Here is a 649,765-nt window from a genome sequence, read left to right as displayed (position 1 = left end):
ATAACCCGGCAATGCTTTGCTAGCAGAAGTCACTCCTGCAAAACGTCGATGGCGTCTCATCGGATCAGGGTATGTAGTGGCGAGAAGTCATTGGTAGATACGAAAAACACCAGCAAATAAGTAGACATGGGAGCGTTTACCTGGCAGAGAGAAACGTAGAGTCCATGCTTGCATGGACTCCTGCCCATGAGCCAGCATTACCTGTTGAGAAAGCAAGGGGAAGATTTGATAAATTTGGCGGGGAGACGTTTAATTCTGTAGCGGGCAAACAGTTTGCTTCAAAAAGAATAGTCATTTATGGCTGTAGATGGTATAGTTAGAACAGTCAGGGATGTGCTACCAGAAAGTGATGCTACCCCTGAATGGATTTATAAAGATACTCAAAGAGAGGATGTGTCGTACATGAGTTACTACGATCCAAATCAGCAACAAAACCCTCAATATGGCAGCGGGTATCCTCCTCAGCAGGGAGGCGATCCATACAGTGGGCAGCAGGGGCAGCCCAACCCCCAGCAGTATGAGCAGCCGGGTCAGGGCTATCAGCAACCAGGCCAGCAGGGCTACCAGCAGCCTTATGGTCAGCCGCAGCCTGGATATGGCCAGGCTGGCTATGGTCAGCCCGGCGTTGGCGAGCCCATGTCGATCAACATGCAGCCGAACGTGGCGGCGGGCCTGGCCGTTATCTTCGGTTGGATTAGTGGCCTGGTTTTCTTCCTTATTGAGAAGCAGAACCGCTTTGTCCGTTTCTATGCGATGCAGTCGATCCTGTTCTCTGGCGCTGTTTTCGTTATCAACATCATCCTTAGTATCGCCACGGGCACTCTACCATCTGGGGTTGCGTTGGCGCTGGGATGCGCGAGTAGTATCCTCTGGATTGCGTTCTTCGTGGGCTGGCTGATCACTTTGATTAATGCCTTCCAGGGTAAAACCTTCAAGCTACCTGTGATTGGCGATCTCGCCGAGAAGTATGTTAACACTGGCTCATTCTAGAAATCCATTCAAAAAACAGAAAGGGAGGGGCAGCGTCATGTTGCCCCTCCCTTTCTGTTTTTTAGGCAAAATATATTTGGTAGAGAGATGCTCCTGGCAACCGCAGGTTGCCAGGAGCATCTCTCTACCAAATATAAAGAAACCGCTTATGTGAGCGGGCGAAACGGCGGTGTCCAGATTGATAATAAAAAAGACCGCCCATGTGAGCAGGTGAAACGGCGGTGTCCTATTTTCCCGTGGGGCTGCCCCCAAAGTATCGTTGGAGCTGAAGAGCTTAACTACCGTGTTCGGGATGGGAACGGGTGTACCCTCTTCGCAATAACCACCGGTTCGCCTGCGCATACAAGCGGTTCCGATTGACATGGTGCATAATACCATCCTCTTCGCGATTTGTCAACTCTTTTTTGCGACTTTTCAAAAAGTGGGTAAATTGATGTAAAAATGAAGGGCGGTGCGTCAGCGCCGCCCTTCATTTTTACATCAATTTACCCTTTTATTTTCTCTTCGAGGGTTTCGTTTTGGCGGCGGACTTTGCCTTTGCGTTTCTCGGCGTAGACCTGGAGGCGTTCGCGAATAGCGGGGTCGCCGATGGCTACTTCTTTGGCGGCGTGGATGCCGGCGTTGACCGCACCGGCATCACCGATGGCCATGACAGCGACGGGGGCGCCCTCTGGCATCTGGACCATGGAGAGCAGGGCGTCTATGCCTTTGAGTGCTCCCAGGTCGCGTGGGACGCCGATGACTGGCAGGTCGGCACGCAGGTCGGCGATATTGCCGGGCAGGTGGGCCGCGCCGCCCGCGCAGGCGATGACGACCTGGATTGAGGCTGGGAGATTCTCAATATGCTGCACCGCGGCGCGCAGGTCACGGTGGACCGAGTTGATCTGTACCAGGCAGGGGATGCCAAATTCGTAGCGCAGGATATCAACGGCCTTCATCATCAAGGGCAGGTCGGAGTCGCTACCCATGGTGACGAGGACTTTTGGCTCGCCCTGGGCGGCTTCTCCCACGCCCTCGGCCGAGACAAGTACGCCATGCTCGTGACCCAGATTCAGTGCTGCGCGCACGTTCTCGTCAGTTTGCTTCTGTTGCATATGTGGTTTCTCGCTTTTCTCGGATTATGTTTTAGATGGTGAGGGCGGCGTTGACTTTGAGGGCTAGCTGGTAGACCTCGTCGAGATTATCACCAACGACTGTGATATGTCCCATTTTGCGGTCAATACGAGTCTCGCGCTTGCCGTAGAGATGGACGAAGACGCGTTGGGGATCAAACTCCTGACTCCAGTGAACTTCTGCGGGTCCATTGCGCTCGCCAAGGATGTTGATCATGACTGCCACGGGATAGCGCATGGTGGTCGCGCCGAGCGAGAGGTTGGTGATGGCGCGCAGGTGCTGCTCAAACTGGGAGGTGAGGCAGGCCTCGATGGTATAGTGCCCTGAGTTGTGTGGGCGGGGCGCGATCTCGTTCAGCCAGAGCTTGCCGGTCTTGTCCAGGAACAGCTCGACGCCGAAGATACCAATGCCGTGCAGCTGGTCGATGGCCTGGTGCGCGATGGACTCGGCCTCCTTGAGTAGGTTGGCATCAATGGGAGCGGGCGCCAGGACAGCCTGGCAGATATCGCGTTCATGGATCATCTCAACGACCGGGTGCGCGGCGATCTCTCCGCGTGCATTGCGTGAGATCATCAGGCCCAGTTCTTTTTCCAGATCAATGCGTTGCTCAACGTAGAGTTCGCGTCCTGCCAGGCGGGCCAGGGCGCTATCAATATCCTCTGCGCTATTGATGCGTGCATTGCCGCGTCCATCATAGGCATCTTTCTTCGCCTTGAGCACCAGGGGATAGCCCCATGTCTGGGCCAGCTCCTCAATATCGCTTCGCGAGGCTACGGAGCGGAAAGGGGCAACGGGGATACCGTGCGCGGCCAGGAATTCCTTCTGGCGGAATTTATTCTGAATTACGGCCAGAATCTGGGGTGAGGGATGAATGGTATGCCCCTCGTTCTGGAGCTGCTCAAGGGCCTCAGTGTTGATATGCTCGATTTCGTAGGTGAGGATATCGCTGCGCTCGGCCAGCTTGCGTAGCGCCTGGGGATCTTTCAATCCTCCCTCGATCTGCTCGGCTACTACCGCTGCCGGTGCGTTGGGTGTAGGATCAAGCACCGTCAAGGCTTGATAGCCCATGGCTCGTCCGGCCTCACTGATCATCAGCCCGAGTTGACCACCACCGATAATACCAATATGTGTAGAGGCAACGATCTCGGCCTCTGTAGGATTCAATTGTACGTTCACTCGCCAGAATCTCCTTTGGCCTCGCCTCATATGGACGCGGCGAAGCCAGTCTCTTGCTGCTTAGCTTGCGCTACACTCTCCATCACACCTTGCCAGGTATATTCTAAGAGGATATGTTCCATTCTAAGCAACCATAGGAGAATATGTCAAATATAGTATATGTGGGGCGAAGTTTCGGGCGTTCGCCCGAAACTTCGCCCCACACATACTATATTTGTTAGATGTGATAGAATGCACAACGTTAGTCATGTATGCTAAGAAAAGCCAAGAAAAGAAGAGGACTTGTTGAGGATGTCACGTATTCCTCCTGATAATAAAATAGCCATCTCCATGGAGAATACTCCTGGTGGCGCGACGATGGAGTCACTCTTTCGCGTTATGGCACATCGTCCAGAGCTTATGCAGCCAGCGCTGCAACTGGTCGAGGCCGCGATGCGCAGTGGCACCGTAGAGCCACAGCTAAAAGAGCTGGTGGCGATTCGCGTCTCCCAGGTCAATCATTGTTCATATTGAATGGCTGCTCATACTGCCTTGGCAAGGCAGCTGGGTGTGAAGGAAGAGTTGCTTGATGCGCTCTACCATATTGATCGCCATCGCCACCTCTTTACGGAGCGCGAACTGGTTGCGCTACACTATGCGGAGGTTGTGACGACGAGCGCGCGCGATGTAAGCGAAGCGTTATGGGACGAGCTGCAAGAGTACTTTGACGATGGGGAGATTGTTGAGATTACGACCGTTGTCGGCCTCTTCAACTTTTTTAATCGTTTCGCGGATGCATTGAAGATTAATCCACCACCAATAGGCTCTTAATTCCGAAAACCAACGTCGCTCACGCGACTAGCGCTCCGCGCTCAGGTTTTCGGATAAGTAGTACAAGGAAAATAAGAGTTATGGCGAATACAGAAGAGAAATACCAGGCGCTTTTGAAAGACCTGCAAGAGCTGGCGGTCTATTTGCATGGACGCGGCGATAAAACGCTGGCGCTCTCACAACAGTTTTCGGCCAATGCGCAGAAAGATCCAGGCAATCGCGACTTTGACCTTAATCAGTCGCGTATGCTGGATTATCAGCACCATATCTGGCACGAAATTGGCAACAAAGTTGACCAGTTGCTCAAACTCTACGAACGCCAGTAAGAAGCCGCGTAACTGAGGCCTCTCCGGCATACATGCACGGAGGTTCCTGTTCCTCACCCACCGTTTCCGGCCTCTCCCGAAGGAGAAACCGGCTCTTGGTGGAGATAGGCAGGACTTTTCAGCCGACGCGCTCCGGCACGGGCAGCTCCGCTTTTGCGTCGAGCCACTAAGCCCATGCTTCGGGGCAAGGGCTGCCCCTCATTCGCACGTTGTTGAAGCTCCTCCATCACGGCTTGCAGGCGCGGCTCCGCACCTTCCCAGACAGGCTGGGTGAGAGAGGGGATCGTTTGCTGCGGTTCCAGGTAGGAAAGCAAGAATGCCGAGTAGAGATCACGCTGCACCGGCCCGAATCCGCAAGGACATTGGTGCCAGCGCTCTGATCTTGGCTTCTTGTGATACTGCCCCGACTTCTGGCAGTACTGAGAGAGTCTGGTCTGGTAGGCTGAGGCTTCGTGCAGGGTGCCGCCAGTTTTTGCAACTATGCGAGTCAAATGCCCTAGAAAGATCCCTGGTGCGCGAAGTCCGATGCTCCGACCATACTGCTTCTGCCATCCTTTGAACGAGGTTTTCTCTATGGTGATCGTGTTCCCCACCGAAGCGATGCGATGAGCCAGATTGCCATGCAGACTCTTGCGGTGTGCGGCGAGTCTGCGCTCAGCATTGGCATGTTGTCGCCTGGTCGCCTGGTACCGCTTGCTCTCCTTCCAACGCAGGCGTTTGCCCGACTTCACCCGGCCTTGCTCATCGTAGTTTTCTGGATTGTTGGCGCGGCGTTGCCGGTCCATTTTCCGTTGGATGCGCCGCTTTCTTCGGGCGTTCGGGGTTACTTCCTCGCAGAACGTGACCAGATCGGCTTTGCCCTCGCGCGGCACAATGGCAAGGCTGGAGGGGCCGATATCCAGACCAATCGTGTCGGTTCCGGTCTGCACGTGCTTTTTTTTGATGAGTGCGTGACCCTCTAAGATGAGCTGGACGCGCATAGCGGTTGCCATCGTGATCGGCCCCTTGAGCGGATGGCGAGGATGCCTTGCGGCGGACCAGGCGGACATATTTGATCTTGTGGCGCATACCATGCTGGATCACGGGATCGTGCCAGTCGATGATCGTCGGAATGACCTCTTGGTTCCAGATCAAGAAGCCACCGTCTCCCGCATTGGGGTCCAGCACGAAGCGCATGCCGGCGTCGTTGCGCTTGCCCTCCACGCTATCAATGCCACGTCCCTTGCTGCGGAAGCGTACTCGTTTGGCTTTCCCAACACAGACCCGATTGACCGCCTGATAGGCGCGAGTCGCAAGGGTTTGAGCCATCGTGCTCTCGATGTGGTCGACGATCCAGGAGACACGGGCAGACTTGGCATACTCGTGCATCTCGTATTCCGAGAAGTGGTATTTTGTGCGTAAGGCAGAAAAAGCCTGAGCGCGTTTCTGTTTGTGTGAGTGTGGGAGAGCCCGCGCCTTGTTCCAAGCAGGATCATTGCGCATGCACCGGAGCCGCTTCATGGCTTCAGCAAGCAGAGCGTTGTAGAGGCACCGAGCACCTTCCAGGTGCGCACGTACATGGCGTTCCTGGCTCCAATCGACTTGGAGAGGGAGTTCGAGAAGAAAGGTCGGTGTCTTTGCTCGCTTCATGACGTGCTCTGCCTTCCGATGCAGAGGATCTCTTGAGAAAGAGACAGGACTGCTGCCCGTCTCTCGTGTCTTTCCACACGTTCACATGTCTACACCGCTATTCCAGTTGGGCAGGCTTCTTCCGGTAACTCGACGACGTACCGTTCGGAAATGGCTTCGTGAGAAGCAACTCCGTGCGATTACGTTAGGTCGAAGAGGAGGATACCGGATCCGGCGCTCTGACTGAAAGGAGTTTCGCGCGCAAGCGTGAAACAAGAGAAGACGATGATCTTTCTTCATCTTGTGGAGAACACAGTACGAAAGAAGAGTGATGCTTCCCCTCCACCCAACCAGCCCGAAAGGAACGCCCATTCATCTCCGCCTTAGAAAAAGCGGGGCTTTCTGGGCCGTTCTCTGTAAGTAGCCTCGAACGCCAGGAGCAAGCCCGCTCCTGGCGTTCGAGGCTACTTGTTGTTTGGCAAATGCTATAGGTTACCGGAGCGGGCCTGGGTGTAGCGGTCGGTCAGGTCATCTTTGGTGCGGCTGTAGAGCTGGCGACCCTGGGTGAGGGCTTCCTGGGCGCGTGCGCGAATTTCTTCGCTAAAATTCCCCGAGCGGAGCAAGACGCCCTGCTCGTTGAGCTGTGCGCGTGTCGCCTCGCCAGATTGTGGTGCGATGAGGAGGCCAAGACCAACACCGATTCCGAGTCCAAACAAGAGTCCTATGATAAACTTCATCGCCTCTTTCCTTTCTTCCCTGCGATTGGCATATGCCAGCAAGTGATGCGTCTCCCAACGCCTGAATAGAGAGAATTCTAAGTTATATAAAAGCCTGTTTGATGACGATATAGGTTTGCGAGTATGAGCGGAATGCTTACTCGTGCCTATAGTATACATAGTATATGCGCTGCATGAATGGATTGAGACGCATATCCTACCCAGAATACCTATCGAGTCTCGCGGATGTAGATAGTATCGTAGCCAGGCTGCTACAGTTTGTAACGCCGATCCTGGCTACAGTGAAACATGGCTTGGAAGCATGTAAAGGGGACCTGGCAGTGACCGAACCCGCAAGCAGCAGCGCACTACTCAGGTGCATGTTGCTCGCCTGCCTCACCTCTATAGAAAGGTGTTAGATCTGGTCAAGGTGTCAGACCTGATCGATATGAGTGGTTAGTGCCCCTGACCGGCTTTTTCGAGCAGCTCTTCTACTTTGTCGAGCAGGACCTGTAGCTCAAAGGGTTTGCGCAACAGGTAGACGCCGTTGTAGAGTTGAGTGTCACTCTCGATGAGCCGGGAGACCTCATCGGCCTCCAGCACGGCCGCTGTATATACAATAATGGGAATATCGCCAGTGACGGAGTCACTTTTGAGCTGCTTGAGAATATCCTGTCCGGAGATATCGCCCAATTTGAGATCAAGGATGAGAAGATCGGGCAACTGGCTTTTGACGCGCGCGACTGCGTCTCGGCCTTCTTGCAGGATCGAGACCTGGTACTGCTCGTCCTCCAGGACGCGGCGCATCAGGTGTAGCAGCTCATTTCTGTCATCAACAACTAATATCCGTTTCGTCACATCTCTTCAGTGCCATACACGAGCCAGGCCCGCTCAAGACACCGCCTCCTGCTAGCGCGAACGCACCCCTAATCCACTTCGTGTGTCTGTGAGGCACGGTTTTTGCGTCTTATTGTTGTGCCATAGCATTCTGCTTGTATTGTAGTGTACCATGTTTCTCTTATCTCAACAAGGCCGCAAGGCTGTCCACCAGAGACTACCAATTCTTGCCTCGGCTCGCTACGCGGGCCTTTGGGGTAAGGGATATGCGTGAAAAACGGTGAAGCCGTTTTTCACGCATATCCCTTACCCCTGAGCGCCGCAGGCACTCAGGCTCTCCTATTACATATCATACGTCAGAACCATACCAGGTGGATACTGATTAGCTCAGCTAAACGGGTAATATCGTTACTTATCCACGAAGAAGATGGTTAGTAATTGTTGTAATAGGGAAAAATTTCACGCCTACATAGGTGAGATGTACCTTGTTGTATGTACATTTGTGTGTGCGTTGAGATGCAGAATGAAGTTGTGTTAGGGAGTGCGAACCGCGAAAAATAAAAAAAAGAATGAGCGTGGTGGGGATCGAACCCACGGCAACCCGATTAAAAGTCGGATACTCTACCACTGAGTTACACGCTCATTTCGAAGACATGGCTATTGTAGCGTATTTTTCTCAATCTGGCAAGGGGTCTTTGTGCTCAAAACCACGATTCTTTAGCAGGGGTGCACCAAATTGATAAAGATCGAAGTTGCATGCTGACCAGAGGAGAAATATTCTCTGGGATCATACTCGCTTTAAGACTTGCCAGCGTCGATACAATAGGATAATACTAAATCATCAGGGTATTCATAGAATATGCGCTATCTGCCTTTCTAAATCTACTCAAATGTGCTTATCCACACTCGAATAGATTCAATTGCTGCACTTGGCCCTCACAGGAAGTCCCCATGACTTCTACGCCGCTTTGGGTCGCCTGCAGCACATCGCACTCAGGACGAGCCTGAGTGTATGGCCCTCGCCGGGCAAGGAACCTCGTCAAGATGTTGTGAGCACTATTCTCATCTCGGTCCATGACGAGTCCACATTCCGCGCACTGATACGTTCTTTTCCACAGGGGCATGGCGTGCAGATTTCCACAGCCACTACACTGCTTAGACGTGTTGCGCTCATCTACGAACTGAAGCCCTTTCCCATACAACTGGCATTTATAGGTGAGCATCTGGACAAAGGCATACAGGCCCCAGTCGTTATAGACTGCCCGATTGAGCGTCCTGTTGCGCTCCTGATGCTCTTTCATGACCATCTGCCGCTGAGAAAGATCGCCCACGACGACAGTTCTCTCAACCAATCGTCGTGCGATGAGATGCCTTGTGCAGGCTATCGCGCTGTTTGTTGCGCTTCCTCTGCGAAACGCGCTTGTACACCTTGCTCAGATGAAGATAACGACGGGACTTCTTCTTGCACTTGCCGCGTTTCGAGCGAAGCCGATCCAACTGCTTGTTGTACCAACGCGAGCCTTTGAACCCACCGATGTGATAGATTCGGCCCTCTTGCGTGACCCCAGTTGCCAGCGTCTTGATGCCCAGATCGAAAGCCACGGTGTTGCCATCGCGTTTGGCTTGCTCGGGCTCTCGGTAGCTGAAAGAGGCGTAGTAGTTACCTCTGCCATCGCGACTAATAGCCACCTCTCGAAAGCCTTCGGGAGGCAGTTCGGTGAGGTGAGCACGGATGGCAGGAAAGCGTTTGTGCTTGCCCTTGCCTCCTGTGGGCAACATGAGGGTGTTTCCCTCAAGCGTGAGATACATCGCCGGATAACAGAGGGTAAAGAAGCCATGGCGAGGGCGCACACGGGGAAAGCCTGGGGTTTCCCCATTGGCGACGCGACGAAAGAAGGCTCGCATGGCCCCATCCAGGCGATAGTACACTTCCGCAAGCAATTTCCCATAGACCTGATTGAGTTCAGGATCATAGACACGGCTCTCGGCCAGCGTTTTCTTGCAGGCGTTGAAGCGCCACTTCTCTCCATCTCGCAGTTTCATCACCCACCAATTGTAGAGGCCTCTGCATTTTCCTTGCATGAACTCAAGGGTGGCCATGTCTTGCTCGCTGAGGTCAAGTTTGATTTTTTTGCAGAGGAGCATGAAGACCCCTTCCCTTTCAACACCACACTGAGAGAGAGACGTCGCCTCTTTCGCGAGAAACATCAGATATTCTGGTTTAGAACACTTTTTCTTATCTGGTACGTGTAGCATACCATGCTATCGTCTCTCTGTCAACGCCTCCAAAGGTGTACAACAAGCGCATATTTAAGCATAGTCGCGCACATTTTCGATTGCTGTTCTTACGCTCCATTGCACCACTGAACATCAACCTTCGCTTCTTTCGCCTTTGTGATTGGCCTAGGAGAGCCATGAGGTGAGAGACCAGACGCGTCTCTCACCTCATGCGTGTTAGAGCGCCCCAGCCGAAAATGGCCGATTTTGCAACCCATCAAAGGAAATGTGGGCCTTTTGGTCTCTCTCTGTTGATGAAGACGAGCATGGGCTTGATCGCCGAACATGGACGCGGCGTTTGACGGGCGGTGGCTCGTCAGTCAGGAAGCACCGCCAGGCGCAACCGGTGCAAATGTACAGGATCGGCGACCGCATCGATGGCGACGATCTTGCCACCCCTGATAGTGAGACGCAGGAGAAGCAGGGGCCACCCACGTGGGGCAGCAACGATTCCCACTGCTCCTTCCACAAGCACCGGTTGTGCGAACGGGATGCGTCCCAGGAGATGCCTGGCTCCCCTGGCTATCCCGGCTAGGGCTTGCGCACCACGGACCTCCCTTACCATGCCTCGGGACACGGCTGCGCGGTCGGCTTGGACCACGATATCCGGGGCGAGCACTGCCAGTAGCGCGTCGAAGGAACCTTCGCGCGAGGCGGCCAGGAAGGCAGCAACGACTTCTCGGCTTGCAGCCAGATTGGCATCTTTCCTCATTGCCGACCCTCGCACGCGGCGGCGGGCGCGGCTGGCAAGCTGCCTGGTCGCCGTCGGGGAACGCTCCACGAGAGGCGCAATCTCATCGAAGGGCACGGCGAAGAGGTCGTGCAGGACGAAGGTGAGGCGCTCGGCGGGAGTAAGCGTGTCCAAGACCACCAGCAGCGCCAGACCCACTGCATCGGCAAGCTCCATCTCTTGCTCCGGGTCGATCACTCTTTCATCGCCCGCCACGGCTTGAGGCACCAACGCTTCCAGGGACTCCTCGCGCCGCGACTTCCGCGCATGCAGCATGTTGAGGCAGACTCGCGCTACCACCGTTGTCAGCCACCCGCCCAGGTTCGAGACGGTGCTCGTGTCGGAACGGAAGAGATGCAGCCAGCCCTCCTGGACGGCATCCTCCGCCTCGGCGAGTGAGCCGAGCATGCGGTAGGCCATCGCTCGCAGGCGAGGACGCTCTGCCTCGAATTGCGCAGCCAGCCAGTTGTGTGTATCTATCATCGGTCACATTTCCTCATTTTGTTTTGTCATAGGAATGACAAAGGAAACCTGGCCGATGTGACAGAGAGACGCACTCCCGCTCGCAAAGCGCAGACTAGGTGACCCGTCAAGATCAATCAGAAATGTCACACAACGAATGAGGTCCTCATCTGGACGCCTTTACATCCAGATGAAGTGACAACACCTAAAGGAGATGAATGATGCAAGCACGAATGATCAACCCCACAAAGACCCTTCCTGGAGCAGCGCAGGGCTACCAAGCGCTGCTCCAAGCAATACAACAGGGCGGCGTGCCGCAGACGGTCCTCGATCTGGTCCACCTGCGCACAAGTCAGATCAATGGCTGTAGCTTCTGCGTGGACTACGGCGCACGCAGTTTGAAAAAGGCGGGCGAAACAGACGAGCGCCTCTTCGCCGTGGCGGCCTGGCGGGAAGCGCCCTACTTTACCGATGCCGAACGTGCTGCCCTCGCGCTCGCCGAAGCCGTCACCCGTCTCGACCCCGCCGACCCGGTGCCCGACGCGATCTGGGAGGAAGCCAGCCGGCACTATGACGAGAAGGGGCTGGGCGCCATCATCTACATGATCGCCCTGAGCAACCTCGCCAGCCGCGTCAACATCGCGGTAAGGCAGGTCGCGGGCCAGCAGTGATCATGGCCTGCGCGAATCGCGCGTGAAAGGGATCCCGACATATTTTTCCCGCCATTTTCCCGCTAAGGAAGAGGTGGGGAAAATATGTCGAGACCCCAATACATGAGAAAGAGAAAGAATAATGTCAACAATACTGGTAACAGGAGCAACAGGACATTTAGGCAGCGAAGTGGTCCGACAGTTGCTTGAGCGCGAGCACTCGGTGCGTGCGTATACGCGGCAGCCACACCCCTCGGTTCCTGCCGGCATGCAAGTATATCAAGGAGATATCCGCGAGGGGAGCGGCCTCGATGAGGCAACGAAGGGAGTGGACGCGATCATTCACTGCGCCACTCTCTTCGAGCCGGGATTTACCACCGATCTAGAAGGATCGCGCCATCTGATAGAGGCAGCGAAAGCCAATGGTTCGCCTCATCTCGTGTATATCTCCATTGCTGGGATTGATCACAGCCCGTTTTCGCTCTGGGCGGAAAACCCTGTATCACAGGTCAAGCTTTCCGTCGAACACACGATTGAGCAATCGGGCTTGCCCTGGAGCATCGTACGTGCGACACAATTTCACTACCTTGTGTTGGGCCTGATCACTTCCGGGGAAGACGAGAAGACCTCGACCATCACCATTCCAGCGGGATCGCGTTTTCAATCCATTGATATCAGCGAAGTGGCGCAGACTCTGGTGACGCTGGCCGAACAAGGGGCCGCTGGTCGTGTCCCAGATATCGGAGGACCAGAGGTCCTGACGCTTGAAGAGATGACGCAGACCTACCAGGGCATCTTTCACAAACACAACGTTGTCCGATCAGAACCGGCAGAAGTGTTGTCAGGGGAGTTTTATGATGCTTGCCGTTCTGATGACAAACTCGTGCCTGATCGTGCGGTAGGTCGCATCACCTGGGAAAGCTTTCTGCAACAACAGACCTAGCGCGCGACGCCGGTCCATCCCCTCAGTCCAATCAAGCTCAAGAAATCACCACAGGAGCAAACATGCTCTGGACTGCACGGTTAATCCCCAGGGGTGCTTGAATGGACATCTGTCTCTCGGCAGCACAGCTACATCTATCATGCTTGCGTGCTGCCAACAAGACGCTGCGCAAGCGAGGCGAAGAGATCCCAGAGGCAACCGTCGCTCATATTGTCCCACTGGGCTGCACATTCGCTTCATCGGAGACTATCATTTCTCTCCGCAGTCGGGACGTTCTTTGGACAATCTGCGTCCCCTGCGTCTGCAAGAGGGACAAGAGAGCGCCTGAAAAGGGGAAAGGAAAACGATCGTTTTTGCAACCCATCAAGCGGCCAGGAAGGCATCAACGACGTCTCGGCGAGTGAGCCGAGCATTCGGATAGATTTACTCTACTGAGAGCTCCCCGTGCTAAAGCAGCGGGGGTTCCAGAGGTTCGGCCCACGCTTCCCGTTCTTCACCCCCAAGGAGAAGAGCTGGCTCTAGTGGTGGTTCCCCTGAACTTTTCGGCAGACGCGCTCTGGCTCGAGTCACCCCCAAGCTTCGGGGCAAGGTCTGCCCCTCTTTCGCGCGTTGTGTGAGACGCTCGTGTGCTGCCATGAGGCGCGCTTCCGCACCTTCCCAATACCCCTGGTATCGGGCACACGAGGGAATGGGGTCTGCTAGATTAAGGTAGGCAGCCAGAAAGGCCGAATACAGATCACGTTGGACGGGACCCACGCCACACGCGCATTGGTGCCACCGCTGCGAAAGCGGCTTTTTGACCCGTCTGCCACAGCCATGACACCACTGGCTCAGCGCTGTTGTACGCGTGGGGACTTCCACCAGGGTGCCGCCCGTGCTTGCAACGGTGCGTCTCAAGAGTTCGACAAACATCCCTGGTGCTCGCAGTCCCACACTCTTGCCAAATTGCTTCTGCCATGCCTTGTAGGAAATCTTTTCGATGATGATGGTGGTGCCCAGCTTCACCACCTGATGCACCTTGCGCCCATGCAGGCTCTTGCGGTGCGCGGCCAGCTTGCGCTCCTTGGTCGCCTTGCGTCGTCGGGTGACCTGGTAGCGCTTGCTCTGTTTCCACCGCAACTTCTTGTTGCCCTGCTTCTTGATGCGTCCCTTCTCGTCGTAGTTTTCAGGATTGGCTGCTCGCCTCTGCCGATCCATTTGCCGCTGCAAGCGACGAATGGCACGGGCCTGGGGAGCCAGTTCCGCGCAGAACACCTCCAGGCTCGCCTCTCCTTCCTGAGGAAAGAGGGCCAGGGTGGAGGGACCAAGGTCACCGCCAACGATACCCATGCCAACCGTGTGCTTTTTCTTTCGGTGGGGCTTGCCTTCCAGGGCCAACTGCACGGCGTAGCGGTAGCCCTCTTCATCAGCGCCCGCCGCTCTGGGACTACTGGCAGGACGCTGGATGAGGCGAGCAAACTTGATGCGATGCCTGAGCCCATGGGTCACGACTTCATCCTTCCAATCGATGAGAGCGGGCAACTGGTCTCCGTTCCAGAGCAGATACCCTGCGTTTCCCTCCTCGGGTGGTTGCAGGACAAAGCGCAGGCTGGTATCGTTGCGTTTATTCTCAATGCTGGAGAAGCCGCGTCCTCGGCTTTTGAAACGCACCCGCCTGGCTTGGCCCAGGCAGACGCGGTTGAGGGCGCGATAGGCACGGGTGGCCAGGGTTTGGGCGAGGACCGCCTCGATATGCTCGGCAATCCAGCCGACGCGCAAGCCTTTGACGGCTTCATGCAACGCCGCCTCGGTGAAGCCATACGTTTTGCGCAAGGTGGTGAATGCAGCGGCTCGTTCGGCCTTGTGGGTACGAGGAATAGCGCGGGTCTCTTGCCAGGCGGGGTCAGCGCGCATGCGGCGCAGGCGCTGTTGGCCTTGGGAGAGGATGGCATTATAGAGTTGGCGAGCGGCTTCCAGGTGAGCACGCAGACGGGCGGCTTGCCCTGCATCGATGACCAGGGGCAGTTCGAGCAGGAAGGTGGGGGTGGCAGGCCGTTTCTCCTGCCGTTCCTTCTTCTTGCGTTGTCCCCAGCATGTCTTTGGCACGCTCGCTCCTCCTTCAATCTCATAGGTGCGATCGATCCTCACACGTCTATTGTACCAGAGCGTCGTGAAGAACGCAAGTTCTAGAGGGCATGCTTTTTCCGTTCCTCACACGTATGCGGGAGGGCGATTCATCCCCGGCATCAATGACTGTCACTTACACAGAAGTGTTGGCGTGCTGAAAAGAAAAGCAAGAACAAGCGAAGGAGGAAGGCTCATGGAACAAGAACCTTTGCAGCATGCCAACACATGGGCTGCCCAGACCTTCGGAGCAGCAGAACTGGGAGATCCGCGTCGTACTGATCGTTTGATCAAGATCGCGAACGCCCTGGCAGAGAACCCATCAGCCTCCTTGCCTCACGACGCGAGAGACCTGGGGAGAAACGCAGGGGGGATATCGTTTCTTGAGCAATCCCGCCTACGGGTATGAAGATCTCTTGCTCCCCCACTGGAGCCAAACCTACCACGCGGCGACCCAATGTTCTCGTACGCTCCTGTTGGCTGACACGACCGAGTTTGACTTCACGACCCATAACGCACTCAAAGGACGGGGGCCGGTGGGCAACAGCCGAGAAGATATCGGTTTCAGTTTGCACACCGTGCTCGCGATGGACCCCCAAACGCAGGCGATCTTGGGATGCATGATGCTCTCACCTTTCATTCGCCAATTTGCCCCCATTGGGGAAACGCGCGTCGGAGCGCAAAAAGCGGGTGCGGGAATCGCGTGTCTGGGAAGAGAGTGTGCAGCAGATTGGGCGGGTGTCAGAGCACCACCAATGGGTCTACGTGAGCGATAGCAACAGCGATGTGTACACATTTTGGCAGGCGTGCGAGGATCTTGGATACGATTTTGTGTTGCGAGTAGCCCAGGATCGCAACGTGGAGGTTTCTCAAGAGGATGTGCAAGCCAAACTTGACGCGCGTGCATCTGGGGACTCTGGCTCGTGCCCTTCCTGGCGTGGATGCTCATCTGGTGAACATTCCTGCCCAGCATGCTCAGCCTAGGCGAGAAGTACGCTTACACATCAATTTTCAAAAGGTGCACGTCCAGCCGCCTGTGAACGGAGCCAGTTTACGTAAAACGGAGATTGCTGCCTGGGTGGTACGGGTTTGGGAATCCCAGCCACCCGAAGGACAAGAGCCGTTGGAATGGATCGCGGTTTTCCACGCTGCCGATCGTGTGCCCAAGTGAGGCATGGGAGGTGGTGCAATGGTATGGCTGGCGCTGGCTGCTGGAGGATTTTCACAAAGCCCTCAAAACGGGTTGTCGGATGGAACATCACAACCTGCAAAGCATGGAGGCCCAGTGGAAATTACTCGCTGTGCTGACTCCCATTGCCTTGCGTTTGTTGGTCATTCGGCAGACGGCACAGCAAGCGGGAAACACGCCAGCGACCGACGTCGTTTCGCAAAAAGCCATCCAGGTCATCGTCTTCTTGGATCGACGCCACCGTAGCATCACGACCGCCCAAGACTTGTGGCACGCCATTGCACGCCTGGGAGGCTACCTCGACCGCAAGAGCGATGGTCCCCCTGGATGGCAGACGTTATGGAAAGGATGGATGCGGGTCATGGACGTCTTGGAGGGCGTTCATCTCGCCGCTCTTCTCCATCCTTCATGACTTCTGTGTAAGTGACAGGCATGAATGACCGGGGCTTTCTCGCCACGTCCTCTGTAAAGAAGGATTATTATGGCAAAAAACCCTTTTCGCTTCGGTCTTGTCACCTATGGCAATCCCTCTCGTTCGGCATGGATCGCTCTGGCACAGAGAGCAGAGGAACTGGGTTATGCATCCCTTCACGTGCCAGATGTTCTGGGTACGCCAACGGCAACGCTCACCACACTCGCAGTAGCAGCTACAGCCACCACGACGCTGCGTGTTGGAAGCTTCGTTCTTGTGAATGATTATCGCCATCCGGCGTTACTTGCCAGAGAGATAGCAACATTGGATCAACTCTCTGAGGGTCGAGTAGAGCTTGGGCTGGGTGCAGGCGGCTGGCCGCTGGACTTCCAGCAACTCGGCATCCCCTTTGATAACGCTGGTATACGCGCCTCTCGCTTTGAAGAGGGCTTCTCCATCATCAAACAATTCTTTACCAGCGATGTCGTTAATTTCTCTGGCAAATACTATACCGTTAAAGACTTACACAGCCGTCCCAGGCCGGTGCAGCAACCCCATCCGCCTATTTACATCGGCAGTGGAGGCCGCCGTATGCTCACGCTCGCAGCACGTGAAGCCGATATTATCACGCCAATCGCGCAGGAACCCGAAGCGCTAGAGGAGAAGATTGGCTGGAAACAGGAGGCAGCAGGAGAGCGCTTTGAGCACCTGACATTCAGTCAGATCATCGGCGGCATCGAATTGACCGATAGCCCTGTCGCAGCTGGACCTCTCATCCAGGAAGGGGTACCGGAAGAAGCTCGCCCAATGACCATAGAGCAGGCGGTAGAGTATCTAGAGGAGCAGCGCGAGAAGTACGGCTTCTCTTACTTCTACCTTCGAGAGAGACAGATAGAGAATTTCATTCCTGTACTTACTCGCCTGAACGGGAAGTAATTACGAGGGGACAGCAGAAAATCATAGCATCGTTCAAGCGTTGGTGGTAGTAAGCGCGAAGAGTGGACAGATTTTAGGGCAACGAGTGGTTCTGCCCACGGGATGCGCAACGAGATCACAGCAAGCTAGCAGCAGAAAGAAAAAGAGATCTCTAATGAGAAGGAACAAAATCTTCTCTCAGAAGGAGGTCTCTCTACCTATGATACCCAACGCTTGCATTCAAGTCCACACATCTCCTGTAGATCGCCCCTCGGTACCAGTCTGGTTCGCTGAAGTGGTCATCATTGTTCAGCACCTCGCAACGAGTGGTCTGCTTGATGTGTTTGCTCATGAGGTGCGTTTGGTGCGCGGACGTTTTGGCAGCTATGAACCCATCGATTTTCTTGCCTTGCTGATAGGTTATGCAATCAGCGGCGAGCGGACGTTAGCAGACTTCTTTGAGCGCATAGAGCCTTTCGAGACGGAGTTCATGGCATTGTTTGGGCGCAGATGTCTTCCTCATCGTTCTAGCTTGAGTCGCTTCTTAGCCGATGTAGATCGTCCTTGCTTGGAGGCCTTCCGCGCACTCTTCCAGCACCATGCTTTCACTGATGGCTGGACCTTGGAGAGTATCGGCGGATTGTGGGATCGCCAGGGTCACCGCTGCATTGTTTTTGATGTAGATGCCACGCGTCAGGCCGCACGGCAACGAGCGTTACCTTGTGGTCCTGAACTTCCCGCTACGCGACGCCGTCTTGATGCGGTCTGTGCGCCTGGTTACAAAGGGCGCAAGCGAGGTGAGGTGGTACGTACACGTACCACCGCTCTTCAAATGCATACTCGTCAATGGATCGGGACATATTCAGGGAAAGGGAATGGTGACTATCGTGACGAACTTGCTTCAGCACTTCAGGCGATCACCTCCTACGTGAAAACTTTTGCGCTCACATCAGAGGTGGCCTTAGTCCGTCTCGATGGGCAATATGGCGACGCGGCGGTGATCGCGCAAATCATCCTGGCTGGTGTGCACCTCGTGACACGAGGGAGAGGATATCAGATCTTGGGGCATCCCCAGATTCAAGGTGTCCTGGTTCATGCACCAACGGCAAACATAACGAGCATAAACACGGGTGAGGTCGTTGAGCTCTTTGATGGAGGCTGGCTTCAACCAGGGGAAGACTTCCCTCAAGTTCGCGTGATTGTTGCCCGACATCAAGCTCCTGCACCTGAAAAGTCGATTTCGGTGGGAAAGCGCATCAATGAGTGGGTCTATGAACTCTTCATGACGACCCTTGATGTCGAAAGATTTCTGTTGGAGGACGTGCTGGACCTGTATCATGGACGTGGGGCGTTTGAAGCGGTGCTCGCAGATGAAGATGTCGAAAACGACCCGGATCGCTGGTGTTGCTACTCAGAGTGTGGGCGTAGCCCTCTGGCAAATCGCGTGCCAATGGATATGGAACCTTCGGCTCGTGCTCGGACATGGCATGCAGGGACAACAAATGCGCGAAATTGAGTGGACCTCCTCGAAGGAATCTCCAGCACACATAGTGGTGTCGGAACGTCTCTCTGAAGAATATGGCCCTTGGCAGCAGGCGAAAGGTGGGGGATGGGCGCGTGGTGGTTTCGGAGCAGATGCCTTCACCTTACAAGAGAACGGGATGCTGCAATGTCCTGCAGGAAAATCTCTCTGGTTGAGCGAAGTGCGCCAGGAGAACGCCTTCTCTCAACGAGCTGTCTATGTAGCCCTCCAAGAAGATTGCTTGTGCTGCCCTCTGCGTGAGCAATGTCTAGCACGAAAAGCCAAAGGGAATCGTGCTCGTCGCGTCAGTGCTGTTCGTCGTCTTTTGCCTGCACCTTCATGCGTAGAACCCACGTCTGGAATCCTAGCAGCAACGCAATGGGTGGATGTCGCGGGGCGGATGCTTCGCAGAACATGGATGACCCACTGGCGCAGACAACATGTCGAGATTGTTCCACTGCCTGACATTCCAAAGAACATTTCCCCTCCACAGCGCTCACCGCGTGCCGTCCGCTCGCATCATCGCTGGAGTTGGTATGATCGACTTGGGCGTAGCGCTTGGTGGGGCCCAGCGGTGATGCGAGTCACTGTCGCAGGTGTTCCCGCTTTTCTGGAAGTGAAGTAACGAAGGAGGGATGAGGAGAGAGTAACGTGTCTCAAAAGCGAACAATCTCCCTCTGAGCAGAGTATGAGGGCAGTAATCCTTTGTCCATTTTTACACTCGATCTTTTTCTCTTTTTACTCGCTTGCTGTGATCTCGTTGCGCATCCCGTGGGCAGATCCCATACGCATTCTGTGATGTACATGATTGTGTCCCGAGAGAGGAACCTGATCACGCTCATGACTGTCTTTGAGACGAAGCCTGAACAGCAGCGGGTGCTCCTTGATCAGCTGAGTTGCACAGCCTCGTCCTGAGTCTAGGATGAGCCTGCCTGCATTGGGGCAGTGTTGCACAGAAGCACAGACGGTACGCGTGTCATTCCCGACGCGCAATGGAGATCGCAGGAGAACCTGGCCTGTTTTGCTCGATGTATCGCGAGCAAATGCAAGCCCAGCTGCTGCGAAGCCTCGTACCTGTGACCAACCAGCACAGCTTCGACGAGGAGCGCCTGTGCGGTGTATTGGGTCTGCATGCTTGTTTGAGATGCGCACACCATTCCTGTTATTGTCCTCGGACGGCAGGACGGCTAGGAATAGGATCAGGGTTCGTACAAATGAGACATGCGCCGAGAGCCTGATGGAGGTGTTTGGGAACAAGGTAGACGCACTTCTATCGGTGCTTGGTGGGGAATAGTCCCCTCATCAGACCTCTCCAAACTTCTGTGATCAAAGGCAGAAGTTTGGAGAGGTCTTTTTCTCCCATCAAACGAACGATTTTGGCATCCATTGCAGAGCTTTAATCAGCCACGCTACATGGCAAAGTGCATCGATCACATACAACGCTTCCTCCCACCCACATTCGCGGAAGTTGTATGCGCCGTATCTCATTCAGAATGGTGTAATTAGTTCAATGCTCCAAGCCACAGGATGCACAAGAAAAACCAATAATTCCCCCTGCGATAATGCCCGATGTGGTTGTTTTCCCACCACACAGCCACGTCACTCTACTCCTTGAGCGCCGCAGGCGTGAAAGCCAATGACTTTTTGATGACTTTTGAAAAGTCGCAAAAAAAGAGTTGACAAATCGCCAAGAGGATGGTATTATGCATTATGTCAATCGGAACCGCTTGTATGCGCAGGCGAACCGGTGGTTATTGCGAAGAGGGTACACCCGTTCCCATCCCGAACACGGTAGTTAAGCTCTTCAGCTCCGACGATACTTTGGGGGCAGCCCCACGGGAAAATAGGACACCGCCGTTTCGCCCGCTCACACAAGCGGTCTTTTTATATCTGGTAGAGAGTATGGTGCCCCTGGCTGCCGCAGGCAGCCAGGGGCACCATACTCTCTACCAGATATATTTTTTTGTAAAGCCTTTAGTTGGCCCTCAATGGGTGGCTGGGTGGCTGCTGGCCCATGATCCACTGTGGAGGGGGAAGCGCCTGCATGCGTGGCGGAGCCAGGATGGGCTGCATCTGGGGCTGCGGCACGGGCTTCCTGCGCTCGCGCATGCCTTCGGCGACCATGTAGAGCGCTGGCACCAGGAGCAGGGTCAGCACTGTAGAAGAGGTCAGGCCGCCAATGACCACGATAGAGAGCGACTTCGACATGACGGCGCTGGAATCACTGAGGCCCAGGGCCATGGGAAGCAGAGCAAGAATCGTCGCGCTGGCGGTCATCAAAATGGGGCGCGCGCGCTCACTACTGCCACGAATAACCGCGCTACGCGCGTCCAGGCCGCGCTCGCGATACTGATTTACGCGGTCGATCAAGACGATGGCGTTGGTGACCACGATGCCGATAAGCATCAGCAGACCAATCAGCGAGGTCACGCTGAGCGTCGTATTGGTAAACAGCATGAGCAGCACCGAGCCAGTAGCCGCGAAGGGAATAGAGACCAGCAGGATTAAGGGCTGGAGCAGGCTGCGTAGCGTGATAGCCATAATAAAGTAGACGATGCAGATGGCCGCAAGCATGGCGATGCCCAGTTTCAGGAAAGAATCATCCTGGCGCTGTTTGACGCCGCCGAAGTTATAAGAGGCCCCTCCAGGGAGCTTTAGCTTGCTGATACGGCTCTGGACATCCGCTCCGGTCGCGCCGACATCATCGCTGGTCACCTGTGCACTGATGGTCGCGGTACGTGTCCCATCCAGGTGCGTAACCTGGACTGGTCCCAGTGTGGTGGTGATATCGGCCACATCGCTGAGCCTGACAACGTTTCCGCCAGGGGTGGGAACCAGCTGATTTTGTAGCTGATCCACGCTGGTGGCGGGCGCTCCGAAGCGGATCTGCACGTCCTGCTGGCTATCGCCCAGGGTAATGCGCGTGGCGCTCGTGCCGGTAAAGGTGGAGCGCAGGTACTGACCAACCTGGGATGGGGTCAGGCCATATCTTCCTGCCTTGCCTGGATCAATATGGACATCGACCAGGGGCGAGGCCGCGGAGAGATTACTCTTCACATTAGCCAGGTTGGGTGTATGCAAGACTGTGTCGAAAATTTGCCGGTTGGTCTCTTCCAGGGCCTGCTCATTGGGAGCCTGGATATTGATCAACAGGGTCGTGTCACTGGTACTATCTCTGCTGCTGAGGGTTATTTTGCTGTCGACCAGGTGCAGGCTATTGATGACCCGCTGCTGCAAATCATTCTGGTCCGTATCCTTATCGGTGACAACGTTGTAGACCGCGCTGTTGGGGGCGCTGGAGGAGAAGAAGCTACTCTGGGCAACTGTGGCCTGGTAGGTCTGAATTTCTGGAAAGCGTGCCAGGATATTCTCGACCTTCTTGACCTCGCCCTGGGCCTTCTGGATACTGGTGCCAATCGGTAGTTCCTGGTTGAGGCGGAAGTTATTCTGACTTGAGCCATCCAGGAAGGTCGTATGCAGCGTAGGGATGAGCACAAAGGTGGCATCCAGGAGAACGATGGCCGCCAGGATGGTCAGGCCACTATTGCGCTTCTTTGTGATCCAGGCCGCGATGGGAATATAGCAGCGCTCAACCGAAGAGCCCTGAGGCCGCGAAGCGGGAACAAACTCAGGCTTAGGGACGCGCAGGAACCAGTAGGCCAGCACGGGTACGATGGTGAGCGCGATTAGCAACGAGGCCAGGAGCGCCACGGCTACCGTGATGGAGAAGGGGCGGAAGAGCACGCCGACCTCACCATTGACGAAGCCAAGCGGGAGGAAGACCGCGACCGTGGTTAAGGTCGAAGCGGTAATGGCCGAGGAAACCTCGCGCACGCCCGCGTAGACCGCGCTCCGCTTCTCTTCTCCCAGGTGCAAGTGACGATAAATATTCTCCAGTACCACAATTGAATCGTCAATGACGCGCCCAACGGCGATGGTTAGGCCGCCCAGGGTCAGGATATTCAAGGTATAGTTTCCGATCCAGAGGGCGATCAGGGCCACGACAACCGAGAGCGGGATAGAGACTGCCGCCACCAGCGTCGAGCGCAGGGAGAACAGCGAGACCAGAATCACCACGATGGCGAAGAGTGCTCCAAGCAAGCCTTCATGTATCAGGCCAGTCATTGACGACTCAATAAAGGGAGCCTGGTCAAAGACGGTCATGATCTTTGTATTGTGCCCAAGCCTCTTCTCAAGATCGGCCAGGTGATTGTGGATGGTGTGTGAGATTGTTAGGCTATTGCCTGCGCTCGTCTTCGTGAGCGAGATGCCGACGCTGGGCGCGCCATTGATGTGCGAGAGCGAGGTCTCGGGTTCGAGTCCCTGTTGTACATCGGCGATATCGCTGAGCCTGGTTGCCTGGCTGGTGGTCGCGAGACTACTGTCGGACGATGTCGGGCTGCCTGTGGCTCGCGAGGCGCTGATCACCAGGTCTTTGAGATCTTGCAGAGAGTTGAAGGTATTGCCCACGCGAATCGGGCGTGAGAGGTCCTGATCAACCAGGCTACCCGCGGGTAGCGTGACATTATCGGCCTGTAGGGCGGTCTGGACCTGCTCAAAGGTCACGCCTGCTCCCTGCATCTTCTGCGGGTCCAGGGTAATGGTCACAATAGTTGCCCTGGCCCCCGTCAGGTCAACTCGGGCGACGTTGGGAATGCCCTGTAGATCTGGTACAACGATCTGTTTAAGGGCCTGGGCCAGATCCTGTGGTGCCTGGGATGAGGAGACACCAAGCGAAATAATGGGAATATCCGACGTACTATACGACTGTAACGTTGGCGTCACACCCTTGGGCAACTGAGCCTGAACGGCGCTGAGACGCTGAGAGAGGTCCTGGCGCGCCTGGGCGATGTTGGTTCCATAATCGTACGTGACGCTAATAATCGAACTGCCCTCGTTTGAAAGCGAGGTATATTGTTGCAGCCCTGGTGTGCCTTGAATGCTCTGCTCTAGCGGATTGGTCACCTCTTTCTCAACAGCCGAGGGCGAGGCTCCGGCATAGGTGGTCACCATCGTGACCACCGGCAGGTCAATCGAGGGGTACAACTCCTGTTTGAGCTGCGGGATAAGTAAGCCGCCAATGAGGAGCAAGACGATGGTGACAAGCGCCATCAGCCCTTTATTGGCGAGACTAAAACGCGAAAGCAATACCATATGTACGCTCCTGATGACAGCACATCTCTATGTACGTATCCAAATATGCGTGAGTTGTCGCTCTGCCTATTCTGTGCAATTCTGTATGGTATACATTGTACTCACGTAATTGGGAAAAGCTATCAACAACCCGCTAACCGGGCGTAATGTACCATTAAGTCTCACCGTGTTTCCATGTATGCATGCTACAATAAGTTTATAAGTAAGATATGTTTGCATGCGATCTGGGCATTCGCCCAGATCGCATGCAAACATATCTTACTTATAAACAATCTCGACGGGAGAAGTGGGATTTGGTATAATGAAGCGGTAGCGTTGTAGAACACTAGTTTCATAGCAGGAGTACGCCATGAGCGACCGCCTCGTCTCGCCAAATATCAGCGATGAGGAACAGATACTGGAAGGCAGCTTGCGACCGCGCCGTCTTGCTGAGTACATTGGTCAGGAGAAGATCAAGGAGAACCTGGGGATATTATTGGAGGCTGCACGCCGGCGCAATGAGCCTGTGGACCATGTCCTGCTCTATGGGCCGCCGGGATTGGGCAAGACAACGCTCTGTAACATCATTGCGGCCGAGATGGGCGTGAATTTGAAGACCACCGCTGGCCCCGCGATTGAGCACGCGGGCGACCTGGCTTCGATTCTGACCTCGCTGCAACCAGGCGAGGTGCTCTTTATCGACGAGGTGCATCGCCTGGCTCGCGCCGTGGAAGAGCGGCTCTACTCCGCCATGGAAGATTTCGCCCTGGACGTCGTCATTGGCAAAGGACCCAGCGCGCGCTCCCTACGCCTCTCACTGCCCCCCTTCACGGTGGTGGGCGCGACCACGCGTGTAGGATCGTTGACTGCTCCCTTGCGTGACCGTTTTGGGGCTATTTATCGTATGGAATATTACGATATTACTTCATTAGAGATGATTGTGCACCGCTCAGCGGGCATCTTAAAAGTACCCGCCGACGAAGGAGGCATCAAGGAGATCGCCGGGCGTGCACGTGGCACTCCTCGTATCGTCAACCGCCTGCTCAAGCGTGTGCGCGACTATGCACAGGTGCGCGCCGATGGTGTTATTACACGTGAGGTGGCCAATAGAGCGCTTGATGCTCTCGAAGTTGACGAGATTGGCCTGGACCAGACCGACCGCAATATGCTCACGACGATCATTCAAAAGTTCAATGGGGGACCTGTGGGCCTGGATACCCTGGCGGCGAGCACGAGTGAGGATTCGGAGACCATTGAAGACGTCTATGAGCCTTACCTGCTCCAGCTAGGCTTTATTGCGCGCACGCCGCGAGGGCGTGTCGCCATGCGCGCGGCCTATGAGCATCTTGGGTTGACCCCGCCGGGTGGAGAAAGTGGACCAAATTTGTGGACAGCAACACCGTAGAACAGAGAACACAACAGAGCCTGCCTGATCTCAAGATCAGCGATTTTGATTATCATCTACCAAACGAACTAATTGCACAGACGCCGATTGAGCCGCGGGACTCCTCGCGGCTACTTGTCGTGAAGCGCCAGGATGAGACGCTGGCGCACCAGCACTTCCGCGACATTGAGGAGTATCTTCAGCCCGGGGATCTCCTGATCGCCAACCAGAGCCGGGTTATCCCGGCTCGCCTGCTAGGCAAGCGTGCCGAGAGTGGTGGGGCCGTCGAGGTCCTGCTCCTGGCTGAGCGCTCAGATCTGGGACAGGATACGTGGGAGGCCCTGGTAAGGCCCGGAAGGCGCCTGCGCGAGGGCGCGCGTATCTTCTTTGGCGCTGAGACAGAGGAACAGGCGCGCTTGATTGGCGAGATCCTTGAGCGCACCGAGGCCGGAGGGCGCGTGGTACGCTTCCATGTGCCGGGTCGTTCCCAGGAGCGACAAAACGATCCCTATGCCCTGCTCGATGTGCGCCAGGTTATCGACGAGATTGGGAAGATGCCGCTCCCACCCTATATCCATGAGACCCTGGACGATCCCGAGCGTTATCAGACTGTATACGCGCGCATTCGTGGTTCGGCGGCGGCTCCCACGGCGGGCCTGCACTTTACGCCCCAACTGCTGGAGCGCCTGCGCGCCAGGGGGGTGCGTACCGGGTTTGTGACTCTACACGTTGGCCTGGATACCTTCCGTCCCGTTGAGAGCGAGGATGTACGCGAGCATAAGATGCACAGCGAAGAGATCGAACTCGACGAGACCACGGCCGCGCTGATCAACGAGACGCGGGCGCGCGGAGGGCGTGTAGTTGCCGTCGGTACCACCTCGGTACGCGTGCTGGAGAGTGTTGCCAGCCTGCACGAGGGGCGTATCGTGCCCTATAAGGGCCATACCCGCCTCTTTATTACTCCCGGCTATCGTTATCAGGCCGTCGACGCGCTCATCACCAATTTCCACCTGCCGCGCTCGACCCTACTGTTACTGGTCAGTGCCTTCATGACTAAGCCGCTAATGGAGCGAGCCTACCAGGAGGCCATCACCGAACGCTACCGCTTCTTTAGCTTCGGCGACGCTATGCTCATTCTATAGAAAAAAGCAGGAAGAGGGGCCTCTCACGTGCGTAGGAGGCCCCTCTTCCTGCTTTCCTATCGGCCCTTATGTAGAAGATTTAGGGAGAGAGAAGCAGGCAAAGGGACGTATATCATTTGGAGAGGGGATGGTGGGGAAACGCGAAGAAGCCAAAAAAAAAGTGTTGAGAGAGAAGTAAAGGAGCAGGCATGAGTGAATTGACCCCTGAGCTGATCGTTGACTTGCAAATTCCCCAGGATATTCAGATCTCACCTGATGGCAAGCGTATCGCGTATACCCTGGGCGCACTATGTAAACGTGATGAGCACGCAGAGAGCGCGATCTGGCTTGCCACAACGGATGGCGCGGAGGCGCCCCGGCAGTTTACCGCGGGCGGTGTGCAGGATAAAAGCCCGCAATGGGAGCCTGATGGTAACGCGCTGGCTTTCCTCTCGGATCGCGTGGAGCGTGGAACTGCTCAACTTTACCTTATCTCCGCCAATGGTGGTGAAGCGCAGGCTTTGACGCCCAGGGAGAACAAGCGTGGCGTAGTGCTGTTCGCCTGGTCTCCTGGAGGCGGCCAGATCGCCTTTACCAGTGTTGACGAGCCAGATGAGGAGGATGAGCGCCGCGAGAAGGAGCGGGATGACGCCCAGGTATATGGAGAAAAGTGGCCCTATGCGCGCCTGCGCCTGCTCTCGCTGGCATCCAGGGAGGTCAGTACGCTGGTCGCGGGTGAGCGGCATGTGGCCAACTTCGCCTGGCATCCTCAGGGGCGGGAACTGGCCTATACGACCTGGAAGACACCCGAATTGAACTCATCCGTGCAGGAGACTGTTATTGAGCGCATTTCCCTTGCGGGCGGTGAGCCGCAGGTGGTCTGTCATTTTGCCTATGGCGCGTCGAATCTAACCTGGTCTGCCGATGGCGAGACCTTGCTCTTTACCTCTGCCACTGCACAGCGAGATCAATCTTCCACGGCGGTCTACGCCGTTCCTGCCAGTGGAGGCGAGCCAAAACGCCTCGCAGGCGGCGAGACCAACTGTATCTTCGAGCTACAACAATTACGTGAGGATGTGCTGGTAATAGTGGCCGAGGGGCTGGAGACGAAGCTCTGCCGTTTGCAACCACAGAGCGGCGAATTGATCTCGCTCCTGCCTGACAGCAAGGCCGTGCGTGAAAGCGATATAAGCAGCGCTCACGCATGTGTACTGGCGGATGGCCGTACCGTCGTGGCCCTGACGCGTTCATCCGCGCAAGAAGCCTTTGAGATCTGGAGTGGCGTCGCCGAAGTGGGGAAAGCGGCTCAGAAGCTACGCCAGGTCACGCATCATCAGGAGCATTTCACCGGTTTTGTACTGGGCGAGCAGGAGGCCTTTTACTGGACAGCGCCCGATGGCTGGAAGATGGATGGCATCCTCATTCGTCCGCCAGAGGCCACCACGGATCAGCCTCTACCAACGATTGTGCTGGTCCATGGTGGTCCCTATGGTCGCTGGGACCATGGGCTGCATCTGAGCTGGGGCAACTGGGCGCAATGGCTGGCAACGGCGGGCTACGCCATCCTGATGCCCAATCCACGTGGTGGCCTGGGTCATGGCGAGGAGTTCGCCGCTGCGGCCCGAGGTGATGTCGGAGGCGCCGATTTCCAGGATGTCATGTCGGCCCTGGACGCCGCGATTGAGCGCGGCATCGCCGATCCAGAGCGCCTGGGTATTGGCGGCTGGAGCCAGGGCGGCTTTATGAGCGCCTGGGCCGTGACGCAGACCTCTCGCTTCAAGGCTGCGATCATGGGCGCGGGCGTCAGTGATTGGGGAATGATGGTGGTTACCAGCGACCTGCCAGCCTTTGAGCAGGCGCTGGGCGAGACCTCGCCCTGGGATGGTGTTGGCCCGCACCGGCATGCGCAACTCAGCCCCATCTCGTTCACGCAACAGGTGCAGACGCCTGTGCTGATCCTGCATGGCGAGCGTGATGCACGCGTTCCCTTAAGCCAGGCTATCGGCTTCCAGCGTGCGTTACGCCATTATCAAACGCCTGTAGAAATGGTCGTATACCCCCGCGAGCCTCACGGTATTCGCGAGCGCGCCCACCAGCTTGATCTGCTCCGCCGCGTGCGGGCCTGGTATGACCGCTGGCTTCGTGCATAGCCCATTAGATGGCCTATATAAGCCTCTTTCAAAGTAGGCGATATTCTGCCTTTCAGAGTAATCGATATTGGTGTGGTGCTCGGGCTGGCGCCCGAGCACCACACCAATATCCCCTATCTTGCGAGCGCCGCAGGCGCGAAAATGGCTTTTTGACATATTGAAAAAGATGTAGAAATGTATTATGGTAAGTTGGAGGAGATAAAGCCCATGCAAGAGATGCACCCGGTCATACGCGTCGCGGTTGGCTCGCACAACCCGGTGAAGGTAGAGGCTGTGCGCCAGGCCTTTGAACGGGTATGGCCCGAACAGGCCTGGGAGGTGCAGGGGGTAGAGGTGCCATCTGACGTTAGCAATCAGCCTATGAGTGACGAAGAGAGTATCCAGGGCGCGCGTAATCGTGCGAGTGGGGCTATTTCTGCCTTGGACGCGGATTATGGCGTGGGCCTCGAAGGCGGGATGCAGCACACGGGCGACCAGTGGCTGGACTGCGGCTGGATCGCGGTCGTGGACCGCCAGGGACAGGTGGGCCTGGGTTCTACTATCAAGATGGTTGTGCCGGAGCGCATGGTCAGGATGATTCGCGAGGGGCTGGAGCTGGGTGAGGTCATTGATATCGTCTTTGAGCGTCAGAACAGCAAGCAGGCTGAGGGCCACTTTGGCGTGATGACGCGCAACGCCCTCACGCGCACAAGTGGCTATGCCGATGGCGTGATCGCAGCCCTGGCGCGTTTCGTACAACCACATCTCTTCACAGAGTAATCCAAGCTTGCATGGACCCTACAACTAGTAAATATTATTTCGACAAGGATGTATATTTGTATGCAGAGACGAGTGCTCGCAGGGCTGGGAGGAGCATGGCTGCTTCTTATCGCCCTGATCGCGGTATGTGCGCCCATGGGTAGTGTGGCCTGGGCGTCCAATACGAAAAGTGTCTCATGGCCTCTCTATACCCTGGGGAGGAGCGGTGAGAATGTACGAGCCATTCAATATTTGCTGAAGGACCAGGGGTATGGGGTCGATGTCGATGGCAACTATAGCCAGGAGACCTCTGACGCGGTAAAGAGCTTACAACATAAAGATACCTTGAGCGAGAATGGGCTGGTGGGTGCATTGACCTGGCCAAAGCTTATTAAGGCCACCAGTAGCGGCTCCCAGGGTTATACGGTGATGGCCTTGCAGCACCAGCTTAACCAGGCGGGGTTCCACCTGAACGTCGATGGCGTCTTTGGTAGCGACACAGAGAAAGCGGTACGCGCTTATCAGCAGCAGGTGAGCCTTAGCGTCGATGGCGTGGCGGGAGTACGTACCTGGCAGTACCTCCTGGCCGCGACCGCTGCCCGGGAGAAGAAGAGCGGGCCAGGGCGCCTGCACGTTGGTTCGACCACGCCACCTGCGCCCACCGGTCCTGCTGTGACCAGTCCCACCAATCTTAGCTCTAGTAGTAGCGTGCATGGTAGCTTTGGCATGGACCAGGCGCCAAGCGTCGATCCGGGCTTTATCGATAGCGTGCTGGCTTACTACAACTCGCCTGCGCGGGGAATGGGACAGACGATCTATGATGATGGTGTGCGCTACGGGATCGATCCTGCCTTTGCCCTGGCCTTTTTCGGCCATGAAAGTACCTATGGCCTGTATGGTGTTGCTCCAGTGACGCATAGTCTGGGTAATATCCGTTGTTCGGCTGGCTATGCCTGCGAGCAGACGCAGGGCAATGGCAGTTTCCGCAAGTACAGCTCCTGGTCCGAGGGCATCGAGGACTGGTATCGCCTGATGCGCGAGACATACCTGGACCAGGGACATCTCTACACGGTCGCACAGATCATCCCGGTCTACGCGCCCCAGGCCGATCACAACAATGAGCGGCTCTATATCCAGTTTATCCAGGACAACGTCCTGGCCTGGCGCAATGGGCAGATCCTTCCATAGGGCGTTATCGCAGGAGGATGCAGGTGGTGGTACCGTGAGCGTAAAGCTTGCCGCTTGCATCCGTGATGCGCCCCTCGGCGGTGGCGATGCGCCCCCCTCTATGGATAATCTTGCCTTCGGCGTACACGAGGCCTGTCTGGCTACTGAGCGCACGCAGGTAATTGACCTTGAGTTCAATGGTTGTGTAGCCCGTGCCCAGGGGAAGCACCGATTGGATGGCGCAGCCCATGCAGGAATCAAGCAGGGTCGCGGCGACACCACCATGTACTGAGCCAATGGGATTATAGTGAAACTCCGCTGGCTCCAGGGTAAAGACGACGCGCCCCTCCTCAACCTCGGCAAGGCGCATGTTCATCAGTTCCGCGATGGGGGGAGGCGGGATCTCTCCATTGTGTAGGGCCTGTAAATATGCTAGCCCGCTCAACTGCTTGCCAAGCTCTGCACTGGCCTGAGGATCGGCCCAGGAGACATTTCGTGAGCGTACGGGCTGTTTCAGTGGTGTCTCTATCTCTTCCATAATTTTCCTCTCGCATACACAAATCCAGCTATCTGCTTCATCTTACCACGCCCAGATGGATAAGCGCGCATAGGCGCCTGGACATTATGCAAAGTGGTCCCTACCTAAGAGGGACGCGTTTCCCCAATTTGCCAGCGGAGTTATTTACGGCGCGCCTATGGATTGGTTATGGGGTTTCGCAGTCCCAGAGGAGGAGGGTGGCGCTGTCGAGTCCGCCTTCCTCGTGGACGCGGGTGAGGGAGTCGCGTGCCAGGGGGCGCAGGTCTAGAGGACCTACCTGGCGTTTCTGGGTGAAGTGATCGTAGAGATACCAGGGGTTTTCGAAGGGATGCTGGCCGAATTCGAGCAGGCCATCGGTGAGCATCAGGATGCGATTACGACCGGGGCGTAGCTGGCGCGTGCCTGTGGCATAACAGGGGATGGGAAGATCAAAGGTGTTGACGTGTCCAACCCATTCAAAGAAGCTGCGCTGGTTGAGGGCGAATTGCCCCAGCCTGGCCAGGTCGGGATGCAGCAAATAGACGACGCAATCGCCGATGCAGAGCCACCAGAGAAATTGCTCTTTGCGTGCGCATACCAGGCAGGAGGCCTCTCCCTGGAGGCTGCGGCAGCGCTTTACGAACGCAGGAGCGCTCAATGCCTGGTGGATCTGTTGCTGTAGCGCGGGGAAGGCGGTCGCGACCGGTTGTTGTATAAGGGAGTTGACGGTCTCTTGCATGTCGGCAAAGAGATTGACGAGCAGCTCGGTACTCTGGGCGGTTGTATGTCCATCGATCAATGCAGCGAACTCCCAGGAGGAATCGCCCGCGCAGCAGAGAAAGGCCCCATCCTCATTTTTGTGCGCGCCAGAAGATGTCCGACCTCCATAGCGGCCAATGGTGACATGGGCGCAGGTCGTGACATTAGGGGTATCCAGATACATGGCCTCGCTACCGAACCAGCGTAGCGACTCGACCGGTTTTTGGGCAAAAAGGCGTTTCACAGTCTCTTCGTCCTCCACATCTATTATGGCCTGGAAAGGATCTTCACTGATCTAATATTGTATCATGTACAATCGCCAGCAGGTCGTCAACCAGGCGATTGAGTTGCTTAAGCTTGCTTACTATGTGGCGCTTATGACTCACCCACGTCAGAATGTGATACATATACAAGTAAGAATATTTTGTGCCTCTTAACAAGCTAAGGAGTGCCCTGGTGTCACATTTTGAATCCTCTCCGCTGTCCTCGCAGAGCGCGCAAGCTGTGGCTACAGTTGCCCTGGATAAGAAGCAGACAAGCGTCAGTAGCGTCTGGTTGCGCATCCTGGTCGCTGTAAGCATGGGTATTTTGATCTCGATCCACTACACGAACTATAGTCCCCTGGCGTCTGCTATGAAGACGGATCTCCACATCAATAGTGGCGAGGTAGGACTCTTCTCAACGCTGCTCTTTACGGGCATGGCTTTGACCTATATGGTGGGAGGTGTGCTGGCAGATCGCTTTGGCGCGAAGCCCGTGTTGCTGGCGTCCTGTGCTGTCTTGACGGTGGGGAGTCTCGCGCAGCCTCTGGTGCCGAATCTACTCTGGATGCTGTGCTGGCAGATCGTGATTGGTTTTGCCGCTGGTTGTGCCTTTCTGGCTGGCGCGAATGTGATTGCGGGCCTGGGCAGGTACGCGACGCTGGGGCAGGGTCTGTATGGTGGCTCCGTCCAGCTTGGAGCGGGCATTGGCCTGCTGGCTACGCCATTACTCTTGCCTTATTTGGGCTGGCGCGGCTGCTTCTTCTTCTGGGGTGTGCTCAGTATCGCTGGAACGTTAGCGTGGCTCTTTGTACGGGAGAAGCGCGAGACGCAGCAGGTGGGAGCGCTTCAGGTGGGAACGGCCCTGCGCTCGTCTTCGCTCTGGCTGCTTGGTCTCTCACACATGGGAACATTTAGCCTGGGAAACGCGATTGCGGCCACGATCACACTCTACCTGACGCACGTCTATGGCCTCTCCCTGGTGGAGGCTGGCGTGATCGGTTCGCTTACGCCCATTATTGGGACGCTCTTCCGTCCTTTGGGAGGCTGGCTCCTGGCGCGTCATATGCTGCGCTCGATCACGCTGTTACGTCTGGGGACGGCCATGGGTTGCCTGGGAGTCGCGCTCCTGGCCTGTCCTTTTCACTGGCCCTGGCTGGCTGCTGTAGGCCTGGGCTTGATTGGCATTGGTTCAACGGTCCCCTATGCCTCTGTTTTTAATAGCGCGGCCAACCTGCGTAGCGTGAAGAAGGGCCTGGCGCAAGGCTTTGTTAGCATGGTCTCCACGCCGCCAGTCATCGTGGGGCCACCCTTGATCGGCTTGATCTTTGATCGTACGGGCAGCTTTCTCTATGCCTATGGTTTAATCGTAGCCTTTGGCTGTATCGCGACAGGCGCGGCCTTTCTCGCGCGTCGCGCGCTCAAACGTGAGTCGCTCCAGCCAGCCAGCGAAATCTAAGTAGTTGCCCCAACCACTTGTAGGGCCCATGTTGGCATGGACCTGTTTGGCCCGCAGGCCTCTGTTTTCCTGTAGTCGTGCTATGCCACATGATATATAGAAAAAGGATCCTTGCAATTGGCGATGTTCAAAGCGGCTTCGTCTTGCTGTCGCTGGAGAGCTGTTTTTGCAGATAGGTCAGTTTCTCCGGGTTCAGCAGAGCATAGATCTCCTGAATACCCACAGCGCTCAGGGTCAGGCTGATGACTACGGCCAGGCTGCCCTCTTCCCAGAACAAGATGGCCGGGCTGCCATTGATCTCGGCCAGCGTTACGGTCAGAGATCGCTGATTTTTGCGCTCTCGACTTAGCCAGAAACACCAGAAACGCGCCACGGCTTGCTGGCCGTGGATAGGCTTGAGAATCGACTGCACTTTTCCGCCACCATCCGCCCAGGAGACGACATCCTGAGCCAGAAGGCTGGTCAGAGCCGCCATGTCCCCGGCCTGACTGGCGGAAAGAAAACCGTGCAGAAGCTGGCGCTGGCGCTGGCGTTCCGGCTCGAAACGCGCGCGATTGTCCTGCAAAGCCTGCCTGGCCCGATGAAAGATCTGGCGGCAATTAGCCGGACTTTTTTCTAGCATGCTGCCGATTTCGCTAAAAGGGTAATCAAAGACTTCATGCAAGAGAAACACGGCGCGCTCCGGTGGGCTGAGAGCCTCTAGTAAGCGTAAAAAGGCCAGCGAAAGCGCTTCTTGTTGCTCAAGGTCTGCTAGTGGGAATCCCTCGTCCTCCAATGTAAGGATCGGTTCGGGCAGCCAGTCTCCAATATACTGTTCGCGGGCGACCCGAGCCGATTTCAGATAATCCAGCGCCAAACGGGTAATAATGGTGGTCAGATACGCCTTCAAGGAAACGATCTCCGAGCTTTCACTCGTCTGATAGCGCAGATAGGTCTCCTGCACAAGATCCTCCGCGTCACTCGCGCTACCAGTCATCCGATAGGCAATGGAAAAGAGCAGCACGCGATAGTGCTCGAACTCTTCTCCCTGGTTCATGGATTCGTCCATCGCTCACATTTCTCCTTCTCCCCTCGTATTATAAGCCTATATCAGGACAGAGAACAAACGAGGGGTGTCACATCTGCCCGTGCTCTCTCGTCTCCTGTACGAGTCTCTGAGAGATATTCAAAGTACAGAGAAACCAAGCGAGGAAATAAAGACATGCAACATATTCTGGTCACAGGCGGCACCGGTACGCTCGGTCGCCACCTCATCCCCCGACTACAGGACGCCGGCTGCAAGGTACGGGTGTTAAGCAGGAGCAGCCGCGAGGCCGTGGAGGGGATCGAGTTCGTGATTGGTGACCTGGCCACGGGCGAGGGGGTCGAAGCCGCGGTGGAGGGGGTCGAGATCATCGTGCACTGCGCGGGCAGCGCTAAGGGCGACGAGGAGAAAGCCCTGAACCTGGTCAGAGCCGCGTCGGGGTCTGGGGTGCGGCACCTGGTGTATATCTCGGTCGTCGGTGCCGACCGGGTCCCAGTCAAAAGTGGCGTCGACCGCGCCATGTTCGGCTATTTCGCGTCCAAGCGGGCCGCTGAGCACCTCGTGATCGACTCCGGCATACCCTGGACAATCCTGCGGGCCACCCAGTTCCACGACTTGCTTCTCACGGTCGCACAGGCCATGGCAAAGCTGCCCGTCGTACCGGTTTTCGCGGGCTTCCGGTACCAACCCGTCGACGCCGACGATGTGGCATCTCGGCTTGTGCAGCTCACGCTGGGTGAGCCCGCTGGCCTGGTGCCCGATCTCGGTGGGCCACAGGTATACACAATGGCCGATCTAATACGCAGGTACCTGCACGCCAATCACCAACGTCGGCTGATCATGCCGATCTGGCTGCCGGGTCAGGCTGCCCGCGCACATCGGGCTGGCGCCAACCTGACTCCCGACCACGCCGACGGTACCCGGACCTGGGAGGAGTTCCTGGCCGACCAGATGAGTTTGTCAAGTGAGACCAGTCCTAGCCTGCCTTAGCTGCCGACAAGGAGTTGTGCATCGACACCTCAATGCGTGCCGCGTTTATCACCGAACTGAGGCCCCCGGAAGGGTACAGCTTAATTCTTATCCATATGGAGGTTGAGAGTCCTTCGCGCCTGCGGCGCTCGGGGAAGGGGATGTGGGTGCAAAACGGCATAGCCGTTTTGCACCCACATCCCCTTCCCCTCGGCTCGCGTAGCGAGCCGAGGCAAGAAGCACAAGAGAATAAAATAGCCCTGAACGGGCTTCAATGCTGTGAAATAATCAGGTTGCTCCATCAATAAACAAAGCATGATAGAGCATATATGTAATTGTGGAGACGACGGTATCAGGCTCTTGGAGTGGAACTTCTGCCAGTCGCCAGAACAACAAACTTACAACCCAGGCAAGTGCCGTGACATCTACGTCCTTTCTCGCTCCTGGAGTTTGAAGCAACGTATGTAGCATATGCTCGATTTGTTGCGCTGTCCACTGTTCAAGCTGTGCATGCAGTGCCCGCAATTCTCCATTGAGCGCTGTCGCCTCTCGCCATGCTCGATATGCTCCAACATAGGCCCAGTCAATGAGCAGCCTCTGACGAACAGCCTGTTTAATAGCACTACGGGCCTCAAGGGTATTGTCTGCTGTACACTGCTGGGAAAGATCTTCTACCCCATTCAGAAAGCTGTCCATAAGCACAAGGAGGAGTTGCTGCTTGGAGGCAAAGTGTTGATAGAAGCCTCCTACAGCTACTCCTGCTTGATGGGCAATCTCTTCAATGGTTGTGGCTTCATATCCTCGTTCCGCGAAGAGACTCAGAGTTGCCTGCAACAACGCATCTCGTTTTTGCTTACTCCTTGTTTGTTGTGGGCGTGGTGGAAACTGCTGACCCGTCAACAAATTCGGACGCAGATTCGCCTCGTTCTTCCCTGTTGGATCCGAAAGCACTTGACTCACCTACAAATTCAACAATTTTTTGAGCAAGGAGAACAGGTTGATCTTCTGGTACAAACGCACGTGATTGCGAGACAAATTCCAGCCAGGCATGAGGAAATGCCTGTTGAAGCCGTCTGGCGTTGCGTGCCGAGAAGAAAAGATCGTTCTTGCCCCATAGAATCAACACAGGATGCTGGAAATGCTGAAAAAATTTCGCGGCTTCTATTGTATAACGGTTCGAGACCTGCTTTAGGAACTGGATGAAGTCGCGCCTGATCTCTCTATTTCCACTCCGGAGAGCCGAAAAATAGGCGTCAAGCGTCGCATCATCTGCGCGCCGAAGAGAAACAGTCGCCATAAGAACCCGTTGCGCGCGTTTCGTCTGCAACGCCCATGTGAGAAAGTCCGCGAAACGGGTTCCGAAGAGCCGCGCTCCAGAAGCAAAAGGCTTAAGAAGTGGTGGAAAAAAATCCTCAAAGGCATCGCAGTTCGTCAAAATCAGCCGCGTGATACGCTCAGGATGATTTACAATCGTCAACTGACACATGGCGCCACCAGTATCATTTCCGACGAGCGTGACATCGTGTAAATCTAATGCTACTAAGAAATCTGCGATGAGTTGAGCAATTCCTGATGGACTAAGATCAGCATCAGCATGTAGGGGAACCGTCTGTGCTCCAAAAGGCAAATCCAGAGCAATACAACGAAACTGGCCCGAAAGAGCAGCAATTACATCGCGCCAGAGAGCACTATTGACCAGTAAGCCATGAATGAAGACAAGCGTCGGCCCTTTCCCCTCATCCCGATACCGTACAACACCTTGTGGTAGAGATACCTCGCCATTCGTATGCAGTGAAGCAACCATAATATTCTTTCTCCTCCATGAATTTGAATACATATTCATGTTAGAGTAGAGAAAGAGAATAAGTCAAGGGGTATGTTTTTGCTAAGTGCAAAATTTACCACTGCTTGAGCAGGGGTAAGAGGCGCCCGTTATAGAACTCGGGGCGTGAGTAGCGGAACCAGCGCAGGGGAGCGAGGAGTGGCAGAGGGAGGCGGGCATCAAGGATTGCGTGATCTAACGCGGAGAAGGCCTCCTCATCCAGGTGCATCGCTCCCCAGGCCATGGTGAACCAGAAAAGCGCGCCCCAGTGCTGACTATCGAGATTATAGGCTCCTGCCAGTTCGCTGAGCGCGCGTTCGGGTTGCTCTCGTAGCAGGTGGGCCACGGCGCGGCACAGGCAGGCATGATAATCGGCTGGATTGCGGCTGGCGATCTCCTCCAGCGTTTCGGGTGAAATCGCTCCAGGGTAGTCATCCAGGCACATATCGAGCCAGGCTCCCATCCAGGCGGGTTCAATGTGCGTGCTATCCAGTTCCCAGCTCTGGCGATAGTCTACGCGTGCCTGCACCAGGTTGCCCAGGCGCAGGTGTGCCTCGGCCCGCTGAGCGTATGCGCGGGCTAAATTTGGCTCATGGGCGAGGACGTAATTAAAATCTTGCAAGGCCTTGTGAGCCTCATTGAGGCGTAGATAGGTTGTGCCGCGCTGGAAGATGGCGAGCACATTTTCCTCATCATGCGTTATGCTGCGCTGGAAGTCCTGTAATGCCTCGTTATACATGCCCAGGGCGGCATACGATGCCGCCCGGTCGGCGTACACAATATCGAGATCAGGATTAAGTTCTAAGGCGTGCTGGAAGTCTTGCAGGGCACGCGTATGCTCATTGAGCGCGGCCAGGGTTAGCCCACGATTATAGTAGACTGTGGCCAGGGTTGGATCTAAGGCCAGGGCGCGGTTGAAGTCCGCAATAGCCTCCTGGTAACATTGCTGTAGGCGATAGGCTTCGCCGCGATTATTGTAGGTAAAGGGCGTAGACGTGGAGAGCTTCAGGGCGCGATCGTAATAGGGAAAGGCCTGCTCAGGATGACCACTATCGGTGTAGGTTGCGCCAATACGATTGAGCAGGAGTACATCATCTGGGGCGAAATGCAGGGCCCTTTGAAAGTTTTCCAGCGCCTCATTGTATTGTTGTTGGGCTGCATGCGCCTGGGCGCGATTGGAGTAGGCTCCCAGGCGTCCCGCCTCCTCGGGATCAAAGGCGATGGCGCGATCCAGGTTGAGAATAGCCTGGGGAAAGGCTTCTAAGGCATAGTAGCTAATCGCGCGCCCGAGCAATGCCTGTAAATCGTTGTGCTCAAACGAGAGGACCATGCTAAAATCATGGATTGCCTTGTGATAATCCTTTAATACATAGTAGGTTAGCCCACGTTGATAGTAGGCTGAGGCATACTCTGGTTGCAGTGAGATAGCCTGAGTAAGATCAGCCAGGGCATGTTGGGGATCGTTGAGACCACGATAGATGAGCGCGCGACTATGATAGTTCGCCGCCTCAGAGGGTTGAAGCTTGATGGCCTGCGTAAATTCGGTTAGGGCGCTTTGATAATCGCCAGCCAGCGCGTATACTGTTCCGCGTTTCTGGTACTCAAGCGTGTTGTCTGAGTCCATCAGAACCTACCTCATGCGGTAATGCTTAAGTTTTATCATAGGTGATTGTGTGCCTGATGTCAATCTCTGTTGCCTTATATCGTTATTGTGTGAAGATATTGATATTTATTTTATGCATTTTTAATATTGGCGTGTTTGCATTTAATTGGTAGTGGGAGCTGGTAGCGAGGGGAGAGAGGAGAGGATGGGGAGCACATCCTGCTGGTAAAAGCCTGGGTTCAGGGGCGCGACAAGTTGAAGAGGGGTAAAGAGTATCAGGGGCAGAGAGCTTTCCAGGGCAATATCCAGTGCCGAGCGTGCCTCCTGGTCGTGCTGGAGAGAGGCGTAGACAATGCAGAGCCAGAGATGAATATTGCTGTTATTGGGGTCGAGAACTAGCGCCTGTTGGAGGGACGCGAGTGCCTCCGCTGGTTGCTTGCGCAGATAGAGGGCGATTGCGCAGCAGAGAAGCGAGAGTTCCGGAGCTGAGTTGAGGGTGGCGATCTGCTCCAGGTGGTCGGCCATGGCCTCGGTATCAAGTGCAGGTAGCTCAAGGCAGAACTGAAGGGCTGCTAGCGAATAGTGAAAGCAGAGGCTCAGTGAATCGCGTGCGAGCGCCTGGCTTAGATCGTTCTGCGCCTGTGGCAACTGGTGCAGTGCCATATGTACCAGGGCGCGCTGATGGCTGGTTGTGGCATCGCCTGGATCGAGCTGGAGCGCGTAGTTAAAGCAGGAGAGGGCCTGCTCAAAATCTTTTAGCTGGTAGTAGAAGATTCCTTGATATTTATACGTTGAGGCTTCGTCGGGTTGCAGGCGAATCAGCATATCGATATCCTGGAGCGCTAGCTTATAGTCGCGACTGCGCAGGTGGAGCAGCGCCCGGTGAAAGTAGATGGCCGTCACGCGTGGATTGAGTGCGAGAGCGGCGCCGAAATCATTTAAGGCGTTCTCTTCCTCGCGCACAGTGCTATAGACAAGCCCACGCGCGTAATAAGCCGGCACCAGGCGCGGATGCAGGTCGAGTGCCTCGCTAAAGTCCTCGATGGCTTCTCCGTGATCTTTGAGTGTTGCGTACTGCGCGCCCCGCTCATAGTAGGCCCAGGCGAGATGGGGATGGCCTTCAAGGACGTGATCCAGGTCCAGGATCGCGAGGCGACAATCCCCCTGCTGCCCATAGGCCCGGGCGCGCATACCATAGAGCTGTGAGCGAAAGAATGGCAGGTGCAGGAGCCAGGATGCCAGGGCAATAAGCGCGGCGGTATGGCGGCGTTTCGCGAGATAGTAGAGCGAGAGGAAGAACACAAAATACAGGCCTAGCAAGAAGAAAAGCAACACAAACACCATATTTAAGACCGAAATACCCATATTGCTACCCTTCCTGGCATGAAGAGAGAGATGTATTGATGTAGAATAGGAAAGGGAGTATAAGTATATAATATTGTTTTGTATTGCTTTTTGTCAATCTTTTGTAAGGATAAAAGATACCATTTGTGAGTAAGGTATGGTGGTGATGTGGCGCAGCCACATCACCACCATACCTTACTCGGCGTTGCGGAGCATAGCCCGTGCTTCTTCCGCGAGGCGCTGGCGCAAGGATGCCGGTTCGAGAACACGTACCTGGCGACCCCAGCTCAATAACCATTGCAGGATATCCCGCTCATGACGCACGTGGAGGGTGATGAGCAGGCCTTCAGCGGTCTCCTCACTGGAGGTCATATAGTAATTGGGCGTCTCACGTAGCCAGCGCGCGACCTCGGCTGGAAAAAGCACGCGGACGACAATAGAGCGTGGAGCCTCACGAGGGGTAGGTGGCTCCGCAAGCTCGGCGGGGCGTTCAAATGTGTCGGGACACAATTGTAGCTCTTCCATGCGATCCAGGCGAAAGTGGCGTCTATCCTGGCGCAGATGGCAGTAGGCGACCAGGTTCCAGATACCGTAGAGCGAGACCAGGCGGTAGGGGTCGGCCTCGCGTGGCGTTACAACATTCTGACCACTCTCGGGGTTTGTGCGTTGGTGATAGGTGAAGCTGACGCGCCGGCGGTCGAGGATAGCGCGGCGCAGCAGCAGCAGCTTACCCTGCTCCTCCAGGGAGCCGTGGGCATTGGGTGTCACAAAAATAATATTGTCTTGTAGATAACCTACCTCCGCACGTAGCTTCTGTGGCAGGACGCTACTGATCTTGCGCGCGGCGGCGAGCGCGGCCTCGCGATACTGCGCATCGAAATATTGCGCTATAAGATCGCTACCGAGCAGGAGCATCGTCGCCTCCGAGGTGGAAAAACTGAGCGGAGGCAGGAAATAGCCCTCCATCAACGAGTAGCCCAGGCCCGGAATCGAGACAACAGGCACACCGGATTCACACAGTGCCTGAATATCGCGGTAAATCGTGCGCTTACTTGTCTCGAAGGTCCTGGCGAGATCCTCGGCCCGTTGGCGGCCCTTGCCCTGTAACTCTAAGACGATGGCCAGGAGGCGGTCAGTTCTATTCATGAGGCGAATTATAACATATGCATCCGCCTTTCTACGCGCGTTTGGCGGAGCGATCTTCTTTGCCTCGTACCAGGGAGGCGAAGATACCGAGCGCGGCGATACAGGCGCAGATGATAAATGTCCACTGGAAGCTGTGTACAAAGGTCTGTTGCAGGGTCGTCAGCTGCGCGTCCTGCGGATGGCTTGTGCTGAGCAGTTGACCTGCTGCGGAGCCACCCAGCGCGCCGAAGATGGCGCCGGCGAGAGCGACACTAAAGCTCTGTCCCATCGTGCGCCCGGTGGCCAGGAAGCCCGACGCGAGACCCTGGCGATGGCGGGGAGCCGCGCCCAGCAGAGCGCTATTATTGGGTGACTGGAAGATGGCCTGTCCGATACCGACCACGACCAGGCGCCAGACGATATCAAAGATTGAGCTCTGTGTATTGAGCTGGCTGATGAGCACTAATCCCAGACAGGCAATGGTCATACCGGTAGCGGCGAGCCAGCGCGAGCCAAAGCGGTCGGCAAGCGAGCCACTGATGGGCGCGATGACCGCGATGGTCAATGGGAGGGGTGTCAGGAGTACACCCGCCAGCTCGGTTGGAAATTTGCGCAGCTCCTCAAAGTAGAAGGGCAGCATAAAGCTGACCGCGAACAGGGCCAGGAAGTTAAGTACCAGGCTAAGATTGGCCGACAAGAAGACGCGGTTGCGGAAGAGCGAGAAATCGATAATCGGGCTTGAGACGCGCTGCTCGACGAAAGGGAGGGCCGCGAGTGCGAGCACGCCAATGCCTATGAGTGCCAGGATCCAGGGCGAGGTCCAGCCAATTTCACCTCCAAAGGAGAGGCTTCCAGTTAGCGAGGCCATGCCGATGGCGAGTAGAAGCGCTCCTAGCGGATCAAAGCGTCCGGGATTACGCTTATTTGCCTCTTTCAAGATGCGCAGGGTCGCGATAATGCCGATGATGCCAATAGGCACATTGACGTAAAAGATCCAGCGCCAGCTCAGGGTTGAGGTAATCAGGCCGCCCAGGGTCGGACCAACGCTGACACCCAGGGAGACCGTCACGGCGTTAAAGCCCAGGGCGCGCCCGCGCTCACTGGCGGGAAAGGCGCTCGTCAGCAGGGCGGGACTGACGGCCATAATCAGCGCGCCGCCCAGGCCCTGAAAGGCGCGTGCTATGATGAGCGTAGTCAGGTTGGGCGCGGCACCACAGATCGTCGAGCCAAGAGTAAAGACGATCAGGCCAATGATCCAAACTATTTTTCGTCCCAGCATGTCCGCCAGGCGGCCAGCAGTCAACAGAATCGCGGCGGTCGCGACCAGGTAGGCGATAATAATCCATTCAACGGCACCATTGAGCGGAACATGGAAGTACTGAGCGATGGCGGGCAGGCTGATATTGACAATCGAAGAGTCGAGGGTCGCCATAAAGACCCCTACCCCCACAATTGCGAGGACCGCCCATTTATTCGCGCCCTCCGGGTTAGAGGCGCTTGAGGGGCCCGCTGTGACGGACTCAGAGTCATTGTGCTCGGTTGGTGAAAGCGAGTGTTGCTGTTTCATAGTGTATCTATCATTTTCATGCATGCAAGGGAGGGGCGAAAGGCGCTCCTCCATCTGGGGAGAGGGGCTTCTCCCAGTGATCTTCTCTTTTAATACGTGGCTGCGACTACATGGAAGGTCAGCACTAATAGCATGACACATTGCCATGTAAGAATGCAAAGTCGCGCTCAATCCAACCGGGCCTTCCCTGTGCGTAACACGATGGAAGAGCCACTCTTGTGTCAAAGTGTTGTGGATGGGAAATGGGCCACCGGCCCATTTCCCATCCACAACACTTTACTCTTGAGCGCGCAGGCGCGAAGATTCTTAGAGGTAGGTACGAATAAAGAAATAAATAGTCAGGAGAATGCCAACCACAATCACAAAGATGCGCACATAGCGTGGATCAATCTTGCGCGCATAGTACGCGCCTCCATAGCCGCCCAGGATGGTGCCCACAATCATCAAAAGTGCCTGTGGCCAGAGCACGGCTCCCTTGAAAATAAAGAGGAAGGCCGCTGCCCCGTTGATGACGACTGTCAGCAGTGTCTTGACGCCGTTCATCTCGTGGATATTGTCCATGCCCATCAGGGCCAGCGTTGCCAGCATCAGAATGCCGATGCCACCGCCAAAGAAGCCACCATAGATGGCGATAACGAACTGAGCGATGGCGATTCCTATGAGAGTGGGGATACTGATGGCGGAGCTCCCTACCATGCGAGCCCGCAGGCGTGCGGTAAAGTAGGGGCTGGCGGCGAAGAGCACTGTTGCCAGCAGGAGGAGAAAGGGAAGCAGTTGCACAAAGGTATTCTGAGGTGTCCCGAGTAGTACCAGCGCGCCAATAATGCCACCAACCAGGCTACTGATGAGCAGGATAATCAGGATCGCGGGCCGTTGGCGCCGGATCTCCTGCCAATAGGCACTGGTACTGGCAATAGAGCCTGGCCAGAGCGCAAGCGTGTTTGTCGCGTTAGCCTGAATGGGAGGAAGACCAGTAAAGAGCAGCGCGGGAAAACAGAAGAAACTGCCGCCGCCCGCGACCGAATTGAGTGTGCCACCTATAACGGCGGAGATAAACAGGACGACGATGTCAAGTAATGTCAAGTGCATAGCGAATGCCCCTATTCTATAGGATATGTATTGAGAGATTTTTACTCACTATATCACTTTAGTTGCCTTTTTGTGTGAGTGGCGCTTACCTCGGCTTGCAAGCTCGCCTAATGGGTAAGGGGTATAGTGGCAGACGGGCTCCGCCTGTCTGCCACTATACCCCAGTGTGGTCTTTTTCTCGGGCCCCTAGGACCAACTCAGGGTAAGGGTGTGTGCGTGAAAAAACCTCTCTTGAGAGACTATAATAGCATTAGAGGATAGCACAATAAAATTAGGAGAGATACAAAATGTTTGTAGCTGTCAATAAGATTGCCGTTCCCGCCGAGCGTATGCAGGCCATGATGGAGGCTTTTGAGCGTGAGGCACCCAGAATGAAGCACTTTAAGGGTTATCTGGGCATGGAGCTGTGGAAAGGCGAAGATGACACCGTGCTCGCCGTTTCCCGCTGGGAATCGAAAGAGGCGATGGAGGAATATACCAATCATCCGATGTTCAAAGAGCATCATGGTGGCGGGAGCACAGGTAGCGGCCAGGGTGAGCGCTCAAGCCTGGTCAGCCACTACGAAGCAAAAGTATTGTAAAAGAAATAGAGAACACATGGTGAACAGAGTCTTCGGCTCTGTTCACCATGTGTTCTCTATTTCTTTTACAAGGGTAGTAACTAGAAGGGGTGGCGGATGATGATGAAGATCACGATGATCAGCACCACGATGGCCAGCGTGCCCAGCACGAAGAAGAGGGTCTGGCGCCCGAGCTTGACGCCGCCAATGGGCGCGGCGGACTTCAACCTGGCGCGCTCGGCTTCCAGGCGCTCTTTGCGACGGTCGACACGATCCTGGCGCTTCTGGCGCATCTTTTTCAGGCGGTCATCTTCGCTCTCGGGGCCTGTACCCATCTGCTCCATACGTCGGCGCATGGTGCGGTTATAGCTCTCATATTCCTGTTGTTGTTTAGAAGCCTTGTTGTCGATTGGCTGGCGTGGCTGTGTTGATTTGGCTCCCCGTACAGCGGTTCCGCCGATCTGCGCGCTCCTGGTCGTCTTCCTGGATTTCTTGCCGCTAGTGGCGGCTGGTGGGGTGGGCGTGGTCGCGGGTTGGGCGGACACGCTCTCCGGCTTTGGGGCTTTGTTCTCTTTCGCCATGGCGATGTAACTCCTTCAGTTAAGCCTCGATGTTTGCTTTTGATGACCCATAAATGATCTATAGTATAATGTCGGCCCTGATTATCTCTCATTCATGGTCCCTTGTTCAAGAGGGTAAGAGATCAGGGTTTGGAGAACTGATAGAGCCAGCCTTTGGTCGCGTCAACTGCCAGCTCATAATCGTCAGCCAGGTTCTGGCGGATATATGGGACTAAATGCCCAGTCAGTGCATGGCCATTTCTGATAGCTTCCAGATTCGTTCGAGCCTGCTTGGCGAATGCCGCCATAGAGGCGTAGGGATCGGAGAGCAGAGCTTGCAGGCTGGCCCAGAGCGCCCCCAGTTCGCCGCTGACCCGGTGCATCTCATCACTGGGTTCGAGGCGTCCCATAATTTCAATCATAGCAAAAAGCATATCTTCGTCAACCACACCTAGGTGTTCGGCCATCAGGAGTACGCGCAGGGCATGCGCGATGGTCTCATGTTGCATGGCGATATTGAGTTCGGCATCATTACGCATGCCCCGGTCGTTGAGATTGGCCGAGCCAACGGTCGCCCAGTAGTCATCGATAATGGCGACCTTGGCATGGACATAGATCGGACGATAGTAGCGCTCCGCCTCTTCCTCCTCCTGGTGATCTGTGACCAGGGTATAGACCTGGAGTCGGCCCGCGCCAATGGCGCCGGGAGCCAGCTCTTGTAAATAGCTCAGGCCATCATCGGTAAAGTGGCGCCCCACATTTGGGTGGTCCGGCAGGACGAGCACGATATGGACTCCACGTTCCAGGGCGTCCGCCAGGGCCTGCAAGAGTCGTTCCATGTCCTCGTGTGGTGGGCCAAAGGTTGGGTTGTCCAAGCCGAGAAAGGTTCGCCGCCATAAGTACTGGTTTTCCAGATAGATGAAGTGTTGAGCCTGCTCAATGGCGTGGAGATAGGCCTCGAAAATACTGGCGATACCATCGGGAGCAAAGTCATAGGTCTGGGTGGGGATCGTACGCGTCACCTGAATGGGAATGGCCTCGTGCTTGCGCCCATCGGTGGGTGGCACATCCTTCGAGGAAGCTGACAGGAGCAAGGCCTCATCAAGCTGCTGGCGATCCACGACAGCGTTCCAGCGTTGGTAGAAGTTATAGGCGACATCCCCGACGGCTGGCCCTTCAAAGCGAAAATGCACATCATGCCAGGAGTGAGGCATCTGCCCGTCCAGGCCCTGACGCAAGAGATTATAGTAAATGTGGCCCTTGGTGTCCCAACGGTCAAAGTCTCCATTGCGCTCGGTCATCAGGTCAATGCCGCCAACGAAGGCGTAGCGATTATCTATGACCACCGTCTTCTGGTGCAACGATTGAATGGGATGGTTGAGCAGGTCGCGGTTGCCATTGTCGGTAAGGCAGCGAATGCCGTAGCTCTCGAGCTCTTCTTTTACCTGCTGGGGACCAACCTGTAAAGGGGCCGAGAAGAAGTCCCAGAGCAAGACGCAGACATCGACGCCCTGCCTGGCGGCATAGCCGAGCACGCTGGTGACGGTCAGGGCCTCGCTCTCCTGCCAGAAGGTGATGGCGCTTTCGGAGAGGCCCTTCTTGCGCAGCCAGATAAGTAGCTCTTCTTGTTCGGGGGAGCCATCAGGACCGGCGCGGTGGTGCTTGCCACGTATGACAGGGAGGTTGGGTGTCAGGCCCCAGGCAGCGATATAAATAGAATTTTTCGCGCGTAGAAAGTGGATACACATCTCAAGCATTGTCATACGCCCATCAATGAGAAAGGCGGCCCGGTGTGCTGTGCTGGGAGAGAAATCGCTGGTGGCCCAGCGCTCCTGTTGCCCGGCTTCTTGCTCATCCTGTGATGGCATACTGGTTGTATTCATACGTATATTTTCGCCAATATATTTTCACTAACACTAATATGTATTTGCAAAAGCTTGTAGTATCGTGGCGTGGGGGCGGGCATCGCCTGCTCCACGCCACGACACTACAAGCTTAGATTGCGTTGGGGACGTCGCAGAAGAGGGTTTCGACCTCAAACTGGCGCTCCAGTAGAGGCCCAATGGCCCGGATACCGATCTTCTCAGAATTGTAGTGTCCAATCGAGATAAAATTGGCACCCTCCTCGCGCGCGTATGCCTCGGTCGGCTCGTCGGTCTCGCCTGTCAGGAAGGTGTCACAGCCAGCGGCTATGGCCTCAAGCAGGTAGCCGGGTCCACCACCAGTCACCACTCCCAGGCGACGTACCGTCTGGCGTCCATATTCATAGACCAGGGGCTGAGTGCCAGCCGCTTTGGCGATCTCCTCGACCAGTTCGCGCAGGACCGTGCGTTGAGGCGCGGTCCCTATCGCGCCAATGGCCTTACCGCGAGAACTGGCAAAGTTGACTCCCTCAAGGGTAAAACCGAGTTTTTGTAGCCAGAGCACGTTATTACCTATCTCAGGATGGGCATCGAGGGGGAGGTGATAGCCAAGCAGGGTGATATCGTGCTCAAAGAGGAGCTTGAGACGCCCCTTCATCATGACGCCGATTTCGCGGGGCATATTCTCCCAGAAGAGGCCATGATGGGTAATCAGCATGTCGGCACCCGCGGCGGCGGCCATGCGAAAGCACTCAAGGTTTGCGCTCACGCCCAGAGCCACGCGTCTGACCTCTGGCTTGCCGATGACCTGCATGCCATTTGGGCAGTAATCACGGAAGGCGCTGATATTGAGATGCGTATTGAGAAACTGCACAACGTCATCGCGGAGGGCACTCATCGGACGTTCTCGCTTCCTGTTTGTCTAGGAATTGCATAAGATGTTAAAGCTTTTCGCGCTCAACGAACTCTTTGGCCAGGCTGACCGCACGCTCCTTGTCATCAGAGGCCAGCGCGCCATCAATGACCAGGCTCAGCAGGTACTCTTTTAATGGGCGGAGCCAGGGGCCGGGGCCGCGCTCAAAGAGTTGCATCAGCTCATTGCCATCCAGTGGACTCTTGATGGGAACACGTTCGGCCTCCTCGCGCAAGCGTTGGCAGCGCTCGGTAAGCTCCGCGACGCGTGCGGTTGCCCGCGCGACCTTGTCAACGCGATAGCTTGTAATATCGGCGCTCGAGAGATCGAGCAGTGTTGGTAGATCGTGATCGGCGTCGAGCATTAGGCGGCGTACCGCGCCATCGGTCCAATCGATAGTATAGGCATTAGCGCGCATGTGCAGGCGCACCACGCGGGAGACCGAGTCGATAAACTCGCGGTCAAAGTGCAGGCGCTTGAGAATATCGCGGGCCATGTGCGCGCCGACATCCTCGTGGCCAAAGAAGTGAACCTTGTGATCTTCAACACTCTTGGTGCGGGGCTTGGCGATATCGTGCAGTAGGCCACACCAGCGATTCTTCAGCTTTGGCTGAGTGCGCTCGACGACGCGCAGCACATGGGCGTATACATCCTTGGAGGAGGCCGCGCGCGGAGTAGGCTGCTGACTGACGCCACGCAACTCCATGACCTCGGGCATGATATACTCCATCAGCCCGGCCTCTACCAGGAGATCCAGGCCCTTAGCCGGATGCGCCGAGACCAGGAGCTTGTTCATCTCGTCACGGATACGCTCGCGACTGATCTTCTGTAATTTGTTGGCCTGGCGTTTGATTGACTGCCAGGTCGAAGACTCGATTTCGAAGTCCAGTTGCGCGGCGAAACGAATGGCGCGCAAAAGGCGTAGAGGATCTTCATCGAAGCGCTTATCCGGCTCGTTACCAACGGCGCGTATGATATGCTCCTCAAGGTCCTGGCGTCCCGCAAAGAGATCAATAATGGATCCATTGAGGGGATCGCGTGCAAGAGCATTAATGGTGAAATCACGCCGTTGCAGATCTTCCGCCAGATCGGTTCCAAAGCACACCTCTGGCTTACGCGACTCTGGATTATAGCGTTCGCTGCGAAAGGTCGTAATTTCGATAATGTTGTTGCTCTCGTAAATGAGGCGTACCGTCCCAAAGCGCTCGCCTACCAGGACGACTGCACTTGGCCGCGTGGGAGCCACCAGGCGTTTGATTTCTTCTGGAAGAGCATCAGTGGCCAGGTCGGCGTCGGCGGACTCGCCACGTTGAAGAAGCACGTCGCGTACCGTCCCACCTACCATATACAGTTGTTTGTGCTGAGCACGAAAATCTTGAGCCAGCCTGATAATAATATCTAGCATGCTAACATCTATGCTTTATTTCTTCTTAATGGAGCCTGCCCGATTCCCTGGCGAAGTGATCCATGGCCAGATCAAAGCAGTAAAACTCTACGATTTGAAAATAAGGAAATCCAACCCAGTTTTGCAATGGGATTATTGTATCATGTTCGGATAGTGACTTAAAAGAGGTTTAGCGCATAGGTTTTTCTCTGGACCTATAGCGAAGACATATTTGGCACGTTAATATTCTGAGGCTTTCTCCTCCTGCGAGAGAGGCAAGCTGTCCAACCAGAGCCGCGCTTCCTTGCTTAAGCGATGATGCTGCTGGGCGAAGAAGGTCGCACTGGTATTGCCCAACTGGTGAGCGGTCGTGTAATCTCCCTCGAGGGCCGCGGTACGCGCCAGGCCATAGCGTGCGCGCGCCATGACTTCCTCGCCGATGGAAGGCGTTGTGAGCATCTCCTGGAAATAGACGCGTGCGCGTTGTGGTTGCTGGCGACAGTCCTCTAACTTGCCATACTCATAGAGCAGGTTGCAGAGCTGGCGTGGACGATGAATGTCGCGCGCCAGGGCCAGGCCCTCTTCAAGATAGCCTTCGGCATCTGTGTAGCGTATACAAGCTATCATGGTGGCGCTTAGACCTGTGAGCATATTAATGATCACGCGTTTATTATTCATCATGCGCGCGCGTACCAGGCCTTCCTGGTAGTATTTCTCGGCCTGGGTATAGTCGCGACGGTTGCGCGCAAGTGTGCCCAGACTTTCCAGGCATTCGCAAATTGAGACGGAATGACCTATTTTGCTGGCTAGAGCCAGACCCTCACGCAGAAATGGCTCGGCCTTCTCATATTCTCCACACTCATTGGCAACGTAGCCCAGGTTGCCTAGGATATTGCAGAGGATCTCCTGGGCGTTGATCTGCTGTGCCAGTTCCTGAGCCTCCTGGAAATAGCGCTCGGACTGAGGAAAGTCTCCCAGCTCACCCAGAACACAGCCAATATTGTTGAGGATATGGCATATCTTCTCCCGGTGAGCGATCAGGCTAGCCTGATTGAGGCTCTCAAAGAGCAGGCCCAGGGCCTGTTCATAATCGCCCCGTTCATAGATCAGTGTTCCTAACCGGTGGAGGACGTCCGCGAGATGCTCGCCATTGCCGAGGGAGTGTGCGATTTCCAGACTCTCCCAGGCGTACTCCTCGGCCTGCTTATAATGATCCAGGCTACCATGGGACTGGGCCAGCCCTAGGAGAATATAGGAGAGTTGTTCCTGGTCGCCCGTGTGACGCGTGTGAAGCATTCCGTCTTCAAAATAGGCAATGGCTTCGCTGAAGAGGCCCCGACGGTGCATAATCGTTCCCAGGTGTGTGAGGAGCCTGCTGATAGCGAGCTCATCTTGTTGTTGGTGCGCCAGTTGGAGGCCGCGCTGATAGTATGTCTCAGCCTGGAGATAATTGCCGCGCGTATGGGCGATGCGCCCCAGGTCGCGCAGAAAAACAGTAGCATCCGACAAACGTTGCAGCGAGAGCGCCAGTTCTAGCGCAGTCGAAAAATACTTTTCGGCCTCTGAATAGCGGCCACGCACGAAGAGATAGGGGCTGCTGGCCTTGACGCCACGCAGAAAGGCATCGTGCATCTGACGGGTATGCGCCAGTTCCAGCGCGATATGGGTGTTGCGGCTCTCCTGGTCTAGCAGAGAATAGTCCTGGGTATGCTCCTCCAGGTAGGAGATAAAATACTGCACAAAGCGCGTATAGACCTCGCTATCCTCAAGCAGGACGCGGGCGTAATCGGCGATAGTCTGATGCAGGGTATAGCGATTGGGGCCATTGCTCTCTAGCAGTCCAGCATCCGAAAGTGTATCGAGTACCTCCTGAGAGAGGGCCATGACCGCCAGCGCGGCCTCCTCGGAGAAGCTATTCGGTTTAGCCGGGAAGACAGAGAGAGCGCGTAAGCCGGTGCGTGCAGGTAGATCGAGCAGGGCGTCGCTGACCTCAATAATGGCCTGGAGTGAGACACGGCTCTCGGGCGTAAGGCTGGTATGCCGGTCAATGAGTGAGCGTGGCTCACTGATTTGCAGGCGTTCTCGCGCGTCGCGCAGGCGCGTGAGAGCCGCGTTGATGCGGCGAGGCTGGCGACCATACGAATGAATGCGTAAGTATTTGCCGATCAGGGTCAGAGCAAGAGGGAGGCCGCCAACGGAGCGGACCAGCGCCAGCGCGCTCTCGGTCTCGTCCTGGACCACGTATGGCGCGAGCCGGGCCAGCAGGGCCAGGCCATCATTTTCGGCCAGCTCGTGAACCGGGGTGGTGTTACCAGCGGCAAAATGGAGCGCGATATGGGGAAAGCGAGTGGTCAACAGAAACGCGCAGTTGGGGCCGCCAATCTGGCAGCTCAGGGCATCTTCGACCTGCCAGACATCATCGATAACAATCAGTATACGGCGCTGCCCAATGGCGAAGCGGATGGCCTGTGCCCAGGACTCACAACTCTCCTTATTAGGGAGGGAGGCCTCATCGACATGCAGGAATGTGCCCCAGCGGCTGAGATGTTCCAGGACCTCAGGATGAGGACCAAGCCCGGCCCAGAGAATGCCATCGCTAAAGGTTTGCTGTAGAGAGGGATCATGCACCAGGGCGACGGCCAGGGAGGTTTTGCCCACACCAGGAAGGCCGTTGAGCGCGACAAACGCCGGACCACGAGTCGCGTCGCTCAGCTGGTCGCGAATAGACTGCAAGAGATCATCACGCCCAATGAGTTCGCCATCAATGGCGGATAGAAGAGGGATGGTGGGATCGAGAATGGGATCTGGTGGGATAGGAAGGACGGGTGATAGTTCGCCATCAAAGGCAAGCAGAGCCAGGCTCTCTTCCACAGGCAAGGTCGCGGGCGTCTCCTGAACCAACCCCAGTTCCTCAGCATTTTTACCAAAGAGTTCACAGAGACGTTCGCGGAAAAATGGGTAAGGGAAAGAAAGCCCTCGTTCCCAGCGACTGACCGTCGCGGGATCGGTGCCAAGTTCTTGTGCTACCCTGGATTGTGACCAGCCACGTAGCTCGCGCTCGCGCCGTAAGCGCTGATTTGGTTTCATGCCTGTCATCCCCATGTCAAAACGCAGGCCCCATGGGTGCAAATACTCTGCTTAGCGAAATTTAAAATAAAGCAGGTGACGTGCGAGAGTTTGTAAATCAAGCACATCCTTATAAGGAACGTCGCAAAGTTGTTATGTAGTTGTCTAGTAGTTGTCATTGTACCAGATAATACTGTATATGCATAATTAGGTAGGGGAGACATAGGTAAAAAGGTTTACGTACAAATGGGGTAAAGAGAGTAAAAGGAAGTCAAACATGAGTAAACTCGTGATGATCATTGATGACTCTCCTACGGTACGGAAGATCGTCGAGATAAGTTTGCGCCGCGAAGGTTTTCGTGTCGCAGCATTCAATGATGGCGTCGAGGCATTGCAGGCAGTGACGAATCGTGAATTGGAGCGCATTCCAGATCTGGTCATCCTGGACATTGATTTGCCCAAGATGAATGGCTATGAAATTGCACGGTATTTAAGATCGAAGTCTGCCTGGAGCAATACGCCGATTATTATGCTGTCGCGGCATAATGGCGTTGTAGACCGCTTGAAGGCGCGCCTGGCTGGTGTTCAGACGTACCTATCGAAGCCATTTACGACCCAGATGATTCGCGAAGCCGTCAATGCAAGCTTAAAATTAACCCGAGAGGCGCAAGCTGTGTAAAAGCGCCCAGGCGCTTATTGGTTTAAGCTTGGTAGTTTATTAAGCTACCACACAGCTACGGCGAAGAGACTATTTTCTAACCCAACCCGCCTCGCATCACCGGGCAAGCCGAGGAAACTCTCCTCGGCTTGCCTCTATATGTTTGTATGAAATCTTTCTTGCTTCAGGCTCCCATAGCCATTTTTTGCTATAAAGGCCCTTCTGGATTGATATTGCTTGACTAGAACCTATCTTCTGGTATACTTAGGAAAATATGTTCTAGAACTCTGCTAGAAAGGAGGAAGGGTCATTGGATACTATGCAGACAAGAAGGGAGCCACGTCCGCTGATGTATGATCCAGCAGAAGAAGATGACGCTATCTACGAAACCCGGTCGAGGACAAGTACACGGAGGTATCGCTCAAACCCGCCGACACGTGAGCGCAATACGCGCGACGATGTCATGATTGATCGCAAGGCTGTTCCCCAGCGTAGGCGTTCGGGCCAGACGCGAGAGATGCCTATGGTTGAGGTCCCCGTCCGTGAGTCACGGGACCTGAAGCGTGAGCGTCCAAAGGCAAAAAAGGGCAATCCCGCCCTTTTGATTATGGTCATTGGTATGGCCTGTACCGTGTTGTTGATTATCGGGATGAGCACGCTGGCTTCCTGGTGGCATGTTTACCAGGATGATCTGCACTATGGTCGCCCGCGAACATCTCAGTTTGACGCCGTGGTTGGCCACAATGATAGCGCACAAAATAAAACTCATTTCGTCATTATCAATTTAAATCGTCGCATCCAGATTATCGAGATTCCCGGTGGCGATCCCTCAAAGTCACGTATGTTTACTGGCCCCTCGCTCGTGGGCGATGGTCAGGATCTCACACCCGCCTGGGGCGAGGCCAAAGACGTGAACGGCGATGGAAAACCCGACTTAATCGTGCATGTGCTTGATCAGCAATTCATTTTTCTCAATGATGGATCCACTTTTCACCAACAGCACTGATTAATTTCTTCTTTTTATAACCTGACACCCCCTTTGGGATGCCAGGTTTTTTCAGGGGCTGGCAGGGTGTGTTATTGTGCAAAAATAAAGCTTACTATGAATTATGCTATTGTCTTATGTGCCTGTGCTTTACCCCACCTTAATATGTATAGTTTACAATAGTGTAGAGTTAGAAATGCATCCAGAGAGGTGAATATGCGTGAAGGAATGCATGAGGAGGCCCTCTATTTCTGGGCGATTGGAGATATGCACTACCGGGCCATGCCAGCCTGGCATGAGGTGCACACGCAGCGTTTGCAGGTAATGTTTGCTGATCTGCGCGCGCTCTGGCAGGAGGAGGGGGAGCCTGCCTTTTGTGCCGTCCCGGGCGACCTGGTGGAGACTTGCGCGCCCGCTAACTATGAGCTTGCCCGGGCCTGCCTTACTCGGGAGCTGGGCGATATCCCTTTCTATCCGGGTGTGGGCAATCATGAATTTCATGACCCCGATGGCGAAGACCCGGCCATCATGCTAGAAACTTTTCACCACTTCTGGCAGCGGCCCCCGCGCTACAGCTGGCAGGTGGGAGGCGTCACTGGCATCATGCTCGACTATCCTGATCCACATATGCTCCAGGACCCGGCCTATATCTATGTCTCGCGTGAGACGCTGGCGTTCCTGGACGAGACCTTGATGGCATCTCGCGGGAAGCCAGCCGCTATCTTCTTTCATGCTCCACTGCGCAACACTGTCCTGGATCGCGACCCACATGTCGGTCGTGACTATAACTCCATGCAGAACTTCTTCTCGCCCGAGAACTCGCAGGCCGTGCGCGATATCCTGGCGCGCCACGACCGGGCCTGCCTCTTTCTCAGCGGGCATACCCATACTGGCTGGGAGGCTCCGGGGCTCGTCAAGAGTGAGCAGTTGGGGCAGAACACGGTGACCTTTGTCAACCTCATGTCGCCCTGGTATACAGGGAATCAAGGCGCGGTCCGTATTGATAAGGAGCTGCAAACCGTGACCTATATCCCCGATGAGCCGGATGTAGTGGTGAGTTTCGCCTTTCAGATAAGAGGGGAAGAGGCGCTGATCCGCGTGCGTGAGCACCGCTCCCGGCGCTGGCTCAAAGAGTGGCGCGTGAGTATACGCTAAACAAGGCTTGCTTACTTTACTGTTCGCCTGGGAGAGCGTATTCCCTGCTTCGCACGAGTCACTTCTTCTTCCTCCTCGAGTCCAAGGAGATGATGCACAATATAGAGGGGGCGTGCACGTACCTCATCGTAGATACGTCCCAGGTATTCTCCGATGATGCCGAGAAAAATGAGCTGTATGCCTCCCATAAAGAGCACCATAATCAGGGTCGAAGCCTGTCCTACAATTGCATCTGTGAAGAGACGTAGCACAATCGCAATAATGATGCCTATCAGGCTTAAGAAAGCCAGGATCATGCCGAAAGTGGTCGCGATTTGCAAGGGCAGGTGACTGAAGCTGGTAATGGCATCCATAGAGAAGCGGAGCATTTTCTGGAATGGATATTTGGTTGTTCCGGCGAAGCGCTCATGGCGGTCATAAAGAACGGCCTCCTGGCGAAAACCAACCCAGGCTGAGAGGCCGCGCATAAAGCGATGATGCTCACGCATGGAGATCAGGGCATCCACAACGTGACGATCCAGCAGGCGAAAATCACCTACATTGCGCGGAATCTCGATAGAGGTGATGCGACTAATGAGGCGGTAAAAAAGCGAGGCGGTGAGAAGCTTGAATTTTGTCTCGCCATCGCGTTTGGCGCGTTGAGCATATACGACTTCGGCCCCCGCCTTCCAACGTTCGACCAGCTGTAGAATGATTTCGGGTGGATCTTGTAGATCGGAGTCAATAATAACCACAGCCTGTCCCTGAGCGTAGTCGAGTCCCGCTGAGATCGCAACCTGGTGCCCAAAGTTGCGCGAGAAATCAACCACGCGCACGCGAGTGTCTTGCCGATGAAGTGACTGCAAAATCTGGTAAGAGTTATCGCGACTACCATCATTGATCAAAACTAGCTCGAATGGTTCTTGTAACTGTTCCATAACAGCTACGACCCGAGCGTAAAAGTGGGGAATGGTCTCTTCCTCATTAAAGATCGGAGCAACAATTGAATACGTTGGTTGGGTGGTAGATGGTGTAGTTGAATTTTCTTCTTGTTGGGCAACCATTGTACGTTTTTCTCCTCGTACCTTTAGGCCTTTTTCTTTCTTAGCAAGTAGCCTTTCAGGCATAAGTTTACCATGATATTTCTAGCTATGATAGTAGTGGGAGGTTTTTACTGTTGAGGCTGAGCACACCTGTTTCTTAAAACAAGAAGAAGCCTGTGGAGAACACTCCACAGGCTTCTCACCACCACCTCTCATCACCACCCGTTCCGGTTTCTATCAAGAAGAATGTGCATGCCTGGCTCTTCCACTTACCACTTCCCCCAATATCCATCTACCTGGCTCAAGATAGATAGTGGCATACCCATTTGCATCCCTGGTGCCAGTACCTGCGCTACCACCCTTCGTCACGTCCCCATTTTCAGGTATCTGAGCAGAAACAACCCTTACCACATAACCACCGCTACTTCTTATATGAAAACCAGCGCCACTCACGTGGCAAGCGCTATGCGCTCAGGTTTCCAGATAGGTCGTAGCCAAGAAAACCACTACGAGACCAATTACCCCTCTCCCCACTTTACGAAGTCTGGCCGTGTCCCCATGACTGACCACTTCCGCCGCGTATATGGCGCCCCATGCACCTGGCATCCCCTCTCGCATCCGTTCCGCCACACTTCCAGGCTCCCCTCACTACATCATCAAAAGTGACATTAAAAGTCTATATATCACGACGTGCGCAACACAACTCACCACCTGGGCGCCTGTCACGCCTGCACATCCTCACGCTCCACCCTAGCGCCGTCTCCCCGGCCATCCTTCGCTTACCCCAAGTATTGGTCAGATATCTCACCACCCTACCAAATGACGATAGTACCCACTATTTCACGCGGAGAGAGCTTATTACGCATGAGTCACTCACTCACGACCCATTGCGTGTTGTAGCGGCCCTCCACGTCATCTACGCTTGTGTCTTTGTGATACCCCTGCTCCCACCTGGCGACATCCCCTTTATCGTTTGACTCCAAGCTCACCACTTCCCATCTACCATCTTCCTATCGACCCCCACCGACACTTCCTACCTATAGGACCGCTGTCTTGCCTCGACGGACCTGCTCCCCTCCACTCTTCCACGACTCCCCACCACCAGGAGCAGATCCTTATCCCACTTCAACTTCCACCAGGGTTTCTTTTCCGTCACGCCAATACTATAACATGAAGTGATGACGAAGCAATGAATTGATAAACGTGTATGATGAATACTATTTCATAGTATTGGCAAAAGCAACGAAAAGAATAATTACAGTTTTTTCATCTTCTGCCAATCCTGGGAGAAACGCTTGACTGCGGCCTCGGACTCCGGGTCTGTGACCATTTCCAGTAGCACCTCGGGCGCCACGGTCAGGTCGTGCGCACCAGCCAGTAGCGCGGATGCAGCCTCTAACGGTGTTTTGATGCTGGCCGCGAGGATGCGCGAGGGGAGAGCGGACTGCGTAAGAAGTTGCGCCATGCAATGGATACGCTGGCTGGCGTCAACCCCGGCGCGCGTTAAACGATTATAGTAGGGGATGATATAATCTGCGGGGACCATGGCGGCACTGTAGGTCTGAGCCAGCGAGGTGACGGCGGTAAAGGCGATGCGCCGCCCCTGCTGCTTGAGCTGCCGGGCAACACGCATGCCGCTCTGTGTCAGCGGAATCTTCGGAATGACTCGCTCGGGGGCGGCGTTGATATACGTAAGCGCCTCACGTAGCATCTCTTCATCCACGCCTGCTCCTGGCTGGATAAAAATAGTCTCGCCGGGTAGCTGGCGCAGAAGTTCTTCCAGGAGAGCCTGGGGGGTCAGGGTTTGACCGCGTTGGCGTGCGGTGAGCATCAACGTTGGGTTAGTCGTCACTCCCGCTATGGGGACGACTCGCGCAACGGCTATAATATCATCGAGAAAAGCACTATCAATGTAAAGGGCCATAGCTATGAAACTCCAATCTTCTTTACTTGATGCAACCGTTCGCCTCGCGGGGCATGAGTCTGTACTTGTCCTTAATTCCGCGCTCGATCCCTATGTGCGCTGCCTGGTGGAAGGGCGCCAAACACAGCAGATCCAGGATGTGCGCTTGATTCTCGCTGAAGATTCGATTGCCAATGCTGAGGCCAGCATGCATATCGCTCCTGAGCGCGTGCAGCATGTGGCTTTTCATGATTATATCTTATCCCACGACGCGGGTGAGGTAGAGGTTGCGCTAATGAATCTTCTCTACCAGCCATCTAATGCCTGGATGATCTATGGCGTGCGCGTCGCGGCCCACGCGCTACGCAAAGGCGGCAGGCTCTACGTGGCTGGCGCGAAGGAGCGAGGAATTCTGACTATTGGCAAGCATATGCAGGCGATCTTTGGCAACTGTGAGACCCTGGAAATTAGCAAGGGGCAACGTGTGCTCTGTTCGGTGAAGGAGGACGATCCACTCACCAGTGAGAAGGCTTCTGAGGTGTTGAAGGTCTTCGCGGAGAATCAACTAGATGAGGGGACGCGCCTGCTGCTGGATGCGCTAGAGGTGAAGCCCACTGACCAGGCTCTTGACCTGGGGTGTGGCGCGGGTTTTATTGGTCTACATATCGCGCGTCTTGCAACTAGGGGCCAGGTCACAATGGTGGACGTCAGCCTGGCGGCGGTGGCGACCTCTCGGCAACAGGCCGCTGAACAGGGCTTGACCAATGTCCGTATCCTGCCCAGTGATGGGGCACGCGTGGTCTATACAGAGCAGTTTGATCTCGTGGCAACGAATCCCCCCTTTCACCAGGGGGGCCTGCAAACGACTGAGATTGCTGAGCGCTTTATCCGCGAGTCCGCACATATTTTGCGTCCCACGGGACGCCTCTACCTGGTTGCTAATCGCTTTTTGAAATATGAGCCTGTGCTACGCGCACATTTTCACGCCATCGAGGAGGTTGGTGGCAGTACCAAATTCAAAGTGCTGCGTGCGCATGGCCCACGCACACGCTAAGCGAGTGCTACTAGGACTGAAGGTGCCCCGCGAAGATGAACGCTCGTATACTAAAATTAAGCTTTGCTATGAGGTACAATACAAGAACATATTGTGTAGGGTCCATGCAAGCATGGACTTGCAGAGGCAGACCATGTTTCAGTCAGCGGGAGGAGTCCATGCTTGCATGGACCCTACGATGTGGCAGATGCACCAGTAATGTGCAGGTGTAGGTGGTGTGGTGCTGGCGAGCCGAAGGCAAGCCAGCACCACACCACCTACACCAAAAGAAGCGCCGCAGGCGCTGTGAAGTGGTGGGCCAGGGTCCAAGAGGAGTGTGGGTGGAAGGTGAGATAAGCTTAACACTGGAGTTGAGCGCGGAAAGTCTGTTGATGGTGAGCGTCTTTGTGCAGTTCGGCTTTAGAGCCTACTGCTCATTACCTTTAGAGAATGAGGATAGAGATGATCAAGCCGCGCAGTTCTTTTGTTGACACCGATATTATTCGCCTGCACTACCTGGAATGGGATCCGGCACAACTGAACACGGCTCAGGAGCAGGGCCAGGAATGGGATAACGATAATATTCCCCTGATCCTGCTGCATGGGTTGGGCGCGACCGCCGACACCTGGCACCTGGTAGCTGAAAGGCTCTACAAGTATTCTCCGGTCATCGCCTTTGACCTGCGGGGCCATGGCTTAAGTGAGCAGCCGGAGACGGGCTATGACCTGGTGAATATCGCCGAGGATGTGGTACATGGTATGGCGTCCCTGGGCCTGGGGCAGGTCGCCCTGGTCGGGCATGGCTGGGGGGGACGTGTGGCCCTGGCCCTTACCGCGCGCCATCCCGCGCTTATCAGTCATCTTGTGCTCGTCGATTGCCCACATGTCGAACCACGCTATTGGCCAGGAATGACGCGGGAGCGCTTTTTACGCGGGCGAGGTGACCAGGAACGCTCGCTCTCCTGGAACGATTTTGTGCGCGAGATGCGTGAGGAGATGGACGATTTCTGGACGCCAGACATTGAGGCCATCGTGCATACCTATGTACGCGAGAATCCGGATGGCAGTGTTGAAGAGCGCCTGGGACTTGAGCAGCAGCGGCAAATTCGCGCCTCGCTCTGGGATGATCGCGCCCTGGACTACTATGGTAAGCTGACTTGCCCAGTCCTGTTGATACCCGCGGCGGCCCAGCCGAGGCTGGGCGAGGACCCGCCTGAGCGCCTGGAGAGCGCACACGAATTCGCTGCCGCCAAGGGCTATATGGCCTCTCAGGTGGCACGCGTCATCTCGCGCTGCTCGGTGCTCTGGATGCCGCACACCGCGCACGATATTCAACTGCATCGGCCCGATATTCTCTCACAGGCGATCATCGACTTTATGGCTGAGTAGTTTATTTTCCTCAAGAGGAAGTGCGATGAGCATGGCATCCGCCATGCTTCATCGCACTTCCTCTTGAGGAAAATAAACTGGTAGAAAAGGGAGGTCCGGTTATGGCGAGAGTTATTTATCTCAATGGAAACATATATACGATGGATGCGGCGCAACCGCGCGCGCAGGCCATGGCGATTGATTTGGCCAGTGGACGCATTCTCGCCGTGGGCAGCGATGACGAGGTACGTCGCCTGGCTGATATGCAGAGCGAATTGGTTGACCTGCATGGCAAGACCGTTTTACCTGGCTTTATCGATGCGCATATTCACCTCATGAGTGCCGCCTATCGCGCTCATCATATCGACGCGGAAATGTGTACCAGCGAAGACGAGGTCGCCGAACTCGTGCGCCAGCGTGCGCAACAGACCCCGCCTGGACGCTGGATTCAGGGCGGGCGCTGGGATAAAAATACCTGGACGGGCAACAGCGCGGGCCGCTTCCCCACAAAGGCTTCGCTTGACGCGGTAGCCCCCCATCATCCTGTCGTGCTCTGGAGCAAGGATGGACATCTGCTCTGGGTCAACTCTCTGGCCCTCCAACGCGCAGGCATTATCGCTGAGACACCAGAGCCGGAGACAGGCGCCATCTTGCGCGACGGATCGGGCGAGCCAACGGGTGTCTTGCAGGAGGAGGGGGCCACAGAACTGGTATACCGCGTAGTTGAGCACTCGGACCCCGAACTGGATCGCCTGCTGATAGAGCGCGCCTTGAGCCAGGCTCAGCGCTATGGTATCACCACCGTGCATAATATCGAAGGCGAGAACACCTTGCAGCTCTTCCAGCAGTTGCGTAATGAGAACAAACTTGGTGTGCGTGTGCAGATGATTCTTCCACGTCAGATGTTGCCACAACTGCGCGAGTATGGCATCAGCATAGAGAAGAATGACCTGGTAGGGGTCAGCGGCATTAAGATTTTCGCCGATGGGACGCTGGGTTCGCAGACCGCAGCCATGCTAGAAGGCTTTGAAGGCAATCCCAACAATCGAGGCATCCTCTCAATTCCCGAGCAAGAGATGCAGGATGTCGTGCGTGACGCTACGGCTATGGGCTTGACAGTCGCCATTCATGCTATTGGCGACCGGGCGGCGCGTGTCGCGCTCAACTCGATTGAATATGCCCAGCAGTGGGCGCAGCGCGAGGGCCTCTCGCCCCAGGCGTCGGCGCTCCGTTATCGCCTTGAGCATGTGCAGTTGATCGCGCCCGAGGACCTGGAGCGGATGAAACGCCTGGGCGTGGTTGCCTCCATTCAACCCTATCACGCCGTCGCCGACCGGGATCTGGCGGTACGCTACTGGGGCAAGCGTCACAAGCGCGCCTATGCCTATGGTACTATGCGTGCAATGGGTATTCCCATTGCCCTGGGCTCTGACGCGCCTGTCGAGACATATGATCCGCTGAGTATTCTCTACGCGGCGACCGTTAGAAGCGATCCTTTTAGTCAGCGACCATCCTGGTTGCCGGACCAGGCGCTTGACATACGAGATGCGCTCTGGGCCTATACCTTAGGCGCAGCCTATGCTGCAGGTGAGGAGCAAGTGAAAGGATCGTTGACAAGAGGCAAGTTGGGAGATGCCATTGTCCTGCGCGAAGATATCCTCACAGTACCGCAACAAAAAATGCCTGAGAACGGTGTCGCGGCCACGATCTTAGGGGGTCATATCGTGTACGGGCGCATCTAGAGCGGGGTTAAGGCGTTTTGGTTTGTATAGTCCTTTTGTCCTATGCTTCACAGTGTTTCAAGCTGTGCCAGGATATGCATATGCTAATATACACATCAATGAACAGCACATTGACTGTAAGCACCAATATGGTGCTCGCGGGTGACGGGCCCGCGCATTAGCAATGTAGTATATGGAGGCAAACGCACATGCAGAAGTATTACCAAAAGGCTTGGCAATACTGTAAACAGCACCGGACAACAGGTATCCTTGCAGGACATGTTGTCGTCCTGACCGTACTTGCGATAGCGCTGCTTACGACGGGCTTCATCGGCTCTATATCTAGCGCGTTCGCTGCTTCCTACTGTGGAAGCAATGACCAGACGTACATTGTCAAATCGGGTGACACCCTCACTCAGATTGCGAGTCAGTATGGCACCAGCTTTAGCAAACTTGCTGACTACAACAAATTGACAAATCCAAATGTAATTTATGTCAACCAGCATATTTGTGTTCCCAAAAACGGGTCCACAACCACGACCTCGGATAATGGCTCAACCACAACGGTTCAGACCAGCACCACAGGTTACACAGCTCCTTTGAGTAAGGGAACTGGCAACTATTTTGCCTATCCTCAGTGCACATGGTGGGCGACTGAGCGCTACCATCAGCTTCATGGTATCTATGTACCATGGTACACCAATGCGAACGCCTACCAGTGGGTTGACCGAGCTAATCAATTCGGCTGGCGCGTCTCCTACACCCCTGTAAAGGGTGCGATTATGGTCATGCAGCCATGGGTACAGGGCGCGGGCGGCCTGGGTCACGTAGCCATCGTTGAGAACATCAACGCCGATGGTACTGTCACTGCCAGCAATATGAACTGGGGTGCCAACCCCTATTCGGTGGCCTACACCACCATCACCCCTGGCGCGGGCATCGCCTTCGTCTACTAATCAGTCCGTTCTAGCAAACACAACAAACAAGAGGCAAGCTCTCAGCTTGCCTCTTGTTTGTCTATACAAGAACTTGATCGGATAGGTCAACAAGCGGGTGAGTAAACTCATCTTCTCTCTGCATAATGCCTGCTCGATCGTGTCGACGCGATTTCTCGCCACTGCGTAGCTCGCCGGTAAGGGGATGTGGTGGCTGAGTTGGCGGAGCCAACTCAGCCACCACATCCCCTTACCCGATGGAGCAATTGTAGGGTTTAAGTTGGCTTGTATATCTCTTACCTGTTAGATCAGAGATAGAATAATAGATATGGGGAGGGATATATGTGTGATGATATGCTAATACTGATGGCGTTGAATCCCCCAAGGTGGTATGATATGCTACGCAAAGACGGATAGTAGCGTTTATTTTGGTAGTATAGTCGCCATTTCCACACGAAAGACTAAACAGCTAGCGGTTTAGAGAGGAACCGAGGGGAAAGTAATGGCTTCAGCCTCGACCTGGGGAAACTCCGAATTTCATAGTGAAACGACCTATTCTGCATCCCTCATACGAAAACTGTTGCAGCAGATGATGGTGCAGTTTAATGCGCATGGAGCTTGCATCGCCCTGTATGACGAGAGCGAGAACCAGATGTGCATTACATGTCATATACGTGTGCGCAACGTCGCATCCCTGGCTTCGGGCCAGCTACTGGAGCCTGGTGTGGCCAATATGCGCGTTCCCAGACGGCGTGTGACGCTCCAGCTTCAGCGTGATGAATCCGAGGAGTTGCATCGGGGTGAGGAGTTTGATCTTCCCGAGGTAGAAGATGTCACGCCTCAACAGAGCGAGCTTTTTGCCGTAGGCGAGTGTTATACACGAGGGCAGGATGCTATTGGACGGGTGTGGCAGCGCAATGAAGCCTTCCTCATGGCTCATGATGAGTACCTCTCGATCTTTCATCGCAGCTATGGTCGCACTCCCCAGGTAGATGTAACGCCCAGCGCCTACCTTGTCGTGCCCGTACAGGAAGTGAACACTATTGAGCTTCCTGAGAGTCAGAATTTACAGCCGCAGACGCTGGGGATCATCGTGCTCTACCAGCTAGTACACACTGGCGGCGCGGTCTTTCAGCCACGCCAGCGCCATGAAGCGCTGCAATATGCTGAACGTGTAGCGTTGTATCTCCAGAATGACCGTTTGCAGCGCGCGCAGAGGCGGACTGGTGAGTACTTGCAGCGCTTGCAGGATATCAGTACCGCTTTCCCCACGAATGTTAAGCTCTATGATCTTATTGAAGATATATATCGCTTTGCCTCGCAGATGGTAGATGTCTCGTCGCTCCAGTTGACTCTCTATGATCGCGATACCGTCTGCCTCTATGATGTCTTTGCCATTGAGAATGGACAGCGGTGCGAAGATCTGCTGACAAATCCTACGGTCTCGACCAAAGAGGCGCGCCCTATATGGTGGGATGTCGCCCAGGTACAGAAGGAGAGCCTGCAATTCTCGCCCGCGCAAGAGCCAGCCCTGGTTGAGCGCTATGGCGAGCTCTTGCGGGGAGCCTGGGGCGATCATAGCCAGGCCGAATCTTTCGTCTTTCTCCCGATGAAGATGTTTAATCGCGTCACGGGTTCTTTAAGCCTGGCGAGTCCCCGGACGGGTGCCTACCCTTCGCAGGAAGTTCAGGTCCTGGAGACCATGATTCAGATCGTGACTGTGAGCATCGAGAATGCCAAGCTCTATGAGCGAGATCGGCACCTCTTGCGCGATGCCAAGCAGCGTGAGGCACAGCTGGCTGCCATTAATAGTACCTTGCAGACCATTACCTCGGTGCTGGATATCAACGAACTCTTGAATGGCTTTGTGGAGAAGGTCGCGAGCCTGGTCGATGTCGAGTTATGCGTCTTCTTCCAGCTCTCACCCACGCATGAAGAACTGGTCGCCGAGGCCATGTATGGCCGACCGAGTGTTAGTCTGCTTGACGATGGAAGTGGGCGGCCCGCCATTGAGCCGCCGCACAATAAGGAAGAGCATGAGGCCTTGACACGTATGATACGCCTCCCCTTCCGGGAGACCTTTCTGGAGCCACAGATACGCGATGAGGCTTTCTTCTATCTCAACTCAGAGCGTATTGAAGAACTGGCCCAGCATAGTAACGAAGGGGGCATCTTCTTCCTGCACGCCATCCCGGCGCAACAGCTCCTGATGATCCCTATGTTCTACCAGGAGGACTTTATCGGCTTACTCTCAGTCTCGTTGCCCAAAGAGGGGCGAACCTTTAAGCCGAAGGATGTTGGAATGTTGCTGGCGATCTGTGCTCAGGCCGCGAGCGCCATTCGCAATGCCCAGTTGTTCTCTGAGCGCGAAGAGGCCTATGCCGAGCTACAGCGCATGGATAAGCTGAAGGACGAATTTCTGGTCACGGCCTCGCATGAACTGCGGACCCCGATGAGTGCTATCATTGGGTATTCTAGCCTGCTCAAGCGTCAGAGTTCACGCATTGGTCCTTCGGATATTCTACGCTTCGCGACCAAGATCAGTACCGCCGCGCAGCAATTGCACGACCTGGTCGAGAATATGACCGAGGCGGCGAAGATGGGCGCGGTTGATAAGAAGCTCGAGCTGAAGAGTGAGGTGGTGCAGGTGCGCTCCGTGGCTGAGATGGCGGCGAGCACGCTGCTCTTGAGCATTGAACAACGCATTAAGCTCCCTATTGATGAGCGTCTGTGGGTCAGGGCTGATGCGGTCCATCTGCGCCAGGTAGTCCAAAATCTCCTGGATAATGCGTCAAAGTACTCGCCAGCGAAGAGTGAGATTGTCGTAACAGCGGAAGAAGATATTCTCTCACATGTCGCGGAGAAGCTTCCTGAGGGTTCAATTGACCATATGACCATTGTCGAGCAAGGGAACGCTCCTGTCATCGTCATCCAGGTGCATGACCAGGGAGAAGGCATCTTGCCAGAAGATCAGCAGCGCATTTTTGATAAATTTGTGCGTGCGCCACGCTCGTTGACGACCCCAGTGCGCGGTTCTGGCTTAGGCTTGTATATCTCCCAGCGTTATGTTGAGGCCATGGGGGGCAAGCTCTGGTTGGAGAGTAGTGGACTCAATGAAGGTTCTGTTTTCGCTTTTTATCTACTACAGGTAGAGCCGCCAGCCGAAGCAGGAGAATAGCATGCAGGTGCAGAAGAAGCCGCAGGAGATCCTGATTGTAGACGACGACCCTATTATTCGCGATATGATGGTGGATATTCTCAGTTTTGAAGGCTATCCTATTGTAATTGCGCGCAATGGGCGTGAGGCCCTGGAGAAGATGCTTCAGGGACATGCTTATCTCGTATTTCTTGATATGCTCATGCCCATTATGGATGGACGTGAGGTATGCCTGGAACTGGCGCGCAAGCCAGATATACGCATGCGTCACGCCATCGTCCTAATGTCCGCCCTGGACAACCTCTTAGATACCACTCCCTTGCAAGTGGATGCGACGATGCCCAAACCCTTCTCCGTTGATGATGTTTTGCGCATCGTTGAGCCATTTATGCGTATGTAGTCTGCTATGCACTTGTGGGAATCTGACTTCTCGCGCCTGCGGTGCTCGCTTAAGTAAGGAGTGTGGGTGGAAAATGGCTTGCCATTTTCCACCCGCACTCCTTACCCGAAAGTATATAGTATGTGGTATTAGTAAGCCTTGTGGTGTTATCCGTATGAAATTTTTGAAAAGCATAAGAATTGGCACCCATGAATTATTGTTTGTGGGATTGTTGGTGCTAGCATTTGTGATACGCCTGGGTTTAATCAGCCAGGGATGGCCGACGACAAACAGTGATGAGGGTACGATTGGTTTGATGGGCTTGCACATCGCGTTTAACGGTGAGCATCCCACTTTTTATTATGGCCAGTATTACATGGGGCCACACCAGGCCTATGTTGCGGCTTTGCTCTTTCGCCTCTTTGGCCCCTCGCTTTTTATGCTGCGTTTCGGTTTGCTGCTGATCTTTACTCTCTTTTTGCTCAGCATGTATCTCTTGACACGCCTTGTTTACAGTAGGGGTTGGGCTTTATTCTGCCTCTTTTTGCTGGGAACTGGCTCTTCATTTATCATGGCACGGGAATTGACGGCCATTGGCGGCTATACTGAGACGCTGCTCTTTGGCTCATTGCTCTTTCTGCTGGCGAGCTGGCTGGTCATGACTTATCGCCCATACCAGCGCTCGCTTGAGTGTCGCTGGCGCATTGTCGTTTACCTGGCCTGGGGGTTAATCGCGGGCACGAGCCTCTGGGATGATATGCTTAGTGCTCCCTTCGTCTTGATGACGGGCTTGCTCCTCGTGGTCTTCTGCTGGCGCGAACTGCTGCAACTGATTACCCCGCTGGCAGCACTCATTGGCCTGCTGGTGGGTATGTTTCCCTTGCTCTACTATAACCTGTATGCTCAGCCAGGCAAGGATTCGCTCTCGGTCTTGAGTGGCTTGCGGAGCAAAGGGGGCCAGGATATGGCTCATATCCTCCTGGCTCTGCAAAACTCGGCCTCCATCAGTGTGCCGATGATGACGGGGGAACCCTTCTGTCAGGCCAATGAATTGTCTATCTTTGGCCCAACAACCTCTTACGCTCTCCCATGTGCCCTGACGCGCTCGCTCTGGGGATATAGCTACATATTGTTATTGATCATCGCGCTTCTTCTGGCACTCTGGGGATTGTGGAGCGCCTGGCGAGAGTGGCGTATCAATCGTGATGCGGAACTAATAGAGGCTCAATGGGAGTCGCGGCGCTGGCTGTACCGCCAGGGTATTCACCTGGCATTGCTGTTTAGCGCATTGCTTACCTTCTACCTCTATGCCTTTAGTAGCGCGCCGCTGGATTGGCCTGGTATTCATGCACGTTACTTGATTGGTTTCCTGGCCGTGACGCCTGCGATCTTCTGGCCGCTCTGGCAGGGCTTTATCTCTGTCCGCGCACGCATGAACAGACTGGTTCAGGCGCGGCGTATAATCTGTGTGGCGCTGCTAACCCTGATGGGGGTGCTACTCATGGTTGGTGGCGTGGATGCCTATACCCAGGTTCCCGCAGTACACGCAAGCAACGAACGCGATATGATCCTGATTAATGCGCTTACCAGTCGTCATGTCACACATATCTACAGCGATTATTGGACCTGTAATAAGCTCACCTTTCTTAGCAATGAGCGTGTTATCTGTGCTAGCATCAATAGCCAGTTAAAAGACGACCATAATCGCTATCATCGCTACTATGACCTGATCGACGCAGACGCCAAAGCTGCTTATATCTTTCCCGCTGATAGCGCATTTGTGGTGAAACAGGGGGGAACATATCATTTGCCCGCCGTTGATGCACGCGCACAAAGTAGCGGACTTACCTACCAGGTGCTTGTTATTGATGGCTATGTGCTTTACCAGGAGCGCTAAGTTCATCCTCACTCGCCGTTAGTGTCGGCGTAGATTGGTTAGATTGGTTTACCAGGGGCTCCTTGTCGGCAGGAGCCTCGTGCTTTGTAGCTGGCGTAGTCAGACGCGTCCCAAGCTGAATAAAAGGGCGCTCAACGGCGACGAAGAGTAGGAAGGCACAGGGGATAATAAAGATGGCAAACCAGCCCCAGTAAGTGCTATATCGCAGCAAGGCAGGCCACTCTGGATGCTGTTGGAGGAAGGCTGTGCATAGGGCGAAAAAGTTCAGATGTAGCATGTAGAGACCATATGAAAGCAAACCAATCCAGCGCAGTGGTTTCCACTCAAATATGCGTTTCAGGCGGACACCACTAAAGAGCACTGCCAGGAGTAGTAAGCTATAGCCAATGCCATATCCCAGCTCCGCGAAGATATCATAGTAGATGTGAGGGAAGTACCAGTAAGAGATCAAGGGCAAGGCGCTGGCAAAGCCCCGGCTCTGTGCATACTTCCATGCAAACAACAATAGCAACCAGAGCAGGCTAGCTATAAAGAGATAGGGACTGAGGTGGCGCAAGCGTTTTCCTAGCCCGTTTGTGCTATCTGTCTCTGCGCGCTTGTTCTTCCTCTGTGTGTAGATATACAGTGTACTGACCAGCATCCCGAGTGCGAAATTCTCAAGGAATTTGCCATGCAGACCTGGTATGGTCGTTCCATAGCCAAAGAAGAGAAAGAAGCCAATAGGCCAATACCAGGGCGAGGACATGGGTTGTGGATTGGATACCAGGAACAGGCCCAGCCAGCGCGAAAACACACCCCAGATTGCAAGTAGCAAGAGACAGCCAATAATGAGTTTCAGACGAGTGCCAGCCTCTGGCGCGCGCTGTGCAAGTCGCTCAACCACAAAGGCGATCCCTAGTGCCAGCAGAGGAAGGATAAGGTAGAACTGCCACTCAACCGCCAGGGTCCAGAGCGGCCCACTTACCTGCTTATAAGTGGTTGGCGATGAATCGAGGAATAGCGTCAAGAAGGCCAACCAATCTGGCCAGCGCTCCCAACTAAGAAATTTTGGACTGTATAGGCAAATCATCAGGAGTAGAGATGCATAGTACGCCGGGAGAATGCGAAAGACGCGTCTGAGATAGAAGCGTCGCCACGATGGCCAGATTTTGCCATACAGAATTGCGCTAGCATAGGGCAGAAAGAGTAGGAACCCAGAGAGCACAAAGAAGAGATTGATGCCTGTATCTCCAGCATACGCTACTGCTGAGAAGAGGGGGAAAAATTGCAGACCAGTCCAGGCATGCAGAGCAGTCGTGCTGAGAAGCGTAATGTGAAAGGTCACCACGCTAAGGCAGGCAATCGCGCGTACCCCATCCAGTGCGGCAATGGTGTTCTGCTTATGATTTGCCTGTTTCCCCTCTAGAAGATAACCAATATACTGAAGAATATGTTTCCAGAATGGTATCGTACGTGGTTCTAACGCTTTCTGTGCCTGCATCGAAAATCCTCTAAAGCTATCCGTACTTCTGACCTTAGCCGCTCTATGTACAAACGGACAAGGGGCGGCACACGCAACTGCCATAGGAAGAACGATTGCTTTGATAGAACATACCGTAATATGAGAAGCGGCCTCCCAGAGGAAGCCGCTTCTCTACTATAAATCCTTCGGTGGGGGAGGTGGAAGCTCAATTGCCAGGCCATGGGAGCCTAGCGAATGTGAGATCTCGCCTCCGTGATGCAGGTCGTGCTCAAGTATGTGCCAGATAACCCACGCGCGTGTGATAGGATATTTGGGGCCAATCCAGGGAAGTATAATAGACTCGGCCAACTCCTCGGGCGTCCAGCAGGCCAGAACATCCTCGACCAGCTTCCAGGTCGCTTCAAGTGCACGCGTATATTCCGCAACGGAGCGCGTTGTTCCTGCTTCCCATTCCGCCAGGCTAGCGATTTCCGCATCCCCTTCTTTCAGGACGCTGAAAAGCCAGCTCACTCGCCCTTCGACGATATGAGCGGCAATTTCACCGACCGGGCGCAAATCAGACCCGGCACGAATGGCAAGTTGCTCAGGAGCCAGAGTCCGGAGGGTCACGATAAGTTGCTCCTGATACTCTTTCCAGCCCGCGACAACGGCGCTAGCGAGTGTTGAGGGAGTAGTCGACATATTATGTTGCTAGTATGTATCTCCTTTGTATTCATGGACGGACTCTGCACCACAAACAGGCAGATCCTATCTTCCTGTAAAATGTACCATGAAAAACGGTTAGGAAGCGCCCTCTTTTGAAGCAATATGCGAATGTATATGGAAAGAAAAGAGCCAGAGAGTGTTTAGAGTCCATGCCAGCATGGACTCTAAACACTCAGGCAAGCACGTGCCTACCGCAACGTGAGCAGTCCATGCCAGCATGGACCCTACAAATGATGCTAGACCTCTTCTAGTTGGGCGGAAACGGTTGGCGCGCCGGGCCAGCTAATGGGCAGGCCCTCAAGGCGCATGATTTTGAGCGCGTTAGAGGTGGGGCAGGGACCCGTACGCAGGCAATAATCAAAGCTCATCTTGCCCTTGATGACGTGCTCGCGGAAATGATAGTTAGAGATTTGAGGAAGCTCGTCAGAGAGCGCGACCAATTCCAGGTCATGCGTCGAGATCGCCCCCAGGCAGTGCTGACCTGCCAGGGCATAGATATAGGCGTGGCTGCCGATCAGGCGCTCGCGGTTATTGGTGCCTTTGAAAATCTCGTCTATGAGGAAGAAGAGCGGATAGCGTGGCTGGCCCTGCAAGCGCGAGAGAATCTGGCGTAGGCGTCGCACCTCGGCGTAGAAGTATGAGTAGCCATCTGTCACCGAATCCACGACGCGGATACAGCAGCAGAGCTCAAAGAGCGTGGTACGCAGCGAGGCCGCATTGACTGGTCCACCCGCATAAGCCAGGCAGAGATTGAGTCCTACAGTACGCAGGAAGGTGCTTTTCCCCGCCATATTAGAGCCTGTAATCAGCATTACATCGCCCTGGCGCGCGAAGCTGACATTATTGGTCACCTTGCCCTCTGGCTCAAGCAGCGGGTGACCAAGTGCCGTACCCTGGAGTAAGGGCGCGTCTCCCAGCTTCTCCTGGGCAACTACCTCTGGCAGGGTGTATTCAGGGTTGAGATAAGCGAAGTTCGCCAGTGAGCAGAGGGCCTCCAGCTCAAACCAGGCCGAGAGCCACTGAGGCAGGTTATTGATCGCGACTTGTTTGGAGAGGGCCAGTTGGTCCGCGATATAGGCGTCCCACGGTAGGAGGGCATTCAGGAAGAGTGCCCCCACCTGGTCCTGCGAGAATGTGGCCATGCGTGCCAGGCGGCGCAGGCGTGCCAGGAGGTGTGTGGGACCCTGGGCTTTCTCCTGGGCGAAGGGTGCACATAACTCTTGCAGGCGCGAGCCCTTCTGGTAGGGATAGTGCTCCAGGTAGCCAAAGATATCCCCCAATTGCGCGAAGCTCTGGCTGATAAAAGAGGCGTCCGCGAAGAGCGCCAGGCGGTCGCGCATCGTAAAGAGTGACCAGGACACACTTACCAGCAGCGAGACCAGAGGGACCATCACGGGAAGTATTCCCAGCGCGTAGAGCAGGAGAGAGGCGAGTAAGATCACCGTCAGGAGGCAGGGGACAAGCAGCTTATAGCGTGGCGGGCGTGGCGCGTCATCCTGGGCCAGCCAGAGCAGGATGCGCTTGGCATCAAAGAGCTCGCTCATGTAGCGCGTTGTGTAGAGTGAGTGAAAGGCCAGCTTATGGCGAAAGCGCGTCTGTGTGGTCAGCTCACGCACCAGGGCCTGGCGCTGCTGAATGGTCTCCAGGTCTGGCTCGCGCTGTAAGAGCCACTTGCGCAGGTGCAGCGAACCCTCGTGCGAGAAAGCCGTATTGAGCAACTGGTGCAGCGAATACTCGCCCGAGATATCCAGGTCGTTCTCAAAGGGATGATCGGATTGCTCGCTCCTGGCTGGCACGGCGGGAATATGCTCCCAGTCCAGCCTGGCGCGAGCGACCTGCGTCTCATAGAACTGTACCAGGTTTTTTAGTTTGAGCGCGCTATCACTGTAGGCCACCTGTTGCTTGCGAGAATAGTAGAAGTACGCGATGGCGCCCAGGATGGCTAGAACACCCAGCGGACGAAAGATCGCGAGTAGCACAAAGCTAATCACAAAGCCAAGCAACAGCGCCATGACCTGCTGCCAGGCGAAGTAGTTTGATTTTAGTTCACGCCTGGCGCGACGGGCCTCGAGGCGCTCTATCTGGCGTTGAAGAAGGGCGAGGCGTTCTGTTCTGGTCGTTTTCACGCTAAAGTCCTTGCTCAGAAAAATACTAATGACTGCACGTCTGCTTTATAAAGTTGGCAAACGATAACTCTACCTGACATAGCATAGCAGAAACACGTATCCACTTCCAATTTCTTCTATATGCGCATTTTAACTTGGCAAAAGCGCTTTTATCCATGCATAGTAGATATGCAATTATTTTAAAGCTATCATCTATTGTCCTTCCTTCACATTGTGTTTGTAGAAATTACGACCTGCAATTACAGCCTCGTCAAGTTAAAGAACCCCTGTATTGCACTCCTTCTCTTCTAGGAGCGAATACCTGACTATATCCTTTCCCCGTGTCATGAACAAAGCATAACTCTTGTATTTCTTTGCTTGATGCGTTCTTGTTCTCTGAGTAATTCTGTCAATTTATGTTCCTCGGGCGCAGGATAAGTTACTGCGCCCCTGATTTTTTCATACAACAAGCGCTACTCTTATGGTATGAGATTCTGTGGCTCGGATGCATACCAGGCTGTGTAGCCGCATTGTGTGCAGGTAATAGGAGCTAAAGGTGTATTTTTCGCTTGATCGGCAGACCATTTGCCGTCTTTAGGATTTTGTACCATTGGAAACACGCGGAAAGGATATGAGTGAAAACCATACTCGATAGCTGTTGGAACTCGTTTGCCCCCACATTCGGGGCAGGGGCGTATCATTGATTGTTGCATACGTAGCTTGAACTAGTATGTATCTCCTTCGTTGAAATATTCTCTATAGCTAAACGCGGCAAGCATGCTAAAGTGAAGCCTCTTTGCGTTTCTCACCCTTGTATGGAAATGGGACATCTGCCCCATACATTCTCCCTTTTTAGAGCTTATATTCTTGTTACGGGTTCTTATCTGCTTGCAATAATAAAAGATATCTGGAGGGATTATGCTGCAAGATATGCGAAAGTATGCGTGGCTGATTATACCACTGCTGGTGGCTCTGCTCGTAGGAATTGTACTTGGGATCGCGATCCCGCAGAATAGCTTGAATACCGCGATTCCATTGCTTGGAGGTTGGCTGTTTCTGCCGTACTCTCTATCAGTCTTTAATGGACAGTACATTGATCACACCACACATGTCCCGACGTGGTTAATCCAACTGATATTCCTTTCCTATCTACTGGCAATGCTCGTCGCGGTTGGCAGCACCTGGGGGTTACGTCGCACGTGGAAGAAGAGCCGAGCTTTATTGTGGGTGTTGGTGATGGCGTGTGTGAGCGTAGTGGTCTCTATCCCTGTGAGTCTGCTGGCCCCGAGCCTTAACGACAATGGTCTTATGATTACCCCTGCTCTGCTGTTTTTCGCTGTCTGGGCCAATCTACTGTTCTCGGCACTACTTGGCTGGGGGATCGGCTGCCTTATCCCCAGGGGCAAACGTGAAGCAGCTTTACCTCTTATCATACATTAACCATCCAGGATAATGAGGGGCAGAAAGTGAGTATAGTATATCCCTTAAAATAAGATTACCTATCTGGAATAAGATCATTCGGGTCATTCGCGTAAAGCACAGTATAACCACAAAATGTACACGTAAGAGCCCGGATGTATGACCAATTTTTTTTCTCAAGACTCAAAAAGGGAACGAAACGTTGAGGTTGCTCAAGTAGCAATCGCTCTCTCGCTTTAGCGTTAACCCAGACACGCTCTTCTCCACACTCAGGGCATGGTTTTGTCTTTGATTGTTGCATAGGAAACTCCTGGATCGTCATTGCTTGACTAAAAAACAACGGACTTCAAAGCATGTTAGAAGCGGCTTTGAAGTCCGTTGTTTACTTTGCCATTCCTGTAAAAAAATGTTGGGACTCCAAGTTTGACAGGCCGCTAGATCTCCCAGACCTTCACGTTTGAGAAGGCAACCTCGGTTGGCTTGTTTGTGTCGTCAGCGAGCAGGCCGGTATAACCGCTAGTATAGGTTTCGTCCTGAACCTGCGAGAGGAAGTGCTGATTGACATACAAATAAATTGAAGGCCCGCGCGCGATGATAGTCACTACATTCTTCTGCCCATATTTGTTATTGAGATAGGGCGTAGCCATCCCCCAGGTCAAACTGTCAATATTACCCGTAGTATCAGTTCGTTTGAGTAGTGAGTATTCCCCTTGCTGGTTATATTCAAACATATAATACTTGTTTCCGGTGGAATCGGCGCGAAAGATCAGGCCCGAGTAATCGCCTTTGAGGAGATTGACCTCTACCTGAATAGCGAAATTCATATAGAACCTGTTGAAGTCACAATTAGTGATGTAGCCTTTCTTAGATATGGACACATGGTATGTGCCGTTCTTGAAGCCGCAACTATAGGTCGAGTCCGAGCCGATATCGATCCAATCGCCTTCTCCCTTGCTGGCAAGCGAGTTGCTGAACGTGGGAGTATTGTTCGTCACCTCGGTATAGAGCGCTTGAGCATTGACTGATTGTGTGGCCTGTGTGCTTACTGTGGCCTGGATACTCTGCGTCTGTTTCTGCGCTTGCATCATAATTCCCTGCATCCCCAGAACGCCCAGGCTACAAATGAAACCACAACTCCCAAGGATGACGACGACCAAGATGGAGAGCGTCACGATGAGCCATGTCTTGCGCTTCTTTTTGGGCTGTGGCGGTGGGAACGGCATTGGTGCATAGTGAGGATATGGCGGGTACGGCGGCATGACTATTGGCCCTTGCGATGGTGCGGTGGGCATGGGAGCGTTGGGTCCCTGCGGCGGGATAACGCCTGCGGGCGTCTCAGATGGCACGTCTGGAAACGCGACATACTCCGAGGGGGCGGGTGTGACCTTGACGGGAGCCTGGCAGGATGGGCATACCGTTGCCCCTTGCGGTATCTCGGCCTGGCATGATCGACATTGCATAGGTGTCTGTCCTCTGTTTCACAGTATATGAAGAAAATATTAAGTAGAAGCTCATCTATGCAATTATGCCATAGCTTTGCTTGCTTGAATAGTAGAGAAGCAAGCAAGTCGGGGCTTTCCTATTAGCATGGATTTGCCTTTGCTGACATGTTGGACATCGCGCAATAAACACATCAGCAAAAGAACGCGACATGATATTAGGGTTCCTCTGAAAGCGGTATTTTGTGTTCATATCACTACCTGCTACAAGATCTACTCTTCGTCTGGAAGCGGGGGCGCGTGAATTTAAAGACTTTCTCTAGAAACAGCGGCCTGGCTAGTATCTAGGCCGGGTATTCTTTTCAATGGCAACGAAAAGGAGAATGAGATCGGCAAAAGCATACAGGGCGAGGGCACTAGCAATTCCCACAAGGGAAACAAGGCCAAGCACAAGTGGTGGAATGTGAACACCAGGTAGCGGATTAATGTAACTGGCATTTATTGTTATGCCAATGATAAAGAGTAAAGCAAGGGCCAGGCTACCCAGCAAAAAAAGGACCGCAACAATCTTAAGGAGGATGGAGGCTGTCCGCAAAACAAGCCAGCGAGGACCATGAGGTGTTGGAGATGGGGGGGCGTGCGTAACAGGTGGTTGCATGAGTGAAATCTTTTCCTACAAATCTTTTAGCGTATCAACCATGCAAGTATAGCTGACGCAAAATGAGAAGACAAGCTCTCAAAGAGAGCGCGGCGCGATTCACATTTTTGCATGCGAGCAAAGTTTTTTAACTCTCACAGGTGCCTGATCTATCGACTTGTGCTCTGCAGATCCAGATCTGCCGCATTTTGTCGTTACCGATCAAGGTATCGTGCTAATGCTGCTACCTTTCTCATACTCGAACGTGAGCGAACCCACCCTCAAGCGGTCAGTTCTTCCTGCTTCATCGTCGATAGCCAGCGCACGGGAACCTTTGGATCAGCCCTCCCGTTTCGGTCTCACATCAACTCCCCAGGCATTTTACGTCCGGCGGTAGCCACTCTCCAGGACGGCCAGCTTTACGCGTGAAGCTGGCGAAGCTGTTGTGTTGCCAACCACAGGAGATTCAAGGCGGCATTGAGATCCCGGTCGATGACCAGCCCACAGGCCACGCACTCATAGGTGCGGTGTTTGAGCGGCATGCGTTTTTTGACCTGCCCACAGCACGAACAGCGTTTGGTCGAGGGGAACCAGCGCGAGGCGATGAAGAGCTCGCCCCCAGCGTTGGCCACTTTGGTCTTGAGGAACTGCAAGAGTTGCCCCATCGCGGCATCAGCCACGGCACGCGAGAGCTTCCGGTTGGCCATCATCCCCAGGATGTTGAGGTCTTCGATGCCGATGGCCCCACAGGTTCGCGCCAGTTCGCTCGTGAATTTGTGCTGGACATCCCGCCGGATGTTGGCGATCTGCTGATGCTTGCGCGCGACCTTGAGTCGTTGCTTCTCATGCTGCTTGCTGAACACGGTTCGCTTGGTTTGAGGGTCTTTCGTCTTCTGTTTCTTTGACAGCTTGCGTTGCAGCTTGCCGAGTTTCTTGAGATGGAGCGCTAATGGCCTTTGGTTCTCAAGCCTGCGTCCATCGCTCACCACAGCAGCGTGCTTCAAGCCTGCATCCACCCCCACCACTGGTTCGGGAGCGTTGAGGCGCTCCCGTGTGATGTCTACTTGAACGGAGACGTACCAGTGGCCCGCCTCACAGCTGACGGTCCCCCCCAGAATTTTGACTCGTTCGCACACGACGTGCTTGCGTTGGTTGCGCTTCTTCCTGGGTGTGGTGGCTTTCCCCTTTTCGACGAAGCGCAGTTTTTCGGCGAGGTTCACCGTTCCCAGTTTGCGTAAGAGCTTGCCTCGGTCCTTCTTCGTTTGGCGTTGATCGAGGATGAAGCGACCAAGCCTGGGGATCGAGATCCAATGGCTTCCCAAGGTGAATTTGTCGTTGGACACATAAAACGACTCGTGCGACTTCCCCTTTTTCTTGTACTGCGGGTAGTTCGCTCTGCCTGCAAAGAAGTTGTCATACGCTTTCTTGAGGTCGTCGAAGGCACCCTCCACCACACATTTCGTGACGTCATAGGTCCATGGGTACTCGTGTTCTCGAATCGCATTGAAGTGCGCCTTCAGCGCAAGGGCATGTGGCGGTTTGAGCAGGCGCTGCTCTTGGGGAACGGTTTCCTGCTCGGCTTTGTACGCCTGATACTGCTTCTCCCATTGTTCCCGTCCCCAGTTGTAGATAAAGCGCCTCGTGCCACAGGCTCGTTTGAGATACTCCACCTGTTCAGGGGTGGGATTCATCCGGATCTTGTGCGCGGTTTTCATCCTTGAGCGCTTTCTCTAAGGCTTTGCGGTAATTCCTGAGGCCGTACAAGCGTGAACTAAAACCGTGGACAATACTCATCAAGTCCTGCACTACCTCTTGTTCGGGCGAGAGCGTCTCGGTGTTCATCACGACCAATTCCGTGCGGTGCGTCTCGCACAGATGCTTGAGCAGAGCAAAGCCAAAGCGAGCCAGCCGATCCTGATGGGCGATGAGCAGGCACGAAACCTCTCCCTCGACAATGGCGTCTACGAGCCTGAGAAACTGTGTGCGCTCAAAATTGAGGCCGCCCCCGATTTCCATGATCCACTCATCCACCACCAGCTGCTTGGAGACTGCATAACGCTCTAAGGCGGCCCGTTGGTTCTGTAAATCCGGTCGTTGAGCAGGGCTCGACACCCGGCAATAGGCCACCATTCGGCGGATGGCTGGCCGTTGAGGAAGGTTGAGCGCCGTAGCCAGATCGGCCTCATCATAGTAGCGCCGCCCAGAAAGGGTTCGTTTCGCTTTGAGACGGCCTTCCCGATCCCAGCGCTGCAAGGTTTTCACGCTGACACCCACCTGCTTGGCAAATTGTGCGATTGAGTACATATAATGATTTTAATTCACTTTCGTTCACTTTGTCAATACCTAGTACAGATCTCCTTTTTTTGCTATCAGTTTTGATATCACGAGCATATGAGAACAAAGGAGAGGCCCACGTGCAAGATCTTGCACGCGGGCCTCTCCTTTAAGAGTGCCAAGGGCCGGAATCGAACCGGCGACACCAGCATTTTCAGTGCTGTGCTCTACCGACTGAGCTACCTTGGCGCAGGACATAATATAGCATGTCTCTTGCGAACCGTCAAGCCCCTTTGGAGACTTTTTTTTGGCGGCGCGCAAAAATTGGTTCGCTTGCGGTGGAGCGCGCCTCCCTTTGAGCACGATGGCACGTATATCTGCCATTTTGGGTTGCCTGGGGATGCTTTTAGCTCTTTCGTTTGTTATAGTAAGTAGAGAAAAGCTATAGATTTGCCGATAGTGAAACATAACATCACTTTTATGACTGAGGGGCGATGTGGGGTGGCGCTGTTCCAGGCCCTTACCCCTTGCTTGTGTTTTATGACCTGCTATGCTACACTGTCAAATGGAATAATATAACTTATTTTGCCTTTACCTCCTGTGGCGGATGCAGGAGTGAAGATATATACAACACAAAAGAGATACGTTTGTCACATTGTGATACACATATAGTTCATTAGGAGGTCCTTTATACATTGACGAAGGATAAAATTCGAGTGGTGCCCCTGGGTGGCTTGGGCGAGATTGGTAAGAACATGATGGTCATCGAGTACGGTGATGACATCCTGATCGTGGATGTGGGGGTGATGTTTCCAGATGATGAGATGTTTGGCGTGGACCTGGTGATCCCTGATACGAGCTATCTGGCTGATAAGAAGCACCGTATACGTGGAATACTCATTACACACGGACATGAAGACCATGTTGGTAGCCTCCCCTACGTCTTGCCAATGCTTGACTTCCCCCCCATTTACGCGACCCGCCTGACGCAGGGGTTGATTCAGGTGAAGCTGAAAGAGCATAGGTTGCTTGAGAAGACGATCATTAACGTGATCTCCCCCGAGGATAAGCTGGAACTGGGAAGTTGTGGGATTGAGTTCTTCCGCGTCAACCATAGCATTCCCGATGCGATTGGCATTGTCATTCGCACGCCCATCGGTACAGTTGTACATACGGGTGACTATAAGTTCGATTATACTCCCGTTGATGGCAAGCCCGCCGATCTTGGTAAATTGGGAGAACTGGGCAATCAGGGTGTGCTGCTCATGATGGGCGATAGCACGCGTGTTGAGTCTCCCGGCTATACGCCCTCCGAGCGCGTCATCAATGACTCGCTGGACAAGATTTTCGCCAATGCGCCCGGGCGCGTGATCGTGGCAACCTTTGCCTCGCTGATCTCGCGTGTGCAGCAGGTGGTGGATACGGCGGAGCGCTATGAGCGCTTTGTGGCCCTGGTTGGGCGCAGCATGGTCAACAATGTGCAGATGGCCATTGAGCTTGGCTACCTGCGCGTGCCTAAGGGTATGTTGATTCGCGCCGAGGACATCAATAAGTTCAATCCCGGGCAGGTGGTGATCATCTGTACAGGAAGCCAGGGGGAACCAACATCGGCTCTGACACGTATCGCGAACGAGGATCATCGCCTGGTGCGCATTCAGGAAGCGGACACGGTCATTCTCTCCGCGACTCCGGTGCCGGGCAATGAGAAGATGGTGCATCGCACAATTAATAGCCTCTTCCGCCAGGGGGCCGAGGTCTTCTACCAAGGCCTCTCCAATGTGCATGTCTCTGGACACGCCGCGCAGGAAGAGTTGAAGTTGATGCTGAGCCTGCTGCGTCCGAAGTTCTTCCTCCCCGTTCACGGCGAGTATCGCCAGTTGATCCTGCACGCGAAGCTGGCCTATTCGCTGGGTACTCCTGAGGAGCACATCGTGGTGGCTGAGGATGGCGATATCATTGAGCTGACGCAGGAGCGCATCGAGATGGTTGGACATACCACCTCAGGAAATGTCTATGTTGATGGCTTGAGTGTGGGTGACGTGGGTCAGATCGTCTTGCGTGACCGCAAGGTGTTGTCGCAGGATGGTATCCTGATGGCGGTGCTCACCGTCGATAAGGAGACCGGTCAGCCTATCGCGGGTCCCGACATTGTGACGCGTGGCTTTGTCTACATGCGCGATGCCGAGGAGTTGCTGGCGAGCGCTCGCGAGCGTGTGATTGACTCTCTCAGTGGCCTGAACGGCCATAGCTCCGACTGGTCCTTTGTGAAGGATAAGATCAAGAGCACGTTGAGCGAGTATCTCTATGAGAAGACGCGCCGCCGTCCCATGATCTTGCCGGTCGTCATGGAAGTTTAAAACATAAAAACAGAAAAAGCGGCCTGGGCGAATGCCCAGGCCGCTTTTTCTGTTTTTATGGAGGCGGTTTTCGCGTGTTATATTTATAGATAGGAAAATAGCGCGGCACATCAGATGAAAGGCAATGGGGCATGAAGCCGTACGAAGATGATGATGATGATATGGAGTTGGAGATCGTCGACCTGGGAGAGTTTGAGAATGAGCCGAAAGATGTCTGGAAGAGTTCACTGCCATCGCGGGAGAAGAGCGTCTCGCCAGATTCGCACGGGCCTCTTCCACTCTGGCGCAGGCGGCGCGTGCAGGTGCCTTTTGTGACGGCGGTCTTCTGTGTGGGGCTGGTGGCGCTGCTCCTGACCAGTGGAAGCTGGTCCTGGTTCGCTAGCAAATTCGTGCCTCAGCCATCCATCACTTCCGCGAATACCCTGGATATGGGTGAGTCATGCATCAATGATGCCGAGCTGGCACCCAATAAAGAGGTGATCGCGGTCATGGAGCGTGATTATTGTTATCTGCCCTCGCTCTCTCGCATCGAGGGACGCACTGGTAATGCCAGACTCAAACTCTTTGACGCACACTCGAAGCGCCTCCTGGGCCAGTTTGCCCTCGCTAACACGATTCTCGATATCGTTCATAAGCAGCAGTTGAGGACGGAGGATGTGAGCGATATCTACTATCTTACTGTGAGCTGGTCACCTGATAGCAAGAAGGTGATTTGTGCCTTCCAACTGGCTCTGACACCCAGGAGCTCGATGTTTGTAGGGACGCTCAGGACGCTGGCGGGCCTGTATGTGCTCGATCTGCCGAAACAAGCGCATATCTACCTCGCCACTGACGAGTCCAGCGCCGCATCTCCTTCGAGCTTTATGGAGCTGGGCCTGGTCTGGGATGTGCTGACGGGTACGCAGATTCCGCAAGCTAAGCGCGTCCTGGAGACCAGCGCCAATACTGGTTTACAATGGGATGGGCAAGGGCACCTGGGACAGCCTCCTGCAGGCACGCTCTCCGGTATAGATGTGGGAAGTGTGCATAGTGGAGAGCCCTTTACTTTCTGGCAGCCTGGAAGGGTCCAGGTCGTGGATATGACGCCGGAGAGGCAGTATGTCTGGAGTGCCTCCTGCGTGAGCTGGTCGCGTGACGGGCGCTATATGGCTATCCTCTACTGGCAGGCGCGTATAAGCCTACCCGGGCAAGCGCCCTTAGCGCCGGATGTGTTGAAGGGAGCCTCGCTGGATCAATTGCCGGTCTTGCCGGCGCATGATAAAGCTCTTGAGATGCTTTTGCGCTCCCAATCTAAAGGTCTGGAGACGAAGACGTTTGCCTGGAGGCCCGATGGCCAGGTGCTGGCGATGTATGATCATCAAGGAGAGCGCCTCTCGCTCTATAACGCCAATACGGGCGCGCTCTGGCGCGTGTATGGTGTCTCAGTGAGCGATCATAACGACGAGGCGGCGGACCTGATCGCCTCAAGCGTGTTGCAATGGACTCCCGATGGTAAGACACTCTTTCTGGCCCTGCGCACCGGTTCCATGCAGCTCTGGCAGGGAGATGTTCTTCCCGCCTGGTGAGGTTGTGGTGTTGCATGCGTTGCGGGCTTCGCCCGCAACGCATGCAACACCACAACCTCACCAGGCGGGCAAAATTCCTGTTCTGCTACTTGCTTCTTTTGAACATCTGCGCTATCATAACGGGTGTCTCCGCTGTTATGCACTCAGGAGGGAACCTCATTATGGCTGGTAGTAGCTCGAAAAAAGAGGCGAAGAGCCAGGTAAGTGGCACTTCGCGCGTGAGTAGCGCCGCGGGCGCGGTCGGTTCGCAAAGCGTACAGAAGGCTCAAATGGAGCAGCGCACGAACCTTCCCTCTTCGCGCCAGGGGCAGACTCCGCGTACGCGTGCCAGCGCTTCGTCTTCGCGTTCGGGTCGTGGAGCATCCGTGTCGGGCGCGCGCAAGAAGGGCGCGGCCTCTAGCCGTCCGGGTGCGTCTCCTCGCTCAGCAGCTCCCCCTCCTGCCACCAGTGATACGCGCTTTCTTCAGTGGGCGCAGCAGAAGTGGGCCTCGTTGGAGGCACACCAGCGCCAGCGGGTATTTAGTAGTGTGTTGCTGGTGCTTTCTCTGCTCCTCTTTGGCTCGCTGACCTTCTTTAGTAAGGTTCCCGTTCTGCGCAATATTAACCAGTTCTTTCTCGTCTTCTTTGGCTGGTCGGCCTATCCACTCGCCATCGGGCTGGTGCTCTTTGCCGCTGCCCACCTGATGGAAGGCTTGCGCAATGAACGCCTGGTGCGCCTCTCTATGGTCTGGGGACTGGTTGTTATCTGGCTCTTGCTCCTCGTGGAGAGTCGCCTGCTGCTGGGCTATGGCAAGGCGGGTGTGCTGGCCGACCTGCTGGCGCTGCCGCTCCTGGGCTGGCCGACCGCGGTCGCACATGTGGGCCTGATTGGCCTGATTATCTTAGCTATTATCCTTACCTTCCGTATCACCTTTGGCCATGTTCTGCTTGTCGTCGGTTTCTTCCAGCGCCTGGTCGCTGATCCCCAACCACGTGCAGGTGAGTCCGATGAGATGGACCTGGGCGAGAGGCGGCGGATTTCCGCTTTCCTGGGACAGCGCCCGCGCTTCAGTCGCTTTGGTAGTAGCGCCGGCATCAAGATTGGACCCCAGGATGATGATGAGGAAGAGGAGGAGATTGACGAGACGCCAACGATTCCCAATGACCGCGAGGCAGTACAGCAGATCGTGATGGCCGCCAAGAGGCGCTCCGCTCCTCCTCAGCAATATGAGGACGAAGAGGATGATGAGAATGTTGAGTTTGAGCAGGACTTTGGCTTTGAGGACGAAGACGATGACCCGCGCAACGATATCAATATTCATAAGCACCACGTCGGCTCCGTGCCACGCCGGGACCTCAATGTTCCCCCGGCGCTCGATGCCAGGGGTTATTCCAACTCGGTGCGCGGTGCTAACCAGCAAGAACTACCCTTCAATGAAAGCCAGGCGCGGCGCGCAGGCGCAAAACGTGGCGAAGAGATCGCGAACAGCCGTATGGAGCCGCTCGCGCCCAATCCCCGCCTAGGCAAGCGCCAGGAGCAGCAGGCGATAAACCTGCCAGGGGCAGAGGCCGTCCCCAAAATCCCTAAGGGCGCGAAGAATGTTCCATCCCAGGTCATGCCGAACGTGGTCTCGCGCTGGAAACTGCCTGAGAACACACTGCTCAATAACGCGGAGGAGAGCAAGCTTCAGGCCTATGGCGACGACACGGCTGAGCTGGCGCGCTTGATCCAGGAGACCCTGCATAGCTTCCATGTCAACGCCGAGGTGCGCCCGGAGGATATCAGTATCGGGCCTACCGTGATTCGCTTCGGTATTCGCCCCACGGGCAAGGCCTCGATGATCAAGGACGACAAAACCGGCAGGATGATTCCCGCGCTCGATGCCGCCGGGAATATTGTCTACGAGACGCGCACGCGTGTGAGCCGCATCATGGCCCTGCAAAACGACCTGGCCCTGGTGCTCGAAGCCAAGGCGATTCGTATGGAGGCACCCGTCCCCGGTCGCCCCTACGTAGGCGTGGAGGTCCCCAACAAGAATAGCCGTATGGTCACTGTGCGCGAGGTGTTGGAGAGCAAAGAATACCAGGCCGCCAAAGCGAAGTCGAAGCTGGCGGTCGTGCTCGGGAAGGACGTGGCAGGACAGGTGCGCCTGGGAGACCTGGCGCGTATGCCGCACCTGCTGATCGCGGGCGCGACTGGAGCTGGCAAGAGCGTCTGTATCAATACGATTATCGCCAGCATCCTGATGCAGGCCACGCCGGACGATGTCCGCATGCTGATGGTCGACCCCAAGATGGTGGAGCTGAGCCTGTACAATGGGATTCCGCATCTGCTCTCGCCCGTGGTTATTGATGTCGATAAGGTGGTGCCTCTCTTAAAGAACGCCATCAATGAGATGGAGCGGCGCTATCGCCTCTTCTCCCAACTGGGCGTGCGTAACCTGGACGGTTACCGCAAGATGCGTCGCGAGCGCATCGCCAATGGCGATACCTCGCTGAATAATCTCCCGGCAATCGTGACCATTATCGATGAGCTGGCCGACCTGATGATGGCCGCCCCCGAAGAGGTGGAGTCCATGATCTGTCGCCTGGCGCAGCTAGCGCGCGCAACCGGTATTCACCTGGTTATCGCGACGCAGCGCCCCTCGGTGGATGTCATCACCGGCCTTATCAAGGCGAATATTCCCACGCGTATCTCCTTCATGGTCAGCTCTGCCGTGGATTCGCGCACGATTATCGATATGGGCGGTGCTGAGCGTTTGCTGGGGCGCGGCGATATGCTCTATCTCCCGGCGGACGCGGGACGCCCTGAGCGCATTCAGGGAGCCTTCCTGGCCGATGAGGAAGTGGAGCGCCTGGTGGAATACTGGAGCAAGCAAGCCCAGACCATCGCGAATGAGGGTGCTGAGGTTTCAGTCTCCACGCCCGCACCCCAGGTGGTTGAGCCGGGCTGGGAGATCAAGGATGAGCCAAACTCCGATGACGTGGAGCTGGATGACGAGCTGCTCGACCGCGCCGAGGAGATTGTGCGTGAGTATGGACGTGCCTCCATCTCGCTGCTCCAGCGTCGCCTGCGCATCGGCTATTCACGCGCAGCCCGCCTGATCGACCTGCTGGAGGATAGAGGCATTATCGGCCAGTTCGAGCCAGGAGGGCGCGCCCGTGAGATTCTGGATGGCAGCAATGGTGGCGGATCGCACCATCACGCCGATGAGTCTGGCGACTCACTGGCCGATGTCGCGGAGGATATCGCCGCCGAAGAGCGTGCCCGCAACGACTTCCTCCGCCAGCAGGCCGCAAAGCGCAACATCGTCGCCCGTCAGGAAGAGTAAGAGGAATCATAGGTGCCATGCATGCCCCGTTCGGGGGCATGCATGGCACCTATGATTCCTCTTCTATCTCTTTGAGCAGTTTCTTGTCTTGCTTGCTGGTGAGGTCGAGTTGCGCGTAGAGGTCGGGACGGCGCAGGTGCGTCTTCTTCAGGGCTTCTTTGCGGCGCCAGCGCGCGATCTGCTCGTGGTGTCCCGAGAGCAGGACATCGGGCACGCGCCAGCCGCGGAACTCGGGTGGGCGTGTATAGTGAGGATATTCCAGCATATGGCTGGAGTGCGACTCCTCAGTGGTTGAGCCTTCGGCAAGGACGCCGGGCAGGAGGCGACTTACCGCGTCAACGACGATCATGGCCGCCAGTTCGCCCCCGGTGAGCACGTAATCGCCAATCGAGATTTCATCGGTGACAAGGTGCTGGATCACGCGCTCATCGATGCCCTCGTAGTGCCCACATAGCAATGTAATGCGCGACTCCTGCGCCAGATCCTGCGCGATCTGCTGGTTAAAGAGGCGCCCCTGGGGCGTCAGGTAAATGATGGGGCCGCCCTGGTGGACCGCCTCAATGGCGTTAAAGATGGGATCTGGCTTCATGACCATGCCAGCGCCTCCACCATAGGGATAGTCGTCCACGACATGATGCTTATCTGTTGTGGCATCACGAATGTTGTGGAGCGCCACGCTCAGCAGCTCACGGTCCTGGGCGCGCTTGAGGATGCTTTCAGTTAATGGTCCCTGAAACATGCCAGGGAAGAGGGTGAAAATATCAAAATGCATGATAATATTCCGGTCGTTAATGAAGCGGTACGTCTCCAGGGGTAGTAGGATGTGATGGTGGGCTGGCGGAGCCAGCCCACCATCACATCCTACTACCCCTGTGAGCCACGCAGTGGCGATCTGTATTGAGAGGAAAGTATATCAAGTGAGGGGGAAAAAGACAAGAAAGCAGGAGGTGCGCAGAAAGAGTATCTTTCTTTCTGCCAGGAGGTGTGCTACACTGACAGAAGCAATTTTAACCTTCTAACGAACTCCTGGTTTTCAACCGGCCAGCCCGTACATCTGCCAGATCAAACGTCGAGTGGAGTCTATTATTCCTATGTCCTGGTCTCAATCGCATCAGTCCGAAGATCTGCACGACCAAGTAACTCTTCTGGTTGGAAGCGCTATACAACTGCTAGGAAGCGATGCTGGTGTCTTTGTCATCTCCAATGAGGCCTTTGATCCACAGGGAAACGTTGAGTATATCGCCTATCACCTGCGCGCGGAGGTGCTTCCTGATCTATTACAGCGCGTTCAGGAGGGTTTGCAGCCGACCTCGCGCCACCCCATGGTGATAGAGATTCTAGAGCCTGACTGGGCCAGGAGGGTGTATAGCGAGGAGCAGGTGGAGAGTAACGGCACGCAAGGAGCCAGCGGTGAGCAGTGTGAGCCTGAGGCCGCAGCTTCACCAGGGCCGGAGGAGGATGCGTCCTGGCATGAGCTAGAGGGCTGCTCGCTCGCCGTCTTTGATGCGGCTGGCCCGCTGGGGACACTGCACTTTCTCCGCCCCACCGGTACCCGCTCATGCTTTGAAGTGCATGAAGAGAAGATTGGGGCGCGCCAGGGGACGCGTACGTATGACTCCGACGCGGAAGAAGGAGGCGAGGAGAACGCCACTTTGCGCATGTTTATTGTGCAACTGGCCGCGTCCCTGCGTTGTGCTTTTAAGGCGCAAGCCCTGGTGAGTGAGCAGGAGCGCCTGGCCTCCATCTTTCGCTATAGCACCGAAAGCCTCCTGACCGTCGATAGCGCGCTACGGATCATTGATTTTAATCCCGCTATGGAGAAGCTGACCGGGTGGCGCGAAAGCGAGGTATTGGGGGAATTATATTTCTCGGTACTGCGTCCTCGCGACCGGCAGGGGAATGAGCTAAGTTTGCAGGAATCGCCAATCTTGCAGGCCTTCGCGGGCCAGCCTGTCGTCAACCGTGAGATAATTTTTACCACGCGTGATGGCCTGCCCGTCGATGTACGTGTAACTGCCTCCTGTGTTCGTTCAGCGCGTGGGGAGCCGCTCAATGGCTTTCTCACGGTGCATGATATCACGCTGGAGCGCGAGCAGGAGGAGCAGCGCTCGACCTTTATCTCTGTGGTCTCGCATGAGCTACAGACGCCCATTGCCATTATCAAGGGCTATGCCTCGACCCTGGCGCGTGCCGGGAGTCGTCTCGCGCCCCAGGCCTTGCAGACGCGGCTGGTCGCGATTGAAGAGGAGGCCGACCGCTTAAATAAGCTGGTGGGGAACCTGCTGTATGCCTCGCGTATCCAGGCCAATGGCCTCCAGATGGAGATTGCTCCCCTAGACCTGGAACCACTGATTGAGACGGTTGTCAGGCGCTTGAAGATACGCTACGCCGACTTGCAGGCCACGCTTGAGATATCGCCCGATCTGCCGAGCGTCATGGCGGATCGTGAGCGTATTGAAGAAGTGCTGCAAAATTTGCTGGATAACGCGATCAAATATTCGTCGGGCCAGCTCAAGATTACCATTTCCGCGCGTGCCACCAGCAACGAGGTCATTGTGAGCGTACGCGATACGGGCATGGGGATCTCGTTACGCGACCAGGAGCAGATTTTTAAGCGTTTTCGCCGCATAGGCAATCCCCTGGCGCAGTCCACTCCGGGCACGGGTCTAGGCCTCTATATCTGCCGTGCCATTGTGGAGGCTCACGGGGGCCGGATTTGGGTAGAGAGTACCCTGCGTCAGGGGTCAACGTTTTCGTTTAGCCTGCCGCGCGAGAAGCAGGCACAGTTACCGATGGTGGTGTTTTGATGGAGAATGAAGTTTTCGACCAGCGTGATATGACCATTCTAATTGTGGATGATGAGCCGCGCATCCGCGACTTTGTGCGTATGAACCTGGAAATGGAGCACTACCGCGTTATTGAGGCCAGTAATGGCCTGGAGGCGCTTGATCGGCTACGCGAGCACCTGCCTGACCTGGTAGTCCTGGATGTTATGATGCCAGAGATGGACGGCTTCGAGACCTTAAAAGCCATTCGCGAGGTTTCGACCGTGCCCGTGGTGATGCTGACGGTGCGCCAGAGCGAGCAAGATAAGATTCGCGGGTTGGACCTGGGAGCCGATGACTATATCGCCAAGCCCTTCAGCCCACCTGAACTACTCTCGCGTATTCGCGCCTTGCTGCGTCGCTCGCTCATGTCCCCCCCGGCGCGCAAGACTGAGATCGTGGTCGACGAAGACCTGCAAATAGACTTTGCGCGTCGCGAGGTCATGGTGCGCGGCAAGAAGGTCGTCTTGCGGCCAACGGAGTACCGTCTTCTCTATCACCTGGTGAGCAATGCGGGGCGGCTGATGACACACGAGACCCTGCTCTCAAAGGTCTGGGGGCGAGAGTATCGCGACGAGGCCCACTATTTACGTCTCTACATCACCTATTTGCGCCAGAAACTAGAGGAAGATCCAGCCCATCCTAAATATATACTCACGGAACGTGGTATTGGATACCGCTTCAAAGAGCTAGACAATCAGTAGATCTCGAATCAGAGAAAGGATCAAGAAGCTAGCATGAATAAGATGGAACGTGTTGAAGCCGTGCTACGCGGTGAGGCGGTTGACCGGGTTCCGGTGAGCGCCTGGTGGCATGATTACCAGCGTGAAGGCAGCGCCCAGATGTTGGCCGAGGCCACTCTGGAGAGCTATAGCCGCTATGACTGGGATTATGTCAAGGTCACGCCACGGTCGAGCTATATCGTGGAAGGCTGGAAAGCGCGCTATAAGCCGTCCACGGAAAAGTATATGCCGCCTGTGCTGGAGGCCACGCCCATTCGTGGCTCCTCCGACTGGAAGCGCCTGCGGCATATCGAGCCTGACCAGGGCGCGCTGGCCGAGCAGCTCTTAGCGCTGCAACTGATCAACCACGCGCTGGGCTTTGAAGCCTATTTCTTGGAGACCGTCTTCTCGCCCCTGGCGGTGGCGCAGATCCTGGTGGGTGGGAGCGAACAGGTGCTCCTGACGATGCGCGAGGATCGAAACGCCATGCATGCCGCGCTCCGTGTTATCTCTGAAACGATTACCTCGTTTGCGATTGCCTGCCTGGAGCAGGGCGCGCATGGTATTTATTATGAAACCAATGGCTGGGCCAGCACCGAGCAGTTGACCGCCGACAAGTATCGCGAATTTGGCGAGCAGTATGACCAGGAGATTCTCGACGCACTGAAGAGTCGCAGTAAGTGTACGGCGCTCCATAATAGTGGCGCGAACATCCATTTTGACCTGCTGGCGAGCTATCCCATTCATGCCATCAACTGGGCCAGCGAGGCGAGCGGGAATCCCGACCTGCGCGATGGGCAGCGCCGCTCAGGGAAAATTGTCATGGGTGGCCTGAGCCAGGGGGCCTTCCAGAAGGGCGCCAGCCCCAGCCAGGTGCAGGACGAGGTTGGTAGCGCGCTTGAAGCCACGGGTGGAAAGCATCTACTGCTCGCGCCTGGAGGTTCTCTCACCCCTGACGTGCCGACGAAGAGTCTCAATGCATTACGCCGCGCGTTATCTTGAGTTATCCTGCTTGACACTCTGAAGCGCATTCGCTATACTCACACATAATTTTACCGTAGGCGGAATCCAATCGCCATATGACGGGCCAAGGATGGCTAAGGACGGGGCAGGGTGGAAAAAATGTTGTATAGTGTATTCGATATTCGTCTACGATAGAGAAGCTAGCGAGATACGCCTGGGTTGTCATGAGGTATGGGCGTGTATAGCGCGGAATAGTCAATGATGACGAACTGAATGGGAAGATAGAGTGTGCTACCCGTCTGCCGATCTGGTAACATGGTAGTAATTTATTCATCTATAGACCTATTCAGTACAATTAGAGGGGGGTTGAAGCGCGAGAAATGGAGCGATACCGCACAATGCGAGCGTACTCGGCAGGGGGCGTCGTGTTTCGCCTGGTTCCGATGCAGGTCTCGGAGCAATTGTTATTGCAGCACGAGGCATATGCTGGAGAGTATGAGCAAGCGGAGGGAGCGGGTAGCATGGAGGTGGTGCTGGTTGGGCGTAGCCACGCGGGAATATGGGCTTTGCCCAAGGGAACACCTCAACCTGGCGAGACAGCTGAGCAGGTTGCGGTTCGTGAGGTGCGCGAGGAGACGGGGCTTGAGGTACGATTGATCACTTATGTGGGCAGTATCTCATACTCTTTTGTGCGAGACCAGGTACGATACCATAAACAAGTGCGTCATTTCCTGCTGGAAGCAGTTGGTGGGGATACCTCTTTCCATGATTGTGAATATGATATGGTGGAGTGGTTCCCCTTGCATGAAGCTTGTCGTCGTCTGACCTATCAAAATGAAGTACATATTCTGTACCAGGCGGAGGAAATGCTCTTGCGCTGGTTACAGTATCAACGTAAAGAGAGGCAACCATAGCTTTATGAGCCAGCCGCAGGATTATTCGCTCATTCGTCGCATACTCTTGCCCTTTAGTGGGAACGAGACCATCACGCCCGGGCAGAGGTGGAGAATTATGCTTGTGTGGGGGCTGGTGTTTACGCTTCCCATGTTACTATGTACCCTGCTTGTGGGGCTCGCGGCCAAATCAAGCACCGGGAAGTTAATCACGTTGCTGACGATTGTGTTTCTGGCAGGTATCATTTTATTTGGAGCGACCGCGGCCTTCGCCGTGAGCAGTATTAACCGCTCTGTGCGTCTGCGAGAGCAACGCAAGGAACAGGCCAATAAATAGCACCAGTGGAGGTAGGTATGGATCTTAGTGTTGAAGGCAAATCTGAGCGCATTCCCCCTGGCTCACATATCTGCCAACTTTATAGTAAGGTGACAGAGATACCAGGTGTCACGGCGCGTTTGATGAAAGTCGGCCTGCTCTCACAAGAGAAGTGTATGTTCGCGGCCGCACCCGCCCAGGTGAAGGAGTTTCGCGACGAGCTACAAAAATTGCAGATTGATGTAGAGCAGTTTGAGGCCTCGGGTCAGCTTGTTCTGTTTGAAGAGCGCGAGGCTTTTCTGGCGGTGGGGAAGCGTTTTGACCCCTATTACCTGCTCTCATCGCACCAGACATTCATCGCCCAGGCCCTGCGCGAGGGCTGGAGGGCGGTACGCATCTCTATTGATATGACCTGGCTCTCAAAAGATATTGCCACCCCTGAGCAGGTCTTGAAGTATGAAGCGGCCTCGGACGCGGTCTTCACCTTCCAAAATGCACCAATCATCGCGCTTATCCATTATGATCACAGCAAACTCTTGCCCAGCCTGGTGGTAGAGATGCTCAAACTGCATCCTATTTCGGTGGTTGGCAAATATATCAAGCGCAACCCCTACTACCTCAACTCTGAGCAATATATGCTCAAGATCTTGCGTATCAACAAAGACAAGAACGGGAACCGCGGCTCAACCGCCAGCGCATAAGGTAGTGTTACCTCGTCAGCAATGGAAGGGGGTGTGATGGTAGGTGAAGCCTGCCATCACACCCCCTTCCATTGCTGACGAGGTATAAATGCTAGAAGAGGTCGCCCAGACCGCCGATGTTCATATTCATGTTGTTCTGGCCGCCTGCCTGGGAGGCGCCTTCAGCCGTGGGTGGATGATAGGTCATGGACTGGATACCTACGCGACCGGGGCCGATAAAGCGGTTCAGCGTGATAGAGGAGCCAGCCATAAAGTTGCTGATCGCGCCCAGGATGCCGCCACCGCCTCGCTGGGAGCCGGCCACTGTGGTCATCTCCATGCGGACCGAGGGATCTTTCCAGAGCCAGGCTCCGGGCTCGATATCGAGGACCTCGCCGGGGGCAAGCATCTTCTCGAAGACGTTGCCATAGCCATGGAGCAGTAGCATGCCCTCGCTGCCCATCGCGGTAAACTGGTCGACAAAGAGGCCGGTGCGGCTGAAGAGGATGTTGGAGACGCCCTGGACAAAGGTGAAGTTGTAATCTACATTGCCCGTGGCGACCAGGAACTGGTGTTCACGGACCTCGACCATCTGGCCTGGTTGCAGGCGTAGCGCCACGATCTGCCCCACTGAATCGCGTGAGAAGGCGATGTTGCCAGGACCCTGGGCCTCACCAATGAAGATCTGTAGGCCTGCGAAGACGCGCCGCGCCGCTCCCCGCATCGACTTAAAGCCCAGTTGTACCCCAGGGTGCTTCCAGAGCAGGATGTGATGCTCGAAATAGATAGGCATCTGGTTGCCCAGCATGATATCGACGACCGGGACCAGTTCACCATCGATAGTGATGGTCATGTCCGCGATATGCAGGGGACCCTTGGGGTTATGCAGCTCGGAGCGAGGAACGACGTTGCCAAAGACGCTGTTGCTATACTCCTCAAACTGGTTGGGGGGAACATAGGCCTGGGCTGGTGCTGGCTGTGGATCGCTATAGGCCCCGGAGGGGTGCTGAGGCGCCGCTTGTGCCGCGCGCATATCCTGCCCGCAGGTGCCGCAAAACTTGACATGGTCGGCAACCTGGTTATGGCAACGGGGGCAAATCATGAAGAGACCTCCTTAGCAGCGTCGGTCAGATTTTCAACTTTCGCTGGTAATGTTTTTGGTAGGCGGATGATTCTATCAGGAAAGACGTAAACGGGACCCTTATATCAAAAAGAGGGAACCCGAAAGGGGTTCCCAATTTGGATGCGACAGCGTATACGATTCGTGATAGATAGGTTAAGAGACTTAGAGCACGAAGCTATCGGCGAGTGGGCTGCGAGCGTTGTTATTGTTCTCTCGCTTGTCGCCATTCAGGTTGACGGTGCTCTGCCCATTGCTGGAGCGGGGCGGCTGATTGTAGGTGTTCTGCCCTGCTGGTTGAGGGGTGCCCTGAAGTGATTGCAGGCTTTGTAGTGCGGCCTGCTGCTGTGGGTTGGTGGCGCCGTTTGCGCCATCGGTTGCCAGCTGAATCGTTTTGCCTTCGATGACGACGGCGAGGCCGACGCCACGACGTAGATCAGCCAGTTGACGGCGAAGTTCGCGGTTCTCCGCTTCCAACGCATCCATTAATTTTTTCTGCTCGAGCAGCATCTGAGCGATGCCTTCAAAACCAGCGCTAGCAGTGCGATCCATCGGGGATTCTCCTCCTGCGTACTTTTCGTACCCAATATATCTAGAACAAAAGCTCCCATCACAGCGCCACGTCCCCTCAGCTACCTTACGCCAAAAGGGATATAACTCTATCCCAAATCGCCGCCGCAACGCCTGCTTTGGGCATAACGGGCAAGTCTTCCATTGACCCATCGGCATGGAAGAAGTAGACCTTGTTAGTATCCGCCCCAAAACCGCTATCTGAGCGCATCACATCATTTGCCACGAGAAGATCGAGCCGTTTACGCACGAGCTTATCGCGTGCATTCGAGATGACGTTCTCAGTTTCCGCTGCGAAGCCAACGCGAACGAGTCGCCGCGGTCGCGGCTGCTCTCCAGCGTTGCTTCGTGGCTGCGCTGCCTGAAGAGAGGCCAATTCAGCCAGGATATCTGGATTGCGGACCAGGTGTATTGAAAACCCGCCACCAGAAGTATCAGCGTCTGGTGTTGCCTGCCCCTGCTGCCCAGGAGGGGTTATGGCTAGGTGCTCTCCCGCGTGTTTCTTGATTTTCTGAGGAGAGGGATGAGCGGGCCGAAAATCGGCGACGGCAGCGCTCATAACCAGGGCATCAGCATCGTGTACAGTGGCCATGACGGCATCACGCATCTGTGAGGCCGTTTCTACCCGAATCAGGTCTACCCCATAAGGTGCGGGAAGCGAGACCGGCCCTGTCACCAGGACGACATCAGCCCCACGATCACGCGCCTCTGTCGCGATGGCGTAGCCCATCTTTCCCGAAGAATGATTCCCCACATAGCGAACAGGATCAATTGGCTCCTGTGTCCCGCCAGCCGTCACGATGACACGCCTCCCTGCCAGGTCTCCACTGCGGCGACCCAGGGTCAGGCGTATGGCCCCCATAAGGAGGTCTGTATCTGGTAGGCGGCCAGGTCCAACCGCCCCTGATGCCAGGAGTCCTACCGCTGGCTCGACAATGTATGCCCCTCGTTGCCGCAACACCTCCAGATTAGCCTGTGTCGCAGGATGAGTATACATATCTTTATACATGGCAGGAGCCAGGAGTAAGGGTGCTTGCGTCGCCAATGCTACTGTGGTGAGCATATTGTCGGTGAAACCATGAGCCAGTTTTGCGATTGTCTGTGCGGTCGCTGGTACAATCGCCAGGATATCAGCCTCCTCCGCCAGCTTAATATGAGTCTCCGCGGCCTCCCCTGAGGGCTCCCACAGATCGCTATAGACCGGGCGGTGGCTCATCGTTGAAAAGGTTAGTGGGCGAACGAATTCTTCGGCGTGCTCCGTCATAATGACGTCTACCTTCGCGCCAGCTTGCTGTAGCTTACTGGCCAGATCGACCGCTTTATAGCAGGCGATCCCCCCACAGACGCCGAGGACAATATGCCTATTGAGTAACATGTAGGTGATCTCGTTCCCTTGTGTTGGACAGCCCTAATGAGAACACCATTACAATAGCATACGCCGATTGTAAGGGGCAAGGGCCTTGCCAATAAGTACCATATATCATGAATCACGTACTACATTTAAAGAAACGTAGAAAAACTTCTTATTGCCCTATTTAAGATTATAGAAAATAGTTAAAAAGAGAAAGCGGAGTGTCGGAATGCCAGGCGGAGCCTGGCATTCCGACACTCCGCTTTCTCTTTTTAACGCCGAATATCTTTGCGCTTGAGGCAGAAGGCGATGATCAGACCAAAGATGAGAGTCATCGCCAGCAAGGCGAACCAGGTGAGGAGCAGATGCGAGGTTGCCTCTCCCTTCGTTGCGTGCCCAAAGAGCGTGCTGACATACGAGAAATCGTCCGCGCCAAGTTTATCGCCACGCAGGCCAATCGTGGTGCCCATCGCGGCCATGGCCCAGCGAGCCGGGAAGAAGGCCGCGGGGATCTGGAGCGCCTTGGGACTGTCCAGCGAGAAGATGACGCCCGCGAAGATGACCTGTGGAATGAGCGCGATAGGAACCATACTCATGGCACGGTCATTGGTGGGCACCAGGGCCGAGATCATCAGACCCAGCATGAGGCCCGCCAGGGAGGTCAGACACATAGTGACATAGATCTCCAGGAACGGTGGAAGGATGACGCTCGTTTTAAAGGGCGTCTTCAGGGCCACAAAGGCGACCAGGACCAGGCTCTGGACCAGGCAGAGCAGGCCCAGGACGATGATCTTGGAGAACATATAGGGCGCGATACCCAGGTTCACCGTTCGCTCACGCCGGTAGATGGGTGCCTCTTTGACGATCTCGCGTGCGCCATTGATACAGCCAAACATGACGGCGGCGAAGGCCATGATAAAGAGAATCTTCTGCGCGTCCCCGCCTGAGCCCTGCTCGACCAGGTCGTCTTTGACCTTGTTCTTGAGTGCATCGCCCTGCAGGTCCTTGTAGCGCAGGGGGTTCTGGCGCTGGATACCACTGATAATCAGCTTGCCCTGCGGACCATCAATCTGTTCGTAGGCGTCCTGACAGTTATAGCTCATTCTTCCCGTGCCCGTCAGCAGATTCTGCTGGTGCGGGCAGGTGACGATGCTAGTATTGTTGAAGACATTGGCCTGCGTCATAAAGAAGAGGATCAGGCCAATGATGGGAGCCTGTAAGAGCAGGATGGCCAGGTTACCCACATCATTACGCAAGAGTTCAAGATAGCGGCGCGAGAGAATCTGGAATTGCTTCCAGGGATTGCCGCGTTTGGGTGGCTTGATGATCGCTGGCTGCGCCATAAGCTGGGCGCTCTTGGCGGCGTTTTGCGCCAGGGGCTGCGCGACATAGCGCTGGTAGTCAGGCGACTGACGGAAGCGTGCCCCGGCCTCGGCGGGAATATTTGGATTCTCGTCGGTTGGTTCAAGCGCGCTATAGATCTCAGCGAAATCTGCCTTGCTAAAGTAGGCCTTGGCCTCATCGGGTGGTCCGAAGTAGGTCAGGTGTCCACCCGCGGCGAGGAAACAGACATAGTCACAGGCGTTGATATTGTTGGTCGCGTGAGTGACGAGCACAATCGTGCGTCCGCGGTCGGCCAGGCGGCGCATGAGGGTCATCATCCTGCGATCTAGACCTGGATCGAGGCCCGAAGTAGGCTCATCCAGGAAGAAGACGCTGGGGTTCGCCAGGAGCTCAAGCGCGATAGAGACGCGTTTGCGCTGACCACCCGAGAGCTTGCTGATGAGCATATGGCGGCGCGCCGTCAGATCGACATCGGCCAGGACCTCTTCGATGCGCTGGTGAATCTGTTCTTTGGTCACGTCATCGGGGAGGCGCAGGCGAGCGGCGTAATAGAGGGCATGCTCAACAGTCAGTTCGCGGTGAATAATATCGTCCTGGGGCACATAGCCAAGCTGGGTGCTGAAGGCTGCCAGGTTATGATAGTAGTCCTGTCCGTTGTAGAGCACAGTCCCCTTCGTCGCCGGGCGCAGACCGTTGAGGGAATCCATCAGCGTTGATTTACCGGCGCCCGAGCCACCAACCAGGGCTACGAACTTGCGCGGTGGAATGGCGATTGAGATGTCATTAAGCAGGATACGATGGGCCTGGCCCTCTTTGACGAGGTTGATGGCATCAATACGAATTGTATTGCTCTCGTCCTGCTGGATGAGCATCTGCCCAGTATAGATGAAGCGGAAGGGACCAATGCGGATCTCGTCATTGGGTGCCAGGTTGCGTGCACCACGCGAGATGCGCACTCCATTGACATACAGTCCATTCTTGCTGTTTAAGTCAACGATGCGGTAGCCACCCTGAACCTGTTCCAGGCGGGCATGGAACTTGGAGATTTGCAGGTGGTCCAGCACCACAGTATTCTCAGCGACGCGGCCTAGCGTGATGACAGGCATCCCAAGCTGAATCGGGCGAATCTCGGGAATGGCGTCACTTGAGTTGCCGCTCCCATCTTTAAAGAACAGGGTCGTAAAGGCGCCATGCTCATCGCTGATACGGAAGGTATCACCATTGGCCAGGGTATGCTGGAAGGACTCGCTGCCGCGCACCACATGCCCCTGGAACTCTACACCATTGCTGGAGCGCCCGGTTTTGGGATGCGGATGGATGAGGACCAGGCTCTGTCCCTGGCGCTGAATAATGGCGTGATAGGCCGAGACGGTGGGCCGGTCAATCACGATATCATTGTCGGGTGCGCGCCCAATGCTAAAGCCCTGCTTCTCCGGCGCGAGCTGGAAGATGCGGCGATCCTGCCCGGTATAGTTGGTCACTTCAAGGGTGGGAATGCCCTTGATCTCGGGCGCGCCAGCCTTGAAGCTATCCAGGCCCATGGGTCCATTAGCCTGAATAGTGGGCTGGTACCCGGCCTGGGATGGTGTCTGTGGCGGTATGGGCTGGTACCCGGCCTGTTGATAGCCGGCCTGAGGCGGTGTCTGTGGCGGCATGGGTGGCAACTGGGGTGAAGCTGCGTATGGTGCCTTGCCTACCGCTGCAGGGGCCGCTGTAGGGATGCCCAGGCGGAAGGTTACCCGACCTCCTATGCAGACAATATCGCCTGCTTTGAGGAAGGCCTGTTGGGCCTCCTGTTGATTGACGGTCAGACTGTTCTGGGGAGCCAGTTTCTCGATCTTCCAGGTGCCGTTGACCAGCGAGAGCTGGACATGGCGGCGCGAGATTGAAGGATCGGAAATAACAATATCATTGCCCGGCTCGCGTCCAATTTGCAGGACCGGCTTGCCAACTGGCAGAACCGAGCCCGCGCTTGGACCTGAGAGAAACTCAAGCGAAGCGAGATTTGGGGACGGTGGTTGAGCCACGTTCATGTAGTGTTGTCGCGAGCGGACGCGCATAGCATGCACGACGCGCCAGCGACGTCTCCTTTCCGCGAGAGGTGAGGTAAAAGATTGCGTTACAAAAATTGATATGATAAATGCGGATATTGAGTATGTAATATGCCCATTATAGAGAATAAGCATTGCCTATGCAACCACTCGCTTATTATAGAAAACGATGAAGCAGTCCTTCTCTCGAGGATAGATTTTGTTTGTGAAGATGATATGGCTGCCCAGCCATATCATCTTCAAGGGAGAGTTATTCACGCGCCGGGGGCTTTGTGGAGGTTGATGTTGCCAATGCTCACATCAAGGTTGAGGGCAGCGGGCGCGGGCGTGCCAGCCTGGGGATTGAGTGGGCCGTTATAGCTCATAGAGTTCTCGTCTTTGGGATCTTTTTGGGGCTGAATAGGGAAATCGCTTTTGATCTTGCCAATATTGGTGGCGAGGTTGGCTTGAATGTTCAGGTTGGCGGGCAGGGTCACGTCGACATCGCCCTGCTCACTGCGAATGTAGTAGCGCGCGGGAGCAGTGGCGGTTGCCGTGGGAGGAATCAGGAGCAGGCCATTGAAGATCACGCCCTTCTGGCCCGTTTCGAGGCGCGAGCCGGAGGCGAGGATGGCCTGGGTCACTTTGATGGCTCCTGTATTGCCATGAAGGCTATACACACCGCTTAAGCCCTGGACGGTGATGTTGCCCACGGGTGCCTCGACCCCTATCTGGAGCGAGGGCGTCTGGGGAAGAATACCGGGAGGAATATGGATGGTAATATCGGTCGAGGCCGTCGTGTCCTGTGCCAGTCCACCAGTAGTGGGAAAGACCACGTTGACAATCAGTGCCTCACCGCTGGCGGTGGTGCCCTGCTGATTGGTGGGATTGGGCAGGCGGGTACAGGTCAGAGGCTGGGTAACGGTGGCAGGTGGCTGAACCTCAACCTTCATCTGGATGAACTTCTGTTGCGCATCGCCCTGTGAAGTGGCCTGGACAATCTTCTTGCTGGTGATAGTCGTGGTGGCGCTGCTAGGATCGACGAGCAGCGAGACATTGCCAATTTTAGTGCAGACCTCAACTGTGCCCAGCGAGGTAATAGGCGTGGTCACGCTCTCTTCTTTGATGTACTGGTGCAGTGGATTAAAGGGATTGACGGGCGTGCCACCATTTTTGAGCGAGGGGACGACGAAGTAGAGCACCACCGCGATGGCGAGACCCACGGCCACAAGCATCCCCAGCCCACAGCCAAGGAGCATTGAGGGGAGAGAACTCTTGCGGCGGCGGGGACGCTTGCGTGTCACCGGGCGCGAGCGAACTGGTTCTCTGGGGCCAGGCGAGCGGCGTGGAGGCGTAGTGGAATACGCGCTGGAGCGCCTGCGCCGGGGGATATATTCGGGATAGGCCTCCTCGTCGGTCTCGCCAGCGTTTACCGAGTCTTCCCACGCGTCATATGCGTCATACTCTTCAACGGGCTGCTCCTCTTCAAGATAATCCTCGCCGTTAATGGGCCGTGTGCGCTGTATATAGGGCCGCTGGCGGTTGGTGTAGTAGCGCCCCTGGTCCCGTGCTCTGCGCCTGTTGCGCCCATCGGGATACCGTCCCTGATTGCCACGTGGGGTTCCCTGGTCCATAGTCTCTCTCGCTTTCCCTGTCGTATATCTGCTTACAAATATCATACGTTACGCAGGCCGAATTTGCAGCAGTTTGACACTCTTTTTTCGCGCCGGCGCATCTTCCTACTGCAACCAGGGGTTTTGTGATGTGGGTGGAAAAAGGTAAAGCCGTTTTCCACCCACATCACAAAACCTTTTCAATCCCCTGGTTGCACGTTATAATAGGGAAGATTATCTCATACGTTAAGCTGCGAGTAGGAGCAATTTTAAGATGGCTGGTAAGCAGCGTTTGCTTGTACGCTTTTGGGGTGTACGTGGCAGCTATCCAACGCCGGGAGCACATACGCTCCGTCATGGTGGCAATACCTCCTGTATTGAGGTGCAGGCAGGTGAGCATACCCTGATTTTCGACGCTGGCAGCGGCATTATTCGCCTGGGCGACGCGTTGATGCGGCGCCTGGCTCAGGATACGACGAAGCAGGAGAGCCTGGATCTGGCGTTGTTTATCACTCATGGGCATGGAGACCACCTCGTGGGTTTCCCGTTCTTTGCTCCTCTCTTCGAGGCTCGGACGAAGCTACACCTCTTCGGCCCGGACCTGGCGGGCCAGAATATAGAACAGCTTGTAACACCTCTTATGTCGCCCCCATATTTCCCGGTTGATATGCGCCAGCTCCCTTCCCAACGTACCTTTCACACGCTCTGTGATACGCAATGTGTCGCCTGGCGTGCTGGCAGCCCTGCTTTGGAGGAGAGCGCTGAGGGAAACGCGGGAGCTGAGGGTGAATTAAGGGTCGTCGCGAAATTGACGCAGTGTCACCCACAGAATGGAGCCTGTATCTATCGGATCGAGTACGCAGGGAAGCGTATTGTGTATGCGACGGATGTTGAGTGGAAGGAGGGGAGTGATGCCGAGTTTGTGCAATTTATAGAGGGGGCGGACCTCTTGATTCACGATGCACAGTATACCGTGACCGATTACCAACAGGAGAAGCATGGCTTTGGGCATAGCACCATCGCCATGGCGACTGAGGCGGCCCGCCTGGCGCAGGTTCGTGAACTGGTGCTCTTCCATCATGAGCCGACCTACGACGATAACCAGCTTGACCTGATGGAGGCTGAGGCACGCGCGCAATTCGCGCATACACGCTCTGCCTGCGAGGGGATGGAGATCGATCTTTTATCAGAGACGCAAAAAGAACGGACAAGTGAGAAATCATTATGAAAATAAACGTGCTTCTAGCGCTGATGATCATCCTGTCATTTCTCGTGGCCATTGTGCTGCACGAGTGGGCACATGCCGCCGTGGCGAACTGGCTGGGTGATTCGACTCCGCGTCGCGAGGGGCGCCAATCTCTCCGTTTGCGCGCTCATATTGAGCCGCTTGGATTGATCATGTGCCTCTTCCTGGCGTTTCAGCCCATCGTGGCCCTACCTATGGGCCTGGGATGGGGAGCGGCTGTGAAGCCTGACCCATGGAAGCTACGTAACGGTCCCAACCGTGGCGTTTTGATGGTCGCCGTGGCTGGCCCGCTAATGAACCTGGCATTGGGTATCCTTAGCGCTCTGATAGTGCGAGTTCTAACGTCTTCGCCTGTCTCGTTGTATATGTACAGTCCGGTAACCATTCGCGTGTTACAGCTCTTCGTCGTCTTTGCTATTGTCAACTTCTCCCTGGTGCTTCTCAATATCCTGCCACTCTATCCCCTGGATGGGTATCAGGTGCTCTATACGCTACTTCCGAGCAAACAGGCCGTGAAGTTTGCTCGCTGGGCTGCCCCATATGGGCCAGTGATTATCTTAGTTCTCTTTCTTGTTTTACCCTTTATAGGGAGACTGCTGGGTATTGGTGACTTTTTCCTCTTTAACCTGGCCTTTTATGTCTGGTGGGGAGCCGCAGCAGTGATCGCAATGCTGACTGGTATTCCTGTCCAGGTTCTAGGTGGAATGTATACCTTTTAACCTGAGGAACTCAGGCTGATCCCTACCGAGGGTAATTATGTGGATGTGTGAAGGTGGTTCTGCAAAGGATCATCGATAGTTGTAAGGGTAGTGGTAAGACGACATGATATTACAGAAGGTTCACTATCGACTGGGACAGGTGCGGCAGCAGATGGGTTTTGTGCAGCCGCTAACGCTGGATGAGCATCGAGAGGTCACGCGCTGGCTTCCACAGTCGGCGCTCTCGTTGTTCTATACAATGACGCCGGCGGACCAGCGACATAGCGTACGTGTGTGTCAGGGGTTGCAGGAGAGCGGTTGCCAGGAAGAGGATATGCTCGCGGCGGCACTCTTGCATGATGTGGGGAAGGCTGAAGGACGTGTACCTTTCTGGACTCGACCCGTGATCGTGCTAGGGAAATTACTGGCCCCGGCCCTGCTCTCGAAAATCGCCGTCTCTCCCCTGGATGCAGAGAAGAGTCGCGTGACACGCTGGCGGCTGACGCTTGGCTATGCCTGGTGGCACGCGGAGGTAGGAGCAGAGCTGGCCCAGGCTGCGGGCCTCTCGGAGCGCGCGGTCCTCTATATCAAAACTCATCACCAGGCAAATGGACCCGCCGCCATCTTACATCGCATTGACGAGGTATCATAGCCCCCCCATGTTAAAAAAAGTTGAAAAAGTTAAAAAGGCTGAACAAACTGAGCAGGCTGACCCATGTGCCATCGCGCAACTTGCCTCGGAACTCTCGCCGCAGGAGGCGGCAGAGCAGAGCGCGCGCGAGCAGGCACGCTATGTCGTGCATCTTCCCATATTTGAAGGCCCCCTGGATCTGCTGCTGCATTTAATTGAGAAGCGGCAAATGGAGATTACCACCGTTTCGCTGGTCGCGGTAACGGATCAGTATCTGGAATATTTAGCGCAGTGTGAGTCGGAGGCTTTGCCCCTGGCGAACATGGCGGCCTTTGTCTCCATTGCCGCGCGTTTGCTGTATATCAAATCGCAGAGCCTGCTTCCTCAGACCCCGCGCGAGGAGGGCAATAGCGAGGCCGAGAGCGCCAGCAGCCTGGCCGAGGAGTTACAGCATCACCTCTTAGAGTATAGGCTGGCACGCGAGATCGCCTCGACGTTGAAGCAGCGTGAGGAAGAGGGTTTGCAGACGCATGGGCGTTCGAGCTTACTCGCAGGTATCGAGGCCCAGCTTGCCTGGACGCCGCCCACGCTCACAGGCATGGAGGCCCAGTCGCTCAGCCGGGCCTTTCAGCGCCTGCTGGAGATGAAGGTCAAAGAAGAGTCCCAGGGCGAGCACCTGATGCCGGTCGCACGCGTACGGGTGAGCGACCAGATCGCCGAGATCGTTGAGCGCTTGCAGGAGCGCGAGACAATCTTACTTGCAGAGGTGCTGGAGAATGAGTCCTCACGTTTCGTGATTGTGGTCACCTTTATCGCCGTCCTTGAACTCTGGAAGTGGCGCCGCGTGAACGTGGCGCAGGAAGAGCTCTTTGGCGCCATTGTGCTAGAGCGCGGTGAGCGCTGGTCCTCAACTGAGCACGACGACGTCGAAGAATAAAATAAGCCCAGGCAAGACGAGAGGACAGGAGCGCGACTAGTCGCGCTCCTGTCCTCTCGTCTTGCCTGGGCTTATTTTTAAACTCTATGTGACTTCTAGCAGGAAACTTGACAGTAGTCGACTCAAGTTCTATACTCGAATGCATAATGGCTTGCAGAAGTTTATCGCCTTTGGCATAGCGATATGTCGCGTCGTCGTAAAGATAAATAGATATGAGGAGATTGAAACACCGTGAAGGAAGAGTTTCAGGAGCAGACCAACCAGCAGCAGAATGAGCAGCAAACCTCTGGTGCCGAGGCGCGCGTCGCCGAACTGGAGGCTCAGCTAGAGCAGGCACGCAAGGAGGCCACAGAGAATTGGAATAAGTATCTGCGCGAGCGCGCGGAGTGGGATAATTTTCGCAAGCGCCAGGAGCGCCAGTTGGAGACGCGTGTACTTGCTCACAAGAAATCTCTCTTTCACAAACTGCTTGATGTCATGGATAACGCGGAGCGCGCCCTGATGTACCAGGAGAGCATGGACAAGCAGAACTTGCAACAGACACTGCGCATGTTCCACTGGCAGATGAACGAGATTCTCCGTGGTGAGGGTCTGAACCCTGTCCCCACGGTGGGCGAGCCCTTTAACCCCTATATGCACGAGGCCATTGAGGCGGTCGAAAGCGCCGATAAGCCAGAGGGCACGATTCTGGAGGAGACGCGCAAAGGCTACACCCTCGGCGAGGAGACGCTACGCCCCGCCCACGTCAAAGTCAGTGTTCCCCTGGGAAAGAATAGCAACAACGGAGCCAATAACTAACTGATCTGTTGCACTATGGATTCTGCTGGGAAATGCGTTTCCCTCTCGGTAGGGAGCAGCTTTAGCGCGTCCGAATGCCATTCATGGCAGTGCGGCGTAAGCCGAAGTCTTGGGTGGGCAACAAACAACCTACCTCACACATTGTACCCATGGGAACATTTCGGGCTGCGCCCACAGGCGATTAATCGCCTTCGGACGCGCTAAAGCTGCTCCCTACCGAGTTTGATAAGCCATCTTGCGTGATCCCTTTCTTCTTCGGATGTAGTGAACACATTGTGTTAGCCAATAAACAGAGTATATGCATGGTAAAAGAGTGAGGCCGGGCGATGGATTATAAGGACTATTATAAAATTTTAGGGGTATCGCGCACTGCCAGCGCCGATGACATCAAGAAAGCCTTTCGCAAACTGGCGCGTACTCATCATCCCGATGTCAATCCAGGTGATAAGAAGGCGGAAGCGAAGTTCAAAGAGATTAACGAAGCCTACGAGGTCTTATCTGACCCCGATAAGCGCAATCGCTATGATACGCTTGGACCAAACTGGCGCGATCAGTTTAACGGCTTTTCGGGAGCCAGGCGGAGTGCGGGTAGCTATCCTAACTATGATCCTAGCGGCTCAGGCTTCTCTGATTTCTTCGAAGTACTCTTTGGTCGTAGCGGCGGACAGGGATTTCCCTCTGGCGCGAATGGGCGAACCTCTACTGCGGGCATGCGTAGCCGCGCGGGGGAGAACCTGGAGCAGACCGTCGAGGTGACGATTGAGGAGGCCTATCTTGGTAGCCAGCGTACGTTTACCATTCAGGCCCCTGAGACCTGTTCCGCCTGTAGGGGCATGGGGCAGATTGGTGGACGCCTATGCGCGAAGTGTGGTGGCCGGGGCAGCCTGAATGGGCAGGGTAAGCGCCTGCAAGTTAAAATTCCGCCCGGTGTAGATAACGGCTCAAAGATCCGTGTGGCGGGCGAGGGTCACCCCGGCGCCGGTGGAGGGCCGCGTGGCGACCTCTTCCTGGTCATAAGCATCAAGATGGACTCTGCTTATGAGCGCAAGGGCGATGATCTGTATATGGATGTGGATGTTGACCTCTTCACTGCTATGCTGGGGGGATCAGTGCCAGTGACGCTCCCCGATGGGAAGCGCCTGAGCCTGACGATTCCCGCCGAGACGCAGAATGGCAGCCTGTTTCGCCTGGCTGGGAAGGGCATGCCACATCTCAAGAGCGAGGGGCGAGGGAGCTTCTACGCCCGAGCCAAGGTTGTGCTGCCAATGCGCCTCTCGCCAGAAGAGCGTGGCCTATTTGAGCAGCTAGCGCGCGCCCGTGGGGTTGAAGCGCATCCATAGCTCGCTGAAAGGAGGGATGTACGCATGCCAGAGATGCGTGATGGCGCCTGGTATATCATCAGTATTGCCGCGCAAAAGGCTGAGGTACACGAGCAGACGCTGCGGCACTATGAGCGCCTGGGCTTGATAGCGCCCGCGCGCAAGGGCGAGAGTCCGCATAGCCCCCGGCTCTACTCGGATAAAGACATCGAGCGCGTGCTACATATCCGGAGCTTGATGCGTGACCTGGGGGTAAACCTGGCAGGCGTCGAGGCCATCCTGCGTATGAAAGATCATATGGAGCAGATGCAGGAAGAGATGAAGCACCAGCTGGAGGAGATGCGTATCCAGCACGCCAATGAGACCCGGCGCCTCAAAGAGATCATCGAGCGGCTACAAGGCACGCCCGATGTCTTCTCTCCTGAGGAAGGCGAGTAGAGTAGCCAGAGAGAAAGGGAGGTGGAAATCCCGCAGGAACTTCCACCTCCCTTTCTCTCTTTTTAAATTTGGGGTGGGACGGCGGGCATCAGGTGACGCTGCATCTTGAGCGCGATTACGCGTGTGGCGGCCTCGTTCAGGCGCGCCTTGGAGAGCGTACCATCCTGGAGGGCGGCTTTGATGGCATTGACCATGTCCAGGGTTTGGACGTAGCCGGTGGGGCCAAGCAGCATGTCGTTGCCTGCCTGGAGGGCCATCACGCCCGCCTGGGCCATGCTGATAGGCTGGCCGTTGATGGTGACACCCTGCATATAGAGCGCATCCGTTAGCGTCATACCATCATAGCCCAGCTCTTTACGCAGGATATCAGTCATAAAGGTGTGCGAAAGTTCGGCGGGATAGACCGGGTCGATGGCGGGCATCAGGATATCTGTTGGCATGACCATGCCAGGATTCTCCAGCTTATCTTTCGCCTGGATGAAGTGCTTAAAGGGAGCCAGCTCCGTCTGGTAGAGCTGCTCTTTGGTGCGATTTACCACAGGTAGGCCTTTGTGAGGATCAATCTCGGCGGCGCCCATACCGGGAAAGTGTTTGATGCAGGCGATAACGCCATCTTGCTGCATAGACCTGATATAGGGACCAGCGAAATTGATCACTGAGTCCGCGGTATAGCCAAAGGTGCGTGTGGCCTGGCCGGGACCCTGGACCAGGGCCACATCTACGCTGGGAGCGAGATTGGTATTGATGCCCAGCGCGAGGAGGTCTTGCGCGACTTTATGCCCCTGCTGCGCCGCGACCTGTGGATCGCCAGTATTGTAGATATCCAGCGCCGAGGGGCGTGGTGGATAGATGTTGATGAGCCGGTGAACGATGCCACCCTCCTCATCGGTGGAGATGAGCAGCGGGAGCTTCGCATGCTGCTGCATGCTGCTAATATCGCCTTTGGTCTGAGCCGCGGTCTGCATCTGAAACTCGTACATGATGACGCCTCCGGCGTGTAGCTCGGTGAGCATGCGGTTCAGGTCGTCGGAGTAGTAGGTGTCATCGTACTCGACCATGATAATCTGCCCAATCTCCTCGTCCAGCGACATGCGGGCGACATAGAGACCAGCCAGTTGTTTAGCACTCATACGTGTCGAGAGATGATGTAGCTCATCTATTTGCCGCGCATTGAGCGAGGTCTGCGCAAAGGTACTGGGATCGTTGGTGGTGTCCAGTGGATTCGTCGTGCCACCGGCCAGTAAATGCATAAGCGTAAAGGAGCCGCCAGTCAACACGATGAGGGCCAGCAGTATGACCGAGATCAGCAGGCGCAAGTGTTGTGGTCGACTGTGTCCTTTAGGGCGTTTAGCAAAGACTTGGGGTGTGACTTCCAGTTTTTTCGGGGTTGCCACGGGTGTACGGTCGGGTGATGGTAGCTCCAGCCCGCCTAATATCGGCATAGGTGCGGGAGCCAGCATTTCCTCAGGCTGTGGGGAGGTTGGCGCGACATTCTTCTCTGGTGTCGCGGGCAATTTGTCGCTGCCCTGCTCCTGCTTATATTTAAGCGTGGGCATGGGGCGGGAGAGTTTAAACCAGCGCGAGGGCGGGGCCTCATCCTCGTCCAGCAGGCCTGTGGGGAGCTGATTATCGATCCAGACCTGCGAGCCTGGCGAGACGGCTGGCGGCTCTATCTTGCCTCGCTTGTCTGTGGTCTGCTGCCGCTGGGTGCGCAGACGCGGCTGGGTATCCTCCTCCTGGAAGGGGCTTTCCTGCTTAGGAGCAGGATTAGACCGGTCAGGGAGGGTGGTAGGTGTGCTATATGATTGTGTGCCGGGCGCTGCCGGGGAATGTCCCTCGGTCGTATCCAGGCGAGGCTCCTGTTTATCGGTTGACATGCAGTTTTCCCCGGAAATTGATGATTTCTCTTCTCTATTTATGAACGCGACTTAGTCCTCAATTGCGTCAGTTTTTTTCTTGCGGCGATTGCGTGTCCGCGAAGGCCGCTCCTGTTCAATGGCTGGGGGGGCCATAACTGGCTGCTCCTGGCTGTCTGACTCCTGGGCGCTGTCTTCAGTCGCTGGCATCTCCTCTTCGGGTTGGAGCGCCGACTCATCGGACTGCTCAGCAGGCGCGTCAAGCATTGGCTCGAATGGTTCCTCAGGCTGCTCGGGTGTGACGATGGGTGTCACTTCTGTCTCGGCTGGCTCCTCGGCTTCGGCGGAGAAGTCGGTTGGCAGCTCCTCGGCCTGCTGTTCAGGCGTGGCTGGTAGTGGCTCAACTGAGAGGACCTCTGGCTCGCCAGGCGTTTCTAGCACTGGTGGCTCGCCGGGTTGAACCTCGGCGCCGCTAGCGGATATTGCTGGCAGTAGTTCGCTCTCCGCGTTCGTGGGGAGTGATGGCAAGTCTGACGTCGAGGGAATATCCAGGAGAGGCTCGCTTTTCTGCTCCTTGACATGTGTCTCAATGGCTTGAGCCCTGGCCTCTACTCTGGCTTTATGCCTGGGGTTGGGCATCGCATCCGTCTTCTCGACGCCGGAGGTAGCCGGAGGGGTGGGGGCTACAAACTTAGCAGTTGACTCCTCCTCGGGCGCCGTGGGTGCTGGCGTGACAGGCTCTATGTTCGGCGTCGTGGTAGAATCGGTCTTGAGCGCCTTCTCACGTAGCGGCAGCAGTGAAGCCGAGCGCCTTGGACGCGCGGAGGCGCGCACGTTAGGCACGACGGATTGAGGGACAAGCGAGTAGTCAAAGACGACCTTGATGGCCCGGCTCTTGTCCTTGCCCATGGCGGTTTCGAGCGCCTGGCGATAGTCGGTCAGCGCGAAGCGATGGGTCAGGAACTGCTCGGGCGCGATACGTTGCTCGCGCATCATATCGGCGACGACCTCGAAGGTAGAGTGCATGCGCCCGCTGCGCTGTGGCCAGTGCTCCTGTCCATGGCTCATGGTGCCAATGAGCTTAATTTCCTGGTTCCAGACGGGCGTCAGGTCGATATGCATCGGGTGGAGGTGGACGCCCACGAGAACCACGTTTGCACGCGCACTGGCCCAGCGCAGGGCATGAGGGAGCGTGCGGTTGCTGCCAATGGTATCAAAAATCGTCTCATAGCCGCCGACCAGCATATGATTGCCCAGCCAGCCCCGATAGCTCCTGGCATTTGTGACGGTCTGGACGCCGAGATAGCTATCATGCGTATAAATAATGTGATTGGCGCCCAGGCGCGTGGCCTGTTCTATCTGGAAAGGGTGGCGTGCCAGGACGCTGATCTCAGCCTCAGGAGCCAGCGCGCGCAAGACCTGGAGTGTCAGCAGGCCAATGACGCCCGCGCCAATAATAAGTACCTGGCTGTCGGGCCGGGGTAGGGCGCGCAGGACCGCGTGCAGGGCCACAGCTGTGGGTTCTAGCAGGACTGCCTGCTCATCGCTCATCCAGGAGGGAACGCGGTAGAGCCTTTGCTCCGGCAGGAGCATCTCCTCGCTCCAGCCGCCGCCGATGGCGTGCGGGCCGGGCAGCTCGCCATGTTCACACAAATTGTAGAAGCCCTCGGCGCAGAAGCGGCAGATGGGCTGGACTCCCTGCGAGAGGCAGTTCGTCTCGTGCTGGAGCACAACGCGGTCCCCTACGCGCAGGTGCGTTACCTCGTCGCCAATTTCGACAACTTCGCCCACGACCTCGTGCCCGGGATAGTGCTGTTGATGACCGGGCAGGGCCGCCAGAGAGACGCGCAAATCACCGTCGGCACTCACGAGATGCAGATCGCTACCACATATGCCAGCGAGTCGGTTGCGGACGCGTACCCAGGAGGCGGCGGGGAGGGTAGGGCGAGGCAGGTTTTCAACACGGAGAGGAGCATAAGAAGAGAAGTACGCGCCACGCCAGAAGCGGCTCAGCACTCGTGTGAGAAGAACGCGTTTCGGGTCGAGATCAAGCGTTGAGGTCCACATATTTCTGTCTCTCTTTGGCGAAACTACCGCTTTGGACAAAATTTGTAGTTAACAATAATAATAGCAGTACTTATTTTTAATGATGGCAGTGTAACATGCTGCCAGCGGGACGGTCAATAAGCATAGGAAGGATTGCAGGTTTTTCCAGTTCCAGGTGGCATGGAAGGCTCTTTTCGCGCGCGCCTGCGGCGCTCTCAGGGATAAAGGATGTGTAGTGGCGAGTTGGTGCTGCCAACTCGCCACTACACATCCTTTATCCCTGAATGCTACTTGGTGTAGGGTAGCATAAATGTAAAATCGCTGCCCGCGTCCGGGGTGCGCTGAACGGTAATATGGCCCTGGTGGGCGTCGACGATAGCCGCGGCAATGGCCAGGCCCAGGCCGGATCCAGGGGTTCGCTGGTGCTGCCCATGATAGAAAGCCTCGAAGATATGTTTCAGCTCATCTTCTGCAATGCCGGGTCCATTATCGATTACATGTACCTCGATCTGTTGCTCGCGCTTGGTCAACTGAACTGTAATCGAGCCTTCAGGCGCGGGCATGCCATGTTTTACCGCGTTGTCCAGCAGGATATAGAGCAGTTGTTTGATGCGCTCTTTATTGGCTTGCAGGCCGAAGGGTGCCTCCCCACGCAGTGAGATTTGCATTCTGCGATCATCAGTTGCCTGGGTGCGTGCCTGTTCGATGCTCTCTTTGACGAGGTCGAGTAGATCTATATACTGCATTTTTAGTGGTTGATGTTCACTGAGACGCGAGAGTGTGAGCAGGTTGTTGATCAAAGCTGTCATACGCTCGCCCTCGTTGCGCATCAATGTCAGAACGCGCTGCGCGGTCTCGGGATCGTCTTTGGCGCCGCGCAAGAGAACCTCAGTAAAGCCCCGAATCGAGGTCAGAGGCGTGCGTAACTGATGGGAGGCGTCGGAGAAGAAGCGACTGAAACGCTCTTCGGCGGCATGCTGTAACTCTTCGGCACGTTCCAGGCGCGTCACCATCTCATCGATGCTGCCACACAGGCGGTCGATCTCGTCCTGTGGTGGCAGGTGAAGAGGCGGGAGGCGACTGCGCTGCTTCAGATCGCCCAGAGCAATGGCTTGTGCTGCATCGGTCAAACGTACCAGTGGGCGCAGGAGGAGCGTCGTAAAGGTCGCGCTGAGGACAATACCACCCAGAGCCAGCAGGGCCACCGTTGGATAGAGCAGGGCATTGCTGCCTGACGCATCACGCAAGAGTATTGCCGCGACCATCAGCACCATGAGCAGGATCAGGCTGAAGATAGTCGAGAGCTGTACGGGCAGGCTAAGAAAGGGGCGGAGCCAGCGTGGAGTCTGAGCCGTGAATGTGCGTGCAGGCATGATCATGCCCGTCAGAGGCGATGTAGTAGTGGAAGAGGTCAGAGGCGAGACAGGCTGAGACGACACTGGAGCCGGGGGGCTTTCAGTGTTGGCGTGCTCGCTTGCGGCTGTTATCTTCCGCCGTGAGGTCTCTTGTGATTGTTTTGAATATGGATCAGACATTACCTTTGGACTCCGCTATAGACAGGAACAATGTGTTGCGCTTTACCCTTTCAACACGTATCCAACGCTACGAACGGTTTGGATGAGCCTAGGAGTACTGGGTGAATCCTCGATCTTCTCGCGCAAGTATCGTACGTAGACCTCAATGATGTTCGTTTCGCCGAGAAACTCATAGCCCCAGACGCGTTGAAGAATAGTCTGTCGGTCGAGCACCTGGCGCGGATGGCTCATAAAGAGGTGAAGCAGGTTATATTCGGTCGCGGTCAGCTCAATCAGGCGACCAGCGCGGGTGACCTCGCGGGTAGCGGTATTCATACGCAGATCTTCAAACTCGAGCATGTTGCCATTCTCGGCTCCTGCCGCGCCCTGGGGACTCTTAGTGCGTCCCTGACGTCGTAAGATGGCGCGAATACGCTCAAGCAATTCATCGAAATCGAAGGGCTTGGTTAAATAGTCATCCGCACCCGTACGCAAGCCCGCGATACGGTCGCGTACCTCGTCTCGCGCTGTAAGCATCAGAATAGGAATCTCGCGTGTTGTTGGATTCTCGCGTAAGCGGCGACATACTTCCAGGCCATCTATGCCGGGGGGCATCATGACATCCAGAATAATGATGTCTGGATTGATGCGCAGTGCCGTAGCGATACCAGTCTCGCCATCGTTAGCCGACTCAACCTGAAACCCTTCATAGCGGAGGCCGAGGCGAATAAATTCAATAATATTCTCTTCATCGTCGACGACCAGGACTCTTAAGAGCGGCTGCTTCTCCTGTCCTGATTGCCATGAATTGCCTTGCTGCATAAGTACAGGACCCCCTTGAACCCAGAAAACGTGGCCATGGCATGCATGAATAGAGTGCCTTAAAATGTTTAGAATGACAGTCTCATTATAGATGTCCTTATGCAGGGCTGCAAGATTGTATAAGCATATGCGCCATATTCTCAGCAGAAATTAATCAATGGAGGTAGCAGAAGCGGTGGCAAAGCTGAGGTGTGTAACGAAACGGGAAAGCGGTAGTAGTGGGGTTGAGGAGCGATGCTACCCATTGACATGCATGCTTTACTGATATATTCTAATATCAACTTTACTTAGTATCTATCACTCTTTCCTCACCTGGAAAAACGGGTTGGCAGTGACTGGCAAAGGGAGGCGTCACGCGCACTTCAACGTCCACATAAGATTGCTGTAATTTGGCATGTATTAATAATAGATGAGTGGAAGCTAGATCAGTCACATCGCCCGAAAGAAAGGTCCCATATAATGAAGCTTACAATGAAGGGAGACTACGGCCTGAGAGCAATGCTTGATATGGCCGCTTATTATGGACAGGGGCCAATTGAGAGCTCAGATATTGCCAGTCGCCAGTATATCCCTGAACAATACTTAGATCAGATCTTGATGGTCTTGAGGAAAGAGGGCCTGGTAAAGAGTGTGCGTGGCCCCAAGGGTGGTCATATGCTAGCGAAAGCGCCGGGTCAGATTACAATGGCTCAGGTGATGCAAGCCCTGGAAGGCTATGTACCACCGATGGAGTGCCTCCCAAACCCCGACTTTTGCAAACTCTCCCCAGGATGTGCGCTACGCGAGGTCTGGCAGAAGATCGACGCTGCGACCCAGGAGATACTTAACTCGACCACAATTGAGGAACTGGCGCAGCGGCATCGTACAGGCACCACCGAGACCATGTACTATATCTAGCTCACGCACAAACACTATAGACTTAGATAAATGAGCTTTCCAGGCCGGTAGAACCTCGGTAGGGATCAGGTTTAGCGTGTCCGAACGCCATTTATGGCAGTGCGGCGCTAGCCAAAACCTTTGGCGGGCAACAAATACCCACTTCCCGACACCGTACCCATGAGAGCGTTTGGGGCTACGCCAACAGGCGATTAATCGTCTTCGGACGCGATAAATCCCCCATTCAGGGGCGCAGCGGGTCCCTACTGAAAAAAGTGTTTGTTCGCATCAGACAAGCTTATATTCATAAGCGATAATCCGATTGAGGAGGGGTGAGCGGAGAAGCGCCAGGGGCATGGAGGGCATTGAGCCAGGAACGGGGACGTTAGCCGATAAGGGGGTTTGGAAGCAAGTGGCTGAAGCAATGGATGCAACGCGGCCAGGAGCGAGCAAGCGTATCGCTATCATTGAGGATGATCCACTCCTGAGAACGCTTTTTAGCGATACCCTGGACTGTTTTGGGGATTGGCAATTAAGCTTTTTTATAGATGGGCAAGAGGCCAAGGATCGTTTGCCTGAACTGGACGCGCACCTGATTCTCCTGGATGTCGGCCTCCCCAATCTGGATGGTGCCTCGCTCTACAAGATTCTCAAGGGGCACAACAAGACGAAAGATATCCCTATTATTATGATTACAGGGAGTCATGAGTGGGAGCTACATCGCATGGGCTTACAATCCGGCTTGCTCCTACGCAAGCCCTTTAAGATTGAGGAGCTCATCAATATTATTACAGCTTTGCTGCCCGCTGAACCCCAGAGTTAAGGGCTGGCAGAGAAGTATAGCAAAAGGAAGAACAGGATATTTATGACCGGTTGGGCGCACGACGCTTCTGAACTCGTTGGTCGCACTCCCCTGGTCGAGCTGACGCGTTTTCCCGCCAGGGCTGGAGGCGCGGCAGCGACGATACTGGCCAAATTAGAGATGTTTAGCCCAGGTGGGAGCGTCAAAGATCGCGTGGCGAAACGCATGATCTGTGACGCGGAGAGCCAGGGTCTGCTCCGCACGGGAAGCACAGTTATTGAGCCTACGAGCGGTAATATGGGCGTCTCGCTGGCGATGATTGCGGCTGCACGGGGATATCGCTGCATACTGACTATGCCAGATACCGTAGGCCTGGAGCGGCGTCTCCTGTTGCAGCGCCTGGGGGCTGAAGTCATGCTCACGCCCGCGCGCCAGGGGATGCGGGGTGCTATCAATAAAGTGATTGAGCTGCGCACAACCCTTCCGTACGCCTGGTATCCCCAGCAATTTTATAACCAGGCCAATCCACGCGCACATCGCGAGGAGACCGCGGTCGAGATCTGGGAGGAGACGGGTGGCGCTGTGGATATGGTGATCTTAGGTGTAGGGACGGGTGGCACGCTAACGGGCATCGCCGAGGGGCTGCGTGAGCGCAAGCCCGAGGTCGAAGTCGTTGCCGTCGAGCCCGCCTCCTGCGCCGTCCTTTCAGGTGGACGCCCGGGTCCACATCGCCTGGAGGGCCTGGGTCCGGGCTTTATCCCCGATACGTTGCGCGTGGACCTGATTGACCGGGTCATTCCTGTCAGTGATCAAGACGCGGTCGCGACCGCCATCCAGCTGATGCAGGACGAAGGGCTCTCGATTGGTATTAGTAGTGGAGCTGTGGCCTGGGCCGCCTTGCAGGAGGCGCGCAAAGAAGAGAATCGGGGCAAAATCATAGTGACGCTTTTCCCCAGCGCAGCCGAACGCTATCTACACACCGTCCTCTTCGATGATCTCCGCGGCAAAACCCGCTAGACCTCCTTTGTGGAAAAAAATAGGCAAGCATGGGCCTTCGGCTCCATGCTTGCCTATTTTTTCCACAAAGTGAATGATTTTAGTGCGCCACAGGGAATCAATACGAAAAAGAAAGATACAACGTGTTATAATTGGCGGCCAAATAATGTAACCTCAGCGCCAGAGGAATCGTTTAAAGGAATAGGAGATAATGGCTAGGCATACGTTAAGTGCTGAGAAGCAAACGCAATCTATAGATCCTGAATCTTCTTCTCCGAAAATCCTGAGCGCGGAGCGCTAGTCACGCCAGTGACGTTGGGTTTCGGAATAAGATCCATAAGGGGATAATATGAAACAACCTGCTAGTGACACCTATATCTTTCACCTGGGGCGTACAGCCTATCAGAGGACGCGCCTGCTGGGTGTGTTGATGGCGGTCGCGCTGTTTCTGGGCGCACTTGGGTCGGCCTGGGCGTGTGGCTGGATGTGGGGCACTTATCGTCATGATTTTACTTTTTATCTGAAGTGGCAGGATGCGCTGGTCGGCCTGCTGGGTTTCCTAACCTTCGCCATGCTCAAAGGGGATATTTTGATTACGCGCTTCCTCTTCGCGCTTCACCAGGGCTATCGCAAGGGAACGTTTCTTGTCAGCGAGCATTCGCTCGAGGTGCGTGACCTCTCTCCACTGAACCTTTCCAGCATTTTCTGGATGATGAACAGCGAGTTCTGGTGCTTTGTGGCCGTGCTGGTGGGACTGGTGCCAGCCATTCTTGTAGGCTGGACCCTGCATATTACGCAACCGCTCTTACTGGTACTGGCGACCGGGTCTGCGCTCTTGTTGAGCCTGGCGGGCCTGGTAGTCAGCATCGTCGCGTTCTCATTTATCCTGATTGGCTGTGTTGGTGCCATCTCGTTCACTAAAAGCCTCGGCGCACCCCAGACCTATGAGTTAAGCAATCGAACTATGGTACGCATCGATGATTGCCAGTTGACTATCATCTATCCAGGCGCTCAGGAATCGCTCGTGGATCTGCGTTTATTGGACAAGGAAGATCGCCACTTCTTGCTGGACTTGCTACGTGAGCGCTGGAATAACGCGCAACAGGTGTGGAATCCCATGCTAGGCGAGGAGATTGAGCAGGCCCTACGCGAGTCTGAAGAGCGCCGCGCCGTTTTAGTGTAGAGTGGCGTGGGACAATGTCTGCGGGGGCCGCGCTGCTAAAGCTGTTTAACTAATTAATATGCCAATGATTGCGATTGCAATTACCATATTATTTGGTTAAAGAGCATAAGCACGCGCTTACATATCATGGCGCGAGATGCGCCGTACCATGATATGTAGACGCGTTCTTTAGCAGCGAGGGGCAATTTTCTGACTTGTGGAATAAATGATGGCTGGCCGATGTTTACTATTGTAGATATAATGATGGGAAAACGTGCTGGTTAGTCGCTTTACTAGCAGGCGAAGAAAATACAGACCAGAGTATTGACATGTGTAGGTGGAAGTAGTATACTTACCTCTTGCCAGTGTAGTATACTAAAAGCAGCGATATTTCCAATAGCTGCTGATGAGAAGATACATGAAAGATTAATAAGGCTGGCTAACAAGATTGACTAACAAGCGAGCAAAGAACGGACAAACACATCATCTCCCCAAGTGAGCGTAGATACCACAAACAATACTTTTATCCACAGCAGAAGACCGACATCGATGTCAGTATGCAGCATGGATTTGTGTTTGATTGTGTTGAGCGGGGGGTGGTGTGAGTTTTCTGCTGTTCCTGGCTCTTCGTTGAAAACAAAGTTTGTAAAGCATGCCAAGAGAATATCCTGTTGGGGGTGATGATGTGTGGGCGCAAGGCAGGAGAGATTGTTAAGTTTCAATGCGAGTAGGAGTAACCGCTTATTGAATTGGTGAGCGGTTACTTTTCTTGTCGTTGACCGTTTCACAACACAGGTCACTCTAGGTACTAATAGATAACATTTCGCAATTATCTAGATTTTTTTTCCGTTTCCCGTTACTCTTTGAGAATGTCTCCATCCCGTGCCTCTATGCTATGCATACATGTAATACGCTTATGTATTATACAACGTTGACAAACGGTTGTGTATGCGGCGAGTGGTGTGGGCCTCTGGTGCATTCTGTGAGTGGCATGCTCCCGCATGTCCCTCATGATCCTCTATGGGCGAACTAGGTGAGAGGAGAATACCACATATGGCAGTAAGCACGAAGGCCGTTGCACTCCCAGAGCGCGTCTCTTTTGGACGTATCCCGGACATACGGCCTATGCCTGGCCTAATTCAGATTCAGCTCGACTCCTTTGAATGGTTCAAGAAGGAAGGTCTCCGCGAACTTTTCGAAGAAATTTCTCCTATTGAAGACTTTACCGGCAAAAACCTCAGCCTGGAATTTATTGTCCCTCCTGAACCCTTTGGCAAGCCAAAGTATGACGAGGATGAGTGCCGCGACCGTGACGCGACCCATGCCGCACCTCTCAATGTGAAGGCTCGCCTGATTAATAAAGAGACAGGTGAAATCATCGAGAAGGACATCTTTATGGGTGACTTCCCGTTGATGACAAAGGCTGGTACCTTCATTATCAATGGTGCCGAGCGCGTTGTGGTGAGTCAGTTGGTGCGTTCCCCCGGCGTCTACTTCACGGTGGACGAGGATGCGACGACTGGTAAAAAACTCTTTGCCGCAAAGTTGATTCCTGGGCGTGGCGCCTGGCTGGAGTTTGAGACCAGCAATAAAAACCTACTCACAGTAAAGATCGACCGCAAACGTAAGCTACCTATAACGACCCTGTTGCGTGCCATTTCTCGCCTAGCCAAAGAGCACTGGCATGTGGAGGACCTGGACCTCTCGACCGACCAGGGCATTCTCGATGCCTTCGCCGGGGTAGATAACGACCCGGTCATCCGCTATATCCAGGCGACCCTGGACCGCGATCCCGTGAAGAAGGAGGAGGAGGCCCTCCTGGAGCTGTACAAGAAGCTACGCCCTGGCGATCCCGCCACTCTGGACAACGCGCGCTCCCTGGTCAAGAACCTCTTCTTCAATCCACGCCGTTACGATCTGGGCAACGTTGGTCGCTATAAGTTGAACCGCAAGCTGGACCTCTCGATTCCGCAGAGCCAGCGCATCCTGACGCAGGACGACCTGGTGGCGATTATCCGGCGCCTGGTCTCGCTCAACAATGGGCGTGGACGCAAGGATGATATCGACCACCTGGGCAACCGCCGCGTGCGTTGCGTGGGTGAGCTGATTCAGAGCCAGTTCCGCGTTGGTCTGCTACGTATGGAGCGCGTGGTGAAAGAGCGTATGAGCATTCAGGAGCCTGGACAGGCCACCCCGAACGCGCTTATCAATATCCGCCCTGTCGTGGCCGCGATGAAAGAGTTCTTCGGCGGCAGCCAGCTGTCGCAGTTTATGGACCAGGTCAATGCCCTGGCGGAGATCGGTCACAAGCGCCGTCTCTCGGCCCTGGGTCCCGGTGGTCTCTCTCGCGACCGCGCAGGCTTTGATGTACGTGACGTACACGAGTCGCACTATGGCCGCATTTGCCCGATCGAGACCCCTGAAGGTCCAAACATTGGCCTGATTGGTAACCTGGCGACCTATGGCCAGATTAACCCCTATGGCTTCATTGAGACGCCCTATCGTCATGTGATTAAGCGCCTGGCGGCAACTGATGGGCGCTTGCTTGGCCGTGAGTTGCGTGGCTATTACGGTCGTCGCGAAGATATCGTTACAGAGGACGGCGAGGTGCTGCTCAAGCGCAACAATCCGGTGCGCGTGGATGAGGAGCTCTTTGAGAAGCTGGCCTTCCTGGGCGATACGCCTTTGAGCATCAAGCCATTTGTCACCGATGAGGTTGATTATCAGACCGCCGATGACGAAGAGAACTTCTATATCGCCCAGGCGAATGCTGTGCTGACCGATAACAACGAGTTTGCTGACGCACGCGTGCTGGCTCGCTATCAGGGTGAGTTTACCGAGGTTCCCTCGGAGAGTATTGATTACATGGATGTCTCGCCGCGCCAGACGGTGAGTGTCGCGACCGCGCTGATCCCCTTCCTGGAGCATGACGACGTGAACCGCGCGCTGATGGGCGCGAACATGCAGCGCCAGGCCGTGCCTCTGCTGCGACCGCAGTCGCCCATTTGTGGTACGGGCATCGAGCGCCAGGTGGCCGTCGACTCGGGCCAGGTTATTGTGGCTCAGACGACTGGTGAGGTTGTCTCCTCTACCTCGCGCAAGATCGAGATCATGGACCAGCATGGTCAGCTCTACTCGCACGCCTTACGTAAGTTTGTGCGCTCCAACAATGGTACCTGCATTAACCAGCGCCCTATTGTTAAGAAGGGCGACTATGTCACCAAGGGCCAGGTGGTTGCCGATAGCTCCTCAACAGAGCTGGGCGAACTGGCTCTGGGTCAGAACATTCTGGTGGCCTTTATGAGCTGGGAGGGTGGCAACTTCGAGGACGCCATCCTGATTAGTGAGCGCATCGTGCGTGAGGATCTCTTCACCTCAATCCACATCGAGAAGTACGAGGTGGATGCCCGCGATACCAAGCTTGGTCCCGAAGAGATCACACGCGACATTCCGAACGTGGGTGAAGAAGGTCTGCGCAACCTGGATGAGCGTGGCATCATCTATGTGGGCGCCGAGGTTGGCCCACAGGATATCCTGGTCGGTAAGATCACGCCAAAGGGCGAGACGGAACTGACCGCTGAAGAGAAGCTGCTGCGCGCCATCTTTGGTGAAAAGGCTCGTGAAGTCAAAGACACCTCACTGCGTGTGCCTCATGGTGAGCGCGGTAAGGTTGTCGAGGTCAAGGTCTTCTCCCGCGAGGCGGGCGATGAACTCTCGCCAGGCGTCAACCAGCTGGTCCGCGTCAGTATCGCGCAGAAGCGTAAGATCGGTGCTGGCGACAAGATGGCTGGACGTCACGGAAATAAGGGCGTTATCTCGCGCGTGCTGCCAATTGAGGATATGCCTTTCCTTCCCGATGGTTCACCAGTGGATATCATCCTGAACCCGCTGGGTGTGCCTCACCGTATGAATATCGGCCAGATCATGGAGACGCACCTGGGCTGGGCTGCCAGCGTTCTTGGCTTCAAGATCGCGACCCCGGTCTTTGACGGCGCGACCGAGGAAGACATCGAAGAGATGTTGCGGCGCGCGGGCCTGCCTGAGTCAGGTAAGGTTCAGCTCTATGATGGGCGTACCGGTGAGCCATTCGATCACCCGATCACTGTTGGCTATACCTATATGCTCAAACTGGCCCACCTCGTCGAAGACAAGGTACACGCCCGTTCAACTGGACCATACAGCTTGATCACGCAGCAGCCGCTGGGTGGTAAGGCGCAGTTCGGTGGACAGCGCTTCGGTGAGATGGAGGTATGGGCGCTTGAGGCCTACGGCGCGGCAAATATCCTGCAAGAGATCCTGACCGTCAAGTCGGACGACGTTGTGGGTCGCGTGAAAACGTATGAGGCCATCGTCAAGGGCGAAAACATTATGGAGCCTGGCGTGCCTGAATCCTTTAAGGTGTTGGTCAAAGAATTGCAAAGCCTCGGTATCAACGTTGAGGTGCTGAACGAGGACGAGCAGAAGATACAATTTGTGGAAGACACCTCGAATGATGTGATGCCGGAACTGGGTATTAATCTGTCCGGTTTCGAAGGAGACCAGTAGTAGGGAGTGCGACCGTGTATGCGTGTTTGTAGCCGCGCCCAGAGGATGCTCACGCGCATACACTGCCCTTACCCCAGGAGGTAGCATGCTCGAAGTCAACGATTTTAACGCTATCCGTATCAGCCTTGCCAGCCCTGAGCAGATTCGTGGCTGGAGCTATGGTGAGGTCACGAAACCGGAAACCATCAACTATCGTACACTCAAGCCCGAGAAGGATGGCCTTTTCTGCGAACGCATTTTTGGCCCCACCAAGGACTGGGAGTGCTACTGTGGTAAATATAAAAGAGTTCGCTTCAAGGGCATCGTTTGCGATAAGTGTGGCGTAGAAGTCGCGCGCTCAAAGGTTCGCCGCGAGCGCATGGGCCACATCGAACTCGCTTCGCCCGTCAGCCATATCTGGTACTTCAAGGGCACGCCAAGCCGCATTGGCCTGCTGCTTGATTTGTCACCACGTAACCTGGAGCGCATTCTCTACTTTGCTCTGTATGTCGTCACACATATCGACGAAGAGGGGCGTCAGCGCGAGCTGATGCGCATCGACGAAGAGTTGCAGCAGCTCGACCAGGACCTTGATACGAAGGTCGTTGATCGCGTCAATAGCCTCAAGTCGAAGCGCGACACCGCCATTCGCGATAGTGAGCAGCAGTTCTCTACGCTTGACCGTAAGAGCATCGAAGAGAAACGTGAGCAGGACCTGGATAGCGCGCGTCGGGCCGAGAGCGAGACGCTCTCTGAACTACGCGACCTGATGAACCAGGCGACTGACAACGATATCATCTACATGCCCACCGATTCCGTCATCGTCCGCTCGGGTGAGGCCGTTTCGCCCAAGCACCTGGATACGCTGGAGCGGGTTGCCGAGTCATCGCGTAACGCCATCGCCGAGCAGGCGCGTCGCGAGATTGAGGCCGCTCTCTCTGAGAGCAAGCGCGAGGCCGACCGCCTTGGCCTTGAGTATCAGGGCCAGATCGATACCGCACAGTTGACACTGGAGCGCGAGCGTAGCGAGTCCCGCACACGCCTTGACAACATGCGCCGCGATCTGGAAGGTCTCAAAAAGCTTGACCTGTTGCAGGAGAATCGCTATCGCGAACTCAGAGAGTCCTTTGGCAGCGTCTTCCGTGCTGGTATGGGTGCGGAGGCCGTGCGCGAGCTGATCGCAGCCATCAACCTGGAGAAGCTCTCTAAAGACCTGCGTCACGAGATCATTTCGACGGTTGGCCAGCGTCGCAAGAAGGCTACCAAGCGCCTGAAGGTTGTTGAGGCTTTCCGCAAGTCGGGCACCTCGCCTGAATGGATGATCCTGACCGTGTTGCCAGTGCTGCCGCCTGACCTGCGCCCGATGGTGCAGTTGGATGGTGGTCGCTTCGCGACATCCGACTTGAACGACCTCTATCGCCGCGTGATCAACCGCAATAATCGTCTCAAGCGTCTGCTGGAACTGGGCGCGCCTGAGATCATTATTCGCAATGAGAAGCGCATGCTGCAAGAGGCCTGTGACGCCCTGATTGATAATGGACGTCGTGGTCGTGCCGTGGCTGGCTCGGGTAACCACAAACTCAAGAGCCTCTCTGATATGCTCAAGGGTAAGCAGGGTCGCTTCCGCCAGAACCTGCTCGGTAAGCGCGTTGACTACTCTGGTCGCTCGGTTATCGTGGTTGGTCCTGACTTGAAGCTGCACCAGTGTGGCCTGCCCAAGCGTATGGCGCTGGAACTCTTCAAGCCGTTCGTCATGCGTAAGCTTGTGGAGCAGAACTTTGCCCACAACATCAAGAGTGCCAAGCGCTTTGTTGAGCGTGTCAAACCCGAGGTCTGGGACGTCCTGGAAGAGGTGATTAAGAACCACCCCGTCCTGCTCAACCGCGCGCCAACGCTGCACCGCCTGGGTATTCAGGCCTTTGAAGCCGTCCTGGTTGAGGGTAGCGCGATCCAGTTGCACCCGCTCGTCTGTTCAGCCTTTAACGCGGACTTTGACGGTGACCAGATGGCCGTGCACGTGCCCCTGTCCGACAAGGCGCAGGACGAGGCTCGTCGCTTCATGATGTCAACGCGCAACCTGCTCTCACCGGCCCATGGCGAGCCTTCGATTGGTGCCAGCCAGGATATGGTGCTTGGCTGCTTCTACCTGACGCAGGATCGCCCTGACAAGAAGGGTGAGGGACGGCGCTTTACCGATGCCACCGAGGCCTTGCTGGCCTACTCTCAAGGCATTGTAGAGCTACAGGCGCGTGTCAAAGTGCGCATTGGCGATGTCGAGGTCTATGACAATCCTCCGCCCGCCAAGCCATCGATGAATGCGGCTGGTAAGCTTGTTGAGACCACCGTTGGCCGTCTTATCTTCAACGAGGCGTTGCCTGAGCGCTTGCGCTACCGCAACTACGCGATGAAGAAAGAGAATCTGCGCCAGGTGATCGCAGACTGCTTCAAGTACTATGGTCGTGTGAAGACCACCGAGCTGGCCGACGAGGTCAAGCGCCTTGGTTTCTCCTATGCTACCAAAGCCGGTGCAACCGTCGCCATCAGCGACGTCAAAGTGCCGATTGAGAAGCAGGAAGAGATGGCGAAGGCCGATCTCAAAATTGCTGAGCTGGAAGAGCAGTATCGCGACGGTCTGATCACCGAGAACGAGAAGTACCAGCAGACGATTGAGACCTGGAACGAGGTGACCGATAAAGTCACCAAGATGGTTGAAGCGACGCTGGACCCCTACGGCTCCATCTACACCATCGCGAAGTCTGGCGCGACCAAAGCGAAGTTCCAGCAGATCCGTCAGCTCTCCGGTATGCGTGGTCTGATGGCCAGCCCGTCGGGTCGTATTATCCCGGTGCCAATTCGTGGTAACTTCCGCGAAGGCCTGAGCGTGCTGGAGTACTTTATCAGTAGCCACGGCGCGCGTAAGGGTCTGGCGGACACCGCGCTACGTACCGCGGAATCTGGTTACCTCACCCGTCGCCTGATCGACGTCGCGCAGGATGTCATCGTCACCGAGGAAGATTGTGGCTCGACCGAGGGTATTCTCATCACCGATGAGGACTCCAAGGAAATGGGTCTCGACAACCTGGGGACGCGCCTGCTGGGTCGTGTGCTGTCCGAGTCAATTCCTGGCCTGGAGCACATGGAAGCTGGCGATGAGATAACCGAGGAAATGGTCGAAGAGATCGTGACCGCGGGCGTTAAGAAGGTGCGTGTCCGCTCCGTCTTGAACTGCCTGGCACGCCGGGGCATCTGCCGCAAGTGTTATGGTCGCGACCTGGCCGCGAACGCGCTGGCCAACATCGGTGCAGCGGTCGGTATCATCGCCGCTCAATCGATTGGTGAGCCGGGAACGCAGCTCACCATGCGTACCTTCCACACTGGTGGTATCGCAGGTGCGCAGGGTGACATCACGCTGGGTCTGCCACGCGTTGAAGAGCTGTTCGAGGCGCGTGTACCGAAGGACAAGGCCGAGATCAGTGAGATCGACGGCGTTGCCGAGATCATTAAAGACGAGAACACAAACCAGCGTACCGTACGTGTGGTTGCCAGTAACGTCTTCTTTGATGAGTACATCATGCCCGCGAAAACCAAGGTACTGGTCAACGACCAGGACCAGGTCGTCAAGGACCAGGTGATCGCGTTGATGCCTGCGGAAAAGGGCGGTGAGCCGGTTCCGGTCATGGCACGCACGGATGGCACGATCAACATTGGCGCGAATGGGTTGCTCTCGATTCGCTTTGAGGAGCATGACGAGCGCACTTATGCAGTGCCAGCGGCACGTAGCATCGCCGTTGAGCATGGACAGAAGATTCAGGCGGGCACGCCTATCACTTCTGGCCAGCGCGATCCACAGGATGTTCTGCGTATCCAGGGACGTGAGGCGGTGCAGTTGTACCTGGTCAAAGAGGTGCAGCGTGTGTACCGTAACACTGGTGTGTACAATAACGACAAACACATTGAAGTTATCGTCCGCCAGATGCTTCGCCGCATCAAGGTAGAGGATTCTGGCGACACCGACATGTTGCCAAACGACCTGGTTGATCGCTTCCATTATGATGAGACCAACGCGCGTGTCCTGGCCGAGGGTGGAGAACCCGCCACCGCTACGACCGTGCTGTTGGGTGTCACCAAGGCCTCGCTCAATACTGACAGCTTCCTGGCTGCGGCCTCCTTCCAGGAGACCACAAGGGTGCTGACAGAGGCGGCGATTGAGGCACAGACCGATCACCTCGTTGGTTTGAAAGAGAACGTCATCATTGGTAAGCTCATTCCGGCGGGTTCAGGCATTGCCCAGCGCCGTAAGGAGCAGATCGCACGCCAGCAGGCGGCGGCCGCGCGCATCGCGGCGACGCAGACTCCCGTGGTTGCTGGAGTCGTGGCTGGCAGCGCGAGTGAGAGCCTGGGGGATGGTTTTGCCAGTGGTACCCTTGGGCTGACACTTGACAGCGGGAACAATGAGTGATATTATATGCAACCGCGTATATGTGATAAAAAGTCGCGGGTAGCAACTTTGCTATCCGCGCTTGCAGTCATTCTTTTATAGGGACAGGGAGGACCTTTCCTTGCCGACAATCAATCAGTTAATCCGAAAGGGCCGCAAACAAAAGCAGAAAAAAGTGAAGGCCCCAGCGCTGCTGTATTCCTACAACGCGCTAAAGAATAAAACGTCGCGTCTGCGCGGATCTCCACAGAAGCGTGGAGTATGCACCCAGGTGCGTACCATGACCCCGAAGAAGCCGAACTCGGCGATGCGTAAGATTGCTCGTGTTCGTCTCTCGAACCAGATGGAAGTCACCGCATACATTCCTGGTGAAGGTCACAACCTACAGGAGCACTCTGTTGTCCTGATCCGTGGTGGTCGCGTGAAGGACCTGCCGAGTGTGCGTTACCATATCGTTCGTGGTACACTTGACAGTGATGGCGTCTCCAAGCGCCGTCAGGGTCGCTCAAAGTATGGGGCGAAGCGTCCGAAGCCCGGACAGGCAGCAGCACCAGCGAAGGGGAAACGCTAAGCTGGTCTGGCTGCGTCAGTATTGCCCGCAAGCCGCGGCTTGATGGGAAGGCCAGGGTAAACTGGAGTGGCCATCAAGTTTCGCGCCAACTCCCTGCTATAGCGTAAGTAAGCGGGGTGGTTATCACGGTCACCGTGGGGCGACTTACGGTGATAGTCGGGTGTCCTCCTGGTACATAGCCAGTGCGACGCATGAGTTATCTCGTCGTGGCTATGATTCTCAGAACGTCTCCTCTCAAGGACGTGAGGGAAAAGGGAAAGGCGCCCGCGTGTAGGCGTCAGAGAGAGATTAAGGCGAAACGCAAGAAATAGCCTTAATCATTAGGCTCGACGCCTTTTCTGGTGTCTGTAAACTCCTTCTGGCTAATGCGGAGCGGGGAGGAGTTCTTGTGAGACACAAGTATCATCTTATGCGGAAACCAACCCCCCATACGGAGGGGCAAGCGTGACTAGCGCTTCCCCCATTCGGGGACAAGCGCGCTCGGGTTTCCTGATAGGTAGTATATCTTGCGCTAGACGCGCGAGCGTCGGTTCTATGGCTTGACGAGAGGACAACATCGCATTCAGAGCGAAGAGATGCAGCAACAGTAGGGAATTTGGGTTAGTGGGATGTGAAAACTATCCACTGTGGCCGAAGTAATTCTAGAATGTGGTTGCTTCGTATCTGAATGGCTGAAAGGGAGGCAGAAATTGCCAAGACGTAAGAGAGTGGTGCGACGGCCCGATGTGCCGGATGCAAAATACAGAAGCCGTAACGTGGCTCGCTTCATTAACAAAATGATGGTTGATGGAAAGCGCAGCCTGGCTGAGCGTATTCTCTACGATGCGCTGGAAGCCATTGAAATAAAGCAGAAGCGCCCATCTATTGAGGTGTTTGATCAGGCATTGAAGAATGCGACACCCAGTATTGAGGTGAAGCCCCGTCGTGTTGGTGGTTCCACCTACCAGGTCCCTGTGGAAGTCCGCAAGGATCGTGGTAACGCGTTGGCTATGCGCTGGTTGATTCGTGCTGCTCGCACAAGAAACGGCAGGTCGATGTCGGATAAGCTGGCTAGCGAGTTGATGGATGCGGCGGCGGGACAAGGGTCCACTATTAAAAAGCGTGAGGAAACTCACAAGATGGCGGAGTCCAACAAGGCTTTCGCTCATTATCGCTGGTAAAAAGACATCATGGCTAGAGAATTCCCACTCGATAAAATTCGCAATATTGGTATCATCGCTCACATTGACGCGGGTAAGACGACCACCACAGAGCGTATCCTCTACTACACCGGGCGTATCCATCGCATTGGTGAGGTGCACGAGGGCGGCGCGACCATGGACTGGATGCCGCAGGAGCAGGAGCGTGGTATCACTATCACTTCAGCGGCCACTATGTGCTTCTGGAATGATTATCAGTTCAACATCATCGACACCCCTGGACACGTAGACTTCACGGCTGAGGTCGAGCGCAACTTGCGCGTACTCGACGGTGGCGTGGTGGTCTTCGACGCCGTCGCGGGTGTTGAGCCTCAGTCTGAGACCGTGTGGCGCCAGGCGAACAAGTATAACGTGCCTCGTATCTGCTACGTCAACAAGATGGACCGCACGGGTGCCGATTTCTGGCGCACGGTTGATATGATCAGAACGCGTCTGAGTGCCGTTCCTGTGCCCATTCAGGTTCCTCTCGGCAGCGAGAGCAACTTCAAGGGCTTTATCGACCTGATCACGATGAAATCCGTAACCTTCACCGACGAGAAGGGCGCTTCGCCAATGATTAGCGAGATTCCCGAGGCGTTGAGGGATGAGGCGCAGCAGCATCGTGATACCATGGTTGAGCGCGTTGCCGAGACCGACGAGGAGCTGACGCTGAAGTTCCTTGAGGGCGAAGAGATCTCCGAAGAGGAGCTGAATGTCGCGTTGCGTAAGGCGACCATCTCCAACTCCCTGGTGCCTGTTCTCTGTGGTAGCTCCTACAAGAATAAAGGCGTGCAGGCCATGCTCGATGCCGTCGTGCATTATCTGCCATCGCCAATTGATATCGCGCCACCAGTAGGTATCAATCCAGATACCGAGCAGGAAGAGACCCGCGAGGTTGATGACAACGCTCCCCTGAGCGCCCTGGTCTTCAAGATCGTGTCGGACCCCTTTGTTGGTCGCCTCTCCTATATTCGTGTCTACTCTGGTACCTTGAAGAAGGGTGCCTCGGTCGAGAATACGACGAAGGACAAGACCGAGCGTGTTGGCCGCCTGTTGCGTATGCATGCCAACCACCGCGAGGATATCGATGAGATTCGTGCGGGCGACATCTGTGCCGCCGTTGGTCTGCGCAACACCTTCACAGGTGATACGCTCTCCGACTCGTCCAAGCCGATCATCCTGGAGTCGATCTCCTTCCCCACGCCGGTTATCGAGATTGCTATCGAGCCTAAGACGCGTGCCGATCAGGAAAAGATGGGTGTTGCCCTGGGCAAACTGGCTGAAGAGGATCCCACCTTCCGCGTTAATACTGACCAGGAGTCTGGCCAGACCATTATTAAGGGTATGGGTGAGCTGCACCTGGAAATCATTCAGGACCGCCTCTTCCGCGAGTTCAAAGTCGAGGCGAACGTTGGTCGCCCACAGGTTGCCTATCGCGAGACGATTACTCGTACCGCACAGGCCCAGGGGCGCCACGTCCGTCAGACAGGTGGTAGCGGTCAGTACGGTGACGTCTGGCTGCGTGTTGAGCCAAATGAGCGCGGTAAGGGTATAGAGTTCGTCAGCGAGGTCGTTGGCGGTACCGTCCCCAGGGAATACATCAAGCCGACCGAGCAGGGTGTGCGCGAGGCGCTGGAGAACGGTATTATCGCCGGCTTCCCCGTCGTCGACGTCAAAGTTGCTCTGTATGATGGTTCTTACCACGACGTTGACTCTAGTGAGTCGGCCTTTAAAATCGCCGGTTCGCTGGGTGTCAAAGAGGGTGTCCGCAAAGCTGGTCCCGTGCTGTTGGAGCCGATCATGGTTGTAGAGGTCACCACACCTGAGGACTTCTATGGCGATGTCATCGGCGACCTCAACCGCCGCCGTGGCACCATTCTTGGTATGGAGACCCGTGCTGACTCGAACGTCGTCAAAGCTAACGTTCCCCTGTCCGAGATGTTCGGCTACGTGAACGAGCTGCGTTCGATGTCCAGCGGTCGTGCCAGCTACTCGATGGAATTCTCCCACTACGATCCCGTTCCAAAGAACATTGCCGACGAGATTATCGCCAAGTCGAGCCGCTAATCTGAGCAGATCGTAGTCAAATTTGTTTAAGTGCTCGCCGTTTGCGGTGGCAATGCGCCGCAAACGGCGGGTGGCTGAGAAAAAAGGTTTTGGGTGAGGTTGGTAGCTTCGTGGTTATGACCATATAGCTGCCAGCGTATACTGAACATACGCGGCTTATGGTGTATAAGTGGTGGAAAAGTCAGGGATGATCCCCCAAACCTCCCTATCTACTTGTCAGCAAGGACTCGAAAAGAGTACAATCTTCTTTGCGTGTTTTGGCTTACTACCTATCGGAAACCTGAGCGCGCTTGTCCCCGAATGGGGGAAGCGCTAGGCACGGAAGTGACGTTGGTTTCCGCATAAGGAGAGACTACCTGATTGGAAAAGGTAGGATGTAGAAGGACCTGCCCGGTGCCGAACTCAGGGACAGGCCTACCGGGCCAGGGCATGAGTCTGCACTGAGAAGATAAACTCCTACGGTAAAGTAGGGGATGGAAAAAATTAAGAGGATAAAACATGGCAAAACAGAAGTTTGAGCGCACAAAGCCCCACGTTAACGTGGGTACGATTGGTCACATCGACCACGGCAAGACGACCCTGACCGCGGCCATCACCCATACCCTGGCCTCCGCTCAGCTTGCGAAATATACCGCCTTCGACCAGATCGACAAGGCCCCCGAGGAGCGCGAGCGTGGTATCACCATCTCAATCGCGCACCTGGAGTACCAGACCGAGAAGCGCCACTACGCTCACGTGGACTGCCCCGGTCACGCTGACTACATCAAGAACATGATCACCGGTGCCGCGCAGATGGATGGCGCGATCCTGGTCGTGAGTGCTCCTGATGGCCCTATGCCTCAGACGCGCGAGCACGTCCTGCTGGCGCAGCAGGTTGAGGTTCCCGCGATGGTGGTCTTCCTCAACAAAATCGACATGATGGAAGACGAGGAACTGCTTGAGCTGGTCGAGCTGGAAGTTCGGGAGTTGCTCTCGAAGTACCAGTTCCCTGGCGACGATGTTCCTATCATCCGCGGTTCGGCGCTCAAAGCCCTGGAGAGCAAAGGCGACCTCTCGCGCAACGACGAGGCAGCCAAGTGCATCTGGGAGCTGATGGATGCGGTGGACTCCTACATTCCCACGCCTCCTCGCGCGACCGACAAGCCGTTCCTGATGCCAGTGGAAGACGTCTTCGGCATTAAGGGTCGCGGTACCGTGGCTACGGGTCGTATCGAGCGTGGTATCGTCAAGGTAGGCGAGAACATTGAGATCATCGGCATGAAGGAAGAGACCCGCACCGTGGTTGTCACGGGTGTGGAGATGTTCCAGAAGACGCTGGATGAGGGCCAGGCGGGCGACAACGTTGGTTGTCTGCTGCGTGGTATTGAGCGTGCGGACATCGAGCGCGGCCAGGTGCTGGCCAAGCCGGGTTCGATCAAGCCGCATAAGAACTTCCTGGCGCAGGTCTACGTCCTCTCGAAAGAAGAGGGTGGCCGCCATACGCCATTCTTCAACGGCTATCGCCCTCAGTTCTACGTCCGTACCACGGACGTGACGGGATCGATCAAGCTGCCTGAAGGCGTGGAGATGGTGATGCCTGGTGATAACATTGAGATGACGGTCGAGTTGATCCAGCCGGTCGCGATGGAAGAGGGCGTGAAGTTCGCCATTCGCGAAGGCGGTCGTACCGTCGGTGCTGGCATCTGCACCAAGGTTCTTGCATAAGATCAGGGAGAACCCTATAGCAAAAGAGAGGCTGGTAACAGCCTCTCTGGCTGTTGGGAACCTGTCAGGAGAAAAGTATTCATGGCTACGGGATCAAAACAGCGCATCCGCATTCGCCTGAAGGCGTTTGACCACCGCATTCTCGACCAGTCTGCGATGCAGATTGTGGATGCTGCCCAGCGCACTGGCGCACGCGTTTCGGGGCCAGTGCCACTGCCTACGAAAATCGAGAAATACACGGTTATGCGCTCACCCTTCATTGATAAGGATGCACGCGACCAGTTCGAGATTCGCACGCACAAGCGTTTGATTGACATCGTCGATCATACCAACAAGACTGTCGAGGCCCTGACTCATTTGAATCTGCCCGCAGGCGTAGACATTGAGATCAAGCTCTAGCTTATGAGCATCTGGCAAGCGAAGCACTCATCTTAAAGACTTGCCAGAGGCTGTGTGAGCAGCGAGGTCATCTGAAGAAGCGCGAGAAAGCCATCGTTGCAGGGATGGGAACCATTTTGTGTGTCTTTTTGTGAGACATGGAGGGTGGAAAAAGAGCGTTAATGCTCGATCTCTTAACACGAGAGACGCTGGTGGACTGAGTATTCAGATGCCTACAGTATGAAGAGGTAAAAGAATATGCTAGATGCATTGTTGGGCAGGAAGGTCGGCATGACCCAGGTGTTTGGCCAAAACGGCACCGTCATTCCGGTCACTGTAATTGAAGTCGGCCCCTGCATCGTAACACAGGTCAAAACGGTGGCCCGTGATGGGTATGAGGCAGTACAGATTGGTTTTGAAGAGACCACCCTTAAGCACTCAACCCGTCCTGAACTGGGACATCTTGGTCATAGCCTGCCATTGCTGAAGGGACAGCGCAAGGCATTGCAGACGCATGACCAGCAGGCAAAGAGCGAAGAGAACAAAGAAGAAGAGAAGCAGAGCAAGCAAGTACGCAAGTTGCTCAAGATCAGAGAGAACCGCCAGCGCCGCCCAGGACCAGAACTTGGCCCTTTCAAAGTGTTGCGCGAAGTAGGATTGCAGGAAGGTGTGGACCTGGGGAGCGTTGAACTGGGACATAGCTTTAATGCTAGCCTGTTCACCGACGGCGAGATCGTTGACATCGTGGGCATTACCAAAGGTAAGGGCTTCCAGGGTGGTGTCAAGCGTCATGGCTTCCGCGGTGGTCCTCGCACGCATGGTCAGTCAGACCGCTTGAGAGCCCCGGGTTCCATCGGTTCTGGTACGACTCCAGGCCGTGTCTTGAAGGGCACACGCATGGCTGGTCGCATGGGAAATGCGCGCGTAACAGTAAAGAAACTGCAAATAGTTCAATCTGATCCTGAGCGCAATCTGCTGGTGGTAAAGGGTTCGGTACCTGGCGCCAATGGCGGCTTGCTCACGATTAAGAAGCATGTGATGAGGTAACCGAAATGCCCTCGACTACAGTGTATAACATGGCCGGAGAGGCCGTAGAACAGCTCGAGCTGAGCGAGCAGGTGTTCGGGGTCACTCCCAACATGGCGGTTTTGCACCAGGTCGTTACCGCGCAACTGGTCAATCGCCGTCAAGGCAATGCTTCAACCAAGACTCGCAGCGAAGTCTCGGGCGGTAATAAAAAGCCTTACAGACAGAAGGGTACGGGTCGTGCTCGTCAGGGTAGCACCCGCGCACCTCAGTTTCGTGGCGGCGGTACCGTCTTTGGTCCGAAGCCCCATCCATATCACCATGATGTGCCCAAGAAGATGCGCCGCCTGGCAATCCGCTCGGTGCTCTCGGACAAAGTGGCGAATCAGAGCTTGATCATTGTGAACAAGCTTGAAATGGAGACCCCCCGCACAAAGGACATGCTTGAGTTGCTGAAAAAGCTGCCATCAAGCGAGGGGAAAAAGGTCCTAATGATGTTGCCGAAGCGCGATGAGAACGTCGTATTATCTACGCGTAACATTCCTTCGGCGAAAGTCCAACATGTCTCCTCGATCAACGTTGTTGAACTGCTGAAGCATGATTATATCGTCATGACACCCAAGACTGTGCGCTGGATTGAGCTGGTCTTTGGTGAGGGGTTGAGCGCTGAAGAAGCCACCCTTAAGATTGGCGATGAAGCTACAGCAGCGGAGACCAGTAGCGAAGCGTAGGCGAGGAGGAACACACTGTGGAAATCACAGAGATACTACGCCGAGGTATCATTACCGAGAAAACGGTGAAGCTGCAAGAGCAGAACCAGTATACCTTTGAAGTGGCGAAAACTGCAACCAAAGTTGACATACGCCGCGCGGTCGAGACGCTTTTCAAAGTCAACGTGACGCATGTCAACACGATGCGTATGCCTGGTAAGCCGCGCTCGATCCGACGGCGTGGAGCGGCCCCGCGTCCAGTCGAGGCTCGCGAATGGAAAAAGGCGATTGTCACCCTCAAAGAAGGACAGACAATCGACGCAATGAAGGCGTAAGGGATATAAGAGATGCCAATCAGACAGTATCGACCAACGTCTCCTGGGCGTCGTGGCATGTCCGTCTCGACATTCGAGGAGATTACAAAGACAAAGCCTGAGAAGTCGCTGACTGTTTCGCTGAAGAAGCATTCTGGTCGCAACAATCAGGGTAAAATTACGACCCGCCATCGTGGCGGTGGTGCAAAGCGTGCGTATCGTATCATCGATTTTAAGCGCAACAAGTTTGGTGTCCCGGCTCGGGTCGCGGCGATCGAATATGATCCAAACCGCTCTGCCAATATTGCTCTGTTGCATTATCTAGATGGCGAGAAGCGCTACATCATTGCTCCTCTGGGCCTTAAGGTTGGGGATCGTGTAGAGGCTGGCCCTGAAGCGGATATCCGCGTTGGTAACGCCCTGCCCCTCAAGAACATCCCGACCGGTACCACGGTTCATAACGTGGAGATGGAGCGTGGCCGCGGTGGTCAGCTGGCACGTGGCGCTGGTGTCGGCATCCAGTTGATGGCGAAAGAGGGCGATTACGCCTTGTTGCGCCTCCCCTCTGGAGAGCTGCGCAATGTGCATATTCTGTGCATGGCGACCATTGGCCAGGTTGGTAACCTTGATCACGAGAATGTAAGCATCGGTAAGGCCGGTCGTTCGCGCCATATGGGGCGCCGTCCGACCGTTCGCGGTTCGGTAATGAACCCACGAGACCATCCTCATGGTGGTGGTGAAGGCCGTGCCCCCATTGGTGGTAAGCCACAGACTCCCTGGGGCAAGCCTGCAATGGGCTTCAAGACTCGTCGGAACAAGAGAACCAATCGCTTCATTGTTCGCCGTCGCAATGCGGGCAGGAGGAAGTAAGAAATGTCGCGCTCAAGAAAAAAGGGACCATATATACACGAGTCTCTCAGGAAAAAGGTGCTTGTCATGCGCAAAAGCGGCGACCGCCGCTTGATCAAGACCTGGTCACGCGCTTCGATGATCTTCCCCGAGATGGTTGGTATGACCATCGGTGTGCATAACGGGAAGACCCATGTGCCGATTTATATTACTGAGAACATGGTTGGTCATAAACTTGGTGAATTCGCCCCGACAAGGCATTATCGTGGTCATGCGGGCGGAAAAAATGAGAAGACCACTTCGGTGAGGTAGAGATGCAAGTCAGAGCTATTGCAAAAGACATCGGAATTTCGCCGCGCAAAATGCGTCTGGTGACGAATGCGGTGAAGGGGCTTCGCGTAAATGAGGCTCTGGCTATTCTCCAGTATTTGCCCAATGCTGGTGCGACACCTGTACGCAAGGTTGTCGCCTCGGCTGCGGCGAACGCGGAGAATAACTACAGTCTCAATCCCGATGATCTATACATTTTGAACATTGTCGCGGACGATTCATTCCGCATTAAGCGTGTAAAGCCACGCTCACATGGCCGCGCGGCTCGTATTTTGCGCCGCTTCTGCCATGTGACAGTGATTGTTTCTGACGATCCTGCTGACGCGGGCCGTTAATTAAGGAGGACACAGTTGGGACACAAGGTACACCCAATAGGGTTCCGGCTTGGCGTCATCAAAGGCTGGGAATCATGGCAGTCACGCTGGTACGCTGAGAACAACTACAAAGATGTCCTGGCGGAGGATATCCAGATCCGCCGTATGATCAACAAAGAGCTTTCCAGCGCCCATGGGGCCAAGGTTGACGCGGGCGTCTCAAAAATTGAGATCGAGCGCGCAGCCCCCAAACAGGTGCTGGTAAAGATCAACACCGCCAAACCTGGTATTGTTATCGGTAAGAGTGGTGAAAAGGTAGAGAGACTGAAGGCTCACCTTGAGTCCAAAACGCAGAAGCGTGTGCGCGTTGAGATCGTCGAGATCCGCCAGCCTGAGCTGGACGCGTACCTGGTTGGCCGCAGTATCTGCGATCAGCTTGAGAAGCGCGTCTCTTTCCGTCGTGCGATGAAGCAGGCGGTTCAGAAGTCGATGCGTGCTGGCGCGAAGGGCATCAAGGTAATCGCTGGTGGTCGCCTGGGTGGCGCGGAAATTGCTCGCACCGAGAAAGAGGTTGAGGGCAAGGTTCCTCTGCATACCCTGCGTGCCGACATCGATTATGGCCTGGCCGAGGCACACACCACCTTTGGTGTGATTGGCGTAAAAGTGTGGATCTATCGCGGGGACATTCTGCCAAGCCGCCGTCGCGAAAGCGCGGAGGCCGTGGATCTGTTCGCACCTACCGCCCCGCGTGAGTCTGGCGAACGCCGTCCTGATCGCCGCAGAGGCGAGGGCGGCCCACGCGGTCAGCGTCCTCAGGGAGACCGACCACGTGGTGGTGAGCGCCCCCAGCGCGGACCCCGTCCGCAGGGTGAGCGTGGGCCACGTCCGCAGGGAGATCGACCGCCACGCGGGCCACGTCCGCAGGGCGAGCGCGCCCCACGCCCACAGGGCGAGCGCGCCCCACGTCCACAGAGCGAGCGTCAGCAGCCAGCGGCCGAGCAGCAACCGCCGCAGCAGCCACCGGCTGGGCCTACCGAGTCCACTCAGGGCGAATAAGAGGAGAGCGAAGCCATGTTATTGGCACCATCAAGAACAAAGTACCGTCGCCAACATCGTGGGCGTATGAGGGGCGAAGCCACTCGCGGCGCAACGCTTGCCTTCGGCGATTTTGGCCTCCAGGCTCTGGAGCCATGTTGGATGGAGGCGCGTCAGATCGAGTCCGCTCGTATCGCGATGACGCGTTATATGAAGCGTGGTGGTAAAGTCTGGATCCGCGTCTTCCCCGACAAACCTATTACCGCCAAGCCTGCCGAAACCCGTATGGGTAGCGGTAAAGGTGCGGTCGATCACTGGGTTGCCGTGGTGAAGCCTGGACGCATCATCTTCGAGATCGGTGGCGTCAGCGAAGAGATCGCGAAGGAAGCCATCCGCCTTGCTATCCACAAGCTGCCTGTCAAGTGCCGCTTTATTACCAAAGGGGAGGCGGAGAGTGTCGAAGCTTAACGAACGTCGCAAGCAAATTAGCGAGATGGGCGAGGGCGAGGCGCGCAAAGAGATTCAGGAACTTCGTATGAAGCTCTTTAACCTCCGCTTGCAGCAGCAGCGCGGTGAAGTCAAAGACAACCGCGTCTTCTCGAACACTAAGAAAGATATTGCACGCTTGTTGCATCGCCTGACGATGTTGGAGAGTGAATAATCATGACAGAGCGAGTAGCCACTACTAGCTCGACCGCGGCGCCTTCAGTGCGCCGCGTCCAGAAGGTCGGGCGAGTAATTAGTAATAAAATGGACAAGACCATTGTTGTATCGGTCGAGTCATTGAAGAAGCATCGTATCTACAAGCGAACATACAAGCAGACGAAACACTTCCATGTTCATGATGAGAACAACCAGTGTCAGATTGACGACGTTGTGCGCATCGAGGAGACTCGCCCCATGAGCAAGCTTAAGCGCTGGCGCCTGGTCGAGATCGTAAAGAGCGGAAGTGGTATCGTCCCGGTTGCAGAAGTTCTGGCTGAGGTTGATCCCAACCTGACGCAGAGCGAATCATCCGCGGAAGCTGAAAAGTCTGCCGAATAGAGTTAAGAGAGGGACGAACAGATGATTCAGCCGCAGACACGCTTGAAAGTCGCCGATAACACCGGCGCTAAAGAGATCATGTGTATCCGCGTGATGAGCGGTTCGGCCAAGCGCTACGCTGAGGTTGGCGATATTATCAAAGCCTCAGTGAAGGTAGCGACTCCGAACGGACAGGTAAAAAAGGGCGAAGTAGTGAATGCTGTGGTCGTGCGTGTAACGAAGGAATATGTCCGCCGTGATGGCTCGCATATCCGTTTCGATGAGAACGCCGCAGTTATCCTGGCTCCCGGTAACAATCCCAGGGGCACCCGCATCTTTGGCCCTGTAGCTCGCGAACTGCGTGAGAAGAACTTTATGAGACTAGTCTCACTCGCGCCAGAAGTGCTATAACGAGGGGAAAGATGTCAGTAAAAAAGAAAGAGAAGAAACCCCTTCACCTTGCGAAGATGAACATCAAAAAGGGTGACACCGTTTTGATCATCACGGGCAAGGATAAGAGTAAAGAAGGAACGGTTTCGCGAGCGTTGCCCCAGGACCGCAAGGTAATTGTTGAGGGCCTGAACGTCGTGAAGAAGCACGTTAAACCGCAGGGACAGACCCGCCAGGGTGGCATCATCGAGAAGGCGATGCCGCTGCATGTCTCGAACGTTATGTTGAAGTGCACAGAGTGCAACGAGCCTACACGCGTCGGCCATGAGCGCCGCGTGATGGGTGACAAAGAGCGCTCGGTTCGCATCTGCAAACATTGTGGCAAAGTCATTCAGGACCGGACGAGGAGTAGTTAAGCATCATGTTGGCATCACGCTTGAAAGAAAAATATCGTCAAGAGGTTGTGCCGGCCCTGCATAAGGAGTTTAACTACGCTAATCCGATGCAGGTTCCTGGCATTCACAAGGTTGTTGTTAATATTGGCATGGGCGAAGTCATCCAGAATGCCAAGGCTATGGATGCCGCCGTTGCCGACCTGGCGACCATTACTGGTCAGCGCCCGGTCGTGACACGTGCCAAGCGCTCGGTGGCCGCGTTTAAACTACGCGAAGGGATGCCGATTGGCTGTATGGTGACACTGCGCGGTACGCGCATGTTCCACTTCCTCGATAAGCTGATCAACGTCGCGCTGCCACGTATCCGTGACTTCCAGGGCATCTCGGCTGATGCCTTCGATGGCCGCGGCAACTATACTCTGGGACTGCGCGAACAGCTGGTCTTCCCAGAGATCGACTACGATAAAGTAGACAAGCTGCGCGGCATGGAAGTGAGTATCGTCACTACGGCTCGCACAGATGAAGAGGGGCGCAGATTGCTCGCACTAATGGGCATGCCCTTTAAGAAGTAACGCTGGAGGGCGCGATGGCAAAAATATCAATGATCATTAAGTCGCAGCGCAAGCCCAAGTTTGAGGTGCGGCATCACAATCGCTGTCAGGTTTGCGGGCGACCCCGTGCGTATATGAGAAAGTTTGGCCTGTGCCGCATTTGCTTCCGCGAACGGGCGTTGCGCGGTGAGCTACCCGGCGTCACAAAATCGAGCTGGTAGATTGTAGTCGCGAATTGTTCCAGTTGGCTTTGATGACTACAGAGCAGCGTCGCTGTATCTGAGCGTCGAGCTGCCTGGGAAACTTAGTGGAGGATGTTCCATGAACATGACTGATCCCATTGCGGATATGCTGACGCGCATCCGTAATGCGGCTACAGCACGACATACTCGCGTACTCATTCCAGCGTCGAAAATGAAGCTGGCGATTGCGCGCGTGCTGAAAGAAGAAGGTTACATTAAAGATATCGAGATCCTGAAGGATAATCCACAGGGAACGCTGCGCCTGACGCTGCGCTATGTGGAGAAGAAGCCTGTCCTGACGCAGCTCAAACGCGTGAGCAAGCCTGGTCTGCGCGTCTATAGCAAACAGACCGACATTCCCCGCGTGCGTGGTGGCCTCGGTATCTCGATTGTATCGACATCTAGGGGCCTGATGACTGGCGCTAGCGCCTACAAACAGGGCGTGGGTGGCGAAGTCATCTGCTACGTTTGGTAAAGGGAGGTTAGAATGTCGCGTATTGGACGTGCTCCTATCACTGTCCCGCAAGCGGTGCAGGTGAACTGGACCGAAGACAATCTCGTGACGGTTAAAGGCCCCAAGGGCACGCTGTCTGAGCAGGTCGATCCTCAGCTTCAACTGAAGCTGGAGGACGGCACGCTGACGGTGACTCGCCCTTCGGATAGTAGAGAGCATCGCTCAAAGCATGGCCTGTATCGCACGTTGATCAACAACATGGTTGTGGGTGTGACCACTGGTTATACCAAGATGCTTGAGATCCATGGTGTGGGTTATCGCGCCGTCCAGCAGGGGAAGAACCTGATCATCCTGGTCGGTTACTCGCACCCGGTGGAGGTTCAGGCCCCTCAGGGTATCGAGTTGAAGCTTGAAGCGCCTGATCCCGCCAGCAAGGCGGCCCGCATCAGCGTTACTGGCATCGACAAGCACGCGGTTGGTCAGTTGGCGGCCAACATTCGCCAAATCCGCAAGCCCGAGCCTTATAAAGGCAAAGGCATCCGCTATGCTGGCGAGGCCGTTCGCCGCAAGGCTGGTAAGGCCGGTAAAGTCGGCGGAAAGAAGAAGTAAATAACGGCAAACACATTCTGCTGTAGGCATCCGGGAGGAGTCTTCGAGAGTCCTCCTGGTACTTGTTGCATACGGCCCGTTACGGCAGGACCAGCACACCTGGTCCGGGTGACTGGCATAGTGTTTACGACTGCTTTATACTATCTTTCGACGGTCTCTTATCAAGTCATGAAAAAGCAATCGTGAATGCCGCTTCGCAGCGGCTAGCTTTCACTCACACGATTGTATGGCAAGACATAAAGACGCGACGCGAGGGCTGAACCCGGGAGACGTAGTGCCGACCACGTATTCCAAGTCCCTCAATCGCGCATTTTGCAGAAAGGGGATGAGCAGAGGACGTTTTCCTGTGTCCTCCCGGTAATGGGAGAGCAGAGAATATGGATCTTCTGTTCACGGACAATGATTAAACAATTTCATGCAAATCAAGCAAGGCTGCGGCGGCACCAGCGAATTCGACGCCACCTTGAAGGCTCAGAACTGCGCCCACGTTTGAACGTATTCCGCAGTGGGCGGCATATCTACGCGCAGATTATTGACGATACCACGGGCAAGACCCTGGTCTCGGCTTCTACTCTGGACGAGAGCCTGCGGGACTTTAAGCCGGTCACTACTGAGCAGCACAAACAGGCTGTCCAGACCGAGAGCGCGCCCGTCGCAGTAGAAGAGGTTGTGGAAGAAGCTGCTCCCGCCAAAGGGAAGAAAGCCGCTAAAGGTGGCCGTGCCGCCGCTGTGGCCGAAGCTCCGAAAAAAGAGAAGAAGAGCCAGACCGAGAAGCTGGCGAGCATCTTGAGCAATCGGAGGGTCTCCCTGGCGCACGAGGTTGGGAAGCTGGTGGCCCAGCGAGCGCAGGAAAAAGGTGTTAAGCAGGTTGTCTTCGATCGCGGTGGCTATGCCTATCACGGCAGAGTCGCGGCGCTTGCTGAAGGCGCTCGTGAAGCGGGACTGGATTTCTAGGGCCACGAGAGAGCCAATAAGCCTTTCAAAGAGGCATGAGGAGTATTATGGCAAGAATTGATGCTTCAAAACTGAACCTTGAAGAGACCGTGGTTGAGGTCAGCCGCGTCTCCAAGGTGGTGAAGGGTGGCCGACGCTTCAGCATTCGTGCCCTGGTGGTTGTCGGTGATCGCAATGGTTTTGTTGGGTATGGTTTCGGTAAGGCAGCTGAGTACACTGAGGCGATTCGCAAGGCAGTGGAAGACGCGAAGAAGCACCTGATTGAGGTGCCTCTCTCTGGCACAACCATTCCTTACCTGGTGAAGACGAACTTTGGCGCGTCTGAGGTGCTGCTCAAACCGGCAGCCCCTGGTACGGGCGTTATCGCCGGTGGTGCGGTCCGCGCTGTCATGGAGGCCGCGGGCGTCCGCGATATCCTGACCAAGACGCTGGGAAGCACTAACAAGGCAAACACCGTTCAGGCATGCGTCAAGGCGTTACGCGAACTGCGCTCCCCCGATGCCGAGGCGGCACGTCGTGGGAAGACCGTAGTTGAGCTGCTTGGCAAGAAGCGCGCCGAGCAGATGGCAGCCGCGACGGCAGCCGCGGCTGAGCAGGCTGCGGCCGCTCGTGCGGCACGTGAGGAAGAGGCGCGTGAGAGTCGCGCAGCAGCAGCAGGTCGTCGTGGCGGCGGTGATCGTCGTGGCGGCGGTGATCGTCGTGGCGGTGGCGGTGAGCGCCGCGGTGGCGGCGGTGAGCGCCGTCGATAGGAGTAAGCAATGGCTAAATTACGCGTAAAATGGGTAAAGAGTTCAATCGGTTACGCGCAGGATCAGAAAGATACCGTCCGCGCTCTGGGGCTGCGCAAGCTGCACCAGATCGTTGAGCATAACGACCAGCCTGCGGTGCGTGGCATGATTCGCAAAGTCAATCATCTAGTGCAGGTTGAGGAGATTGCAGAGTGAGTCAAATTAACCTTTCCAATTTGCAGCCTGCTCCAGGTTCGCATAAGACTGAGAAGCGCCTCGGTCGCGGGCACGGCTCCGGTCGTGGTAAGACCGCTGGTCGTGGTACTAAGGGTCAGAAAGCTCGCACTGGCGGGCGCGTCCATCGCGCATTTAACGGCGGTCAGACTCGCCTTTCAAAGCGCTTACCCTTCCTTCGTGGTCTGGGGAATCAGAATCCCCTTTTCCGTGATGACTATACTATAATTAATGTTATTGATCTCGCTCACTTCAAAGCCGACACTCAGGTTACTCCTGAGGCCATGGTTGAGAAGGGGCTGCTCATCCCTGCGCAGGCTCGCGGCCTGATCAAGGTGCTGGGCGATGGCGAGATCGACCGCGCGCTGACTGTCCGCGCGCACAAATTCTCGGCGAGCGCGAAAGAGAAGATCGAGGCGGCCGGTGGTCGTATTGAAATTATCGAGCGCAAAGTGTACGAGAAGACGAAGCGTCGTAAAGATGAGAAGTCTGCAACAGAGCAGGGCGCGGGGGAGTAATCCCCCACGACCCCTGCCCCGTGGCAGCGGTTACTTGAGAGTCTGTCCTTCATTCCTCTCCATCTATGCAAGACTCCCGATATATTGAGGCTTTAGAGCCGATATATTGAGGCTTTAGAGATAGAGTCGAGATAGAGTCTTGGAGCCTTGTATAGCAATGCGGGAGGATTGAAAGCCGGAAGGAGGCTCCCATGTGGGAAAAGCTGCGTAGTATCTGGACTGTTCCCGATTTGCGCAATAAAATACTCTTTACGTTGGCAATGCTGATCGTGGTCCGTATTTTGGCCCACATCACCATTCCTCTTACAGGCACCGAGCATCAAGCCCTGGTTAGTCTCTTCAACAGCGGCAAAAACGTCGGCCAGCTCTTGGGTCTACTCGATGTGTTCTCTGGTGGTTCGTTGCAGACGTTCTCCATTGTGGCTCTGAGCGTCTACCCGTATATCACCGCTACCATCGTCATGCAGTTGCTGCAACCCATCATTCCGGCCTTGCAGAACCTGGCCATGCAGGGTGAGGCGGGTCGCCTGCGCACCAGCCAGATTACTCGCATGATCGCTGTTCCTCTTGCCTTTTTGCAGGCATTCGGCCAGTGCGCGCTGTACCAGAATCAGCACGTATTGACAAACTTCAGCCTGGTCGATCCAAAATACGCCCTCGAATCGTTCGCAATCCTCATCACCCTGACCGCCGGTGTTATGATCCTGGTCTGGATTGGTGAGTTGATCACAGAGAACGGTATCGGTAATGGTATTTCGCTGGTCATCTTTGGTAATATTGTGAGCCGCCTGGGTCAGACAGTCCAGCAGGGCTATGTCTCCGCGACCTCTGGTGGTGGTAATGGTAGCGGTATCGTCAGCATCGGCGTGTTCCTGCTGATCGGCCTGATTACCATTGTCGGCATTGTCTACATTTATCTGGGACAGCGTCGCGTACCCGTGCAGTATCCAACCAAGCGTATGGTCGGGCGTAATATGCTGGTTGGTTCCGCGCAGACAACCTACATTCCGATGCAGGTCAATAGCGCGGGTATGATCCCGCTGATCTTCGCGCAGTCAATGATGCTCTTCCCGTCGGTTATCTCGCAGTACCTGACCTCGAGCACCACACCCTGGTTGCGCGATAGTGCTGTGTGGGTTTCGACCTACCTGGTCAACCCGAAGCTATGGTGGTACTGGGCGATCTACTTTGTGCTGGTCGTCGCGTTCACCTACTTCTATGCCTACGTTATGTGGCAGCAGCAAAATATACCGGAGAACCTGCAAAAGCAGGGCGCATTCATCCCGGGCTACCGGCCCGGTCAGCCTACGAGCGACTACCTGTTCGCGATTCTCAATCGCATTACATTGGCAGGTGCGTTGTTCCTGGGCATTATAGCTGTTCTACCCTTTTTCGCAAGCGTTGGTGGCAACCAGTTGCTTGGAAGTGCTTCGCTACTGATTGTAGTCGGTGTCGTTCTGGATACCGTGAGACAGCTTGAGGCCCAGATGGTAATGCGTAACTATTCGGGTTTCCTGTCTTAAATTCTTATTCCGAAATCAGCGTCCTATCGCTTGTTCCCGAATGGGGGTGACTAGCGCTTCGCCTCCATTCGGGGACCACCTGACCCCCATCTGGGGCAAGCGGTGGCACGGCAAGCGCGCAGGGTTTCGGATAGGAAGTAACAGGGGAATTGTGCCGCCCCGCAGTGGCTGTTTTCACTGCGCTTCCATAGGGGTACTGAGGGACATGGCAGCGGTAGAGCGGTCTGTGCTGGAGAATGTCTATCATGTGTGTATGGGAGTGCAGCGGCGCACTCCCTGCCATTTTTCCGCTGGAGGAAAAACGTGAACATTATCCTGATCGGTGCTCAAGGGTCTGGCAAAGGAACACAGGCCGAGAAGCTATCGCAGTCGCTCGATATTCGTCACGTGGCTAGTGGCGATTTGTTTCGCAGCGCCATAAGCCAGCAGACGGAGTTGGGGCTGAAGGCGAAAAAGTACATGGATGATGGTCACCTGGTCCCCGATGACCTGACCATCGCCATGGTGCTGGATCGCCTGCAAGCCCCGGACTGTGCGAATGGCGTGATTCTGGATGGCTTCCCCCGTACTATTGCCCAGTCCCAGGCATTAGATAAAGGATTGGCAAATGTAGGCAAGCGGGTTGACTACGCGCTCTACCTGGAGGTGCCGCGAGCCGAGTTGCTCAAGCGCCTCTCGGGCAGATATATCTGCAAAGCTCACCAGCATGTCTATAACATTGAAACCAACCCCCCGCAGATTGCGGGGATCTGTGATATCGATGGTAGCGAGCTGTATCAGCGCTCCGACGACCGTGGAGAGGCGATACAGAAGCGCCTGGATATCTTCTTTAATGATACGATTCACCTGATCGATTACTACGATGGCCAGCAGAAGTTGATTCGGGTGAATGGGAACCAGAGCATTGATCGTGTACAGCAGGAGCTGGTCAACGTGATTAGCGAACGTGCTGGTCAGTGCTAAACTGGGTACTCCCTTTCGAAAACCTGAGCGCGCTTGTCCCCGAATGGGGAAGCGCTAGCCACGAGAGTGGCGTTGGTTTTCGTATACTGGGTACTACCTGGTGAAAAACTGAGCGTGAAGCACTAGCCACGGTAGTGGGGCTGCTTTTCGCATAAGAAGGTATACCAGGTAGGTACTCGCCGCCGCCGGGTGGTGCTCTCGGTTTGGAGCCAGCCAGGTGGAAACTGGATAAACGAGTACGCAGGCAGAAGAGCTGAAAGCCGCTCAACAGAGGAAGCCTCTCCCTGAGGGGGCGAGGTCTTCTCTGCGAAGGCGGCTCTTTACTGGAAGAAGGACTGGGGCAGAAAGTGTACTGCCTGATAACCCACAAAGGGCTATCCGGGTTACTCCGCACGTCGTTGTACGTCGGTACACGAAGAGTGGAGTACAAGAGAGTTGTGGGTGACACGGACGACTACGAATGTTCTAATGGCGAAGTCGAGAGGTCTATTCTGGCATCAGAGAATTGCCCTCTCGACTTCCTGGAGAATGTATGCTATAATTCGTAGTTGGCTGCAGCAGTACATACTGCTGCCCTTTTGTACTTGTAAGAGTAACAAAGCTTTAGCTGAGCAAATACACTCAAATGGGATAAGAGTCACAAGCGGTGCTGAGGTGTGCTGCCTCAAGGGGAGCCGCTTTGTGTACCTGTAGAGCGGCTTGAGCAAAATGTATCTGTCGTTGTCCGCCTGAAAGTTCTTGTGCGGAAACCAACGCCACTCTCGTGGCTAGCGCTTCCCCCATTCGGGGACAAGCGCGCTCAGGTTTCCTAATAGGTAGTAAGCGCGGATAGCCGTCCTCTCTCTCAGATGCATTTTATAGAGAAGAGCTGCCGCGTGCTGGCTGCCACGCGTAGACGATCCTTGTGATGAGCCGAGAGCAGGAGAGAAAAATGTCCCGATGATCAGGGAAAGGATGCTATGCCAAAAGATGAAATAGCTGTCGAGGGTACTGTACTAGAGGCCCTCCCCAATGCCATGTTCAAGGTGAGAATAGACGAGCAACATGAAGTCCTGGCAGTCCTCTCAGGGCGTATCAGAATGAACTTCGTGCGTATCGTTCCAGGTGATAAGGTACGAGTAGTGCTATCCCCATATGACCTGAAGCGAGGCCGTATCACATGGCGAGTTAAGGGTTGATGGTGGAGTTAGGCATCCTTCTTTGTTCCCGTTGCTACCTGTGACCCAGACAGGTGTATGAGAAAGCGACAGGCACCGTCTAGGAAGTCGAGGCATGCTCACAAGCGTGCTGTTGTACTTTTGTGTGCCTGGAAGGTTAGTAGAGACTTAACTATCTTGAGGAGAGCAAGTCATGAAAGTGAGTGCCTCGGTAAAGCCACGTTGTGACGGATGTAAGATTATCCGCCGTCACCGTGTGGTAATGGTGATCTGTAGTAAAGATCCAAAGCATAAACAGAAGCAAGGCTAAAATGGCGTTGCGAGTTTCCATTCCGTTCCCGTCCAGAGAGTTCCTTGTTGTGGCGGGTGAGTGGAAGGGGGAACTCGAAGCTGGAGGGAAAGATGGCTAGAATTGCTGGCGTTGACATTCCACGTGAGAAGCGCGTGGAGATCTCGCTGTGCTATATCTATGGTATCGGGCTTACTACAAGCCAGAAGATCCTGGAGAAGACAAGAATCAATCCGGACACCCGCGTTAAGGACCTGACTGAAGAAGAGGTAAACCGGTTGCGCGAGGTCATCGACCGTGAACACAAGGTTGAGGGTGACCTGCGCCGCGAAATTCAGACGAATATCAAGCGTTTGATTGATATCGGCTGCTATCGTGGCCTGCGCCATCGTCGTAACCTTCCTGTACATGGTCAGCGTACTCGTACGAATGCGCGCACGCGCCGTGGACCAAAGAGAACCGTTGCCGGTAAGAAGAAGGCCGGTAAGAAGTAACGCCGGGAGAGATAGAAAGCATGGCAGACAAGAAGAAAGCTACTACTGGCAAAGTCAGGCGGCGTGAAAGAAAATCCATACCGCGTGGACAAGCTCATATTCAGGCTACGTTTAACAACACGATTGTGACGCTCACGGATCCCAATGGGAATGTCATCTCCTGGGGCAGCGCGGGAGCGCAGGGCTTTAAAGGCTCGCGCAAGAGCACGCCATATGCCGCTCAGGTGACTGCCGAGACGGCGGCGCGCCGCGCCATGGATCATGGGCTTAAGCAGATCGATGTGTTTGTGAAGGGACCCGGCTCCGGTCGTGAGGCGGCCATCCGCTCATTGCAGGCCTCAGGTCTCAATGTCACATCGATTACCGACGTAACACCTATTCCGCACAATGGCTGCCGCCCGCCCAAACGGCGTCGTGTATAGCCTGGGTTTTGAGGAGGATATATAGATGGCGCGTTATACCGGCCCGGTCTGCAAATTATGCAGACGTGAGGGGGTAAAACTATTCTTAAAGGGCGACAAGTGTATCCAGAAGTGCACACTTGAGCGCCATGGTCGCAATACTCGCCCTGGACAGCATGGCACGAGCCGTGCGCGTAAGGAGTCGGGTTATGCGAAGCAGTTGCGCGAGAAGCAGCGCGTGCGTCGTACGTATGGAGTGTTGGAGCGCCAGTTCAGCAAACACTTCGTCGCCGCGGCCCGCCGCCCTGGTAAGACCAGCGAGAACCTGTTGCAGATCCTTGAGATGAGGCTCGACAACCTGGTCTATCGCCTGGGCTTTGCCGATTCGCGCGCGCAGGCTCGCCAGTTGGTCAACCATGGTCACTTCGTTGTCAATGGCCGCAAAACGGACATTCCGTCCTTCATCGCCAAGCCAAACGACGTGATCGCGGTGCGTGATTCCAACAAGAGCCTTGAGTACTTCAAGAGCCGCGCGCTGCTGTTGTCTCAGAAGGGTATTCCAACCTGGCTGCGCCTGGATGTGAATGCGATGTCTGGTCGTGTTCTGACGTTACCTTCACGAACAGATCTCGAGCTGCCCTTCGATGAGCAGATGGTCGTCGAGTACTATCAGCGATAACACGTTGAGTTGCGGTGGGTCGATCCCTGGGCGTAGCTCCTTATATGGAGCCGCTTGGGGGCATAGCACTCTTGGACTACCGCCATTCGTGGCGTCTCCCTCTTCCAGTGCGTGCTCCTAAGGCTGCGGTAATGCAGCAAACCTGGGAGAGAGAGCACGCTTGCGGATGGATAGTGGTAGAAAAAGAAAGGCAGGTTTGAACCTTGCTAGATATTACTCTGCCTCGTATAAAGAACACCAAGACACAAGGGAATTATGCGAGTTACGACATCGAGCCGTTAGAGGCGGGGTACGGCCAGACCCTGGGCAACGCGCTTCGGCGTGTATTGCTGTCATCGCTGCCTGGTGCAGCCGTGACCTCTATTCGGATCGAGGGCGTGCAGCATGAGTTTCAGGATGTCCCCGGTGTGTTGGAGGACGTGACCGATATCGTCTTGAATATCAAGAAGTTGCGCCTGCGCAGTTTCTCCGAGCATCCCGTCACGATGCGCCTGGAGGTCAATGGCGAGCGCGAGGTCACGGCGGCGGATATCGTCGCACCAAGCACGGTGGAGATCGTGAACCCGGAGTTGCATATCGCATCTCTGGATAACGATAATGCTCATCTAGACATGGAACTGGTGGTGGAGACTGGTCGCAGCTACGTGCCTGCTGACTCGAAGGAGGATCAACCCATTGGTGTGATCCCCGTTGATGCCATCTATACACCAGTACAAAAGGTCAATTACACGGTTGAGCACACTCGTGTTGGCCAGATGACAAACTACGATAAGATCGTTCTTGAGGTCACGACCGATGGAACTATTACACCGGATGAGGCCTTGCGCCAGAGCGCTGATGTCCTGGTAAGACATTTTACGTTGCTTGCCAACTATCGCGCCTCTCTGCCCGAGCCAGAAAAGGCTCCGCTGAGCAGCCTGCCCATCCCACAAAAGATCTACGATACACCGATTGAGGAACTCGATCTCTCGGTACGTGCCTATAACTGCCTGAAGCGTAGCAATATTACGAAGGTAGGTCAGGTGCTCTCGATGAATGAGGAAGATCTTCTTGGCGTACGCAACTTTGGTGAGAAGAGCTTGCAAGAGCTGCGTGAGCGCTTGCTAGCGCGCAACTTCTTGCCTAATCCGCGCACAAGCGCGGTTGGAGCCGACGTAGACGGCGACCACGAAATGGAGGAATGAGTTGAGGCACCGAATTGCCGGAAACCGGATGAACATGCCTGAGCCGCGCCGTCGTTCTGCGCGCCGTAACCTGATGGCAGGCCTGTTCCGGTATGACCATATTAATACAACTACCTCGCGTGTAGAAGCTATTCGCGGCGAAGCAGAGAAGCTGATTAGCACGGCCGTCAAGGGCCGTCTGGCTGCTCGTGAGCACCTGGCTAAGGTGGTCAGCGATACCGAGAAGGCCGAGCAGATCCTGGCGTTTGCCCGCCGAGGCCGCTTCTCACTGAAGGCGACTGTCGGGAGCAACGAAGAGCGCGCTAAACAGCAGAAGGCTCCTCTGACCGATAAGGGCCGTAAGTTCCTGGAGCAGAAGCACCAGGCTCGCCGTGAAGAACTGCTGAAGATCTTCTCGAACGAGTCTGAGGCGGAGAAGGCTCTGGCGGCTGCCTACGAGGCAATGGTGATCGAGCTTCACGCTCGCCGCCAGATCCTGAGCGCGCTCCCTGATGAGCTGGTCGTGAAGAAGATGTTCGACGAGCTTGCTCCTCGCTATGTCGGACGCCCAGGTGGCTACACGCGCATTACCAAGCTGGGACGGCGTAAGGGTGATGCAGCGGAGATTGCGCAGATCGCCCTGGTATAACCCGGAGAGCCTACACACAGCGTAGGGGCGACAGCGCTACGACAGAACGTTCGTAGCTTTTTCATGAGGTTATTCATGATGGGTCGCCGGCGCAGGCTCGATCAGCAAGGGCGTACCAGGTGCGGAAGAAAGAAAAAATTAAAAGTCGCTTTCACTCTAGTCAAGAAGCGTACAGAATGTACGAAAAAGCTGTACTTTTGAAAATGTATGATTATTGCGTGCGGTATTGAGTATGATGGCACTGACTACCATGGTTTTCAGCGGCAAAGCGCGAGCCATGGTCCGACGGTGCAAGGAACACTGGAAGCTGCGGTAACGCAGATCAGTGGCGTACAAATCACGGTAATGGGAGCGGGTCGGACCGATGTTGGCGTTCATGCCAGCGGCCAGGTTATCCACTTCCGTACGGAGTCGCGTCTGACCGTTGAGGTCTGGCGGCGAGCACTGAATGCCGTTTTACCCAGTACTGTCGTGGTTCGCTGGGCGAAAGAGATGCCGGAAGGCTTTCATGCTCGCTTTAGCGCGCAGAGCCGTTCGTATCGCTATACGATCTGGAATGAGTGCTTTCCCACGGCCCTACGCGCGCGCTATGCCTATCACTGTTCACGCGAGTTAGACGTGACCCTGATGGATGATGCGTGTCGCTATTTACTAGGTCGGAAGGATTTTGGAGCGTTTGGACATAGTCCCAATGATTCCAATCCACTCAAGCCAGGACCACATCACTGTATTCGTACAATGTTAGAGGCCCGCTGTTTGCGTGATCATCAGCAAGCAGAACTCATCTATTGTGACTTTACTGCTGATGCCTTTCTCACGGGGCAGGTACGCAGGATGGTTGGCACACTCCTGTTGGTAGGACAGCAACGCCTAAGTGTTGCGGAGTTTGCCGAGATTGTGCAGCGGGCGGAGAAAACGCACCCTGGTTCAGCGGCCCCATCGCTTGGGCTGTGTCTGGTACGGGTTGAGTATCCTGAAAAATTTGGAGTTAATGGACAATGAATAAGACATATAGCGCCAAGGCCGCTGATCTGCAACCCACATGGTATGTTATCGATGCCGAGGGACAGGTATTGGGTCGTCTGGCATCGCAGGTCGCGCAGATCTTGCGCGGTAAGCATAAACCTACCTTCACACCGAATCTTAACACTGGCGACTGTGTTATCGTCATCAATGCCGATAAGATCGCGGTTACGGGCAAGCGCCTGGACCAGAAGGTCTATTATCGCCACTCACAGTATCCTGGTGGTTTGAAGCAGCAGACGCTGCGCCAGGTAGTCGAGGGCAAACATCCCGAGCGCGCTCTTGAGCACGCGATCCATGGCATGGTTATGCACAACCGCCTCGGTGCGAAGGTGATGAAGAACCTGAAGATTTATGCTGGCTCAACACATCCACATGAGGCCCAGAAACCCGTGGTCTGGGCGGGGGCGGAAGCTCTGTTGAAGCAGCCCGCCGCTGAGAAGTAAAGAAGAGGAGATCCTACCTTGGCTGAAACACCTAAAGGTGAGTACTATTACGGCATGGGTCGGCGCAAGACGGCGGTTGCTCGCGTGCGCCTCTATCCCAACGGTGATGGTAGCATTACAATCAACGGCAAACCCGCTTTTGAGTACTTTGGCAAGCGCGAGACACATGTCTCGACGATCATCTCGCCCGTCCGCGAGCTGAACATCGGCAACTACACCATTACCGTGCGTGTAGTTGGTGGTGGCACAGCCGGTCAGGCTGGCGCGATCCGCCATGCCCTGGCTCGCGCCCTGGTTCGCCAGGATGGCGAGAATAAGCCCTCCATGCGTAAAGCTGGTTTCTTGACCCGCGATCCACGCATGAAAGAGCGCAAAAAGCCAGGCCTCAAGCGCGCCCGCAAGGCCCCACAGTACACAAAGCGTTAGTTTCCCCCGCGAAACAAGCGTCTTTGGTGGTCCTGTTGGAACCCAAGACTTCAACCCCTGCTGGATTTTTTCTGGCAGGGGTCTTTCCTTCTCGATACCTGCGGTGCTTCGCATGGGTACAAGGGTACAATGATTTCCTCTACTTACCTGCTAGCTGCCAGTCTCTTGTACTTGCTCACTGCCAGGTTATACGCCTCGCCCAGAAGTTGCCGCACTTTCGTTTCAAACGTCTCCTCACCAGGGTTGAGCACGCACACCCAGAACATTCGGCCATACACTGGGTGAGGCATTATTTGATCCAAGGCAGTGAAGTCGTAGGAGCTTTCGTTCTCGCCGCTGATCGCCGCGCTGTCGCTGCCAGAAGGAAGCGAGGGTTTGCCGAAGAGCGAGCGAAACGTCTGCTTGTCGATGCCGATATTCAAGCGAAAGACCGACGGGCGGTTGAGATTGGAGAACTGGTCATTGATATCGCTTGTCACAATCGTCACAAACATACATCTGTGATCTGGTGGTACGTTCCTATCCGGGTTGTAGAAGAAGAAGCTGTCGCCCGAAGCGACCACCACATCCACGCCCTCAAATGTCGCAATGATATACTGGCTGATCTCAGATTCATTCATGGGTACTGGTCCTTTCCTGACTACTTTGCTTTGATCACATCTCTACTGTACAACACTCATGCCCAATTTGAGACTTAGGCAGTGCGTAGCGTTTGTGATGGATACTGACAGTGCCATATTCAAGCTCCAGTTCCCGAATCATATAGTAGAGAGCAGAGGGAAAATCTGGAGAAACCTCTAGAGGTACTTGAGGGTTTTACATGACTGCTCGTACCGCTCCTCTGAAAAACATTGTTGACTCATCCATTCAAGCTCAGGAGACTGACGAATTTATGAGTCAGAAACGGCGAATTTATGAATCTTACGCAACCTTGCTGATGAGTAATGTGGTATACTAAAAAGTTGAACATTTTTTCGCTTTTTCAGAGCTTTTTTGAGGATTCAAAAACCATTCTATGATCATTTTTCCAGACCTTCCTCACATCGAAGGAGAAGGAGTAGAAATAGCTGAGGAAATCACCCTGACCTTACGGACGACCTCCCCAACTGCTCCTTGTCCCTCATGTGGGACCGTATCTTCGCGCATCCAAAGTCGCTATACACGTGCACTCCGTGACCTTCCTTCGGTTGGGCGTCCGCTTCGTCTCATTCTGCATGTGCGTCGTTTCTTTTGCAAAAAGAATACCTGTGTGCAAAAGATCTTCGTTGAACGGCTTCCAGAGCTTTGTCACCCTCACGCGGAGCCGCACCAAACGGCTCCAAAAGGCCCTCTGTGAGCTCGGACTCAAAATCGGGGGCCAAGCCGGAGCGGATGTGGGAAGTGAGTTGGGCATCAGCGGAAGTCGCGATACCATCTTGCGTCTGGTTCGCCAATCACACCCGTCAGCTCAATCAGCCCCACACGTTATTGGGCTGGACGACTGGGCACGCAGGCGCAGACTGCGCTATGGAACCCTGATCTGTGATCTGGAATTGGGCCTGCCCATTGACCTGCTTCCCGACCGCTCGGTCAAAACGGTCTCCACCTGGCTGCTCAAGCATCCCTCCATCAAGGTGGTTAGCCGCGATGGGTCCTCGGAATATGCGTCAGCTATTCAAAAAGGGGCTCCCCAAGCTGTACAGGTACGTGACCGCTGGCATTTGGTGAAGAATCTAGCTGCATGTGTCTCAGTGCAATTGACCCAAAGCCTGACGCAACTGCGTCGTGCTGAGCAGGCAGAAGCCAAGACCCTCGACGGGCAGCAACCCTCACCTGAACGTCAAAGTCATCCCAGGACACGCGGCTCCGAAACGAGCACAACACGCTCGTCAAGCAGAGCGAACAGCTCGTTACGAGCAGATGATAGCACTGCAACAGCAAGGGATGAAAAGCATTGAGATTGCGGCTCACATGGGTATGGCACCACGAACCGTTCGGGAGTGGCTTGATCGTGGAGATATTCCTTATTCCGGTTCTCGCAAGCCTCGAACACGTCTCATCGATCCCTACAAGACCTATCTCCTGGAACGCTGGCAACAAGGGTGCCGAAGGCGAGTACAACTGGAAAGAGAACTGAGAGCAAAAGGGTATAAAGGATCACCACGAGCCATCTATCGCTACCTGGAGACGGTAGATGCGTTGAGCTTTTCTGCCCGCAAAAGCGGTTCCCTATTAGCGACGAAACCACTCAATCCCCTCTTGACTCTCTCGGCACCACAGGCCACCTGGCTCTTTTTCCGCAAACATGAGGATTTGAAGGAAGAAGAACGGGAGACCCTTCGACAGTTAAGGCTGATGAGCCCACACCTTGAGACCGCCTACCAATTGGTAGAGATGTTTCTTCACATGGTGCGTAAGCGCACTGGAGAACAGCTTGACGCCTGGCTGGCAGCGGTGAAAGCCAGCCATCTTGAAGCGTTTGAGTCCTTTGTGACGGGTGTGCAGCAAGACAAAGATGCCGTTCTTGCGGGATTGACGTTACCTTGGAGCAATGGTCCTGACGTTACCTTGGAGCAATGGTCCTTTAGAAGGAAATGTGAATCGGCTTAAGCTCATCAAAAGAAGTATGTATGGTCGCGCCGAAGTCGATTTGCTCAAGCTTCGTGTGCTCTATCAGAGCAAAACGAGTCGAGACAGAAAGGACAAGAAGAAAAAGATGCAAGGGCAGCAGGTGGTTCATCTGAAGAAACCACAGAGCATGAAAAACGATGCAAACTCTCAGCATATCACAACTGCGATCAGCAAGGTTGCGTAAGATTCAATTTATGGTATTTTCGACTCCATTTGTTAAAAAGCGAAGCGAGGAGTGTCGGTTTTATCCGACACTCCTCGCTTCGCTTTTTCTGGGCTTTTAAGGGCCGTGAGAGGCTTTATTTTTTGTAAACGGGGGTACACCACTGCGCGCTATATTCAGGGTGTTTGCCGCGCACGATATCGAAGTAGAACTCCTGCAATCTGCGTACAACAGGGCCTACTTTGCCGCTGCCAACCGGGCGATGGTCGACCTCGATGACGGGGGCGATCTGTGCGCCTGTACCACAGAGGAGGATTTCGTCAGCGAGGTAGAGCTCTGTGCGGTCCACCGGGCGCTCGCGCGTGGGAATGCCAAGCTCGCGCTCCGCGATCTTGATAACTGTGTCGCGGGTGATGCCCAGGAGAATGTTCTCAGTTGGGGCCGGGGTGACGAGTTCGCCATTGGTGTAGAGGAAGATGTTCTCGGCGCTGCCCTCTGAGACGTTGCCCTCATGTGTGAGCATGATGGCTTCATCGAAGCCGTTTTGCAGGGCCTCAGTCTTGGCAAAGGCTGCGTTGACGTAGCTGCCGCAGATTTTGGCGCGTGCGGGCATGGCATTGTCATCGATACGGCGCCAGGAGGAGACTCCACAGCGCAGACCCGTGATCTCGACGTAGTTGCCCAGAGGCTCGGAAGTAAGGATATAGTCGTCGCGCAGGTCATGGAGCTTGACGCCGATGATTTCATCACCTTTATAGGCGACGGGGCGTAGATAGACGTCCTCATGCTGGCCGTTGCGGCGTACCAGTTCCGTGCTCTGCTCGATCAATTGCTCAACACTATAGGGGAGAGACATGCTTAAGATCTTGCAGGAGCGGAGCAGGCGCTCATAGTGCTCGCGCAGGCGGAAGAGATAGAGCTGCTGCTCCTCTTCGTTCCAGTAGCCACGGATGCCCTCAAAGCACCCGGTGCCATACGCGAAGCCGTGAGTGCGTACGGAGATAATACCTTTGTCGGCGGGGATAAATTCCCCATTCATAAACAATTCTTTGGCGTTCATGGCGTGGTACTGATAAGAAGCCTCGTTGCTCCCTATCTTCCCTCCTTTTCTGGAATGATTGGTGAGATGAGTTGTATTAGTTATACGATACTCCAGAAACAAGGCTCAGGACAACACTGTCCCAGGATTATAGGATCTTTTTGCCCAGGGCCGAGAGGATAAGCTCGACGGCCAGGAGGGCCGTCGCGTTCTCCCGGTCGAGAATGGAGTTGACTTCTACGACGTCCATAGAGACCATGTGTTTGCAGTCTGAGACCATTTCCATTGCCAGGTGGGCTTCGCGATAGCTGAGACCACCACGGACCGGAGTCCCAACGCCTGGAGCCTCGCGTGGGTCAAGCGAATCCATATCCAGGCTCAAGTGAATGGGTTGATCCTGGCGGCCCGCAATCTCGATGGCCTGGCTCATAATATTGGACATGCCGTAGCGGTCGACATCTGACATGGTGTAAACATGGACGCGATGCTTGCGCAGGAGTTCCTGCTCGCCTGGATCGAGGTCGCGCGCGCCTACAATCACAATGTTTTCTGGATTGAGCTTGGGCGCCCAGCCACCGATATGGGTGAGCCTGGAGTTTCCCTGGCCGACCAGGGCCGCGAGGATCATGCCATGGATATTGCCGGACGGGCTTGTCTCTTCAATATTAAAGTCGCCGTGTGCATCCACCCAGATGATGCCCAGGTTTTTGTGCACATTGGCGACGCCGCTGATTGAACCCAGGGCCATACTATGATCACCGCCCAGGATGAGCGGAAACTGGTCGGATTTGAGGGCGTCAGTGACAACGTTTGCCAGTTCCTCAGAGACTTCGACGATGGGGTCGAGGTATTTGAGTTTGGGGCTCCCAATGGGCCTGCTTTCAGGCTGGGGAACATGTATATTTCCAAAGTCAGAGACTGTATGTCCAAGTGCGCGTAGGTGGTCGTGAAGTCCCGCATAGCGGATGGCGCTGGGGCCGATATCAACACCACGACGGTCTGCACCAAGATCGATTGGCGCGCCTATAACACGAATATGCATAGAAAAACCTCTTGTTCAACACTGAACGCTAACTCTTTCCACGTTCCTATGTTCATTATAGACTGCCACTTGAGGTTTGTCTATGAGGGGTAGTTGAGTATATATGTGGGTGTGTTTGGCAGGCGTCCGCCTGCCAAACACACCCACATATATACTCAACTAAGTGGATAGGTGGTATGGAGCGTGACTTTTGATTACAGATGGGGCTTTTGGATTTGGGTTTCTTTAGCTATACTATGGTGGTTGGAGTATGCTCAGTTTTGTTTTTTTGCGAAGAACAATCATTACCTATAATGTTGTAATAGACATAGGCTCGCGAAGGCGAGTACATTTTGTGGCTTAAGAAAGTGAGGAGCCTGGATGCATCATCGCATGCTCTCTCAAATGAGCCTTTCTCCTGGTGCCCATAATCAGGTGGCGTCACGAAGGGGGAGGCAGGGAGTCGGAACCCTCTTGCTGCTGCTTTGCGCTCTACTACTTATTCTCGTTGCATGTAGCAATGGAAATTCATCAAAATCACCGGGAAATGGTACGCCGAGCCAGTCTGTGGCACAGGTCCTTAAATTCCCTAATGTTGGTACAGAGGATGCTGCCTCGCTCGATCCAGCGCAGGGGCCAGATGAGAATACGGGCCAGGTCATTTCGATGATCTTTAGTGGCCTGGTGGCTCTGGACGCGAATTTGAATGTGGTGCCAGACCAGGCAACCTGGCAGGCGTCCGACGATGGGAAGACCTATACATTCAAGATTCGCGATGATGTTCGTTTCTCCGATGGCACGCCTGTAACCGCGCAGTCCTATATCTATACTTGGACGCGTGCGCTGCTGCCAGAGATTGCCTCTCCCATTGCCAGTACCTTTGAAGACCAGATCATTGGCTCTGATGAAGTGGCCAGTGGTAAGACGAAGACGCTTAGCGGCCTGAAGGCGCTGGATGATCATACTCTACAGGTCTCACTAAAGACGGCTTCGCCCTATTTTCTCTCGGCACTCACTAATTCGCTCTTTGCTCCGCTTAACCAGAAGGTGATTGAGAAGTATGGTGAGAAAAGCTGGCCGCAGAAAGCCTTGGGCGAGGGAATAGGCGCGGGTCCCTTCATTGCGCAGAGCTGGGATCACAATGTCAAAATGGTCTTTGTGCCAAACAAGTATTACTATGGTAAGAAGACGCGTCTGCAACAGGTCGAGATGTATTTTGTAAATGACGCCTCGACCGCTTTTAAAGCCTATCGAGCTGGGCAGTATAGCTTTATCTGGAAAGTGTCGCCACAGGACCAGATAACTGCGCGTGGTATCTCTGGTTTCCGCAGTCAGTCACGTTTACAAACTGACCTGCTCTTCTTTGATAATACCAAGCCACCGTTTGATCGTTCCGAGGTGCGCCAGGCCTTTGCGTATGCGATTGATAAGACGAAACTGGTTAATAATGTACTCAAAAATGCAGCACTAGCTGCGCCAACCATTATCCCTCCTGGGATGCCTAGCTACCAACCGGATTATGCGGGTATTCCCTTCGATCCCAATAAGGCTAAATCCCTGATCCAGTCGGTGTATCCTGATATTACGAAGGTTCCGACGATTACGTTCTCTTACCCCAATTCGCAGGTGTCTTCGGCTGAGGCTGCGGCGCTGCAAAATATGTGGCAGAGCGCGCTTGGTATCCAGGTAAAACTGCGCTCGGTCGAGGTCACGGCCTATAATGATGAGACGGCGAAGAAGCAGATCCAGTTTGGCTTTACCCAGTGGGGCGCAGATTTCCCCGATCCTTATGACTGGCTATATCTGAACTTGTTGTCGTCGGCGGCCAATAACAATGGCCAGTGGAAGAACACTGAATTTGACGCTACGGTGCAGACCGCTGAGACCAAGACGGGGGATGAGCGCATCTCTCTCTACAACAAGGCGGAGCAGATCGCGATTACCGATGTTGGCTGGCTGCCCCTGGATCATGCCTCGCTGGCCGCGATTATCCCACCGACCTTGCATGGCGTAGCCCTGAATGCGAACGGCCTGTACTTTGGTAACTGGTCCGATGTCTACCTGACGCAGAAATAGAGAAGAGAGTCATGGGTGTGGTGGGTGCAGGCGACCGCAGGTCGCCTGCACCCACCACACCCATGACTCTCTTCTTGTCTCTAAAGCGGGCTTAGAAGCTCGCTAGAGGCCAGGCGAACTCTGCAATATATTGTAGGATTGATGTCCTTTTTTCTTGAAGGTCGCATTGACTGGTGCTATACTGAGGGCATATTCACATGCACATTTGTCTCGGCCAGCAATGGGCGGACTTTTCTAATAACCCTTTAAAGAGATAAACGCTTAAATATTCATAGGTTTCACTTCTATGATTTATTACAATGTGTGTCAGGTATCTTTTCTCTTTTCGAAGCAAAGATGCTTCACATGCGATGACGCAACACAGTCGAATGATCGACTCATACCAAGGAGGATCTAAACGTTATGGTTATTGAGATGGTCAATCCATATGATGTAGCAGTTCATCAGTTTGATGAGGCGGCGGAGCGTCTGGGGCTTTCGCAGGCCATGCGCGCTATTTTACGCAAGCCTAAGCGTGAACTGATTGTAAATTTTCCGGTACGCATGGATAACGGTGATGTTGAGATGTTTACCGGTTATCGCGTTCAGCATAATATTAACCGTGGACCGGCCAAAGGCGGTATTCGCTATAGTCCGGCGGTCTCCCTCGACGAAGTGCGTGCCCTGGCTATGTGGATGACCTGGAAGTGCGCGGTCGTCGATATTCCCTTTGGTGGTGCGAAGGGTGGAGTCATTTGCGATCCCCACTTGATGTCGAGCGCTGAGCTTGAGCGCATGACACGACGCTATACGACTGAGATCTCGCTCCTGATCGGCCCCGATAGCGATATTCCCGCGCCAGATATGAATACCAATCCCCAGATCATGGGTTGGATTATGGACACTTATTCCATGCACCGTGGCTACTCGGTTCCAGCAGTAACGACTGGTAAACCCCTGGCAATTGGCGGGAGCGAGGGACGCCTGGAGGCCACGGCGCGTGGTGTACAGGTGGTGACACGCGAGGCCATTCGTGATAAAGGTTGGCAGCCAGAAAATTGCTCAGTCGTCGTGCAGGGCTTTGGTAACGTCGGTGGTATCGCGGCGCGCCTGTTGCATGAGATGGGCTGTAAGGTGGTTGGCATCAGTGATATCTCTGGTGGACTGTATAACCCCAATGGCATTGATGTGCCAGCAGCGATGCGTCACTCACGCCGCAATGGTAGCTTGAAGGGCTATGCCGAGGCCGACGCTGTAAGCAATACTGAACTGCTGGAGCTGCCCTGCGACATCCTCATTCCCGCGGCACTAGAGAATCAGCTTACTGAGCGCAACGCTCCTCGCATTAAGGCGCGCCTGATCGTTGAGGCCGCCAATGGTCCTACCACCAATGAGGCGGATGCGATCCTCAATGATATGGGAGTCACGCTCATCCCTGATATTCTGGCGAACGCAGGCGGTGTGACGGTGAGTTACTTTGAGTGGGTACAGGACTTGCAGCGTTTCTTCTGGGCGGAGGACGAGATCAACAATCGCCTGGAGATGATTATGAAGCGCTCGTATAAGGCGGTCAAGACTAAAGCCGATGAGCAAGAGGTGAATATGCGTATGGGGGCCTATCTACTGGCTGTCGCGCGTGTCGCCGAAGCGACCGAGATTCGCGGCGTTTACCCCTGATGAAAAAGAAAAGAGGGCGAGGGACCACAGTCCCTCGCCCTCTTTTCTTTTTCATCAGGGAGAGGAGGATGTTGTGTGGGTACACCCCCCTAAATGGGTTCGATGTCGAGTAATTTGAGGCGGGTGCTGGGGCCAATGCTGTCCTCGTAGACCTCCAGGTGGAAGATGATGTTGACCTGGGTGACCTCGCGCAGGCTCTCGAAATGCGCGGCACCGCGTACAAAGGTGCCTTGTAGTTGTGTGCGAGCGCCCTTTTGCTCCAGGCGCAGGCTCAAATTCTGCTTCTCGCGTCCCGAGAGCCACTTGCTTTTAATGATCAGGTGCTTCATCTTGAAGACTGGCTCGGGATTGCCTGCGCCGAAGGGGGCCAGTTGATGAATCTCTTTATACAACTCGTGATTGAGGTCCTGGAGATGCAGGTGGTTGAACTCCAGGTCGATCATACGGGGTGGGAGCGGGATCTCCTCGCTCTCCTGGGTACTCTCCACAACCAGGCCAGTTTGATCGGGAAGTTGAGTGCCTTCGATTTGCGCGGGAACGCTTTCGCCACCATTTTCCTTCCAGGCGATCAGGTGCTGGTGTAGTTTCTCAATTGAAGCCTGCTGGAGGGTGAAGCCCGCGGCCTGGGCATGGCCGCCATAGCGCTCAAAGGTGCCATCGAAGCCGCGCAGGGCCTCGATGATATTGAAATCTTTAGGGCTGCGGGCTGAGCCACGGCTGAGACTGGTCGCGTGATTATCGCTCAAGACCAGGACGGGTTTCTGTACCTCTTCGGCTAGTTTGCCTGCTACCAGGCCAATGATGCCTTCGTGCCAGTCCTCGCCTCGCACCAGGATCACGGGCAGCTCGGATTGTGTCTGGGCCTGGGTACGCACGTTTCGCATCAGCTCCTCGGTCTCTTGTTGGCGCCCTTGATTCAGGCTGTCCAGTTCAGCGGCGATACGTGTGGCCTCGTGTGTATCGTCGGTCGTGAGGAGGTTGAAGGCAATGCTGGCCTCTTTCATGCGCCCGGCGGCGTTGATGCGTGGCGCGATGGCGAAGGCGATATCGCGCTCGCGAATATGGCCCATCTGGAGGGTAGAGCGCCGGATCAGTTCGAGCAGGCCGGGCTTCTGAGTATGATTGAGTTTGCGCAGGCCCAGGCGCGTGAGGGTATGATTCTCGCCGAGCAAGGGAGCGATGTCGGCGACGGTACCAATCGCGACCAGGTCAAGCAGGTCTTGTGCATCCTCTACAGAGCGCCTATATGCCCGGTAGAGGGCTTGTACCAGTTTAAAGGCTATCCCAGCCCCACAGAGATAACGCTCGCCGTATTCGCAGTCTGGGCGCCAGGGATTGACCATGGCATAGGCGCGAGGCAATTCTTCAGGTGGGCGGTGGTGATCGGTAATAATGACATCGATGCCCAGCGTACGCGCATACTCTACTTGCTCTACATCCGAGCTGGCGCAATCGGTAGTAATGATAAGCGTGGTGCCGCGTGCTTTAAGCATATCCAGGGCGTGGAGGTTGAGTCCACAGCCATCATTAAGGCGGTGAGGAATATGAAAGCTGAGTGGCGCCTCAGGATGTTTGAGGGTGCGCAGCGCGCGGTAGAGGAGCGCTGAGGAGGTTACGCCATCGGCGTCATAGTCGCCATAGACCGTGATATGCTCGCGCTCCGCCAGGGCCTGCTGAATGCGTGTTACAGCCCGGTCCATATCGATCAGCTTGCTGGGATCGAGCAGGTTCTCATAGTGTGCCTCCAGGAAGAAGCGCATTTTGGATGTTTCTTCTATGCCGCGATTATAGAGCAGTTGAGCGCGAATGCGTTCATACTGTGTACGTGTGCCGAGTTGTTTAAATTGTTCGGCGCTTAGCTGGGGAAAGACATCCCAGGTGGAAGAGGAAAAATTTGCCGATGATGCCATAGCGTCGCCTCCCTTTCAGTTAGTCTGGCAGCAGGCGGAGAAAGACCTCGTTGCCAAGGAGGCGTCCGCGCTGGCTCAGGCGCAGCCAGTCGCCTACCTGTTCCAGTAGTCCCGCTTCGTCAACGATGTGCAGGCGATCCCCCACGAACTGGGCGAAAGGCTGGGCGAAGCGGCGTTCAAAGGTAGGCAGGTGCAGACCCATTGCGGTGCGCAGCCCCAGGAAGGCTGTTTCAGACATCGCTTGAGCCTGGTCTACCTCTTCGCTCTCGCTCTCGATGACGGGGATCTCATCGCTCTTGAGCCTTTTGATGTATGCCTGCGGATCGCGCTCGTCGGTGTAGCGTTTCTTGCCAAAGAAGGAAGAGGCGCCAGCGCCCATGCCGATATAGGGCAGATTCTGCCAGTAGGTCAGGTTATGGCGGCTATGGTGACCAGGGAGCGCCCAGTTAGAGATTTCGTAGTTGATATAGCCCGCGGCGCGCAGGCGCTCGTCGGCGTATTCATACATGTCCGCGCACAGGTCTTCATCGCCTGGGGTGATGCGTTTCTCCGCGACCCACTGGTGGAAGGGGGTGCCCTCTTCGATGATAAGCGAGTAGAGGGAAAAATGCTCTGGATGCAGGTCGAGGGCGCGGTCAAGCGTTTCGCGCCAGTGTTGCATAGTCTGGTCGGGCAGGCCGAACATAAAGTCCAGGTTGATGGAGGTAAAGCCTGCGGCGCGCGCGAATTGGACAGCCTGGGTAATCTCGTCTGGATTATGGATGCGTCCCAGCTTCTGCAAGAGCGCGGCGTCATAGCTCTGGGCCCCCATGCTCAGGCGATTGATGCCTGCCTCGCGGATTCCGACAAGTTGCTCCTGGGAGAGGGTACCTGGATTGGCCTCCAGTGTGATTTCTGCCTCTGAATCAAGCGCGAAAGCCTGGCGGCAGGTGTCGAGCAGGCGCGTAATTTGAGCGACGGTTAATAAGCTGGGGGTGCCTCCGCCAAAGAAGATGGTGCGTGAGCGACGTGGAGTGCCATCAGGATGTCTTGCTTGCAGACCCGCCAGTTCTATTTCGTGCAGGAGTGCCCGCACATAGGGTTCGCGCAGAGGGAGGATACCGGCGTAGGTATTAAAGTCGCAGTAGTAGCAGCGTGTGTGGCAAAAGGGGATATGAAGATAGAGCGAGGCTGTCTCCAGGAGATCTTCAATGGGTTCGGTCCGTAGAAGCTCCTGAGGGAGAAGATCTCTCTGTTGGGTTGTCGCGGGTGCAAAGCTGGTCATAGTGAAAAGCTCATCCTCAACTGGCTTAGATAGCGCGAAGGGTCGGCCATCCATGGTGTCTGGTCGACCCAGGCTCGTGCGGGTGCGCTATGAGCGCCTGCACGAGCGCGAGAACAGTGTATAAAGCTACTGGCCGGTCGTCTGCCCAGGCAGGCCGCTCGGCAGACCCGAACCGTTCTGGTTCTGCTGTGCAGGCGGAGAAACAGGAACGCTAGAGGGCAGATTCGACGCATCGAGAATCGTATCGATATCGGTGGCCGTAATCTTCGAGCCGAGAAGCGCTTTCTGCTTCACAAGCCAGAGGTCTAAGGCGCTGCCCTTGAGCGATTGCAGCTTGGCGCTATCGACGGCGCGTGACTGCTGGATGCCTGTAATCTGCACGATGTGGAAGGCGCCCGCATCGGAGATGATAGGACTGAGCTCATTGACTTTGCGCTGTGAAGCGAAGAGCCAGTTATCGACGACGCCCCCGACTTTTTGTGCGTAGTCTAGTGAGTACTGGCCGTTGACCAGCCAGCCGAAGTCGCCACCTTTGGTATTGGTGTTGACGTCCTTGGACATATCTTTCACTACTTTTGCGAAATCATCGCCCTTATGCAGGCGGTCGAGAGCCTTCTGAGCATCGGCCTGGGTATCCAGGGTCATACCGCGTGCCTGGACCTGGTAGGCGGGAGTGATGTACTGTCCGGCCAGGTATTTCTGCATATTATCACGGCGGACCTTGATGGTGATCATATCGTGGATATCCTGATCGCTGACATTGTCGCTGCTCAGGAATTGCGAGTAACCGCCATTGGAAGACGCGGTATCGGCCTTGAAGGCATTGAAAGCCTGAGTAATGGTGTTGGGCGCTGGATTGATCTGGGTGCGTACATTCGTGCCCTGGTTGGCCTCCCACTGGCGAATCATGGCGTCTTGCTGGAGCCAGTCGGAGCTATCATTGGCGACCTGCGACTGGGTATAGAGCTGCTTCGCGTTGGGGATCTGGTTTTGCAGGATATTGTTGGCCTGGGCATCCAGAGTATCTTTTTTCGTCTGTGTATCCTTCACCTTGGCCTGGGCGTCGGTGACCTGTTTGGTCAAGGCATCATGCTGGTCCTTCTGGTCGGCGGGCAGGGCCTTGATCTGCTTATTAAGGTCATCGATCTGTTTATTGGTCGAGTCGATGGTCTTTTGCAGTTGTGATGATTGCTTGGTGAGGGAATCGCTCTGTTTGGTGAGACCATTGATGCTATTCAGGCGTAGCTGGGCCTGAAGTGCGGCCATCTTGCGGAAGTTCGCCAGCGGGATATTCTCACCATTAACGGAGGTGATGGTGTGATTAGGAATGATAACGTTGATATTGACCCATGAAAAGACGACTGTGCCCACAATGGTGAGGGCGATGAGAGTGGCAAGGACCCAAATAGCACGACGCTGTAGGCGTGTTTTTTCGGCGCGAGAAAGGTGGCCTCCCCAACCAAAAATTAAGGGTGTTCTATCGCGCCGGATCTCGACATGAGCTGTCTGTTTCGCGTATTTGCGGTTTCTTGCAGGGCGCGTGTTGTTTGTTTTCTCGGGGCGACGCGCTGTTTGACTGTTCATCAAAACCTCCAGTGAGGAAATCCAGCGGATATCCAGAACTGAACTACGAGGGAGAACTGGGAGTAAGGGATGAAGTTGGAAATTTACACATGGGCCTCTCCTGTAAGAGGAAAGGCCCAAATGGCTACCACTGATCACATTCCGCGAATGTGCTCGGCGGTATAAGGAAGCAGGGCCATATAGCGGGCCTGCTTGATCGATGTGCTCAAACCGCGCTGATGCTTGGCGCAGGTGCCGGTTTTGCGGCGCGGCTCGATCTTACCACGATCTGAGATGTAGCGCTTCATGAAGCGGCTGGCATCTTTATAGTCGATTTCACGAACATGATCGTGGCAGAACTGGCAAATTTTGCGGCGGGAGCCACGCTCTCCGCGTCCGCCCTCGCGTCGTGGGCGAGGGGCGGAGGTAGAATCAGTACGTCTCTGCACTGATAGTCTCCTTCTATCTGACTAGAAGGGATGATCGCCTAAGTCTCCCAGGTCGTCGAAGTCGCCTCCGCCGACACCAGCAGGGGCACCCTCGGGCTGTTGATTTTTGGGTGTGAGCATCTCCATGTCTGTTAACGTAACATCGATAGACACGCGTTCAACGCCGGACTTGTCCATGTATTTACGCTGGACAAGACGACCCTCAACGTAGACTTTAGAGCCTTTATGAAGGTATTGGCTGCAACGTTCAGCGAGTTGACGCCAGGCAGTAACATTATACCAGTCAGTTTCGCGCTCACGTTCACCGCCGCTACTGCGCGCGGGACGACTGACCGCCAGGCTGAACTTGGTGATAGCGGTGCCATCTTGAAGGTAGCTCATCTCCGGGTCGCGACCCAGGTTTCCAATCAACAAAATTTTGTTCATGTCTCAAACAAATCCTTTCGCCCGTAAAACTGCCCTGACCTATGATTGAGAGTTAGAACGAACATGCCCTGACATGTGACAACTAAGCCTCAACAGACTCCTCAGAGCCGGGGGGGACGGGTCCCTCCTCGGATGCAGTAGCGGGGCTGCTCTCGGTGCTGGCCTCGGCAGTGCTGGCCTCGGCAGTAGCGACCTCGGCAGTAGTGACCTCGAGGGTCTCCTGCTCGCTGGTCGGCACCTCACCCTCGCTGGCGGGAGCAGCAGCGGCGGCGGCGGCAGCCTCGGCTGCACGTGCCTCGCGGGCCTCACGATCCTCGCGCTCCTTCTGCACTGCTTTGGGGTCACGTTTCTTGGTCATATAACGAAGGACAGACTCCGAAACCTTGAGCGTACGCTCGATTTCGGCTACCGTCTCCGGGGTCAGGATCATATCAATGAATACATAGATGCCGTCGCGGTGTCGCTCAATAGGGTAAGCGAGACGCCGACGTCCCCAATTATTCACCTTTACAATCTGACCGCCATAATTTGCGACGATCTGTTCGACACGATCCAGAATGGTGCGTGTCTCCTCTTCGCTGACTTCGGGGTTGAGAATGAAAGCCAGTTCATAATCTCTTCTCACGAAGCCCCCTCCTTCCTGTGGGTTCGACCCTGGTCAGGTATTTTTTCTGCCAGGGCTAGGTGGAGCATCAATTCCAGTTGAACGATGCAAGTGACAGATGCCGCGCACGAATTGGCGGCTTATAACAAATTGTCCCACGCTCAAGCGTGGGAGCGACATCCACTGCCATCACGACGGGTATCTGTAGGTAACAGATACCAGCAGCGGCTATTGTGGGCATCAGTACCACGCTATTATAACATTGTTCATTCTAACTGACAATAGAGTCGGGCAAGTGACTCTTTGTATCTACCTATTCTTTTTATACACCCCAAATCTGGCAAAGCGGAAAGAAAAGTGAGGAGTTTTTGGCGTTTATTTTCAATGTGTGCCATATTCGTGTTTTGGATTTGTGTTCTCGCGCCTGCGGCGCTCGCCTGGTAGATGGTGTGGTGGGACTGGACAGCCTTCGGCTGTCCAGTCCCACCACACCATCTACCAGGAAGTTGGGAATGATGTGTTGGCCCACCACACCATCTACAGGAAGTTGGGAATGATGTGCATATGGAGTATCAAACCTTTTATAGGGCGTAGAATCAGCATTTTGTATTCAGCATTTTGCATATAGTAAGGAATGGCTATGTCACAGCGAGCGGCCCATCGAGGGATGACTTCAACTTATACTCAAGAGCGTGAGTTTATTGAGTCGTTGCCTACTACTCCTGGTATAACGCGTATGCGCAGGTATGCTCAGGCTCTGCTAAAGGGGGAGCGTCCTCCTGGCTTTGGGCGCTGGCTTTTGAGCTTGTATGGCCTGGGTGCTGGATTGGGCCTCTGCCTGGTCGCGCTCTACCCATCCTGGCTTCGTCTGGGCTTTGCGCCTATGCAGGCGAGCCTGACGACGCTCTGGCCCTGTCTGTCTGGCATCTATCACCTTCTGGAGGAGAAGCTCCCACTAGATGCTGGCTGGTGGCAGGGGCTGATGTTCTTGCTCGCACTGCTGGTACAGGTGCTGCTCTGGCGTTGGGGCGTGCGAGCGGCACGCTACCAGGATCGTGCTGCTCAAGGTATTCTGCTTGGCAGCATCGTTGGTTGGGCTACCCTCTTTGTCGTGCTGATGCTCTTTGCACCGCTGGGCAGTAGCCTCCTGGCCAGCGATATCTTGCATTCAAGTTTATATGGGCGCTTGATAGTTCTCTACGCGGTAAATCCTTATCTTGTGAGCCCACAGATGTTTCCTCAAGATGTGGCTGTTATAGCGCTAGGGGGGCACCTCACCCCTGCCGCAGCGTATGGCCCGGCATGGCTAGATATAAATTTACTACTCACACTGGTGGCGCGGGAGCATGTGGGATGGCAGGTGCTGGGTTTGCGCTTGCTTGGGAGCGTGGCTTACTTCTTGACGATAGTTCTGCTCTGGCAGCTGACGAAGCACCTGAAGCCAGAATGGCGGATTTCGGCTGTGCTACTATATGCCTGGAATCCCCTGGTACTGGCACTGGGTATCGCGCAGATGCATGTGGAGATCGTGGTAATTTGCCTGCTATGCGTCGTGCTCTGGTGCTGGTTGCGCGGGGCCTTGCTGGTTGGCTGGCTCTTTCTACTGCTGGCCGTGCTGATGTATCCCCCCTGTGTCGTACTGCTCCCGCTCTGTGCAGGCTTCTTTATCCGGGAAAACGCGCTACGGCATGCCTCACGCTGGCGACGCCTTGGGCAGTGGACTACGCTGTGTGTCCTGAGCCTTTTTGTGCTGGGGCTTACCTATCTGCCGTATTGGCAGGGTTGGGGAGGAGGGGGGCTGCTCCAGCAGGGGCAGATGATCTTCTGGTCGCCAGAGGCGCGTGCTTCATTGGAGGCGGGCCTGCTTGCGCTTATCAGGGGCCATCCTGGCTGGGTTACAGACATGTGGCAACCTTCGTGGTGGGTGGTGGGTGAGTTAGTAGTGATGGCGTGCTTTCTTGGCTTTAGCCTCTGGCTGGCTCAGACGCTAGAACTACTCGCTTTTTGCGCGGCCTGGTTGCTATTATTGCTGGCCTATCTGCATCCTGTATATCGACCGGCAAGTCTGTTGCTGCCCCTGTTGTTATTGCTGTGTACCGGGAGCTGGCGTAGCCTGGCCTTACTCTTACTGCTCCAGATTGGCGCGCTTGCCACGTATGACTACGGGCTACAACAGCCCGGTTGGGAACTGGCTGGCCTGCTGGGTATCTGTCTCCCGTTTCTGCTCTGGGGATGGGGACTCTGTATATATGCAGCCTGGCGTATGGCACGCGCGCGTAGTGTCCCCGAGGAGCCGGTCAAGCCTCGGCGTGGGCTAAGCCGCTTTAGCAGCCGCCTTTCGCGCCCTGGCTGGCTCTCCAGGCCCTCTCTGCGCGGCTTCAAAAGAAATGTCACTTAAAGGGAAGGCTGCATATTGCGAAGAGAGAGCCAGTTATGCTATAATCGTTCACGCAAGCGGGGAATATCTCTTGAAAAAGGCTTATCTGCGCCTTTGATGGAGTGCTTATTGCTTGAAAGGGCTGAAAAATTCAGCATTCAAGCATTGCGGGATACGTTATAGTACCGCCCTCTTCTGATGCAGGTGCCTTCGATCCTCACGCTGTTGGCTGTTCTTGATATGAGAGCATGAGACTACAGAGAGAAAAGGTTGATGCGCTGCGTTAGCAATTGAGCGGCTGTTTTTGTGTGGGAAACACAGGCAGCCATGATGATTGTGAAGAGGTATGGCTGCATAGAAAGCAGTTGCTCTCATTTATTGTCTACCCCGCCAGAAATGGAAAGAAGAGTCATGAAGCAGAAACTGAAGACACACAAAGCCATGGCAAAGCGGGTCCAGGTGACCGGCTCTGGCAAGTTCATGCGTCGTAAAGTGGCCATCAACCACCTGCGAACCAACAAGTCCTCCCATTTCACTCAATCGGCCGACAAGAAGTTCCAGCTCGCGACAGCCGATACACGTCGTCTGAAGCGCTTGCTGCCTTACGCCTTCTAGTTGTTAAGATTTGAAACGGAGGATTCTAAAGAACTATGCCAAGAGTAAAACGTGGCGTACCTGCCCACAAGAAACATAAAAAACTTTTACAATTTGCGGAAGGCCACCGTGGTACACGCAAGCGCTTATTCCGCCCGGCGCATGAATCAGTCATGCGTTCAATGGCTTACATGTATCGCGACCGCCGTAACCGCAAGCGCGATATGCGTAGCCTCTGGATTACGCGTATCAACGCCGCCGCGCGCATGCATGGAATTTCTTATAGCACTTTGATGCATGCTATTCATGTTGCCAACATCGACGTCGACCGCAAGATTCTTGCCGAGATGGCCGTCAATGACATGGACGCCTTTAGCGCTGTGGTGAAGGCCGCGCTCGCGGCTGTCGAAGCCGCCAAGTAAGGATTGCAGTAGTAGGTAGCGCAAAAGAATGCGCCGGAACCAGCGTGCTGGTTCCGGCGCATTCTTTTGCGCTACTACAGAGGGGAAAAACATGACATTGATTAGTAGTACAGCTAATCCGCGTGTGAGTAAGCTACAGCGTTTGCATACCACGCGTGGGCGCAAAAAAAGTGGCCAGTGTCTTTTAGAGGGGCCGCACCTCTTGCTGGCGCTGCTGGACGCGGGGATGGTTCCGCTGGAGGTATACTACCAGCCGGAGGTCATGCAGCGCCAGGCCGAGACCCGACTCTTACTTGAGCGGGTGAAAAACGCCGAATTGGGCGAGCAGCAGCTCTTTGAAGTCAGTGAGCGGGTAATGGAAGCCATTAGCGACGTGCAGACCTCTCAGGGAATTGTGTGTGTCATGGACCTGGCGGCCTTTGAGGCCGCGGCCGTGACCCGGCGACGTGCACCCGCATCGCGTCCCGCGCTCCTGATTCTGGACGACCTGGCTGACCCAGGTAATATGGGGACCATTATGCGTACCGCCCTGGCCGCTGATGTTGAGCGCGTGCTTCTGACACCCAACTGTGTCGATTGTTTTAACTCCAAGGTGATTCGTTCTGCTGCTGGTGCTCATCTCTTCTTGCCCGTTGAGAGCAATATCAACTGGGATGAGATTCAGGAGCGCGTGCGGGCACATTGCCAGGAGCGGGTATTGATGGCAGAGGCACACAGCCCCAATGTGTACTTCGACCTCGATCTCGTGGCGCCTTTTGCGCTCATCATCGGAAACGAGGCGCACGGTCCTTCGCAGTCCGCGCGCGCCCTGGCAACCATCCCCGTAGCTATCCCCCAGGCGGCTGGCATTGAGTCGCTCAACGCCGCAATGGCTGCGGGCATTCTGCTCTATGAGGCGGTACGCCAGCGCTCTGTGGCTCGCAGATAGTCCAAGCGAGCTTGGATCCTACAGCTGGTAGACGAAAAAGAGGGCACTGTCATTTGTGACAGCGCCCTCTTTTTCGCTTGTTGATTACCAGTTCGAATTTTGCGGATTCTGTGGATAGCCTCGGTTGCCATTGCTATTGTAGTCGCCACCGCTATTGTACGGCTGCCCGTTTTGCTGGGGAGCATTCAAGCGAGGTGGATTATTGCTGGTTGGTGGCAGCCCTGCATTCCACCCTCTGCTGTTGGTTTGAGCTTCGACTGGGAACTGGGGCGAGAACTGATCGAAACCGCCGTAGCCATTATCGAAGCCGCGATTATCTGAATTTGGTGAATAGGCTGGCATGGCGGTTGATGAGACAGTGCGGAACGTGCTTGTCATGGTGAGTCCAGGATTGTTCCCATCGTCGACCGAGATGCGAGCGTTGCTATTGGGAGTGAGATAGCCTTCATTTTCGCGTAGCTTAAACGCTTCCACTGAGGCGCGTAGCTGTTCGACCAGGCGTGCCAGGCGCCCCATGTTCTCAGAGGCGTCGCGTGTGCTTGCGTTGCTCTGATGTGTCGACTCCGAGACGGCATGCATCAGGTTTACGACGGAGCCAGTTGATGTGAGCTGTTCAATGGCAAGCTGGTTGATGCCATCAATTTCACGGGCCTGATTTTCAATGGCTGCGAAGATCGAACCCAGAGAGATACCGGCCTGCTGCGTCAACTGTGCTCCGCCAGCCGTCTCGCGCTGCGTATCTTGCATAGAGACTGCTACCGCGCCAATGTCTTCACGAATGCTACGTACTAGGCGGTTAATAAAACCTGCCTGCTCCTTTGAGCGTTCGGCCAGGCGGCGGATGTCGGCGGCAACGGCGCCAAAGCCCTTACCGTTCTCACCGGCCATGGCAGCCTGGATGGCGGCGTCGAGCGCGAGTCGATTTGTCTGGTGGGCGATGCTGGAGATAACTTCAGCAATTTCATTGATTTCGCGTGAGCGGTCACCCAGGTTCTGGACTTTACTCGCGGTGGTCTGTACGTTTTCGTTGATGCGTCCCATGCCTTCGATGGCTTGATACACCGAGTTACGACCGGCGCGGGCATCGGTACGCGCCTGATTCGCTACTTCCAGGAGTACTTGAGAACGGCTGGCGACCTGGCGGCTGGAGGATGCGAGTTGTTCGACCACGGCCTCGGCTTCACCGATCTGGCCGATCTGAATGTCGCCGGTCTCTACCAACTGCGTCATACGGTCGAGGGTAGAGTTAGCCGATTTTTCAACCTCGCCTGCCACCATCTTGACGCGTACGACCAGGCTGCCTAGCTCTTCAACCATATAGTTGAAGGAGTCGGCCAGCACACCCAGGGCATCCGCGGTGACCTCAGCCTGAACGCGCAGGTCACCTTCACCAACACCACTGACCTCACTCACCAGCTTTTCAACCTGTCCCTGTAGAACGTCGCGCTGCGATTGTGTCTCTTGAATCAGGCGAACGATGTTATCGAGCATGTTATTCATGGAGGTGGCGACGGTGTAGATCTCGTCGCGCCCATCGATATTAGCACGTGCGTTTGTCTCGCCGCGGGCGATACGCTTGGTCAGGTTAGCGAGGTCGCGCAGGGGATCAGTAATGGTGCGGTTGACGACGTAACCGATAACGATGATGATGGTGATGGTAAACAGGAAAGAGATAGTGGTCGCACTGATAAGGGTATTGTTCAGGGACGCGCCGGGATCGGCCACGATGTTGCTTATCTCGGTCGCGTAGACATCAACGAAGCCCCAGCGGTCGGAGAGCTCTTTATATTTGCTATCTAACGTTTGGAGATCGTTCAGGATAGCTGTTTTGTCGCCAGTTGGCATATCGTGGTTATCCAGCCTCTGTTCTGCCGCGTAGTATTGATGCCAGGTGGTGCTTGTTAGCAGGTCGAGGGTCTGTGTCTGAACACGTGGAATATTGGTGTCGGCTGAATCAGCGGTGACGGCGTCGAGAATACCCTTCATCTTAGGGGAACCTTCAAGCGAATACTTGTCCTTAAATTGGCTGAGATTTCGATCAATCTCACTGGCCTGAGCATCGAGGTTCTGGACAAAGTTCGTCAGGCGATCACCATTGGAGAGGTTAGACCGAATCAAGTCCGGCTGATCGCGCAAAAGGCGAATCTCCGACTTGATATACGCGCTATCCTCGATCATGTTTGTCGCGTAGCGTAGTTGGGCACTACGACCGTTGATCGTATTTGTGAAGACAAATCCAAGGATGATGATGATAAGGCCGGGAACGACTGCCGCCAAAAGAAAGGCGTAGAAGAGGCGGCGAAAGATTGGAATATTCGCAATAGACTTAAACATGGTATGCGTGTCCTCCGCAGGCGGCAGTGTGATGATTTTATGAATTGTGGGACTACAAGGCACATTGCTGGATGGTATGTTTTAGATTTGAAAGGACTACATTGGAGTGTAGCGTACTTTAAAGTGAAAAGAAATACTCTTCCAAAAGAATGGCCTTTTTTTCCTAGTCGCTGGTGTTTATGGCATGCTATACTGTGGCAAGGAAAAATACATGAAGTCGAAGGAGCCTTCACATGCATGCTAACTCTCTTGATCTCTGGCCATTTCGTAAAGTGTTGATCGTGAACCGCGGAGAGATAGCCCTGCGCATCATTCGTGCTTGTCGCGAACTGGGCTTGCGCAGTGTCGCTGTCTACAGTGACGCGGATCGCGATGCCTTGCACGTACGTATGGCTGACGAGGCGTATCATATAGGACCTGCCCAGGCGTCACAGAGCTATCTACATATCCCGACGCTGTTAGAGGTCGCGAAGCAATCAGGCGCCCAGGCGGTTCATCCCGGTTATGGCTTTCTGGCGGAGAACGCCGAGTTCGTGCGTGCCTGCCAGCAGGCGGGACTGATTTTTGTGGGTCCTCCCGTTGAGGCACAGCTTGCGATGGGTGAGAAGACCGCGGCTCGCCGCACTGCCCAGGCGGCGGGAGTCCCCATTGTTCCTGGAGCTATGGCGGATGTAGAGGATGACCAGGTGGCGCTGGAGATTGCCGAGGGCCTGGGATATCCTATTCTGCTGAAAGCCGCAGCGGGTGGCGGTGGCAAGGGTATTCGCTTAGTACGCGAGGCCAGGGATCTCTCATCCTCGTTACGGACGGCGCGCAGCGAGGCTCAGAGCGCCTTTGGCGATGGGCGCGTCTACCTTGAGAAGGCTATTACGCCCGCGCGCCATATCGAGGTGCAGTTTATCGCCGATACACATGGTAACGCGGTTCATCTGGGAGAGCGCGAGTGTAGTATTCAGCGCCGCCACCAGAAGCTGATTGAAGAGTGCCCCTCGCCTATTGTCGATGAAGAATTGCGTGAGCGTATGACCTCGGCGGCGCTAAATTTGATTCGCTCTATTGGCTATGTTAACGCTGGCACTGCGGAGTTCCTGGTTGGACCAGACGGTAATTTCTATTTCCTGGAGGTCAATGCGCGTATCCAGGTCGAGCATCCCGTCACAGAATGGTGCACGGGAGTTGACCTTGTCCAGGAGCAGTTCCGCGTGGCCGCGGGCCTGCCCCTCTCCTTTACCCAGGAGGATATCGTCTTGCGGGGGTCCGCGATTGAGTGTCGCATCTCGGCGGAAGACCCCGAGAACCGCTTCCTGCCTGCCACTGGAACTGTAAGCGCTTTGCAGGAGCCAGGCGGACCGGGTGTGCGGGTTGAGAGCAGCCTCTATGCGGGCTTGCAGGTGCCACTGTATTACGATCCTCTGCTCTCCAAGCTGGTTGTCTGGGGCAAGGATCGAGAGCAGGCCATCGCGCGTATGCGCCGCGCCCTGGCTGAATACCAGGTGGTGGGGGTGCGCACTACGTTGCCCTTCGCGCGCTGGCTGATGGAGCAACCGCGTTTTCTCGCAGGTGATATGTCGACAGACTTTATCGCCCAAGAGTGGGATGGGCATAAAGCGCAGATCCTTGAGGAGCAGGATGCTCAGGAAGAGCCATCGCTTGAGCAGGTCGCCGCGCTTGCCGCCAGCCTGCTAATGGACGCGAGTATCAAGGAAAAGCAGCTTCGGACGCAGCCTCAGGAAGATGGAACAGGCGAACATAGCCGCTGGCGCGAGCGAGGCTGGAGAGAAGCCGTCTGGCGTGTATAGGTGATATATTGGGTTGAAATCAATGATTTCAACCCAATATATTTTTTTACTCTTCGACGGGATGGGGCAGTTCAAAGGTGGGAGGCTCCTGGCCCTGGCGTGCGGCGGCGGCAGCCTTGAGGCGTTCGACGGCCTCATAGGGGACATAGCGACCACCCAGAGGGGTGGGATGGATGCCAGGCCCATGAAAATCTGAGCCTCCGGTTGGGATGAGGCCATAGATTTTCGCTAGCTGGAGCAGGGTTGTCTCCTGTTCTGTAGAGTAGTAGCCGTAGTATGTCTCCAGCCCCACGAGTCCTGCCTTGCAGAGATCTGGCAGCCATTCTTGCAGGCGGATGACTCCTGGATGATCATAGGGATGCGCCACGACGGGCAGGCCGTTGGCGCTGGCAATCAGGCGAACGGCGTCTATTGGGGCCAGCTTATAGCGCGGCACGTAGCCGACCTGGCCGTTGCCAATATATTTCTCGAAGGCCTCGGGGATGCTCTGGACATAGCCCGCTTCAAGCAGGGCCCGCGCGACGTGGGGGCGCCCGACCGATCCCTGGGCAATTTCGCGCACCCGCTCCCAGGTGATATGGATGCCAGCCTCATTCAACTGTTCAACCATGCGTTGCCCACGATGCTCACGCGCGTTGCGTAGGCTCTGCAAGATGTGCTGAAAGGCTGGCCGCTTGTACTCAAGGAAATATCCCAGGACATGAACCTCTCCCCCGCTGAAATCGGTGTTTAGCTCGATACCAGGCAGCAAATCAATGTCATACTGGCGCGCGGCCTCCAGTGCCTCGTCCAGGCCATTGGTGCTGTCGTGGTCGGTGAGGGCCATAACCTTGAGTCCGGCCTCGTGAGCATGGCTCAGAAGTTCCGTGGGAGAATAGATGCCATCAGATGCCGTGGAATGGGTGTGAAGATCGACAAGATTTTTCATGAGTGATCTTTGTACCTCTTCTATGCTTTAAGGAGGTATGGGTGTGGGACAGAAGGTGCGAGTACACCCTCTGTCCCACACCCATACCTCCGAATATTTCTTTAGCGGGCGTAGTCGACCGCACGCGTTTCGCGGACGACGCAGATTTTGATCTGGCCTGGATAATCAAGGCTCTCTTCAATTTTGTGAGCGATCTCGCTGGCGAGCTGGGAGGCGCTATACTCGTCCACCTCTTCGGGTTTCACGATAATGCGTACCTCGCGCCCGGCCTGAATGGCGAAGGATTTCTCAACTCCGGTAAATGAATTGGCGATATACTCAAGTGCCTCCAGGCGTTTGATGTAGAGATCAACCGTCTCGCGGCGCGCGCCAGGGCGAGCCGCCGAGATGGCATCCGCGGCCTGCACGATAGCGGCTTCGAGGGTCTGAGGCTCGGTCTCGCTGGCGTGGTGGGCAACTATGGCATGCACGATACGTGGCGACTTGCCGAAGCGCCGCGCGACTTCGCCACTGATGATGGCGTGTGGCCCCTCGACCTCCTGGTCAATGGCCTTGCCCATGTCATGCAGTAGGGCCGCGGCCTTACACACATTGACGTCGGCGCCCAGTTCATGCGCGATGGTTGCAGCCAGAATCGAGACCTCGACCGAGTGGGCCAGCACGTTCTGCCCATAGCTCGTGCGGAAGTGCAGGCGCCCCAAAATCTTGAGCAGTTCTGGTTGCAGGCCATGAACATTGGCTTCCAGCGCGGCATTCTCGCCCGCTTCGCGGATGATGATATCTACCTCCTGGCGAGCCTTGGCCACGACATCTTCAATGCGCGCCGGGTGAATGCGTCCATCAATGATGAGTTTGGTCAGGGCGAGGCGGGCGACTTCACGCCTGACGGGATCAAATCCCGAAAGAATGACTGCCTCGGGGGTATCATCAATGATCAGGTCAACCCCAGTGGCGGCCTCCAGGGCGCGGATATTGCGGCCCTCACGTCCGATGATACGCCCTTTCATCTCATCATTAGGAAGCGGCACAACGGAGACAACGGCTTCTGCTACCTGGTCAGAGGCACAGCGCTGGATCGCCAGGGTGATGATCTCGCGTGCGCGGGACTCGGCCTCCTCACGCGCTTGCTCTTCGATCAGACGCGTACGCTGAGCGGCCTGGACACGTACCTGAGCCTCGATGCGCGCGAGGAGCAGTTGCTGAGCCTCCTCCTCTGTCATCTGTGCCAGGCGTTCAAGCTCAAGCAGGTGTTGGTGCTTGAGCTCCTCAATCTTGTCGCGGGCCTGTTCCAGGTCGCGCTCCTTTGTATTGAGTTTACGCTCGCGTAGCTCCAGGTTGTCCAGCTTGCGCTCCAGGTTCTCTTCTTTAGTCAGAATACGGCGCTCCTGGCGTTGCAGCTCAGAGCGGCGCTCCGCATTCTCTTTCTCTATGGTCGCGCGAAAACGTGCGGTCTCCTCGCGTGCTTCCCGCAACGCCTCCCGCTGTTCAGTTTGGACTTCCAATAATTTCCGTTCGCTGGTCTCGCGCAGTTCGCGTAGGTTCTCCTCGTAGCGTCCTTTACTTTTTGTTAGCCCATATTGATAACCAAAGTATAGGGCTATGAGTACGCCAATGATGAGGGCCAACAATGCTACTAAGGCGAGCAAAATTATTTGTGTTGACACGACGGCCTACCTCCCGGTCGTGGTAAACAGGCCATTATAGGCTTGGAATAGCAATATAAGTGTTCCATTCCCTTTGTAATTCATGCTTGGACTGTCTGTCAGCTTCCCTTCATAACAGTTCTCAGCACCTGCGGTGCTTCGCTCGGGGTTATGGGTGTGGTGGTGGGCTGGCAGAGCCAGCCCACCACCACACCCATAACCCCGAGCCATGAAGTGGCGAGGTGTCTTAAACGTGTTCACTCATATGAAAAGAAACATAACGCTATGCAATATGGAATGGTGTAGCGCTTAATATGATGTTCTTCAATGATGGGCTTTCAAGGCATTCTGCAAACGGATGGAACGTACAACCGAATTATACATTAAAAAAAGATAACAAGGGTATTCTGTATATGTCCTCGCGAGAGGAGAGTGCGCAAAAAGCGCAAATGCATCCTACTCTATTTTTGCCTGCTTGCGCGGGAAAGCGTCATCAAACCATACGACTAAGCGTGCGGCTATGCACACGCTCACGCCATATCAGAAGGTATATTATGCGCCTAGCATACTATATAAGAGTGGGAAGGCTACGTCAAGGCTGAAAAATGGGGGATATGGCGGAGAGCAAGGGGGGAGCGGGCAAGCAAGCAGAATATCTGGCTGATTTTGTAGGTAACCAAATATCCTGCCAATGCGTGGTGATTGTATTATACTGTCCAATGTCCAGTCATAAATTGCAGGGTCAGGAAGGTGAGGAAAGGGAGCGAGAGCAGCAGATAGGCTTGATGGAATTTAGGTGAGCGCTCTCCCAGGCGGGCAAGGACGATAAAGGCCATAAAGAGTTCCAGCACAAAGCGCTGTGTGGAAGGCATTGGATCGTAGCCCTGTCCAGGAGCGCCAGGAACGCCTGGCCAGAGGATGGCGTAGAGCAGGGCGCAGCCCCAGAAGACCAGCAGCGGCCATTGATCGCGTGGGAGGCGATCTCGTCCAAAGATCGCCAGGAGGAAGAGGACCAGGAAGGCTATAAACGTACCCAGGTCAATCAAGATATGTGGTGTAGAGAAGCTCAAGGGACTATGTACGACAAGCTGTTGCAGGGATTGGTAGATTGCCATTCCAGGAATGACCGCACCCGTACGCCAGTCTACCTGGGCATGGGAGAAGGCCAGAGGATCACCCAGGCGTACATACAGACCAAGCATGTAAACAATAAGCCCCAGTGGAATGAGGAGCGCGGGCAGCAGGTGCGGAATGTGTTTCAGTAGAGCCACCGGACGCACTGGACGCAGATTGGAGCGCAACTCTGGCCAGTGCTGACGCACATACTCACAGAAGAAGATAACAAAGAGTAGGACCGCGATAGAGCGGCTCATGGCAGCCAGGAAGCCGAAGACGCCCGCGAACCACCAGGCTCCCCGGCGCAGGGCATAAAAGCAGCCGAGCATCAAAAAGATAAAAAGCGATTCGTTATAGCCAGCGAAAAAGAAGAACGCCGTGGGGAAGATGGCCTGGTAGAAGACGGTACGCTGCGCAAGCTCTCTACCAAACTCCATCTCCACAAAGCGGTAGAGCATAACCATCATGCCGAGCGTGGCTACATTTGAGACCAGCATGCTGGCGACAAGCATGCTATGGGTCGGAATGATCTTACTGGTAAAGGCCACAAGAGCGGGATAGAGCGGAAAGAAGGCTGCGTTCTGCATCTTGGTGTAGCCATTGGTGGTGATGGTGATAAAGCGGATGGTGTCCCAGCGATACCAGGTATGAAGTATAGTATTAAAAGAGAGGTGATCGTACGAATAGTTCGGGATATTGAAGAGGACGCCCCCAAAATAGGTGAGTAGTAGAAAAATCAGGCGTGTGATAATGTATAAGAAGAGAATGTTACGCGTCGCCTGCCACCAGGGAGAGAGAAATTCGCTCCATGCCTGGTGGGGGCTACGCGTGACTGGGGCTGAGCTATGGGTCGTGATAGCTGAAGGCGTATGCTGTATGCTCATTATGTAGAATACCTGCTTTCACAGCTAAAAATTGTATGCGTTCAGTGTAGTGGCGGAACTATGTAGCGATCCAGCAATGGAGTATCCGTAAAGTTCCACGCGAGAAAAATTTTGTTGACGTATGTAACGTGGTTAGTATAGCGGAAAATAATTGTAGCTGTCACCGTCCTAACCCTTTATTCCGAAAACCAACCCCTCTTCGGGGGTAGGCGTCACTTTCGTGACTAGCGCTTCCCCCATTCGGGGACCACCTGAAGGTGGCATGGCAAGCGCGCTCAGGTTTTCGGAGAAGAAGTAACCTGAATATCGCAATGAGGTGCAAAGTTCTATGAATGTTCAGAGCTCAAAAAAGGCGGTACCACGCTCGGTACTGCGTCCAACACATGTCGTGACCTGTTTCCTCCAAAAGGGTGAGGAAGAGCATACTCGCTTATTGCTGGTGAGAAGAAGTCAGCAGGTGGGGAGCTATCATGGTCGCTGGGCTGGTATCAGTGGATTTGTCGAGGTAGGGGTCCCACCTGAGCAGCAGGCATATACCGAGATTCGTGAAGAGACGGGGCTCGCACGTGAGCAGGTGCATATGTTGCGGCGCGGTGGGATTGTCGAACATGTCGACCAGGATTTGGGGCGTCACTTCTATGTGCATCCTTTCCTCTTTGCCGTCAACGAGGACGAAAGTATTACGACGGACTGGGAGGCGACAGATATGCGCTGGGTCGATCCAGATACCATGCGTAATTTTGAGACCGTACCCAAACTGCGTGAGGCCTATGAGGCGGCTTTGCGTGGCGAAGAGGTCCAGGCTGAATAAACGAAACGCTCCTTTTGTTTGCTTCTCTGGATGAGCAGAAACGTATTTGCGCTGGAGCCGTGCGTGGCGCCACGCTGCCAAAGCACGCGTTTACATATCATGGTCCGTCCGCGCTATATGTAGACGCGTGCTTCAGCAGCGTCGGCCATTCTGTGTTGTTTAGAGGCGCTCAATAATGGTTGCGATGCCCTGGCCAACGCCGATACACATGGTCGCGAGGCCATAGCGTCCGCCACGGCGCTCTAACTCGTGGAGCAGGGTAACGACCAGGCGGGCGCCGCTACAGCCTAGTGGATGGCCGAGGGCGATGGCTCCGCCATTGACGTTGAGCCTCTCCTGATCGATCTCCAGCTCGTGGCTGCATTGTAGCACCTGGCAGGCAAAGGCCTCGTTCAGCTCGACCAGGTCGATGTCCTGCATGGTTAGCCCTGCGCGTTGCAGGGCTTTGCGGGTCGCGGGAATGGGTCCCAGGCCCATATAGGCCGGGTCGACGCCAGCGACGGCTGTCGCCACGATGCGCGCCCGTGGACGCAGATCCAGTTCCCTGGCGCGGGAGGCGGAGATCACGACCAGGGCCGCGGCCCCATCATTGATGCCAGCCGAGTTCCCGGCGGTCACGCTGCCTCCCTGGCGGAAGACTGGCTTCAGGCGCGCCAGTTTCTCCAGCGAGGTATCGGGGCGCGGATGCTCGTCCTGGGAGACGCTGAGCTCTTCACCCTTCTTTTGTGGAATCGCGACCGCGATGATCTCCTGGGCGAACTTTCCTGACTGCTGAGCGGCGACGGCGCGCTGGTGACTGCGCAGGGCGTAGGCATCCTGCGCCTCGCGGCTGATCTGGTAGCGCTCGGCAACGTTCTCGGCAGTCTCGCCCATGCTGTAGGGGTGATACAGCTCGGACAGTTTGGGGTTGACAAAGCGCCAGCCGAGCGTTGTATCCTCAAGCTTCTGCGCGCGACCGAAGGCGTTGTCGCTCTTGCCCATGACGAAGGGGGCGCGCGTCATGCTCTCCACTCCGCCAGCGATAAAGGTATCGCCAGCCCCGGTTTGAATGGCCTGGGCCGCGCTATTTAGCGCCTGGAGTCCCGAGCCACAGAGGCGGTTTACCGTCTGACCAGCCACTGTGATGGGGATGCCCGCCAGGAGCAGCGACATGCGAGCAACGTTGCGGTTATCCTCGCCAGCCTGATTCGCGCAGCCAAAGACCACATCTTCCACGCTGGCTGGATCAACCTGCGCTCGCCTGAGCGCCTCCTGAATGACCAGGGCGCCCAGATCATCTGGGCGTACATCTTTGAGGACACCACCATAGCGCCCGATGGGCGTACGAACCGCCGAGAGAATAACCGCATCTTCCATGTGTTATCTCCTTATACGAAAACCAACGCCGCTCACGCGGCTAGCGCTCACGTGCTCAGGTTTTCGAGAGGCACTACCTGCCTTTGAACTCGGCCTGGCGCTTGTCAATAAAGGCGTGCATACCCTCGCGCATATCCTCAGTCGCGAAGAGCAAGAAGAAATTTTTGCGCTCGATCTCCAGTCCATCTTCCAGCGGCGTCTCAAAGGCGGAGAGCACCGACTCCTTTGCCAGGCGTGCGGCAACAGGAGCCTGCTGGGCCACCTTCTTCGCCAGCTCAAGAGCGGCTTTCAGGTGTTCACCCTTGGGCACGATGCGGTTGACCAGGCCCAGGTCGGCCAGTTCTTGCGCAGGAATCTGCGCGCCTGTCAGCACCATCTCCATGGCGCGGTACTTGCCGAGAGTACGCGCCAGGCGCTGTGTGCCGCCCGCACCGGGGATAACGCCAATGAGGATCTCAGGTTGGCCAAAGCGCGCGTTCTCCGAGGCGATGATCATATCGCAGAGCATCGCTAGCTCACAGCCGCCGCCCAGGGCGTAGCCACCAACGGCTGCGATGAGCGGTGTATGCACACGCTTGATACGCTGCCAGCCATCAAAGCTGCTCAGCATCATATCGATGGGCGACTTGTCGGACATCTCCTTGATATCGGCGCCCGCAGCGAAGGCCTTCTCGCCCGAGCCCGTAATGACGATACAGCGAATCGCCTCGTCGCGATCAAACTCCTCCAACGCGTCAGCCAATTCATTTACGAGCTGGAAATTGAGCGCATTCAATTCTTTGGGACGGTTCAGGGTCACGATCCCGACGCGCTCGTCACGTTCAATGAGGATATACTGATATTCTGTCATAACTCTCCTTAGATGCTTGGTTAGGGAACGAGAGGCGGGGGACGCTGTATGGCCCTCATATGCCCCTCAAAAAGGATCTATGTGCCAGAAATATTCTGCTTGTAGTATATCATCCATGAGGGACTCGACGCTGCTACAGCACGCGGCTCTAACGGGTCCAGATGCCCTGGGGATCGCATTCGCGGATGATGCGTAGTTCCTCGGGGCTGGGTGGTGGCGTCTCGCGGCAGTCGGGCGCGAGGCGTAGCGGCCAGCCGGTCTGTTCCTGCACTTCCTCGATAGAGGTGCCTGGATGGTAGGATTGCAGCAGGGCCTCGCCGTTATCTGGATTGAAGGCGAAGAGCCCCAGGGTGGTGATGAGCGCGGTGGGACCTCCACGGGGCAGTCCGACCCGGCGTCGCCAGGCGCTGCCCGCGGGACCTTCTGCATCGGGATAGCCATAGCCGGGGCTGGTCACAAAATCGACGCGCTCGCGCAGGCGATGGCGTTCATGGGGCATAATGATCGCCAGGCGGTGAGCGAGCGAGGCGATATCGGCTCCGCCCCCGCTGCCGGGGAGGCGCACGCGTGGCTGCTGCCAGTCGCCAATGAGCGAGGTGTTGAGGTTCCCATAGCGGTCGATCTCCGCGCCGCCAATGAAGCCAAGCTGAACGTCGCCTGCCGCCAGCGAACCCAGGACATTGACCATATCCGTCGTCCAGAGCGCACCAGTAATGTTGGGGGCGTCGCCCATGGTGTAGAGCAGTTCGGGCGCGGGCGTATCGCGCACGATACCACACTCGAAGAGGCCAATGCAGTTGGGGGCATTAGTGCGTTTTGCCAGGGCAAAGGCCAATAGGGGGAGGCGCATCCCGACGAAGACCAGTTCATGATCGCGGATCTGGCGTGCCGCACATACGACCATCAGTTCGCGCTCGCTATATTCGCTTGCCATATGGATTGCCTTTCTATGTGGAGCGCTGTAGGGGCAGAGCTTGCTCGGCCTCCGAGCGCAGCGATCTACCAGCGCCTGGGTGTCGGCCTGCGGGCCGGGCGAGTCCATGCCAGCATGGACCCTACAAGGTATTTAATAACCATAGTCGACAGGAGAGGCGTAGCGATGCTCTCTGATCTTCAGGGTGCGCATGCGGTCTTCGCCCAGGTGTGCGAGATAAGTAGCACGATTGGGAACGTTCAGGACCCATTCCTCCAACCATTGCTGAAAGCCCTCCTGGGTGCGGGTGCGTTGGTGATACTCGTGATAGAAGGCGTGATCGCGATTGTAGCAGCCCTGGACCGAGGAGGGATGCGCTCCCCAGGGTTCATGCACCACGGCGCGGACCTTGTAGGATGGACCAAGCACGCGGTTGGGATCGCTCAAAATAGTCTCGTGTGAGACAAGGTCATCGGCGACAATAATCACATCGCGTGCGGCCAGAAAGGCGCTTTCACAGATACCGAGATTTCCCCAGGCGTGGGCATTGCCCTCCTCGTCGCTGCGTTGCACATGCACGACTGTCACATCTGGTTGGAGCGCAGGCACAAGCAGGACAGGGGTCTCATCCAGGGGCGAGCGTTCAACGCGCAGGCGTGGGTTCTGGCGGGGAATGTCGCTTCCCAGCAGGGTGCGCGTGGGTATGTAGGGTGAGCCGACACTGGCGGCCAGGAGGGCTAGAGCGATGGTATGGTTGCTATATTCTTCAACATGGATGGAATGGGGAATCTGTTTCTCTACGGCGTGGCGATAGCAGTGGCCCAGGCCCTCGCTCACATTACCGACCCAGGCGGCCAGGATCGCGCTGACGCAGCCCGCGCCGATTAACTGGTCAAAGAGGATATCGGAGATAGGGCCAATGAGCGCCAGGTTCTGGCGACGCTGGCGAATGATCTCGTGTCCAACGGCGAAGGGAATGAGGGGTTCGAGGGCCAGGCCGAGGGCTACTGAGGCTCCATCAGGAATGTAGCGCGCTACAGCTTCGGCCATTGAGAGATGTTTGCTCATACGCTTGTTCTCCATCGAAGCTAATGCAGGGAGACACGATAGGGCACCATTGCCACTACCGCAAGTATTCAAGCACACGCTCTTATCCTACCACATTACGCTTTGTATGAAATATTGTGCTCAATTTTTACACTTACATAATTCTTGTCCTAAAAATGGGTGTAGAAAGCGTCATAAAGAGTGAGAGAGGAAAATTGGATGGCCCAGCTTTACCGTTTTTAAGCACGGCAGAAAGAATAGATGAGTGTGTGGATGGAGGAGGCGGAGAAATGGTGCAAATGTCCCATGTGCCTGGGGGAATGGGACGGTATAGTTGTACCTGTAGCGATGTGTTGGTCATCGAAAGTATGTGCGAGGAGAAACAGCAATGAAGAACCAGCAGCCAAAGAATGTCCTGTCCGCTCTCGGCCTGTCGTCGTTTGTGTTTGGTATGTTGATTGCGGCTGTGGCACTGGGCGCGAATATGCTCCGCCCAACAGTGCATGTGGGAAATACGAGCCTGGACCTGGCACAGGTGGTCGTGTTGGTTCTGGGTGTGGTGCTGGTTCTGGCGGGGGGAGCGCTGACCTTCCTCAAGGGGAAAGTGGTGAGGCTGATGCGCTGGAATGAGGATGTGCAGGTCGCTGAGCAGGCGTAGGACGAGCTTATGAAACGCCCTGGAAAGCGTCATTCATAGATAAACGTTACTGGTAGATAAAAGAGGACAACTTGGAACGAGAGCCGTTCCGGGTTGTCCTCTCTGGCTATGCCGCGTCTATTCCCACTCGAGTGTTGAGGCGGCCTGGTACTCGGTGACGCGGGTCTCGAAGAAATTCTTCTCTTTGCTCAGGTCCATGGTCTCGCTCATCCAGGGGAAGGGGTGAGACGAATGGAAGATGGGCGCGAGGCCGATGCGCTCAAGGCGGCGGTCGGCGACGTGTTGAACGTAGCTGCGGAAGGACTCGGCGTTCAGGCCGAGGATGCCATTGGGCAAGCAGTCATAGGCATAGGCGATCTCCAGCTCCACGGCACGCTTGATCAGGTCATAGATATGCGCCTGGAATTCGGTGGTCCACAGTTCGGGATTCTCAGCCTTGATGCCATTGATCAGGTCGATGCCGAAGTTGAGGTGGATAGTCTCGTCGCGCAGAATGTACTGGAACTGCTCGCCCACGCCAGTCATAAGGTTGCGGCGATGGAACGAGAGCATCATCACGAAGCCACTGTAGAAGAAGATACCCTCCATGATGATATAGTAGCCGATCAAGTTTTGCAGGAACTTCTGCATGCCCTCAAAGGTCTCGGTCGAGAAGTCGGGATCGAGCACCGCTGAAGTCAGCTGCATCTCAAACTCGTCCTTCTCCTTGATCGAGGGGATTTCGTGGTACATATTGAAGACTTCGTGCTCGCTCAGACCCAGGCTCTCCACGATGTAGAGGAAGGTGTGCGTGTGGATCGCCTCCTCGAAGGCCTGGCGTAACAGATACTGGCGGCACTCGGCGTTCGTAATGTGTTTGAAGATCGCGAGCACGAGATTATTGCCAACCAGGCTCTCGGCGGTGGCGAAGAAGCCCAGGTTGCGCATGATGACGAGGCGCTCGCCGGCGGTCAGCTTATTGGAGCGCCAGGTCTCGATATCCTTGGTCATGGGAACTTCGGTGGGCATCCAGTGATTGGCGCAGCCGTTGAGATAGTGCTCCCAGGCCCAGCGATACTTGAGGGGCATGAGCTGGTTGACATCAACGTGCCAGCCATTGATCAGGCGTTTCTTCTGAGCCTGCTGCTCGCTGGCGGGGGGGGTATTAGCGGTGCTGGTAGTATTGGTAGGTGTGATAGGGGTATCGTCAAAGGATATGCTCATGTTCTCTATGAAGCTCCTTGCGTATGAAGTATGAAATTTGAGATGAATGTGAGAGGCTGGTAGAAGAGAGATCTTCTACCAGCATGCGTGAGTGTTACTGGCAGGCTTCGCAGTCATCGCCGAGATTGCAGACCGCACCCTCGCCGCTCAGTTCCAGGGGAATAGGAGTGGGCTTAGGCTGCTGGGCCTGATTCTCGCGCTCGACCTGGATATTGCTCGATGGGCTGCTGTTCTTCATCCAGCGAGGCTGAATGCCGAAGCGGTTAATATCGACGGTCGACTTCTCAACCTGGGTCGCGGCCAGGGTACGCAGGTAGTACGTGGTCTTGAGGCCACTGTTCCAGGCTAGCTGGTATACATCACTGAGCTTCTTGCCGCTGGGATTGTAGAGGTAGAGGTCAATCGACTGTCCCATGTCGATCCACTTCTGGCGGCGGCTGGCGCACGCGATGAGCCAGCGTGGCTCGATATCAAAGGCGGTCAGGTAGCGCTGGCGAATCTCCTCCGGCAGGAAGGTCATCTCTTGTAGGGAGCCGTCATAGTACTTGAGGGCTTCCAGCGTATTGCGATCCCAGATCTCCAGGCGCTTGAGATCGTCAACCAGGAAGGAATTGATGATCGTGAACTCGCCCGAGAGGTTGCTCTTGACGTAGAGGTTCTTGTAGCTAGGCTCAATCGACTGGCTGACGCCAACGATGGAAGAGATGGTCGCGGTCGGAGCAATCGCCATGACATTGCTATTGCGCATACCATTCTGCTTTACAGCCGTGCGCACTTTATCCCAATCCAGGGTCATGCTGCGGTCCATGTCGATCTTCTGACCGCGTTCCTCCTCCAGGATAGCAATGCTATCGATAGGCAGGATGCCGCGATCCCACTTCGAACCCTGGTAGCTGCCATAGGTGCCATGCTCGGTGGCCAGCTCGCTTGAGGCCAGGATGGCGTAGTAGGAGATGGCCTCCATGCTGCGGTCGGCGAACTCGATGGCGGCCTCGCTGGCATAGCTCACGCCCAGTTTGTAGAGCGCGTCCTGGAAGGCCATCAGGCCCAGGCCAACGGGGCGGTGACGCAGATTGGCATTGCGCGCCTCATCGGTTGGATAGTAATTAATATCGATCACGTTATCGAGCATGCGAACCGCGGTGCGTACGGTCTTCTGCAAGCGCTCGTGATTGAGCTTGCCATCGATGATGTGTGCTGCCAGGTTGATCGAACCCAGGTTACACACGGCGGTCTCGTCGTTCGAGGTGTTGAGCAGAATTTCGGTGCAGAGGTTGCTGCTATGCACGACGCCAGCGTGATCCTGGGGCGAGCGTACATTCGAAGGATCCTTAAACGTGATCCAGGGGTGACCGGTCTCGAAGAGGCGGGTCAACATCTTGCGCCAGAGATCGAGGGCCGAGACGCGGCGGTAGTGCGTGATCTGGCCTGCCTCAACCATGCGCTCGTACTCCTCGTAGCGCTGCTCGAAGGCCTTGCCATAGAGGTCGTGCAGATCGGAGACCACGTCCGGGCTAAAGAGCGTCCACTGCTCGTTGCGCTCAACGCGCTTCATGAAGAGATCGGAGATCCAGCACGCGGTATGCATATCATGTGTGCGGCGGCGATCATCGCCCGTGTTCTTGCGCAGGTCGAGGAACTCTTCGATGTCCAGGTGCCAGTTCTCAATGTAGGCACAGACCGCGCCTTTGCGCTTGCCGCCCTGGTTGACGGCCACCGCGGTATCATTGACGACCTTGAGGAAGGGGATGATACCCTGGCTGATGCCATTGGTGCCCTTGATGTGCGCGCCCAGAGCGCGAACACGCGTCCAGTCGTTGCCCAGGCCACCAGCCCACTTGGAGAGCAGGGCGTTATCCTGGATGCACTTGAAGATATGGAACAGGTCATCGTCTACCGTGGTCAGGTAGCAGGATGAGAGCTGTGGATGGGTCGTACCAGCGTTAAAGAGGGTTGGCGTCGCTGAGGTGAAGTAGAACTGGGAGAGCAGTTCGTAGAACTCGATGGCGCGAGCCTCTTTATGCTCTTCGTTAAAGGCCAGGCCCATCGCGACGCGCATCCAGAGTAGCTGTGGCAGCTCGAAGCGGCGATTGTTGTCCTGGAGGAAGTAGCGATCATACAGGATCTGCAAACCCTGGTAAGCGAAGAGTTGGTCGCGCTCAGGATGGATGGCCGAGGCCAGTTCAATCAGGTCATACTCTTGAAAGCGTGGGTCGAGATAGCCCTTGCTCACACCAAATTCAACATAGTCTGAGAGATAGTTTTTATAGATACTGGCCGCGTCATTGAGTCCAACACGTGTAGCCTGAGTCGTAGAGAGGGCCTCATTGTAGAGGCTGATCAACAGGAGGCGGGCAGCGACAAAAGTGTAGGCTGGCTCGAACTCGATATTCGTACGGGTCGCCATAATCAGTGCCTGCCACAGCTCCGCATCAGAGATACCAGCATACGTGGTAGCGTTTACAGATTGGAATAATTGATCAACATTGACCTCGGGTCCAAAGCCCTGACAAACTTCTTCGAGAATACGTAGTACTGCCTGAGAGTCGGAGGGACTGGTCGCCCCGGTAGAGGTGCTACCCTGCTCGGAATTGCTTGCCGTATTTAATTCAAATGTATCTGATACTTGAGACATGGACTAATACCTCTTATAAAATACAATCAAAAAAGCCTGTCCACAGCCGGATCAGGCTTGAGAAAGAGGAACGACATACAGAACAGTCAGACGCGTGTGTTCTGACTGCTAGCAATGCCTCGCAAAAGGCAGAAAGCTCTGATATACGTTCTCAGTCTCACCAGTTAAAACGCCAGGGTGAAAGTGTTTTCACTTGTATGAAAAGGTAATTTGTTCCCAATTGGTTATATCTGTGCCAGCCAACCCGTGATAACCGTTTTTCTTATATACAGGATTCTTATCGCTTTTATTGGCTAGCTCGCGGCGTGTTGGGTTCTGTGTCTTTTAATTCCGCGTGGTATTACACTACCATAAGGCTTGGGAGAAGTCAAGACCGTATGGGACCGAATTCTCAACATGTTGTGTCGAGGTACACGCTCAGAAACAACATATAGTGGTTTTCTCGCCAGGGAATGTCCCATGCTCTAAGCTTAGCCATACAAATCTTCTACCGGAAGGGCTATAAGCGCTTTTCTGGCTGTTCCTGGCCCTAAAAAGACCGCGATACCGAAGGCCACAATAGAATGTCTTATCACCTACACGCAGCCAGGACAAGCCAGGGTTCAGAGCCTGGAGCATGAGGAGGCGAAGGTACTACGCTCTCCAGCAAAGAGGTACTACCACATCATGGATGAACAGGCATGCTTTTGAACCAGGGTGCGATTCAGCCTGTGGCATTACTGTTGCTGGTAATAAATGCAGGGGTGATCTTTAGCCAGGGCTAAGGGGCCTATTATAGCGTTGCCTGGGCATTGGCGGTGGCGGGTATGATAGAGACAGGGGCATGGCCGTGTACACCATATGTCGAAGGGACAAAGCGGTGATCTCTGAGCGTCTCGTGCGCTTTATCATGCAGCTACAGAATGAGAAAAAACCAGCTGAAAGGCGCCAGTTACTGCTAGACGAAATTCGCCAGTGTAGCGGGGTGCACCTGGCTGCCTTATTTCTCTATGTACCTGGCGCACATGCTTTTGTACTGCGTGGGTATAGTGGCGCGTACCCGCCAGGAGCGCCACATCTCATTTCAGGTGGTGGGGGACTAAGCATGGCCCAGGCCCAGCAGGGATGGCTCCTGCTCCCCGCCCAGGAAAGCAGGCAGTACCTGAACTCACAGGAACTGGCATGGATTGAAAGAAGCGCGTCTGTTTTTCTGCATAGTTTACGCTCAAGTAAGCGTAGTGAGGCGGAAGGGGTTATATTGCTGGCCCCCAGAGATACAGGTCCACAAGGCCGGGAAGGGATGGAGGCACTAGACGTCTATGTCTCGTTGCTACCGGCTTATCTCTCGCTCGCACAGGAGGAGGAGAGTGTGATGCAGGAAACCCAGACAAACCCACGCACAGTGCCCGCTGAGAACGCCCTGGCGAGGTCTATTGATGCGGGGGGGCACCAGGACACTCCCACTCTCGCGACCGGTCTCAGCAAGCTCTACGAGGTAATGCTGATAGGTGAGTACAAGGTCGAGGATGATGCCTTGTATTCGTTGCTGGTGGAGCAGATGAGCGATCTCATTGGCGCCGAGCAAGCCTGGCTCTTTCTCTACCAGGCGGAGCAGCAGCGTTTCTCCCTGGCGGGAAAACAGGAAGCGGGTGATGCTGAGGAGCTATTGCGACGTCTACCTGAGCCAGGAATACTGGAAGAACTGGCTGAGCGCGAGCCAGGAGAGACGATGACCACACTTCATATCGAAGATGGCGTTCTACTGATCCTGCCGCTGAGCCATGAGCCAGGGCTGGCCGGGGTCGCTCTCTTCAGGCTCTCTCACTCTATGCCCCCTTTCGAGACCCGGCTTGTACTGTCATACATGGCGCGAGTCGCGATATTGCTCTTGCGTGACCGCGAGGCGCATGCGACCATTCAGCGCGAGAGTATGCTGGAAGAGCGTAACCGCCTCGCGCGCGATATTCATGATGGCCCCGCGCAGCAATTGACGTTGGCTCTGCTCAAACTAGAGTATGTACAGAGGCGTCTATTGAAGTCTCCGGAGCCCGCTGAGAGCGCGTTCTGGCACACCCTATCCGAGGATTTGGACCGCGTAGGCGCGGTCTTGCGCGAGTGCGTGGAGGATCTACGGCACACCATCACCTCCGAGCTACCCATGCAGCTAGAGCAGCAGAGCTTTATGTTCACACTTCGCCTGGAACTTACTGAGCGCGAGCGGGAGGTTCTACGCCTGATGAGCGAGGGCCTGACAAATCGCGCAATTGCTAGCCGTCTACTGATTAGCATTGAGACAGTCAAAACGCATATTCACCACATCATGCAGAAGCTTCAGGCCAGGGATCGCACCCAGGCGGTCGCGCTTGCCATGAAATATGGGTTGATTTAGTAGGTGTGTGGGGACGATGCTTGACAGCCGCAGGCTGTCAAGCATCGTCCCCACACACCTACTAAATCAGGATTGCTCGCGCAAGGCTCGGGGCGCCATCTCTTCATCTGTTAGCAGCCCCTGACGCAGGGCAAAAATAGCGACCTGGGTGCGGTCGCGCAAGTGAAGCTTCTGGAAAATAATTGAGAGATAGTTTTTCACTGTCTTCTCTGAGTAGGAGAGCCGTTCGGCGATCTCCTTGTTGCTCAAGCCCGCGGCAACATAGCGGATAATCTCCAGCTCTTTCTCCGTGAGCAGGTCCGTGCCCTGGTTACTGCTGGTAGTATCGGCCAGGCGGCGGAACTCGCCTACGATGGCACGCGTCATCTCTGGTTGGATGGAAAGCCCCTCGTTATAGACGGTACGAATGGTTTCAGCTACCTCGTGCGCAGAGGCCGACTTAAGGATGTAGCCGCGAGCACCATTCTTCATGGCCTGGAGCATTTGCTGGCTCTGGCGATACATGGTGAGCATAATGACGCCCACTGTTGGAAACTCCTGGACAACCTGGCGCGTCAAGGTGACGCCATCAACTATAGGCATCAGGATGTCCATAAGCACGATATCAGGCTGAAGCTGGCGAATCTTTTGCAGGGCCTCAAGGCCATCTCCAGCCTCACCCACTACCTGGATATCCTCTTCCAGCCCTAGCAGGTGATGCACTCCCTCGCGGAAGAGAGCATGATCATCCACCAGCAAGACCGTAATAGTGCTTGCTCCTCTCTGCTCATGTCTCTCCCCCTCACCCCCTCCCTGCTTTGGGAGATAGGGACTATCGATATGATCTTCTGGGGATTCATAGGGTAATGGCAAGGGCCGCTCAGTCATGGCTATGGTATACTTCCTAGCGTCTATCTATTTCGACACATACATTACATGCAAAGTGTCCTTTGGCGGGCTGGTTTGTGGGCTGATAAACTACAATATGGACGATTCTTTCTGTAGTATACCAAGCAAGCGAAATACGGCACCCCCCAAATGAGTGATTTTTGTTTTGGAGGAGTTTTATGGATTTGGCAGAGCAGGCGATTGTAGAGGCGGTATACGCCGAGGTCAAAGAGCACTTCACGCAGGTTCACGACCTGGCTCATGGTTGGGACCATATCGAGCGCGTCTATAAGCTGGCGCGCTATATTGGCGAGCGCGAGGTGCGGCGCGAACCATGCGACCTGTTTGTGATCGAGATGGCGGCGCTCATGCATGATCTGGGGCGTGCTGCGCCACATGATGTCGCTGGACACCATGCCGATCTCTCCGTGTCGATGGCACGCGATGTGATGCAGCGCCATGCCCTCGCTGAGGAACGCCAGCAGGCCATTGAGCATGCTATCATCGCGCATAGTTTTAGCCGCAAAGTTGAGCCGCAGACGCTAGAGGCAAAGATCGTACGCGATGCCGACCGCCTGGATGGGCTGGGAGCGATTGGCGTCATGCGCTGGGCCGTTACTGGCGCGGTCCGTCATGGCAGGGAAGGCGAGACCGTTGCCTATCACCCAACTGATCCCTTTGGCCAGCGGCATGAACTGGATGATAAGCACTATATGCTGGATCATTTTTACAAGAAGTTGCTTCAATTGATGGAAACTATGCAGACGGAGACTGGTCGCGCCCTGGCCTGGAGGCGCACTCAGTTTATGGAGCAGTATCTCGATGAATTTCGCAAAGAATTAGAGTTGTTCTAAGCGACTGGCTAGAGCTTATAGAGCTTGAAGTTGTTAAAGATCCCTTCGCCGGTATGCTGTGGCGTGAGTGTGCCGGTGACAAGGGCAATCTGACCACTGCTATAGAAGCTATCGCGAGTCTCGGCCACAAAGCTGCCATTGATATAAAACTTGAAGGTCGCACCATGCGCGATTACTAGCAGCGTATTGGACTGGCCTACTTTGATGGCCGCGCTGCTGGTTGGCTGAAGCAGGTAGACATAACTGGCCCCTAAGCCAACATCATGACGGCGGAAGAAGTAGGTGCCCTGGGAGCTGATCTCAAAATCGTAGAACTGTTCGCCCTGGACGCGCACCAGAATGCCGGCGTTATTGCCACTCAGCAGGGTACTGTCGACCTGAAGCGCGCCATCACTAAAGCTGGTGTTGCGCAATGGACATGGTTGCAAATAGTCTGTCTGCTGCACCAGCACGTGGTAGCCACCATTTGTGAAAACGCAGCGCCCCGCGCCCTCGCTCCAATTGCCGCTATCATTGCTGGCCAGAGAAGTGTTGAGCAGCGGTGTGGCGCTGGTAACTGTGGCGATGGGCGCGGCTGTGGCTGTCGCGCTTATATCCAGGCTACTGGTCTGTGAGGTCCTGGCAACGCTGGGAGTGGCGATCTCATTGGTCCCAGGTGTGTGCGTTCCTCCCTGGTGCGTGACAAAGATATAGTAGATAAAGGCCATGGGCAGCACGACTGTAAGGAGCAGCCCGATCAAGATGATTGCCAGGACGCGGTTCCTACGCTTGCGTGCATGCTCCAGGCGTTTTTGCTGTGCTGTTCGCGTGGTATTGGTGCGTACGGCTCGGATGGCGCTGTCTCCTGAGAATTGCTCTCCAGAAGGGGCGTTTGTGCCAAGGAACGGTGTGCGCCTGTCGTCACGCGTCTTCGTCACCGTTGTGGGTGCTAGCATAGGATTATCAGGGAGCACCAGGCGTTCGCGGGTCGTATACGGCGTATGATGGGAGGAGTGTTCAGCCACCTGGACGGGGGCATCACCGTTCTCAAGCCGGGCTGACGGGTCATCTAGCTCTCCCGATGTATAGTTCTCCTCCTCGTAGAGGTCATCGTCGTCTGCTGATAGGAGCATTTCAGGAGAGATGAGTGCGATCTGAAACTCATCGGCTAGCTCTCTGGGGGACTGGTAGCGTTGCGCCGGGTGTTTGGCGAGGGCGCGCATGACGACGTGATCAATCGCAGGCGAGAGATCTGGCTTCAGGTGCGAGGGGGGATGTGGACGCTCGCGGAGCTGCTTCCAGTAAACGGCAATAGGGGTCTCGGCGGTAAATGGGAGACGCCCGGTGAGCATCTGGTACAGTACGACTCCCATGGCATAGATATCGCTGCTGGCGGTGGCAGGTCCCTCGGCCAGGTCGGGGGCCATATATTCTGGGGTCCCTAGCAGGGTGCCACTCTGCGTGAGCGTCATTTCGTGCGAGTTCTCCAGGGATTTGGCGAGGCCAAAATCGGCCAGGTAGCTGTAATGGTCATCACGCATCAATATATTAGAGGGCTTAATATCGCGATGAATAATGCCGCGGTCATGCGCAAACTGCAAGGCGTCCGCTAACTGATAGAGTATTTCACCAACATGTGCCGGTCGCAGGGGACCTTGTTTGATCAACTGGCGGAGCGTCCCCCCTTCGATATGGGGCATGACCAGGTAATGCCAGTGCTCCTCGGTGCCATAGTCATACGCGGGCAGAATGTGCTCATGCTCTAACTGCTCAATCGCACTGATCTCGCGCCAGAAACGCTCAAGATATTCCTCATTGTCCGCGTGCACAACCTTGATGGCGACTTCGCGTTCTTGTGCGGCATCGTGAGCCAGGTAGACGCGAGCCATGCCACCTCTGCCGAGCAGGCGTATGATGGTGTAGGGGCCGAGTGTTGTTCCCTCTAATTCAGACATCGTTGTTGTGTGTTTCCTCATCTACCGGGTCATGGGGGAGCCGGTGGGTAGGTGTTCCCTTGCAGGCGAAACGCTTGATGCTTGTGCTTGAAAGTTTATATATTCAACCGGGCCAGTAGCGCCTAATGCCTACAGGGCCGGAAAATATTTTGTCAAAAGCGCTGATCAAAAGTGCTAATCAAAAGTGCTAAACTGCGCATTTTACCAGTATAGAGTCTTGCCTCGCTGATGTCAACGTTGCCTGTATCTCTTATTATTATTCCTCTGCGCTTGCTCTACTGACCAATGACCAGGTTCAATCAGAACGTATCAGGTGACCAGGCCAGCTCATCGAACAGTATCATTGTTTACTTGTTATGCCCTTTCCCACTGGAGGAGCCACCACAGTGGCTTCATCCATTCCCGTTGCCACCGTTCCCGTTTTTGCCATTTTCTCCATCTTTCTGGCCAGGTTTGCCACTACCACCACTGCTGCTATTGGCTGGCGCAGAATTGCCGTGATTTGTCCGAGTGGGCGCGATGGGGGCCACATTCTGTGGGTTCCCTCCCTTGTTATGCCCAGCCGTGGGAGAGGGGGATGTCCCGGCCGTTGGGGTGCTGCTCGCTGCCCTCGCTTTAGGCGTGGACGAAATCGTTCCATTAATGATTGGATGTGTAGATTTCGCATCGGTGGTTTTGAGCATATAGATCGAGAAGCCAAAGAGAAAGGGAATCAATAAAGCCAGCGCCAGCGCGGGCAGTGCAGGTATAGGCCTTCTAGTCCGGCCAGGTATCAACCCTGGCTCCGTAGCTTCTGCTTTCAGCGTGACCACATGAGCTGTAGTTTTCTCATCGTTTGCGATGCGCTCTTTATAGGCGGCAAGTGCCTGCTGATAGGCCTCGGCAAAGGCGCGAGCCGAAGGGTAGCGCAAGCCCGGCTCTTTCGCCAGAGCACGGAGCACGATCTTCTCAATCTCTTTGGGCACATTACGGTTGCGCCGCGAAGGCAGTGGTGGACGCTCAGAGAGATGCTTCATAAAGGTTCCTACGGGAGTTGCTCCCTTAAAGGGCACATCTCCAGTCAGCATCTGGTAAAGCAGGATGCCCAGGGAATAGATATCGCTTGCGGGAGAGGCGTCTTCTTCCGCCAACTCAGGCGCCATGTATTCCGCAGTTCCGATTAAGTAGCCGCTCTCGGTCAGACTCTCGGCTGTGTCATTTAAGCTTTTGACAAGACCAAAGTCAGCCAGGTAGGCAAAATTTTTGTCGCGCATCAAGATATTAGAGGCCTTGATATCGCGATGGATAATGCCGTGTTCATGAGCATGCTGCAAGGCAGAGGCGATCTGCGCAAGATAGTCTCCAGCCTCATCCAGGGAGAAGGGTTCCTGCTGCATATAGTCACGCAGGGTTCCATTGGCGATATAGGGTGTCGCTAAATAGCACCAGGGGCCATACTCTCCATAATCGAGGGCGGGGAGTATGTGCTCATGCTGAAGAGAGGCAATCGCGCGCGCCTCGCGTTGGAAACGTCGGCAATACTCCTCATTGCTGCTATGCACCATTTTAATTGCCACATCCTGCTGTGTTTGGAGATCACGTGCCAGATAAATTTCGGACATGCCGCCTTTGGCTAGATAGTGTTGGATGGCATAGTGTGCGATAATCGTGTTTTCTATGTCACGCATATTTTTCCCGCACTTCCTATCTTAAGCGAAAGAATAATTACTACCAAGTACACGCATGCCGGTGGGAATTAGTCTCACCACTCTTATGGTAAGCATAATGCGAAAACACAGCTCCAGACGGGGGCGCAGCCAATAATACCTTATTGAAGGAAAAGAAAAAGTTACACAGGTTTAGTATAGGCCGTATCAATGATGGGATAAACGCGGAGAGGCCTGCCAGCCGCAAATGTTCGCGGCTGGCGTGGGGGAACGAGGATAGCTAGCTTGCGGGTAAAGCATGACTCAGGAAGCGTTGCCAGTTGCCTCCCATGATGTTGAGGATATCGGCTTCTGTATAACCATTCTGGCGCAGGGCATCGGCGATCTTTACAAAGTCCAGGGCCGTATCCAGTTCTTCGGGCGTCTCATCGCGGCCAAAGCCGCCGTCTATATCGCTGCCCAGGCCAACGTGTAGGGCGTCACCGCTGAGCTGACAGATATGATCAATATGGCGCACGACCTGTTCGAGCATCACCGGGAAGCGGTGGTTGCGCCGCCACTCGCCATTCAGGAAGAAATTGCCGGGAACCATACCAATCACCGCGTCGCGCTCAATAAGGGCGCGAATCATCTCATCGCTCAGATGGCGGTCGGTTGGGGTATAGATACGGCAATTACTGTGGCTGGCCATGATCGGGCCAGAGTAGTTCTCCAGGGCTTGCCAGAAGCTCTCTTCTGCGCTATGCGACATATCCAGAATAATACCTACGCGCTCCATGACACGTAAAAGGTCACGCCCCAGTTGCGGAAGTGGTCCGGGCGCCCTTGTTCCGCCAGAGTAGCGCGTTCCCTGCCAGGCCAGGCCAATAATGCGTAGTCCCTGAGCGTGCCATTGCTCGGTCTCTTCAGGAGTACGAATGGGATCAGCCCCTTCCATGAGGGGAATGATGCCAAAGGGGCGCTGTGGATCTTCGGGGGAGCTAGCCTCCCAGGCTTGCAGATGCCGTTGTAGATCGGCCTGGTTAAGAATTAGCGAGATGCCTGGTTCACGTGCCAGCTCGTGGTAGTAGGCGAACTGGGCTTGTCCAACCTGGTATGCCTCCTCGGCGGTGCGGTAGGACTGTGTAAGCTGTTTGCCGCACGCGGGAATATGTTGTGAAGAGCATGGCTCACAGAAAATAGTGGCGCACACCACGGCAAAGCCAGCGCGGCGTAGCTCTGGCAGCCCCGACATGGCAATGCCGCCCGCGCCCTTGGTAGGGTGCGATTCAGGATCTCCAGTATAGCGTTCTTCGCGCTGGCGTGTCTCGTAGACTGAGCGTCGAATGTCGCGGCCCCATTCGAGCGCATTGTAGGCAATGTCCTGGTGAGCATCAATGATAAGCATGGCACAATCCTCTCTTTCTCCGGGCCCATATCTGACTGGATCGCCTCTTGTAGGGTCCATGCTTGCATGGACTTTCCTGGGCAAGCGAGTCCAGGCAAGTATGGACCCTACATTGTCTTTTATCATACACTGCTGATGATCGCGAAGGATAGGCTCCTATGGTAAGATAGGGGGCGTATTGGAAGCATGAAAGGAGCGTGTTGTATGCCAGATAGAATCGTCTATTCGACTGATAGTGGCCGCGTCTCAACCTGCCCGCGCTGTGGCCAGCCATATAAAAAGTGTCGTTGTGAGCAGCCAGGGGCGAGCGTGCCTGCCAAAAAAAACGATGGCTTTGTCCGCATCATGCGTGATCGTAAGCAGCGCGGTGGGAAGACGGTCACGGTAATCAGCGGAGTTTCTGAGGAAAACCTGGTTGAACTGGGGCAGCAGCTCAAAAAATTATGTGGCTCCGGCGGAACGGTCAAAGACGGGAACATCGAAATTCAAGGCGACCACCTGGAGAAGGTAGAGGCCAAACTCATCGCCCAGGGCTTTAAAGTCAAGCGCGTCGGCGGATAAGTTTAAGAATATCAGCATATAGTCCTCAGCAGGTACGATGCCAGCAAAGATTCGTGCAAACGCGCGAATCTTTGCTGGCATCGTTATGTATTTCCGCTTTTCCGCTTTTGGGATGTATAGAGAGAATATCAAGGTGTGAGAGGGAAGATGTGGCAGGTACAGATGTTCTCCAATACATTAGTTTCGATGCTGCACTATGATGCACAGAAGAGGCGGCGCATGAATATTCACGAGCAATTTGAAGAGTTTCTGGCAAAGCTGGGGGTGGAGATGGAGCGACCAGAGGAGCAGCCTTTTAAAAAAGAGCGCTACAACGGCGAGGCGCTACCTGAGGTCTCAATCTTCCAGGCCTCGCGCGATCATTATGGCGTGTTCTACCGCCTGGACATTGTGGAGCAGCGACCCGAACTGCGCATCATGGTCCCGACGGAGCGTGGTGAGACAAAGATAAACATTTACCTGGTGCGTTTAAGCGACATGATGCCCATGGCCGCCTGCTTCGCGGATATGGATGTTTATGAGGGGAGTGATGCCTATGAGCGCGGGCGCGAGGCCACACTTCAGCATCTCCTCTATGCGACCGCCGAGATGATGAAGCAGTTGTTCTGGGCCGGAGACCTGGAGTCCCAGACCTTTCCACCAGAGATCGAGGTGCATGCCCTGTTACAGCAGGACCAGTTGAAGTTACAGGGATGAGAATGCAAGCAGATGGCGTGTTTGCTGTAGGACAACATTGCTCGTACCATGATATGTAGACGCGTGCCCTGTGCCCTTTATGGGTATTCAGCAGCGTCGTCTCACCCATGGCTCCTGCACATCGCTCTAGACAACAGTACCTATGCGGGCGTTTTCTGCTGTGTCCTTCTGGCTATGATACACTGTCTATAGTATAGAAAGGAAGCAAATCGTATGCCCGACAAATTAGAGCAGATTGGACAGCAAGCGATAGAGCATCTCTCCCTTAAACACGCCGCGCGCGAAAAGGCTCTGCCCAAGTCACGTACCGTGATTCGCCATTGTGCAAACAGTATTCGCGCGACGCATCGCCATGAGCGCGAGCGTGCCAATGAGCTTATGGCCCAGGCGGCACAGCTATTGCAAGAAATGAAAGATGATCTGCTGGATCACCAAGATATCTACTATGCGGGCTTCGCGCAGGATGCGCAGAAAGAGTATGCTGAGGCGCGGTGCCTGGCGGCGCTTACCCAGTACCAGGAGCTACCAGATGCCGAGGAGCTGGGTATTGGCTGGGCTGCCTACCTGAATGGGCTAGCCGAGGCCGCGGGCGAGTTACGGCGCTACCTGCTTGACCAGTTGCGGCGCGGAAACCTCCGCGATTGCGAGGCGTACCTGCGCCAGATGGATGATATTTATTCCCTGCTCATCTCCGTTGATTTCCCCGATGCTATTACCTCTGGCTTACGTCGTACCACCGATGTGACGCGTGGTATTCTAGAGAAGACGCGTGGAGACCTCACAACCTCCGTCGTCCAGGCGCAACTTCAACACTCCATTCAAGAGCTTTACCAGGCGCTAGGACAGGATGGCGCCATAAATGCCCCGAGAGTGGAATAAATAAGCCACTTTACGCGCAACTCGTTTCTCAAACTCCAGGTCATGGTGTTGTGGGCTCAGGTTCCAGGCAACTTGACGCCCTCTATGGAAGCGTATATAGTTTATAGATAGTGAGATGCATATTCTTATAAGAGGGTGTTTCCTTGCCTCTGTATACTAAGAACAGTAATAACGCTCCTGAAGGTTATGGGAGCGCGAAACGCTGCGCTTATCACGACCGCCTGGGTAGCGATCCACTTATATTGAGCCAGGGGCGCGATATTCTTATTCTTTTCCTGAATGTTGCGTTCTAGCCATCCACATCGTCATTCTTAATGAACAGTCAAAACATAATAAACATATCGCTTAGCTAGTTAACGCCAGATGCACACTATTTCTGATAGGTGGTGTGATGTACCCTGGCAGCCGCAGGTTGCCAGGGTACATCACACCACCTATCAGGACGAGCGCCGCAGGCGCGAGAGGTCAAGATGACGTTAGCAAAAATGCACTTATTTGCTATTTCATGGGTCTATGCCGAGAGGGAAGCGTATGGAAAAAGAAGAGCAGAAGAAGCAGGCTATCGAACGGCCTGAAAAGGAGAGCAAAAGTTCGATAGCGGGTACCACGGCACCAATTATTGAGGCTGATGGTGAGAAAGCGGAGCGTTTACCAACAGTTCCGCTAGATTCGCTCAAGGCTATAGGTGAACTGGAGCCGCCCGTGGTCTCCGTTCATTCGGTAGAATCAACGCGCACCTTTAGTGTGCCTACTCCCCTGGTTGTGCAGCCAGCAGAGTATCATCGTTCCACTGGTGAATGGATGCGTATCTTCTGGGATGGCATACGCCCATCCTATTTGAGCCTATCGCTTTTCCCATTTCTCTTTGGAACGGCTTTAGCATGGAGTCAGCAGGTCAGTTCAGCCCATGTGCTGGGCCATCTCCGCCTCCTCTCCTTCGTGCTTTCCCTGGTGGCACTGCTCCTGGTGCATATGGGCGCTAATCTTATCAACGACTACTATGACTATATCCGTGGGGTCGATACCAGCAATCCTCTTGGACCTGGTGGTTTGATCCAGCAGGGGTTGATCAAGCCTACACGCGTGCTTGTGCTGGGCCTGATTTTTCTGGGTGCTAGCACGCTATCTGGCCTGGCTACTGTGCTCATCTCAATGAACTGGATGCTGGCTTTGTTTGGCCTGGTGGGTCTGCTTTTCGCCTATTTTTATAGTGGTAGTGGGAAGTCTCTCGCCGCTCTATGCCTGGGTCAACTCGTGGCTCTAGGGATCTTTGGCCCCCTGGTGACGATAGGAGCATACATAGTCCAGGGCGGTGGTGATCTGCACAAAGCCTTGCTCTATAGCCTTCCGCTTGGCCTGACGGCGGCGGCAACGATCCTGGTAAACGACATGCGTGACCTGGAGGGAGACGCGCAGGCGCGCAAGTTTACCCTGGCCAATCGCCTGGGACTGACATGGAGCCGTGCCATCTTCCTCGTTTTGCTATTGGCTGCCTATGGCTTTGCGGCTTTCCTGGCCGTGCCATCGCATACGCCACACTGGCTGCTCCTGGCCTTTTTGACGCTGCCGTTACTGGTTAATATTGTGACTGGGATATTACGTGCCAGTAGCCCGAACAGCCTGCATCTCGTCTTTCGGGACATGCTCAGGCAGAATGCCTGGTTCGGTGTACTGCTTCTTATAGGTCTGATTGTCTCCACCCTGGTCTCGGCCATATCACTGGTGCCAACGCACCTGATGCGTTAAACACTTGCAATTGCAAACACGTTCTTTTGGGCAATGTGTAATGAGCACTGTGGCAACTTGCGGTTGCCACAGTGCTCATTACACATTGCCTCTACGAGCGCCGCAGGCGCGAGAAAAAGTAGCTTCTGGGTCTTAAATGTACTACAACAAAATTCCTACTATAAGCGTGCTAACTGTAACCATTCGGGCCATTTACAAGGCTAAAACACTGTGTTACACTTCGCTTAGTGCAGGATCCTCAGACGGATTACGGAAATAACCCGAAGCTCAGTAGCCATTTACCACATTCAGCTCATACTGGCGCGAAGAGCATAACAAGGGAAATCCGGGCATGTCAGATGGTTTTGCATTAGGGCGTAAGGTAGACAGAGACAGAAAAGGCCATAGCGAAGACATCCCTCAGTGCTTGCCCTCAACGATCTTTTCTGTTCCCGTGACTTCCCCATGGTAGCATATGCTTTGTTTGTACGCATGGTGTCACCGCCTGGTCCCCTTGATGGCCCGGCTCAGATCACTGTTTGCGGTTGTTTCACAAGGAGGTGCTCTATGGCTGGCTGGGAAGAAGAACTGGCTATACTGTTGCACGAACTGGGTGTCAAACAGGAAGAACCTCAAACACCTTTATGGCAACGAGGCAGGCCCTATCCCCAACCTGATGACAACAGAAAACAAGATCACATTGCCGACGTGCTTTCCTGGCGTTTAGAGCAGACGACAGGCGAGGATGCGGACATTGACGATGAGATTGAAGAAGCGTGGGTAAACGACCTGAACTCCATGCGTCAGGAGGTCGACGCTATCGTCAACCAGGTAGTCCTCTTGATGCAGCGCGGTGGGCTTGATAGCTCAATTAAAGAAGATATTATGGTTGTGTTGCGCGCCCTGCGTCGGCGTGCCCTCCAGCAGCACCAGTTGACATCGAATGATGAAGCGAGCTACCTGGAGTCCGCTACCGCCATGCTGCACTTCTGTCGCCTGGTCCTGCAACTTAGTGAGCAGGCCACGGAACACGACTAGCACACCCCTCTCCTCATAAAACAATATTTTTGCCCTAAACAAGGTTTTCTCCTTCCCTGGTTATACGCCAGGTGCGCCAGGTCTGCGATTGTTAGATCTTGCAAGCAACTCCCTTGCTTGACTTTCGAGCTTTCCAACTGAAATACTATACTGTTCGTGTACATGTCGAGCAGTATAGTATTCAGCCTCCCAAGCCCCCTCACTTCCCGCATAGCCACTCATGACAGCCAAATTGACAGCCATTAGGGCTTATCCTCCTCTTTTTTCTCACTAAAAATGGTATCCATAATGCCAGCCACTTCTTTTCTCATTGATGGCATGACGTGGGAGTAAATGTTCATGGTCATGACAATAGAGGAATGCCCTAAAAGCTCCTGTACCATCTTCGGATGCACCCCTTTTACGAGAAGAATGGTTGCGGCACTATGCCGGAGATCGTGAAAGTGCATCTTTGGTAAACCTGCTTGGGCCAGAATAGCGTAGAACTCCTTACGTGTTTGCCCTGCATACATGTAGCCTCTTCGCTTATTGAGGAAGACAAGTCCTTTGGGGTTCCATTCGCTCAATGAGAGCCCCATCTTTTCAGCTTCTGCCTTTTGCTCGTCATAATGTTGCCGCAAGGTTTGAACGACAGCGTTAGGAAGGTCTATTTTCCTTCTACTGGCTCGTGTTTTAGGGTCTTTCTCAACGTGGCTCATGGAGGGAACGTGGCTCACTGTAAGCTTGACTGTCAATGTATGCGCATCAAGATCAATGTTTTTCCACTTCAAAGCAGTGATTTCACCGAGCCTTAACCCGAGAGTTACACCTAGCAGAATCATCCCTTCTAATCGGTGTCCCCTAGCAGTTTCTAGTAAAACCTTTGCTTCTTCTTCTGTCAGTGGTAATATTTCGCGTTGCTCGCCTTTGAGAGTAGTTATTTTACTCGCAACGTTTGTTGAAACCATTTCCCATTGCAGGGCGCTATTTAGCGAACCTGAGAGCACTTTTTGCATCTGCTCAATTGTTGCAGGTTTTGCACCCTCTCTTATTTTTTTCGTGTACAAATTTTGGATATGGCGGGCCGTGAGGTTCCGAATCTTGAGGTGTCCTATTTCGGGTATCAGATGCTTACTTATAACTGAACGGTAGGATATATAGGTCTGTGGAGCGCGATAGGGAGGCTTGCACACCGTCTCTAACCATTCAGGGAGATAATCTTTCAAAAGCGGGTTCGGGCCAGTTGCCAGTGTGCCCCGCTCTTTCTCATTCAGAGCTGCCCGTACTTTGTCCTGTACTTCTTTACGAGTGTTGCCATAGAAGTACTTCTTTTTCCCACCCTCCAGGCGAATATAGCCAGCGAACCGCCCATCTTTGCGAGGATAAACGGAGCCTTCGCCATGACCTCTTCGTTTCGGCATGGTCTTTGTCCCTTTCTCAGAAGAGAGGCTGGCACCCTTGAAGATGCCAGCCGCTAGAAGTTACGCTATCAAATCGCGTTCGCTTTGTATCCGTCGCACGATCCAGGCCTGTAGCTCTGGCAGGTAGACCCGTACCGCTTTCCCAAATCGCAAGACAGGGAGTTCTTCCCTGGCTATGAGTTCGTAGACCTTTGTTCGTCCCATGCTCAGAACGACCGCTACCGTATCAACATCTATGAGCAGGGGTTGAAGCTGTATTGGTGGGTGGGGTGGCTCATCTTGAGCCGTTAGCGTTCTCCGTTTCATCTCACCTCGTCCTTTTCATGGCTTGCTATGTTGCCTCAAAAATTCTTCCTCGGATCAGTGGGTTTGAAACCTGCAAACCTGCGAGCCGCTTGTAGAGCGGCTTCACAAGAAGGGAAAGCCTGCATGAAACCTGCGCTAAACCTGCGAACCGCTCTAGAGGCCGACTCGTAAATTTTTGAAACCTGCGAACCGCTCTAGAGGCGGGATTAGATGTCTTCTGCTTGAATGCGTTCCCATAACTCCTGATTGCTCAGGTGATAGTAGTACTTGAGAAAGTCAAAGAGCGAGCCGCCGCGCTGCCAGGTGTAGCAGTACCAGCAGTACCCACCAGGGACGCCAGGTTCATAGACCTTGAATGAGGCCTGGGTGTCTTCACCGCCCGTGTGGTGGTCTCCAAAGGGACATTTACCCACGCCCTTTTCATTCAGGGTGACATGGCGACTAATCAGCTTGTAGTAGTCCTGACTTGCGTTCCATTCGCGTATAGGGGATGGGCCGCTGGCTCTGCCTGGGTTGGATGGGGAAAACGATGTTGGAGTGTGTCTGTGCATGGTCGTGGCCGCCGCTGGTCTCTTCACCAGGGGAACCTCCATGCGTTGGATAGAGGCCAGCCAGGCTATGCGCTGTTCCTCGGGTGCGCTCAGTGTGACCAGTCCGGCCGCGCCGCGCTCAACGAAGGGATAGCGTTGCTTACTCTTGCGATGGATACCCAGGGGAAGCCGGATCAGGGAACCGTAGCCCTTGCCCTCGTCCTGCTTGGGATAGAACTCCATATCGGAGGGGCAGAAAGGCAGGAGCCAGGCGCGAGCCTGGGAGGCTGGCACTGGAAAAGTGAAGAACACCCAGAGGTGGCCGCCGCGTCGGGACTGCTCCACGTAGGAGACAATCCCTTGCGTTGCCAGTTGGTCTTGAATCTGCCAGAGTCGGGCCAGGCCGTCTTCCATGTCGGCGTCGATCACCGCGAAACGACAGCGGCCCTGGGTGTCCATCACATAGGTGCCGCACGTATGGCGGCCGATCAGGTGGTCAAAGACTTCTGATTTGGTGAGCGGCTTACCCACGCGTCGGTAGCGGCCGCTACTCAGTTGGATAGCGTAGTCGTCTGACCTGCCCACGAACAGGGCCTGGTAGGTCTCCATGTAGCTCGTGATTGCAAGCATCGTCTTCTCATTTCCTTGTATCTGGCTTGCAGGTTTGCAGGTTTGCAGGTTTGGTTCCCGTCGGTGTGGCGTGTGTACAGTGCAGAAAAATACCCTCTCGCCGCGCTTCTCATGCGTTAGGAAAGGGTAGTGAGACCTCTTTTTTTGATCCTTTTGGGGAATACAAACCTGCGAAACCTGCAAACCTGCGGATTTCTCTTTTTAGGGAAAGAAAACGATGGCTGTGTGTGACAACCCACATCGTTTTCCTTTCCCTAAAAAACCGTGCGAGAGCACGTTCCTTCTGACCCTCTCCCTACAGCACAACTTCTACAGAATCGGGTAAGGCGACAGACCAGTACACCGCGCCACTGCGTTTATCTGGCTCCCCTTTGACCAGGTGCAGGCCACTTTCATCAAACTGGGTGCCAACCCGGTAAGAGAGGGCCTTGCCTAGCCGCCGTTTGAAGTCGCCTTTCTGGATATCGGTCAAGTCATCTGGCAAGGCATTGTAGAGGCCTACCAGGGTGCTCTCTATCTCGTCAAGCGTCGAGCCTGCCTTGATATCCTTGACAAGCACTGACGCCAGAATCTGGTTCAGGTGATAATGCGCAAGCCAGGCACGGAGAAAGGCCGCCCACTGGAGGGCGTCTTCGTCTTGCTCTTGCAGGGCCTGAGCATTGCCTAAGAAGTCATTGACTGAGCCATGCTCAAGGATGCCGCCAATGGTGTTGACCCAGGCCTGGAAGCTGCCCATCTTGATAGGCTCGCTCATGAGAGGCTTTCCGGCATCGTACCAGGCACGTACCAGGGTGAGCAGGGCCGTGATAATCTCGCCCCGGTGGGTGGGTATCCAGGTCTCGAGATCATGCTTGAAGCCGCCACGCGTCCAGGGCTTGGCCGTGCGGGCGTCCATGCGTATCCAGTAGCACCGCCGCGGCAGGTCGCCGCCTAACTGGATATTGTTTCCCGTCGCCATCCAGGTCGCGCATTGAGCATAGACGCCGTTGCGACTCTCACCCAGGATGCGTTCCTTGACTGTGTGAGACGTGAGCGCTGAATCCAGGCTCGCTGACTGAAGACGGGCCTTGATGTTGTCAATGGTGATGATGGTTGCGCCCTCGGCCAGGGTAGAGGCGATCCGCTTGCGCCACTCGTTATCGTCATAGGGAGCCGTCATCATGGAGGCCTTACGTCCAGTAGCGATCAGGGCCACGGTCTCAGCTAAGAGGCTTTTGCCTGTACCTGGTCGTGTGGCATCGATGAGGGCCAGCGGGACGTGTCCATCAATGGCGTGACGAATAAGAGGCGTGAGCAGGAGCGCGACCGTGTTGGCATAACTGGCATCGTTCTCAAAGGGGAATTGTCCTATCACCTCTTCAATGAGGACCAGGGCGCTCACAATGTCGTCATCTGTGGGATGCTCAGGGATAGGCGGGATATGCAGTGTTGGCACGGGCGCGTAGTAGAGCCGTGTCTGCTCATCATAGCCGGGGGTGGTGATGAGCGTTCCATCTGAACGAATGACAGGAAATTCAATGATGCTATCTAGGGGCGGGAACAGCCAATTTCCCAGAGTCAGAATATCTTTCACCATGGCGTCAGGTGGAGGGCAATGCATGGGGCCTTTGACCGTGACCTTGACAAAGTTCATGGTCCGTGCGAGCATACCCTTTAAGGTGGTTTCCGTGAGCGCTTCAATACAAGGGGTGTCGTCTTCCTTGCGTTGGATGCGCACCAGCTGGCCGTGTCGCACATAGATGGGCGTCCGTGTGCTGACCAGGTGAGCTATGGCATCCGCTGACAGTTCACGCCAGGGGCGGTTCGAGACCAGCACCCCTGGCAACCCATCCGCTTGAAGCATCTTTGCAAATGCCGCAACAAGTTCTTCATCCAAGTGTTATATCCTCCTCAGACTTTTCTTTCTCTACAAATGACAAAGTCCTTCTAGCAGGTGCTAGAAGGATGGATAAAAAGAACGGCGCGTGTTACTAGATCGCGCCCCCAAGTTCTTTAGGAAAACAGGAACGTTTTTCTCAGTCTCATTTGGCACGTAACTGGGAACATGGTGTACTTTCCTCTCCACTTTGTTTACAGGTTCAAATGAATCTGTTTTTGAGGACGTTATACTGGTACGAGAGGTTATTTGCCCGACTAATCTGGTACATACGTGCATCTTCGGAAAGAAAAGGAATGCTTTTTGAGTGGTGCAAGGTAGGAGTAGATAGTGTCTTATTTTTTCATAAAAAAGAGGAGGCTCCCCATTGTTGCAAGCCTGGTAATCTCACTGTTGCTTTTGTGGGGTATCTCATCAACGGCGTTCGCTGCTTCCAGGCAGGCAACAGTCGCCAAGAGCCCCAAAGGAGCACCATCTTCTCTGGCAAAGACACGCAACGCAATAAAGGGTGCCCATGGGTACCCCTTCTCGAAGTTCCCAAATCGTCTCAATTATCAGGTGAACAATCAATACAAAGAGGGGAACAGCAACAACAGTAATAACAGCTACTACTGGGGCGTTGACCAGGGCAATAGCGGAAATCGGGGATATAATGCGGGCAACAATCAGGACAATGCCAGCAACAGCGGAGACCAGGTCAACAATCAGAAAAGTATTATCGGAACCCAGATCAACAGACAAGTGATCCGCCGAGGAAACGGCAGCAACAACAATAACAGCTACTACTGGGGCGTTGACCAGGGCAACAGCGGGAACCAGGGTTATAACGTGGGCAACAATCAGGACAACGCCAGCAACAGCGGGAACCAGGTCAACAATCAGGCAAACGCTATTGGAAAGCAATTTAATGCTGCGGGAAGCACGGTGAACAATCAAGGGAACACGATTGGCTATCAGGAAAATCATAACACGTACAACTTGCTCCCCGACCTCCTTCATAGTCTGGGAGGCAAAGGGAATTATCAGGGAAACACCGTGAGGCATCAGGAAAATCATAACACGTACAACTTGCTCCCCGGCGTGCCTCTTTTGGAACTGACAACACACCGTTAGAACATGGAAGAGCCTGTATTGCACCTGCTTTGAGGACTGGCAAGACGGTAAGGGAAAACGTGTCGCGCACGTCAACCTGGCGGGATATCACGCCAGCCGATCGGCTGTGCATCTAAACTGAAAAAAGAGACGGGAACGTTTTCCTGTCTCTTTTTTGGTGAGCCACTGAGACTATGGCGCAAATCCTCCATGTCGTTTACAGGTGCAAATGGATCAGTTTTTGAAGAAGGTACACTGATCATAGTGAGAGGTTATCCTGGCGAACCCAGTAAGAACTTATCCGAAAACTGAGAGACGTTCACAATGATGGAAACACATGAGAGCACAGGCCAAACGCAGGAAGGCATCATAGGTGCGGTCCAGCTTTTCCCAACGAATGATGATTCGACGCCAGCGATTGAGCCAGGAGAAAAGGCGCTCGACCACCCAGCGCCTGGGGACTTTGGTCGTTTCCAGAGCGTTGGCAGGCTCCTGGGTCTCTCCTTGTTGCGAAAGCGCTTGCCAATACCACGCATGGTTATGGCGATTAAGGCGAACATGCGGCTCATACCCCTCCTCATAGAGCAGGCTGTAGATGACATCATAGTCATAGCCAGCATCCAGGCACAGATGCTGGGGATGCTCAATGGTGGGTTCAGGGCGTGCAATCGCGTGATGCTCCAACGTCGCAGCGACCAGTTTCATATCATGGCGATTGGCCCCATCAATGACCAATGCCAAGGGCAGACCTCGGCGATCACAGAGAATGCTCCGCGCGGGTTCCCTGCTTGCCGCGATCGGTGGGAGCGGGTCCGACCGCGGCTTGGGCAAAAGGGGCTTTGCTCGTCGAGCTATCCAGGCTCTGCCAGTCCCAGCCAATGCCTTGCAACTCGTCGTAGAGGTGCAGACCTGCTTTCCACAGGCGAGCGAAGACGCGCTTCCGCTTCCCATTGACGGAACCGGTCATAGACGGTAGAACTGGCACCCATTTCACGGGGCAAGGCATTCCATTGAATGCCCGTTCGCAGAATATAGACGATGGCTTCAAACATCGCTCGATCATCGGCGGCTGGTCGTCCTCCCTTGGGGTGAGGAAGGCGAACAGGAATCAGAGGACAGACGTGTTCCCACAATTCATCGCTGACTTTCCATGGATGGGTTCGAGCCATATGCTTGTTTCACCTCGCTTGGTTTTCTTTTCATTGTACCAACCACAGTTTTCGGATAAGCTCTTAGTACGTATTTCAAGAAATACGAAAAGGAAAGATGTTTGTCCAGCGCCAGAAAGGTAGGAGAGTGTGATGGTTTCTTCTTTCAAAAAAAAGAGGGTGATCCTCATTGTTACAAGCCTGATAATCTCAATGGCGTTGTTATCAGGTATGCCTTCAATTGCGTTTGCCTCTTCAAAGCGGGCAACAGTCGCTATGAGCCCCAAAGAAACAACATCTTCCCTAGCAGTGACACGCAATGCAACAAAGGATGGCTATGCGTACACGCCCTCGAATTTCTCGAATCGTAAAAATTACCAGGTGACCATTCAAAACATACAGACAAACGACTACAACAGTAATAACCCCTATTATGAGGGAGTTAATCAGAACAACAGCGGAAATGAGGGAAATAACTGGGGCTACTATCAGAACAACCACAACAGGGAAGGGAACCAGGTAAACAATTAGGGGAATGGCTATTAAGATGCCGTTTAATATCCCGGGTAGTCAGGTAAACCATCAGGGGAAACACCGTTGTGAAGGAAAAGCCCTTATCGCAAGTGCTATAAGGGCTGGTTATACCAACGTTTCCTACTCGTCTCGATAGCGTTTGTACTGAATAGTTGGTGTGCGAGAGTCGCGATCATTCAAGATGGTGACCTCTCCATCCTCTTCCAATTCTTCCCACTCCTCCGGGGTTGCTGTCAAAGGAATATCGCGTAACGGCCGTTCGTCTTGCTGTCGCGGTTGGCAAAGCAGAAGAATGCCCACAACGACCAGCGCAAGAATGACAAGAAGCATCATAGTGCTAGACCTCCCTTGCATTATGCAGGTAAATTGACGTGGATAGCTTCACAGGGCAGGCACTCTGTTTGATCTGCTGAGCACACGAGGGACACAGCGAAGAAGACCAGTCAGCAGGGAACGGGCCTGCTGACGTTTTTTTGTACCAGCAGCTAACACAATGGCGTTGCGCTTGTATGGGGGCCTGCTCTAAGAGGCCTTGATAGTGTTGCCATAGATGTTCATTCATGGCTTACGGTCTCCCTCCTGGTCTCGCTCATCAGCCGGTCGAGAAGTGCCAGTAGGTCATCCTCTAACACCTGATCAACTTCATAGGCTTCGTCTGTAGGTGTGTGTGTGCCGCGGGCCGCCCTCCGGTCGAGATAGGCCCGCTCTCGTTGCTGCTTGCACGCCAACTGGTCGCGGGTGTGGCAAGTTTTTTTGCGTGAAGCGGAGTCCAGGCAATAGAGAGATGGTACGATCGGCTACCATGCGCTCAGGCGCTTAAACTGTAGAAACTCGCGAAGCACTTGGGTGCTGAGACGTCTGCCACAAGCAGGGACCTGAGCAGTCACCTTGTGACTACTCACCACAAAAAATGTCCCCGTTTGGCGAAAAACGACATATATCTATGACATCGCGATGAAAGACCTTTGTAAAGGTCAAGAAAAACCATAGAACAAGTTAGAGGACCTGGAATGTGAATATATTGCTTGTCTTGCCATCGCTTTTCCAACCTTCCATCGAACTCGATGAGGAGAAGAAGCGGGAGGTTGAGCTGATAGAGGCGGCGAAGGCCAATCCGGAGGCCTTTGCTCCCCTTTATGAGCGGTATGCGTATCAGGTATATTGCTACACGCGAACGCACGTGCATAGCGAGGAAGATGCAGCGGATTTGACGCAGCAGACCTTTCTGCACGCGTTGCGTGCGTTGCCGCGCTATCAGTTACGTGGCATTCCCTTTATTGCCTGGCTTTTTCGTATTGCGCTCTATACTATCCGCCAGAAACAGCGCAAGGAGCGTGGCACGGTCTCCTGGGATTTGTTGCCGGAAATACTGCATTCCAAAGACGAGTTGGGCCCTGAGGGAGCGCTTCTGGCTCAGGAACGACTCAAGCGGGTTGAAGATCTTCTTGTGCGTTTAAAACACTCGCAGCGCGAGATGCTTGCGTTGCGCTTCGCTGCGGGCTTACGTTCATCCGAGATCGCTGCTGTGCTTGGCAAGAGCCAGGCGGCTGTCAAGAAACAACTTTCGCGTATTCTCCACACACTGAAGGAGGGCTACCGTCAAGATGAAGAAATTTGATATAGAGCAAGAGTATTCTGATCTCCTGGAGCAGGAGCACGATCAGGTGACTCGCACACTGCTCAGCGACCTGCATACAGCGTATACGCACCCAGTGCCCCCACTCTGGCTGAGCTGGAGAACGACGAAGGCTCGCTACCTAGAAGAGACGCTGACGAAGCGCACAGCCGCGCTTCCACGCCATTTCGCGCCAGCCCACCGTTTCTCATTGAGTATGGGAACCGCCATCGCGCTTCTGTTCGTAGTTGTGACCCTTGCCAGTGCCTCTACCTTCGCGCTCTCGCCACAGGTACGTGAGGTATTAGGTTTGATGAGTTTTGGAAATCCTCCATCAGAGGTCATCCATAACAGCGACTATACTCTGCGGCACCAATCACGGACGATTGGAGGTGTCGAGGTGACCCTTGAAGGGGTATATGCGGATCAGGTTGAGATCTCTATTGGCTTTTCAACGCGCTCAACGTCGAAGAATACGCCTCCGATTGATGTACCACAGCTACGAACCAAGCAAGGGCAGACGTTGCCTGGATACATTGGTGGCATTACCAGCGAGTCTGCGCAGGCGTGGAGCTATGACGCTACCAGTATTACTGGCAATCCACGGCAACTTGACCTGCTGCTCGATATCTCTATTGGTCATGAGAGGGCAACCATTGCCTTCACCGCCCCATTTCATCCGGGGAAGGTGATACAGTTCAACGGATTGCAGGCCACCTCAAATGGGGTGACGCTCACGCTCGACAAGATGGTCCACGCTCGCTCTGGCACCGAGTTCTTCATCAGGGGCTATCAGGGCAAGCGAGGTTTCCGCACTCAAGCCACACTGAGTAGCTCTGAGGCGTCAAACTACGAGATGTCAGGCATGCCTGAATTTAAACGAGTTATCTACGCTCGATATATCCCGATCGAGAAGAGTAAAAACTGGTCTCTCACCATCAAGGACATCATCCCTAAAGGGAACCCAGATACGCCGAAGGACGCAAAACCCAGCACGTGGACATTCAATTTCCAAGTGTCCTAGCGTCGTGCTTCGGTCAAGAGACAAGATGAGAAGGCAGCCTTAGGGTTGCCTTCTTGTGGGGTGGCACTATGAGAGGTAGACCCAGGATATCCTTCGCGCAAAAAAACTTGCCACACCCACTGGTCGCGTAAGCCTTCTAGCCAGCGTTGCCCCTCCTCAGATGTCATGAGGTCAAAGGGCTTGCGATAAGAAATGGTGGCCTGTGCATTGCTGTGACCAGGGCGACGAGAGGGGGTACGTCGTGATGTACGAGCCATATTCTATATTTGCCCTCCTCGCCAGCGGATCACGTCAGCCATGACACTCTGGATATAGGCCGCTTCGTCGTTGTTGTCCCTTTGGGGGGCATACTTAGGAATGATGGTTGCAACCGTGGTCCGGCCGTCTGCGATATAGACCGTCTTCATGAGGGTGTACCAGTCGGCGACACTGGCCCGCCAGGAAGAGTAGGCCCGATAGCCGCCGCTCGGGTCACATCGCCAGCCCTCGGTACAGCGGATATTGCCAATGCTCAGCGTGACCACTGAGACGCCGCGTAGGCCGAAGGTGCTTTCGTGATGGAAAAAGGCCAGTGCGAACACGGGATCAATCCCGTAGGCCACGCCCTGGTCATACATGGTTTGCCCGATGCCCTGTGCAGGTGAACCCGCCGCCATAAGCACGCGGTCAATGAACGCCGCCGAGATGGTAGGTGACCTCGTGATGGTGTCCGAGGTCGATACAGTAACGGTGTGCGATGCTGCAAAGGTGGTTGGAATGGTGTTTTGCTGTGTACCTGCCCAGGCGTAGACACATCCGCCTGCAACCAGGATAAGCAAGAGCGTGAGAAGTGTTTTCTGCATGTGGAGATCCTTTCCACAGAAAACCCCACATGGTATACTTGTCCATGTGGGGCAAAGTTTTTCCACAGGCGGGACCCTCTGACAGAAGTCGCCAAACTACAGTGCAGAGAGCCGCCTTTATTTTTTGTCTTCAAGAACGGCGAGCGGCCGCCCTGGTCGCCGTAAGTGGAGGCGCTTGACCTTCGCGTGAATACGCCGCTGCGTTGAGGGTGGTAAGGTGTGCAGGCGCTCAAAGGCATCAGGGCGGCCACACATCAACGCGCCAAGCAAGATGTTATGGCCGTACTGGGTCTTGCGCCATTGCTCAAAGCGATCAGCGGCCCGGCCAGCTGCGTCGAGCTTGAATGGCTGGAGGGTGTCTCCTTTTAAACGAATGGTCTTTGGCTCGTACCAGTGCATAGTATCGATAGCCAGGACAGGCACCTCCAGGCATGAATCATGTGTCCCTGCCACAACGCAGGTGATCTGATGTTGCCAGCGTTCCACACAGTTCAAGGAGTTGGCATACCAATAACTGGACCGCGCTAAGATGACCGCTTGATAGACCACGCCGCCACGGCTCAGAGAGACGCTATTGCCGTGGACGGTGCCATCATGCACCTGGACCCCGAGGGCGCTTTGAAGCTGGTAGAGCGTGGCCCACACATCTTCTTGTTTGTAGTGGCTATAGCGTCTCTCTAGCATGGCTTAGAGACCCCCCGTATTTGGATCATAGCCGTCCTCACGTTCCCGCTTGCGTTGTGACCGTAAGAATGCCCGTTGCTGTTCTAGAGCATTCTCCATATTCATCTGCGCAAACTGGTTCATAAAGTTGGCTTCGCTCTTTTCGCGGTTGATAGTGTTCTGGTCGCGCTGCATATCCAGCATCAACTTGGATTCTTCGCGCTTGCGTTCCATCGCTGCTTCACCCAGCACCTTCATGCCCTCTTGTTGGGCGCGCATAGTGCGAACCACACGGGTGATAGTGGTCTCGGGTGGGAGCAGGAAAAACGCAATGTAGGCATCACCCAGGAGCACACCCAGCACACGCACGATGATGAAAAAGTAAATCCAGTTCGCACCATCGCTCGTATGCGCTACGTTCGTGACTAGAGCCAGGAAGGCGACCTGACCCGTGATGTTGACCACTGCCATACACACCCAGGCCACAACCGCGCCAAAGGTGTCATGCTCTTTGGTCTCTCGTCCGCGCTCTCTCGCCTCCGCTGCACGCTTTTTGCGGCTAGAGAGATCATAGGTGGCGATCATAAAAGGGACTTCGATCAGGAGCGTGACGCCCCATAAAAGCACCTGGTTCCAGATGTTTTGCTTTTCGCTGATGGGTAAGAAGTGCGCCAGGTAGTAGAAGACTTCGCCAGCGGCCCCACAATGCGCCAGATTTCCTTGATGATATCAAGGATACGATCATGGGCGGGCGCGTCGTGGGTGACTTCTGCCAGGATGGCATAGTTGCGCCGCTGAATCTCTTCTGGCCCCATCTCACTGTAAGACATGACCACTTCACCTTCAACAATTTTTTCGCTGTCTTGCCGCTGGATGGTAGACCCTCCGCTTACGTTCGTCGAGGGGTACGATCCTTGCTTAGCGAAGGGATTGAACTTCCCTATTCCTGATTTGATGGCACTGAGAATTGCCAAGAAACCACCTCCATGTTTGTGAAAAAAGTTGGCAACAAAATCAAACTAGCCGTGTTGTAGCCGGGTACTAGCCGACAAAAACGAGTGTAAAAAGCGATGAAAAGATCGTGGCTTGCTTAGGGCCTGCTCACGATTTTTCACCGCAGGATGCGCTACAAAAACTACTTACGAACGCGTAACGTTTCGCGTCGTTTCTTCGCCTCTTCGCGTCGTGTCTTGCGTTCCAGAATGACATTGGCCTTGGTGACGCGCTCCCAGGAGATATCCAGGGCGCGCAGAATACGGGCGTAGTGCTGAAACATGAACTCGTTGTTCGCGGCCAGCTGCTTCTTGGCGAACTCTTCGCGCTCAGCCTGGACAGCTTTGTAGTCTTCAGCACTAATGGTGCTGGTCGAGAAACTGTACTTCGCATTGGTCGCGTTTGGGGCCGTGCTATCTGCCATAAAAGAGACTCCCTTCTCGGCTGAAATGGATTGACCCAACCTTGACTTCCAAGGCTTGCCTCTAGCTTGAGAAGGCGAAAGCCAGGGGTAAACCTTGAAAGGACGCTATATGCAGTTTTCCAGGTCTCCTGCTGTACCTAGTCAATCACTCGTCCAGGTAGTACGCGCAGCCTCCGCCCCGTTAATGCCTTTTTGCCGCTTTGCAGCTACTCAGGTGTGGCTCGCTGGATAGTGCATACAGTGGCTATAGATAGCCTATTCAGTTGGTAACGTGCTTGCGAATATCTCGCGATAGTCTTAAATGTTTTTGAGAACTACCATTTCTACCAAAGATTATAAGTGAGATTTTTGAGAGTTTCAAGGTTTTTAAGACCAAATTGAGAGTTTTGAGAGAATCAGTGGTATAATTGGGATAGATTAAGCCAATTATCCTACAGGAGGGAGCACAGTGACGGACTACTTAACCGCAAGTGAAGCAATAGAAGTACTTAAAATACCTGCTTCCACTTTTTATCGCCTTGCTAAAGAGGGCAAAATCGCAAAGCATTATCCAACGGCTGTCAGTAAGCATGGTGTGTATGATGCTAGAGAGATAGCACGATTAGGCAGTAAGCTAAAAAGAGATGCTACACCACAACAATTAGGGGAAACAAACTGGATTCAAAGTTCTGATGTAGGCAACATGTATGATTTGGAGTACACGGTCTACGGCGATGAGACCGGCAATCCATCTATAGTCAGAAAGTGGTATGAGCGCAATCCACAGATATGCCGTGTGCTTTATAACAAAGAGGATCGCCGCGACTTCTGGGGAGCGCTTAATATGCTACCACTCAAGGAAGAGACCATTTTCAAGCTTCTACGAGGTGAGATACGCGATATAGACCTGGACCCCCAGAAGGATATTCTTACGTTTGAGGAGCCAGGTACATACGATTTCTATGTAGCCTCCGTTATTGTTCGCCCTGATAAGAAAAACCATTTCTTGGCGCTTGTAAACGGCGTGTTTAATTTCTGGTGCGAACAAGCACCAGAGCGGATGCTTGGGAAAATATATGGGCGCGTTGTTTCTGGTGATGGCGAAATGATGGCTAAGAAGCTCTTCTTCTCCCCGCTATGGCACATTTCTGACAGTGCGTACGTATTAGATATGAACCGCCCGAACCCATCGCGCCTCGTACAAAGTTTTCAGTATGCAGTGAATTCTAAGATAGAAGAAGCTTCTTTGACAGCCAAAATGACAGCCAAAGAAGCGAACAATAGCGAGCGTAGGGATATGTCCACAGATGAAGTTTAAGCACTGAAGACGAACATGCAGCGACTATAATATACTGTTCGTGTACAGAGTAGTAGGTTGTACAAGTTGAGCGAGGAGAATACATATGCCAAAGGTGAGACAAGAACAAGAGGTCCAGGAGTTCTCCACAACGAAACCTTCGTTAAGTGAGTCTCTCTGGGATTTGACGAACTCGCCCTACGCGCAGAATATAATACAGCGGGGGGAAGTATTGGCCGACGAGCTGCGGACACGCGGAGAACGCGTGGCCTCCACTGTGCGTCATCGAGGCCGCAAGCAGAGCCAGCAATTGGCGAAGTACGGCGAGCATTTACGCCAGGACCTGGGTGAATATAGCGAACAGGCCGCTCACGAATTCGCGAAGAGACGCGAGCAGGCCGCGCATGAACTGGCTCGTTTTAGTGATCGGACCGCGAAGCGACTCTCAAAGAAGAGTGAGAAGGCTGCTCGTTCTGTGACAAAGAAGAGCCGGAAGATCAATAAAGGTCTGAACGAGTATGGCCAGCGCGTATTCCAGGGGATCAGCGAACAGGATGGACGCTTCTGGGCGCTTATCGGCTTCGGTATTGGCCTGGTTGCCACAACGATTGCCATGATTTTTGTCCTACGTAAGCGTATGCAACAGCCTGAATTGACAGAGGAAGAGCATGTCCTGCTCAAACAGAATGGAAATCTGCGCGAGAAAACTGTTGAAACCGCGCGAGGAACTATTCACGCCATTAACCTGCCTCGTGAGGAGGACGCGCAACTAGCAGAGGCTGCCCTACCGATTGTAACCGAAGAGCAACCGCCAGCCGACCAGGAGACTGCAAAACTGGTTGGTGTGGCAAGTTCAAAGCGTTACTATCCTATTGGCACGCCTCAGCAACTCACATCTGAGTCGATCTCACCCCTGGATATCGTCTACTTTGAGTCAGAGGCTCAGGCACAGGCCGAGGGATATATACCCGCGGAATAGCCTGTCAGAAGCACAGTTAAAAGACGGGAGGACTCTCCTCCCGTCCACACTTATTTTTGGGTGGCTCTATATCTCTCTTTAAAGGCTCTATAAGCCTTTCTAGGGGAATTTGGTTTATTGAAGTTTGTCTAATAATTTCTTCTGTTGTTGATCGTCTTTGGTGTCTAAATTGGTGTCAGCTTTGGTGTCGAAGGCCGGATTTGGCTCAGCTTAGATGAGGGCTTGATTTTTTTCAACCTGAGCCATAGACCAGAGCTATAAGGTCGACCGGAAGTGTTCCTTGTATAGAGCTGACCAAAATAACGATGGCGGTGCTGCTTCTCTTTTCGGTTTCTCAATGCTAGTTTTTCCCGTTATTTGAGCATTCATAGCAGCTTGGATGTACTTTATGTGCTCTATAGCTTGGATGTACTTTATAGCTTGGATGTGCTTTATAACTTGGATGTGCTTTATAGCTTGGATGTGCTCTGTAGCTTGGATGTGCTCTGTAGCTTGGATGTCCTCTGTAACTTGGATGCGCTCTGTAAATTGGATGTACTGACTTAGTGACCTGAGTTCCTCTCGGACTATGTTTATGAATGCGATGTAGTTGGCCTCTGTCTCTTGCACTTCTGCAGTTTCTAGTGCTGTTTTGATTGTCTCGACAGAGAGACGCAACGTTTCAAGCCTCATGTGGTGTTCTGGTGTCATCGCTATCCTCCTTCTGGATTGGAGAACGTCAATGTTTGCGGTGTTCTACCTCTTTATTTATTATGGTCAAGGTAGAAAAGCTCCACCAGGCCTTAGGCTATAGCTTCCTTTTCATGGAGTATTGGTGCTCCTGATTTGGTTATAGAAATTGCCTCTCCAAGCACAGCTTGCCATTGATGCGTATAAGAAGGCTAGAAGCTGGTTTATCTATTCTACTTCTAGCCTTCTTGTGGTGCAGATGGGGAGAGTTGAACTACGCCATGACGTATTTTTCGTTGGCTTTATACGTGCCTTGAGGGCTATCCAAGCGGCTCTAAGCAATTTGGTTTGTTGAAGTTTGTCTAATGATTTCTTATGTTGTTGATCGTCTTTGGTGTCTAAATTGGCGTCAGCTTTGGTGTCGAAGGAGAGATTCTAGTAGGTTTATTTGAGGGTATTTGTTGTCGTCTTCCTGGTGCTTAGAATCTGGCTTTGGTGTTTCTGGATGCTCGTGATTTCTTTTAGACGTTTGCGAGTGTCGCTGTCCTAAATGCTGTACTGGTGTGTTGGCTTTAGAATCGTGATTTCTATGGCTTACTACTTCGTTAACGAGAATACCAAAACCTTTATGATTGTTTCTTTTTTTGCATGCTTGCTTCACTCGTTTTAAATGCTTGTTCTACCAAGTGAAAGAGGAGGCTTACATCAAAAGGTTTGTATAGTGCTTGCACGCCTTGTGAGACTAAATATCCTTCCTGGTCTCTAACTTCAGATATAGCGGCACTACACACGATAATAGGTGTTTTTGAAGTGGGAGGATACATCTTGAGTAACTGTAACATTTGCCATCCGCTTTTTTGGTTGCCAAAGACGATATCGAGAATGATGAGATCTGGTTTGATCTGCTCTACCTCTTTTATATTCTGTATAGGAAAAGAGGAGAGAACTACTTCATAGCCTTCAGGCTCTAATAGTTCACGAAACATCTCAAGTATGGACTGGGTGTCATTAACTACTAATATTTTCTTTCCCATATCTTTATTGTTCTCCTCTTGAGGAGTGTGCTTTACTTTTTTGTCTTGTCTTTATTCCTTGGTCATACATACACGTTTCATGATCATATTTTGGTAACTCTGAAAAGAAGGATTTGCAATAGCCTGCAGAAGTAAGCCTCGTTTTTGGGAATGTTTCTTTTTTGAGCATGTATCATTAGAATGCTTACCAGGCGTATAGATTAAAATATGGTATATCCTGCATATGTGGCTGTTGGAAAGTATGCGTCAAAAGGCAAAGTTTGGGTAGCAACTGATGTCGTTTTTGATGGAGTAGCATGCAGGGAGGCTTGTTTGTGCAGGAGGATGATATTCTTTTTTACCTTTCGGAGTTGGGTAAGCAGTTGGAGGAACTGGGTATCTCGAAGAAGAGACCTGTTGAACTTGAGATGATTGGTGGTGGGTTTATGCTGACACAGATTCATAACCGTCCCTTTACGGAAGATGTGGATGTGTTAGTGATGAATCCTGATGCTCTGGCCGATCCCGATCGCTATCGTGTGTACAAGAATGCAGTGCGATTTGTGGCCTATGATTATGATTTGAGTGAGAAGTGGTTGAGTGACAATATTGGCGATTTTATGCAGATGGTTGGTCGTGTGCCTAAAGGAAAGCTCTGGAAGCAGTTTGGTCCATTGAAAATCTATATTCCTCCTGCTGATTATATCCTGGCTTTGAAAATCATTGCTGGCCGACGAAAAGATATGGATGATATTCATGCGTTGCTGCATCGCCTTAAGGTAACAAGTCGTCAAAAAGCACAGCGTCTTCTTGATAAATACGTTACAAAGGATATGCAGAATTATCATAGTGTTGAGGACACGCTAGATAAGTTCTTTTAGCTGCGGTATGTTGGCTTTCTTGGGATTGGTCTGATATACTGAAGACCAGTAGAAAGAAGGATTTTCTATACAGTGGAGGTATAGAGATGAAGCTTAGCCACTGGCAGACGATGAAGCTTTCATTTGAGCAGATACGAGATGGTATGCAACCTTGGGTGGCGTTAGGGAATTTTATGAATAACTGGTATGCGTATCATGCCGATCAAAGGGCGGTCTTGATAGCTGACCCGTTACCTCCACATGACACAACGAATATGTATGTTCATCGTTGGGCGGTCTTTTGTGTAGCTGCTGTTGAGTGGTTTGCTCGTAAATATGGAGAAGAGTGTCCTGCCTGGGTCTTCGATGAGCAGTATACGCTATCTGAACCGTGGTTTTTTGATGCGAAGGAAAAGGTGCGGAAGCGGGAGATGGAAACGACGCCAGAAGAGTTTTCGCGACGAAAGATTTATTGTGGAGGTCGTGTCTTCGCCAACAAGTGGGAGCTGGACGAAGAGATAGCTAAGATAAAACAACTTAGGCAACAATCAGCCTAGAACATAGGTTATAAAAGATCCTGGTAGCTTTACACTACCAGGATCTTTTATTTGCTCTCTTGTGCTTTTGATGCTCTTCCTTTTTCGTGTGGTATTGGTGGGTCCTCTACTTGATCAAGGGTATCTAGAAAGTGTTGTACCTGCCTATTTGCTTTTTTTAGATTGGTTAGCAAGTAAGCATTTTGCTTGCTCTCTAGTTTTTCCGGTAGTGACTCCTCTAAGAGGTGATAGGGAGTCGAGTAGTCAACAAGTCTTGGAAGGACCAGAGATGATCAGTCACGCCCAGAGCCATTGCTGGAGATCGATGGTGATAGCGATGAACGCCATCGACAATCTGAAGCGGCAGGCGTAGAGCGTAATGAGCCCGATGGAAATTGTGATCGAAGATCTGCAAGCCGACCAGCGCATCCCAGGTCGCGTCTCGTTTGGCAAAAGCATGCGTCTTGCGGGTCAGCGCATTCAACCGATCACGCAACGCACCATGAAGTCGCTCCACGTGCACGGTCCCGGCGGGTCCCTGGCTTGCTCCCATCGCCATGCGGATTGCTACTGACAGGAGGCGTCCATGCTCATCACGGTGTTTGACTGTTTGCGTCAACGACACGGTGTCAGGCACCACCAACTTGCGCCGTCCGGTTTTGCCCTGACGCGACTGGGGTTGGCGATAGGCACGATGGAGAATGGCCGCATAGCCATGCCAGCCATCACTAAACCAGCAGAGCGGGCGGCGATGGGTTCGCAGGACCGTCCTGCTGACGGCCCGCGTCATCAGGTTCTCGCCCAGCGGTCCGGTGGCACTGGCAACCACGAAGCGGCTCTCCCGATCTTGGACGAGGCAAGCCCAGCGTGCTCCTTCGTCGGACGCCCCTTCAGTCCCCTTTTTTTCTGGACAAACGACCAGAACTCATCGATTTCCACCTGGCTCACGTGCAGATCGCAAGCCATCACCTGCGTCAGGGCCTCGGCATGCTCTGCTGCTCGCTTGAGCCAGACACTGATCGTTTCGTATTTGTGCCCGGTGATCTCCTCGGCAGCCCGCAAGCTGCCGCGCCGCATCACCACCAAGAGCGCTTGCGCTACCTCGGGGGCAGGCGTCTTCAACCCATACATCGGCGTGCCTTGCGTTGCTCCAAAGTACGTCTTACAGGTGCGGCACAGATACCGTTGCCGTCCCCGGTGGCTGCCATTGCGCACAACGCGCGGCCCTGAGCATGCGGGATTGGGACACGTTGGCAGACTGCTCTGCTCCTCTGCTTCTCGCTTGTTCATCGTTCACCTCCTCCTCTCTATTCTATCACCCCCTTCCGGAGTCACTACCGATTTTCCAGCGTAGTGATGGACGTTGGGTTGGTGCTGTCTCTCTTGGCCCAGGACGGCGTAAGAAACAATTTTATGGAAAGACAAGGCCAGAGGTTCAAAAGAAGGTCAAGCAGGCGCTTCGAGAGCTGGAACAAGGGGTTGCTATTGAGAAACCAGACCCAACGCTCGAATCTTTTATGCGTGATTGGCTGAAACATAAACGAGATCTTCGTGTGAGTTCGCGTGTGGAGTATGACCAACTGATGAGAGTGCATATCATTCCTGCATTGGGTCGTCTCACGCTGAAGAAGCTTACTCCTCAAATCGTGCATGATTTCCTGAATGAGAAGCTAGAGGATGGGCTTTCTACAAAGTCAGTGAATATGTTCCATAGTCTCCTTCATCTGGTTTTAGAGGAAGCTTTGAACCTTGATCTTGTTGCTCGGAATGTGTGTGATCGGGTGAAGCCTCCAAAAGTTGTTTCTAAGAAGTCGGTTGCTCTAAACGAGGATCAGTTGTTGAGATTGTTGAGAGCGGCTGAAGGTGAGCGTTTAGAGAAATTTCTGATGCTGGTCATGGCGACTGGAATGCGTCGGGGTGAATTGCTGGCGCTGAAGTGGGATGAGATAGATCTAGAAAACCGTGTGCTCCGTGTTCGTCGTACGTTTGATTATGTCTATGGGCATGGGTATGTGGAGAATGAGCCCAAAACAGAACATGGCATTCGTGAGATTTTGCTCCCTGTTTTTATTGTGGAGATGTTGCTGAACCATCAAGAGGATCAGCGTCAAGCGAGAGAAAAATGTGGTAGTCGCTGGATTGAGATGGGGTATGTCTTCACTGGTCTAAAAGGCGGACGTTTAAACCCTGGATATACCTTGAAGATGTACAATGAGTTGCTGCAAAAGGCTGGCCTTCCTCATATTCGAATTCATGATCTTCGTCATAGTTATTCAACACTAATGGCTGCAATGAAGGTTCATGGAAGGGTTGTGCAGGAGATACTCGGCCATAGTGATTATCGATTGACGATGAACGTCTATACGCATGTCGATCTCGCGATGCAAGAGGAACCTGCAAGACTTTTAGATGAGTTCTTTGAGAAGAGTAAGCCTTCGGATGTCGAAGATGACGAGAAAAGCTAATTGGTGTCTGGATTGGTGTCAGCTCAGGTTTTACAGCTTGTAGTGCTAAATGCAAGCCGCTTGTGAAGTGATTTTAACAGGCGGCTTTGTTGGTGAAAAGACGGGAGGACTCTCCTCCCGTCTTTTCTTTTTGTTTTCCTTAGTTGTGGAAGCGTCTCTTGCGATATTGCCTGGGTAGTGCGTCGTCCGCGAAGCCCTCATTGATGAGCCCATGTTGATAGAGGTAGCGTAGGTAGGCGAGTTGCTGTTCAAAGGTGGATGCTGGTTTCTCGGGCTTATTGGCACCGGCATCATCTTTTCGGGCATTTTCAGCGGCCTGGTTACTAGAGGATGACGTTTTGGGAAGCGCCGTCTGGTCAGTGGAACTGCCTGGTTTTTGACTAAAAGGTGTATCAAGAATGGAGGGATGCTCATGCTCAATAGCGACAGTGGTCATGCCTGTTTGAGGCATAGGGCCTTCTGAGGAGAGGAGCCTGGGGGGATTCGAGAGCATGGAGGCATTCCCCAGGTTTGTTGCCTGTTGGTTGCTCATCGCTTTGGAGCGTCCCCATGGCCACCATGCGAATACGTTGCGCAACCACCTCTGGATTGTTTGCGTGATCATAACTCTACCTCTTCATTTACGGCGGACAATCGATCACTGATTACCCTTCAATCACGCACGATTTGCGATTAGCGTCTCAAATAAGGTAACTCATATTGATAAACATAGAAACATAGTAGCATATCAACCCGCCCCTTTGCAACCGTTAACTGTATTGATTGCAGGGCTTTCCACCCACATCCCTTACCCCTGAGCGCCGCAGGCGCGAAGGCGCTCTTGAGAACGTGCATCCTCCTCCTACTCACGAGAAGTAGGAAGCGCTGATATTGATTGGCGGCGCGAAAAGTTAGCTTGAAGTTGGCGTACTGAATGCGCATGGGACTTGAGCTTACCTATAGTCAATTGTACTTGCAATTTCAGGGTGTGCGTGCCATAATCAATAGGTCAGATCGCCTTATTCCAGAGAGAAGCGTTGTGTGCTATGAAACCGGTTATATGCGCGTGGCTGGATACGTAAATGAGCATATCAGTCAGCATGACCCGGTTGGGAATAGTCGCAGCTTCTGTTTGGTTCTTATGGGTAGTAAAAAGATGTTGTGGCGAAGCGATCTGAATAGCCAAGGTTTGTAGGACACGTCATCGCTGAAATAGTACAAGAAAGCCAGGTGTCGGCCATGCAGGAAGACGTTCTTGGAACCCGCCGAACTGCCGTCCCAGAAGATATTGTGCTGTGCGCACGATGTGGTAAGGCAACTCCTATAAAGGACTCCCATATCATTGAAGGCGATGTACTGGACGAAACCCTTTCCGAGTTCGAGTACCTTTGCCCCGATTGCTGGCAGGCACTTGAAACGGGCGAAAAAGACCTGCCTATTGTATAGGCGTGTCGTCTTGTAGAAATATTGTAGGCAAAAGGCAAGGTGACGCTACAAGACGTAGTGAGCTTTGGACTTTTGCCTTTTTGCTCTTCATTCGCATCGCCGTTTGTCGCCAAATTTGGAGAAAGAGTCGCAGGGAGCAGATCAGTCAGGGCTATGACTCATGTCTAGATGCCTATGATGTCTGGTTCCCCGTCTCATAAAGAGGGATACTAGTATGCGCATGCGTTACAGGCAGGTAACCTATCGCTCGGTGGGAGCGGGGGCGCAACACCAGTTGGAGCAGCATTATCGTCGTCTCCTTAATGAGGCCTTGCGCCAGGGACAGCAGTCTATATCACATCGCTCTTCCTCCTGGCGTCCGCTCGCTGACATCCTTGAATCGCCTGAGACGATGATCGTCAAGGTCGAGCTGGCAGGCATGACAGAAGAAGAGATAGAGGTAACACTGTACGAAGATGCTCTGATTGTGAGTGGAACGCGCCAGGATATCCATGGCGGCTTGCCAAATCTCTATTATCATGAAGCCCAGGTACGCTACGGCCCATTTCGCCTGGAGGTGTATATTCCCTATCCCATTCAAGGGGACGCAGTCACCGCGCGCTACGAGAATGGATTCTTATGGGTCGAATTGCCCAGGCTACCTCAGGCGGGAGCCGAGCGTGTAGCTATACAGCGTCCTGATACAGACGCCTGATGAAGATGTGACAATGTATTCTCATTCTCTCTACCCTTCTAATAGGGGCATACCAGCAAGATGAAATTGATGTTTCTTCCAGAGGTGCGCAGCCATTGTGAGTCACCCTGCGAGAAGTCGTAGAGAAGGTTTTGGAGTTATATAAAAATGCATAATAGTGAGCAAGAGTTTGCACAGCAGGAGACACAAGAGGATGAAACTCGATCTGCTAGCATCCCGGGCCAGAATGAGCATGATGCTGCCGAGGTGACTCAGCCGCAGGAGCATGAGGAATCTCCTGCCGATGAGGCCGAAGATCCTGCTCAGGATGAGAAGTCTCCCAGCGTCGAAAGTGAGGAGGAGGAAAACCCGGAGGAGAGCGAGACGCCACGCGAAGAGCCGCAGGAAGTGGATGAGGCATCCCTGGCCCAATTCATAGAAGAAGGTGTGAAAGCTGAGGGGGAGGAAGAACCCTTCAACATCCCCGAGATCCTGCCCGTACTGCCGCTAAAGGATGTCGTGGTCTATCCCTACTCGGTACAGCCACTGGGTGTAGGCCAGGAGCGCTCGATTCGTTTGATTGACGATGTGATGCGCGGAGATCGCCTGGTCGTCCTCGTCGCGCAGAAGTCGGCCGAGATTGAACAGGCTGGCCCCGATGAGATCTTCCGCATGGGCACGGTCTCGCGTGTGGGACGTATGTTCCGCATGCCTGATGGAACGCTCCAGATCGCTGTGCAGGGACTAGAACGCGTCGAGATCGGTGAATTTACCCAGGAGAAGCCCTACCTGATGGCACATGTTACCGCTCGCCCAGATGTGCAGGAGAGCGATAACGAGACCGAGGCCCTCAAGCGCAACGTCATCGGTTACTTCCAGCGCCTGGTCGCCCTGGTGCAGAACATGCCCGAGGGGGTCGCCGCCGCAACCCTCAATCTCGAAGAGGCGCGCCAGGTCGTATATGTAATCGCGACCTTCGTTCAGATGGAGCTGGAGCTTCGCCAGAAGCTACTTGAGCTGGACTCTGTGCGCGAAAAGCTGGTGCAGTTAAGCTCTTTCCTCGCACATGAGCTTGAGATCCTGGAGCTGGGCAAGAAAATTCAGACCAGCGCTCAGGAAGAGATGGGCAAGATGCAGCGCGAGTATCTCTTGCGCGAGCAGCTCAAGGCCATCCAGCGCGAGCTGGGCGAGGAGAGCGAGGAGCAGGCCACCGTTAACGAGCTTCGGCGCAAGATCGACGAAGCGCAGATGCCCGAGGAGGCTCTCAAAGAAGCCAATCGTGAACTCTCGCGCCTGGAGAAACTACCTTCGGCCTCGCCTGAATATAGCATCATTCGCACCTACCTGGAGCTGCTCGTCAGTCTGCCGTGGGGGCGGAGCACGGGCGAGAAGATCGATGTCTCGCATGCGCGCCAGGTTCTGGATGAGGATCACTATGACCTGCAAAAGATCAAAGAGCGCATCCTGGAATACCTGGCGGTACGCCATCTGAAGGAAGAGCGCCAGCAGGAAGAGGAGCAGCGCGAGCGCGAGCAGGGGGAGGCTGAGAGCAATATCGAGCTTGAGGAGACGGGTGAGAAACGCCGCACCCAGCCGCTCTCAACGCAGGAGCAGAAGCGGGTCATTAACCGTGAGCCAATCCTCTGCTTCGTTGGCCCTCCTGGAGTCGGTAAGACATCGCTGGGCCACTCAATCGCCCGCTCGCTCGGTCGTAAGTTCGCGCGCATCTCCCTGGGTGGTATTCGTGACGAGGCGGAGGTTCGTGGTCACCGCCGTACCTATATCGGCGCGATGCCTGGCCGTATCATCCAGACCCTGCGCCGCGTCGATTCCAACGACCCGGTGATCATGCTCGACGAGGTCGATAAAGTGGGCGCTGACTGGCGTGGAGACCCCTCCTCGGCGTTGCTGGAAGTGCTTGATCCAGAGCAGAACTACAACTTCCGCGACAACTACCTGGACCTGCCCTTTGATCTCTCCAAGGTAATGTTTATCGCCACGGCGAACTCTCTGGAGCCTATTCCGGCCCCCCTGCGTGATCGCATGGAGATTCTGGAACTCTCCGGCTATACCGAGGATCAGAAGGTGCATATCGCGCGTAACTACCTGCTGCCCAAGCAACTGGAAGCCAACGGCCTCAAGCCGGAGGAGCTGACGCTCGATGACGATGTCCTGCGCCTGGTTGTTCGCAACTATACCCGCGAGGCGGGCGTGCGTAACCTGGAGCGCGAGATAGGGGCGCTCTGCCGCAAGGTCGCCAAGCAGATCTCTGAGGGGAAAGAGGGTCCCATTCATATCGAGTCTAACCAGTTGACCGACTACCTGGGTCGCAGGCGCTTCTTTGAAGAGGCCGCCGAGCGCCTAGATCGTCCCGGCATCGCGACCGGCCTGGTGTGGACCGCTGTCGGTGGCGAGATCATCTTCATCGAGGCCGCGACTATGCCTGGCAAGGAGGAGCGCTTGATTCTTACTGGCCAGCTTGGCGACGTCATGAAGGAGTCCGCGACCGCTGCCTTGAGCTATGTGCGCTCTAACGCCCAGGCGTTGGGTCTGCCAAACCACGTCTTCGAGAACCAGAATGTGCATATCCATGTTCCCGCGGGCGCGATCCCCAAGGACGGCCCCTCGGCTGGCGTTACCATGACGACGGTCCTGGTCTCGCTGGCGAGTGGGCGCAAGGTTCGCTCCGATGTTGCCATGACGGGCGAGATTACCTTGCGTGGCAAAGTGCTACCGATTGGCGGCGTCAAAGAGAAGGTTCTGGCGGCCTACCGCTCAGGCATTCGCGTCGTGCTTCTGCCCAAGAAGAACGAGAGCGACCTTATGGAGGACCTGCCTAAAGAGCTGCACGAAGAAATGGAGTTCCACTTCGTCAGTGATATCAACGAAGTGTTGCAGATCGCGCTCGAGCCAGAGGAGGCCAGGGCCGATCATAAACACGAAGCAAACGGCACGTCGCGTACACGTAAGCGCAAGAACGACAAGGGCGAGAAGGTTGTCGCCCACGCTCACGAATAAATAGACAGTCAGTCTCCAGTTAGAGGGAGGTCCGGCAACGCCGGACCTCCCTCTCTTGTTTGCGTTCGGGGCTACCAGGAAATCTCGAGATAATATCGGCGAGCAATGGCCCTGAATTATGCAAAATTCCTTGACGTGTGTATAAATTCGTGTTATGCTTAAGCCATCGTGTATAGAACAAAATTTCCATATACGGAAGAGTAGCTTTGTAATGTAAGCACTATATCAGGAGGGACCATGCAGACTAAGCTTAACCCATACCTTAGCTTTAAAGACAACGCCCGCGAAGCCATGGAATTTTACAAAACTGTCTTTGGTGGCAACCTGACGATGAGTACTTTCAAAGAGTATCATGCATCTCAAGGTCCAGGCGAAGACAACAAAATCATGCATGCTGTGCTGGAAGCTGATAATGGCATAACTTTTATGGCTTCCGATACCCCCGACCACATGGAATATCATCCTGGGACAAACTATACCATGTCGCTCAGCGGTGATAATGAGACGGAGCTAAGAACCTATTTCGAGAAGCTTTCGGCCGGCGGCAACATCACCATGCGTCTTGAGCATGCCCCATGGGGCGATACATTTGGCTCGCTTATCGACAAGTTTGGCGTGCCATGGCTCGTGAACATCGCAGGTCAAAAAGCGTAACATCTCTGGACGCCTCATACCACGAAAAGAGCTCACCGCAAGGTAAGCTCTTTTCGTGATATGGGGTTTCTCTAGATCTGATATTTTACCAGCGCATCTGCTCTTTAAGGCTCACATAGCGCGGGTTGCCGATGACGACGTGATCGAGTAGCTCGATTTCAAGCAAACGCCCCGCCTCAACAAGCTGGCGAGTGATGTCGATGTCCTCGGGACTGGGAGTCGGATCGCCGCTTGGATGGTTGTGGCAAACGATAATGTGAGGGCAATTGCGCACCACCGCGGGCCGAAAGACCTCTGAGGAGCGCAGTACAGAGCTATTGACTGTACCCTTGTAGCGCTTGGCGTGTTCTACCACGCGGTTCTTCGTGTCGAGAACCAGTATGTGCATTTCGTCTGATACAGCCCGAAGTTACTCAATACTTAATGCGAGCGACGGCGGAACTGGCCGAACTGCTCGGGATCGCCGTATAAAACAAAGCAAGAGGGAGGTGGCCCCTCTCTCCTGCTGTTCCTTGGCACTATCGCGAATGTTGCAAATTTGTGGTCGTGGGAAGTGGTCAAATCGGAACAATAACGAGAGAAAGTTCGTCTTGATGAAGGTATGCTTCTAGATCAGGTGATCGAGAGCTTACAAAGAAAGCAGACGTACCAGGTGCATCATGGGTCCCTGGGTACGTGAAGAAAAACGGCGGTATTACTACCGCTTTGAGCTAGAGCCAGGGCGTAACGCTACCGCTCGCCGATGGATCTGAGGTACAGATTCGCGCGACCTCGCTTGATGCGACCTCGACCTCGCTTGATTATGTAGACGCGTACTTTAGTAGCGTCGTGCCACACACGGCTCTAGCCTTCTCCCTTTGTTGCTGAAAATTTCTGTTTATATCATAGAGCACTTCTGTCAATCTGGCCACCCCTGCCCATATTATCACTCCCCCTTTCAGGTGTAATTCAGGGAGCTAATGTATTCATTTAAGGTGAAGTGAATTGCTTCTATGTATCGACAGTCCCTGTATTCAACGCTTAAAGATCTGTGTTTTCTGGAGGACACATTTTATGAGCTTACGAAGACATACTCTTCTCTATAGTAGGCCCTGCGTGAAGGAAGACTCCCTCTAGCCGCAAAGTAGATAAGTGTGGCACAGTTTTTGCTTAGAGTGCTTCAGATGTCCCCATCATACGCGCCAGGTCATCATTCTAGATGTATTGCGAATTTACACCCCGATAGGCTTTCTTCTTGTAACCTTCCTGCGTATGTATGGGCTTTTGAAAATGTTTTAATTACAAGGAGATACATTTATGTCTATCAGGCTTATTCCTCAGAAACTACGAATACCTACTTCTGTAGCCGTTCTGATTACGCTTGTACTGCTGGCGCTTCCAGGTGCCGCATTTGCCCATGCGGACGGTTTCTATCAGCAAACAAATCTGATTTCCGATCTTCCTGGTGCTCAATCTACCGATGGGCAACTGGTCAACCCTTGGGGTCTGGTGGCTAGTTCCACCTCTCCCTGGTGGATTTCAGACAATGGTACTGGTCTCTCGACGCTTTACAATGGTCAGGGCGTGAAGATCCCGCTAACGGTCACCATCCCGGTTCCTGCTGGAAGCCCTGCCGGGAGCACGGCAGCACCTACCGGCACTGTCTTCAGCAGTAGCGGTTTCAATGTTTCAGAGAATGGTATAACTGCGCCAAGTCGCTTCATTTTTTCCACTGAGGATGGCACCATATCTAGCTGGAGTCCCACTGTCGACCCGACTAATGCCATTTTGGAGGTGGATCGCTCAAAAGTTGGCGCAGGCGCAGTCTACAAAGGGTTGGCTCTTGGTAGCAATGCTGCTGGAACCTTTCTCTTTGCCACCAATTTCCGTTCTGGAGCTGTTGAAGTGTTCGACTCAAATTTTAACTATGTAAGTTCCTTCACTGATTCCACACTTCCAAAGGGTTATGCACCTTTCGGTATCCAGAATATTGGGGGCAATCTCTATGTCACATTCGCGTTGCAGGATGCTGCTAAACATGACGATGTGGCAGGCCAAGGTCATGGGTTTGTCGATCTCTTCAATACTTCCGGGCATCTGCTTCGTCGTATCGCTTCACGCCATGACCTCAACTCTCCCTGGGGCCTGGCTCAGGCACCTGCGAACTTTGGCAAATTCAGCAATGACCTGTTAGTGGGTAACTTCGGCGACGGCCTCATTCATGCCTTTAATCCGCTGACTGGAGAAGAACGTGGTGTGCTTAAGGGTGCCAAAGGCGCTCCCATACAGATCAGTGGTCTGTGGGCCTTGCAGTTCGGTAATGGAGCCGCCGCAGGGGCAACCAACGAACTCTTCTTCACTGCTGGTATTGATGGTGAAGCGCATGGTCTCTTCGGGGATCTTCAGTATGAGGGCTAGGCAACGTTGCTGTTAAATGGCCGTGCCAGAAATTTTCACGCTCGTGCTCCCATAACAAGCTCTTTCTATAGCTGTAAATTTGGGAATTACATGGCTCGCCCGCGCTTTGCGTGAAAGCTCTAGCTTTTTCAGGAAAAGTCCTTCTGAACTGCCAACATATGCTTCAAAATCGATGTGAAACACCTTTGTGAAGCATATGTTGGTTCATACACAGGTTTGATACTCCCTTGAAAAAGGAAACCTCTGAGAGAGGGTACGCAGAGCATAAAAATCCCTGGAGCCGACTGGTACGCCATGTTGTCGGCTGGCTTTGAGCTCGACTTTGTTTCTTTGTTCAAGCTAAGCTGCTGGGGAAGTTGGCTCTAACTTCCCCTCGTAGCCGAGCTCCTTTAGCCGAAAGTGCATCTCGTTGCGCATCCCGTTTTGCGCTTTCGGTACATGAGTTTTGCGCTTGTGCTGCCTGGTTCCCTTCAGTCTCCACTCCCAATGATATTAGAAGCACCCACAATCATGATACAAAACCCAAGGAGCACAAGGCCGAAGCCTACTCCAAGTGACTGGTGGGCATTTATTGCTCCAAGAGTCTCTGTCACGGCCCCTTGCAGACAAAGCATAATCAGCCCAACGACCGTGCCAATAAGCCCCATCCGAGCAGTTCTACGTCTCCAAGTAGCGATCCTGGCCGAACTCTCTCGGAACAATCTGACGGTACTCGTACCGAGAACAAAGCACGCAGACAGCAAGGGGAGGGCAACGAGCACCGCATCGAATAGCACTACAAGACAGATTGCCACCAGCGGCAGGCTCATGAATTGATTAGAACTGTAACTGTTCGTTTCGCTCCATACAGAATAGGAATGGTAATGGTACCTGTACCCGTCCCATGTACCTGTGATATATGCTGGGAAAAAGAACGCGCCCACGACGAGCAGGGTACATCCCAGCACGTGGAGGAATGCGCCAAGACGCAAAGGAGGGGAGAAAAATCTCTTCATAGCAACCCTTTTTTCTGTGAGATGAGTAACCCGATTTCGGATCAAAGAGCCTGAGAAAACGAGCCGTTTCTCTGTTCGGAAACGAAACGGCGGTTCTTGAGAAAGTATAGAAGCAAATCATCCGAAAGCAGAAATGTCATTTGCCCTATATTTGGAGCGGATGCGCAAAAATCGTGTATCTAAGTGCAAAACATGCATACAATCTTCAAAAAGGACTATTCTGAAGAGAGACCGTAACCAAAAACAAAAAAAAGACCACATTACAATTGAGCATGGCGGGTCAACCAGATACCAGAAAAGGCCTTGTCTTTTTCGCATATGTTCTTGAGAAGCACAGGGTCAGAGCGAGTGCATGTGATGCCAGAAAGCAGTTTCATACTGACTTCAGCTCTATCCTCCTATTTTATAGATTCTTTCCTGGCGGTAGGGTAGGATAGTATAGATAATATTGACCTCCGTAGAGAAAACTAAAGTCGGTAGCCAGCGTGGGCATAACATTGGGAAAGAGTAGATTTTCGATGTCTGAGCCGTTCTTTGGCACGAAGCAATTGCAGGCGGAGATCTTGCAGGTTAAGACCGCAAACATTTTTCAGTTCGACACGCTTGAGAAGATTCCACACGCCTTCTTGTGGATTTAATTCAGGCGCATAAGCAGGCAAGCGTTCCAGATGAATGCGTTGGGCATCATCTCTCGACGTGAAATTTTTAATGGCCTTACAGCGATGAATGGAAGCTCCGTCCCAGATGACGAGGATCTTTCCCGGTATCTCACGCAAGAGTAACTGTAAGAAGCGCACGACATCCGGCCCCTTGTACGAATGGTCTTGTATTTGCATGAAGATCCTGCCCTCCGGAGTGATGCCACCGATAGCCGAAAGATGGTCATAGGACAACGGGACTTGCAAAATAGGGGTCTGTCCACGCGGGGAATAGGTGCGTACTACCATTGGTAGCAGGTAAAAAGCTGACTCATCGACGAAAACCATTGTCCATCCTTCAGTTTTGACCTTTTTTTTCATTCATCAAAATGCAACTCTTTCCACGTGCGAATCGCATCTTCATCGCGTTGCGTGGCCTTCTTGATGGGTTTTTGTTGGCTATACTTGAGATTACGTAGCAGTAGGCTACAATGGGCTGGGTGATACTTGACCCCGAACTGTTGTTGGATCATCTGGGCTACTCGCGCCGTTGTCCAGACCTGGCCACGAAAACCGAATGCTTCGGCTCCCAGTTCTAATAATGCCGGGAATTGGGCTTGCTGCTCCTTGCTCCATTTGGGTATTGCTCCTGGAGGTGACTTGTGTTTGAGAGCTTCTACTCCCTGCTCTCTGGCCTTCTTAAACCACTGGCTGACTGCACCCTCTGTTACTCCAAGTGCCTCGGCAATGTCTTTCTGCTTCCAGCCTTTTTTATGCAGTTTCCAAGCCTGCATTCGTCTCTCTTCACGCCAATTTTTCGGAGGTATCGATTTCTTGCTCATACCTCCTTCTCTCGGATCACGTGGCTTTTTTCTTTAGTTTTCTCTACGGAGGTCAATAAACTTCAATGAATATATGTCATTTCTTTTTGCAAGGCTTCTATATCTAAGAAAATCTATATGTCTGCCATTTTTTTATTGTTATTTCCCAGGTGTGATATACAGGTTAACACCTATCATCTCGGGTTGTTTGGGAAGGAATAACGGAGAAAATCCTTGGATACGAAACAGTACAAGTGGCATCCACGACCAGATTTTGCTGAGAGTGGAAGGGTTTCTCTCCCTGAGGTTCCCTCACAATATCAATCTTTTGAGGATGCGCGAGGCATGCATCCCTTGTATACAACTCCTGCTTTCGCGTCAATTAACGGAGATCGGGAACAAGCGCATCTTCCCACCATCAAGATGCCAGTAACCCCATTACCTTTGTCTCCAGATTTCGTCTCTTATGATGATAAGGAGCAAGCCGACCTTCCCACCATCAAGATGCCGGTAACCCCATTACCTTTGCCAAGAGAACCGGAGCGTGACGATAGGGAGTAAGCCGACCTTCCCACCATCAAGATGCCGGTGAAGCCAGCGTCTCCTTTTCTCGCTCGTTTATCACTACCGGCGAGCTCAAAGGATACCAGATCACATACCTCGTTGAAAGCGTTTCGTCCTCTTTCATCACTTTCTCAAGAAGAGCAGATGCCTGCATTTCCTGGCCTGTCCATGAGCCAGAAAATGCAGGCAGTTACCGTCAAGATGCAGGCGATTAGCCAGAAGGTACAGGCAGTCTGGTCCCAATGGCCCTTTCACGTTGAGCACCTGAAGGTCATGAACAAGCAGCAGGAACGATCCTATACATTGCTAGTAGCTCTCTGGATCGGGGCGAATCTCTACTTTTGGATATGGTGGCTGCAAGGAAGTCATATTGGCAATCCCGTCTTGTATGGTTTAATGTGTCTATCACTGTTGTATGAAGGAACGGTGCTAGTACAGATCTCCCTTCCTTTTACACCTTTTACCTGGGCAATATGCGCCAACCAAAATCGATGGATCCCGATATTGCTAGGAAAACACAGGTCGTGAAGAAGGTCGCCGTGATGAGCTTGACGGTGCCTGGATCAGAAGATGTGGAGATTGTCAGGCAACAACTGCTTGCGATGACTCGTATTCGCTATCCACACGATTCGTGGATTCTGGTGGATAAAGAACACTCGCCCACCATCCAACAGATGGCTCAATCGCTGGGGGTCCATTACTTTTCGCGGCATGATGTGGAGCGTTGGGGTGAAGAGAAAGTCAAGTACTGGAATCAACCAGTTCCTCCGTTCAAAGCAAAAACCAAGGCTGGGAATGTGAATAGCTGGATTGATGCCTACGGAGATGCCTATTCTCATTTTACCCAACTGGACATTGACCATAAGCCTGTTCCAGAGTATTTACACAAAGTGTTAGGCTATTTCCTGGATCCGAAAGTCAAATGGGTCCAGGCCCCTAGCGTCTATGGGAACGTTGACACCTGGACCTCACGAGGCTCGGCTGAGCAAGAATTTGTCTTGCAGGGGCCACTCCAGATGGGCTTCTATGGCTTTTGCCAGACGCCGTTTATCATTGGGAGTCATTGTACGTATGATATGGCAGCGATCCGCGCTATTGGCGGCTTCCAACCAACGCGTGCCGAAGATCACCTGGACACGGTATTTTTAGCGGCCCAGGGACATCAAGGGGTCTTTCTTCCAGAGGTCATTGCCGTTGGAGATGGGCCAGAGAACTTCGATACCTACCTTGCTCAGCAGTTCGCCTGGGCATTTTCGATGATTCAAGTCTTATTGAACTTTACACCGAAAGCGATGAAGCATTATACGCCACGCCAGGCACTCCAATTTCTCTTTGTGCAGACCTGGTATGTGCTGTGGTCACTGACGATGTTCTTGCTCTTCATCCTGCCGGTGACCTCACTGTTCTTAAATACGCCGATTGCCAGGGTAAGCTACTGGGAATTTTTGCTTCACAGTCTGCCAGTAACAGTGACAGCCTTCATGATCTGGGCATGGAGTCATAGTTGGCACTTGCCTGAGAAACTTGAGCTGAGTTGGCGTGGGGTGATTCTGCATATTGCACGCTGGCCTGTCGTCTTGAGTGCCTTCATCCAGGTCATCTTCAACGTGCAGAAACCTTACATGATTACAGTCAAGGGATTGCAGCGTGGTGCAGCCAGGCCTTTTCCTCTCAAGCCTCACTATCCGTATATCGCTCGGTGCGTGCTGGTTCTATTTGTTGGTGACGAAAACGAGTAGCACTCAGGGATACCTGTTGTTTGCCCTTCAGGGCGCGGCAACAATCCTGGCCGTCTATAGTACCGCGTTGCTCAAAGATATGCTGGATATGCACAAAGAAGGCATTTCTTTGGGGGAGATGTTAAGGTCACGTATCAAACCACTCTTGCTCTTGTGCGGGCTCGTGGGTGGATTTATCGGGACATTGGGTGTATCTTGCGGCCCCATCTTCGCTGCCTTACTGGCCCATTAGCCTTGTAGATAGAGAGTGTATGAAAGCGACAACGATTTTTCGAGTATCGATTGCGGTGTTAGTGGTACTAGCGGCGATCACTCTGTATCCGTACGTCCAGGACTTCTTTCCGCCTACCCAAAAATCGGCGACACCAACGGTTGTACCAACTGCCACAACGCCTGCAACGCTTGCAACGCTCGATGTGCAGGGAACGCAGTGGGGGCAAAGTACTTGTTATATCGGTGCCGTTGAGGGGAGCAGCCAATTTAACATTGCGGATATACGTGACCTGGACCTCAATACGTATCGCCTCTTCGGTGGAATGTCGCGCTGGGAACCACAGGATGACGATGGCGTGTATGGGAGTCCGACCATTCAACAGATCAAAGAGAACCCAGCAGTGATTAACTGGGCGGCATGGGATAAGATCATGACCAACCCACCAAAGGGATCTGATTACTGGTGGGTTGGAGGTACGCCAAGCTGGCAAGGGAACGCGCGAACCCTGTTCAGCACCTTGCAAAAGGCGAATATACGTACTGTGATTACCCTGCGTGACCAGGATGACCACTATCATCCATCCTGGGCCCCCAATCCTCCACGGACGCAAGCGGACTGGAATGAATGGTGGGAACATGTCTTTGCTCTGGTTTATTGGCTTAATGTACGCAACCACTATGACATCAATGACTTTGAAGTGCATAATGAGCCGAACGTCTTTCAGCAGGGCTGGCATGGCACAGAAGGGCAGTACCTGACCTTCGTCAAGTATACACACGATGCGATTGATTATGTGTATCGTACCTATTTGCCTGGACGTCAGTACCATGTCTATGCTCCCGCCATCTCCGCGGTTCCAAGAGGAAAGTTGTGGCCGCGCGATGCGCTCCAACAGATTCCAGATTCCTTCGATAGTCTATCTGTCCATGTGTATGACAACGATATTACGCCCTACACCGAGCAGGTTCACACATGGCTCGACCAAACCAACCATAGCAACTATCCGATCTGGCTGACTGCGTGGGGAAGTTTTGGCAGGCAATACACGTCAATTCCTTTTAGCGTTGGTATGTTGACCAATCTTATACATGGGTCGCGTCCGGGAAAAGACTATATCTATGGCAGTCAGGTCTTTTCCCTCTATGATTACGCGACCAATTTTACCGGTCTGATCAGTTCTACCGGGCAGCGGCGTCCCACCTACTATGCGGTGCGTATGGGAATTCGTGCGTTGCAGGGATGTCGCCCTACCTATCAGAGCACAACCAGTACCTCAAACTTGCAATCCATCACGACAAAGGACAAAAATCAAAATCTCTACCTGTTAGTGTCGAATATGAGTGGAACAAATCAGTACACTGTGAGTGCCAATCTGGCACAGCTGCGGATGAGTGGAGCAGGAACGATGTGGCAATTTGATGCGACCCATATGGATACGGTTGTTGGGAAACCGCAGTTGCGAAATGGGAAGATAACCTTTGTGGTTCCAGCGAATGGCGCAGTATTGCTCAAATTTGCTCCAGCGTAGCGTGTCCGAGAAGAAGGGTGATTTGATGTGTTGTAGACGACTATGTAATTGAAGAAACGAGCACATTTTTCTTGAAAAAGAGATGGTTTCGTCTGATGCAGCCCGAAGTTACTCAATACTTAATGCGAGCAACGGTCGAACTTGCCGAGCTGCTTGGGATCGCCGTGTAAATCAAAGCGGGAGGGAGGTGCCGCCTCCCTCCTGCTGCCTCTTGGCACTATCGCGAACTTTGCAAATTATGTGGTAGTGGGAAGTGGTCAAATCTGAACAATAACTAGAGAAAGTTCGCCTTGATAAAGTTGAGCTTGTCGAACCTCGTGATTTAGAGGATATACTCAGTGACATCCATGGGTTGTTGGAGAAAAAGGGCATAGCCGTTACTGTGTAACTAGATTCTGGAACACAGAGAGGCTGACGTAAATACGAGTCTGTCAAGCATTTGGCTCATCCGCAATTTTAATGATGAGATTGGAAAGCCATGAGCGACGGGACAAACGAACCCCTAAACGCTGCGTTCAACGAAGCAGAGGTCAGCCACAGTGAGGCTCACGCGGCATGTTTTAACATGCTTTGCCGCTCAGATATTCCCCTCATCATCAAAAGGGCCATGACGTTGCGCGTCGGAGGAGGGAATGAAAATTGACTCTCCATTTTCATTAGGAATGGCGGGTGAGCCCTTTTTTGCCACTCTAACTCAATAATTAGGAACCCGCTGATCATCTGTATCTTCTAGAAGGGTCTACCATTCCCTCAAAAAGCCTATATCTCTGCGTCTGTGAAAGGTCTGCCTTCTGCCAAAGAGTCTACCATTTCTGCACGCATGAAAGGTCTGCCCTCTGCTGAAAGACTCACTATCATCTCAAAAAGTCTACTTTCTTCAGAAAGGTCCCCTTTGCGACGCCAAAGGGAGACCTTTCTGAAGAAAGTAGATCCTTTGCAGAAAAGAGAAGAGAGAACAAGAGTCCCGCTCGTTGTCCTCCTTCCTCGTTCTTCAACTCCACCAAAGCGGGTTAACCTCAGGTCTGGCGTATACCGATCGGGACAACCGGGATTGTACGTCTTGACGGTGAGGCTCTGGCGATTAAGTGGAAGGTTGCTGTCTGGCTACTTCGGCGAGAGAAAAAGAGGGCGAATAGAGTGAGAAGCGCTCTTCGCCAATCTATCTAGAAGTACTAATTTTGCTGGAATATACGTGTGCCCCGTAACCACAACGGGCCGAATTCCAACTGATGGGGTAGAGATCTCATCTTGGACAGGTACAGAATAAGCTAATACTAACCTGCGTTCATTGAGAGAATTCTCATATGGGCGGTTCTGGGTTTGAGAATTGCCTGCCAACAGGACCTGAATCTGGTCGTTTTGTCGTTTTAAGGAAGTAAGGAATGAGCGTCCCTTCTGACAAAGAATTTCCGAGTCAACAAAGTTCCGATAAGGCATATCCCTCTAAAGGAATATCACAGTTCAAAGCACCCTTGAAGCTTCAGTCTGGCGCATTGCGAGAACAAGGCCAACGTTTCTCCATACAAGGAAGCACTCCCTCTAAAGGAACATCACAGTTCAAAGCACCCTTGAAGTTTCAGTCTGGCACATTGCGAGAGCAAAGCCGACCTTATGCAGCATTTGGTGCATCTCCTTCCAATAGTGCATCACTCTATCACGTGACTGATCCGTTGCAACCCCTTGTACCGCAGCTAGAAAAGTGGAGCGAGCAAAGTGGATATCATCCTCCATTCGGGATGCATCTCTCCAATACTGCATTGCAAGATTCTGTTACGACGATGCCTCTTCCCAGAGTTCAGGCTCTCCCTTCTATTGATGCACGTAACACCTATTCTGCTGGCGATCCGATTACACATAAAAGCAGTGTTTTAACGATACATCTTTCAACTGATCCATATATTGGCATACTAGTTCCTCATTCTTCTCCGGAAGCACCGAGGCAATCCGCTCAGTTCTTGAGAGAGTCAAACCGATCCTGGCAATCTGCACTTCCACAGACTGAGCCGCTGGTGGGATCAGAATCACTGCGTAAAACAAAGATACATGTTACGATGAAGGTGATTCTCATGGGAGGAACTGGACTATTTGTGGGAGGCATAGCTTCCTTCTGGTTATTGCGCTTCCCTACCTACCTTGTGGTGACCTGGGCTATCCTCCTCATCGTATTATCAAATCTGGTCAGTCGGGAATTGCGCTCTTACTATCAGCTTAAATCAACGACGCAGTGTATGGAAGCGGGACATGCTTCTACTATATCGACATCTCATGATGTGGATACGGGACGCCACCCTGTGCTCAAGGACATCAGTGATACAACTGGGTATCTCAAAGCTCTCTGCCTTGTCTCCAAGCCTGGTTATCCAGCTCAGAACTTTCCCGAAAAGGAGTACAGGGTATGACGGCAAAGACAGGCAGAATCTTTCTGGTTAAGCTCATCGTCTACAGTCTTTTCTACGTAGGTACCTTCTCGATCTTCATCGCGATAGTATTTCTCCATCCTCGCCCCGTGGAGTCGCCACAGGTGAACATCGCTCGGGGCATCATCATTTGTTTTGCCAGTGTACTCCTTACCAAGTACACTGCCTATATGTTCCTGAGCCCCTGGTATGAGATTTTCCAGACACGCACACGGCAACGTCAACCGCTCTATGGGCCGTACAGCCCTCTCGTTTCAGTGATCATTCCAGCCTGGAACGAGGAGGTCGGATTGCTGAGCACAGTAAAAACACTGCTGGAAGGCACATACCGGAACCTGGAGATCGTAGTTGTCAATGATGGCTCGACAGATGGTTCAGACGCCATGATGCGAAAATTTATATATAAGTATGAACGGCAGGTATCGGGGAGAAGAGACATGCCCCGTCTGGTGTATCATTATCAATCCAATGGCGGAAAGGGGAGAGCACTCAACACAGGGATTCGCCTCTCGCATGGACAGATCATTGTTTCTATCGATGCTGACTGCCTGGTACACCGTGAAGCTATTGCTAACTTTGTAACTTGTTTCCGTGATCCGAAGGTAATGGCTGCCGTAGGTAACGTCAAAATTGGCAATACCAGGACACTAGTTGGGGCAATCCAACACCTTGAGTATCTCTTCTCCTTCTATTTCAAGAAGGCCGATTCCATCATGAACACCATCTATATCATCGGTGGAGCTGCAGGAGCCTTTCGCCGTGAGGTATTCGAGCGACTGGGAGGCTATAGCGTTCATAATATTACCGAGGATATTGAACTGTCCGTGCGAATCCAGAAGGCTGGCTGGAAAATTGTCTATGCGCCTGATGCCATTATCTACACGGAGGGTGCGAGTACCATACGGGGGTTGATGAAGCAGCGCCTCCGCTGGAAACGTGGTAGATTTGAGACATTCCGCGACCATCGTTCATTATTTTTCAGTTGCAAGCCCGAGCATAATAAACTGCTCACCTGGGTGATATTACCACTTGCCCTCTTTGGGGAACTCCAGTTGGGCTTTGAGCCCTTCTTCATCCTGGTGCTCTTCCTCTTTTCGATTGTGTCCGGGGACTTTTCCGCCTTCCTGAGCGGGGTGCTGGTGGTCTCGGTGATGTTCTTCATTCAGCTCTTTGATGATAAGCGCACACGCAAGTTCTCTTATCTGTTACTGTCTCCGATTGGTTGGCTCCTTTTCTATGTGACCACTTTCGTCGAGTTTAGTGCGCTACTGCAATCGGTATGGGGGCTGATACGCAAGCGCGAACTCAAGTGGCAGAAATGGCAGCGCATGGGAGCCATTGATAAGTGAACCTAACAGGTCATTGGTTTGTAATACGGGTTGAAATGAGAGTACATTGTGGTGTACATCTTGAAATCTCGCCGGAAGAGGGATATCGTGAAAAAGTTAACACTTATTACTCTCTGCATTCTTCTTATTTCCGTGCCCATAGTATGGATTATGATCCACTATGTACAGAATAGCCGACAGAGCGTTACCTCGTTTGCTCCAAAACCTACGCCTCCCCCTGTGACCTGGAAATCCCATGTTATGGCATGGATCTATCCTGGACCTCCTGCATGTAATGCTGCGAATGAGTATAAGGATGGAAGGGTGATAGATACATTGAAGCCGGAATACTATAACCTTAATTCGTCAGGAACGCTTACTCAACTTACTACGGAGAATGCTGGATGTAATACATATTCTCCTGATAATGCATCAGAAGTAAAAAAGCACTCTACACACCAATACGTGACTGTTTCGGGGAAGATAGCGGGTATGGATGCACTTGTGACGAGTCAAGCAAAAATAGTCCAGGCAGTGACGACATTAAAAACCTTTTTAGATACGGTAAAATTTACCGGTGTTGAAATTGATTTTGAAGGATTTTCACGCTGGACACCGCAGCAATACTATGGGTACAAAAATTTTCTGATGCAACTTGGAGGTACTCTACATCAAAATGGATATAAACTGATGATTGATGGGCCTGCGGTTACGGCTGATGAATCGTCTCAATATCAGTGGCGGTATGAGGATTTTAATACACTTCCTGTCGATTACCTTGTTGTGATGGAATATGATTGGCAATATGATTTTGGTAGTGGAACGCCAGTAGCACCACTTGCGCGAGAAAAAGATGTAACCAGGGAGGTTATAGGAGAGATAAAGGATATCAATAAAATTGTTATTGGTATTCCTTCTTATGGGTATCATGGACGCCTGGGAGGAGATAGCATTACCATTGACACCCGTGCACAATCACAAATGTATCTTGGATACACTACCGCGAAACGAGATAATTCGTCAGCAGAAATGATGTTTACTCATGCAGGTGTCTTCTATGACTATGCTGACTCGCAAACATTAAATACCAAACGAAGTCTTATTGAAGGCCTTGGTATTAAGAATATTTCGGTATGGTCTTTGGGTGGGAATCAATGGTTTTCAGGAAAGGCGGAACCTCACTCTTAGCTCGACTTTTGGATAATCATGTTGACCTTCTATTTGGTAGTCTTCTTAATGGTAGGTAGTGACTCTATTGAGAAGTGGTATGTAAGGGAGTCGTCAAGAACGCGAGGAAGGACCAGGGATGATCGGCGAGGCCCAAAGCCATGGCAGGAGTGCGGAGCTGATATCGTTGTAGAGTCCCCTCCCTTGGGAGGCGTAACGCCCGATGAGGACGTATCCAGTTGTGTTCAAAGAGGTGCAGATGGAGCAAGGCATCGAAGGGAACATCACGTTTGGCAAAGGCATGCGATGCGTCTTGCGTGTGAGGGCATTGAGCCGATCGCGGAGAGCACCGTTGGCCCGCTCAACATGGATGGTTCCCGGTTGTGTGATCACCTCGCCCAAGGCGGCACGGATCTCGACGGAGAGCAGTTTCCCATGCTCATCACGATGCTTGATGGTTTGCGTCAAGCGCACATCTGGAGGGACGACCAGTGAGGGATGACCGCGCTGCCCGGAGCGTATCGGCCGACGAGAGGCTCGAGTGAGGATCGCGGCATAGCCCCGCCAGCCATCGCTGCACCAGTTCAAGAGACGGCCCTGTGTACGCGCTACCGTGAGGGTGACCGCTCGCTCGACGAGATTGTCGCCGATGCGTCCAGTGGCACAGGCGGCAATGAAGCGGCTGGGACAATGCAAAGCGGGGGAGAACTACTGATATGTAGTTCTTCCCCGCTTCGGTTTGAGAACAAACCTGCGTATGCTTGCTGAGCGCTTCCAAATGCACGTCTTCAGAAGCAAAAAACCGTTTTATCCCATTGAGAGATACTTCAAGAGTTGGAGAAGGATGTCCAAAGAGTACGGTTCTTCAAGCATATGCAGTTCTGGAAAGGGTTCATGACTCACCTGTTCGCCCTCTTTCATGATCACGATAGCAGGTAGGGTCCTTTCTGGCGCTATCGCTTTAAGGCGATGATACACCTCCATCCCATTCAAGTCAGGAAGATGATACTGGATGAGAACAAGCGATGGCTGGATGTTGCGAGCAAAATGAATGGCCTCTTCACTCGTCTTTGCAACGAGCGTGAGATACCTCGCTTCTTGCTTGATCGCTTTTTGGAGTACCTTCCAGGTTGCTTCGTTCTCTCCCACAATGAGCAAGAATCTCGTTGACGTCGGCTTTCTCTGCGGTACCATTACATTCTCCATATCTTCTTCCTGATGTGTCCTTTCTCTCAACCGTTCATGTATCCTCTCTGTGATCTGTGATCCACTGGATGGCGTCAATTCATCCCCCTAGTGCAGGTTCAGAAGACCTCCTGTGAAAGATGCCAACAAGGTATGAGGAAGCTGTGTCAAAGCGGGGGGCTGACAGATCTGAAGCGTAGCGGCCAAACGGATTGCTATGCGATTTTCCAGAGATTGATGCCTCCATTGACGACTACAAGGAATTGCCCATTTGGTGACCAAGCCATGCGGCCCATGCCTAAGATGGCGATATCCCATTGCCCCTGATCATATTGAGTCAGAAGGGAACCACGAGAGGCATCAAAAACCGTCAGAGTCCCGTCTGTGGGAACCCAATAATGGCCTCCTGAATAGGAAGTCATCGCGATTCGTTTTCCATCCGGCGACCAGGCAAGCGCATACTGAGTCTTGATGAGAGAGTACGCGGTGACTTGATGGCCTGTTTGCGCCTCATAGATCACCATGCCCTGTGGTGTTGCCACCGCCAACAGTGTTCCCGGCGGTGACCAAGCCACCGTCCCACGCATGGCTGCTCCTGCGAGAACAGGCGTGCGCCTCCCTGTCAAGCGATCCCAGATCTCAACGAACCACTTTCCCTCTGACAGGTAGCCCATGGCCAATTTCTCTCCGGCAGGCGCCCAAACCATCGTGCTCACCTGATAGCTCCGAGAGGTTTCTGGGCGGGTAGTATCGATGGTCAAGACTCTGTTCCCAGCAGTAATATCCCAGATGTCTACAAAGGATTTCCGTCCATAGGGGGCCTTCGTTTCCAAAAAAAGTCGTGCCACGGCCAGATAGCGGGCATGGAGTGCCCAGGCGTTCACGAGTGGAATGCCCCCACCCTGATTTTTTCCCAAAGCGAGCGATGGGGTCACTGGGAAGCTTTGCACCAGCTGGCCGTCCTCCGCCTTCCACACCTGCACCATTGGTCTCTCCGACGGCCCCACCAGAGCCAGAACATGCTTGTCATCTTCCGACCACGCGATCCGCTGACCACCAGCGTCAAACCAATAGGTTGGCAGATAGGGAGGTCCACCGGAGACAGGCTGCTTTGGCGAACAGGTCACCAGCTTTTCTCCGGTGGTGGCACGCCAAATCTGCACAGTGTTCCCATCTCCAGAAACGGAGGAGACCCGTGTGCCGTCGAACGACCAGGCCACATCCAGAACCTCATCCTTGTCTGCATAGGTGAGAAGATGGGGATCAGTGAGCTTGCGATAGGTCAGGTACCCTCCTGTTGAAAGGAGCACCGCCCCAACAGCACTCAGCAGACCGCTCCAAAGAATGGCCCTGCGTGATCGCTTGGGAGGCGGCTTGAATGGTTGTGGAGTGCTCACCACGGGACTGCTCCCCTCAAGCAGGTGTCCACACTGATGGCAGTGTTCTCGGTCTGGAGCATTTTCAGCCCCACAGGAGGAACAAGAGAGAGAAAATGATGCCATACCTTTCTGCCTTCCTGCATCAGAGGTTCCGAGACCTTCCTGGGAAAATATGTGGCTGCATTCCTCTTTGTTATCTTTGTCTCGATCCTCTCCTGACCAGAATATACCTCAAAAGGGGAAACCATTCATGGGGCACATGACCTATCTTCCTCTTTTCCTCAAGACTCTTGCGGTCGCTTGTTCTCTCGCCCATGCTCACGAAACCTTTTGCGTCAGCAGTTCAGCCTGTTCACACCCAAAATAGTCACACACGTGCTGACGGAGTTCGTCTGCGGTTAAAAGCCGAGCAGGTTCGACAATAGCTCGCTTGCCGTGGACCCACTTCGGCTCAATCTTGTTGAGCCAGGGACTCTTCGTGGGGAGCCAGCACGGAATGATACGGACGCCATGCTTGCCCATGCGAGCTTCTTGCAGCACGGTTTGATTGTGTTCACGCAGCCAGGTTTTGACGTGCCGGCTCACGTGCCAGGAGGCGTTATCCCAAATCAGCACCAGGACGCCTTTGCCCTGTGCCTGGACCTGCTCACACACCCACTCCAGGAAATCAGTGGTCACCTGGCTAACCGGACGGCCTGACACAAAACGGAGATGCATGTGACCACTGGTGACAGAGAGCATCCCATAGCAAGCCAGCGCTTTGGGGTCAGGATCGTTCTTGTCCATGGCGAGTTCCTGTAAACGGAGCGGCTCGCCCTGTTCACTCCAGCTATGCAAGTTGGGTTGGCTGACCCGACTCCACCTCACCTCATCTTGGTAGCTAATTTCCCATCCGTAGCGCTGTGCCAGATGAATGAGGGCGTCACGTCGTTTTTTTCTGAAATAGTCAGGATCAGGACTCGTGATCCACTGTTTCGCGCGCTGCCAGCCAACTCCAAGTCGTTTGAGCGCGAGTCGGATCGTTTCGATACTTACCTGGCTCTCCGTTAACCCTTGCTCAAAACTGACCTCTGCGGCCAACTCAAGAGTCCAACAACTGGTCACTTTGCCAAACGTCCGGGGGCTTTGGTGTAACAGGGCTCGCAGCGCTTCGCACTTAGCCTGGTCGAACTGGGCTCGGATCGTTTTCGGTCGACTCGATTCCTGCTCGAGATATGCTAAGCCTTTCCGCTCAAACGCATGGATCGCATTGCGTACCGTTTGTGTCGCACAGCTGAGATTACGGGCGATTTCTCTGGGACATTGCTTCCGACTGGAGGCGAGCAGAATCTGGCTCCGGCGCAGGGTAAAGGCATCTGATGAGCGCAATCCAGCTTCTATTCCTGCTTGTTCCTCCGAACGTAAAGCTCTGACATACATGGGGGCATTCATACCCTCATCCTAACAGATTTCTTCCCCCTTACACAAGAGCTTTGTTGAACCTGCACTAAGTACAGTCAAGCAATGTTTTGGGAAATGAAGTCTGCTTATCAAAGGCCTTCAATGCCAAAAAAGTTGCTTGAGTGCACTTAGTGATGAGGAGTTGGTGTCACACTGGGCTTTCCCCCGCCAGTATTCGTGTCGCCTGGGCCATGAGGATGCGTATTGTCTCCATTGCCAGTCGTGTCAGAACCATTTTTCCCTGTTCCCTGTCCATTTGTATTTCCGTTTTGGCCACTGCTTGACGCAGTAGAGACCGTAATCGCCGTTGTCTGAACCACGGTCGCATCTGGATTGAGTAAGCTCACCGTCTTGATGGGTTGCCTGCTGTTCCAATCGACGAAAAACACATAGGTCCCATGTTGCAACGTTCCTATGACGCTTATGCGTTGATTGTTGAGCCAGAGCTGCGCTCCTGGTTGAAAGTGTTCTCCAGTCAGGAGAAGCGTTACCTGGGCATGAGGAGGCAAAGAAACAATGATCGTCACAGCTTGCAGATGCGTGACTTGCTCGCCCAACTGTTGCAGTGCTGCCGTGGTTGCCACTTGCTCCGACATCTTCAGGGAGGGCAACAGCGTGTGTAGGGTCTGGCGAGTATCTCTTTGCAGCGCGGCGAATTCCTGGGAAAGACGGTCATGGTCTTTGCCAGCTGGAACGGCGTGAATGGATTGAGAGGTCGTGGTAAGCTGCTGCTCCAGGGTCGTCAGTTCACGGGTATAGGCATCTTCCTGCAAGGTGGTCACCACTGTCTTCAGGCTGGAAAGGTGATCGCGTGCGATTTGCAGACGAAGTTCGGCCTGGTCTTTTGGGGAAGCCGTGAAGGTTATCTGCATCTGTTGCACCCAGCTTTTCACGGCATAGAGCGGAGTATTGGGCGTTGCTCCCTGGGCCGCCATCGCAACCCCTGTACCTAATACGAGACAAAACAGCACAACAGCAGCGAGCGCCAGTTGCATACTCCATGGTCGTAGAGCGTGTAGCCGCCACCAGGGAGCCGCAGTCCGCTTGTGCTGGATGGCAGAGGCGTGCGCACGAACGCGCATTTCTAAGCGTTGCGCGAACTCAGGATCGGCCTGGAGCGCCGGGTGGGTGCGCACATACCGTGCCACAGTGATCAGTTCTTCGATCTCATCCTTTTTATTGCCAGAGCCAGGAGGAGTTATCTGTTCAGCTTTCTCGAAACGGCGCCCTCTTGCCCATTGTTGCTCCAGGCGTTGATTGAAATAGTCTGCTTGTGTTTTCATGATCGTTTCTCCTGTTTGGACACCTTGCGACGCCGGGACGCTTTGGCTCCTTCCGTTTGCTTCTTATCTGGTGTGGGTGGATGAAGGAAGCGCTGCAAGCTCTGTAATGCACGAAATTGCAGTGCTTTCACGGCATTGGCCTTTTTCCCAATCATTTTAGCGACCGTCGCGACATCATATCCCAGAATCAAGCGGCCAATGAGCACCTGTCGTTGTTCCTCGGTCAGCTTCTCCATGGCTTGCACGACATGCTGCCATTCATCGCGTGTCTCAAAGACATGAACAGGATCATCTTCGGGATGGTGCGTTGGCAAGGCATAGGCATGGCCATCATAGGTATGCTGTTCGCTCATTCCGTGCATTGGTGTCAATGACAGAAGCAGGGGCTGTTTTTCCTGCCCACGATAATAGCCCGCGACGGTATTGCGAGCGATACCCAGAAGCCAGGCCGCAACACCAGCTTCTTCTTTGGCCTTGACCTGGTGAATCCCTTCAACCATTTTTAGAAAGACCTCGGACGTCAGGTCCTCCGCCACAAACCGGTCAGGGACACGGGCGGCGATATACCCAAATATTCCTGGGAGAAAGTGACGATACAGCGCTCCAATCGCCTCCCCTTCCCCTTGCCTGGCAGAACTGAGGAGACGATCAAATACCATGTTCTGCTCCTCATGCTCTGAAGTCATCACGTCCGATGACCATGGCCAGGATACCATACACATCTCTTCCCTTCTAAATAATGCTGCTTCCTTACGCTCCTCTAGTTGTATTTTGGTCCTTCGCGGTTATGGGAGGAGGAGAAATGTCTGCAACTCCCTTCCGAGCAGGCAGAACTCGTCTAGGATCTGCACAGGCTTGTGTCCAAATGTTTCCCCAAAAGAACTATTTCGGCTGGAGGCCGTAACCAAAACAACAAAAAGGCCACTGTATAACCGAACAATGCACGTGAATGTGGTATCTCTCACAGACACCAGAAAAGGCCGTTTCTTTCTCAGCACGTGTCTCAATGAGCGCATTTTACGAGAGGTGGAGGGGAATGCCTCTCCGGGAATGTCGCTTATTTTCCCCATCGACAACTGATTGAACATATTTTTTGAGACAAAGGAAAGTATGGGTAGTGACTCTTGAGAGAAGTGGTAAAATAGAGGTCAGGAGGACGAACCATGACACCCATACCATCCCTGCCAGCATGTCCCAACCCTGCATGTGAACAGCCCCACGTCATTCGCAATGGTAGCAGCAAAGGACGACGGCGCTACCAGTGCCGTGGATGTGGCCGCTTCTTTGGTGAAACGGAAGGCACGCCGATGTATCGCCTCCATACGCCAGTAGCCGAGGTGACCCAGGCGCTTCTGGTCGTGATGCGTCGGGGAAGTCTGCGGGCGGCAGAAGAGATCACGGGCCACAAGTACGAGACGATTGGCGAATGGTTGCGGCGGGCAAGCGAGCATGCGGAAGCCTTGACGGCCATTCTCACGCAGGACTTGCGCCTCTCGACGGTTGAAATCGATGAGTTTTGGTCCTTCGTGCACAAAAAAACGGAGCCCCCGACGAAGTTGATGCCGGTGAACGCTGGGGTTGCCTCGTGCAAGATCGCCCCAGCCGCTTCATTGCCGCCTGTGCCACTGGACGCATCGGCGACGATCTCGTCGAGCGAGCGGTCACCCTCACCGTAGCGCGTACCCAGGGTCGTCCATTGAACTGGTGCAGCGATGGCTGGCGGGGCTATGCCGCCATCCTCACTCGAGCCTATCGTCAGCCGGTCCGCTCAGGGCAGCGCGGTCGTCCCCCACTGGTCGTCCCTCCAGATGTGTGCTTGACGCAGACCATCAAGCACCGTGATGAGCATGGAAAACTGCTCTCCGTTGAGATCCGTGCCGCCTTGGGCGAGGTCATCATCCAACCCGGAACCGTCCATGTTGAGCGGGCCAACGGTGCTCTCCGCGATCGGCTCAATGCCCTCACACGCAAGACCCATGCCTTTGCCAAACGTGATGTCACCTTCGATGCCTTGCTCCACCTGCACCTCTTTGAACACAACTGGATACGTCCTCATCGGGCGTTACGCCTCCCAAGGGAGGGGACTCCACAACGATATCAGCGACGCACTCCTGCCATGGCTTTGGGCCTCGCCGATCATCCCTGGTCCTTCCTCGCGTTCTTGACGACTCCCTTACATACCACTTCTCAATAGAGTCACTACCAAAGTATGACCTATGAGTATTGGTAGCACCATTGTAGCAGCTCTCAAAGGCAAACTTGTTGTCACCGCCCTGCTGGGCGCGGTGGTTGTTGGTGGCGGTACCGCCGCTTTCGCAGCAACCCCAATGGGACAGAATATCGCGAAATCCATTACTGTTCCAGCCCAGACCCCGACGCACGCTGCACAATCTGGCAAGGGTCAGAACGGTAAGAGCGAGACAAGTACAACGAACAACCAGTCAGGCGATCATAAAAATGACTGTCCAGGACTTCCGGAAGCCCAGAATCTGGCCAAGAAGTTTTCCCTGAGCACAGATAGCAAGAGTGCCACCATTCAACTAATCTGTTCGCTGCATACGGGGACCTACAAAGGGCTCACGCATGCGCTTGGATATGGCGAAATTGAGGATCTGCTCACTTATGCACAATCCCTGGCTGGGCAAGATAAAAACACCGCGAACGCGAAACTCAGCGACGAGACCCTCAGTACATACATCGCAGCGGCGCTAAAAACGTGCGCGAATGATCCCATTTCCGCCTGTGTGAAAGCGAATACGCCGACACCGCAAGGGACCCCTGGGAGCAGCAATAGTGGCAACGGAAGCAATAACGGAACCGATCATGGGAGTAGCGGGACCACAGGCAAACCAACAGTGACACCAACACCACATCATTAATCCCTGCTCTCTCTATTCTGTCGTTTATGCGCCCCCTTGTTGGCAATGAAACTGGCAAGGGGACGTTTTCCTTTTCTTTCACTTGAGAAGCGGGATATGATCAAGAATACTGTTGACGAAGAGGGAGCCTGGAATTGATGACATGTGATGCACAAGGGAAGCAGGAAGAGAATGAATGAAGATGGTGCTTAGCTTACGTCCAATGACATTTCAAGAGAAGCACAGAAGCTACACACTCAACATCTACCCTGAAGGTCAGAGAGGAATCGTAACGACCTCAGCCGAGAGATGCTTACAGGCGATGACCCCTTTCCCTGACGGCACGCTTTTCACCATTGAGGCCAACTACCGAGAAGATCTGATTGGGACAGGACGGTACCGTAAACAAGGATTATTTGACCAACTCGTCTCCGTTGAAACCCTTGAAGCATCTGGGGCAATGATGGGTCTTCTTGAGACTGCGCTTGCGCGGCGAGAAGCCAAGCAACGAGAAACATTGCAAGCAGAACAGCTCTCCAGGTGTGTTATCCTTCCCTGTAGGTGCGGGCACGAAGTGAGCTACGACCCACAAGAGCAGATATTTGTCACGCTCCTGGGAGGAGTCATCATCACCTGCGATGCCTGTAGAACCGTGCTCAGCTTACAAGCTATTGAGCAGAGTCTGCAACGACGGATCCTGGCGCTGCAAGCAGAGCTCCGTCAGCAGCAAGACCATCTGGCTCTCGTCGGGGAACTCCAGCGTTCAATGGCGGGAGCGAAGGAGGGAGTGAAGCGATGACTACTATCGGAGGTAAGGTGAACCGTGGCGCTTCTCTTTGCGCTCTCTCGCACGGGAGCCAGCGTGACCTTGAGGAAAGAAAACGGTGTCATTCACAAAATTTTTGAAGAACTGAAAAGATTCTTGAGATTTGTCAGGTAGTGTAAGGAGGTAGAGCAGGGTGCCTTTGAGAATTCTGCCTGCCGAGTATATTCAGGAAAACGTATGGCGAAAACAACATACGCATATGCCTCTGCTGCACTTGTATCACTTGCAGATGATATATTGTTGGAACATGTTGGGAAGGGCGACCAGGCTGCCTTTGAAATATTGATGCAACGCTATTCGGCCCTCTTGTGTAAGTTTGTCTATACGCATATCAGTGATTACGAGCAGACGCGCGATATTGTCCAGAGCGTCTTCATGCAGCTCTATATGTATGTGCCGAAGTTACGGGCCAACTGGGCGAACCAGACCTCGCAAGCCCCTTTGAAGTCCTGGCTCTTCCAGGTCGCAGCCAATCGCTGCACCGACGAATTGCGTAAGCGGCGCCCATTACTTTTCTGCGAACTTGATGTACCGTTAGAAGATGATGAGAATGCGTGGCCCTATACGATTGCTGACACTCATCCCCTGCCAGATGAGGAACTTGAGCGTAAAGAGATGCGCACAGCCCTTCTACGCGCCATTCTGGCTTTGTCCCCGCGTTTCCGCTCGATTGTGCTTTTGCGCTATCAGGAGGAACTGACCTTTCGCGAAATTGGGCGTATCCTGGGGATGCCAGAGAATACGGCCAAGACCTACTTTCAACGTGCCCGCCCCTTGTTGCGAGCTGCCCTCACCTCTTCATAATGTGTGCTGCGGAGAGCCAACACTGCAAAAACAGTGCCCTCCAGTTCTCATCTTGCTTTCGTCTCAGCTCGCTGTGTGACCCGCTGAGTAAGGAGGATAGAGAAAACTGCCAGAGTCGTTTTTTATCCTCTTTACTCCTGAGTGCTACAGGAGCGAAAGGCATAGGAAGCTTCACATCGGCGGCTCGCTTCTGTCGGGCCTTTGATGAAGTGCGTCAGTTTTTCCGGATTTGTGCGGCTATAGCGGCTATAAAGGAATCTGTTTTCCTGTCACAGCAACGCGAGAGGGTTCGCCAGCGATTGGTGAGTTTGCAGTCCCTGGTGCAGGCGGCCTAACCGAGAGAGGGCTTCAGAATGTTGACAGAGAAGGTGTATCTGGAGACCCTCTCCTCACGTCTAGAGAATGATGATTTTATGGCGTGATAAGCAATGGGGGATCACAGAGATTATTACAAGAAGGCAAAGCCGTCTCTCCCGCAACGGGACGTCTCAAGAGATCGATGTCCTCAAGCAGTTGTATGCGACCACATCGATTGTTGCGTTGATGAGAGTACTCCCAGAGCGTCCTTATATTATGGGATTCGATACAAGGCTGAGCGGCTTCAATTATCTCGACGCAACAGGGATGTGCATATCGTCTGATGCAGCCCGAAGTTACTCAATACTTAATGCGAGCGACGACCGAGCTAGCCGAACTGCTCGGTATCGCCGTGTAAAAACAAAACGGGAGGGTGGTGCCGCCTCTCTCCTGCTTCTCCTTGTTACTATTGCGAACTTTGCAAATGATGTGGTAGGGGAAGTGGTCAAAACGGAACAATAACTAGAGAACGTTAGTCTTGTTGCCGGGCTAGATAGGCAACGCGAGCACTCACTACTATCGTCTTAGTGGATGTACAGTCCTCACTGACGCATGTTCCTCCTACGTGGGCTCGCTCAGATGCAGCGACAAGGGTGTAGTATGAGATAGAGATGCGGATATTTCTCTGTTCATTTTGTTCTGTTCATGCTGTCCGGATGCAATGCGCACTTGCTTTTTTCAACACATTGACCATATCACAGCGTAAAAAGGTTCGAGGAGGCAGATCATGAGTACGTTGCCAATTGCTGACTATGGCTTGCTGTCAGACTGCCGCTCATCTGCGCTGGTCAGCCGCATGGGCTCCGTCGATTGGCTGTGCTTTCCTCGGTTCGATGGGCCATCGGTCTTTGCCCGGCTGCTGGGCGAGCAAGCGGGGCACTGGTCAATCTCCGCGACTGATCCCTCCGAGGTGAGTCGCCGCTACCTGGATAGGACGATGGCGATTGAAACAACATTCTCTACACCAACGGGACGAGCAGTCCTGGTCGACGCCATGGCAATCGGGCGTAATGAGCGTGGGCACAACCTGGGCGCCAACTCGCCCAGCATCCTCCTCCGCTCGGTTTCATGCGTGAGCGGTACCGTGGACATGGAGCTTGAATACGTTCCCCGGTTTGAATATGGCCTTATCTCCCCCCTGCTCAGGCCCATTCGAGGAGGCATTGTTGCCCGTGGCGGCGCAGATGTCCTGGTGCTCTCTTCACCAGTGCAGTTCCACATTGAAAATTCGCTGGCACGTACTCGCTTCACGCTCAAAGCTGGGAAGCAAGCACGCTTTGCACTCCAGTACCGAACGAGCTGGGAGGCAGGTCCACAGGTGTGTTCACAGGCGACAATTGCCGCGTACCTTCACGATACGCTTAGGGGATGGCGCACCTGGTCAGACCTGCACCAGAAGTACAAAGGACCGTGGCGGGAGCTTGTGCATCAGAGTGGCCGTGTCTTACAGGCGTTCATGTTCCGTCCCACGGGAGCAATCGTTGCTGCGCCGACCACCTCGCTGCCCGAGTCCATCGGAGGTGAGCGCAACTGGGACTACCGCTACACCTGGGTCCGCGATGCTTGTTTGACGTTGGAGGCACTCTGGGTGGCTGCTTGCCCTTATGAGGCATACCAATTCTTCAACTGGATGGCTAACGCGGTGGCCGCGCCAACCCAACAGGAGGCAGGACTTCAGATCATGTTCGGAGTCGGCGGAGAACACGACCTGAGTGAGCGCACGCTCAGCCACCTTGCTGGGTGGCGTGCCAGCCAACCTGTGCGCATCGGCAACGGCGCCTGGCAGCAGCACCAACTCGACGTCTATGGTGAGCTCCTCAGCGCGGTTCGCCGCCTCCGCGATGAGATAGGGACACCCGACGAAACCACGCGCCATTTCCTGATTAAGGCTGCTGACGCCGCGGCTGCACATTGGCAGGAGCCCGACCAGGGTATCTGGGAGATGCGTGGAAGAGCGAGGGACTTTCTCTATTCAAAGCTCATGTGTTGGGTGGCACTCGACTGTGCCATCGCGCTCGTCGATCTCTTGAGAGCGTCTGACCACATCGATGCGTGGACAGCGACACGCAAGCAGATCCGCGACGCCATCCTCACGCATGGGTGGAGCGAGAAGGCTGGAGCGTTTACACAGGCATTTGGCTCTGATGACCTGGATGCCTCCGCGCTCATGATGCCGATTGTGGGATTCTTGCCCGCTATCGACCCACGAATGCGGGCCACCATCGACGCGATCGCTGAACGGCTCACCGATGCGCATGGCCTGGTCTACCGCTATCGGGTGTCTGATGGACTCGCTGGTGAGGAAGGGACCTTCCTGCTTTGTACCTTCTGGCTAGCCCACGCGCTCGCGCTGGCTGGGGAGGTCGAGCGAGCCAGCGCGACCTTCGAGCGAGCGGCGGCCTGTGCAAATGACATCGGGTTGCTTGCCGAAGAGGTTGATTCAGCGAGTGGCGAGTTACTGGGCAATTTCCCGCAGGCGTTCAGTCACATCGGTCTCGTGAATGCGGCCTGGGCTATCTCACAGGCGAGATAAAAGGGGCCTACTCGCCATTTAAGCAAGGAGGAAAGAGAAGGCATCAGCAGAAGTGCAACCTGAAAACGATCACACTTCTGCTGATGTCTTCTCTTTGACCACTTCTTGAGGGATTGGAGGAGGTTCAGTCCCTTGTTCTTGTGCCTCCTCTTGCTCTGCCTCGTTTGAGCAGCTTCTGTCCAGCACTCGTGATCCCTTCTTCCTGAAAAGATCAACACCGATGAGCGGTTCACACGCTCTGGACACGAGTGCCCCCGAACGATCGACGACCACTTCCGCCTCACGAGAGCAGATCTCCCTTTTCCTTCCCCATCAATTGACAGTAGATCGTTCCCATGTCAGTTCTGTCAGAACTGAGCGCACAGAAGCTCATAAAAGATCCATGACAACTGATTACAACTTATCTCTTTCTATGAAGCTGCTTGTAGGAGTGCTTGCAAGGCCACAAGCCGATCGAGGAAAACGCGTCGTCGTTCGGAGAGTGAGAGCGATTCTCCCATGATGGGGCGCGGATGGAGATCATTCCGTAGCTCGTCAAAAGCACAACAAAAACGTGCCGTCGCCTCAAATACGCCAAATCCTCGCATGGGAGAGTACCGCTGTTTGATACCTCGGTGGTCTTGCTCCAGACGATTGTTGAGATACTTGTTGGTCCTCTGCTGGACATGATTGCCCATTGTCTCGCGGAGAGCTCGTGGATAGGAACCGTGCCCATCTGTCGTAACAGACTCTGGCGTATGCCCAACCACAGCAACTGCCTGCTTGAAAAACCGCGGCGCGGCCTCCATATTCCGTTTCTCACTCAACATGGAATCAACGAGATGGCCATCGTGATCAATCGCGCGATACAGATAGCACCACTTTCCGTGGACCTTGAGGGAGGTTTCGCCCACATACCAGGATGTTCCCGCTTGCCCTCGTCGTTTCATCCGCAACTGGTTCGCTATGAGTGGGGAAAATCGCGCTTCCCAGTCTCGAACCGTTTCATGCGTGAACACGATGCCCCGTTCCAGAAACATTTCAGCGAGATCCCGCAGGCTCAACTTGTATCGGAGCCGCCACAGGACAACCAGAAGAACCACATCGGTGGGATATTCCAGGAAATTGAAAGGTGTTCCTGTACGCTCGTTGAAGAAATGCTTGCAAGCTGAGCAACGGAACCTGCGATAGCCGAGCGTGGTTTTCGGGGTTTGCTCTTTGGTGGTGGCTGAGGCACAATGTGGGCAGTTCATGAAGCACTCCGTCTCAGATGAGTCGTTGTTCTTTTGAGCATACCTCGCAAACAATCACCACGACAAGCCTTCTTCCGAATTCTGACAGAACCGTGTGGTGTGTCTGGGTAAGAGGGCAGGTGAGTGCTGTGCGTCAGGTGGCAGCAGGGGGAAGGAGTTGCGTGAGTGGGTGTGCAGGCGTGGGAGGGAGGAGGGGATGAGGAGAGGGACGAGATGAGGTACAATAGAGGCGTAATTTGGGTAGCGAGAGAAGGAAGGTATGCGAGCATCATGCGGTTGACGAAGACGGCAGCGGGGGTGAAGGTATTTTCGATGTTGCCGTGGGAGAGGGAGGAGTTGGCGGCGCTGGCTGTGCAAGGGAGGGAGTGGGTGCCCTTTTCGAGTACAGGCAAGCAGCAGCGGGTGCTGGGCCAGATTCACAGCCAGTCGCGCGAGATTGCGTTGGAGAAGGGCGTGGAGATTTACGATCGGCAAGTGGTGGTGTTGGGTCCCGTGGAGCGGAGCACACGGTAAGCGAAGGAGGCGCGAGGCGAGGATGCCTGGGTCGTGGATGGTCTGGGCGCCTGCGCGGCGACGAGGGGCGAAGAGGGGGCGAGCACAACCTCGAGGATGAGGGGGAGCATGCTTTCGATGAGCAGATGCCCCATCCCGACGTGGGTGGTCTGGGGCGATGGGATTGCAGATGTGGAGGAGGATGAGAGCCATGATGGATTTTTTCTGTCTCTCTTGTGGAAGCGAGAGAACAAGAGCTCACCTCACCAGGTGGACAGTTCTTCTTCAGGAGGAAGGATGAGCGAACATATGCTGCATCAGGAGGGAGATGCCGGCACGCACACGACTGAGGAGTTGCTGCACGTTGCTCTGACCGAAGTGGACGAGGATGTCGCGTGGCGAGCTATTGCGGAGTTGCAGGGACGTGGCGACCGCGATGTCTTCGATCGTGCTTGCAGGCTATGTCAAATGGAGGATGCGTTGGCGCGTCGCGTCGGAGCCGATATTCTCGGCCAACTGGGGGTGCGCTTTGGTCAACCAGGCCGCGCCTTTCATGAAGAGACGATGGCGGTCCTGCTGGCAATGGTAGAGCACGAGCAAGACCCGCGCGTTCTGCATGCCGTTGCGATAGCGCTGGGTCACCGCCAGGACCCACGAGCGATTGAGCCACTGGTCACGTTGAAGAACCACCCGGATGCGCGTGTGCGCTATGCAGTCGTCCATGGTGTCTCGGGCCATGAGGAAGAGTTGGCAATCCAGGCCTTGATTGAACTCTCCACAGACCCTGATGCTGATGTACGTGATTGGGCGACGTTTGGCCTGGGATCGCAGCTCAATTCGGACACTCCCGCCATTCGCGCGGCCCTGTTCGCCCGTCTTACTGATGAGGAGAGTGATACTCGCGGCGAAGCCATGGTTGGACTGGCCCGTCGTCACGATCGAGGGATGGTTGAACTGCTGCTTAACGATCTGGAGGCGGGTTGGTTTGGAAGCCTGCTGATAGAAGCGGCCGCTGAGATCGGCGATCCTTGCCTGTATCCGGTCCTGCTCCGGCTGCGAGAGGAATGGGAGGGCGACAAGGAGAACTGGCGCTACAAGGAATTGGAAGAAGCCATCACTCGCTGCCAACCTGCATAGAGAGCACAACCTCTTGCTACTTGCTGTTGGTTGTGTGGCGAGATAAGCCCATCCTGCACCAATTTCGATGGAGAGCCATCTATCTTCCATTTCCTCATGTTCTAAAAACATAAGTTCCATACGCACCAGGTTAGCCACGTCATCCGCCGAGCGAATCTGATATTTTTGGTCATGCTGAAGCATGCTGAGGCGCTTGCCAAGCTCAAGCGCAGCCTTAAGTTGTGCGGCTTTCGCCAGCCCAAGCCCATACTCTTCACTTAATTGGTGAAAGCTGGCGCTCATCAATCCTCCCAGGCCCCCGTACTTGGCTAGCAGTTTCCCAGCCATCTCCATGACATTGTCGCGCTGGGTTCCGGTGCGCAGGATGATCGCCAGCAGGTCCGCGTTCGACAGTGAATCTGCACCCTGCTTCTGCAGGCGTTCCCGCGGTCGTTCATCGTGGGGAAGGTCGTGTACTGTGGCGTGATATTCCGCGCGTACAGGCGGCTGTAGCTCGTCGTCATAGGCGCGTTCGCGCATGCTATCTCTCCTTAGGTAAACTCATCGAATCACTTCTATGGAGAAGAGTATGCCGACCGCCCGGAAAAGACAATAGGCAAAATAGGAAGTAAGCAAGTCAATTATCCGGGAATAATAGGAAGTATCCAGGTGGCACGCAGGAAAAGCGCACTCACCTGCGTTACAGGGAAGAGAACGAGAAGATACATGAAGGCGAGGATAACTATTGATTTACCAGGTCTTTGGCGAAGGACCTCCAGACTGCTTAGGAGAAGAGATCTCTCTTGAACAGTTAGTGGCGCAGGCTCGTGGGGGAGATGCTACCGCGTTTGCCCGCCTCTTTGAAGCCTTTAACGCGCCCATTTGTACCTATCTAGCCCGCCTGGTGGGAAATGATGAGCTGGGGCGTGACCTGGCCCAGGATACCTTCCTGAAGGCCTGGAAGGGCTTATCGAGCCTACAGGGCGAGATACAGTTTCGTGCCTGGCTCTATCGCATTGCGACCAACGTAGCCTACTCACACCTGCGTCATACACGGCATGTACGCTGGCTACCCTGGATCCAGGTAAGCGAGAACGAAAGTCCAAGCATCGAGGGACCGGAGGAATGGGTGAGCGAAGTAGATACGATTCAGCATGCCTTGCGTCAGCTATCGCCACAATATCGAGCATGTTTGCTGCTCCAGGTTATTGAAGGCTTTTCGCAACGCGAGATCGCGCGCATGCTGCATATCAGCGAGAAGAGTGTAGGCTCAAATGTCTCACGCGCTCGCGAGCAGTTTCGTCGGTTCTATCAGCCTACGAAAGGAGTAACGGAATGAGGAAGCAGCAGAGGCGGCCTGTTTCCACGCCCTGTGTTCAGTGGCAAGCGCAACTGGCCAGCTTGCATAGGAATGATCTTCTGCCGCGTGAGCGGGAGGCGTTAAGAGCCCACCTTCTGGAGTGCTCCGCCTGTGCTCAGGCTCAGGCAGACTACCGGGCCATGGATGCCGCTCTTCGTAGTTTACCGCCAGTCGCTCCCCTGCCTCAACTTCCCAGGGAACTGGCGGAAGCTGTGTACAAACAGCAGAGAGGAACAAGAATGCTCAAGGACGACATGCAGACCAAAGGCATAACCGGTGATCTTGAAGTGATTGACCTGGATGAACAGCTCGCGAAGCGTGCACGCAAAGTCGGTTCCAGGCCAGCGCTCCCGCCCAGGCCCGAGCGACATGTAAGCCGTCCCGTACGTATCATCAGCTCGCTTGTCGCGGTTCTGGTGGTGGCGGTCCTGGCTGGAGGAGCCTTGTTCCTCTTCTCGGACCATTCTGGTCCCGATAGCAGTGTGACGGGTTCGCAAGTGCCTTTAAACGCCAAAGTGCTCTATACTACCAGTCCAGAGATTCCCGGTCAGGTGAAGAAGGCAAGCATCTACGCGGTAAACCCGCAGAACGGCTCGACCTATTGGAAAACCACGTTCAAGACCAAACTGGCGATAAACGAACTGGTTCCATATAAGAATACACTCTTTGCGCCAGGTGAGGATGGCAATCTGTATGCGCTGAGCGCGAAGACAGGTAAAGTCCTCTGGAAATACGCGCTCAAGGATACTTCGAGCGGTAATGTTCCCGACTCCCCCATTGCCTACGGAAACACGGTCTACTTTAGCACAGACAGTGGCTTTTACGCCGTAAGTATCTATGATGGGAAATTGCTCTGGCACGTGGCGAAACCCTGCAAACCGCGACCTTCGAACGGCATAGTTGATCCTGCCTGTACTCATGATTTGAGTGCGGTTGCTAATGGGAAGGTATATGGTTTCTTCGATGGCCTCTATGCCTTTGATGCCAGCAATGGGAAGCAGCTGTGGCATAATGCACAGCTACTTACTAAAGGTTTTTCGAACGTAGTAATCTCTGGGAAGTACCTGTATACGATTGCTGGTTTGCATCTTGATGTGCTGGATGCAGTTGATGGTAGGCAGGTGGACGTACCTGCGTTGGCGACCTCTGGGGAGGCAAATGGATTATTGGGTGCAGACGGAGTAGTATACTATTCTACAGCAAACCAGTTCGTCGCTCTTCAGGGCACGGAGGTACTCTGGAGGCAGAACTATAGTGGTGTCTTGCCCATGGCTTTCAGCCAGAAAACGCTTTTTGTAGAGACAATGAATCCTCTGGAAGCTACCAGTAAAGCATTTGGTTCTTACTTCTATGCCCTGGATGCTAGCACAGGGAAGATCAAGTGGCATTGGGGGGAAAAGGCTCCTGATGGGCAGGGAGTCTGGGGTCCAGGTTACTCCATCGCGTGGGATGGCAGGCTCTACTTCTTCTCCATGGGCCAGGTGAAGGGGAATAAATGGGTTGAGGGCCTCTGGGTCTTACATGATGGCAAACGTGACTTCTATCCTTTGCAGGATTAGAAAGCAGTACAAAGAAGAGGTGGAGACCTACGGCAGGCAGGTCTCCACCTCTTCTTTGTACTGCTTATAGGATGGTTAGCGTATATGTAACTCGTTGCGTGTGCGAAGCCGTGGCTTCGGGGTTTCGTGTTCGCGCTGTTGCAGCTCTAAGACAAGTTGCGTCACCGTAGCGGTCGTGGTCAATTCGGCTGGCTGGTGCTCAGCCTCCTGCGGCTCACTTGTCGCGGAAGGGAGGAAGCTTACAGCGGCCTCGCGGACCTGTGAGGAAGCGACCGGCTTGCGTGTTTCTCGTGATGTCTCTGTTCCTGGCGTTTGCATTGCCTGTTCCATTAACAGCGTGCCACAAACACCGCACATCCCATGGCTTGCCTTATACAGTTTTGGCAGCGGCAAAAGGGAGACCCGCTCGCCCGCGCTATCAATCAAGCGCAGGCACCATGCACACTGTCGTACCATAAATCCACACTATCCTTTCCCTCACGGTGCAAACGATACATAGCGACATAGTATGTCTCTGGTACTTGGGTGGGAACAGGACCGGTGAAGATCCGCCTCTGTGTATCGTCTTGCTGGTTTCAAAAATTAGTCAATATCGTCTGTTTGACTACCGTGTTACATCCTCCTTGTTATAATACCTTCCGCAGAAAGTAGTTTTCATCCTTTGTCTGAGAATTTGTACATGTAGATATGCGGCATTTCATATATTATCTCCCCTTTTCTACATACCTTCATACCCTCCACCATCTTTTCTTTGTACTGGTTGCTCGATTTTGTCTTTTATATGTAGTGCAGGCGTCCCACATGTCGTTGTCCTCTGACCTACTGTCACGGTGCGTAGCACTCAGATGCCAAAGAATAAGACAAAGGCAAGGCAAGATATTGATGGTTGCCTATTTTTTCCCTACATCTTAAACAACGAATGGCAGGCGAAAAAGTTGCAATTAATTTAATGTAATGCATCTTCATACACCTTTCGCCTGCATTAACGAACTGTAATGGAAATGGCGTGATAGCCCGATGAACCTGCGGGTGCGGGCGAGGCAATGGCTGGGTCCTGGACGTTGCCCTCCAGGTCGATTGCTCGCGCTACGACCGAGTACTGTCCCGCTTTGGGGGCCCAGGAAAGCTCCCACAAGACCCAGGTGATCTGCGAGAATGGTTTCTTCAGGGTTGCTCGCTGCCAGTTTGCACCGCCATCCAGGCTCACATCGACCTGGCTGATGCCTTTATTTCCCGAGAAGGCGACGCCGGCAATGTAGTTGGTCTGCCCGGCTGTGATGGTCGCCCCGGTCAGCGGCGTATCGATACGCGCAGTCATGCGCACTGGGGCGGCATCGTCCCAGCCGCGGTTCTGCCAGTAACCTTGAAAGTCGTAGTTGACGATCTCAATGCCTGTGATCCACTTCACGTGTTTCATGCCATAGATGCCAGGAACCAGGAGGCGAGCTGGGAAGCCATGCTGCTGCGGAAGGGTTTGCCCATTCATGCGCACGGCGACGAGGGTTGTTGGCTCCAGGGCCTTGCTCAGGTGAATGCTATCACTATAATCATCTGCCGCGTGCAGGACGACCTTGGTCGCGCCCTCTTTAACTCTTGCACGCTCCAGCAGCGTGGAGAGCGGGAAGCCTTCCCAGAGGGCGTTTCCCATATAGGGGCCGCCAACTTCGTTGCTGATGCACATGAGCGACTCATATTGCTGTTTGGTTGGAACCTGGAGGATCTCGTCATAGTTGAGTGTGTAGGGTGTGCGTACCTGTCCCTTGACCTCCATATGCCAGCCTCTGGCGTCGACTGTGGGATCGGAGACCAGGTTTTTGGAGACGGTATAGAACTGGTCGTTACTGGTAAGCTCTGGCGAGAGATTCTGCGCGGGCTGAAGCGTACCATAGTTAGGTGTAGGTGGTGGCACGATTTTACGCTTGAAGTTCTGTGTAATTTGCGCAACATTCGTGCCCGCGCTTCCAAGTCCATTGGAGATAAAGCGCCACGCCAGGTAACCCATGACGCCTACGCCCAGTACCAGGCCGCCGCTACGCAGGACATCGCGGCGCGTCTGACGAGAGCGTTCGCGAGCCGCCTGCGCGCCCAGCGTCTCGCGTGCCACCTGCTCACGTACGCTAAACAGATTGCGGAGCAGGACGTAGAGCAGGCCATAGACCAGGCCAACCACGCCCATACTCCACATGCTGCCACTAAGGCCGCTGGTTGTGTTAGTACCAAAGAGACCGCTGCCAAAGAGGGGAAGCAGAAGTAAACCGCTGAACAGCCAGAGCAGAAGCGCCAGGAGGAGTCCAGCGCTCCATCTCATGGTTGTATTCTTGCCATCCGGGCGTGGATGCGCGATACTGGAATGCACGCTTGCCTGGTTAAAGAGACCGCCTGCGAGACCGAAGACTGCGCACTGCCCTACCACAACGATGGCGACGAGAACGTGTTTGGCGTCGTCGCCAATCAACTGGTGCAGAAAGGCGAAGAGGGGCGCAGGCATAAGTTGGGTGATCCAACTGCCCATCTCTTCGGGCAGCGAGACGCCATGAAATTCGATATTGAGCAGGAGCATGATGCCGGTGGCAAGAATACCTGCGGCAAGTCCCGCTAAGAAGCCATTGGCAAAAAGCTCCTGGCGCGCCTGTGCTTCTGGCGGTGGCGTCTGCTCGGGTTGGGTTGGTGGTTGTGTCGTTTGCACGGTGATGCCTCTGTCTGTAAGAAAATAGAAAGGTTCCTGATTGAATCAGATTGTTCTTAGATTCACACGTTGTCTACAAGCTTCTTTTACAGAGATGCTGGATATGTAGTAATCGTATCATTACGGGGAACTTTGTGTAGCCTTGAGCCTATGGCTGTGCGTACTATAAATGCTATCTTATCAATCTGCTGGCTTTGTGCCTGAAAGGAGGCCTACCATGATGGGCAGGGATTCGACGGATCTGACGCTGGAGATGCTTAACGAAGAGGTGCGCATGATTTGGGACGCTAACGCACCTTTCTGGGCGAGCTATATGGGCGCTGAAGGGAATAGTTTTCATCGCTTACTGGTTGCCCCATCTGCTGAACGATTGCTAGCTTTACAAGCTGGAGAGGAGGTATTGGAGCTTGCCTGCGGGGGTGGTCTTTTTGTCAAACAGATGGCACGCCTGGGAGCCAGAGTGGTCGCCACAGACTTCAGCTCGGTTTTTCTAGAGCTTGCGCGGGAGCGCGTCGCCGAGTTCGAGGACCAGGTCCAGTTTGTGCAGGTGGATGCCACGCATGAAGAAGAGATTGTCGCCCTGGGTGAGCAGCGTTTTGATGCCGCGGTTTGCAATATGGGCATCATGGACATGGCGGAGATTGATCCCTTGATGCGCGGCCTGGCGCAGGTGCTTAAGCCTGGAGGGCGCTTCGTCTTTACGATTATGCATCCCTGTTTCAATTCATCACATGTAACGATGGGAGTTGAGACCAGGGATGAGAGTGGCGAGATCATCACGGAGCGCTTCCTGAAGAAAACAAAGTATTTGTATATGGAGCCTGAGAAGGGCACGGGCATCGTCGGCCAACCTCTCCCTCAGTACTATTTTCATCGTCCGCTGCACAAACTTCTCGGAAGTGCCTTCCGTGTGGGCTTTACCATGGATGGTATCGAGGAGCCAGCCTTTGGCGGAATCGAGGAACCAAAGGCCAGAGTGCACTGGCCAGATTTCCACGAGTTCCCCCCTGTACTGGCAGTGCGCTTACGCCTGCGTCAATAAAACAGTGTTATCCTGCTTGCCAGGTGCTTGCGGGGAGAAAGTAGAACTCAAAGGTGCAGAGCTCTTCAAAGCCGAGGCGGCGGTAGATGGGAAGCCCCATCTTTGATGATTGCAGGGTGGCGTAGTGGTAGCCCCTGGCGTAGGCGCTGCGCAGGGCGGCCAGCGTCACAGCTCGTCCGATACCGCGTCCCCGTTCCTCGGGCAGAGTGCAGACGTTATAGATTCCAGCCAGGCCCCCGCCAGGGCTAAGCAGTGAGGTGCCAACCACGCGCCCCTTGCGTAACGCACTGTAGGGGCGATAGTGCTCCGATTGGCGATAGCCCTGGCGCTGTAATATATCGAGCAAGAGGGTTGTGACAAAGGGCGGGAAACTGCTTCCCTCCGAGAGGGTATATATCCATTGCTCCATCTCAGCGGCATTTTCCACTACTTTGATCGTGATCCCCACTGGCGGAGCCTCATCGAGAGGGAGGTTCCGTAGGTCAACGGCCATACCTGGCAGGCGTTCATCCAGTGCCAGTCCGTGCTTGAGCAGGTGTTTCCCCAGATTGTCTGGCGTCGTCGAGGGAAAGGTTAGCCACGCCATCGGCAGATCTCGCTCGCGAAAAGGCGCCAGCAGGCGTTCAATCTGGGTGTCTATGTTCTCAGTCGAGAGTTGGGCGCGGATGATGCCATTAAACATAGAGAGCTGGGTTCCAGAGAGAAACCAGTCAACCTCTGGTGTAGAGTGGATCTGGCAGCCGAGCACGCGGCCCCAGAGGGCCGCGGTCTCCTGAACGTTTGCCTCCATGGCACGCACGAGGCCTTCGCGCGTGCCAGAGCCAGATGTAGATGTAAAGATTTTCGCCATTTAGCGTACCTCTTCGGGTTGAGGCGTGGTTGCCTGGTCTATCTCATCCAGAACTGAGGCATGTACCTCCACAAAGCCCTCGCCCGGCTTATAGTCTGGCGATTGGTGGCGGAAGTAGGTATTGTACAGGTGAGCGTAGTGCCCCCCCTGGCGCATCAGGTGCTCATGGTTGCCCTCTTCGACGATGCGACCACGGTTGAGCACGATAATACGGTCGGCCTGTTTGATGGTCGAGAGTCGGTGCGCGATCAGGATGGCAGTGCGGTCCTCGAGGAGAATGTCCAGGCCCTCCTGAATCTGAGACTCCGTCAGGGGATCAACGCTGGCGGTGGCCTCGTCGAGGATGAGGATGGCGGGATCTTGCAAGAGCACGCGTGCCAGGGCCACAAGCTGACGCTGACCCATGGAGAGCGCCTTGCCCTCTTCGCCAACCTGCGTCTCCAATCCCTCAGGTAGCGCTTCAATCCAATCACCATCGCCAATCTGGCGTGCTATCTGAAGCACCTCGGCGTCGCTGGCCCCTGGCCGCGCGTAGCGAATATTCTCCGCGACAGTGCCTGAGAAAAGGAAGGGGACCTGGGGCACGATGCCCAGGCGGCGGCGATAATCGTGCAGATCGAAGCTACGAATATCACTCTTATCGATAAGCAACTTGCCACCCTGGTACTCATAGAAGCGTGCGACGAGCTTGGCTATGCTGGATTTACCCGCGCCGGTGTGCCCGACGAAGGCGACCGTCTCGCCAGCCTGGATCTTCAGATTGAAGTCAGGCAGCACCGTCTGGCGGTCATCATAGCTAAAGAACATGTCCTGGAACTCGATCTCGCCCTTAAGGGCTGGCACCATTTCGTTACCCGTCTGATGTACGCGAGGCTCGGCGTCGAGCAGAGCGAAGACACGCTCACTGGCGGAGAGACCAAGCTGAAACTGGCTCCAGAAAGAGGCGATGCTGGTCACCGGGAACCAGAGTGAGGCGATGCCCTGTACGAAGAGAAACCAGTCGCCAGCGGTGATACTGTGGTTGAGGACGTTATGCCCACCAAAGTAGATCACCAGGGTTGAACCCAGGTTTGCGATAGCGACCAGGACAGGGAAGACCCCGTTATAGAGGATGCCAGAACGAACATCGACGTGAAAGGCTTGGGTGTTGATCTCCTTGAAATCGTTGTACATGTTCTGTTCCTGGCGGAAGTTCTTGGCAACGATGATGCCGCTGACCGCCTCCTGTACATTCGAGTTCACGCGTCCCATGGAGCGCTGTGAGCGCTGGGTCGCGGTGCGTGCCAGGTAGCGGAAGCCCAGCGCTACCAGCATGATTGCGGGCAGGATCGTAAAGGCGATCAACGCGAGCTGCCAGCTGCGGAAGAAGAGGATGATCGCGATCAGGATGAAGAGCAAGAACTGACTAAGCAGGTTGACGGTCAGGGTCACCACCGTGGCAAATTTATCCGTATCGGAGGTGACGCGACTGACGATCTTGCCCGACGAGAACTCATCGAAGAACGACATATCGCGATCCATCACCGCGTTAAAGGCGTCCTTGCGCAGTTGCAGCACGACATCTCCAACCGCGATGGCGGTGAGCCATTGGCGCAGCATATTGAAGACCCAGGAGAGGATGCCCGAAACCAGGAGCAGCGCCGCCAGCCAGATCGCTGTTTGTAGTGCCTTATTCGATACCAGGGTATCGATACCATTGGAGACGAGCAGGGGGAAGGCGGTGTCCATCAGCGTCTTGAGCACGACCAGGATGCTGACAACGACCACCACTCCCAACTTTGGTTTAAAGTAGCCTGCGATGCGCTTGATAAGCTGACCATCGGTATATGTTCGATCATAGGCCTCGGCGTCCAGGCCATCCATAAGAAAACCCATTGTTCGCTCTCTTTCCTCTCACTTCTTATGCGGAAACCAACGTCGCTCTCGCGACTAGCGCTTCGCGCTCAGGTTTCCGAAGAGGCACTCAACTATTCGCCACTGGCCAGAACAGCCTCCGGCGCCGCTACGTTCTCATAGTGTGAGAAGATGCGCTGGTAGGTGCGGCAGCGCTGCATCAACTCCTCGTGTGTACCCTGATCGATGACCTCGCCATTGCGCACAACGAGCACTTTATCCGCCCAGCGAATCTGTGAGATACGATGGGTGATAAGGAGGGTGGTGCGATTCTGGAGTACACGCTTGATTGCCTTCTGGATCTCATCCTCAGTGGCGCTATCGATGGCGCTGGTTGAGTCATCGAGGATGAGGATACGTGGATCCGTGAGGAGGGCGCGCGCGATCGCCAGGCGCTGGCGCTGACCGCCTGAGAGCATGACGCCACGTTCGCCGATGACGGTTTCGTATCCTTCTTTAAAGCTCATGATAAAGTCATGGGCCTGGGCATCTCTGGCCGCCTGCTCGATAGTGCTGGTATTGGCTTGTTGTCCCATGCCATAGGCGATATTGTCGGCGATTGAGCGCGAGAAGAGGAAGATGTCTTGCTCAATGGTCGAGATCTGTGAGCGGAGCGCATCCATATTCCAGTCGCGAACATCCTGCCCATCAATGAGCACACGTCCACTGCTGACATCATAGATGCGGTTGACCAGCTTGGTGACGGTGCTTTTGCCCGAACCAGTCTGGCCCACAATGGCGATAGTCTGTCCGGCTTTGGCCTGGAAGGAGACGTTCTTCAGGATAGGTGTCTCGCCATAGCCAAAGGAGACGTTTTCGAAGACGATATTGCCCTGGATCTGGGCCTTGTAGCCATCCTCGTTCTCGTCGATCTCCGTCTCCTCTTTCATCATATCGAGGACACGCCGCGAGCCAGCGATTCCCAGTTGGGCCAGGGTAAAGCTCCAGGTCGACATATCTGTGACGAAGCGCAGGTTTGTGGCCAGGCCAATGAATGTGACCAGTTGACCAATGGTGATCTGGTGTTGCAGGAGCAAGAACAGGCCATGCAGGAAACAGAAGGCCAGCGCGATACCCAGCAGAAGTGTTGGCAGGTATTGGCCCTGGATGATGCCGTTCTTGACGAAGAAGTCGCGATAGCGAGAGGCATTCTTTGTGAACTTCTCTTTCTCTTGCTCCTCCTGCGAGGTGGCTTTGATGACCTCGATGCCAGTAACCGCCTCATTCAGGATGGCGTTAGTCACGCCAAACTGTTCGCGCATCTCTCGCGAGACGGGATTGAGGCGTCGTGAGTAGAGGCGCAGTGTTAGCAGAAAGACCACCAGGTAGAGCAGCGGCACCAGCAGGAGCTGGATGTTCAAGATGCCGATGAAGATCATGATTGCCAACAGGCTTGAGAAGGAGTCGTAAATGATATCGAAGCCTGGGGAAACCATGTCGCTGATCTGCGACATATCATTGGTTGCACGCGCCATGATATCACCGACGCGCTGTCGATTATGGAACGATTGGCTCTTGCCTAAGAGACTGACATAGAGCTCCTCGCGTGCATCGCGGGCGAGGCTCTTGGCAACGATCTCAATCATGAAACGTGCGCCAAAGTCGATCAGGCCACAGCAAATGACCAGGGCGAGCATTTTGAGCGCGATAATGCCAACCTGTGCGCCATCTCCCTTGAGGACAGCATCAAAGGCATTACCGGTCAGCACGCGGGTCCCCGAGAAGGCAAAGTTCGTGATCAGAGCTAGCGCCATATACAGCAAGACGCGAAATTTATAGCGGAACAAATGCGAGATAATCCAGCGCGCAGGGCTGGCGCGGTTAAATGTATATTCATTAGAGACAGTAAACTCGCGTTTGGACAAGGGGTACCTCCGACGAGCTAGGATAAAAACAGACTACAAATACTGCCTATAAGGAAACCTGAGCGCGAAGCGCTAGCCACGGCAGTGGCGCCGCGTCCCCCATTCGGGGATTGGTTTCCGCATAAGATCTTACTTTTTATGTGGTCGTACATTTAAGTACACAGATGAGAATGAGGTATAGGCATGTATATGTCTATAAATAGACGCGGCAACTCCCTTCCACACAGAACAGCCTACAAAGGATGTCTTCCTTCTATCTATAACATTCTCCTGGTCACAGATACACGCTGATGAGTATACCATGAAGCGCTGCTTGCTTGTCTATGCCCTATTGGACAGTTTCTCTCAACACATCGCCTAAATAGTATAAGCGAGAAAACCTGCCATCTTCTGTCAGGAAAGCGATGAGTCTGATAGTACGTCTCACAACGCCAGCATGGTCCTATTCTTTCTTCTCCTGCTTCTTTTTGTCGCGTATGAAAGTGGTAAGACGGTGGGCAACGCTGCTAAAGCACGCGTCTATATATAATGGCACGATATACTTCGTATCGTGGGTCACCGGTTAAGGGCCACAGGCGCTGAGGAGTTTTTCATCATTTAGAATATACCCGCATATTCTTGTCACCTTTTGTCAGGAATATAGGGTAATATAGAGAAAAGAGAATGTGTTGACAAAACCAGGCAGCTTTGAAGGAGGGGCAGTATGCGTGCTGAGCGCTTGATCTCGATTTTGATGTTGTTGCAGACGCGGCGGCATGTAACGGCAGGCGAGCTTGCGGAGCGCCTGGAGGTCTCGGAGCGTACCGTCTATCGCGATGTTGAGGCTTTGAGTGCGGCAGGCATCCCGATCTATACCGAGCGTGGTCCAGGAGGCGGCTGTAAGCTGACAGATGGCTATCGAAGCAATCTGACAGGACTCAATGAGAATGAACTACGCTCGCTGCTGGTCCCTGGCTTTAGTCCAGCACTTCCAGAGGGGAAGGGCGAGAAGGCGCGAGACGCCGCGCTGCTAAAGGTACTGGCCGCCTTGCCTGCTGTGCAACGACGAAGCATCGAGCATGCACGCGAGCGGCTCTTCTTTGATCCACGACCCTGGTTTGTGGGCGAGGCCATTACGCCATTTCTCCCTCTGCTACGTGAGGCAGTCTGGCATGATCGCTATGTGCGCCTCTTTTATCATAAACCTAGTGCCGAGGTCGTCGAACGCCTGGTAGAGCCGCTGGGGCTCGTCTCCAAGGCAGGGATATGGTATCTGGTGGGACGTAACAAGCAACAGATGCGCGTCTATCGCCTCTCGCGTGTGCGAGATGTGGAGGTGCTGGAGGAGACATTTGAGCGCCCGCTCGATTTTGACCTGGAGCGCTACTGGACGGAGTGGAGTACAAACTTCCAGGAGAGTATCGCCACCTATAGTGTGACAGTGCGCGTCGCGCCAGAGTTTCTACCAATTTTGCCTATGATCATGGGCGAATCGGTGCGTCAATTGATTCGTGAGGCGGGACCCGGCGATGAAAAGGGACACATCACACTGACTCTGCGCTTCGAATCCAAAGAGACAACATGTAGCTTTATTCTGGGCTTTATCTACCGGCAAGAGGTAACCCCTGGCTCCTCTACCTTTGTACCAGGCATAGAGATTCTGGACCCACCAGAGATGCGCCAGGCCGTGCTAGAATGTGCCCGCAAGATCGTAGCCCTCTACAACGTCGAATAAAATGGCAAACTGCATTGTTTGTGAGAGAGGGGGACGCGGTACTATGGCGTGATAGAGTGTCCTGTGCATTTGACGTGAGAAGGCCCGCGGTTTATAATCTTGCGGATAGCATTCCTTTTCTTTGCGTGAGCTTATGTACGACGCTCTCTACCAGTCGTACAGCTTTTATAACGTTTTTCGTAGAGCCGGCACAGGTTCTCTCCCAATCGAGCGAAGATGTAGCAGGAGTAGTAAATTTTCTTCCCCCACAGGTTTCGAGGTTAAACAATGCCAAAACTATATGGATGGGTGCGTGAGGTAGTGCCCGAGAGCCCGGCTGACCACGCAGGGTTGCAGCCAGGCGATCTCATAAAAACAATCAATGGTCATCTTATTCGCGATCTCGTCGACTATCGTTTCTATGTGGCTGAGGAAGAGCTGCTCATTGGTTACGAGCGCCAGCAGGATGAGCGCTCAGTAGCGGTTGCCAAGCGTGCGGATGAGAATCTGGGTGTTCTCTTCGGTGAAGAGCCAGCCCCTTTTATTCGCCAGTGCGCCAACAAGTGTGTATTTTGTTTTATTAAGGGGCTTCCTGAGCGTTTCGCGCCTCAGCCGGGTCTCGAACATGGAATGCGCTCTTCGCTCTATATCAAGGATGACGACTACCGCTATTCCTTCCTCTTTGGAAACTTCATCACGCTCACTAATCTGAAAGAGCTTGACTGGCAGCGCCTGGACGAGCAGAAGCTCACGCCGCTCTACGTCTCGGTGCATTGCACCAATCCCGAACTGCGGCGCAAAATGGTCGACGGCCCGCGCGCGGGCGAGATCATTGAGCATATCAAGCGTTTGGGCGATATGGGTCTGACCTGTCATACCCAGCTTGTGCTGTGTCCCCCCATCAACGATGGCGAGGAACTGGAGCGCAGCATTCAGGAGCTGACCGCGCTGCGCCCAATTGTGGAGTCAATTTCAGCGGTGCCGGTGGGCCTGACCAAATATAATAATATGATTCAGCCGAGCGGCGACCTACCGGCGTTGCGTCCCTACACGCGTGAGGAGGCTGAGGTGGTGATTGACCAGGTGGAGGCGCATCAGCGACGTTTTGCCGCGGAGAATCCCGATGGCGATCCCTTTGTCTTTCTCTCCGACGAGTGGTACTACATCACGGGCCGTGAGTTCCCGCCCAGCGAGCACTATGGCCTCTTCTCGCAGATTGAGAATGGCGTTGGTATGACCCGCTTCCTGATAGAGCAGTGGAATCGCACCAGGCGTCGCTTGCCTGTTGAGATGCCCGAGCCGCGTCCCAGGCGTATTACCCTTGTAACCGGCACGATGGCGCAGCCTGTGATCGAGGGCTTCGCGCAGGATATTCGTGAGCAGGTACAAGGTATCGAGGTAAACGTCGTTCCCGTCATCAACCAATTCTTTGGCGCCCAGGTAACGGTCGCTGGCCTGCTATGCGGCCAGGATGTGCTGGAGACGCTTAAGGCCCAGGATGACCTCGGTGACCTGGTCTTACTATCGCGCGTCATGCTGGACAACGATGGTACGCGCTTCCTGGACGATATCACTGTCGAGGAGTTCAAAGCACAATTGCCCACACGGGTAGAATTTGTGCGCAATGCCCAGGAGACGGTTGAGGTTATTCGTACGCTTGCCGGTCTGCCTGCCGCGACACGTGGTCGCCAACTGGTACGCCTACAATCTCGCTTGTAGAGTCATAATCAAGGTTGTAAAGGCACGAAACGGCATATGCCGCGCTAGCGCGGCATATGCCGTTTCGTGCCTTTACAACCTTAGGCGATCAGATCGGAGCTATCATACTGTGGGCTATTGACACGCCGGGAGACCTCGCGTGCCTGCATCGCCTCGGGGTCACATGGCTTGAGAAGTGGTAGTAAGATATTTGCATCATGCAAGCCTGGATCAAGCCACATCTCACGTGCATCTGGCGGGAGAATCACTGGCATGCGCTCATGGATTGGCGCGACCAGGTCGTTGGCATGAGTGGTGATAATAGTGCAGGTGCGCAATATTTCCCCATCAACAGTCTTCCAGCTATCCCACAGGCCCGCGAAGGCGAATGGCTCATGCCCTTTGAGTGTAATGTACATTGGGACCTTGCCCCCATCGACCTTCTGCCACTCATAGAAGCCATCGGCGGGAATGAGGCAGCGCCGTGAGTTGAGGAGGCGCTTAAAGCTTGGCTTCTCCGCCAGCGTCTCGGCACGGGCATTGATCATACGTGAGCCAATGCTGGCATCTTTCGCCCATGAAGGGATCAGCCCCCAGCGTAGCAGGTCCAGGTGAGGCTCGCCGTCGTTCAACACAGTGACGACATCCTGAGTCGGCGCAACATTATAACGCGGCTCTGTTTGCAGAGATTTTGGCACTGGCACCCGGAACGCACGCGCCACGGCATTGCTATCAATTGTTAGAGTAAAACGACCACACATTAGAGTAACTCCTTTTCTCTTCTCCTTGGGAAAGTTCTCTACTTCCTAGTGTATATATCTTAATTTCTTTTTGTCTTATTCTTTTTGCAGGCGTTGCAGATGGTGATGAACGGGGGGGGAGAGATTGACGTGGCGAGCGAGAAGAGGATTAGGCCGCCTGAATAGCGTGATTAAGAGGCCTTGAAACCGCTTTTTTTTCTTGCGCTATAAAAATCTTTTTTTCTTTTGTGATTGGTCTATTGCTATGCTGGGATGCACCACGTGTTTTTTTCTTGAAGTCTGATGTTTGCACTGAGTGGGAAGAGGCGAAACCATTTTTTTTGTTGGGCCGCTCGGCTGGCTTGAGGTGCGCATGAATTACAGAGTTTTTTTCTTGGGGTGACGCTGAATTCTGGCTATTTATTGAATCATTAGAAATTGAATCTTTTTTTTGTGCGCTCCGGGTCCTGTCAAGAGACGAATTTGCTTTTTTTTGTTGGAGTGGGAGCCATGAGCCATCATGATGCTGGAGCGAGAGTCGGGATGCAGGTTGTGTATGCCTGCCCACGGCGCTTTTTTTTGTTTGGCGAGAGGGTCTCGCCGAGGCATGTCGCCTTGCTTCAGAGCCATTTTTGACTTGATTGGTCGCTACCTCGTCGCTCTTCAGCAGGGTATAGCCCCATTCGCCCAGGACATGCGGGAGATGGCGTGCCTCATAGGGCGCGAGGTGCAGTGAACGCGCATAAAGCGGCATCTCTTCTTCCATCCCCTGACAGTATGCCTGCCAGTAGTCTTCCAGATTGAAGTCCTGGGGATAGGTGAAAGGGAGATCCAGTATCTCAACATCTTGAAGGTTTGCTACGCCTAACACTGTCACTTCTGGCCTGTCCGCGAACTCTCCGATCAGGAACCAGGCGCCTGCCTTGGCGACAAGGCCATAGGGGGCCATGATATGTTCGCGATGTGTTCCGTTCGCAATGCCGTAGCAGACAAAAAGTTGCTGTTCGCGATAAAGGGCTTCTCGGATCAGGGGCAAATGTTGTTCGCCATGCCGCTCGCTGGCAAACCAGGCTTTATGATCCAGGTGAACGCGTTGGCGTGCCTGTTCGGCCTGTTCACGCCTGGATTCCGGGAGCGCGGTGAGTAGTTTGAGCATGGCTTCATTGAGGGGTTGCTCCAGGCCCAGGTCTGCGACAGGCCTGCCACCAAGAGCGGTAAAGAGGGCCTGGATTTCCGCGGGCGCGAGACCAGTCAGGTTGGTCTGGTAGCCACCTAGCAGTTCGCAGCCACCACCATGGCCGCGCTCGGTATACACCGGTATGCCTGCGATGCCCAGCGCCTCCAGGTCGCGATAGATGGTGCGTTCTGAGACCTCCAGGCGCTCCGCCAGGTCCCGCGCCGTCATACGCCCCTTCGTTTGGAGCAGCATCAGGATCGTGAGTAAGCGATCCGCGCGCATAAAAATAGACCTCCCTGTGTTTCTACTATGGTTGGTCAAACAGCATAACAAGTATACCATGCAAAATGGCAAATTTCTATGCCTCTGTGTATGTCCAAGCGAGAGGATGCGGATGCTTGACAAGAACCACTTCAAATGATATACTAAAATCAAACAGTGTACGGTTTTAGAAAGATAGTCGGAAGAAGCAATGGATACGACACGTGGACGGCGACATGCCAGAACTGCCCAGGCGATGTTGGATGCTGCACTGGAGATACTTACAGAAAGTAACATTGAGGCGCTTTCGATGCGTGAGATTGCGCGGCGTATCGAGTATAGCCCATCGGGGTTGTATGAGTACTTTGCCTGTAAGGATGAGCTTCTGGATGCGCTGCGTCAGCACGGTTTCGTCAAGCTGACAGAGTATCTCAACCGTATGGTACGAGGCAGTACCGCTGCTCAGCGCTTGCTTGAGGCAGGTAGTGCCTATCTCGATTTTGCCAGGCGGAATCCGCAACTGTATCTGCTGATGTTCAATCGTATGCCGCCAGAGGCAAGGAAGGGGAAAACGTTAGTGCAACGCTTAGAGGATTTCACGGTAAATACTGCCTTCGCAGTACTGCTCGCAATTATTCGGGCAGGTGTCGAAAGCGGTGCATTCAAAATCGATCCCCAGCTAGAAGTCGCGCAGTTAGCATATAGTAGTTGGGCATACCTGCACGGCCTCGCTATGTTACGTCTGACACTGCTGAGTACGGCAGCCGAAGAGATAGATGCGAAGCATCATGAGATACTGCGGGCATTCGTTGCGAGCATGGGTGGGCCTTAAACGGTTTTTTTTGCCCATTTCCGTACAGTGTTTGATTAGCGTATGCTGTTCATATTCGTAAACGAGCTACCCTGGAAAACAGAGGCAGACGGCACGCAAGCAGCGCAATGCCGAGGAAAGGAAAACAACGATGACCATTCTCAAAGAGCGGATGACGGTGGATAACGAGAGCGATATGGTGGTGTTTTTGATCGGAATACATATAAACAAGCCATGGAAGTTCTGGCAGTAGTTCCCGACTGGTATTGTGATGCCACGTATGCTTATCGAGTTAAGGAAGCATCCGGAGATGGGATTATTGGGGGCCCGTACGCATTTCGGGTTTCCCAACATCCTGGTGGTTCAGTACTGGCGTTCCTTCAAGGAGCTGGTCACCTATGCAGGGAACAAGAATGCAACACATTTGCCTGCGTGGCGTGACTTTAATCGCCGTATTAGCAGCAATGGCGACGTGGGTATCTGGCACGAGACCTATCGAATCCCGGCAGGCCATTACGAAGCCGTCTACAACCATATGCCTGTCTATGGGCTAGGACAGATATTCCCATTAGAGCCAGCCAGCGGGCATCGAGCGAGCGCAGTCGCACGTATGCACGCCGAGCAACGCAAAGCGTAACATCCCCTACAGACCCAAGACCGAGATACTATACTATACAGGAGTAACAATGAAATCACTTGCACGTCAACTCAGTTGGGGCCTCATGGCTTTATTGTCCATAGCAATCGCCATCGTCTTTGCCGGTCCTTACTTATCATTCAATCCTGCCGTCAGTCGCGTGGGCCTTAACCCTGCTATACCAATCCATTTCGTCGTGCTCGCAATCCATGCAGGAACAGCAGGAATAGCATTACTTATCGGGCCATTCCAGTTTCTTACGCGTCTACGAGCAAGGTATCCGCTGGCTCACCGAACAATAGGGCGAATCTACTTGATTTGTATTTTCATAGGCAGCGTGTTCGCCTTCTTTTCGGCACTCTTTTCGGTTTCTGGCTTCGTCGCGCAGGTCGGGTTTGCGTTCTTAGCTACCATCTGGTTTTATAGTGCCTCCAAAGCCTACCGTGCCATCCGCCAGAGGCAGATCCAACTCCACCGTGTCTGGATGATTCGCAACTACGCACTGACATTTGCGGCAGTAATCCTGCGTCTCTGGCTTCTACTAGGTCAATACGCCCTGCATCTCCCATTTACAGATGTCTATGTGACATCAGCCTGGATATCCTGGATTTTACCCCTTGTCGTTGCGGAGTGGTTTATCAACCAGAGACTCCTGCAATCACTCGCCCTAAAAAAAGATCGGGCAAGCAGTCTGCAACAAGAAATCAGAGTGTAAATCCCAACATTCTGCGCCTCATGGCCAGATTTGGGGCAAAGTGTTTGCTTGCTTTGTACAAAGAGAACATTCCCAAGAGAAACATCGTGCTCGACGTTGCAGGCAAGCAGGTAGTAAACCCCGAAAGTGGCCATGAGGCACGCAATTCCAAAATTTACAGCTTGGGAGAGTACAACAACCCAACGAGCGAGTCGTACAGCTTGAAGGGAAAACCGATGCGGTTACGTCAACGCCACATGTCTGTTCCAGAGATGAAAGGCGACACACGACGGCCTCACTCATTGCCACACGGGAAAAGGATATCAGGCAGAGACAAAGACCTGCGGAATCTCTTCGCAGGTTCGTTCAAACAGGTATAGTTTTCTCTATCCAATATGTCTAGTATCGAGTAGATTGTCAAGCAAAGAGCATCGTCTGGATTTTTAGATAAGGAGGGAGTTATGTATCCGTACGAGCCTCTCGAAAGAACACATGAGAGCATGGCACAATCGGAAGTGTCTTCGTCTGACAAGAACACACGCCCCTCGAAGCATCCTCTCCATGTGAGGGAATTGCTGGGATATATGCAGGAGGTTCTCGGAGGTGGAACCATCATCGGTCTCAACATCGTCACGGTTTTGCTCTGGTTCCTGTTTCGACCAGCAGGTCAACCGACTAGCAGGTATCTTGGTGAGATGCTGGGTACGACAGCCATTGTCCTCTTTTCGTGTTCGCTCATTTTAGCGACGAAAGCCCCCGTTCTGGAACGCTTCTTTGGGGGTCTCGACCGCATTCCCCGCGCTCTGGCCGGGCAGCATCCCAAAACCGCTCAGGAAATCATCGATTGGTTGGAGCAGACCGTCTCTGGCTGGAACAAGCAACCGACCCCTTTCGTCTGGAATGGCAAGCGACGGCGGAGACGCGAACGTGCTCGTGTCAGACGTTTAGCTGGATCAGGAGCAGCAGTGGTAAAAGGCTATACAATTGACAAATGACCCACTAGGATGGAGAGCCGCCGCTTGCCTGCGGCTTGGCCCTCTTTGCAAAAAAATGGAACGCACCCGTGTAGGTCTCAAGGTTTTTAAAAGTCACTCTTTCTCTTATGTCTTGGCTCGCAAGCTCGCCTCGGGGTAGGTGGTAGGGGCATGTGGCGCGAGCATTCGCTCGCGCCACATGCCCCTACCACCTACCCCAGATCGCCGTAGGCGTGAAGGCTCTCCAAAAAGGCAAGAGAGCGGGGCATACAAGTCATATGCCCCGCTCTCCATTACTGTAAGCGCTTAGAGCGAGCTATTGAGTGTGCAGGGCGTTTGCGTTGAGATGTAGAGGTTGGCCCAGTTGTCTCCAGCGGGAAGGCCCTGTGCGGTAGGGGAGAGGCCCTCAACGCAGGGTTTGACGACTGTGGGATTATAGGCCTGGTAGATTGGGAGCCAGGCTACCTCGTCTACCAGAATCTGTTCGGCCTGCTGATATTGTTTAATGCGTTCCGCATTGTCAATGTTACCATCAGCCTGTTGCATCAGGTCAATTGCCTGCTGCTGGCGTGAGGCACTTTTCACCTGGGTGTTCAGACCAAAGTTTTCGCTATTGTAGGATGAGTTCTTATCGAAGAGCAGGGTTAACCAGTTCTGTGGATCTGGATAGTCCGAGCCCCAGCGAATAAACCACATCTGCATGCCATTGGGATTGCCGTGAGTCTCATCGTTGCGCTTGAGGAGCGAGGGATAATCCATGCCCTCAAGTTTGATAGAGATACCCAGAACCTCTTGCCATGTCTGCTGGGCCGCTGTAAGCATATTACGATCATCTACAGGCCAGGCCGCATTGTAGTAGAGCGAGATGGTAGGGAAGTTTTTAACACTTAAACCCTCTTCTTGCAGCCCCTCATTAAACAACTGTTTCGCCTTGGTGCGGTCACCTTTAAGCGAGGTAACTCCTGCTGGACCCGCCAGGTCTGGGTTATAGCTCGGGATGCCGCTGGGAACGATATGATTGGTCGGAATGACATTGTCTTTATAGATGCTATGCGCAATCTGCTCCTTATTCAAAGCCAGCGCCAGGGCCTGTCTCACCTTGATATTATTAAAGGGCTTGCTGTAGTAGTTCATGGTGAGGTAGTAGATGGATTGGGCTGGGACTGCGTGATACTGCTTGTCGGGGAGTTGACGCGCGCTTTCGACATTGGCCGAGGAGACATTCCCCCAGCTAACCTGCCCAGCCTGGTAGGCTCGGTAAACTGTGTCATTGCTCTGATAGAAGGGCATGACGACCTTCTTTAGTTGAACCTTAGAACCGTAGTAGTTCGGGTTAGGAGTAAACTCAAGGCCTCGGCCCTTGATATATTTAGAGTTGATAAAGGGGCCTGCACCTGCCCCCTCGCTTAGATGATCCGTCCATTGATCCCCATATTTGTCGATTACCTTCTTGTTAACCACAAATGAGCTAATATAGGCAAGCGTATAGAGAAAATAGACCGCTCTCTTCTCAGTAACAATCTTTACCGTCGAGGGGTCGGGAGCAAAGAGCCCAACGTTGATCAGTGTGGGAATTTTCCCTGCATTAAAGTCTGATCCGCCTTTGATCAGATTGAGGTAGATAGGGGCAGTCGTAGATTTGGTTTTGGGGTCGAGCGCGCGATTAATACTGTAGAGTACATCCTGCGCGGTAAGAGAGGAACCATCGCTGAATTTGAGATTTGGTCTTAGTTTAAATGTCCAGGTCAAACCATCATTAGCGACGCTATAGGACTCGGCTAGCTGCTTGATGAGCTTTTGATTCTCATCAACCTGTACCAGTCCTGTGAAGACCATGCCACTAGCGACCACAGAGGCGTTATCCTCGGCTGTGGCGGGATCAAATGTGGAGATATCTTTTCCTGAGATGGGGTAGACAAAGACTTGTTTATCGTCGGTAGCTTTCTGTGCAGAGCCACTTTGTGAGGTGCCTCCACACGCAGTCATCAGTATGGCTAGTAGACAGACGATAAGTCCTAGGGTGCGCAAATAATCCTGGCGCAGCCACCGTGCTTGTTGGAGTCGCATCTTCAAACCTCCTTGTTGTAACCAAGCTTACACTATTGTAATAACTACGTTCAGGTTTTGAGCAATTCTCACATCAAATGGCACACAAACGAAAATAAAAAATCAAAAATAAAAAGAATGTGACAGAATGTGACACAAAACTGATCAATAATGTCTTATCTTGAACGAAAAAAGGAGACTTGGAGAATGATTAACATTCCCCAAGTCTCCTTTTTTCGTAGAACCTGGATCTTTAAGATTCGAAGAACTCGAAGACTGAGCGTGTCAGAACCTCAACACCAACGGGGAGCGCATCCTCGTCGAGGTTGAAGCGTGGGTGGTGATGAGGAAAGTCGGAGCCTTTCTGGACATTGCCGGAACCGACGATGAAGTAGCAGCCAGGCACAGCATCGAGGAAATGCGCCATGTCGTCGCTACCGGAAATCAAGATCGCCTCGCTTTCATCGACGTTCTCGCTTCCCACGGCGCCAATAGCCGCCTGGCGCACAATCTTAGTGATTTCGGGATTATTGGTGCAGGGTGGGCAGCCCTGGTTGGGCGTTACCTCGCAGGAGCCGCCCATAGCGCTGGCAATTCCCTGTGAAAGCTCGCTGATGCGCTTGAGCAGGTAGTCGCGATGCTCCTTGCTATAGGAGCGCATAGTGCCTTCCATGATGGCATATTCCGGGATGATATTGGAGGCTGTTCCTGCTTTCAATGTTCCAATGGTAATGACCGCGGGGCTGAAGGGCGAGGTCTCGCGGCTAATCAGGGTTTGCAGGGCCGTAATGATATGCGCGGAGATGACGATAGGGTCGATTGCGCTTTCAGGCATTGCGGCGTGCCCGCCCTTGCCGTTGACCGTAAAATTCAGTGTGTCCGCGCTGGCAAAGACGGTGCCGCTACGCACGCCAACTTTGCCAATGGGCATATTGCTAATGAGGTGCAGGCCGATAACGGCATCAACGCCCTGCATTGTCCCCTCATCGACCATGGGTTTCGCGCCACCTATGCGCTCTTCGGCGGGCTGGAAAATAAACTTGACATTGCCCGTCAATTCAGCGCGACGCTTAGTGAGGATATCGGCGACAGCAAGTGCGATGGCAGTGTGGCCATCGTGTCCGCAGGCGTGCATCTTGCCATCGGTCTGCGAGCGATAGTCGACCTCGTTTAGCTCGTGGATGGGGAGGGCGTCGATATCGGCGCGAATAGCAATGGTACGAGCGTTTGCAGGAGCCGCTTCTCCGCGTAGCAGGCCGACGACGCCTGTCTTTGCGATGCCAGTCTGGACCTCAAGGCCCAGGGCTTGCAGGCGCTGCGTCACGATGCTCGAAGTGCGCACCTCCTCAAAGGCCAGTTCGGGATGCTCATGCAGGTCGCGACGCGTTGCGACCAGGTCTGGGATCAACTCATCAATTTCGGCTTTTAACATATCAATGGGGGATACGGACATGTTTCCTCCTTGCTGAACGCTGGCTATGCAGGACGCTAGAACCTGTTGGAGTTATGAGTGGAAGAGATATCTGGCTGTCTGCCACATACTACTCTAGCATAGTACCACATATTGATGTATTTCCCTGGGTTCGCTTTCTTTGAGAGCTTGCCTTTGATATTGAATATTTTTGTCAGTGCGTATATGTGTGTGTCTCGCTGTTTAGCGATGGCTGTATGGCAGTGCTCTGATGGCAGGAGATATGGGCCAATGTGTTGGGATTTGATGCGGATTGGCTGTGGCAATGCAACACTTTCTCGGGTACTGTAGAAGTTATGTATTTGCATCTTCTGTTTTAAGACTGTGGCATCTGATTATTGTATGAAAAAGACGTTTATGTATCTGTTTGGAAAATCTGATGAGCAAAGTACAATTGACACGTTCTGAACCTGTTATTGCTCCTGCAGCGCAGAGCACTGCGCCCGCCTTGAGTTCGCGTGAGCGGCTGGGGGTGGGCCTGGCGCTGGTCGCGCTCTATATTATCTGGGGTTCGACCTATCTTGGAATGCGTATCGCTATTGAGAGCTTTCCGCCCTTTCTCATGGCGGGTATACGTTTTATCTGTGCTGGTCTCCTGTTGTACGCTTTTCTGCGCCTGCGCGGGCATGCCGCGCCTACCGGGAAACAGTGGGGTGGCGCGACCATTATTGGCGTGCTCATGCTGGTATGTAGTAATGGCATGGTCTCATTCGCGGAGCAGTGGGTGGCGACGGGAATCGTGGCTATCGCCCTGGCGGCAGTTCCACTTTATTCGGCATTGATCTTTGGCCTTTTGGGGCGCTGGCCCTCACGCTTCGAGTGGTTGGGGCTGGGACTGGGCTTTGTCGGCGTCATTATGCTGAACCTGGAGCATGGACTCTGGACCAATCCGCAGGGCGCCCTGGCGCTCTTGATTGCCCCTTTCTGCTGGTCACTGGGTTCCGCGCTCAGTTCACGTTTTCCTATGGCTTCAGGTCTGATGGCTAGTGCGACCCAGATGCTGGGTGGAGGAGTGGCTCTTCTTCTGTTAGGTGTGGGGCTGGGTGAGCACATAAGCGGCTGGCCCTCGACCCGTTCGTGGCTGGCGATGCTCTACCTAGTCCTGATTGGCTCACTGGTAGGATATACCGCGTATGGCTATCTCCTGCGCAGGGTCCGGCCCGCCCTGGCGACGAGCTATGCATATGTCAACCCAATTGTGGCGGTTGGTCTGGGCGCCCTGATGGCTGGTGAACAGATTGCGCCTGTTGGCATCATTGCGATGCTGATTATTCTCACAGGCGTGGCCCTGGTCTCACTACGCAAGCGTAGATAAGAGAGAGATTTAGAGTAAAGGGTTGAGTAGCAGGTGGCCTCTGGTCAGCCTGCTACTCAACCCTTTAATTTACTTACCCTTGTTGAAGCGGAAGTGGGCGATATCGCCGTCCTGGATCTCGTACTCGCGACCCTCCAGGCGCTGAACGCCCTTTTTGGTGGCCGCCGCGAAGGAGCCACACTCCATAAAGTCATTGAAGTGTGTGACCTCGGCGCGGATAAATCCCTTCTCGATATCAGTATGGATCTTGCCCGCTGCTTCGGGTGCCTTCGCGCCCCGCGTCACGGTCCAGGCGCGTACCTCGTCCTCGCCAGCGGTCAGGAAGGTAATCAGGTTCAGCAGGCGGTATCCGACCTGGATAACGCGATCCGCGCCAAGCTGGGGCAGTCCCAGGGCCTCCAGGTACTCGTTGGACTCCTCCTCGGAGAGTTCAGAGAGCTCGGCCTCAAGCTTCGCCGAGACAGCAACGACCTGTGCACCCTCTTCTTTAGCGCGTAGGGCTACCTGCGCAATGCCCTTCAACTCCTTCTGCACTGCCTCGGGATCGACGACCTCGCCCTGCTCGATCTTTGCCAGGATTTCGTTGGCCGAACCAAGCATGTCTTCGCTTGTGTTGAGCACATACATGCGTGGCTTGAGTGTTAGTAAGAAGAGTTCGTCGGTGACAACTTTATCCTGCGCGGAGATCTCAACCTCTCTCGCGAGCTTTAACTCGTTGAGGGCTTCCTGCAAGCGTAGGAGGAGATCTAGCTCCTGCTGATATTTCTTATCACCGGATTTGGCGGCCTTCTTTGTGCGCTCGATACGGCGCTCGATGGTCGAGAGGTCGGTCATGACCAGTTCCGCGTTCAGGCTATCCAGGTCACGTATGGGATCGATAGTGTTGTACACATGGGGCACATTATCGTTGGCGAAGGTGCGCAGCACGATTGCCAGCGCATCGGCGTTACGAATGTGGCCGAGGAATTCCGCGCTCAGCCCTTCCTTCTTCTCTTTGGCCGCTTGCGTAGCCTGGCCCATGCCTGCCACGTCGACAAACTCAACCGTCGTATAGGTCTTCTTGCGAGGTTGAAAGATCTCAGAGAGAGAATCTACGCGTGTATCGGGCACCTGGACCACGGCGAGGTTCGCCTGTACGGTGCTGGTCGCGTAACCACTGACGGGTGCCCCAGCTTTCGTCAGGGTGTTAAATAGGGTGGTTTTGCCACTTTGGGGTAAACCAATAATACCAATTGTGAGAGCCATAAATTATCCTTCTTTACTGCTACATCTGCCACCTGAAGAAGTCTTTGGGGAGATGGGAAAATCGCGCGTTTGTGTCTCTCTATTGTACTATCTTTGGCATGTGAATGGTACATTTACTTTTCGCGCCTGCGGCGCTCAAAGATATGAGGAACGGGTGTGTGGCACGGGCATTCGCCCATGCCACACACCCGTTCCTCATATCCCCAGTGAGAGCTAGCGGAGGCACATATTCGCGCCACTCTCATCACCGAAGCAATTTCCACCGCGCGTGAGAATGATCACTTTACTGATCGTGGGAAATTGTTTCAGTGTGGCATTGATCTGTGACTGCACACGTGCATCCATGCCGATTCCCGCCGAACTGAGATCCCGGCAGAACTGAACGGTGGCGGTTCCTGTCTCGGGGGTGCTGCCTTTGGTGTTGAGCTTAATAGTGAAATCCGCTTCACACGTGGAGGCGCCCTGGAGCATAGAGGTCAGCTCGGTATAGTACCCCTGTGACTGCTCGCTGGCATTGGGACCCGCGATCAGGTATTGCAGGGAGGCGGTAGCAACGGCCTGGCTTGTAGTGGTCCGGTTAACGGGATAGACCAGGGTCATACTATCCTGGCTATGCTTCGAGAAGTAGACCTTGACATGATATTCCTTGCCTGGCTGGCTTGTTCCCGTATTGGTGGGCTGCTGACCACCATTATTGGCAGTACTGTCATTGCCATTGGTGGAACCTGTAGAGCTACTGGCTGGGGTAGCGGTACTCGTTGTGCTGGTCTGGCTGGCGATGTTGCGACCGGTGCCGCCATCGCTAGCGCAGGCGGTAATGAAGGCTGCGAGTACGAAGAGCAGACTAAGCGTGAGTATGGTGAAGAGATGCGAAGAGCACATAGAGTTAGTGGATACAAGGCGTCGTTGCGATTTACCACTCATGTTGGGCACTCCTTTTTGTTCAGCGTTTAACTGTAATTTTAACACGAAAAAAGTGTTTCAAGCTTAATAGGAAACATAACATAGAGAATATAGTATGCATGTTAACTAACAGTACTTCTTTTAAGAGTGCTTTTCTACGAGAAGCGGATCTCCATGTCTCATTTTACACGCCAGTCAAAGAGTAAATGGTACTTCTGGAGGTATGATAGTGCGAATTGTAGCATTTTGTTATGAAGTGTTTCACAATTTAGCAGAGAACTTCATCACATTCAGCGGTGGTTTGAACGCCTGATTTTGCTGCATAATCCCATGCTCGCGCACTTGACGATGGGTAGAGCAGGCACTACAATATTCTTGGATTAAAATGTCTTCCCCATACTTTATGGAGGTATTTTCTACATGCCGTTGTACGAATATTACTGCCCCGACTGCAAGAACAAATTTGAGTTGCTGGTCAGCTATAAGCACGCGGATGCTGTCGTGTGTATGAAGTGTCATAGCGAAAAGGTGCGTCGCCTTCTTTCTGTATTTGCTGCCCAGCGTGGTGGTACGGAAGATGGTGAAGACGACTATTCTCCCTCTATGGGTGGCTGCGGGTGTGGTGGTGGTAGCTGTGGATGTCATTAAGTATTTTGGCGCGGTAGACATTTCCTATGTATAGCGAACTTGGCAGTATGTCCTGGTAGTGACCTGGGGGCGCCTGGTAGCAGGGTCTCTCATGGACTGGCTCTTCTGGTCGCGCGAGGCATCTATAGACAGGTTTATGGCATATGTTGTTTAACAAAGTAAGCTATCGGCGTGGTCTCGTCGAAGGAATTATTCTCTTTACTCTTGGTCGTCTTTGCGCGCTCATTAGCCCCCTTGTCTTTCCAGACTGGACCTATGTCGCGGCCCCTATGTTCTTTATGTTTTTAGAGTACGTAGTTCCGCCTATCTGGGCGGCTCGCCGCATGACCTCTACCAGGCGTGAGCGTTTGAGTAAGCGCTTTGTGTTCCTGGGGCCTCTGATGGCTGCCTGGTGCCTGGGGATTGATCTGGTGATCTCGCTTGGGCTTGGCCTGGCAGTTAATCCCTTTGGGGGTATCCAGCAGGGGCCTGCGTTGCTGCGTATGCTGCAAGGTGGTCCAAATCACCTGACCCCTGGTGCCTTTGCCCTGGCTGAAGTGAAGACTGCCCTCACCTTATTAGCCTTCTATACCATTGCTGTCATCTGCACTCGCCTGGCTGGAGGTGGTTTCCTGCGCTTTACTATGCCCGCGGGCGGCAATCGTGTCACCCTCTAGGAACGTATATCACGCTACCTTGTCTTCCGCCTTTCGTTGATGCTGTATATTGTTCTGCATAAAGCGCGATAAAACGCCTTTTTGTTAATCTTCTTAGTCTTCAAACAACTCCTCTTGCCTGCCTATATTGTGCGTGAGAAAGTACAGAAGGCAGAATTCTTGCTTATGGCAGGCCCATTTGTTACAATGTTTCTGAACTGTTATGCTTAGCTTGTCTCCGTTGGCATGGCGAGATGAAAGGTACGGTAAGTAATCCGTGTCAAAAGTGTACGCAATCACGAACCAAAAAGGGGGCGTGGGCAAGACGACAACTGCGATTAATCTTGCCACGTACCTGGCAGCCGCTGGCCGGAAGGTGCTGCTCTTAGATATGGATCCTCAGGCCAATACCACCAGCGGGATTGGCGTCACGGATCGCAAACGCCAACATACGCTCTATGACCTGCTGGTGCAGGAGGATGAGTCAATCACTATTTTTGATGTTATCGTGCCTTCTGATCGACGCGAACTGGTAGTTGCCCCCTGCACGGTCGACCTGGCCGCAGCCGAGGTGGAATTGGTGGGTGCGCTGGCGCGCGAGCATCGCTTGCGCGACGCCATCCAGCCCATTCGTGATCGCTGCGATTATATCATTATTGATTGCCCACCCTCTCTTGGTCTGCTGACGATTAATGCCCTGGTGGCCTCTGATGGTATTTTGATTCCCATCCAATGTGAGTACTTGGCGCTCGAAGGCCTTACCCAATTGCTCAATACCGTGAATATTGTCAAAAATAAGTTGAACCCGTCGCTCTTTATTGCCGGGGTGGTGCTGACCATGTTTGACCCACGCACCCGCCTGGCCGGTGATATCGTGCGCGAGGTACGCAATCACTTTCCCAAAGAGGCGTTTCAAACGATCATTAATCGCAATGTCCGCTTGAGTGAAGCTCCCAGCTTCGGTCAGTCAATTCTGGACTACGATCCGACGTCTCCGGGTGCGCTGGCCTATCGTGCGCTCGCTGAGGAGGTAATGGCTCGTGGCTAAACAACGTTTCGGTCTGGGGCGCGGCCTGGATGCCCTGATCTCGGGCGCGTCCGATGTGATGGGGCCTCAACAGCAGGCGCCAGCCGCGAATGCCGATGTTGGCGCTCTGCCCCAGGTCTCTCTGGAAAGCATTATCCCCAATCCACGGCAGCCTCGTAAAGTGTTTCGCGATGATGATCCCAAACTCCTCGAACTAAGTGCCTCCATTAAAGAGCATGGACTCTTGCAACCAATTATCGTGGCACGCCTGGACCAGGTTGAGAAGCGCGCCGATACGGGCGATAGCTGGTTTGGTGAGCCGGGCGAGTCCACTTCAGTGGCTGCCTTGGATGATGAGGCGATCGTGCGCTACCAGATCATCGCGGGTGAGCGTCGCTGGCGCGCCTCCAAGATGGCGGGTCTGAAGCAGGTACCCGTCGTCGTCAAAGAGGTAACGCCACAGCAGATGCTGGAACTGGCCCTCATTGAAAATATCCAGCGCGCCGATCTCAATCCAATCGAAGAGGCGATGGCGTATCAAGAGTTGGTCCAGACCTTTGGCCTGACACAAGAACAGGTGGCGCGCCAGGTGGGGAAGGATCGCTCCACGATCACAAACTCCTTGCGTTTACTGCAATTGGCACCCAAGCTGCGTGAGGCCCTGGTCAATCAGCCAGATATCTTTACAGAAGGCCATGCTCGCGCCCTGGCGGGTATTACGCGCGAGGAGGACCAGGTGACCGCGATGAACCAGGTAATCGCGCTCCACCTGAATGTACGCCAGACCGAAGAGCTGGCTTCGCGCATCAAAGCCTCGCAAGATATCGAGGCCGCAGTGAAGAAGATTACGACGACATCAGGTCGCACGCCTGAGCTGGAGTCGCTCGAATCGCAGTTCCGCGATTCCCTGATGGTCAAAGTGGATCTTAAGTGTAACGCCAAAGGCAAAGGCACACTTGTGCTCCATTTTAACGATCAGGATGAACTGGAGGGCCTCTATTCACGCCTGGTCAAGAAAGAAGATGCATAGTAGTAGTTGTATGCGTGCGGGCAGCCTATGGCTGCCCGCACGCATACAACCACTACTATAAGTTGTTAGGGGTGAAGATAGTGGAAGATGAGCAGAATCTATTTGAGGCTTTTCGCGGCAAGTTAGTTGCCGCGCGCATTGCTTTTCTCGGGCAACTGGCAAAGTTTAGTCGCGAGGAACTGGCTCTCTCGCCTGGCAAGAGTGAGTGGTCTCCTATCCAGGTCGCCTATCACCTGTATATAACCGATGGCGAAACGCTGGAGCAGATGCAACGTGTGCAGAGCGAGGAGAACCCGCTTCTCTCCTTCGCTGAAATCGAGGGGCCGGCCCAGGTCGGAGCGAATACTGAGCTACCAGCGACCCTCGAAGCAATTATGGCTGGCATGGCTGCGCGCCGCGAAGAACTCTTCCAGTTCCTCGCGACCCTTCCACATGCAGATTGGGAGCGAACATATCGTCATCCACGCCAGGGCCAACTCAAATTTCCCCAGCTAGTCCAGTTCCTGGTGGATCACGACCAGCGCCATTCCCAGCACCTGGCACGCATAAAAATCGCCCGCGAACAATATCCCCACGAAATTTAGATTGATAATGTGATGCGCTTTGGCAGCTTCCGGCTGCCAAAGCGCATCACATTATCAATCTATTAAAATCTCTACAAAAATGTAATTCTCAAACAGGTTTTGGTAGGTTTCTCCTTGTCAGGACACACAAAGCACGCTATTATATGAAGAGATTTCGCAGAGGACATCAGACCCTGCAATATAAGACGCAGAATCAGGCCCACCGGGCTGATCGATACAAGGATTAATGGAAGCAATGCAGCACTATACAGCTACTTCTACCGCGAAGACGCCCCCTCCTCACACGGGCGTGGCGCGTTTTCTGGACGCGTGTTATCATCGTCAACCCGACGCGACGCCGGTCTGGTTTATGCGCCAGGCGGGCCGTTGTCTCGCGGAATATCGTGCCCTACGCCAGAAATACGACATGCTCACAATGGTCAAGACCCCTGAGTTGAGCACGGAAGTCACTTTGATGCCGGTCAAAACCTTTGGCGTGGATGCGGCGATTATCTATTCTGATATTTTGACGCCGCTGGAGGCGATGGGCGTCTCATTTGAGATTCGCCACGAAGTTGGACCGCTCATTCACCACCCTATTCGCAACCAGCAGGATGTTGAAAATATTCGCATCCCAAATGGACCAGAGATCGCGCCCTATATGATGCAGGCGATCCAGATGGTGCGCCGTGAGGTTGAGGGAAAGCAGGCGGTGATCGGTTTCGCGGGTGCCCCCTTTACCCTGGCATGTTACCTGATCGAGGGACGCCCCTCGCGCGATTATCGTAATGCCAAGGCCATGATGTATAGCCAGCCTGAGCTGTGGCACGCGCTGATGGAGAAATTAACAACGGTCACCCAAAGCTATCTTGGTGAGCAGGTGCAGGCGGGCGTCGATGCCGTACAGCTCTTCGATAGCTGGGTTGGCGCGCTTAGCCCCAGCGTCTACGAGCGCTATGTACAGCCATATGTACACCACATCTTTGACAGTGTCAAGCAGACAGGTATCCCTGCGATCCACTTTGGTACTGGCACAAGCGCCTTGCTAGAGTCGATGACCGCGGCGGGCGGAGATATTATTGGCCTGGATTCGCATGTGGAGCTTGATGAGGGTTGGGAGCGCGTTGGCTTTGAGCACGGCGTGCAGGGAAATCTGGACCCCATCCTGCTTCTAACCGAGTGGCCGGTGATTGAGAGTGCCATGCGCGATGTCTTGAAGCGCGCGGCCAATCGCCCTGGGCACATCTTTAACCTGGGGCATGGCGTATTGCCTCCCACCAATCCAGATCTCTTGCGCCAGCTGGTTGAGGCCGTTCACGCCGAGACGCAGAGGTAGTAGGGAGGAGCAGAGCTATTATGTCAGCAGAGAAGAAGAACCTCTCAACCGTGTCAGAGCATACCGGCCTGGCACGCTTCATGGCCGCCTGTGAGCGCCGCCAGCCCGATGCGACCCCGGTCTGGTTTATGCGCCAGGCTGGCAGTACCTTTGGTGCGTACCGCAAGATGCTGGAGAAATATGATGTCCTCACCATCGCCAAAACGCCCGAATTAAGCTCACAGGTCGCACTCTTCCCCGTCCAGGAGCTGGGTGTGGATGCCGCCGTACTCTTCGCGGACATCATGCTACCTATCGAAGATATGGGCGTTGAGCTGCACCTGGAGCCGGAGGTTGGCCCCATCATTCACCATCCTATTCGCGATATACAGGCCGTCGAGGCCTTGCGTACGCCAGCCCGAGACGAGGTGACGCCCTTCGTCATGGATGGGATTCGCCTGTTGCATCGCGAGCTTGAAGGCAAACAGGCGGTGATTGGTATCGCGGGCGCCCCCTTTACCCTGGCGTGCTACCTGATCGAGGGGCGTCCCTCACGTGATTACCACCACGCCAAGACCATGATGTATAGTCGCCCCGATCTATGGCACGCGCTGATGGAGAAAATTTCTACGGTGATCGCCGACTACCTCGTGGCGCAGGTGCAGGCAGGCGCGAATGTGGTGCAGGTCTTTGATAGCTGGGTTGGCTCGCTTAGCCCCAGCGTGTATCGCACCTTTGTCTTGCCTTATACGCAGCGTGTCTTCCAGGCCGTCAAAGCGACTGGCGCGCCCGCCATTCACTTTGGCACAGGCACAGCCTCACTGCTCAATGTTATGACTGAGGCGGGTGGCGATGTGATGAGCATTGACTGGCGTATGGACCTGGATACCGCCTGGGAGCGGATCGGCTATGAGCGCGGCATTCAAGGAAATCTCGATCCCGCGTTGATGTTAACCTCCTGGCCTGTCATTGAAGAGAATATGCGTGATGTCCTACGCCGTGCGGCGAATCGCCCTGGGCACATCTTCAACTTTGGGCATGCCATGCCCATCGGCTCACAAGCCGACCTGCTGCGCCGCCTGGTAGAAGCAGTCCACGAACAAACTCAGAGATAAAGATAGAGAGATAGAGGAAATGAATCATGGCAGAGAAACATGTTGGTGTTTTGTTGATGACCTATGGCTCCCCATCGACGCTCGATGAGGTGCCTGAATATATGCGCAATGTGCGTGGTGGACGCGAGCCTGAGCCAGACCTGGTGGTGGAGTTTCGCCGCCGCTATGACTTGATTGGTGGCTCGCCCCTGGTGCGCATCACGCGCGAGCAGGCTGCGGCCCTGCAAGGGGAGCTAAATAAGGATGGAGGCGATACGCACTATCGTGTGGGTGCCGGAATGCGCTTCTCCCGTCCATTTATCCCCGAGGTTCTGCCCGAGGTTGCCAGCAACGCCGACGAGCTTGTTGGCATCGTGATGTCGCCCCAGTTCTCGCCCATTATTATGGGTGGCTATGTGCGTACTATCAACGAGGCCGCGGCCCAGCTTGGTCGACCAGAGATGCCTGTGCGCGTAGCTGGCGATTGGCACTTGCAGCCCCTATTTATCCAGGCGCTTGCCGAGCGTGTACGTCAGGCCCTCGAAGAGAAGTTCTCGCCCGAGGTGCGTGACCAGGTGCCAGTGCTGCTGACAGCCCATAGCATGCCGAAGCGCGTCGTCGAGAATGAGCCCGACTACATCAACAACCTCAAGGAGACCGCCGCCGCGGTCGCGAAAGAGGTGGGCCTGGCCGATGATCGCTGGATGTTCTGCTATCAGAGCGCGGGCCATACCCCCGAGGAGTGGCTCAAGCCCGATTTTGCCGACATCATGCCCGAACTGGAGGCGGCTGGTCGCAAGCATGTGCTGATCGCACCGGTGCAGTTCCTGGCCGATCACCTGGAGATTCTATATGATATCGAGGTGGGTGCCCGTGAGCAGGCTGAGGAGCATAACATCCACTTCGCGCGCATTGAGTCGCTCAATACCTCGCCACTCTTTATCAAAGCCCTGGCCCAGGTAGTACGCGAAACACTATAGACCATAGATACAAAAAGAAGCGCTGGAATCCAGAATTCCAGCGCTTCTTTTTGTCTTCACTATAAGCCAGCGCGAAGTTCCTGGAGGGTTGCCAGGCGCTCGCGAGCGATTGAGCTGCCGGGATTGATCTTGGCCAGGTTGCGATAAACGCGGCTGGCCTGTTCATACTCGCCAACGGCCTGGTAGGTCTGACCAAGCATATCGTAGGCGTCGAAGTTGTTGCGATCAATCGTAATCAATTGCTGTAGCGCGGCCACAGCCTCTTTGACCTGCTGGGTCTCGAAGTAGTGGCGAGCGATAACAGCCTGGTACCTGGCCGCTTCCTGGGGATGCCCGACTCGGAAGCAGAAGCCAACCACCTCACGCAGCAGATCCATCGAGTTGGGGTCCAGTTCCGCGGCGCGGCAGAAGGCAGCCAGGGCCTCCTCGCTATCGCCCGTCTCGTCAAAGATATTGCCGATGCGCTGAAGTGTCGCGGCGGCCTCGGCGGTGTTATTGCGGCGCAGGTTGGCATCAACTAGCAGGCGCAATTCCGCGATACCCTCGTCGAGCAGGCCACGATTGATGTAGATGTCGGCCAATTCTTCGTGGGCCTGTGGCTCCTGGGGGGCGAGGTGAACTAGTTCGTTGAGCACCTTGAGCGCATTGTCGATCTGACGACTCTGGCGGTAGTGGCGGACGAGATCCATATACTCACGAACGGCGGTCGAAGGATCCGGGCGACGTGCCGAGATTTCCGCCAGGGTTGAAGCGACCTCGTCGTTGCCGGCGCGCACTTGTTTGACCTGGCGCATGATATTCTCGGCCTGATCCTGGCGCCCACTACGTCTGTAGGCCTGGGCTAGCAAGAGTGAGATTTCGACCTCGGGTGCCTTGTGCTCTTCACCCTCTTCGCGTGGGCGTGCAGCCCATGTGGTGGGGTCCAGCAAGGCAGGAGCACGACGCACAGCTTGTAGCGCCTGCTCGAACTGCTGAATGGCCGCCTCTGGCTTGCCCTGGCGCAGATAGCAGTGAGCGCTACCAACGCGTGCCAGTACCTCTACCGCGCTATCGCGGCTAGCTAGTGCATAGGAGTCGAGCGCCTGGTCAAAGTTTCCGCACTGCTGGTAGATCTGGCCGAGAGAGTAATGCACATCGGCGTTGTTGGGATAGATATCGGCGGTCTGTGTGTACTCGCGGATAACTGTGTCCGCGTGCTTCTGCCCCTCGCCGCGCAACTGCCAGCGAATGCGATTGAGCACCTCAAGCGTGTTGGCGCGGATTGCACCAATATTGGTGACCTGGGCGATATGCCAGCGCACCAGGGCCGTGATATTGCGTGGATCAACCTGGAGGACGCGCTGGTATTCCGCTACCGCCTGCTGACTACGGCCTAGCTTTTGCAGGGCCAGAGCGTAGTTGAGGCGCGTTGGCACGTTGGTTGGACTCTCCTGGAGGGCCTGCTCAAGCTCGGTCAGCGCACGATCCATATAGCCCAGGCGCAGGTAGGATTCCGCGGCGAGGGTGCGCTCGCGCAAGAGATCCTCTTTATTGCCCTGAGAGGAGAGCAGATTGATCAGGCGCATGCGATAGGTCAGGTTATTTGGCTCAAGCTGGAGGATGCGGCGATAGGTCGCGATAGCATCCTCAATGCGCCCGTTTACGATATAGGTATCGACCAGGATGGCATACTTGGTAATGGCCTGCTCAACCTTGCCCTGGCGGACATAGATCTCACAGAGTACCTGGTGAACATCCAGGTATTGGGGTGCCATATCGATAACCTTCAGGCACTCCTCAGTCGCGGGCGTTAGTAAGCCGTGATTGATGTAGTTTTGGATATCGCGCATGGAGCGTACAACCTGCGAGCGTACGCTCTCGGGAAGCGTGGCCGTGCTGGCAAGAACCGCCTCGGCCGCCTGCATATTGCCCTGGTTTCCTGCCATCTGGCTCAGCAACTCTTCGGTTGACTGCTTGCGCTCGGGTGTGACGGCGCGATACTCCTGTGAGGGAGTGCTGCCGGGCAGCATCAGATTCATCTGCTCGAGAGGAACAGGTGCTCCACTGGCGGTCAGCGGAGGTGTTCCCAGCGCCTGTAGCATCTGTTGCGCGGTAGGGATAGGTGGCGCGGCAGGCTGCTGTACAGGTGGAACCGCTTGCATTGGTTGTGAGGCCGATGCCGGCGCAGGAATCGGCGCCACTGGCTGAATGGGTGCCGATAGTTCCTGCTGGAGCGCGGCCAGTTGTTCAGCGGCTGAGGGCTGAACATGGCTGGGTGCCAGCGGCTGCGACGCAGGCTGCTGTTGTTGCAGTTGAGCCAGCGGTTGCGACGCGGGCTGCTGCTGAAGCTGAGCCAGGTTGTCAGCCGCGGGAGCCGGCTTAGGATCATCTGTGAGCCAGGATGTCGAGGTTGGCACTTGTGCGACCGGCTGCTGTGGCAGCGGCTGTGGTGGCTGCTCGTTCTCGCCAATGATACCAGTCAGCCAGTCGGGAAGCTCGCCGACCACGCTCTGACCTTGAGGCTGAGGCGCGGGCTGCGGAGCCTGTGGCTGTTGGGGTGCATGAGGGGCCTGCGGCGTGTTAAGCGCGTTATTGATATTCGCGGTATTAAACATCATCGTCGAGGCTTCAGAGATGGTTTGTGCAGGTGCCTGCTGTGGTGGCTGCTGCGCGGGTGGCGGCGTGACCGGCCGCGTTGGCAAAGGCGCGTTCTGGGCCTGTTGGAGCATGAACTCCACCTGCGCGACCTTGTCGTTCCAGCCCCGGCTGCGTAAGAAACCCAGCAAAGCGTTATAGACCGTCATGGCCTGTTCTTGCTCACCCAGCAAACGGTGGGCTTCTGCTGCCTCTTGACAGAGCTGAACCAGCTGGTCAGACTCCTCAACGGTTAGTGCATCGAGGTTGACGCGGTCGACTGCCTCGTCAAAGTGGATGGTGGCTGTACGCAAATCGCCACGCGCACGGTAACACTGACCGAGTGCGTAATAGCAAGAGAGCGCATAATCTGGATCGTTAAGGAGCAACTGGAACTGGTTGATTGCGTCATCCCAGCGCTGTTGTTCTTGATAAAGCCAGCCAAGAAAATAGCGGGCGTCTGGCCTATCGAAGCCGCTCTCCAGAATCTGCTCACAGAGGTCGATAGCATCATTGAAACGACCCTGGTCTTGAAAAATCTGGGCCTGCTTCAAGACCTCTGTGACCTGGTTAGCTGTAATACGATTGCGAGGCGCGCCTACAGGTCTATTGAGTACCTGGGATGAGTCTGGACCCACCCCACCGAAGTTGCCCATGCTACCCATGTTACCCATGATGCCAGTGTTACCTCCGCTGATATTATCCGATGAAACAGTATCGGCTAGAAAATTATCGGAAAAAGGTGTTTGCGCTTTTTGTGCTGCTTGCTGTGTCTGTGTAGAGCCGGGGGAAGCGGCCCGGGCCTCTGGAAAGACCTCGTTCCCCGGGGGACCTGCTGCCGCTAGCGGTCCATTCATGGTATTTGTAATATTGGCCAGTAGCTGCTTCGCTTGAAGGTTCGACCCATCGGCTCTTAAGACTTCTTCGCATTGTGTACGTGCGGCGGCCAGATCCTGCTGCTCTATATAGCCTTGCGCGGCAGCCAGGCGTTGCTGAAGCATGGCCGCGATATCTTTTTTTTCAAAGTAGTAGCTTGCCAGGCGCTCGTGAGGCTCGGGGCTTCTGGGAGAAAGCTGAACCGCTTTTTGCCAGGCCGCTTCGGCGCGCGCGCCCTGGCCAGCTTGAGAATAGAGATCTGCCAGGTGTAAATAAGCTTGATACGCATCCTGGCGTCTATTGAGTATGCCATAGAGTTCCGCAGTCTTGCTTAAAGCAATGACATTGCTTGGATCGCGCTGGAGCGCGAAGGCATATTCTTCGAGTGCCTTTTGCCACTGCTTCATCTGCATATAGCAGAAACCCGCCCCACTACGCGCGGTCACATCTTCTGGGAACTCTTTGAGTGCCTGCTGATATTCATATAATGCTGTCCCCCACTGGCTATCCCAGCGATAGCGGTCGGCAGCATTGACGGCTGTACTAAAGACTTGTCGGTTCCCAGGCATAAAATCAACTTTCTCAATCGAGAGAACTACATATCATGACTATCGCACATGCATCTCTGAGGCTAGGAAGGCGATTCAATGAGTCAAGCTTAGCCTAGTCAGAAGTTAGCGTACTACAAATATCCCACCTGGACACTTGTTTTGGTACTAAAGTACTTGAGACAGAACCAGGGAAGAAAACGTGCGTTCGCTTGAATGCTTCACAAGGCAAAAATGGCCCTGTAAGCGGTTCTACACCATTTTGTAGGGGGATCAGAGCGCGTTTAGATATCGGCGCTCTACCATGTGGTAGGAGACCATGCCTCCGACAACTCTCTCGTGTTTGTCTCTCCCCTGGCTAGAGACGCGAAGCCTTCTTGCCGCGTGCCTGGGAGGAGGAAGCGCCTGTTGTAGACGTCATTCCTCCCAGGCTCATTGAAGTAAACGTTGCTTGTGTCTCTCTTTGGCATGGTTGCCTCGACGGTTGGCATACTTCTGGGACTTCCTGCCCATATAGAAGCATAAGAGATTAGCTGCGGTAATTTATGAACTGGAGGGGAACGGGAAGATCTTTCTCTTTCAGGAGCGCAATGACAGCCTGGAGCTCATCGCGGCTCTTGGCTGAAACGCGAATAGCCTCGCCCTGAATCTGTGGCTTGACCTTGGGATATTTATCGCGAATGGTTTTGGTAATACTTTTCGCGAGATCTTGCGCAATTCCCTGTTGCAGTTCAATAACCTGGCGTACTCGTCCCGAGGCCGCGTCTTCCTCTTTACCCGGCTTGAAGATCTTCAATGATAGGCCGCGACGGACCGCCTTTGACTCGAGGATATCGCGCACACCCTTGAGCGTGAGTGTGCTTTCGGTGTTGATGACAATGGTATCTTTAGTCTGTGCAATCTCAGTTTTAGTGTCTTTTAGATCGAAACGCGTCTGCACTTCGCGGCGTGCCTGGTCGATTGCGTTTACGAGCTCCTGCTCATCGTACTCTGAGACTATATCAAATGAACATTCTGCCGCCATAAAATCCTCTCCCTCGGTTATGCTAGCTATCCCCATGTGCAAGTTATTTCGGGTAAGTGGTGTGGTGCGCAGGCTATCACCGCGCACCACACCACTTATTCTACATCGATGTGTGACACAGGTTTCAGGGGCATTGTAAACCATTTTGCCGATCATTGCCACTTTATCCCCCAAGTGGGACACCATGAAGCTCAGTGAATTATGGCAGCGCACTATAAAGCGCGAAAAGGCGAGGAGACGTCCTGGCCCCTCTCACTTCTCGAAGCCATTCGACATACTAAAGAATGCTATCTCACTTTTTTTAAAAGTTGCTACTAGTACTTTCTGCCTCTGTATTTTCTGGGTTGCCTCTACTTATTGTAAACCTCTATCCTGGCCGATGAGATAAGAGCGAAGCGGGATTTCATGGGGCGATACCTCTTAAATGTTTGCTTTGTATTGTAGCGATTTCTTAACCGATGCGTGAGCCATCTTTACTTCTTCACACTCTTGTGTTTAACGGAGGGTAATGCTAGAGTCCATTCAGGGAGGGGTGGCGGATTGTTGATGATGAATGCGACACGCAAGCCTAGTGTGAAAGGTAATCGGGCCATATCATGGCGAAGTATATACGACCTAAACTACTTCCCCATCACGAGGGTGATTCCTCGCTCTCTTCAATTACTATTTCGCAGTTCTGGCATGGGGGCGAGATGGCCACTGAGGAGCAGGCGCGCAACTTTGAGCTGTTACGGCTCGCGTTTTTTGTGTTAAAGCTCCGCAAGCTGGAGACTACAGTCGCGGAGAGTGAGCGCGACGCCGACTTCGCGTTTCGCTGCAACCTGCTCCGGCATGCGATCTTTCACCAGGTCGTGACGCTGACTCGCCTGCAAGCTCGTGAGCAGGCGCTGCAAATCATTACCGCTTGCCAGCACAATTAGCCCGCCTGCTTGATTGACAGTGCTCAATGCTGCCAGTCCATCCTTGGGGAATGGATTAGATCAGTAATTGAGCTATTGTTGTCGCTTGATCCTGGGTGAGCTGCCCGGTGACACGGATGCCGATCCCTTTTTCTGTCCAGGCCAGGCTGGCTAGGTTATTTATCTGCGCGAAGGTAGCGTTGGTGGATCGAAGATTGAGGCTCTGCCCCGCTGCTCCCTCCAGGTTCGCTAGGGGCGCTCCTTCAGCTATGGTGAAGACCTGGCTGCCCTGCATATAGTTGAGCAGGTAAATGGCATTCTTCGGTGTGCCAAGCGTCGTGACACCATTTAAAATGTACTCGCTATGCTCCCCCGAGATGGCCAGCAGGCGATGGCCAGCCTTCTTCTGGGCCTGGGCCAGGGAGAGCAGGTCGCTATTGCTACTGCTTGCCGTGGGCAGCGCCTCCTCTTTGACTCCCGCGGGGACAACAAAGGTAAACTTTCCTGAATCGACAGGGGCGTTTAGCTCGAAGGCATCAAAATGCATGCTCACTGGCCCCAGGCTGGCGAGCGTTAGATCCATGCGTAACGGCTGCTCGCTGCTTTTATCAATGTAGACCTCGCCTTGGTAACTTAAGCTCCCCGTATTCGATCCACCCTGATCACCACTCTCCTGGGGCACCACATGCACCTGGTAGGCCGCCTTGCCATCCACGCTGGCTTTATCGCTGACAAGCGTACCAGCGCTGCTGCCAAATACTGAGAGCAGTGTATTGAGCAGCAACTGAACCTGGCCGCGACCAGGAACAGCCAGGATAGAACTACTCTGCTGGGCGGGACCTACATAGACCACCTTCTGTGAGGGATCATACTGCCACATCTTTTTGCCATCACTCACCGTGAGGCTCCCCGCGACCGCCTGTGGCAGCGTCGAGGTGAGCGTCTCATTCCGGCTCTTGCCTCCCTGTGCGCTCCACTGTTCCAGCTTGATTGTACCCGTGGCTGCGCGTCCCTGAAGTGTAAGGGTGAATCTGCCATGCAGGGTTTTCGCGCTATTGAGACGCTGCGCAATGCGGTCAAGCAGCTGTTGTCCCGGCGAGCCCGTCAGAGCCAGGTTGCGTATACCAGGATAGGCTCCTGTATGGATCATAGCGTCTGTGGAGGTTGGCTGACAGGCGCTCAGTGCCAGGGCCAGCATGACCAGCAGGACAACAGGTAGGCTGGGTATAGAGCGATGGCGGTTCATAATTGATGTGCTCCCAATATATATCTAATATATATCTACGGCCTTCTACGGGTGTGTGCGTTATGGCAGCAAAGATAAGCTCTCTCATTATATAGCACGGGTTAGCGGAGTACGCCAGGAAGAGAGGGGCGCAGTGCTACTGGACGGTGACTTCGAAGCTGGTGTCTTGCGCGGGAGAGCCGGGTACTTCAAGACGCACGCGTAGCAACCAGGTCCCACTCATGGAGAATTGCAGGCGCATGGTATAGACGCCATTGCTCTGGCGCTGCGCCTCGGCCTGTGTCGTTTGCATATTCATCTCCTCCATGTCTCCGCTAACGAAGAGATGCGCGTTTGTCACAAGTTGCTGTTTGCCTGTACGTACGATCTGAAACGCGAGGGTGGCTGGATGGGTCGTTACAGGGGGATTGGGATCGACCTGGAGCGTGATCGTGTAGGCCCCCACCTGTTTGCTCTGAACATGGGCGGTGGGTGCCTTTTGAGACTCAACATTACTGATAAACGCGCCAAACCAGGCCACGAGAAGGAGAAAGCCGATTCCCACGGCGAGAACCAACATATTTCTGCGTAAGTATGGCTTCATGCTTTTTTACCTGCGCCGGGTACTTTGACGTACACCTGGTTATCTTGAATGCGAGTTTCCAGGCGAGGGAGTGCCGCCAGGTAGAGCACGGGGCCTCGCATAGGATCCCCATACTTGCTAAAGAGGCCGCCATGACAGGGGCAGGCGAAGCAACGTCCATCGCTATCCCATTGTAGCAGGCATCCCATATGGGGACAAGTCGCCATTAAGGCTACAATCTTGCCCGCTTCCTGCCCATCGTCCTGGTCATAGCGTACAATGTAGCCCGCGAAGGCCTCAGTTTGGAAGCGTAGTGCTTCTTCTTTTAGTTGGTCGAGGTGCGCGATGGGTTCCCAGTGTGAGGGGATGTTATCGGGGACGATCTTGGTGGCATATCCCTGGCCTTTTTGATGCGGCGGCGGATTACTATTGGCTTGCCTGGTAAGTATGGAGCCGAACGTGGCTCCTGCGGCAAGAGAGGCCGCGGCTACCGCGCTATTCGTTAGCAGCGAGCGGCGTGAGAGTTCCCGTTTAGGGCGAGGCGTAGATATATGAGGAGTTTGGCTGGTTGGGATTGGCGTGGGCAGTGGTGAGGTGGTCCTGTCTAAATCTAAAGTTTTTTGATCAGATGCAAACTGCTTCGTTTGGGTTGTGAGGGACGAGAGGAGTTCTTGCTGCAAGCGCTCTACAAAGAAGGGGCAGGGCGTTATATCTTTGGCTGCGGCGGCGCGTAAGCATGAATACATGCGTAGCACGGGAAGTTGCCCAGGAGGGAGCCGGGGGGGCTGTGCTGGGCATTCCATGCGTAAAGCCTCGATATAGTGTTCTAGCTCGGCGTATTCTACAAGAAGGTCCTGGTCCTCGTCTGACATAATCGTTGTTCCTGGTGTCGTTCTACTGTTCTACTGCTCTACAAGTATTTTTTCAAGTTCGGCCGCGCGCCTGAGTGCGCGGAACTGAAGCACTTTCACGTTGGCCTCAGTCAGATCCATCTTTGTGGCCGTCTCTTTAATCGAGAGATTTAAGAGGAAACGGTAAATGAGTACATCGCGGTAGTGGTCTGGAAGGGCCTGTAAGATGCGTCGTACATACTCTGTGGCCTGAAGGGAGGAGGCCGATGGTGTCTGCGTCTCCTTATTCTCATCCATAGGTCCCTCCCAGCCCGCCTCTAGCAATGCTTCTAATGAACTGGTAGGAACGCGATAATGGATACGCCAGTAGTCTGCCAGAGTGGTCTGCGCGATGCGAAACAGCCAATTCTGCATGCTTTGAGGCGAGCGTTCTTGATCCAGCCCATGTACGGCTTTCATAAATGTTTGTGAGGTTAGGTCCTCCGCCTCTTCTCGATTGCCTACCTTACTGTACATATATCGGTAAATCAAGCCGATATTGTCCTCATAAAAATGTTGCAGCACTACATTCGCAATCCGTACGCCAGGCTGCGATGCACCCTCTTCTCGCTGGTCCATAGCGAATGCCCTGTTCTGCTAGAAAAGGCCATGAGCGTTGCTGGCGAGCTTGCATGTCCGAGCTATAGTGCCTGGTTGCTTGCCCCTGGTATCCGCGCTTTGCTTTGTGCTTGAGATTTGTCTGGGATGTGTTCTATCGGGCTGGCTGACTTCAGGCCAGTAGTGCGATCAGGGTGCGCGGTATCTACCTTACCTGGCGAGCATCTACCATACTGTAAATCTGTAGGTTTTTATATGGCGCCTATCCAGATGGAGTATGGTTGCCGCATGGGCTTGCCAGGCGTGTTTGAGCTTCTTGCCAGTTTTGTGCACATGGCTGGTTGTCGTGTATAACTACGTTTAAGGTTACAGGTCTATAATTGCTTGTGCTTCTGGCTAACATCTTGTGTTGCTTCTACTGTAAGTATATATGCTCTTCCCAAGCCTGCCAGGCAGGTAAGGGTTTCGAGCTTGCGGCACTCAGAGGGAAGAAAGCACGATAACGGTTTTGTTCCTAAACTTAGGTGGAAACTGTACAGCAAATAGGGTGGGTACCTGATGGCTGTTGGACCGGGTTTGCTATAGTATAAACGTACGTATTTTTCTAAAGGACCTCCATCTAAAGGACCTTAATTGGCCAATAACTGCATCTTCTAGATGGGGATCTGGTTGTGTAACCAGGGTAGAGGAGCACCATTTTTATGTTTAATATCGCACCACAGGTGGTGTCTATTGCTGAGGCTTGCCTGGGGGGCTTACAAGGTCGATCCGCGTTGTTGATCGGCCCCGAAGAGCGACGAAACCCCTATTCATATCTCTTGCGCGATGCCCAGATGAGACAGGTATATCAGGAAGATACGTCACTGCATATTGTGTCTCTCCTCCCTGCCGTTGATCTCTTGATCAGTGTGCCTACCCTGGATAATGGAGGATCTGCTATTCAGCTGAGTGCCGCGAAACTGGCGACAGCCTGCACGGGGCGCCGCAGTCCTCTCTTTATCTTTGATCTCTCGCCCACGCCCTCAGTAGAAGAGATGGCTGGACTATTGCCAGCGGTCTGCCTCTACACTCCCGAGGATTTGCGCCGAATAATAGTAAAAAACGAGATGAAGGCGTCTTGATCCATATGATACACTCAAGTCGTCTTATATATGGAAGGTTTTGATCGGCTTGAACGCTTGGTAAAGGGACAATAATGGAAGTTATAAAAATATCGCCTCGTGGTTACTGCTATGGCGTTGTAGACGCCTTAAATATCGCGCGTAAAGCGGCCAAGGATGCCTCTCTTCCCCGGCCTATTCATATAATTGGACAGATTATTCATAATCGCCATGCCATCGAAGAGCTTTCAAGCATGGGCGTGGTCACGGTTGATGGTCCTGACCGCCTCTCGATTCTGGAGAACATTCAGGAGGGGACCGCGATCTTTACCGCGCATGGTGTTTCGCCTGACGTGAAGCGGCGCGCCCAGGAGCGTGGCCTCTACTGCATCGACGCGACCTGCCCTGATGTCACGGTGACACATGACCTGGTCAAGGACCTGGTCGCCAAGGGCTATTATGTGATCTATATCGGCAAGAAGGGCCATCCCGAGCCTGAAGGGGTCATAGGTGAAGTTCCCGGCCATATTAGCCTGGTGGAAACCGAGGCAGATGTCGATGCCCTGGCATTGAGCGAGGAGCAGCTACAGAAGCTGGCCGTCTCGACCCAGACCACGCTCTCGCTCTGGGATACCCATCGTGTCATCCAGCATATTAAGACCAAGTATCCTCAGACCGAGGTCTATGTCGATATCTGTCGCGCGACCCAGACACGCCAGGAAGCGGTCGCTGATCAGGCCAGGGGCGCGGACCTGACCGTAGTTGTGGGTGATCCACGCAGCAATAATACCAATCGCCTGGTCCAGGTCTCTGAGGAGAAAGCAGGCGTACCCGCAGTGCGTATCGAGGATCTCTCCCAGCTAGATCTCAGCTTACTTAAGGGCAAGCATAAGATTGCGGTAACAGCGGGTGCCTCGACACCTAGCCAGATCACGCGTGCCGTGATTCGTTTCCTGGAAGAGTATCAGCCTGACCAGATCGAAGAACCAAGCAACGTTTAGAGAAACACAAAGCAAGACGGCCTCGCTCCAGTATGGAGCGAGGCTTTTTTTATGCTTCAAAGACCCCAAAGAAGTGCTCGAAGAAGTGTTGCGTATCCACGCTTGTGGCAAGCTGATGACGTGCCTCCTGGCCGTCAGGCTGCCAGTAGGTCTTGCCTAATAGCTTTTCGTCTTTGAGCTCTACCTCAATCGTGCCAGGCGTGAAGGTTGCGACCTGTTCATCAAAAAGCGTAGCTGCGGCCAGGGAACTGTAAAACGTAATCGTTTCCTTATGCTGGAACCAGACCTCCGCGAAATCGAGAACCGGGCGCAGGTGTGGTAGGTGACAACGTGCGCGGAATTCTGCGGCAGGTATGCTGATCTGTTCGGAGATGTCAAAGCCAACGCTACGATGAATGGGCACATTGGCCCGGTAAACAATGGCGGCGGCATAGGGATCATTGAGCACATTCCATTCACGTCCAGGAAGCGTGTATTGGCCACATGCCAGAATAAGGCCCTTGAGAAGTTGAGGGATATCAGGTTGAGTAGCGAAGAGGAGAGCGATATTCGTCAATGGTCCGGTTCCAAGCAGCATCACCTCGCCCGGGTAGGCGCGAATGGTATGGTTGAGAAAGGCGATGGCCTGTCCATGAGGAAAGTCGACATCATGTTTCCAGTTAGCGAGCGCCATGGCCTGGGGGGCATGGGCCTGTCGTAGTGGTGTCATCAAAGGTTGCTCAACCCCGGGATAGATGGGAATATCCTTATCCACGGCATTGCAGAGACTACTGGCGAGCATGGCGCGTAGATACGGTTCCCCTGTGACTGTGGTAATACCCAGGAGATCACACGCTGGCTGCGCGAGGAGGTAAGCGAGGCACACCGCATCATCAATATTGCTGCCAATATCTGTATCGAGGATGACACGGGTCCTGGATGTTGTAGGTGAAGACATAGTGCCTGGCTGCCTCCTTCGCTGGCTAGTTGATATTCTACTTTATTATAGCCGTGTAGAAATAAAGTAAAGTGCGTGGGCAGGAAATCGGACTTTGCCCAATTCCCTACCCACGCACTTTACTTTATACCTCTGAATTTGTGAACTGCATCTCATATTCCCCCATCTCAAGACAAATTGTGATATATATCATACTCAACCATTCATTCTCCGGGTATGCTTCTTGACAAGAGAGACAAGAGAAACCTATCAACAAGATCTCTCGCAACACCTGCTGTTTTAATGAATAAGTTTAAATATGCCGATGTAAAAAATAAAAAGTATATGTGAGAAAACGGCTATGAAAAAGATGATAATGACGACCCTCCTGCTAATCGTAGGGCTTGGCGCCTGGGCCTCCTATATAATCACCTATCCCAACTCTGCGCATAGGGCTTCGGCGCAAGCTGCGGCAACCACTCCGACACCAACGCCTATCAAAGATGAGACAAAGCCTATTCCGCCCGCGGTGAAAGCGAGCGTCTTCTCTCAGGGAAGCGATGCGGTCAACGAAATTGCATTGACCTTTGACGATGGTCCGAGTGCGGCCTATACCGCGCAGGTGCTCGATATTCTGCAAAAATATGGGATCAAAGCTACCTTTTTCTGTATTGGCCAGCAGGTACAGGAGACTCCAGACCTGGTAAATCAGGAGTTGCGGAACGGTAACGTGGTGGGAAATCACACCTGGAGCCATCCCGATCTCACAACCCTGTCCGCGCAGGATATATACACGCAATTGCATATGACCTCTGACGCGATAAAGAGCGCTACTGGTACCGCGCCAGTACTGTTCCGCCCTCCCTATGGGGCCATTAATGACACGGTAAAGCAGCAGGCCAATATGTTGCATATGACACCAGTGCTGTGGTCCATTGATACCGAGGACTGGCAAATGCCGGGCGTGGATGCGATTGTGAATACCGCATTGAATAATGCCGGAAATGGAAGCATCATCCTCATGCATGATGGCGGTGGAGACCGTTCGCAGACTATCGCGGCCCTCCCTCGCATTATCACCGGCCTGCAACAGCGCGGCTTTAAGCTTGTCACGGTCCCAGAACTCATGGCGGACGCCAACTAGAAAAGGTTAGCCGTTTTCCCCATAGTAGAGTAAGATGATGAGGCTGATGTTCGCGGGCCATGGCCCGCGAACATCAGCCTCATCATCTTAACTGAAACCACTCGATTGGCATGGCGATAGGAGTTTTTGGTATAATTCTTAGCTGAACAACTAGCAAGCTGCCTGGCGCCTTGTCGCTATTCTCCCTGTACCGACACTGGCACATTGCCGATAGAATGTGTGTATACTCTTATACTTGGGGGGCAGATATCTATTGGTGGGAGGTTAGTAGGGAAGGTGTTTGTATACTATGCCCGGTGAAATATATCGTGTCAAGACGTTTTATGAGGTGAAGGCAGCTGCCCTGGCTCTATATATTCAACTTCAAAACTGACAGTGCTTCTTTGGTGTGAAGATAAAGAAGTATCTATAAAAGCAGAGGGACAAAGAGGACATATAAATGCGTGAAATCACCATTTTCAGTGGAAGTGCTCATGTCGAGCTGGCTCGTGAGATTTGTCATCATCTAGAGGTGCCACTATCGCCAACGACGATTCGGCGCTTTGGTAATGACTGTCTGCATGTCCAGCTGAACGCGAACTGCCGTGAAAGCGATGTATTTTTGATCCAGCCTCTTGTGCCACCGGTGCAGGATCATCTGATGGAGCTGTTGTTGATGCTCGATGCGGCGCGAGGCTCGTCTGCTGCTCGCACAACGGCAGTTATCCCGTATTATGCCTATGCGCGCTCTGACAAGAAGGATACCTCGCGTATCTCTATCGCTGGCCGCCTGGTCGCGGACCTGCTGGCGACCGCCGGCGCCAACCGGGTGCTGGTCATGACGCTGCACGCGTCCCAGGTGCATGGCTTCTTTAGCGTACCAACGGATCATCTCAATGCGTTGAATGTCCTGGCTCAGCACTTCCGCAACCGCGATCTGAGCAATACGGTGGTCGTTTCGCCCGACCTGGGCAATGCTAAGGCGGCCTCGCACTTCGCGCGCCTGTTAAAGGTACCCGTCGCGGCTGGTAGCAAGCGCCGCGTCGATGACAACAAGGTGATTATCGATACTATCGTGGGCGATGTCGAGGGACGAGACGTGATCGTCATCGACGACGAGATCGCCAATGGCGGTACGATTATCGAGATCCTGGATCGCTTGCGCGAGCGCAATGTACGCCGCATTTCTGTCGCCTGCACACATGGTGTCTTTAGCGGCAAGGCTATCGAGCGCCTGGGCAGCCAGGAGGATATCGATGAGATCGTCGCGACCAACACCGTGCCTATTCCCGAGGAGAAGCGCCTCCCCAACATGACTGTCATCTCCATGGCGCCCCTGCTATCGGAGACCATCCGCCGCATTCACAACGGCGAATCGGTCAGCAGCCTCTTCGCCGACGCATAGTTATATATAGCTGCTTCTACCTAAGACTTCTCGCCACTATGTGGCTCGCCTGGTAAGGGGATGTGGTGGAGAATGGCCGCAGGTCATTCTCCACCACATCCCCTTATCTATAAATAAAGGCATCACTTCCTTGCCATTACACAATGCTTGTGATATACTCAGCATATGCGCAAGCGCCGATATGGTTTTTGTGTGTTTGCGCCCCACTCTAGACAGAAAGGAGGCACGCCAGTGTATCAGGCAAAACAAGTGTTTGCTCTGCCTATCGAGACCGGGCTGTGTGACTCCTACCTCTTCCTTCTCGCGCTATAACGCCATTATGATGGTTGCGCGGGAGCGGTATGTGCGAGTTCCTGCCCCGTTTCTCGATCAGGTTGATTACCTCTTTAACCGCATAAGTAATGTTGTGTCTGTGGCATGACATATACAGCTGTATGCTGTAAAAATTGAGAAAAATAGAACAGGAACATTGCAACATGAAAGAATTTACTCTTCAAAAAACAGGCCATCTCCACGCGCAGGGGGCGCCACTTTACTATGAGATCGCCGGGCCAGAGCGGCCCGTTAGCAATATTCCCATATTATTCATTCACGCTGGGGTCGCCGATTGCCGGATGTGGGATGAGCAGTTCGCGGCCTTCGCGCCCGATTATCAACTTATTCGCTATGATCTGCGTGGCTTTGGCAAGTCCGCTTATCCTGCCAGAGGTTTCGCGAACTACGAAGACCCCTCGCTGCTCCTGGGCTATCTGAATATCACCAGAGCCCATGTGGTGGCGTGCTCCTATGGTGGAAAGGTTGCCATCGACTTAGCCCTGACCAATCCAGACTCAGTGGCCTCGCTGACCCTGGTCGCGCCAAGCGTGGGCGGCCTTAAGTCAGATGAGGAGGTTGAGCGTTTCTCTGAGCAAGAGGAGGCTCTGCTGGAGAAAGGGGATGTCGCAGGGGCGACCGAGCTGAATATGCGCATGTGGGTGGATGGCCCCAAACGCTCGCCCCAGGAGGTCGATCCCGTCGTGCGTCAGCGAGTGTACGAGATGCAGTATCAGGCCTTTGGCGTCGAGATACCCGAGGACGCGGATGTGATTAATCTTGATCCTGCAGCTTGCGAGCGCCTGCGCGAGATTACCGCTCCGACCCTGGCTATCGTGGGCGACCTGGACTGGCCTGAGCGCTTTAGCATTGTCTCAAAGTTGACAGATGCTCTGCCAAACGTCCAGACGTTGACGCTGGAGGGCGGCGCGCACATGGTCACTATGGAGCAGCCTGAGGCCTTTAACCAGGCGGTGCGCGACTTCATCCAGTCAGTGAAATAGTAGCTTCTATCTCCGGGATATGTCGAAGGCGAGGTCCGTGGACCTCGCCTTTAACATATTTTTCTCTGCTATGCCTGGACGGGCGTTTTCTCTTCTGGCTTCTGGGGTTCGCGCTCTCTGGCGGACTCAACTGCGGCCTTCTTGAACTGCCGCTCGTCGCGCCAGTGCTTGAAGTCGAGTAGGGCGCGGTAGGCCTGGTAGACGATGGGATTGTAGATAAGGTCCTGCGTGGGGAAGAAACGGATGGGATAGCCGCCGAAGCCACGCTTAAACTGGTAGACGCCCCACAGCTCCTGGCCCTCCTCAAGCACATCGGGAATACCCCGGAAATTGTAGTACTTAGCACCTTTAGATTTGGCCCACTGCATGCTGGTCCATTGCAGCAGGTGGTTGGGCATCAGGTTACGCTGCTCGTTGGAGGAGGCACCGTACATGTACCAACTCCACTCGCCCAGGACGCTAATGATGGTGCCCGCGATGGGCTTCCCCTCGTACTCGGCCAGGAAGAGGGCCACGCGGTCCCCCTCTTTGTAGAGGTCCAGGTACTGGCGATAGAATTCCTTGCTGTTGATGAAGAAGCTATCGCGCTCGCTGGTGACCTCATAGATGCTGTAGAACTTCTCCAGGTCCGCCTCGGTCTCGCCACGGCGGACGGTAATGCCTTTGCGACCAGCCAGGCGAATGTTATAGCGCCACTTCTCCTTCATACCGGAGAGAATGCCCTTCTCAGCGGGGCTGATGTCGAGCACCCACTCATGACGGATATGCATATGATGGGGATTGGTGCGAAAACCGAAGCGCTGCATGGCGGTCTGCCATTCACGATTCTCTGTGGCCACACTTGGCTCGACCTTGAGCATGAAGGCGCCGCGCTTGCGTGCCTCAGCTCGCACAAAGTTGAGCAGGACGGTCATCGCGGGCGATTGAGGATCAGTGATGACGGGACCGCGTGGGGAGTAGAGATAGACCTGTCTGATCACGGGCGCGCGCGATACGAGTACCATCATTCCTGCGCATAACTTGCCCGAGTCATCAAGCACGCCAACACGCAAGACTTCCTGTACCCCGAGCAAGGGGAGTTCTCCCCACTCATAGGATTGAGTGATGTTGCAGCAGGGGGACGAGGCAATAAAGTCGTTCCACTGCTGGCGATCTGTAATGATGCGGGCTTCCATGGGTCATTATATCCTTTTATATTCTAACGGATCCAACATGCCTTCTCGCGCCTGCGGCGCTCATATGTTATGTATGTTGTGTGGTAGGGTGGGGCAAAGCCCCACCCTACCACACAACATACATAACAGAAAGGCGAGCTTGCGAGCCTTTACTTATGATACAGGAGAACTGGTTTCCTCTGGGGTGTCGGCGATGGGAGAGTTGCCTGCTTCTTGCGGCTTCTTCCCATTCTTGCCTGCCTGCTGTTTCTGCTTTGCCTTCGCGGGTTGAGGCTGCTCTTTGGGTGTTGCTGGAATCTGTTCCGCTGGTTTTGCCTCTTCGTCCTTGCGCTGAGCCTGACCCCGGGCGGAGCGTTCTAGCTCAATCTTCTGGCGTTCCTGGTGGCGTTTGGCGCGGCGATACTCGACCAGCCTGCTCCAGAGCGTATAGATCAGTGGGCGGTAGACGTAGTCCTGCGTTGGCATGTTCAGGCGCGAGAAGCCGCCAAAGCCTTTCTTATATTCATAGACGCCCCACATCTCTTCGCCCGGCTCAAGTATCTCGGGAATAGTGCGGAAGTCAAAATAGCTACACCCACGGGCCTGCGCCCACTGGAAGCAGGTATATTGCAGAAGATAGGCAGGCTTCAGGTTGCGCTTCTCATTAGAGGTCGCACCAAACATATCCCAGCACCAATCGCCAAAGCGGATAAGCATCTTGGCCGCGATAGCCGTACCCTCATGTTCAGCGATATAGAGCACCGCGTCGCCCTTGCTGGCGAAGTGGCGATAGATCTCCTTATGGTAGTCCAGGCTATGGATAAAGAAGGCATCGCGCTCGCTGGTAACCTTGAGGAGCTCATAGTAGGCCTCAAAGTCGGCGTCGCTACTGGCCTCGCGAATGATGACACCCTTGCGGCCTGCGGCACGCACATTCTGGCGCCAGGTCATTTTAAAGTTGGTCAGCAGCTCCTCGGCGCTCGGGCGGATATCTAGCACCCAACTCCGGCGACCATGGACAGCAATAGGATTGGTGCGGAAGTCAATCTTGCTATAGGCGGCCAGCCAGGTATGCTCATTGGGATCGTCATCGGCTATATTTGGTTCAATGCGCAGGATGACCGCGCGCTCTTTACGGGCGACTTTGTGGGCATGCTCAATGAGCGCGGGAAGCGCGGGTGAATCGGGACTCTCTACAGTGGGGCCGCGCGCACTGTAGAGCCAGCTAAGTTTAAGACCGGGAATACGCGCGGGCAGGGGAACGGGATTGACCGTGAGTAGCATAACTCCGGTCAAACGCCCATCCTCCAGGGCACCCAGGCGATAGATGCGGCCACCAAGGTATTTATTTAGCTCACCCCACTCATAGGACTGCAAGAGGTGTCCACGAGACTGGCTGGTGAGAAAATTATTCCATTGTTCCCGGTCATTGATTTCCTGGATGGTAAGAGTCATAGTTTTTCCTATGAAGAATAGTGGGACCAACGCTGCTAAAGCACGCGTCTACATATAATGGTACGGCGTCGCGCTCACTATTGAGCGTCTTCCTGCTCGTACTTCTCCAGAAACTCGCTTCTCAGCAGGCTATATACACGCACATCGTGGTACTTGCCGAAGCGGAAGATGACCTGACGCATCGTACCTTCGTGCTTGAAACCAGCCTTCTCGTCCGCGCGCCAGCCACCAATGTTCTCCTCCATATCCTGCGTCTGGATACGGTTCAGATTCAGTTCAAGGAAACCATAGCGCAGCATCATTTTGGTACCCTCGGTACCGTAACCCTTGCCCCAGGCTGAGCGATCCAGAATGATGTAGAACTCCGCGGACTGGTTCAGGGTATTGATATCTTTCAGTCCGACCAGTCCGATCAGGCTGTTATCGCTTTTGAGTGCTACGCCAAAGATAATATGCCCAAAGGTCTTGTAGAGGTTCTCGATGCGCTCTTTCGCCCGTGCATCACTGGTGGGATAGATAGAGAACCAGCGGCGCACATCGGCGTCGTTGAGCCAGGTAGAGTAGAGGTGATTATCCTGAGCAGGCTCCAGTGGCCTGAGATAGAGCCGTTCGCCAATGACGAATGGATTCTGCATTCGTGAGAGTTCGTCTGCCATTTTTTCGTCCTCCAAAACATACTGTTTCGAGGGCAGTATAGCATAGGGGCGGAAATCGGTGCAATTAAACAGGCAGATATATAGCTCTTTTGAGTTAGGAATAGAGGGGAATGAGGATGAGGTAGGTTGGCGGCCTTCGGCTGCCAACCTACCTCATCCTCATTCCCCTCTATTCCTTGAAATTACCCGCGATTGGAGTAGCGTAGGGCGCGGCCCCCGATGAAGGGAATTCTAAAGCGGGTGCCAAAGAGGGCACTGATAATCGCGATGATGCCCAGGACGATAAATGCCAGAAAGACCCAACCTACGGTTCCGTGTAGAAATTCCAGGACGTTATAAGCCGCAGTGTTATACGAGTTATCTATCATACCTTGTTGAAGCCAGCCATTGAGCAGCGTGAGGGCGATTAGGATGACGTAGAGCTGGAAGCCTTGCAGGACGTGGAAGCGTGGCAGGGGCTTGCTGCGCTCGGTAAAGAAATAATATATCCAGGCGGCAATGCAAACAAAAGGCACATAGGCCAGTGCGGCGAGGCCCCGGCCGTCTGAGGGAACGGGTCGCATGTTGGCACCAGGCGCGGGCTGCTGGTAGGCCTGGTGTTGCTGAGGTGTGGCAGGGTAAGGCTCGTGAGCCTTCTGTGCTGCTGGCTGGCGGCGCTCGGTCGGACCAGGTGCGGAATAGGTCTCCTGCGGAGCGGGCTTGTAGCCTCTATCAGGTGCCTGGGGATAGGCGTTGTCGTTTCTGCGTATATTGCCTGGTTGATTATTTGCGTTGCCTGCGTAGCCAGGTCTATAGCTCCCAGCCTGATTGTTGTAGTCACCTGTCTGCAAGGGGCGGCGTGCCTCAAGTTCGTTCTCTCGTTGAGGCATGGCCTGATATGGTGGCGTGAGCTGAGGACGAGGCGGCGTAGCCAGCGGCGTGTTTTGACCGGCCTGGGGCGCGGCCCCCTGCTCATAGCGCGTGCTGGCTCGGCGCGGCTCACTGCTATTGATACCCGGGACGGCTTGCAGACGCGCATTAGGATTCTTGAGCGCCTCCATGAAAGTGCGGACATCCGCGAAGCGCTGCGTGCGCTCCTTGCCTAGTGCGCGAAATATGACGTTTTCAACATACTCAGGAACGGTGGGATTTAGCTCACGTAGGCGCTGCGGATATTGCTGCATCTGCATCTGCATGACGACGTAGTTGGTCGTGCCCGCGAAGGCTTTGCGGCCCGAGAGCAGTTCGTAGGCGATACAGGCCAGGGCATACTGGTCGGTCTCAACGCTTACCATGCCTGTAAATTGCTCGGGCGCCATGTAGGTGGGCGTGCCGATCTCGCGTGTCTGCTTGACCGTTGCCGAGGTAAGAACTGTTGAGATGCCAAAGTCGGCCAGCAGGGCCTCATCTCTAGCGTTAAAGAGAATATTCTCTGGCTTCAGGTCACGGTGAATGACATGCTGGTCGTGTGCATGCTGGAGCCCTGCCGCGATCTGTGAAAGAATCGCCAGTGTCGTTTCCAGGCTCAGAGGATTTCCATTCTGGCGCGCGATGCGCTCGCGAAGCGTCCCGTTGGGGGCATATTCAGCGATGATATAAGGCTGCTCGTTCTCAATGCCGACATCATAGATGGGGAGAATGTGAGGATGTTTGAGCCGTTCCAGGATTTGTGCCTCGCGAATAAAGCCTTCGCGTTCCTGTGGCTCTGAGAGATACACGCCCTGCAACAGCTTAATAACAGCGCGCCGCTCGGTGAGGTATTCATGTTGCGTGAGATAGACGCTACCGAAGCCTCCACGTGCTATCTCTTTCTCGATACGATAGTTGCCAAACTTTCGACCTGAAAGGGCGTAGGGTTCTTGCGTCATCGAAGATACCACCTGTTTTTCGGCTAGAGAGACTATAAAGACCATGCTATACCAGCTAAGGCATACAGAAATGACTATAGCATGCACATACAGACGTGTCAATTAGCGAGATCACAATTTCTATCCCCTCTTGCCAAATTAGCGTACGTGGTGTAAGGTGAGAAGTATAAAATGCATCTCTGCTAAGAAGTGGTGATTGTGTGCAGGGTATGTCATGGTGTTGTGTTGTGGTGGTTAGTGATGGGAGCGTTTGTATGACAATTAGTACTCCTCCGCCTGCGCGAGAGGCTTCTCGCGCAACTCCTCAGAAGCAAGATATAGCTAGCTTGCCTCTGCGAGCAGGGGCCAGTCGATCTGGGCGCCTGGTCAAGGCTATCCTACGTGTGCCCCTGAAGTGGTGCTATTATGCATTGCGTTTCTGCCAGCGCTACCGACTCTTTGTAGGCCTGGCGCTGCTCCTGCTTATCACCAGTGTGGTCGCCACGGTAAGGCTTACGACCCGGGAGTGGCCTCTGGGAATTAGTAGCGATCCCTTTCATATACAGACGCAGCCCAGAGATGGGCGCGATGCCAGCGCTAAGATCAAAGGCTGGCTCTACGCCTTGCGTAAGGGCGATGCGACGGCCTTGCAACTCAGTAGCGCCACGCTCTCTTCGCCCGCGGATGCCAGCACGCTCTCACGGTATATCGAGAGTCTGAGCGCGACCGATACGCGGCAGTGGGGCGAGATAATGGTCTTAAGCGTACAGCCCCGAGAGGATACTTCGCTTGATTATTTTCTCTCGGTCGAGATCGTCACGAATGGACCCGAGGGGAAGCATAAGGCGCTGGCCTATTTCTATTTTGTGACGGCCCCGGGACAGGGCGGCGAGCGTCTCCTGCGCGCCGATTACCTGTTTATGCGCGCGTTGAGCTAAATCTGGGTGGTAAAGGAAGTTGGAAAGGGAGAGCGATAACGTGTTAGCAAAGGATAGACGGAAAGTGGCTGAGCGTAAGCTGGAGAGCGACCTGGACAGGTCGATTGATGTGGGGCTGGATCAATTTGGACGCTTTGTAAAGTATCGCTGGCTCTGGCTGGCGCTGGCAATCCTGGTCGGCTGGTATTTTCTGACCGCCGTTCTGCCGCAATTGACGCCGCCCAGCCCTGGCTCGATCTTGCTCTATGCCCTCCAGATTATGTTTGCCATCTTTTATGCCCTCATTCAATTCGTGGCTATTTTCTGGTTTATGGGGCGGCCACGTCTCTACTGGGTGATGCCGGGCGAGACCGGCCTGGGCTTTAAGGACTATAAAGGTAATCCCGATGTCCTGGAGGAGGCACGGCGCATCGTGCGTATTCTAACTGGTATTAAGGCCTACCAGGAGATGGGCGGGCAGCCTGTGCGCGGTCTCCTGCTCTCGGGACCACCCGGAACGGGCAAAAGCTACCTGGCCCAATGTATCAGTACCGAGGCTGGCGTCCCTTTTGCCTATGCCAGTGCGGCCAGTTTTCGCGGCATGTTCTGGGGCATGGATGTGCTGATGGTCAAGAACCTCTACCGCAAGGCACGGCGCTACGCGTGCGAGTATGGCGCCTGCGTTATCTTTATTGACGAGTTCGACGCCATTGGTATGTCGCGTACGGGCGGAGGTGAGCAGAATGGCCAGTCGCGGAATGGTGGTATGGGCGGCATGTTTGGTGGTGGCAATGGTGGTCTGAATGAACTCTTGATGCAGATGGACCCGCCTCCCATCGACAATGGCTGGATCAAGAAGGTCTTGCGTGTGTTGGGGCTCTTCCAGGGGCGTGCCCAGGTCGAACCTGTGCTTACCATTGGCGCGACCAACGTGCCGCAGGCGCTGGACGCCGCCCTTCTGCGCCCGGGACGCTTTGATCGCCAGATTCGCGTGCTGCCGCCCACGGATAGATATCGCGGCGAGGTCATCGAATATTACCTCAACAAGGTGAGCCATGATCCCGCCATCTCTCTGCCTGCGCTGGTACAGCGTATGTTTGAGTATACGCCAGTCGCGATCAAGCATATCATCAATGAAGCCGTGATTCTGGCCCACTTTGATGGTCGTGACCTGGTCACATATAAAGACATCGCCGCCGCTCAGGATAAGCATGAGTTTGGCATCCGCCAGTTGAGCGACCTGACGCCCATTGAGCGGCGTCGCCTGGCGTATCACGAGGCTGGGCATACCGTTGCCTGCTATTACCTGATGGAGCGCGAGTTCCCCTCGTATGTGACCCTGCATCGTCATGATGGTGAACAGGGGGCCGAGGCCTTTGCCGCCTGGCGCAATAAAGAGACGGTCAAAACGCGTAGTAAGCAGGAGGTGCTGGCGCTGTTGCAGGTCTACCTGGCCTCGCGTGCAGCCGAGGAGCTTTTTCTGGATATGAACCTGGATGGGGTAAGTGGAGACCTGTCTCAGGCCACAACGCTGGCGGGCCTCTATGTCGGCGCCTATGGCATGGATGGGACCTTTCTCTCGCGCCTGAACAGTTTGGAAATCGCTGTTCCTCGCCTGGCGGAGCGTGTTGAGGAGGTGTTGCAGCAGCAATATCGCGAAGTTTTGCAGCTGTTCCGTGAGCACAGCCTCGCTGTGATCGCGCTCGCCGAGGCCCTCAGCGAGCGTGACGAACTTCTAGCCGATGAAATCAAGACCATCATCGATGAGGCCGACGCGAGCCAGGTCCTGGCCGAGGTCAATGGCGCCCTCCAGGCTATATAAATCAGATGGTGTGTGGCTGACGCTGGGGGCCGACGCTGCTGAAGCACGCGTCTACATATGATGATACGAGGCAATCGCGCCATTATATGTAGACGCGTGCTTCAGCAGCGTCGGCTTTTTGTAACCCTGCTATAGTACTTCTTGATTATTCAGTTCATTTTTGATAGTGTTACAGTGGCATCATTCGATATTGTTGTTCAACGTATAGCAAGATCGTGCTGGTCTTTTTCTGATGAATACTAACCTGCTTTCTGCGCGCCAGTCCTCCTCGCGTTTTCAACGCGATGTTAGGGTTCTGGTTTCTTCGCGCCTTATTTTTGCTCTGGCTACTCTGGCCATTTTTGTTCTGGCTCTGCTGCTCCGCTTATATCGCATCGATATTCCTATCGATCTGGATAGCTATGATGAAGGTGTCTACTGGCAGACGCTGCGCGCGTTAAGCTCAGGCCATGCCCTCTATCAGCAGACCTTTTACTCACAACCCCCCTTCTTTGTCCTCTCTATTTTTCCTACGTATCTCGCCCTGGGTCAGAGCCTGTGGGCGGCGCGTTTCGGTGTCGTTCTTATCTCGCTGCTTGGTGTGCTGGGCTGCTATTGTATTGGATATGCGCTCGCGGGACGCCTGGGGGCGTTGGTGGCCGCGCTCCTGATGACCCTTGATCCACTCTATCTCTCTCAGTCACAGAAGCTCCAGGCGGAGGCCCCTTCGGTCGCCTTTATGACTCTTGCGGTCGGACTGGCCTGGCTCTGGTGGCGCTATCCTGTCGGAAAACGTGGAAATGTCCTGGCCGTGCTCTGTGGCATCGTACTTGTGCTTGGTGTTCTGTGCAAGCTGCTGGCGGTGGCGGCTCTCGTGCCAATTGGTATTCTTCTACTTATGTATCTCTATCGGGTGTATCTCTATCGGGGGCTACGTCAGCCGCGCGAGAAGCGCTGGCCTCTGTTTATGCCCCTCTTGCTGGCCCTGGGCGCCTCCATCCTGACCTTCCTGGTAATTATATTGCCCTTTCTTGGAGCCTTTGCGCAGCTGTGGGACGGTGTCGTGACCTTTCACCTGGTCGCGGGGAAAGTGCTCGCGTATTCGGCGAAGGGGAATATTGGTATGCTGCTTACCATACGCACGTATCCCCTGCTCTATGCCGCGCTTGGCGCCGCATTGTTTGCCTGTGTGCGCCGCGATTGGCGTATTATCGCGCCCCTGGCCTGGTTCCTTGTCTCCGCCGTGTTGCTCTGGCGCCAGGTGCCTCTTTTTGCCCATCACCTGGTGTACCTGGTACCTCCGATGATTGCTATGATAGCAGTAGGCCTGGCTCCCCTGTTGGATCGTCTGCAACGGACCGAGGTCGGATTAGCACGCCTGGCCCGCTGGACGGTCGCGCTTACTCTGCTTATTGTGCTCTTCACGACTGCTAGTGATATCCTCCAGGTGCGACGTAATTTCAGAGCCTTGCCATCCGGAGTGCGTGCTCAGGACCAGCGTGTTGTTGCAGATATGCGAACACTCATGAAGCCCGATAGCCTCGTTGTAACGGATGCGCAATTCCTGGCGGGCCTGGCGGATCGTAGTACACCTGCCTCCCTGGTTGATACCTCAGGGGTGCGTATTATGACAGGCTATGTTACAGAAGAGCAGTTGATTCAAGAGGCCAGCCGTCCCGAGGTCCAGGCCGTGCTGTTCTATACTGGACGTCTCCATTTTTCGCAGGTAGCCGGTTTCCACACCTGGGTGCGACAACATTACACCCTCGCGCGTACATATAGTAATGGACAAGAACTCTGGCTCAAGCGTTGAAGATAAAGGAGAAGAAACTATGCCACAAAAGAAGAAGACCTTCAGTACCATGGAGATTGTGCTGGTCTGCACGCTGGTTGGTTCACTTATCCTCTCGCTGCTCCAGGCGCGCAAAGATGAGAAGCAGCGAGAGGGGGCTGATTTTTAGTACATTCTCACACAAAATGTATGGCAGTTCCTAGTGCATAATTACGAAACCTTTTCGGAAAGAACAAGATGTGGCTCATAGGAACATCCAAAGTAGGCACAGACTCGTGCGGCAAGCTGTTTGGCGGTAAGCAGCCCATCATGTTCGACTACATTGCGTTTGGCATGGACCCATTTGGGCTCAATGGGATTGAGCCAAGGGCTTTTCGTGGGCAGAAACAAAGGCAGAATACGCACGCCCTTGCCCTCGGCTTTGACCAGGCTGTTGTGCTCTCTGATCCAGGTCCGCACCATCTTGCTCACGTGAAAGGAGGCATTATCCCAGATCAGCAGCCAAGAAGTCTTGTTTTGAGCTTGCAGTCGAGTGCAACACCACTCCAGAAATTGGGTGGTGATGGCGCTGACGGGGCGTCCGGTCACGAAGCGCAGCGACATCTGTTTGCGAATCGGATCATCGATCGGTCCCTGTTGCCACAATACTCCATAACAGGCGAGAGCTTTGGGATCAGGATCACCTTTTTGCCACGTCTGTTCCACCAAGCGCACGGGTTGATCTTTCCCTTGCCAGGCGGACAGACGAGGAAGAGCGAACCTGCTCCACCACACCTCGTCCACAAACCCGATGACCCAGCCTGGTTGGGTGCTCGCCCAGGCCATCAGCCGATCGCGTGCGTTTTTTTTTGCTGGTACTGGGGGTCGGGGCTGGTAATCCAATGTTTGGCACGCTTCCAATTGGTCCCTAAGCTTTGGAGCGCTCGGCGCACGCTCGCCACCGACGTTTTGTGGGGGATAACGCCCTGCTCGAAACTGATCTTGGCCGCCAGTTCCAAGGTCCACAGGCCACGGTCGAGTCCAAAGTCGTGGGGACTGCGGTGCAAGAGCGCTTTCAACCGCTCGGCCGCTTCGATGGTGAAGGTCGTTCGGAGTCGATGGGGACGCGAAGACCCCTCTTTGAGCACGGTGAGTCCAGCTATATTGAAGCCTTTGATCGCATTGCGAACGGTCTGGTCGTCGCAGCCCAGATACTTGGCGATAGCGGGGGCGCGCTCCCCACGGGCAGACGCGAGCAATATTTGGCTGCGTCGCAACACGAAGGCATTGGACGAACGCAACCCCGCCTGGATCTGGCTGTGTTCGTCTTTGGTCAGTGGTCGAATAAAAATGGGGGCTTTCATGCCCTCTATGATACCACATTTCCTATGACCTTTCGTCAGAATGCACTAGGAACTGCCGAGGATTGAAACTAGCTGGCCTGCGTAAGCAGCAGGGGGCGCGAGGTCTCGATGACCTCTTCATAGCCGCGTATCACGCATTCCATGGACTCGTACCAGCTATAGCGATTGGCTTGCTGGTGCGCGGCCTCGCCCATCTCCAGGCGCGTCGCCTCCTGCTGGACCAGGCGCTGTAAGTGGTCGCGATAGGTCGCGATGCGCTCATCTGCTGAGAGCGCTTCTGCCTCCAGGAGTAGTCCTGTGCTTTCATGCTGCACCAGGTCGCGCACTCCCTCCGCGCGTAAGCCTACCACGGGCAGGCATGAGGCCATGGCTTCCAGTACGACCTGTCCAAAGGTCTCCGTATATGAAGGAAAGGCGAAGAGGTCTGCCGTCGCATAGGCCCGCGCCAGTTCCTCGCCGCGCAGGTAGCCCGTGAACGTGACGGGCAGGTCCTGCAATTCCTGGCGAACCTCGTCGTGGGCCGGCCCATGACCAACAATGACCAGGTGGCAGCGTGTGTGATCCATCTGGCGATAGGCCTGGATTAGCAGTTGGAGATTTTTCTCCCAGGAGACGCGCCCCACGTAGAGCAAGACCACTTTCTGCTCGGGTTGCTCACGGCCTTGCAGCCAACTCGTGCGTAATTCAGCATCGCGTTGCTCGGGCCGAAAAAGGGTGGTATCGACGCCGCGAGGCCAGAGGCGCAGGTGCTCAAAGCCTTGCTGGCGTAGCATCTGTGCCGTGGAGGGCGAGGGGCAGAAGGTTAATTCACACTGATTATGGATAAAACGGTTGTAGTGCCACATGGGCTGGGTAAGGAACGAGAAGCCAAAGTGGCTACAGTAGGCGGCCAGGTTGGTGTGGTAGGAAGAGACGAGTGGCTTATTGAGGAGGCGGGCCGCCGCCAGGCCAGTCGCTCCCAGGACAACGGGATCGACGATATGCATGATATCTGGTTGGAACTCGTAGAGACGGCGTATGAAGAGAGGGCGAAAGAAATTAAACTTGAGCTCTGGGTAAAAGGGGAGCGGGAGTCCCGCCGTGCCTATAATCTCGGCCCCAGCGTATTGTTCCATGCCGCTTTCAGGGCCTAGCAAGAGGGCTTGATGTCCCGTCGCCTGCACATGTTCCAGAAGGCGGGCAAGCGTGCGGGTAACACCATCGAGTTTGGGCAGAAAATTCTCTGTAATAATCGCTATGCGCATAGGACACTATTCACCTATCATGGAGAGTGCGGCAGACAATGATCCAGGGTGCTGACTGCCTTCGCGAAAATCCCGAGGGCAATCTTCTACTGCAAGCGTAGTCTATACGGGTTAGTGGAGGGTTAAGTGATGTTTACAGTTTTGTAATGTGTTGACTAACAGGGAGTTAAGACTGATGTACCAAAATGTCCTATCCTAAGCAAAAAGGTAGGCATAATCGTGATGTTTTTTCCCAACAATACGTTATACTTGGTAGATATCAATGAACGTGTCTTTATGTATCAAAGAAGTGTATGAACCAGAAGCAAGGTGGGAAGTGGTGCGAGGCCTCTTTAAGGAGCATCTGTGGTATGACGTTGTTAGGGTGAGAGAAAGCGAGAGAGGGTATGCGAGTAAGGTTCTAATTATATAAAGCAATTGTTAAGGAAGCAGGTAAGTGCAGTGAAACGGCAATTTGTTAATATGAAACCTTCTAGCGGGCAACTCCCTCCAACTCCCCCGCGCCCAGGTTCAGAGGGACCGAGGACTGAACCCGTTGTTCCTCGCAATACAGGGTCTCCTCCTGGTCAAATTATACCTAACACGCCTGGTGCGCCACAGCCACAGGCTGGCCCTAAAAGTGGGCAGTTTATGCCTCCTCGTGGACTTTCCCTTCCTGGTGTCGCGCCTCGTGCTACCAGACCTCTGGCCGGCAATAATCAGGGTTCGAGCTTTGACACTGTACCCGTTTCACCGCAGCAGTCGGGCATTGGCGCCCCCCTGTTCCAGGAAAAAGAACCCAACCCAACGCCTTTTCGCAATCCGGGCGCGAATAATGGCCCAATATCTGATCGATTCGTCAATCCTCAGCATCCTGCTATCCCTGCTTCTGAACCAACTCTGCGCTATCCTGGCAATGGTGCCCCTATGCAACAGCCCCCTATGGGTCAGCCATCGCCATTTTCCCAGGCTCCTCTGCCTGGACAGGGCAATAACGCCTTTGGCCCCAATAGCTCGTCATTTGCAAATCCAATGATGAGCGCGCCTCCGCAGACACCACGTCCACAGATCGGAAGCCTTGGCCCGGCTTCCATGGGCGCGCCAGGGAGTATGCCCAGTATGTCTGGTATCCAGGCGCCACCACTTATCCCACAGGGAACACCGCCCCGAGGTCCAGGCAATCTTCCTCGGACGCCGATGCCACCTCAGCCGCCCCGAGGTTTCAGGCGCACGCAAAAGCGGCGCTTCCCCATATGGGCGCGGGTGCTAGTCGCGGTTATGACGGTACTCATCATCTCGACAGGCGGCGGCCTTTACTGGTGGTACCAGACCAACTTTGGGAGTGCTGTGAGCCAGATTACCGGGCATAAGGCAACGAGCTTCAATAGCAAGGGCAAAGAGGATAGCTCGCAAAGCGCCACGTCCAATGGAGATATCCTTAGTGGTAAGCGCATTAATATTCTGTTGTTGGGTAGCGACAATGATGGTAAAGGCAACAACGGTGTCAATGGTTCACCCCTCGCCCAGACCGATATCGTTGTGACTATCGACCCATCGACACACTATGTTGGTATGCTCTCCATCCCACGCGATATGCGTGTCTTCATCCCGGGTAACAGCCCGGGCAAGATGGATTACGCCTTCTCGTATGGTTATCAGAGTAACGCTTCGAAGGATCATTATGCCGACGCAGCGGGCCTGGCCATTGCCACAGTCCAAGAAAATTTCAATATTCCTATTGACTATTATGCCTGGGTCGGCCTGGATGGCTTTATTAAGGTTATTGAGACTGCGGGTGGTGTAGATGTAGATGCCTTGCACCCGATGGTGGATGATATCTATCCCAACGATATTAGTACCAAGGATATCTATGGCTTTAAGCGCCTCTATATCGCGCCCGGCCCTCAGCATATGAGTGGCATCCAGGCGCTTGAGTATGTACGCACGCGCCATTCGGACCTGGGCGGTGACTTTGGCCGCTCGGTGCGCCAGCAGCAGGTGCTTACCGCGCTCAAAGGAAAGCTCCAGAGCACTGATACAGTGAATAAGTTGCCTGAATATGCCAAAGACCTGGTTGGCTACCTAAAGACAGACATGCAGGTCACCGATGTGATCAAAATGGCCAACTTCGCGCGTAACATCGATACAGCGAATATCAACAAACTTATTCTTAGCCCACCCTATTCTGGTCCGCTGTCACTTCCCGATCCCAAGACCGGCAAAAACACGAGTACCGGCGACTTTGTCCCTTACTGCTCTAAGATCTTGCCGGATCTGCAAAAGATGTTTGGTGATACCGCGGGCTGTAAATCTGTCCTATCTCTGTATGGCAACGCGGCGACGCCTGCCCAGCAGGATAGCCTCCTGGCTCAGAGCAATCCATCGCATGTGAACGCGGACGTGCCCAATGCCACGGCCTCCACGCAGCAGATGGTTTCATCAGGCGCGATGAGCGTACCACAGCTAAATGATCCCTTTGGTGTGCGTAGCCTGCTGGACCTGATGATGATGGTGACCTTTGAAACCGTCAAAGTAGAGTGAGATGGAATGTGGCAATGAAGAGAAATAAACAGGTTAAAGATAGACAAGATAAATTTAGATATAGGTATAGGTATAGGTACTATAGCCTGCTGGCACTGCTGGTATTGCTTGCATTTAGTTTGCAAGGCTGTTTTGGCTTTGGCAATGACAAGAGCAATACCTTTGATACCAAGCAGACGACGAAAGATGGGACCTCGATTGGTATCAATAAGACCGACCAGGCGGTGTTTAGTGGGAAGTTTTACTTTACCATTGATCGCAATCTGTACGAGCTTGATAGTCAGCGCAATCTCAAGCAGTTGACCCAGGATCTGGATGTACGCGATCCCGCGATATCGCCTGATGGCAAGCAACTTATCTTCGTGATTCGGCGCGGCGACTACTCTGACATTGCAACCATGCCCGCTGAAGGTGGTAAGATCAATGTCATTCGTAGTGGCCAGGGAAGCTACTATAATGTGTATGGCATCGTGAAGTCGCGGGCCAATTGGATTGGGCAGCCCTCCTTCTCAGCGGATGGAAAGTCTATTCTTTTCTTGAGCGACCTCGGTAAAGAGAACTGGTATCAGGCGACAAAACAGGATGCACCCCTGTTAGACCCCCAGGTATTTACCGTTCCCGTGTCTGATCCCGGAACCGATACGCCCCAATATGTGGCTTATAGCGACTATGGGGCTGGCGGTGACCGGGACGCGGCCTTTCGCCCGAGCGCACCGAACGAAATTGTCTATACCCACTACACCTATGATCCAAAGAACATCTCTAATCTGCTCACCCAGATCTACCTTGCAGACTCGACCTTAATTGCTAACAATCCCTATAAATATCGTCCGGGCACAGCCAAAAGCCAGCCCGATACCGGTGTTGCACTCACGCCTGAGGACACAAATGTACGCAACTATCAACCCATTTTCTCGCCCACGGGTGATTACATCGCCTATACACGTAGCGAGAACACCAGCGATCAGTTAAGCATCTATGTCCAGAAGGTTCCCAAAGGGATCACCGCCACGCCCGGCGATGCCGCAGATCAACAGGGCATCGCATCATATAAGTCAGCTCAGTCGATTGTAAAGGGCCAGTATGTGTGTCAGCCTGTCTGGTCGCCTGATGGCAAATCTCTGGCATATATAACCTACACCAATGGTGCCTTTGATCTCTGGCTGGCGCACCTGAACGTGGATACGAAAGGTAACTTCAAGCTTACTGGTAATCCCATTCAGTTGACTGACACCAACAACAAAATCAATGCCGACTCGCGCCCCATCTGGGTGAAGTAGATTTGGAGGTATATGTGTGCATGGGGAGCGGGCGAATGCCCGCTCCCCATGCACACATATACCTCCTACTCCTAAAAACTCGACGACATAACGCATTGATGATATACTACCCTCTGAACGTGCAGATTTATACTTTATTTTTGTCTTACTTTCACCTGACCCAGGTCGCTTGAGGTAGGTACGTTGAACCAATTCGAAGGCACTTTAATTGCTGGACGGTACGAAATTCGCGAGCATATCGCTACTGGCGGTATGGCCAGCGTCTTCAAAACCTGGGATCATCGCGTAGAACGTATCGTGGCGGCCAAAGTTTTGCGCTCACTTGATAAGAGTGATGCGCGAGCTGTGGAACGTTTCCGCAGAGAGGCACGCGCCGCCGCTGCGCTCGCGCACCCCAACGCCGTCACTATTTATGACTTTGTAGAAGAAGCGGGCCAGTATTTCCTGGTCATGGAATATATTCATGGCCCGACATTAAAGCAGCTGATCGGTCAGCGTCGGCAGCTACAGGCGCGCGAGGCGATAGAGATTGCTTCCCAGGTATGCGCCGTGCTCCAGGTTGCGCATGCGCGAGGCTTTATTCATCGCGATATTAAGCCGCAGAATATTATGCTTGCCCGTAGTGGGAACGCAGGTGGTGGCCTGAGCGATGGCGGGGCGTGGGTGAAGCTTACAGACTTTGGTATCGTGCGTGTGGCTGAGGATGCCGGACTAACGAATAGTGGTATTGTGTTGGGAACCGCCGATTATCTTTCTCCAGAGCAGGCTCGCGGCGAGACATTGACCGCTTCGTCTGACCTCTATTCTCTCGGTGTTGTAATGTTTGAGATGCTTGCTGGGAGACCACCTTTTGTGGGTCCAACCGCCGTCTCCATTGCCATGCAACATGCCTCGGCACAGCCTCCGCCTTTGCGCCCCTTCAATCCGAACGTTCCTCCCGCTGTTGAACAGGTGGTGATGCGAACGTTACAGAAGGAGCCGGAGGACCGCTTTACATCCGCGGCCGAGATGCAGCAAACCTTGCGCCAGTGCACGCGTGAGATCAGCAAAGCGAGGCCCGCAACCACGCCTGCTGCGCAGATGTATCCCCCCCAATATAATCCGGGCATCGATGGTCAGGGGCGGGTACCACCCTCAGGGCGTGGACCTTACTAGGAGTTAGCGTCGGTTTGCATAAGGAGAGGCAGGAGACTTTTCTCATCTTTTAGGATAGAGGATGTCTCCTGCACATTTTCGTCTGTGTGACTTACCTAAATAGCACACCGCCAGAGCTCGCTACTGGCGTACGCGGTTACTGGGGCTGCGGCCCTGGCTTACGCGCTACTGTAGCGCCTCAGATGAGCCCACAGGAGAGTGTGTAGTGCCCACTGTAACGCGGCAAAAAACATTGTCCTGGCAGACGAGCCCATGGGAGTGTGTTGTAGGCACCATGGAGGCTTTCAGCCTCCATGGTGCCTACAACACACCTTTCCCAGGCGAGCGCCGCAGGCGTGAGAAGTTAAGCAAAGGGTCGCACATACAATTAATAAAAATATCAGGAGTGGAGAACAACATTTATGGAACGTGAGAAGATTCAGACTGCTAATGCCCCGGCCGCTATTGGCCCTTATAGCCAGGCCATTCGTTATGGACAGTTTATCTACACCTCCGGACAGATTCCCCTGGACCCAACCAGTGGTGAGATTGTCGGTGCAGATGTAACCGCTCAGACGCACCAGGTGTTACAGAATCTGCGCGCAGTGCTAGAGGCTGCGGGTTCCTCCCTCCAGAAGGTCGTCAAGACAACCGTTTTCCTGACAACCATGGATCACTTTCAAGCCATGAATGCCGTTTACGCGACTTACTTCACCGGTGACATTCTCCCTGCTCGTTCAGCGATTGCTGTTGCTGACTTACCACGCAAATCCCTGGTCGAGATTGAATGCGTTGCTTTAGCCGAGGACTAGTTTAAGCAACTAGTACGAGAGCTGCTATGCCCTACTGGAGTACATGGTGAACACTGCTACGATTTGGCGCTCGACGCTTGAGCGGCTGCTGCAACACGAGTCGCTAGACCCTGTGACGCGTCAGTGGTTGCAAGAGGCTCATCTACTTGCCTCTCAGACTACTGAAGGTGGCGCGCATGAGGAGAAGGAATCGCTTTATTTCTCGCTGCAAGTGCATAATGACCTTGCTCGTGATGTCCTGACCTCGCACTGGCTAGAAGTAATGGAAGAGGCCTTACAAGAGGTAACGGGGCGGACCATTGTGCTTGAAGTGACTCATGAGCCAGGCGAGGAGCCCTTGCCAGTTCAGGAAGAGGTCGCGACGCCACACCTGGCCGCATCGACATCGGCGGCGCAGAATGGATATAACTTCTACGATCGCAGTATTAACCGCAGTATTCCCCATAAAGCAGCGCGCACACCTGAAGCGCCGTCGTACGAGCAAAACGCAGCATCTTATCAGTCATTCCAGGCAGGTGTGGCTTCTCAACAGGAGCAATGGGAGAATGAGCAGCGGTCAGGCATATTGACAAATAATCGCCTCAATCCTCGGTATAGCTTCGATACCTTTATTGTCGGTAACAGTAATCGGCTGGCTCATGCCGCCTCACTGGCGGTTGCCGAGGCTCCCGGTGAGTCGTATAACCCGCTCTTCCTCTATGGAGGTGTCGGACTGGGAAAGACTCACCTGCTGCATGCTATTGGTCAGCAGGGGGTGCAGACAGGGCTGGCGGTCCTCTATGTCTCCTCCGAGCAGTTTACTAATGAGATCATTAACGCCATTCGTTACCGTACGACCGAGGAGTTTCGTGCCAAGTATCGCTCGGTTGATATCCTGCTCGTTGACGATATCCAGTTTATCGCTGGCAAGGAGTCGACCGAGGAGGAGTTCTTTCATACCTTTAACAGTCTGCACGAGATGAGCAAGCAGATTGTGATCTGTAGTGATCGTCCGCCCAAGGCCATTGCCAGCCTGGAAGAGCGTCTGCGTTCGCGCTTTGAGTGGGGCCTGGTGGCGGATATCCAGCCACCAGATCTAGAGACACGTATGGCGATTCTGCGCGTCAAGGCGGATGCATTGCACTACAGGGTCCCTGACGAGATCATCTCGTATATTGCAGGTCGCGTGCAGACAAACATTCGTGAGCTAGAGGGCTGCCTCAACCGCTTGATGGCCTATCAGCAGTTGCATCGCGTAGATTTAACGCTAGACGTGGCACGTGCCGCCATGTCCTCGTTGGGGGCGGATCATCGTGAAACACACTTGGATGGGCGTCAGATCGCGCAGGCCGTCGCTGATTACTACCGTGTCTCCTTTGAAGCGATGTGTAGTAAACAGCGCGATAAGCATATCGTGGCTCCGCGCCAGGTCGCGATGTATTTAATTCGCCAGGAGACTCAGATCTCACTGTTTGAAATTGGCCAACTCTTTGGTAAACGTGACCATAGCACGGTGCTCCACGCCTGCGAAAAGATTGAGCGCAACCTCAAACAGAATCCCACCCTACGCCAGGATGTCTCCACCATCCGCGAACAGCTCTTACGCGATTAGAGGATGTGGTTATGCAGAAGTTGGCGGCCATGTGCCGCCAACTTCTGCATAACCACATATTACTCTATACTCCCCCATTCTTCCTACCAACTCTCGTTTTTTTCGCGTTGGCCGATTTTTTATTTTTGTCTAGTCCCGTTTTTAGACGATATAATAGAAGCATATAATAACTTGCATGTATTTGGAGAAGTATGTTACCATCATATACAACCTATCTGATTGACCTGGATGGCGTCGTTTACCGTGGGGAGACTCTGGTTCCGGGCGCGAAGGAGTTTGTGGACTGGCTTGAACTGACAGGGAAGAAATACCTCTTTCTGACCAATAACTCGTTTGCTAGTGAGCAGCAGGTCCTGGATAAGCTTATTGGCCTGGGCATTGATACAAGCCTTGAGCATGTGCTTGGTGCTGGCCAGGCCGCGGTTAAACAGATCGCGCGCCGTTTCCCTAATGGGACCATTCACCTGATTGGTGAGCGCCCTCTGTATGATATCGCGCATGAGCATAATTTAAAGCTTGCCGACACTCAGGAAGAGCATGTCGATGCTGTTCTGGTCGGGCTAGATCGCCAGTTTACCTATGAGAAGCTGACCGCGGCAGTGCATGCTGTCCGTAACGGCGCGGCCTTTGTCGCCATTAATCGCGATCCCTTGCTGCCAGTTGCCGACGGCTTTATCGCTGGTACTGGTACGATGGTGGCCGCCATTGAGGCGGGCAGTTCTGTGACGCCCGAGGTCATAGGCAAACCTCAGCCGGGTCTACTGGTGGAGGCCATGCAGACGCTTGGCAGCCAGCCAGAGGAGACGGTCATGATCGGCGATGGCCTGGAGGTCGATATCCTGGCGGGTAAGTCGGCGGGAACGCATACGCTGCTCGTCCTCTCTGGTCGTGCCAGCCGTGAGACGCTTGAGCGCTCGACTATTCAGCCCGATCATGTCTATGAAAATCTGGCTGCGGTCCTTCAGGACGTCCAGGAGTAATTTGTAGTAAAGTAACGAATAAGCGGATTGGGCCGGCTCTGCCGGCCCAATCCGCTTATTCGTTACTTTTACTACAAACAAAAAGATTACTGCTGGGAGGAAGCTGCTTTGAGGGCTTGAATGCGGGCCGCCTCGCGCTCTTCCTCTTCCTGGCGCTGAGCCTCAACGATCTGGTGTGAGGGAGCAAGCTTTTTGAAGAGCAGATAGCCTGCATAAAAGGCGATGGGCCAGAGCAGGACGGTGAGTACGATGCCACTCACGCTGTCCCAGTGCAGATACGCGGTATGTGTGGCTGCACCATACACATCGCGCAGGATGCAGAACAGTGGGATGCCAAAGAGGAGCAGTTTCGCGAACCAGGCTTTGGGTCCCTTCTCAAAGCGCCAGATAAGCAGGTAGACGATTGAGCCATAGACCAGGCCTGTGCTGATATAGTACGTCACGGGAAAGTGCGTCACCAGGTGATAGAATGCCTGGGGATCGATATTCCAGGGGAAGCGCTGGCTTGGCTTGGGGGCGGTAAACACGTAGTGCCAGAAATTGGTATAGGCGGCGATTACGTCAAAGAGTACATTGATCAGCGCCAGGACCAGGCCGCCAAGGAGCGAGGCTATGAGGACAGCTCTCGACGGGCGAATAAAGAGAATTGCTGCCAAAAAGACAACAATAACAAACGAGAGCACGAGAATCGTGAAGTCTAAGAGTTCCATGCGAGAGCTTACCTCTACTATGTGATCTACTGAATTAGCAATGCTTTACCTAGTACCATAGTGCGTTTTGCGTGTCTCGTCAAGAGCACTGTCCAGAAAGGTTGGTTCTGGTTAGTGCCCGACGCTGCTAAAGCACGCGTCTACATATAATGGCACGATACGCCCGTAACATTATATGTAGACGCGTGCTTTAGCAGCGTCGGGCCTCCCTTCCTCAATGCTCCTGGATCCTGCTTTAGTCATCCATCCGTGTGCTATATCTCTACTCATCGCCCTCGCCCAGGGCTTTTTTGCGGCGTGCCTTCTGGAGAACCGCCAGCCATTTGGGGTCCTGGTGTGGCAGTTCTGACTCCTGTAAGAGTTGAGTGCTGGCCTTCTCAATCCAGGCCAGCTCGCCCTCAATCTTTGACTCCATGTATGAGAAGACCAGCATGCCATATTCATCAATAAAGGTAACGCCGTCGCTCTGTAGGCTGCGCAGGTAGGCGAGCAGCTCCTCTGATTCCTCGCGGCGCGCCTGTAAATGCTCGCGCAGGGTGTGGCGCTCCGCGCCAGCGATGCCCCAGAAGAGGATCTTCACCAGGAGTTCGTCACGCATTGGGAGAGGATAGGCCGCCTCTTCATCCATAAGCCAGCGCTGGAGTTCTTGCCAACCCTTGGCCGTCAATTCATAGAGCTTGCGTTTGCGCCCATCTTTATCCTCTTGCTCCATGCGTACAAAGCCTTCATCCTGAAGCGCGCGTACACGGGGATAGATACTGCCAAAGCTCAGCGCCGAAAGGAGACCAATGCTGCCCTTCTCAATCTCGGCGCGCATATCATAGCCCGTACTGGGCGCCAGGCCGATGATACCCAGTACAATATGATCAACTGACATAAAGCCACTTATCCTCTTCCGGTAGGGACCAGCCGCGTCCCCGAATGGGGGCTTTAGCGCGTCCAAATGCCATTCATGGCAGTGCGGCGTAAGCCTGTTTTTGCCAGGAATGTGCGACCCATTATGCGAAATGTTGCCTGAGAATATTTGGGGCTGCGCCCACAGGCGATCAATCGCCTTCGAACGCGCTAAAGCTGGTCCCTACCAGGTTTTGTGCGTTCCCCAATTTCCCAGCAGAAGCGTATTTAAGAAGGCCAATGCCAGGGAAATATATCTTGTAGATATATTATAGCTGTTCCGTGGCCTCTGTCAAAGCTTATTCTTCATTCGCTCTCATACTTATGGGGTCGCTATTGTTCGTTTCTTTGGCTGTCATTTTGGCTGTCAAGGCTAGAACTACTAGACTGGGGTAGCTTAAGTGTTTGTTTTTACCAGTTCGGTTCAAAAATCGTTGCGCCCTTTGCTTTTAGGCATTCTTGAAACGATTTTAGGTAGGGCGATGGGTTCCTCTCGAAGAGGTCCAATTCAAAAGCGTTTCTATTGATGTCTCGCCGGGGAGTAAAGAATAAACGCTTTATTAAGTCCCACCCCTCAGGACTGGATGCGTAAGCATAAAGCTTTGCCACTTGAATGTCTGGGTATTGTTGGCATGCAAAATTAAAGACGCTTTTCAACAACCCTTTGAAATGGGTTGCATATTCCTTCTTGACAGTGGCAGACGCGACATATCCAACATACTGTTTCCCTGGTTCATAGGTAAGTATGTGTTCTGGCTTAATGTCGCGTTCTGTCATTTCGTCTTTGAGTATGCGAATAATAGTTTCTTCCTCCATGGGCATAATTGTTATGCCTCCCCATATGTTGCGCCTATCGTTGGCATCGAATAGCAGACGCGCCATATAAGGGTTTTTCTGCCACCATTTATGGGTGATCGAGATGTCTACTGTGTTCTCCACACCGTACATTTCATAGTCATAGGCGAGCATGTAGGGAAGATCGCTATCTCTTGCCCAATCAGTAGCAGCCGGATGACTGGGATTATCTTTATAACTGCCTCTATCCTGGCTGGCTTGCCTACTGTTTTTTTCTGCCTCAAGAAACGGCTTTAATTCTTCAGCCAGTTTCTGAACGTCCTCTGCAACATACTTACCCTGTGTTTTCCCAGGCGCCGTGACCTTACGTATTTTCTTCCCATCTACGAGGTTCTTAAAACTACTAGGAGACATATTCCCTAATAATGCCCTTGCTTCACTTGATGTCAATAAATCTGTCATGAATTGGCTTCCTTTCTCCCTTTATGACCTTAATGTATTTTTAGAATTATACAATATTTCAGAAACTTTAAACAACCCCTTTGGAATTTCATCAAAAAGCACATCTTCTTTGTTGACATTTCAGAAATTTCATACTACACTATAACCAACAAATGAAATTTCTGAATCATTCCAAGTGATGTTCAGCAATATCATGTAGCACATTAACAAATGAATAGAGTACACCGAAACGAATAAGCCCCGCCTGAGTATCAGTGCGAGAGCAGGAGAAAAGGCGTGTAGAAGCTACAAGTGGGCGGTGCCTGTAGGGGTAGGAGTCCAACACTAAACCCCTATATTTTAAGGCGAAGGTCGCAGAAGGTGTACTTCGATAATCGTTAGGTTGATCTCCTGCCAATCTCGTAAGGGGTTGGCAGCGATGAGCCTCAGCGGTTGGGGTTCAGTCTCGATGAACGAAAGGATGCTTCATTTATGGCAGACACAACAGCAACCAACACTAACGCGGCAAAGTATGACTTTTCGACAAGCACCATTAGCGCGGAAGACTACAAAGCGGTCCAGGCAGAGCGCGAAGAGTTCGCCAAGAAGCAGCTGGCCGCCAACAATGAGTTCATGTTTCAGCACTATGCTCGTCTCCTGCGTGACATGGATGTTTCCTGGGAGCGAGTCACAAAGGCGAATGTCATTCTGGAACGTAAGCAGCGGCGCGCACAGGCGAAACAGCGGCGCGAATCTCTACGCACTCGTAAATAGTTTTTGTAGTGCAACACGCGGCGAAAAATCATGAGCATGACCCGAGAACCTCATGAGAGTATCGCCGCTTTTTTATGTTCACTTTTGTTGGCGTTTTATGATGTGCAGATTTTTTGAAGTGTTCATGTGAGGAGTGTGCCAGAAAAAACCGTGACCAGGCCGTGACGATAACGTGTCTTCACCCTTGATTTCAAGCTCACTCTTTTACCCTTTTAATACCTCAATTTTAGCTGATTAAACCACGAACACACATTTTTTGACGAAATGTGAAGCTTTTCTGAGGAGAGTTGTTCATGGGTCTTTTCCCGAAATTTACCAATCCCTTCAAGGGACGACAGCCAGGAGGAACCCAAACACAGCAACCAGTACAAAGCCAGTCTCAACAAGCAACGACACCCCAAGGACCAACGACAGGGCCACTTGATGACAAGCAAGGCGCTAATGAACAAAGCCTTCCCCGCTTTGAGAAGGTTCAGGGCGGCGAAATCAACCTGGTGAACTACTCACCAGAGGAATTGATGCTGCACATTGAAGGCACCCTGTCTACCGTCCATTTCGGAATGAGTGGTTCAGAGAAGTTCAAGGAATGGGCGGGTGAAATTTGGGATGTCATCGGCCCCATGGTCTTACTGGCGGGTACTGCTGGCGAGGTGTTTGCTTTCATCTGGGGCTATTCTGATAACCCCGCCTGGTGGGTCGGCATATCAGTTCTCGCAACCGTGATTGTGCTTGAAGCGACCTTCATGGTCGTTTCCTATAAAAGCTCGACCAAGCGCAACCGGGCTGAGGGAAAACCAAGCGGAGCCACCGACCAGGAAAAAGCGGTTCTTAAACGCTACAAATACATGTGGGTGATGTTAGCGGTTGGCGTTGGCGTTGGGCAAGCGGCTTTTCTCATCTCGGCCATGAATGCCAAGATGAATAACATGGTTCTTCTGGTGACATTTGCCATTGCCCGAACTGTCTTCACCCTGGCGAGTGACTACTATACGGCGTTTGTCCATGAGCGAAAGCCAACGGAGGGAGAGGAGGCCAAACACCAACAACAACAGCGCGCGGCGCTCACCAATGACCTGCTTGTTCAAAAGAGCAAGGAATTGGATATGATTAACGCTGGCATTCTGCAACTGCAACGCACCCATACGAATGCTGAGATTGAGCAAGATAGCTTGCATACTGAATTGAAGATGAAGAAGTTGGAGAACAAGAACCGAATCAAAACCCTGGAAAGTCAAGCAGAGCAGGCCGTGATGTTTACCAGTTTGGGCAATAACATGATGCGAGCCTTGTTTGATCCCTCGCTTCCAGACGATCAGCGCGAAAAGCTTTTGGGAACGATGCAAGGGTTTATGAGTGCCATGCGGCATCTTCCCTCACCTGAAACGACAATTATTGAAGAGGAGGAAGACACCTAATGCCAGAGCGTCCCCATAGTCGCTACACACGCGCCAAGACGTGGGCGGCGTTGTACTGCCAACATCTCAACGCCTGCTACGCGATTGTGCCTTTTAGCGCAACCAATAACAGTCTTTCCGTGATTCGGTGCAAATCTCCTGAAGAGACGCATGCAACCATGGAAGAACTGCTTCAGAAGGCTGAAGCGTGTGCAGCATTCTATGGGGCAAGGCAGACACCAGAACACGCTCCGGCGTTTCTGGCTCGGGCGCGTCAAGCCGTGGTGCTGGCGAAGAGTAGCGACTATCACTACTACCACCTGTCGGATTATCCTGACTTTCGCCTGGTGATTTGTGGCCTCCATGATAGTTACGTGCGTCTTCCCATATGGGAGATGCGAACGAATAAGCGGTACAAAGCACGTGAAACGGCGGTCCCTATCACATCGCCAACATTTGAGCGTCTTCGCTGTACCCAGTTTGGACATAACATTCTCATGGGTGCGCTGATCGAGGGTGATCAGCACGCCCTGACCTTTCTCAAATCTCTCCCACGAAGAACACAGAATCGTCTGGAACACGAGAAGGAAGACATCCAGACCAGGCGCTATCAGGGGCGGCCGCTGGCATTCCTCACGGATGAGAAGCGTCACGAAATTGGCGACAAGATCAGCGCCGGACTCAAACGCTACTATGCACAGCACCATTTCAACGTGTTCTAGCACACCACACAGGCCAAAAAAGAAGCTCAACGTCTGATTCACGTTGAGCTTGTGAGTGCCTTTGTGTCTAATTTGCTGCTTTCGCCCAGACACCCATCCTCATTATACTGGATGGGTGTCGTTGTGTCCAGGAGATGGAACCATGAGCACAACGACCATGATCCTTTCGGCACCCGAAGATTGCACCGACTTTTATCGACAGTACCTCGCAGATATTAGCATCCACCCTCCACTGGTCAATAATCAGGATGATAGGCTCGTCCAACAATTGAAAGCCCTTCGCAATGATCCAACCCGACAGGATGAAGCCAGGGCCATTGTCCAGCAACTTATTGAAGGATCGTTACGCCTGGTGATCTTTGTGGCGGCCCGTTTCTATCGCTACTACCGGGCGCTTGATGGCGGAAGATTCCGCGTCCCTTTGATGGACTTGATTCAAACCGGAAATATGGCCCTTGTTGAATGCGCCCATCGGTACCTCGACAGGGAAGCAGAACACACGGATTTCAGCGCCTATGCTGCCTCCTACATCCGTTTTGCCTTGCGCAAAAGTTATATCCGCGCTTCTCTGTTCAAAGTCCCACAAGCGGAGTGGGATGAAGCAGCAGAGCAAGGACGGCTCTTTCAATTCTATGAGGTTTCTAGCTTAGATCAGCCTTTTAGTGATGAGAGTACACGCTCGCTTCTCGATTGTCTAGAAACACCTGAACCCCTGTCAGAGAATACCCAGGCCTGTGAACGAGCAGAAACACTCTTAGCCAGGGTCCCAGAGCGGGAACAGCAGGTGGTTCGCTTGCGCTACGGGCTTGACCCATTGGACCAGCGCACACATACCTACCAGGAAATAGCCGATAAAATTGGCGCATCCGTCCAGACCTGTCTGAACATTGAGCAGCGCGTGTTACAAGCCTTGAACGCTGGGACATCGTTCCGTACCTCATCGGAGTATTATAGTGCTTCCGAAGCCAGTAGCGCCCTTGGACTCTCCAATACCAGCTTTATTGAACGCGTAAAAAAGGGCGTGATCAGGCGCTACGTCCTCAATCCTGAAGCGGACCCGGAAACCCAATTAGGGGTCTACTCAAAGGCAGAAATTGATGCGCTCGCAGAGGAATATCAGCGTGTGAGCGAACGCTACTACACCCTTGAAGAAGCCGCGGCGCGCCTGCATCTCACCACAGGCGGGGTCAAAAATTGGGTTCAGCAGGGGCTCTTAACCCGTACGAACGTGCCAGGCAGAGAGCGTTATGGTGGAGTCTATCTCAAAGCCGAGATAGACCGGATTGTAGAGGAACTGGAAGACTTCGCAAGGAACAGCTATAGCCTGGACGAGACGGCGGCACGTTTAGGCATCTCAAAGCCGAGCGTCCATCGTTGGGTTCGTGAAGGAAGGTTACGCTACGTTGAGCACACGCACGCTCCCCATGGGGCCTATGCCAAAGAAGATGTTGACCTTCTCGCAAAAGAACAGCGCACCTGGCGTGGTCTGAAGCGTGCCTCATAAGAACCAGGTACACAGGGAAGGCGACGGACATGCGCCCGTCGCCTTCCCTGCACCACGAGCGCATGTAACGAAATTCCTTAGAGGAGACACGTCACTTGGATGAAGAACTTGCTGCGGCATTTGCGAAGATGCTTCAAGCGGATGGGTTGCCAGGGGTGCTGGTCTCAAACCGCCCCTGGCGTGAACTGTCAGCGGATGCCATTGCTCACCTGGTCAGCACACGAACGCCCATCTATGTGCGCCACGGCCAGCTGGTGCGCATCCAACGCAAGGAAGACGACACCCCTTGTATTGAAGCGCTCACGGAAACCACCTTAAAGGGTATGCTCGCACGGACCATGAACTTTGTCAAGGTCACGGTCAAAGGCCCCATGCATTGCCCTCCACCTGACGCGATGGTGAAGGATATTCTGACCCTGGGAAATTGGCCGTTTCCCCCACTTGATAGCATCATTGAATTTCCTGTTATTCGTTCAGATGGGACACTCATCACCACCCCTGGCTATGACGAGCAGACACGGCTCTACTACGCGCCTGTGTCAATGCTGCATATCCCGCCTATCCCTGAGCATCCCACAGATGACGACATTGTGAGTGCCCTGGTCCTCATTGAAGAGGTGATAGGACAATTCCCCTTTGAGAACGATGCCAGTTATGCCAATACCGTCGCGCTCTTGCTCACGCCTCTTATTCGTCATGCCATTGATGGACATGTCCCGCTCGCTCTCATCGATGCCACACGACCAGGCACAGGCAAAAGCCTCTTAGCTGAGACCGTGGCCCTGATCGCGACCGGGCGCAAGGCGTCCATGATGACGGCCCCCTATGATGATAACGAGTGGCGTAAGCGGATCGCCTCCACCTTGGCCGAGGGTGCAACCATCATCACTGTAGACAACATCAAGGCCCGGCTTCAGTCTGCGAGTCTTGATTCAGCCTTGACTTCTCACACGGTCAAGGAACGCATCCTGGGTGAGAGTCGCAACGGTGTCTATGCCCAGTGCGCTACCTGGATGGCGACGGGAAACAATATCCAGCTAGGCGGCGACCTGCCGCGGCGGTGCTACTGGATACGCATGGACGCCCGCACGGCCAAGCCCTGGACGCGTGGCGGCTTCAAGCATGATCTAGAGACCTGGATACCTGCCCACCGCGGGGAAATTATCGTGGCCCTGCTCACTCTGGTAAGGGCCTGGTACGATGCTGGGAACCCACCCATGAGCGAGTCTATCAAGATGGGGAGTTTCCAAGCCTGGGTCAATACTATTGGCGGCATTCTTGAGTATGGCTCCGTCAAGGACTTCTTAGGCAATGCACAGGCCCTGCAGGAACAAGACGAAGACGCCCTCCAGTGGGCGGCCTTTCTCCATGCCTGGCTTGCGCATTATCACCGTAACCAGATTCTGGCGTCTGTGCTTGCTAAAGATATCAAGACTGGCTCAACGCTTGACGAGGTCGATAGCACCCTGGTAGGCCTCTACAATGCCTTGCCAGATGACTTGACTGATATTCAGAAAGGCGACTTTAAGCGGCGGCTAGGCAAGGCCCTCTCCTACCGGGTTGGCACCCAGTTTGATGAAAGTGGCCTGCACCTGGTCAAAGGGGAGCCGGATAAACGGAGTGGCGCGGTGTACTGGTCCGTCGCCTTGCCTGAGCCTGAAGCGACAAGCTTATAGCTGTGAATCCTGGTATAACCCACAGGTTGCGCAACAAGCTGGCCAGTAGCGAACGTGTGTAAAAAAGTGGTTGTGCGGAATTCGATGTCCTCCTCCCGAGAGCGGGTGCTTCTCCTAGGAGGAGGTTCTGGCTTCTCTTCAGCTTCGTTCAAACCGATCCAGAAACGCTTTCCACTCGAAATACCCTTGTAACCCGCCGAGAAGCGGACCGAAAATGAGTGCACAGAGCGTGGTATACCAGCCAACGTAGTGTAATGCCGTGAAACTCATGACGCTCAAAAAGAGAAGCATTGGAAGCGCTTGTTGGAGATGTTCTGGATGGGTAAAGACTGTACTGAAGAAAGTCGGAACGCCAATGGAGAGAATGACGGTAAGAGGAAAGGCTGTGAATTCCGCCAGCAGCGCTGCCAGCAGACCATTCTTCCAGTTCGGTTGTTCTGCTGCGTTGACAATCACATGCCACCAAAAAACAGCGCTCACGATGGGACCAGTCGTCAAGAGGGCGTAGCTCTGCAGCAACGTTGGAAAAGGGGAGGTCAGCACTCCCTGTTCCACTCCTGGAGATGTTGCCATCCTGATTGCTCCCAGAGGCAGAAGCGCCGCCACTCCTGCGACAATCAGGAGCCATCGGCGCCGACTGCTGCGCTTTGCCACGTCCTGTTCATGTTGCCACAGTTCTTCTTTCTGCGCCTCACCTTGCTGGTTTTCCATGTGGAGTGGGTGGTGTTTCTCTATATAATCGTCCATCGATCCTTACTCTCCTTAACTGCGATGTGCTGAGGAACTCCTTTTCTTTTGAAGCTCCTCCGCGACCTGTTTTTCTGGAGAGGCTCCCGAAGAATGAGCTGTGCAGTTGCATCCGTTTCCTCACGAAGAGCATAGCAAAAAAGTTTTTTGTGTGCAAAGCGGCTGATCCGAGAAGGAGGCACGCGCTACCGCGCATTTTTAAAGAAAGAAAACGATGTTGTTGGGAGGAAGCAACACACACATCGTTTTCTTTTCCCCCTAAAAAGAGAAATTCCGCAGGTTTGCAGGTTTCGCAGGTTTGTATTCCCCAAAAGGAGCAAAAAAGAGGCATCACTACCCTTTCACAAAGCATGAGAAGCGGCGCGAGAGGGTATTTTTCTGCACTGTACACACGTCACACCGACGGGAACCAAACCTGCAAACCTGCAAACCTGCAAGCCAGATACAAGGAAAAGAGAGAACATGCTTGCAATCACGAGCTACCTGGAGACCTACCAGGGCCTGTTCGTGGGTCGCACGGACGACTACGCGATCCAATTGAGTAACGGCCGGTACCGACGTGTGGGCAAGCCGCTCACCAAATCGGAAGTCTTTGACCACCTGATTGGCCGCCACACGTGCGGTACCTATGTCATGGACAAAGAGGGCCGCTGTCGTTTCGTGGTGATCGATGCCGACATGGAAGACGGCCTGGCTCGACTCTGGCAGATACAAGACCAGCTGGCGACGCAGGGGATTGTCTCCTACGTCGAGCAGTCCAGACGGGGCGGCCACCTGTGGATATTCTTCACCTTTCCAGTGCCAGCTTCACAGGCTCGCGCCTGGCTCCTGCCTTTCTGCCCCTCCGACATGGAGTTCTACCCTAAGCAGGACGAGGGCAAGGGCTACGGCTCCCTGATCCGGCTCCCTCTAGGTATCCATCGCAAGAGTAAGCAGCGCTATCCCTTTGTTGAGCGTGGCGCGGCCGGACTGGTCACACTGAGCGCTCCTGAGGAACAGCGCATTGCCTGGCTGACTTCCATTCAGCGCATGGAAGTTCTCCTGGTGAAGAGACCAGCAGCGGCCACGGCCATGCACAGACCCACACCAACATCGTTTTCCCCTTCCAACTCAGGCAGAAGCAGCGGCCCGTCGCCCATTCGGGAATGGAACGCGAGCCAGGACTACTACCAGCTGATTAGTCGCCATGTCACCCTGAATGAAAAAGGCGTAGGCAAGTGCCCCTTTGGAGACCACCACACAGGCGGCGAAGATACCCAGGACTCTTTCAAAGTGTACGAGCCTGGTGTCCCTGGTGGGTACTGCTGGTACTGCTACACCTGGCAGCGCGGCGGCTCGCTCTTTGACTTTCTCAAGTACTACTACCACCTGAGCAATCAGGAGCTCTGGGAACGCATTCAGGCAGAGGAAATCTAGTCTTTTCTCTCAAGCCGCCTCTAGAGCGGTTCGCAGGTTTCAAAAATTTGTGAATCGGCCTCTAGAGCGGTTCGCAGGTTTGGCGCAGGTTTCATGCAGGTTTGCCATTCTTGTGAAGCCGCTTGTAGAGCGGTTCGCAGGTTTGCAGGTTTCAAACCCACTGATCCGAGGAAAAATTTTTGAGGCAATATAGCCAGCCATGAAAAGGACGAGGTGAGATGAAACGGAGAACGCTAACGGCTCAAGATGAGCCACTCCCCCCACCTATGCAGCTTCAACCCTTGCTCTTAGATGTTGATACCGTAGCAGTTGTGCTGAGCATGGGGCGAACGAAGATCTACGAACTCATAGCGCGGGAAGAACTTCCCGTCTTGCGCTTTGGCAAGTCGGTACGGGTCTACCTGCCAGAGCTACAGGCCTGGATCGTGCGACGGATACAAAGCGAACGCGATTTGATAGCGTAACTTTTAGCGGCTGGCATCTCTCGGGGTGCCAGCCTTCTCTTTTTGAGAAAGGGACAAGGACCATGCCAAAACGAAGAGGCCACGGCGAGGGCTCAGTATATCCGCGCAAAGATGGGCGGTTTGCAGGCTATATTCGCCTGGAGGGTGGGAAGAAGAAGTACTTTTATGGCAGCACACGCAAGGAAGTACAGGACAAAGTACGGGCAGCTCTAAATGAGAAAGAGCGGGGCACACTGGCAACTGGCCCTAACCCGCTTCTGAAAGATTATCTCCCTGAATGGTTAGAGACAGTATGCAAACCTCCATATCGCGCCCCGAGTACCTACTTGCACTATCGATCAGCAATGAAGAAACACATTATTCCCGAAATAGGGCACCTTAAAATTAGAAACTTGACGCCTCGTCACATTCAAGAGTTATATGCAAAGAAGATAAGGGATGGTGCGAAACCTCCAACAATTAAACTAATGCATGAAGTTCTCTCAGGCTCGCTAAATAGCGCGCTTCAATGGGAGATGGTTTCGAAAAACGTCGCAAGTCAGGTGACCGTCCCTAAAGGTGTTCAACGTGAGATAGTGCCACTGACAGAAGAACAAGCAAGAGTTTTACTTGAGATTGCCAGAGGACACCGGTTAGAAGGGATGATCTTGCTGGCTGTAACTACCGGGCTAAGACGTGGCGAGATCACTGCTTTGAAGTGGAGTGATATTGACTTTGATGCACGTCTGCTGTTCATAAAACATACGGTAAGCCATGTTGCCTTTATGGGCTACGTTGAGAAAGAGCCTAAAACACGAGCTGGTAAGAGAACAATACATCTTCCAGAAGCTGTTATTCAAACCTTACAACAGCACTATAGCGAGCAAAAGGCGAAGGCTGAAGAGATGGGGCTTTCCTTAAGCGAATGGAACCCGAAAGGGCTTGTATTTCTCAGTAAGCTGAGAAGCTACATGCATAGCCCTCAGACCCTTAAGGAGTTTCATCAAATTGTAGCGCAAGCGGGCCTACCAAAGATGCGTTTTCACGATTTGCGCCATAGTGCTGCAACCATTCTGCTTGCGAAAGGAGTACACCCCAAAGTAGTGCAGGAGCTTTTAGGGCATTCCTCTATTGCCATGACCATGAATATATATTCTCATGTAATGCCGTCAATGAGAAAAGAAGTGGCTAGCATCATGGATACCATTTTTAGTGAGGAAAAAGAGGGTGATGAACCCTAATGGCTGTCAATTTGGCTGTCTTGGGTGGCTAAGTGGAAAGTGAAGGGGCTTTTGATGCTGGCTGAGGGGCTTTGCCTAAATTCTCTTGTAGATACATTACTCCTCCTCTCTGGTTTTTTCAAGTTCTGCGCAATGTCTACTATTTCTATCCCAAAAACGTCCTATAGATAGGGCATAAGTATCAGTGGTTACTTGCCCTATGTTATACTCAACATAGAGACACGTAGGCTCCGTTAAAGGTGCGTAAGCTTCCAAATATCCAATATCGCTTACGCAAGCAGGTACATGTGCGACTTTTGATTCTCTTCTTCGTTTATGATAGGTAGATAAGTCGTGCATAGGCTTACGGAAAAATATGACTATTGGACTGGATTGAGTAGCGCATGGACCAGGCTTGAGGAGGAGGCCTGGTTGACGAGGAGGAGGCTGTTCGGAGCATCAGCGGGGAGCCTCCAGGGCCGATCACAGCCCTGAGAAGTGGGTCGACAAAACCAGGTGGTAACGCCGGGGACAATATACTCACAGTGAGCAAGCAAGAGTACATTGCCAGGAGTCTTTTTTAGAAATTCTTAGAAGTTCATAGAAATTCTTAGAAATTTACCTGCTCCTGGCCTGGAGTTTTATGCGCTTTTTCCAGCTATGCAGGAGAAGTGAAGGGAGATTATGCCCTTCTTCCCGCCTGGCTGCGCAAGCCTATGACCCCACGTGCTCTGCGACATGAAGAAAGGATACCTTCCTCCATGTGTGGTATCATTGGCTACGTCGGGCCCGAGAGCACCGATGTTACGACTATATTGCTTGAAGGACTCAGTAAACTCGAATATCGCGGTTACGATTCCGCCGGTATCGCTGTTCTTACCACGGCAGGCAAGCTTGAACTGCATCGCCGTGTTGGCAAGATCGCCAATCTTGTAGCATCCGTCTCCAACGGTTCGCGTCCAGGTGAGGGCACGCTTGGCATTGGCCATACGCGCTGGGCCACCCATGGACGCCCTAATGATAGTAATGCTCATCCCCATACAGACTGCTCTGGCACACTCTCGCTTGTCCACAACGGCATCATCGAAAACTATGCCGACCTGCGCCAGGAGCTCAGCGCTAGTGGTCACACCTTCCAATCCGAGACCGATACCGAGGTATTGGTCCACCTGGTAGAGCAGGCCTACCTCGGCGAGGCCAACCATGACCTGGTCCAGGCCGTGCGCCTCGCACTCAAGCGCGTCGAAGGGACCTATGCCATCGCTGTGGTCAGCCGCGAGCAGTCCGACCTGCTGGTAGGCGCGCGCCACAATGGTGGACCCCTCATCGTTGGTCTGGGCGAGAACGAGAACTTCCTCGCCTCCGACATTCCCGCCCTGCTCAAGCATACGCGCAACATCATCGTGCTGGAAGAGGGCGAGGTCGCCGAGCTGCGTCCCCACGGCGTCACCATCACCGACCAGGCGGGCAGTATTGTACTGCGCAAGCCGCTCACCGTCGAATGGGATATCGAGGCGGCTGAGAAGGGTGGCTACCCTCACTTCGCCATTAAAGAGATCAATGAGCAGCCAGAGTCCCTGCGCCGCGCTCTCCTGGGTCGGGTGCATGAAGGTGAGCTGCGCCTGCCCGAACTGGAGCCGTTGCGTGTCTCTGGCGCCCTGGAGAACCTGCGTCGCATCATCGTGGTGGCCTGCGGCTCATCCTATCACGCGGGCCTGCTGGCCAAGTACGCCATCGAAAAGTGGACGCGTATCCCGGTTGAAGCCATTACCGCCTCCGAGTTCCGCTACTGCGAACCCATTGTTGGACCCGACACACTCTGTATTGCCGTCACACAGTCGGGCGAGACGCTGGATACCATTGTCGGTATCCGCCAGGCGCGTGAGCATGGTGCGACCGTGATCGCCATCACCAACGTTGTCGCCAGCGCCATCACGCGTCTCTCAGACGCCGTGCTCTACCTGCACGCGGGTCCTGAGATCTGCGTCGTCGCCACCAAGTCCTTCATCAACTCTGTAGCAGTGCTCTACCAGCTTGGCCTCTACCTGGGCCAGCTCAGTGGCTATATTCAGCCTGAGCAGATGCGCGAAATTTTGAGCGCGTTTGAGCGCCTGCCCGAGCAGATCCAGAGCATCATGGAGCATGCCAATAGCTCCGATGACGTCATCGCTCCGCTCGCGCAAGAGATGGCCCGAGCGCACAGCATGATGTTTATCGGGCGCGGCGTTGGCTTTCCCACGGCCCTGGAGGGCGCGCTCAAGCTCAAAGAGATCTCGTATATCCATGCCGAGGGCTTCCCGGCGGGCGAACTCAAGCACGGCTCCATTGCCCTACTTGATCCCGAGACGCCCCTGGTCGCCGTTGCCACCGCCTCCCACGTCTACGACAAGGTCGTGAGCAACATCCAGGAGGTACGTGCGCGCGACGCCCAGGTCATCGTCGTCGCCACCGAAGGCGACGAGAAGATCAAGCAGCATGCCCACGACGTCCTCTACGTCCCCGCGACCCTGGAGATCTTCAGCCCGCTGCTGGCGAGCATCCCGCTCCAGCTTTTCGCCTATCACGTCGCCGTCGCCCGCGGCTGCAACGTCGACCAGCCTCGCAACCTGGCCAAATCCGTCACCGTGGAATAGGCGGGTTTCGCGTAAAAGTTACTGTCCACGGGGAATAAAGTTGCCGACTCCCCAGTAGCTATTAGTTAGTTTGCTCCAAAGTAGATATCCTCTCGGAGAACTGGATTGTCCTCCGAGAGGATATCTATAAGCGTAAATGCCAAACATTTGTAGAAAGGAAATAAAGTCGTTCTCTCGATTGAGATGAGAAGGGAAACACGAATCCATTTGTCAAATGATTGGCCGCTGTTTACGCACGCGATAAAGAGCCAGCAGTTGCTTAAAGTACACGCTGGTAAACTCCAGGCCACCATCGATAGTGGTCGCCGTTGGTAGGCGTCTATAGCTAAACGTAGGACTGCCAGGCAAGAACGATAATTGGATGGATCGAGGGTCAAGTAAAAAGCGGCAATGCGTCGCGGATGAGAGAGAATGAGGAGCGTCAACCAACATTTTCCCAAAGGTTGCCCTGTCCTGGAATCGCAAAGAATCAGGTTTAACTGGGAACTGGTCTGGGAAAAGAGACGCTCATTCGCCCACACCTGTCGTTCACACGAAATGGCGCAAAGTGTCGGTTCCTCTTACCGTCTGCTCGTGGATGCCACACCTCTGCGCAGAAAGCGTAGCGTATGGCATCGCACATGCGGGGAGTCACCGCCGTTATCCACGGACCTTCTGGAGGACAAAAAAGTACAGTGTCAGGCTGAAGCCTACCAGGATCACCAGGAGGCGCACCCACCGTTGCTCAATCTTGCGGCCATAGAAAGCTCCACCATAGCCACCAAGAATCGCCCCACTGATCATTACGATGGCCTGCGGCCAGGCTATCGTCCCTGCGCACAGAAAGGTGACCACTGCCACTCCATTGATGCAACTGGTCAGCAATGTTTTGAGGGAGTTCATCTGATGGACATTTTCCATCCCCATGATGGCAAGGATGGCGAGCAGGAGAATCCCAAGGCCTCCGCCAAAGTATCCTCCATAGAGGGCAATCGCCAGTTGTGCGAGTGCTCCTCCCGCCAGTGTCGGAACCGAAGGCGGCTTGTTCTCCCGGACGAGCCAGCGCAATCTGGTCGTCAGAAGGGTCCGACAGGCGAAGAGCACAGTCGTTCCCAGGAGCAAGTAGGGTATCAAATTGAAAAGCGTTTCTTGCGGTGTTCGAAGCAGAAGCAGCGAACCCAGCATTCCCCCGACCAGGCTGCTCCCTACCAGCAGCAGGAGGAAGCCGCGCTTCTGCTGAGCGAGTTCGCGCCAATATGCCCCGACGCTCGCTAGGGACCCCGGCCACAAGGCAATCGTATTCGTAGCATTTGCCTGAATGGGGGGCAGGCCAGTGAACAGCAGGGAAGGAAACCCAACAAAACTGCCTCCTCCTGCGACCGCATTGAGTGCGCCCCCAAGGACCGCCGCACCGAACAGGAAAAACAGGTGTGATAAACGTTTCCAAGGAATCATGCTAGAGATATTGACAAATGGAGGCATCTCTGGTAGAGTTTTGTTAGAAAGAATGTTCTTGTATGAAACGCCAAGCGAGAGGTTCACCGACACGAAGGACGTGTTGTTGGAAAAGGAGAAGGCACCAGGTGCAGTTGGTCGAACGACATCTCATTCGTCGCCATGATGCATGCTTTGCCATCATTGATCAGGCGGCCTTTGCCTCCAAAAACCTCTATAATCAGGCCAATTACCTCGTCCGGCAAGCCTTCATTCACGAGGAAACCTATCTGCCCTACGCCGCCATCTTTCATCGCTTGAAACACCACGAGGCCTATTGTGCCCTCCCTCGCAAAGTCAGTAATGCCATCCTCATTCAGCTCCACCACAATTGGGTCAGCTTTTTTGCGCGTGATGGACGCCTACCGCGAAGACCCCTCTGCCTTCACCGGACGCCCCAAGATTCCTGGCTATCAAGACAAGGCCAAGGGCCGCTTCATGCTCATCTACGAGAAAAAAGCCCTGGGCAAGAGGGTATTCAAGCGCACGGGCAAGCTGGTCCCATCAGGACTCCCCATCGAGATTGCGACTCAGATCACCTGGGAAGCCATCCGGCAGGTTCGCATCGTTCCACGCGCTGATGGCCACATGGTGGAGGTCGTCTATGAGCAGGAGCTCCAACCGGCTGCGGTCAACCCACAGCTTCGAGCAGCCGTGGATGTGGGCGTCAATGTGCTGGCTGCCATTACCAGCGACAAACCTGGTTTTGTGCCTCGTCTGGTGAGTGGCAAACCCCTCAAAAGCCTCAATCAGTGCTACGTGCGATCCGTTCAGCCGAAACTTGCTGGATAAGTAAGGGGAAGGCTGGCAAGACATTGATCAATGTCTTGATAACTGATTATCTGACGTGAGGTGCAATTCCTCACCTGTGAAGTGAGCACGGAAAGACGATGCCCTACGGTAGCGACTGGTCCTCAATCCGTAAAGCGGGTATCCAGGAGAGGAAACTGCTAGTCTGAAGCAGACCCATCTCCGAGTCAGGCGGCTATGGTTAGCAGTTCATTCAACAGAATGAATAACGCGAATGTGCAACGGAACCATCGTTAGGTTGAACAAGTCAAACAGGCTGATAGACTTGACCAAAAGGTAAGGTACCAATCTGCGAAACAATGGAGAAAGTGAAAGGGTAGTGTCGTGATACCCTGCCTCACTCACTAGCGTACCCGGTGGATAGCACAAACCTACGGCAGCGCAAAACAGATAATCGGAACGGAGTAACTCGAAGGTACGCTCTCATTGGAGGTCGATACGATGAGCAGGAAACCATCCGCAAGCTGCCTCCGAGAAGGATTGCCTAAAAAGCCAATGCCTGGGGTAATGCCCAGGATATGCTGACGTAGGCACGGTAACATGGAATGAAGAGAAACGAGTAGTATGGTGAAAACGAAGGCACCCAAGATCAAGCTACCACCTGACCCTGAGAGTGAAAGTTGGAACAAACTGCCCTGGCGCAAGCTCGAGCAGCATGTTTACCGCCTACAAAAGCGCATCTTCAAAGCCGAGAGCCGTGGCAACACAAGAGCAGTCCACAAACTACAGAAACTTCTGATGAAATCCAGAGCGACAAGGCTTTTAGCGGTTCGACGAGTGACCCAAGACAACCAGGGAAAACGCACAGCAGGCATTGACGGAGTAAAATCAGTCAAACCGGCCCAGCGTTTCACTCTGGCTGAACAAATCCACCCCAAGCAATGGTCTCAATACAAACCCCAACCAGTGCGAAGGATCTATATTCCCAAGCCTGGAAAGGATGAGAAAAGACCCTTGGGGATTCCCATCATGCGAGATCGCTCGCACCAGTGCCTCGTAAAGTTCGCTTTAGAGCCACAATGGGAAGCCAAATTTGAACCCAATAGCTTTGGTTTCCGCCCTGGACGTTCCTGTCATGATGCAATTCAAACCATTCACACCAATATCTGCACACAGGCAAAGTATGTCCTGGATGCCGATATTAAAGGAGCATTTGATCATATTGATCATCAGGCACTTCTCGCCAAACTCGACACCTATCCCGCAGTAAGGCTGCTTGTGAAAGCTTGGCTCAAAGCGGGAATCATTGATAATGGCATATTTGACGAGACCCGGAAAGGAACCCCGCAGGGGGGAGTCATCTCACCATTACTTATGAATATCGCGCTTCATGGTATGGAAACGGACTTGATAGCGGCCTACCGGTGGAAGGAGGGACGACCCAAATTTGTCCGCTACGCCGATGATCTGGTGGTTTTCCATCCCAAGCTCGAAGGCGTCGAAAAAGCAAAAGAAATCCTTTCGGAATGGTTACAGCGCATTGGACTAGTATTACAACGAGACTTTTTAGGGTATACTGAAAGGAAGTTTGTTCCTGGAGGTGAAATCCGATGTCTTTTATGCTCGATGTCACCGCCGATCAGCCGCTTCTTACGGGCCAATTGGCGGTGCAGGAATGGACTCCGGAAGAGGTAGCTTCTCTGGCCGAAGTGCTGGTGGCTTACCACCAGCACTTCGCTCCGTTGTTCTACCGACGTGAGCAGCGCGAGTGGGCGGCGCTGTACTTGCGCGGGCTGCTCACCACGAATGTTCCCCGGAAGAATGTCGAAGCGATGGCCCTGCGCCTGTTAGGGGTGGGACCACATGCAGAACGGCACGTGCGCGCGCTCCAACAATTCATTGGAGAGGGCAAGTGGGACGATGACGCGCTGTTGGCCGAACACCAGCGCTTGGTGAACGAGACGCTCGGCGAAGCGGATGGGGTGCTCATCGTGGATGGCTCGGACTTTCCCAAACATGGGGATCACTCAGCAGGCGTGGCGCCTCAATGGTGCGGGCACACCGGCAAAAAGGACAATTGCCAGGCCGGCGTCTTTGTAGGCTATGCCAGTCGCAAGGGAGCCACCTTACTTGACCGGCGTCTCTACCTGCCGGAACCCTGGTTCGCTGAGGACCACCAAACGCGGTGGCAGGACTGCCAGATTCCCGATGAGATCACCTTTCAAACGAAGCATGAGTTAGCGGCGCAGCTGGTCGAGGGCATCAGGGCTTCGGGTCGTCTCCAAGCCCAGTGGGTCGCCTGTGACGAAGGGTACGGCGACTCCCCTGCTTTCCTGCAACGGCTGGATGCGGTGGGCTTGTGGTATCTGGCCGAGATCCCGCGAGACACCAAGGTCTGGCCGCTCCTGGAAACGGACGGGCAAACGAAGCGAGCGCTTCCGAGCAGTTGGGTTCGGCCTCAGGTCTCTTCACGCAAAGGACCTGCTCCCCGACGCGCCCGCCTGCATCCCGACTCCCCCGCCAAAGTGACCGTGGAGGAACTGGCCAAACAGTGGCCCGCCTCGCGCTGGCAACGGTTTAGATTGCTAGAGGGACACAAAGGCCCGCTGGTTGCCGATTTTCTCGTCCTTCGCGCTATCCTGCCGCTTGATCGCCTGCCAGGCCCAGAAATCTGGGTCGTGATCCGGCGCAAAGTGAGCGGTTCGGCAGAGGAGCCGGAATGGAAATTTTATCTGAGCAATGCTCCTCCAGAGACGCCGCTTGCCACGTTTGTGCGCGTGAGTGGGATGCGCTGGCCCATCGAGACCTGTTTTGCCGAATGCAAGGGGGAACTGGGCATGGACCACTACGAGCTGCGATTCTGGCGCGGGTGGCACCATCACATGACCATGGTCATTCTCGCCCATCATTTCCTGGTTCGGTGGCAACAACACCTGAACCAGAGAGAGGGGGATCCTGCGCCCGGCGACTACGCGTCCCTTGCCCACCCCAGATGAGGTGCCCAGCTTGGACGCGCATGCTTCTCTGCCACTGAGCGTCGCTCAGGTACGCTTGCTCTTGCAGGTTGTCTTGCCCCAACCTGTGCTGGATGTGCCTGCAGTCCTGACGTTGATCTCTTATCAGCAACGCCACAACTACGCCGCCTATTGCTCTCATCGGAAGCGGCTTCTTGCCCACTTGCAGGGGCTGCGTTGGTAAAGTCTCGTTGTAATACTAGAACTCAAGCCGAGCAAGACACGGATCACGCACACCTTGATGGAATATCAGGGAAAAACGGGATTTGATTTCCTTGGTTTCACCATACGCCAGTATCCGATGGGGAAAACACACACCGGAAAGCGGCCTAATGGTCAACCACTTGGCTTCAAGACACTCATCAGACCCAGTAAGGAAGCGATTGCGCACCATGTGAAAGAAACGCATCGTCTGGTAGCAGAGCACCGGAGCATGAAACAGGAAAAGCTCATTAAAGAGTTGAACCCGGTCATTTACGGATGGGCAAACTACTACCGAAGCATCTGTGCAAGAAGGGCATTCAAGCACTGCGACATGGTACTTTTTCGACAACTGGAAAGATGGGCGAATCGCAGGCACCCAAACAAAAATCGACACTGGATTATGCAAAAGTATTGGAAAGTGGATGAAGGAAAGGGATGGATCTTCCGAACCCCCGACCTACAACTACGAAACCACCAACAAACATACATCCGGCGTCATGTAAAAGTGAAAGGAACTGCCAGCCCATATGACGGAAATCTTCTTTACTGGAGCCAGCGACTCAAGAAACACCCGCTTCTTAACGGAGTTAAAGCAAAACTTTTACAGAAGCAAGAGGGAAAATGCCGTTGGTGTGGACTGTACTTCAAAGATGAAGACCTCATAGAGATCGATCACATTACCCCGAAAAGTGAAGGAGGCGGAGAGGAATTGAGCAACAAGTTCGCTCTCCATCGTCATTGCCACGACGAGCGCCACTCGAAAAAGGCCAACGGTACCTACGACAAAGGCCATGTTACTGAGGAGCCGTGTGACGGGAAACTGTCAAGCACGGTTTTGAAGACGAGTAGGAGTGGTGACACTCATGCTTAGTTTTAACAACAAAGAGCGCGCCAAGCAGCAGCAACGCCTCGCGCATGAGAACCGATACACCTCGCGCCAGTTGGATCGTGTGACGACGAAGCGCAATCGCCGTGTGGATGCGTATCTGCACACGGCCAGCCGTCGGATCATTGATCTGTTGGTGAGCGAAGGCATCGGGACGTTGGTGATTGGCAAGAATCCCTTGTGGAAACAAGAGGTGAGTATGGGACGCAGGAACAACCAGCAGTTTGTGCAGCTTCCCCATGCTCGTTTCATTGAGCAGTTGACCTACAAAGCGCACCTGGTTGGGATCAGGGTCATCCTTCAAGAAGAAAGCTACACCAGCAAGGCCAGTTTTCTGGACGGTGACCCCATCCCAACGTATGAAGCCAACACGGCTGAGAAGCCGGTGTTTTCAGGCAAGCGTGTTGCGCGCAGTTGGTATCGTGCCAGGGATGGACGCCTCATTCATGCCGATATCAACGGATCGTACAACATCTTACGCAAAAGTAGCTCCGACCCTTTGCAAGTGGGGCGAGGAGTAGCGGGAGCCGCAGTTCTCCCCAGACGGCTAGCCGTCTGAACGGATGACGTATAGGCATATTCGTCATCATTTTAAGATACTGTGGATAGGTCAAAGACAAGAACATCAGCACCTTCTCTCATTCATCACGCTCGTGAAAAGGCATGCTCGCTGAACTGGTGCGAAGAAAGCCAGGCCAGCGGGGATGCTCTCTCGTTTCTCCGTAGAAACGCTCTCAGGAAGCATCCCACCTATCTGATGCGTCTATCTGGCCAAAAGCCTTTAGCTACAGGTCGGCAACTGCTCTCTGGCAACGCTCTCTTGGGCAAGGCCGTAACGACGTTCTAAGGCCTGAATCTCCGGGAGTCCAATATGATGGGTAAACTGGGAGAAGGTGACCATGTGTTCGCCAAAGGCGGTCGGTGTTTGCCCTTGCTTGAGCAGGTCCAGCAACGCCAGGACGTTGTGAGTCGCGGCAAAAAGCAGGCTCACGGAGAGCAGGACGAGTTTGAACCCCAACTGATCGATCTCCTCCAACGATAAGAGGGGCATCTTGCCGCTTTCGACCCAGTTGAAGACAAGCGGAACTCCCTGGAACGTCTCGGCGATTAGTTGCATTTCTTCCCGAGACTTTGGGGCTTCGATCTGCAGCATATCGGCCCCTGCCTCGTGATAGGCCTGAGCTCTACGGATCGCCTCGTGGATACCACAGACCCCGTTGGCATCTGTTCGTCCGATAATGATGAAGTCCGGATCCTCGCGGGCATCCACCGCCGCACGGATTTTCTGGACCATATCCTCCAAGGGGATGACATGTTTTCCCTCCAGATGTCCGCATTTTTTGGGCCAGACTTGATCTTCCAGGTGGAGGGCTGCTACGCCTGCACGCTCATATTCGCGCACGGTGCGGCGGATGTTGAGAGGATTGCCATATCCGGTATCCGCATCAGCAATCAAAGGAAGATTTCCCAGGACCGAGGTCAGCGCCCCTGCGCGGGTCACCATCTCACTCATGGTAACCAACCCGACATCCGGTTGCCCAAGGGCACTGGCCGCTGTTCCAAATCCCGTCATATACACAGCCGGAAACCCGGCCTGCGCAATCAGGCGAGCACTGAGGGCGTCGTAAGCACCTGGGGCGAGAAGAAGGTCAGGACCTGCCAACAAGTGGCGTAAGCGAGTCGTCACGGGCACGGTTTCGATTATCATCGCATTTTTCTCCTTGTGTTCAAGCAGATATGCTCGACGTTCCCTCAGATGGAATGCGCTTGGTGATGCAGCGAAGCCAGTTCTGGCAGCAAGATCTGCCCGAGCTGCCCATCAGGAATAAGCGGGGTATGCCCGTCCGCAAGCCAATTCGCTTCAACTCAGGGAAGGTCGAATCTCATTCAAGAGCAAGCGTTTGCTGGCGATATCCTCCTGCCTGTAGACAAGGGACATCCGTTGTGTTTACTCTCTTCCTTACTATTCTACGAACTAAACATGAAGTGAAAATGAAGTAATATATTAAAATAAATATATAATTGATTGAACGTATATTTATTTTAATATTTATTGTATTTCTGATGAGTGTAGCAAAACCATAGATGCAAGAGTGAAAATGCTGTAGGTCCCAACAGTAATCGGCTCACCCGCATCACGCAATGTACGGGTGAGCCACTGATAGCAGCCTTGACAGATAAAGTTGCAAGGGTGCGAAAGTTGGTCGCTGGGGCCCTAGAAAAAGTTGGGGATTTCACGAGCCGCAGAGCTACTATTAACTGACTTATAGGATGTAAACGAATAAGAAAATTCAAATTCAGTTTAGTGAAGATGTGATATGAAGATTTCAAGTCTCTTTGATTGATCCCACGTTATGCACAGCGGAGCTAACGAGGGCTTCCTGGTCGGGAACTTTATTCCTGGTGAACAAAATACTGTAGAAACAAAATAAAGTCGTTCCCATGTGAATAAAGTTGTTCTCTCGGCTGAGAACAAAACGAAAAGACAAAGCACCTCAAAGTGCTTTGTCTTTTCGTTTTAAAGCATCAGGGAGTGGATGAAGATAGGCTCGCTCGAATCGAGTGGGCGTTCTTACCTCTATTCAGATATGAGAAACGCTCGTTTAAGGTCCTACACAACCAACTTGCTACTGACCCCGCTTTTTTTGTGGAAGTTGTTTCGGCAGCCTAGCGAGCATCCGGTGAAGAAACCCGTGAAATAGATGAAAAGGAGCAATTTCTTGCGAAAGCAGCTTACTATCTCCTACAGTCAGCAACAGTTGTTCCAGGTACGCGAGGAGATGGCACAATTGATGCCGAAAAGCTCAATGCGTGGGTGAATGAAGCTCGTCGCCTTTTGACAGATTGCAAAAGGTTAAGAGTTGGTATAGGACATATAGTTGATCAAAGCATAACCATCTATTGCAATGATTATCCTTCTCACTTTAACCTACGCCTGTTTACCAAACAGCGGACTAGGCGGGAGGATGCACTACGAGCATCCTATGCACCTCTCTCTACTGAGAGATGTTCACTCGTGAGATGATTCCAGGAACATCTCTGGGGGATCCCAGAAGCTCAACTGGACGGGAGGCCCGGCATCCTGGATCCTCTGCTGATTCTGCTGTTTCCACGCTTCATGCCGCGTCATGAGGAGCGCCTTGACCTCCGAGGTCGAGCGACATGCCGCCAGTTTCCGATCCCCCCAGCGCCCCGCGAGCGTCTGTGCGGCTTTGCGGTCGGCCTGGTCTGCGTAACCACAGACCAGGCACTTGAAGGTTTTCTGGTTCGGCCGATTAGCGCGATCGACATAATGGCAGCGGGGGCATTCCTGAGAGGAATAGGCGGCTCGGACCGTGTGGGCTGCCATGCCCTGTTTGGCGGCGGCCCAGGCCAGCTGCTCTGGGATATGCCCCAGGTGAGAAGCATACAGATAACTGTTCATCACCCTTGCTTTGAAGCGCATCGAGGCCACATTGAGGTCCTCATAAATGAGTCTGGCATCTCGATGATCTTTGACCAACGCATTGACCGCCCGGTTGATCTCTTGCTTGACGTGACGGCTCAAGCGTTGCGACGTTTCAGAACTTGTCGAAGGAAGCTTGCCCTTTGGGACGCCTTTCTTTTCCAGACAGGCTCGCAGTTTCGCCTTGCGGCGACGCTTTTCCCGATCGTGCTTGTGCTGTCGGGCCATCTTGCCATGAAAACTGCCATACGCTTTATTGGTGGAGGTCGTGAGGAAATGGGCAATGCCCACATCGACGCCTACTGTAGGGGCGTCAGGCTTGGTTTGAAGAGGAACGTCCTCGTCAAAGGAGAGCGTCAGCCACCAGACTCCATTGCGCTTGTGAAGTGTTGTGGATGCATTGAGCGTGCGGCCTTCGAGTGCTCGTTTGTGATAGGAGGCGAGTTTGACTGGGACTCGAAGCGGATTCCCGACATCTAAGGTGGACACGCGCAGCCAGTAGTCGAACGTGGAGTCCTCCGACTTCTCGAGCACCACCACGTTGACATTGGCTTGGATGACTGGCACACGCAGCACAGGGAGATCCCATTCGGTCCAGGTCGGTTCGCGGCGTTTGAAGGCGGACATCCGGCCTTCCGCCTGAGCCTTGGCCTGAGCGTAATCAGCCACATCTTCCAGGTATGCCTGATAGGCGTTCGCTCGATTCGTGCGAACGCTTTTGGCAATGCCTGCGGCTTGCTGTATTGCCACTCGATGCAAGCGGTCGGAAAGATCGGTTTTGAAGACGGTTTCTTGGTACTTGTCCGGGCTTGTCTCGGCCTCGCAAAACAGGGTGGTGTACTGTTGGCACAGCGGCAAGTAAACCGCCACAAGCTGATCGAGCGCCTCAAGTTTGCCAGGATTGGCCTCAATGAGACGGATATGGGTCACCGCTCGAGTGATGGTCTGCTTCGTCTTCTTTTTGCGCTTGCGCTTTTTTTTCTCATCAAGCGAGGCTTTTTGGGGCTTCTTGCTCACGGGCGGGTCCATTCTGCTGCAAAGCCGCTAGCACTTGTTCCGTCTTGCGTTTGGCTCGTCTGCGACCATAAAGACGAGCGCAAAACGAGGGAATGATGCTGATAAAATCGCCCATGAGATCATCTTCGGCGGTATCAGCGGTGTTGACGATGACCAGTTTCCGTCCTTGCATAGCCAACAAGGTCTGAATATAGGCCACGCCAAAGCGAGAAGCGCGATCTTTGTGTTCAACCACGATCTGCCCGATTTTGGGATCTGCCAGCAGCGCCAGAAACTTGGGCCGCTGATCGTTGATGCCACTGCCGCACTCTTTGACGACTTTGCTGACCGACCAGCCTTGGGCATTGCACCAGGTCACCAGCCGCTCGGCTTGCCTTTCCAGGTTGTCTTTGTTTTCGCTGCTTGAAACACGAGCATACACAGCGACGGCGTGGACCGGAACCGAGCGAAGCTCTGGCGGATCAATGATCACGGTGCCGGTGGGCAATTGATAGCCGGGAATCTGGCCGCGTTTCCACATACGCCAGGCGCTGTTATAACTGATCCCAATCTTCTTGGCATAACTCGATAACTTCATACATCCAAGTATACTCTATCTGCTTGAGATATGCAAGAGATGATGATACTTTGTGATGGTTGCTTATACAAAATGGATACTAAGATATGCAAAGCTAGATGACGATGAGCTCTTGCCAGCAAAGATGATCCGTGATTTAATCGAAGCTCTCAGAAGCGAAGATATCGAATTGGGAATGGAAATAGGAATTCGCAATGATAGAGGGGGAACTTGGAGAAAACCAACGGATGGAGGACAACAAGAGCGACAAATTGCAGAACGCTATAGCAATCAGGCTCAGTCGATACAAAATCGATGGCCTCGGACAGCGAGGATGTTGAGAAGAATAGCACAAGCTTATGAGGATGAAGCCCAGAGGAATGATCGTAATGCTGAGCTAAGACAGGAGGGGTGGTGGTGGTGCAGCAGGTACGGTGTATATCGATGGCTTCGGCGCAAACGAAACTATCCAGATTGTTGATCGTTACCAACAATCTAATCAAGTGAATGTGACTACACTAACTGCTGATGCCACCGGGGCTGTTATCTCAGTGATTGATTGGCCCAGTACTGCCCATAATGATGCAGATCAGGTTACTTTTGCGGCTATTGGCCAGGCTACGCAGATCGCGCTTAGTGCTACCCATCCACTTGACCCGGCAATTACTGGCTACGACTCATATCCTTTCGGGACAATCGGTAAGGCCGGGGATACGCTTCGATTGATTGCATTCGATTTTGTGGCTGGTGAGCAAGTGCAGATCACTTTCAACGATAAAGTCGTCTATACTGGAACAAGTGATATCAATGGAGCTGTAGCGGCCTCATTTGTTGTTCCTCCCCTGGAAGATGTAAGTAGTGGGGCAGGGAATATTAAGGTAAAAGCTATTGGATTGAGTAGCAATCTTGTAGCTGATCTGAGTCCCTGGCTGCCTTTCATCTTCTACTACCAGCCAACTTTAATGCTCACACCTACAACTGGGCCTTCGGGAACAACAATCACTGTGACTGGCGCGCATTTTCCCGCAGGGACATATTTCCCGCTGGCATGGGATGGTCCCTTTACGCCAAATCCTGACTATTACTACTATCCTGCTGACACATATGCCTTGATCTCTACTGATCAAGATGGTAATTTCACAACAACTATTCAGGCCGATGGTTTGGTCAGCGGCCAAACATATCATGTGACGGCTTCTGATTTCACTTATGGATTTTCTTCTGCAATCACTGCAACATTTGTCGCGCAGTAAGTTCTAATGCCAAAGAAAACCTCCCGGCCCTCAATTAAGAGGGTCGGGAGGTTTTCTCTTTATTTCATCCCCAGCAGTTTCATTTCGTATTCGAGGGTCTGGCGCAGACCCTCTTCCAGGGGACGTGAGCTGTGTCCGAGCTGCACAGGTGCTGCGCAGCACCTGTGCCCCTATCCAACATAACGAGCCTGACCTATTCGGTCATGTCGCGGCGGCTGTAGAGCAGGTAGCCACCGACGATGAGGATGAGTAGGTAGACTATCAGGATGATGAGCGCCGTGGTGGGACTCATTATATCGGGGTTACTGGTAGAATTGGTTGGCTCCTGGAAGAGCTGGCCGGACGGGCCACTCAGCATGGTCTGGGCGACCACGCCGGGGAGCCACTCCTGGAAGTGGATGAGATTCCTGGCGGTATTCTGGTCGAAGAGGCTGACCATGACGACGAGAATACTGCGCACTAGGGTCTCAAAGATCTGGTAGCCTAGGGCGACGGCTGTGCCCGCGATGGGATTGCGCCCCAATGTCGAGACGAAAACAGCGATAGTCACAAAGAAGTAGATGTTGAGGGAGTGCCCCAGCCAGTAGGTAAGCAGGCCGAGCCAGGCTCCGCCCGTGGGGAGCGCCATTTGAACGCCAAAGACGTTGCCAAAGAGCAGTGAGAGGATGACACCCAGCAGGAGGGTGATCGCGGTACCCAGCAGGGTCACGACGGCCAGCGACGCTAGCTGCGCCGTGTAGACCTGGAGGCGGCTCATGCCACGCCCCAGCAACTGACGTTGGATGCCATAGGTGTATTCGCTACCGATAAGTGTCGCAGCCAGAATTGGCAGTAGGAGCGGCCCCAGCGAGCTAAGTATCGAGCCGAAGAGGCGAAATAGGGTTGGGTAGGCCAGTAAATCGTGTTTGCCGGTTGCCAGGAAGATGCCAACCATGACGATCAGGGGCAGAGCAAAGATAATGCTCAGCCATTTGCTCATGGCGCGCCGTCGCATCTGATAGAGGTTCCAGCCGATCATGCGTGCGACCTGGGCGAGCCAGCCACCTCTAGGGGCTACCTCTATGCTTGTAACCAGTGATTCTGCTTTCATAATTAGATGCTCCTCCCTTGGCCAGTCGAAAGTTGGGGCTGGGCTGGCTCCGAAGTTTCGTTAAAGTCCGCGTCCTCCCCGGTCAGTTCCAGGAAGAATTTCTCCAGGCTGGCTTCCTGGCGGCGAATCTCGGCGGCATAGATACCACGCTCGCCCAGGAGCGCGTTGACCTCCATGGCGTAGTCGATGGGAGCCTCAACCTGGAGAAGCGGGCTGCCTACGCTTGCCCAGGAGCCCGGTTCGGCCTGGGTGTGGGTAACGCTCTTCATCCAGGGAATCTGGGCCTGAACTTCCTTGAGGGCCTGTTCTGCTTTGTTGGCCTGCTCGGGATATTTAAAGCTCAGGCTGATGCCTTCGCGTTCCGCCAGGAGTTCATTGACGTTGCCCTGGACCAGGAGTTTGCCGAACTTAATAATGGCCACACGCGAGCATACCTGTTGAATTTCGTGCAAGATATGGCTGGAGACGATGACCGTGATGCCCTGCTGCGCCAGTTGCCCGATAAAGCGGCGAATCTCGACGACGCCCGCGGGGTCCAGGCCATTAGTTGGTTCATCGAGAATAATCAGTTCGGGCTGGCTGAGGAGGGCCGCGGCAATGCCCAGGCGTTGTTTCATGCCCAGGGAGTATTTCTTATAGCTATCGTTAGCGCGCTCTGCCAGACCTACCTGCTCCAGAACCTCCTCTATGCGAGCGTGTGTTGCCTGATCATTGGCCAGACCTGCAAAGGTCGCCATGCCGCGCAGGTTTTCGCGCCCGGAGAGGAAGGGATAGAATGTGGGCTGCTCGACAATCGCGCCCGTGCGGCGGAGGGCATCAAGGTAGCCACGCTTATCCTCTGACTGCTTGCCCATGAGCATGATAGAGCCCTGGTTTGGTTGAATTAAACCAAGTATCATGCGAATCGTGGTGGTTTTTCCTGAACCGTTGGGACCTAGCAGACCAAAGACGTCGCCTCGGAACACTTCTAACGCCAGGTTATCCACGGCGGTACGCTTCCCGAAGCGCTTCGTTAAATGCTCTGTGCGTAAGATCGGTTCTTGCTGCATGAGTAAGGTTCCTATCTTTTTATTCTCAGCCTACAGTATGATTGCGTTCTAGTCTAGTGTCGCGCTGTTTCTGACCTTTTTCTTACCCCACTAGTCCTAGTGTCTCTTTGTATCATCACGCCTCGCGCCTGCGGCGCTCGCTTGGGTTTGTAATGTGCTAGAGTAGCCGCGTACGCCAGTGGTGCGCAGCACCACTGGCGTACGCGGCTACTCTAGCACATTTTCTACTTATTTATAACGGTAGATGTTTCTATCTCTCGTCGATGTCCTGGAATTTAACTCTTTTGGTTGATGACACCGGGTTGATGACATCTATACACTTGAAACGAGGCATGTTTTCATGCTGCTGAGGGGTGAGGGTTCTATGAGTGTAGCGATAGTGTCTGGATACCAGCAATGTCAACACAAAACCAGTATTTTCCTGAACCGGGTACGCTTGAGCAGTTGGGGAGCTATCATCTGTTGCGTCCGCTCAGGCGTGGCGGATACGCGACGATTTACCTGGGAGAGCATCAATATTTGCACACGCTGGGAGCGGTGAAGGTGCTCAATACCTGGTTTGCCACAGGGAGAGATACTCAGCGCTTCCTGGCAGAGGCTACCCTACAGGCGCGTTTGCGTCATCCGCATATCGTGCGTGTGCTCGATTTTGGCGTTGAGGAGCGGATTCCCTTCCTGGTCATGGAGTATGCACCACACGGGACCTTGCAGGACCGTTTCCCCCAGCAGAGCCAGGTCGCCCTGGACGTGGTGCTTCCCTATGTGCTGCAACTTGGCGCGGCGCTGCAATATATGCATGATAATGGTGTGCTGCACTGCGATGTCAAGCCGCAGAATGTGTTGCTTGGGCCACAAGAGGAGGTCTGGCTCTGCGATTTTGGTATCGCGACCTCTGTCCTGAAGCACTATCAGGAGGCTACTGATGGTTCGAATGGAACGGCGCTCTACGCCGCACCCGAGCAGATTCGTGGCCGTCCTGAACCCGCCAGCGATCAATACGCGCTAGGAATCATGCTCTACACCTGGCTCTGTGGCCATTTCCCTTTTTCCGGTAGCACCACCCAGGTCTGCCACCAGCATCTCTATATACTACCAGAACCTATTCGCGTGTTGATGCCAGAGGTCCCTAAAGCTATCGAGCGTGTGGTGATGCGCGCACTGGCCAAAGAACCCGCCCGGCGCTTCCCCGATATCACAGCCTTTATGAAAGCCCTCCAGCAAGCCGCTCACCCGCGTCCCACTCTGTCCAGGGGACCGCTCAAGTGGGTGCGCTCCCTTCTTAATGCGAAGCACACCTCTTAACCTGTGAACTACGCACAAATATATGCTAGTGTGGGGGAATGGTCCGCGACCGGTCCCCCATACTAGCATATACTCCAATGAAGCGGATTTACGAGCGCTTGGTAGAATAAAAAAGGAGTAGTGACGGCGCCTTTATGTCAAGTGGTTTTGCACTAAGGTAGGAGATGACCCCTATGATTAGCGTGGTAATTGTGGATGACCATGGTATGGTGCGCGAGGGATTGCGCCAGTTTCTAACAGAGGATCCCGAGATTGCGGTTGTGGGAGAGGCCTCCGATGGCGCCTCTGGTGTGCAACTCGTGCAAAGCCTGCGTCCCGCAGTGGTGCTTATGGATGTGATGATGCCTGTACTGGATGGTATCTCCGCCACGGCCTCGCTGCGCCACTGCTGTCCTGAGTCCCGCGTGATTATTTTGAGCAATCATGTCGAGCGCTCAACTGTCATCCATGCCGTCAAGGCGGGCGCTGTAGGATACTTGTTGAAGGATGCCCTGGCTGAGGAGCTTTGCCACGCCATTAAAGAGGTGGTGCAGGGTAACGTGCACTTTGCCCCTCAAGCTTCTATCTTTCTCCTGCACGAGGTACGTGAACCCAACCTGCCCGAGAACCTGACGGAACGCGAGGCCGATGTACTGCGCTTACTCGCCCAGGGACGCTCGAATAAGGATATCGCGCGCCACCTGCATATCGTCGAGGATACGGTTAAGACGCATGTGCGTCATATTCTCTCAAAGCTCGGGGTGCAGAGCCGAACCCAGGCCGCGCTCTACGCGACCCGCCTTAACCTCGTTCCCATTGATGAGCAGGAGCAGAGCCTACAGTCGAGCCAGGCCAGGTGAGTGGAACAACGCGTGCTTCAGCAGCGTTAGTCGGGTAGCTGAAACTCGCTTTTCCCTTCTCCCGTGTATTATGCAAGTGACACAACAGGCCTTTTTTGTGGGAGTAAATGAGGCTGAGAATGTGCTCTGAGTTAATTCGAGTTAACTGGCAAGAATGTATTCAATTTCGCTGACCAACCACCTCTCTTGTTAAGAAAGGAGGTCTGGCTATGGCAATGGTGCAGAAGACAATCGCCGTCGGTGTTTTCGCGGATAAAGAGCAGGCCCGGAACGCTATTGAAGCGCTGCGGCACGCGGGCTTTACCGATGATGAGATTGGCTATCTGGCGCATGCTCGCCTGGAGGGGCTTTCAGAGGCGACCGCTGTCAATACGGCTACCGGTATGGTGGAGGGTGGCGTGCTTGGTGGCGTGCTGGGGGCCGTGGCGACATTGTTGATTCCAGGGATTGGTCCAGCCATCGCGGGCGGTATCTTGGTAGCAACCCTGGGCGGTGCCGCGCTGGGCGCAGCGGCCGGTGGCTTAATTGGTTCGTTTGTACGTATTGGTATTCCCGAGAAGGATGCGCGCTTCTACCAGCAAGAAATAGCGGCAGGCCACACTGTTGTCACGGTCAAGACGGCTGGTGAGGTCAGCTATGACGATGCATTAGCGATTATGCGTGCCAATGGGTCCTATGATGCCGCGACCAAGACGGGTGTTGTCAACACAACGCCGCCCATCCGCCCGCGTGGAGTTTCCGGCCCCCTGAACACTGGTGAGAACAATCCCTCCGAACCCGAGTCCTAGTATGAAGAACTCCTTAGAAGAGAGCGAGGCCCTGTTGGCATTGCCGACAGGGCCTCGCTCTCTTCTTTTCCCTTGACCTTTACCAGTCACGCCAGGGGATATTCTGCGTGCGCATGTGCTCCACTTCCTGTTCCCCTTGTTGGGAGTCGTCATGGTCAGTGTACTGCTGCTCTCCTGGGAGTACCGGCTTGCGCCAGGCCCGATGCTTATAACCTTGCTGGCGGTACTGGTGATGATAACGACGACTGTCTGTGTGGCTGTGCGAGTTGACTTTGAAATGGAACGAATTTTGTTTCTCCCCTATGTTGATGTTGAAGTCAGTACCCTACGGCTAAAGCCGAGGGCTTGGAGTTGTGTCTGAACTCCACCGCAATTCAGCATACCGTTTCAGGCGTGCGGCTTTGGCTTCATCGTCCGACACATCAGGGCGTACTGATTGAAAAGATAGGGAGCATATTCTATTCTCTTATACGTTTTATCTCTATAGAAGTTTTAGGGGAGCATATAGCTTTTTATCTATGGTGAAGGCGCAGACTTCTCGCCACTACATGGCTCGCCAGGTTCTAGTGTTGGTGGCGGGCTGGCTCTGCCAGCCCGCCACCAACACTAGAACCCATTGATGATTTGCGAGACCCAGAGGATTGGAGCTTGCCGAGGTCGGAAATGTGTTTTTAGGAATGCTTGGATAGGTGATAGTGGATGCGGAAACGACGCTTGGGAGGCTCTTCCTGGTCGTAAAAGTCGTCGAAGGTGACCTCTTGCAGGCCGCAGGACTGGAAGACCGAGAGGCTTTGCCGGCTCAGGGGAGAGGGGATTTTACCATCGCGTTCCTCGCTCTCTGTGCCACGGCAGATCACGAGCAGGTCACCGCCGGGTGCCAGGCAGAGGCTGATACATTCCATGGCGCGGGACCTTAGTTCGTGAGGAAGGGTCTGGATAGTATATATCTCCAGAATGAAGTCGAAGCTTTGCTGCCATGCTTGAGGTAGGGCGAAGAGGTTTGCAGCCTCGTAGTGGACCGTGGTCTCGGGGAAGCGTCGTTTGCTCCATTCAATAGCCTCTGGCGCGATATCGAAGGCGGTGACCTGAAAGCCCAGGCACGTCAGGGCCTCGGCATCATCTCCCAGGCCACAGCCAACGACGAGCGCGCGCCTGTTGTTTCCCTGGAACTGCTGGCGTTCGGCCCAGTCCGTGAAGTGCGTATTTACTTGCTGGTCCGCCCAGGGAATGGCTGAGGCGTCTCCCTGGGCTTGCTGGTAGAGCGTTGAGAAATAATTCAGTACATCGCCCCGACTGGTGTAGGTATCATAGAGATGCTGGGCTTTTTCCCGTGCGTGCTGTTCATCTAGCGTCATATATGTGCATCCGTTTCTAGGTGGAGTTAAAGGCGCCCGCTGGCAAGCCTGTTATCGTTGTATCATATTCTGCATTTACCAGGCAAGCGAGCGCTAAATGGATCCTATATGTGGGTGGTGCGTGCTGGCAGCTACAGGCTGCCAGCACGCACCACCCACATACCCAGGCGCGAGGCGTCTCGCCAAAAACATGCACATCGAGTTTTCTAATCAAAGGAGGGGAAGGGGTGACTTTTATAAAGGCCCTGAAAGAAGGATGAGGAAAGAGTGTACATGAGATCAGTTTTTGCTATAATAAGACACGTACACTAGTTCCAATTTTTGTGTCCTCGGGGCGCAGGCCGATGACTATTTTGTGTTTCGCCGCGGATTGTGTAGAATTGGAAGGGTAGGCGTGAACACATTGTCGGAATAAGAGTGGGCAGAACAGCAAAGAGGAGAAAGTGTCTTATGGATGGCCAGAAGGCGAAACTGGAAGGCGACAACAGGCATATCTGGTTGCGTTATGCGACTGAATTTGAGAGCGGAGGGCGCAGGCATACGCTTGAGATGGGTATCCCTATGCCACTGGGTGCGAGCGATCAGGAGCGCGAGCAGTTGTTGAATGAAGCCGAGCAGGGCTTGGATCAGCTAATAAGTCGCATAGAGAAACGTGTATCTCGTGCCATCCCGAGTAGTGTTTCAGGAAATGCTCCAGGTAGCCTCAGGGTGAGTACGCCTGCTCCTCAGGGGGCGCCAGCTGGTGGGCGTCCTGCAACTCCACCACAGAGACCCGCCTCTGTGCCCGCTCCGCAGACGAGTACGCAGCCAACTCAGCCCACCTCTAAGGTGCGCGAGAGTGCTGCCCCTGTCGAAGAGGCACAGGCGCCAGTGCCGCGCCAGCATAGCGGGGTCACCCTCCCTTCGGTCCCGAAGGTGACTGGTGATCTCGGTGGCGATATGTCGCTGCCAGATTTTATCCACTATATTAAAGAGACCTGGGGGATTGAGCCACATGAGGCTATGAAGCAGTTGAATGTGCGCTCCCTCTCCAACATTAATCGGCGCTCAGCAATTGCACGGTTGCGTGAATTGCGGGATGCCGACAGTGGCGGCGATGATAAGCAGCATTTGGCCAATCAATCTACGCAGACCACTGCCTCTACAACGGGCAATGAACGACCACATCAGGCTTCTTCAGCCGAGGCACAGAATGAGCAGAGGTCACAGCCCAGGCAGGCCGAGGCACAGCCTGTTCCCCAGAGGCAAACTGAAGCTGCCAAGCGGGAAGCCGTTGCTGATCAGCCGACGCGACCAGTTATCGCGGCTCCCCAGGTAAATGGGAACAATCATACCACTCTGCCCACGAATGTGGTTCCCCTGAATGGGACGCGCCAGGCTGCCTCACGCCAGGCGAGAGCCTTTGATGAGGAGGTTGAGCCTGAAGATCTCGATGGCCTGGTTGACCTGGAGGAGGGCGAGGAGCCGATGTTCTCTCAGGCTATCCTGGACGTGGCATCGGATAAACTGCACACGTTTCGTGAAATGCAGGGCGCGACGACTGCGAGTCCAGATCGCTTGAAGGTCCTCAATATACTGGTGGGTTCACAGATTAGCAAAGAGCAGTTGCATGCCTTGCTCGCAGGCGTTTGGGGAATAACCATACAGAAAAAATTGAAGGTAGATCAAAACGAAGCTTTGATTTCGTGGGCTAAGGAAGATAATTTTATACCCGAGGTCGAGGCCGTCTTACACCTGTTAGAGGAGGAAAAATATGCGCGTGGTAACCGGTGAGGCGAAAGGAAAACGGCTCAAGTCACCTAAAACGATTGACACTCGACCCATCCTGGATCGCGTCAAAACAGCGCTCTTTGATATCCTGTCTGGCGAGGTCCAGGGTACACGCTTCCTGGATCTATTTGGTGGTGTTGGCAATGTTGGTATTGAGGCCCTCAGTCGGGGGGCTGCCCACGCGACCTTTCTGGAACTCAATCCCCAGGTATTTCGTATCCTGCGCGAGAACCTGCAATTGACGGGCCTGATCAACCGGGCGGAGACGGTGCGGGGAGACGCTTTTAAGTTTCTCCAGGCTGGTGCAGCACCCGGAGCCGCGCCAAAACCCTATGACATTATCTACGTTGCGCCCCCTCAATACCAGGAGATGGCGGCGCGTGCGCTGGAGATGCTGGACCATTCGCCCCTGGTTCCTGATGATGGCCTGGTGATTGTGCAGATCCATCCCAAGGAGCGGCCCGGAGTTGCCGCAGTCACCTGTCAGCGTCTCACCCTCGTCGACGAGCGACGCTATGGCAGCACCCTCTTGATGTTTTACCGTGTTCCCGGCGCTGAAGAAGAGTAATAAGAGGTAGTGTAGCATGGCCCTGGCAGCCAAAGGCTGCCAGGGCCATGCTACACTACCTCTTATTGTTGCGAGCACCGCGGGCGCGAGACCTAATTGAGTATCGCGGGACCGGGCGCCGGTATGGGAGTCTGAGGCGCAGGCACAAACTGCCGCTGCATCTTCACAATGCCGGGAAGCGTAAAGTGGAACTGGCTCCCTATGCCCGGTATCCCCTGGCTCTCTACCCAGATCTTTCCATGCATGGCTTCGACCAGGTGCTTGCTGATATACAGGCCCAGGCCGCTGCCACGCGTTGGCCCCGCCAGGTCTTGTGGCAAGCGCGCAAATTGCTCGAAGAGCATGGCCTGCTCTTGTGGTGGGATGCCTGCCCCTCTATCGCTGACGGTGATGTGAACCTGTTCTCCATCGGTGCCCGCTTCAATAAGGATGGGACTCATGTTGGGAGAGTATTTGAAGGCGTTGGAGAGCAGGTTGTAGAGAATATGACGTATGCAATGAGCATTCCCACTGACAAAGAGGTGACGCGAGATCCTGGTATGCACCTGGTTATGACACTGGTAAAGCATTTCAAATTGGGCGACCATGTCATACACAATACGATAGAGTTGTAGATTCTCTACCGCCAGGTCACCTCTATTATTCGCGATAGCCATGGTATCCAGCACGTTGTTGACGAGGCGGCGCAGCTCGTCGCAGTAGTTGAGTGCGTTTCTGAGATAGACCCCGTGGAGGTCACGCGTCAGATGCCCTGTCTGCTCCAGCAGGTGAGCGAGCATTTCTATATAGCCATATGCCGCCGAGAGGGGGGTGCGCAACTCGTGATTGACGTTGATAATGAACTGGTTCTTGAGCTGGTTGAGCTGGCGCTGGCGCTCATAGGCATCGTGCTCCTGTTTTTTGGCCTCCTCTGCGTGCCGCTGTGCCTCTTCCGTGGCGTCGAGCATACTGCGTAGCGTACACATCAGATAACCCTCAATAAGCAAGACCACGACACTTCCCAGCAGCGAGTAGAGATAGGTTGGCGTCAGTGGTGCCAGGTGGTATATGAGCAGATTATAGAGAATCAAGACGCCTATGTTGCAGACAAAGACGCAGAATGCTCCGTACCTGTTGAAGGTCCAGGAGGAGAGCAGCATTGGGACCGCGAGAATATACCCGGTGTGCGTAAAGGGCAGGGTCCAGTAATAGATGGCCGTACAAGCAATAAAGCAAACTCCGCAAATACACAATTTCAGCGCTAAGGGGAGACGTAAGAAGAGGCGCGGCCAGGAGGTAAGCAGGTGACTCCACATGATGACTAATCCTCCGCAATCCACATATTGACAACTAGCACATGCCATGCGCAGATTACAGAATCTGCAAAACATCTTGTACACGGCTAAACAAGATAGAGAAGAGGTATGTATAGAAATATATTAACATGCTGGAAATATAATTTTCTATAGCAAATTACTTTTGGTTTACAATTTAGCTTATTTTATTTTCTCTTGTGCTACAAATGTGTATATTATTATAAAGCGCTTGCCCGATTGGACAGGTTCTCTGGGTCGTGGTGTGCGCTATAATTGGGGAGAGAAGCCATAAAATTCATGATTTGCAGATACTATGGAGGAATAAAGAGCTATGCTAAATAAACCTGGAGGGCCGGGAGGTCCCGGTGGGCGTTTTGCCTTTATCGATGCGGGCGAGGCGGCGCGTATGCTGGGGATTGATCGCATTACCCTGGAACAGTGGATCAAGGATGGGCGTATAAAGCCAAAGCGCGGCGTGGGACGCGAGTCCTTCTTCCGCGCGGCAGACATACAGGCGCTCTACAATGAGTTACATCCCGAGACTGAGCTTGCGGCGGCAGTCGAGGCCGATGAGCGCGAGAGCGCAGGCGAGGCGCCCCAGGCCCCGGTGCGCAAGAAGCAGGACCCGCAGATGCGCGTCTATCTGCGTTTGCAGGCTGATGCCAAGTGGTTTGACATCTCCGAAGAGGATATTCAGACCTGGTTTAAGCAGCTTGCCCCCGATGGCTACGAGCGCAACAAGCGCAATGTTGAGCATACGATCAAGAAGCTTCAGTACCTGGTGGGCCTGATTGATGACGCTCAGCAGCGCCAGGCTGAACTATAGTGTACTAAAAAATATTGTTGAGCCTTGCGGGCAAAGCCCACAAGGCTCAACAATATTTTTTAGTACATAAATCCTCCGCCGTCCACGATGAGCTTCTGGCCGTGAATAAAGTCGGCGCCAGGTGAGAGCAGGAAATCAACGGCCTGGGCTATCTCTTCAGGCTGGCCGATGCGGTTGAGGGGAATGCTCTGCGTAATCTTTTTGAGGCGCTGAGGATCACTCGTCCCATAGCGTTCCTCGACCTCCTGGGTCTGGATGAAGCCAGGCAGGATGCAGTTGACGTGAATCTTTGGCGCCAGTTCCAGGGCCAGGCATTTGGTCATCGTCAGGATACCGGCCTTGGAGGCGCAATAGTTCAGGCCATTTTTTCGTCCCGTGATGCCGGTTGTGGCCCCCAGGTTAATAATGTAGCCACCTGCTTCCTGCTGGAGCATATAGCGCGCGGCGCATTGGGAGCAGAGAAAGGTCCCCTTCATGTTAGTATCTACGACGCGATCCCAGTCCTCTTCGCTTAGCTCCAGCACTGGTTTATCAATATTCAGTCCCGCGTTATTGATCAGGACATCGATGCTTCCAAGCTGGTTGTTGGCGACATGAAAAAGATTCTCAACATCGTGGGTATTGGCGACATTGGAACGTATTACCAGCACCTGTGGGGTAAGCACATGGCATTCCTGGTAGGTTTCCTGAGCCGCCACGTCATCTGAGTGATAGCTGAGTACCAGATGATATCCTTCACGTGCCATATGCAACGCAATCGCCTTCCCTAGCCCTTTGATACCGCCTGTAATGATCGCGGTTCTGGCCATTACTGCATGCTCCTTTATCGATGTTCAAGACAAGTGCAGCGGTTGAAGTTGAGTCGGTGGAGCGGGTAGTGTCTATCTGTCTGTCTATTATATAGAGAGATCAAGCCGTGGGTACTTGGGCGTTCGTCAATTCTTTGCAGAGTCGGCTCACGTTATAGGCACCACGTTTACGGCGTGCTGATTTATCCTTTTGGTTGGGGGGACGTTTCCTCTGTTCTCTCCGCGCCAGGCAGCGCTATAATATCCACTGAATGTAAAGTGAGCCAGGAGCCTGTATGAAGAGCATAGCAGGCAGCCAAGGAAAAGGAAGACAGAGAACATGGAATGGAAAGCGGCGGGTGCGGTTCTGGTTGGAGCTCTGGGAGCTATTGGTGGGATGAACTATTATGCGCGTCGTATCGAGCCATCCTGGCTGGAGGTAAACGAGTTCTCGCTGGTGTTGCCACGCCTGGACAGCGCTTTTGCTGGCTACCGGATCGCTCACATTAGCGATATCCATGCCGATACCACCTGGATGGATTATGCGCGCTTGCAAGAGATTGTGCAGGCGGTTAACCAGCAGCACCCCGATATCGTGGTCATTACAGGCGACTTTCTCTCGGTATACGAGCCGCCTGCTCTGGAGGCGTTGAAAGCGCTGCGTTTTCTCCAGGCGCGCGATGGCGTCTTCGCGGTCCTGGGCAATCATGATCATCGGGTGGGAACACAGGGTCCCGCGTATTTACGTGCCCTCTTCACGGAGTATGGTATTCATGACGCCACCGAGATGATATTCTCGCTTGAGCGGGCGGGCCAGATGCTGCATATCGTGGGGCTGGCGGATCTCTTTCAGCAGCGGAAGGTGCCTTCTGTGCCGCGCACTGTCTCCTACCAGGAGAAGTTTCAGGCTGTTGTACGCAAGATACCTGAGCAGGGAGCGGCTATCTTGCTTGTGCATGAGCCAGACTTCGCCGATGTGGCCGTCAAAGCGCAACGTTTTGATCTCCAACTCTCGGGTCATTCGCATGGCGGTCAGGTGCGTCTCCCATGGTTGGGCGCGCTCAGGCTGCCACCGTTGGGCCGCAAGTATTCCTGTGGCCTGTACCGTGTGGGCGAGATGTGGCAATATACCACGCGTGGCCTGGGGATGAAGCCACCCCAGGTGCGCCTGAACTGCCGCCCAGAAATCACTATGATTACCTGCTGTAAGTAGGGGCCGATGCAGAGCAGACGACGCTGCTAAAGCACGCGTCGTCTGCTCTTATTTCACGGCTTCGGGGAGGATATCCAGCAGGTCCTCGACTGAGGGGACGATGATCTCCGCACCACGCTGTTTGTAGAGGTCGACCTCGGCGGGATTGACGCTCATCGCGCCAATGATTATGGGTTCGCCGGGTGTTCGGCTCTGCATATACTTGCGCACGAAGTCATGGTCGTCGGCGGTATCGCCGATAAAGAGGCCAGCGCGTGCGCCCGTGCGCTCAATGGCCATACGCAGGGCCTGAGGATTAGGCTTGGGGCAGATATCCGCCGGAATAACGACCTCCCACCAGCGCTCACCGCTATAGGCCTCCATGCGCTCAAGCGCGCTTTCCACCTCGGGTCCAACGCGCCCAGTGATCATGCCCATATGCTTTATACCAGCGGCGCGCAGGCGTTGAAAGAAATCGGGCTGGTAGAGCATATGCTCCCGGTGATAGAGTCCCACGAAGTCACTGGGGAGGTAGAGCATCTCCTGGCCGTAATATCTACGCATGCCCTCGCTGCCCCAATAGTATTCGTGATAAATGTCGCCAATAATTGCATAGTTGGCGCGGGCGCTGGCGGGAATGGTCTCCTCAACCCAGGTGCGTCCTCCGTGTCCACGCAGGTTGGCCTCACGTGAGAGGGCGGCCCATTGCGCATTGTTGCGTTCGGCCAGCTCGGTGCCTCGCCATTCGCGCAACTTCGCCGTGTAGAGCGATGCGAGCAGGTAGCACATATCCCAGTCATTGTTATAGCCACCTGCCTGCTTGAAAATATCCACATCCATGGAGGTCAGCAGGGCTTTCCCTTCATGCTGCCCCCAGTCCAGTCCATGCAGCGTGCCGACTACGTATTCGGCGGTGGCGATATCTGTGGCATGGAAGGATTCGAGTGTATGAATTAAGATGCCATCGACATCGAAAAAGATGCTATCAAAGTCAGGGGGGAATTGTAGTTCCGGTTGTCGCCAGATGCCCGGCTTGCTCATGCGGTAAAGGCCCTTCCTCTCAGGTCTTTGGTTAGAGAATTATTATCTTTCCCATTATAACAAGTTGTGAGGTGACTGTTCTGTTAAGTGGTACCGTTGACTAACTTATGGGGTTATGCCGGGCGGGTGACCAGGAGTTTGAGGAAGCGGCGCACCAGGAAGACGCCGAGCCAGTAGATAAAGATGGCGACCAGGATGGAGCCATCGATGGCGTAGCCGCTGTAGTGTGAGATGGGCATGAAGCGTTCGAAGGGGAACATAAAGGGTGCGCTGGCGGCGAAGATCCACTGTGAGAAGAGGCTATGTGTCAGTCCAAAGAGGGTGAAGAGGAAGCGCGCAGCCAGGAGCAGCGTCAATATCCAGAGCAGGAAGCCAAGCAACTGGTTGAGCTTGCGAATGAGGGCGGCACAGAAGCGCCCTATGCTGTAGAGGGCACGCCGGTGCCACGGCAGGTTGGAGAGATACTGTGGAGGCACTGGAGCAGTCGAATCAGGCCACCACGGCTCTGTGGTGGAGGCGTTATACGTATTCTGGTTGAAATGTGGGGTGTTGCGCATGCGCTCATAGGCTTCCCGATAGTTACGACGAAACATGCTTCTTGCTCACACTTCTGCTTACAGTCAGAAAATAATAATGCTGGATGCTCTCGCTTATATTGTACCATAGGTTTCCTATACATAGCACGCGCAACAAGAGAATACAGACTTAGGCCTCGGGTGGGGGCGTGAAAGGGAGAACATGAAGCTGGATATTAGCTGCTGAGTGATTGATATCCTCCTCGTCAAGCTGGTATATCTGGCCCCAGCCTTCCTGGGGACTGCTGAGCAGTATCTGTTGTAACTGGTCAAAGTGATAGTTGATCACGTCGGCTCCCACGCGTCGCTGCCGTTGTTGTTCATGGCGTAGGCAGATGTCGGGTGTGATATTGAAAATAAAGAGGCTGGTATGATAGTTGTAGCGGTGCGCCAGTTCAAGCAGGTTGCGCCGGGCGTCCCAGGAAATGGCCGTGCTATCGGCGATGGTCGTGCGGTTCTGTCGCATACGTTTGGCGATAATAAAATGAAAGAGGTCGAAGGCTTCACGATTGGCCTGCTGGCTGGCCTCGTCATCGAAGATGACGCTACGGCAATAGTCAGATGAAATAATCATGGTTGGCGCGAAGCCAGCGTGCTGATTAGCATGAACGAGGTTGCGCGCAAAGGTACTTTTTCCGGCGCCAGCCGGGCCACAGAGCACGATTAATGTTCGCTGTGGCAGCGTAATGTAGAGCGGTCGTTGTCGCTGCTGGGAGCTTGCTGTGTCCATTGCGATGCTTCTTCTCCTTTGATATAATGCGCATGCATATATACGCCTTTTTAAGAAACAGAAGAAAAGGTGGAACGTAAGGTCATATGCATCTTTTGTGTTTCATTGTATACTAACAAACACTCACACAAATGTTGTTGATAGCAGCATTTTGACGATAAAACCGGCTCTTATCTATTGTGTCTGTCTCTTTGTGTGCAGAAACGAATACAGGTTGGCGTATCTTATACCGTTAATATTATGGTAACGGTAATGACGTCCCGCCTGGGCATTCCAGGCCACCTGAAACCATACACTCTACGTGTCTTTATCGCAAGAGACGCTCCCATACGCTGAGGAGGTTGTTGTGTCTGTAGAGATCGCTCTTACCAGCACGGAAATTCGTGCGCGTTTTTTAGATTACTTCGCGAGCAAAGGCCACGTCAAGGTGCCCAGCTCATCCCTGGTTCCACGCAATGATCCGACGGTGATGCTGACCACCGCGGGCATGCAGCAGATGATCCCCTACTTCCTGGGGCGCGAGACGCCTCCAGGATCGCGCCTGACCTCGTCTCAGAAGTGTTTCCGCACAACTGATATCGATATCGTCGGCAACGAGCGCACGTTGACCTTCTTCGAGATGCTGGGTAACTTCTCGGTTGGCGATTACTTCAAGCGCGAGGCCATCACCTTCGCCTGGGAGTTCCTGACTCAGGTAATCAAGTTGCCCGCCCAGCGCCTGCATCCAACGGTCCATCCAGAGGATGACGAGGCACCACGCTACTGGAATGAGATCGCAGGTTATCCTGATGAGGCTATTGTACGCCTGGAGGATAACTGGTGGGGTCCTCCAGGTGCGTCGGGTCCGTGTGGCCCAGACTCTGAGATCTACTACGACCGTGGCGTTGAGCATGGCTGTGGACGCGCGGATTGTAAACCGGGCTGTGATTGCGAGCGTTTCCTTGAGATCTGGAACCTGGTCTTTATGCAGTTCTTCCAGGATCGCGATGGGGGCCGCACGCCGCTGCCCAAGACGAATATCGATACTGGCATGGGCCTGGAGCGCCTCTCAATGGTTGTGCAGGGGAAAGAGTCGGTCTTTGATACCGACATCTTTCGTGCCATTATCGATCACTTTGCCCAGCTTACAGGCAAGACCTATGGGCAGGAGACGCGCGTCGATACCTCATTGCGCGTCATCGCTGATCATGCGCGTGCCCTGGTCTTCCTGGCTGCCGATGGCGTGCTGCCCAGCAACGAGGGGCGTGGCTATATCTTCCGCCGCGTCTTGCGCCGCGCGGTGCGCCATGGCAAGCTGCTAGGACTGGATCAGCCCTTCCTCTCCATTGCCGCGGACACCGTCATCAAGCTCATGGGTGATTACTACACCGAACTGCGCACGCAGCGCGACCGCATTGTCGACGTGTTGAGCCTGGAGGAGAAAAAGTTTAGCCAGACCCTCAACACGGGCTTACAGTTGCTGACGAGCCTCTTGAGCGATCTGCGCCAGAAAGAGATCTCAGTCATTCCAGGAACTGAGGTCTTCAAGCTCTATGATAGCCACGGTTTTCCGGTCGAGCTGACGCAGGAGATCGCCTCAGAGCAGGGCTTTACCATTGATGCAGCAGGCTTTGAGCAGGCCATGCAGCAGCAGCAGGAGCGCAGCCGTGCTGCCAGCAACTTCGCGCAGGCCGACCACGAGACCAACCTCGACGAGGTGCTCCAGCGCATTGGTCCGACGAAGTTTACTGGCTACCAGGGCATCGCCGGCACGGGTAAGGTTGTGGCCTTGTTTGTGGATGGCAGAGAGGTCGAGAGCATTAGCGCGCCCCAGCAGGCCCTGGCGATCCTGGATGCCACCCCCTTCTATGCCGAGAGCGGTGGTCAGATTGGTGATCGTGGAGACCTTCTGGCCCAGGCGGGCGTGTTTAAAGTACAGGATACACGCCGCCCGGTAAAAGGCCTCTATGTGCACTACGGTGAAATCGCCGAGGGCTACCTGCGCGTTGGTGATAGTGTCCAGGCCGAAGTGATTAGCCAGCGCCGTGAAGATACCATGCGTAATCACAGCGCCACGCATCTTTTACATAAGGCGTTACGTGATTTACTTGGGACACAGGTGGAGCAGCGGGGATCGCTGGTGGAACCTGAGCGCTTGCGCTTCGACTTCAGCAGTCAGCGTGGATTGACTACAGATGAGCTTGCCCAGATCGATGCGCAGGTGAATCGTTGGATTCGCGCCGATTATCCCGTTGATACTACTATCATGCCTATTCAAGAGGCACTTGCCACAGGCGCGATGGCGCTCTTCGGCGAAAAGTACGATGACCTCGTGCGTGTCGTCTCGATGGGTAGTAGCACCGAGCTGTGTGGTGGTACGCATTGCGCCTCAACAGGCCAGATCGGCCTCTACCTGACCGTGCAGGAGACGAGCGTTGCCGCGGGCATCCGCCGTATTGAAGCCCTGACAGGGCGGGCTGCTGAAGCCTATCTGCGTCGTCGCAGCGCTCTGGTTGACTCGCTCGCCGCCCGCTTGCAGGTACAGACTGACACGCTTGAAGCGCGCGTGGAGCAGATGCAGCATGAGCTGAGCACGTTGCGTAAGCAGGTGGCGCAGTTCATGCGCGAGAACGCGGTACGCCAGGTGGAGACCCTGGTCTTACAGGGGCAGGAGTTATCTGGTGTAACCATCATCGCGACCAGCGTGGATGTGCCTGACGACAAAGTCTTGCGCGAAATGGGCGAGATGATGCGTTCAAAATTAAAGCAGCCACACGTGGTGGTTCTCGCCGCGCCCCTGGAGGAGCGCATCGCCCTTCAGGTAAACGTTGAGCCATCCTTGACTAAGCGCGGCCTGCACGCGGGGAAAATCGCCGCTGCCGTAGGCCAGAAGCTTGGCGGCAAGGGCGGTGGTCGCCCAGACGTCGCGCAGGGTGGTGGCAAGAACAAGGCTGAGTTGGGCGCCGCTTTAGATCTGGTAACGCAGTTTGTGCGAGAGAATCTACAGTAGCTCCTTATACGAAAACCAACGCCGCTGTCGTGGCTAGCGCTGCGCGCTCAGGTTTTCGAGAGGTAGTAACTTTGCCAGAAGTACGTTCTTTGTGTTATAACGTACACGTCATGCACTTTCGTTTTTGAGGCGACGGTGCATGACGCTCTGAGTGTATATGGCGATGAGAGCGGTAGTCATCGCGCTGTTTCTGGCGAGTGTAGGTGCCCCCATCACCTGTGAAACAAAGAAAGAATAAAATCAGGGAAGACACACTATGAATCTCTTTCAACGTCTGCGCAGTCTGTTTGGCAGAGGACACGAAGAGAATGGGTATTATCCCGAGCTAGATGAAGAAGAGTATGAAGTTGAACTCGAGCCTGTGGGTTCGAGCTCTGAGCGTCAGCTCTTTACAGCGCTAGATATTGGTACCGCCTATGCCAAGGCTATGATTATCGAGGTCCATGGGGATAGCGCTGAGGTTCTAGGAGTGGGACACCATCCTCAAAGCTATACACATATGTCGGATGGTATTGTAACCGATATCCCCGGCGTTATCGCCAACTGTAACAAGGCTCTGCTCAAGGCGGAGCAAGCGGCAGGGGGCGTCATCGCGCCTTCCGCGATCATTGGTATCGCAGGCGAACTGGTCAAGGGCAGCTCGACAACGGTCAGTAAAAATCGGCAGCAACCGGCGCGTCCGATCACAGCGGATGAGCTGGAAGCACTCATGGCCAGTGCGCAGAATAAACTACTGAAGAGCGCCAAGGAGCGTATCGCTGCGGAAACGGGTTACCATAATATCGAGGTTCGTCTAACCAATACCGCCGTCGTCTCGGTGCGTATTGATGGGCAGGCCGTATCCAATCCTATTGGCTTTCCCGGTCGCTACTTCTCGCTGACGCTCTTTAGCGCCTTTGCGCCACTAATGCAATTGGGCGCGCTGGAGGCGGTGGCCCAGGGACTGGACCTCACCCTGCTGGCGATTGTGGCTGAACCCTACGCCCTGGCACGTTGTTTGAGCACGAATGCTGGAGCGGATAGCGGCGCCATCTTTATTGATATTGGCGGTGGTACGACCGATATCGCCCTGGTACGGCAGGGAGGCATCGAGGAGACGCGTATGTTTGCCCTGGGGGGGCGCTCGTTTACGCGTCGCATTGCCACAAGTAAAAGCATCTCGATTCGCGAGGCCGAGCGCCTAAAATTGAGTTATAGCCGGGGAGAGATTACAGGTGAGGCCTATGAGGAGATGCGGGCTATTCTCGAACCCGATTGTCAGACCTGGATGGATAGCGTCGAACTCTTGCTCGAAGAGCTTGCTAAGGAGGAGTTATTGCCACCCGCCATTTATGTCGTCGGTGGTGGCTCGGGGCTTTTAGATCTGTTTCAGAAGCTTGAAGCCTTTCCCTGGATAGAGCGCCTGCCCTTCTCGCGGCAACCAATCATTCGCACTGTGCAACCAGAGATGGTGGGACATATTACTGATCCCGAGAGTATGTTGCGTAGCGCCCAGGATATTACGCCCATGGCTCTAGCCTACCAGGCCGTCGAATTAGAGAACGATGATTCAATGCTCGAACAAACCCTGTATCGTGTTCTAGACACGATGCGCATGTGATACATATTCTCTAGCATATAGATCTTATTCCGAAACCCAACGCCACTTACGTGTCTAGCGCTTCGCGCTCAGGGTTTTCGGATCAGAAGATGCTTAAAAATAGGCAGAAAATGCGTCGGGAGAGCGGAACTGGCACTATCATACGTTATTATTATGAGAGACACAGGGATGTGATACTACGCTATAATTAAGCTGCACAGCCCGAACTTCGTGTGGATCCGTTATTGATGGGGAGAATCTGGGCTTATGAGTGATGAGCAAACAATTTATATTGGTCCTGAAGACGATTTAACCAGTGTACGTGAGCGCCTACAGCGTGTTGAATCGCGGCATGTGATCATGGTAATACCAGCGCAGACGCAGTTGCGTAGTCATGTGGCCTGGAAGTTATTGCATGCACGAGCACGGGAGATGGGGAAGGACGTGGTCATTGTAAGCTCTGATCCCCAGGTGCGTTCGGTGGCCCAGGCGGTGAAGTTTAAGGTAGCTCAATCACTCGAGGCCCAGCCCAGCGATCCTCGCCAGAATAGTCGCCCGGGGCGCTCGGCCCCGGGCGGTCGAGGACGAGGCACCTCGCGTAAGGCCCCTGAGGGACGTAGCCTGGGGCCTCGCCGGTCTCGTCAGTTAGAACGTCCGTCCGAACGCTGGAAGTCTGCTCCCCCTTCTCCCCTGCCACTCTCTCCCTCTCCCTATATTAATCCAGCCTCTGAAACCTTTGAGCCAGGCCAGGAAGAGCTACCCAGTAAGCACTCCCAATTTGATGGAAGCTTTGAAGAACAGAAGCGTCCAGTTGAGGAGTCGCCTGCGCGTAAGTTTGAGGCGCCCTATGCCTATGAGGGGCAGAGTCGTCCTTCAATTCACTCGCTGCCTCCCCAGGAACTGGATGATGACGAGGCCGATCTGCTACTCGAAGACTATAACCAGGCTCAGAGTATTCGGCGATCCGCCATGCAAGAGCAACTAGGTGCACAGGCAAAGGAGTCCGAGGACAATGCCAGGCGAGCCGCCTCGCCGCGTACCCCCGATGAGGCGAAGCCGAGCTATACAACGCCCCCTCTCTCGCCAACGGTCGCGGATGCCATTCTCTCCGATCCCTTCGCGTATTTTGATGATGAGCTACCGCCGCCACCACGTGCCGAGCAACGGGGCGCGGTAACGATAGATCAGCTTGAGAGTGGAATGCATCCCATTCCCGAGACTCCTGTACACGGTGGGCCATCGACCCAGCCCGGTATTATTGTGGATGGCGAGATTGAAGACCTGGGTGACATGGGCAGTGATGACGCCTTTCCGCCTGTCCGCCAACAGGAGATGGAGTCGGATGACGAGATCGATGAGCTTACGCCTCCTTCGCTGCCCGCGGCGCGCCGTGATCGACGTTCGGTGCCATTGCAGAAAAGCTCAAAGCGTCCCATGCCCAGCCGAATCCCTCTGGAGGAGGACCAGGATGAGTATGAGGCACCGGATGTGGAGGAGCAGCCAACACAAATTATGCCGCCACGTCCCGCCGCCCAGGCGCCCGCTCAGCGTTTAAGCCGCGAGTTGACCCCGGTGCATTCGCGCGCAGTACTGCCTGCGAGCGGGATACAGGAGCATCCCAATCAGGTAAAACCAGCTTCGCGTAGCAGCCAGGCGTCACAACGACCATCCAGGCAGGCAACTCATAGCCGTGTCAGTCGCCGCTCCTATCAGGAGCGTAGGCGCGGGGCCAGGGGAGGCTTCCTGGTGGCAGCTGGTATCTTACTGGCGTTTCTAGTGGTTGGTTTGCTGGCCTTTTTTGTGCCGAGCACAGATGTGACGATTACCTTTGCGGGACGTAGTTATAGCCATGCGCTCACACTGGCCGTGGTTCCCAGTGGTCCGGGTGTGGTTGGCCCACGCCTCGCGCAAGCCACGAGCGCAAGTGTTCCGGCACAGCGCCTCTCACGGGACTTCACACAGAATGGCATTGGCACGGCAACTGGCCAGAAGCTTATTGATAATCAGGTGGCTACCGGCAGCATCACCTTTACCAATAATGGGAGCGCTAATATTACCATTCCCTCCGGGACGGTATTAGAGACGCAGAGTGATGGCATTCAGTTTGTGACAACCGCGGAGGCTGTGGTTACGCCTCAAGGTGGTGGCGCGAACCACGTGGATGTACCTGTGCAGGCGCAGAAGCCTGGGACGAGCGGGAATGTGGGCGCTAAGACCATCACCATACTCCCCGATAATAGCAAGAGCGAGATTGCCCGGGCAAGTCATCTCTCCTCGCCTGACCAGGTAAAGCTAACCTTTACCAACGCGGACCGCATGACGGGCGGCGGTGCTGGCAAGGCTACCGTGGTCACTCAGGGAGACCTGGATGCTTTGAAGCAGAAGCTACAGGATGCCTTGAGCGCGGATATCCAGAACTGGTTGACGCAGCAGAAGAAGTCGCCACAGGATGTTGTGGGGAAGCCTGATCTCCAGAGCACCTTAACCGATGCCCCCAAAGTTGACCAGGTGGTAGAGAATAACTCTTTTACCGCGAATCTACATGTGACCTTGACGGCACTGCTTATCTCTGGTAGCGATATCCAGAAGGCAAGCGTCAATCCACTGAATGTGGCCTTGCAGCAGGAGCAGAACTTTAAGAACTACATCGTGACTGCCGATGCGGCCCCCTCCATTCAAATTCAAAAGCTCTCGACAAGTGGCACAGGAGAGCACCTGACGCTCAACTTTACCGCCCAGGTAAACACCACACCCTCAATCAAACCCGAGAATGTACAGCACCAGGTGCTGGGGAAATCGGCGACCAACGCGCGTGCCGAGGTGTTGCATAGCTATCAACCCTACAATGTAAAAGAGGTCCAGATCTCCTCTACACCATCGTTTGTCTTCTGGGTGACGTTCTGGCAGCCAAATATTCATGTCCACCTGGTGCCAGCAAACTCCTGAGCAACTTACCTGAAGCGAATGACTCTCCCATCCCTGCCGGGCCAGCCGAAACTGGCCCGGCGTTTTTGATGTCACCCTCGCGCCTGCGCTCTCAGTGTCTGCGATCCTGGCTTCGCGCCGCAGGCGCGCGAAGGGGTCCTGAATAGTCACAGACAATCAATTACTAGCATTTGTTGTTGGAAGAGTAATGCTATTTTTTCCATCAGCTGTAAGCAGTGTTTGCAAGGAATTCTCCACTTCATAATATGTGAACATCGTCAGTGGGCCAGCAGAGAGCGCCTGCGGTTGCGATAGGTAGGTGGATACCTGGAGAGAAATCTGCGAGGGAAATGGGTTTCCTTGCTGCGACTTATGGAACACAAATAACTGATCGCCTGCCCAGGTAGCTGTCGGTAGGCAATTTATATTGTCGTCTGTTGTGTAGACTTCATTGGCATGTGTACGGAAATTGAAACCATAATGGGTACGTGGCGCGGGCTTATTTGTGCTTGGGATGCTCCACCGTGTTGTCAGCAATTGCCGACCAGCTGTAGAATTTTGCAGCAACTGCGCCGTGGGGGAGATGAGTTGCAATCCTTGTGTGAACGCATGAGGAACCGGAGCAGGCGCTGGCTTCGTTGTAAGGACATAAATGTCATAGGGATCTCCTCCCAGATGTGGAGGCGTGCTAACCAGCGTCGCGTTCGTGTACTGGTTAAGTATGGTATTCGTCACCCAGTCATTAGGCGTGACAAGAAAAACAACCGGCCCGGCTTCGGGGGAAGGAAGCATAAAACAATCATCTATATTGATCAATGCAACAGGAGTTTTTACCTGACCAGAGAGGTCCTCCAGTGCTTGTGCTGTATGGAATTTAATCGTCGTAACATAGATACGGTTGATGTGTCGCTGTTGCGCCACTCGATCTGCTTCTTGAAGAGCATTTTGCTCCGAGTGAAGATCATTATATGGCGGGAAGACCGAGTGATCGTTAAAGTTTCCCATAGTGAGATCAAAGAGAGTGCTACTACTGCCAATCAATTGCGCCAGAATCACCAGAGCCGCAAGGGCGCCCATCCCATAACGGGCAAGCCGACCCCATCCAGGCCGGTATTTTTGCACAAACGCAATGATTTGCGTGGTGCACAGAGCCATGAAAATAAATTGTCCTGGCACAAAGAAGATAAAGTAATGCGCAAATAATACGATCGAATGCCGTGTCAGGAACAAGAGAGGCGCGACTTGCCAGAGGAGAAGCAGAACCAGTCCTTGCTTGTAGGGTGAGGCCCAAAATTCGCTCCACCAGCGGGCAAGAATCCCTTTTTTGGGCTCTGCCTCTGGTGCGGAACGTCGGAAAGACAGAATCTGCATGGCCGCGATAAGCAAGCCGCCCAGGAGCAGCAGAATTGCTACATAGAACTCTGCTCGCAGAAACAGATACAGATGACGGAGCGGTGTAGTTGCTAGAATTGACTGTGCGTTGGGTAGAAGGAGATGATTGTCGCGAATGCGGGCTATGGGATCCAGGTAGGGATTAGCGAGCATTGGCCGGATAAAGGACAAATAGAAACGGAGCGCTTCTGTATCGATAGTAGCCTGCTGCCCCGTTGTTGCGTGGAGGATCATGGTTACGTCAGCAAAGTTAGTATGGTATTCCCAGACAATGTAAGGCGCAAAAAGCAGGAGCAGAACTATGGCGGCTAATCCGATATCGCGCCAGCGGATGGTCTTGAAGGCAAAGAGCACAGCCGCGGTCAGGGGGGCGAGGAGATAAAGCGTGCTTCCATGAAATTGATATAGTATACCGATCAGCACGATTGCCCAGAAGAACCACCCCTTGCGCCGCTCAACGACGCCGCGAAAGAGCGTAAACATGAAAAGCATAATAAAGAAAGGCAGGAAATTCTGTGGCCAGATATTGCGACTGTATGTCCATGCCCAGACGGAGGTTGCGTAGAGCAGCGCCGCTATCGTGCCAGCAAGCCGCCCGTAATAACGACGCACAAAAAAATAGGTCAGCAGAACAGCAGCCGTATTAAATAACGCAACCATTACCTGCCCCCAGAGGGGATCGGCGCTCAAGGATGCAGGTAGCATAAAGAGATAAATGACAAATGGAGGATTGAGATTGCCAAGCGATGCTCTATTGCTGGTGAGCGGCAACCAACCGTTAGCTATAGCGTCATGGGCCATGCGAAAGACGCCCGCCTCATCATCATTAAAGATAACTTTATCGATATTGAACAGTCGTAGAAAAGCGGTAATAAAAAGGATCAGGTATATTTCCCAACTGAGGAGCAAGCGGCGAATTGTATCGCTGAACTTCACCGGGGCCGTCTGCCGGTCGGTTTCTACTTCCCGCTTATGAATAAGGAATGGCTGTGTCATTTCTTACTTTACAACTCCGTCTCTATATAGATGTTCGTGAATATTTTTAAATGGCACTTATGGAAACGATTCTCAGTAGGCTCCGCTCTTGCTATTGGCCAAAAGTCCTGTTCATCTTTCACGATAGTATAACAAAACAGGATCGGGATGAAGAACAAGAGAGGCTCTTCTCTGTCACCATCGCAGTATTGCTGATGAAAACAAGTGAGAAAAAAGTCACTCTGGCTCGTGCTTTGTCTGCTCTCAAATTTCAGCATTGAAAGTGACAAAAAAAGACTTCTCGATGTGTGTTGAAACTGTTTGAGACGGTTTATGAGATGGAAGAGATATAAGAAACGTATGGCTTAAATATTGATAGTTGCGAATGCAGCTTAGCTTCTTATAGATAAGATGCAGGTATACACATCCTTTTATATATGTAGATATGCACATCCTTTTGTATGTATAGACATGCACACATTGTTTGTCTATCTTCTGTCATTTAGTGGTTAACCCAATGTGCAACTTTTTGGCGTGACGGCTTGAACCTGTGGCGCTCGCCTGGGTAGGTGGTGCGTGCTGGCAGCCGCAGGCTACCAGCACGCACCACCTACCAGAAATAAGTTGCACATGGCGTTAGCTAATAATTAGGAAAAGGTGAATCTTCATGTCTCCTCTACCCCCACGTGAAGAGAAGCAGCCGGAGAAAAAGCGCTTATGGATCAAGCGCACTCTCATTGGGATTCCGCTTCTCTGTCTTGTTCTTGGTGCGGTTCTTGGTGTGTACCTGTCTGGCAAAGCTGGCAATGCCAGCGCTGCGACTCTGGTGCCTATCAATGGAACTGTCCCGAACCTGGTGAAAACCAGTACACTGGTAGGGCCACAGATGCGAACCAGCGCATTACCCTCTCTGTTGGCTTGCGCTTGCGCAATGCTGACGCGCTGAAAAACTATGTCGACAGCATGAAACGCCCCAAGTCACTTAATGCGAATCACTATCTGACCAAGTCTCAAGTTGCCACGGCATATGCGCCTCTGGCAAGTAGTGAGCAAAGCATTATCGATTATCTACAAAGTTATGGTTTTCATGTCACACTAACTATGTCTCAGCATCTTGTCGTTGGCGTACAGGGGACCGTCAGCGATCCTATGGTGCCATCCAGCCTGGCGGGATTGATCCAGAACGTCTCTGGCCTGGACAATGCGGTAACGTTTACTCATCCACCTATTACTAAACATTCGCTATCGGGTCAGAGCACTCCCAATACGCAGAGCAGTAATGCTGTTACCTGTCTTAATGCTCAGCATCCGCTTCTGCCCTCGGAGGTTGCTACAGCCTATAACTGTAATGGCTTCTATAGCGCAGGCTTCAAGGGTGAAGGGCAAACAATTGCCCTCGTGGAATTCGATGATTACAATTTATCGGACATTAAAGCCTATACAGGCTGTTATGGCGGAGGCAGTGTGCCGATCAACAAGCATCTTGTTGATGGCGGCACTGGTAGCGGACCTTCACGCGGTGCTTTCGAGGTTGAGATGGATATGGAGCTTATCCTGGGCATGGCTCCTCACCTCGCTGGTCTGAATGTCTACGAAGCTCCCAATACCGAACAAGGGAGCAATGACATGTGGGCACAGATCATCAATAATGATGCTGTCCCGGTGATCAGCACCAGTTGGAGTATATGCGAGGTTGATGCCAGTAATGCTGATCTCAATTTTGAAAATGGACTTTTTATCCTGGCTGCTGCTCAAGGGCAAACAATCTTCGCCGCCTCTGGAGACGCTGGGATAAATGCCTGTGACCCCAGTTCGCCTAACTATGGCACTATATCAGTAAATGATCCTGCGTCACAACCCTATGTCACAGGCGTTGGCGGCACAACGTTAACGTTGACTGCTAACAACGACTACTCCTCTGAAACTGTTTGGCATAATGATCCCCAAGACGCTACTGGCGGCGGGTTGAGCAGCATCTGGTCTCAGCCCTCCTGGCAGCAAGGACCCGGCGTGAACAATTCCTATTCCAATGGTCATCGTGAAGTACCAGATGTAGCGCTGAATGCTGATTGGCAATACTCCGGTTATCTGGTTTATTGCACAGTTGCAGTATCTTGTCCTGGTAGCTATCCCTGGTGGTATGGTGGTGGTACATCGGCGTCAGCGCCACTGTGGGCTGCTATGATGGCGCTGACCAATCAGAAGTCGCTGCACGATGGTGGCTTCAATGTGGGCTTTATCAACCCCCTGCTCTACCAGACCGCCAACGGCACTTCGTATAGCAATGACTTCCATGATGTCACTACTGGCAACAATGATACCATCGATAGCACGGGCAAGTATCCAGCCACACCCAACTATGACATGACTACGGGCCTGGGCAGCTTCAATGCCTGGAACCTGGGTCAGGATCTGGCGAAGCTGGCTGTCAGCCAGAACCCACGTAGCACTCCGGCGGCCACGAAATGGTACTTTGCCGAAGGCAGCGTGGGTGGTAGCTTCCAGGAATACCTGACCATTCTTAACTCGTCCGCGCAAAATGCGACCGTACAGGTGCAGTACCTCAGAATCAGGCAGCCAGGACGGTGCCTCACACGATCGCGGCCAGCAGTCGCTACACGGTCAACGTCAATGCGGACCTGGGTATCTCGACCAGCGCAGCGCAGCAGGCGATCTCGGTTATTGTTACCTCCGATGTTCCGGTGGTGGCCGAACGCCCGATGTACTTTAACTGGCAGGGCCTTGTGCCCAGCGGCACCGATGTGCTGGGAGCGACCAACGAGACCAACATGACGTTCTACTTTGCCCAGGGCGATACTACCCAGAGCAGCTCGGCGAACGTCCACGAGTTTATCACGATTCTCAACCCCAGTTCGACGACTACCGCCCATGTCACGGCAACCTACTACAGCAACGGGCAGGTGAAGGGTACTGCCACAGTGGATGTACCCCCCACTACATCGTGGCACAACGAACCCCAATTTTAGCGGGCAGGCTGCGATCAAAGTGAGCTCGAATGCTGGCGTTGTGGTGGAGCGTCCCATCTACGTTAAGCAGAATGTGCCGGGGGCGGGTGGCTGGATCACGGGAGCGGCTCGGCAGTGGGGGCGACCTCGCTGGGAGGCAGCAATGGCAGTGACTGGCTATTTGCTGAAGGGCATACGGGCACGGGCTTCCAGCAATATCTGGTGCTGGCCAACTTCACCACCAGCTCTGCCCAGGCACTTATCAAGCTGGAGTATACCAACGGAACGGTGCAGAATGTGCCAGTGACGGTGAATGCGCAGAGCCAGCTGTACTTTGACGTGAATAACGCCTATAGCCATCCGGTGTCCGGCTGTGGCTGTACTCCCACAGGAGATGTATCGGCAGAGGTGACCTCCTCGACCGCCTCGATTGTGGCGGAGCGTATGATGTACTTCAAGTATGGTACGATTCCCGGCATAACTGATGTCGTGGGTGAGGCCGGGCCGTCGAGCCACGCGGTGTACAGCTTCTCGGAAGGCTACACGGGGGGCACGTTCAACGAATGGTTGACCTTGCAAAACCCGAACAATAAGTCCGAAGTGGTGGCGGTTACCTTCTTCGCGGATAAAACCGTGATTTCAAAGGAGATTACCTTGCCAGCGACAAGTCGGACAACGATTAATGTGAATAGTATCATTGTTCCAATCGCCACCGCCTATCCAGTGAATGTCAATGGCTCGGATGGTTTCGCGGTATCAATGACGGTGCAAGCCTTTAGCGGCACTATCATCGTAGAGCGCCCACTGTACTTTAAGTACAATGGCATCCCCGGCGGCAACGATGTCATAGGTTATACCGGCAACTAAACGTTACCTGTATCATACCGTGGGGAGGAGTAACCAGTCCGGTTACTCCTCCTTTTTTTAAGGTAACCCGATGTGCAAATTATTTGTGTAGGAGGTGTGGTGCAGGCACGAGCCGTCACGCCAAAAAGTTGTCCTGGTAGTGGTGTGGCTGGTTGCTGACTTGCGGTCAGCAACCAGCCACACCACTACCAGGACACATCTCGCCATAATAGATTTAAAAGTGTAATGTTAACTATGATTTTTGAGCGGCAATTGGTTCTGGCTCCTCTATAGCCGGAGCAGGCACCTGGAATGGTTTGCTGAAACGACGACGTAGCAACATTGCCAGGGCAGGCCAGCCATCTTTCCAGGGGGCCAGCTTCTTTTCTTGGCGGGGATGATAGCTGATAGGCACTTCGAGAATAGTATAGCCAGCCTGTAAAAGGCAGGAGGTAATTTCTGGCTCAATCTCAAAGCGACGTCCTTCCATAGGCAGTGCTTTCGCAGCTTCTTTAGGAAACATCTTATAGCAGGTTTCCATATCGTGAATGTGGCTACCAAAAAGGATGTTAGTGATTGTTGTAAGGAAGCGGTTTCCCCAGCGTGTAGTAAACTTTTGCCCTGAGAAATCGCGATAACCATACACCGCAATTTTGTTTAGACCCTGGGTACACCCCTCTTCCCACTTGCGCACCAGGGATGGAAGATCCAGCGGATCATATTCCATATCCGCATCCTGAATGGTTACCATATCACCAGTGACCAGGCCAAACCCTGTGCGCAAGCCAGCACCCTTACCCTGATTATGCTCATGACGTACATAAATATATCTATCATACGGCTCTTGCTGTCGTAGCTCCTGTAAAATACTCCAGGTGCGATCTGTGGAGGCATCGTCTACTACGATAATTTCAAGATCAAGCGGCGCTTTGGTGAGCAGCTCCAGGATGGTAGAGACAGTCTTCTCTTCGTTATAGACGGGTACTATGACTGATAAACGCATAAAATAGAGCCTCTCTTCTTTTGCAAAGGGTACAAAATTAGATAATCTGGTGTAAAAACGTATGGGATTAAAAATAGCAACACAAGGCACTTTCTATACCTGAATAGTACTATCTATGAAAGGCTACGACCAGCCACAAAATTTCCATATTGATGCCAATCAGCCAGACTTGTACATCGTGCCCGCCAGCACCCAACTCAAGAGTAGCTTCTCGCACTATCGTCTCATCCACCAGGAACTAACTTATCGCGGGCCTGGCCCCGTCTGCACCGTGTTTACAAAATCGCGAACCTGGTTCAGTATCATCGTAGTGCGCGATGACTCATCCCAAGATTCGGGATGAGTCACGGGTGAGTTTACAAGACGAGATAGAAGTGAAGAGATGACTTTTGCGAGCCTCCTGGTGGTAAATCTTGGGTGAAAGTAGACAAAGCGAAGCCAGGTTCGCTAGAATGCAATAAAGAGGGTCTGGTAGGCTGGTAGTGTTCGTACAATTTTTGGGAAGGGGATGTTCATGGGGAGATTACTCGCATTAGACGTAGGCGAAGCCAGAATAGGAGTTGCAGCGTGTGACGCAACTGGTTTTCTGGCTTCACCGTATACCACTATATATGTTACTCGGGATGAGGCGCAGACCTGGGATGCGATTGAGCGGTTGATCGCAGAGACCGATGCAGAGGGCCTGGTGATTGGACTACCGGTAAGCCTGGATGGTCAGATACATGCCCAGGGCGAGCGGATCATGGCCTTTGTAGAGCGTTTAAAAGCCCATATCGCCGTTCCGGTTACCTTCTGGGATGAGCGCCTCTCAACGGTAGAGGCCGAACGCCTACGCACACAGCAGGGGGGAAGAAAGTCGAAGCATACCGGAGGGCGCCAGCACTCTCAGGGGAAACGTCGACGTCCAGGACACGAGATCGATGCCCTGGCGGCGGCCGTGTTTCTCCAGGAGTACCTGGATGTACAAAAGAGTAGCACAAAAGAGGAATACGAATGATAAAACGACCGAAGAAATCACGTGCTGGTCTTATCTCAGTGCTGGTGGTTGCGGTGGTGATATTTGTCGTCAGTCTCGTGGCCTGGAACACTTTTACCTCTGTTTTTCAACCGGCAGACTCCAAGAATAACAAAACGGTGGCCCTGGAAATTCGCCCGGGCGAGAGCACGGCTGAAATCGCCAACGACCTGCAAAACAAGGGTTTGATTCGCAATGCGCTCGTCTTTCGTATCTGGGCGCGTGTGCGTGGCCTGGATAATCAGTTGCAGGCGGGTGTGTATAAAAAGCTGACACCTGATATGACGGTGGACTCGATTATCAACCAACTCTTGCGGGCCCAGCCGGACGCTGTTGCGGTCGTGGTGCCTGAGGGCTGGCGTCTCGAACAGGTCGCCAATGCCTATGCGCAATCGCAACCCACGCTCTCAAATTTTAAGAAGGACGACTTCCTGAAGTATGCTAGAGATATCAACGCCTTTGATGCCTATGTGCAGGGTAAGTACAAAATGTCCGCGCGGGATAAGTATCCCATCTTAAAATCGATTCCGAACGGGAAAGGGATGGAGGGCTTCCTCTTTCCTGCCAGCTACCAGGTTGACCTTAAATCTGATGCGGGTGACGCTATCGGCTTGATGCTGACAACTATGAACGACGTCGTAAAACAGAATAACCTGGAGGCGCTGGCTCAACAGCATAAGATGAGCCTGTATGATATGGTCAACCTGGCCGCCGTTGTCGAGCGTGAGACGGGTCATGCCTCTGATCGCGCGGATGTAGGCAGCGTTTACTGGAACCGCATCTACCGTCCTAATGATGAGACCAATGGGAAGTTGCAGGCCGATCCCACGGTTCAGTATGCGCGTGATAGTGATCAAACGCCTACGAAGTACTGGCTGCCGCTCAATACGGTCGGGGGAGATACGGCCTCTAATAGCCCGTACAATACCTATAATACGGCGGGCCTGCCTCCCACGCCCATTTGTAGCCCTGGCCTGGCCAGCATGAAGGCCGTTGCCAATCCCAAACAGACCGACTACTATTACTTTATCGCGGATAAAGATGGCAAATCGCATTTTGCGAAGACATACGCAGAGTTCCAGCAATTGGAGTCCCAGTACGGCGGCTAAGCATCGCGCATTGTAGGGGCCATGCTAGCATGGCCTCTTCCCGTGCCCTATCGCGTTTTCCCGGGAGAGGAGTCCAAGCCAGCTTGGACCCTACAACTCGTTGATCCCGTGTGCGACATATTTCGGGTTGATGGTGTGATGTCCCTTGGCGGCCGCAGGCCGCCAAGGGACATCACACCTCCTACCTGGGCGTGCGCCGCAGGCGCGAGGCGTCACGCCAAGCATACATACATTGAGTTAGTTACAGTAATGAGAGAGATATAGTTATTTATGAATATAACAATCTGGCAGACGATTGTTCTGGCGCTATTACAAGGCGTAACTGAGTTATTTCCGATTAGCAGTCTGGGGCATACAGTTCTTGTGCCGGGCCTACTGGGCTGGGGCAATATGGCGACCGACACGGCATGTGGTGGTGATAGTTGTTTTGTTCCATTGATTACGGCGCTGCACCTGGGAACAAGCATCGCTCTCTTACTCTATTTCTGGCGCGACTGGTTGCAGGTAGGCAGGACGCTGGTGGTGACAGCCAAAGACTGGAAGAGTGTGCGTAAAGGCACACCGGAGTGGGTAAGCTGGCTGATCATTGTTGGCACCATTCCCGCAGGTCTCCTGGGTGTGCTGCTGGATCATTTTCTCAAGCGTATTTTTGCCTCACCTTTGCTCGCCGCTGCATTTCTGGTGCTTAATGGTGCGATCTTGTTCCTGGGCGAGGCCATGCGGCGTAGCTCGGCCGCGAAGTTTTCGGCACTGCCGCCGCGCGAACGCGAGAAGCAGTTTCGCCACCTGGACTCGCTCTCCTTCAAAGAGGCTCTGGCGGTCGGATCCGCGCAGGCCCTGGCCTTGATTCCGGGCTTTTCGCGTTCCGGTATGACGATTGTAGGAGGCCTGGCGGTGCGCCTGAAGCACGAGGATGCGGCGCGCTTTTCCTTCTTGTTGGGGACACCTATCATTCTGGCGGCTGCGGCTCTGGAGGTACCTAAACTGCTGCACCTGCCAGCCTCGACGCTGCTGATGGTGCTCTTTGGCGCGGTCCTCTCTGGGATCGCGGCCTTCGTGAGCACCAGGTTCCTACTCAAGTACTTTGAAACTGGTCGTCTTGATCCCTTTGCCTATTACTGCATGGGAGCTGGCCTCATTATGCTGATCCTGTTCTTTACCGTCCTGCCAGGGCGGGCATAAAAAAGGATTGTGGTGTGGCACAGTAACCCGCTACTTGCGTACGCAAGTAGCGGGTTACTGTGCCACACCACAATCGAGTGAGCGCCGCAGGCGCGAGGAGTCAGTTGCCGAGTGGCTGTTCTGAGATCTGGCTATAACCACGGAGAAATTCTTCAGTGGTCATGGCCTTTTTTCCCTCTAGCTGTAGGCGTTGTACCTGTAGGAGGCCTGAGCCGGTCGCGACCACCAGTACCTTCTGTCCTGCATGTTCGCGAACGAGGGCGGTACCCGGCGCGACCACTGTAGCGAGCTGGCGATCCAGTGGGCGAGCTGTCAGAATCTTGAGCAGCTTGCCTTTCCACGTGGTATAGGCGCTGGGCCATGGCTGGTAGGCGCGAACCTGGCGTGAGATGGCGCCCGCCGAGCGCTCCCACTGGATACGGCCATCCTCTTTCTTCAGCATACGCGTATGCGTCGCGTGCTCCTCATCCTGGGGTTCAGGCGTGATTTTTCCCTGAATCCAGAGCGGAAGGGCCTCTAAAAGCGCCTCGGCCCCCTGGTCTGCGAGTCTGGGGGTGAGTGTTCCCGTGGTCTCGTCTTCGGCCAGAGTCAGCGTGCGCCTGAGCAGGACGGGGCCGGTATCGATACCCGCATCCAGGAGCATAATGGAGACGCCGCTCTCAGCATCGCCCTGGAGAATACATTCAGCGATAGGGTCGGCTCCTCGATACTTGGGGAGGAGCGAAGCATGGACGTTGAGCGTTCCATAGTGTGGCTGATCCAGCACATTTTGTGGTAGAATCTGCCCGAAGGCGGCCACAATGTAGAGGTCGGCCTTGTAAGCGGCGAGCGCCTCACTATTTTCGGCTTTCTTAAAAGAGCCTGGCTGCCATACGGGCAGGTCATGCTCTACGGCGGTCTGTTTTACAGGGGAGTAGACGATGCCGCGCCCGCGCCCGGCTGGTTTATCAGGCCGGGTGATAACGGTCACGATCTCGTAACCTTCAGGGAGAAGCGCTCCTGGCTTTGAATGCTGGATTAAGGCTTCCAGGGCAGGGACAGCAAATTGTGGTGTTCCCATATAGATGATGCGTAACAAGTCTTACCCCTCTACTACAACTCTTGCTAGATAGCGTTTATCCTTGTATTATGGTATGTATCTTGTTGTGTTTCGCGTCGCTAAGGTCATGTTGTGGCGGTATGTACAGTCCTGTTTTCCCGTGTGCCACTTCTGGCATGCAAGAAAGACTCTCTTATAGTAGCATATTCAGGCTATTTTATCACTCTTATCCGTTGATAGGGTTATGCTACATTTGCATTTGACTCATCATTAGTATTTTGTCGTTTCTAGCGTGGGAGGAAGCGTCACCTATTTTTATGGAGCCGCCCGTGAATAATGAGTATTCGTTGCAACAGCCCCCGGGCCAGATTGCGCCATCTGCCACCCCGCGTGATTTCGCGGCCATGCGGCAGCATCAGCCATCCCAGTTGCCCTTTGGCATTAACGCGACCATGCCGCCTCCCACAGACGCACAGCATATCATGCAGCGCGTTGATGAAGTAACGACTCTTCAGCGTATGTTGATGGATCCAAACACGAGTTCTGTGATCGTGACTGGTAATCCTGGAGCAGGAAAGTCTACCCTGGCTGCCCTGCTTTTTCAGCGTCTGCTGCAAGCGCGCAATGCTGGTCAGTCCGCGCCCTCGCGCCTGGTCTGGCTTGAGATTAGCCCCTACACTACGGTCCCAGATATGCTCGCGGCAATATTGAATGGTATCGATGCAGGTGACCCCGGCCTCTTTCTGCTCAAACCAGAGCAACAGATGCAGCGTCTATTGGATGCCTTGCGCGATCCGCGCAAGAATGCCCTCGTTGTGCTCGATCAGTTTGAGGCGCTGCTCTACCCCGACGACATTCAGCCGGGGGTGGCGGCTCGGGGCGCGCTTCCCTTCTTTCTCGCTCTCTTACAGCAGGACCTGGGCGCCAGTCGCCTGCTGCTGACGAGCTATAGCTCACCTTTTGATGAATATGCCGAGAATACACGCGTACGCTCCTGCCTGATCTCGCGCATCAGCATCCCGGAGGGCATAGCCCTGTTGCAACAGCGGGGTGTGCGTGGCTCTCCTGAAGAGCTCTCCCTGGTCTGGCAGCGCTGTAGTGGCCATGTATTTGCCCTGGCCCTCTTTGGCGCCTTGCTCAACCTGAGTGGTATATCGCTGAGCTACTTCCTGAACTCAGACGATTATCAGCCTATGTGGGCGGGCGATGTGACCTCGCACCTGTGCGCCGCCGTGTACCACTTTCTCAATCCCATTCAGGCTCAGCTTATGCACGCGCTCTGTCTCTATCACGAGTCTGTGCCTCTGTCTGGAATCCTGACGACAATTACAGGTGAGAAGGCTTCTGGTGGACAGACGATGACCGTGTTTGAGCATGAGCTGAATATGCTTGTGCAGTACTCGCTGGTCCAGCGGACGTATAACGCGGAGCGTATGCCACTCTTTATCCTACATCCGCTGCTACGCCACTACGGCGTAGAGCATTATCTCGATACTCCCGAGCAGCGCACGGCTGGCAGCACCAGCGCAACGGGTCTGCGCCTGGCTCCCAACTTCGGTGATACCCCTCAACAGAACGACTCGTTACAGGCGGCCCTCTCGCAGGCGCATATGCAGGCCGCTGCTTACTACCTGCACTTAGCCCGCGAGACGGCTCCCCCCCAGGAGCAGCGCCAGACGCTTGGCGATGTCGAGCCATTTATCGCGGCCGCACGCCATTACTGCATGGCCTGGCGCTGGCAGCGTGCGTGCGACCTCATTTTCGCCGAACACTTGCATGAGACGATGGTGCAACTCGGGGCCTGGAATACGCTGATCGGGCTGTATACGACCTTGCTGCCCCCTCTGGGCGTCATTGCACGCCAGGATCAGGGCCTGGTCGCTAGTTATAATGGCATGCTGTATGGGCGCCTGGGCGATTATCAACAGAGCATAAGCTTCTTTAGCCAGGCGCTGGAAATCCAGAAACAGATGGGAGACCAGCAGGGAACCATCGCGACCCTGGTGAATCAGGGCGAGATGCTGCGCCTGCAAGGTGATTTAGAGCAGTCGTACGCGAGCTTTGAGCAGGCATATGTGCTTAACGAGCAGGTGCAGGATCAGCAATTGCAGTGCGCCATCTACCATAACCTGGGCTTGCTCTATCATTCTGCCAGGGATTTTGAGCTGGCGTGCAACTACTATGTAGATGCCTTAAAGTTAACTGACGAGTCCTCGTCCTTGAATAAAGGGATGATTTTGACGAACCTGGGTATGCTGCTCTATCAGCAGAAGCAGGTGCGCGAAGGGATTGCCATTCTGCTCGCTGCACTAAGCCTGCGTCAGCGCATCCATGATCCCGCGGTAGTCTCTCTAGAGAAGTTTCTCCACGCTATTGAAACAAAGCTGGGTCCTGAGCACTATCAGCACCTCTGCCAGGAGGCGTTGGAACTCCAACAAGAGGTGTTCTCACGCTTTGTTCTCCTCAATATCTAAACCTGAGTGGAAGCTGAGAAAATTTGACAAGGGATCTTTTGCTCGCTAAAGTAGGGGTAACCTGGTTGCCAGTTGCCAGGCTTGTGCTGGTTGCCTGTCAATTACTGCCTAAAAAGTAAGAGAAAGAGAGTTTGTCGCGCTATGTCGTCTACTGCTGAGTCTGATTCGCGTGCCACAACCATGGCGGAGAAAGCGGCTCCCCCTGGAAATGGACAGCGTGTACAGGATTGGTTTTTGATCCTGCTGGTATTTGTCTCTGGTGCCGTCTCCCTGGCGGTAGAGCTGTCGGCTTCGCGCTTGCTGGCTCCTTACTTTGGGACGTCGCTGTTTGTCTGGGCAAATGTGATCGGCATGATTTTGCTGTACCTGACTGTTGGCTACTATGTTGGTGGCCGTATCGCCGACCGTTATCCCCGCTCATCCGTGCTTTACGGTATGACCGCTGCCGCGGCCCTGCTGATTGCTGCGATTCCTGCATGCTCACGCCCAATTTTGCAGTGGGCCTTGACCTCCTTCTCCTCCTATTCTATTGGTGTCTTTTATGGCTCATTGCTCTCGGTCATTCTCCTGTTCGCTCTGCCCACGATTCTGCTGGGGTGTGTCTCGCCCTTTGCCATTCGCCTGCGTATCGAACAGGTTGGCACATCTGGACGTATCGCTGGTGTGCTCTATGCGATTTCGACCGCGGGTAGTATTGTGGGAACGTTCCTGCCCGTCCTGGTCTTGATTCCAACCTATGGCACATACGCGACCTTCCTGATCTTCGCGGGCCTGTTACTGGTTGTCTCACTGATTGGCTTACTTTTTTTCACGGGCGGGAAGCCGAGCCTTCCCAAAAGTAATAAGCGTTTTTTTTTACTGTTGCTGATTCTCGTCTGGTTACTGACAGGAGTGCTCGGAACACACGGCTCCATTAAACCCGCCAGTGGCACGGGTGATGGGGGGCGTCTCCTGGAGGAGCATGAATCGGCATATAATTATATTCAAGTGGTGCGCGCGGGCGATGAGACCCAGCTAGTGCTCAATGAGGGTCTGGGCATTCACTCCATTTACAACCCGCATGCGGTGCTGACGCAGGGGCCGTGGGACTACTTTATGGCGGCCCCCTACTTCAATAATCCACCATTTACACCCGACCAGGTTAAGCGGGTCGGCATTATTGGCCTGGGTGCGGGGACCTCCGCGCGCGAGTTTACCGCCGCCTATGGCCCCATCCCAATTGATGGCGTTGAGATAGACAGCAAAATCGTGGAGATGGGCCGCAAATACTTCCATATGAACGAGCCCAACTTGCACGTGGTGGTTCAGGATGGGCGCTATTTCTTAAGCACGACGCAGAATAAATATGATGTGATTGGCATTGATGCCTACCAGCAGCCCTATATTCCCTTCCAGCTAGTTACGACGGAGTTCTTCCGCGAAGTACGCTCTCATCTCTCCTCGACCGGCGTAGCGGTCATCAATGTGGGACGCACAAGCGAGGATTATCGTATGGTCGATGCCATGGCGCAAAATATGAAGACCATTTTCCCCAACGTCTACATTATTGATACCCAGCGTTTCTCTAATAGCTTGATTATCGCGACCAACGCGCCGACGAAGTTCGAGAACTTCCGCAATAACACAAATGAGCTGACCAATCCCCTGCTTCAGCAGGTGGCGAACACGGCTCTGCGCTACGGCAGTATGCGCGAGCAGTTGCAGTCGCATGTCTTCTTCACCGACGATCTCTCGCCCGTTGAGCAAATGACCGACCAGGTTATCTTTGGCGAGGTCAACCGCTTACAGAAGTAGATAGGGTTGAATAAAAAAGTGCCAGCGACACATCGCTGGCACTTTTTTATTCAACCTTACTGCATAGAGCCTTCGCGCCTGCGGCGCTCAGGGGGTAAGGTGGTGTGCGTGTAAAAACGGCTTTGCCGTTTTTACACGCACACCACCTTACCTGGAGATTTGTGCAGCGAGGCAAGAGGTGGAAGAGGCAGGGGAGACCACCTTACCCGGAGGCTCGTGTAGGGAGCTGAGGTAAGAGGCGGAAGAGGTTGAAAAGGCCTGTGTTTGCGCAGGGCCGCGCGCTATTTGTTCAGTGTTGTGATATACTAACCATTGTTTCTCTTTGCTAGCTTCGCTATTCCTTGCCCAGAAAGGATAAAGATATATTATGAGTAGTGAACAGCTACCCCAGAATTACTATTTCCATAAGCTGCCCAATGGGATTGAGCTGATTGGGCAGTATATGCCCAGCTTGAGCTCGACCACGCTGGGCTTTCAGTTTGATGCCGCGGTTATCCATGAGCCAGCGGATAAGCCAGGCCTGGCGCATCTCTTTGAGTATATGCTCTTTCAAGGTACGAAGCCGCATGATGCCCGTGCGCTCAATGAAGCATTTGAGTCGCTGGGAGCGCGCAAAGGCGCAAGCACAGGGTTGGAGACCAGCCAGGTGTGGGCGCAGATTGTGCATACCAAGCTTGATGCCACGCTGGAGCTCTTGCGCGAGGTCATACTCCAGCCTACCTTCCCGCGTAATGAGCTGGACCAGATGCGCAATATCGTGCTTCAGGAGATTCGCCGTCGCGACGATGAGCCGATGAGCCGCATCTTTGAGTTGGTGCGCTCAAACTTCTATCATGGCTCTCCCCTGGGACGCCCTATGCTTGGTAGCGATGATACGGTGCGGGCCTTACAGCGCCAGGATTTGCTGAACTTCTGGCAGGAGCGCTATCAGCCCAATAACATGCTCTTTGCCATCGCGGGCAAGTTTGATTGGGAGCATGTGGTGGCGAAGCTTGAGGAGCTGTTTGGCTCCTGGCAAGGCAACGCACAGGCCTTGACGTTGCAGAAGCCGCAGCCGAGCAATAGCATTGCGCTGGAGCACCAGGAAGGCAAACAAGAGCATATCGCCATGATGGTCCCCTTTCCCAACTACATGGATGAGGATTATTATGCCGCCCAGGTGCTGAGCGAAGTGCTGGGTGGTGGCATGGCCTCGCGTCTCTTTGTCGAGGTGCGTGAGAAGCGTGGCCTGGTTTATGGCGTCTCCGCGGGCCTGGCTGGCAATAAGCAGGTTGGCGTGCTGCGTGTCTATGCAGGCACCACGCCCGAGCAGGCCAACGAGTGCTTGAAGGTCATCGTCGATGAACTGCGCAAGCTAGAGCAGGATGGGATTACCTCCGATGAGTTGGAGCGCGCCAAGATTCAGCTTAAGAGCGAACTGGTAATGCGCGGCGAGGGCTCTGGCTCACGCATGGGCGCGATCAGCCGCTCCTGGTGGTATGAGCGCAAGTTTAAGACGATCTCGGAGGTCAAGGAGGCGATTGACGGCGTGACTCAGGAGCAGGTGCTCAAGGTATTGCGCCGCTTCTCGCCGCTAAGTCCACTCACTGTAGCCGCGATTGGCCCCTTGCAGCATGACGAACTGGTTGGCGACACACTCTCCTTCTAGTATGTGGCCCGACGCTGCTCAAGCACGCGTCTACATATCATGGTACGTCATATGTAGACGCGTGCTTGAGCAGCGGTAGAAACAGGATTTTTTATGAGAATACCGCAACGCCTCTTGCTGCTCGGCTCCAGTGGCTATCTTGGGCGTACGCTGACGACCCTAATGCAGGAGCAGCCAGTAACCCTGTTCCCTACCTATCGCACCACAACTCTCTTTCCTCAAGCGTTGCGCTATGATTTCTGGCGCGATGACCTGGCAGACTTCGTGCGTGAGCAGAAAATAGACGCGGTGATCATAGCGGCTAACATGGCGTACGAGGCCGTGGACCCTCTTTTCGATGGAAAGCTCTATCGGCGCCGGGTGAACCAACTGGTTCAGGCCTGTATGCATTGTCGTTTTATCTATATCTCCAGTGATGGTATCTTTGATGGGCGGCAGGGGGCGTACACAGAGAGTGATCCTCCCCATCCAACGACTCCTTACGGCCAGAATCTCCACTTTTTTGAAGAGCGTGTGCGCGAGTTTTGCGAGAACTACTGTATCATTCGCCCCAGTTACCTGTACGGCTACTCGCTTGGTGAACTGGATCGTCGCTTGCGGCGTGTGCGTGAGGGGTTATTGCAGGGCGAGCATTTTGAGTATTTTGACGATATGCTGAAGAGCCCCCTGGATGTAAACCAGGCCGCTCAGGCCATTGTTCAGCTTGCGCTCTCCAATTTTGTGGGTATTGTGCATGTCGCGGGTAAGCCTATGAGTGTCTATCACTTCTACCAGGCCGCGATGCAGGCCTTAGGAGTTCCTGTTGAGCATCTGCATCCCATCTCGATGCCGCCCGAGACCTATCTGCCGCGTGATACCACGCTACAGACGCGCCTGATGAAGGGGTTAACGGGGATAGAGCCGTTAGAGATTGCGGAGGCGTTGACGCGCTACGCCCCCGTCTCCCTCAAGCCTCTGGAGGAGGCGTAAGCGCTCCATGTTGTAGGGTCCATGCTGGCATGGACTCCCGAGCGAAGCGATCTCCCAGCGTTTGGGTATCGGTCTGCGGGCCGGGCGAGTCCATGCCAGCATGGACCCTACCGTTTATCAAACCGGCCCGTAAAACCCCTGGCTTGAGCCATGGGGATACAAGGGCCGTTCCTTGTGGGAGTGGCTTGGGTGGTTGGGACAACAAAGAAAAGCGAGGGCTTGACAGAAAAGCGAGGCTTCTGTATACTGCTTCTTGAAATCCTGTTCTATACCTGTAACAAGATCTCAGCACCGAAGTGAGCAGAAATGCCGTGAGAGGAGGGGATACATGGAAGACGCGAGGGAGACACCAGAGCGACAGCCAGATGAGACAGCGTTGCCGGTGCGCGTCAAAGCCTCTGTCTATCGCCTGTATCCCACCCGCAAGCAAGAAGGCACCCTTCTCTGGACGCTTCGGCGCTGTAAAGAGCTCTACAATGCGAGCCTGGAAGAACGCACCGCCGCCTACAAAATGGCAGGCGTCTCGGTCTCCTATGGCATGCAATCCGAGCAATTGCCTCAGCTCAAAGAGGAGCGTCCCGAGTATCAGGAGATCTATTCCCAGGTCCAACAGGATGTATTGAGACGCCTCGATAAAGCCATGAAGGCCTTCTTTCGGCGCGTTGATGAGGGGCAACCCCCAGGCTATCCACGCTATAAATCCAACGCTCGCTATCGCTCCTTCACCTATCCACAGAGTGGCTATGAGATCATCGGCGCCCTCACGTCCCATGACACCAAGAAGAAGAAAACCTGTCGGTTGAAGCTCTCGAAGATCGGGCATCTCAAGATGGTGATGCATCGACCCATCAAAGGCACCATCAAAGGCTGCACCATCAAACACGATGGCGACCAATGGTATGCGGTTTTCAGCGTGGAGCAGGCCATTGGTGCAACGCCGGTGCATCCCTCCACGAAGACGGTGGGCATTGATATGGGCATTACCTCCTATGCCACGCTCTCCACAGGCGAACAGATCGCCAATCCGCGCATCTACCGTTCCACCGAGCAGCAGATCAAGGAGGCCCATCGCAGGCTCTCTCGGCGTAAGCGGGGCAGTCATCGACGCGCCCGAGCCAAGCGTGCCTTGACGCGACTCTACCGCAAGGTGCGTCATCGTCGACAGGACTTCCTGCATAAGGCGTCGCGCCAGTTGGTCAATCAGTATGGGATGCTGGTGTTTGAAGCGTTGCAGATCCCCAATATGACGGCAAGACCCAAACTCAAACCTGCGGAAGCCCCTGCACCTCTGCAGGGGAGCAACAGTGGCACGGCAGCGGCGGTGACGCACTATCTGCCCAATGGAGCGGCAGCCAAAGGTGGCCTCAACAAGAGTATCCTGGATGCGGCCTGGGGTCGGTTCATCACACTGTGTGCCTGCAAAGCGGAAGAGGCTGGCGGCATGGTGGTGAAGGTGGCGCCCCAGCAAACGAGTCAGCTGTGCAGTGGCTGCGGGGTCCTGGTCCCCAAAGACCTCTCGGTGCGATGGCATTCCTGTCCCACGTGTGGGGCTGAGTTAGATCGCGATGAGAATGCCGCTCTCAACATCCTGCGCCGCTATGAGCTGCACGGACCCATTCGCGAACGCAAGAAACGCAAAGCCACCAGGAAGGTGGTCGGGGCGGGAAGCGCCCCACAGAGATCGGTTCCCTCCAAGGAGGGTGCCGACCACTGTCGAAGCCCCCGCCTTTAGGCGTGGGGTACTTCACGTGTGTACTGTGCTAGCCCGCGTACCAGATGCGATAAATGGTCCCGTCTTTATCATCGCTGACATACAGCGCGTGATCGGGTCCTACTGCGAGGCCTACAGGGCGACCTGAGGCATCGTTCCCCTTGAGCCAGCCTGTGGCAAAATCTTGCGCCATGCCTGCGACCTGCCCATGGGCGGTCAGGGGGATAAAGACCATCTTGTAGCCTGTGGGAACGCTGCGGTTCCAGGAGCCATGGAAGGCAACGAAAAGGCCCTGGTACTGCTGGGGAAAAAACCTGACTCCCTGGGTGCTCTGGCCCTGCTGTTGAGCGTCATAGAAAGCCAGCCCAAGCGGGGCAGAGTGCGCCTGCATTCTGACCAGGGGCTGTGTTACCCCTTTACAGGAATCTGAATTGCCCAGGTCGGGATCAATAATATTTCCCGCGTGACAATAGGGCCATCCGTAATTTGCTCCATCGACCAGGTGGTACACCGTTTCAGGCGGAATGTTATCCCCAAGCAGGTCGCGCCCGTTATTGGTGACCCAGATCTGCTGGTTCCAGGGATTGATGCTCATACCAACAGCGTTGCGCAACCCCTTAGCGTAGAGGCGTCCATTGCTCCCGTCCAGGTTGTAGCGCCAGACGGTGGCGCGCTGTGGATTCTGCTCCACGCAATCGTTACAGGTTGAGCCGATAGAGACATAGAGATAGTTATCGGGTCCAACCAGCACTGTGCGCGTGGAGTGGTTGCCGCCAACTGGCAGATTGGGCACGATTACCTTGCGCTCAGTGACCTTGTAGTCTTTGTCGAGGGTAAAGCGCGTGACACGTGAGCCCTCGCCCACGTAGAGCTGCCCAGCGTGGAAATCCAGGCTGGTGGGGTCGTCGAGTCCACTGACGACGACGATGCGCTCGCTGGCCTTTCCGCTGTGGTCGCGATCAGGGAGGGCGATGATACTTTTGGCATAGCGCTCCGCGACAAAGAGCGTGCCATCGGGGCTAAAGGTAATCATACGCGGTCCCGAGAGGCCGCTATAAAAGGCACTGGCATGAAAGCCAGGTGGCAGCGTGAGCGGCACCGTCGCGGCATCGCCACCGACATAGCGTGTGCCGATAGCGAGGGAAGTAATCGTGCGCCACTTGCTGGCGAGTATCCCTCCGCCGATGAGCAGGAGAATTAATACAACGATGAGTGCGATATGCCAGGGCCTGAGGCCGCTCCGCTTCTCGGCCGCTGGCGAGTTTTTTTCACTGGTATCCATGTGTTATGCCTCTCTTCTTCGCCTTTTGTTATGTCTTATTTTGTCTCATCATGTTTTTGATTATAGGGAGGCAGCTGTATATCTGCAAGCTGTTCCTCACGTTTATCCCCGAAAGGTCCGGTATGCTGGTAAAGGTCCAATCGTGCAGTATTTGGAGGATAGGAAGCGTTTATCGTCTATCTGAAGAGACGATAAAAACTGGCACTCAGCAAGCGCAGGCTCACTTTCCACGCACACCCTACCCCTGAGCGCCGCAGGCGCGAAGACCCTCATGAAAAGGAGAGAAAAGCGCGCTCACCTCCATTATTGGTAGTTTGCTTGACACTGAGATGAAGGCATGTGACAATGAGCATCCAATCCGTGGAGGGATGTAAGGCGAGCTGATGAGAGAGCCTGGTTTGCGCTTTGTGCAGGATGCAAAGGTTGGTATATGCAGAGATGAGAAATAATTATTATGATCCTACCCGCACGCTGATTGTACCCTGTCCTAACTGTGGGGCACGTCCCCAGGCGCGTGTCTGGTCGAATGTTCCATTAGAGCAGGTACGTATCTATGGCTCTGGTCGCCAGCCCAATATGTGGGGAGCCTCGCCCCTTTTCCCTCTGGTGTGTAGTCGCTGTGGATTGGTGCAATTGTTTACTGATCCACGCAATTTTCAAGCAGAGACCGATATCCCGGTGAAAGAAGATACGTATACTTCCGCACTGGGTAGCGATCCAGATTAGCCTGGTCAGAGTAGACTAAAAAGAGAGACCTGCAAAGAGGAGCAGTGATATGGCAGACGAACAGAATTACGCGAAGCAGACGGATATGTCTAAACGACACGATCAACAATATTACGACCAGGTAATGGCCCGCATTGAACATGAGCGGGTGCGTTTCATCAACCTGGAATTTACAGACGTGGTAGGGATGGCCAAGTGTGTGACTATCCCTGTCGAGCAGTTTAATGACTGCCTCACACATGGCAAATGGTTTGACGGCTCCTCAATTGAAGGCTTTGCGCGTGTCGCTGAAAGCGATATGTACCTATTTCCAGATCTCTCGACCTTCGCGATTCTTCCTGATAAAGTCCGCCTATCCTATACGGCGGAGGGCCATCGCAGCGACGATATCGGGAATGCGGACGTGGTTGCGCGTGTAATCTGTGATGTACGCACACCTGATGGCGAGCATTTTGATGGCGACCCGCGCGCGACCTTGATGCAGGCTTTGAACCTGGCGCGCGAGATGGGTTTTCAATATAAAGTTGCCCCCGAGCTGGAGTTTTTCTTGCTCAGCCTGGAGAACGAGACACCGAAGCCGTTGCCCCATGACCGACGTGGCTATTTCGATCTCTCGACCGACCTGGCCGCGACTGTACGGCGACAGATGGTCTACGCCCTGCATAAGATGGATATCAATATCGAGGCCAGCCACCATGAAGTTGCCGATGGTCAGCACGAGCTGGACTTTGAGATCGCCGACGCACTGCGCATCGCCGATGGCTTGATGACAGCGAAATATGTGCTCAAGGCTGTCGCGGCTCAACATAACCTCTACGCGACCTTCCTCCCCAAGCCCTTCTTTGGCGTGAACGGCTCGGGTTTACATATCCATCAGCAGTTGATTAATAGCTCGACGGGTCGCAATGCCTTCCTCAACCCCCAGGCTGACTATGCACTCTCCGAGGAGGGGCGCTGGTTTATCGCCGGTCAGCTGGCGCATGCGCCAGCCATGTGCGCCTTGCTCGCCCCCCTGGTCAACTCTTATAAGCGCCTGGTTGGCGGCTATGAGGCCCCGGTGGTTATCAACTGGGGGCGCATCAATCGCCAGGCCTTGATCCGTGTGCCACGCCTGGGAAGCGATTCCGAGAGCACGATGCGCGTTGAGCTGCGCTGTACTGATCCAAGCTGCAACCCCTATCTCGCGCTGGCGGTCATGTTGCGCGCTGGCCTGGACGGCATTCAGCGCAAGCTTACATTGCCAGCCGCTATGGACGAGAACCTCTTCCTGCATGACGAGGGTGACCGCCTACGTCCACGCGCGCCGATGCTGCCCGCGACCCTTGGCGAGGCCCTGGAGGCCCTGCGTGAGGACCCACTGATCCGCGAGACCCTGGGTGATGCCATCTATGAAGGCTTCCTGGATGCCAAGGGCATCGAGTGGACCGAGTATCGTGAGCAGGTCCACCCCTGGGAGATCCAGCGCTACCTTTCAGTGTTTTAGAAATGTGAAGTACCCCACGCCTAAAGGCGGGGGCTTCGACAGTGGTCGGCACCCTCCTTGGAGGGAACCGATCTCTGTGGGGCGCTTCCCACCCCGACCACCTTCCTGGTGGCTTTGCGTTTCTTGCGTTCGCGAATGGGTCCGTGCAGCTCATAGCGGCGCAGGATGTTGAGAGCGGCATTCTCATCGCGATCTAACTCAGCCCCACACGTGGGACAGGAATGCCATCGCACCGAGAGGTCTTTGGGGACCAGGACCCCGCAGCCACTGCACAGCTGACTCGTTTGCTGGGGCGCCACCTTCACCACCATGCCGCCAGCCTCTTCCGCTTTGCAGGCACACAGTGTGATGAACCGACCCCAGGCCGCATCCAGGATACTCTTGTTGAGGCCACCTTTGGCTGCCGCTCCATTGGGCAGATAGTGCGTCACCGCCGCTGCCGTGCCACTGTTGCTCCCCTGCAGAGGTGCAGGGGCTTCCGCAGGTTTGAGTTTGGGTCTTGCCGTCATATTGGGGATCTGCAACGCTTCAAACACCAGCATCCCATACTGATTGACCAACTGGCGCGACGCCTTATGCAGGAAGTCCTGTCGACGATGACGCACCTTGCGGTAGAGTCGCGTCAAGGCACGCTTGGCTCGGGCGCGTCGATGACTGCCCCGCTTACGCCGAGAGAGCCTGCGATGGGCCTCCTTGATCTGCTGCTCGGTGGAACGGTAGATGCGCGGATTGGCGATCTGTTCGCCTGTGGAGAGCGTGGCATAGGAGGTAATGCCCATATCAATGCCCACCGTCTTCGTGGAGGGATGCACCGGCGTTGCACCAATGGCCTGCTCCACGCTGAAAACCGCATACCATTGGTCGCCATCGTGTTTGATGGTGCAGCCTTTGATGGTGCCTTTGATGGGTCGATGCATCACCATCTTGAGATGCCCGATCTTCGAGAGCTTCAACCGACAGGTTTTCTTCTTCTTGGTGTCATGGGACGTGAGGGCGCCGATGATCTCATAGCCACTCTGTGGATAGGTGAAGGAGCGATAGCGAGCGTTGGATTTATAGCGTGGATAGCCTGGGGGTTGCCCCTCATCAACGCGCCGAAAGAAGGCCTTCATGGCTTTATCGAGGCGTCTCAATACATCCTGTTGGACCTGGGAATAGATCTCCTGATACTCGGGACGCTCCTCTTTGAGCTGAGGCAATTGCTCGGATTGCATGCCATAGGAGACCGAGACGCCTGCCATTTTGTAGGCGGCGGTGCGTTCTTCCAGGCTCGCATTGTAGAGCTCTTTACAGCGCCGAAGCGTCCAGAGAAGGGTGCCTTCTTGCTTGCGGGTGGGATACAGGCGATAGACAGAGGCTTTGACGCGCACCGGCAACGCTGTCTCATCTGGCTGTCGCTCTGGTGTCTCCCTCGCGTCTTCCATGTATCCCTCGCGTCTTCCATGTATCCCCTCCTCTCACGGCATTTCTGCTCACTTCGGTGCTGAGATCTTGTTACAGGTATAGAACAGGATTTCAAGAAGCAGTATACAGAAGCCTCGCTTTTCTGTCAAGCCCTCGCTTTTCTTTGTTGTCCCAACCACCCAAGCCACTCCCACAAGGAACGGCCCTTGTATCCCCATGGCTCAAGCCAGGGGTTTTACGGGCCGGTTTGATAAAAAGAGAAGGGGGGTCAGGCGCGCCTGGCCACCCTTCTCTTTTTATATAGGCTCCCTTTTTTGTAGGTCGGAGGGGAGCAGCGGCTCCTGGAGGAGGAGGCGGAAGTTGGCGAGGCGTTGTGGCCCTTGCAGATGAGGGCGTAGGAGCTGGGTACCATAATGGTAGCTGAAGATGTAGATGCGCTCGATGGGATCGCGTAGCGCGTCCAGGTCCGCGCCACCGCGCAGGTAGCGTATCATGTACTCTCGAACCTCTTCGTCTGGCTTGCTATCCTCTTGCATCAGAGCGGCGTTACAGGCTACGCCCTCCAGCATATTCTGTGCGTACATGATGCGTTCCTCTTCCAGAGGATTGCTATCCAGGTCTCGTCCGAGTTGGGTAGTGATCTGCTCGCCTAACCATTGATAAGCTTCCTCAGGCTCAAAGAGTATCTCGCGGGCCTGCATGGCAATGCCTTCGCTGATGACGATTGCAGGCGTTAGCAGGCACATGGTTGCTACTTCTTCGAAGCCGCGTTGGCGATAGAGGAACTGGTCCTTATGCACGAACTCGGTATGGTGGCCTGGATAGCACTCGTGACAGAGCGTATCGAACTGCCGGTAGAGCTTGGGTGGTACGTTTTTGTTGAGTTCGATGCATGAGCGATAGTTTCCCTGGTAGAAGCAGCCGCCACCGAAGCGCATATCTTCAGGAAAATGCAGGTCCAGTGTCTCGCCCTCGGGCAGGCCGATGCGTTCAGCTGTGCGTCGGCGTAGCTCGGCAAGGATAGTCGGTACGATTTGTGTCAGGAGATCACGCTTCTCCCAGGGAAGCTCGCGCCGTCGATGCCAGGCGCGAAGGCGATCAAAGATAGTGCCTTTCCCTGGTAATACCTCATCATGGATGCGACGTGCCTCCTCGAAATAGCTATCCGGTATATAGCTGGGGCGAATATCCAGGCATCGCTCAACCAGGTCGCGCAACGGGATCTGCTCGCCGCACAGCAGGCGGCATATGGTCTCTAATGAGCGCATATTGGCCTTGAGCACATGTTTACGCTCGATGGAGAAGTCCTGCTGCGGAAGCTGGGTGGTGAGCCTCTGGGCGGCTTCAAGCAGAGCCTGTGGTTCTTGCATAGCCTCGGCCTCAATCGTCGTTTTCCACTCTGGCGGACCAAAGTAGCCATCCACAAAAGGCGAAAAGGAGATTTTCTTTAGGCGCTTGTGCATGCGCAAGGCCAGGTAGGTATAGTCGCGCGTCCATGCTGCTGTCATCATGCTGTCCTTTCATTAGTCAAGTATAATTACCGCTGTTATGATAGGAAAAAGAGCAGACCTTTTCTCATCATATCCACCATAATGCTCTCACGCTTCCTGGGAGTGAGGCGGACGAATCAGCCAGTAGCGCCCGTTCTCGCGCATCATGAGCTTCTGGTTGATCAGCTCGCGGCGGATGAGCGGTACATCGATGTAAATGGGCTTGAGGATGGCATTGACCTCGGTCTCTTCATAGATGTGCCCCCATTCAAAGGTGCGGGCGATCTTCTCCATGATGTAGCGCCTGCCCTGGGTGCCGCGTGGAATGCTGAGCAGGCGTTCGCCGTCGAAGAAGGAGGACTCCACCATTTGGCGATCATCTTCCTGTGTAGGATTCACCAGGGCATTTGTGTCCTGAAGTTCTGCGCCAATGCTACGTAGGTGCTCCAGGGTGAGAAGCGAGCTGGCCTGTTTGAAGCCCTCAGTTTCCAACTCATAGTGATGGTAGTTGTTCTCCTTGCGCACCTTGACCAGGCCCGCACCGCGCAGGAGGGCCATATGATGCGAGATGGTAGGTGTCGAGACGTCCAGTTGCTCCGCCAGTTCCTGCCCATACATTGAGCGCTGGGCTAAGAGCGCCAGGATGCGCACACGCATAGGGTCTGCGATGGCGCGCCCCAGGCGAATAAGCGGCTCGGCCTTCTCCAGGCCATAGCGCATCCGTGCCATACCATAGTTTGTATCGGCCTGGCGCTCATTCTGGCGCTGTTCGCGTTGCTGCTGCACAATGTCTTCTTCTCGCATTGCCATTCTCCTTCTTGCGCTGAATATGTGACCAGATAGGCGAATTGCTAGTTGTATAAATGTCTAATTATATGATAATTAAATTACCCACTTTTGTCAAGAGGGGGACGGCGTTGGGGGAAACGAAACTTCATGCGCCAGCGGCGCATGAAGTTTCGTTCAGGTTACTTAAGTGCTGTCTGGTAAGCTTGTTCATGTTGTTCAAGCATGGAGGTGAAAGAGAAATGGTGTTCTACATGCTGACGGCAGGCGGCGCGTTGTATTGAGGCCAGTTCGGCCACCTGGTGCGCGGCCTGGAATGTATCGCCGGGCCTGATTAAATACCCGGTCTCGCCATGCTTGATTACTTCTGCCGCAGCCCCGCGCTCGAAGGCCAGCACGGGCGTACCACACGCCATAGCCTCAATCATGGTCAGGCCGAACGGCTCGTCCCAGGTGCTGGTAAAGAGTAGGCCACGCGCCTGCCCCATGAGTTGCCAGAGCTCATGTTGCTCAAGCGATCCCAGGTAACGTGCTCTCTCTCCCATTTCCTGTAGTCGTGGTGCAATGCGTTGCTCATAATAAGCCTGGTCATAGATGCCACCTGCCAGGAGCAGGGGAACGTTCGCGCGTTCAGCGATCTCCAGTGCCGCCTCAACCCCTTTCTCGGGAGTGATGCGCCCGGCGAAGAGCAGCGCCGCGTCTGGCTCAATATATGGTGCGAAATGAATAACGTCGGTATCGAGGCCATTATAGATAATGTGGTCAAAGGGGGTGTAGGGTTCGTAGGTGCGCGCGCAGGCCTGGGAGACCGTAATCAGCCTCAGGGGATGGCCTTGCAGGTGGAGCAGGTGGAGCGCCTCGTTGATCTCTGGCGTGACTGCGGGCAGGTGAATAGTGTGTATCACAGGAATGGCTGTCAGGAGGGCGCTCAGCGTAAAGGCGGGCCAATCGAAGGCATGGGCATGAACGAGGTCAAACTCATGCTGACGCTGGCGCAGGTGAAGGAAGAGATCGAGAAAGATATTAGCTTGCGCGAAGAAGCCGGGGTCTGCTAGACGCTCCTGAGAGGGACCGGAGAAGCGTGCCGGAACGACGCTGTCAGGGACGACAAGCTCTTCAATCTTAATTCCCGGCACCGCTGATCCCTGGCGCGCGAACAGCGTGACCTCGTGTCCACGCTGTTGTAGTCCCTGGGCGAGTTGTGCCACCATGGCCTGTGAGCCGCCCAGGAAGGGCTGTGCGATGGGGGTGACGATAGGGGCAATAAGCGCTATCCTCATGCCTCTAGCCCTCGATAGGAGGCGTAGTTGTTCTCGGTTTCGTGAAGCGTGATCTCGTAGAGCCGTCCCTCGAAGGCTGGTGCCAGGCGCTCCCAGAATTTGATAACCAGCATCTCGGCGGTAGGGATAACCCCCTCCAGCCAGGCGACATCGTAATTGAGATGCTTATGATCCACCCCATCCACGACGAGCTCATTGATGATACGCTTCATATCCGTCAAATTGAGAACCATCCCGGTCGTAGGTTCTGGCTCGCCGCGAACCGTCACTTCCAGGATATAGTTATGCCCGTGTCCATGGGGATTGGCGCATTTATCGTAAACGTTGTAGTTTTCATCCTCTGAGAGATATTCGCTCCACAGGCGGTGTGCGGCACTAAAGGTCACCCGCCTTGTGAGATATACCATTTCAGTCTCCTTGCTTGGATTCTAGGCATTGGTAAAGAGTTCGATATTGCTCCCGTTGAATTTGCTCCCACTTTCATCATCCGCCAGGAAGAGGAGAATTTTGGCGAGTTCTTCGGGGGTCATGCCTGCCTTTAGATGAGGCGCGGCCTGGCGCAGCATATCGGTATCGATGGCGCCCGGGCTGACGGCACAGACGCGGATATTGTATGGTTTTCCCTCTACCGCGAGGATTTCTGTCAAGCTGGCTACACCTGATTTAGAGACGTTGTATGCGCTCAAGCCGGGGAACTTCTCTACCCCTTTCACGCCAGAGAGGGAGGAGATGTTGATAATGACTCCCTGTTTCTGACCAGCCATCAGACGAAAGGCTTCATGGCAACAGAGGAAGGTGCCGCGCAGATTGACGTTTAGGACGCGATCCCAGGTCGCGCTATCCATCTGGAGAAATGGGCATACCAGGACCACGCCAGCGCAGTTGACCAGGATATCGATGCGCCCGAAGCGCTCGCTTACCGCCGTGAAGAGTGCATGGACATCTTCATCCTGTGAGACATCGCCTGCTACAACCAGTGCCTCACCTCCCTGCTCCTGGATCTCGTGTGCACAGGACTCAAGCGTCTCGCGTGTACGGCCAAAGAGCGCGACTTTCGCGCCCTCGTGTGCAAACAACTGCGCAGTGGCGCGTCCAACGCCTCGCCCCGCACCCGTTATAATAGCGACTTTATCTTTCATGCTCATGCCTGCATTATAACATCCAGGGAATTGTGCCTGTCAGCCAGGCAAGCCTTTGGGTAGAATGTGTGCTGGGAAACGGTTTTTGCCCGTTTCCCAGCACACATTGGTACTATCTCTGTATCTGCTTCTTTTGCCGGAACGTGTTTAACATTGAAAAATGTAGATTTTTGATGTAGTATGGGTCAGAGGTTGAGATGTATGTTGCGTCGATGTTATGCTGAGTAATAGTCATGGACCCCGGTTTGAAAACCGGGGCTTGCAAGAAGTTTGAACGCTTCTTGTAACCCCCAACGGTTGGCAAGCTGAAACATGACCAGATCCAGCCACCGCTCTTCTTCGGAGGAGCGATGGGGCTACGTTATCAGGAAGTGTCAACGTTCGTACCGGAGGATGCGCGGCCAGTCTTCCGCTCTACAACCAGCAGGTTAAACAGACCGTGGGTATAGTCAGTGCTTGCTGGATGTACCGCCTGATAACATCATCGAGGCCACCATCACCCGAGCAATCGGAGGCTCTGAAAGGAGCAAGCACATGAGCCACGTTTTTGTCATCGATGCCAACAAGCAACCGCTCAATCCGGTCCATCCTGCAAGGGCACGCGTATTGCTCTCGCAAGGGAAGGCGGCAGTACTGAAACGCTTTCCTTTTACCATCATCCTCAACGTTGCGATAGATGCTCCAGTCGTTGAAGAACTGCGGATCAAGATTGACCCAGGCTCAAAGACCACAGGCATAGCTCTCGTCAACGACCAGTCGGGTGAAGTCGTCTTTGCGGCTGAACTCCATCATCGTGGAGCAAATATCAAAGAGGCGCTCGATGATCGAAGAACCGTCAGATATTCACGACGCCGACGCCATACACGCTACAGAAAAGCGAGATGGCAGAATCGGAGGCGACGCGAGGGCTGGTTGCCGCCATCGCTTACTAGCAGGATCAGCAATGTACTGACCTGGGTGAAGCGTCTGCGCAACCTTTGCCCGATCACAGCAATGAGCATGGAGCTCGTGAAGTTTGATATGCAAGCGATGGAGAACCCCGATATCCAGGGATGGGAGTATCAACAAGGCACACTGGCAGGCTATGAACTCCGTGAGTACCTGCTAGAGAAGTGGAACCGAATGTGTGCGTATTGCGGCAAGGGCAATGTCCCTTTGCAAGTGGAGCACATTGTGCCTCGTGCCAACAAGGGCACGCATCGCGTCAGTAACTTGACGCTCGCATGCGAGAAGTGTAACCAGGCCAAGGGAACGCAGGACATCAAAGACTTTCTCAAGAAGAAACCAGCGATGCTCAAGCACATTCTTGCTCAGGCAAAAGCCCCGCTCAAAGATGCCGCAGCGGTCAATGCCACCCGTTGGGAGTTGTTCAGAGGGCTACAAGCGTTAGGGCTGCCAATCGAATGTGGTTCTGGCGGGTTAACGAAGTACAACAGGACGACACGTGAGCTTCCAAAAACGCACTGGATAGACGCGGCGTGTGTCGGTCAGAGCACTCCTGAGTACCTGAACACCACAGGGATCTCTTCCTTGCTGATCACGGCGACGGGCTATGGCAAGAGACAACTGTGTGGCGTAGATAAGCATGGTTTTCCTCAGCGCCATCGACAACGCAAAAAGGTGCATCATGGGTATCAGACGGGTGACCTGGTGCGAGCGGTAGTACCAGAGGGATTTGCGGCAGCAGGGAGACATGTGGGGCGCGTCTTAGCACGAGCAACGGGATCTTTTGATCTGAGAACCGCACGTGGGCGCATAGAAGGAGTCCCTGTGCGCTATTGTCGTCCTCTTCATCGCAATGATGGATATAGCTACCACAGCACGAGAGGCGGCAATTCCTCCCCGCTCTAAAGAGGCGGGGCTTCCTTGCCGCTTCTCTGTGACAAGGTTGATGCAGGTTGGGGGGATGGCTTGTTCTACTCTACCGCGTACATGGATACCAGTTGTATGCCTGGGCTACTTGTTGGAACATGTGGGGCTTGCTATAATTGCTCGAGATTGAGCGTTCTCTGCTGTGACCAGGAGAGGGATATCTCTCGTACCGCATCGTATAATTGCCATTGTATGAGTGCCTAGTACGACTTTCAGAATTATGATCTTATTCCGAAACCCAACGTCACTGGCGTGCCTAGCGCTTCGCGCTCAGGGTTTTCGGATCAGAAGTATCATGACATCGACGTTGTAACGTTTTCGCGACGACCTGACGCATGGGGGGATTATGAGCACAGGCACGGTACTGTCGGGTTCATTAAAAGACTTTGGGTTGGTAGAAGTTTTACAGGTTGTGGAACTGGGTGGAATGACTGGTGCGATTCACTTAAAACAGAGCCAGGGCCGGATGGGCATTCTCTATTTCAATGAGGGCAAGCTCGCCAATTGCAGTGAGTTTGATCCCAGTGCACTCACACTTGGCGATGTGTTGCAGCAGTTAGGTATGACCACCTACCACCAGATTGAGCAGGCCTTCGCGCAGCAATTACAGGACCCCATTGGCAAACGCATTGGTGAGCGCTTGATGATGATGGGCGCTATCACCGAGAAACAATTGAATGAAGCATTGCGCATGAAGACCCTGTGGACTGCGCGCGAATTGAGCCTCTGGATCGATGGTACCTATGAGTTTATTGCCAGCCAGAATGTGCAAAAGCTTTTGCCGCATGGCGAATCTTCGCTGAATATCGATGTGATGCGCGTCACCATGGATATGGTGCGTTATAGCGATGAGTGGCAGGAACTGCGCAACTTTCTCCCCATGGGCATACGGACTATGTTACAACTCTCCCCCGCGATTCCCTATACCATTCGCTTCGATCTGCGCAGCCTGGAACTCTTCACGCATGTGAATCTCTATCGTCGCATACGCCGCATTGCGACCGCTATTCGCCGACCTGAGATGGAGGTCGCGCGTGAGCTGGGACAGCTCGTGCAGCAGAAGTTTCTGCAACCTGTCTACCAGGATACAACTCCCCGCACCAATGGCAGCAAGATGCGCCTCCCCGATCCCGCCGAAAAGCTGCGCCTGGAAAACTTTGCACTGCTTGACTTGCTTAGCCGTATGGAGCAGGAGTGGGATAAGCGCAAGACTCCGATGGAACAGCTCGCGGCCCTGGTTGATTTCGTCAACTGGACCATGGATGCCCTGGCCGAGACCTGCCGTGCCAATGGCATCACCCTGGATAGCAATGCGCTTCTGCAACTCATGCATAATGAGCAGGTGGATCGCCTGGGCAACTACACATTTCGCGTGGAGCAGAATCACATCGATGTTGAGGACTTCACACGCCTCTGCTATGACGTGATGAGTGGAAAGATGCAGCAGGCCGAGCATTTCTATAACGAGGCCTCCATGCTGCTACACCACCTGCTCTGTAGCCTCTTCGAGATGATCAATGCCCGTGTGGCCAATCCCCGGGAGCGCATGGAGAATCAGGAGGTTTGGGAGGCCATGTTCGAGCAATTCTCGCTAGTAAGCAGCTCTTGATTTCAGGCAAAAAAGCAGGCGCCGATCCAGGATCGACGCCTGCTTTTTTGCCTGAAAGATGCCTTATGTTCGATTTATTTCGCGGGAGGATAGGAGACGAAGACGCTCTTGGTCTCGCTAAACTCCTCTACGGCATATGAACCCAGTTCGCGGTGGCCATTACCGCTACTCTTCATGCCGCCGAAGGGCAGGTGAATTTCGGAGCCGGTGGTGCCCGCGTTGATGTAGACCAGCCCGGCCTCGATATCGCGGATGGCACGGAAGGTCAGGCGCGAGTTCTCGGTAAAGATGGCGGTCGAGAGGCCGTACTCTGTGCCGTTGGCCACGTCTATAGCCTCTTCGTAGCCTGCGACGGGAATGACCGCGACGAAAGGACCAAAGACCTCCTCGCGCGCGATGCGCATCTCTGGGCTTACCTCGTTGAAGATTGTGGGCTTGTAGAAGGCCCCCTCCTGGTAGACGTCCTCGGTCAGCGGCGTGCCGCCATAGACGAGCTTTGCGCCCTCCTGCTGGCCAATTTCCGTGTAGGCATGGACCGCGGGTACGCGCCCCGTGTTGACCAGGGGACCCATCTCGACCTGGCTATCCAGGCCATCGCCAATGCGCAGACGTTCCGCCGCCGCGGTGAGGCGCTCGGTGAAGGCCTTCTGAACTGAGCGCTGGACAATGACGCGGCTGGTGGCGGTACAGCGTTGTCCTGTGGTGCCAAAAGCACCCATGGCCACACTGGTGGCGGCCAGGTCCAGGTCGGCATCTTCGAGCACGATGACAGCGTTCTTGCCCCCCAGCTCAAGCGCGCAGCGGCGCAGATCGCGTCCACAGATCTCTGAGACCTGTCGACCAACCTCGGTTGAGCCGGTGAGGGAGATCATATTGACGCGTTTATGGCTGGCCAGGGCATTGCCCAGTGTGCCACCGGAGCCAGTGACAACGTTTAGCACGCCATCGGGCAGGCCTGCCTGTTGCAGCAGTTCGGCCAGTTTGAGGGTCAGCGCGGGTGTATCGCTGGCGGGCTTTAGGACCACGGCGTTGCCTGCCAGGAGAGCCGGAAGCGTCTTCCAGACCGGAATGGCCAGGGGGAAGTTCCACGGCGTAATAATGCCGACAATGCCCAACGGATGGCGTACCGTCATGCAGAATTTATTAGGAAGACCCGATGGAATGGTCTCGCCCTCGGGGCGGCGTCCCTCGCCAGCGATAAATTTGGCAACATCTATGGAAACCTGGACCTCGCCCAGCGTCTCTTTGAGGATTTTGCCCATCTCGCGCGTCATGAGGGTCGCGAGTTCTTCGCGCTGCTGCTCAAAGAGGCGAGCCAGGCGGAAGAGGACCTCGCCGCGCTCGGGTGCGGGCGTAGCGGCCCAGCCCTTCTGTGCCTGGGTGGCGGCCTCAATGGCGTCTTCCAGATCTTCAACGGTTGATTTTTGATAGCTGCCAATGATATCGCTGGTGCGAGCGGGATTGGTGCTGATAAAGGTCTCACCGCCGCGTGAAGCGCGCCATTGGCCCGCGATAAAGTTCTTGTAGTCTTGTCCTGACGTGGTGGAAATAGAGGATGAGAGTGACATTGAGAAAGGCTCCTCGACGAATTTCCCAATCTCCTTTGATTGGGACTAGCTTCGCGGTCCCCTTTTATGGGTGGACTAAACGAATGCATCCGCTTACGAGAGTGTAGGTGGTTAAGTGGCATTATTTGCCTGTCGACATTATATCAGCCTACACGTTAGTGCGTCGAGGAAGTTAAGAAGTCATGTGCAGTTGTGAGTTGCGCGCATGCGCGCAACTCACAACTGCACATGACTTCCTTTCTTTTAAGCTTGAGCGATGAGGGGGCGTATGGCGAGGAGCTTCTCATCCAGTTGTTTGACATCGGGGAGGCCTTTCCAGGGTTCCAGGGCGTGATTGAGATCGTTCAGGCGTTGCAAGACGCGGGCGGATTTCACCTGTTTGAGTGTTTCAAGGGCCAGGTCGATGTAGTAGAGCGTACCCTCGATCTCGCCTAGCTGTAGGTAGGCGGAGGCAATATCGGTGAGGACGATAGTTCGATGGCGTGTGCGCGCGCCGTCCATATGCTGAAGAGCCGCTCGTAGAGCCGAAAGAGCTGCTTTTGGGCGCTGGAGCTTCAAGTTGCATACTCCCTGGTAGCCGAGGAGTACGATATGGGAGAAGCGTGTGTGTGCATTTTCGCCGCTACGTCGGGATTCATGTTGCTCCAGGAAGTATTCCGCCTTTTGCAGGGCTTGCATGCTGTCCTGGGTCTGGCGGAGATTGGCGTATGCCTCTGCCTCGATGGAGGCCAGCCACGCCTGCGTGATGGAGGGGGCATTGCGCCTGGCAATGACATTTGCTTGTTGCAGCCAGGGGATGGCTTTTTCTGGCTTCTCCTCATAGATAGGGATAAAGCTCCGGCGTCCCAGGAGGGTCACTTGCATTAGGGGATTTTGCATGACGCGCGCTGCCTCCAGCCCTACTGCATAGTAGCGGTCGGCCTGCTCGCTCTCCTTCATGTCGAAGAGAAGCTCGCCCGCGATCTGCGTAAGTTCAGCTGCGACGCTGGCGATGCGTATGCGTTGCTCGGTGGCAAGGGTTGTTGAGAGGAGTTGCGTGACGATTTCCAGGCGTTGGAGCACATATTGCAAGAGGCTTTGGGAAAAGGTGCCAAGCATTGTAGGGAGGACACGCCAGCTATCGCGCACAATGGCCTCCAGGTGCAGGAGTGTTTCATTGTCCATGTTGGATGGTTGGGCGAGGACTCGCGAGAGGCGTTCCCAGAGTGGTGGATAGAGTAATGGTGAGGAGGAGGCCGCCAGCGAGGTGCCAGTGATGCCCAGAGCCTGGAGAAAGTCGCGCCGGGATTGCTCCATATCGGAGCTCTCTAGCTCCTGGACAGCCAGGGCCTGACCACGAATGAGCATCCGCGAGCGCGTTTGTGAAGGTGCAGGCTCTAAAGCTTCGTCTTCGCCATGTCTCCCTTTGTGCTGCTCGCGCTTGTCATTGACCAGTCCCAGGGCATCTGAGGTCATGTGAAAATATGCGCAGAGGCGGCGACGTGAATCTGCGTTGATGGGCTTATTTTGCTCGGCGCGCATAATGGTCTGGGGGGCGACACCTGTTTCCAGGGCCAGGCGTTTTTGCGTAAGGTTGAAGCTCTGGCGGGCGACACGTAATGGATGGATGGCGTGATCATTCATATTTCCTCTTCCCTTTCCACATATCCTGATTTCCTCGTCGTCGACACACTACGAACATCTGTATAACTTTGTTTTGCAATGTGTTTTATTTGTTGTATCATAACATAAAAATATATAAAAGCCGGTAAATTAGGATAAAAGTATATGTAATTTGCCATTGGTCCTGGCCAATTGGGAATGGCATGGGCCAAATTTTGATAATTATCTGGGTGATCTGCTCTTTTTTGAGGTAGCAATGTCCTACATAATTGTACTGGTTTAGCCCATGTTATTTCCACATCTACAGTAAGCGGCAAAGTGTTATCAGTTGCGTTCTCTTTTATGGGTTTTTCATCATGAGGGCTTCACCTTTTCGTCTGGTTGAGCTAATACTGCCACGAGACCCACCCCGCAGGCAATGGTTATCAGGAGGGGAAGTAGAAGATTCCCGGTGCTGATAGCCTCTGGAATGGGATGGAGAAGATCGCTCTTTTCACCCAAACTCTCAAGGATGAGAAAGAGAATAAAGAAGCAGATGGCTGAAATGACGATAGCGCCAAGCACCATCTGGATTGTTTCCTTCATACGCGATGTGGCCCCGGCTGTGGGGCGTTGTGTTCCAGCTCGCGAGCGCGCTGTAATGGCCCGGATCAGGGCAACAATTGTGAGTAGGACTAACCCGACGCAGAGCACGATATCTGCCCAGTAAAAGATCTCGAACGGAAGATATCCGCTCGACCAGAGGAAGCTTCCCTGGGACTCCAGTTGGATCTGAATGGGTGTATTTACATTCACCGTCTCATTATGGAAAGCAAAAAGCGGACCAGAAGAATCGCTGGAATTGGGATCTCTCCCAGGGGTGGGATAGACGATGCTACCGCTAAGGGTGCCTTTGAGGGTATGCTGCTGGGAATCACTAATGAAAGCGGGAATAGTGAGCGTGCCAACCACGTCCAGAGAATTGCCGGGATCTGAGGCTGTGGTATGGATGCTATCATCCCAATTCCTCTCTTTTGGCTCCACAACCGTCAACGGCTGATTTACTCCATCAAGCGTGAGCGTCAGACCATTGGGGCTTGCCCAGTAATTGTTTAGACTGCCATCAATCTGAAAACCCAGCATAACGTTTGTGCCCTGAGCCGTCGTGAGTGTAAGTGGCTTGTCCTTATGGACAACAAAGACCGTCTGGGAAGCGTATGAATGCGATGTGATGATGTATCCAGGGATGCCGAGCAGCAAGAGTAGAAGGAAATCCAGGACTGCAAGCGAAAATATCACATGTTTTTTTGCGAACGAGGGAATAGATGATGACATAACATTCTCCTACAGTTTTTTTACCGAATGCGCCAAACAGGTTTTCCCCATAATTGCCAGGATAACGACCTTGGCTCTAAATGCATATTCTGGCCTGCATTATAACATTTCTATTCATGATGTTCGACTTCTTTCTCGTAGCTGCTATACAAAGGAGTGCTGGTTGGCAGCCATTGGCCGCCAACCAGCACTCCTTCTTTCAAATCACTTATTTGTTATGCATTTTCGATGGTCGGCCCGCTCGCGGGATTCTCGCTGGTGGGTTGCGCCTGTGGCTGCTCAGCGCTGGTGGCTGGCTGCTCTTCCGCGTAGTCGCCCTCCTGGGCGGGGCGCTTGAAGATGTAGTAGGCCGAGTTAGAGGTCAGAGGCTGGAGGCTGACCAGCTCCCAGTTTTCCTTGCCCAGCTCGTTCATGTAGCGGCGGGCAAAGGCGCTCCGTCGCTCTTGATCGCCAATGAGAGTCTCCTGACCCTCGCATGAGATACGCCCGCGATAATCGATATACACGACCTTATACGCCCACTGGCTCATGATCCGTTCCTTTCGTTGATAAGCCTCGATGATGGTCCCCACCAGGCCACACCAGCCATGCGCTACATCAGTAGGCATGTCAAGGTTTGACGACGAGCAACGCTGGGTTCCACAAACAGCGTTGCTCACCGTTGGTGTGGTTACTGGTGGGCTTCCCTCGCACAGTGGTAAGTATACTCTGCATGTAGGTCGCTTCACACCGCTAATTTGGCGGGTTTTTCTGCCCGTGCAAACGAACAGGAGAGGAGCCTGTAGAAATAGACAGGGGACGGGACGCTGGTGGGGGGAGACGCTGCTGAAGCACGCGTCTTCATATAATGGCGCGAATGTCCGTACCATTATATGAAAATGCGTGCTTTAGCAGCGTTGTTCTACAGGCAGCTCAAAGGTGAAGGTCGTGCCGTTTTGACCGCCTGGGGTCGCTTCTTCTAGCCAGAGCTTCCCATCATGAGCCTCGATGATGGACTTGGTGATGTAGAGGCCGAGTCCTGAACCCTGGCGGATTTCGCGTGTCGCTTCCAGTCGCCCAAAGGGGCGGAAGAGGTGCTGCATATCCTCTGTGCGGATGCTGACGCCCTGGTTATGTACACTGACCTTGACCTTTGCCGGTGGGTCGAATATAGGCTCTAAGAGTTGGATGCGCAGAGTGATGGTGCTCCGCTCATCGGAGTACTTAATCGCATTGTCTAACAGGTTGCCTATGGCCTGCTGGAGCCGCCCCCCGTCCCAGCAGCCGTTTATCGCTTGAACAGGCGTGTCCACGACAAAAGAATGATAGGGCGCTACAGGGCGCAACTGTTCAACAACCTCGCGGCCAAGCTCGACAACATCACAGGGTTTGCAAATAAGCGTAAACTGGTCAGTGGCCAATCTTGAGGCATCTAGCAGGTCGTTCACCAGGCGCGCCAGCTTCTGAGCCTGGCTGATAATGATGCTGGTATTGCGCGAAAGAGATTTTTTGACTGGCTCCGCGACATTGTTTTTGGGAGCGAAGAGACCTCGGTTTAACATCTGCGCATAGTTGATGATGGGCGCAAGGGGGCTACGCAGTTCATGCGCGATCATGGCCGTGAACTGCTCCTTGCGCGTAATTTGCTCCTTGAGCAGGAGGTTTTCCGCTGTGAGCTGATCTATCTGTTGTTGTAACTCTTCAATGAGCCTATCTTGTGATTTCTCGTGTTGCACCTGCATACCCCGGGTCTCCTCGGATTCTGGCTTTTCTATCTCCTGGTATAGATTGTGTAATTTTAGTATACACCGAATAACGCCTGCACACGCGTTAATAAGACAAGCTCCTAGGAGTATTGGGTAGTATTGAGCGTGAGGGCTATACCTCCTCGCCGAGTGGAGGCAGGAGATTGAGATCCGCCAGTTCTTCGCGTGCCATCTCGCTAAATTTCGTGATATCAAGCGTTCGGTCAGCATGGGAAATTAAGTGGCGAAGGCGCTCAGCGATGCTGCCACGCATGTAGTGATCACTACTCAAAAGTAGTTCACCTACCGCGATTTCGATCTGCTGGCGCTGTAATGTAGCTAACATTGACTCTTCCATGCCCTTCCCTCTTTCTAGCAGTTCTTCTGTGATATTTCTTTTTATATGCCACTTACGCCTATTTTACTACAAAATAGACATCCAAGCCACAAAAAACACAACAATAAACAAGTAATATTATATCTCTTCTCTATGTTCCCAAGCCAGAGTAAACCAAGCTACCGCTAGACCAAATTCGGCCTAACGGTAGAGCTTAAAGCCATATTTTCTAGCATAAAATAGACACTAAAAAAGCCGTTCCAATGTCTATTTTATGCAAAATTTTGCCCGCTTTTTTTCTTCCTGCCCTTTCTATATCTGCTAATATCTAGAGCACTTAGAGGAGAGTGAGAATCATGCTCTTTGCGTGCTTCTGTACTGTCAAAATCTTCCAGGTACCTTTGTGTAATCCTTACACTACTATGTCCCATCTCACGAGAAAGCTTGAAAATGTCGCCGCCATGAGCCATATACATTTTTGCAAAAGTATGCCTAAACGTATGAGGGGATAAACGGACATCCTTAAAACCTAACGCCAGCCTTAATCTATATAATATTCCCTTTACTCCTGGTCCACTTATAGCCTTGCCCTTACCTTGCTTAGTGCAATCTATAAAGATTTTAGGCTCATCAGGGTTACCAGGATGACGATATTTATGCACATATTTCCACAACAACTTGCCTAAATCGGGATGTATACCCACCTCACGCTCTTTACGTCCCTTGCCTCGCACTTTAATATAAGTATCATGGACATCCTCCAACAACAATGTACCAATCTCACTTAACCGAATGCCCGTATCCAGGAGGAGCAGCAAAATCACATAATCCCGAAAACCCATATCCGTTGAGAGATCAAGAGTGTCGAGCATCTTATAAATGTGCTCAGATGTAAAGGTCTTTAACACGCGCTTCTCTGGCCTGGGAGTCTTTAAGCGAGCAGAAGGGTCAGAATCTATTAACTCCTCCTGATAACACCAATTAAAAAACACTTTCCAGTTCGTTACATACGTTTTCATAGTCGAGTCAGCAAGATTAGACTTCTTGCCAAATGTTCTCTGTCGTATCACTTCCGAAGGCGTCTCAATCATATAGCGTAAGCATTCACGAAGATGTAAAACTGTAATCTTCTCAAGCTCATTAACTCCGCATACAGAGCTTAACAGGCTGACTAAATAGCCCAAAGCCTGTTGGTAAGCTATAGATGTGTGATGACCTAAACGATTTTCTACGTCAACAATATAATGCTTTATAACCTCTTGAAGCTTCATAACACACCTCCTTATACAGCTTGAGAAGACTTGTCAGGAATACTAAGCAGCACACGCCGCTTCTTGACTTCTCGTTCAAAATCGCGTTCTTTCTCGTCGTAGTATTCCTCCACATGGTTGAAGGCAAAAGACACCGTATCCGAGAGATCAGAGAAGACATCCCGTTCCTCATGTGAAGGTTGCCGCCAGGCTTCCAACGTGATGAGAAGCCCCGCTATTTGCGCGATCAGGCGCAACATGTTCTTCTCCCGCTTGCGCTTGCGAATATAGGGCTTGAGTGTGAAGGACTCAGGCACCACAGGATGAGCAGCCGCCACAATGTGACGACCAGGCCGACGCCCTTTTTTCGTGTCCGTGGCAAAAGGTCGCTCCTCCAGTTCCTCATCAACCAACTGGAGCAGCTCTTCCCGCTCCTGTTCCTCACGTTCATAGTCCGTCTCCTCCAACTCCTCCTGCTGTTGAAATGCGCCCTGGATGACTTCCCAATCAGAATGCACCGGCCAGCGCGAGCGGTTCGTGTCCTCAGTCGCAATGACATAGCGCAGCCAGCCATCAGGAAGGCCATCTTCTCCACCACCTACGTGACCAACGGCATAGGCCCACAGGCCCGGCAGATGCTCTTCCAGGTCAAAGGCATCATCGATCCCGTGGAAGTTCTCACCCTTCATTTCATTGAGTGCAGGCCGCTTAAAACGCATTTCGACGCGCCATACCTCCTCTTCCCCATCCCACAAGGGCTCACCTGTTTCCACATCTTTCGCCACGCGCCAGAGGTCGTAGAACCACTCCTTCTCCTTGGACTTGTACTTAATCTCATGCTGTTTGTTGTAGAGCAGCGCCGAGACATGCCCATTGCGAGCACCAAACGGGAGGCCCGTGATGCGCCCCCATCGTTGCTTAATACCATCAGGCCCATCAATCATGCCATCCTCAGAGAGTGGCCGCTCTTCGGTGAGTTGGGCACGGGTCACAAAATTGCGTTTCACGTCTGAGATGGTCCCCAGGTGCAGACCCACCACATCAGCCGCCAGGTCACAGGCCGAGACTTGTAGCTTGATGCGTTGCCCAAAGATCGTGACCAGGAAACCAAACACCTCATGCACCACCTTGCCCAGGTCGCGCACACTCCACAGGTACTCAGAAGAGCACCGCACCTGTGCGATCAGTTGCATCTTGGAACTCCGATTGACAGCCAGTGTGAGCAGCTTATTTTTCATGATCCACTGAAAGCCATCACCGCCTTTGGCCGTCATGAGCAACGGAGCCCCACAGAAGACAAAGCGGGACGCCGCAGGCTCCTCATCATCTTGTACCTTTTCCTTCAGAGCCTTCAGTTCCTCAAGAAGCTCACCATCCAGACGTCCCTTAACCACCTGGAAATCCGCTCTGGTTTGGTATATATTGAGCACAAGCGTATCCACAAAGGCCCCAAGCACTCTTACTGTCGTGTTCATAGTCGCCTCCTTTCCGATATAAAGGGAGAAAAACGAAACATGCAAGACCACGCCAAAGCAATAAAAACAGCAAAGATCGTTCTTTTTGAGCTTATGATGCTTGCTAGCTACACTATTTTTGGCGTAACACTCCAGCAGGGAACTATGCATAGCATTAATTTCTTGATCTTGGCCCTTTTCGTCATTACCCAGGAACTTGTTGTCCATGGAGGACTATTATTCTTCATGATCCGTGAACATAAAAAGCAATCAGCAAAAAGAGAAAAAACTAACCAACCAACCATGTAGATTGCGCGGTACGGTTTACTTACGGTACCGCGCCCACCGCATCTCATCACGCTTCACCATCCTCCTCACTCCGATCCAACATCACCCAGGGTCGAGCGCAGCGATAGAACAGCGAACCATCCAGGGTATGCGCAGCCGCACGCGCCACCGATGAGAGGCGGTAGTAGCGCATCATATTTTCAATCGCATTGAAGGCCGACTTCCCAAGAATATAGCCATGATGTTCCGCCAGCAGATCAGGCCACCGGGTCCACAGTGCCACCGAAAACCACTGCATCCCCGGCCACGCCTCGGGCAAAATCACAGGCGGCACCTCATCCCCTCGATAGCGAGCCAAGAGGCCAGGGTAGTGATCTTCTCTCTCAAGCAGCGCGATCTGCACCAACTTGGCAACCAAACTTCTATGACACGTGCGAGCATCCCGGCAGGCACAGAGCAACACCACCGGACGCCCTTCACGTAACCAGGACGCAACCTCACGTACGGCATCCTCATGACCTGGAGCGAGCTGGATGCCCTGTTCTCTATGGGCATAGTTGACATTGCCAAGCCGCCGATCCCACACATAGCGCGAGCCATACACCGAACACAGCGCCGCCTTATTCCAGGTCGCCGCCCACTTTGAATAGGGAGACAGGCGAATATCAACCAAGAGCGCCCGCTCATCACTCATGACCTCTTGCACCTGGCGCGCTGTCTCAGGATGCGCATACCCAAGCGTGTAGAGCGTTCCTTGCTCACTCATAATTGACCTCCTTTCTGTATGCGTTGCCACAACTCACGCGCCTCTACGCCGTAGTACAGGCGCAGAAAATCAAAGACCGAGCCACCTTGTTTCCAGGTGTGGCAATACCAGCAGGCACCGCCCGGCTTGCTAGGCTCATGCACCCAGAGCGACGGGTGTGTATCCTTTCCATCCGAGTGATGCCAGCCAAACGGGCAACATCCCAACCCACTCCGATCCAGGGCCACATAGCGCCCTATCACGTCCATCACGTCCTGTTGGGCGCACCACTGTTGAATCGTCATGCGTTCAGTGGGACGGGTCAGCACCGCAGCGTTTTTTTGAAGAGTATTTTTCTTGGTTGCGACTTCTGCGTGTTCACGTTGCGGCGAGGTGACAGCCGCGAGCGGTGTCACCCGCTGGACGGTCGAGAGCCAGGCCAACGAGGCCCCAACCTCAGAGGCTACCGGCACCAGGCGACGGAACCACTCCGAGCGATCCAGATGGACAAAAGGGTAACGCTCACCTGTCAGCCGATGCACACCCAGAGGGACCCGCACCAGAGAGCCAGGCCCGGCCAGCGTGCTATCTTGTTTCGGGAAGAATTCCATCCCTTCAGGGCAGTACGGCAAGAGCCAACGCCGGAGCTGGAGGGGAGAGACGAGCGAGGCCAGGAACACCCACAGGTGACCACCACGCCGGGACGCCTCCAGGTGAGAGACAACACCATCAGCTGCAAGCCGTTCTTGCACCTCAACCAGGTCAACCAGGCCGCCCCGTTTATCGCAGTCAAACACCGCGAACCGGCAGCCCCCTTGCTCATCAATGACATAGGTCCCGAGTGTCACCTGCCCGGCGAGATGTGCCTGCACCAGGTCATACGTCAGCACACGACCCGCCCGCAGATACCCGCCGTCTTCCCGCTGGACAGCGTAGTCATTGCGCCGCCCGATGCAGGTATTGACCAGGACGCCCAGTTCTTCACGCGAGAATGACACCGGCTCACCTCCTTTCTCAGGCAGAACTAACCATAAGCAAAAGTAATAGGTTATAGATGAGAAAATAGGTAAAAATGCCTTTACCCTTTTTGAGCTACAAATATGCCCTTTAATGGCCCCGAGACGTTCATACGGACGCCCGGCCGTCCAGACGTAAAAATCACCTTGCTCATTTTGTTTGTGAACTCTCTTGCCCATCTCAGAGACACGTGTTCCCACCGCGCCACAAGCCACGTTATTTGCTATAAACCATTGAGAGAGAGACATCAGTAATAACCTTTTCGTTATGTATTAAAAGCTCTACCATAAGGCGTTCTAGAAGGGAGATGAGCGCCGCCCACCAAGCAAAGCGCGTGGCGCGTGGCGCTCAAAGAGAAGACCGTTACTTGTCTATGCGGCGGAAACGAACCCGTTCTTGTTCAGGCGCTTGCCCCTCGGCGTTCAACGTCTGAAACTCACCTGTGATCGGCAGATCGGCGCTGGGTGATGGGAGCGACCCACCAGGCGCGCCAGTCGGCATCTGCAACAGGCGCGTGAAGGTCTGTTTCTTGATCTGGGCGAGGAAGTCAGCATCAGCGCGTTCTTGCTCGACTTTGATCTCCATCATCTTGATTTTGCTATCGGCCTCCGCCTCCAGCAGCTTGCGCTTGCCCTCAGCCTCCGCCAACTCTGTATAGAGCTTGCCCTTCTCATGTTCCGCCCGAGCCATAAGCCGTACATCGTGCTCATCCACCTGGCCGAGAAAGAAGGCCGTCCCGGCATCACCCAGAATGAAGCCGATCACACGCGAGGCCACGAACAGGTACATAATCCCCATGTTGGGGTCATGTCTGGACTGGACAATACTCAAGAGAAACGCCGTTTGCCCAATGATGTTGATAGCCGCGAAGGTCAGCCAGAGGCCCGTACCAATCTTGACCGCCCGCTCTTGCGAGGGCTCGACATGTCCGTAAATCTCTCGCTGTTCCGCTACCTTTTGCCGTTTGATGCCCAGGCCAAAGGTCGTAAACATCATGGCCAGCTCAATGAAGAGGGCACCGCCCCTTTCGATCTTGAAGAAGAAACCGAAAAGACCGAATTTACAGTAGCAACAGTTGCAGACATACCAGCATGCATTGCTCTGAATAGAGAGCTTTTTGATATTAAAAATACCGAGGATGATGCAACTCTCACGAAAAAGTGGACGACTTGGTTAACGAAAAACCCTGAGATCGTCTATGTACTGAAGAGAGATGGTGAGGTCATAGGCATCACAACCGTACTCCCATTTAAACCAACCTCAGCGAGGTTTGAAGAAGCCCTGAGAGGAGATATCTCCTTCCTCCTGGGTGATGTAAAAATATCCACAGAGGATATAGAAGAGTACAAGACAGGCAACCATGTCCAGCTTTACATAGCGGAAATAGGGATCAAGCCAAGCTTAAACAAAGACCTGAGACGCAAATATGGAGCCAGGCTTATCTCCAGGTTCATGGACACAGTGGTAGACTTAGGCCGAAGAGGAGTGATAGTAGAAAAAATGATAGCGGTAGGAGCAACAAAAAGCGGCGTGAGACTTCTACAACACTTCGGCTTTAGTGAAGTAATGTTTCCCCGGCCAGACACGAGACTGTTTATTATCGACATAAAAGAGTCTGGAGCTCCAATCATACGCGCTTATCGAGAAGCATTAAGCGAAAGTACAAGAGAGTAAGAAATATCCTGGTAGTACATAGCTACCAAGATATTTCTTAATTCTGTAAAGGCGAGCCGACCAGGTCCGTTCCACTTCGCTACACGGAGCTGGCTAGGGTCGCCACTAGCATACGTTACATATGCTATACGTATTCAGGAGCAGAGAATGAGAGCAAAAGAGATTGAAAAATACCTCTCTCAACTCGGACAAGAATTGACACGCCAGGGTATCCAACATCCTATACACGTTCTTCTCATAGGAGGAGCCTATATGATGCTCCTGGCGAAGGCTCCCCGTACAACCAATGATATTGACATTTTTTGGCTAGAAGAAGGTGAAGCGTTTCAGCAAGCGCTTTATACATTGCGTGATAGTGTACAAACCATTGCTCAAAGGCATGCGTTGCCACCAAACTGGTTCAACTATCTTACTCAGATGCTCCTTTATGACCAGGTCATCATTCCAAAGGGCAAATTGTGGAAACGATACGGACCACTCTCTATCTATATCCCACCCAAAGAATACATTCTGGCGCTCAAAATCCTGGCCGGACGTGAGAAAGACATCGATGATTGTGCTATACTACTTCCACAAACAAAAATTAAAACACGCCAACAAGCACAACAATTGCTCGACCAATACATTCTCCCTCAGGCTCAACAGGAGAATGCAGAGCAAATTGAATACGCACTCGACGAGCTTTTTGGAAGACAATAACGACCATTCTCAGGAAGATTCGGGAGCTGATCATGATGCCTAGGACTATCGAAACAATAGCATGGGCGTACCAACAAATCTGTGCAGGAGAAGACCCCTGGACAGCTCTTGGCAACTTTACTAACGCATGGTATGACTATGCAAAGGACATGCGTGCAGCCTTAGTAAACGACCCTCTCACCCTCCCGATTCACGAAACAGAATATACCCACCGTTGGGCCGCATTTTGTGCAGCATCCGTCGAGTTCCTCTGTAATCGCTACAGCGTTCCTTGCCCAGATTGGATTCTTGACCCCTACTACACGCTTGAATCCCCCTGGTGGCAAACAAGACAAGCTCACGACCCTTCTATAAGAGAGCGCCTTTTGAGAGAGACACCTCCCCCTTTTGCACGCCGCAATATTTTCTGTAACAACCGCCTCTATCAGAATAAATACGAAATGAGCCAATGGACCCAGGAAGCCCGAACCAAAGGATTCACTAGGCCAGAAGACATCTGGCACTATGCCCGCCATAAAGAAGCAAGCGTTCACGGAGCATAAAAACCTGACATCCATCAAGGGCTCTTCCGCACATTTCGTGGTATCATGTGCTGACTCAGGCTCATCCACATTTCCGTGCAGGTTCGCGATTCCTCTAGAGAAAAGAAATGTCGTCTATTGGAGAGGGAAAAGCGACAGAGGAGAACATGATGAAAGAGGAACTGATCCAGTATGGGGCCAGCTACGATGGTGTCTGGAGCTGGGCATTAGCAGAAAAGCAGGAGGGAACATCACGAACGGGCAAATGGATGTTCTGGCCAAAAAGCGAGGGAGCCATCCCCATCTGGCGTACCATTTGTGAGCTGACGCGCTCGCATCAGTTAGGAATTCAAGCCAAGATGCGCGTGGAGAAGAGAGATGAGACAGATGCATTGCTCATCTGTGTCTATACTCGGGACTCAGAGGACGTAGAAGACTTACAGAGAATCGTTGACATCCTTCGGGAAAAGGTTCCTCCTCACTATTTCCTTCTTTACAAAGAGGACACCATGAAGCGGCGGAACGCAGATCGACGCCTGTGCAAATGGTGTGTGTACCCGAACCAGAGAACCATTCATGTTGATTCTTAGAGTGTGTCTTGAGATGATAAAATTGGGAAAATTTCCAGAGCGTACGGAAATGATGAGATGCTTGCAAATGCTATAAGCAGCAAAAGATTGCTTTGCTATTAAATACATGTTTTGCTTGCTTAAATCAGCCCCATGATATTCACCTTAAGACACTCTCTTAACATGGACAGGCGTACCAGGCGCACATGAACGCATAGCTTTGGTAAGTTGTTAAAATTATCAGAGTGAAGAAAATGGACATTAGACAGTAAAAATATGTGATGAAACCGCTTGTAGACTAGAAAAACATTTTCCCATAATACTACAAAATAGATATTTGCCAAGCGGCTTATCCTACAGATTCCAATATTGGTAAAAGCTCTCAATCCCTCGCTGGCGGGAGGAGAGCGCAAAAAAAAGCACCTTGCGGTGCTTTGGGCCTGGAGCTCGAGATGGGACGCGGAGACAGGTCCGCGCCTGGCAGCATTAGGATGCTGCTGGAGTCGCGGCCTTGCTCTCGGTTGAGGGCGTTGATGCCGGGCTTTCGCTCTTGCTCTCCACTTTACTGTCGCTTGTCGTGCTTTCGTTCTTAGCGCTCTCGCTACCCGTGGAGGCAGAGGCGGTGCCGTTGCCACCTTTATGGTCTGTTGAATAGAAACCAGAACCCTTGAAGATTACGCCCGACGCGTACAGCACGCGGCGAATGGCGCCACCACATTCAGGGCAGACTGTTAAAGGCTCATCAGTCATTTTCTGCCAGGTTTCAAAGCGATGATTACAGGTTCGGCAGAGATACTCGTACGTTGGCATATACCAATCACCTCTCGTATGTTTCGATTATTCCAAAGGCGTCTTCGCGCCCACACCACATACCATTACCTCAGCATAGTAGCGCGAAATTGTGCAGGTGTCAATCGCAGATGATGACTGCTAGCACTCGTTATGCATAACACTTTTGGGCGCCATTTTATTTCTGTTGTGTATTATGTAGCATCGGCAGAGGCAGGGCATGGCTAGAGAGTCAGCCTGACTGAGTAGCCTTTGTCTCCCATTGTTGCTAGTCTGAATCGCCTGGTTGCTCAGAGGTGAGGCCTGTGATCGCTCCCATATTGCGCCCGATGAACTCTTTGACCTTTTCGGCGGAATCCCTGGTCATGCCATCAATGGCTGTCAGCTCGTCAAGGCTGGCTGTGCTGATGGCACGCACAGAGCCAAAGTGCTTCATGAGCGCCTGCTTGCGTTTAGGACCAATGCCCGGAATCTCGTCGAGCAGCGACTTAAAGGTGCGATTTGTGCGTAGCTTGCGATGATAGGTAATACCGAAGCGGTGGGCCTCATCGCGAATACGCTGTACCAGGTAGAGGCCCTGCGAGTTGCGTGGCAGGAGTATGGGTTCCAACGTCCCCGGAATATGTAGCTCTTCCTGCGTTGTGGAGCGGGTATGCGAGCCTTCCTCCTTGGCGACGCCAACGATGGGAATATCCATCTCTAGCTCCTGTAATACCTGGAGTGCGGCGTTAAGCTGTGGTTTGCCACCATCGATCAGGATCAGGTCAGGCATGGCCCAGTTATGTTGGAGGGCGTTTTGCTCACTCTCGCCCCCAGTCTCTTCCTCGCCGTTCGCCCGCTGGCTGACCCTATCCACGGCGGCCGCACTCTCGCGCTCAAGCGTGGCCTCCTGGAGTGCTGCCGCCTTGCGGAAGCGCCTACGCAGCACTTCTTGATGACTGGCTACGTCGTTGGCTCCCTCGACGGTCTTGATCTTGAAGCGGCGGTATTCGCTGTTTTTCGGCTTGCCACCCTCGAAGACTGCCATCGCGCCGACTGAGTTAGAACCCTGGGTGTTGGAGATGTCGTAGCATTCGATACGCTGTGGGGCTGAGATGAGGTTGAGGGCCTCCTGCAACTCCTCCAGGGCCATCTGTGTCTTCTGGCTATCGGTGAGCCACTTGATGCGCTGCTGCTCCAGAACCTCTTTGGCGTTGTTATGTACCATTTCAACCAGGCGCAGCTTCTCGCCACGTTTAGGCTCGTTGATGGTGACACTGGCACTGCGTCCCGCGGCACTGGTTCCGCGTCGCTTCTCCTTGAGCCAGCTCTGGAGAACCTCGCGGTCATCAGGCTCGGCCTCGACGAGAATTTCGGCGGGGATATGGGGTGAGCTTTCATAGAATTGCTGGAGGAAGGAACTCATGATCTCGCTAGGCGCGCTATCACGTGTTCCCTGGAGAATGAAGTATTCGCGTCCAATCAGCTTGCCGCTGCGGAAGAAGAATACCTGGGCGCAGGTCTCGTCGTCACCGCTGGCAAGCGCGACAACATCCTGGTCATCCTGCCCCTCGGTATTGATAATCCGTTGTTTCTCCAGCACGCGCTCAACGGCTTTGATGCGGTCACGAATGCGTGCGGCCTCCTCAAAGTTGAGGCTCTCTGCCGCCTCTTCCATGCGGCGCTGGAGGTCTTTGAGCACCTCGTCATGTTTGCCTTCTAGGAAGAGGATGACCTGCTGGATAATCTTATCGTACTCCTCGCGGCTGGCGTAGCCGACGCAGGGGGCGATACAGCGATGAATATAGTACTGGGTACAGGGACGGTTCAGCAGTTTTTGCTTCCAGCCAGCGTGCGGCTCGCCAGTACGTGGAGGTGCCCAGACGCTGGCGTCATAGCGACAGGTGCGAAAGGCGAATAATTTATTGAGCAGGTCCAGGGTCGCATCGACGGCCCCCGAGTTGGTATAGGGGCCAAAGTAGCGGTTGCCATCGCGTTGGAAGCTACGCACGCGGTACACGCGGGGAAAGTCCTCGTTGAGCGATACTTTGATGTAGGGATAGCTCTTGTCGTCGCGCAGGAGCACATTATATTTGGGACGATACTGCTTGATATAGTTGCTCTCCAGGACAAGCGCCTCGACCTCGTTGCGAACGACCAGGAACTCAATATCCTCGATCTTAGCGACCATGCTGCGGTTCTTGGGACTGTGGTCGGTCGATTCTTGAAAATATGAGCGTACGCGGTTATAGAGCGAGATGGCTTTGCCCACGTAGATAATCGTTCCCTCGCCATCCTTCATCAAGTAGATGCCCGGTTTATGTGGTAGTGAGTTGAGTACTGACTGAATCTTTTCGTTCATGTTTATTATCTCTTGCTCTCGACCAGCGCTACTAGCATACGCGCCTATTCCCAAAAGTGTGATAGATACTTTGTTCGTGCCTTCAATTATACCCCTTCACACCAGCGCTGTCGACGCTCAGAGAGTCAGTATGGTGTGATGGTTTCTGGGCATCGCCCAGAAACCATCACACCATACCTTCAACATTTGCGACAGGTTTGCGACAATTATGTGATGTCTCCGCGACATTGTTGAGATATGATTACCTACGTCATCACGAATGTGCAGTTACTACTTTTCCGAAATCCTGAGCGTGCTTGTCCCCAAATGGGGGAAGCGCTAGTCACGCAAGTGACGCATGCCCCCGAATGGGGGTTGGGTTTCGGAATAAGAACTTAGCAGGCTGCCAGGCGTTCTACTAGTGAAGCTGAATACTCCTCCCGTTTGACGCGACTTTTAGCGGCGTGCAGATGGGCAATGGTAGCGAAAGGAATCTTCTATCTATGTCGCAAGTTGACATTGCGGGCCTCGCTCGCCAGGTCTCCGCTCACGCTGCTTCTGAGCGTGCTGGCGAGACTGTGTTACGCACACATAACCTGACCAAGCAGTATAAGCAGCGCGTGGTCGTGGATAATCTCAATCTGGATATTCGCCGGGGCGAGATTTATGGTTTCCTGGGTCCCAACGGTGCGGGCAAGACCACAACTATTCGTATGATCCTGGGCCTGATCAGGCCGACCTCTGGGAGTGTCGAGGTCATGGGACAGGACACACTGGCACATCGCAGCGAGGTGTTGCCCAGCGTTGGTGCCCTGATTGAGACGCCTGCGCTTTATCGCTATATGTCTGGGCGAGATAACCTGCTGGCCTTAAGTAAAGTCCTGGGTGGCGTGCCCGCGAAGCGTATTGACGAGGTTCTGGAGATCGTTGGCCTGACGGGTCGCCAGAAGGATAAGGTTCGCACCTATTCCCTGGGTATGCGCCAGCGTTTGGGGATCGCGGTCGCGCTCCTGCAAGATCCAGAACTGTTGTTGCTGGATGAACCCGCTAATGGCCTGGACCCGGCGGGTATTGTAGAGATGCGTGACTTCCTGCATCGCCTGACGGCTGAGGGCAAGACCATCCTCATGTCGAGCCACATGCTAACCGAGGTGCAGCAGATCTGTGACCGCGTGGCGATCATTAACTTTGGCAAACTTATTACCGAGACGACGGTGAAGGATCTGACGACGGGCAAGGGCGAGTTTACGGTGAAGCTGGAGCAGGCGACCCAGGCTCTGGCTTTGGTACGGCAGCAGTCATGGGGTGCGAACGCCCGCCTGGATGAGCAGGGCGACATCGTGACCCTGGCGCCCAATAATCGAGGGCGCGACCTCAATGCCTTCCTGACCCAGGCTGGCTTTATACCTGATGAGCTAAAAACGACTGAATATGACCTTGAAGAAACCTTCTTGCGCCTGACTGATGGTCATACTGGCATCTAAAACGATACTATCAACTATTCAGCTATATTCGATTGAGGAAAGAGAGTGAAGTCGTGAGCACAATGGTTGCGAAGGCCCCTGCATCGTCTCTGGCACGATCTGCGCGGCCCAGTTTTCTGGGTCTGATCCAGGGTGAACTGATCAAATTATCACGCCAGTGGTTGACCTGGTTTATGGTTCTCTGCCTAGTCGCGGGAACAATCTTATTGCACTTTATTATTGCCAGTAATAACAGCACTCATACGAACATTGCCAACAGCTCACCGCAGTTCTTCTATAGCGAAATGAATATGACCCTGTTTGTGCTGCGCGTCTTTGGCGGCATCTTCTTGATGATTCTGACGGGCCTCATGATCGGTATGGAGTATCAGAACGGAACCATACGCATTATCCTGGCTCGTGGTGTTGGGCGCGTACAACTCCTGCTGGCCAAGCTTACGGCCATGTTGGTTGTCGGCATTGAGCTGTTTGTAGCTGGGGTGCTGTTTAATGCCTTACTGGCGCTGGTGACGCTCTACTCCCAGGGTGGTAGTATCAGCATCATCGATAAGATGCCGGCCGAGGTCTGGAATAATATTGGTATCTACCTGTATACGGTCGCGATTAGCTTCGCGGTGACCATCCTCATGACTGCTACCGTAAGTGTGCTTGGACGCTCGCTGGCCTTTGGCATGAGTGTGGCCCTGGCCTGGTTCGCGGTGGATAACATTGGGTCGCTCTTCCTGTACCTGGCGCATGGCTTTACCAAGCAGCAGTTCTTCCTGGATGTCACGGCGTACCTGCTGGGACCCATCTTGAATGTGATGCCCAAAGCTTTGCTCCCTAAGAGCCTGGATATCACAGTGACCTTCTCGCCCTTTGTCAAGGTAGATGGTCCACACACGCTCTGGGTTGCTCTGGCCTATGGCGTCGCCTTCCTCGCCATCTCCATCGGCGTGATCTGGAAACGCGACGTACACGAATAAGAATTACCAGGCTTGCCTGGTAATTAGAGGATAAAGGGCATGAGCATGGGCAATGGGTGCCGACCCATTGCCCATGCTCATGCCCTTTATCCTCTAATTGAATTTTACGCTCCTAACATAAGATTTACCTGTCCTGGCATTCCTATCAAATGCTTTGACCAAATTTGCTTACCAGTCTGGTTGTCGAAAGCATCGAAATTGCCGTCTGGTGTTACCACATAACTGACATCTTCGCCGGTTAATGGTACTGGGAATAAAAGTAGTGTACCGGTATCTACACTACTAGGAGCAGTACCTTGTGGGTCATTCCCGACCGTTGCAGATGGCAAAGGAGCTCTAATTGCCTTATTCCCAAAATGTTCTACAAGGTGTTTGGCTACCTCCTGACCGTCATTTGCACCTAATTGAACTAGATAGGTACTAGAACCTTCGGTTTTTAGACAAAAGACATCACTGGCATGGGATGTTAAGGAACAATTCAATGCTCCTCCATTCTTATTCGTATAACGCCAGAGCAGTTGCCCATTTTGCTCTTGGAGGGCATATAAGAGAGAACCTGAAGTTGCAAAAATCATCTGCTGTCCTGGTAGAAGAGATCCCAAAATAGGACTCAGAGAGTCTAGTGTGCTCCAGAGAAATACCCCATTACTAGCGTTATATGCGTAGAGATGACTATAGCCATGGGCATTGGTCTTCGTCTCTTCAAGTGTATTTGCTTCCACGTAGACTCTGTTATTTGCGACAGTTATTTCTCCAGATGTGCTAACGAGGAATGGATCATTCATATGAATGCGCCAGAGTAAGGAACCATTTATAGCCTTGAGGGCAAATAAATCAAATTGTGCATAGACTTTGTTCTTGCCTTTAGGAGGTATATTTAGATTGATTCCTCCATAAACGACATGATTCACTACAGCAAAAGAAGAAAACAGTCCAGCTTGATCATAATGCCAGAGGTCACGTCCAGACAAGGCATCAAAGGCTTTTAGAGAAGTATGGTTGTTATATTTTGTACTATCCTGTTGAGTGAGTACAAAGAGCATATTATTTTCATAGACCATTTGCTTCACTACTTCCCCATTTATATCTTTACTCCAGAGCGGACTCCCATTGTTAGCCTTTATGGTAGAAATTTTCTGCCCGGATGTGATATAAACTACTCCATTACTAGCCGGTGTGAACGTTTCCAAACCTGCTTGGTGTTGAGTAGTTTGTATTTGAGCTTTCCAAAGCAGGCTTCCGCTCTGGGTATCAAACTTTTGAAGCCATCCTCCACTCAATGCATAAACGGACTGCTGATTGGTACTAGCGGCAATAAATGACGTATGTTTTGCCAGATTAAACATCATGAGCAGGCTACCTACAATCAGTGCCATCACCAGTGTTGCAACCAATAAAGCAAAACGCCGAGACCAGCCCTGTTTTTGCGTAGGTAACATGTGTTGTTTAGATCGCAGGGAAATGCCTTCTGGAACTTCAATCAAACTCAGCATAGATTTGGATCTGGGATCCTCACCTTGCGTCATCTGAACTTCTAACAATCGTTGACGCACACGGCCCAAAGCGGGTTTTTCTCGTTCTAGCTCTCTTTCAGCTCTGGCCGATGTACCAGGAACTAGGCGAAGGAAAGCAATGACCTCTTTATTTTGAGGATCTAATTCATCTGGCATGCGATCATCAGATGGTTGCATAGGGCTGTTCCTCCTTACTAATGAGTATAAATTATGCGTAACTGACGTAAAATGCGCGAGAGCGTTTTGCGTACAGTCCCCTCAGACTGTTTGAGTAGAGCTGCAATCTCTGCAAAACGTAGCCCATTGCCATAGCGTAGCTGAATAAGCTGTTGCTGCTTCAAAGGTAGTTGCGCCAATGCTACATAAAGGCGGTGGTATGCATCCTGTCGTAAAACATGTTCCTCTGGAGTTAACTCTCTATCCAATATATTCAAGGCTTCATCCAATGGCAAGAAAGCTACATGTGATTGGCGGCGATAAGCATCAATAACTTTTCGCTTAGCTACACTTTGTAGCCAGGCAAGTTGTTTCTGTGGTGTTAGACGAGAGAGTTCGTTATGACTAAGCGCAATAGTAAATACCTCTAACAGCACATCTTCCACGTCCTGTGGCTGTGACATCTGGCGATAAATATAGCGATAGAGCGCTGGAGCATGGCTTTCATAGAGCGTCATTATGACATCATCTATCTCTGTTTCAAACAAATTGGTTTCTGGCATAACAATCCTTTGCAACAAAGCTTTCTAACCTAATACATCGTTTGAACAGGTAAAACGAGGCATTCCTGGGAAATATTGAGTATCCATTTTGTATAAGCAACCATCACAAGGTATCATCATCTCTTGCATATCTCAAGCAGATAGAGTATACTTGGATGTATGAAGTTATCGAGTTATGCCAAGAAGATTGGGATCAGTTATAACAGCGCCTGGCGTATGTGGAAACGCGGCCAGATTCCCGGCTATCAATTGCCCACCGGCACCGTGATCATTGATCCGCCAGAGCTTCGCTCGGTTCCGGTCCACGCCGTCGCTGTGTATGCTCGTGTTTCAAGCAGCGAAAACAAAGACAACCTGGAAAGGCAAGCCGAGCGGCTGGTGACCTGGTGCAATGCCCAAGGCTGGTCGGTCAGCAAAGTCGTCAAAGAGTGCGGCAGTGGCATCAACGATCAGCGGCCCAAGTTTCTGGCGCTGCTGGCAGATCCCAAAATCGGGCAGATCGTGGTTGAACACAAAGATCGCGCTTCTCGCTTTGGCGTGGCCTATATTCAGACCTTGTTGGCTATGCAAGGACGGAAACTGGTCATCGTCAACACCGCTGATACCGCCGAAGATGATCTCATGGGCGATTTTATCAGCATCATTCCCTCGTTTTGCGCTCGTCTTTATGGTCGCAGACAAGCCAAACGCAAGACGGAACAAGTGCTAGCGGCTTTGCAGCAGAATGGACCCGCCCGTGAGCAAGAAGCCCCAAAAAGCCTCGCTTGATGAGAAAAAAAAGCGCAAGCGCAAAAAGAAGACGAAGCAGACCATCACTCGAGCGGTGACCCATATCCGTCTCATTGAGGCCAATCCTGGCAAACTTGAGGCGCTCGATCAGCTTGTGGCGGTTTACTTGCCGCTGTGCCAACAGTACACCACCCTGTTTTGCGAGGCCGAGACAAGCCCGGACAAGTACCAAGAAACCGTCTTCAAAACCGATCTTTCCGACCGCTTGCATCGAGTGGCAATACAGCAAGCCGCAGACATTGCCAAAAGCGTTCGCACCAATCGAGCGAACGCCTATCAGGCGTACCTGGAAGATGTGGCTGATTACGCTCAGGCCAAGGCCAAAGCTCAGGCGGAAGGCCGGATGTCCGCCTTCAAACGCCGCGAACCGACCTGGACCGAATGGGATCTCCCTGTGCTGCGTGTGCCAGTCATCCAAGCCAATGTCAACGTGGTGGTGCTCGAGAAGTCGGAGGACTCCACGTTCGACTACTGGCTGCGCGTGTCCACCTTAGATGTCGGGAATCCGCTTCGAGTCCCAGTCAAACTCGCCTCCTATCACAAACGAGCACTCGAAGGCCGCACGCTCAATGCATCCACAACACTTCACAAGCGCAATGGAGTCTGGTGGCTGACGCTCTCCTTTGACGAGGACGTTCCTCTTCAAACCAAGCCTGACGCCCCTACAGTAGGCGTCGATGTGGGCATTGCCCATTTCCTCACGACCTCCACCAATAAAGCGTATGGCAGTTTTCATGGCAAGATGGCCCGACAGCACAAGCACGATCGGGAAAAGCGTCGCCGCAAGGCGAAACTGCGAGCCTGTCTGGAAAAGAAAGGCGTCCCAAAGGGCAAGCTTCCTTCGACAAGTTCTGAAACGTCGCAACGCTTGAGCCGTCACGTCAAGCAAGAGATCAACCGGGCGGTCAATGCGTTGGTCAAAGATCATCGAGATGCCAGACTCATTTATGAGGACCTCAATGTGGCCTCGATGCGCTTCAAAGCAAGGGTGATGAACAGTTATCTGTATGCTTCTCACCTGGGGCATATCCCAGAGCAGCTGGCCTGGGCCGCCGCCAAACAGGGCATGGCAGCCCACACGGTCCGAGCCGCCTATTCCTCTCAGGAATGCCCCCGCTGCCATTATGTCGATCGCGCTAATCGGCCGAACCAGAAAACCTTCAAGTGCCTGGTCTGTGGTTACGCAGACCAGGCCGACCGCAAAGCCGCACAGACGCTCGCGGGACGCTGGGGGGATCGGAAACTGGCGGCATGTCGCTCGACCTCGGAGGTCAAGGCGCTCCTCATGACGCGGCATGAAGCGTGGAAACAGCAGAATCAGCAGAGGATCCAGGATGCCGGGCCTCCCGTCCAGTTGAGCTTCTGGGATCCCCCAGAGATGTTCCTGGAATCATCTCACGAGTGAACATCTCTCAGTAGAGAGAGGTGCATAGGATGCTCGTAGTGCATCCTCCCGCCTAGTCCGCTGTTTGGTAAACAGGCGTAGGTTAAAGTGAGAAGGATAATCATTGCAATAGATGGTTATGCTTTGATCAACTATCTAATCAACTGGTAGATGTATATTATTGATTTCATGTGAAAAACTAATCTTCTCTAGGATTTCCCTACTTGCTGATTTAGTAGATTATGAATTGCTTTAAGGATACTCCAATTGTCTGCATGGAACATCACAGCGCTTAGGAAGCTATTAAAGGCCAGATAAATCATTTATCTGGTCTTTAATAGCTTCCTGTTCTTCTGTTGAGGAAGAGGACTGTTTTATAAGATGCTCAGCATCAACATTTCCTATTGCCTGCCCTCTGATAAACCAGAGCAGGGTTAAGCACCTAATTGTAGATCCGAGGCATGCTAGCAAGCATTATAGGGGTTTTCCCATAACCATAGATACGTAACAAGCCCATAATTGCCATAAGTAGTTCTATTGAACTGAAAACACTGGAGGTACGTTGATTTTCCTGCATTGGCATAGTTAAATCCTCCATAATTATTTCCAGCGCTAAAGCCTGTCACATTGCTAAGGCCTATGCCCATAGAACCACCACCACCAAAGCACCAGGTTGGAACATGATCACCAGTGTAAAGAGGTTTCAACAGTATTGAAAAAGCGAGGAAAATAGGTTAAGATGTGGTTGTGGAACATATGTTTTAAACAACAACCTTCTTCGAGCAGCGGTTCTGTGAAAGGATGTGAGGGATGATCAAGGCGCATAAGATCAGACTCCATCCCACAGCGGAACAGGCGGTGTACTTTGCCAAAGCTGCCGGGACCGCACGCTTTGTCTGGAACTGGGCATTGGCTGAGTGGAACCGCCAATATGAGGCCGGGGGAAGCCCCACCGCCTTCAAGCTCAAGAAGCAGTTTAACGAGATCAGGCGGGAGCAATTCCCCTGGACCTGGGAGGTCACCAAGAACGCCTCTGATCAGCCCTTTCTCGATTTGGGCAAGGCGTTTACCGCGTTCTTTGAGGGCCGTGCACGCCGCCCGAAGTTCAAAAGCAAGAAGCGCAGTACGCCGAGTTTCTACCTCGCCAACGATCAGTTTGAACTGGGTGATCACCGCATGTGGATCGTGCGCCGTGTCGGTGCAGAGAGTAATACCTGTCACAGACAGGAGAGGTCGAGAGTGAAAACCTCTAGGACAAGAGCTAACCCGGAGGGGAAACCCAAAGGCGACTGTAGCATGCTCATAAAGCGAGAAATATCAGAAGGCATGTATGATAGAGTCTCGCAAGTCCTGTGTGCATGAAGCCCCACTAGGGGGAGAGGTGAAACTGGCCAATTGTTGAACCTACGTTTCCGTGCGATGAAATGCGCATCCATCCCACCATGCCCAAAGGGATGACACTGAGAATACATCATAGGGGATCCAGATGATGGAAACACTCTCTCCAGTGAGCAGCGGGTAATGAACCCGATAGGAAACAAACGGGCACCTAAACACACTCAACGTTCTCTTTGCGCAAAAGCGGGATCGCCTAAAAGACGCGAGTCTCATGGCGACGGAGTTGCCATAGTAGTGCGCCTTTGTGCCACAAATGTCTCTCTTACCCGTCGGGGTAAGCTCACTAGAGCAAGGTGAGTAACACAGCGACTGACTCGCTCTCTTACGAGAGCGGGGACACCTTCACCCGAAAGGCGTGAGGGGAAAATAGCATGTCGTGCAAAATGCTGGTGAAGCTCCAGTCCCAGGAGCCAGAGGGAAGTCAAGTGAAGCTGTATATGGTGAAGTCTTGATTGGCTGAATCCAAGTCACGGCGGAAATGCGGCAGCCCACAGGAACGGGATAATCGCCTGTGTCCAACGTGCAGGGGAACGGTACTATTTTCTCTGCAAGCTCTCGTTGGAGCCAGCCCTCACGGAGAGGGAAATGACGAAATGGGCACCTACGTACAGACTGAGACATTTGATGGAACTGAGGGATTGCCTAAACTCCGTAAGGAGCAGGGTAACGGAGCGGCCATAGGAGTTTCCCCATGTGGGAGACAAAGGGTCGCAGGAGGCCAGACTCAAAAGTGGCGGTTGACATGGATGTGTCATAAGACCGCTATGGGAGCGGTGTTGAAAAGACACGGGCCTCTGGAGAGCTTAATGCATCGAAAGGGTGCACGTTAAGTTCGGAGGGGAGGGGTTGATGCTCCCGAGTAATCGGGACTTGGCCTCTTACCCTACCTCAAAGGCTTGGAGTAATGTCCGAGACATGGGGAAGGGCAACAGGTTATATGGGAGCGGAAAGGCAAGGGACGCGAAATGCGAAGAGCCAAACCTGAAAACTCCCAGAAGCTGGAGAGCCGGATGCTACGGAAACGGGCATGTCCGGTTCGGTGGGGGGCCGAGGGAAAAGGGCTGCCACAAGGCAATACCTCGCCCGCGGCCTACCCAACCCCAAGCTCGGCTGGGTGAATATGGCCGAGAAGCTCCGGTTTGCGGGCCGCGTGAAGGGGGCACGCATCACCAAAACAGCCGAGTGGTGGTTTGTGTCCATCCAGGTCGAGATCCCTGATACCATCGCGGTGAAGAAACCAGCCGCCGTGGGTATCGATGTGGGGCTGAACCGCCTGGCCACCTTGAGTACAGGAGAGGAAGTCGAAAACCAAGCCTTCCTCAAAACCGCCCTCAAGAAATTGCGTCAGGCCAACAAACGGCTGCATCGCCGAAAACTGGGATCCCGCGAATCGGGAGAAAGCGCGCCGACAGGTCGCCCGTCTGCATTATCGCATCACCTGCCTGCGCCAGGATGTCCTTCAGAAGCTCACAACCAAACTAGCCGACAGTTACGGGATCATCGGGGTGGAAGATCTCCACCTCAAGGGACTCCTCAAGAATCGCCGTCTCGCTCGCTCGTTCGCCGATGCCTCGCTCGGCACCCTCAGACGTCTGCTCGAGGCAAAAGCGGCGCAACGTGGGGGAGAGGTGATCAAGGTGGACCGTTTCTTTCCTGGAAGTCAAGACCTGTCATTGCTGCGGTTGGACGTGGGAAGCGATGACGCTCAAGGATCGCATCTTTGTGTGTCAGAATCCTGCTTGTCCGTATGATCAGTTTCCGCAGGATCGAGATCACAACGCAGGTCAGAATGTGTTGCGGGAAGCCCTTCGCTTGATCGGGCTGATGGATCAAGCCGTCTCCGGTACTGGCTCGGACGAAGACGCAAACTTGCCTGCGGACGCGGGGTAAGACCAAAAGGCTTCGGCCCGGAGGCACCTACGGATGAAACAGGAACAACGAAATTCGGTGTGAATGTGTGCTTGCATACGTTTGCATATGAAAATCGGAGCAGTAAACCAACCATTACTATTACAAAGAGTCTGGGAAATATGTCAGGTACCCCATGCCTAAAGGCAGGGGCTTGTGAACGCAAGCCCGGACCTGTCCAGACTTCGCCATGAGCTTTCTGTTTCGGCAGACGGCTATCGGGCTACGATAGAGGTGAAGCGTTCAAGTTCCTACCTACGGGTGCGTGCCAGCCTGTAGCTCTAGAATCTCTGAGTTAAACAGCAAAACGGGGTGTTATGCAGTGCTCAGGGAAAAGTACCGCCCTCTATCATTGTCGAGGCAACCATTACCTACGAAAGTAGAGGCTCAACTTGAGCAACGTGTTTGTGATTGATAGTGACTACAAACCATTAAATCCAGTCCATCCAGCACGGGCAAGGCTTTTACTCACGCAAGGGAAAGCTGCTGTGTTTCGCAGATACCCTTTTACTATTGTGCTCAAACGGGTAGTTGAACAGCCAGAGGTGCAACCCTTGCGCCTCAAGCTTGATCCTGGAAGTAAAACCACGGGGATCGCCCTGGTGAATGAGGGCAACGGTAAGATTGTTTTCGCGGCTGAACTTGAGCATCGTGGGCACAAAATCAAGGGAAGCCTGGATGATCGTCGTGCGGTTCGCCGCAACCGACGTAACCGTAAAACACGGTATCGCAAACCGCGATACCTGAATAGGCGGCGTAAGAAAGGATGGTTGCCACCATCATTAGAAAGTCGGCTTGCCAACATCCAGACGTGGGTAGCTCGTTTGTGTCGCTATGCTCCCATTGCGGCCATCAGCCAAGAATTGGTCAAGTTTGATCTGCAATTGATAGAGAATCCAGACATAACAGGGATTGAATATCAGCAAGGAACATTGCAAGGATATGAGATCAGAGAATTTTTGCTGGAAAAGTGGGAACGCAGATGTGCCTATTGTGGCAAACAAAATGTTCCGCTTCAAGTCGAGCATATCCATCCACGTGCTCATGGTGGCACCAATCGGATAAGCAATCTTACGCTGGCCTGTGAGCCATGCAATACCGCAAAAGGCACCCAGGATATTGCGGTGTTTCTCACCAAGAAGCCTGATGTGCTCACGCGTATTCTGGCCCATGTGAAGAAGCCACTCAAGGATGCCGCAGCGGTGAATGCCACGCGTTTTGCGTTATTCGAACGGCTCAAAGCCGTGGGGTTACCTGTGGAGTGTGGCAGCGGTGGCTTGACCAAGTACAATCGCACCATGCGAGGATTGCCCAAAAACCACTGGCTCGATGCGTCGTGCGTGGGCATGAATACGCCTGTTACGCTATCGCACAAAGGAATTGTGCCCTTGCGCATCGCAGCCACAGGGCATGGGCGCAGGCGTATGTGCGTACCTGATGAGTTTGGCTTCCCCAAGCAGCACAAAGCACGCAAAAAAACCTTTTTGGGGTATCAAACGGGTGATATGGTCAAAGCCATAACGCCCAAAGGAACATTTGAAGGACGAATCGCCATTCGCCATCGGCCTAGTTTTCGACTTGGGAAGGTCGATATTCACCCCAAGTATTTGCGGTGTGTGCATCGATCTGACGGTTATGAGTATATTCAGAAAGGAGTGCGCCATGCTCCTCCCCATGTCTAAAGCCAGGGGTCCCCGCATGGCGCGATTTTATGATGGAAAGAACGTGGATAGCTTGACATACAGAATCCTTTCTGGCAGAACTTTGCGAAAAATTTATTTATATATAAATAAATTTTTCTCAATCTATATAGCAAAAGTCCACTATTTTGGTAAAGAATCAAAAAAGCAGGCGAAGCCGGGCATAAATGTGGAGATCTTCGCTGCTTAACATGGCTTTGCTACCTAATTCCTGCAAAGCAATATATTTTATATAAATAAGTTATAACGTCTTTTTTCGTTTTGTCAATATCAAAGTTAAAGAATATTAATAACTTAATTGTCTAAAAAGTAAAAATATGGGTGAAGCTACGTCAATGTTGCTGCTAACGATTAGGCAGTAATAAAGCGATTATTTTGTGCCCACATTTCGCACCCGTTTTTTTGAATGCAGGCTACAAGCCAAGTTACATTGCAGAGATACTCTTTATCTCTGCTTCCTGAAGCCGCTTGAAAAGTCAGACGAGAATTTCACTGCGGAATGTGGGATTAAGACAAAGTTGCACTATTTTGCCTCAGTAAACGAGCTAGATACGTTGCCCCAGTGGCAAAGGCTGAACTATATCGCACAAGAACATTAACCTTTTGACGAAAGGAGGCGTTGCTCACCTACTTACAAGTGGGACACAACTTGCTCTCCGCTTTATGCAATGTTACTAAAAAAGGCTTATAATAGGTGGTTAGGAAGAGGATATTCTACTCTTTATTACTCTTTGGTATGTGAAGAAGGCCGTAACAGTGTATACTGCCTGCATGTTGGTGACGCGATGAGTTGTATTGGCACGGCTGGCCATGTCGACCATGGCAAATCGACCCTGGTTGAGGCCTTAACGGGCATTGATCCCGATAGGCTTGTGGAGGAGAAAGAGCGAGGTATGACCATTGATCTTGGTTTTGCCTGGCTCAAGCTTCCTCATGGGCGCGAGGTGAGTATCGTCGATGTGCCTGGTCACGAGGCCTTTATTAAAAATATGCTGGCGGGCGTAGGCGGGATTGACGCGGCGCTGCTGGTCGTTGCCGCCGATGAGGGCATCATGCCTCAGACACGTGAGCACCTGGCGATCCTGGACCTCCTGCGTGTGCGCCACGGCGTGGTCGCGATCACTAAGGCGGACCTGGTGGATGAGGAGTGGCTGGAACTGGTACGCGAGGAGGTCGCGCAGCAGATACGCCCTACAACCCTATCAGGAGCTGCTATTCTCCCGGTGTCGGCCTACACTGGTCAGGGGCTGCCTCAACTCCTGGCCGAACTTGAGCGCCTGCTTGATGAGGCCGAGGCGCGCCAGGATATCGCGCGTCCCCGCCTGCCCATCGACCGCGTATTTACCCTGACCGGTTTTGGTACGGTGGTGACGGGAACCCTGCTCGATGGGAGTCTGCGCCAGGGACAGGAGGTCGAGGTGTTACCAGGAGGCCAGAAGAGTCGTGTCCGTAGCTTACAGATGCATAAACAGGGTCGCGACGTGGTGTATCCCGGCAGCAGGGTCGCGATCAATCTGCCAGGCATTGCACGTACGGAGCTTAAGCGTGGAGATGTGGTCGTCTTGCCGGGCCAGTTACGTCCGACGCTGCTGCTGGACGCGCGTATCTCGCTCCTTGCTGATGCTGAGCGTTCGCTAACTCATAATACCCAGGTGGAGTTCTACTGTGGCTCACAGGAGATTCCCGCGCGTGTGCGTCTCCTCGATACAGATGAGTTGCAGCCGGGCGAGAGCTGTTGGGCGCAATTGCGTTTGAGCCGTCCAGCGGTAACGGCTCGTCGTGATGCCTTTATCCTACGTATTCCCTCGCCCAGCCTGACGATTGGAGGTGGCGAGGTTGTAGACATGCATCCGCGCTATCATCGTCGCTTCCAGCAGCCCGTGCTGGCAGCTCTGGAGCAACTTCAGCAGGGAACGCCAGAGGAACTGGTGCTGGCAGCTCTGGATAGGCGAGCCATTGCCGCGCGCGCTGGTCGCACAAAACAAGGTGAGGCGAGTCGTCTGGAGGTCAGGACATTGATCGGGCTACAGGGATATGAGCTGGCGGAGGTTGCACGTTTAGCGAATCTTGCCGAAGATGTGACATGGCAGGCGCTCAAGTCGTTGTTAATAGAAGAGCGAGTTCGCCATATAGGAACGAAGGGCGTGGCTGGGGACAAGGATGAAGGCACTCGGGGACTCTGGTTCGCGCGTTCCATCTGGAATATCCTGATCGAAGAAAGTAGTCGCCTGCTTGCCAACTATCACCGCCAATATCCATTGCGGAGTGGGTTGGCCAAAGAGGAGTGGCGTACACGCTTGAATCTTTCAGCAAGGCAGGTAAACGACATCTTTATGGCCTTACGTGAGGAGGGTGTGCTGGAACTGGCTGACCAGGAGACGAGTGCGTCGCGTCCTATGAGCTTGCTACGGATGCCTGACTTCAAGCCAATGTTTACGGATGCGCAACAGCGCCAGGTTGAGGTTTTGGAGCGGGCTTTTCGCAAGCAACCGTTTGCGCCACCAGTGCTGGGAGAGGCTGAGAAACTGGCGGACCCTGAGGTGGTGGCGGCGCTGATTGAGAAGGGACGCCTGATCAAAGTGAGCGAGAGCGTGCTCTTCCTGCATGAGACCTATGACGAGGCCGTCTCTAGATTAGTGCGCTATATGATCACGCATGAAACGATGACTGCGGCGGAGGCGCGTGATGTGCTGGATACCAGTCGTAAGTATATCGTGCCTCTGCTTGAGCACCTGGACGTACTACGCATAACGCGTCGTGCTGGCGATGTGCGTATGCTGGCGAAAGCATGATATGTCAGGTAGGTGTGGTGTGTGCTAGCAGCCGCAGGCTGCTAGCACACACCACACCTCCTACCCCAGCTCGCGCCGCAGGCGCGAGCAGTCACGCCATAAAATGGAACACTATTTCCTAGTTTTGTGGAGAGTGTTCCATTCTGTCGCAGAATAGGTTACAATAAGTTGCACGATGTATACATGTACTGGCTGAGCCTGAAATCCCCGAGGCCTGCGCCCGGAGAGTCTGGAACGCCAATGTTGAGCCGTTGATTTGCGCCTTTGGGGCCAAAGGTGTCTCTTCTTTTCGTCTTTTTTGCATGTCTTCTGATCCGAAAACCCTGAGCGCGAAGCGCTAGTCACGCGAGTGACGTTGGGTTTCGGAATAATAGTTCGCAGTTGGTGCGAGCGTTGCGGCATGTGAAATTAGCTCTTTATATGACGAGCTTCTTTATCCCAAGCAGCACCTGGGGATATCCGTGGTGCCGCCTTCTGACTTCTGTGTTGCCCCGGTATGGTTGGCGACACAACTATTGCCTGTACAGTGCGGAGAACTATGCAAATCGAAGTTTTGGGTGAGCGATACCGACTACAAGAGGCCATAGGCCGTGGCGGCATGGCCACGATCTATCGTGGACGCGATTTGCACATGGAACGCGATGTCGCCATTAAAGTGCTGCGCGAGGTCTATAGCACCGATCCAAAGTTTGTCACTCGCTTCCAACGCGAAGCAAAGGCCGCTTCGTCCCTTCAGCATCCTAATATCGTACAGGTCTACGATTATGGTCAGAGCGATGGCAATTATTTCATCGTGATGGAGCTGATCGAAGGGACCGACCTGCGCCGCTACCTGCGTTCGCGTGGTCTATTGGCCGTGGACCGGGCGATCATTATCGCGCACGATGTCGCTCTGGGTCTGGGTGCCGCTCACCGTCGCCAAATTGTCCATAGAGATGTCAAACCCCAGAATGTGCTTGTGGGACGTGATGGCTCGATCAAGCTTACCGATTTTGGTATCGCCAGTGTATACAAGGATATCAACGCCGAGCGTCTGACAACGACTGGTATGACGCTGGGAACCGTACAATACTATGCGCCAGAGCAGGCGCAGGGCGAGATCGTGAGCCCTGCCGCTGACGTCTATGCCCTGGGCATCGTCATGTACGAGATGTTGACGGGGCGGACGCCTTTTGATGGCGATACCCCTGTCGCGGTGGCTATGCAGCATATTCAAGATACTCCCGTGCCCCCCAGTCATTTCAATCCTAATATCCCTCCAGCTCTGGAGGACGTGATCCTGCGCTGCCTGGAGAAGATTCCCGAGATGCGGTATCGGGATGGAAGCTCACTGGCGCGTGCGCTTGAAACACTGGGCCAGGAGGAGATTGGCCTCGCGCACGGTGTGACGCCAGGTAGTGTGTCAACGCCTCCCGCTGGCTCCAGTGGGTATGGTGCCGCTGTCTCGTCTCCTCGCTTAGGTGTCTCCTCGCCTTATGGACAGATAAGCTCGCCCAATCAGGGGGTGGCCGCGCCTGCCCAGGGCTATCCAGGCGATCAAATGCTTATTCCGGGACCCGCCACCGGTGATCCGATGATGGTCGCTGAACAAGGGACCGTGCCTTATACTGCGACCACCGGAAGTGGGACAACACGCCCCTTCCAGCGTGACGATTTAGCATATCCGTATCCAGGGCGTCCCCAGAATAACTCTCGTGCTGCTGGTTTTGTGACGGCGCTTATTGTGCTCGCCGCTTTGCTATTATTAGGTTTTAGTTTTTTCCTGGCAGCCGAACTCGGAGTTGTGCATATTCCTGGCCTGACGCCTGCGGCAACCTCGACGCCTGGACCAAATCTGGTGACGGTTCCCACCTTTACTAATCTGACCTTTGATGAGGCGCAACAACTCGCGCAGCAGAATCACCTTCAGGTCAAGATTATCAAGGGTCCCCAGGATGGCGTGGTATTGCATCAGTCATCCCAACCTGGCGATAAGATTGCCCCCAATATGGTGATTGGGCTGGAGATGCAGAAAAAGCCGACTACCCATACAGTGCCATCTGGCCTGCTTAAAAAGCCGCTCGACGTAGTGACGAAGCGTTTAAAGGATGCGGGCTTCACGGATGCGCAGATTTCGTCTCTTGATGCGGGCCCGGACGCGACACTCCCCCCAAATACAGTGATTCGTGTTGATCCACCTGAAGGGCAGACGGTGACTGAAGGTGGTGTGGTAGTTGTCTATGTTGCGAACCTGGGTGTTAATCCGACGCCCTCGCCAACTGCAACGGCGACGCAACAGCCGACGCCGACACCGACGAAGGCTCCAGCACCGACACCGACGCCGACACCAATTAAGACGCCGACGCCGACACCCCCCCCCCCACCGGCCGTAACGCCGACGCCATAAATGGCATAAGAGAGAGTGAAGGAAATGCCAGGAGCCGCTACTGATATATATCAATAGTGGCTCCTGGCATTTCCTTCACTCTCCACCCATGAAATCGAATTTATGGAAAGAGATTGAGGATGGTGGAAGTGGCGCTGGGAAGCCCCCGAAAACTCTACCTTTCTACGCCTTGCATAGTACATTTCGCGTTGCCTGTGCTATAGCCTGCCATGCGTGTGTGATATACTGAAATTGTAGTCGCGAATGTCTGAACAAGCGGCCTTTTTTGCTATGGAACAGTCACCTCTTCCTCGCGCTTGTTATTCTAAACCAGAGGATTTTTTGCTTATGATGAAACTTGATGGAGCCATATCGCCAGAGAATACACTCTTTGTATTGCTGTGCTTTGAGGGACCAGATATCTACTCGACGGCTGGCGGCCTGGGGACACGCATCGCTGAGCTCAGTGAAGCATTGGCAACGCAGGGGTATACGACCCACCTTATCTATATTGGCGATTCTCAGAAGCCTAGTGTTGAGCACCGTATTGAGGGGCGTTTGATTCTCAAGCGCTGGTCTCAATGGGTAAGCCAGTATTATCCCAACGGTGTCTATGATGGTGAGGAACAGAAGCTCTATGACTACAACGAGAGCGTTCCCTATCATATCTATAGTGAAATTGTGCGCCCCGCCGCCGCCGAAGGCAAAATGGTCGTGATTATGGGTGAGGACTGGCATACTGCGGAAGCGATGATGCGCACCTCCGATCTGTTGCACTGGTTTGGCCTGCGCCAGCGAACCCTTATGCTGTGGAATCTCAATAGCCTGATGTCGCTGCATCGTATCGACTGGGGACGCCTCAATTTTGTGACGACGCTGTGTACCGTTAGTAAGTATATGAAGCATAAAATGTGGAACTACAGCGTCAATCCCCTGGTGATCCCCAATGGTATTCCAGCGCGCTACTTGCAGCCAGTGGACCAGGACGCTGTGACGCGCCTGCGCGCCGTGGCCCGGCAAAATGACCCACGTCGTTTCTTCCTCTTCAAAATTGGTCGCTTCGATCCCGACAAACGCTGGATGATGGCTATCGAGGCTGCGGCCCGCTTAAAAGAGAGTGGTCATCCAGTAACGCTTTTTGTGCGCGGCGGTATCGAACCTCATGGCGCGGATGTGCTACGTCATGCCTATCATCGTGGCCTGGTCATTCGCGATATCGAAGCCAAGCGCCCCAACTTGCAGCAGTGTATCGACCTGATTGAGCAAGCTGGCCCCGCCGATGTCTACAATCTGCGCTTCTTCCTTCCCGAAGAGTTTGTGCGTGTGGCGTACGCCGCCGCCGATGCAACGCTTGCTAATAGCGGGCACGAGCCATTCGGCCTGGTGGCCCTGGAGGTCATGGCTGCGCAGGGTATCGCTGTGACTGGCTCTACCGGTGAGGATTACGCTATCTCCTTCGAGAATGCGATTGTGACTGAGACAGAGGATCCCGATGAGATTGTCGGTTATCTCCTCTACATGCAGCGCCATCCCGAGGAGCAGGAGCGCATTCGCCAGGGAGGCTATCGCACCTCCTCGCAGTTTGTCTGGGATCGTGTCATTGCCAATCTGGTGAGCAAGCTTGAGTTCCTGGCTCGCAAACAGAATGTGCCGCTGCTGCCAATACAGACAAATGTAGCTTTACATGCTCCAAGCGCGCCCCAGATTAGTAACACAAAGCCAGCTTCGCAGGCGGAGGAAAAGGTCGCGGAGAAGCATGGCGTCTAGTTTTGAGAGGACGGTTTTATGGTCGCGGATGTCGCGCTCTATACCGTAGTCCATCAACCTCGTCGTTTAAAACTCCCCGCGCAACCTATACCGCGCGGGGCCTCCCTTGAGGATATAGCTCGTTGTCTCTTCGACGAGGCGCTAAATGAGCGCTATTTTCGACAGGTTGCTCAGAACTGTTATTATCCAGCTACAAGGATGTTCCTGGACCTGGTTCGTCATGGCCTGCGTTTGTCTATTGGTTTCTCCCTCTCGTTCCTCCAACAAGCTCAGGCGTGGGAGCCATCCTTGCTGGATCTCTTCCGCGAACTGGTGGCGGAAGAGCGTGTTGAATTATTGGGAGTTGAACCCTATCATAGCCTGCTTTTCCTCTTCGATCTGCCTGCCTTTGAGGCCAGTATGCGCAAGATGGCTGAGGATCTTCATACAATTTTTGGCAAGCGTCCACACATTGTGGATAGCACTGAACTGGCTATGTCGGCCCCGCTATACAATGCTCTGGATGCCGCTGGTTTTCAAGGCGCGCTGATGGATGGGCAGGCGCATATCCTGGGCTGGCGTGACTGTACCTACCTCTATCGTTATGGCGACGAGGGAGCCTATGCACGCCCGATTGCCGCCAGGCGCCTGAGAGCGAGAGAAGAGCGTTCATCACATGCTCCGCTCTTGTTTGCCCGCCATCGCCAGTTGAGTGATGATGTCGGCGTACGCTTCAGTGATATACGCTGGTCCGATTTCCCCCTCTATGCCACCACATATGCCTCATGGTTAGCTCAGACCCCCGGTGAGCAGCTAGTGCTGGGCTGGGACTTTGAGACATTTGGTGAGCGGCATAGTCGCGGAAGCGGTATCTTCGACTTTTTGCGTGCCCTGCCAGGCGAGCTAGAGCACATTGGGATACAGACGCATACGCTAAGTGAGTTGGGCGAGCGTCACCTGGCGGGGGCATATTATCTGCCACTTCCAGTCACGCCAGCGCTACAAGGTGGCTCGCTCGATCCCGAAGGTGGCTCAGAGTATGTAGCAACCTCCGCGCAGCGGCGCTTGCTCCAGTTGATGAGTGCGGTTCATAATATGGCTCGCCTGACCGAGCAGCCCGCACTAGTTGATATTGCCCACTGGTTGAGCCAGGTGGATCACCTACGTTATGCCGATGTCAGCGCCCAGATCGCGCCGTTTCTTCCTCGTGAATGGCGGCACCTGGAAGTTCCTGAGCTAATCTATGAGCAACAGCAGGTATACCTGAACACACTGCACGCGATGGAGCCCTATCTTCCAGCCCGTGCGGCCCGTCGTGTGAAACCCCGCGCGCGTCCCTTAAAGAGGCAACACGCTCCTGTTGACGCTGATGTGCTCCAGGAGGAGGCTTCATTTGCGACGCCTAAACCTCGCCCCAGGAGGCGCCAGCGCGAGCTAGCTGCTCCTACCCCGACCCCGAAGAGCTAACAAAGAAGCCCGGCAGGTAACCTCCTGCCGGGCTTCTTTTTGTTTAACCTCATATGCAAGGTACTTTTTCAGATGCCTAAAAAGGAGATGTGGAGGATGTTGGGAGCCGCAGGCTCCCAACATCCTCCACATCTCCTCTAAAGCGAGCGCCGCAGGCGCGAGAAGTCATTCACGAATGCGCATATGATATTAGCTGTTGCCCAAAAGTAAGTATCAAGATATATCTGCTTTAAGTATATGATTATGCATAAGCTATGGTTAAAAATTGCTGTGCTTTACCATATTACTTTTCACCCAGTTGACGGCGGAAAATTGACGAGCGCATCCACATCGTTTAGACTCATTCCCAGTAGGTAGTTTATTGTAGTAATGAGGTAGGTTATGTCGCAATTTCGCTCTCTCCCGTCGTTTAGCCGTGTGGAAGGGACTTCTACGGATGAAGTGACGACTGAGCGCCCTATTCACACCAATGCTCTCTTCCCTCCCATTACATCCGCTGCCGCAGTAGATGGTGCCAATACACAATCGGTTTCTGCGCCCAACACTACTACCCTCCCACCTCAGTACACGAGATCGCTCGCCTCCACATTTCAGCCAGGCACTATGACAACGGGTCCGATCCAGCCTGCTTCGACACGTGTGCTCTACGATGTGGCAACGACGCAGGCCCTTGTTACCTCTGCCCTTCAGTCTGCACCCGAGCGGCAGACCGCCGCCGCAAAATATCTTGTAATCCCTGGCAAGAAGCCGAAAGCTTCGCGCCGGACGACCACGCTTCTGCCCGAGTCAGAGCGTCACACGGAAGACCTGAAGCCTGTGAGGAGGATTAACTCACAGCTCCGCTATGCAATTGTTCTAGGGGCGTTGTGCGGTGTGGTCCTGACCTCTTTGCTCTCCTTGACTCCTTTAGGTGGAGGGCAGACCAGTAATCCATTGACGGATCTTATGAACTTGGCTCAGTCACCAATTAATAGTTGGAACGTTCCTTCTCACCAGGAGGATAAAGCTGCCAATCCCCCACAATCGGCTGGCGTTCCGGCTGGTGTCCCATCACAGCTTTCGACCAATCAGTATGTGCAGATCGCACGTGAGGCTGCGGCGAAGTATGGGATTAATCCTGACTATTTTGTGCGCCAGATCTACTCCGAGAGCAGTTTTAATCCCAACGCCGTCTCGCCGGCGGGCGCGGTCGGTATCGCGCAGTTCCTTCCTTCTACCGCAGCGGGCCTGGGCTTCAATCCCTGGGACCCGGTGCAGGCGCTCTATGGTGCGGCCAAATATATGGCGCAGTTACGCGACCAGTGGGGCGGTGACTATGCCAAGGCCCTGGCCTCCTATAACGCAGGCTCTGGAGTTGTGCAGAACGCTGTCAATCAGGGCGGGGCGAACTGGATGAATTATTTACCCGCCGAGACGCGCAACTACTTGACCAAGATCATGGGCATTTAAAAGAACCCATACAAGAAAGCTGGCAGAGCATTCTGCCAGCTTTCTTGTATGGGTTCTTTTGCTCTCCTTGACTTTTTCCTGTGCTACAACATACAATGAATATGTCCATATGGAGATATACCGGTGTGGTATGCTGAGGTAAGAGGATGGATGGTATGCTCTACCCATCTTCAAGGGCGGTTCCTGCTTGTTCAATGTAGACGAGAAGGAGTGACGAGTCATGACTACCGCGATCCCAACGCTCCAGAGCGAGGAGGCTCTGCTGCAACGTATTCGCAAGCAACAGTTAATTGAATCGGTTGAGCATATGAGTCCGCTGTATCTTGAAGGGATCAAGCGTATCTTGACGGTCTCCGCCGATACTGAACTCATCAGTTCACCTGCCTACTATAATGCCGCTATTCACGCGCCCTCCCTCAATGCCTTCGGCTCGGCGATCTCGATTATCCAGGACGAACTAGGCCATGCGCATATCGCCTACCGCCTTCTACGCGACCTGGGAGTCAACACTGAAGAGCTAATCTTTGAGCGCGAGCCCGCCAAGTTTAAGTATCCCTATGCCTTTGATGTGCCGCTGGAGAGCTGGGTCGAACTGATCGTCGCGAATGCCTTCTATGACCGCGCGGGTTACACCCTCCTCAGCGATGTCTATCAAAGCACGACCTTTGGCCCCTGGAAGCGCGCCCTGCTCAAGGTTGATAAAGAGGAAACCTTCCACCTGCGGCATGGCGAGCAGTGGATGCGTCGCCTCAATAAAGATCGCGCAGGACACGAGTTGCTGCAAAACGCGGTCAATTGGATGTTTCTGTTGACGGTTGAGTGGTTTGGTCTCCCCGATACGATGAAAAAGCATACCGAGCAGCTGGAGTATGGCTTTAAGGGGCATAGCAACGACGAGCTGCGCCAGATCTGGATGTCGACCGCGGTTCCTCTTTGCGAGGAGTTGCAACTCAAGGTGCCAGCTCACTACGACGCTGAACAACAAAAGTATGTGATCGACTGTGCTTTTCCCGCTCATTTCGATGCCACGCATAAACGCTGGCTTCTAGAGGAGGGACCCTGTACCTGGAACGATGTACTGGTGCGCTGGAAGGCCAGGGGACCCAGCAATGAGCGCTTTGTGGCGATGATCCAGCGTGGGAAGAAAGCCATGCTGCGCCAACTGGAGCAAGAGCTATGACCACGATCTATCCCTCGCTCCAGGATCTGCCTCTCGATCATCCAAGCTGTCCCGCGCTCTGGGACGCGCTACGCGACGTAATGGACCCGGAGCTACCCATCAGCGTCGTGGATATGGGTCTGATTGTCGCCATTGAGCGGCATGGCTTGCACGTGGCTGTACGGCTGACCTTTACGGCTATGGGCTGTCCCGCGACCGACTTTATCCTTGAGGATGTGCGCGAGCGCCTATTACGCGAGCCGGGGGTTGAGCAGGTGGAGATCGAGGTGGTCTGGGACCCGGCCTGGACGAAGGCCCGCTTGAGCGAGGAGGGAATCGATATTATGCGCACCTGGGGAGTCTCCGCATGAATACGTCAATAGAGAACAGGCAGGCGGAAGAGAGGCATGCTCGTCGCGAGGCGCTCAATGATACGCGGGTCTGGTGTGTCTACGCCCGCCGCAAGTATGAGGAGCCACTGCACGAGATTGGCAATGTCATGGCAGATGATGTCGAGCTGGCACGTGTGTATGCCCGCAGTATCTATGACGAGTTCGGCTGGATTGAGATGGTGCTGATCCCGCGTGACTGTATTGTGACGGTTATCGCATCGTAATTGCAGGATCCTCAGACGGATCGAAGAAATAGTCTATTAGCTCAGCAGTCGCGTCCCACATCCAGCCTAGATCTGCAAGAAGAGTATGACAAGGAAAAAAACAAATACGTCAAGTGTTTTTGTCTAGGAGCTTGTTTCTATTATGACGACAACCATGCGTACCGATCATGCGGCCCTCTTCGCCGTGCTCTCATCGCTGGCTGATAACAAACAGGCCATTGGCCGTCGCTATGCCTTCTGGTGCAATGGCGCGCCGACGCTGGAGGCGGCTGTTGCGGCGGCGGCGATGACGCAGGACGAACTGGGGCATGCGCGCACACTCTATCCCTTGCTAGCAAACTTCACCCAGGCGCAGGCCGATCTCGCCCAGATTGAGCCGGAGACGCGCACGCTCAACTATGCGCTCTCCTTCCTGGATCATGATTTCGCGGGCTGGAGCGATTTTGTAGCGACCAACTTCCTGCTGGATACCGCGCTGACAACCTTTTTCGTGGCTGCGCAACGCTCAACCTATGAGCCGCTAGGCGCGCGCGCGCGCAAAATTTTGTTGGAAGAGCGCATCCATGCCGCGCACGCCGATGGCTGGGTGCGACGCCTGATGAAGGCTGGTGGCGCGGTACGAGCGACAATGTCTGCCTCTCTCCTGGGACTCTGGGAGGAGACGCTCTGCTGGTTTGGCCCCGAGGATGATCCCGCGATGCAGCGCCTTCACCAGGAAGGCATCATTGACGCCACACCTGATGCTTTGCGCGCCCGTTTTCTGCACACGATTATGCCAACCTTGCAGGCCGTGGACTTTGAGATGCCAGTCGCCTTTGACTCAGAGAACAAGACCTGGCGCGTCACGCAAGCGCTGCCCTGGGGGCGCTGGGACGCGGTGGCGCGCCGTTTGCGACCGCAGGGGCAAGGAGCGCAATGATGAGGCAGTTTCAGCCGGATCAGGCAGTAACGCAATCATTCTCTGCCGCTCAAGACCAGCGCGAGAGCGCGGTCGCCTGCCCCTTCTGTGCTTCGACACAGACTGAACTTGATGCCCTGTTCGGCCAGCAACTGCTGACTGTGCAGTACTACTGCCACGCCTGTCATACGCCTTTTGAATATATTAAGGACGATGCTGTCCTCTACGACTATGTTGAGCGAAAGGATGAACTACTATGACAACCACTTCCGAGCGCATCCTGGTAAACTATGCTGTCACCGATGGCGTCGCCGTCATTGAGTTGAGCAATGCACCAGCCAACACCTATAGCTATGAGATGATGCGCCAGTTGGATGAAGCAATCTTACAGGCCCGCTTTGACGAGAACGCGCATGTCATCGTGATCCGGGGCGCGGGTGAACGCTTCTTCTGTGCGGGAGCCGAGATCAGCATGCTCAATTCCGTCTCCCCCACCTACAAATACTATTTCTGCTTGCATGCCAATGAGACCCTCACCCGGCTGGAGCAGACGCCCAAGCTGGTGATTGCCGCGCTCAATGGGCATACCGTTGGTGGTGGTCTGGAGATTGCCCTGGCCTGCGATATTCGTATTGCGCGCCGTGGTGCGGGCCAGGTTGGCCTGCCCGAGATCAACCTGGGTGTGCTGCCGGGAACGGGTGGCACGCAGCGCATGGCGCGTGCTCTGCCCAAGAACAAGGCCATCGAGTATATGACCGAGGGCAAGCTGATGAGCTTCGAGGAGGCACAGGACCTGGGCCTGATTAACTATATCTACGACTCCGAAGGCTACTGGGAGAAGGTCCTGGAGTATGCCAAAACCTTCTGCCCACCGAATAAGGCCTCGCGTACTGTTGGGCGTATCAAGCGCTCCGTGCAGTCTGGGTCTGAGGTCGCCTTCTCCGAGGCCCTGGCCATCGAGCGCGAGTTACAGCAGCTCTGCTTCCAGAGCGAGGATGCCAAAGAAGGCATTAGCGCCTACATCGAGAAGCGCAAGGAGCGCAACTTTACCGGGCGATAAATTCTAAGACCTAAACCCTAAACATACACCCACCCTTTTCCCGTTTTCTGCACTCTCATACGCAAGCAGGAGAACGTCAATGGCGACGTTCCCCTGCTTGCTCTTTTTTGTTATGATAAGGGCTTGACCATGACGTTACGTCACGCATTATACTCCGTTTTGAAAGGAGGTAGCACTTGGATCGCCAATTTTATCATACCGGTCAGTTCGCGCGGATGGCCTCGGTCTCGATACGTACATTGCGTTTTTACGATAAGGTGGGGCTGCTCTCGCCTTCTGGGTATACCGAGGCCGGGTATCGCCTCTATACTGATGCGGATTTCTGGCGTTTGCAGCAGATTCTGGCGTTGAAGTTTCTGGGGTTCTCACTTGAGGAGATCAAGGCGTGTCTGCGCGTTGGTCCCTCGGGCTTGCGCGAGTCGCTTCAGATCCAGCATTGTATGCTGATGGAGCGCAAACAGCAGCTTGATAAGGTCTTGCAAGCCCTGGAGGAGACGCAGAGATTGCTGGAGGTAAATACCCAGGACTGGTCGGCAATTCTCCATGTGATCCAGGTGATACAGATGCAACAGGATAACGAATGGCGTAAGAAGTACCTTAATGATGAGCAGTTGCAGAAAATGGATGAGCTCTCCCGGGCCTCGTATACCGAGGAGCAGCGCCAGCAGATTGCTGAGCGCGGGAAAAACTTTACCGAGGCGGACCAGGTAGAGGCCTCGCGCCGTTGGAGTGAGTTGGGAGCCGAGCTGAAGCGCTTGATGTCCATCAATGCAGATCCCGCTGGTCCTGAGGCCCAGGCGCTGGCCGCACAATGGAATGCCATGATCGCATCTTTTACGCAGGGCGACCCCGGCATTACCCAGGGGCTGAAGAACTTCTACGGTAATCTGGGCAAGATGCCCGAGGCGGAGCGCCCAATAGCTATGCCTTATTCTAAGGAAGAATGGGCTTTTATCAATCAAATGCTTGCTGCCTATCAGCAGCAACATTAGGAGAACACCCCTGGATAGAGAGGGCGTACCGCTCACACTCTATCCAGGGGATCTTACATACTGCGCCTGCGGCGCCCATGGGTAAGAGGTGTGGGTGTGTGGCGCAAGAGGTGATTTGTGAGAAGCTCTGACTCCGTATTACTATATTCTATATTTGCATGCTTCTATAAAAGGGTATACGATGGTATAATAAACAACGAGTCTAAGCATCAGTAGAAAGTATGTGCCCTCCCGCGAGGCGCAAAGCAACAGGAAGGTCGTATGTCAAGCGTCCGTACCAGGGTACGTAACGATATCCTCTGGATTATCCTCGATAATGTTCCCCACAATGCCTTAAATACGGCTATGCTGTTGCGGCTGGCGGAAATTCTCCGCTCTGCCCAGCAGCAAACTCTGAACCTGGTCGTCCTCACTGGCATGGGCGAAGAGGCATTCTGCTCGGGTTTTGATCTTCCCGTGGACTCCATGGAACTACAGAAATTGCACCAGGCAGCACGAAGTGTCGACGAGGCTTTTCAGCAGCTTGCACAACAGGGAATCCCCTCGGTGGCGCTGATCAAAGGTCATGCCTATGGTCCTGGCAGCGAGTTGGCTGCGCTCTGTGATACGCTTATTGCGCGCGAAGATGTGACTTTGCGTCTGCCTGCTGAAAACGCGCGCCTCTTTCCTTCCGCGACCTCGCAGCGCTTTCCCTCGCTCCTAAAACCGGAGATATTTGAGCGACTCGCCAAGAGTGGTGAGACCTTGAGCGCGCACGCCGCCCTTGAAGCTGGCCTGGTTCACCAGGTGTTGCCTGCCGCGCGCTTCCTCCAGGAGTCTGAAGAACTCCTGGTTATGCTCTCCATCGTTGGCCTGACCGCCTAGAAAAAATAAAACGTAGTGAAGGAGGGCTGGCCGAGCCAACCCTCCTTCACTACGTTTTTTACCAATTTTATGAAGGGGTATAAGGTTTAAGAGGGTGTTAAGGCATAAGTTAAGGCAATAGTAAAATTTGAGCTTGGCTGAGACATTAGAGACTCCTAGTGTACTCAGTCTTTTTTGTGTTAAGTTGGCTTTAAATCTTGCTCAATATGCCGTAAAGATGGGTCTTTTTTACCTTCACATAACATTCTCTTAATCCAACGGCAGTAAGCTACTAAGTAGCGGCATGATGTGCAAGGCTAAATAGCCTTCCAGAGTAGGCAATGAATTTGCTTATATGTGCACTACTCTGCATCTCTGCTGTATATAGATGGATATTCATGTAATTTTCTTCTGTGTGAACAAGGCGTAGCTGTAACATCTATTTTACTGGCTAACGTGGTGTGACAGGTAGCAGGTGGCGAAGAGATGGGCAGAGCATAAGAGGCGGTTAGGGGATGCAGATACGGCTTTGTAGAAAGGTAAGGTTGAGGGCCATGAGTTTGATCAGGCCTCAAGCACGCAATATATCTCCTGTTTCCGATGGACTTGCCAGGAATAGCAGAACACCGCTCGCAAATCTGTCTCAGACACCTTCAAATACAACTATTCATATTCGCTCACGCATGCGCGGAAGACGTACGCTCGTCCTTGATATGCCGATTGGACAACGCCTGGCTATCGGCTTCCTCCTGGCTGCTGTAATTGCGGCCCTGGTGGCTGGTCTGGTAGGAGCGCAGCGCTCGGCATCCCTTGGTCGCCAGTCAGAGTTCTATCAAGATCTCCTGCGTACCAATACCTCTCTTACGACAGGCACCAACTTTTTGCAGTTGATGAATACTGAGACGGCTACGTTGATCAGTGACTCTGGGGCTGCCTCTCCTTCCAAAGAGACAATCAAGCAGGATGAGACAGCGCTCCGTGGCCTAATTACACGCTATGATACGACGCTCAAGAACTATGTAGGCCAGGACCTGGTAAGCAAACATCCAACGCAGGTGGCTATGCTGGAAGAAGCCAGTAACGGCGGCCAGGTGCACCAGCAAGAGACACTGGCTGCTAGCGCGCAGCGTACCTGGCTCGTGTATAAGGCTTCGTTGGAGCAGGTCCTTTCCAGTGTCGATGCACATAATCTGACTGAGGCCGCCAATTTTGAGCGCGTGCAGGCCGAGCCTACGAATGGTGACGCGCTGAGCGCGTTACGTGCGCTCATTCAGCTGAACCAGCGCCTTTCCAACTCCATTAATATTGCCGCGGGTGTTGAAGAGCAACAGCAGCTCCTGACGACGATCATTGGCTCCATTCTGGCCTTTATTGCCATTGCCCTGGTTGGCTGGTTTATCTCCAGTACGATTGTGCAGCGCTTGAAGCAATTGTTGCGCGTGACACAGTCTGTTGAAGGGGGCGACATTTCGGCGCGTGTAGATGTCGTTGGGCGTGACGAGATTAGTAGCGTCTCGGCCTCGACCAATGCCATGTTGGATGCGATTGTCGCGTTGCTGGAGGAGACCCAGCGCCAGAACGTGGCCTTGACGAACGCCGCTGAGCACCTCTTCTCAACCATGAGCGTTGTAAATGCGGGCGATCTGCGGGTAAGTACCAACGTGAATAGCGATCCTATTGGTCTGCTGGCCAATGCCTTTAACTTCACAGTTGGTCGCTTCCGCCGCTTCGTCACACGTATCCAGACTGTTATTGATCAACTTGATTCCGCCTCGCGCTATGAAGTTGAGCGCGCGGAACACTTCCTCTCCATCCTGAATACGCTGGAGAGCGGCAAGCCCGTCTCGCGACTGAAACCCGCGCATCTACAGGGAAATGAGAAGGCGGAGGCTGCCTCACCCGATGCGGAGTCGGTGGCAACACAGCTGAAGCAGACGCGTGAGCGCCTGCACAATCTCTCTGACGAGAGCGCGCAGAAGCGACTCCTGGCCATGCAGAGTTTGAATGAGCAGATTATCCAGGTGACGGATCGCTTACAGAAGGGACTTACACGTGATTCGACGGTTCGAGGAGGGAGCGCGCTGGGAACTGGCGTAGCCTCTATGTACCTGCAAGAATTGCGTACCCTCGAAACTCAGGCGCAGCGTATGTGCCGTGACGCGCAGCAGACGCAATGGCAACTGACGCAAAATCTTACAGAGGTTGAGAAGGAATTAACGAAGTTGACGAATGCGACCCAGGTGTTGGGCAAGCAAGGAAGTGTAAGTGGATCGCTTTCGGCGGAAACGCGTGAAGAGTTGTACCGCTCAGGGAGCGTCTTTGTGGGTGATGTGCTCTCTATGGCGCGTAAGCTCAATGCCCTCTCGCAGGAGATACGTGCCAATATGATCTCCTTCCAGCTTGAAGGCAATGATGAGGCTGGCTATCGTGCCCGGCCCATCTCTGATGGCGAGCGTCTTTTGTCGCAAGCCTCGCCCGAGTACAGCTTCAGCGCCCGCCCAGGAGCGTATAGCGTAAGTTCGGATCGCCGCCTGCATTCATCACAGGGCTAAAAGCGTCGCTCTCAGCACCTGCGGGGCTTCGGTAAGAGTAAGAATAGAGGATGTGGTTGTGGATCGGCTTTGCTGATCCACAACCACATCCTCTATTCTTACTCTTACTTGTTTATATTGTGTGCCAGGCGTTTGCGCCAGCTTTTTTGGAGTAAATTGCTTTGCTGAGTCAGAGTGATGCCCAGCAGAATGAGCGCAACGCCTGCCCATTGGATAAGCTCCACGCGCTCTTTGAGAATGAGCGTAGACATAATGATAACCACGGGTAGCTCAATAGACCCGAGAATGGTTGTGACGCCTGCGCCAACGACGGGAACTCCTCGCGCGAAGAGGAACGGCGGGATAATGACACCAAAGCAGCCAAGAATGATAGCCCAGAACCAGAGTCCATGAGAAAGCGCGCTAGTAAAGAGAAACTGTGGCGGAAAAATTACAAGGGTGATAAAGAGTGCGCCCGTCATAATGAGGGTGCTACGCAGCGTTGGAGGAACCTCGGGTGCTACGTGCTCATTGATAACAATGTTTCCCGTATAGCTGGCTGCTGCCAGCAGGCCCAGGCAGATGCCCTTGAGGTCCAGGTGCGAGGTAAGTAAAACCTGGTAGTTGGCCGCCAGCACAGTGCCGATCAGGACCGCGACCAGGGCCAGCCAGCGACTAAGCGTAGGCGCCTTGCGCTGTAAGATCCAATCGACCAGCAACCCCATCCAGACAAACTGGAAGAGCAAGACGACGCCAAGCGAGGCCGAGATGGTCTGTAAGGCCATATAGTAAAAAACGCCGGTGAGTCCGGGAAAGAGGCCGCTGAGCAGGAGCTGCCCAAGCGTTAGCTTACGGATGTAGCGCAAATATTTGAGTGAAGGAAGGCTTAAGAGCCAGAGTCCCAGGCAGCCGAAGAGGACCTGAGAGCTTGTGATTTCTGCCACGGAGAAGCCCGCGTGATAGCCTAGCTTGACTACAGTGGAGAGAATGCCGAATGAGGCTCCCGCCAGCAAGACAAGAAGGGATGCTATAAATCTGTTCAAAACCGATACACCTCCTGCATATGTCGCCTCCTCGCTAACCGGGTCTGGGCACGCTGGCACGGCGCACAATCACAATAACATGTGATGATAGTGCTCTCAATGGCTAAAGCATCAGGAATGCCTACTAGCTGGATTGAGCCGATACCGTCGGTAATTGCTTACCCGTATTAGTTAGGTACGTAGCAGAAGATGTATTGCCTGAATGGTCGGTCTACGTCTTGTTTTGCTCAATGGGGAGAACCTGAAGAGATGTAACTGCAATAGTTAAGCTACTAGAGTCGTGTACAACTCTCCCATTCGCTAGAATAGACGCGTGCGTGCCTCACCCGGCTAGGCTGGTGGGAGGCTCGTGTTCTTTTGTAGAAATCGTCTAACCAGAGAAATATTGTAGCGTCCTCTGTTGCCATTGTCAAATGGCAGCAGAGGACGTTATATACACGTTTCTGGCTTGACTTCTCGCGCCTGCGGCGCTCGCCAGGGTAGTGAGTGTGATGTGGCCTGGCTGCCTTTGGCAGCCAGGCCACATCACACTCACTACCCTGAATAGATTACATAGGGTCAGCTTATATTGGTGCTTAGGGGGAGACGCTGGCTACACCTGGGGTCTGTATGCTGTTGATGGGAACGTAGCCCATCTCCTGGGCCTTCTGCTGGACATCTGAGCCAAGCATGAATTGCAGGAAGGCCTCCAGTGTGGCATCATCGCTGCCCAGCGTGTACATGTGCTCATAGCTCCAGAAGTTGTACTTGCCTGAGGAGATCGTGCTGACGGTACCCTTCTGATTATCGATCTCTACGGTATGAATCGCGTTTGTCACGTATGAAGCGGCCACATAGCCAATGGCTCCGGGCGTCTTCGCGACCGTGTCGCGGACGGTAGTAGAGGAGTCAGTTGTGAGTAGGGTACCCTTTTCATCGCGGCCACCTAGAATGTATTTGCGGAAGGTCGCGCGTGTGCCGGAGTTGCTCGGGCGCACGATAGGGGTGATCTTGAGGTCTGGGCCACCTAGCTGGCTCCAGTTATTGATCTTGCCAGTTGAGAAAATATCAATAATCTGTTGCTGAGTGAGCGAGGGGACGGTAATACCTGGATTGGTGATCATCTCAAAGGGGGTGACGCAGACAATATGATCGGTAAGATTGGGATCAGGGTAGATCGCGGGATTGGCGTAAATATCTGAATTGCCTATCTCCGCTTGTTGGGCAGTAACGGCATCGAGTCCATGTCCGCTTCCGCCACCACTGACTTCAATCTTTGTCCCTGGATATTGTTGCTCGAATAATTTGCCCGCTTCCTGTGCCAGGGGCAGCAGGGCTGTAGAGCCGGTGACGCGTAGTTTTCCCGTGATGGGCTGGCTCTGGCTGCCTGGTGCGCTACAACTGGTGAGCACATAGGTGCCGAGCAATAGGCAACATAGTAGGGCTGCCCGGCGTAGCAGATTCTTGCTTGAGACCAGACGACGTTTTTGGCCACTGGAGCGTAGTAAATATATACTTTTCAATGTTTCTAGTCCTCGACAAAATCAATGCAGTATCACTCAGCCTTCATTATCCTGCCTTTTTTTTAAGGCATAGTTAACAATCTGTAATATTTTGGGTAGCGGGAACTTTTTCACATGGTGAGACGTTTTGTCTGTGATGAAGATGGCGGAGCAGGGAAGAGGAAAGCGGTGCCTGGGAGGCACCAAAAAAAGCCAGGTATGATGGCGTCTTAGTTTACAGCCAAAGGAGCGTATGTTTATGCATACCCGATCTATAATAAAGCAGGAGGCACACCCTATGCCCACTGAAAATAGTGCCTATACGTTGCTGGTTCTTCGTCGTAAGCCTTTTTTGATAACCATTGTGCTCTCGCTGTTCCTGCTGCTCTTCCTGGCTGGATGTGGGGCTACGAGTAGTGGCACGGGCGGGACAGGCAGCGGCAATAGTAATCCAGGCGATGGCAGTACGAAGACCGTCAAGGGCTTTGGGGCCGAAAATGGTTGCCCCTCTGATGCCGTCCTTGAGACGCGCCCGTCTAACCCGACTGTAACAGTGAAGCCTACGCAGCAGGACAGTACAGTCACCGTTCATAAAGGCGATGTGATGGAGGTACAACTGCCCTTTGGTAGTCGCTGGGCTGGACCTACAAAGTCTGAGGGGCCGCTCCAGATGGAGATGACGGCGGGCTTCGCGGACCAGGGGGCCAAGGTCTGTGTTTGGCGCTTCAGTGTTCAGGGAACGGGCCATACGACGCTGACCTTCAGTAAACGAGCGCTGTGCAATGGCAAAGAGCGTGTCTGCGCCATGTATATCATGCCTTATACCTTTACTGTCAATGCGCAGTAAACTCGCAAGATGACTTCCTTACTCTCCCTGTTTGTGACTGGGCTGACCTCTCCAGGTGAGGTCAGCCCTCTTTTTGGCATGAAGAGTTTCTCCTCTTAACCATTGTTCTGTTACCATGCCCGTCATTGCCGCTGCTACCTCTTGACAAGAAGGCGCTCTCAGTATATCGTTACAACATTCTACTAGCTATCTTATGCATTATCTTATTTCTATTGCCTGCTGTCTGTGTCGCATTTGTGCGAACCAGTGTTTTTATCTATTATTAGCGTGCATTGGGTTTGGAAAAGGAGTGTTTTATGGTGGAACGTTCGCTTCACATCACGGTTGCTCAAGGTACCGACACAGGACGTAAACGCTCGTTGAATGAAGATAGTTTGCTCGTTGAACTGCCTGAAGATGCACAAACCTTGCGTGAGCGAGGCGCGTTACTTATCGTCGCCGATGGCCTGGGTGGTCATGCGCGCGGCGAGGTCGCCAGTGATATGGTGGTTAACGCGGTCAAACGCTTATATTATGAGAACAAGGACGCGAATATCGCCCAGGCTCTAAAAGGGGCGATTCGCCAGGCCAACCTGGATCTTTTTAAGCGCGCCATCCAGGAGGGGAACGACATGGGAACTACCTGCGTGGCCTGCGTCATTCAGGATTCGACCGCCTATGTCGCGAATGTTGGTGATAGTCGGGCCTACTTGCTTCGTGAAGAGAGCATGCGCCAGGTGACAGACGATCACTCCTGGGTGGCGGAACAGGTGCGAGCTGGCCTGATTACAGAGGGGCAGGCCCGGGTACATCCCCAGCGCAATGTCATCCTGCGTAGCCTGGGCATCGATCCAGGGGTGGAGATCGACATGTTTATCGAGACTCTACAGAATGGTGATATCTTGCTGCTCTGTTCGGATGGCCTCTCGGGTATGGTTGAGGATGATGAGATCACACAGATTCTTCGTCAGCAGGAGCCTGAAGAGGGCGTGAAGCAATTGATCGCCCTGGCCAATGAGCATGGCGGGCTGGATAATATCACCGCCATTGTGGCGCGTGTCACTCTGGCCGAGGAGAATGTGCAGGAGCCAGAAACCAGCGCATAGCAATGCCTGGGGGAACCAGAATAATTTCCCTTCATTTTTCCTTTTTCTGGTGCTTTCTTTATTTAGGTGGGGTGGGTATTACTCATATTCGTGGGTAATACCCACCTTTTTCTTTTCGGGTACACGCTGCCAGGGGACATCATATCACTCAACAAAAAGGATTTTATACGCTGTATAATAACTTGTTTGTTGTGCTATGATGAAACCGTCTATTTATTCTGCCTGCCTGGATTCATAGTGGAGCTTCATGAGAGTGCAATTTGTGCCTATTGTAACTGCCGCTTTACTACAAGGAGATCTGGCTGGCCTCGTGCGTGAGGTCGTTTTTTTGGCGTTGATTGCGTTACTAGTAATTCTTGTGACGCGTCGTCTGACTGTCCCATACACATTGGGTTTAGTGGTGGTTGGGTTGCTAATTGGTGTCTTTAACCTGGCTCCCGAGGTGCGGTTGACTCCTGACCTGGTGCTGTTTGTCTTTCTGCCTGCGCTGCTCTTCGAGGGGGCATGGGCGCTCTCGGTTGAGCGCCTGCGCGAGAATTGGAAGGTTATCTTTCTCCTGGCGTTTCCTGGTCTGTTGCTCTCGCTGGTGTTAATCGCGGTACCGCTACACGCCTTCGCGGGCCTTACCTGGTTGAATGCCTTCTTGCTAGCTGCGATTCTCTCGCCTACTGATCCGATTGCGGTGCTCGGCCTCTTTCGCCAGCTCTCGGTCAATGAGCAACTCGCGACGGTTATCGAGGCCGAGAGCCTCTTCAATGACGGCGTCGCGGGGGCGCTCTATCAGACATTTCTGGCGCTAGTCCTGCTCTCAATCAATGGCCAGGACTTGCAGCCAGCACAGGCCTGGGGCCAGGGGCTATCTACCTTCTTGCTGGAGGGAGGTGGCAGCGTTGTCGTGGGTCTGGCCTGTGGTTTTATCGTTACGCGTGGTGTGCGTTTGATTGATGATCCTATGATTGAGACTACGATCACGATTGTTACCGCCTATGGTGTCTATCTGATCGCTGATTTTATGCATATGTCAGGGATTCTAGCGGTGATTTGCGCTGGCCTGGTGCTGGGAAGCTATGGGCGTACACATGGCCTCTCTGAGCGAACCCTGGAGGTAACGGATAATTTCTGGGCCATGAGCGCCTTCCTGGTCAATGCCCTGCTCTTCTTGCTTGTGGGGGCGCAGATCAACCCGGTCCAATTTTTTGCCTCTCCCGATGCGTATGGGCTACTACTGAAGTGTGCCCTCGCGGTATGTTCGGTCCTGGTCTCGCGCCTGGTCATGGTGCTCTTGATTCCGAGCAGCTTCCCGCCATTTTCGGGCCTGCGCCTGCGCTCCTGGCGCTTTGTCATCTTCTGGAGTGGCCTAAGAGGCGCGCTCTCGCTCGCGCTCGTCCTGGCGCTTCCGCTCAATGTTCCGGATCGAAGTGCTTTGATCTATGATACCTATGCAGTCGTGCTCTTTACGCTCCTGGGCCAGGGACTCAGCCTGCGCAGCATCCTGAAGAAACTTCCCTCTGTCACGCGCAAGCTGGTCGACTAAGGAGCATTTTTCTTGGCTTTTGGTATGCACTCAGGACTTCTCGCCACTTCGTGGCTCGTCTGAGTCAGAGTGTGTGGTTGAGAGGCTGGCGAAGCCAGCCTCTCAACCACACACTCTGACTCAGACGAAGCATCGTAGATGCTGAGAATACCTCGTACAGGGGAGGGCCTGATTAGTTACGGTTTTGCTATAAAAGATAGATAGGCTTTATCATGTCTCAGGTAATCTACTTTGATTGTTTCTCGGGTATCAGTGGCGATATGACGCTTGGGGCCTTGCTGGGCCTGGGCCTCTCTCTTGAAGATCTGCGAGCCGAACTGGCGAAGCTCCAGATCACGGATTGGCAGATTGCCAGCCGCCAGGAGGTACGTGGCTATATCGCGGGAACGCGTGCCCTGGTGACGGCTCCAGAGCAGGAGCAGCATCGCCACCTCTCAGATGTACGCGCCATCATTGAGGCTAGCACGCTTTCGGAGCGGGTCAAGCGCCAGAGCCTGCATGTCTTTACCATGCTGGCAGAGGCGGAGGGCAAGGTGCATGGTTATCCCGCCGAAGAGGTGCATTTTCACGAGGTCGGCGCGCTGGATGCGATTGTCGATATCGTAGGTGTGGTAGTGGGCCTTGAATTGCTGGGTGTAGAGCGTGTCTTTGCCAGCCCCTTGCCTCTGGGGGCAGGCTGGACGCGAGCCGCGCACGGCTGGTTACCCCTACCCGCGCCTGCTGTGCTAAACCTGTTGTCTGCTGCCGGTGCGCCCGTCACTCCAGATATGACGCCTGCCGAACTGGTCACGCCAACCGGGGCCGCGCTCCTGGCCGCCCTGGCAGAGTTCCGCCGCCCTTCCCTGCGTCTGAGCCGCGTCGGCTATGGCCTGGGCAAGCGCGAGCTGGAGCGCCCCAATGTTTTGCGCTGCTGGCTCGGCGAACTCCTGGATGAACCCCAGAGCCATATTCATACTCATCACCACGAGCATACACACAAATTGTAGGGTCCATGCTGGCATGGACTCCGAGGCCCGCAGGCCGATACCTGGCTGCTGGTGATATCGCTGCGCTCGGAGTCCATGCTTGCTTGGACCCTACAATCTTTCTTTTTTTGCCGCTTTATTCAATGTGGCAGTGTGAGAGGCCGCGCTTTGCCAGGTAGCGCTGGTGATATTCCTCCGCTCGGTAGAAGGTGGTGGCGGGGACGACCTGGGTCACGATAGGGCGCTTGTAGTGACCAGAGGCCTGCATACGCTCCTTGGAGGCCTCCGCCTCCTTCTGTTGCTCGGGAGTGTGATAGAAGATGGCCGAGCGGTACTGGGTGCCGACATCAGGACCCTGACGATTGAGCGTGGTCGGATTATGGTTCTCCCAGAAGACCTGTAAGAGCTGGTCGTAGGGGACCTGTTCTGGATCGTACTCCACCTCCACGACCTCAGCGTGCCCGGTCTGGTCTGTACAGACATCGCGATAGGTTGGGTTCGCGTAGGAGCCCCCCTCGTAGCCAACGGCGGTACTGGTCACACCCTTAGTGCCACGGAAGGTCTCCTCAACGCCCCAGAAACAGCCCGCGCCAAAAGTGGCTTTCTCTAACTGTGCCATATTGTATATTCTCCTTTCAGAGAAAACTGAAAATGCTATATGCTATAAACTTCTACCTTTTAGAACAATCTCCCATGGCCTTTAGTTCCCGGCAAAGGCCACACATATAAAACTCGCGATAAGTCTACTTACCCCTGCAATACCTCATATAGGGTCCTGGTTGTGTGTGCTGGTGTGGCTGGCGCAGCCAGCCACACCAGCACACACAACCAGGACCCGGCTAGCCACGTAGTGGCGAGAGGTCTCTTAGAAGAACACGTTGCACTCAGCTTGTATTTGCAAGCAATGTTGGCTATTTCACAGACAAAAAGAGATTTTCCGTGTATAACTTATAGGGATCTCTTTTCCTAATGAACACTGTCTATCACTATTATATTGATGTATGCGTATTTTGAAGGGAGCACGCTTTTATTATGTCCAGCCAGCCTTCTCAAGATGTTCCCCCGTTGACATCGACGGGTACCCTCTCCTCTCTGGCGCGTACGTTGCTCAATCGCTACGCGCGTGTCCTGCGTAATCCTGGTTTGCGTGTCTTTTCTGAGGAGAAAACACGTGCCAGCGAACCCCTGGTCCTGGTACAGGTCCTGGCTCTGGCGTGTTTTATCGCGCTGACGATCGCGCTCTCGCAGCCATCGTTTAGCCTGGTGACGCCAATCTTCTATTCGGTCGCCTGTGTCTTTGTCATTGGCGGCTTCTTCCTGACAGAGTATGTTTCTTACCTGACGGCGCGTGCCTTTCGTGGGCAGGGTAGCTTTGTACAACAGTGCTATCTCTCGTTGCTCATCTCTCTCCCTTTGACCGTCATTTACTTCTTTGTGGCCCGCGTCCCCTTCGTCGGGGATCACTTAGTGTGGTTGCTGGATGTCTATGGCTTCGTGCTCTATGTGATCATGATCCGGGCTGTACACAACCTGGACCTCTGGCGCGCGCTTGCCGCCACTGTCACGCCATTTGTGGTAAGCATGGCTCTTATAGGGACATTGATCTTCCTGGGAATCGTGTTGTAATCTGCTTGCCTGGGTAGGGTCTGTGGCGCGTGCTGGACAGCCTGCGGCTGTCCAGCACGCGCCACAGACCCTACCCAAAATCTATTCGCCGCGGAGTTTGCTGTAGAGGACCTGGTCGTGCCAGGCGCCGTTACGCCATTGAGCTTTGCGTATCACGCCCTCGCGTGTGAAGCCAGCCTTCTCCAGTGCACGCTGCTCAGGGCGGTTTGTTATGTCTGTCACGGCCTCGACGCGTATAATGGAGAAGGCCGCGAACAGATAGGCGGAGAGGAATTGTTGCGCTTTTTGTGCCATGTAGCATGTAGCATGTATAATTACCTCTCTATTATGTGCGTATTCGCATTCGCTGATTATTGTAGAAGTTTTAGTGTGTGCCACTTCTCAGCATTTGGTGTCTATCAGTGTGTATTGTGGAGATAGTTTTCTATGGCTTGCCGATGACTGTGAATCATCTTGCTGGGTAGCTTATCGGGTGCGAAGAAGCGTAGTGCAACTCCTTCGTGAATATCGGGCATAGGTTGCCCGCTATAAGCCTGGGCGATGAAGACGGCGGTTACCGCGAAGGCCTCGTCCCCATTGGAGCATTGGAAATAGTAGTCGCGCCCTGAGAAAATCTCTTGCATATGTAGGGTGTGTAGCTCCAGTCTTGTTTCTTCCAGCACCTCGCGTCGGGCTGTCTCCTCAAAAGATTCCCCTGGTTCCATTAAGCCTCCTGGTAATCCCCAGGTATCCTGTGGCTCTCTGCGCTCTTGCAGAAGGATTTCTTTCTCTGAGTTAAGTACAATGACAACTGCCCCTGGTAGAATAAGCGGCCTGGTTCCCACTAGCTCGCGTATGGCCTGTATGTAGCTCATGTATACTTGCTCTCTCTATTTATCCGGGCGTGTGGTAGAGCCTGTTAGATTATGCAAAGTATACCACCTTAGCTGCGTGGAATGGAGAGAGACGGCCCCTTATCAGGTACGAAGGTGTTTTCTGGCTGACACGTTTTCAACGTGGAAATATGTTACCATGCAGAGAGAAGTATTTCGTTACTGGTAGTTTATTTGAAAGGATAGATGTGCGAGCTATGTCTGACACACACTCTTCTCCTACCTCGCGTAGAGCCTATCGCTCGCGTATCGGCATCGTGGCCGACTCTCCTAATTTTCCAGGGGCCTGGAACGAGATTGTCGAGAAGGTACGCCTGGCCGATGAACTGGGCTTCGACTCGGTCTGGCTGGGCGAGTCCTGGGGTTATGAACTCTTTACCTCAATGGGCGACCTGCTGCGGGCCACAAAGCGCATTAAAGTGGGCGCTGGAATCGCGAATATCTATTCGCGCACGCCCGCGCTGATTGCCAGCACTATCGCGACCCTGGACGAGCGCTCGGGTGGGCGTGCCCTGCTGGGTCTGGGTCCCTCGGGCGCGAACGTTATTGAGCACTGGCATGGCGTCAAGTTTGAGAAACCGCTCAAGCGCACGCATGAGTATGTGGACATTATCCGCATGATCCTACGGGGCGAGAAATTAGCCTACACCGGTGAGTTTTTTCAACTTGAGCGAGGTTTTAAGCTGCGCTTCACGCCTTTGCGCGCCGATATCCCGATCTATATCGCGGCCATGGGACCCAAGAACATTTCGCAGACGGGTGAGATCGGGGATGGCATTCTGCCCGTGTACTGGCCGGTGGAGAAGTTTGGCGAGATGCGTGCGCAACTGGATGAGAGTTCACAACAGGCGGGTCGCCCCGCGCATAGCGTGGCTATCGCTCCCTATATCACGACCGCCCTTCTGCCAGAGGGTGCCAGCGAGCAGCAGATCCTGAGCGCGCGTCGCGCCGCTGCCTCGCCCCTGGCCTACTATATCGGCAAGATGGGGGTCTACTATGCGCAGATGCTCTCGCGCCATGGTTACACGGAAGATGTCCAGGCCGTGCTGGCTGGCTGGGAGAAAGGCATGAAGACGGCCATCGAAGCGGTTAGCCCGCGTATGCTCGATGCCGTCTCCATTGTAGGAACGCCACGGGAGGTTGTCGCCAGACTGGATCAGTGGGCCGACCTGGGCGTGGATGAGCCGTTATTGACGATGCCCGGCGGCTCGCTTGATGAGACCGCGACCCTCCTGGGCATGTTGAGGGATGCCTTAAGCGAGGAATAGCGCTTCTCGGCGAACGTATCCGCGTGTTGCAGTCTCCGCTTGACGGAGGGGTGCGAATGGAAGAGGAACTCCACAAGCGGAGAGGGCGAGATCTCGGTGAGATTCTGGTTCGCGAGCCTGCGCATGGCGCTTTTGAAGGCATCGACCTTCTGCGTCATCTGGAGCGCGTACTCGTCGGCCTGGTACTCCATATGACGGCTGTAGATGTTGCCTACGGGCATCACGATCAGGCTAAAGAGCGCTGTTAGCAGGAAGAAGAAGGGCAGCGTTGCCGGGTCCGTGAGGGACTGGTAATGCCCTTGTTGTTCCACCGCCTGGTGGAGTGCCAGGTTGGCGAGGTAGAGTCCACCCAGGGTCAGGATCGATTGGCTGACGATCATCTTCCAGATGTCGTGATGGACATGGTGTCCTAGCTCATGGGCCAGCACGACCTCGATCTCATCCTCCGAATATCTGTCGGTCATGGTATCGCCCAGGACGATGCGGCGTGTATTGCCCAGGCCCATTAGAGCCGCGTTGGTGGCCGTGGTCTTATTGCTCATCTGCATGGTGAAGACGCCCTGGACGCGTGTATCAGCGCTGGCAGCCAGCTTGATCAAGCGTTCTGTCAGCTTGCCTGCTGGCAGTGGCTTGAATTTGTAGAAGAGGGGAAAGATCAAGATGGGCGCGAGATTAGCCATAACCACGGAGAAGAAGAGCATGGCCAGGGCTGTCCAGAGCCACCACCACTGGGGTTGGAGCGCAAGCAGGCCATAGATGAGGGAGATGGCCGCCGCCTCAAGTCCCAGATTGAGCACAAAGTTTTTTCCTACATCGCTGATCCAGCCGCTTAGGGTCTGGATAGAGATGCCATAGCGACGCGGCAGGATAAAGCTGCCATAGACCAGCGCGGGTGTGGCAAGCAGTTGATAGAAGAGTATGATTGCCAGGAAGTAGAGCAGAATCTGCCAGGGATACCAGCCCGCCAGGGGTTGCCACTGGAGGAATGGGAGGGTATGGGAGACCCAGCCTATGCGCGTCCCGGCCCGCACCAGGTCGCGTAATCCCGCATCCCATCGCGTAATGAGTATGATAAGCAGGCCAGCAGACACCCCCCCCATATTGATGAGTGTGACATGCCGTCGCTTGCGTGCATATGCGCGAGCTTTCTTTTGTCTTTCCTTATCGATCTCCATACTACCGTACTCCTACCACGTGAAGCTGCCGCACTCATTATTTTCTACATTGCTTGCCTGTGCCAGCCATGCTGGGAGGCGTTCGCCCTGACACTTCTATTGTAGCAAGGGCCTGGCAGGGGGGATCTCCTGCCAGGGGTTGTATCTCTTCCACCTATTGATGGAACTAATGACTAGCGTTGGGTAAGTTTGGCCAGGTTGCCAAAGGAACGCTCAGCACTTTCCAGTGAAGGAATGGTTGGAGCGTCGTTCTCAACGATATACCAGGCCGCGCCAACCTCTTTGGCGGTGGTGTAGTAGCCCAGGATGTCCAGTGTGCCATCGCCCACTTCCGCGAAGGTGCGCTCCGCCGTCATGTCTTTGAGGTGTACCAGGGGTACACGCCCGGCATGCTGTTGGAGATAGGCCTTGGGATCGACACCGGCAAACGCGACCCAGTAGGTATCCAGTTCGAGTTTGACCAGCTCAGGATCTGTATTCTCGGCCAGGATATCCAGCAAGTAGCTGCCGTTTAGCTTCTCAAACTCGTGGTTGTGGTTGTGATAGGCGAGCGTGATTCCCGCCTCGTGGCAGCGTTTCCCATACTCGTTCATCTGCTTGGCGAAGGCGAGCAGACGTTCCGTGTCGTTGAGGTCCTCACGCGACATGTAGGGAACGATCAAATAAGGGCAACCAATCTGGCGGCAGTACTCGATCTCGCGTGCGCTGTCGGCCTGTAAGAGATGGTACCCTACATGGCTGCCAGCCACTTTGAGTCCAGTCTCCTGGAGCAGGCCACGCAGTTCTTCTGCGCTCAGACCGCCATAGCCTGCGAATTCGACGCCCTGGTAGCCTAGCTGCGCGACCTTGCGAATCGTCCCTTTGAAATCCTGCGCTGTCTGATCGCGTACGGTGTAAAGCTGAAGCCCTACTTGCATAGACATGTATTCTCCCTTAGAGTGTTGTTACTTGATGTATCCACAGTCTTGAATTTCTACCCTCATTGGCAATAAGTAGTGCCGCTGGCAAATTGTAGGGTCCAAGCTGGCTTGGACTCCTTCCGCAGGCAGAGCACCCTGACTCGTGGTGATAGGCCATGCCAGCATGGCCCCTACAATGTCCTGTTACGCCGATGAAGATACTTCAGTATATCACCTGTGGCGTTTGCTCACCTATCTATGGCTGCCTTGAAACAGTGGAATTGTGTGAGGCTTTATGGTTCTGTCGTGCGCGCTCGTTAGATTTTCCGACAGGGGTCAGCGTGAGCTTATCTGGCAGGGCCTCCGTGATTTCATGCAAAAATTGATTGGGTTGATCGAGATGCATATAGTGTCCCGCCGCTGTAATGATGCGGTTGCGTGTTTGCGGCAGGGCACTAGCGAGCTTCTGTGCAGCCTCGCGGAAGAACGGCTGGCTACGCGTACTTACCAGGCAGGTGACTGGCTGCTTGATCTGTGTGAGTTCATGCGTATGTATATACTCACCTGTTCCCGCCGCGTTCTCCTGTAGAGCCGCCTCCGCGTTGGTAAGTAGCACCTCGCGCCATTCCGGTGAGAGGTGTGTAAAGCCACTCTCGCCGGATTTTTCCTCTAAGAGATCGTGATAATATGCCTCGGCTGCGGCCCGTAGGCCCTTTGTTTTCTGGAGATAGCGTAGGCGGACATTATCCAGGAAGGCGGTCACGGCCTTTTGCTTGCGCAGGTGAAAGGTGGCTTCGCAGAGGACGAGGGACGCGACCAATTCTGGATGATGTAACGCCAGGTCGAGGGCGATAATCGCGCCCGTGTCTGCGCCAACAATAGTCGCTGGCGTGGCGCGCAACTGCTGGAGCAGCGTGGCGGCATCCTCGGCATGTTGATGGAGGTTGCTTACGGGTGACTGCCTGGAGCGGCTAAAGCCCCGGCGATCATAGGCGATAATACGGTTGCGTGTCGCCAGGCGTTCAAAGGTACTTCCCCAGAGGTCTGCGTTGGCCCCATTGGCATGAATCAGCAGGATGGGGAGCCCGACACCCTTTTCTTTGTAAAAAAGGTCTGCGTTGTGTATGCTGGCTGTTGGCATAGACATCTCTCTTTCCAGGTGAAACGAAGTTTTACGATTGTGGTTGCCATCCCTGTTCGCGGTAAATGCGCAGTGTTTGCTGATCGCCGGGTACATAGCTGACCATGGAGTAGTTTGCGATACCAGTAAAAACGGTGGTTGCTGTGCGTAGAGTCAGTCTTCCCAGTGTACTATGCTGTACCTGGAACACGAATGAGGGGACGGGTTTCCCCTGCGAATAGGACGAATTGGCGATGCGTCTAAACTCTGGAAGTTCGCGCAGGCGTTTGCGCAGGGCCTTGTATTCTGGGAGATGGGTGCTGGTGCTGGCGTTGTACTGAAAGTCGCTAACCAGGCGACGAGCCAGGTTCTCCCATCCATGCAAGCGCCGGCGCATCTCGGGATCAAATACAAACTCCAGTAAATGCAGATTCTTTTGCTGAGAGCGCTCCTCGGAAATCTCAAATAGTTGTAGGGAGGCCTCATTCCAGGCGTGTAGGTACCAGAGGCGATTGAGGGCGTGCGCGGGATAGGAGGTATTTTGTACCAGCAGGCTTGCCAGGTCTCCTAATTCAAGGAGGGCCTCTTCGGGTTCTTGGCTGATATAGTGCCCTGTCAGGCGCGTATAGGCATCGTAGAGCTCCTGCCGTTCGTCGCTTACAAGTTCAAAGGCCCTGGCGAGAAGTTGCACGACATGCGGCGAGGGATTGGCGCGCTGCCCTGTCTCCAGGTGATAGATATAGGTGCGGGAGAGGCGTGTGGCCTGGGCGAGCTGCCCCTGGGACATGCCTCGTGTCTGGCGTAAATGGGTGATCAGTTGTGGAAAAGTAAATGTTTTGCTATGTATCATCCCTGGCCTTTACTCTCTCTATGATAATCCCTTTTTCGTTAGCTATACTCTATTATGCCCAAAAATTTGTTAGCTGGCAACGTGGCTATTACTCTATACGCGCCATATAATTAGAGAAAGGAGAAATGGGTTGTTGGTACTTATAGCCGCGACAGAGTGGTCGCTCAGAGCGTCGCATGGATGATGTCCCCCTATGGAGAGGAGCTTTGGCTGAATGTCTGACCCATCTTTAATCAACAACACCCCAGAGCAGCAGCGTTTCTCTACTCTTACCAGTGATGGACGCGAAGAACTTCTCCGGGAGCGACCATGGATACGTCACTACCCGGAAGGTGTTCCTGCTCTTCTTGATATTCCTGATCGTGCTGTAACGTCTCTGCTCGACACGACTGCCAGTCGCTACCCAAGCGCCTGTGCTATCAGCTACTTTGGTGCCAAGCTGACCTATGCTCAGCTCTCGCACCTGGCCAATCGCTTTGCGATTAGCTTACAGAAGCTAGGTATTCACAAGGGCGACCGTGTGGCCATCGCATTGCCGAACATTCCTCAGTACCCGATTGCCTTCTTCGGGGCATTGCGTGCGGGCGCGGTTGTCGTTCCTACCAATCCACTGTATACAGCGCATGAGATGCGTCATCAGATGGCCGATTCTGGCGCGCGCGTCCTGATTATGCTCGATGATTATTATCCTGTTGTACGCGAGATACGCAAGGAAACGGCGCTTGAGCATGTTATTTTAACCAGTCCCTCGGATTACTTGCCAGCCGTCTTGCGCACACTTTATCCTCTGAGCCATCGTGGCACGAATAAGTCGGGTCCGCTCTTATCTGAAAAAGAGCGGCGCGGCGATGAGTCGCTACATGTGATGAGCGCCATGTTAGAGTCACATGCCACGCGTGGCGGCATTGAGTTGTTTAGCCTGCCCGAAGCGGCGAAGGGCGACGACCTGGCCCTCCTGCAATATACAGGTGGCACGACTGGTCTCTCCAAGGGCGCGATGCTTACGCACCGCAACCTGATAGCCAATGCCATGCAGACGCGCTATTGGACAACTATGGCTCGCGATGCCCAGGAAATTACGCTGTGTGCCGCTCCCTTCTTCCATGCCTATGGTCTGACGGTCGGCATGAACCTTTCTATTCTGATCGCGGCAACGATGGTCCTTATCCCTCGTTTCAAGCCCGATGAGGTCCTGGATACAATTCGGCGGACGCGCCCAACGCTCTTTCCGGGGATTCCGACGATGTATATCGCGATTTTGCGCGAGGCGGGCAAGAATCCCGAATACCTTAGCTCTATCCAATATTGTATCAGTGGCGCGGCTCCTTTGCCAGCCAAAGTACAGGCGGATTTTGAGTCCGCGACCAGGGCCAAGCTGGTCGAGGGGTATGGTCTGAGCGAGGCCGCGCCCGTGACGCATTGTAACCCACTGAATGATAATAGGCGTGGTGGCAGCATTGGCCTTCCCCTCCCCGAGATCGAGGCTGCGATCATGAACATCGCCACCAGCGAACTGCTTCCCGTCAACGAGATTGGCGAGATCGTGGTCAAGGGTCCCAATATTATGCAGGGTTACTGGAATCGGTCAGAGGAGACCACGGATATCTTCCGCAACGGCTGGATGCGCACGGGCGATATTGGCCGCATGGATGAAGATGGCTTCTTCTACGTGGTTGACCGGGCCAAGGATCTGATCCTTGCCAGCGGCTTTAACGTCTATCCGCGCGAGGTCGAGGAGGTGCTCTTCCGCCATCCCCTGGTTGCTGAGGCCGCCGTCACCGCTGTCCCCCACGAGTATCGTGGCGAGACAGTGGGAGCCTTTATCGTGCTCAAGCCCGGCGTCGCGCCCTCTGAAGAAACTCGCCAGCAAATTATCGCTTTCTGTAAAGAAGAATTAACCGCTTATAAAGTGCCTAAGGTTGTGGAGTTCCGCAAAAATCTGCCGAAAACACTTGTCGGCAAGGTCCTTCGGCGCGAACTTCGTGTTGAAAAACAAGCATAGCCGCATAGATGCGTTTGACTTCTACTCCAAAGGAGAAAGGGAACCTATGTCGACAACTATGAAGCCAACTGAAGCTGGAACAGCCTTTTTGACGACTCCAGTCAGCGAGAGCGCGGATAGAATATTTACCCCGGAGCAGCGTGACGAAGATCAGCGCATGTTCGAAGAGTCCAGCGTGACCTTCGTCGAGCGCGAAGTCTTGCCCAAACTCGACGCCATCGAGAGCCAGGAACCGGGCGTTATGCCCTCCCTGCTGAAGAAAGCTGGCGAGCAGGGCTTGCTGATGATTGAAATCCCCGAGGCCTACGGTGGCGCGGAACTGGGCCTGCTGACCAGTGTCCTGGTTGCCTCGCAGCAGAAGGAGGCCTCCTTTAGCGTGGCCTTTGGCGCGCATACCACCATTGGTTCGCTCCCTATCGTCTACTACGGTACCGAGGAGCAGAAGCAGGCCTACCTGCCCAAGCTGGCGACCGGCGAATGGATCGCCGCCTATGCTCTGACTGAGCCGGGCGTTGGTTCTGACGCCATGGGCCTGGGCACGCGCGCCGAACTCTCCGAGGATGGCAAGTACTATATCCTCAACGGCACCAAGCAGTGGATCTCGAATGCCGGTTTCGCCGATGTCTTCGTGGTCTTTGCTCGCATTGGCAATGAGCGCCCCTCCGCCTTTATTGTTGAGGCCAACTGGCCGGGTGTCACTACTGGACCCGAAGAGAACAAGATGGGTATCAAAGGCTCCTCGACACGCCAGTTGATCCTCCAGGATGTCAAGGTGCCTACCGAGAATCTGTTGGGCGAGATCCATAAGGGCTACAAGATCGCCTTTAACATTCTCAACATCGGCCGCCTCAAACTGGGTGCCGGTACCGTTGGTGGAGCGCGCAACGCCTTAAAGCTGGCCGCGACCTATACCAATGAGCGCAAGGCCTTCGGCAAATTCCTGCATGAGTTCGGCATGATCAAGAAGAAGCTGGCGCGTATGGCCGCCGAGACCTATGCCGCTGAGAGCGAGGTCTTCCGCACCGCCGCCAACATCTCCAACGCGCAGCATAGTGGTGGCGACAACACAGATGCCATCTTCAAAGCCGTTGAGGATTATGCCATCGAGGCCTCCCTGGCCAAGGTACACGGTAGCGAGGTCCTGGCTATGGTGGTCGACGAGGGCGTACAGATCTTCGGTGGCTACGGCTTCATGAAGGAGTACCCCATCGAGAAGGCCTATCGCGACGCGCGTATCCAGCGTATCTTTGAAGGTACGAATGAGATTAACCGCATGGTGGCCTCGGGGACGCTCTTCCGCCGCGCGATGAAGGGTCAGGTCAGTTTGATGACCATCTATCCCCAGGTTGAGGGGCGCATCAAGGCCAACGAGCCGTCGAATGGTGCCGATGAGAATGTGCCTGCCGAACTGCGCGAGGCCGTTAACACTCTTGAGCGCTCGAAGGATGCCACCATCTATGCTGCCGTCAACGTGGCCATGAAGTATATGCAGGCCCTTGAGCAGGAGCAGGAGTTTATCGAGTACCTGGCGAACCTGCTGATCGATCTGTACGCGGTCGACAGCGCCCTGGCGCGTGCCATCCAGTCCGTGCGTCGTGGTGATGCCGAGAGCGCGACCCATGTCAAACTGGCGCAACTCGCCTCCTGGCTGGCCTTTACCCGCATCCGTGCCAACCTGGATCAACTCTTGATGTCCTACATTGACGAGGGACGCGTCGCCAAAGTTCTGGAGCGTGTGCGTACCTATGTGGGCGACTATGCGATCAACGGCGTTGCGCTCCAGCGAGAGATCGCCTCTATCGTAGTTGAGAAGCAGGGCTACCCCTTCTCCCTCTAGGATCTACCTATCGGAAACCCTGAGCGCGGAGCGCTAGCCACGACAGTGGCGCCGTGCCCCCGAATGGGGGTTGGTTTCCGTTTAAGTAGCGATCACAAGCAAATACCCTACATTCTTAGCTCCTGGTTGTGGGATGTGGGGGGAGTCACTCCTCCCCCACGTCCTGTTCTCTCTTTTTATCCTCAACGAGGGATTAGTGCCCCCCTCTTGAGCTAAACCAGGAAGTTGTAGCACCTCTATCGCGTACTGCCACAATACGAAGAGGAGTTTTGCTATGCAGGTTGGAGATACGAAGTCTTGGGAGCGTACATTTACCCTGGATGAGGTGCGGCTCTTTGCTCACCTCTCAGGCGACAAGGGTGCGCATCATATCCTCCCCGATGAGCAAGGACGTGTCATGGTGCATGGATTGCTTACCGCGACACTTCCCACCAAACTTGGTGGGGACCTGAACTATATCGCGCGTTCGCTCAACTTTGATTTTCTACGCCCCGTCTATGCTGGGGATACCGTCCGTTGTATCGTCACAGTAACCCAGCTTGAGCAGCAGGCCGGGCGGACGCACATGACTTCCATCTTCACCTGCTTCAATCAGCATGGCAAGCGTGTCCTGGCCGGCGAGACGCAGGGAGTTGTACGCGAGCCAGAGCCAGAAGAGACATGCGTGCCGTGTGATTAATAAAGGGAGGTGCAGGAGGGGAACCCTCCTGCTGGGGTGTGGGGTGTTCCCACAAAATTATCCTCCCCTTACTTTTTAAACCATTAATGGATTAAAAAAGACTATTCACTCTCACAAAGGAGTAGAGATATGACAGAAGCCGTGATCGTGAGTGCTGTACGCACTCCTATTGGGCGCGCGAATAAAGGCGTGCTAAAAGGTGTACGTGCCGATGACCTCGCCGCCCTGGCGGTCAAAGCCGCCGTTGAGCGTGTGCCGAACCTGGATCGCTCGCTAATCGAAGACCTGATCCTTGGCTGTGCCTTCCCCGAGGGGGAGCAGGGCATGAACCTGGCGCGTATCGTGGGCGCGCTCGCTGACCTGCCCGAGACCGCGGGCGGTGTGACCGTCAACCGTTTCTGTGCCTCCAGCCTGCAAGCAGTGAACATGGCCGCGCAGAGCATTATGCTTGGCCTGGGAGATGTGATTATCGCAGGCGGCGTTGAGAACATGTCGCGTGTGCCTATGGGCGGCTTTAACCCCAGCTTTAATCCACGCCTGGTCCCGCTGCGTGAGGGCGAAAAGGCCGAGTCGTATCTCCCGCCCTGTGAGCTTGAGTATGGCTATGCCAGCTATATGCCCATGGGGATTACCGCCGAGAACCTGGCGCGCCTGCATAATATCAGCCGCGAGGCACAGGATGCCTTCGCACTGCGCAGCCACCAGCGCGCCATTGTGGCGACTGAGAAGGGCATCTTCAAGCGCGAGATCGTACCCGTGCCCCTGCCCGATGGGCGCGTGATGGAGATCGACGAGGGACCACGCCGAGATACCTCGCTTGAGAGGCTCGCCAGTCTGGAGCCAGCCTTTATCAAAGGTGGTACCGTGACCGCTGGCAACTCCAGCCCGCTCAATGATGGTGCCTCCGCTGTTGTGATCATGTCCGAGGAGAAGGCGCGTGAGCAGGGGATTACGCCTCTGGCCCGCATTCGCACCATGGCTGTCTCCGGCGTGCGCCCGGACATCATGGGCATCGGTCCCGTCTCCGCGGTGCGCAAAGTCCTCCAGCGCTCGGGTCTACAACTGAGCGATATCGATGTCTTCGAGCTGAACGAGGCCTTCGCAGTGCAGAACCTGGCCGTGATCCGCGAACTGGGTCTTGATGATGAGGAGAAGCTGAATCCCCACGGTGGCGCGATTGCCCTGGGACATCCCCTGGGTTGTAGCGGTGCTCGCTTGATTGCCACCCTGGTGAATGATCTACAGACTCTGGATAAGACGCTGGGTATTGCCACGCTGTGCGTCGGCGGTGGCCAGGGCGTTGCTACCTTGATCGAGAGGATTTCATAGTCATGTCTACTACGCCATATCGTATTCGCAAAGTAGGCGTGATCGGCGCTGGTGTGATGGGCGCGGCTATCGCCGCCCATCTCGCCAACGTTGGCATCCCCAGCCTGCTGCTAGATATTGTGCCTCCAGATGCCAAAGATCGGAGCATTGTGGCCCGTACTGGCCTGGAGAAGGCTCTCAAAGCCAGGCCAGCCGCCTTCTATACCAAACGCGGGGCGCAACTGGTAACGGTTGGCAATATTGAGGATGACTTGCAGGCGCTGGCCGAGGTGGATTGGGTCATCGAGGCCGTCGTCGAGCGTCTTGATATCAAGCATTCTCTGTATGAGCGCCTGGAGAAGGTGCTGGCGCCTCATACCATTATCAGCTCGAACACCTCGGGCCTTCCCGCGCACCAGCTGATCGAGGGGCGTGGCCCCGAGTTCCGCCGTAACTTCCTGATCACGCACTTCTTCAATCCTGTGCGCTATATGCCCTTGCTGGAACTGGTTCCCACGCCCGATACTGATCCCACGCTCCTGCCTTTCATGCGTGATTTTGGGACGGAAGTGCTGGGTAAGGGCGTGGTCCTGTGTAAGGATACCCCGAACTTCATTGCCAACCGTGTTGGTGTGTATGGCTTTCTCTCGACTATTCACCGAGCGCTGGCCGAGGGCTATAGCGTTGGCGAGGTGGATACCATCCTTGGCCCCTCTATGGGACGCCCGAAATCAGCCGTTTTCCGCACAGCCGACCTCTCGGGTCTGGATACCCTGGCGCATGTCGCCGATAACCTCTATCAGAACGCGCCAGAAGACCCCTGGCGTGAGACGTTTAAGTTGCCGGAGATTATCCGCCAGATGGTCGCCAAGGGACAGCTTGGTGAGAAGAGCGGCCAGGGCTTCTACAAGCGTGTGAAGCAGCCTGGTGGCGGCTCAGAGATCCTTGAACTGGATCTGAAGACGCTGGAGTATGGGCCGAAGCAGAAGGTGCGCCTGGCCTCCATTGGCGCGGCACGCAATTATGACGACCCGGCGCAGCGTGTGCTTGCTATGCTCAATGGCGATGACAAAGGCGGACAACTGGCCCGCGAAACCACGGCTGACTCCCTGATCTATGCCGCGACCCTGGCGGCTGAGATAGCCGATAGCGTCGTCGCGGTCGACGAAGCCATGCGCTGGGGCTTTAACTTTGACTTTGGTAGTTTTGAGGTCTGGGATCTCCTACTCAAGAATCCCCAGGTGCTGGAGAAGACTCTTGAGGGGCGCGAACTGCCAGAACTGGTCCAGCGCGTGCGCGAGAAGGGGCAGGGGACATTCTACGTCGAGACTAATGGCGTCCGCCAGTACTTTGACTTCAAAGATGATACCTATAAGCCAGTGCCAGTGCCAGCGGGCAGCATCACCTTTACCGCGCTCAAAGCCAGCAACAAGGTTGTGCGTGACAACGGCTCGGCCGCGCTGATCGACCTGGGTGATGGCGTGGCCTGCCTGGAGTTTCATACCAAGATGAACTCCATCGACGAGGGCATCATCGAGATGATCCGCTATGCCGTCGAGGAGGGGCCAAAGCAGTTCCGCGCCCTGGTCGTCGCGAACGACGCTCCCGACTTCTCGGCTGGTGCGAACCTCTTCCTCGTGCTCATGGGTGCGCGTCAGGGGGAATGGGACATGATCAATAGCGCCATCAACGGGTTGCAGCAGGCGAACCAGATGCTCAAGTACAGTTCCATCCCTGTTGTGGCCGCGCCAACTGGCCGAGCGCTTGGTGGTGGTTGTGAGATCATTATGCATTGTAACCACACGCGCGCCCTGGCCGAGTCGTATATTGGTCTCGTCGAAGTGGGTGTTGGCGTGGTGCCAGCGGGGGGTGGCTGTAAAGAGCTGCTCCTGCGTCATGGAGCCGACCTGGAGCGTCAGAAGGCAGGCAAGACGGGTGGCCCTTTCACCCCATCGCGTAAGGCCTTTGAGACCATCGCCATGGCGACCGTCTCGACCAGCGCGGTCGAGGCCCAGGAGCTACGCTTCCTGCGTAAAACGGACAGGTTGAGCGTCAATCGCGCCGTACTCCTGCGCGATGCCAAGGCGGATGCCCTGCAACTGGCTGAGGCCCAGGCCGCTGGTAAGTGGCAGCCAGCCCAGCCGCAGCTGATGATCCTGCCAGGTTCTGGCGCGCGCCTGGTCCTGGAGCAGCAGGTAGATAATCTGTTGCTTACCGGCAAGGTTAGCGAACATGATGCCGTTGTCGCGCGCCACCTGGCACGCGTCCTGACTGGTGGCAATTGCTCACCCCTCACACCGCTAACGGAGCAGCAGGTGCTCGACCTGGAGCGTGAAGCCTTCCTGAGCCTCTGTGGTATGGAGAAGACCCAGGAGCGTATGCAGGCTATTCTGATGACAGGCAAGCCCCTGCGCAACTAGTGAACCAGGCAAACGCTTGAAGCATAGACTTTCCTCCTCTAGCGTTTGTCATTACGGTTCTCCAACCCTTTAGTGAGGTGTCCTGCACTCTGGAGAGCAGGACACCTTTTTTGTTTTTAGAAAGAAGCCTATACGTGTCTTACTGGTTAAAGAGTTGTGGTGGCGGCCCGGCAGAGCCGGGCCGCCACCACAACTCTTTAACTATGCGAAGTGCCGCAGGCGCTGAGAAGTCACCACCCTACAAAAAGAGAGGCACCAGTGGCAAGTTTGCCACTGGTGCCTCTCTTTTTATAATCTTGCTTAGAAGATGGATTCGCCGGTCGCGGTATCGAAGAGGTGAATACGATCACTCTCGACATACAGGCGGATCTTGTTGCCAGGAACCGCGCGGGAGCGAGGATCGAGCGTCGCGATCAGGCTCTTGCCGCCAGCGGTCAGGTAGACCTGGAGCTCGTTACCGAGGTTCTCAACCACGTCAACCGTGCCATCAATGCTGGAGCGAGTGCTGCTCTCGCCGATCAGGGTCGCGTCCTCGAGGTGCGAGGGGCGGATACCGAAGGTCAACTCGCGGCTAGCCGCGTCACGAGCACGCTTGGCCAGCTCAGCGGGTACTTCAATCTGACCAATGCCTTCGAGCACGAGCTTGGTAAGGTCGCCTTCGCCAACAACCTTCGCACCAGGGATGAAGTTCATGGTAGGAGTACCGATGAAGCCGGCGACGAACATGTTCGCGGGATTATCATATAGGTCCTGTGGTGTACCCAGTTGCTGGATAACGCCGCCATTCAGGACTGCAATACGGTCACCCATGGTCATAGCCTCGACCTGGTCGTGGGTAACGTAAATAGTCGTTGTCTGAATGCGCTGGTGCAGTTTGATGATATTCGCACGCGTCTCAACGCGCAGCTTGGCATCCAGGTTGGAGAGTGGCTCGTCCATCAGGAAGACCTGCGCCTCGCGGACAATCGCGCGACCCAGGGCAACGCGCTGGCGCTGACCACCGGAGAGTTCTTTGGGTTTACGCTTGAGCAGGTTTTCGAGACCGAGCTGCCCGGCTGCATCTTCAACGCGCTTCTTGATCTCTGCTTTGGGGTAGTGGCGCAATTTCAGACCGAAGGCCATGTTGTCAAATACGGTCATGTGAGGATAGAGCGCATAGTTCTGGAAGACCATGGCGATATCGCGATCCTTAGGATCAACGCCATTGACCATGCGGTCACCGATGTAGATCTGGCCTTCGCTGGGTTCCTCAAGACCTGCAACCATGCGCAGGCAGGTACTCTTACCACAACCGGAGGGGCCAACCAGGACCATGAATTCCTTGTCCTTGATATCAAAACTGACATCATGGACGACTTCTACCTTGCCGAAGCGCTTGTAGATGTTCTCAAATTGGACACGAGCCATGAAGGGATACTCCTTTCGCTTCGTAACAGTTCGCAGCTTTGCTTACCGTTACCCTTCTTCATATAGAATGAAGCTCCTGCTTAGTGCTATGCCGCGTCAAGCGTGAAGTAGAGCGATCTTTTTTATAGAGATTCGTCTATATAAATCACTGCTTAAAGGGAGATCGACATAGCTTCTACCTACCGGCTCCGCTAAAAGTATACTTCATTGTTTCCAGCCGGCAGGCTAACAATAAAATTAGTATAACACAACTTTAACAAGAAACATAGGCTAATTTTGATAAAAAAGCATGGTTGCTCAAACATCGGCCTTTTTATGGCCATCGGCCTTTTTATGAAAATTTAATAAGATGTCTGCTATGTAGTCTCTATATGTATTGCCATTGGGGGGAGAGCAATCAACATTGTATGAGGGGAGAGAATTAGTACTCAAGTACCTGCCTATTTATAAGTATCTTTTTGTTAAGGCTAGAGGAACAGCCTGGAGAAATTTTAGCGTTTTTAGCTTATTGAAGTGGCTTTATAAAACGTTTCTCCTTTGTTATAACAATATAGGCATATTACATAAAAATATGTAAAAATTGTATGAAGATTTCTTGTGTATAAGCTGTTTCAAGAGAAAAACACTAGACAATTAGATACAACTTCATGCATACTATTAACGTGCAATGCACAGTATGTGACTACAAAAGAGAAACATTGTATGTACATATGTGCAAGTATAGGTAAGAGAGTAAAACGCGGAAAAGCAGTCCACCCATAGGGACAGTGGAGGAATGAATGATGCTAGAGGCACAGGAACAGCGCAGCGAGGTTGCGCGCTTATTGTCGCAGATAAGCGCAGAATATGAGGCAGCACAACGCGGAGTGTCTGGAATTTCTTACGGTATGTCGCAACATGAGTTTATTACTGCGCGGATGGAGAATATGGGACAGCTTCACAACCAGTTACAATCACTGGTGGGGGATGTTGCCATTGCGATGATTGCCGATAAACTGGGAAGCTGCCATTAGGCTCGTGGGTGATGGTGTGCCACATTTTCTAAAGTGATATCAATTTTATCTCTCTACAAAGGAACCCTGAAAATGGGTTCCTTTTTGTATATATGCTGGCTGGTTATAATAAAGCGCCAAAAAAGAGGATAGTATTTGTACGTTGTCAAACAATACATCTTACAATGTACGTCACAATGTATAAATACTATCCCTGGGCGCAACTCACGAAACATGTAGCTAGCATAGTTCTTCGATCAGAAAGAGCCATGCGCCGCTATAAGGCGGTTTCAGCTATGAACTGATAGAGTGAAGTGTCGAAGGTTGTCTGCGTGACACTTACTTCGCCCTCTATTGATGTGAAGGGAACAGTTTTTAGCGTGAGAGTGATGGTGTTAAGGAGCCTGGTTCAAAGACAAATGTATGCAAATGCGTATCTATTTGTGTCCTGGCTTGTTCGTCGAATAGAGTTTCTTTCTGTATATTGCGGACCCCACTAACGACATACTCTACTTCTTCGCAGAAGAAGTCGGGATGGTCAAAAATGCAGTTTTTTTCTGAGAAGAAGCTACGTCTCCATTGTGCTTTATCGGCTGCGGAGAGAAAAGGTGCGCCCTCGCAGAGAAACCACTCGGCGATCCCCTGAAGATAGGAACGATATTCAGGCGCCAGGGGAGAGTGTCGGCGAATGGGATAGGCGTGTTCAACCACCGTATCATATCCTGCCTTACGCAAGTAGTGCTGGAGCTTGGAACCGATCCAGCTATCTTCATGTGCGTATCCCAGAGCTGCCCGTTTCTCCTCCCACTTTTGTCGTGCGCGCAAGACACATTTTTGTAGTGCCTGACTAAGAACACCAAAGTGCATAGTGCCGAAGTCGATATCCTTCACAATCAGGCGTCCACCATGTTTGAGGTAGGGTCGCATGGCGGCAAAGGTATTCACTGGTGAAGGAAAGTACTGGCTGACATTTGCACTGAAAATGATATCCGCTGTATTGAGTTCAATGGGAAGCTGTTCCAGGTCGGCCCGTCTATATTCAACCTGGTCCTCATACCAGGAACCTATGCTTCGCTGGTGCGCAACGTGGAGCGACTCATCTGAGATGTCAACGCCAAGGATACGCCCCTCTGGACCAACGGCCTTGGCCAGCATTGGTGTCCAGAGCCCTGGTCCACAACCTGCATCAACAATAAATCCTCCCTGTGGGAGGGCGATTTCCTGGATCATATTGATGCGTTCGCTGGCCTTGCTTTGATGGTGTGTCTCCAACCATTCAATCGCATTGAGAGGTAAACCGTAATCATTTACGTGAATGAGATTGTTTCCCGCCATTAACACTTAACCTTAACCTTCCAACCAGATACAAAATTCTCAGCAAGAGCATTAACAGCAGTAATATTAACATATCGATGGATAAAAAATCAATAGATGTGCAACATTGTATGAAGTTAGTGTATACATTGTAATGTATCTTTGTTTAAACAAAGGTATTTTGTAAGTGATAATCTAAATGATGCGTTTGCAATAGGAACGTATATGGCACCTCTCTCTTGTCAGCTAACCCTCTATGTTTTGGACGAGATGCCTCACGCCTGCGGTGCTCGCCTGAAATAACTTGTACAACCGGGCTAATTGAAGAGGATAGCGGTGGGGCCTTGGTGAAGAAAAAAGGATGCCTGCTAGAAAGGCGCCCTGCTCTTTCTGCTGAATATTCACATTTGTGAAATAACTGCCTGCATTTTTTTATCTATTCTTCATGTGAATATCTACAATAAAGTCCCGTTTCTATGCTATAATGGGTGAGATAAATAGATATGGAGCATGTGGCTCCCTAAGGAAGAGGGCTATTGGTATGCAGAAAGGACGCAATCCCGAACAGCCAGGCAACGAACTGGAAGAGAATGTAGTGCGTGGCAGTTTGAGGAGTGGGCGAGGAAAACGCAAGAATACAGCCATCCTGAAGCAAGCGCGCCCTCCACGTAAGAGTGCCCTCTCGCGTACTGAGAATGCTAAAAGTACGGCGCAAGCGCGCAAGGGGAGCCAGGTCGCCGCCGATAATGTTCCTGTGCTAAATAGCGCTAATGAGAAGGGGCTCTCACCATTTAGTAGTACGTTGCATGCTATTTTGCATCGTAACCGGGCTGAGATTGGGCGTATCTCACGCGAGTTGGATGTCGCGGAGAATACTATCTACCGCTGGATGAATGGTACCTCTGATCCTCGACACTCACATTTACGCAATCTTCCTGATGTGATGTCAGAACATCGACAGGCAATGATACAGGCGATTAACAAAACCTTTCCAGGCGTTCTTGATATGAACATTCTGGCGAGTATTCCTGAGATTCGGGTCGAGATCTATCGCCGTGTCCTTGAATTGATTGCGAGCACCGCTGATCCAGCCAACTGCCTCTGGCAAGTTGCGCAGACGATTTTTGATTATGCCCTGCTCCAGTTGGATACAGAGCATAAAGGAATCACTATCATCTATGCCTCTTTTATGCCTCCTTGCCAGGACGATGGGACTATTCATTCGTTATATGAAGCGTTGGCCCGTGGCACCGAACCCTGGTCGCCAGCGACTGATAGCCGCGTCTTTCTGGGAAGCACGACGCTTGCCGGGTCGGCGGTGATGCAGCAACGCATGATGCGCTGGGATAGCCGGGACGAAGCGACTCGCCTCCTCGTTGAAGTCGATACCCACGAGGCAAGTTCATGTGCGGCCCCCGTCATGCGTGGTGGCAGAGTCGCCGGGGCGCTTGTGGTCTCCAGCACTCAGCCGCGTTTCTTCGATGATCCCACCGCCTGTAAAGCAGTTGACGACCTGGCTCATCTTCTGGCGACAGCGCTTCAGGATAAAGACTTTTACCCCTATACAAAATTGAAATTACGTCCTATGCTTAGTCTAGCAGAGCAACGCGAGATTCTGGCCTCTTGCTATGTGCAGCGCCTATTGAACTATGCACGTGAGCATCGCGTGTCACGCGCCGAGGCCGAGATATATGTGCGTCGCGATCTGGAGAGACAATTTGAGCAGCAATAAGAACTTTCGCCTTCCCTCTGGCGTATAGTTAATGTATATAGCCATAATTGTTTCTGGCGAAAGGGACTAATTTTCATTTTTTGGATTTGGATAAGAGTAAGTTATTATGCAGCAGACCCCAGAAGAAGAAGCCAAGACAGGGCCTGGTCAATCGGCTCAGCCATTGTACGAGTATCCTGCGCCTACCGCCTCGCAAGCAACTCCTCCCCAACAGGGAGAGAGCCAGTCGCCATCTGTAGATATGGCGCCTGAGGAGGAAAAGTATAAGCAGCCCGGTACCATATCTGAGCAGGATGGCTCTGTCGTAGCGGCTCCTAATGAAGACAGGCCCGCGCAGGAGATCTCCGCGGAGGATATCCGGAGTGGACTGGTTTATCCACCCCCACCCTCATTCTACGCACAGATGCCGGAGCCAACCTCTGTCGAACGAGAGCCAACACCGCCTTCACGGCCTGAAGAGACGCCCTGGTCAACTTTTCCGCCCGTCCCTGCAAGAGGAAACCCTGGCCCACAGGGTCCCCAGCAATTTCGGGGAGGGCAACAGTTCGCGCCCGTGCCTCCATTTGCGCCTGGTCTTCCTGTACGACGCAGGGCCAATAAGTGGGTATGGCTCTCGCTTGCTATTTTTGGTGTGATCGCCCTGGTGAGTTGTGGCTTGTGTACCTGGACAGCTTCATCGGTCATGGCTCCTGTAGTGTTGCAAACTACGGGTTCACTGACGACGATCAATAACTACTACACCGCTATTCAGAGCCGTAACTACGATGAGGCTTTTAGTTATATCGAGCCGAAAGGACATTTGCAGGGTCTCACGCGCGAGCAATTTATTGCCGAGGCCAAGGCGCGTGATGCTCGCTATGGCCAGGTACTCTCCTTTACGCCACGCACCAACCAGGTTTCAGCACAGCCGAGTGCACAGGGACTCTCCAATCTCAAGGTCACCTTCGATGTCACGCGTTCAAAGTTAAAGTACGCGGTGACCTTGACCGTCGAGAAGGTTGGCAACCAATACAAGATTGTAGATTACCAGCAGATTTAGGTGTAACCAGACAAAAAAAGTGTAAGCCAGAATCCTGGCTTACACTTTTTTGCAATGAATCAGCAATAGGTTTTTAAAAGATGAAAACGATATAGATAAATCTGGAAAACTGCAAATGTAGTAAACTTAGACGGGCAAGGGAAATCAATTACTGCGCATTCGCCAATGGAGCGGAGGAAATTTCGCGTCCCACGCATGCACGCAGATCATCGCGGTAGAAACGCCAGGTGCTACCGACCTTGTGTCCAGTAAGCTGCCCGGACCACATCAAGCGGTAGAGGGTGGAGCGGCTCACGCGCAGGTAATCCATTGCTTCCTTGAAGGTTAAGAGGGTATCATCCTGAATCATCTGAACTACCATGTTGGGTTCTCCTTAAAGAATTGTTAAATAAGTACAATTGCCACTAACGATGTAATCCGGGAGACGATAAATTACGTTACATAAATTGTCTCATTGCATACTATAGTAGCCAATGTTGATGTGAAACTGTGTTAAGGAAAAGTTGCGATCTGGTTAATTTTAACGCTAGCATGGTTAGATATTCGTTACCCTAGACTGGCTTGCTATCGGATATTAAATCTTCCTGCTAGACGTTCTTCGTCTCCCTTTTTCTGATTATATCCTTTTTCGGTTTCTTTGTAACTCCTACTACCACTTTGTGGCTAGTAATATGTCAAGTTCCTCGTGCCTGCAAGCCACGGGAAAGATTGTCATATGCGTAAGCTGAGCCAGGTAGTCGAGACTCTCGTGATTCGAGGGGTCGGCCAGGGCTACAGTTAACGCCTGTTGTTCACGGCCTAGTGGTACGCAGCGCAAGGTGCAGGCAACGCTGTAGGGGATGAGGCGTGTCAAACGCCTGGGCAGGCAGGTTGGCAGGTGCATAAACGAGACCTGGGATGGCATTGCTGCCTCGTATGCTGGCGGCTGATGATACAGGTTACTATGCCTGCTGTGTGCGGCGCTGATTGGTAAGAGCATACGTGGCTTCAAGGTGACGCGTCGCGCGCAACGCCCTAACTGCTGGAGAAAGCCCTCATAGGTCTCTTGTTGTTCGGGGAAGGAGGTATACCCGATAACAATATGCGTTTCATGCCGTAGAGGGGGAATTATCGTCTCCGCCTCCAGTAGATCTACCTGTGCATAAATACGCTCCAGAATGTTGTAGGCGCCTCCAGATCCAACACCTGGGAGGAAGAGCAGAGCGCTCCCTTCGCCGTGTGTGCGTAGGTGATCACTACCACGTAGGACGGCTTTGATCTTGTCTTCGAGTTGGTTCATAAAGCCAGGTGCTGGATGACTGCAACGTGGAGGCCTGAACACATACTTATGTGTGGTGGCATCATAGGTGCTTTGGCGTTCAACTTGCACAATGTGCAGGGCAAAAAGGCTAAAGGGCTGTCTCCGTGTCAACAACTCCTGAATGTGTTGTTGTACCTCCTGCAACAGCTCTGTTGGGAGTAAAATCTTCTCCAGAAGAGGCTCTTCTGCTTCTCTTATCTCTTGAAGCGCTTCTGTGTGCGTGAGCGGCAAAAGTTGGCAGGTGCAGGGGGCGCCCTGATACCGCACAGCTCGCCTACCTCGGGCTGATTTTATGCTTGCACGCTTGAGATGCTGCTTCTCGGAGGCTGCCTCGCCTGTTGTTAGCCTTGTAATCATCAGATCTCCGCCTCTGGATACCCCTGCCTTGGGGCATGAGGTTCCTGACTGTTTCTGTGTATTTGCCCAAATGGATATAGGGAAGTGTATCATTGAAGAAGACGAAGGTGTGATGGTTAATGCGTTACAGAGTGGTTAAGATTCACCAAGGCAGGTTAAGAAGCAGGGCGAGAGGAATGTGCTCTAGAGGGGTATCCAACCATGTATTGCTGTCTCGCATATGGCTGGATACCTGATTGTTGTCGTCGCTTGTAGCCTGATTGAAAGCTTAAGGGGCCTGGTTAAGGTTCGATAGCCACAGGGGCAGTGAAGGTATAGCCTACTCCCGGGACCGTCATAATAAAACGAGGGCTATTAGGAGAGGGCTCTACTTTCTGGCGCAGGTGGCGGATATGGGTCTTCACCAGGCCTGAGTCGCCAGTTTCATCGTAGCCCCAGACACGTTCGATGATCATATCTGTGGTCAGGACCTGGCCTGTATTGGTAATAAGCAAATGGAGTAAACGGCTTTCAGTAGGAGTAAGGCGAACTTTGACGCCATCGCGTGTGACCTCATGCCGCATCGCATCAAGCGTAATTGGTCCAACAGTAACTGTAGAGGTGCCCGCGACCCCGCGTACATTGCCTGCGCGGCGCATAACGGCTTTAATGCGTGCCAGGAGCTGTCTTGGGCTGAAGGGTTTGCGCAAATAGTCATCAGCACCCAGTTCCAGGCCACGGACTTCGTCGTCTTCGCGGTCGTGAGCGGTCAAGATAAGTACCATAGAGTTGGTTTCGTTACGCATCTGGCGACAGACCTCGAAACCATCAAGTTTAGGCATCTGAATATCTAAAATCACCAGGTCTGGTAATGATTCACGCCAACGTTTGATTGCCTGCTCGCCATCGAAGGCGCGTATGACCTCGTAGCCATGCCCTTTGAGCCAGTAGCTCAGCATATCTACCATGTCGCGGTCATCGTCCGCTACCATGATCTTCACGTACGTTTTCCTCCTACACTACAGGCCTACGTTACAATGCAAGGATGTACAGATGTGTCTTCTTATAGACACTTTACTCATTATTTCTGCGTCTCACGTTCCCAACAGGACGCAACTATGGGAGTAACATAATGATACAATGTGTGACAGGAATAGTCATGATCAATAGTTCTTTTGGGCAATTGGCTCTGTTTATTACGGCAATTTGACCCGTCTCCAGGTTTATTTCGCTGGTCATCTGCCCAGCAATGTCTCGCAAAAGTCTGCTCTCCCTTATCTATCCCGATTCACAAGCTCACCTCATAGGAGATGGTCCCTAAAAATGCGCAAAGGAAGAGGTAGAAAGGCGTATGTGCATTTTAAACATTTTCTACTTCACCCACAAGTCCTACTATTTTGTCTGTGGTGAAACAAGATGATATCATTTTTCTGAAGCTATCCTCTAAGAATGTGTGTACGCTGGGAGTCATGTACCCCCGCTTTCAAAGCGGGGCTTGGAGCGAGGACATGTGCCTCGTTGTGATAAAAGCGGGCAGTGGATGGCTTCTTGAGGGAGGCAGATAACGAATACAGCAAGTTTCCCAACCTGGTTTTATCTTGGTAGCTACGGTGGAGTCGCCTGCTGCCTATGTATGCTCGTGGGCAATATTCTCTATGCCTACATACGCAAACGTGGGGCACGGCGTCAGCTTCTGGCTGTCTCTTTCGCCTGCATAATAGCGGCCCTGCTGGTAATTCCTGCCTTTATATGGTATGCGCTTTATTTTCATGTTGCCCATACCTCGCTCTCATTTCTAGAAGCGATGATTGTCCTGGCTTATCTCGCTATTTGTGGTTGGCTACTACCCATAGGGGCCAGCGCCCTCTTTCTGGCGCTAGCGCGACCGCGTGTTGCGGAATCTCTCCTCAGATCCACATCCGTGCAGACCGCTGCTACACACTCGAATTCCACTAGCGCATCGTATGTTCCTCCCCGCTATATACCAGGTGACCCCGTGTCGCTGGTCTTTGGCGAGGAGACGCCTTGGGCCTGGCTAGAGTATCGGAATGGAAACTTTCAAGGCCAGCGCCTGGCTTTCAAGCGTGCGATCATGACGATTGGACGCGATGAGAACTGCGATATCTGGCTGGATGACGATATGGTCTCGCGTCACCATGCCGAGATCGTATGGGATCGCGGCATGGTCTTTGTGACGGATTGTGGGAGCATGAATGGCCTCTCGCTCAACGGTCAGCGTGTCAAAGGCTTTGCACGTTTGGAGCATAATGACCTGCTTGAAGTTGGCTCACATCGCTTTATCTTCGCGCTGGCTGAGTCTCAGGAGGCTTCGCTAGAGGAGAGCGACCCTCTTGCGCACCACAAATGGCGCCTGACCAGTGAACTGGGTCAGGATACACCTACCGGAAATAGTCGTGATCTGCCTGCAACCAGGCCACTTACCGACCGGGCTTCGGCCCTCTTTTCGGGTAGAGTAACAGAAGATTGGAAGGACACTGCTGAGGTAACAAGGCCGCCAACTCCTTTTCAGACCTCGACGAATCTGGGAGGTGCGCTGACCATTCGCGATGGTGAACTGGTGGGTCGTAGCTTTATGCTCGAACGGGCCGTTCTCTCAGTTGGGCGCGGTATCGAGAGCGATATCGTGATCAATGACTCTTCGATCTCACGTCGGCATGCTCAATTCTTGCGCCAGGCCAATGGCGACTATGTGCAGGATCTCAATAGCCGGAATGGGACACGCGTCAACGAGGAGTACCTGACCAAGCCACGCCTGCTCCAAGGCGGCGATATCGTCTCTGTAGGCAACATTCGCCTGGAGTATATCTCGATGCTGGTGGCTCATACTTCTTCCCTGCCACATCTGATCACACCCCGGCCCTATACCGCGCCTATTAGTGGCATTGGTCCCGCCCCTATCAAGCTTCCTAGCCGCCAGAAGTAGTGCTCCACGCGAACGAGTTTACCACGCAATTTCATAGCGTTGAAGTGGGTGGAGCGAGAGGATGGGTCGCCCGTGGCCAGGATAGAGGTAGCGAATATCCAGGCTACGGAGGACGTGCAGCGTCTCGCGTAAGAGGTGGCGGCTAGCTCCGGCGTGTAGACGTGGCCTCTCACTTTCATTAGTGAGCACTGTATCTCCACAGATTAATTCCAGGGAGAAGGGATTGTAGAGGCAGAGGCTTTCGGGGGTATGCCCGGGACTGGCAATGACGCGCCACTCAGGATGCTCAGGCAGTCCCGTAATATCCTCTAGCCAGATATCAACCAATTGCATCTGCTGGAGATAGGCTGGTGGGAAGAGATCGAGGTGTTGCAGGGAGTCCGGTAGCATCCGCCCGGCGAAATGGCTGATGCGTGGCAGGACATTTCCCTTGCTCTCATTATCGAGAGCGAGCTGCTTAACCAGGGCCGAGGCCGCAACGGGAGCCGAGCAGATGGCTTTGAGCGCCGCGAGACCTGCCGTATGATCGGGATGGAGATGGGTAAAGACAACCAGGTCTATGTCTTGAGGACTGCGACCAAGAATGTGTTGAATATAGTAATGGAGCAGGCGCACATTCAACTCAGAACCAGGGTCGACGACCACCAGGCGCTCATCATTGATGAGGTAGGTGTTGACCATAGAGAAGCGATCTGTGATGGTGTGCACCATCCTGGCTTTGGTTGGATGCATAGGCTCTAGGATGCATTCCTTTCCTTCAATCGAGTTCCCTGGATGCTTGCTGGTTTGCCCTGTATCTGCTAAGAAGAGCTATATAGAGTGATGAGGGCGCAGGGTATGTTTAACGACCTGGATAGAATGCATTATAAAACCTGGCTTGCTACAAAGCAATGAGGTGCTTATTTAGGAGCAAACTCCCATGTACTATACGCTTTTTTTCTCTGCCCTTACCGAAAACGAAGCCGCCTCCCATCGTAGATCAGCTTATACGCAGGGAGTGATTTCATATGTTATACTTACGGTAAATTAGGTGGTACATCCTCGATACGGAGGTTCTTTTTCGAATGACACTAGCCCCTGAGGGTCAATGGCCGCACTATACCTATGCTGTGCCACAGACCTATACCAAATCCCAGGTTCGCCTTGTGGGTTTGGGGAATTATTCTCCTAAAGGTATTATCACAAACGAATTTTTCGCGTATATTTCGACCTGTCTTGGTGATCCGCGTAAGGCGGAGGACCTGGAGCGCGTTACTGGCTTGAGCACTCGTTATGTCCGCGCCAGTACAATGGCTCTGTGCCGACGGATGGCTGGCAATGATGCTCCTGGCCTGATCGATGATCCCGAGGCGGCTGAGGATGAGTCGCTTGTTGATATGGTGGTCGTGGCTGCGAAGCGTGCCCTGGCGAGTGCGGGCCTGGAAGCCACAGATATAGACACGATCATTGGCGCCTCCTCCTCCGATAACGATGCCTTTCCGACGATTGCAGGCTGGGTGGGAATGCGCCTGGGTATTCCCACTATCCGCGCAACCATGCTACGGGGCGCCTGTGCCTGTCAGACGGAGGCCTTCCAGGTCTGCGCCGAGGTCCTGGCCGCTGGCTCGGCTAGGCGCGTGCTCCTGGTAATGTCAGAGGGCCTGCTCCCCAACATCATGAATGTGTTGGATTGGAAGACTAGCTCGCTCTTTGGTGAGGGGGCCGTGGCCTACATTCTGGAGCGCGGCGACGAGCCAACCTATGTCATTAATGGTTCTGATGCTCGCCAGGCGGCTTCCCTCTTCTACCAGACGCCGCTGCGTAAAGACTCGGTAGAGATGGCCGAGGTCGATCTGCGGATTCGCCAGCTCTTCAAAGAGGGCAAGGGCAAAGAGCTAAGCCAGCTCCTCTCGCAGTATCACGTGGGCTATACCAAGATGAATGGCAAAGAGGTCTTTCGCGAGGCTCCCCGGGCTATGGCAGAGTCTGTAGATGCGCTCTTGCGTCACTCTGGCTTGCAGTATGATGATGTGCAGCATATCGTGCCTCACCAGGCTAACTCACGCATTACGCGCCGCATGGGCGAGCTGCTGATGAATGATTATGGCTGGCCTGAGTCTACCATGGGGAAACTGGCCGATAACTTCCGCTACTATGGCAACCTCTCCAATGCGAGTATTGGGACCGCACTGGTTGAGCTGTTGCGCAATGACCGCCTGCATCCTGGCGAGTGGCTAGCGCTCCCCGCGGTAGGTGGGGGGCTTAACTATGGCTGCTGGCTTGTACGTTACCAAGGATTGAAAAACGTAGATGCTGTGATCGACCCCGCTTAGAAATTTTTGATGAAGAATATAATGATGCTGGCAACCACATGCTGCCAGCATCATTATATTCTTCATCAGTTAAAAAAGTCCTCGCTCGTAGGTATAATAGACTTCACTGTCTTCGGCGATGGCCTCTTCACAGCCCAGGCCCGCGAAGGCATCGCGTATAATAACCATGTCGGGCGCGTAGATGCGTACGTTTTCGATCTCTATCTCGATTGCATGCTGGAGTAGCTCGTTGCCGATGAGGCTGATGGCTTCGATGGCGGTTCCGTCGATGTACCCGACTGAGAGACTTACTGTTGGGTTCTCGCGCACCTCAATGATGGCCAGCCCATCCAGGCGTTCCCAGCGATGAAGAACATAAATTTGTTGTGCCTTGATCTTTTTCTCTAGAAACTCTGCCGTGATGGGGTAAGCGCGGAAGCGCAGGTAGTAGAGACCTCCGACGATGGGAAAGATATTCGAGGCATTTAAGAAGTCAATGATGGCGTCCAGGTCGTCAAGCGTGGCCAGGCGCGGTTTATCGCTGCCATGTACACGCGTGATTTTCTCGGGCGTGGCTTTGGTATTAAAGGGGAGAATAGCTCCCACGCGGCGAAAATATCCCCCTTCACTCACCTGCTGTGAGCGCTCATTGATATGTGAAATAGCCATACGTGCATATTGCGCGCCGCGCCGCATAGCCTCGGCCAGCGCGGCCTCATTTACTTTGCGTGCCAGTCCCTGGCGGCGAAATTCTGGAGCGACGCGTAGGCCCTCCAGCCAGGCGTCCTCGGGCGTAAGCATCTCCATATGCACCAGGGCCGCAGGTTGTTTATCAACTGTGGCTACAATGAGCTGCCCCGCTGGATTCTGTAGCCATTCATCCCAGACGTGCTCAATATAATCTCCATGTTCCCAGGTATGTGCGCAGAAGGCTAGAATCGCCTCGCGATCCTCTGCCTGTGCCGGTCGTACTTCAATATGTGACATGACCAGTGGTACCTCCCTTTCCTGTGTTGACTATAGCGAGAAAATGTCATTTTCGTCAATATATTTCGCAACCATTGCTCAGTCCTGGACGTGCTATATGTATCGTTTACCTATCCGTAAAGATGATTTCCGTTGTAGACAACTACAATTTTTGATAGGGAGTTAGTTATCGAGACTTCTCGCCACTACGTGGCTCGCTAGGATATAAGGGTGTGGTGAAGAAATGCCGCAGGCATTTCTTCACCACACCCTTATATCCTAGCGAAGGGTTGCAGCCGCTGAGAACACCCTTATATCCTAGCGAAGGGTTGCAGCCGCTGAGAACACCCCGTAAAGCAGGCTGGTTTAATACCAGTTCGTGAGACATAGAGGAGGAGACCATGCCAGAACAGAATGCATCTTCTAAAGATGAAGGGATGAAAGAGCTTGAGGGCCATGCTCAGGAGACGGTACAGAAGGCGCAGCAGGAGGTAGAGGAATCGCGCTCCCCCTGGTGGAGCGTCTTACGCAAGACGAGTGTCTTGATCATGTTTGATGCCATTCTGCTTGTGCTTTTTGGCGCTCTGGCCGCCTATGTGCATTTTAATGCCGTCCTCAATATTGATGTTTTTATTACGCAGGAGTTTCAAGAGCAACGGACTCCGTGGTTAGATATACTGATGACGGCCGTTAGCTACATTGGGACCAATCTTATGTTGTCGATCCTATTTATTATTGTGGCGGCGGTTATCTTCTGGGTCGTCAATTTGCGTTTGGAGGCGCTTATTCTCATCGTGCATACCACCGTGAGTTCGCTTCTGAACGGTCTGCTCAAGGTCTGGATTGGACGACCGCGCCCGACAACAAACCTGGTCGAAATTCTCCAAGTCGCCGGTGGCAAAAGCTTTCCTAGTGGCCATGTGATGGGATATGTCGCCTTCTGGGGGCTGCTCTTCTCATTCGGGGTGATTCTCTTTAAGCGCGATCGCTGGTGGCACTATGTGTTGCTAATTATCCCTGCGTTGTTTGTGATCCTGGTAGGCCCATCACGCGTCTATCTCGGCGACCACTGGTCCTCAGATGTGCTGGGTGCCTATATGATTGGCCTCTTCCTGCTCTCTGTAACGCTCTGGATCTATGGCCGTTTGAAGCGCCGAGGCGTACTTGAGTATAAAAATACGCACTCGTCCGCGAAGGCTCGCCCAGCCCATTCATCATAGGTTCTAGCTGATACACAAAGAGGAGGGGAACAACATCCACTGTTGTTCCCCTCCTCTTTGTGTATGTGCCACTTACGCGTTACTGCTTCGTCGTCTACGATGATGGCTACGACCAGTAGATGTTTCGTGTTCTGTCGTCTCTTCTTGCTCGCCTGTTTTATCCCCTTCTTGCGTTTCTGCTTCAGCGGTAGGTTCCTCCTGATCCTGTGTGGTTAGCGTTTCCTCGGTACTTGAGGATGGAGAGGACTCGCTTTCCTCCTGGGTCCGTGATTGATCTACGCTGGCCTGGGTGGCAGGCTGCTTCTCTGTGTTAACCTGGCTTGTGGGTTCCGCGCGACTGTTGTCGAGTGCTGAAACGGTTTCAGGGGTGTGTTCTTGGGTTGGCTCCTGAAGAATATCGTTCAGGGGAACTGGCTCTGGTGCTGACTCGACCTGAGCGGCTGATCCAGCGTGTAGAGCTGCATGCTCTTGCTCGAGTGTATTTGTCACAGGAGTATCTGTCAGTTCCTCAAGGATAGGTGCGGAGGATGTGATGGGAGGCTGCTCTTCTGTTTCATTGGTAGCTTTTTTGTTTTTCTTCTTGCCTGGAGTGGTCTCCAGGGAGCCCTGTACCTGTTGTAGCTGCATCTCTAAATTGTGGAGCGTTACCTGGGCTTCCTCGAGGCGCTGTTGGGCTTTGGATACCTTCTGCTCAGCCTTCTGGGTCTCTTTCTTGCTCTCTTCAATTTTCAGCATAAGCTGGGCTTCGCGCTTGGCGAGCTTTTTGCGCTCTTTTTTCTGATCAGTGGGAGATGTGGCTTGCGCGTGATCGGTAACTGTCATAATGCACTTCTCTTCCTAAAACTATGTACGGACGTCTACATAACAACGATTGCCTGGCTGCAAAATACCTGAAACTGTCAACCTGGCGTAGTATACGCGTATTGTTGTCGGGTTTGGGGGCACGAATAGTGACAGCTATTATTGAGAAAGATACTCCATAGTGACGGCAGTTGGCAAGAGGCAACCTGCCAGGCAAGAGATGTTTATTGTATTAAGCACGTGTAGGGATGCCGGGTAGTTTCGCTCTCTGCGCTCCTGGCCGTAGATGGCTGCACGTTTGCCGCTTCTTAGTAACTATGATAGACTCAACCGGGGAAGAGAGTTCGCCTTGCTTATGCCAAAGAAACGTTAGGAACATATAACCATGGAATTGAATGATACGACTGATTATCAGCTCTGTTTTGTGTGCGGCCAACGGAATCCCTATGGCCTCAAAATGGTATTTAGCCTGGATGGGGATACGGTGGTCTCGGACTTTCGGCCTGCGGCTGAGCACCAGGGGTTTCCAGGAGTTATTCATGGTGGCATTGTTGCCGCTGTGCTAGATGAGGCCCTCAATCGCACCACTATGCTTACCGATACGCCCGCCTGGACAATGACCGGGCGCCTGGATGTGCGCTATCGACGCTATGTTCCCTATGGACCTCTGTTGCGTGTCCGGGCGAAGCTTGGTCTCCAGCGAGGGCGTATGTCGCAGGCATCTGGCTACCTTACCCTGGCGGAGGACGAGAGTGTCGTGCTGGCCGAGGCGCATGGAACCTTTATGGCGCTATCAAATCAGACTATTGATGAGATTATGCAAGAGTATCCTGGTATGCGTGATTTTTTTACTCCCACACCTAAATAAGTGGAGCAGCCGTTGAGAAAAGCGAAGAGCCGTGCGGCCCTGAACAGGGCCGCACGGCTCTTCGCTTTTCTCAACCTTCTATTGCATCTCGGGTGGTTGGAGGAGTGAGGCGGGAGGAGGAGGGGCCTCGACGACCTGTACCTGCTGTGGGGTTGGGTGGAGCTGGGTGGAAGCAATGGGTGCTCCCGTGCTCTCCATAATCGTATGCAGCTGCTTGGCGTCAATGGTTTCGTGCGTGCGCAGATCTTTCGCGATCCGGTCGAGAGTCGGGCGATAGGTGCGCATGACGTTGAGGGCACGTTCATAACATTCATTGATGATGCGCGACACCTCTTCGTCAATGATCTGGGCCGTTTCCTCGCTATAATCGGTCGGATTGCCCATATCGCTGCCCATGAAAGGACTCTGACGCTCGCTAAAGGAGACCGTACCCAGGCGCTCGCTCATACCCCAGCGAGCTACCATTTGCCGCGCGATCTGTGTAACGCGTTGCAGATCGTTCTCCGCGCCTGTGGTGATGCGGTCAAAAATGACCTGTTCGGCGGCTCGACCACCAAGGGCGTAGACGAGCTGGGCCAGCAAGTACTCCCTGGAGTAGTTGTAGCGATCATCAAGCGGAGTCGACATAGTCACGCCCAGGGCCTGCCCGCGTGGGACAATTGTGACCTTGGTCACGGGATCGCATTCCTCGGTGACCAGACCTGCAAGCGCGTGCCCGCCCTCATGATAGGCTGTCACATCGAGGTCCGCATCGCTCAGCACGAGTGGGCGCTCGGCACCCAGCAGAATCTTGTCTAGAGCCTCGTCGAAACTGGGCTGTGTGACATAATCCAGGTTACGGCGTGCCGCGATAATCGCGGCCTCGTTGACCAGGTTGGCCAGGTCCGCACCAACCATACCAGTCGTGCTGCGGGCGATGGCTGTCAGGTTGATATCGGGTGCCAGGGGTACAGTGCGCGTATGAATCTTCAAGATGGCAAGGCGGCCATTCCAGTCGGGGCGGTCGACGGTAACACGTCGATCAAAGCGGCCCGGGCGTAGCAGCGCCTGGTCGAGTCCATCCGGGCGGTTCGTGGCGGCGACCACGACGACTGCCTGGCGGTTATCGAATCCATCCATCTCAACGAGTAACTGGTTAAGGGTCTGCTCGCGCTCATCATTGGTGTTGATGCTTGAACCGCGCTGGCGACCAACGGCGTCAATTTCGTCAATGAAGATGATGCTGGGTGAGGCCTTCTTTGCCTGGTCAAAGAGGTCGCGGACACGGCTGGCGCCGACACCTACGAGAACCTCGACAAACTCAGAGCCGCTCATTGAGAAGAAGGGAACACCAGCTTCACCAGCGACCGCGCGTGCCAGCAGCGTCTTACCGGTTCCTGGAGGGCCTACCAGCAGCACGCCGCGAGGGATCTTACCGCCCAGGCGCTGGAACTTCTGGGGTGTCTTGAGAAACTCAACAACTTCCTGAAGCTCATATTTTGACTCGTCCACGCCTGCGACGTCCGCGAAGGTGGTGCTGGGGCGATCCTCAAGGATCAGTTTAGCGCGGCTCTTGCCGAAGCTAAAGATGCCCTGCTGCCCCTGTGAGGCGCGGCGTGTCAGGAAGAAGATAAAGCCAATCAGGAAGATCCAGGGTATGGATGCGATAAGCAGGTTCAGCCAGAACGAATTGTCAGGTGGCGGCTGATAGGTGACCGTAGCCCCGCTCTGAATCAGATTCTGGGCCAGTTTATCATCCCCGTTGGGAAGCTGGTAAACATGGAAATTTGGCTTGCCCTTAAAAGGTTCGCGTAACGTACCAGTGATGTCGCTTTGCCCTACTATCGTGGCAGACTTGATGTTCTTCTGTTGGATTTGCTGATAAAATTGCGTATAGCTTAAATCGTTGCTTTGTGATGAGTTGGTAGTGTTCTGGCTGGCGTTGTTGAAAAAGTTGAAAAGAGCCAGGCCCAGCATAACGACAACGAGGGCTAGCAACACAGAATTGAGTCGGTTGGATGGTCGTGGCTGTTGATTCTGCCCATTATTGTTGGGAGGGCCACTCGGGCGTATTTGCTGCCTATCGTTGTTATTTTGAAGCCAGTATCTATTCCCCGGCTGTCTGTCCATATAAGTTACCTGCTTTCTGGGCCTCAGACATATATGTCCCATGAAGTGTGTGTGGTGTTGAAATTGGATATGTTTGAGCTAGCGTATGGCATGCCTTATTATAGCGTACTGGCATGGGAAATGCACGCATAAACGTAGCAGCTACCGGTACACCGTACTCTTGTCTCTGGTAATATGACTCCTGGGAAGAAGAGGTCGGGCTACCTGCTTTTGTGGTGTTTATGCGCTCGCTCCCTAACGTTGCTACACATGTTACTATCTCTACGATAGAGAGGACTGCAACGTTGCAGTCAAAAAAATTTGGTGGTTGTAAGTGGTAGAGAAGTGCAGGCAGGCGCCCCGCCTGCCTGCACTTCTCTACCACTTACAACCGGAGTTTAGCGAGGTTGTGCTTGCAGGCGCAGGGTGATCTGTTGCTGAGTATGGGGGGCGATATTGATCCGGTCCTGGGGACGGTTGAGGCCATTCTCGTGGGTCACAATTGGCTCAAAGCAGATAAACTCATGATCGGGCGCCGTGACTGGTTCCGACCAGACCTGCATCTCTTTGAGCAGGTAGTGCCCAGCGTGTGGAACCTCTGCGATGCGCAGGGTGCCTTGTTGTGGAAACGCGAAACTGGCCTGTTGCTTGAAGGGGTAGTGATTATCGGGTGGACTGGTGTCCCAGTGGACCGTGCTAGCATTGAAGCCTTCGAGGTCGTTGACAATCACGCGAGACTTCTTCCCCTGGTCCAGGGCGAAATAGGGGTGAAAGCCGGGCGCGATAGGCATTGTTTCATCGCTCTTATTCTCCATTGTGAGCATATAGGTCAGGCTTCCCTCGCCTGCCACGATCTCACTAGTAAAGACAAAATCATAGGGATAGCTTACGCGCGTAGCCTCATTGCTTGTAAGCTGGAGGCGAATACTCGTCTCGGTGTGTTCCACGACCGACCATGGCATGTTGCGTGCAAAGCCATGCATAGGCAGAGTGGTCTCCTTCTCTTCAAAGAGACCATCTTTCAGCCGACCGAAGTTAGGGATCATCAGGGGAATACCCCAGCGCTTGACGTTCCCCGTCTCCGATGCCCGGTAGAGCACCTGCCAATCGCCAACCTGGAAATGTGATACCAGGTTGATCTCAGGCATGACCGCGATAGTGGTGGTTCCGCTGGTAATGACGCGTTCATTGGGCATGGGAAAATGCGTAAATGCAGCCATAGTGTTGTGCGCCTGCTAGCTAGAGTAGCCGCGCATCCTCCTTCTGTAAAAATCGCGTTTTGAGAAGTGGGTTATGTCATCAGGGATGATAGATGTGTGCTACTGCACGCCTTCATATTACCACTTTGGCAGCCTGGTCTCACTTCCTGCATGCTGCATGTTACAGTTTAAAGCAGGGAAACATAGAAAGTAGCACCATTTGGGTTAATATCTGCCAGTAATCCTATTGCGGCCAAAAACTCGTGTACTCTATTGCGTTTTAATCTCGACAAGCTTATACTGTAGATAGTCTAAGAAGCATATCTATCTATGTAGGCATATGCGCTACAATTGATCTAGTTGTTTGGTGTTCTCTATGGACGCCGTGTTGCTTTCGTTTAGAGTATGGGGACTGCAATTGGGTATGGAGGAACAATCGCTTCGCGAAGTGTCTCAGGTCAAAAGGCAACCGTATGGGCAGCATAGTGAGGAGAAACAAACGGTGTCAGCGAATATCGCTATCAAAGGAACTCGTAGTGGCTTGCTCCTGACGCTAGAGCCAGAAACCCCATTTAATGATTTACTCCAGGCACTGACGATGCGCCTGGAAGAGGCTCCTGCCTTTTTTCGTGGCGCCTCTTTGACGGTGGATACCACGCGCCGTAACCTGCGTGTGACGGAACGCATCCAGTTAGAACGGCTCCTGGCCGAATACCAGATGTCTGTTGCTCCACTTGAAAAAGCCGCGGAGGCGCGCAGAGACGCGCGCACAATTACGTTTCCCACACCCGAGACGCCTTCTCGCCCTCCTATTGTAGTACCCAGGGCAGTTGTGACGCGCCAGTTAGATATGAAAGCCGATATGAAGGCCGAGGGTAATCCCTCCTCGCCCGGTGAAGATGTCTATGAGCAGCGTGATCCCCGTTCGCTTGATGACGCGCTCTTCATTCGGCGTACGGTTCGCTCGGGCCAGGCCATCAGTCATCACAGCCATGTCGTCATTCTGGGCGATGTCAATCCCGGAGCCGAGATAGTGGCTGGTGGCGATATCATTGTCTGGGGGATGCTCAAAGGCATGGTGCATGCAGGTTATCCAGATAACGACCAGGCTCTCGTCTGCTCGCTCTATCTCTCGCCCGTGCAGCTACGGATTGCGCACCTGCTTTCGAGGCCACCCGAAGGCTTTGAGGTGCAACCTTATCCTGAAGTGGCGATGATACGCAATAACCAGATTATTGTTGAGACCTGGATGAATGGTCGCCCACCTCGTAAATAAGATGGCATAAAAACTGTTCTGGGTAGCGGTGATGTGGTAGGTCTGGTTAGCCATGGCAGGCTTGTGAAACTTTGGTGACGTGCAGGTTCGTGGTATACTAAATAGCGATGCGGACGGGCATGAGATGCGAGCGCAAGGCAACGTCCGAGCCGATAGTGGCTGAACGAGTTTTAGCATTTGGGAGTAGAGCATGGACAGCAGGGTGATTACGATTACTTCGGGTAAAGGTGGCGTGGGTAAGACCACGACAACCGCGAATCTAGGCACAGCTTTAGCAATGCAAGGCAAAAAGGTGGCCGTGGTCGACTCAGATATCGGCCTACGCAACCTGGACGCCGTCCTGGGCCTGGAGAATAGGATTGTCTATGACCTGGTGGATGTTGTCGAGGGACAATGTCGCTTGCGCCAGGCTTTGATCAAGGATAAACGTCTTCCCGAACTCTATCTTCTCCCCGCTGCGCAAACACGTGACAAGAATGCTGTGAATAGTGTTCAGATGGAGCAGCTCTGCCAACAGCTGCGCCAGGAGTTTGAATTCATTGTCATTGACTCCCCTGCCGGTATCGAGCAAGGCTTTCGAAATGCCATTGTGGGTGCAGATGAAATTATTATTGTTGCGAACCCGGAGATGGCATCGGTCCGTGATGCGGATCGCATTATTGGCCTGGTGGAGGCTGCGGGAAAGCCCGAACCTCGTTTGATCTTGAACCGTCTGCGTCCAGAAATGGTGAAACGAGGCGATATGATGGATGTTGCGGATGTGTTGGAAGTGTTGGGTATCGACCTGCTGGGTATCATCCCTGAGGATGAAGCCATTATTGTAGCGACGAACAAAGGCGAACCCGCAGTGTATGAGCGGCGTTCCCGTGCTGGCCGCTCCTTCCTGAATGCTGCTCAGCGTATTTTGGGCGAGGAGATTCCGCTTGACGAGGTTGCAGACGTTCCGTCTCTGCTAGAGCGGTTGCGCCGCCTGGTGGGCTTTGGTCCTGCCTCAACTGAGAAGCGTTTGCGCTCTCAATCGTCTTAAAGGGGGCCGGTTATGGGTGTCTTTGAGTTTATGGTTGGTCGGAAGAAGCAGACACCAGGTGAGATCGCCAAGGAGCGTCTCAAAGTGGTGCTGGTCAATGATCGTTTAAAGCTCAATCCAGAGCTACTAGAACTGATCAAACAAGAGTTAGCAAGCGTGCTTTCACGTCGTCTGGATGTCGATGAGGAGCAAATGCAGGTTATTTTCTCGCGCGACGAAGGCTATGATAAGCTGCTGGCGAATGTGCCTATCAAACGTCAGCGTGTGGGTTTTGAATGGGATCCACCATCGCATACCCCCGCGACAAACGTGCTGCGCGGCAAGGTGTTTCTCACAGATGCAGATGATGATTCGGATAGCGCCGAAATTTAAAGTGTAATCGATACAACTCAATATCGAGCCAGAGAGGGAAGGGCAAGCCATCGTCCAGGGTGTCGTGGCTGGCTTTTCCCTCTCTGGTTTCTATAAAGTTTAACTATGAAAGCTTCGTCACATTACCTCATGCGTTTAGCACGAATCGGGGAAAAGTAGAAATATCTTTATACATAAATTATTCATTTATATGGTTAAGAACTTCATAAAAAAATTAATTGTCCTTAACTGAATCTTCATAGCTTCACAACCACTAAATGGAATGACACATGTTACAATACGTTCAGCAACAATGAAATAAACCTTTTATCGAAAACATTGTGCGAATCCGCTTTGTATGGGAAGTGATCTTACCAAACAATTTTCCAATATCGCTGAAACAGCTATATTTACAGTGTAGATGTTTCAGTGTACGGCAGCGAAGTGCCGGTGTAAAGTAACACCTTGGCGTGGGTCGATGTGTTTGCATCGCCTGCAACTTGCTTCTTGTGGTGTGGATGGGTGGACTTTGAGCGGTTCACGAGCACTCAGCACGCATGTAGAGCGACATGGATTTTCATGTCTCCAGAGTTGAGAGGTCTCGGCCTTTCTCTGCTCTCTGGTGCGGGCTGAGGTGTGGATGAGTGGAAAAGGAATGTTACGCTAGATGTAAAATGCTGTAGTCCTCTTTGAGCTGGCCTTTATCTCAGGCCGGTGGAGTGGATGTGTGGGGATGTAGCGAGATAATGGCTCGTGAGCTCCTGGAGGACTGCACTTTTTTCCTTCGCAGGTGGTGATGTTGGGTGGTATATGGTGGCGCGAAGGTCTGGCTTTAGCGGTCACATTCATGGATGTTGGGTGTGCTCGTACCCGCTCAAATGGTGGTGTTGAGTCAAGCAAGGTGTCTACTACGCCGGAAACTGAGGTGCTCGGTTGCTATGCCGGCACTTCGTTGCCGTCTATTTTTCGTTTGCTATGTGCAGAAACTCTATGCCACCAGCACATAGTTTGTTTTCCCCGGCCTCTTACAGTACCAAACGCGGACCCTCTAGCGGACCCTCTATTTTTAGGCGCTTTCCACCTGTTATTGGTCCGTTGTTTTACCAGGTGTACTGGTTACTACCTTTCGAAAACCTGAGCGCGCAGCGCTACCACGACAGTGGCGCCGCTGTGTCCCCGAATGGGGGTTGGTTTTCGTGGTAAGAAGGGAAGTGGGGAGAGCAATATGTGCAAGGGAATGTCTACCAATGTCGGACGTGTGCAGACACCGGGTCTGGCTTTGCGTGTCAGTCGGGCTATCTGGCCTCTACAGTGGCGCCATAGCCTTTCGACAAGCCCGGTCGCGCAACAACGGCGCTTCTTGCGGCTCAAAGGTCTCTGGTATCCTGCTCTGGATGCGCCAGGGCACTTGCTGAAGCTCAGGCAACGTCAGTATCGCGCCCTCTCTATGCTAGCCTCCAGCCTCGCTGTACTGACGCTGATAGCGTTCAGTGTATGCGTGCCTCTCTTCATCTACCAGCTCTGGATATTGCTCCTGGTGCTGATTGTGGCCTGGTGCTTTATCGCTGGGATTGTAACAGGGCTTCTTGTGCGTGAGATTCGTGTGGTGCTGGTCTACAAAAAGATGTTGCGTATGCGTCATATGCAGGCTGCCATGCGGCTGTATCGTCCTTTCCACACCATGCGAGGCATGCTTGAGACGCCTATGCCGCTACTCTCTACCTCTCGGGTACGTATTATGAATACGATTGATCTCTCCTCTAGTGGCGTTCGGCACTTCCTCCATGAAGAACAAAGAAGGCAGACAGACGATGTTCCACGAACCCAGTTCCTGTACGAGGAGGAAGGCGTGAGGGATGGCTCTACTCTGCCCTACTCTACACGCCATTCCTGGAAGCTGCCGCGTGAATAAGGCCCTAAGGGCTGTTTCCTTCTTTCCTATGACCTTCGGGTCAATTCGTTGACCCCCCTCTTTTTGCTAGGTATGATAGGATGTGGTGTAGTTAGAACTCGTACCAGCTGAGAAATGAGGAGGGCTGTGCCTTGAGCAATCAGCAAATTCAAAAGGTTAGAGTCAAGCGTTTGGTGCATATTGGTTTATGGGCTTCGGATGTACAGGCCCAGGCTCGTTTCTATCATCGTGTTCTGGGATTCGATCTCTATACGCATGCTGATGGCTCGCTTGAGCAGCATCTTGAGGAAGAGGATGCAGCCATATTCCTCGCCTTAGGCGAGGAGATGCACGCCCTGAGTATCTTTAATGATACACGCGTCTTCCCGACGAATGGACGGCGTCCCGTGGTGCGCTCCACTCTCCATCATCTCTCCTTTGCGGTTGATACCGATGCTGAACTGGCCGCGATGGCGGCACGCCTGCAAATGTCTGGCATTGAACTCTCCTTTGAGCCACGCGATGGCGCTCCCGACCTGGGAGACGCGCTCTGGTTGAACGATCCCGATGGCAATCGTGTCGAAATCTCCGTGATGCCTGACGAACTGTATACCGCTATCTCTAGCAACCGTAAGACGCGCCGGGCGCTTCTGCGTCCTTATGGCCTGCAACATGTGGCCTTGAAGACCAGCCGCCTGGAAGAAATGGTGGAGTTCTACACCGAGTCTCTGGGTTTTGATATCTCTGACTGGCTCCTGCGCGAGCGTGCCTGGTTGCGCTGTAACAACGATCACCATAGCCTGATCTTGAGTGAGGGGCAGACCGGAATCGAGCATGTTGGCTTCACCATCGCCGATGGCAGTGAACTGCTGGGCTGGGCCGACTATCTCAGTCACCAGCAGGTACCGCTGCTGTGGGGACCAGGACACCACGGCGTTGGCGATGACCTCTTCTTGCAGTTCCCCGATAGTGACGGTCTGCATATCGAGTTGTCCGCTGGCCTGAGTCAGTATTATGATCGCGATGTCACCACGCCGCCACGCCTCTGGCATACCCGCGAGACGGCGCTCAATCTCTGGGGGGCGATCCCCTCCTGGCTGCGCGAAGAGTCTCATGTCTAAGGGCTATTAAAAAACAAAAAGTGCTGGTTCGCGTACGCGAACCAGCACTTTTTGTTTTTTAACAGGTTTACCTTTTGACGGCGACGACCAGGTTGCGGAGTACGCCGATGCCCTCGACCTCCGACTCCATCACGTCGCCCTCCTGAAGGAACTCTGGTGGTACACGTGTGAAGCCCACGCCGCTGGGCGTGCCGGTTGCCAGGATATCTCCAGGTTCCAGGGTCATGCCTTGCGAGAGCACACTGATGGCCCGCTTGATGTTGAAGATCATCATCTTTGTGTTGCCATCTTGCTTGGTCTCTCCATTGATGCGCAGGCTTAGATTCAGGTTGTGGGGGTCCGCGATCTCGTCCGCCGTTACGATGCAGGGACCCATGGGGCAGCTACCATCCAGGCTCTTGCCCTTGAAGAATTGCTTGTGGCGCTTCTGCAAGTCGCGCGCCGTAACGTCATTGAGCACGGTATAGCCAAAGACATACGAAAGCGCTTCGGCTTCAGGTATATTCTTGCCTCTCTTGCCGATAATAACACCCAGCTCTACCTCCCAGTCAAGCTCGCTTGACACCTGGGGATCAAGCTCAATCTCGCCGTAGGGATCGTTGACGCTGGTGGGGGACTTGGTAAAAAATACGGGGATGTCGGGTGTCTGCCCCTTGTGATCGCGCTGACTGGCGGTCTCTTCAGCATGCGCTTTGTAGTTTACCGCCAGGCAATAAATATTCTTACGTGGCCTGGGAATGGGAGCCGCCAGCCTGACCTCATTTAGCGTATGGGCTGCACCAATCTCGCTAAAGGTTTTCACCTCGCGGAAGCTACGCGACTGTGCCTTCTCCATTAATGTCTGGAGCGCTGGCAGGTAGCGATCATAGTCTTCGATCAGTGTGAGCACCTGGTCGGGAACGTCTAGCCCCAGGGCCCTGCCCGCCAGGTCCACATCTAGAACTTCGTCGTTGTGCAGGATGCCCAGGTGCGCCCTGGGAATCTGGCTGCTGGAAAAACTTACTAATCTCATGTATGAGACGCCTCCTTCTTGCTGCTATCTCATTGTACAACATCATGTCTGAAGGCTTGTGCTCGACGCTGCTCAAGCACGCGTCTACATATGGGAGTAAAGATAGCTTATCGTGTATTGCGGGCAAAGCCCGCAATACACGATAAGCTATCTTTACTCTTTATAATTCTAGCGCATGAGGGCGGCGCGCATGATCTCAAGCGGAGCCGGCTGATTGGTCCACAGCTCAAAGGCCAGCGCTCCCTGGTGCAGGAGCATGGAGAGACCATTGGCGGCGCGAAGTTCCATGGTCCGTGCCTGCAAGAGCAGGTTCGTCTGAATGGGATTGTAGATCATATCGTAGACAAAGGTGTCGGCGTTAAAACGCGCCAGCACATCGGCTGGCAAGGGGCTGGCCTCTTCGTGCAGTCCGACCGAGGTGGCGTTGATAATGATCGAGGAGGAGTGAGGGATAAGAAAATTGGAATCGCTAAGGCTGAAGACGGGGCACTCATAGCTCTTCTGAATAAGTGCCGCCAGGAGCTGAGCGCGCTCCAGGCTCCGGTTCAAAATGACGAGGCACTCAATGCCAGAACTGGCCAGGGCGAAGGCTGCACCGCGAGCCGCTCCGCCCGCCCCCAGCAGTACAGCGGTATACCCCTTTAGCGAGATCATTCCATCCGCTTGTAGGCTGCCCAACCCATGCTCATGGAGCGCGCGAAGTAGTCCCGGCGCATCGGTATTATAGCCATGTAGATAGTCATCCCGATTGACAATTGTATTGACCGCGCCAATCTGGGCCGCCAATGGATCAACCACATCCAGCAAGGGCAGGACAGACTCTTTGTAGGGAATCGTGACATTGGCACCCAGGCACCCTTGCTGACACAAGGCGCGTATGCGCACCAGGAGTTGCTCGGCGGGCGTGCGCCAGAGTTCATAGGTGGCCGGAATGCCCAGAGCATCGAGTGCTGGCTGTTGGAGACGTGGCGAAAACGAGTGGGCCACGGGATCGCCGATCAGCCCCACTCGTAGCTGTGGTCCCTTTGAGCCTGATTGCTTGCTCCCAACAACAATATTTCTGGCCGACATGTCAACTCCAACTCAGTCTATACTTTGCCCTGTGCGCAAAAATAAGAGATCAATCGCGTGTGGTCTCCTGGCCGCATTGTATCATATCAGAACTTCTCTACCAGGATATGGGGCAGGTCTGCTCACTTCTCTAGCATAGCATATCCTCCCTATTTGTCTAGCTGTCTGCCAGCGATTGCCTCCTCCGAGTCAAATGATTGTGGTGGGCTGGCTCCGCCAGCCCACCACAATCATTTGACTCGGAGGAGTGGGACGAGGTTGCCCCTTGACATTAAGAGTAGAGTGCGGGTGGTGTGTGTCGGGCCTCGCCCGACACACACCACCCGCACTCCTTACCCTTGAGCGCCGCAGGCGCGAAAGCTTATGTGATACGATAAGAAAAACAGCAACCGCTAGCATAAGCGAAGAAGGAGAATAATTCTCTATGGTCATGCAGCCACGCCTGGCAGCAACAGTGATGTTGTTACGGAACACTGCACAGCAGCAGGGCATCGAGATATTTATGGTGCGGCGAGTGGTGCAGAGCGAGTTTATGCCTGATATCTATGTCTTCCCTGGCGGCTCGGCATCCGCTGTGGATAAAGAGCTGGAGCAGAGCGCGACGCTCTGTGTTCCCCTGGAGCCTTCAGCCGCCGATCCTGAGGGGCGTACGGCGCTAGGCAGTGGGGTGCGGGCCGCCGCCATCCGCGAGTTGTTTGAGGAGGGCAATGTTCTGTTGGCCTATCAGCAGCAGCAGTTGCTGGCCATCGGCGCGCAGGATGTACCTCGCTTCGCCGAGTATCGTCAGCGGCTCAATGCACGCGGTGCGACATTGCTGGATATTGTCCAGGCTGAGCACCTGGTGCTGGCGACAGAGCAACTGGCCTATTTCGCGCACTGGATCACGCCTGAGCAGTTGCCGAGGCGGTTTGATACCCATTTTTTTCTGGCGGTGGCCCCCATGGAGCAAGAGGCGCTCTACGATCAGCTTGAAACCAGTGAGGGTCTCTGGATACGTCCCGACGAGGCTCTGAAGCGTTTCGCTGAAGGAACCTTCCCGGTGGCCTTCCCGACCTATCACCAGTTGCGTGACCTCGCGCCCTTCACGACAGTGCAGGAAGCGCTGGCGGCTACGCGAACGCGCTATGTCCCCACCTATCAGCCGATCTGGCTGGAGCGAGAGGGCGGCCCTTTCGTCTATCTGCCTGAAGATCCCGATTTTCTCTGGAAGCTCTAGCACGCGTCGGAGAACGGAGGCATTATCCATGTCGCAGGAACGCTATAGTATACTTCTGGCCCCCAACCCCTCTATGATGACGGGTCCAGGGACCAATACGCTGCTTCTCAGTGGTTCTGAGGGGGCCATTGTCATTGATCCCGGCGATCCTGATCAAAAGCACCTTGAGCGCATTGTGCGAGAGGGCCAAGTACGTGGTGGTATACGCCATATTCTCATCACACATGGACACCCAGATCATGTGGGAGGGGCAGCTGAGCTACGCGAACGTATAGGGGTTCCTATCTCTGCTTTTAGCCGGGCAGGCGTTCCCCTGGCAGACCATGAGATCCCCGATGGAGCGACCTTTGATCTGGGCGATACGACCTTGCGTGCCATTCATACGCCTGGGCACCGCTTTGACCATCTCTGCTTCTGGCTTGAGCGCGAAGGCGTCCTCTTCGCGGGCGACGTCGTAGCTGGCACGGGAACGGTCGTCATCATTCCTCCTGAGGGGCATATGGGGGTATACTTGCAGACGCTCAAGCGCTTGCAACAGCTCCCAATCGCGCGTATTGTCCCGGCGCATGGTCCCGTCATTGAAGATCCGCAAGCGAAATTGAGTGACTATATCGCGCACCGCCTGGAACGTGAGCGTCAAATTATCGACGCCCTGAACCAGTTTGGGCATCCTGCAACGCTTATAGGGCTTGTGCGGCTTGTGTATACGGATACCGACCCGAAGCTCTATGCGATGGCGGCCCGCTCGCTGGAGGCCCATCTGATCAAGCTACAAGAAGAGGGTCGTGCCCAGGTTGATGCGCAGCAACACTGGAGCCTGCTCCCCTCTCGTTAACTCACTGCGTGACGTCTCGCGCCTGTGACGCTCGCCAGATTGTGGGGTGTCGTGGATACTGGCAGCTACAGGCTGCCAGTATCCACGACACCCCACAACCCACATCAATTTGTGAACCTCTTTTTAGCGCCTGAACAGGAGTCCGAGGGCGCTGACGCCCGCGATCCCCAGGCAGAACCAGCCGGGAAGCCCTTGATGGAGGTTTGTCAGATAAACTCCAGCCGCGAGCGAGGCGCCGAAGAAGAAGCTCCAGGTCAGCCCCCCAACACCGCTCCCCCCTGTACTCATCGCCGCGCCATTGCGCTGGCGTGCTCTGCGTGAGCGACTATTATTGCCAGGAAGATTTGCCAGTCTCACCTCTACCTGACCCGCCTCTATCTTGCCAATGAGACGGTTGACGGATTTTGGAAGCTCCAGCAGCACCTGCCCAGCGTCTATGGCCTCCTTGAGGATATTCTGGGCGGCCTGGCTAATGCCTTCAGCGTCCAACTTTAGGAACTTACGTGCGTAGGGAGTCGCCACATCCACAAAGTTGAAGTTGGGAGCCAGGCCCGTTGAGACGCCTACCAGTGTGCTTACCGCACGTCCCGCGAAGGCAAATTGTGAAGGGATACGGAATGGTTGCCCATAGAGCAGTGTGTCCAGGTCATGGGCCACACCCGATACCTCCAGTTCGCGCACCTGGCCCAGCGTCATGCCGAAATAGTGCTCCAGCATAATGTCCAGGGCCTGTTCAAGTGCGGCCTGATTCGCCCCTTCTCCCACAAAACCCAACTTAAGCAGCGAGTCCACCATTTTCTTGGAATCGCTTAAGACCAGCCCGAGGAAGAGGTCGCGGATGGCGCGCTTCATGCTGCCCGTAAGCGAGCCGACCATGCCAAAATCCAGAAAGGCGATCACCGGGTCATCAGAGGGCGAATTCTTCTTGACAAAGATGTTCCCAGGATGGGGATCAGCATGAAAAAAGCCCTCTTCAAAGAATTGGTAAAAGTAGGCGCGCACTGTGCGGTTGGCGATCTCCAGGCGCGAATAGCCTCCCGCGTCCAGTGCCGCGTAATCATTGACCTTAATGCCATCGATCCATTCCAGCACCAGCACGCGCTTAGAAATATATTCCTCGTAGACGTGAGGAATATAAATGCTTGGATCTTCACGGAACATCTCGCGAAAGCGTTTAGCGTTCGTTGCCTCTGTCACATAGTCGATCTCTTCATAGACGGTGCGACGAAACTCTCGATAGAGTCCCTTCAAATCAATAAAGTCGCTCTGGAAAAAGCGGTTCACGACCCAGATGACAAAGCGCAGTGTGCTCAGGTCCATCCTCACCAGTTGCGTGATGTGTGGGCGCTGTACCTTAACTGCGACTGTCTCGCCTGTACTGGCCAGCGTAGCCCGGTGAACCTGGCCCAGCGAGGCCGCCGCCGTGCATTGCTCCTCAAAGGAGCTGAAAATCTCCGTGAGCGGCTTGCCATACTCCGCCTCAATTACCGCGGCCACATGCTCAAAGGGAGCAGGCGGGACCTCGTCCTGCAAATCGGCCAGCACGGAGAGGGCCTGCTCTGGCAGGATATCCGCGCGTGCGCTCAAGAACTGTCCCAGCTTAATCATCAGCACGCCCAACTGGAGGGCGGTGGCTCTAAAGGCGCGCAGGACCTTTAACAGCACCTCAATATTCGGCTGTACCTCGTAGTTGCCACGCTGCCGCGCTTTTACCACCCGCTGACGCTCTCGGTAAATAATCCAGAGCGTCCATAACAACAGGCGCGATACACGTAAGAAACGCAAGAATTGAGCAAATCTATTCATACCACGTGGTTCATTTCTCATAGAAGAGCCTTTCTGCCAACAAGAAGGATCACACATAATACTCTACGGTGAAAAGCAAGATATGTTCAAGATCTGTGATTTTCTCCTTCGCGCCTGCAGCGCTCAAGGGTAAAGGTATGTGCGCGGAAGAGGGGCCGCAGGTCCCTTTTCCGCGCACATACCTTTACCCCGAAGGCTCGCGCAGCGAGCCGAGGTAGGTGCTATAGGAGAATTGGGAAGGTCTGAAAAGCTGGTTTGTGAGCGGATAACATTCAATAAAGATGATATACTAGTGAAATACCAGGGATGAGTTACAGCCAGCGTGCACTCAGAAGTGCCAGATCAGGACTCTGGGTCGGGCCTGTATGGGTTGGTGGCTGTGTGGTAGTGGGACTGTTCTTCCGTTGTCAGATTATTTCACGCAAGAGGAGCTATAACCTTGACACACTGTACCAGAGCACATTCTGTAGACCTCGGAAATGGCTATAGCCTGCTATTTATGCAGGGCCAGGAGGCATTGCCCAATCCGCCCGCGCGTAACTATGAATTGCCCGGCGATACGCTGCACTACGCACCTGATCGCCCCGGCGATGTCAAACACGTCAAGTTGGATATCGCGCTGGACTTCGACCAGGAAGTGATCAGCGGTACCATCTACACAACCTTCACAGCTCTCTATGAAGAGGCCAAAAGCGTTACCTTTGATGCGATTGAGCTCTCGATTGATAAAGTTGCACTTGTGGATGGTCCAGAACTGGACTACAGTCTTGGCGAGAAGAAGTTGCATATCGAACTCGACCGCCCCTACAAGCATGGCGAAGAGTTTACGGTCGCGGTGACCTATCACACCAGGCCGCGCAATGGTCTGCACTTTGTTAAGCCCGCGCCCGAGGATCTCACGCGCCCGGTGCAGGCCTATACCTTTGGTCAGCCACAGTATCATTCCTACTGGTTCCCCTGCCATGACTCCCCCAACGACCGTGCCACAACCGAGTTCCTGGTGACCGCGCCCTCACAGTTTATTACCATCGCCAATGGTAATCTGTTGGAGGTCGTTGAAAATGGCGAGACAAAGACACACCACTGGCTGCATGCCGTGCCTCATGCTGCCTACCTGATCTCGCTCGTCGTGGGCGACTTTGCCGTGATCAAGGATGAGTATAAGGGCAAGCCGGTCTCCTACTATGTGCGTAAGGACCGCGCGGACGACGCGCGCCTGTACATGGGAAAGACCCCAGATATGATGGGCTTCTTCTCCGAGTATACCGGCGTCGAGTATCCGTATGACAACTATGATCAGACCGTGGTCGAGATCTATACGGGTGCCATGGAGCATACAACGGCCACGACGCATAGCTTTGGCTTGCTCTTCGACCAGAAGGCCAACCTGGATATGGCCCCCGAGTTCGTCTCGGTGACCGCGCATGAGCTGGCGCACCAGTGGTTTGGCGACCTGGTGACCTGCCGCGACTGGCCCAATGCCTGGCTGAATGAAGGCTTCGCTACCTACTTCGAGCACCTCTGGACTGGGCATGACCAGGGCGAGGACTACTTCAAATGGGAGATGTTGCAGACGCGCAAGGGCTACCAGAACGAGGATCGCCGCTATCGTCGCCCGGTTGTCTATCATAAATACTACAACCAGGGCTTTGAGCTCTTTGATGGACACATCTATAACAAGGGCGCCTGGGTTCTGCATATGCTGCGCAACCAGCTTGGGGATAGCGCCTTCCGCCGTGGTATCAAGTCGTACCTGGAGCGCAACCGTACGCGTGAAGTCATCACCGCAGACCTGGAGCGTGCGCTTGAGGAGGCCACGGGTCGCAGCCTGGCGCATTTCTTCCATCAGTGGATCTACAGCGGTGGCTATCCCGAGTTCGAGGTCAGCTATTCCTGGGATGGACAGCATAAGCTGGCGAAGGTCAAGGTACGCCAGGCGCAGAAGGTCGACGACCTGACGCCCTGCTTCAAAGTGCCAACCGAGATCGCCTTTACCATTGCCGCCTCAGAGGGAAGCGACGAGACACGTACGATCCCGCTGCACGTCACCCTGGGTGAGGATGGCGAGGTCGAGCAGATCTTCTATCTGCCACTGGAGCGCGAGCCGGTGATGGTACGCTTCGATCCCGAGGGTCGCCTGCTGAAGTCGCTAAAGTTCGAGCGCCCCACTCATCTGCTCGTCTACCAGCTTGAGCATGACGCCGATATCCTGGGTCGGGTTGAAGCTGCCGAGGCTCTTGCCGACCGCCGCGAGCCACAGGCGTTGACCGCTCTCATCAACGCGTTGAATAGTGATACTTTCTGGGGCGTGCGCACCACCGCCGCCGAGGCCATTGCCAAGCACGGCACAGCCGAGGCACAGGATATCCTCATTCAAGCCTTTAGAGAGTTGGATGCGAAGGAGTACTCACGTGTACGGGCCGCGCTCGCTGTTGCCCTTGGAGAGTTCCCGGCGCACACGCATGGTGAACTGGCCCAGCGCTCTGCCGAGGCTCTGCGTCCCGTGGTTGAGGGCGGTGATGTAAGCTATCGGGTCGAGTCAGCATCCGCGGCTGCGCTGGGTAAAACCCGTACCGAAGGCAACATTGAGCTGCTAACAAAGGCCCTGGAGCGCCCCTCCTGGAATTATGGTGTGCAGAACGGTGTCTTTAATGGCCTCGCCGCCACAGGTGACGAGCGTGTGATCGATACCTTGATCGCCTACATGAGCGATACGAGCAACTACATCACCCTCCGTCGTGGCGCCATAATGGGCCTCAACGCGGTTGGTAGCCTGCGTCATGAGTATAGCGAAGCGGCGCGTCAGCGAGCCGTGACCGCTCTTATGCACGCCGCAGAGCACGATACCTGGGGACCTGCCCGTGCCACCGCAGCCTGGGCCTTGCTCTCGTTTGGTGAGAAGCGGGCCATTCCGGTGCTGGAAAGCGTCGCCAGCCGCGAGACGGAGGATGGCGTGCAGCGCGCCATGCGCTGGGCCGCACACAACCTGCGTAGCAGCGACAAGGGCGAGGAACAGCTTAACCAGGTGCGGAAAGATCTCGACGAGCTACGCGCTGAGAATCGCAAGCTCCGCGAGCAAGTCACAGGCCTGGAGGCCCGCCTCTCTTAAGCAGTAGGACCTGCATACACGACCTGGCACGAAGAAACGTGCCAGGTCGTTCTCTTTTCTCCAGGTTTCTTTCTTATGCGCACACACTATCTAAAGATAAGGCCAGCGAAAACTTTGGCGCAGCACTTCGCGCAGCCAGCTATGTGTCAGGAGGGGCAGGACGATCACGACGAGTTTGTTGTAGTGCCAGGCTTTGCGAAATTGACCATGGACGGCGCAGGAGATGGCCCGCGTCATGCCACAGCCGGGACAGCGGCGCTTGAAAATGAGGCGCGAGAGGCAGACTGGAGGATGGGCCTCAAGCCAGGAGGTCGGCACCAGGAAGAAAAGTAAGGGAAGGAGAATGAGCCATCCCGCCTTCCCTCGCGCAACGTGTTTCTCTATGTGCATAGCTTCATTACACGTTGTTGCGGACGAGTGGCTGACCGTTGGCGTCAGTGAAGCTGCCCGATGCAATCATAATAATGTCGATAAGCGCCCAGATGCCGCAGCCACCACCGGTAAGCAACATGGCGATGCCGGTGCCAGTCTTACCAACGTAAAAGCGATGGATGCCCAGGCCACCAAGGAAAATCGACAGGAGCAGCGTTATCAGCCAATCTTTGCCCGGCTGGGGATAACCCTGCTGGAAAGGAGGCTGTTGATAGCCCTGCTGGAAAGGAGGTTGCTGATAACCAGGCTGACCCTGTTGAGGATAACCTTGTTGAAAGGGAGGCTGCTGGAAAGGAGGCTGCTGATAACCAGGTTGACCCTGTTGAGGATAACCCTGCTGAAAGGAAGGCTGCTGCTGGAAAGGGGGCTGCTGATATTGTGGTTGCTGGTTAGGCTGCTGGTCCATGATGCATAAATCCCTTCGTGGCTTAGCTTTAAGCGCTTTTTGTTTTAAGAGAAGAAAAATTATTGTCGTGAATATTTACTACCCACGAAGGAACTATAAGTGAGCGGCTCATCAACTGTCAAGCATCAACATGTGTCTTTATAAAATATCCTAAAGGCCCTTTAGGCAGTTTTCGCTTTTGTAAATTTAAAATTTTGACTGTAGTATTTGGAGATATGCGTCGCGTAACCAGGGATGAAGGACTGCGAGCTGTTCGCGGCGCTCCCACATATAGCGCAAATAGAAGAAGGTGGCCGCGTCCAGCGAGATTTCTAGTGCTGCTTGCATGCCTTCGTGAAAGGGGGCTTGTCCTGGCTGGTCCCAGGCCAGCTTGTCCGCTACGAAGAGCACTTTGTCGAGCTGGCTGGCGTCGCGCTTGAGTGTGGTATGGCACTCGACCGCGCTCAAGACCTCTGGTTGGATAATCTGAAAGACCTGGACGGCAAGGACGCGTGAGAGCTTCTGGTGAACGATCATGGGGAAAGCCGTTTCTTCGGGCAGGATGGGAATACCCAACTGGTAGGCTATCTTGACGCGTTCTGGTGTGGGGAAGATCGCGCTTACGTCGTGTAGCCAGCCCGCAGCCTCGGCAAGCGCCGGGTCCGCGCCGTCCAGGAGGGCGACGCGTCGGGCTTCTGCCGCGACCTCGCCACAATGTCTGGCTGTTTGTGGGCAACCGTGGACGATGAGAAAGGTGGCGACATCGCGCCCTGTATCTCCTGTGACACTCCGCGTCGGCTAAAGCCGAGCAGCTTCTGACACTGTGCCGTAGTCGGATTCGTGAGATATGTGGCGTAGCCACTACTCAAAGTGAATCCGTAGTTGGGACGCAATATCTGAGAGGGGCGCGCCCATCCGGCGCCTTCCTCTCTGGGTGGTGCCATGCCCGTTGGCATGATCTCCACGCCTTGCCGCAGAGATGGATGGTCCCATCTGGCGTTTGGCATCCTGGGAGATCCCAACACCTGAGCCTTTCGGCTCCCTCTTCGCACGTCGCGTCAGAGCATGAGGCTTTTCCTTCAAAGGTGCTTGCGTACGCTCGATCAAGCGCTGCCCGACTCTCAGGCTGGCATTTCTGTCGGCATGGTCGCGCATCTGGCACTGTGGGCAGAAGCAGAGGGCGGCGCCGGGAGTATAGCCCTCCTGGGGCTGTCCCTGGTTGTAGCGCACGACCAGGCCATGACAACGATGGCATTGCCGGCTCGTATTGCGCGGATTCACACGGGCCGTGATGAGACCGCCTCCATTCCACGCCTTGTACTTTGCGTAGCGGAACATGCGGCCCTTCATCCAGTAGGCCCGTTTCGTATTGCCCCGACGCGAATACTTGCCCTGCTCTGGTCGCAGGTTGCCTAGATGCTCGAAGACGAGAATACTCGCCTCGTGCTTGGTAGCGAACTGGACAATGCGGCTGCTCACCAGGTGCGCGATCTGTTCGTCAACGTGCCTGATTTTGGCCCAGAGGTCGGCATTGTCCTGTTCGTTCTCGGCAATGATGCCAGTCTGTGATCGGTTGCGCGCCTTGTGCCCGATACCGCTGTGTCATTCCCGATGAAGGAAGTAGCCAGGATGGTGCCGTCAACGGTCTGGACGCTGCACACAGCTACGTGATGATCGAGATTGAGGTCCACCGTACAGAGACGTGTCTGGGCGGCGGTGAGTTGCTCTATGACTTTTGCGGGCGCCTCGAAGGTCTTTTCGAGAGGGGTATGCAACCACCAGCGATCTCCCTTGCGGACGAGTTGTGGACTGCCCATCAGATCATCATCAGGGAGATCGCGACCGAGCGTGTGTATTTTGAGCCAGGACCAGCACGAGCCGGTCCAGACTTTGAGCATGATAGAACGGGTACAACGCTCGCGCCAAAGGCTTGCGTAGAAGGGAGCTGACTTCTTCCATGATCGGGACGGGACTGGTGGCCGCACCCTGAACGGCCTCCTCTTGCCCTTCTTCGTTTGTTTGGCTTCGTGTTTCTGCTTACGTGCTCGCCATGTTTTGAGAGAGGAGAAGAAGGAGCGAGCCGAGCCAAGCGCGGCATTGATAGCAGCGCGTCGGAACAGAGCAGGGATATCTGGCGCGAGATCGGTGAGTGGCATGATCGGATTGGGGTTGGACTCCGTTGTATGCGTGAGTTTCTCCAGGGCCGTGAGGGCCTGCTTATTTTTGAGGGCAAGAAGACCTTCGTGTGCCTGGATGACTTCAAAATAAAAGGCCACAACCAGATTGAAGAGGGACTGGTTTGCCGCGAAGTAGGCAGCATACTGCGGTGGATAGTGTAACGCCTGCCTGATGGTTTTCGTGGCTTTTGCCATGTTCAGTACCTCCTCGCGCAAAATATATGGTATCTCTCTTAGAGAGTACCAGACTGATTTGAAATTGTCAAACATCCGTTCTATATAGTACTCTATTTTGCAAGAGCTCAAGCCCAAGAACACGCCTCACCACGGTCTAAAGAACCGTGGCTTGCGGCGGGCTAAAGCCCTCTCCTGTCAGGGTGATGGATTGGCGTAAATCTTCCAGGAGCGGCAAGGAAAGCGGTGCATCTTGCATCATGGTAGAGGGTATCCTGCTCTTTCTATACTGGCGCTTAAGGGCGCTCGGGTGTCTGATCGTTCAGGCGCTCAATTGCGTGCTCTGTGACTTCCAGCCCGGCTTTAAGCACAGCCTCTTTATACTCGCGCACCAGCATCTGGTATTCAAGCAGGCGAGGACGACGCGTTGGGCGCGAGGCGTACTGCTGTTTGACCCGTTCCATATAGGCTAATTGCTGGAGCAGGCTCTCACGATGATGCTGGAGGTGGTGAAGCGCGATCTCATCGCTGGTCTCACCACAGAAGAAGAGTTTCGTGAGAAATTCATCCTTAGTGAAGCGATCTGGAACCTCCTCTTCAAGCCATTGTTCAAGCGCGGTTTGTCCGGCCTCGGTCAGGCGATAAACCTTGCGATTAGGGCGCGCCGTCTGCACGATGACCTCAGATTCTACCAGCCCGGCCTGGCTTAAACTCTTGAGTGTGGTATAAATCTGGCTGTTGCCTGCGTTCCAGTAGCTTGCGATGGCGCGATCAAAGGCTTGCTTGATGTCGTAGCCACTCATTGGGTGCGCCCAGAGTAGTCCCAGGATAATATAGCGCAGACGGTTGCGCGCGGACAGTTCTCCCCCATTGGTTTCTGCTGGCTCATGTCTATCTTGCTCTAGTGGTTCGTGCATAGACTCTTTCCCTACTGGCAACAGGCATTAGATTTTGACCCTCGATTTGCGTTCTCCATTATAGCATCTCAAGCGAGCTATCTCACTCCTCTTCGCGCTTGTGGCGCTCAAATCGCGTAGTGTGGGTGTGATGGCAGTGGCAGAGCTTTGGCCTGCCACTGCCATCACACCCACACTACAACTTTCACGCGGTAGAAACGTAGTACCTCCAGAACGATACTTTTATATGTGACATATAATCGGTAAGATGGGAATGAGGAGAGTGAAGAGGCTTCGCTGGCTGTAACGCTTTGTTGGAGGATTTTAGATGGATGCCCGTTTTTATAACTCAGAGGATATCGATGTTGAACGCCTTGCCAGAGACATGGTAAATGCCTACATGGCCCAGGGGTATCAGGCGCAAAATATTGGTAATAAAGACCAGATGCTGGTGCAGTTGAAGAAAGGCGGCGATTTCGAGGCCATTCTTGGTATGCAGGCCGCGCTCTCTCTGACGTTGCAGCGCACGACTGGTGGTGTGCTGGCGATGATTGGTCAGCAGAAGTGGATCGATAAGGCGGCTGTCGGAGCCGTGGGTATTGTAGCGTTGCCCATCCTCTGGCCACTGGCACTGACGGCTGGTGTAGGTGCTTTGCGGCAGGCGAGCCTGAGCAACCAGGTGTTGAATATGACCGATGGCCTGGTGCGCCAGCAGCGCCCAGGAATCATGCCTGGTCCTGTCCCATACCAATTGCTACCCCAGGTGCAGCAGTCGATGAAGCTTCCTTCGGGAGCGCAACAGCCGTACTATGTTCCACAGAACCGGGATATGCCTCCGGTCCCACCTATGGCGAGGCCACCCCAGCCAATGATGCCAGCTCCCGCGACGGGTGGTTTGCGCTGTCAGAACTGTAATACGCCCTATGAGCCGGGCGATACCTTCTGCTCCGGTTGTGGCCGTTCGTTGACGCCTCCCAAGCTCTACTGTTCACGCTGTAACTCGGAGGTCAAGGATGGCGCGGCCTTCTGTCCCAAGTGCGGAGCATCGACATTCCATACGATTGCCTCGCAGGCGGCATCTCAGCCTGCCCAGCCTACGGTACCGGCTCCCCAGCCACGCGTGACGTATACCCCGCCGACGCCGCCACCGGCGCCGCAGCCAACCTATACCCCTCCGACGCCGCCACCGGCGCCAGCGTATACGCCACCACCCACACCAACCTATACTCCGCCCGCGCAGCCGCAGCCCAGTGTGGTGGAGTCGACAATCTTCCCGGGTCAGCAGCCACCGCAGCGGCCCGCGCCGCCGGAGTATGTGCCGCCAACGCCGCAGAATCCTACGGTCGCGCCACAGCCGACGGTAAAGTATGTGCAGGGTACGGAGAAGAAGGAAGCGGCGCCCGCGCCCAAGAAGCCTGAGATCCAGTACTATGTACCTTCAAATCAGCAGAGCCAGGCGACCGCTTCACAGCCTACTGTTCCCAACACGGCTCCTACACCTGCACCCGCGAAGGAGACTCCCTCTCAGCAGCCTAAGAAAGAGGAGGTCTACTACACCCCGCCTGCGCACCTGCAACAGCAGCAGGGTGGCAAGGCCAACCTGGTTCAGCCCGCGCAACAGCCTCCGTCGCCTCGCGCAGCGGGACATGCTCAGCCTGCTCCTCAAGCCTCCAACGCAGCAGGCCCAGCCTGGGGCGCGCTCATCTTTAGCGATGGCTCGCAGGTGCAGCTAAAGGGCGAGTCTGCTGCCGTTGGCCGCTACGACGATGACCTGGGCGGTATCCGTCCCGATGTTGATCTGAGCAGCAAACAGGGCGCGGACACCATTTCACGTGTGCATGCCGCCTTTGAGCATAGCGGAAACAGCTTTACCTTGACCGACCTGAATAGTACCAACTCCACGCGCGTCAATGGCAAGCGCCTGGAGCCCGACAAGGCGACCCCGCTGAACGATGGCGATTCCATTTCCTTCGGCAAGGTCACCTGCACCTTCAAGAAGTTCTAGGAAAACCTGAATCCGAGTAAAGGATGTGCGTGGGAAACTGGCCGCAGGCCAGTTTCCCACGCACATCCTTTACTTTCTAGTCTATTGACATTCGTGCTTGCACTCGTTAGACTAGAGATAATTGCCGAAAAAGAAAATAGAGCATATAAATACCTGGCTACGAGCAGGAGGAGTAGACGCACCCACCGCCAGAGAGAAGGGATCGCTGGCTGCAAGTCCCTTTCGGTTGAAGAAGCGTTGAAGGTCGCCTGGGAGTCTGAAAAGCACCCATTCTGGGGAATTTTCACGGATGTGTCCGTTATCGCACCCATGAGGATCAATCTGTGCAATTGATCGAACAAAGGTGGTACCACGAGTCATGTCCTTTCTCGTCCTTTACGAGGAAGGCTTTTTTTATTGTGTTGAACAAGAGGAGTCAACATGGCTGAGCAGGAGCAGAACACACTCACAATGCCCACTCCATCCGCCGCCGATCTTCCCAAGGCCTATGAGCCCCAGGCGGTCGAGGCGAAATGGTATCGCTTCTGGGAAGAGGGAGGCTACTTTAAGCCACGCCCCAATCCTGAGCGCAAGCCCTTTGTTATTAGTATGCCTCCGCCCAACGTGACGGGCGCGCTGCATCTGGGACATGGTATTACCTCCACTGTTGAGGATATCCTGATCCGCTACCATCGTATGCTGGGCGATGAGACGCTCTGGGTGCCGGGCGAGGACCATGCCGGTATCGCGACCCAGACCGTCGTCGAGCGCTTGATCGCCAAAGAGGGGACCGACCGTCATAAACTGGGGCGTGAGGCCTTTCTAGAGCGTGTCTGGCAATGGGTTCACCAGTATAAGGGACGCATTCAGGACCAGCATCGCCGCCTGGGCGCTTCCTGTGACTGGTCACGCGAGCGCTTTACCCTTGATGAGGGGCTCTCTCACGCCGTGCGCGAGGTCTTCGTCAGCCTGTATGAAGAGGGGCTGATCTACCGCGGTGAGCGCATCATCAACTGGTGTCCGCGCTGTATGAGTGCCCTCTCTGACCTCGAGGTCAACCATGTTGACACCCCTGGAAAGCTGACCTATGTGCGCTATCCGCTCAAGCCAGTTGAGGGCGAGAGCGAGACGCGAACTCGCTATATTAGCGTCGCGACCACGCGCCCCGAGACCATTCTGGGTGATACCGCGATTGCCGTGAACCCCAAGGATGCACGCTATAAGGATATTGTTGGGCGCCTGGCAATCGTACCCGTGGTTGGACGCGAGATTCCTATCGTCGCCGACGAGGCCGTGGACCTGGCCTTCGGTACCGGCGCGGTAAAGGTCACGCCCGCGCACGATCCCACCGACTTCGAGATTGGCTTGCGGCACAAGCTGCCCGCCGTACAAGTCATTGGCTTTGATGCCATCATGACCAAAGAGGCCGGTCCCTACGCGGGCCAGGATCGCTACGAGGCGCGCAAGAACCTCGTTGCCGAGCTTGAGCGCCAGGGCCTCGTGGTCAAAATCGAGGATTATAACGTGCCACTGGGTCACTGCCAGCGCTGTGACACTGTCGTTGAGCCACTGATCTCTAAGCAATGGTTCGTCAAGATGAAGCCCCTGGCGACTCCCGCTATCGGCGCGGTAAAGCACGGCCTGATTCGTATCGTGCCCGAGCGCTTCAACAAGACCTATATGGATTGGCTGGAGAACATTCATGACTGGTGTATCTCGCGCCAGCTCTGGTGGGGCCATCGCATCCCGGTCTGGTACTGCGAAACCTGTGGTGAGATGTCGGTCAGCCGCGAGGACGTGACAGCCTGTCTGCACTGCCATAGTACGGCTGTACGCCAGGACGAGGATGTGCTGGATACGTGGTTCAGCTCCTGGCTCTGGCCTTTTAGCACGCTTGGCTGGCCCGGGGATAGCGCTGACCTGCGCCGCTACTATCCAACGGCAGTCATGGAGACTGGCTACGACATCATCTTCTTCTGGGTTGCGCGCATGGTCATGGCGGGCATCCACTTTATGGGAACTGTACCCTTCAGCACCATCTACCTGCACGGTCTGGTACGCGATGCCAAGGGCGAGAAGATGAGTAAGTCGAAGAATAACGTCATCGATCCCTTGGAGGTCATGGACAAGTTTGGCACCGATGCCCTGCGCTTCACCCTGGCTACCAGCAGCACACCGGGCAACGATATGAAGCTGATCGAGGAACGCATTGTTGGTAACCGCAACTTTGCCAACAAGATCTGGAATGCCTCGCGCTTTGTGCTTATGTCCACGGCTGAGGTCGGTGGTGGCGTCCCAGATATCAGCGCGGTCAAGCCTCGTACCCTGGCCGATCGCTGGATCTTGCAGCGCCTGAATCGCCTGGCGCAGTCTGTGACACGCTTGATCAACGATTTCCAGCTTGGTGAGGCTGGACGCCAGATCAATGACTTCTTCTGGTCCGACTACTGTGACTGGTACGTTGAGAGCGCCAAGGTCCAGATGCAGGGCGACGAAGCGATGCGCCAGTCGACCACGGCCATCCTGCGTGCCGTGCTTGACCAGAGCCTGCGCCTGCTGCATCCTTTCATGCCTTTTGTCACTGAGGAGGTCTGGCAGCACCTCTATCGCCTGACCGAGTCTGATCAGAGCAAGTGGCCAGCCTCGGCGCTGATCATTGCCCCCTGGCCAACCGCCCAGGAGCAGTTCGTTGATGATGAGGCCGAGCAGCAGTTTAGCCTCTTGCAGGAAGCGATCACGCGTATCCGCGATGCGCGCAACCAGATGAACGTTGAGTCAGCACGCCGCATCCCGGTCATTATGGCCGCGGGCGAGTATGTCGTGATGCTCAAGGAGCAGAGTCCGCTCATCCAGTTCCTGGCGCGCACTGAGGAGCCACAATTGCACACGATCCTGGAGAGCAAGATCGAGCAGGCGATGGGCTTGCTCGCGGGCAGCGTAGAGATCTACCTGCCTCTAGCTGGTATGGTCGACATTGCCAAGGAGCTTGAGCGTATCGACAAAGAGATTGCCCAGGCCCAGCAGGAGTGTGCGCGCTTGCAGGGCAAGCTCTCCAACGAAAACTTCGTAGCCAAAGCCAAGCCCGAAGTAGTCGCCAAAGAGCGCGAGAAACTCGTCGCCCAGGAGGAGCGCGTCACCAAGCTCGAAACCCGCCGTGCCCAGCTCGCCGGATAAATAAACATTCGCACTCACTAAAAAGGGAGGTGTAAGGTGGCAAATAAGCCACCTTACACCTCCCTTTTTAGTGAGTGCTGTAACTCTCTTTCTCAGGAGCGGCTTCGTGCCTGCGGCACTCAAGGTAGGGGGTGTGGTGGCTGGTTGGCGAAGCCAACCAGCCACCACACCCCCTACCTTGAGGCTCGCTACGCTCGCCGAGGCAAGAACTGTAAGGTCCTGGTGGTCCTTTAAAAGGGCTTGACTTTGGGGGGGAATGCGGGTATATTTGTAGATATCTCAACAATATTGTTGCTAGAACGAGGTGTATTGGATGACCGCCATTGCTCGCTAGAGCGCGGTGGACTGCTTCTTTAAGAAACTTTGCTGATATGCTGTGCCGCTAAAGGCACGGGGCAAATAGTCCTACTGCGACTACACACATGACAACTTTATAATGCGCAGGCCTCTCTCCACCGTGAAAGTGGGGGTATAGCCTGGTATGTACGCGCTGGAGCCTCTGCCAGTGCTGGTTGTCTGTGTTTTCTGTTAGTCGCGTTATCAGCTTATCCCTGGAGTCCTTGACTCCTGACTCTTCTGAGCATCTCCACACGCTCTCCCCTACATCATTTTCCCTTCTTTGTGTGCAGCTTTTTTGTGCTGGCTTATTGTAAGCCTTTCTCTCTATTCCTGGGTCGTTTTCTGCCTTGTTCAGGCTTTTGGCGCGTCGCGTGCTGAATATAACCACCGCCGCCACTTTTCCGGAGTATCTCTTGCCCATTTTCGCGACCCTGCCAATGTCTAAAGCTGCCCACTCCTACGAAATGCGTTTACCTGTATGGCCGTTTGCACTTTGAGCGAAATGTGTGTGCTGGCGGCCCTGGAAAGAAGCCGAGGACCTTATGTGTACTTGTAAATGGACCACCAAACTGTGCGCGGCGCTTGTCGCCAACGCGCTTTCCCTGCTGAAAGCGCCTCTCACCTTGCGTTTAATTCTCCCCAATACAGTTGTGAAGATAAAAAAGAGGTTCACCCTTGCGAAAACGCATGTCGCGCGCAGTAAAGAGTCACAAACAGCCTTTGCGCTTCAACGAATTTGGTATCCTGGATGCATATGACGGTGTAGATGCAGAAGATTTTCGCCCCAGCGGTCGGGGAAAGAGCGCCAGGCCACGCTACAACACTGAGGAAGAGGTCTTTAAATGTCGGCATTGTCGGCGCTTCGTATGTCCATTGCCCAGTGGCGGACATCACCGCAACCATTGTCCCTTTTGCTTACACTCGCGCCACGTCGATGACCGGCAATCTGGTGATCGCTTGAGCACCTGTGGCTCCTCTATGGAGCCGGTTGGGCGCTTTCAGCGTACACGGGGCGAGGATGTGATCGTGCATCGTTGTTTGGGCTGTGGCTTCGAGCGTTTTAACCGCGTCGCCGCCGATGACGATTACGAGCTGATGCTGGAACTGCCCATGGTTCCACCCCGCACGAGCCGAGACCTCAAAGCCCGCGAGGTTGAGGCCTGGCTGGAGGAGCAGCACGAACTTGAGCGTGCCGAATGGGACGTCTCTGACGCAGGCTAGGTATAAACTTCTTGGGAAGAGAAGCAAGAAATGTATTCATTTATGCTTCTCTTCCCTTTTTTATGACAGCCTATCAGGTGACATTAATTGCGCTACTATGCCTTGAGCATAAAGCTTCTGGCAAAGAATTACATTTTAGATTTTGAAAAGGAAGAGTGCTATGATGCCGATGGTGTATAGTAATCCAAACCAAAGCAATAAATTGTTGGCGGTATAGTAGGGATTTCTGCTAGGATTTCGCCCTACCCTTCCTTGTAGTACAAATTGGGTCTTTTGGTTTTTTTCTAATTCAAGGAGATACTTCCGTAGGGAAACTGTATGTTTATATAGTTGCATATGAAGGAGATAAGAAAACCAATAAATCAGTAGCCCCGCAATCCGCATAGCCAATACTTGGGAGGGCAATAGTGCGTTTTGGAATGACAGCCCTAAAATGGCAAAGCTGATACTCATGAAAAATGTGGAAACACTCCAGCGTGTTCGAAGGTAATTTTGTTCTCCTTGCCAGATTGCAAGGTATTGATCATCAAGGAGTTCTTCTTTGGGTAGAGCTTCACTCATATGTTGTATTCTCCTCTCTTATTCAGCGTTTGATGCTTTGGATTGTGTCGATTTGTTTTAGTTCTACAAAGATGGCCAAATATTTTGGGTCTATTTAACCAATCTAAATGAATAAAACGTAATGATCAGTATAAAGTAAAAATGAAATATTGTGGTATGTTATGAGATGCACGTTTGACCAGCGTTTTATTCTTCGCTGAGATAGTAAATAGAAAAAGCTAAAGCATATTTAATACTTAGGAATTGGTCAGAACAATAAAAAGGTGTGGCAAGAATAACTCTGCCACACCTTTTTATTGTGTCTATGAGATCTTAGTCGGCGCTGATCTCTTCGAGCGCAACCTGTGAAAATTGTTCCTGGTAGAGGCGGGCGTAGAGGCCGCCAAGCTCGAGGAGTTCCTGGTGCGTGCCGCGCTCGACGATCTCGCCTTTGTTGACCACAAGAATGACATCTGCGGCCAGGATAGTGGAGAGGCGATGGGCGATGGCCAGCGTGGTGCGTCCCTTCATCAGGGGTTCCAGGGCTGCCTGAATGAGACGCTCTGAATGGGTATCGAGGGCGCTGGTGGCCTCATCCAGGATCAGGATGCGGGGATTCTTGAGGATGACGCGCGCGATCGCGATACGTTGCTTCTCTCCGCCTGAAAGCTTGTAGCCACGCTCGCCTACGACCGTGTCATAGCCATCTTCCAGTTCAGTGATGCGCTCATGAATTGCCGCCGCCTTGGCTGCTGCGATCATCTCCTCGTCGGTCGCGTCCTGGCGCGCGTAGAGCAGATTTTCACGAATCGAGGCATGGAAGAGGTAGGTTTCCTGCGTGACCATGCCTATCAGTTCGCCAAGCGATGTAAGGGTGAGATCCTTAACATCATGCCCGTCAATGGAGATGGTGCCGCTATCTACCTCGTACAGGCGAGGCACCATATAGGTCATGGTAGTTTTTCCCGCGCCGCTGGGACCTACGAGAGCGGCTAGCTGTCCTGGTTGGATCGTGAAGGAGACGTTCTTCAGGGCGGGACGCAGTTCCTCATCCTCACTCTTTACAATCGCCAGTCTCTCAGCCTCCTGCTCATCTTTTGGTGCCTCATCCTTCAATACCGAGTAAGAGCTGTCACGCTTGTAGGCAAAGGCGACGTGATCAAAGGCCACCTCGCCACGAACTTGGTCTGGCTGTAACATGAGGGCGTTGGGCTTATCTTTGATCTCAATAGGCATATCCAGATATTCAAAGATGCGATCAAAGAGTGCCAGCGCGCCCTGAATATCTACCTGCACACTCAGGAGCTGACCGATGGGGAAGAAGATACGGCTCTGAAGCGTAGTAAACGTTACGATAGTACCCAGCGTCATATAGCCGCCGAATATAGGCGCGTGATTGATGATTTGCGCACCCGCGATCAGGTAGACAATGGCTGGGATGACGGAGAAAAAGGTGCCAATAAACATAAAGAACCAGCGCCCAATCAACTGCTGGCGAACCTCCAGGTTGGCCAGATTCTGGTTCTCCTGCTCAAATTGATCGCGAGCATGCTCCTGGCGACCAAAGGTTTTCATCAGGAGGATGCCGCTCACTGAGAGCGTCTCCTGCATCATCGCGGTTAACGAGGCCATGCTCTTCTGCGTCTCTTTGCTGGTCGCGCGACGGACATTGCCGACGCGATAGGTAAACCAGAGGAAGAGTGGGAGCAGGCCCAGGGAGACCAGGGTGAGCAAGGGACTGATGATAAACATCGCGATTATAGTACTGAGAGCCGTCGATATGTTGGAGACAATGCTCGTCGCCGTATTCGTGACCACGCCCTGCACGCCCCCAACGTCGTTGGAGAGGCGTGACTGAATCTCACCAGTGCGCGTGTTGGTGAAGAAGCTCAGCGACATGCTTTGAAGATGGGTATAGAGCCTGTTGCGGAAGTCACGCATGACGCTCTGCCCGATTGTGTTGTTGAGGTATGACTGCCATACGCCGATAAAGCCTGAGATGATCGGCGTAATAAACATAATAATGACATAGATGATGAGGAGAGAGAGATTGCCTTTTCCGATAGCATCGTCAAAGATGCGTTGAATGAGCAGAGGATTGATCAATCCCAGCAGCGTCGTTGCCAGGATTGCCGTAAGGACCAGGAAGACCTGAAACTTATAAGGTTTGAAGGCTTCTATAACGCGACGCACGGTGTGCGCATCTGTTTTACGACCACGTCTCTTTTGTTCCTCTACATAATCAGCCATGCCTCCCCCATGCCCACCACGCATTCCATGTACACCCATATGCATTTCTCCAGGTAGGTAGTGTTGTATGAGAGACGTCTTGTGTGCCTCTCCTGTGTGTTTTTCGTTAAGAATAAGAGTATATGTAAGTGTAACAGATTGCTGAGCAAGATACACTGGTCGAGCAAACGGTTTTCCCCTGTTCTTTTTGACAGGCTGGCTGCAAAGTTTGAGACCTGGAGTAACATTCCTGTACTCCAGGTCTCGAACTTCTCTATTGCTAGAGCATTGTATATGCTAGCGCATAATAGGCCGGCTCAGCACGATTCCGGTCACAAGTCCAGCAATGAACGCCAGTAAGATCAAGATGACGAACATTTGCGTGCTTAGCAGTAATTCTTGCATATGCAGTGCCTCCGTTTCGGCAGGTGAGCCATGAGCCGGAATGCTACCTACAATGTGTACGCTTTCTGGAGCTATGAGCACAACTATCACTTATATGGACGGTCGGAGAAGCAGAATATACAAAAGCCAATCTTACTACTAAGGAGAGACTGTTTATGCTACGAGATGTGCATACTGCTGAAAGAATTCGTTCCGCAGTCGCTTGTAGGCGATGCTCACCAGGGAACTATGGCGTGCTTTGTCCGCCTGTTCGCCAGGCTGCTTGTCTCGATAGGCGCGAAGATTGATGTTGACTCTGCTCAGGGCCTCCTCAAGCGGCGAGGGCATGAGCGCGTCGAAGTCATTTTTCTGGGCCAGGTCAATGAGCAGGGCCTGGCGCTGTTTCTCTGGGAACGAGGCTATCAGCGTGGCCGAGGCGAAAATGACAGGGCGTGCGAACAGAGCCTCAAAGATGGCTTCGACGGGATCGTCCTTCACTTCTTCAAGAATGTAGATTTCAAAGGAATAGTCTCCCTCAGGGAAGTGCTCCAGGCGCTTCTCCTTGCGCCTGAGATCACGGCAATAGTTGCGCGCGATGGTCTTGCAGAAGGATTCCAGGTGCAGGATGGGCGTTGCATCTGACGCCTGTGCCAGTTGGATCTGGCGATAGATGCGAATGGCTGTCTCCTGTAATACGTCTTCGACCAGGTCATTCTCCTGACCATGCCACGCTGGTACGGCATACATATACACAAAGAACGTGACTGAGGGCCGTAAGAAGTCGTACAGTCTGCTCCAGCTTTGCTCATGAGCAAGAGCAAGTTCCTCAAGAGAAGGGAAGTTTACTTGTTTTGTCATAGCTTGTTCTCCTCCATAGGCGCTTATCTTGTCATGAAGACGTAGGTTTTTTGCGAAATGCCGCTAAATTTGTTGCAAAACTACGTTTGTTTTACATGAGAAAAGGTTGTTTGCTATAAAATATGTTTTTGTTTTGAGAAAACTTAAAATATTGAAGAAGGTTACTTAAGTTTTCTTATTGCTAAGTATAAGTAAATGGAATATAGTAGTCAAGATTTCTAAGTACATATATATGTTTTTTTGCTTTGCGATAGAATATTTGTAGGAAAAGGGTAAGTCTGGTGGGAATTATGTAGGATTGCTGTTGAAAAGTTTTGCATGTGCGAGTACAATCTAGTTTATAAAGAGTGATTAACATGTTTTTAATATCTGGCCTCAAGAAACATCAAGAATAGAGAAGATATTTTGTGCCTCAAGCGAGGCGAAGATAAGGTTTTGTGCATGTGAGAGGTGGAGAAGTTGAGAAAACTTTATTTACTGTGATAGCAAACACGCAAACGATCCAGAGGTTGGTTATGGAAGACTACACCAGGCAGCGTATTCAACTGCATTTACGCAATGAAGAAGTGCAAGCGCGTATTCTTGAAAATATACACCGCAGCCGGGCGGATGCCACGGTTACCATTGGCCGGGCGGCGCAACTCTCTGGCTTTAGCGAGAGTAAATTGCGTGACCTGGAGAGCCAGCATATGCTCAATCCTATGCGCTCCAAGGAGAATAAGGGGACCAGGGAGAGCAAGGGGCAGCGACAGTATCCTCTTGAGGAACTGGATAAGCTAGCCGTGATCCAGGAGTTGCTGGAGTCGCGTTTTGCGCTCTCTGATATTCCCAAAGATATCGGCGAGATCTGGGATGAGGTCTTGCCAGAGGGGCGACAGGGACGTCAGTTGCCAGAGACAGTACCAGCGATCAGCGAAGACCCTGTTGGCATGCTTTCTATTGATCGGCGCCTGGCTCGTGAAAAGTCTCTGCTGTTCTGGCGTTATTATGCCGCCCAGGCCTTGCGCATGTCCTTGATGCTGATTAGCGAGTTTTTGCCAGGGTGTGCTATTGGCTTGATCTTGCCGCTAGCTTGCGATCCCGTTGAGGTAGGTGTACGAACGACTGATGACCTATCTCGTCTTGGCGAGTCGCTGGTTGGCTGGCTGGATACTAGTGGAACAGTGCATACGTTACTGACCCACAATCCCTCATTCCAGTATGAGACCGATTATTGTGTGTATCCACTAGGTATTATGCGCCAGGAGCGTTTGCTTGAGAAACCAATCTATCACACCTTGATTGTGCTTGACCGTCCGGATAAGCGTTCACGTCGTCTCTCGCTAGACGAGGCCTATGTGCAAACAATCAGGCGGATGTTGGCACCTTTATATGAAGAAGTTGAATTTATGCGCCGCTGTTTTGGTCCCGGTTGGCATGACCATCGCGAGGTCGCGGCGGACCTGGGCAAGGTAGGTTATTACCAGGATAGTATTCTAGAGGGCCTGACAGATATGGTTGTGCGCATGGGGGGAACGTTTGCGAATGGTCGGCACCACTGGAAGTTTTCTGTGATCCTCTTGCCTGATAATAGCGCGGGGAAAGTTCCCTTACAGGAGCGCACGCTTGTTGTACGCGCTCATAGTAAGGAGAGTCCCTATATTGTGGGAGAGTCCAAGTTCATTCCGCAGAAATCAAGAACAAGCGTGGGTATTCGTGCCTACCAGAGCGGACGCATTCTCTATCGCCCTCATATCTCCTTGCGCGAAAGGACGCGCGCCTTTATTGATGTCGAGGGCGAGATTCAATCCAATGTTGCGGTCCCTATTGGCGGAGAGCATGGGGATCCGCTGGCTGTCCTCTATGTTGTCTCAGACAGTGTAGAGGCCTTTTCCCTCGCAGATCGGCAGTTGCTGAGAATCGTCGGGCGCTTTATTGAAAATGCCATCACGACCTATGATGTCCGCCTACGTACGACTGATGATCTAAAAAGCCTTATACATACCCCTGATGTTGTGGATACATTGTTTAATGAGTTCCGCTGTGAAAATGACTTTATGCGTGATGTAGAAGCACTTGTGTCCGACGCACATGCATGGGAGGAGGATATAAAAGAGGAAGAGTCTGCTAATGAAGAGTCTGGCAGGAGTGATGTTGTCTCCTTTATCGCTATTGACATGGATAACCAGATCAAGCTAGCGCGGAAATATGGTGATCACACCATTCGCTTGTTAGACCGGGCTATAGGCTTGCGTATTCAAGAGTTAATCGCCCCGCTGACAACCAGGGCATCACAATGCTACCTTTATCATATGTACGCAGACCGCTTTTACTTGATTTTGCGTGGCTACTCGCGCGAAAAGGCCTGCGAAAAGGCCGGGCAATTCAAAGTAAACCTGGCCAGGAGCATCGCGGTACACCAGCACGTGGCCGCCGATAGCGCACTTGTAATATCAGAAGTAAGTGCGCACCTGGCCGTGACCTCGTACTCACGGGCGAAACTAAGCGAGTTTCTGCAAGAATATTCCTCCGCCGCCGAGGTAAGCGCCATGATCAGCCAGACGCTGGATGCGGTGTTAAAGCTGGGAATTGGCGAAGGTGGCAACGTGGTTATGGCCTGGAATCCCGAAGCTGAAAATGGGATTCCAGGCTATTCGCGCTGGTCTCAACTAGGAGAAAGCGAATAGTGTGAGTACGTCTAAACGAACTGACACTCGATGTTCTATGATTCACTGGGGGTGAATCTTTTCTGAGGGAGGAATATTACCTTCACCTCTTTATTTGTCTTGAGAATTTATTGGGAGTAAATATAAATGGCTGCAAAAGTCTTTGTTTTAGGACGTCCAGGTAGTGGAAAGACGACAGCTGTACGTCATATGCACGAATTGTATTCCCGAATGGGGGGGGAGGCAAGGAGAGTTAGAGATTATGAGATCCTCTACGAGATGTTCCTTAACGATCAGAAAGAACATCTAGGTCGTTTTCAACAGTCTGCATATTGTGGCTTTGATGTGTTGGATATGGCTGTGGTGGACGAGGCGTTGATGACTCTAGAAAAAAGTATTAAGAAAATATTGAACACAAGAGTAGATTATGCAAATGAGCATAGTTTAAATGAGTTAATCACCATTGAATTTGCTCGTGACAATTATCAACAAGCTTTAAAAAACTTTGACAAAGCATTTTTGCAAGATGCCTATTTCTTTTTTGTCGAAGCCGACCTGGAGACATGTATGCGTCGCATCCGTCAGCGTATTACCTTCCCCATGGATGGTGAACGGCCAGTGGATGATTGTCATTATGTTTCGGACTATATCATGCAGACGTATTACCATAAAGACTGCGAAGAATATGTATTGGAGCAGTTGGCGTCGGACTTTGCACTTGATCCAGGGAAGATTATTATGTGTCGCAATGAGGGATCGTTAGACGCTCTGTTAAAGCGCGTTGACCGCTTTATGGAGCAATTGGTTTCAGACGTTGCTCCTCTTTCTGTGGTGGGAACAAAATAACGCCACAATAATACATATGTGTGGGAAGAGAGGAGCCTGACAGCCGCGGCTGTCAGGCTCCTCTCTTCCCACACATATGTATTACACTGCTACCTCGCGACGCAGGCGTTTATAGGCGATGCTGAGCAGCGCGGCGTGGCGGTTCTTTTCGCCTGGCTCGGTTGGAAGGGGATGTTGATAGGCTTTGAGTTCAATGCCCGCTTCGGCGAGCGCCTGCTCCAGCAGGGTGGGATACTCGCCAAAATCGGTAATATTGGCCAGGTCAGTGAGGAGGGCGGCACGTTGCCCAGGGGGAAATTTGACCAGGATGCGTGCCGCCATTGAAATGACGGTGGTCAGCATCACGCGGTCAACCGCGACCTGGGAGGGGTCAACAACCTGGGATGGGGCGCTGCGCTCCAGGGGAGATGATACCTCCAGAAAACCTTCAGTGTTCTCACTCTCCTGGGCTGGGCGCACCAGGTTCCAATCTTTCTTGCGCCGGTCGCGGAAGTAGTTCTGAGCGATCGTTTTACCAAGCGATTTTAAAGAGTCTATGGGACGAACTTCCCCGTGTACGGCCCGCTGGCAGTAACGAAAGGTGCGTAAGACCGCCTCTTGAGTAATATCCTCAGAGACTTCTCGCTGTTGACCATACCAGGCATTGACACTGGCATTGCGTACCCACTTTTCCACGCGTGGGAAAAGCCAGGTATAAAGGTCATGCCAGGTCGCCTCGTCGTCAGGTTGGTAGCGGAGAGCGGCGGTATCGTCGGTGTGTGCCTTCACGTACAACTTCCTCCTTGAACGGGGGATGAATACCAACGTCCTTACGTGCCCTATAAGCGCATTTGCATGCTTGCGAAGGTGAATGCGCGAATGAAATGTACTCAAGAAATCTGACATTAAAGAAGTAATTTTATCTTTACATGATTTATACTACCTAATAAGGCAGGGATTTGTCAACTCACTTCATACTGTATTTTAAGCTGCATAAAGAAAATTGAGAAAATTGACGTTCTAAAAACGACATTTTTTCTTTTGTATCCCGCGTATGTGTGTAATAAAATTGAGGAAGGTGAAGAAAGTTGATAATAGGCGTGCGTAAAGAGGAAAGAAAGTTGACGGACCAGGTCTCTATTAGCTATACAAGAGAAGTTTAATGTGTTACTATTAGATAAAGCGTTTGCAGGGTTGTGTGGTGCATTTATGAAGATGAAAGACGATATTGACCAAAGCTGGCTTGAGTATGCCTGAATAGGATATGCTTATGGATGAACGAAGTGTGCACCGCATACAAGAACACCTGCAACAGGAAGATGTGCAGCGACGTATACAGCGTTATATGGAGAAGGGGCATGCCGAGGCCACTGTCACGATTAGCCGGGCCGCCGAGCTCTTTAATTTGAGCGAGAATCGGTTGCGTGACTGGGAGGAGTATGGCTTGCTCTCTCCGCTGCGTCCTACGGGTCCCAAGGGGCGGCGCCTCTATACGCCCGCCGAACTGGATAAGCTCGCGATTATTCGTGAATTGATTGATGCTGGCTATGCGCCCAGTGATATTCCTCCTACCATCAAGTTACTATGGAATGCCGTAAGTCCCCATCCCATCCATTCCTATTATCCCTCACCAATATCCTCCGGCGACGTTCACCCGCAAGACGATTTACCTATCAACCGGCGTATAGAGCAGGCCCGTGAGGAGGCCTTCTGGCGTTTTTATGTCTCACAAACCCTACGTCTGGCGTTGATGTTGATTTGCCAGGATCTCCCCAACACGAATGCATGCCTGATCTTGCCATTGGAGCAGGCTCATACTCTGGATGTGCCGCCTCAACGTGTGGAGGACCTGGAAAATCTGGGAGAGTCACTCGTAGGCCTACTGGACCAGAACCTGGCTTCACATACGCTTTGGACGATGACGCCCACCTTTGAGTATGCTTCTGACTATCGTATCCTCTCCCTGGCGCCCATGACGGAAGATGTCCCCGAGGGGCTATCACACGAACGCGCCTTTATTTTGCTTGATCGGCGCTCGCGTAAATTGTCACTGAGCGCACCCCTGGTCGAGACGCTCTCCCGCTTGCTGGCTCCGCTTTATGCCGAGTCTCCGCGTTTTCGTGCCTGTTTTGGCCCGGGAACTCGCGATGCCATAGATATTGTGCCGAACCTGAATGATACCTTGCTAGGCGAAGATCGCACCCTCAAGGGGATATGTGAAATGGTGGTGCGGCTAGGTGGGGTAGCTGCAACAGGGCAGCCTTGCTGGCACTATAGCTGTCTTCTACTGCCAAACTATCCACCCTCCATCCTCTCTTTGCAGCAACGTGCGCTCCTGGTTCGTGCTCAAAGCAAGCAAGGGCCATTTAAAGTAGGCGTGACGCGCTTTGACCCACAAGATATCGCTACTACCCCTATTGTGCGTGCCTTTCAGGTAGGGCGTATTCTCTTGCAGCCTATTATTCCTGTATTGGAAGAGCCCGTTCTGGGGAGGCTGGAGGAGGGCGAGCGCATACGCTCGGCTGTTGCCATTCCTATCATGGGGCGTGAAGGGATCGCGATTGGTGTCCTCTATGTTGCCTCGCGACAAGCGGAGGCATTTCAAGAGCGCGACCTGCGTGTTTTGCGTGTCATAGAAAATATGTTGGGAAGCCTACTAGAGACGTATTATGCACGCTTATTGCCATTGAAGGGCTTGCGTACGAGTATCGAGGCCCCTGCCGTGGTAGACCCGTTCTTTCAGGAGTTTCTCTCTGAAAACGAGTTCGCCTCTCATGTAGAAGAGCTGTTGTACGCGATTCAGGGGCGCAGAGAGTTTAGTATGCGCGAGGTTGTCTCGTTTATTGCCCTGGATATCGATAACATGAGTAGCCTGGCGAATAAGTATGGCGACCGCATGGCGCGTGATCTGAGCCACGAGGTAGGCATGCGGATTCAAGGCCAGTTGCGTGCCTTCAAAGACAACGCTGAATGTGAACTCTACCGTATTAGCGCAGACCGTTTCTATATCATGCTCAAAGGGATGCCCCTGGAGCAGGCTCAGGCCAAGGCCGAACTCTTGCGTACAGTGCTCAGTGGTTCTTACCAGATCGACCCCCAGCGCGTTCCAGCGGGCCAGCCAACTCTCCCAGCCAATAAAGTAGCTTTAAATGGCATTACTGTCCGCCTGGGCGTATCGTTTTACTATTATGCCAAGCTACAGGAAATCTTACAACGTTATACGGCGCATAATGCCCTGGTAGAGGCGAGGCTCCTTATCGAACGCTTCCTGGACGAGGTTCTTGATATTGGTAAACGTGAGGGTGGCAATGTGGTCATGAGCTGGGACCCTCATCAGCGTGGCTATGTACGGCTGCATGGTAGCTCCGCCACAGTTGTTTCAGTTCCCCCAAGCCCCTCAATATCCACTTCATAGAGAGGGAAGAAGTGTTTCATCTTCTGTAGAACTGCCTGCTTGTAGTATCTACATAGCCATTTTAGGTACAGTTATAAAGTCTAAGCATGTTTTTGTAGAAGTCTTCTGTATACTTATCTTTAATACAAAGCTAACGTGTAAACTTCTTTATGCTCACAGCTTCGCTATGGGGATCGGCATATGGGTTGTGGTGGTGGGCTGGCTTTGCCAGCCCACCACCACAACCCATATGCAATGAGACACGCAGTGGCGAGGTATCTCACTCATCTGCGGATGAGCGCTTGTGAGGTATACGTTAGCAAAGGGAGAGTATACACATGGGCGTAAAGGTATTTGTTCTGGGGCGTCCAGGCAGCGGAAAGTCTACCGGAGCTCGCTATATCAGGTACCTGGCTGAGCAGGCCAGTTGGAGCAGTGCACATTTTAACGATTATCATATTTTACAAGAAATGTTTCTCGCTGATACGGAGCATAAGCAATTTCGTCCTACCGAGCATAACGGGTTTGACGCCATTGACCTCTCGGTTCTCGATTGCGCCTTACAGGAATTAGAGCGCCGGGTGCAGCTAATAAGCGCGACCACGGATCTCGTCACTATTGAGTTTGCCCGCGATGACTATCAGGCGGCTTTTAAGCATTTTAGCCCTGCCTTTCTGCGTGATGCCTCTGTGCTATTTCTTCATGCCGATCTGGATACTTGCTTACAGCGTGTGCATGAGCGTGTGAGCTGTGCCTTTTCGGCGGACGATCACCCCTCCTTCTCCGACGATATTTTTAAGCGCTACTATGCCCACGATGAGACAGAGTATATTTTAACTTTCTTGAAGCATGAATATGGGATAGGACAGGAGGTGTGTGTGCTCAATAATATGAGTGGCCTGGAGTATCTCCAGCGAGGCCTGGAGCTGTTTGTGCAGAATACTCTCTTACTGCCGAGTAAAGTGCTCTCCCTAACCGCCTAAGTGGCATCGTATACCTTTTCCATAACCTCTACTTTTTCATTGACTACATGTGATACAGTTATGGGTGAGTCGTCCGCTAGTACAGAGGAGGTTTGAGGTTTCGTGGCTTCCATACATATCCCCTTTGAGAAGCTCACACCAGTTCATCCACGGCGCCGTATTACACTGGAGACGGAAGCTAAGCCCATCTCAACACGTGTGATTGACCTGTTGATTCCGCTGGGATTTGGGCAACGCGCCCTGGTTGTCGCGCCACCCCAAGCTGGAAAGACAACCATTTTACGCCAGATATCGACCGCGGTTTTGCGGAACTATCCCCAGGCTTACTTATTCCTGTGTCTCGTTGATGAGCGCCCAGAAGAGGTGACTGAATGGTGCTCTGAGATTCAGGGTCCCCAGGTCAGTCACTACGCCTCCAGTTTTGATCAGCGCATAAGCAAACATGGCTACATCGTTGAGCAGGCTCTCTTCGATGCCAAGCGCGCAGTGGAACAAGGTGCTGACGTCATTATTATTCTAGACTCTCTGACGCGTCTGGCACGGGTACATAATTTACAGACCGATATGTGGCGTCAGGGGCGAGGAGGGCGCACCCTTTCGGGTGGTATCGACGCCCAGGCGCTGGAGATTGGGCGGCGTACCTTTGGTGCTGCTCGTGCCCTCGACGAGGGTGGTAGCCTCACAATTGTGGCAAGCTGCCTGGTCGAGACAGGGAGTCGCCTGGATGAGGTCGTCTACGAGGAGTTTAAAGGGACAGGCAATTTAGAGATACGGCTCTCACGCGAGATGGCCGATAAGCGTATCTTTCCAGCCATTAATATCACGTCTTCAAGTACGCGTCAGGAAGAGCGCCTGCTAAGTGAAGAGGATCTGAAAGCGGCAACAGATATACGCCGCCGTATGGCGCCCCTGCCTAAATGGGATGGGAATGAGCAGGCAATTCGCCTCTTCGAGAAGACCAGCAGCAATAGTCAGCTGGTGAATGCTATTCTCAAACAGGCGTGATTAGAATTCGAGGGCGCGCTTACGTCTACTTCAATATATGTAGTATGTATGCATCGTTGTGTCTTGCTACCAGAAGTCAATGTTGGCAGACACTAAAAGGCATGTGACGCATCCCAGGGAGAATGTCAGGTGGCGGGGTGGTATTTCCGCGTACTTCTTATCCGAAATCCTGAGCGCGAAGCGCTAGTCACGCAAGTGACGTTGGGTTTTGGAATAAGATCTTAGAAGCGGATGTGTCATTAATGCTGCAAGAGCACTGGAGGAACCAGTATGCGTTGTCCTTACTGTGGAGAACCAAATAATAACGCTAGCGCGTCCTTTTGTATTCGTTGCGGTCGAGATCTCAAGACGGGTACCCAGGTTCGCCCACGCCAGCGATCATTTCAACCAGTCCAGGGAGCACCCGCGCCGCACAATGTGAGCCAGCCGCAGCCGGAGTCTGGGCCATACTATGCCCCTTCTTCGTACCAGGTTCCGGGTGGAGCTGTCAATTCCATGCCAGCCAATATCCCAGGACAACGGCAGCCAGGCACACCCGCCCAATCGGGGAGAGCCGCGCGGCCAAAGGCATCCTCTGGACAAGTAGCCAGGCATGAAGAGCTTAATCTGTTAACGCCGATCATGGCACCTGTTCAAGGTCCACAGGCTCCTGAATCCTTCCCGCCGCGTACTTTTGCGCAATTGATTGCGTTAGAGACGGAGGCCCTGGACTACAAGGTGCTGAGCGACGATCTGGGCTATGGGCGCAAGAAGATCATTAAGATTGAGTTCGCACGTTCTGTTCCCTGGCTCCAGGTGGCGACGCTGCTCAATGCGCTCAGCAAGTATCGCTCGACCTCATCTGATACAATTATGATACAAGGCAGTTACCCACAGAGCTCCAATCTGTATGATTTCAGTAACGGGCAGCTGCAATATGACCATAATGTGCGCCTGGGAAGCCAGATGGTTGATCGCTACCTCATTGATAGTGGGACGGGTTTAGAGAGTGATGGGGTACGTATTGTGTTTACAGAGCGGGGTAAGTAAGAGCGGCTACGACTTGTGTATCTCCAGGCGCAGATGAGCAATGAGAATACGTAGAGGATCTGTAGTAAAAAAGGGCCTGGAGATATATGCAAGCTGTAGAGCTTATACGAAAGAAGCGGGACGGAGGCGTCCTGGATACCGACGAAATTAACTGGCTTATTGAGCAATATACCCAGGGAGCGGTTCCCGATTATCAGATGGCGGCATGGCTCATGGCCGTTTGTTGGCGAGGAATGGACGCGCGCGAAACGCGCGACCTGACCATGGCTATGGTGCATTCGGGAGATGAACTGCATGTGCGCGATATTGTCTCGCCTGTGATTGATAAACACAGTACCGGGGGCGTCGGAGACAAGGTTACCCTGGCTGTAGCGCCCCTGGCCGCCGCGTGTGGCATCGCGGTAGGAAAGATGACCGGGCGCGGCCTGGGCCACACCGGAGGAACGGTTGATAAGCTTGAATCGGTCCAGGGCTTTCGTCCTGAGCTGACGCGTGAAGAATTTATACACATCCTCAAGACAGAAGGCGTTGTGCTCGCGGGCCAATCGGCGGACCTGGCACCAGCTGATGGCAAGATGTATGCTCTGCGCGACGTTACTGGAACGGTTGAGAGTATTCCCCTGATTGCCGCCAGCATTATGAGTAAAAAACTGGCCATTGGCTGCTCCCACCTGCTCCTTGATGTCAAATTTGGTAGTGGCGCGTTTATGAAGACAGTCGAGAAGGCACGCGAACTGGCCCAGGCCATGGTAGACATTGGCCGCCTGGCTGGGATACACACAGTAGCCGCCCTGACCTCGATGGAGCAGCCGCTAGGGTGCGCAGTGGGCAATGCACTGGAAATGATGGAGGCCATCGCGATCCTGCGTGGTGAAGGGCCAGAGGACGTCAGTGAGCTCTGCTACCATGATGTGGCCGAATTGCTGGTCATGACCGGAAAGGCGCAGACCATGGACACGGCGGAGCAACAGGTGCAGCAAGCTATCCGTTCAGGTGCGGGCCTGGCGAAGCTGGCAGCAGTGATCGCGGCCCAGGGAGGAGATGCCCGCCAGGTCGAGCAGCCGCACTTGCTGCCGCAAGCACCGTACAAAGTAATGCTGACATCACCACATACTGGCTATATCGCGGCCATCGACGCGGAAGCCATTGGCCTGGCCAGCATGCGCCTGGGGGCCGGGCGCTTCCGAAAAGGTGAGCCAGTCGATCATCGCACGGGCCTGGTCTTGCAAGCCAAGGTCGGCGCGTATCGGCAGGCCGGAGAGCCTCTGGTGGAGGTGCATGCACGGAGCGAAGCAGAGGCACGCGACCTCTTTGAGACCCTGCTGGCGTGCTACCGCTGGAGCGATACGCCAGTACAGCCAGGAGCACTTATTCACGAAGTAATCCGTCCATAAGCATGTATCGTTCTAGATCAGGAGGCGAGAGGCCGCGTTTGCGTAAACGCGGCCTCTCGCATTTTTACTTGCCTATAGATTCCTTCGAGTTGGTACCTTCTGTAGGAGTGTTCTGCCCAGGTGCCAGGGTAGGAGTGTTCTGTACTGGTGCTGGGGTAGGAGGAACGCTCTGTGGTTGGGCCGCGTGAGGGAGCGTCAGGGTGAGCTGCATAAAGTCGGCTGTAGGGATGCCGGGATCACGTGTGCCGCGCAGAAGGTAGAAGTGTCCCTGTGTGTCACATGTGGCCGTTCCCAGGAGCGAACCCCCATTGGGAATGTCAGGCAGAGCACTGGCATGCAGGGTCTTCAGATCAAGCAGCCAGGAATGGGCCAGGCTACTATTATGTGTCGCATCGAAGCCGCCAAGCATAACGAGTTGATCGCTAGAGGGGGCGCAACTGGAGCTACCACTCAGTGGAGTGGGGAGGGTTGCCTGCTCCTTATGCCAGGCGTTATGCGCGCTATCGTAGCGGTAGATCGCGTTTGAGGGATGCGCCTGGGCGGCATCGCTTGCGCCACCAAGCAGAAGGATCTGATTTTGCGAGGTGAGTGCCAGCATCACATAGCCCAGGCCCTGGGGGAGAGGGGCGAGCGCCTGCCATTGACCGGTATGTGGTGTGTAGCGATACCAGCCCGTCCCTGCGACCGTTTGCCCTGCACCAGCCTTGCTAAATCCCTGCGTCAGGTAGACATCGCCCTGCTGATCAGTGAGCATTGAGAGACCAAAACCAAGAGGAATATCCTGGTTGGGGATGATTTTATTGAGCGAGCCATCTGCCAGTCGGTACTGATAGAGGGCAGATGAGACGGAGTAAGTATCTGTCGAGTATCCATTGGCGAAGAGCAGATTACCATAGGTATCGTGAGCAATGGCATTATTGAGCATGCCAGGGAAGGTGCCATTCGTGGTTGGAGCCTGCTCCCAGCGCCCGCTACTGATATCATATCGGTAGAGGTGACGGTCATATTTAGGGTTTTGTTTCGGACCACGATAGCCGCCGGTCATATAGACATAGGAGTGCCCCTGGACCTGGGCAAACATTGAGGCGTTATCCGCGACGGGCACTGGCGGCGAAGCCAGTTGATGCCAGCTGGCTATGTGGCCAATATCAAGCGACTCAGCGCCAGGAGGATTAGGATTGTCACCTGGCGAACCTGCCTGGCTGAGCAGAAAGGGTGTGCCATAAAAGTAGGCCACACTCGCTGAGATGAGCAGGAGTAACAGGAGGGCAAACATCAGGAGCGTCAGCGTACGTGTTTCACTACGAGTTTGCTTGGCTGAAGCGTTGACGGCGAGCGCAGCGGGAATGCCGTTGGTCGCCGTGGAAGATGTAGGCCTCAATACAGGCCTGGGAGTAGGCATGTTACGTGGCTGAGGTGTAGGCGTCGGTGGGCTATATGGTCGAGGAGTAGGGTGCCTGTCCTGGCGTCGTAAGCGCTGTAAGTGTTGCCTGGTCTGACGGCGCCCATCCAGTATCTGTGCCAGGAACGCTGGTGAGGGTCGTACGCTGGAGAGGGAGAGTGGGACAAGGGATGAAGCAAAATTGTCTCCAGCATTCAAGTCCTGGTGTAAGTCTGCGGCCTGATCTTCTTTGCGCGCAGCCTGTAGCGAAGGTGATGGCGTGGGAAAGGCATGTAAATGGCTGAGGCGTTCTTCATACGCGGCCCGTTCTTCAATTGCATACACGCGCTCAAGGGCCTGAGCAAAGAGGGAAGCATTCTGATAGCGTTGGGCTGGGTCCGGGCGTGTCGCAAGGTTCACGAGGCCTTGTAGCGCGGACGAGACCCTGGTCTGGATCGGGCGTGGCTCATCCTTCATAAGCGCAGAAGGGGCCACACGCTGTCCTGTAAGCATCTCATGCAGAATAACGCCCAGGCTGAAGAGATCGGAGCGACCATCTGTCTGTGAGCCGCCGTTATACTGCTCGGGTGACGCATAGCCTGGAGAGCCAAAGCCGGTTGTGTCGGTGCTCTGCCCCTCTTTATAGTAGCGCGCGATGCCATAATCGATCAGCATCAGCATGCCGTTGGGCATCAGCATAATATTTGAGGGCTTGAGATCGCGATAGATAACAGGCAGCTGCTGCTGGTGCAGGTAGGCCAGGACATCGCAAAGCTGGGTCGCGTAATTGAGTGCCTCCAGGGGCGGCAATGGGGCATGCTGGCTCAGGTAATTGTTGAGGGAAATGCCGGGTACATAATCCATCACCAGGTGCCACGACCCATGCTCATGAAAGTAATCATAGAGCGTGGGGATGGCGGGATGCTGCAGGCGTAACAGGAGCAGGGCTTCGCGCGTAAAACGGTCTGTATGCTCCCCTCCACTCACGGGAAATCGTCCCGGAGGCGCAGAATGAGGATCAGCGGTGATCATATCGTCGGGATGCAAAATCTGCTCTAACTCAGCTACAGCGCTCTCAGCGAGAGGGCTATCGGCGAGGGCTTGCTTGATCGCAAATGGCGTCCCGAGGCGTGTGTGGGTTGCGAGGAGCACCTTGCCCATGCCGCCGCGACCAAGAATGCGTTGAACCTGGTAGTCTCCATTATGGAGATACGTTATAGAGGAATCGGATGCTTGTGAGTGTGTGGGTTGTTGCATATTGCCTGGCATTGCTCTGCTTCTCCCTTCCAACTTTCCACCAATAGCTTCTCATCTTAAGAAGTATTCTAGTCAGGCGTACGAGAAAAAGGGAGCGAAGCTCTTATCTGCTCCCCTATTTCTTGTAGTTCCATACTCTCTCTATTGTAGCATGCCACACCGGAATCTGCATTGAGCTAGCGATGCCGTTCAGGTACGTCCAGATGGACCGCATGAATTCGCGTTCAGACGGCTTGCCGAATAGAAGGGGTTTACCGATTCCACCGTCCCATGACGGGGTGTTCACTTCATCCCTAGACGGACGAGTGATTTCCCAGTATCCAATCGTACAGTTTGCTTGCTGCTCGAAGATAGCATAGTATTCCTTCAATAGTCTTCTTGAGGTCAGAGTAGGTACACATCTTCGCTACCAGAGATGGGGGCAGGTATAAGGGAGATTGACCGCATATATGTCGAATAGAAAGCAAACCAAGTGTCTCATGCCTGTCTCACATGAGACACTCCTCACTATTCTCGAGACGCTTCCTGGTGCCTTGTTTGTGCTCGATGAGGCCGATACCATTGTGTATGCCAATGCGAGCGCACAGGCCATGCTAGGCGCCGCACCAGAGACCCTTGTTGGAAACAGCTTCTGGCGCTGCGCTCCTCAACTGGTGAGCACTTCGCTCTACCAGGCTGTGCGCAAAACGAAACAGACTCGAGCACTGACCGAAGTGGAGTATGTTTCTCCCGTGATCCAGACCTGGCTGCACGTACATCTCTCTCCGACCATTGGGGGACTTACGTTGCAGTTTCACGAGATGGGAGTACCAGCCCACTGCCAGGAGACGGTTCCCCAGCGCGAGTCCCTCTGCATGGATGTCCTCGATAACGTGCATGCCGGGATCGTCTTTCTGACGCCTGAGGGGATCGTATTGGATATCAATGAGATCCCGTTAAACAGTGCGCACATCCGACGCGAGGAAGTGGTTGGCAAACCCTTGGTCGAAGGCCCCTGGTGGTCATCTTCTCCTCCCAGTCAAGCGCAATTACGCGCCGCCATCGCGCGAGCCAGCAAGGGCGAAACCGTGCATTTCGAGGCCCTGGTCCAGCCCAGAGAAGGGATGAACCTTCACCTTGCATTCGCGATCACCCCCCGCATGGATGCGGAGCATCACATCAAGTACCTCGTCCTCGCTGGCATTGACATCACCGCACGCAAACGAGCCGAAGCAGATATCCATACCTTCATCGATGCTATCCCCCAGCTGTTCTGGACCGGACGACCGGACGGTTATCATGACTCGTTTAATCAACGCTGGCGCGACTATACCTGCCAGAGCACTGAAGAGGCCCAGGGGGAGGGATGGATGCAGTGTCTCCATCCTGAGGACCGGCAACGCGTCCGCTCCGTCTGGCAGCGCACCGTCCAGACCGGTGGGGTATATGAAACGGAACTGCGCCTGCGCCATGGCACGACCGGGGAGTATCGCTGGTTTTTAGTCCGTGCCTTGCCGGTGCGCAATGAAACAGGTCAGATTGTCAAATGGGCTGGCACTTGCACCGACATTGAGGAGCAGAAACGGACGGAGCAGCAGCTCAAAGAAAGCCGGGAGCATTTGCATGTGCTCACCGAAATGGTACCACAGCTGGTGTGGACGACGTCGCCAGATGGCCGTGTTGACTACTGTAATCAGCGCTTTCAAGAGGTGACGCAGGCCGATTTTGAGCAGATACGGGACTATGGATGGCGTCAATATCTGCATCCTGAAGATGCTGAGCGTGTGCTCATGCTTCGGCAACATTCCCTCACAACGGGTGAGCTCTTTGAGAGCGAACATCGTCTCAAGGACGGTCAAACTGGAGCCTATCGCTGGTTCTTAGCCCGCGCCATGCCGGTGCGCGACGAAGCAGGCCAGATCGTGAAGTGGTTTGGCACCTGTACCGACATCGACGAGCAGAAACAAACGGAACAAAGGCTGAAAGAGAGTGAAGAACAATTTCGGGTGTTGGCCGAAACAGTGCCACAGCTCGTGTGGGTGGCACGACCCGACGGTCAACATGAGTACACGAACCAGCACTGGTGTGACTACACCGGGTTCACGTTAGAGAACGTACAAAGCGACCGATGGGCTCATCTCCAGTGCATCCATCCCGATGATCGTGAACGCAACCGAGCTCTCTGGCAGCATGCCCTGGAGACGGGAGACATGTTTGAGTATGAAGAGCGTCTCAGACATGCTCAGACCGGGGAGTATCGCTGGTTCTTAGCCCGTGCGCTGCCGGTGCGCAATGAAGCAGGCCAGATCGTGAAGTGGTTTGGCACCAGCACTGACATCGAGGAGCAGAAACGGGTGGAGCAGCATCTCAAAGAGAGCCAAGAGAGCTTGCGCGTGCTGGCCGAAACAGTGCCGCAACTGGTGTGGGTGAGACGATCCGACGGCCTGTACGAATACACGAACCAGCGCTGGTGTGACTACACCGGGTTGACGCTTGAACAAGTCCAAAGCGATCTCTGGGCGTATCTCCAGGTCATCCATCCCGGTGATCGGGAAGGCAACCGAGCGCACTTGCAGCGTGCTCTGGACACGGGAACCATGTATGAGCATGAAGCGCGTGTCAGAAATGCTCAAACGGGAGAGTATCGCTGGCTCTTAATGCGCGCCATGCCAGTGCGCGATGAAACCGGCCAGATCGTCAAGTGGTTTGGCACTGGCACCGACATTGATGAGCGGAAACGAATGGAGGAAGCCTTACGCCAGAGCCAGGAGCGCATCCGCGCCCTTATCGACTCCAATATTATCGGGATTGTTTCTGTCGAGGGGGAGGAGGACGTGTTGGTGGAAGCCAATGATGCGTATCTCCACATGACTGGTTATACCCAGGAGGATGTGCGCAGCAGAGCGCTGAGCGTGGAGAGCACCACTCCCCCAGAACATGCGCCTCTCTTCCAGCGCGCGCTCCAGGAGTTAGTCACACGCGGGCAACATACGCCCTTTGAAACAGAACTGGTGTGTCAAGATGGCAGTCGCCTGCCGGTGTTGGTGGGTGGCGTCATCTTCCAGGAGCGTCCACGCCGGGTCGTCGCCTTTGTGCTGGATAATTCGGCGCGCAAGGAACTGGAACAGCGCAAGGATGACTTTATCAGCATGGCCAGCCATGAACTCAGGAACCCACTCACAGCCCTGAAAATGCAGACCACCTTGCTGCACCGACAACTGGCAAAGCAAGGCATCCAGGCTCCGGCACTTTCCAGCATGAAGACCCAGATCAACAAACTCATCCGGTTGGTGGAAGAGTTGCTGGATGTCTCCAAGATCCAGGCAGGCAGACTGGAGTATCGGCAGGAGACGGTGGATCTCGACGCGTTGCTGCGGGAGATTGCCAACACCATGCAGCAAACTAACCCGAGCCATACTATTGTGATGCGTGGCGCAGTGCAGACTAGCCTGCTGGCGGATCGAGACCGACTGGGACAGGTGTTCACCAACCTGCTCAGCAATGCCATCAAGTATTCCCCCGGCGCAGAGACCGTCGAGATGGATCTCTCCGCCACCGAAGATGCGGTCACGATCCGTGTGCGCGATCATGGCCTGGGTATCCCGCGAGAGCAGCGCGACAAGATTTTTGAGCGCTTCTATCGGGTCGCAGGTTCCACACAGCGAGCGATCCCCGGTCTGGGCATGGGACTCTACATTGTGGCGGAGATCGTCAAGCGTCATGGGGGAACCATCACAGTGGAGAGCGATGTCGGAAACGGATCGACCTTTACGGTCACCCTTCCCAAGAGGGGAGATGCCTGGATAGTTGACGCGCATGCTACGGGCGGCATCTGAGCCGATGATGGCGGAAGCGGTTTCAGCAGGGAGAACTCCGCCATCAGAGACGAGATTCGTGTGGGCACTTTCGTTCGTCACTCGCTGCCTGAACCTGACCGCTTTGCTTTCATCACGGAGGCAAATCGGCTCTTGTGCATCCTGCATATTTAGCGGGTCGCTTTATCCAAGAAGATCTGCGATACGATCAATCTGCTCGATTGCGGTGCTCCACGTAAAGAATACCAGCTCATCGGTGCCTATCTGCTCAAGGAAGTGCATGGTGTCCAGGAGTTGCTGCGTCGTCGTGAGCAGCATCGCCGATTTGGATGCGACGAAAGAAGGGAGCGTGGCATAGTAGTCGAGCAGATGCTTCCGGCCCTCTTCCACCCCGTTCTTCTCAAGCGCTATATCGATCTGAGCAACGAGATGGGGCCTGCCAGCCCTGCCAGCTTCTTGCCACCTCTGCTCAAGCGCGCGAAACGTTTGCTCAATCTGTTTGCTCTCGTTTGTCCCAGCAATGATGCCATCAGCAAAGCGCGCAACTCGTTGGATCGTACCTGTTGTGTACCCACCAAGAAGCAGCTTTGGTCCATGGGTCTGAGCAGGCTGAGGCCCAATTGGCCCCACGTTGGCGCAAGCTGGCTGCCCGGCCCAGATGCGCTTCATCTGCTCCAGTTGCTCTTCCAGCCGTTTCCCGCGATGCTCATATGGCATTCCTGTAGCGAGATAGTCATCTTCCCTTCCACCAAGCCCGATCCCGAGAGTAAGACGTCCCCTGGAAAGAAGATCCAGGGTCGCGCTCTCCTTGGCAAGAATGGTGGTATTGCGGGCAAGAGAGATCAAGACCTCTGTCATCAGGCGAACACGGGTTGTGAGTGCTGCGGCTGCCGCCAAGGTCACGAGTGGTTCAAAATTCGAGTAGACGATGCGATCAAGCACACTGAGGGTAGAAAAGGGGCCAGCGTCTACTCGTCTGACCCATTCCTCAAAATGGTCCGGTGACGTGATGGTTGGAGGAATGTTCAATCCTATCTTCATGGGTCTTCTGTTTCTCCTTCATTATGCGATCAGCGCCTCTGTCAGGCGAGAAACTCGGCGAGCGGGAAGGAGCGATGGCTCCGAGGTGGGACCAGGTAGTTCTGCCGGTGGGTCGTGAACAGGACCGAATTAATGCCTGCGCCGTGGGAGCGCGGGGAGAGTTTGAGTACTGTCCCATCGGGATAGTAGCCGTCCATCGCGAGCCGTGTGCGATTGAAGTTGCCAATCGTCGGCTGGAAGATGATAAAGTGCATGCCAGCAGCGGGCTTGGTACTGAAGTGATTTCCGGTTGGGTCCGAGCTATAGTGGAACGGATTGTCCACCGTATTGAAATCGCCGCGCGCGGAGACGGCTATCCCAGCCGGGTAGGTCTTACCGTAGTTGGTGGTCGTCGGCGTGGTCTGGCGTACAATCGATTGCATACTCCCACTATGACCGTAGGCCTGGTATTTCTGGACATCTTGAGCAATGTTGGAATCGCTCAACTCCGTTGGTGGATTCACCGTGAGCGTTCCCGAAGCGGTTGAGAGGCCAGGCCGGAACATCGCCCGGACGCGATCAGGAAACGCGGAGAAGTCCTGGCTCCCGCGCCCATACCAGGTTTCCAGATCTTCAAAGAGGTGCGAGAGGTGCATGGTGGTTCCTTGTTTGAAATACCCGTTGGGCCATTGATCGGTCTGGCCCGGGATGGTCTCCAAACTGGGAATATTGTCGGGGGCCATATTCGCCTGTAACGTTGTGGTGAAGCCGAGGAAAACCTGCGCGTGGGGAGGAATAGACTCCGCGCCGGGAATCTTCGCCGCCAGAGCGACCTTGCTTGGTATGCTCTGTTGTCCATAGAATCCCCCGCCGGTAGAGCCTCGGCGAATACTGGTCACTGTGAAGAGACTGCCCGCCTGGTTGCTGCCTGTCCCGAAGATGGCATTGGTGGCCGCCATGATATTGTCCAAGGAGTCGCTGCGTAGGATCACGACCACGTCATTTTGCTCCAGGCGCACCGGCCCAAAGCCAGCAGGTGGGTGGTCGCTCGGGAACGTCATGGCCTCCTGGACCGCATACACCTTCTGTTTTTGCTTCTGAGACGTCGCCAGGTCAACCGGCATATACTCCGGGTAGCGCGTTCCCGCCTTGAAAAAACTCGAAGATTTCCCCAAACTTGGGATATAGTGCTGGAAATAGGGGAGTCCCCAGGCGACCTGGATGGTCACTCCGTTGGAAGTAGCAGGCGAAAATTGCTGTTCCAGACCCTGAAGGACGGACTCCAAATGGTGCTGCGCCTCCTGCAAGGCTTTCGCATTCGCCGGGACTTTTATTTTCGCGGTGATGATATGATTGTGCAGGGGATGGAGCTCCACCGGAATCGTGTCAGGGCCACTACCGCTTACACCTGCACTAGTAACGTTGACGATGCGAGTGCTCGGGACGATATACTGTTCTGGCGGCAAAGGCTGGGTGGCAGCGAAAGCAACCTGCTCGGGTTTTTGCGCAAGATTATCGATGAGCTCATAGAAGACGCCAGCAGATGCCAGGGCCATGCTGAGGGTACGTCCTGTCTCTGCAAGGAACTCCCGTCGACTCATTCCCTGCTGGTGTCGTTCTGCAAATGCATCATTATCGTTATTTGACATAAGGTATTTCCTTCTACCTGATCGTTAAGCTCTCCCACCACTTCTTGTCTATCTACAGGAAGTATACATTCATATACAAAGGCAACCGGTCAGGATCAGGAGGGTATAGAAACTGACCCTACGTCTCTGGCAAGGTTCTCTCACTCTCTAGCCAGTTTGCCCCAGCACGGAAAAGCGATGGAATCATTGCGGATCGAGCTGCCAAAATGCACCAGGTCGCCCGCGACCTGGGCCTGGTCGAGCCCGAGAAAGGCCACATAGCGGGCCTCTTCCTCGACTCCCGCCGTTTGCAGCACATTGCTGAGACGCACGCCTCGCTAGCTGGCGGTGCTGATTTGATCAGCACCCCAGAGGATTTCTCCCAGCAGAGGACGAATGGCCGCCAGCGTACTGGTTGACCCTTCTCTGTGCGCCTCAAATGACGACTGGTTGCTTCTGTTTGTGCAGCGCATCCATGACCATCTGGTTGAGATGCAGATGGTCCTGCACCAGGGCAGGGGTGGTCAACGCCATCCACTGGTTCAGCGACACGTCAGCAAAGCGATTACCCTTGAACATCTCCAGGAAGCGCAGCGGCGTTTCACCCGTATTCTCAATATAGTGCCCCATGGCGAATGGGACATAGCCCACGTCCCCAGCCTGATAGTCGAACGTGCGAGCCTTGCCCCCGGACGCAAACACGGTCATACGCCCCTGGCCTTCGATATAATACTGCCATTCATCATTATTGGGGTGCCAGTGCAACTCCCGTAACCCGCCCGGTTCAACTTCCACCAGCGCCGCAGCAATCGTCGTTGAGGCGGGAAAGTTGGTCGAGTCAACGATGCGTACCATCCCACCTCTACTGCGAATCGGCTCCTGTTCCATCAACCGATAGGCGAAGCTCTGTGGCACGGTGCCGTTGGGGGCAGAGACCTCGTCAGCGGATAAATCGCCAGGGACGTTCCTCTGAAAAATATAGCGCTCATGCGCCGGGATGCTGGCAAAATTGCTTTCTGCTACACCGAAGTTCTTTGCCAGAATCTCTTTAGGAGTGTGTGCGAACCAGTCCGTGATCAGGAAAGTCTCATTCTCGGAGAAACTGCCGTTATCGAACACTAACAGGAATTCGCAGCCTTCCTTCAGACCCTGAATCGAGTGCGGGATGCCGGCAGGGAAGAACCAGAGGTCCCCTTCGCTGACATCCTCGATGAAGTTGCGCCCATCCTGATCCACCGCCGTCAGGCGGGCGCGACCGTTGAGCATGAGAGCCCATTCAGATTCCTTATGCCAATGCAACTCTCGCACCCCACCTGCGGTCAAGCGCATATTCACGCCCGCCATTGAGGTCGAGATGGGCAGCTCCCGCACCGTCACCTCGCGCGCCCAGCCTCCCTCAGAGAGCCGATTGTGCGCATTAGAAAACGAGAACTTCAGATTAGGAATCGTGCCAGCGTCAGTACGGGGCGGGGTTAGCAAATCGGGGTTCTGGAGGTCCAGCAAGACATTGCGCGGACCTGGATCGGTTGCCCCAGCTCCGTCTGCCATCGGTTGGGGTACCTCACTGGTCTCTAAGGCGAGGTTCAGCGGTTGTTTCTTCATAGTCTTTGTCCTTTTGCGGTACCTACGGCTAGTGGTGGAATTTCATTGAGTGTGTTGTGCTGCTGTTCGAGCACGAAAGTTAGATGCCAGGGCCAGGCACAAAATGCCTGCTCTGGTGCCTGAGTAGTGCCAGGTCTCTCACCTGCATGTACTTCTACTATACCCAGCCCACCCAAAGCGGGTGCTCGTCTTTCCCTCACGCCTTTTGATCGTTCTGGGGAGTGGACTACTTGTGACAGGGGTTGCCGTCTTTCTCGCCTCTGTCTTGCTTCAAGGGACCACAGTTCCTTTTGTGGCTCGTGGTTGGGGGTGTTGCTCCTACCCCAGGATCTCAGGAAGCCAAGAACCGTTCTTTGAACGTGTAGACCTTTGCTCATTGCGTAAGAGGGAGGTGGTAATTTCCCCGAAACCTGGGTTTGGCATAATTTAGGCGAAGGATGAGCTTGATTAAAAAGACTCATCCTTTAATCCTTTCATTGGATTCACACCGCCAATTACTCCCCCCGGAGCGGTCCACTACATGGAGCAGGGCTGGCCTAAGAAGAGGGTTTCATCATGCTTCTCACATGGAAGAAGCAGTTGGTTTTGTGAGACACGTTTGTCCCGTTTTTTCGCTAAAATGCTCCCCACCCGACTCCATGCAAGATCATCTCGATGGCACTGACGAGCAACACCAACAAGAAGATCAGCCGAAGCAGTTTGTTGCTGATGCTCGCGAGCAGGCGTGCTCCGACCAGTGCGCCAACGAGAATGCCCAGCGCGACCGGAGCCGCGACCAGCGGGGGAATGTCCCCACGCAAGAAATAGATGCCCGCGCTGGCCGCCGCCGTGACCCCAATCATGAAATTGGAGGTCGTCGTACTGACCTTGATCGGCAACCGCATCAAGGAGTCCAGCGCGATGACCTTAAAGGTTCCGCTGCCAATGCCCAGGAGTCCTGAGATCAGGCCAGCAACGTACATCATAGCCAGTCCCCAGGGAGTGCGCGTTACCTGATATGCCACATCCTTCCCCAGTTTTTGGTCAGGGTAGGTACTGGAAAGATGCAACCAGGTTGCCAGGTGATCGTTTTTCACCCCCTGAGGAGTGTCTTCGCCGATTTCGACCACCAATGGCGCGGCAGAAAGCAAGAGAATAACTCCAAAGATGATGTTCAGCAAATTGGAAGCCAGCACACCGGCGAGAAACGCCCCGCTGATCGCTCCGATCGTGGTGGCAATCTCCAGAAACATCCCAATGCGCAGATTGGTGAGGCGATCGCGCACGTAGGCTGCTGCCGCGCCGCTGGAGGTCGCGATGACCGAGATGATGCTCGCGCCAATGGCAAACACGACGGGCAGCTTGAAGACCAGGATAAGCAGCGGCACAATCAGTACGCCACCGCCGAGACCCACAAGCGAGCCGAGTAAACCCGCGGCGATCGACGCCAGGAAAATCAGCACGGGAGCCAGCGCGGAAAACTGTATCCCGCCAGTCAGCGCGGCGTGTTGCCCGGAACTCCAGGTGCCCACGCCAAAGATACTGAACAGCAAAATAGCCAGCACTAGACAGGTAATGACCACATAGGTGCGATCACGTTTCACGACAAACGTCACGATTGAGACCGCCACGCGCAAAACAGGAGTGGCAATCAGCAACAGGAGGCCCAGCGTGATGACCCCCTGGGGGTGCCATTGGGCCAGGCTGGCTACCAGTGCGGACCAGGTGAACGGAAAGACCAGTAAGCGCTCTGAAGTAAGCCCCCCTGGTCGAGTGGGAAGCAGAATAATCCCAATCAACATCACCGCAGCGCTGATCAACACGCCGCCTTGCAGAACCCAGCCAATCAGAGCAGTCGCCCAGCCATATGGGTAGGGTGCTGGCTCCTGCTGATGTTCAGATGGGTCTGAGCCCTGCTGATCCCCACCAGAAACATGGTGCGCCGAGAAAAAGGAACGTAGGTGTTGTATCACTCGAACCTCCTCAAAACCCTTCCGATTCTTCCACTTTTGACCAGAGGATCTTCTTGAGACACGTTTGTGTATGACTTGGACGATCCTGCCCTTCTTCGAGAGAGAACATCACCACACATAATGACAATTCATAATTTGCATTGAAATCATAGCCTGTTGGAATAATACAAGAGCAATCCGTAAATTTTTGTACACATGGCTGGGTTGCCTCCTTCTCTTTTCAGTGTGAGAGTGTAGACAACCTGTACATTGCAGATAAAGCGCGAGATGTGGAGGATTAGCTATGTGGCCAGAGCGAACCTAACCAGCGTCCTAGCCTGTTTGTGGTTGGCGTTGATGTTTTTCTGTCCGAGGAAGGCGAGATCGCCTCTGGTTTGGGCTGATATGGAGTGCGATTGCGTGCGACCTGTGCCATGAGTGCATGGTGGCGGCGAACTGCAAAGGCCTGGCGAGGAGAGGAGGCTTCCAGCCTCTTCAGGAAGAGGTTCATAGGAGGCAAGGCCAGGAGGGGCCGGGCAAGGGGATAAAGCGACCAGTAGAGGGTAAAGATCGCGGATTGACGCCCCAATTGGAGCCAGGCCGTGATCCATCCCAGAATTTCGGTTGGCGTGAGGGTAGAGAGGGCCAGGCGATAGATCGCCGGGTAATATTTGGGTGTATTCAGGACGACACGTGTATAGTCGAGCCAGCCGACGCGATCCTTAAAGAAATCATTGGTGACGCGAGGTCCAAGGTCATACAGGACGCGGCAGAAGACATTCAGCGTCTCGTTGACCTGCCAGGGGACTTCGCGCGCGGCGGGTTTCGCAATCATGAATTTACTAAAGGCGCGTGCCACGGCTGGAACGGCCTCGGAGGCTCGAATTTGGTCGAGGTTGGAAGCGCTCAGTAAATCATGCTCCAGGGCGTAGGCCAGGAGGGTCGTAATACGGCGCAGATTGCGGACGTAGGAGCCGAAGCCACAGAAGGTGAGCGGCGATTGAAAGGCCGCGGCATCGCCCAGGGAGATGACGCGATCATAGGCCAGAACCTTCTGCTCTTGCTGCCAGGGAAGGGTAATGTTGTAGCCCGCAGGAATGAAGCCATAGACTGGCTTGAGGATCTCCACCTCGCTTGTGTCTTTGTAATCAGGAAGCAGGGCGAAGAAATCATCAAAGAGTTCAAACAGGTCGACGCGTTGCCCGGTCTCCGCGTAGTAGAAGAGATAGACCGCGACCTGGTCGTTGCGTCCAGGGAAAGCCTCCCAGATAAGCTGGCGCTCGCGCCGCGCATCTTCCGTGGTCACCAGTATCTCTCCTAGCGCGGAATCAATCGCATCTGGAGCAGAACCCTGCTTATATCCGCGTGCGACCGTACCCACGGTTGGGCAGACAAGCGAGAAGGGGCGGCCACAATTGAGCTGACAGGCGATGGGCGAGGTTGAACCCATACCATCGACCAGGAGGTGGGCGGCATAGAGGTGCGTCTCGCCATGTATGCTTACATGCACATTGACATTGCGCTGTGGATCGACAAAGCAGCGCTCAAAGGTCGTCTGGTGCAGGATAAAGTTGGCCTGGCCCCCTCGTGGCCGATGAGCCTGGATTTTCTGTACACACAATTGGGTGAGCCGCTCCGCATCGACGGCAATGTTGAGCACATCTTGTAAGTGAAGCTCTGCCGCGGGTACCCCAATATGCTCGGAGGAGAAGCGCACCAGGCCATCCGCGTACTCGCGCTGAATAATCTGTTCCAATTCCTCAGGTGTCAGTAAGCCAACAGCCAGCAGCTCATTGAGTTCCTCGCGCGAGATGTTCCATTCGCGATGGACCGCTCCCACGGTAAAGCGATCAAAGACGAGCACGCGCAGGTTATAGCGTAGCGTCATTACGGCGGCGTGCAGGAGGTTGAGACCCCCACCCGCGTAGATAATGTCGAAGGTATCGACGGCTGGTAGATCCTGGGTGATGCCATTGCCGACAACTTCGACATACTTCTTCTCCGAAAACCCTGAGCGCGAAGCGCTAGGCACGCTAGTGGCGTTGGGTTTCGGAATAAGATCATCGTCACGAAATGCACCTGAAAGCAGCAATCCCTGCCAGGACTGGTTGAGGTCCTGAATGCGGCGGAGATGCTCTTCCGCCTGGGGAATATGCGCGAAAGCAGCAGCCAGGCGAGGGTAGCGCACTGAGAGCTGATCCAGGTGTGTCTGCTGCATTGTTTTTCCTATAGTTCATTCAGGAAAGGAGTCACGGCATTCATAAAGTGAGCGAAGCGGTCGCGCCGGATATTATGCCCCGTTCCTTCGATATGCACCACCTGGCAGCGTGGATTGATCTGCTGAAGCTCACTGGCCAGGGAGGGCGTAACATTTGCTCCACGCTGATTCTCGCCGGTGATGATCAAACTGGGACAGGTGATACGCGCGACCACTTCGCGCCAGGGCGTCTGGTGCCAGGGGACCTGTAAGCTGTCCGCGATATGCTCAAAGACGGCCATATCGAACTGGTCCTGAGCCGTCATCCAGGGACCAAGATCATCGGTGGTCCAGAGTGGTTGCTCAAACTGTGCCTGCTCCAGGCGATCCTCATGCGAGAGATCCTTCTGGCTCTGGATATAGGTCTTCCAGTGCTCGACCTCAATTTTGTGGTGTTCATCGCTCTCATCCTGGGTCTCCCGCCAGGCGGGATCTTCAAGCACGAGGGCGCGTACCAGGTCAGGGCGTTGAGCGGCTACAACCGCTGCGTTACTTGCTCCCATGGAGTGTCCCATGAGAATGGCCTGCTGAATGCCAAGCGCTTCAAGCAAGGCGATGGTATCATTGGCCAGGTCTTGATAGGTAAAGCCAGGTGTTTGCTCAATGCTGGTCAGGCCATGAAAGCGCGCATCCGGAAGTAGAATATCGAAATCGCGTGCAAGCGTTTCGGCGACGCGATGCCCATTGAGCCCATTGTCATAGAAGCCATGAAGGAAGACAATAGGAGGCTTTTCGCCGCCAGTGCGTAGGTAGTGAATTGTGAGACCATTTGCCTCAACGGTCTGAGTAGGCCAGCGTACCATGAATAGAAACTCCTTAAGACAGTTTTTCCCCTATTGTAATATCCACTTCCCACCGGGAACTACGGATGCGTTCGGAGCGGCGGCGTAAATTGAAACGCTCTAATGGTATGAGGCGCCCAAACTCAGCATAGGGTAATACATCGGTCACGAATTCCTCGCCGATTATGTTTTGTTGCTGCCCGCCCCTCGTGGATGCGCTCCTCTTGCGAGGTCCATAGACGAGCAGTTGAAGCAAGACAAGGATGGGCTGAATTGCCCCAACGGGCAGGAGTTGTGAGCCGAGGACGACAATCAACCGCCCGCCTGGGCGTAGCACCCTGGCTATTTCCGCAATGGTGTCTGGATGGAAGATGTACTCGCTGGGAAAGGTGCTGACCACAGTGTCAAATGAGGCATCACCAAAGGGCAGCGCCTGGGCCGAACCCTGAATAATCAGTCCCGAGGTGCCAACGTGGCGTTTACGCAAGGTGTCGCGCGCGGCAGAGACCATTTCGGGCGAGTGCTCCACGGCCTGACAGGTGTAACCGGCTTCGAGCATATCGGCCAGCAGGTCTCCAAGTCCACAGCCCAGTTCCAGCACATGTTGTCCCTGAATACGAGAGAGGACAAGGCGTTGCCAGGTACGCCACTGGCCCGCGAAGGGGACGGTGCTGGCGAAGCGATAGAGATAGCGATTGCGATAGAGCGTTTCGAAAAGCGCTTTGCGTAGGGTTGGAAGCATCGTGACCTCTCGCGCCTGCGGCGCTTGCCTGGGTTGTGGGTGTGGTGCTCCCTGGTAGTCTACGACCACCAGGGAGCACCACACCCACAACCGGCAGAAGTAAGTTACATATGGCGTTAGAAAAAGAGGCGCCGCACAGTAAAGTGTGCGGCGCTTCCATATGATGCTACGTCTGAAGTCAGATGTGCGACGAGAATTACTCCTCGTTGCTAGGATTGAGAACATCATCGACCAGGCCGTACTCAACTGCCTGCTGTGCGCTGAGGTAGTAGTTACGGTCAGAGTCCTGCATGATGCGCTCGATGGTCTGGCCTGTATGCTTGGCAAGAATCTCGTAGAGATTGCGGCGCAAGCGCAGGATTTCGCGCGCGGTAATCTCGATATCGGCTGCCTGGCCTTCCGCGCCACCGAGAGGCTGGTGGATCAGCACGGTGGAGTTCGGAAGAGTATAGCGCTTGCCCTTCTGGCCAGCGGCCAGAATGACTGCGCCCATGCTCATTGCCATACCCATGCAGAAGGTGGAGACGTCGGGACGTAGCCACTGCATGGTGTCGTAGATCGCGAGACCGGCGTAGATGACACCACCTGGTGAGTTGATGTACATCTGGATGTCTTTGGTAGCGTCCTCGCTCTGGAGATACAACAACTGGGCGACTACGCTGTTGGCAACCTGATCATCGATGGGAGTACCCACGAAGATGATACGCTCTTTCAGCAAGCGAGAATAGAGGTCCCAACTGCGCTCACCGCGAGGTGTTGACTCGACGACGGCGGGAATAATGCCGCGTGGCTCCAGAAATTCACTGGACTCCTTGACCCATTTCGGATCACGGGGATTGAAAACACTACCCATGTTAACTCCTCACTTATCTATCACGCTCTCCCTTCCAGGGTGGAAGGGCATAAACCTGTTACAGGAACGATGTGTGCGCAAGAAGCCCACGATGTGGGGATATTTACCGTTATGATAGCACCTGGATGTGTCAAACGCAAGGACAAGAAGTTCTGACATGCAAAAGCATGTTGTTAAGTTAAAGGAAGTATATGGATGTGATGCGGGCAGCCAAAGGCTGCCCGCATCACATCCATATACTTCCTTTAACTTTATTACTCATCGTGGCCGGGATGAACAACGCGATAATCGTGGGCCTGGTTCATATTGACGCGGCGCACCAGGCTGATATCGCCCAGGCGCGAACGGATGCGCTCATCGATATCCTGTAGGCCCTTAGGATTAGCAGTAATGACCGTCGGCATGCTCATGTTGTAGCGATAGTTTAAGAGCTGGAAGAGCTTCTCTTTGGCCCACTGGGAACTCTGCTGTGCCCCTAGGTCATCGAGGATGAGGACGCCTGCCTCGCGCATCTTAGAGAAGAGTTGGTCGTATACCTCGGTAGCATTGGGGGCGAAGGCGGCCCGCAGGTGGTCGAGGAGGTCGGGGACCACGGAGAAAAGCACGACATCCCCCGCCTCTAACCGCTGATGCGCAATGGCGAGGCCAAGATGTGTCTTCCCGCAGCCATTGGGGCCTACCAGGAGTAGCCAGCCTTGAGGGTCGCGTGCGAACTCCAGCGCGGCTCCATAGGCTTCACTGACGCCAGAGAGCTGAGGTCGAAAGGTTTTGAAGTTGCGGTCCTGGTAGGCGTCCAGGTTTGACATCTCGCGTAGCTGTGCACGGCGTTTCTCTTTGGTCTCGGTGATCTTGCAGGTACAGGGAATGGGCTTGCCAAAGTTGGGATGGCCAAAGTTGACGTTGGCGCGTAGGTAGCCCGCGCCTTTGCAATGGGGGCAGCGTGCTCGTGCTGGCTGTAAGGCCCGGCTTTCGACTGGCTCCGGCAGGCGTGGGTGCCTGGCGAGATCGCGCGTGATAGCCTCGCGAAAGGCCTCTGTCTCCAGGCGCTCACGGCGTAATTCTTCCAGGTGGCGTGGATCGAGCGGCTGTGTAACACGAGCATGATACTGAGGCTGCGCTACCGGGGGCTGTGCCGCAACCGGCAGTTGGGGCTGTGGCGCGCGCGTAGGCGGCAGGTGTGGTTGTATCTGCTGTCCAGGGTGAGATGGCATTGGCATGCTCATATCACGGGTAGTGTGGGTCGCACGTGGCGGCGTGGGCGTGTTGTAGCGTGCCGCGGGTGGTTGCCCGGGGCGTGGCGCATAGTTAGGCTGATAGGGCGCATGAAACGGCGACGTTTGGAGCGTCTCTACATCTGTACGCTGCGCATCATAGGCGACCGGATTGGGATTGGGATTATTATAATAATTATTATTGTAGCCCTCGTCGCTGTCCCCTTCCCAATCCCCATACATTATCCCTGGACCATCCTCGTACCCTTCCTCATTGCTCCACTCCTCAACGACGTCTGCTGGTAGTGCATGGGCGTAGTCATCGTGATGGTAGGGAGGATAGCCAGGGCGAGACGGCATCGGCGTCCTGGGTGCCTGCCCCTGGGTGCGGCGATGTTGCGCTGGGTAGTGCGTCGCGGTCGCGCTATTGAGTGGTGGCTGGACACCTGAGCCACGCGGCCGAGGGCGTGCAGGCAGTTCATAGGCCTCGCCTTCGTAGGTATGGCCGCTTTCTGTATAGGGATAGTCGGTAAAGGCCGCTGTCTGCGGATCGCCTTGCCCGCCAGAGAGGAAGCGTGTGGTGGGTATTGAAGGCATCTGCGGCGCCTGTGCCTGGTTGGCTGGCGGTAACTCCGCTCTCCGATTATCCGGGCGCATACGTGCCTCGGGCTGTGGATGACGTGGATAGGCGGCTGGGCGTGGCGGAGCCGCGCCTATAGGCGTGCCTGGACGACGATGCTGTTGCTCATCCACGTTGGGTTGGCGCCTGGATTGTGTGCGACTAAAAATACGATTCAGGCTCTCCATGATTGCCTGCCTTCCGTTTCCCAGCGCTTAAGAATAGCGCGAATATAACTCCAACTGCGTTTATTATTTTCTACGGCTTCGCGAAACGCATCCTCAATCCACTCTGGTGGGAGGCGCTCGGCATAATCTTCTAGCTGTTGCGCAATCATTGGACCAAGCAGTCCAATGTTTTGTTCATAAAGTGTAAAGATATTTGGTCGATCAACCTGAACCTGTGCATAGGCTGGCTCTGCTGGGGGCGGAGGGGCATGCCCTCTAGATGTAGCATACTCTCCCGCGGCAACAGCCCGTTTTTGTTCCGGAGGCCCCTGCTCTTCGTGTATTTTCAACAAGCTGCCAGGCATCATCTCACCGCCCTCGATCGCCTCAACCACCTTGCGGCTGCGGGCAGTATTGAAGAAGTACCAGGCAATGACGTCATCGCCCTCATTCAGGAGGCGTAAATGGACGCATAGCAGCGTGCCACGCGCGACCGCTTGCTCCAGGCCAAGTTGTAGACGCTCTTCTGGCGGGCGTGGATCACCGCGGCGCCTGAGGCCCTGTAATAGGAGCTGATCACCGAGTAGCTGCCTATCGCTCACACAGCGCGGATTACCTTGCATACGTGCCAGAACCCAGAAGAGATGCAGGGTCACCTTCAACTCGGCGCTATCTTCAATCTCTGGCAGCAATTGTGTAAAGAAGACCTCTGGTATTGGCACAAAGGGATTATTTTTCCCGGCAGGGAATCCGGCAAACGCATTCATAGCTGTCCACCTCCACCCTTACTCTTCGACGCTCGATGAGACATCGACTTCCAGGTCCGCAAAGCGCGTCTGGCTCGCCTTGAAGAAGAGGCTCACCTCACCCACAGGGCCATTTCTATGCTTGGCAACGATTATATCTGCAATATTTTTACGCTCAGTATCAGGATTATATACTTCATCCCTGTAAATGAACATCACTATATCACTATCTTGCTCGATACTCCCAGATTCTCTCAGGTCGGAGAGCTGAGGGACCTTGGATTGGCGGCTCTCGACGGTACGGGAGAGCTGCGCCAGGGCCAGCACGGGCACATCAAGTTCACGGGCCAGGCCTTTCAGGTTACGGCTGATCTCGGAGACCTCCTGCACGCGGTTCTCGTTGCGCTTGCCGCCGACGGAGGATTGCATGAGCTGGAGGTAGTCGACGATGATCAGGTCCAATCCTCCCTGCTCGCTGGCGAGGCGGCGCGCCTTACTGCGCATCTCCATGGTGGAGATGCCCGCCGTATCGTCGATGTAGATGCGTGCCTGCGAGAGGCGCCCCATGGCCTGTTCGATACTTCCCCAGTCTTCGTCCTCGATCCAGCCAGTACGTAGGCGTTGCTGGTCGATGCCGGCCTCCATAGAGAGGAAGCGCTGCACCAGCTGCTCCTTACTCATCTCCAGACTGAAGACGGCTACGCTGTGCTTGTAGTCGACAGCGGCATTGCGCGCCAAGCTCAGGGCAAATGAGGTTTTACCAACGGCGGGACGCGCCGCCAGGATGAGCAGGTCCGAGCGTTGGAGACCGCCCGTCAGGCGGTCGAGATCGGTGAAGCCGGTAGGCACGCCCACGATGGTGCCACGACGCTCATGTAGCTGCTCCAGCTTCACTAAATAGCTGGTGAGAACGTCGTTAATAGCGGAGAAATCTGAGCGGGACGTGCTCTGGCTGATCTCAAAGATAAGCTGCTCGGCCTTGTCCAGGGCCACGTCGGCATCGCCCTCGTCATAGGCCACGGCGGCGATCTGCCCGGCGGCGTGAATCAGGCGCCGGAGGATGGCGGTACGGGACACGATATGCCCATAGTGCTCAACGTTGGCGCTGGTGGGAACAAGGTTGACAAGCGAGGTGATATAGTCGGCCCCGCCGACCTCTTCGAGTTTTCCCTGCTGCTCTAGCTCGTCACAAATGGTGATAAAGTCGGCGGGCTCATGTTGCTCGTAAAGCTGAACAATAACTTCGAAGATGACGCGGTGCGCGTCGCGGTAGAAGTCTTCGGCGCGTAGAAAGTCCGCCACCTGAACGATAGCTTCAGGATCGATAATGATACTCCCAAGTACACCGCACTCGGCCTCTACATTTTGCGGTAGCAGTTTTTCCACGTCAGCGACTCCAGCATCTACGAATAACTAAGAAAAATATGATCTGTATTTCAGATGGGAAAGTGTGTGCTCAAAGTGTAACGAATCTGGCGCCCGAAATCAAATGCCAGGAACGGCTGTGCTATGTGGATATGTGGATAACTTCGCGTCAAAACGGCAGATTTTGTGGGTAGGAAAAAGGTTATTTTTCACTTATCCACCAAAGAATGGGAGTTATCCCCACTTAAAAGCAGTTATCCCCGAACTTATCCACATACTTATCCACAAAAATTGGCATGATTGTGGATAAGTACAAGTAGGAAAGTTGGTATGTGAGGGGGAAACCTGTCCTAGGAGGAAGTGAGATGTATGAGGGGAGTCAAATGGGGAAGAGAGCGAGAACGAAGGAAATAGTAGCCTGGTCCAGGGCTTGACCCAACCATGCAAGAGGTTTATTATAACACAAAGAATTATGTGGTATAGAGGACCACCACATAAGAAAAAAGGAGCATCGCTAAGAACCCATGCCAAAGACGACAAAACGTACAGCCACAAAACGGGCGGCGCGCATAGCGAAAGCGCACGCTACTGAACTGCCAACGGTTGAGCCAAAAGTTGCCCAGCAGTCCCAGCAGCGGCGGACTCCAAAGCAGCAAGCGCCAGCTCGTGGGATAGCACGATATCCATGGGCGATTACCATGTCTATCCTGATTATCGCAGCCGGCGTCGCCCTCCTGTATTTCAACCACGTTGGCCCTTTTGCGCCCCCAGCTAAACAAGCTTCAAACGCGAAGAAGGCACCAGCCGTTGCGACGCTCGCTCCAGATGTGAAAGCGAAGGCAACCACCGTAGTCGCGAGTATGCCAGCGGATCATAAACAGGCCTTCACCAGTTCTAATTGTCTTAAGTCTGGTATCCTGAGCAAGATTACTGATACCTCCGCGGCTCCTAGCTCCGCAGACAAGGACAAAATTAAGCACAGCTACGATAAGGCCCCAGCTATGACCATCAACCAGAAGACGACCTACTGCGTTGGCATCAATACCAATCGCGGGTTGATCGTCCTCGAACTGATGCCCCAGTGGGCGCCTGAGACGGTCAATAATTTTGTCTACCTGGCGCAGAACAAGTTCTATGATGGGCTGACCTTCCATCGTGTTATGAAAGACGCTGGCAACCTTCAGATCGCCCAGGGTGGTGATCCCAAGGGTGATGGTACGGGCGGCCCTGGCTATACTCTGCCTGACGAGACGGGGAAAAATGGCGATTATACCGCGGGCACGATCTCAATGGCGCGCAGCGATAAAGTCTCTGGTAGTCAGTTTTTCCTTAACACTGGCGACAACTCCACTGGCCTGAAGGGACAAAACTTTAACACCTTCGGCTGGGTTGTCAAAGGTATGGACGTCGCTCTGGCCCTGCAAGGTCCAAGCGATAGCAACAAGAACATTACCTCTGATGTAATGAATCACGTACTTGTTGTTCCTGCCTCCTAAAGGTACAATGTAAGGGGTACAGTGCATTGTGTCTGTACACAGTGCACTGTTTTTTTGTTGTTAGTTTTAGGAGGATGTTTTTCGTGGCAAAGCAGTATAATAGTGCACCTGCAATGCAGATTGACCCCAAGAAGAAATATACCGCCGTCATGCATACTAGCAAGGGCGATATTCGTATCGAGCTGTTCGCCGCACAGGCGCCAATAACAGTCAACAACATTGTCTTCCTGGCGCGCGAGGGTTTCTATAACAACACCACTTTCCATCGCGTCATTGGCGGTTTTATGGCCCAGGGTGGTGATCCCACGGGTACCGGCATGGGTGGTCCCGGCTATAAATTCAATGACGAGCAGGGCGCGCTCAGCCTTAAGCATGACAAGGCTGGTATTCTCTCGATGGCCAACGCGGGGCCAAACACAAACGGTTCTCAGTTCTTTATCACGCATGGTCCCACGCCTCACCTCAATGGTCGTCATGGCGTCTTCGGCCAGGTCGTTGATGGCATGGATGTGCTGATGGCTATTCGCGAGCGCGATCCACAGCGTGATCCACGCCCCGGAGATGAGATTAAGTCCATCGATATCATCGAGGAATAACTTCTCGCGCCCGCGGCGCTCACCCAGGCAAAATAATGTGGAGCATGCTGGCAGCCTACGGCTGCCAGCATGCTCCACATTATTTTGCCTGGGGAAGGGTTAGAATGTACATGCTCCACATTATTTTACCTGGAAAAATAGGCAGGATAGAATTTAGAGGAAGGGGCGGAGTGGTCGCAGGAGATACTCGGCGTATTTGTAGAGACGTGGACGGCTCTCCCATTCTGCCAGAGATAGTTCACGGGCGTGGGTTGTATCGTTATGAAAGATGCTTTCCATCTGGGTCGCGAGTTCGCGATTATAGATGGCGAGGTTGATTTCATAGTTTCCAAGCATGCTCAGGCGGTCGATATTGGCGGTGCCGACCGTTGACCAGATGCCGTCGATGGTCGCGGTTTTAGCGTGCACCATGGCGTCCTGGTAGAGGAAGAGGCGAATGCCAGCCTTAAGACAGGCCGTATAAAAGGCACGTCCCAGCCAGTCGGCGATAACGTGATTAGAGATGGCTGGCAGGAGGATGCGTACATCAACGCCACGCTCGGCAGCTTTGAAGAGCAGACGGATGAAAAAGCGATTGGGAATGAAGTAGGCCTGCGTCAGGTAGATCCGCTCGCGCGCCCGATCAATGACCTCGTAGTAAGAGGCACGGATGGGGAAGGTCAGAACGGAGGGTTCGTTACGAAAGAATTGAATATAGGGGTCCCAATCACGCTTCATACTTGCCGCCAGCCGTGGTAGATCTCGCGTGCGATGGGTGTTCCAGAAATCCACAAAGGTGGCCTCAACCTCCCAGGCATCGTGACCAATGATGCGCGCCTGCGTATCGCGCCAGTGCTTTGCATAGAGACTGCCAATGTTATAGCCACCCAGGAAGGCCACGTGACTATCAACGACCAGGATCTTGCGGTGATCGCGTGCGTAGCTGGCCAGACTCAAGGGATTGAAAGGGAGCGTGAGAAAGGGATAGGCCAGCATGTGAATCTGTGGCGCAAAAGAGGCAAAGAAGGCGCGTGGTACAACGAGATTGGCGAAAGAATCGTAGATGACATAGACCTCGATACCTCGGGCCGCTGCATGACCTAACGCGTCTCTGAATTGCCGTCCCACTGCATCACCCTTCCAGATAAAGGTCTCGATGAAGATATGTTTACGCGCGTCCTTGATACTTGCAAGCATATCCGCGTAGAGATCCTCTCCATAGGTGTACAGCTTGACTTCGGAATTGACGACGTGGACGGGGGAGGTCGGGATGCGGGTAAGATGTCCCTGGGGACGTGCCCGCTTGCGTCGCTGATCCACGACCAGTAAGATCATACTGACCACGAGGGCGGGCGCAAAGATTGCCATGAGCAGCCAGCAGAGCAAGCAGGAGAGCGAGAAGCGTGCTTGCCGGGAGGTTGGCCTGGGAATGTGTTCAGGCGCCGACATACAATAGTAACCCTCCAGTCTGACTGTTTGCTTCCATGGACAAAAAAGCGTACCACTATTACTATACAAAGTGGTCCATTAGTGGTTTGATCACCAAATTGTAGGGTCCATGCCGGCATGGACGGCGGACACAGCGGCCTTCTAAGCGCAGGAGAGTCCATGCCGGCATGGACCCTACAGGCTCTTTAGCGGTAGGCATCGGAGACGTTATTGACGGATTGCCACTGGTCCAGGGGCCAGTAGACAAAAGCGGCCTTGCCGATAATATAGTCGCGCGGAACGAAGTCCCAGAGGCGAGAGTCGTCACTGGTGCGGCGATTATCGCCGAGCACAAAGTACTGGTTTGAGGGAACCTGCCAGGTTTTGGCGAAGGGATTGTCATAAGAAAGCCGTGTATATGGTTCATGGAGCTGGCGACCGTTGATCCAGATATGTTCGCCATTGATAAGGATGCTATCGCCCGGCAGGCCGATGACGCGTTGCATATAGGCGATACGTGTATCGCGAGGATAGCGGAACACAATCACATCGCCGCGCTCAGGATTATGCGTAGTATATGCCAGCTTATTGACCAGCACCAGCGAAGATTGGACAATGGCTGGACTCATATTTGTGCTGGTCACCTGGTAGCTTTGTAGGATGATACGGAAGGCAAAAAAGAGGATTGCCACAAAGACGGCAATCTCGACGCATTCTCGCACAAACTGTCGCTGGTTCAATACACCACTCCCTCTCCACATACTCCCTCTCGGAAACCTGCATACAATTATTTTTATTGAGTGGTGTGGTGCAGGTTGGCAGCCGCAGGCTGCCAACCTGCACCACACCACTTAATAAAACAAGGCGAGCGCCGCAGGTGCGAGGGGCCAAGCCAAGAACTTGCTCATGACATTCTCTACTTAACAGTATAGCTAAGCAGGTGACTGGAGTAGTACCGAGTGGCTATGTTTGGGGAGACGTGAGGTGGAAAGTAGGCTATTCCCCTTCCTCTTCCTCTTCTTCTTCCGCCCCATAATAGTAGGGATGGTTTAAGGTCGCGCGTATCGCTCCCCACTGCGAGAAGATACCACCAAAGAGGCAGCCTATGACCAGGATCACCAACTCAACCGCGATGCCGCCAGCAACCTGGCCGCTATATTGTTGTCCCGAAATATTGCCAGGATAACCGGGGATATAGCGTAAGAGAAAGCTGGCGATATAGATGATAGCGACGGCGACAACACCAGTCCAGAAGGCAGGGCGGCGTACGATGATACGTTTGCCGGTGATAAAGCCCGCGATAAAGCAAAGGACGATATTAATGATAAGGGCGAGGCAACCCAGGCCCAGGGCGAGATAAGTCCAGGGGCCAGCGGAGGCTTCACGAGCCTGGTTCGCATAGGCGGGTACGCTCAAAAAGTTGATGATCACGTTGAGCACGACGCCAATCAGGCCAAAGATCACACCCATAGTCAGGGCGCGACTGGCCGCGTTGGCTGGAGGAGCGTAGACACTAGCATCCTCATTGGGATCGTAAGAAGATCGATTACGCATAGAACCTTTGTATTCCTCTTATACAATGTAACGCTTCGGCACACTTCGCGTTACCTGTAGGGGTAGTGCACGGTAGTGGTAACGCTTTGGCAAACAAACTGTTTGCGCTATGGCATTCGCCACTACACGTGTCGTGAAGCGCTTGAAGGCACGGGCGAATTACTGATTTCCGACTCCCGCGAAGGTATCGGAATGAGTATTAATAAATTGCCACTTGTTAACAGGCCAGTAGACGAGCACAGCCTTGCCGATAATATTGGCCTTGGGAACATAATCCCAGTAGCGTGAATCATCGCTCACAGGTCGATTGTCGCCAAGTACAAAGTATTGACCGGGTGGCACCTTCCATATTTTAGCAAAAGGATTGACTGGCGCACTAATATAAGCCTTTTCATCAAGAAGTTTATCATTTACCCAGACATGAGTACTATCTATGCGAACCGTGTCTCCAGGCAGACCAATGATGCGCTTGATATAGTCGACGCGAGGATCGCGCGGATAGTGAAAGACGATGACATCACCGCGCTCAGGGGCCTTAAAGATATAGGCTACCTTGTTAATGAGCACATACTGATTCGCATTGAGTGAAGGCTCCATGCTTTGCCCATCGACCTGGTAGGTTTGCACAACCAGGCGGATCAGAAAGAAGATCAAGAGTGTGAGGACAATGATCTCTACGAGTTCGCGTACAAGATGGGAACGTGGTTGTTTCAACGTTGAACCTCGCCTTTTCTTTTTTTATGTCAAGGGTTTTGCGCCGCTGGCTTAAAAAACGTGGATGGCATGTGCGCACGACCCAGGTTTATGCGGTAAAGATGGCCTCGCTGATGAGGGCTTGCTTTGTGGATAGGGTATCCTGCGACAGAGAATGCCATTGTCTGTCATTATAGCTGAAAGTCTATGAGCTTGCTAGAAAGTAGAGAGCATGGGGAGGTGTATCCTCCCATGCTCTCTCCACTTTCTAGCGCCTGGAATAGATGACATAGCCGGCTACCGTTTCACGCCGGTAATGCGTTGGATCTGACGCGTACCTTGTGACCTCAAAATTATGTGCTTGCAAGGAGGTCAGCGGAAAGACATAGACTGGTGAAGGGGCCTGGCCCACTATCGTCGCATACTCAGGATAACGATTCTGCCCAGGTTCCAGGTTGTAATCGAGATTGCTGCACAGAATGTTTTCATCTGATGCGAAGATCAGGCGATTGCACGTCCAGTACTCCGAATAGATACGCGTCTGCTGGTGTGACAGCAGGTACGACACCAGGGTTTGTTGGCGCTCGTAGGTGGCCTGTGCGTTGGGCGTATCAGCGAGGGTACGAATGGTCCCCACAACTAACATGACCAGGATAAGCAGGAGCGCGCCCACGCGAGCGAAGAAGAGGAGGCGCTCGCCTCGTTTTTCTGGAAACGCCAGCGTTTGGATGCCCCGCCAGAGTGGCCAGAGTATGGCAGGGAGCGCGACGCACATGCTCAAGAGATAACGTGCCGTCGGGCCAGGATTGACCGCCGAGGAGGCGCTCACCGTATAGAGCAGTAGAATCGCGCCCGCGCTGAGCAGCAAGGACAGGCGCAGAGCCTCCAGCACGAGCGTTCGATAGGCTGGCGACTTGGCCAGTGGTACCTGGCGTGGCCAGTGCCGCCAGAGCGAGGTCACCGCCATCACAGTTGCGCTTCCCCAGAGCACCAGGTAGCCTAGAGACCAGAGGCCCTGCGTGATGCTACAGGTAAAAGTGGCGACCGTTGTCGGGCCAAAGAGAGGAAGATTCTCAGGCGCGCATACGGGGTTAAAGCCGGTAATCGCGGGTAGGGCAAAGAGGAGTGAGCCGACCAGGCGCCGCCAGGGAGAGATATTATGGGCTACCATCTCATCGGCCATGGCTTTATTCACGTTGATAATATCGTTGAAGGTATTGTGCGTGATAGGCATAGATACATTGTAATACACCATGGGCGAGATACACAGCAGAAAGCCAGCCAGCATGCCTACAAGATTCCAGCCACGGACCTCCCTGCGGCAGAAGACCAGCAGAAGCAGCAGGGACAGTCCCACAAACGGAAGGGTAATCTGATCGGTCCAGACGGCCAGGCCACAGAGTATACCCTCAAGTAAGAAGAGGAGACGGCGGCGTATTGTGAGCGTGGCGGTAGGGGTAGTCAGGGTCAGGTGCGCGGTCAGCAGCAGCAGCGAGGTACTTAAAACCAGGATATCGGGATAGCGTCCAAAGGCTTTAAGCTCTTGAATTAACATATCAAGCGAGCCAAAGCTTAGAAGCAGGACGCTAAAGAGGGCCAGTTTCCGTGAATAGAGCTTACTGGTCAGGTTATACAGGAGTATGAGAAAGAGCGCAAAAAGCGTGACCAGAAGCAGGCGCACTGTGAAGACCGATGGACCAAGCAACAGAACAAATGGAGAGGCCAGGTGGGCTTCCAGAGAGCCAAGATAGGATTGCCCATAGTAAAAGATGGGATGTTCGCCCCGAAAGGCGATATGCAGGGCCATTAGATCGATGACGCTCTCATCGCTGTTCGTCGTTGGCCAGTTGAGAGAAATAAGTGCAATACGAAGGACAATAGCCACGACAACCAGGGCCAGCAAGATTAATTCAGATATGCCGATGCGAAATCTCTTCAAGAACAACATAAAATTCCTAACGTTAGAGCAGCCCTAGTGGTTGCATCCAGGGAAGAATGTCGGGGGTAGTGAAGTTGCCCCACTACCCCAACTCAAGCATACGTTGTCTAAAATAAGATGTCAATGGAAGATAAGTTTCTTATAAAGATCTATAAGCTCTTGCGCATAACGCCGCCAGCTAATCACAGAATCCAGAGACTGAAGCTCGTCTGTGGTGGGATGATAGTGACGACGCGTGGCAGCCTGGAGCGCCTCTGACAGCGATGAAGGACTTTCAGGCTGGTAATAAATACCGACGTGTAGAGGGAGCATCCCCTGGTAGCGTGGCAGTGTAGGCGCGATAACCAGTCGATCATAGGATGCAGCCTGGATCGCAGCTTGCAGGTTGCCAACAGTGATATTCGCCCTGTGGGGAAAGATCACTACATCGCACGCGCCCATGTAGAGCGGAAGATCAGCCTCGCGCGCCTGGGGATACACATGAACATGCTCATCCACGTAGGCAATGCGTTTGAGCTTACGCGTGAAGCGTTTGGTTGCGGGAGGGCCTGCCAGGAGCAGGTGCAGTTGGAGAGGCTCTGGCTCACGATTGGCCATCTCCTGTTGTACCTCTTGAAAGCCCTGTATGAGCTGTAAGACTTCGCTCTCAGTGTGCAAATGCGTGTGACAGAGATAGATAAAGGTATTGGGTTCGGTCAGGCCAAGTTGCTTACGCGCCTGCTCTCGCAAAATAAGGGGGGGATTGGCCCCACGTGAGCCGGGATAGGAGAGGCCATAGGTACGCTGGCGCAGCCCTTTCTCGGCATAGAGGTCCTGGGGCTGGCGCGTGAAAGCCTGAATCGCGTTACTTCTCGAGAGAAGAGTATACTCAATCTCCAGACATTTACGGGCACGCCGACTCGGAAAATTGTGCCACCAGCCTCCCGCATCCGTCGCAACGATGGTAACACCCAGGAGGCGCGCCACCCAGAGCGAAAACAGGAGGCGTCGTCGCGCAAGCCAGGAGAGCTTGAAAGCGCCTGGCTGGTAGATATGGACCACGCCAATGGAGCGTTGCTGATAGGCACGATGGCGCCAGAGCCAGTTGAGCGGAATGACCCGCTTTTTCGTGACCAGGGGAATCTCATCTTTTAAATAATCGAGAACGCGTGGCTGTTCTTCTTTATTGGGACGTACAAAGAGAACCGAGGGAAGCGTGATTTCGGCAGGGGCATGGTAGAGCGCCTGGATGAGCTGTCGCAGTCGGCCCGCGGCCCGTGCCCGCTCCATCGCCGCCATCATATACTCCGAAGTCGGCTTGTGAGCAAGCACGATCAGAGGGCGCTGGATACAGGCCATATTGAGAATATTCAGACACTCCATAAATGCTGCCAGGAGGATCTGGCGTGTCGTGGAGGGTGCTGGCGCATCGGCGCGAGGTTGACAGGCATAGCGGGCCAGGATTTCAGCACGTCCCTGCCAGTAAGCTCGCCCTAGAAAGAAGGCTTTTTGTAGACGTACAATTGGCGCGCGATGAAAGACCAGCGCCTGTGGCTCATACCAGAGCTGGCAGTCATGCTGGCGTAGGCGTTGGCACAACTCTTCTACATCCAAGTTGGTAGGACTATGCAGGCGTTTGCTAATATAGGGCGAGAAGAGACCCACCTTGCGCAGTGATTTGATTTTTACGGAGAAACAGCAATTGCTAAACGCGAGACCAGGTGGCATTGGCAGACGCTTCTGCTCGAAACCAAAGGGCGAAAAATAACCCAGGACATCCAATAACTCGTCCGAGAGCCAGTAAGGCCGATCGCCCTCCCAGCGAATATCGACGCGTCCACCAATGGCGTCTGCGTTGGTCTCGTGGTAAGCGAGTAGCAGTGCCTCTAGCAGGTTGGCATCCGCGATGCTATCATCATCCATGAAGACGGCAATCTCTCCACGTGCATGAGCCAGTCCCGTGTTGCGCGCGTAGGCCAGCCCATTCTGGGGTTCAGAGATGCAGCGTGCCTGCCAGCGTTTTTCGGATGGCGTACGTTTATCGTAGAGTGATTGCAGATAGTTTTGTATGGCTTCGGCCGTCCCGTCGTTTGAGCCATTATCAACTACAATCACCTCGTAGAGGTGTGGTGGCAATGTTTGGCGGTGCAGGCTGGAGAGCGCCGAGAGAACCAGGTTGCGGCGGTTATATGTACAGAGAATAATGCTCAAGCGCGGTAGCTGTGGCCTCCCCTGGGAGTGATAGACCGCAATCGACTGGATATGGGCATCGGTATTTGGCGAATGGTACTGGTGAAGTGTCATCATACCTCCTTGGGCACTAGCGCCACCTGCTTTTTCAGCGAAATATGGCAGAGCAGCATCGACCCCACTGCCGAGAGAATTTGTGCACTGGCGCTGGCGATGGCCGCGCCTGAAAGACCCCAATAGGGAGTAAGCAGGATCGCGAGCAGAATGTTGAGGATGGCAGCATATAATCCCAGGCGCAGGCGTAAGGGATGCTGCTGGTAGGTTGCCAGGTAGGTTGTGCTGACCGAAGCCACGCTCCCAAAGGCGGCGGAGACCAACAGGATACGCAACGGTACGACTGCCTCCAGGAACTCTGGCCCCAGGCAGAGCTGAATAAGAAAGGGGCAGAGCAGTATGATAAGGCCGCAGAGAGGGAAGGCTAAGACTGCCATCGCGCATGACGTACGGATAAATTGTTGTTGGGGAGAGCTACAGAGCCAGTGCGCGCGTGAGACCAGGAGCAGTTGGGTACAGAGTGGGGCGAGAAAGGTCGAAAAAAGCAGCGGGATCAAGCTCATCAGCCAGCTACTTAGTAGTGCGCCCAGCGCATAGAAGCCCAGGTAAGCGGGGCGATACCAGAGAGCCAGGAGGAGGAGCTCGCTACGTTGCCAGACGATGGCATCAATGAGAAAGAAGAGCGGTGAGTTTCTGATCTTGCGTACCAGTCGCTCGCGGAAAAGGTGACTGGGAGCATGAGCCTGGCTGACTGGTAGCAGACGCAGCACGCAGATCATAGCCATGACCAGTGTAAGAGTATCCGCGATGGCGCGTGCCAGTAAAAAGATGCCAATCTGTTCACCATCGATGTGCAGGGCGACAACCACCAGGAGAAAGCTGACAAAGGCTCCAAAAATTTGCAGCATGAGTAGGAGATCTGAGCGTTGCTGACCACGCAGCGTTACCCCGGCAATATTGCTAAAGAGCAGGGGAAGGCTCGAGAGACTGCCGAGTAGAAGGAGAGAGCGACTAGGTATGTGGAAGAACCAGGCAACAGGAGTGACGAGGATCAGGCAGGCCAGGATATAGAAGCCGATATGGCGGCACTGGCGGCACCAGAGAAAATAGAAGATTCCGGCTACCAGGCGAGGGGTTTCATGACTCTGCGTGCCTGCGATATGCTGATTAGCAGGTGCTGAGGCCCCTATGCCAATCAAAGGGATCACCAACGCGCCGAGCCACTGCACAAACGCAAAGATGCCAAAGTCATCGGGTCCGAGCGTACGAATAATGAGCACCTGTGTGCAGCATGTAATGAGTGTCGCATAGAGAGTCGCATAGAGATGCCAGTAGCCTGGAAGTAAGAAAACTCCCTGTTCACGATCAGAGAACAGACCCGGGAGGTGAATATTTTGTAAATGAGAGCGAATATTATTTGAGCGTGGTAAGAGCATGACCCCTCCACCCATACCGCACCACGTTACCACAAAGCAACATCGAATCCCAACCCCACAAAATAAAAAATACAAACCAGAGTATCAAAACAGAACCCATACTCTCCTTCATTGTAGCAGAGAGTTCGGGAAAGGCCTGTAGAGGTGCACTTTGTGTACCATAATGTACCATAATAGATCATTGTAGGGTAATGTATAGTTGTGTCGATATGTGAGGCACATGGTAGTAGCAAGCAGTATTATGTATAGAGAGGGTGTGTGCTTTTAGGATAAAAGACGGTCCTCTTTCCAAGGTTTGTTGCGCGTAGTTGATGTTGAGGAGTGGCGGAGTGAGAGAACAGACCAGTCTTAGTGAGTGTGGCATGGTGATTCAAGAGCGTGTGGGGGGCGAGAAGCTCCATGCAATCATTCATATCGAGGTGCATGAGGTAGGTTTTTTGCCTTATTTGCCACAGTTAACCTGCTATCCTTCTCGCAGGTTGCTTCACCTATTTCCCTACGAGCTCGCGAATGAATATCGCTGTGTGCCAGTAGGTATCGAGCGGGGGGCGGTCACCCTGGCTACTGGCCACTGTCTCGCTAGTGACATTCTGACACGGCTTCAGAAGCATACGCACAAGCGTATTTTTCAAGTGCGTTGCGCGGATATAATCCTTGACGAGTTACTACACTACTGGCGAGGCGTGCTTCTGGCTTAAGGGTAGCGGCTCCGCCTGCACTGGCGGCTTTCTCTCTTTTCATATACTTTAAGCAAGAGAGAAAGCCGCGCGAGAGGCTGGGTAAGCAAAGCCCGCGTCTACCGGCTGAATATCGGGGGTGCGCAATGTGCGTCGCAGGTTATTGAGCGCGGCCTGAATGCGCTTCTTTAACGTATTTTCGGAGGTCTTGAGTGAGCGTGACATCTCCGGCAGTGTCATCCCATTGTAGTAGTGAAGCACGATGACAACACGCTGTTTCATAGGAAGGTTATTAATCGCCTGGGCCAGGTCCCAGTCTCGTTCCATCTTTCCTTTGAAGTCATCGGCTGCCTGGGCGATCAGGTCTGTTTCCTGCTCTAAGAGTGTCTGGCGCACAAAGGCAGTATTGCGTGCGAGGCGCCGCTTAAAACTGATGCATTGATTGACAACGATACGCATAAGCCAGGGGCGAAGCGCGCCCGCCTTGTGCAGATCTGTGAGATGGTTCCAGGCAAGGATGAATGCATCCTGTACAACGTCTTCGGCCACATCACGATCCCCAACAATTAGCGTCGCTGTACGCAGCATCAAGTTGCCATACTGCTCCACAATATCCTCAAAGGCTTTTTGATCACCCTGGATCGCACAACTCACAGTGATTTCTTGCTGTCTCTGCTCGGGCGTCAGTTCACTGGTCATTTCCATATCTTGCCCCTCTCTAACCGAGTAGGGATGGTGGATGTATGTATCGCAGGCGTATCGATTGTAGATACGAGAGGTGCAGGCTGGGCTGTAAGCGTCACCATGATGTGTATAACCTCCTCATATGCATGAGTGATGCACACTCTGGACAGAATATAGCACGATGATAGGGTGCGTTCAAGGTGTGCCTACTCACGAATTTGCACATGTGTAATCTTTGTGCATAGAAAATGGCTTATTTTGGAGGATTAAAATTGCAATAGAAGTGTTTTGTGGCTTCTGTTATTGTTTTTGTACAATGTTTGATGTATATGTGAAATGACTTTGTGCAATGTTTGGTTGGGAAAAAAAGGATGGCAAGGGACATTATGCCCCTCGCCATCCTTTTTACTCGGACGTTACTCTCCTGTAGCTGCTTCTTTAACCTGTTCTCTGGTCTGAGCAAACTGATCGGGATGGCGTGTGCGCCACTCGCTCCACAGGACAATAATGATGGTTTGCAGGACGCCAGCTATGGGTGAGGCAAAGAGTGTACCCCAGATGCCAAAAAGCTCGCCACCGGCGACCAGTGCGAAGAGCGAGACAATAGGATGAAGTCCAACAGACTTGCCGACGATACGGGGACCCACCACCTCGCCCTCGATAACGTGTATGAAGACAAAGTATACCAGGACAAGGAGGGCTGTAACCCAGGACTGGGTTAACGCAATGAGGATGCAGACCGCACCTGAAATAAAGGTGCCAAGGACTGGAATGAAAGCCATAATAAAGGCCAGTATACCCAGGAGGAAGGCATAGGGCAGGTGGAAAATGAAGCCCATGCCCAGGCCAACCAGTACCGAGATCAGCAGAGCCAGCGTAAATTGTCCACGTATATAGCCGCCAACCACACGTTGCAGGGTATCCAACAAGAAGTTGGCGCGTGCGGCCTGGGGGGTATTGCGGCGCAACCATTGAATCACGCGTGTGCCATCAATGAGCAGATAGATGCTTAAAATGGCAACGATAACGGTATCGATAAGAAATTCAAGGAAGCTGCGTAGAAAGGGAATGGCGTCGCGGGTAAACTCCTCGCCACGCGTAAGTAGAAATTGCCGGCCCTCGTTTATTTGTGCACGTGTGATGCCAAAGTTTCCCAGGGAACGTTCTAGCTGTGTTGGTTGGCCTCCATGTCGCTCGGTCAGGCTTTGCATGTAGCGCAGCAGGTCATGCGTTTGTGTAATCGTTGCGCGCAAGGTAATGTAGCCAAGCAGGCTAAACGCTGAAAGCACGATTAAATAGACAACCAGGATCGCCACGATACGTGGCATGATGCGCTGGAGTAGTTTTACCAGAGGGGCAAGGGCAAAGGCAAAGAGAGCCGCAATCGCCAGCATCAGCAAAGCCTTTGTGATGTGGGAGGCCAGCCAGAAGACGAGGATAATGAAGGCGCTCCAGGCCAGGTAGGTTAGCGGAATATCGCGCCTGGTGGCCCACTTCTGTCGGCGTTGTCTCTGGGTGAGGCCTGGTTGCCTATCTGGAAGTTCGGGTGCATCTTTGGCCATAGAGCAGAGTCTCCCTCAATAAAGGCTGAACAAATAGTAAGAATACCACTATACAAGCTATTGTAGCAGAGGGAGTGTGGGTTAGGTGGAGAAGGGCAAGAAAAAAGGAGAGGTGAATCACCTCTCCTGATGGGCTGGGGTACAGGGACTCGAACCCCAATTAACTGATCCAGAGTCAGCCGTCCTACCATTGAACGATACCCCAATGTGTTGGTGTGTGTAGAAGCTAAGAGTCAAAGAGGAGGAGAGGTGAATCACCTCTCCTGATGGGCTGGGGTACAGGGACTCGAACCCCAATTAACTGATCCAGAGTCAGCCGTCCTACCATTGAACGATACCCCAATCTCTTTGCCAAAGCTCTGACGCTCTTGACGTCAGTATGATACCGTAACATGGTTGCGTTGTCAAGAGGGCAAAGGGGAAAAACTGGGCTTCTCAGAAAGTTCTTTTGGTTCTGAACCAGAAGCATCGATACAAACGTATCCTTACCAGGAAGTGCCACGCGGATTTTGGCGAGCGTGAACGTTCATTTTGTACGCCTATGCACAATAAAGCATAGGGGCAAAGGAGCTTATGATGGTTTTTATAAAGTCGCACTTGATAGCCTGGGACCAGGGAGAGAGCCAGAAACGAGGTGGCAAGATGCAGCGTGGACCTGGTGTGCCGTGTCCACAAGAAGAAGAAATCGTGCAGCGAGCGGTAGCGGGGGAGCCATTAAGTGACGACCTGACTCATCATATTGCTCGCTGCGAGCGGTGCCAGGAAAAGAGGAAGATGTATCAACGTTTGAATGCCCACCTGGTACAAAAGCTCTATAGATTTGACTGCCCCTCCAGTGAGACCCTGAGTTATTATTGTGCTGGTTTGCTGGAGAAAACGCGCGCAGACGAGACTGAGATCCACCTCCGTGTCTGTCCTCTCTGTGCAGAAGAGGTGGAGCAGACGCGTACCTTTGTGCAGTCTGAGCAGTTTAAAGACTCATAGATGGCGGAGAATTGCCATAAGGATGCGCCAGGGCATACAATAAAGAGAAAGTAGAATACTGGTTTACTCTCTCTTCGGAACACCTGAGCGCGCAGGGCTCGGGTGTTCCGAAGAGAGAGTTTTGAAAGGACGCGTCAATGCGAAGAAAAATCACCGTCGTAGGAGCCGGCTTTGTAGGCAGCACTCTTGTCCAGCGCCTGGCAGAGCGTGACTACGCTGATGTAGTCATGTTTGACATCGTACCTAATATGCCACAGGGAAAGGCGCTTGACATCATGCAAGCTGGACCTGTGCTTGGATTTGATACACAGGTAACTGGTACCAACGATTACGCCGATACCGTCGGTTCCGATATCGTCGTTATCACCTCTGGCTTTCCACGTAAGCCCGGAATGACGCGTGACGACCTGGTGAAAAAGAATCAGGAGATCGTCTCGCAGGTTACCGAGCAAGTGGTCAAATATTCACCCGACTGTATCATTATCTGTGTGACCAATCCTCTCGATGCCATGGCGCAGATCGCGCTCAAGGTCAGCGGCTTCCCACGTGAGCGTGTGCTTGGCATGGCGGGTGTGCTGGATACCGCGCGCTTCCGCACCTTTATCGCGCAAGAGGTCGGAGCCTCGGTACGCGATGTTCAGGCCTATGTCCTGGGTGGGCATGGTGATACCATGGTTCCGCTTGCACGTATGTGTACGGTCGCGGGCGTACCCATCTCGCAGCTTATCTCGCCTGAACGTATTGAAGAGATTGTACAACGCACCCGCGATGGTGGCGCTGAAATTGTGAAGCTGCTGGGCACGGGTAGCGCCTACTATGCGCCCTCGGCCTCCGTCTTGCAGATGGTTGATTCCATCATGCTAGATAAAAAGATGATCATGCCCTGCGCGGTCTACCTCCAGGGTGAGTACGGCATTCACGATCTCTTTGTGGGTGTGCCGGCCCAAATCGGCTCAAAGGGTCTGGAGAAGGTCATTGAGATCGAGCTGAACCCCAGTGAGCGCGAACAGCTCACCAAATCGGCCGATGCCGTCAAGGAACTGGTGCATGTAATGGGCATCTAGCCTTCTACTGGCATGAAAGAGTAGCGTGCGTGCTCTCACTACCTGAAGCCAGGGAAAGGCGGAGCGCGCACCGCTCGTAGAAGTGTATGTTATAATATAACAAGGTTTTTGCTTATTTGCCATTGTATTTCGCGTGTAGCACGCAATGCCAGCCTCAAACGCGACCCAGCGGGGACAAGAAGGGGAGGCTCTTATGATAGAACGTCAGCCGCTTGCAAGTGTGAGTGTAAAGGGACAGCATGGCAATGCATATCGCATTGATCAGCCGGTGACGTTAATTGGACGCTCTTCTAAGAATGATATCCCTCTCTCAGGCGACCGACTTGTATCGCGTCGACATGCTACACTCTGCTTTGAGCAAGGGAAATATATTCTCACCGATGAGGATAGCGCGAATGGAACCTATATCAATGGGATAAAAATCGCGCCCCACCGGCCCTATATCTTGCGCCACGGAGCTGAGCTGCGTATCGGGAGCAATATCCTCGTGTTCGAGCTACACGATGTTGAGATGCCTCGCATAGAAGACATACCCACTGTGATACTCCCCGTACGAGGAGTTATGGGATCTCAGGCGGATGAGGCCAGAGTGGCGCAACCAGGCGCGGCTGCCGCCTGGCAGTTGACGAGTTTCTCTCCCCGGTTGATTGGTATTGGATCATGGAATGCCTTCTTTATCTATCTTCATCGCCCGGATGCCGCGCAGCAGGTGCGCCAGGATGCCTTGAGACTTTTGCACGAAATCGAGAATGACACGGAGGAGTCTGCGGATGCAGGCGAAGTATTTGTCCATCCGGATATGAACCTGACGATTGTTCCCGAAGGCGAGGGCATCTTCTTTCATCCGCGGCGCATCACGCGGAACGGGATGAAAGATTGGCAGCGGGCTACCTTTCGCTTCTATGTCAAGCCAGAGCAAGAGGCGAAGATGCGCACCTGTAGTATCGCCTTTTATGCTGGGCCACTCTTGCTTGGCCTGCTTGAGGTGCCGCTTGAGTTCGCTGGAAAAGAATTAGATACCTGGCCGCCTGCGCATGAAAATTGTATTCAGATGACGACCGAGAGCCTGCACACTGTCTACCTGGCTTATAGCCATGAGGATGAGGTAATCGCGCGAGCAATTCACAAGGCGTTGAGGACTCTAGACTTTCCGTTTCTGCGGGAAGTGGAGGAGCTACGAAGAGAGCAGCGGGAGGGACCAGAGTTAGAGCAGAAGCTCAAGAGTGCCTCAATCTTTCAGCTCTTCTGGTCGAGTAACGCCGCGCGTTCGGCATACATGAAGCAGGAGTGGGAATCTGCCTTGCGCCTCGCGGGCGAACACACCTTTTTGCGCCCGGTGTATTGGGAAGTGCCGCTTGTGTCCCCATCCGAGGAGTTACGCAAGCTGCACTTCACCTATATCCCGGCCAATGTCTTATAGCGGCCGACGCTACTAAAGTAAGCATCTACATATAATGATACGAAGAATGTTATACTACGCGTCGAACTACTCTTCCTCGCCTTCATCCGCATCGGCACTGTTACTAGTTTCGCGTCCCTTGCCTGCGATCACCACGATATACTCGCCTTTGAGCTTGCTCTCGGGCGTAGTCGCGATGAGAGAGGAGAGGCTGCCGCGCTCGACTTTCTCAAACATCTTTGTCAGATCGTTGGCAAGCGCGGCGGGGCGGTCGCCATAGACCTCGAGCGCATCTTTCAGAAAATCAAGCACGCGATAAGGACTCTCATAGAAGACCAGTGTATGGGGTGAGTCTTTATCGACCTCCATAAACTTGCGGCGCCCAACAGTCTTGCGAGGGGGAAAGCCGCGAAAGGTAAAGCTGTGGGTTGGCAGACCTGAGAGCACAACCGCCATAATACAGGCAGTTGGCCCTGGAATCATCGTGACCTCAAGATTGGCCTGAACGGCTCGCTGGACAAGCGTATAGCCTGGATCTGAAATGCCGGGTGTGCCCGCATCCGTCACTACCGCGACCGACTGGCCCTGGCGTAGCAGGTTTTCGATGCGTTCCCCTGCGCGTTGCTCATTGAAAGCGTGGAACGCGATCTGAGGTTTGGAGATCTCGAAGTGTTTCAGCAGCATGCCGGTCTTGCGCGTATCCTCGCTGGCGACAGCATCGACTGAGCGCAAGACCTCGAGCGCACGTAGCGTAATGTCATTTAAATTTCCAATCGGAGTAGCGACCAGATAGAGCATATTAGTGTATCTTCTGTTCCTTCCTGAGTGTGGTGAGTTTCGAGAATACCTCCTGGCGCTTCACTTTCAGTGTATGTGTGCGAGGAAAATCGCTCTCAGGCCAGATGGTAAAGCCCTTGATTTGTTGATGGCTCGCCAGGCGCTTGTTTGCTTGCTGAATCGCAGCCCTGGCTTTTGCCTGATCAGGCTGTTCCATGAGCAGGATGGCATGTACTTCGGGCCCACGATCCTCATTCTCAAGCCCCATAATAACGACATCTTTAAGATCTATATTGCCCTGAAAAGCGTTTTCGACATCCTCGGGATAGACATTCATCCCATTGGAGAGGACAATCAGGTTCTTTTTGCGTCCCTTGATATAGAGCCTGTTCTGCTTATCGAGGAAGCCCAGATCACCTGTGCGATACCACTCGCCCTCAAAAGCGGCGGCAGTTGCCTCAGGGTTATTCCAGTAACCTTGCGTGATATTCGGGCCGCGCACCAGGATCTCGTTATCGGGAGCGATGCGTACCTCTACGCCGGGCAGAGGCTGCCCCGCCGACTCCATATGGTGATCATGCTTACGTGTGACGCTGACCACGGGCGAACACTCGGTCGTGCCATAGCCCGGGTGAACGCGCACACCCATATTCTCCCAGCGGCTTCCTAGCACGGGCGGCAGGTAGGCGCCACCGCTGACGAAGAAGCGGAAGTGGCCACCCAGTTTCTTATGCACCGAGCCAAAGAGATAGCGGCGCAAGGAGAAGGGGAGCAGGGCCGCAACGGAGTGGAGCTGTTCCCAGATTTTCTCCTTATGCTGGCGCCGTACCTCGCGATCAATGCCATTCATAAAGAGTTGGAGCACCTGGGGAACCAGGACCATAAGCGTGATACGCTGTGAAGCGAAAAGCCTGAAGAGGGTATCAGGGGCCAGGGAGCGAGCATAGGTCACGCTGGCACCAACATAAAAGATTGCCAGGTCGATTGTCAGTTCAAACATATGTGAGAGTGGCAGAATAGAGAGCGCCCGTTCCTGTGGACGAATATCCACAACCTCCACCGCTGATAGAACATTGGAGGTAATATTGTAGTGGCTGAGCATCACGCCTTTGGGCTGGCCGGTTGTGCCGGAGGTAAAGACGAGGGAGGCCAGGTCATCTTTTGCGATGGTGGGGAGAGCAGAGGGATCAAAAGCGGCTTGAGGAAGATTATCTATATCAATGAAGGTCAGAGGAAGCGAGGGGAGAGTTTCAAATTGTTTCCGCGTTGTCAGCAAGAAACGAGCGTCCGTCGCCTCGATGAGACGAGTGATAAAATCCTCTTTGCTATTGACGTCGACGGGAACAACCACCATACCGAGAAGAACGGCGGCAAAATAGGCGATGAGCCAGTCGGCTCGGCTCGCCGACCAGATCATAATACGCTCGCCCTTCTGTGCCTGCTGGCTTTGAAGATAGCCCGCGAACTGCTGCATACGTTCGCGCACCTGGAGATAGGAGAGGATGGATATGGAATTACCATCGGTCGGTTCGAGGAGTACGGGTTGGTTACGGTATTGTTCAACAGCATAGTTAAACAATTGAGGAATAGTTTCCATCTCGTAGCCTTTCTGTGTACTGGCAAGAAACTGAAGTTATGCGCAACGCTGCACCTGAACAATAGGCAAGGTTGAGCTATAAAAAGGAAGCAAAAATAAAATAAGACCATGCATGTGAACCTTGCTACAGGTACAAACACGCATCTATCAAGTGTATCATAAGATGGGCGCGAGAGATAGCCGGAAAAAGGGATGAAACCGTGGTTTTCCAATTCTGAAGGCGGTTTTTCTCTCTTTTCTATAGGCCGCTCTAGCAGGCATCTGGTAGAGCTACGTAAATAGTTATGTAAGGGTGGTGAGAGGCTTATAGAGAGCAAGCATACAAGATAGCGAGGTAAGCAGAAGGAGGCATGCTATAGAATGAATAATTGTGAAATAATCTGATAAATTGTAGCGGAAATTTGTATAGGAACTCGAGCATAAAACCATACGCAGGGATCGTAAAATGAATAGAAAACGTAGAGATTTTTAACTCAAAAAATATTGAATTGTGCTCTGATGTACCGATGTAAAATTTTATGCAGTAACACTATGATGAAAGTACAATATGGGTTGACTCAAATCATAAGTGTATGTTAGACTACAAGAGAGAAAGTAGTATCTAGCTAATTCCTGTCTTACGTCAATGCTCTTACGCTAAAGCCTCATGTAGATTCCATGAGTGATACAAGAATTGCTGTAGTAAAAAAATCGCGTGAGACTCGTAAGGCAATCGCTAGATCGGTTCGATTGTATGTGTTGACGTTTTACCTGGGAGTGTGAAAAGCGTTAACATGTATGGTTTAAAAAAAGGAAACGATTTCCATGCCATCCCTCGAAACTGCTAATGTAGGGAAGGCGGTTGCAGCGCGAGTAGGGACGAATATTCGAGAAGTGCGCACGAAGCTAAATATGACCCAAGCGCAGCTGGCCGCCCCCGAGTTCTCCATTTCGTATATTTCAGCGATTGAACGCGGAAAGATCCGCCCTTCGCTCAAGGCGTTGTCGATTCTTGCTCGCCGCCTTGATGTACCTCTAACCTTCTTATTAGAGGGTTCTCCTGCCGGCGCGGCAGAAGCGCGCGCGGTAGGCTATTCGCCCGCTGATACCGGCCCTGATCAGCGCGTTGACGTTGACCTGGTGCAGGCCAGTGTTCTGGTTGAGCAGGGTTCCTATCTAGAGGCCGAAGAACTCCTGCTTCCTATCCAACCCGAGCGTATCACCACCGAGCAAGTCTATCGCCTCTACCTGCTACGTGGGCAGATCCACCTGGGGTCAAGAGAGTATCAAGAAGCAGTGGTTGATCTACGCGCTGCCATCGGCCAGGGCGAGGCTATCAATGATAGCGAGTTGACCGAGCGCGCACGCAACCTTCTAGGCAAGGCCTACTTCTTGCTGTATAACTACACGCTGGCCATGGAGAATCATCATCGCTGCTTTACAGCAATTGAGAATGGACAGATTACTGATCCTGTCTTCTCCCTGGAGGTCTTTAGCAATCTGGCCAATGACTACTTCCGCCTGGGCGACCTGGAGAAGTCTATTGAGTTCTACAATCGCGCTCTGGATATGCTCAATGCCATGAGCCGGGATAGCAAGAGCTTCGCCAGGAAGTATATTGAGATCAGCCAGCATTATAAGACGGTTGGCAAACTGGCGATGGCGCGCGAATATGCCTTGCGCAGCCTGGCCATTTATGAAATGCGCGATGAGCAGCGCCTGGTTGGTCTAACTCACCAGCGCCTGGGCAAGGCCCTGGAGAAGAAGAACGATCTGGCGAGCGCGGAAAATGAGTACCGGCAGGCCATCGCGATTGAGAGTGAGCTCAATGACGAGATCACCGCCTCTCTCTGCCATACCTCCCTGGCCGAGCTCTTGCTCAAGCGTGGTGAGGTTGAAGAGGCTCAGCGCGAGGCGAGCCAGGCACTTGAGTTTGCGCGCTCCAGTGAGGATGCCCAGACTCAGGGGCAATCCTTGATTACCCTGGCGCAGATCTATCATCAGAAGAGCGATTTTACGCAAGCCGATGCGTACTTTACGCAGGCTCTGGATATGCTTGATGCCTCGAATGCCCATGAGATCGCAGCGAGCGCGTACTTCCGCTTCGCGAACCTCCTTGAGGAGCGCGGCGAGGTTCAGCGCAGCCTGTCGGCGATTAAAAAGGCCTATGAGCATCAGCGCCAGGGTAAGCGTGGCGACCTGGAGTAAACAGGGGCGTGGATGACTTCGTCACCCTATTGCGTTGATCACTAGATAGAGCAAATTGCATCCCTCCATACCTGATGTATGGAGGGATGCAATTTGTTGCGTTCCCTCACTAATCCTTGTACAATGCAAGAGGCAAGCTCTGTGATCGAAGAGGCGCGGAGCATGCAGAAGACTATTTTATGGGCATTTTGTAGGAGTTCCCCGCATGCCATTTACAGCAGACGACCTTCGGTATCGACCAGAGCAGAGCTATCCCCTTCTCTACGCCTATTTGCATCGTAACGCACAGCGCTTTCTGGGTTCACTCAAATATGATGCCTTCGAGGTGGACACGGTGGTGGGCCATGTCGTGGAGCAGCTTGTGCGTTTAGGACTCCTGGGTGGAGAAGATCGGACGCCAAAGACGGCGCTTGACGGCTTAACGGATGCTCAATTCTATACCTTTCTTAGCCGAAGCGTGAGAAATAAGGCGATTGATCGTCTTCGCAAGCGCCGACTCCAGGTGAGTACGGCGGCGGAGCTGGAACAGTTTGAGCGCGAAGAGAGCGACGAAGATCCTCTTGAGGACGCAGTTGTTACGGCCTGGGGAACGACTCCTTTCGCTACGCCGGAAGAACTTGCCTTACACCTGGCTTCTCAGGCCCAGTTACGCAATTTACTGAAGCATTGTATCTTTGTACTCAGCGCCGCCCCCAATCAACTTCAAGCAGTCATGCAAGAACTGCACGAGATGGGTGCCGATGATCTCTTGCAGGCAGTTGTGAAGGAGCTGCATATCGATACATCGACGCCTGTGGAGACTAACCCTCATGTGAGCCAGCATAAGGACCATGCACACCGTAAATTGCGTCACTGCTTGCAGCAGCAAAGTACCAATTTGACAGTACGCGTCGCGTTACGTTTGATAGAATGTAAGGCATCCGCTCCCGGTAAGCAGGACAGTACACTGGCGATTCATACACTTGTCCATGATGATCTCACAGCGGAGCAGATACGTACGGCCCTGAGACAACTGGTCACAGAAGGCTTACTCGAATGGGATGGCGCGGATGTCATCCATGTAACAGCCGCCCAACTGAAGCGCCTGGCCCGCTTCTACCGTGAAGAGGAATAGCAAGAGATTGAAGGCTCGAGAGGAGTAGAGAAATGGACAAGCAGTTTGATCACAACGCAATGGCCCCTGGTAGCGAAAGCCGGCTGGCCCAATGGTTATTGCAACTCCTGCGCGAGCCGAAAAGCGATGCGGGAATACCGGCAGCGGCCTCCAGGCATGGAGCGCGTCCTGGTCACAGACCTGAGGCGCTGCTGGAACTGCAAGTTGAGAGCAGCTATCACCTGCCTTTTTATCAGCAGTTGCCAGATTTTGTGCAGGCGCAACTGCGTGGCGATGAAGAGGCTACACTGCGCTATGCCACACTGCTCTACCACCTTGTTGGTTGTGCTGAATGTCACCAGGCATACCTGGAGATCTATGATGCAATGGGGGCGGCCCTCCATGAAACCGATACCTATGCCATGTATGGTCTGGGTGGAAATCGCGGCGCGGGCGTGACTCCCCAGCGGATGCTTGGTCACCTCTGTCGCACTCTTATTAGCCAGGCGGAGGCGATCTTGAAGCAGGCGCGGCGTAGTCATCAGGATGATGCCGAGGCGGCGCGGGCGCTCCTCCAGCTGGCCCTGCGTATGAGCGCCCGGATTGGTCAGAGCACCATTCGCCAGAGCGCCACCCAGGATCTCGTGCGCGTGGCTACCCTTGCGCAAGGACCAGCGGTCCCGCCCGGCTCGGGTGCACAGGTGTACCAGTATACTCCCACTCTCACGGGGGCTGGCGCACGCGGCAAAACGGTACGCCGGGCCGATGTGCTCAGCCGCCCCCTTGAGCAGCCAGTAATCCACTTGCAGGCCAGGGGTTTACATGGCTCAATTACCCAGCGCGAGCGTACTCTTGAGCTGCATTTGCAGCACCTTGACCCGCAAACTTATGGTCAGCGCCTCCTCATTACCGTCCCCCTTGGCTCCCTCATCGAGCCTGTGCGCTGGCGTGGAGGCAACCCGCTCGCCATTCGTAGCGAGCAGCCCGTCGATGCCCAGGGCTCCCTGGTGATGACATTGGGCGAGACCGATCTTAACTTAAGTGATCCAGAGGAGCATAACCTGCTGGAGACACTCTTCCTCTTATTAGAAGTACGCGTAAGCGCATAGTGAGCTGAGGGGCTAACTCCGTTGCTCTGGCGTAAAGGAGACGGTGCCGCTTTTGCCGCCGCTCTTCTGTGCCACATAGGCTTGCTCCAGGGTAATTGTGGTGTCGAGTCCCTTACACATATCATAGATCGTCAGGGCGGCTACAGTAACGGCGGTGAGTGCTTCAACATCGACACCTGTTTTATAGGTTGTGCGGGTGCGTCCCTCAATCGAGATACATCCCTGCTCGCTATCAAGGAGAAAATGGAGATCAATATGCGTCATTGGCAGGGGATGGCAGAGCGGAATGAGCTGTGGAGTCTGCTTGGCGGCCATGATGCCCGCGATCTTGGCGGTCTCCAGGACACTCCCTTTCGAAACCTGGTTGTGTTCAATTAAGCGGACGGTTTCGGGCTGCATGCGTATGCGTCCCTTGGCGATGGCCTCTCGCATCGTATCGGGACGGGTGGTCACATCGACCATGTGGATATTACCCTGTTCGTCCAGGTGTGTCAGTTGCTGTGGCTTATCGATTGGCGAAGACATAAAGCGACCTCCTTTTGTGCCCTCCAGTATAACGCACACCAATCATGCCTGCCACTCTTACAGACGCAAAGCCAGGTTTGGTGAAGATTCTGAGGCGGTCTTCTCAGAATCTTCACCAAACCTGACTACTTTCTGTTATGCGATACTCTGCTAGAAATGACGGTGCGGACCCGGTCGTAATCTCCCTCTTGTGAAACTGTTTTGAGCTAAAGGGAAGTTATAAGTTTCGCTTTTGCTCCCTAATATTGTGTGGTTAGCTTACTTGCCAACTTTTTGGCGACTCTGGAAAGCGCGGCGGAAGTAGGCGAAGGCCTCGCGTTCCTTGCCATTCTCCTCAAGCAGTTGCGCGTAATGCACAGATTCATTGGCCAGTTCTTCGTGGCGTTCCAGGTGTTCAAGAATATGCAGGCCCTTGATGAAGTCTTCATCGCCCCGAGCCCGTTTCCCCTGGGCATAAGCGATGCACCCAAGAACAATATAGGTCTCCGCACCGATGATATTGTTTTCAAATTCATCTGCGAGCGCCTTGCTCTTCTGGGCAAAGGCGTAAGCCTGCTCATAGTCTTGCTGGGCAAAGTACCAGGAGGCATTGGTAATGTAGAGGCTTGCGAGCGAGAGTGGGTCGAGCGCGCGGAGGCGTTCTTCTTGTTGAAGCACATTGTCCAGAAATGAGCGAGCCTGCTCTGAGTCGTTTTTGAGTATTGCCTGCCCTAGATAGTAGTACACTTCGCTTCTCAGTTGAGCAAGTTGGGCCTGGTTTGTGAGATAGAGGCTCTTAAAAGCGTAAAGAGTAGCAAGATCATACTCTTTACTGATGCTGTGATGGCGAATGATGCCGAGATAGGCTCCGTGATTCTGAGGGGAGTCGATCTCAGGGCCGATAGCATCAAGGGCTTTACGGAAGGCGTCAATGGCTAGATCCAGGTTCTCTTGCTGGGTGTAATATTGTCCTATCTGCATGTGTAACTGTGTTGCAAAGAAGGGATCAACAGGAATGGGTGAGGTTTCCAGGACGTTGAGGCAACGTTGAAAGGAGAGGAGCGCCTGGCTGTAGTTACGCATGGCATTGTAGGCGAGAGCAAGCAGGTAGAGTATGCGTAGCGTCAAGTAATGATCGTTGAGTTCTTTGGCGATTTGCAAGGCTTCATTAAATACATACTCGGCTTGCTGATATTGAGCATTTTTGAAGTGTGACCAACCTGTAAGGAACCGATGGCGCAAGAACTGGGGACGTTTGAGGCGCTTTAAGGGAATACGATTGAGTTGTGCGAGTGCATGGGCGGTATTTCCTTCATGCAAAGAGACATTGATCTCTATAAATGCGAGATCGATTTCTTCTTCTTCCCGTTCTGGAAGTGGAAAGAGACTATTCGCACGATCCTCTGCCTGAGATCGGTTAGGCAGAAGTTGTGTAGAAGAGAGGCCAAGGCGAGTCGCCAGGATCTCCAGGGCGCGCAAAGAAGGGTGGATTTGTCCACGCTCAATGGCTGAGATGTAGCTGACAGAAAAATCAGGAGCTGCGAGCTGGCTCTGTGTCAAGTGTTGCGCAATGCGAGCGCTTCGCAGTTTTTCTCCTACCGATTTTCCAATTTTGCTTGACGTTTGTTCAGGGGACATAGTTGCCTCCTACATAGTTCTTGCAAATTTTATCCATAAATACACAAAAGGTACTTTCAAATATATTGTAAAGTACAATTATGTTTTCTGTCAATACGCTAATGCAATAAATATTGTAAAGATAAATTATAAAGTCAGGCTTGTGTTACAAGTAAAGTCGCTTTGCGAACAAACACGTCTACCAACATGCTATAATGATTCCTAAGAGAGAGCGAACGTATATCTTTAAATGTCGCTGAAACCTGTACATTGGAAACATACAGGAGTAATCGAGCAGTGATATAGAGCAAATCTGAAGTAGGACGTAGCTGGCTGAAGCCGAATATGCTCTCATCCCTCGCAGCGACAGATTTCAGGTTTATTGGGTGGGTTGTAGAAAAAATCGTTCTAACTTGTAGAGTAAACGTCCTCCAGCAGTATTTTTGGTGGTAGAAACTGTATAGCACAAGTGGGGATGACACATTTCCAAGAACAACGAGATGCTATAAAATAAGCTAGATGCGTAGTTGAGTAGGCAAGTCAAAGAAAAAAGAGAGTTTAAAAAAATATGTTCCGTTTTTTGACCGCAGGTGAGTCGCATGGTCCCTGTCTGACGATTGTTGTTGAAGGATTGCCCGCTGGATTGCAGGTAGAGAAGGCGCTGGTAGACGCTGATTTGCGCAGGCGCCAGGGAGGCTATGGCCGGGGTGGACGCATGAAGATCGAGAAGGATGAGATCCGCTTCCTCTCCGGTGTGCGTCATGGAAAGACCCTCGGCTCACCCATTACCATGCAGATCGAGAATCGTGACTGGGTGAACTGGGAAGAGCGCATGAGTGCCACTCCTGTCGAGGCTGAGATGGAGACGGTCACGCGTGTGCGTCCAGGGCATGCCGACTTTACTGGGGCGATCAAATACGGACAGGACGATGTACGTAATATCATTGAGCGTTCTAGTTCACGAGAGACAGCCTCGCGTGTCGCGATTGGCGGACTCTGCCGCCAGTTTCTAGCACAGTTTGGTATTGAGATCCATAGCCATGTCCTCTCCGTCGTTGATATTGGCTACGAAGAAGAGCGTGCGCTCACACCCGAAGGCTACTCTCCCGAAATGTGGGAGGCGGTTGAAGCCTCGCCGATGCGCTGTGCGAGTGCGGAATTGACCGAGAAGATGATCGCACGCATTCTGGAGGCCAAGCGCGCAGGTGATACCTGTGGCGGCGTGTTTGAGGTCGTCGCCTTCGGGGTACCCATTGGCCTGGGTAGCTATAGCCAGTGGGATCGCCGCTTGAGCACTCGCATTGGCATGGCCCTGATGAGCATTCCCTCGACCAAGGGTGTTGAAATTGGCGCAGGCTTTGACGCGACACGTAAGACGGGTTCCCAGGTGCATGATGTCTTGCGCCGCTCGTCTGAGGGCGCCTGGTCGCACCTGACGAATAACGCGGGTGGTATTGAGGGGGGTATCTCCAACGGCGAGCCGATCGTGGCGCGCGTGGGCGTCAAGCCTATTCCTAGCCTGGCGCATCCTCTGCCCTCGGTTGACCTGGCGACCGGTGAGAACATCGATCAGAGCCGCTACGAGCGCAGTGATGTCTGCGTCGTTCCCGCGGCTGGCGTTGTCGGCGAGGCCATGCTGACCGCTGTCCTGACCGAGGCCATGCTGGAGAAGTATGGTGGCGACAGCATGGAGGAAATGCTGCGCCATTATCGGGCGTAGAAACATTTCTGTAATAGAAACGTTAATATTACAGAGAGATATCGCCGAGATATCGCCACAATTACCCACAACATTGCAAATAGTGGGTAAGAATGATACATTTCTGTGAACTACCATTGAGCTGAAGACTCAGCGGCTTCTTCGGAAGCCACTGAAGACGTAGTTCGGTAGCTTCTTCGGAAGCCTGAGTTCACCAGACTCCTCATCAGAAATGATGAGACCGTTTGAAAGGTCATGACACCTGTGGTTGACGCATCAGACCGCTGCTCTGTCGCCTGGATTTAAGTAGGGCTGAGGAAAGGCCCGGTGATCCAGGTGCAAAAAGCCTTTTGAACCTTGTCGAGATGAGGTCGGATTCTCTGCATGGTCACAGTGCAGAGATACGCATCACCCGGCGCTTGCCGGAGCATTTTTCCGAAAGGAATCTATGAATCGAGTCTATGTCTTATCATCAGATCGGACGCCGCTGATGCCTTGCTCTTCGGTGATCGCTCGTTTGCTCCTCAAAGAGGGAAAGGCCAAAGTGGTCCGCAGAACCCCTTTTACGATCAAGTTGTACGTGCAGCCAGAGCACCCCAGTACACAACCCTTGACCTTGGGAGTGGATACAGGCAGTACAGTGATTGGTTCGGCTGTCGCGAGTGAACAGAACGACATCGTGTATCTTTCTGAAGTGGAAGCGCGCAATGATATTGCGACGGCGATGAAAGAACGAGCCGCCTATCGTCGTAAACGCCGCAGCCGAAAAATACGTTATCGGCCTGCGCGCTGGCTGAATCGAAGGAATTCCATCAAGCGTGGGCGCTTTTCCCCAACCATGAGGAGCAAGATCGATGCCCATCTGCGAGAAATCCGCTTTGTGCAATCCATCTTGCCGATCACGTCCATTGTGCTGGAAACTTCTACCTTTGACCCGCATGCACTCAAAAATCCGGAGGTCTTGCGAAAGAAGTGGCTTTATCAAAAGGGCATCAACTACGGATATGCCAACACACGCGCCTATGTGCTGACACGCGATGGCTACACGTGTCAACACTGTAAAGGGAAAACAAAGGAGCAACGGCTCGAAGTGCATCACCTCATCTTTCGTCGCCACCATGGAAGCGATGAGGAAAGCAATCTCTTGACACTCTGCAAGACCTGTCATGATGCTCTTCACGCGGGAACGATAACGCTCAAGTGCACTGGCAAGAAAAAAGGGAAGCTGCTGCATGCCACGCAGATGAGCAGCATCCGCATGCAATTGTTGAAACGGGTTGAGGCGGAAGAAACTTGGGGATTCGTGACCAAAGAACATCGCTTGCTTGCGAGTTTGCCCAAAGAACATTGTTTTGATGCGGCCATGATTGCGACACGCGGACAAAGGCCTGTTATTCAGATACAAACGGTACTTGTCAAGAAATGCATTCCCGACGGGGATTATCAGCAAACCAAAGGAAAGCGAAGCGAGCAACGTCTTACGACAGGGAAAATTGAAGGCTTTCGTAAATTCGACAAAGTGCGTTATCGAGGACAGGAATACTTTATCAAAGGGCGTATGTCGACTGGGTATGCCATATTGATGATGATAGACGGGAAAAAGGTCGATTTGAAACCAATTCCCAAGCTTGAGAAGATGAAGAGAGTGAGTGCGCGGTCCTCATGGATGATCGACCAAAGAAGTATGCCACGTTCCATCGGAAATGCAAGCCAGGAGACGCCTCGCCAGGACATTGAAAGCCAGGGAGAGAAGGAAGGTACGGCACTCATTCATGAGGCTGAAGACCTCGTGGTTTTCTTGCCGCACCAAGTATAAATGCATAATAGTACGCACTATGCTGTAAAGAAAAAGGCAGTCGCGAACGCTGGCTGCACATTTGAGGATATGAATGAACATAAGCCACGGTATTCGCCGTATCACGCAATTGTTCCTGGTCTTGTTTCTGGCTATGAGCGCGGGCCTGGTCTACTGGCAGGTCGCGGTTGCCGACCAGGTGACCTCTAACCCGCGCAATTTACGTAGCTGTATGAGTACCAGCGTGCCACAGCGCGGACGCATTTTTGATCGCAACGGCGTCCTATTGGCCGACTCACAGCCGGACCCAAATGCCTGTGGTGGCTTTGTACGTCATTACTATGAACCCTCGCTCGCGGGCTTGATTGGCTACTATCCCGGGCCATACTTCCTGGCCACGGGACTGGAAGCCAAATTTGACGACTACCTCTCTGGGCGCGTCGGGATGACGTCGTTAGATAACCAGGTCAATAAGACGCTGCACCGCTCGCCTGTGGGCGATGATATCTATCTCACGATAGATGTGCGTATCCAGCGTATCCTGGTGCAGCACTTTAACCAGCAGGCCCCCGTCGATAACGTCAACTCGTTTGCCTCTGATCGTGGCTCTGCCATGGTCATGGATCCACATACAGGCGAGGTCCTAGCCATATATAGCAGCCCCGGCTATGATCCCAACAAAATGGTGCAGACGCTTACCCATGCCAGCCTCTCCTATTACAACCAGATGGTCAATGATCCAGAGCGGCCACTGGTCTTCCGTCCCACCCAGGGCCAGTATGTGCCCGGCTCAACCTATAAGGCCATGACCCTAATGGCGGGTATCGACTCGGGAACAACTTCCCTGGGGCAGACCTATGATCCCAAGTTTACGATGGGACCAGTCACGCTGGGTCAGCACTTGTTTACTCCTGCGGTGAGTAACATTAACACCTTTACGAGTCCCAACGCGCATGTCTCGACGAACTATGGCTTCGCGCACTCGGACAATATCCTCTTCGCCAAGATTGGCCAGGATATGGGCGTTGATTCATGGTTGGCGTACAACAAGAAGTTCCTGGTGGGCGAGAAGATCCCCTTTGAATTGCCCGTAGCCGTAAGCCGGGTGACCCAAACCGATGGAACATTGAGCGAGAATTACCTGGTAGACAATGCCTTTGGTCAGGGCGTCGACTTTGTGACCCCTTTCCAGATGATGATGATCGATAATATCGCCGCCAATGATGGGCAGTTGATGCAGCCAACCGTCTTGAGCAAGGTTGCCACGCGTGATAAGGCGCCAGTTAAGACCTTTTCACCTCAGAACCTGGGAGACGCTCAGATTAAGCAGTCGACGGCCATTGATACGCGCAAAGCCATGTTTGGCGTGGTACAGTGCGGTTCCGGTAACAATGATTTTGTTCATGGTGCCATGCTATCGACTTCGCGCTGGAACATCATCGGCAAAACTGGTACTGCCGAGCTTGGTAATGGAAAGCCAGCACATGGCTGGTTGATTACTCAAGCGCCTTATGATTGGCAGCAAACTGATAAGATGCCAGCTCTGACGATTATGGCTATGAAAGAGAATGGTGGTGAGGGTGCGAATGCTGTTGGCCCCATGATTACCAGCACCTACAACGACATCTTTAACCAGGGCTTGGTGAAGGCGGACCTGCCGCCCGCAGCGCCGTCAATCACCGGGTCGACCAACCAGTACTGCCATAATGTTGCGCATCTGTTGTAATAAGTGATGTTAAATTGTAGGGTCCAAGCTAGCTTGGACTGGAGGCCCACGATTCATCGTTGGCGTGCGCGCAGACTGATTTCCAGACGCGGAGAGGTCGCTTCGCTTGGAGCTCATGCCAGCATGGATCCTACAGGCTGTGTTACAGAAGAAAAGAGAAGAGGTTCTCAGTCAAGGCTGAAAACCTCTTCTCTCTGTTTAAGATGCACCGTTAATGATTAAAGCTTTGGCTGGGGATTTTGCTCTTCTTGAGTAAGTTGTTTTAAACATGCATCACAGTAGCCAGAGGCCAGTAGATCAAGGGTAACCTCGTGGAAGCCATACATATGCGCCAGTTTTTCGTGTAGATCTCCCAGGAGAGCCGTATCCAGGTGAATGGTATGTTGACACTGGCGGCAGACGAGGTGGTGGTGATGAATATGGTCCTGGACCGCCTCATAATAAAGCTGCCCGCCTGGTAGGTGGGCGGAGCGAATCAAGCCCAATTTTTGCAATAGCTCCAGTGTGCGATAGATTGTTGAGAGGCTGACATAGGGATTGCGCTCCTGGACTCGCTGGGCTATCTCCTCGACGCGTAGATGGGCATCAGCATCCTGAATCACACTCAAAATCATATGACGTTGAGGCGTGAGGCGATAACCACGTTTACGCAACAGTTCGTTGCCCATACGAACATAATGATGCATAGCAGTTCCCTTACCTGACTGGACTGGAATTATACGTTGTGCCCTATCCTAGCACTCCCCACAAGAAGCGTCAATGTAGCCAGGTTAAGTTTGGTGGATAAGGATGACGGGCGTTCGCCCGTCATCCTTATCCACCAAACTTAACTTTAAGGAGTGAAATTAGGCGCGAAAAGTATACGCGGAACAGACAGGGGAAAGCGTTTATTCTCCTAGTAGAACCTGAAGAAAACACCAAAAGCGGGTATGCTTACACCAATAAAGCGTTGATATGCATACTAGATAAAGAGGAATGTAAGATATGATACACTGGGAGCACAGGTATCTTTTGGGAACCATGGTCTTTACTGTCGCGGGCGATGTCGTGCGTGACTTTGATGATGAGTACGAGGCCTGGCGCTGGCTGGAGCAGGAGGGATGGGGCCTGGCCGCCATTGAGCCGCCCGATCCTGTACGCCCGGGAGCCTGCAAATACTATTTTCGCAGACGTGTGCGGGAACAGAGCCAACAGGCACGCATGACTGCGGAATATGAGGCGTTCGATAGTAGACATGCTGAGAAACAGGAGCGCCGCTGGCGTTATTAGTTCCATTGAGAGTGGAGAGAGACGTGAGTACGCAGCGTGATTTATGGCGTTCGGAGCTGGATCCAGAGCGCATCGTACAAACGATAGTCAATCACTGGCAGGAGACGGAGCACCATGAGCGCGAAGATGTCCTGGCAGTAGAGGAACCCTTTGAGGTTCGTATCAATGGCGAGAGCCTGGCCGTGATTATGCGTACTCCTGGCCATGATAGAGAGCTTGCCCTGGGCTTTCTCTTTAGCGAAGGTATACTCTCCACCACTGATGATATTGAAGGTATTGAAAGCGCGGTAGATAGCGATGGCCTGCCACTGGAGAACGTCATCAATGTGCGTCTACGCCAGCCAGGTAATGCAGCAAGTGAGGCCAGTTGTGGCCTGCCAGGTGGCGTAAGCTTTGAGCGTCATTTCGCCGTCTCATCTAGCTGTGGTCTCTGTGGAAAGAACAGCATCGCCTCGCTGTTGCAAGACGCTCCACCTCTAGAGCAAGACACCCTGCAAGTTTCTGCCGAGACGTTATATATGTTCGCGCAACGCCTGCGCGAGCAACAGGCGGTCTTCAGTCATACGGGAGGTCTGCATGCCGCTGGCCTCTTCTCGCTTCGTGGCGAACTCCAGCTCTTGCGCGAAGATATTGGGCGGCATAATGCAGTAGACAAATTGATCGGGCATGGACTCTTACGCAAAGGCTTGCCGTATCGCGAGAATCTCCTCCTGGTCAGCGGGCGCACCTCATTTGAAATAATCCAGAAAGCCCTCCAGGCGCGTATCCCCTATGTCATAGCCATCTCAGCCCCCTCAAGCCTGGCCGTTGACCTGGCCGAAAAGAGCAATATGACGCTGGTAGGCTTCTTACGCGGTCACTCTATGAATGTTTACACGCATCCAGAGCGCATTACTTCATAGTTAGGGGCTGCTTGCGAGCGTATGAGGGGTGGGGTATAATCCTGCCATGCAGAACGACACAATTGCCGCTATTGCCACCCCTCAAGGGGTGGGTGGTGTTGGTATTATTCGCGTAAGTGGAAGTGATGCTTTTAGCCTGGTTGCGCCCTTGTTGCGTAGGCCATCCAGGGAAGATATTCCACCTGTGCCGCCAACACATCAGCTTACATATAGAGTAATTATAGATCCAGCGACCCAGGAAATTCTAGACGAGGTCTTGGTCGCCTTTATGCGCGCCCCGCACACATACACCTGTGAGGATGTCGTCGAGATTCAAGGACATGGTGGTCCATTGATCCTCAGACGTATCCTGCGGTCCGTACTGGCTCAGGGTGCGCGCATGGCCAACCCTGGCGAATTCACCTTACGAGCCTTTCTCAATGGGCGACTGGATCTGGCCCAGGCTGAAGCCGTGATGGACCTGATTGGCTCACAGACTGAAGTGGGACAGCGCCTGGCCATGCAACAACTGCGTGGCAAGCTCTCAGATCAGGTAGAGCATGCGCGTACCTCGATGCTTGGTGCTATCGCGCGCATCGAGGCCAGTATCGATTTTCCGGAAGATGATATCCCCACGCCACAGGCCGAAGAGTTGCTTCCTTTTATCGAGGAGGCACAACGGCAAATCGCCAGGTTGCTGGCAGGCTCTGAGCAGGGACGACTCTATCGCCAGGGGCTGCGCACCGCCATTATCGGTCGTCCCAATGTGGGAAAATCGAGTTTGCTCAATGCGTTGCTAAGAATTGAACGCGCCATTGTGACCCCCATTGCCGGTACAACGCGTGACACTGTAGAAGAGATCGCGAACTTACGCGGCATTCCCCTCCACCTGATCGACACGGCGGGCATTACACCTACCCAGGACCCGGTAGAGCAGCTTGGAGTTCAGAGGAGTCGCCTGGCTGCGGAAACCGCGGACGTCATCCTGCATGTCTTTGATGGCGCGACCGCTTTAACTGAACAGGATTGGCAGGTGGCTCAAGAGCTGCGAGCCATGGGTTATGGTGAAAAGCGCGAGGGACAGGCAGCCAGGCGTCCAGTCGTCGTTGTCATTAACAAGGCTGATTGTGAGCAGGTAATTGATGTCGCCGCCATCCAGTCGTTCTGGCAGGATGCCTCCCTGGTGCAGACCTCCACACTGACGGGAGAAGGACTGGAGGCGCTAGAGAATACGCTGGCCGAACTGGTGCAAGCTGGTAATGTGAGTGGCAATGAGAGCGTTCTCATCACCAGTGCACGCCACCAGGAGGCGTTGCGCAGGGGCGCGGAACACCTGAATGCCGCTATCCTTTCTTTAGGCCAGAAAGTGCCACTGGACTTTGTCTCCATCGATTTAAGAGCTGCCTATGATGCCCTGGGCGAAGTCACAGGCGAGACCGCCAGCGAAGACCTGCTAGATCGTATCTTCAGTGAATTTTGCATTGGCAAATAGTATAACTATTGCTCGCGCCACGAAGAATAGCTTAGTGTGGCAAAGGAAGGATAGAGCATGAGTAAACTTATAAGAGACCCTAAAGCTACCCTCTTTGTATTGCTTGTCATATGCAGTCTCCTGGCCGCGGGGCTGGTTTTCTTCTTCACAGCCTACACCGGTGCAGGGCACTAGTAAAAAACTTTCTTTTCGGTTTTTTATAAAATTATAAAATTACTCAAAAAAACTATTGACAATGCTGGATGGCTATGGCATAATACCACATGTCGCCGATACAGAGACGAAAACCTCGACGGTAACGACGTCGAGAAAGTTTCCCAGAAACTAAAGAATCCGGGGATCACGCCTCATTCGATGAGAGAAGATCACTGGTTTCTATAATTGTCTCTAAGGCACAAGCGCAAGCCCACGGGTTTGCCGGGTTGCGGTTCAACAAGCAAAAGAAGAACGAACCAGAGCACCCTGAACAACTGAAGAGTGGAATGCAGAAGTACAACGGAACTTCGTTGAGTAAGCTTGTCTTGCTTACGGAGAACACCGTTCCTGTCAATTCTGCGAACAAGCAATTTGAAGTAACGACAACGTGCTTCTAGCCTGGACGCAAACTTACAATGCTTACTACATCACTGTGTAGCAGTGGTGTGGAAGATACATTCACAACTTGAATGGCGAGTTTGATCCTGGCTCAGGATAAACGCTGGCGGCGTGCCTAACACATGCAAGTCGAACGCCCTCTCGCAAGAGAGGGAGTGGCGGACGGGTGAGTAACACATGGGTACCTGCCCCGAGGTGAGGAATACCGGCGAGAAATCGCCGACAATACCGCATATGTTCCTCCGGGAACAAAGCTCGCAAGGGCGCCTTGGGATGGGCCTGTGGCCGATTAGCTTGTTGGTGAGGTAAGAGCTCACCAAGGCCACGATCGGTAGCTGGTCTGAGAGGATGGTCAGCCACACTGGGATTGAGAACGGCCCAGACTCCTACGGGGGGCAGCAGTGAGGAATTTTCGTCAATGGGGGCAACCCTGAACGAGCAACGCCGCGTGCAGGAGGACGCTTTTCGGAGTGTAAACTGCTTTTCTGAGGGACGAGTAAGGACGGTACCTCAGGAATAAGCCCCGGCTAACTACGTGCCAGCAGCCGCGGTAATACGTAGGGGGCAAGCGTTGTCCGGAGTTATTGGGCGTAAAGCGCACGCAGGCGGTTTCGTACGTCCGGAGTGACAGTTCCCGGCTCAACTGGGAAAGGTCTTCGGAAACGGCGAGACTTGAGGGCTTCAGAGGGACACGGAATTCCGGGTGGAGTGGTGAAATGCGTAGAGATCCGGAGGAACACCAATGGCGAAGGCAGTGTCCTGGGAAGCATCTGACGCTCAGGTGCGAAAGCTAGGGGAGCGAACAGGATTAGATACCCTGGTAGTCCTAGCCGTAAACGATGACCACTAGGTGTGGGAGGTATCGACCCCTTCCGTGCCGTCGCAAACGCAATAAGTGGTCCGCCTGGGGAGTACGGTCGCAAGATTAAAACTCAAAGGAATTGACGGGGACCCGCACAAGCAGCGGAGCGTGTGGTTTAATTCGATGCAACGCGAAGAACCTTACCAAGTCTTGACATGCAGATGCACCAGCGGTAATGCGCTGTCCCTTCGGGGCGTTTGCACAGGTGCTGCATGGCTGTCGTCAGCTCGTGTCGTGAGATGTTGGGTTAAGTCCCGCAACGAGCGCAACCCCTACTGCCTATTACAACTTCTAGGCGGAACTGCCCTCACGGGAGGAAGGCGGGGATGACGTCAAGTCAGCACGGCCCTTACGACTTGGGCGACACACACGCTACAATGGCCAGCAACAAAGGGATGCCAACCCGCGAGGGGGAGCCAAGCTCAAAAACCTGGTCTCAGTTCAGATTGCAGGCTGAAACTCGCCTGCATGAAGGTGGAGTTGCTAGTAACCGTAGGTCAGCACACTACGGTGAATACGTTCCCGGGTCTTGTACACACCGCCCGTCACACCACGAAAGTCGGCAACACCTGAAGCCGCCAGGCTAACTCTTCGGAGAGGCAGGCGTCGAGGGTGGGGTTGGTGATTGGGGTGAAGTCGTAACAAGGTAGCTGTACCGGAAGGTGCGGCTGGATCACCTCCTTTCTAGGGAGTTATCAGTGCTCACTGTAGCACTGCACTCTCAGGTCGAACAGGAACGACCTGTCCGTTGTCCCCTGCTTCCACTCTTCAGCGGTTCGGCCGCTGGTTTTGACCAGTACCGAGACCCGCATAGTACCTGAACAACCAAAGAAGTATTCCTTCAATTTTGCTGAGCGAGCACGTTGGCATGCAAGTGTTCAACCGTGACGGAAGTCATGTTCAGCTCGTGACAGTGAAGAAAGAAGACCGAGATCCCATACAACAAGGGTAACAGACCAACAAGAAGAAGCAGACAAGGCAGAACAAGCGAAACAGAGTACGAGGTGGATGCCTTGGCGCTGAAGACCGATGAAGGACGCGGAGACCGGCGAAACGTTCAGGGGGAGCTGCATCCAAGCGATGAGCCCTGAGATTCCGAATGGGGCAACCCCTCCAGAGTGATGTCTGGAGACCTATCGCTGAACACATAGGCGATATGGAGGATCGTGGGTGAACTGAAACATCTCAGTAGCCTGCGTAAGAGAAATCAACCGAGATTCCCGTAGTAGTGGCGAGCGAACCGGGAAGAGCCCAAACCATCTATTCCTCGTGAATAGGCGGGGTTGTAGGACCAACAGTAGCGATCATGTGCTTACTCGAAGGCATTGGAACGTGCCACCAGAGGGGGTGAGAGTCCCGTAGAGGACGAGGACATGAGCGTGGTTGGAATCCTGAGTACCACGAGACACGTGCAATCTTGTGGGAAGCTGGGGGGACCACCCTCCAAGGCTAAAGAACTTCAGCGACCGATAGCGAACAAGTACCGTGAGGGAAAGGTGAAAAGTACCCCGAGAGGGGGATGAAAGAGTCCCTGAAACCACGTACTCACAAGCAGTCAGAGGCCACTGTGCCGTTGCGGCACCAAGGGCTGATGGCGTGCCTTTTGTAGAATGATCCGGCGAGTGCATCGCACGTTGCAGGTTAACCAGCGCTAAAGCTGGGGAGCCAGAGGGCAACCGAGTCTCAAACAGGCGTACTGTGTAGCGGCGATGCGACCCGAAACCGTGTGAGCTACCCATGAGCAGAGTGAAGCGGATGTAACAGTCCGTCGAGGCTCGAACCCACCAGTGTTGCAAAACTGGGGGATGACTTGTGGGTAGGGGTGAAATGCTAATCGAACACGGAGATAGCTGGTTCTCCCCGAAATGTATTGAGGTACAGCCACCTGAAACGACTATCCTGGAGGTAGAGCACTAGATAGGCTAGGGGCCCTGTGCGGGTTACCAACCCTACTTAAACTCCGAATGCCAGGACAGGATCCAGGTGAGTGAGACGGCGGGGGCTAAGCTTCGTCGTCAAAAGGGAAACAGCCCAGACCATCGGCTAAGGTCTCCAAATCGATGCTCAGTGTCAAAGGGGGTCAATGCGCCCAAACAGCCAGGATGTTGGCTTAGAAGCAGCCATCATTTAAAGAGTGCGTAATAGCTCACTGGTCGAGTGCAATGGCACCGACAACGTATCGAGGCTTAAGCATCGTACCGAAGCCGTGGAATACAGTGCATAACTGTATTGGTAGGGGAGCGTTCTCGACGCCTGAGAAGCCAGACCGCAAGGACTGGTGGAGGTAAGAGAAGTGAGAATGCCGGAATGAGTAGCGCAATGTCTGCGAGAACCAGACACACCGAATGCCTGAGGGTTCCTGGGCAACGTCAATCGTCCCAGGGTGAGTCGGGCCCTAAGCCGAGGGCGTCATGCCGTAGGCGATGGAAAGCAGGTCAGAGAATCCTGCACCGGAACGTTTCGTTATGAGCAATGGGGGGACGCGGTAGGGAAGGTGAGCCGATCGAATGGACAGGATCGGTGCCTCTGTTGAAGCGCGTGACCGAGGAAAATCCCGGACACAGTATGCGTAACACTGAGGCCGAGCGCCCGCGAGGGTGCGGAAGTCATTGGTCCCCAGGCCGTCAAGAAAAGCCTCTCGCCAGAAATTGTTCCGCCCGTACCGCAAACCGACACTGGTAGGCAGGGGGAAATCTCCCCAGGTGATCGAGCGACCCTCTGTTAAGGAACTCGGCAAATTAACCCCGTACCTTTGGAAGAAGGGGTGCCTGCGTAGCTGTGTGTGCTTGCACACATGGTGAGAAGGTTGCAAGAAATCGGCTCAAGCGACTGTTTACCAAAAACACAGGTCTCTGCGAACGCGAAAGCGGAAGTATAGGGGCTGACTCCTGCCCAGTGCCGGAAGGTTACGAGGAGTGGTGTGCGTAGCCACGAATCTAAGCCCCGGTGAACGGCGGCCGTAACTATAACGGTCCTAAGGTAGCGAAATTCCTTGTCGGGTAAGTTCCGACCCGCACGAAAGGAGTAACGACTTGAGCGCTGTCTCGACAGAGGACTCGGCGAAATTGAAGTACCCGTGAAGATACGGGTTACCCACGACAGGACAAAAAGACCCCGTGGAGCTTTACTACAGTTTGGCCTGGAAACGAAGTATGGTGTGCGTAGCATAGGTGGGAGCCGGAGAACTCATCCTTGTGGGGGTGAGGGAGGCACTAGTGAAATACCACTCTCACCATGGTTTGTGTCTCACACGTCACCGTGAACCGGGACGTGAACAGGGCCAGATGGGTAGTTTGACTGGGGCGGTCGCCTCCCAAAGAGTAACGGAGGCGCCCAAAGGTTCCCTCAGGGTGGATGGACATCACCCTTTGTAGAGTGTAAAGGCACAAGGGAGCTTGACTGTGAGGCTGACACGCCGAGCAGGGACGAAAGTCGGGCTTAGTGATCCCACATTCCCGTGTGGAAGGAGTGTGGCTCAACGGATAAAAGCTACCCCGGGGATAACAGGCTTATCTTGCCCAAGAGTTCACATCGACGGCAAGGTTTGGCACCTCGATGTCGGCTCGTCGCATCCTGGGGCTGGAGTAGGTCCCAAGGGTTGGGCTGTTCGCCCATGAAAGCGGCACGCGAGCTGGGTTCAGAACGTCGCGAGACAGTTCGGTCTCTATCCGTCGTGGGCGTCGGAAAAGTGAGGGGAGTCATCTTCAGTACGAGAGGACCGAGATGGCTTGACCGCTAGTGCGCCAGTTGGGGGGCCTCCTCCAGAGCTGGGTAGCTACGTCAAGAAGGGATAAGCGCTGAAAGCATCTAAGCGCGAAGCCGACCCGAAGATAACTTTTCCCACTCTCTTTTGAAGAGTCAAGATCCCAGGAAGAAGACCTGGTGGATAGGCTGCGCGTGGACGCCTGGTAACAGGTGGAGCGGAGCAGTACTAATGATCGTACGGCTTGTTTCCCATGTTGTTTCTTCATGAGTGGTGTGCGTCTCCTGTTGTGTGTGAGAGCGGTCTTTGATCGGACCTGAGCACGAGCGAGAGGGCTTGGCGGTACGGGGAGCATGAGCAGGCCAGCGTGGCTCAGCAAAATTGAGGGAATACTTCTTTGGCAGGTAACATCAGAACGAAAAGGGTTCGCAGTGGAAGAATGATGCTGCGAGCTCTTTTTTTGCTTGTCCTCAAATTCCTGATTCTATGTCATAGAGCTAAAGCCATGATTATCGATATTCATACCCATATCTTTCCTCCTCATATTTGCGCTCAGCGAGCTTTGTACTGTGAGCGCGATCCCTGGTTTAATGAACTGTACGCGAACCCTCGCGCTCGGATGGCCACCGCTGAAGATTTAATCGCTGAGATGGATGCTTCAGGTGTAGATGTCTCAGTTGCCTTCTCCTTTGGCTGGAGTGATCCCGGCTTGATTGAAGAGACAAATAGCTACGTTATCGAGGCTATGCAGCGGTATCCCGGGCGGATCTATGGTATGGCTGTGATACAACCCACCTCTGGCTTACGAGCTGTAAGTGAACTAGAGCGATGCGCGGTGGCTGGCATGCTTGGTTTGGGCGAGCTGATGCCACATGGGCAGGGCTATCGTCTTAGTGATATTGCCCTGCTGACCCCTCTGCTTGAGGTCGTGCGCCACTATCAGTTACTGGTGCTCTCGCATTGTAGTGAGCCAGTTGGCCATCTCTACCCTGGGAAGGGTGATGTCTCTGTGCAGGATGTGCTTACTTTCCTCACGGCTTTTCCAGATGTACGCTTTATTGCCGCTCACTGGGGTGGCGGTTTGCCTTTTTATGCCCTTATGCCAGAAATAGAGCGCGCCACAGCCAATGTATGGTATGATACAGCCGCGACCATCTATCTCTATCGTCCCGCGATTTTTAAGGCGGCGGTCAATATGGTTGGCGCTGAGCGTATTCTCTTTGCCAGCGACTATGGACTTCTGGGCCAGCGGCGAGTAATTAAGCATATTCGGGCGAGCGGCCTGAACGAGGCTGAGTTGCAACTTATTCTGGGCGAGAATGCGCGACGCTTGCTGCGCCTACAAGCGGCTGAATAAACTATTTCTTCTGAAGGATAACAAGGTAGCAGATATATGCGTGTGGTTTCGTTAGGTAGTAGTAGTAGTGGAAATTCTCTCTATGTCGAGGCCGGGCCAGGAGGGCGTACCAGGCTGCTGGTAGATGCTGGCCTGGGAGTACGTGTACTTCAAGCTCGTTTACGCTCGCTCGGCGTCGACCTCTCTCAGTTACGCGGCGTACTGGTAACCCATGAGCATAGCGACCACGTACTGGCTCTTCCTTCTCTGCTTCGCCGCTACCAGGTGCCTGTTATCACAAATGAAGAGACCTTCGCAGCTATTGAGCAAGGCCTGGCGGCTGGTGCGTGGCGCTCAGACTCAGGCAAACTGGTGGTATCTCCAACTGAGGCAGAGGGGGATGTGGTTATTCAAGAACAGAGCGAGACAACGCTGGTTCAGGAGCAGTCTGGTGTAGAGATTGTGACCAGGATTCAGGAGTCTACCCTCGTCTATCGCCCGGTGAACAATGTGCCCGCCCTGATTCTACCCACAGGCAAAACGACTGCTGTGGGGGATATCGAGGTGACCTCTTTTCCTATCTTGCACGATGCTGTTGCTCCCTGTGGATATCTATTGAGCGTGGGCGGTTGTCGTCTCTGTGTCGTGACAGATACGGGTGAGGTGACCTCTGAGATGCTCTCTATGATGGCGCAGGCAGATTTGTTGGTACTGGAGTCGAATCATGATCGCCAACGCCTCTTACGTGGCCCCTATCCGCAAAGGCTGAAGCAGCGCATCATTAGTTCAAAAGGGCATCTCTCAAATGACCAGGCTGCGAATGCTGTTCTGAAAACGTGGCGTCCAGATAGTATACGCTGGCTCTGGTTAGGGCACCTAAGCAAGACCAACAATACACCCTCACTGGCCCTGACCAGCATGCGCGAACGACTGCAAAGTGCTGGCGCGAATCTCTCACAACTTCATATCACAGTCCTGCCGCCAGGAATGGGAGGCATCTGGGACTCCACCCAACTCTGGCATGCTCCTTCGCTCTGGGATCTCTAGGGAGCGCTGAAGTCTCTAGACGCGTGTCGAAGAGGTCTGCATCAGTACCAGGCGCAGGCGTTCAATTTGTGGCTGGGCCTTGAGAGCCTCGAAAAAGCCCAGGGCGCGCTCAAGATGATAGCGTGCGCGACTCAGATAGCTATTGCGTTTCTGAGCTTTATCGTTGTTTTCTTCGGCCCGGCGCGCGTATTGAATGCCGAGATAGTAGAGCGTGAGTCCTTGCTCCCAGGGCAGGTCAAGCGCCTCGCAGCGCGTCAATGCCTGCTTGAAGTAATCTTCAGCCAGTTTCCAGTTCTTCCGCTCCGTATGCAGGCGCCCCCAGGCCCTTAGCGCAATTGCCTCGCTTTTCCGTGCCCCCGACTCCTGAGCATGCAAGAGCGCGCGCTCACAAAGCTCCTCCTGTTTCTCTGCATCTTCCCCAGTGCTTACGAGTAGTTCCGCTAGTGTGGCAAGCGTTTCGGGTGTTGGTATGGGTTCACTGATGCGCAGCTTCTCTTTATAGTCCGCGGTGGCTAGTGCCCAATCCTCGCGTGCCAGGTGAATGGCATGCAACCGCGTCGCCTGGAGATTGCGTCCGTGTTCCTCCCCACGCTCCATCTGTAGCTCCACCAGGCGCTGGCACTGGCGATAATAGCGGTCGCCCTCTTCTTGCTTCCCCTGGCGATAGGCAATCGTTGCCAGCGTTTCCAGTGCCCAGAACTGCAACTTCTCGTTCTCTAGTTGATACTGGTCTCTCAAAGCCAGAATCTCAATGGCAACCTGCCTGGCTTCATCCCAGCGATTCCATTGGCGCCAGGCACGCATGCGTCCAACCATGCTTTCGAGCAGTAGAATAGGATTCTCCATAGTTTGCGCGTTGCTATAGGCCCGCCCAAACCACATCAAAGCAGCGGAATAGTCGCCTGTTTCCTCATGTGCCAGTCCAAGCGATCCATAAAGATCGTAGAGTTCTTCACGCTCGGTAAGCTGGCTTTCAAGCTGATAACGACGATGTTGCAGTTCATGTGCTTCACGATATTTATTGTATTGCCGGTAGATAAAGCTCAGCGCGTCCAGCGTTAGCGAGAGCGCGATGGGTAGGTCGAGCTTCTCGGCCAGATTTAAGGCTTCGTGCCCACTGGCCAGGGCCTGCTCCGCCAGGGCCACCTTCTGCGTGACTGTTGTTCCTTCCAACTGGCGAATATTCCAGAATGCCTGGTAGGTCAGGAAGTATACGCGTTCTTTCGCGAGTTGCTGATTGGTGTCAAGCAGGGCCAGTCCTTGATCGATATAGCTGCGAACTTCTTGTAGCGCGGGCGGGTTGCGGAACATGCCGCGCATGCGTGTACCTAGCTCGCCCAGCCGCTCATAGATATCTACCAGCTCAATGGCTTCAATGGCAATTGGCTCCTGAGCCTCGGTTACCAGGCGTAGGGATTTACGGTACTCCTGCCAGGCCTCATCGGCGTTGCCGCGTTGCCAGTGTGCGTCCCCCAGTTTAAAGTGCATCCGTACAAGCTCAAATGGCTCCGTCTCCCCTTCTTGCTGAAGTTCCAGGGCGTCATTGTAGGCCTGCAAGGCGCGTAGCGTGTAGTAGCTATGCAGGGCCTGATCGCCCGCCAATATCAGGTATCTGATCGCGCGTTTGCGCAGCTCAGGGCGATCTATAATATGTGCCTGAGACCTGGCTCCACTGCCGAACTCCAGAGGGTTATAGGTCATATTAATAGACCAGTTTACCAGGGCCTGTTGATAGTGATAAGCCAGCAGCTCGATGTAGGTACCGCGATCTTCTCGTGTCTTCTCCTCAAGCCATTGAGCCAGTACGGCGTGCTCACGCGAGCGGCGCGTGCGCGGAATATTGTTATACACCACGTCGCGAATGAGAACGTGTTTAAAGGCAAAGGTGCGGTCGTCAGGAATAATGTTGCGTGTATGCTTCTCGATTTCAGTGATAAAGTCGCGTTGGATGAGGGCGTCAAGCGCGCTAGTGAGCACTTCTTGTTGAATATCGGGTGCCAGTTCACGCAGCTGCGAGAGCCAGAAGGTGCGCCCAATAATGGCCGCATGCTGGAACACACGTTTCTCAATAAATTTGAGCAGGTCGATGCGGGCCGCGAGCACGCCCTGAATGGTGTCGGGCAGATGCGACATTGGCAGGAGATAGGGCATATTGAGCAATTCATCGGAATGCTCTAAGGGCGAGGCAAACTCACCAAAATCCATCTCGTTATAGCGTCCCAGTCGCCAGTAGTCTTGCCCTGTATTGGGATCGCATTCATATATCAGCGTGCCCTGATCAATCAGCATGCGAATGATTTCTTCTACGAAGAAGGGATTTCCCTCGGTGCGGGCCAGGATCGACTGACGCAGGAACTCAGGGAACTCTTCCGTATTGAGGTGGGCATCGATGAGCTCACTACTTTCCTCGGGCGAGAGGGCATCCAGCTCAATTGTCGTAAAGTTACGGTGGCCTCCACCCCATTCACGCCGCCGCTCAAAGAAATCGGGGCGAGCTGGGCAGAGGAAGAGAATCGGTACGTCAGTGACGCGGTCGGTCAGGTATTCCAGCAGGTCGAGAAGCGCCTCATCCGCCCATTGTAGATCATCGACGACGATTATAAGTGGCTGCTCCTCCGCCAGGGCTTCCAGAAAGATGCGCCAGGCCCGCAGGAGGGGGCCTGCCTGGTTGCTGATTTGCTTGGGACTGAGCTCTTTCCCTTTCTCTTTCTCAGGGCTGCCCTGTCGCTCATCCAGGCCACGACCAACGCTACGGATTATGGTGTTAACGATTTCGTCCGCCGACTCGGTGCGATGTGAGCGTTGCAGGGTTTGTTTGATGCGCTCAGAGAGGCGGGCCAGGTATTGTTCATTGCTCTCGCTCTCCTCAATAGGTAGGAGTGAGCGCAGGATCTCGATGAGTGGCCAGTATGTGATGCCTTCGCCATAGGGAGGGCAGCGCCCCTTGAGCACGCGGGGGACTACCAGTTTGCCATAGGACGAAGCGCTCTTGACCTTTTCCTGCTCACGTTTAATAAACTCTCTGACGAGTCGTGATTTACCGATGCCGGGTGAACCCAGGATCGTGATGAGATGTGGCTGACGCTCGGCGAGGACGCGCGCATAATTGGCATGAATCAAGGTCAGCTCAAGGGAGCGCCCTACCAGCCTGACCTGGCGGCCCTTGATGCCGCGTGGATGTTGATCTGTGGTTGAAAGGCCCTTGCGCTCATTTAGCACGACGCTGGCTGTGATGGGCTCAGCCTTTCCTTTAAGTTGTAAGGGCGCCATAGGGCGAAACTCGAAGACCTCGCGCGTCGTAAGGTAGGTGCGCTCGCCAACGAGAATTGTATCGGGCGCGGCAGCCTGTTGTAGGCGCGCGGCTACATTGACTGCGTCACCTGTAATGAGAAAATCCTGCCTCTGGTGCGTGTTACTATTTGGAATGGCAACCTCGCCAGTGTTAATGCCGATACGCATTTGCAGGCGCGTGGTCTGTGGATCGAGCCTGCCGCGTTGCTCATTGAATTGGTTGAGCGCTGCTTGCATGTCTAAAGCGGCGCGAATAGCCCGGTCAGGATCATCTTCATGCGCGATAGGCGCGCCGAAAACCGCCATGACTGCATCACCAATATATTTCTCGACGATGCCGCCATGTTTGCGGATTTGCTGTGTCATCAAGTTAAAATAGCCTGTCAGAATGGCACGCATATCTTCGGGGTCCAGGCGATCTGCCAGGGGCGTTGAGCCAGTGATATCAGCGAACATAATGGTGACAATACGCCGCTCCTCAGGTGGTAAAAGGAGAGAGGAAGCCGAGGACGTGGGCGCTGGTAGAGGCGCAGTATGGCCTGCGCTTCGCGTCTCCGCCTGTACGGCTGACATTGGTGCGGTAGGACCACCTACGCTGGCCTTCGGCTGCGATGGCTGTAACCTGGTGCCACATTCAATGCAGAACTTGGCGATAGGCAGGTTTACCGTCTGGCAGTTGGGGCAAACGAGCAGGCGATTCCCGCACTCAAGACAGAACTTCGCATTTGCTGGATTGATTGTCTGACAGTTGGGGCAACGCATAAATTTCTTAACAGTTCCGCATCTTCTTCTCCGAAAACCCTGAGCGCGAAGCGCTAGTCACGCGAGTGACGTTGGGTTTCGGAATAAGATCATTATGCTGATCTTGCAACAAGCTGGCGCCCTTCTGGCAAGCAAGGCGCACGTAGTAATATGGGTAGTAAGCAAGGTGTAGAAACACGCGCCAGCACCCATCAGCTTGTATTGTACAACACCGGGCGCCCAGAAGAAAGGCCAGGGACGAGGTGCCGGGGCATGGAAGAGGTTAAAGCCCTATTTGCGGAATAAAAGGTGGGCGCAAAGCGTTTATTCAAACTGCAATATAACAGACAGAAGTAAGCAAAGTGCCAGGCATAATGGGAAAAAGTATCTTTTATGCTTGACGTTTCAAGATAAGTTCCGTACTATGGGGTCGACGGAAGGGAGTATATGTATGCGGCAAGACTTTTTAGTAGAGTGTCGTAACTATGATAAGACGCTACGTGGCTCGTGGAAGGCACACCAGTTGAGCGCTGAGACGCAAGTGGGGGATGAAGAGGCAGAGGCGGCGCAGGGTTCCTTGCGACTCTGGCTGCCGGCTGGCACACCGATGAATTGGGAGCGAGGGGCACGCCCCCTGCGCTCACATTGTCTGCAATTCTTCTGGCCCGAGCGCTGGTACATGTTAAGCGCATTTTATGACGGCGAGAGCCTGATTCATACATACGCCACCATTATTCAGCCCGCTATCCTGGGATATGAGCGTCTTTCCTATGTTGACCTGGATCTGAGCATGCTGGTCAAGCCCGATCTCTCGTATGAAGTCCTGACCCAGGCCGAGTTCGAGCAGGCTGCGAATGCGCTTGGCTATGACGAGGAGACGCGTATCAGCGCCCTTATGGCCCTGCGTACGTTGAGTAGTACCATTCAGCGTAGCCTGGGCGTTTTCTCCGCCGTGCCTCATCGCCTAAAGTCGGATCTTCTTCAATCCCAGCATTCAAAACATAGTTGCAGCTAACGCCATGAGTAAGTAATTCTGATAGGTGGTGTGGTACGTGTTGACAGCCACAGGCTGTCAACACGTACCACACCACCTATCAGGCGAGCGCCGCAGGCGCGAGGAGTCATTGTAAAGAATGTCAGCCGAGAATACCCCTAAGCGGATCGATCATGTGGCTATCATTGTCCGTAACATTGAACAGGCACTAACCTTCTATCATGATACACTTGGTATTGAGCCGCGCGAGATCAAAGAGGTTCCAAGCGAGCAGGTGCGTATCGCCTTTCTACCCATGGGTGGTCCCGGCGGTAGCGAGATTGAACTAATTGAGCCTGCCGCGACCAATGCCAGCCTACTCAAGTTTCTAGAGAAGCGTGGAGAGGGCTTGCATCATATCTGCCTGGAGGTTGAGCATATAGATGAAACCTTGCAGGAGATGCAGGCCCAGGAGGCACCCGTACTTGACCAGCAGCCACGCCTTGCCGCCGAGGGTAGCGCGATATTTATCCATCCCAAAGGCACCAATGGCGTCCTCCTCGAACTTCTAGAAAAGAAAGACTAAAAGAAGATGGTGTGTTAGTTGCTACGGGCGAAGCCCGTAGCAACTAACACACCATCTTCTTTTAAGGCAATTACAGCGGAATATTGCCGTGTTTCTTGGGTGGGTTGGAGTCGCGCTTATTTTTTAGCATTTCCAGGGCGTTGATCAGCTTCACACGTGTGTTGCGTGGTTCGATAATCTCATCGACATAACCGCGACTGGCGGCGATGTAGGGATTATTAAACTTCTCCGTGTACTCAGCGATCAACTCTTTGCGTCGCTGCTCCGGATCGTCGGCGCGCTCGATCTCATCCTTGAAAAGGATATTGACCGCGCCCTCTGCCCCCATCACCGCGATCTCAGCGGTCGGCCAGGCGTAGTTGATATCGCCCCGGACATGTTTGCTGCTCATCACATCATACGCGCCGCCGTAGGCCTTGCGTGTAATAACGGTGATCTTAGGCACAGTGGCCTCACAATAAGCGTAGAGCAGTTTGGCGCCATGGCGAATGATGCCTCCATGCTCCTGTCCGACGCCGGGGAGGAAGCCTGGCACGTCGACGAAGGTAAGAATGGGAATATTAAAGCAGTCGCAGAAGCGGACGAAGCGGGCGGCCTTATCTGAGGCATTGATATCAAGGACACCCGCCAGCGCGCGCGGTTGTTGCGCGACAATGCCTACGGAGCGACCATTCAGGCGAGCGAAGCCGATAAGAATATTCTGGGCGAAATGTTCCTGGACCTCAAAGAAATTGCCTTCGTCAACAATATGTTTGATCACTGCCTTCATATCATAGGGTTTATTTGAGTTATCAGGAATAATGCTGTCCAGGGCCTCCTCGACGCGGGTGGGGCTATCACTGGTGGCGATGCGCGGAGGATCCTCCATATTATTGGATGGCAGATAGCTGAGGAGCTGGCGGAGCATACGAATGCACTCTGGCTCACTGGGGCAGGCAAAGTGCGCAACGCCGCTGGTGCTATTGTGGATCTGCGCACCACCCAACTGCTCGAAGGTCACATCCTCGTGTGTGACCGATTTGACGACGTTAGGGCCGGTGACGAACATATAGCTCGTCTCCTCGACCATAAAGATAAAGTCGGTGATCGCGGGTGAGTAGACGGCTCCTCCGGCGCAGGGTCCCATGATGGCCGAGAGCTGGGGCACCACGCCCGAGGCCATGGTATTGCGCAGGAAGATGTCGGCGTAGGCGCCCAGGCTCACCACGCCCTCTTGAATACGCGCACCGCCCGAGTCATTGAGGCCGATGACGGGTGCGCCATTCTTCATCGCCATATCCATGATCTTGCAGATCTTCTCTGCATGTGCCTCTGAGAGCGAGCCGCCAAATACGGTGAAATCCTGGGAAAAGACGTAGACAAGACGTCCATCGACATGCCCGTAACCGGTGACAACGCCGTCGCCGGGAATTTTTTGCTCATCCAGACCAAAATCTGAGGCGCGATGGGTCACAAACATATCCAGTTCGTTAAACGTACCGGGGTCGAGCAGGAGGTCGATGCGCTCGCGGGCCGTTAGCTTGCCCTTCTTATGCTGCACCTCAATGCGCTTAGAGCCACCGCCCAGCTTAGACGCCGCTTTGGCCTTGGCCAGGTCGGCCAGTTTCTCCTGCGTCCCCTTGGTATGTGTTGTTTCCTGTGAGCTACGTTCGCTAGTGGTCATAAAACTCAATCTCCATTGATCTATGGCAAGAACAGTGCGTACGTATGGCAGTATATCACAGCCCTTTTTACCGGGCTACTCAGCACACACTATGCCCTAACCTCGGATGAGCTACACACCTTTTTGTAGTAAGAAGCTAGTGGCGTCAGCCGCAAACTACGCCACTAGCTTCTTACTACAAAAAAGAGCGCCCCCGCAGGGGCGCTCTCAATTGGACGCAAGAGGAACTCACCGCTCGATGGGGGAGCGGACCAGGCTGCCCCATTCAGTCCAGGAGCCATCGTAGTTACGGACGTCTGTAAAGCCCAGCAACTGTGTGAGAATGAACCAGCTATAGGCTCCACGCTCACCAATGCGGCAATAGGTGACGACCTTGTTTTCTGGTGTAATACCCTTGTCTTCGTAGAGCTTGCGCAATTCATCGGCACTCTTGAATGTACCGTCTTCGCGCGCGCCAGTGGCCCAGGGAATATTCTTCGCGCCCGGGATATGGCCGGCACGCTGAGCACCTTCCTGGGGATAATTCGGCATGTGGAGTAGCTCGCCGCTGTACTCGCCCGGGGAGCGTACATCGACCAGGCGCAGGTCAGAATCCTTCAGTTCGACCAGGACCTGGTCGCGGAACGCACGAATCTGGTCGTTTTCTTCCTGGGCCTGATAATGGGTGCGCTCGTAGGTGGGAACCTCTTTGCTGTAGGCCTTACCAGCATGTTCCCAGGCCGCGCGACCACCGTTAAGAATACGCAGATCCTCATGCCCATAGAGCTTGAAGAGCCAGAAGGCATAGGCCGCGTACCAGTTGTTCTTATCGCCGTAGAGAACCACGGTGGTGTCATTGGAGATGCCCCAGCGGCTCAAAAGCTGCTCAAAGCCCTCTTTATCCACAAAGTCGCGGCTCAGGGGATTCTGGACATCGACATTCCAGTCAAGCTTGACCGCGCCCGGAACATGACCAATTTCGTAGAGCAGGACATCTTCATCCGCCTCAATCAGGCGAACACGGGGGTCCTGCAAATGATCCTCAACCCAATTAACGTCAACGAGTACCTCTGGATGTGCATACTCTGACATCGTGCTGGCTCCTTTTAAAAGTTGATTAAATAGATCAACAAAGTATTTTTCTCTTGAGCTAAGTATAAGTTCTGGCATAGGTAAATGTCAACCTTTAAAACGAGGTATTTTGGCGAGGGAACGTAAGAAGCTGGGGAATAGACGTAGTGAGCCTTCAAAGTGCGCTCAAATTTCTGGCCGATAACGTGATGCCGGTTGATAGCCGCAGGCTATCAACCGGCATCACGTTATTAATCAAAGCGAGTGCTGCAGGCGCGAGAGGTCAATTCGGTAATTTGCACATGGGCATTAATTAGTAGGACATAACCACAGTCATACCAACGGGTGCCCAGCTGTAGTACCATTGTCCATCACTGACACGCGTATTGATACATCCATGCGAGCCAGTTGACTGGGTGCCATCTGGCAATGTATGGGGATTCTGCGTTCCAGGACCAAAGTCATTGTACTCTCGCCAGCCTGCGGTATGGATATAGATACCGCCAGTGGTGAGCTTGAGCGCGTAATCGACATGCTCAGGCGAATAGTAGTAAGGCGAACCAACTGGCCAGGGGGAGTAGAACGTCAAATTGGCTCCCTTGCTGAGGACAGTGAAGGTACCGGCTGGCGTGTATAGCTCTGGGCGTCCACTTGTGATCGGGAAGGAGCGTACGACTGCACCGTTCTCATAGGCGTAGAGATACTGAGTTGAGAGATTGACAAAAATGACCTTTCCAGTCGCGACGGGCGCGGCAGGAGCAGGGGGCGGAGGTGGAGGTGGTCCCAGGACCTTCCCGCCAGTAGATGTCTGTGTGGGAGCAGGTGTAGTCTTCATATTGCTGAGACGACCACCATAGATGTATTTGGGGTCGCTGTTGCGATCAGAGACACGATACCACATCGAGACGCCATTAACCGCTTCCCCCTGGACATTGCCATAGACAGTAATGGCGGTTGCAGGAGCATAACTGGTCAAGATGGTGCCATCTGTATTGGGGGCATTGCGCACGATGGCGGTCCCCGTTGCATACATAGTGTAAGGATTTGTCCAACTAACCTGAACGGTCGGCGCGGGCGTCGATGGCTTGGTCAGGGTAACTGGTTTGCTTAATGTGACTGGAACCTCTTTCGCCTTTTGTGCCAGAGACGTGGCGGTTGGAGATGGCGCTACCGTTGCCGAGGAGGCATTGCCTGCACCACAGCCAGCCAATACAAGAGAGAAGAGAGATAAGAGGGCCATACATAAAAGAGGAAGAAAGTATTTTCTTCGCATAGTTATTTCCTCGTATTTCTATAGAAATATAGGCGCATACAAATGTATGCAAATTGTAGGGAAAATACAAGTACGCAGATGCTATGAATTTACATGCATCAATATTGTCGTGATAAAATCTGAGAACGTTACACTAACATTACTTCTGGGGCCGGCGACGATCGAAGTGCCATTGAGGCAAGTGGAGGGACTGGTAATGCCGAAGAAAAGTTCCATAAAAAAGAGAGGGCCGCGACTATGCGACCCTCTCTTTTTTATGGATTCTCTCTTTTATACCACGGTTTTGAGATACTGGTAGTTATTGTGGACGAGGGCCATAATGCTAAGCATGGGGTTGACTCCTGAGGCGGCGGGGAAGAGGCTGCCATCTGCAACGAAGAGCCCTTTGACGCCATAGACCTCGCCGTGTTCGTTGGTGACCGAGGTTTTGGGATCATTACCCATGCGACAGGTACCCATCTGGTGCGCGGTAAAGGTCATGTTACGGTTGGGTCCCATACCATGGCGCTCAATGGCGCGATCAAACTCACGCAAGTCCTGTGCGCTGACACTGCCATCGCTTCCACGCTTCACGCCTGTGCGTTGATTATGCAGCGTCACGATTTCTCTGGCGCCTGCGGCGAAGTGGATGCGCGCGGACTGGCGCAGCCCGTGCATGAGATGTTTGCGATCATAGACCGAGACGACATAGTTAATGATTGGCTCTCCATGGCGATCAAGGGTGACGCTGCCCTCGCCTTTGTCCCGCGAAAGCACGATAATGGTCGCGATATGCGCCGCCTGTGCCATCTGCTCGCGGTACTCCCGAGCGGAGAACCAGGGAGTCGCCAGTCCCAGCAGACCGGGATGAGCGGGCGGCACCTCAAGCTTATAGCCATAGTTGCCATCGAGGCGGCCGAATTGATCCGAGTATGCCGATTGCATGACGCCCTGCCAGGGATACACCTTGTCGGGATAGAGGCCCGCGAGCGTGGTCGTGGGATGCAGGTGGAGATGCTGCCCAATATGCTTATTTGTCAGGCCTGAGCGCAAGAGGATCGCGGGCGTATTGAGGGTCCCCGCCGCTACCACAACCGTTTTGGCGTGCAGGGTAAGTTCATAGGTGCGCCCGGCCTCTTTATTGAGAACAGTGGCCAGGACGCCCTGGACCTGCCCATTCTCCATAAGCACCTTGTTGGCCTGGCAGTTGACGATGATGCGCGTGCCATGGTCGAAGGCATCCTGCAAGTAGGTCTTCATGGTCGACTGCTTTGCGCCATAGCGACAGCCATAGCCGCAGGTGCCACAGCGCTGGTCACAGCCAACGGCGTTACGGGGAATTTCCTCTGTGTGATAGCCCAGGGCCTTACAACCATCATAGAGCAAGCGGTTCTGGCGGTTATGCGCGCTATTCTCTGTGTTGACCTGGATGCGCTGTTCAACGGCGGCGAAGCTCTCCTGATATTGCGCATTTGTAAAACGGCCGCGCAAGCCAGAGATGGTCTCCCATTCTTCGAGAACATCTATCGGTGTGCGAAACGAGGTCGTCCAGTTGACGACAGTCCCGCCGCCCAGCGTGCTGCCCGCCAGGATGACCACGCCCAGGTCCTTTGAGGTCAGCAGGCCGTGATTCAAGTAGAGCTCGGGTGTGGCCTGGGCCTCTTGCAGGGTAAAATTGGCCTCGTTATTATAGCCACCCTTCTCCAGTACGATCACGCTCTTGCCCGCCAGGGCTAGCTCAGCGGCGGCAACTCCTCCGCCCGCGCCCGAACCTATCACAATGGCGTCGGCGTCCAGGGTCGTATCTTCTGTAATGGCCAGGGGGCGAATGGGTTGTGGCGCGTCGGCTGGTGGCGGTGGCGCCGGAGTATAGTCGAGCACCTCCCAGTTGGGATTACGGCCCTCTTCAGTTGGCGCCGAGAAGTAGATAAAGCCCGCCAGGCGCTTCATAGCTTGATAGCCCTGGCGCAACTGTCCCAGCGGGCTATTGGCCATCGCCAGGAGGTAGCGTGCGCGCTTTGCGGCAGAGAGCTCTAGAAACGATTTGGCGCTACCAGCCAGGAGTAGCCCACTTACGGGATTTGCCATCAAGGCCAGTAACTGGCGAAACTCCGCCTGGGCTTCGGGGGGTTCTTGCGCTAGCGTCTCGGCGATCAGGTGCGCGAGATCGAGATCGTGCGCACTCCGGCGATAGTAGGCCTGTTCTGCCTCCGAATTGCCAGCTGGAGGTTCAAGCGAGGGAAATAAGGTCTCACAAACAGCTTCTAAAATAGCGAACTCTTCGGATGCGAGCCAGCCCGCGACGCGGCTCTCGGCATGGGTCGTAGAGGAGATAGTTGTGGTCATGAAGTGCCTCCTTCATTGGAGTAGAAAGATGACCGTCGATGTTGACAATGAGTCAAGTATATCATACTGCGGCTGTGTCTTTGCCATCGACTGCTCATTTGACAATGCCTCGTTCAGATGATATCATTCAACATGACGTTAACGTAACATTTTAGGGGTGAGCGATGAATGATCGTATGCGCATAGGTGAATTGACGGAACGAGCCGGGGTAACGCCGCGCACCGTTCGCTATTACGAGGGTATTGGACTGCTCCCTCCAGGTGAGCGTGAAGGCCACGGCCAGCACTACTACACCGAGGAGACGCTTGCCCGCCTGCAGAAAATTGACCAGTTAAAGACGCTTGGACTCAGCCTGGATGAAATACGTGACGTCATCGATCTGTATTTCACTGACCCCAGTGGAGTACAACCAAAACAGAAAATCCTTGCCATGCTGCGCCAACATCTCTCTGAGGCGGATCAGAGGATAGGTGCGTTACAGCAATTTCGCGCTGATTTACAGGCCAATATCGAACGCTTCGAGCGCTGGTTTGAGGAAAGAGAACATCACTAGAATCTTTTTTTTGTTCAAAACATGACGTTAACGTCATGTTTTGGGCGTTAACTCATTCAGAAGGAGTAATACAAATGAGTGAAATGATCGGATTTATTGGACTCGGCCACCTGGGTCTGCCAATGGCGACCAATCTTCTCAACACTGGCTATGCGCTCCGCGTATACAACCGCACGGCGAGCAAAGCGGACGCGCTGGTTGCCCAGGGAGCGCATCTGGCGAGCCGACCCGCTGACGCAGTGACGAGCGGGGGGATTGTTGCAACTATTGTGTGGGATGATGCGGCACTGGAAAGCGTCGTCATGAGCGATGGTTTTTTAGAGCGCCTGGGACCAGGCGGGATTCACCTTTCGATGAGCACGGTATTGCCGGAAACATCAAAGAAGCTTGCGGCACTCCATGCACAACATGACTGTATCTATATCGATGCAACCGTCTTTGGCAGGCCCGAGGCAGCCGTCGCCCGGAATCTCTGGATTCCCTTTGCAGGTCCACAGCAAGCCAAAGAACGTGTCCGGCCTCTCTTGAAGGCCATGGGGGGACAGGGTATCTTCGATTTTGGCGAAGAGGTTGGCGCGGCAAGCATTGTCAAACTCGTTGGAAACTTCCTGATTGTTTCAGCAGGATACTCTATGCGTGAAGCACTCTCGATGGCCCAGAACAACGGAGTCGATCCAAAAGCAGTGGTCGATATGTTGACAAGCACATTATTCTCCGCTCCCATATACCAGAACTATGGTAAGAGGATTGCCGAGGGAACTGCGCCTTTCAGTCAGAGTGCGATACCGCTGAAGGACGTCAGCCTCTTCAAAACGACCGCACAACAGGTAGAGTTGCCTACACCTATAGCAAGTCTTTTGGATACTCTCTTGAGGAGCGCAGAAGGAAGAGCGTAAACTCTTCCTTCTGCCAGTTCCGCTTACAATCCGTCAATGCTTGAAGCAGGGTTCGTGAGGGCGGCTTGACTCGATGCACTGCTGTTATCTTCGCTCGATGCCTAAGCCGCTTTTAACGGCCGAGAGATCATACATGCCACCGTGTTGCTCGTAGCCGCCTGTGAAGGGATCTTTAGCTAAGGGCATGGGAGTGTCAAGGTCGATGAACGAGACCCGCCAAGCCGGGCAGCTAGGTGGGCGCTCATAGCAACGGCCAGGCGGGACTCAACCATAGCTCCAATCATGAGACTGGTATGCGTGGCTCGACACAACGCCGCGATATCGAGCGCTTCTACAATCCCCGCTTTCATCAGCTTGACGTTGATCAAATATGGTATATGTGCTTGAATCTCATATATGCCAAAAGGCAAATACCCTTCAGGATATCTGTCTTTTGTTGATTTGCTTATTGCTGCGTCCTTCTTAGAGGGCGCGACGTCCACCCATGACTGCACGCAGAATGGCGATCAGGGCACAAGCACCAACTCAGGTCTTCCTTGAGGAAAGATGGGGAAAGCTGCAAGACGAAGGCTGCGGCAGATGAGACAAAGACGCGAGCAAAGCAAAACGTCCCCTCATCAGCAATGAAACTGGTGAGGGGACACATACGAACTACAGAAGAAAAGAGCGGGTCCTAATGATGTGGTGTTGGTGTCACTGTTGGTTTGCCCGTGGTCCCGCTACTCCCATGATCGGTTCCGTTATTGCTTCCGTTGCCACTATTGCTATTCCCAGGGGTCGCTTGCGGTGTCGGCGTATTCGCTTTCACGCAGGCGGAAATGGGAACGTTCGCGCACGTTTTTAGTGTTGTTGCAATATATGTGCTGAGGGTCTCGTCGCTGAGTTTCGCGTTCGCGGTGTTTTTATCCTGCCCAGCCAGGGATTGAGCATAAGTGAGCAGATCCTCAATTTCGCCATATCCAAGCGCATGCGTGAGCCCTTTGTAGGTTCCCGTATGCAGCGAACAGATCAGTTGAATGGTGGCGCTCTTGCTATCCGTGCTCAGTGAAAACTTCTTGGCCAGATTCTGGGCTTCCGGAAGTCCTGGACAGTCATTTTTATGATCGCCTGACTGGTTGTTCGTTGTACTTGTCTCGCTCTTGCCATTCTGATCTTTGCCAGATTGTGCAGCGTGCGTCGGGGTCTGGGCTGGAGCGGTGATAGATTTTGTGATATTCTGTCCCATTGGAGTTGCTGCGAAAGCGGCTGTCCCGCCACCAACAACCACAGCGCCCAGCAGGGCTGTCACAACAAGTTTGCCTTTGAGGGCTGCTACAATGGTGCTACCAATACTCATATGTCATACCTTCCTTTTGTCTCAAAAATATGTTCAATCAGCTGCAGGTGGGGAAGACAAGCGACATGGTAGGAGAGATGTTCCCCTCCACCTCTCCTACCATGCGCTCATCGAGAACACGTGCTGAGCAAGATAAGGCCTTTTCTGGTGCCTGCTAGACCCCCTCCTGCACTTGCGTTGTTCAGTTAGAGAGTGGTCTTTTTTTTGTTTTGGTTACGGCCTCCATCCGAAATAGTTCTTTTGGGGAAATATTTGGAAACAACCAGGTGCAGATCCTAGACGAGTTCTGCCTACTCGGAAGGGAGTTGCAGACATTTCTCCCCCTCCCATAACCACGAAGGGCAAAAAGACAACTAGGAAGAGTGTAAGGAAGCAGCATTATTTAGAAGGGAAGAGACGCGTATGGTTTCCTGGCCATGGTCATCGGAAATGGTGACTTCGGCGCATGAGGAGCAGAACATGGTATTTGATCGTCTCCTCAGTTCTGCCAGGCAAGGCGAAGGGGAGGCACTTGGAGCGCTGTATCGTCACTTTCTTCCAGGAATATTTGGGTATATCGCCGCCCGTGTTCCTGACCGTTTTGTGGCGGAGGACCTGACGTCCGAGGTCTTTTTAAAAATGGTGGAGGGGATTCACCAGGTCAAAGCTAGAGAAGAAGCTGGTGTTGCGGCCTGGCTTCTGGGCATAGCCCGCAACACCATCGCTGGCTATTATCGTGGGCAGGAAAAACAGCCTCCACTTCTCTCATTGACACCAGTGTACGAGATGAGCGAACAGCATACCTATGACGGCCATGCCTATGCTTTGCCAACACACCATCCTGAAGATGATCCTGTCCATGTCTTTGAGACACGCGATGAATGGCAGCGTGTCGTGCAAGCCATGGAGAAGCTGACTGAGGAACAACGACAGGTGCTCATTGGCCGCTTAATTCTGGGATATGATGTCGCGACGGTCGCTAAAATGATTGGGAAAAAGGCCAATGCCGTGAAAGCACTGCAATTTCGTGCATTACAGAGTTTGCAGCGCTTCCTTCATCCACCCACACCAGATAAGAAGCAAACGGAAGGAGCCAAAGCATCCCGGCGTCGCAAGGTGTCCAAACAGGAGAAACGATCATGAAAACACAAGCAGACTATTTCAATCAACGCCTGGAGCAACAATGGGCAAGAGGGCGCCGTTTCGAGAAAGCTGAACAGGTAACTCCTTCTGGCCCTGGCAATAAAAAGGATGAGATCGAAGAACTGATCAATGTGGCGCAGTATGTGCGCACTCACCCGGCGCTCCAGGCCGATCCTGAGTTTGCGCAACGCTTAGAAATGCGCGTTCGTGCGCACGCCTCTGCCATCCAGCACAAGCGAACCGCTGCTCCCTGGTGGCGGCTACACGCTCTACGACCATGGAGTATGCAACTGGCGCTCGCTGCTGTTGTGCTGTTTTGTCTCGTATTAGGTACAGGGGTTGCGATGGCGGCCCAGGGAGCAACGCCCAATACTCCGCTCTATGCCGTGAAAAGCTGGGTGCAACAGATGCAGATAACCTTCACGGCTTCCCCAAAAGACCAGGCCGAACTTCGTCTGCAAATCGTGCGTGATCACCTTTCCAGCCTGAAGTCAGTGACGACTACCACACAGGAAGATGCCTATACCCGTGAGCTGACAACCCTGGAGCAGCTGCTTGCCACGGCCTCTCAATCCATTCACGCCGTTCCAGCTGGTAAAGACCATGATCGTCTTTCCCAGGAATTCGCCGCATTGCAACAAGATGCGCGCCAGACCCTACACACGCTGTTGCCTTCCCTGAAGATGTCGGAGCAAGTGGCAACCACGGTAGCACTAGAACAGTTGGGCGAGCAAGTCACGCATCTGCAAGCTGTGACGATCATCGTTTCTTTGCCGCCTCATGCCCAGGTAACGCTTCTCCTGACTGGAGAACACTTTCAGCCAGGGGCGCAGCTCTGGCTGAATAATCAACACGTAAGCGCCACAGGGACGCTGCAACATGGGACCTATGTGTTTCTCGTCGATTGGAACAGCAAGCAACCAATCAAGACGGTGAGCTTACTTAATCCCGACGCAACTGTGGTTCAGACAACAACAATTACGGTCTCTACTGCGTCAAACAGTGGCTCCAATGGAAATTCGAACGGACAGGGAACAGGGAAAAATGGTTCTGGCACGACTGGCAATGGAGACAATACGCATCCCCATGGCCCTGGCGATACGAATACTGGTGGGGGAAAACCCAGTGTGACACCAACTCCTCATCACTAGTGCATTCTGACGAAAGGTCATAGGAAATGTGGTATCATAGAGGGCATGAAAGCCCCCATTTTTATTCGACCACTGACCAAAGACGAACACAGCCAGATCCAGGCGGGGTTGCGTTCGTCCAATGCCTTCGTGTTGCGACGCAGCCAAATATTGCTCGCGTCTGCCCGTGGGGAGCGCGCCCCCGCTATCGCCAAGTATCTGGGCTGCGACGACCAGACCGTTCGCAATGCGATCAAAGGCTTCAATATAGCTGGACTCACCGTGCTCAAAGAGGGGTCTTCGCGTCCCCATCGACTCCGAACGACCTTCACCATCGAAGCGGCCGAGCGGTTGAAAGCGCTCTTGCACCGCAGTCCCCACGACTTTGGACTCGACCGTGGCCTGTGGACCTTGGAACTGGCGGCCAAGATCAGTTTCGAGCAGGGCATTATCCCCCACAAAACGTCGGTGGCGAGCGTGCGCCGAGCGCTCCAAAGCTTAGGGACCAATTGGAAGCGTGCCAAACACTGGATTACCAGCCCCGACCCCCAGTACCAGCAAAAAAAAACGCACGCGATCGGCTGATGGCCTGGGCGAGCACCCAACCAGGCTGGGTCATCGGGTTTGTGGACGAGGTGTGGTGGAGCAGGTTCGCTCTTCCTCGTCTGTCCGCCTGGCAAGGGAAAGATCAACCCGTGCGCTTGGTGGAACAGACGTGGCAAAAAGATGATCCTGATCCCAAAGCTCTCGCCTGTTATGGAGTATTGTGGCAACAGGGACCGATCGATGATCCGATTCGCAAACAGATGTCGCTGCGCTTCGTGACCGGACGCCCCGTCAGCGCCATCACCACCCAATTTCTGGAGTGGTGTTGCACTCGACTGCAAGCTCAAAACAAGACTTCTTGGCTGCTGATCTGGGATAATGCCTCCTTTCACGTGAGCAAGATGGTGCGGACCTGGATCAGAGAGCACAACAGCCTGGTCAAAGCCGAGGGCAAGGGCGTGCGTATTCTGCCTTTGTTTCTGCCCACGAAAAGCCCTTGGCTCAATCCCATTGAGCCCAAATGGGTCCATGCCAAACGCAATGTAGTCGAACATGATGGGCTGCTTACCGCCAAACAGCTTGCCGCACGAGTCTGTGCCTACTTTGGATGTTCCTATGAGCCACATCTTGTTCTTTCCGAAAAGGTTTCGTAATTATGCACTAGTGGGTCAGTTGCCAAGTCTTGTCCGGTTAAGCCGCCCTGCGGTAATAGTGGACCGAGCGAATGCGTCGAGGAATACCGTGAATAGCGGTAGCCCCAGAACCTCCCACCCGATGCCGCCGTGCATAAGCTCGATCCCGGCGGGCATGCCGCTTGCCACCCCAGATAAACGGCGTGGGATGACGATTCCAACCGATGACAGCATCAGTCAGCCACTGCTTCAGGATTTCGACATCATAGGTATGATAGCCTTGCAGCGCTCGCCGTTTGATGATCCGTTGCACCGACTCCGCCATGTTGAGCCAGGAGCCCGCGTTGGGTGTGGAAAGTAAGAGAATGCCATGCTCAGCACACCATTGCACCAGACTGTGGCTTTTGTGCCCGGCCAGGTTGTCCCAGATCAACAGGATTCTGACAGGAGGGAAAAAGCGATCCAGCTGGTCGGTGGCGGGATAGATATCCCAATCTTGCCAACGCCGACCAATGGGCACTGTTTCAGGAGCAGGAGGACAGTGTTTCAGAATGGAGGTGAGTTCTCGCTGCAGCCAGGGATGCAGAATGGCATTGGTACTTTGTTGGACTGCTTCGGCGCGTAGTTCTCCTGTGGCGGGCCGCGCACAAGGTGAGCAACTTCGCGGTTTCTCCTCGGAGATATTGATGGGCCTGGCGTGCCGGCCGATGTTCGATCTGCCAGGAACTGCCGGGCTGCGGGATGGTCTGATACGGACCAGCCTCGTCTTCGCACCATACCTGGAGCCCAAGCCGTTCGCCGATCAAATAGGCCCGCTCAATTACTGCTGTTTTTTCCTGCGTATATTCATCATAGCTTTCTTCGACACGACCATCCTTTTTACGTAGGGTTTTGCCTGTCTCGCACCAGGTACGACTCTTTTGCCAGCTGTAACCAGCCCCATGGAGCGTGTAGAGAATGGTAAAGGTGCTCACCTGCGGCAATCCGCCGGGGGCTTCGCGCAAGGCACACCGTAACGTCGTGAGTGACCATGTCGCTGTCCCATCTTCCTTACGCACAGGACTGCGTTGGAGTTCTTGGAGAATGCGTGCTCGTTCGCTCGGGCCATACCTGCGTGGATGCCCGCTGCGAGGAAGGTCATCGAGAGCGGCTAGACCTCGTTCATGAAAGCGGCGAATCAGCCGGGTGACGGTTTTCTGGGCTTTCCAGCCTGCTGCTTCAGCGGCATCTGTCAGGGGTTTTCCCGCTGCAACAGCCAGCAGGGCAATGGCTCGTTGATGGCGGTTCAGGCGTTCGCTGGGAGCATGGCTAATACGGGTGAGTTCGCGGTGTTCGGCGTCCGTGAGAGGGCGAAGGCGTTGAGAAATGGGGTGGGACATACCGGGAATTCTTGAAGAGTCCTTTCATGGGTCAGAGATTTTTATTTTCCTTTTGAGTATGTCACAACCGGACAAGACTTGGCAAGTGACCCACTAGGAGGGATGGAATGACACCATCCAGTGGATCACAGACCACAGAGAGGATACATGAACGGTTGAGAGAAAGGCACACATCAGGAAGAAGATATGGAGAATGTAATGGTATCACAGAGAAAGCCGACGTCAACGAGATTCTTGCTCATTGTGGGAGGGAGAGAAGCAACATGGAAGGGGCTCCAAAAAGCGATAAAGCAAGAAGCGAGGTATCTCACGCTCGTTGCACAGACAGGTGAAGAGGCCATTCATTTTGCTCGTAATATTCAGCCATCGCTTGTTCTGATCCCGTATCATCTTCCCAACTTGAATGGGATGGAACTCTATCGTCGTCTCAAAACAATAGCTCCAGAGAAGGTCTTACCCGCTATTATGATCATGAAAGAGGGCGAAAAGATGCATCATGAGCATCTTTCTGATCTTCATTTGCTCGAAGAACCGTATTCTTTAGACACGCTGTTCCAACTCTTGAAACATCTCTCAAAGGGGTAAAACGGATTTTTGCCTCTGAAGACGTGCATATGGAAGCGCCCAGCAACCATACACAGGTGTGTTCTCAAACCGAAGCGGGGAAGAGCTACGTATCAGTAGCTCTTCCCCGCTTTGAGCATGTGGGTGCTCATTCCTCCTTTTTGTGAGACAAACAGGAGCGCTAGTGGCTCAAAGCACTCAAGAAGGTTTTCGTCGGTGTTCCAAGGCCCGTGACGTCATCATAACCTGGGGTCGTCTGCAAGCTGAGCGTCTGGTTCATCGTTCGCAAGGCATACGCTGTACCAGCGCTTGGGTCGACGCTGTTGACATAGTTGGCTCGTACGACTGCTACGGGAGATACCGGGCTCACGATATCAGTGAAGGACGAGGTCCCTGCCAGGCTGTACAAGAGCGGGTTTACAAACCCATGAGGGCGACCAGCGGCCTGGTCAGCCAGGGCCATAATGCCAGCCATGATGGGCGATGAGAGGCTCGTTCCGCCAATACGATATTCAGCATATTTGACAGATCCATCAGGGAATGTCTGTGTCTCACCTACTAGATAGCCTGTGTTGGGATCACCAATGGCGGCAATATCGGGTACCGCTCGGCCAGTGCGCCCCTGGGTGTTAAACACCGAAGAGGGGACAACACCTTGCTGATACGAGGGCTCGGAGAACAGCGTGCTGACACCACCGCCCGATCCGTAAATCCAGTTACCAGGAGGTGTAGGAGACCAGGTTGCGCCTGTCCACGAGGAAGTGGTGCTTCCCCAACCCGTTTCAAAGAGATAGTTGTTGTTGGCACCGACTGCCAGGCTGGTACCACCGACGGCGGTGACATATGGACTTGAGGCAGGCCAGTCCGTGGTCCTGTACCCTTCCGTGAGTGACTCATCACTGTTATCACCAGACGAGAAGTAGATGCCAATTCCCTCGGCAACTCCCTGGAGAATGGTGTCTTCAAAGGGTTTGATATATCCAGGAGGCAGCAGTTCGGTGTTAAAGCCATAGGAGTTTGTGACAATCGAAGCCAATCGCCGATCGACCACATAATTGAGTGCTGCGTCGAGATCCTGGAAACTATTGGGCGCGCCAACGTAAACGATATTGGCCGCAGGTGCCATGCCGTGGACAGCCTCGGCGTCCAACGTTTCTTCGCCGTACCACCCTTGCGGATCTTGCTTGAGCCCAGCCTCGGGGTGGTGATAGGTGCCAGGGGCCACCACCTGCGAGAACTGGCCTGACTTCATGGTTGGTAGCCCACGATTCGTTGACCACTGGTTGACGTCCTGGAGAATGGTCGGGGCGGCAAACGCATCGATGATTGCCACCGTCTGACCACTGCCATCATAGCCAGAGATCCCATAGGCGCCCTTGACCTGGTCGGGGGTATAACCACATGGCGCGTAGGGAAGGGAACCCTTGCCATATGGATTGGTAAATCCAACTGCCTGTTTCTCATTCCAGTATGTCGAGCAGGGCTGGGCCGACACGAACGCGGGTGGAGGGGGCGCATTCCCATCAACGGCATGGTTGGTGTGGACAAATTGGGCGCTGTCATCAAGCCCCAGCACACCAGTCACCACATCGGCAATGGAACTCGGGATTGAGATATTCGAGGAGGGTGAGCGTACGGTCAGCCCCTGAACGTTGTACATGCCAAAGTTGACGCTAAACGCGGCCTCTGCCTGAGCCACAGTGCCTTCAGCCGAGACATACCGGTTGTTCGTAGGGGCATACACAACGTTAAAGCCCTGATTGCGTAACCAGGACTGAACCGCATTCACCTGGGACTGCGATGGCGCGAACTGCTGACGGAATTGGGCGGGAGTAAGGTACTGCCCGTACGATGAACTGTGTGGATCGGAGACCCCCTGAGCAAGTGCCTCAACGCCGGACGGATTGTTCCAGCCAAGATAGAGGCGGAAACCAACGGCGTCGTTTGGATTAGCGGCTTTCGCATAATTCTTTGCGTTTGCCCACGAGGGGATACTCCCAGCGAGGAGTGTGCGCCCTGATGACGCTGCTCGGACCGAGGGTCCGAAATTGCCGAGCAATGCAAAGCAAGCAAGAGCGAGCGCAGCGGCAATTGTGAAAAGACCTCTTCTGGTTCTCACGTCTTTCCTCCTGTCTATAGAAGACAGTTCTAAGCTTCCTGCACAAAAAGATCGTTGAACATTCTCTGTGATTGGCCCCTTCATCCGGTTTTATGAATCGACCAATATCTATACAAAGACCGAAACGATGGATTGAATCTTTAGTAACATGTAAACGCAAAAACCGCCCTTTCCTCAGATATACCTTACTTGATGTAAACACATGTGCGGTCGCTCTCAAAGGGAAAAAGCGACCACCCATGTCAGCCCATAGGTTGAGTTGGCTCCTCAATGGGAGGAAGGGCAAGTGAAGGGAGAAGCACTTTCACCTCTCGGTGTTTTTTGGTCTTCCCATCCACAAAAAATCCATGAAATTCGCTCTCCTGAAGTCTCAGAAGAGCGGATTTCATGGTGACTTCGATTAGAAGGGAGTGATGCCATACCCATAAGGGAATAAGGCACCCGTGCAACCATTATTCTGATTACAGGGTTCTTGCGTCACCGCATTCGGCCAGGTATAGGTCAGCTTGCCCTGAAAACCATAATCGCCAAACAGGACATCGGTGATCCCTTCGCCTTCCGTTGAGCCAATCCACGAGGCAACGAATGCCGAGGATTGGTTCAACTGGGTGTTAATGATCATCGGACGCCCCGAGAACAATAACACGACACACCTCGTGACCCGACTACACACGTCGGAAACCGCCGTTGCATCGCTGTTGCTGAGTGCCAGAGTATTCGTATCACCATTGCCCTCGGCATACGGTGTTTCCCCAACAGCGACGATCCCGACATCCCCTTTGTAATTGCCCTTCGTGCGCGTCCCAACGAAGTTGAGTTTCACTGAAGATGAGAGTCCTGCTTGCTGGATGGCCTGCCAGAGCGTTGTTCCAACGGTGGTGGTCCCACTTCCCCCTTGCCAGGAGATCGACCACCCACCCAACTGGTAGCCCAGATTATCCGCGTGACTGCCTCCAACTACCAGGGTATAGCTCCCAGTCTTCGATAAGGGGAGTACACCGTTATTCTTCAATAACACTTGCGATTCTCGCTCCGCCTGCCGCGCTACGGCACGATGTGCCGCCGATCCCACATTCGGCGTATAGCTGCGATTCGTGGAGGGTTGCGTAAACAAGCCTGCCGCGAACTTCTCGGTCAAGATACGAGTGACCGCATCATCAATGCGGGACATCGGAATGTTCCCTGCCTTGATTTCGGTATCAAGAGTGCTGATGAAGGTTTTGTACTTGTCCGGGACCATCACCATATCGATGCCAGCATTAATCGCAGTGCGCACATCGTAGTTATAGTCCGAAGAAATCTGGTCGATCGCCTGCCAATCTGACACCACGAAGCCCTGGAACCCTAAATTGGGGGTGCCGTAGCTGTCTGTTCCCGTCCCTTTCAGCTTGGTTGTGATCAGATACTGGTTGGCGTGGTCTTTGAGTCCATTCCAGCTACTGTAGGAGATCATTACCGAACCGACTTTGTTTGAGACCGCCGACTGATAGGGCGGCAGATCAATGGCATCCAACTGCTGCTCGGAAATCTGCGCATCACCCTCGTTGAGGTACGGTGACCCGGTCCCCCAGGCGGTGTGACCATCGCCGATAAAGTGTTTTGCCGTCGCCAGGATATTGGTCGGTCCCAACGTACCATTCGACCCCTGGAATCCCACAATGGCAGCGGAACCATCAGTCGCATTATCAGAAGGATTCTCGCTATAGCCCTCGTAGGTGCGTCCCCAGCGAATATCCTGTGGCGTACACACACACGGAGCAAACGTCCACCGGACACCAGTCCCTAACACCTCGTCACGGGTCACCTGCTCTACCTGGGTGATCAGAGCAGGATCATGCATCGCTCCCAACCCGATGTTATGTGGAAAGAGCGTCGCGCCATAGACATTGTTGTGTCCATGGACCGCATCAGCGCCATAAATGAGCGGAATGCCCAAGCGGGTCTGAAGGGCGTAGTTCTGGAAATTGTCCACCATATCTGCCCACTGTGTGGCGGTGCCACCTGCACCATTAGGACCACCACCACCGCCACTTAACACCGACCCGATAAAATAGGTCGTAATATCCGTTATTGAGTTACCAGCCATGGTGAAGGCATTTTTCTCTACCTGGGTCATCTGCCCCTCTTTTTCAGGCAGGGTCATTTTCGAGACACAGTCACTGGGCGAAATACACCCAGAGGACAGAGGGGTGAGCAGCGAGGCTGTTCGAGCATTTGCAGCAGAGGCTGGCACTACCAATTGCCATATCAGCAGTATCACAATCACAGGGAGAGCTGTCGTGGCGAAGCGCCTCGGGCGGCAATGCCCAAGTAACTTCAGAGAGAAGGATGTACGCGGTCGCATAAACCTCTCCTTTTCCTTGATCGCTAATCAAAACGTGACGACGGTGTACCGTTGAGTGAATGCGATTCGACGCTTACGATTGTTTCTCCCACGTTTCTGCAAGAACAGATACTCTGGGAAGAGGATGACAGAGAATAACGCTATGCTGTTCTCCTCAGTCACACCCATTTTCCCAGACCCATTCCCTTACCCTTGCCGAAGCGGAGGCATGGGAATCGGCATAGCATAAGTTTGACCATCCACACCTTCACACGTATTCGGAGGGGGTGAACAGGAGCCACGTGATGAAGGGCATAAGGCACAGGCAGCGTGAAGTGCGAGGTGGCTTCCTGCCAAAGATGTGCACAAATCCTCTCTGTGCATTTATAGAGCACATATTACAAACATGTAGCTGTTGCTGCTATATATTTGCTGGCACTTGATGCTCTTAGCTAAGAGTATACGAATAAATAGACAGATGTCAATCCTTTGTTCAGCGATTGTTACTGTATATATCTCTTGCGGTTCGATTGTACAATTCTCTACCACGATATGGTTCTTTCGTTCATTCTTCCATCTCTTCCAGTCTGAAAACACATGCCTGGAAGCTAATTTGACAGTTCTGTGGGTGATTCAGCCTTTTTGACGGAGCGAGACAACGTGGAGGAACCTCAGCGGCAGGCGCGAGCCCTCTCTACCGCACTGGCTGGTATGTGAGAATGGTCACCCCCCCTCCAAGCGCGGTGGTGTCGACGAGATCGAGGTTCACTCGCTCCGCGCCATCCTTGAGGAAGCTCCTCCCCTTCGCGAGCAGGATTGGGTGAACCAAGATGCGATACTCGTCAATGAGGTTGTGTTCCAACAGGCTGTGCATGAGGCCGTGGCAGCCATACAGGACCAGGTCCTGACCGGGCTGTTGCTTGAGCTTGGCGACGCCCTCTGCGACATCGCCTTCGATCAGATGGGAGTTCTCCCAGGACAGCGCCTTGAGCGTGGTTGACGCGACGTACTTGACCATGCTGTTGAGCTTGTTGATGTAGGGGAGCTCGCCTTTGAGCGATGGCCAAAGGGTGGCGAAAATCTCGTACGTGTTGCGGCCCAGGAGCAGACCATCGCTGTTCATCAGCAGGTCGCTGTGATACTTGGCCGCCCTGTCGTCGTTGTATGCAACCGCCCACTCCTGGATCTCGTCCACTCTCCCATCCAGCGTCATATAGGTCGAAACGATCACTTTTCTCATCTTTGTCTCCTTCGGTGTGGTCTTTGACTCTTAGCTCGTTCAAAGCTGGTGACTCATCGGCTGGTCAGCCCACGCGGCGACGAGATCGAGCTCATCCTCGTCGAGGACGTCATCGTCCCTCGGTCTCACGTGCCGGGACGGGGCGAGCGCCGGCTGGTTCCATGCCTGTTTGCCGATAGACACTCACTAAACTGTCGGAGAGAGCAAAACTGTGCGGTCTGATGGGGGATAATTTCTGTGTGATGTGACGGGTGATACGCACGACTTTGGAGCGCTCGGACGAGTGGCAAAGAGCCTGCACCGTGTTGTAGAATGAGCGTGCTCGGCACAAAAGTATCGCACCAGTGGCCTGGTTACATTGATGAGCCAGTTCAGGGCGAGAAGTTGAGCGGAACATATCCCCCATCAGACCGCACAGTTTTGCTCTCTCCGACAGTTTAATGAGTAGCTATCCGACTGGGGACGCTCCGAGGATAGTGCGCACGCGAAGAGGGTAACATACTCGAATGGAGCAGGTCGAAAAAGATGGGAACACATCCAATGGCCCGGACAAGTGCGAGAGTTCCAACAAACAGGACTCTCCAAGAAAACATGGCGACGAGGAGAGGCAGTGTGGCAGAGAAACACAGGAGGACTGATCACGTTCACGGGGCTTTGATCACAGATGGTGCTGTCCATGGCCAATCTGAGAGGAGCCTCTTGATCGAACCCTATCGCCGTGAATTGCTCCTGCACTGCTATCGTCTCCTGGGGTCATTGCACGACGCCGAGGATGCCGTGCAAGACACGATGCTGCGAGCCTGGAGGCACTTTGACACCTTCACCGAGAAGGGGCCGGGATCGTTGCGGAACTGGCTGTACACGATTGCCACCAACACCAGCCTGGATCTCCTCAAGAAGCGCTCGCCGCGCACGCTGCCGACCGTCGCCTCTGCTGCCTGGGATCCGTCGATGCCGGTCGCACCCAGGAGCGCCGAGACGCTCTGGCTTGAGCCTTTCCCTGACAGTTGGCTGGCCGAGGCGACGGAGAACCCAGAAGCGCGCTACACCAGGCACGAGAGCGTTTCCCTGGCCTTCCTCACCGTCCTCCAGGTCCTCCCTCCTCGCCAGCGGGCCATTTTGCTCCTCTCGGATGTGCTCTCCTTTCGTGCAGGTGAGATTGCGCACTTGCTTAAAATCTCCGTCTCAGCGGTGAATAGCGCCCTGCACCGCGCCAGGGTCACGCTGGAAAAAACCTATCAACGCGAGCAGCCTGAGAGGGTGCAGTTCGGCCACACGAATGCCGAAATCTCCGCCTTCCTCACCCGCTATCTCCAAGCGTGGGAGACCGATGATGTGGATGGGCTCATGGCGTTATTGAAAGAAGATGCGACCCTCTCTATGCCACCAGTTCCTTCGTGGTATCAGGGACGAGACGCTCTGCGCCGCGTGCTCTCTGCGTTTATATGTCCCCCTGGCGTCCATAGGAAGTGGCGTCTCTCTCCAACGCGTGCCAATGGACAACCAGCATGTGTGGTGTATCGAGCTGATGAAGCAACACGGCCCTATCGGGCGTTTGCCCTTCAAGTGCTCACGCTCGATGGTTCGCGGCATCCTATGCAAGTCGCCTCCTTGACGACTTTTCTTGGCCCAGAGCTTGTCACCTCCTTGGGGTTCCCACTTCACCTCCCCCAATAAAGGCCCCATCCCGCGCTTGTCCCTCATTGATTTTCCAAGGACAGCCCTCTCGATCCTTCTCTCTCATTACTTGACCGGCTCTCTAGGCGTTGCTCACGCTTTGAACATGACCTGCTTTCGTGGAGAACGTGAGGACACATTCTCCCCTTGCTTTTCGTTGTCTCTCGCGTAGCAGATCAATTCTCATCATCGTTTTGGCAAAGAAAGCAGGGATGCTGCTGAGCAGATGCTCTCATACGTGAGACGTTCATTGCTCGAAGCCACTGCTGTTATCGTCGCTCAATGCCCAAGCCACTTTTGACGGTCGAGAGATCATATGTGCCACCATGTTGCTCATAGCCACCGGTGAAGGGGTCTTCGGCTAAGAGCATGGGAGTGTCCAGATCGACGAGCGAGAACCCGCCAAGGCCAGCAGCCAGATGTGCGCTCATGGCAATGGCCAGGCGAGACTCGATCATGGCTCCGATCATGAGGCTGGTATGCGTGGCTCGACACAGCGCCGCAATATCGAGCGCCTCCACAATCCCCGCTTTCATCAGCTTCACGTTGATGGTGTTGGCAGCTCCCATCTTGAGCAAGCGCGCCACGGAGGCAGCATTTGTGGCGCTTTCGTCGGCAGCGACTGGAACGGTAGTATGTTCGGTGACGTAGCGAAGCCCTTCGTAATCGTCTTTGTGCACGGGTTGCTCCATCAACACGGGGCGGATATCGCGGTTATCTAACGCTTCCAGGCACAGCAGTGCTTGAGTGGCGGTGTAGCCTTGGTTGGCGTCGAGGGTCAGGATGCTGTTGGGAGCGGCGCTACGTATGGCTTCGACGCGGTCGACATCCTCGCGTAAATCACCGCCAACCTTAACCTTGATATTGTTGATCCCACGAGCCACCGTGTCTTTGGCTAGATCATAGGCACGTTCAGGGGTGACCATGGGAATGCTCATGTCGGTCACGACGCTGGAGCTGGCCCCGCCAAGGAAAATATAGAGGGGGATGCCGTAGGATCGGGTGAGCGCGTCGAGTAGGGCCATCTCCATTCCGGCGCAGACTGTGCTTTGGGCATAGTAGACGCTATGAATCAGGTGGGAGAGGACGCGCCAGTTGGCAGCATCTTGCCCTTTCAGGAGATTGATGCAGCCGCGAGCTGCAGCCAGGGCCGTCTCCTGAGACTCGCCAGTACTGGGAGGGAAGGGCGCGCATTCGCCATAGCCGGTGCTCCCGTCCTGCAAGGTGATGGTGATAAGGACATTGCGTGCGGCGTTCACGCTCCCAGTTGCGATAGCGAAGGGTTCGAGAAGGGGAATAGTTAAAGGTTCAACGGTCACAGAGGTAATGGTGGTACGAGCCATGTGGGCTGCTGCCTTTCTGCTTGTCATTAATCAATGTACCCTGGTGTGTGGGACGCTCGCCAGAGCATAGCAAGAAATATACTTTTTAGTACGTTGGGAATGGCTTAAATATGCTTGTATTGTATAACATCAGGCAGTCTCTCTAATAGCCACCAGGAGCCAGGGGAGCGGGTTACTGATAGTTTATGTGAAGATAAGCGCTTCAGCCATCAGGCTGAAGCGCTTATCTTCACATAAACTATCAGTAACCCCTACAAACCGAAGCTGGTGCGGTTGCGCTGGCGGTCGGCGTGGCGCTCAAGGGCAAGCTCGACCAGGCGGTCAATCAGCTCGGGGTAGGGGATGCCGCTGGCCTCCCAGAGCATAGGGTACATGCTGACCTGGGTGAAGCCGGGAAGTGTGTTGACCTCGTTGATGTAGACCTTGTTGGTCTCTTTCTCCAGGAAGAAGTCGATGCGCGAGAGGCCACTGAGGTCGAGCGAGGTGAAGGCGATGAGGGCCTGGCGGCGCATCTCTTGCGAGAGCTCCTGCGAGATTTCGGCAGGGGTGATGACCTGAGACTTGCCGTCGACATACTTGGCTTTATAGTCATAGAACTCGTTGCTGGGAACGATCTCGCCCATGACAGAGACGATAGGCTCGTCATTGCCCAGGACGGCGCACTCAAACTCGCGACAGTTGATGTTGCGCTCAATGATGACCTTGCGGTCGTACTCGGCGGCGACATTGATGGCGTGTACCAGTTCGGCGCGGTCGTGCGCCTTGTTGATGCCCACGCTTGAACCCAGGTTGACGGGCTTGACGAAGCAGGGATAGTTCAACTGCTCCTCAATGGCGTTGAGGATGCTCTCGGGATCCCGCTCCCACTGATTGCGCCGGTAGACGAGATACTCCCCAACTGGCAGTCCTGCGCGCTCGAAGATCATCTTCATCTTCTCTTTATCCATGCCCAGAGCCGATCCCAGGACGCCGCAGCCGACGTAGGGGACGTCCGCCATGTCTAGCATGCCCTGCAAGGCGCCATCCTCGCCTGTGGTGCCATGCATGACGGGGAAGATCACGTCGATGGCTCCCTGATTCTCTAGTTGCTCCTGGCTACCATTGACCGGGATGAGACGGCGCAGGTTGGGGTCGCCGGTAAAGGTAACGGCGGTGCTCTGCTCCAGTTCGGCCTCAGCCTGGGTGCTTTTCTCGGCCTCGATCATGCGTGTTGGTTCGACTCCCAGCAGCCACTTGCCCGTTTTGTTGATGGCGATGGGAACGACCTCGTACTTATCGGAATTGATGTTTGCGATGACCGATTTGGCGGAGTTGAGGGAGACCTCGTGCTCGCCGGAGCGGCCACCGTAGATCAGGCCAATGCGGATTTTCTTTGCGCCTGGCTCATTATGCTGTGTCACGGGTGTGATCCTTTCGTGTGTTGCGCTGGAAATAGATGTATTTTACTCTGAGAGCTGTTTGATCAGGGTGTCCATGCCGAGGCCGAGGGAGGCCTTGATGAGCACGAGATCATCGCCGCGTACCTGTTCCTTGAGGAGGTCGGCGGCGGCGCGCTTAGAGGCCTCAACCTCGGCGCTGTTCTCCAGGTCGGCGCTGTAGAAATAGGCGTGATCCTGGGGCAGGCCTGCCTCGATGGCTCCTTCAATGAAGAAGCGCGCCTGCTCACCTATGGCGACGATGTAGTCGACCAGGGAGGCCAGGGCGGCGCCACAGGTGCGGTGCTCCTCGCGTGCATACTGTCCTAATTCCAGGATATCACCCAGCACCGCCCAGCGTTTGCCGTGGGGCGCGAGCGTTGATCCATGCATGGCCTGGGCGATGGCGAGGATGGACTGGCGATTGGCGTTATAGGAGTCGTCAATCAGGGTGCTGCCATTGGGGCCGGGCTTGATCTCGCCACGGCGTTTGGCTGGTTTGAGGTCTTCGAGCGCCTGCCGAATAACATCTAGAGGGAGGCCAGCGGCGCAGCCTACCGCTGCTGCGGCCAGGGCAATCGCGATGCCATGCTCACCAGGAATATGCAGTTGAACGGGAACCTCCTGGTCCTGGTAGCTTAGCACAAAGCTGCGCCCAAAGAGCTGGTCGCCGCCAGGCTTGCTGGCGCGAACGTCGGCGCCTTCTCCCTGACCATAGTAGATCACGCGGGCGCTGGTTTTTGTGTTCATGGCGCGTACATTGGGATCATCATAGTTCAGCAGGGCGATCCCATCGGGTGAGAGCACCTGGACCAGCTCACTTTTGGCGATAACGACCTGTTCCTGCGAGCCAAAATATCCTAGATGGGAGGCGCCCACATTGGTGATGACCGACCAGTCGGGGCAGGTGATACCACTGAGCATCTTTAGCTCGCCCACCCATTGCGCGCCCATCTCCAGGACTGCGTAACGATGCTGGGGCTCCAGGCGTAGTAGAGTAAGGGGATAGCCGATCTCCGTGTTATAGGAGGCTAGAGTCTTGAGTGTGGGCGCGTGGCGCTCCAGCACGGCAGCGATGGCCTCCTTGGTGCTGGTCTTGCCGTTGCTACCGGTGATACCGATATAGGTGGTTTCGGGCTGGCGGCGGGTGCGCGCGCGAGCCGTGGCATGTAGGGCCGCGACCACGTCGGGGACCACGATCTGGAGAAAGCCCTCGGGTACATCCTCGACAGGATGTGTGCAGAGGGCCGCGCTGGCCCCGGCCTGGGCCGCTTTATGAATAAAGGCGTGTCCGTCGACCTTGGCACCTTTAATGGCAATAAAGAGATCACCGGGCTTGACCTGGCGGCTATCGTGATGCGCCTCGGTAAAGGTCATAACCGGATCGGGTGTTGTTGTGCTCACAAGCTGCACTTGCGCCTGTGCGTCCTGAGATTGCTGTAGGATGTCGGCGAGGGTGAACATAGAGAAGAAAACCTCCACAGCCCTATGGTTTTGGTGCAATTATATCATGCTCAACTAGTACCTTTGCACCTGCGGTGCTCAGGGGTAAGTAAGTAGTAGGCTGTTTGGCAGGCCCCGCCTGCCAAACAGCCTACTACTTACTTACTCTAAAGAGGTGCAGAAATTGTGACAGTCCAATCAATTAGTATAATGTGGGATGAGGTGCCGCGCAGCTGCGCGGCACCTCATCCCACATTATACTAATTAAACATAAGCTACTTGACAATAATAAGTTAGTGTGATAAAACATAGTCAAGATATGTTGCTATTCGAAAGTAAGTGGCTTGACAAATGCAAGTTCTACATGCTAGAATGTAACTATCATAAAGAAAGTTGCTAACAAAAGCATATTTGCTTTTCAGGAGGTATATCTAATGGCCTGGGAAATCGATCCTACACACTCACACGTCAATTTCTCTGTAAAACACATGATGTTCAGCACCGTTCGCGGTAGCTTCAAAGTCTTCAGCGGCAAACTGCACATCGACGAGCAGAATCCTGCTGCTTCCTGGGTTGAGGCTCAGGCTGATACGGCCAGCGTCGATACCAGCGAGGGCAATCGCGACAATCACCTGCGCAGCGCTGACTTCTTTGACGCTGAGCAGTTTCCTGTCCTCTCCTTCAAGAGCACCAATGTTGAGCGTGCGGGCGACGGCTACAAAGTGACCGGCGACCTGACCATCCATGGTGTGACCAAGTCCGTTGTCTTTGATGCCGAGTATCTGGGCCAGGGCAAGAACCCCTGGGGCGCGACCGTGGCTGGCCTGAGCGCGACCACGAAGATCAACCGCCGCGACTTCGGTCTGACCTACAACGCCGCTCTGGAGACCGGTGGTGTGCTGGTCGGCGAGGATGTCAAGATCGAGATCGACCTGGAGACTCAGAACAAGGGCTAATTCCCTCCTGCGAAGCAGAAAATAAAAAAGAGGCAGCGTGTGTTCTCAAACTTGAGAACACACGCTGCCTCTTTTTTTATTTGGAAATCCCTTCTGCAAAAGGGGGCGTCGACATTGTACAATAGTAGCGACATCGGCCTATTTCAAGAGGCGGTCATCAATGTCAATGTAGACATTTCTGAGACTCCCTCCGATGAATCAGAGGGGTTCTTGATCTGCCTTAACGCTTCTGCCTGCTCGTGCGAAACAGACGGCTCTAGTCGAGGGTCACCAAGAATTGCGGGTAGACGTGCTCTGGCGACGGGGATACCCTCGCTTCGGAACAGAAGTTCGTCTTTCGCACGTTGGAAAAGAGCTTCAGTGCTACCCACGCGCAGCTCCGCACGTTCTCCTTCCCGAAGGAAGAAGCACTGAAGAGAAACCATTACATAAAGTATACTGGGGAGCGAACGTTTTTTCAAGGAACCATGGTTTTCCTATGAACATCGGGCTATTCATCCCCGACCTGGAAGGTACGGGGCTTTCTCGCCCACCTTTGTAAGGAGAGAGTGGTATGAAAGCGGTCATTATTACCAGGGCGGGCGGCCCTGAGGTATTAGAGGTACAGGAGATCGCCACCCCCGAACCAATTGGGGACCAGGTCCTGGTGCGTGTCAAGGCGGCAGGTCTCAATCGCGCGGACATCTCTCAGCGTATGGGACACTACCCGGCACCTCCAGGATATCCAACCATCATCCCCGGCCTGGAGTTCGCGGGCGAGGTGGCGGCGGTGGGTCCCATGGTGCGCCGCTGGCGTCCGGGGCAGCGCGTGATGGGGATTACAGGCGGCGGTGGACAGGCTGAATATTTGCTTATCCACGAGGGTCTGCTGGTAGAAATTCCCGAGAACCTGGACTTTATCCAGGCTGCGGCGATTCCTGAGGTATTCATCACTGCCCATGACGCCTTGTTTACCCAGGGTGACTTGAAGATGGGTGAGCGCCTGCTGGTACATGCCGCTGGTAGTGGTGTGGGTACGGCAGCGATCCAGCTTGCAAGCGCTATGGGCTGTACGGTGTATGGCACCTCGCGCACCGCCGATAAGCTTGAGCGCGCCAAAGAACTGGGCCTGGATGTCGGTCTCTCTACTGAGAACTTCGCGCAGGAAGTCAAGGATATGACGCATGGCGAGGGAGTGCATCTCGTGCTGGACTTCATTGGTGGCCCCTATATGGAGGGGAACCTGGAGGCGCTGGGTCTTTGGGGGCGCCTGGTCTTCCTGGCAACGCTGGGTGGGGCCGATGCCAACGTCAACCTGGGCAAGGTCATGGCTAAACGCCTGAGCATTCGTGGTTTTACCCTACGCTCACGCACCTTGGAAGAGAAACTGGCGGCCACGCGCCACTTCGCGGTCCAGGTTGTACCCTTGCTTGCCAGAGGTAGGGTCAGGCCGATTGTGGAAGAGGTCTTCCCCATTGAGCGCATCTCTGAGGCGCACAAGGTAATGCAGGCCAATCGCAACTTCGGCAAGCTAGTGTTGTCCCTAGGCTAAGCAAACGCATAAAACACAGAGGAGGGGAGCCAGGCCTGGCTCCCCTCCTCTGTGTTTTATGCGTTTTCGTATTGCTGGATAATGAGCAGGCTGGTGGCCCGGTCGCGAGTGGCGACCTGGGGGATTATCTGGCTACGGTTGATCTGCATACACAGGTCCAGGTCGGCTGCCAGGCCGGCGTTACGGACGGAGCGCGCTGAGTTACAGTAATCGAGCAGGCGTGGTGGTGCATAGGTCTCGTAGAGAGCGAGAGCCGCGTAGACACTATCGCCGAGAACAAGGTCGGGTTGTTGGGCGCAAAGCTCGCGCGCGAGATAGCCCGCGCATGTCGCGTCATCCAAAGGGAAGCTGCCGCCTTCGCCAGCGCATACAATATTGATCGCGCTATTATGTTGCCGGGCCAGGGCCAGGGCGTAGCCTGTGACAGCATGGGCATTATTGAAGGAGCCAGCAAGGCGAAAGCTGGTCTCGGGACAGGCGAAGAAGGCACGTGTACCGTTGGTCGTGGTCAGAATCAGCGTGCGCTCATCGAAGCGTTGGCGAAGAAATTGAACAGGTGAATTGCCGTAGTCAAAGTCAGGCAGGGGACGAGCGTGGCGCTCACCACAGAGCAGGCTTCCAGGGTGAATACGTGCGGCCTCCCTGGCCTGCTCCAGCGTATCGGCGATGAGTACCCTGCTTGCTCCCTGCTCCAGCATGACGTTGAGTGACGTGGTAGCGCGAATGACATCAATGACGATATAAACGTTGCTGGCTGAATGACTGACCGCGGGAACCTCCGCAGGGGTAAAGTAGATATGCAGCCTCAAAACTAATTCCTCCTGGCGAAATGAGAACAGGTCTCTCTATCCGCTGTGCTATGCGTGTATTTTTAAAGTGGCATGAATAATCTGGTCTGTGCTATTGTTTTTGTATAGAGAAAGTACTTTTATGCTTCAAGGTTGAAGCAATGGGTTATAGAGGGGTTGCACTATGCATATCAAGTTGTCACGATTGTTGTGGCGTGGTCTCATTCTGCGTTGTCCTATCTGTGGGAAGGGCAAATTGTTCCGCCGTCCTTTCAAAATGTATGATCAGTGCCCATACTGCGAGTTTCCCTATGAACGTGGGGAAGAGGGGTACTTTACCAGTTCTATGGCCATCAATCTTGTGCTCAGCGAGTTCATCGTTGTAGGCTTTACCGTGCCCCTATCGGCCATGCGGACTGTGTCTCTGGCTCTAATCTGGGCCATTGGTATTCCCATGACGGTCTTGCTACCATTCCTCTTCTTTCATCATAGCCGGAGTTTCTGGATGTCGATAGATCACTTCTTCAACCCGGTTTCACGTGAACACCTGGAGACACGCACACGTATCTTCGAGCTTTTAAATAAAGAATAAGGATGTAGCCAGGGGAGGTACGCCTCCCCTGGCTACATCCTTATTCTCTCTCTTTCTCTTCGACGGCCTTCTTGTGGCGGCGAAGGTGGCGCTTGGCGGCTTCGCGTTGTTCTTTGGCCAGGTCATCCTGGGGATTGAGGTGCAAAGCTTGCTCGGCGCAGGTCAGGGCCTCATCATAGTGCTTGAGGCTATTGAGGACATGCGCCTTTTCGCGTAGCGTCCAGGCGTCATTGGCATCTAGTTGCAGGGCCTGGTCGTAGGCCTGGAGGGCCTCCTCATAGCGCTTGAGCTCTTTGAGCGCGAAGCCCCTGCGTCCATGGGCGAAGGCGTTGTGTGGCTCCAGTTTAACGGCCTGGTCGGACTCATGTAATGCCTCCTCATAGCGCTTAAGCTCATTGAGCACAAAGGCTTTTTCGCGATAGAACCAGGCATTCTTAGGGTCAAGCGCCTGCGCCTGATTGTATGCTTGTAAGACCTCTTCATAGTGGCCGAGATTCTTGAGGGCGAAACCCTTCTGGACATATGCATACATATCGTGCGCATCGAACTGGATCGCCATATTTGCCGCCTCGACGGCCTCTGGATAACGTTTGAGAAGATTGAGGACGTGGGCCTTCTCGCGATAGGTCCAGCCATCGTGTGGATCAAGAGCCAGGGCCTGGTCATATGCTTGAAGCGCCTCGGCGTGGCGGCCAAGGTTTTTGAGGGCGAAGCCCCGACGGCCATAGGCGAACTCGCTTTTGGCATCCAACTCAAGCGAGTGATCGATGCATTTGAGTGCATCATCGTAATGTTTGAGTGTGTTGAGGACATGCCCCTTTTCGCGCAAGGTCCAGGCGTTATTGGCGTCGAGCTGGAGCGATTGATCGTAGGCTTGCAGGGCCTCCTGGTAGCGGCGCAGCTCTTTGAGTGTATAGCCGAGATAGGCATATATCCAGCCATTATTGGTATAACCGAGCTTAATGGCGTCATTGAGCGCTGTCAGGGCCTCCTCATAGCGCTCAAGGTGATACAGCGCGAAGCCCTTGCCACCATAGAGCCAGCCGTTGGCGGGATCAAAGTGCAAGGCTTGCTCAAAGTATGCCAGAGCCTCACTATAGCGCTCAATGTCATTGAGCTTGTGCGCTGTTTCGCCATAGAGCCTGGCCTTATCTGGATCGAGAATAAGCGTGGGTTGTTGCGAGACCGGCGTAATGGGCGGAAGGACAGGAACCGCCTCCGGCGAGGTCGTCTGAGCCTGGGGAGTGGGTACACTTCCTGTAGTCATGGCGGTTGGCAGGCGGCGTGTTTGTTTAGAGGTGCTTGCGGCCTGGGGCTGGTTTTGTGCGTCGCCTTGCGTCGTATGGGAATTATTTTCCGCATCGGCTGAGACGGTTGGCGTGTAGCCCTGGGCGGGTGTAGAGGCTGATGGCTGGTCTGCCAGGATTGTGGGCGCGATGGCTGGGCCGGTGGGAGACTCTACCATGAGGGTAGAAGCCAGAGGTGGTGGTTGTTGGCCTGTCGGATCTACCATAACGGTCGGGGTGAGTCCCTGTGGCTGGGCGGGCGTGGCATAGATTGTCTGCGTCGTATAGCCAGAGTTGAGTGCCAGGAGGAAGTCCGCCACCGAGAGGAAGCGTTGCTCGCGATCCTTGGCCAGGGTGCGCAGAATTGCCTGCTCTGTATAGGGTGGAATTGTCGAGTTGATCTGTGTGGGTGGGGTCGGTACCACCTTGGCATGCTGGAACCAGATGCTCTCGATACTGGTATCGGCGAATTGAAATGGCAGGCGCCCGGTGAGGAGTTCGTAGGCTATGCAGCCGAGGGCGTACTGATCGCTTTTGATACTGCTTAAGCCTTCAAACTGTTCAGGGGCCATGTAGGCTGGGGTACCACTGCGGTTGGCGAGTTGGGTACGCGTCGAGGTAAGAGTTACGGCGATGCCGAAATCGGCGAGCAGCGCCTCGCCCTGGTCGCCAAAGAGGATATTCTCTGGCTTGAGGTCGCGGTGCACCACCGATTGTTGATGCGCATAGTTCAGACCATCGCCGACCTGGTTAAGGATGCGCAGTGCGTCGGCGACGGGAAGAGGCGTCCCCTGCTGCTTGAGCAGGAGATCGCGTAAGGAGCCGCTTGCGGCATAGGCCGCGACGAAATAAGGTACACCTTCATCGAGTCCCGCGTCCTGCACAGGCAGGATATGCGCATGCTTCAGACGGCGTAACAGGCGTGCCTCATCAAAAAACTGCTGCTCAGAGGCCGGATCAGTCAGGTTGGTATGCAGAATTTTGAGGGCGACCACGGGTTCATCGGCGAAGATAACATGTTTGGCCTGGAAGACGCTGCCATATGAGCCGCGCTGTACCTCAGCCTGAACAAGGTAATTCCCAACTTGACGCCCGACGTAGCTCTCCGAATTCGCTTGCGTATTGCTCATAAAGACTTCTACTCCTGGTATATTGTATTGGCCAGTCTTGCTCAGGTGCGCGAGATGCTCAATATGTCCAGGTTTATTATAGAGAGAGACTACCTATCAGGCAAGAGGGATAAGCGAAGTAATTTTTGCGCCTCGTCCTTTATTTCAGATCGGAACGCGCTCTGCGAGCTTCTTCCTCACCGGGGTAAGGGGTGTGCTGGCCTGGGGCTTTGGCCCCAGGCCAGCACACCCCTTACCCCGGTGAGCACCGTAGGCGCGAAAACGGGAATAGAGATTGTCATGTGCTCCATATGGCGTGATATGATACAGGTCATAGTCGGCAACAGCGTTGTTGTTTCTTACGCGAAGTGAGATGTAAGGAGGCATGTATGACGCAGGCGAAAACCCCGAATATGCTAGATTATGAAGCTGAGCGCCGCGCGTTCGCGCTCGAGGTTCCCGAGTATTTTAATTTCGCGACCGATGTGATTGGTAAATGGGCGCAGGATCCGCAGAAATTAGCGATGTTGTGGCTGGGACAGGATGGGGAGGAGCGGCGCCTGACCTTCGCGCACTTCGCGGAGGCATCGAGCCGGGCGGCGAACGCCTTCTCACTGTTGGGTATACGCAAAGGCGATACTGTACTGGTCATGTTGCCCCGCGTTCCCGAGTGGTGGGAGAGTGTGTTGGGATTGATGAAATTAGGTGCCATTCCTATCCCCTCGACGACTCTGCTCACAACGAAAGACATCCAGTTTCGTATCAAGGCTGCGGAGGCGCGTGCCATCATCACAGACAGCGAAGGTGCCCGAAAATTTGAGGCGGTGCGTGATCAGTGCCTGACCGTCACCCAGGCAATTCTTGTAGATAATGATGAGCCTGGTGAAGGCTGGCACGGCTATGCGCATATCACAGGCAAGGCCCTGCCGGATTTTTTAGGCCCCAGGACACGCAGCGACGATCCCTGCCTGATCTATTTTACCTCCGGGACCGTGGGCAATCCCAAGATGGTGCTGCATACCCAGGCCAGCTATCCCATTGGACATACCATCACAGGGAAATACTGGCTTGACCTGCACGAAGACGACCTGCACCTCAATCTCACTGAAAATGGCTGGGCAAAAGCTGCCTGGTCCAGCTTGTTTGGTCCGTGGAGCATGGGTGCGGCCATCTTTGTCCAGGACGCGCGCGGGAAATTTAACGCGCTGGAGACTCTGGAACTGCTGCATACCTATCCCATTACCACCTTTTGTGCCGCCCCTACGGCCTATCGTATGCTGGTATTGGATGAGCCGCTGGCCTACTTACAGTCCCATACACCAAAGGCGCTACGCCACTGCGTGGGCGCGGGCGAGCCGCTCAATCCCGAGGTCATTCGTCTCTGGGAAGAGAAGACTGGTCTGACTATTCGTGATGGATATGGTCAGACGGAGACGGTCTTGCTCTGTGGCAATTTTCCTCCTCTCACAGTCAAGCCTGGCTCAATGGGCAAGCCCTCGCCAGGTTTTGAGATCAGCATCATCGATCACGATGGCAGCGAACTTCCACCGCATAAAGAGGGCGATATCGCGGTACGTATCAAGCCCGAGCGTCCGCTGTGGATGTTCCAGGAGTACTGGCGCAACCTTGAGGCGACCCAGGCCAGCATTCGAGGCGACTGGTACATTACCGGTGACCGGGCCTATAAGGACGAAGATGGCTACTTCTGGTTTGTTGGACGGGCGGATGATGTTATCATTACAGCTGGTTATCGCGTTGGACCCTTCGAAGTTGAGAGCGCTCTGAAAGAACATCCAGCTGTCGCCGAGTCGGCTGTTGTGGCCAGCCCTGACCAGATGCGAGGCGAGATCGTCAAGGCATTCGTGATCCTGGCCCCAGGCTATGAGCCAGCGGACTCCCTGGCGCGCGAACTACAGGAGCATGTCAAAAACGTCACCGCCCCCTATAAATATCCTCGCGAAATCGCATTCCTGGAGACGCTACCCAAAACCATCTCCGGAAAGATACGGCGCGTGGAACTACGTGAAAGAGAACGCAACAAAAAGGCCTAAGATCAGGCACATTTATTATAGTTGGGTGAATTGACCACCGAGATGCCTCTGGCATCTCGGTGGTCAATTCACCCAACTATAATAAATTCTGCGAGCCACGCAGTGGGCGAGAAGTCATGTATCCTGAATAGGAGAATGCACGTTTATCTTTGCAATAAAGTGCGAATGGTTGAGGAGAGAGGGAAGCGCACATCAAGAAGAGAAGAGGTGCCATATGTTAACGCGAACACTTACGCTTAAGACGCTCCTGCGCTTGCTGGGAGTGATATGTATTATGTTAAGTGTGTATTGGACTGTGCGCATTGTCATGGCAAACGCTGGTTTGTTGCGGGTGAGCCTTCTTATTGTCGTGCAGGATGTCCTGTGGTGGCGTGACACTATGCTGGGCGATTGGATGACTGGCGTTCCCTTTGGGGGCGTTCTTATTTATCTAGGGATAGGGATTGGCTTACTGGGCATCAGTTCTGAGCGCCCTCGCCTGGCATTCTGGTTGCTCCAGGTCGCCATCTGGTGTGTTGGGATCAAC

At 54.1% G+C, this 649,765-nt stretch carries 540 protein-coding genes, 4 tRNA genes, 4 rRNA genes and 11 pseudogenes (1 of these 559 cut by a window edge); 315 read left to right on the top strand and 244 right to left on the bottom strand.

Going from position 1 to position 649,765, the window contains the following annotated elements; translation table 11 throughout:
* The first annotated feature begins 402 nt into the window (after window positions 1-402).
* Window positions 403-990: a DUF4870 domain-containing protein gene (locus KRAC_RS16405; protein ID WP_007908818.1), complete on the top strand. Its 588-nt coding sequence runs from the start codon at window positions 403-405 to the stop codon at window positions 988-990.
* A 213-nt stretch (window positions 991-1,203) separates the two neighbouring features.
* On the opposite strand, the gene rrf (KRAC_RS16400) is transcribed toward KRAC_RS16405, so the two are convergent.
* The 3 genes from rrf (KRAC_RS16400) to purK form a co-directional block, all read right to left on the bottom strand.
* Window positions 1,204-1,320, bottom strand: a 5S ribosomal RNA gene (rrf, locus tag KRAC_RS16400).
* Between the two features lie 155 nt (window positions 1,321-1,475).
* Complete coding sequence (locus KRAC_RS16395; protein WP_007908807.1) at window positions 1,476-2,084, bottom strand: 5-(carboxyamino)imidazole ribonucleotide mutase; 609 nt, start codon at window positions 2,082-2,084, stop codon at window positions 1,476-1,478.
* 31 nt (window positions 2,085-2,115) lie between these two features.
* Window positions 2,116-3,279: a 5-(carboxyamino)imidazole ribonucleotide synthase gene (purK, locus tag KRAC_RS16390; protein WP_007908805.1), complete on the bottom strand. Its 1,164-nt coding sequence runs from the start codon at window positions 3,277-3,279 to the stop codon at window positions 2,116-2,118.
* A gap of 291 nt (window positions 3,280-3,570) precedes the next feature.
* Between purK and KRAC_RS61705 the strand changes: the two genes are divergently transcribed.
* From KRAC_RS61705 to KRAC_RS16380, 3 genes are all read left to right on the top strand, one after another.
* Entirely contained in the window at window positions 3,571-3,792 is a 222-nt protein-coding gene (locus KRAC_RS61705) for a carboxymuconolactone decarboxylase family protein (protein ID WP_052568254.1), read from the top strand.
* A gap of 36 nt (window positions 3,793-3,828) precedes the next feature.
* A complete protein-coding gene (locus tag KRAC_RS16385) occupies window positions 3,829-4,089 on the top strand; it encodes a carboxymuconolactone decarboxylase family protein (RefSeq protein ID WP_157506487.1) in 261 nt (86 codons plus the stop codon).
* 80 nt (window positions 4,090-4,169) lie between these two features.
* Complete coding sequence (locus tag KRAC_RS16380; protein WP_007908803.1) at window positions 4,170-4,415, top strand: hypothetical protein; 246 nt, start codon at window positions 4,170-4,172, stop codon at window positions 4,413-4,415.
* 53 nt (window positions 4,416-4,468) lie between these two features.
* Here KRAC_RS16380 and KRAC_RS65975 read toward each other — a convergent pair.
* From KRAC_RS65975 to KRAC_RS16340, 6 genes and pseudogenes are all read right to left on the bottom strand, one after another.
* A pseudogene (locus KRAC_RS65975) lies at window positions 4,469-6,044 on the bottom strand (nuclease/transposase family protein).
* A gap of 464 nt (window positions 6,045-6,508) precedes the next feature.
* Entirely contained in the window at window positions 6,509-6,760 is a 252-nt protein-coding gene (locus KRAC_RS71250; protein ID WP_007908802.1) for a YtxH domain-containing protein, read from the bottom strand.
* A gap of 435 nt (window positions 6,761-7,195) precedes the next feature.
* On the bottom strand, window positions 7,196-7,597 hold the full coding sequence (locus KRAC_RS16360; RefSeq protein WP_040442594.1) for a response regulator: 402 nt from the start codon (window positions 7,595-7,597) through the stop codon (window positions 7,196-7,198).
* A 549-nt stretch (window positions 7,598-8,146) separates the two neighbouring features.
* A tRNA-Lys gene (locus KRAC_RS16355) sits at window positions 8,147-8,218 on the bottom strand.
* A gap of 254 nt (window positions 8,219-8,472) precedes the next feature.
* Window positions 8,473-9,721 (bottom strand): annotated as a pseudogene (locus tag KRAC_RS65970) (RNA-guided endonuclease InsQ/TnpB family protein).
* Window positions 9,722-10,169: 448 nt separating this feature from the next.
* Window positions 10,170-11,066 carry a sigma-70 family RNA polymerase sigma factor gene (locus KRAC_RS16340; RefSeq protein ID WP_007908800.1) on the bottom strand — a complete coding sequence of 299 codons (897 nt, stop codon included), beginning with the start codon at window positions 11,064-11,066 and terminating at the stop codon, window positions 10,170-10,172.
* A gap of 200 nt (window positions 11,067-11,266) precedes the next feature.
* On the opposite strand from KRAC_RS16340, the gene KRAC_RS16335 reads away from it, so the two are divergent.
* Both KRAC_RS16335 and KRAC_RS16330 read left to right on the top strand, forming a co-directional pair.
* A complete protein-coding gene (locus tag KRAC_RS16335; protein ID WP_007908798.1) occupies window positions 11,267-11,716 on the top strand; it encodes a carboxymuconolactone decarboxylase family protein in 450 nt (149 codons plus the stop codon).
* Between the two features lie 121 nt (window positions 11,717-11,837).
* On the top strand, window positions 11,838-12,638 hold the full coding sequence (locus tag KRAC_RS16330) for an SDR family oxidoreductase (RefSeq protein WP_007908796.1): 801 nt from the start codon (window positions 11,838-11,840) through the stop codon (window positions 12,636-12,638).
* 447 nt (window positions 12,639-13,085) lie between these two features.
* Here KRAC_RS16330 and KRAC_RS16325 read toward each other — a convergent pair whose 3' ends face one another.
* Window positions 13,086-14,723, bottom strand: coding sequence for a hypothetical protein (locus KRAC_RS16325; protein WP_007908794.1), 1,638 nt, complete (start codon window positions 14,721-14,723; stop codon window positions 13,086-13,088).
* A 214-nt stretch (window positions 14,724-14,937) separates the two neighbouring features.
* Here KRAC_RS16325 and KRAC_RS16320 point away from each other — a divergent pair, with 214 nt between their 5' ends.
* From KRAC_RS16320 to rrf (KRAC_RS16280), 8 genes are all read left to right on the top strand, one after another.
* Window positions 14,938-15,150 (top strand): IS4/Tn5 family transposase DNA-binding protein, encoded by a 213-nt coding sequence (locus KRAC_RS16320; RefSeq protein ID WP_040442591.1) that lies wholly within the window; start codon window positions 14,938-14,940, stop codon window positions 15,148-15,150.
* Window positions 15,125-15,517 carry a hypothetical protein gene (locus tag KRAC_RS16315; RefSeq protein ID WP_040442590.1) on the top strand — a complete coding sequence of 131 codons (393 nt, stop codon included), beginning with the start codon at window positions 15,125-15,127 and terminating at the stop codon, window positions 15,515-15,517. Before KRAC_RS16320 ends, KRAC_RS16315 begins: the two co-directional genes overlap by 26 nt.
* A gap of 101 nt (window positions 15,518-15,618) precedes the next feature.
* A complete protein-coding gene (locus KRAC_RS16310; RefSeq protein ID WP_040442589.1) occupies window positions 15,619-15,912 on the top strand; it encodes a hypothetical protein in 294 nt (97 codons plus the stop codon).
* Between the two features lie 10 nt (window positions 15,913-15,922).
* Window positions 15,923-16,342, top strand: a complete 420-nt coding sequence (locus KRAC_RS16305) for an IS4 family transposase (RefSeq protein ID WP_040442588.1) — start codon at window positions 15,923-15,925, stop codon at window positions 16,340-16,342.
* Window positions 16,343-16,411: 69 nt separating this feature from the next.
* Window positions 16,412-17,278 (top strand): TIGR03621 family F420-dependent LLM class oxidoreductase, encoded by an 867-nt coding sequence (locus KRAC_RS16300; RefSeq protein ID WP_007908792.1) that lies wholly within the window; start codon window positions 16,412-16,414, stop codon window positions 17,276-17,278.
* A 199-nt stretch (window positions 17,279-17,477) separates the two neighbouring features.
* Window positions 17,478-18,773, top strand: a complete 1,296-nt coding sequence (locus KRAC_RS16295; protein WP_007908791.1) for a hypothetical protein — start codon at window positions 17,478-17,480, stop codon at window positions 18,771-18,773.
* Window positions 18,760-19,404 (top strand): transposase, encoded by a 645-nt coding sequence (locus tag KRAC_RS16290; RefSeq protein ID WP_040442587.1) that lies wholly within the window; start codon window positions 18,760-18,762, stop codon window positions 19,402-19,404. The genes KRAC_RS16295 and KRAC_RS16290 overlap by 14 nt, the downstream gene beginning before the upstream one ends.
* Window positions 19,405-20,522: 1,118 nt before the next feature.
* Window positions 20,523-20,639: ribosomal RNA gene (gene rrf / locus KRAC_RS16280) — 5S ribosomal RNA — on the top strand.
* Window positions 20,640-20,753: 114 nt separating this feature from the next.
* On the opposite strand, the gene KRAC_RS16275 is transcribed toward rrf (KRAC_RS16280), so the two are convergent.
* Window positions 20,754-23,933, bottom strand: coding sequence for an efflux RND transporter permease subunit (locus tag KRAC_RS16275; RefSeq protein ID WP_007908790.1), 3,180 nt, complete (start codon window positions 23,931-23,933; stop codon window positions 20,754-20,756).
* A 349-nt stretch (window positions 23,934-24,282) separates the two neighbouring features.
* Between KRAC_RS16275 and ruvB the strand changes: the two genes are divergently transcribed.
* The 5 genes from ruvB (at window position 24,283) to KRAC_RS61700 (ending at window position 30,493) form a co-directional block, all read left to right on the top strand.
* The gene (ruvB, locus tag KRAC_RS16270) at window positions 24,283-25,317 is read left to right on the top strand and encodes a Holliday junction branch migration DNA helicase RuvB (protein ID WP_007908789.1); all 1,035 of its coding nucleotides are present in this window, start codon (window positions 24,283-24,285) and stop codon (window positions 25,315-25,317) included.
* The gene (gene queA / locus KRAC_RS16265; RefSeq protein ID WP_007908787.1) at window positions 25,299-26,438 is read left to right on the top strand and encodes a tRNA preQ1(34) S-adenosylmethionine ribosyltransferase-isomerase QueA; all 1,140 of its coding nucleotides are present in this window, start codon (window positions 25,299-25,301) and stop codon (window positions 26,436-26,438) included. The genes ruvB and queA overlap by 19 nt, the downstream gene beginning before the upstream one ends.
* A 188-nt stretch (window positions 26,439-26,626) precedes the next feature.
* Entirely contained in the window at window positions 26,627-28,567 is a 1,941-nt protein-coding gene (locus tag KRAC_RS16260) for an alpha/beta hydrolase family protein (RefSeq protein WP_007908785.1), read from the top strand.
* Between the two features lie 207 nt (window positions 28,568-28,774).
* Entirely contained in the window at window positions 28,775-29,326 is a 552-nt protein-coding gene (gene yjjX, locus KRAC_RS16255; protein WP_007908783.1) for an inosine/xanthosine triphosphatase, read from the top strand.
* 60 nt (window positions 29,327-29,386) lie between these two features.
* Window positions 29,387-30,493 carry a peptidoglycan-binding protein gene (locus KRAC_RS61700; protein ID WP_007908781.1) on the top strand — a complete coding sequence of 369 codons (1,107 nt, stop codon included), beginning with the start codon at window positions 29,387-29,389 and terminating at the stop codon, window positions 30,491-30,493.
* 4 nt (window positions 30,494-30,497) lie between these two features.
* Here the strand turns inward: KRAC_RS61700 and KRAC_RS16240 are convergent, their stop codons facing one another.
* The gene (locus tag KRAC_RS16240; RefSeq protein WP_007908776.1) at window positions 30,498-31,010 is read right to left on the bottom strand and encodes a PaaI family thioesterase; all 513 of its coding nucleotides are present in this window, start codon (window positions 31,008-31,010) and stop codon (window positions 30,498-30,500) included.
* A 166-nt stretch (window positions 31,011-31,176) separates the two neighbouring features.
* Complete coding sequence (locus tag KRAC_RS16235; protein WP_007908771.1) at window positions 31,177-31,992, bottom strand: PP2C family serine/threonine-protein phosphatase; 816 nt, start codon at window positions 31,990-31,992, stop codon at window positions 31,177-31,179.
* 212 nt (window positions 31,993-32,204) lie between these two features.
* Between KRAC_RS16235 and KRAC_RS16230 the strand changes: the two genes are divergently transcribed.
* On the top strand, window positions 32,205-33,467 hold the full coding sequence (locus tag KRAC_RS16230; protein WP_007908768.1) for an MFS transporter: 1,263 nt from the start codon (window positions 32,205-32,207) through the stop codon (window positions 33,465-33,467).
* 127 nt (window positions 33,468-33,594) lie between these two features.
* Here the strand turns inward: KRAC_RS16230 and KRAC_RS16225 are convergent, their stop codons facing one another.
* On the bottom strand, window positions 33,595-34,515 hold the full coding sequence (locus KRAC_RS16225; protein ID WP_007908766.1) for an RNA polymerase sigma-70 factor: 921 nt from the start codon (window positions 34,513-34,515) through the stop codon (window positions 33,595-33,597).
* 153 nt (window positions 34,516-34,668) lie between these two features.
* Between KRAC_RS16225 and KRAC_RS16220 the strand changes: the two genes are divergently transcribed.
* On the top strand, window positions 34,669-35,481 hold the full coding sequence (locus KRAC_RS16220; protein WP_007908763.1) for an SDR family oxidoreductase: 813 nt from the start codon (window positions 34,669-34,671) through the stop codon (window positions 35,479-35,481).
* A 267-nt stretch (window positions 35,482-35,748) separates the two neighbouring features.
* On the opposite strand, the gene KRAC_RS61695 is transcribed toward KRAC_RS16220, so the two are convergent.
* From KRAC_RS61695 to KRAC_RS16180, 7 genes are all read right to left on the bottom strand, one after another.
* A complete protein-coding gene (locus KRAC_RS61695; protein ID WP_157506483.1) occupies window positions 35,749-36,294 on the bottom strand; it encodes a TetR/AcrR family transcriptional regulator in 546 nt (181 codons plus the stop codon).
* Window positions 36,295-36,313: 19 nt separating this feature from the next.
* The gene (locus KRAC_RS16205) at window positions 36,314-37,303 is read right to left on the bottom strand and encodes an alpha/beta fold hydrolase (protein ID WP_083814667.1); all 990 of its coding nucleotides are present in this window, start codon (window positions 37,301-37,303) and stop codon (window positions 36,314-36,316) included.
* Window positions 37,304-37,358: 55 nt separating this feature from the next.
* Window positions 37,359-38,906, bottom strand: coding sequence for a tetratricopeptide repeat protein (locus KRAC_RS16200; RefSeq protein WP_007908757.1), 1,548 nt, complete (start codon window positions 38,904-38,906; stop codon window positions 37,359-37,361).
* Between the two features lie 141 nt (window positions 38,907-39,047).
* On the bottom strand, window positions 39,048-40,250 hold the full coding sequence (locus KRAC_RS16195) for a tetratricopeptide repeat protein (RefSeq protein ID WP_007908755.1): 1,203 nt from the start codon (window positions 40,248-40,250) through the stop codon (window positions 39,048-39,050).
* Between the two features lie 174 nt (window positions 40,251-40,424).
* A complete protein-coding gene (locus KRAC_RS16190) occupies window positions 40,425-41,375 on the bottom strand; it encodes a helix-turn-helix transcriptional regulator (RefSeq protein ID WP_007908753.1) in 951 nt (316 codons plus the stop codon).
* 31 nt (window positions 41,376-41,406) lie between these two features.
* On the bottom strand, window positions 41,407-42,921 hold the full coding sequence (locus KRAC_RS16185; protein WP_157506481.1) for an MFS transporter: 1,515 nt from the start codon (window positions 42,919-42,921) through the stop codon (window positions 41,407-41,409).
* A 306-nt stretch (window positions 42,922-43,227) separates the two neighbouring features.
* On the bottom strand, window positions 43,228-44,010 hold the full coding sequence (locus KRAC_RS16180; RefSeq protein ID WP_007908745.1) for a sulfite exporter TauE/SafE family protein: 783 nt from the start codon (window positions 44,008-44,010) through the stop codon (window positions 43,228-43,230).
* A 287-nt stretch (window positions 44,011-44,297) separates the two neighbouring features.
* On the opposite strand from KRAC_RS16180, the gene KRAC_RS16175 reads away from it, so the two are divergent.
* Complete coding sequence (locus KRAC_RS16175) at window positions 44,298-44,591, top strand: antibiotic biosynthesis monooxygenase family protein (protein ID WP_007908743.1); 294 nt, start codon at window positions 44,298-44,300, stop codon at window positions 44,589-44,591.
* Between the two features lie 80 nt (window positions 44,592-44,671).
* Here KRAC_RS16175 and KRAC_RS16170 read toward each other — a convergent pair whose 3' ends face one another.
* The 5 genes from KRAC_RS16170 to KRAC_RS16150 all read right to left on the bottom strand — a co-directional run bounded on the left by KRAC_RS16170 (window position 44,672) and on the right by KRAC_RS16150 (window position 52,376).
* Window positions 44,672-45,151 carry a hypothetical protein gene (locus KRAC_RS16170; RefSeq protein ID WP_007908741.1) on the bottom strand — a complete coding sequence of 160 codons (480 nt, stop codon included), beginning with the start codon at window positions 45,149-45,151 and terminating at the stop codon, window positions 44,672-44,674.
* Window positions 45,152-45,273: 122 nt separating this feature from the next.
* Window positions 45,274-47,013 (bottom strand): phospholipase D family protein, encoded by a 1,740-nt coding sequence (locus KRAC_RS16165; protein ID WP_007908739.1) that lies wholly within the window; start codon window positions 47,011-47,013, stop codon window positions 45,274-45,276.
* Between the two features lie 112 nt (window positions 47,014-47,125).
* Complete coding sequence (locus tag KRAC_RS16160) at window positions 47,126-47,890, bottom strand: Nif3-like dinuclear metal center hexameric protein (protein ID WP_007908737.1); 765 nt, start codon at window positions 47,888-47,890, stop codon at window positions 47,126-47,128.
* Window positions 47,891-47,933: 43 nt separating this feature from the next.
* Complete coding sequence (locus tag KRAC_RS16155; protein WP_007908735.1) at window positions 47,934-49,310, bottom strand: CCA tRNA nucleotidyltransferase; 1,377 nt, start codon at window positions 49,308-49,310, stop codon at window positions 47,934-47,936.
* A 219-nt stretch (window positions 49,311-49,529) separates the two neighbouring features.
* A complete protein-coding gene (locus KRAC_RS16150) occupies window positions 49,530-52,376 on the bottom strand; it encodes a helix-turn-helix domain-containing protein (RefSeq protein ID WP_007908733.1) in 2,847 nt (948 codons plus the stop codon).
* 256 nt (window positions 52,377-52,632) lie between these two features.
* Here KRAC_RS16150 and KRAC_RS16145 point away from each other — a divergent pair, with 256 nt between their 5' ends.
* The 3 genes from KRAC_RS16145 (at window position 52,633) to KRAC_RS61685 (ending at window position 55,153) form a co-directional block, all read left to right on the top strand.
* Window positions 52,633-53,034 (top strand): response regulator, encoded by a 402-nt coding sequence (locus tag KRAC_RS16145; RefSeq protein WP_007908732.1) that lies wholly within the window; start codon window positions 52,633-52,635, stop codon window positions 53,032-53,034.
* A 289-nt stretch (window positions 53,035-53,323) separates the two neighbouring features.
* On the top strand, window positions 53,324-54,019 hold the full coding sequence (locus KRAC_RS61690) for a hypothetical protein (RefSeq protein ID WP_157506476.1): 696 nt from the start codon (window positions 53,324-53,326) through the stop codon (window positions 54,017-54,019).
* 195 nt (window positions 54,020-54,214) lie between these two features.
* Window positions 54,215-55,153: a metallophosphoesterase family protein gene (locus KRAC_RS61685; protein WP_007908730.1), complete on the top strand. Its 939-nt coding sequence runs from the start codon at window positions 54,215-54,217 to the stop codon at window positions 55,151-55,153.
* An 11-nt stretch (window positions 55,154-55,164) separates the two neighbouring features.
* Here the strand turns inward: KRAC_RS61685 and KRAC_RS16130 are convergent, their stop codons facing one another.
* Together KRAC_RS16130 and KRAC_RS16125 are read right to left on the bottom strand one after the other, a co-directional pair.
* Entirely contained in the window at window positions 55,165-56,196 is a 1,032-nt protein-coding gene (locus KRAC_RS16130; protein ID WP_007908729.1) for a glycosyltransferase family 2 protein, read from the bottom strand.
* A 1,234-nt stretch (window positions 56,197-57,430) separates the two neighbouring features.
* Window positions 57,431-58,099 (bottom strand): transaldolase family protein, encoded by a 669-nt coding sequence (locus KRAC_RS16125; protein ID WP_007908727.1) that lies wholly within the window; start codon window positions 58,097-58,099, stop codon window positions 57,431-57,433.
* A gap of 4 nt (window positions 58,100-58,103) precedes the next feature.
* Here KRAC_RS16125 and KRAC_RS61680 point away from each other — a divergent pair, with 4 nt between their 5' ends.
* The 7 genes from KRAC_RS61680 (at window position 58,104) to KRAC_RS16080 (ending at window position 68,568) form a co-directional block, all read left to right on the top strand.
* Window positions 58,104-59,132, top strand: a complete 1,029-nt coding sequence (locus tag KRAC_RS61680) for a methyltransferase (RefSeq protein ID WP_007908726.1) — start codon at window positions 58,104-58,106, stop codon at window positions 59,130-59,132.
* Window positions 59,133-59,573: 441 nt separating this feature from the next.
* A complete protein-coding gene (locus KRAC_RS61675; protein ID WP_007908722.1) occupies window positions 59,574-60,500 on the top strand; it encodes an alpha/beta fold hydrolase in 927 nt (308 codons plus the stop codon).
* 101 nt (window positions 60,501-60,601) lie between these two features.
* A complete protein-coding gene (locus tag KRAC_RS16105) occupies window positions 60,602-62,221 on the top strand; it encodes an amidohydrolase (protein WP_007908716.1) in 1,620 nt (539 codons plus the stop codon).
* Window positions 62,222-62,409: 188 nt separating this feature from the next.
* Complete coding sequence (locus KRAC_RS16100; protein ID WP_007908715.1) at window positions 62,410-63,156, top strand: COG3942 and LysM peptidoglycan-binding domain-containing protein; 747 nt, start codon at window positions 62,410-62,412, stop codon at window positions 63,154-63,156.
* Window positions 63,157-63,637: 481 nt separating this feature from the next.
* Window positions 63,638-66,313, top strand: coding sequence for a GAF domain-containing sensor histidine kinase (locus KRAC_RS16090; protein ID WP_007908711.1), 2,676 nt, complete (start codon window positions 63,638-63,640; stop codon window positions 66,311-66,313).
* A gap of 1 nt (window position 66,314) precedes the next feature.
* Window positions 66,315-66,692, top strand: coding sequence for a response regulator transcription factor (locus KRAC_RS16085; protein ID WP_007908709.1), 378 nt, complete (start codon window positions 66,315-66,317; stop codon window positions 66,690-66,692).
* Window positions 66,693-66,846: 154 nt separating this feature from the next.
* Window positions 66,847-68,568, top strand: a complete 1,722-nt coding sequence (locus tag KRAC_RS16080) for a hypothetical protein (protein ID WP_040442581.1) — start codon at window positions 66,847-66,849, stop codon at window positions 68,566-68,568.
* Here KRAC_RS16080 and KRAC_RS16075 read toward each other — a convergent pair.
* The 3 genes from KRAC_RS16075 to KRAC_RS16065 form a co-directional block, all read right to left on the bottom strand.
* Window positions 68,534-70,048 (bottom strand): acyltransferase family protein, encoded by a 1,515-nt coding sequence (locus KRAC_RS16075; RefSeq protein WP_007908706.1) that lies wholly within the window; start codon window positions 70,046-70,048, stop codon window positions 68,534-68,536. The two genes, KRAC_RS16080 and KRAC_RS16075, sit on opposite strands and share 35 nt — an antisense overlap.
* A gap of 156 nt (window positions 70,049-70,204) precedes the next feature.
* Entirely contained in the window at window positions 70,205-70,711 is a 507-nt protein-coding gene (locus tag KRAC_RS16070) for a DinB family protein (RefSeq protein WP_007908703.1), read from the bottom strand.
* Window positions 70,712-70,971: 260 nt separating this feature from the next.
* Window positions 70,972-72,861, bottom strand: a complete 1,890-nt coding sequence (locus KRAC_RS16065) for a MutS-related protein (RefSeq protein WP_007908702.1) — start codon at window positions 72,859-72,861, stop codon at window positions 70,972-70,974.
* 897 nt (window positions 72,862-73,758) lie between these two features.
* Between KRAC_RS16065 and KRAC_RS16060 the strand changes: the two genes are divergently transcribed.
* On the top strand, window positions 73,759-74,280 hold the full coding sequence (locus KRAC_RS16060) for a hypothetical protein (RefSeq protein WP_007908701.1): 522 nt from the start codon (window positions 73,759-73,761) through the stop codon (window positions 74,278-74,280).
* Between the two features lie 413 nt (window positions 74,281-74,693).
* On the opposite strand, the gene KRAC_RS16055 is transcribed toward KRAC_RS16060, so the two are convergent.
* The 5 genes from KRAC_RS16055 to KRAC_RS16035 all read right to left on the bottom strand — a co-directional run bounded on the left by KRAC_RS16055 (window position 74,694) and on the right by KRAC_RS16035 (window position 78,858).
* Window positions 74,694-75,719: a hypothetical protein gene (locus tag KRAC_RS16055; RefSeq protein ID WP_007908690.1), complete on the bottom strand. Its 1,026-nt coding sequence runs from the start codon at window positions 75,717-75,719 to the stop codon at window positions 74,694-74,696.
* Window positions 75,720-76,035: 316 nt separating this feature from the next.
* Window positions 76,036-76,356 carry a hypothetical protein gene (locus KRAC_RS16050; protein WP_007908686.1) on the bottom strand — a complete coding sequence of 107 codons (321 nt, stop codon included), beginning with the start codon at window positions 76,354-76,356 and terminating at the stop codon, window positions 76,036-76,038.
* Window positions 76,357-76,754: 398 nt separating this feature from the next.
* Window positions 76,755-78,050 carry an RNA-guided endonuclease InsQ/TnpB family protein gene (locus KRAC_RS16045; RefSeq protein WP_007908684.1) on the bottom strand — a complete coding sequence of 432 codons (1,296 nt, stop codon included), beginning with the start codon at window positions 78,048-78,050 and terminating at the stop codon, window positions 76,755-76,757.
* The gene (locus tag KRAC_RS16040) at window positions 78,010-78,639 is read right to left on the bottom strand and encodes an IS607 family transposase (protein ID WP_007908683.1); all 630 of its coding nucleotides are present in this window, start codon (window positions 78,637-78,639) and stop codon (window positions 78,010-78,012) included. Before KRAC_RS16040 ends, KRAC_RS16045 begins: the two co-directional genes overlap by 41 nt.
* Before the next feature lie 146 nt (window positions 78,640-78,785).
* Window positions 78,786-78,858: transfer RNA gene (locus KRAC_RS16035), tRNA-Phe, on the bottom strand.
* 446 nt (window positions 78,859-79,304) lie between these two features.
* On the opposite strand from KRAC_RS16035, the gene KRAC_RS16030 reads away from it, so the two are divergent.
* The 3 genes from KRAC_RS16030 to KRAC_RS61670 all read left to right on the top strand — a co-directional run bounded on the left by KRAC_RS16030 (window position 79,305) and on the right by KRAC_RS61670 (window position 85,842).
* Window positions 79,305-80,966: a ribonuclease J gene (locus tag KRAC_RS16030; RefSeq protein ID WP_007908681.1), complete on the top strand. Its 1,662-nt coding sequence runs from the start codon at window positions 79,305-79,307 to the stop codon at window positions 80,964-80,966.
* A 131-nt stretch (window positions 80,967-81,097) separates the two neighbouring features.
* A complete protein-coding gene (locus tag KRAC_RS16025) occupies window positions 81,098-82,531 on the top strand; it encodes a WD40 repeat domain-containing protein (RefSeq protein WP_007908679.1) in 1,434 nt (477 codons plus the stop codon).
* Between the two features lie 161 nt (window positions 82,532-82,692).
* Window positions 82,693-85,842, top strand: coding sequence for a DNA translocase FtsK (locus KRAC_RS61670; protein WP_007908671.1), 3,150 nt, complete (start codon window positions 82,693-82,695; stop codon window positions 85,840-85,842).
* A 49-nt stretch (window positions 85,843-85,891) separates the two neighbouring features.
* Here the strand turns inward: KRAC_RS61670 and trmD are convergent, their stop codons facing one another.
* On the bottom strand, window positions 85,892-86,614 hold the full coding sequence (gene trmD / locus KRAC_RS16015) for a tRNA (guanosine(37)-N1)-methyltransferase TrmD (protein WP_007908669.1): 723 nt from the start codon (window positions 86,612-86,614) through the stop codon (window positions 85,892-85,894).
* Window positions 86,615-86,933: 319 nt separating this feature from the next.
* Between trmD and KRAC_RS16010 the strand changes: the two genes are divergently transcribed.
* The 6 genes from KRAC_RS16010 to KRAC_RS15985 all read left to right on the top strand — a co-directional run bounded on the left by KRAC_RS16010 (window position 86,934) and on the right by KRAC_RS15985 (window position 92,262).
* Entirely contained in the window at window positions 86,934-88,649 is a 1,716-nt protein-coding gene (locus KRAC_RS16010) for a sensor histidine kinase (RefSeq protein ID WP_007908668.1), read from the top strand.
* Window positions 88,649-89,371, top strand: coding sequence for a response regulator transcription factor (locus tag KRAC_RS16005; protein WP_007908666.1), 723 nt, complete (start codon window positions 88,649-88,651; stop codon window positions 89,369-89,371). The genes KRAC_RS16010 and KRAC_RS16005 overlap by 1 nt, the downstream gene beginning before the upstream one ends.
* 33 nt (window positions 89,372-89,404) lie before the next feature.
* Window positions 89,405-90,391 (top strand): uroporphyrinogen decarboxylase family protein, encoded by a 987-nt coding sequence (locus KRAC_RS16000; protein WP_007908665.1) that lies wholly within the window; start codon window positions 89,405-89,407, stop codon window positions 90,389-90,391.
* Window positions 90,392-90,750: 359 nt separating this feature from the next.
* Entirely contained in the window at window positions 90,751-91,266 is a 516-nt protein-coding gene (locus KRAC_RS15995; protein ID WP_007908663.1) for an NUDIX hydrolase, read from the top strand.
* Between the two features lie 4 nt (window positions 91,267-91,270).
* Window positions 91,271-91,582: a hypothetical protein gene (locus tag KRAC_RS15990; protein WP_007908661.1), complete on the top strand. Its 312-nt coding sequence runs from the start codon at window positions 91,271-91,273 to the stop codon at window positions 91,580-91,582.
* 17 nt (window positions 91,583-91,599) lie between these two features.
* A complete protein-coding gene (locus tag KRAC_RS15985) occupies window positions 91,600-92,262 on the top strand; it encodes an MEDS domain-containing protein (protein WP_007908656.1) in 663 nt (220 codons plus the stop codon).
* Between the two features lie 91 nt (window positions 92,263-92,353).
* On the opposite strand, the gene KRAC_RS15980 is transcribed toward KRAC_RS15985, so the two are convergent.
* The 5 genes from KRAC_RS15980 to KRAC_RS15960 form a co-directional block, all read right to left on the bottom strand.
* Entirely contained in the window at window positions 92,354-93,343 is a 990-nt protein-coding gene (locus KRAC_RS15980; RefSeq protein ID WP_007908650.1) for an AIM24 family protein, read from the bottom strand.
* Window positions 93,344-93,526: 183 nt separating this feature from the next.
* Window positions 93,527-93,913, bottom strand: coding sequence for a hypothetical protein (locus KRAC_RS15975; protein WP_007908649.1), 387 nt, complete (start codon window positions 93,911-93,913; stop codon window positions 93,527-93,529).
* 85 nt (window positions 93,914-93,998) lie between these two features.
* Window positions 93,999-95,306 (bottom strand): bifunctional phosphopantothenoylcysteine decarboxylase/phosphopantothenate--cysteine ligase CoaBC, encoded by a 1,308-nt coding sequence (coaBC, locus tag KRAC_RS15970; protein WP_007908648.1) that lies wholly within the window; start codon window positions 95,304-95,306, stop codon window positions 93,999-94,001.
* A 248-nt stretch (window positions 95,307-95,554) separates the two neighbouring features.
* Window positions 95,555-98,659: an FHA domain-containing protein gene (locus KRAC_RS15965; protein WP_157506717.1), complete on the bottom strand. Its 3,105-nt coding sequence runs from the start codon at window positions 98,657-98,659 to the stop codon at window positions 95,555-95,557.
* A gap of 272 nt (window positions 98,660-98,931) precedes the next feature.
* Window positions 98,932-100,290: a DUF4097 family beta strand repeat-containing protein gene (locus tag KRAC_RS15960; protein WP_007908646.1), complete on the bottom strand. Its 1,359-nt coding sequence runs from the start codon at window positions 100,288-100,290 to the stop codon at window positions 98,932-98,934.
* 253 nt (window positions 100,291-100,543) lie between these two features.
* Between KRAC_RS15960 and KRAC_RS15955 the strand changes: the two genes are divergently transcribed.
* The 7 genes from KRAC_RS15955 (at window position 100,544) to KRAC_RS15925 (ending at window position 106,336) form a co-directional block, all read left to right on the top strand.
* Complete coding sequence (locus KRAC_RS15955; protein ID WP_007908645.1) at window positions 100,544-101,497, top strand: MBL fold metallo-hydrolase; 954 nt, start codon at window positions 100,544-100,546, stop codon at window positions 101,495-101,497.
* Window positions 101,494-102,234, top strand: coding sequence for a site-2 protease family protein (locus KRAC_RS15950; RefSeq protein WP_007908644.1), 741 nt, complete (start codon window positions 101,494-101,496; stop codon window positions 102,232-102,234). Before KRAC_RS15955 ends, KRAC_RS15950 begins: the two co-directional genes overlap by 4 nt.
* A gap of 103 nt (window positions 102,235-102,337) precedes the next feature.
* Window positions 102,338-102,865: a hypothetical protein gene (locus KRAC_RS15945; protein WP_007908642.1), complete on the top strand. Its 528-nt coding sequence runs from the start codon at window positions 102,338-102,340 to the stop codon at window positions 102,863-102,865.
* A 7-nt stretch (window positions 102,866-102,872) separates the two neighbouring features.
* Window positions 102,873-103,781: a segregation and condensation protein A gene (locus KRAC_RS15940; RefSeq protein WP_007908639.1), complete on the top strand. Its 909-nt coding sequence runs from the start codon at window positions 102,873-102,875 to the stop codon at window positions 103,779-103,781.
* Window positions 103,782-104,012: 231 nt separating this feature from the next.
* A complete protein-coding gene (locus KRAC_RS15935; protein WP_007908637.1) occupies window positions 104,013-104,579 on the top strand; it encodes a nucleotide exchange factor GrpE in 567 nt (188 codons plus the stop codon).
* A 326-nt stretch (window positions 104,580-104,905) separates the two neighbouring features.
* Entirely contained in the window at window positions 104,906-105,919 is a 1,014-nt protein-coding gene (locus tag KRAC_RS15930; protein WP_007908635.1) for a DnaJ C-terminal domain-containing protein, read from the top strand.
* A 24-nt stretch (window positions 105,920-105,943) separates the two neighbouring features.
* On the top strand, window positions 105,944-106,336 hold the full coding sequence (locus tag KRAC_RS15925; RefSeq protein WP_007908633.1) for a MerR family transcriptional regulator: 393 nt from the start codon (window positions 105,944-105,946) through the stop codon (window positions 106,334-106,336).
* A gap of 62 nt (window positions 106,337-106,398) precedes the next feature.
* On the opposite strand, the gene KRAC_RS15920 is transcribed toward KRAC_RS15925, so the two are convergent.
* The 4 genes from KRAC_RS15920 to KRAC_RS15905 all read right to left on the bottom strand — a co-directional run bounded on the left by KRAC_RS15920 (window position 106,399) and on the right by KRAC_RS15905 (window position 112,574).
* Window positions 106,399-108,213: a glycoside hydrolase family 3 N-terminal domain-containing protein gene (locus KRAC_RS15920; protein WP_007908632.1), complete on the bottom strand. Its 1,815-nt coding sequence runs from the start codon at window positions 108,211-108,213 to the stop codon at window positions 106,399-106,401.
* A 51-nt stretch (window positions 108,214-108,264) separates the two neighbouring features.
* A complete protein-coding gene (locus KRAC_RS15915) occupies window positions 108,265-110,259 on the bottom strand; it encodes a butanediol dehydrogenase (protein WP_007908630.1) in 1,995 nt (664 codons plus the stop codon).
* Between the two features lie 266 nt (window positions 110,260-110,525).
* Complete coding sequence (locus KRAC_RS61665; RefSeq protein ID WP_007908629.1) at window positions 110,526-111,773, bottom strand: sensor histidine kinase; 1,248 nt, start codon at window positions 111,771-111,773, stop codon at window positions 110,526-110,528.
* A gap of 42 nt (window positions 111,774-111,815) precedes the next feature.
* Window positions 111,816-112,574 (bottom strand): response regulator transcription factor, encoded by a 759-nt coding sequence (locus KRAC_RS15905; protein WP_007908627.1) that lies wholly within the window; start codon window positions 112,572-112,574, stop codon window positions 111,816-111,818.
* Between the two features lie 459 nt (window positions 112,575-113,033).
* Here KRAC_RS15905 and KRAC_RS15900 point away from each other — a divergent pair, with 459 nt between their 5' ends.
* The 43 genes and pseudogenes from KRAC_RS15900 to rpsI all read left to right on the top strand — a co-directional run bounded on the left by KRAC_RS15900 (window position 113,034) and on the right by rpsI (window position 151,159).
* Window positions 113,034-113,471, top strand: a complete 438-nt coding sequence (locus KRAC_RS15900; protein WP_007908625.1) for an RrF2 family transcriptional regulator — start codon at window positions 113,034-113,036, stop codon at window positions 113,469-113,471.
* 334 nt (window positions 113,472-113,805) lie between these two features.
* Window positions 113,806-114,273, top strand: coding sequence for a response regulator (locus tag KRAC_RS15895; RefSeq protein ID WP_007908623.1), 468 nt, complete (start codon window positions 113,806-113,808; stop codon window positions 114,271-114,273).
* Between the two features lie 42 nt (window positions 114,274-114,315).
* Window positions 114,316-115,269 (top strand): cysteine synthase A, encoded by a 954-nt coding sequence (gene cysK / locus KRAC_RS15890; protein ID WP_007908621.1) that lies wholly within the window; start codon window positions 114,316-114,318, stop codon window positions 115,267-115,269.
* A 328-nt stretch (window positions 115,270-115,597) separates the two neighbouring features.
* Complete coding sequence (locus KRAC_RS15885) at window positions 115,598-116,431, top strand: hypothetical protein (RefSeq protein ID WP_007908618.1); 834 nt, start codon at window positions 115,598-115,600, stop codon at window positions 116,429-116,431.
* Window positions 116,432-117,463: 1,032 nt separating this feature from the next.
* Window positions 117,464-120,955: a DNA-directed RNA polymerase subunit beta gene (rpoB, locus tag KRAC_RS15880; protein ID WP_007908616.1), complete on the top strand. Its 3,492-nt coding sequence runs from the start codon at window positions 117,464-117,466 to the stop codon at window positions 120,953-120,955.
* An 85-nt stretch (window positions 120,956-121,040) separates the two neighbouring features.
* Window positions 121,041-125,393 carry a DNA-directed RNA polymerase subunit beta' gene (gene rpoC / locus KRAC_RS15875; RefSeq protein ID WP_007908614.1) on the top strand — a complete coding sequence of 1,451 codons (4,353 nt, stop codon included), beginning with the start codon at window positions 121,041-121,043 and terminating at the stop codon, window positions 125,391-125,393.
* A gap of 100 nt (window positions 125,394-125,493) precedes the next feature.
* The gene (rpsL, locus tag KRAC_RS15870) at window positions 125,494-125,943 is read left to right on the top strand and encodes a 30S ribosomal protein S12 (RefSeq protein WP_007908613.1); all 450 of its coding nucleotides are present in this window, start codon (window positions 125,494-125,496) and stop codon (window positions 125,941-125,943) included.
* 689 nt (window positions 125,944-126,632) lie between these two features.
* Entirely contained in the window at window positions 126,633-127,103 is a 471-nt protein-coding gene (gene rpsG, locus KRAC_RS15865; RefSeq protein ID WP_007908611.1) for a 30S ribosomal protein S7, read from the top strand.
* A 9-nt stretch (window positions 127,104-127,112) separates the two neighbouring features.
* Window positions 127,113-129,188, top strand: coding sequence for an elongation factor G (fusA, locus tag KRAC_RS15860; protein WP_007908604.1), 2,076 nt, complete (start codon window positions 127,113-127,115; stop codon window positions 129,186-129,188).
* Between the two features lie 498 nt (window positions 129,189-129,686).
* Window positions 129,687-130,892: an elongation factor Tu gene (gene tuf / locus KRAC_RS15855; RefSeq protein ID WP_007908602.1), complete on the top strand. Its 1,206-nt coding sequence runs from the start codon at window positions 129,687-129,689 to the stop codon at window positions 130,890-130,892.
* Window positions 130,893-130,973: 81 nt separating this feature from the next.
* Window positions 130,974-131,291, top strand: a complete 318-nt coding sequence (gene rpsJ / locus KRAC_RS15850) for a 30S ribosomal protein S10 (RefSeq protein WP_007908597.1) — start codon at window positions 130,974-130,976, stop codon at window positions 131,289-131,291.
* A gap of 237 nt (window positions 131,292-131,528) precedes the next feature.
* A complete protein-coding gene (rplC, locus tag KRAC_RS15845; RefSeq protein WP_007908596.1) occupies window positions 131,529-132,317 on the top strand; it encodes a 50S ribosomal protein L3 in 789 nt (262 codons plus the stop codon).
* Between the two features lie 5 nt (window positions 132,318-132,322).
* Entirely contained in the window at window positions 132,323-133,027 is a 705-nt protein-coding gene (gene rplD / locus KRAC_RS15840; RefSeq protein WP_007908594.1) for a 50S ribosomal protein L4, read from the top strand.
* A gap of 17 nt (window positions 133,028-133,044) precedes the next feature.
* The gene (gene rplW / locus KRAC_RS15835; RefSeq protein WP_007908592.1) at window positions 133,045-133,341 is read left to right on the top strand and encodes a 50S ribosomal protein L23; all 297 of its coding nucleotides are present in this window, start codon (window positions 133,045-133,047) and stop codon (window positions 133,339-133,341) included.
* A 12-nt stretch (window positions 133,342-133,353) separates the two neighbouring features.
* On the top strand, window positions 133,354-134,190 hold the full coding sequence (gene rplB / locus KRAC_RS15830) for a 50S ribosomal protein L2 (protein WP_007908590.1): 837 nt from the start codon (window positions 133,354-133,356) through the stop codon (window positions 134,188-134,190).
* Window positions 134,191-134,193: 3 nt separating this feature from the next.
* Window positions 134,194-134,481, top strand: a complete 288-nt coding sequence (gene rpsS / locus KRAC_RS15825) for a 30S ribosomal protein S19 (RefSeq protein WP_007908588.1) — start codon at window positions 134,194-134,196, stop codon at window positions 134,479-134,481.
* Window positions 134,482-134,483: 2 nt separating this feature from the next.
* A complete protein-coding gene (rplV, locus tag KRAC_RS15820; RefSeq protein WP_007908582.1) occupies window positions 134,484-134,834 on the top strand; it encodes a 50S ribosomal protein L22 in 351 nt (116 codons plus the stop codon).
* A gap of 15 nt (window positions 134,835-134,849) precedes the next feature.
* Window positions 134,850-135,590: pseudogene (gene rpsC, locus KRAC_RS75965) on the top strand (30S ribosomal protein S3); the annotation flags it as partial.
* A gap of 294 nt (window positions 135,591-135,884) precedes the next feature.
* The gene (rplP, locus tag KRAC_RS15810; protein ID WP_007908579.1) at window positions 135,885-136,316 is read left to right on the top strand and encodes a 50S ribosomal protein L16; all 432 of its coding nucleotides are present in this window, start codon (window positions 135,885-135,887) and stop codon (window positions 136,314-136,316) included.
* Window positions 136,303-136,509 (top strand): 50S ribosomal protein L29, encoded by a 207-nt coding sequence (gene rpmC / locus KRAC_RS15805; RefSeq protein WP_007908578.1) that lies wholly within the window; start codon window positions 136,303-136,305, stop codon window positions 136,507-136,509. The genes rplP and rpmC overlap by 14 nt, the downstream gene beginning before the upstream one ends.
* A gap of 2 nt (window positions 136,510-136,511) precedes the next feature.
* The gene (gene rpsQ, locus KRAC_RS15800) at window positions 136,512-136,892 is read left to right on the top strand and encodes a 30S ribosomal protein S17 (protein ID WP_007908576.1); all 381 of its coding nucleotides are present in this window, start codon (window positions 136,512-136,514) and stop codon (window positions 136,890-136,892) included.
* Between the two features lie 21 nt (window positions 136,893-136,913).
* Entirely contained in the window at window positions 136,914-137,282 is a 369-nt protein-coding gene (gene rplN, locus KRAC_RS15795) for a 50S ribosomal protein L14 (RefSeq protein WP_007908574.1), read from the top strand.
* Between the two features lie 11 nt (window positions 137,283-137,293).
* A complete protein-coding gene (gene rplX / locus KRAC_RS15790) occupies window positions 137,294-137,677 on the top strand; it encodes a 50S ribosomal protein L24 (RefSeq protein WP_420795786.1) in 384 nt (127 codons plus the stop codon).
* Window positions 137,678-137,682: 5 nt separating this feature from the next.
* Window positions 137,683-138,228, top strand: a complete 546-nt coding sequence (gene rplE / locus KRAC_RS15785; protein ID WP_007908565.1) for a 50S ribosomal protein L5 — start codon at window positions 137,683-137,685, stop codon at window positions 138,226-138,228.
* Between the two features lie 14 nt (window positions 138,229-138,242).
* Window positions 138,243-138,428: a type Z 30S ribosomal protein S14 gene (locus tag KRAC_RS65965; RefSeq protein ID WP_007908564.1), complete on the top strand. Its 186-nt coding sequence runs from the start codon at window positions 138,243-138,245 to the stop codon at window positions 138,426-138,428.
* 100 nt (window positions 138,429-138,528) lie between these two features.
* Window positions 138,529-138,924: a 30S ribosomal protein S8 gene (rpsH, locus tag KRAC_RS15780; protein ID WP_007908563.1), complete on the top strand. Its 396-nt coding sequence runs from the start codon at window positions 138,529-138,531 to the stop codon at window positions 138,922-138,924.
* 12 nt (window positions 138,925-138,936) lie between these two features.
* Window positions 138,937-139,512: a 50S ribosomal protein L6 gene (gene rplF / locus KRAC_RS15775; RefSeq protein ID WP_007908562.1), complete on the top strand. Its 576-nt coding sequence runs from the start codon at window positions 138,937-138,939 to the stop codon at window positions 139,510-139,512.
* Between the two features lie 360 nt (window positions 139,513-139,872).
* Entirely contained in the window at window positions 139,873-140,466 is a 594-nt protein-coding gene (locus KRAC_RS78250) for a 50S ribosomal protein L18 (protein ID WP_338010118.1), read from the top strand.
* 47 nt (window positions 140,467-140,513) lie between these two features.
* Window positions 140,514-141,011: pseudogene (gene rpsE / locus KRAC_RS15760) on the top strand (30S ribosomal protein S5); the annotation flags it as partial.
* A 213-nt stretch (window positions 141,012-141,224) separates the two neighbouring features.
* A complete protein-coding gene (rpmD, locus tag KRAC_RS15755) occupies window positions 141,225-141,410 on the top strand; it encodes a 50S ribosomal protein L30 (protein WP_007908559.1) in 186 nt (61 codons plus the stop codon).
* Between the two features lie 5 nt (window positions 141,411-141,415).
* Window positions 141,416-141,871 (top strand): annotated as a pseudogene (gene rplO, locus KRAC_RS15750) (50S ribosomal protein L15); the annotation flags it as partial.
* 266 nt (window positions 141,872-142,137) lie between these two features.
* Window positions 142,138-143,469: a preprotein translocase subunit SecY gene (gene secY / locus KRAC_RS15745; RefSeq protein ID WP_007908556.1), complete on the top strand. Its 1,332-nt coding sequence runs from the start codon at window positions 142,138-142,140 to the stop codon at window positions 143,467-143,469.
* Window positions 143,470-143,772: 303 nt separating this feature from the next.
* Window positions 143,773-144,432, top strand: coding sequence for an adenylate kinase (locus KRAC_RS15740; RefSeq protein WP_007908554.1), 660 nt, complete (start codon window positions 143,773-143,775; stop codon window positions 144,430-144,432).
* A gap of 959 nt (window positions 144,433-145,391) precedes the next feature.
* Window positions 145,392-145,610, top strand: coding sequence for a translation initiation factor IF-1 (gene infA, locus KRAC_RS15735; protein WP_007908553.1), 219 nt, complete (start codon window positions 145,392-145,394; stop codon window positions 145,608-145,610).
* A gap of 172 nt (window positions 145,611-145,782) precedes the next feature.
* Window positions 145,783-145,899, top strand: coding sequence for a 50S ribosomal protein L36 (gene rpmJ / locus KRAC_RS65950; RefSeq protein ID WP_007908552.1), 117 nt, complete (start codon window positions 145,783-145,785; stop codon window positions 145,897-145,899).
* 92 nt (window positions 145,900-145,991) lie between these two features.
* On the top strand, window positions 145,992-146,372 hold the full coding sequence (gene rpsM / locus KRAC_RS15730; RefSeq protein WP_007908551.1) for a 30S ribosomal protein S13: 381 nt from the start codon (window positions 145,992-145,994) through the stop codon (window positions 146,370-146,372).
* A 20-nt stretch (window positions 146,373-146,392) separates the two neighbouring features.
* Complete coding sequence (gene rpsK, locus KRAC_RS15725) at window positions 146,393-146,794, top strand: 30S ribosomal protein S11 (RefSeq protein ID WP_007908550.1); 402 nt, start codon at window positions 146,393-146,395, stop codon at window positions 146,792-146,794.
* Between the two features lie 25 nt (window positions 146,795-146,819).
* Complete coding sequence (gene rpsD / locus KRAC_RS15720; RefSeq protein ID WP_007908549.1) at window positions 146,820-147,452, top strand: 30S ribosomal protein S4; 633 nt, start codon at window positions 146,820-146,822, stop codon at window positions 147,450-147,452.
* A gap of 203 nt (window positions 147,453-147,655) precedes the next feature.
* Window positions 147,656-148,636: a DNA-directed RNA polymerase subunit alpha gene (locus tag KRAC_RS15715; RefSeq protein WP_007908548.1), complete on the top strand. Its 981-nt coding sequence runs from the start codon at window positions 147,656-147,658 to the stop codon at window positions 148,634-148,636.
* A 1-nt stretch (window position 148,637) separates the two neighbouring features.
* A complete protein-coding gene (locus tag KRAC_RS65945; RefSeq protein WP_157506468.1) occupies window positions 148,638-149,264 on the top strand; it encodes a bL17 family ribosomal protein in 627 nt (208 codons plus the stop codon).
* 207 nt (window positions 149,265-149,471) lie between these two features.
* Entirely contained in the window at window positions 149,472-150,266 is a 795-nt protein-coding gene (gene truA / locus KRAC_RS15705) for a tRNA pseudouridine(38-40) synthase TruA (RefSeq protein WP_007908540.1), read from the top strand.
* Window positions 150,263-150,733 carry a 50S ribosomal protein L13 gene (gene rplM / locus KRAC_RS15700; RefSeq protein WP_007908539.1) on the top strand — a complete coding sequence of 157 codons (471 nt, stop codon included), beginning with the start codon at window positions 150,263-150,265 and terminating at the stop codon, window positions 150,731-150,733. The genes truA and rplM overlap by 4 nt, the downstream gene beginning before the upstream one ends.
* Before the next feature lie 54 nt (window positions 150,734-150,787).
* Window positions 150,788-151,159, top strand: a complete 372-nt coding sequence (rpsI, locus tag KRAC_RS15695) for a 30S ribosomal protein S9 (protein ID WP_040443679.1) — start codon at window positions 150,788-150,790, stop codon at window positions 151,157-151,159.
* Window positions 151,160-151,302: 143 nt separating this feature from the next.
* Here rpsI and KRAC_RS15690 read toward each other — a convergent pair whose 3' ends face one another.
* A complete protein-coding gene (locus KRAC_RS15690) occupies window positions 151,303-151,779 on the bottom strand; it encodes a DUF6194 family protein (protein WP_007908537.1) in 477 nt (158 codons plus the stop codon).
* Between the two features lie 395 nt (window positions 151,780-152,174).
* Here KRAC_RS15690 and KRAC_RS79490 point away from each other — a divergent pair, with 395 nt between their 5' ends.
* From KRAC_RS79490 to KRAC_RS15675, 4 genes are read left to right on the top strand one after another with little or no spacing between them, the layout of a single operon-like run.
* A complete protein-coding gene (locus tag KRAC_RS79490; RefSeq protein ID WP_075164217.1) occupies window positions 152,175-152,495 on the top strand; it encodes a transposase family protein in 321 nt (106 codons plus the stop codon).
* Complete coding sequence (locus KRAC_RS15685; protein ID WP_244422071.1) at window positions 152,407-153,096, top strand: transposase; 690 nt, start codon at window positions 152,407-152,409, stop codon at window positions 153,094-153,096. Before KRAC_RS79490 ends, KRAC_RS15685 begins: the two co-directional genes overlap by 89 nt.
* Window positions 153,083-153,748 (top strand): transposase, encoded by a 666-nt coding sequence (locus KRAC_RS15680; protein ID WP_040442577.1) that lies wholly within the window; start codon window positions 153,083-153,085, stop codon window positions 153,746-153,748. Before KRAC_RS15685 ends, KRAC_RS15680 begins: the two co-directional genes overlap by 14 nt.
* A complete protein-coding gene (locus KRAC_RS15675) occupies window positions 153,735-153,953 on the top strand; it encodes a hypothetical protein (protein ID WP_157506466.1) in 219 nt (72 codons plus the stop codon). Before KRAC_RS15680 ends, KRAC_RS15675 begins: the two co-directional genes overlap by 14 nt.
* Before the next feature lie 115 nt (window positions 153,954-154,068).
* Here the strand turns inward: KRAC_RS15675 and KRAC_RS15670 are convergent, their stop codons facing one another.
* Both KRAC_RS15670 and rocF read right to left on the bottom strand, forming a co-directional pair.
* Window positions 154,069-154,992, bottom strand: coding sequence for a branched-chain amino acid transaminase (locus KRAC_RS15670; RefSeq protein ID WP_007908535.1), 924 nt, complete (start codon window positions 154,990-154,992; stop codon window positions 154,069-154,071).
* Between the two features lie 127 nt (window positions 154,993-155,119).
* Complete coding sequence (gene rocF / locus KRAC_RS15665) at window positions 155,120-156,013, bottom strand: arginase (RefSeq protein ID WP_007908534.1); 894 nt, start codon at window positions 156,011-156,013, stop codon at window positions 155,120-155,122.
* Between the two features lie 360 nt (window positions 156,014-156,373).
* Between rocF and KRAC_RS15660 the strand changes: the two genes are divergently transcribed.
* Together KRAC_RS15660 and KRAC_RS15655 are read left to right on the top strand one after the other, a co-directional pair.
* Window positions 156,374-158,068: a peptide ABC transporter substrate-binding protein gene (locus KRAC_RS15660; RefSeq protein WP_007908533.1), complete on the top strand. Its 1,695-nt coding sequence runs from the start codon at window positions 156,374-156,376 to the stop codon at window positions 158,066-158,068.
* Window positions 158,069-158,470: 402 nt separating this feature from the next.
* On the top strand, window positions 158,471-159,724 hold the full coding sequence (locus KRAC_RS15655; protein ID WP_007908531.1) for a Glu/Leu/Phe/Val family dehydrogenase: 1,254 nt from the start codon (window positions 158,471-158,473) through the stop codon (window positions 159,722-159,724).
* A gap of 89 nt (window positions 159,725-159,813) precedes the next feature.
* On the opposite strand, the gene recJ is transcribed toward KRAC_RS15655, so the two are convergent.
* The 6 genes from recJ to rpsF form a co-directional block, all read right to left on the bottom strand.
* Window positions 159,814-161,634 carry a single-stranded-DNA-specific exonuclease RecJ gene (gene recJ, locus KRAC_RS15650; protein ID WP_007908530.1) on the bottom strand — a complete coding sequence of 607 codons (1,821 nt, stop codon included), beginning with the start codon at window positions 161,632-161,634 and terminating at the stop codon, window positions 159,814-159,816.
* Window positions 161,635-161,653: 19 nt separating this feature from the next.
* On the bottom strand, window positions 161,654-162,898 hold the full coding sequence (gene hemW, locus KRAC_RS15645; protein ID WP_007908529.1) for a radical SAM family heme chaperone HemW: 1,245 nt from the start codon (window positions 162,896-162,898) through the stop codon (window positions 161,654-161,656).
* A 126-nt stretch (window positions 162,899-163,024) separates the two neighbouring features.
* Complete coding sequence (locus KRAC_RS15640; RefSeq protein WP_007908528.1) at window positions 163,025-164,482, bottom strand: peptidylprolyl isomerase; 1,458 nt, start codon at window positions 164,480-164,482, stop codon at window positions 163,025-163,027.
* Window positions 164,483-164,616: 134 nt separating this feature from the next.
* Window positions 164,617-164,910 carry a 30S ribosomal protein S18 gene (rpsR, locus tag KRAC_RS15635; protein WP_007908527.1) on the bottom strand — a complete coding sequence of 98 codons (294 nt, stop codon included), beginning with the start codon at window positions 164,908-164,910 and terminating at the stop codon, window positions 164,617-164,619.
* A 21-nt stretch (window positions 164,911-164,931) separates the two neighbouring features.
* Window positions 164,932-165,336 carry a single-stranded DNA-binding protein gene (locus KRAC_RS15630; protein ID WP_007908526.1) on the bottom strand — a complete coding sequence of 135 codons (405 nt, stop codon included), beginning with the start codon at window positions 165,334-165,336 and terminating at the stop codon, window positions 164,932-164,934.
* A gap of 82 nt (window positions 165,337-165,418) precedes the next feature.
* Complete coding sequence (gene rpsF, locus KRAC_RS61655; protein ID WP_007908525.1) at window positions 165,419-165,961, bottom strand: 30S ribosomal protein S6; 543 nt, start codon at window positions 165,959-165,961, stop codon at window positions 165,419-165,421.
* 619 nt (window positions 165,962-166,580) lie between these two features.
* Here rpsF and KRAC_RS15620 point away from each other — a divergent pair.
* The 4 genes from KRAC_RS15620 (at window position 166,581) to KRAC_RS15605 (ending at window position 170,261) form a co-directional block, all read left to right on the top strand.
* Window positions 166,581-168,338, top strand: coding sequence for an MptA/MptB family glycosyltransferase (locus tag KRAC_RS15620; RefSeq protein ID WP_007908523.1), 1,758 nt, complete (start codon window positions 166,581-166,583; stop codon window positions 168,336-168,338).
* A gap of 390 nt (window positions 168,339-168,728) precedes the next feature.
* Window positions 168,729-168,932: a 50S ribosomal protein L35 gene (gene rpmI / locus KRAC_RS15615; RefSeq protein WP_007908521.1), complete on the top strand. Its 204-nt coding sequence runs from the start codon at window positions 168,729-168,731 to the stop codon at window positions 168,930-168,932.
* Between the two features lie 35 nt (window positions 168,933-168,967).
* The gene (gene rplT / locus KRAC_RS15610; protein ID WP_007908520.1) at window positions 168,968-169,333 is read left to right on the top strand and encodes a 50S ribosomal protein L20; all 366 of its coding nucleotides are present in this window, start codon (window positions 168,968-168,970) and stop codon (window positions 169,331-169,333) included.
* A gap of 91 nt (window positions 169,334-169,424) precedes the next feature.
* The gene (locus KRAC_RS15605) at window positions 169,425-170,261 is read left to right on the top strand and encodes a TrmH family RNA methyltransferase (protein WP_007908519.1); all 837 of its coding nucleotides are present in this window, start codon (window positions 169,425-169,427) and stop codon (window positions 170,259-170,261) included.
* Between the two features lie 84 nt (window positions 170,262-170,345).
* Here KRAC_RS15605 and KRAC_RS15600 read toward each other — a convergent pair whose 3' ends face one another.
* Window positions 170,346-172,595, bottom strand: a complete 2,250-nt coding sequence (locus tag KRAC_RS15600) for a methyl-accepting chemotaxis protein (protein WP_007908518.1) — start codon at window positions 172,593-172,595, stop codon at window positions 170,346-170,348.
* A gap of 233 nt (window positions 172,596-172,828) precedes the next feature.
* On the opposite strand from KRAC_RS15600, the gene accC reads away from it, so the two are divergent.
* Window positions 172,829-174,394: an acetyl-CoA carboxylase biotin carboxylase subunit gene (accC, locus tag KRAC_RS15595; RefSeq protein ID WP_007908517.1), complete on the top strand. Its 1,566-nt coding sequence runs from the start codon at window positions 172,829-172,831 to the stop codon at window positions 174,392-174,394.
* A gap of 46 nt (window positions 174,395-174,440) precedes the next feature.
* Here the strand turns inward: accC and KRAC_RS15590 are convergent, their stop codons facing one another.
* The 3 genes from KRAC_RS15590 to KRAC_RS15580 all read right to left on the bottom strand — a co-directional run bounded on the left by KRAC_RS15590 (window position 174,441) and on the right by KRAC_RS15580 (window position 178,965).
* A complete protein-coding gene (locus KRAC_RS15590; RefSeq protein ID WP_007908516.1) occupies window positions 174,441-175,322 on the bottom strand; it encodes a PHP domain-containing protein in 882 nt (293 codons plus the stop codon).
* Between the two features lie 101 nt (window positions 175,323-175,423).
* A complete protein-coding gene (rny, locus tag KRAC_RS15585; RefSeq protein ID WP_007908515.1) occupies window positions 175,424-176,986 on the bottom strand; it encodes a ribonuclease Y in 1,563 nt (520 codons plus the stop codon).
* A 686-nt stretch (window positions 176,987-177,672) separates the two neighbouring features.
* Entirely contained in the window at window positions 177,673-178,965 is a 1,293-nt protein-coding gene (locus KRAC_RS15580) for a mannosyltransferase family protein (RefSeq protein WP_007908514.1), read from the bottom strand.
* Window positions 178,966-179,293: 328 nt separating this feature from the next.
* Between KRAC_RS15580 and KRAC_RS15575 the strand changes: the two genes are divergently transcribed.
* The gene (locus tag KRAC_RS15575) at window positions 179,294-179,776 is read left to right on the top strand and encodes an NUDIX domain-containing protein (protein ID WP_007908513.1); all 483 of its coding nucleotides are present in this window, start codon (window positions 179,294-179,296) and stop codon (window positions 179,774-179,776) included.
* Between the two features lie 159 nt (window positions 179,777-179,935).
* On the opposite strand, the gene pcaF is transcribed toward KRAC_RS15575, so the two are convergent.
* From pcaF to KRAC_RS15555, 4 genes are all read right to left on the bottom strand, one after another.
* Window positions 179,936-181,132: a 3-oxoadipyl-CoA thiolase gene (pcaF, locus tag KRAC_RS15570; RefSeq protein ID WP_007908511.1), complete on the bottom strand. Its 1,197-nt coding sequence runs from the start codon at window positions 181,130-181,132 to the stop codon at window positions 179,936-179,938.
* A 73-nt stretch (window positions 181,133-181,205) separates the two neighbouring features.
* Window positions 181,206-181,982 carry an enoyl-CoA hydratase-related protein gene (locus tag KRAC_RS15565; RefSeq protein WP_007908509.1) on the bottom strand — a complete coding sequence of 259 codons (777 nt, stop codon included), beginning with the start codon at window positions 181,980-181,982 and terminating at the stop codon, window positions 181,206-181,208.
* 148 nt (window positions 181,983-182,130) lie between these two features.
* The gene (locus tag KRAC_RS15560) at window positions 182,131-182,916 is read right to left on the bottom strand and encodes a CoA-transferase subunit beta (RefSeq protein WP_040442574.1); all 786 of its coding nucleotides are present in this window, start codon (window positions 182,914-182,916) and stop codon (window positions 182,131-182,133) included.
* Between the two features lie 132 nt (window positions 182,917-183,048).
* Window positions 183,049-183,963, bottom strand: a complete 915-nt coding sequence (locus KRAC_RS15555) for a CoA transferase subunit A (protein WP_007908506.1) — start codon at window positions 183,961-183,963, stop codon at window positions 183,049-183,051.
* Window positions 183,964-184,330: 367 nt separating this feature from the next.
* On the opposite strand from KRAC_RS15555, the gene KRAC_RS15550 reads away from it, so the two are divergent.
* On the top strand, window positions 184,331-184,600 hold the full coding sequence (locus KRAC_RS15550; RefSeq protein ID WP_007908504.1) for a hypothetical protein: 270 nt from the start codon (window positions 184,331-184,333) through the stop codon (window positions 184,598-184,600).
* Between the two features lie 117 nt (window positions 184,601-184,717).
* Here KRAC_RS15550 and KRAC_RS15545 read toward each other — a convergent pair whose 3' ends face one another.
* Both KRAC_RS15545 and KRAC_RS15540 read right to left on the bottom strand, forming a co-directional pair.
* Complete coding sequence (locus KRAC_RS15545; protein WP_007908502.1) at window positions 184,718-185,803, bottom strand: ribonucleotide-diphosphate reductase subunit beta; 1,086 nt, start codon at window positions 185,801-185,803, stop codon at window positions 184,718-184,720.
* Between the two features lie 94 nt (window positions 185,804-185,897).
* A complete protein-coding gene (locus KRAC_RS15540) occupies window positions 185,898-188,438 on the bottom strand; it encodes a ribonucleoside-diphosphate reductase subunit alpha (RefSeq protein ID WP_007908500.1) in 2,541 nt (846 codons plus the stop codon).
* 823 nt (window positions 188,439-189,261) lie between these two features.
* Here KRAC_RS15540 and KRAC_RS61650 point away from each other — a divergent pair.
* The gene (locus KRAC_RS61650) at window positions 189,262-190,806 is read left to right on the top strand and encodes a helix-turn-helix transcriptional regulator (RefSeq protein ID WP_007908498.1); all 1,545 of its coding nucleotides are present in this window, start codon (window positions 189,262-189,264) and stop codon (window positions 190,804-190,806) included.
* A gap of 66 nt (window positions 190,807-190,872) precedes the next feature.
* Here KRAC_RS61650 and KRAC_RS15530 read toward each other — a convergent pair whose 3' ends face one another.
* On the bottom strand, window positions 190,873-191,673 hold the full coding sequence (locus KRAC_RS15530) for a response regulator transcription factor (protein WP_007908496.1): 801 nt from the start codon (window positions 191,671-191,673) through the stop codon (window positions 190,873-190,875).
* Window positions 191,674-191,852: 179 nt separating this feature from the next.
* On the opposite strand from KRAC_RS15530, the gene KRAC_RS15525 reads away from it, so the two are divergent.
* The gene (locus KRAC_RS15525; RefSeq protein WP_007908491.1) at window positions 191,853-192,527 is read left to right on the top strand and encodes an HD domain-containing protein; all 675 of its coding nucleotides are present in this window, start codon (window positions 191,853-191,855) and stop codon (window positions 192,525-192,527) included.
* 8 nt (window positions 192,528-192,535) lie between these two features.
* Here KRAC_RS15525 and KRAC_RS61645 read toward each other — a convergent pair whose 3' ends face one another.
* The 3 genes from KRAC_RS61645 to KRAC_RS15510 form a co-directional block, all read right to left on the bottom strand.
* A complete protein-coding gene (locus KRAC_RS61645; protein WP_007908489.1) occupies window positions 192,536-194,461 on the bottom strand; it encodes a serine/threonine protein kinase in 1,926 nt (641 codons plus the stop codon).
* 392 nt (window positions 194,462-194,853) lie between these two features.
* Entirely contained in the window at window positions 194,854-196,128 is a 1,275-nt protein-coding gene (locus KRAC_RS61640) for a serine/threonine-protein kinase (protein WP_007908487.1), read from the bottom strand.
* Between the two features lie 259 nt (window positions 196,129-196,387).
* A complete protein-coding gene (locus tag KRAC_RS15510) occupies window positions 196,388-197,494 on the bottom strand; it encodes a dipeptidase (RefSeq protein WP_007908482.1) in 1,107 nt (368 codons plus the stop codon).
* Between the two features lie 204 nt (window positions 197,495-197,698).
* On the opposite strand from KRAC_RS15510, the gene KRAC_RS15505 reads away from it, so the two are divergent.
* From KRAC_RS15505 to KRAC_RS15485, 5 genes are all read left to right on the top strand, one after another.
* A complete protein-coding gene (locus KRAC_RS15505) occupies window positions 197,699-198,055 on the top strand; it encodes an SUI1 family translation initiation factor (protein WP_007908480.1) in 357 nt (118 codons plus the stop codon).
* A 147-nt stretch (window positions 198,056-198,202) separates the two neighbouring features.
* Complete coding sequence (locus tag KRAC_RS15500; RefSeq protein WP_007908477.1) at window positions 198,203-198,751, top strand: hypothetical protein; 549 nt, start codon at window positions 198,203-198,205, stop codon at window positions 198,749-198,751.
* 213 nt (window positions 198,752-198,964) lie between these two features.
* Entirely contained in the window at window positions 198,965-199,630 is a 666-nt protein-coding gene (locus tag KRAC_RS15495; RefSeq protein ID WP_007908476.1) for a translin family protein, read from the top strand.
* Between the two features lie 531 nt (window positions 199,631-200,161).
* Entirely contained in the window at window positions 200,162-201,376 is a 1,215-nt protein-coding gene (gene menA, locus KRAC_RS15490) for a 1,4-dihydroxy-2-naphthoate octaprenyltransferase (RefSeq protein ID WP_007908475.1), read from the top strand.
* 546 nt (window positions 201,377-201,922) lie between these two features.
* Window positions 201,923-202,393, top strand: coding sequence for a hypothetical protein (locus KRAC_RS15485; RefSeq protein WP_007908474.1), 471 nt, complete (start codon window positions 201,923-201,925; stop codon window positions 202,391-202,393).
* Window positions 202,394-202,635: 242 nt separating this feature from the next.
* Here KRAC_RS15485 and KRAC_RS15475 read toward each other — a convergent pair whose 3' ends face one another.
* From KRAC_RS15475 to KRAC_RS15460, 4 genes are all read right to left on the bottom strand, one after another.
* Window positions 202,636-203,793 (bottom strand): tyrosine-type recombinase/integrase, encoded by a 1,158-nt coding sequence (locus KRAC_RS15475; RefSeq protein ID WP_007908472.1) that lies wholly within the window; start codon window positions 203,791-203,793, stop codon window positions 202,636-202,638.
* Between the two features lie 60 nt (window positions 203,794-203,853).
* The gene (locus KRAC_RS15470) at window positions 203,854-204,099 is read right to left on the bottom strand and encodes a helix-turn-helix transcriptional regulator (protein ID WP_007908471.1); all 246 of its coding nucleotides are present in this window, start codon (window positions 204,097-204,099) and stop codon (window positions 203,854-203,856) included.
* Window positions 204,100-204,305: 206 nt separating this feature from the next.
* Window positions 204,306-205,259 (bottom strand): TOTE conflict system archaeo-eukaryotic primase domain-containing protein, encoded by a 954-nt coding sequence (locus KRAC_RS15465; protein WP_040442572.1) that lies wholly within the window; start codon window positions 205,257-205,259, stop codon window positions 204,306-204,308.
* A 295-nt stretch (window positions 205,260-205,554) separates the two neighbouring features.
* Window positions 205,555-207,135: a hypothetical protein gene (locus KRAC_RS15460; protein ID WP_007908470.1), complete on the bottom strand. Its 1,581-nt coding sequence runs from the start codon at window positions 207,133-207,135 to the stop codon at window positions 205,555-205,557.
* Between the two features lie 330 nt (window positions 207,136-207,465).
* On the opposite strand from KRAC_RS15460, the gene KRAC_RS15455 reads away from it, so the two are divergent.
* Window positions 207,466-208,248 carry a hypothetical protein gene (locus KRAC_RS15455; protein ID WP_007908468.1) on the top strand — a complete coding sequence of 261 codons (783 nt, stop codon included), beginning with the start codon at window positions 207,466-207,468 and terminating at the stop codon, window positions 208,246-208,248.
* A 276-nt stretch (window positions 208,249-208,524) separates the two neighbouring features.
* Here KRAC_RS15455 and KRAC_RS15450 read toward each other — a convergent pair.
* Window positions 208,525-209,396, bottom strand: a pseudogene (locus tag KRAC_RS15450) (IS5 family transposase).
* Between the two features lie 132 nt (window positions 209,397-209,528).
* Between KRAC_RS15450 and KRAC_RS15445 the strand changes: the two are divergent.
* Window positions 209,529-209,906, top strand: a complete 378-nt coding sequence (locus tag KRAC_RS15445; RefSeq protein ID WP_007908464.1) for a hypothetical protein — start codon at window positions 209,529-209,531, stop codon at window positions 209,904-209,906.
* Between the two features lie 123 nt (window positions 209,907-210,029).
* On the opposite strand, the gene KRAC_RS15440 is transcribed toward KRAC_RS15445, so the two are convergent.
* Window positions 210,030-210,242 carry a hypothetical protein gene (locus KRAC_RS15440; protein WP_007908463.1) on the bottom strand — a complete coding sequence of 71 codons (213 nt, stop codon included), beginning with the start codon at window positions 210,240-210,242 and terminating at the stop codon, window positions 210,030-210,032.
* Window positions 210,243-210,921: 679 nt separating this feature from the next.
* On the opposite strand from KRAC_RS15440, the gene KRAC_RS15435 reads away from it, so the two are divergent.
* Window positions 210,922-211,527 carry an RNA polymerase sigma factor gene (locus KRAC_RS15435; RefSeq protein ID WP_007908459.1) on the top strand — a complete coding sequence of 202 codons (606 nt, stop codon included), beginning with the start codon at window positions 210,922-210,924 and terminating at the stop codon, window positions 211,525-211,527.
* The gene (locus KRAC_RS15430; RefSeq protein WP_007908458.1) at window positions 211,514-212,548 is read left to right on the top strand and encodes a DUF4179 domain-containing protein; all 1,035 of its coding nucleotides are present in this window, start codon (window positions 211,514-211,516) and stop codon (window positions 212,546-212,548) included. Before KRAC_RS15435 ends, KRAC_RS15430 begins: the two co-directional genes overlap by 14 nt.
* Here the strand turns inward: KRAC_RS15430 and KRAC_RS15425 are convergent.
* The 6 genes from KRAC_RS15425 to KRAC_RS15400 all read right to left on the bottom strand — a co-directional run bounded on the left by KRAC_RS15425 (window position 212,545) and on the right by KRAC_RS15400 (window position 215,470).
* Window positions 212,545-212,805, bottom strand: a complete 261-nt coding sequence (locus KRAC_RS15425; RefSeq protein WP_007908456.1) for a hypothetical protein — start codon at window positions 212,803-212,805, stop codon at window positions 212,545-212,547. The genes KRAC_RS15430 and KRAC_RS15425 overlap by 4 nt on opposite strands.
* Before the next feature lie 3 nt (window positions 212,806-212,808).
* Entirely contained in the window at window positions 212,809-213,390 is a 582-nt protein-coding gene (locus tag KRAC_RS15420) for a glucosaminidase domain-containing protein (protein WP_007908454.1), read from the bottom strand.
* Window positions 213,391-213,507: 117 nt separating this feature from the next.
* Window positions 213,508-214,074 (bottom strand): hypothetical protein, encoded by a 567-nt coding sequence (locus KRAC_RS15415; protein ID WP_007908451.1) that lies wholly within the window; start codon window positions 214,072-214,074, stop codon window positions 213,508-213,510.
* A gap of 3 nt (window positions 214,075-214,077) precedes the next feature.
* On the bottom strand, window positions 214,078-214,680 hold the full coding sequence (locus KRAC_RS15410; protein ID WP_007908449.1) for a hypothetical protein: 603 nt from the start codon (window positions 214,678-214,680) through the stop codon (window positions 214,078-214,080).
* A complete protein-coding gene (locus tag KRAC_RS15405) occupies window positions 214,653-215,027 on the bottom strand; it encodes a BAR domain-containing protein (RefSeq protein WP_007908447.1) in 375 nt (124 codons plus the stop codon). Before KRAC_RS15405 ends, KRAC_RS15410 begins: the two co-directional genes overlap by 28 nt.
* A gap of 161 nt (window positions 215,028-215,188) precedes the next feature.
* Window positions 215,189-215,470, bottom strand: coding sequence for a hypothetical protein (locus KRAC_RS15400; RefSeq protein WP_007908446.1), 282 nt, complete (start codon window positions 215,468-215,470; stop codon window positions 215,189-215,191).
* Window positions 215,471-215,918: 448 nt separating this feature from the next.
* On the opposite strand from KRAC_RS15400, the gene KRAC_RS15395 reads away from it, so the two are divergent.
* Together KRAC_RS15395 and KRAC_RS15390 are read left to right on the top strand one after the other, a co-directional pair.
* Window positions 215,919-216,767: a helix-turn-helix domain-containing protein gene (locus tag KRAC_RS15395; protein WP_007908445.1), complete on the top strand. Its 849-nt coding sequence runs from the start codon at window positions 215,919-215,921 to the stop codon at window positions 216,765-216,767.
* Window positions 216,768-216,852: 85 nt separating this feature from the next.
* Window positions 216,853-217,725, top strand: coding sequence for a tumor necrosis factor receptor family protein (locus tag KRAC_RS15390; RefSeq protein WP_007908444.1), 873 nt, complete (start codon window positions 216,853-216,855; stop codon window positions 217,723-217,725).
* 255 nt (window positions 217,726-217,980) lie between these two features.
* On the opposite strand, the gene KRAC_RS15385 is transcribed toward KRAC_RS15390, so the two are convergent.
* The gene (locus tag KRAC_RS15385) at window positions 217,981-218,415 is read right to left on the bottom strand and encodes a hypothetical protein (RefSeq protein WP_007908443.1); all 435 of its coding nucleotides are present in this window, start codon (window positions 218,413-218,415) and stop codon (window positions 217,981-217,983) included.
* A 605-nt stretch (window positions 218,416-219,020) separates the two neighbouring features.
* On the bottom strand, window positions 219,021-219,428 hold the full coding sequence (locus tag KRAC_RS15380; protein WP_007908442.1) for a response regulator: 408 nt from the start codon (window positions 219,426-219,428) through the stop codon (window positions 219,021-219,023).
* Between the two features lie 314 nt (window positions 219,429-219,742).
* Here KRAC_RS15380 and KRAC_RS15375 point away from each other — a divergent pair, with 314 nt between their 5' ends.
* On the top strand, window positions 219,743-220,288 hold the full coding sequence (locus tag KRAC_RS15375; RefSeq protein WP_157506464.1) for a hypothetical protein: 546 nt from the start codon (window positions 219,743-219,745) through the stop codon (window positions 220,286-220,288).
* 86 nt (window positions 220,289-220,374) lie between these two features.
* A complete protein-coding gene (locus KRAC_RS15370) occupies window positions 220,375-220,824 on the top strand; it encodes a hypothetical protein (RefSeq protein ID WP_007908440.1) in 450 nt (149 codons plus the stop codon).
* A gap of 217 nt (window positions 220,825-221,041) precedes the next feature.
* On the opposite strand, the gene KRAC_RS15365 is transcribed toward KRAC_RS15370, so the two are convergent.
* Together KRAC_RS15365 and KRAC_RS15360 are read right to left on the bottom strand one after the other, a co-directional pair.
* Window positions 221,042-221,632: a hypothetical protein gene (locus KRAC_RS15365; RefSeq protein WP_244421978.1), complete on the bottom strand. Its 591-nt coding sequence runs from the start codon at window positions 221,630-221,632 to the stop codon at window positions 221,042-221,044.
* Window positions 221,593-222,093, bottom strand: a complete 501-nt coding sequence (locus tag KRAC_RS15360; protein WP_007905782.1) for an IS1/IS1595 family N-terminal zinc-binding domain-containing protein — start codon at window positions 222,091-222,093, stop codon at window positions 221,593-221,595. The genes KRAC_RS15365 and KRAC_RS15360 overlap by 40 nt, the downstream gene beginning before the upstream one ends.
* Between KRAC_RS15360 and KRAC_RS15350 the strand changes: the two genes are divergently transcribed.
* Complete coding sequence (locus tag KRAC_RS15350; protein ID WP_169460893.1) at window positions 222,054-223,268, top strand: tyrosine-type recombinase/integrase; 1,215 nt, start codon at window positions 222,054-222,056, stop codon at window positions 223,266-223,268. The two genes, KRAC_RS15360 and KRAC_RS15350, sit on opposite strands and share 40 nt — an antisense overlap.
* Window positions 223,269-223,407: 139 nt before the next feature.
* On the opposite strand, the gene KRAC_RS15345 is transcribed toward KRAC_RS15350, so the two are convergent.
* Window positions 223,408-223,872, bottom strand: a complete 465-nt coding sequence (locus KRAC_RS15345) for a hypothetical protein (RefSeq protein ID WP_007908439.1) — start codon at window positions 223,870-223,872, stop codon at window positions 223,408-223,410.
* A 614-nt stretch (window positions 223,873-224,486) separates the two neighbouring features.
* On the opposite strand from KRAC_RS15345, the gene KRAC_RS15340 reads away from it, so the two are divergent.
* The 4 genes from KRAC_RS15340 (at window position 224,487) to KRAC_RS15325 (ending at window position 229,038) form a co-directional block, all read left to right on the top strand.
* Window positions 224,487-224,693 carry a hypothetical protein gene (locus KRAC_RS15340; RefSeq protein WP_007908437.1) on the top strand — a complete coding sequence of 69 codons (207 nt, stop codon included), beginning with the start codon at window positions 224,487-224,489 and terminating at the stop codon, window positions 224,691-224,693.
* Between the two features lie 214 nt (window positions 224,694-224,907).
* On the top strand, window positions 224,908-225,387 hold the full coding sequence (locus tag KRAC_RS61635) for an Hsp20/alpha crystallin family protein (RefSeq protein ID WP_007908436.1): 480 nt from the start codon (window positions 224,908-224,910) through the stop codon (window positions 225,385-225,387).
* A gap of 147 nt (window positions 225,388-225,534) precedes the next feature.
* Window positions 225,535-228,384 (top strand): endopeptidase La, encoded by a 2,850-nt coding sequence (gene lon / locus KRAC_RS15330; RefSeq protein WP_083814654.1) that lies wholly within the window; start codon window positions 225,535-225,537, stop codon window positions 228,382-228,384.
* A 237-nt stretch (window positions 228,385-228,621) separates the two neighbouring features.
* Window positions 228,622-229,038: a VOC family protein gene (locus KRAC_RS15325; protein ID WP_007908434.1), complete on the top strand. Its 417-nt coding sequence runs from the start codon at window positions 228,622-228,624 to the stop codon at window positions 229,036-229,038.
* 85 nt (window positions 229,039-229,123) lie between these two features.
* Here KRAC_RS15325 and KRAC_RS15320 read toward each other — a convergent pair whose 3' ends face one another.
* Window positions 229,124-229,426 (bottom strand): JAB domain-containing protein, encoded by a 303-nt coding sequence (locus KRAC_RS15320; RefSeq protein WP_083814653.1) that lies wholly within the window; start codon window positions 229,424-229,426, stop codon window positions 229,124-229,126.
* A gap of 908 nt (window positions 229,427-230,334) precedes the next feature.
* On the opposite strand from KRAC_RS15320, the gene KRAC_RS15315 reads away from it, so the two are divergent.
* Entirely contained in the window at window positions 230,335-231,435 is a 1,101-nt protein-coding gene (locus KRAC_RS15315; RefSeq protein ID WP_007908432.1) for a TIGR03118 family protein, read from the top strand.
* Window positions 231,436-232,897: 1,462 nt separating this feature from the next.
* Here the strand turns inward: KRAC_RS15315 and KRAC_RS75955 are convergent.
* A complete protein-coding gene (locus KRAC_RS75955) occupies window positions 232,898-233,416 on the bottom strand; it encodes a transposase (protein ID WP_244422066.1) in 519 nt (172 codons plus the stop codon).
* Window positions 233,417-233,445: 29 nt separating this feature from the next.
* Window positions 233,446-233,910, bottom strand: a complete 465-nt coding sequence (locus KRAC_RS75950; RefSeq protein ID WP_007908429.1) for a helix-turn-helix domain-containing protein — start codon at window positions 233,908-233,910, stop codon at window positions 233,446-233,448.
* A gap of 687 nt (window positions 233,911-234,597) precedes the next feature.
* Here KRAC_RS75950 and KRAC_RS71235 point away from each other — a divergent pair.
* The 6 genes from KRAC_RS71235 to KRAC_RS65935 all read left to right on the top strand — a co-directional run bounded on the left by KRAC_RS71235 (window position 234,598) and on the right by KRAC_RS65935 (window position 242,867).
* Window positions 234,598-234,981, top strand: coding sequence for a hypothetical protein (locus KRAC_RS71235; protein WP_040442567.1), 384 nt, complete (start codon window positions 234,598-234,600; stop codon window positions 234,979-234,981).
* Entirely contained in the window at window positions 234,978-236,192 is a 1,215-nt protein-coding gene (locus KRAC_RS15285) for a glycosyltransferase family 2 protein (RefSeq protein ID WP_157506462.1), read from the top strand. The genes KRAC_RS71235 and KRAC_RS15285 overlap by 4 nt, the downstream gene beginning before the upstream one ends.
* Before the next feature lie 251 nt (window positions 236,193-236,443).
* Window positions 236,444-237,934 carry a hypothetical protein gene (locus tag KRAC_RS15275; protein WP_007908427.1) on the top strand — a complete coding sequence of 497 codons (1,491 nt, stop codon included), beginning with the start codon at window positions 236,444-236,446 and terminating at the stop codon, window positions 237,932-237,934.
* Window positions 237,935-239,316: 1,382 nt separating this feature from the next.
* Window positions 239,317-240,333: a hypothetical protein gene (locus tag KRAC_RS71225; RefSeq protein WP_007908425.1), complete on the top strand. Its 1,017-nt coding sequence runs from the start codon at window positions 239,317-239,319 to the stop codon at window positions 240,331-240,333.
* Window positions 240,330-241,700 carry a glycosyltransferase family 2 protein gene (locus KRAC_RS15260; protein WP_007908424.1) on the top strand — a complete coding sequence of 457 codons (1,371 nt, stop codon included), beginning with the start codon at window positions 240,330-240,332 and terminating at the stop codon, window positions 241,698-241,700. Before KRAC_RS71225 ends, KRAC_RS15260 begins: the two co-directional genes overlap by 4 nt.
* A gap of 87 nt (window positions 241,701-241,787) precedes the next feature.
* A complete protein-coding gene (locus KRAC_RS65935) occupies window positions 241,788-242,867 on the top strand; it encodes a glycosyl hydrolase family 18 protein (protein WP_007908423.1) in 1,080 nt (359 codons plus the stop codon).
* Window positions 242,868-242,960: 93 nt separating this feature from the next.
* On the opposite strand, the gene KRAC_RS15250 is transcribed toward KRAC_RS65935, so the two are convergent.
* From KRAC_RS15250 to KRAC_RS15215, 6 genes are all read right to left on the bottom strand, one after another.
* A complete protein-coding gene (locus tag KRAC_RS15250) occupies window positions 242,961-243,542 on the bottom strand; it encodes a hypothetical protein (RefSeq protein WP_007908421.1) in 582 nt (193 codons plus the stop codon).
* A 111-nt stretch (window positions 243,543-243,653) separates the two neighbouring features.
* Window positions 243,654-244,052 (bottom strand): response regulator, encoded by a 399-nt coding sequence (locus KRAC_RS15245; RefSeq protein ID WP_007908419.1) that lies wholly within the window; start codon window positions 244,050-244,052, stop codon window positions 243,654-243,656.
* Window positions 244,053-244,246: 194 nt separating this feature from the next.
* Entirely contained in the window at window positions 244,247-245,533 is a 1,287-nt protein-coding gene (locus tag KRAC_RS15240) for a PD40 domain-containing protein (protein WP_007908417.1), read from the bottom strand.
* Window positions 245,534-245,728: 195 nt separating this feature from the next.
* On the bottom strand, window positions 245,729-246,841 hold the full coding sequence (locus tag KRAC_RS65930; protein WP_007908416.1) for an IS630 family transposase: 1,113 nt from the start codon (window positions 246,839-246,841) through the stop codon (window positions 245,729-245,731).
* 137 nt (window positions 246,842-246,978) lie between these two features.
* Window positions 246,979-248,133, bottom strand: coding sequence for a DUF5667 domain-containing protein (locus KRAC_RS15220; RefSeq protein ID WP_007908415.1), 1,155 nt, complete (start codon window positions 248,131-248,133; stop codon window positions 246,979-246,981).
* Complete coding sequence (locus KRAC_RS15215; RefSeq protein WP_244422064.1) at window positions 248,130-248,849, bottom strand: RNA polymerase sigma factor; 720 nt, start codon at window positions 248,847-248,849, stop codon at window positions 248,130-248,132. The genes KRAC_RS15220 and KRAC_RS15215 overlap by 4 nt, the downstream gene beginning before the upstream one ends.
* A 447-nt stretch (window positions 248,850-249,296) precedes the next feature.
* Here KRAC_RS15215 and KRAC_RS75945 point away from each other — a divergent pair, with 447 nt between their 5' ends.
* The 6 genes from KRAC_RS75945 (at window position 249,297) to KRAC_RS15175 (ending at window position 255,511) form a co-directional block, all read left to right on the top strand.
* The gene (locus KRAC_RS75945) at window positions 249,297-249,809 is read left to right on the top strand and encodes an IS1/IS1595 family N-terminal zinc-binding domain-containing protein (protein WP_007908413.1); all 513 of its coding nucleotides are present in this window, start codon (window positions 249,297-249,299) and stop codon (window positions 249,807-249,809) included.
* Window positions 249,719-250,327: a hypothetical protein gene (locus tag KRAC_RS15200; protein ID WP_244422063.1), complete on the top strand. Its 609-nt coding sequence runs from the start codon at window positions 249,719-249,721 to the stop codon at window positions 250,325-250,327. Before KRAC_RS75945 ends, KRAC_RS15200 begins: the two co-directional genes overlap by 91 nt.
* A 22-nt stretch (window positions 250,328-250,349) precedes the next feature.
* Entirely contained in the window at window positions 250,350-251,012 is a 663-nt protein-coding gene (locus KRAC_RS15195) for a hypothetical protein (RefSeq protein ID WP_007908411.1), read from the top strand.
* Window positions 251,013-251,313: 301 nt separating this feature from the next.
* Window positions 251,314-251,790 carry a hypothetical protein gene (locus tag KRAC_RS15190; protein ID WP_169460890.1) on the top strand — a complete coding sequence of 159 codons (477 nt, stop codon included), beginning with the start codon at window positions 251,314-251,316 and terminating at the stop codon, window positions 251,788-251,790.
* Window positions 251,791-251,994: 204 nt separating this feature from the next.
* Window positions 251,995-252,621 carry an RNA polymerase sigma factor gene (locus KRAC_RS15185; protein WP_007908408.1) on the top strand — a complete coding sequence of 209 codons (627 nt, stop codon included), beginning with the start codon at window positions 251,995-251,997 and terminating at the stop codon, window positions 252,619-252,621.
* 1,084 nt (window positions 252,622-253,705) lie between these two features.
* Window positions 253,706-255,511 carry a glycoside hydrolase family 15 protein gene (locus tag KRAC_RS15175; protein WP_007908405.1) on the top strand — a complete coding sequence of 602 codons (1,806 nt, stop codon included), beginning with the start codon at window positions 253,706-253,708 and terminating at the stop codon, window positions 255,509-255,511.
* A 410-nt stretch (window positions 255,512-255,921) separates the two neighbouring features.
* On the opposite strand, the gene KRAC_RS15170 is transcribed toward KRAC_RS15175, so the two are convergent.
* Complete coding sequence (locus KRAC_RS15170) at window positions 255,922-256,743, bottom strand: IS6 family transposase (protein ID WP_007908396.1); 822 nt, start codon at window positions 256,741-256,743, stop codon at window positions 255,922-255,924.
* Window positions 256,744-257,013: 270 nt separating this feature from the next.
* On the opposite strand from KRAC_RS15170, the gene KRAC_RS15165 reads away from it, so the two are divergent.
* Both KRAC_RS15165 and KRAC_RS65925 read left to right on the top strand, forming a co-directional pair.
* Window positions 257,014-257,256 (top strand): transcriptional regulator, encoded by a 243-nt coding sequence (locus tag KRAC_RS15165; RefSeq protein ID WP_075164294.1) that lies wholly within the window; start codon window positions 257,014-257,016, stop codon window positions 257,254-257,256.
* Window positions 257,257-257,532: 276 nt separating this feature from the next.
* A complete protein-coding gene (locus KRAC_RS65925) occupies window positions 257,533-258,372 on the top strand; it encodes a HEAT repeat domain-containing protein (protein ID WP_075164293.1) in 840 nt (279 codons plus the stop codon).
* A 234-nt stretch (window positions 258,373-258,606) separates the two neighbouring features.
* On the opposite strand, the pseudogene KRAC_RS79485 reads toward KRAC_RS65925, so the two are convergent.
* A pseudogene (locus tag KRAC_RS79485) lies at window positions 258,607-258,891 on the bottom strand (UPF0758 domain-containing protein); the annotation flags it as partial.
* A 205-nt stretch (window positions 258,892-259,096) separates the two neighbouring features.
* Between KRAC_RS79485 and KRAC_RS15155 the strand changes: the two are divergent.
* Both KRAC_RS15155 and KRAC_RS15150 read left to right on the top strand, forming a co-directional pair.
* Window positions 259,097-259,690: an RNA polymerase sigma factor gene (locus KRAC_RS15155; RefSeq protein ID WP_007908386.1), complete on the top strand. Its 594-nt coding sequence runs from the start codon at window positions 259,097-259,099 to the stop codon at window positions 259,688-259,690.
* Window positions 259,687-261,270 carry an outer membrane protein assembly factor BamB family protein gene (locus tag KRAC_RS15150; RefSeq protein ID WP_007908384.1) on the top strand — a complete coding sequence of 528 codons (1,584 nt, stop codon included), beginning with the start codon at window positions 259,687-259,689 and terminating at the stop codon, window positions 261,268-261,270. Before KRAC_RS15155 ends, KRAC_RS15150 begins: the two co-directional genes overlap by 4 nt.
* 75 nt (window positions 261,271-261,345) lie before the next feature.
* Here the strand turns inward: KRAC_RS15150 and KRAC_RS15145 are convergent, their stop codons facing one another.
* Both KRAC_RS15145 and KRAC_RS61620 read right to left on the bottom strand, forming a co-directional pair.
* The gene (locus KRAC_RS15145) at window positions 261,346-261,726 is read right to left on the bottom strand and encodes a hypothetical protein (RefSeq protein ID WP_007908381.1); all 381 of its coding nucleotides are present in this window, start codon (window positions 261,724-261,726) and stop codon (window positions 261,346-261,348) included.
* A gap of 526 nt (window positions 261,727-262,252) precedes the next feature.
* Complete coding sequence (locus KRAC_RS61620) at window positions 262,253-263,956, bottom strand: molybdopterin-dependent oxidoreductase (RefSeq protein ID WP_007908379.1); 1,704 nt, start codon at window positions 263,954-263,956, stop codon at window positions 262,253-262,255.
* 217 nt (window positions 263,957-264,173) lie between these two features.
* On the opposite strand from KRAC_RS61620, the gene KRAC_RS15135 reads away from it, so the two are divergent.
* On the top strand, window positions 264,174-264,998 hold the full coding sequence (locus KRAC_RS15135) for a class I SAM-dependent methyltransferase (RefSeq protein ID WP_007908376.1): 825 nt from the start codon (window positions 264,174-264,176) through the stop codon (window positions 264,996-264,998).
* A gap of 7 nt (window positions 264,999-265,005) precedes the next feature.
* On the opposite strand, the gene KRAC_RS15130 is transcribed toward KRAC_RS15135, so the two are convergent.
* The 3 genes from KRAC_RS15130 to KRAC_RS15120 all read right to left on the bottom strand — a co-directional run bounded on the left by KRAC_RS15130 (window position 265,006) and on the right by KRAC_RS15120 (window position 269,606).
* Entirely contained in the window at window positions 265,006-265,848 is an 843-nt protein-coding gene (locus KRAC_RS15130) for a GNAT family N-acetyltransferase (protein ID WP_007908374.1), read from the bottom strand.
* Window positions 265,849-267,723, bottom strand: a complete 1,875-nt coding sequence (locus KRAC_RS15125; RefSeq protein ID WP_007908373.1) for an ABC transporter ATP-binding protein — start codon at window positions 267,721-267,723, stop codon at window positions 265,849-265,851. It lies immediately after the preceding gene.
* Window positions 267,724-267,815: 92 nt separating this feature from the next.
* Window positions 267,816-269,606: an ABC transporter ATP-binding protein gene (locus KRAC_RS15120; RefSeq protein WP_007908367.1), complete on the bottom strand. Its 1,791-nt coding sequence runs from the start codon at window positions 269,604-269,606 to the stop codon at window positions 267,816-267,818.
* Between the two features lie 703 nt (window positions 269,607-270,309).
* Between KRAC_RS15120 and KRAC_RS15115 the strand changes: the two genes are divergently transcribed.
* The gene (locus tag KRAC_RS15115; protein ID WP_007908366.1) at window positions 270,310-271,320 is read left to right on the top strand and encodes a helix-turn-helix transcriptional regulator; all 1,011 of its coding nucleotides are present in this window, start codon (window positions 270,310-270,312) and stop codon (window positions 271,318-271,320) included.
* Window positions 271,321-271,587: 267 nt separating this feature from the next.
* Window positions 271,588-273,018, top strand: coding sequence for a DUF512 domain-containing protein (locus KRAC_RS15110; RefSeq protein WP_007908365.1), 1,431 nt, complete (start codon window positions 271,588-271,590; stop codon window positions 273,016-273,018).
* An 80-nt stretch (window positions 273,019-273,098) separates the two neighbouring features.
* On the opposite strand, the gene KRAC_RS15105 is transcribed toward KRAC_RS15110, so the two are convergent.
* Together KRAC_RS15105 and KRAC_RS61615 are read right to left on the bottom strand one after the other, a co-directional pair.
* Window positions 273,099-273,758, bottom strand: coding sequence for an SOS response-associated peptidase (locus tag KRAC_RS15105; protein ID WP_007908364.1), 660 nt, complete (start codon window positions 273,756-273,758; stop codon window positions 273,099-273,101).
* Between the two features lie 148 nt (window positions 273,759-273,906).
* The gene (locus KRAC_RS61615) at window positions 273,907-275,196 is read right to left on the bottom strand and encodes a helix-turn-helix transcriptional regulator (RefSeq protein WP_007908363.1); all 1,290 of its coding nucleotides are present in this window, start codon (window positions 275,194-275,196) and stop codon (window positions 273,907-273,909) included.
* Between the two features lie 190 nt (window positions 275,197-275,386).
* Here KRAC_RS61615 and KRAC_RS15095 point away from each other — a divergent pair, with 190 nt between their 5' ends.
* From KRAC_RS15095 to KRAC_RS75935, 5 genes are all read left to right on the top strand, one after another.
* Window positions 275,387-276,007, top strand: coding sequence for a TetR/AcrR family transcriptional regulator (locus KRAC_RS15095; protein WP_007908362.1), 621 nt, complete (start codon window positions 275,387-275,389; stop codon window positions 276,005-276,007).
* A gap of 130 nt (window positions 276,008-276,137) precedes the next feature.
* Window positions 276,138-276,239, top strand: a complete 102-nt coding sequence (locus KRAC_RS75940; protein ID WP_244422061.1) for a DUF4188 domain-containing protein — start codon at window positions 276,138-276,140, stop codon at window positions 276,237-276,239.
* Window positions 276,240-276,257: 18 nt separating this feature from the next.
* Window positions 276,258-276,623, top strand: a complete 366-nt coding sequence (locus tag KRAC_RS15090; RefSeq protein ID WP_085954397.1) for a DUF4188 domain-containing protein — start codon at window positions 276,258-276,260, stop codon at window positions 276,621-276,623.
* A 49-nt stretch (window positions 276,624-276,672) separates the two neighbouring features.
* Window positions 276,673-277,338, top strand: coding sequence for a DUF2306 domain-containing protein (locus KRAC_RS15085; protein ID WP_007908360.1), 666 nt, complete (start codon window positions 276,673-276,675; stop codon window positions 277,336-277,338).
* Between the two features lie 479 nt (window positions 277,339-277,817).
* Window positions 277,818-278,312: a hypothetical protein gene (locus tag KRAC_RS75935; protein WP_244422057.1), complete on the top strand. Its 495-nt coding sequence runs from the start codon at window positions 277,818-277,820 to the stop codon at window positions 278,310-278,312.
* A gap of 285 nt (window positions 278,313-278,597) precedes the next feature.
* Here the strand turns inward: KRAC_RS75935 and KRAC_RS15070 are convergent, their stop codons facing one another.
* Together KRAC_RS15070 and KRAC_RS15065 are read right to left on the bottom strand one after the other, a co-directional pair.
* Window positions 278,598-280,358 carry a peptide ABC transporter substrate-binding protein gene (locus tag KRAC_RS15070; RefSeq protein ID WP_007908356.1) on the bottom strand — a complete coding sequence of 587 codons (1,761 nt, stop codon included), beginning with the start codon at window positions 280,356-280,358 and terminating at the stop codon, window positions 278,598-278,600.
* Between the two features lie 232 nt (window positions 280,359-280,590).
* Entirely contained in the window at window positions 280,591-281,790 is a 1,200-nt protein-coding gene (locus KRAC_RS15065) for a M20 metallopeptidase family protein (protein WP_007908354.1), read from the bottom strand.
* Window positions 281,791-282,187: 397 nt separating this feature from the next.
* On the opposite strand from KRAC_RS15065, the gene yedA reads away from it, so the two are divergent.
* Window positions 282,188-283,123, top strand: coding sequence for a drug/metabolite exporter YedA (gene yedA / locus KRAC_RS15060; RefSeq protein WP_007908353.1), 936 nt, complete (start codon window positions 282,188-282,190; stop codon window positions 283,121-283,123).
* A gap of 69 nt (window positions 283,124-283,192) precedes the next feature.
* Here yedA and ychF read toward each other — a convergent pair whose 3' ends face one another.
* The gene (gene ychF / locus KRAC_RS15055) at window positions 283,193-284,368 is read right to left on the bottom strand and encodes a redox-regulated ATPase YchF (RefSeq protein ID WP_007908351.1); all 1,176 of its coding nucleotides are present in this window, start codon (window positions 284,366-284,368) and stop codon (window positions 283,193-283,195) included.
* A 213-nt stretch (window positions 284,369-284,581) separates the two neighbouring features.
* Window positions 284,582-285,292 (bottom strand): GerMN domain-containing protein, encoded by a 711-nt coding sequence (locus tag KRAC_RS15050; protein ID WP_007908345.1) that lies wholly within the window; start codon window positions 285,290-285,292, stop codon window positions 284,582-284,584.
* Window positions 285,293-285,691: 399 nt separating this feature from the next.
* Here KRAC_RS15050 and KRAC_RS65915 point away from each other — a divergent pair, with 399 nt between their 5' ends.
* From KRAC_RS65915 to hemH, 8 genes are all read left to right on the top strand, one after another.
* Window positions 285,692-285,919: an FmdB family zinc ribbon protein gene (locus KRAC_RS65915; RefSeq protein ID WP_007908343.1), complete on the top strand. Its 228-nt coding sequence runs from the start codon at window positions 285,692-285,694 to the stop codon at window positions 285,917-285,919.
* A gap of 143 nt (window positions 285,920-286,062) precedes the next feature.
* The gene (locus KRAC_RS15040; protein WP_007908341.1) at window positions 286,063-286,575 is read left to right on the top strand and encodes a hypothetical protein; all 513 of its coding nucleotides are present in this window, start codon (window positions 286,063-286,065) and stop codon (window positions 286,573-286,575) included.
* A 256-nt stretch (window positions 286,576-286,831) separates the two neighbouring features.
* Complete coding sequence (locus tag KRAC_RS15035) at window positions 286,832-287,602, top strand: ParA family protein (protein WP_007908339.1); 771 nt, start codon at window positions 286,832-286,834, stop codon at window positions 287,600-287,602.
* Window positions 287,595-288,611, top strand: coding sequence for a ParB/RepB/Spo0J family partition protein (locus KRAC_RS15030; protein ID WP_007908337.1), 1,017 nt, complete (start codon window positions 287,595-287,597; stop codon window positions 288,609-288,611). Before KRAC_RS15035 ends, KRAC_RS15030 begins: the two co-directional genes overlap by 8 nt.
* Window positions 288,612-288,691: 80 nt before the next feature.
* Complete coding sequence (locus KRAC_RS15025) at window positions 288,692-289,195, top strand: DinB family protein (protein WP_157506456.1); 504 nt, start codon at window positions 288,692-288,694, stop codon at window positions 289,193-289,195.
* 235 nt (window positions 289,196-289,430) lie between these two features.
* On the top strand, window positions 289,431-290,510 hold the full coding sequence (gene hemE, locus KRAC_RS15020) for a uroporphyrinogen decarboxylase (protein WP_007908333.1): 1,080 nt from the start codon (window positions 289,431-289,433) through the stop codon (window positions 290,508-290,510).
* A 20-nt stretch (window positions 290,511-290,530) separates the two neighbouring features.
* Window positions 290,531-291,604, top strand: coding sequence for a uroporphyrinogen decarboxylase (gene hemE / locus KRAC_RS15015; protein ID WP_007908331.1), 1,074 nt, complete (start codon window positions 290,531-290,533; stop codon window positions 291,602-291,604).
* Between the two features lie 26 nt (window positions 291,605-291,630).
* Window positions 291,631-292,563, top strand: coding sequence for a ferrochelatase (hemH, locus tag KRAC_RS15010; RefSeq protein ID WP_007908329.1), 933 nt, complete (start codon window positions 291,631-291,633; stop codon window positions 292,561-292,563).
* Between the two features lie 59 nt (window positions 292,564-292,622).
* Here the strand turns inward: hemH and KRAC_RS15005 are convergent, their stop codons facing one another.
* On the bottom strand, window positions 292,623-296,621 hold the full coding sequence (locus tag KRAC_RS15005) for a tetratricopeptide repeat protein (protein ID WP_007908326.1): 3,999 nt from the start codon (window positions 296,619-296,621) through the stop codon (window positions 292,623-292,625).
* 508 nt (window positions 296,622-297,129) lie between these two features.
* Window positions 297,130-297,624: a YajQ family cyclic di-GMP-binding protein gene (locus KRAC_RS14995; protein WP_040442556.1), complete on the bottom strand. Its 495-nt coding sequence runs from the start codon at window positions 297,622-297,624 to the stop codon at window positions 297,130-297,132.
* A 596-nt stretch (window positions 297,625-298,220) separates the two neighbouring features.
* Here KRAC_RS14995 and KRAC_RS14990 point away from each other — a divergent pair.
* Window positions 298,221-298,544, top strand: coding sequence for a hypothetical protein (locus KRAC_RS14990; RefSeq protein ID WP_007908320.1), 324 nt, complete (start codon window positions 298,221-298,223; stop codon window positions 298,542-298,544).
* A 55-nt stretch (window positions 298,545-298,599) separates the two neighbouring features.
* Here the strand turns inward: KRAC_RS14990 and KRAC_RS14985 are convergent, their stop codons facing one another.
* The 4 genes from KRAC_RS14985 to KRAC_RS14970 all read right to left on the bottom strand — a co-directional run bounded on the left by KRAC_RS14985 (window position 298,600) and on the right by KRAC_RS14970 (window position 301,800).
* Window positions 298,600-299,769, bottom strand: a complete 1,170-nt coding sequence (locus KRAC_RS14985) for a LolA family protein (protein WP_007908318.1) — start codon at window positions 299,767-299,769, stop codon at window positions 298,600-298,602.
* 136 nt (window positions 299,770-299,905) lie between these two features.
* Window positions 299,906-300,352 carry a FixH family protein gene (locus KRAC_RS14980; protein WP_007908316.1) on the bottom strand — a complete coding sequence of 149 codons (447 nt, stop codon included), beginning with the start codon at window positions 300,350-300,352 and terminating at the stop codon, window positions 299,906-299,908.
* Window positions 300,349-301,203, bottom strand: coding sequence for a QcrA and Rieske domain-containing protein (locus tag KRAC_RS61610; protein ID WP_007908314.1), 855 nt, complete (start codon window positions 301,201-301,203; stop codon window positions 300,349-300,351). The genes KRAC_RS14980 and KRAC_RS61610 overlap by 4 nt, the downstream gene beginning before the upstream one ends.
* 30 nt (window positions 301,204-301,233) lie before the next feature.
* On the bottom strand, window positions 301,234-301,800 hold the full coding sequence (locus KRAC_RS14970) for an RNA polymerase sigma factor (protein WP_007908313.1): 567 nt from the start codon (window positions 301,798-301,800) through the stop codon (window positions 301,234-301,236).
* Window positions 301,801-302,480: 680 nt separating this feature from the next.
* Here KRAC_RS14970 and KRAC_RS14965 point away from each other — a divergent pair.
* Complete coding sequence (locus KRAC_RS14965; RefSeq protein ID WP_007908311.1) at window positions 302,481-302,900, top strand: glutamyl-tRNA reductase; 420 nt, start codon at window positions 302,481-302,483, stop codon at window positions 302,898-302,900.
* A gap of 74 nt (window positions 302,901-302,974) precedes the next feature.
* Window positions 302,975-303,880, top strand: a complete 906-nt coding sequence (locus KRAC_RS14960; protein ID WP_007908309.1) for a 4-hydroxy-3-methylbut-2-enyl diphosphate reductase — start codon at window positions 302,975-302,977, stop codon at window positions 303,878-303,880.
* A gap of 49 nt (window positions 303,881-303,929) precedes the next feature.
* Here the strand turns inward: KRAC_RS14960 and KRAC_RS14955 are convergent, their stop codons facing one another.
* Window positions 303,930-304,817 (bottom strand): nucleoside hydrolase, encoded by an 888-nt coding sequence (locus tag KRAC_RS14955; protein ID WP_007908307.1) that lies wholly within the window; start codon window positions 304,815-304,817, stop codon window positions 303,930-303,932.
* Window positions 304,818-305,157: 340 nt separating this feature from the next.
* Here KRAC_RS14955 and KRAC_RS14950 point away from each other — a divergent pair, with 340 nt between their 5' ends.
* The 3 genes from KRAC_RS14950 (at window position 305,158) to KRAC_RS14940 (ending at window position 308,640) form a co-directional block, all read left to right on the top strand.
* Complete coding sequence (locus KRAC_RS14950) at window positions 305,158-305,940, top strand: polysaccharide deacetylase family protein (protein ID WP_007908304.1); 783 nt, start codon at window positions 305,158-305,160, stop codon at window positions 305,938-305,940.
* 439 nt (window positions 305,941-306,379) lie between these two features.
* Entirely contained in the window at window positions 306,380-307,324 is a 945-nt protein-coding gene (locus tag KRAC_RS14945) for a ribose-phosphate diphosphokinase (protein WP_007908302.1), read from the top strand.
* 476 nt (window positions 307,325-307,800) lie between these two features.
* Window positions 307,801-308,640, top strand: coding sequence for an alpha/beta fold hydrolase (locus tag KRAC_RS14940; protein ID WP_007908300.1), 840 nt, complete (start codon window positions 307,801-307,803; stop codon window positions 308,638-308,640).
* A 68-nt stretch (window positions 308,641-308,708) separates the two neighbouring features.
* Here the strand turns inward: KRAC_RS14940 and KRAC_RS14935 are convergent, their stop codons facing one another.
* The 4 genes from KRAC_RS14935 to KRAC_RS14920 all read right to left on the bottom strand — a co-directional run bounded on the left by KRAC_RS14935 (window position 308,709) and on the right by KRAC_RS14920 (window position 313,752).
* A complete protein-coding gene (locus KRAC_RS14935) occupies window positions 308,709-309,815 on the bottom strand; it encodes a lipid II:glycine glycyltransferase FemX (protein WP_007908298.1) in 1,107 nt (368 codons plus the stop codon).
* Between the two features lie 153 nt (window positions 309,816-309,968).
* Window positions 309,969-311,249: a peptidoglycan bridge formation glycyltransferase FemA/FemB family protein gene (locus KRAC_RS14930; protein WP_007908296.1), complete on the bottom strand. Its 1,281-nt coding sequence runs from the start codon at window positions 311,247-311,249 to the stop codon at window positions 309,969-309,971.
* A gap of 77 nt (window positions 311,250-311,326) precedes the next feature.
* Complete coding sequence (locus tag KRAC_RS14925; protein WP_007908294.1) at window positions 311,327-311,905, bottom strand: GNAT family N-acetyltransferase; 579 nt, start codon at window positions 311,903-311,905, stop codon at window positions 311,327-311,329.
* A 182-nt stretch (window positions 311,906-312,087) separates the two neighbouring features.
* Window positions 312,088-313,752, bottom strand: coding sequence for a serine/threonine-protein kinase (locus KRAC_RS14920; protein WP_007908293.1), 1,665 nt, complete (start codon window positions 313,750-313,752; stop codon window positions 312,088-312,090).
* A gap of 254 nt (window positions 313,753-314,006) precedes the next feature.
* Between KRAC_RS14920 and KRAC_RS14915 the strand changes: the two genes are divergently transcribed.
* The 4 genes from KRAC_RS14915 to KRAC_RS78245 all read left to right on the top strand — a co-directional run bounded on the left by KRAC_RS14915 (window position 314,007) and on the right by KRAC_RS78245 (window position 318,410).
* The gene (locus KRAC_RS14915) at window positions 314,007-314,669 is read left to right on the top strand and encodes a hypothetical protein (protein WP_007908291.1); all 663 of its coding nucleotides are present in this window, start codon (window positions 314,007-314,009) and stop codon (window positions 314,667-314,669) included.
* A 40-nt stretch (window positions 314,670-314,709) separates the two neighbouring features.
* Entirely contained in the window at window positions 314,710-316,470 is a 1,761-nt protein-coding gene (locus tag KRAC_RS14910) for an AAA family ATPase (RefSeq protein ID WP_157506454.1), read from the top strand.
* A 232-nt stretch (window positions 316,471-316,702) separates the two neighbouring features.
* On the top strand, window positions 316,703-318,262 hold the full coding sequence (locus KRAC_RS14905; protein WP_007908287.1) for an ArnT family glycosyltransferase: 1,560 nt from the start codon (window positions 316,703-316,705) through the stop codon (window positions 318,260-318,262).
* Window positions 318,263-318,281: 19 nt separating this feature from the next.
* Window positions 318,282-318,410 (top strand): hypothetical protein, encoded by a 129-nt coding sequence (locus KRAC_RS78245; protein ID WP_007908285.1) that lies wholly within the window; start codon window positions 318,282-318,284, stop codon window positions 318,408-318,410.
* A gap of 41 nt (window positions 318,411-318,451) precedes the next feature.
* On the opposite strand, the gene KRAC_RS14900 is transcribed toward KRAC_RS78245, so the two are convergent.
* The 3 genes from KRAC_RS14900 to KRAC_RS14890 form a co-directional block, all read right to left on the bottom strand.
* Window positions 318,452-319,123: a transposase gene (locus KRAC_RS14900; RefSeq protein WP_244422055.1), complete on the bottom strand. Its 672-nt coding sequence runs from the start codon at window positions 319,121-319,123 to the stop codon at window positions 318,452-318,454.
* Window positions 319,066-319,584, bottom strand: coding sequence for a helix-turn-helix domain-containing protein (locus KRAC_RS14895; RefSeq protein WP_007908282.1), 519 nt, complete (start codon window positions 319,582-319,584; stop codon window positions 319,066-319,068). The genes KRAC_RS14900 and KRAC_RS14895 overlap by 58 nt, the downstream gene beginning before the upstream one ends.
* Before the next feature lie 68 nt (window positions 319,585-319,652).
* The gene (locus tag KRAC_RS14890) at window positions 319,653-320,828 is read right to left on the bottom strand and encodes a glycosyltransferase family 4 protein (RefSeq protein WP_007908281.1); all 1,176 of its coding nucleotides are present in this window, start codon (window positions 320,826-320,828) and stop codon (window positions 319,653-319,655) included.
* Window positions 320,829-321,458: 630 nt separating this feature from the next.
* Between KRAC_RS14890 and KRAC_RS61605 the strand changes: the two genes are divergently transcribed.
* The 6 genes from KRAC_RS61605 to KRAC_RS14860 all read left to right on the top strand — a co-directional run bounded on the left by KRAC_RS61605 (window position 321,459) and on the right by KRAC_RS14860 (window position 329,145).
* On the top strand, window positions 321,459-323,348 hold the full coding sequence (locus KRAC_RS61605) for an LCP family protein (RefSeq protein WP_052568239.1): 1,890 nt from the start codon (window positions 321,459-321,461) through the stop codon (window positions 323,346-323,348).
* A gap of 104 nt (window positions 323,349-323,452) precedes the next feature.
* The gene (locus KRAC_RS14880; RefSeq protein ID WP_169460889.1) at window positions 323,453-324,628 is read left to right on the top strand and encodes a TolB family protein; all 1,176 of its coding nucleotides are present in this window, start codon (window positions 323,453-323,455) and stop codon (window positions 324,626-324,628) included.
* 183 nt (window positions 324,629-324,811) lie between these two features.
* Window positions 324,812-325,783 (top strand): protein kinase domain-containing protein, encoded by a 972-nt coding sequence (locus tag KRAC_RS14875; RefSeq protein ID WP_007908273.1) that lies wholly within the window; start codon window positions 324,812-324,814, stop codon window positions 325,781-325,783.
* A 401-nt stretch (window positions 325,784-326,184) separates the two neighbouring features.
* Window positions 326,185-326,574: a RidA family protein gene (locus KRAC_RS14870; RefSeq protein ID WP_007908269.1), complete on the top strand. Its 390-nt coding sequence runs from the start codon at window positions 326,185-326,187 to the stop codon at window positions 326,572-326,574.
* A 43-nt stretch (window positions 326,575-326,617) separates the two neighbouring features.
* A complete protein-coding gene (gene dnaA, locus KRAC_RS14865) occupies window positions 326,618-328,165 on the top strand; it encodes a chromosomal replication initiator protein DnaA (protein WP_052568237.1) in 1,548 nt (515 codons plus the stop codon).
* Between the two features lie 191 nt (window positions 328,166-328,356).
* Entirely contained in the window at window positions 328,357-329,145 is a 789-nt protein-coding gene (locus KRAC_RS14860; RefSeq protein WP_007908263.1) for an HAD-IIA family hydrolase, read from the top strand.
* Between the two features lie 86 nt (window positions 329,146-329,231).
* Here the strand turns inward: KRAC_RS14860 and KRAC_RS14855 are convergent, their stop codons facing one another.
* The 3 genes from KRAC_RS14855 to KRAC_RS14845 all read right to left on the bottom strand — a co-directional run bounded on the left by KRAC_RS14855 (window position 329,232) and on the right by KRAC_RS14845 (window position 332,006).
* Complete coding sequence (locus KRAC_RS14855) at window positions 329,232-329,855, bottom strand: hypothetical protein (RefSeq protein ID WP_007908262.1); 624 nt, start codon at window positions 329,853-329,855, stop codon at window positions 329,232-329,234.
* A gap of 262 nt (window positions 329,856-330,117) precedes the next feature.
* Complete coding sequence (locus KRAC_RS61600; protein ID WP_007908261.1) at window positions 330,118-330,732, bottom strand: PadR family transcriptional regulator; 615 nt, start codon at window positions 330,730-330,732, stop codon at window positions 330,118-330,120.
* Window positions 330,733-331,160: 428 nt separating this feature from the next.
* A complete protein-coding gene (locus KRAC_RS14845; protein ID WP_007908260.1) occupies window positions 331,161-332,006 on the bottom strand; it encodes a hypothetical protein in 846 nt (281 codons plus the stop codon).
* Window positions 332,007-332,477: 471 nt separating this feature from the next.
* Between KRAC_RS14845 and KRAC_RS14840 the strand changes: the two genes are divergently transcribed.
* The 5 genes from KRAC_RS14840 to KRAC_RS14820 all read left to right on the top strand — a co-directional run bounded on the left by KRAC_RS14840 (window position 332,478) and on the right by KRAC_RS14820 (window position 338,055).
* Complete coding sequence (locus KRAC_RS14840) at window positions 332,478-332,759, top strand: hypothetical protein (protein WP_007908258.1); 282 nt, start codon at window positions 332,478-332,480, stop codon at window positions 332,757-332,759.
* Window positions 332,760-333,052: 293 nt separating this feature from the next.
* Window positions 333,053-334,174, top strand: coding sequence for a hypothetical protein (locus tag KRAC_RS14835; RefSeq protein WP_007908257.1), 1,122 nt, complete (start codon window positions 333,053-333,055; stop codon window positions 334,172-334,174).
* Window positions 334,174-334,875 carry a hypothetical protein gene (locus tag KRAC_RS14830; RefSeq protein ID WP_007908256.1) on the top strand — a complete coding sequence of 234 codons (702 nt, stop codon included), beginning with the start codon at window positions 334,174-334,176 and terminating at the stop codon, window positions 334,873-334,875. Before KRAC_RS14835 ends, KRAC_RS14830 begins: the two co-directional genes overlap by 1 nt.
* A 142-nt stretch (window positions 334,876-335,017) precedes the next feature.
* Window positions 335,018-336,379, top strand: coding sequence for a sigma-70 family RNA polymerase sigma factor (locus KRAC_RS14825; RefSeq protein WP_007908255.1), 1,362 nt, complete (start codon window positions 335,018-335,020; stop codon window positions 336,377-336,379).
* A 95-nt stretch (window positions 336,380-336,474) separates the two neighbouring features.
* Window positions 336,475-338,055 (top strand): hypothetical protein, encoded by a 1,581-nt coding sequence (locus tag KRAC_RS14820; RefSeq protein ID WP_007908253.1) that lies wholly within the window; start codon window positions 336,475-336,477, stop codon window positions 338,053-338,055.
* A 138-nt stretch (window positions 338,056-338,193) separates the two neighbouring features.
* Here the strand turns inward: KRAC_RS14820 and KRAC_RS14815 are convergent, their stop codons facing one another.
* Window positions 338,194-338,802 carry a hypothetical protein gene (locus KRAC_RS14815; protein ID WP_007908251.1) on the bottom strand — a complete coding sequence of 203 codons (609 nt, stop codon included), beginning with the start codon at window positions 338,800-338,802 and terminating at the stop codon, window positions 338,194-338,196.
* Window positions 338,803-339,264: 462 nt separating this feature from the next.
* Between KRAC_RS14815 and KRAC_RS14810 the strand changes: the two genes are divergently transcribed.
* The 4 genes from KRAC_RS14810 to glmS all read left to right on the top strand — a co-directional run bounded on the left by KRAC_RS14810 (window position 339,265) and on the right by glmS (window position 344,514).
* Window positions 339,265-340,218: a TOTE conflict system archaeo-eukaryotic primase domain-containing protein gene (locus KRAC_RS14810; RefSeq protein WP_040442555.1), complete on the top strand. Its 954-nt coding sequence runs from the start codon at window positions 339,265-339,267 to the stop codon at window positions 340,216-340,218.
* 218 nt (window positions 340,219-340,436) lie between these two features.
* The gene (locus tag KRAC_RS14805; protein WP_007908249.1) at window positions 340,437-340,682 is read left to right on the top strand and encodes an excisionase family DNA-binding protein; all 246 of its coding nucleotides are present in this window, start codon (window positions 340,437-340,439) and stop codon (window positions 340,680-340,682) included.
* A 62-nt stretch (window positions 340,683-340,744) separates the two neighbouring features.
* A complete protein-coding gene (locus KRAC_RS14800) occupies window positions 340,745-341,902 on the top strand; it encodes a tyrosine-type recombinase/integrase (protein ID WP_007908247.1) in 1,158 nt (385 codons plus the stop codon).
* Window positions 341,903-342,642: 740 nt separating this feature from the next.
* Window positions 342,643-344,514 carry a glutamine--fructose-6-phosphate transaminase (isomerizing) gene (glmS, locus tag KRAC_RS14795; protein WP_007908246.1) on the top strand — a complete coding sequence of 624 codons (1,872 nt, stop codon included), beginning with the start codon at window positions 342,643-342,645 and terminating at the stop codon, window positions 344,512-344,514.
* 210 nt (window positions 344,515-344,724) lie between these two features.
* Here glmS and KRAC_RS71220 read toward each other — a convergent pair whose 3' ends face one another.
* The 3 genes from KRAC_RS71220 to KRAC_RS75930 form a co-directional block, all read right to left on the bottom strand.
* On the bottom strand, window positions 344,725-344,946 hold the full coding sequence (locus KRAC_RS71220) for a hypothetical protein (RefSeq protein ID WP_157506452.1): 222 nt from the start codon (window positions 344,944-344,946) through the stop codon (window positions 344,725-344,727).
* A gap of 207 nt (window positions 344,947-345,153) precedes the next feature.
* Complete coding sequence (locus KRAC_RS14790) at window positions 345,154-345,948, bottom strand: sulfite exporter TauE/SafE family protein (RefSeq protein WP_052568323.1); 795 nt, start codon at window positions 345,946-345,948, stop codon at window positions 345,154-345,156.
* 83 nt (window positions 345,949-346,031) lie between these two features.
* Window positions 346,032-346,256, bottom strand: coding sequence for a hypothetical protein (locus tag KRAC_RS75930; protein WP_244422053.1), 225 nt, complete (start codon window positions 346,254-346,256; stop codon window positions 346,032-346,034).
* Window positions 346,257-346,266: 10 nt separating this feature from the next.
* Here KRAC_RS75930 and KRAC_RS65910 point away from each other — a divergent pair, with 10 nt between their 5' ends.
* The 6 genes from KRAC_RS65910 (at window position 346,267) to KRAC_RS14755 (ending at window position 351,400) form a co-directional block, all read left to right on the top strand.
* A complete protein-coding gene (locus KRAC_RS65910; RefSeq protein WP_244422051.1) occupies window positions 346,267-346,779 on the top strand; it encodes a hypothetical protein in 513 nt (170 codons plus the stop codon).
* Between the two features lie 582 nt (window positions 346,780-347,361).
* Window positions 347,362-348,432 carry a reverse transcriptase domain-containing protein gene (locus KRAC_RS14775; RefSeq protein ID WP_052568235.1) on the top strand — a complete coding sequence of 357 codons (1,071 nt, stop codon included), beginning with the start codon at window positions 347,362-347,364 and terminating at the stop codon, window positions 348,430-348,432.
* On the top strand, window positions 348,348-349,733 hold the full coding sequence (locus KRAC_RS14770) for an IS701 family transposase (RefSeq protein WP_007918830.1): 1,386 nt from the start codon (window positions 348,348-348,350) through the stop codon (window positions 349,731-349,733). Before KRAC_RS14775 ends, KRAC_RS14770 begins: the two co-directional genes overlap by 85 nt.
* A gap of 10 nt (window positions 349,734-349,743) precedes the next feature.
* Complete coding sequence (locus KRAC_RS14765) at window positions 349,744-349,935, top strand: hypothetical protein (RefSeq protein ID WP_007903703.1); 192 nt, start codon at window positions 349,744-349,746, stop codon at window positions 349,933-349,935.
* A gap of 57 nt (window positions 349,936-349,992) precedes the next feature.
* Window positions 349,993-350,826 (top strand): group II intron reverse transcriptase, encoded by an 834-nt coding sequence (locus KRAC_RS14760; RefSeq protein WP_244422144.1) that lies wholly within the window; start codon window positions 349,993-349,995, stop codon window positions 350,824-350,826.
* Complete coding sequence (locus tag KRAC_RS14755) at window positions 350,819-351,400, top strand: RNA-guided endonuclease TnpB family protein (protein ID WP_052568233.1); 582 nt, start codon at window positions 350,819-350,821, stop codon at window positions 351,398-351,400. The genes KRAC_RS14760 and KRAC_RS14755 overlap by 8 nt, the downstream gene beginning before the upstream one ends.
* 222 nt (window positions 351,401-351,622) lie before the next feature.
* Here the strand turns inward: KRAC_RS14755 and KRAC_RS14750 are convergent, their stop codons facing one another.
* From KRAC_RS14750 to KRAC_RS14740, 3 genes are all read right to left on the bottom strand, one after another.
* Window positions 351,623-352,549: an isocitrate lyase/PEP mutase family protein gene (locus KRAC_RS14750; protein WP_007908240.1), complete on the bottom strand. Its 927-nt coding sequence runs from the start codon at window positions 352,547-352,549 to the stop codon at window positions 351,623-351,625.
* 1,302 nt (window positions 352,550-353,851) lie between these two features.
* Entirely contained in the window at window positions 353,852-355,303 is a 1,452-nt protein-coding gene (locus KRAC_RS14745; RefSeq protein WP_040441717.1) for an RNA-guided endonuclease TnpB family protein, read from the bottom strand.
* Window positions 355,272-355,880 carry an IS607 family transposase gene (locus KRAC_RS14740; RefSeq protein ID WP_007904019.1) on the bottom strand — a complete coding sequence of 203 codons (609 nt, stop codon included), beginning with the start codon at window positions 355,878-355,880 and terminating at the stop codon, window positions 355,272-355,274. Before KRAC_RS14740 ends, KRAC_RS14745 begins: the two co-directional genes overlap by 32 nt.
* 413 nt (window positions 355,881-356,293) lie before the next feature.
* Between KRAC_RS14740 and KRAC_RS14735 the strand changes: the two genes are divergently transcribed.
* Window positions 356,294-357,112 (top strand): hypothetical protein, encoded by an 819-nt coding sequence (locus KRAC_RS14735; RefSeq protein WP_007908238.1) that lies wholly within the window; start codon window positions 356,294-356,296, stop codon window positions 357,110-357,112.
* 193 nt (window positions 357,113-357,305) lie between these two features.
* Here KRAC_RS14735 and KRAC_RS14730 read toward each other — a convergent pair whose 3' ends face one another.
* Both KRAC_RS14730 and KRAC_RS14725 read right to left on the bottom strand, forming a co-directional pair.
* Window positions 357,306-358,202 carry an ABC transporter permease gene (locus KRAC_RS14730; RefSeq protein ID WP_007908232.1) on the bottom strand — a complete coding sequence of 299 codons (897 nt, stop codon included), beginning with the start codon at window positions 358,200-358,202 and terminating at the stop codon, window positions 357,306-357,308.
* Window positions 358,203-358,204: 2 nt separating this feature from the next.
* Window positions 358,205-359,251, bottom strand: coding sequence for an ABC transporter ATP-binding protein (locus KRAC_RS14725; protein WP_007908230.1), 1,047 nt, complete (start codon window positions 359,249-359,251; stop codon window positions 358,205-358,207).
* A gap of 396 nt (window positions 359,252-359,647) precedes the next feature.
* On the opposite strand from KRAC_RS14725, the gene KRAC_RS14720 reads away from it, so the two are divergent.
* From KRAC_RS14720 to KRAC_RS14710, 3 genes are all read left to right on the top strand, one after another.
* Window positions 359,648-360,553, top strand: a complete 906-nt coding sequence (locus KRAC_RS14720) for a serine/threonine protein kinase (protein ID WP_007908228.1) — start codon at window positions 359,648-359,650, stop codon at window positions 360,551-360,553.
* A gap of 173 nt (window positions 360,554-360,726) precedes the next feature.
* Window positions 360,727-361,392, top strand: a complete 666-nt coding sequence (locus tag KRAC_RS14715; RefSeq protein ID WP_007908226.1) for a response regulator — start codon at window positions 360,727-360,729, stop codon at window positions 361,390-361,392.
* Window positions 361,393-361,601: 209 nt separating this feature from the next.
* Window positions 361,602-362,180: a general stress protein gene (locus tag KRAC_RS14710; protein WP_007908224.1), complete on the top strand. Its 579-nt coding sequence runs from the start codon at window positions 361,602-361,604 to the stop codon at window positions 362,178-362,180.
* A gap of 671 nt (window positions 362,181-362,851) precedes the next feature.
* Here the strand turns inward: KRAC_RS14710 and KRAC_RS14705 are convergent.
* A complete protein-coding gene (locus tag KRAC_RS14705; RefSeq protein WP_007908221.1) occupies window positions 362,852-363,535 on the bottom strand; it encodes a class I SAM-dependent methyltransferase in 684 nt (227 codons plus the stop codon).
* A 450-nt stretch (window positions 363,536-363,985) separates the two neighbouring features.
* Between KRAC_RS14705 and KRAC_RS14700 the strand changes: the two genes are divergently transcribed.
* Both KRAC_RS14700 and rsmD read left to right on the top strand, forming a co-directional pair.
* On the top strand, window positions 363,986-365,308 hold the full coding sequence (locus KRAC_RS14700) for a hypothetical protein (protein ID WP_007908220.1): 1,323 nt from the start codon (window positions 363,986-363,988) through the stop codon (window positions 365,306-365,308).
* Window positions 365,289-365,873, top strand: coding sequence for a 16S rRNA (guanine(966)-N(2))-methyltransferase RsmD (rsmD, locus tag KRAC_RS14695; protein ID WP_007908219.1), 585 nt, complete (start codon window positions 365,289-365,291; stop codon window positions 365,871-365,873). Before KRAC_RS14700 ends, rsmD begins: the two co-directional genes overlap by 20 nt.
* 92 nt (window positions 365,874-365,965) lie before the next feature.
* Here the strand turns inward: rsmD and KRAC_RS14690 are convergent, their stop codons facing one another.
* Window positions 365,966-367,168, bottom strand: coding sequence for a sensor histidine kinase (locus KRAC_RS14690; RefSeq protein WP_007908218.1), 1,203 nt, complete (start codon window positions 367,166-367,168; stop codon window positions 365,966-365,968).
* Window positions 367,169-367,499: 331 nt separating this feature from the next.
* Here KRAC_RS14690 and KRAC_RS14685 point away from each other — a divergent pair, with 331 nt between their 5' ends.
* A complete protein-coding gene (locus KRAC_RS14685; RefSeq protein ID WP_007908217.1) occupies window positions 367,500-367,994 on the top strand; it encodes a helix-turn-helix domain-containing protein in 495 nt (164 codons plus the stop codon).
* 59 nt (window positions 367,995-368,053) lie between these two features.
* Here KRAC_RS14685 and KRAC_RS14680 read toward each other — a convergent pair whose 3' ends face one another.
* Window positions 368,054-368,803 (bottom strand): SDR family NAD(P)-dependent oxidoreductase, encoded by a 750-nt coding sequence (locus tag KRAC_RS14680; protein ID WP_007908215.1) that lies wholly within the window; start codon window positions 368,801-368,803, stop codon window positions 368,054-368,056.
* A gap of 319 nt (window positions 368,804-369,122) precedes the next feature.
* Between KRAC_RS14680 and KRAC_RS14675 the strand changes: the two genes are divergently transcribed.
* Window positions 369,123-369,995, top strand: a complete 873-nt coding sequence (locus KRAC_RS14675) for a metallophosphoesterase (RefSeq protein ID WP_007908214.1) — start codon at window positions 369,123-369,125, stop codon at window positions 369,993-369,995.
* A 48-nt stretch (window positions 369,996-370,043) separates the two neighbouring features.
* Here KRAC_RS14675 and KRAC_RS14670 read toward each other — a convergent pair whose 3' ends face one another.
* The 3 genes from KRAC_RS14670 to KRAC_RS14660 all read right to left on the bottom strand — a co-directional run bounded on the left by KRAC_RS14670 (window position 370,044) and on the right by KRAC_RS14660 (window position 372,320).
* Window positions 370,044-371,015: an HAD family hydrolase gene (locus KRAC_RS14670; protein WP_007908213.1), complete on the bottom strand. Its 972-nt coding sequence runs from the start codon at window positions 371,013-371,015 to the stop codon at window positions 370,044-370,046.
* 113 nt (window positions 371,016-371,128) lie between these two features.
* Entirely contained in the window at window positions 371,129-371,608 is a 480-nt protein-coding gene (locus KRAC_RS14665; protein WP_007908212.1) for a YggT family protein, read from the bottom strand.
* Between the two features lie 112 nt (window positions 371,609-371,720).
* Window positions 371,721-372,320, bottom strand: a complete 600-nt coding sequence (locus KRAC_RS14660; RefSeq protein WP_007908211.1) for an AAA family ATPase — start codon at window positions 372,318-372,320, stop codon at window positions 371,721-371,723.
* 346 nt (window positions 372,321-372,666) lie between these two features.
* Between KRAC_RS14660 and alaS the strand changes: the two genes are divergently transcribed.
* The 3 genes from alaS to KRAC_RS14645 all read left to right on the top strand — a co-directional run bounded on the left by alaS (window position 372,667) and on the right by KRAC_RS14645 (window position 379,834).
* Window positions 372,667-375,309 (top strand): alanine--tRNA ligase, encoded by a 2,643-nt coding sequence (gene alaS / locus KRAC_RS14655; protein WP_007908210.1) that lies wholly within the window; start codon window positions 372,667-372,669, stop codon window positions 375,307-375,309.
* Between the two features lie 256 nt (window positions 375,310-375,565).
* On the top strand, window positions 375,566-376,909 hold the full coding sequence (locus KRAC_RS14650; RefSeq protein WP_007908209.1) for a cell division FtsA domain-containing protein: 1,344 nt from the start codon (window positions 375,566-375,568) through the stop codon (window positions 376,907-376,909).
* A gap of 246 nt (window positions 376,910-377,155) precedes the next feature.
* Entirely contained in the window at window positions 377,156-379,834 is a 2,679-nt protein-coding gene (locus KRAC_RS14645; protein ID WP_007908208.1) for a baseplate J/gp47 family protein, read from the top strand.
* Between the two features lie 156 nt (window positions 379,835-379,990).
* Here KRAC_RS14645 and KRAC_RS14640 read toward each other — a convergent pair whose 3' ends face one another.
* Entirely contained in the window at window positions 379,991-382,201 is a 2,211-nt protein-coding gene (locus tag KRAC_RS14640) for an ArnT family glycosyltransferase (RefSeq protein ID WP_007908207.1), read from the bottom strand.
* Window positions 382,202-382,847: 646 nt separating this feature from the next.
* On the opposite strand from KRAC_RS14640, the gene KRAC_RS75925 reads away from it, so the two are divergent.
* The 4 genes from KRAC_RS75925 to KRAC_RS75910 all read left to right on the top strand — a co-directional run bounded on the left by KRAC_RS75925 (window position 382,848) and on the right by KRAC_RS75910 (window position 386,013).
* Window positions 382,848-383,126 carry a hypothetical protein gene (locus KRAC_RS75925; protein WP_040442549.1) on the top strand — a complete coding sequence of 93 codons (279 nt, stop codon included), beginning with the start codon at window positions 382,848-382,850 and terminating at the stop codon, window positions 383,124-383,126.
* The gene (locus tag KRAC_RS75920; RefSeq protein WP_244422142.1) at window positions 383,099-384,973 is read left to right on the top strand and encodes a S53 family peptidase; all 1,875 of its coding nucleotides are present in this window, start codon (window positions 383,099-383,101) and stop codon (window positions 384,971-384,973) included. The genes KRAC_RS75925 and KRAC_RS75920 overlap by 28 nt, the downstream gene beginning before the upstream one ends.
* The gene (locus tag KRAC_RS75915) at window positions 384,970-385,167 is read left to right on the top strand and encodes a hypothetical protein (RefSeq protein ID WP_040442547.1); all 198 of its coding nucleotides are present in this window, start codon (window positions 384,970-384,972) and stop codon (window positions 385,165-385,167) included. The genes KRAC_RS75920 and KRAC_RS75915 overlap by 4 nt, the downstream gene beginning before the upstream one ends.
* Before the next feature lie 114 nt (window positions 385,168-385,281).
* The gene (locus KRAC_RS75910; RefSeq protein WP_007908203.1) at window positions 385,282-386,013 is read left to right on the top strand and encodes a hypothetical protein; all 732 of its coding nucleotides are present in this window, start codon (window positions 385,282-385,284) and stop codon (window positions 386,011-386,013) included.
* 232 nt (window positions 386,014-386,245) lie between these two features.
* Here the strand turns inward: KRAC_RS75910 and KRAC_RS14610 are convergent, their stop codons facing one another.
* A complete protein-coding gene (locus KRAC_RS14610; RefSeq protein ID WP_007908201.1) occupies window positions 386,246-386,995 on the bottom strand; it encodes a glycosyltransferase family 2 protein in 750 nt (249 codons plus the stop codon).
* Between the two features lie 115 nt (window positions 386,996-387,110).
* Here KRAC_RS14610 and KRAC_RS14605 point away from each other — a divergent pair, with 115 nt between their 5' ends.
* The 4 genes from KRAC_RS14605 to KRAC_RS14590 all read left to right on the top strand — a co-directional run bounded on the left by KRAC_RS14605 (window position 387,111) and on the right by KRAC_RS14590 (window position 390,301).
* Window positions 387,111-387,338 carry a hypothetical protein gene (locus tag KRAC_RS14605; RefSeq protein ID WP_007908199.1) on the top strand — a complete coding sequence of 76 codons (228 nt, stop codon included), beginning with the start codon at window positions 387,111-387,113 and terminating at the stop codon, window positions 387,336-387,338.
* A gap of 171 nt (window positions 387,339-387,509) precedes the next feature.
* Complete coding sequence (ruvX, locus tag KRAC_RS14600) at window positions 387,510-387,992, top strand: Holliday junction resolvase RuvX (RefSeq protein ID WP_040442546.1); 483 nt, start codon at window positions 387,510-387,512, stop codon at window positions 387,990-387,992.
* Window positions 387,989-389,119: an endolytic transglycosylase MltG gene (mltG, locus tag KRAC_RS14595; protein ID WP_007908196.1), complete on the top strand. Its 1,131-nt coding sequence runs from the start codon at window positions 387,989-387,991 to the stop codon at window positions 389,117-389,119. The genes ruvX and mltG overlap by 4 nt, the downstream gene beginning before the upstream one ends.
* A 270-nt stretch (window positions 389,120-389,389) precedes the next feature.
* A complete protein-coding gene (locus KRAC_RS14590; protein WP_007908194.1) occupies window positions 389,390-390,301 on the top strand; it encodes an undecaprenyl-diphosphate phosphatase in 912 nt (303 codons plus the stop codon).
* A 100-nt stretch (window positions 390,302-390,401) separates the two neighbouring features.
* Here KRAC_RS14590 and fmt read toward each other — a convergent pair whose 3' ends face one another.
* A complete protein-coding gene (fmt, locus tag KRAC_RS14585) occupies window positions 390,402-391,379 on the bottom strand; it encodes a methionyl-tRNA formyltransferase (RefSeq protein WP_007908192.1) in 978 nt (325 codons plus the stop codon).
* Between the two features lie 290 nt (window positions 391,380-391,669).
* On the opposite strand from fmt, the gene KRAC_RS14580 reads away from it, so the two are divergent.
* The 5 genes from KRAC_RS14580 to KRAC_RS14560 all read left to right on the top strand — a co-directional run bounded on the left by KRAC_RS14580 (window position 391,670) and on the right by KRAC_RS14560 (window position 399,957).
* Window positions 391,670-393,814: a tetratricopeptide repeat protein gene (locus tag KRAC_RS14580; RefSeq protein WP_007908189.1), complete on the top strand. Its 2,145-nt coding sequence runs from the start codon at window positions 391,670-391,672 to the stop codon at window positions 393,812-393,814.
* A 141-nt stretch (window positions 393,815-393,955) separates the two neighbouring features.
* Window positions 393,956-395,608: a spermidine synthase gene (locus tag KRAC_RS14575; RefSeq protein WP_007908187.1), complete on the top strand. Its 1,653-nt coding sequence runs from the start codon at window positions 393,956-393,958 to the stop codon at window positions 395,606-395,608.
* 367 nt (window positions 395,609-395,975) lie between these two features.
* Window positions 395,976-397,256, top strand: a complete 1,281-nt coding sequence (locus KRAC_RS14570; RefSeq protein WP_007908186.1) for a M16 family metallopeptidase — start codon at window positions 395,976-395,978, stop codon at window positions 397,254-397,256.
* A gap of 93 nt (window positions 397,257-397,349) precedes the next feature.
* Complete coding sequence (locus KRAC_RS14565) at window positions 397,350-398,225, top strand: sugar nucleotide-binding protein (protein WP_007908181.1); 876 nt, start codon at window positions 397,350-397,352, stop codon at window positions 398,223-398,225.
* Window positions 398,226-398,553: 328 nt separating this feature from the next.
* Window positions 398,554-399,957 carry an RNA-guided endonuclease InsQ/TnpB family protein gene (locus tag KRAC_RS14560; protein ID WP_007908180.1) on the top strand — a complete coding sequence of 468 codons (1,404 nt, stop codon included), beginning with the start codon at window positions 398,554-398,556 and terminating at the stop codon, window positions 399,955-399,957.
* Between the two features lie 28 nt (window positions 399,958-399,985).
* Here KRAC_RS14560 and KRAC_RS14555 read toward each other — a convergent pair whose 3' ends face one another.
* Window positions 399,986-401,218 carry a PQQ-dependent sugar dehydrogenase gene (locus KRAC_RS14555; RefSeq protein ID WP_007908179.1) on the bottom strand — a complete coding sequence of 411 codons (1,233 nt, stop codon included), beginning with the start codon at window positions 401,216-401,218 and terminating at the stop codon, window positions 399,986-399,988.
* 438 nt (window positions 401,219-401,656) lie between these two features.
* Here KRAC_RS14555 and KRAC_RS14550 point away from each other — a divergent pair, with 438 nt between their 5' ends.
* Window positions 401,657-401,944: a hypothetical protein gene (locus KRAC_RS14550; RefSeq protein ID WP_007908178.1), complete on the top strand. Its 288-nt coding sequence runs from the start codon at window positions 401,657-401,659 to the stop codon at window positions 401,942-401,944.
* Window positions 401,945-401,993: 49 nt separating this feature from the next.
* The gene (locus tag KRAC_RS14545; protein ID WP_007908177.1) at window positions 401,994-403,427 is read left to right on the top strand and encodes a glutamine synthetase family protein; all 1,434 of its coding nucleotides are present in this window, start codon (window positions 401,994-401,996) and stop codon (window positions 403,425-403,427) included.
* A gap of 20 nt (window positions 403,428-403,447) precedes the next feature.
* Here the strand turns inward: KRAC_RS14545 and KRAC_RS14540 are convergent, their stop codons facing one another.
* The 6 genes from KRAC_RS14540 to KRAC_RS14515 form a co-directional block, all read right to left on the bottom strand.
* Complete coding sequence (locus tag KRAC_RS14540; protein WP_007908176.1) at window positions 403,448-404,851, bottom strand: RNA-guided endonuclease InsQ/TnpB family protein; 1,404 nt, start codon at window positions 404,849-404,851, stop codon at window positions 403,448-403,450.
* Window positions 404,852-405,127: 276 nt separating this feature from the next.
* The gene (locus tag KRAC_RS14535) at window positions 405,128-406,342 is read right to left on the bottom strand and encodes a hypothetical protein (RefSeq protein ID WP_040442543.1); all 1,215 of its coding nucleotides are present in this window, start codon (window positions 406,340-406,342) and stop codon (window positions 405,128-405,130) included.
* An 87-nt stretch (window positions 406,343-406,429) separates the two neighbouring features.
* Window positions 406,430-407,125: a DUF2087 domain-containing protein gene (locus KRAC_RS14530; RefSeq protein ID WP_007908174.1), complete on the bottom strand. Its 696-nt coding sequence runs from the start codon at window positions 407,123-407,125 to the stop codon at window positions 406,430-406,432.
* A 164-nt stretch (window positions 407,126-407,289) separates the two neighbouring features.
* A complete protein-coding gene (locus tag KRAC_RS14525) occupies window positions 407,290-408,387 on the bottom strand; it encodes a glycosyltransferase family 4 protein (RefSeq protein WP_007908173.1) in 1,098 nt (365 codons plus the stop codon).
* Window positions 408,384-408,794, bottom strand: a complete 411-nt coding sequence (locus KRAC_RS14520; RefSeq protein ID WP_007908172.1) for a 6-carboxytetrahydropterin synthase — start codon at window positions 408,792-408,794, stop codon at window positions 408,384-408,386. The genes KRAC_RS14525 and KRAC_RS14520 overlap by 4 nt, the downstream gene beginning before the upstream one ends.
* Before the next feature lie 21 nt (window positions 408,795-408,815).
* A complete protein-coding gene (locus KRAC_RS14515) occupies window positions 408,816-409,526 on the bottom strand; it encodes an SDR family NAD(P)-dependent oxidoreductase (RefSeq protein ID WP_007908171.1) in 711 nt (236 codons plus the stop codon).
* Window positions 409,527-410,060: 534 nt separating this feature from the next.
* Here KRAC_RS14515 and iscB (KRAC_RS14510) point away from each other — a divergent pair.
* Together iscB (KRAC_RS14510) and KRAC_RS14505 are read left to right on the top strand one after the other, a co-directional pair.
* Window positions 410,061-411,377 (top strand): RNA-guided endonuclease IscB, encoded by a 1,317-nt coding sequence (gene iscB, locus KRAC_RS14510; protein ID WP_007908164.1) that lies wholly within the window; start codon window positions 410,061-410,063, stop codon window positions 411,375-411,377.
* 367 nt (window positions 411,378-411,744) lie between these two features.
* Window positions 411,745-413,007, top strand: coding sequence for a DUF4388 domain-containing protein (locus tag KRAC_RS14505; RefSeq protein WP_007908163.1), 1,263 nt, complete (start codon window positions 411,745-411,747; stop codon window positions 413,005-413,007).
* Between the two features lie 74 nt (window positions 413,008-413,081).
* Here the strand turns inward: KRAC_RS14505 and KRAC_RS14500 are convergent, their stop codons facing one another.
* The 8 genes from KRAC_RS14500 to KRAC_RS14465 form a co-directional block, all read right to left on the bottom strand.
* Entirely contained in the window at window positions 413,082-414,575 is a 1,494-nt protein-coding gene (locus KRAC_RS14500) for an aldehyde dehydrogenase family protein (RefSeq protein WP_007908161.1), read from the bottom strand.
* Between the two features lie 243 nt (window positions 414,576-414,818).
* Window positions 414,819-416,198: a helix-turn-helix transcriptional regulator gene (locus KRAC_RS14495; protein WP_007908160.1), complete on the bottom strand. Its 1,380-nt coding sequence runs from the start codon at window positions 416,196-416,198 to the stop codon at window positions 414,819-414,821.
* 333 nt (window positions 416,199-416,531) lie between these two features.
* Window positions 416,532-417,491 carry a hypothetical protein gene (locus tag KRAC_RS14490; RefSeq protein WP_007908159.1) on the bottom strand — a complete coding sequence of 320 codons (960 nt, stop codon included), beginning with the start codon at window positions 417,489-417,491 and terminating at the stop codon, window positions 416,532-416,534.
* Between the two features lie 215 nt (window positions 417,492-417,706).
* Window positions 417,707-418,099 carry a DUF4177 domain-containing protein gene (locus tag KRAC_RS61595; RefSeq protein ID WP_052568230.1) on the bottom strand — a complete coding sequence of 131 codons (393 nt, stop codon included), beginning with the start codon at window positions 418,097-418,099 and terminating at the stop codon, window positions 417,707-417,709.
* Between the two features lie 279 nt (window positions 418,100-418,378).
* Window positions 418,379-419,212, bottom strand: coding sequence for a sensor histidine kinase (locus tag KRAC_RS14480; RefSeq protein ID WP_007908157.1), 834 nt, complete (start codon window positions 419,210-419,212; stop codon window positions 418,379-418,381).
* Between the two features lie 136 nt (window positions 419,213-419,348).
* Window positions 419,349-419,573 (bottom strand): hypothetical protein, encoded by a 225-nt coding sequence (locus KRAC_RS71215; protein WP_007908156.1) that lies wholly within the window; start codon window positions 419,571-419,573, stop codon window positions 419,349-419,351.
* 251 nt (window positions 419,574-419,824) lie between these two features.
* The gene (locus KRAC_RS14470; protein WP_007908155.1) at window positions 419,825-420,823 is read right to left on the bottom strand and encodes a tyrosine-type recombinase/integrase; all 999 of its coding nucleotides are present in this window, start codon (window positions 420,821-420,823) and stop codon (window positions 419,825-419,827) included.
* A gap of 11 nt (window positions 420,824-420,834) precedes the next feature.
* Window positions 420,835-422,277 carry a hypothetical protein gene (locus tag KRAC_RS14465; RefSeq protein WP_040442540.1) on the bottom strand — a complete coding sequence of 481 codons (1,443 nt, stop codon included), beginning with the start codon at window positions 422,275-422,277 and terminating at the stop codon, window positions 420,835-420,837.
* Between the two features lie 39 nt (window positions 422,278-422,316).
* On the opposite strand from KRAC_RS14465, the gene KRAC_RS71210 reads away from it, so the two are divergent.
* On the top strand, window positions 422,317-422,565 hold the full coding sequence (locus KRAC_RS71210) for a hypothetical protein (protein WP_040442539.1): 249 nt from the start codon (window positions 422,317-422,319) through the stop codon (window positions 422,563-422,565).
* 46 nt (window positions 422,566-422,611) lie between these two features.
* On the opposite strand, the gene KRAC_RS14455 is transcribed toward KRAC_RS71210, so the two are convergent.
* The 3 genes from KRAC_RS14455 to KRAC_RS65905 all read right to left on the bottom strand — a co-directional run bounded on the left by KRAC_RS14455 (window position 422,612) and on the right by KRAC_RS65905 (window position 425,302).
* Window positions 422,612-423,310 carry a DUF488 domain-containing protein gene (locus tag KRAC_RS14455; RefSeq protein WP_007908151.1) on the bottom strand — a complete coding sequence of 233 codons (699 nt, stop codon included), beginning with the start codon at window positions 423,308-423,310 and terminating at the stop codon, window positions 422,612-422,614.
* Window positions 423,307-424,287 carry a TOTE conflict system archaeo-eukaryotic primase domain-containing protein gene (locus tag KRAC_RS14450; RefSeq protein WP_040442538.1) on the bottom strand — a complete coding sequence of 327 codons (981 nt, stop codon included), beginning with the start codon at window positions 424,285-424,287 and terminating at the stop codon, window positions 423,307-423,309. The genes KRAC_RS14455 and KRAC_RS14450 overlap by 4 nt, the downstream gene beginning before the upstream one ends.
* Window positions 424,288-424,669: 382 nt before the next feature.
* Window positions 424,670-425,302 (bottom strand): hypothetical protein, encoded by a 633-nt coding sequence (locus KRAC_RS65905; RefSeq protein WP_007908147.1) that lies wholly within the window; start codon window positions 425,300-425,302, stop codon window positions 424,670-424,672.
* Here KRAC_RS65905 and KRAC_RS71205 point away from each other — a divergent pair.
* From KRAC_RS71205 to KRAC_RS14425, 3 genes are all read left to right on the top strand, one after another.
* A complete protein-coding gene (locus tag KRAC_RS71205) occupies window positions 425,231-425,980 on the top strand; it encodes a hypothetical protein (RefSeq protein ID WP_211221276.1) in 750 nt (249 codons plus the stop codon). The genes KRAC_RS65905 and KRAC_RS71205 overlap by 72 nt on opposite strands.
* Before the next feature lie 147 nt (window positions 425,981-426,127).
* The gene (locus KRAC_RS14435) at window positions 426,128-426,679 is read left to right on the top strand and encodes a DUF6036 family nucleotidyltransferase (protein WP_007908145.1); all 552 of its coding nucleotides are present in this window, start codon (window positions 426,128-426,130) and stop codon (window positions 426,677-426,679) included.
* Window positions 426,680-427,367: 688 nt separating this feature from the next.
* Entirely contained in the window at window positions 427,368-427,790 is a 423-nt protein-coding gene (locus tag KRAC_RS14425; protein WP_157506444.1) for a putative phosphothreonine lyase domain-containing protein, read from the top strand.
* 465 nt (window positions 427,791-428,255) lie between these two features.
* On the opposite strand, the gene KRAC_RS14420 is transcribed toward KRAC_RS14425, so the two are convergent.
* Window positions 428,256-428,579, bottom strand: coding sequence for an FmdB family zinc ribbon protein (locus KRAC_RS14420; protein WP_007908136.1), 324 nt, complete (start codon window positions 428,577-428,579; stop codon window positions 428,256-428,258).
* Window positions 428,580-428,826: 247 nt separating this feature from the next.
* Complete coding sequence (uvrC, locus tag KRAC_RS14415) at window positions 428,827-430,899, bottom strand: excinuclease ABC subunit UvrC (RefSeq protein ID WP_007908134.1); 2,073 nt, start codon at window positions 430,897-430,899, stop codon at window positions 428,827-428,829.
* A gap of 482 nt (window positions 430,900-431,381) precedes the next feature.
* Here uvrC and KRAC_RS14410 point away from each other — a divergent pair, with 482 nt between their 5' ends.
* Window positions 431,382-432,362, top strand: coding sequence for an ABC transporter ATP-binding protein (locus tag KRAC_RS14410; RefSeq protein WP_007908131.1), 981 nt, complete (start codon window positions 431,382-431,384; stop codon window positions 432,360-432,362).
* 62 nt (window positions 432,363-432,424) lie between these two features.
* On the top strand, window positions 432,425-433,327 hold the full coding sequence (locus KRAC_RS14405; protein ID WP_007908129.1) for an ABC transporter permease: 903 nt from the start codon (window positions 432,425-432,427) through the stop codon (window positions 433,325-433,327).
* A 104-nt stretch (window positions 433,328-433,431) separates the two neighbouring features.
* On the opposite strand, the gene KRAC_RS14400 is transcribed toward KRAC_RS14405, so the two are convergent.
* Window positions 433,432-435,018, bottom strand: a complete 1,587-nt coding sequence (locus KRAC_RS14400; RefSeq protein ID WP_007908127.1) for a PQQ-like beta-propeller repeat protein — start codon at window positions 435,016-435,018, stop codon at window positions 433,432-433,434.
* 17 nt (window positions 435,019-435,035) lie between these two features.
* Complete coding sequence (locus tag KRAC_RS14395) at window positions 435,036-435,560, bottom strand: RNA polymerase sigma factor (protein ID WP_007908126.1); 525 nt, start codon at window positions 435,558-435,560, stop codon at window positions 435,036-435,038.
* A 159-nt stretch (window positions 435,561-435,719) separates the two neighbouring features.
* On the opposite strand from KRAC_RS14395, the gene KRAC_RS14390 reads away from it, so the two are divergent.
* From KRAC_RS14390 to KRAC_RS14290, 19 genes and pseudogenes are all read left to right on the top strand, one after another.
* On the top strand, window positions 435,720-436,328 hold the full coding sequence (locus KRAC_RS14390; RefSeq protein WP_007904553.1) for an IS607 family transposase: 609 nt from the start codon (window positions 435,720-435,722) through the stop codon (window positions 436,326-436,328).
* On the top strand, window positions 436,297-437,754 hold the full coding sequence (locus KRAC_RS14385) for an RNA-guided endonuclease InsQ/TnpB family protein (RefSeq protein ID WP_040442534.1): 1,458 nt from the start codon (window positions 436,297-436,299) through the stop codon (window positions 437,752-437,754). Before KRAC_RS14390 ends, KRAC_RS14385 begins: the two co-directional genes overlap by 32 nt.
* Before the next feature lie 789 nt (window positions 437,755-438,543).
* Window positions 438,544-438,918: pseudogene (locus KRAC_RS14380) on the top strand (RNA-guided endonuclease InsQ/TnpB family protein); the annotation flags it as partial.
* A 1,312-nt stretch (window positions 438,919-440,230) separates the two neighbouring features.
* Window positions 440,231-441,021: pseudogene (locus KRAC_RS65895) on the top strand (RNA-guided endonuclease InsQ/TnpB family protein); the annotation flags it as partial.
* A gap of 410 nt (window positions 441,022-441,431) precedes the next feature.
* Window positions 441,432-442,721, top strand: coding sequence for an RNA-guided endonuclease IscB (iscB, locus tag KRAC_RS14365; protein ID WP_007908111.1), 1,290 nt, complete (start codon window positions 441,432-441,434; stop codon window positions 442,719-442,721).
* An 803-nt stretch (window positions 442,722-443,524) separates the two neighbouring features.
* A complete protein-coding gene (gene selB / locus KRAC_RS14355) occupies window positions 443,525-445,531 on the top strand; it encodes a selenocysteine-specific translation elongation factor (RefSeq protein WP_007908106.1) in 2,007 nt (668 codons plus the stop codon).
* Window positions 445,532-446,069: 538 nt separating this feature from the next.
* On the top strand, window positions 446,070-447,917 hold the full coding sequence (locus KRAC_RS69095) for a protein kinase domain-containing protein (RefSeq protein WP_007908100.1): 1,848 nt from the start codon (window positions 446,070-446,072) through the stop codon (window positions 447,915-447,917).
* 327 nt (window positions 447,918-448,244) lie between these two features.
* Window positions 448,245-449,663 (top strand): glycosyltransferase family 4 protein, encoded by a 1,419-nt coding sequence (locus KRAC_RS14345; RefSeq protein WP_007908099.1) that lies wholly within the window; start codon window positions 448,245-448,247, stop codon window positions 449,661-449,663.
* Window positions 449,664-449,681: 18 nt separating this feature from the next.
* On the top strand, window positions 449,682-451,109 hold the full coding sequence (locus tag KRAC_RS14340; RefSeq protein ID WP_007908098.1) for a glycoside hydrolase family 57 protein: 1,428 nt from the start codon (window positions 449,682-449,684) through the stop codon (window positions 451,107-451,109).
* A gap of 381 nt (window positions 451,110-451,490) precedes the next feature.
* Window positions 451,491-452,558, top strand: coding sequence for a lytic transglycosylase domain-containing protein (locus KRAC_RS61585; RefSeq protein WP_007908097.1), 1,068 nt, complete (start codon window positions 451,491-451,493; stop codon window positions 452,556-452,558).
* A gap of 220 nt (window positions 452,559-452,778) precedes the next feature.
* The gene (locus tag KRAC_RS14330; protein ID WP_007908095.1) at window positions 452,779-453,738 is read left to right on the top strand and encodes a Phenylacetic acid catabolic protein; all 960 of its coding nucleotides are present in this window, start codon (window positions 452,779-452,781) and stop codon (window positions 453,736-453,738) included.
* Window positions 453,735-454,088: a metal-sulfur cluster assembly factor gene (locus KRAC_RS14325; RefSeq protein WP_007908094.1), complete on the top strand. Its 354-nt coding sequence runs from the start codon at window positions 453,735-453,737 to the stop codon at window positions 454,086-454,088. The genes KRAC_RS14330 and KRAC_RS14325 overlap by 4 nt, the downstream gene beginning before the upstream one ends.
* Complete coding sequence (locus tag KRAC_RS14320; protein ID WP_007908092.1) at window positions 454,085-454,333, top strand: hypothetical protein; 249 nt, start codon at window positions 454,085-454,087, stop codon at window positions 454,331-454,333. The genes KRAC_RS14325 and KRAC_RS14320 overlap by 4 nt, the downstream gene beginning before the upstream one ends.
* A gap of 142 nt (window positions 454,334-454,475) precedes the next feature.
* Complete coding sequence (locus KRAC_RS14315) at window positions 454,476-455,252, top strand: 1,2-phenylacetyl-CoA epoxidase subunit PaaC (protein WP_007908090.1); 777 nt, start codon at window positions 454,476-454,478, stop codon at window positions 455,250-455,252.
* Window positions 455,249-455,491 (top strand): PaaD-like zinc ribbon domain-containing protein, encoded by a 243-nt coding sequence (locus KRAC_RS14310; protein WP_157506441.1) that lies wholly within the window; start codon window positions 455,249-455,251, stop codon window positions 455,489-455,491. The genes KRAC_RS14315 and KRAC_RS14310 overlap by 4 nt, the downstream gene beginning before the upstream one ends.
* Window positions 455,488-456,291, top strand: coding sequence for an enoyl-CoA hydratase/isomerase family protein (locus KRAC_RS14305; RefSeq protein WP_007908087.1), 804 nt, complete (start codon window positions 455,488-455,490; stop codon window positions 456,289-456,291). Before KRAC_RS14310 ends, KRAC_RS14305 begins: the two co-directional genes overlap by 4 nt.
* Before the next feature lie 176 nt (window positions 456,292-456,467).
* Complete coding sequence (locus KRAC_RS61580; RefSeq protein WP_007908086.1) at window positions 456,468-457,283, top strand: MerR family transcriptional regulator; 816 nt, start codon at window positions 456,468-456,470, stop codon at window positions 457,281-457,283.
* A gap of 261 nt (window positions 457,284-457,544) precedes the next feature.
* Window positions 457,545-458,147, top strand: a complete 603-nt coding sequence (locus tag KRAC_RS14295; protein ID WP_007908085.1) for an enoyl-CoA hydratase/isomerase family protein — start codon at window positions 457,545-457,547, stop codon at window positions 458,145-458,147.
* 533 nt (window positions 458,148-458,680) lie between these two features.
* Window positions 458,681-460,678, top strand: coding sequence for a HAMP domain-containing protein (locus KRAC_RS14290; protein WP_040442531.1), 1,998 nt, complete (start codon window positions 458,681-458,683; stop codon window positions 460,676-460,678).
* Between the two features lie 104 nt (window positions 460,679-460,782).
* On the opposite strand, the gene KRAC_RS14285 is transcribed toward KRAC_RS14290, so the two are convergent.
* Window positions 460,783-461,700 carry an EamA family transporter gene (locus KRAC_RS14285; protein WP_007908075.1) on the bottom strand — a complete coding sequence of 306 codons (918 nt, stop codon included), beginning with the start codon at window positions 461,698-461,700 and terminating at the stop codon, window positions 460,783-460,785.
* A gap of 575 nt (window positions 461,701-462,275) precedes the next feature.
* Complete coding sequence (locus KRAC_RS14280) at window positions 462,276-463,202, bottom strand: phosphate ABC transporter substrate-binding protein (RefSeq protein ID WP_007908073.1); 927 nt, start codon at window positions 463,200-463,202, stop codon at window positions 462,276-462,278.
* A gap of 277 nt (window positions 463,203-463,479) precedes the next feature.
* Between KRAC_RS14280 and KRAC_RS14275 the strand changes: the two genes are divergently transcribed.
* The 4 genes from KRAC_RS14275 (at window position 463,480) to larC (ending at window position 467,633) form a co-directional block, all read left to right on the top strand.
* The gene (locus KRAC_RS14275; protein WP_007908071.1) at window positions 463,480-464,028 is read left to right on the top strand and encodes a hypothetical protein; all 549 of its coding nucleotides are present in this window, start codon (window positions 463,480-463,482) and stop codon (window positions 464,026-464,028) included.
* Window positions 464,029-464,324: 296 nt separating this feature from the next.
* Window positions 464,325-465,113 (top strand): Stp1/IreP family PP2C-type Ser/Thr phosphatase, encoded by a 789-nt coding sequence (locus KRAC_RS14270; protein ID WP_007908070.1) that lies wholly within the window; start codon window positions 464,325-464,327, stop codon window positions 465,111-465,113.
* A 262-nt stretch (window positions 465,114-465,375) separates the two neighbouring features.
* Complete coding sequence (locus KRAC_RS14265) at window positions 465,376-466,647, top strand: cation:proton antiporter (protein WP_169460887.1); 1,272 nt, start codon at window positions 465,376-465,378, stop codon at window positions 466,645-466,647.
* Between the two features lie 212 nt (window positions 466,648-466,859).
* Complete coding sequence (gene larC, locus KRAC_RS14260; protein WP_007908067.1) at window positions 466,860-467,633, top strand: nickel pincer cofactor biosynthesis protein LarC; 774 nt, start codon at window positions 466,860-466,862, stop codon at window positions 467,631-467,633.
* Between the two features lie 115 nt (window positions 467,634-467,748).
* Here the strand turns inward: larC and msrA are convergent, their stop codons facing one another.
* Window positions 467,749-468,231 carry a peptide-methionine (S)-S-oxide reductase MsrA gene (gene msrA / locus KRAC_RS14255; RefSeq protein ID WP_007908065.1) on the bottom strand — a complete coding sequence of 161 codons (483 nt, stop codon included), beginning with the start codon at window positions 468,229-468,231 and terminating at the stop codon, window positions 467,749-467,751.
* A gap of 413 nt (window positions 468,232-468,644) precedes the next feature.
* Here msrA and KRAC_RS14250 point away from each other — a divergent pair, with 413 nt between their 5' ends.
* Complete coding sequence (locus tag KRAC_RS14250; RefSeq protein ID WP_007908063.1) at window positions 468,645-469,238, top strand: YIP1 family protein; 594 nt, start codon at window positions 468,645-468,647, stop codon at window positions 469,236-469,238.
* Window positions 469,239-469,319: 81 nt separating this feature from the next.
* Here the strand turns inward: KRAC_RS14250 and KRAC_RS14245 are convergent, their stop codons facing one another.
* Together KRAC_RS14245 and KRAC_RS14240 are read right to left on the bottom strand one after the other, a co-directional pair.
* Complete coding sequence (locus KRAC_RS14245) at window positions 469,320-469,532, bottom strand: GNAT family N-acetyltransferase (protein WP_211221275.1); 213 nt, start codon at window positions 469,530-469,532, stop codon at window positions 469,320-469,322.
* Window positions 469,533-469,636: 104 nt separating this feature from the next.
* Window positions 469,637-470,092, bottom strand: coding sequence for an NUDIX hydrolase (locus tag KRAC_RS14240; protein WP_007908062.1), 456 nt, complete (start codon window positions 470,090-470,092; stop codon window positions 469,637-469,639).
* A 215-nt stretch (window positions 470,093-470,307) separates the two neighbouring features.
* On the opposite strand from KRAC_RS14240, the gene KRAC_RS65870 reads away from it, so the two are divergent.
* The gene (locus KRAC_RS65870; protein ID WP_157506440.1) at window positions 470,308-471,378 is read left to right on the top strand and encodes an LLM class flavin-dependent oxidoreductase; all 1,071 of its coding nucleotides are present in this window, start codon (window positions 470,308-470,310) and stop codon (window positions 471,376-471,378) included.
* Here the strand turns inward: KRAC_RS65870 and KRAC_RS14225 are convergent.
* From KRAC_RS14225 to KRAC_RS14210, 4 genes are all read right to left on the bottom strand, one after another.
* The gene (locus KRAC_RS14225; RefSeq protein WP_007908060.1) at window positions 471,267-472,553 is read right to left on the bottom strand and encodes a M48 family metallopeptidase; all 1,287 of its coding nucleotides are present in this window, start codon (window positions 472,551-472,553) and stop codon (window positions 471,267-471,269) included. The genes KRAC_RS65870 and KRAC_RS14225 overlap by 112 nt on opposite strands.
* A 173-nt stretch (window positions 472,554-472,726) precedes the next feature.
* Window positions 472,727-473,476 carry a sugar phosphate isomerase/epimerase family protein gene (locus tag KRAC_RS14220; RefSeq protein ID WP_007908059.1) on the bottom strand — a complete coding sequence of 250 codons (750 nt, stop codon included), beginning with the start codon at window positions 473,474-473,476 and terminating at the stop codon, window positions 472,727-472,729.
* A 232-nt stretch (window positions 473,477-473,708) separates the two neighbouring features.
* Window positions 473,709-474,593, bottom strand: a complete 885-nt coding sequence (locus KRAC_RS14215; protein ID WP_040442524.1) for an alpha/beta fold hydrolase — start codon at window positions 474,591-474,593, stop codon at window positions 473,709-473,711.
* A 31-nt stretch (window positions 474,594-474,624) separates the two neighbouring features.
* Window positions 474,625-475,422: an MmyB family transcriptional regulator gene (locus KRAC_RS14210; RefSeq protein WP_007908057.1), complete on the bottom strand. Its 798-nt coding sequence runs from the start codon at window positions 475,420-475,422 to the stop codon at window positions 474,625-474,627.
* A gap of 214 nt (window positions 475,423-475,636) precedes the next feature.
* Here KRAC_RS14210 and KRAC_RS14205 point away from each other — a divergent pair, with 214 nt between their 5' ends.
* The 5 genes from KRAC_RS14205 to KRAC_RS14185 all read left to right on the top strand — a co-directional run bounded on the left by KRAC_RS14205 (window position 475,637) and on the right by KRAC_RS14185 (window position 483,668).
* Window positions 475,637-477,424: a long-chain-fatty-acid--CoA ligase gene (locus tag KRAC_RS14205; RefSeq protein WP_007908056.1), complete on the top strand. Its 1,788-nt coding sequence runs from the start codon at window positions 475,637-475,639 to the stop codon at window positions 477,422-477,424.
* Between the two features lie 46 nt (window positions 477,425-477,470).
* Window positions 477,471-479,261 carry an acyl-CoA dehydrogenase family protein gene (locus tag KRAC_RS14200; protein WP_007908055.1) on the top strand — a complete coding sequence of 597 codons (1,791 nt, stop codon included), beginning with the start codon at window positions 477,471-477,473 and terminating at the stop codon, window positions 479,259-479,261.
* Between the two features lie 274 nt (window positions 479,262-479,535).
* Entirely contained in the window at window positions 479,536-479,940 is a 405-nt protein-coding gene (locus KRAC_RS14195) for a MaoC family dehydratase (RefSeq protein WP_007908054.1), read from the top strand.
* A 129-nt stretch (window positions 479,941-480,069) separates the two neighbouring features.
* Complete coding sequence (locus KRAC_RS14190) at window positions 480,070-481,269, top strand: thiolase family protein (RefSeq protein WP_007908053.1); 1,200 nt, start codon at window positions 480,070-480,072, stop codon at window positions 481,267-481,269.
* Window positions 481,270-481,271: 2 nt separating this feature from the next.
* Window positions 481,272-483,668: a 3-hydroxyacyl-CoA dehydrogenase/enoyl-CoA hydratase family protein gene (locus tag KRAC_RS14185; RefSeq protein ID WP_007908052.1), complete on the top strand. Its 2,397-nt coding sequence runs from the start codon at window positions 481,272-481,274 to the stop codon at window positions 483,666-483,668.
* A gap of 300 nt (window positions 483,669-483,968) precedes the next feature.
* Here the strand turns inward: KRAC_RS14185 and KRAC_RS14180 are convergent, their stop codons facing one another.
* On the bottom strand, window positions 483,969-485,075 hold the full coding sequence (locus KRAC_RS14180) for an ABC transporter ATP-binding protein (protein WP_007908050.1): 1,107 nt from the start codon (window positions 485,073-485,075) through the stop codon (window positions 483,969-483,971).
* Between the two features lie 779 nt (window positions 485,076-485,854).
* Here KRAC_RS14180 and KRAC_RS14175 point away from each other — a divergent pair.
* Window positions 485,855-486,088: a hypothetical protein gene (locus KRAC_RS14175; RefSeq protein ID WP_007908039.1), complete on the top strand. Its 234-nt coding sequence runs from the start codon at window positions 485,855-485,857 to the stop codon at window positions 486,086-486,088.
* A 354-nt stretch (window positions 486,089-486,442) separates the two neighbouring features.
* Here the strand turns inward: KRAC_RS14175 and KRAC_RS61575 are convergent, their stop codons facing one another.
* Window positions 486,443-487,402: a class I SAM-dependent methyltransferase gene (locus KRAC_RS61575; protein ID WP_007908038.1), complete on the bottom strand. Its 960-nt coding sequence runs from the start codon at window positions 487,400-487,402 to the stop codon at window positions 486,443-486,445.
* Between the two features lie 520 nt (window positions 487,403-487,922).
* Here KRAC_RS61575 and KRAC_RS14165 point away from each other — a divergent pair.
* Window positions 487,923-489,113, top strand: coding sequence for a GAF domain-containing protein (locus KRAC_RS14165; protein WP_007908037.1), 1,191 nt, complete (start codon window positions 487,923-487,925; stop codon window positions 489,111-489,113).
* 106 nt (window positions 489,114-489,219) lie between these two features.
* The gene (locus KRAC_RS14160) at window positions 489,220-490,152 is read left to right on the top strand and encodes a hypothetical protein (protein ID WP_007908036.1); all 933 of its coding nucleotides are present in this window, start codon (window positions 489,220-489,222) and stop codon (window positions 490,150-490,152) included.
* A gap of 148 nt (window positions 490,153-490,300) precedes the next feature.
* Here KRAC_RS14160 and KRAC_RS14155 read toward each other — a convergent pair whose 3' ends face one another.
* The 3 genes from KRAC_RS14155 to KRAC_RS14145 form a co-directional block, all read right to left on the bottom strand.
* Entirely contained in the window at window positions 490,301-490,513 is a 213-nt protein-coding gene (locus KRAC_RS14155) for a helix-turn-helix domain-containing protein (protein WP_007908032.1), read from the bottom strand.
* Window positions 490,514-490,801: 288 nt separating this feature from the next.
* A complete protein-coding gene (locus KRAC_RS14150; protein WP_007908031.1) occupies window positions 490,802-491,809 on the bottom strand; it encodes a GspE/PulE/PilB domain-containing protein in 1,008 nt (335 codons plus the stop codon).
* A 281-nt stretch (window positions 491,810-492,090) separates the two neighbouring features.
* Window positions 492,091-492,780 (bottom strand): response regulator transcription factor, encoded by a 690-nt coding sequence (locus tag KRAC_RS14145; protein ID WP_040443605.1) that lies wholly within the window; start codon window positions 492,778-492,780, stop codon window positions 492,091-492,093.
* Window positions 492,781-493,421: 641 nt separating this feature from the next.
* On the opposite strand from KRAC_RS14145, the gene KRAC_RS61570 reads away from it, so the two are divergent.
* Window positions 493,422-494,732, top strand: coding sequence for an FHA domain-containing protein (locus KRAC_RS61570; RefSeq protein WP_007908029.1), 1,311 nt, complete (start codon window positions 493,422-493,424; stop codon window positions 494,730-494,732).
* A gap of 18 nt (window positions 494,733-494,750) precedes the next feature.
* Here KRAC_RS61570 and KRAC_RS14135 read toward each other — a convergent pair whose 3' ends face one another.
* The gene (locus KRAC_RS14135) at window positions 494,751-495,464 is read right to left on the bottom strand and encodes an MBL fold metallo-hydrolase (protein ID WP_007908027.1); all 714 of its coding nucleotides are present in this window, start codon (window positions 495,462-495,464) and stop codon (window positions 494,751-494,753) included.
* Between the two features lie 332 nt (window positions 495,465-495,796).
* On the opposite strand from KRAC_RS14135, the gene KRAC_RS14130 reads away from it, so the two are divergent.
* Complete coding sequence (locus KRAC_RS14130) at window positions 495,797-497,044, top strand: 3-oxoacyl-ACP synthase III family protein (RefSeq protein ID WP_007908025.1); 1,248 nt, start codon at window positions 495,797-495,799, stop codon at window positions 497,042-497,044.
* A 69-nt stretch (window positions 497,045-497,113) separates the two neighbouring features.
* On the opposite strand, the gene KRAC_RS61565 is transcribed toward KRAC_RS14130, so the two are convergent.
* Window positions 497,114-498,010: a GNAT family N-acetyltransferase gene (locus KRAC_RS61565; RefSeq protein ID WP_007908024.1), complete on the bottom strand. Its 897-nt coding sequence runs from the start codon at window positions 498,008-498,010 to the stop codon at window positions 497,114-497,116.
* A gap of 380 nt (window positions 498,011-498,390) precedes the next feature.
* On the opposite strand from KRAC_RS61565, the gene KRAC_RS14120 reads away from it, so the two are divergent.
* Window positions 498,391-499,209 (top strand): phosphatase PAP2 family protein, encoded by an 819-nt coding sequence (locus KRAC_RS14120; protein WP_007908023.1) that lies wholly within the window; start codon window positions 498,391-498,393, stop codon window positions 499,207-499,209.
* A gap of 72 nt (window positions 499,210-499,281) precedes the next feature.
* On the opposite strand, the gene KRAC_RS14115 is transcribed toward KRAC_RS14120, so the two are convergent.
* Window positions 499,282-500,031, bottom strand: coding sequence for a hypothetical protein (locus KRAC_RS14115; protein ID WP_007908022.1), 750 nt, complete (start codon window positions 500,029-500,031; stop codon window positions 499,282-499,284).
* A 364-nt stretch (window positions 500,032-500,395) separates the two neighbouring features.
* Between KRAC_RS14115 and KRAC_RS14110 the strand changes: the two genes are divergently transcribed.
* Window positions 500,396-500,878, top strand: coding sequence for a PaaI family thioesterase (locus tag KRAC_RS14110; protein WP_007908021.1), 483 nt, complete (start codon window positions 500,396-500,398; stop codon window positions 500,876-500,878).
* A 78-nt stretch (window positions 500,879-500,956) separates the two neighbouring features.
* On the opposite strand, the gene ftsH is transcribed toward KRAC_RS14110, so the two are convergent.
* Complete coding sequence (gene ftsH / locus KRAC_RS14105) at window positions 500,957-502,987, bottom strand: ATP-dependent zinc metalloprotease FtsH (RefSeq protein WP_007908020.1); 2,031 nt, start codon at window positions 502,985-502,987, stop codon at window positions 500,957-500,959.
* Between the two features lie 377 nt (window positions 502,988-503,364).
* Entirely contained in the window at window positions 503,365-504,186 is an 822-nt protein-coding gene (locus tag KRAC_RS14100; RefSeq protein WP_007908019.1) for an aldose epimerase family protein, read from the bottom strand.
* Between the two features lie 481 nt (window positions 504,187-504,667).
* On the opposite strand from KRAC_RS14100, the gene minC reads away from it, so the two are divergent.
* From minC to KRAC_RS14075, 5 genes are all read left to right on the top strand, one after another.
* Window positions 504,668-505,441, top strand: coding sequence for a septum site-determining protein MinC (gene minC, locus KRAC_RS61560; protein ID WP_157506438.1), 774 nt, complete (start codon window positions 504,668-504,670; stop codon window positions 505,439-505,441).
* Between the two features lie 190 nt (window positions 505,442-505,631).
* A complete protein-coding gene (minD, locus tag KRAC_RS14090; protein ID WP_007908017.1) occupies window positions 505,632-506,468 on the top strand; it encodes a septum site-determining protein MinD in 837 nt (278 codons plus the stop codon).
* Between the two features lie 12 nt (window positions 506,469-506,480).
* Window positions 506,481-506,840, top strand: a complete 360-nt coding sequence (gene minE, locus KRAC_RS14085) for a cell division topological specificity factor MinE (RefSeq protein WP_007908016.1) — start codon at window positions 506,481-506,483, stop codon at window positions 506,838-506,840.
* A 1,204-nt stretch (window positions 506,841-508,044) separates the two neighbouring features.
* Entirely contained in the window at window positions 508,045-508,731 is a 687-nt protein-coding gene (locus KRAC_RS14080) for a hypothetical protein (RefSeq protein ID WP_007908014.1), read from the top strand.
* Between the two features lie 131 nt (window positions 508,732-508,862).
* The gene (locus tag KRAC_RS14075) at window positions 508,863-509,831 is read left to right on the top strand and encodes a VOC family protein (protein ID WP_007908013.1); all 969 of its coding nucleotides are present in this window, start codon (window positions 508,863-508,865) and stop codon (window positions 509,829-509,831) included.
* Window positions 509,832-509,898: 67 nt separating this feature from the next.
* Here KRAC_RS14075 and KRAC_RS14070 read toward each other — a convergent pair whose 3' ends face one another.
* Window positions 509,899-510,843, bottom strand: coding sequence for a fumarylacetoacetate hydrolase family protein (locus KRAC_RS14070; RefSeq protein ID WP_007908012.1), 945 nt, complete (start codon window positions 510,841-510,843; stop codon window positions 509,899-509,901).
* A gap of 168 nt (window positions 510,844-511,011) precedes the next feature.
* Window positions 511,012-511,914, bottom strand: a complete 903-nt coding sequence (aroE, locus tag KRAC_RS14065; protein ID WP_007908011.1) for a shikimate dehydrogenase — start codon at window positions 511,912-511,914, stop codon at window positions 511,012-511,014.
* Between the two features lie 424 nt (window positions 511,915-512,338).
* Here aroE and KRAC_RS14060 point away from each other — a divergent pair, with 424 nt between their 5' ends.
* Together KRAC_RS14060 and KRAC_RS14055 are read left to right on the top strand one after the other, a co-directional pair.
* A complete protein-coding gene (locus KRAC_RS14060; RefSeq protein WP_007908010.1) occupies window positions 512,339-513,130 on the top strand; it encodes an NUDIX hydrolase in 792 nt (263 codons plus the stop codon).
* A 28-nt stretch (window positions 513,131-513,158) separates the two neighbouring features.
* On the top strand, window positions 513,159-513,965 hold the full coding sequence (locus KRAC_RS14055) for an MBL fold metallo-hydrolase (RefSeq protein ID WP_007908009.1): 807 nt from the start codon (window positions 513,159-513,161) through the stop codon (window positions 513,963-513,965).
* A 123-nt stretch (window positions 513,966-514,088) separates the two neighbouring features.
* Here the strand turns inward: KRAC_RS14055 and KRAC_RS14050 are convergent, their stop codons facing one another.
* The gene (locus KRAC_RS14050) at window positions 514,089-515,792 is read right to left on the bottom strand and encodes an ABC1 kinase family protein (RefSeq protein ID WP_007908008.1); all 1,704 of its coding nucleotides are present in this window, start codon (window positions 515,790-515,792) and stop codon (window positions 514,089-514,091) included.
* Between the two features lie 418 nt (window positions 515,793-516,210).
* On the opposite strand from KRAC_RS14050, the gene KRAC_RS14045 reads away from it, so the two are divergent.
* Window positions 516,211-518,880 (top strand): M1 family aminopeptidase, encoded by a 2,670-nt coding sequence (locus tag KRAC_RS14045; protein WP_007908004.1) that lies wholly within the window; start codon window positions 516,211-516,213, stop codon window positions 518,878-518,880.
* Between the two features lie 90 nt (window positions 518,881-518,970).
* Here KRAC_RS14045 and KRAC_RS14040 read toward each other — a convergent pair whose 3' ends face one another.
* The 6 genes and pseudogenes from KRAC_RS14040 to KRAC_RS61550 form a co-directional block, all read right to left on the bottom strand.
* Complete coding sequence (locus KRAC_RS14040; RefSeq protein WP_007908003.1) at window positions 518,971-519,270, bottom strand: DUF2752 domain-containing protein; 300 nt, start codon at window positions 519,268-519,270, stop codon at window positions 518,971-518,973.
* 7 nt (window positions 519,271-519,277) lie between these two features.
* Window positions 519,278-519,718, bottom strand: a complete 441-nt coding sequence (locus KRAC_RS65865) for a TM2 domain-containing protein (protein ID WP_007908002.1) — start codon at window positions 519,716-519,718, stop codon at window positions 519,278-519,280.
* Between the two features lie 186 nt (window positions 519,719-519,904).
* Window positions 519,905-520,372, bottom strand: a complete 468-nt coding sequence (locus KRAC_RS14030) for an HD domain-containing protein (protein WP_244422140.1) — start codon at window positions 520,370-520,372, stop codon at window positions 519,905-519,907.
* Window positions 520,318-520,461, bottom strand: a complete 144-nt coding sequence (locus KRAC_RS75905; RefSeq protein WP_244422049.1) for a hypothetical protein — start codon at window positions 520,459-520,461, stop codon at window positions 520,318-520,320. The genes KRAC_RS14030 and KRAC_RS75905 overlap by 55 nt, the downstream gene beginning before the upstream one ends.
* Window positions 520,462-520,558: 97 nt before the next feature.
* Window positions 520,559-522,069: pseudogene (locus KRAC_RS65860) on the bottom strand (zinc ribbon domain-containing protein).
* A 275-nt stretch (window positions 522,070-522,344) separates the two neighbouring features.
* Entirely contained in the window at window positions 522,345-522,965 is a 621-nt protein-coding gene (locus tag KRAC_RS61550) for a PadR family transcriptional regulator (protein ID WP_007908000.1), read from the bottom strand.
* Window positions 522,966-523,272: 307 nt separating this feature from the next.
* Here KRAC_RS61550 and KRAC_RS78240 point away from each other — a divergent pair, with 307 nt between their 5' ends.
* The 4 genes from KRAC_RS78240 (at window position 523,273) to KRAC_RS61545 (ending at window position 529,662) form a co-directional block, all read left to right on the top strand.
* A complete protein-coding gene (locus tag KRAC_RS78240) occupies window positions 523,273-524,949 on the top strand; it encodes an FHA domain-containing protein (protein WP_007907999.1) in 1,677 nt (558 codons plus the stop codon).
* Between the two features lie 420 nt (window positions 524,950-525,369).
* Window positions 525,370-528,102: a valine--tRNA ligase gene (locus tag KRAC_RS14005; RefSeq protein WP_211221274.1), complete on the top strand. Its 2,733-nt coding sequence runs from the start codon at window positions 525,370-525,372 to the stop codon at window positions 528,100-528,102.
* A 36-nt stretch (window positions 528,103-528,138) separates the two neighbouring features.
* Entirely contained in the window at window positions 528,139-528,336 is a 198-nt protein-coding gene (locus KRAC_RS71200) for a hypothetical protein (protein ID WP_157506436.1), read from the top strand.
* 780 nt (window positions 528,337-529,116) lie between these two features.
* Window positions 529,117-529,662 carry an RNHCP domain-containing protein gene (locus tag KRAC_RS61545; RefSeq protein ID WP_007907996.1) on the top strand — a complete coding sequence of 182 codons (546 nt, stop codon included), beginning with the start codon at window positions 529,117-529,119 and terminating at the stop codon, window positions 529,660-529,662.
* A gap of 135 nt (window positions 529,663-529,797) precedes the next feature.
* On the opposite strand, the gene KRAC_RS13990 is transcribed toward KRAC_RS61545, so the two are convergent.
* The 3 genes from KRAC_RS13990 to KRAC_RS13980 form a co-directional block, all read right to left on the bottom strand.
* Window positions 529,798-530,223 (bottom strand): hypothetical protein, encoded by a 426-nt coding sequence (locus tag KRAC_RS13990; protein WP_007907987.1) that lies wholly within the window; start codon window positions 530,221-530,223, stop codon window positions 529,798-529,800.
* Window positions 530,224-530,535: 312 nt separating this feature from the next.
* Complete coding sequence (locus KRAC_RS13985) at window positions 530,536-532,491, bottom strand: ABC transporter ATP-binding protein (RefSeq protein ID WP_007907986.1); 1,956 nt, start codon at window positions 532,489-532,491, stop codon at window positions 530,536-530,538.
* Between the two features lie 498 nt (window positions 532,492-532,989).
* Window positions 532,990-533,673 (bottom strand): RNA polymerase sigma factor, encoded by a 684-nt coding sequence (locus KRAC_RS13980; protein WP_007907983.1) that lies wholly within the window; start codon window positions 533,671-533,673, stop codon window positions 532,990-532,992.
* A 515-nt stretch (window positions 533,674-534,188) separates the two neighbouring features.
* Between KRAC_RS13980 and KRAC_RS13975 the strand changes: the two genes are divergently transcribed.
* Both KRAC_RS13975 and KRAC_RS13970 read left to right on the top strand, forming a co-directional pair.
* Window positions 534,189-536,339: a MerR family transcriptional regulator gene (locus KRAC_RS13975; RefSeq protein ID WP_007907982.1), complete on the top strand. Its 2,151-nt coding sequence runs from the start codon at window positions 534,189-534,191 to the stop codon at window positions 536,337-536,339.
* 126 nt (window positions 536,340-536,465) lie between these two features.
* Window positions 536,466-537,164 (top strand): DEAD/DEAH box helicase family protein, encoded by a 699-nt coding sequence (locus KRAC_RS13970; RefSeq protein WP_007907981.1) that lies wholly within the window; start codon window positions 536,466-536,468, stop codon window positions 537,162-537,164.
* 81 nt (window positions 537,165-537,245) lie between these two features.
* Here KRAC_RS13970 and KRAC_RS13965 read toward each other — a convergent pair whose 3' ends face one another.
* Complete coding sequence (locus KRAC_RS13965; RefSeq protein ID WP_007907980.1) at window positions 537,246-537,932, bottom strand: RNA polymerase sigma factor; 687 nt, start codon at window positions 537,930-537,932, stop codon at window positions 537,246-537,248.
* Window positions 537,933-538,413: 481 nt separating this feature from the next.
* Between KRAC_RS13965 and KRAC_RS13960 the strand changes: the two genes are divergently transcribed.
* The 5 genes from KRAC_RS13960 (at window position 538,414) to KRAC_RS13940 (ending at window position 544,948) form a co-directional block, all read left to right on the top strand.
* Window positions 538,414-540,558 (top strand): MerR family transcriptional regulator, encoded by a 2,145-nt coding sequence (locus KRAC_RS13960; protein WP_007907978.1) that lies wholly within the window; start codon window positions 538,414-538,416, stop codon window positions 540,556-540,558.
* Between the two features lie 317 nt (window positions 540,559-540,875).
* Window positions 540,876-541,520: a DEAD/DEAH box helicase family protein gene (locus KRAC_RS13955; protein ID WP_007907976.1), complete on the top strand. Its 645-nt coding sequence runs from the start codon at window positions 540,876-540,878 to the stop codon at window positions 541,518-541,520.
* 102 nt (window positions 541,521-541,622) lie between these two features.
* Window positions 541,623-542,525 (top strand): transcription termination factor Rho, encoded by a 903-nt coding sequence (gene rho, locus KRAC_RS13950; RefSeq protein WP_007907975.1) that lies wholly within the window; start codon window positions 541,623-541,625, stop codon window positions 542,523-542,525.
* 270 nt (window positions 542,526-542,795) lie between these two features.
* A complete protein-coding gene (locus KRAC_RS13945) occupies window positions 542,796-543,554 on the top strand; it encodes a zinc ribbon domain-containing protein (protein WP_007907974.1) in 759 nt (252 codons plus the stop codon).
* Between the two features lie 86 nt (window positions 543,555-543,640).
* Window positions 543,641-544,948 (top strand): thymidine phosphorylase, encoded by a 1,308-nt coding sequence (locus tag KRAC_RS13940; RefSeq protein WP_007907973.1) that lies wholly within the window; start codon window positions 543,641-543,643, stop codon window positions 544,946-544,948.
* 64 nt (window positions 544,949-545,012) lie between these two features.
* Here the strand turns inward: KRAC_RS13940 and KRAC_RS61540 are convergent, their stop codons facing one another.
* Entirely contained in the window at window positions 545,013-547,598 is a 2,586-nt protein-coding gene (locus tag KRAC_RS61540; protein ID WP_007907972.1) for a protein kinase domain-containing protein, read from the bottom strand.
* A gap of 437 nt (window positions 547,599-548,035) precedes the next feature.
* On the opposite strand from KRAC_RS61540, the gene KRAC_RS13925 reads away from it, so the two are divergent.
* Window positions 548,036-551,401: a PAS domain S-box protein gene (locus KRAC_RS13925; RefSeq protein ID WP_007907971.1), complete on the top strand. Its 3,366-nt coding sequence runs from the start codon at window positions 548,036-548,038 to the stop codon at window positions 551,399-551,401.
* A gap of 162 nt (window positions 551,402-551,563) precedes the next feature.
* On the opposite strand, the gene KRAC_RS13920 is transcribed toward KRAC_RS13925, so the two are convergent.
* From KRAC_RS13920 to dnaB, 13 genes and pseudogenes are all read right to left on the bottom strand, one after another.
* Window positions 551,564-552,421, bottom strand: coding sequence for an LLM class flavin-dependent oxidoreductase (locus tag KRAC_RS13920; protein WP_007907970.1), 858 nt, complete (start codon window positions 552,419-552,421; stop codon window positions 551,564-551,566).
* 41 nt (window positions 552,422-552,462) lie between these two features.
* Window positions 552,463-554,049, bottom strand: coding sequence for a DUF7405 family protein (locus tag KRAC_RS13915; protein ID WP_007907969.1), 1,587 nt, complete (start codon window positions 554,047-554,049; stop codon window positions 552,463-552,465).
* A 140-nt stretch (window positions 554,050-554,189) separates the two neighbouring features.
* Window positions 554,190-554,360 (bottom strand): molybdopterin-binding protein, encoded by a 171-nt coding sequence (locus KRAC_RS71195; protein ID WP_157506432.1) that lies wholly within the window; start codon window positions 554,358-554,360, stop codon window positions 554,190-554,192.
* Between the two features lie 103 nt (window positions 554,361-554,463).
* Complete coding sequence (locus KRAC_RS13905) at window positions 554,464-555,630, bottom strand: oxalate decarboxylase family bicupin (protein WP_007907963.1); 1,167 nt, start codon at window positions 555,628-555,630, stop codon at window positions 554,464-554,466.
* Between the two features lie 614 nt (window positions 555,631-556,244).
* Window positions 556,245-557,081: a sulfite exporter TauE/SafE family protein gene (locus KRAC_RS79480; protein ID WP_040443589.1), complete on the bottom strand. Its 837-nt coding sequence runs from the start codon at window positions 557,079-557,081 to the stop codon at window positions 556,245-556,247.
* Window positions 557,082-557,156: 75 nt separating this feature from the next.
* A pseudogene (locus tag KRAC_RS79475) lies at window positions 557,157-557,582 on the bottom strand (DUF1634 domain-containing protein); the annotation flags it as partial.
* A gap of 277 nt (window positions 557,583-557,859) precedes the next feature.
* Window positions 557,860-559,779 (bottom strand): hypothetical protein, encoded by a 1,920-nt coding sequence (locus KRAC_RS13895; protein ID WP_007907960.1) that lies wholly within the window; start codon window positions 559,777-559,779, stop codon window positions 557,860-557,862.
* Window positions 559,780-559,787: 8 nt separating this feature from the next.
* Window positions 559,788-560,621 carry an alpha/beta fold hydrolase gene (locus tag KRAC_RS61535; protein ID WP_007907959.1) on the bottom strand — a complete coding sequence of 278 codons (834 nt, stop codon included), beginning with the start codon at window positions 560,619-560,621 and terminating at the stop codon, window positions 559,788-559,790.
* 13 nt (window positions 560,622-560,634) lie between these two features.
* Entirely contained in the window at window positions 560,635-561,342 is a 708-nt protein-coding gene (locus tag KRAC_RS61530; RefSeq protein WP_007907958.1) for a class I SAM-dependent methyltransferase, read from the bottom strand.
* Window positions 561,343-561,538: 196 nt separating this feature from the next.
* Window positions 561,539-562,195, bottom strand: a complete 657-nt coding sequence (gene clpP, locus KRAC_RS13880; RefSeq protein ID WP_007907957.1) for an ATP-dependent Clp endopeptidase proteolytic subunit ClpP — start codon at window positions 562,193-562,195, stop codon at window positions 561,539-561,541.
* Window positions 562,196-562,449: 254 nt separating this feature from the next.
* A complete protein-coding gene (locus KRAC_RS74545) occupies window positions 562,450-564,213 on the bottom strand; it encodes an ATP-binding protein (RefSeq protein ID WP_007907955.1) in 1,764 nt (587 codons plus the stop codon).
* Window positions 564,201-564,959, bottom strand: coding sequence for a DnaD domain-containing protein (locus KRAC_RS61525; RefSeq protein ID WP_007907954.1), 759 nt, complete (start codon window positions 564,957-564,959; stop codon window positions 564,201-564,203). The genes KRAC_RS74545 and KRAC_RS61525 overlap by 13 nt, the downstream gene beginning before the upstream one ends.
* An 18-nt stretch (window positions 564,960-564,977) precedes the next feature.
* On the bottom strand, window positions 564,978-566,324 hold the full coding sequence (dnaB, locus tag KRAC_RS13865; RefSeq protein WP_007907952.1) for a replicative DNA helicase: 1,347 nt from the start codon (window positions 566,322-566,324) through the stop codon (window positions 564,978-564,980).
* 503 nt (window positions 566,325-566,827) lie between these two features.
* Here dnaB and KRAC_RS74540 point away from each other — a divergent pair.
* Both KRAC_RS74540 and KRAC_RS13855 read left to right on the top strand, forming a co-directional pair.
* Window positions 566,828-567,799, top strand: coding sequence for a peptidylprolyl isomerase (locus KRAC_RS74540; protein ID WP_007907950.1), 972 nt, complete (start codon window positions 566,828-566,830; stop codon window positions 567,797-567,799).
* An 83-nt stretch (window positions 567,800-567,882) separates the two neighbouring features.
* Window positions 567,883-568,395, top strand: coding sequence for a peptidylprolyl isomerase (locus KRAC_RS13855; protein WP_007907949.1), 513 nt, complete (start codon window positions 567,883-567,885; stop codon window positions 568,393-568,395).
* A 153-nt stretch (window positions 568,396-568,548) separates the two neighbouring features.
* Here KRAC_RS13855 and KRAC_RS13850 read toward each other — a convergent pair whose 3' ends face one another.
* From KRAC_RS13850 to KRAC_RS13820, 7 genes are all read right to left on the bottom strand, one after another.
* Window positions 568,549-569,823, bottom strand: coding sequence for a phospholipase D-like domain-containing protein (locus KRAC_RS13850; protein ID WP_007907948.1), 1,275 nt, complete (start codon window positions 569,821-569,823; stop codon window positions 568,549-568,551).
* A gap of 185 nt (window positions 569,824-570,008) precedes the next feature.
* Entirely contained in the window at window positions 570,009-570,542 is a 534-nt protein-coding gene (gene lepB, locus KRAC_RS13845; protein WP_052568210.1) for a signal peptidase I, read from the bottom strand.
* A 256-nt stretch (window positions 570,543-570,798) separates the two neighbouring features.
* On the bottom strand, window positions 570,799-571,356 hold the full coding sequence (locus KRAC_RS13840; RefSeq protein WP_007907946.1) for a hypothetical protein: 558 nt from the start codon (window positions 571,354-571,356) through the stop codon (window positions 570,799-570,801).
* A gap of 159 nt (window positions 571,357-571,515) precedes the next feature.
* Window positions 571,516-572,070, bottom strand: coding sequence for a signal peptidase I (gene lepB, locus KRAC_RS13835; protein WP_007907944.1), 555 nt, complete (start codon window positions 572,068-572,070; stop codon window positions 571,516-571,518).
* Between the two features lie 247 nt (window positions 572,071-572,317).
* On the bottom strand, window positions 572,318-573,988 hold the full coding sequence (locus tag KRAC_RS13830) for a hypothetical protein (protein WP_157506430.1): 1,671 nt from the start codon (window positions 573,986-573,988) through the stop codon (window positions 572,318-572,320).
* Between the two features lie 120 nt (window positions 573,989-574,108).
* On the bottom strand, window positions 574,109-576,274 hold the full coding sequence (locus KRAC_RS61515) for a glycosyltransferase (protein ID WP_083814629.1): 2,166 nt from the start codon (window positions 576,272-576,274) through the stop codon (window positions 574,109-574,111).
* A complete protein-coding gene (locus KRAC_RS13820; protein WP_007907935.1) occupies window positions 576,271-577,647 on the bottom strand; it encodes a lipopolysaccharide biosynthesis protein in 1,377 nt (458 codons plus the stop codon). The genes KRAC_RS61515 and KRAC_RS13820 overlap by 4 nt, the downstream gene beginning before the upstream one ends.
* A gap of 329 nt (window positions 577,648-577,976) precedes the next feature.
* Here KRAC_RS13820 and KRAC_RS13815 point away from each other — a divergent pair, with 329 nt between their 5' ends.
* Window positions 577,977-578,345 carry a GspE/PulE/PilB domain-containing protein gene (locus KRAC_RS13815; protein ID WP_007907934.1) on the top strand — a complete coding sequence of 123 codons (369 nt, stop codon included), beginning with the start codon at window positions 577,977-577,979 and terminating at the stop codon, window positions 578,343-578,345.
* Between the two features lie 48 nt (window positions 578,346-578,393).
* Here KRAC_RS13815 and KRAC_RS13810 read toward each other — a convergent pair whose 3' ends face one another.
* From KRAC_RS13810 to KRAC_RS13795, 4 genes are all read right to left on the bottom strand, one after another.
* Entirely contained in the window at window positions 578,394-579,029 is a 636-nt protein-coding gene (locus KRAC_RS13810; protein WP_007907933.1) for an RNA polymerase sigma factor, read from the bottom strand.
* Window positions 579,030-579,424: 395 nt separating this feature from the next.
* A complete protein-coding gene (locus KRAC_RS13805) occupies window positions 579,425-580,570 on the bottom strand; it encodes an AI-2E family transporter (RefSeq protein WP_007907932.1) in 1,146 nt (381 codons plus the stop codon).
* Window positions 580,571-580,704: 134 nt separating this feature from the next.
* Window positions 580,705-580,775: transfer RNA gene (locus KRAC_RS13800), tRNA-Gln, on the bottom strand.
* Between the two features lie 66 nt (window positions 580,776-580,841).
* Window positions 580,842-580,912: transfer RNA gene (locus tag KRAC_RS13795), tRNA-Gln, on the bottom strand.
* 231 nt (window positions 580,913-581,143) lie between these two features.
* On the opposite strand from KRAC_RS13795, the gene KRAC_RS13790 reads away from it, so the two are divergent.
* From KRAC_RS13790 to KRAC_RS61510, 3 genes are all read left to right on the top strand, one after another.
* Window positions 581,144-581,554 (top strand): hypothetical protein, encoded by a 411-nt coding sequence (locus KRAC_RS13790; protein ID WP_157506428.1) that lies wholly within the window; start codon window positions 581,144-581,146, stop codon window positions 581,552-581,554.
* A gap of 137 nt (window positions 581,555-581,691) precedes the next feature.
* Window positions 581,692-582,618, top strand: coding sequence for a malate dehydrogenase (gene mdh / locus KRAC_RS13785; protein ID WP_007907923.1), 927 nt, complete (start codon window positions 581,692-581,694; stop codon window positions 582,616-582,618).
* 193 nt (window positions 582,619-582,811) lie between these two features.
* On the top strand, window positions 582,812-584,038 hold the full coding sequence (locus KRAC_RS61510) for an FHA domain-containing protein (RefSeq protein WP_007907917.1): 1,227 nt from the start codon (window positions 582,812-582,814) through the stop codon (window positions 584,036-584,038).
* A 66-nt stretch (window positions 584,039-584,104) separates the two neighbouring features.
* On the opposite strand, the gene rsmI is transcribed toward KRAC_RS61510, so the two are convergent.
* Both rsmI and KRAC_RS13770 read right to left on the bottom strand, forming a co-directional pair.
* Entirely contained in the window at window positions 584,105-584,815 is a 711-nt protein-coding gene (gene rsmI, locus KRAC_RS13775) for a 16S rRNA (cytidine(1402)-2'-O)-methyltransferase (RefSeq protein WP_007907916.1), read from the bottom strand.
* Window position 584,816: 1 nt separating this feature from the next.
* Window positions 584,817-586,391, bottom strand: a complete 1,575-nt coding sequence (locus tag KRAC_RS13770) for an AMP-dependent synthetase/ligase (RefSeq protein WP_007907914.1) — start codon at window positions 586,389-586,391, stop codon at window positions 584,817-584,819.
* 804 nt (window positions 586,392-587,195) lie between these two features.
* Here KRAC_RS13770 and KRAC_RS13765 point away from each other — a divergent pair.
* From KRAC_RS13765 to KRAC_RS13755, 3 genes are all read left to right on the top strand, one after another.
* Window positions 587,196-588,578 carry a helix-turn-helix domain-containing protein gene (locus tag KRAC_RS13765; protein ID WP_007907912.1) on the top strand — a complete coding sequence of 461 codons (1,383 nt, stop codon included), beginning with the start codon at window positions 587,196-587,198 and terminating at the stop codon, window positions 588,576-588,578.
* A 205-nt stretch (window positions 588,579-588,783) separates the two neighbouring features.
* The gene (locus tag KRAC_RS13760) at window positions 588,784-589,692 is read left to right on the top strand and encodes a hypothetical protein (RefSeq protein WP_007907910.1); all 909 of its coding nucleotides are present in this window, start codon (window positions 588,784-588,786) and stop codon (window positions 589,690-589,692) included.
* 32 nt (window positions 589,693-589,724) lie between these two features.
* Window positions 589,725-590,780, top strand: a complete 1,056-nt coding sequence (locus KRAC_RS13755) for a hypothetical protein (RefSeq protein WP_007907908.1) — start codon at window positions 589,725-589,727, stop codon at window positions 590,778-590,780.
* Between the two features lie 12 nt (window positions 590,781-590,792).
* Here the strand turns inward: KRAC_RS13755 and moaC are convergent, their stop codons facing one another.
* Entirely contained in the window at window positions 590,793-591,305 is a 513-nt protein-coding gene (gene moaC, locus KRAC_RS13750; protein ID WP_007907906.1) for a cyclic pyranopterin monophosphate synthase MoaC, read from the bottom strand.
* A 258-nt stretch (window positions 591,306-591,563) separates the two neighbouring features.
* Window positions 591,564-592,922: a helix-turn-helix domain-containing protein gene (locus tag KRAC_RS13745; protein WP_007907904.1), complete on the bottom strand. Its 1,359-nt coding sequence runs from the start codon at window positions 592,920-592,922 to the stop codon at window positions 591,564-591,566.
* 547 nt (window positions 592,923-593,469) lie between these two features.
* Here KRAC_RS13745 and aroC point away from each other — a divergent pair.
* From aroC to KRAC_RS13730, 3 genes are all read left to right on the top strand, one after another.
* The gene (gene aroC, locus KRAC_RS13740) at window positions 593,470-594,621 is read left to right on the top strand and encodes a chorismate synthase (RefSeq protein ID WP_007907903.1); all 1,152 of its coding nucleotides are present in this window, start codon (window positions 593,470-593,472) and stop codon (window positions 594,619-594,621) included.
* A 427-nt stretch (window positions 594,622-595,048) separates the two neighbouring features.
* A complete protein-coding gene (gene iscB / locus KRAC_RS13735; RefSeq protein WP_007907896.1) occupies window positions 595,049-596,416 on the top strand; it encodes an RNA-guided endonuclease IscB in 1,368 nt (455 codons plus the stop codon).
* A 73-nt stretch (window positions 596,417-596,489) separates the two neighbouring features.
* Window positions 596,490-598,121: a penicillin-binding transpeptidase domain-containing protein gene (locus KRAC_RS13730; RefSeq protein WP_007907895.1), complete on the top strand. Its 1,632-nt coding sequence runs from the start codon at window positions 596,490-596,492 to the stop codon at window positions 598,119-598,121.
* A gap of 218 nt (window positions 598,122-598,339) precedes the next feature.
* On the opposite strand, the gene KRAC_RS13725 is transcribed toward KRAC_RS13730, so the two are convergent.
* On the bottom strand, window positions 598,340-598,807 hold the full coding sequence (locus KRAC_RS13725; RefSeq protein ID WP_007907885.1) for a Fur family transcriptional regulator: 468 nt from the start codon (window positions 598,805-598,807) through the stop codon (window positions 598,340-598,342).
* Between the two features lie 298 nt (window positions 598,808-599,105).
* On the opposite strand from KRAC_RS13725, the gene KRAC_RS13720 reads away from it, so the two are divergent.
* The 7 genes from KRAC_RS13720 to KRAC_RS61505 all read left to right on the top strand — a co-directional run bounded on the left by KRAC_RS13720 (window position 599,106) and on the right by KRAC_RS61505 (window position 609,305).
* Window positions 599,106-599,390 (top strand): hypothetical protein, encoded by a 285-nt coding sequence (locus tag KRAC_RS13720; protein WP_007907883.1) that lies wholly within the window; start codon window positions 599,106-599,108, stop codon window positions 599,388-599,390.
* A 23-nt stretch (window positions 599,391-599,413) separates the two neighbouring features.
* The gene (fdhD, locus tag KRAC_RS13715) at window positions 599,414-600,292 is read left to right on the top strand and encodes a formate dehydrogenase accessory sulfurtransferase FdhD (protein WP_007907876.1); all 879 of its coding nucleotides are present in this window, start codon (window positions 599,414-599,416) and stop codon (window positions 600,290-600,292) included.
* A 46-nt stretch (window positions 600,293-600,338) separates the two neighbouring features.
* Window positions 600,339-601,763, top strand: a complete 1,425-nt coding sequence (gene mnmE, locus KRAC_RS13710) for a tRNA uridine-5-carboxymethylaminomethyl(34) synthesis GTPase MnmE (protein ID WP_007907875.1) — start codon at window positions 600,339-600,341, stop codon at window positions 601,761-601,763.
* A 662-nt stretch (window positions 601,764-602,425) separates the two neighbouring features.
* Window positions 602,426-603,903, top strand: a 16S ribosomal RNA gene (locus KRAC_RS13705).
* 297 nt (window positions 603,904-604,200) lie between these two features.
* A 23S ribosomal RNA gene (locus tag KRAC_RS13700) occupies window positions 604,201-607,174 on the top strand.
* Window positions 607,175-607,427: 253 nt separating this feature from the next.
* Window positions 607,428-608,279 (top strand): amidohydrolase family protein, encoded by an 852-nt coding sequence (locus KRAC_RS13695; protein ID WP_007907873.1) that lies wholly within the window; start codon window positions 607,428-607,430, stop codon window positions 608,277-608,279.
* Window positions 608,280-608,315: 36 nt separating this feature from the next.
* Window positions 608,316-609,305: an MBL fold metallo-hydrolase gene (locus tag KRAC_RS61505; RefSeq protein WP_007907872.1), complete on the top strand. Its 990-nt coding sequence runs from the start codon at window positions 608,316-608,318 to the stop codon at window positions 609,303-609,305.
* A 15-nt stretch (window positions 609,306-609,320) separates the two neighbouring features.
* On the opposite strand, the gene KRAC_RS13685 is transcribed toward KRAC_RS61505, so the two are convergent.
* A complete protein-coding gene (locus KRAC_RS13685) occupies window positions 609,321-613,358 on the bottom strand; it encodes an adenylate/guanylate cyclase domain-containing protein (RefSeq protein ID WP_007907871.1) in 4,038 nt (1,345 codons plus the stop codon).
* A 430-nt stretch (window positions 613,359-613,788) separates the two neighbouring features.
* On the opposite strand from KRAC_RS13685, the gene KRAC_RS13680 reads away from it, so the two are divergent.
* Together KRAC_RS13680 and mce are read left to right on the top strand one after the other, a co-directional pair.
* The gene (locus KRAC_RS13680; protein WP_007907870.1) at window positions 613,789-614,352 is read left to right on the top strand and encodes a ribonuclease FAU-1 family protein; all 564 of its coding nucleotides are present in this window, start codon (window positions 613,789-613,791) and stop codon (window positions 614,350-614,352) included.
* A gap of 118 nt (window positions 614,353-614,470) precedes the next feature.
* Window positions 614,471-614,896, top strand: a complete 426-nt coding sequence (mce, locus tag KRAC_RS13675; protein ID WP_007907869.1) for a methylmalonyl-CoA epimerase — start codon at window positions 614,471-614,473, stop codon at window positions 614,894-614,896.
* 70 nt (window positions 614,897-614,966) lie between these two features.
* Here mce and KRAC_RS13670 read toward each other — a convergent pair whose 3' ends face one another.
* From KRAC_RS13670 to KRAC_RS13655, 4 genes are all read right to left on the bottom strand, one after another.
* A complete protein-coding gene (locus KRAC_RS13670) occupies window positions 614,967-616,559 on the bottom strand; it encodes an acyl-CoA carboxylase subunit beta (RefSeq protein WP_007907868.1) in 1,593 nt (530 codons plus the stop codon).
* Window positions 616,560-616,787: 228 nt separating this feature from the next.
* Window positions 616,788-617,630: a sulfurtransferase gene (locus KRAC_RS13665; RefSeq protein ID WP_007907867.1), complete on the bottom strand. Its 843-nt coding sequence runs from the start codon at window positions 617,628-617,630 to the stop codon at window positions 616,788-616,790.
* A 292-nt stretch (window positions 617,631-617,922) separates the two neighbouring features.
* A complete protein-coding gene (locus KRAC_RS13660; protein ID WP_007907866.1) occupies window positions 617,923-618,882 on the bottom strand; it encodes a L,D-transpeptidase in 960 nt (319 codons plus the stop codon).
* Between the two features lie 270 nt (window positions 618,883-619,152).
* A complete protein-coding gene (locus KRAC_RS13655) occupies window positions 619,153-621,207 on the bottom strand; it encodes a GMC family oxidoreductase N-terminal domain-containing protein (RefSeq protein WP_007907865.1) in 2,055 nt (684 codons plus the stop codon).
* Window positions 621,208-621,371: 164 nt separating this feature from the next.
* On the opposite strand from KRAC_RS13655, the gene KRAC_RS13650 reads away from it, so the two are divergent.
* Together KRAC_RS13650 and KRAC_RS13645 are read left to right on the top strand one after the other, a co-directional pair.
* The gene (locus KRAC_RS13650; protein WP_007907860.1) at window positions 621,372-621,761 is read left to right on the top strand and encodes a MerR family transcriptional regulator; all 390 of its coding nucleotides are present in this window, start codon (window positions 621,372-621,374) and stop codon (window positions 621,759-621,761) included.
* A gap of 74 nt (window positions 621,762-621,835) precedes the next feature.
* Window positions 621,836-622,657 (top strand): NAD(P)-dependent oxidoreductase, encoded by an 822-nt coding sequence (locus KRAC_RS13645; RefSeq protein WP_007907858.1) that lies wholly within the window; start codon window positions 621,836-621,838, stop codon window positions 622,655-622,657.
* 176 nt (window positions 622,658-622,833) lie between these two features.
* Here the strand turns inward: KRAC_RS13645 and KRAC_RS71190 are convergent, their stop codons facing one another.
* Together KRAC_RS71190 and KRAC_RS13635 are read right to left on the bottom strand one after the other, a co-directional pair.
* On the bottom strand, window positions 622,834-623,067 hold the full coding sequence (locus tag KRAC_RS71190; RefSeq protein ID WP_211221273.1) for a hypothetical protein: 234 nt from the start codon (window positions 623,065-623,067) through the stop codon (window positions 622,834-622,836).
* Window positions 623,068-623,330: 263 nt separating this feature from the next.
* Entirely contained in the window at window positions 623,331-623,993 is a 663-nt protein-coding gene (locus KRAC_RS13635) for a hypothetical protein (protein WP_007907856.1), read from the bottom strand.
* Between the two features lie 459 nt (window positions 623,994-624,452).
* Between KRAC_RS13635 and KRAC_RS13630 the strand changes: the two genes are divergently transcribed.
* Genes KRAC_RS13630 through KRAC_RS13615 form a run of 4 tightly spaced genes read left to right on the top strand, consistent with a single transcriptional unit; the run spans window position 624,453 to window position 627,444 of the window.
* Complete coding sequence (locus tag KRAC_RS13630) at window positions 624,453-625,115, top strand: RNA polymerase sigma factor (RefSeq protein ID WP_007907854.1); 663 nt, start codon at window positions 624,453-624,455, stop codon at window positions 625,113-625,115.
* Complete coding sequence (locus KRAC_RS13625) at window positions 625,112-626,266, top strand: DUF5667 domain-containing protein (RefSeq protein ID WP_007907852.1); 1,155 nt, start codon at window positions 625,112-625,114, stop codon at window positions 626,264-626,266. Before KRAC_RS13630 ends, KRAC_RS13625 begins: the two co-directional genes overlap by 4 nt.
* A gap of 45 nt (window positions 626,267-626,311) precedes the next feature.
* Entirely contained in the window at window positions 626,312-626,830 is a 519-nt protein-coding gene (locus tag KRAC_RS13620) for a helix-turn-helix domain-containing protein (RefSeq protein WP_007907850.1), read from the top strand.
* The gene (locus tag KRAC_RS13615; RefSeq protein WP_007907848.1) at window positions 626,830-627,444 is read left to right on the top strand and encodes a transposase; all 615 of its coding nucleotides are present in this window, start codon (window positions 626,830-626,832) and stop codon (window positions 627,442-627,444) included. The genes KRAC_RS13620 and KRAC_RS13615 overlap by 1 nt, the downstream gene beginning before the upstream one ends.
* 37 nt (window positions 627,445-627,481) lie before the next feature.
* Here KRAC_RS13615 and KRAC_RS13610 read toward each other — a convergent pair whose 3' ends face one another.
* Together KRAC_RS13610 and KRAC_RS65850 are read right to left on the bottom strand one after the other, a co-directional pair.
* Window positions 627,482-627,943 carry a transposase gene (locus KRAC_RS13610; protein ID WP_052568208.1) on the bottom strand — a complete coding sequence of 154 codons (462 nt, stop codon included), beginning with the start codon at window positions 627,941-627,943 and terminating at the stop codon, window positions 627,482-627,484.
* Between the two features lie 4 nt (window positions 627,944-627,947).
* On the bottom strand, window positions 627,948-628,802 hold the full coding sequence (locus KRAC_RS65850) for a helix-turn-helix domain-containing protein (RefSeq protein WP_007921075.1): 855 nt from the start codon (window positions 628,800-628,802) through the stop codon (window positions 627,948-627,950).
* Window positions 628,803-629,000: 198 nt separating this feature from the next.
* On the opposite strand from KRAC_RS65850, the gene KRAC_RS13600 reads away from it, so the two are divergent.
* Window positions 629,001-629,387, top strand: a complete 387-nt coding sequence (locus KRAC_RS13600) for a response regulator (protein ID WP_244422047.1) — start codon at window positions 629,001-629,003, stop codon at window positions 629,385-629,387.
* A gap of 160 nt (window positions 629,388-629,547) precedes the next feature.
* Here the strand turns inward: KRAC_RS13600 and KRAC_RS13595 are convergent, their stop codons facing one another.
* From KRAC_RS13595 to KRAC_RS13585, 3 genes are all read right to left on the bottom strand, one after another.
* Window positions 629,548-631,485, bottom strand: coding sequence for a S53 family peptidase (locus KRAC_RS13595; protein ID WP_007907844.1), 1,938 nt, complete (start codon window positions 631,483-631,485; stop codon window positions 629,548-629,550).
* 400 nt (window positions 631,486-631,885) lie between these two features.
* Entirely contained in the window at window positions 631,886-633,829 is a 1,944-nt protein-coding gene (locus KRAC_RS13590) for a glycoside hydrolase family 3 protein (RefSeq protein WP_007907842.1), read from the bottom strand.
* Window positions 633,830-634,502: 673 nt separating this feature from the next.
* Window positions 634,503-635,048 carry a dihydrofolate reductase family protein gene (locus KRAC_RS13585; protein ID WP_007907838.1) on the bottom strand — a complete coding sequence of 182 codons (546 nt, stop codon included), beginning with the start codon at window positions 635,046-635,048 and terminating at the stop codon, window positions 634,503-634,505.
* A 612-nt stretch (window positions 635,049-635,660) separates the two neighbouring features.
* On the opposite strand from KRAC_RS13585, the gene KRAC_RS13580 reads away from it, so the two are divergent.
* Window positions 635,661-636,725: an RNA polymerase subunit sigma-70 gene (locus tag KRAC_RS13580; RefSeq protein WP_007907835.1), complete on the top strand. Its 1,065-nt coding sequence runs from the start codon at window positions 635,661-635,663 to the stop codon at window positions 636,723-636,725.
* Window positions 636,726-636,994: 269 nt separating this feature from the next.
* Here the strand turns inward: KRAC_RS13580 and KRAC_RS13575 are convergent, their stop codons facing one another.
* From KRAC_RS13575 to KRAC_RS13565, 3 genes are all read right to left on the bottom strand, one after another.
* Window positions 636,995-638,068 carry a dipeptide epimerase gene (locus KRAC_RS13575; RefSeq protein WP_007907833.1) on the bottom strand — a complete coding sequence of 358 codons (1,074 nt, stop codon included), beginning with the start codon at window positions 638,066-638,068 and terminating at the stop codon, window positions 636,995-636,997.
* Window positions 638,069-638,319: 251 nt separating this feature from the next.
* A complete protein-coding gene (locus tag KRAC_RS13570) occupies window positions 638,320-639,468 on the bottom strand; it encodes a D-alanine--D-alanine ligase (protein WP_007907832.1) in 1,149 nt (382 codons plus the stop codon).
* Between the two features lie 42 nt (window positions 639,469-639,510).
* On the bottom strand, window positions 639,511-640,947 hold the full coding sequence (locus tag KRAC_RS13565) for a UDP-N-acetylmuramoyl-tripeptide--D-alanyl-D-alanine ligase (RefSeq protein WP_007907830.1): 1,437 nt from the start codon (window positions 640,945-640,947) through the stop codon (window positions 639,511-639,513).
* Window positions 640,948-641,360: 413 nt separating this feature from the next.
* Between KRAC_RS13565 and KRAC_RS13560 the strand changes: the two genes are divergently transcribed.
* Both KRAC_RS13560 and KRAC_RS13555 read left to right on the top strand, forming a co-directional pair.
* Window positions 641,361-641,882: a YceI family protein gene (locus KRAC_RS13560; RefSeq protein WP_007907827.1), complete on the top strand. Its 522-nt coding sequence runs from the start codon at window positions 641,361-641,363 to the stop codon at window positions 641,880-641,882.
* A gap of 553 nt (window positions 641,883-642,435) precedes the next feature.
* Window positions 642,436-643,413, top strand: coding sequence for an NAD(P)H-quinone oxidoreductase (locus KRAC_RS13555; RefSeq protein ID WP_007907825.1), 978 nt, complete (start codon window positions 642,436-642,438; stop codon window positions 643,411-643,413).
* A 56-nt stretch (window positions 643,414-643,469) separates the two neighbouring features.
* Here the strand turns inward: KRAC_RS13555 and KRAC_RS13550 are convergent, their stop codons facing one another.
* Window positions 643,470-644,222, bottom strand: coding sequence for a 2-phosphosulfolactate phosphatase (locus KRAC_RS13550; protein ID WP_007907823.1), 753 nt, complete (start codon window positions 644,220-644,222; stop codon window positions 643,470-643,472).
* Window positions 644,223-644,385: 163 nt separating this feature from the next.
* On the opposite strand from KRAC_RS13550, the gene KRAC_RS13545 reads away from it, so the two are divergent.
* On the top strand, window positions 644,386-644,793 hold the full coding sequence (locus tag KRAC_RS13545; RefSeq protein WP_007907821.1) for a DUF983 domain-containing protein: 408 nt from the start codon (window positions 644,386-644,388) through the stop codon (window positions 644,791-644,793).
* Window positions 644,794-644,833: 40 nt separating this feature from the next.
* Here the strand turns inward: KRAC_RS13545 and KRAC_RS61500 are convergent, their stop codons facing one another.
* Window positions 644,834-647,209: a protein kinase domain-containing protein gene (locus KRAC_RS61500; protein ID WP_007907819.1), complete on the bottom strand. Its 2,376-nt coding sequence runs from the start codon at window positions 647,207-647,209 to the stop codon at window positions 644,834-644,836.
* 368 nt (window positions 647,210-647,577) lie between these two features.
* Here KRAC_RS61500 and KRAC_RS13530 point away from each other — a divergent pair, with 368 nt between their 5' ends.
* Window positions 647,578-649,239, top strand: a complete 1,662-nt coding sequence (locus KRAC_RS13530; RefSeq protein WP_007907817.1) for an AMP-binding protein — start codon at window positions 647,578-647,580, stop codon at window positions 649,237-649,239.
* A gap of 214 nt (window positions 649,240-649,453) precedes the next feature.
* Window positions 649,454-649,765: the 5' portion of a hypothetical protein gene (locus tag KRAC_RS13525; protein WP_007907815.1), read on the top strand. It continues 210 nt past the right edge of the window; the window shows 312 of its 522 coding nt (coding positions 1-312); it begins with the start codon at window positions 649,454-649,456; its stop codon lies off the right edge, out of view.

The sequence above is a fragment of the Ktedonobacter racemifer DSM 44963 genome (assembly GCF_000178855.1).
Classification (GTDB): Bacteria; Chloroflexota; Ktedonobacteria; order Ktedonobacterales; family Ktedonobacteraceae; genus Ktedonobacter; species Ktedonobacter racemifer.
This window is presented reverse-complemented; position numbering and strand designations above follow the sequence as displayed.

Bases quoted from the DNA above. Each gene is read 5' to 3' on its own strand.
- KRAC_RS16405 (WP_007908818.1), top strand. From the start codon at position 403: ATGAGTTACTACGATCCAAATCAGCAACAAAACCCTCAATATGGCAGC.
- KRAC_RS16395 (WP_007908807.1), bottom strand. From the start codon at position 2,084: ATGCAACAGAAGCAAACTGACGAGAACGTGCGCGCAGCACTGAATCTG.
- KRAC_RS61705 (WP_052568254.1), top strand. From the start codon at position 3,571: ATGTCACGTATTCCTCCTGATAATAAAATAGCCATCTCCATGGAGAAT.
- KRAC_RS16380 (WP_007908803.1), top strand. From the start codon at position 4,170: ATGGCGAATACAGAAGAGAAATACCAGGCGCTTTTGAAAGACCTGCAA.
- KRAC_RS71250 (WP_007908802.1), bottom strand. From the start codon at position 6,760: ATGAAGTTTATCATAGGACTCTTGTTTGGACTCGGAATCGGTGTTGGT.
- KRAC_RS16340 (WP_007908800.1), bottom strand. From the start codon at position 11,066: ATGATAGATACACACAACTGGCTGGCTGCGCAATTCGAGGCAGAGCGT.
- KRAC_RS16335 (WP_007908798.1), top strand. From the start codon at position 11,267: ATGCAAGCACGAATGATCAACCCCACAAAGACCCTTCCTGGAGCAGCG.
- KRAC_RS16330 (WP_007908796.1), top strand. From the start codon at position 11,838: ATGTCAACAATACTGGTAACAGGAGCAACAGGACATTTAGGCAGCGAA.
- KRAC_RS16320 (WP_040442591.1), top strand. From the start codon at position 14,938: ATGGAACAAGAACCTTTGCAGCATGCCAACACATGGGCTGCCCAGACC.
- KRAC_RS16310 (WP_040442589.1), top strand. From the start codon at position 15,619: ATGTGCAAGCCAAACTTGACGCGCGTGCATCTGGGGACTCTGGCTCGT.
- KRAC_RS16300 (WP_007908792.1), top strand. From the start codon at position 16,412: ATGGCAAAAAACCCTTTTCGCTTCGGTCTTGTCACCTATGGCAATCCC.
- KRAC_RS16295 (WP_007908791.1), top strand. From the start codon at position 17,478: ATGATACCCAACGCTTGCATTCAAGTCCACACATCTCCTGTAGATCGC.
- KRAC_RS16290 (WP_040442587.1), top strand. From the start codon at position 18,760: ATGCGCGAAATTGAGTGGACCTCCTCGAAGGAATCTCCAGCACACATA.
- KRAC_RS16275 (WP_007908790.1), bottom strand. From the start codon at position 23,933: ATGGTATTGCTTTCGCGTTTTAGTCTCGCCAATAAAGGGCTGATGGCG.
- ruvB (WP_007908789.1), top strand. From the start codon at position 24,283: ATGAGCGACCGCCTCGTCTCGCCAAATATCAGCGATGAGGAACAGATA.
- KRAC_RS16260 (WP_007908785.1), top strand. From the start codon at position 26,627: ATGAGTGAATTGACCCCTGAGCTGATCGTTGACTTGCAAATTCCCCAG.
- yjjX (WP_007908783.1), top strand. From the start codon at position 28,775: ATGCAAGAGATGCACCCGGTCATACGCGTCGCGGTTGGCTCGCACAAC.
- KRAC_RS61700 (WP_007908781.1), top strand. From the start codon at position 29,387: ATGCAGAGACGAGTGCTCGCAGGGCTGGGAGGAGCATGGCTGCTTCTT.
- KRAC_RS16240 (WP_007908776.1), bottom strand. From the start codon at position 31,010: ATGGAAGAGATAGAGACACCACTGAAACAGCCCGTACGCTCACGAAAT.
- KRAC_RS16225 (WP_007908766.1), bottom strand. From the start codon at position 34,515: ATGGACGAATCCATGAACCAGGGAGAAGAGTTCGAGCACTATCGCGTG.
- KRAC_RS16220 (WP_007908763.1), top strand. From the start codon at position 34,669: ATGCAACATATTCTGGTCACAGGCGGCACCGGTACGCTCGGTCGCCAC.
- KRAC_RS16205 (WP_083814667.1), bottom strand. From the start codon at position 37,303: ATGAATATGTATTCAAATTCATGGAGGAGAAAGAATATTATGGTTGCT.
- KRAC_RS16200 (WP_007908757.1), bottom strand. From the start codon at position 38,906: ATGGACTCAGACAACACGCTTGAGTACCAGAAACGCGGAACAGTATAC.
- KRAC_RS16195 (WP_007908755.1), bottom strand. From the start codon at position 40,250: ATGGGTATTTCGGTCTTAAATATGGTGTTTGTGTTGCTTTTCTTCTTG.
- KRAC_RS16190 (WP_007908753.1), bottom strand. From the start codon at position 41,375: ATGAATAGAACTGACCGCCTCCTGGCCATCGTCTTAGAGTTACAGGGC.
- KRAC_RS16185 (WP_157506481.1), bottom strand. From the start codon at position 42,921: ATGAAACAGCAACACTCGCTTTCACCAACCGAGCACAATGACTCTGAG.
- KRAC_RS16180 (WP_007908745.1), bottom strand. From the start codon at position 44,010: ATGCACTTGACATTACTTGACATCGTCGTCCTGTTTATCTCCGCCGTT.
- KRAC_RS16175 (WP_007908743.1), top strand. From the start codon at position 44,298: ATGTTTGTAGCTGTCAATAAGATTGCCGTTCCCGCCGAGCGTATGCAG.
- KRAC_RS16170 (WP_007908741.1), bottom strand. From the start codon at position 45,151: ATGGCGAAAGAGAACAAAGCCCCAAAGCCGGAGAGCGTGTCCGCCCAA.
- KRAC_RS16165 (WP_007908739.1), bottom strand. From the start codon at position 47,013: ATGAATACAACCAGTATGCCATCACAGGATGAGCAAGAAGCCGGGCAA.
- KRAC_RS16160 (WP_007908737.1), bottom strand. From the start codon at position 47,890: ATGAGTGCCCTCCGCGATGACGTTGTGCAGTTTCTCAATACGCATCTC.
- KRAC_RS16155 (WP_007908735.1), bottom strand. From the start codon at position 49,310: ATGCTAGATATTATTATCAGGCTGGCTCAAGATTTTCGTGCTCAGCAC.
- KRAC_RS16150 (WP_007908733.1), bottom strand. From the start codon at position 52,376: ATGAAACCAAATCAGCGCTTACGGCGCGAGCGCGAGCTACGTGGCTGG.
- KRAC_RS16145 (WP_007908732.1), top strand. From the start codon at position 52,633: ATGAGTAAACTCGTGATGATCATTGATGACTCTCCTACGGTACGGAAG.
- KRAC_RS61685 (WP_007908730.1), top strand. From the start codon at position 54,215: ATGCGTGAAGGAATGCATGAGGAGGCCCTCTATTTCTGGGCGATTGGA.
- KRAC_RS16130 (WP_007908729.1), bottom strand. From the start codon at position 56,196: ATGGTTGCCCAACAAGAAGAAAATTCAACTACACCATCTACCACCCAA.
- KRAC_RS16125 (WP_007908727.1), bottom strand. From the start codon at position 58,099: ATGGCCCTTTACATTGATAGTGCTTTTCTCGATGATATTATAGCCGTT.
- KRAC_RS61680 (WP_007908726.1), top strand. From the start codon at position 58,104: ATGAAACTCCAATCTTCTTTACTTGATGCAACCGTTCGCCTCGCGGGG.
- KRAC_RS61675 (WP_007908722.1), top strand. From the start codon at position 59,574: ATGATCAAGCCGCGCAGTTCTTTTGTTGACACCGATATTATTCGCCTG.
- KRAC_RS16105 (WP_007908716.1), top strand. From the start codon at position 60,602: ATGGCGAGAGTTATTTATCTCAATGGAAACATATATACGATGGATGCG.
- KRAC_RS16100 (WP_007908715.1), top strand. From the start codon at position 62,410: ATGCAGAAGTATTACCAAAAGGCTTGGCAATACTGTAAACAGCACCGG.
- KRAC_RS16090 (WP_007908711.1), top strand. From the start codon at position 63,638: ATGGCTTCAGCCTCGACCTGGGGAAACTCCGAATTTCATAGTGAAACG.
- KRAC_RS16085 (WP_007908709.1), top strand. From the start codon at position 66,315: ATGCAGGTGCAGAAGAAGCCGCAGGAGATCCTGATTGTAGACGACGAC.
- KRAC_RS16080 (WP_040442581.1), top strand. From the start codon at position 66,847: ATGAAATTTTTGAAAAGCATAAGAATTGGCACCCATGAATTATTGTTT.
- KRAC_RS16075 (WP_007908706.1), bottom strand. From the start codon at position 70,048: ATGCAGGCACAGAAAGCGTTAGAACCACGTACGATACCATTCTGGAAA.
- KRAC_RS16070 (WP_007908703.1), bottom strand. From the start codon at position 70,711: ATGTCGACTACTCCCTCAACACTCGCTAGCGCCGTTGTCGCGGGCTGG.
- KRAC_RS16060 (WP_007908701.1), top strand. From the start codon at position 73,759: ATGCTGCAAGATATGCGAAAGTATGCGTGGCTGATTATACCACTGCTG.
- KRAC_RS16055 (WP_007908690.1), bottom strand. From the start codon at position 75,719: ATGCAATGTCGATCATGCCAGGCCGAGATACCGCAAGGGGCAACGGTA.
- KRAC_RS16050 (WP_007908686.1), bottom strand. From the start codon at position 76,356: ATGCAACCACCTGTTACGCACGCCCCCCCATCTCCAACACCTCATGGT.
- KRAC_RS16045 (WP_007908684.1), bottom strand. From the start codon at position 78,050: ATGAAAACCGCGCACAAGATCCGGATGAATCCCACCCCTGAACAGGTG.
- KRAC_RS16040 (WP_007908683.1), bottom strand. From the start codon at position 78,639: ATGTACTCAATCGCACAATTTGCCAAGCAGGTGGGTGTCAGCGTGAAA.
- KRAC_RS16025 (WP_007908679.1), top strand. From the start codon at position 81,098: ATGAAGCCGTACGAAGATGATGATGATGATATGGAGTTGGAGATCGTC.
- KRAC_RS61670 (WP_007908671.1), top strand. From the start codon at position 82,693: ATGGCTGGTAGTAGCTCGAAAAAAGAGGCGAAGAGCCAGGTAAGTGGC.
- trmD (WP_007908669.1), bottom strand. From the start codon at position 86,614: ATGCATTTTGATATTTTCACCCTCTTCCCTGGCATGTTTCAGGGACCA.
- KRAC_RS16010 (WP_007908668.1), top strand. From the start codon at position 86,934: ATGTCCTGGTCTCAATCGCATCAGTCCGAAGATCTGCACGACCAAGTA.
- KRAC_RS16005 (WP_007908666.1), top strand. From the start codon at position 88,649: ATGGAGAATGAAGTTTTCGACCAGCGTGATATGACCATTCTAATTGTG.
- KRAC_RS16000 (WP_007908665.1), top strand. From the start codon at position 89,405: ATGAATAAGATGGAACGTGTTGAAGCCGTGCTACGCGGTGAGGCGGTT.
- KRAC_RS15995 (WP_007908663.1), top strand. From the start codon at position 90,751: ATGCGAGCGTACTCGGCAGGGGGCGTCGTGTTTCGCCTGGTTCCGATG.
- KRAC_RS15990 (WP_007908661.1), top strand. From the start codon at position 91,271: ATGAGCCAGCCGCAGGATTATTCGCTCATTCGTCGCATACTCTTGCCC.
- KRAC_RS15985 (WP_007908656.1), top strand. From the start codon at position 91,600: ATGGATCTTAGTGTTGAAGGCAAATCTGAGCGCATTCCCCCTGGCTCA.
- KRAC_RS15980 (WP_007908650.1), bottom strand. From the start codon at position 93,343: ATGATTTGCCCCCGTTGCCATAACCAGGTTGCCGACCATGTCAAGTTT.
- KRAC_RS15975 (WP_007908649.1), bottom strand. From the start codon at position 93,913: ATGGATCGCACTGCTAGCGCTGGTTTTGAAGGCATCGCTCAGATGCTG.
- coaBC (WP_007908648.1), bottom strand. From the start codon at position 95,306: ATGTTACTCAATAGGCATATTGTCCTCGGCGTCTGTGGGGGGATCGCC.
- KRAC_RS15965 (WP_157506717.1), bottom strand. From the start codon at position 98,659: ATGAACGTGGCTCAACCACCGTCCCCAAATCTCGCTTCGCTTGAGTTT.
- KRAC_RS15960 (WP_007908646.1), bottom strand. From the start codon at position 100,290: ATGGACCAGGGAACCCCACGTGGCAATCAGGGACGGTATCCCGATGGG.
- KRAC_RS15955 (WP_007908645.1), top strand. From the start codon at position 100,544: ATGGCTGGTAAGCAGCGTTTGCTTGTACGCTTTTGGGGTGTACGTGGC.
- KRAC_RS15950 (WP_007908644.1), top strand. From the start codon at position 101,494: ATGAAAATAAACGTGCTTCTAGCGCTGATGATCATCCTGTCATTTCTC.
- KRAC_RS15945 (WP_007908642.1), top strand. From the start codon at position 102,338: ATGATATTACAGAAGGTTCACTATCGACTGGGACAGGTGCGGCAGCAG.
- KRAC_RS15940 (WP_007908639.1), top strand. From the start codon at position 102,873: ATGTTAAAAAAAGTTGAAAAAGTTAAAAAGGCTGAACAAACTGAGCAG.
- KRAC_RS15930 (WP_007908635.1), top strand. From the start codon at position 104,906: ATGGATTATAAGGACTATTATAAAATTTTAGGGGTATCGCGCACTGCC.
- KRAC_RS15925 (WP_007908633.1), top strand. From the start codon at position 105,944: ATGCCAGAGATGCGTGATGGCGCCTGGTATATCATCAGTATTGCCGCG.
- KRAC_RS15920 (WP_007908632.1), bottom strand. From the start codon at position 108,213: ATGTCAACCGATAAACAGGAGCCTCGCCTGGATACGACCGAGGGACAT.
- KRAC_RS15915 (WP_007908630.1), bottom strand. From the start codon at position 110,259: ATGTGGACCTCAACGCTTGATCTCGACCCGAAACGCGTTCTTCTCACA.
- KRAC_RS61665 (WP_007908629.1), bottom strand. From the start codon at position 111,773: ATGTCTGATCCATATTCAAAACAATCACAAGAGACCTCACGGCGGAAG.
- KRAC_RS15905 (WP_007908627.1), bottom strand. From the start codon at position 112,574: ATGCAGCAAGGCAATTCATGGCAATCAGGACAGGAGAAGCAGCCGCTC.
- KRAC_RS15900 (WP_007908625.1), top strand. From the start codon at position 113,034: ATGAAGCTTACAATGAAGGGAGACTACGGCCTGAGAGCAATGCTTGAT.
- KRAC_RS15895 (WP_007908623.1), top strand. From the start codon at position 113,806: ATGGAGGGCATTGAGCCAGGAACGGGGACGTTAGCCGATAAGGGGGTT.
- cysK (WP_007908621.1), top strand. From the start codon at position 114,316: ATGACCGGTTGGGCGCACGACGCTTCTGAACTCGTTGGTCGCACTCCC.
- KRAC_RS15885 (WP_007908618.1), top strand. From the start codon at position 115,598: ATGAAACAACCTGCTAGTGACACCTATATCTTTCACCTGGGGCGTACA.
- rpoB (WP_007908616.1), top strand. From the start codon at position 117,464: ATGGCAGTAAGCACGAAGGCCGTTGCACTCCCAGAGCGCGTCTCTTTT.
- rpoC (WP_007908614.1), top strand. From the start codon at position 121,041: ATGCTCGAAGTCAACGATTTTAACGCTATCCGTATCAGCCTTGCCAGC.
- fusA (WP_007908604.1), top strand. From the start codon at position 127,113: ATGGCTAGAGAATTCCCACTCGATAAAATTCGCAATATTGGTATCATC.
- tuf (WP_007908602.1), top strand. From the start codon at position 129,687: ATGGCAAAACAGAAGTTTGAGCGCACAAAGCCCCACGTTAACGTGGGT.
- rpsJ (WP_007908597.1), top strand. From the start codon at position 130,974: ATGGCTACGGGATCAAAACAGCGCATCCGCATTCGCCTGAAGGCGTTT.
- rplC (WP_007908596.1), top strand. From the start codon at position 131,529: ATGCTAGATGCATTGTTGGGCAGGAAGGTCGGCATGACCCAGGTGTTT.
- rplD (WP_007908594.1), top strand. From the start codon at position 132,323: ATGCCCTCGACTACAGTGTATAACATGGCCGGAGAGGCCGTAGAACAG.
- rplB (WP_007908590.1), top strand. From the start codon at position 133,354: ATGCCAATCAGACAGTATCGACCAACGTCTCCTGGGCGTCGTGGCATG.
- rpsS (WP_007908588.1), top strand. From the start codon at position 134,194: ATGTCGCGCTCAAGAAAAAAGGGACCATATATACACGAGTCTCTCAGG.
- rplV (WP_007908582.1), top strand. From the start codon at position 134,484: ATGCAAGTCAGAGCTATTGCAAAAGACATCGGAATTTCGCCGCGCAAA.
- rplP (WP_007908579.1), top strand. From the start codon at position 135,885: ATGTTATTGGCACCATCAAGAACAAAGTACCGTCGCCAACATCGTGGG.
- rpsQ (WP_007908576.1), top strand. From the start codon at position 136,512: ATGACAGAGCGAGTAGCCACTACTAGCTCGACCGCGGCGCCTTCAGTG.
- rplN (WP_007908574.1), top strand. From the start codon at position 136,914: ATGATTCAGCCGCAGACACGCTTGAAAGTCGCCGATAACACCGGCGCT.
- rplX (WP_420795786.1), top strand. From the start codon at position 137,294: ATGTCAGTAAAAAAGAAAGAGAAGAAACCCCTTCACCTTGCGAAGATG.
- rplE (WP_007908565.1), top strand. From the start codon at position 137,683: ATGTTGGCATCACGCTTGAAAGAAAAATATCGTCAAGAGGTTGTGCCG.
- KRAC_RS65965 (WP_007908564.1), top strand. From the start codon at position 138,243: ATGGCAAAAATATCAATGATCATTAAGTCGCAGCGCAAGCCCAAGTTT.
- rpsH (WP_007908563.1), top strand. From the start codon at position 138,529: ATGAACATGACTGATCCCATTGCGGATATGCTGACGCGCATCCGTAAT.
- rplF (WP_007908562.1), top strand. From the start codon at position 138,937: ATGTCGCGTATTGGACGTGCTCCTATCACTGTCCCGCAAGCGGTGCAG.
- KRAC_RS78250 (WP_338010118.1), top strand. From the start codon at position 139,873: ATGGGAGAGCAGAGAATATGGATCTTCTGTTCACGGACAATGATTAAA.
- rpmD (WP_007908559.1), top strand. From the start codon at position 141,225: ATGGCTAAATTACGCGTAAAATGGGTAAAGAGTTCAATCGGTTACGCG.
- secY (WP_007908556.1), top strand. From the start codon at position 142,138: ATGTGGGAAAAGCTGCGTAGTATCTGGACTGTTCCCGATTTGCGCAAT.
- infA (WP_007908553.1), top strand. From the start codon at position 145,392: ATGCCAAAAGATGAAATAGCTGTCGAGGGTACTGTACTAGAGGCCCTC.
- rpmJ (WP_007908552.1), top strand. From the start codon at position 145,783: ATGAAAGTGAGTGCCTCGGTAAAGCCACGTTGTGACGGATGTAAGATT.
- rpsM (WP_007908551.1), top strand. From the start codon at position 145,992: ATGGCTAGAATTGCTGGCGTTGACATTCCACGTGAGAAGCGCGTGGAG.
- rpsK (WP_007908550.1), top strand. From the start codon at position 146,393: ATGGCAGACAAGAAGAAAGCTACTACTGGCAAAGTCAGGCGGCGTGAA.
- rpsD (WP_007908549.1), top strand. From the start codon at position 146,820: ATGGCGCGTTATACCGGCCCGGTCTGCAAATTATGCAGACGTGAGGGG.
- truA (WP_007908540.1), top strand. From the start codon at position 149,472: ATGATTATTGCGTGCGGTATTGAGTATGATGGCACTGACTACCATGGT.
- rplM (WP_007908539.1), top strand. From the start codon at position 150,263: ATGAATAAGACATATAGCGCCAAGGCCGCTGATCTGCAACCCACATGG.
- rpsI (WP_040443679.1), top strand. From the start codon at position 150,788: ATGGGTCGGCGCAAGACGGCGGTTGCTCGCGTGCGCCTCTATCCCAAC.
- KRAC_RS15690 (WP_007908537.1), bottom strand. From the start codon at position 151,779: ATGAATGAATCTGAGATCAGCCAGTATATCATTGCGACATTTGAGGGC.
- KRAC_RS79490 (WP_075164217.1), top strand. From the start codon at position 152,175: ATGATCATTTTTCCAGACCTTCCTCACATCGAAGGAGAAGGAGTAGAA.
- KRAC_RS15680 (WP_040442577.1), top strand. From the start codon at position 153,083: ATGAAAAGCATTGAGATTGCGGCTCACATGGGTATGGCACCACGAACC.
- KRAC_RS15670 (WP_007908535.1), bottom strand. From the start codon at position 154,992: ATGAACGCCAAAGAATTGTTTATGAATGGGGAATTTATCCCCGCCGAC.
- rocF (WP_007908534.1), bottom strand. From the start codon at position 156,013: ATGCATATTCGTGTTATAGGCGCGCCAATCGATCTTGGTGCAGACCGT.
- KRAC_RS15660 (WP_007908533.1), top strand. From the start codon at position 156,374: ATGCATCATCGCATGCTCTCTCAAATGAGCCTTTCTCCTGGTGCCCAT.
- KRAC_RS15655 (WP_007908531.1), top strand. From the start codon at position 158,471: ATGGTTATTGAGATGGTCAATCCATATGATGTAGCAGTTCATCAGTTT.
- recJ (WP_007908530.1), bottom strand. From the start codon at position 161,634: ATGGCATCATCGGCAAATTTTTCCTCTTCCACCTGGGATGTCTTTCCC.
- hemW (WP_007908529.1), bottom strand. From the start codon at position 162,898: ATGACCAGCTTTGCACCCGCGACAACCCAACAGAGAGATCTTCTCCCT.
- KRAC_RS15640 (WP_007908528.1), bottom strand. From the start codon at position 164,482: ATGAACAGTCAAACAGCGCGTCGCCCCGAGAAAACAAACAACACGCGC.
- KRAC_RS15630 (WP_007908526.1), bottom strand. From the start codon at position 165,336: ATGAACAAAATTTTGTTGATTGGAAACCTGGGTCGCGACCCGGAGATG.
- KRAC_RS15620 (WP_007908523.1), top strand. From the start codon at position 166,581: ATGTCACAGCGAGCGGCCCATCGAGGGATGACTTCAACTTATACTCAA.
- rpmI (WP_007908521.1), top strand. From the start codon at position 168,729: ATGAAGCAGAAACTGAAGACACACAAAGCCATGGCAAAGCGGGTCCAG.
- rplT (WP_007908520.1), top strand. From the start codon at position 168,968: ATGCCAAGAGTAAAACGTGGCGTACCTGCCCACAAGAAACATAAAAAA.
- KRAC_RS15605 (WP_007908519.1), top strand. From the start codon at position 169,425: ATGACATTGATTAGTAGTACAGCTAATCCGCGTGTGAGTAAGCTACAG.
- KRAC_RS15600 (WP_007908518.1), bottom strand. From the start codon at position 172,595: ATGTTTAAGTCTATTGCGAATATTCCAATCTTTCGCCGCCTCTTCTAC.
- accC (WP_007908517.1), top strand. From the start codon at position 172,829: ATGCATGCTAACTCTCTTGATCTCTGGCCATTTCGTAAAGTGTTGATC.
- KRAC_RS15590 (WP_007908516.1), bottom strand. From the start codon at position 175,322: ATGAAAAATCTTGTCGATCTTCACACCCATTCCACGGCATCTGATGGC.
- KRAC_RS15580 (WP_007908514.1), bottom strand. From the start codon at position 178,965: ATGAGCATACAGCATACGCCTTCAGCTATCACGACCCATAGCTCAGCC.
- KRAC_RS15575 (WP_007908513.1), top strand. From the start codon at position 179,294: ATGAATGTTCAGAGCTCAAAAAAGGCGGTACCACGCTCGGTACTGCGT.
- pcaF (WP_007908511.1), bottom strand. From the start codon at position 181,132: ATGGAAGATGCGGTTATTCTCTCGGCGGTTCGTACGCCCATCGGGCGC.
- KRAC_RS15565 (WP_007908509.1), bottom strand. From the start codon at position 181,982: ATGACAGAATATCAGTATATCCTCATTGAACGTGACGAGCGCGTCGGG.
- KRAC_RS15560 (WP_040442574.1), bottom strand. From the start codon at position 182,916: ATGGCAAGCGAATATAGCGAGCGCGAACTGATGGTCGTATGTGCGGCA.
- KRAC_RS15555 (WP_007908506.1), bottom strand. From the start codon at position 183,963: ATGAGCAAACATCTCTCAATGGCCGAAGCTGTAGCGCGCTACATTCCT.
- KRAC_RS15550 (WP_007908504.1), top strand. From the start codon at position 184,331: ATGAAGAACCAGCAGCCAAAGAATGTCCTGTCCGCTCTCGGCCTGTCG.
- KRAC_RS15545 (WP_007908502.1), bottom strand. From the start codon at position 185,803: ATGAGCATATCCTTTGACGATACCCCTATCACACCTACCAATACTACC.
- KRAC_RS15540 (WP_007908500.1), bottom strand. From the start codon at position 188,438: ATGTCTCAAGTATCAGATACATTTGAATTAAATACGGCAAGCAATTCC.
- KRAC_RS61650 (WP_007908498.1), top strand. From the start codon at position 189,262: ATGGCCGTGTACACCATATGTCGAAGGGACAAAGCGGTGATCTCTGAG.
- KRAC_RS15530 (WP_007908496.1), bottom strand. From the start codon at position 191,673: ATGACTGAGCGGCCCTTGCCATTACCCTATGAATCCCCAGAAGATCAT.
- KRAC_RS15525 (WP_007908491.1), top strand. From the start codon at position 191,853: ATGGATTTGGCAGAGCAGGCGATTGTAGAGGCGGTATACGCCGAGGTC.
- KRAC_RS61645 (WP_007908489.1), bottom strand. From the start codon at position 194,461: ATGTCTGAATTAGAGGGAACAACACTCGGCCCCTACACCATCATACGC.
- KRAC_RS61640 (WP_007908487.1), bottom strand. From the start codon at position 196,128: ATGCGTGACATAGAAAACACGATTATCGCACACTATGCCATCCAACAC.
- KRAC_RS15510 (WP_007908482.1), bottom strand. From the start codon at position 197,494: ATGCTTATCATTGATGCTCACCAGGACATTGCCTACAATGCGCTCGAA.
- KRAC_RS15505 (WP_007908480.1), top strand. From the start codon at position 197,699: ATGCCAGATAGAATCGTCTATTCGACTGATAGTGGCCGCGTCTCAACC.
- KRAC_RS15500 (WP_007908477.1), top strand. From the start codon at position 198,203: ATGTGGCAGGTACAGATGTTCTCCAATACATTAGTTTCGATGCTGCAC.
- KRAC_RS15495 (WP_007908476.1), top strand. From the start codon at position 198,965: ATGCCCGACAAATTAGAGCAGATTGGACAGCAAGCGATAGAGCATCTC.
- menA (WP_007908475.1), top strand. From the start codon at position 200,162: ATGGAAAAAGAAGAGCAGAAGAAGCAGGCTATCGAACGGCCTGAAAAG.
- KRAC_RS15485 (WP_007908474.1), top strand. From the start codon at position 201,923: ATGGCTGGCTGGGAAGAAGAACTGGCTATACTGTTGCACGAACTGGGT.
- KRAC_RS15475 (WP_007908472.1), bottom strand. From the start codon at position 203,793: ATGCCGAAACGAAGAGGTCATGGCGAAGGCTCCGTTTATCCTCGCAAA.
- KRAC_RS15470 (WP_007908471.1), bottom strand. From the start codon at position 204,099: ATGAAACGGAGAACGCTAACGGCTCAAGATGAGCCACCCCACCCACCA.
- KRAC_RS15465 (WP_040442572.1), bottom strand. From the start codon at position 205,259: ATGCTTGCAATCACGAGCTACATGGAGACCTACCAGGCCCTGTTCGTG.
- KRAC_RS15445 (WP_007908464.1), top strand. From the start codon at position 209,529: ATGGTTTCTTCTTTCAAAAAAAAGAGGGTGATCCTCATTGTTACAAGC.
- KRAC_RS15440 (WP_007908463.1), bottom strand. From the start codon at position 210,242: ATGATGCTTCTTGTCATTCTTGCGCTGGTCGTTGTGGGCATTCTTCTG.
- KRAC_RS15430 (WP_007908458.1), top strand. From the start codon at position 211,514: ATGAAGAAATTTGATATAGAGCAAGAGTATTCTGATCTCCTGGAGCAG.
- KRAC_RS15425 (WP_007908456.1), bottom strand. From the start codon at position 212,805: ATGGCTCGTACATCACGACGTACCCCCTCTCGTCGCCCTGGTCACAGC.
- KRAC_RS15420 (WP_007908454.1), bottom strand. From the start codon at position 213,390: ATGCAGAAAACACTTCTCACGCTCTTGCTTATCCTGGTTGCAGGCGGA.
- KRAC_RS15415 (WP_007908451.1), bottom strand. From the start codon at position 214,074: ATGCTAGAGAGACGCTATAGCCACTACAAACAAGAAGATGTGTGGGCC.
- KRAC_RS15400 (WP_007908446.1), bottom strand. From the start codon at position 215,470: ATGGCAGATAGCACGGCCCCAAACGCGACCAATGCGAAGTACAGTTTC.
- KRAC_RS15390 (WP_007908444.1), top strand. From the start codon at position 216,853: ATGCCAAAGGTGAGACAAGAACAAGAGGTCCAGGAGTTCTCCACAACG.
- KRAC_RS15385 (WP_007908443.1), bottom strand. From the start codon at position 218,415: ATGACACCAGAACACCACATGAGGCTTGAAACGTTGCGTCTCTCTGTC.
- KRAC_RS15380 (WP_007908442.1), bottom strand. From the start codon at position 219,428: ATGGGAAAGAAAATATTAGTAGTTAATGACACCCAGTCCATACTTGAG.
- KRAC_RS15370 (WP_007908440.1), top strand. From the start codon at position 220,375: ATGAAGCTTAGCCACTGGCAGACGATGAAGCTTTCATTTGAGCAGATA.
- KRAC_RS15360 (WP_007905782.1), bottom strand. From the start codon at position 222,093: ATGAACAAGCGAGAAGCAGAGGAGCAGAGCAGTCTGCCAACGTGTCCC.
- KRAC_RS15345 (WP_007908439.1), bottom strand. From the start codon at position 223,872: ATGATCACGCAAACAATCCAGAGGTGGTTGCGCAACGTATTCGCATGG.
- KRAC_RS15340 (WP_007908437.1), top strand. From the start codon at position 224,487: ATGCAGGAAGACGTTCTTGGAACCCGCCGAACTGCCGTCCCAGAAGAT.
- KRAC_RS61635 (WP_007908436.1), top strand. From the start codon at position 224,908: ATGCGCATGCGTTACAGGCAGGTAACCTATCGCTCGGTGGGAGCGGGG.
- lon (WP_083814654.1), top strand. From the start codon at position 225,535: ATGCATAATAGTGAGCAAGAGTTTGCACAGCAGGAGACACAAGAGGAT.
- KRAC_RS15325 (WP_007908434.1), top strand. From the start codon at position 228,622: ATGCAGACTAAGCTTAACCCATACCTTAGCTTTAAAGACAACGCCCGC.
- KRAC_RS15320 (WP_083814653.1), bottom strand. From the start codon at position 229,426: ATGCACATACTGGTTCTCGACACGAAGAACCGCGTGGTAGAACACGCC.
- KRAC_RS15315 (WP_007908432.1), top strand. From the start codon at position 230,335: ATGTCTATCAGGCTTATTCCTCAGAAACTACGAATACCTACTTCTGTA.
- KRAC_RS75955 (WP_244422066.1), bottom strand. From the start codon at position 233,416: ATGGTTTTCGTCGATGAGTCAGCTTTTTACCTGCTACCAATGGTAGTA.
- KRAC_RS75950 (WP_007908429.1), bottom strand. From the start codon at position 233,910: ATGAGCAAGAAATCGATACCTCCGAAAAATTGGCGTGAAGAGAGACGA.
- KRAC_RS71235 (WP_040442567.1), top strand. From the start codon at position 234,598: ATGCCTGCATTTCCTGGCCTGTCCATGAGCCAGAAAATGCAGGCAGTT.
- KRAC_RS15275 (WP_007908427.1), top strand. From the start codon at position 236,444: ATGAAAGCGACAACGATTTTTCGAGTATCGATTGCGGTGTTAGTGGTA.
- KRAC_RS71225 (WP_007908425.1), top strand. From the start codon at position 239,317: ATGAGCGTCCCTTCTGACAAAGAATTTCCGAGTCAACAAAGTTCCGAT.
- KRAC_RS15260 (WP_007908424.1), top strand. From the start codon at position 240,330: ATGACGGCAAAGACAGGCAGAATCTTTCTGGTTAAGCTCATCGTCTAC.
- KRAC_RS15245 (WP_007908419.1), bottom strand. From the start codon at position 244,052: ATGGAGAATGTAATGGTACCGCAGAGAAAGCCGACGTCAACGAGATTC.
- KRAC_RS15240 (WP_007908417.1), bottom strand. From the start codon at position 245,533: ATGGCATCATTTTCTCTCTCTTGTTCCTCCTGTGGGGCTGAAAATGCT.
- KRAC_RS65930 (WP_007908416.1), bottom strand. From the start codon at position 246,841: ATGAATGCCCCCATGTATGTCAGAGCTTTACGTTCGGAGGAACAAGCA.
- KRAC_RS15220 (WP_007908415.1), bottom strand. From the start codon at position 248,133: ATGAAAACACAAGCAGACTATTTCAATCAACGCCTGGAGCAACAATGG.
- KRAC_RS15215 (WP_244422064.1), bottom strand. From the start codon at position 248,849: ATGGTATCCTGGCCATGGTCATCGGACGTGATGACTTCAGAGCATGAG.
- KRAC_RS75945 (WP_007908413.1), top strand. From the start codon at position 249,297: ATGACACCCATACCATCCCTGCCAGCATGTCCCAACCCTGCATGTGAA.
- KRAC_RS15195 (WP_007908411.1), top strand. From the start codon at position 250,350: ATGAGTATTGGTAGCACCATTGTAGCAGCTCTCAAAGGCAAACTTGTT.
- KRAC_RS15190 (WP_169460890.1), top strand. From the start codon at position 251,314: ATGACCCCTTTCCCTGACGGCACGCTTTTCACCATTGAGGCCAACTAC.
- KRAC_RS15185 (WP_007908408.1), top strand. From the start codon at position 251,995: ATGGCGAAAACAACATACGCATATGCCTCTGCTGCACTTGTATCACTT.
- KRAC_RS15175 (WP_007908405.1), top strand. From the start codon at position 253,706: ATGAGTACGTTGCCAATTGCTGACTATGGCTTGCTGTCAGACTGCCGC.
- KRAC_RS15170 (WP_007908396.1), bottom strand. From the start codon at position 256,743: ATGAACTGCCCACATTGTGCCTCAGCCACCACCAAAGAGCAAACCCCG.
- KRAC_RS15165 (WP_075164294.1), top strand. From the start codon at position 257,014: ATGCGGTTGACGAAGACGGCAGCGGGGGTGAAGGTATTTTCGATGTTG.
- KRAC_RS65925 (WP_075164293.1), top strand. From the start codon at position 257,533: ATGAGCGAACATATGCTGCATCAGGAGGGAGATGCCGGCACGCACACG.
- KRAC_RS15150 (WP_007908384.1), top strand. From the start codon at position 259,687: ATGAGGAAGCAGCAGAGGCGGCCTGTTTCCACGCCCTGTGTTCAGTGG.
- KRAC_RS15145 (WP_007908381.1), bottom strand. From the start codon at position 261,726: ATGGTACGACAGTGTGCATGGTGCCTGCGCTTGATTGATAGCGCGGGC.
- KRAC_RS15135 (WP_007908376.1), top strand. From the start codon at position 264,174: ATGATGGGCAGGGATTCGACGGATCTGACGCTGGAGATGCTTAACGAA.
- KRAC_RS15130 (WP_007908374.1), bottom strand. From the start codon at position 265,848: ATGGCGAAAATCTTTACATCTACATCTGGCTCTGGCACGCGCGAAGGC.
- KRAC_RS15125 (WP_007908373.1), bottom strand. From the start codon at position 267,723: ATGGGTTTTCTTATGGATGGCCTGGACGCCGAGGCCTATGATCGAACA.
- KRAC_RS15115 (WP_007908366.1), top strand. From the start codon at position 270,310: ATGCGTGCTGAGCGCTTGATCTCGATTTTGATGTTGTTGCAGACGCGG.
- KRAC_RS15110 (WP_007908365.1), top strand. From the start codon at position 271,588: ATGCCAAAACTATATGGATGGGTGCGTGAGGTAGTGCCCGAGAGCCCG.
- KRAC_RS15105 (WP_007908364.1), bottom strand. From the start codon at position 273,758: ATGTGTGGTCGTTTTACTCTAACAATTGATAGCAATGCCGTGGCGCGT.
- KRAC_RS61615 (WP_007908363.1), bottom strand. From the start codon at position 275,196: ATGCGCGCGGATCGCTTACTCACGATCCTGATGCTGCTCCAAACGAAG.
- KRAC_RS15095 (WP_007908362.1), top strand. From the start codon at position 275,387: ATGGATACGACACGTGGACGGCGACATGCCAGAACTGCCCAGGCGATG.
- KRAC_RS75940 (WP_244422061.1), top strand. From the start codon at position 276,138: ATGACCATTCTCAAAGAGCGGATGACGGTGGATAACGAGAGCGATATG.
- KRAC_RS15090 (WP_085954397.1), top strand. From the start codon at position 276,258: ATGCCACGTATGCTTATCGAGTTAAGGAAGCATCCGGAGATGGGATTA.
- KRAC_RS15085 (WP_007908360.1), top strand. From the start codon at position 276,673: ATGAAATCACTTGCACGTCAACTCAGTTGGGGCCTCATGGCTTTATTG.
- KRAC_RS75935 (WP_244422057.1), top strand. From the start codon at position 277,818: ATGGCACAATCGGAAGTGTCTTCGTCTGACAAGAACACACGCCCCTCG.
- KRAC_RS15070 (WP_007908356.1), bottom strand. From the start codon at position 280,358: ATGCGACTCCAACAAGCACGGTGGCTGCGCCAGGATTATTTGCGCACC.
- KRAC_RS15065 (WP_007908354.1), bottom strand. From the start codon at position 281,790: ATGTCCGTATCCCCCATTGATATGTTAAAAGCCGAAATTGATGAGTTG.
- yedA (WP_007908353.1), top strand. From the start codon at position 282,188: ATGAGCAAAGTACAATTGACACGTTCTGAACCTGTTATTGCTCCTGCA.
- ychF (WP_007908351.1), bottom strand. From the start codon at position 284,368: ATGGCTCTCACAATTGGTATTATTGGTTTACCCCAAAGTGGCAAAACC.
- KRAC_RS15050 (WP_007908345.1), bottom strand. From the start codon at position 285,292: ATGAGTGGTAAATCGCAACGACGCCTTGTATCCACTAACTCTATGTGC.
- KRAC_RS65915 (WP_007908343.1), top strand. From the start codon at position 285,692: ATGCCGTTGTACGAATATTACTGCCCCGACTGCAAGAACAAATTTGAG.
- KRAC_RS15040 (WP_007908341.1), top strand. From the start codon at position 286,063: ATGTTGTTTAACAAAGTAAGCTATCGGCGTGGTCTCGTCGAAGGAATT.
- hemE (WP_007908333.1), top strand. From the start codon at position 289,431: ATGCAGCACTATACAGCTACTTCTACCGCGAAGACGCCCCCTCCTCAC.
- hemE (WP_007908331.1), top strand. From the start codon at position 290,531: ATGTCAGCAGAGAAGAAGAACCTCTCAACCGTGTCAGAGCATACCGGC.
- hemH (WP_007908329.1), top strand. From the start codon at position 291,631: ATGGCAGAGAAACATGTTGGTGTTTTGTTGATGACCTATGGCTCCCCA.
- KRAC_RS15005 (WP_007908326.1), bottom strand. From the start codon at position 296,621: ATGCCTGGGAACCGACAAGTCTTTAGTACAGCCGTCAATGCTGCCGAC.
- KRAC_RS14995 (WP_040442556.1), bottom strand. From the start codon at position 297,624: ATGGCGGCAGAATGTTCATTTGATATAGTCTCAGAGTACGATGAGCAG.
- KRAC_RS14990 (WP_007908320.1), top strand. From the start codon at position 298,221: ATGGCGAAGTATATACGACCTAAACTACTTCCCCATCACGAGGGTGAT.
- KRAC_RS14985 (WP_007908318.1), bottom strand. From the start codon at position 299,769: ATGAACCGCCATCGCTCTATACCCAGCCTACCTGTTGTCCTGCTGGTC.
- KRAC_RS14980 (WP_007908316.1), bottom strand. From the start codon at position 300,352: ATGAAGCCATACTTACGCAGAAATATGTTGGTTCTCGCCGTGGGAATC.
- KRAC_RS61610 (WP_007908314.1), bottom strand. From the start codon at position 301,203: ATGTCAGACGAGGACCAGGACCTTCTTGTAGAATACGCCGAGCTAGAA.
- KRAC_RS14970 (WP_007908313.1), bottom strand. From the start codon at position 301,800: ATGGACCAGCGAGAAGAGGGTGCATCGCAGCCTGGCGTACGGATTGCG.
- KRAC_RS14965 (WP_007908311.1), top strand. From the start codon at position 302,481: ATGTTTAATATCGCACCACAGGTGGTGTCTATTGCTGAGGCTTGCCTG.
- KRAC_RS14960 (WP_007908309.1), top strand. From the start codon at position 302,975: ATGGAAGTTATAAAAATATCGCCTCGTGGTTACTGCTATGGCGTTGTA.
- KRAC_RS14955 (WP_007908307.1), bottom strand. From the start codon at position 304,817: ATGTCTTCACCTACAACATCCAGGACCCGTGTCATCCTCGATACAGAT.
- KRAC_RS14950 (WP_007908304.1), top strand. From the start codon at position 305,158: ATGAAAAAGATGATAATGACGACCCTCCTGCTAATCGTAGGGCTTGGC.
- KRAC_RS14945 (WP_007908302.1), top strand. From the start codon at position 306,380: ATGCGTGAAATCACCATTTTCAGTGGAAGTGCTCATGTCGAGCTGGCT.
- KRAC_RS14940 (WP_007908300.1), top strand. From the start codon at position 307,801: ATGAAAGAATTTACTCTTCAAAAAACAGGCCATCTCCACGCGCAGGGG.
- KRAC_RS14935 (WP_007908298.1), bottom strand. From the start codon at position 309,815: ATGGAAGCCCGCATCATTACAGATCGCCAGCAGTGGAACGACTTTATT.
- KRAC_RS14930 (WP_007908296.1), bottom strand. From the start codon at position 311,249: ATGACTCTTACCATCCAGGAAATCAATGACCGGGAACAATGGAATAAT.
- KRAC_RS14925 (WP_007908294.1), bottom strand. From the start codon at position 311,905: ATGGCAGACGAACTCTCACGAATGCAGAATCCATTCGTCATTGGCGAA.
- KRAC_RS14920 (WP_007908293.1), bottom strand. From the start codon at position 313,752: ATGACGCAAGAACCCTACGCCCTTTCAGGTCGAAAGTTTGGCAACTAT.
- KRAC_RS14915 (WP_007908291.1), top strand. From the start codon at position 314,007: ATGACAATTAGTACTCCTCCGCCTGCGCGAGAGGCTTCTCGCGCAACT.
- KRAC_RS14905 (WP_007908287.1), top strand. From the start codon at position 316,703: ATGAATACTAACCTGCTTTCTGCGCGCCAGTCCTCCTCGCGTTTTCAA.
- KRAC_RS78245 (WP_007908285.1), top strand. From the start codon at position 318,282: ATGCCACAAAAGAAGAAGACCTTCAGTACCATGGAGATTGTGCTGGTC.
- KRAC_RS14895 (WP_007908282.1), bottom strand. From the start codon at position 319,584: ATGAAAGCCCCCATTTTTATTCGACCACTGACCAAAGACGAACACAGC.
- KRAC_RS14890 (WP_007908281.1), bottom strand. From the start codon at position 320,828: ATGCGCATAGCGATTATTACAGAGAATTTTCTGCCCAAACTCGATGGT.
- KRAC_RS61605 (WP_052568239.1), top strand. From the start codon at position 321,459: ATGCCTCCTCGTGGACTTTCCCTTCCTGGTGTCGCGCCTCGTGCTACC.
- KRAC_RS14870 (WP_007908269.1), top strand. From the start codon at position 326,185: ATGGAACGTGAGAAGATTCAGACTGCTAATGCCCCGGCCGCTATTGGC.
- dnaA (WP_052568237.1), top strand. From the start codon at position 326,618: ATGGTGAACACTGCTACGATTTGGCGCTCGACGCTTGAGCGGCTGCTG.
- KRAC_RS14860 (WP_007908263.1), top strand. From the start codon at position 328,357: ATGTTACCATCATATACAACCTATCTGATTGACCTGGATGGCGTCGTT.
- KRAC_RS14855 (WP_007908262.1), bottom strand. From the start codon at position 329,855: ATGGAACTCTTAGACTTCACGATTCTCGTGCTCTCGTTTGTTATTGTT.
- KRAC_RS61600 (WP_007908261.1), bottom strand. From the start codon at position 330,732: ATGTCAGTTGATCATATTGTACTGGGTATCATCGGCCTGGCGCCCAGT.
- KRAC_RS14845 (WP_007908260.1), bottom strand. From the start codon at position 332,006: ATGACAGATTTATTGACATCAAGTGAAGCAAGGGCATTATTAGGGAAT.
- KRAC_RS14840 (WP_007908258.1), top strand. From the start codon at position 332,478: ATGGCAGACACAACAGCAACCAACACTAACGCGGCAAAGTATGACTTT.
- KRAC_RS14835 (WP_007908257.1), top strand. From the start codon at position 333,053: ATGGGTCTTTTCCCGAAATTTACCAATCCCTTCAAGGGACGACAGCCA.
- KRAC_RS14830 (WP_007908256.1), top strand. From the start codon at position 334,174: ATGCCAGAGCGTCCCCATAGTCGCTACACACGCGCCAAGACGTGGGCG.
- KRAC_RS14825 (WP_007908255.1), top strand. From the start codon at position 335,018: ATGAGCACAACGACCATGATCCTTTCGGCACCCGAAGATTGCACCGAC.
- KRAC_RS14815 (WP_007908251.1), bottom strand. From the start codon at position 338,802: ATGGACGATTATATAGAGAAACACCACCCACTCCACATGGAAAACCAG.
- KRAC_RS14810 (WP_040442555.1), top strand. From the start codon at position 339,265: ATGCTTGCAATCACGAGCTACCTGGAGACCTACCAGGGCCTGTTCGTG.
- KRAC_RS14805 (WP_007908249.1), top strand. From the start codon at position 340,437: ATGAAACGGAGAACGCTAACGGCTCAAGATGAGCCACTCCCCCCACCT.
- KRAC_RS14800 (WP_007908247.1), top strand. From the start codon at position 340,745: ATGCCAAAACGAAGAGGCCACGGCGAGGGCTCAGTATATCCGCGCAAA.
- glmS (WP_007908246.1), top strand. From the start codon at position 342,643: ATGTGTGGTATCATTGGCTACGTCGGGCCCGAGAGCACCGATGTTACG.
- KRAC_RS71220 (WP_157506452.1), bottom strand. From the start codon at position 344,946: ATGTTGGTTGACGCTCCTCATTCTCTCTCATCCGCGACGCATTGCCGC.
- KRAC_RS14790 (WP_052568323.1), bottom strand. From the start codon at position 345,948: ATGATTCCTTGGAAACGTTTATCACACCTGTTTTTCCTGTTCGGTGCG.
- KRAC_RS14775 (WP_052568235.1), top strand. From the start codon at position 347,362: ATGGTGAAAACGAAGGCACCCAAGATCAAGCTACCACCTGACCCTGAG.
- KRAC_RS14770 (WP_007918830.1), top strand. From the start codon at position 348,348: ATGTCTTTTATGCTCGATGTCACCGCCGATCAGCCGCTTCTTACGGGC.
- KRAC_RS14760 (WP_244422144.1), top strand. From the start codon at position 349,993: ATGGAATATCAGGGAAAAACGGGATTTGATTTCCTTGGTTTCACCATA.
- KRAC_RS14755 (WP_052568233.1), top strand. From the start codon at position 350,819: ATGCTTAGTTTTAACAACAAAGAGCGCGCCAAGCAGCAGCAACGCCTC.
- KRAC_RS14750 (WP_007908240.1), bottom strand. From the start codon at position 352,549: ATGATAATCGAAACCGTGCCCGTGACGACTCGCTTACGCCACTTGTTG.
- KRAC_RS14740 (WP_007904019.1), bottom strand. From the start codon at position 355,880: ATGAAGTTATCGAGTTATGCCAAGAAGATTGGGATCAGTTATAACAGC.
- KRAC_RS14730 (WP_007908232.1), bottom strand. From the start codon at position 358,202: ATGAAAGCAGAATCACTGGTTACAAGCATAGAGGTAGCCCCTAGAGGT.
- KRAC_RS14725 (WP_007908230.1), bottom strand. From the start codon at position 359,251: ATGCAGCAAGAACCGATCTTACGCACAGAGCATTTAACGAAGCGCTTC.
- KRAC_RS14720 (WP_007908228.1), top strand. From the start codon at position 359,648: ATGTCAACACAAAACCAGTATTTTCCTGAACCGGGTACGCTTGAGCAG.
- KRAC_RS14715 (WP_007908226.1), top strand. From the start codon at position 360,727: ATGATTAGCGTGGTAATTGTGGATGACCATGGTATGGTGCGCGAGGGA.
- KRAC_RS14710 (WP_007908224.1), top strand. From the start codon at position 361,602: ATGGCAATGGTGCAGAAGACAATCGCCGTCGGTGTTTTCGCGGATAAA.
- KRAC_RS14705 (WP_007908221.1), bottom strand. From the start codon at position 363,535: ATGACGCTAGATGAACAGCACGCACGGGAAAAAGCCCAGCATCTCTAT.
- KRAC_RS14700 (WP_007908220.1), top strand. From the start codon at position 363,986: ATGGATGGCCAGAAGGCGAAACTGGAAGGCGACAACAGGCATATCTGG.
- rsmD (WP_007908219.1), top strand. From the start codon at position 365,289: ATGCGCGTGGTAACCGGTGAGGCGAAAGGAAAACGGCTCAAGTCACCT.
- KRAC_RS14690 (WP_007908218.1), bottom strand. From the start codon at position 367,168: ATGTGGAGTCACCTGCTTACCTCCTGGCCGCGCCTCTTCTTACGTCTC.
- KRAC_RS14685 (WP_007908217.1), top strand. From the start codon at position 367,500: ATGCTAAATAAACCTGGAGGGCCGGGAGGTCCCGGTGGGCGTTTTGCC.
- KRAC_RS14680 (WP_007908215.1), bottom strand. From the start codon at position 368,803: ATGGCCAGAACCGCGATCATTACAGGCGGTATCAAAGGGCTAGGGAAG.
- KRAC_RS14675 (WP_007908214.1), top strand. From the start codon at position 369,123: ATGGAATGGAAAGCGGCGGGTGCGGTTCTGGTTGGAGCTCTGGGAGCT.
- KRAC_RS14670 (WP_007908213.1), bottom strand. From the start codon at position 371,015: ATGAGCAAGCCGGGCATCTGGCGACAACCGGAACTACAATTCCCCCCT.
- KRAC_RS14665 (WP_007908212.1), bottom strand. From the start codon at position 371,608: ATGTTTCGTCGTAACTATCGGGAAGCCTATGAGCGCATGCGCAACACC.
- KRAC_RS14660 (WP_007908211.1), bottom strand. From the start codon at position 372,320: ATGGACACAGCAAGCTCCCAGCAGCGACAACGACCGCTCTACATTACG.
- KRAC_RS14650 (WP_007908209.1), top strand. From the start codon at position 375,566: ATGAATCTCTTTCAACGTCTGCGCAGTCTGTTTGGCAGAGGACACGAA.
- KRAC_RS14645 (WP_007908208.1), top strand. From the start codon at position 377,156: ATGAGTGATGAGCAAACAATTTATATTGGTCCTGAAGACGATTTAACC.
- KRAC_RS14640 (WP_007908207.1), bottom strand. From the start codon at position 382,201: ATGACACAGCCATTCCTTATTCATAAGCGGGAAGTAGAAACCGACCGG.
- KRAC_RS75925 (WP_040442549.1), top strand. From the start codon at position 382,848: ATGTCTCCTCTACCCCCACGTGAAGAGAAGCAGCCGGAGAAAAAGCGC.
- KRAC_RS75915 (WP_040442547.1), top strand. From the start codon at position 384,970: ATGACGTTCTACTTTGCCCAGGGCGATACTACCCAGAGCAGCTCGGCG.
- KRAC_RS14610 (WP_007908201.1), bottom strand. From the start codon at position 386,995: ATGCGTTTATCAGTCATAGTACCCGTCTATAACGAAGAGAAGACTGTC.
- KRAC_RS14605 (WP_007908199.1), top strand. From the start codon at position 387,111: ATGAAAGGCTACGACCAGCCACAAAATTTCCATATTGATGCCAATCAG.
- ruvX (WP_040442546.1), top strand. From the start codon at position 387,510: ATGGGGAGATTACTCGCATTAGACGTAGGCGAAGCCAGAATAGGAGTT.
- mltG (WP_007908196.1), top strand. From the start codon at position 387,989: ATGATAAAACGACCGAAGAAATCACGTGCTGGTCTTATCTCAGTGCTG.
- KRAC_RS14590 (WP_007908194.1), top strand. From the start codon at position 389,390: ATGAATATAACAATCTGGCAGACGATTGTTCTGGCGCTATTACAAGGC.
- KRAC_RS14575 (WP_007908187.1), top strand. From the start codon at position 393,956: ATGTCGTCTACTGCTGAGTCTGATTCGCGTGCCACAACCATGGCGGAG.
- KRAC_RS14570 (WP_007908186.1), top strand. From the start codon at position 395,976: ATGAGTAGTGAACAGCTACCCCAGAATTACTATTTCCATAAGCTGCCC.
- KRAC_RS14565 (WP_007908181.1), top strand. From the start codon at position 397,350: ATGAGAATACCGCAACGCCTCTTGCTGCTCGGCTCCAGTGGCTATCTT.
- KRAC_RS14560 (WP_007908180.1), top strand. From the start codon at position 398,554: ATGGAAGACGCGAGGGAGACACCAGAGCGACAGCCAGATGAGACAGCG.
- KRAC_RS14555 (WP_007908179.1), bottom strand. From the start codon at position 401,218: ATGGATACCAGTGAAAAAAACTCGCCAGCGGCCGAGAAGCGGAGCGGC.
- KRAC_RS14550 (WP_007908178.1), top strand. From the start codon at position 401,657: ATGAGAAATAATTATTATGATCCTACCCGCACGCTGATTGTACCCTGT.
- KRAC_RS14545 (WP_007908177.1), top strand. From the start codon at position 401,994: ATGGCAGACGAACAGAATTACGCGAAGCAGACGGATATGTCTAAACGA.
- KRAC_RS14540 (WP_007908176.1), bottom strand. From the start codon at position 404,851: ATGGAAGACGCGAGGGAGACACCAGAGCGACAGCCAGATGAGACAGCG.
- KRAC_RS14535 (WP_040442543.1), bottom strand. From the start codon at position 406,342: ATGATGACAGCAGCATGGACGCGCGACTATACCTACCTGGCCTTGCGC.
- KRAC_RS14530 (WP_007908174.1), bottom strand. From the start codon at position 407,125: ATGCGAGAAGAAGACATTGTGCAGCAGCAACGCGAACAGCGCCAGAAT.
- KRAC_RS14525 (WP_007908173.1), bottom strand. From the start codon at position 408,387: ATGAGGATAGCGCTTATTGCCCCTATCGTCACCCCCATCGCACAGCCC.
- KRAC_RS14520 (WP_007908172.1), bottom strand. From the start codon at position 408,794: ATGGTATATCTCACAAGGCGGGTGACCTTTAGTGCCGCACACCGCCTG.
- KRAC_RS14515 (WP_007908171.1), bottom strand. From the start codon at position 409,526: ATGAAAGATAAAGTCGCTATTATAACGGGTGCGGGGCGAGGCGTTGGA.
- iscB (WP_007908164.1), top strand. From the start codon at position 410,061: ATGAGCCACGTTTTTGTCATCGATGCCAACAAGCAACCGCTCAATCCG.
- KRAC_RS14505 (WP_007908163.1), top strand. From the start codon at position 411,745: ATGAGCACAGGCACGGTACTGTCGGGTTCATTAAAAGACTTTGGGTTG.
- KRAC_RS14500 (WP_007908161.1), bottom strand. From the start codon at position 414,575: ATGTCACTCTCATCCTCTATTTCCACCACGTCAGGACAAGACTACAAG.
- KRAC_RS14495 (WP_007908160.1), bottom strand. From the start codon at position 416,198: ATGAATGATCACGCCATCCATCCATTACGTGTCGCCCGCCAGAGCTTC.
- KRAC_RS14490 (WP_007908159.1), bottom strand. From the start codon at position 417,491: ATGTCATCATCTATTCCCTCGTTCGCAAAAAAACATGTGATATTTTCG.
- KRAC_RS61595 (WP_052568230.1), bottom strand. From the start codon at position 418,099: ATGCCTACTGATGTAGCGCATGGCTGGTGTGGCCTGGTGGGGACCATC.
- KRAC_RS14480 (WP_007908157.1), bottom strand. From the start codon at position 419,212: ATGCAGGTGCAACACGAGAAATCACAAGATAGGCTCATTGAAGAGTTA.
- KRAC_RS71215 (WP_007908156.1), bottom strand. From the start codon at position 419,573: ATGGAAGAGTCAATGTTAGCTACATTACAGCGCCAGCAGATCGAAATC.
- KRAC_RS14470 (WP_007908155.1), bottom strand. From the start codon at position 420,823: ATGAAGCTTCAAGAGGTTATAAAGCATTATATTGTTGACGTAGAAAAT.
- KRAC_RS14465 (WP_040442540.1), bottom strand. From the start codon at position 422,277: ATGAACACGACAGTAAGAGTGCTTGGGGCCTTTGTGGATACGCTTGTG.
- KRAC_RS71210 (WP_040442539.1), top strand. From the start codon at position 422,317: ATGCAAGACCACGCCAAAGCAATAAAAACAGCAAAGATCGTTCTTTTT.
- KRAC_RS14455 (WP_007908151.1), bottom strand. From the start codon at position 423,310: ATGAGTGAGCAAGGAACGCTCTACACGCTTGGGTATGCGCATCCTGAG.
- KRAC_RS71205 (WP_211221276.1), top strand. From the start codon at position 425,231: ATGTCCGTAAATCTCTCGCTGTTCCGCTACCTTTTGCCGTTTGATGCC.
- KRAC_RS65905 (WP_007908147.1), bottom strand. From the start codon at position 425,302: ATGATGTTTACGACCTTTGGCCTGGGCATCAAACGGCAAAAGGTAGCG.
- KRAC_RS14435 (WP_007908145.1), top strand. From the start codon at position 426,128: ATGAGAGCAAAAGAGATTGAAAAATACCTCTCTCAACTCGGACAAGAA.
- KRAC_RS14425 (WP_157506444.1), top strand. From the start codon at position 427,368: ATGATGAAAGAGGAACTGATCCAGTATGGGGCCAGCTACGATGGTGTC.
- KRAC_RS14420 (WP_007908136.1), bottom strand. From the start codon at position 428,579: ATGCCAACGTACGAGTATCTCTGCCGAACCTGTAATCATCGCTTTGAA.
- uvrC (WP_007908134.1), bottom strand. From the start codon at position 430,899: ATGAACGAAAAGATTCAGTCAGTACTCAACTCACTACCACATAAACCG.
- KRAC_RS14410 (WP_007908131.1), top strand. From the start codon at position 431,382: ATGTCGCAAGTTGACATTGCGGGCCTCGCTCGCCAGGTCTCCGCTCAC.
- KRAC_RS14405 (WP_007908129.1), top strand. From the start codon at position 432,425: ATGGTTGCGAAGGCCCCTGCATCGTCTCTGGCACGATCTGCGCGGCCC.
- KRAC_RS14400 (WP_007908127.1), bottom strand. From the start codon at position 435,018: ATGCAACCATCTGATGATCGCATGCCAGATGAATTAGATCCTCAAAAT.
- KRAC_RS14395 (WP_007908126.1), bottom strand. From the start codon at position 435,560: ATGCCAGAAACCAATTTGTTTGAAACAGAGATAGATGATGTCATAATG.
- KRAC_RS14390 (WP_007904553.1), top strand. From the start codon at position 435,720: ATGAAGTTATCGAGTTATGCCAAGAAGATTGGGATCAGTTATAACAGC.
- selB (WP_007908106.1), top strand. From the start codon at position 443,525: ATGAGTTGTATTGGCACGGCTGGCCATGTCGACCATGGCAAATCGACC.
- KRAC_RS69095 (WP_007908100.1), top strand. From the start codon at position 446,070: ATGCAAATCGAAGTTTTGGGTGAGCGATACCGACTACAAGAGGCCATA.
- KRAC_RS14345 (WP_007908099.1), top strand. From the start codon at position 448,245: ATGATGAAACTTGATGGAGCCATATCGCCAGAGAATACACTCTTTGTA.
- KRAC_RS14340 (WP_007908098.1), top strand. From the start codon at position 449,682: ATGGTCGCGGATGTCGCGCTCTATACCGTAGTCCATCAACCTCGTCGT.
- KRAC_RS61585 (WP_007908097.1), top strand. From the start codon at position 451,491: ATGTCGCAATTTCGCTCTCTCCCGTCGTTTAGCCGTGTGGAAGGGACT.
- KRAC_RS14330 (WP_007908095.1), top strand. From the start codon at position 452,779: ATGACTACCGCGATCCCAACGCTCCAGAGCGAGGAGGCTCTGCTGCAA.
- KRAC_RS14325 (WP_007908094.1), top strand. From the start codon at position 453,735: ATGACCACGATCTATCCCTCGCTCCAGGATCTGCCTCTCGATCATCCA.
- KRAC_RS14320 (WP_007908092.1), top strand. From the start codon at position 454,085: ATGAATACGTCAATAGAGAACAGGCAGGCGGAAGAGAGGCATGCTCGT.
- KRAC_RS14315 (WP_007908090.1), top strand. From the start codon at position 454,476: ATGACGACAACCATGCGTACCGATCATGCGGCCCTCTTCGCCGTGCTC.
- KRAC_RS14310 (WP_157506441.1), top strand. From the start codon at position 455,249: ATGATGAGGCAGTTTCAGCCGGATCAGGCAGTAACGCAATCATTCTCT.
- KRAC_RS14305 (WP_007908087.1), top strand. From the start codon at position 455,488: ATGACAACCACTTCCGAGCGCATCCTGGTAAACTATGCTGTCACCGAT.
- KRAC_RS14295 (WP_007908085.1), top strand. From the start codon at position 457,545: ATGTCAAGCGTCCGTACCAGGGTACGTAACGATATCCTCTGGATTATC.
- KRAC_RS14290 (WP_040442531.1), top strand. From the start codon at position 458,681: ATGAGTTTGATCAGGCCTCAAGCACGCAATATATCTCCTGTTTCCGAT.
- KRAC_RS14275 (WP_007908071.1), top strand. From the start codon at position 463,480: ATGCCCACTGAAAATAGTGCCTATACGTTGCTGGTTCTTCGTCGTAAG.
- KRAC_RS14270 (WP_007908070.1), top strand. From the start codon at position 464,325: ATGGTGGAACGTTCGCTTCACATCACGGTTGCTCAAGGTACCGACACA.
- larC (WP_007908067.1), top strand. From the start codon at position 466,860: ATGTCTCAGGTAATCTACTTTGATTGTTTCTCGGGTATCAGTGGCGAT.
- msrA (WP_007908065.1), bottom strand. From the start codon at position 468,231: ATGGCACAGTTAGAGAAAGCCACTTTTGGCGCGGGCTGTTTCTGGGGC.
- KRAC_RS14250 (WP_007908063.1), top strand. From the start codon at position 468,645: ATGTCCAGCCAGCCTTCTCAAGATGTTCCCCCGTTGACATCGACGGGT.
- KRAC_RS14245 (WP_211221275.1), bottom strand. From the start codon at position 469,532: ATGGCACAAAAAGCGCAACAATTCCTCTCCGCCTATCTGTTCGCGGCC.
- KRAC_RS14240 (WP_007908062.1), bottom strand. From the start codon at position 470,092: ATGAGCTACATACAGGCCATACGCGAGCTAGTGGGAACCAGGCCGCTT.
- KRAC_RS65870 (WP_157506440.1), top strand. From the start codon at position 470,308: ATGTCTGACACACACTCTTCTCCTACCTCGCGTAGAGCCTATCGCTCG.
- KRAC_RS14225 (WP_007908060.1), bottom strand. From the start codon at position 472,553: ATGGAGATCGATAAGGAAAGACAAAAGAAAGCTCGCGCATATGCACGC.
- KRAC_RS14220 (WP_007908059.1), bottom strand. From the start codon at position 473,476: ATGTCTATGCAAGTAGGGCTTCAGCTTTACACCGTACGCGATCAGACA.
- KRAC_RS14215 (WP_040442524.1), bottom strand. From the start codon at position 474,593: ATGCCAACAGCCAGCATACACAACGCAGACCTTTTTTACAAAGAAAAG.
- KRAC_RS14210 (WP_007908057.1), bottom strand. From the start codon at position 475,422: ATGATACATAGCAAAACATTTACTTTTCCACAACTGATCACCCATTTA.
- KRAC_RS14205 (WP_007908056.1), top strand. From the start codon at position 475,637: ATGTCTGACCCATCTTTAATCAACAACACCCCAGAGCAGCAGCGTTTC.
- KRAC_RS14200 (WP_007908055.1), top strand. From the start codon at position 477,471: ATGTCGACAACTATGAAGCCAACTGAAGCTGGAACAGCCTTTTTGACG.
- KRAC_RS14195 (WP_007908054.1), top strand. From the start codon at position 479,536: ATGCAGGTTGGAGATACGAAGTCTTGGGAGCGTACATTTACCCTGGAT.
- KRAC_RS14190 (WP_007908053.1), top strand. From the start codon at position 480,070: ATGACAGAAGCCGTGATCGTGAGTGCTGTACGCACTCCTATTGGGCGC.
- KRAC_RS14185 (WP_007908052.1), top strand. From the start codon at position 481,272: ATGTCTACTACGCCATATCGTATTCGCAAAGTAGGCGTGATCGGCGCT.
- KRAC_RS14180 (WP_007908050.1), bottom strand. From the start codon at position 485,075: ATGGCTCGTGTCCAATTTGAGAACATCTACAAGCGCTTCGGCAAGGTA.
- KRAC_RS14175 (WP_007908039.1), top strand. From the start codon at position 485,855: ATGATGCTAGAGGCACAGGAACAGCGCAGCGAGGTTGCGCGCTTATTG.
- KRAC_RS61575 (WP_007908038.1), bottom strand. From the start codon at position 487,402: ATGGCGGGAAACAATCTCATTCACGTAAATGATTACGGTTTACCTCTC.
- KRAC_RS14165 (WP_007908037.1), top strand. From the start codon at position 487,923: ATGCAGAAAGGACGCAATCCCGAACAGCCAGGCAACGAACTGGAAGAG.
- KRAC_RS14160 (WP_007908036.1), top strand. From the start codon at position 489,220: ATGCAGCAGACCCCAGAAGAAGAAGCCAAGACAGGGCCTGGTCAATCG.
- KRAC_RS14155 (WP_007908032.1), bottom strand. From the start codon at position 490,513: ATGGTAGTTCAGATGATTCAGGATGATACCCTCTTAACCTTCAAGGAA.
- KRAC_RS14150 (WP_007908031.1), bottom strand. From the start codon at position 491,809: ATGATTACAAGGCTAACAACAGGCGAGGCAGCCTCCGAGAAGCAGCAT.
- KRAC_RS14145 (WP_040443605.1), bottom strand. From the start codon at position 492,780: ATGGTAGCGGACGATGACCGCGACATGGTAGATATGCTGAGCTACTGG.
- KRAC_RS61570 (WP_007908029.1), top strand. From the start codon at position 493,422: ATGCTCGTGGGCAATATTCTCTATGCCTACATACGCAAACGTGGGGCA.
- KRAC_RS14135 (WP_007908027.1), bottom strand. From the start codon at position 495,464: ATGCATCCAACCAAAGCCAGGATGGTGCACACCATCACAGATCGCTTC.
- KRAC_RS14130 (WP_007908025.1), top strand. From the start codon at position 495,797: ATGACACTAGCCCCTGAGGGTCAATGGCCGCACTATACCTATGCTGTG.
- KRAC_RS61565 (WP_007908024.1), bottom strand. From the start codon at position 498,010: ATGTCACATATTGAAGTACGACCGGCACAGGCAGAGGATCGCGAGGCG.
- KRAC_RS14120 (WP_007908023.1), top strand. From the start codon at position 498,391: ATGCCAGAACAGAATGCATCTTCTAAAGATGAAGGGATGAAAGAGCTT.
- KRAC_RS14115 (WP_007908022.1), bottom strand. From the start codon at position 500,031: ATGACAGTTACCGATCACGCGCAAGCCACATCTCCCACTGATCAGAAA.
- KRAC_RS14110 (WP_007908021.1), top strand. From the start codon at position 500,396: ATGGAATTGAATGATACGACTGATTATCAGCTCTGTTTTGTGTGCGGC.
- ftsH (WP_007908020.1), bottom strand. From the start codon at position 502,987: ATGGACAGACAGCCGGGGAATAGATACTGGCTTCAAAATAACAACGAT.
- KRAC_RS14100 (WP_007908019.1), bottom strand. From the start codon at position 504,186: ATGGCTGCATTTACGCATTTTCCCATGCCCAATGAACGCGTCATTACC.
- minD (WP_007908017.1), top strand. From the start codon at position 505,632: ATGGACAGCAGGGTGATTACGATTACTTCGGGTAAAGGTGGCGTGGGT.
- minE (WP_007908016.1), top strand. From the start codon at position 506,481: ATGGGTGTCTTTGAGTTTATGGTTGGTCGGAAGAAGCAGACACCAGGT.
- KRAC_RS14080 (WP_007908014.1), top strand. From the start codon at position 508,045: ATGTGCAAGGGAATGTCTACCAATGTCGGACGTGTGCAGACACCGGGT.
- KRAC_RS14070 (WP_007908012.1), bottom strand. From the start codon at position 510,843: ATGAGATTAGTAAGTTTTTCCAGCAGCCAGATTCCCAGGGCGCACCTG.
- aroE (WP_007908011.1), bottom strand. From the start codon at position 511,914: ATGTCGGCCAGAAATATTGTTGTTGGGAGCAAGCAATCAGGCTCAAAG.
- KRAC_RS14060 (WP_007908010.1), top strand. From the start codon at position 512,339: ATGGTCATGCAGCCACGCCTGGCAGCAACAGTGATGTTGTTACGGAAC.
- KRAC_RS14055 (WP_007908009.1), top strand. From the start codon at position 513,159: ATGTCGCAGGAACGCTATAGTATACTTCTGGCCCCCAACCCCTCTATG.
- KRAC_RS14050 (WP_007908008.1), bottom strand. From the start codon at position 515,792: ATGAGAAATGAACCACGTGGTATGAATAGATTTGCTCAATTCTTGCGT.
- KRAC_RS14040 (WP_007908003.1), bottom strand. From the start codon at position 519,270: ATGCACATAGAGAAACACGTTGCGCGAGGGAAGGCGGGATGGCTCATT.
- KRAC_RS65865 (WP_007908002.1), bottom strand. From the start codon at position 519,718: ATGGACCAGCAGCCTAACCAGCAACCACAATATCAGCAGCCCCCTTTC.
- KRAC_RS75905 (WP_244422049.1), bottom strand. From the start codon at position 520,461: ATGTCGCCACCTTTCTCATCGTCCACGGTTGCCCACAAACAGCCAGAC.
- KRAC_RS61550 (WP_007908000.1), bottom strand. From the start codon at position 522,965: ATGCACGAACCACTAGAGCAAGATAGACATGAGCCAGCAGAAACCAAT.
- KRAC_RS78240 (WP_007907999.1), top strand. From the start codon at position 523,273: ATGGATGCCCGTTTTTATAACTCAGAGGATATCGATGTTGAACGCCTT.
- KRAC_RS14005 (WP_211221274.1), top strand. From the start codon at position 525,370: ATGGCTGAGCAGGAGCAGAACACACTCACAATGCCCACTCCATCCGCC.
- KRAC_RS13990 (WP_007907987.1), bottom strand. From the start codon at position 530,223: ATGAGTGAAGCTCTACCCAAAGAAGAACTCCTTGATGATCAATACCTT.
- KRAC_RS13985 (WP_007907986.1), bottom strand. From the start codon at position 532,491: ATGGGTGTACATGGAATGCGTGGTGGGCATGGGGGAGGCATGGCTGAT.
- KRAC_RS13980 (WP_007907983.1), bottom strand. From the start codon at position 533,673: ATGACAAAACAAGTAAACTTCCCTTCTCTTGAGGAACTTGCTCTTGCT.
- KRAC_RS13975 (WP_007907982.1), top strand. From the start codon at position 534,189: ATGGAAGACTACACCAGGCAGCGTATTCAACTGCATTTACGCAATGAA.
- KRAC_RS13970 (WP_007907981.1), top strand. From the start codon at position 536,466: ATGGCTGCAAAAGTCTTTGTTTTAGGACGTCCAGGTAGTGGAAAGACG.
- KRAC_RS13960 (WP_007907978.1), top strand. From the start codon at position 538,414: ATGGATGAACGAAGTGTGCACCGCATACAAGAACACCTGCAACAGGAA.
- KRAC_RS13955 (WP_007907976.1), top strand. From the start codon at position 540,876: ATGGGCGTAAAGGTATTTGTTCTGGGGCGTCCAGGCAGCGGAAAGTCT.
- KRAC_RS13945 (WP_007907974.1), top strand. From the start codon at position 542,796: ATGCGTTGTCCTTACTGTGGAGAACCAAATAATAACGCTAGCGCGTCC.
- KRAC_RS13940 (WP_007907973.1), top strand. From the start codon at position 543,641: ATGCAAGCTGTAGAGCTTATACGAAAGAAGCGGGACGGAGGCGTCCTG.
- KRAC_RS61540 (WP_007907972.1), bottom strand. From the start codon at position 547,598: ATGCCAGGCAATATGCAACAACCCACACACTCACAAGCATCCGATTCC.
- KRAC_RS13925 (WP_007907971.1), top strand. From the start codon at position 548,036: ATGTCGAATAGAAAGCAAACCAAGTGTCTCATGCCTGTCTCACATGAG.
- KRAC_RS13920 (WP_007907970.1), bottom strand. From the start codon at position 552,421: ATGAAGATAGGATTGAACATTCCTCCAACCATCACGTCACCGGACCAT.
- KRAC_RS13915 (WP_007907969.1), bottom strand. From the start codon at position 554,049: ATGTCAAATAACGATAATGATGCATTTGCAGAACGACACCAGCAGGGA.
- KRAC_RS13905 (WP_007907963.1), bottom strand. From the start codon at position 555,630: ATGAAGAAACAACCGCTGAACCTCGCCTTAGAGACCAGTGAGGTACCC.
- KRAC_RS13895 (WP_007907960.1), bottom strand. From the start codon at position 559,779: ATGCAGCAGACACACCTGGATCAGCTCTCAGTGCGCTACCCTCGCCTG.
- KRAC_RS61535 (WP_007907959.1), bottom strand. From the start codon at position 560,621: ATGGTACGCTGGCCTACTCAGACCGTTGAGGCAAATGGTCTCACAATT.
- KRAC_RS61530 (WP_007907958.1), bottom strand. From the start codon at position 561,342: ATGCTTCCAACCCTACGCAAAGCGCTTTTCGAAACGCTCTATCGCAAT.
- clpP (WP_007907957.1), bottom strand. From the start codon at position 562,195: ATGGGTAGTGTTTTCAATCCCCGTGATCCGAAATGGGTCAAGGAGTCC.
- KRAC_RS74545 (WP_007907955.1), bottom strand. From the start codon at position 564,213: ATGGAGAGCCTGAATCGTATTTTTAGTCGCACACAATCCAGGCGCCAA.
- KRAC_RS61525 (WP_007907954.1), bottom strand. From the start codon at position 564,959: ATGAATGCGTTTGCCGGATTCCCTGCCGGGAAAAATAATCCCTTTGTG.
- KRAC_RS74540 (WP_007907950.1), top strand. From the start codon at position 566,828: ATGCCAAAGACGACAAAACGTACAGCCACAAAACGGGCGGCGCGCATA.
- KRAC_RS13850 (WP_007907948.1), bottom strand. From the start codon at position 569,823: ATGTCGGCGCCTGAACACATTCCCAGGCCAACCTCCCGGCAAGCACGC.
- KRAC_RS13840 (WP_007907946.1), bottom strand. From the start codon at position 571,356: ATGCGTAATCGATCTTCTTACGATCCCAATGAGGATGCTAGTGTCTAC.
- KRAC_RS61515 (WP_083814629.1), bottom strand. From the start codon at position 576,274: ATGATGACACTTCACCAGTACCATTCGCCAAATACCGATGCCCATATC.
- KRAC_RS13820 (WP_007907935.1), bottom strand. From the start codon at position 577,647: ATGCTCTTACCACGCTCAAATAATATTCGCTCTCATTTACAAAATATT.
- KRAC_RS13810 (WP_007907933.1), bottom strand. From the start codon at position 579,029: ATGGAAATGACCAGTGAACTGACGCCCGAGCAGAGACAGCAAGAAATC.
- KRAC_RS13805 (WP_007907932.1), bottom strand. From the start codon at position 580,570: ATGGCCAAAGATGCACCCGAACTTCCAGATAGGCAACCAGGCCTCACC.
- KRAC_RS13790 (WP_157506428.1), top strand. From the start codon at position 581,144: ATGATGGTTTTTATAAAGTCGCACTTGATAGCCTGGGACCAGGGAGAG.
- mdh (WP_007907923.1), top strand. From the start codon at position 581,692: ATGCGAAGAAAAATCACCGTCGTAGGAGCCGGCTTTGTAGGCAGCACT.
- KRAC_RS61510 (WP_007907917.1), top strand. From the start codon at position 582,812: ATGATAGAACGTCAGCCGCTTGCAAGTGTGAGTGTAAAGGGACAGCAT.
- rsmI (WP_007907916.1), bottom strand. From the start codon at position 584,815: ATGCTCTATCTGGTCGCTACTCCGATTGGAAATTTAAATGACATTACG.
- KRAC_RS13770 (WP_007907914.1), bottom strand. From the start codon at position 586,391: ATGGAAACTATTCCTCAATTGTTTAACTATGCTGTTGAACAATACCGT.
- KRAC_RS13765 (WP_007907912.1), top strand. From the start codon at position 587,196: ATGCCATCCCTCGAAACTGCTAATGTAGGGAAGGCGGTTGCAGCGCGA.
- KRAC_RS13760 (WP_007907910.1), top strand. From the start codon at position 588,784: ATGCCATTTACAGCAGACGACCTTCGGTATCGACCAGAGCAGAGCTAT.
- KRAC_RS13755 (WP_007907908.1), top strand. From the start codon at position 589,725: ATGGACAAGCAGTTTGATCACAACGCAATGGCCCCTGGTAGCGAAAGC.
- moaC (WP_007907906.1), bottom strand. From the start codon at position 591,305: ATGTCTTCGCCAATCGATAAGCCACAGCAACTGACACACCTGGACGAA.
- KRAC_RS13745 (WP_007907904.1), bottom strand. From the start codon at position 592,922: ATGTCCCCTGAACAAACGTCAAGCAAAATTGGAAAATCGGTAGGAGAA.
- aroC (WP_007907903.1), top strand. From the start codon at position 593,470: ATGTTCCGTTTTTTGACCGCAGGTGAGTCGCATGGTCCCTGTCTGACG.
- iscB (WP_007907896.1), top strand. From the start codon at position 595,049: ATGAATCGAGTCTATGTCTTATCATCAGATCGGACGCCGCTGATGCCT.
- KRAC_RS13730 (WP_007907895.1), top strand. From the start codon at position 596,490: ATGAACATAAGCCACGGTATTCGCCGTATCACGCAATTGTTCCTGGTC.
- KRAC_RS13725 (WP_007907885.1), bottom strand. From the start codon at position 598,807: ATGCATCATTATGTTCGTATGGGCAACGAACTGTTGCGTAAACGTGGT.
- KRAC_RS13720 (WP_007907883.1), top strand. From the start codon at position 599,106: ATGATACACTGGGAGCACAGGTATCTTTTGGGAACCATGGTCTTTACT.
- mnmE (WP_007907875.1), top strand. From the start codon at position 600,339: ATGCAGAACGACACAATTGCCGCTATTGCCACCCCTCAAGGGGTGGGT.
- KRAC_RS13695 (WP_007907873.1), top strand. From the start codon at position 607,428: ATGATTATCGATATTCATACCCATATCTTTCCTCCTCATATTTGCGCT.
- KRAC_RS61505 (WP_007907872.1), top strand. From the start codon at position 608,316: ATGCGTGTGGTTTCGTTAGGTAGTAGTAGTAGTGGAAATTCTCTCTAT.
- KRAC_RS13685 (WP_007907871.1), bottom strand. From the start codon at position 613,358: ATGCGTTGCCCCAACTGTCAGACAATCAATCCAGCAAATGCGAAGTTC.
- KRAC_RS13680 (WP_007907870.1), top strand. From the start codon at position 613,789: ATGCGGCAAGACTTTTTAGTAGAGTGTCGTAACTATGATAAGACGCTA.
- mce (WP_007907869.1), top strand. From the start codon at position 614,471: ATGTCAGCCGAGAATACCCCTAAGCGGATCGATCATGTGGCTATCATT.
- KRAC_RS13670 (WP_007907868.1), bottom strand. From the start codon at position 616,559: ATGACCACTAGCGAACGTAGCTCACAGGAAACAACACATACCAAGGGG.
- KRAC_RS13665 (WP_007907867.1), bottom strand. From the start codon at position 617,630: ATGTCAGAGTATGCACATCCAGAGGTACTCGTTGACGTTAATTGGGTT.
- KRAC_RS13660 (WP_007907866.1), bottom strand. From the start codon at position 618,882: ATGCGAAGAAAATACTTTCTTCCTCTTTTATGTATGGCCCTCTTATCT.
- KRAC_RS13655 (WP_007907865.1), bottom strand. From the start codon at position 621,207: ATGACCACAACTATCTCCTCTACGACCCATGCCGAGAGCCGCGTCGCG.
- KRAC_RS13650 (WP_007907860.1), top strand. From the start codon at position 621,372: ATGAATGATCGTATGCGCATAGGTGAATTGACGGAACGAGCCGGGGTA.
- KRAC_RS13645 (WP_007907858.1), top strand. From the start codon at position 621,836: ATGAGTGAAATGATCGGATTTATTGGACTCGGCCACCTGGGTCTGCCA.
- KRAC_RS13635 (WP_007907856.1), bottom strand. From the start codon at position 623,993: ATGAGTATTGGTAGCACCATTGTAGCAGCCCTCAAAGGCAAACTTGTT.
- KRAC_RS13630 (WP_007907854.1), top strand. From the start codon at position 624,453: ATGGTATTTGATCGTCTCCTCAGTTCTGCCAGGCAAGGCGAAGGGGAG.
- KRAC_RS13625 (WP_007907852.1), top strand. From the start codon at position 625,112: ATGAAAACACAAGCAGACTATTTCAATCAACGCCTGGAGCAACAATGG.
- KRAC_RS13620 (WP_007907850.1), top strand. From the start codon at position 626,312: ATGAAAGCCCCCATTTTTATTCGACCACTGACCAAAGACGAACACAGC.
- KRAC_RS13615 (WP_007907848.1), top strand. From the start codon at position 626,830: ATGGCCTGGGCGAGCACCCAACCAGGCTGGGTCATCGGGTTTGTGGAC.
- KRAC_RS65850 (WP_007921075.1), bottom strand. From the start codon at position 628,802: ATGTCCCACCCCATTTCTCAACGCCTTCGCCCTCTCACGGACGCCGAA.
- KRAC_RS13600 (WP_244422047.1), top strand. From the start codon at position 629,001: ATGGTATCACAGAGAAAGCCGACGTCAACGAGATTCTTGCTCATTGTG.
- KRAC_RS13590 (WP_007907842.1), bottom strand. From the start codon at position 633,829: ATGCGACCGCGTACATCCTTCTCTCTGAAGTTACTTGGGCATTGCCGC.
- KRAC_RS13585 (WP_007907838.1), bottom strand. From the start codon at position 635,048: ATGAGAAAAGTGATCGTTTCGACCTATATGACGCTGGATGGGAGAGTG.
- KRAC_RS13575 (WP_007907833.1), bottom strand. From the start codon at position 638,068: ATGGCTCGTACCACCATTACCTCTGTGACCGTTGAACCTTTAACTATT.
- KRAC_RS13565 (WP_007907830.1), bottom strand. From the start codon at position 640,947: ATGTTCACCCTCGCCGACATCCTACAGCAATCTCAGGACGCACAGGCG.
- KRAC_RS13560 (WP_007907827.1), top strand. From the start codon at position 641,361: ATGGCCTGGGAAATCGATCCTACACACTCACACGTCAATTTCTCTGTA.
- KRAC_RS13555 (WP_007907825.1), top strand. From the start codon at position 642,436: ATGAAAGCGGTCATTATTACCAGGGCGGGCGGCCCTGAGGTATTAGAG.
- KRAC_RS13545 (WP_007907821.1), top strand. From the start codon at position 644,386: ATGCATATCAAGTTGTCACGATTGTTGTGGCGTGGTCTCATTCTGCGT.
- KRAC_RS61500 (WP_007907819.1), bottom strand. From the start codon at position 647,209: ATGAGCAATACGCAAGCGAATTCGGAGAGCTACGTCGGGCGTCAAGTT.
- KRAC_RS13530 (WP_007907817.1), top strand. From the start codon at position 647,578: ATGACGCAGGCGAAAACCCCGAATATGCTAGATTATGAAGCTGAGCGC.